Source organism: Pseudoalteromonas sp. KAN5 (genome assembly GCF_022846535.1).
GTDB lineage: Bacteria > Pseudomonadota > Gammaproteobacteria > Enterobacterales > Alteromonadaceae > Pseudoalteromonas > Pseudoalteromonas haloplanktis.
In genome coordinates, this window is the sequence record NZ_AP025589.1 from 173,015 (window position 1) to 1,095,760 (window position 922,746).

Consider the following 922,746-nt stretch of genomic DNA (forward strand, 5'->3'; position numbering starts at 1 on the left):
AATCAAGGCCAGCAAGCGGTTGCCAAGCTCTGGTTTGCATTGAATTGCCACAAAAGTTGTGTGCAAGTTCAGTTTCGGCAAGCGATGGTGCGCTGATCACACTTAGCATCATTATGCCCCAGGTTTTGCTCATTTATTAACCTTAATACGCTGTCGTTGAATATAAGAGTGACATAATAAAGGAAAACAATGGCAAATACAGTAATTGACTTAGTGAAAAATAGATATCATTACGAAATGAACCGTTATAAAAGTTTACAGCAGTTTTTAAGTCCGCATTTTGAAGATGAAGTATATCAACTTGCTGCGATCACTGGAGATGCGAGTTTTCGTCGCTACTTCCGCTTAAACAGTGGTCAAGAGAGCTATATAGTCATGGACTCAGATCCAACTAAGCTGGATAACACACCTTATATAGAACTGAATAAGGTTTTTTCTGAGCATGGATTTAAATTACCGAAAATATTACACGCTGATGAAAAACAAGGTTTCTTTTTATTAAGTGATTTAGGTAATGTGCACCTTGCTGATATGCTCGATGATAAAGAGCGCATCAATCATTATAAGCATTTAATAAAGCTCAGTGCGCAATGGGCAAAAATGCCTGCAGTTGAACATATGAAAGATTTCGACCGTGCGTTCTTAGAATTAGAGCTAGGTATTTTTTTACAGTGGCTGGTCGAAGCGTTTTTACAATTAAAAATCACTCCTGCTGAGCGCTTACTTTGGCAAGCTAGCTGCGAGTTACTGATTGCTAACGTACTTGCTCAGCCAAGTGTGACAGTGCATCGTGATTTCCATAGTCGCAATATTATGCGCAGTGAACAACAATGGGCAATTATTGACTATCAAGATGCTGTGCAAGGTCCGGTTTGTTATGATTTAGTTTCGCTATTGCGGGACTGCTATTTTAAACTTCCTCACGATGAACTTGAGTATTTACTTGAGCATGCATTTAGCGAGTTTGAACAACAGGGATTGATCAGCAATATTAGTTTTACAACCTTTAAACAATGGTTTGATCTAACGGGCATTCAGCGTCATTTAAAAGCCGCTGGTATTTTTTGTCGGCTGAATTTACGTGATGGTAAACCAGGGTATATGGACAATGTATTGCCAACCTTGCACTATATTAGTGATGTTGCTCAAGATCATCCGTCATTAATGGAGTTAGGTCTTTGGATTAAAAATACCATTATACCGGCTACAATAGTGGCACTTGATAAAGCACCTGATAAATAATGAAAGCGATGATACTAGCCGCGGGTCGCGGTCAACGTATGATGCCATTAACTGCAAATTTACCTAAACCAATGTTAAAGGTACAAGGTAAGCCATTAATAGAACATCATATTGAACGACTCAAAAGTGCCGGGATTACTGACTTTGTAATCAACCTAGCATGGCAAGGTGATAAAATTCGTGATTACTTTGCTGATGGCAGCCAACTCGGTGTGCAGATTGAGTATAGCCAAGAGCCTGAACAGGGGCTTGAAACCGCAGGCGGTATTATTCAAGCTCTGCCTTTACTGGGAGAGCAATTTATTGTTATTAACGGTGATATATTTACCGATTATGACGTAAGTTCATTGCTGCATATTCATCTAGATGATGGGGAAGGGCACATAGTATTAGTTGAAAACCCGCCGCATAACCCACATGGTGACTTTACTTTGCGCCATTTAGATGACGCCAGTCCGAAGTACACTTTCTCTGGTATTAGCCGTTTCCATCAACAATTTTTTGCTGGGATCACTGCAGGGTCTCATCGCTTAGGGCCGTTATTAAAAGAAAAATTGGCTGAGCAGCTTGTCTCTACTGAGCTGTATATTGGTCGTTGGGATGATATTGGTACGCCGGAGCGATTGGCGCAATTGAATGAGTCACTGATAGCGCAGCAGAATAATTTTCACAATCTAGGAGCGCCACATGTGGGGTAAAATTTTAGGTGCCTGTTTTGGCTTTATGTTTGGGCGCATTATAGGCTTATTTATAGGCTTATATTTAGGCCATATGTTTGATAAAAGCTTAAAGCAAAATTTTGATAAAGCAGGTGGCTTTGCAAGTTTATTTAAAGGTGATGACGACATTCATCAACGCCAAGCGCTATTTTTCACCAGTTGCTTTGGCGTCATGGGGCACATTGCTAAGTCAAATGGCCGGGTAAGCGAAACCCATATTCGTGCTGCTAGCTTATTTATGGATGAAATGGGCTTGACGGGAGATGATCGAAAAGAAGCGCAGGATGCTTTTAAAGCGGGAAAAGACAGCGACTTTTCACTCAAAGAAACCGTGTTTGATTTTAAAGAACGTTTTGCACGCCGTCATGATCTACTGCAGTTGTTTTTAGAAATTCAAATTCAAATGGCGTTTTCTGATGGGGTGCTTGCAACGCAAGAAAAAGAGCTATTGCAAGAGGTCAGTAAATTATTGGGGATCTCTAAAACTCACTTTGCATTTGTGCTTAAGCGCTACCAAGCTGAGTTTTCTTTTCGCCAGCAACAACAGCGTTACCAACAACAGCAACAGCGCCAAAATGGGCAAAGTAGCAGTTATCGAGAAGGCTCAGGTCATCACGTGCCACCTAATACTGGTATGAGTCGTACTCAAGCGTTAGCTTTGTTGGGTTTAAATAATGAAGCGAGTGCGCGAGACATAAAAGTCGCGTACCGTAAACTCATGGCGCAACATCACCCTGATAAATTGGTTTCTCAAGGGTTGCCTAAGCACATGATGGAATTGGCGGTAAAGAAGAGCCAAGACATTCAAGCTGCGTATGAGTTCTTAAAAAAGGCGGCGTAAAAAGCCGTCTACTTCTTTGGTGAGGCGCTCATGTTGCTGTGGCTCTGAGCGCAAGCCAAATAGTTCACGTTGACGGTAGTCATACTTGCTATGGCGTTTTACCCAACGTTTTCTATCCGCCACACTTAATAGTAAATCAGGGTTATCAACACTGTAGTAAATATCTAACAATGGTGGACTAATCGTTGAGATTGTTGCGTTGAGTTGCTGATTTCGTTGACTATTTGGTAAGTAACTGCTGAGACTGATAAACGCATCAATATTAGTGCTTGGGTATTGGGCATAATGCTCGAGTAACACTGCTGCACTCGCACCTTGGGCAATGACCACTATTTTGCCATCTTCATTCAATGCACTTTGATATAGCGCATTAAAACGTGCGATTAAGTTGAGTTTATAATTATCGATTATTGCATTACTTATTTGCGCAATCGCCTCAACATGCACTGGTTTAGCCGGTGGAGTCGTAGGCGAATCATCATTGTTATCGCTTTCAGTTTGGTTGCTATTAGCTGGCTTGCTTTGAGGATTTTCAGCTTCAGTTGGTACGGCTTGCCAGTCAATATCAGGTACTGTCATTGCTAATGTGGCATAACCTAAATCATTTAGTTGGGTGCGTAAAAAATTAATTCCATCGTTATCGGTCGGTAAGTGCTGCCAGTCAGGAATGATCAATACCACACCACGCTGCTGAGCACTCATGTGCTGACGATATAAGCTCAAAAACTCAGTGTCACCAGCAAGCAGCGGCTTTAACTCGTCTTGTGGCATTAAGCGTGATAAATCGCTACTGACAACGGTTGACCAAGGAGTGGGTGTAATAAAGTCGGCAGCTAGTACAGGTGTCAATAGCGTAATACCTATAGCTAAGCCTATTAATTGCGGTATTTTAAATTGTTTACCAGTAATCATATCAGCCACCACGATGAGTCAATAAGTCGTTATCGGCTTGAATGATAAAAAGTTTAGCCTTGATTTTAGGACTTAAAAATCAGGCTCTGCCGTAAATGTCATGATTTGTCCTGTTAACGGGTGCGCTAGTTGCAACATTTGTGCATGTAATTGAAGTCGTTTTGCACCAGCTAATGCATCGGCATGAGCATAGAGGCGATCGGCTAAAATTGGGTGTCCTAGTGATAACATATGTACGCGTAACTGATGAGAGCGGCCAGTGATTGGGGTAAGCTCTACCCGTGTCGCATGTGCTTCATATTCAATCACATTGTAGTGAGTTAATGATGGCTTACCATTATCATGATCAACCATTTGTTTTGGTCGATTAGGCCAATCGCAGATCAGCGGTAAATCAACCGATCCTGACTGTGGTTCTAGTTTTCCATAAACCCGCGCTATGTAGCGTTTAGCTGTTTGGCGTTCTTGAAATTGCATACTTAAATTACGATGCGCAGCTTTATTCATCGCTAAACAAATAATACCAGAGGTTGCCATATCTAAGCGGTGCACAATTCTAGCGGTAGGAAATACGCGATTAACGCGAGCAATTAAGCAGTCAGCGTGTTTAGGATCTTTGCCTGGTACGGTGAGTAGTTCACTGGGCTTATTAACAATCAGTAAGTCATCATCTTGAAAGATAATGCTCAAATACGGATCTAGTGGGGGGTTGTAGTTAATTAACACGGCGGGCCTCAGTGGTTTATCAGCGCGCTATTTTAGAGAAGTCAGCGCTTATATACAATGAGTTGTTTTTCAGGCAAAAGAAAAGCGCGAACTATCGCTAGTCGCGCTTGCGGAATCTTCTAATTTTCTGCATCCTGCAATTGAACTTAATCAACTCCTAATCTTTACAAATCCATGTGATCACGCTGTTACTTGTTCGTTCTGCGTGATGAAGGCGCTCCGAGCCTATCTCCTGTGTGCTTCCTTGTCATCCCTATTGGTAATGTCTATTACCGATCCCTTACGCACCGTCCTGATGCTATCCATTTATTAACAGTTCCATTGCGTTGCCCTCAAGGCCTGTCCATTCGTCCGCTTTTTTAACTTCCTGTCTAACAACTCTCTTGCGAGCCCTGTTGTTTATCCTTTTCGCATCATCTTGACGCTGTCCGTTTATTTACTATCCATAGTGTTACTCTTCCTGAGCCTGTCCATGAGTCCATTTTTTCCTAACGTAACCTAAAATACGAGGTTTATGAGTAAGCAATCCTTGTCCGTTTACTCATTTAAGCGTCACTGCTTAACCGATGAAGTAAGTATAGAGAGAATCTGCAAACAAAATAGGCTAAAAACAACAACGAAAATTAGGTCATTATTTTGTAATGATGTTAAAGTTGTTATTTTTTAAATAGTTACCTTGTATGCTTCAGTTTTTTATCGTGTTTTATACTCAATAGCTGTCATAACCGTGAGATATATCGCACAAGTGATTTCCATTATGGGTGTAGTCACCTTTGATTACGATTTAATGGGTGCACAGATTCAAGGGACAAGTTATGATAATTGTTATTATTTATATGGAAGCGACTTATGAAAAAAACATTAGCAGTTTTAGTTGGCTTAGTGGTAGCCGCCCCCGCGTTTGCAAACGAAGTAGTCAATATTTACTCTTTTCGCCAACCGTTTTTAATTCAGCCAATTTTAGATGATTTCACAGCGCAAACAGGGATTAAAACTAATGTTGTGTTTGCTAAAAAAGGGCTAATTGAGCGAGTTAAACGTGAAGGGAAACACAGCCAAGCGGATTTAGTGCTGACTTCAAACTTTAGTGATTTAGTTCAGCTTGATGAGCTTAATTTAACTCAAACAATTAGCAGCGAAACGGTTAATAATAATGTGCCTGCTAAGTTTCGTGATAGTGAAGGGCAGTGGGTTGCCTTAACTAAACGGGTGCGTAATGTTTATTCATCAAAAGAGCGCGTGGGAGCATTACCACATTTAAGCTATGAAGAGCTGGCTTTACCTAAATACAAAGGTAAAATTTGTACTCGCTCAGGTAAGCACCCTTATAATTTAGGGCTTGTAGCATCAATGATTGCTCATCATGGCGAAGCTAAAACAAAAACTTGGCTTGAAGGGGTGAAAGCAAATTTAGTTCGTAAACCGCAGGGCAATGACCGTGGGCAAGTGAAAGCAGTTAAAGAGGGGTTGTGTGACTTAGCATTGGGCAATAGTTATTACCTTGGGAAGATGATTGAAGATCCTGAGCAAAAAGCATGGGCCGATGCTGTATATATCAACTTCCCTAATCAAGATAACAGAGGTTCGCACATTAATGTTTCAGGCGTGGTTATGACCAAGTACGCGAAAAACCCAGAAAATGCCTTGAAACTTATTGAGTATATGACCGACAATAAGGCACAAAACATGTACGCCTCGGTCAATATGGAATATCCGGTTAAGCCTGGCGTTGAATTATCAAGCTTAGTAGCATCGTGGGGCAGCTTCAAGGAAGACAGTTTAGTGCTTGATGAAATTAGCAAATATCGTCCTTTAGCACTTAAGCTAATTGATGAGGTGAAGTTCGATCTTTAATGCGCTTTAAATTTTCGCTGTCACGATGGCAGTTTTTTGCGTGGGTTATTGGCTTACTGTTAATAACCCCGTTATGCTTTTTGTTGTTTGAATCTCTGCAAGGTGATTCCGAGGTATTTAGTCACCTCTGGGATACAGTATTGTGGGATTATACTCGCAATACACTATTACTGATTTTAGGGGTTGGCGTTGTCAGCTGCCTCATTGCTTTACCATTGGGGTGGCTCACTGCTTATTGTGATTTCCCTGGCCGCAGGCAGTTTGAGTGGGCGTTAATGTTGCCGTTAGCAATGCCCACGTATATTATCGCCTACGTTTACACAGACTTGTTTGATTATGCTGGCCCGGTGCAAATAGCACTGAGAAACTGGTTTGGTTGGCAAGCCCCCTCCGATTATTGGTTTTTTGATATCCGCACTTTGCCTGGTGCAATTATGATGATTGCGTTAGTGTTGTATCCGTACCTTTATTTGATTTTTAAAACTGCGTTACGCGAGCAATCATTTAAGTTAGTACAGGCTAGCCAGTTAATGGGACATTCACCTAGACATAGCTTTTATAAGGTTAGTTTACCGCTGTCGCGTGGTGCTATTGTGGCAGGGCTTGCGCTTATTAGTATGGAAGCAATGGCTGATTTTGCAACGGTAAATTACTTTGCTGTAAGCACGTTAACAACGGCGGTATACGATACGTGGTTAGGGTATTACTCCTTAACGGCAGCTGCAAAAATATCAGCAATTATGCTGCTTATTTTATTTCTTGCGCTGACAATGGAGCGTTACAGTCGCCGTAATCAAGCGGTATTCGAACGTCAATCAGGGGTTAATAGTGATACGTTATATACCTTAACGGGCAAAAGCGCATGGTTAGCAACCGCATTTTGTTTTGTGGTGCTGTTTTTTGCCTTTGTACTACCTGTTGCAGTATTGGTGGGTTATGCAATTTCATATGCTGAGCAAGCGTGGAATAGTGCCTTTTTCTTTTATGCATGGCAAAGCTTTAAAGTCGCAATTATTGTGAGTGTAGTAACAATTGCGCTGAGCTTACTTGTGGTGTTTTATCAGCGTATTGCTAAGCAAGCGTATCCGCTTATTCCTGGGCGCTTAGCCAGTATTGGCTACGCATTGCCCGGTACGGTATTAGCAATAGCTGTATTGCTACCTTTAACCTTACTCGATGATAAATTAAACACGTGGTTAGAACCCGCGGGTTTTTCACCCGGCTTATTATTGAGCGGTACTTTATTTGCTATCATTTTTGCTTATGTGGTGCGTTTTTATGCGATTGCTCATGGCGCTGTTGAGGCAAGCTTTATGCGTATTAGCCCCTCCCTAGATATGGCAAGCCAATCAATGGGAAAAAGCCAAGCTCAAACATTACGTAAGGTACATATCCCGTTGTTACGGCGGGGTATCTTAACGGCTGCGCTGTTGGTGTTCATAGAATGTATGAAAGAGTTACCAGCCGCTTTATTACTCAGGCCGTTTAATTTTGAAACACTCGCTACCCATGTTTTTCAATATGTTAGTGATGAACAATTAGAATTAGCCTCCATTTCAGCGTTAGCAATTGTATTGGTTGGGTTAGTACCTTTGTATTTTGTTAATCGCTCGATGGAGCAACGTAGCTAAATGAGAAGTTAAATGAGCAGTTTAGTGTTAGAAAATTTATCGTATCAGTATAACGGCACGCCAGTAATAACAGGGTTGGATTTGGTCGTCGCTCAAGATGAGATTGTCTGTTTGCTTGGCGCCAGTGGCTGCGGTAAAACCACCACCTTAAAAGCGATTGCAGGGTTGCTAGCAACCAAGCAAGGAAAGGTATTTATTGGTGGTAAGCTTGTTAGCGATGAACGCACATTTTTAGCGCCTGAATACCGTAATATTGGCATGATGTTTCAAGATTATGCGTTGTTCCCGCACTTAACAGTAGCTGATAATATTGCTTTTGGCTTAACAAAAATGAGCAAAATACAAAAACAGCAACGGGTTAATGAAATGCTTGAGCTTGTGCACTTAGTTGGCTGTGAAAAACGTTTTCCCCATCAACTCTCGGGTGGCCAACAGCAGCGGGTAGCTATTGCCAGAGCGCTGGCTTATAAGCCCAGTTTATTGTTATTAGACGAGCCATTTTCAAATATTGATACTCAAGTGCGTTTTGAGCTTATTGCAGATATTCGCCGCATTATTAAAAATCAGCAAGTATCCGCTGTATTTGTCACTCATTCAAAAGAAGAGGCCTTTGCCTTCGCCGATACACTCGCGATTATGGACTGCGGTAAAATTGCGCAACAAGGCACGCCTGAGCAGCTTTTTAACACGCCAAACTCAAAGGTGGTTGCAGAATTTCTTGGTCAGGGCATATACTTAGACGCTGAAGCATTAACAGCAACTGAATACAGTACTGCTTTTGGGCGAGTTGAGTCACTGCTTGCACACAGTCATGCAAAGCGCGTTGGGCAACTCTATGTTCGCCCGCATCATTTAGAACTAACGCCTTTGCAATCAAAACACAGTAGTGTAAACACGGTGACTGTATTAAACCGTCGTTTCGTTGGCTCGCACTTTGTCTATAAAGTCATGATTGAAGGGCAAGAAATTGATGTTGCTGCTCAGTCGGGTCAATCATTTTTAGTAAATGAAGATGTCACTATAAGAATAACACCGCACACGGTTAATTTTTTCGCTGAATAACTACATTCGCGTTACGCCGTGTAGGACTTTTTGAGTTAAGGAAATATCATGGCGCAAGCGCAGTCAGGGATTTGTGCTGAAGCAAACTTGCACGGTTTACATTTATTTTTTAATGTACTTGATGGTCACGATGAGTCATTACGCAAAAAATTAAAATATGTTAGCGCTATTCAAGATGAGTTTGCGGATCAGTTTTCTGAATCTATGCTCTCTAGCGTGGTTGCGGTAGGGGCGCAGTATTGGCCACATATATTGCCAGAATTCCTGCCGAGTCAACTACAGAGTTTTCCTAACATCACCCATAACGATCATGTTATGGGGGCACAGCCATTTGATTTATTTGTACAAATTCGTTCTGACAGAGAAGATGTGAATCACCTGTTTGCGTTACAAGTGCTTAAGTTATTCGCCCCTGATGTTGAACTTGTTGAGCAAGTAAGAAATTTTCGGTTTCTTGATGGGCGTGATTTTAACGGTTTTATCCTCGGTGGTGATACTCCGCATGGCCGTCAAAAGCGCCTAACTGCACTCATTCATAAACCCGAACACTTTGAAGATCAAGGGAGTTATGTGCATGTGCAACGTTATAAACATGACTTGAGTGTATGGCAAAATCTGCCGCTGAGTGAACAAGAACAAATTATGGGCCGTACGCGCTTAGACAATAAGTTAATAGAGCCGGCACAGGACAACAGTCATGCTACCCGCACTGAACTTAAAAATGAGCAAGGGCAGCCACTGCAGCTAAATCAAAACATGCCGTATGGTGATGTTTATGAGCAGGGGATATTAGCGATCAGCTATGCGGCGCAGGGTAATGCGTTTGAGCAAATGCTATTGAGTAGATTAGGGCAGGGCGATTGCTATGACCACTGGCTCGATTTTACGCAAGCTGATATGGGTTCAGCATTTTTCGCCCCATCAATTAATTTCTTAAAGCAGCTTTAAACTGTATCAAATAGAGTGCGTACGCGCTCTAACGTTACATCAATTTCGGAGATTTTTGCGGGGGCGATAAAAATAGTATCATCACCGGCAATTGTTCCCAGCACACCATCTGCTTTACCTAATGAATCTAATAAACGGGCGATCAGTTGTGCCGCACCTGGGCTGGTGCGAATGATGATCATCATTTCGTTATGCATAATATCAATTACCAACTGACGTAACGGGCTTTTTGCGGTAGGCACCCCCATTTCAGCGGGTAAGCAGTAAACCATTTCTTGTTTGGCATTGCGGGTACGAACGGCGCCAAACTTGCTCAACATGCGTGAAACTTTACTTTGGCTGATATTATCAAAGCCTTGTTCTTTTAAAGCATCGACGATCTCGCCTTGAGAACCAAAATTCTCTTCTTTTAAAAGTGATTTAAAGGCTTTAACTAACGCTTCTTGTTTATCTTGTGGTTGCATGTGGTTGTTCTGCTCTGTTATTTGATGACCTAAATTCTACACAAAAATGAATATTTATGCAGTAGTTGTTTAGCTTTGCGTACTCTTTCGCCGTTGTAAATAAAAAAATTTACAACTATGGTCGAAATTATATGCAAAATAAGCAGGATAAATTTGTCTTTAGGCGTTAATTTCATTATCTTTAGAGCCACAAATATTTCCTACCTCAAATTACGGAGAATTCCAATGAAAGTTGCTGTATTAGGTGCTGCTGGCGGTATCGGCCAAGCGTTGTCTTTATTATTAAAAACAGGCTTACCAGCTGGTTCTGAATTATCACTTTATGATGTTGCTCCAGTTGTTCCTGGTGTTGCTGTTGATCTTTCTCACATCCCAACTGACGTTAAAGTAGCTGGTTTTGGTGCTGACGCACTTGATCAAGCATTAACTGGTTGTGATATCGTTCTTATCCCAGCTGGCATGCCACGTAAGCCTGGTATGGACCGTGCTGATTTATTCAACGTAAATGCCGGTATTATTAAAACGCTAGCTGAAGGCATTGTTGCTAACTGCCCTAAAGCATTAGTGGGTATTATCACTAACCCAGTAAACGGTACTGTGCCAATTGTTGCTGAAGTATTCAAAAAAGCGGGTACTTACGATGCTAAGCGCGTTTTCGGTATCACTACTTTAGATGTGATCCGTTCAGAAGCATTTGTTGCTGAGCTTAAAGGTGTTGATGTGGCTACTGTTAAAGTACCAGTTATTGGTGGTCACTCAGGCACAACGATTCTACCTCTACTTTCTCAAGTTGAAGGTGTTACTTTCACAGATGAAGAAGTTGCTGCACTTACTCCACGTATCCAAAATGCAGGTACTGAAGTAGTTAACGCTAAAGCGGGCGGTGGTTCAGCTACATTATCAATGGGCGCAGCAGCTGCTCGTTTTTGTATGTCTTTAGTTAAAGGTCTACAAGGCGAAGACGTTGTTGATTACGCTTATGTTGCTGTTGAAGGCGGCGATGCTGCATACTTTGCACACCCAGTACGTTTAGGTAAAAACGGCGTAGAAGAAATTCTTGCTTACGGCGAACTAAGCGCATTTGAAGAGCAAGCTAAAAACGACATGCTAGATACGCTGAAAAAAGACATTCAAGAAGGTGTTGATTTCATCAACGCATAAGCTTGATTTACCTCGGCTGTTAGTTGAGGTAAAGATAAAAAAGCCTGCAATTGCAGGCTTTTTTATGCTCGAAGTATTGTGTATTTAATACCGGTTATTAATGACTGCGATCGACCGCTATTCGGGCAAGGCTAATTAAAGCCTCTTTATATGGCGATTCATCTAATACAGCTAAACAGGCAATTGCCTTATCAGCTTCTTCGTTTGCTTTATCCATTGTGAACTCTAGGGCTTTGGTCTGGGTTAGGGCTGTTAAAATCGCCTCTAAATGATCCATACCGTTATTGTGTTCAATAGCATCGCGAATTAACTGTACTTGTTCTTCATTACCGTGACGCATGGCGTAAAGCAAAGGCAGTGTTGGCTTGCCTTCAGCTAAATCGTCACCGATATTCTTCCCTAGTTGCTCTGCATCTGCATTGTAATCAAGTACATCATCAACGAGTTGAAAAGCGGTGCCTAAATGCATTCCGTATAAATTGAGTGCTTTTAATGTTGCTGCATCCTGCTCGGTAATAATAGCTGCAAGGCCTGTGGCTGCTTCAAATAACTTTGCTGTTTTAGAGTAAATAACCTGCATATAACTGTCTTCAGTGGTATCAGGGTCATTACAATTCATTAGTTGTAATACTTCGCCTTCGGCAATGACATTGGTGGCATCGGCAAGTATTTGCATCACTTGCATTTTGCCAAGTCCTACCATCAGCTGAAATGAGCGGGTGTAAATAAAGTCACCAACCAACACGCTTGCAGCATTACCAAACTCAGCATTGGCTGTTGGTGTACCGCGACGTAAATTTGATTCATCAACAACATCATCATGTAATAATGTCGCCGTGTGAATAAATTCAACAATAGTTGCTAAAGTGATATGGTCTTTGCCTTCATAGCCAAGCGCCTTAGCCGCCAAAATAGCTAACATAGGGCGAACACGCTTGCCGCCACTGTTCACTATATATAAGCCGAGCTGATTGACGAGTGCTACATCAGAGCGCATTTGTGCGTAAATTAGTTGATTGACGTCATTCATATCGTTTTCGATTAACGCCTGGATAGCTTTTATATCCATTGATCTCCGAGCCAAATTTAATGGGTATACGGGGCTGATTGTACAACAAAAAACGGCTTTGCTCGACAGTTTGTGACGATTCGCTGAAAAAACACGGTTATGCAGCTTAATTTAACCTTAATTAGTAAAGATAACTTTTTTATTTAAGAAATTAACGCCAATTCAACATGCTTATTTTTATTCCTTGAGGTAGTTTGCGCATGGTGTAATTTATTTGTCATCAAACGCTAAAAAGGCTTGGCATAATGCCAATTTAATATAAAATGGAGGAAAATATTGAATCGCTCTCAATGCAGCTATTTTTTATTCATTTAATTAATAAAACAGGCTTGCTAGTTTTTGCACATTAGCGTAAACTTCGCGCCCTATTGAATAATATTTTAGTTGCGTCGATTTGAGGGCGCACAGACGGAGTTAATTATGTACGCGGTTTTCCAAAGTGGTGGTAAACAGCACCGTGTGACTGAAGGTCAAACAATTCGTCTTGAGAAATTAGACGTTGAGACTGGTGCAGCAGTTGAATTTGATTCAGTACTTTTAGTTGCTGATGGTGAGAAAATCGAGATCGGTGTACCGTTCGTAAACGGTGGTAAAATAACAGCTGAGGTTGTTTCACATGGTCGCGGTGAGAAGATTAAGGTTGTTAAATTTAGACGCCGTAAGCATTCTCGTAAGCAAATGGGCCATCGTCAATGGTTCACAGAAGTTAAAATCACTGGCATTAGCGCTTAATTAGAGGTACTTAGAAATGGCACATAAAAAAGCAGCTGGTAGTACTCGTAACGGTCGCGATTCAGAAAGCAAACGCCTAGGTGTTAAGCGTTTTGGTGGCGAATCAGTTCTAGCGGGAAGCATCATTGTTCGTCAACGTGGAACTAAATTTCACGCAGGCGTAAACGTAGGTATCGGTAAAGACCACACTATCTTCGCAAAAGCGGATGGTAAAGTTCAATTTGAACAAAAAGGTCCTTTAAACCGTAAATACGTAAGCATCGTATCTGAGTAATCAGAGCCGGTTCTTAAAAAACCCCGCCTTTGCGGGGTTTTTTGTTTTAAGTCTGTTACTAATCTATACCCAAGTGTTTTTTATGCAGAGTGTGCTCTATAGGCCACTTAGGTATATAATAGTGAAATTAACAAGCCAATCCCTAAAGTGAGTAATCATGAAGTTTGTAGATGAAGTAGAAATTCGCGCAGAAGCTGGAGACGGTGGTAGCGGCATTGTATCTTTCCGTCGTGAAAAATATGTCCCAGATGGTGGACCTGACGGGGGTGACGGTGGTGATGGTGGTAGTGTTTATCTACAAGCTGATGAAAACTTAAATACCCTTATTGATTATCAGTTTGAACGTTTTCATAGAGCTGAACGTGGTACAAATGGTCGCAGTCGTAACTGTACCGGCAAAAAGGCTGATGACTTATATGTCATGGTGCCTGTTGGTACGCGCATTACTGATGTGGATACTCAAGAAGGGCTTGGTGATTTAACTCAGCATGGCCAAAGAATTTTGGTTGCAAAAGGCGGTTTCCATGGCTTGGGGAATGCGCGTTTCAAATCAAGTACTAACCGCGCTCCGAGACAAAAAACATTAGGTACGCCAGGTGAAGTACGTAATCTTAAGCTTGAGTTATTGTTATTAGCTGATGTCGGTTTATTAGGCTTACCTAACGCAGGTAAATCGACTTTCATTCGAAGTGTGTCGGCAGCACGCCCTAAAGTGGCTGACTATCCGTTTACTACGCTTATTCCTAATTTAGGCGTGGTGCGCCCAGAAGCAAATAAATCATTTGTGATTGCTGATATTCCAGGTTTGATTGAGGGTGCCTCGGAAGGTGCTGGTTTAGGTATTCGCTTTTTGAAGCATTTAGAACGTTGTCGTGTGCTATTACATATTATTGATGTGATGCCTGTGGATGGCTCAAATCCAGTTGATAATGCATTTGCGATCATTAATGAATTACATCAATATAGTCCTAAGCTAGCAGAAAAACCACGTTGGCTAGTTTTTAATAAAATAGACTTATTACCGGAAGATGAAGCCCAAGCATTATGTGATCAAATTGCAGAAGAGTTAGGTGAGACAGAGAATATTTATCATATCTCAGCAATTAACAAATTGAATACTCAACCGTTAATTCATAACATAATGACACTGCTTGAGAGCATGCCAAAAGAAAAGTTTGTGCCAGTTGAAGATGAAGAAGTTGAATTCAAATGGGATACTTATCATAGAGATGCTACGAAGAAGAGTAATGACGACGACGATTGGGATAGTTGGGATGATGACGACTATGACGTTGAAGTTATTTATGAACGTTAGTAAAAATTAGAATGTTATAAAAGGAGCTTGTGCTCCTTTTTTCTTGTTTAATGAAAAAGTACTAGGGTATTGATGTGAAAATTTCAATGATTGCAGCCATGGCAAACAATCGCGTAATTGGTCAAGATAATAATATGCCATGGCATTTGCCAGCTGATTTACAGCATTTTAAAGCGGTTACCATGAGTAAGCCGGTGATCATGGGACGTAAAACATTTGAGTCAATTGGCCGTCCGTTGCCTGGTAGACATAATATAGTGATAAGCCGTAATAGCGACTTTGAAGCCACAGGTGTTGATGTGGTGTCATCGCCAGAGGCCGCAATTTCATTGGTTTGCGAATGTGATGAAGTGATGGTGATTGGCGGTGGTAACATATATCAACAGTTCTTAGAGCGTGCGGATACGCTTTATTTAACGTTTATAGATCTTGATGTTAAAGGGGATACTCAATTCCCTGATTATGAGGGCGCCGCCAATTGGCAAGTTGTAGATGAGCAACATAATCAACCTAATGATAAGAATTTACACGCATATACCTTCGTTACATTGGATAAAATTAAGTAACATTATTGCGAATAGGCTGATAGGTTGGTACAATATTAGCCAACTAAGGTAGTTATAAAGTATTACACAAGGGTATACAATGATTAAATTATCAACATTACTAGTTGTTTCGGCTGTTGTTTCTGGCTCTATAGCTTTCAGTGCGCCTGTTAAAGCGGATGATCAGTTAGCTGTTTCAATCTGTGAATACATAGCTGCGGATGATAAAAATCGTCTACGTGATAAGCTAAAAAGTTCACGTGTTAAAATTCGTAACATATACGATGCTGTACAGTGTAATGGCCTTAATTTACTGCGCCATGCAATTGCTAGTAATGCTGCTGATGCTGGTGAGTACGTTGTGAAAAACTTATCTAAAAGCTCTTTAGAAGATGGTGCTGATATCACATGGGCTGAATCAAACGGCCACGCAGGATCTGCATTAATCCCTGTAATTAAAGATCGTGCAGGCTTATAAAAGAAGCAAATTTAATTATAAAAAACCGCGTTCGATCGCGGTTTTTTTATACCTGTTTGATACGCTCTATTTAGCCCGCTAGCTGGATTAAAGTGTTGATTGTTTAGGCCAACTAAGTGTTACCTTTGCACCACCTGTTACATTACTGTTGGCCATAATAACATCTCCACTGTGCCAACTAGCAATGCGTTTTACGATATACAGGCCTAGTCCATAACCGCTGGCAAGGTTATCATTTTCACCTTGTTGGAAGGGGTCGATTAAAGATGTAGCATTGACAGGAAGACCTTGGCCATCATCTTCGACACTTAAATAATAGTGTGTGTTATCTTCTGTAACACTAATATTGATAAGCTTTTTTGCGTATTTTGACGCATTTACCAATAAGTTCTGTACAGCAATAGCTATGTAATTGGCTTCACAGCAGAGTGTTTTAACTTGGCTGTTTTGTGCTATTGTTAAATTTTCATACAAGACATATTTTTCTATTTCAGCCTGAATTAATTCTTCGATATTGGTTTTTTCTTGTTCAAAGTGCTGTTGTTGATGTTCAATGCGAGCAAAGTGTAAGTATTGGTCTAACCGTTGTTCTATTTCATCAATGTCCTGCTGGATTTGCTCGTTTATTAGGTCATCCTCAGTTAATGATAGGGCAAACCGCATCCGCGTTAATGGCGTACGTATTTCATGTGAAATAATACGCGATAGATCACGGTGTAAATGAATGAATTGCTCTATGCGTTGTGACATCTGTGAAAATGTATTGGCTAGTGGCGCAATTGAAGAGTTGGGTTTTATTGCGGGTTGCATCATTACTGGTTGCTGGCTAAATTGGTCTGCAGCTGTTTGTAAGATGCTTAAATCTCTAAATACGGGTCTTATTAAAATAAGAATAATGCTACCAAGCAAAATATAGAATGCAAAAAAAACAATTAGATTATTATTTTCATGGTGATTTTGCGGGAGAGGGCCAACTCGATATACAAAGCCCGTTCGCTCACTGGGTAGGTAAATAACGCGTTGGTTATTTTGATTGTTAACTGTAATGATCCCTTCAGTTGATAACTGTTTATGTAGCGATTGCGGCAATGCTAAATCAGCATGTGGAATTTCAGCGATCTGTTGCTCCTTATTTGCAATTAATTGCTGAAAATTTTGTACGGTAAACGGTATGCTGGGCGTGTCTTGCTCAAAAAAGTAGTTATATAACTGACCAAAAATAACGACTAAAACAATTAAACTTGCCGTAATAAAAATATAAAGTCGCAAAAATTGCTGAGTCATATGTTGTTCTATTTATTGTCTTTAGTGTTAATAATGTCTAGGCAATAACCTTTACTACGTACAGATTTTATATCTAGAGTGATGCTGCTTTTTTGGTTACTAAATAGCGTAGTTAGTTTTTTTCTTAATCGACTTATTTTTAAGTCAATAGCACGGTCTAAACCGTTATAGTTACGACCAATAACCTGTTTAAAAAGTATTTCCCGTGATACAGGGTGCGGCGCATTTTTTATTAAAAAAGCAATAATTTCGAACTCACTGTCATTTAAGTTTAATGGAAGTCCGGCAAAATAGGCTTCACGTTTGGTCTGATTGAGAGTTAGTGGGTGTTCAGTACTGTCATGTTGTTGGGTCTGATCATTTTGTCGTAAGATTGCATTAATTTTTGCAAGCAAGAGTTCTGGTTTGAGTGGTTTGATCAAATAATCATAGGCACCTAAATTTAAGCCCTTGATGTGAGATTGATCTGAGTCAAGCGCAGTTAGAAAAATGATTGGGCATGTATGTTCAGTACTTAACTGTTGAAATAATTCAAAGCCATTGCCGTCAGGTAGCATAACATCACAAATAATTAAAGCGGGTATAAAGGTTGCTTTATGTTGTTTGTAGTCAGCTACACTGTTAAATACATCGATAGTAAACCCTTGCTTTAATAAGAATAACTGTATTAATTTTGCGAGTTTTAAATCATCTTCAATTAAATAGATATGCATTACAAGCTCCAGCCAAAGCGACGTTTTACACGATATGATTTTTCTTTATAGTGGGCGACAGTTATTTTTTGTTGTGCCACTGATTTGTTGCTCTATGGGATCAAAAAGTTGCACTATAATGTCATAGTTTGTTCTTATTTTCAGTTTCTTACTGATGCTATCGGTTGAACTGAAACATTGTGTGTAATTAGGACGTTGCGGTATTTCTAAGCAGAGTTCTTTAAATTGAGCTAGTTTGAAGTAAACGTGTAAATTAAACTCACACGTTGATTGATCTTCTTCAAGAATACACGTTTTGGGCGTGGTGTTAAATTGTACTTGGGGATTTGGCTCAGCAAATAACCCACTGCTTACAGTAGTTATGAATATAACGGTGAGTGGCTTTATCATATTCATACTAGAACCTATAGTTCAAACCTAAAAAACCAGAGTAGTAATATTGTTTCTGGATCAAGGGAGTATCAGCGAGTTGGCTATCTAGGCGGGTGCGCTTTAATTGAAAATCAATAGCCCAGTGGCTGTCGAGTTCAAGCCAATACGCCAGTTTTACGTAAGCATTATAGCTGGTTCCTAATTCATATTCCGGTATTCTGATCAACGCTTCTCCTGGGCGAAGCATGTAATAGTAATTACTGAGCTTTTCATCTTTAGCGACCATAGCAGCTTCAATAGCTAAGTCCCCACCTAAAAGTGGCAATATCTTTAGGGCACTAAGATGGGTTTCTGATCCATGGTGAACGCCTGAAATATCCTTTAAATAGGCTATATTTATTGTGGCAAAAGAATTAGGAATTATCGCTGAGAGTCCACCAAGGTATGAGAGTTTTCGCTGTATTTCATTCGCGACTACAGGTACTCCGCCAGGACGAGTTGGCCCACTTGGCACAATAGAAGTAATAAAAAAATTATCTAAGCCATCAAGTTCAAAGAAAAATCCATCTTCATTAAAATTTGTAGCTACATCTAAAATAAGGTGTTCATTTTCTATGAGGCTATAACCTAAAGAAAAATCTTCAAAGTACCATTTATCACCGTAATAATTTATATGAGGAAGAATCGGTGTAAAGGTATTTTCTGAGTTAACTAAAGGGTTTTCAAACCCTCCAGCACCTACAGAGATACTTACATTGAGTTTGTGTGTTTCGACGAGTTGTGTATTTGCTTGCTCATTAGCATTAATAGGCGCAGCCATGCTAAAAAATGCCAGCAATAGACAATATGACAATAGACGAAATGTTGTGCAATTGGAGATCATTTACTCAACCTTTGTAACAACAGCTTAAAGGTATTTAAGCATTACTTATTTTTTAACTTTTCGCAGCATACATTTTGAAGAATGTACATAATGCTACGTTTGTATCTAAGATAAATGGAAGAGACAATTTACTTGTTATGCATACTAATTCACTGTTCATAAATTCGCAATGCCCATTTAGGACTGGTTGGACGGTGAGGGCACTAATGATGGAATCATTTTATTTACTTTAAAGTGCTGGTTATTACACTTGATGTTTGTAATTCATTATATTCTGTTTGGCTAATTTGTTTTAGTATTTAATTGTAGTACTAAAATTGCAGTGGTAGACATATTGTTTGAGTGCTTAATGTTAATGAGGTTGTTTAGTTGTTAATTTTATGTACATAGTGATACATAAATGCTTTAGTGTTTTTAACTCCTTTTGTGTTTAGATTTGTTGAATAAATATTTCATATTTTGAATATTTATTTTTATCTAATGATCAAGGGAAAGAAAATGAAACTAAAACCTATTGCGCTGTCGGTTGCAACTGTTTTATATGCAGTTGGAACGTTACATGCAGCGACATCAACCAATAACAATGAAAATCAATTACAAGCGGCTAATATTTCATTTGAAGAAATTAAGCAATTAACACGCTCATTAAATAGCCAGAAAATATCTACGCTTGCTTCACAAAATGATGTCAATATTCAACTTAATCCGCTAGGCAATAAGTTTCAATCAGAAGGGCTTGACGGAGAACACATTTATATTGTGCGTTTAAAAGACAGTCCAGTTGCTGTAGCTGCCCGTCAAGCAGGGAGTACCGTGGCGGCCTCACTTCGATCAAAAACAACTCAAAAAGTATTTAGTCAAGGTAAAGCGACTACTCAAGCTGTGCAAACTTACCAAGAGCAGCTATTACAAAAACAAAAAACAGTGCTGAATGAAGTGAGTGCGTTAACAGGGCAAACAAAAGTTCGTAGGCAGTTTACTAATGCGTTAAATGGTTTCTCTATTAAACTGACAGAAACAGAAGCTGAGAATATTGCTCAATTAGGCAGTGTTGCATCAGTAATGCGTTCAAAACATTATGATCTACTCTCTGATGAAGGCCCAACACATATTGGCGCAGATAAAGTGTGGAATGGCAGTGCTTCACCCACCGGTATTGCCGGAAAAGGGGAAGGTCAAATTATTGGTATTATTGATACAGGGATCAATTCAGATCATCCCTCATTTGCAGATATAGGGGGGATGGTTATGACCACACGAACCCATGGGGCAGTGGTAACTATGTTGGTGACTGTGTTGAAGAAAGTGATTTAGTAAAATGTAATGACAAACTAATTGGTATTCGTTCATATGATGTAATCACTGATACATTTTCAGCAATGATCCCAAACTGGCCTGCTATTGGTGAAGATTATCAAGGCCATGGTTCACACGTTGCCTCAACGGCTGCAGGTAACATTTTAAATAATGTGCCTCTACTATTAACGGGATTAGAAGAAGAATCTGATGGCGAAGTATTAAGAGAAGATTTCTTTGCGCAGATATCAGGTGTAGCACCTCATGCTAATATAATCTCTTACCAAGTGTGTCACTCGGACAACGACCAAGGTTACTCAGGTTGTCCAGGTGAAGCTTTAGTTGCAGGTATTGAAGATGCGATAAGTGACGGTGTTGATGTTATTAACTTCTCAATAGGTGGTGCTGACTCAAATGTGTGGGCTGATCCTGTACAACTCGCATTTTTATCAGCACGTGAGGCAGGCATAAGTGTTGCTGCTGCGGCTGGTAACTCAGGCACTGGTACGTGCGGTGAGGAATGTTTAGGGTATCTTGATAATTCATCACCATGGTTAACACAAGTAGCTGCAACGACACATGGCCGTACAATTGCCATAGATACCCCAGTGAGCTTTGAAGGTTTTATCGACAGTGAACTTGGCAGTGAAATCCCCACTTGGTCAGAAACAGGGTTAGTCGGTGGTGCTATCAATAATACAGAAATAACTGGTGTTGTTGTTTGGGCCAAAGACTATGCCGATGAAAATGGTGATATTGATAACAATGGATATTGCACTGCGCCTTATGCGCCAAATACATTTGATTTCTTCAAAGATGGTAGTGCAATTCCTGGGGCTGCTGAGGGTGACACCAATGTTATTGTGGTTTGCCGCCGTCATACTCCTACTGATGCCAACGCTAATGCTAGAACCGCCAAGGTCGACAATGTTAAAGCAGGCGGTGCCGATGCCTTTATTTTATATAATTGGGTAAATGGTCAAGACACAACACCTGAAGCCTATTCTATTCCCGGCGTTCACTTCACACTTGAAGACTTCAATGGTTCCTACCCTGAAGATGGTTTAGAAGATTGGATTGATAGCACCTCTGAAATGGGCCATATGATAACTATAGGTAAAACGTTAATTGAACGTCGTGTCAATGAAGAGGATGCTGACTGGCTTGCTGCTTTTTCTTCTCGTGGACCTTCTTATAGTAACGTTGAAATTTTAGCTCCTGCGGTAGCCGCTCCTGGGGTTGATATTTATGCCGCATTTTCGGATGAACACCCATTTGCAGCCACCCCTTATGGCGCTGATTTTGCACGCTTAAGTGGCACATCAATGGCCTCACCACATGTTGCAGGTGCGCTTGCGCTGATGCGTCAAATCCATCCAACATGGACGCCTGCTGAAATTCAATCTGCCTTACTAATGACTGCAGATAATGTGGTGCAGTATCACCGCTTAAATCGCGAAAATGGTACCGTTGGCCTTGCTGAGATATACCGAGCAGGAACCGGTCGAATCAACGTTGAAAGTGCCGCCAAAGCGGGTTTGGTTATGGATGAAAGCGCCGAGAATTTCTTAGCTGCAAATCCATTTAATGGTGGTACTCCACACAAGCTTAATCTACCTAACTTGGTTGACTTTAACTGCCAACCAGAGTGTCAATGGGTCAGAACTGTAAAAGCAACACGCGATGGCAGTTGGACCATTGAGCAAGGTGATGTCGTTAATTGGAATCCTGATGTAGATGCACAAACGGCACAAAACGGCGTTAATATTGAAGTTATCCCTGCTAATTTCAGCTTAAAAGCCGGTGAAACACAAACCATCATTGTCAAAGCATCAATTATGGACACCCAAGATATCTTTAGTAATTCAGAGGTGGAGTTACACTCAGATCTAACCTTCAAATCTCAAGACAGTGATACTCCAGATGCTCGATGGCCTGTTGTTTTTAAGTATGATAAAGGCGATTTACCTGCATCATTAAAGCAAGTTGTTCATGAAGATAACGGCTCTTTTGTGGTTAAACAATTGCCAATACCACAGGCTGCTGCACCTGTAGGTCAAATTTATGTTCCTACTAAAGCACAAGTAAAAACAGTTACCATTCCTAAAGATGATGATCGAATATTCCCTTGGGCTATAAATCGCACGGTTGAAGTAGCAGAAGAAGATATACTTGATGAGGCAGTACATCAAGAATTCATTAATGTTCCTAAAGATGCAAAGCGTCTAATAGTAGAAATGCAAGCAACAATAGCATCTCCACTGGATAACACGCTTGATAAAGGCAATCCGAGTATCTATGTGGGTAAAGACTACAATGAAAACGGTATTATAGAGCCACAAGATGAAATTTTATGTATATCATCTCACTCTGTAATTAATAACTTCTGTAATATTAATAACCCTGAGCCAGGGCAATACTGGGCCTTGATTTACAACTCAAATACCTCTGATAATCAAGGTGTCGAAGAAACTTTCACATATACAACCGCAGTTGTTACTTCACAGGTTAGCACTGACATCACTGCTACTTTAGCGGCCAGTGACGGCATAACACCGGTAGATATGGAAATTGCTTGGCAACTGCCTATGCAAGAGGAAGATATCTATTACACAGCCATTGATGTTGGTACATCAAGTGTAAACCAAGCAAATGTCGGCACTATTCCACTCAAGGTTATTCGTGGTAAAAACCTTATTAATTTAGATGTGCCGCAAACAAGTGCAAAAATAAATGAACGTATTCCATATACATTTGAAGTACAAGCGAATAACACCGGTATTGACCGTGAATATACCATCACCGCCGCTATTCCAAGTGGACTATCAATCACTCCAGAGAATGTATTAGCCTCAAATTTTGATACCACAACCATTAATATAGAAGATAACACATTAACAATCACTGGAACTCAAATAGATACTTCTACCACTGAGCCCGAATATATTGTTACAGATAACATCACAGATGAAATGTGTCGACTGCCTGACTTAGGTAACTCAAATCCAGGTGGTTATATTGATCTTAAAGAGTTTGGTATCTTGCCTGTTTTATCAGGTTTTGATGATATTAATAATGTTATCTACGACCGCGGTTGGATTATTCCTTATGCTGAGTTCTCAAATGGCGCATTCAGCAACTTTACACTGTATAACAACCAAGATGAAATGAATCTTGATTCAAGCTATATGAATATTTTAGGCACTGGCTTGCTGGGCTTTAATAATAGTCGAGGCTTTGCATACCATTTAGAAATGCCATCAGGTATGACTCCTTATGAGAGCGTTGCTCCGCTTTGGCGCTCTGCATCAATTAACTATGATCTTTCATTCCAATCGCTTGGGCTCAATGTAAATGAAGGTATTTCATTAGCATCAACACCCAGTGGCTGGGGGATAATAGAATGGGACAACGCCTCTGATTATTCTGATCCGCAGTATAATTCTGAAACCGGTAAATACGAGTGGACTAAAGCCGATAATAGCGTTGATTTTGAAGTGGTGTTTAATGCCAATGTAGATCATGGCACAAATAAACATGAAATCTACTTTGCTTACGATAATATCGATTTTGCTGACACTGATAACCGAGGTAGTATCGGCTTTCAAGGATTTAAAGGAGCACTTTATCGTCGTGGACCACTTGAAAAATTCCGCGGAAAAAGTATCGCATGGGACAACTTAGACGAAGTAGTTAAAGACGGTTATGTGGTATGTATGGATTACACAGGTCCTGAAGCATCTTATTTTGAGGTAACTGCATGGGCTGATGTGACCCCTGCCGCGGCTGGTAAAACGCTTAACTTCTCAGGCACCGCAAGCTTATCTGGTACAGAGGATATTGCTTTTTCAAGCTCGTTAAGCGTACCAAGTCATATTACTGTACTACCACTTCCTGATATGCATACAACAGAAGAAACACCTGTTAGCTTCACGGTTAGCCATATTGATGAGCAAAACTCAGCAAATCAAGTGTTAGTAAGTGGTGAAGGAGTAACCGCTGTTGTAAACGGTGATACCGTAACCTTAACACCAGATACAAACTTCTCGGGTGTAACAGAAATTGCAGTCACCGTGGCTGATATTGAGCATCCGGACGATGCTGCAAGTACATCATTTTTATTAACCGTAGAAAATACAGATGATGCACCGACAGCTGTTGTTGCTCAGTCAGAAATCTTTATCACGGAGGGTGAGGAAGTAACGCTTGATGCTTCTCAATCGAATGATGTGGATGGTGATGAGCTCACATTTATGTGGTCTGGTAATGGGCAAATTGCAGATACTTCAGCTGCAACAACGACGGTATCAGGCTTAACTGCTGGCGATCACACTTTTACAGTAACAGTATCTGATGGCAAGCATACCAGTGAAGCGACTATGTTGGTTAAAGTAGCCACGATTCAAGAAAGCTTATCAATTGCTGATATAGAGCATACTGACGTTAATGAAGATGAGAGTACTGAAATCACAGTTAACTTTGATAACTCATTAGGTCAAGAAACACTAATATCAGCTATCGCTGACAATGCCAGTGTGCAAGTCAGTGGCCATGAAACAGGTTCAACCTTAACGCTAACACCAACGGCAAACTTCAATGGTGATATTGAAGTAACCGTAATGGTGGCCTTTAAAAGTGAGCCTACAGCTGTTGCCAAGACAACATTTACCTTAACAGTCAATGCGGTTAATGACGCGCCTGTAGCTGAAATGGCAGATACTCATATCACTGTTCGCGAAGATCAAGTGCCTACACTCGCCGTGACAGCAACAGATCTTGATGGTGACGAACTGAGCTATCAATGGGCTGGAAGTGGCACACTGTTAACGCCCACAGCAGCCAGTACTCAAGTAACTGGTTTAGCGGCAGGTGAATATAGTTACACCGTGACCATTAGCGATGGAACAACGTCAGTGGAGCAGGCAATGCAAGTTACTGTCACCAAAAAGCCAGATGTTGTAGAACCACAAGATAATGATGACTCAAGTGGCTCGATTACTTGGCTTGCATTACTAATGGCTGGTTTTGCTGGCGTTCGTCGTCGTAACGTAAAACACGATTAATGTATCCCCTAAGTATGTTATGTAAGCAAAGGGTCCAATAGGGCCCTTTTTTATATTTGAAACAAAAGTTTAACAGATTCGACCTCTATTACATTTTTATCTGGTAGAATAGGCAGGTTATAAGCAGTTTAAGCAGTGAACAACTATGTTAAGTCCTTTTTATCAGCAACATGCTGATCATATCTCTATATCGCGTGAGCAAGGCTGTCGTTTCGCAAAATGTGTAGCCGATGATTACAACCCGCTACACGATAAAGACGCAAAGAAGTTTTGTGTTCCTGGAGATTTACTTTTTTCATTGGTATTAAATCAGTATGGTATCAGTGAAAAAATGGAATTTACCTTCGCAGGCATGGTTGATGAGACTACCAAACTCAGCTTCCCTGAGGGCGCCGATGAATTTGATATTACCAGCGGCGAAAAAGTCATGTTAAAGGTAAAGCGTGACGGTAAAACCAGTCAGTGTCAAACACTCACCGATAGCCTAATCAAGAATTACGTTGAGTTTTCCGGCACCACTTTCCCGCATGTGATTATTCCACTTATGGGTAAGCAAGATGTAATGATTAACCCAGCTCGCCCTATGGTTATCTATGAATCAATGTTAATTAACCTTGATACATTAGACATTCATGCACCTACGTTAGAGTTTGCCGAGCCGAGTTTTGAATATACCGGTAAACGCGGAAAAATTACCTTACGTTTCAACTTACTTGAAGAAGGTAAAAAAGTAGGGAATGGTGAAAAACACATGCTAGTGTCTGGTATTCGTGAATATTGCCAAGATACTGTTGATGATCTTATTTCGTTTTATAATCAGCGTAAAGAAACGCTTAAGCCCGTTGCATAAGCAACACGAACTTGAAGATTTAAATGAAGGCGCGCAAGCGCCTTTTTTGTTACTTATTTTGTGCGTACAATAGCGCCATTATTAGTTATTTCAAGTCAATGCTATGTCTGCTGCAACCTTTACGGATCTTCATCTCGACCCTTTACTGCTTAAAGCGCTTGAGCTCAATGAATATCAAACGCCTACGGCTATTCAACTACAAGCCATTCCATTAATTTTAGCCGGTCACGATGTGATGGGCAGTGCACAAACGGGCACAGGTAAGACAGCGGCATTTGTGCTTCCTTTATTACATAAATTATTAAATAGTAATAAGAAAGATGAGCAAGGTACGGCGCGGATACTAATTTTAACGCCTACCCGAGAGCTTGCTCAGCAAGTATTTGCCAGCTTTGAAAAGTACGCGCAAGGGTCTGATATTAAAGGGGCATTAGCCTATGGTGGCGCAAGCATTGGCCCGCAAGTTAAAGCAATGAAAGACGCGCAAGTGGTGGTTGCAACGCCAGGACGATTACTTGATCACATCATCAAAGGCAGTATTAAACTCTCAAGCGTAGATTCTTTGGTATTTGATGAAGCTGATCGTATGCTAGACATGGGCTTTATTGATGAAATTAAGCGAATTTTGCGCCATGTACCAAGTGATCGGCAAACCTTATTATTCTCAGCGACTTTTGATGACAGCGTGTTTGAACTGAGTAAAAAGTTACTTAAAGATCCTAAATTAATTGAAGTTGATAAGCGTAACTCGGCTGCTGTCGAAGTTGAACAAGTGATTTACGCGGTTGATGAAGATCGTAAACGTGAGCTAGTTTCACACATGATTGGTATGAAAAATTGGCGCCAAGTGCTTATTTTCACACGTACTAAACAAATGGCCGACAAACTTGCTAAAGAAATGTGCAAAGATGGCCTGAAAACAGAATCTATCCATGGTGATAAATCACAAGGCGCACGTGATAGAGCATTACAGAACTTTAAAGAAGGTACGACCCGTGTACTCGTTGCTACCGATGTCGCTGCTCGCGGCTTAGATATTAGCTCATTAAAGTATGTGATTAACTTTGAACTACCATATATAGCAGAAGACTACGTACACCGCATTGGCCGTACTGGCCGTGCAGGTGAACAAGGTTTAGCTATGTCACTGGTGAGTCTTGATGAACAGTGGCTACTAGAAGAAATTGAAGTATTATTAGATACCCGCCTTACTCCGCAGTGGTTGACCGGCTATGAGCCCGACCCAAACAAAAAGCCTAAAGATAATCGAAAAAATACGAATAAATCGCGAAAAGAACGGGATAAAAAGCGAATTTTAGGTAAAAAAAGTTCAAACCGACGCCGATAAGTTTCTTATACTTAAAGCTCTGCAACTAGCTTGAGTAAGTAGTATGTTTAAAACTAATCAGTGGGTGTTCTCAGGAAAAGACAGTCAAATATCTTTACAAAAGTGGCAAAAGACAGTCGATTTAATGACTGAATTATTTTCAGCCCCTGCAGGATTTGTTGTTCAAGCTACTGACGCTGGTTACCGAATTGTAGTTGCCAGCGAACAGCGAGAAAACCCGTATAAAGCAGGGGAGGTCGTGCCACGTGATACAAATATTTTCTGTAAAAAAGTGGTGCAAGACAACCAAGCTTTATATGTGAATCATGCAAGTAAAGATGATATGTGGCTAGACAACCCTGAGGTGACGCAAGACGGGTTTGAGTCATACCTAGGTTTGCCGATCCATTGGCCAGATGGTGAAGTGTTTGGCACTTTTTGTGTCATGGACTTTGAACAAACGGATTATCAGCGCAATTACTTGGAATTAATCAAGCAACTCAGAGATATGGTTGAAGATGATTTAGCATTAATAAACAGTTTTGTGCAAATGCGCGAAATCGCAATGTTAGATCCACTCACTCATATTTATAACCGCCGCGCTCTGAACTTACTCGCCCAACAAAAGCTCAGTTTATCAGGCCGATTAGGCTTTGATGTCTGTTGCTTATTCATTGATATAAATGATTTTAAAAAATTAAATGACAACTATGGCCATGAAATTGGTGATCAAGCCTTAATGACACTCGCCAAAACACTAAAGTCTCATTTGCGTGATGCTGATATTATTGGTCGTTTAGGCGGGGATGAATTTGTTGCGTTGATTCAGATTTCTGACAAACGATTAATTAGTCATGTGATAGATAAAATAATTAATGCTTACCAAGCAGAGCTTGCAGATAAAAACCTACCAAATTTAACCTTGAGCATAGGACGTAGTTTTAACTCTTCAGAAAAAGAGTCGTTCGAAGCATTGCTAGATATGGCAGATAAAGATATGTATAGCGTAAAACAAGCGTTTAAGTTAGCCAAAAAACCTTAAAACCTCACAGGACAGGCAGCTAAGAGCGATAACCAGTCACTAAAGAAATTAAATTTATTCCTGTGTTTTAAGTAGAAATCTAATTTTGTCCAATAACATTATTAAACGCCGTATTGGGGCAAAATAACACGCTTAACCCTAGCTGTTTTAATTATTTGTTTACAAAGGTAATTATTGGTGAAATTATCAGGGTATGTAATATACGCCGTTTTGGTGTGTTATAAACCACCAAAATGGTGTTCGATAAGCGTTAAGCGCCCGATCGTTAGTGATACTTATAAAGAGTCAGGAGTCGATATTGAATGTTAACTGAAAAAAATAGAGATGAGTTTTATAAGGCCACCGACTCATTGAAAAGATTTAAGCGTGCAGAGATCAAAGATGAGCAAGAAAGATCTTTGATAGAGACGCTCTATACAGATCTTTTACCTGAAAATCAGGTGTTTAAAATGATTCTTTCTGACAACACTACATTTTTAGTTGGTCGAAAGGGAACAGGAAAGTCTACAATAATTTTACGACTCGAAAGCGAGTACAGAAAAAAAGATGATTACCTTCCTTGTTATATTGATACAAAAACTGTATTTGAGAGTACGAAGAGTGAATACCAAAATTTAGACTATTTGAAGGGAAGAATACCTGATGAAGCACTTGGAAAGTACCTTGTAGAAAGGTCTTTTATTCAAAGCATTTTAAAATCAATTGTAAAAGAGCTGGATATTAGAGCTGATTCATATTTGAGTAAAATTGCTAACGTAATAGGTTTAAGTAAAACCAGTAAAGTAAAAGACTATATTAGTATTCTTCGCGATAAAATAGATAATAATCAACATCTTAAGTCAATCGAGTTACCAGTAATTAATGAGTATGTGAGTACTATATCGGGAGTTGAAGAAAGCGAATCATCTACTTCTAAAGGGTATGATGACAATCTAAATTTTGGTTTTGACTCTAAAGGACCAGTAGTCGGAGCTAAAAGTGGCTCCTCATCAAACAAAAAAGATAGAGCGAAACAAGTTGAATCTTGGGAAAAACAATTTTCAGGTGCGCTGCTAAAAGTATTTCAAATAAAAGAAGTTATAGATGAGATTAGAAATATACTTGCAATTCTAAAAATAAAAAAACTGGTGATATTTCTAGATGATTTCTCAGAGGTCGATGAGAAAACGATCAAGAATTTTGTTGATGTTGTCCTAGCCCCGCTAAACAACTGGGGCGATGAGTTTATTTGTTTTAAAGTTGCAGCATACCCTAACAGGATACATTTTGGAGATATCGACAAAGGCAAGATTGATGTTATAGATTTGGACTTCTACAACTTATATTCAAATTATGATAAAAATACGATGGAGTCTCTTTCTCTAGATTTTACAAAGAGATTGGTAAATACAAGGATCAGATATTTTAGCACTCAACCGATTGACGATTATTTTGATATCTCATCATCAATGACAATTGATGATTACATGGAATTGCTTTTTAAATGCTCCATGAATGTGCCTCGGATTATTGGGTATTTGCTTTTCTATTGCCATCAAACGCATATATCTATCGGTAGAAAAATAACAAAATCAGCGATAGAAGGCGCAGCTCAAAAATACTATGAGAAAGTTATATCATCATTTTTTGATATAACCACAAATAGTTTGCTTTCTTTCGATGAAAAAGTCTCAGAGTTACAGCAGAGGAATCTCCTGCATGTTTTCATAAGTCAATTGAAAAATATCAGGAAGCAAATAATTACAGGAGAATTAAGTAGTTCAGTATATCAGTCAGACAAAACCAACCCATACACAAGTCATTTTAATTTTTCTCCAAGTTTGGAGCGGTTTGTAAGAACACTTGAACTTAATTTCTTTATTTCAAAGTACTCAGAAATGAGCGATAGAGATGGGAAAAAGATCTCAGTATATTGCCTTAATTATGGCTTAACTCTATTAGAGAATATGCGCTGGGGAAAGCCAGTAGGTAGTGAATACAGAAAATATTTTATTGCGCGCCCCTTTAGCTTTGATGGGATATTTGAAGGTTTTCTAAGGGAATCAAAGCACATACAGTGTATCAACCCTGAATGTGGTAAATCCTATCCCTATGAGCAGCTACCATTTTTGGAATTCAATAAAATGCGCTGTAACGAGTGCCAAAGTGAAGTCAAGGTGAAATCAGTTTCGGACGATATAAAAACAGAGTTGGATAAAATTGATAAATCAAAATTGCTTCCAGCAATTGAGCTTGGAGTAATGCACGAATTAAACAGTAGCAATGAAAAAATGTATGCAAGGGATCTATCGGAAGAATTAGATATTTCATCCCATCTTATAGCGAAGCGAGCAAAGAAATTAGATGAAGAGAAAGGGCTTGTTGATCGGGACCGAACTGAACAATTGATAAGGTATTCAATATCTAGGAAAGCAATTGATGAGTATTTTAATAGCAATTAAATGGCGCATAACAAGTTACTGCACGCGGAAATTTTACTCGCTCTGCTCCCAAAATTCCGGTGAGTGAAGCGTTATGTCTCTTGGAGCTATATGATTACGAGTTGGAGTGAAATTCAAGAAGAGTTACCCAATTTATTATTTGGTAACGGGCTTGGAAGGACATATTGGGAAGGTTTTTCTTATAAATCACTTTTAGAGCTTTTTGGAGATCGTCCAGTGGGGCGGTATTTATGTACTCGTGAGCTTTTCAATAAATTAAATACTGAAAATTTTGAAGAAGTCTTACGAGCAATCTATCATGCATATCAAGTGTCAATTGATAATGAAAGCGCAACAAAAACTCTTTATATTGACGTTCAAAATGCACTAATTCGTTCGGTAAATGAAGTCCATCCTAATTATAGAGATGTTCCAACGGAACATATTAGAGAATGTATGAGTAAATATAAAAGTATATTTACTACAAACTATGACTTGCTTCCATATTGGGCTGTTCTTGATGGTGGTCAAGCTTGTTTTGTTGATTACTTTTGGGGTGATAATGAATTTGATCTTTACAATTCATCAGTTTACCAATCTAAAATACCAATCCATTTTCTACATGGCGCACTCCACTTAAGGTCAGAAAAAATATCAAATACAAGAAAAATTGCAATTACACTAGAGTCGGATCTAGACGGTGCTTTAGAACTAGATTTTAACAATACTTTTCCATTATTTATTTCTGAAGGTAAGTCTCAACTAAAAATGAATAGAATTAGATCTAATTCATATCTAAGTTTCTGTTATAGAAATCTTAGAAAGTCTAATGGTGGATTGGTTGTCTTTGGACATGATTTAAATGAGGAATATGATGAACATATTGTGAGTGCGATTAAGGCGAGCACAAATAGTACTGTCGCAATAAGCGTGTTTTCAGGCTTAGATGATTCTTCTAAAAAAATGTTTGTCGGTAGAATAAATGCATTATTTGCAGATTCTGATCAGAGCATTAAATTTTTTGAATCGAATACTCATCCATTTGCGCAAAACAAGGCATAATCGGGTAGCCGGAGGCCTCCTCCAGCTCGCACACCACCCATCATGCGCTTTTTATTTACAGGAAGTGCAATGGGCGGTTCATCCCCCGTAATGAATATTGATCCAAATAACTCTTAATGACACTAAACCTTGTGGCGCTAAGTAGTCATTGCCTATCGCAATGTTAATTCCTTTTGTTTTTGAGCTTCGACAAGGCCCCTCGCTTGCAAGCGCCTAGTTTGGGGCTGGTGATATCACATGTTATGGCAAGTCGGGACTAGAATCTGTATTACTCTTAAGCGCAGCGTCTCTTAACCTCTTTGTGAATAATTCACTAAGTTTTTTCACAATGAGAAGGAAACGAAGCTAAATACTTGAGCTGGCTTATTCTATGTCGCTTATCATTATTGCCCGAAGCCCGAAGCCCGAAGCCCGAAGCCCGAAGCCCGAAGCCCGAAGCCCGAAGCCCGAAGCCCGAAGCCCGAACCTAAGCTATCTGCTTTTCAGCTAAATTTAATTCCATTGTCGCTTTTAACAAACGATAAAGGTTAATTGACGCATCAATCTCTTCTTTACGGTTGGTTAAACTTTCAATATTTAGCCCTAGTGGTACATCTAAATGGGCACAACTTTTTAGAATTGAATCTAGGTTCTCGCGGCAAATGCGTACTGATTCGCTTAATGGGTTTTCGGCATCAAGCATGCGCCATTTGGTCGCTTCAGGCACTGAAATACCTAGCCATTGCATAAAGTCTAAGGTTTTCTCACTACCACACGGGGTGAAAGTCAAAATTATACGGTTTGGCTTAATACCTTGCGCTTTACAGCTGCGAGCATAGCTGGTGATCAAATCAATGGTGTCTTGTGCGTTATAAACCGCTTGCGAGATAAAAAACTGACAACCCTGTGCGGTTTTTTCAAGTAAACGCTCATGCTCGTTACGTTTACTTGCATGGCGCTCAGCAATGGTTACACCGCCTAGAAAGAAATCATCAGCTTGCTCTGCGAGTGCTTTATAAGCATTAGGTAAGCTTAACTTTATATCGCCATCAGATGACGGGCTGCCAACTAATACCAAGTTTTTTAAATCAAAGTCGTTCTTTGTTTCGTTTAACCACGCTTTAAATTCTGCTTCGCCACGTTGTGCAACACTTTTATAGGTGATCACATCTAGGTGCGATAAGCTGCGTAATAAATGGCTATATTCACGTGGATCAACCGTTTGCTTAAATGGAAAAGGGCGTGGCTTATCAGTACGGCTGCTCTCGTCTTGAATGTCATAAATAACAACACCGTCATACTCTATTTCATGTAAACGGCCTAACAGCTTTTGGGCAATGGTTTCAAGCTGGGCTTTATCGGTACCAATACGCGGTGGAGTTGTGCCAATTAAGTAAACACCCTGATTGGTATCTTCAATTTTCTCTTGTAATGATAAAGCCATAATCCTCATTCCAGCCAATTAACGTTCTATGCTTGGTAATATATCAGCCATTTAGACGTCTAGATAGATTTTTTTAATGAAACTTTCTCAATGAATATGAATTTATCTCATGTTTAATTGGTTTTTGGGGACAGGCATACACAACTGTTTACATAATTCATTGGCCTAGGGGTCTTATATTGATTCACTTTGTTGCATAATCATAAAGGTATAAAAATTTTATAACTAAAAAAATATTCAACTAACAAGGGATAACAATGAAATTTAAATTATTAGCAACAAGTTTAGCGGTAACGCTGGCACTAAGTGGCTGTGCAAGTAGCAGCGGCTCTAATATGGTTAAAGAAGTTGAGATTGAACAGTCAACGGTTGCCAGTAGCAATGACCGTGTGTTTTCACAAGATTACCTATTGGAAGAGCTTGAAAATGGTTTACGGGTTATGGTGGTGAAAACTGATTACCCTGATGTGGTATCACTACAAATACCTGTCTCCGTGGGGTCTCGTAACGAAGTGGAAGCGGGTAAAACGGGCTTTGCACATTTTTTTGAACACATGATGTTTAAAGGCTCTGAGAAATTCCCACAAGATGTGTATTCAGACATCCTAAAAAACTCAGGAGTTGATAACCGGGCTTATACCACTAATGACTATACTAATTATCACTTAAACTTTTCAAAGCAGCACCTTGATAAAGTACTTGAGATTGAAGCTGATATTTTCCAAAACTTAACATATTCAGAAGAGCAATTTCGTACGGAAGCGTTAACAGTAAAAGGTGAATACCTTAAAAATAACGCCAGCCCAATTCGCAAGTTACTTTCAGCTGTGCGTAATGAAGCTTTTGAAAAGCACACGTACAAACACACCACCATGGGCTTTTTTGAAGATATCGAAGCGATGCCTGATCAAATGGCGTACGGTAAAGAGTTTTTTGAAAAGTTTTATAAGCCTGAATATGTATCGCTAGTGATTGTGGGTGATGTCGATCCGCAAGAGACGATGGCGATGGTTAAAAAGCACTGGGGTGGCTGGCAAAAAGGTAATTACGTTGCTGATATCCCAACTGAGCCTAAGCAACAAGCAGCTAAATATGTACATGAGCAGAATGAAGGCTTACCAGGGCATTGGTTGCTAGTATCATACAAGGGCGCAGCTTGGCAGCCTGAGAAAAAAGACCGTGCAGCCCTTGATTTGCTGTCGCAGCTTTATTTCTCAAATAACTCTGAACTATATCAAGAGTTAGTGGTTGATAAGCAAATTGCCAGCCAAATGTTTACCTACAACCCAGATACAAAAGATCCGGGTTTGTTACATGTATTTGTCAAAGTAGAAAACGAAGAAGACTTAGTTAAAGCGCGTGATGCAATTAATAACACTTACGCTAAAGCGCGTACGGAGTTAGTTGATAGCCAAAAACTAGCTGATTTAAAATCAAACTTAAAATACAGCTTCATTAACGGCTTAGATTCATCACAAGCAATTGCATCAACCCTTGCAAGCTACATGCATTTTGAGCGCGACCCAGAAGTCGTTAATCAATTATATGCAACGGCTGACAGTATCAGCGCGCAAGATATTCAAGATATTGCCAATCAGTATTTTGTTGATAGCAGCCGTACTACGGTAACAATGTCGGCGCTTGATAAAGTGGCAGGCTTTGAGCAAGAAGTAGACTTAAACTCCCTTGTTGCGAGTAAGCACACAGTACAAGAGCGTCACTTTAAAGTGCTTGATAAAACCAATAGCTCACCATTAATTGATGTTAACTGGTTATTCCACACCGGTGCTGCGGCTGATCCACAAGGCAAAAAAGGGGTTGCTGCACTAACCGCAGCCATGCTTGCGCAAGGTGGCTCAGAATCTAAGAGCTATAACGATATCAAACAAGCACTGTATCCGTTGGCAGGTAGCTTTGGTTATCAGATTGATAAAGAAATGATTTCTCTTCAAGGGCGTGTTCATAAAGATAATGCGGCTAAATGGTATGCATTGGTTAGTGAGCAGTTACTAAACCCTGGCTTTAGAGAAGACGACTTTAAGCGCTTAAAGAAAGAGCTGATTGATGGCATAAAATCAGGACTTAAAGCGTCGAACGATGAAGAGCTAGGTAAAGAAGTGCTTTACCATAAGCTGTACCAAGGTCACCCATATGAAAGTTATAACTATGGTGATTTATCTGATCTAGAAGCGCTAACTTTGGATGATGTAAAAGCGTTTTACGCAAAAGAGTTTACTCAGGCTAAGTTAACGGTTGGTCTAATTGGCGCTGTGCCAGACTCACTTAAAACAACCATGTTTGCAGATTTAAGCCAGTTGCCAAAAGGTCAGCAAAGCCGTTTATCAATTCCTGATGCACCAGTGCTTAAAGGTCACCATGCGACAATTGTTGAAAAGTCAGCACAGTCTACAGCGGTATCATTTGGTTTCCCTATTGATACCATACGTAGCAGTGAAGATTGGACAGCACTTTGGTTAGTGCGTTCATACTTTGGTGAGCACCGTAGCTCAAATGCATATTTATATAATCGTATTCGCCAAACCCGTGGTATGAACTACGGTGACTACGCGTATATAGAATACTTCCCACGCGGCATGTTCCAAACAAAACCAGATGCCAACCTGGGTCGTTCAGAGCAAATATTCCAAGTGTGGTTGCGCCCACTGCGTTCAAATAATGATGCGCACTTTGCAACACGTACGGCTTTATTTGAACTTGATAAGCTGATCAAAAATGGCATGACCGAAAAAGACTTTGACGCAACGCGTAACTTCTTAATCAACTTTGTGCCGCAAATGGTCGCCAGTCAAAATCGTCAATTAGGTTACGCACTTGATAGCGAGTTTTATAACACTGAATCGTTTGTGAAATATGTAACGAGTAAGCTTGAAAAGCTGACTTTAGCTGATGTTAATCGTGTCATTAAAGATAATTTACAAACTGATGATATCCAGTATGTGTTTATTACTGGTGATGGCAAAGATATGCAAAAACGCTTAGCGTCAGAGCAAACATCGCCAATGGTGTATAACGCAGAAAAGCCAGCAGAGTTAGTAGCTGAAGATAAAGTGATTGCTGACTATAAACTTGCAATTCCTGCGAAAAACATCGAAGTAGTTGCAGTAGATAAAGTGTTTCAATAAAAGCGATATAAATTAAGCTAATTAAAGTGCCCCATTTATTGGGGCATTTTTATAACATCGCGCCAATTTTTACACCTAATTCAAAAAGTATAATTGCACTGACGATAAGCACTAACGTGATGTGTCCTCGCGATTCTTTTGACATCGTTTAAACCCCTTATTTCATAATCAAAAATACAGTGATCATACCAAGCACAAAGCTGGCAATGGACGACAACGCTAAAATTGTTGTGATACTTTGCGTATTTAAAGTGTGTGTCTGAGCAACTGAAACTGTATTTTCCTCAAGTTTTATTAACTCACCTTGGCGTACTTCTAACACAGCACATAAAGCCATGGTGGTTTCTTTCGATGCAGCACCTTCTTTTTCAACGCGTTGGATGGTGCGTAAACTCACGTCGCAGGCATCGGCAAGTTGTTGTTGAGTCCAATCAAGCTTTTGCCTTAATGCTTTTATAGTTTTGGGGTTAAGTTGCATTTTAAAATTCCCCAAGTAAAAATTCTAAAATAGAAATAAGTATAAAACCGCCAGCGAGTCCGCCCAAGAAACAGCCCACCATAACTTTAAGTGAGGTCTTAGGGTTATTAAACAGTGATGATTGCTGATAGCTTTTAACTAACTTTTTATTTTTATAAAGTGAGCACTCAAGCCTCCCAGTTAAAATATTGTGCATTTCAAATTTAACGTTGAAAGTATTACCTGAAAGTTCAAATTGGTGTTTACTCGTGACATTAATACTGCGCTTTTCACTGACCAATTCATCATTAACATAGACTTCTTCTTTGCCAGTAAAGTAACTACCAAAGCAGGCTATTTGATCGTCACCGTCTTGAAAGTAAAATTTATAGCCAAGTTTTTTTGTGTTGAGTATGTCGTTTTTCATCATCATATTCCTTGTTAAGTTGATGATGCTAATTTAGCGATTGTAATTGTTATTTTCGCCGTCAGCTTTATGCCAGTGGTTATTTTGTCATATGACAGTTAAGCTGTCATGTTTGTTACTTTTTGAATTTTAAGCTTTTAATTTAATTTTATAAATTTTTTACTACTATGTTTACTGTCGTTACAACGATTCTTAAATAGGGGCGATTATTACTGTTTAGGGTTTTTAAGTTTCGTTATATCTAATAACCAGAACAAATAATTACAGTGTTAACACATACGCCATGAAATCCGTTAAACTGCACAAAAGCTTATATTCGTATTAATTAAAGGCCGTCCTATGCGTCATGAAATTTGGCAACAGCTTCGCGCAGAAGCAAATGAAGTCGTTACCCGTGAACCTCTTTTGGCAAGTCATGTGTATTCATGCATTTTAAATCATGAGTGTTTAGGATCTGCGTTGAGTTTTATCGTTGCGAATAAATTGTCTGATGCTGTGGTATCCGCATTTACTATTCGTGAATTGTTTGACCAAGCCTTTGTTGAGTGCGATCGCATGCTTACTCACGTTGCTCATGATATTAAAGCGGTTAAAGATCGCGACCCTGCTGCCGATACTTATTTAACTGTGATCTTAAACTTAAAAGGTTTTCATGCAATTCAAGCTCATCGACTCGCCCATTGCCTATGGTTACAAAACCGTAAAGAGCTCGCTCGCTTTATTCAAAGCCGTACCTCAGAAGTATTTGGCGTTGATATCCATCCTGCTTGTAAAGTCGGCCATGGTATTATGTTTGACCACGCCACTGGTATAGTGATTGGTGAAACTGCGGTAATAGAAGATAACGTCTCTATTTTACAATCAGTCACTTTAGGGGGCACTGGTAATGAAAAAGGTGATCGTCATCCGAAAATTCGCGCAGGTGTCCTAATTGGTGCGGGTGCAAAAGTGCTCGGAAATATTGAAGTCGGCGAGGGCGCGCGTATTGGCGCAGGCTCTGTTGTGCTAAGTGCTGTGCCGCCGCACACCACAGTTGTGGGCGTGCCGGCTAAAATTGTTGGTAAACCAAATTGCCCTTGCCCTGCGCAAAGCATGAACCAAAACTTTTTAGACGTTGACGAGCCGCAAAACGAATCACATACCAGTGCTATGTTATAAACCACCTTTGACAATGCAGCCAAGGTATTGATTACAAATTGATTGTAAGTTATAAACAAAAGCAGTAAAGGAATGCCAAAATATGATGAAAAATAATTTTACTGCTTTATTGTTAGCTTTTATAGCGGGTGTTGCCTGTGCTTCAATATTCTTTGGTGTCATTTTATTCTCTCAATTGGCAGCTATTGCAGATGATGCTCAATCAGAGCAAGCCTATCAAAAGTTTGTAACAGAAGCACAATCTATTAGCCTAGAATCTGTTTCTGATCATGCAGTAAGTAAACACAGCCAAACAGCAGAAGTCGATGTATTAGAATCTTCAACCCCCTCTTCAGATGTAGAAAATACTCGTGCACTTGAAACCCAGTTAGCACAGCTTCAAGTTGAATTGGAAGCGCAGCGAAAGCTGGTAAAAACATATGAAAAACGTCTAACAGCTCCTTCAGATCTTGAACAAGCATTATTGACTAAATTTGACGAACAAAACCGTAACGAAGAGTGGGCTTACCGCACAGAAACAGCCATGAAAGACTTTTTGCAAATGGCCGATCTTAGCATTAGCCCTGAGTTAGTAAGTGCGCAATGTAAAAGTTCGGTCTGTAAATTTGAGCTTGTAGCACCACAAGATATTGATGACTTTGGTCACACTCAGTGGCGTGAGCTAAATGATCAATTGGTCAAACAAGAATTTTGGCAACAATTTACCGTCACCACTTCTAAATCCAGCGATCGCGACTTTTCTTTACTGCTTGCAACAGAATCGGACTAACCCGGCTCTGCTGCAAAATAGTTAACTAACGACCGATTGAATGACCCCATCCGCTAATTCTGTGAGCAGTAAGTCGCCTTGATTCACTTGCTGCGTTGATTTTATTACCTGCCCTTGCTCGTTTTTAGTAATACTATAGCCGCGTGCCAGCACATTGAGAGGACTCACCGACTCTAAGCGACTCGCTTGAAGAGCCAGTGTATTTTGGCTGCTACGTAGTTGTTGCTGCATACTTTGCTGTAAGCGTGCTTGCAATTGTTGTAACTGATGGCCCGCCTGTGCAAGCATGCGATCCGGTGAGCGCTGCATTAAACGCGGCACTAAATTACTTAAGCGGCGTTCATGCTGGTAAATACGTTGTTGCATTGCTTGTTGCAGTGCTAAAAATAGCTCATCTAAACGCTGTGCTTGTTGATTTAATTGATTGCGCGGGTGGCATAATGTTAACCGGTGTTCAAGTGCGGTGGCTGTACTTTGCTTGGCAGATAGCTGATGTTTAAACGCGTTTGCTAAACGCTGCAATTGTTGTTGAATTTGGTTATAAAGTTCACTGCTATTAGGGCTAACAAGCTCTGCGGCCGCGGATGGTGTGGCGGCGCGGATATCGGCCACATAGTCACTAATGGTGGTATCAATTTCATGCCCGACGGCACTAATGATAGGGAGTCTGCTGGCATAAATTGCTCGCGCCAGTAGTTCATGGTTAAAGCACCATAAATCTTCCAAAGAGCCACCGCCACGGCCTAAAATGAGCACATCAACTTCATTGCGAGCGTTGGCGAGGTTAATTTTATCAATTAACTGCAAATGCGCCTCTTTACCTTGCACCATAGCAGGGTAGATCACCACTTCTAGTTGTGGTGCGCGGCGTTTAAGTACCGTTAAAATATCTTTAATAGCAGCGCCGGTTGCTGATGTGATCACACCTACACGATGCACAACGCTTGGCAATGGCTGTTTGTATGCTGAGCTAAATAAGCCCTCAGCCGCGAGGCGCATTTTCAATTCATCAAACTCTTGCTTTAATTGGCCTTCGCCGGCCGCTTCCATGTGTTCAACAATCAGCTGATAATCACCGCGTGGTTCATACAAGGATACTCGAGCGCGTACAGTTACCTGAGCGCCATTTTCAGGGCGATAGCGTTGGCCGCGATTATTGCCACGCCACATTGCGGCTTTGACTTGGGCACGATCATCTTTAAGCGTAAAATACCAATGCCCAGACGCAGGGGTTATGAAGTTTGAGATCTCACCGGTTAAAATTAACGATGCGAACCCTTGCTCAAGCACAGATCTAATTTCTCTGTTTAGTCTAGAAACGGTATAAACCGTTTGCTGCTGGGATGTTATGGCCATAAAACGACTCTAAAAAGCGATGATGGTGGTATTTTATCATAAATAATTGTGAAATCTTATTTACTCATGTCGATAACGCTGATAAAATTTGGCCGCAATTCCTTATACAAGATCCACATGTGAGAAGTTGCCAAAATGCTTAGAATTGCTAAAGAAGCTCTTACCTTTGATGACGTACTTTTAGTACCAGGTCATTCTACTGTTTTGCCACACACGGCAAACATTTCAACTCGCTTAACGCGTGGTATCAAACTTAACTTGCCGTTAGTTTCAGCATCTATGGATACTGTAACAGAAGCTCGCTTAGCGATTGCGCTAGCGCAAGAAGGCGGTTTAGGTTTTATCCACAAAAACATGACAATTGAAGAACAAGCTAAAAACGTACGTAAAGTTAAAACGTACGAAGCCGGTATTGTGTCTTTTCCTGTCACTGTGACAGCGGATTTAACTATTGCGGATGCGGTTGCGTTGTCTGAAGAAAAAGGCTTTTCAGGTTTTCCGGTAACGGATGCTGATAATGGCCTGGTTGGTATTGTTACCAGCCGTGATATGCGTTTCGAAACTAAACTTGAGCAACCTGTTTCAACAGTCATGACTAAAAAAGAAAAGTTAGTCACTGTGAAAGAAGGTGCTGCACGTGAAGAAATCTTAGGCTTAATGCACGAACATCGCATTGAAAAAATTCTTGTAGTTGATGATGCATTTAAATTAAAAGGCATGATCACGGTAAAAGATTACCAAAAAGCACAAGACAAACCTCACGCCTGTAAAGATGACCAAGGTCGTCTACGTGTAGGTGCGGCAGTGGGTGTCGGTCCAGGTACTGATGAACGTATCGCTGCACTTGTTGAAGCGGGCGTTGATGTATTACTTATTGATACTTCACATGGTCATTCACAAGGTGTTATTGACCGTGTTGCTGCAACTCGCCAAGCATACCCAGATTTGCAAATTGTAGCGGGTAACGTTGCAACAGCTGAAGGTGCGATTGCTCTTGCTGATGCCGGTGTTGATGCCGTTAAAGTAGGTATCGGTCCTGGTTCAATCTGTACTACGCGTATTGTTACTGGTTGCGGCGTACCGCAAATTACAGCTATTTCTGATGCTGTTGAAGGCTTAAAAGGCCGTGACATTCCAGTTATCGCCGACGGTGGTATTCGTTTCTCGGGTGATATCGTAAAAGCATTGGTTGCTGGTGCATCATGCGTAATGGTTGGTTCAATGCTAGCAGGTACTGAAGAAGCGCCGGGTGAAGTTGAGCTTTATCAAGGTCGTTACTACAAATCATACCGTGGTATGGGGAGCCTTGGTGCGATGAACCAAAAAGAAGGTTCATCAGATCGTTACTTCCAAAAATCTAACCAAGCAGACAAACTTGTACCAGAAGGTATTGAAGGTCGTGTGGCTTATAAAGGCCCGATCGCGACTATCATTCACCAACAAGTGGGCGGCCTACGCAGCGCAATGGGCTTAACTGGTTGTGCAACGATTGAAGAATTAAACACCAAACCTCAGTTTGTTCGTGTTACTTCAGCTGGTATGGGTGAATCACATGTTCACGATGTACAAATCACTAAAGAAGCACCTAACTACCGTTTAGGTTAATCAATATAACGTATTGAAATTACTGGGCTAGCATTTGCTAGCCCTTATTTATTTTTAGTCATTCAGATACTCTGAGTGCCAGTTCTTGACTAACGAGATCCTCAATGAGCAAAGACATTCACGATTCACGAATTCTTATTTTAGACTTTGGTTCGCAATACACGCAATTGATCGCCCGCCGTGTGCGTGAAATTGGTGTTTACTGTGAGCTGTGGGCATGGGACGTAACGGAAGAACAAATCCGTGAGTTCAACCCACAAGGTATCATTCTATCTGGTGGCCCAGAGTCAACAACCTTAGAAAACAGCCCACGTGCCCCTGAGTATGTATTTAATGCTGGCGTACCAGTACTTGGTATTTGCTACGGCATGCAAACAATGGCAACGCAACTAGGCGGCAGCGTTCACAGCTCTGATAAAAAAGAGTTTGGTTACGCGCAGGTTGAAAAAGTAGGCAACTGTGCATTATTTGATGCAATTGAAGATCATATTACTGATGGTGGCAATGGCGTACTTGATGTATGGATGAGCCATGGTGATAAAGTAATGGAAATTCCAGCTACGTTTAAAACCACAGCTAAAACGTCTACTTGCCCGCATGCGGCAATGTCTAACGAAGAAAAGCGTTTTTACGGCGTACAGTTCCACCCAGAAGTAACGCACACGCATCAAGGTCAACGCTTATTAGAGCGTTTTGCAATTGATATTTGTGGTTGTGAAAAGTTATGGACACCTGCAAAAATCATTGATGACGCGATTGAGCGTATTAAAGACACTGTAGGTGAAGACGAAGTCATTTTAGGCTTATCAGGTGGTGTTGATTCATCAGTTGTAGCTATGCTTATTCACCGTGCTATTGGTGAGCGTCTAACTTGTGTATTTGTTGATAACGGTTTACTTCGTTTAAACGAAGGTCAGCAAGTGATGGACATGTTTGGCAACAAGTTTGGCCTTAACATTGTTAAAGTCGATGCTGAAGATCAATTTTTAGCTGATCTTGCTGGTAAATCAGATCCAGAAGATAAGCGCAAAGCTATCGGTCACACCTTTATCAACGTATTTGATGAGCAAGCTAAAAAGCTTAAAAATGCGAAGTGGTTAGGTCAAGGTACTATCTACCCAGACGTAATTGAATCAGCAGCATCAGCGACAGGCAAAGCGCATGTGATTAAATCTCACCACAATGTAGGTGGATTACCAGATGACATGAAGATGGGCTTAGTTGAGCCTTTACGTGAATTATTTAAAGATGAAGTACGTAAAATTGGTTTAGAGCTAGGTTTACCATACGACATGCTTTACCGTCACCCATTCCCAGGACCTGGTTTAGGCGTGCGTGTACTTGGCGAAATCAAAAAAGAGTACTGTGATTTACTACGCCGTGCTGATGCAATTTTCATTGAAGAACTACATAAAGCTGAGCTTTATCATAAAGTGAGCCAAGCGTTCACGGTATTCTTACCGGTTAAATCGGTCGGTGTTATGGGCGATGCCCGTAAGTACGATTGGGTTGTAAGCCTTCGTTGTGTTGAAACGATTGACTTTATGACTGCACGTTGGTCGCACTTACCGTATGAGTTCTTAGGTGTGGTTTCAAACCGTATCATTAATGAAATCGACGGTATCTCACGTGTTGTTTACGATATTTCAGGTAAACCACCGGCAACGATTGAGTGGGAATAACCTATAAACGGTTTTTTTAACTGATTATAAAACGGCGAATTAGCATGCTAATTCGCCGTTTTGTTTATTTAAAAAGCAAACAAACCAAAAAAGTAATTTTTTTCTTTACCTTTAGCGAAAGGTCTCTATAATTCGTCGTCATTGCAGGGGCGTAGTTCCAATTGGTAGAACAGCGGTCTCCAAAACCGATGGTTGGGAGTTCGAGTCTCTCCGCCCCTGCCATTTCTTCTTTACATCGTTTTTATTACTTCTTATATTGTTCTAGTGTTTAAATCTACTGAGTTGTTATGCATCCACGATACGCAGCTATTTTTGGTATAGAAAACCTTGAACTAAATACGCATTTTCGCTCTGAGCCCGTTGTTGAAGACGTGTGTGAGCCTAAAGCTGAAGCACCACTTATACCCGTTGAGCTAAGTACACAATTACTCGCTGATTTAAATCGCGCTATTACGCCACTGCATATTAGTAATGTAGTAAAGGGCGACACTTTAGCATGGCATGACGGTCAACTGAGCTTACCAACTCAACAGCTTAATGCTGATACTAAACGCGCACTTTGGGCGCTGATGAGCAAACATATTGATAACCTTTAAAGCAGTCACTGAAGCATCGATAGATGCGTTGATGCATATTGAGAACGCATGCCATAGCCATCCATGGGCGCGCAGCACTATGCAATCATGTTTAGCTGGGCGCTATTTTAATTTAGCGGCATTTCAAGCAGAACAAATGATAGGGTTTTATATTGGTGAAAAGGCAGGCCCTGATTTTACCTTAATGGATATCTGTGTAGCACCCCAATTCCAAGGGCAGGGCATTGCTAAGCAGTTACTTGCTAATTTTATAGCTTACGGTGAGCAGCATAATGCTGAAAACTTGTTTTTAGAAGTGCGAGAAACCAACACCCGCGCCATTGCGCTGTATGAACAAGCAGGCTTTAGTGAGATGTCGATACGTAAAAACTATTACCCAAGCGATGATCCAACCAAAAATGGCCATGAAGATGCTATTCTTATGGGCATGACGCTGCTATTTGGCTAACTTAGGTAGGCTAGTACATTTTATACTTCGGTTAACGGCTGTTGCTGTAAGGTGTATTTAATCGACTCAATTAAGCTTAGCGCTAAATAATCACGTCGGCTTTGGTCGCGTCCACGTAAATTATCCTCAAGTGCCGCTGCAGCATGATGAATATTACTAAAACCAAAACAACCAGCACTGCCTTTTAAGCTGTGGGCAAGCGCTCTGAGTTGCTCCCACTCGTTGGCATTGTGTAATTGTGTTACTTGAATTAAATAATCAGGCAACTTTGAACGGTAGTCGTTATTGATTTGCTGGAATTTTTCACTATTGAGTAAGTTTTCCCATTTATTCTGCGTGTCTTTTTCAATATTTAAGTAAGTAACCAGTACACTTTCTAAAGCGTCTTTGTCGATAGGTTTAGCTAGCGCCTCATCACAACCTGCGTGCAGATATGTATTGACGTCATGTTTCATTACGTTCGCGGTGAGGGCAATGATTGGGCCATCATATGCTGCATGACGCAGCATTTGTGTCGCTTCTAGTCCTCCCATCACTGGCATTTGCATATCCATGATAATCAACTGGTAGTCATTCACTAATGCCATTTCAACAGCCTCAGCGCCGTTGTTGGCAATATCTGGCTCAAGCCCCCATGTTTGTAAGAGTAACTTGAGCAATAGTTGATTATCAGGGTTATCTTCTGCGACTAAAATATTGGCATCGAAATTATTTTGTGCAAATGAAAGTTGTAAGTCTTTTTCTGGTGTTAATTGGCTTTGCTCTGTGAGCATCAGAGGTAATAGTTCGTTGTCTGTTACTAAGTTGCAGGCAATCTGTACACGAAAACAACTACCTTTGCCAGGAGTACTTTGTACATACACATCACCGCCGAGTAATTGGGCTAAGTTTTTAGAAATACATAAGCCTAATCCTGTACCGCCAAAGCGACGAGTGGTGGTGGTATCAGCTTGTTCAAACGGCTTAAATACCCGTTCAACCTCACGCTCTGACATACCTATGCCACTATCTTGAATGGCAAATTCAATAAGCTGTGAATCACTATTATAAGTAATGTCTAAGGTGATCAAACCTTGTTCGGTAAACTTCACTGCATTACTGGCAATATTGATTAAAATTTGCTTTAAACGCGTGCCATCACTATTAATGATCCGTGGCAGTGGTAAGTGAAAATTAATATTACAGCTGAGCTTTTTCTCTTGTGTTAAAGGACGAATAATAGAATCAATATCATGCACCAGTTGCACTATATCAAGCGGCTCTTTTTCGACAGCGAGCTTTTCCGCTTCAATTTTTGATAAGTCTAAAATATTATTTATGAGCTCAAGTAGGTGCTTCGAGTTGCGCAATATAGTACTTAGGTGCAACGCATCGCCGCTGGTTTTATTACTGTGCAATAGTTGCTCAGTAAAGCCCATAATAGCGGTCAGTGGGGTACGAATTTCATGACTCATATTAGCTAAAAATCGGCTTTTTAATTGATTAGCTTGCTCTGCTTGAGCAATAGCAACCTCTAGCTGGCTATTCATGGTTTCAAGTGCTTTTGTACGACTTTCTACTTTATCTTCAAGGTGATGTTTATATTCTTCAAGTTCGTCTTGGTAATGACGAATTTGGTTTACCATGTGATTAAAATCGTTAAATAATACACCTACTTCATCGTTATTATGGGCGGGTAAGTACACAGATAAGTCACCGTCACCAACGCGATGACTGGCGGCGCCAAGTAATTCTATTGGATTAAGTAATAAATTGCGCACCACAATAAAAATCAGCATCGGCAAGGTGATCACTGAAATAATTACAATTAACGCGGTAATTAAACTGATGGCTTTACCAGATTGATAAAGTAACGCTTTAGGAATGGTCGAGACATAATAATAACCGCCACTCATTTGGATGGCGTAAATCATCCGTTCAACTTTATCTATACTGGATAGCTCTATGGTTGAAAGCTTGCCCAAATCAGCGAGTTCATGAATTTGTTTTAGTTCATACTCACTAATATATTGGCCGCGTTTATCGTAATCAGAGCTAAATAATATTTTGCCATTATTGGTGAGCAGTAAATTAAGCGTGTTGTTATAAGGCGCTTCTAAAATGCTGGTATTTAAAATGGATGGTTCAACGTGTACTACAATAAAGCCAAGCTGTTGCGGTCGTTTTAGGTAGTAATCGGCACTGTAAATACGTTGAATAAAATACAAGCTCGTGGTGCCATCTTGCTTTTGCACCATAAATTGCTGCTGGCGTAAGTTACTCTGTAATACTTGCGAAAAAAATGGGTAGCTGGTTGGTGCGGTATTTAAGTTACTGGAGTAATAGGCATCGCTATGGCCATCGGGTGAAATCAAATTCACACTAATGATATCAGGGTAAGCCTCTGAGTAACTCGCAAATACATCCATTAGCGCGCCCAGTCTTCGGGTGTAGTTACCGTTGTCGCGTAAGTCATCGGCTAAAAAGTCACTGAGTACAGGGGAAGTTGACAGTAATTTAGTGGTTGAGTGGAACGAATCAATGTAGTTAAACATTTTTTGCTGTTGTTGCTCAACAAAACGACTAACTATAAGTTCCGCTTGTTTTTGTGTAGAACTGGTAACGTTGGTGAGAGTAAAACCACCTAAAAACAGCAAAGGCAAAATCACCAACGGCGTGATATACCATAATAATCTTATACTTAGCTTACTGGTTTTCATTGTGCTGGTGGGATCCTTTGCAATCTATTCCTAATTACTATAGCCATTAGCAAATTGGTGATAATAAATACTTCCCCATAATACACATAGTGAGTAGTAGAAGTCACTTTTGTGGTAATTAAGTTTTCTGATTTGTGGGAAATTGAGTAGTAGGGGATCTAACGTGAGCGGTTTCTTCGTTGTTTTTATTAGCATCTCGAGACGATAGTTAATAGAGTTGTTCCAGTGGGTTGTAAAAAGCAGCTAAGCGCCACTTTTTACATTGGTTACTTATTGCTTAGTTTTTACCATTGATACGTTGCGGTGAGTGCCACCTTACGACGGTCGCCATAGGAGCATGAAGTGCTGCCGCAAGTGGTGATCACTGTTTTATCTGTCAGGTTACGTACATTTAGAGCTAGTTTCCATTGCGCTAAATCATAGCTTAGCATCGCATCCAGTAACGTATAACTGTCGACTGCAATTGGCGCTTTTTCTCCCGTGCCATAATTACTTCCGGTGTAACGTGCCCCTAAGCCAACAGTGAATACATCGGCAAAACGGTAGTCGCCCCACACACTGAATTGATGCTCTGAAATAGCTTTATCTTGCTTACCAATTTCAATTGTATTACCACTTTCAGTGACTTCGGCTGTAGGTATCCAGCTGTATGCCGCAGTGATATTTGTTCTGCTCGTTGGTTGCACCAGTGCTTCTAACTCCACCCCTCGTACTTCAATGGCGCCAGTTTGTTTGAACCCTGCAGGTTCTGTTGTCCATACCCACTGCGTGAAATCACTACGCTCTATATCAAATGCTGCCATGCTATAGCTTGCTGCCGTGTCAAATGGTTGGTAGCGCACACCTACTTCATATTGACGGCCAGTTTCAGGTGAAAATGGCCTACCTTGCTGAGGGTCAACATTAGTGGTTGGGGCAAAAGATTCTGAATAGCTGATATACGGAGCTAAACCGTTGTCGGCTAGGTAAACTAAGCCGGCACGTGCAGTAAACTCTGTATCTGTGCGCTGCGAGGTAGGATCAATAATACCATCGGGCGTTTCATTTTTTATTTCGGCACGATCCCAACGTCCAGCTAGTGTCATTATCCATTTATCATCAAATTTAATTTGATCTTGTAGATAAACACCGACCTGTGCAAGCGTTGAAATACCGGCAATATTTGGTTCTGGCTGAATGACCTCAGAGCCATAGTTCGGCGCAAAGATATCTAAGTCATCTAATACACCGCCGTAGCGAGCAGCTACATCTATTTCAGTGTCCTGATAATCAATACCAAGTAAGATTGTGTGTTGTAGTTTACCTGTATTGATTTTACCTATTAAACGAGTATCAATTGCAAGGCCGGTTACCGTTTCTTGGCTAGATAAAGGGGTACGTTTTAAATAACGAAAGTTATCAGCTGAATGTGGGTCACTATTTTTTTGCGCCCATTTACCCCAGATTACCCCATAATCAACATTAAACTTAGCATAGCGACTGTGTTGTTGAAGTTGCCAATTATTATTGAAGTGGTACTCACCTTGATAGCCTACCACCCATTGCTCTTGTTTATAGCGATTAAAATCGGGCTCACCAATTAAAGTAGAAATAGCGATATCACCATTAGGATTAGGTAATAATGTGCCTTCTAGTGGGTAAGCATGCCACGCGGCGCCAGCGTCAACGTTGTAATATTGCGAGTAAAAGGTGATTTTTCCTTGAGTACTTGGTTGCCAAGTTAATGAAAGCGCTAAATAGTCACGATCATTTTCTAGTGATTCAGTACTGAGTTCAGCATCTTTTGTTAAACCAGTGAACCGGTATAAATATTCACTATCATCATCTAAAGGTCCAGACATATCTACAGCGATTTGTTTTAACTCATAATTCCCCACCTTAACTTGTAATTCATTATGGCTAAATGGAGTTGGCATTTTACTCACTAAATTGACAACGCCACCAGGACCATTTTGGCCATATAATACAGAGGCAGGGCCTTTTAGTACTTCTATGCGTTCCATTCCATAGGGTTCTGTTTGCCATATCCCCCAGTTACCACTGTTTCTGATCTGTAATCCATCTTGATAAAAGCCAGGCGCATAGGCATCGAAACCACGAATATACAACCAATCATATTGAGGTAAATCTCCCCATGGAGAGGTGTTTACACCTGCTGTGTAAGCTAGGGCTTCTGTTACTCGCGTTGCTCCAATTGCTTCTATTTTGTCTGCTGTGACGATGGAAATAGATTGTGGTGTTTCAATGAGTGGCGTATCTGTTTTTGTTGCTGTGACACTCTTACGAGCAATAAAACCATCAACAGGGCCCGTTGCTGTTTCTTGATCAGCATCAGCATTGACAGTGACAGCTTTTAATTGACTCGGCTGATTACTTTTTGCGTAACTAATAGAAATAGAATTAACGGCTATCAATGCAAGCGTAATGGCTGATAGAGGCTTAGGGAATACTAAGATGGGACGAGTAGGTTTCACATAAACTCCTTATTTTTTGTGTGAAATGATTTTTAAATCAGTTTGTTATGTCGTAATGTTGTTTTTAAATTTAGAGATAATGGCTGGTTTTAGGCTACATAAATTAGTAAAATTGCTAAGGTAATTGAGTAACAAAATTTAACGAGGTCACGCCAGAATTCTGCGCCAATGCCATCACTTGTACTACTTTTTCATAAGGTACTTGTGCAGCTCCTTGCAATTGCAAGCTAGGTTGAGGAGATTGCTGCGCTATGTTTGCTAAGTTAGCTTTAAGCGCAGTAATATCAATATCTTGCTGTTTCCATTTGATTTGACCATTAGCCATAACCTGCAAACTTATACTTTCTACATGTTCAGTTAATTCACTTTGTGTTACTTGTGCTTTTGGGAGTTCCACGGTGATGGATTGAGTGATCACCGGCATCGCAATGATAAAAATAATAAGCAACACCAACATTACATCGACAAACGGAGTCATATTGATTTCAGCCATCATTTGTTCTTCATCATTTATTTGTTGACCAAAAGCCATAGCTACTCTCCTACAACTTTTAGTTGATGCGCAGTTTTGCTGGGGGCAGAGCCAATCACTAAGTAAGCATGAATTTCGTGAGCAAAGAAATTGAGGCGCTCTATCACTTGTGTATTTCCACGAGTTAGTGCGTTATAACCTAAGACCGCGGGGATCGCGACAGCAAGGCCAAAAGCCGTCATTATCAGCGCTTCGCCCACAGGGCCCGCTACTTTATCAATACTAGCTTGACCACTGATGCCTATATTAATTAGGGCATGATAAATACCCCATACAGTACCTAATAAGCCAATAAATGGGGCGGTTGCGCCAACAGATGCTAATATGGCTAAACCTCGCTGCAGCTCCGCTTTACTGCCATCAATAGAATGACGCAAGCATGTTGTCAGCCAGTGTGTGAGATTTAAATCACTGTGCAGTTCATTCTTATGTTGCTGGTAATGCGCTTTAGCATTGAGTCCTTCATTTACTAGCTGACTAAAAGGGGTCGGATGTCCTGAGCGTGTGTCGAGATGTTTTATTTCAGCATGAATGTCTTTAGAATGCCAAAATCCATTTACTTTTAATGCACAGCGCTGTAATCGAAATAGCTTTACCGCTTTTATTGTAATGACACTCCACGATGCAACAGACATTAAAAGTAGGCATATTGCGACAGTTTTAATTACGCCATCACTTTGTGCCCAAAGCGCTGTAATACCATAGGGACCTTCCATAAATCCTCCTTATCAGGGTTGGTTAAGTGCAAAATGCACGGGTTGTATGTACCAATAGCCAATAGGCGTATTATTTTGTTTCGCTGGTTGATAGTGCCAATGTTTAACAGTGGCTTTAGCTGATTGATCTAATCGAGAAAACCCACTGGATTGGTGCAACTGTATTTGCTCTACCTTGCCACTTACATTGATATAAATTTTTAGTAAAACCGTTCCTTGCTCTTTCATTCTGCGAGATAAGCGAGGGTAGCGTGGAGTTGGATTATTAACGGCATTGGCATCACTTAAGTGTGGTAAAACTAAACCAGCAGGTAGCTCGATATTATAGTCATCAGCATATTGTTGAGTGTTTGAGTTTGTAGGCTCGGCGTTAGGTGCTTGGGTAGGCTTGGGTTGAATTACAGGCTTTGGTTTTGCTACCGGTTCAGGCTTTGCTACCGGTTCAGGCTTTGCCACAGGTTCAGGCTTTGCCACAGGTTCAGGTTTTGCCACAGGCTCAGGTTTTGCCACAGGCTCAGGCTTTGCCGCAGGTTCAGGTTTTTTAGCTGGTTCAGACTGTATTTTTTGATCAAACAAGTTATTTCTAGTGGGTTGCTTAGTGTTACTAGGGAAGTAGATTAAGTTCCCTTTGATAGAGCTTGGATTCTTTTCTAACACCACTCGAGTATTCGCTGTTTCTAACCACAGCAAGGTAATAGCAGCAGCGTGAACTGTAATAACAAGTAAGCAAATCGCAACAGAACATAGTGATAAGTTTTGTTGCTTTAATGCAGAAAATGTAACTGGAGAAAAATTAATAGTAGCCATTATTAAGTTTGGTTCAAATACAAATCGTCATTATTTTATTGTTTTTAAATTAGGGTCGCAAGTGGTAATTGTTTTTATTATCACTTGCTGGCGGTAAGATGCTTTTAGCTATTGTTTCAGGGGGATTGAGTTCCGGTTTTGATGTTGAGGACTGTTTCGGTAGTTAAAAGTCTGTGGCTAACCCTAACAGTTCAATATGTTTGAATTACTTGAATTTTACTAAGCAGTTAATTACTTGCAATCGCTGCTTTTTTGGCTACAACAAACAAGGTATAATGTCAGTAATTCTATTTTATATTTACAATGCCTCAAAATAACCTGAATCGGGTTGTTTTAGCTGTGCCTTGTTATGACTTAAAGCGGCTTACATGTCTAATTTATCTAGTGAAATTAATAAACGACGCACCTTTGCGATCATTTCTCACCCGGATGCGGGTAAAACCACCATTACTGAAAAAGTACTGTTGTTCGGGCAGGCTATTCAAAAAGCGGGGACTGTTAAAGGGCGTGGTTCTAATCAGCATGCAAAATCAGACTGGATGGAAATGGAAAAAGAGCGTGGGATCTCAGTAACTACCTCTGTAATGCAGTTTCCATACAACAAAGCGCTCGTTAATTTACTGGATACCCCAGGGCACGAAGATTTCTCTGAAGATACTTACCGTACTCTTACCGCTGTTGATTCATGTTTAATGGTTATCGATGCGGCAAAAGGTGTCGAAGATCGTACCCGTAAATTGATGGAAGTAACACGCCTGCGTACTACGCCGATTGTTACTTTCATGAATAAGTGTGACCGTGATATCCGCGACCCAATGGAGTTATTAGACGAAGTTGAAACTGAGCTTAACATAGCTTGCGCGCCAATCACGTGGCCAATTGGTTGTGGTAAAGAGTTCAAAGGTGTTTACCACATTCATAACGAAGAAACGATTTTATATAAAACAGGCCAAGGTCATACGATTCAAGAAGTACGCAGTATTAAAGGGTTAGATAACCCAGAGCTGGATGAAGCAATTGGTGACGAATTAGCAGAACAATTACGTGAAGAATTAGAGCTGGTTATTGGTGCTTCACACGAATTTGATTTAGAGCTATTTTTAGCCGGTGAATTATCACCAGTATATTTTGGTACTGCACTTGGTAACTTTGGTGTTGACCATGTACTTGATGGCCTGACTGAATGGGCGCCAACGCCACTGCCACGTGAAACAGAAGACCGTACAGTTCTTGCTACAGAAGAAAACTTCACCGGTTTCGTATTTAAAATTCAAGCCAACATGGATCCAAAACATCGTGACCGTATTGCCTTTATGCGTATTGTATCGGGCAAGTACAGCCAAGGTATGAAAATGAACCATGTGCGTATTGGCAAGCAAGTCAGTATATCTGATGCAGTGACCTTTATGGCCGGCGACCGTGAACGCGCAAGTGACGCGTTTGCTGGTGATATTATAGGTTTACATAACCACGGTACGATTCAAATTGGTGATACTTTCACCCAAGGTGAAAAACTTAAATTTACTGGTATTCCAAACTTTGCACCAGAGCTGTTCCGCCGTATTCGTTTGCGTGATCCACTAAAACAAAAGCAATTGTTAAAAGGCTTAGTACAGCTTTCAGAAGAAGGTGCAGTACAAGTATTTAGACCGCTTATCAATAATGATTTAATCGTGGGTGCAGTCGGTGTGCTGCAGTTTGACGTGGTTGTGGCACGCTTAAAAGCAGAATATAACGTAGATGCTTTGTATGAAAGCGTGAATGTAAATACAGCACGCTGGGTCAGTTCGGATGACGTTAAAAAGTTTGAAGACTTTAAACGTAAGTGCGAGAGCAACTTAGCACTTGATGGCGGTGATAACTTAACTTACATAGCGCCAAGCCGTGTGAATCTTAATTTATCAATAGAGCGTTACCCTGAAGTGACGTTTAACCACACCCGTGAAAACTAAACGCAAAATTTAATTAAAGCCCGCAATGCGGGCTGACAAAGGTAACAAATTACATGAATATTCGTACGCTTCTAATCGATAAAGCTATTGCTGCAATGACTGCTGCAGGACTACCCGCAGACACTAATCCTGCGGTTACACAAAGTACTCGTCCACAGTTTGGTGATTACCAGATTAATGGTGCAATGGGTGCGGCTAAAAAAATGAAAAGCAATCCTCGTGAGCTTGCACAAAAAATTATTGATAACTTAGATGTTAGCGATATTGCTGATAAAACTGAAATTGCAGGCCCAGGTTTTATTAATATTCACCTCAAGCCTGAATTTTTAGCGCACAGCGTAAAAGCGGCAAATCAAGATGCAAAACTTGCAGTTGCTGAGCATGCAAAGCCGCAAACCGTTGTGGTTGATTACTCATCACCAAATCTTGCAAAAGAAATGCACGTAGGCCACTTACGTTCAACTATCATAGGCGATGCTGTTGTGCGTGCCCTTGAGTTTCGTGGTGACACGGTTATTCGTCAAAATCACATGGGTGATTGGGGTACTCAGTTTGGTATGTTGATTGCTCACCTAGAAGATCAAATTAACCAAGGTGTTGATTTAGATTCAGTGGCATTGGCTGACTTAGAAACCTTCTACCGCGACGCGAAAAAGCGTTTTGATGAAGAAGAAGGGTTTGCCGATAAAGCCCGTGATTACGTAGTAAAACTACAAGGTGGCGATGCACACTGTGAAAAACTGTGGAAGTTATTTATTGCAACCTCAGTAAAACATTCTGAAGAAGTGTATAAGCGTTTAAATGTAACACTAACGCCAGACGACATTATGGCTGAAAGTGCATATAACAGTGAGCTTAATAACATTATCGCGTTATTAAAAGACAAAAATATTGCTGTGGAGTCGCAAGGCGCACAAGTGGTGTTTTTAGACGAACTAGCGAATAAAGATGGTGAGCCATCAGCGTTTATTGTACAAAAATCAGGTGGTGGCTTCTTATATGCAACCACTGATTTAGCGGCCTGTGATTACCGCTCAAATAAGTTAGGCGCAGCTCGTATCTTAATTTTTGTTGATGCCCGCCAAAGTCTGCACTTTAATCAAGTAGAGCTTACAGCCCGTAAAGCGGGTTTATTACGTGATGAAACCAGTTACGAATTTTGCCCATTCGGCACCATGATGGGCGAAGACGGTAAACCATTTAAAACCCGTACTGGCGGTACGGTTAAACTTGCTGATTTACTAGAAGAATCAATTGTTCGTGCAACGGCAAAACTGGCAGAGCGTGAATCTGATTTAACGGATGCAGAGCGTGCAGAAATCGCCCGTAAAGTTGGTATCGGTGCGGTTAAATACGCCGACCTATCAAAAAATCGTACCAGTGATTATATTTTCAACTGGGATACCATGCTTAGTTTTGAAGGTGCTACGGCCCCTTACTTACAATACGCGTATACGCGTGTTCGCAGCATCTTCCGTAAATCGGGTGTAGACGCAGCAAACTTAACCGCAGATGTCGCCATTGTTGAGCCACAAGAAAAAGCCCTTGCACTAAAACTTCTTCAATTAGAAGAAGTGCTTGATCAAATGATCAATGAAGCAACACCGCACGTATTATGTAGTTACTTATATGAGCTGGCTAGTCTTTACATGACCTTCTACGAAGCCTGCCCAGTACTGAAAGACGGCGTAGAGCCAAGTGTACGTGACAGCCGTTTAGTGTTGTGTAATTTAGTGGCGGATACGTTGAAAACAGGGTTGGACCTGTTAGGCATTGAAGTCATGGAGCAAATGTAACCTACTGCGTGTAGTTCGCTTTAGCTGCGTTAATGAGTTTATTTAGCCTAAGTCACATACAAAACACGTATGCTCCTTGGCATAAATAAACTCATTGCCTTGCTAGCACTCCTACACTTGCAGATAATTTTAGGTGCTAGGTGCTAGGTTTAGCTTGACACTGAGCTGCAATGGCTTAATTTTGTAGCTGATAGCTGATAGCTGATAGCTGATAGCTGATAGCTGATAGCTGATAGCTGATAGCTGATAGCTGATAGCTGATAGCTGATAGCTGATAGCTGATAGCTGATAGCTGATAGCTGATAGCTGATAGCTGATAGCTGATAGCTGATAGCTGATAGCTGATAGCTGATAGCTGATAGCTGATAGCTGATAGCTGATAGCTGATAGCTGATAGCTGATAGCTGATAGCTGATAGCTGATAGCTGATAGCTGATAGCTGATAGCTGATAGCTGATAGCTGATAGCTGATAGCTGATAGCTGATAGCTGATAGCTGATAGCTGATAGCTGATAGCTGATAAAGAAGGATTTGATATGAAACTCGAAGATATTCGTCGTGAATACCTACAAGATGGGTTGAGCGAAGATAGTTTGCTTGATTGCCCTTTTAAGCAGTTTGAAAAGTGGCTCGATAACGCTGTAACCGCTAATTTATCAGACCCAACTGCGATGGTGGTGGCGACGGTGGATGAAACTGGTCAGCCTTCACAGCGTATTGTGTTGTTAAAACACCTTGATGATAATGGTTTTGTATTTTTCACCAATACTGGCTCACGTAAAGCGCAAGAGCTTAAAGGTAATAACAAAATATCGTTACACTTCCCGTGGCACACCATGGAGCGTCAGGTCATTGTTTATGGCGAAGCACAGCCGTTACCGACCTCAGCGGTAGCGAAATACTTTTTGTCCCGTCCTAAAGAAAGCCAGTTAGCAGCATGGGCATCAGCACAAAGTAGGCCGGTATCATCACGTAAAGTGTTGATGGAAACCTTTGCCAATATGAAAAATAAATTTGCGAAGGGTGAAATCCCATTACCCGATTTTTGGGGCGGCTATTGCGTCGTGCCTACCAAAATTGAGTTTTGGCAAGGCGGCGCGCATCGTTTACATGATCGTTTTATGTATCAGCGCCAAGCTGATAATAGTTGGCAAATTACACGCTTGAATCCATAAGCTGCTATGGCGTTTATTGATTCTCACTGCCACTTAGACTTTGCTGAATTTGATGCTTCTCGCACACAACTCATTGCACAATGTCAGCAGCATAGCATCGACAAACTCATTGTGCCGGGGATTACCTTGGCACAATCTCACGCATTAATTGCATTTGCCGCTAAGTATAAGGGCGTGCACATTGCCGCTGGTTTACATCCTTATTTTTTAGCTGAATATCAACCAAGCCATTTAGCAGCATTAACTGAATTTGCCGAGCAACATCAGCCGCAGCTGGTTGCTATTGGTGAATGTGGTATTGACCGCAGTATCGATAATTTAGCCTTACAAACTCAGATATTTGAGCATCATATTGAACTTGCTAATCAACTAGCATTGCCTCTGATCGTACATCATCGACAAAGCCACGATTTAATTGCACAGTCATTTAAGCGTTGCAAGCCTAAATTCGGTGGGGTTATTCATGCCTTTTCAGGTTCAATGCAACAAGCACAGTACTACATTAAGCAAGGTTTTAAGCTAGGAGTGGGTGGCGTGATCACCTATGAGCGGGCACAAAAGACCCGTAGTGTCGTTGCTGCATTGGCAGCTGAACATTTAGTGCTTGAAACAGATGCGCCATCAATGCCATTGGCGGGCTTTCAGGGGCAAATCAATACGCCGTTACAGCTGCCTTTAGTGTTTGAACAACTATGCCAATTGAAGCAGATCACAGCACCTTATAAAGCTGATTTTAAAAAGCAGCTTTATGAATCGTGTTCAGCACTTTTTCGGATATAGCGATTAACCTGCCAGCGCTTTAAGCCTCGGCCAAGTTGCCATGTGAAAATACAGGTGATCACCAGCATTAGTAATACTTGGCGACCTAGATCATGAAAACTACTGTGACTCGTTGCCACCGCTGAGCGAGTTAAATAAGTAACAGAAGCAAACCCCAATGGGCGATTATCATCACTTATAATTGGTTCAACAAACGGTGTCTTAAGCTTACTAATACCTGGAGTTGAATTTGGTAACTTCCCCAATAAATGGTGCATTTGCCAATTATCACTACTGGCGATAAGGACACCTTGATGATCGTAAATCGTTGCTGCTAATACAAACTCATCTTTACTAATACTATTACATAAGGCGGTGAGTTCGGGTTTGTTTTTTTCAAGTAATGGTGTTTTAGCATTAAGTGCCATAAAGCGGGTTAAGCTTCTTGCCGTGCTGTCTGCATTATCATAAAGCAGTTGGTGACTTTGAAAACTGCCATTAACCGCTACCCAAGTCAGTAATAAAAAGCAAGCAGCAGCAATGCTTAATCGCACTAAACGCTGCCTTAGGGATGCTGAAATAGGGTTTTTAAGATGGTTATTTTTCATAGTCACCGTTTACGCTGCTGACAGCTTTTGCTTTTGATGTTACAACTAAGCCTAACTATAACCTTAAATCCCCCTTTATGGCGAGTTAACTGTTATTTGGCAGGGGAGACATTAGTATTATTTTTGGAGTCACCATGACATTGGAGCGCATTGCGAGCCTTTCATCTGAGCAATTGTCAATGCAGTTGTCGTTAGGCAAGTGGTATCACTATCAAAGCGCCTTAGTAGAGCAAGCACCTTTACCAGCCGATCCACAAGGGGTGTTTAGCATTGCTTTTACTGGGAATTTTAACGGCCAACAACTAACAGATATTGTTCAGTTTTTATCGCAACAGCAATTTACAGTCTCAGCTGTATGTCGTTATCAGCCTGATCCAAGTTTAACGCCTGCTTTGTGCTTTTACAGTGATACCGCAAACGCGAGTATTAACCCCCTATTACTGAATGAGTTTGCTCATCCGCTGGGTTTTCAACTTGTACAAGTTAGCAAGCCGCCAAAGCTTACAGCTCCAGGCTTATTAGTCATGGATATGGACTCAACTGCCATCACCATCGAATGTATTGACGAAATTGCTCGTCTAGCTGATGTGTACGATGATGTTGCGGCGGTGACTGCACAAGCAATGGCTGGCAAATTAGATTTTAGTGAAAGCTTGCATCAACGTGTAGCCAAGCTTGAGGGAATAGAGCCAAGCTTAATTGATGAGCTGAAAAGCAGCTTGCCTTTAATGCCGGGGATTAAAGAATTATGCGAAGTGTTGAAACAACATAGTTGGTATTTAGCCATCGCATCAGGTGGCTTTGTACCATTTGCTGAGCAAGTGCAACAGCTTATTGGTTTAGATGAAATCCATGCTAATGTTTTAGAGTTTAAAGACGACAGACTCACAGGTAAAGTGCTGGGTACAATTGTTGATGCGCAGCAAAAAGCCGTGGTACTTCGTAACTTACAGCAGCAGTTAAGTTTACCAATGCAGCAAACAGTGGCTATTGGTGATGGCGCAAATGATTTAACCATGATGGCAGAGGCAGGGCTCGGAGTTGCCGTTCACGGTAAGCCGAAGGTGGTTGAGCAAGCTCAAGCAGCCATTTGCCAAGGCTCGCTACTGCAGCTGCTGTATTTATTAACCATTCCAATGGCTGAGTAATTAACTTAGTCGCTTTAACCAAATTTGTTTACGCTTATTCATTTGTTCTATCAGCTCAACTGGTAAATCTAAATGACTAAGCGTTTCATCAGTTACATCAACCATGTCACCAACACCTGCTACTGACCACAACGCTTCTTCCAGATCTTTGGCTTTATGAAGTGCGTATTGGCTTACGTATTTTAGCTCGTTAGCTAAGTAATCAGTGTCAGGGCGACCTGTTCGCGAAATAAAAACACGCATTATAAATAACAATTCAGATTTTAAACCTTTCTTTAAAAAGAGGAGGTTAGGGGTGAAATCGTCCGTTGCACTGCATTGGCTTTTCACAGCCTCTTCAATAGTTGATTTTTTCGGATCAAAACGGATAAATAAAGTAAAAGGTAATGGTGGATCTTGTCGGCTGCGGTCTTTTATTTGTGGGGTAATGACCTCATTTATTTTCTCTGGTGGCAAAAGCGCATCAATGCTGGTGGTGTCATTGAGCAAACCATAGTTTTGTAAAATAATATGTAATGGACTGGGGTATAAACCTTGGCCAATTGCGCCTGTTTTAAAATGCGCCGCCTCTTTATGTAAGTAAAACGGAAATTGACACACGCTCTTAGTCACCATGTTCCTAAGTGCCGTTGAAAGTCCAGGTACTTTTGGTGCTTCTTCAGATACTTTTAGTTTATCTTTATTATTTTCAATTAACTGTGTGAAAAACCTCACCCCTTCATGCGGGACGTCAGCTACTCTAGATGCTTTTAAATTGATAGTGGTTAATGACTTGCTAACAGCCATCACTTCATATTTCAATTTACTAAGCACATGCTTTTTAGTGATTTTTTGTAGCTCAGGCAAGCTTAACTCTACAATGTCACCTTTTTGAAAAGTAACGGGTTGTTCGCATTCTATTTGTAGCCCCATTACTGAGAAATCACGGCTATGGGCGGTATATGTTTGCTCATCTTGTGTAGTTAATAGTGCATCAGTTTTGTATAAATAGCGCTTATGCGAGCGCAGGTTCACATACTCTAAATCAACGGTTTCAAGCTTTGGTGGAGTTTTATGTTTACCGTGCCCAAAGCGCTTTAACTGATTAACGATACTTTTATCATAATCAAAACGTTGATAATGGGCTTGTTCTGCTGCGGTGCCAATGGAGGTTAAGATCAGTAAATACTTTACGTCTTTGATCATACCTTGAACGCGAGGCGAAGGGGGCTTATTGAGCTTTTCAATATCTTTAGCTGCGGTATTTGGTAAGCTCAGCGGAATATATGAGTCTTCAGGGTGGCTAGGCATTAACTGTACTTTAAAGCATTGCCAGCTGTCTTTTTGACTACCAAAACCAAAAAATAACGCACTTAAATGTGGCTCTTTAGCAAGCTCACTGCGTGTTGCTGAATAGTAATATACTTTACCAGCGACTACATGGGTAAAGGTGTATAAATACTCTTCTTTAACTTGCGCAGGGTTACTTAATAATTGGCTTAAACGTTGTTGGTTTAAAATAGTATATAAACAGGATAACTTACGTTCATCACAAAAATAACGCTGGATGAAAATATTGTTTTCAGTTGTGAGCACTAAGCTTGGGTAGAGCTTGTCATTTTGCAGGCTAAAAAAGGTGAATAATGAGGTAACGCGAGGAATATAATACTGCTCATAGCCCTTAGAAACCACAGCATCTAAAGTGTTATCTAAATTCACCTTATAACGGCGCTTATTACCATGAATAAAGCTTTCTAAAAATTCATCGAACTTTGCATTGTTCTCGATAAAAGTGCGTTTTAACCGCACATGATTATACTCTGTCGATATTTTTTCAACCGCAACAACTTCGTATTGAATACCGTTTTTTAAACCCAGTTCAAAATCTTGTTCAAGTCCCACTAAGCGTAGCCCAAGCAATTGGCCTTTCTTGACTTGGTAACGAGGGGAAAGTTTGATTTTTGCGCCACTTAAAGAAATATCAGACGTACTGGCCGCGATTGTATTGTCTTTGCTCAATTCTACCGTAATTTTGATTGAGTAATTCATTCGTTCTTCACGACGACTTTCATAAGAAGCAAACTTAATAACCTGACAATCTCGTTTTTGTTCATTTTGTTGGTCAGCTTGGTTTGCTTGCTGTGCAGCCTTTTTTTGCATGACGCGGTGATTGTTATCGGTATTCATAACGGCTTCATAAACCGCAAGAATATACCCACCATGACGTTTTATGGCTTTTTCAAATACCGCAATGGCGGTTTCATCCATAAAGTGTTGTTTGCCTTCATACTCATAAGGCTTCACCTGGCCTGTAACTTGGCCACGTAAATCAATAAAACGAGCAATGGGTTGCGATAAGCGTGACATTTCCATCTTGATCAAGAATTGCTCAGGTTTTGTTAAACCTGCTGTCTTTGATTTAAAGATAGTGTCAAATTTGGCATTACCTAAATACGATTTAAGTTCGTCAACCAAACTTTCGTACTTCAGTAGAATGTCTTCAGTCATTTATAAAACCATCACCGTCTATTCTAAAAAGTTGGTATACTGCGTGAGTATTTATACATTCTCTGGGCTGCTGGTTTTCAGCGTAGAAAATGTAATGAGCTACCATCTTTAGTTTTTATTATTATTAAACTGCCAAATAAATGGCTCATTACTTTAATTTTAGGATCAAAAAGCCCAAGTAGGAAAGGTTAAGCAAAAAGTATGCCCTAAAAAAAGTAAATTACTTTTATATAACTCGATTGTGGCGTTGATTTGTCTAGTTGGCAAGGTCAATATTCGTCAATCAAAGTACGGCATAGCAAACTAAACATTACCTAGTATTAACATAAATAATTTCAAAATGACGAGTATAGGCAAAAGTTTATGGCAAAAGCGGCAAAAATAGAGTTTGTTTGTACCGAATGCGGTATGAACTATCAGCGCTGGCAAGGGCAGTGCCGCTGTGGCGCATGGAATACCTTAGCCGAGTTTAAGCCTTCGGCAGGGCAAGCTAAGCTAAAAAAGCAGCAGCGCGTAGTGCTGTTGGCGGTTATGCTGGAGGTGTGGGCGGTGGCTCGAAAAAAATTAATGACATCGCAACCACTGAAGCCGAAAAGCAGCTCACCGGCATTGGTGAGCTTGATCGTGTTTTATCGGGCGGTGTTACCACAGGCTCTGTAAATATTATCTCTGGCGACCCTGGGGCTGGTAAAACAACATTATTATCTGACTTAGTAGCGCGTATGTCACAACGTATGCCGTCACTGTATTGCACCGCGGAAGAGTCGTTATCGCAATTTAAAAACCGTGTAAATCGCTTAAAGCTTGATTACAACCCTGATGAACTGTACTTATTATCAGAAACCAGTGTCGAAACTATTATCGAAGAGCTTGAAAAGAACAAAATTAAGTTTGCGGTGATCGACTCTGTTCAAGCCGTAGTAACTGATACCGCCAATGGCAGCCCAGGATCCCCGTCGCAAGTTAAAAGTGCCGCGCAAGCATTGACCCAGTATTGTAAGCAAAACGATGTCACTATGTTTATTATTGCCCATGTAAATAAGAATAATGAAATAGCTGGGCCGCAAACCTTAGTACACATTGTTGATGCGTTACTGCATATAGATACCAACGATGGCCAAATACGTACCTTACGTGCCAATAAAAATCGCTTTGGCGACATTGACACAGTGGGCATTTTTAGAATGTGTGAACGCGGCATGCTTAGTGTTGATAATCCCAGTGAAATATTTTTATCAGGCTCTAGCACTGATTCGCCGGGTTCAGCCATTACTTGTATTCGTAAAGGTAACCGTAATCTACTCCTCGAAATTCAATGTTTAACTACTGAAACCGAAGCTGAATTTCCGCAGCGGGTGTGTGTGGGCTTAAATATGAATCGGATCAAAATGCTCACCGGTATTTTGCGCAAGCACACTAAAACCAAAATCTTCCACGATACGTTTTTTAACATTGTGGGTGGGCTGAGAATTGATGAAACAGAAACCTGTATCGATTTAGCACTAGTGACTGCCTTACTTAGTAGCTTAAATGAATTTGTGGTGCCACGAACTACCTGTATTATGGGGGAGCTGAGCTTAAATGGTGACGTACGGCCAATTGACAGTGGCGTACCGCGCGTCAAAGAAGCTGCACAACATGGCTTTACCGAAATATTCATTCCATTTCGAAATTACCATAAATCGATGGAAGGGCTGGGCGCTAAAATCACCCCAGTTAAAACGGTACATGAGCTGTTAAGTTTAATTAATTAGTGGTAAGTACATAAGACATATTAGTGCTCCTGATCCAACGCAAGCCCTTACTAAAGCGATTATTGAGTGATAGGCTTAGGTAAATTTTTAGTATAAAGCCGTTTAAAACGTTATAAATAACAACGGTGATAAAGAATAGTAATAAGGAAATAGAATGAAAAAACTCGCAATTGTTGCCGTTGTTGTTGCCGCTGCAATCGGTGGTGTTAGCTACGCAAATCACGCACTGACACAAGAAGTGAAAGTAGAAGTTGATCGTCAACTAGCGCTGATGAATCAACAAATGGGCGTGACAGCCAGTTATGAAGATATCTCGGCGAGCGTATTTGGTCAAAGTGTAGAAATATCGAATATGGAAATCACCGGTTTTGACCAGCAACCAGTAGCCAATATTGCGAGTATTAAAGTGTCAGGATACGAAACCGATAAAATCGCGCCTCGTACCGAGCTGACAATTAAAAACTTTGCCTTTAGCGAGCACTTTTTAGCTCAGCTACCAGCAGATGCTAATAATAACCTTGCTTCAGCCAGTTATGATTTACATACTTTAATGAATTACGATGAAAAGTCAGGGGATAGCGATATTGCGTTCGATCTTAATGCTAATAAAATAGTTGCCCTTAATTTTAACCTCGGTTTAGCAAAATCAACTGCACTGATGAACGCATCATTAAAGTTAAGTCAAATGCAGCAAGAGTTAGGCAATCAGCAACCTACCCTAGAGCAGCAATTACAACAACAAACCATTTTAATGGAAGCACTTTCCCAGCTTGAACCGCGCAGCATTGAAATAGCCCTTAACAACGAAGGTGAGTTTAAAGCATTAGTAGAGCAAGCACTTGAAAAACAAGGTATGACGCTAGAGCAAATGCAGCAAATGGTCGACATGCAGTTGCAGCAAGCCCCTGTGAGTAAAGAGCTGGGTGAAGCGATTAAAAACTTTACACAAGGGTTAAGCTCATTAACCGTGTCAGCAAGCTTGCCAGAAGGGCAAACTATGACCGAGATCAACCAACAGATTTTTACTCTTATGGGGCAACCAGAAGAGCTGGCAGCGTTTATTAATTTAAAAGCGAAGGGTGAATAATAGCTGTCAGCTATCAGTCGTAAGCTGTCAGTTTAAAACAGCGGTAGTTTTGAGTTAGTTGAAAGCGCGAGTTTAGCTCGCGCTTTTTTTATTGGGTGATTTTAGGGGGTAGGAGCTAGGTTTTAGGCGCTAGGAAAAACCAAAGTAGGTCGGCGTTCAATTTATCATCGTAGATTGTGACTGAGCGCAACGAAACCCAACCGTGACAGAGCAAAACTGAGTGATGGCTTCAAGGTGGAAACCGACGTTGATATAGGTTTAGAATAATAACTCATTGAATAATAAAGCTGTTGTTTTCTCCCATATTCAGGAAAATGAGCGACACATGCATATTGTTTCATTTAGCTTTGCTTAAAGATAATAGAAAACGTAGTGATAGTAATACGTTAGCTAATTTGTTAACGTCAAATAATACCAAAAGGACTCCCGTTTGAGCTTAAATCATATCTTGAACTTATTGAATTAACTGGGCGCTGCGTTAAGGAAGGTAAACAGGGCTATATAGAGTGTAGTCATTTGCCATTATTAGAGCGTGTAAATATTTCCCCCGAAAACTGGTTAAAACTGACCACACAATTTACTCGCGTTTTTCATGGTGCAGTGGGTAGAGCGGCGGCACAAGAAAGCTACTGTGAAAATCTGAAGAGAAAACGACGTAGTAACGTGAGCAATAGCGAAAAACTACTGGCCTAGTCCTTATACTCAACTAAAACGTTAACTATTGTCTCAAGACAAGGGTTGCTATGTCAGTAATTTAGGGATTGTCGAATAAAAGCTTTCCGAGAGAATAGTAAATGTAATTTTGAATGAGTTTTAGGTGGTGAATACATTTTATGTGGACTTATCTTGTTCATTTTTTAGGTTGTTATTAAAGGTGGGTGTCAAGCAAAGAGCTCATTTTCCATACATTTATGGGGAGCTTGGACATTACGACTAAAAAGATTTAATGGAACGGAACCTACACTGCTCTTTGCAAAAAATATTTATTCCACTCAAAATAAAAGCCGTGCTTGACTTAACAAGCACGGCTTTTATTTTTACTAGCATCTAGCATCTAGCATCTAGCATCTAGCATCTAGCATCTAGCATCTAGCATCTAGCATCTAGCATCTAGTGAAGAATACGTGCTCTGATCGTGCCCTCTACTGCACTTAACTCTTTTAGTGCAACTTCTGACTGATCAGTGTCTACGTCGATTACTACGTAACCAATCGCTTCGTCTGTCTGTAAATACTGCGCGGCGATGTTGATGCCGTGCTGAGCAAATGCCTGGTTAATCTGTGTTAACACGCCTGGGCGGTTGTGGTGTACGTGTAATAAGCGGCTACGGTTAGCAAGCTCTGGCAGTGACACTTCAGGGAAGTTAACAGCAGTAATCGTTGAGCCGTTATCTGAGTACTTAGCCAGTTTGCCTGCTACTTCAATACCGATGTTTTCTTGTGCTTCTTGCGTTGAACCGCCAATGTGTGGTGTTAAAATCACGTTGTCGAATTCGCGTAGCGGCGATACAAACTCTTCATCGTTTGATTTTGGTTCAACAGGGAATACGTCGATGGCAGCGCCACTGATTTTTTTGTCACGTAGTGCTTCGGCTAAGGCGTCAATATCAACGACCGTACCGCGTGAGGCGTTGATCAAAATGGCGCCTTGCTTCATTACAGCGATTTCTGCACTACCTATGAGGTTTTTAGTTTGCGGTGTTTCAGGTACGTGTAAGCTAATAACATCAGCGCGTTGTAATAGCTGTGTTAGGTTATGGACTTGTGTTGCATTACCTAGGGTTAGCTTGTCTTCAATATCGTAAAATTCAACATTCATACCGATATTTTCTGCCATGATACTCAGCTGTGTGCCAATGTGGCCGTAACCAATAATACCTAAGGTTTTACCGCGAGCTTCAAATGAACCATTGGCTGTTTTTAACCAGCCACCGCGGTGGGCAATAGCATTACGCTCAGGAATACCACGGAACAACAGTAAAATTTCACCAAGTACTAACTCTGCAACAGAGCGAGTGTTAGAAAACGGCGCGTTGAACACAGCAATGCCGCGCTCACGGGCTGCGTTTAAATCAACTTGGTTAGTGCCGATACAAAAGCAGCCAACAGCAACCAGTTTTTCAGCCGCATCTAATACTGCTTCGGTAATATGAGTACGAGAACGTAGACCCACAAAGTGCACATCTTTGATGCGCTCCAGCAGTTCGTCCTCAGGTAATGAGGTTTTTACATAATCAATATTGCTGTAGCCGTTGCGTTTAAGCGTTTCAACAGCACTTTGATGCACACCTTCAAGCAAAAGAATTTTAATTTTGTCTTTTGCTAACGATACCTTACTCATATCCTCATCCTATTTATCTAATTTGCGGCCCATTTTTGGTACCGATAATTACTTTATCTGCGCCACGGTGGGCAAATAAGCCGTTGGTTACTACGCCAACAATTTGGTTAATTGTCAGCTCTAAATCTTTTGCTTGGCTGATAGACAAATTATGGACGTCTAAAATAACGTTACCATTGTCAGTCACAACCCCTTGACGATAAACGGGATCGCCGCCCAGTTTTAGTAATTCGCGGGCTACATAACTGCGTGCCATAGGAATAACTTCTACTGGCAGTGGAAATTCACCTAAGGTATCCACTATTTTTGTTTCATCAACAATACAAACAAACTGCTTAGCTACTGCAGAAACGATCTTTTCACGAGTGAGTGCTGCGCCGCCACCTTTGATCATTTCGTTTTGTGCGTTAATTTCATCTGCACCATCAACGTATACATCTAAGCTATCAACATCGTTTAACTCATACACTTCAATACCAAGAGCTTTAAGTTTTTCGGTTGATGCATCTGAGCTTGAAACCGCACCGGCTATGGTGTCTTTTATTGAACCTAGAGCGTCAATAAAGTGGTTTACCGTTGAACCTGTACCCACACCGACTATGGTGCCTTCTTTTACAAATTCGAGTGCAGCCCAAGCTGCTGCTTTTTTTAATTCATCTTGTGTCATGGTATTTGCTCAATAGGTGGAGTTACTTACCTTTAGTATACAAATTTATTGCTTACCAATGGTAGATTTTCTGCGGTGTAATTATGTAATTTAATGGTACGTCCCACGATTCAACCGGTAAACTTGTAACATGTTGGCATTGATGTGCAAGGCCAATTAGTTGTGGTTTTTGCCAGTTTTCTTTTTCGTAGCGCGCCAGTGTTTTATCATAAAAACCACCCCCCATACCTAACCGGTTGCCATTATCATCAAATGCAACTAACGGCATTAGCAGGTAATCAAGCTCTGCAAGCGGGCATATATGACTACAATTTAACTTGGGCTCCAAGATACCATAGCGATTTGCCTTCATGGGTGAATTTTCTTCATAACGCTGAAAGTATAAAGTAGTGCCGTTAAAGGGGTGGATAACCGGTAAATAAAGGTGGTGGTTTTTACTCCAAAGGTCCTTTATTAACAATGATGTATCAAGTTCTGCGTCATTGCTAAAATAGATGCCTATGTGAGCGTTTTTTACTTTTTTTTGCTGTTTTAAGTGTTGAGTAAAATTCACTTTCATTGCTTTTGCTGCAATTTTTTGCTCAGATTTTGACAGTAAATTACGTGCTTTGCGGATCTGTTGACGGATCTGTGCTCTTGTTTCACTCATTGTTAACTAGGTTGTACCTTTTATTTTATGTTAAAAACTGAATAAGTCAGGAAATGCAAACGATAACCCCAATACCACAAGTAGTATAACGACCATTGCGATCAGCGAAAATAACAGCACATTACTGCGCTTTTTAATTGGTGTGGTTAACTCTTCATCTAGTAGTAAATCGTCCGTTTGCCAATTATCGTCTTCATCTGTATTTGCTGGGTGTTGGCTTGTTGCTATACGTTGCTCTAAGTCATCGAGTTTTTCTTCAATGCGAATTAAGCTACTGGTGATGTAATCAAGGGCGTTAAAAATTCGTTCGTCGCGCTGGTTGGGGGTTTCAGTCGTATTGGCTGTCATATGTGTTTCAACAGGATGCAGCTTGCTCTTGATGCCAACACTCGCAAGTATTTTGGCTTGTTTTAGCGCTTTCTCTTTTTCACAAGGGGCAAACAATGGCTTGTTGTCAAAAAAAGCGGCCACTTTGGCCGTGGGGGCTTTTAGTTTCGTCGCCAACTGGCTGATCGCGTGTGCTTGGTCTGTATCTTTGGCTAGACCAGCAAACATGACACGGAAGTTTTCTGCCATTTTTGTTTTCCAAAACGTAAAATCAATGGTTTGAGTATATACCTAAACGTTTACATGTTGCGAAAAAAAAAGCCCGTAATAATCGGGCTTTTTATTAATTAGGGCAGTGCAATGTTTAATATTTTGCAGCTTCGCCTTCTTTAGGTAATGATTTTAAAATGAAATCTCGTAGATCATTATTCGAGCTTTCTAAATCTGCATGGCGTAAGTACATCATATGACCACTACGGTAGCCTTTAAAACTTAAGCGGTCACGCATTTTACTACTTGGATCAAGTTGCCACATAGTGTACTTGGCATCAAAGTAATTGGTTGCGCCATCAAAATAACCCGATTGGATCATTACATTTAAGTAAGGGTTTTGCGCCATTGCTAAACGTAAGTTTTCACCAGTATTATTATTTGTACGATCCCACGGATGAACATTGCCAAACAAGTTATATTTAACATCTGTTTTATAGTTTAATTCATCACGTAAATAGTGATTGATTGCCGGTGTAAAAGAGTGCAGCCATGATGTAAGTTCCGCCCAATAGTCAGGAGATTCACCCGCATCACGCTTATCAATACCTAAGTAGCGAGAGTCTAAACGACCTACTGTTTGGCCGCGTTCACGCAGTAACTCTTTCCAGAAAAAGTTATTTGGAATGTCGAGGTTGTTTTGCGCTACAAACTTTTCTGACACACCCGCATATAAAGCCATTTGTTTGATGATGGCTTGTTTTTCCTCAGCAGCAATAAATCCCCCTTTTGCGATAGCAGGCAGTAATTTATTAACGGTAAACTCTTCCACTTCAGGCAGTAATTTGTCTAAATCTTTTGCTTGCAGTGCAGGGCTGAGTGCTTTGTGGTACCAAGCGGTTGCGGCAAAGTAAGGTAAGCGGTTCGCCGCTTCCACTGGGCCTTCACGTTTAATACCAATCTCTGTTGGAGAGACTAACACCACACCATTTATGTACATCCATTGGCGATTTTGTAGCTCATGAGCAAGGCCTGAAACACGGGTTGTGCCGTAGCTTTCACCAATTAAAAATTTAGGCGAGCGCCAGCGTTCGTTGCGTGATACAAAAGTGTTTAACCACTCGGCTAAATATTTAATATCAGCATTAACACCAAAAAACATTTTTTGCTGTGCTTCTTTGCTTGGTAGTTCGCCTTTGTCGTTTTCAAGAACGCGTGAATAGCCGGTATTGACTGGGTTAACATAAACAATGTCGGCAACATCAAGTACTGAATAAGGATTGTCCTTTATACCGTAAGGCTGAATAGGGTAGCCTTCGTCATCAATTTTTAACACCCGTGGGCCAGTATAAGCAATGTGCATCCATACTGAGGCCGATCCCGGTCCACCATTAAATGAGATCAGTAATGGGCGTTTAGTGCGATCATCAACTTTATCACGTTCATAGTAAGTGTATTGTAATGTAGCTACAGCATCACCGTTATCATCCCATACAGGTTGTGTGCCTGTGGTTGCTGTATAAGTAAAGCGCTCCCCATTGATACGCGCTTTATGTTCGGTGACAACTTTGCTGTCGACATCAATGCGACGTTGGTTTTCTGCGTAACTGGTTGTACTGACAGTTAAAGTAAGTACAGCTAGTGAGAAACTAATGATACTGATAAGCTTCATGGTTTATCCTTTAGATAATTGTTAACCTATTAAAGATAATTTCTAGGTAAATAACAAAGGGAATGAGACTAGACGCCAATATTAGTCGGTAAGAGGTAGACAATAATATTATCCTAAAGGGAACTACTATGCTTTTATGCGTATATTTGCGGTAGGATATTTTGCTTAAAGCAATAATAAAGTATATTCCATACTTAGTTCTTATTTTTATTTTTTATTCGTAAATAATTTTTATCGGCATTGTTCCGCTGAAGTGTTGAGAAGATATATGCAAAGAGTGTTAGTAGTTGAAGATAGTAAAGTTGTCCAGCAAGTATTACGGCACTTATCCGCTCATTATCTTGATGTAGCGATTGACTTTGCTTGGTCACTTGCACAGGGCAAGGAGTTTATTGCAAAACACCAATACACACTTGCGTTAGTTGATTTAACCCTGCCTGATGCAATGGATGGCCAAGTAGTAAAATACACCTTAGAGCACGCTATTCCTACAGTTGTGCTTACATCTACCATTGATGAATATAAACGCCAGCAGATATTAGAGCTGGGTGTGGTTGATTATGTGATCAAAGATAATCGTGACTCTTATCATTATGCTATTAAATTAGTGTCACAGTTATTGCGTAATCAAGGGTGTAAGGCGTTGATCGCTGATGATTCGTTATTGAGTCGCTCACTTATGAGGCAAATGCTCGAAAAACAGTTATTTGATGTGCAAGATGCCCATGATGGTAAGCAAGCATTACAGATTATTAAAAATGATCCAGAGATCAAGTTACTTTTGACCGATTACGCAATGCCGACCATGGATGGTTTTGAGCTAGTTAAAGCCGTGCGGAATATTCGCGGCCGTGATGATCTCGCTATTATAGGCTTATCTGGTGCTGGTAAGCATGGTTTATCTGCGCGGTTTATCAAATTTGGTGCGAATGACTTTTTAACAAAACCCTTTATGAATGAAGAGTTTCATTGCCGTGTATTGCAAACTATGGAGCAACTTGCACTTATTGCTGATATCAAAGAAAGTGCGTTTCGCGATGATTTAACCAACCTTTATAATCGTCGTTATTTTTATCAATTTGCCGAAAAACTGTTAAAAGAAACCTCTCGCACTAATTGCTTAGCATTACTTGATATTGATTTTTTTAAAGCGATTAATGATAAGTTTGGTCATGAAGCAGGGGATCAAGCGCTAAAACAGGTGGCATCATTATTACGGAGTTCGTTTCAAGATTTCACTGTTGCACGGGTTGGTGGTGAAGAATTTGCAATCGTGTTAACTGATGTGGGGTTAGATCAAGCATACCCGCTGCTAGATGCATTTAGAGTCAGGTTGTCAGAGTATGAATTTGTGATAAATGGTCAAGCATTTGCGATAACGGTAAGTATTGGTTTAACTAAATTTCAAAATGTGACGTTAACCAGCGCTATGCGCTCGGCGGATAAAGCCTTGTATCAAGCAAAAGAGCGAAATCGTGACTGTGTTGTAAAGCAAAATTAGCGAGCTGCACCACGACAGTAAAGATGTTAAAAAAATGCACCTTCGTGGTGCATTTTTTGTGAGGTGGATTTATTTTACTTGTTTAAGTTATTGTTTTTTATTTATTTAAAATAGTGGCACAAAGGTTGGATTATCTTAGCAAACAGGATAACAATAAGCGTCCGAAGGGGGCCACTATGAAAATGATTAGTGCAATAATAAAGCCATTCAAACTAGATGATGTGCGTGAAGCACTGGCTGATTTAGGCATTGAGGGGATGACGGTTGTTGACGTCAAAGGTTTTGGTCGTCAACGCGGTCACACAGAGTTGTACCGTGGAGCTGAATATCAAGTCGATTTTATTCCTAAAATCAAACTTGAAATTGCTACTCGTACCGAAAATTGTCAAAGGGTCGTTGAGACCATTACCAAAATTGCTTCAACAGGCAAAATTGGCGACGGTAAGATTTTCGTTTACGACTTAGATCAAATTGTCCGTATTCGAACGGGCGAATTAGACGAAGAAGCAATTTAAGGGGGCTTTATGGAAAACACAATAATAGAACTGAAGTTTTCGTTAGATACATTTTATTTCTTAATATCAGGTATTTTAGTTATGTGGATGGCGGCAGGTTTCGCCATGTTAGAAGCGGGCTTAGTCCGTTCAAAAAATACCACAGAGATCTTAACTAAGAACGTGGCGCTTTATGCTATTGCGTGTACCATGTTTTTATTAGTTGGCTACAACATCATGTATGTAGACAATGCCGAAGGCGGATTAATCCCATCGTTTGGAACACTTATTGGCACTCAAGCTGGAGATGCTGATCATTCATTAGAGTCTGATTTCTTCTTCCAAGTGGTATTCGTTGCAACGGCTATGTCGATTGTATCGGGCGCCGTTGCTGAACGCATGAAGTTGTGGGCTTTCCTTGCCTTTGCAATCGTACTAACTGGCATTATTTACCCAATTGAAGGCTATTGGACTTGGGGCGGTGGCTTCTTATCTGAAATGGGCTTTGTTGATTTTGCTGGTTCTGCCATTGTTCACGGTACTGGCGCCGCAGCTGCACTAGCTGGTGTATTAATGTTAGGTGCGCGTAAAGGTAAATACGGTAAAAATGGTGAAATCTACCCAATTCCTGGCTCTAACTTACCACTTGCTACACTAGGTACTTTTATTCTGTGGATGGGTTGGTTTGGCTTTAATGGTGGTTCGCAACTACTTATTTCTGATGCTGAAAATGCCACTGCGGTAGGTAAAATCCTACTTAACACCAACGCTGCTGCGGCAACAGGTGCAATTGCAGCGCTGTTTGTATGTAAAGTGTTATGGGGTAAAGCTGATTTAACTATGGTACTAAATGGTGCACTTGCAGGCTTAGTAGTGATTACCGCTGACCCATTATCACCATCACCATTACTTGCGTGTTTACTGGGTATTTTAGGTGGCTCACTGGTTGTATTTAGTATTGTTGCGCTAGACAAAATTAAAATTGATGATCCAGTTGGTGCCATTTCAGTGCACGGTGTGTGCGGTATCTTGGGGATTATCTTAGTGCCAGTATCAAATGCCGATGCTTCATTTGTTACTCAATTAATTGGCTTAGTATGTATCTTAGGCTTCGTGTTTATCGCTTCACTTATTGTGTGGACTATCCTTAAGAAAACCATGGGTATCCGTGTAACAGAAGAAGAAGAGTTAAACGGTATGGATCAGCACGATTGTGGTATCGATGCCTACCCTGAGTTTGTTTCAGTACGTAGTAACTAAGCGAATAATTTAAAAATCATTGTGTGTTCAGAACAAAGTCCTAATTTCGATTAGGACTTTTTTTGTGTTTGCAATAAAAAGTTATTGATAAAACTCAGCGTATTCGGGTAGGAAAATAAGGATTTAGTGTCTACTCTTTAAATGACATTAACTACAAATAAAAGGCTAGCTATGGATAACAAATTACTTTTGATCATTCTGTCGATATTTTTACCTCCGGTGGCCGTATTCTTAAAAGCTGGAGTTGGTAAAGATCTGATTATTAATATTATCTTGTGTTTTATCTTTTTTATTCCGGCAATGGTTCATTCACTATGGCTGTGTACACGCTAAGTTTCAGTGACTGTTAATTTTACTGGTGTTAGTATTGCGCTTATAGCACCTGTAAAATTAACTTCTGGAACTAAATAGCAACGTCAATGGCTGATAAAAAAGATCCTCGCTCTAGTAAAACTCCACCAAAGCGCCCAACAAAAAAAGCGTCAAGTACAGCATCTAAGTCAGTGAAAAAAACACCGACTAAAAAAACGCCGACAAAAAATATAAAAAAGCGTGGTATCGGTCGTCAGCTTTGGTCTATTTTTTGGAAACTCAGCTTAGCTGGCATAATTGCTATGGCGTTATATTTAATTTACCTCGATGCAAAAATCACCCGCCAATTTGAAGGCAATAAATGGCAGCTACCTGCACAAGTTTATGCTAGGGCAATGGGCTTTTACCCTGGGCAATTTTTATCTAGTCAAGAAGTCGTGTGGGAGCTTGATAGGTTAAATTATAGCTCGGTGAATAAACTCAGCCGAACCGGGCAATATGTAAAAGCAGACGATAGCATTAAAATTTTCCGCCGCGAATTTGAGTTTTATGATGGTTTAGAACAAGCACAAGTTATTGAGCTGCGTTTTGCGGGTCAAAAACTTGCCAGCATTAAAGATAAGTTTGGCAGACGCTTAAATAGCGCTCGCTTGGAGCCCGTACAAATTGCTCGGATTGGTAATGATTCAAAACAAGACCGTGAATTTGTACCACTGGATAAGTTTCCACCTATGCTTACAGATACACTTTTAGTGGTTGAAGATCAGAATTTTTATCAACACCACGGTGTATCCGTATTTTCGATCATGCGTGCTTTATATAGCAATATAAAAGCAGGGCGCACTGTTCAGGGTGGCAGTACGTTAACTCAGCAGTTGGCAAAAAATATTTATTTAACGCGAGACCGCACGCTGATACGCAAATTTAATGAAGCATTGATCGCGTTAATTTTAGATTATCGTTATTCAAAAGATCAAATATTAGAAGCCTACCTTAATGAGGTGTATCTTGGTCAATCGTATAACCAAGGTGTGCATGGTATGGGCTTAGCGTCTGAATTTTATTTTTCTAAACCGGTCGATGAGCTAGAGTACGATCAAATAGCGCTACTTGTTGCTATGGTGAAAGGACCTTCATACTATAATCCTCGCCGTTACCCTGAGCGCACTATGGAACGTCGTGATTTAGTATTACGGTTAATGGTTGATAATAAATTGATTGATACCCGCGAATACCGTGCTGCTTTAAAACGGCCAATCGACATTGCACCAATGAAGGATAGCTTGCCTAAATCATACCCTGGTTATTTAGAGCTGGTGGATCGTGAGCTGAAAAAATTACTACCTGATCAAGAAGTACTTGATGCTGGCGTGCGCGTGTTTACGTATTTTGACTTACAAAAACAAACCGCGATGGAAGAAGCCATTGAAAAAAGCCTGCCGTATCTCGAAAAACGTGCTGCTACGGAGCAGCTTGAAGCGGCAATGATCTCAGTTAATGTAGAGAAGGGCGGGGTATCAGCTTTAGTTGCAGGGCGTGATCCACGTTTCTTAGGGTTTAATCGAGTATTAGATACAAAACGAAACATTGGCTCGTTAGTAAAACCTGCGGTGTATTTAACGGCGTTGGGGTTACCCCACTATAACTTAGCAACGCTATTGGATGATTCACCAGTGCAAGTAACTAATGAACAGGGCAAAGTGTGGCAGCCTGAAAATTTTGACCATCAATATCGCGGTATGATGCCGCTGTATAAAGCTTTTAGTAATAGCATCAATATACCAGCTGTGAATCTAGGCCTAGATGTTGGAGTCGATAAAGTGGCTGATACGCTTACCAAGCTTGGTGCAAAAGGTCATATTCGTCATTACCCATCATTACTACTTGGGGCGCTTGAAATGTCGAGCTTTGAAGTCGCTCAACTTTATACCACATTGGCGGCAGATGGTGAGTATCGCCAATTGACATCAATCTCAGCGTTAACGGACTCAGTCGGAAAGGTGCTCTATCAGCATAATATCAGCTCGCAGCCGCGCTTTGATAAAGACGCGCTATACATGACAAAATATGCGATGAAACGGGTTACAAAAGATGGTACTGCAAAACGCTTAAATGCCCATTTTCCATCAATTCAATTGGCGGGTAAAACCGGAACTAGTAATGATTTACGTGATAGTTGGTATGCAGGTTTTGATCAAAATACGGTAACTGTCGCATGGCTTGGCCGTGATGATAACAAAAGCACTGGATTAACAGGCAGTGTTGGTGCACTAGAAACCTATATTCGCTATCTTAAACCACTTAATCCAGAGTCTATTGCTGATACTCGTCCGCCCTCGATCCGCTGGGCATTTGTTAATGAACAGACGGGTAAACAAGCACCTCCAGGCTGTGGTAAGGTCATTCAACTCCCATTGCGAGTTAGTGAGTTTGAGCCAAGACCTAGTTGTCAGCGTTAAGTGTATTGAAGTGACTTATAAACAAACGCAGCAACCTAGGTTGCTGCGTTTGTTTAGCAAGTAAGCTGATCAAGGTTTAAAAAATTGCATCGCACTGCTTAGTTGCTCAGACAGCTGGCTGATTGTCTTTGTATCTACAGAGCTTGAATGCGCGGAGTTTTGTGCTTTTATTGCTAACGTACTGATCTGTTGCGAATCTTTTAAAACTTGGCTGGTGGCAATGGATTGTGATTGTACCCGCTGGGCTATTAACTTACCTTGTAATGTTATTTCTTGCATACTCTGTTGCGCATTTTGCAGCACGCTATTTGTATTGTTAGCTGACTGTACGCAATGCACCATTTTATCAACACTTGAGCGCATTTTTTGCTGTGTATCGTCAGAGGCATGTTGCAAAGAACTGATGATTTGATGAATTTCTTGAGTTTGTAGTTGAGTCCGCTGAGCTAAGGTTCTTACTTCATCCGCTACCACAGCAAAACCACGTCCTTGTTCGCCCGCACGTGCAGCCTCAATAGCTGCATTAAGTGCTAATAAGTTAGTTTGATCAGCTATTTCACTGATCCCTTTACTGACTTTACTTATATTTTGACTGTCTTTGGCTAGGCGATCTAAAGCATGTTGATTGTCACTGAATTCAACTTGTAGATCGTGCATAAACTCAGCAAGTTCCATGGTGTTATGTGAGCTTTCTAAGACGTGATCTGCCGCTGTTTGCGCAATCAGCATGGCTTGGTTTGCAGCGTCTTCGACCGTATGTGCGCTGTCAGCCATTTCACTCAAGGCGCTGTGAATGGTATTGACGCGATTTTGTTGCTCACCGACATCAAGGTTTGTTTGATGGCTTGCTTGTTCAAGAGAAATTATTGCGCTACTTAAATCGAATGTTGTTTGATTAACCTGTGCCAAGAAACCTTTAAATGCGTTCAGTAAGGCATTATATCGAGTAGTGATTATGCTCATTTCATCACTGCCAATAGTGTCTAACTTGGCATTTAAATTACCATTTGCAGCATGCTCTGCTGCGTTAGCGAAGCGAGTGATACCGTCAACCACCGCAAAGTAGAAACCAATTAATAGGTAACAAGCGCTGAGCAAGCTAAATAAAGAAGCAAGCAGTACTGTGTTTCTGATCCATTGCTGTTGTTGTAACTTTTCACTAATTAGCTGTTCTAACATTGGTACACTTGCAGCAATCAAGTGACGGGTATCGTTGATAACCTCGGTATGTAATTGTGTGAATTCAGCTTGGGTCAGTGCCAGCTCATCTGGTTCAAGTATTCTCTTATCTATAGCTGTTTTAAAATTAATAATACTCTGCTCAAGCTTACTGAGTTGTGGTGTAATTTTTGCGTCTACTTGTTTGTTGGCATCAGTCGCAACTTGTAAGGTGGTGCGAACATTTGCTAAATATTGTGGTAATGATTTCGATAGGTTAGATAAACTAATAAATGTTGCAGGAGTAAACGATTGGCGCTCTAGTACGGTGTCGGCACTTTGCTTTATTTGATGTAGTTGCGAAATTAAGGCGGGCAGCGGTGAGACTAATGTACGATTTAAATAGGCGCTCGCTAACTGCTCGTCAAGGGCTAACTTTGAAGCTGTAGATATGCGTTCTAATGCCTCGTTCGATTGAGCATCTGTAACCGAATAGCCGTAGGAGCGAGCGATAGCGGCATTATTATCTGTACGTGAATTTAAATAGTTATCAAGTAAAGCACTGTAGCTATGCAAGCCATGGCGTTTAGATTGCGATACTTCAATATTATTAGTAAGCAAAGACAATAAAAAAAATAAACTAACGCTTAAAGGCACTAATAAAATACCAAACACTAAACTAATTTTGGTTTTATATTTGAGGTTTGCCATCAAATTGATAGCGGGGGAAGTTATGCGTCTTAATCCTGACATAGAGCTCTCTTGATGGCTTAGTTGTTAATACTTATTACTAAGACCGCATACCTTGGTAATATCATTCATTGATATGAGAGCTGAAGCAAAAAAAGCCCTTACGGGCTTTTTTATCACTTAAAATTACAACTTAAAGCTTAGCGAACGCACGCTCGGCGGCGGCGATGGTATCGGCGATTTCTTGTTCTGAGTGCTCAGAGCAAACAAAGCCCGCTTCAAACGCTGAAGGTGCTAAGTACACGCCCTCTTCAAGCATTAAGTGGAAGAACTTTTTAAAGCGCTCTAAATCGCACTGCGTTGCTTGTTGGTAAGTGGTTACTTTTTCTTGTTCAGTGAAGAAGAAACCATACATGCCACCGGCGTAGTTTGTGGTCAGTGGAATACCGGCTTTTTGAGCCGCGGCTTCAAAGCCTTCACAGATTGCTTTGCTTTTTGCTTCAAGCTCAGCGTGTAGGCCATCAACACATAAAAGTTCAAGTGCTTTTAAGCCTGCTGCCATGGCGATTGGGTTACCAGACAATGTACCAGCTTGATACACAGGGCCAACTGGTGCAATGTAATCCATGATCTCAGTTTTACCACCAAAAGCGCCTACTGGCATACCACCACCAATGACTTTACCTAAACAGGTTAAATCTGGAGTGATATTGTAATAGGCTTGTGCGCCGCCAAGGGCTACGCGAAAACCTGTCATTACTTCATCAAAAATAAGTACTGATTTGTACTCGTCACATACTGCGCGCAAGCCTTCTAAAAAGCCAGGAACCGGCGGGATACAGTTCATGTTACCGGCTACAGGCTCTACGATAATACAGGCGATTTCGTCGGCGTACTTGGCGAAAATAGCTTTAACTTCATCAAGGTTGTTAAACGACACTGTTAAGGTGTGCTTAGCAAAATCTTCAGGGATACCCGGTGAATTTGGTACACCCATTGTTAATGCGCCCGAACCGGCTTTTACTAACAATGAGTCTGCGTGACCGTGGTAACAGCCTTCAAACTTAAGTATTTTGTCACGGCCGGTAAAACCACGCGCTAAACGGATCGCACTCATGGTGGCTTCAGTGCCTGAGCTTACCATGCGTACTTTTTCAATTGATGGCACAAGCTGTTTTACTTTTTCAGCCATGAAAATTTCAGTTTCAGTGGGGGCACCATAACTAAGGCCATTTTCTACCGCATCAAGTACCGCTTGTTTAATGGCTGGGTGATTATGGCCCATGATCATCGGGCCCCATGAGCCTACATAATCAATGTAACGATTGCCATCGGCATCAAAGGTAAATGGGCCTTGCGCTTTAGTTATAAACAGCGGCGTACCGCCAACACCATTAAAGGCACGTACTGGTGAGTTTACGCCACCAGGGATAGACGCTTGGGCGCGGGCAAATAAATCTTGGCTAATTGTCATGAAAAATCCTATTAGTTGTACTGGTAGATTAACTATCGCGTTTACGGCTAAACCATGGCACAGCAACTTCATATTGCTCAACTTTGTCGGCAACATCTAAGGTCAATGCAAATAGTGCCATGCGAATTAACACGCCATTTTGTACTTGGCGAAAGATAGCTAAGTTATCGTTACTATTTAAATCGTTATCGAGTTCATTGGCTTCCATGCGGCTGTCGCGCGGCAATGGATGCATTAACACGGAGTTTGGTTTGCAGTGTGCGTTGTAAATTGATTGGCTGATCCGAAAACCACCACGGTATTTATTCGCTTCTTCTTGAGAAGGAAAACGCTCTTCTTGAATACGGGTTTGGTAGACTATATCGGCGGCTAAGTTGCCTTCCATTTTGTCGACGATTTCAATTTTATGGCCTGCATTATCAACGGCATCCAAAATGTAGCTTGGCATTTGTAAGCCATCAGGTGCCACCATTGAAAATTTGATGTCTTTATAATGGCATAATAACTTAGAGAGTGAATGCACAGTACGACCATATTTTAAATCACCAACAAGGGCGATGTGCATGCCATCAATACCTTGCTCAAAACGGTTGAGTTCACGTTCTATGGTTAACAAATCAAGCAAGGCCTGAGTTGGGTGTTCATTTGGGCCGTCGCCGCCGTTGATCACCGGTACTGAGCAGCCAGTGGCAAACTCAGCTACAGAGCCTGCATCAGGGTGGCGCATTGCGACTGCATCTGCGTAAGCTGAAATAACACGGGCGGTATCGTATAACGATTCGCCTTTCGCAAGTGCAGAGCTTTGCATGCCGGTGGTTTCACGGACGAGGCCGCCTAATAAATTAAAGGCGGTGCCAAAACTTACACGAGTACGGGTACTTGGCTCAAAGAATAGGTTTGCTAAGATCGCGCCTTCTAACACATTGGTGCGCTTTTGCTTTTTAGCATATGGCTCCATTTTTTTGGCTACTGCAAAAATACGTTCAATACAGTCGCGGTCGAGCTGATTGACAGAAAGAATATTTTCACCTTGGAAACTTAACATTGGGGTTATTCCTATCACATTGAAAAGGGGCGCGATCAACCATCAACGATGGGCACGCAATCGCGCGATATTATACCCAAACCACTTCAAGAAGCGAGTTTCTACATTTTGAGGTGGTTTGGGTATACAGCAAATTTTTTATAAACTAGGTTTAGTTACGGCTAAAAATATGATGACTAACAATAGCAATACTGGTAACTCATTAAAAATACGGTAAAAACGGTGACTTCGAGTATTACGGTCGTGTTTAAAATCAGCCAGCAACTTAAAACAAAAGCCGTGGTATAGGTATAAAATAATCACTAATACCAGTTTGTAGTGCAGCCACATGCTGTGTTTGAACCACTCACGGCCGTATTCCATAATGGTTAATACACCAAATACCGCGGTTAATATGGCAAACGGAGTAACAAAATACAGTAAGCGGCGTTCCATGACTTTAAGCATTGAATTACATGACTTCTCTTCGCTCATAGCATGATAAACAAACAGTCTTGGCAGGTAGAAAATGCCAGCAAACCAGGCAATCATAAAAAAGATATGTAGGGCTTTGTAGACTAGTAGCGCGCTCATAATGTTCTCTATTGGGTTAGTTAAAGTAAGCTATTACGTATGGTGAGGATATGGCGGATCTGATCCCAGCGCATAATCCCCATAATTTGTTGATTATCGAGTAAGTTATAGATATACACAGCGCCACTGCGTTTATCTTTTAATACCTCAAATGCATCGGCAAGGGTTGCTTGGCTGCTGATCCCTTGCAGGCTGATATAGTTAATAGCAATGTTTTGATCCGACATTAAACTTAAATCATACTCTGCAAGCCGGTAGCCATTTTCAGCATCATAAACAATCAGCGGGGTTTGGCTATCCACCGCATTTAAGGTACTTTCGATTTGTTGTTTATCATCTGAATACAGTAGCTTAAAGTTTTCATCCATTTCGTCCATAACCCCTACTTTTTGTAGGGCTTCGGTGGCTGGAGAAACTTGATAACTTAAGCCTTGAAAATCAAGTTGCTGTAAAAATATCGAGCGATTGCCAAATATTTGTAACGCAGTAACATAGGCGGTTGTAATAACCAGCATAGCAGGAACTATAATTTCTTGGCTTGAGGTAAGCTCCATTACCGTGGTTAAAGCGGCAAGTGGCGCGTGTAAAGTGGCGGCAAGTAACCCAGCCATGCCTAACACGCTGTAAGTACCCGCTATATCAACACCTGGACTAATAAATTGCGCAAAAAACGCCATTAAGGTGCCCATTAATACGCCGAGCCCGATCACTGGGCCAATAATGCCGCCGGGAATACCTAGCCCAATAGCGAATAAGGTGGCGAGTAATTTAGCGATTAAAATGGTGGTGAGCAGTTGTACATCTTCTGGGGTTTCTACGGCGAGCGTTATTGCACTCATCCCAGACCCCATTGCTTGGGGAACTAAATAAGCGATGCCGCCAGCGATAAGGCCTGCCAATAACAGCCGTGGAAACATGCTTAAAGGTTTAAAGGTGCGGATGATCAGCATTAAATTTTGGTTAAACGCATAAGCAACAGCGCCCAGTGCAATACCAAATAGGACTAAAAATGGATAGTGCCAACCACTTAAAGTGGTGATGGTGATGAGTTCTAATTCAGAGGCATTACCAAAAACAAATTGAGTAGCTAAAGCACCGGTAACCGCAGCAAGCATAATAGGCACAAAGATATGCACTTTGTACTCACGCATCACGACTTCCATTACAAAAATTACCGCCGCTAATGGGGTGTTGAATGAGGCTGCAATGCCTGCTGCAACCCCACAACCACTTAGGGTTCGCATAGCGTTGTAAGGTAAATGCAGTTTGTCAGCTAAGATACTAGCGCCGGTTGCGCCCATATGGACGGAAGGGCCTTCACGGCCGACAGAAAAACCACTGATCAATGCTAATGCACCGCCGACAAATTGATTAACGGTGTTATACAACGGCATTTGCCCATAGTGACTTTTAATGCGGTGAATAACGAAAGGAATACCTAATCGATAATGTTTAAAACCAGTGAAAGCCGCGAATAGCGCAATTAAAAACGCGGCAATAATAGGCATTAACACCCGTTCTAGAGGCGGTAAGGTGGTAAAATCGTCAGGGTTATCAAGGAATAAGCCTTGAAAAAATAGAATGGTTAAACGAAATAGAATGATCAAAAACGCCGCAATTAATCCAGCACTTACGCCAAGTAAGCACAATTGCACCGATGTTTTTGGCTTTGCCAAGCGACGCCTAAGCGTTTCAAGCCACATGCTTTGTTCCTCGCCACCTATTCCAGCGCGCAGTTTAGCAAAAGTGTCACAGTAAGTCCTTTTGATTTTCATCAATAGTTTAACTTAAATCAAATTGATACCAAGTAGTTGGGTGATTGTGTAGCGTACAATTGGCTAAGTAGTAAAAATATAAAGGAGTGTGTGTCACGGCCAAAATTCGTAGGTTCTCATTCATTATTAGGAGCTCACTGGTTGATAATAACTTGTTGTTTCACATCCTTGGCGCGTTTATGGTTGTACATTCTGGCATCAGCTTTGTTGAGTAATTCATCTAAGCTTTCTCCTTCATCTGGGTAAATAGCATAACCGATACTGGCCCCCACACAAAGACTGCCTTGTGATGACATTATCGGTAATTCAATCGCGGCAATAAATCGCGCCAATGCTGTTTTAACTTGGTTGTTTTCTTCAATGTGAGTGATGAGAATGACAAATTCGTCACCACCTATACGGGCGATACAATCGGTTTTTCTGGCTGTGTCACTTAAGCGTTTCGCTATTTCAACCAAAACTAGGTCACCGATTAAGTGGCCATGGGTGTCATTAATAGGTTTAAACTTGTCTAAATCAAAATATAAACAGGCGACTTTAGTGGCAGTGCGTTTTGTGCAGTCAAATGCGTGCTCAGCAAACTTACATAACGCATTACGATTAGCGAGGCCGGTGAGGTGATCAGTTTGTGCTAATTGCAGTATTTTATTTTCAGCAATCACGCGTTTTGAGATATCAAAATTAATTCCAACCATACAATCGCCATAGATCTGGCCGTCAGCATTTAAGTAACGTGTTTCCCCACTAGGTAACATAATTTGAAACTCAGCATGGAACTCCCCCTTATTGGCCACCGCACTTTTTAAATTTTTGATTACATTTTTAAAATCATCTGGGTGGACTCTTTTTTCCCATTCAGTGTAGTTACTAGTAAAAGCCGACTTGTCAACGCCATAGAGTGCGAACATCCACTCATCCCAGATCAGTTCATTGGTCTTAAAGTTCCACTCCCATACGCCAATATGCGCCGCATTCGCTGCTATAGACATACGATGATGCAGCTTTTCAAGTTCTAGCTTGGCAACTCTCAGTTCAGTTATGTCCTCAGCGACTGCGAGTAAAAACTTTGTTTTACCCTGACTATCTTTGATAGCCATTTTTCGCGTGCGTAAATAGTGGGTCTGGCCATCAATGGTGATAGGTTCCTCATCAATTGTTATACCTTCACCGGAACTTAAAACTGATCGATCTGACGCAGTAAAACATTCGGCCTCTTGCTCAGGAAATATATCAAAATCACTGAGCCCAATAAGTTCGTCTCGTGTTTTCCCAAGTAATTGTTCACCTGCTTTGTTGATATGACTAAAAGACAGTTGCTCAGCTTCTTTGACGACTAACATAATTGGTAACGTGTCGAAAATGGTTTGGGTAAATGCTTCTTGATTTTGGATATTGGTTAAATCTTTAATGGTAGCGACAAATGAGGGGTTGGCGTGTTTTCTGATTGGACTAATCGAGACCGTAATAGGAAAGTCTGCCCCTTTGTTGTTTCGCCCTTGTAATAATTGACTTTTACCTGCTTGTTCAGCGTCATTATAGTGAGTTGTTTGTGTTGCATATTTTTGTGGTATCAACAGGGCTATGTTTTTACCAATTAATTCGTGCTGCTCAAAGCCAAAAATACTGGTTGTGGCAGGATTTGCAAACTCAATATTTCCTTGCTTATCAAAGCAGATGACCGCATCTTGCACTGTATTTAGTACTGCTTTTAATTTTGCTGATAATAGGCTTCTGGCTCGTAATTCCATCCCGCCAACCAGAAATAAACTCAGTGCTAACAGAACAAACAGGATAACTTGGGCAAGTTCAGCGCTATTTTCATTAGTGATATAGGTAGTGTGATGTGCAGCAAAAACATACATAGACATCATACCTATGTAATGCATGCCTGAGATAGCGGTGCCCATGGTCAAAGCTGCAAGTAAGTTTACCCAATAAAGCTTAGTATGGGTGCTTAATCGTAATTCGTTTATTTTTAATGCCAGGCCTGAGAGCACCACAGCAACCAACACAGAGAATGAAAATAACCAGGGTTCGTAAGCCATATGGGCGGGCATGCGCATCGCCATCATGCCAATATAATGCATGCTGCCAATACCTAGACCCATGAGTATACTTCTGAGCCATAAATTATTAAAACGCCCTAATGTGGGTGACATAACAATATAGCTGGCAAAAATACTGGGAAAAATAGACACGAGCGTTATTGTGATATCGTACTCTACAGGAATGGGGAGCTTATAGGCTAGCATGCCAATAAAGTGCATAGCCCAAATTCCGCCACCTAAAAAGCAAGATGCTACGATTGTCCATAGCCGTGTTTCTTCTTTTAATTGTGAGCCTTTAATGCGCGCTGATAATAAAAAAGAAATATAAGATGCAAATACGGCCGTTAATATTGAGGCCAATACAAGATAGCCATCATACTGAGCCGAAATAACTGGGGCATTCAGCATTTCAGATGTAATAAAGTGGAGCGTTAAATGGTTATCCAAGATGGTCCCTCATCTTAATTGAAACAGAGTATCGTGTGGATTTATTTCAGCCTGAGAAATAAATATAGTATAGAAATAACAGGTGCACCATTTTACATCGCTTACAACTGGCTATATAAAAATTAGCTTAACTATTATAAGCAAACTTATCCCTATACTTGATTAAAACACTCGGGTATTAGATAATCGCAATAATGTAGGTATAGAGGGTTATGGTATGTCAGATGAATTACCCATTAAGTTCAGCGATGCAGCGGCTGTTCGTGTTAAACAGTTAATCGACGAAGAAGAGAATCCAAATTTAAAACTGCGTGTTTATGTCACAGGTGGTGGTTGCTCTGGTTTCCAGTATGGGTTTACTTTTGATGAAAAAGCAAATCCAGGCGATTTAGAAATTGTTAAAAATGGTGTGACCTTAGTGGTTGACCCAATGAGTATTCAATATTTAGTTGACGGTGAAGTAGATTATACCGAAGGACTTGAAGGCGCACGCTTTTTTGTTGCAAACCCCAATGCAACGACTACCTGCGGGTGTGGCGCTAGTTTTAGCGTTTAAAGATATTGATTAAAGCCGCAGGTTGCGGCTTTTTTATTGACTAAAATTTAATACCAAAGATAACACTCTAATCTTATTGCCTTAAAACTACTACGTACTCTATTATTTGCACAATCATGCACATTTATTATTGATAGCTAAAAGGAAACTTTGTGTTGAAAAAGCTTGCCCAGCAACTAGAAGAAAAACCCTATATTCTCGCCATAATCATTGTTGTTGCTATTTGTATTTGGATGGGCTCTGGATCAAGTCATGCGAGTAATGAGCAGTCTTCAAGCACTTTTGAGAAAACAGCGAAAGTGCAAGTGGTGAAATTAGTCGCGCAAGACATCAAGAAAACCTTGTCGTTTTATGGTAAATCAGAACCAGATAAGTTAGCCCGTGTGAGTGCACGTCAAGCCGGTGAAGTTAACAAAATTTATGTGCAAGAAGGCCAGTTTGTTGAGCAAGGGGCACTAATACTTGAGTTAGATAAATCTGATTTAGTTGCACAGTTGGGCTCTGCCACAGCACTGTTAAAGCAATATACGGCAGAATATGAAGGTGCGTTGTCACTGAGAGATCAAGGATTGCAAGATCGGGTGCAAACTATGCGCAGCGAAGCGGTATTAGCGCAAGGAAAAGCACGTTTAGCTGGGCTTGAACTGCAATTGGAGCGTACCGAGATCCGTGCGCCTTTTAGTGGCATCATTAATAAACGCCTTGTACAGCTCGGTGATTATGTTGCGATTGGCGATCCTATTTTAGAGTTGGTTGATCTTGATCCTTTAGTGGTTCGTGCTGATGCGACACAAAAAGAAATTACTGGTTTGCAAGTCGGTCAAGCTGTGCACGCCCATGTTTTAAACGATAAAACATACCCAGGAAAAGTGCGTTATATTGCCTCTGTCGCCGACGACAGCACCAATACGTTTCGTATCGAAGCTGCATTTGCCAATCCCGAAATGAAATTTAAAGCAGGTTATTCAACGCAACTTGATATCTCCCTCGATTCCGCGCCAGCGATGTTACTAAGTCCTGCCTACATGGCACTAGATAGTGAAGGCAATATTGGAGTTAAGGTAATAAACGCTGAAAATCGTGTCGAGTTTAAAAATGTGAGCCTTGCTAAATCGACAGCTGAAGGAGTGTGGTTGTGGGGATTAGGTGAAACAGCAAATGTGATCACGTTAGGGCAAGGTTTTGTTAGAGTCGGTGATAGTGTCGAACCTGTGTTTGTTGAAGCTGATACTATAGCGGGCGAATAACGGCATGAAAAATTTAATAGAAGCCTCGCTCAATCATACGCGCACAGTACTGCTGATTTTTATTTTATTATTGATATCAGGGTGGGTGACCTACCAAAATATTCCGAAAGAAGCGAATCCCGATGTAACGATTCCGTTTATTTACGTATCCATCATTCATGATGGTATATCACCCGAAGATGCTGAACGGTTACTTGTAAGGCCCATGGAAATTGAATTGCGTTCTATCGAGGGCGTAAAAGAAATGACCGCGGTGGCCAGTGAAGGCCATGCTTCTGTTACGTTAGAGTTTATGGCGGGCATGGATCCTAAAGAGGCGCTTGCCGATGTGCGTGACAAAGTCAGTTTAGCCAAGGCAAAGCTCCCTTCTGAATCAGAAGAGCCAGAAGTTCATGAAATACTCATGGAAGACGAGCAACCCACCATCACTTTAACACTCTCAGGCGACTCACCAGAGCGAGGCTTATTAACCCTTGCGCGTAATTTAAAAGACGAGCTCGAAAGCATCTCTAGCGTATTGGAAGTAGATGTGGGGGGGATCGTGAAGATATGGTGGAAATTGAGGTCGATCCGCTAGCGATGATCTCCTACGGGCTTGAACCAAACGATATTATTCAACTACTTTCTAACAATAACCGCTTAGTTGCGGCGGGTACTTTGGATACTGGTAAAGGGCGCTTTGCTGTAAAAATTCCTTCGGTATTTGAAACCATTCAAGATGTAATGGAACAACCTGTAAAAGTGGTAGGCGATCGAGTCGTGCGCTTTATGGATGTTGCTAAAATTCGCCGCGCTTATAAAGATCCGAACTCAATCGCACGTATCAACGGCCGTCAAGCCGTGTCTCTTGAAGTTAAAAAAGCGTGCTGGGGAAAATATTATAGACACAGTAGCGCAAGTGAAAGAAGTTGTTAAGCAAGCGCAAAAAATATGGCCTGAGCATATTCGTGTTGATTACACCGGTGACATGTCAAAAGACGTTGAAATGATGCTGTCAGACTTACAAAATAACGTGTTGTCGGCGGTATTGCTGGTGGTTATTGTGATTGTTGCAGTCCTTGGTGCTCGCACTGCTTTTTTAGTGGGTATTGCGATCCCAGGTTCATTTCTAACGGGTATTTTAGTCATTTCTTTATTTGGCTTAACCGTCAACATCGTGGTGCTATTTGCGCTGATCATGGCAGTCGGGATGTTGGTAGATGGTGCAATTGTTGTCACAGAATTTGCTGATAGAGCAATGAGTGAAGGCAAGTCACGTAAGCAGGCTTATAAGATTGCTGCTGAGCGTATGGCATGGCCAATTATTGCATCAACGGCTACGACACTTGCGGCTTTTGCACCGTTAATATTTTGGCCAGGAATGATGGGTGAGTTTATGAAGTACTTACCAATTACGTTAATAGCGACGCTATCAGCATCATTACTAATGGCATTGGTTTTTGTACCAACAATTGGCGGTATGATAGGAAAAATTAGACCCTTAACGCCAGTGCAAAAGCAGGATTTAGTGATTGCTGAATCTGGTGATTTAACTCAACTGCAAGGTTTTGCAGGGCGGTATGTGCGTGTACTAGATAGGGCGCTTGATAAACCATGGTGGACCTTACTCGCGGCGATTGTGTTCTCAATTTTAGTATTTATTGGCTTTGGAGCATCAAAACTCGGGGTTGAGTTTTTCCCAGATGTTGAGCCAAATGGGGTAAATATTAAAGTACGTTCGTATAGTGATTTGTCTATTTATGAAAAAGACGTGATCATGAAGGAGATTGAAACCCGTATTTTGGCCGTTGAGGGTATTAAAACCTTGTATGCACGCACTGGTGGGCAAGATCAAATAGGTTCATTTCGATTAAATTTAAAAGATTGGCATGAACGCCCGCCAGCTGAAGACATTATTACCCAAGTTAATGAAATCACAGCAAGCTTTGCTGGGGTTGAGATTGAGATGCGTAAGGATGAAAATGGCCCAGGTGGCGGCAAAGCACTGAGTATAGAGTTAAGTTCAAAATTTCCTGAGATACTCAACCAACAAGCTAAAGTGATCCGCCAAGCCATTGAAAACGATGGGGCTTTTCGTAATGTAGACGACACCGCTTCAAAACCGGGAATTGAATGGCAGTTAAAACTTAATCGAGCCGATGCCGCACGTTATGGCGCAGATGCCGCTATGCTCGGTGCCAATGTGCAGTTAATTACCAATGGATTAAAGCTGGGAGAGTATCGCCCAGATGATGTTGATGATGAAATTGATATTCGCGTGCGCTTTCCGCATGACAAACGAGACTTAAGCCGCCTTGAAACGTTACGTGTTAAAACCATACATGGGCAAGTACCGATTAGCTATTTTGTTGAACGCCATGCGGCGCCAAAAGTCGATACAATTCGTCGAGTTGACGCTCACCGAGTCGTGACCATTAACGCTGATATGAAAGTAGGTGAACAACTGGCTAAAGCGTTACCGCGCTTACAAGCACAGCTTAAAGAGCAAGGCTTAGATCCTAGAGTTAAAATCAAAGTTCGTGGTGAAACCGAAGATCAAGATGAATCAGAAGCTTTCTTGAAAAATGCCTTTTTAGTTGCGCTGTTTGTGATGGGTATTATTTTAGTCACTCAGTTTAATAGTTTTTATCAGGCCTTTTTGATTTTAAGCGCGGTGGTGTTTTCAACTGTTGGCGTGTTCTTAGGGTTATTAGTGTTACAGCAACCGTTTGGTATTGTTATGTCAGGCATTGGGGTTATTTCGTTAGCCGGTATTGTTGTTAATAATAATATTGTACTAATTGATACTTATAACGTACTCAGAACACAAGGACTTGCGGTAAAAGATGCCATTTTAAGGACGGGAGCACAGCGCTTACGACCAGTGTTATTAACCACGGTAACAACTATTTTGGGCTTAATGCCGATGGTATTACAGATCAATATTGATTTATTTAATCGCACAATTGATTTTGGTGCACCGTCAACGCAGTGGTGGGTGCAATTAGCAACTGCCGTTGCGGGGGGCTTGACCTTTGCGACTATACTAACCTTAGTACTCACACCTTGTTTATTGATGTTACGTGAACGCCGCAGAGCGTAATATTGATTTATTTTTAGTCACTCACGACACGTGAGTGACTTTCATCATTAGAACAAAAAAACCTAACACCAGTGCAGAAAATGCCAAAATGTATATAAAGCCTTTTTTACCTTGTTTGATCGGGACTTGGTTGTATTTAAGAAAAAAGTACCAAATTAAGCAAAGTACAATGGGCATTAGGAATAATAATCGGAACATAAATCTCTCTCTTTTGTAATGATTATACAGTTTATTAGCATAACTATTTAATTTTAAAGTTAAAAATAATTTATCGTAAAAAGGGTTCATTTCAATAATTTATTTGTTACATTAAAGAGGAACTAAAATTAGACTATTAACTTTAATGTTTGTTTTACAATAAAGTTAATAGCCTATAATAGCAATTACCCGTAACGGGTAATTGCTAGAAATTAGTTATTTCACATGGTTGTGAATAGTATATAATGTATCCAAGAGTGAGACGGGCAAACTTTCACTCTTAATTAATTAAACTTTAAATCATCTAGTAGGAGATGTTTTTTATGATGGGTAAAACAGTTTCTTCTGAAGAAAACTCAAAACTAACCAAATGGCTTAAAACTAAGCGTCATGAGAAAGGTCATACAATGCGTAGCCTTGCTCAAGTACTTGGTACACCGCATTCATTCATTGGTAAAATTGAAAACCAAGAGCGCCGTTTAGACGTGATTGAATTTCTACGTTATTGTGATGCGCTAGAAGTCGACCCGTATGAAGGTTTAGGCTTATTAAAAGAAGACTAATAATTAGTTTTTTTAGCAAGCGCAGGGAAGCGCTTTCATCAATAATTTATTCCCCCATTAATTACTTTCTCCCTTTTCAAAACTTTATTTACTGCCGTGATAGCTACTTTCTAATGCATACAACCGGTGACGAATTAGATATAAAAATATCAATGATGGCAATACCATTAAAGCAGTTAAAATAAAGAACAGCGACCAATTACCACTAAGCCAATCATCAATCACTACACCACTATAACTTGATAGTAATGTTCGTCCTAAATTCCCTAATGATGCTAACAATGCATAATGTGTTGCACTAAATGCTCGATCGCAAAGCATTGATATAAATGCCACCATAGCCACTAACGACCATGCTTGAGTAAAACCGTCTACAACAATCGCCATTGCATATAAATGCTCTTGTGGTCCGGCTAATGCTATCCATGAAAACATTAGATTAGATGCCGCCATTGCCACACCACTGATAAATAACCCTTTTACGATGCCGTATTTATGATTAAAAATACTGCCTAAAAATGCAAACACGATGGTAATTAAACCAGTTCCCAGCTTTGAGTAATTGGCTATTTGTGTATTACTAAAACCAACCTCTTTATAAAATACAATCGACATACGGGCTAAAAATGCTTCGCCAATTTTAAATAAGAATATAAAGGCCAGTAGGGCGAGTGCAGTTTTAACCCCGTTACGGGCGAAGAAGGTTTTAAATGGGTCGAACACCGTCACCGCGAGCCATGCGGCCAGCTTAGTTAACTGTGTTTGCTTACCAAGAGATAGTTTTTGTTGGTAAATACGCTCTAACTCAGCGTGCACAGCTTCTCGATTTGATTTAGGCTCTTTTGCCCAAAACACGCAGCTCATTAGCAGCAGCATGATCATTGCTAAAAAGTAATATACTTGTGGCCAATCAATGTTTGGCATATCCGCCATATAAAAGGGGATAGCGCCCAGTAGCGCATAGCCGCTCCACCAACCTGAAGTGGCCATAGCAGCGGCTGCGGTCGCTTTGTGGCTTTCGTTTTCATCTAAGGTATCAATACGAAACGCATCAATTGCGATATCTTGGGTAGCGGAGGCGATAGCAATGAGTAAACATAAAGCAGCAGCGACGCCTAAATGAGCGGTGATATCGAGTCCCGCCAATAAAACCACACCAAGTAAAATAAAGCTTTGGCAAAGCAGTATCCAACTACGGCGTTGACCAAGCCAATTATAAAGCAGGGGAAGTTTGATACGGTCAACCAGAGGGGACCATAAAAAGTTTATACTGTACGCACCAAAAACAATGCCGAATAATCCGATCATACTACGGCTTAAGCCTTCATCTTTGAGCCAAGCTGACATTACTGAGCCAATTAATACCCAAGGAAAACCACTGCTCATGCCAAAGATAAACACATTAATAAGGCGTTTATCTTTAAAGTAAGAAAAATATTCTGCTATCGACAAGTTTTTAGTCATAACGCCTTCAATGGCAAAGAGAGCGACTCGCTCTCTTTATTAATAATTATAATGGAGTTGGCTCTAATACCGTCATATTTAAAATGACAACGGGAGTTTTAGGTACGAAGTCATAACCAATTTTCTCGTTAAATCCAGTTTCGACCTGCATGATTTTATCAAGCGTCTCATAACCTTCCATTACCATGCCAAAAACAGCAAAGCCCCAATCTTTGCCTGGGTTTAGGTGGTCGTTATCATCCATATTAAAGAAGAACTGGCGAGTGCCAGAATGCGGCTGGCGATCTTGGTAGGCCATGGCAATACTGTACATATCGTTTTTTGAACCATTGCCACTTTCGTTAAAGATTGGCTCACCCTCATAGACACCATCATACTCCTTGTCATAGCCACCACCTTGAATAACAAAGTCACGATCGTTTTCTACATCTCGCTCTACACGATGAAACACAGTGCCTTTATAGCTACCATCCATAACATAAGTTAGAAAATTATTGACGGTGATAGGAGCTTTTGAGCGATCCATTTCAATGACTATTTTCCCCATCGTGGTGGTGATTTCTACGCGAGGAAACATATTGTTTTTCTGAACAAAGCGTCCTTCGGTTGCTGCTATCAATGGTTGGCTCAACAGTAATAAAACCGCTAATAAAAATACACGTTTCATGATTAACCTTCTAAAAATGCAAGTAATTCAGGGTCTGATACCATGCGGGTTATTAGTTGCTCAGTCAACTTATTAAGTTGACCTTCAATTTTTGCTCGATCATGGCCAAGCGGTCCTTCAAGGCTGGCATTACCTCGGTAGATTTTACTAAAGTTACTGCTGCTACGGATCACCCGTACGCCAAGTTCAATTTTTGCATCGCTAGTGTGGGTAACCAGCTTTTCTGTCACGACAGCTTGTAAGGTATGAATATCAACTTCAAAGCGTGTGGTTGCTAAGTTTGAAATACTGGCGCCATTTCGGCTAAGTGCGCTATCTAGGGCACTTTTAATTGATTCTGTTAGCCCTTGACTGGCAATGGTTTGCGTTTTATCTGAAGTAATTAATTTTAAAGTGGCAGGATCACCACGTAAATCAATCACACTCGTATTTAAGCTTTGGCTAATAGAGCTGAGCTTGCCGCCCTGATAAACCGGATTCAAGATCATTTGATTCGGTTGGCTAGTACAGGCCGACAGTGCTAATAAAGCACAGCTAGGTAAAATGTATTTCATCATGGTTATAACATCCCATTATTTTTAGTCGCACTTAATACTACAAATTTTTTATTTGAACCAAGTAACTTACAGTTGCCAAACATGCGTTTTAGTTTGTCATGGTAGTCTAGGTGGCGATTACCAATAATACGTAATTCACCGCCATTTTTTAAGGTATCTTTGGCTTGTTTGAACATTTGCCATGCAATGTGATCGGTCACCGCTTGTGCTTGGTGGAAAGGTGGATTACATAGCACCATATCTACACTTTCGCGCTCAAACCCAGTTAAACAGTCATTTTCAATAAATGAACACTGTTCGAACTTATCTTCCATATTGAGTTCTATGTTTAACCGTGCTGATTCAACAGCCATATAGGATTCATCTACAAAGGTGACCTCAGCGTTTGGACAGCGCGCGAGCGTCATTAACCCCACCACACCATTGCCACAACCTAGATCAATTATGCTTTTGGCTTTACTGGTTTGTGGTAAGTAATTAAAAAAGAACCGCGCACCAATATCTAGAGAATCACGAGAAAATACATTGGCATGATTACTAATGGTAAAGTCGCTGCCTTCAAGTGGCCAACTGACAGGAAAATCTGCGGCTTTATAGCCACCTTCAGCATGACTGATAATTAAACGTGACTTTTTAACGGCTAAACTGGTTTTAGTTTCACCTATAAACTGCTCAAATGCTTTAATCGTCGAGTTGTGTACATCTTTGGTTTTAGCTGCCCCGATTACCGCTGTGCCGGGGGCTAATACTTCACTGAGCTCTGAGAGTTGGTATTGTAAAAAAGCTAATGTGCGTGGCACTTTTAAAATCACCAAATCAACCTGCTCAGGCAAAGCAGATAAGCTATCAAGCTGACTAAAAGCTGTAGTCGCAATTTTATTCTCAGCTAAATTGTAAGCAGCAGCTTGGTGGCTAATATATGAATCATTCACTGAACAAACCGTTAACTGCTGTTTGCTAAAATAACAGGACAAAGCACCAAAGCTGTCGTTTAAGATCAGCAAAGAGCGACAATCGGGATAATGTTCAGTAACATAGTCAATTAGATATTCGTCAGCAGAATCCCAAGCTTGTAAGCTGCGGTTTTTTTGATCTAACGGAAAACGTTCAAGAGTAAAGGTTGTATCGCCGAGCTGTGCTTGCGTGGTCATAATAGTTTAATGATCGGTAATCAATTGATAGGTAAATTCTAACATGCAACGGCAAAAGGCCAACCCCCATATGTTACCAAATGGCTTTTCTTATCAAAGAAGCGCATTGAGCGCACAAAAAAGCCTCGATTTATTTTATCATCTGCAGCAAAGTTTAAATTGGCAGCAACCCAATACCACCGTTTATGGGCGAACAGGCCCAATCCCACGGTTGCAATGTTTTATTAGTGATAACCAGGTTGAATATGGTTACTCACACAGTAAGTTAGTGGTTGAACCTTGGCCTAGGGTGTTATTAGCCATGCGAAAACGATTGGAACGCCATTTACAACAACCGTTTAATTCTTTGTTGGTCAACTATTACCGCGATGGCAATGACACTATGGGTTGGCACAGTGATGATGAAATTGAACTCGGACCAAAGCCAACGATTGTCTGTATCTCTTTAGGTGCAGAGCGGGTGTTAAAACTAAAACATAAGGCCAGTAATAAAGTAACCGATTTATTACTTCACAGTGGCAGTTGTTTAGTGATGCATGGTGACAGCCAGCGGGATTACCAACACGCAATTGCAAAGCAAACAACGTTAGCTCACCCTCGTATAAGTTTGACATTCAGGTATATTTTACCAAAACCCAGCTAGCCAATTTACAAACTTAGTTGTTATAGTATGGCCCTCATTAGTTATGGATCGGCCCTTTATATGTCAATGCAGCAGCAGATACAAAGCAAAATAGCAGACGCGATTGCTTGCAAGCACCTTAATGTCATTAATGAAAGTCATATGCATAGTCGCGGTGAAGAGTCGCACTTTAAAGTGATTGTTGTTAGCGAAGAGTTTAGCGGCAAACGTTTATTGCAACGCCATCGACAAATTAACGAAATATTAAAAAATGAGCTTGCAAATCATATTCATGCATTAGCAATTCATACCTTTACCCCTGAAGAATTTAGTGGGCAAAGTGGTCAGGTTGCTGATTCGCCTACCTGTTTGGGCGGTTCTAAATTAGATTAACGGCCAGGTTTGATTGGGCATAACACTCATCAGACCTGTATTTTTACAATTAGCCTTTAAACTAGCGCTAATTTTTATTGAGATAGATATAGGATGATCAATGGTCATTAAGCCTAAAATTCGCGGTTTCATCTGTACAAATGCCCACCCAGTAGGCTGTGCAGAGCACGTACAAGAACAAATTAACTATGTAAAACAACAAGGCGAGCTAAAAAATGCGCCTAAAAATGTACTAGTTATCGGTGCTTCTACAGGTTATGGCCTTGCATCGCGCATTACTGCTGCGTTTGGTGGTGGTGCTAAAACCTTAGGTATCTTTTTTGAAAAAGAAGGCACTGAGCGTAAAACCGGTTCTGCGGGTTGGTATAACACTGCAGCGTTTCAAAATGCGGCCGACGAAGCTGGGCTTTGGTCTAAGAATATCAATGGCGATGCGTTCTCAAACGAAATCAAGCAAAAAACGATTGAAACAATCAAAGCTGATTTAGGTAAAGTTGATTTAGTGATCTACAGCTTGGCATCACCGCGCCGTACTGATCCAAATACAGGTGAAACATATTCTTCTACGCTTAAGCCAATTGGCAACTCTGTGACGACGAAAAACCTGAATACGTCAAAGCGTGAAATAGATGAAATAACTGTCGAGGCGGCAAGCCAAGAAGATATCGATAACACCATCAAAGTAATGGGTGGTGAAGATTGGGAAATGTGGATAGGCGCTTTAAAAGAAGCAGGCGTTCTAGCTGACAACTTCAAAACTACCGCTTATACCTACATTGGTAAAGAGCTGACATGGCCAATTTACGGTCATGCGACGATCGGTAAAGCAAAAGAAGATTTAGACCGTGCAACGGTTGCTATTAAAGAGTCGACTAAGTCATTAAATGGTGAAGCATACGTTTCGTCACTTAACGCCGTAGTAACACAAGCAAGCTCTGCTATACCTATTATGCCACTTTATATCTCTGCTTTATTCAAAGTAATGAAAGCCGATGGCACTTATGAAGGGACGATTGAGCAAATTCACGCGTTATTCACTGAGAACTTATATGGTGATTCTCCACGTTTTGATGACGGCGGTCATTTATTCCAAAACTACAAAGAACTGGAAGATGACGTGCAAGCACGTATCCAGACTGTGTGGGACTCAGTTACTACTGAAACAATTGACGAATTAACGGATTATGTGGGTTACCATAATGAGTTTTTACGTTTATTTGGTTTTGGTATTGATTCGGTTGATTATGAGCAAGAGGTTGATGCCGTTGCTCCGATTGCCAATTTGATTGATTAATCAACAATTGATTGTTTAAAAGTCGCTACGGCGACTTTTTTTATGATCAATCTTTTTTTCTGTATTTTTGCTTAATTTCTCTCCTTGCTCGCGAGCAATAGCACTTTGGTCTATATTGAATTTTATTCAAATGCGGCGATTGAGCTAAATAACCACATCTGTCGTATAAATTTCATATTTACACTCGCATAGTAGTCACGATTAATGTTAAAATTCGGGCAATATATGTGAGGAGTTTAACTGCGTTGCTTGTTTTGAGATTAAAACAGGTAGTTCTTTGATATCTTGAATTTAGCTTGAGTAGTCACAAAGGCGACGTGGTTGGTACGATTTTTCAGTTTCTTTCCGTTAATGTAGTGCAAGTGCGTATGATCAACATAAAAAAAGGTCTGGACTTACCCATAGAGGGCGCACCTCAGCAAGTTATTCATGATGGCTCTGCCGTCAAACGTGTAGCTGTGCTAGGTGAAGAGTTTATTGGTATGCGTCCAACCATGCATGTTCGTGTGGATGACCAAGTTAAAAAAGGCCAGGTACTTTTTGAAGACAAAAAGAACCCAGGTGTATTATTTACTGCCCCAGCTGCTGGTACAGTAAAAGAAATTAATCGTGGTGCAAAACGTGTGCTGCAATCTGTCGTTATTGAAGTAAATGGCAGTGAGCAAATCACCTTTGACTCTTTCTCAGCTGAGCAACTTTCGAGCCTCGACCGTGAAAAAGCCAAAGAAGTACTTATTCAGTCAGGTCAATGGACGGCGCTTCGTGCTCGCCCATTTAGCAAAGTTGCGGCTGTGGATGCAAATCCTAGCTCTATCTTTGTGACCGCAATCGACACTAACCCTCTTGCTGCAGATCCTGCGGTAATTATTGCTGAAAATGCGCAAGCATTTGAAGCGGGTTTAGCTGTGGTTTCGCGTTTAACTGACGGTAAAGTATTTGTTTGTAAACAAGCAGGTAGCCAAGTACCTAGTTCATCAATCCCTCAAGTAGAAGTGCATGAGTTTGGTGGCGTACATCCGGCTGGCCTTGTTGGCACACATATCCATCACTTAGACCCAGTCTCTGCAAGCAAGCAAGTTTGGCATATTGGTTACCAAGATGTTATTGCCTTTGGTCACTTATTCCTAACGGGTGAAATTAGCACTGATCGTGTGGTTTCGCTTGCTGGTCCTCGTGTTAAAAACCCGCGTTTAGTGAAAACTCAACTAGGTGCAGCGCTTGATGATTTAGTTGCCGGTGAGCTAGAAGACGGTGATAACCGTGTTATTTCTGGTTCTGTTTTATCAGGTGCTATTTCGCAAGGTCCTCAAGCATTCTTAGGTCGCTACCATGTTCAAGTATCAGTATTACTTGAAGGTCGTGAAAAAGAATTGTTTGGTTGGATTGCTCCAGGTACAGACAAATTCTCTGTAACACGTACATTCTTATCTCACCTTACACCGAGTCGTTTATTTAAAATGACGACGTCAACAGGTGGTTCAAAACGTGCCATGGTACCAATTGGTAGCTATGAGCGTGTAATGCCTTTAGATATTTTACCAACGCTTTTATTACGTGACTTAATTGCACGTGATTTAGACGGTGCTATTGCTTTAGGTGCGCTTGAACTTGATGAAGAAGATTTAGCGTTATGTACCTTCGTTTGTCCAGGTAAATACGAGTATGGTTCAATCCTACGCGATTGCTTGACTACGATCGAGAAGGAAGGCTAGAGAGATGGGTTTAAAGAAATTTCTAGAAGATATCGAGCCGCATTTTGAAGCCGGTGGTAAACATGAAAAGTGGTATGCACTGTATGAAGCAGCGGCAACTATTTTTTATACCCCGGGTTATGTAAATAAAGGCAAAACACACGTTCGTGATAACATCGACCTAAAACGTATGATGATTTTAGTGTGGATGGCGACATTCCCTGCGATGTTTTTTGGTATGTTCAATATCGGTCATCAGGCCGCGGGTGCTTTAGCACAAGGTTTTGAACTAGCAAACTCTTGGCAAGTAGGTTTATTTCAGTTATTTGGCGGTGAATTAACGGCTGAATCTGGATGGGGCGCAAAAATGTTCTACGGAGCATGTTTCTTCTTACCAATCTACGCAGTAACCTTTGCTGTAGGTGGTTTTTGGGAAGTATTGTTTGCCTCTGTACGTAAGCATGAAGTTAACGAAGGTTTCTTCGTAACCTCTGTATTATTTGCATTGATCCTACCAGCAACTATTCCACTATGGCAGGTTGCATTAGGTATTACATTCGGTGTTGTTATTGCTAAAGAAATCTTTGGTGGTACTGGCCGTAACTTCTTAAACCCTGCTTTAGCGGGCCGTGCGTTCTTATTCTTCGCATACCCAGCGCAAATTTCAGGTGACACAGTATGGACAGCAGTAGATTCGTTCTCTGGTGCAACTATGCTAGGTCAAGCGTTTGTTGGTTCACTAGATTACAGCAACATGGAGCTATGGTGGAATGCGTTTTACGGTTTCATTCAAGGTTCAGTAGGTGAAACATCGACTCTTGCATTGTTAATCGGTGGCTTGTTCTTAATCTACGTGCGAATTGCGTCTTGGCGTATCGTGCTAGGTGTATTCTTGGGTATGGTTGCAACTGCATTCTTATTAAATGCAATTGGCTCAGAGACTAACCCAGTGTTTGCAATGCCTTGGCATTGGCACTTAGTACTAGGTGGTTTTGCTTTTGGTATGTTCTTCATGGCGACAGATCCAGTATCTGCTGCTTTTACCGACAAAGCAAAATTCGCATACGGTGCATTAATCGGCTTTATGGTAGTGATGATCCGCGTAGTAAACCCTGCTTTCCCAGAAGGTATGATGCTAGCGATTTTATTTGCTAACTTATTTGCGCCATTATTTGATCACTTTGTAGTGCAAGCTAATATCAAGCGGAGGTTGGCACGTAATGTCTAGTAATAACGAATCAATCGGCAAAACGCTAACCGTTGTTGTTGCACTATGTTTAGTGTGCGCAATCATCGTATCGTTTGCTTCAGTTCAGCTTCGCCCTTTACAGCAAGCTAACAAAACGCAAGATATTCAAAAGAATATCTTAGCTGCAGCGGGTATTGATGCTGTTGAAAATATCTCTGATACGTTCAACGCAAAAATCGAAGCGCGCGTGGTAAACATGCAAACAGGTGAGTTTGTTGAAACTGACCCTAACTCATTTGACTTTGAAAAAAGCAAATTTGACCAAAAAATTAGTTTTGCATTAAAAGCAGAAGGCATCAAAGACATCGCTGGTATTCAGCGCATGACTAAAGAGTCACCTGTTTATATCTCGAAAAAAGCTGACGGTTCTACAGACGCTATCATTTTACCAATCCAAGGTTACGGCCTTTGGGGTGTAATGTATGGTTTCTTAGCGCTAGAAAGCGATGGCGAAACAGTTAAAGATATTAACTTTTATAAGCACAATGAAACACCGGGTCTAGGTGGTGAAATTCAAAACCCACAATGGACAGCAACATGGGGTGGTAAAGAGTTACCAGTTGATGTTGTAAAAAGTGGCGCTAAAAATGATCATCAAATTGATGGCCTTTCAGGTGCAACTTTAACGTCTAACGGTGTTGATCACGCAGTTGATTTTTGGACTGGTGAAAACGGCTTTGGTCCTTTCCTTGAGAAAGTGCGTAAAGGAGCGTTGAAATAATGGCTGATACTAAAGAAATGAAGTCGGTCCTATTTGGACCGGTACTGGCAAATAACCCGATCGCGTTACAAGTACTTGGTATTTGTTCTGCGCTTGCGGTAACGTCGAGCTTAAAAAATGCGTTAATCATGTCAATTGCGTTGACTTTGGTAACAGCATTCTCAAGCTTCTTTATCTCAATTATTCGTAACCAGATCCCGTCATCAGTACGTATCATCGTGCAAATGACCATCATTGCGTCGCTAGTAATCGTTGTTGACCAAGTACTTCAGGCTTTCTCTTATGCTACGGCTAAAGAGTTGTCGGTATTCGTTGGTCTAATCATTACTAACTGTATCGTAATGGGTCGTGCAGAAGCGTATGCGATGAAGTCACCGCCGCTTATGTCGTTCCTTGATGGTATCGGTAATGGCTTAGGTTACTCAGTAGTGTTACTTACTGTTGGCTTTATTCGTGAACTATTTGGTAAAGGCACATTGTTTGGTGCTGAAATCATCCCTCTTGTACAAGATGGCGGTTGGTATCAGCCTATGGGTCTATTGATTTTACCTCCTAGTGCGTTCTTCATCATTGGTTTATTCATATGGGTACTTCGTACTTATAAGAAAGACCAAGTAGAAGCGAAAGGGTAAGGGGTAGATAGTGGAACATTATATTAGTTTATTCGTAAAAGCGGTTTTCATTGAAAACTTAGCTTTAGCCTTCTTCTTAGGTATGTGTACTTTCCTTGCTGTATCAAAGAAAGTAACAACGTCTATCGGCCTAGGTGTGGCAGTTATCGTGGTATTGGGTATCTCTGTACCGGTAAATAACTTGGTTTATCATGCGGTTCTTGCACCGGGTGCATTAGAATGGCTTGGTTATCCTGAAGCGGATCTTAGCTTCTTACGTTTCTTGACTTTCATCGGTGTAATTGCAGCACTAGTACAAATTCTTGAAATGGCATTAGATAAGTTCTTCCCTGCACTATATAACGCGTTAGGTATCTTCCTACCATTGATCACAGTTAACTGTGCAATCTTTGGTGCGGTATCTTTCATGGTAGAGCGTAACTATAACTTCGGCGAGTCTGTGGTTTATGGTATCGGTTCTGGTGTAGGTTGGGCGCTAGCAATTACATTACTTGCTGGTATTCGTGAAAAAATGAAATATTCAGACGTGCCAGATGGCCTACGTGGTTTAGGTATTACCTTCATCACAGTTGGTTTAATGGGTCTTGGCTTTATGTCATTCTCTGGTATTTCACTTTAATAGGTAGCGAGGATAAATCATGAGTTATGAGATTTTCTTAGGCGTTGGTGTTTTCATCGCTATCGTTGTACTACTAGTTTTAGTCATCATTGGTGCTAAATCTAAGTTAGTTGCAAGCGGTGACATCATCATCGGCATTAATGGCGACCCAGATAAAGCCATTAAAACATCAGCAGGTAGCAAGCTTTTAGGTGCGCTATCTGAATCAGGTATCTTCGTATCATCTGCATGTGGTGGCGGTGGCTCTTGTGGTCAGTGTCGTGTACACATTAAAGAAGGTGGTGGTGATATCCTACCAACAGAACTTGATCACATTTCTAAAGGTGAAGCCCGTGAAGGCTGTCGTTTAGCGTGTCAGGTAAATGTTAAAAACGACATGGAAATTGAACTAGAAGAGTCAATTTTCGGTGTTAAAAAATGGGATTGTGAAGTTATCTCTAACGATAACAAAGCAACGTTCATTAAAGAACTTAAGCTACAAATTCCTGATGGTGAATCAGTACCGTTCCGTGCCGGTGGTTATATTCAAATTGAAGCCCCTGCGCACCACGTTAAATACGCTGATTTCGATGTACCAGAAGAGTACCGTGGCGACTGGAACCATTTTGGTTTCTTCAAGCTGGAGTCAAAAGTAGACGAAGAAACAATTCGTGCTTACTCAATGGCTAACTACCCAGAAGAAGAAGGCATCATCATGCTTAACGTGCGTATCGCTACGCCGCCACCAAGAGATTTAAGCTTACCTTGTGGTAAAATGTCATCGTACATTTGGTCACTAAAAGAAGGTGACAAAGTGACTATCTCTGGTCCATTCGGTGAGTTCTTTGCCAAAGACACTGACGCTGAAATGGTATTCGTAGGTGGTGGTGCTGGTATGGCGCCAATGCGTTCACATATCTTTGACCAGCTTAAGCGCCTAAACTCTAAGCGTAAGATGAGCTTCTGGTATGGTGCGCGTTCTAAACGTGAAATGTTCTACGTAGAAGATTTTGACGGCTTAGCGGCTGAAAATGATAACTTCGTATGGCATACAGCACTTTCAGATCCGCAGCCTGAAGATAACTGGGAAGGCTATACTGGCTTTATCCATAACGTGTTATTTGAGAACTATCTTAAAGATCACGAAGCGCCGGAAGATTGTGAGTTCTACATGTGTGGTCCTCCAATGATGAACGCCGCTGTTATCAATATGTTGAAAGACTTAGGTGTTGAAGACGAAAATATCTTACTAGATGATTTCGGTGGTTAATACCAAAACTAAATAAAATTAGTTAAAATACTAGCCCCGTAACAATAGCTGTTACGGGGCTTTTTTATATTCTAACTTAACTAAGTAGGCTGCAATGAATAGAGTATTTCATCCACAAGGCATCATTGCCTTATTCTTCCTTACCCTCACTTTACTCATTAGTGGCTGTGGCCAGAGCGATGAACCACAAGAGCTTTACCTTGAAGGTAAAACGATGGGGACGACCTATCACATAAAGGTGTTTGCCAAGCAAGACAAGTTAGACGCATTGAACTTACAGCCAGAGATCACTCAGCTACTTAAAGATATTAATCAATCAATGTCGACCTATATACCCGATTCTGAGATCAATACATTTAATCGCCTCGCTGCGGAGCAAGTGATGCCAATTAGTAACGATTTTAGAGCGGTTGTTAGTGAGTCTATCCGTCTTGGCGAATCAACAAAAACCCTTGATGTAACTATGGGCCCATTAATTGATTTATGGGGTTTTGGCCCTGATAAAAAACCAACAAAACGTCCAACCGACGCAGAGTTATCAGCGATGATTGCACAAATTGGCGTTGATAAATTAATACTGACGGAGCAAGGATTAGCAAAAACAATCGATGGTTTGGAGCTGTCGTTTTCAGCTACTGCAAAAGGCTATGGCATAGATAAAGTGGCTGAGTTATTAGAAAGTCACGATTTATCTAATTACATGGTTGAGATTGGCGGTGAATTAAGAGTTGCCGGTAAAAAACCTCATGATCAAGATTGGCGCATCGCGATAGAGCAGCCGGATACAGAGCCTGGGGTGCGTAAAGTACATCGCGTTTTAGCGCCGGGTAATAATGGTATTGCCACATCTGGTGATTACCGTATTTTTTATGAAATGGAAGGGGTTACTTACAGTCATTTAATTGATCCAGCAACTGGGATGCCGAGTCGCCATGATTTAGTATCGGTGACTGTACTACATCCATCCGCGATGACTGCTGACGGCCTTGCAACAGCGCTAACGGTAATGGGAATGGATAAAGCTAAGGCTTATGCTGAAAAATATGATTTACCCGTGTACTTAATTGGCAAATCAGATGATGGATTAGTGACCTATTCTAGCCCAGCATTCAAACCCTATTTGTAGACAAGCGCAAAGCGGTTTATAATACACGCAGCTTGATGACTAGCATCAAGCATTTTTATTGCTGAACAATAGGGGCTAAGCAATGTCACTTTTTCTTCTTACTTTTGGTTTATTGATTTTAATCGTTGCAGCAATGGCTGTAGGCATGATAGTGCAAAAGAAGTCTATGGCTAGTAGTTGTGGCGGTTTAGGCTCTGTTGGTATCGATAAGGCCTGTGATTGCGATGATCCATGCGATAAACGCAAAAAGCGTATGGCCAAAGAGCAAGTTTGGAAAGAAAACCAAATTTTATAATTTTTCTCTGACTGAAAATTTAAGTTTAGGTTAGTAAAAAGCGCCAGGTGGGCGCTTTTTTGCGTTTACAATTTAATTAATTGCTCTCCTAGCACGGCATATTTGGCAGTACCTTGTTCACGTAATATAAAAGCCGCAGCGCCATGGCGAGTAGGCATAGCTGAAAGCGTATTGGCACATTGATAGCTTAACCAGTCACTTTGGTTGTTGATTAGTGTTAAATCACCAGAAAAACAGCTGTAGCCTTGTACTAATAGTTGACGATACTTCTCGGTTGTAAGGTCTAATGGCTTTGCTAGTGGGTAAGCTTTACCTGCATCAAAGCTGAGTGTGTGGGCATCTAGCTGGGTAAACCCCTGTCGAATACTGCTTATATCTCCCAGCTCATTGATTTGTGGGTAGCGTCCTTTAGCGTTAATCGCAATATCAGTAACGTAGCTGCCTTGTGGGCTGAGAATCGTCACATCATTGATGAGTAAATCTACCCATGCATCCTTAACATTAAACGGGATTGCTTGGTAGGTTGCTATTTCTTGTTGTTGCCACTTGTCAGATATCAGCTCATCAATCATTTGTACATACAGCATCCGATTGATTTTGCGAGCAACCTGCCGGTTTGGATCATGAGGGTAGGCGCCAGATTCTATCAGTATGGTACTGATCCCCATTTCAGAAAACGTATCACCAAAACTTCGGTATGAGTAGCTATCATTATACTTTGCTAAGTGATTGGGAACCTCTTGTTCAATCAGTTTACTTAGTTGCGCAATTAATTTCATGGCATTGCCACGGCTTAGGTTAATTTCACGTTGCTGATTATATGCAGGAGCTAAAACAGATATGGTTGCAGGGAGGCCTTTTTCACCTGCACCGTAATAAGCGTTTTGGTCATGAAGATTAAAGCCAAAGTCTGGCTTAAAACTTTTCGCCGCAGCCATTAAAAGCTGGCCTTCAGGCGTTCTCAGCGCTTTAGCGTCTCGGTTTAGATCGATGCCTTGCGCGTTAAAACGCGTTTGTAGTTGTGCTCCGTCAGGGTTAATCATTGGAATGACCATTAATGATAATTTGTTTTGCCAGCTTTTTCGCCACGTCTTATTTTCATCGTCGATTACATAGCTAAGAAAATCCATCAATGCCGCACTTGCTGTATTTTCATCCCCATGCATTTGGCTCCACAGCATTACTTTAATTGGTCCTGAACCAATATAGAAGGCATCAATTGGCTGACCTAAAAATGATTGCCCCAGGTTTTTTCGGGTAATTGCGCTATGAGTTGCCAGAGAATCAAGTACAGGAGCAAGATCTGTGGGTTTAATAGCAGGCTTATTCAGCCCTTCAACTTTATGAGTTGCAATAGGTGTAGCAGTTAAAATAAATGAGCAACTAAGTAAGTATAGTAGTATGGCATTGCGAATCATATCAATATCCTAATATTCTTATTTTTAATTTCAATAGGAATATTATATCTAAACATTCACATAAAAAAATATTTAAACTATAGCTGCAATCATTTTATTAAAACGTGAGAGTTACTTTAATTTATATGTAATTAATTGTTTATTATCAAAAATAAAACAATTAAAGGTTGTTTTATTTAACATTTAGGTAAACTTTTAGGTCGAAATATAGACTAAAGTATATGGGTTAATTTTTTTCATCTATCGGATTTATTTTTATCAGTTGTCAGCCTTGAGCTATTACACTAAATTTAGTTTCAAGGAAGCGAAGAGCCGCTAACAAAGAATCTTTATAATTGTGTGTGAAGATGTTGTCAAAGGCGGTTCAAGTTTAGTGGTGACTAAGCTTGAACTGTTTTTATTTTACTGCCACGCAATTAAATGAACATAGCGTTCATTAGCAAATTTACAATGTGTATTGAACTGCACTAGAACCGAATCTTTATAATTGTGTGTGAAGATGTTGTCAAAAAGACGACTCAAGTTAGGGATTAACTTGGCTTGAGTTGCTTTTTATTTTACTGCCACGCAATTAAATGAACATAGCGTTCATTAGCAAATTTACAATGTGTATTGAACTGCACTAGAACCGAATCTTTATAATTGTGTGTGAAGATGTTGTCAAAGGCGGTTCAAGTTTAGTGATTACTAAGCTTGAGCTGTTTTTATTTTACTGCCACGCAATTAAATGAACATAGCGTTCATTAGCAAATTTACAATGTGTATTGAACTGCACTGGAACCGAATCTTTATAATTGTGTGTGAAGATGTTGTCAAAGGCGGTTCAAGTTTAGTGATTACTAAGCTTGAGCTGTTTTTATTTTACTGCCACGCAATTAAATGAACTTATCGTTCAGTAGCGAATCTACACTATATACTGAAGAATATTAGAACCGAATCTTTATAATTGTGTGTGAAGATGTTGTCAAAAGTAGTTCAAGCTTGGTGGTTACTAAGTTTGAGCTGTTTTTATTTTTAGCCACGCAATTAGATGAACATAGCGTTCATTAGCAAATTTACAAGGTGTATGAACTACACCAAAACCGAATCTTTATAATTGTGTGTGAAGATGTTGTCAAAAGTAGTTCAAGTTTAGTGGTTACTAAGCTTGAGCTGTTTTTATTTTCAGCCCATTTATAATTAGCATTCCATTCAAAGCGCCAGTTTGGCGCTTTTTTGTAACTGTAATTTTTTAACTATCAAATAGCTGCGCAATACTTTCTTTCCCGTGTTTTAATAAACTTTCTTTTATGGTCTGCCTTATCGCAGTTGACTTATTTTGACTAAGTTTAAAATTGCCACGCCAGTGACATGGGATAAATTCAATAAAACTCAGTTGTTGGTACATTGCATGGCGATGCTGGACGGGTACCTCATCTAGTTGCCATTTAGTTGTATCAGGTTTGCTAAAATGCAGCTCAAAGTGATCCGTTAGCCGTTGCATGATTTGCTCTTTTTTATCTGTATTTGTTATGAGCCGCACTTGAGCGGTTATATACACACTCGAATAAAGCCAGCTGGGCAAAGTTTTGTTTTGCGAATAAGAGGGTGATAAATAACAATCCTCGCCACTAAATAGTAAGTTCACAGATTGACCATCGAGTAACGATAGTGGATTGTATTTAGCAACATGGCCGATAAAAACTTTTTGCTCTAAGTCATATAATAACGGCACGTGGCAAATATCATTAAGCTGGCTTTGAGAATTTGGCATTAAAATAGTTGCCAGTGGATAACTATTTACTAACTGCTGTAATTGCTTACCATCATGTTGTTGAAAATGCTCTGCTGGGTACATTATAGTTTTCCTTCTAGCTGCGACTTTATTGCTGGCCATTGCTCATCAATAATACTGAACCTAGCGGTATTTCGGGATGAGCCATCAGCGAGTAATCTGTCTTTATAGCTAATCCCCTCAAATCTTGCGCCAAGACGGGTAATAGCATTACGAGATTTAGTGTTTTTTTCATGGGTATTAAAGGTGATCCGTACCAGCCCTAATTCATCGAACGCGTAACACAGTAACAAATATTTAGCGTGTGTATTTACAAAGCTGCGCTGCCAAGCTGTGCCGATAAAAGTGTGGCCAATCTCAGCAGTTAAATGCTGTTTATTTAAAGCAAATAGTCGAGTCGTGCCTAGCACTTGCTGTGTTGCTTTATCAATAATGGCGTATACCACTTGCTGTTGAGCGTGAAATTGTGCGGTATTGGTAAACCATTCAGTGAGCATGGTTCGGGTTTGCGTGTAATTCATCAATACCCAACGCCATACTTGCGGATCTTGTCCTGCTTGATATAAACCTTCAAGATGGTTGGCAGATAAGGGCACTAGCGATAATCGCTCTGTACACAGGCTTTGTTTGCTAAACATAACATTCCTTGGATTTTAATTGGTTATTGCTTACTGTTAAGGTACGCTGGTTTGGTAAGTAATAAACAACCAGTTTTAGCTTTTTAACTAGACCAGTTTGACATTTTGTGGAGCAATGATGCAGCCTTTAGCCATTGAGTTTGATGATTTAGAGCCAGCCAAGTATTTGCAACTGGCCGACGCGATACGCAGTGCAGTCATGCACGGTAAGCTTGCTCCGGGAGTTAAACTCAGTTCAGCACGAAGCATGGCACACACTTATCGGTTAAATCGGCATACGGTAATGAATGCATTGCAATTATTAGTCGCTGAAGGCTGGCTTGAATCCCACGAGCGCTCAGGTTATCGAGTTACCAAATCATTGCCCATTGAAAGTAGTATCAACACATCGAATACTCCAATATTAAAAGCAAACCCCTATCAATTTGCCAAAACCTTGGCCGTGCCTGCTGCTGGCATGGATTTAACCGCGTATAAATATAACTTTGCCGGTGGCTTGCCTGATCTTGCCAGTTTCCCACATAAAGAGTTTAAACGCGCAATCAGTTATGTGTGTAATCACCTAGACGTTAACCAGCTGCATTATGGGCAGATCAGTGGTAACGAGCAGCTAAAAGCGCATATTTGCGATTATTTATACAAAGCGCGTAATTTAAACGCAAACGATGTATTGGTTTGCAATGGCTCGCAAGAAGCACTGTTTTTAATCGCAAAAGCGTTTATAACAAACGGTGATTTTGTTGCTGTAGAAACTCTCGGTTATCCGCCTGCAAGGCACGCATTTGCAGCCTGTGGCGCACAGCTGATTGATATAAAACAAGACAATGAAGGCTTATGTGTTGATGATTTAAAAGCTCAGCTGCAGCGTTATCCAATTAAATTGTTGTACTTAACGCCGCTGCACCAATATCCAACTACCGTGACTTTATCACCCACGCGACGCTTACAAATTTATCAGCTGTGTTATGCCCACAATGTGATGATCATCGAGGATGATTACGACCACGAATTTCATTATCGCTGTCATCCATTACAACCGATGGCCGCCGATGACCCCGCAGGCATTGTGATTTATGTATCGACGTTTTCAAAGATTATGTTTTCAGCCGCACGCATCGGTTATATTTGTGCAGCGCCGGAAGTATTAGCACAATTAACCGCGTGGAAGCAGCTGATGAATCATAAGAACGATGTAGTCATGCAATTAGCTGTCGCACATTGGATGAAAGAAGGCGCTTTTGAGCGCCATTTAAAGCGCATGACCAAGTTGTATAAACAGCGCTATGAAGCGATGGATAGCTATTTAACAGCGTTACAAGCAAAAGGGCTTCCCATAGACTACATAAAGCCCGACGGTGGTATGGCAATGTGGGTGAACTTGAATGAAGACACGCGCCATTTAAAAGCGCAGTTAGCAAAGCAAGGTATATATTTACAGACCGAAGTCGAATTTTACTATGCCAACTCAGTACGTAGTTTAAAGCCTGTAAACTATAGCCATATCCGGCTTGGTTTTGCCGGCCAATCGAGCGAGGAAATGCAGCAAGGTCTAGCGCTTATAGTAGGAGCTTTGTATAAACAGGCGTGAAAAATTTAGTATTCCGATACTCGATTCGGCAGTGAGTATAGTATGGAGTTTACGCATCTTGGAGTGTTTTTTAACCTAAAAATCATGTGGTTATATTGGTTTTAGGCTTAAAGCAGGTATATCAACGGCGATGACTGTGGCTGTTTCAGTGAAAGTAGGTACTAAATTAGATTTTGATGTTGGTGGGTGGGCTGCTGTTCAAAATGTGGCATCACATGCGATGGTAGGAGGCGTTTCTGCTGTTCTTCAAGGAGGAAAGTTTGGCCATGGCTTTGTCAGCTCCTTAGTCACCGCCAGTATGAAAGGGTTTATGAATCCGAAAACCACTGAATTTGGTAATGCATATAGCCGTACCGCGATTGCAGGGGTTGTGGGTGGCACCGTATCTAAACTTACAGGTGGAAAGTTTGCCAATGGCGCCGTCACCTCAGCAATGCAATGCAATGGTGGTATAATGCAGAAAAAATGGGGGAGGTTCAAGAACACAGAAAAGCTGAAAAAATATTTAATGACTTAGTGGCTAGAGGCATATCAGAAAATAATAGTGGCTTACATCAGCAGGCGTTAAACTTTGCTGCTGGATACTGGGGGATTGATTTTGAAGATCGTGGTGAGTTTTTCTATCCTAAATTTGACAGTGCTTTGAAGCATTATGCTTTAATTAAAGACAATGGAATTTCTGTCAGTTTGAGTACATTACAAGAAGGACTTGGTTTTACCGGCTCAACTCTTTTTCATGAAATGGATCATATAAAAAATGGTAGTAGGTATATTGGGCAGTTTGGAATGGAATCTTCTCGCTTATTAGAAGTTTCAGCTTATGATGCTCAACTTAAACACAATCAGCGTTTTAGGTTAACGGAAAGACAGGTGGGGATATTGCAAAGTAATAGAAATGATAATTGTATAAATATTCACATTGATAATAGAACTTCTAGGGGAATAACATGTTAAAAATAGCATCATTATTTTTTTTCTTATCTGTATTTAATATTCAAGCTGAAGAGTTAATTGCTTTCAAAAATAAAAGTAGTATCTATTTTTTTTTTGATAATGGTGAAAATATGCCAGAAAAATATTATCCGCATGTATTTATTGTTGGCTCATGTAAACAAAAATCAAATATATGCCCAGTTGTGATAGATAAGAATGGTAATGTGATAGATACACAGCTATCTTTGGCGAACTTCGATATGTCACATAGTAAAGTTGTAAAAATACCTAGGTTTAACATATATGGGTCAAAGGTAGATTTAGATTGGATTAAGGAATGGCATAAACTTAAGAAAGGTGAATATGAAATAAAATTTAGGTATATGGATTGGGGAAAAAATAAACATTTAGATAGTAATTTTGTTAATTTTAAAATTAATTAATTAGAGTGTAATAAATAGGGTCACCCATCAGGGCAAGATCACGAACTTTACCTTGACATAAATTTATGATCTTATACTGCTTTTCTAATTAAGCAGCCCAATTATGTCAGCCGATACATTGTTTGAACATTTCTCTTCCATTGATGACCCACGCCAGCAAGGCAAAGTGCAACATCCATTATTCGATATTCTGTTTCTAACTATCAGTGCCGTAATAGCAGGTTGCCAAGGCTGGGAAGAAATTGAAGATTTTGCCCATGATAAACTACCTTGGTTGCGTAAATTTATAGCGTTAGCCAACGGTGTGCCAAGGCACGACACGATTGCAAGGGTTATAAGCCGCATCGATATGACCCAATTTCAAGCTAGTTTCTCTCAATGGATGCAAAGCTGTAGTGAGCTAACAGACGGCAGTGTGGTTGCCATTGATGGAAAAAGGCTAAAAGGTTCATTTAAACAGCCAGATAGAAAAGATGCTATCCACATTGTCAGTGCGTTTGCCTGTGAAAATGGTGTGACGTTAGGTCAGTGTAAGACCGACTCGAAGTCCAATGAAATCACCGCAATCCCAGAGTTACTAAAGTTACTAGAGTTAAAAGGTTGCTTAGTGACCATTGATGCAATGGGCTGCCAAAAGGAGATTGCGAAGCAAATTATAGAAAAAGAAGCAGATTATTTGCTGGCACTCAAAGCTAATCAGGGCAGCTTATTTGAACAAGTAAAACAACGCTTACAGCCAGAAATCACACACCAAATAGCGAATGGCAGTCTACTAAATGAAGTAGATTATCAACGAGGACGAGAAGAGTTCAGAGCGGCTGTTGTCTGCCATGATATGGCCCATATACCAGCAAGTGCGAGCTGGCCCAATTTACAAAGTGTAGGCGTGATAGTGTCTTATCGTAAACAGGATAACCAACAGCAAGGTGAATTAACATATCGATATTACATAAGCTCCGCGAACTTGAATGCGCAAAGACTAGCTGAAGCCACACGAGCGCATTGGCATATCGAGAACAGCCTTCACTGGTGTTTGGACGTGGCAATGAATGAAGATGGCTGCCGTATACGCCGAGACGGTGCGGCAGAAGTGTTTGCTGGTGTTAGGCATATTGCATTGAATTTATTGAAGAAAGAAACATCCTTTAACAAAGGTGTACGTGCTAAACAGCTAAAAGCCGCTAGAAACGAGTGCTATCTAGAAAAGGTATTGAAGAGCAAGTGATTTTTCATGCTCTTGCTCTGGGTCACCCATTAGAAAGTTCCGGTCAAGCAGGCAGCTGTGTTTTCTTGATCTTTTTAGTGAAAAGAATAGGGTCAGGTCTTTCTTCTTGCCTTTTTATTTATTGCAATTTTAGCTTTATAATAAAGCTAAAATAATTTTTTGAGAGTTTAATATGTTTAAAATGGGTGTTTTCTTGTTATGTGTTTTTTTCAGTACTGCTAGTTCAGCAGGGATGAAGTGGACTGATGATTATTGGCGTGGTAAAGGTGTTGAAGTAGAAAATGTATACCTTCAATGGGACAATCATTGGGTATAGTTTTATGGCAGTGATGGGCGCTCTTATGTTTACTATTGGGGAGAGCAAGCGATGCCTGATGAAAAGGCAAAGATGTTTTTTTCAATGTTATAAACAACATTTCACATACCTCGTTGAGTTTTCAGTCACTTTGACTGCAAACCTTCAACATCAAAATAAAGCGGCTTTAAGGTGCCGCAATTTACAAACTTATAAGTGAGCTCACTAACACTCGGGACCAGCTGGGTAGTTGAGAACTTTTGCAAGCAAGGACTGGTTAGGTCGACATAAATTAGGTGGTTAAAACTCGGTGCTTGGGTGATTTGATGGATATAAATTCGCTCATTTTCATTGAGTGTGATCATATCGTATTGTTGCCATTTTGATGCTGGGCTTAACTTATTAAGCTCGCGCGCATAAAGTAGTTTATTAAAAACAATTGTTCTATTTTCATAAATTAAACTACCACCATTTCTATAATCACCTTCATACACGTCGGCGGTGATTGTGAGTTCTTCGCCACGCATTAAACGTTGAATATTAAAAGGCTTGGGCTTGATAGTTACCAGCTCAGCACCCTAAGGGATCCCCAAAAATAATGATTAAATTTCAATTACATCACTCACATCCATATTTTTCCAATCGAGTTTCACTACCACTTGCACTAAATAGGCTAGCCCTTCCAAATAATCTCGCCGTCGCAGTTTTATGGACTGTTTTTTGAAGTATCGCAGCCCAACAAATGCCCATGAAACTACTCGTCTGTTTTTGGTTGAGTTAGCTTGAAAAGCGCCTGTCTTTCCTGCTTTGTCTATCACTGCACCCAGCATCATTGAGAACCAATGGGCCAGCGTGGCAAGCAGTAACAGTATGTCTAATCGATTGAGTTTGTTCGTTCTGTGCAGATCTGAGCCTAAGCCGAACCTTACACTTTTTTGGTCTCGAAACCCTTCCTCTATCTGCATTCTCATACCATATAGCTTAAGCACTTTTTCGAGAAAGTGGTGCCTCTTTGGAAGTGAAGAAACGAGTAACCAAGGCTCCTTATAGCCACGTTCTTTATCTCTTTTTAATAACTTATGTCCCTTGCCAACCAACACTGCATGAGTTTGATATTTTGCATTCTTGGTCAGCTCAGTCGCACCAAGATACTGGCTCTTACGTAGATTGTTTTTGAATAGTGACTGGCATGGAATAAACTTATCGCTGCACTGCGTTTTCAAATGTGCTGTCCCACGAACTCGGCTGATATAATGCCAGCCATTGTTCCGCACGGCTTTGAGCCAAGGGACTTTAAAGCCTGCATCCGTCACAATGACGGGCCGACAATCACTCGGCAAGATCAGTTTGAGCATCTTTAAGAACCGCTTTTGAACTTTTGGGCAATGATATTGAAAGCTGAATGCGCTTTCCTGGTATAAGGTCAAAGAACGACCTTCACTGGCAATGCTGGCACGCAGAATACAGTATTTGGTATGTGTATCAGCATGACTCCAATCAACCAAAATGACGGGATGCTTTTCAGTGACCACAAAACGGCTTAAGCGAACATACACTGATGTTGATTCACGCAAAAGCTCGTGGTTACTGAGTAGTCGATCAATACGCTTGATATCATGTTTTTCAGTTGTTTTTGAATCCAAATTGCGACCGATAGAAGTCAAGGTGCATTGCTGGCAGTGTAAAAGAGATTTAACGGCAGCAACGAGAGTATTAAATCTAGCTTTATGAATAGAATTAGGGGTGACAGCGCGGAGCATATTGTGCAAAATAGTTGAAGCATTCATGGTGTTTAGTTCGGTTGTTTTTGGCGATTCATAAGATCACAAAACACCATGAATGTTCCCTCATTCCCCACATTTTTAATATTATTAGTTCATTGATATATAAAGGCTAATTCTGGGGATACTTTAGCTCAGCACCTCTGACTACATTTAAAAATGCCACATCAGGGTTTTCAATCTTATAAACTAGCTGTACGTCATGGGGTAGCTTATAGGTGGGTAAATTTGCCGCAAAAATACGTGGGCCTTGATTAACGAGTATCATAGCGTGCTCGACTTCGTAAGCTGGGTTGATAGGGGGAAGTTCTTGTTCTTCAGCAATTACAAAACAGCTTACAGATACTAACAATAAGGTAAGTAGTCGTCGCATATAAATTTTAATCTCAATTGTTGATTCATTTTTGCATTCAAGTACTAAGTGTAGTCAACAATAGCGCTTTAGCCGTTTATAGTTAACTTAAAAACGCGCGGCTTGCTCAACTACGATGGCGTGGCGTTTGGCAAGGCGCAAGTGATCTTTGTCATAACCTCCGCCAATCACGGTTGCCACAGCTGTATTGCTTTCATGGCAGCGTTTAAGAACCAGATGATCACGTTTTTCAATGCCTTGCCAGCTAATATCAAGTTTGCCTAGGCCATCTTGTTGCCAAATATCGACCCCCGCGTCATAAAGTACTAGATCAGGGTTGAGCTCATTGAGTAGAAAGCTCAGTGTGTCATCAACAATCCCCAAATATTCATCGTCTTGCATATTATTGGCTAAACCAATGTCGAGATCGCTAGCTGATTTACGAAATGGAAAATTCTTTTCACAATGAATCGAGCATGTATAGGCATACGGTTGGTGGGCAAGCATTGCCGCAGTACCATCACCTTGGTGTACGTCTAAGTCAAAAATTAATACATTGGTGACTTCGCCTGATTGAATAAGGGTTTGCGCTGTAAAAGCTAGGTCGTTGACCATGCAATACCCTGAGCCAAAGTCGGTATGGGCATGGTGAGTGCCGCCAGCTAAATGACAGGCAATACCATGTTTAAGTGCAAGGCGTGCGGTTTGCAGCGTACCTTGTGGCGCGGTAAAGGTGCGTGCCATTAATTGTTTTGACCAAGGCAGGCCAATACGTCGCATGGCTTTGTCGTCTAACTGGTTATGCCATAAGTCTTGAATGTAATTATCACAATGTACTAATTCAAGGGGATCTGGGCTGCCAAGTTGGGGGGTAATAAGGTTGTCATTTACTAAACCAAGGGCTTTCACTTGCTGGAATAAATTAGCAAACTTACTCATTACAAACCGATGCTTAGGATCAAAGTTAAACGAATAGTTGGGATGGTAAACCAGTGGTAGGTGTGGATTCAGTGCCATAATGACATTATTTTGTAAATTTGTGTCTAGGGTAACCTACTGAACAACTGCAATCCAGTGGCTTACAAGCTTAGTGGATCAAACTTTCAAGTTCACGATGGAGTAATTCATCATCTGCAAGGTTTAACTCAATTAAGCGTTTTAAGTGAGTGATACTATCAAGATCAATATGAGTGCATTTTAAACCAACATGTTGCTGCTTGATATGGCAAATAGTGACTGTCATCGCGATGATAATATCACTTTGCGGGAGTTTAAAAGCCAAAATGGCAGTACTATTTTTTGCAAAATCAAACTCATCATCACGGCTAACTAATGCACCATTTAATGAGATATCAAGCAATTGGCAAGGATAACTATGGGTATTATTGGTCAAATGCGCAGGGGTTGAAAATAAAATGCGCGTGTAATGTCGACGGTTTTCCATAGTGACTCCTTTTAGTTGCAGTAGCTTAAGTATAGCGTTTTTTTACTCGCTTGTAGCAGCTTCAGCAACGAAAATTATAGGGGGTAAATGACTGTGAATACGTATTTCATAGTCACTATTTTTAGTCTGACGATACTTAACTAGAAATGACTAAGCGTATATTTCTTTCAAAAATAAAAAGCCCCACATAAATGCAGGGCTTGAAAGGTGGATACAGTCTAGCAGCTAGAGCTTAACCAATCTTTTTGTATTTGATACGCTTTGGTTGAGCAGCTTCAGCACCTAAGGTCTTTTTAAGCCACTCTTCGTATTCAGTGTAGTTACCATCAAAGAAGTTAATTTGCCCTTCGTCACGGTAATCAAGAATATGGGTGGCGATACGGTCTAAGAACCAACGGTCATGCGATATACACATTACGCAGCCTGGGAATTCTAAAATCGCGTTCTCAAGTGCACGTAATGTTTCAACGTCCAAGTCATTGGTTGGCTCATCCAGTAGGATAACGTTACCACCAGCTTTGAGTAGTTTAGCCAAGTGTAAGCGGTTGCGCTCACCACCTGATAGGTCTTTAACAAACTTTTGCTGATCGTTACCTTTGAAGTTAAAACGACTTACATAAGCACGGCTTTGGAATTCAAAGTTACCAATTTTCAGTACATCTTGCCCGTTAGAAATTTCTTGGAAAACAGTATTGCTTTCATCCATGTTGCCACGGAACTGATCAACTGTTGCCAGTTCAACCGTTTCACCTAAGCAAACTTCACCACTATCGGCTTGTTCTTCACCACTGAGCATTTTAAACAAGGTTGATTTACCCGCACCGTTGGCACCGATGATGCCAACTATTGCGCCTTTAGGCATAGTAAAGCTGAGATCATCAATAAGTACACGATCACCAAAGCTCTTTTTCAAGTTTTTCACTTCGATAACTTGATCACCTAAACGTGGTCCAGGTGGAATAAATAACTCGTTAGTTTCATTACGCTTTTGGTAGTCAGACTGCTGTAGTTCACTAAATTGTGCCATACGTGCTTTTGACTTCGCTTGACGACCTTTCGGGTTTGAACGAACCCACTCAAGCTCTTGCGCAATTGATTTTTGACGGGCTTTTTCAGATTTTTGCTCTTGTTGTAAGCGGGCATCTTTTTGTTCTAGCCACGACGAGTAGTTACCTTCCCATGGAATACCTTCACCACGGTCAAGCTCTAAAATCCAGCCAGCTACGTTATCTAGGAAGTAGCGGTCATGGGTTACCGCCACAACAGTGCCTTCGTAATCGTGTAAGAAGCGCTCTAACCATGCAACAGACTCTGCATCTAAGTGGTTGGTTGGCTCATCAAGAATAAGCATATCTGGTTTTTCAAGTAGTAAGCGACAGATCGCAACACGGCGACGTTCACCACCTGATAAGTGTTCAACCTTTGCATCCCAAGGTGGTAGGCGAAGTGCATCAGCAGCACGCTCTAGAACATTATCAATGTTATGGCCATCATGGGCTTGGATGATTGCTTCAAGTTCACCTTGTTCTTTGGCCAACGCATCAAAGTCAGCATCTTCCATCGCGTATTCGTTATACACTTCATCAAGGCGATTCAACGCGTTTTTAACTTCGCTTACAGCTTCTTCAACCGTTTCACGTACTGTTTTGCTTTCATCTAAAACTGGTTCTTGTGGTAAGTAACCAATTTTAGTACCTGGTTGCGGGCGAGCCTCACCTTCAAACTCTTGATCAACACCGGCCATAATGCGTAGTAAACTTGATTTACCCGAACCGTTTAAGCCAAGTACACCAATTTTAGCGCCAGGGAAAAAATGCAAAGAGATATCTTTTAAGATAGTGCGCTTAGGTGGCACAACCTTAGATACTCGACTCATCGAGAAAATAAACTTATCAGGTAAAACCATGGAAGGAGCCTTCAAATAATAATAAAAATTTCAATGTTGTATTGTAGTGGCTCACAGGTGAAACAGTCAACGAATGGCGTAGATAGATTATTTTTTACAGCTCTAGTAGCTTAGTTAAATAGCGTAATAAATAGTTAGAAAATTATGCGTTAATGGGGATGCGATGTTTCGGCATTAATGGGGGGGGCTATATATGTAAGTTTTTGTAAGCATTTGTTTTTTATTGTTGGCAGGCTTTTTATTATACAAAAATTGAAGTAATGTTCATTTACTAATAAATTAAAGGATTAAAAATGCTTAAAGTAATCGTCAGTTCTATGTTTTTTTTAGCCGTTTGTTCCACAAGTGTATTTTCTAAAGCTGAGACAAAATACTATACAGGGATTGCAATTAGTAGCCAGACCTTAAAGCTAGATAATGAGTTTAAGCTCTATGATAACGGTGAGTTTAAATCTACAGTGTTTACACCATATGTAGGGTATCAATTTAACCAGTACGTAGCGTTAGAAGCAAGATTCGGGTTTGGTAGTGGTAATGATAATGAAGTTATTGCATCGCAACCTATTAAAATCACTGATGAATATGAGTTAGAAAATCAACAAGGATTATTACTTAAACTGCAGTATCCATTATCGGAAGGTTTTTCTTTGTACGCCACGGCCGGTTACTTTGATAGTAAGTTTAAAGTTCGCTCAACTTATACACAAATAAACAGTGACTTTTCTCAATCTAGCAATGGTAGTTTTAGTGAAAAAGGTGCGTCGTTTGGTGTTGGTGCCGCTTACTCTATTAATCAAAACTGGCAATTGTCTAGTGAGTTTCAATACTTCGATCAAGGCAGCGAGAAAAGTGAAGCGCTGAGTGTAGCCATTAGCTATTACTTTTAATCGAATAGTATTGCTAATTCGTTAGCAATACACCCACGCCCATTAGCGCAAGTAAACCGCCTATCAGCATCTTACTAGTAACTGGCTCGCGTTTTATAAAACCGATACTCATTACAATCAATGGTGCAGTTGCGAAAATCGTTTGTGCAATGGCAGGATCGGTGTATTTAACTGCCCCAAGCTGTAGCCACAAGCCAAGAAAAGTACCAAGAAAAACCGCGGCAAAGAACCATTGCTTGCCGCTAACCCCTTTCAAAGTGAGTGCCTGTTTAAATTCACTGTTTTTAAACACTGTGACGACTAAACCCACAGTTATGGTTCCTGCTGCTAATCTAATTAATGCCGCCCATAAGCTGCTCATTTGTTCGTTATTGAGAGCGCCTTTTGACATTACCATACCGAGCGCTTGGCAAATAGCAGCCGCGAGGGCACATAAAATACCTTTGCGATAATGTTGTTGATCAACCCTAGGAAGCGATTTTTCTGGCTTGATTGCTATTACTACACCGATTGTTGTCAATGCTATGCCTCCCCAAGCAAGGAGAGATAAATAATGGTTTAACAGCACAATATTAAAAATCCCCACTAGTGCTGGAGCTAGGGATTCAATAACTAAAGTACGGACTGGGCCAATATTACGCAGGGCTGCAAAGTAGGCGCTATCACCAATAGCAATCCCAATCACACCACCGGCAACTAGCCACAGCCAGCTGGTCATATATTGTGGTATTGCAGAGTCTTGAGTAATGGCAATTGCTGCTAACATCATGGCACTGGCTAACACACCTTTACTAATATTGAGCTGCATAGACGTTAAGTGATGACTAAAACCTTTATATAGCATGGTCGAAAGTGCCCAAGCTATCGCTGCTAATATTGCAAAAAGTTCTCCTAAACCAAGCCAATCAATCACGTTTATCACCTTAAAGTAAAATCAACAGGCGCATTATGGCGAGCTGTTTTGAGAATGCAAAAAAATAGTTAAGATAAACTCATTTAGACATCTAAACATCTAGAGGTTGAAATTTCTAGCTATCAGTTCATAATTAGCCATTGGTTAATTATGCCTTGGAGATGAGTATGCCTATTACCGTTAAAGATGAATTGCCCGCGATTGCGAGGTTACGTCAAGAAAACGTATTCGTAATGCCAAAAAGCCGCGCGAAAACGCAAGAAATTCGCCCTATGCGCTTGGCGATTTTAAATTTAATGCCTAATAAGGTTGAAACCGAGGTACAGTTCATTCGTTTACTTGCCAATTCCCCTTTACAAGTGAATGTAGAACTACTGCGTTTAGACACTCATCGTAGTAAAAATACTTCAGAGCAGCATTTAGATACGTTTTACCGTTATTTCTCTGAAGTTAAAGACAACAATTATGATGCGCTGTTGATCACTGGTGCGCCACTGGCACATTTAGAGTACGATGAAGTGGCTTACTGGGATGAACTCAAAGTCATTCTAGATTGGGCAGAGCAACATGTTACCTCAACGCTGTTTTCGTGTTGGGCGGCCCATGCGGGTTTATTCCATCATCATAATTTAAAGCGCGAGCTAAAAGAAAATAAACTCTGTGGCGTGTTTACCCACAAGTGTTACTTTGAACATGGCGCATTAACCCGTGGTTTTGACGATACCTTTGTGGTGCCGCACTCGCGCTATGGTCATATTGATATTGAAAAAATTAACGCCTGTGATGACTTAGTTGTTCTGGCAGGTTCAGAGCAAGTGGGTGCTTACTTAATAAAAAATAAATCAGGCAGCCAAGTGTACATTACCGGTCACCCTGAATATGATGCCGATACCTTAAAAGGGGAATATCAGCGGGATTTAGAAAAAGGCCCCGATGCTCCCATGCCAGAAAATTACTTTCCAGATAACAACCCAGATAACGAACCGTCGAAAACCTGGCAAAGCCATGCCTTTTTGCTTTTTTCGAACTGGTTAAATTATTATGTGTACCAAACGACACCTTATGATATTAATTTAGTTAGCCAAGCCGTAAGGACTAACAACTATGCCGAGTAATACAGTGAATAAACATGCAGAACTAGCCGAGGCGCTGAAACAGCGAATTTTAATCCTCGACGGCGCCATGGGCACCATGATCCAAGAACATAAATTAGAAGAACAAGATTATCGTGGTGAGCGCTTTAAAGATTGGCATGTCCTGATCAAAGGCAACAATGATTTATTAAGCCTGACTCAGCCAAAAATTATTGCCGATATTCACCGTGGCTTTTTAAATGCTGGCGCTGACATTATCGAAACAAACACCTTTAACTCGACCACCATTTCGATGGAAGACTACGATATGGCAAGCATCAGTCGAGAAATAAATGTAGAGTCTGCCAAACTAGCACGCAGTATTTGTGATGAGTTTACTGCAAAAAATCCCGCAAAGCCGCGTTATGTTGCAGGTGTGCTGGGGCCAACTTCAAAAACCTGTTCAATCTCGCCTGATGTTAACGACCCAGGCTACCGTAATATTACTTTTGACAAACTTGTCACCGCCTATGTTGAGTCAACCCTTGCGCTTATGGAAGGTGGTGTTGATTTGATTTTGATAGAAACAATTTTTGATACCTTGAATGCTAAAGCAGCATCGTTTGCAGTTGAAGAAGCGTTTGAGCAAGCGGGGCGCAAGTTGCCAGTTATGATCTCAGGCACTATCACTGACGCCTCAGGACGTACCTTGTCAGGGCAAACTACTGAAGCATTTTATAATTCGATTCGCCATATTAAGCCAATTTCGATCGGTTTAAATTGTGCACTTGGGCCAGATTTACTGCGTCAATATGTTGAAGAATTATCACGTGTTTGCGAAACCTTTGTATCTGTTCACCCTAATGCCGGTTTACCGAATGAGTTTGGTGAGTATGATTTAGAAGCGCCGGAAATGGCTGCTGAGATCATTGATTGGGGCAAATCAGGCTTTATTAATATTGTGGGTGGGTGCTGTGGTACGACACCTGCGCATATTAAAGCGTTTGCTAAAGGTCTTGAAGGGGTCAAACCTCGTCCACTGCCTGAGCTGGAAGTGCGTATGCGCTTATCGGGTCTTGAAGCGTGTAACTTAAATTAAGGTAGCCGAGATGACACAACAAATAGCAGTATTTACCAACGTCGGCGAACGTACCAATGTGACCGGCTCAGCCATGTTCAAACGCTTGATCATGGAAGAAGACTATGAAACCGCCCTCAATGTTGCCCGCGAACAAGTAGAAAATGGCGCACAGGTGATTGATATCAACATGGATGAAGCCATGTTGGATTCAAAAGCTGCCATGGTGAAGTTTTTGAATTTGATTGCCTCAGAGCCAGATATCTCTAAAGTACCGATCATGGTCGACTCCTCTAAGTGGGAAGTGATTGAAGCGGGCTTAAAGTGTATTCAGGGTAAGGCGATTGTTAACTCAATCTCGCTTAAAGAAGGTGAAGAACCGTTTATTCGCCAAGCTAAAATTATTAAACGCTTTGGCGCAGCAGCTGTGGTTATGGCGTTTGATACCGATGGCCAAGCTGAAACTGCAGACCGTAAATATGAAATTTGCGAGCGTAGTTACCGTATTTTAGTTGATGAAATTGGCTTTCCACCAGAAGATATTATTTTTGACCCAAATATATTTGCGGTTGCCACGGGTATCGAAGAACACGACAACTACGCTGTTGAATTTATTGAAGGCACACGCCGCATTAAGCAAAACCTACCACACTGTAAAGTGTCGGGCGGTGTATCAAACGTCTCGTTTTCATTTCGTGGTAATAACCCAGTACGAGAAGCGATCCACTCGGTCTTTTTATACCATGCAATAAAAGCGGGCATGGATATGGGGATTGTAAACGCAGGGCAACTTGCGGTTTATGATGATATCCCAGCAGAGCTACGTAAAGCGGTTGAAGATGTTATTTTAAATACCGATCCCGGTGCGGGGGAGCGTTTAGTTGAGCTGGCACCTAAATATTCTGGTATGGCGCAAGCAGAACGCGTTGAAGATTTAGAGTGGCGCACATGGCCAGTTGAAAAACGCTTAGAGCATGCACTTGTAAAGGGTATAACAGAATACATTGATATTGACACCGAAGAATGTCGTGCGGCGGCTGATAAACCTATTCACGTGATTGAAGGTCCATTGATGGACGGCATGAATGTGGTGGGTGATTTATTTGGCGCAGGTAAAATGTTTTTACCACAAGTGGTTAAATCAGCCCGTGTAATGAAGCGTGCAGTGGCCTACTTAGACCCATTTATTGAAGCTGAAAAAGAAGAAGGGGCCACTAACGGTAAAGTGGTCATGGCCACCGTTAAGGGTGACGTACACGACATTGGTAAAAACATTGTTGGCGTTGTTTTACAGTGTAACAATTACGAAGTCATCGACTTAGGCGTTATGGTACCGGCAGAGAAAATTTTGCAAACTGCCATCGATGAAAAAGCCGATATCATTGGTCTATCTGGGCTTATTACGCCATCACTTGATGAAATGGTGCACGTTGCCAAAGAAATGAAGCGCCGTGATTTTGAGCTACCGTTATTAATTGGCGGTGCGACTACCTCAAAAGCGCATACGGCTGTTAAAATTGAACCGCAATACGATAAAGGCGTGGTGTATGTTAATAACGCCAGCCGTGCAGTAGGTGTGGTATCAAACTTATTATCAAAAGAGTTAAAGCCAGCCTTTTTAGAAAAAACACAAGCTGAATATGTAAAAGTACGTGAGCAGCAAGCACGTAAAAAGCCACGTTCAAAGCCTGTAACCATTCAGCGTGCTCGAGATAACGCCGCTCAACTTGATTGGGATAACTACACACCACCGGTGCCGAAAAAGCTCGGTGTGACTGAGTTTAAAGATGTTTCGATTGCTACTTTACGCAAATACATCGACTGGACGCCGTATTTCATGACCTGGTCAATCGCGGGTAAATACCCACGCATTTTAACGGATGAAGTGGTTGGCGAGCAGGCACAAAGTTTGTTTAAAGATGCGAATGAGATGCTCGATGAGCTTGAAAAATCAGGTAGTTTACAGCCATTGGGTGTGATTGGTTTATTCCCAGCCAACCGCGTAGGTGATGATATTGAAATATACACAGACGAAAGCCGCTCTGAATTATTAACCACGTCATGCCATTTACGTCAGCAAACCGAAAAAAGTGATTTTGCGAATTACTGTTTAGCCGATTACATCGCCCCGAAAGGCACGCCTGATTATTTTGGCGCGTTTGCTGTAACTGGTGGTCTTGAAGAAGATGACTTAGCTGATGCATTTGATGCCAAGCAGGATGATTATAATAAAATTATGGTTAAAGCCGTGGCAGATAGACTCGCTGAAGCATTTGCCGAGTATTTACACGAACAAGTGCGTAAAGAGTATTGGGGCTTTGCCCCTGATGAAAACTTATCAAACGATGAGCTTATTCGTGAAAACTACCAAGGTATTCGCCCAGCACCAGGTTACCCAGCCTGCCCTGAGCATACTGAGAAAAAGAAAATCTGGCAGCTACTCGATACTGAAAAACGTATTGGCATGCAGCTCACCAGTTCATACGCCATGTGGCCAGGTGCTGCTGTTTCAGGTTGGTACTTCTCCCACCCTGAAGCTAAATACTACGCAGTAGCGCAAATCCAAAAGGATCAGGTTGAAGACTACGCCAAACGCACCAACATGACGCTGGCAGAAGCAGAGCGTTGGTTATCGCCTAACTTAGGGTATGAGCCGGAATAGAGCAGCTGTAAGCGGTCAGCTATCAGCCGTCAGTTTAAAACAAAAAACGAGTCAAATTAGGCTCGTTTTTTTTGGTGGTATTATCCAATGGTGCAAGTTAAATCATGTTGATAGAGTATAAGTCACTAAAACCGTATTATGGGTTATCTAGGCGTTAATTTATAATGATTCGCAACGACTTAGAAACTGTAACTTACCTAAAGGATCGTGCATGAAGTTGCTAAACTACATTCTACTTTGCTTATCTTTACTTTTTGCATCGCATACGTTTGCGCTTGAGCAGCAGTATCATCAGAATATTTCACCTATTATTGCCGCGTTTAAAGCTGATGATAAAGCGGTGGTTGCTGCGCTGGTGAGTTATCCGTTAAAACGCAGCTATCCAGTACCTGCTATTAATAATGAAGCTGAGTTGGTTGAGCGATTTGATGACGTATTTGATGAAACGCTTATTAAACAGATTGCTAATTCAAATATCGATACTGATTGGGATAAAGTAGGTTGGCGCGGCATTATGCTAAATAGTGGGCTCGTTTGGGTTGATACCGATGGTAAAATTATTGGGGGTTAATTATCAAACAGCTAAAGAGCAGCAGTTGGCGAAACGTTTAATAGCAGCAGATAAGCAAGCGCTGCATCCAAGCCTTAATAATTTTGATAAACCAGTATTAAAATGGCAGACGGCTAAATACCGTATGCGTATTGATGATTTAGGGGATAATAATTATCGGTATGCATCATGGCACATTGATAAAAAAACCAGTGATAAACCAGATAGTGTGTTATTTAATGGTGAGATGAATTTTGAAGGCAGTGGCGGTAATCATAGTTACACCTTTAAAAATGGCCGTTACAGGTACGTGTTACAGGTATCGGTTATTGGTTGCGAGAACTCACCACCGGGCTGGCTTGAAGTATACAAAGACGATGAATTGTTGTTATCTGAAGATGTGATCATAACTAAATAAAAATTTTTTCGCAGATAATAAAAAACCGCCAACTGGCGGTTTTTATCAAAGCGTTTAGTTGGCTTTTAGGTTAGTGACTTTTTTCAAAATCACTCACTTCGCGCTCAGCTTCTTCTTTCGATTTTCCGTATGCTTGCTGAATTCTGCCAACAAGCTCTTTACGGCTACCTTCGATTTTATCTAAATCATCGTTGGTAAGGTCGCCCCATTTACGTTGCGCTTTACCTTTCAGTTCTTTCCAATTACCTTCGATACGATCGCTATTCATAATTTACTCCTTGTATAGATAAGTGATTTGTTCAATTAGTAAATTGCAAACGCTATACCAAATTAGTAAACATCTATTTTTTAATTTAAATCAAGTGATTATGATTTAAAGTGAAGTGGGCCGAGATAAACGATGTTCAATAGTTACTGCAAAGTGTGTAATTATTGCGACGTTAAATACGCGCTTTTACAAATGCCGCAATTGCGTCGTCTTGGCAATGTGCGAAAAAACACTCTTGAAAACGTGGACCGCCAATAGCTTGTTTGATCAGCTCAGGGTCAATGGCTTCAAGTGCACTTAAGTAATCTTTAGCGACATCTGTTTTTAATTGATTTAAGATCCCCGCATTAGTCACTTGTGACTCTTTACGCTCAGCTGGGTAACCTTGGCCTTTTTCACCGGTAAAGGCTTTTTCAAAAATATATTTAATATTTAACTCAGCACCCCAACCAAATCCTTTGGCATATGGTAAAGCAAGGGCATTACCATTGTTTATTTGTGCAAATAGATAAGCATCAGATGGGTCAATACAGTATCCACAGTTGACACCCGCAAATGCATTGCTCGCCATTAGCGCTCCTTGACCTGTACCACAACCTGTCACAACAAAGTCTACTGCTTTAGAATTTAATAATAAGCTGGCGATTATACCAAGGTGGATATAAGTCAACCTGTGGTCGTTATCGCCATCCATTCCAACATTAAAAACTTGATGACCTTGCGCCTGTGCAACGCTATTTAATTGCTCAAGTACGATTGGATTTTTAGCCGCTTGACTGAATTCATTCATTAATGCAATTTTCATTTAGTCCTACCCAAATTAATTAGTGTTAAGTCGATTCTAGCTGTATTTGCTACCGGTGGCAAATGCGGGTGACTGTAATAGGTGGCCGATTACATAATTTAACGTAGGTTAACAGTTTGTGCGTTGTTGCTGTATAATTAGTCGCTGTGGCCTGTAGGTGCAATGACTTTTTATTTTCAGGGCTTTCCTATGAAGTATGTTTTTTATTTGTTTATGTTGTTTAGTAGTAGTGTAGCTGCAAAGCCAGCATTGGTTATTGATATCCTAAGTAATGAAAATTTTAGTGAGCGTTATAGCGCTTTTTTAAATGGTCGCGATGTACTCAGTATTACTGACTTTACAGCCAATACGGATGGTTCTCATCTTGAAATTGTGGAAATGATTTTACTGCAACAAGCGCTTTATTTAGGAGGTGAAACTCGGCCTGTTGAGTTTCGGGCGCAACCTTGGGCTGCGAATACTGAGTTTGATGCCTTAATTGATGGGACTAGTTTAATGCTGGCGCGCAGTATGTGGCATGAAGACATCTTAAATTACCGAGGCTCGCTTTATGTGAGTGATGCTGTTATTGAGTTTGGCCAATATGAAGCGGGCTTATATGTCTCTGCTGATAACTTGCAGGCGCAACAATTACAATTATCACAACTCAATAAGCTAACTGTGGTGGTCAACCCGCGTTGGCATGTTGATTGGCGGGCGCTCATTAACACTCCGATGAGTGCAATTAGCTATATTGGTCCGTGGGAGGAGATGTTAGCTATGGTTAAAGCGAACGTGGTTGATGCAATGATGATTAATTTTAGTGTCGGTGCGAACTTGGATTTAAACTATGAAGGGCACTTATTTACACCAATTAAAAACGTAAAAGTCGTATTACCTGATACTCGGCACTTTGTTGTTAGTAAAAATCATCCGCAGGGTAAAGAGGTTGCTCAAGCACTGTTTACAGGTTTAAACGTTTTGCGACAACGCGGCATCATCAATAAGGCATTTCAGCAATCAGGGTTTATCAATCAGCAGGTTAAAGATTGGCAAGTAGTAAATCAGCAAATGATAGTTACTAAGCAATGATAAATTTTCAAAGCATATTTTTATTCGTACTTCTGATGTATGGTGGTGAACTTTTTGCAAATACGACAGCGCAAGATAAACAGCAATTAGAGCACTATTACACTAAGTTTAAAGCCGATATTGATGCCGATAACATGCTGCATGTTATGAGTTACATTCACCAATTGCGGCAATTAGCTGTATCGCAACAGGCGTTGGAAATTGAGGTTGAAAGTTACTTATTTGAAGCCATGGTCAAGCGCCGTTATGGGGCATTTGAAGAAGGTGTAAAGCTTAATAATTATGCTCTGGAATTAGCGCAATCAGCAGGAAATAAAAAGTACACGGCTTGGGCTTATTTACATTTAGCACATTTAGAAATGGAGCTAGAGCGTTTTCGTTTGGCGCAGCAGTATATACACCATGCTATTGATTATTATAAAAGTGATAATTCAGAATACACCACACTAATGTACCTTTGGCAAAGTAAGATCTACTTGGCAATGGGGAGTTATCATCAAGCATTAGCAGCGAGCAATAAAGCGCAAAGTGTGACAGCAAATATTGGTGACACCATGTATGAGGTTGCGGTCAACCACGCGCAAATCCTCCTTAAACTTGGCAATTATCAAGCTGCACAGACGATGTTAGCTAACGTTGATCCTACCCAGATCAGTAAGTCACAAGAACGTGTTCGTTTACAATATTATTTGGCGTTGGCTAATTGCTATTTGCAAGCAGGTAATTTCAAGTTGGCCATTCATACCGCGTTATCACAGCTTGCAAATAGTTATAATACGCGTTTTTTAGAAGAACAGGCACAATTACAGTTTTTGGTGGCAAGTGCTTATCGCCAGCAAAAAGAATTTAAGTTGGCGTATCGTTATTTGAATCGATATTCGCTGAGCAAAGATGCATTAAGCTTACAGCGACGCAATAATAAGGTATTACAACTAGAGGCTCATTTTAAATTTGATTCGCAAAATCAACAATTATTGCTTTTGAGTAAAGATAACGCGTTAAAAGAGCAACGTTTATTACAGCAACAGCAAACAATAGAGAACCACCATTTACAGCAACAACGTTGGTTATTAGCCGGTATTTTGATTATGTGCGGCTTGGCATTTATCTATTGGCGCTGGCAAAATCAGCGCTATTTAGTAACGCTAAAACAACAAGTTGCTGAGCGTACTCATGCACTTGCTAAAAGTAATGAACTTTTAAAAACAATGAGTTATACAGATAGTTTAACGGGGTTACATAATCGTCACTACTTTTTTAGTGTGATTAATCAGCAACTAGCAAAATTAGCACGAGCAAATCATTTACTCCCGCCTGCGCAATTGCAAAACTTAGTTTTTGCAGTGGTAGATATAGATCATTTCAAGCAAATTAACGATAGTCATGGCCATGGGGCGGGCGATCAGGTGTTAGAGCAGTTTTCAAAAATACTGCAACAACACAGCCGTGATAGCGACTTATTGATCCGCTGGGGCGGGGAAGAGTTTTTATTAGTAATGGATAATCTCACCTTTAATGAAGCCGCACATACACTAAATCGCGTGCGTAACGCGGTTGCAGATCATCAATTTACTTTAAACCATGATGAGTCGTTGCAGTGTACTTGTTCAGTCGGGTTTGCCAGTTATCCTTTTATAGCTGCGATGCCGGAGTTATTTAACTGGGAACAAGTGATCGAACTGGCGGATGGAGCATTGTATTTAGCGAAGGAAAATCAACGCAATGCATGGGTTGGTATAGCCCCTTCAACAGAAAAAACACATTGGCAAAGTGATGATGTAGTTAAGCATTATCGTAAATATCTGTTAGCCGGTGAACTACAAAGCTATAGTAATATTACCGCAAAGCTGAAATTTTAACGTATCTTGAGGTGGTTTGGGTATAATCAGCAAAATGGTTATTAATGGTAAAACGTGTGCTACCCGTTGAAGATATTTATACACAGCTAGTTTCCCAACTAAAAACTCAGCCGATGACATTATTACAAGCGCCGCCAGGAGCGGGTAAGTCAACGTGGTTGCCATTGCAGCTAATGCGTGACGGGCATTTCCAACGCATTGTAATGCTTGAACCACGGCGTCTTGCTGCACGAAATATCGCCAACTATTTAGCTAGTTGCCAGAATGAAAATGTTGGCCAAAGTGTTGGCTTACGGATCAAACAAGAAACTAAAGTCAGCGCTAATACTCGCCTTGAAATTGTCACCGAAGGCATGTTGACGCGAATGCTACAAAACGACCCTGAATTGACTGGCGTTGATTTACTTATTTTTGATGAGTTCCATGAGCGCTCACTCGCCGCTGATACTGCATTAGCTTTTGCGCTGGAATCACAGGCTGCACTACGTGATGATTTAACTATTCTATTGATGTCAGCAACTCTTGACGGGCAGCGTTATCAGCAGTTTTTTGACTGCCCGATTATAGAGTCAAGTGGGCGTAGTTTTCCTATTGATGAAGTGTATATTCCATTGAAAGATGAAAGCCGTTGGCTCGATCAAATACCTGCAATAATCACTCAGGCGGTCAATGAACAAGTGGGGAGTGTACTGGTATTTTTACCCGGTCAGCGAGAAATAAATCGTGTACAGCAAGCACTCACAGAATTACCTACAGACTGTCAGGTGTTCACCTTATTCGGTGAGCAAGATAAGGCGACTCAGCAAGCTGCTATTGCACCGGCAAAAAGTGGGCAGCGAAAAATCGTATTGACTACCAATGTGGCTGAAACAAGTTTAACCATTGAAGGTATTCGAGTTGTAGTTGACAGTGGCAAACGTCGTACTGCCAGTTTTAATTTAAAAACAGGTGTAACTGAGTTGATAACGCAAAGTATTTCTCGTTCATCAGCAATACAAAGGGCTGGTCGTGCTGGGCGTGTAGAGCCCGGAGTAGTATATCGGCTTGGCTCTGTGCAAACTTTTGAGCGACGTAATAGTCATGATGCGCCAGAAATAGTCAGCACTGATATAAGCCAATTATTATTAGAGGCAAAGTGTTGGGGCGCTGAGCTAAGTGATTTGCGCTTGTTAGATCCACCTGCACAACAACAAGTTCAGCAAGCAACTAAACTACTCCAAATGTTAGAAGCTCTCGACGGTAAAGAAAAGCTCACTGCCCTTGGTACACAGATGCTCGGTTTTGGTACTGACATTCGCTTAGCGCATATGCTTATTAAGGCGCAGCAATTAGAGTCGAGCATGCCGGGGATGTATAGTTTAGCAGCGTATTTAGTGGCGTTATTGGAAAGCCGCATTAGCTATGCAGCTGATCTTAATCTAGCGCTACATAGCCAACATGCTCGGCCACATTCCATATTTAAACAACAACTTAATTATTGGTTAAAGCGCTTAAAACTCAGCCCCGTAGCAGAGCTAAAAACCAAATACTTAGCGTTGCTGGTCGCGTTTGCATTCCCCGATAGGCTCGCGAAAAAACGAGGTAATGGTTATTTACTTGCCAATGGTGCTGGCGCTGAGCTTAGTGAAGAGTTTTGGCATAACGATGATTATCTCGCTATTGCCAGTATGGGTGGGCACAAAGGCGGCCGGGTGTTTGCGGGTGTTGCATTTACACCAGCTGAAATTGAAAGCGAACTTGGGCATTTGTTTTACCAGCAAACCCGTTGCGAATTCGACGAAAAAGCCGGGCGTTTCATTCACCAAGATGAAATAAAGTTAGGGGCTATTACTCTTAGCAGTCAGCCGAGTCAGCAAAAGCTTGATAAAAGTGAACGAGCTAAAGCATGGCTTAACATGTTTAAAAAGCATAGTTTTAGTATTTTCAATGAACAAGTCGAGAGTGAGCAGTTACTTATTCGCATGCGCTTAGCCAGTAAATTACTGCCAGAGCAGTTCCCAGCCATTACTGAGCAGTCACTCATTGACAGTGCCGATAGCTGGCTTGTGGCATACCTACAAGATATTAAAACGCTTGATCAGCTTAAAAAGTTTAATTACTGCGAGGCACTACAAAATGTCTTTGACTGGCAGCAACAATCAGCTTTAAAGGCGTTATTACCACTTAGATTAACAGTGCCGAGTGGCTCAAATATTCGTATTGAATATCAACTCGATGGCCCTGCAAAACTCAGTGTGCGGATGCAAGAAGTATACGGCATGACCAGTACGCCATTACTCGCACAAGGCAAGCTTGCCCTATTAATGGAGCTGCTTTCACCAGCAAGGCGACCATTACAGCTTACGCAAGATCTTGCTGGCTTTTGGCAAACTAGTTATCGCGATGTGCAAAAAGAAATGAAGGGCCGATATCCCAAGCACTTTTGGCCAGACAACCCAGCAACCAGTATCGCGACCAGTAAAGTAAAAAGTAAAATGTGAAAGTAAGTTTAACTATAAAGTCGTGATTTATGGTTCAAAAAAAGGTAAGTTAAATACTTATTGATTGCATAAACAAGGAGTTTGAAATGAAGAATATAATTGTTGTTCTATGTTTATTTATAAGCGCACTCACTTGGGCACAGACGCTAAAGGTTGTTGATGTTGCAACAGAAATCGCTCCAGCTACGAGTTGGTTAGAAGTGGTTGATAGTGGAAAATACGCAAATAGTTGGCAACAGGCGGGGGTGTTTTTTCAAGAAAACGTACCTAAGGCGCTTTGGGTATCTAAGTTAGAGGAAGTGCGTGCTCCGCTTGGTAAAGTTCAATCCCGCCAAGGTATCAGTCGTCAAGAGCTAACTGCTATCCCACAATTACCTGATGGTGAGTATGTCATTTTAGAGTTTCAAACTGATTTTGAAAATAAAGCGGACTCTATTGAAACGGTGACGCTAAAAAAATCAGCTGAGCAGTGGCAAGTGATTGGCTATTTTATTCAATAAGCCTCATAAAATGAGTATCGCTATTTCGTTGTCGCAATATGTTAAGAAACGAACAGGTGTGGCGCTGGGAGCCTCAGGTTCAATGCGTAATATGCTCGAGCGCTCGCTGGGGGCCCCTTCGTTTTATGTCTTTTGGCGTTATTGGAACCCAATTTGGAGCTACTATTTATCGCGCTTCGTGATGAAACCAATAGCCGATTTTTTACCTAATTGGTGTGCGGTATTAGTGACGTTTGCTGTTAGTGGGGCACTGCATGACTTGGCTGTAATGCTTATTAAGTGGCGGTTTATTTACTTCTTTACGCCGTGGTTTATCTTAATGGGTGGATGTGCGCTGGTAAGCCTGCAATTTAAACTCAGTTTCCCCCAACTTCCTTGGTTTGCAAGGGCTGCTATAAATTTGATTTATATTGTGGGGAGTTTTTTGCTTGTGGATTTATTCTTTTAATTTCAATTCATTAATGCCTTGCACGGGGTTACGTACAAGGCATTGAGTATTACTTCTTGCCAGTCAGTTCTTCAACAATGGCATTCATCTCGAGTGGCATTTGCGCCAAAATAGCATCTTGGTCATTACCTAAAACCAGATCTTTTTCAATGTAAGAAATAACTTCTAGGTTTTTCACATTGATGATTCCGCCAAATGCTGTAACGCGTCTTACACCTGGTACTGGAATACCGCCCGTGCTATCTACGTGAAGTACAATAACGTTTTCAAAAGAAAAGTCTTTATCTTTGATTGCACCTGAGCTTTTTAGTGCTTTGGTTAACTTATCCATTGAGTATTGTAAATCAGTTGCGATTTGTTCACCGTAATAGTTAATTTGGTAATCACCTTTATTCGCACCACGGCGGATACTTTCACCTAGTGTCCATGAAAGGTTACCCACCACACTATAAAGTTGTTGCGCAGAAATAACTGATGCGCCGTATTTACCAGCAACACCGGCTGTGATTGCTAAACCTACTTCAGTATCATTTCCTGGTACACCATGCAGTGAAACCGGAAAAATCATTGCAGGGTTTGTGGTTGTAAACTCTACAGGTAGTTCATATTTGTTGTTTGTTTTAAGTTCTGTTGATACACAGCCAGTTAAAGCAAGTGATGCCGCAAGAGAGATGGTTGCAACGGTTTTCTTTAGATAAGCATTCATAAGGGATCCTTTTTAATAGTGTTTAGCTTCCTAGGGCGGCGATTATACAAATGGTTGTTATATAAGCAATGCGTAAATTTTGCAGCAATTAAAGGTGCCGATTTTTTATTTTAATATGTGCAATTAAAAATAGGGCAGGCTTATAAATATAAGGTACAAATAGAGTGGCTTGTTGCTGATATAGGGATGGTAAAACTAAGATGAAAAATATTCAATACCAATGTTTTGTTATACTGTAACGTTATGTTTTAACTGTATTTATATTGTGTGCAGGGAATGTTTATGCTGTTTAATTATTGAAAGTGAGTCAACTAATTGGGAGGTTGAAGGAGTATTAAGAGTGAACTCCATTAATGTTTGTATAGAGTTTGTTGCTCAGATCATTACTTTAATTTTGCTTTAATCAATACCATAGCGTATTTTTAGATATTCTTACCACTGAGTTTTAAAGGAATTCTAATGAAAAAAGTAATTGGTATTGCGCTGATCTGTATTGGTGTTGCATTAGCTTTTTGGGGGTATGACATTTATGACTCAGCGAGTGCGCAAATAACTCGTACTCTCAATGGCGAAACACCACTTGAAGCTTGGGCCGCGATGGTTGGCGGGGCAGTGTGTATTGTGCTTGGTGCATTCAAAGTCAAAGGTTAAATTGGTCTCAGTTGCTATTTTTTATCCATCATTAAATTGCAGTTTAAGCCATTGTTTGAGCTGCAGTATCTTCGTGTTTTCTGCTTTTTCTTTTGTACTAGCAAAATGAAATTGTTGATGAGGATTTAGAATGGGTTCACCTATTTGCACCAGCATGCCATGTTTAATATCATCTTTTACAAACTGTTTATGGGTAACCAGTATACCTAACTGGCGCATAGCCGCTTGTGTTGCTTGCACTGATATATTGAAGGTTAAGTTTTTATGCTGCTGTGGTAAAGGGAGTTTTTGGGCGTCACACCAAACTTGCCAATCGGTATGCCGACGCGGGTTTTGAACAAAAATAGCAGGGTACTTACTCAGTATGGTTTTTAGGCATTGCGTTGTATCGAGTAGCTGTGAGCTGCATACCAAAATGAGTTCATCATCACCTAACTTTTCACACGCGTAGTTACTCCAGTCATTGGCATTACCGTGAATTAATGCAACATCGACCCCTTGATGATCTAGGTTAAACTCACCAACTAAATTAGATAAGCGCACATCCAGCTCGGGTGCATAGGCCTGTAGCTCTGCAACGCGGGGTATCCACCAATGTAGCGCCATAGAATTAACCATGTTTAATGTTAAATGATTATCGGCTTGTGCTTTGGAAACTTCATCACTGGCGGCGATAATTTCGCGCAAAGCAGGCTGTACTCGCTGATAATAACGCCTACCTGTATTGTTTAATTCAACACGACGACCCACTCGGTTAAATAACGGTGTATTGAGTTGTGACTCAAGTGACTTTATTGCTTGGCTTACCGCTGAATGACTTATATGTAGTTGCTGTGCGGCAAGCACCATACTGCCAGTTTGCGCCACGGCAACAAAGCTGTGTAATGATTTTAATGGGATCGAATGAGCCATACTTTCTCTTTATTAAGTTTTACTTACAGGTTTGTACACTATTACTCGCTTTTTAATTTTCTGCTTCCACGCTACTTTAGCGACCATATTTATCTTAAGCTTATTATTCTCAATGTAAAATGCATTTTTTGGTTGAGGGTGGGGGTGTTATGGTTGCTATATTACGGCCTAGTATGTTTATGCTGTTGTCCACATTTACTTTAGCGTTGAACGGTTTGTTGTCAAAGTTTTTAACGGTTCATTTTAGTGACGCTATTTTAGTGATGCTACGCTTACTGTTACCTGCCTTAGTAATGCTAATTTTCGCTGCATGCAGTCACTGGGTTGTGCCTGATAAAGCGGCGGTGCGAGCATTTACCCTACGGGCTATTTTTATTGCCAGCTGTCAAAGTTGTTTTATGCTGGCATTAAGTCATTTGACGTTAATTGAAGCGGTGGTGTTATTTAGTACAGGACCGCTATTTATTCCGTTATTAGAGCGGTTTTTTTATAAAACCAAAATTAGCTGGCTGGTCATGCCGACTTTAATGTTGATGATCATTGGTGTCGCGATGCAAAATTTAACCGCGCAAGGGATAACGTGGCGTTGGGAATTATTAATTGGTTTAGCTGCGGGGTTTTTTAATGGCTGTTCGCAAGTGGCATTATTTAAAGCCAGTAAGATTGACTTACCCGTGTTGGTGATCAATGGCTGGTGTTTTGCAATTGCGAGTTTATTGGTATTACCCGTGATGCTGATGTTTACAAGTCAGTATGAATATCAACATAGCTTAGAGTTGCTGGTTAGTTTTGAACAAGGGATCCCACTTTTATTGGTATTTTTGGGGTTGTCGACAGCATCCACGCAGTTCTTTCGTTCTAAGGCGTATCGTTTAGTTGATTCTAATTCAGAGCTGGCGCCGTTGATCTACACAAATTTAATTTTTGCGATGGTGTTTCAATTCATGTTTTTCGATACGTCAATGAGTGTGATGCAAATATCAGGGACTGGGTTGATAGTGCTTGCTACATTGTTAAACACATTTGCGCCACATTATTTTAAACGGGATAAAGCACAAAAAGGAATAATCTAAAAGGGTAGGAAGGTGTTCCCCAAGTATGCGGCACTCGGTGTCAGTCCTGAAACCATAAGGTTTCAGGGCGGGGATCTGCGGTTTACCGTAGGCTTCTCGGTACATGCCGAGCTTGCACAATAGTAGACGAACAGAAACCCTAACATAAAATTTATCGGCTCAGGGACTTAACCAAGCTCCAACACCCTAGGGAACAACTTCAGTATATAAGACATAATCCATTCCTTACACCCCAAATTGAAAAAACTTATACTGTTTGCGTAGTTTTTCGGCGCTGGTAACGGCGCATTTACTTTTTGGATTGCTTTTTGACCTCAATCATACTTTTCATTGGAGTTGCTATTTATCGAGTGGTAGCATTAACTTAATTAGCCAAGCGAAAGATGCCAGCATGAACGAATTACCAGATTACCAACAAGCTCAATTATTACTTGAGAAAAACGAAATTTTTGTCACTCCTGCAGAAGCCCATGGTGTGATCAGTGGCTTACTCGCCTGTGGTTTGAATATTGAAGCCAAAGAGTACCTCGGACTATTAAGCGATGTATTTAATGATGGTCAATCATTTAGCCACGACCTAAAAGAATTTTTTGCGGTGATTTATAAGCAGGTAGTGGCCAGTTTTAACGACGAAGAATTTCAATTTGATTTATTTTTACCAAGCGATGATGAAACCTTAATTGATCAAGCCAATGGCTTAGTTTCGTGGGTGGCCGGATTTATGCTTGGTTTTGGTTTAAAACAAAAAGATTACGGCACACTGTCGGCTGATGTCAAAGAAGTGATCAGCGACTTTAGCGAAATTACCCGCTTAGACACTATGTTTGATGAAACTGAAGAAGACAGCCAAGCTCTGCATGAAGTGGTTGAATATGTGCGTGTTTCGGCGTTGTTATGTTTTGCAGAGTTAGGTCAAGAGCAAGCAGCAAAAAGCACTAAAAAAACACTCCATTAAATTGCTAAAACAGAGTTGAGTATGCCGACAGTGAGTATTGATAAAGCAGAGTTTAAAGCACGCCGCGAACGTTTATTAGCGATGATGGATCCAAATAGCGTGGCTATCATTGCTGGTGCGAGTGAAGTGACTCGTAGCCGTGATACCGAGTATGCATTTCGCCAAGACAGTGATTTTTATTATCTAACGGGTTTTAATGAACCTGATGCTGTATTGGTTCTTTGTCCAAGCAGTGAAACACCCAGTACACTGTTTTGTTTGAATAAAGATAAATTGGCTGAAATTTGGCATGGTCGCCGTATTGGCTTTGAAAAAGCAAAAACAGAGTATTTATTCGACCAAACCTGTGCACTGAGTGAGCTAGATGAGCAATTATTGAATTTGGTGAACGGCCAGCAGATTTTATTTTATGCACAAGGCACTTATTCGCAGTTTGATGACAAAGTGTGGCGGTTATTAAATACCCTGCGTGGCGCGCCTAAAAAAGGCTACAAAGCACCGCACACCATTAAAGATATTCGTGGCTTAGTGCATGAAATGCGCTTGTTTAAATCAGCAGCTGAAGTAGCAATTATGCGCAAAGCATGCGAGATCAGTGCGCAAGGCCATATTCGCGCGATGCAATTTGCTCAAGTTGGCGCTACTGAATATCAATTAGAAGCAGAGCTTCATCACCATTATGCAATGCACGGTGCTCGTCATCCAGCTTACGGTACTATTGTTGGTAGCGGCGATAACGCCAATATATTGCATTACACCGCTAACAGCGATGTACTCACTGATGGTGATTTAGTACTGATTGATTCAGGGGCTGAGCTACAAGGTTACGCGGCTGATATTACGCGCACCTTCCCAGTTAATGGCAAGTTTAGTGAACCGCAAGCGCAGTTGTATAATATTGTACTTGCGGCACAAGAAGCGGCATTTACTGAAGTTAAACCCGGTGGCAGCTTATCTAAGGCGAACCAATTAGCGATGACGGTATTAACTCAAGGCTTACTGGACTTAGGGGTTTTACAAGGTGAATTACAAGAGCTACTTGATAACCAAGCCTGTAAAGCATTTTATATGCATGGCTTGGGTCATTGGCTTGGCCTTGATGTGCATGATGTTGGTGACTACAAACAAGATGAAAAAGAGCGCCCATTTGCACCTGGCATGGTGCTGACAATTGAGCCAGGGCTGTACATTAGCCTTGATGCCAAAGCGCCAGAGCAATATAAAGGTATTGGTATTCGTATTGAGGATAACCTATTAGTGACTGAGCAAGGCCACGAGAATTTAACTGTTAGTGTGCCAAAAAGCATTAGTGAGATAGAGGCCGTTATGAACATGGCCAAGGGCTAGGAGCAAACGTGGCAAAGCAGTTTGATGTAGTCATTATTGGTGGTGGTCTAGCTGGCGCGAGCTGTGCCTTGAGTTTAGCGAAATTAGCACCAGCGCTGAGCATTGCGGTTATTGAAGCGAATAACCCTGCTGCTGAGCACCACCCCAGTTTTGATGATCGCAGTATTGCACTTGCTCAGCAGTCAGTGCAATTTTTACGACAGCTTAATCTATTCAACCCAACAGCGAGTTTCTCGACTGCGATAAAGAACGTGACGGTTTCAGATCGTGGCCATTTTGGTAAAACCCATATTGATTGCCAAGAATTTAACCAATCGGCATTAGGTTATGTGGTTGAGGTTAATCCATTTGGCCGCTCTTTACACCAGTTACTAACGCACTCCAAGGCGGAGCTTTTTTGCCCCGACAGTGTGGCAAGTTTAAGTTACCAGCAAGACTATGCCGCTATAACTCTAAACTCTAGGCAGCAAATTCAAGCCGCGTTAGTGGTAATTGCCGATGGTGCGCAATCGCCAACACGGCAATTAGCCAACCTTAATTTTACGACCGAAGCTTATTCACAAGGGGCAGTCATTGCCAATATTGAAGTTGCAGATGGTCATCACCACCATGCTTTTGAGCGATTTACGGAGCAGGGGCCAATGGCACTGTTGCCAATGAGCAAGAATCGTTACTCATTGGTGTGGTGTATGCAGCCGCAGCAAGTGAGTATGCATATGTCACTCGATGACGACGCGTTTTTAACAGCACTACACACGGCATTTGGTTATCGAGCTGGGCAATTCACTAAAGTCGGTATGCGAGCAAGCTACCCGTTAGTATATGGTCGCGCCGAGTCGTTAACCGCGCATCGCACTGTGTTGATCGGTAATGCAGGGCATGCAATTCACCCTATTGCAGGGCAAGGGTTTAACTTAGGCCTGCGCGATGTACAAGCATTGTGTGAACTTGTTAAAAGCAAACAGCCATTGGGTAGTTATGCGTTTACCCGCGAATACGCCAAACAACGCAGTCAAGATATAAGTACAGTGATGACCTTGACCGATGGGCTAGTTCGATTATTTTCAAATAGCTCGCGATTACTCGCTTTAGGCCGTAGTTGCGGTTTATTCTCCATGGATTTATGTTCTTCATTAAAAACCCCACTGGCCAAGCAATTAATGGGGCAAGTTAAACAAGGTAAACGACTATGAAACAAGCGCAAGTATGTGTTGTGGGTGGCGGCTGCGTTGGCTTAACTCTCGCGCTAGGATTGGCTAAAGCAAATATCAGCGTGGTGGTTATTGATGCAGCAGCAAAGCAAATGTTACCTGAGGCTGATTATGCTCTGCGAGTGAGTGCATTAAGCTTAGCCAGCCAAGCGTTATTTGAATCACTCAATGTATGGCCTGAAATTATCGCTCAGCGAGCATGTGCGTACACGCATATGGATGTACGTGATCAAGACAGTTTTGGAAAAATAGCGTTTAATAGTGCTGAATTAGATTTACCTCAGTTAGGTCATATTGTTGAAAACGATATTATTCGTTATGCGTTGATCAAAGAGCTCGAAAACTATAGTCACGCAACACTGATGTTTGCTACACGCTATCAACAAATTCACCAAAGCGATAGTGACGTATTTATAACACTTGACTCTGGCGAACCTGTTATTGCCAAATTGCTGGTGGCGGCCGATGGTGCAAATTCAGCAATTCGCAAACAGTTTAACTTGCCAATCACTTTTAAAGACTATGATCATAACGCCATTGTCGCAACGGTAAAAACAGCAGAGCCCCATAACTACACCGCTCGCCAAGTGTTTCTACCTAGCGGGCCATTAGCATTTTTACCATTGCCTGATAGCAACACTCACTCAATTGTGTGGTCAACGAGTCCTGAGCATTGTCAGCAGTTATTGGCAATGGACAATGCAGATTTTAATAAAGCGGTTATGGCGGCCCTTGATGGCCAATGTGGCTTATGCGAAGTACAAAGTGAACGTGCAGCATTCCCGCTTAAAATGCGTTACGCACAAAAATGGGTAGAGGGCAAAGTGGTGTTAATAGGCGATGCGGCACACACCATTCACCCTTTGGCAGGGTTAGGCATGAACTTAGGCCTTAAAGATGCCGCCTATTTAATTGAGTTGTTAAGCTCGCAACAAGGCGAGTTTGCCAATGAGCGGTTATTGCGAGATTACGAACGTACCCGTAAACTAGATGCACAAAAACACATAGCCATGATGCAAGGCTTAAAAGAGCTGTTTGCAGGTACTAACCCACTTAAAAAATTCGTCCGTGGCGTAGGTTTAACTATGGTTGATAATGTTGCCCCAATTAAGCAGCTGTTTGCAAAACAAGCGCTAGGGAAATAGTAAAACTAGCTGTTTATACAAGAGATTTTTGCCGTAGGCGTTTTCTAAATTGCGAAGGAGTTGAACCTTTTAGAGCGAGAAAGCGCCGATTAAAGTTAGAAATGTTCTTAAATCCACACTGATCACTAATGGCGGTAATAGCGCGATTAGTGTTGATCAATTCTTTACAGGCTTTGCCGATCCTCAACTGATTAATAAATTCAGTTAATGTGCGTTCCATGCGCTTTTTAAAAAAGCGATGAAAATGGTTAGTGCTCATATGTGCCATCGTAGCGAGCTGTTCAGCGCTGAGCGATTCAGTGTAATGCTGGTAAATATATTCAACCACCTTATCAAATTTATCTCGTGCTGGGTCACTCTTATCTAAATAGTTAAATGTTGAGCTCGATAGTGTGCGTGCTTCACTGTCTTTGCTTAATAAGTACAATAGTTTAAACAACCCCAAATACTGTTCAAGCGGCTCTGCTTGCTCAATCTGCTCAAAAATAGCTTTCGCTTTAACTGCAGTAGATAAGGAAAACTTTAAACCTCTAAATGCGGTAATAAGCATTGGTTCTAAGACTGCAAATTCAGGGTGACTTGCTACTTGTTGTTGGAGCCATTTCTTTGGTATTTGCGCTACATGTACAACTTGAGAGCTGTCATCGTGATTAGTGGATGATTGCCAAGTATGCGGTAAGTCAGGTCCTAAAATTACTAAATCTAATTCTGCATAAGGTGCTATATAGTCACCAATATGACAAACGCCGCGGCTGTTAAGTGTTAAGCAAATTTCAAACTCAGGATGGTAATGCCAATTAAATGGAATAAAATCAATTGTATACTTACAATACCGCCATGATGAATTGGTATTAGGAATGACTTTTTCACACATAGCCCGCATTTTTCTCTCCTTATTATTATTATTTTGAAGATAAAAACAGCTTTTAGCAGAGTGGTCAAGCGTTAGGTATCCGCCTTTAGTATTAGCTTGATAATTCATCAACTCCCTAACGATAGTTGAAAAGTATCATAACTTCATAGATAAGTGCCGCATAAAAATTATTCAAGGTGCAGACTAAATACTCCATTTAGAGTGGTGATCACACCCCTTTGAATCATTTTGTTTGTATGCCCACAAACCATTTGAGATCACCACTGTGCTTATAATTTTAGGTAGAACAACAATGAAGCCACATTATTTTATCGTTGCACTGGTACTGTGCACCTTTTTTGTTATTTCGTTTATAACAAACTTATTAGCGCCGATTTTTCCGGCACTTATTGATAGCTATAAAATTGGTTTAACTTTAGCAGGATTATTTCCGTTTGCCTTTTTTATAGCTTATGGCGTGATGTCTATTCCTGCGGGATTATTAGTACAGCGCATAGGCGAGAGAAAAGTCATGTTAATCGCGTTCACAATCGCCTTTATAGGCTGTGTATTGTTTGTGTGGTTACCGGTATTTTTGGTCGCGATGGCGGCACTTTTTTTAATTGGCACTGCAATGGCATTTTTGCAGGTCGCGATTAATCCATTATTGAGAGCGGGTGGCGGATCTAAACATTTTGCGGTATTTTCGGTTGCTGCTCAGTTGATGTTTGGCGCAGCTGCGGCACTTTCACCGTTAGTTTACAGCGCGATAACTCAGTCTAGCTCATCATTTTCCAGCCAATTAATGCACTTAGTGCCAACGAATATGAGTTGGTTGAGTATGTATGTGATTTTTGCCGTGATTTGTCTAATCATGTTAATCACAGTGGCCATTGCACCGATAAAGAGGCTTGAAAATACAGCCATCAACAAGCCGGTCTCTATTAAGCAAAGTATTGCTTTATTAACCGATAGCACAGTACTTAAGTTTTTCTTTGCGATTGTCGCCTATGTTGCACTAGAGCAAGGGGTTGCAAATTCTATATCGGTATTTTTACAACGTTATCATCAAATTGATCCCTCAGTGCAAGGTGCACAGGTGGTTAGCCAGTTTTGGTTAGCACTGACTTTAGGCTGCTTATTAGGCATTGTGTTACTTAAGTTATTCGATGCAAAAACGGTATTGCTGGGCTTTAGTATAGGCGCAGGGCTAAGTTTACTGTGTGGATTATTTGGTAGTACATCAATTGCACTGTTAGCTTTCCCGTGTGTTGGCTTCTTTTTATCAATTATGTGGTCAGTGATTTTTTCATTGGCATTAAACTCAGTGTCGCAAAATCATGGTGCTGTATCAGGCATTTTATGTACAGGTATTGTTGGTGGCGCATTTGCCTCCCCAATTGTTGGCGGGCTTAGTGAACTCAGTGGTAGTTTACAGCTCTCATTACTGATTTTGTTGTTACCCCTTGGCTATATCTTTAGTGTTGGTATTTGGGCTGCACCACTTGTGAAAAATCATACCTTTAAGTTTGCTCGAAAAGTATCAAGCAACAAAAAAGTTCAACCACATACACATTAAAATAGACAGGGGCTGTAATGTCACAAACTTTACTCTGTGTCGACTTGGGCGGCACAAAAGCACTGGTAGCAAAAGTCACGGCTGTTGGTGTAATTGAAAAACGTTATTTTGATGTTGATAGTAATGCAAGCAAAGCACAAATGAACGAATTTTTGTGCAAAATTATTGAGCAAGTTATTGATAATAGTTGTCAGGGCATCGTTATCGGCGTTCCTAGTATGGTATTGATGGAAACTGGGGAGGTGATCGAAACCGTTAATATTCCAGATTGGAAAAACGTGCAACTCAAGCCACTACTTAGTGAGTATTTTAACTTGCCGGTACTGGTTCATAACGACGCCAACTGCTTTGCGATGGGGGAATTCAGCCAAGGGCGCTTTAATGCCGATACAAATTTAATTGGCATTTGTTTGGGCACAGGGTTGGGGGCAGGGGTGGTACTAAACGGTCAACTTTATACAGGGAAGCACTCTGCAGCGGGTGAATTTGGCAGTTTTGCTTATCGAAACGGGATCATTGAAAACTATACCTCTGGGCAGTTTTTTATTGAGCAAGGCACAACGGGAAAGCTGCTTTATGAGCGTGCTCTTGCCAATGATGTAGACGCGCAAGCACAGTTTTCAGAGTTTGGTAAACACTTAGCGCATGCAATAAACCAAGTGATTTTAGCCTTTGATCCAGATGTTATTACCTTAGGGGGCTCTGTTGCAAAAGCGTCAGCTTACTTCTTACCGAGTTTGCGAGGCCAGTTAGCTAAGTTAGTTAACCCAATTATTTTTCACGCTTTAGATATTCGCGTCAGCACACTTGGTGATGATGCACCATTACTAGGCGGTTATGCTTTATTTGTTAATGAAATCAATTATAAACAACAATTAGGAGCTAATTATGCGTAGCTTTTTACTGCTTATTGGTAGCCTTAGCTCTACGACTGCTATGGCCACATCACTGAGCCAATACACGCTTGATACATTTGCACAGCAGTTATCAGTTCAGTATGAACTGATATCGGCAAAGCCCGAAAAGTGCCCACAGCCTTATGCTAGCTGTTATTTATCGCGGTTAACCTTTAGTACACCCGTTGAAATTAACAGCAATCAGTGGTCGATTTATTTCAGTCAGTTAATGCCAATTTATCACACTGATTCGAGCCAATTTAGTATTACTCATATCAATGGTGATTTACACCAGCTAAAACCAACCGCTGTATTTTCTGGTTTCACAGCAGATCAACCCATCAGTATTGAGTTTTATACACAAGATTCGCAAATTACTCGTTCTGAATTTATGCCTAATTACTTATTAGCCAGTAAAGGGCTTACGAGTCGTGTGATCAACAGTACCAAAACCAGTATAGATCCACAAACTCAGTTAGAGTTACAACCTTATTTGGCTGAGTTTTTAACACTCGATCAATTACAGATCAGTAAAGAGGATGCTACGCCGTGGATGGGTGCAGCGTATTTATACGAAAATGAATCTCGGCCAACATTACCACAGGCGCCGCTTAGTCTGATCCCTAAGCCTATGTCCTTGCAAAAACTCAGTGGTGATGGAGTTAACTTAAGCCAAGGCATTAACGTCATTGGGCTTGATGAACAGCAACTAAAACTCAGTGCGGCGTTTGGGCGCTTAGCGCAATTGGGAGTAAAGCAAAATGAGTTAGGAATTACGATCTCTATCAGCTTAGGTTTAAGCTCCCCGCACAGTGAAGCCTACGAATTACAGATAAAAGATCAAAAAATTACCATTAAAGCGAATACTGACAGCGGGGCGTTTTACGCATTGCAAAGCCTTGCAGGGCTCATTAGTGTTGATGATCTAACAATTCCTGCGCTAAGCATAACAGATGCACCTCGTTACTCATTTAGAGGCATGCATATTGATGTAGCGCGAAACTTTCGCTCTAAAGCATTTATTTTAAATACCATAGAGCAAATGGCAGCGTATAAACTCAATAAACTACACCTACATTTAGCCGATGACGAAGGTTGGCGATTAGCGATTAATGATTTGCCAGAGCTGACCGATGTAGGGGCTAAGCGTTGTTTAGACTTAACCGAGCAACAATGCTTATTGCCGCAGCTAGGCGCGGGGCTGGATAGTTCCTCGGCGGTAAATGGCTACTATAGCCAAGCTGATTACATTGAAATACTGAAGTATGCACAAGCGCATTTTATTGAAGTGATCCCATCTTTTGATATGCCTGGTCACTCACGAGCAGCGATTGTTGCCATGGAGGCGCGCTTTAATCGTTTGACTGCACAAGGAAAAAACGTAGCAGCGGCCAAGTATAGGTTGAGAGAGCCTGAAGATAAAACACGATATAGTTCAATACAACACTATAACGATAACACCTTGAATGTGTGTTTAGATTCAACGTACCAATTTATTGATAAAGTCCTTAATGAAGTTAACACATTACATATTAAAGCAGGTGTGCCGTTTAAGACTTACCATATTGGCGCAGATGAAACCGCTGGTGCTTGGCTTGATTCGCCCAGCTGTAAAGCATTACAAGCACAACAACCTACCTTGCACTCATTTAATGGTTACTTTATTGAAAAAATAAGCGCTCTGGTTGCTAGTAAAGGTTTAAAAGTAGCTGGCTGGAGTGATGGTATGAGTGATGTGGAACTTGCCAATATGCCTAACAATGTGCAATCAAATGCTTGGGCAACACTTAGTGAAAGTGGCCACGAAGTTGCTCATCGTCATGCTAATCAAGGTTGGGATGTAGTGCTATCAAGCCCGGATGTTACTTACTTTGATTTTCCTTATCAGTCACACCCACAGGAGCCCGGAAATCATTGGGCTAGCCGCGCTATTGATAGTCAAAAAGTGTTCTCATTTATGCCAGACAACTTACCAGCACATGCTGAAATTTGGCGCTCGGTAAGAAATCATCATTACAGTGCTGATGATCGTAAAACGATACGCACAAAGCCTTTTATAGGTTTGCAAGGGCATTTGTGGTCAGAGCTAATTCGCAGTGATCAGCAAGCAGAATATATGCTCTACCCAAGATTATTAGCATTGGCAGAACGTGCTTGGCATAAAGCACCGTGGGAACTCGAATATAATAAACAGGGTACTAAATATGATCAACATAGCGATTATTTTAATGTTGATTTACAGCAACAAAAAGAGGCTGATTGGCAACGTTTTGCTGCACTGGTGGGGTTTAAAGAGTTAGCGAAGTTGGAACACGTTGGCCGTTTTTACCGCCTACCAAGTGTCGCGGCACGAGTTACTAATAATGGTGTAGACGCATTTGTGCCGTATCCAGGGCTTACTATTGAGTATCAAAATAGTGTAGGTAATTGGCTTTTGTATAATGCAGCGAATAAACCTGCCTTGGTGCAACAAGTGCGCGCTATATCAGTTAATGGTTTGCGCAAGGGGCGTGCACTCAAAGTAGATTAATCAATACACTCAATCTATAAAGCCGTGCGAAAGGTAAGCGTACGGCTTTTTCACATTTAAATTTAAATGATAGCGCTGTCATTTTTGTTGGTGTATGATTAATTTTATGTAATAAAAATGGTTTTAGTATTGCTGTACCGTTAAAGAATTTTCGCACAAATACTAAAATAATTAATTAAAATAAACTGTTGAGATAAAACTATGGAAGCAACCGTCGAATGTGAAGCAAATACTAAACATAGTATTTGGCTACCGATGACATTGGCAGGGTCAATGTTTTTTATTTTAGGGTGTATAACTTGGCTAAATGGTGCCATTACGCCATTTTTACAACAAATGCTGGTGTTATCACCACTGCAAGCATCGTTTATTATTTCTTCATTTTACATCGCGGTTACAGTTGCAGGCATTCCTTCAGCGATGTTGATCAAGCGAGTGGGCTATAAAAATGGTATGGCAATTGGTTGTGCTGTGATGGCCGCTTCTGCCTTGATGTATATTCCTGCCGCTAAAATGCAGATGATTGAAATATTTTTATTCGCACAGCTAATGATAGGTGTTGGCCAAACAATCCTGCAAACAGCGGTAAATCCGTATGTAGTTAAAATTGGCCCTGAAAAATCAGCTGCGGTAAGGGTTTGTATTGTAGGTTTATTGAATAAATTTGCTGGGGTTATTGTTCCTGTTATTTTTGCTGCGGTAGTTGTTACTGGCGTGGTTGATGGTAGCGGCCAACTTTCGCAACAGCAAAAAGATATCATGGCAGATAGCTTAGTAATGCCTTATGTGCTGATTGCAGGGTTGATTTTCTTATTTGCAGCCTTTGCCAAACTTGTGCCACTGCCAGATTTAGTGTTTGAAGAGTCTGAAGGTAATAGTAAAGGTGAAATAAAAGAAGCATTACAACATCCTCACTTAGTGTTGGGGGTAGTGGCAATTGCGCTATATGTTGCAGTTGAAGTTATTTCAGCAGATACCATTGGCTCTTATGCGCTGCAAATTGGTATTGCTGATTACTCAGTGATGACCTCATATACCATGGCGTGTATGCTGATTGGTTATGCCATCGGTATTGCACTTATTCCTCGTTTTATGTCGCAGCAAAGTGCGCTTACCATGTCAGGCATCGCGGGTATAGTTACGGTGTTTGCAGTGGTTATGGGAAGTAATGATTCGTTTGTTATAGCAAACCTGTTGTTAGTACCATTTGGTGGCCCTGAACTACCAGACCCGCTTTTATGCATCGCACTACTTGGTTTTGCTAATGCTATGATGTGGCCGGCAATTTGGCCCTTAGCCCTAGCTGGCTTAGGTCGCTTAACTGGTACTGCTTCTGGTTTATTAATCATGGGTATTGCAGGTGGTGCGTTAGGCCCATTATTAATTGGCCTAGGTAACGTAGCTGGTTTAGGTGCTCAAGGTGCATATACGGTGATGCTGCCAAGTTATATCTTCATCTTATTTTATGCGCTTAAAGGCCATAAAATGAGAAGTTGGAAGTAGATTAAAGTTGGCTCGTTAAGAAAGTTTGTAAGTGAGCAAAAGCGCGATTTATAACACATCGCGCTTTTTTATGCCTGAAGATCGGGTTTAGCCGAAAAAGCACTGAAGTTTAAGGTTACTGATCTATTTTATTTAAGCGCTATTTTCGTGATAAATCACGACCTACAAATAAACTGAATTCCAATATGGGTATTTACTTACTGAGCAAACTAATCCTTTTCTAAGTGGGTTGGCAAGTATGTAACGTGAAATTTGCTGGCGGTCTTCTTCTTTTCTTAAAGCATGATCGTAGTAATTCTTTTGCCATATTTTTATATTGTGGTTATTTAATTTATTTATCTTAAATGCACTACCGCCTTTAAGGTGTGCAATTGTATTAGGTAAGCTCTGAGTTCCTAGTCTTAATAAACCATGGAAATGATCTGGCATTAATACCCACGTCAACCACTTACATTGTGTTTTGGTTTCATTTATTTGTATATGTCTACAAAATAAGTGAGCGAAATTGAGATTAAGAAATAGTGGAGTTCTTGAATATGTATTAAAGGTAATAAAATACTCTTGCCCACAAATTGAATGACGACCTTTACGAAGCTCTGTCCACATAATATTTCCTCCATGAAGCTTTCCCATAAAGTATACAAAGTATTCGTATATTTGCTTCGTTTTGATAAATCACGACCTACAATTAGATTGGTGTTTACTTGTAGGTTCGGCTTTAGCTGAAAAAGCACTGAAGTTTGAGGTTACTGATCTATTTTATTTAAGCGCTATTTTCGTGATAAATCACGACCTACAATTAGATCGGTGTTTACCTGTAGGTTCGGCTTTAGCCGAAAAAAGCACTGAAGTTTGAGGTTACTGATCTGTTTTATTTAAGCCCTATTTTCGTGATAAATCACGACCTACAATTAGCTCGGTGTTTACCTGTAGGTTCGGCTTTAGCTGGAAAAGCAATGAGGTTACTAATCTGTTTTATTTAAGCCCCATTTTCGTGATAAATCACGACCTACAATTAGCTCGGTGTTTACTTGTAGGTTCGGCTTTAGCCGAAAAAGCACTGAGGTCACTAATCTGTTTTATTTAAGCGGCATTTTCGTGATAAATCACGACCTACAATTAGCTCGGTGTTTACCTGTAGGTTCGGCTTTAGCTGAAAAAGCACTGAAGTTTGAGGTTACTAATCTGTTTTATTTAAGCGCTATTTTCGTGATAAATCACGACCTACAATTAGCTTGGTGTTTACTTGTAGGTTCGGCTTTAGCCGAAAAAGCAATGAGGTTTAAGGTTACTAATCTGTTTTATTTAAGCGCTATTTTCGTGATAAATCACGACCTACAATTAGCTCGGTGTTTACCTGTAGGTTCGGCTTTAGCCGAAAAAGCACTGAGGTTACTAATCTGTTTTATTTAAGTCCCATTTTCGTGATAAATCACGACCTACAATTAGCTCGGTGTTTACCTGTAGGTTCGGCTTTAGCTGGAAAAGCAATGAGGTTACTAATCTGTTTTATTTAAGCCCCATTTTCGTGATAAATCACGACCTACAATTAGCTTGGTGTTTACCTGTAGGTTCGGCTTTAGCCGAAAAAGCACTGAGGTCACTAATCTGTTTTATTTAAGCCCCATTTTCGTGATAAATCACGACCTACAATTAGCTCGGTGTTTACCTGTAGGTTCGGCTTTAGCCGAAAAAAGCACTGAGGTTTGGGTTACCAGTAGCTTTAATTAAAGTGCTGAAGTGTTTATTAATCAGCTCCAACAAAAAAGCCGTGCTTGATTTAACAAACACGGCTTTTATAATTTTTAGCCTTTAGTTAGAAAGCGTAGCTGTAACCTAGTTGTAGAGTGCGAGGTTTACCAGGTTGAATACCACCGTTTGCGCGGTTAGCAATGTAGGTTTTATCAAATAGGTTATCAACGGTTAGGTATACTTTTTGATTGTCATCAATTAAGTATTTAGCAGCTAAGTCCCACACTACGCGGCTGTCGATTGCATTTAACCCTGTAGGGCTTAAATCTGCATGTGAGTCAGATACATAGCGCATTTGCGTATCAAATACGAAACTTGAAAGCTCAGCGCCAAATGATAAGGCAACTTGGTTTTCTGGTACGTAAGGCATTGCATCACCTTTATTTACTTGACCCCAAAGGCCTGATTCAAAGTCGTTTTCAAATGTTGAATCAGTATAGGTGTATGTCAAGCGAACAGGGAATGAAGCGCTCTGTGTTGCGAATACGCGACCTGCACTAAATTCAAAACCTTCAACAGATACTTCGCCGTAGTTGTACTGATCGCCAATGTTGTCGTCGTTACAGCCGATCGCTGCAGTACAGTTACCGTGCATGTTGTCGTAATCAGAGTTAAAGTAAATAACTTCACCGCTGAAGCCTGCGTAATCGTAACGGCCGCCTAACTCAATGTTTAAGCTTTCTTCTTCTTGTTGATCTGCATTACCAGGGGCTGCTGGCGCATAACCTTGCTGAATACCGGCAAGTAGTGTCAAGTTGTCGTTAACTGTGTAAGTTGCACCCAGTGATGGCACTAAAATTTCGGTGTCATTGCTAATGTCTTTTGTTAAGCCATTTTCACGTTTAGGATCAGACTTTGACCATTCTTCGCGAGAGATAGTGATGTCTTCGTAACGAAGGCCTGCACTAATTACTAGCGCATCTACAGTCCATTGATCCTGAATAAACAAGGTCGTTGCTTTTGCGCTATCAAAACGGTTGCTATCAGAGCCAGGTACACCTTGGCTGGTTAGTGTCATTGATAAGTCTTGGTTTAGCGTGTACTCGTCTTGCCACTGAAAGCGGTCCATTTCATCTTCGTGGTAACGCATACCAACAGTAATGTAGTGGTTACCTGCAGGAATATGTAACTCTGACTGAATCCCTTTAGCTTGATAATTGCGATTGTTAGCTTTAACGCCGATGCCTTCGATACCTTCGCTCGTTGGGTTTGCTTCAAAGTCACTGTACTGCTCTAAGTAACTTTCACTGACTTTGCTGGCTTTATACCAGTTACGATGAAAGTCATTTAAATAAGCGGTTGCTAAAAACTCATAACCATCACCAAAGCGATAGGCGTAGTTAAGTTGATAGGCATTGTGCTGAGTGTTCATTTCATCTTCTTGAGACGCAGCATAACGGCGATACGGTGATTCTTTATAATCCGCATCAGTCAGGCCCATATAGGTTTCATCAGAGCGCTCATCAGAGTACTTAACTTTCATTTCAAGGTTATGCGCTTCATTTTCGCCAAAATCAAAACCAAATTTTAGCAATAAATCATTCTTTTCAAAGCCAGTGTTGTCGCTGCCTACTGGTAACTCTTTAAAGCCATCTGCGCCGTAACTAAATACTTCAATTAAGCCAGCTGCATTGTTTTTCTTTTTGCCAAAGTAAGCATGGCCTTTGTAAAAGCCATCACTGCCAAGCTCTGCATTAACTAAGCCTGTTGAGCCTTCTGTTGGTAGGCTACGTGATACTAAATTTAATACGCCACCTGTGGTACGTGGGCCGTATTTTACAGATGCCGCACCTTTTAACACTTCGATTGACTGCATACGGCCAGTAGTTGGAAAGTAGTAAGCAGCAGGGGCTGAATATGGCGCAGGTGCAACCAGCACACCGTCTTCCATTACCGCAATTTTATCGTTACGACCAGTACCTGTACCACGCATACCAATGTTTGGGCGTAGGCCATAACCGTCTTCTTCTTGAACATATACACCAGGAACTGTGCTTAATACGCGCGAGATATCGGTGTATTCAAATTTTTGTAACTCTTCGTCACTAATAAAAGTAGCTGAACCTGGAATATCATTAATAGCAGCATGTGAGCCAATCACGGTGATTTGCTCAAATGCGTGTTCTGTGTCGGTTGCATCTTTAGCAATAGCGCCCGTGCTAAGCGATAAAGTAACCGCAGCAGCAAGTGAAGAAACAATAAACTGAGATTTCATTGAAAGTCCTGTGTTTTTAATGGAAACAAAATAAATTACCCAATTTAAACACGGTGAAAAATACGAATCAATGTCATTTACTATTTTAAACACTTATTTTATTGAAAATAAGTGTTTAGTATTGCGTTTCTTTTTTAGGTTTGTGTAATTCTGGTACTAAAGTTATTAATGCAGCAGACCTCTATTTAAAGGCGGTTGTAAAGAACGAAATTCACTTGTAATGAGGGCACAAATTAGCTGTACTTGTTAGTTTGTTGCAATAAATGCACTTATTCGATAAGTGCACAGCTCAGATCAACATTAACTCAAACGTAGGCTGATAAATTCGGCAAGTTTAGCTACGGCATGTTCAGGTCGCTCCACACGATTTATTAAGCTAATACCAATACGGCCAAGTTCGGGTAAATGTTTAGTGTGTAACTGGTAGTTTAGTTCATGCGGCACGGTACTTTTGGCGAGTACCGTAATCCCCAAACCTTCTTTTAAAGCAGCGGTAAGGCCGGTTAAATCAGCGTTACTATAACTTATGCGGTATTTTATCCCCGCTAGTTGCAGAGCCTCGATAGCACGACGACGGTATATGCAGCCCTCTGGCGCAGTAACTAAGGTGACCACTTCATTCTGTGCTAACGATAAATCGCCCACCCATACCAGTTGGTCTTGCATAAACACGGGAAACTTTTCAGAGTTTAAGTCTTCATTGAGTGCCAATACTAAATCAAATTGATCTTCCCTTGATACAGATAACAGATGTTTACTTAAACGTGATTTAACCTCTAATGACACATCAGGGTATAGCGCAATAAAGTCGCCAATAATTGAAGGTAAGATGCGCGCAGCAAATTCACTGGGAATACCAAGGCGCACTTTGCCAGTAACGTTCTCTTTAGTAAACAACTGCAAGATACTGTCGTTTTGCAATAACATTTGCTTTGCCATTGGCAATAAGAGTTCACCATATTGGTTAAGCACTTGGCGCTGACCTTGCTTTTTAAAGAGCTTATGGCCAAGCATGTCTTCAAGGCGTTTTATTTGTAAGCTTACCGCTGGTTGAGAAAGGCCTAATAATTCGCCTGCTTTGGCAAAGCCGCCTACCTCGACCACCGTGATTAAGGTGCGTAATCCATCTGTTGAAATATTCTTCATATAAAAAAATTCAATTTATAAGGTTAAATACATAATTATTATTTATCAATTGATAAGAAATTACAATTTGTTGTTGCACCTCACCCGCAATATACTTTTGTGACTATAGATTGATAGGTGTCAATAATGACTTTTACTCCGATAATGTTTGCTCGTCACAGCCAACTAGATGCGCCGCAAAGCAATATGTTGCAGGCCGAAAATAACAGTGTGGTGATCGATTTTAGCGGTACTGAAGCAATCCCATTTTTGACCACGATTTTAGGGTTGGATTTAAATAAATTAACCGCCAGTGGTTTAGGGATTAAAGGCACTTTGGATGATGACTTAAACAGCACCTATAGTTTTGCCTTGTATTACTTTAGTGAAACAGCGTTTAGATTTGTGCTGCATAGCGATGGCGCAGCACAATTACAAGCTTTGATCAGTGAGCAACAGCTACGTTATGACGTTGAATTTGTAATACGCACAGACTTAGCTACGCTAACTTTATCCGGTGAGCAGGCCTTTGATGCCTTAGTTAATGCATTTAAATTAACCCCTGGGTTGCGCTTATCAGACGCAAACAGTTGTTATGGTGCACAAAGTGGTGAAGTATTTATTACTGCCATCGAGAAACAGTCTCAACAGTATTTTCAATTGCTTGCCAAGGCGCCAGAGCTAACAAAATGGCAAGTTTATTTACAGCAACATGGCTTTGATCTGTCACTGTCAGACGTTGCTTAGTAGATTTTATAAACTGGTTGGTGTAATGAACACTTGCCAGTGTTTTTGTAAGAACAAATCGCAATTTGGGTGTTAGTGCAGTACAACTTATGTATAATCGCCGCCCATGTTATTCCCCCTCATTAAATTGAGGCCACGCCCAAAAATTGGGTTAATTATAAAGTGAAGGAATATTATGACTTCTAAAACAGTTTTACATGCAAAGCACCTTGAAGCCAACGCTAAAATGGTTGATTTTCACGGCTGGGAAATGCCAATCAACTATGGCTCGCAAATCGAAGAGCACAACGCGGTGCGTACTGATGCTGGTATGTTTGACGTTTCACACATGACCATTGTGGATGTTAAAGGCGAGCAAGCGCAAGCGTTCCTTCGTAAACTGGTTGCTAACGACGTGGCTAAATTAACTGTTCCTGGCAAAGCGCTTTACACCGGTATGCTTAACGAGCAAGGCGGCGTAATCGATGACCTTATCATCTACTTCTTCTCTGAAACAGATTACCGTTTAGTGGTTAACTCAGCCACGCGCGAGAAAGATTTAGCGCACATGGCTAAAGTTTCAGCTGATTTTGCCGTTGAAGTGACTGAGCGCCCAGAGTTTGCCATGATTGCAGTACAAGGCCCTAATGCAAAAGCAAAAACAGCGACTATCTTAACGGCTGACCAACAAGCTGCTGTTGAAGGTATGAAGCCATTTTTTGGTGTTCAAGCGGGTGATTTATTTATTGCAACAACAGGCTATACTGGCGAAGACGGTTACGAAATTGTAGTACCGAACGAGCAAGCAGCTGATCTTTGGCAGCAACTGTTAGATGCAGGTGTTAAGCCAGCGGGCCTTGGCGCACGTGACACACTACGTTTAGAAGCTGGTATGAACCTTTACGGCCTAGATATGGACGAAAGCGTTTCACCACTTGCTGCTAACATGGCGTGGACTATTGCCTGGGAGCCTGAAGATCGTGACTTTATTGGTCGTGATGTATTAGTTAAGCAACGCGCTGAGCAAAGCACTGACAAACTTGTTGGTCTAGTGCTTGAAGAAAAAGGCGTATTGCGTAGCGGTTCAAAAGTAATCGTTGATGGTGGCGAAGGGGTTATTACCTCAGGTACTTTCTCACCTACGCTTGGTTTTAGTGTTGCCCTTGCACGTGTACCACGTTCAACTGGCGAGACAGCCCAAGTAGAAATGCGTAAAAAATTAGTTAACGTAAAAGTAGTTAAACCAAGCTTTGTACGTAACGGTAAGTCAGTACTTTAAAGTATTAATTAAAAGATTTGGTGTTATCACCCAATATAAACCAAAGGAACATAAAAATGAGCAATATCCCTAGTGAGTTAAAGTATGCCTCTTCACACGAGTGGGTTCGCGACGAAGGTGACGGTACTTTCACTGTAGGTATTTCTGAGCACGCGCAAGAGCTGCTTGGCGATATGGTATTTGTTGAATTACCAGAAGTTGGTGACGAAGTAGATGCTGGCGAAGACTGTGCAGTAGCAGAGTCTGTTAAAGCAGCATCAGATATCTACGCACCAATCAGCGGTGAAATCGTAGCAATCAACGAAGATCTTGAAGATGCACCAGAAACGGTAAACAACGACGCTTACGGCGACGGTTGGTTATTCCGCATTAAAGCATCTGACGAGTCTGAGCTTGAAAACCTGCTTGACGCTGAAGGCTATGCACATACGATCGACGAAGACTAATTATTAGTTTTATTCGATATTAAAAGCCCCAGTGATACCCAAACCCCTTGAGGATACAAAATTCAGTGGGAATTTAAATTGCTTTAGGTAAGGCAACTGATTGAAGGTCTAGTGGACTAAATCGAAATCAGTTAACGCAGAATAAAGCAATTTAAAACCCACCGCTTCGGGATGTGTGAGCAATATCACTTCATCGTTATATTGATTTAAAAGGGAATGCCATTCCTGCATCAATATGCCTTGAATTGAAAATGCTCACAGCATCCTGAATAAAGTATTATCAAGCGGTTTGGGTATCCAGACGGGGCTTTTATGATTTTATCGCTTACCTTCCCATACGTTGTAAGTCATTAAATCAAAAAGCTTTTAAGTTATTGCTAGTTACCCATTAGTGATAACCATTTATTTTTTGGATCATAGGAATCTGGACAAATGTCAAACGCCAAATCTCTTGAACAATTAGAGCAAACGCAAGATTTTATTCGCCGTCATATTGGGCCAAGCCCAGCACAAGTAAGCGATATGCTAAGTGCTCTTGGAGTATCGAGTGTTGAAGAGCTGATCGGTCAAACTGTACCTGCAAGCATCCGCTTAGAGCAAGGCCTAACTGTGGGCGAGAGCCGTACTGAAGTTGAAACACTAAGCTACTTAAAATCAGTAGCCAGCAAAAATAAAGTGTTCAAATCATATATTGGTCAAGGCTACCACCCAACTCACGTACCACACGTAATTTTACGTAACGTACTTGAGAACCCAGGCTGGTACACAGCGTACACTCCATACCAACCAGAGATTGCTCAAGGGCGTTTAGAGTCATTATTAAATTTCCAAACTATGACCCTAGACCTGACAGGTCTTGATTTAGCAAGTGCATCATTACTTGACGAATCAACCGCGGCTGCTGAGGCGATGGGCCTTGCAAAGCGTGTATCTAAAGCTAAAAAAGCCAACATCTTCTTTATTGCAGATGACGTACACACACAAACAATCGACGTTGTAGCAACCCGCGCAGAGCAATTTGGTTTTGACGTTGTGGTAGGTCCTGCCGCAGATGCAGTTAATCACGAGATTTTTGGCGCGTTATTCCAATACCCGTCAACATCAGGTGAAGTGGTAGATATCACTGATTTAATCGCTGGCGTACAAAGCAAAAAAGCGATTGCCTGTGTTGCAGCCGACATCATGAGCTTATTACTACTAAAAGCACCGGGTAAACTAGGCGCAGACGTTGTACTTGGTTCTGCACAGCGTTTTGGTGTACCTATGGGTTACGGCGGTCCTCACGCGGCATTCTTTGCAACGCGTGACGCTTATAAACGTTCACTTCCAGGTCGTATCATTGGTGTATCTAAAGACCGTTTAGGTAACGACGCATTACGTATGGCAATGCAAACGCGCGAGCAACACATTCGCCGCGACAAAGCCAACTCAAACATTTGTACAGCGCAAGTATTACTTGCCAATATGGCAGCGTTTTACGCGGTGTACCACGGCCCACAAGGCTTAAAAACAATCGCACAGCGTATTCATCGCTTTGCTGATATTTTAGCTGCTGGCTTACAAGCTAAAGACGTAGCACTTAAGCACAGCTCATGGTTTGATACCCTAACGATTGTTAGTGATAACAAAGATGACGTAGTAGCACGTGCAGTTGCAAACGGCGTTAACTTTGCAACTAACCACGATGGCGAATACTCAATCTCAGTATCAGAGACCACAACACGCGCAGACGTGGCAGAGTTATTCGACATCATCCTTGGTGAAGGCCATGGTTTAAGTGTTGATGCAATTGCTGCTGACATTGAAGCGAACGGCAGCGATTCAATCCCTGCAAGCCTAGTACGTGATGACGAAGTGCTAACGCACCCGAACTTCAACTCGTACCACAGCGAAACTGAGATGCTGCGTTATATCAAGCGCCTTGAAAACAAAGATTTAGCACTTAACCATTCAATGATCTCGTTAGGTTCATGTACTATGAAGCTAAACGCGACCGCTGAGATGATCCCAATCACATGGCCTGAGTTTGCTAACCTTCACCCATTCTGCCCGCTAGACCAAGCAGAAGGTTACCAAATCATGATCAATGAACTACATGATTGGTTAGTTAATATTACTGGTTACGATGCCGTATCACTGCAACCAAACTCGGGTGCACAAGGTGAATACGCAGGCTTAATCGCCATTCGTAAATACCATGAGTCACGTGGCGATGCACACCGTAATGTATGTTTGATCCCAAGTTCAGCGCACGGTACTAACCCTGCATCTGCACAAATGGCGAGCATGAAAATAGTGGTTGTTGATTGTGACAAAAACGGTAACGTTGATATGGCTGATCTTAAAGCGAAAGCTGAAGAAGTATCAGAAAACCTATCATGTATCATGATCACATACCCGTCTACGCACGGTGTATACGAAGAAACAATCCGTGAAATTTGCGACATCGTGCACCAGCACGGCGGCCAAGTTTACATGGATGGCGCAAACATGAACGCCCAAGTAGGTGTTACTAGCCCAGGTTCTATCGGCTCAGACGTATCGCACTTAAACCTGCACAAAACGTTCTGTATCCCGCACGGTGGCGGTGGCCCAGGTGTTGGCCCAATCGGTGTTAAATCACACCTAGCGCCATTTATGCCTAACCACAGCGTAATTAACGTACCTGGCACTAATGTAGGCAACGGCGCGGTATCAGCAGCACCATACGGCTCAGCAGCTATTTTACCTATCTCATGGGCTTATATCACCATGATGGGCAGCGAAGGCCTTAAACAAGCCACCGAAATGGCGATTGTGAATGCTAACTACTTAACTCATGAGTTAAGCCAGCACTTCCCAATTTTATACCGTGGCCGCAACAACCGCGTTGCTCACGAATGTATTGTTGACTTACGTCCACTTAAAGAGCTTTCAGGCATCACTGAAATGGACGTAGCTAAGCGCTTACAAGATTACGGCTTCCATTCACCAACGATGTCGTTCCCTGTTGCGGGCACGTTAATGATTGAGCCGACTGAGTCTGAGTCTAAAGTTGAGATCGACCGTTTCATCGAAGCGATGGTATCAATCAAAGGCGAAATCGACAAAGTGATCTCTGGCGAATGGTCTATCGAAAACAACCCGCTAGTGTTTGCACCGCATACACAAGGCGACGTACTTGGTAACGAGTGGGATCGTGCATACGACCGCTTCTACGCTGCGTTCCCAGTACCAGCCGTGGCTAAAAACAAATTCTGGCCTACAGTAACGCGTATCGATGACGTATACGGCGACCGTAACCTAGTGTGTTCATGCCCAGCGGTAGAGACATACAGAGATTAATTTTTAGATGATCAGAGTTATTATAGTTTGGGAATGATAATTATAGATTGGGAAAGTTATTAAAGATTGGGAATTCTTTTCCCAAACTATAACTCTAGAAAAGGTGAGCAAATAAGCTCACCTTTTTTGTTTCTAATAACTCCAGTCTTCATAGGCCAGAGGCAAGCTATTAAGTAGGTTTCTGCGTTCACGCCAGTTAGGCATGTGTTTGTCCATGAGAGAGCGGAATCTGTCATTATGATGGCGCTCTAGTAGGTGAACTAACTCGTGGGCAAGTATAAACTCCATGCATTCTGGAGGTTTCTTAGCTAGTTCTAGGTTTAGCCATATACGCTTAGCTTGAATATTGCAGCTTCCCCATTTGGTTTTCATCTTTTTGATGTTAATAGAACCAGCGTTTACAGCTAGTTTTTTTTCCCATTGAGGTAATAACTTCTCAAGTGAGCGCTGCATTTCATCACGATAGAAACGGTTAAGTAGTTTGAGTTTATTGTCGGTTGACGTATTTTCTGCAACAGATAAAACTAAATTACCGTTGCCTTTTGCAGTAACCGCATATTTCCCTTGCGCTTCAACAAGCTTTAAGCGGTATTTTTTACCCCATAAATAGTGGCACTCTCCATTAACCATTTCACGAATTGATTGGCGTTCTTGGCCTGCAAAGTCAGCTTGCTGTTTCTTAATCCACGCAAGTTTGTTAACGATTGCCAGCCGAATCTTTTGTTCACTTGTATCGTTGGGGATAGACAATCGTACTTTGCCGTTTGGCGGTAGCACGCTTAAGTGAATGTTTTTAATGGCTCTGCGATTTAGCTCTACATCAATGTCACCAATGCGAACTACTTCAACGCTCTGAGCATTGCTTTTAGTATGGCGCACTAATGATATTCCTTCTGAGCTTTAATTAGCTCCATAACATCAACAATATTGATGTTATAATCAGCCGCTTCTTGTCGCACTGCGTTGGCTATCTCACGTTCTTTAAATCTATCTCCTAGCCAATCGGCTTTTTTAGTGTAGCGAACAGCGGTATCAATTTTAGTTGTAAGTACTTCATCATTACCGAAGTTATCATAAATTGCTTGTTTGGCTGGCGTATCAACAGAAGTGGGGTAGCTTTGATTGCTATTTTCAGTCGGATTAACCACTTTCTTAGCGAGAGCTTTAATCTGCTCTAGATACTCTTGATAGCTGATAGCTTGCTCTCTTCGCTGCTTAATTATTTCATCGAGCAACGTTGCCATGCTGTCGAAGTACTTAGGGTTTACAGGATTTTCATCCACAATAGTTTTTCTGACGTTATTCTCTATGGCTTCTGCCATTGCGTCTTCGTTATCACGCAAGCCTTCAGGTAAATTTTCTAAGCTTTTGCCCTTGTTGTTTACAACTAGATCGATCAACCCCAACTCTTCAAAATCCATAAGCTGTTCACTGTCATCAGCTCGAATATACATATCAAGTAACTGACGCATAGCAGGCTCAAACCGCTTCATTTCGAGTAGATCGCCACTGGAAAGCTTTACCTCATCTCGTACTTTCTCAAAGTACGCGACTTCCTTTTTAATATTTTTAGCTTCTTCAAAGGTGTAACCAGCTTGCTCCATTTCATTGGCAAGGTTAGTGTAAGCGCGGATGAGCTTAGCTACCGATTGATATAGAGTTAAACGCAGTGCTTCTTTTTCTGTGCGCTCATTTTCATCTTTAGGTTCAACACCAGACTCACCACAAAAATAATGAATAAAATCTTTAGTATCTCTAGGTGCTTTCACTGGCTCACATAACACTCGTACTGCCTCCAGTGCATTATCTAAATCTGCACGAGACTCTTGTAAGCGATCTTTTAAAAGCCCTTTAACATCGTCAGCATCGTAGCCATCAAATGCTTCTGCTGTGTAATCTTTAATAGCTTTATCAAGTGATCGGAACAAGTCTTTATAGTCGATAATGTAACCGTAGTCTTTATCTTCACCATCCAATCGGTTTACCCGGCAGATTGCCTGAAATAGGTTATGATCAGCCATTTTTTTATCGATATAAAGATAAGTGGCAGAAGGCGCATCAAAGCCAGTGAGCAGCTTATCTACAACAATCAGCAGGCGCATTTGCCCCGGCTCTTCAATAAAGCGTTTCTTAACGACTTTTTCGAACTCTTCAACACGCTTAGCGGCTTCATCTTCACTTTGCTCAAAGTAATCAGCTAACATCTTGCGATAGGTGTCATACTTAAACAGTTTTTCGGTTAACCCTTCACCAGATTCTTCACCTTTTATCGAACTAGCAGCAGGTTGATAACTGGTCACTACCGCACATTTACCAGCAAGATCTGTTTTAGAAAACATCTCATAAACCATGCAGGCTTGATGGACGCTAGCGCACACCAACATGGCGTTGCCTCTACCAGACATCAGTGCAGGCTTTCTTTTCATATCAAGCCATATATCCATCACAATACGTTCTAGTCGTGACTTACTAGAGAGCACTTTTTGCATGGTGCCCCATTTTTGTTTGAGCTGCATTTTGGCAAGGTTAGATAAGCCTTCGGTATTAGCATTAAACCAAGTATCAACGCCTTTCTCAGATGTTAAGTGTTGATCAATATCTCTGGCTTCATATCGAAGGTCTAACACCACACCGTCACTTACGGCTTCATCAAATTTATAGGTGTGAATATAAGGGCCAAAAACTTCTAAGGATTTCTTCTTGTCCTTCTTCATCAGTGGTGTACCGGTAAAACCTATAAACATGGCTTCAGGCCCCTCTCCCATACTAAATAGGGCCTTCATTGCTTCGTGCAGTTTACCCGATTGAGTTCGATGACACTCATCGACAAACACAAACAAGTTACCTTTTGCGGCAAAGTCACTTGGTAGGTTTTTGGTTAATGCCTCAAGGTAATCTTTTGTTGCTTCATCATCGTCTTCTTCTGTAACTGCTTCACCATTTCGACCAAACTTATGCACGAGTGAGCAGAACAACCAAGGGTTAGGTTGATTAAGCGTGGCAACCAAATCCCGTCCGCTTTTTGTACGATAGATCTCTTCATCAACCCCAGAGAATACTTTTTCTATTTGTTCGTCTAATTCGGTTCGGTCAGTAACAATAAGCACTCGTGAATCCGTTACATTTTCACGTATCCACTTAGCAAGCCAAACCATAGTTAAGCTTTTGCCTGAACCTTGCGTGTGCCAGATAATGCCATCATCGTGCGTTTGAACGTGTTTCTGTGCGGCTTGGATGCCGAAGTATTGATTGTGTCGGCATGTTTTCTTTACCCCAGCATCAAACACAATAAAGTCATGAATGAGTTGCAGGAATCGCTTTTTGTCGCACAATTGTGCGATATGAGTGTCGAGTAAGCTCTCAGTTGTAATGTCTTCTGCTGGAAGTGGGTTGGGGTTTTCTTTACCAGCGCACTCTTTCCATTTGAGGTAGTATTTTTCTGATGTTTCTATGGTGCCGTAACGGACACCTTGAGTATCGTTACCCGCCATTACTAGCTGCATAGTGGTAAAGAAGTTACGAATAAACGCTTTCTTTTGATTGTCTAAGTTTTGGCGAATACCTTCACTGACTGAGACTGAAGAGCGTTTTAATTCAATTACACCAAGCGCGATGCCATTTACATAAATCACAATATCAGGGCGTTTTTTCAATTCACCTTTTACAGTGACTTCTTCAGCAATGGCAAAGTCGTTAGCTTCTGGGTTTTTCCAGTCAATTAGCCAAACAGTCTGGTTTTGCTCACCAGCACCTTCTTTTTCTTTTACGCCATAGCGCAGTAGGCGGTAAACATCTTTGTTTGCATCAAAGAGCTTTTTACCTTCGCCAAGGGCTGCGGCTGTATCGAGTTGGCGTAATGTGCGGTTAATCAGCGCATCAGAAATTCCACGACCTTTTAGCCATTTTATGAGCAGGTCTTTTTCAATATTGCTGTTACCTTCACGGTATTCCCAATTACCTAAGTAGTTGTAATTAAGCTGTTCTTTAAAAAACTTAACCACGCGGTTTTGGGTTTTTCGTTCTAATTGACCGACATTGCTCATATAGTTCCTTTATATTCTTTTTATTGGACTAACTTATTTAACTTAGTTTTTCCAAGCTAGATAAAGCAAATTCAATTTCTTTATCACCAAATAGAGTTAATTTTCGTTGTGCCCACTTTGCCCCAGCAGGCCAATTTGCGATGCCTTGCTTAATAGACTCAACATTCTTATCACATCCTTGTCTAGTAACAAGCCAATCTACTGTCGATAGAAGCTCAAGACCAAAAGGAGATTCAAAGCCATTAATTACTTCACTTGCTTTTTCTAATGCAGGTAAATACTCTTTCGCCTCGGTACTTAAGTAGGTCGAAACTTTTTGCCTCTCTTTTTCATTGAACCAGATGACATCTAAAGGATCACAATCAGGAATACGTTTATCTGATTTCAAATAACTACCATCTAAAGCATTTAACAAGTGCTCTAGGTTGTTGGCATAGGGTCCATAATAATTTGCTTCGAAGTTGAGCTTTAATTCATTTTTCAAGCCAGAATTCTCAATGGTTCTCTGTAAAAACCAAGCTAACTTTTGAATTTCTAGCAGGCTACACTCCATGCCTAATATCCAATAACGTCTTACCAATTCTGCAACTAACGCTCTTGCAGGGGTTAGTTTCTTTACACCTGCTTTTTTGGCTACATTTTGATATTTGCTGGTAGGTTCAAATACAATAATATTTGTGTTTTCAATATCAGATAATGCTTTTTCTATTTCCAATTTCACCTCAGGCCAAGATAGACCACCTTGCCCTGCGCCAAGAGGAGGAATTGCTATAGAGCTGACATTATTATTTTCTATAAAATGGCGAAGATCGATTAAACCATCTTGAACCCATTCCATTTTAGATTTTGCACGCCAATGCTGCTTGGTAGGGAAATTTACAATCCACCTAGGCCCCATTAGTTCGCCTGTTTCAGTAACAAACATTTTGCCCGTAGTTACCTGCTTAGCTTTACATGCACTTGCATATTCTGCCATATTTTTAGGAAAACGTTCTTTAAACATTAACGCAATGCCTTTCCCCATGACCCCTACAGTATTCACTGTATTAACTAGTGCATCAGCGTTAGCTTCGAGTAAATTACCTTGTGTATAAGTGATCATTAGAAATACCATCCCGGACGTACAATAACGTCCAAATTCATATTGCGTTGTTGAATATGCTGTTTTAATTGTTGTTCAACTTGGGCGTTGTAACAAGCTATGCCTAATAAAGCATTTATTGGACAATGCTGTTTGATTAATGCCTCAGCTTGATATCGCTCGAACTTCGCTGGGTCATTCAAATCTCTAGCAAAATTCCTTGCTTGTAAAATAGGCCAATCTACCTTACCTAAGTGGCTTAAGTCAGAATAGAAATTAGCCCATTGATAGTAAGCATGCATGTCTGTATAGACAAATTCCAAGTTTAATTGTTCAACTTTATGTAATGATGATACCAAAATAACGATATCTTCGTTAGCCCTCTGAATAACGCCTCGCCCTGACTTTATGTTTAGCAACATAGGTGAGAAAGGAGTAAAGTAAAAAGGCACATAGTCATTTAATGAACCAAAAGGAGCAATCGGGACAGGGTGAGTTGCTCGTTTTTGTATTAACTCCGAACTACCAATTGCTTCCCAATTAGGTGACTGCACCTGACTATTACCACAATACAAACCGTTATCTAAGATCCACGGTATATTGTTGCGATGCACTATGCGCCAAATTAGCGCTTTTTGTGGGTTAAGAGTTTGACTATAGTTATACAATTTACTCACCAACAAACATTGCAGAATTAATGTCTACATGACAATTTACTCTATGTGAATTCACCAGCCTATCTACAACGGCTTTAACTCGAGCATTTTTAACATAAATACAGAATATTAAGTTAGGGTTTACACTAGTAGGCGACAAACACTCAGCCATACATGTCACTTTGCAAGCTCTATAATCATAATCTCTTTCTTCCATCAATTCCCAATCAATCGCTGCAAAGCCAGCATCATAATCTAAAATTTGATAACCCTCTTCAGCTAAAGGGTGTGTAGGAACAATTTGCCACCCATTTGCTCTAGCAGTAGCTCTCTGAATAGCAATTAAAACAAAATCTTTGTTTGGGTGAGCACGCTGCACACCATAATCAAATGGATTTTTGGCAAAAAAGTGAAATGGCACATAACGGTCTAAGTGATGGTTAGCCCTAGAGTCTAATATGTCACCATCCGCAACATCATCAAATTCTTCATTACTTAGCTCACACCTTGGTTGCAAACCATGCTGAAGAATCGATGCTAAGTTCTCTAAAGCGGTTAAATGATATAGTAATCTTCCATCTCTAATCATTATTCATTCCTTGTATCGTTTTAAATTAAACTGACTAACATTACTCATAAGAGATCCTTTCTATTTACTCATCAACACCATGTCTTGTTTACAAATTGTAGTATTGCTTCTTGACGATTTTTGATCGCGGTAATATCCCACTTTTGTGTTTCTTCTGAAATATAACCTTTAAGCTCACCTTGGCTTAAATAAGTGGAGCTTTCAGAAAATTTTTGCCACTTATCGTCAAATTCGCCGTCTTTTTTCGACGAGTTAGACGAAATAGTATCGATAACCAAATTACCTAGCTTGTGCAAAGCGACATCTTTAAACGGTTTAGGTTCATCGTTTTCATTCCAATAAACCATTTGCTCGGATAGTTGACCATTTTGCGCAGCAATATGCTCAAGGCTTAATTTTTCGGCATGGTTGCTTGGTGTCACTATTTCTCGCCATGACAATTTTGACCATTTATTTTGTCCCTTATTACCTTCGCGCAGGTAATTTTCATAACGCCATAAAATATACAAGGCAGCTTGCTTGTGATTATGGTAAAAATTGGCACTTTGCAAATTAGCAGCTACACGGCTAGGCAAATTCCACCAGCCACTCATCGCAGCCAACTCTTTAAATAACCAGTCAAAATCATGAATATTAGACGGCGTTGCTTGGTCGTTTGTGTTGAATTTTTTAGCTATCCAAAGTAAATGTGACTGACCTGCATTCGCTCTTAGGCTCGCGACTCCATAAGCACGTAGACAGAAGACTTCGAGCAAGTGGCAAACTTTTTTAAAATTAGTTTTGTCTGGTGAAGTATCTAATTGATAGGTTTTTATTAGTACTGGCCAAAACAAAGCTAGGCGGTTTAAGACCACTAGATTTGAGAATTCTGGATAACGTTCAATCGTTTTATAGGTAGTAAGTATATTGCAATAACATTGCTTTAAATCAGAAACAAATTTACCAACCCAATTAACAACGGTTTGCGCACCTTCAGCTTCAATTGCGATGATTTTTTTTCTGATGAGCTTTTTAGGTTTTAAATAATCGTCTCCCGTCCAGTTAAAATAGCCGGAGCAAAAATACGATAAGATACTGTCTTCATTTGGTGTTCTTGGGTAATGTTCTAACTCTTCAATCGCTCGAAAAATCGTCTCAAAATGCTTATGCATCGTTTCAAGTTTAGCTTCGCTGTCGTTATGGCAATTTAAATGTACGGCATGCATCAAAAAGCTTTTGACTGTTTCTAAATTACTGAGCTTTTTACCTCGATCATTTTGAAATTCAAAAATTTGCGTCGCGGTCGCTAAGTCATTAATAACGTAGGCAAGTACCTGAGCGTTTCGCAATAACTCGATCATCGGCTGCCACTCTTCGTTTTTTATATTTGCGCTAAAGTAATCTCGCGCAAATATAAGTTTTTGTGCCGAAAAGGTAGTAGCAACTTCTTCAAAATCATCAATGTTTAACACCGATGCGCGATAGCAGTCATTGTCTACGCCAACGGTTTTAAATTTTTGTCCTAGTGCATTGTGGCAAATATAATTTTGTTGAATTGTGTCAGCATCGGCTATTTGCACGCCTTGCAATAACGCTGTAGCAATGAACGTAACAATGGTGGTTAATCTTTGCTGGCCATCAACAACATCAACCAAAATACAGGGTTGTTGTTCACCTTTACGGTGTAACAGTAAGGTGCCAATAAAATACGGCTTCTTACTATCATCGGTATGCGATTTTAGTTGATGGCGTAAATCGTCAATAAATGTCTCTAGCTGCTCTTCTTCCCACACATACGACCGTTGATAATTTGGAATGGTAAATTTATGTTGCCTAAATAACGCATCAACAGTGGTTAATATGTTATCGCCCATCGTTAAGCTTCCTTGTCTTTATTAAATGGTAAACGGGTGCGACCTGTGAGTAGCTCTTGCATCATGCCTTTTTTGATTTGGCGGGTTTTCGCTAAACGCTGTTCAAGGGATTGGATTTCGTTATCCATATCCGAGAGGATTGTGGCGATGGCGGTTTGTTCTTCTAAGTTATTTGAAAATGGAAACTTCATACTTTTTACTTGTGAGAAGTTTAAGCCTTCACGATTTCCGCCTGCTTGATAGCTATCAATTTGGTTCTGCCCTGACTCTGAATTTATCAATGTTTGTAGAATATAGGGATGCGCTTTTTGGCTAATTACGCGGATAATACAAACATGCTGATTAACGTTGCCATTAACTACTTTTTCAGAAGCTAACGCACAACGACCAATAGAAGCACCTGTTATATTAAGTAGCACATCATGCAACTTTATTTCGGAGCCTTTAAAGGTATTGTGAGTTTCTTCTGTAATGAAAGATAAATCTGTTAGACGAAGCTCTCCCCAACCCACATTTTGACTTCGCACAAATGGTCGACCACTATCCACATAAACTGATGAGCCACCTGTAGGCGTTTTCCCACTTCCAACTTTAATTGAACACTCTTCGATACTTAAAACATCCCAATCCTCAGGTATTTCGCCTAGTTCGCTGGGTTTTGTGCCTTTTGGCTGGCCCTGTTTTTCGCCTTCGGTGTATGTGGCGAATTGGGGTAAACGGGTTTTGCCTGTCAGCAGTTGTTGCATGGTGGCGGTTTTAATCGTTTGTTTTTTCGCGATCAGCTTTTCCAATTCCGTCAACAGCGCATCAACATCGGACAAGGCATTGGCAATGGCAGTTTGTTCTGACTTTGATGGTAACGGTAATTTTATACCTTTTATAATTCCTGAGCTTAAATTCTCTTGCCCACCAGAGTTACTTAATTCCCGGATATCTTCATACATGTAATTTAGAGTATGTAGTATATATTCTCCAGAATCGCTAGAGTTTACTTCTATTGCTGCACATGCTTGATTAATAGACGCATCTATAGTTAAAGCTCCGGCTTTACCACGAGTTTTTCCTTGTCCATACATCGCCATTAGAATTGTGCCTGCTTTGCACATTTTGGCTGAGGAGCTTTCTAACCCTTTTTTAGTGATAAATTCATTGGCATAGCTAATATCATTACCGTTTATTAGTGTGGTTGTAACCCAAGGAATATCCCCGTCCCAAAAATCTTTCACTTTACGATTTGGGGTTCCACCTGAACTTACAGACGCAATTTCTCCAATCGCTTTTATATCCCATTCTTTCGGAAAAACGCCATGTTCAGTCAGTTCATATCCATCGGGAATCGAGAGTGGTAATTTGCTCATATTTGTTACCACTCCAAGCCCATTGCTTTTAAGTGGCCTGCCACTTTATCGCTAAGGTCATCAACCGATTTAGAAAGGGTTGGTAATGGTGTGCTGTAGCGCTCTTCCAGTTGCTTAACACGGTTTGCCATTTGTTGGGTAACGCGCTCAATTTCAGCAACGATATTGGCTTGTAATGTGGCTAGCCACTTGTCATCGACAATCAGGGCTTTGATTTCATCAATATTAAGTTTTGGATATCGGTTAAATACGCTTAAATCCAAAGCTTCTTGTGCTTCTTTGACCGCTTTTTTCGCAGCCGCTTCGGCATTAAACAACTTGGTTGCATGTTTCAGCGCTTTAACTTCATCAGCATCGGTTGCTAGCTTAGTTCTTGCAGCAACGCTGGCTTTGGTGATTTTGTCTTTCTCGTTGATAGCTTCAACCAATAAGCCATCTTCAGCGCCATGTTCCTCAAGGTAACTTTCCAGTGCTTGAGTGGCTTCATCTTGTTTGGCTTGCAGGGAATCAACTTGCGTTTGTTCGTCAGCAAAGTAACGGGCAACGATTAGGCTTGGTGGAATAATCTCGGCTTTGTACTTTTTCTTATCGATGATTAAATCAGGTGTTTCTTTAAGCTTTTCGCCTTTTTTAGCCACTAACTCACGAAGGGTATTACCTGCTTGCCAATCGTCCTGCACCAATACATAGACATCGTCCTGCATGGTATCAGCCCAGTAATCCATCAGGATTTGGTAAATATCGTATTTGCTTAACAGGTCACTATTGGAATAGCTATTTAACAAGTTCTCTGAAATGTTAAAGATAAAGTTTTTCGGGTTATCGCCTACTTTAATCTCTTTAAGTTTTGCTTCTGGAATCCACTGTTCAAATGGTAATAAGCTACGGGCGGCAAAATCTTTAAATTCTTGGTGGGCTAAGATAGTGCTTTTAACTTGGCTTGCTTCAACCAGTGCATGGCTATAGCTTTCACGTTCAGGTTTAAATAATGTTGATCGAATACTTGGGAATACCTGCCAGTAATGCTCAAGCGCGTCAATGTCATGGTTTGGAATACCGCTTTGCAGGTGAGCGCTTAAATCGTGTAAGTCTTCTGGCTCAGACGAGTCGATATAACGCGGGATGTTAAGGTTGTAGTCGTTAGCGGCAATTTCATCAATTTCGACTAAGCGGCTATAACGCTCAAGCTCTAAGCCTTTGTTAAACACATCAACAATTTTATGAATGTCTTGACTGCGTAGGCGGTTTTTGTTGCCATCTTTGATGAATCCTTTACTGGCATCAATCATAAAGATTGGGCGACCTGAAACGGTTGGTAACTCTGCATCACCTTCGTTAAAGCTAGTAACCGCTTTTTGCGCGTGCTCCTTATCAATCACGATAATACAGGCAGGAATACCAGTGCCGTAAAACAAGTTGGCAGGTAAACCAATTATGCCTTTTACGTAACCTTGTTTGATCAGGTTTTCACGAATCGTAGCTTCAGCATTACCACGGAATAATACACCGTGCGGTAAGATCACCGCGCCTTTACCAGTGCTTTTTAAACTTTTGATAATGTGTAATAAGAAGGCGTAGTCACCGTTTTTTTCTGGTGGAATGCCCCAAGTAAAGCGATTATATATATCCGCTTCTGGGGTTAAGCCACTGGTCCAGTTTTTATTCGAAAATGGTGGGTTGGCTACCGCAAAATCAAACGTTTTGAGTTGGTCAGGGGCATCTTTCCATTGTGGGTCCGAAAGCGTATTTCCTTTCCAGATCTTAGCCGTGGTGTTGTTATGTAAGATCATGTTCATACGGGCAAGTGCGCTGGTGGCGTTATCCATTTCTTGACCGTATAGCGTTAAGCCGCGCTCTGCTTGATCGCTGGCTTTTAACAACAATGAACCTGAGCCGCAAGTAGGGTCGTAAGCGGTGGCATCTTGAGGTGTGTCTTCTTTAATGCCGACCACTTTGGCGAGGATTTGCGACACTTCCGATGGTGTATAGAATTGGCCTTTAGATTTACCTGATTCTGTTGCGAAATGGCGCATTAGATATTCGTAAGCGTCACCTAATAGGTCATCACCGCCAGCACGATTAGAAGATAAGTCTAAGCCTTGGAAAATACCGACTAGCTTGGTTAGACGATCTACCATTTCTTTGCCTTTACCGAGCTTGTCTTCATCGTTGAAGTCAGCAACGTCTATTATGCCTTTAAGGTCGTTTTCTTCGGCTAGAGCTGCAATGATCTTATTAATTTTATCACCAATTTCCTTGTCGTTTTTGGCGGTAATCATATCGTCATAGCTTGCGCCTTCTGGCACGACAATCATGCCGTATGGGTCGCCTTTGTATTTATCGCTAACGTACTTCATGAAAAGCATGGTTAGCACGTAGTCTTTATACTGGCTGGCATCCATACCGCCACGCAGTTCGTCACAGCTTGCCCATAATGATGAATAAAGTTCTGTCTTTTTAATTGCCATGTGTGTTCCTTTAAATCCTTGTGCCTGAGCGGTTAGAGCAAGTCGGTGTTTAAGCCTGCGGCTTTTAAACGATGAGTGAGATTACGCATTTTAGAAAATTCAGTGCCAAAGCTTGGTTTAAGACCTACGCCTTCGCAAAACTCTTTGGCAGTCATGCTTTTTAAGCTATCTGCGTATTTGATCATTTGCAGATGCAACTCAGTGGTGTACTGATTGCGAGGCGCATCATCTAATGCATGTTTGATATGGTCGAAGATCGCTTGCTCGTTCATAAGACTATTCTTCTTTTCGATAGTAATTTATCTAATTTATATAAATTAGCTAAATAAGCAAGGCGTACAGGTGTTATTGTACAAATTAATTGTGTCGATGCGATCTCATTAGGTAGTTACAACACCATAATGGATACAGTACGTCATCAAGTTAGCCCTAACGCGGTGGTTATTTGTGGCGCATCTAAAATTACGAGTTTGGCGAATAACTTTGAAATACTCATCATGGCCACAGGTGCAAAAAAGTCAGTTAATTCATGCCAAAAACACAGATGAAACAATACCTAAAGTAGAGCAAACAACAAAAGCTAAAGCTGTTGTATCTAGTCAAAGTGATATTTTTGATATTCCGGCTTTTATACGCAGTCAATCACCAGCTCCCTCTGTTAAGTAGCTTCACAAGGTTGCCACCAATCTAGCTCTGCGTATCTGTGCTCAGTTATTTGGTTGTTCTAAATACTACCAAAGCAATTGTAATGAGGATCAGTAAAGAACCTGACATTTGTATCTTGCAAAGAAAAATTAGCTTTTATCTCTTTAACTATATGCTTTTTAAACAAGCTTTTGTCTAAATAAACGTAAGAGCTATTTTGCTCAGCATTAAAAACAACTCGACCTCTGGGAAAGTTGTAGTAGTCAGTATTGTCTAACATTAAACCAAACAATTTATAAATATTATTATCTTCCCACTCAACTTGGTGTTGCAGCGTGCTATCAATAAATCCAAGTTGATCTGGCTTTAAGTCGATAGCACTTTGAGCTTTAGAGACTAATTTGCATTTCGCCCAGTAAAGCTAGAGAAAATAACCTTATAGACGCTTAAAAAGCCTGTAAGTGCATAATAGTTTAAAGTAATAATGCAAATCTAGCATAGAGTGTGTCACTTTAAATATTAAATATTAACCTATCAGTTATAATTACCTTAAGTTTCTGGAGGTCTTGGTGTTTATTTTTCATTGAGTGAGTAACAGAATTGAAATTTTTTCGGTCTGTAGCATGCAAAATTTTATTTTTTTCACAATCTAAAAAGTAAACAAATTTCCCTGATTCGAATGCAATACTAATTCTTGCAGCCCAAAAACGACCATCATTACCGCCTTTGTGGAAACCTGTAATTAACACCTCAGTGCTTGCGAGTATGTGTTTGAAGATTACATGATCAGCAATACCCATAGGGGTATATACCGAATCAAAGCGCGTCATAATACAATTTGTAACTCTTAAGCCTGAATTTTTAGTTAATTTGGTGTTTGTTACACCGATTAAGTGAACATTTTGAGTATCATGTTTTAAAAGAGCAATTTCATTGCCTGATTTAACTAAATCAAAAATGCCAAGCTTTTCTAAAAGAACTAGCTTTTTATTAGTTGAAATACTGAAATACTGAGCCGAATTAACCTCTTCTAAGTTAAGGTTATAGTCAATATTAACCGTGCTGCTAATAGGCTCATTTAAAGCTACAACAGTTTCAAAAATATCATCATAAAGGTTCATAGGAAGAGCCTAATTTTAGCTGTAACAGACATTAAGATACCATGATAGGTTTCGAAATTATAAGAATGACTGCACAAAAAAACGCCATAGAATTGGGCGCTTGGTAGTATTTAATTTGCTCTAAATACTACCAAAGCAATTGTAATGAGGATCAGTAAAGAACCTGACATTTGTATCTAGCAAAGAAAAACTAGCTTTTATCTTTTTAACTATATGCTTTTTAAACAAGCTTTTGTCTAAATATACGCAAGAGGTATTTTGCTCAACATTAAAAACCACTCGACCTCTAGGAAAGTTGTAGTAGTCAGTATTGTCTAGCATTAAACCAAACAATTGATAAATATTATTATCTTCCCACTCAACTTGGTGTTGCAGCGTGCTATCAATAAATCCAAGTTGATCTGGCTTTAAGTCTATAGCACTTTGAGCTTTAAAGACTAATTTGTGTTCAACAAACCAAAAGATGCCAACTTTGCTATTCATGAATGGCTCCTAAATTTATTCTTCCTAACTAAATTCAGCCAAATCTTAATTAAGGTAGATGTCATGCATTCATTAAAGGTGCTTACGTAAACCTATTGTTTTTGATAATTGTTCCATTTTTCTAGCATCATTTTTCTCTCAGCAAAACAAAACATACAATTGTCATACTTCATACTACCATCCTCATTTTCAAACTCTTGGCATAACAACTGATACTGCTCATTAGACTCATCGAATGGAACATCTACATATAAATACATAGGGCCACCAGAAAGATAACCAGACCATCTTTCTGGACCTAGCAACTCATATTCTATGTCATGCTTTTTACAAAACTTAAGCACCTGTTCTAAACGTTCCTCATCATTTTCAGGAAAATATTCATCAAAAGGTTCTTCTGTTTTTATAACAAACCTAAAATATAAGCTAACCTCAGGTCCTTCAATTACTTTTTCATCTAAACATCTAATCAACTGTGGCATAGTATTTCCTCTAAAATTTTAGTTGGGAGCATTATTTAAATGCTTTTAAAGCAAGAATAGTGTGAACCCGTGAAGAATTTAAAAGCTGTATCCTCAAGATGGAATTTGCTTGTTATAGTTTTAACAACTCCTTTTTTAAAAATTTTTTTATCTAAATAAATCAATGATGTTTGCAGGTTATAGTTAAATACAACACGGCCTCTGGGGAAGTTGTAGTATTCAGTATTGTAAAGGCTTAAAGAAAATTGCTCATAAATTAGATTTTCTTCCCATTCGATTTGATGTTGCAGTGTACTATCAACAAAACCAAGTGAATCTGGCTTTAAGTCTATGACATTTTGAGTTTTGTAAACGAATGTGTTTTCAGTAAACCAAAAGATACCAACTCTGTTATTCATTTAGGGCTCCTAAATTTATATCTCCCAGCGCTACTCGGGTAACACAGGTTAAGAACCCTTTTATGGATGATTTTTTCAACACTACAAAAAATATACTGTAGTATTCATACGTTCCGTAAATTGCTCAGTCGAAATGTATACACATTACATATTCCCCGCATAACACCATAGTAAAATAAGTTTTGACTGCATAACACTTCTCAGAAAACCAAAATAAAGAGACTCCTCATGCGCCTAAAAACCTAGCTACAAAAAACCTATAATTTCACTCTTTCTATAATTTGATTTGTTATTATTGTTAAGTTTTAAATTGTTGTTTTTATTGTGATTATGTTTTTATTTATCTTTTTATGCAATAAATAACGTTATATGTTTTTAGTTGCTCGCTTTTCTATTTAAACCAAAAAAAGATATTTTAAAACAGTCGGTTAGGAAAATAAATTTGATATTTACTTGCTTAACTTTGATTTGCTGTTATTACTAAAAATAGAAGAGATATTTGGAGTAAATACAGTGAAAGATTTATATGTATCAGAATCAACAGTAAAACGAATCAAAGCGTTTAACAAAGCTAAAGAACGCGGTGTTCATATTCCTTATGTTCGAAGCACATTCATGTCGATTGGCACGCGATCTATTTTCTTTTGCCCTGTCCAAAAGCGGGTGATTACTCTGCTAGGAAAAGGTGAAAAGCATCTTTATATCACAAAACTATTTGAACCAAATGTGATTGAAATTAAAGAGCAATACCCACTGATTCCGTGTGGTCAAAGGAGTCATTTTTAAACGCAATTTAAATATGACTATGCACCCAGTAATGATGTTGATTGTTGTGAAGATGCCCACAGGCTTGGACAAGAAATGCTTGATGAATTTGGGTGATTAAAAAGTATCAACGATGATAAATTAAGTCCCTCGGCTTTCGTTTAGTGCTTCTATAGTATAGGGCGTTTTTGGCAAGTTTACTCGCTGTAAGCAAGGATGCGGATAAACTTATGAAGGTGCTATTTGAACTTTAGATCGCTTATTCATCTTTATTGTAGATTTTAGCCCCAATTAAAGCTTCACAGTGTTGATCAGCCAACCAGTGGAAACCAGGTTCAAAACGCAAAATATCGGCTATTTTATTTTGACTCTTCCGGTTTGTATAAGCTCGATCAATTGTATTGAAATACAATGATTTAGGATTTCTAAAAGTAGGGTGATCATTTTGTAATTGTCTTGTACAGTAATTGATATTCATAATTCCAATAATGACTTGCCTGCCTATATCAGTATCTAAGTTTGGTATGCGGCCTTGCTCAATATCAATAACTAGTTGCAACGTTGAAGCGGCACCTAAACTAAAGGTGATGAGCTGTGGAGCATCAAATTTTTCATACACATAGCGCTCATAATCATCACGAATACCGTTGTCATTTTGATCAACCCCGTCCAACGTTTTATAGTCGTCTGGGTGTTCAGGTGGTAGCTCTGGGGTAAGGAAAAATAAATCTTTGATGCGTTGCCAACTACTCTGGGGCTTAGGTTCGTTATTCTCATTCCAGTAGCGGGCAAGATAATAGTCAGTACCGTGTTTTACAAGGTTACCGGCTTGATACACTTTGTTTGCTTGCCACTTTTCTATCACGGTATTTTGCAGCCAAATCCAACCATCCCAATGGGGTTGGTTTTCTATTGGTTCAATGCCTTTTACCCAAAAAGCGGCTATAAATAAGCTGTTGTTGTGAGTCACAACATCACCAGCTACATAAATCGAACTGGCATGCCATTGTGGGTGGTTTGGTTGAATATCTTTTAAGTTTATATTGTTAGCCTCAGAGTTCAGCTGAAAAATATTTGTCGCGTAAGCATGCGAACAAAAAAGTAAACTAACGGTGATTATGAACTTAGTCATTGCAAAATCCTTTTTATTGAAGCTCCATTATTTTTTAAACTAAGTTCACATTTCAGGTAATTGCAAGGTGGTATGAGCAAATATTTAAAGTGGTTATTAAATGGGGCGATTTAGCTTTAGTGCGAAAGGGGGGAGCTCACCACCGTAGGATTGTTCTTATTGTTGCGTGTAAGGCTAACTGTTTTACTCGTTAACCTGGTTAGTTATACACTCTAATGGCAAAATTACGGTAGTTACAGTGCTAACCTATTTGGCCTGTGACCTAATACATAATAAAAGCAGCTGTTTGGGTTGCTATTCCAAGTTTTAAATCGGGTATAACGTATAAAACAACTTTTACTGAGGTTTCTTTGAATTATTTAGCGCATCTTTATTTAGCACAACCAACGGCTGATTCGCATTTTGGCAATCTGCTTGGCGATTTTGGTGGCCAACGACAGCTTATACAGATACCTGATACTGTTAAAAATGCACTTGATAACCATTATTTAGTTGATAAATTCACTGATACTCACCCTCTAGTTAAAGAAGCTAAGCAGTATTTTTCCTCTAAACGTAAACGCTTTGCAGGCGTTGCAATTGATGTGATGTTTGATCACTTCCTGATCCAGCATTGGCAACGCTTTAACGAGCAGCCCTTAAGTGAGTTTAAGAAAAGCAGTTTCGCTCTTTTGGGTAAGCGTATACCAATTATGCCAGTACGAATGCAGCGCGTGGTAACTAGCATGACAAGAAACGACTGGTTTAAAGAATATGAAACGATCTCAGGGGTGGGGCTGGCGCTTGATAATATTGCTGCGCGTATTCGTTTTGCGAATACGTTTACTGGTGCAGCAGAAGATATAGCACGCTATTACAGTGAGTTAGATGAAATTTTCTTGGCGTTTTTCCCTGCATTGATCGAGCATGTAAATTATCATGCGCTTGAAAATAGTTAAAATAGCGCGATATAAATTTTTTGTAGGTCAAGCGTTAGTCTGAAAATGACGCGACTATTAGTGACGAAAGCCTGATTCAATCATCAGGCCCTTTGAGGGTAAACACTAAATGTTTACGCATATCTTTTAAAATCACGCCTTTTTTCAGCATCGCGCCACTTAAGCGCTTTTGCCATTTTAATAACTCAGGCTCTGAGGCTGCCAGCGCTTGTTCATTCTCAAACTGAAAGCACATTAGCAAAGACCCTGGAAATAAGTGGTATTCAACATCAAACCAGCATTGCAGCATACCAGGGAGTTCATTACGACCTTGTTCTTCAATGGTATCAGCAACATTTAGCACAAGTGCTTGTTGCTTTATTTGCACGGCAGAGAGTTTTTTCATTGTGGTGATCCAAGTTAGAGGCTAAAAAGATAGCCATAAAAACCGATTATAACCGAGCTTATCATTTGCCAACAACCTTAAGCAGATTTAAGTTAGGCACAAGTTTAAAGCAGTTAACGATGAGTATGGCCATGATATTGGTGATGAACTGATACAAACTAACAGGCTTTATCGAGTTTAATTTTATTTGTTCATTAATTTCACCTGATCCGTTTTGTAAAGTTGTCACTGGCTTTGTAATTATGCCCTAGTCGTTGTGTAATTTATTATTACCGCTAGCCTTGTATAGTTAATTTCTACACTTTATAATTTTTTATTCTATTTAAAATCAATATGTTACTCTTATTTTTGGGTGTGTGTTAGAGAACGTATCCTATTTGGTATGGAGTTTGAATCTTTATACAAAACAGTCGCTTTATTTAGCGTTTTGTTTTATCAAATTCATACTAAACGAGGAGATAATGATGAATAGCTTGCAGTTTAATTCACCAGTGAAAAAAAGTGTGGCACGTATTTCAAAACCTGCTTGTGCCGTATTATTTGCCAGTATATTCCTGCAAAATACCGCTTTGGCGAACATTAACGTTGAAATGCATCAGGTAATAAAGTCTGGACAGGGGCAGTTACTGGGTACTATCACACTCTCAGAAAATGACCACGGTGTTGTGTTAACTCCTGACTTAAAAGGATTAACTCCTGGCCAACACGGGTTCCATATTCATCAATTTGCGAGCTGTGAGCCTAAAGTTAAAGAGGGGAAAGTTGTACCTGCGGGAGCCGCTGGTGGCCATTTTGATCCAAAGGCAACTGAACATCATGATTCCCCTTGGGGAGATGGGCACTTAGGTGATTTACCTGCATTGTATGTTAATGAACAAGGCGAAGCTAAGTCTCCTGTACTGGCGCCAAGGATCACTCTTGATGAACTTAAACAACATGCAATCATGGTTCATGAAGGTAACGACAACTACGCGGATAAGCCAAAACCACTCGGTGGTGGCGGAGGTCGTATTGCATGTGGTGTTATTAAATAGATAGGGAGAACACCACATGCAATACGATAATCGTGATGAATTACCTGATTCAGTAAAAAATAACTTACCAAAGCATGCTCAAGAGATATACCAAGAGGCTTTTAATAGTGCTTGGGATACTTATGAGGATCCAAGCGATAGAAAAGGCGATGATGACCGAGAAACAACGGCACATAAAGTAGCTTGGTCTGCAGTTAAAGGTAGTTATAGTAAAAACGACAATGGCAATTGGGTAAAATCAAATAGCTAGCGATTGGTGAACAGTTGAGCAAAAGCTTTGCCATTAAAGGTGAGTAAAACCTAAGTAATTTAAAATAGCTTCTACAATACTGTAGCGGCTTTTTTATGTCTATGTGAAACACATGAGTTCGATATTATGTAAAGTGGAAAGACGTTAGTTTAGCGTTATAAACAGTAATAAGTTATCGATTATCGGTAATTTTAGTTGTTTTTTAATTTTTTCAGTGCCATAGTAAATTCTTTACTAGGGGAGCTTAAAATGAAACATAGGTTACTAACTGTTGCTACGGTAGTGTTAGTTGTGCTGCAAACTGCATGTACGACAATCTCAGTTAATGAGTCACACTTTTTGAATCCGGATCAAAAGATACAGGTTAAAGAACTCAATAAAATAGAACCAACAGCTACAACAGAAAACATAACCATTAATGGGTTTGACGATGTGACGTTGAGTGGCACCTTGATAAAGGTTGATAATGCGCAAGCAACGGTCATTTATTTTGGTGGTAATCAATTTCGTGTAAGCGTTGCTGGAGGTGAACCCGCGCAGCAAATATTGCCAATGAATGTAAATATTTTAATGGTTGATCATCGAGGTTACGGTAATAGTGAAGGCACGCCAACAGTTGAAAACTTAAAGCGCGATGCATTGTCTGTTTATGATTATGCCGCCAACCTTGTTGACCTTGAGAATGCCCCTATTATTTTGCATGGGCACTCTTTAGGCAGTGTCATTGCAGGGTACGTCGCAAGCGAGCGATCTGCGGATGCGTTAGTACTTGAAGGCAGTATTACCAATGTGCAGCAAATGACATCACAACGTATCCCTTGGTTTGTAAAGCCGTTTGTAGAGCTTCATTTTAGCGATGAACTCGCTAGGGTTGATAATTTAAAAGTCGTGGAATCATTTACAGCCCCGCTTTTAATAATTACTGGTGAAAATGATACTCAAACACCACCTGTATTAGCTGAAACTTTATATCAACATGCACTTTCAAAGCAAAAGCAATTATATATTGTAAAAGGCAAGCACCATGGTAATGCATTAACTGGTGATAAGTTACAGCTACATTATCAGCGATTAGTAAAGCAGTTGAACGAAAAGAAATCTTAAAATGAAAAAAATAATAATGATGAGTAACGTAATACTAACGTTACTTTTTTTGACCCTAGCTACTTTATTAATAACTGCCCTTGTAGTGTTTCTTAATGGCAGTGATGTTTTAAATTTTACTCAAGCTAACGGTACCCGCTTGTGGATAGGGCTTGAAGTTACTGGTTCTTGGAAAAGTACCGCAAATACATTATCGGCAAATAGTTTTAATACAATGACTTGGTTGGCATTACCGCAAATGCTGCCATACATCATTATAAATCTGATTTTAATTCGCTTATTCATGCTTTACCGTCAAGGGTTGTTTTTTAATTTAAAGAATATTCAATGCTTTAAATGGCTTGGTGGCTTGTTAATACTACAATTTTTGTTTGTTGCTTTTTATCCCGCGTTGTTAGTCACACTGCTAAATATGTTCACAGGTAGTGATTTCAAACGAGCTGTAATGATTCAAGACACTGACATTATAAGCTTTATAGTTGGCCTCATTATTTATGTTATTGCATGGATAATGAAACAGGCACAACAGCTGCAACAAGAGCAAGAGTTAGTAATTTAATGGCAATAATAATCGATTTAGATGTGATGCTTGCAAAGCGTAAAATGAAGTCGGCAGAGCTTGCTGAAGCCATTGGCATTACTCCGCAAAATTTGTCCGTATTAAAAGCAGGGAGAGCAAAGGCTGTTCGATTTACGACGCTTGATGCTATTTGCAAACACTTAGAGTGTCAACCAGGCGATATCTTACGTTTTGAATCTGATGTAGACAAAGACGACCGCTGACGAGTAAATATTAAAGCACTCTTACGTTCTATTTTAGTAATTCAACAGGCGCTATTTATGTACTTGATAAGCTATTCTTCATGAGAGATCTCAAGTGACAGAATATCTGCTTGGCTTACCTTTTTTGATAAAACATAATAGCTGTCGGTAACAGCCTGTAGCTGGTCACAAATTTGCACACATAGTATAGATAACTCTTGTTGAGGCTTTACGTCTTCACTTTTATAGCCGTAAAACCCAAGTTGATATTTGTTGCTCTTAAAGCTGCGATAGTAAATACCGTCTTTGCTAGGAAATGCTCGTAGCTTTGCCTTTGCTACTGTAACTAATTTTGTTTTGGTACTAATATTTTCAATTGTATTGTTGGAAGCTGAGATTAACTGCTGCTGTTCATTTTTAAATAATTGACGAGCATTTAACTGCTCATGCAATGGTTGCTTTTGTGTTGTGGATAGGTTGTATGTGTAAAGCCAATCTCCCTGAGCTGATTTATCAACATACATAAATGTATCATCGTTTTCTAGCAGTATGAGCGGGATGCCGAGTAGGTTATCTAACCATTTTATATTTACATTATTACCTAACATACTAATAACAAAAGGGTGATTGTTAAGTGCACTTATAAGGTGTGTGTTATTTAGCCAAACAGGAGGCGCTAGTGCGAGCCCTTGTGTGTGATTGTCAAAAATAATAGATTCATTATTTGAATCAAGCTCTTTTAAAAGTAACTGTGGAATACCGTTTTTACTGGATATATAGGTAACCATTTGTTCATTTGGCGATACAGCAGCGCTAGTATCTACACTATTTGAATCTGAAATTATTTTTATATTTGAAACATCAGTTTTATTTGCAAGGTATAAGTCTTCATCAGTGCGCTTTTCTAGAAAGTACAGTTTGTCTGCAACCGCTTGGATATACTGCACAAAATGGTAGTTATTGTATGTTATAGGCTGCCAGTCACCGCTAACATGGAGCTCAGACAAGTTTTTTCCATTACTGAGTAAGAGTGATAGTTGATCTTGCTGCCAAGTTAAAAAGTACCAATTATGGTCAAGCGCTTTTACTGTCTCGAACTGTTCAGCTTTAATGTCAAAAGTTTTAACCACAGAGATTGAATCTGCATTAAAGCCAATGACTGCAAGTTTATTTTGTTGTGGTGATAAACTAATTTTATATGGCTTAAACGTATCATTTGGAGTGAGAAGTTTGCGCACCTCACCTGAAATAAGATTATGTTGGTAAAGCGTTACATTGCGGCTATGCTCAGAGGCGTTTATGTTTGCGAGGTAAAATAGTTGCTGTTTTTTATCTATAAAAAATGGGCTATTCCAACTAATGTCACTACGCCTAATAAGTTGTGTTTGTTGTGTAGATTGTAAGCCGTCATCTAATAATATTTGTCCAAATTCAATACCGCTATCGTGTGATGCTGAATAGACTAATGAGTTGGCGTTACGCCATGCGAGGTATGTGTAGTTTTGTGCTTCTTTCGTAATTTTCCATGTTTTTTTACGCTTTAAATCCTTAATGTAAATATGCTTATCTGTGCCTTGGTGTGACTCACTTCTTATAATTGCCATGTGATCATGATTTGGGCTAACGCGCATGTAATGCTCAATTGCTTTACTTGCGGTAATTGGCTTTAGATTATTTACAGTCTGTTGTGATGCTGGAGTGTTTTGCCAAATAGCCCAAGTAATGACTAAAAAAATAAAGGTACAAAGAACGGTGACATAGCGAGCTATTTTATGGTTGTTCACTTTAGGTTTTGTGTAAATTTTGGCGTCGGCTGGGCTACTTAGTGATGAAATTATTGCTTGCAAGCTATAACCACGTTTAGGGTGTGTTTTTATTAACTTTTTATCGTCATCACACAATGCTTTTCGTAGCAGTGCTATATTGCGCCTTACCGAGTTCGGGCTGTAAATTGAGTGGGGCCAAACTTGTTTGAATAGCTCTTCGGCGGAGATAATGCTGTTTGCGTGTTCGCACAATACAATAAGCATTGTCATTACTTTAGGTTCGAGCAGCTGTGTACGACCATGCACAGAGACCTCCCCGGACGTTGGGTTTACACGTGCCTCGTTAATATAGAATACATTAGAGAATAACGGGGTATTTAAGTATTTATCTATCTGATTGTTATTATTAATTATTTTTTGCCTTAATGTTTTCTTAAGTGTTTTTTAAGCACAAATTCATCGCTTATCTGTGAATTAGACGCTATCAAAGTCAGCCAGCTAATTCTGTTTTATGATAAACAAATAATGAAAAAAGGAACACGTTAATATGCGACTGATGCAAATAATATTACTTCTGGTATTAGCATACTCTGTTGCTGCAAAGCAGCCTGATGAATCTCAATTAGATACTTCAATCGTAGTTGAAGAGTTCTTAACTGTATTTAACAGCCATGATGTTGAGACTATCACTAAATATGTTGATGATCACTTTGCACAGCAAAGCCTTAATCGTTGGCAGGGGACAGGCCGTGAACGTTATATAGGTTACATAACGAGTATGGCTAATTTACACAAGCAGTTGAATCTAAAAAGCATAACGAAAAACTTACAAAACCAAACACTGCGGGTGACAAGTCATGTTGATTCTAACACGACAGGACTTAGTTATGATTCAGTCATTTTATTTGATCAACAGCATAAGATAACTAATTGGTATCTATCGCTGAATGAAACATTTGAACTAGATGATGAAAATATAACTGAATTAAAAGTCACTCAAGCGATTCAAAACTTAACAGAAAAGCTTGCTAAAAATGGGGTTTTTTCGGGTACGGTCTTATTTGCAAAAGCTGATAAGGTTTTATTTACAAAAGCCTATGGTCTGGCATCTAGGCGTTATGATGTAAAAAATAATCTTACTACTAAGTTTCAAATAGGCTCTATGAATAAGATGTTCACTAGTGTGGGCATTATGCAATTGATTGAAGCTAATAAACTCTCGCTTGATGATAAGCTTACTCAATACATGGATAGAGATTATTTTGGAGTGGGCGATTTTGATTCTATCACCATAGAGCAATTATTAACGCATACCTCTGGCTTAGGTGACATTGCCGGTTTTGAAGCTAAGCAATCACAAATCCGTTCATTACAAGATTCACTGCCTTTATATAGAAATATCCCATTAAATTTTAAGCCTGGTAGTCAGTGGCAATACAGCAGTACCGGCATGCGCATGCTGGGCCATGTTATTGAGTCTGTTGCAAAGCAAGATTACTACGCTTTTATTCAACAGCATATTTATCAAAAAGCGGGTATGACTGATAGTGGGAGTTTTGATTTAGATGTGCCCATTAAAAATACGGCAAGGAATTATTGGTATTCGTTTGAAACCGGCGCCATTACCGAGAATTTGATGAAGCAAGCAGTCAAAGGCGGCCCTGCTGGTGGCGGGTACTCAACTGTTGGTGATTTACATAGATTTGCGCTTTCATTAATTAATCATCAGTTGTTAAGTGCTGAGTTAACTGCTCAAGCTACATCAGCAAAACCAGAGCTACATTCACCTAATTATGGCTATGGCTTTTCGGTCAGAGGCGATGAAGGTAATCAAATTATAGGGCATAATGGCGCTCATTTAGGTATGAGTGCACAGCTTAATATTTATCGTGATAAGGGCTATATACTTGCCGTGTTGGGCAATAGTAGTGATGCGGCTGAGCCGATAGTGTTTGCAGCTAATAGTTTAGTGAAACGGCTTTAGAGTGCGTTGTTTTTAAAATCAAACAGCGAACGGTATCTTTATCAATATGCTAATAACTTAATGCTAGTGTAAGGTTGCCCTGTAAGTGATAACCCTGCTGAGTTATCACTTAACTTACTTTTTGTTTTCTTCGGTAATAAAGCTCATGCTGTTAATTCCAGCCTGTTGCACTTGCTCCATTAAAAAAACTACATTTTGATATTCAGTGGTTTTATCGCCACGGATATGCAAAATAGGCTGTGGTTTGATAGCTGCTTGTTCAGTTAAACGTTGAATTAGCTGCTCTTTGGTCATTGCTTGAGCAGCTATTTTCTTTGCATCATACACTTCTGGCTGTGGAGCTTGTGCTACAACTAATTCAATCGCAATGACCGTTGGCTGTTGCATCGGCGTTGACTTAACGGAGCTGCTCGCTTTAAAAAATATAATCCATGCCAATACAAAGTGACACAACAAGGCTAACAGCACACCTTGTGTCAGTTTGAAATAGCGTTTATGTGTTTGTTGGTCAAGCACACTCGGTTTTGAGAAAAGGTAATTAACAACGAGTGAAAATAATAACAAGCAAAAAACAGTTAACCACAGTGAATGACTTGTAACCCAAATAATGACCAAGCTAATAAGCATGCCAAAAGTAGCAAAATGCTTAGCTTTCATGGGGATAACTCGTCTTGTTTGCCAATTAGATAAAGTTTTACCAAACCTAGGATGGGAAAGTAGCCAATTCGCGAGTTTGTCGTTTGATCGAGTAAAGCAGGCAAGGGCTAAAATCAAAAATACGGTAGTCGGCATCACTGGCAGCAGCATGCCTATTATAGCTAAGGCTACACATAGGCAGCCTACTATAAAATAAATTAGCTTCTTAATTGGCAAAGTTTGCTTAAGCGCCGCATTTAACATTTATAACAGCAATTACTGATAAATAATATTAAGCAGCTGGTGCGCTGTAGCAAACGCATCTTTTGCACCTTGATAAAGCTCCTGCTCATCATTACTGGTCAAGTCCAATGCCTCTACAGCTTGCATAAACTCTCGCCATTGACTGCCACGACCATTACCTGGGCCTGCTAAAAAGCGTGCTCCAAAGTCCGCATCTAATCCGAGCTGAGTAACTTCTTTTGCTAACATTGCAGCGCCAAGTTTGGAGCCTTCAATTACATATAACCAACCCACTGCTTGCGCGAGGGTTAAGTTATCTAGATTGATCTGCTGCGTAGCGGTGTGTGCTTGCATGCCCAAATCTTGTAAATCAAGGGCTATGGCGTGACAACGGTTCCGGCTTGCAAGGTCGGCAAAAAATGGCGCCAATTGTTGGCTGTTGTAAAGTGGCTCAACATGGTTTAGCAACAGGTATTGAAAACGTAAAAAATCTGCATAGTTTTGTTTTGAAGCGAAGGGGGATTGGACCATTATTTTTTGATCTAAGTCATCGTGTACTTCAGCAGTTGTACGTTTTAGTTGAGACATTCGTGGGTAGTTTTCTTGTGCAATACTCGACATAATTGTGTTCTAATTGACTATCATTACTTATTAATACGAATGACGCGCCAATACCCACACCTAAAATTTAATTTTTTATTGCATAAATTTCGCAGTCATACTTTTTGAACTGCATGTTTTTTATTTTTTAACTTTAAAACAAGTGTTTAGTATTTTTAAGTTCAACTGTGGTTTGGTGAGCCTTGAACCTTGCTCTGAACTAGAAATGTACAGCCACCTTTTAAAAGGTGGCTTTGTTACATTATAGGGCGAGTAAACTTCTTTCTAACATGGCTTTGATTTGTTGGACAATTTTAGCCTCAGTGTCAGGTTCAAATTGTGCTATGCGAGGGGTGTGAATATGCCCTGTAGGAATGTCAGAATTCAGTTCATCGCGTAGGCGAATACTGCGGTATGAAATTTCATTTGATAAGTAGCCACCGCCACCACCTTTAACGGCAACAGCACCTTGCAATTGTGCGAGACTTTTTGGTTCAAACGCTTTCTCAAGCGTAATGACTTTGTGGTTGTCGTTTACTTTAAACTGCCCTTGAGCTTGTAACATGTGCTCTACGGGTAGACTGAATTCTACAAATTCACTGCCAGGTAGTGGTCGGTCATTTAAACTTGGGATAAGTGGCGCTGCTTGTGTACCACCGTAGATGATATTAGCGTTATCAGGAGCAGTGACACTGCGGCGCTTGCCCGGAAAGCGTTCAAGATCAAATTCTTTACCACCCATACTTACAGTAACAATCATATCTACATTATTCAGTGCGTAATAAGGGGCGAGTAGTGCTTCAATAATGCCTTGATCAAAATCTTCGTAACGCACTGGCACCATAACCGTATTTATCTCAGCGGTAATACCTTTATAGGTGATCACTTGGCCATCAAGTAATAGTGCCGCAACACCGGATGGGTTACTTTGATTGATGTTCTTATCCAGTAAAAATGGGTCAAAGCCAGTGAGTAAAATTTTTTTATTGGTGCTTTGTGTGTAAGCCAAATCGGTGCGACCGCGACTGCCGTTTTCTAACTGTGTTAACAGTGCATTTTGCTCTGCTGATGTAAGTGCAAAAGCAGGTTTTACAGTACGGATCACTTTACTTGATAGTAACCGTGCCCAGTAAAGTTCGCGATCATCATAATTTTTAGATGTTGTAATGCGCTGTTTCGCGTCTAACCATAGTTGGCTTGAATAATCATGGAGTAAGTCGGTAGCTTGCTTATAGCTTTTTAAGTTTTTCCAATCTTGCTCAAATTCAGCAATATCCTTAGCAAATGCAGCTACAACGTGCGGTATTACCGTGTTGGCCTTTTCAATACGCTGTTCTTCAACCGTTAAATTGGCGCTTAAAGCACTGAAGGAAGATAAGATTAAGCTCGTAGTTAAAAGTTGTTTGATCATGGGAGTCCTATGCGATTACAGCTATGTTTAGAGGTACTATCTAACGTATATAAGTTAAGCGCAAATAAATACGTTAATTATCGGCTTACTTAACCTGTGCCACTCAAACTGTTATTCTTTATAGATTAAGAAGTAACAGAGTAAAAACACGATGATCAACGATAACGATATAATCGACACCCTTGAAGAGCTAGAAGCATTTTTATTACTGATTGATAATGGTGGGCTAGGTTTAAAAAATGTTGCAGGGGTCGCGTTAGCAACGAATAATACCAATGGTCGCCCGTTTATCGCGGTACTTGATGATACCCATAAGTTGTTGTTAGGGCGTTGGGTAACTCAAGATGTATTTGAAAACGGCAAAGAATTAGTTCGCCGAGGACCTAAAAAACTTCACTAAAGTGCTGAGTTCATCTTGGCTTGAAGCTAGTTGTCATACCAATCGTGTTAAGTTACTAACCATTTAGCTCGCTAGAATGGTTAAATATTTAAGTCGATTGGTATCAGCTACCCGCTTTCAACTAGCTGCAACTACACAATTTCTACCTTGTTTTTTGGCCTTGTAAAGCGCTTGGTCGGCCATCGAAATGCTGTCCTTTATATTGTCTGTTGTATGTGAAACAGGCTGAAGTCCAATGCTGACTGTAAATCGAACCTCTAGGTTAGCTTCTGTTCTCACAATACACTTTTCAGCATCACTGCGGATGTGTTGCGCGATAGCGTGGGCTTTTTCGGCGTTACAGTTAAGTAATAATAGAAACTCTTCGCCGCCCATTCGACACGCAATATCATTGGCGGCTTGGTGTTTTATTAAAATATCTGCAAACGCTATGATGACTTGATCACCCACGTCGTGGCCATATGTGTCATTTATGTCTTTAAAATGATCGAGATCAGCAACAATGATCGATAATTCGGTACCTGCTGTTTGGCTTTGCGTCAGTAATTGTAAGCATGTTTTGTCAAAATAGCGTCGATTATAGAGTTTGGTGAGTGGATCGGTATCTGCGAGCCGTTTTAACTCTGTTTGTGCTGACTTTATTTTCTCTAATGTTCTGATCCTGTATGACAAAATAAATGCCATCATCAATCCTTCAAGTACGATCCCTATACCTACGCCATGGCTATTAATTTGATTTGATTCGGTGATACCTTTGTAATAAAGAACTGCCAGCATATTAAAAATAATAAACATCGAATGCCCCAAAAAAAAGTATTTCGCAAGTGGGTCACGTTTTCGCCAAAGCGAGATAGATACGCCGAGCGTCACTGTCATCATTAATGCAGCTAAGGTACTCGCTGGTTTTAATGCATTGACTAGATCAAATAAGCTATAAAAAAATTCAGCAACTAAAATAGTTAATATGATACATAGTGCAATATGCTCTTTCGGGTAACGGCTTTTGGTTTCAAATATAAGCATCATAAACAAAATTAAAAAACTGGGCATGCTATATAAAGTAGAATTGAACTGCAGAAGGTCAGCACTAAAGATACCAAAAAAGTTAGCGCCGAGACCATAAGATAGTGATACCCAAATGATGCCTGAAATTAAATAGAAGGCATACACGATATTTTCGATTTTTCTAGCTGATAAGTATAAGAAAAAATTATAAATCATTAATGCCAGCATCATCCCGACCAATAGAGAGATGTAATTACTGCTGCCAATTAAAGCCCGCTTTGAATGTTCTTCGTCGTATAATGATAGGGCGTACCACTGATGGGAAAACGTCACGCTTCGTACAAAAATTGTTTTACGTTCATCAGCTGCAAGGTCAAATGAGAATATGGCAGTTCCGCCATATATGTTGTTATGAGGGCCTACTTTATCAAGTTGAATATTAACTTGGTTTAACAAATCTCCATTTTTTGTTTCATAAAAATCAACATTTTGTAGGTGGTAGGCATCTTCATTATGTAAAAATAACGTTCGCTGCTGGGGGGATTCATTATGAATGACTATTTTAGACCAGGTTGTTTTGGCATTTGTGCCTAAGGTTATTTCACTTTTACTCTGGATAAAGGGTTGTTTTTGTATTTGTTTAAAGGGCATTTCTTCGCTGGTGTCGATAAAGTAACTCATTGGAAATTGAGTTAAATTCACTTCTGCGGTGTTGATACTAACGTTAGGTGATTGAGTATGATCAGTGTGTGCGCTTACACAGCAGGTGATAAAAATTAGCGAAATAAAGCATAAAAACCATTTAAACATACATAAAATCCTTCTTACGAAAGGCTTATTTTTAACTTTAAATGTTAGTTTGTCGAGTCTTAACGCTAAGCATAATTAAATATTTAAACTCAGTGGCTGGAGGTTATAAATTATTATATTTTTGCTAATAATTATGTAGCGGTTGAGCTGGCTTTTAATCTTATTTTAATGTTCCTGAAAAGTCTTTTTTAGATACTTTCAATAACATGGCCTTATTAATAAAATAAAAGGCATAAATAAAAGTGAAGCAGAAGAAAACAGCAGTATTTGCAAAATGTACATGGTTTATTAGTTTCTCTACATTGGCTGTAAGTGGCGTAGTCGCTGCTAATGGAATTAGTGATAGTGTGCTGACTGAACAGCGTAGAGCGCTTGAGAAAAATACTCAGGGTAAAGGATTTGGACCGCAATCCCCACGTGATATCGATCAATACTATGGCACCAACTTACGTCACTTTGCTGCGGCTCCCAATCGTAGTGATCTTAACTTATGTAATATTCACTTTCATAAAAATGCTGAACATAAAGGCGGTGAGTTTACCACTTATGCGGGCAACGGCGATGGTAAAGGTCATAATACAGGTTACGTATACGATGGCATATTGTCGGCGAGCCAATTAAAACCTATTGCAGGTAAGGTATGCGCTGCAAAAGGTGACTCGTTAAAAGTGGGTGATACTTTAGAAGTACACTTTGTGTATTCGTCAGCACAAGTGAGCCCAGGGCCGACTTTAGCCGCTTGTTTAGCGGATAGCACTATGAATCCTGCGTTTCGTGTTGAAGGTCAGGTTATTGTATTAGCTAATGATAAGCAGGCTGTTAACTTTGCTCAGCTCACTGAGATAGAGCAAGTAAATGGTTACTATCAAGCACCTAATATACCTACAAATATGGGGATCCCCGTTGAGTATTTAGGTTCAACAACTGGGCCTGCTTATAACGAAAAAGCGTCGCCGATACAGGTGAGTTGGAGCGTACGACCCCTTGTTGCTGTGGTTGATATAAACAGTGTTGGTAAGTGGTGCGATGACAATGTATTTAATGAAGACTATGCTCATGGTGTTCGTAATTTAGTACAAAACCCTAAGTTATTGTCACCTATTTCACACTGAGCAGATATAGTTGGGTGCGTGAGTACTTGTCGACTCGCGCTACTTTAAACTCATCCGATAGCCATTACCACGCAAGGTTTGAATAGTGAGATTGTGCTGTGTTTCGATTTTTTTCCTTAGTCGGCTAACATATACATCAATAATATTAGTATTGGGATCATTGTAAGTTTGCCATACCCGACTCAATATTCGTTCACGCGACAATACCTTGTCTTGGTTTTCAACAAAATACAGTAGTAACTCAAATTCAATTTTTGTTAGCGGTAATTCTTGATCGTTAAGTAAGGCAATACGTTGCTGGATATTCAGCGTCAATGAGCCAATATCGAGCGTTGTTTGACTTTGTTGGTGCCCAATTGTCATACGTCGCTTTAAGGCTAATACACGGGCTAATAGTTCATCAAAATCAAAGGGTTTACATAGGTAATCATCTGCCCCCATTTCCAGCCCTTTGACTCGTTCAGGCACTTCATCTAATGCTGTTAGCATAAGCACCATAGGTGGGCTGGGAAGAGTTTTAATAGCGTTAAGTATCGATATACTATCTTGGCAACCAAATAGCCTGTCTAGTATTAGTATGTGCGGGGTATTTTTTTTAATAAACGGCAGCACTTCGTGTAATTCATTGATGCTATTGCATTCATAGCCTTCACTGCGTAACCCGCGTGAAAGGAAGTTTAAGAGCGGCTGCTCGTCATCGGCGAGTAAGATATTCATTATGTATGCTCCAGAGGAAGCGAGATAGAAAAAACAGCGCCTTGGCCTTGTGTTGAAGTAACACCGATTGTGCCATCATGGGCCTCAGTAATGGCTTTGGCGATTGGTAGCCCAAGCCCTAAGCCTTCACTGTGCTTACTAAAGCGAACAAAGCGCTCAAAAATATTGTCAACTTCAGCTGCTGAGATCCCTTCACCATAATCCTTAATTGCAATAGTGAGCATTGAGCTTATTTTAGTTAGTGTAATTTCGATCGGTTGGGCTGATTTTGAGTACTTGATTGCGTTATCAAATAAAATAGCCAGCACTTGTTGGATCCGTTGTGTATCAATGGTTATAAACAGTTCTCTTAAACTAGCATCAGCATCGAAGGTAATTGTTCGGGTTAGATTGAGTTTCTGCCATTTGTTAACTTCTGATTCGACTAACCGCACAATCTGTGTAGGGGCAACTTCTAAATTTATTTGATTCATTTCTGCTCGTGTTAATAGTAATAAATCATCCACTAAGCGGCTTAAGCTGAGGGCTTGCCCGAGTATCGATTTTAGTGTTTGATTAAAATCATCAACCGACACTGACTGCATGCGCAGTGTTACTTGTGCTTCCCCGCGAATAATTGTTAATGGGGTGCGTAGTTCATGGGACACATCGGCAATAAATTGGCGGCGTCTTGAATCAATTTTAGTAAGCAATAGGTTGGCTTCTGTGAGCTCACTGGTGCGCTGTTGAACTTCAAGCTCTAATTGTTTTCTTGATTGTACTGCGTTTTTTTCATGTTCTTGTAGGCGTAGTGCCAGTTGGTTTATGGAGGTGGCGAGTTCTTCAAACTCATCATCCAAGGTGACTGAAATCGGTTTTTGGTAATGTCCTAATGCAATCGAGTTAGTTGCATTAGCGATTAGGATCAGAGGCTGATAGAGCTGATTAAATAACCAATAACAGCCATATAATATTAATGGAATAGAAAGCGCACCTAGGCCGATCGCAAACCATAATATTGTTGTGTTAAGCATTTCTATTTTGGCGTTGATTGCCGCAACAACTCGGGTTTGTCGTGCTACTGCTGAATTTATAGCTTCTCTGAACTGGTCATCAATAGTGACCTCAAGTAAGCGCTTTAATTGCGCTTGTTGATTCAAAGGGGCGGTATTACCGCTACTGACTACAGCTCTAAACTCAACGGTTATTTTATCAATGAGTCGTACCAGTTCATCAGTATCTTCAACGCTGCCTTTGGTAAAGGATAAGCCAAGTGCATTACGCTGCTCGATCTCTAGTTTTTTTATCTGACTGATTGACTGTTGGATCAGGTTTTGTTTTTGACGCACATAGGCTTGGTTAGCATTTTGGCCAAAGATAATTTCGTCGGTTAATTGTTTAAAAAGTCGGTAAGAGATGCTTGAGAGCTTTTCATGTTCGACCAATAATGACTGGGCAATATTGCTTTGTTGTAAGTTTTTGCGAGTTAAATGGGCGGAGATTGCGGTGCTCAGGAGCGCCAAAAATAAAATAAAAGCGGTGGTAAGACCAAAATAAAAAAGTTTGCGCTTATACATAATTGCTTACTAGTTTGAGATATCCATTAAGGGTACATTGAAGACTTCTAGGAAGCAATAAAACCGGTATGAGGAACGTGTTTCAACTGCTTTGTTAATGTTAGAAAAGCTATATCAGCTAAAGTGTTACCTGCTGATTATCGCTTTTTTAGGAGTCGTTACTTTTGGCTTTGCATACTAAGTATCACTTTGGCGATCCTTAAAAAGATCGCCCTGCAGGGGGTTTTGATTGGGCGTGTCGTTATTTTCTTCGTATTCATCATCCACCTCATCAACCACCAGCATTTGATCATGAGCGGTGGTCTCTTCAATTCGTGGGTCCATGGTCGCCGCTAGTGGAGAATTGGTAACGTCAGACGTACCGACCACGTAATCGCTCGGCTCAGGTTGTTCTACTTTTTGTTTTGAATTTATGAAGGTAAGTAATAAATACATCAATACTGTTAATGTTGCTAGTGATGCATATAACGCTTGATGGCCAAAATAACTCATGATCTGTGCATTAGCGGTTGAGCCAAGTGCAGCGCCTGCTCCAAAAGCAACCAGTAATGCTGAAGAGACGCCTACGCGCTCTTCGTCTTCCACTCGGGAGTTGGCTAAAGCCGATGACAATGGATATAACGTAAAAGCAAACAAGCCGAACATAAACGTCAGCACAAAGGCAAGCGTTTGTGAAATTGGCAGTATAAATAAAGCAAGGCTGACCAAGCAGATGGCGACAGCATTACTGCGCAGTAGTACACTGCGGCGAACTCTATCTGATAGCATGCCCATGGGCCATTGCGCTAATAAACCAGCTAAAATAGTGGCAGACATAAAAATGGCGATTTCAGATGAGCTAAAGCCCGACAATTTAGCAAAGGTTGGCGCAAGACCGTAAAAACTACCATTAATAATGCCAGCAAAATGCACTGCGGTCATAGACTGAGGTACTTTTTTAAAGTAATCAAACAAGCTTACTTGAATTGGCTTCAAGGGCTTTGGGTGAATTCTGCGGGTGATTGAAATTGGAATTATACCAATAGCCAGTGCCATGCAGACTAAAAACAGTGGTGCATAGCCTAACTCAGGAAATTCAGCCAAAGCGAACTGGCCTAAAATAGTGCCTAAATAGGAAGTGATCATATAAAAGGAGAACACCCGACCACGAGACTCAGGTGCTGCTTGTTCGTTAAGCCAGCTTTCTAGCACCATGTAATTACACATCATACCTAAACCCACGCAAAGCCTTAGGGCGAGCCAAATATAGATGTTATCGCTCACACCATGCGCCGCAACACACGCTATTACCGCGGCAGTACTAGCAGCAAAAGTACGTATATGGCCGACCGATTTGATAAGACGATAGCCAAGCTTAGCCCCTAATAATAAGCCGAGGTAGTAACATGAGGTCATCAAACCTATCCACAAGGTTGAGGTGCCATGCTGCCCTAAGTATAAAGCTAAATAGGTGGTAAGTAAGCTGGTGCCAATAATTAAGAAAAGGTTGGCAAAATATAACGAAAGAAATGATTTCATTTATATACAAATTATAAGCTTGGACAACTAGATACTAGAATAATCAAGGGGGTTTTCCAAGTGCTTTACTCTGAATGTCTACAAATAGACAAATAAACATTGAGCCATTACCATACAGGTAAATTTTAATACCTGAGTTAAATTATGTCGTTACCTGCATGCCCGAAGTGTCAATCTGAATATGTATACCAAGATCAAAGCTTACTAATTTGCCCTGAATGTGCTTATGAGTGGGATCCTGCCAGCGCCGCATTAGACGATGAAATTAATGTAAAAGACGCCAACGGCACGCTATTAGCTGAAGGTGATAAAGTCACTGTCGTTAAAGATTTAAAAATTAAAGGCAGTTCGCAAGTCATAAAAATCGGCACTAAAGCGGTGATCCGCTGGATCAAAGATACAAAAGATCACCAACTTGATTGCAAAGTGGATGGGGTAGGGGAAATGATGGTAACAGCCAAGTTTGTGAAAAAGGCCTGATCAACTAAATAGCGCTAGTTAATTCTGCGTGTAGGTTTGTATATCTCAATACAGTAGACGTACTAATTGTCACAATGACAATTCAGTAAGGCAGATTCTATGCCTAGCTTAAGCATCTCTGTATTTACCTTCAACTATAATTTGAACGATCGCTCAAGTTGTGCTTTAATCATTATTCAATTTTGAGGAGCCCAACATGATCAAATTTTATTTTCACCATACGCCTAACCCAATGAAAGTTGCACTTTTTCTTGAAGAAACAGGGTTACCATACGAACTTGTGCCAGTTGATACCTTAAAGGGTGAGCAGCATACGCCAGAATTTAAAGCAATTAATCCGAATGCCAAGGCGCCAGCCATAATGGACGGCCAAACTCGAGTATTCGATTCAAACGCTATTTTAATGTACCTATCTGAAAAGTACGGCAAACTGGCGGGTAAAGCAGAAGATCGCGCTGAAATGCTGTCGTGGTTAATGTTTATCGCGTCAGGTTTGGGTCCCTATTCAGGGCAATCAGTACACTTTAGACATGCGGCCCCTGAGAAACTCGATTACGCTATCAACCGTTATTTACGTGAGGCGCAACGTCATTATGAGGTATTAGACACACACCTTGCAGGGCGTGAGTTTATCGTCGGTGATGAGTTTACAGTTGCGGATGTATCTGCATGGGGCTGGATAGATAAAGCAACCGTTGTTTTAGGCGAAGAAGGGTTAGCGCCATATCCTAATTTACAACGCTGGTTCACACGTATTGATAGCCGCCCGGCAGTTGAACGTGCTCGTAAGGTGGGCACTGATATCAACTTTAAAAAAGAGTTTGATGAACAAGCGCGTCGTGCGTTTTTTCCTTCAAACTATCCAAAAGTTTAATTTTGCGATCAGAGCATATAAAAATCAGGCCAGCAGCGGCCTGATTTCGATATTAGATTTTTGCTAACTCCTACACTCCCTCATTATCAGCTGCTGCAAACTGACTTACTTCCTGTGAGGGCTGACTAACCCTGTTTTTTTGTAAAGCTACATATAGGTCTGAATGTACGTAGATACCTTCTTTACCAGATGTCATACCGGCAACGTCAAACCATGAAAGGAGCTGTCGTTTTCTACCGGCTATTTCTAATCGAATGTTACGCTTTTTAAATATCACGTCTAAATCGGCAAGCATCGCCATCACACTTAAATCTAAATGGGTAAAACAAGGCACAGCATCAATAATAACGCACTGAGTGTCGTCTTTTTGCCGTGCGTATTGCTCTAACAAGCGGCGTTTAAAGTAACCTGCATTAAAGTAAGTTAAGGGCGAATTGAAGCGATAAATAAATACACCTTGCACAGCTTTGGCTTTATCTGTGCTATCAAGGCTTCTTACTACCCCGTTGATATCAACACCTAATACAGTGTCGGTTGGTCGCATTACGGTACGAATGAACTGAAATAATCCCAATAGTACGGCCAGTGTGATGCCCGGTATAACGCCAATAAATAACACAGCAAGTAAAGTTGCCAGCGCAAGGTAAAAGGCGTGTTTATCTTTGCGTTTTAATTGCCATACTGCTTTTAAGTCTAATAAATGAATTGAAGCAATAATTAGTACTATGCCTAATGCGGCACTGGGTATGAACTCCAGCGGTGCGGTTAAAAAGAGTGCAATGATGGCAATAATAGCGGCTGCGATGATTGAAACCAGCTGTGTTTTTCCGCCGCTAGCATCGTTGACGGCAGTACGAGAGTCTGCACCGCTGACGGCAAAACCTTGTGATAATGCCGAGGCAAAGTTCGCAATACCTAAGGCTCTAAATTCTTTATCCGCATCGATATCATAACCATTTTTGGCGGCAAAACTACGGGCAGTCAGCATCATGCTAACAAAGCTCACGATCGCTAAGTTCAGCGCTGGCACTACAAGCTCACGAATAATACCAATATCATAAATGGGTGTATTAAATACTGGTAAACCACCAGTGACTGTGCCAATGGTATTGATTTCAAATTGTTTTAAATTAAAAAGCCAGACTAATATGGCAGCGAACGCGATGGCAAACATGGCAGCAGGCCAGGTTGGCTTTAGGCGCTTCATGGCAAAATAAGCAGCAAGAGTAAATACAGCCATTAACAGGGTGGGAATATGAGCTTGTGATAAATAAGTAGGTACTGCGGCTAAGCGTTCCAATAAATATTTTTCATCGAAGGTAAAGCCAATTACTTTTGAAAGTTGACTAACAATAATCGTGATTGCCACCCCGTTTAACAGACCCATTAGAATAGGTTTAGATAAAAAGTCAGCCAGTACACCTAATTTAAATTTGCTGGCAATTAAACACCAAAAGCCCGTCATAGCGGTCATAGTGACAACTAATTGCCAATGTTTGACCGTATCACCTGCGGCAAGTGGGGTGACTACTGCTGCAATAACTGCGCAGGTTGCGGCATCTGGCCCAACAATGAGCTGTTTTGAGCTACCAAACAGGGCGTATAAGATCATGGGTAAGATACATGAATACAGACCAACGGCGGCATTTACACCAGTAAGTTGTGCGTAGGCGATTGCAACGGGCAAAGCAACAGCAGCAACAGACAGTGCAGCTCTGAAATCATCAGTAAACCACTTTCGTTCATAATGAAATAAAGTGTTTAAACCCGGCATAAAATCATACAAACGCGACAGCACAACAGTTTCCTAGTTAATCGTAATTACACGTGGATAGTAAATTTAATATTAGTGTATGTATACTCAAATTCCTCCCAAGATGCTGAATTCATATCTTGGGGGAATTTGTTATTTTTTGAAACGCGCGGTAGAGAAGGACGAGTCGTTATTGAGCTGCTAATTGCAGGTGGATGCTGCTCACTAATTCGCTAGGTAAACACAGCTGATCAGCAAGTGCATCAAGATATTGTTGTGATATGGGCTGTTGTAAGTCAATTGCACTGGCACTTGCAGTGTATACTTCGATCCCCGTTTGTGCATTTGGCACAGCTTGCACAAGCTCCGAGAGTGTCATTGGCTTACGTAGTTCATCAAACAGCATGGCTTTTTCTTGCATTGAAAGTGTCATACTCTCTACTTGAGCAAATATTTTTTGTCGCTCTGTCTCGTCGATATGGCCATCAGCATAAGCGGCGGCGATCATGGCACGCATTAAGATTAATTGACCCGAACCGCTTTCATCTTCCACGACTTGCGAAAAACACTGCTCTGGCATGGTCGCAGGTGTAAAATCAAAACGGTTCGTGTGCTTTGGTGTTGGCTGTTGGGTTGCTTTATGTTGCTCTGAATATTGTTTATAGGCTTTCCAAGCAAGGCCTCCTACGGCAGCTAATGCACCGTATTTAATTGCTTTTTTACCGGTCTTCTTACTGCTTTTACCGCCCACTAGGCTTGTTAAGCCACCGCCAGCAACACCGCCTAAAAAGCCACTCAATGCACCTGATTTACTGAGGTTACCTACTAGTTTTTGTAAGTCTTTCATGGTCTTCTCCTAAATTAGTATCGATTTTAGGGTATATGCAATTTGCCTAATTTAACACCATTTAATTGTTACAAAGCAATACCGACTTTAGCTGGCTTCGCGCGCAGTCTTGGTTAATTGAACGAGCGCTTTGCGTACCGCCATTGGGCTGTCGCACGGCTCATCAAATGCAATGTAATAGTTACGGTTTAGGCTTTGTAGGTAAAAGCCTTGCGGTAATAAACCACTCATAACTGGTGATGCGTCATCAAGGTTACAGTGCTGTTTCAAAATCAGGCTCATGGCATCTTGGTGATCAGCATTCATGTGCTCAATCATGCTTTGCTCTTGTGACTCGTCCCATTGCTTACTTGGCTGTTGCCACTCGGTTTGTTCTAGCCAAAATATTTTGCCAAAACCACCAATGTAGCGCACCCGTATTGCATCTAATTGCCACAGATTAAAGTCATGAGCATTGCGATAACTTTGTGCTTCAGGAAATAAGGTGACGTACTTATTAATTAGGACCTCGGCGTGTGCTTGGCTTACTAAGCTGCCATCACCGACAATGGTTACTCGGCCATGTTCATTTTGATCGCCTCGTTCTGCAGCATCAAACACCGTTAGGCTCATACGTTTGTCATGCTGTAGGTTTTTAGTATGCTGCGCTATGTCACTAATAAAAAAGTAAATACGCCCTTGTTCATCACACATATAAGGGGTTACTGAGCCAAACGGGTAACCTCTTAAATTATGCGAGAGGGTAGACATAACACCACTACTTTTTTGAAACACTAACTTTTTGGCCTCATAAAGTGCTTGCTGTCTCATACGTACTCCAGTTGTTTAATTACTTTTTTATTGCCGCTATTTTGCGTTTAAAGTCACTGTTTTGCAAATGATTCTTGTTTACGTGGCGGGGTTTGCATTATAGTAGCCGTATCCTTATTAAATTGCTGGGTATGTTGTTACTCATAGGCTTTAATCTAAACTTTATCTAACAAAAGTAGCATGCCTTTAATAAGTCGTTTTTATTAAGTAGTTTGTATTGGATAGTTTTTCTTAGATAGTAAAGGAGTTATCTTGAAAATTTTTATGTGTTGTTGGTTTATTGGCTTAATGCTTTTTAACTCATTGGGCTTTGCGGCTGAAGCTGTGAATGTGGTAACACAGCAGGTTAAACAGCAGCAGTTGGTGCCAAAAATAACCCTTACGGGATCGTTAAAAGCACAGCGTCATGCTCAACTTTCAGTGCTTGCTGATGGAGTAATTACTGAAATATATGCAGAAGCAGGGCAATACCTAAAACAGGGTGAGCCTCTACTGGCGTTAGATTCCGCGTTAATAAAAGCGCAATTACAAGCCAATGATGCTGATGTCGCGCGTGCGCAAGTGGCCGTTGATGACGCCAAGCGGCGTTTTGCTGAGGCACAGTCACTATCTAAGCAAAAACTGTTTGCGCAAACTGAGTTGGCAGATAGGCAAGCCGCTGTTAAAGGCGCGCAAGCAAGTTTACTCGAAGCACAAGCAAATCAAACTTATCAACAACAGCTTTTAAAACGCCACCAATTGGTTGCCCCCTTTAATGGGATCGTGGCTAAACGTATGGTGGATTTAGGTGAGTGGGTTACCCGCGGGCAAAGTGCCTTTGAATTAGTCAGTAATGAATCGCTTTGGCTTGATCTATATATGCCACAAGAGCATTTCTCAGCGATAGATATTGAAACTGCCGTTGACGTATATTTAGCTTCACGTCCAGATCAGACGTTTAGTGCAAAAGTTATAGCGAAAGTGCCGGTCGTGAATACAACACACCGCAGCTTTTTACTGCGCTTAGCTATTACTAATTCAGCAGGCTTACAAGTTGGGTTGTCGGCAACAGCAGAAATCGCATTAAAACCTAGTGCTAAAGCGAGCGTAGTGATTGAGCGAGATGCGTTGTTACGTCACCCTGATGGCGGGTTTAGCGTTTTTACAGTATTTGAAGATGTTGCCACAAGGCAAAGTGTTAAAGTGGGCTCACGTATGAATGGCCACGTTGAGATAACACAAGGCTTGAATGCTGGTCAGTGGGTGGTTACGCAAGGTAATGAACTGCTCCAAGATGGTCAAGCGGTTAAATCAGTAACGCAAACGGGGGCTAAATAATGCTCCAAGGTGCGGTGAAAAACGCAACGCTGGTGGCTGTTGCAGTGCTTATTTCGTGTATTTTAGGGCTTGTAGCTGCGTTTAAAATTCCGGTGCAGATGATCCCTGATTTAGATGTACGCACAATAACAGTGGTAACGCAGTGGCCAGGTGCGACCCCACAAGATGTGGAAAAAGAAATCCTCATAGAGCAAGAGCGGTATTTACGCTCATTACCAAATTTAAAGCGGATGTCGAGTTATGCCAATACCGGTGAAGCTGAAGTAGAACTTGAATTTCCGTTTGGTGTTGATGTTAATGAAGCATTGATCAATGTAAGTAATGCATTAGCTCAAGTGCCTAACTATCCTGAGAATGTTGATCAACCTGTACTCTACAGTAGCTCGTTTTCATCGAACGCGTTTATGTTTTTCTCATTAAAGCCGCTAGCAGGGAATCCGCTGAATATTGATATCGATATGCTACGGGACTTTGCGCAAGACAATGTTCGCCCAGAAATGGAGCGTGTAGCAGGTGTATCGCAAGTTAATGTACGTGGCGGAGCGTTATATCAAATACAGATATTAATTGATCAGCAAAAGCTTGCCAGTAGAAACATTAGTTTAGTTGCCGTAAGAGATGCCATTCGCAGCCGAAACCAAGATGCATCAGCCGGTGACATTGACAGCGGCAAGCGCCGATACTTATTACGTATGGTAGGACGCTTTCAATCAGCGCAAGCGCTTGAAGAGTTAGTGATTGCACAAGATCAAGACCGTACAGTACGGCTCAAAGATGTAGCGAAAGTACAGTTAGATCACTATGAATTGCGCGATGTGTCATATAACGATGGCGAGCGAAATTTAATGCTGTCGGTGCGCCGCGAAAGTGGCTCAAACGTGATGGCCATTAAAGATGAAATGACTGCGGTGGTAGAGCGCATTAACCGTGATTTATTGGCACAAAATGGCCTGCAATTAACCTTGCTCAGTGATGATGTACGTTATGTAAAAGGGTCAGTTAAAAATGTTTGGACCAACTTAGGAATTGGTGCATTACTGGCAACTTTAGTGATGTTTTGGTTTTTGAAAAGCCCACGTTCGACTTTAATAGGTGTAATGGGCGTACCAATTTGTACTATTGCTGCATTTTTGGGGCTCTTATTATTTGACCGCACTATTAATGTTATTTCATTAGCTGGGGTAGCTTTTGCTATTGGTATGACAGTGGATAATACCATTGTAGTCCTTGAGAATATTGAACAAGCTAAGCAACGTGGACTGTCAAAGCTCGACGCTGCAATTGCAGGGGTGCAAGAAGTATGGCCTGCTGTATTAGCGTCAACGATGACAACCGTGTTGGTGTTTGCGCCTATTTTGTTTATTGTGCAAGAAGCGGGGCAACTGTACTCTGATGTTGCTATTGCAATTTCAGGGGCAATTATCGCCTCTATGTTAGTGGCTTTGTTAGTGGTGCCGGCCGCATCAGCGCGATTTGCGTGTACTACAAAAGCGGATACCGCTATGACCTCTACGATGCGGTTACCACGGTTTATTCCATCCTTCTTAGCCTCAAAAATGCAGCGGATTATATGCGTTGTTGTGGCTGTGATAGGCTTGGTAGGTGGTGCTTGGTTATTTATGCCAGAAGCTGAATACTTGCCTGAAGGGGAAGAGCCGAAGGCATTTTCAATGATGATTGCCCCACCAGGCTATAACTTGAGCCACATGCAAAAAATTGGCGATGAATTACTAACTTACTTTAATCAGCATTTAAATGCGCCGAGTGCTGACTTTGAGCAAGGTAATACTGAATTACCTTCGTTGAAATATTATTCATTATCGGTTGGTGTTGGCAATATTTGGTTTTTAAGTGAACCTAATAATCCTGAACATATTGATGCGATGATGGCGGCAATCACCGCCAAATTTAAAAGTTATCCCGGCATGCGGGCGTTTTCATCGCGAGGCTCAATTATTTCAAGCAATGATGGCGGCACGCGTGCAGTTGCCTTAGATATTAGCGGCACCGAACAAGTGGATTTATACCGCGCTGCCGATGCCGTTTACCGACTGGCCAGTGAGGTGTTTGATAATCCACAAGTGGATTCAGAGCCTTCTTCATTAACTCTCGATCAGCCTTTAATTGAAATTCAGCCACGCTGGCAGCGCCTTGCTGAGGTGGGCATGACCGCTGATGAGCTAGGTTATACCGTTGCGGCGTTAAGTGATGGCGCTTATGTGGATGAGCTTATTTTAGATGATGATAAGGTCGACGTGTTTATATTTTCTGAAGCGGGTAATAACCAAAGTCTAGAGGGGCTTGAGCAAGCACCGGTAGTAACCTCGCAGGGGTTACTGCCGTTAAATGCGCTGGCTAACCTAAACGAAAAGGCCGACAGTGACAGTTTACGCCGAGTTGATGGTCGTCGTACTGTAACCGTTTATATTATTCCGCCGCGTGATGTGGCACTTGAGCGTGCGCAGCAACTAGTGCGTGAGCAGCTATTGCCGCAGCTTCAGCAACAAGGTGACTTGCTCCCAGGAGTGAACATCAGTATTGGCGGTGCGGCAGATCAATTAGAAAAAACACGCGATGCCCTCAGTGGTAATTTTATTGTCGCTCTAGCGTTATGTTACTTATTGTTAGTCGCTATTTTTAAACATTGGGGCCAGCCATTATTTATTATGGCAACCGTGCCATTAGGAATGGCTGGTGGATTATTAGGGCTTAATCTAATCAATGGATTTGGCGCTGTATTTGGTGGCTTCCATCAACCGTTTGACATGATCACTATGCTTGGCTTTTTGATCTTATTAGGCACTGTGGTTAATAACCCAATTCTGATTGTTGATCAAAGTCGTCGTAATTTAGCGGCAGGTATTGAGGCTTACCCGGCGGTTATTAGCGCACTTGAAACGCGTTTAAAACCCATTGTTATGTCAACCATGACAACCTTGTGCGGTTTAGCACCCTTAGTATTTATTCCTGGTGAAGGTTCTGAGTTGTATCGTGGGGTGGGGATTATCGTGCTGTGTGGTATTGCCGTATCTACAGTCGTGAGCTTAACTGTGCTGCCAGCGATGTTATTAATGGTGTATAAAAAACAGTAGCAAAATAAACCTAGCTCGGACTGACCGAGCTAGGTTCGTTATTAACTTTTATAATTAGCTTTGTAATTCACCGGTTGATGATTCAATGTGAGCACGCACAAACCACTGGAATTGCTCAAGCTCAGCAAGTTGCGCGATGATCATATCTTCTGACACAGGATCAAGCTCAGATAGTTTCTCAAGGGCCTTACGGTGGTCGCCATTTACTCCGTTGTATACTTTATCAAGAGCAACAAGGTGATCCTTCACTAATCCTTTACCAATTGAGTAATCTTCCCAAGAGCGGCGATCAACAATTGATTTAGGTGTCCCTACTGGCACGCCACCTAATGTGGCAATACGTTCTGCGATAGTATCTGTCATCTCTTGAACAGCAGCTACTTGCGGGTCGAGCATTTCGTGTACACCAATAAAGTTAGGACCCACTACATTCCAGTGAATGTGTTTTAAGGTAAGCTGCAAATCAATTAATGCAACCATACGGTTGTCGAGTTGTGCAATTGCTTGCTCTGCAGCTTCACTATTCATCCCAGGGGCGGTAAATTCAGCGACTTTACTATTACTCATAATTCCTCCTAAATTAAAAACTAAGCGCTTAGCTTTAGTAAATTCTAAGCGGGCATACTTTAAACGAAGCAATGGTTATGCCTAATTGACAATTTCTTTAAGTGTTTGTTATTTTGGGTTTATTTATTTGAAATTGTGTTTTTAAGGTCGGACTTGTTGATTTGGTTTATGAAAAATCTGCACAACTATGTAAATTGTGCAGGTTGATAATATGGTTACTGCAAGTCAGTTAAAAAGCGAACAATCTTCTTGATGGCTTGCTTACCTTCATAAGTGTGCATACTAATAATTTGAAAGTTATGAAATAAATGAGCTGCTTTATCTACTGTCACGGACACTTTGTGATCATCAAGGAAACTTACAAACATATCAATTTGTTGTGCCATTATTTCGCATCCTGCGTATTGAATAAAAATGGGAGGCAATGGATGTTGTATAATATTTTGAATTTGTTTGGTAAGTTCAATTTGTTTGGGCTTTGGATAATATGCATCTAGCCACGCTTTTAAGTTATGGTGAGTTAAACAATCATAAGCTTCATTGTCTTGTATCAACGGAGTTTGATTACTTGGGTCAACCCAAGGCGACAATAAAGTGAAGCTAAGGATGCGTTGTTGCTCGGGAGTAGTCAGCTGTTGGTAGGTTGCAAGTAGTAAAGCAGCGCCTGCTGAGTCACCTATAAAATGAAACTGGCATTGCGGATAAAGTGCAAACAAACCTTTAGTCATAGCGACACAATCATGATGAGCTTTTGGGTAAACATGTTCAGGGGCTAAACTATAATCTAATAATGCTGTTGGTATACTACAATATTGAGTTAATTCGTTGCTAAACCTATTGTAAAAATGCCCACCATTTAATATAAAACCACCACCATGAAAGTAAATAATCATCCGGTTAGGTCGCTCTTTATTAGGTGGCTTAATTAATTTTACAATATGACCGGCTACATTTATTTGTATTACTGGCTCTAAGCTTTTTTTCATAAATAGATGACTAAAGAAAAGTTCCTGCTCTCGTAGCCAATTGATTGGTTTTTTTTCAGCCATCGTGGTTATTAGTTTGGCTGCACGAAATGTGATCTCTATGTACCAACTTCTGTGCGCAAACGTATAGGGCTTTTTTAAAATGACAAACACAAACTTGCCACAGAAATAAACAAAATCAACTAGTTTCACTGGATTATTCAGCTATACAAAGTTGATTTCTGCCATTTTCTTTTGCGTGGTATAACACCTTGTCGGCCCTCGCAATGACTTCTCGTGCGGTTTCGTTTGGCTGCAAAAAGGCTAAACCAAAACTGGCCGTAATGGGGTAGTTTATTTCGTCAATATTTAAAATGTCGTCGTTTAATTGCTTGATAAGGTCATTAATTTTGCTTTTTGCTTGTGCCTGAGTACAGTCGAGCAAAATTATTACAAACTCTTCACCGCCAAAACGGTACACTGCATCGGTAGGACGAATAGACTCTGCGATAAATTGTGAAAACTTTACCAATACTATGTCGCCAACATCATGACCATAAGTATCATTCACTCGCTTAAAGTAATCGATATCGGAAACTACGACAGCCACTTGTTTAAGATTACTTTGTGAGCGGGCAGCACTTTTTTGGTAGCTTTCAAAGCGGTCATCAAATGATCGCCTATTTGGAATATTGGTGAGGGAATCACTAAAAGCATAGGATTTCATTTTTTCTGCAATTTCTCTTAATTGAATTTTTTTTAAATAAAGGTTTCGTCTTAATTTATGTTCTTGATTTGAAATGACTATCCCAACAAGATTAGCTGCGGTATAGGCAACGATCACCATTCCTGTGGTATGAGAGTCGATTATTTTTACATTCAAAATAATTGTTGAGCCGACGAAGGCGTAGCATATACCGATAACGCACGAGACTTTAAATGAAAACAAGGTTGAAAAATAAATTACAATTAAAATGGTCACATCGAAAAATAAATGAAGAACATAATAGTCTTTATAGATCAAAACCATTAATTGCAAATTAACTAAAAAAATAACAACAAAGGTAAAGAGTAATACTTGAAATTGTTTGACAGATTTAAATAGGGGCACTAGAAACGTTGCAACTAGGCTAAACATCAATAAGCCAACTCGCCAAGTAAGTGCTGGTTGTGGCCAATATTCAGGTTTAATTATGAGTTCGTCTGATAGTAAAATTAACGCCAAAACAACAGCAATCACAATAGTTAGAAATTGTGATATTTTTTTGTCTTGTGGCAGCTTTCTGATTAGATAAGCTTGCTCGAGTTGAGGCGACTTAAACTCACAGCGCCATCGTGAAATTTCTTGTGGGTTTAGATCATCAACATCAGTATTCATAATAAATTCTTAGTTAATTGATTGTTTTAAAAGCTTAATTTTTAGTATAGTACAGCTATTCTAATGGCGTTAAATAATTTGTAGTTAAAAATTAAATTAGCCTCCTGTACTTTGTGATGACGAAATGGCTAAAAAACTTACGAGTGCTTTAAAATAGAGAGCTTAATTACGCGACTGAATATGACATTTCTGTGAAGATGCTTTGTACCGGCAGTCTTGTAAGAGATATTGCTTTATGATGTTTGCTATTGAATTTTGTCAGTTATTTTTCATTTTATGGAGTACATCATGGTTTCTCGTCGGCAGTTTTTATTTAGTGCGGGAACGCTTGCGTTTGTAGGACTCTCTCGCAGTGCATTTGGTAAAGTGCCAGTCACAGACTTAGGCAGTGATCTTGCTGCTTATGGACCTTTAATTGCAGATAGTAACAAACTTTTAGATTTACCTGCAGGCTTTAGTTATAAAGTGATTTCTCAGCTCGGTGAGAAAATGGTTGACGGTCAATTTGTGCCTGATAAAGCCGATGGCATGGGGTGCTTTGAGCTTGATGATGACAGGGTTGCCTTGGTTCGAAATCATGAACTAAAACCCACTGATTTAGCTAAAGCAGATGCTGGCGCGCAAACGCATAAAACACCGCAGGCTTATGATACTAATAAACAAGGTGTCGCTTTGCCAGGCGGCACCAGCCATATTATTTATAACCTTAAAACAGGTCAAAAAGAGCAAGAGTACTTATCTCTCATTGGTACTATCCGTAACTGCTCTGGCGGTATAACGCCGTGGGGAACTTGGCTTACCTGCGAAGAAACTACGTTAACTAAAGCCGATGGTTTTGCTCAAGATCACGGTTATATTTTTGAAGTTCCTGCAAATGCTAAAGGCTTAGTGGATCCTGAGCCGTTAAAAGCGATGGGGCGCTTTAACCATGAAGCTGCCGCAATCGACCCGAAAACAGGTATTGTTTACCTTACTGAAGACAAAGGCGACAGCTTATTTTATCGCTTCATTCCAAATGAGTACGGAAAATTACACAAAGGCGGCAGGTTGCAAGCTATGGTTATTAAAACCACACCACAATTTGATACCCGAAATTGGGCTGGTGCTAATATGGCATTGCATCAAAATATGGATGTTGAGTGGATTGATTTAGATAACCCCGAAAGTCCAAAAGATGACTTACGCTTACGTGGCTATGCCAATGGCGCTGCATTATTTGCCCGCGGCGAGGGCATTCATTGGGGCAATAATGAACTGTATTTTTGTTGTACCAATGGCGGTAAAAAGCAACTTGGCCAAGTTATGAAGTATGTACCATCGCAGTTTGAAGGCACGAGTCAAGAGCAAGCCGCTCCAGGGCAAATTCAACTTTTTGTTGAAAGCACAGATGGTTCGCTTTATAACTTTGGTGATAACCTAACCGTTGCACCAAACGGGCATTTAATTGTTTGTGAAGATCAATACACTGATGTGGTTGATAACCATTTACGTGGTGTAACACCCAAAGGTGAAGTGTATAACTTTGCGAAGTTACAAGCGCAAACTGAATTAGCGGGAGCATGTTTTTCACCGGATGGTAAAACCCTGTTTGTAAATGTATTTACACCAACGAAAACCTTGGCCATCACAGGTCCATGGGATAGTTTTAAGGGTTAATAGTAAGATAAAGTGAAGATACTTATCTTCACTTTATCGCAGCTCATAGAAATATATATACTGCAGGTAGGGCAATACCGCTGATCACCCAGAGTGATTTCATCCCCCAAGGGCTGTGTTTGCCTTTAATCATAAACAAGCCACTTAAAGCCAAAAAAATCAGTAAAGCCGCAAAGGCATCGGAAAATATAATCCAAGATGCTTTCGTCTCGTTCAGATGCAAGCGGTTAAATGCTTGAAACATATGACGAGGGGTTATTTTCTCATATATTATTTGCTGATCTTTTAGATTTAATAACAGGTTGTTGCCATTTTTAAAAAATACTTTAAATTGCGTCGGCGATGCCCAGTAAGAGGCTTTCACTTTTTCATCAATCTGACTTGTTACAAGTAACTGACTTATTAGCTTTTCATCATTATCAAGTGACCAGTTTTGGGTGGATATAGGTGCTATAGCTTGCTCGACACGGTAATTAGGATTCCAGTCATCTTTGTGATTAACCGCTATGCCTGATACAGCAAAAATGATCACTAAACCAATGCAAAAATAACCGATATCACGATGTAAACTCCGGTTTAATTTGTACCAATTTATTTTTCTTTTATTCAAGAATCTCTACACCTGTAGGTACAAGTTGATAAATTGCCATAGGCTCTGTCACCGTGTTTTCGTCAAATTCGTTTCCTGCTTGCTGCGCTCTGTGCGCTAGTAAGGCTTTGGTGCGGTCTAAGTTTAGTTGGATTTTATTTAGCTTTCCGGTTGCAATTGCTTTACTTCCTTTTGCTGTCATAGGAAATACCATATCACCGTCATTAACCTTAATTTGCAGGTTTTCAAAACGCTTATCAGAGGCAATCGTCATCCAGCAGCCACGTTTAGCGCATACACCAACAACGGTACCTTCAATAGTAATTGGTTGATCTAAATAGTTATCTGGTGCGGCCATTATAGTCGAAATTTTTAACCGATTAGTATTATCGACAGGTTTACCAAATTGTTCGGCTGCAGCTGAAGATAGTCCAATAGTTGCAATCATCAGAATTAATATTTTGCAAAAATTCATCATAGTTCCTTTTGTATTTAGAGAAAATTAGCCAAGTTAATTATAAGATTCGGATAAATAATCCACTTTTTTATATAACCATAAGTAATTAGTTATTGCAATTTTAGAGTTTGGACCCTAAAATCGCCACAAAACTAAATGGTAATGATTTTTATTAAGGAGTGGTGATATGAAATTTTCGTATGTTTTTCTATGTGTTGGAGCGGCTCTTTCTAATTTTTCTACATTCGCAGCGACTGACTCTGATAAAAAAGCTCAAGACATAGAGCAAATTGAAGTGTTAGGTCATAAGCTAACAGCTTTAAATCAAGATGTTGCTGGGTCAGTATCAGTACTCACTACAGAACAAATAGATAGGCAGCAAGCAGCAGATTTAAACCAAATACTTAAGACCCTCCCAGGGGTTGAGCTGTCAGGCAGTGTTACACCTTTATCAGGGCAGCCGGCTATTCGCGGCTTATATGGCGAACGTATTTATATCTCAGTTGATGATGTAAAACGTAAAATTGATTCTGATGGTAGTCAAAACATCGCGCAAATTAATTCATTAGGTATTAACCCTGATCAGTTAAAACAAATCCAAGTTTTACGTGGTGCTGACTCACTGACGGTAGGCTCTGGTGCTATTGGTGGCAGTATTCGCTTAGTGACCAAGGATGCAAGTGATTATTTAGGTGATGAGCAGGGCTTTGGCGCTCGATTTTCGGTGACACATCAATCGGTTTCAGACGCGAATGACTTTAATGCTGATCTGTTCTATTTAAATGATGTTAGTGATACCGTTTTATCACTCGGACAAGTTGAATATGATGATATTGATGTTGTTGCTAAGGAAGATGCAACGGATGACGAACAAATTCAGCAACTGAGCAAAATACAAAACAAATCAAAACGACAAAATGCGACCCTAAAAAATACGTGGTACTTTAACTCACATCATAGCCTTAAAACTAAGCTAGATTACAGTAAAACTGAGTCGGTTGATCAGCCCTATGGTCAGCGACTTGATTTAGCTATTGCATACCCCACGCTTGCTGAAGATTACAAAAATGATTATCTCGAAGGCATGCTTAAATACACCTATCAAGGTGAAAGCGATTACGTTGATTTAGATGTACAAGCTTTCTATTCTAAAAAAACTTACGATGAGATTACCAAAGGGTATATAGAGCGTGGAACCAATAAAATAAATTACGATAGTAACAGTGAAGGGCAAAGTGCCCGTAAAGGTATTCGGTTTGCAAACTTATCGACCTTTGAAGGTGCTATCAACCATAAACTTGCCGTAGAGTTACAATATGACACTGAAAGTTTCAAGCAAACTCAGTGGAAGGATCAGCAAGCGTCTACTTATTACGGCAATAGCGATGCACAAAACTGGTCATTATCTTTGATTGATCAAAGTACATTCTTTGATGAGCGCTTGTTAATTACCGCAGGTTTAAGGTTTGATGCGTATGAGCGTGAAAGTGACCACTTTGAACAGTTTGATAGCAATGAAGGTAATGAGCTATCGAGCGAACTTGGCCTTACATTTAAAGTAACTGACTACCTTAATCTCTATGTAAAAAGCGCTGAAGCATTTAGAGCACCCTCGCTGCAAGAGCTTTATAAACAAGATGAATGGCGCTGTCATATTGGCGGCAAGATTTGCTACAGCGAACCACAGCCAGATCTTAAACCAGAAGACTCAGATAATCTTGAAATGGGTTTTGGTCTCAGTTGGCAAAATCTGCCTTATGCAGATAACTTAAGCTTTAAAGCCATTTACTTTGATAACGAAATCAATAATTACATCGATAACGTGCCATTTATGTATTACCTCGATGCTGATGGCGAAAAACAACTTGGTTCGCCAGGGCCACAACCTGCTAATGGTATACCTGTTGCTACTCACCGTGATTATAGTGCTAAGAATATTGGTAAATTATTTAGTCATGGTATTGAAATCGAAGCACAATATACCTTTAAAGCAATCGATATGTATGTAGGTTATTCAACGATTAATATGGATGTTGAAGGAATGCCTAACTTCTTTTTAGGAACCATTGATTACACGCAGCAGCCTTATGCTGAAGCACCGGCAGATAAAATTACTTGGAATACTAACTATCAATTCACCGAGCAGTTTAATGTAGGTTTACAAATGCTGCATTACCGTGAGCAAAAACGTTTAAGCGATACCTACTTAGAATACGGTTATGGTACAGATACATACACTGTTTATAACCTGAATGCCAAATATCAAGCCACCGGCAGTTTAGAAGGTTTCATCGTGAGGTTAGGGGTGGATAATTTAACGGATAAACGTTATTTAAGAGCGCCAGCCACTGAGGCGAGTGACCCAGCCGAGCTTGGTCGTAACTATAAAGTGTCGCTAAGTTATCAGTTTTAATCTTTATTATGATTGAATAAATAAAACAGGCCAAATTATGGGCCTGTTTTTGATTAAAAACATAAGTTGTTTGATAAAAATTCATTTCGTCCCCATATAAGGTTTAACTTAGACTTGTAAAGGGAAATTATGCGCCATTATCCTCTCTATAAAATCGACGACGTGTGTTTACGCCGTCTAGGAGTTGGGGTTCTTAACACCTATAACCTCACAGATATAACTGATTTAAATATCGAAAAAGCAATCAACAAAGAATCTCAGGATTTACTCGCATTAAATGACGATTGCACGAGTGATGACTTTATTGAGTTACGCCAGCGGCGTAATATCAGTGATGACGTGGTTGATGACGACTTATTTGCGCAAGTTGTTGAAGGCGACGACGGTGGTTTATTCATAGTCAGTGTGTGCCGTAATGATGATGACGAAACCATGTTTGAAGTCTTTAGTGAACATTCATTAACTGAATCGGTTTTAAAAGAACTTGTCACTTACATTCGCAAGGTGTTTTGTTGGTGCACGCCTAAATACATTTGTGTGTGGCCAGCACCTAAGTCACAACAAGCGCAGCAATTACTGTCATTACCAGGTGCTCGCGCCGTTGATTCTTTGTTAGGCAGTCAAACGCCATTGCTTAATGTGTGTGATGATTTAAAAGAGGATATCTCTTTACTGCCCTTTGAGCTTGAGAAATATTGGCCTTGGTATGAGCAGGAGTACAACAAGTTTCTAACCGAAAACCCAGCAATGGCAAGCATAGTGCCAATCAGCGATAAAGAAGAATTGATGGAGTCTATTGAAGCTGGCTTATGCAGTATGGCATTTTATAAAGACGAGCCTTTTGGAATGTTGATGGGGGAGGCAAGTGAAGAATTGGGCTTTGATGGTTTATTGGTGAGTGATATTTTTATAGCGAAACAATATAGAGGTCAAGGTTTAGCCTCACCGATGCAGCGCCTTTATTACCAGCAGCATGTTCACGATTTTGAGCTTTTCTTTGGTTATATTGATGCGAGCAATCAACCTTCGTATAGCAATGCGCTTAAACAAGGGCGTAAGTTACTGCGCCAAGAGCTTTATGTACCGGCGCAGCTGTTTATATAAAAACTTACTCATATTCTCTTGGTTTTTTGGTTTTGATCACGGCAATATAACCATGCCAACTGGCGTAACTTAGTAGCGGCATAATGACAATAAAGCCTGTTGCGCCAGTGATAAAACCAATCGCAACTAATATAAAGATACAGCCAGACCACACAACCATTGCGCTAAAATTAGTTTTAACGGCATTCATAGAAGACATAACAGCGGTCATTATATCGACTCGTCTTTCCATCATGATCTGTGGCGTAAATGCTGAAATGGCAAACACAGTGACGAGCAATATTCCGCCAATGATGGTACCTAAAGTTAAAAATGCAGAGAGTTCTTCAAACGTCGGGTTTGCATGGCTTGGGTATAATGCATGCACTAACGCCGCAAGACGCATCCAAATAATCATGACCACCATGAGCAATACGGCAAAGCCCCATTCACCAACAGGATTTCTGAACATAGACTTTAACGAATGCAGTAAAGTCGGTGTATGACCTTTTTCAAGCTCCCAAGCCACATCATATAAACCCACTGCAAATGCAGGGCCAATCAAAGCAAACGCTACTGTGGCAGGAAGTATAACAAGATAGGTGCCGACATAAACGCCGCTGTAAACAATGGCCAGTGGGATTATTGTAAAAATTATTCCATAAATTAAGCTTAATATTGGCGCTCGCATCATGTCTTTAAAAGCAAGAGCTAACCAATGAAAAGCTGCAAAAGTGCTTACTTTATTGCACTCTAAACAACGCGCAAACTCAGTGTTTTTATTAAGTGTGTTTGATGACGGCATAAGAGTCTTCCTGTATTAGGCTACTCTTTAGGTTTAGAACAAATTACTATTATTTACAAACTTTCAATTACGCTCAGTGGCAGCCGAAGGTGCCCATTTACTTCTTATGCTGGCTATGCTGAATAAGTAAAAGCAACTCAGCTGTAGCGCTTGCATCAGCTAGTGCGCGGTGATGGTTTGTCAGTGATAGCTCAAAATGTGCGGATAGATTTCCCAGTGAATATGATTTAAGCCCAGGAAAGGCTTTGCGCGACTCAACCACAGTACATAGTTTTGGCATTTTAAAATTAATGCCAGCCATTTCGCACTCTTTACGGATAAAGCCGTAATCAAAATTGACATTGTGTGCAACAAAAATACTGCCTTGTAATTTATTTATTAAGGTATTGGCTACCTCATGAAAACTCGGCGCAGAGGCTACCATCGCATCGGTAATACCCGTTAACGACACGATAAATTTAGGAATACGCATTTGTGGGTTAATAAGGGTTGACCATGTTTCGATAACCTTACCATGTTGCATTTTAACTAGACCTATCTCAGTTATTCGATTACCGCCTTTTAAACTGCCTGTTGTTTCAATATCAACCACACTGTAAACTCGATTTGGATCATTGATCCAATTAACAGCTGCAATTTTTACACTAAAGCCAGATTTTTTAAGGTTGTCGATGGTGGTTAACTGATTACGCCTGAGCTTATCACCCGGTGCTTTTACTTCTTCGAAATGAACTGTATTACCCTTTAAAACCATGAGATCAGGGTAGCCGTCTTTAAGCTCTAAAAAGCGTAGGGTCATGTTTTGTAAGTGACTTTTTAACGCTGTGATAGGGCTATTTAAAATAAGGACTTCTAATGGTTTTAACAGCTCAGTGTGCCAACGAAATAAGCCATTTGGTTGCTCAAAATAGCGTGCCGCGTTTTTACACACATGCTTTAGTAAATCATCTGGTGTTTGCCACTGTGCGAGTAAAATATCAATCTGCTGCTGTTGTGTATGATAAAAGCGGTTAGTGCGTAATACATGTGGAAATAAATCAAATTCGTTACATGGTGGGTGAGGAGTCTCAACGTAAAGTTCGTGCCAAAATACTAGGCCAAATAAACTTTGCCAAAGTGTATTCTCAGTATTAAATACACGCAGGCCTTGGTTTTCATAATATTGCGCGACTCCTTGTTCTACATCGCCGCGATAAATCTCATCTATTGCAATTACACACTGCGTATCCGCAAGCATAGTACTTAAGCGAGAGCGGGTTTGTTTATTAAATTTGCGCATTAAAAAATCATCAGCAAAATAGAGCTGATCATCGGTCAGTGGATCTTCAATAATGGCTTCAAGCTTTGCTTTAACCCAGTCTTTATTGCCTTGGCGATATTGCTCGCGTATTTGTATTTCTATGGCTTCTGGGCTGTTTTCACAGGCACTTAAAATAGTAAAACTCAGTGTTGCATCCACTTTTTTAAGTTGCTGATGAAGCCTCAATAACAGCTTATTTTTAAGATTTACTGCCAATGTACCTTGTGCTTGTTGCGCAATGACCTCGTGAGCTAAAGCTTGGTATTGATCGTCAGTTTTAGCTTTTTTAAATGCTAAGCGAGCGCGGTTTAACGCATAGTTCGATTGTGCCTGATCTAAAGTATCAAAGCGCGCTAAGCTTTGAGTGTGGCTGGCTCTAGTTGCTCTAACGCCTAAATCACGCAGTACAAAACTATTTTGGTGATTGATATCGCCACTACTTAAGCGGCCAATGTATAAAAACTCAAAATATTCATAAATATCAGCGCGGTTATTAATTACAAACTGGTTATATAAAGGCGTTAGATGTTCAAGATTGACCGCAAAAAAATCGCAGGCCTGCGTTACTAATGTCGTTTTAGCGGCGCTTTTTTTAATACTCAACTTCGGTGTAAATGGGGCGAGTAGCTCAAGTAATGCAGGTTTTGTTAAGTGAGCAAGTACTTGCTGGTAATCACTGTGGTTGGGATGCGAAATAAGCCCTGCTACTTTTAATTCTTCAAGTGCCTGTTCGGGGTTATCTATTTCAGTGTAATTGAGAGTATCTATCGCGACTAACAAAGGCTTTCGTGAGTAGATGCGCGCCAGCATGCATTGGCCTCGCTCACTTAGTTTGTTTACTTTATTAATAAAATCAATATGTTTTTCTGTTAAAAGGTGGCAGCACTGCGTATTTATAAAAGCAATTAGTTCGTTGAAATGGGCTAAGTAATATTTTGCTGGCAGTTCTTTTTTCATGCTATGTACCGGTGCTGTATATAAATACAGTATCCAGTGTTTGTGTTAACTAATCAAGTGCGTGAGTAAATTAAGACTGAGTTAAATGGCTTAATATATCGCTCATAACGTGGTTATTGTATTGTTGAACTATTAGCTGGCTCTTAAAAAGTTGTGGTAATTCAATAAGCAATACAAAAATAATTAAAAATATACCCACACTATTGATAGTTAATAAGCCGATTAACATTAGGGTTAAGTTAACGGCACCTCGCTGAAATTTACCCAAGTAGAAGTGATGCAAACCCGCAGCAAAAAACCAATTGAGTACGGCATACGTGTCAGGGTCTTTAACGCGGGCTTTTAGTTGTTGATAGAATAGCTTGCGCTCTTCGGCTGATAACGCATTTACTTGTGAACGAAGCTGTTCTTCTTCTGCATTGAGTTCTGCTGATGTCATAATTAACCTAGGGTAATGGATCTGATTTAACTGATACGCAATCAGGATCGTTGCAACGCCTTATTCTTTTAAAACCAATTAGTAGGCCCTTTGTTAAGCCATATTTAGTAATTGCTTGGTGAGTGTACTCAGAGCAAGAAGGGCTGAAATTACAACTAATATTAAAATGTGCTTTTGCGCCGCCATTGTACTGATAGCGGCGAATTGCATTAAGCACACAGGTTTTAAGCACGGTTTCTGCCTAAAGTTAAAATTACCGCTTCGCGCGACCAAAATAGCCAAAAGCGTTTGCTTTCTATTACTTGAAACACTAATTGCCAGCCATTTTGCGCTTCATCATTAAGTGTTGCTTCGAGCCTTTTTAAAGGAAGCCCGCTTGAACCTAGCAACAAAGTGCCACAGCCTCCTTCAACAACATGCATTACTTTATACTCATTAAAATTAGACATCGTTCTTCCTTATTGTTTTAGTGTTGTTGATAATTTACATGAGACATTTCTATTCACGAAAATTGCCAATATATAATTCAATATAGCTGATTTTGTGGTTTTTTAACTAGAAAATAGCTGCATTTTTATTTTTTTTGCAACTTTTTTGTAAGTCTACTTATAAACGTTATTACAGCTACTTAGCCACTATTTAACGCCTTTGTTACTTGTTATTGAGAGTTTGTCAACCTTGAATTATTGGTTTACTTACTCTAACCTTTATTTTTATTGAACGTTCAATTAATAAAAAGTATGCCTAAAGTTGGAATGGAACCTGTCCGTCGTCAGCAGTTAATTGACGCTACTATTGAGTCGGTTGCTGAACTTGGATTACAAAGCACAACCATTAACAGTATTAGTAAAAAAGCGGGATTGTCGTCAGGCATTATTAGCCATTACTTTGGTGGTAAACAGGGCTTGATTGAGGCAACGGTACGCTATTTATTATCTAACCTGAAGCGTGAGTTGATTGAACGAGTCACCACGACAACAACACCTGAGCAAAGGTTGATGTTTATCGTTGAGGCAAACTTTGCACGCTTACAACTGCAAAGCGACACGACAAAAACGTGGTTAAGTTTTTGGGCGCAATCAATGCATGATGCGCAATTACACCGCTTACAAAACGTTAATAGTCGCCGTCTTTTGAGCAATCTAACTTGCTCATTTAGAAAGTTAATGAGTGCGGCAGATGCTAAGCGTGCTGCCGAACTATGCGCTGCAATGATTGATGGACTTTGGCTCAGAGCGGTTTTAAGTAAGTCAGACGTAGATCAATTTGAACATTGCGAGCAATTAGCCAAAGGCTATGTAAATTCACTTATCAAACAGTATGGAGCTTAATGTGACAACGCCTGTTTATCAAAATTTTATCAACGGTCATTTTTTAAAGAATCAAAGCGGCGAGACTTTCGCTGTTAAAAATCCTGCCACCGATGAAGTAATTTACCATGTAGAAGTCGCTGATGCGTTTGTACAAAATGCAGCCATTGAAAGTGCCAAACAAGGTTTTGCAACATGGTCAGCAATGACGCCTATCGAGCGTAGCCGTATCTTATTAAAAGCCGTTGAATTACTGCGCGCGCGCAATGATGAATTAGCAAAAATTGAAGTACTCGACACGGGCAAACCTTGGCAAGAAGCTGAGTGTGTTGATGTACAAACGGGTGCTGATGTTATCGAATATTTTGCAGGCCTTGCCCCTGCGCAAGTTGGCCAACAACAAATGGTTGGCGAAGACTTTTACTACACGCGCAAAGAACCATTAGGGATTTGCGCAGGAATTGGCGCATGGAACTACCCACTGCAGATAGCGTGTTGGAAATCAGGGCCAGCGCTTGCTGCAGGTAATGCACTTATTTTTAAACCTTCAGAAGAAACACCACTTGGTGCAATTAAACTTGCTGAAATCTTTATTGAAGCGGGCGTACCAGCCGGTGTATTTAACGTGGTACAAGGCGCGGCCGAAGTGGGCCAATGGTTAACACAAAGCGATGATATCGAGAAAGTATCGTTCACCGGTGAAGTCGGCACAGGCAAAAAAGTAGTGGCAAGTGCTGCAGGTTCGCTTAAAGATGTCACTATGGAGCTCGGTGGTAAGTCACCACTACTTGTATTTGATGATGCTGATATTTCCCAAGCGGTGAGTGCGGCAATGCTGGGTAATTTTTATACTCAAGGTGAAATTTGCACTAACTGCACCCGCATTTATGTACATAAAAATGTATATCAGCAATTTATTGATGAGCTTAAAACGCGCACTGAACAAAATATTATTGCCGGTGACCCAATGAACCCTGAGGTAAACTTAGGTGCGCTTATTTCAAAAAATCATCATGATTTAGTGATGGGTTATATTGATAAGGGCATTAGTGAGGGCGCTACGCTACTCACGGGTGGTAAAGCACTAAAACCTGATTCTGCGCCAAACGGTTACTTTGTCGCGCCGACGGTTTTTACTGATTGCACCGATGACATGACTATCGTTAAAGAAGAAATTTTTGGCCCAGTGATGAGCGTGCTGGTGTTTGATGATGAAGATGACGCAATTCGCCGTGCTAACGATACCCATTTAGGCTTAGCTGCAGGTGTATTTACCAAAGATATTAAACGAGCACACCGTGTTATTCATCAGTTACAAGCCGGTATTTGTTGGATCAATAGCTACGGTAACTCACCAGCTGAAATGCCAGTAGGCGGTTATAAGCAATCGGGTATTGGCCGTGAAAACGGTATTGAAACACTTGATCACTACACACAAACTAAATCAATTTACGTTGGTATGACAGATATAGAGAGTCCATTTTAATGACTGCACAAACATATGATTACATCATAGTTGGTGCAGGCTCTGCAGGGTGTGTACTGGCGAATCGTTTATCTGAAGATAGCAACAATCGCGTGTTGTTATTAGAAACTGGCGGCAGTGATAAAAGCATTTTTATTAAAATGCCAACAGCGCTGTCTATTCCGATGAACACTGATAAATACGCATGGCAGTTTCATACGCAAGCTGAGCCATTCTTAGATAACCGCAAAATGCATTGCCCACGGGGTAAAGTATTAGGTGGCTCGTCGTCAATCAACGGTATGGTTTATGTGCGTGGTCATGCAAAAGATTTTGACGAATGGCAGCAACATGGTGCCGAGGGCTGGGATTACCAATCATGCTTGCCGTATTTTCAAAAAGCCGAAACTTTTTATTTAGGTAAAAATGAATACCGAGGCGATAACGGCCCTTTAGGTGTTAATAACGGTAATGAAATGGCCAACCCGCTGTATAAAGCCTTTATTAATGCCGGTCAGCAGGCCGGTTATGCCGCTACTGATGATTACAATGCAGGGCAACAAGAAGGTTTTGGCCCGATGCACATGACCGTTAAAGACGGTGTGCGCAGCTCGGCAAGTCGTGAATATTTAGACCCTGTAAAGTCTCGTAGTAATTTAACTATTGTCACTGGCGCTTTAGCTGAAAAAGTATTGCTTGAAGGCAAAAAAGCCACGGGTGTTGAGTACAGTATCAATGGTCAAACTAAGCAAGTATTTGCCGCCAAAGAGGTGGTGTTAAGTGCAGGCCCTATCGGCTCACCGCATTTGCTACAGCTTTCAGGTATTGGTGATAGCGACACACTTGCTGCGGCAGGCGTTGAAGTGAAGCATCATTTACCTGGTGTTGGTCAAAACTTGCAAGATCACTTGGAGTTTTATTTTCAATACAAGTGTAAGCAACCCATTACCTTAAACGGCAAATTAGGGCTCATTTCTAAAGGGCTTATCGGTGCCCGTTGGTTGTTAAATCGCAGTGGTCTTGGCGCTACAAATCACTTTGAATCGTGTGCGTTTATTCGTTCAAAACCTGGTGTTGAATGGCCTGATATTCAATATCACTTTTTACCAGCGGCCATTCGCTATGATGGTAAAAGCGCGTTTGATGGTCATGGTTTTCAAGTGCATGTGGGTCATAATAAACCAAAAAGCCGGGGTGCTGTCACTATTCAATCAGCAGATCCCAAAGTTGCACCAAAAATTCAGTTTAACTACTTACAGCATCAAGATGATATTGAAGGGTTTAGAGCGTGCGTACGCTTAACCCGTGAAATTATTGAGCAAAGCGCATTTGATGACTTCCGCGATGATGAAATTCAGCCGGGCAAAGAGATTCAAACCGATGAGCAAATAGATGCGTTCGTGCGCCAAGCAGTAGAGAGCGCTTATCACCCGTCTTGCTCATGTAAAATGGGTGAAGATGAACTGGCTGTAGTGAACTCTAATACGCAAGTACATGGTATTGAAGGGCTACGCGTAGTGGATTCATCTATTTTCCCTACCGTGCCAAACGGTAATTTAAATGCGCCAACCATTATGGTGGCAGAAAAAGCGGCAGACTTAATTTTAGGTAAGCCACCACTTAGTAAATCGCATGCAGCGGTTGCCATGGAATCACAATGGCAAACAAAGCAGCGTAGTTCGGAGATCTAACTCGGCCACCTGGAGTGCATGGCACTTTGGGGCTTGCAGTGGCGCGCATCATAAGTTGTTTGTGGTGCGTTAATGCGAGGCTAAAACACACGGAGAAAAAATGACGTATTATCATTTATTTTGGGGGGCAAATTATGACCTTATGGCTTAGTGCTGGCATTATTTTTACCCTACTAGCAATTATCGCAATATTAGTTAAATGGGGAAATGTACAGTGTGTAGGCGTTACACCTGTTAGAACATTTACCTTTATTGCCATCTTATTTACATCAGGCTTAGACGTTGGCTTGATCATGTTTCCACTGACTGAGTTTGCAGGTTATGCAGACATAAAAGCAAGCCCAGAGTATGCGTTTGCCAATCCATTAGCCATCGAGTTTGGTTATTGGGGCTTTCTGATCTGGGGATTTTATTTCCTTACGTGCTTTTATTTCTGTGTAATAGAACCCAAAGTGAAGTTTTTCGAAATTCCGTGGGTTAAATTAATCAATAATGTGGTAATTATTGGTACTTGTGCATTTACTGCTTTTTTATTGCTGTCTAATTTACCTTGGTATTTACCGAGTTTAGGTGATGGCGAGTCGATTATTCCTACTTTTTATTTAATTGTATTTGCTGCAATTTGCTTTGCAGTGTATTCAAGCACAGATATAAAGTACGTGCGCTTTTTAAGTATTTCAACTACTTGGCTATTTATTGCCCTAATTGCTTTTATGTGGTTTGGCGCATTCATGGGTGAAAACGGACAGATTTCTGACTTTACAAGTAATATTGCTTTAATCGGAAATTATTTTGGCAACATCAATGAGTTTGTTTTACCGCTTAATGATTATCATGAGTTTTACTTATTTTGGTGGTTTGCTTGGAGCATCATGATTGGCCAGTTTACCTCGCGTTTTGTCGGTGGATTAAAGACCTATCAAGTGCTTGGCGCTATGTTAATTTTCCCATCAATTCCAATAGCCATTTGGTTTAGCGTGCTTTATCAATATCACGAAGCGGGTATACCGACTGAAGGGATTAAGAATATTGCCATGGTATTCGTTGGCGTTGTATTTGTGATCAACTCACTGGATTCACTTATTCGCTTGTACACTGATAACTTGAATATGACAGTTAAGCGCTTGGGTAAATTTAACTATATTGCGCTTAATGTTGTGGCACTGTCGTTGTTAACCCTATTATTTAAACTAAACTTTTTACAAATACAGTGGGTTGGGGCATTGGTTATTGGTTTGTTTTTTGCGTGTGCTGCGTTCATAGGCTACAGCAAATTTAAAACGGTCAGTAATATTGATAGTTCACCTAAAGATAACAAAATTGACTACACCAAAATTGAATCAGTAAGCTAAGGAATTAACATGACAACACATAAAACACTACTTGCAGTTGCACTGCCATTCGCACTTTTCTCAGCTTCTGCTTTAGCTGATTGGTCAACGACCATAACGGGCGTGTCAGATTACACCTTTAATGGTGTCAGCCAAACGCAAAACGACCCAGCAATTCAAGGCAGCCTTGATTATTCATTTGGTGATTCAGGCATGTACGCCGGTACGTGGGCATCAAATGTTGATTTTGGTGATGATACTAATATTGAATGGGATGCTTATTTTGGCCGCTATGCGCAGCTAAATGATGCACTGAGCGTTGATTATGGTTTAGCGTATTACAGCTATCATGGGCAAAGCAATTCAAGCGATGGTAACTATTTTGAAGCTTATACTAAGTTTGGTTATGCCAGTGAGTTAGGTCAAACAGAGCTTAATTTTTGGTACAGCTGGGATTATTTTGGAACAGGGGCTGGGCACGTAATTTCTATGGTTGCACACACTGTTGAACTTGCGCCAAATCATGCACTGCGCGCAAGTTTTGATATTTCAAATTCACTTGATGGTGATAAGTTTGCATGGGATACCGACGGTAAATCGTATAACCACTATCGCCTTGCGTATCAAACTAGTTTTGAAGGCTTTGATATTGAAGTGGCAGCTGAAAACACCAGCTTAGATATCGATACAGCTGATGAGCGTATTGTGCTTTCTGTAGGACGTACTTTCTCACTTTAATTTTCTAAGAGTTTGTTTAAGCACTAAAGCGGCCATGATCACGTGGCCGCTTTTTTATGCAATTAATACCAATCGACTTAAATATTTAACCATTCTAGCGAGCTAAATAAAGCGCTAATAACATTGAAAATAACAACTTTATAAAAAAAGTTATGCTTTGTTATCACTCCAGTTATCTGTCGCTATAAATGCTCCGCAACTTAACATGATTGGTATTACTTTAAGGCTTGATAGGGTGATAATCACCTTGCTCTAAGCCTTTAAAGTAAGCTTGATAACGGCCATCTTGTTTAAACTGCTGTAAGTGTAAATTGAATATTTTAAGCAGCTCACTACTTTGCTCCGCATTATTTGGAAACAGCAAAAAACTGTTATTGAGGAGGATGGGCTGAGGGTGGTGGGTGATAGCTTCAGCAAGTTCAGGAAGCTGATTGTTGAGTATGTGATAACCTATATTTATCTCTTGCGCAAAGGCATCTATTCGGCCTGCTGATAAGCGACGAAAATTTTGCTCTGTACTGCTTACCTGTGATAAGTCGAATATATCTTCTGCAACAGCTTTATCGAACTCAGGGCCATAGCTGTAATTTAGTCCTCCGCCTATGATTAGGCCTCGAAGATCGTGAAAATTGTGCCATTCAAAATGGTTATCTTTTTTATAAAAAAATACAAACTTTTCTCTGAGCACCGCATCGCTATAATTATAGTTCTTGACCCTGTCTTTACTAAACATCCAAACCGCAGTTGCTGCATACTTGCCGTTGTAGGTGTCATGGTAAGCACGACCCCATGGTAAAAAAGTAAAGTTAGCTTGGATCCCTGCCTCGCTAAAAATATCTTTGATAAGATGGGCAACAACGCCTTCAAAAGGCAGGGACTCACTCAAAAATGGCGGCCATTCCCCCGCGCTTATGGTGATGCTTCTCTTATTGAGTTCTGTCTTTATTGGCACTGCGAAAGCGCAGGTCGTGCAGCTGAGTAACAACCATGTAATGCAAAGTGGTAATGCTACTCTAGCATTAAACATTTCGTGCTCCTTGAATTATGGTTTTAGTTGTTAACTAATTGTAGTTTGATATTAACGCAGCAAATATGCAAAAGCGAATTATCACTTTATCGCTTACAGTAACGCTTTATATTTTGATTGAGAATGCCCTATTAATGAATAGGGCAATTTACTATAAATATCGAGCTGTAAAACGGTTTATTGCAGCCATCGCGAGAGTATAAGCCACCATTAGAGTGAGTTTGCTTACGCTGTCGCCGTTATCAAACATATAGTTTGCCAAGCCCATATTTAAGCCAAAAGAAATACACATAAAAAAGCTGAGTAAATTTATATTCTTGCATACATTACCAATAGCAAAGCTAAGTAATACCCCCGCAGAGCAGGCCAACGAGTAGCTTAATATATTGAATATTAAAAATGTTGGATTAACTAAACTAAGCGTCGAAGCTGTTACAAAGCACAGAATCGCCACTAAAATAGCAAGTTTTAACACACTATTACTAAGAGCGACTTTTGCGCTATAGCTACTATTGTAGATAGGGAGGGTAGATAACAACTCCCATGAATTATGTTTTTGCACTTTGCTCCATAAACTCAATGAAACAATTGCGAATAAGGTCAGTGTTAAAACAAAAATGACATGCTCAGTGATGTTATAAAACAAGTTTACCGCTACACCAAGAGTGCATAAAAGTGTAAGCAAAATAAGGTATTGAGAGAGCCCTGAACCCACAAAGTAACTAAGTGGGAATAACCCTTTATTAATTGAGCTGCCGTAATTCGATAAAAGCCCACTAGGAATTGGCGACCAACCAGATTGCAGACCATTGCGATAATTTGTTAATGAGTCAGAGCGCCATTTATACGCAGATGAAAAGTTCTTATTAGCCAACACGATAGCGATATATGCAACGACATTAACTGGGATTAACCAAATCGGAAGTTGCTCTATAAGTACACACACTAATGTTGCGATAAAAAAGCTAAGGTAGCACACAGAAGTAAATAAATGACTGAATGAGCGATTCAAAAACCAAATGATCAGTCCTATAAGATTAGCAAGTGTGAGGGTGACAAGTAGGTTTATATTTCCAGCAATAATGATACTTAAAATAGAAATTAAGTTACTAAATACTATGAATACCTTACCTTGAAAGATCACATGCTCGCGGTACCCCGCAACCAGAGTCTGCCATTCAGTTGCTTGCATTTTGATGCTTTGCCACGCTATTGCACTGTACATACAGATAGTTGAAAACATGATCATTAACGTAATAAGTTCTTCAATGCCGGTAGCAATAAGGCACAGAAAAGAGGTGATAGTTGCAGCGATAAAATAGCTGGCAGACCCCACATCTTTTAACCAAAAGTTAACAGCTCCTTGATACCAAGGGCGGGTGCTGGCTTGCATCATCCATGTAGCTCCACAAACAACTGTTCTAGAGAGAGTGTATTGATTGCTAAAGCATGAGGTATAGTTTCACCAGTGTAGCCATAAATGATGGCACAGTTTTGCTGTTGGTTAAGTACCTTGTATGCACTAAGATCAACGGTCGATTCTTTAAAGCTGACTTTTCTTACCGTATCTCTTATTACTTCAAGCTCATCGAGTAGCAGCAGCTCGCCATCTTTTAATAATGCGATGTGGCTTGCAACACGCTCAATATCAGAGGTGATATGCGACGAAAATATAATGCCAGAGCCAGCGTCTAATGCTAAATCGAAAAGGTCACTCATAAATTCGCGTCGAGCAATCGGGTCTAAACTAGCAACCGGTTCGTCTAAAATTAGCAATTGCGGCCTATAAGCCATCGCCATAATAAGTGCGAGAGTTTGGCGTTGGCCGATAGATAGGTCATTGATTGCATCACTAGGGTTTAACTCAAAACGCGCGAGCCATTTTGTCTCTAACTGCATATCCCAATTGGGGTAAAAGCTACGATGTAAAGCCAAGGCGTCAGCAATTTTAAAACCTTCATAACCAAAGGTTTGCTGAGCAACATAGCCTATTTTTGCCTTATTGCTGGCGCTTAGTTGATGGCTTAAATCGCCTAATATTTCTACTTCACCTTGGTCTGGCTTTATTAAACCCAGGGCGCTACGTAACAAGGTTGTTTTGCCTGCGCCATTTTTACCTAATAAACCAATCACCATGCCAGGCTCAACGCTTAAGTTTATGTTGTTTAATACATGGCGCTGATTGTAATGTTTAGAAACATTTTTATAGCTAAGAAGTGGTTGTGTCATTGTTATAGTTCCCACCGTTTTTTTATTAATTCAGATAAGGTTGTTTGGGGCACATCAAGTTGTTTTGCCTGCTGAATAAGTTGATCAATTGCTTTGAAAAGTAATGTTTCTTGCTGATCCGTTTGTTGTGTTGTTTTTTCTGCCACTTTGGTTGCCTGCCCGCGACGACGCTCAAGCCAACCTTGATCGACTAATTGGCCTATGGCTCTAGAGACGGTCATAGGGTTAACTGCAAAGTGATCCGCTATTTTTCTCACTGATGGAAGCTCTTCTCCCGCAGCTATTTGCCCGCCCACAATCAAACGCACGATTTGCTCATGTAGTTGCTTATAAATGGGATCGCCACTATTGGGGTTGACATTAATAAATTCTAACATTACTCTTTCTCTACTGTATTAATACATTAATACACCGATACACTAAGGTTTAAGTTATCACATTGAGTGTAAAATGCAAACAAGGGAAAGCGTAATGAAAAGTACAATAAATCGTTGTAAGAGCATGATAAGTATAGCGATGATGCCAGTTTTACTGGCTGCATCAACAGCGTTATACGCACAAAAAAAACCAAATAACTCACCCAACCTGACCCCATGTTATATGGAAGGCCTATCAGATAGATTAATGTGCGGCAGTATTGCGCAGCCTTTATCTGATGATCCTAATGATGGAGTGATTGATATTCACTTTGCCGTTATACCAGCAATAAAACCAAGTAATCCAGACGAAGCCGTACTGGGCTTTGCTGGTGGCCCAGGGCAGGGGGCTATTGATTTAGCCGCTATATTTAACCGTAACTTACGTTTTGCCCGTGAAACACGCGATATTGTATTAGTTGATCAACGTGGCACTGGTTATTCGCATCAGTTGCAATGTGACAGCGATGATTTAAAAACCCAGTTTGTTTTTAATGATGTTATTGCTGATCTTCAAGCTATGGGAGCAGAAGATACCCAAAAGTGTAAAGCAAAGCTCAATATTGACTTAAGCCATTTCACAACCCCAGTTGCAGCTAAAGATTTTGAAGCGGTACGTAAAGCACTTGGCTATAAAGGTTTTCACTTGTTTGGCGTTTCTTATGGGACTCGCATAGCCCAGGAGTACATGCGTCAATTTCCAGAGTCGGTGCTAACGAGTACTTTGGATGGTGTGGTTCCTATGCAGCAAAGTTTGGCGGCCATCGGCGGTGCGATTGATGGTTCATTGGCTGCATTATTCAAGCGTTGTGAAGCTGATACTTTGTGCGCAGAGCATTACCCAAATTTAGAAAATAACTTTCATGCATTACTGGCACAACTTGAGCAACAGCCCGTAAAAACACAGGTAAGGCACCCTCGTACTCACGATGTTATAGCTTTTACAATCACAAAGATGAAGTTTTACAGTGCGATACGGTTTGCACTCTATAGCCAAGCTCAACGGGCAATTGTCCCCATAGTTATCGAAAAGGCGCTAAGTGGTGACTTCTCACCTTTGGCAGGCATGATGGCGAATGTCGATTTAACCGAAGCATTAGCAATGGGGATGCATAACGCCATTGTGTGTGGTGAAGATTGGCCAAATTTAACCCCGCAAACCCGCCAAGAATATGGCAAAACTTATATGGGTAAAGCAATGATTGCAGGGTTTGATATCGCATGCCCTATTCTTAATGTGCAAGCTGTTGATAAGGCATTTTATCAGCCGCTAAAAACCAGCACGCCGACGCTACTGTTATCTGGTGGGCGAGATCCCGCAACACCAGCAAGTTGGGCTGAGCTGGCAATGGTTGAGATGACAAATGCCACTCATTTAGTTGCACCGACTGCAACACATGGTGTTGGCTCACAAACCTGCGCACCGAAAATAATCGCAAAATTTATTGCACAACAAAGTATGCAAGACATTGATACAGACTGTCTTGAAGAGCCTAATGACAAACCGTTCTTTATGAATATTAACGGCGTAGCCGTTGCAAATAAGCAATTAACAGATACAGCTAACAAGGAGTAAGTGATGATTAAAGTAACTAATTTAGTTAAAAAAATTGGCGATGTGAATGCGCTCAATAGTTTAAGTTTTACTGCTCAAGACGGCAAGATCACAGGGCTGTTAGGACCTAATGGCGCAGGTAAAACCACCTGTTTACGCACTGTGTTTGGATTATTAAAGGCAGATAGCGGAAATGCAGAAATTGACGGTATTGATGTTGCCAAAGAGCCAATGACTGCAAAGCAAAAGCTGGGTTTATTCCCTGATCCTTGTGGCTTATATGAGCGGTTAACGCCACGGGAATACATTACTTTTTTTGCACAGCTAAGCGGCCTTAATGCCAGTGAAGCTAAGCAAGCGACTACCGAAGTGATAAATAAATTAGCGATGAATGATATTGCAGACCGTCGTTGCCAAGGGTTTTCGCAGGGGCAACGGATGAAAACAGCGCTAGCTCAGGCGGTGGTTCATAACCCATTGAATATAATTTTAGATGAACCAACCCGCGGCCTTGATGTAATGAGTACCCGCATATTAAGAGAGCTGTTATTGCTCCTCAAAGCGCAAGGGCACTGTGTGTTATTTTCATCTCATGTTATGCAAGAAGTTGCCGCATTGTGTGATCACGTGGTGATCATGGCTAATGGCCAAGTGGTGGCTCAAGGTTCTGTGGCAGCGTTATGTGAACAAGCAGGTAAAGAGACGTTAGAAGAAGCATTTGTCGCATTGATCGGGAGTGACGAGGGGATTGCAGCATGATTAATTTATTAAAGGTGTTATATAAAAAAGAAGTGATGGACGCCAGTCGCGATAAACGTTCCATAATGGCGGGGTTGTATTATGCGATAGGTGCACCAATCGGTATGTGCTTGTTAATGAGTGTGTTGCTGCAGCAATTAGCCTCACCGGAAGCACTTAACATTAATATTGAAAATAGTGAGCGTGCGCCAGGACTTATTGCTCACCTAAATAGCCAAGATATTTTTGCCAGCCATGATGAGAATGAGCGTAAAGCAATTACCTTAACGATCAGTGAAGACTACCAACAAAAAATGAGTGAAGGGCGTCCAGCTACAGTAACGCTGATTGCAGATAAATCAGATGATAAGCTTCGTAAGCACATCACCCAAGTTGAAAAAGCAATCGCGTTGTACAGCTCTGAAATAGCCAGTTTGCGTTTAGTCTCTCGTGGTGTGGATCCTAGTTTGATGCGTGCAATCGCTCTTGAAGTACATGACCAAGCGACCCCTGATTCAAAAGGGGGCATGATATTGGGAATTGTTGTATTAACACTTATTTTAGCGTTATTTTATGCTGCGATGAATTTAGCAATTGATACCAGCGCCGGTGAGCGAGAGCGAAATTCATTATCGTTATTGTTAAGTCATCCATTACACAGTTTGCATATTGTGTTGGCTAAAATAGGCGCTATAACTACGTTTTCGATGTTAGGGCTAGTGGTCATTTTAGTGGTCTCTAAGTTTTCATATGCAATGGTGCCGTGGCAGCAAATGGGCTTTAGTATCACTATTACGCCTGAGTTTATGCTGTTTAGTATCGCGATATGCTTGCCTATTGCTTTGATGTCAGCCAGCTTACAAGTGTTTGTATCTTTTATGGCTAAGTCATTCAAAGAAGCGCAGTCTTACGTCACTATGGTGTTATTTATTCCCATGGCGTTAAGCATGATAACGACTTATGATATTGCGACAGATAAAGTGCAATGGTTGCCGATAGCTGCTCAGCAATTTGCACTGATGGAGTTTATAAAAGGGAACCCAATTCCAGTACCGCAGTTACTGTTATCAACAGTGATCACACTGGTATTATTTGCAGCCTTTAGCTTTTTAAGTGCGCGAATGCTGAAAAGTGAAAAAGTAGTGTTTGGTTTATGATTGTGGGTTAATAAACGAGTCAGCAAAGCGAGCTCTCGGTCGCTTTGCTGAAATCTAAAATCCCCTTTAGAAAAGCTGTTTTACCTCATCCAGTTTTATCTGCTCTATTGCAGGATCACTGAGTAACATTTTAAACACCTTAGCAGCCTGTGATTTATCAATATTAGCGCTACTAAAGGAAATGGTTTTAAACTCTCGTTTAATTGTTAAACCATCAATTGCTTGCAGTGACCCTTGATACTTAATTAATACAGGCAGTTCTGTTTTTGTATCATCGTATTTTGCGAAAGCAAGTTGTGATAGGTTAAATAAATCATTAGCAAGTTTACCTGCATTGATAAATGGCACTACAGCATCAGGAATAAAAAATAGCTGTCCATGGCGGTCATAATGTTGACTGCCAGTGCAGTTCAGTGGTTTTACGGTGTTATTACTGAACTCGATTATATCGCCATTGATCAAGGTAAATTGTGCCATTCGTTGTCCCGTCGCAGCAGCGAGATTTATAACGTCTCGCTGTACTCAGTCATGATTTGCTCAACCCAGTTAGCAATCCGTTCATCACTGTGCTCGTATTGGCTGTCTTCGTCGAGCGCTAAACCAACAAAGTGTTTGCCGTCTTCGGTGAGTGCTTTGGAGGCTTCAAACTCATAGCTGTTGTCGTTTGGCCACAGGCCTAATAAAGTAAATTGTTGGCTACTTATTTCATCATGCAACATGCCTAGCGCATCTTGAAACCATTGGCCGTAACCTTGTTGGTCGCCCATGCCAAATAAAGCGATGGTCTTGCCGTTGAGATCAACACCTTTAATGTCATCCCAAATTGATTCCCAATCTTCTTGTAACTCACCAAAATCCCAAGTTGAGATGCCAAAGATGATAAAGTCGTAATTCTCTGCATTTTTTAATGGCTCGTCTTTGATGTTATGTAGGCTGACAATGTCTTGACCGATAATATCGCGGATTTTTTCTGCTGCTATTTCTGTATAGCATGTAGTAGAACCATAAAATAAACCAATTTGCATCGTATTTATCACTGTGTGTTTGCCTGATATGATAGGCTGAAGTTTACCGTAAGGTATTATTAATTGATACCTTGATAACTATGAGAATAACTGTGACAACGTTACCTGATCATGAGCCATTGGGCTCAGCCAATACAGATCACGACGAATTGCTTGGTAATAGCGATTACCTAGAATCTTTTTTAGATAACCTCTATTTAGAACAACATGTAAGTGATAATACACTCGCAGCGTATCGTAGTGACCTAGATAAGTTTTGCCACTTTTTAGAAGGCCAAGATTTACTCACAGTGACAGGGCAAGATATTGAAAGTTACTTAGCGCATCGTGTTGATTCAGGCTTAAAGCCACGCAGTACTGCGCGTAGCATTAGTGCACTGAAACGTTTTTATCAGTATTTTGTACGCGAAAAAAAGATTACCGATTCGCCAATGGTGAATATTGCTCAGCCTAAAGCTGGCCAGTCACTCCCTAAAACCTTATCTGAAAACGAGGTAGAAGCGCTTTTAGCTGCCCCGAATGTTGAAGAGCCTATGGGCTTGCGTGATAAAGCCATGCTGGAACTATTATACGCGACAGGATTACGGGTGAGCGAATTGGTAGGGCTGCGAATGGAGCAAATTAATTTGCGCCAATCAGTGGTGTTTGTCAAAGGCAAAGGCAACAAAGAGCGTTTAGTGCCACTTGGCGAAGAAGCGATGTACTGGCTGGAGCAGTTTTTAAAGGTGGGTCGTGCACAAATGATCAAACATGCCACCGACTTTGTATTTCCGTCAAAGCGCGGAGTGGGTATGACCCGACAAACTTTTTGGCATCGTATTAAACACTATGCTATTTTGGCAGCAGTTGAATCGCCATTGTCGCCTCATACTTTGCGTCATGCGTTTGCAACGCATTTATTAAATCATGGTGCAGATCTTCGGGTTGTACAAATGATGTTAGGGCATAGTGATTTATCAACCACACAAATTTATACACATGTTGCTAATGAAAGGTTAAAGTCGGTACATCAGCAACATCATCCGCGTGCATAGTGAAAGTTTTCTGTGGTTAGGCGGTCTGAGTAGTTAAGAATTATCAGGATATAAGAGAACAATTATGAAAAAGTTAGTATTAGCCGGTGCGATGTTAGGCACCAGTTTAAGTGCGTTTGCTAATGGCGTTGTAGCCATTCCTGATGCCAATGATCCAATCGTTACTAAATTTGCTGAGCTAGGTGTTACCGTTAAGCAAATTAACCCAAGCCCAGTGGCGGGGTTAAAGGAGTTGATCACCGACAAAGGTGTGCTTTATGCAAGCCCTGATGGTCAGTTTTTAATGCAAGGCACATTAATTGATTTAAACAATCGTAATAACCTCACAGAGCAAGCACTAAATGGTGTACGCAAAGAAGGTTTAGCGCAATATGAAGATTCAATGATTGTTTATAAAGCTAAAAATGAGAAGCACAGTATCACTGTATTTACCGACATTAGCTGCGGTTATTGCCGTAAATTACACCGTGAACTGGATGATTTACTTGAAGCCGGTATCACAGTTAAGTATCTAGCATTTCCTCGTGGTGGCTTACAAGGTTCAGGTTATGCCGATTTAATGAATGTATGGTGTGCGAAAGATCAGCAAGAAGCAATGACCGCAGCTAAATCGGGTGCTGATACTAAAGTAATGGCGGGTTGTCATGCACCAGTGGCAGAACATTATCAGCTTGGTCAAAGTTTTGGTATTAACGGCACACCAGCGATCATTTTAGAAGATGGTACGATGATCCCAGGCTACCAGCCTGCTGCGGCATTAGCTGCGGCACTAGAAGCGAATAAATCATCATAACTATTTGATTTTTATAAAAAGGCCGTTAAGGCCTTTTTTTGTCTTTATTCTTTAATTAAAAGTACCGCGTTTGCATGAAGAAATTAATTGTTGCCCGTGACCATCATGATGATTCACACCTGCCAAATCATTTACACCCTGTTATTAAACAAATTTATGCTAGCCGCCAAGTAAACCACGCTAATGAGCTAGATAATAGCGCAGCGACGTTACACAACTTCAAATTATTTAAAGACATAGATAAAGCCACAGAGCTACTCCAACACGCATTACATGCGCAAAGTAAAATTTTGATTGTTGGCGACTTTGATGCCGATGGCGCAACAAGTACTGCAACCTTAATGCAAGGCTTAGCCATGTTTGGTTTTATCAACTTAGATTACTTAGTGCCAGATAGATTTAGCCTAGGTTATGGTTTAAGCCCCGCATTGGCGGAGCAAATAGTGAGCATGGCGCCTGATCTCGTGATCACTGTAGATAATGGTATTTCCTGTATCGCGGGGATCGCGATTGTTAAAGATGCAGGTATTAAAGTGCTGGTTACTGATCACCACTTGCAGGGGGAACAACTGCCCAATGCCGATGCAATTGTTAATCCCAACCGCCATGACTGCGACTTTCCATCGAAATCCATTGCCGGAGTAGGGGTTGCATTTTATCTACTAATAGCGCTGAGAAGTGCACTGCGTGATGCTGGGTATTTTGAGCAACAATCACCACCAAATCTCGCTGACTTACTTGATATTGTGGCGCTTGGCACGGTTGCTGATGTTGTGGCACTGGATGCCAACAACCGAACTTTAGTACACCAAGGCTTAGCACGTATTCGCAGTGGCAAAACTCGCCCTGGCATTACGGCGTTAATCGAAGTGGCTAATCGTAACGCCGCACGGTTAAGTGCGAGTGACTTTGGTTTTTCGTTAGCGCCTCGCTTGAATGCCGCAGGGCGATTAGATGATATGAGTTTAGGTATAGCCTGCTTACTTGCTACAGATATAAACCAGGCTCGTCGTATAGCGGGTGAGCTAGATAGCCTAAATCATGAACGCCGTGAGATAGAGCAGGGCATGCAACTAGAAGCACAAGCAGTATTAGATAAGCTGGCTTTTAGTGATGAGCAAACCCCTGATGCTATTTGTTTATATCAAGGTGACTGGCACCAAGGTGTCATAGGCATTTTAGCGGGGCGCTTAAAAGAAAAATACCACCGCCCCACGGTTATTTTTGCAGGTGGCGACAACGGTGAAATAAAAGGCTCTTGCCGCTCGATTGAAGGATTGCACATGCGGGACCTACTCGAGCGTTTAAATACCTTGCATCCTCACTTGATCAGTAAATTTGGTGGTCATGCTATGGCAGCGGGGCTGACTATTAATGAGCAACATTTTAGTGAGTTTAAGCGTGAGTTTGAAATGGCAGTCAGTGCGCAGCTAAGCGAAGAGCATAAACGCTGTATTATTTTAACCGATGGCGAACTTACCGATGACTGCTTTAGTATGGAGTTTGCCAATTTACTTAAGCAAGCAGGGCCATGGGGGCAACAGTTTCCAGAACCTGTATTTGAGCACACTTTTGAGCTTGTGCAGCAACGTATCGTTGGCGAAAAACATCTTAAGTTAGTACTCAAGCACCGCAGCGGTCGCTTAATGGATGCCATAGCATTTGGTGTTGATGTCCGAGCGTGGCCTGATACAGAGGCACGTTTTGTTAAACTGGCTTACCAATTGGATATTAATGAGTTTAGAGGCAAGTTTTCTTTGCAGTTGATCGCCAGAGAGCTGCAAAAAGTGCCATAAAAAATATTTATTATCGATGCATAAAATACTAATAAAACGCGCGGTTTTTTGTTAAAATCGGGCGTTTTTACTATTTAAAGAATTTTATGGGCGATTTGACGCTCGTAATCAGCCATTTTGGAGTAAGGTACATGTTTGAAGTGAATCCTGTGATTAATCAAATCAAGGAAATTCGCGAACGTACTGAATTGCTTCGGGGGTACCTTTGACTACGCTCTTAAACAAGAACGTTTAGAAGAAGTTAACGCCGAACTTGAAGATTCAGCCGTGTGGAATGAGCCAGAGCGTGCACAAGCGCTGGGCCGTGAAAAGTCAGCATTAGAGGCGGTTGTAGAAACTATCGACAATCTAGTCAGTGGCACTGACGATGTCGAAGGGTTAGTTGAACTCGCGGTAGAAGCTGAAGACGTTGATACTTTTGAAGAAGCACAAAGTGAACTTAAAGATCTCAATGAACAACTTGAAGGCTTAGAGTTTCGCCGTATGTTCTCAGGGGCACATGACGCAAATGATGCTTACCTTGATTTACAGTCAGGCTCTGGCGGTACTGAGGCACAAGACTGGTGTAACATGCTATTACGCATGTATTTACGCTGGGGTGAAGCCAAAGGCTTTAAAGTTGAGCTAGTCGAAGCGACAGACGGTGATGTAGCAGGTATTAAAGGGGCGACTGTGCGCTTCGTTGGCGAATACGCCTATGGCTGGTTACGCACAGAAACAGGCGTACATCGCTTAGTACGTAAAAGTCCGTTTGACTCAAGTGGTCGTCGTCATACATCATTTGCTTCTGCATTTGTTTACCCTGAGATTGACGATAATATCGAAATTGATATTAACCCAGCTGATTTACGCATTGACGTTTACCGTGCATCAGGTGCTGGTGGTCAGCACGTTAACACCACCGAATCAGCAGTACGTATCACTCACGTACCAACCAATACCGTAGTGCAATGCCAAAACGAACGTTCGCAGCATAAAAATAAAGCACAAGCGATGAAACAGTTAAAAGCAAAGTTATTTGAACTTGAGTTACAACAGCAAAATGCTGAAAAACAAACGCAAGAAGATGCTAAGTCTGATATCGGTTGGGGGAGTCAAATTCGTTCATACGTTCTTGATGATTCACGTATTAAAGATTTGCGAACCGGTGTTGAAAACCGCAATACGCAATCGGTACTTGACGGTAACTTAGATAAATTTATTGAAGCCAGCTTAAAATCTGGCCTATAACCACCAAGCTAAAAAAGAGCTAAAAAATGACTGATCAAATCCAAGACGAAAATAAGTTAATCGCTGAGCGTCGTGGCAAATTAGACGCAATTCGCGCCAATTGCCCAGCCAACGGTCATCCAAATCAATTCCGTCGTGAGCATTACACGGCAGACTTACAGGCCGAGTTTGGTGATAAGAGTAAAGAAGAATTAGTTGAGCTGCAGCATGTAGTATCGATTGCTGGTCGTATTCTTGCAAAGCGTGGCCCTTTCCTTGCGATTCAAGACATGAAAGGCCGTGTACAAGCCTATGCATCGAAAGATGTGCAAAAAGATCTGAAAGAAAAGTATGGTCAATTAGATATCGGTGACATCATCGGTGTTAAAGGTGCGCTTAATAAATCAGGTAAAGGCGATTTATACGTAGAAATGACAGAGTATCAACTGCTTACTAAGTCATTGCGTCCATTACCTGAAAAATTTCATGGTTTATCTGACCAAGAAACAAAATACCGTCAACGTTATGTTGATTTAATCACTAACGAAGCAACCCGCGAAACATTCCGCATTCGTTCACAAGTGGTTGAAGGTATTCGTCGTTTCTTAGCTGATCGTGATTTCATGGAAGTAGAAACACCGATGTTACAGGTTATTCCTGGTGGTGCTTCTGCGCGTCCATTCGTCACTCATCACAACGCGCTTGATATCGATATGTACTTACGTATCGCGCCAGAGCTTTACTTAAAGCGTTTAGTAGTCGGTGGTTTTGACCGTGTATTTGAAATTAACCGTAACTTCCGTAACGAAGGGTTATCAACGCGTCACAACCCAGAATTCACTATGATTGAGTTCTACCAAGCATACGCTGATTATATTGACTTAATGAATATCACCGAAGACATGCTACGTACCGTTGCAACAAACGTACTAGGCAGCCCAATCGTTGTTAACACAACTAAAGACGAAAACGGTGAGGTTGTTGACTCTGTAGAATACGATTTTGGCCAACCGTTCACGCGTTTAAGCATGGCAGATGCCATCTTAAAATATAACCCAGAGTTTGATGCGGCTGTATTTAACGACCCTGAGAATCATTTTGAAGAGTTAAAAGCGTACGCTAAACAAGTACACGTTAAAATTCCTGAAAACTGTGTATGGGGTCCGGGCAAGTTCTTATGCGAAATCTTTGAAGAAACCGCTGAGCACATGCTTATCCAACCGACTTTCATTACTGGTTACCCATGGGAAGTGTCGCCACTTGCTCGTCGTAACGACGAAAATCCATTTGTTACTGACCGCTTTGAGTTTTTTGTGGGCGGCCGTGAACTTGCAAATGGTTTCTCTGAGCTTAATGATGCACAAGATCAAGCTGAGCGCTTTACTCGTCAAGTTGAAGAGAAAGACGCAGGTGATGATGAAGCTATGCACTACGACGAAGATTATATTCGCGCCCTAGAGTATGGCTTACCACCTACAGCGGGTGAAGGTATCGGTATCGATCGTTTAGTAATGCTGTTTACTGATTCATCAACGATTAAAGATGTTATCTTGTTCCCACACATGCGTCCGCAAGCTGACTAAATCTATTTTTAAAATAGTTTTGAAACGCCGCTTTTTAGCGGCGTTTTTGTATTGGTAGTAAAAATTGACCATTCAATGGCAAATAACTAAGTAGGAACTTTTATTTAAGGCATTGAATTAATAAGCGATAAAAATTAATTTAAAAAAAAGTAAAAAATCAACAAGCATTATTTCTAGGTTTAGCTAAACTAGGTGCTTGAAAAGCAGAATAAAGCATTGTTTTTTTATAGCTGGGCAGTCTAAAGGACTTATATAAACGGATTTTACATGAAAGATAAAAAACCTGAGTTACCCAATAACGCATTTAGTACAGAGTTACAAAGAGAAGCCTATTATCGAGCATGCATTGCTGAGTTTCAGCAACTAGGTTATCAAGATCAATATCTCGAGCAATTAACCGATGAATTGGTACCTGTATTAGGTGTATCTGCCGAAGTAAAAAACCCATAACATGATTAATTATCAAGCAGAGTTGACTCTTTTTTAGCGCTTATGGATGTTCTCTAACCATACAGTCATTTTAAACAAGAAAAGTGTTTGACATATTTTTTGAAATCTTTATTATACGCCCCACAAGACGGAGAGGTGGCCGAGTGGCCGAAGGCGCTCCCCTGCTAAGGGAGTATAGGGTTTGTAGCTCTATCGAGGGTTCGAATCCCTCCTTCTCCGCCATTTATTTTTATAAATGGTTGCTTGTATTGTAAAGAATGGGCGCATAGCTCAGCTGGATAGAGTACCTGGCTACGAACCAGGCGGTCGGAGGTTCGAATCCTCCTGCGCCCACCATCCTTTACAATAACACTCTGCTTAGAGAATAAATAAGTACGTAAAGTGGTCACAGGTTCACTCTTTGAAGATACGTCCTGCGCACAGCATACTTTACAGATACTCTGCTTAGAGTATAAATAAGCAAACAAAAAAGTGGGCGCATAGCTCAGCTGGATAGAGTACCTGGCTACGAACCAGGCGGTCGGAGGTTCGAATCCTCCTGCGCCCACCACTTTTAACTCATGCTTCAGAGTATAAAAAAGTAAAGTAATAAGTCAGATAAGACTTTAAAATCAAAAATAGAATGTGGGCGCATAGCTCAGCTGGATAGAGTACCTGGCTACGAACCAGGCGGTCGGAGGTTCGAATCCTCCTGCGCCCACCACTTTCTATTTTAGTAACCGACAAAAGTCGGTTTTTTTGTGTCCTAAAATGGATATGAAAGTCAGATAAGACCTTAAAATCGAAAATAGAATGTGGGCGCATAGCTCAGCTGGATAGAGTACCTGGCTACGAACCAGGCGGTCGGAGGTTCGAATCCTCCTGCGCCCACCACTTTCTATTACTACTTAAGTTAATAGAGAACAACCGACGAGAGTCGGTTTTTTTACGCCTAAAATTTGCTGTAGGCTCGGGTTTATCCCGCGCTTGTTAAGATGAAACCACCAACAGGGCGGTCGAAGGTTCACTCTTAGAAGATACGTCCTGCGCCCACCACTTTCTATTACTATTTAAGTTAATAGAGAACAACCGACGAGAGTCGGTTTTTTTACGCCTAAAATTTGCTGTAGGCTCGGGTTTATCCCGCGCTTGTTAAGATGAAACCACCAACCGAGCGGTCGCGAAGGTTCACTCTTAGAAGATACGTCCTGCGCCCACCACTTTCTATACATTCACGAGCGATGTAAGAAAGCAGAAGCCGACGAGAGTCGTTTTTTTATGCCTAAAATTTGTCGCAGGCTCGGATTTATCCCGCGATTTTAAAGGTGAAACCACCAACCGAGCGGTCGAAGGTTCACTCTTAGAAGATACGTCCTGCGCCCACCACTTTCTATACATTCACAGAACGATGTAAGAAAGTTGTAACCGACGAGAGTCGGTTTTTTTACGCCTAAAATTTGCCTTAGATGCGGGTTTATCCCGCGCTTTTAAAGGTGAAACCACCAATCAAGCGGTCACAAGGTTCACTCTTTCAAGATACGTCTTACGCCTACCACATTCTATACATTCACGAACGATGTAATACCATTGTGCATAAGCATTTAGTCAATTTGATCCATTCTCGATTACACATTTTCTTCACTCGCTCTGACACTGGATCTCTGCCAAGCTGCCTTGGTTGGATGAGAATCATAGTAAGAAAGACCAATACACAAACTTGAATTTCTAATTAATGAAAATTTATCTTTCGATTTGACTCTATTATGAGTTTGAATCTTTATTTTTATTCTTTCTAACTGGTTTCTTATCGAAAATAAAGAAATAGGAACAAAACACTGCCGCTGTAGCTAATATAATTTCTAACATAAAATAACCCTCTGTTTTTTGTATTGTAAATGTTTATTATATGGTCATATACAAACAATTCATTTCCTAAAACCACGCAGATTTAGGAAAAGCGAACAATGATTCCAAAGAAGACAATACTGCTTAGTATATAAATACTATTAAACAATTAACGTAAATAGAGCACTAAAATTTGCTTAAACTCGAGCCTATCCCATTCTTACTTAGTTGTAAAACCTATGGTCACTGGGGCTTGGTTTTAGTTATGCAATTAATAGTAAAGCTGGCAACTAAACTAATAATTTACCTATCTTCGAGAAAACGATAGACTTTACTTATTGTTATTTATAAAAATTATTGACCTCTTGCGCTATATATATTTGTTTTTATTGTTGAGCTACATTTTGCCACTATCTGTATCTGCTCAAAACTCACCACAGAGTGCTCAGCTCTCAGCAGTTAAATCTGTTCTTATCCAACCTTTGACTGACAAGCAACGGCAATTGCTTAAATTTAAGCTCGAACCAGCACAAAACTGGCGATTTAGTTATTTTAATGAAACCGTATTTAATTCAAAGATGGTAGTTTTAGAAGCTGGCAACAAAGCTAACCCACCATTACTGTTAGTACATGGGCTCGGTGAGCTTGCGATGCAAGATTGGTTCTCGGTGATCCCGACACTTGCCGAGAATTATTATGTAATTGCTGTAGACCTACCAGGCTTTGGTAATTCAGAGTCACCACAAGGGCGTTATTCACCTCATAATTATGCTGCAGTTTTGGCTCAAGTTGTTGAGCTTTATAGCGCGCGACCAGTCACTGTGGTTGGTCATTCTATGGGCGCTGCAGTAAGTTTGTCTTTTGCTGGTTTATATCCACAACCACTTAATAAGTTAGTGCTTGTTGATGCTGCTGGAGTGTTGCAAAAGGTTGCTTTTTTAAAGCCGATCACGAATATCGTTATTGAAGATTCGTGGCTGCCAAAATTTGTACGTACTAAGCTTGCACAACTCAATGACTTTACTACAGGCTTAATTGAGTTGGGGGCAATTGACTCTTACTTTAGTGATTTACTGCAGCGCAGCGATAGTGCTTGGAATGCATTAATGGGAGAGCAACCAAACGTGAATGCAGCGCTGAGTTTAGTAGAGCAAGACTATAGCAACATTGTTGCAAACTTAAATACCCAAACGTACATCATCTGGGGTGAGCGAGATAACATCGCGCCGCTTAGAACAGCGAAGGTGTTGCAGCACCGACTAGCCAACAGTGAGCTGATGACAATAGCACAAGCCGGTCACGTACCAATGAAAAGCGCAACAGCTGAGTTTTTAGCATTACTTAAACATGCCCTTGAAACGCCAGTAGTGGCTCGTAAAGAACAACCACATGAAGTGGTAATGCAATCACACTTAAGCTGTAAAGATCGACACAGTCAAACGTTCTCTGGACACTATAAAAAAGTGCTTATATCGGGCTGTAATAATATTTTACTCAAAGATATGACTGCACAATCAATAGCGATCACTGATTCACTAGTGCGCTTGGAAAATATAACCATCACTGCTAGTGAACTTGGATTAGAAATTGTTGATTCCGTAGTAGAAGCAACCAATGTAACTATTAATGCGCGAAATGGCGTAGAGCTTGTGGGCGCCCGTTTTGATGGCGCAGGTGTGGAAATAAACGCAACTGCATTGGCAATGATGGTAAATACGCAAAGTAATATCATTTTTTCATTAAGTAAAATTACGAGTCCTCATTTTCAAGGAAATGTTCATCAAGCATTTGAACTTCAAAATAGGAGCGTAGATGAGTACCTTCAACAAGCTAACTAAAATTGCTGTATTTGTAGGTTTAAGCATTGCTTTAATTGGCTGTCGCTCAACCAAAACAGAGCAACAGCAGTACCATGAGCTTCAAGATGGTATTTTTTATGGTGCTTATTATGGTGTATCTACTGTAAGCGTTGATACTCTAGCTTACACCTACAACACTGTGCAGGAGTTAAATGAAAGCGAAAATGAACTGCTTGAAAGTATTGATCCTGCTATAACTCATGCCACGTTAAGTTTTCTTATCGGCTTGGGAGTCAGTGCTGATTTTGCCGTTGCAGAAAGTGATTTAGCCTATAAAAAAGCAGATAATCCCAGAACTAAATATTTAGCCTACTCGGCGCAGTCGCTGGCATTTTATAGTCAAGGCTGGCGTGGTTTAGCAAAACAACGAGCTGATTTAATTAAGCATGATCCCATGTTTGCAGCTGTGAAGACTAGTTACCCAAAAGATCAACTAATAGCCTATTTGATTTTAGGGAGCAGTGCAGTGCATAACGGCGATTTAACTACAGCGAATGAAATGTTTACTATTATTGGTGAGCAGATTGATAAGCCGTGGCTACCGTCGGTGGCCAAAGCGGTAACGTTTGCGTTTAACGGCTCATTTTTTAATGCTGTTGATATGTTGCAGGTGTTACTCACAGACCCAAGTTTAACGCAGTATGAGCGTGCAAAATTGGCTGAACTTGAAGTCATCGCACAAAGCAGCTTATCGACAACACGAAAACAACAGGCTATGGCTAATCTTGCTGATAACTTTGTGTTTGAAAAAATAAAAAGCGGTAGTAGTGACTTATATCAGCAATATTTAACTGATTTACAAAGCTATGCTAAAGGTATTATTTAGCTAGTGGTTGCCGCAGGTGTTACTGGCGAACATTGGAATCATACTGAGCAAACTCGCGAATACGCCAATCGCAAGTATAGTAGAATGATGAAAAATCTCAGCTCCAGCTTATTACTCATGTAACAGCGGGGTCTGAGATGTTTCTTTATGTTTAAAACCTCAACAAATTAAAATAGCAGGCTGAAGTTTAGGCGCAATGTGCGCGGCTCAATCGGGTGAAAGTGATTATCTTCAACCCCATCTGCAGGCTCACCAGCTAAGCGTGATGCATAGAAGTAGTCAATGTCGTGATCAGTACTATCAAATATATTTAGTATCTCAAGGCCGACTTTCCAATGCGTTTGTTGATAACTTACTAAACCATTTACCACGGTAAGTGGCTCTGAGCGTTTGTCGCCATCACTACTAAGTATGCGCTTACCAATATGACGGACACGTAATGAAGACTGCCATTGCTGCGTTATGTGCCAATTAATGCCAGTGCTGGCGACGACAGGCACCGCGCCCTCAATTCTATCGTCACTTGAATCGATATCTAAACGAGAGTGAGTGAATGAGGCTTCAGCGTCTAAGCTCAAGGCATCATTAAGCCAATAATAAGCACTGAGTTCTAAACCGTAGCGTTTTGATGCATCACTGGCTTCGGTATTACCCGCATCACCGACAAAAAGTAATTCAGAATCTAAACTCAGCCACCACAGTGCTGCTGATAAATTAAATTGTTGTTGATCAAAGTAGCGCAGACCCAATTCCGCCCCATTGCTTTGTACCAGTAAATCAACTTTTTCTGCGGGGGCTAGGGTAACCGGATCTTGGCGGATCGTGGCTCCTCGCACATCATTTGAATGATATGATTGCCCCCAATTAACATACCCGGCTAGATTGTCGTTGAACAGATAGTTTAAGCTGGCTTTAAAGCTTACCAAGTCATCATCAGCACTACCTGAATTAACACGGTTATTGCTATCAACATCAGCGTCAAAGTAATCGTAACGTACCCCAAGCGAGGCTTCCAGCGCTTGGCTCAAACTCATTTTTGACTGCCAATAGGCTGAGTAGCTGGCTTCGTTTACTACATCTTCACGCACAGTACTTAAACGTTGGCGTTGTTTGGTATTGTATAAGCCTACTTGATCAATATCATCACGGCGGTATTCAACCCCTAAGGTATGTTGAATTGGCATTTGTGCGAGGGTGTCAACAAATTGATAGCTCAGTGCGCCACCGCTAATTGTGCGGCTATCGACTTGTTGAAATTGATCGCCATTAACCGGATCATTTAAAAAGTAAGAAAAGTTAGAAAACAAGTCCATGTCATAATTGATCACATAAGCATTGGCATTAATATGCTGACCTTGCCAATTAGCCGATAAACTATAACGACTAGAGCTGCCGCCTACGGTGGTATCGAGTGAACCTAGCTCGCTGATAATACCTTGATCTACAGCACGCTGTGGAATTTGATCCGCGGAATTCCAGCTATTATCGTAGGCCATTGCTGTAACAGATAAGTCACCATCCCATGCTTTGCCGACATAACGGATCATGGCATTTTTTTTATCTACATCTTCATTGATATCTTGCCAAGGCCCGTCGTAACCTTGCCACTCACCGGCAATAATTATTTTACCGTTAGCAACACCAAGGGTGCCCAATGCCATTAATCGTTTATAGTTATCTTCACCAATACTGATGTCAAGTTGTTGGTGTTTAGGGTTATCTGCTAAGTTAAACTCAGCGCTACCAGCCGTTGAAAAGTCACCTTGGGCAGCCCCATAAGCGCCTTTTTGATAATCAATGGTTGCAATCGTTTCAGGAATAATAAAATTAAGATCGGTATAGCCTTGGCCGTGACCATGACTGCGCATATTTATAGGCATGCCATCAATACTCGTTGCAAAGTCGGTACCGTGGTCAAGATTAAAACCGCGAATAAAATATTGATTAGCTTTACCTGAACCACTGTGTTGAGTAACAGCCATCCCAGGAATAAGTTCTAACATTTCTGCACTGCGTAGCATTGCTCGGCTTTGTATTTCACCTTGGCCAATTATGCCGCTAGAGGCACTGATCGCATCGCCAATAAGGCCTGTTCGATGACCATAAACCGTAATTTCTTCTATATTAGCAAATACATGAGTTGAGCAGAGTAAGCTTCCTGAAAGAATTAAAAAGGTGCGCATAATCACTTCCTTATAATTTAGGTTAATGTTTTATTACATTGACTAATACGTTTTACGTGGTTTATTGGATGCAGATATTTGCTTGTGACGGAAAATATGTTATTTTTAATAAAATATTCCAAAAATAAAAACTTTAAGGAATTTAAGTTGATTTTAGCAAATCTAAAAAAAGCAGGGCTGAAACTAACTTGGCTGGGAACAGTGACACTCGTTGCGTGTCAAAGTCCGTCACAGCAGGAGCTGCCAAAAACACCTGAAGATCAACAAAGCCAATTTTATCAACAGGTGATGTTAGCCGCGCCAGTTTTACCCGCTGACCTTACAAATATGGTTATGCAGAATCATTATGTTGCGAATCGTATTGCCCGGGCTAAGTACAAAACGGCGAGTGAGGTTGATTACAGTAAAATTCACTGGCAGCAGCGCGTTGCCGCTGATTGGCAATATTTTGATATTCCAACAGCACAAGGTAAGTTGTTAATTATTGATTACCAACAACAGGGTGATCAATTAGCATATCGTTATTTAGCAAATGGCACCCAAGACGATTTATATGAACCTTGGAGCTCATCTAAAATTCAAGCATTTAGTGGCGCAATCGCAAAAGTTAGAGAAACTAATCCTGAATTAGGCGCACACGCTACAATTGGCACTAGTAATGTTGCTGATTTGATCACCAGTATTAATAGTTATGCACCTTTTGGTAGTGCAGATGGCAACTCGAATGCAATTGCCAGCTATTTTATTAATGTTGCTGGGCGCGAGTATTTAAGTAATTTATTTGCAGATAATTGGCTAAAACTCAATGATTCTCGCATTATGTTTAAAGGTGCGTATGCAGCAGATATTTTTACCCCTAGCACGTCTCGTTGGCAAAGTACTAACAGTGACGCTGTTGCTAGCGATATCACTTATTTTACTGTTAACAGTCATGATCCTGCTTATTTAGGATATCGCTGTACGGGGTGTGGTTTAACGGGCAATAAAGCAATGACAACCTTGGCACAAGCTGAATGGTTAAAACGCTTAGCGAGTCATACAAGAGAGCCATTAACTCAGCAACCTTTCATACAAGCACAAGACATTGATGTGCTGTTTAATGGCACCGGGCACACAGACAAAAGCGCAGTGGTGGGTGGTATGATGCAAGGGATCAGCCAAATGATCACCCAGTCATTAGCGCAAGCATTAGCGCCGAATGATCCTCGTCCAGCAAAACAAATTTTGGATGAGTTAACCCAAGGACAATGGCGTGTATGGCAAAAAATAGGTTGGGGGCCGAGCGAAACTCGCTCAGCTACCGAAACTGTCATGTTAGCTCATGTTTACTTGCCGTTTATTCAAGGCGGGCGAGAATTCACCTTAGCGGCACAAAATAGTGTGCCTGGAGCAAGTGAAGCTAACTTAGCTGCGACAGGGTTACAAATGCAAGCTAACTTTACTCGTGCATTTACACAATTACTAATGCCACAAGATCAATAAACGCAACAGCGCACAATTTATAAAGCAAATTGATAACAGAGGAACACCCGAATGCGACAAACACTTATCGCCCTGAGTATTTCATTAGCTAGTATTGTTTCAGTGGCTCCCGATGTGGCTGCGGCTAATACGTGGCAATCAGATGTTATTGGGGTGACTCAATCACAGCTAACGCCGCAACATTGGCTTAGCCAAGTGACAGATGAAACTTTGATGAGCACAGCACAAATTGCGGCGTTTAATAAGCACCTCATTGCAGAAAATGAATATATTGTTGATCCGTTAGAGTTTGTCTCACAGTTGAGCAAAAAGCAGTTAAAGGCGCATATTTTAAGCATCAGCGAAGTACCAAAAAGTCCACGTTTTTACCCTAATGGTAGTCCGTTAACCGCTAAGCACTTTGCAAAATACCAAGCTAATTTGAATTTAGACGCATTAGCAAAGAACAATCAAGTTGCTTATGGCATGGTGGTCAAACGCTCTGTACTACGTACTTTTCCAACTTGGGATCGAGTACTAAACAGTGGTTTAGATAAAGATCTCGATCGCTTCCAAGAAAGCGGTTTATTCCCCGGCGACACAGTGGCTATTTTACATGAAAGTGCCGATAAAAAATGGCTACTCGTGCGTGCTTATAATTACTTAGCTTGGGCGCCAAAAGCGGATATCGCCATATCAGACAAACCCACGCTTAGTGAATTCAAAAATAACGATGATTTTTTATTGATAACCGGTGCTAAAGTGAATACCGCTTATGTGCCTGATGACAGTAGTACATCGCAAGTACAATTGGATATGGGCGTGCGTCTACCATTAGTACCTGCTGCACAGGTGCCAAACTTATTACACGGGCAAAATACTTACGCCAGCCATGTCGTACAACTGCCTACACGTAATGAACAGGGGCAGTTAGTGATCAAACCTGCGCTCATTAGTCGAAGCAGCGATGTTAATCTTGGTTATTTACCTTACACCCAACAGCACTTAGTAAAGCAAGGTTTTAAATTTTTAGGTGAACGCTATGGCTGGGGCCATGATTACAACGGCCGAGATTGCACTGGGTTTGTTGGCGAAATTTATAAAACGTTTGGTTTATTAATGCCGCGTAACTCTGGTCAACAAGGTAAAGGCGAGTACGGTATAAATTATCGCTTTGATAATAGCAACTCAGAGCAACAGAAACTTGCCATAGTAAATAAAATGCAGGTAGGCGATCTGATTTATATACCAGGACATGTGATGATGTATTTAGGTGAGCAAGACGGTCAGCCATACATTATCCATGATGTGAAAGGGCTTGGTTATAACAAACCTGATGGCAGCTTTTATTCAAGCTCGCTGAACGGCGTATCGGTAACACCTTTGTTGCCACTACGGTTATCGCAAACAAAGAGTTACTTAGACCGCACGTATAACATTAAGCGTATTCGCTAGGATCGAAACTATGAAAATTACCGCAATACGTTTTGCCAAACTCAAAGTGCCACTCGTTACGCCATTTAAAACAGCACTGCGAGAAGTCAGCTTTATTGAAGACTTAGTTGTGATCATTGAAACTGATAAAGGTGAAATTGGCTATGGTGCTGCAGCATCGACACCGGTAATCACGGGGGATACTCATCAAAGTATACTCAGTGTTATCAAACAGTTTATCGCACCAAAACTGCTTGGTATGGAAATTGAAAACCTCAATCAAATCTGCCAAGTGATCCAATCAAGTGTCGTGGCAAACTACAGCGCTAAAGCCGCCCTTGAGCTGGCCGTATATGATTTATGGGGCAAATTATATCAAGCACCACTGTATAAGTTGCTCGGTGGTGGTAGTCAAACACTGCGCACAGATATCACAATTAGTGTTGATAATATCGATAAAATGCTCAGTGATTGCGCTCTCGCAGTGGCGCAAGGCTTTGATATTTTAAAAGTAAAAATAGGTAATGATTTACAGCAAGATATCGAGCGAGTAAAAGCAATTTACCAAGGCTTTGGTCAACAAACACACATTCGTTTAGATGTAAATCAAGGCTGGAATGCTAAACAGACCGTATTTGCACTGCAGAAACTAGAAAGTCTTAATGTTGAATTAGAACTTGTTGAGCAACCAGTAAAAAGCGATGATTTTAAAGGTTTAAAATACATTACTGAACGCGTCAATACGCCAATCATGGCTGATGAAAGTGCGTTTTCGCCTAAGCAAGTTATTCAGTTATTAGAACAAAATGCCGTTGATATTATCAATATCAAGGTGATGAAAACGGGTGGCTTAAGTCGTGCTATCGAAATTGCCAATATTACTGCCCAGTATCAAGCTCAATGCATGATTGGCTGCATGCTAGAAGGCAGTATTGCCGTTGCGGGAGCTGCGCATTTAGCGTCAGCAAAAGCGCAGCAGATCAGTAAAATAGATTTAGATGGTCCAGCATTGGGTCAGTATGATCCGGTGCAAGGTGGTGTTGAGTTTAATGGCCCTGCGATCACCTTAAGTGATGGCCCAGGTTTGGGTATAAACAGTATCGATACATTACAACCGATCAACGATGGAGTTTGGCCTTTATGAAAAAAATAATAATAGCAGTACTTGCTACAACGGCACTCAGTGGCTGCGTCAACAGTACAACAAGCACAACCACGACCGCTGAAACCACAACCGTGATCCCATCACAGACTCAACAACTCGTGGTAGTTGTTGCTGATGATTGGCAAGCGATTGGCGCACAGTTATATCGGTTTGAGTGGGTTGCGGGTCAGTGGCAGCAACAAGAGCAAGGCCATGCTGTGGTGTTGGGGCGAACTGGTTTAGCGTGGGGAATTGGTTTGCACCCAACGCAAGCTGGTGTACAAAAACAAGAAGGTGATGGTAAGGCACCCGCCGGAGTTTTTGAGCTAGGCAGCGCATTTGGCTACTTAGATTCATTAGCGACTAATATGACCTACCAAGGCATGACCGCCGATGATTACTGTATTGATGTGAAAGGTTCACCTTTTTACAACCAGTTGGTTGATAAATCAGTGGTTGGAGAGGCTGCAGTAAAAGGCTCATCGGAGTGGATGCGCCGTGATATTTACAGCCAAGATAACCTCTATAAAAAAGGTTTAGTGGTTAAGCACAATAGTCAAAATATAGATGGTGCAGGTAGCTGTATTTTTATGCACTTATGGCGTGCAGAAAATAAACCAACCGCAGGCTGTACGGCAATGACAGAGCAAAATATGGATACTTTACTAGCATGGTTAGATGAGCAGAAGGCACCACTACTGGTGAGTTTGCCTGCCTCAGAATATCAACAAAAACAATTGCTTTGGAAGTTACCAACAATTAAATAATCCGGATGAAGCCAATTCATTAGGTGGCTTTATAAAGTAAAAAATAAAACTGTTTTCTTTTTACTGAATTAATGGAATAATATATTCCATTAAAAGGTTTGAAGTTGGGATAATAAATGAGTGCACAATATACTTTGTTAGATTGGCTCGTGTTCGCAAGCTACGGAGCAATTTTATTACTCAGTGGTTGGTGGTTTAATCGCAAGCGCGCTAACTCAAGTAAGGATTTCTTTTTAGGCGGTAACAGCATGCCGACGTGGATGGTTGCTATCTCTGTATTAGCGACATCACAATCCGCTGCCACGTTTATTGGCGGGCCTGACCAAGGTTATCAAGGTGACTTGTCGTATCTTGCGACGAACATTGGTGCATTTATCGCTGCGTTTATTGTGTCTATTTTTCTGATCCCTAAATTTTATCAGCAAAAGGTATATACAGTTTATGAGCTGCTCGAAAAACGCATTGGCCCTAAGGCAAAACGTCGCAGCGGCCTTATGTACTTATTTGGTCGTGTATTTGCCAGTGGGGCTCGCTTGTATATGGCCGCCATTGCTGTTGCGATGATTTTATATGGCAATATAAATGCTGATAGCGTCATTATTGCCACTTTACTGCTCGCGCTGGCAGGTTTGTTGTATACCGTATTTGGCGGTATTCGCAGTGTCATTTATTCAGATGTATTACAAAGTGTGGTGTATGTCAGTGCCGCAATCGCTGTAATTTGGTGTTTATTAACTCTTATCCCTGCCGATTTTTCGACAATTTTAGCAACGTTGAATGAGCCAAGCCCAGGTGCTGATTCCAAGCTGGCTATTTTTAAGTTTGATTTAGATTTTGGTCCTAGTGGCGTATTTAATATGGCGTCGGTATTAACCGGTTTTGTGTTACTTAATATTGCGGCTTTTGGTCTTGATCAAGATATGACACAACGTTTGCTTACTTGTAAAAGTGAGCGAGAAGGTAGTAAAGCATTACTGCTTTCTATTGTGATGGTGATCCCTGTGATGTTGGTGTTTATTTTTATTGGTTTATTACTGTACATCGTATATCAACAACCAGCATTAATGAACAGTGATGGCGCGCAAGTGGTGCAAGAGTTCAATGGTGAAAAAATCACTATCTTTATGTATTACGTACTTAATGAAGCACCGGCTGGAGTCAAAGGGTTAGTAAGCGTGGGCATTATAGCCGCAGCTATTTCAACTTTAAACTCAGGGTTAAGCTCTATGTCATCGGTTATTGTGCAAGATTTATATCGTCCGTATTTGGCGGCTAAAAATAAACACGTTGCAGACAATCATTTTGTTAAAGCCGGGCGCGTAGGCATGGCTGTTGTAAGTTTCGCATTAGCATTAATGGCCATTATTTGTTACTTCTGGCAGCAATACAGTGATATGCCACTGTTAAAATTTGCACTTAGTGTGATGGTATTTTCTTACAGTGGTTTATTAGGTGTGTACTTCACAACGTTATTTACAAATCGAGGCAGTGAAGGCTCAGTATTGGCGGCGTTAATTGTTGGCTTTATGGTGACGCTGTTAATGCAGCCTTATATGATTGATTGGCTATTACCAGAATCGTCACGGTTTTACTTAGGCTTTACGTGGCAGTTATGTATTGGTACTGCATTGTCGACCTTAGTATGCTGTTTGGGTAAAGCGCAATTAGCCCAGCGTGGTCAAACGCCAGTCGGAGCTGAACAAGCATGACTCTAGAATATATCCTCGCAATTGATGGCGGGGGCACCAAAACAGTCGCTAAGCTTATTCACTTGCCCAGCGGCCAAGAATATAGCGCGCATGCTGGTGAAGCCTCTATATATAATGACTTTAATGCCGCAATAAACAGTTTGCAGTATGTGATCAACACTGTATGCGAGCAAAGTGGTGCGCGACATAAGCAAATTTTAGCGGTAATGGGCTTGGCCGGTGGTTCATCGAAAAGCTTAGCTGAGCGGGTCACTGCTACTTTACAACTTGGCTGCGATATTGAATTTGCACAACTGATGATTGTCAGTGATGCAATTACGTCATTATATGGTGCTAACCTTGGTCAGCCAGTCGCGATGCTTGCTTTAGGCACCGGTGCTGTAGGCGCGAGATTAACAGCACAAGGTGACACTAAGTTAATTGGTGGCTGGGGATTTTTAGTTGACGATTTTGGCGGTGGGGCGCGGTTAGGGTTAAGTGCTGTTCAGCGCTTACTCGATGAAATAGACCGCTTTAATGAGCCGAAAAACCAGCTAACCAAACAGTTAAGTGAGCAAATTGGCCGTGATCGTGAGCATATTTCAGGCTGGTTATTAAACGCCAAAGCGGTGGATTATGCCCGCTTTAGTCCGCTTATTTTCGGTTTAAAAAATCAATGTGATCTTGCAGATGCCGTTCTTAATGAACATGCACGACAGGTAGAGCGATTAATTGAAAAGTGTCGTGGTGATAGCCAATTACCGGTCATTATTATCGGTGGCTTAGCAGATGTAACCATTGCGTTATTAGATGAACAAATACAGCAAAATTTATCTCCCCGTCGAGGGGATTCGTTAGTTGGTGCGGTGATTTTAGCCACCGACCGAGTTAAACAAATTGACCACAAAAGGATTACGCGATGAGCCCTGAGTATGTTTTTAACCAGCAGCGCGCGCTTTTAGAAGAACTGAATGGGATTGTGTCAGAAGGACAAAATCTAGATACCTTAGATATTGATTTACTCGATAGCACTGAGATATTAACTAAAATTAATAATGAAGATCAAAAGGTTGCAGAAGCCGTAAGATTAGTTATTCCTGAGATCGCAAAAGCGGTTGATCATATCGTGACTGCGTTTAAGCAAGGGGGTCGACTTATTTATATCGGTGCAGGTACCAGTGGTCGACTGGGGATCTTAGATGCCGTTGAGTGTGCACCTACTTATAGCGTGAGCGATCAACAAGTAATGGGTATTATTGCCGGCGGTGAAACAGCCTTTAAAAAAGCGGTAGAAGGCGCTGAAGATAGCTTAACGCTGGGTGTTGAAGATCTTAAGGCTATTAACCTGCAAGCAAAAGATGTTGTAGTAGGGATTGCAGCTAGCGGTCGTACGCCTTATGTACGAGCTGCGATTGATTATGCTAAATCCGTGGGGTGTACCACTGTGGGCGTGACCTGCAACCCAGACTCAGCGGTTATGAAGCTGCCTGATATCGGTATTTGCCCGGTCGTAGGTGCAGAGGCGGTAACAGGTTCTACGCGCATGAAATCCGGCACTGCGCAAAAGCTGGTTCTTAATATGCTTAGCACTGCCAGCATGATACGCACAGGTAAGGTTTATAAAAACTTGATGGTTGATGTAAATGCGAGTAATGAAAAGCTGCATGCCCGAGCAATTCGTATTGTTATGCAAGCAACCGATTGTACTCATCAACAAGGTGTTGATGCACTTGCACAAGCCAAGCAAAGTGCTAAGTTAGCTATTTTAATTATTTTAACTGGTAAAGATGCAGCCCAAGCTGAGCAAATGTTAAATCAAGCTGATGGCTTTTTACGTAAAGCGGTGGAACTTTAAATGTTGATCAGGATATTGGTTATTTTGCAGTGTTTGATGTTGAGTGCTTGTGCTCAGCAGAGCGCTGAAAAGAGTGCTTCAGTAGAGGCGACAATGACTGTTGGCGCCTTACAGTCCCCGCAGTACTTACCTCAACTTGAGGGCAAACGTGTTGGCTTAGTGGTTAATCAAACCTCGCAAGTAGACGGTATCCACATTGTTGATTTACTGCGTGATAAAGGCGTCAATGTAACGAAAATATTTGCTCCTGAACATGGTTTTCGTGGCGATCATGATGCCGGCGCTCATGTAAAAAGTACGGTTGATGCAAAAACCGGTATTGATGTGGTGTCTATTTATGGCAGCAATAAAAAGCCTGATGCAGCGGTATTAAGCGAACTAGATGTGATTATTTTTGATATCCAAGATGTTGGCGTACGCTTTTATACTTATATCAGCTCTATGCATTATATGATGGAAGCTGCAGCGCAAAACAACCTTGAGTTTATCGTGCTGGATCGACCAAACCCTAATATTGCTTATGTAGATGGCCCCGTTTTAGACTTAAAATTTCAGTCTTTCGTTGGTATGCATGAAATTCCTGTGCTACATGGCATGACGGTGGGCGAGCTGGCTAAAATGATTAAGGGCGAAGGCTGGATAGACCAAGCTCAAGCACTTAATTTAACTGTTGTGCCAGTAGCTAATTATAGCCGCGATATGGCATACAGCTTACCGGTCAAGCCAAGCCCTAACTTACCTAACGATCAATCAATTGCGCTTTATCCGTCATTGTGCTTTTTTGAAGCAACGCCAATTACCATTGGCCGTGGTACAGATTTTCCATTTCAAGTAGTAGGTTATTCGCCAACGCCGTTAGGGGAGTTTAGTTTTACTCCGCGTGCGATTAAAGGCGCGTCAATGAACCCAAAATTTAAAGGCGTTGCGGTGCAAGGCTTAGATTTACGTGATAGTGCAATTAAAGGGCTCGACTTAAGCTTATTTATTTCAGCCTACAAAACCTTAACAGAGCAACAGCAAACCTTCTTTGAGCGCGCAGGCTTTATGGATAAGCTCGCAGGGACTGACAAACTGCGTCTAGCTATCGAAGCCGGCCAAACAGAGCAGCAAATCAAACAAAGCTGGCAGCAAGAGTTAGCGCGTTTTAAACAGCAACGCGCGCCATATCTGTTATATCAATAAGGCTATTGATCATTCACTGAGTTTCAAAACGCAGCTTAGGCTGCGTTTTTTATTGCCTTGAAAAAAAGCTAACTGTATGGTTTAAGTATATAAACCAAAAGCTATGTAAACTGAAAGGAATATAACAATGACAAAAATAGCATGGTATAAAAAGCCTGAAATGATCGTTGCTCTGTCTGCATTGCTCATAAGTGTTGTGACAACAATAATAGGGCTCTACTCCACTATGATTGATCGCTCCTATGCAAGAGCATCGGTTTGGCCAAGAGTCGAAATTTATAGAAGCCATTCGATAGAAAAAGGGTATTTTAGCTACGGGGTTATGAATAACGGCACGGGACCGGCAATTATTAAATATGCCAAAGTTACTTACAAAGATAAACCTGTTAAAAAATGGTCTGACTTTATAACTGAGACTAGTTTAGTGCAATCTCACATTGGCACACGGATTCTGCCAAGCCAAGCGAATGTCAGTGTGGTTAACATTGCGAATAAAGCTTATGTAGCTGATATGCTAGAAATTGATAAGCAGGTTACTATCGAACTTTGCTATTGCTCTATTTATGATGAATGTTGGCTTGCAGATAGAAGTAACCAGTCAAAAGAAATCGCAGAATGTGAGATCAGTGACGAGCAGCGATTTATTCAGTAATGCACGTTTCTTAAATAAAAAAGGCCACAAAAGTGGCCTACCCTGGAGGATGTAAAAGTAAGCACTTAAAGGCACTTACTTTTAATTTTTAGTCTTAAAACTTGAAGTTTACAGATAACTGCAAGCTACGTGGGTTGTAGTAGCTACGTGCTTCACCAAAGTTTTCATTGCTAACGTACGGGTTAATGTCATACCCAGTTTGACGATTAAATACGTTGAATAGATCCGCGCGGAACTGCATTTCAAAATTACCCGTAAGTTTAAAGTCTTGCGTGTAGTTTAAGTCTAACTGCCAATGACTGGCACTACGACGGCTACCCGCCGGCTCGCTATAACGGCTCGTACTACTGGTTGAGTAACCGTAGATAGAGCCATCCCATGTTTCCCATGGTTTACCTGATTGAAATACGAAATAAGCACCGACATTCGCCTGCCATGGTACGGTGTAGTAACCATATACTTTGACTAGATGCGGTTTATCGCCAGAGAGTGTGCCGTATTTATAATCCCATGAATAGCGACCGCGACCATCCCCATAGTTTGATGAACCAATAAAGGTATTTGCATCATTGGTTGCAGCGGTATTATCTTGGTCAAAGTTACCGTAGTAGTGACTCCACACATATGAAGCATTTACATAGCTGTTTTCACCTAAGTATTCAGCTTCGATACTGGCTTCCCAATATTTAGTTTCGCCACCATCTACTTCAGCAATTACGTACGATGAGCCGCCAATCTCCTTAATAATATCAGCAAGGTTATCTACATATAAGCCTTGATCAGCAATATGTTGAGGAACACCTTCAGCATCAACTCCTGAATAATCAGTTAAGCGCGCATCATTAGGCATATCTTCCCAAAAGTGATTACCTTTACGGTGACGTACATGGGCACGTAGTACTAAGTCGCTGCCAACGTATTTTGTTGTACCAAGCGTAAATTCTGTAATCCGACGTGGGGTTAAATCATCGGCAAAGATTTTACCCGATGAACCTTGACGAGGCTCTGCGTAAATAACATTACCCGCGGCATCGAATTCAACTTCAATTTCAGCTCGGGTGTTACGATCCCACGATGCCGCACGTGAAAGTGAGCTTGCTTCTGGGTTATACATAGAGAAGTTAGCAAAAATTGAATCTTCTTCAGAGTAGGTCCATGTTGCACCTAAGCGCGGCTGGATCATGTCTGACCAATCAGTTTGGTACATTTTGTACTTATTACCAGGAGCCGTTTCATAACCTGAAATGGTGCCTGACTTTTCACGTAAGCCTTGGCCATACCAAGTATCACGGCTAACAAGTACGCCGATGTTGTAGGTCCAATCGCCGACCTCAATTGAGTCATTGATTTCAAAGTTGATAGATTCACTTTCAGAGTTGATAGCCGAAACAGCACTGCCACCGCTGACCAAACTCATTTGTTGCACTTTTGCACGATAAATAACGGGTGCGCTGCTACCATCTTCTAAGCTTTCGTCTAAGCCGCCCACGTACGAAATACTGCCCCAACCATTTGAAAGGCGCGATAGGACTTCTTTACCTTCTTTCCACTCGGCACCAATATGCAATGTGTGGTAAGTATCACCCCAGTCAAATTCATGATCTAGGTTGATTTCAAATGAGTCACGGTAGAAGTCGATATTGTCGTATTGTGAATAAGCACCTACACCCCCACCGCCTTTCATTTGGCCGTTTTCAGAGTAACCATATTGGTTTATTAGTGGAGTTGCACCAGCGTTAAATGCGGCAATTTGCGCTGCCGTATAATTATCATCGGCATCAAGTAAACTCGGCACAGCAAAATAGCCCATTTGATCTAAATTTGCTAAATCAAGTTGCCCTGTTAGTGAAGGCACAACAGACAGTGGAGTATCAGGTATACCCGCTGTTTCAAGCTCAAATTTACTGTATTGGAATGAAAGCGTAGTCGCTGAGCCTAAAATCCATGAACCATCTAATGTGAAGATATCTTGATCGGCTGTATCACCAACAGATACGCTGTCGGTTTCATACGCATCGATTGAACGTCCTTCAACGACTTTTTCAGACGTACGCTGTGAAATATTAAGTAAAATATCGTCAGTAGGTGCCCAGGTTAATTTACCAAAATATTCATCACGAACACTTTTGTAGTCTTTTACTTCACCATAAGCGGTATTTTTATTCTCTTTGGTTTCCTCTGGACGGTAATACGAAGTATAGAAATACAATGAATCTTCGATAAGCGGGCCACTTAAGCTGGCAGTTAACCAACTTTTATCTAGCTCATAGCTCTCTTCACCGACAGGTGTTGCAACAAATGTTTTAGGTTGTGCTTTGTATTCCACATTGCCATGGAATTCGTCAGTACCAGACTTTGACACTGTATTAATAGACAAACCACCAGAGCGGTTAAAACCAACAGCTTTTGCGCCGCCGCGGTCCATGGTAACAAATTCAACATCGTGAGTAGATGGTTCTGAGGCTAAGTTACCAAACATTGGCAAAGAAACATCGACACCATCAAAGCCATAAGAGTTATCAACCCCTGAGCCACCGGCTGACGGGCCAAGTGTTGCATTTTGTGAAAGTTCAACACCGGGTACTAGTTTTAATAAGTCGCGGTAGTCTTGGCCAACAGGCACGCCTTCAATGGCTTTTTTACCAAGTGAGTTACTCAGTGATGAGTTACCTTGGCGAAAAAGCTTACTACCTGTCACTGTAATTACTTCTACATTTTCTTTTTTGCCGCTGAGTGTAACGTTGACATTTGATGTCTGCTCTAGCAGTACATCCACTGTCATGGTTTGTGTAACGCCATTATGATCAGTGAAGGTAAGCTCGTAAGTACCTGGTTTTAGTTGCGGTAAATCATAGCTGCCGTCTTCGCGAGTAACCACTGTACGCGGTTTTGGCATGACATTACTGCTTGCAGTAATAGTAATACCAGCCAGTGATTGATTTGCTTGTTCGGTGGCGACTTTACCTTTAATGCTACCGTTTAAATTGGCAAATGCGGGAGCACTTGCCAGTGAGGCCGCGATAAGTGCGGTCGCTATTGCAGTTTTTGGAACTTTTAATGCGCGGTGTGTTGCATGCGCTAAAGAGCTAATATTGAAGGTTGGTGCATGTTTTTTCATTGTTTCCCCGTCCTTTATTATAATTTGTCTATCGCTCTGGACTTAATACTCACGCTAGAGTCATAAACTTGTTGCCAATATATTAAACAGCTGTTGCAGAGAATGGTCAAGAATATTTTTTTCTATAAATAAAATTTAATTAAAATAAAATATATAAATCTTGGCAAGGTGACGGCTTAAAATTTAGTGGTATTTTGCGTGATATGAAGTGATTATCGAATTTAATTTTTATAAGTGATTGTTTTTGTTTTGATTTTAAGTTTGTTGGTTTGGTTTTTTTTGTATTTAAAGTAGGAAAAAAGTATTTTTTTAGTATGATTTTAAATCTAAATAGGTGTTTTTATAGGAACTAAAAAATTACATAAAATATTTTTTGTTAAAATAATTTATATTTTTTGATAAAGGAACAGTGTTTAATGAGATACGCAGGATACGTGTGTAATAAAGCAAACAGGTATGACTCATACCTGTTTGATCAACACGCTTTAGTGGTTTCTGAACTCACCAACCACGTCGTTCGAATGTTCTAACAATTTACGACCTTGGCGGCTTGATTGTGTTAGGGCTATGAATAGAATATCAATAACAAAATCTTGTGCAGTACGAGCAAGAATAGAGGATAACCGTACAGACTCTTCTTCAGCTACAGAGTACAGCCTCACGTTGGCTTGATCAGCAACTGGGTTACTACCAAACTTAGTGACTGAGATCACGGAACTGTCGTTCATTTTTGCTTGTTTAACGACTTCTGCTATTTCTCTGGTGACACCAGACTCACTGATCGCGATAACTAAATCGCCTTTAGCAAAAGTTGATACATACGCAAGTTGCGCATGACCATCAGGTTCTGCAATGGCTGGCATGCCTAATTTTTGTAGTTTATAAGAGAAATCTTTTGCTACCAAAGCGGAGCCGCCTAGACCACAAATTAAAATTCGTTTTGCTGACTTCAATAAACCAACTGCCTGCTCAATTGCGGTTGCTTCATTGAGGTTTTTAGTTTCAGTCAACACGGCCAGTTTACTGCTGAGTAGCTTTTCAGCAATTTGCTCTAAAGAATCGTTTAACGTGATTTTTCCGTGTAGTTTTGGTTCTGACGTTTCATCATTGAGTGCGTCAATAACAGCCAGCTTAAAAGCAGGAAAACCTTTATAACCCAGTTTTTGCGAAAATTTCACAACACTCGACTGACTTACACCCACCACTTTAGCCAGCTCTACTGATGAGAGATTACGAATTGCGTTAGCTGAGTTCAACGTGAAATCGGCTAGTTTAGCTTCGCTGCTCGACAGAGATTGACGTAAGGCTTTAATTTTTACAAATGTAGACATACTACTCGCTTATTTTTATATTTGGCGTATTTATAGCATTAATCGAAATAAATTTGTACTCAATTTGGGTTCAAATGTAACTATCTTTGCTTTACTCTTGTGCCTATGCGTACAAAGCAAATAAATTATTCGTGATCAACGATATTATGTTTTGGAATATTCTTCAAGAATAATTGGAATAATATAATTTTAATTAGCCAAATTTACAACAACCAATAAGACTAAGTAATAGATTTGTTTACTGTGAATGAAATTACTACGTTCCAATTCGAGATAAAATATCTTTTATTTTATGTTGTAACCAAATAAATTATTTACAAACTATTTCACTATGCTAATGTTTAGAACGTAGAACTACATCCTGTTGTGCATACTAAAATGGCAACACTAAGACTATATTTATTTGCTTATGTAATGCATTTATCACTATCAGTGATACGCTTGTTGGTGCTTACCTTGGCAATCAGTAATGAGAAGGTTATGACGTTTTTATCTTGGTTTAAAAAACTTAGTTTAGCTGCTGCAACTGCACTTTTAGTTAGCTGTGCTTCAACTCCCTACGAATTTACTCAATCTGCTAATTATAGCCATCGCGTTAAGTTTTTGGTGATGCATTACACTGCCATTGATTATGAAAAATCAATGCGAGTACTCGTTGAAGAAGGTGGTTTGAGTGCCCATTACTTATTACCTGAGTCGAATGATCCCAGTTACCCTGAAGATGAATTAAAAGTTATTCAACTTGTTGATGAACATGACCGAGCATGGCATGCAGGGCGAAGCTACTGGCAGGGCCGTGAAGATTTAAACGATCAATCAATTGGCATTGAAATTGTTAATGTACCGACTTGCCATTACCCAGAGGTGAAGCCTGAAGTTCATTTAGAAAATGACGCATCTAAGCTGTGTATTTTCCCTGACTATGATGCTAAGCAAATGGCGTTATTAATTGAGCTAAGTAAAGGCATTTTAGAAAGAAACCCAGATATTGGCCCAACTCAAGTAGTAGGGCACTCAGACATAGCACCAACACGTAAAAATGATCCCGGACCGCGTTTTCCGTGGTATCAATTATACCAAGCTGGCATTGGTGCATGGTATGACAGTGATACTGTTGATAAGTATTGGCAGCAATTTAGCGTAGTAAAACCGTCAATTGGTTTAATGCAAAAAGCATTACGCGCTTATGGCTACGACATACACGCAACTAACCAGCTTGATCCACAAACGCTTGATACGCTGAGCGCCTTTCAAATGCACTTTTTACCGTGGCATGTTAGCGGTAATGCAGATGCACGTAGCGCGGCAGTACTATTTGCTTTGATGGAAAAGTATTTCCCGAAAAAAGCGGCTAAATTAATGCTGCAATATCAGCAACAACAAACAACACCCGAGCCGATAGTAAAACCACTCGCAAATGCGCAAGTGGTTATGCAAATTCCAAACCCTAATCCAAGTTCGCGTACGTTTGTAAATGACCGAGGTACGTTTAAAGCGTACAAAGGCCGAGGCCATATCATCATCGAAAATAACACCGCAACGAGTGCTGATATTTTCATAAATGGTGAAAAAATAAATATAGCTCAGCCACTTACTGCTAATAAACTATATGAATACAGCTTATCAAAACGCACTCATAATGGTGTAAATACCTTTAAAGTTGAAAATGTGCAACCTGAAGGGGCAAGTTTAACTCTGCGTTTTCCTTATCCTACTTTAGCGACTACACCGGCTAAAAAGAATGCCTTTAAACAAGTCGATAGTTTAATTAACCAAGAAATCGCACAGGGGTTTCCGGGGGCGGTGCTTGCAGTGATCAAAGACGGTCAACTGGTTAAATTAAGCCATTATGGGGATGCAAAAAAATACCAAGCTGATGGCTCATTATTATCCCAGCCGCAGCCAATGAAAAGTGATACGTTATTTGATATCGCTTCTAATTCAAAGATGTTTGCCACCAATTTAGCATTAATGAAATTAGCCAGTGAAGGCAAAGTGGATGTAGAAAAACCCCTGTTTTACTACCTACCAGAATTTAGAGGAGCAGGGCGCGAGCAGCGTTTAGTGAAAGATTTACTGACTCACAGCGCAGGATACCCAGCAGTGGTTGATTTTCATCGTAAAGATAATAAATTTGGTGAGCGATTCTTTTCTCAAAATAGTTTACGTACCAAAAATTTATTACTGACTGGCGTGCCGTTTGTGGCGGGTCGCAACGTTAAACATTTATACTCGGACGTAGATTACATGCTACTTGGTGTGTTAGTTGAGCGACTTTCAGGTCAATCCCTTGATAATTACGTAGAAGGGCAAATTTATCAGCCGCTTGGCTTAAGCCATACACTCTATAACCCACTGCAAAAAGGCTTTACTAAAAACCAAATTGCCGCCACTGAATTGCAAGGTAACACCCGTGGTGGGCGAATTAATTTTGATAACGTTCGCACTGATGTTTTACAAGGGCAAGTGCATGACGAAAAAGCCTTCTATGCACTCGGTGGTGTTGCAGGACATGCCGGGTTATTTAGCACAGGACAAGATTTAAGTGTACTTGCGCAACTATTATTAAATCGTGGTGGTTATGGCGATAAACAAATGTTTACCCCACAAGTACTTGAGCAATTTATTGGCCCACAAGCAAGTGATGAAAGCTATGGTTTGGGTTGGCGTCGTGCCGGTCACGGTGCATTAAAATGGCATTTTGGCCCCTATGCAAGTGAGCAGGCTTATGGTCATACTGGTTGGACGGGCACGGTAACAGTGATTGATCCCGTTTATGACTTAGCCATTGTTTTACTCACCAATACACGCCATTCGCCGATAGAGGGCAGTGAAAAACACTATGAATTTGTCGGCAAAAAATTCGAGACCGGTAAATATGGCTCAATTATTTCTCTGATTTATGAAGCAATACTAAATAAGCAGTGAGTTAACAGGCGCTGCTTATCTTGTCGCTGACCGATTTAAGTTGTGTTTATTGCTGAACTGATTAAGCTAATGGGTTTGTTCTAACCTTCAACGCAGAATTGAAGATAAAATAATTATAACGGCGGCGTGGTCGCTACATAAAAGGTTACTGTATGTCTTGGTATTCAATTTTACCGCCGCTAATTGCGATTTTAATCGTGTTTTGGCGTAAAGAAGTAATAATGGCGCTACTTGTCGCGGTTGCTTCTTCTGAATTTTTGTTAGCACTGCAAGGTGATGGCAACACGCTTTTTAATACATTTATAAATACCATTGAACGCGTAGTCAGTGTTGCAAGCTCACCGGGTAATAGCCGTATCCTGATCTTTAGTATTTTGATCGGGGCATTACTTGCTTACATTCGTGAATCAGGTGGTGTAGCAGCAACAGTTAATATGTTGATGAACAAAGGCGTGGCAAAAAGTAAACGCCAAGTTGGTTTTTTAACTATGTTCTCGGGTATTGCGGTATTTATTGAATCTAACTTAAGTGTACTTACCGCTGGTATTTTATCCCGCGGTTTATTTGATAAATTTAAAATGAGCCGAGCGCGCCTTGCGTACATTATTGATAGTACCAGTGCGCCAGTGTGTATCTTAATTTTACTTAATGGCTGGGGCGCTTACGTGCTCGGCTTACTAGGTAACTATGAAATGTCAGAATCGGCAGTGTCGGTGTTATGGGGCAGTATCGGCTATAACTTTTACGCCATTATTACCTTACTGATTGTGTTTTATACTATTTCATTTGATAAAGTGCATGGCCCACTTAAAAAAGCAGAAGAACAATTAGAACACCAAAAAACAGAGCTACAAGAAGAAGTAAAAGGCACTAAAGCACGTTTTATGTTGGTTCCTTTACTTACGTTGATCGGCAGCATGGTTGGCTTTATGTATTGGTCTGGTGATGGCGATATTGCCAGTGGTAGTGGTTCTAAATCAGTATTGTATGCAACCATTTTAGCCTGTGTTGTGGCCTACTTTCTAATGGTGACTTCTCGCCAGTTTACTCATCATAAGCTGGTGGATATTGGCTTTAAAGGCATGGGTGAATTACTGCCATTAGTTGCCATTGTATTGCTTTCACTGACTTTAGGCGCAAGCTTAAAAGACTTAGGTACTGGTGTGTTTGTCGCAGGGCTAGTGGGTGATTACTTACCTATCTACCTAGTGGTACCAGTGTTATTTGTAACAGGCGCGGTGATCTCTTTCACCACAGGGACATCATGGGGCACCTTTGCAATACTTATCCCCATCGGTGTGCCGCTAATTCAAGCGCTTGGTTTACCACCTTCATTAGTGATTGCGGCTATTTTAGGTGGCGGCGTATTTGGTGATCACTGTTCACCTATATCCGATACCAGTGCTGTGTCTGCAATTGCCTCTGGGTGTGATTTACTTACGCACGTTAAAACGCAAATGCCGTATGCACTGTTTGCCGGCGGTTTAACATTTGTGGCCTACCTCATTACAAGCATTATTGTTTTATAAATACTAGTTTTAAGCTGTAAGTAAAAAACCACAGAGAAGTCTGTGGTTTTTTATTGCTTGTTACGTAGGTCGTCATTTATGGCGACACATGTCGAATCACTTACAAAGTTACGGACTAAAGTCCGATCTAAAAGAGTATGGATTGAAACCTTCAAGCGAAATAAATTTCACGCCTACGGTATCTGATTCACCTCAGCAGCGAGTATGCACCAACGACTTAAAGCTTATGACTTAGAGCTTAAAGCCCCTTTACTCTTTCCCCTTGTGACTCGCTAAATTGTTGTGTTTCGCTTTGCTCTACCAACCTACTATTTAGGTACAACCTTATAAATACCCATACCGTCAATGCCCAGATATATATCACCATTCGGGTGGGTGGCAATACTGCGCACGCGGCCAGCGCCTTCAAACAGTTTACTGTGATCCGTTACTTTATTGCCATCGAGCTCAACTAACACTAAATGAGCAAATTTCATTGCACCAACAAGTACATGGCCTTGCCACTGCGGGTATTTATCGCTGGTCACAAATTCCATACCAGAAGGCGCGATAGACGGCACCCACACCCAATCAGGTTGCTCCATGCCTTCACGGCTGGTTTCGTCGGTGATTTTTGTGCCGATGTAGTTAATACCGTGGGTTACTTCTGGCCAGCCGTAGTTTGCACCCGCTTTAATAATATTGATTTCATCGCCACCACGCGGGCCATGCTCATGGCTCCAAATTGCCCCCGTTTGTGGGTGCATCGCCATACCTTGCGGGTTGCGGTGACCATACGAATAAATGCTCTTACGTGCGTTTGGCTGATTTACAAATGGGTTTGATTCAGGGATTGAACCATCGCTATTAATGCGATGAATTTTACCTGCGTCATACTCTAAGCTTTGTGGGTGAACATCACGAGCGCCACGATCACCAATCGAAAAATACAAGTAGCCATCTTTATCAAATTCAATGCGCGAGCCATAGTGTTTAGTAGTGGTGGTGTTTGGTGTACCGTCGAATAATAATTGCGTATCGACGAGTGCCATATCTTTTAACCGTGCACGCATGATTGAGGTATTATAGCCTTCTTCATCACCTTCATAACCAGAGTATGAAAAGTAAATCCAGCCATTGTCTTTAAAGTGAGGATCCAGCTCAATATCTAATAAGCCACCTTGACCCTCAGCATGCACTTTTGGCAGACCAGAGATTTTTTGCTCTAGCAATTTACCATCACGAATGAGCCTAAGTTCACCTGCACGGTCTGTTACCAATAAATCTTGCTCGTTAAGCCATACCATTCCCCAAGGGATTTGCACGCCTTTGGCAACTAACTCAAGCTGATACTTATCAGCGCTTTTAGCGACGGGTATTTCTTGTTCAAGTTGCTGCGCACACGCTTGCAAACTGGTTACACTGAGAAGAGTGACGACTAAACTGCTACAAAAAGACTTTTTCATGGTAACTCCAATTTATTAAACACGATGACATTAGCCTAGCGTGTTATAAGTGAAATTGTTATGAACATTTACTAAAGTGCGACTATCTACGGAAAATGCAAGATAAATGACGGTAAAACATCGCGCTGGAGTGTAGGCGCTAAGCTTGCTGGCGCGTGTGGCTATGGCTTCGTACGGCGGGCGACGAGCTACGGCACACTCCTAGTACCTAGTCACTTCCTAGAGCCTAGCCACTTTCAATTGTAGGTCGTCCTTTAGGGCGAGAAAGTGAATTTCACCACAGAGGGCACAGAGGCGCTTCGCTACACCGAGAATGAAAAACGATGGCTTCGTGCGGCGGGCGACGAGCTACGGCACACTCCTAGTACCTAGTCACTTCCTAGAGCCTAGCCACTTTCAATTGTAGGTCGTCCTTTAGGGCGAGAAAGTGAATTTCACCACAGAGGGCACAGAGGCGCTTCGCTACACTGAGGTTAGTTATTGTTGTAGGAGCTGGCTTCAGCCGCGAAGGGTTTAACACCAGTGTTAAGTTAATCACCGTAGGCGCTAAGCTTGCTGGCGCGTGTGTTTGTAGGTTGGGTTGAGAGTAACGAAACCCAACGGGCTTAAATTGTAGGTCGCCCTTTAGGGCGAAAAGTGGATTTTACCACTGTGGTGCTTCGCTGCACAGAGCTTAAATATTGGTTGTAGGAGTCGGCTTCAGCCACGAAGGGTTTAACTCCAATGTAAGGGTTAACCACCGTAGGCGCTGAGCTTGCTGGTGCATGCATTTTGTAGGTTGGGCTTTAGCCCAAAAGTTGTATCACTGTAGCTGATGTTTTTTGCTGCTAACTTTTCACACATATTGTCGGGATAAATCCGCGACCTACATTAAAAACCTTATTCAAGGTTTAGGTTGCTGGCAGCAACCAAGGGGCGGCTGCTACCGGCCTTTGCGTTTCTCTTTTGTGTAGCGCGCAGCGCCTCTGTGGCCTCTGGCCTCAGTGGTAAAAATCACCCTCTACAAACCTTAACCCCATCTCCTGCATGTTTGAGTGCGATAATCTGGCCTTGGCTGTTGTGGGCCATGGCGAGCATGTCGCCTTTTACAATATCACTTGCTACGGCGTGTTTGGTTTTTAAGCTATTCAGCAACGAGTCTTTTATTTGAATGAGCACTTCGCTGTGGCAGCTGGCGATGTACCAGTCGTTGTCTACTTTAACTAATTGGCCGTATTCAATATAGCGCTGTTGGTGTAGGCGCAGGTCGGCGGCGAGTTTGTCGTCGAGCTGTTGTTTTTGGCTGGTTATTTCACTTGAATAACTGCCGGCATTATCTACTTGGTGAACCTCAATAAAGTGGTAATTGTTTTGCTGAGCGGCAAAGGTATTGTTAAGTGTGTGTTGTTCTGTGGTGTTATCTGTGTTGTTATCTGTTGTGGTAAACATGGTAAAGCCTAGTACCACTAATGCGCAGGCGAGGCCGGTCATTTGTAGGGGCAATAAAAATTTTGCTGGTTGCTTATTGGCGTTTTCATTGGGTATTTTAGTAAACATTGCCTGTTGCTCGGGCGTAAGCGTGTGGCGTTTTTTACGTTCACTAAAATGCTGTTCAAGTTGTTGCTCAAACTGCTCGTTATGCTTTTTCATCAAAGCCTCCCAATAATGTTTTTAAGTTCTGTTTTGCATAACGTAGCCGCGTTTTTACGGTTTCATGATTGCTTTGCGTGATCTGTTGTATGTCTTCAAGCGAAAAGCCTTCTTGTTGCAGGCTGAGTGCTTCGCGTTGTACAAAGCTCAGTTGCATTAACGCTTTATCAAAAGCGGCATAATCAAATTTTTGCTCAGTTCTCAGTGGGGCTATCGCGGTGTCGTCTTCTAGTTCAACAAAGCGCTGTTGTTTACGATATTCATCAATCAACGCATTGCGGGCAAGGCGAAACAGCCAGGCTTTTGGGTTGTTTTGACCTTGATAGTGGTGGCGTTTTTCCATCACTTTTAACCAGGTTTGCTGGCTAATATCAAAGGCGAGTTGCTCGTTACTTTGGGTGACTAAGTAATGGTACAAATCGTTGCCAAACAAGGTGACAAGTTGAGTTAAGTGGCGGTTGTCGCCACTTTTTGCGTAGTCAGCCAAGTAATCGTTACTTGGCTGGCTGATAAACCATGATTTTAAGCTTGTAAGCATAGGCACTCTTATTGTGTTTGGTCTAATTTAAAATCAAGTTGTACGCTTTGCCCCGTTTGTATTTGTGCTACGCCATCAATCACTTTTGGGCGGTATTTCCAGCGCTTTATTGCCCGTAGTGCTTCACGGTCGAATATGCGTTTTGGTTCTGCGTTTGTGACTTGTGCATCAATTACTTCACCTGTCTGAGACACATTAAAGCTTAATTGTACCCAGCCTTCAATGCCTTCTCGCGCGGCAATCGGTGGATATTTAGGATTTATACGCACTATTGGGGTGGCATCCCCTGTAGGGCGTTGTAAGTTTGCTTGTATACCTGTGCCTATTTCACCAATGCTGATATCCGGTGTTATTGCGGTGGTTATTATATTGGTATCTGTGCTTGGCGGTGTACGCGGGGGCACTTTTGGTGGTGTTTGCATTTTCGGCGGCGGTGGCAGGGTTTGCTTTTGTTGTACCTTAGAGTCCTCTGGTGCTTGGAATATTTCTACAATAATGTTGTCACCGCCAACGTTTGCTGCGCGTTGCTCGCCACTAATCAAATATTGCATAAATGCAAATGCAGCAAATGTCATTGCGGCACCACCAACGATGGCTGTGGATGTTTTTAATGTATGGTGAGTGTGTGGTAAATCGACTGTTTGCATGAGCAAATCCTTAAGTCCTTATGATGTATTTATCTTTAAAACGTGCGGTAAATACAAAAGGGGTGAAATATTTTAAAAAATTTAATTGCGCTGCAAAGTGGCGTTATCAACAAGGAGGAACTTATAGTGACTAGCGAGTTGTAATTGTATTTTTTCATTGTTTTCATTGACCTCAAAAAACAAATACGCGTTTTATTTATAAATAAATTAAAATAATGGACGCTTTTTGAGTTATTGTATGCACTGGACTTTCAAATCATTTTTAGTTGGCTATTTTAATTTTCCATTTATGTAAGGTTGTAAATTCATCGTATGTTTGTAATTGACAATATCATTCTTGTTAGTGCCATTTTGATTCTTTTTGGTGTGATATCGAGCAAGTTATCTGCACGTGTCGGCTTACCTGTGCTGGTGCTGTTTTTATTAGTCGGCATGCTTGCTGGTGAAGACGGTATTGCCGGTATTTCATTTGATAATGCAGAGGCTGCGCATGCTTTAGGTACGTTAGCGCTTGCTATTATTTTGTTCGATGGGGGATTGCAAACTCCGATCAGCTCGATTAAACAAGTCTGGAAACCCGCATCAGCTTTAGCGACTGTGGGCGTGTTACTGACCGCAGTGATAACCGGTGCTGTGGCAACCTATATTTTAGACCTTCCTGTGCTGCAAGGTATTTTGTTAGGGGCAATTGTTGGCTCTACTGATGCGGCTGCCGTTTTTGCCTTGTTGCGAAGTGCGGGCATTCATTTAAATAAAAAGCTTAAGTCTACCCTCGAAATAGAAAGTGCCTCCAATGACCCTATGGCTATCTTTTTAACTGTTGGCTTGTTAGAGGTGTTAGTTAACAAAATGACGTTTGGAGGCGACTTGCTGTTGTTATTTGTGCAGCAAATGGGGGTAGGTGCGCTGTGTGGTGTGTTAATTGGTAAACTGGCGACTTGGTTTATCAATCGCATTAAGCTAAATACATCAGGTTTGTATTTAGTGATGGTAACAGCTTTTGGTTTGTTATCATTTGGTTTATCTGCCTCATTAGGCGGTAGCGGCTTTTTAGCTGTGTTTATTACGGGTGTTATTTTAGGTAATAGTGAGTTTGTATATAAACGCAGTATTTTTCTATTTCATGATGGTTTAGCGTGGTTAGGTCAAATTACCATGTTTGTGGTGTTAGGATTATTGATTAATCCATCTTCATTATTGGATGTATGGTTAGAAGGGTTATTCATAGCGTTTGCGTTAATTTTTATTGCAAGACCTCTGGCTGTAGCGCCAATTTTAAAGTTATTTGGCTTTAATAATCGAGAAACCATGTTTGTGTCCTGGGTAGGATTACGCGGATCTGTGCCTATTATATTGGCAATATTTCCCCTGCTTTTTGGCCTGCCGGGCGCGGAGCTTATTTTTAATGTAGTATTTTTTGTGGTGTTAATTTCAGCCACCCTACAAGGGGCTAGCATGCCTTGGATTGCGAAAAAGTTAGGGTTGGTTGAGCCGCCACCTGTTGTAGCCGCCGCTAAACTTGAGATTACCGCTTTAAATGAAATAGATATAGAAATTGTGGAGTATACGCTAAGTGATGCTTCGCGCGTAGTTGGCAGGCGTTTATCTCGCGCGGCATTACCGGAGAGTGTGGTAGTGGCAATGATCACACGAGGGTCGTCAACTATTCCACCTAGAGGCTCTACAGTACTTAAATCACAAGATCACTTATTTGTTGTACTCAAACCTTACAATCGACCTTTTGTGGATTTGGTATTTGCTGCAACAGATGCAACACATCAACAAGAAAACCATTTAGCTAAAAATGAGTTAAGAGTGAAAGGCGTTACGTTAGTCGGCGATATTTTCTATTCGTATAATATGAAAATAGAGGCGCCTGAAAAACTCAGTTTAGAAGAGCTAATTAATCAAAAATTAACACCGCCACTATGTAAAGGTGCGATTGTGGTGATCAATAATGTGCAGCTAAGGGTTATTACTATGGTGAATACCCGCATTGTTACGATTGGTTTAAAGTATATCAATCCTAAAGAGCAAGAGCTGATAGTTAACCCCTAAGATACAGGTGTTTAATCAGAAGTTTTAAAAAAGTTTCGTCATTGTTTGCCTGCATTGGCTACAATGGCGGCTCTGGATTTTGGTTTTTATTTTATTAGGCAGTTATGCAACTTATTCAAATTGATAAAGCACGTTATCGTAAGCATTTAAACCGCGTTATTATTGGCTGTGGTTTGGCACTAGCCGCGGGCAGTTTAGCTATTTCGCAATCTTTGATAGCCTTGTTTCCAGATGAAAGTGGCAGTCATTTCCATTGGAATTTATTGGGTGTAATCATCACCAGTATTAGCATTGGCTGGGCGCTGAATAAATACCGCACACATGATTACATGACTGAGGTTGTGTATGTGTGGGAGTTAAAACAAGCACTTAATAAAATCACTCGGAAAATGGCTAAGCTAAAAGCTGCAGGTCGTGAGGGGGATCCACAAGCACTCTTGGCGATTCATTACAGTTATGCCGGCTCACGGTTATTGTGGCAGTTAGACGATAACACTATCACCATGGATGAGCTGGCAATCAAACAAGCGGAGCTTGATAGTGTGGCTGCTAAGTTTAATGTGACGCTTAATGCAGATGACTACGACGAAGCAATTTTAAAGCAGTATTAAAATAATCTATCGAACATAAACTTAACCAGCACTATAAACGTATAACAAATACAATTAATTATTGAAAAAGCTTATAGCGCAGCTCATGAATAAAATAACACCTAAGAAATTGCTCAACAGTAAATGGACTGCTGTTTCACCAGTGAATAAAGAAAAGCATTTTATCATCATTGAAATGGACTTTGATGAAGAAGGCATTGTTTTAAGCTGTGTGATTGAAGCGGTAATGTCTAAGCGCCAAGTTGCAATTGATTGGCGGGATTTAAAAGATCAGCAACGTTGGTTACAGGGCTGGCAATAATAAGTATTTTGAGTAAAGCTAGAGACATGGAGCTTACTAAGGTTTAACAATGAAAAAAATATTGGTGGTGTGTTTAGGTAATATTTGTCGTTCACCAACAGCTGAAGCTGTGCTTCGTGCTAAAGCGATGCAGCAAGGGGTGACTCTTGAAATAGATTCTGCTGGGACGGCGGCTTATCACTGTGGCAATCCTCCAGATAAACGATCACAAGCTGCGGCTTTAAAACGTAATTACAGTTTTAAAGGGATCCGTGCTCGTCAAGTACAGCAACATGACTTTGAATATTTTGACTTGATTTTAGCGGCTGATAAACAAAACCTTGCAGACTTAGTGGCGCAATGTCCGGCACACTTACAGTATAAACTTGCGCTGTTTTTAAGTTATGGCTCATCTGCAATTGATGAAATTCCCGATCCTTACTACGGCGGCGAACAAGGTTTTGAACAGGTCCTCGATTTAATTGAAAATGCCTGCGATGCAATAATAAACAAGCTGGGCTGACGTTATATTCAAATAAACATTGCTCGCCTTGCTAATTTGCATTTACAACAGACGGCTTGGCGAAGTTGTTGGTTTTGCGGTAATTTTGGCTTTGTATAATTAAGTAGGATTTTTGTTATCACGAATCATGTAGCACACCAACAATCGCAACTTACCGCCGATCCCACGACAGCGATTGAGCCAGTAGAGGTCGAAAATAGCCAATTAAAAATTGCCACATTTAACTTATTTAATTACCTTGAGCCGCCTAATGCGTTTTATGAATTTGAGCGTATTTATAGTGCGCAGCAGTGGGCTAAAAAGCAGCGCTGGATAGTTGATTACTTAACTGAGTTTCAGCCTGATGTAATTGGCTTTCAAGAAGTATTTAGCATTGAGTCACTAAAAGCACTATTACATAAAGCAGGTTATCACTACTTTGCGGTGGTTGATGAGCCACAAGTGATTGATGAGTTTATTTATAAACGCCCGGTGGTGGCGATTGCTTCTCGTTTTGCCATCAGTGACGTAGTTGCTGTGCAACATGACGCAGAGCTTGCGCACATAATGGGGCTTAGCGCTGACTTTACGTTTAGCCGTAAAGTGCTCAGGGCCACACTTATTATGCCGCATATTGGCGATGTTGATTGTTATGTGGTGCATTTTAAATCTAAACGGCCGTTGCTCGAAGTTGAGCAAAACAACCAATTAGCACCAGAGCAGAATATTATTGCCCACTTAAAAGCAGATATTGCTGGTGGCTGGGGCTCTACGATTCAGCGCGGCAGCGAAGCAACCTTATTGATGCTTGAAATGATTAAGCGGCGCGAAGACACACAAACCCCTATGCTGCTAATGGGGGATTTTAATAATAATTTAATCGATGGCGTATTGAGCCACTTACTCACCGATTCACTGCGTTTTGCCCCAGCGTTTGACAGTAAAACCTACCTTGCAAAATATTGCTTAAACGATGCGTGGGATTTATTTATAAAGTCGCAGCTAAGTGACTCAGAGCAAAATCAACAAACAGTCGAACTTAAACGTACGCCAACCCATTATTTTGGCGCCAGCAGCTCAGTACTAGATTATATTTTGTTATCTTGTGAGTTTGATACAAGTTACGACGATAGCTTTTTTGCGGTGAGTGATTACCATACTTATGACCGTCACTTGATCAACCCTGAGTTTGAGCGTGACGACCAAAGTACTGACCATGGCGTGGTAATGATCACCTTAACGCTGCGCTGTTAAGCCACCACATTTTTATATTGTTAGGGTGCGTTGCTTTATCTTGCGCATCACTAACTTTACAATTTATATGCTTCGTTTTTCTTATCTTTTTTCGCTAAATAATAGCCGATAATAATCCCTGCTAGTGCGCCAAAAAAGTGGCTTTCAAATGACACATGGGGGCGCTGTGGTAGTACACCCCAAATTAAGCCACTGTATAAAAATACCACCACAACACTAATCGCGATGGCTTTAAATGAGCGATGCATAATGCCGTAACAAATCAAAAAGCCCCATAAACCATAAAGTACGCCACTTAGCCCAACATGAATATTCGCGCGGCCAAACAACCAAACCAGTAAGCCACCAGCTAGGGCAGTGAAAATAAACACCAGCCAAAAGCGTTTTACACTGTACTGGCAAACCAGCCAGCCAAGTACTGCGAATGGGATTAAATTACTGATCAAATGTGCCCAGCCACCATGTAAAAACGGCGCGAAGAAAATCCCGCTTAAGCCATTTAAATTACGTGGGAAGATCCCTAAGCCGTTAAGGTTAATACCGGGTAAGCTATTAATTACTTGTAATAAGGCACACAGTAAAATAATGCCAATGATTGTAAAGCGTTTACTGGCGAGCGGTGGGATGCTTAAAGAACTTTTTTGATTTGCCATACATAAGCTTAAATTGAAAGTGAGTGTGGGTGAGTATACCTATCTTAATACTTAAATGAAAAGCCTTACCCAGTGGGCAAGGCTTTGGCAAATATAGGTTTAGCCTAATTTAGTAAGTAGCTTTTTAGCGGCAAGTTCGGAGCTGGCAGGGTTTTGACCTGTGATCAGTAAACCATCTTCTAATGCGAGTACGCCCCAATCATCGGTTTTTTGATAGTCGCCACCTTTTTTAATCAGTTCGTCTTCAACGAGTAAAGGCACTATATCAGTCAGTTGCACGGCGGCTTCTTCACTATTACTAAAGCCGGTGACTTTTTTGCCTGCCACAAGTGCTGTGCCATCTGAGTTCTTCGCATTCAAAAATACTGCACTTGCATGGCACACACCTGCAACAGGTTTTTGCGTATTGATAAAGTCTTCAATCAGTGCAATTGAGTCAGCATTGTCAACCAAATCCCATAATGGACCGTGACCGCCTGGGTAAAATACAGCGTCAAAATCACTGGCATTTACATCGCTAAGTGCTTTGGTATTGGCCATCAGTGTTTGTGCTGCACTGTCGTTATCAAAGCGTTTCGTGGCCTCGGTTGCAGCATCTGGTGCGGCGCTATTAGGGTCAACCGGTGGTTGTCCGCCTTTTACTGATGCAAGGGTAACTTCGGCACCGGCATCAATAAATGCGTAATACGGGGCGGCAAATTCTTCGACCCAAAAGCCCGTTTTATGGCCTGTATCGCCAAGTTCAGCATGAGAGGTGAGAACCATAAGTATTTTTTTAGCCATAACCATATTCCTTCTGATGAATTAAATTGTTAAGTGTATCTGTAATTACTATATGCATTAAGATAACTTTAAACAACGATGATAAATTTGACTTTATTGATTTAAAAATTGATACAATTGTGCGGTTGAATTTAGGAGGTGATATGAAGGTTTCGTTTGAACAGCTAAAAAGCATGGTGGTATTTGCACAAATTGTTGAGCAGGGCAGTTTAACGGCGGCGGCAAAACAGCTGGGGTTAACGCGCGCGGTAGCAAGTTATCACTTAAAAAAGCTTGAAACCCAACTTGAAGTCAGCTTATTAAATCGCTCAACCCGCACTATGGCGTTAACTGAAGCGGGAATTGCCTACTATGAGCGGTGCCGAGTTATTACTGAGCAAGCAAATGCCGCTAATCAACAAATTGAGAATATTAAAAATGAGCCTCAGGGGTTGTTAAAAATAAGCTGCCCGGTGAATGTCGGCATGCAGCTTATAGTCCCTGCTATCAACGATTTTAAGCGCCAGTACCCTAAAATTGATATTAATTTACAACTCAACGATGAAGTTATTGATATTATTAAAAATGGTTTTGATTTTGCGATACGTGGCGTGGCACTTGATGATTCAAACTTACACGCCACAAAGCTAACTGTAATGAGTACCTGTATTTGTGGGTCACCAGATTATTTTGCGCACTTTGGTAAGCCAAAAACGCCAGAGCAACTGCAAGCGCATAAATGGGTGGTATATCAACTCGGCAGTAAAACATTAACCTTGCAAAAAAATGGTAAAAAATACAGCCTGACTATGAAAGGTGATTTAAGTACCAATAATGCCGCAGCACGTACTGCTTTTGTTGAGGCAGGACATGGCATCGGGCGCATTCCTCTTTATGATGCTTGGCCTAAAGTGCAGGCGGGTTCACTCGAAATAGTCTTAGATGATTATAAAAGTAAAGACATTGAACTTTATGGCGTATTTCCACCAGGTGGCGCGGGATCTAAAAAGCTGCGTTTATTTATTGATTACTTAAAAAATTACTTTATAAAAAAGCATACCGCATTGGGTATGCTTAAAAAGAATTAACTTTACAAAGTCCGGCTAAATAACGCCACAGCTTGTTGGTACATAGCAATAGCAAGGGCTGGATCGTAACGATCTCCTTCATCGCGCATAAATGCATGTTGCGCGTTCACTTCTTGCCATTGGTAGTTTATGCCTGTGGCTACAACGTGTTGATAAATTTTGGCGCGGCCTTCTTGTGGTACATGCGGGTCTTGCTTACCCCAAATAAAGTGAATTTCACCTTGAATATCGGCCATGCGTTCAAACGAGTTATTACCAGCTTGTGCTGGGAGTGTATCGCTATGAATATCGGTGGCATATAAGCAAAATGCCGCTTTTATTGCTGGGTTTAACGCCGCGCGATAAGCTAAGTGACCACCAATACACACACCTATAGCACCCACTGAGCCGGTGCAATAACTTTGCGTTTGGGCAAAATCGATTAATGCTTGGGTGTCGCTGTCGTGCGATTCAAGAGGCTTTGCCCATTTATCGGCATTGCCTTTGTCTTTACCTGCGTCATCGTAGGCCAACACAGTGCCAATTGGGTTTAGTTCATGAAACACCTCAGGCACCAGCACCACAAAACCATGGCCTGCTAAAATAGCGGCACTGCGAGCTATTGGCGCCGTTTGTTGGAAAATCTCTGAGTAAAAAATAATCGCAGGGAACTGCCCATCCGCTTGAGGGCGGTAAACGCTGGTACGCATAGTACCCGTTGCAGTTGCGATATCATGGCTTTGGTGCGAAATGATCATAATGAGCCTTTATTCTAAAAAAAGCTCATCATAACCTAGCGTTCAGTGCTAAACGAGTGATCTGAATTGAAAAAATCTAACTTTAGATACTCGCAGGCATGTTGTTACAGCTGGCGTAGTAACTGACAGTCGCTGGCCAGTCTGAGAAAATCGCCATCACGGCGACATCTTTGGCTAGCACATCAACCACCTTCATCATGTCGCCATCGTTATTGATCACTTCACTGACTGATTGGTAGTAATACCCGCCGCCATTGACAAGCGGCCCAGAGCGCTCAAGGCTCCAAGCAATTAACTTTAGTCCTGCGGCTTTGGCGGCTAACGCATATTGCGATGGCACAATATTGTTATACTCATCAACGGCTAACAACATCCAAATAGGGGGAGCAAGAATGCGTACACCATCGTTATAAAGCGCGGTCATGCTAGGTTGCCACGTATCAGGATCATTTGGGTCAAGTTGTGATGTTTCGTCGCGGCCATCTAAGTAAACACTGTTATTAGCAAACTCCGGGTTTTGCTCTATCCAGTACTTTACGTCAGCAAGATTAAATGATTGTGGATAAACGCGCTCATTCGGTACATTTTGCTCTGTGTATTCATCGAGCATTTTTTGTGCATATTGCGCTTGAGTAAAACCATTAAACGGCATGCTTACTTGCGGTGCTTTGAGCTCAGGAGTCATTTTTACGCCTAATTGCTTAAACAAGGCAATACTTTGTTTGTGGCTCATTAATGTGCCATTGCTAGCGTATAAGTCGGTGCGCCAATTAGGCGTGCCATTTAAATATTCATCAACTGTTATAGCTTGGTTGTTTGCGCCATCCATCTTGCCTTTTAGGGTTAAAAATTCGGCAAGGGTGATATCGCTGGTACAGCATTTTGCTTGCGCAGCTTGACCGTTTTTGGCTGGTGTAAATGGGATACTGCATTTAGCAGCAAGCGCTGGCACCGCTAAAATATTAGTGGTGGTGTGTAAATCACATTGAGAGTGGCGGCAAACCAGTTCTTGGTCTTTAGTAAAGGCCACATCGCATTCTAAAACACCTGCGCCCATACGCGCTGCTGCAAGATATGACTCTTTAGTGTGCTCAGGGTACTGCATTGGCGCACCACGGTGACCAATGGCAAAGTCTGTACGATAAAAAGGCCCTTCGCTGCATGCTTGCAATTGCGTTTTCAGCGCGCTGGGCTGCATAGTGTTAATAAGATAATAAGGCCGAGTGCCAACTTGAACAGTACTACTTTGTGGCGTTTGGCTACAGGCGCTTAGTAATATAATCAGTAATGTACAAACTAGTAATTTCATAACACCCTCACATTTGTTTGCATTAGTTTAGGCTTTATTTATGGCATTTCTATTAAGGTACTGATTTAACAGCAGTGCTAAAACAATAATAGCGCCACCAATACTGAGCTTTACAAGATCGGCATCGCGATTCCAAATAACCACATTAACTAAAATACCCGCAGGGATCAGCAAATTATTCATCACCGCAAGGCCGCCTACATTGACCTGTGTAGCGCCTTTATTCCAAGCAAAATAGCCTAAACCCGATGCAATGCTACCAAGGTAAATAAGGATACCCCATTGGGTTGTTGTAGTTGGAAGTTTAGTTGTATCACCAAATAATAAAAAACAGATGCTAGCAACAATTAAAGCGCCGACAAAAAACCAGCCAAACACGCTTTGCTGCGGGATATTTCGGTTTGCCATTAAACGTTTGTAGGTCACTTGTCCTGTGGCAAAACACAGGTTGGCGGCTTGCACCAGTAGTAGCCCTGTCAAAAAATTTTCATCAATACCTTGGTAACGAATAGCTACAGCGCCAACTATTGCCAATAGGGCCACAAATAAAAACTGTGGATTAAAACGTTGTTCAATCACATCGTTTAATAGCGCAATATACAGTGGCGTCATTACCGTAAATAACAGTACCTCAGGCACGCTAAGGTATAAAAATGAATGGTAATAAAAACCATACATAGCACCCAGTTGCACCGCACCAATCAACATCAATTTAGCAATGAGTTTTGGCGCTATACCACGGTATTTTATAAAGGGTAAAAACACTAGGGTTGCTAAAGCAACACGCATTAAAACGCTAAACCAAGCATCAACTTGGCCTGCTAAATACACGCCAATTAAACTAAATGAAAAAGCCCATAGCAGGGTGGTTGCAAACAGGTAGGTCATGGTTGAGTTGTCTTTGCAAAAAACACGATTCTATACCAGTGAGCGATAAAATAATAATCACATAATAAAAAAGCTCCGCGTAGCTGGCTGAGAAAGCTTGCGGAGCTCGTTTTTTTTGGTTTTTATTGTTGTGTTACAAACTGTTTTGCATCGGCTTTAAGTTGTTCAAGTGCGGCTTTGTTGTAATAACGACTATGCGAAATAACCCCGGTGAGTTTTTGCGTGTTGCGTACATCAACTAATGGGTTAGCGGTTAAAAAAATGATGTCGGCAGTTTTGCCCTCAGTTAGCTCACCAAATTGTTCACGCTTACCTAAAAATTTAGGCCCAGCAAGAGTTGCTGATTGCAGTGTTTGTAAAGGTGTTAAACCGTAGTCACTAAAAATAGCCAGCTCTTGATGCAGTGATAAACCTGGGTAAATATATGAGTTTAAAAAGCCTGCGTCAGTTCCGGCAATAATTGGTACGCCGGCTTGTTGCGCCAGTGGCAGTAATTGCGCGGTTTTTATAAAACGTTCTTTTCGTTGCGCTATTTGTGCTGGCGTGTCTTTATTTGCTCTGTCTACGCGCCATTGGTAAGTGGCCTTGAGGCCCTTGCCAAGGTAGTTTAAAAACTCATCATCTTGATGGTTATCTTCATCAATATACGCAGTGATTTGCCCGCCAATTAAAGTTGGTACAACTGCGGTATTATTCTCAGCCAGTACGGCGTATTTATTTAAAGCGGTTTGGGTATCAATATTGGCGGTGATAATAGGTAAAGCACTGCGATAACTCAGTTCTCCAGAGGCCACTTTTGCTGATATTTCAGGCTCGTTGCTTGCAGCGGCTTTTAATAAGTAAGTCATGTGCTCGATGGCATCTAACCCTGCATTAGATACGTCCGTTACAGATAGTGAAAATGGAATATGCCCTGATATCTGGTAGCCGCGTTTTTTTACTTCCTTAACGGCTTTTAAATACAGCGCTGGTGTTAATGCGCTGTCGGTAATTTTGATAAAATCCACATTCATTGCATCAAGACTATCTATCGCGGCGTTCATCTCTGCGACTGTTTCAACTTCTAAATCGCCAGGCCAGATTGAGTCTTTACCTTCAAGTTTTGGTCCTGATGTATAGATAGTAGGGCCAACTAATTGATTGCTATTAATTTGTGCTCGCCAACTTAAAACTGACTCACTTAAATCAGCAGCGGCATCACGCACAGTGGTAATACCGTATGCTAAATAGAGCGGCAACAGTTGCTTGTTTTCTTCTATGAGCTCTTTACCGCCGCCAAAATGCACATGCATATCCCAAAGACCAGGCATCAGAAATTGATCATTGGCATCAATGTAGTTCTCAACAATATAATTATTCTTAAGTGATTGGTTACTGCGTTTTATGATCACACCATCACGAATGGCGAGTGATTGATTTGCACTCAGTTGCCCTGTTTTTACATCGATCACTGTGGCATTAGCGATTACGATATCGGCGCGCTCTGTTGGTTGAGTTGTGCATGCAGCCAGTACCAAGCAGGTTGAAAATAAAAGTGTGTGTTTCATATTGTAGCCTTGAATTTTTTATTCAGACTAGCATAGAGAAACGGATAAGGTGTCGATTTGAGTTAGAAGGGGGCAATACAGGTTGATTGCGATAAAAAATGGGAGCCATAGTAGGCTCCCATTAAAATTATTCCACTAAACCGCGGCGCTTAAGTAGTGCATCGGTCGTTGGTTTTTGACCTCTGAACTCAATGTAGCTTTGCATTAAGTCGCGGCTGTTGCCTTTTGATAAAATCTCTTTACGGAAGTTATCACCGTTTTCACGGGTAAGGCCACCTTGCTCGGTCATGTGAGCAAAGGCATCGGCTGCAAATACTTCAGTCCAAAGATAAGCGTAGTAACCAGCTGAGTAGCCGCCAGCAAAAGTATGGCTAAAGTAGCAAGACTTATAACGCGGTGGTACTGGATAGTAAGCTATACCGTGTTTTTCCAGCGCTTCGTGCTCAAATTTTTGTACGTCTGTGATTTCAGCGTCAGAGCCAAATGAGTGCCATTCCATATCAAGTAATGCGGCAGCTAAGTATTCAGTGGTGCCAAAACCTTGATTGAAGTTTTGTGACTCAAGTACTTTTGCTAATAACTCTTTAGGAATAGGCTCGCCCGTTTTGTAGTGCTTAGCGTAATTGGCAAGTACTGTTGGTTCGATATTCCAATCTTCGTGTGCTTGTGAAGGGAATTCAACAAAGTCACGGGCAGTTGCAGTACCCGCAAGGCTTGGGTATTTAACATCAGAAAATAAACCATGCGCTGCATGACCAAATTCATGGAACATGGTGGTTACTTCAGAGAAGGTCATTAATGTTGGTTGACCTTCAGCTGGCTTAGGAATGTTCTGTGCGTTATAGATAACTGGTTTTGTGCCTTTAAGACCACTTTGACCAACGTACGAGCTCATCCATGCTCCGCCACGTTTACCTTCACGGGCATAAGGGTCCATGTAGAATAAGCCGATTGCGCTACCATCTTCGTTAAAGACTTCAAAGACCATCACATCTTCATGGTATACAGGAAGATCTTTGCGCTCTTTGAAAGTGATGCCGTAGAGTTTTTCCATCGCGAAGAACATGCCGTCGTGGATCACTGATTGCATTTCAAAATAAGGTTTAACTAATGCAGGATCTAGGTCGTACTTAGCTTGGCGCACTTTTTCAGCGTAAAATGCCCAATCCCAAGGTTGTAATGCAAATGTATTGCCTTCTGCGTCAATTACTTTTTGAATCTCAGCAGCTTCTGCTTTGGCTTTGTTTACCGCTTTTGGCGCAAGGTCATCCAAAATGCCGTACACGTTGTCGGTGGTTTTAGCCATACGCGTGGTCATTACATATGACGCCCAGTCTTTATAACCAAGTAACTCTGCTTTTTGGGCACGTAAATTGGTTTCTTTGATTATAATAGGGCCGTTAGTGTTTTGTGCACGGGTTGCTGATGCTTTAAAAATACGTTCGCGTAGTTTGCGGTTTTCAAGGCTGCTTAAAATAGGTTGTTGCGTGGTGTTCACTAGCGTGATCATGTAACCTTCTTTACCGGCTTTTTTAGCAGCAGCCGCTAGGCTTTCAATTTCGCCATCAGACAAACCTGCCAACTCGCTTTTATCTGTAACAAGTATTACATCTTCTTTGAATGACTTAAGAATATTTTGTGAAAACTCAGTTGATAACTTAGCAAGCTCAGCGTTGATCTCTCGCATTTTTGCTTTTTGCGTTTCGTTAAGTTTCGCACCAGCGTTGACAAACTTAGTGTAGTAAAACTCAACCAAACGTTGATCTTCAGCGTTTAAGTTTGCTTTGTTGTTATAAATGCTTTCAACACGTGAGAACAGTGCTTTATTTAAGTAGATATCATCTGAATGAGCCGATAATACTGGCGCCATTTTAGCGGCAATACGTTGGTATTCGCTATCTGAAATTAACCCCGATAAGTTATAAAATGCTGTTGATACACGATCAAGTAATTCGCCAGATAGCTCTAGTTCAACTAACGTATTTTTAAATGTTGCAGCAGCAGGATTGTTAGCAATGGCAGCAATTTGTGCTTTTTGCTCGGCAATACCAGCATCAAAAACGGGTTCGTAATCTTTAGTGCCAAACTTATCAAATTCTGGTGCCATGTACTGTAATGGGCTTGGCTGCATTAAAACATTATCAACACTAACAGTTTGTACTTGAGATGCGTTTTCTGGTGAGTCTGTTACTTGTTGTGAACTACAAGCTGATAATAATAAAGCGCTGGCGATAGTGCTAGCGATGAGAGATTTGCGCATAAGAGCTCCAATAAAAAATAAGCCTATCAACACAGATTAGGCGTTAAGCTTGTTAACTTAGCAAATTTTAGATTATATACAATAAAGTTTATCGGTTTAATGAGGGGGTTTAGCGCAAAATAAGTAATTTCCAGATAAAATATCCGAAAATATAAAAATAGTAGCTAAAATATAATTGCTTATATAAAAGCTACTGGTAGGTTGTTGTCATATTACTTAATGGGTAATTTTTTAAATAATGAATCATTTTGTATGAAATTAGTTGTAACCGAGTACAAACTTTTTTTCACTACCAAAGCTGGCTGGCTGCTGATGGCCAAACTCTTTATTAATACAATTTAGTGTATGCTCTTGCTCTGCAAGTACAGACAAAATTTTATTGCGATACGCAAGGCTTGATTCAAATAGTTGCAAATCAACTAATGGCTGCAACGTTGCTAGTTTTTGATTTAAAGTCAGTTGTGACATCATGGTGTTCCTCGTGCTTTATTTAAGCTTACAGTACTTATATAGCATTGCTTGTAAGAAAATGTTAATAATTTGTTCATAAAAAACATATTGAACTTTAACTTTTCCGTAAATGCTATTATGGCGTGCTAAACTTACTTAACCCTGAATAGGTCCAGTTTTATTTATTTTGGAAGATGTATGACATTAGAGTTAATCTCTCAGTATTTATCGTACGTAATTTTTAGCTATAACGACATTGAAATTACCGTGGCCAAAGTTATTCAAGTCCCATTGATACTGTTTGCAATGTGGTTTGTGGTTACTCGAATTGGTCGTTTAATTCGCAAAACATTGCTGGCGCGCAAAATGAACCCTGATGCGGTGCTGTTATTTACCCGTATCTATTTAGTATTAAGTATTGCGATATTAGTTTTTACTTCTTTAGAAGTGCTAAATATTCCCCTTACAGCATTTGCTTTTGTTTCTGGCGCTATTGCAATTGGGGTCGGGTTTGGCGCGCAAAATATCATTAATAACTTTATCAGCGGCTGGATCTTAATGTGGGAGCGGCCCATTCGTATTGGTGACTTTTTAGAAGTAGGAACGGCTAAAGGTGTGGTCGAAACGATTAATACTCGCTCAACTCGTATCCGCCGTAACGATGGTGTGCATATGTTGATCCCAAACAGCCAACTGCTCGAGAATACAGTAACTAACTGGACATTGATCGACCGTAATGCGCGTTCTTCGGTGAGTGTTGGAGTTGCTTATGGCTCAGATGTGCTACTAGTTGAACAACTAATTAAACAGGTATTAAGTGAACACCCAGCAATATTGCCCACTCCAGCATATTCAGTATTATTTGATGACTTTGCTGAGAGCTCTTTGGTCTTTAATGCCATCTTTTGGGTATGTGCAGAGTCAGAGAGCATGTTACGGCAAGTACGTAGTGATATTCGCTTTAGTATATATAAAGTGTTTGCAGAGCATAACGTTACGATTTCCTTCCCGCAGCGTGATATTCATATTGATGGTGAGATTGCCTTAACGCGACGACCATTAAAATAACGTAAATAGTGGTTAAGCAAAGCTTATTCACAAGATGATAAAAGTCGTTTATTACAACATGCAGTAAACGACTTTTTTGTATACGTTACTGCAGCTGCCCTATTTTCTTAAGCTTTAACGAGAACAGCACAATTAAGGCGCCAAACAGTACAGCATAAGTGGCGACTAACCAAAGTAGGGTATGGATCCCTGCACTTGGGTTAAAAATTAAATACAAGCCAAATAAAACCGATAGTGCACCAGTGATAATTAAAAGCCACTCACCAGAGATTTCAGCTCTTAGTTTAAGTGCGACAAAAATTTCAACCGCACCTATGGTAATGGCCCACGCAGCGACATAATAAAGCAATAATAGCGCGGTAACGTTGGGGGCAAACAGGGTAACAAGGCCTGCTATCACCGATAGCACACCACCGATGAGTAGCCAACGCCAGTAGGGGTTATTTTGTTTCGAGGTCCAAGCAACCCACACTCTAAGAATGCCATCAAATAAAAAATAGCCGGCAAAAAAAAGCAATATAATACTTAGCGAAGCGTTTGGTGCAAACCAAGTGATGACGCCAAAAATAATAGCAATTAAGCCGCGTATAAAGAGTACTGACCAGTTTTTTGAAAGTGTTGCGGTGAGATCCATCTTATTCCTTAGTGGTTGCGCTGAATTTAGTATTGTGGGCTAGCTCAATATATACGTTAGCTTGTGTCTACACTTAGGTCAAACTGATCGCTGATAAGATAGAAATTTTGGTTAAAAATTGTGTTATTCACTTTTAAATACGCGTTATCGCTTTTATAGTTAATAATAGATAGGCACTCAAAGCAAAATATACCAAGGAATTAATAATGGGTAAGCACTTTATTGCAATTTTAAAACTAATTGGCTTGTCCATTTTATTTAGTTTTAGCCTCAGTTCATTCGCCGAGCCTGAGGTAACCGTAAAATCTCTGATTGATAAAGAAAGCAAAGAAGCTGAAAGTAAAACCCCTGCAGAGCAAGGGGCTGAGGTGAAACAGGCACTAAAAGCGACAGCGGTAACATCTGCAGTGAAAGAAAAAGGAGAGGAGTTAAATATTGATTCCTTACCTTATGATGAATTTCATCGCATTACACCAAGCTCTGCTATGCAAGCTTATTTACGAGCCGCACGACAACGGGATTATGCGCTTGCCACAAACTACCTAGACTATCGAAACTTACCACCTGAAGTAAAGGCAATCGCACCTGAACTACTTGCTGAGCAACTGTCACTGGTATTTGACCGTACATTATGGATTGATATTGATACATTGAGTAAAAAGCCTGAGGGTAAAAAGAATGAAGCGGTACCAAGTTATCGAGATTTAGTGGCAGAAATCACCACATCACGGGGCCCGGTACAAGTTTTATTACAGCGTGTTCCTGATGAGAAAGGCGAAAACCGAGTTTGGAAAATTTCTAATGCAACAGTCAGTAAAATTCCATTTTTAGTTGATGAGTTTGGTTATAACGCGGTGGGAGAGTGGTTATATAACCACCTGCCTAAAACGGAGTTACTTGGGGTGATGCTCTGGCAATGGGTTTACTTTGCTGGCTCATTTACCGCCTTCTTTTTGATATCGGTACTGATAACGCGTATTTTTGCGGCCACTTTACATCGCTTTAGATCGAAAACCCCTAATGATGTTCTAGCCTTTATAAAAGGACCGATCTGTTTATTGTTAGCTGTATTGTTAGCGCGTTCGCTGCATGACGTTTCGAATGTGACGATTGCCGTTGTAGCACTTGCCCAGGGGAGCACCGTATTGCTGATTGCCTGGACTTGGGTATTTTTACGTAGTGTTGATATTGCTAAACATCGCTTATCAGAGCGCTTTATTGCACAAGATAAGCCACAAGCGGTATTTTTATTACGTCCAGCGAGTAATGTAATTAAAATGCTTATTGTGATCATTGCCATATTATTGTGGTTTGAAAACCTAGGCTTTAGTGCCACGACTTTACTCGCTGGTTTAGGGATCGGTGGCTTAGCGATTGCATTGGCTGCGCAAAAAACTGTAGAGAATATTATTGGCGCAATTACTTTATATGTCTCTGCGCCAGTGCGAATAGGCAGTTTATGTAAGTTTGGTGCAAACGTGGGGACTATAGAGGAAATCGGTTTGCGTGCAACGCGAATTCGCACGTTAGATCGTTCCGTTATCTATGTTGCTAATGCCAAATTTGTGGATATGCATTTAGAAAATATTTCTGAACGAGAGCGCATTGCTTTTCGACCCAATTTAATGCTCAGTGCCCAAACTAAACAAGTCGATTTACAGTCATTTATCAATGCGTGTAAACAGTTATTAGATGAGCATGAACACATTTGTGCCGATCCTTGTCGCGTGAAGTTTAAAGGGTTTACGCCATGGGCATTACAGATAGATGTATTAAGTTATGTAAATACCACCGATTTTGCATTGTATATGGAGGTCGTCGAGGAATTAAATATGGCAATTCTTGGATTACTTAATGAGCATAACTGTGAATTGGCAAAACCTGATCTAGCTCAGTTAAGTAATTAAGCTACAGATAAAGTGGAGGTTGATATGCAAATACGTATCAACCTCACTTATGTTGATCGGCTACATTTACACCCAACAAATTAACAGGACAAATGTCCGTATAAAGTAAATAAAACCGCATAAAATCTCCAAACTTCGCTTATCATGGCGTTATTTGTTGTAAAAATCTTGTATTATTGTACATATTTATGCAGCAAAACTGTCATGAAGTGTTATAATCTTCATCGTTCGTTCAGCCTCACTATTTCGTTTTGCACTCTCGACAGTGAGGTCCGCGCAGCTTATTACAAGGCGCGAAAAATTGGCCGAGCCCGCTAAGTGAACTAGCGCAACACATCAACCGTTGAATAAGAGTGCACACAAAAGGCTAAACCCCAACATGAAAGCAATGAAAAGATCTACGTTAGCAACCCTAATTAATGCAACGTTGTTCTCTGCTGTAGCAGGTACTTCATTTTCTACTCTAGCAGCTGATGAGCAAGCTCCAGGTGCAAAAAGCAACCAATTAGAAGTTATCCAAGTTACCGCGCGTAAGCGTGTAGAAAACGCACAGGAAGTACCTGTTGCTGTTTCTGCGTTACAAGGCGATAAATTGGATGCATACAGCTCTGCTGGTATGGATGTTCGTTTTATGAATGCGAAAATTCCAAGCTTATCAATTGAATCTTCATATGGACGTACTTTCCCACGTTTTTATGTTCGTGGCTTAGGTAATACTGATTTTGATTTAAACGCTTCGCAGCCCGTGTCACTTGTTGTTGATGATGTGGTACAAGAAAATGCAATCCTAAAAGGCTTTCCTGTATTTGACGTAGAGCGTGTTGAAGTACTACGCGGCCCACAAGGCACATTATTTGGCCGTAACACACCTGCAGGTCTTGTTAAATTCGATTCTGTAAAACCTAGCCAAGAATTTGATGGGTTTAGCTCAGTATCATACGGTACAAATAACTCAATTGATTTTAGAGGTGCTGTTGGCGGCGGGTTAACAGAAAACCTATCGGCACGTGTATCGGTATTGTGGCAAGGTAAAGATGATTACATTGATAATCGCGCACCAGGCTTTGAACAAGACGACATTTTAGGTGGTTACACCGATCGCGCTGCACGTATCCAGTTCTTATATGAAAAAGATGATTTTTCAGCTTTATTAAACTACCACGTTCGTAATATGGAAGGTACACCAATCCCATTTTACGCGAACGCAATCAAAGCAGGTTCAAATGAGTTAGTTGATGGTTTTGATGCTGATGTGGTTTATCATAATGCTGCTGCACGTGAATTTCAGGTTGTTGACTCGCAAGGGGCAAGCTTAAAACTTGAGTATGATTTCGCAAACCATACTTTAACTTCAATCACTGGTTGGGAAAGTGCTGAAGTAAACTCACGTGGCGATATTGATGGTGGTTATGTTGGCGGTCCTGGCGTTATTCCTTATCAATCTGAAAGTGAAAGTGGTTTACCAGATCACAACCAATATACACAAGAATTACGCTTAGCAAGTAACTTTGTTGGTGATTTTAATTACCAAGCTGGTCTATTTTACTTCGATGAGTCAGTGACTATCGAAAACTTTGGTTATGATACCTTAGCTGGTGGAACATTGAATGGTTATGTAAATCAGCAACAAGATACCAAAGCATGGGCTGTATTTGGCTCTGTTGATTACACCTTTAGTGATGATTTAAAAGTAACCGCTGGTCTTCGTTATTCAGACGATGATAAAGATTTCGTTGCTGTACGTAAATTCGTTCCAGCTGATTTAAGTGAATGTAACTTTGACTTAATGCAATGCGAAACTGATATTATCCGCACTGAAGATGCCAGTGATGATCATATCAGCTGGGATTTATCAGCGACGTATAAATTAACCGATGATATGAATTTATACGGCCGTATTGCAAATACATTCCGCGCACCAAGTATCCAAGGCCGTATTACTTTCTCTGATGAGCTGACTAAAGCTGATTCAGAAACGGTAACCTCATACGAGACTGGGATTAAGTCAGACGTATTAGATGGTCGTGGTCGTGTAAATGCGACAATTTTTTATTACACAATGAATGATCAGCAATTAACTGCGGTTGGCGGTACCACTAATACAACCAGTCTATTAAATGCTGATAAAACGACAGGCTATGGTTTTGAGTTAGATACTGAGTGGGTATTAACAGATGAGCTAAATGCGACATTTAACTTAAGCTATAACAATACTGAGCTTAAAGATGACAGCATCGCGATTGCGGTGCCAGACCGTCCTACTTTAACAATCACAGATCCTATGGTTGATGGTAATGCTATCATCGATGGTAATAGTTTGCCGCACGCACCTGAGTGGATCTCTAACTTAACCCTACGCTATAGCAAAGAATTAGGTGATGGTGAGTTCTTTACTTACGCAGATGTTTCATACCGCAGTGAGATTAACTATTTCTTGTACGAGTCTGTAGAGTTTGAAGGTAAAGCACTTACTGAAGTAGGTCTTCGCAGTGGTTATGCATGGTCTGAAGGTGACTATGAGTATCAAGTAGCCGTTTTTGCACGTAACTTATTTGATAAGCAACAATCAATTGGTGCAATCGACTTTAATAACAATACAGCAATGGTTAACGAAGGGCGTTTTGTTGGCGCTGAATTTAAAGTTAACTTTTTCTAAGCAGATTGTTTAGTTATTTAAACCCGCTTTTTAAGCGGGTTTTTTCGTTTATATTACTAGTCGATACTGCTAAAGTAGCGCTAATTACATTTTAAAGAGAATTGTCATGGCTGGATTTTGGAATTACCGTGTAATCTTTTGTGAAGCAACTAAAGATGAAGCAGCACAATATCAAATTCATGAGGTTGAATATAACCTAAATGGTAAAGTAACAAATTGGTCAGAAACGGGTGCAGCGCCATTTGGTAACACCGTTGAAGAATTACAGGCCGACGCAGATCGTTTAAAAACCGCGTTTGAAAAGCCAGTTTTAAAAGTGGTTAGAAAAGAGCGTGGTTACGAGTTAGTCGATGTGCAAAGCGGTGAAGAGGCATTTGCTGAGCCGCCAGCAGGCTTAACAGAATAACGATTAACTAAGGTGCCGAGTGCACCTTTTTTATTTTTTAATTAAAGGAATGAGGATGACTTTAAAAGCAGTATTATTCGATATGGATGGCACCTTAGTTGACTCTGAAAGTGTGCATTTTAATTGTTGGAATGATATTTTAGCGCCGTTTGGTGTGCGCTATGACGAAGATGATTTTTGTCAGCGATTTTCAGGTAGGCCAACGTTAGAGGCGGCAATTGAAGTCGTTAAACAGTATAACTTATCGGTATCACCACAGTGGCTTGCACAAGCTAAATATGATGCATTTGAGAAGTTTGTAGCAACAGATTTACCATCATTAATGCCTTTTGCACAAGATGTATTACAAGCGGTCAAAGACAGCGGACTTAAAATGGCACTGGTGACAGGCAGTGCGCGCCATGAAGCGATACCCATTTTAAAGGGCTATGGCTTTTATGAATGGTTTGACTGTGTTGTCACCAAAGATGATGTACGCAATCCCAAGCCTGCCGGCGACCCATATTTATTGGCACTTTCAACCTTAGGTATTTCAGCCGAGCAAGCCATTGCGGTGGAAGATACACATACCGGCGTAACCGCTGCTACGAATGCAAAAGTAGCTGTGGTAGCCATACCCAATAAGCACACTTTAGAACATGACTTAAGTTTGGCATTTGCGCGGATGGATAATTTACAGCAACTATGGCAATGGGTACAAACTAAGCTATAGTTTAGTCTACTTGGCAATAAACAAGGGACTAACATGCTAAAGGGATTAATCATAGTGTGGCTGTTGCTCATCAGCTTTAACTGCTTCGCAACAAAGCCACCCATAATAGCAAATGCACAACTAGCCAAGGTGTATCAACAAGACAACGCCCCCGCCATTGAAAACTACTTAGTGAGTGAAAAATTTGATGGGGTGCGGGCTATTTGGACTGGCACTGAACTGATCACTCGTAACGATAACCTCATACATGCTCCTGCTTGGTTTGTAGCCGATTTACCGAATGTACGATTAGATGGCGAACTGTGGACCAAACACGGTGATTTTGCTGCACTCAGTGGTATTGTTCGTACTCAAAAACCACGAGATAGTGATTGGCAGAAGGTGACTTATCAAATTTTTGATATGCCAGATCAAACAAGCCCTTTTCAAACACGCTATGAAAATTACCTTAACTTAGTTAATCGTATAAACCGTCCACATATTCAGGCTGTACAGCAGCACCACTTCAAAACAGAGCAAGCGCTATCGACCTTTTTTGAGCAGATAGTCCAACTAGGTGGGGAAGGGGTGATGCTGCACTTAGCGTCAGCTACACATAAAAGTGGTCGCAGTGATGCACTTTTAAAGTTAAAGCCTTATTTAGATAATGAAGCCGTGGTGATTGACTATTTGCCCGGTAAGGGTAAGTACCAAGGCATGTTAGGAGCACTACGGGTAGAGACCGCTGAAGGCTTACAATTTAATATTGGCACAGGATTAACTGACCAACAACGGCAAGAACCGCCAAAAATTGGAGCGACAATCACCTATCGTTATCATGGTTTTACCAAAAATGGTGTGCCGCGCTTTGCCAGTTTTGTGCGCGAGCGTAAAGCTGAATAACGTTTAAAAAAATCGATTAGTATGCTAAATTGCGCGGCCTTTTGATAAGTAGTGGTGGCGAAATGTTTGTTGGTTTTGATTATGGTAGTTCAAATTGTGCTATGGGTGTAATGAATGCACAAAATGCTGTCGAGTTAGTACCGCTAGAACAAGGCAAGCATTATTTACCTTCTACTTTATACACTCATCATAGTGCCTTAGTGGTTGATTTTGTTGCTCAGCATTTAACGGGTACTGCATTTGAGCAAGACTTTAAAAGTCAGCGTCAGGCATTGTTAAATTCAATGGTGCGGATCAAGTCGGATTTAGATCTCGCAGCGGGTGAAGAAAGCCTTTTTATTGGTCGCGAAGCCATTAGCGAGTATGTGCAGTTTCCTGAAGAAGGCTATTTTGTTAAATCCCCTAAATCATTCTTTGGTGCCACAGGTTTAAAGCAAGGGCAAATCAACTTTTTTGAAGATATTGCCACCGCGATGATTTTAAAAATTAAACAACGTGCGGAGGCATCTTTACAATACGCATTAACGCAGACCGTAATTGGCCGTCCTGTTAATTTTCAGGCAGTGGGTGGCGAAGAATCAAATCAACAAGCACTTGGCATTTTAGAGCGTGCTGCTAAACGCGCAGGCTTTAAAGACGTGGCGTTTTTGTATGAGCCGCTCGCAGCGGGCATTGATTATGAAAGCGACTTACAGCAGGATCAGAAAGTCTTAGTTATCGATATCGGCGGTGGTACCAGTGACTGCTCGTTTGTACAAATGGGCCCTAGTTTTCGTAACAGTAATGAACGTGACCAAGACTTTTTAGCCCACACAGGTAAACGTATTGGCGGTAATGATCTCGATATTGCGTTGAGCTATCATGCGTTGATGCCACTACTCGGGCTAGGCAGTAAGTTTAAATCGGGTTTACCCTTGCCTAATCAGCCGTTTTGGCAAGCATGCAAAATCAATGATGTAAATCTACAAAGTCAGTTTTATAGCCAGCAACACGCTCGCGAGTTACTCACTCAGCTGCGTGAAGTAGAAGCACCAGAGTTATTTCAACGATTGCTCGATTTACAGCAAAATAAGCAAGGTCATCAGTTAGTTCAACAAGGGGAAGCGGCAAAAATTGCCTTGTCATCAGCCACTGAGTTTAACTGTGAGCTTGGCTTTTTAGCACCGCAATTAAATAAAGTGTTATCCCGTGATGATTTAGCATTGGCGGTTGATGATGCAATCATGCAAATTGTTAGCTTAGCAAAGCAAGCAATTAAAGAGGCGGGCGCCGTGCCTGATGTTATTTACCTTACCGGTGGTAGCGCCCAATCACCGCTGATCAAAGCGGCGCTAGTTGAGCATTTAGGGAATATAAAAATGGTTAACGGTGATCACTTTGGCAGTGTCACCGCTGGACTCACTAAATGGGCAAGTATGCTTTATCGCTAAAATAGAGGCACTTTTATAGTGTCACTTGCCGGGTTGCCAGGTACTTTTCGTAATCTGGCAAGCTACGTTCAAGCTCTACATGCATTAATGATGAGCTTAATAACATATCAGCACTGACTTCATTACAGGCCACTGGAATATTCCATACCGCTGCTAGTCTCAATAATGCTTTAACATCAGGGTCATGAGGCTGAGAGGCGAGGGGATCCCAAAAGAAAATCAACATATGGATTTCGTGTTCGGCTATTTTTGCGCCTAATTGTTGATCGCCCCCCATAGGACCACTGAGTAATTTGATTACGTCAAGCCCGGTATTTTTCTCGATTAAGTGACCCGTAGTACCTGTGCCATATAATGTATGCTGACTCAAGTTGTCACGATGTTTATTACACCACGCTTGCAATGCAGTTTTCTTTCCATCATGAGCGACTAGGGCAATATTTTTTTTTGCGGGTAATATTTGTTGTTTTTGTTCCATGCTGACTCTTATTATTTTTTACACTAAAAGGTTAATAGCAAGTGCTATAAACACAATACCTGTAATTCGGTCTATCCACAATTGAGTATTTGGGTTGTTCCTGAAATAACCGGCTATTTTATCGCCAAAGTAAATATAAGTGCAATCAATTGGGAACGCAAAAATAGGGTAAAGCAAGCCAAAAAAAGCGAGTTGGAATGTGGTTGAGCTCGATAAACTGGGATCAACAAACTGGGGTATAAAAGCAATAAAAAACAGCGCAACTTTTGGGTTGAGCACTTCTGTCATCATCGCTTGGAACATGACATTTTTCTTTTTACTGGTGCTTACATGGGGTTTATCCCCGCAGTCGTCAGCTATAGTGATAAAGGTGCTTTTTAGCATCATTACGCCTAAGTAACATAAATAGCCGGCACCCGCATATTGCACTGTAGTGTAAGCAAGCTCTGATGCTTTTAAAATTGCAGTTAAACCAACCACAGCAAACAAGGTATGTACCACCCCACCTAGTGCAAAGCCAAATGCACTTTGTAAGCCCGCAGAGCGGCCATTGGCAAAAGTTTGCGCCATTAAAAAAGCGTTTGAGGGCCCCGGCGCCACGGCAATTAAAAAGCTGGCTGTTAAAAAGGAGAGTAAAAATTCATAATTTATCATTGTGTTAAGTATTCTTTGGATGATAGGCGTGGGCTTTATTGCTCAGCAGTATAGCCCATAGGGGGAGTAATAATAATAAGTGAAACGCAATAAATTCTGGCGCATTAAAAGGCAATACTTGGGTGAGCATGACCAGCACTCCTGCACCGCTCATTTGCATTAAGCCAATTAATGCGGATGCGGTGCCAGCCTGTTTAGCAAAGTGTGATAATGCCATACCAGCTGCCGAGCCTAAACTGAGTGAAAAACCTAAGGCAGCAATAAGCACGGGTAACATAAAGGTAAAGGCACTTTTAAATTGGCCAAGTATTAAAATTAACACACCTGAAAAAATTAATAAGCTCATACCTAAGCGTAACGCTTTTTGGCTGTGCCGCTTAATATATAATGGGGCAATAAAACTGGCGACAATACTGACAACTGCATTGAGTGTGAACCAAAATGTAAAGTCTGCCACTGAGCCGCCAAGCTCAGTCATGATCCAACCAGGAGCTAAGGTCACAAAGGCCAAGATTGCTGACATTGCCACCATACAAATTAAGCTATTAAAAAGGAAAATAGGCGTGGTGATGATGGGAATAAAACGGCGTAAATCCAAAATATGCCCTTCATAGTAACTATCAGCCGGACGTGTTTCTTTAAAGTACATTGCAGTGATTATTAATCCACAACAGGCAAACCCAGCCAAAAATAAGAAGTTCATTCGCCAGCCAAATTGGACGGTGAGCCAAGCGCCTAAAATGGGTGCCAATGCTGGAATAAAACAAACAATACCATTTAGGTAGGTGATCATTTGGCCGCTTTTCGCACTGCCATAAGTATCACGAACAATCGCAAATGCCACCACAAATGTGGCACATGCGCCAAAGCCTTGTAGAGCGCGGGCTAGCATTAAAAGAGCAAAATTTGGCGCAAAGTAGGCTAACAATGCAGAGCAGCCATAAAGTGTAATACCAAATAAGGCGATTGGACGCCGCCCAAATTTATCAGCTAAAGGGCCAGCTATAAGTTGTCCTAAGCCAACAGTAAGCATAAATATAGCAACAGTAAGTTGCACTTGCTGTTCATCAATATGTAACGCGTGAGCTATATTAGGAAAGGCTGGTAAATATATATCAATCGCTAACGGACAAAATATGACCAAAAGGGCGAGGGTGAAAATAATACTAAGCTGGTTATGGCGATTGGTTGTGGGCATGAGTACTCCTTATGCCGCGTATTTTAGGCACCCAACAGCAAAAAAGAAAGGGCATTTGACCCCTCTTGCTGAATATTGCTGACGAGCAAAGGGAAATACTCTTTTTTAAACTGGTCTGATGTGTTAATTTGCAAACAGCTATCTACAATGAGAAAAATGATGAGTAATAAATCAGCAGTTTTAACAGCATGGCGTACTTTTAAACGCTTACCGTTTGGGAATTGGCTATTTACTAAAGTAGTGTGCTTTAAAGCCCCTTACTTTGGCTCAATGAAACCTTATGTATTGGATTTACGTGATGGGCATTGCAGTGCCGTGGTAAAAAATCGTCGCCGTGTACATAATCACATTGGTACTATTCACGCTATCGCACAGTGTAATCTTGCAGAGCTATGTGCTGGGGTAATGGTTGATGCAACGGTGCCTTATAAAACGCATCGTTGGATCCCTAAGTGCATGACGGCAAATTATTTGGCCAAAGTAGACACAGATGTAACTGCGGTAGCAGAGATCCCAATGCCAAGGCAGTGGCTAGATAAAGAAGATTTAGTAGTGCCCGTTAAGCTTTATAATACCCGCAATGAACTAGTGTTCACCGCAGATATTACGATGTACATTACTAAGAAAACAGAAAAGAAAAAATAAACCGCTTACTCTTTTTCTGCGGCTTGCTTATTAAAAAATGACAGGTCGTTATCACCAGTACTTAGTACTGATGCGAGTTCAGGTTTTGACTCTGTACTATGGGTAACTAACTCAACGGTTTCAGCTTCGTGGCGTTGTTTTAAGTTACCTTCGATAATCGCTCCAGCATCAATACTGAGAGTATCTTGGTAAACGTCACCATGTACTTGTGCTGAGCGTTCAATGACGACTTTACTAGCATTGAGTGAGCCAATTATCTTGCCTTTGACAATTACGCTTTCAGCAATTACAGAGCCTTCTACACAGCCTGTATTACCGATCACTAAATGATTAACACGCACATCACCATCAATGCGTCCATCAAGTTGCACTTCACCTTGGCTGATCAAGCTACCCGTTAAACGAACATCTTCAGAAATGATCGATGGCGTGTGGTTGGTTCTTTTTAATTGTGAATCAGAAGAACTACTTACAGTTGATTTTTTTTTACCGAACACGAGAAAGCGCCTTTGTTATTTTTACAGGGTTGACATGTTTGTCGTTAAGTAACACTTCATAGTGTAGATGAGTACCAGTACTTCTGCCAGTGCTGCCCATTAAGCCAATAACATCATTTTTAGCAACGGTTTGGCCTTTTTTTACTTTGATTTTATTTAAGTGACCAAAGCGAGTTACAAAACCATTTTTATGTTGTAATTCAATAAAGTTTCCATAACCACCATTACGTCCTGCGCGTAGCACTGTGCCATCTGCAGGGGCAAAAATTTCGGTTTTATGCCAGCCCGCTAAATCAACACCTTTGTGAAAAGCGTGACGGTTATTAACGGGATCTTTACGCAGCCCAAAACTGCTCGAAATATAGTAGTTTGCAGCAGGCAGAGTTTGCGGTAACTCGCTGAGAAGGTTTTCGAGGTTGTTTAAGGCAAGTAACTTATCGGCAATGGCTAAAAATTCAGTCGGAATTTTGGACTCATCAAATAAATCCAGCGGACCACCTTGGGCTGTTTCTGACACTTCACCACTAAGGCGACGGGATAAGGCAGTATCAAGTCCTGCACCTTTTAGCATTGTTAAAATATCGCGATGGCGCAACTCTATTTGCTGCTCGATTTGTAGAAAGCTTTGTAAGTAATGTGTCTCGAGTTGCGTAATGCGCTGTTCAACAGACTGTACACTAACTTGGGCACTGTCAGGGCTTTTTTCATCAACGAGAGGCTCATGAAAATCGCCTTGTAATTCTTTAGTCTCGATATTCTCAATTGTTGCGGCATCGTCGATTGGATTGCTCATCGACTCGGGTAGAGAATCGATCATGCTTTGTAATAAAGCTTGTTTTTGTTCTAGTACCGCAAGCTGTGCGAGTTGTTTTTCGTATTGCTGCTGTTGCTGCTCTTTTTGAAGCTGCCACTGTTGTTGCTTTGATAGTTGGCTTTGTTCAATATCGGAGATTTTGTTGGTTTGCGAATAAATTTGTAAAGTAGATATGGTCAACCAGGCTAAAGCAATTAAAACAACTACTACAGCTGAAACTTGTAACCAAGGGGCTAATATCACATGTTTAACCTCACCATTTTGGCGGATCAACAACTGTCTAGCTGGGAATAGTTTGTGATAAAAAGACTTAATAAATGCTGACATGGCTTATAAATACTGGCTATTAACCGAATTAAGATAGCAATCTGAGCTGAAAAAGCCAGTAAAAAATTGTAATTTATCTTAAAAAAGGAGGCATTGGTCGCCTCCTTCAAAAAATATATTTAATAAACGTTTACAATTTAGTTACTTAGCAGGCAGAACCGTACCTTCAACGCTACCGAAACCAATACGTGCAAAACCGTCTTTTTCACACCAACCACGCATAATTACGTTATCGCCATCTTCTAAGAAGCTACGTTGCTCACCGTTATTAAGCGTGATTTTCTCTTTGCCACCACGAGAAAGTTCAAGTAAAGAACCTGCTTCTTCATGCGTTGGCCCAGATTGTGTACCAGAGCCTAACATATCACCAGGCATAAAATTACAGCCATTTACAGTGTGGTGAGTAACCATTTGTGCCACTGTCCAGTATGAATGTTTAAAGCTTGACTTAGATACCTGTGAAGGCGCTGCACCTTGTTCACGCATTTTTGCGGTCTCAATTTGTACATCCATTTTAATATCAAAGGCACCAAGCTCACGGTTTTTGCTTGATTCTAGATAGTCTAATGGTTGCGGATCATTTTCATCCCGTGTCCATGATGTTCTAAAAGGTGCTAATGCTTCTGTTGTAACAATCCAAGGTGATACAGTTGATGCAAAGTTTTTCGCTAGGAATGGCCCAAGTGGTTGGTATTCCCATGCTTGTAAATCACGCGCTGACCAGTCATTGAACACACAAAAGCCAAATACATGGTTTTCAGCATTTTCAATTGCAATCGCATCGCCTAATTCGTTACCTTTACCTAAGTAAATGCCTAGCTCTAATTCATAATCTAAACGTTTACATGGGCCAAGTGATGGCACGTCTGCGTCTGGCGCTTTAGTTTGACCATTTGGGCGATGAAAGGTTTGTCCAGATACATCAATTGATGAAGAGCGGCCGTGATAACCAATAGGCACCCACTTATAGTTAGGAAGTAGTGGGTTATCAGGACGGAATAGACTACCGACAGCTGTTGCATGGTAAATTGATGTATAAAAGTCAGTGTAATCGCCAATACGACATGGTAATGCAAACTCAATATCAGCTTGGGCAATTAATGCCTCGCTTAACTTAGCTTGCTCTGCTGCACCTTCGCGTAGTGCTTTTGATAACGCTAAACGCAGCGCTGACCAGTATTGCTGACCAAGACCCATAAATTCATTTAACGTTGCTTGGCTGGCAGCAGCTACGGCGGTTTGTGCATCGCCTGAGAAAATAGCCAGTTCGTTTACTTTGGCAAGGTCGATCACTTGGTCGCCAATGGCAACAGCACCACGAAATGCTTCGTCAGAGTTCTTACGACGTACTTCTGCAAATGGTAAGTTTTGAATAGGGAAGTCACAGTTTGCAACATTCGCTGAGGCTACCCAGCTAGTTAAATTTATATCATGGGTTTCGTTAATTAAACTCATTACATTTCCTTTGGTTTAGTCAGTCGCGCTTTACAGTGGATATGGTGATGATTAGCGCGATTTAAACAGTGAAAATTAGATTGTCATTTATAAAATAGATTAAACGACAAAAAGCAGCGAGATACGCTGCTTTTTAAATTTATAATGCGGTGTTTATAAAACGCCGCGACGCTCTTGGTCACGTTCGATTGATTCGAACAGCGCTTGGAAGTTACCTTCACCAAAACCACCGTCATCAACACGTTGGATCATTTCAATAAAGATTGGGCCAAATAAGTTTTTAGAGAAAATTTGCAATAAGTAGCAATCTTCACTTTGGCTATCTACTAGAATTTGATGTTCACGGATTTTCTCTTTGTCTTCTTTTACCCAAGGTACGCGGTCAAAAATAGTGTCGTAGTACTCAGGGATGATATCAAGAGTCGCAATCGTTGATTTATCAAGCTTATCTAATGAGCTAACTAAGTCATCAGTTAAGAATGCTAAATGCTGAACGCCAGGACCATTGTATTCACCAAGGTATTCATCAATTTGGTTGTTATCGTTGCCTTTACCTTCATTAATTGGAATAGAGAAGGTGCCGCACGGTGATTTCAGTGCGTAAGAAAGTAACGCGGTTTTTTGACCTTTGATGTCAAAGTAACGAACTTCAGTAAAACCAAATACGTCTTTATAAAAGTTAGCCCATGTTTCCATAGTGCCTTTATAAACGTTATTAGTTAGGTGATCGATACGGATAAACCCTTTATCAGCAACGATATTTTGCTCATTTAAATCTTCAAAATCTTGCTCATAAATAGAACCTTTATCGCCAAACTGCTCGATAAAATAAATTAAGCTGTCACCAATACCGTAAATTGCTGGGTATGGTAAGTCTTTATGAGTAGACTCCGTAGCAGGTTTTGCACCTCGTGCCACAGCGGTATCGAATGCGTGTTGGGCATTCTCTACACGCCAGCCCATAGAGCAAATTGCAGGGCCATGGCTTTTCGCAAACTCTGCTGAGAAACCATCACGTTCATTATTTAGTAAAAAGTGAATATCGTTTTGGTTGTAATAAACAATGTCTTTACCTTTGAATGTTTTTAGTTTTGAAAAACCAAAATCGGTAAACACTTTATCCATATAATCTGCATCAGGTGTAGCGTATTCAGTAAACTCAATACCTACCAAACCTAAAGGGTTAGTTACTTCACTCATTATAATTCTCCCGCAATAAGCACTGCGTCTTGTTGTGTCTGATGCGCAGATAATTAACCATAACGAGTAAAAGGGGAAGAGCCCGCATCTATTTAGCTAACAGGCTATTTGTAAATTAAATGGGACGATCATTTAAAAATGTAGATGGAATAGGGGAAGCTGTAATGGTTGCTGTTTGATAGTTAAATGTTTGCGCTCTTTAGGATTGCTTAGTTGATTGATATTAATGATTAATTTGTTTTAATTGAGGATGTAAACTAAGGATGTTAAGGGAGTTTCCTCCCTTAATTTAATCGCTGGATTGTAATTAATTGTTTACGCTCGGGCCGCGTTTGTTAAAAAACTTGCTGCGCTGCTCTAGCCACAAATTAGGTTTTATAGCGGGGGCACTTTGATAATGACGCTCAACCGTCTGGTTTAATGATCGTGTATTTGGCTCAAAGCGTAAAGTTTGCTGCGCGCCAGCCATGCTTTTTATTTCATCGCGAGTCATTGCGCGACCTGCATAAAGCAAAGCGTTTAAGTAACCGGGCTCTGTTTCATAGTTATTATCAGTCAGTAGTAACACGGCTTTGTTTAATGCCCAGCGACGATTAATTTCACCCTCTCTTTTTACGCCAGCTAGCTCACCATCAACGTACACTTCAAACACGCCATTATCTGGTGCTGTGTAAAAGACAAAGGCGATGCGATGCCAGGTATCTGATTGAGTGTTGCCAAAGTAACCACTTTCGCTGGTTGATTTACCTAAGCCACCTTCAGGATTAATGTATATATCAGCATCGTCTGTTAAGTAATTTACCGTATCGGTTTGCACCAGAGCGCGGTAAATGTCTTTGACTGCCAGTGGCCAGTAAATGTCCATTACTAGCGTGTAATCTGATACGAGGCCTTCATTGATAAAGTCACCATTAGCAGCTGTATTGAGGGTGATTTGTAGCCCTTCAGTAGGAGAATGATCGGTAAAGGCCATTACGCCTGAAGCACCGTCATTTAAATCGGCAATATTTAATTCAGAAGTGGTCTTATAAACAGTGTCCTCAGGGCCCCAGCCACTTTGTTCTGGATCGAAGTAGCTAAGGGTTGATGGCCCGTAATCTGCTTTGAGTGGCTTACTGGGATCATCAAAATTCCAAATGGTAATATTTGCTTGATCTTGGCATGAGTTGAGTTGAGTGTTTGTATCTATATGCAGACACTGGCTGGTGCGGTAGCGAGCGTACTGATCAAGTAATTGCCATGTTTCAGCCAGTAATTGCGGCTCAGCAAAGGTAATACTATTGAAAAACAGCTCACCATTAAAAGCGGGGCCTTTTTGCAGTGCTAAATTATAAGTTTGACTGTCAGTAATACTATCTGGGGCTAATAATACCCAATCTGGTTGACTCGCTATCATGGTTTTTAATTCGCTACCATTTACCGTAACTTGATAAATTGCACTAAAGCCGGGTGTGTTAGAAGGTTGCCTTTCAACTTTAAAAGCATTATGAAAATCTTCTTGTGTCAGCGTACCGGGTGTCCAGCGAGTTTGCACTTGGCTAGGATCAAAAAGGGCTGCATCTATTTGATACTGCTGTTTTACAGCACGAGTCGTGATCTCCATTATTTGTAACGCGCTCGGGTAGTTTTCTGAAATAGCTATTTCAGTATTGGCATCTGGAGCGTATTTACCCATCAAAAAATCTATTTGCGTTTGCAATGCTTCATCAACAGTCCCGATGTTTGCCGTGGCTACCGTATTGTAGTTGATATCACTAACCGTTTTAGTTGCTAAATCAAAGGTTAACTCTAAGTCAGTTAAACCTTGAGCAAAAAAGTTTGGCTGGATCACTAAACTGCCATTATCGAGTTGCTGAAAGCTTTCTCCGCCATGAGTATGACCACCGAGGACTAAGTCAATGCCTGGCACGTTTTGAGCTATTTGTGTATCGCCACCTTCTCCTAAGTGACTGAGCATTACCATGTAATCCACATCTTGACGATGCTGCTGAACAATTGTTTGCGCTATCTCTTGCCACTGCCAATTCATTTTAAAATTGGCGATAAAGTCAGGAATTGGAGCGGTTTCTACCGGTCTATCTAGTTCATTCCAAGGCACAGAGGTCATGCCAAAAAAGCCCACTTTTAGACAGCCAACTTGAACAATTGAAAAATCAACTGCGTCGAAACTTTGCGTACTATCACCTGTGTATTGAGTGTTGCTGGCTAATACAATGGCGTGATCATCATTGGCGTAATCAAGTAACTGCTCAGGGCCCCATGCATAATCGTGATTACCCACTACACGGACATCAAACGCCATTGCTTTTATTGCCTCAACGGTGATTAAGCCTTTGGAAGTTTGCTCTGCCACGGTGCCTTTTTCATAGTCATCGCCACCATTGGTGAACAAGGTATAAGGCTGCTCTGCGACGGATTGTTGGTAATACCCTTTAATACGACTAAATAAACGTTCTTTAAAACCAAATCGAGCATGGAGATCTGCTACATGAATAAAGCGCATTTTTTGCGTTGTTTCGTTACTCGGGCAGTTTGGTCCAATATTTTTAGTAATTGGAACAATGGGTCGAGATTTAATAGCGAATGTACCTAATGTGGTAATTTGTGCGCTAACTCGGTTGTTTTCTGATGTGGTACTTGCGAGCGTGCGCCATTGTCCATCGATTAACTGAGCAATGGCAAATAGTTGGTTATCAGCAGCACTTTCGGTACTGATTGATAAAGTGCTTGGAGTGTTAAACGATAGATCTTTTGGACTAAAGCTATACAGTGCAGAAATGATCCCCTGTGCTTTATTGCTTTCATCAAGGGGTGTTTGACTAAATATAAAACGTGTATCGGTATTCACCGCATTTTTGGGGATGCTGATAGTGACTAAGTCATTGTCAAAACTTTGTGTTAACCCATCATTAGCAGAGATTATTAGATCCGTTTCATCTACAACAAACGCGGTATCTTTAACTGTATTGTCTCCGCCACATGCATTTAAAAGGCAGAGCAATAAGATGACTAAAAAGAGTTTTTTGTATATTGAAAAGGGCATCGTAGTCCGTACAAAGTTCAAATTGACGGTGTGTATAATAGCAGTATTTAGGGACGTGATATAGAGGGGATTGTTTAGAAAATCTCCACAAGCAGGGCTGCTTGTGGAGAAGCTTTGAACGCTTAATTACGGTTTTTCAGCAACTACTTCCAGCTCTTCAGCTAAAATGTGCTCTTGTGTGTGCGGCTCGTGTTGACCCTCAGCACCGTGCATCCATTTAACAAGTTTGTCACTTAGTAAGTACATGATCACTGCAGAAAGTACAGCTGTTGCACCTAAACCAATGAAAATGCCTAGCGCATTATCAAGGGCTTCTTCACCTTCGCCTAAGAATGAACCTACAAAACCGGCAATCTTATTCGCAACTGCTGTACATAGGAACCAAATACCCATTAACATTGAAGCTAAGCGTAGTGGGGCTAATTTACTGACCATAGATAAGCCAATAGGTGATAAGCATAACTCACCTAGTGTATGGAATAAGTAGAATAACACTAACCACATCATGCTGATTTGTAATGTATCACCTTGACCTTGAGTCATAAGTGCTAAAATCATAGTGATAAAGCCAAGTGCCAAAAAGACTAATGCAATTGCAAACTTAACTGGTGAGTTAGGCTCTCGTTTATCAAGTTTTAACCAGATAATAGCGACCAGTGGGGCAAAAACAATGATGAAAATAGAGTTTAATGATTGGAACCATGACGCTGGAATTTCAAAGTTGAATAGCATACGGTCAGTATAATCATTAGCGAATAAGTTCATTAGGCCACCGGCTTGCTCAAATCCCATCCAGAAAATGATACTAAATACACTCATAGTAAAAATAACTTTAATGCGGTCAGTTTCAACTTTTGTTAAAGGAACTTTAACGTCAGAGTTAGATTGCGATTGCGCTAGTTTGGCTGAAGGAACGACACCTATATCGCCTAAGTATTTGTTGCTTAACATAACTTGCATTGCAACAGAGATAAGCATACCAATCCCCGCAACGATGAAGCCGTATTGCCAACCCATAGCAGCCGCTGCATAACCGGCAACTAATGGACCTAATGCGCCACCTAAGTTAATGCCCATGTAGAAAATAGTGAAGGCACCATCACGACGTTGATCACCCTCTGTATATAAGTCACCAACCATGGTTGAGATATTTGGCTTAAATAAACCGTTACCCATACATAGTAATGCTAAACCAATGTAGAATACATTTTCTTCTTGGCCAGCTAGCATGCTATGCGGAATACCCATAGTGAAGTGACCAGCCGCCATTAATAGGCCACCGATGATGATTGCTTTACGTTGACCAAGTACGTTATCGGCTAACCAACCACCAAATAATGGCGTGATATAAACAGCCATAGTGAATGTACCGTACAGGCTTAGTGCGTCGGCATTACTCCAACCAAAACCACCTTCTTGAACAATCGCAACGAGATATAATACTAAAATGGCACGCATGCCGTAATAACCAAATCGTTCCCACATTTCTGTGCCGAACAACAGGAATAACCCTTTAGGATGCCCTAAAAAGTCACCTGCTTTAGGTAATGAACTCATATTTACTTCCTAACTCAACGTTAATTATTGCGGCCTTATATTTTTTGCTTTAATCGTTCATGTGATAAAAACACTGATTGAACGGGCGGCCATGATTTTGTTTTTTATGCAGCTAAGGTAATGGTTTGCTCACTAAGGTATTCCTTAGTGGGTAAGAGTCACACCCTTATCCTAGCTACAAGTGCGGCTAAGTATACATACACCTTATGTGCAGGGGAAGTGCTTGCGATAGTTAGCTGTACTGTGGTTTTAAAACAGTGACTAATAGTCTGCGTAAGGCACTACAGGGGTTCCAGGGAAAATCATTTCACTATAAACAGGTTTAAAGTAATAGCGGAAATAAAGCTGAGCATAGTTAGGCTCATAAAAATCAGCACGATCTAAGCTAAAAAAGCCACCAAAAAACCAATGCGGTGTATAGCGGTATTCAAAACTACCGCCTAGGTTATACGAGATACCCGAACTTGTGTCGCCTTCAAAAATGGGGCTGATACCTGTCGTCGTTTCGCCCCTGACAATTGCTTGCTGCTGTAATAGCGGATCGTTAGGGAAAAACTCACTGTCATCTGTGGTAGTCGTTGACCAAGAAATCCCCGCTCGAAGGCGGTAAATAAAGTCGTTATTAACGCGACGGTCATAAATCACTGGCAGTGATACGCCTATATAGTTTTGTGGACTGTAATAACCGCCATGACCAAAAGTTTCTTCGCTTAGATTATATTGATAAGACCAATGTAATAAGTTTGCACCTAGCGTTAACTCGGTATTCTTTTCACGAATATAGCGGTTATAAGCGCCGCCCATAAGGCTGTAACGTTGGTTTTCTTTAACGTTTTTACCTTGTAATAACTGAAAATCAGTCGATGCCCAAAATCCCCAGTCGAGCCCTAAATCATGAGATAGATTAAAACGTAAACTGGTCGCTCTTACACCCCCCCAAACTTCGTTGGTGAATACATCTTCAAGGCCTGCATACGATAAAACTGAACTGGTTAATGGGCGTTTATTGAGTGTTAGGCGATATCCAAAGTTACCAAAATCACCATTGTAATCAATACCCCAGACAATATCTTCGACCAAAAAACCGATTGGTGTAGTACCAATATCAAAGCGCCACGTATCATTAAACCATGCCAAGCCTATATCAATGCCTTCTTGTTGTGGTTCAATACTATTTAACGGACAATCTAAGATACACAATGCACCTTGACCATAGCGACTGCCTGAGAAGCTTTCATCAAAGCGGGTTTCTTGACTGGAGATTGTCATTGGGTCAAGTTTAACAATCCCAGTGCCTTGCCAAAGTGGGAAGCCGATCTCAATAGGCATAGATCCAGCGCCTAAACTGGCATCACTTTGAGTACTGGTTTGACTGCTAAAGTTAACACCACTGGTGATATATACCTGATCTTGTTGCTGCATGCGTGCCAGTTCACGTTTTGCATTATTTACGTACCAAGGTGCGTCATCGTCAAGGGTGTAAAGCTGATAATTTAGGTCAGGGTTATTTGCAACTTTAGCACTACTATATGGCTCTATTGCTTCTAAATACCATTGTTGGGCATATGCATTTTGTTGGTGTTTCTCAGCAACTAGCGCGCCTTGATAATATAACTCTTGGCTATGGTTTGACTTTGTTAATAGCGCTTTTGTTAAAGGAATAACAGTGTGTTGATCTGAGTAATCAATTAATGCGGTCATCAATAACTGTTGTTGATAAGTTTGCGTAGGGCTTACATCATTTACTAAGGTTGCAATGATACGATCTGATAATTCGTGATTACCCAACTCACGGCTTGCACGGGCAACAGCTAAAGCGGTTTGTGGCTCAAGCGTATTACCCAATTGTAATTGCGTTTGGTAAAGTTTTATGGCCATTTGGCGATGATCAAGTTCAATATATGCTGTGATCAAAGCGTCAGCAAGCACGGCATTATTAGGGTGTTGTTGCAACAGGGCGTTTAATTGCGATATGCGTTGTTCGCCTTGATTAAATTTATTAATGTAAGCAGCTTGCAACGCGAGCCATCGATCACGCTGTTCGTTACCGGCGGCAGGTGGTAATTGGTAGTTGACAAACCAGTGCTTAGTTAGGGTTATATCTTCACTCTCTAATAGCCATTGACCGTAGGTCATATGCCAATAAGGGCTTAGCGTATTATCACGACTAAGGGCTGCATTTAATTGCCTTTCAGCGTACTGATTTTCATTTATTTGGCGCCACTGCAAGGCAAGCTCTGCTTGCATTAATGGCGTGAGCGGCTGTGCTCCAAGCTCAGTTAAGTTATAAATAACTGTTGCCTTACTTGCGTTGTTATTACTTGCCAGTCGGTTCATTTTTGCATTAATAGCTAGCTGCTGTGCCAGCTGTTCAATCTCTTCACTACGGGCATTATTTGGTACGAAATTTAAGGTCTCCAGAGCACCTTGATAATCATTTAACGAGCGTAAGAATAATGCATGGCTGTAGCGAAGCTCTGCATCTAGCGGAAACTGCCATAAAGTTTTTTTATACAACGCTTTAGCGTGTTCGAGTAAACCTTGTTGTTGATATAGATTAGCTAAATCGTAATACAACCAGCTTTCTAGAGGGGTTTTCTTAATCGCTAATAACAACAAGCTGACCGCAGCATCTAATTGACCCTGGGTGGTGAGTTCATCTGCTCTTTGGCGTAATTGCTTACTTTGAATAACCTTATAATCTTGTGCAATCACAGCTTGCTGCGCACGGGTTAAATTTTCGTAAAACTGATCACTGCGTTGGTAGTTATTATCGCTACTGGTTAACGATAACATTGCATTAAGTACTTGGGCATTAAGTGGATCGTGCTTTAACACCGTTTGATAAGTGCGCATTGCTAGTTGATAGTCACCACGAGCCTGAAATAGTTGCCCCTGATAAAAGCTAACGGTATTGGGATCTTCATCTAATGTGGCAGCAAGGTCGAGTTTTAATTGCGCTGCTTTAAAATGCTTTGCTGTTAATGCATGTTTTGCTTCATCTATGTACTGCCAAAACTTTGCCGTTGTTGCTAAGCCTTTATAGACTGAAATAAGATCAATGTTTTGTGTATTACGCTGAGCTTTTTTGAAGTAACTATAAGCTTGGCTATTGTTACCTTGGCGTAAATTCAGCAGCCCCAGACTGTTTAAAACGTCATGATCATTTGGTCGACCTTGTAAGGCTTGGAGCAATAAATTGTTTGCTTTAGCATAGTGTTTTTTCTCAAGCGCAGCGGCGCCTTGTAACCATTTTTTATATGCTGGATCAGCTTGCTTAATTAATTCAGCTTTCAGGCTTTTTTGAAAATCTGCATACTGTAACGCGCCCTTACTACTGTGAGGAAATGCTTTCAGATACGCTTGATAGGCTTGTTCAGTTTTCTTATCAATTGGCATATCTGCAAGAGCGTTAAGCCAACCAAATTCGGCTTCGACACTGTATTGGTTGCTATGCGCATAATAATTAAAAATTTCCAGCGCCTGTTTATCACGAGGCTTACGCTTTAAAATATGCCGTGCATAGGCAAGCTCAAAACGACCCACATTGGCAAAACGAGTTCTTAAAGACTGATAGCCGCGCAGTGCTTGCTGCCAACGATCCGACTCGGTGGCAATCCAGTTAATGTGCTCAAACTCATATTCAATACTTGGATATAAAGGTGAGAATAATTGATCATATATTTTCGTTGCAGCTTGGTATTGACCAGCACGAGCTAATAAACGAGCTTGTTGAATTTGTTCTTTATATTCAGTATTACTTTGCGCCAATAATGTTAATTGCGCTACACAAGGCTGCTTTTTATCAATATCAGTTAATTGATTGATCACAGCGCGTGCTTTTGTGGGTTGATTTAAAGCAAAATAAACCCGTGCTTGAGCGCATCGCACCAGTATATTTTTTGGTGCAATACTCAGTAGTTTATCCAAGCTATCAGTCATTAGTAATTGGTTTTGCTGAATTTCACCTAGCTTTACTTGGCTCACTAACCATTCAATTGAGTGTGTATCGAGATCGCTGGCACTGTTAGCACTGAGAGCTGAGCTAAAGGGTACCAAGCTAAAAAATAGCAAATAAAGTCGCCACCTTAACGGCATTCAGAACTCCAGTTTGGTACAAGCTTGCCCATTTCATCAATTCTAAATTGCTTATTGAGAGTACTCGTGCCGAATAAATACAGCACACTGTCATAATAACGGGTAGTGGTGAATGAAGTATCGATCATCATCTGTTGTTGCAACGCTGTAAGTGTTTCATTTTTATTATTAATTGCTAATAATGGCAACAAAGCTGCATTAAAACCTTGTGGGCCATTTTTATCTGCTTTACCCGTTTGTGCATAGGTCGTTAATGGCGCGTTTGTACGATTGACGACATGGGCAAGCATTGGCTGAAATTGCTCAATTAGCTCATTTCGAAAAGGGGCATTTTCAGCCATCATACTGGCCCATAAGTAGACCCTAATTGCATTGTAGCTACCAATATCAGGCGTGTTCTTATCGTAATAAAAGCCTTTACTAGGTTGATACAATACCCAGTCCGGACTGACTCCTGATTGACTTGTTGCCAGCAACATTTTTGCTGAAGCATCATGCAGTTGCTGCCAAGGTGAGTGAGGGTAACGTTGGCTGAATTGCTGTAGGATGAAAAGAGGCACGTAGCTTGGGTTTAATTTAGTGATATTCCCTTCATACTCAAAGCCTGCAGGGGCAGGTAAAAGAGAAAGCCCTAAGTTTGCAAGATGAGCGGTTTCTTCACGCATGATACGCTGGGCCATGACGGCTGCTAGCACATTATAACGCCTGTCTTGCCATAAGTCGGCCGCTTGAGAAAGGGTATAGGCTATCCATAAGTCAGAATCTGATGCAGGGTTTGAATCTAAAATTGCTTCCTGACCTTGTTGATTAATACCCCATTGCCACGCAGGTAAACGTGTACTTAGATCGCCCTCGGCTAAATGGGTTTCGGTCCACTCTAAAACGTTATCAAAGGTGTCACGGTCGTTGGCTATTAAAGCAAAAAATAGTGCGTATGATTGCCCCTCTGAGGTGGTGATCGATTGTTTGCTGCCCAGATCAATTACACGTCCCTGCGCAGTAATAAAGTGCTGTTTAAAGGTTTGCCATTGTGACCACGGTGCGCAACTGTTTTGAGCAACACTGGATGTTGAAACCAACAGTAAGGTTAATAATGAATATAGAGATAAATAGCCTTTCATTATTGTTTGTCTCCCTCAGCTAAACGTTTTTGAGTTAACACACCCAGTAAGCGCCATAAAATAAAAGATATAAGCAACAGAGTGAGGATTGATAACAGCGCTAAAATAAATGGATGATCAGAAAAATGAAACCAAATTAATGTATGGATAGGTATATGACCAATAAAGTATTGATCGTCAGTTTTTATGGTTTTAATACCTTGGCTATTAATAATTGCCGAACTACCGCTGATTAATGCCGTTTTATCATCTTGTATTAAACTGTTACTTAGCAATGAGTAGGCGTTATCGTTAGTTGCGATTAATGACACCACTGAACGCTCTGAATTAAAAGGAGATTGGAATCCAGAAATGATCCCTAGTTTTCCTTGGCTTTGGATGCTGACTTTGATTTTCTCAGGCTGATTGTTATCAAAAGCGCCGTTATAAATAGCCTGCTCAACAATGCGTTGATTGTTTTGCAGTAAAATACTTAATGAACTGTCATCCGTTAATTGATGAGTAAAAGCGTCTGCTTTGGCAATAATTACAATGTCTTTGTCATCCAGATCAAGCTCACTGTTAGGGTGTTTTATCGTCAGTTTATGGGTTGGGTATCCGGTAATTTCACCTAAGTGGCCAGTGAAATTTAACAATAAACTGATCGCGCTCGCAGAGCTATGTTGTTCCATAATTAGCATTGTTTGATGTAAATCTGCGTATTTAGTAAAGGGAAAACCACTGTTAGCAAACACGTTTAGATCTGGTAGCGCTATATAATGGTGAAAGTCACTCACATCAATGGTCGAACTACCGTCAATTACGCCAAATTCCCCACCTGCGGGAATCGCGGTACATTCACCAGCTTTGATAAGACCAAAATGAAAATTATAGCTAAGCTGATTTTTTTTACTAAGATCGAGCCCCGTTAACTCAAAATCTTGACGGGTTTGGCTTGGCTCAGAATTCGATAGTAACGGCATAATCGTTTCAGTGGTGAGAATGTGTGACTCGTTAGGAGTCAAAATGAAACCATCAATAAACTTATTATTAATCAACATGTTTAATCTGGATAAAATGGCTTCATCAGTCGGTGCATTTCTATAACGTAAGGTAATTGGGACCCCTTGTTGGCGCCATGTAAATAAATCAGGCGCAAAGCGTAAATCAAGGTTGATAGGTTGCCCGTATAAGCCCTGTGATTGTAATTGATTTGGGTATTCTATGAATTCATCAAACGAGACTGCACGATCGGATCTAACCCAGCGAGGTGCATCATAAGCTTTACGTAACGGTAAGTTATTAATTGCATCTATACTTGCAGTTCGGCCTGTCATCACCTTATGACCAAATAGCAAACCAACCACAGCTTCTTTTAATTGTGCGGTATTTTTCCCTAAAATTAATAGCACTTTAGCGTAGCGCTGCGTGGGACTAGAGATGATCTCCACTGTCGGTTTAGTTACGTCAGGGTAATCCAGCAAAAAATCAGGTTTATTATTGTTGGTAGCAAATACAACACTGTGTTGTGTTGGGGTATGATTAAATAACACAGGGAAATTTGCTTTTCGCCAATCAGCTTGTGCGCCAAACCAGCTTGATAGAGTAGCTGCAGCTTCTAGGGTGCTCTCATCTGGTTGCGATGCAAAAATAAATGGTAAGTTAAGTTGGGTGTAATCACGCTCATCATAAAACGGAGCAGGAAAATATTCTAACAGGCTTTCAAGCGCTAATGCTTGCTGCTGTAATGTGATCGAACTTGTTTTACTTAACTCGGCCCAAATAGTCTTGCTAAAATCATCTTGGCAAATCAAATCATAATAGCCGACTAATTCAAAGCGCACTTGATTAAAATCTTTGATCAGTTTCGGATTGAGCTCAATGCTATGGTTAGCCACTTGGTTGACAGGTGTTACTTGATCCTTGATAGGCAAGACAGAAATTAGGTTTTCGTTAAAATAAACTTTTAGATGAGATACTTGGCTCAGTAGCGCTGGAGAATGGCTAAAAGAAAAGTTTAACTGCAGTTGCTTGCTTAATTTATCTAAGCGATTCGTAAAGTCAACGCGCGTGTTATTATTTACCCCATCAAGCTTATATTGGCTTACGCCTAAACGCTTAAAGCTCAAGGTGAGTGTTTCTACTTGCGCATGCTCAGGATAGCCATTATTAAAAATAGTTTTATCTGCCAGTGGTTGGGCTGATAAAACACTGCTTGCAAAGCAAATTGAAAACAGTATGAAACAGAGTTTAAAGGTCGATTTAATCATGATGGTTAAAATACTTTTTTCGGATTTATTGGTAATAACGATGCGAGTTGCGTCATTGCACGTGTTATAAAATTAATTAATGGTTTTAGCTGATTCGGAGCATGGAAAATCAAATTATTAAAGCCACGAATGCTAGTTGTAAATACTTTCTTAAAACTGTATGAAGGCTTGTCATGTTTAAAATTATCTTGCCAGTCAAGCCATGCATCCGCACGCGAAAAGGTGCATTGGATAAATGCTTTTTGTTTTTCTAAATTTAGATCCCGTAGCGTTAAGCCAATTTGTTTATCGCGGGTGTTACATATATAAGTAGGAAAAGAAAATTGTTTTTTCCCCCGGCTCATTAATAGTTCAATTTTGTCATTGGTTTTGCACATATGCTCATGCGCTGTCTCAATACCCACCCCATTATCAGAATAGTCGGTAATTTTAACCTTCATCGTTCGGCCGTTGCTAAGTCGAATAGCAGCGGGGAAGTTGGCTTTTATCCGGTGTGAGCTGCGCACTTGCTTTGCTTCTGCGGCAACCGCAACGGCTGCACCTAGAATCATGGTGTTATAACTGGCCCATAACATACTGATCAATAACACGCCTATTTGTGAAGTATCGCCGAAAAACAACCGAAAAACGCCATAACACATGCCAATTACATTAAACGCGAGCAAAATAATATAAGGTTTAGAAATTAGCCAATCGTAGCGGGCTTTGTCATTAAAACCGCCTTTTTCGGTAACATTAAACTTGCCTTTATTGGGATTGAATAGCGCGACAGTGGTTGGTTTTAAGATATACCAAGCCAGTACGGACTCATAGACTTCTCCCCAATAAGAGTAGCGGTATTTACCTTGGATGCGCGAATTGGTTATTTTTACTTGCAACAATGTCGGCACTATATATAAAAAGATCGCGATAAAAGGGGCGTAGATAATATAAGCGTTGAAATAAATCAGCGCCAGTGGTGCGGTTAAAAATACTATACGCGGAATACCGGATAAGAAGTGCAACATCGCATTGATATAACACAACCTTTGGCCAATATTTAAGCCCTTGCCCAATAAAGGGTTGTCGAGCCGGAAAATTTGCGCCATACCGCGAGCCCAACGAATACGTTGACCAATATGGGCTGATAAACTGTCTGTTGCAAGGCCGGCAGCTTGAGGAATATTGATATAGGTTGTTTTATAACCTGCTCGTTGCATACGCAGCGCTGTATGTGCATCCTCGGTAACGGTTTCTACTGCAAACCCTCCTATTTCTTCTAATGCTTGGCGCTTTAAAACAGCACATGAACCACAGAAAAATGTTGCATCCCACATGTCATTACCATCTTGGATCAATCCATAAAACAACATGTTTTCGTTTGGTATTTGGCGATGATTATTCAGATTTCGCTCAAAGGGGTCTGCTGAAAAAAAGTGATGCGGTGTTTGTACTAAACATACTTTACTATCGTTGATGAATTGTCCCATTGTCATCTGCAAAAATGAGCGGGCAGGAATGTGATCACAATCAAAAATAGCAATGTACTCTCCACTAGTATGCTTCATTGCATGATTCATATTACCTGCTTTGGCATGTTTGTGATCTGGACGGTCAAGATAACCAACTCCAATCTCATCAGCAAACTCTTTAAATTCAGGACGTTTCCCATCATCGAGGATATAAATATTAAGCTTGTCTGCAGGCCAGTCGATACTTTGTGCTGCGATTGCAGTGGGTCTTACAACATTTAGTGGCTCATTGTAGGTTGGAATGTAGACATCAACCGTTGGCCATAAAGCGGTATCTTTATGCAATGGAATTGGTTTTCTGTGTAATGGATTAATGGTTTGAAAAAAGCCGAGAATAAGCACCAACCAGGCATAACTTTCAGCGAGCAATAAACCAATCCCTAAAGTAAGAGCTAGCGGATCGTGCCAGTTTAAAGTATCGGTATAACGCCACCATAAATAACGTGTTGAGCTTGTTACCGCTAAGGTGATCATGGCAATGGTTGCCATTTGCCCTTTCACACGCCTGAGTGAATAGGAAACAAGTAAAATTAAACTGATGAAAATGGCTTGTGCTTCAAGGCTAAATGGCACAGTAACAAAAATAACGACAGCTAGCGCCAGCAAACCATAAAACATGAAGTGTAAGAACCGGTTACGCCAAAGCTTGGCGCTTGCAATTTTTTGGTATGATTGAGTTGTTGATTTACTACTACCTAGTAGCCACAGCCGTTTGCAACTTCGAACAAGCTTAGTATCTAAGTAGCGAATAAATCGAGCTGATTTTTGAAAGAATTTAGCGCTATAGTGGGAGCGTATGCGATTTTTAGGCGCATTTTTTTTGACAGAGACGTTGAATAAAAGCAAATACAGACTTTGTAAAAAAATACGAATGCTGTTGGCTGGGGTGACAATTGGTTTACTTACGTGAGGGTACAGGTAAGCAAGCTTTGCTTTTAAGCGACGTTTATTATTGTTATCTAGCTTGATAAAAATACTCAGCAGTAACAACAAAAATGGCAGTAAAAACGCTGCTAATGCACTTACTTTATGTTGGTTAAAGTAACTATGGAATTTGAAAAAAAGAAATCTCACTATTTTTTTAGTGAAAAAAATACTTAAAAAGAGTGACATACTCTTTTGTGTTACACTTGCGCGGCTGGGTTTAGTCATTGTGAGTCGCTCGGCTGACCAGCCAGCCTGCTAACGTTTCAAAATCATCATTGGCTACACTGTAAGGGGCGCAATTGACTGCGACATTTCTAAATGCAGTAGACTCACTAATGACTTCATCTTTATTGATATACAGAGGAGCTAATAATGGCACTTCTGATTGCCATAGCTGTAATAGATCAAATTCTAGCTCTGACGCTGAGTTATAACGATTCACTAAAAAGTAATGTTGCCAGTGATTTGTTTGTTGATTGAGCTTCAGTAAGCGCTTATAAATAAAACTGTGGCAAGTAGCATCACAATTAACGACCTCTAAAAAGATATCATCTGCGCATAAATTGAAGTGGTCTAAATCCAGGTGGGCTGGGCAATCAAGTAATAGCCAGCTGTTGTCATCAACTTTCAATTGTTCACAATCACGGATCACAGTTTGCAATTCATTAAGACGACTTGGCTCACTACCAAAGGGTAAAAAAATGACGCCGTCACTGTCGCAGTGAAATTCAGCTAATGCAGCGTTCAATGAATTGTAGTTACTCCAGCCAGTGTTGTGCTCCCAGCTTAAGCCTAAATGCAAGCCAAGGTCATTTTTGGGATCAAGATCGAGCACAATCACGTTAGTATTGGATTTTTTCAGTGCGCAGGCGAGATTCGCAACAATTGCAGTTGCACCCGTTCCACCTTTTATTCCTTTAAGGTAAATCTTTCTCATTTTTGGCTAGTTACTTTTAGTTCGACCCTGCGATAATGCGTGTGTATGTACCGATGATGAAACATCTTTGATTAAAGGGTATTTATTAATTGTCTGTAAGTTTTTCTGCACATCAACAATTTCAACATACTGTTGGTTTTTACCACCAAAACGTCGCAATAAGTTAGTAATATCATATTGCGTAAGGATAGTTGAATTTTTCACAACATGAGTCATTTTAATACCCCTAATAACATAATTTGACTAACTTATTTTCTAACAAGGTAATTTGGGGTACATTATATACATACCCAAGCACAAAACTAGTCGTAAAGTATTTTTTATAGGATAATATTCGTGCCTAACTTCAAAATTGAAGGGCTAAATTCAGCTTTAGCGTATTTAAAGGATAGCGCTAATTATACGCTGTTAGCGCCTTTAGAGAATCAAGTAGTTGAGTTAGCATTACAGTTATTACCTGATATGACTGGAGATGTTTTTATCCTTTCGGAGCAGATTGATTTATTTTTTGAATCTGCGCAATCAGCACATTTAAATGCACTTTATGAACAGGGTAAAGTACACCCGTTTTCTTTTAACTCTGATCCAATTGTTAATCAAGTCAGTACATTTAACCGCTCTATCATCAATGAGTTAAAGGCATATAAAGAATTAAAAAATAGCCTTGTCTTGATACACTTTAATGCAACATTAATTACTCATGATTCAACAACTCAACTGCATGATAAACTTGCACTCTACAGTAAATTAGCTACTACTTACCAGTTAACCGTGGTTTTTATAATTACTGGTTCTGATATTGTTCATATGCGTAAAGAAATTCAAAAGCACAGTAGATTATTGGATGGTATTTTATATGTTAGTAATGACGCCTCCTTACTGACATTAGAATATGACTATTGGCGCCATAATGAAGGTGTCATAGCGCAAGAAACAGTGTATTTAGACATTGTCGATGGTTACCGCGTTACTCGCGGTCACTTTGATGAAATGCAAAGCGATGGATTAAATCAAGATTTTGATGAAAATGATGTTTGGCTGGTGAAAAGTGTTGTGCCAGAGGGCACTAAATTACCTCATTACTACCATGTGACCAGTGATAACGATGCCCTTTACCAGCAAGCTAGCCAAATGAAAGCAGCTACGTTGGTGTTTTCTGTTACTCGTTATACAGACCTTGCTGCATTGGCAAGGCAATGCTTTACACTTAGAAAACACTGTGGCAAAAAGCTGAAATTGGTTATCCAAAATGTTGATGGCATTATTCGCCATCAAGATGAGTGCTTATTTTTAACCCTAGGGGTGAACCTTATTCTGTATAGTTTCTCAGAGCCATCGCGATTGCTGTCACAAATTCAATCTATTCAAGGATTTCATTTCTCGCGACCTTTACCGCACTCTATTGAGCATGTACTGCAGTATAGCGAAAGTGCGCAGGCGAAAGGATTTCTACCCTTTATGCAATTTGCTGATCAAGTGGTCAGTTATAGCAATTCAGCCGTTAACCTTGGGGTTAGTGGGGTGCTGGTAGTATTACAGCTGTTACCGCGTATAGAGGCAATACACCCGTTGCAATTGTTTCATGTTAAGCGTGAAGGCGACATTTTTAGTACTGTGGGTAATCAGGTATTTTTGTATTTACATGCGTGTCGTGAACATGACGTTGAAAATGCAATTAAACACTTATTCAAGCTACAAATCTCGGATTTTTTTGAGTCAAAAAGTGTACTTGCTGATCACTTTTTTATTCAGCAAGAATGTCGCCGTTTAAAACGTCATTATACGGACGCAGAAATACCTGATTACACAATGCAATTAAAAGAAAATGTGAGCTATATTTTTGATCCTAAGTCGGCTGATATTGCCACTTTAAATACCGCCACACCTGAATTCAAAAAAGTGATTCGGCCATTTGCAACTAAATACCCAATGACCTTAAAGGATAAGAGCTCATGAATTTAGACCAGTTTTTTATCACATTCATTTTAGCGTTATTATTGGGGATCGTGTTAAGTCAGGTTGGCAAGGGAATGTTTGTTTATCTTGTAAGGTACTATCGAAAACTGACATTTCGTCATGTTGTGTTAATACCTTATTCACCGAAAAAAGTAAAAAAGGACAGTAAGTGAAGCTCACCGGTTTAGGGGTTTGGAATTTATATTTTCTATTAAAATTTGTGTTGTTTATTCGTGGTGATATTTCATTTCATTTTTTGGAAAATCTCGCTTTATTTAGCTTTTTAGCCTTGTCATTTAGCAAGCCATTAGTACAACGTAGCAAACATGTAATTGCGGTGGTGGCTGCAGTTGTACTGCTTTACTATGACTCCTGGTTACCACCTATTTCACGGTTAACGAAACAGGCCGCTAATGTACAAGATTTTAGTATTGGTTACTTTTTAGAGATCAGTTCAAGAGTGGTCAATGTTGATTTACTACTTGGTATTTTTGTTGCGGCTATTTTTTATTGGTATACAGCAAAATGGCTGCGTTATACCAGTTTTTCATTGTTAGGTTTTGGCTACGTTTATTGGCTGAGTACTTCAGTGCAACTGCCTTTAGAGTCTGCACCCGTTGTGAGAAATAGTCGTGAAAGTGCAGTAACAAACACACAAGTTGATGTAGTGAATACTCAGCAAACACCGGATCAACAATTACAGCGTTTTTATCAACAGCAAAGTTTGCTAACGAGCAATTTCCCAGCAGCTATAACTGGTGAATCATTTGATGTTTTAATTCTGAATGTGTGCTCTATTGCGAATGCTGATTTAGAGGCGATTGGTGTTGATGTAAATGAATTATTTGCTGATTTTGATATTTTGTTTAGCGATTTTAATTCAGCCACATCATACAGTGGTCCTGCAGCAATAAGGTTGCTAAGAGCCAGTTGCGGACAAACTAGTCAGCAGCAGCTATTTAAACCTGCCGCGCAGCAGTGCCACTTATTTAGTAACTTGGAAAAGTTAGGCTATAACACACAGGTTGCAATGAATCATGATGGTCACTTTGATGACTTTAAAGGATTGATCAGTACCTATGGTGGTATTAAAGTGCCAACATTGGACTTTACTAATTATTCACCGGCACAGTATGGCTTTGATGATAAACCCATCTATTCAGATCAAGATGTACTTATTAATTGGCTAAAATCGCAACCACAAAGTAATACTCCGCGAGCGCTGTATTACAATACCATTAGTTTACATGACGGCAATCAAGTGGCTGGGCAAAGGCGAATGAGCAGTATTGAAAGCTACCCTCGTAGGCAGCAGCAGTTATTCTCTGATATTGGCCAGTTTATTGCGCAGCTAGAAAAGCAGGGCCGTAATACATTGCTGATGGTTGTACCTGAGCATGGCGCCGCGCTTACTGGCGATAAGGTGCAGTTTTCAGGTTTGCGTGAAATACCGAGTCCAAGAATTGTATCAGTACCAACGGCGGTGAAGTTTATTGGTGCAAATGTAAAACATTCAGGATTAATTGAAGTGTCTGACCCTACAAGTTACTTCGCGTTGTCAGAGTTAGTAAGCCGAGCACTGCGTAATGATGTTTTTTCAGGGGCGGGCTCTATTCGCGCACTATTAGAGAACTTACCTGTTGCACCTAAAGTTGCTGAAAACCAAGACACCATTATGATGTATATAAATAAGCGCCCATATATTCAACTTGATGGCGGAGAATGGACAGCTTATCCGCAAAACTAATCCAGTTCAGCTAGTCTATTTTAACTACGAAAAAGCCGAGTAATAATTTACTCGGCTTTTGGTAACCTTTAAGACGTTTTTTGCTTAGTGGCAGTAGTTACTATCAACAAACGTTAAATCATTAACATGTGAAGGGCCATCCATTACGAATGTTGCCGCAGCTGTATTCTGATCGAGCATATAGATTTTTGCGTTCTCGCCTTTTACACGTCCTGATACATAAATAGTACCATCAGCAGCAATTGCAATCCCTGATGCTTGAGCCACATTATGCTCGCCAACTAATGATAACTCCATAGAGCCTTGGTCAAGTGTATAAAGTGCTTTACCAGTAAGCACATAAAGTATGTTGTTATCAGCTGAGTATGCAATGTCACCATCGGCAAATGAGTCACCAGGGAAGCTCAGTTTACCAAGTACAGTTTTATCACCTGTAGTAAGGTCAAAATCATACATGTACGTTTTACTCGTTGCACGTAATGTGGTGCCATCAGCGCTCATTACAGAACGGTAAATTGGGTAAGACGTTGCTGATGTAACTAGCGCTTGCTCATTTGTTGCAAGATCAAGAGAAAGAATTTGTGACTCTTTCGTAGTACTATCTAGCTGCTCCATAAAATATAAAACACCATCATGAGATGCAATATTCGATGCCGTATTAGTTAAACCCGCAACCGTTGAATAAGTATTTGTTTGTGTATCAATGTGATAAACAAAGCCATCTTCATTTGAGCCAAAGTTATTAATGCCATATAAGCCAGATGCACATTTGGCAGTCACTTGAACATTATCAATTAAGGCACCTAAACTATCTGACTTGCCAGCACCAGCAAACTTAAGCTCAGTTGCCGACGAGCTGGCTTTTACCGTGTAGGTAAATTTTTGCCAACCGCGTGTTGTAGAATTTAAGGTATCTAATAACTCGCCATCCCAATAAACTTCAGCTTTGTTGGTGGTTGTATTACCACTTACGCGTGCAGAGTAATAAAAGCTTATTTCATAGTTATGATCGGCTTCAGTATCTAATGTTTGCATCACATGATAATTGGCTGTTGAGTCCAACTCTAAATACTGAACTCCTTCTTGGGCAGTGATCAGACCAAGCCGATTGGTTTGGATTTCAAATTTAGCATTGTTTGAACGCTGCCAACCTGGGAGGTTATTTAATAAACTCCATTGTCCAGAAATTGTTGCAGTATTTTCAAAAGAACCATTAGTAACTAAATTTGTTGATGCTGCTGCAAAGCCTGAAGCAATTATTAAAGGTAATGTTGCAAGCTTAAAGAATGATTTTTTCATTTGTTTCTCCTACCAAAAGGTTTGAATTTCTTTTGTTAACATTTAATTTAACAATTTATGGTACTATTGTACTGTATTTTTTTCTTTTCGGTCAAATGTTGAACATGGTGGTTTTTGCAATAATCATGGTGTTTGTTCTTATTTTAAAAACAATTTATTGATAAACAGCAACTTAGTTATTTAATTATTTTTTAAATAATTTCATTTTATTTTGTTGAAGTGATTACCGTCGTTTTTGGTGTAGTACGTTCGTTTGAGAGAGGCTGCAAAGCCTAGTAATTAAGACTTTGCAGGTTTTAGGCGTGAATAGGGTTAATGATCACTTTTTTGTGAAAATGTTAGCCACCCTGGCTTTTGGTTACGATTTAACTTGGCTAAAACGGTAATGGCCTTTTCAAGAGTAATACGTTGCGTTGCGATATCTTTATAAACTTGGTTAGCAATTTTTTTACGCTTAACTGCGGCACCTGCGTCTAAGAAAGACTCCGCGACTTGGATGGCAAACCGGGTTAATGGGCCTTGCTGTTTGTCATCGGCTGGGTTACTTTCATACCGCTGATGTTTATTTAAACGTTCACTAATATGTACCAATTCCGCCTGACTATACTCATTTTGAGCATGATGTACTTTTTTAATCGCTAATAATGCATTGCTTAAATAAGTATATTCGAGATGACTAAAGCTGTTGATCAATGATAGGCGTGTTAAGGTTTTCTTAAATTGCGTTGCTGAACAGGCGTTATCTAATAAAGTGCTAACACTATCGTGGATCTTTTGCCATTGTTGCCAACTATACACATACCCTAAACCGGCTCCTTTTATATTTTGCATACCAATAACGATTTGATGGCTGTGTGGTCTCGCAAGTGATGCCAACTTGAGGGTTAACTGATTTGGGGTAACTTTAGGGTTACTGATCAATACGCATTTGCTTTTTACTAATTCTAATAATAATTTTTCAAGCTGATGTTGATGTTTCTGTAGATCGTCCAATAAAGGCTTTATTTGTTGGTAACTAATATAGTGGTTGAATACATCTAGTAAACTTGCTTGTTGCTGCTTATTTAGTGTTTTAGCATGTTTACTTAACCAGTCAGTAAACTGCTTTGTACTCACTAAACCTGTGAATTCATTCGCAGTGTAGTGGTTGCCCAATGCGGCGCTGATAATTTTGCTTAGTGCGTCCTCAGTTTTAATACAGTGTAACTGCGTGCACAATAATTCGAGTTCTTGTAAGTCATTATTAGTAATAATGCGCAGGTAACGTTCACGAAAAGCTTGTAAGTAGTAGCTGTAGAAACCATCCACATTAGTACCAATCACTACCATCTTATCAAATGGTAAATCCTCAGCGAGAATGTGAGCAAATACTTTTGAGCGAGCAACTCGGTCATTGCGGTTGTTGATCAAAGCAATTGTTTGTTTATTTGGATCATTGCTGAGGCTGAATAAATCTAATCGTCGCCAGTTCTCAATGGTAGCTAAGCGTTCATTGGCTGACATACTATTGACAAAAGACATCTTGAACTCTGCGAATGGGGCAGGGCTAAAATGTTGTAAAACACCAATGTCAGGCACAATGCGCTGTGCTGTTTCTTTAAATACAAAGTCTTTACTTAAGCCGATTTGGGCTGCCATTTTACAGACTAGCGCAATATTATCTGGGTGCTCCTCATATGGGTAAAGTGCTTTAATATCAGGGGTTATTTGATATCCTTCGCCCCAGTGTGATTGAATTAATGTGCTGTTTTTTTGTAACGCATCTTTGTCCAAAATAGGAAACATAGTTTGTTCGCTGGTAAAAACCAGACTGTTTGGCGCAATAAAATTAGCCATTTCTTTTGCGACATTAAAGCCTGTAGGCCCTAAAATATCTTCATGATCAGGGTAAGCGTTGGTAATCGTTGAGAAATTATCTTGCATCCATTGCCTGAGTATTTTTACGTAGCGTGGTGTCAGCCCCATACACTCCCAAAGAAATACATCCGCTTTTACGTTTTTAGCAAAGTGCAGGACATCACTTTGCTCCCAAATACTGGCCTTATCAAATGGCCTAAATAGTGGTACTTCAAATTGTTCGCCATTAGAGCGTGCGTAAATTAGAGTGGCTTCGCAGCCAGTTGTTTTTGTGATGACCTTAAGTGCAAGACTGCTGAACAAAGCGGCTTTTAATCGTTCAGTACCTGACTTTCCTCGTGTGCCCCAACCACCAATACTAACTGGAATTGCTCGACGATCAGCCTTAATACGGCGACTGACGCGAATGTGGCGCCCCCAAAAGTAAAGCATAAAGCCGACCACAAAGAAGATCAGCTGACCGATACTATTTTGATAGATGGAGTAAAGGTACTCTTTAAAATTCAACCAAATACTGACCAATAAAGGAGAAACACTCAGCTTGTTAAACAATTTATTGATACCAGGCTCGATGGCGAAAGAACACCCAAGTTGCTCGCCATAGGCTTTAAACTGAAAATTAAAGCCGTGTTTTTTTAGTGTGTTGAGGTAATTGTTTTGCTCAATCTCGTTGCCTTTTCGCATAGCATCTAAACTATCAAGATTAATCGTCAACCAACAATACGTTTTAATGCGTTGGAGTAATGATTTTGGTGGCGTGACTAGTAAAATACCATCGGGTGTATAGGTTTTTGCTGGCTGCTTTAAATTGTCTTGGCTTAGTGCGCTAAGTAAAAAATCAGGTAAAGGCAAATGCGGACGTGCTGAATATTCATCTGTATCAAATAATGGCTCGCCTGGCACGTTTGTGGCACTGATCTCTGCGACGGTACAACTAGGAACGTGCATAAAAGCGGAGGGTTTACGTGCTGTACTATGATTAAAGCTTTGGCGTTTGTCAGTGCTAGGGTTGCGCCATTCATGAATAAAGCGCCAAGCACGAAAGGCAAAGCGATAACCGCTGCGGATCCGCCAAGTTTGTTTATCTTTACTTACATTATAGCCTTCACTTTGCTGGGCTTTTCGGCTTAATAAACGACCTAATAATTCTTCATCTATGTCATCATCAAACTGCGATAAAGTGGCTGTATTTGGCAGTGTTTGTTCTAACTGTGCCATTTTATTTTGATGTTGAAATGCAACAAGCTGCTCTCTGGTACGGCTGATAAATCGACGAATAGCAAGCTCTGGCTCGCAGCTTAATCGTTCATTTAGGCAGTTAATGTAGGTTGTAAATACACTATCGGGTTCAGTAGTCTCTAATTGCTGATTGAGCATCATACGCGCGGTGAGCTCTAATGCTAAGCGTTTGATCGCGATACTCTCATTACCTTTGAGTAGTTGCCACCATAAATCAAATGCAAAGTGATCACTGTTTAAGCGAGGGCTACTGAGTTGTTTTACTAATGTAAAACGCACAGCATCGACCGTTTCAACTTGTAACCTAGTAGTAAGAAGTTGCTGTAAAAAGTTTAATGAAAAGTGGTTGGCTTGTTCTATGACACTTTGACGTACCCGTGGAAATCGGTGTTCGGCCAGCTCCATTAATAAGCGTTCACACAGTTGTGTGAGCTTGGTTTGACTAATTAATATTTTCGGCAGGGCTGCTAATATAAATAATCGCTGTTGCTCGTCGAGTTGGCAGTTATCATCTTGAGAAATTAACTGTTGCATAAAGGCACGAATATAAGTTGGCCGCTGGTGGATCAAAATTTCTAATATATCTAAACGAGCTAAATGGGGCGTACTGGTATCTTCTAACGCCAATACTAAGGTTTCAATCAAATTGGCACTTAGCTCAGGATCGCTATTGTGGTTATGGATCAATTGAACTTGGTTAGCGAGGGCGCGATATAAAGCATTGCGTACATGCTCGTTATCTGTTTTTGTTAATAACTGTAAAAAGAAGCTTTCTAAATTTAGCGTTTGCCATGCTTTTGCGATATCTTGCGTTGATTTTGTTAAATAACGATTACTTAAATCCCCCAGTTTACCAATTAAAAATTTAAGTGTTTGTTCAATATCAGCAACCACATCTTGGTAGCGGTTGATCACCGCTCCTTCGTCAAACCAGCGATTGAAGGCCAGTTTGTCTTGGTGTAATTGCTCTGGTGTGGCACCGAGTTGCTGAGCGTAATCTAAAATGTGAAATTCACGCTCTGCGCTTATTTCAGCATGGCTGAGCCTTTCAATAAATAGCTGATAACCAGCATCTAGCTGCTGTAAACTGTGCTGTTTATTTTCTACTTGATGGCGTAAAAATGCGATTGCTTGGCCTAATAACCAGGTATCTTGGTCTTCATCTTCAGGAATATTTTGCAGTAGTTCCCATTGTGCTAAATCATCCACTAACTGACGATATTTTTGACGATAGAGATCGAGCCAAAAGTTGGCAATGTCAGCAAACAATAAATGCTCTAAGCGGCTTTTCAGCTTGCTTTGGGTAATTGCTTTTTTTACGGTTGCCATATTAATTCTGCTCTAAAAAGTGATCGAGTTGAAGTGACTCAAAAATTATTTCGTCGTGGGAGAACACACCAAAACCAGTATCGGCTAAGTTACCGGTAGAAAACTCTAAGCTGACATTATGGTCATTTCTAAACCAGTCTTGATCCCAACGTAATTTGATCCACCCTTGCGAGAAGTCACCAAGGTGCACTTGCTTTCGCCAACCAACACTCGTTATATATTGCCACGTACTAATTGGCCGGTCCTCGTCAGCAAATTTATAATAACTGGTTATGCCAGCTTGGAAGATGTGGCCTTGGTAATATTGATTCCAAGATGCGCCAAAACGTAACATATCAAGGCTTGTCCAATCGGCATTTGAGATGCTACCGGCAAGAAAGTTGAAATAGCTATCAACCCAAGGTTGATAGCGATATTGGTATTCACCACGCCAGCCTGAGGGATGATCTTCACGGTAAAAATTATAGATATCTGAATTGAGTTTAGGGTCAAACAAAAAGTCTTCTATATCAGCACTGCTGTAGCTATAAAATGGGCTTACTTGCCATTGATGTCGGTGGCTTTCATCAACCCGCCAGATTTGACCAACTTGTACATAGGTACTTAAAGCATAGTGACTATCGCCGTTAGCTTGGCTTGGCTGCCAACTTGTTTGTAATGCACTGTCTACATACCAAGGGGTATCGTGGTCTTGCCATGAATGATAAGCGTCAATAGAGAAAAGCTCATTGTCTTGCTCGCTGAGTGAATAAGTGAGATCAAGGCGATACCAGTTTTCGTCGTCAGTTAAACGCAACCGTGCGCCAATATCAACACTGTGCCGTGTGGCAGTGGACTCACTGGATTCAAAAATACCGCGACGGTCATAATTAATAAATGCTTGCCAGCTAAGATCTTCTGGATGAAATTGAGCAACTTCAGGCTGCAGAGTGCTGGTCTGTTGCGCTAATGTGTATGTTACTACGGCAGCATTTATTGGTTGCTCAGGTTTAAAATTAGAAATCTTATGATTGCTGTCGCTGAGTTGCCAAGTATATAACCTGACGTATTTTATTTTATCTGTGCTGACCTCAACTTTACCCGCAGGGTGAAAAAAACTGCGCTCAACACGTTGCTCAAAACCATTACCCTCTGAGCTTGCAAGCATTTGCTCAAGTTTAACTAGTCGATCTGCTGGCAATTGCGCGACTAGGTGCTGCTCAGGTAGGACTGTGTAAAATAATAAGTTATTAGTCAGCGGTAAGTCATGCCAGCGATTATTGCGATACTCTTGCGCAGTGAGTGTGACAACTTGTGATAAGTAGGGATTAAGCCACTGCAATGAGATCAGGTTGTCGGTCAGCTCTGTTTTATCAAAACCAAACGTGTTTGTTTGTCCTGGCTGAACTGACCAGACTTTTTCTGTTGTCGCTAACTTAATTGCCACATTTGCAACGTTCCCTTGTGACAACTCTGCTGTAGAAAAATTAAAAACTAAGCGAATTTGTTTTGACTGAGTTTGACTTAGATCTATGTGTAAATCATGGTGAGGGCGTAGTACTAGTCCTTGTTTGTAAGTTTCTTGGGTACTTGCGCTGACTAATTGATCGCTGTAGCTGGTTTGTGCTTGTGCATCAATGGCAATAAGTTGCGTGCCCGCAAAATCAAGATAGTCATCTAATGGTACCCATTCGCCATAACTTTGTACTCGAGAAAATAGTGACTCAAGTTGCCCTGATAAACTTAGCTCTTTTACTTTTGCTAATACTTGTGTGTACTCATTAAGCGTGAGTGTTTTATTCGTTAGTTTAAATAGGGTGTTATTTAATAAATCTTGCATACTGACATTAGCGTCATATAGAAGTGCCATAAAGGGAGTTTGCCAATAAAAGTGACTAGCCATATTTTGATAATGGTAAGTCGATACCAGTGGCTGCGAGAGTACTCGGTAACTGATAACAGTTTGGTGATCACTGGATAAACGAACTGACTCGCCCGCTTTTAAGCTGATCACAGCGTCACTGGCAATAGACAGTGGCTGCGCATTAGTGAGCAAACTGTTGGCTGAGCTGACATCAGAAAAAATAGGCAGTAGAGTTTGCTGCTGTGCTTGCTTAGCAAATAGCCAGGCTACTTTATATTGACCATTTTGTACGCTATTACTACGTGCTCTAAGAGCAATTGTTAAAGGTTGAGTGTGTGCTTTAAACGTTAAAGGTTGAGTCGTATTTACAGTTATCGCTGATAACTTACCTGTTGGACTGACGAGTGTTTGTATACCTGCATGCTCAACTTCATACTCAGGCTGTTGCTGTGTTGTTTCGCTGTAGTTACGCCAGTTTAATTTGGCGAAGCTATTTTGTAATGTGGTGGTCGCAGGTAAATCATGGCTTAGCCACAACGCGAGTAGGTTCTTTTGTTGTTTAATGGCAAGCGAGATCAGAATATCACGACATGGTGTCAGTAGTTGTAATGCATTCGCGCATAAACCTTGTAACTTATAATCTTGCTCTAATGCTTGATATTGTAATAACAGAGCATTACCCGCATAGCGTTTGAGCGTGAGGTTTTGAGTGCTTTTATAAAGTCCTTCGTGATAGCTTTTTGCTAATGCCGTACGTCCTTGCGTGTTGAGTATTTTAATTCGTAATTGCCATGCTTTAATCGCTATGTCGGTGTCTGTCACATTTACTAATGTCTTTATTATTTGCAGCGCTTGTAACGGCTTTGTAGCCATTAAGTATTCAGCCTCACCTAGTTGATGTTGCCAGTGCAATGTATCTGTTGTATTTGCTTGTTCGGTGTCATATTGCGGGTTATAGGGCACTAATGAATCAATAAACTCATTACCTATTTGATTAACTTGCTGATTTAAAAGAGACTCAATAACTGAACTGGTTTCTTTTAAAGTACCTGCTTGGGCATAAAGTAATTCATTATTTGGTAATGCTAACAATTGATCACTTTGCAATGCATATTCGATAGGCTGGCGTTGTTGCTGTAGGTTTTGAATGGTTAACTCAGTGTTTGTTAAAGGCACCTGCAATTCAAAAGCGGCAAAGTGTTCGCTTTTACCTAGAGTTAAATGCCACTCTAAGTTACCACTGGTGACTAACAATTGTGTATCAATATTGCTGCGCGCGTGCAGGGTGAGGGTGGATCTAACCCGTTGCTTAGTTGTGAGTGAAAAATGATGTTGCTGCTCTAAAGTGTGTACGGGAGCATACTCCTCTGATAACACAGGGTAGCTTATATCATCGACTAGACGCAGGCTCGCTAAGCTATCAAAGTGCTTAAAATGACTTTTAATAGTGACCTTGCCTTGGGTATCCGGTGTTAGGAAGTCACGGGATGAAATACTCGAAAGTAGATCTTGATAGCGACGCTGTGCAAGTAAATCACCTTGTTGATAGGCTGAACTGGCAAGTTGTGACAAGTCGCGTTGCAGGTAAATCGTTTTTAGGGTGTCGTCTAGATTATTGACCCAATACGGCTGAAAAAGTGATTCTTGTAGCTTGTCCATTGCCTGATCATCGTAAATTCCTCTGTGGCTTTGCTCGAGTTTGATATAAGCATCGGCTTCACTGTTTATTGTCAAGTATTCACCTTTGCCGATTGCTAAATAATCAGTATTGGCAAGACCTACTTGTAAACTTTTATACTCGCTAGCGCGACTTGCAATAACGCTAATAACACTAACGGGTTGATCATTAACATACGCATAAACTTTGCCATTACGATCTTTAGTGAGTAAATCTTTGCGAACGGATAATTTTAATTTTTTACCATTTGGGAAGTACAGTTTTACTGCCTCCCCAGCTTTAAAGTGATAATAGTGCTCAACATTTTGACCGTATTGGAAGCGAGTTGCTGCTCTTGGTAATTTTACTGCACGGCGAAAGCTATCACGATGGCGATTTGTCTCACCAACCATTGCCGCTAGAGTGGCGCCTTCATCAAGGTGATTGGTGATCTTTAAAATCCGGTTATAGGATACGCTGGGTAATTGGCACTTTGCTTGTTCACAGATAAAGTCACGGTTAAGATTCAGTCTTTGTTGAGCCAGATGGCTGGTTCCAGAACTAAAAATAAACGAATTAAACGTATTGCTATCAAGTTCTAACCATTGCCCTTTAGCTAACCAAAGGTATTGTGTTTGTTGTGCTTCAAAATACCGAGCTTGTTGAGTTTCAGCCAACTGAACTTGCGGCGTTAGATTAAGCCAAATAGGTGAGCTTAAAAAGCTGTCATTAGAGGCCGAACTCGTTGGGCTGAGCATAACTAATAAACTGAAAATAAAAGCAATTATAGCGTAATGCATGTTTTAAACTGACTCATTAAATTAGGCTGTTGCATAAGTTGTGTACGCACAGTGCTACTCAACTCAATATGAAAAAACTCACTATTTTTTGGTGCTATTTGGTTTAAAATATTTTTTGTACCGCCAAGCTCGGTGACTTCTAAGGGATATACGCGGCTGGTTAACTGTAATTTTTCTTTTAAACATTGGCTTATGTATTGCAATTTAGCGGTTGCAGGCCGACTCCCTTGGCTAATAATAACATCACTGCTGCGGCCTTGTTTCGTGCGACGCTTTTTTGCATCAAAGCCATGTATTTGATAAATCATGACCTTATCAACAGTACTTGCATAGCTTTCAATAAAGGCATTTGTCACACTGTAGCGGTGTTTGCCAAGATCGCTTTTTTGTCCATCTTGGGCGTTTGTATTTCTGTGTACGGTATTTGCCAAAAAAACCTGACAATCCCCTAATAGGGTGATGGCAATATCATACGTGTGTTTGTCATAAAAACGGTGTGGTGCATAGGCAATACAAGGTTGACCGCTAGGCTGATAATGTATTTCACCGGCTACAAGTAAATTAGTTTTATCTTTAAGTGTTAAAGATGAAACTAAGTCATTATTTTGCCCTAAACTTTTTTGTACATGCAGCCACTGAGTAAGTTGATTTTTTGTGCTTGTATACGCCTCACTAGTGGAAATCTGTTGGGCGTGAGTTTGACCAGTTAACGATACTAAAATAGCAGCGAGTAGTGATTTATAACACATCATCGTTCCACCACCTTATTTTTACTTCTTCATTGCTGTACTCTTCCAATATAGCAATCCACACCGTTTTATTACTGGTAAAAGTGACATTATTTAATGCGCGAATATCGGCATTAATTTGTTGAGTCACCGCAGGGTAAGCAAATAATTGACTATCTTTAGGGTGAATTAAAAACGCTTCACTTAAGTTGCTTGGAAGCAGTTGCAAACGTTTATTAGTAATACTGTATTCGTGGGTTAAACCACCGTGATATTTAGCATTTTGTGTAACATCGATAATAATTTTTTGCTTAGCATTATGGCTATACGTTTTTAAGACAATACTGTGCGGACGAAGTGTTGGATACGTTAATTTTAGCGGCTTGTTGGCAGTAAGCTTATATAATCGTTGCTTTATCCACGGACGTTGCCCTTGCCAGTTTTGATATATCTTTTGCGCACTATTTTCAATATTTGCCAATTGTTCAAAATCAGTCTCTTTTAATGCAACTTCTTTGGCTGCGTGCGCATTTAACTGATAAACCACATTGGCAGTAGTGGTACTTGGGGCACTGGCCGCCATTTGAACTAACTGTGCTTTAGTTTGTTTTTTACTTAACAACGCAAAATGAAAGGGTGTTGGCTCAGTGCTTGGTGCAAAGTATTTTGTAGGGCTATTAACCAGAGCGACATTGGAAATCGGTAATTGTTTAAAAAGCTCTCGAGATTGATAGAAGGTATCTTCAATTAAGATCGCTGGCGGCTCTTGAAACACCCGAATATTGATATAGCTGTCTTGCTCAATAAAGGCATAATGGTTATCTGCTTGTTGCTCATACCAGGCTGCAATATCATGGAACTCTAAATTGTCTAAACACACGGAATGACATAGCGTACGCTGATAGTTAAATTGCCTACTTCGAGATTTAACCCGTACGAGTAATGGTTGCTTTGTCGTGATTTCTAATGCGCTTGCGCGTTCATTAACACGTAAATAAAACTGATTAGCTTTAGGGACTTTTTCCCGTTGCGTGGAATCTAAAATAACCCGATCATAGCTCGATATTTCATCATTATAGGCAACAGTAAAGGTATCGATTGGCTGATTATCTTGGTCAAATACGATCACGCTTGCGTGCCCTCTGCTTGCGGATCTAAGGTCAATATTAATATCGCTATTTGCTTCAATCGTATAGCGTGCGGTTAATGATTCAGTTATTTGATAATAACCGTCTTGTGCTGTGGTCATCGGCAGGTGTGAATTAAAAGACCAATTACTTAATAGTGGGTCACGACTACATATAGTTACTAAACCGCTATCTAAAGGCGCTGTTATAAAGGTTAATGGCTGTGCAGTCTCTTTATAGTTGACTTTTTTAGGCGCAGTAAATTGGCTCGAATCGTACCAAGTAAGGTTTATGTCCCCCGCGGTATTGAGGCTAAAAACAAGTGAATCAGGCTGCTCTAGCGTTATGCTGGCACATAATGTCGCATCGGTATAATAGTCATTTAAATTGAGCTGTTGTTGCGAGAAATCATAGGTCACCACATTATATGGGAGTGTTTCATATAAAATGTCGGCCTTGAAATCAATCCCCGGAATGCCTTGTGGCGCCAGCTTTAGCCAAGAGTAAGTAACTGCGTTATTTATTTCGGTAGTGGAGAGGGCATTAACCCCAACGCTATGATAGGCGCTACTACGCTCCCTGCGTTCTAGTGGTAATTTCAACCAGGCACTGTATTTATCATCACTATTGTTTAAGGTTTTAGCATGCACCCTGACCACCACACCCATTACTTGTGTGTCTTCGGTGATGAGTTTTAATGATATGCTAGCCACCTTGTCTAATTGGTCTTGACTCAGATAAAAGGATTGACCAGAAGAGACTAGTAAAGCTTGGCGATCTTCAATTATTTGCTTTATTTGCAGGTCATTATTATCTGGCGGTGTTAACTTGGACGCATGATGATAGATATGGCTGCTGATAACTTGCTTCTGTTCGTTTAAAAATGTGTATTCAATAGCGTAGTTAATCGGCTTATCTAAACTCGTTGGCTCAGAAAATATCGCGTTTGATAACACGCGAATTGAATGCGTTCTAGAACGAGAGAATGAAAATACCAACGGTTTTTCAGTGCTTAACCATTGAACATTGGAGCGGGTTTCTGTATCTGAACGGCTGGTAATTGGTTCAGCTGATTTTACCCACAGGTAAAAGCTAAAGATGGCAAAGCCTACCCCAAAAACGAGCGCAAGTAAGATGAGTAATTTTAAGAGTCGCTTAATAAATTGCATACGAGCCCTCAATCATCATAGTGTTAAAACGGGTCTGGTCAGTGAGTCGATTGGTGATCGGATTAAAAATCGCCAATAGCTTATCGTGTTGTCGAATTGCTAGCGCATACTCTTGGCGTCCTTCAAACATGATTGTTTGTAATTTACAGCCAGTGAAAGGTTTACACAGTTGCGCTAAAGCAGTTAAGCGCCGTGAACTGGCGTATTGGTCAATCGCTTTTGTAAAATGGCTCCGTTGTTGTGGACTTAGATCTTGCCAATCGGCTGGAGATAATGTGGTGATATTTATCATCTTAATAGTCGGTAAGGCAGAAATAGCCAGCAACCGCTGTAATAGGCTTTGCTGATTCACTGAAAATTGCTGTTTAAAGTCAGATGCAAGCCACAAGGTTGCTAATTCACTATGGGGAGCAAATAGTTGATAGCCAGATTGTGCAGAAGTGCCAAGTTCCAGTCCTCGTGTTGCGGTTTGACCGCTTACAACTTGGTAATCAACCGCTAAATTTTGCAAGCTATTATTCAGTGTTTGCAACAACGACTGGTGTTTGCTATTTGATTGCGTAAACTCAAAGGCAAGCGCACTGGGTCTGATCCAAGATGGGGCACTGTGGCTGCGGATTTGTAAGTTCATAATTTTTTGGTTTTGGCTAAAGCGCAAATAGCTTTGATGCACCACATTAAATAATGAATCAACATTATTAGGCGATAGCACATTCGCTTTTGGGTGTGCGTAAGGGTGAGCGCCGGCTATCAATAAGTGCTCTGCATTACTGTTGATAAATAATTCAGTGGCAAACTTCAAGGTATTGCTTTCAAAAATTGGCCGAGGAACTTCAATATTAAGTTGGACACTTTTATTGAGGCTGATGATATAAAAACCCTGTCCATACTCTAAAGCAGGCCCATTTAAAGTGGGGGCGATGAGTAAAAAACGGCCTTGGGCGTTAGTCAATAATGTGAGTTCATAGCCCATCAGTTTAGCTGTTGCATTGACTTGATTTAATTGGTTTATGATGTCCTGATCAACGGTTTGTTCCGTTATCATGGCTTTCAAGCGGTATAACGGGTGTAATATTTCAAATTCCCATAGTGCGGCTTGATTTATAGTCAATGGTTGATAGCTACCACTGCCTTTGGCGGTGATATGTTGTGAGAATAATGTGACAACTTCACTGAGACTTTGCGCTGATTCGTTAACTGCATTTTTTTCATCATTACTTTGCATCCGAGATACATTTGCTAACAGGGTTGTGTAATTATCACTGTTTAAAAATGCTTCAAAGAGTTGTCCATCAAATGTTGGCGTGGGTAACGAGCTTGAAGTTGCTTGACCAAAAAAAGTGTCTTGGTGACCCAATAATTGTTGGAGCAAACGCTGACTTAAGGAACTTGGTAATTGGTTATAAATCCAATATTGGCTGGTGGCACCTAAGCTGGTTTTTGCTAATAAACGGCTAGTACGGTTATTGACTTCACGTATTTGAAATAACTGTTCGCCTCCCATCGCTTCAATAAAGGCTAAGTAATAAGGGCTTTGCTCATTATTATGAGTTAGCTCTGCGGTGGGGGTTGCGCTGGTGCCAAATACCAAAGCTCGGCTGTTAAAATGTGCAAAAATAAGGCCAGCAGAATCACTGGCTAAACTTTCAGACGTTGGAAATGGTACGGTTACTATAAATTCAGCAGCGGGCTTTCGAGCAATTATAAATAGCCCTCGTTGTGATGTTTTCCGGGCATCACGAATATAAATATAGTGTTCATCATACTGCAATTGAAAGTCGAGCTTTGCTAAACGTTGTGTGTTTAGTTGCACGTTTTCTAGTTCGTTAGGGGCTTTGTTTAGTTCGTAAATTGCTTGCTTAAAATTATTTTTATCTTGGCTTGCTTGATAGCTACTGATGTCAATCTGCGCTTTATCTTTAGTATACAGGTAACTTTTATATTCACTGATCTGTTGGCCAAGCGCACTGACTTTTACTGTGCTTTGTAGTTCTTTAATGTCTGTTGTGACGAACAGTGATGGAATAAACATAATAATAAAGCCGATCACTATAGCCAGCGCGCCGCCAACAATAGAGGTTTGAAAGGTGGCACGTATCACTAATCCAAGTGCACTTTTTTGGTATATTTTTAGCGCGAGCAGAGTCGATAACATATAACCGAATGCAAATGTATCGGTTACTTTTATTTCAGGGTAATAGTGCACTACAAAGTAATTTAAAAATAGCTTATATATAAAGCCGATGTTGAAAAAGAATAGCAGTAATCGCGCCCCCTCAATATTGGCATTACGTAGTCGGGTGAAATTTAATAATGCAGCGCCAATGATCAAAATAATCGCCGTTTCTGCAAATGAGGTGAGTAACTTTGTTGGCTGCATTAGCTGTAACGCTAATAACGCAGGAAGCATAATGCCATTAAACTCCCAGCCATACTTTATATTGGCGCGAGACGCAATAAAAGCAGTGATAACTAAAATAATGTAGGCCTTGGGTGCCGCGATAATTGATGCCGCAACCGCCTCATACATAATCGCAAGATTGGCGATGCTAAAGTTGGTCATTGGCATCAATACAAAGCGAACAAGTAAAAAGGTAATAAGAAGCTGTACTAGTGTTACTTTCATGCCATATTTGAAGCCACCGTTCCACATTACATTAGCGGTCAGGGCAATGATCACTAAGCCTAGAGAATAAAGTTGCGATGAGTAATCAAAGGTTATATCCCAGCCGCTGAGTACATTAGCAATTAAAGGCCAAAATAAGGTGTCCATAATGACGCGTACTAAAATACTGATCAGAATAATGGCAAAAAAACGATCGCGACCAAACATTTCTGCATAGCCGAGTTTTTGCATTAAGTACTTAGCGGTGAATAACATTATCCCGTAGACCACCACAGCCTCAATTAAAATAACTGCGGCCGAAGTTGGACTGACGATGAGTAAAGGGACCAAATAACCCGGTACCACGAGGCCGGTAAGTGGGAAGCCAAAGCGTAAATTCAGCAAACATACAACGGCAATCCCTATCCATACAGTAGTGATAACTGATTGGCCTAAACCACCGCCTGATGGGAATAACTGTAAGATAAAGTCGCCCACTAGTTAGATGGCTCCATCAAGTTACTAGCATAGTATTGCTGTTGTTTACATAAAGAATCACACAGTTGTTTACTATTGGGCATTTGCTCAATGAAAAATCCAATATCGATAAATTCAAATAGAATACCTGATACTTGGAAGGGCTCACCTGAAGCACTTTGTACTTGGCTTGAGTCCACGGTTCTTACATTGAGGATGTAAGTTTTTTCATCTAGCTGAGCTTGTACATAAATGTCACCTTTTTGTAAGGTGATAAACCGCAGTTTACCTTTTGCTGTTTCGGTATCTAAATCGGTAACCAAACACAGCAAATCTAGTGCAGTCATATCAAAAATAGAAAACTGATGCATGGCAGCTAATTTTTCTAAAGATTGATTTATTTGCACTACTTGACCAAATAAATTAAATAATACGGTGGCAGAGCGAATGTTATTAAACACGTGCTCTAAAGTTGTCAGTTTCTGTTCCATTTCAGCGATAGATGTTTTGACCTGTTGGCTTAATGGCTCTTGTAATTTTAATGTCAGTAGCTGTGATATAGCGCTATCACTGGTATTACTTTGTGCCTCATAAATTCGGTAGTGGAACAGCAGCTCACCCACCTGACCGGCAAAAGCATTTACATTACGCTCAAACGCCTGTTGATTAAATTGGTTATCAGGAATGACCGTCATTGCCCAGAAACCTCGCACGTCACCTGCATACATTAAAGGTACGATATATTGTAATTCGCCTTCGCTAAGCTCAGTAAAAAACGGTCTGTTAATGGGGACTACACCAAACTTTTTTAATGCATCAGAATAAGGGGCACGTTTATAATCACGGCGCAATTCTTTAATATCACTGAGTTGGCAATTTACAGCTCGTATTTCTATAAGTCGGTGATCGCCTTCCTTTCGTGCTAAAAAAATCGATTTATTTAAGGCTAGTTGTTGTGTGACCAAACGAATAATGGCATCCCAAGGTGAGCTTTGAGCGATAAATGACTTTGGTAAATAACGGCCAGCCATTTTTTGCTGAATATTACCTATCATGCTAGTGAGCTCGCTGTCCTCGTTTAGCTTTCTCACTAGGATAACCCATAACAAGGTGATGAAAGTAAAAATGGTCATTTGACCGACAGGTAAGAATAACTGTTGGAATACAAGCATAACGTAACCTAATGCAAACCAACATATACTAGCCAAAACTGTAAGCACAAAACTGTAGCTAATCGATAACTTTTGAAATGCAAATAGCATCAGTAAAGCAATGCTCAACAATAACAATGTACTTTGCCATAAGGTGAGGGTAAATACGCTGTTTTGTTTATCAAGCGTGTCTGCAATATAGGCTGTTAACAGCAAATAATTTGTGCTGTGCTGTAGTTTCGGAGCATTTAGTTTTACCCCTAAACCAGCATTGTGTTGGCCGAGAATAATGATCTTGTTTTGCAATTGACTCGCCATCAGATCCATTGTCATTAGCCGAGTTGCAGAAAACTTCGGTAGCGCCGCAGGGGATAGGGCAAAATTAAGCAGTACATTGTTATTGCTATCAATGTAAGGGAATACAGCAGGCCAAATAGCTTGGCATGGGCTGTCTGTCATCGGAGCTAATTCTACGTTATAGCCTGACCAGTCATTAATTGGCGGCAAACAATAGCGATTCTTGGGGTGAGGATAAAAGACCTTAATGGGATTAGTGCTATTGGCGGTATTAGCATTTAATTGTTCATTAGCAAAAACCAACACAGCTTTGGGCTGGTAGCTTAATAATTGTTGCACTAATTGATGGTGCTCGGTGCTGAGGTGATCGCTTTCAATGATCACAATATTACTTTGCTGGCTTTGGCTCAAATTTGCTAAGCGGCTGTAAAAAAAGGCATCTGCAGAATTAAATAATGAAAATGCATTTGTAAGGATTACAATGATAAATAGACAAATAATTAACCAAAAAGTACGTTGTCGCTTGAGTAGAAAAAACTGCTGTTTAAAAGCCACGGTTCACTCCAAAAAGAATACGGTTAATTATAAGTACTGTACGTTAACTTAAGTGTAGCAGTAGACACTGAATTTAAACGTAAAAAATCAAAACCATGGAGTTTTTCTGTACGCCACATAGCCTCAGTTAAGGCTATTTTTTGCTGCCATGAGATCATGGCTAAATCATCTAAAGCTAAACTGGCTTCACCACTACTAGGTGGAAAATGACGAAACGTAACTTTAATGCCTCGCGCTGGTAATTGTTTAGGGCCTAAAGTGAGCTCATCGGATGGTAGCGAAAAGTCATAATTGAATGCGTGCCAGTCGTGGCTTCCAGCAGGCTGAATGTCAATAAGTTGCGTTGAAAACTCGAGACCATCTTCGGCAGTAGTAAAAACGAGTTTAACATCCAGTTTTCCTGCATTGTCAGCATGGCTATAACCAAATAAGCTGAAATCTTTAAATACATCAAGGGAACCGGCATCATTGGGTAATTCCATAGCACGAATGGTTTGTCTAAATGGTAGCAATGATGGGGTATTGTCGAATTGGCTGCGCGAGGAGCATAGCCCTTGTTGTCCTGAACGAGCTTTGCTAATACAGGGAGTAACACTGTCACCACTATGATCCCAACGCACTACTTCTAACTGCTCATCATCATTATCCCAATCTTCAAAGTCACCGAAAATCATTAAATCACGCCCTAGGGTGATATCACTGGCCGTGCCATCAATGATTTCGATTTTAGATAAAAATGCTTTTGTTGATGGCGCAAAGTCACGTAAATCAATAATACTTTGCCCAGCAGAGAGGGTGAGGGTTGTACTGTGTTCTGTGACTGTAGCCTGATCTTTACTAAATAGCACATCAGCATAGCCGTTACGTGGGATCAGAGTAATATTGTTATCAGAAAATTCAGCTAAGCGGCGTGATAAATAATCACTTAAAAAACCATTGATAAACTTAGGTTGATACCCTTCCACATAAATAGGGTACGCAAATGCCCGCGAGGTCATAGGGGTGGCATCTTTGTTTATATCCACTAACACCGCAACCCCAAGTAAGGTTTCTAAACGATCTTGATCGAATACAAAATTACCTAGTCCTAAAATAGCCGGTACGTCATTAAACACTGCAAACCCTTGAGCAATATGCGGGTGATGCGCGACTAATAAGTTAGTCTCTTGTTTGGATAGCGCATTAAAGCGACCTTCTATGTACCCACTTGGCTCATAAGTGTATTCATCACCGCCATGCATTTGGGCGATGACATAATCACTGTTATTCGCAGCTTCGCTGAGGTAATTAGCGACTAATGCTGTTTCTGTTAAATCGGCAGCCCCCCCTTTAGTTGCATCACTAACATAACTAACCTGATGCTCTTTACCAGTAATCGAGGTTGCTGAAAATAGCCCTAGCTTTAGAGTACCTACATCCATATATTCAGGTTGATAAGCACTCGCTATCGTTTTACCTGCGCCACTGTGTGCGATCCCAGCACTGGTTACTTCAATTAACGTATCGTCTAAGCCATCTTCTAAAAAGTCGTAAACGTGGTTATTACCTAGCGCAACATAATCTATTCCGATCGCCTTTATCCCTTCAAGCGTCTCTGGTAATGAGAAAAAGCTAAACTCTTTAGTTGGGTGTACTGACTCTGGCGTGCTGGTTATGGGGGTTTCTAAGTTTACCGAGGCGAAATCAGCGGCTTTAAAGAAAGGCGCAACAAATTGCGTTAAGGCTTGCGCATTTTCAGCGGCAGTTGCTGGGCGGATCAGCGCGCCTTCGATATCAGGTATATCGGCTGTCATAGTTGCTAATGAAGGATCTAAAAAGCGACGAGCAAACATGGTATCACCAGCAAAAAGTAAGCTGACAGCATTGCTTGATTTAGGCACCAAGGTGAGCTGTTGAGCCGTGTTATTATTAATAACACTAATAGTCGCTGCGATAGGGAAATAATTGTCATCAGCAATTATTAATCGATGATTACCCATAATTATGGCGGAGTAGTTTATGTCGCCATTCACATCGGTTTGGTATGTTTTACCAGCAAAATTAACGGTTAATGCAGCAACGCCATTGCCTTGTTCATCAACTATTGTAATTTTACCATTGAAGGTTTGCTTTAAATAATCATCACGTTGTAGTGCTTCATTATTTTGTGCTTGTGTATCACCGGAATCATAAGGCTCTTCAACCTTGCAGCCGACGATAATTAAGACCAATAGAGCAGAAAAAAGGACGCGTATTTTAACTTTCAAATTGGCCTCATTATCAATATGGTTACATTACATACTACATTTTCATTATACTTGTGTTGTGCCAAAATCATATTAGCCAAGTATCTGAGTATTTCTTTTATAATTCATACTAAACTATAGCTACTTTGCAGCAATTTGAGGCTTTTATTGCATAGTTTTTTCATTTGTCCAAAAATCTTTACAATAGACTATCCTCAGTAGTGGAGTTCGCGTATTATTCGCGACATATAGGTTTTCTCTTTTGAGGGTGTAATGCGTTTAGATATCCATTGTGCAGATCGTATTGGTATTGCACAAGAAATACTCAATATTTTAGTGAACTATCAAGTCGATCTTAAAGGTATTGAAGTCGATTCTGTAAACTGTCGTATGTATGTGAGTTTTCCGCCAATAGAATTTGAGCAATTTCAAAAAATCATGCCTTCGATTCGGTTAATTGATGGCGTGCATGATGTACGTACCACAGCATTTTTACCTTCTGAGCGCGAGCATAATGAGCTTAATACGTTATTGCGGGCATTACCTGACGGGGTTATTTCAATTGACGCCAAAGGGTGGGTGAGACTTTGCAATGATGCGGCGTGTAAAGACTTACAGTTGAGTGAGAAAGAAGTTATTGGCTCAAATATTAATAACTTGCTCAAAGGTTTTAACTTTACGCGTTGGTTAGAGAGTAAAGAAGTATTAGGGCAAACAACCCGCGTTGAAGTGGCAGGGGAAGACTTTATTGCTGATATTTTACCGATCGCAGTGCCTCAAGGAAACGACGGAGATGTATTAGCCGGAGCGGTGATCAATATCAAATCGCAAAGTCGTTTAGGTCAGCAAGTGAGTGCGTTTCGCCGCTACGGACAAGAAAGCTTTGCGACAATCCATAACTTTAGTACTGCAATGCGCCGAGTCGTGCGTGAAGCGAGAAAAATGGCACAGCTTGAAGCGCCTATTCTTATCACTGGTGAAACAGGTACAGGTAAAGAGTTATTGGCACGTGCTTGCCATTATGCATCTAACCGTTCAGTAAAGCCTTTTATTGCCTTATCGTGTGCCTCTTTGCCTGATGATGTAGCTGAGTCTGAGTTGTTTGGTTACGCAGGTTATGAAGAAAATGCTGCCCCAAAACGCGGTGTACTTGAACAAGCCGATGGCGGCACCGTATTTTTAGACGAAGTAGGTGAAATGTCTACTCAACTGCAAACGAAGTTACTGCGCTTTTTACAAGACGGTACCTTTCGTAAAGTGGGCGATGAAAACGAAGTAAAAGTAAATGTGCGAATTATTGCTGCTACACAAAAGGATTTGCCAGCAATGGTACAAGAAGGCGTATTTAGAGAAGATCTATATTATCGTATCAATGTACTCACTCTAGAGATCGCTCCTTTACGAGATAGAAAAGCTGATGTTGGCCCATTAGCTGAACATTTCATTCAAAAATATGCTCAGCAAAATGGTCATGCCATTCCTGAGTTATCAGCAGAGTGTTTGTCTTTTCTGCAAGAGTATCCGTGGCCTGGTAATGTGCGCCAGTTAGAGAATGCGATTTATCGGGCAGTTTCTTTATTAGATGATAATGAGCTGCGGGTTGAACATTTACAATTACCTACATTCACTCATGACTTAGGCTATTTGGAATCGGATTTTGAAGGGTCGTTAGATCAAGCCGTAAAGCGCTTTGAGGCAACATTATTACGTAAGCTTTACCCTGCCTATCCAAGTTCTCGGCAGTTAGCTAAACGGTTAGGCTTAAGCCATACTGCCGTGGCGAATAAGCTTCGCGACTATGGCATTAATCGCAAAACGGTAAAAGTTTAACTGCGCGGTTAAATTAAAGACATGGGTTACTGCTTGGTGCCCATGTCTTTGGTAACACCATCAATGGCAATATTATCAATACCGTCACCTTCAGGATTAAATTTAATAACGATACTGATGTTATTGCGGGCGAAAAAGTAGTCTTTATTATCTAGGCTAATCACATAATCTCCTTTTACAGGTTCTTTGAACTGGCGTTTTTCTAACTTGATAGTGTGCTCACCAATGTGCCAAGTAAAACCTTCAAAAAAACCATTATTAAACTCTTGCACCCAGACTTGTTGATCATCTTTAGCGAGGGTTATTGCAATAGAATAAGATTCCGGTAATGCCATTGCATAGGTTTTGCTGCCGATGGTAAATTGTTCGTCAGCTTGTTGCCAATTAAAACCAAATTCAAATGGTTTTTCAGCCCCCGTTGGGTAACTGATTGTGCCTGTGCCGGGGTAGTTAAAGTCAGCCCACGCGCTGTTGCAGCACAGTATTAGCAAAAAACCAAAAGAGAAAATAACTTTGTTCATTATTATTGCTACTTTTTTTATGATTATGAACTGTGAGATTAGAGCAGAATATTCTCCAATGCAATACGCTATGCTACACTCAGTTTATTGTTAACTGGTAAGACCTTTATTGTGAACTTATATTTTCGCCTTTTACTATTGTTTTTTAAAATCAAACGCAACCGTGATTATCAATCACTGTTAGACACAGTTGATATTGAATATAAAGCGCTACCGAGTGATTGTGATATTAATTTGCACCTGACCAATTCCCGTTACTTGGCGATGATGGATTTAGCGCGCACTTGGATGACTGAGCGTGTTGGTTTACTCAGCACAATTATGAAAAAGCGCTGGTTTCCTATTGTGAACGCCACGGCGATTACCTATATTCGCGATATTAAGCCCATGCAGCGTTACACGATTAGTACTCGTTTGGTTGGCTGGGACCATAAATACTTTTATATCGAGCAAAAATTTCACTCAGCGCGCGGCCTACATGCGATTGCGTATGTGAGAGGGGTATTTAAACGTAAGCGTGGTGTGGTGAGCATAGAAGAAATGTTAGAGGCCGCTAACTTTGATGGCGTTGCGCCAATTTTGCCACCAGAGGTAATGCACTGGAAAGAAATGTTAGAGCAGAAAAAAATAACAAATCTTCCCAGCTAAGGTGGGTTTGACATAAAAGGCCTCTGAGCCTTTTATGTTAACGACTTAAAAAGCGTATTTTATCCCTAACATGGCAACCACGGGGTCAATTTTCACGGTTGATGTTAATGCTTTTACTCCATCAGCGTATACCGCAGCATCGCTTTCAATATCGATCACTGAAACCATTGCATGGACTCCCCAGTTTTCATTCATCATATAGTTAAAGCCTGCTTGCGCTGCAAAACCGAATGAATCATCCAATTTAACTTCTACGTCATCAGTACCTAATGTTGCTTTGAGTGCATCTGTTGGTTGCTCATCAAAAAATACAGTATAGTTTATACCTACACCAACAAATGGGCGAAATGCATCGCTGCTATCGAAAAAGTGATATTGGGCAAATAGTGTAGGGGGTAACTGTTTGATATCTGCTATCTTGTTACCTGCTAAACCACCGGTACCATTAACATTATGGTCAAATGGTGTTGCTGCAACCAGTTCAAGCACCCAGTTGTCATCAAAAGCATAATCAATGGTTATACCAAGCTGTGTATCAGCACCGCCTTTTAAGCCAAGCGTAGGTGCTTCATTTATTGCTGAACTACTGTTGTCAGGGTCAACACTTATAGCACCTACATTTACGCTAAAGTTTGCACTGGCAAAAGGAGAAGCGATTAAAAGTGAAGTAAATAACGCTGCGCTAAGTTGTTTTTTCATGCTGTTCTCCGGGAACTCTATTTTTTGAATTGACGCTATTATCAATGAATCTCAAAACAAAAAGATGTTCTAGATCAAGCTTTATAAAGCTGTAAAACAGTGTTATTTAATATTTTGATTTAGATTAAAGTTTTACTCGGTTGTACTTAAAAAGTATTGACGCGTATTTGTTCATCAATAACTCATGATTTTAAGCTATAATAGGCAGCCATAGACAAAGGGGTACTATGAATCAAACTAACGCACTTTTTCTTAATGGCTCTATTAGTAAAGCGCTGTTAAAACTTGCTGTTCCTATTATTCTTATTAATATCTTGCAATCAGCTTATCAACTAACGGATGCATTTTGGGTCGGCCGCTTAGGTGCTGCACAAGTTGCAGCTGTGTCGGTTAGTATGCCCGTAACATTTTTAGTTATTGCTATTGGCTCCGGACTTGCGATGGCTGGGGCTATTTTATCTGCGCAATATATGGGAGCCGGCCAACAAGATAAGGTGAACCATGTCGCCGCGCAAACGGTGTTAATGGTCACGGTAACAGCGATAGTATTAGGCATACTAGGTTACTTATTATCACCTTACTTTTTACATTTATTAGGTGTTGAAGATGCGGTTTATAATGATGCTTTAAAATTTATGCATGTGTCGTTTGTAGGCGTGGTGTTTGTATTTATTTATGCCATGTTTCAGGCCTTAATGCGTGGTATTGGGCAAACTAAAGTTCCTTTGATCATTGTTACAGTAACTGTGTTGTTGAATTTTTTACTCGATCCGTTATTCATCTTCGGCTATGGCAGTTTTGAAGGCTTAGGGGTGATGGGGGCTGCACTGGCAACCTTAGTGACGCAAAGTTTAGCTGCAATTGCAGGGATTGTAATCTTTTTACGTGGCCGTCACGGAATTAAGCTTAAGTTATCAAGTTTCGCACCAGATTATAGCTATATAAAACAAGCGTTTTTTTTAGGTGCTCCGGGCTCTGTTGAGCTTTCTGCGCGGGCGTTTGGTCTTATAATTATGTCTTTCTTGGTCGCTAGTTTTGGTACTCAAACCATTGCCTCTTATGGCGTTGGCTCCAATATATTACAAATGGTAATGATCCCTGCAATGGGGCTTTCTATGGCCGTATCTACACTCGTTGGGCAAAACATGGGCGCTGGTAATCCACAACGGGCAGAGCAAATTACCAAGTTGGCGGTGCTCTGGGGGTTATGTGGGCTCTCTTTGATTGGAGTACTAGCCTATCTATTTGCACCTTACTTAGTGGCATTTTTTATCCCTGATGATCAAGCTGTGATCAATAAGGGGGCACAATTTATTCGTATAATGTGCTTAACGTGGGGCGGTATTGGTGTGCAGCTATGTGTGGTGGCTGCATTTCGTGCATCGGGCAATATGCTCAATGCGATGTTATTAGCGCTGTTTTCTCAATGTGTGGTGCAATTTCCTGCAGCCTATATTTTGTCAAAACACACGCCACTTGGCGATCAAGGAATTTGGTACTCGTTTGCTGTAACCAATGTACTGGTAGCGGTCGTCTCATATTTGTGGTTTGTTCGTGGTCGTTGGCAACAAACAAAACTCACCAAGGACGACAAAGACATCGCTAAAGTTAGCCAAGAAGCCTTTATCGAAGAAGGTAGTCATTAAGCGGTCATAATCGCAGGTTGTAATGAATATATTCTATATTAATTAGGGGTATTTATTATGACCTTCGCAGCCCATGCCCGCATCTGTTCTCAAGCAACCCAAAGTAATACCGTGGTTGAAGACTTGCAAACGCTGATCAAATTTAAGTCAGTCACACCTTTACAAGCTGGCGCTATAGATTGGCTAAGTACGCAGTTAAGTTCACTTGGTTTTAACTGTGAGCAATTTACCTTTAATAATGTAACTAACTTGATAGCTAAAGTTAGCTTTGGCGATGGACCTAGCTACGCTTTTTCAGGGCATATTGATGTTGTGCCAGCTACGCATGGAAAGTGGCGTGCAGAGCCTTTTTCCGGGGCGATTATTGATGATGCCATCTATGGCCGTGGTGCTGCCGATATGAAAGGGGGCGTTGCTGCAATGCTATCAGCTAGTCGCTCTTTGATCAGCCATGTTGCAAATAAACACGGTACTTTTTATTGGCTGATCACCTCAGATGAAGAAGGTGAAGCTGAATATGGCTCACTGTTAATCGCACAGCGCTTAGCGCAACAAAGAGTGCAATTAGATGGATGTATCATCGGTGAACCAACCAGCCATTTACAGGTGGGTGATACCATTAAAAATGGCCGCAGAGGGGCACTTTCGGCACGGTTAATTATCAACGGCAAAGCAGGGCATGTTGCTTATCCAGAAAATACCCTAAATGCTGCGCACCTCAGTGCAGAAATAGTCAAACGCTTAACTAACATAACTTGGCAGCGTGACGAGCCAAGTTCACATACGAGTTTGCAAATCACCGGAATTAATATTGCCAACGTAGTCGATAATATGGTGCCGGCATTGTGTGAAATGACATTTAATATTCGTTATAGTCATGGCTACAAAAGTGCAGACATTAAAAATGAAATTCAATTAGTGTTAGCTGATTTACAACACTGTGTAGCTATTGAATGGCAGCGCCCCTGTGAACCATTTTATACCAGTCATCAAACCAATCATTGCTTATTAGCAAAAGTAGAGCAGGCGGTTTTTGCTGTAACGGGAAGTTACCCTGTATTAAGTACCAGTGGCGGTACATCTGATGGTCGATTTTTTGCTAATGATTACACCCAAGTGATTGAATGCGGTGTGAGAAATAACACCATTCATCAGGTCAACGAACATCTTCCAATAGATGATTTGCTGAAAATTGAGCAGATCTATACGCGTTTACTTGAGCAACTATTTATTGTTAATTTAAGAGAGATCGAATAGTCGAAAAGAATTTATCTCATGCATGCTATGTATAATTATTTGTTCAGTAAAGTATCTTATCAGTGGTGTTATTACACATTAAAGTATATTTTAGGTACTACTTTTTGCAGTGGCTTTTAATGTAAACGCCTAACCTAATTTAAGGAATACTAAATTAATGATAAGAGAGGCTAAAAAAGATGATTTAACGGCAGTATTAAAGTTATATAAAGAGCTACGTCCATCAGATCCTGAATTAGAAGGCAACTTAGCTCATCAAATATGGGCTTCAATGCTCGACGATCCACAAACTTTTTTGATAGTTGCAGATATCGCTGGTGAGCTTGTTTCAACATGTGCCCTAACGATTAATAAAAGCATCGCAAATGGCGCAAGGCCCTTTGCAATGATAGAACATGTTATCACCACGGCCCAGTTTCGTAGACAAGGATTAAGTCGTCAAGTATTAGAATACGCAATAAATACAGCATGGGAACATAATTGCTGTAAGGTAATGTTGTTATCAGGTGAAAAACTTACTGCTGCGCATGCTTTATACGAGTCTGTTGGGTTGCAAGCAGGTATTGAGAAAGGCTTTGTAATCAAACCATCTGTATAGTTGTAAAGGTCGATTAAGATGGCAATAAAATTAATTGATAATGACTCTTGGCCTGCAGTATTAAAAATTCAAGCGCAGGCATATTTAAGTGTTGAACCCGAAAGTTTAACTGTACTGAAAAGTAAGTGGACTAGATCGCCAGAAAGTTGCTTTGTCTACCAGCAAGGTGAAAACATACTTGGTTATTTATTAGCACATGCTTGGCATAGTGAAGCACCGCCAAAATTATTCCAGCCATTACCAAATGAAATACCGGCGAGTATCTTGTTCCTTCATGACATAGCTGTCGCTGAGAGTGCTTTAGGTAAAGGTGTTGCTACTGCTATGTATCAACATTTACAGCAGCATGCGTTATTGTCTGCATATCAGCAGATCAGGCTAGTGGCTTTACAAAATTCAGCGGGGTTTTGGCGGCGGCTAGGGTTTGTAATTGTTGATCAGAAGATTAGTAATAGCTATGGAAAAGAGGCATTTTTAATGCAAAAAATGCTGTGCTGCTTGTAAGCTTTTTCATAGCTATAAGCATTGTAAAAGTGCACAAATAACAAATGTGTTTTAATAGCTTTAATTTGACTCTTTTCCTAAATATCTCTTAGCTTTACCTTCTTTTACTTTTTCTAGATCAACCAGTACTAAGCCATCAATACAATTATTAAACTCAGGATCGACACTAAAACTTAAAAATTGTACGCCCCCAGGCTCACACAGCTCTGTATATTGTTTAAATAAAGTAGGTACTTGCGCACCTATATTGGCAAGAATATGTTTAAGTTCGACAAAGTCTTCTTTCACATCATCCCCGCTAAATAGGGTTTGGCATTGTTTTAACTGTTGCTCAGTAAGCTTGAACTCATTGTTAGGCGTTGCAATCTGTTGTTTAGCACCATAATAATGTTGATAATAGTGTACTAGCAGTGCTTTGGCTTGTTCCGGTAGGGCGTTTGATACACTCACTGCACCGTACAAATAGCGATATTGTGGGTAGTTTTTCACAAATGCACCGATGCCATACCATAAATAATCAAGGCTTTTACGGCCCCAATATTTGGGCTGCACAAAGCTGCGGCCAAGCTCAATACCCGCTTCGAAATAGGGGGTCATTTCATCGCTGTATGAAAATAAACTGTCAGTGTATAAACCTTTACGGCCATGTTTGTTGATAATTTCTTGCGCACAGGCTAATCGATAAGCGCCCACCAGTTCCAGTTGACTACTGTCCCATAATACTAAGTGTTGATAATCCATATCGTATTTGTCGATATCGCGGCGTTTGCCACTGCCCTCTCCAACGGTACGAAAAGAGATCTCTCGCAAGCGGCCTAACTCTCTAAAAATCGGGGAGCTCCCTTGATATTGGTAAAGGTAAATTTGCATTCCGTCGTGTGTAGTGCCTAATTGTTTGCATTGCTCAATGGCTTTTTTAAGCTCTTTGCGACACTCAGGGGTAGCGATAGGGGTTTGAGTTTTCAGTGGTAGAGTCTTTTTTGAAGTAAGTAAATAAAGTTGTTTACGAATGAGGTTTACTATCTCTTTGTCTTTCAGGTTTTCAATTAAATAAGACTCTGGCGGAATAGATGCGCCAATTTCAAACTCTAATGATTTTTGTCGCTGTTTAAACATTTCTTTAACCAGTAATAAACTCGCTAAAGGTTTGTAGATCATCGATGTACCATAAAATAATGGGCTATTTTTGGCTTTAATAAAAATAGGCAAAATAGCACAGTTGGCCTTTTTTGCGATCCGTAGAAAGCCGCTGTTCCATTTACAATCTTTAATACCAGTGGGACTTAACCGTGATACTTCCCCAGCAGGGAAAATTAGGATTGCTCCTTCTTCTCTGAGGTGTTGATGAATATTGCTTAATTCTTGCTTTTTACTTGTACCAGATAAATTATCCACTGGTAATAGTAACGAATGCATGGGGGTGACGGACATTAACATACGATTTGCAACCACTTTTAAATCTTTTCGCACACCCGATAATACTTTTATTAGCGCTAACGCATCTAATGAACCAATAGGGTGGTTTGCAACAATGACAAGTTTACCTTCACTGGGAATATGCTCGATTTGTTTTGGTTTGTAACGCGTGTCAAAATCGAGTTCATCAAGTACTTGTTCAACAAACTCAATTCCTTGCAGATGTGGATAAGCATCACCAAAGGCAACAAACTCTTGCTCATGAAGTAAATAACCTAGGCCTTTTTTTACTAACCCTTTTACTTTAGGTGAGTTTTCTAACTGTGGCAGGTTTGCTGCGATTACTTTATCAACACTGATCATAATTACCTCATCGTCATCTTGCGATCAATCTGTGTTCAGCATAGAAGTTTGCTATGACAGTTCTGTTGCAGTTGTGTGACTGTTTAAAGAGTCCTTAGATAAACAACCTTAGTTAAGGTTATACTAGGGAAAAGTAATCACTATTGAAGTATCTATATGCATGTTCTTGTGGCAATAACTGGGCGAGATTGCAGTAAAATTATTGCAGCTCTTGCAGCTAGGTTACCAGGTATAACCATTTCACAATGGCCTAATTGTGAAAATTTAACTGAGGTTGAGTTTGTTATAGCTTGGCTTGCACCTGCACAAATGTGGTCGCAGCTACCAAACTTAAAAGTCGTCTCTTCTTTTGGCGCAGGCGTTGACAGTATCGATATGAGTTTAATCCCAGATAATGTTGTTGTAACACGCATTGTGGATGAAAACTTAGCCCAAGATATGGCTGAATATGTGCTTACCCATATTTTAGCGCATAAACTCAGGCTGAAAGAATACTCTATTAAACAGCAAAATATGTTGTGGCAGCCAAAGCGTGCTTTTAACCATCGGCATGTGGTTATTCTTGGTTTTGGTGAACTGGGGAAAAGCTGTGCAAAGCGTTTACTGGCTAATGACTTTAGCGTTAGTGCATTTTCTCAAAGCCCTAAAAATTTTCCTCTCGTAAATTGTATTCATCATCGTAATGATTTGACGAATGTGTTGCCACAAGCTGATTATTTGGTGTGTTTGTTACCGCTTACAGCACAAACGAAAGGCTTTATTAATCGTGATTTATTAGCACAATTACCGCCTCATGCGGTACTTATTAATGTTGCGCGTGGACAACATGTGGTTGCAGAAGATTTACTTTGGGCATTAGATAATCAGGTTATTCGTGCTGCAACCTTAGATGTATTCGAGCATGAGCCTTTAGCTGTTGAACACCCACTTTGGTCACACCCGGCCATTACAGTAACTCCTCATTGTGCTGCTTTATCTGATGTTAATAGTGTCACCGGGCAAATTGCTGATAATGTACAACGTCTACAAGCGGGCGATAAACTAAATAATAAGGTCGATAGAACAAAAGGTTATTAATATTGGGGAAATAACTGCTAATTACACATTGTTAACATATGTTATTTTAGTTAACCTAGGAACGTATCTTAATAATAAAAATAACGATAAGGTTTACCATGAAACAGCAGCAGGGTGGCGTAAAACTCAGTATTATAGTGATCTCTATTATTTTAATGGGGGTGTCTGCGTGGTTTAATCAAGCCAGCGCGCATGAGCAAGCCCATGCGTTGCAGCAACAAGTTGAGTAATACCATTTAACCCACCGTTTATAATTTACGCCGGGTTAGTGTTTGCAGTGACGCTCCCGGTTTTCATTCTTTTTCTCATCACTTTTCTTTATTAACGCATAGGTTGCGCCACTCCCACCATGGTGCCTTAGGGCGCTGTGAAATGCTAACACGCAGTCAATCTCCTGTAGCCATTTATTGGTATAACTTTTTAATATTCCAGGCGCCTTCTTATTTTTGAAGCCAATACCATGGCGGATCAATACCACACGGATGTTACGTGCCTGGCAATCGTTTATAAACTCAAATAAAGCGTGGCGCGCAGTTTTGAGAGCTCTGCCATGTAAATCAAGGGTTGCATCAACTTGATATTTAGCCAAGCGAAGATTTTTGAAGACGGCTTCTTGTACTCCTGCATTTTTATAACTTAACAGTGCGTCTGGAGGGAGTAACTCAACTAATTCACTGCGTAGGTAGTTGTCGTCGATAGTTAAATCTAACTCTGCGTATTTACGTTTTTCTTGTTGGGCTAAAGAAGGCTGAGCAGAGCGCTGTGTTGGTTTGATGGTATCGTGATCTAAACGGACAACATCTTCCATGGACGTTAAAAATAAATCAAGATCAGATAAAGGCATATGCTACCTCAAAGTGAGTTAATACGTTAGAAATTTTAACTTAGTTCATTAGCTAAATCACTTAAACTCAGCATAAAAAAATACCCCACAAAGTCAAACTTCGTGAGGTATTATAAATTTATCTTGGGAGAGATATTAATTTTGCGTCACGTTCAATTGCCCAAAAGTATACACTTTGAACAGATAAAACGTGTTGATCAACACTAAACTCATGTTTGAAATAACACTCGATGACATTAAATCCAAGCTAAATGATAAAAACAGTAAAACGCAGGCACTGATCGCCGCTACACGTAATATTGTTAATTGATTGATAAAAAACGCCCCTAATCCTAGGGCTAGCAGTATAAAATTTAAAAGCCAATCTAGCTCGTTTAGCATGGTTGTATCATTGTTCATGTGTTGAAAAAAGGAGCGCCATTATGGTGATAATTTGCGCACCTTTCAACCAAGTAATTTTATATTTTCAGATTAGTTTTTTTAATCCAAAATTAATTTTTTGAATGCTGCAAAAAAGCCTGCTTGTTCGATAATTCGATACTTCTGACAGGTATCAGGTTGTTTATTATTTTGGCATAAATAAAGGCTATTACGGGCTAAATCAGCTGTTGGCTGTAAGTGTGAATCAAATAACATCGTTCCATGGCCAAATAATCCCGGCCAATACACACTTTGTGTGACCAGCCCTAGTTTTTCGTAGGTTAATAGCTGGGGCTTAGGAGTGATTAAAATAATGCAGACAGCAATAGCAGCACAGATAAGGCCTGTACGACTTTTTTTGACTTCAATTGCTTCAGGTGACTTAACAGAAGCTTCTGTTGCAGGGCGTGTTGGAGCGGAGGTTTTGCGCTTGTTATTTGATGCAGTTGGTTTTTTCCGTTGTGGGGCTTTCCCTAATAAGGATTGTTTTTTTATATTGTTCGACATAAAGCAAATCTGGCCTTTTAAGCAGAGCTCTCTATAATGAGATAATTAAATAAGTATAATAACTTAAACCTAGCTCATAACCTACGGGGATCAACCATGAATACGCAGCTTTCAATTTTAATAGTGGATGATGTGGGAACAGTGCGCAGCTTTCTAAATCAAACACTCATGCACTTAGGTATTGAAAATGTTAAAGAAGCATCAACAGCTGCACAATGTATTAGTGCATGTCAGGCGGCCGATTATAATATTATTTTTTTAGATATAGAGTTGCCTGATGGTGATGGGAAAGAGATTATTGCCCAAATCAATGAAATAAACCCTGAAACTAACGTTGTGATGGTGTCGGCTCACTCAACTGTTGAGAATGTTAAAGATGCCATTGAAAAAGGTGCTAAAGGGTTTGTAGTTAAGCCATTTACACCTAAAAAAATAGCCGCCATGTTGAAAAAGTTTTACCCAGATTTAGAAGTGGTGTAGTACGCTATAGAACAGATATAAAAAAACCGGCCTAGGCCGGTTTTTTATATTCTAGCAAAAACAAATTATAGCGCTTTAATCTTAGCTGCTAAACGGCTCTTATGACGAGCTGCTTTGTTTTTGTGGATTAGACCTTTAGTTGCATAACGGTCTAAAATAGGTGTAGCAACTGCGAAAGCTTGCTGTGCAGCTTCCTTGTCGCCCGCTTCAATAGCAACAACTACTTTCTTGAAGTATGTACGCATCATTGAACGACGGCTTGCGTTATGCTGACGGTTTTTTTCGCTAGTGATAGCGCGTTTTTTTGCAGACTTGATGTTAGCCAAGGTTTGCTCCTAACAATCTTAAAATAAGCTTAATTTAAAGGCCGTGGAATATGCCTGTTTTTATCATGAATGTCAATAAAAAATTGACATAACAAGAAAAACTGCTCCTATATAACGAACATCAATTTGCCGCTTTAGCAGTTAATAACGCTATTGTAACAAAGGCGGTGAGTTCAGCCTAGTGCTTTAGAGCGATTTATAAAAAAGACTGTGGCATAATCCCCTTTATCATTGGTTTTAAAGCAGGTTTAAAGTGGCTAAAGGATTATTTCGTTCTGGTATGATTGTCAGTTGTATGACAATGATATCGCGTATTTTAGGGTTAGTACGAGATGCTGTGGTCGCCAATTTACTCGGTGCAAGTGCAGCGGCAGATGTTTTTTTATTTGCTAATCGAATTCCAAATTTTTTACGCCGCCTATTTGCTGAAGGTGCATTTGCACAAGCATTTGTGCCAGTATTGTCAGAAATCAAAGAACAGCAAGGCGACGATAAAGTTAGATTGTTTGTTGCTCAAGCAGCTGGGACATTAGGAACTATCTTACTGGTTGTTACCCTCATTGGGGTGATTGCATCGCCCGTTATAGCAGCATTGTTTGGTACAGGTTGGTTTATTGAATGGTGGCAAGGTGGACCAGACAGCGAAAAGTTTGAGTTAGCCAGCAGCTTACTTAAATTAACGTTCCCGTATTTATTTTTTGTAAGCCTTGTGGCGCTCAGTGGGGCGGTGATGAATGTTTATAATCGCTTTGCGGTGGCTGCATTCACGCCCGTTTTACTTAATATTTCGATTATAACCTGTGCCATATTCTTACATGATAAATTTTCAGTGGGTGCATACGCACTTGCTATCGGTGTATTTATCGGTGGTGTCGTGCAGCTATTGTTTCAATTACCGTTTTTGTATCGTGCAAAAATGCTCAGTAAACCTCGCTGGGCATGGCAAGATGACAATGTTAAAAAAGTGCGCAAGCTCATGTTGCCCGCATTATTTGGGGTGTCGATTAGTCAAATTAATCTGTTGCTTGATACTATGATTGCCTCATTGCTGATGACGGGATCAATTGCCTGGTTGTATTACTCTGATCGATTAATCGAATTTCCGCTGGGTTTATTTGGTATTGGCATTGCGACGGTGATTTTGCCGGCATTATCAAAATTACACAGCAGTAAAAAAAGTAGCGATTTTCAGCACACTTTAGACTGGGGGGTGCGCTTTGTGATCTTTTTAGGGTTGCCTGCAATGGTCGGCTTAATGATCATAAGCCCGTTAATTATCTCTGTGTTATTTGATCATGGCGCATTCAAAGATGGCGATATTGACCATGTTCAGGCGGTCAGTTTTGGCGTTATGGCATATTCGGTGGGGTTAGTCAGTTTTATGCTGATCAAGGTATTAGCGCCTGGTTTTTATGCACGCCAAGACACTAAAACACCAGTACGCATAGGTATTATTACTTTGATACTCAATATGGTGTTTAACATTATGTTAGCGCCCTTTATTGGTTATTTGGGTTTAGCACTGGCAACATCAATGTCGGCCAGTTGTAATGCATATTTGTTATATCGCCAGTTAAACAAAGAGCAAGTCTATACATTTTCGCGTTTTAGTTTGCTGTTTACTGGCAAGTGTGTGGCAGCGGCTTTACTCATGGGCACTACTGTTTGGTATGTCGCAACACAATTTTTATGGCAGCAATGGCATTTTAGTGAGCAAGTTGTTTTACTTATGGGATTACTTGCCCTTGCTGGTGTAGTGTACTTTTTGGCATTATTTTTACTTGGTGTACGACTAAATACCATAAAAAACGTAATGACTGCTCAATCAGACTAAAAAAACTAACTGAAACTCGCATCTTGAGGTGGTTTGGGTATAATCGGTGGTTCTGTAACCCAAGTGAAATTTTACTCGGTACATAACGCTCATTAAGGCATTAGGTGGCATGGAGTTAATTAGAGGTATTCACAATATACGTACGCAGCATTATGGTTGCGTGTTGACCATTGGTAATTTTGATGGCGTGCATTTAGGTCATGCTGAAGTACTGAATGGGTTACTCAATGACGCTAAAAAATATAACCTACCTAGCACGGTAATGTTATTTGAGCCGCAACCGCAAGAGTTTTTTGCAAAAGACAATGCTCCAGCTCGACTAACACGACTTCGTGACAAGCTACGTTTATTAGCTAAGTTAGGTGTAGAGCGTGTTATTTGCATTAGCTTTAATCAACAATTTGCCAATATGCAGGCTGAGCAATTTGTGACAGAGATATTGATCAATAAACTTGGCGTTAAAGCATTAACGGTTGGGGACGATTTTCGTTTTGGCAAAAGGCGGCAAGGGGACTTTAGTTTGCTTGCTAAGATGGGCCAAGCGGTACAAATGGATGTAAAAAGCACTGCGAGTTTTCGACAATTAAATGCTAGAGTAAGCAGCACTTTGATCCGCCAAGCACTCGCTGACGGTCAGTTAGTGCAAGCCAAAGCAATGCTTGGCCATGACTATACAATATCAGGGCGAGTGATCCATGGCTGGAAGCGTGGCCGAGAACTGGGTTTTCGTACTGCAAATATCGCGTTAAAGCGTCAGGTATGCCCTGTAAATGGGGTCTTTGCGGTACAAGTAACATTAAACGATAAAACAGTGTATGGGGTTGCAAATATTGGCAACAAACCCACATTTAATGGAACACGCGCATTATTAGAAGTTCATTTATTTGACTTTGCGCAAGATATTTACGGACAGTTTATGCACGTGGAGTTGATTGAAAAACTTCGCGATGAGAAAAAATTCGAGACATTAACACAATTGACGGCACAAATAGCAACTGATGTTGCTGCCGCTAAACAGTGTTTTGGTTTAAATTAGGTAGCCGATACGGAAACTAGGATTAATGAGCGACTACAAGCATACTTTGAATTTACCGGAAACAGAATTTCCAATGCGCGGCAATTTGGCACAACGTGAGCCAAAAATGCTTAAAACATGGTATGAAGACGATCTATATGGTCAAATTCGCAACGCTAAAAAAGGTAAAAAAACCTTTATTTTGCATGACGGCCCTCCGTATGCAAATGGCGATATCCATTTAGGCCATTCAGTAAATAAAATTCTAAAAGATATTATTGTTAAATCAAAAACTTTATCTGATTTTGATGCGCCGTATGTACCAGGTTGGGATTGTCATGGTCTACCAATTGAATTAATGGTAGAGAAAAAAGTAGGCAAACCTGGTGTTAAAGTAACCGCAGCTGAATTTCGTGAAAAGTGTCGTGCTTACGCTAAAAAACAAGTCGAAGGCCAAAAAGTTGATTTTAAACGCTTAGGTGTGTTTGCTGATTGGGATAAGCCTTACTTAACCATGAACTTTGACTTTGAAGCGAATGCAATTCGTGTACTTGGTCGCATCATTGAAAAAGGCCATCTGCACAAAGGTGCAAAACCTGTGCATTGGTGTACTGATTGTGGTTCAGCATTAGCTGAAGCAGAAGTCGAATACCAAGATAAACAGTCACCAGCGATTGACGTACGTTTTGAATTTGTTGATCAGGCGGCTGTTGTTAGTGCGTTTGATTTAAAAGCGGATCATGAGGGTACTGGCACCGTAAGTACTGTGATCTGGACCACCACACCATGGACACTGCCTGCTAACCGCGCGGTGGCTGTGCATGCTGATTTAGAATATGCCTTAGTACAAGTTGATGACGAAGGTGCACAGCAGCGTTTGATTTTAGGTTCAGAGCTGGTTAAAGACGCCATGGATCGTTATGGTTTTAACCACTACCATGTATTAGGTTATGTAACCGGCGCAGCACTTGAAAATTTACAAGTCGCACACCCGTTTTATGACTTCAATGTGCCAGTGATTGTTGCTGAACACGTTACGACAGACTCAGGTACTGGTATCGTGCATACAGCACCAGGGCATGGTCAAGAAGACTTTGTAGCTGGCTTACAATATGGCTTAGAAGTAGCTAACCCAGTTGGCGCAAATGGTGTGTATTTACCGGATACAGAATTGTTCGCAGGACAACACGTATTTAAAGCCAATGCCAGTGTTGTTGAGGTGCTTATTGAGCGTAATGCGCTTATGCATCATCATGCGCTAACGCATAGTTACCCACATTGTTGGCGCCATAAAACGCCAATTATCTTCCGCGCTACACCGCAATGGTTTGTCAGCATGGATCAGGCTAATTTGCGTCAAGACTCATTAAAAGAGATCAAAAACACCCAGTGGTTGCCTGAGTGGGGCGAAAGCCGCATTGCCAACATGGTTGAAGGACGCCCTGATTGGTGTATCTCACGCCAACGTACATGGGGTGTACCGATTGCTTTATTCGTTGATAAAGACACCGGTGCTTTACATCCTAATACGCAAGAACTCATTGAAAAAGCAGCTCAACTGGTTGAAAAATCAGGTATTCAAGCATGGTATGATTTAGAGCCTGCAACGCTACTTGGTGAAGCTGATGCGCAGCAATACATGAAAGTGCAAGACACTTTAGATGTATGGTTTGATTCGGGGGTGACCCATGCGTGTGTGGTTGATGCTCGTGAAGACTTAGTTGGTCCTGCTGATCTATACCTTGAAGGGTCTGATCAACACCGTGGTTGGTTTATGTCATCAATGATGACATCAGTGGCAATTAATGGCCATGCGCCTTATCGTCAAGTGTTAACCCATGGTTTCACTGTGGATGAAAACGGCCGCAAGATGTCAAAATCGCTAGGTAACGTTATTTCACCGCAAAATGTGATGAACAAACTCGGTGCTGATATCTTACGTTTATGGGTTGCGTCAACTGATTACACGGCAGAGATGACTGTATCGGATGAAATCTTCAACCGTTCAGCGGATCGCTACCGTCGTATTCGTAATACCAGTCGTTATTTATTAGCTAATCTAAGTGGTTTTGATCCTAAGACAGATCAAGTCGCTATTGACGATATGGTTGAATTGGATCGTTGGATTGTAGGCCGAGCAGCGCAACTGCAAGATGAAATCTTAGCGGCTTATGAAAGCTATCAAATGCTGCAAGTAACGCAAAAGCTAATGAATTTCTGCACAGGTGAGCTGGGCTCATTCTACTTAGACGTTATTAAAGACCGTCAGTACACAGCTAAAAGTGACAGTCATGCTCGTCGTTCTTGTCAAACTGCCTTGTATCATATTGCTGAGGCGATGACGCGTTGGATGGCGCCAATTATGAGCTTTACGGCGCAGGAAATTTGGCAGGCCTTACCGGGTGAACGTGATCAGTACGTATTCACATCAGTTTGGTATGATGGCTTAAAAGCCGTAAGCGAAGGTCAGTTTAGTAATGATGACTGGTTAACTATTCTAAACGTGCGTGATGAAGTAAATCGCGTGCTTGAAGGGGCACGTAAAGAAGATGTAATTGGTGCAACACTGCAAGCCAATGTAGCGCTTTATGCTAATGCTGATCTTGCTGCGAAATTAGCCGCTCTGGGCGATGAATTACGTTTTGTATTTTTAACCTCTAAAGTGACTGTAACGGCGGTTGATGCACAGCCAGAGGGCACCCAATCTACAGAGATTGAAGGCTTGTATATTGCAGTATCAGCAACTGATGCTCAAAAGTGTGAGCGTTGTTGGCATTACTGTGATGATGTGGGCTCAAACCCTGCTCATGAAGAGATTTGTGGTCGTTGCGTGAGTAACGTTGATGGCGAAGGCGAGACGCGTCAGTTCGCATAGGAGTATTTAGTGAGCAAACTAGCCCAAAAAAGTGGTTTAGTGTGGCTATGGTTAAGTCTATTACTGTTAGTAGTAGACTTTGCTACAAAAACACTGGTTGTAAATACCATGAACTTACGTGATTCAATTGATATTTTGCCGTTTTTTAATCTTACTTACGTGCACAACTATGGAGCTGCATTTAGCTTTTTAAGTGAAGCGGGTGGTTGGCAGCGCTGGTTTTTAAGCATTATTGCAGTATCAATCAGCGTATTGTTGATTTGGTGGCTAAAACGTTTACCGGCAACGAATAAAGTGCTTTGTGGCGCTTACTCACTGGTACTGGCGGGTGCAATTGGTAATCTATATGACCGTATTAGCTATGGTTATGTTATTGATTTTCTACATGTGCACTATAACAATTGGCATTTTCCAGCATTCAATATTGCCGACAGTGCTATTTGTATTGGTGCTGCATTATTATTATTTGATGCCTTTACAGGCGAAAGCCCAAAGGAGCAAAAAGTATGAGCCAAGTGGTTATCGGTGAAAAATCAGAAGTTATTTTTCATTTTTCAATTAAGTTATCGGATGGCTCAGCAGCTGACTCTACCAAAGTACACAATAAGCCTGCTAAATTAACTATGGGTGATGGCAGTTTAACTGCTAACTTTGAAAAGTGTTTATTTGGCTTAGCACCCGGTGACAGTAAGTCATTTGAGCTTGAGCCAGAAGATGCATTTGGCCAACCAAATCCAGATAACATTTACTATGTAGAGCGCAGTAAGTTTGGCCCAGAAACACCTGCAACAATTGGTTCAATCATTGCATTTACGCAACCTGACGGCACTGAATTACCGGGCGTTGTCCGTGAAGTACAAGGTGAGTCTGTGACGATTGACTTTAATCATCCGCTTGCAGGTCAGCGCTTAACCTTTGAAGTTGATATTTTAGAGGTAAATGGCTAATGGATATTTTATTGGCAAACCCGCGTGGTTTTTGTGCGGGGGTAGACCGTGCGATCAGCATCGTTGAGCGTGCGTTAGATATCTTTGAAAAACCAATTTATGTACGCCATGAAGTGGTACATAACCGTTATGTAGTGGATGGTTTAAAAAGACGTGGTGCGGTATTCGTTGAAGAGCTAGACCAAGTACCAGACGATAGCATTGTCATCTTTAGTGCGCATGGTGTATCGCAAGCCGTGCGCAGTGAAGCAAAGCGCCGAGAGCTTAAAGTGTTTGATGCTACTTGCCCATTAGTAACTAAAGTCCATATGGAAGTCACTCGAGCTAGTCGTAAAGGCATTGAGTGCATTTTAATTGGCCATCATGGTCATCCTGAAGTGGAAGGGACTATGGGGCAATATAATAATCCTAAAGGCGGTATCTATTTAGTCGAAACCCCTGAGGATGTTGCCAAGTTAAATGTTAAAAATCCTAATAACTTATTTTATTGTAGCCAAACTACGCTATCAGTTGATGATACTGCTGACGTTATTGATGGCTTAAGAACTAAGTTTCCAGCAATTGATGGCCCACGTAAAGATGATATTTGTTATGCCACGCAAAATCGGCAAGATGCGGTACGCGATTTAGCAGATAAAGTTGATGTGCTACTTGTTGTTGGTGCTAAAAATAGCTCAAACTCAAATCGTTTACGCGAACTTGCAGATAAAATGGGCACTGTTGCTTATTTAATTGATGATGCAAGCAATGTTGAAGAACACTGGTTTGCTAACGCCCAAGCTGTTGGTGTTACTGCGGGTGCATCGGCGCCAGAAGTGCTCGTTCAACAAGTGATTAATCGCCTGAAAGAATTAGGTGGTAAACAGGTTATTGAAAACCCTGGCGAAGAAGAAAACATCGTATTTGCCGTACCTGTTGAGCTACGCTAACCTTAGCGTACAGACAGGATTTTTTTAAGGAGCGAGCAATGAGCAAGTCGGTGCAAACCCCTACTTTGCTTTTTGCAGCTCTTTTTAAAGAGCGTGGTGTACTTGCCACTTTAGTCGTTGCACAAGTTATTGCAACCATACTTGCATTTGCTCCAACAGCGGCTGATGATATTTGGATCCGCCTTGGGGTGATCAGCCTGTTTTTACACCTAACCTTTTTATCTAGCCTAACTTGGCTTTATATACTGCGAACACACCTGCTGCGTTTAAAACACGCTCTGCAAATGAGTGCGTTAATGCTTTCATTATTAATGACCACCGCTATTTTTAGTGGCTTATTAATTGAGTTTGCAAGTGACTTTATTGTGCAGCAAAACAACTATGAGTTTATCTTAAGAAACTTATTAGTTGTGTTTTTAGTCACCGCATTATTTATCCAGTTTTTAATGATTCATTTTGAGAAAGATCAACAAACTAATGCCTTAGCACGTGCTGAGTTGGATGCTTTGCAGGCGCGTATTCGACCACACTTTTTATATAACAGCCTTAATACTGCTGCTGAATTAACACATTGCGATCCGCAAGCTGCTGAGCAAGCAATTTTAGCGCTTGCTGCCTTGTCACAAGCCGCTATGCGGGTTGGCAAAGAAACTGCACTAAGCGACGAAATTACCTTGACTCAACAATACCTTGCGCTTGAAAGATGGCGCTTTGCTGAGCGCTTACAAGTGAGCTGGCAATTACCAGAGCAGTTACCGGATGTAACCATTCCATGCTTAACACTCCAGCCACTATTAGAGAATGCCGTTTGTCATGGTGTCGAGCCGTCATTGTCTGGCGCGACGATTTACGTTGAGTTGCATGTTAGTAAACGTTCATTAGTTATTCTAGTAGAAAACCCAATCTCAGCGCAGCAGCAAAAACGCCCTGGTAATGGTATGGCCCTAGATAATATTCGCCAACGTTTAGACCTTTACTATCAAGGTCATGCTAAGCTGACAATGACAACCCGCGATGAGATTTTTCGGGTTAAGTTGGTGCTGCCGTTGACAACTAATTATACAAAAGAGCCTGTATGAAAGTACTTATAGTGGATGACGAACCGTTAGCGCGTGCGCGCCTTCAGCGTTTACTGGCTCATTACCCAGACTATCAGCATGTAGTACAGGCCAGTAATGGCGATAGTGCTCTGCAACAAATAAAACAATATGCCCCAGACATTGTATTTCTCGATGTTGATATGCCTGCAATGAGCGGCCTAGAAGTCGCAGTACAATTGAATAAATTGCCAATTCCACCAGCAATAATATTTGTTACGGCTCATCCAGAACATGCTCTAGAGGCATTACAGCTCAGTGCTGCGGGTTATTTAGTAAAGCCTGTTACAGAGCAAAACTTGGCTAAAACCATAGAGCAGCTTGGCCGGTTAACACGTGCTCATGTGCAAAAGCAGCGCCCAGTCACTATTAGTTTTCAGCTTGGGGGAGTTACACGCAGTGTGGCACTCGAAGATGTTTGTTATGTTATGGCTGAAGACAAATACACGCGTTTAGTATTCACCGATGGTGAAGCATTGCTTGATCAGAGTTTAAAGCAACTTGAGCAAGCTTATCCAACACAGTTATTACGAATTCACCGTAAAATACTGGTCAATAAAGCTCGGTTAATTGCATTAAAAAGAGTTGAAGATGGTAGCCATGAAGTGGTTATAAAAGGCAGTTGTTCACTGCCAGTGAGCAGGCGAGCGTATAAAACCGTCAAAGAGCAGCTTTAAAGTTATTCATCTGTATTGTTTGAACCATTCATCAATAAATATAACCGTTCATCCTTTAGTTCCTTGTATATACACATTGCTCGCATATGCTTAGAGTCAGATAGTTTTATATTAGGTGTGCTATGAAGTCCATCAATTATTCATCGCAACAGGGTTTTACCTTAGTCGAGGTTTTAATCGCATTTGTGATTTTAAGTTTTGGTTTGCTTGGTGCTGTCGCATTACAAGCAAAAGCTAAACAGGCCAGTTTTGACTCTATGCAGCGTGCAGCGGCTGTGGCACTGGGTAATGATATGATCCAGCGAATGCGTGCTAATGACAGAGTGGGAGTGATCACTCAGTACAATGGCACATTTACTAGCAATACAGCACTTGAACAGTCCCGAACTTGCTATACCGGCACGTGTAACTCAGCGCAAATTGCAGCCCTTGATCGCCAGCAGTGGATCCGTGCAATTCAGGCCCGCGAAAATACAGGCGCTTTGGATGATGCAACGGTTTGCATAGAAAATACGGCTGTACCAGGCGGTGATGGTAAAGCATTTAATATTCAAGTCGTGGTTAGTTGGCAAGGCCGTCAGGAGATCACCGCCAGTGCTGATACAAAAGCAATATCGTGTGGTGAAGAAAGTAACACTCGCCGTGTAATGGTATTAAAAAGCTATATTTATTTGAGGAGCTAATATGAAGCAGCAAGGTTTCACTTTAGTGGAAATGATGGTGGCGTTATTTATTGGTGGTTTAGTACTTGGTGGCGTGATGTTTACTTACATCAGTATGAAAGTGACCACCAGAGATACCATGACGATTGGGGAGCTACAAGAAACAGGTCGTTTGGCGTTAAATATTATGCAACGTGATATCGAACAAGTTGGTTTTTGGGGCACTTTTTATGAAGACTCATTTTCCCAAGAAAACACTGATACATTACCAAACCCAGCACCAGATTGTACTGCAGGTTTAAATAATGGCAGTTTCCCCGTTTTTAACGCAAACAGTAATTTTCGTTCAATATATGCAATTGAGTCCACAGGTGGTGCTCAGCTTAATTGTATCCCCAATGCACAAGATGATACCGATATCTTACAGGTTAAGTTTTTAGAAGGTTTACAAATTAACCCTGCCGATAGCGATACAGATAATTACTATTTTATCGCCGAACAAGAGCAAGCTGAATTTCGCAAAGGACCAATCGCAGCGGCTTCAATTAATGGTAACGCGACGGTTTGGCGTTATCGCCATCATGTTTATTATATTGACAAGAGAAGTTACAAGCTTAATGAGAAAAACGTGAGTGTTCCGGTATTGATGCGTCGCCGACTAGCACCAAGTGGTGAGATGATCGCTGAAACAATTATGGAAGGTGTTGAAAACATGCGTTTTCTATTTGGTTTAGATACCAATAATGATAGCCGAGTGGATACTTATCGAAGCGTTAATAATATGACAGCAACAGATTGGGAAAATCGTCGTGGGATATTAACCGTACAAGTTTTCATTTTAGTGCGGGCATTGCAAGAAGATGCTGATCTAAATCAGTTAAATCAAACCTACACACTGGGTGAAGATGCAAACCAGCGTGTTTTAGAGTTTAACGATAAGTTTCGTCGTGCATTATTTACCACCACGATCCGCTTAAATAATGTAGGAGCAAATTTATGGCGCATTTAAAATTAGCCTCAAAACAACAGGGTGTAGTACTTATCGTGGCACTGATCATGGTCGTTGCTGTAACAGGAATTGCAGTGACACTGATGAGTAGCAGTAGTGTTGATATGAAAATTACCAATGCTGCATTTGAGCGAGAAGAAGCTGAGAACGCCCTTATGGGGGATGTACAGCAAATTATTGCCACTGAAGCTAATAAAGGTGGTACAAGTCATTTTTTATATACTCGAGCACAAATACCTAATGGTGAAATAGCGTTAGCCAAAGTGGATGAAACGGTCAGTACTATGAGTAATTTGAATAGCGGCGCACTGGATTTACCGTGTCCACGGAAGTTTAATTTTACTGCGGGGATTTCATGCAACATGGTGCAAGTAAATAGCACTATAACGTACGGTTCAAAAAGTAAACATACCATTACCGTAACGTCAGGCATTGCTCAAGAAATGGCAAGCTTGAACACGGGTGGGTAAGTGAGTAAAGATGATGAAATTTAAAAAATTAGTAGTAAGTATTTTACTCGGTAGTACCGTGCTTTTGAGTATGCCCGGTTATGCTGAAGATATTGAACTTTATGTAAATCATAATGTAGAACTTGATGAAAGGCCGCGTGTATTAATAATCTTTGATACTTCCGGCAGTATGGCTTTTTCTACTAGTAGTGGACGTGATTGCGGATTTAGAAATGGTTTGTATCAACTGTGTAGTGACAGCCGTTTAGGCATTGCGCGAGATGCAATGAGCCAGTTGGTTGATGAAAATGAAGATATCGATTTTGGCTTAATGCGTTTTAATGGTACCAGTGGTGGTTATGTGCTGTCAGGCATTGGTTCGTCAACTTCGACAATAAAAACAACCATTGCAAACTTACCTGCAGATGGCGGAACACCTTTGACAGAAACATTATGGGAAGCTTACCTGTATATCACTGGTAGAGATGTATATTTTGGGAAAAATGTTAGTACGCTACAAAGAGATACTAGTATAGAAAGTGTTAAGGTCACTGGTAACTGGTGGAATCCTAGATATAACTATACGTATATCTCCCCTTTTGATGATAGTACCGAGGAAGCAAAACGGTGTGATAACTCGGTCAATATTATTTTTATGACAGATGGAGATCCCTCTGGTAATGGTGCTGATAGTGATGCTGATAATGCCATTAGCGCACTTCATCAACAGTATTTCGGTAGTCCTCTGGTGATGAGAAATGACGGTATTAATGGTAACTATCTTCATCAACTAGCTAAAGTAATTCATGGTGTAGATGCCGATAAAAAGGCAGGTATTGAGGAAGTTATCGTTGACTTATACCCGCAAACTCCAGATATTCACGAAACGGGCCGCGTTTATACTATCGGCTTTGGTTCGGGAATGAGTAGTTCAGGTAAAAGACTATTAGAAGAGACTGCGAAACTCGGTGGAGGTCAGTACGAACATGCAGATACAGCAGAGCAATTGTCCGCGGCATTTAAGAAGTTCGTCACAAATATTCGAGAAGTAAATGATACTTTTACTTCCCCTTCTATAGCGAGTAATAATGTAGATCAAACACGTAGTCGTGAATCAATTTATTATGCCATGTTCTATCCCGAAACGGGCGCTCGTTGGCGAGGAAATTTAAAAAAATTAAAAGTCTCTGGTACAGAGATTGTTGATGCTAAAAGTAATCCTGCACTTAATGATGATGGGTTGATCAAATCAACGGCACATACCTTTTGGCTCCCCCCTAACACCGCAGCAGATGGTAACTCGGTGGAAAGCGGCGGTGTTAATTTACACCTCACTCTTTTAGCTGAACGAACGGTTTACACTGACTCACCTCAAGGAAGCTTGATTGAATTTAAAAGCTCAATTTTACAGACCGCATTAGGGGGGCTTACTAAGCTTGCCACAAGTTTTGGTACGAATATAACCAATGTAGGTACTACAATTGATTGGGCACGTGGTGTTGATGTAGATGACGAAGATAAAGATGGTTCAACCCGTGATCAGCGTCAGGACATTTTTGGGGATCCATTACATTCAAAACCAGTAACGATTGATTATGGTAATGATGACGTACGCATCTTGATTGGGACTAATGCAGGATTTTTGCATATGTTCCAAGATAAAGGTGATGCTGTTAGTGAAACATGGTCATTTATTCCAAGTAGCTTATATAAAATTTTAACTCCTTTACGTGAAAATCAAGCTGATACCAAAGTGTATGGTGTTGATGGGCCAATAACAGTGTTTTTTGATGATGCAGATCGTGATGGTGTTGTTGAATCAGGTGATCGTGTATGGGCATTCTTTGGTATGCGCCGTGGTGGTGATCAGTATTATGCTCTAGATATCACGAACCCTGATGCGCCGAGGTTAATGTGGACAATACAAGGCGGTAGTGGAGTCTATAAAGAGTTAGCGCAAACATGGTCAGCACCTACGGTGTCTTACATTAAAGGAAAAGATGATCCTGTATTAATTTTTGGTGCAGGTTTCGACACTAATAAAGATAATGTGTCGCTCAGTAATGATAGAAAAGGACGAGGTATATATATTGTAAATGCCTCAGATGGTAAGTTAGTGTGGGAGCTAACACCTGACACTGGTTTTAAAGGTAAGCACAGTATTGCGGCAACTGTTTCAATACTTGACTCTGATTACGATGGTTACATAGATCGCTTATATGCGACAGATACCGCAGGTAGTGTGTGGCGAGTTGATATGCCTAGCGCAAGTCCTACAGATAGTGAAAGTCCCTGGACTCATTTTGAATTAGCAAAATTGGGTGGCACTGCGGCTAGTCAAGATAGACGCTTTTTTTATAAGCCTGTAGTCGCACGTACTATGTTTAGTAAAGTAACCAGTACTACGGACAATAATAAAACATCTATAACGCGCCAAGATACACCTTTTGACGCGATATTAATAGGCAGTGGTAATAGGCCAAAGCCAACATCGACTGTTGTCCAAGATCAACTTTATATGATCCGTGATATCAACACTGTAACTAAGTCATTTGTGGGGGATGACATACCAGTGGCTATTACACCAAGCGATCTTATGAATGTGGATAATGACCCATTTGCGAACGCACTTGATGATATAGATGAGTTCACTAAAGCCGAAGTAACATTAAGCAAGGCCAGTGGCTGGTACTATGACCTAGCGGGCAGTGGTGAGAAATCACTTGCAGCAGCAACCGTCGTGGGCGGGGTCGCTTACTATACTAGTTTTACACCGGCCTCTGAAGATGCCACGATTAATCAATGTTCTTTAAGTGGTGGAAGTGGTGGGTTATATGCGTTCCATTTGCATTATGGTAGTAAAGTGTATGATCAACTACGCTATGTGACGAGCAATGATGTACCAGATACGCCACAACTTTATTTTGGTAGCACAGAAACGTGTGATGACGATGACTGTAATGAGCAAAGCCAGTTTTTATTACTTGGACCAGGCATTAAGAAAACACAAGCGACGGAAACTGAACTGAGTGCGAAAAACCCATTTGTGCCAAAAGAGATCCTCGGTCCAGGTATTTCGTTTGATGAGGATGGTAAAATCAAGCTTGTTAGTGATGCAGTACCTATTGGCTTTGGTTTTAAAACGCAACAAACATTTATTTATAAGCGAGAGGTCAACGATAACCAAAAATAATAGTGAAACGTGTCTGTTGGCAAATGATAAAACAGAACGCCATGGCTTCACTCGGGTTTTAATTGAACTACTAGGCAAAATATGAGTTTGTAATCACATCAAACTTAGGCAGCTAAGTTTAATTTTGCCGCAATTGTACACTGTTATCAGGCTCAGTTTTTATAAAACTGGGTCTGATATATTTCTTTAACCCAGTTTGTGGCATGAAACCTACCTATATCTTACAGTTTTTATCGAATACTCCTTTATAATTTTTTACGCACTGCGTGGCTTATAACGGCTCCTATCAATTACCACTTCCTCCTTAAAACTCAATATAAAAACACGAATTAAAACACGCTCTAATATTCTAATCTAATCAATTGGATGTAGTTAAAAAGGGTTGGTTTGGTTGTTTTTCATACGTTTTTATCACTATTTTATCTTGTTAAAGCCAGAATTTATGCTGTACTAAAGTAGTACTCATTAAGGATGTTGACCGTCTTCTGTATGGGTATTCATCTGGCAGACTCTCAAATGGATAGGGGTGATCACTATGATTCAATTCACTCATGGGTTTAGAGCATTACTTTTAGGTACTGTGCTTTTTGCTACAAGTCAATTTTGCGTGGCAGAGGATATTGAACTTTATCATTTAGAAAATAATGATAAACCACGAGTGTTATTAGTATTTGATAACTCACTCAGTATGGCGTTATCTATTAATAGTAATAAACAATGTAAGGGCCTGTTAGGGGTCATTAAGTTATGTCCAGAGACACGGTTATCTGCAGCAAAAAAAGCGATGAAAAAGCTAATAAATGATAATCCAGATGTGGATTTTGCACTTATAAAATCGAACGGGCCGCTAAATTTAGATTTAAGTAACATACTTAACTTAGGAGGGGTATTAGGCTCTGCAGGAGGTTATGTCGCTCATGGGTTTGGCTCTGATCATAATGATATTATTGAGACTATTGATGATTGGGGGTTACTCTCTCTGGTTAACTTAAGTCCAGCTACAGAAATGTTACATGAAGCTATGCTTTACTTACATGGTCAACGAGTAGGGTATGACCACCTTAACCTGTTAAACCTAATTGATCTTAGAATTCAAAAGCAAGGGCAGTATATTTCTCCTTTCGAGTTGTTAAGTGATACCGCAGTACGCTGCGAAAGTCGTGTGAATGTTGTACTAATAACAGATGGAGTGTCACTAACAGAAAGTCTGCCATTATTAGAAAACAGCCGTGAAAATGATATAAAACAGCTACATCAGTCTATGTATGGCTATTCAGCTGAGAAATTTAATAATACCTATTTGCCAATAGTGGCTAAGCTTTTACATGGGCAAGGTATTGATAATTATGATGTCTATCCAGAAACTAACGAGAGAGATTTCGTTAATGTACATATTGTTGGGTTTGGGCGAGGAATGCCTCGTTATGCAGAGCAAGTATTAATGGAAACCGCAAAACAAGGTGGAGGGCAGTATTTTTTAGCTGAGTCTATTGATGAGCTAAATCATGCGTTTACCGCGACTATGAAAACAGTTCGCAAAGTGGATGCTAGTTTTACTTCCCCCGCGATTGTCGCAAATGGCGCTGATAGAACGCGTCATTTAGATAGTATTTATTTAACAATGTTTAAACCTGATTTAGGCCCTCGCTGGCAAGGTAATCTTAAAAAGTTACAAGTGTCTGGGGCAGAAATTGTCGATGCTACAGGAAAAGCGGCATTGGATGATGAAGGGAAAATCAGCCAAAATAGTCGTACTTTTTGGTTACCGACATCACACTCTAATGATGGAGCAGACTTACAAGCTGGAGGCGTCAATTATTGGTTATCGCAATTTACACAAAGAGCGATTTATACAGACTCTGCAGCTGGTTTATTGCCTTTTACATTTTCAGCGTTACAAGGGCAATTAGATGAACTTGATGAGTTATTTAATGAATCTCCCGAGCAAGTTGAAGCAACAATTAACTGGGCGAGGGGCATTGATGTAGACGATGAAAATAACAACAATGATCGAGCTGAAACTCGCGCTAATATTTTTGGTGATCCCCTTCATTCAAAACCAGTTGCTATTGATTATGGAAATGGTGATGTAAGAATTCTTATTGGTACAAATGCTGGTTTTTTGCATATGTTTCAAGATAAGGGGGGAGTATTATCAGAAAGTTGGGCGTTTATTCCTCGTAGCTTGTATCGCATTCTTAAGCCGCTTAGAGAAAATCAAGCAAATAACAAAGTCTATGGTGTTGATGGCCCTATCAGCCTATTTATAGATGACAAGAATAGCAATGGAATCATAAATGAGGGTGATAGAGTATGGGCATTCTTTGGATTGCGCCGAGGTGGTCGGGATTATTATGGACTCGATATCTCAGTGCCCAATTCACCTAAGTTGCTTTGGAGTCACCCTATCCAAGGAGGGAGTGGTGCTTTTAAAGAATTAGGCCAAACATGGTCAAAGCCAGTTGTAACCTATATCAAACTAGCAGGCTTTGAGGATAAGCCCGTACTGATTTTTGCTGCGGGTTACGATACAAATAAAGACCAAGAGTATGCAGCTTCCGATAGCCAAGGACGAGGGGTTTATATTGTTGATGCGAGTACGGGTGAAAAAGTGTGGTCATTAACACCTGAGAATGGCTTTAAAGGTGTAGATAGTATTGCTGCTGATGTAGCTACTTTTGATGCAAACTATGATGGTTATATAGACCGCCTCTATGTAGCAGATACTGGAGGGAATATATGGCGTGTAGATATGCCTGACACGAACTATTGGACACACTATAAATTAGCGGAGCTTAGTGGTAACCGAGCGACTCAAAAGCGACGGTTTTTAACTCAGACTATGGTTGCTCGAACTTCATTTAGTCGACTTAGTCGTGTGTTTTATAGCGGTAAAATGATCAATGTACGTGAAAATACCCCCTTTGATGCCGTATTAATTGGCAGTGGTGATCGTGCTGCCGCAACATCGACAAATACACAAGACCAACTTTATATGATCCGCGATATAAATACTGTAACAGGGAAATTTCCCAATGGCTTACCTGAACCAATCAAAATAAATGATTTAATGGATATTAGTTCTGATCCTTTTTCAGCTAAGCTTGATGATCTAGAAGGCTTTAACCTACTTGAAATGGAGCTGAGCAGTTTTAAAGGTTGGTACTATAATTTACCTAGTTTAGGGGAGAAGTCTTTGGCTGCGGCAACTGTTGTCGGTGGTGTAGCGTATTTTACCAGTTATACACCAGCGGCTACGGACACACAGCTGCAATGTGTAAATAACACAGGTCACGGGGCTATGTATGCGTTTCACTTACACTACGGTACTAAAGTTTATGATCAACTGGCTTATTTAACACACCAAGAAATACCTGATACACCACAGCTCTTTTTTGGTTCAATGGATCAATGTGTCGATGAAAATAATGATCAACTCTGTGACGACACAATGGAGCCGATAATAAAGAAAAGCCAGTTTTTGCTTTTGGGGCCATGGTTAAATACCACTCAAGGTGGTACTGAGTTACAGGCGAGTAAGGCGTTTATACCGCAAGAGCTTTTAGGGCCTGAGCTTAGTTTTGATGAGGATGGACATATAAAATTAGTAAATGACACCCAAGGACAAGCTTTTGGTTTTAAATTGCAGCAAACTTATGTGTATAGACAAGATATAATTTCTCATTAATTAAAAATCCGGGCTGAAACTATGGCTATATTCCTCCCCATAGCTAGGTTAATTTAATACTATGAACTGCATACATTAAGCGAGCGAGTAATTGCATTCACTCGCATACGGACCTATGATAGTGAATAAATACGGTTGCGGCGTATTGCTATGCTATGACCAACCAGAAATAAAGTGAGAAACAGATGGCGCGTATCATAAACACACACAAAAACGGTTTTACTTTGATAGAGTTAATGATCACGGTAGCAATACTTGGCATCATCGCTTCTATTGCTCTGCCAAGCTATTTTGAACATGTGAAAAGGACTGCACGTACTGAAGCGATTACAGCTTTACTGGATGCGGCTAATAAACAAGAGCAGTTTTTTGTTGATAATCGTACTTATACAAGTAACTTGGCCAACCTAAATGTAGTTTCACCAACCGAACATGGTTTTTATACGCTTTCGGCTATCGTTGATAACGATGCTGGAACATTTAAAATTACTGCCACACCAGTGGCTGGTCCTGTTCTACAAGATGATGAGTGTACGTCATTGACTATTGATGATACAGGGCTCAAAACGGCTAAAGGGAAAGCCGATGCGAGTAAGTGTTGGGGCAAATAATTGCTCAGAGCACATGTTAGTTAGTTTGGCATTGCTCAGTGTCTTTTAATGTTGTTTTTCCTGTTGTACTGACTGAAATGGCAATACCAGCTAATTCAGCTGATTTATATTCGGCGCAATACACAAACGTGCCATTATCAAATCCCCTAGGTGTACCGTCAGGTCTATAGGTCACTGCGTCACGTGGGTAAGTAAGCATATCAGATTCACTGATTGCCTCTGTGACTAAAATGACAGTGTCATTATCACCAAATACACCTACTTCATCCTTATCAACAAAGACAGTAAGCCCTTGATGCCAGCGACTGCTATCACAAACCGATGACGCTAAGCTACATACTGTGATCTGGCTATTTAAAGAAATTGCATTAGTGCGGGCTAAACTCAATGTTCTTTTTATAAGGTGGCCATAGTTTTCAAGACGAATTTGTGCAAAAAAAGGGTGTAGATGAAAAAGAGCAAGGTTAGCTAAGATAGCGAGAATACTCACTATCACCATTATTTCGATAAGTGTCGTACCAGAGTGTGGGCTAGATAGGGTTGTTTTTCTCATCCGTGAGAGCTCGTAGGTGGTATTTCTTTTAATGGTAGTTGAGCTAGGTGTAGTTGCAAGTTGTTAACTGGGATTTAGTCACAGGTATTTGTGGTATCTCCGAAGTATAATGCGGTGCCAGATACGCTCACTTCCATTTCTTTGTTGTTTTCATTATCTTTATTTGGGCAGTAAACGAATGTACCGGGGTTTGTGGTGATACGACCACTGGCATCAAAAATTAATGACGAATCACCAGTGAATTTTAATTTACTGGTTTCTGGAATTTCTGCCATTACTCTGAGTATTATGTCTCCTCTGCGTGGGTTATGAACGCCATTACTATTACTATCATGAAAGACGACTATCGAACCCTCACTCCAGTCATCTAAGCAAGTTACTTTTTGATCATTTTCGATTCTGGAGGTTTCACCACTACACACTACAATGAGTGAATCGGTACTGGTTGCTTTTGCACGTGCAAAGCTGATGTTACGCTTTAACTCTAATAAATAGTTCTCGGCGCGATTATTCTCCAACATATCACTGCTATTCCAAATAGCTATTAAGGCTACAATCCCAACGATGGCAATAGTGACCATCAACTCAAGTAATGTAAAGCCATGTTGTTGTTTTTTCATGTTTACCTCTGATACAGGGTTGGCGCGGATTTAATAGCGCTTTATATCACTTAATCGTAAGTGTAGTTGTTTCTATTGGAACAATCATACCATTGTTGATGGTTAAATCACCGTAATTCAATTGCTTTGTTTGCTATGGGCTGCAGGATTGTCTAGAATCGACCCAATCGGGTATATAAGAGCAGCAACTAACAATGAAAAAAATCGAAGCAATAATTAAACCATTTAAACTTGATGATGTACGTGAAGCGCTTTCAGAAGTCGGTATTACGGGGATGACTGTCAGTGAAGTAAAAGGTTTTGGTCGCCAAAAGGGGCATACTGAACTTTATCGCGGCGCCGAGTATATGGTTGACTTTTTACCGAAAGTCAAACTTGATATTGTGCTTGGTGATGACGATGTTGACCGTGCAATTGAGGTTATCGTCAAAACAGCACAAACCGGTAAAATTGGTGATGGTAAGATTTTTGTTACCGACGTTGAGCGCGTGGTACGTATTCGTACGGCAGAAGAAGACGAAGACGCGATTTAATACCAATCGACTTAAATATTTAACCATTCTAGCGGGCTAAATAAAGCGCTAACTGCGTTATAAATTTTTCATGTACGACTGCATGGATGCAGGAGGTAGAGCAATGCAGGAGCAATTGCCGAGAACAACTACATGTCAAAATTTATGCCTTGTTATCACGCCATTTATCTGTCGCTATAAATGGTCAGTAACTTAACACGATTGGTATAATTTCTTATCTAAAATTAAAAAATCGATGCATTAAAAAAGGCGCTACTTATAAAACATAAGTAGCGCCTTTTTGTATTTTTAGAATTTACTTGCGTTTATTCTGTTCGCGGGTAAGCCTAGCGTGTTCGCTTAATTCAGGTAAACCTAGCTTAGTGTAGCTTTTTTCCATCATTTCTAGTGCTTCATCTAAATAACTACTTTGTGAATAATGCTCAACAACATATTTTCCGCGATTAGCTGCAGCTAAATAAGCTTCACGCTCATAGTAATAATCAGCAACTTTTAGTTCGTAACGGGCCATTTTGTTAAGTAACCACACTAAACGTCTTTTAGCTTCAGGAGCATAGCCGCTATCTGGAAAGCGGTTGACTAAGGTTGATAAATCAGTAAAGGCTACCCGAGTACGATTAGCATCGCGGTCTGCTCGGTCAACACCAAAATATTCCTGAAAGGCATTTTCATCAGCTTTGATATTCACTAAACCACGCATGTAGTACATATAGTCTAAATCTTTGTGGTTTGGGTTTAAGCGGATGAAACGGTCAATGGTTGCTAATGCTTGCTCAGTATTACCAGCTTGGTAATGGGCGTATACTAGGTCCATTTGCACCTGCTTTGACATAGGGCCAAATGGGTAGCGCGAATCAATCGCACTTAAAAGCTCTATTGCTCGCGCATATAAGCCCGAATCAAGCGTTTTTTTAGCATCTTCATACAATGCTTGCGCTGATTTATTAGGAACGCGCTGGATATCTTCTTCATCAGGCGCTGACGAACATGCACCTAAACCAAGTAATGAAACTGTAAAAACAATGGCAAATGCACGTTTCCCTATTCTATTTATCATTTTATTTGTTACCTTCGATGTCTTCGGCTAGGCCAAGTGGGTAAAACCGAGTAAACTATGCTTATTATATAATGCTTTTATTAAAAGCGATTCTAACCCAGTCGAGCACAGCTTGCACTGGTAAATTGGGTAAAGTTACTAATGACAGAGCAAATTTCTCTTCAAGCCGATGTGCCAACTGAGTTAGGCGGTAAACGTCTAGACCAAGTATTAGCGCAATTGTTCCCGGATTATTCGCGTTCACGTATAAAAACGTGGATTTTAGATGATAAAATCACCGTCGATGGTGAAATTTTCAACACCCCAAGAGAAAAACTCTTTGGTGGTGAAGTTGTCAATGTTGAGACAAGTATTGAAGCACCACGTGAATACCTTGCACAAGATATCAAATTAAACATTGTTTATGAAGATGATGATATTTTAGTGATCAACAAGCCAATGGGATTAGTGGTACACCCAGGGGCAGGTAATCCTGATGGTACAGTGCTTAACGCTTTGTTGCACCATTACCCTGATATCATTAATGTACCGCGTGCGGGTATTGTGCATCGCCTTGATAAAGACACCACAGGCTTAATGGTGGTTGCTAAAACGATTCAGGCACAAACGCACTTAGTTAAAGCACTGCAAAAGCGTGAAAATTTTACCCGTGAATATGAAGCAATTTGTAATGGCACCATGACCGCAGGTGGCATGGTTGAAAAGCCGATTGCTCGCCACCCTACACAACGTACTCACATGGCAGTGCATGAACAGGGCAAACCGGCAATTACGCATTTTCGTGTTGCTGAAAAATTCCGTGCTCATACGCGATTACGTCTGCGCCTAGAAACAGGGCGTACACATCAAATTCGTGTGCATATGGCCTATATTAATCACCCACTAATTGGCGATAAAGCCTATGGTGGGCGTCCGCGTCCTCCAAAAGGGGCGACACCAGAGTTATTCCAGATGTTACGTGAGTTTAATCGTCAAGCGCTTCACGCGGTTAAGTTAAGTATCGCGCACCCGATCACAGGTGAAATGATGACATGGCAAGCCCCAATACCTGATGACATGGTTGCTATGACTCACGTACTTCGTGAAGATACCAAAGCCAACCCAAATGTTGATTTTTAATTGCTATGCTAACGCCTACATGGAACGCACCGGCTAACATTGGTGCACTCAGTACCACGCGAACAGGGGGGAGCTCTGTTGCACCTTTTGCGAGTTTGAATTTGGGGCTACATGTAGGCGATGATGAACAGGCGGTACTCGCAAACCGCGATCACTTAGCTCAGTATTTGCCTCAACCTCCAGTTTGGTTGAATCAAGTACACAGCGCTGATGTGGTGGTCGTTGATGCGCGATTTACTGCTGAGCTAATTAATGCTGACGCACTTTATACGCAATTACAAAATCGACCATTAGCAATTATGACTGCTGACTGTCTGCCAGTATTACTGACTTCAACATGCGGTACTGAAGTCGCGGCTATTCATGGTGGGTGGCGAGGCCTCAACTTGGGTATTATTGCCAATACTCTCGCGCACTTTAATGCGCCTGCGGAGCAAGTTATAGCTTGGCTGGGGCCTGCTATTGGCGCACAAAAGTTTGAAGTGGGCGCTGAGGTGAAAATGGCATTTTGTGAGCAATCACTTACTCACGCAGCCGCGTTTACAGTGTTATCGAATGGTAAATATTTAGCTGATATTTACGCCATTGCACGTCACCAGCTTAATCAGTTAGGTGTCAAACATATCAGTGGTGGTGAATATTGTACTGTTAGCCAGCCTGAACAATTCTTTTCCTATCGTCGTGATGGTCAAACTGGACGTATGGCTTCTTTGATCTGGCGCAAGTAAGCGCAGAACAGGGGATTATATTTTCTTTTAAGCCTTGATCAATTCTTCGAACATACCCATTAATTAAGCAATTAGTTTTTTTAATAGGTAACCCTTATGCGTTTAGATCGATTTACCAGTAAATTTCAATCTGCGCTCTCTGACGCTCAGTCATTAGCGCTTGGTCGCGACCATCAATTTATTGAGCCGGTACATTTAATGTACTCATTGCTACAGCAAAGTGGCTCAAGTGTCCGTGCGTTATTAGCACAAGCAGGTGTTAGTGCTGATGAACTTAACACTAAGTTGTCGCAAGAGATAGAAAAGCTGTTTAAAGTTGAAGGTGTTGGTGGCGACGTGCAGTTGTCAAATAACATGGTTTCACTAATTAATTTATGCGATAAGTACGCACAGAAGCGCAAAGATAAATATATCTCCAGTGAATTGTTTGTATTAGCCGCCTGTGAAGATAAAGGCCCATTAGGTGACATCTTCCGTGCTTTGAATGTGACCAGCACAAAAATTGAAGCGGCGATACACGCTATTCGCGGCGGTGAAAAAGTAGATGATCCCAATGCTGAAGAAACCCGCCAAGCACTTAAGAAGTTCACTATCGATTTAACGGAACGTGCAGAGCAGGGCAAGCTTGATCCTGTCATTGGTCGTGATGACGAAATTCGTCGTACGATCCAAGTATTACAACGGCGTACTAAAAATAATCCGGTGTTGATCGGTGAGCCTGGTGTGGGTAAAACCGCGATCGCCGAAGGGTTGGCGCAGCGTATTATAAATGGCGAAGTACCTGAAGGACTGAAAAATAAACGTGTGCTATCGCTGGATCTTGGAGCGCTGGTGGCAGGTGCTAAATACAGAGGTGAATTTGAAGAGCGCTTAAAAGCGGTGCTCAATGAGCTGGCCAAAGAAGAAGGCCAAGTGATTTTATTTATTGATGAAATTCATACTATGGTTGGTGCTGGTAAAAGTGATGGTGCAATGGATGCGGGTAATATGCTCAAGCCAGCCCTTGCCCGTGGTGAACTCCACTGTGTCGGCGCTACGACGTTAGATGAGTATCGTAAGTACATTGAAAAAGATGCTGCTTTAGAGCGTCGTTTTCAAAAAGTGCTCGTCGAAGAGCCATCAGTTGAAGATACCATCGCTATTTTACGTGGTTTAAAAGAGCGTTACGAGTTGCATCATTGTGTTGAGATCACCGATCCAGCTATTGTTGCAGCTGCGCATTTATCGCATCGCTATATCAGTGATCGTCAATTACCAGATAAAGCGATTGATCTCATTGATGAAGCGGGTTCGTCTATTCGCCTACAAATTGACTCAAAGCCTGAATCGCTAGATAAGTTAGAGCGCCGTATTATTCAGCTCAAACTCGAAGACAATGCATTAGCCAAAGAGAAAGACGACGCCAGTCAAAAGCGTCGTGCTGAAATGCAAGAGTTGATCACTGAACTTGAAGCTCAATATCGTGAGCTTGATGAAGTGTGGACAGCAGAAAAAGCCTCATTGCAAGGCACTCAGGTGATTAAAGCTGAGCTTGAACAGGCACGTTTGGACTTAGAAGTTGCTCGACGCGCCACAGACTTACAGCGTATGTCTGAGTTGCAATATGGTCGTATTCCTGATTTGGAACGTAAACTTGATCTGGCATCACAAGCCGAAATGCAAGAAATGAGCTTATTGAAAAACCAAGTAGGTGAAGATGAAATTGCAGAGATACTGTCACGTTGGACAGGTATTCCAGTATCGAGGATGCTGCAAGGAGAGCGTGAAAAACTACTGCAAATGGAAGAGCACTTACACCATAAAGTAATTGGCCAAGACGAAGCCGTTGTTGCAGTGGCCAATGCTATTCGCCGTTCGCGCGCAGGACTTGCCGATCCCAACCGCCCAATTGGCTCGTTTTTATTCTTAGGCCCAACCGGGGTTGGTAAAACAGAGTTAACCAAGGCGCTTGCAAGCTATATGTTTGACACCGAAAGTGCCATGGTGCGAATTGATATGTCTGAGTTTATGGAAAAACATTCAGTGGCACGCTTAGTGGGCGCTCCTCCTGGTTATGTGGGTTACGAGGAAGGCGGTTATTTAACCGAAGCAGTTCGTCGTCGCCCTTATTCAGTGATATTGTTAGATGAAATAGAAAAAGCTCATCCTGATGTGTTTAATATTTTACTGCAAGTATTGGATGATGGCCGTCTAACAGATGGACAAGGACGCACTGTTGACTTTAAAAACACGGTGATCATTATGACCTCAAACTTAGGCTCAGATATTATTCAAGAGCAAACGGGTAATAATGACTACGCAGCGTTAAAAGAAAAAGTCATGAGTGTATTGGTTAATGAATTTAGGCCAGAGTTTATCAACCGTATTGATGAAACGGTGGTATTCCATCCATTGGCGAATGAACATATTAAAGAGATTGCCGATATTCAATTGAGTAAATTGCGTGAGCGATTAACAGAAATGGGATATTTACTACAGATCAGTGATGCTGCTCTTGAGAAAATTGCCGCCAGTGGTTTTGATCCTGTTTATGGAGCGCGGCCATTGAAGCGTGCGATACAGCATACAATTGAAAATCCACTGTCGCAAAAATTGCTTGCAGGTGATTACAGTACCGGAGATATGATTGCTATTGATGCTGATGAAAATGGGCTAGTATTCTCATCACGTTAGTTCTAAGTTCGGCTTGAGCTTAACAATAAGCTCAAGCCAAATCTTGTTAGTACCGTAAATTATTAGATTTTAAAAGTCAGTAGAATATCATTTACTTTGCGTGACCCTTCAACCAAATGCGCTGCATCTTTTGCTACATTAAAGCTCAACGTTAAATTTTCGTCACTGTAACTTTTTATATGTGTGATATTGCTGCCGATCTCGGTGCTGACAGCTTGTTGTTGCTCAGCTGCTGCCGATATCTGCGTAGCAAGCTGTGATATTTCAGTAATTTGAGTAAAAATACTGTCTAGCTCTATCTGGGTATGGCCTGTTGTATTTACACATTCATCAGCTTGTGCTTTGGTATTTTTCATCACCGTTGACCAGCTAAACAAGGTATCCTGAATTTCTTTTATTGAACTGTGGATCTGTGCTGTTGCACGTTGAGTCCGCGATGATAAAGCCCGTACTTCATCAGCAACTACAGCAAAACCACGACCATGTTCGCCCGCTCTTGCAGCTTCTATGGCCGCATTGAGTGCCAGTAAGTTCGTTTGCTCGGCGATCCCTTCGATTTCAGTCATCACTTGGCCTATTTTATCCGCTTCAGTGGCAAGTGCTGTTGCTGTGGTTGCTGCTTGCTCAACTTGTAATGCAAGATCAGAGACCATAGCACTGTTATCTGCAATGTGAAGCTTAATGTCAGCGCAGCTCTGGTGAGTAATATTCACTTTTTCAGCGGTATGCTGAGTATTCCCTGATATTTCACCTATGGTTGCACTCATCTGCGACATTGCTGTGGCAATTTGACTTAGGCGTTGACCTTGCGCTGAAATACCCTTTTCAGTCAGAGTTGACTGTTGATCTAAGTTCGCTGCAATAGAGGTGAATGTAGACGTCGAATCTTTCACTCTTCCCAATACTGTACGAAGTTTAGCATTGAGCATTTGCTGGGTATATTCGCTAATACTAAATGGGTGATGGCCGACGTACACATAGCGAGATACAGAATCAAATTGTGCTTTTTGTTGTTTAAGTGCAGCAGGGGTAACAATTAATTCATCGAAGTTTAATAAAGCTATTAATAAACAAAACACACTAGCAATCAACGCCGCAGATACGGAAACAAACACGCCGAGTATTAATAAACCAACTAAAGCAATACAAACCGCAGCCCCTTGTCGCAGTGCTACTTGTTCGCGCCAAGATGAAAGAGATTTACCCGCATTGATTTTTGCATAAAGACGTTGTGCTTGTTGTTTTTGCTGTTCGCTGGGTTTTGTGCGCACGGATTGATAACCAACGAGTTGGCCATGTTCAAAAATTGGTGTAACAAATGCATCAACCCAGTAGTAACGACCATCTTTACAAAGATTTTTAACCATGCCACGCCACGAGTGTCCTTGCTTGAGTTTTTCCCACAGCTCTTTAAATGCGGCTTTAGGCATATCAGGGTGGCGAACAATATTATGATTTTTACCAACGAGTTCTTCTAAACTGTAACCCGCAATAGTGCAAAACTCTTTGTTGGCGTAGGTGATTACTCCGCGCAAATCAGTTGTGGAGACGAGTTCCTGTTGTTGTGAAAAAGTCACTTCTTCGTTTAGTAATTGCTGACCCCGACGCATAGGTAGTCCTTGATACATACTTAATTGTTAGTTGTAATTATAAAGTTCATACAAATGTAAAGATAGCCGCAGCATAGTTATCGAGTACAAAACTAGTATTAAATAGCATTTTTATGATCTAAAACAAAGAAATGCGAGAAATCCTAATGAGCAATTTGATAATCGCTGAATAAATAAATAGATATCATCGGTCTAGTACCATGAATTGAGTATTGCTAGCTGCAGTTACAGGCAATGAAATCGCATCACTGTCGTGCAATTAAAGCAATTGTATATTAGCCCTTAGAATGGCAAGATTAGTAAACATTTGGGTATGGGCTAAGCTCCCGCAGCTAGTGTGCTTTTATAAATACACGGTGACCTTCATGGTAAATAGTGGCAAATTTCAGTTATGTCATTATTAAACCTTGAGTATTATCAATTTGCCCCCATAGACTTAGGATTAGGCCACGTGGCTCGAGGAAGCATTTTTGACAACACATGATTTAACTAAAGCGCTAACAGCGCTCGCCCCAGAACAGCATAAATACGCAATTAAAGGCATTCAACGTGGTATTGAAAGGGAAGCGTTAAGAATTCAACCAAATGGCACTATTTCGCAACAGGCTCACCCAAAAGGGGTTGGTTGCGCGTTAACGAATGGGCATATCACCACTGACTTTTCAGAGGCATTACTAGAGTTTATTACGCCTGTAAGTGACTCTGCCGAAGAAACGCTAAAACAGCTTCATGATTTGCAAAAATTTACTCTATCAAAAATGGGTGATGAATTATTATGGCCTATTAGTATGCCATGTTTTATTGAGCACCAGGATGATATTGCTTTAGCTCAATTTGGTGATTCTAATATTGGTCGAATGAAAACCCTTTACCGTGAAGGCCTTAAAAACCGTTATGGTAGTATGATGCAAGCAATTGCCGGTGTGCATTTTAATATCTCGTTTCCAAACTCTTTTTGGAAAAGTTTACAAACGATTAAAGGCGATACCGGATCATTACAAGACTTCATTTCATCAGGCTATTTAGGGTTGATCCGCAATTTTAAACGAGAGCTGTGGTTAATTAGTTATTTATTCGGCGCATCTCCGGCACTGTGTAATTCATTTTTACAAGGGCGCAGTACTGAACTGCCGTTTAAAAAGCTAGGTAAAGGCACACTTTATCTAGAAACTGGCACTGCGTTACGCTTAGGGAATTTAGGTTATACTAATAGTGCTCAATCCTCATTAAAAGTAATGTATAACTCACTAGAGGAATATGTTGCTGGCTTAAAAGCAGCAATCAACACACCGTCTGATATTTATCATCAACTCGCGGACTATAAAGATGCGCAGCCAAAGCAATTGAATAAAAATGTGCTGCAGATTGAAAATGAATTTTATTCACCAATTCGTCCTAAACGTAATGCTAATAGCGGTGAAACGCCAACAGATGCACTATTACGTGGTGGTATAGAATACATAGAAATTCGTGCGCTAGATGTCAATCCATTTGCAGCAACAGGGATAGATATTGAACAAATCCACTTTTTAGATGTGTTTTTGACTTATTGCTTGTTAAAAGATTCACCTGCAATGGATTGGGATTCTCAGCAACGTAGTACTGAAAATTTAGATACTGTTGTCAGTGATGGTCGAGCTGTGCAGGTGATGCTAAATCGCTCTGGTGAAACATGTAGTTTAGCGACTTGGGGCGCGGAAATTTTTACTCAGTTACAACATGTTGCTACGTATATGGACGAAGCGTATGGGGTAAGTTATTACAGTGAAACTATCACGCGATTAAGCCAATGGGTTGCTGATCCTGACTTAACTTACTCGGGTCGCTACGTAAAGCAGCTGAAAGAGTCAGGTGTTGATAATGGTTATTTTGCATTAGCGCTGGCAAAAAATTATCAGCAAAGTCATGAGACAACACCGTATCATGTGTATTCAGATAATTACTTAAACCAGCAAGCTGAGCAATCAATCGTCGCTGAACAAACCTTGAAAGCCGCTGATAATGTGACATTTAATGCTTTTTTAGATGCCTATTTTAAAGCGAAATAAAGCGGCAAAAAAAAACGCAGCCCAAGTTGGCTGCGTAAAGATTCTTCAGGGATAAACAATGCTAAACTGCGCATTCATAAAGTAGGACTTACGCTTTTATAAAAAGTTCAGCGAGAATCAAAAAAAATGAAAAAAAGTTTAATTATTTTATCGCTGGGAGCTGCGTTAACAGGTTGCGCAACAGCCCCTCCAAAGCAACCTAATGATATATGTAAGATTTTTGAAGAAAAAAACGATTGGTATTATGATGCAAGAGACGCTCAAGATAAATGGGGATCGCCAAAGCATGTCCTCATGAGCATGATGTATCAAGAAAGTTCGTTTCGTCATGATGCAGCACCACCGATGGAATATTTTTTATGGATTATCCCCACAGGACGTGCCAGTTCAGCGTATGGATATTCGCAAGCAAAAACGCCAACCTGGTCTGACTATATCCGTGAAACCGGTAACAGCGGGGCAGATCGCGATGATTTTGATGATGCTATCGACTTTATGGCATGGTTTGTATATAAAACCAATAAAGTAAATGGCGTGTCAAAATGGGATGCCTATGCACAATACCTCAACTATCATGAAGGCTGGGGAGGCTATAAGCGTGGCACCTATAAAAAGAAACAATGGCTTATGAATGTAGCTAATAAGGTTAAAAATCGCGCGAGTCGCTATGGTGCTCAACTTAAAAAGTGTGAAGCAGATCTCGATAAAAGTTGGCTGGAAAGGTTATTTAGTTAACCTGTTACTCAATATTTAAAAAGCCCGTACTCATATGGCGGGCTTTTTTAATGGTCGGTTTACTTTCCGGGAAACTGATGTATATGTACATCGCGTTGTGGGAATGGAATGGTGATATTTTCTTTATCGAAGGCAATTTTAACGCGTTCGTATAAACCAAAATACACCGGCCAGTAATTTTCAGAATCAACCCATGCCCAAACTAGCATGCCAATATGGCTATCGCCATGTTGACTCACGTGAACAACTGGCTGTTTATTTTCTTCTTTGAGCACTAAATCATAGTCATTTAATACACTCATAAGTACTGCACGCACTTTAATTACATCGTCGCTGTAGCTTATACCAAACTCAATATCAACACGGCGAGTGGGCTCTGCGAACTTGTTTTTAACACAACCATTTGAAAGAGCACCATTTGGTATGATGATTTTTTCATTATCATAAGTCAGTAATACAGTAACAAAAATTTGAATTTCTACGACTTTGCCCATATAGCCTTGCGCTTCGATTACATCACCGACTTTAAATGGTTTGAAGAACAAGATCAGTACGCCACCTGCAAAGTTAGCTAAGCTTCCTTGCAATGCCATACCTACCGCTAAACCTGCAGCACCGAGCATGGCAATAAATGAGGTGGTTTCGATACCGATCATTGAGGCAACAGAGATCAGTAATAGAACTTTTAAAATGACAGAGATAAATGATACTAAAAAATGCGTTAAACCCGCTTCAAACTTCACACGTGCCATTGATTTTTCGGCCATATTTGAAATACGACCAATGAACCACCAACCAACAATTAAAACAAAAATTGCCAGTAAAAATTTCGGACCATACAGCATCACTATTTCAATAGCTTTGGTGTAAATGGTTTCGATAGAAATATCTTCCATTAAGTTTCCCCATTAGAAATAAAAATTAGCAGTTATACCATAGTTTAATAGTTATGGCGTAAATGAGTAATAGCAGAGGAAAATTTAAGAAACTAGAAAATGGGGAGAGTAGAGTAGAGTAGTGAGGTACTACTCTACTTTAAGACTTACACTTTGCGTTTATTTGCTTGGATACGAACCAATTTGATCATGTTTTCTTTTACTTCGACGACTTCTATTGGGTAGCCAGCGATACGTAAACTCAAATTTGTATCCGGAATATCTTCTAGGTATTCAACAATCAAACCACTTAATGTTTTTGGGCCATCGAGAGGGAATTCCCAATCCATTTCTTTATTAAGATCACGTACGTTAGCACCACCATCGACTAAGAAAGAGCCGTCATCTTGAGGCATAACTTCTTCGCTCGGCGTCCGTGTTTGTGTCGTGGTAAAGTCTCCGACTACTTCTTCAAGAATATCTTCTAAAGTTACCAGACCTTGTATGTCACCGTATTCGTCAACCACTAAGCCTATACGCTCTTTAGATTGTTGGAACTTAAACAGTTGTGTATTTAGTGAAGTTCCTTCAGGTATAAAGTAAATTTCACGTACGGCACGTAGTAATGACGGTTTATCAAATTGCTCTTTTGTTAATAAGCGAAGCGCATCACGCGAATGAATAAACCCCACAGCATCGTCAATTTGGTCGCGGTATAAAAGCACGCGAGTATGTTGTGCGTGGGTAAGCTGTTTACTAATTAGCTTCCAGTCGTCGTTAATATCAATTGCCACGATTTCATTACGTGGGATCATAATATCTTCAACGGTAACTTGCTCTAAATCTAATATAGAGGTCAACATACTTTGGTGACGGGCAGGAATAAGTGCGCCTGATTCATTCAGCACGGTTTTTAATTCTTCTTTACTCATGCTGTGCTCATCTATTTGTGCGGCACTAATACCAAATAACCGTAATATACCGTTGGTCATCCAGTTAACAATAACCACCAACGGAAACATTATTTTCAGTAGCCCTTTGAGGATCACAGAGCTTGGGAAGGCCACTTTTTCAGGATAAAGAGCGGCTAAAGTCTTGGGTGTAACTTCTGCAAATATTAATACCACTAGGGTTAATACGCCTGTTGCAATGGCAATACCTAAATCACCATAGAGGCGAATACCTATAATAGTTGCGACCTGTGCAGCGGCAATGTTTACTAAGTTATTACCGATTAGGATAAGACCTATCAGTCTGTCAGGACGGCTCAACAATTTGTTGACACGCTTCGCTGCGCGATGGTTTTCTTTAGCAAGGTGACGTAAGCGGATTCTGTTAATTGACATTATGCCTGTTTCAGAACCAGAAAAATATGCAGAACAAAGTATGAGTATTCCAAGTATTATAAACAAAACACTTGTAGAGATGTCGTCCAAAGAAGGATCCTTTTTTATTTAACCAATGTGTATTAAGCGTGAGTGAGCAGTTTGAGTCAAGTTAAAACTTATTCAGGATCACTTCTTGTACAAACCGGCTACCAAAATAAGCCAACGTTAAAACAAAAGCGGCAGCCATAATAGCCAGTACCACGGGTTTTCCGCGCCAACCCTGTTTTAAATGACCAATTGTCACTGTTGCAAACATAGCCCAAGCAATTAACGATAAAATTGTTTTATGTATAAATTCATTGGCAAACATGCCATCAAGAAAAATAAACCCAGATAATAAAGCCAAAGTTAATAAGAGTGTACCAAGTGTGAGTAAATGATAGAGTTGACGTTCAACTACCATCAATGGGGGTAAATGACTACGCACTATAGCTAAGTCTTTGCGCTTTAAACGCTTGTCAATAAAGTAAAATTGTACGCCATACAAAGTCGCAATTATCAATACGCAGTATGCGAGCAATGAAAGTGAAATATGGGTAACTAACCCGATTTCGACATCAATACTTTGTAATAAAATATGATGTGGGATAAATAAGCTGGCTATAGTGAGTAAAGCTGCAAAGCCATAAACGACAGGCAGTAATAAGGTTGCAGGGAACTTAAGTGATACTGTTGTAACTGACACTACTATTACCCAGCAGGTCAACAGTGACACATTTACAATACTTAAATCTTGGCCGTCGGTGCGAAATACTGAATTTACCAGTAATAGCATGTGCGCTAGAATCGCCACAGTACTGAGAATAATAGTCAGCTTTTGGCTCGGCCCTTGCTGGTGAAATAACCGAGATAGTACGTGAGACGTTGCTAAGATATAAAATAAACTGGCAATAATAGTTAAACTAATAATCAGCATAGTGCTTGGGCCACTCAATTTGAGTCAAATATTCCTTGTTAGAGTAAAGGCATTGTATTTTATAGCAAGGCAAATGCATAGAGTTTGTAAAAAGAAACTCAAACAGCGCACTTGAACACTGTATTGTGCGCCACCATTTGCGGTATACTGCTTTTAATTAAAATTTTAATAATACTGATTATATGAAATCAACGTTATTTTTTAGTAAGTATTAACTTAATAACGATAACCTTGATTGGAAAATTGGTATATCACGTTTGATCGGAACCTTTACATGTTTGAGAACCTCCAAGAACGATTAGGTAAAACCTTAAAAAATATTAGCGGCCGTGGGCGCCTTACTGAAGATAATATCAAAGATACGCTACGTGAAGTACGTATGGCTTTTTTAGAGGCTGACGTTGCGCTACCCGTCGTTCGTGAGTTTGTGAAACAAGTTAAAGAACGTGCTGTGGGTGTTGAAGTAACAAAAAGCTTAAGCCCAGGGCAAGTGTTCATAAAAATTGTTCGTGAAGAACTTGAAAAAGCGATGGGTGAAGCGAATGAAGAGCTAAACCTAAACGCACAACCGCCAGCAGTTGTTATGATGGCAGGCTTACAAGGTGCAGGTAAAACCACCAGCGTCGGTAAGTTAGCTAAATTCTTAAAAGAGCGTAAGAAAAAGTCAGTACTAGTTGTTAGTGCCGATGTTTATCGCCCCGCTGCAATAAAACAGTTAGAAACGCTGGCTAACGAAGTTGGTGTAGACTTTTTCCCAAGTGATATTTCCCAAAAGCCGGTTGATATTGCTAATGCGGCTATCTCTCATGCGAAAAAGAAATTTATCGATGTGGTACTTGTCGATACCGCAGGTCGTTTGCACGTTGATAGCGATATGATGGATGAAATCAAAGCGTTACACAGTGCTATTACGCCAATCGAAACCTTATTTGTAGTTGATGCAATGACAGGTCAAGATGCGGCTAATACAGCTAAAGCGTTTGATGAAGCATTGCCGCTTACGGGTGTTATTTTAACTAAAACCGATGGTGATGCGCGCGGTGGTGCGGCATTATCTATTCGCCATATCACGGGTAAACCAATTAAATTTATGGGTGTGGGGGAGCGTACTGATGCCCTTGAGCCTTTTCATCCTGACCGTATTGCTTCACGTATTTTAGGTATGGGTGATGTACTTTCATTGATCGAAGAAGTCGAGATGAAAGTAGATAAAGAAAAAGCGGCCAAAGTAGCTGAAAAAGTATTTAAAGGCGATGGCTTTACCCTTGATGATTTTGCTGAACAATTAAAGCAAATGAAAAACATGGGCGGCATGATGTCGATGCTTGATAAGCTGCCGGGTATGCAAAACTTACCGGATGCAGTAAAAGGGCAAATGGGTGATAAAACATTTATTCAAATGGAAGCAATCATCAGCTCAATGACTAAACAAGAGCGTGCTCGCCCTGAAATCATCAAAGGTTCTCGTAAAAAACGTATTGCAGCAGGCTCTGGTACACAAGTGCAAGAGATCAATAAATTGCTAAAACAATTTACCCAAATGCAAAAGATGATGAAAAAAATGAAAGGTAAAGGTGGCATGATGAAAATGATGCGTGGAATGAAAGGCATGTTACCACCGGGAATGATGGGCGGTGGCGGTCCTAAATTCTAAGCTTTTGGCTAAAGTTTGATGTATTCGTCATTTAGTTAATGAAAAAAGGGGGCAAATAGCCTCTTTTTTTGTAGATAAATTATGCACTGAAAGGGCTTTATACTCTGATTTAACGCGTAGATCATAGTTTAATCAACTTAACACTCATTTCACGTCACTTCTTACTTGCATTGTTGCTAAAAACTCGTACAATTCCCCAGCTCCCCATACTGGGGAGTAAATCTTATTAATGAAAACAGTCAATCTATTTAGAGGACGGTATGGTAACTATTCGTTTGCAACGTGGTGGCGCTAAAAAACGCCCTTTCTATCAAATTGTGGTTGCGGATAGCCGTTTCTCGCGTGACGGTCGCTTCATCGAGAAAGTAGGCTTTTTTAACCCAATTGCTAGTGGTCAAGAAGAAAAAGTACGTTTAGATTTATCTCGTGTAGAACACTGGGTAGGTCAGGGCGCATCTCTTTCAGATCGCGTAAGTAAGTTAGTAAAAGACGCTCGTAAAGCGGCTTAATAGGCGTAAGTGTAACCATGAGTCAAGAGAACACCTCATCAATAATTGTCGTAGGAAAGCTCGGCGCCCCGTATGGTATAAAGGGCTGGCTTAAGGTACATTCATTTACTGATGATCCCCAAGGGATCTTCGATTTCAGCCCGTGGTTGATAGGGCAACAAGGTAAATGGCAGGCTTTAGAAGTGGTCGACTGGCGTCGCCACAACAAAGGCTTTATCGCCAAGTTTGCGCAAGTAAACGACAGAGACCAAGCAATGGCGTATACCAATGTGGAAGTATCTGTAGATTCAGCGCAGCTACCAGAATTACCGCAAGGTGAATTCTATTGGCGAGATCTCATTGGCATGTCGGTTGTAACTGATAAAGGTTATAACTTAGGTATAGTTGATGACCTGATGGAGACAGGTTCAAATGACGTATTAGTTGTGAAAGCAAATAATAAAGATGCATTTGGACAAGCAGAACGTTTAATTCCATTTTTAACTGATTCAGTTATAAAAGAAGTTAAACATGATGCAAGAGAAATTACCGTAGACTGGGATCCAGGCTTTTAATGAGTCAAACGAGTTCGTTGTGGGTAGGGGTAATTAGCCTTTTCCCGGACATGTTTGATGCCATTACACAGCAAGGTGTAACTGGTCGCGCAGTAAAAAATGGGTTAATTGATTTTAACTGCTGGAACCCGCGGGACTATGCGACTGATAAGCATAGAACAGTGGATGATCGTCCTTACGGGGGCGGTCCAGGTATGTTAATGATGGTTGAACCATTGAAGCAAGCCATTCTTGACGCTAAAGCAGCGGCAGGTGATGGTGCAAAAGTAATTTATATGTCCCCGCAAGGGCGCAAATTAGATCAGCAAGGGGCGAGCGAACTCGCAAACTCTAAAAAACTGATTTTAATTGCCGGTCGCTATGAAGGTATAGACGAGAGAATAATAGAATCATATGTTGACGAAGAATGGTCAATTGGTGATTTTATTTTGAGTGGTGGTGAACTACCTGCCATGACATTAATTGACGCAGTAGCGCGATTAGTGCCAGGTGTATTAGGACACAACCAATCAGCGGAGCAAGACTCATTTTCGGATGGCTTGCTAGATTGTCCTCATTATACTCGGCCAGAAACATTGGACGACAAACAGGTTCCTGCTGTATTACTCAGTGGTAACCACCAAGAGATAGCTAAATGGCGGCAAATGCAGTCATTAGGCAGAACTTGGCTTAGGCGTCCTGACTTGTTGCATAACCTAGCTCTGACTGAGGAGCAAGCGGTATTACTCGCGAAATTTCAGCAAGAGTACCAAAAAGCTTGTGGCTAGAAGACAGTTACACCTAGGAAAGTGAGAAACATAATGGCAAAAGTAAACCAAAATATTATTAAAGCGCTTGAAGATGAGCAGCTTAAAACAGACGTACCTGCATTTGGCCCTGGTGATACAGTGGTTGTACAGGTAAAAGTAAAAGAAGGTGCTAAAGAGCGTCTACAGGCCTTTGAAGGTGTTGTAATCGCTAAGCGTAATCGTGGTCTTCACTCAGCATTCACAGTTCGTAAAATCTCGAACGGTGAAGGTGTTGAGCGTGTATTCCAAACGCACAGCCCTCTTATCGATAGCGTAGCAGTTAAGCGTCGCGGTGCAGTTCGCCGTGCGAAACTTTACTATCTACGTGAGCGTTCTGGTAAATCTGCACGTATTAGAGAAAAACTTAACTAATACGCGCTGTTTAGCAACGCAAAAAAAACGGGTTGCAGCCTTCGGGTTGCAACCCGTTTTGGTTTTTTATAGCAAAATAAGCCCGCTAAAAAATATTACTCATAAATCAAATTCACTCGCCAACTTATAACTTACGGCTTATAACTTAAACCTTATAACTTAAGGCTTAGCGCTTAAAGCTTAAACACTTATTCTTTTCCCTATTTAGCCTTTTAACAGCCTACTGATCCTGTTAGTATTTATCGTATTAATAAGTTTACTTCTATGTAAATTTTAGTGTACGAAATTGCAGTTCTAAGGTGGTAGTCGCGTGGCGGATATAAAAGAGTTAGATAAGTTAAGAGAAGGCATTGATGAATGCGATGCCCAGTTGGTTGCATTACTAGCTAGGCGTAATAATATTACTGAACAAATTGGCGCAATCAAACAACAAACTGGTGCGCCGCTGCATGCGCCTGACCGTGAAGCGAGTTTATTAGCAGCCCGTCGCCAAGAAGCATTAAATCAAGGGGTTAACCCTGAACTAGTCGAAGATATTCTGCGCCGGATGATGCGCGAAGCATACCAAAATCAACAAGCTAAACTTGCCTGTAGTGCACCGCAATTGTCACCTATTGTTATAGTCGGTGGCCAAGGTGCAATGGGGCAGTTGTTTGCTCAGCAATTTATTCGCTCAGGGTATGAAGTTAGGATTCTCGACAAAGAACAGCAAAGTAACGCTCAAGCAATCTTAGCAGGTGCAAAACTGGTGATGATCAGTGTGCCTATCAATGCCTTAGAAGCCGTAGTTACTGCCTTACCTAAACTCGATGATGATTGTTTGTTGGTTGATATCACATCGGTTAAGCAAGCACCATTAAATGTATTAAAAGCGGTGCATAATGGTCCTGTGGTTGGCTTACACCCGATGTTTGGCCCTGATATCTCTCATTGGGTAAAGCAGACCGTGGTAGTGTGTGAAGGGCGTAACCATGAAGTTGCACAAGGGTTATTGTCGCAATTACAAGTATGGGGCTGCCAGTTAGTTGAACTCGAGGCGAAAAAGCACGACGAAGCAATGCAAATAATCCAAGTGATGCGCCATTTAACCACCTTTGTGTATGGCCAATTTTTAGCTAAACAAAGCCACACTCTTGAAGAGTTACGTAGTTGTTCGTCGCCTATCTACCAGTTAGAGCTGATGATGGTGGGCCGCTTGTTTGCACAATCGCCAGAGCTTTATTCTGACATTATGCTAGCGCAATTTGATAATGTTGAACCTTTGCTTGCGCAATACCAAGAAACCTTTGCTAGTACATTAACAAAATTAAAAGCGGGCGATAAAGCGGCTTTGATTGATTCATTTGCTGATGCGAAAGAATACTTCTCAGATTCCACCGCGCATTTCTTAACGCAAAGCCGTAGTTTATTAAATAAAGCCAATGATGCTAAAGTACTTGATTAATAAAGCACTAACATTCAATAGATAACAAAAAGGGCCATAATGGCCCTTTTGCTTTAGTTAGCGTTTAACTTTCTACACTGACGGCTTGCAGTGATTCGCTTTGATAACAACCCAATACGCGTACATACTGAGTATGCTCTTTTAGCTCTTCTAACGCGTGTTTAACGTGACTATCGACAAGGTTCGCTTCTAAATCAACATAAAACACTTCTTCCCATGGATTGCCAGGTACAGGGCGTGACTCTAATTTAACTAAGTTAATATTATGGTGTTTAAAAATCATCAGTGCATCAGCAAGCGAACCCGCTTGTTGTTTAGTGGCCATAATTAAACTGGTTTTGGTTGGAATTTGTTTTGAGACATGTAACGGTTTACGAGCAACGATAATAAAGCGGCTGTGGTTTTCACGTTGATTAGCCAAGCCAGATTTTATCACTTCTAGCCCGACATTTTTCCCCGCTTGTGCAGAGCCAATTGCCGCGCTGTTAGGGGTATCTAGGGCTGATTGTAGGGCGCTTGAGGTTGAGTCGCAGGTTTCATGTTGAATATCACCTAAGCCTTGTAAAAAGCGGCTGCATTGTGCGAATGGCTGTGGGTGAGCAAAAATTTTACTAATTTGGCTAAGCTCAGTATCTGGGGTCGCAAGTAAACAGTGCTCAACGCTGTGAGTTACTTCACCAACGATTGAGACTTGCGCGTGTTGTAGTAAATCAAACACTTCGTTAATACTACCTGAGCTGGTGTTTTCAATCGGTAATAAGCCAAAGTCAGCTTGGCCATTTTCAACCTTGCCGGTGATCTGCTCAAAGCTAGAGCAGCCCATCTCAACAAGTTTACCTGGGCGACGGCTAAAGTATTTATGGCAAGCAAGTTGACTATATGAACCTTGGCCACCTAAGTATGCCACGCGATGCGTTTCACTCATGACATCAGGATTTAAGTTCTTTTGCAGCATGGCCTGCTGATTAAGTACTGAATCTTCTAAGATTGTTTGAAAGACATTATTCACATAATAGGCGTCTAAGCCAAGTGATTTGCCGTAACCAATTAGTTTCTCAAGTAACGCCAGCTCACGGGCTTCATCGCGTATAGGTTTGTTATTAGCAATTTTATACTCTACGACACCATGGCTAATTCTGCGGCGTTTTGCCAATAAAACCAACAAGTCAGAGTCGATTTCATTTATATCGTGTCTGAGTGAATTTAGTACATCGTTTGTCATTTTTGGGTTCCTCATTCCAAAAAATTACCTTTTGGGTAATAAAAACAAAAAAGCCTCCCAGTTGGGAGGCTTTGCTATTCGGTAGATTTAATCTCGCAAACAGGTAAGCCTCTTCTATCTAAAGAAGCTAAAAAACGAAAAGTGTAATTGCGAAAATTTTGTATTCATGGTCTTAATGTATGAAGAGTGGGCTATAAAGTCAACACTCCAGCAGGTTTTATCACCACCAAAGTGTGGTTTATTTTAGATATTGGTTTTTTTCTGTGATATTAACGAAAAATTTATAAATCTAAATTGGTATCTGGTATATTTCGGTAGGTGGATTTAAATAAGAATAATTATTAAAAAAGAAGGTTGCCTTGTGGTGTATAGACGCCCACCATCACGTTTTGGTGTAAACTCGTTGAGTATGAAGCTCTCGTTATTAATTTCAGCTATTTGTTTAATTGCTGGGATTTGTGCTGCAGTGTTGATGCTCAAATCAGAAGAAAAACAGCTGATATTTGAAGAGCATGAAATGCTCAAACACTCTAGTGAGCGATTGATCCGTCAATTTAATAATTTAGTGAAAACTAAAATTAATATTGCCGAGCAAGCGAATAATGTTGTCTCTAGCCAGTTGCTTTATAACTCATCGCAATTGATAAGCAATCAGAGCGCACAGCTGACTTTTGACTCTGATGGCAGTATTCGTAGTGCCTCGGAAGATGGGTTATCTGCAGCGTTTATGCCGCAAGATAAATACTCACCTTTTTATAAAAAACTGATTAATGACTCAGAGTCACTGTGGAAAATTGTTGCACCTACGTTGATCCAAGATTTCTTTAACTTTTACCTAATCACGAAAGATAACTTTATTCGTATCGCCCCACCTAATTGGGCATTGAATGTAGCAGGTTCTCATCAATTTATTGATAGCCAAAGTTTTAATTACGCAAAAGAAGCATTGAACCCAACTCGTGCAGCGGTGTGGTCTAAAGTGTATTACGATAAAATTTGGCATAAGTGGGTGGTGAGTGTACTTGTGCCAATTTACCTTGAAAATAAATTTTTAGGGGTGACGGGCAGTGATCTAGCACTCGATACGCTTATTTCCCAATTGCCAATTGGCGATAATGAGCAGCACTTATTTGTTTTTGATAGTCAAGGGCAATTACTCGCTCATCCAAACTTAAATAAAAATCTTTACGAAACCTATGGGCAAGCAGGTAAACCATTGCGTACGGCTGATTTTCTAAATAGAGATTTGCAAGAACTCATTAATCAAACCATAAAAATGCATTTACCAGAATACGCGGACTCCTTTGTGCAAGAAGGGGAAACCCATATTATTAATATTCGTAAAGTTGAACATTTAGACTGGTATATCGGCATTTACAAAAAACGCTCCTCGGCACTTTCAGCGCTTGAAGAACTCAAAGTGAAGTTTTTTGGGTTGTTTATTCTGTACGCTATTTTGGTCGCGCTGTTATTACACCAAGCCTTGTATCAATTGGTGTTACGCAGGATCCATTCACTGGTACATGCCGTAACTAATTTCGGTAAAGGGCATTTACAGATAGAGTTTCCGAAAGAGAATAAAGATGAAATAGGTACTCTAAATGGCTCTTTTCGAGATATGGCGATTGAAATCCGTAAGCTGATCGATGGGTTAAATCAGCGTATTACTGAAAAAGAAATTGCCGAAAAAGCAGCTAACCGATTATCAAAAGCGGTCGCTTTCTCAGGAACCGGGGTAGTGATCACAGATCAAAACTTTGTCATTGAATATGTTAATCCAAAAATGTTAGAGATGACAGGGTTTGATGAAAGCCACTTTATGGAGTCGCCATTACTAAGCATTATTGCCACAGAAATGGCTATTTTAGTCGATGACATCGATATAGATCTGCGTAGTCGAAATTACTGGCGTGGTGATACTTTGATCCAAGGCTTAGATAAAAAACCTATTTGGGTCTCGTTGAGCATTTCGCCGATCCGTGAAGACGGTGGAAATATCAGTAGCTACGTTGCATCTGCACAAGATATTTCGTTTGTTAAAGAAAGCCAGCGGAAAATGGAACAATTGGCTTACTTTGATACTTTAACTGGGCTTGCTAATCGTACCTTTTTTAGAATGCAATTACGTAAATCAATGGCGCTTGCCGAACGTGGTCATTATGCGTTTGCTTTATTCTACTTTGACTTAGATGAGTTTAAGCGGATAAATGATACGCTTGGACATGATGCTGGTGATCAGTTATTGATTGAAGTGGCAAATCGATTGAAAAAACGCCTCCGTGCTGAAGATACCATTGCTAGGTTAGGTGGCGATGAATTTGCTGTGCTACTGAGCGGGATCGAACGCCAAGAGCATGCGATGGAAGTGGCTAATACTATTCAGCAAACCTTAAATGTGCCAATAATGCTTGGTAATAACGAAGTAATTATTAGTGCCAGTATTGGCATCACAATGGCTCCTTACGATAGCAAAGAAGAAGATCAGCTGTTAAAACATGCTGATTTGGCAATGTATGAGGCAAAAGCAAAAGGACGCAATACCTATCACTTTTACAGCCAAGAGCTTAATGCCGCTGCAAATGAGCGCCTGTTTATTGAAAATGAACTTCGTGTCGCCATCAAAGCGAAGCAGTTTATTATTTACTACCAACCACAAGTTGATAGTCGTACTCAGCAGGTTGTGGGCTACGAAGCCTTGATCCGTTGGTTCCACCCAACGGAAGGAATGATCCCACCAACTAAATTTATTCCTATCGCTGAAGCAACAGGTTTGATTGTTGAACTAGGGGCGTGGGTATTACAAGAAGCGTGTGAGTTTGCGGCTCGGTTGGCGATGCAAGGGCGTGAGAATAATATTTCTATTAACCTATCCGCTCGACAGTTCAAAGACGCCAAGTTAGTGCCGCTATTGGCATCGATTATCAAGAAAACCAAAGTGCCAGCTAAATGCTTACATTTAGAGCTAACTGAGAGCATGTTAATGGGTAATGTAGAAGCCGCTATTTCGCAGTTACATCAACTCAAAACGCTTGGCGTATCTATTTCTATTGATGACTTTGGCACAGGTTATTCGTCACTAAGTTACTTAAAGCGTTTTCCTGTGGATATTTTAAAAGTAGACCGCTCGTTTGTTAAAGATATACCCGATGATCCAAATGATATGGAGATCACCGCAGCAATTATAGCGATGGCGCAAAAATTAAAATTGAATGTGGTAGCAGAAGGGGTAGAAACCATAGAGCAAGTGGAGTTTTTACAAAACAATAACTGTTTTATTGTACAAGGTTATTATTACAGCGCGCCGATCCCCGAGAGTGAGTTATCAAACTTGTTTGAAAAACTTAATGAACGGGCTGGATCTTAGTTATTATTTCGCTTTAGTTGGAATTATAGAAAAGGCACCCTTAGGTGCCTTTTGCGTGGTGCTAATTAAACTCAACCAATCGCTGGGATCACACCGGCCATTTGCAGACCCTGAGCACTGATTATAAGCACGCCACATAAAGCCGCAATGGCTAAGCCAAGATTGCCACCACGCACCGCATAGCCGCTTTTATCACTACTGGTGCGTTGCTTGTAAACCATTGCAACGGGTAAAAATACAGCCAAGACAACCAAAGCGATAGCTGCATAGCCAAGGGCCATAATAAAGCCTTGTGGATAAAACAGTGCAAACCCTAACGGTGGGATAAAAGTGATTAGCGCCGTTTTGATACGATCTTTATTACCATCGCCTTTTTTAAACGCGTCAGCAAAAAAATCAAATAACCCTAAGCTTACACCCAAAAATGAGGTTGCTAGCGCTAAGTCTGCAAATAGATTAACCGCAGTGGCGACCGCTGAGTTGTTTGCAATATTGGCAATGCTTGCGACAAAGCCTGGCAAGCCAGAACTTTTTAGTAACTCAGCTTGGCTCATCATCCCTTGGCTAATTAATTGCCAAAAAATATAAATAACTAAGGGCAGGGCTGCACCGGTGATCATCACCCGACGCAGCGTTTTTATATCAAGGCCTACGTATTTAACGATGGATGGAATAGAACCATGAAAACCAAACGAGGTAAATACCACTGGAATGGCTGATAAAATAAGCCCTTGTTCAATAGGCATTTCTAATAAGTGTTGGCCATGAACATAGGGAGTTAACATATAAAATAAACTCGCCAATACCAAGATTTTAATACTAAACAGCACGCGGTTTAATTTATCGACTTTGCTGGTGCCCAAAGTAACAACGGTACCTATTACAATCGCTAAAATAATCGAACCCACTTGCGGTGCAATATTGAGATTAAAACCGTTGTTTATTTTTTCTTGTAGTTGTGCGCCGCCGCCGGCAATGTAAGCTGCACACAGTGCATAGAACAAAAACATCACTGAAAAATTAGCGACGTATTGACCGCGCTTACCAAGCCATGATTTTGCTAATGTATTGAGCGTGGCATCGCGATCAGCATGTTGATGAAGCTCAAGCATTAATAACGCGGTATAAGTCATTAACGCCCAAGTTGAAATAATTAACGCTAATGCAGTGGTAAAACCAAGCCCTGCTGAGGCAATGGGTAATGCCAACATACCTGCGCCGATAGTTGTACCTGCAACAATTAACATGCTGCCTATTGTTTTATTTTTAAGCACTTTTTGCCCCTAAAACTTCGTGAGAGGCAGGCAAGATATAACTAGTTGGCACAAACTTAAATACTTTTGTTATAAATCAAAGAAATTAAATGTAACTTATGATTTACAAGCGAACCTTATCAAAGCAGTATTTAGCAAAAAAGCCATTGGATGTGTTGACTTATTGTGCAGTTCTGCTATTTCTATAGATTCATTTTATTATTAAGAATTCTATTTATATGCAACATATGAACCGAGCCCTAACAATGCGCCCATGGCTGAATCTATCAGTTGTGCGTCCATTGCTGCGCTGCGGTTAAGTTGTTTTTTACTAACCGCGATTTCAAAGCGGTTAGTGTTGTATTCCTTCCTCTTTGTTATTGCCGCCTTGCTAAAGGAATAAGCGTGTGAGCGTCAAAGTATCGTATTTTTTAATGGTGTTAATTTGGTCAACAACCCCGTTGGGCATTGTTTGGAGCAGTGAGTCGGTCTCGCCTACACTTGCCGTGTTATTGCGTATGTCGATAGGTTTAGTATTAGCGGCATTGGTTGTCGCAATAGCGAATATTCGTATTCCTTGGCATCGTCGTGCGTGTTTTTTGTATGGCTATTCGAGTATAGGTATTTATGGCGGCATGCTATTGAGTTACATGGCTGCTAAAACGGTTCCTTCAGGGCTGATCTCTTTAATGTTTGGTTTGGCGCCTATTCTATCGGGGCTATTAGCACAGCGACTGCTGAATGAGCCTAAATTTAGTGCATTGAAGCTAATTGCCTTGGCGTTTGCATTGTTGGGGCTATTTTTGGTCAGTGAAAAACACATGCAAGGCTCATTAATGCAATTGCATGGTTTGCTCTACGTATTCATGGCTGTGTGTTTTTTTAGTTTGAGTGGCGTAATGATCAAACGAGTAAAAATTGCAATTCACCCAATGGCAACTACATTTGGCGCATTAGTATTTGTAACTCCGCTATTTTTTATTACTTGGTGGCTGGTCGATGGCGAGCTTAACAGCAATGCGTGGAGTGCCAAATCGTTATGGTCAATTGGCTATTTAGGCGTATTTGGTTCACTTATTGGGGCATTGGCTTATTTTCATGTGTTACAAAAACTACCGGCAAGTACCGTTGCTTTAACGACCTTGATCACCCCCAGCTTTGCAATAGGCTTAGGTGCCTGGCTGAATAATGAAGCGATTGATCGGCAGTTGTTAGTCGGCGCGAGTATTATTTTATTGAGTTTAGCTGTATTTCAGTTTGGTGATGGTTGGATAATGAAAAGGGCGAAGTGTAGCAAACTTACCCATTGATCTTATAAAAATGTAGCCTGAAGTGTTAGCTACATTTTTTCTATTTGGATCACTAAGCGACGGTTTTTATTGCGCCCTAATATATTGTCATTAGTTGCTACATGGCGTTTTTCACCAAAACCTTCGGTTTCAACTTTACTTTCATCAATACCTAGGCTCACCATGTATTCTTTAATTGCTAGAGCTCGTTTTTTAGAAAGCTCTAAGTTATTCCAGCGTCCGCCGTAGCTATCGGTGTATGACGCGATTGAAATCGCGGCAATACTGGTGTCGTATTTTAAGTATTCGGCTATTTTATCTAAGCGTTGCTGCGATGATTTAGTTAACTTACTAGTATTAGGTTGATAATTCATTACTGTGAATGAAATATCTTCAAAACTGTATGGCAACAAGGCATCACGGCATTGTAGAAATGCCCAGTAGGCTTGTTTAAAGTTAATACTCGATAAGCCTACGGCAATTTTATCGGCACTATTTTGCCAGTCTTGGTAATAAAATGTTGGTTGATAGCCTTTTTCCAGCTCAGTCAACATTTCCCATGCGGTATGATTACCAAGTTCACCGTCAAACTTGCGAAGTAATTTCATATTAGCAAGATCGCGGGCAGGTAAGCCCGCTCGCCAAGGTGGTGGCACCGCTTTTAAACCAGCAATACTATAATTATCAGGGCGTACAACCATATCTAAGTTAAATAATACGTCTTTGTTTTTACTGGCAGTGGCACTAAAAATAGCTTCGCCGTAATAGGGAACTTCATGATTTAACTGACATTGTAAACGAGTTGTTGTTACCACTTGCCATTGGGAGTTGTCTGCTGTGGCCGTGTATTGGCGCATAGCACCATTGGCGCTATAAGGTAATAGACCAATTACAGTGAGGCTTATAGATAACAATGATAACTTCACCACGAAATTCTCCAACAGGGTTTACTCTAATCAAACGAAGCATAGCCAATAAATTGACGAGCTAAGCACTAAAAATATTTAGTAACTGCAATTGTGACGCTAATTTAAATGAAAGCAATTTATATGCCTACAATTTATAAAATAATTAATCCTGAAATGGCCTAGCCTAAAGGGCATCAACTTTGTCATAATAACCAGCTAATACTTGCAAACCTAGAATACTATGGCAAATACTGAACAAACTCTTTTCGCAAAACGCTTTCGTGGCTTTTTTCCGGTGGTTATTGATGTTGAAACAGCGGGCTTTAATAAAGCAACCGATGCGCTGTTAGAAATTGCGGTGTCAGTATTAAAAATGGACGAGGATGGCTTACTCAGTATCGATCATACCGTACACTTTCATGTTGAGCCTTTTGAGGGGGCAAACATTGAGCAAGCAGCCATTGATTTTAATGGTATAGATCCTTTTTCACCACTGCGTGGCGCAGTTTCTGAAGAGGAAGCGATCAAAGAAATATGCAAAGTAGTCCGCAAAGCACAAAAAGCAGCAGGTTGTCAGCGCTCAGTGGTTGTTGCGCATAATGCAGCATTTGATCATGGCTTTTTAAATGCAGCCATTGAGCGTAATAATATCAAGCGCACACCATTTCATCCTTTTGTGAGCTTTGATACCACTTCTTTAGCGGGGCTAGCACTTGGCCAAACAGTACTGGCAAAGGCATGCCGTGCTGCAGGTATTGAATTTGACAACAAGCAAGCCCATTCAGCACTATATGATACAGAACGTACAGCAGAGCTATATTGTTTAATCGTAAATCGTTGGCAGCAATTGGGAGGCTGGCCGTTAGCCGAAGAAGTGCCAGAAGATGAGCAAAATGCCGAAACTGAAAGCTTTGCCGCTAACACCACTGAGTAATTTTAACGCAAGGGAGCTTTATCGGTATGGGTTAGCTGATCAGCTCTGAGCTCACACTATAATGCTTGTAGTTATTTGCATATCCCGTTTGGCGTCCACCCAAGTAATTGTTTATAAATCATACGTGGTACTTGGTGAAATGAACATTCAGTTGTGTATTAAATCTGCAAACGATTGTTAAGATAAAAATAAAGCATAGATCAGCCTTGAGTATCAGCACGTTACTCGGTTATACTGCCTGCACGCTCTGAATGAGTTTAACTAATTCAGGGGCTGATTAGGATTCGACGGAATTCATGAAGCCCAAGGTGCATGTCGAGGTGCGGTTTGCCTCGTAAAAAAGCCGCAATTTAAAGTAATCGCAAACGACGATAACTACTCTCTAGCAGCTTAGGCTGGCTAGCGCTCCTTCCAAGTATTCTTGTGGACTGGATTTTGGAGTGTCACCCTAACACCTGATCGCGACGGAAACCCTGGCTGGGGTTGAAGCGTTAAAACTAAGCAGCCTCGCCTTTATCTATCGTGTTCGTCCGAGATTTAAAGGTTAATTAAATGACGATACTAAACATGTAGTACCGACGGTCGAGGCTTTTCGGACGGGGGTTCAAATCCCCCCAGCTCCACCACTTTAAAGTGATACAAAACAGCCAGTTAGAGCATTATGCTTTAGCTGGCTTTTTTATTTCTACAGCACTTGTCCACTTAGTGCCCACATCGATAATGTTTGAAGGATTAAACTATGGATAAAGTTCAAAAATATATATTAATTTCAACGCCTGTTGGAATGTCATTATCCCTAATGTACATGTTTGGCTTTTGGGGGGAGTTCAATGTAAATATCTTAAATTATATTTCTTTAAGTGATATTTTGAAACTGGGTATATATCCTATTTCTGTTCTATCTGTATTACTGCTCGTGATTTTTATTCCCCTAATACCACTAGAAGCTTTGTCGTCTCAAAAAATTGAAGTAGAAGCAACTGAAATAGATGAAAAAAAGGTAATTAAAAGGCTTTTATATGTAATGTTAGGAAGTATTCCATTTATTATTTTGATTTTGTTGGATTATATAGATTTGATGATTTGGACCTTTTCTCTTCCAATTTATTTATCTTTGGTGGTAATGGATTTTCCTAAACTGGTACAGATGATTCCTTCATCACTTTTTAGGTATGTTTTTATATCATTTAGCTTCCTTCTAGCAATCAACTTATATCCAATAGGTCAAATTGTCGCAGAGATCAGAAAAGAAAGTAACCAGCAGCTTAAAATAGATGGTGAAATATCAAAATACACCTACATTGATGTCACTGATAAATATTTATTTCTCTGGAACAAAGAAACAAACTCAGTGAAAGTAATGAAATTAGAAAATATATCTAGTTTTGAATACAGCGTCGATTAAATTTCTAAACCAAGTTATATAGCCCTTTTATGCCCCAGCACCGCAAGCGGCGCTAAAGCATAAAAGGGCTATATAAGAGAACGGTTTATCAAAGGGGAGCGCGCTGCGCTCGGGGTGTGTACCTAGGTAAAGTATTGGACGCTTTGCGGCTGCGGCCATTTTAGATTGAATATAAATTTAATATTTATGTGTGGCCTACATGCGTAAACGCATAAGGTGCAATCTAAACTATGGTTTTAAGCCAGGATAATAAGTGGTTTTTGCAATCATTTTTGCTTTGCCGGTTGTAATCCTGGCTGTGTTTTTGCAATCAAAAAAGTTGCACTTTAATCATAACAGTTAGCTCTCTTTGAACTTTATTAATGGTTTCAGTTTTAAAAAGGCTACCTATAAATGGCACATCTTTTAAAACTGGTACTCCTTTTTGGCTTTTTCTACTTTCCTCACTAACTAGCCCACCTAAAACGATAGTTTGGCCATTAGATACAGAAACAGTTGTTTGTATTGAACGTTGATTCGTAATGATATCACTTGCAAAAGTTGAGTCTGTAACGCTTGATGACTCTTGGTTGATTTTTAATATTACGCTGCCATTTTCGAGTACATGAGGGATAACGCTCAGTGAAACACCTACGTTTTGGCGTTCAATTCTTGTTGAAACTCTACCGCCATCGGTTGTGTCCTGAGCAATTAAAAAAGGTACGTTTTGTCCAACAGATATAGCACCGCGCTCTCTATCCATAACAAGGAGTGTTGGCGTAGATAAAATTTTAGTGTGTTTTTCAGTTGATATAGCATTAATTACAGCGCGTAAATCACCACCTGATGAATAGACCGCAGAGCCTCCAGTTAAAGTCTGGGTGGAAGTTAAAGCGCCTAAAAGGTTTGATGTTAAGGTAAAGCCAGTATTCTTTAATGCTGTTGATAAGTCTATACCAATAGATGAACCATCCCCTGCATCAGTTTCCATAATAACGGCTTCAATTAAAACTTGTCTGATATTCTTGTCTAGGGCGCCTCTTAGGTTTGCTAGATTTTCATGGGCCTCAGGAGTCGTAATTACAAGTAATGAATTTGAATTTGGAAGAGGGGTTACGCTTGGTATTTGAAATTTTACATCATCAACCTTTTCCATAAATTTCTTGTCTGATTCAGGTGTTTCAATTGCTTGTTTAAATAAAGGAAGCAGCTTGTCGTTTTGTATATGAGTAAAGCTATAAACTCTAGACTGTAGAGCGCCAACGGTTACGATCTGATTTTCATCGCTTTCAACACGAATATAATCACCGTAATTTAAAACGATTAAATTATTCGATTTACAAATTTGCTCTAGTAATAAAATAACGTCCATATTACTTAATTTAGGTATATGTGCAGTTACCAATGTTTGGCTTGCAGATTGAGAAACAATAACAGACTTTCCAGTAGCATCTGACACCCAAGATGTTAGATCTGTTATCGGTGCATTCTTTAATTGAAAAGCAGTCTCAGAGAAGCTTGAAAAGGATATAAGTAGCAAACTAACAAAAAATATTTTCATTAGAATCTCCTTTGTTTAATTGGATATTGCAAGGAGTAACTACTTTAATTTTATAGCCTTTAGCCACTAAAAATTCTGAGCTTATGGCATTGCCACTGGAAGTTTGAATTATAAAATTAGTAGCATTAGGTAATTCACTAAAAGATGTGATTTTATAATCTTTAAAATTAATTTTTGTATCAATAATTGATGGTTTGGAGGTATCTGGCATTACTGTTTCAGGTTGTGAAAAATAAATGTAGAGCATCGGTAAAAGTGCGCCTAAGAATAATAACTTGGTTTTAGAGTGCTTTTTTAAATAAACTTTTGTAAGGCGCATAATGTTCCTTGCTGTCATAGGTAGTTGGTAGCGGCCATGTGTGTAATAGCTTGGTAAAACTGAATATGTTCCATGTTCGTAGTCAGGTGAAAAGATTTGCTTAGTGTCATAACAACTATAAAGACGGATGCCGACTGTAACCCACTTATCGACAGTTAAAGAAGTTGGCAAAGTACCGTATTTAACTATTCCGAAATGGATTTTTGGTAGGGGTAATTTTGAGCCTGTCAAAACTTTAAATAAGCCGCCTATAAAGGGAATATTTAGCTTGTCTGTCCGCCTGCAATGAACAACTAACTCACCTAGCGCTTCTCTTGCTTGCTTATCTACAAGACTTATATTTTGTATTAGAAAATCAATATCCCAACCTTTTTTACGAGCATGTAAAAACCAGTTAATAATCTCCTGTCGTGATTTATCGTTCCATGTGCGAGAGTTAAACCAAGTACCGCATTCATCAAGAACAATAAGGCCATTTTTTGATTCATCGTATGAGCGGTTGCCAATTCCGATCGTTTCAAAATCAAATAATTCAGGCTTATCTGGTAGCCTATAAAGACGCGTGTTTTTTTTATCGCGACCTATCATGTTCACAAGGTTTATATTTAGATTCGTAGCAACTGGCAGACCTTTTTCAAGTCTTTCTTTGATTCTATTTACTGAGTTTAGTGATTTTCCAGCGCCTAACTTACCTGTAATAAAGTGTACGGGCATAATTATTTACCTCTTCCAAATGATTCGATGAAGTACACTTTCCAAACCCAAACATAGCGAATTGCGTGTGCGCTAATTAAAGCTGCAACACATAAGGCCGCATTATCAGGTATTACTAAAGATGCAGCATGCACAAGGTAATCAGGGGCTACTAGTGAGATACCGAGCATTAATGATTTTATGGCAGCAAAAGCGGCTACTGTTAAAGCGACTAAAGCAGTAATAATAGTCAACTGCATTGCTAATTTGGTTGTCATCCACTTAGCAAAAAATGCAACTAATTGACCAAAGATGCCAGCTAGAAATGCGACTAGTGCAGGAAGGCGCATAAGGTTTGCTGCACCCGTGATTATTGGTAGTAAAAATGCTGGCATTTTATCTCCTAATTAAAAGAAACTTGTTTGTGTTTGTGCACTACGAGGAGTGATACCCGACATCAAAATAGTTATTAATTTTAAAATCGTATATAGACCAAGTAGCCATCCAAAAAGTGATTTGAATTTGTCTGAGAACTCACACGTAATAAAGTATTGTTTGCCATCACGTTCATATAAAAGTAAAGGTATGCAGGTACTTGCAGAGGGTAAGAATGAAGTGAAATAGTTCATAAATTCAGATAATGCAGACTCATTCATTTCAGCGCCTAAAGGCGAACCATCCTTAATTTCGTTAATTTGAGTTTCAAAATAATCAGTGTACTCAGACATCAAACCATCAAAGAATCCATCCACTTCATTTAATGTATTCTCTATTTGCTCGGACGTTAAACCGTGCGGTGTCTCACAATGGTTATTTTCAGGTTTAGGTTCACACTCAGCAGGGCATGAGTTGGTTTCAGAGGGGATGCACTTTTGGGTGTTTTCTTCTATTTTTGCAAGTATTGCATTAGTTTGGTCAAGCTTAGAGTTAGTGTCATCCACATTGAAGTTAAGAGCGGTTGTCTGGTTTGCAATGGCATTAACTATGCCGTCAGATTGGCTTTGTGTACTTGCCTGTAAGTTTTGTATATCTCTGGAAACTGTAAAAATAGCATCTCTATTTAAAGCTGCATTTGAGTCATTAGTTTGCTTGAGTTGGTCTATTGAAAGGTTAATACTAGAAGTTTGATTTTCAATATTATCAATTATTGCTGATTTTAAGCTTTCAGATGAATCTTGTACTTGAGTTTTAATATCACCTATAGCACCGCTTAAGTGTTCAGAAGATGTTTTTTCTTGATCTTTAAAATCTCTTATAACTTGAATTAATTGCGAATCATCGTAACCAGAATCGGGAGGAGTAACAGGGTCGGGGTCAACTGGGTCCGGTTCTATTGGGTCTGGCTCTACAGGCTCAGTTGAACAAATTTCTGTAGCAAGCTTATAGGAGCCATCGGAGCATTGTTGTAAATCAGGTCTATCACAATTTGGGTAGCCCAATAAATCAGGTGGGAATCCATCAGGGCAGTTTTCAACGGGAGTAGTCCCGCAAAGTGTTGGGTCTATGACCTCGCATGACTCAGTTGATAGGTTAAACGAGTAATTAGTGGGACAGTTTTTGTTCCTACTATATTTATAACCACAAGCTCGTTGTTGTGTATCACCATTTGCAGGTAAACGCTCATATGTCCATATTCTAAAATCCCCAAAACTGCTAGGACAAGACTCTAAAAGGCTCCAATAGGCTTCTACCACTTGAAAGCGAGCAGAATAGTCGTTTGTAGGCTTAAAGATAACAATACTATCAGCTGAATATGCTTGATAAAAAAAATCAAAATCGGGGAGTGTTATTTGTGGGTTATCTAATGGTTCAGCAGTAGCGGGGCATTCTTGAGAAATGGAGCGAAAGCTAATAAACAAAAATAAAACAACTAGGTTTTTCATATCAGAGCCTTGAAAAAGGCCAACTTTTAATTGGCCTTGTAATGCAAGTTATTAATTAAGTAGCGCTCTTAGAAAAGCGTTTGAATAATTTAATTAAAATAAATGCTCCAACAATCACAGGAACTACAGTCCATGCCAATGTTTCAAGCTCAGTAATTTGAGCTAAAAAATTAGTGAATGCTGTAGTAATACCGGGTGGTAAGGCTGATTCAGCAAAAGCTGAACTTGATACCAGTAGTGAACTTACAATCCCCGCTTTGACAAGCTTGTTTTTTAAAATATGTTTTTTCATGATGTAGAAACCTCAATCATCCTTTCAAAGTACTTAGGTAAAGCGCCAAATACCCAACCTAGGGCAAAAGCACCGATAAAATAAGAAGACAAAGTAATCACCTTTGACCCCCTTTAATTGCGCCTAGGCCAAAACAAATAGCCAAGGTTGCGCAAAAGATCGCGTCATAGATAAGACGCATATTCAGTATTAACTCGTTAAATTGCTCAGGACTCACTTCCATGACAATTAGCCTTTTGGTTGCTCTGTATCAGCAATTGAATTTAGTCGGAAACCCTTCCATTCCATCTGACGGGCTACGTTAGCGCCTTCGTAGTATTCAAGGTTTAATAAGACTGGTTTTAAGCCCCAACCACTTGGGTCTGATTGCAGCTTTTCTAGTTGCTTGTAAACACCACTTTCGACTTGGTCAGGCGTTACTTTTACACTCCAGATGCTTGCAGGGCTTTTTGTATGAAACTTAAATTCACCTGCCACAGGCAAGGGAACACCTTTGTCATCCGTTTTGTTTACGATTTTTAAATCTGTAATTGCACCTTCGATGCTAGCCATAGTTATTGCTCCTTTGAGTAGTCTTCTATTAATTGTTTCTGTGAAATTATTAAATCTATAATTCGCTGCTGATAATCCATAAATTGCCTCAGGTTACACTTAATGACACAAGTCCAAGGGCGCGACTTCGTCGCTTGAGACATTAGAAGCCAAAGCTTCGTAGTCAATGAATAAGCACATGTTTTGGTAGTCTTCGATTGCACAAGACTCTAAGAACTGCATATCTTCTTCGCTAGGCGCAAATAAGCGGCCGTCATCATGCCAACCTTGTATTTGCTCTGATACACCGCACATGATTTTGCGCTGTGCTTTAAGGTCAGTTTCAGTGAGTATTTGGGTAGTTCCACGGCGAGTAATTACCACAACAGCATCCCACGCAACGCCTAAAATCCGGTTAGCTGGCTGGTCTCCATATTTTGTAGTGAAATAAGGTGATTTAGATTCTGAGCGGCTAATTTCACCTGTAATACGGTCAACAATATCGGGTAACTGATAATGAATGCGTAGCGTTTGGTCTTTGCGTTTAACTTGTACACCACCCATAGCGAGGCAAAAAGCTTTCCAATCTGATGAGTCAGCAGCATGACGAACCTTCTCAAGTGCATATTTTGAAACTGTATCTAGTGTTGTATTCATTGCGTTTGCAACCTCACATTTGCCAGTGTCACCTTGGCCTAATCGTCTAAGTTCACGCCAAAGGGTGACAGAGGGGCCACCAATCTGCTGAAAGCGTCTAATGTCGAAAGTGCTAGCCCAAGTAGATGCACGTTCTGCGGCATCAGCTGGGAGTATTTTTATTTCACCACCTTGAGGGCAAATCACTTTATCAATGCTGTCACCAGTCACAGCTTTAGTAATGTATTTAGCTATGTAACCAGCAGCAGAGCCTTTACTTTTGATAATTCTAATAGGCTTAAAGCGAGTTCTACTGGTTCTAAATTCTGTCGGAGTATCTTCCGTGCATAGCTTTCTCAAAATTGCGCGAACTTGTATTGCATCGCCTTTTTCCATGAATAAAAGCATGTGCCAGTGTGGGCAGCCGTCATGATGTGGTTCAACAACACGGAATCCATAAGGGCGTAAATTTTTTTTTGAGAATAAAGCGCGGGCACGTTTCCAAATACCATTAAAATAGTCTTGAGCTTGTTGTGGTGTTGAGCCGTCATATTTATTGTTGGGTATACCAGTGTGATGTACTGAGTGATAACGGCTAGGTGCAGATAATGTATAAAACTCACCGCGGTGACCATTCATATCAGCTAACTCTTCAAAACCACGAATACGCACCATTAACTCGGCTGCTTGCTGTTTTCCAGATGTGTGAGAGCGTTCAATAATTGATTGTAGTGTTTCAAATTCATCAAATGGATTTGCATCAACTGGTACAGCATATAAGTTAGACATTAACTCAGTTGATTTACGCTTTCTTTCTCTACGCTTATGAATGGTAGGTTGTGAGACGTAAGCACTTGCTTTTTTATGAACAAGTCGTAAGTCACGAGCTAATTGCTCAACAGTAAATGCCTGAATCTTGCGTAATTTACGGCGCCAAAAAATTGGGTCAGCAAATCTGTTTAATACACCTTTAAGTGAGTCAGCGGCTAAGTAACTGCAATAAGGTGTATTCAATTCAGGGGGCTGTATATCAAATGAGGTTAAGTATTCAGAAAGTAATTTATAAATAGATAATTGATAACCGTGCTTACTAATTTTTAATTCACAGTAACGCGCTTTTTGTTCAGCAATTTCTATTAATTCATCATCAGAGCAAGATAAATTTATATGTCCATACTTGAAATTACCAATGGTTAAAACCTTATCGGCTGCTTTTAAACGTTTATTTGCCTCTGCAAAATCATTAAATTTTTCAGCAAGGAAATACCCAGTACTTAGCATGTGTGCAAGGTTTGAATGACGTTCAAAAATGCGATTGCGCCAAGCTTCAAAGTCAAAAAAACGCTCTTTCATTGGTTTTGAAACATTTGCAAATATATCTTTTGCAGTGCAAGAAGGGCGCAGACTAGTAGTCAAATCCATTGCAGTATTTAAAGGAAAAACTTCTGAATATTGCTGTTCTGATAGAATAGCCATTTTTAAACCTGCTTATCTGAAGTTAATGCCATGTCAATATTTGCTGCTTTGGCTGCTTCGGCATAAAGGGCAATCATGTTGATATATTTTTTTACTCTTGCAGGGTTCTCACTTGGTGAGCAGGGAGGTGTATAAGTTGGTAATCTTCCTGCAAATACGGCATTAACAACGTCTTTTACTGTTAGCCCCTGTAGGCGTGCATACTCTTGATATGTCAAAATAGGGGCTGGAATAGATAAAATTAATTGGTTGCTCATGCTATATTATCTTTAAGAGTGTTAATTCAATAAAAAATAGCGTAAACCCATTTTTTATATCGGTCAAACGGTTTTTTGTATGGGTTTTGGTTTGTAGGTATCCAAAATGCAAAAAGATTCTAAAGAAGTGTTTGAAACTATTAGGGTTCTATATGGTTTTAAAAACTTAACTGAGTTATCAATTTATTTTGAAAAAAATGGTAACTGGGCCGCGCAAATGGCAAAAAAGGGATCAATTCCATTTCCTCAGTGTGTTCAGGCCTCGATAGAAAAGAAAGTTTCAATGGATTGGCTACTATTTAGTGAAAGTAAACCCGTATTTGATAGAAAGGCGTTAATTAACGAGGTTAAAGAGGGATTGTATGAAAGTCATGAACTTGGAATACTGCCTGAGCTAAATGAAGATAGGCTAGTTACTACATCAGCGATAATTGTTAAAAGAATAGAAAAAATGCAGCATTAAAGCTGCATTTTTGTCATTGTCTAACAACAGTTTGAAATAAAACCTTGTCATCTTTTGTGTGTTTTAATCCGCCTGTTTTAATGTACGCAACTATTGTCACCTGATTGCAATCAACACCTGAACAAATCGTAACTTCTGAAATGTAAGTGATTAAGTCATCAATATTTGGCGGCTTTAATCGGATTGATTTCCTGTAAGAGTTTTCCTTAGTCCTGAAATTTAAAAGGTTGCAAGTAGGGCAAATAAATGTGTTTGTACTCACGATAATTTTAACTCAGGGATATGATTTTCAGTTTCACATCGTTCTAAATATAGAGCTAATCGCGCATCCCACTTTTGCTTTTCATCAAAGCGTTTATTCAATGGTAGTTGCTTTATAGTTTGGTATTGCACTAGCAGTTCGTTAGCAAGGTCTTCTAATGGTTTATTACTATCAGAGTCTATGGGGGCGAAAATGAATGGTAGCAAAAGTGAACCATACATTGCATATACCCAATATTCAGGAGGCATAATATTTCCTTTATTTATCAGAATTAGAGTTTAGTTGGAATAAAAGCAACAGAAACTAAGTTCAGCAACTTGAAAAATAAAGAATGCCCAATGAAAGTCGGGAGCATGGAGCTATGGGCAGAAAAGCCGACAACATTAAAATAGTATAAATATCATTCTAAAGCAATTTTTTTGACTCAGTGGTAATTGTGTTGTTAAATTGACCTTGTTAGAAATACAGATAACGCTTTTAAACTTACCTAGAGTTTAAAGTAAATATTTGTTGTTGACTTTTTAGGTATACGGATATACTTTTAATTGGCAAACAACAAACGATTTTCGCTTTGTGCTTCCAACACAAAACGAATGAAAGCCGCTTTTTAGCGGTTTTTTTATGCCTTGAGAAAAGTTATGACAATCAAAAAAGTTGATGGTGGTTACAAAGTCGATATTCGTCCTTGGGGGGCTGATGGCCGTAGAATTAGAAAAATGTTTTCTACCCGTGGCGAGGCGCAACGATTTGTAAATCATACTATTGCTGAGGCGGAAGATAAGCCTTGGAAACAAGAAAAAATTGATAGCCGTCACTTATCTGATTTAGTCCAGCTATGGTATAAAGTGCATGGTCAAACTTATGCTTCCCCTCAACGTGCTTTAGCTAAATTAGAAATGATTTGTGAAGCGCTGAACAACCCAATCGCTATGAATTTACAGGCTAAAGGTTTTGTTAAATGGCGTGGTGAACGTATGTCGGGTGAAACACCAATAAGCCCAAAAACCGCGAATAATGACCTTGTATTAATTAAGAGTATGTTCAATAAGTTAATTGAAGTAGGGGAGTTAAAATACCCGAATCCTTTAGCTGAAATTAAGCCGTTCAAACTACAGCAAACCGAACTTTCATTTTTAATGGAAGACGAAATAATTACTCTACTAAATGAGCTAAAACGCTCTACTAATCCCCATATCTTAATCGTGTCTAAAATCTGTTTAGCAACTGGTTGTAGGATAAGTGAAGCATGTAACTTAAAAGGTTCTCAGGTTATTAAATCAGGCGATAGCTACCGCATCACCTTTATTAATACCAAGGGGAAAAAGAACCGAACTGTACCAATTAGTGAAAAGCTGTTTAATGAGATCCCTAAAAAATCAGGGCCACTATTTGCTGATTGTCGAAAGGCGTTTGAAAGGGCTGTCAATAAAACGGATATTAATTTACCTAAAGGGCAGTGTAGCCATGTTCTACGGCATACTTTCGCAAGTCACTTTATGATGAACGGAGGTAATATTTTGGTACTACAGCAAATACTGGGTCATGCAAAGATTGAGCAAACCATGGTTTACGCGCACTTTGCACCAAGTCATTTAGAAGATGCCATTAGATTAGGTCCTAAGATTCAATTCTAAAAAATATTCTTTTTGAATGAATCTTAATTTTATGCGCAGTTTCTTGTGTTCAAAGCAAATGAGAATTTTTTTTGACGCCTCTTGATATGAGACGGTCAGTTGAAAGCTTACTCTTTTATATCAAGGCTTAATCGCCAAGGATATTTTTGGCTAGATTTATATAACGCATTCTTTTTTCTATAATGTTAAGGTAGTAAAACTGATCAAACTTAACTTCTTTTTTTAAAATTTCTGTTTTTTGTCCACCATATGATTCCGTAATGATGAAGGAAAACTTTTGATATTTTTCGCTGTCTAATTCGTGTATCTCAAAATCTGTAAAGTGAATAGTAAGTCGTACGTACTTTTCAGCGTTTTTCTTTTTACATATAGTGCCGTACTTAGAGACAAAGCACCAAGTTGCATTTTCATTAATAAGTTTTTTTAGCTCCCTTCCTGATGAGTAGTTAATGTCAGTTTTTTCAAAAAGGATATCTTGGCTATCTGCCATATACATAAAAGAATAAGGTAAGTTGGGTTTGCTGACATATCTATATAAATGGCCATCTTCTTCTTTGAAGTTTGTTAGCATTTTTTCAAAAAGTGTTTCACTTGCTAAAATTCCAACATCTCTTCTCATAACCGTATCTATAGCATCAGGAAAGGTTTTTATTAACCAAAGCAATTCATTTGAAACAGTCCCTTTTGGCCTTCTCACCTTACTTTTTGAGGAGCTTGGATTAGCGTATGGGCAACTGTCATAAGCATCTTGGCTATATTTACCTACACCACTTACGTCCGATTTTATGTGTCTAGCGTGCATTGACAAGGTTTTTTCTGCTTCATCAATATATTGATTGTCAACATGGACATTTATCAGTATTACAGGATTCTCACATACAGGGCAATATGCGTAATGACGCTTTTTACCGTTAACAGTTTGGTAGAAAGGTTCCCCGCGTTTAGTTGCTTCAATAACACTTTTTTCAGAGATTTTTATGGCTTGATTGATTCCTTTTTTTACTTTGAATACAAACATGCGACTTCCTATGGATTGGTATTTCCGTCTGCATGGATAATACAAGCAGACGGAAATTCTTATCAATTTTATGACAGCTAACCATGTCTCTTATGTTAGGGTTACTGTGCTGTCAGCAGCTTTGGCAAGTATTCTAAAGCAACAGGATCTCTTGTTTTAAAATATCGTGATGCTTGATTTGGGATCCAATCTGTATCCACAAACTGTATAAAAATTGGTAGCAAATCATTGCTGTATTGCCTTGCATCATGTTCACTTCCATCTGGAAAAGCATGACTATACATTTTGAAGTTGTCAGCAACGTCGGGATAATTATTTTTCAGATAAGTAGAAAACAAGCGACCTACGCTAACGTCTGGTCGAATTTCTTTTCCATCGAGTGCTTTATCTGGGATTTTATATCCTTCATGCTCGAAACGGCCGTACAAACGTATAAAAAGTTCACTAATTACGGAGAAGTACCCTTGGTCTACTCTTGACCAGTTAGCATTGAAACGGACCATGAAATTTGGTGCTTGGGCATGACCATATCCGCCAGTCTTTCGTATTGTCGGAATTACTTCCTTGGTAATCCAACGTTGAAATTCTTTTGCGGTTGGTTTTCGGCTCGCAAAAACGAGTGAGTATAGTCCGCTCTCTGAAATGATTATTTCTTGTCCGCCATTAATTGGCATAGGAGAAATAATCTTCTCATCTGGGTCTAATCTGCCTAAAGCACTGTTTATGTCTTTTAGTTCTAAAGCTCGGCAGACTTCTTTTGCCAAGAACCAAATGCCAGTATTGATTTCTACAGTAGTTAAGTTTTCAAGGCCAAATTCGCCTTTTCTTCCTTCAAATATTTGTAATTGCATTTCAAACTCCCTGTTTCATTTTTAGTAATACGAACCATCTAAAAAGAGCGACTCGCGCATATTTATTATGTCCACATAATGCCCAAACTTAAAAGATTAAACAAGACTTTAAAAGATACTATGAGTAACTAAGTTTATGATTTACAAGTAAGTACCTGTTTTTACTGGTTACATGTAACAATCGAGGCTTTTCGGACGGGGGTTCAAATCCCCCCAGCTCCACCAATATCGGTTTTTAAATTCGTTGATTTTTAAAAACCCTAAAAAACCCGCAAATTTGAGTAATCAAGTTTGCGGGTTTTTTTATGTCTGTTTTAAAGCGGTTATGTATTCAAATGGAGATAGCTGTTAGCTCTTTAGGTACTCGTAACTTGTTTTGTCTCATGGTAACTTTGCTAGCATGTTGTTGTATTGCAAAGTTGTGCTACATGGAATTTTTAGCTGGTGATTTATTAACGCCGCTCAGTGCGGTTGGGCTTATTGTTTTATCGGCCATTACGTCGATGATATCGGCGGCTTTTGGTGCTGGTGGCGGCTTGATGTTGTTGGTGGTTATGGCGTCGCTATTACCTATGAATATTGTAATTCCGGTGCATGGGTTAGTGCAGCTGGGTTCAAATGCTAATCGCTTTATGTTGACCTTTAAGCACCTTGATAAAAGTATGTTTGTGTATTTTTCGCTCGGTGGGATTATTGGTGCGCTTGCGGCGTCGTCGATTGTGGCGCATATCCCACTTGAATTGATGAAAATTGTAGTGGCGGGGTTTGTACTTTATTTACTATGGGGCGTGACGCCAAAGCTACGTGAAACCTCAAAATTATGGCGTTACATGGCGGGAGCTGTCACCACATTTTTATCGATGTTTGTTGGGGCGAGTGGCCCGTTGGTAGGCAGCTGTTTGTACGTTAATAATTACGAGAAATTAAAATATACCGCTACTTTTTCTGCTTGTATGAGTGTACAGCATACTTTTAAAGCTATTTTGTATGGCTTTGTGGGCTTTTCATTTTGGCAGTGGTTGCCTTTAGTTACCGCAATGATCATCAGCGGCGCGCTTGGCACTTGGCTTGGTTTACAGTTATTACAGCGGATTTCTGCGGCTAAGTTTAAAGCTATTTTCCGTGCAGTCTTAACCTTACTTGCACTGCAACTGGCATGGCAGGGGTTGCAGGCCTTCTAATCTGAGGGCAGTTAAAGCGCTATAAGCCTAGGTTTCATAGCGCTTTATAAATTCTAACTGATTAAAATTTATATTCTATTTCAATCACGCTCATCACGCCGTTTACGATGGTTTTCCACTCGCCGGTAAATTCTGCACCATAAGAAGCGGCGATTGTTTTACCTATTTTTTGAGCTTCATCATTGCTCCAAAGTGGGCCAGCTAATACTGTGGTTTTGAATGAGTTACTGCCAGTGTTTGTCACTTCAAGCTCAACTTCAACAACACTCATTTGACTCTCTACTACTGTATTCCATTGGCCTGTCCATTTACCTTGATGTGCTGCGGCAACGGCTGGGGCTTTTTCTTCAGCATCTTTTTGATCCCAAATAGGACCTGCTGGGATATTCACTTTAAATGTAGCCATAAATTTCTCCTTAAATTGTTTATTTGAATAGATTGTGAGTTGCAGCTAAATGCTTTACTCGTCAAGGAGTATATGGGAAGTGACAGGCTTTTCTATTACACATCATTACAGGCGGTTGGGGGAGCGATACGAGGCATTGGCAATAGCAGTAAGGTTCTATTATGTCCGCAATGGCGTACCTTAAAGCATTGTTGTTACTGTGTGAATAACAACCGTGTTTCTCTGCTTTGGTTGGATCGCAACATAACTCGCAGTGGTGTAATGCTGTGTAATGTTTTTTTTGTTAAATGCGTGTAAAGCTTAAGTTCAGTTTGTTACTCAACGTTTTTATAACTTTATTTGCTACTTCGTTGTTTACAGTCTCTTTGTTAGAAATTTAGAAAGGACATAGTGATGAGTCATTTTTCTATTCCTGATGGATTAAATATTCGCCCATCCAAGCCTAGCGATGCTGCATTTATTCGGCGTTTACATTCTGAGGTGCGTCAGGATTTACAGCAGATCAATGCGGATCAAGACTTTATCGAATCGATTGTTGATATGCAATTTAAAGCACAAACCGAGGGATATGGCGAAAAGTTTCCTAATGCAATGTACTTCATTATTGAAAAACACCATCACCCAATTGGCAAAGTAACCATAGATTTTGGTGTTAATGAAGTGCGTATTATTGATATTGGTTTTATTAGCCAAGCGCGAGGACATGGTTTTGGTGCGGCAATTATTCAGTCATTTCAGCATGCAGCCGCTGATTCATGCACTCCATTAACACTGACTGTTGAGCAAAGTAACGTTGTTGCTAAAGCGCTTTATTTACGCCTTGGTTTTGTAAGTGAGTCGGTTTCAGCACCATACGAATTTATGATTTGGTATCCCGCAGTGATGAAGAAATTAGTGGTTAATTACTAATTTAGTTTCGCTGTTTTGCAAATGAAAAAGTTTAAACCCGTAATGCAATTGTAAGTAGTAAAAAGGAAAGGTAATGGAAAAATTTAATTACGACAATTTGCTTGGCATCGTTGGTTCTAAGGCGAAAGTCAGTGCTGAACAGGGGGAAACGGAACTGACTATTGATGCTGTTGAGCGCACGAGTTTGCATGGTAATCAGTGGGATGCTTTTTGTGTCGTTATGAAAGGCTCTGAGGACTGTCCGTTGATGCAAGGTACTTACACGCTTAAGCATGACGCATTTGATAGTGTTGAGTTATTGATTTCACCCAATAGTTCAACCGAATATGAAATTCATGTATCGAGAAAAATAGCAAATTAGGAGAATGTAATGGCGGATCCATTTATGTCTGAAATAAGGCCTTTCGCTTTTGATTTTGCACCTAAAGGGTGGGCTTGGTGTGATGGGCAATTGTTAGCAATCAGTCAAAACCAAGCTTTGTTTTCATTACTTGATACTCAGTATGGCGGTGATGGGCGAACTAATTTTAAATTGCCAGATTTACGTAGCCGAGTGCCTGTTGGCATAGGTAATGGCTATGATGCTGGCATGACGGCGGGGGTGGAACAAGTAACGCTTACAACGGCAGAAATACCCGCTCACAGTCATTTATTAACAGCCACTACGGATGATGGCGTTAATCCACCAATTTTCACTAACAGAGTATTTTCTAGAGCTGTTGATGCACCAGGTAAAGGGGATCCTAACATTTATGGTACAGCAACAAATCTAACCGCATTTGCTGAAAATATGGTGTTAAATACCGGAGGTAATCTGCCTCATACGAATGTTCAACCAACAGCAGCAATTAACTTTTGTATTGCATTGGTTGGCGTGTTTCCTAGTCGAAATTAATGGAGGTTGATTATGGCAGAGCCTTTTCTTGGTGAAGTAAAAATGTTCGGAGCAAATTTTGCTCCTCGTAATTGGGCTTTTTGTAATGGGCAGTTAGTGGCTATTGCGCAACAAGATGCGCTATTTTCTTTACTGGGTACGACTTATGGGGGCGATGGTCGTACTAGCTTCGCATACCCTGATATGCGAGGTCGATTACCGGTTAAATATGGCCAAGGAAATGGTTTGTCACGTTATCGACTAGGGCAAAAAAATGGCACAGAAAATGTCACTTTAACGTTGATGAATGTACCAAGTCATAGTCATCAGTTGCTATCAAGTACAGAGCCTGGAACAACACAAAGCCCAGAAAATAATGTGTTTGCTCCCAGTCCGAGCGACGAAAATATATATTACTCTGGTAACCCTACTCAGCCGCCTCAGATGCTCGCAGAACAGACGGTTCAAGTTTCAGGGCATAGTGCAGCACACTCCAACATGATGCCCTATACCTGCATTAATTTTATTATCAGCCTTGCTGGTATTTACCCGTCAAGAAGTTAGGAGTTGAGCACATGGCAGAACCATTTATTGCAGAAATTCGTATCTGGGGGAGTACTTTTAACCCTCGCGGTTGGGCAGGTTGTGACGGCCAAACAATTGCTATTAATCAAAATACAGCGCTATTTTCATTGATCGGCACTCTTTATGGGGGCGATGGTATCTCTTCGTTTAATTTACCTGATCTGCAAGGTAGATCTCCTATGCACTTTGGTCATGGACCTGGTCTATCAACGAGAATGGTGGGTGAATCAGCTGGTGAACAGCAGATAACGCTAAATCAAACTGAGTTACCGCAGCATAGACATTCATTATTTGGCTATTCCGAGGTGGGTAATAGTAGTAGTCCGGCTAATAATCATTTAGCCGTTGATGTAGGCGCAGGCACAGGGGTAATACGTTATACCGCTGAACAAAATCAAGCTACCACCACTACGATGGCCAGTAATAGTCTTGGTAATACAGGAGGTAGCCAAGGCCACGAAAATAGACAGCCTTTACTAGCAATGCGTTTTTGTATTGCACTAACAGGTATTTACCCCTCGCGTGGGTAATTGTTACAGCAGTACTTACAAGTGGATATGAGTGAAAACTGTTATGCGTGATCTGAATAGAAATTAAACATGGCTTGTTCCTATATTAGCCTATAGTGAAAAGGAGCCGTCTTTTACTCGGAGGATACTGTGATAATTGCGAAGGTGTTTTTGCTGCTTGCTGTACTTTTTTTACATAACAAAGTATTGAGCCAGCAGCCCCAGCCCGTTTTAACGTTTGCCAATAATGGTGAGCGAGTGGCGTTGTATGGGCAATTAAAAGACACAGTATTGAGTGATATACACGGGCAATTATTTTCTCTAAATCAACGGCTAATTGTTAAGAGTAAATTGTCAGCTGAGCAAATAAAAAGTTTACATAAAGATATTCTAAACTTGCAAATATTGACAGAGCTGCGCGAGGCCAACATTTATTGGTTAACCTTAAAGCCTAATACCCTGCCCGCAGTATTAACGACCTTGCAAGCAATTACTGAGATTATTGCAGTACAGCCAGATGTTGCACCACAAGGAAAAAGCGCTGCCAGTCATCCATTTAATCAAACGATACCTCAACGGTTAGCACCGGTAGCTATAGCTAGACAATGTAAGACTCCTAAAGCAGTGCGAGTGGCGATTATTGATGATGGTTTTGATTTTTCACATCATGAGTTTAGTGATCTTAATGTTTTATTTTCCTACGACGTAGAAACAAGAGTTTTAGCAGCAACACCGCACAGTAGCCGTGACTACCATGGCAATTTAGTGGCGGGGCTTATTGTGGCGAAACAAGATGGTAGCGCAGTTGAAGGCGGGGCACCTGATAGTGAATTGATTGCTATTCGTCAGGTTACTACGTGGACCTCGTCGCTGATCATTGCGTTTAATGTGGCCAAACTGATGAAAGCGCAGGTGATTAACTGTAGTTGGGTTATGCCATTTATGTCGGACTTGGCAGTGACTGTGATTGATGAATTAGCTGCTATGCAGCACCGACCTTATATTGTTGTTGCAGCAGGAAATGAAGCGCGACCAGCATGTGAAGCTAATCACCTTACACAATTAGATTCGGTGATTGTTGTAGGAGCCAAAACGGCACAGGGCAAGGTGGCAAATTTTTCAAACTTTGGTCCGTGCGTTGATGTATTCGCTCCGTTTGGCGTACTCACTACAGACCGTGATGGCTATCGTTTATTTGGTGGTACGTCCTCAGCTGCAGCGTTAGTGTCGGCATCGCTTGCACAGGCTTTATCGTGTGATGTGCAGCCGACATTACAGCAGCTTAATATGTATTGGAATAATCATTTTGTAACAGCCAGTTAGCAAAACTTATTTTGAGTTGGTTGTTGGTGGTTTGGTATTTATCTATAGGTATAACATGGAAACACATGATAGGGAATCGATCGGCAGCCAGCAACCATTTGATTTTAAAAGTCACTATACAAGTAACTTGCCCTCTATTTTATCTCTTTTAGGGATCACCCTAGCAGTGACGAGTTACCAAGCACAGCGGCTTATTTTGTTGCGTACAGTTAAAGGTAAATTAGATACCAATTTAATCGCATTTCCTAGGCCGATGGGAATTTATGCTGATAAAAACCGTATAACGATAGGTACATTAAATCAGGTTATTAATTTTCAACGTAGTGATATTTCACTAAAAAGTGTGAAATCGGGCTATTTAGATAGCTTAGAAACATTGCCTGCGAAGCTGCAAAATCCAGAAATGATCGAGCAATTGCAGCAACGGACTGCACAACTCAATGCGATTAAACAGGCTGATTCGCTATTTACACAACGTGCCGCTTTAACTACTGGAATGATTAATATCCATGATATTGCATGGGGAAATGAGGGGCTATGGGTGGTGAATTCAGCCTTTTCATGTATCTCTAAATTGAACTCAGACTATAGTTTTGTTGCTTGCTGGCAACCACCGTTTATATCAGAGCTGGTGGCAGAAGATCGGTGTCATCTCAATGGTATGGCTCTATTGGCGGGCGAGCCGCGTTATGTCACAACGTTTAACCAAGCTAATCAAAAAGATGCTTGGCGAACATTCAATCAATTAGATGGCACTTTGATTGATATAAAAACGAATAAGATATTAAAAACAGGGCTGATCATGCCGCACTCGCCAAGGTGTTATCAAGGCTTGGTTTACTACTGTGAATCAGGACGAGGCGAAGTGCAATCATACAACCCGAGTAACGGTGAAACAAAAGTGCTGTGTGTTTTACCCGGTTTTACCCGTGGAATGATTTTTTTTGGTGATTTATTAATTGTTGCGACAAGTAGAATTCGTGCGAGTAAACATCGCAATAAAATACCACTTGATGAGCAGTTAGGGGCTGAAAATAGTCGTTGTGGCGTATGGTTAATTGATGTGAAAAATGGCGAAATCATCGCCAGTATTGAATTTAACGGCGATGTGCAGCAGCTTTACGATATTGCTGTACTGCCAAATACCCTAGTACCAGAAATTATTCAAAGCTCAGATAGCCTAGCAAGCCACTTGTTTGAGTTTTATCAGGAGTCAATGACATGAATGTTGTGCCAGTAAAAAGAACCATATTAAGTGCCGTATTGCCGGTGTTATTAAGCGGTGGTGCATTTGCTTCTGTGGCTTCATCGCGCCGTAGTGTACGTATTAATAATATGGAAAGTAAATTTCAACCTTATGAAATAAAACAGCAAAGTAATAAGGTTAATCCATTTAATGCATTTGCCACTAGCAATAAAACAACAACACAAAATGTCCCAGCGAGTACTGCAGATAATAACGATGTTCAACAAACTATGGCGTTTTTGCGCGAGCAAGGTTTATTAAATACCTCGGTTACAGAAACAAGCATAGTGTCAGGTGATAGTGACATTAGTGCCAGCGATACAATGGTAAGAAAAGTATTTGCAGTTGATGATTATTGCGAATTACCAAACGGCTATTGCCTTACATACGTAACCGGAACCTTTAGCTGTAATATACAAGGTGGCACTTACGGGTTTTGTGGTACCCCTGCAACTGCGCCTGAAATTGATGTACTTGAAAATGGCAGTACTACACTCAGTGAGAATTTTGGGAATGTTGAGGCTAATGGTAGCTCTGCTATAACAAAAACGTTTTTAGTTAAAAATACCGGTAATGCCAACCTAACTATCTCTAATATAGCCATAACAGCTGGAGCGAGTCATTTTTCTGTTCAGAATGATGGTTGTGGTCCTTTTCCTGTAACCTTAGTTGCCGGTGCCTCTTGCAATGTAGTGGTTGCTTTTGCAACTACGTCGCTTGCCTCAGTGAGCGGTAATTTACGTATTACTAGTAATGATAGCGATGAATCAACGTATAACATCGCTTTACAAGGAACCGGTGTTGATACAACTGCCCCAGCCATAAGTAATGTAAGTATTGCAAATAGTAGCGCTAAAGTAGGTGATACAGTTACTGCAACAATTTCTGTCAGTAATGATAGCGACAATTATACAACAGGCAGTGGTGGAATTTCAGGCACTATTGCCGGGTATCCGGTAACCAATTTAAGTAAAACGAATAACTCGACCTATACCGCCCAGTTCACTATTACAGATGGTGGACAAGATATTGCTGCCGGCTCAAACGTGCCTGTTAGCATTACTTTGAGTGATTCTTCGGGTAATACCAGTAGTATCTATAACAATGCAATTGTACAGGCAAATGATGCTATTTACGCTAACTTACCCAATGTGAGTGTATCGACAGCAGATGGTAACCTAGGAGAAGACGGTGATACTGAGGTAATTTCGGTATCACTTAGTAATAGTTTGAATAATCAATGGCCTGTTGCGATTACTGCGGCGCTTGCATTTAACGACACTAATAATAGTGGTAGCGATCTGGATTATACAGTTGATAGTGCGTCAGTAACGATAAATGCCGGAAGCACAAGTGGTAGTGTGACTGCTACAGGTAAGCCTGACACATTTTATGATGCAGCTATAAACGAAAGCTTTGCGGTGACTCTTAGCTCTGCGAGCACTGGTACTATAACGGGTTCTGCGGCGACAGTGACAATCATTGATGCGGAGTCAGCCCCTGTGGTGTCTCTTGGCTTGAGTGATACTAACCTTACTGAAAATAGCGGTTCTAGTACGCTTTCGGCAACATTGAGTGTGCCGACATATGAAAATGTAACCGTTAATTTGGGGTATTCAGGAACAGCAACTTCAGGAAGTGACTATAATGCACCTGTTAGTAGTATGACTATATTGGCAGGAGATATAAATACAACTACAGCTATAACAAGTATTGATGATGCTATCGAGGAAGGAACAGAAACGATTGTCATTGATCTGAGCTCCGTTTCAGGCGGCAGCGCGAGCGAAAGTGGTATACAGCAACAAACACTGACTATTTTAGATGACGATGATAATACCGCTCCTGTACTCGCCTTAGTCACTGCAGTGACCACACCAACTAACGATAGCACTCCGAACTTTATATTTTCTAGTAATGAAGCTGGCACAATTAGTGTTGCAGGAAATTGTGGTTTATCTAGCTCAACAACCGCGTCGCTAGGAAATAATACGGTTACGTTAACTCAAACAGACAATAACAGTGCACTCGTCGATGGCACTTACAATAACTGTAGCGTGACGGTTACTGATGCGGCGAATAATACCAGTAGTGTATTAAGTATCCCAGCATTTACGATTGATACCACAGCTCCCGTATATACATCAGTGGTACAAACTGGCGATGGCACTTATAAAGCGGGTGAGACCATTACCTTTAATTTAAATTTAGGGGAGGCGGGGTTAATTGTCACTGCAGATCTAACCGTGCTAGATAGCGACTTTAGTAGTTCTTCATCATTAACCGATAATAGTGATGGTACTTATAGCATTACCACCGCAGCACTTAATAGTAATGGTAATATGCAAGAAGGTAGCGCAATAGCAGTTACTTTTATCGCTACAGATCCAGCAAACAATAGCTTGAACAACAGTAGCCTGACTTTGTTATTAGATAAAAGTGCCCCAGTTAGTTTAACAATCAATACCCCCATTGAAGGCGACGATATTGTTAATGCGAGTGAAGACGACACTGTACTGATTACGGGGGCCGGGGCTGAAGCGAATGCCGCGGTTAATATAAGTATTGACGGAGTGAATGCCGCAACGACCGCAGATGCCAGTGGCAACTGGACACTCAGTGGGAATGAATTAGATATCAGTGCATTAAATAATGGCACATTAACGGTATCGGCAACGCAAACTGATAGTGCAGGCAATACCTCTGTCGCCGCTACTACCATGATCACCTTAGACAACACTACGCCAACAGCTGTGACAATTAGTACCCCGGTTGCCGGCGATGACGTGGTAAACGCAGCAGAAGACAATGCTGTGGTGATCAACGGTGCGGGCGCCGAAGCGGGTGCTACGGTTAATGTTAATATTGGCGGCGTGAATACCTCGGTCACAGCTGATGGTAGTGGTAACTGGACCCTCAGTGGCAGTGAATTAGATATCAGTGCGCTAGTTAATGGCGCATTAACGGTATCGGCAACGCAAACCGATAGTGCTGGTAATATCTCACCTACTGCGACGGCTCAAATAGAACTCGATAATTTAGTTCCAACCACCTTAGCAATTGATACACCTATTGCAACGGATGATATTGTAAATGCGAGTGAAGACAATAACGTACTTGTTAGTGGTTCGGGTGCAGAAGCTGGTGCAACCGTTGCTGTTAATATTGATGGCGTGAATGCTTCTGTCGCTGCTGATGCCAGCGGTAACTGGAGCCTCAGCGGCAATGAATTAGATATTAGTGCGTTAAGTAATGGCGCATTAACGGTATCGGCAACGCAAACGGATAACGCAGGTAATACCTCAGTAGCAGCTACCACTACAATCACCTTAGATAATAGTGCGCCAACAGCGGTCACGATTAATACCCCTATAGAAGTCGATGACATTGTTAATGCTAGTGAAGATGACAGTGTATTAGTGACAGGTTCTGGTGCTGAAGCAAATGCAAGCTTGAATGTAAATATAGGTGGGCAGAGTCAGTCTGTCACCGCGGATGCTAGTGGTAACTGGACCCTCAGCGGAAATGAATTAGACATCAGTGCATTAAGTAATGGCACATTAACGGTATCGGCAACGCAAACCGATAGCGCTGGTAATATATCACCCGCAGCAACCACAGCCATCACATTGGATAATACTGCGCCAACAGGGCATGCGGTAAGTGTGGATCAGAGTGTAATAAATACCAGTAATGAATCTGCAATAAGCGCGACCTTAACGGGTCTTGAGGGCAGTGGTACGCTTAGTTATCAAGTAAGTGACGGTAGTAGCTCTGTCAGTGGTACAGCAACGATCACTGCTGCAACACAGCAAATAACAGGTGTTAATGTGACCTCATTGGCTGAGGGGGCGCTAACTTTTTCAGCTATAGTGACTGATTCGGCTGGAAATGGAAGCCCTGCAGTAACTGCCACAGTAACCAAGCAATATAATGTTGCGCCTGTATTAAGTGGAACCCCCAGTACAACAACAGCAGAAGATGCGGCTTATAGCTTTACACCGACACTGACTGACAGTGATACAGGCGATACTCACACCTTTAGTATTATCAATAGACCAAGCTGGGCCAGCTTTAATACCAGCACTGGTGAGTTATCGGGCATGCCGGATAACAGTGATGTGGGTAATTACGCGGCTATAACAATCAGTGTGAGTGATGGTACGGCAAGTGCCAGCTTAGCGCCGTTTACCTTAGCAGTGACTAACACCAATGATGCGCCTGTTGGGCAAAACTTTAGCTTTAATCTTGATGAAGCAGCAACGCTTACCGTGGCACTGGCTAATGGCTTATTAAGTAATGCCAGCGATGATGACACCGGCGATACCCTGACAGCGGTTGGGGTGAGCCAGCCGCAATTTGGTAGCTTAACGCTTAATAACGATGGCAGCTTTAGTTATCAACATGATGGCAGTGAAAACCATAGCGACAGCTTTACCTTCCAAGTACGTGACAACGACGGGGCATTATCGGCGGTGCATACCGTGACACTGACGATAGCAGCGGTTGCCGATGCACCTATTGCTGTTAATGACAGTGCTACAACCGATGAAGACACCGCCGTTAACTTTAGTTTGGTTGATAATGACACGGATGCCGAAGGGGACTTAGTGGCCGCCTCAGCTGCCATAGTATTACCGGCAAGTAAAGGCTCGGTGAGTATCACCAATGGCATTGCCACGTATACACCGAACGCCAATGAAACTGGGGTTGATACCTTTACCTATACTGTAAAAGATGCGGCGCTGAATACCTCAGCAGCGGCAACAGTAACCGTCACTATCACGCCAGTGAACGACATGCCTGTGGTACAGGCGGTGAGTATCAATGTGGATGAAGACACACCTTCAACAGCAACGGCGCTGCGTAGTTTAGCAACGGATGTGGAAGACACTACGCCCACAGGGGATATCACCCTTGTCAGTGGCCCAACGTCAGGGCAGGTGGTGTTAGATCAAACAGCGGGTACCTTTGTGTATACCCCTGATGCCAACGTGACAGGGCAAGATAGTTTCAGCTATACCTTAACCGATAGCGAAGGTGGGGTATCACTGCCTGCCACGGTGACCGTGAATATCGGTGCTGTGAACGACCGTCCTGTAGTGGCTGATGACAGTATTAACACCGATGAAGACACCGCAGTGACACTCGCTATTTTAGCCAACGACTCAGACGTGGAAGACAGCGGCTTTAATGCTGCCAACGTCAGCTTAGAGAACAAAGGCACCGGCGCTGGCATGTATGACTTTGCTGATGTGAGTGTTAATTTAGATGGCAGTTTAGCGATAACGCCTCAGCAGGATGTCAACGGTGTGTTTAGCTTTACCTACACCCTCACCGACAGTGAAGGGCTAAGCTCAACGCCTGCCACCGTGACACTGACCATTAACGCCATCAATGACGCCCCCGTTGCCATGGATAACACCGCACAACTGCAAGAAGAAGGCTCATTTGAGGTTAACGTACTGGGTAACGACAGCGATGTGGATACCGGCGACAGCTTAGATGTAAGCAGTGTCACCATTGTCACAGATGCCACGAATGGTCAAACTCAAGTAACAGCTACGGGCGCGATTATTTACACCGCCAACGCCGATTACTTCGGCAGCGACAGCTTTACCTACACAGTTAAAGACAGCAACGGCGCAACCTCCAACGTGGCTACTGTGACCATGACGGTCAACCCGGTGAATGACGCGCCAGTCGCACAAGCACAAACTTTGTCGCTCGATGAAGACGCCAGTTTATTGATCACTTTACTTGCCACCGACATTGAAAACGACAGCTTAACTTATCGCATTGATAGTGATGTGAGCCAAGGCACACTCGTGCAACAAAGTGCAGATAGCTGGTTATATACACCCACAACTAACTACAATGGCAATGACAGCTTTAGCTTTATTGTCAATGATGGCGCGTTAGATTCAGCCCCAGTGAGTGTAAACCTGACCGTCAATGCCATCAATGATGCACCGGTTGCCAGCAATGATACCGTGTCTGTTAATGAAGACACTGCAATCACTATCAACCTGGCTGGCAGCGATATCGAAGGAGATACTTTAACTTATCAAATAAGTACACAGCCTCAAAATGGCACCGTGACCCTGACAGGATCACAAGCCGTGTATCAAGGGGATAGCCACTTCTTTGGTAGCGACTCCTTTAGCTTTATGGTCAACGACGGCACGGTGGATTCAGCAGCGGCCGACATCATTGTGAATGTCACTAGCGTGAATGACGTGCCAGTGATCAGCGGCGCGCCAAGTGTGTCAATCAGTGAGAAAACCGCCTACAGCTTCACCCCAACGGCCGTTGATACAGAAGGCGACAGCCTCACCTTTAGTATTACCAATAAGCCAAGTTGGTTGAGCTTTGATAGCAGCACTGGAACACTCAGTGGTACCGCCAGTAACAGCGATGTGGGCGTGCACAGCAATATTGTGATCAGTGTCAGCGATGGCATGGATACCGTCAGCCTGCCAGCCTTTAACTTAACTGTGGTAAACGTTAATGACGCCCCAACGATTGGAGGTGTTCCTGCATTAAATGTTGATCAAGATGCACCGTACAGCTTTACCCCAACAGCGAATGACATTGATGGTGACAGCTTAACCTTTAGCATCAGCAATAAGCCAAGTTGGGCGAGCTTTGATAGCAGCACAGGGCAGCTATCTGGCACCCCGAGTAATGATGATGTGGGTGTAAATAATAACATTATTATCTCCGTATCAGACGGCGCGATCACCACAGCATTGAGTAGTTTTAACCTCACGGTAAATAACATCAATGATGCACCCACAATCAGTGGCACACCAAGCATCACGGTGAGTGAAGACAGCCCGTATCAATTTACCCCTACCGTGAGCGATATTGATGGCGACAGTTTAAGCTTTAGTATTATCAATAGACCAAGCTGGGCCAGCTTTAATACCAGCACAGGTGAGTTATCGGGCACGCCGGATAACAGTGATGTGGGTAATTACGCGGCTATAACAATCAGTGTGAGTGATGGTACGGCAAGTGCAAACTTAGCGCCGTTTACCTTAGCAGTGACTAACACCAATGATGCCCCTGTTGGGCAAAACTTTAGCTTTAATCTTGATGAAGCCGCAACCTTAACCGTGGCACTGGCCAATGGCTTATTAAGTAATGCCAGCGATGATGACACCGGCGATACCCTGACGGCGGTCGGGGTGAGCCAACCGCAATTTGGTAGTTTAACGCTGAGCGGTGATGGCAGCTTTAGTTATCAACATGATGGCAGTGAAAACCATAGCGACAGCTTTACCTTCCAAGTACGTGACAACGACGGGGCATTATCGGCGGTGCATACCGTGACACTGACGATAGCAGCGGTTGCCGATGCACCTATTGCTGTTAATGACAGTGCTACAACCGATGAAGACACCGCCGTTAACTTTAGTTTGGTTGATAATGACACGGATGCCGAAGGGGACTTAGTGGCCGCCTCAGCTGCCATAGTATTACCGGCAAGTAAAGGCTCGGTGAGTATCACCAATGGCATTGCCACGTATACACCGAACGCCAATGAAACCGGGGTTGATACCTTTACCTATACTGTAAAAGATGCGGCGCTGAATACCTCAGCAGCGGCAACAGTGACCGTCACTATCACGCCAGTGAACGACATGCCTGTGGTACAGGCGGTGAGTATCAATGTGGATGAAGACACGCCATCAGCAGCAACGGCGCTGCGTAGTTTAGCAACGGATGTGGAAGACACTACGCCCACAGGGGATATCACCCTTGTCAGCGGCCCAACGTCAGGGCAGGTGGTGTTAGATCAAGTCGCGGGTACCTTTGTATATACCCCTGATGCCAACGTGACAGGGCAGGATAGTTTCAGCTATACCTTAACCGATAGCGAAGGCGGGGTATCACTGCCTGCCACGGTCACCGTGAATATCGGTGCTGTGAACGACCGTCCTGTGGTGGCTGATGACAGTATTAACACCGATGAAGACACTGCCGCGACCTTGGCTATTTTAGCCAACGACTCAGACGTGGAAGACAGCGGCTTTAATGCAGCGAATGTCAGCTTAGAGGACAAAGGCACCGGCGCTGGTATGTATGACTTTGCGGATGTGAGTGTCAATTTGGATGGTAGTTTAGCGATAACACCTCAACAAGATGTCAACGGTGTGTTTAGCTTTACCTACACCCTCACCGACAGTGAAGGGCTAAGTTCCACGCCTGCCACCGTGACACTGACCATTAACGCCATCAATGACGCCCCTGTTGCCATGGATAACACCGCGCAACTACAAGAAGAAGGCTCATTTGAGGTTAACGTACTGGGTAACGACAGCGATGTGGATACCGGCGACAGCTTAGATGTAAGCAGTGTCAGCATCGTCACGGATGCCACGAATGGCCAAACTCAAGTAACAGCTACGGGCGCGATTATTTACACCGCCAACGCCGATTACTTCGGCAGCGACAGCTTTACCTACACAGTTAAAGACAGCAACGGCGCAACCTCCAACGTGGCTACTGTGACCATGACGGTCAACCCGGTGAATGACGCGCCAGTCGGCCAAGCACAAAGCTTGGCATTGGATGAAGACGCCAGTTTATTGATCACTTTACTTGCCACGGACATTGAAAACGACAGCTTAACTTATCGCATTGATAGCGATGTGAGCCAAGGCACACTCGTGCAACAAAGTGCGGATAGCTGGCTGTATACACCCACAACTAACTACAATGGCAGTGACAGCTTTAGCTTTATTGCCAACGATGGCGCGTTAGACTCAGCCCCAGTGAGTGTAAACCTGAGTGTCAATGCCATCAATGATGCACCGGTTGCCAGCAATGATACCGTGTCTGTTAATGAAGACAGTGCAATTACTATCAATCTGGCTGGCAGCGATATCGAAGGAGATACTTTAACTTATCAAATAAGTACACAGCCTCAAAATGGCACCGTGACCCTGACAGGATCACAAGCCGTGTATCAAGGGGATAGCCACTTCTTTGGTAGCGACTCCTTTAGCTTTATGGTCAACGACGGCACGGTGGATTCAGCACCGGCCGACATCACTGTGAATGTCACTAGCGTAAATGACGTGCCAGTGATCAGCGGCGCGCCAAGTGTGTCAATCAGTGAGAAAACCGCCTACAGCTTCACCCCAACGGCCGTTGATACAGAAGGCGACAGCCTCACCTTTAGTATTACCAATAAGCCAAGTTGGTTGAGCTTTGATAGCAGCACTGGAACACTCAGTGGCACCGCCAGTAACAGCGATGTGGGCGTGCACAGCAATATTGTGATCAGTGTCAGCGATGGCATGGATACCGTCAGCCTGCCAGCCTTTAACTTAACTGTGGTAAACGTTAATGACGCCCCAACGATTGGTGGTGTTCCTGCATTAAATGTTGATCAAGATGCACCGTACAGCTTTATCCCAACAGCGAATGACATTGATGGTGACAGCTTAACCTTTAGCATCAGCAATAAGCCAAGTTGGGCGAGCTTTGATAGCAGCACAGGGCAGCTATCTGGCACCCCGAGTAATGATGATGTGGGTGTAAATAATAACATTATTATCTCCGTATCAGACGGCGCGATCACCACAGCATTGAGTAGTTTTAACCTCACGGTAAATAACATCAATGATGCACCCACAATCAGTGGCACACCAAGCATCACGGTGAGTGAAGACAGCCCGTATCAATTTACCCCTACCGTGAGCGATATTGATGGCGACAGTTTAAGCTTTAGTATTATCAACAAACCTAGCTGGGCCAGCTTTAATACCAGCACAGGTGAGTTATCGGGCACGCCGGATAACAGCCATGTGGGCAGTTATGCAGCGATTACCATCAGTGTGAGTGATGGCACAGTAAGCGCAAGCTTAGCGCCGTTTACCTTAGCAGTGACTAACACCAATGATGCGCCTGTTGGGCAAAACTTTAGCTTTAATCTTGATGAAGCCGCAACCTTAACCGTGGCGCTGGCTAATGGCTTATTAAGTAATGCCAGTGATGATGACACCGGCGATACCCTGACAGCGGTTGGGGTGAGCCAGCCGCAATTTGGTAGCTTAACGCTTAATAACGATGGCAGCTTTAGTTATCAACATGATGGCAGTGAAAACCATAGCGACAGCTTTACCTTCCAAGTACGTGACAACGACGGGGCATTATCGGCGGTGCATACCGTGACACTGACGATAGCAGCGGTTGCCGATGCACCAATAGCCATGGATGACAGTGCAACGACGGATGAAGATACCGCCGTTAGCGTTAACTTGGTTGATAATGACACGGATGCCGAAGGGGACTTAGTGGCCGCCTCAGCTGCCATAGTATTACCGGCAAGCAAAGGCTCGGTGAGTATCACCAATGGCATTGCCACGTATACACCGAACGCCAATGAAACCGGGGTTGATACCTTTACCTATACTGTAAAAGATGCGGCGCTGAATACCTCAGCAGCGGCAACAGTGACCATCACTATCACGCCAGTGAACGACATGCCTGTGGTACAGGCGGTGAGTATCAATGTGGATGAAGACACGCCTTCAATCGCAACGGCGCTGCGCAGTTTAGCAACGGATGTGGAAGACACTACGCCCACAGGGGATATCACCCTTGTCAGTGGCCCAACGTCAGGGCAGGTGGTGTTAGATCAAACAGCGGGTACCTTTGTGTATACCCCTGATGCCAACGTGACAGGGCAGGATAGTTTCAGCTATACCTTAACCGATAGCGAAGGTGGGGTATCACTGCCTGCCACGGTGACCGTGAATATCGGTGCTGTGAACGACCGTCCTGTAGTGGCTGATGACAGTATTAACACCGATGAAGACACTGCCGCGACCTTGGCTATTTTAGCCAACGACTCAGACGTGGAAGACAGCGGCTTTAATGCTGCCAACGTCAGCTTAGAGAACAAAGGCACCGGCGCTGGCATGTACGACTTTGCTGATGTGAGTGTTAATTTAGATGGCAGTTTAGCGATAACGCCTCAGCAAGATGTCAACGGTGTGTATAGCTTTACCTACACCCTCACCGACAGTGAAGGGCTAAGCTCAACGCCTGCCACCGTGACACTGACCATTAACGCCATCAATGACGCCCCCGTTGCCATGGATAACACCGCGCAACTACAAGAAGAAGGCGCATTTGAGGTTAACGTACTGGGTAACGACAGCGATGTGGATACCGGCGACAGCTTAGATGTAAGCAGTGTCAGCATCGTCACAGATGCCACGAATGGACAAACGCAAATCACCGCAACGGGCGCGATTATTTACACCGCCAACGCCGATTACTTCGGCAGCGACAGCTTTACCTACACAGTTAAAGACAGCAACGGCGCAACCTCCAACGTGGCTACTGTGACCATGACGGTCAACCCGGTTAATGACGCGCCCATCGCACAAGCACAGACTCTGCGGTTAGCAGAAGATGAAACGATATTGATCACGCTAACGGGTTCAGATATTGAAAACGACGCGTTGAGTTATCGCATTGATGAAGGTACGTTACATGGCTCGCTAGTGCAGCAAAGTAATGACAGTTGGTTGTATACGCCAACCGCTAATTACAATGGTAGTGATAACTTCAGTTTTGTCGCTAATGATGGTCAGTTAGATTCGGTATCTGCGGTTGTTTCGTTAGTCATTACTGCTGTAAATGATGCGCCAATAGTAAGTGCGCAAAGTGCAAGCGTTGATGAAGACACAGCTGTAGTTATAAACTTACTCGGTAGTGATATTGAGGGCGATAGCTTAACGTATACAATCGTTGATCTGCCAGTCAATGGTGTGGCTACTATCTCTGGTGACCAATTAACTTACCAAGGTAATGCAAATTACTTTGGTGAAGATCAGTTTAGCTATATTGCAAATGATGGACTACTCGACTCAGCACCTAATACAGTTTCAATCACAGTGAATAGTATTAATGATGTACCCGTAATAACGGGGGTGCCAAGTTTAGCCATTAATGAAAATGCGCTATATAACTTTGTACCAACAGCCACGGATAGTGATGGTGATAGTTTAAGTTTTAGCATTGAAAATCAACCAAGTTGGTTGGCATTTGATTCTGTAACAGGGCAACTTAGCGGCATGCCAAGTAATGCTGACGTAGGTCGCTATTCAGATATAACATTGAGTGTAACCGATGGACAGGCTACGCAAAGCTTAGCACCTTTCGCACTAACAGTGGTGAATGTTAATGATGCACCCACAATCAGTGGTGCACCTGCAACATCTATTGCGCAAGACACCGCGTATTTGTTTACCCCTAATGTGACCGATATCGATAATACAACGCTATCATTTAGTATTACCAACAAGCCGAACTGGGCCACTTTTGATAGTCGCAGTGGGACCTTAAGCGGAGTTCCGACACGGGAAAACGTCGGCTTACATAGCAATATTTTGATCAGCGTAACGGATGGACAACTAAGTAACACGCTTAATCCATTTAGTATTGATGTAACGTATGTAAATGCGTTGCCTATTGCTAATGATATGCAGCTGAATATTGAAGAAGATACGGCTATCAGTGTTAGCGCACAAATTAGTGATAGTGATGAAGATAGTTTAGCGATACAGCTAGTCACTGAGCCACAATTTGGTAGCTTAACAGTGCAAGGGCGAGTATTTAGCTATCAACCTGAGGCGAATTATCATGGTAGTGACAGTTTTAGTTACTCAGTATCTGACGGCAAAGATAGCTCGCAAACTGCGACTGTAGTAATAAACGTTGCCCCCGTGAATGATGAACCGGTGGCTTTGGCAGATGCTTTTAATCTAACGCCTACGCAAAGTGGTCAATATACTCTTGACGTTCTTGCTAATGACACTGATGTTGACGGTGATACGCTTAGTATTATTGGCGCTAAAGCGAGTGTAGGCACAGTCTCGATTGTTGATAATCAATTACTATTTGAGTTGGCCGCAAGCACACAGGGCAGTATCAATATAGAATATATGATTGCTGATCCAGAAAAGGCTAGAAGCCGTGCTGTTGCTACGCTTAGTTTTAATGGCAGCATAGATGGTGCGCCAACAATTACGGCACCTGCAGATGTTAGCATAAATGCAACAGGGTTATTTACACGGGTTAAATTGGGCACCGCGACAGCCTTTGATGAGCAGGGGAACCCGCTTGCAGTAGGCATTGTTGAGCCAAATATGTTGTTTGCCCCTGGTGCACATCAAGTATATTGGCAAACTACCGATAGCAACGGTAATTGGGCAATGGCTGAGCAACAGGTATTTGTCCATCCACAAGTAACTATTGAGAAGAATAAAGTAGTGGCTGAGCAACAAAGCTACACCACATACGTTTATTTAAATGGAACCGCACCGAGTTACCCGGTAATAATTCCTTATAGTATTTCAGGAACTGCCAGCGAGGACGACCATGATCTAGTTGCTGGCGAAGTGGTGATAGAGCAAGGTTTAGTAGGCGAGATTAACTTTACTATATTTGCAGATAGTGACGTTGAACCAGATGAAACTCTGATCATCACCCTTGCTGAAAGCGTTAATTTGGTAGCAGATACTTCAAGTACCATAACAATTACAGAGCAAAATATTGCACCGACTCTGTTAACGACTATTGAGCAAAATAATCAAACACGGCCCTTTGTATTAGCCAATAACGACTTGGTTACTATTCGTGCTATCGCATCTGATCACAACCCAGAGGATAGTATTTCACTCAGTTGGCAAGTAGAGGATGAGCGTATTATTAATTTGGCTGATAACTCAGATAGCTTCGTGTTTTCAACAGCTGAACTCACAGAGGGGATTTATGCTATCACTGCTACCGCTACTGACAATGCGCAACAAAGCTTATCAAGTACAGTGACTAGCTATGTGGAGGTGGTTGCACAATTACCGGAGTTAACCGCAGCTGATACAGATAAAGACTTACTCCCCGATATTTTAGAGGGTTATCAAGACAGTGATCATGATGGGATTGCTGATTATTTAGATCCAATCAGTATGTGTTATGTCATGCCAGAACAAGTTAATGAAACAACACGATTCTTAGTCGAAGGAGAGGTGAGCGGTTGTTTAAGAAAAGTTTACTCAGGTTTATTAACGAGTAGCGGCGGGTTGCAAATCTTATCTTCAGAACTGTTAGGTGATGAGGGCATGATCAATACGGGTGGGTATTTTGGTTTTGTTATTACAAGCATAGAGCCAATAGGTGCACACTATAATATTGTATTGCCGCAACGTATGCCCATTCCTGCCAATGCGGTTTACCGTAAGCTAATAGATAATGAGTGGAGAGACTTTGATAGCATAGAAGGAGATCAAGTTTATTCTAGCCAAGGTGAGCAAGGTTATTGTCCATCACCATCTAGTGAGTTATGGCAAGAAGGCCTACATGAAGGGGATTGGTGCGTACAATTACGTATGGCTGATGGGGGAGGCAATGATGCTGACGGCTTAGTTAATGGTCAAATTGTCGACCCAGGCGGGATAGCTGTTGTTAAAACAGATAACACGAACCCCGTAACTCAACCAGACCAAGCAACCATCGCGATGGACAATGCTATTACGCTTGATGTACTCGAGAATGACAGTGATGCAGATGCAAATGAGCTACGTCTTACTGGTGCAAGTGTAGACTTTGGCGAAGTCACTATTGTTGATAATCAACTTAGTTATACACCGATAACTAACTTTATTGGTACTGCCACAATTCATTATAGCGTATCTGATGGTCAAGGCGGCACAGCGTTTGATGTTGCCACGATAACTGTTGTTGTCAACAGTGCACCGACAACAACAGCAAACAGTGCATCAACCAATGACCGTACCGAGATTGTTATTGATGTACTGAGCAATGACACGGATGCAGATGGCGATACACTTACCGTCACCGACGCAGTCGCCAATCAAGGTGATGTGACCATTAACCCTGATAATACTTTAAGTTATCAGCCGAAGCCTGGCTTTGAAGGTATGGATTTTATTACATACACAGTAACAGATAGCAAAGGCGCCAGTAGCAAAGGGGAGGTTAAAGTGACGGTGAAAGCATATACAACCGCAACGGTAAAAAATAGTTCGTCAGGAAGTATGGGAGGCGCGTTATTACTGTTGATGATTGGGGTCATTATAATTCGTCGCCAGTCAAAATTAACACCGTGGGTATTGTTAGCGACAGTCTCTGTGTCAAGCCAATCGGCGTTAGCTGGTGAGTGGTCAATTGATGCCAAAATCGGCTATGCTACTGTGGCAGGCGTCACTTCTATTGAGGGAGATACTGTTTTTGCTCAGAGAGACTATGACGATACGGATGTAAGTTGGTCTATCGGCAGTCATTATACAATGGCTGAAAATTGGCAACTTGGCCTGCGCTATATTGATTTAGGTGAAGGAAGTATGTCCTTTGTTGGTGATACGCTTGAACCAGATCATGTTCATCAGAGCTTATCGCAAACAGTGCCTGTATTAGGTCAAGGGCCTGCACTGCAAACCGCTTATATTTTCCCACACATAGGGTATCTAAAGAGCAAGCTCTTTATTGGCGCATTTTATTACCACTATTCAATTGAAAGCCTAAACAATTCGGGGCAAACAATTAAAAATAATGCATCTAACACTCGGGCTTATTTTGGCGGGCAATTAGCTTACCCGATATTAAAAAATACAGATATTTCTCTTAATTTTAGTCATTACAAGTTAAAAGAAAATGATGTAAATGAATGGGCTTTGGGTTTTGAGTATCAATTCTAAGATGACAATTGGCCAGCCTAAACAGCAGGCCAATTATTTTTAATATTTAAATAACCCTAATTTTTGTACAATACCTTTTTCTAAGTCGTTAAGCTGTTTTATCGTCACATCAAGGTGTTCAGCTTCTTGAGCTAGTGATTTTGCCCCAAAGTTGATCTTTTCCATCGTGACTAAAATCCCTTGTGTGGTTAGTGTTTGCTGCTCTGAACTGGCAGCTATTCGTTCATTCATCAGATTTATTTCGTCAACTTGTTGCGCAATATTGTGAAACACATGCTGGCTTTGCTCATTGGCTACAATTACTTGGCTGCTAACGTGTTTGCTTTTTTGAGAAGCGGCTACGCATTCGCTGGCGTTGGTTTGTAGTGCACCAATAATGGCCTCAATTTCAGATGTGGAATGATATGTCTTACTCGCCAGTGCACGAACTTCATCGGCCACCACGGCAAATCCTCGACCGGACTCCCCAGCTCTGGCAGCTTCAATCGCCGCATTAAGCGCAAGTAAGTTTGTTTGCTCGGCAATGTTTTTGATGACGTCGAGCACTTGGCTTATTTCATTACTGCGACTGTCAAGTTGTTCAACCACACTTGCGGTATGATCTAATTGTTTTTCTAGCTCATGGATCAAAGTACTGTTATTACCCATACTTAACTGTCCTTCTTGACATAAGCTTTGTACTTTGGCTGTCTGATCTGCTGTTTGGGTTGCACCAAATGCAATTTCTTTGGTTGCTTCGCTAAGTTGGCTTAATGATAAGGTAGCGGCATCAGTTAGTGCATATTCTTGCTCTGCTTCATATTTAGATCTGACCGTGGCCTCATTTACAGAGCCTGCAATGATCTCCAGCTCTGTGGCTGTTTTACCGAGGTTGGCAATGATTTGCTGAACCTCGTTAATAAAGCGATTAAAACCTGCGACTAAATAGCCAATTTCATCACTCGATTGATAGTTAATACGTTGGGTTAAATCACCGCCGCCGCGTACTAATTCATCAACAAGTTGGTTTACACCAACAATGGGTTTAATAATGATAAAACGGCACACGTAAATGAGGGTCACACCGAGCAGTAAAAATGAAATAGCCAAAGTGATCACCATGGTTTGCACCGCTTTAAAAATACCTTCATTGAGCTTATCTTGGCTATATTTAATGTTGATTGCGCCAATTGCTTGTTCAGCAGTAAATAAAGGTAATTGGTGAGTAAGTAAATCTTGGCCATTGTTTTTTTGACCAACTACACCTAGCAGCTTGTTACGATGATCAACGACTTCTATATGTTGAATGTTATGGTTATTTGCGAAGGCATTTATAATTTGTGTAATCAGTGGTTTATCGTATGAAAAAACGGGCTCAGCTAAGATCACGGTTAATTGTTGATCCAATGCGGTTATGTTTTCTTGCCATTGCCCAGTTTCACTATTTTTTAATAGGTAATAATTAACACTAACAACGAAAGAAAAAATGATAACTAGGCAAATGCTGAGCGCGATAATTATTTTATATTGTAATGATTTCATTTTGTTACGGTTCTCTCTTTAAGTGGGTCGAACCAAAGTTCTGGGCGGGAAAGTGGGGTCATTGAGCTTAGGTTAGGGTTGTTTAATGGAATAATTGTCCGCTGCTGCAAGTTAGCTTTTTGCAATACCATTTGTACCTGACTGTCGTTAAAAAACATGCGATTAAAACTGCCATCGGCAATCATGTTATTAAGCGATTGTGTGAGCTTATTTGCAAGTTGTGTATTCTCCTTGGCAACAAAAAAATACAGTGGTGCGGTGTATTTTAATAGTATGTATGGGTCGACGGTTAAGTTTAAATCCTGATAATTGATTAGCTCATCCCAGGGCTCATTGACGCCACGTGGAAAATAATCGAATCGCCCACCTTCAAGCATTGGGAATAGGTTTGGATACTTTAGAGTAGTGACTACATTCAGGCCATTTTCTTTTAAAATTGTAGTGTCTGGCCACGTTTTACCTTGACCTGCACTAAACCTTTTTAAGTCATTTAAGTTACTTATCTGTTTAAAAAGATCGGCATTTTGCTCGGTGACAACTGCTAAGCGCATACCCAGAAGGCCTCTAAAAAGTGGGATGTATATCGCTTGGTAATCTTGCTCAAGGGATTGCGAGGTCATGCTCCACATGACATCGAGCTGACCTATCTTTACATCATTTAAAATACGCGCATTTGAAATGTCTTTATCACTTTCGTATGGGTGAACATAGTCCAAGTTTGCATTATCCAATGCTGCAATTAATAATTTATGGGGGAGGGATGTATCCTTTGAGTAACTTTGTAATTTTACAGGCTCGCCATAGCTAACAAAGCTGATGAAGAGTATTAAGCTTAAGAGTAAATAATGCATAAAAATCGTATTGTTATAATTGTGTAAATTACAAACTACGATTGTTTTATATTCGGCTCAACCTTTTGTTATATGCATACGTATTCAACGTGCCGCAAGGTCAAAAAGCGATCACTTGGTAACCATGATGGCAATCTCTGTTTTATAGTCATTTGCATAAAGACTAATACGGATATTGTCACTTCCTGACGCGTAAAATAACGTCATGCGTGTATTATTACCTCGCGTTAATTGTGGTTCACCAAGCTTTAAAAGGTAAAACTTTGCAACATCAGTAACTGATTGCGCAGAATAACCCGTTTGTACGAGCGGGTAGTCATCGGCAATTTGTAAGGTTGATTTAAAGTCATTCGGCAAAGGGACTGAGCTTAAACCTGCATCACTCGAAAATGCAGTAAACGTGAGTATTATCAGCGTAGCCCGTATTAGTTTTTTCACATTATGCCTCTTGCAAACTGAATTTTATTTATAAAGCACTTACACTAAATTTTATTACGAATTAAGTCACGCACTAAAAAACGTGCAGGATGAATTGCTTGGCTTACGCGCTCACTCAGCGGGCTTGGCTCATTATTTAAATGGGCAATTAAATGCTCTGCTGCTAATGGTGCACTACATAAGCCTCGGGCGCCAAAGCCCGTAAGTATGTGTAAGCCTTGTTGGGGTTGTTGTAATGGCTGATACTGATAGCGCTTACCCAAGCGTAGGTTTGCAAACGCAGTTACATAATCGGTTTGCTCTGCCCATTCCCCAGCCATTGGTAGGTGATCAATAAAACTACATCGAACAGCCGCTTTGGCTGAATTTATTTCACCTAAACTGGTCGCAAACTCACAATGGCCGTAAAAATTAAGCAGCTGGTCGCGATTTTTGACATTGTCTTGTTCAGTGACTTCGCGGCTTTTTGAGTTTTTTTCAAATGTCGCTCCCATGCAATGTTTACCTAAATAGGCTGGCGTAAAATACCCTTTATGACACAGTACCGTTTTAAGTTTTTTAGACGCCTCGCTTGCTTGTACATGGGATACCTGACCTCGCACCCCTACAATGGGCAGTGCTTTAGTTTGTGTAAAACGATCACTATGCTCGCCAGCGCAAATAATAACATCACTAAATGGGCCGAATTGTGCTTGCTCACTTTTGAGTATCCAACCATTGGGTGTTTTTTCAAGTGTGTCGATGTCACAGTTAAAGTGACTTTGTATATCAGACAGGGCACGTGCTTGCTCAAAGAGAGCGTTAACTAGTTGCGGCGGGTTAACCCAACCAGCTAAGGGAAAATACACCCCTGCGTAACCAGACTCAACCCCCGCTATTTCATCCGCCTGCTCTGGGGTCACACTGTGCATTAACGCATTGGGCCAAAGTTGTTTGGTTTCAATATTTAGATGGCGCTCTGCTAAAGGCTGCTTAACAGCGTGTTGCAGCACTCCGCACCATTGATGGTCAAAGCTATAGCCATTAGTCGTTAATTGCTGATACAAACGCTTTGCATATAAAAAACTATGCGCAAAAAATTCACTGTGTGGCGAATTTTTGGCTTGCAAATGAGGATAAACAGCCCCTTGCACATTATGAGACGCGCCCATTGCAAGTTGACTATCTTGACAAAATAATTGGCTCTTAATTCCTCGCTTCGCCAAGCTATAAAGCGCCGCACTACTGGCAATCCCCCCGCCTATAACTGCAACATTGGTTAATTGACTTGCTTGATTAGCAAAATAAGGCGGAGCTGAATGTGTGCTATTTGCTTGCGCTAACTTGCCCGTTAGCATTTCTCGTTTGCGGCCATACCCTTTGGCTTTTTGCACTTCAAAGCCTGCTGCAATTAACCCTCTGCGTACAAACCCTGCGGCAGTGAAGGTTGCTAAGGTGGCATTATTACGAGAAATATCAACCATGCGCTGAAATAAGCTTTGTTGCCACATGTCGGGATTTTTACTCGGTGCAAAACCATCTAAATACCAAGCATCAATCAGCCCTAATTGGTTATAAGCCATATTATTAATCGACTCTTGTACATCCCCAAAATATAAATCGAGAACAACGCAGCCGTTATCAAATTCAAGGCGATGGCAGCCTGCCAAGTTAATTGGGTAATTCTGTAAGAGTTGTTTACTCAATAGTGCCAGTTCAGGCCATGCTTGTAATGCAGTCGCTAAATCACTTTTCTTAATGGGATACTTTTCAAAAGAAATAAAATAGAGTCGGTTAACGTTTTGTTGATTTTGAACTTTATTCTCGTCATGCTGCCTATTGGCTAAGTGAGTTTTAAATTGCAGCCACGTATTAAGAAAGTTAAGCCCAGTACCAAAGCCAGTTTCAGCAATAACAAAATGTGATCGGTCATGATTTTGTAATCGTCTGGGAATATCATTTTGTTGATAGAACACGTAATTGGACTCTGCCAGACCGTCGTCGTTAGAAAAATAAACGTCGTCGAAGTTATTGGCAACGGGAGTGCCTAAGTGATTAAAGTGAATATCAGCGTTTTTGATCATGGCATGCAATTAATTAAAGAGTACTTTTTTTCATTATTTTACGTGTTTTCTTTGAAATAGTCTGGCGTTATTTATAAGCTATACGTTCAGAGTACATGTGTACGCTAGAAAGCTGACCACTTAGTTATAAAATTCAGCGTAAAATAGATCACAATTTAGTATCAAGCTAAGGTAATTACCCATGAGAAGAGCCGTTATTACGGGCATCGGTGTTGTTTCAAGCATCGGCAACAACAAAGAAGAAGTGTTAGAATCGTTAAAAACAGGGAAAAGCGGGATTGCTTTTAACCCTGAATTTGCTGAATATAATTTACGCAGTAACGTATCAGGCAAAATTGATATTGACGTTAAAGAGTTTGTTGACCGTAAAGCAATGCGCTTTATGGGCGATGCCGCAGCCTATTCGTATATTTCAATGGCTGAAGCGATTGCAGATTCAGGCTTGTCAGATGAGCAAGTATCAAATGAACGTACAGGGATCATTGTTGGTTCTGGTGGCGGCTCATCTAAATGGCAAGTAGAAGCAGCTGACATTTTACGCGAAAAAGGCGTTAAACGTGTAGGCCCTTATATGGTGCCACGTACTATGGCCAGTACGACTTCTGCATGTTTAGCGACACCGTTTAAAATTAAAGGTGTTAACTACTCAATCAGTTCAGCATGTGCGACGTCTGCGCATTGTATTGGCAACGCTGTAGAACAAATTCAGCTAGGCAAGCAAGACGTTGTTTTTGCCGGTGGTGGTGAAGAGCTACACTGGACTCTAGCAATGGAATTTGACGCTATGGGTGCACTTTCAACTAAATATAATGAAACACCAGAAAAAGCCTCTCGTACTTACGATGCTAATCGTGATGGTTTTGTTATCTCTGGCGGCGGCGGTATTGTCGTTGTTGAAGAGCTTGAGCACGCGCTTGCACGTGGTGCTCACATTTATGCTGAAATAGTTGGTTATGGTGCGACATCAGATGGTTATGACATGGTTGCTCCGTCAGGTGAAGGTGCGGCGCGTTGTATGCGTCAAGCAATGCAAGGCGTAGATAGCATTGATTACTTAAATACTCATGGCACATCAACACCGGTTGGTGATGTTAAAGAGCTTGGCGCAATTCAAGAAGTATTTGGTAGTAATTCACCAATGATCAGCGCAACGAAAGCAATGACAGGCCACGCATTAGGTGCCGCTGGTGTTCATGAAGCTATTTTCTCATTGCTTATGCTTGAACATGGTTTTGTTGCACCATCAATTAATATTGATGAGCTAGATGAGCAAGCCGCAGGCTTAAACATTGTTACTGAGCGTAAAGACGTTGAACTAAATACTGTTATGTCTAACAGCTTCGGTTTTGGTGGTACTAACGCTACATTAGTAATGAGCAAGTACAAAGGCTAATTTAGTCAAGACGAATTAGTTTAGAAGCCGAGCAACTTGCTCGGCTTTTTCGTTTTCAAAAGTGGCTGAGGTTCGTTACAATAGCGCCTCTTCGTGTCAACTGGACTTGTTAATGAAAATTCTTGCGGATCAAAACATGCCACTCGTTGAGCAGTACTTTGCTGATTTTGGTGAAGTAACGCGTTTTGACGGTCGTACATTGCAAAGTGAACAGCTAATTGATGTTGATGTATTATTAACTCGCTCAGTCACACTTGTGAACCAAGCGTTGTTAAGTCACGCTGATAAATTACAATTTGTAGGCACGGCAACGATTGGCATTGATCACATTGATACCGATTTACTCAATCAACGTAATATCTCTTTTACCAGTGCCCCTGGCTGTAATGCTGTTGCGGTTGCTGAGTATGTGATTAGCAGTTTGTTTGCATTGTGCCAAGAAAATGCAACTAGCTTAGAGGGAAAAACCATCGGTATAGTTGGTGTTGGCAACATAGGGAGTTGTTTACGAGAGAAGCTTGCAGCTCTTGATGTCAACGTGTTGCTGTGTGATCCGCCTAAGCATGAAGCAGGGCAATTAGCAGAGCATATCGACATTGATACACTCCTCGCTAAAGCTGATATTGTTACTTTTCATGTCCCATTGGTGACCACGGGCAAACATAAAACCTTACATTTACTGGATAAAGTGCGATTAGCTTCACTTAAATCAGGCATGACAGTGATCAATGCCAGTCGTGGTGATGTCATTGATAATAAAGCCTTGTTAGAAGTGATGCAAAACGGTGCTCAATTGGATTTAGTGTTAGATGTATGGGAAAACGAGCCGACCATACTCACAGAGCTACTCGAATATGTGCGCTATGCCAGTGTACATATAGCAGGACATACACTAGAGGGTAAAGCTCGTGGCACACAAATGCTGTATCAAAAATTGTGTGTACACAAAGGTGTGCAAGCAAATAAAACCTTAGCTGATTTTTTACCAACGCCGGCTATTACCCAAATCACATTACAAGAAACGTTCAGTTTTGCTGACTTAGGTCAATTGATCCATGCTGTTTACGATGTTCGTCGTGATGACGGTATTTTACGCCGTAACCTAGCAACGGATGGATTTGATAGTTTACGCAAAAAGTACCCGATCCGTCGTGAATTTAGCACTGTAACTATTGCAGGCGCGAAACACAATAAAGCGCTTTTATCTGGGCTTGGTTTCGTAGTCGAATAATTTAAAATTTAAGCAGCGGCCATAATGGCGGTTGTTAAACGAGGAATACACATGTCACAAAAATATAATGTTGCCGTACTTGGCGCTACAGGCCTTGTTGGTCGCCAAATTATTGAAACGTTAGAAGATCGTAAGTTTCCTGTTGATCAATTATTTCTATTGGCAAGTAGCCGCAGTGCCGGTGAAGATATTAAATTTCGTGGTGAAACTATCGAAGTGCAAGATGTTGAAGGGTTTGACTTTAGCCAAGCACATATCGGCTTGTTCTCGGCAGGGGCAAGTGTGTCAGAAAAATACGCACCGATAGCAGCTGATGCAGGTTGTATTGTAATTGATAACACCTCACATTTTAGAAACGACTTTGAAGTGCCATTAGTTGTACCAGAGGTTAACGCTGCAAGTCTTGCTGATTTTAGAAATCGCAACATCATCGCTAATCCAAATTGTTCAACTATTCAAATGATGGTGGCGTTAAAACCAATTTATGATGCTTATGGCATTGATCGTATCAATGTATCAACTTATCAAGCAGTGTCTGGTGCGGGTAAACAAGCGGTTGATGAACTTGCTAAACAAACTGCTAATTTAATGAATGCGCGCCCAATAGATAACCAATTATTTCCAAAGCAAATAGCGTTTAACGTCATTCCACAAATTGATGTGTTTGAAGATAACGGTTACACCCGCGAAGAAATGAAAATGGTTAACGAAACTCACAAAATATTAGGTGATACTACTATTGCGGTTAACCCGACTTGTGTACGAGTACCTGTTTTCTTTGGTCATAGTGAAGCAATTAACCTTGAAACGCGTATGCCATATGACTTTGAACATGTTAAACAGCTATTGAATGATGCCCCAGGTCTTGAGTTAATTGATGATGAAGGGGATTACCCAACACCTGTATCAGATGCCAGTGGTAACGATACTGTGTATGTTGGTCGTTTACGCCAAGATATTTCTCATCCCCACGGCTTAAATATGTGGGTTGTTAGTGATAACACCCGTAAAGGTGCTGCGACTAATAGTGTGCAAATAGCTGAAGAGCTAATAGCTAACTACCTTTAATAAAAGATTAAAAAAGCGGCAATTTGCCGCTTTTTTATTTTTTAACCGCCAAATAATTGCCGCATAGCAGCTAAAAGCGTATAAACTTAATCTTAACGAAAACAAACTCTTTCAGCTGAGAAATTTTAAGCCATTACGTATCAAAGTGTTGCGATGGATATTAGACTGCAACTGGTTTATAGTCTGCAACTGGAATAGAGCTTGCAATAAAAATTTAATTAACTATTTATGTAAGTTATTTCTGTTAGAAATAATCAATGTTTAAGTGCCTAATTGTTAGGTGCTGCGTTAACATTTAAACATTAAAGGATCAGCATGCGCGGTTTAGCTTCACTCCTCTTATTAGCGTCTGCATTGGTGGTAACACCGATATACTCCCAAGACGGAGCTCAATTAAAAGGGCCTAAAGGCGTTGACTATGGCGTTCAAGGACGTTCAATTGGGCCAATAAAGCCGACTGATACATTATGGCGTATTGCAGCAAAAGTACGACCAGATAACTCGGTAAGTATTTATCAGGTTATGCAGGCTTTTTATGAAAAAAACCCTCAGTCATTTCTAGATCAAAACCTGAATCATATGCGTGATGGCGCGTATCTAAAAATCCCTACATTAGCTGAGATGCAAGCTGTAAGCCCTGAATTGGCAAAGCAACGCTCTGAGCAGGATGATGAGTTATGGGAAAAAAAGAAAAACGGCACACTGACAACAAGCGAAATAACCGCATCACAAAAGAAAGTTACTCAAGCGCGTAAAGTTGATGTTGATGAAGCAAAACAAGAATTAAAACAAGAAATCAACAGTATTAAAGCGCAGCAAGGTACGCAACTGGTCGAACTGCAAAAACAGTTCAAGTCATCAGTGGATAATGTTGAAGAGATATTAGTTGAGAATAATAAACTAAAGCAGCAGCTTACAGGAGTTTCTAAAGAGCTTGAGAGCATTCGCGAGCAACTCGGCCAAGACAGTGAAATTCAACGACAATTAAAAGAATTAATCGCCAAGCAAAATGAAATTATAGAGCAACAAAATGCAAAAAAGCTCGAAGAGACTAGCGAGTTTAGTTTTGCTGGACTATTAGCCAACCCGCTAGTTCTCATACTATTAATGACTATACCTGCCTTGTTGGTCATCTTTGCCATTATCATGTTTTTACGTAAACGTAATAACAGCCAAGATGAGAGTGCAGGTGATGATGAATTTTTACCGCAAAGCCCAAGTTATACCGCAGATGATATTGATGATGTAGGCCCTCCACTTGACCCCATTATTCCTGATCCAGTGCCCAATGATCTTGATGATTTAAGTGTGCAGTTGGACGATGTGAATGACGATATTTTACCAGACGATGACGACATTATTTTTGATGACAACATTGATGATGAATTTGAAGATGGGGATAGCTTATTAAATCAAGATGAACTCGATGGTTTACTGAGCGATGACATCGTATTTGATGATGAAAATAAAGAGCAAGAAGATGAGCTCGATATTTTCATGCAACAAGATTTTGACCAAACAGATGATGATAGTTTGGGTGACGATATCGATTTAGATATGAAGACGGATTCTGATGATGGCGGTATCTTGAGTGCTGCTGATTTAGATGATCTCTTCGCAAATGATAGCGATGAGCCTGTAGTGGCCGAAGAAGATGACTCAGATGATGAATTAGCTGCACTCAGTGAAGAATTAGCAGGTGAAAGTGGTGATTTTGACATCGACGCCTTGATCGACGAGCAAAGTACTAATAAATCAACCTCAGCAGAGCCTGAACTAGTTGAAGAAGACGATGAGTTTGATTTAGATGACATCGACGGCTTGATTGACGAAGCTGCAAGTGAAAAGAGTGCCGCAGAGCCTGAACTAGTTGAAGAAGACGATGAGTTTGATTTAGATGACATCGATGGCTTGATTGACGAAGCTGCAAGTGAAGAGAGTGCCGCTGAGCCTGAACTAGTTGAAGAAGACGATGAATTTGACTTAGATGACATCGACGGCTTGATTGACGAAGCTGCAAGTGAAAAGAGTGCCGCAGAGCCTGAACTAGTTGAAGAAGACGATGAATTTGACTTAGATGACATCGACGGCTTGATTGACGAAGCTGCAAGTGAAAAGAGTGCCGCAGAGCCTGAACTTGTTGAAGAAGATGATGAATTCGATTTAGATGACATCGACGAATTAGTCAATGAAACTGCAAGTGAAAAAGAGTGCCGCAGAGCCTGAGCTTGTTGAAGAAGACGATGAATTCGATTTAGATGACATCGATGGCTTGATTGACGAAGCTGCAAGTGAAAAGAGTGCCGCAGAGCCTGAACTAGTTGAAGAAGACGATGAATTCGATTTAGATGACATCGATGGCTTGATTGACGAAGCTGCAAGTGAAAAGAGTGCCGCAGAGCCTGAACTAGTTGAAGAAGACGATGAGTTTGACTTAGATGACATCGACACATTAGCTGATGAAACCGCGGGTGAAGGCAGTGCCGCAGAGCCTGAACTTGTTGAAGAAGATGATGAATTCGATTTAGATGACATCGACGAATTAGTCAATGAAACTGCAAGTGAAAAAGAGTGCCGCAGAGCCTGAACTAGTTGAAGAAGACGATGAGTTTGACTTAGGTGACATCGACACATTAGCTGATGAAACCGCGGGTGAAGACAGTGCCGCAGAGCCTGAACTAGTTGAAGAAGACGATGAGTTTGATTTAGATGACATCGACGGCTTGATTGACGAAGCTGCAAGTGAAGAGAGTGCCGCAGAGCCTGAGCTTGTTGAAGAAGACGACGAGTTTGATTTAGATGACATCGACGAATTAATAGATGAAGCTGCGGGTGATGACAGCTCAGCAGTGGCAGAACTAGCTGAGGAAGATGACACATTAGATGTTGATGAACTCGACGAATTAGTTGATGAAGCTGCTGGTGAAGACAGCCCAGCAGAGCCTGAGCTTGTTGAAGACAACGATGAATTTGATTTTGGCGATATTGATAGCTTATTAGATCAAACTGCTGATACACACTCTGAGCCTGAAGCTGGCATAGAGCCTATCGAAGCCGAAGATGAACTTGATTTAGGGGATATTGAAAGTTTAGCGGATGACACACATAACACGCAGCTTGATGAAGCACTTGCAGATTCGATGGAAGAGTTATCGAATGTAGAAGATGAGCTTGATGTTGAAGATGTTGAATCAATCGCTTCTAGTCTTGTTGATGAATTAGAACCTGAGTCAGAGATTATAGATACAGATGATTTATTGGCGCAATCGAGTGAAGAATCAACAGATGAGCTACTCGATGAAGACGATTTACTCGATGAATATGACGATCCATCACTCAAAAGTGTTGATGACTTACTCAATGAGCTACAGCAAGAAGATGATTATGTAGAGCCGCCAGAATGGTCTGACGTTGATGAATTGAATGATGAACTCAATGATGAAATTGAGGAAGTTGAAATAGACTTGGGCGATGACCCGCTTGCAGATGAAGAGCTTGCAGACGAGTTTGATCTTGCATTAGCAGATGAACCGCTTAACACAGAAACAGTGACCCCAAGCGTGGAGCTTGATGAATACCCTGAGCTTGAACTTGATGATGAAGAGAGTGAAGGTAGCGAAACGTTAGATGACTCTAATGCTGATACGCCCGAGCTACAACTTAGTCAAGCAGAGCAAGATCTGGCCAACGCCATGGCGACAGGACAAGATTTAGATAGCTTAGAGCAAGACTTTGACGATGAATTATTAATTGAAGATGAGTTGCTTGCTGATGATATCCCATCAAGCGAAGAGCCACAGCTTAGCGATGCGCTTACGGCGGATGAAAATATTGACGATGCAATTGAGTCAGCGATCGAGTTAGACGAGTCTTTAAAGCAGCCACCTGTATTGGATGATAGTTTAGATCCACAGCAAAATGAACTGTCAGACGATCAGCTTGATGACGACTTTATGGCTGATTTAACGCAAACTGATTTTGATGCATTACTCAGTGAGTTAGCTGAACCTGAGTCGCTAGAAATTGATGAAAGCAGTGACTTTGAAGTTGATTTTAATGCGTTGTTAAGTGAAGATCTTGCTGAATTAGAAGAGTTTTCAACAGCTGATGAAATGGACTTGCCTGAGCAAGTTGACGAGGTTGTTACTGCGCCAACAAATGAAGATGAGACTACCGAAGAATTTGTAGATATAGATGCATTGATTGAACAAAGTGATGACGCAAACTTAGATCATGAGCCTTATGATGATGTAAATATGGATGTCGGTCTGAGTGAGTTCGACGCTTTGTTAGCGGGGGATAACCCAACAGATGTTGATTTAGAAAGCGGCGGTTTTTCAGCTAAACTAGATTTAGCGCGAGCTTATATAGAAATAGGTGACATGGACGCAGCTCTGGATGCTATTGAGGATGTGATTGCCAATGGGCCTGAAGAAGTGCAAGAAGAAGCGCTTAGTTTAAAAGCCAAATTAGCTTAAATTAACAAAAGGGTATAAACGCAGTTTATACCCTTTTTTCATCAAAATGCGTTAGCTTTAAGAAAGACAACACTGCTAATTTGTAATGAGTTACTTTTATTAGATTAGCATATAGCATAAAATGCCCGTCCTTTAGTACAGTAGGTAAAGCAGTAATTATGCGAGTAGCACTTGGAGTTGAGTACAACGGCGCCCGTTACAGTGGTTGGCAACGTCAATCACATGTAAATAGTGTACAACAAGAAGTAGAAACCGCGCTTTCGCGTATCTGTAATCATCCAGTAGAAATCGTTTGCGCAGGCCGTACAGATGCGGGTGTGCATGGTACAGGTCAAGTTGTGCACTTTGATACCGATGCTGCGCGTGAGATGGTTGCATTTACGATGGGCATGAATACTTTATTGCCTAAAGATATTGCAATTCGTTTTGCTAAACCTGTTAGCGAAGATTTTCATGCTCGCTTTAGCGCGACAGCAAGACGCTACCGTTATGTGATTTACAATTCCTCCTACCGTGGCGCAATCATGAATGAAGGTGTTACTCATTTTCACCACCCGCTTGATGAGAAAAAAATGCAAGAGGCCTGTCAGTATCTGGTCGGTGAGCATGACTTTACATCGTTTCGCGCGTTACACTGTCAAGCTAATACAGCCAACCGAACTATTCATCATTTATCGGTAAAGCGCCAAGGTGAGTATGTGATCATTGATATTAAAGCAAATGCTTTTTTACATCACATGGTACGTAATATCACAGGGTGTTTGATGGATATCGGTTTACATAAGCAGCAACCGGTGTGGCTTAAAGAACTACTTGATTTTAAAGAGCGTGCTAAAGCCAGTGCGACAGCAAAAGCAGCGGGTTTATACTTAGTAGATGTTGATTACCCTGAGCAGTTTGAAATACCATCAACGCCGCTGGGGCCATTATTTTTAGCAGATACTGAAGTTTGATGGGTGATATTTTGAACGTATTCGCATAGGCATTTCACTACTAAGACCAGTTTTTTATACCGCCTATGTGTAATTCATGTTTTAATTGAAAAAATTTGTCTGTCAATTATCATTTGGCAGGAACGCAGCAAAGCACAGAATAGTATTAAGAGAGTTGCAAATGAGTTGGTTAGAAAAAATCCTACCTAAAACAACAAAGTCTTCGGCTCGTAAAGAGATACCTGAAGGTGTTTGGGCAAAATGTACAGATTGTGATTCGATTTTATATAAAGCTGAATTAGAAAAATCACTGAATGTATGCCCTAAATGCAATCATCACATGCGTGTGAGTGGTCGTAAGCGTCTTGAGCACTTCCTTGATGATGCAGATCGTCAAGAATTAGGCGCAGAGCACGAGCCAAAAGATGTTTTAAAATTTAAAGATTCTAAGAAATATTCAGATCGCATTACTGCTGCGCAGAAAGCCAGTGGTGAAAAAGACGCGTTAGTTGCCATGAAAGGCCGCTTAAAAGGTATTCCTGTCGCCGCTGTTGCATTTGAATTCTCATTTATGGGTGGTTCAATGGCATCGGTGGTTGGCGCGCGTTTTGTTGACGCAGTTGATCAGTGTTTAGAACATAATATGCCACTCATTTGTTTTTCTGCTTCTGGTGGCGCGCGAATGCAAGAGGCACTTATGTCGCTTATGCAAATGGCTAAAACTAGTGCAGCTCTTGCGAAAATGAGCGAAAAAGGCTTGCCGTTTATTTCTGTTCTTACTGATCCGACCATGGGTGGTGTATCAGCATCATTAGCCATGCTAGGTGATATCAACGTTGCAGAGCCAAAGGCATTAATTGGTTTTGCGGGTCCGCGTGTTATTGAGCAAACGGTACGTGAAACGTTACCGGAAGGTTTCCAGCGCAGTGAGTTTTTACTTGAGCACGGTGCAATTGATATGATTGTAGATCGCCGTGAGATGCGCGATACGCTAGCACGTGTATTGGCTAAATTTATGAACTTGCCTTCTACCGAACAAGAGCATAGAGTAGCGTAAATTTCAGCTTAACTGATTACACGCTATGACAAAAAACATTCCTAGCCAATCATCAAGCCTTGATGATTGGCTTTGTTATTTAGAAAGTGTTCACCCTGCAAATATTGCCATGGGCCTTGAACGCGTAGCCGACGTTGCTAACAACATTGGTTTATTACACACTTCAAGTAAAATCATTCTGATTGGTGGTACTAACGGTAAAGGCACCACAGCCCGCTGTTTAGAGTCGCTATTATTAGCACAAGGCTACAGCGTAGGTACGTATGCATCTCCGCACTTGATCCGTTATAACGAACGCGTACGAATAAACGGCGCAGAGCTTGATGATCAATTTCATATTGATGCATTTGATTTATTAGAGCAGGGGCGTGGCGACACACCACTGACTTATTTTGAATATGGTACACTTGGCGCGCTGGCTATTTTTAAGCGTCACGCTGTGGATTATGTGTTGTTAGAAGTGGGGCTGGGTGGGCGTTTTGACGCAACCAACATAGTCACACCTTATGCAAGTGTAATTACCACCATCGATTTAGATCACAAAGAATACCTAGGTGATACCCGCGAATTAGTGGGTTATGATAAAGCTGGTATTTTTAGAGCAGGCACCCCAGCTATTGTCGGCGATTTAAATATACCCCACACAGTGACTGATTACGGGCGGCAAATAAGTGCTGACATGTATTTATCAGGGCAGCAGTTTAACTTTGCTGAGTATGAACACACGTTTAGTTGGCAGTATCAAGGGCAGCAACTTGAACTTTCAAAGCCAGCCATTCCGTGTCAAAACGTGGCAACAGCGCTGACTACATTAGCCGTGTTAAACTTATTACCGGATGAGACAATGATCCGTGACTGTTTAACTAATTTAGTCGTTGAAGGTCGTTTTCAGCAACTAAGTCGTGAGCCTTTGGTCTATACTGATGTTGCGCATAATCCTGAATCTGCACGCTATTTAGCTAAAAAGTTAGCTCAGCTACAAGATCAAGGCTTTAAAGTTCATGCGTTAGTCGCTATGCTGGCTGATAAAGATAAAGTGGCTGTATTAAATGAACTGAACTCAGTCGTTGATACTTGGTATTTAGCTGGACTAACTTGCTTTCGTGGCGATAAAGTAGAAAACCTAGCTAAATCAATGGAGCAAGTGCAAACGCACGCGCGGATTGAACAATATCAAAGTGTTGATGACGCGTTAGATACGGTGTTGCCTCAGCTAGATGAGCAATCGATTTTGATTGTATTCGGCTCCTTTTTTACCGTAGCAGCTGCCATTAATTATTGGAAAAAATAGAGAGGAATCTGGTGAACTCAGGCTTTATAAATCGTTTGGTCGGCACAAGTATTGTGGTGATTGCAGCTATCGTGTTTATTCCTAACATTCTTGATGGCGAAAAAGTACATTACAAAGAAGGCTTTAAAGCCATCCCTGACCGCCCTGAGTTCAAAACCATCGATCTCCAAGAGGCAATTAATGATCAAGTGGCTAATGCTCAACAGCCAACAGCAGAAGCCGAGGAAGATATCTCAGCGGATGATGAACTGCTCACCAGTGCCGCTGAGGTCGCCGTGGAGTCAACATCCGCAGAGCAAGTAATGGTTGAAGCATCAACAGAGCAAGAAGCTGTTGTAGCTAAAGCGCAACCAGTTGAAAAGCAGCCAGAACCAGCTCGTAAACCTGAAGAGAACTTATCGAAAATGGCGTATGTGATCCAGCTTGGAAGCTTCTCACATGCTGCGAATGTTAAATCATTACAAGCGAAACTCAGTGACAAAGGGTTTAAAACGTTTACTCGTCCAGTGAAAACACCGAATGGTACTTTAACCAAAGTTTTTGTGGGTCCGTCGCTAAATAAAGCAGAGCTTGAGAGTAAACTCCCTGAATTAAAAGCGCTTACTAAACTCAATGGTAAAGTTACCCAATTTGAAGTAACAAAATGATCTGGCATTTAGTGTCGACCTCTTATAGAATGCGCCCCAAATTAACGACTAGTTGGTTCATATGATCTGGGTTGATTACGCCATTCTTGGCATTATTGCACTGTCTACTATTATCGGTTTAATTCGTGGCTTTATCAAAGAAGCAATGTCTTTGGCCGTGTGGGCTGGCGCATTTATCATCTCTAGTTTGTTTTACCAATATTTAGCTTCCTTTCTAACCAGTATTTCTGAACCCCTTTTAAGAAATGCAGCGGCCATTGCCATATTATTCTTTGCGACGCTATTGTTAGGCGGATTGTTAAACTACCTTTTGGGTGAACTGGTACATCGTACCGGCTTATCTGGCACTGACCGTGTCTTTGGCATTGTCTTTGGTGCACTTCGTGGCGTGTTGGTCGTGAGCGCGTTACTCTTCTTTCTTGATGCTTTTACTGGTGCACCTAATACGCACTGGTGGGGTAACTCTATTTTGATCCCAGAATTTGGCTTTGTTGTTGAGTGGTTTTTTTCATACCTCGAAAACAATTCAAGCTTCTTAAATTCGGTCAACCGTTAATCGGCGAGGAAAAATTTCATGTGTGGTATCGTTGGAATAGTCGGAACATCTCCTGTAAATCAGGCGATTTATGATGGCTTAACTGTTTTGCAACACCGTGGCCAAGATGCTGCGGGCATCATTACCATTGAAAACAACACCTTTAGTTTACGTAAAGCAAATGGCTTAGTGAAAGATGTATTTCACACCCGTCATATGAAGCGCTTACAAGGTACTATTGGTATCGGTCATGTGCGCTATCCGACTGCTGGCTCGTCTAGTTCGTCAGAAGCACAGCCGTTCTATGTTAACTCACCGTTTGGTATTGCTTTAGCGCACAATGGTAATTTAACTAATGCTGAGCAGCTTAAAGAGCAATTGTTCTGCGAAGCTCGTCGCCACGTTAACACAACCTCAGATTCAGAAATTTTACTTAACATCATGGCCCATGAATTAAGTAAACCGAATAAACTTAAGCTTGATCCTGAAGATATTTTTAACGGCATTACAGAAGTAATCAATAAAGTGCAGGGCGGCTATGCCACTATTGCGATGATTATTGGTCACGGTATTGTTGCCTTTCGTGATCCAAATGGCATTCGTCCATTAGTATTTGGTAAGCGTGATACAGCTCAGGGGACAGAATATATGTTTGCGTCGGAGAGCGTTGCACTTAAAACTGATGGCTTTGAGTTTGTTCGTGATGTAGCTCCAGGCGAAGCAATTTACGTGACTGAAGCAGGCGAGTTCTTCTCACAAACATGTGCAGAAAAGGCCTCGTATTCACCGTGTATTTTCGAGTTTGTATATTTTGCGCGTCCTGATTCAAATATTGACCGCATGTCTGTTTACGCGACTCGCGTTAATATGGGCACTAAATTAGGTGAAAAAATTGCACGTGAATGGGCAGATAAAGATATCGATGTCGTTATCCCAATCCCTGAAACATCGTGCGATGTAGCATTAGAAATTGCCCGTGTACTGGAACTACCATACCGCCAAGGTTTTGTTAAAAACCGTTATATTGGCCGCACGTTTATCATGCCTGGCCAAGAAATGCGTAAAAAGTCGGTACGTCAAAAGCTTAATGCGATTGACCGTGAGTTTAAAGGTAAAAACGTATTGTTAGTAGATGACTCAATTGTACGTGGTACTACATCTGCTCAAATCGTTGAAATGGCTCGCGAGTCTGGTGCTAAAAATGTTTACTTTGCTTCTGCTGCTCCAGAAATCCGCTTCCCGAATGTGTATGGTATCGATATGCCATCTGCTGCGGAGCTAATTGCTCATGGCCGTGAAGTTGAAGACATTAACGCAAGTATTGGTTCTGATGGTTTGATCTTCCAATCATTGACTGATTTAATTGCTGCAGTATCGCAAGAGAATCCTGAGATCACGCGATTTGAAACGTCAGTATTTGATGGTCAATATATTACCGGCGGCATTGATCAAGATTATTTAAATCGGATCGAGCAGCTACGTAATGATTCAGCAAAAAGTAGCCGTGAAAGTGCGATGTCTTCTGGTTTAGAGTTACATAACCAAGAAGAAAATGGTTCAGATTAACAAATAGTTAAATTCAAGATATAAAAAAAGGAGCTAAATTAAGCTCCTTTTTTATGAAGGAAAGAAATAATAACACTACTTTTTAATACAACTCACTGAACTTTTTAAACGCATTTATCCTATATTTATGTAAAAGTTGGGCTGACAATACCATTAGTCCAAAGCATTGCGGTGACCGCTAAAATAATCACCAGTAAAATTAATCCACAAGTTACTACTGAGCTTGCGTAAATAAAGCCGCGCTCTTGCGGTATATGCATTAAAATAGGCACTCCTGTGTACAATAAATAAACTGAGTAAGCTAAAGCAACAATACCTGCGCATACAACAAACCACAACTCCGGCCAAAACGCTGCTAACGCAGACATAAACACCGGTGTTGAAGTATAGGCTGCAAGCTCTAGGGTTTGGGTGAATGTTGGCTCGGCACCAAAAGTAACTGCCATCCAATGCGCTAAATAAGCCAATGCAAATACACCAACAATGAGTGCGGCGTACATTGCAGCTGCAATCAATATTGCACTATCGTGGGTTAAAAATACTGGATCACCAGTACCTATACTCCAACCTAAATAAACAGATGAGTAATAACCCATTACTGACGGAAACAGCGCTATCAACAATATATGTGAAAGGCTATACGTCAAACTTTCGTGACGGTTATCTATGGTTTGCCACTCTTCGAGCGGGTGGGCATAAATGCCCCATAAATGGTTTAATATCATAGTGTGTGCCCCATAAAAGGAAGTAGACGCTGTTTTATTTTTATACAGCTTGTATTAAGTTATGGTTCAGTTGTGGGGCCTTGTCAAGCAACCGCTCTGTGAAAAGTATATAGGCATAATCACATTAAAATTTAGCTTGGTTTTATTCTCTCGATGGTTTCGTGGTAAAATAATCGTTCGATGAATTTAATTTTAATGAGCAGCTTAACCCGTGCCATACAGCCAACTTTTACAACCAATCAATGAGTTTCTTATTTGCGAAACACCTCAAGCATGGATTGAGGAAGCCGTTAAAAAGGAAAACCTCACGGTTATTTTAATTGATCATCTGATTTGTGAGCAAACAGATAATATGTGCAAGTTATGATATAATCAGCAATGTAGCACATAGGAGTTTGTAATGGATACGAGTAATTTGTCAGGGAACGTATATTTATACCAACGTTTTAGTTCTTCTAGGCAAGAAGGAAATAGCTCTCTTTTTCGTCAGGGCGAAGCGCAAAAAGAATGGCTTAGCCGCCATCCGAAATGTGTGGTTGTTGAGCTTGATGATCAGCCACTAATTGATGCTGGTATTTCCGCATACACCGGAAAGCACGTGGAAGATGGTTCTTTAGGTCGATTGGTCAAGGCAATAGAATCAGGCTTGGTTGAAAGGGGCTCAATCATCCTAGTTGAACACTTCTCACGATTGACGCGAATGGACATTGATGAATCAGAGGATTTGATTAAAAAAATTTGGAAGCACGGAGTTTCAATCGTTACCGCGAGAGGGAATAATTATTACCCGCCAGAGGCGGTCAATGATTCCAAGCTGCGTATTTCTCTCATTATAGAAATAGAAAAAGCTCATGAAGAGTCTAAGTGGCGCTCAAAAAAGGTAAAGGGATCTTGGGAGCGAAGGGAAGACTTGGCCAAGAAGCATCAAATCCCTCCTAAAATGAAAATGCCATTTTGGTTGAATAGTGATGGCACATTGAATGAGTTTGCTCCTGTAGTTCGAGATCTATTCAAGTTGCATGCCTCAGGTGATGGTCAAGTAGTCATCGAGCGTAAATTACGAGCAAAGTATGGCGATATTAAACCACTGATAAATGTGAACCCAACTAAAATTATTCGAATTCTAAAAAATGAGAAATGTATTGGTAAGGTTTATGGTGAAACTCTTTATGAACCAGTGGTGGATGAGGCTACTTTTTATAGCGCACAGAGAATTCATGATGAACGTCTATATACCAGTGTTAGGGAGAATAGGATTTGGCCGTTACATGGTATGGTTAAATGTGGTCACTGTGGCAGTGGAATGAGTATTCAGCAGACTAAAGGCTCGCTTCCTTTGCTTAGGTGTAGCAGGAAACAGAGGTCGGGGGGCGAATATTGTGAATCATCGACAACATTCCCCTATGTAGTCGCATATCATTTTTTCCTTATTTATGTAGAGCCAGTGATATTGGCAATGATGTCTGACAACAAGCGTTTAAACGGCTACGAATTAGAACAAGTTAAAATTCATCAAGAAATTAAAAAACTTAGATTAGCATTGGCTGAAGCTAAATCTCTGTATAAAGAGCGTACTGATGCTGGTAAGAGCGCAATAGCTACTTTATCTATTATGGATGACTTGCAAGATGAGATTGATACTCATGAAAAAGCTTTGTCAGAAATACATGGAAAAATATCTGCCCAAAAGTCCTTAACAAGCATATCACAAGAGATCTATCAACTTTCAGTAGAAAAGCCTACAGAGTATAATCTAGAGCTAAATAGAATCGGCTTTAAAATTTGCTTAAAAGACAAGATACTTAGTTTTAAAGATCCAGATAGTGATACGGAACTGGCTTCGTTGCATTATGTTAAGTACGATCGGAAGCGATTGAGTTACGCATATACATTTCAAGGGAGTAAGAAGTTTTATAGTGCCGAGCAATCTAGCGGTGAAGTTAGAAGCCAAGATTGGACTGTAGAAAAGTTACTCCACCCAAGACGTAATAAAGAGCTACAGCCAAGTGATATTGCAGCAATGATGCATAATTTGAAAATAAATGAACAAAGCGGGACTAATTTCACTTTTAAAGTAAATGAGTAATTGAATGAATTTTGAAAACTACAACGCGTTATTGCAACCAATAAATGAGTTTCTTAAGTGTGAAACTCCACTAGAGTGGGTAAATGAGGCGAAGAAAAGCGCTAATTTGTCGATCATATTGTTGGACCATTTGATCTGTGAATTGAAAGCGGCGCAATCAGCAATGTTTTTAATCAGAAAGTATGCTGTAGATAAAGCTAGTGGTGATGCGCTACTTGAATGGTTAAAGCCGTTCGAAACATTTATCTATAAGCGTGAGGGGAATTGGCGAGAGTTAGCTAATAAGAATAAACTGTCCAAGTCGATGATACCAAAGTCAAATACGCCTTATGGTCAAGAGCTTATCGATAAAATGGTGACACTGATAAAAGAGGAGTTGCACCACTTCTATCAAGTACTTGAAATTATGGATGAGTACGAGATCGAGTATAAAAGCATTACTCCATGTCGCTATGCAAAAGGTATGTTACGTCACGTCAAAACCTATGAGCCAGATGCTTTAGTAGATAAGCTAATTATCGGCGCTTACATCGAAGCCCGCTCATGTGAGCGCTTTGCTAAATTAGCTCCGCATGTTGATAAGCGCTTAGGTGATTTTTATATATCACTACTGCGCTCTGAAGCGCGTCATTACCAAGATTATTTAACCCTTGCGCAAGAAATCAGTGAGTTTGATATCACTGAGCGTGTTGAGTTCTTTGGTCAGCTTGAAGCTGAGTTAATTTCAACCCCAGATGAAGACTTTAAATTTCACTCTGGTAGGCCAACGAATAGTTAGCTCATGTTGAAAATTTCACTCAAAAATATAGCCAAAGTATTGATTTGATTTGGCTATACTTTTACAGATAAAACTTTCTGGGTAGGTTACTACCAACGATAGTGGTCAATTACGTTATAAAAACCGTTTAGATCGCGCTCATTGATTTTCAATCGACTAGCTAGCATTGCACGGCCTTCTGGGTCAAGAAATCGTGACATTGCCAGCGCTTCCTGATTAGTTTTAGCGTTACTAAAACGACTTAACTTATCAATGATATAAGACTTATCTAGTCCTTTTTCATTAAGAACGGATTCTACGTGGTGGGTAACAGATAATTTCATCTCATGCTCTCCTTAGCGTTAGATATTATCAATATAAGCTCTATCATAGAGCCTTAAAATGTACGTCAAAAATTGTATCATACTTTCTAAGGAGCGACCGTCATCTATGCTAAAAATGTTTGCTTTTGTAAATTTTTTAGCGAGTCCGATAAGTACGGGAGATATTTTGCTCTAATTGAGCGATCCTTGCTTTGAGTGCAGTATACTCTAGACGCCGAATCTGTTTTAGTTCGTTCTGAACATGCGTTAGTACTCTTTTACTATTATCCAATTCGTCTATGATTTTTGCGTGTTCAATCTTTGCTAGCGCCAAGCTATTAGCTGTTGTTCTTAAATTACTTCTCAGGTTTTTCAACTCACTGTAGTGTTCATGTTTAGCACGGCTGTTCTTTACACCTCTAGTGAACCCGAATCTTTTGGCAACTCTTTCATAAAACTCTGTTTGTAATTCACTTAGCCTGCCTCTTGCGCCACCTATTATGGCTCTGCTGTTGAGTTTATTGTTTATCTTGGGTACAAGTAGGATGTGGGCGTGAACCGTTGATTCGTCATAATGCACTGAAAAACTGAGTAAATTTGATAATTTGCCACCGTGCAATTCTATAAGCCAACGCGCTGCCGCATTAAAATATTCTATGTGCTCCAGCTTGGTTAATTTGTTCATATGATCTGGTGAGCCTGTAATTATGACCTCATGAGCTAACACCGCGTTTTTACGAATTTTAAGGCCTTCAATAGAGCTCTCATAACGTTTCATACATGCGTCTATTGTTGAACAGCCTTTAGCGTGGATATTGCTGTGAGAAAGCCCTGTATTTATATTTGGAGTATTTTCAAGCCGAAGATTATGTGCAAGGGCTGCACGTAATTGCCTTTGTTCGTTGATCTTCGTGATCCTGAAAATACACTTGTCATTGCTGCTTTCATCCATGTTATCACCCTTAGATAATTTCCATTGAAATGCGGAAGCATCAGCGACATTGTCTATAGACAATGTCGAACACAATTGTAAATTGTGCACCCACTCCACAATTTTACAAGAGTAACGCTTCGCATAACTCGTCAAAATGTCGCTTCGCGGTGGGTTAATATCTATTGGGACGTGCGCAAATGGAGTCTATTAAACTCTCATGTTCGTTTGTCGAACTTGCTGCATCTTTATTCGTGCGAGTGCTGGGCACGCTCGGAAATTTGATTTTCTTTTTATGGATTTTGGCTTTGAAAATGATGTCATTATCCATAACAGGGTGGCAGATTGATCCGCTTAGTGAATCATTTCTCCAGAAAGCCGCTTGTGCTAGAGTTAAGTCAACAGGAATAGCTTTAAGGGTAGCGTTGCCATTTACAAGCTTTGTACCTTTATCGAAGTTAAAGTCTTTGGATTCCGTGACTTTTAAGTCTAGGGATACTACATCGTTGGTCGTTTCCAAGTTTAATCTGAACTTTAGGGTGTCATCAATTCTAACTGTAAGTGTATTGTCGAGGTTTGCAAAAATTGAGATGAATTCAATTTCAATGTATACGCTATCCATAGCTTTTCTCCTTGTGCTCTTAAATACTATTGTAACATTTTTTGGCTAACTCAACGCCAATAGGTCGAAATAAATATACTGGTAGTCTCTCACGTTGAGTCGTCTAAACTCTGTACTGAAATTTACCCACCTCAATCGTTCACTAATTAATTTAATATTTATAAGGGTAAAAATTACCGATATTGGTCTTTGTGTTAGAATCTTTACATATCGTAATGGAATACGTGGATTTGATATGGAAGAATTTACAAACAGTATTGATGATGAGCTGAGAGCACAATTTAGTGAGCTAAGTAAACTTACAACTAGAAAATTGGCAATTATTGCTAATATTCGATACTTGAAGAAAGAAAAAGCTGAACGAGAAGGCAAGGGAGGTGAAAAGCTCAGTGATGAGCAACTGTATTACCTTATCAGCTATGTTCTAGAACAACCTGTTCCAGCAACCAAACTATTTGGGGCTGGCGCGGAGAAATTCCAAAAAGATGAAAATTGGTGCCAAAAGGTTATTCGATTTGCCCCATTGGCTGAGCAGGTAAAGAGAATACTACATCGGCTTGAATTGGATTCAAATTATCATTTTATGCTCTTATTAAAATACCGCCTGTTTAAACAGAGGAAATTGCTTCGGTGTACTGATTACCGTTCATTTTTTAACTTGTTGAAGAGCTGGGCAATCATAGTAGGGACACTAGCAAAAAAAGATGAAGAGATTCAACGCTTGAACTCCTTAGTCGAGCACTTTGAAGTCCAATTAAAGCGTAATAGCTTGTGTCTTCAGACAATTGAGCGCACCACTCCCAAGGAGCATGCAATTTTACTCAATAAAGAATTTCCTAATATGACTTACAAGGATATTGCTGGAGTTGTTGGTGTTAGTAGACAAACCGTTTCAAACTATATAAAAAACAGTAGTTAAGCTTTTAGTTGTATTGAATTCATATCAGCCCATAATTCTGGTGAGGGAATACTTTTTAGTGTTTGAACCGTCAGTTAATAGAGGTCCTCCTACCCTAACTACTACACGCTAATAATCGGCCAATATGTAAAACAGACTTTAGTTTTGCTTTAGAAGTCATGAACCTGAGACATTGATAGAAAATTTTGATAATGTTGAAAACAAAGCTATTACTACTATTTATTTAATAATGGACACCAACTAAGCAAGGAGATTAAGAGAATTTATGGAAGCGATCATTAAAAGGTTTGCTATTCGCAATCTATATGGTGAAAGGGATGTGGAGATTGACTTTAATAGCAATGTTAAAGTTTTAGTAGCCGAAAATGGCTATGGTAAGACCACAGTTTTAAATGGACTTTTTTCACTTTTGTCAGGAGACCTGTCAAAGCTTAAAGAGATTGACTTTGAAAGTATTGAGATTGACTTTCAAAACGGTAAAGAATACGTTTTGCAAGCAAATGAACTTAAAATATCTTTGCAAGATTTTAACGAAAATAAGCGTTCACACGGCATATTTGATTATTTAGCTAGAAAATGTGGGGAAGATAAGACATTAAAGCTATTAGAAGCATATTTCTCACTGCCCAAAAAGGCATTTCAAACGAGTCATATCTTTCGATATGTAACTAAAAGAGCAGATCTTCATTCTGCTCAGTTGCTAAGCATTATGAGCGATATATCAAGTTCAAGAACTGATTTTAAGGATTTTGTTGAAGGTAAAGAAAAGTTATCTCAAATAAGAGATAACTTTGGATTAAATATTGTCTACTTGCCGACATATAGAAGGGTTGAGCAACAGTTTGAAGAATTAGCTGATATAGAGCAAGACGAAATTCTAGAAGATTATTCTATTAATTTTGGAATGAAGGATGTAAGTAAAAGGTTTGATGAAATTACCGAAGAGATAAAATCATCTTCAGTTGAATGGTTTTCTAAAATTAATGGTGAAATGTTGAGTCAATTGGTTGATGGATTCAAGTTAGATGAAGATTCTAGAAGCAACATTGATGGAGCTGCCTTGAAAATAGTTTTAGACCGAATTGGCAATAACATTGATAATTCAGATAAAGCTAAAATTATAGAGTTAGTTGATTCAAAAGAAATATTAACAGGGCATGAGCCTCTAGTGTACTTTATATCCAACTTAGTAAAAGTATACGCGCAGCAAAAAGACAATGATAAGGCAATTCAAGATTTCAGCGTAGTTTGTAATAGATATTTAGTCGATAAGAAAGTTGATTATGATGAAAGTAGCGTAACAATTAAAATTGTAAGAAGGAAAAATGGAAAAACTGTTGATCTTGAAAACTTATCTTCTGGTGAAAAACAAATTATTTCATTGTTTGCTCGCTTATATCTAAAGCGAGAAACAAACTTAGCGCTATTTTTTGATGAACCTGAACTATCGCTTTCTTTAGAATGGCAGAAAACATTGTTACCAGACATCTTGAATTCTGGTAAATGTTCATTTTTGTTCACCACTACACATTCCCCATTTATTTTTGAGAATGACTTAGCTTCGCAAACAGTAGACTTAGGACATTATATTAAGGAGTTATAATGGATAGAGTTACTTCTATGCAGGAGCAAGGCGGCTCACATTCTGTGAAATTCTTAGAATTCACGAGAATTCATTCTAAATTTAAAGACAATTTGATTTGTGTTTTTGAAGGTCAAGATGAGAAGTATTTTGCTCCAAGGATCAACTTAAAAATTGGAGAAAATCGCTGGAATGGAATCAATTCAGGTGGTCGTAAAGTTGTTCTTGATTTATATGAATTAATTTCGGTTCATCATATATATCGCAATGCGAATTATCGATGTTTCATAGATAAAGATTTTCAATATAGCTTTGTAAATCCTGAACCTGAGAAAATTTACGTTACAAATGGTTATTCAATAGAAAATAACTATGTTAATGAATCAGTTTTTAAAAGAGTTTTAGCTTGCGAATTCAATGTAACTGAATTTAATGAAAATTCTGGTGACTACACTAAATGTGTAGAAGCATTTAATAATCGTTTTCATGAACATAACAACGCAATACATAAGTTTAATTGTTGGGTTAAAGCACATCGACTTATGGAATATAGAGGAGAAGCTCCAAGGACATTAAATGTTCAAGGTATAAAAATAAGCTCTCTGATTGATGTATCAATTAGTGAAGTGAAGCGTATCTACACTGATAAGCCCCAAGACTTATTTAAAGACTATGATAATCTTCTGCTATGTAGTAAGGCTGTAAATGAAGCTGATGAAACATTAACTAGCACTAATGTAGTTAATGCCTATCGAGGTAAACAGCAATTAGAGTTTTTTAGGTTATTTTTAACTAAGCTGAGAGAAGATCGCGTATCAGCTTCTCCAACGCTTTTTTCGAAAAAAGCAAGGGTTAGTCTCAATTTGTCTAAAGATAATTGTATATCAGAATTGTCGCAATATGCCGATGTACCGGAGTGCTTAAATAGGTTCTTAGATATTACAGCACAGCAACTAGCAGCGTGATGGAGTAATAGGTTGCATTGAGCAACCTATTATTTTTTTATTTTATACTTGCACATATTTACATTGTGCGAGCTTAAGGCTGCGCAGTCGGCAATGTTTTTGATTCGTAAATATGCCGTTGATAAAGATAGCAGTGACGCATTGCTTGAGTGGCTTAAACCATTTGAAACACTTATTTATAAGCGGGAAGGGAATTGGCGCGATCTTGCGGCGAAAAATAAACTGACTAAAGCCGTGATCCCAAAATCTGATTCAGCTTATGGGCAAGATTTGGTTGATAAGATGGTGATGCTGATCAAAGAAGAGTTGCACCATTTTTATCAAGTATTAGAAATTATGGATGAATACGGTGTTGAGTATCAAAGTATTACTCCGTGTCGTTACGCTAAAGGCATGCTCAGGCATGTAAAAACCTTTGAGCCTGATGCGCTAGTAGATAAGCTCATAGTGGGTGCTTACATCGAGGCGCGCTCGTGTGAACGTTTTGCAAAGCTTGCGCCCCATGTAGATAAACGCTTAGGCGATTTTTATATCTCATTACTTCGCTCAGAAGCGCGCCATTTCCAAGACTATCTAACGCTTGCTCAAGAAATTGCTGGTTTTGATATTAGTGAGCGAGTTGAATTTTTTGCTGAAAAAGAGCGTGAGCTAATTACAACTTCTGATACTGATTTTAAGTTCCACTCAGGTGTACCTGGTTTTTCTTAATTATTTAAAGAGGCAGCTTATAAGAGTGCTGTATTAACTCGAGTTTAAATGGCAGGCAACGTTAGCAATAGCCAATTAAAATCTGCGTTAATACAGCAGTACTGAAAATTAGCTTTCTTCTATGATGGTCTCAACTTCTTCATAGCGTCCACTTGCTGTACTTTTGATGAAATCAGAGACTGCATTATTTAAAACGTGTCTGATTGCCTCTTCCATTTCTAAAGAACCTCCGAAAGACATTCCACCGCCTGCTATGCCTCCACTACCAGCTCCAAATAATCCAAATCCATAGTTGTCATTTGAGGCATCAGATTTGTAAGTTTTTGTATATACAATTTTTGATGAATTAACATCTAAGACTCTTACATCAAGTCCAATTTTTGCTGTTGTTTCTGAGTTTGTTACGGCTCCACCGAACGGGATTAATCCACCTCCAAATGAAGACTCTTCTTTCGCATACTCTAGCGATGTAATTGCACCTGTGACTATGAAATCAGACGTATCGACTTCTATAGTTTTTCCAGCTAAAGCCATTTCTTGTCTTAGATCTTCTAAAACTTCTCTATCTAATACGTCGAAACACCCTGTTTGTGACAGTGATGAAGTCATCATTGTTGTCATAGACTCACCAATAAGGGAGAAGTCTACACTCTCTTTTTTAGCTAAAGTTTGTACCATAGCCGCAAAACCATTACCTTTATAATTATCTTCTTGGCATTGTGATGATTTACATTTCATTGGAGAAATTGTTATTTTCGCTACGGGAGAAGGGCATCTTAATGTTTTTACAACTGTAATCTCTTCTCCATGTTCATTTTCTCGTACTTCTTTAACTCCATTAGTTTGAACTTTAGTTGTAGTTTTTGTATCGGTTGAGACACACCCACTTAAAATTGCAGAAGAAATAGCAAGTGCGATTAAATTTCCTGTTTTCATTTTTATCCTTGAGTAGTTTTAATTTATTAGCTTGTTCAGCTGGTGTTAATTCTATAATGTGAAACAATAAACTTAAAGTGTTGATTTTAATAAATTTATAACCTGATTGTTTTTTATTCTTTTTTGGGATTACTCAAGGTACGGTTTACCTCAATCAGTAACGTTCATTTTTTTTGCTTTTAAAGGAAGTAATTGCTAGTAGTGCAAAAGTATTAATTTATGTTCATCCGAAAGTAGCTATGGAAAGTACATCTAAATAAACTTAAAGCTCAAAAGACGACTTAGCTGAAATTAAAACATACTGAACAAGTAATAAAAGATGGTGACTAGCAAATGGAAAGAGGTGTATGAAGGAAAACTACCTTTTTTAGTATGACAAGCTTAGAGGTGACTCCCCTCTTTTAGTTAAGCTGAATTTCCATGTGGGTACACTATAAGAGATTTTTAGCAAAAATAATGGGGAGAGTCGAGGTGAACTGTTTTCTTGAACATATCTAATAAAGGAAATTTTGCTAGAAAATAACATTATTCATTTTCTTCAAATGGCTCGCTAATTAGGGTTTGCTGTTTTTCAGTTACCACCAAGTAGGAGCCTTGGCTATACCAGTCACCTAAAACAGTGCGCGTCAGTTGCGTACCAGCTATATTGTAATGATGCACATCAGGGCGGTGGGTATGTCCGTGGATCATATTAGTGACTTGGTGTTTAGCAAAAACGTCAAGCACGGCGTCTTCTGTTACATCAAGAATTTCTAACGCTTTACCTGCTTGGTTTTGTTTTGATTTTTCGCGTGCTTTTTTGGCAACACCACGGCGATACCACAGAGGCAGTGCCAGCATTAAACGCGGCCACCACCAACCACGGCCTTTTTTGCGAAATTTTTGATACTCAATATCTTGAGTACACATTTCATCGCCATGTAAAATAACAGTTGGCGTACCGTATAAATCGATAACAGTTTGTTCGTTGAGTAAGGTCATGCCAGCTTTTTTCGCGTAGCCATTTCGCATGATAAAGTCACGGTTGCCATGAATAAAAAATACTGGGGTACCGTTGTCACTCACTTGCCTAAGTCGAGCTGCTACTTGAGTTGATAGAGGCGTAACATAATCATCGCCTACCCATACCTCAAAGAAGTCACCTAAAATATATAATGCATCTACATCTTGATTTACGATGTGGTTATCTAAGAATTGGTAAAAAGCAGCGCTTATATCAGGGCGGCTCTCAGTTAAATGTAGATCGGCAATAAAGTAAGTTTGGCGCATTGTGACTCGGTCATGTTAACGAAAAATAAAAAGCGGATAAAATATCCGCTTTATAATATACCCACCAGCCTCAAGTCGCGAGCTTGAGACTAAGTGAGCACAAAGCTAACTTAGTCTACAGTTACGCTTTTGATGATAACGTCATCAAGCGGTACATCTTGATGAAAGCCTGAGCTGCCAGTAGCAACGGCTTTGATTTTTTCAACTACGTCCATGCCTTCTACTACTTCTGCAAATACGCAATAACCCCAGCCTTGTGATGTTTCACTGCTAAAGTTTAAGAAATCATTGTCGTTCACGTTAATGAAAAACTGGGCCGTTGCTGAATGTGGATCTGGCGTACGTGCCATTGCTAATGTGCCTTTTTTGTTCGAAAGGCCATTATTTGCTTCGTTTTGAATAGGATCATGCACTTCTTTTTGAATCATGCCAGGTTCAAAACCACCACCTTGAACCATAAAACCATCGATTACACGGTGAAAGATAGTACCGTCATAAAAGCCAGCATTAGCATACTGTAAAAAATTTTTAACCGTGTTTGGTGCTTCTGTTTTGTGCATGTTAATGGTGATATCACCAAAATTTGTGTGTAGAACAACCATGAGGTTTCCTATTAGCTGATTTAATTAGCGCTATTTTATCTTAGTTAGCTAAGATTAACAAAGTGCTTATTGATTTGATAAAGCGCTAGAGCAGGGGCTTTGCAAGTGGTAACATAGCCAACTAAGTAAACAGTCAAGGATTAAAAATAAATGGTAAATATTTACAACACACTCACGCGTCAAAAAGAGCAATTTAAACCTATGGTCGAAGGCAAAATCGACATGTATGTGTGTGGTATCACCATTTATGATTACTGTCACATTGGGCATGCTCGTACCTTTGTTGGTTTTGATGTAATAGTGCGCTACCTTCGTCACTTAGGTTACGATTTAAAGTATGTACGTAACATCACAGATGTTGATGACAAAATTATTAAGCGTGCCAATGACAATGGCGAAGCGATTAATGATTTAACCGTACGCATGACCAAAGCTATGCATGAAGACTTTGATAGTTTAAATATGCTACGCCCCGATGTTGAACCAACAGTAACAGGGCACATGGATGAAATTATTGAGATGGTTGAGCGCTTGATTACAAAAGGCCATGCCTATGTTGCAACCGACGGTGACGTGCTTTTCGATGTGTCTACCTTTGAGCAATACGGTGCATTATCGCAACAAGACTTAACTATGTTACAAGCTGGCTCGCGGGTAGAAGTTGCCCAAGATAAAGACGATCCACTTGATTTTGTATTGTGGAAAAAAGCAAAGCCAGGTGAACCATCATGGTCATCACCTTGGGGTGAGGGTCGCCCTGGTTGGCACATTGAATGTTCAGCAATGAGCTCTAAGCATTTAGGCGAGCATTTTGATATTCACGGTGGTGGTTCGGATTTACAGTTCCCGCATCATGAAAACGAAATTGCGCAATCGTGCTGTGCAAATAACGGGAAATACGTAAACACGTGGATCCACACCGGCATGGTGCAAGTAAATAAAGAAAAGATGTCTAAATCATTAGACAACTTTTTTACCGTTCGTGATGTGCTTAACGAGTATGACGCTGAATCAGTCCGTTATTTCTTGATTTCAGGTCATTACCGTAGCCAGCTAAATTACTCGCAAGAGAATCTAGACCAAGCTCGCTCTTCACTTGAACGTATTTATACTGCGTTGCGTAATGTTGAGCCTATTGCGTGTGAGCTTGAAAGTAACGAGTATGTCGCTAAATTTAGAAAAGCCATGAATGATGACTTTAATACTCCAGAAGCGCTGCCAGTTTTATTTGAACTTGCTAAAGAGCTTAACCGTGTTAAAGACTCAGATACTGAGCAAGCAGGAAAATTGGCGTATACCTTACGCAGTATTGGTGAAGTACTGGGCGTTGCACAGCAAGCTCCTGAAATGTTTTTACAAGGTGGTCAAGCGGATGACGAAGTCGCTGAAATTGAAGCGCTTATAGTTAAGCGTAACGATGCCCGTGCAAATAAAGATTGGGCCGCAGCTGATGAAGCACGCGATGCACTTAACGCATTAGGCGTCGTACTTGAAGATTCAGCAGGTAAAACGACGTGGCGTAAAGCGTAAGTTAACTTTATTTCTCGTTTAAAAGGTTGCCTCATTGGCAACCTTTTTTGTTTTCTATATTGACCTCAACTGACATTGAGGTTTTACCTTAACATTTCTTCAATATAACAAGGAATGAAATGAATATTCTTCTCGCTATGATCCCAGCATTTCTTTGGGGTACCACGTATGCTGTGACTAAGTATGCAACACCTGATTGGCCGCCAATTTTACTGGGTGCAATACGAGCATTGCCAGCGGGGTTATTATTGTTGCTTATCAAACCAACTTGGCCACAGTTAAGACAGTGGCGAGGCTTAATTATATTAGCATTCGTTAATATCGCTTTATTTTTTAGTTTTATCTTTGTGATGGCGATCAACTTGCCTGCTGCAATTGCAGGCGTGGGCATGGTTTCCGTGCCTGTTGTGGCCTTATTGTATGCATGGCTGTTTAAAGGACAACGGCCTGCGTTATTACAGTCGGTGTGTGCGTTAACATTAGTTTATTTGGCGTGGCGACTATTCGATCCGCAACACGTTACACTTAACATGTTAGGTATTGTTGCTCTGATAGGCGCATTATTGACAATAGTGATTGGGAGTACTTTGGTACAAAAGATCACGACACATATTCATTGGTGGACAGTACTGACGTGGCAGCTCATTCTAGGTGGCGCCGTGCTGGCAATCGCAGCGTTAGTGCAAGCATTGTATATTGAACCACAGGCCTATCAAGTGCTTGCTCAAGTGTTTACCCCCAGCCAGTGGTTTGTGCTTTTTTGGTTAGTAGTGCCGAATACCGCGCTTGCTTATACATTATATGTTTGGCTGCTTGGGCGAATGACTGTGGTTGAGTTTACTTTTGGTACTATTGCAAACCCAATCGCGGGGATTATCTGCGCTGTCGTACTATTAAATGAACAATATCAAGCATGGCAATATATGCTGATGGTATTAATGATTTTCTTTTCTGTGTTACCCCAGTTATTAAAGTTAGTAGGGCGCAGGCGTAAAATCGCGCGATGAATAAAAAAGGGTTGCTAAATAGCAACCCTTTTCTATCTTGGTGCGCCAAGCGTCGCGAGTTTATCAACTATGGTATTTTTCGCATGCTTCTAGTGTATTTTCAATTAAGCTTGCTACTGTCATAGGACCTACACCACCTGGTACAGGGGTAATAAAGTGTGCTTTTTGCTCAGCGATATCATATTCAACGTCACCTACCAATTTACCAGTATCTAAACGATTGATACCTACATCGATCACGATCGCGCCATCTTTCACCCAGTCACCAGGGATAAATTCAGGCTTACCCACAGCAACAACAAGTAAATCAGCACGGCGAACATGCGTTTCTAAATCTTGGGTAAATTTATGACAAACAGTGGTAGTGCAACCAGCGAGTAATAATTCAAGTGCCATTGGACGGCCAACAATATTAGATGCACCCACTACAACGGCATGCATGCCTTTATATTTAACACCGGTTGAATTAAGAAGAGTGATAATCCCTTTTGGTGTACATGGACGAAGGGCAGGCATACGTTGTGCTAATCGACCAATATTATAGGGATGAAAACCGTCTACATCTTTTAGCGGGGTTATGCGCTCAAGAATTTTTTCAGCATCAAGGCCTTCAGGTAATGGCAGTTGCACTAAAATACCATCGACTTGTGCATCGTTATTGAGCTCATCAATCAAATCTAATAATGCTTGCTCGTTTGTATCAGCTGGTAAATCAAAAGATTTTGATACAAATCCAACTTCTTCACAGGCTTTACGCTTAGAGCCTACGTAAACTTGGCTTGCTGGATCTTGCCCAACAAGTACAACGGCAAGTCCAGGTGCGCGAAGACCATTTGCGACACGTTCTGTTACTCTTTGTGCTACTGCACTGCGTACTTGTTTAGCTATTGCCTTACCATCAATGATGTTTGCCGTCATGGGTGACCTTTAATTGGGGTTAGTTAACTTATATAACGATACTTTAATAAAAACGAGTGCATACAAAATAGGGGTAATAATGCTAAGTAGAAAACATACTCTCTACTGCTCGCTTTCAATATGTATTACTATTTTCGCAGAAAAGCGTTAAGGCGCCAAGTTGCTTTTCTGATATTAAGTTGCTTTTCTAATATAAACAGTCGAATAATATGAAAGAGTCGAAATTTTAGCTTAGTTTTGCAATATTTAACCATTGTGAACTAAAAATGACCGATTGATTTATTTTCTTAAAAAAAGGTTTGACCTGACTCAGTCAAATCACTATTATGCACCCCGTTGTCAACGAGGTCACTCGCAGATAATAGTAAGCATCGGCGATTAGCGCAGTTTGGTAGCGCACTTGGTTTGGGTCCAAGGGGTCGCAGGTTCAAATCCTGCATCGCCGACCACTTTCATTTATAATTTTGTTATAATCGATTGGCTTATTGGTAAACTATGAAGTTTTCGATGCGCCCATAGCTCAGCTGGATAGAGCAACGCCCTTCTAAGGCGTCGGTCGAAGGTTCGAATCCTTCTGGGTGCGCCATTTTGAAAATATGTAATTATAGCGGTGGTTGTAGCTCAGTTGGTAGAGCCCCGGATTGTGATTCCGGTTGTCGTGGGTTCGAGCCCCATCAGTCACCCCATTTACAAAAAAGAATATCGGCGATTAGCGCAGTTTGGTAGCGCACTTGGTTTGGGTCCAAGGGGTCGCAGGTTCAAATCCTGCATCGCCGACCACTTTCTCAAAGTGGTCTTAAACTCACCGTTTAAGTGTTCAAATAGAAAACGAAGTTTCATACTTCAATATCGGCGATTAGCGCAGTTTGGTAGCGCACTTGGTTTGGGTCCAAGGGGTCGCAGGTTCAAATCCTGCATCGCCGACCACTTTCTCAAAATCTAACATCTAACATCTAACATCTAACATCTAACATCTAACATCTAACATCTAAAATCTATTTATTAACTCAAAGCGACAATTATTGTTTTCCTGATAGCTTCGGGCGCCTACTTTTCATCCAGTCAACTGCTATAATCCGTGATCTAACCAAATAATTGCCCCCTAGACTCGACTATCATAAATATTAGGTTATAATGCCGCGTCTATTGTTTAACATAGTGCCCGAAGGGCAGAGCAGCATTGGTATCGTATAGTGAAGATGGAGTTTAAATGTCCTTTAAGTGACTTTTAACGTATCAAGCGCATAGTGATCACCGTGTTTGTAAGGAAGGCGAACAGTCGCCAAAATTGAAGATTGAGGTATATCATGCAAGTTTCTGTTGAGACGACTCAAGGCCTTGAGCGCCGTCTGACTATCACCGTTCCTGCAGAGAACGTTGAGACCGAAGTAAAAAAACGCTTACAACAACTGTCTAAAACCCAGCGTATTGATGGTTTCCGTCCTGGTAAAGTACCAACGTCTGTGATCAACAAGCGTTATGGTGGTGCAGTTCGTCAAGAAGTTGCTGGTGAATTAATGCAGCGTAACTTCTACGAAGCGATCGTAGCTGAAAAAATTAACCCAGCTGGTGCGCCTACATTTGCTCCTAAAGCACTTGAAGCAGGTAAAGATTTAGAGTTCGCTGCAACATTTGAAGTTTACCCTGAAGTAGAAGTTCAAGGTTTAGATAAAATTGCAGTAGAAAAGCCAGTAGTAGCAGTAACTGACGAAGACTTAGCTAACATGCTAGAAACACTTCGTAAGCAACACGCTTCATGGGCTGAAGTTGATGCAGCTGCTGGCGAGAAAGACCGTGTAACGGTTGATTTCGTAGGTACTATCGACGGTGAAGTATTTGAAGGCGGTAAAGCTGAAGATTTCCCATTAGAACTTGGTCAAGGTCGTATGATCCCTGGTTTTGAAGATAACATCGTAGGTAAAAAAGCAGGCGAAGAAGTCGTTTCTGACGTGACTTTCCCTGAAGATTACCACGCTGAAAACCTAAAAGGTAAAGCGGCTCAATTCACTATCACAGTGAAAAAAGTTGAAGCACAAGAGCTTCCAGAATTAAATGAAGAATTCGCAACTAAATTCGGTGTAACTGAAGGTGGCGTTGACGCACTTAAAGAAGAAGTTAAAAAGAACATGTCACGTGAACTTGACCAAGCGGTTAAAGCAAACGTAAAAGATCAAGCAATCAAAGGTCTTTTAGCTAACAACGAAATCGACGTGCCTAAAGCGCTAGTAGATCAAGAAATTGATGCACTACGTCAACAAGCTGCACAACGTTTTGGTGGCGATGCTAAAAACATGCCTGAGCTTCCAGCTGAACTGTTCCACGAGCAAGCTGTAACACGCGTTAAAACTGGCCTTTTATTAGGTGAAGTGATCAAAGCGAATGAGCTTAAAGTTGACGATGCAAAAGTAGACGCATTAATTGCAACAGTGGCTTCTGCATACGAAGATCCAACAGAAGTAGTTGAATACTACAAAGCAAATGATCAACTTATGCAACAAATGCGTAATGTAGCAATGGAAGAGCAAGCTGTTGAAGCTATTTTAGCTAAAGCAAATGTAACTGACGTTGAAAAAGCATTTGATGACATCATGAATCCACAGCAAGGCGCTTAATAAGTCATTGACTTAAGCCTCTGCTAACGATTAAATGGCTCGTGTTACTCTGTATTATGCAGTGTGCCCGAGCCATTTTAGTTTGTGGCCTTCAATTTTGCTAAAAAGATAACTATGCTTCCTTATAAATAAGGATAAGTATAAGCGCATAAGGAATAAAATAAATATGAACACTGGTATTACAGATCCTCTCAATGCATTAGTACCTATGGTTGTTGAACAAACAGCGAAAGGCGAGCGCTCGTATGATATTTATTCGAGACTATTAAAAGAGCGAATCATATTCTTAACGGGTCAAGTTGAAGACAATATGGCCAATCTAATTTTAGCGCAAATGCTATTTTTAGAATCAGAAAACCCAGAGAAAGATATCTTCTTGTATATCAATTCACCAGGTGGCTCTGTTACTGCTGGTATGGCAATTTACGACACGATGAATTTCATTAAGCCAGATGTAAGCACGATTTGTGTTGGTCAAGCGGCGAGTATGGGGGCATTTTTACTCTCTGGTGGCACTAAAGGTAAACGTTATTGCTTGCCTAATTCACGTGTAATGATTCACCAACCTTTAGGTGGTTTCCAAGGTCAAGCATCTGACTTTGAAATACATGCTAAAGAAATCCTGTCTATTAAAGATAAGTTAAATCGTTTAATGGCTGAACATACAGGACAACCATTGGATGTGATTTCTCACGATACCGACCGTGATAACTTTATGACGGCAAGTCAAGCTGTTGACTATGGTTTAGTGGATGCAGTTTTTACTAGCCGAGCAGGTAAATAAACCCTTTGAGCTGGTGACTATGTCGCCAGCTAAGCCTTTACTATGCGAAAAGCATTTTTTTTTGGTATAGTTAAGCGTATTGAAATAGCTGCTAAGTAGTTTGGCAGCCAACGTATAAGATGAGGTAGCTGAATGTCTGACACTCCTACAGACGGCGACAAAAGTAATAAATTGTTATACTGCTCTTTTTGTGGCAAAAGCCAGCATGAAGTTCGTAAACTAATTGCCGGCCCTTCAGTATATATTTGTGATGAATGTGTTGAGCTGTGTAACGACATTATCAGGGAAGAGATCAAAGACATTGCGCCTAAGCACAATACCTCTGATAAACTGCCTGCACCAAAAGAAATTCGTAATCACTTAGATGATTATGTGATTGGCCAAGACCATGCAAAGAAAGTACTTTCTGTGGCGGTTTACAATCACTACAAGCGTTTACGTAATCAAAACACGAAGACTGAAATCGAATTAGGCAAAAGTAATATCTTGCTAATTGGTCCTACTGGTAGTGGTAAAACACTATTAGCAGAGACATTAGCACGCCTACTTGATGTGCCATTTACTATGGCTGATGCAACCACATTAACCGAAGCCGGTTATGTGGGTGAAGATGTTGAAAACATCATTCAAAAGTTATTGCAAAAATGCGATTACGATGTAGAAAAAGCGCAACGTGGTATTGTTTACATTGATGAAATTGACAAAATTTCACGTAAATCAGACAACCCATCAATCACTCGAGATGTATCAGGTGAAGGCGTGCAACAAGCACTGCTTAAATTGATAGAAGGGACTGTCGCATCAGTGCCACCACAAGGCGGACGTAAACATCCACAGCAAGAGTTTTTACAGGTTGATACCTCAAAAATCTTATTTATCTGTGGTGGTGCATTCTCAGGTCTTGATAAAGTGATTGAGCAGCGTAGTCATAAAAACACCGGCATTGGTTTTGGTGTTGATGTGAAAGAATCTGCGGCGAGTCGCTCTTTAAGTGAAACGTTTAAAGATGTAGAGCCTGAAGATTTAGTGAAATATGGTTTAATTCCAGAGTTCATTGGCCGTTTACCGGTTGTGGCAACGCTTACTGAGCTTGATGAAGCTGCACTTATCCAAATTTTAAGTGAGCCGAAAAATGCCCTGACTAAACAGTATGGCGCATTATTCGGTATGGAAGATGTTGAGCTCGAATTCCGTGAAGATGCGCTTCGTGCTATCGCTCATAAAGCGATGGAACGCAAAACGGGTGCACGTGGTTTGCGTTCAATCGTTGAATCTGTATTGCTTGATACTATGTATGAACTGCCATCTATGGAAGATGTGAGTAAGGTCGTGATTGACGAAACCGTGATCAAAGGTGAGTCTGACCCTATTTTGATTTATCAAAGTGCCGGTCAAGATAAAGCGGCATCTGAATAAACTTTAGCCAGTTTATTTACAAAAAGGAGCCTCGTGCTCCTTTTTTTGTAATTTATTTAACTCTGTTGGGTTAAATTGTTGAACTTTAGCTAGGTTATCCCCATATACTTGAGTAATCTTTAAAATAAATGAAGAGCGAAGAGAAAAATAATGACGCTTGAGAGAACAGATCGAGTCGAAATCCCGGTACTGGCACTGCGCGATGTTGTGGTGTATCCGCACATGGTGATCCCGCTTTTTGTAGGCCGTGAAAAATCTATTAAATGCCTTGAAGCGGCAATGGATAAAGACAAACAAATTTTCCTTGTTGCGCAAAAAGACGCAACCGTGGATGAGCCAGAGCAAGACGATATTTATCGTGTTGGTACTATTGCCACTGTACTACAGCTACTTAAACTACCTGATGGCACTGTTAAAGTGTTAGTTGAGGGTACACAACGCGCAAAACTAGAAAGCTTTATTGATAATGATGACTTTTTTATTGCCAATGCGCAGTTTATAGGCTCAGAAGAAATTGATGAGCAAGAACAAGATGTGTTTATTCGCAGCGCCATTAATCAATTTGAAGGCTATGTAAAGCTTAATAAAAAGATTCCGCCGGAGGTACTTACCTCGGTGAGTGGCATTGATGAAGCGCCGCGCCTAGCGGATACCATGGCTGCGCATATGCCATTGAAAGTGCCTGAAAAACAAAAAGTGCTCGAGATCACTAATGTCACAGAACGCCTTGAGTATTTAATGGCATTAATGGAAGGCGAAATTGACTTACTGCAAGTTGAGAAAAAATTCGTACCCGCGTTAAAAAGCAAATGGAAAAGTCGCAGCGCGAGTATTACCTCAATGAGCAAATGAAAGCCATTCAAAAAGAACTAGGCGAACTTGATGATGTGCCTGATGAATTTGAAGCGTTGAAAAAGCGCATTGAAGAATCGGGCATGAGCAGCGATGCACAAGAAAAAGCCAATTCAGAACTTGCCAAGCTAAAAATGATGTCGCCAATGTCGGCAGAAGCTACGGTTGTGCGTTCATATATTGATACGCTAATTAATGTACCGTGGAAAAAACGCTCTAAAGTGAAAAAAGACTTAGCCGGAGCGCAAAAGATTTTAGACAGCGATCATCATGGTCTTGATAAAGTTAAAGAGCGTATTATTGAGTATCTTGCGGTTCAGCAACGTACTAATAAGCTTAAAGGGCCTATTTTATGCCTAGTTGGCCCTCCAGGTGTTGGTAAAACCTCACTAGGGCAATCGATTGCGCGCTCAACGGGTCGTAAGTATATTCGTATGGCACTTGGTGGCGTGCGCGATGAAGCGGAAATTCGTGGCCACCGTCGTACGTATATCGGTTCAATGCCGGGTAAGCTTATTCAAAACATGAGCAAAGTGGGCGTTAAAAACCCATTATTCTTATTAGATGAAATCGACAAAATGTCTTCGGATATGCGTGGCGATCCGGCATCAGCACTGCTAGAAGTACTCGACCCTGAGCAAAATAGTCATTTTGCTGATCACTACTTAGAAGTTGATTATGACTTATCTGACGTTATGTTTGTGGCGACTTCAAATAGCTTTAATATTCCAGGTCCACTATTAGATCGGATGGAAGTAATTCGTTTATCGGGTTACACCGAAGATGAAAAGCTAAATATTGCAAAAGAGCATTTGATCCCTAAACAAGTTAAGCGTAATGGCTTAAAAGAGGGTGAAGTGGTTATCGAAGACAGTGCTATTGTTGGCATTATTCGTTATTACACTCGTGAAGCGGGTGTACGTAATTTAGAGCGAGAAGTGTCTAAGTTATGTCGCAAAGCTGTAAAAAACATTTTGCTCGAAAAAGACACGAAAGTAGTCACTATCAATGAGCAAAACCTAGAAGAGTTTTTAGGTGTGCAGCGTTTTGATTACGGTAAAGCTGAAGATGGCGACCGTATTGGTCAAGTAACAGGTTTAGCGTGGACTGAAGTCGGCGGTGATTTATTAACAATTGAGTGTGCAGCAGTACCTGGCAAAGGCAAACTAAGCTACACAGGCTCATTAGGTGATGTAATGCAAGAGTCGATTCAAGCAGCGATGACCGTTGTACGTAATCGTGCTGATGCATTTAGGATCAACAGTGATTTTTACGAAAAGCGTGATATTCACGTACACGTACCTGAGGGGGCAACTCCAAAAGATGGCCCAAGCGCCGGTGCGGCGATGGTTACTGGGTTAGTATCAAGTCTAACCGGTAACCCTGTGCGCGCTGATGTGGCGATGACGGGTGAAATCACTTTACGTGGTGAAGTGTTACCAATTGGTGGTTTAAAAGAAAAGCTCTTAGCCGCTCACCGTGGCGGTATTAAAACCGTTATTATTCCAAAAATTAACGAACGTGACCTAAAAGAGATCCCTGACAATGTGTTGGCAGGCCTTGATATTCACCCAGTTACATGGATTGATGAGGTTTTAAAACTGGCTTTAGTGCACCCAGTTGAGAGTTTTTCAGTCGAAACAGCTAAAAACCAGTAAAAAAGCGAAAAAAAGTGCATTAAAGGGCTTTTCAAATCTAGATGATATGATAAGTTAAGCACTGGTTTTCAAGCCTAGGCCTTATGTGGCCTAGGTTTAAGAAAAATTACAATCGTATGAGCATGAAAAAGTTTGCTCTAAAATTTTCAAAACAGTGATGTTAGTTTAAAAAACAATCGCTCTTGATAATAACAATGAAAGAGGATGATATTGTGAATAAATCTCAATTAATCGATCAAATCGCAGCTGACGCTGACATTTCTAAAGCGGCTGCGGGTCGTGCACTTGATTCATTCATCGAGGCTGTTTCTGGCGCGCTTAAAGATGGCGATTCAGTAGCATTAGTAGGTTTTGGCACTTTCTCAGTGCGCGAGCGTGCTGCTCGTTCTGGCCGTAACCCACAAACGGGCGAAACAATTCAAATCGCTGCAGCGACTATCCCAGCTTTTAAAGCGGGTAAAGCGCTTAAAGACGCATGTAATAGCTAATCACTACTCTTTAGTGAGTTAGTTTTGGCAGTGTAAGAAGTTAATCGCTTTTACAGCTTAATTAACTATCTTTCTCGCCAACTGCTTCAAGTAAAAAAGCGTATCTGGTAAGATACGCTTTTTTTACATAAGCAAGGCGATTTCTGCCTCGAATAGAATAGAGATAAATAAATGCTTGAGAAAATCAGAGAAGGTTCGCAAGGACCGGTAGCTAAAGTTATTTTAGGCGCGGTGATTTTATCTTTTGCCTTAGCAGGGATCGGTGGTTACTTAGGTCAAACCACAGAGCAGCCCGTCGCTGAAGTAAATGGAGTTAAAATTAGCCAAACTGAATTTAGCCGTGCGTTCCAAAACGAACGTGCACGTTTAGAGCAACAATTTGGCGAATACTTTGCACAAATTGCGGCTGATCCAAATTATATGGCACAAATACGTCAAGGCGTTATTGACCGTCTAGTACAACAAGAATTGCAAACACAACTAGCGGCAGAACTCGGTTTACGTGTTAGTGATGAGAGTGTTAAAAAAGCGATTTTAGAGCTGCCATACTTCCAAATTGGTGGCAAGTTTAATAACGATCGTTACTTACAAGTAATTCGTCAAATGAACTTCCAACCAGACGCATTTCGCGAATATTTACGTGAAGAAATGACTCGCAGCCAATTAATTTCGGCCGTTGCGGGAACTGATTTTGCCTTAGAAAGTGAGCTAGCTAGTGCGATTGCGCTACAGCAGCAAACACGTAGTATTGATTACGTTGTGGTTAGCAAAGAATCACTACAAGAAGGGATTGCAGTAACTGAGCAAGAAATTGCAGATTACTATGACTTGAACTCGTCACAGTTTTTAGCACCAGAGCAAGTATCGGTAAGCTATATTGATTTAAATGCAGCAAACTTAGACTTACAAAGCAATGTAAGCGAAGAAGACGTAAAAGCATATTACGATCAAAACAGTGCACAATACATTGAGCCTGAAAAGCGCCGCGTATCACATATCTTAATTGATAACACTGAAGACGACGATGCAGCAAAAGCGAAAGCCGAAGACTTGTTAGCACAATTACAACAAGGTACTGACTTTGCTACATTAGCTGAATCATCATCTGACGATATTGTCAGTGCTGAAATGGGCGGTGATCTTGATTGGATCGAACGCGATATGATGGATCCAGCGTTTGAAGATGCAGCATTTGCACTGCAAAGCAAAGGTGATTTTTCAGACGTAGTGCAATCTGAGTTTGGTTATCACATCATTCAGTTAACTGATATTCAAAGCCAGCAAGTTAAAGCATATGATGCAGTAAAAGCTGACCTACGTGCTGAACTTGAGCGTGCTGAGAAAGTAAATGCATTTTACGAAAAGCAAACAGAAATGGGTGCTATCGCATTTGAAATTTCAGATACACTTGTTGACGCTGCAGAAGTGGCCGGTGTTGAAGTACAAACGACTGGACTAGTTGACCGTAATTCATTACCTGCACCGTTAAATACACCCGCGGTCATGACTGCAATTTTCTCTGTTGATGTTCTTGAAGATAAAATGAACTCAGAAGTTATCGAAGTGGGTGACGAGCATGTGGTGTTAGTGCGTGTTAAAGAGCACAAACCAGCTGCAACAAAACCACTTGCAGATGTATCTGAGCAAATTAAAGCACGCTTAGTTAGCCAAAAAGCATCAGAGCTTGCGAAAGAAAAAGCGACAACTCTATACGCAGAGATTGAAGCAGGTAAGAGCTTAACTGACTTAGCAACTGAGCATAGCTTAGAGCTACGTCAAGAAGCGGCATTGACTCGTCAAGCTTACACTGTTTCACCAGCTATCGTGCAACATGCCTTTAAAATGGCTCACCCAACAGATACTGCAGTGGTTGACAAAGTTGAGTTAAATAACGGTGATGCTGCAATCGTTGCCCTAAAATCAGTGACTAACGCGACTGTTGAAGGTGAAATTGAAGCGCAGCTTAAGCAAAATATTACTATGGCCCAAGTTAACAAAAACTACATGGTATTCATTGACGCTTTAAAAGCAAATGCCGAGCTTAACTTACCTAAAGCGCAAGCCGCAACAGAGTAATGTTAATTAAGCAAACCTAAAAAAGCGCCTAATGGCGCTTTTTTTGTGAGCAAAATATAAAGGTTAAAGGTAAAAGTTAAAGGTGCTAGGTATCTAGGGGCTAGGGGAGTTGGTTTGGAGATTCCAGTTTACCTCGCGCAATGATGATTATTTTTAAGTGCTGTAGTGGTATCTCAGTTGAGCGATTAAAAGCGTATCGTCTTGGTACTTGTATACTATTCTGTGCTCATCATTTATCCGTCGAGACCAATATCCCGATAAACCATGCTTAAGTGGCTCAGGTTTTCCAAGTCCTTCATGTGGGCTGCGTTGAATATCTTTAATGAGCAAATTTATACGTTTCAGTATTTTTTTATCATCGCCCTGCCAATAAAGGTATTCTTGCCACGCATGAGTAGAAAAGGTTAATTTCACTCAATTAGCTCTCTTTGTGTGCCTTCACCTTGCTCAAGTTCGGCAATCGACTCCAAAAGCTTGCGGGCATTGGCCGGGGATCTAAGTAGGTAAGTGGTTTCTTGCATCGCGTTATAGTCTTCTAACGACATCATAACCACTGGGCTTTCACTTTTGCGGGTAATAATAATCGGCGCATGATCATCGCACACCTGCGCCATGGTACTCGCTAAATTAGCGCGAGCAGCAGTATAACTAATAGCATCCATAACAACTCCAAAATGTTCATGTACGTTAATTTGTACAGTATAGCCCATGCACAAATAATAAGTCACTTTAAATTAAGATACAGGAGTTAGTTACAAGGCTAAAGGTTAAAAGTAAAAGGTGCTAGGTATCTAGGGGCTAGGGGAGTTGGTTTGGAGACTCGAGTTTACCTCGCGCCGCTTTATGTAACACGCGTAGGTTGGGAAGAGTGCAACGAAACCCAACGAAAAAATACCCTGTCAGTTTGCACCAATGCACTGCATTATCGAATGTTTTTATTTCTTTAATGTATTCTGAATTTTGGCAAAGCCCTTTAAGTGATTTATTCATAAAGAGATTAAGAGACGCTGCGCTTAAGAGTAATACAGATTTTAGAGCCAAAAGTATTTGCGCGGCTGGGACACTACTACCTAATAACCAACGCTTATCAGCTAACGGTGGATTTAGATCACTGGATCCGCCGTAGGATAAGAATGTGCTACTGGCGGCAATGGCGCAAACCTCGCACCAAAGTACGCAGTTTAATGAAATTGGGTGTTAGCGAACGACTCGCCATAGCTTGTGGTATCACCAGTAAGGGCCCTTGTCGAAGCTCAAAAACAAAAGGAATTAACATTGCGATAGGCAATGACTATCTAACGTCACAAGGCTTAGCGTCATTAAGAGTTATTTGGATCAATATTCATTACGGGAGATGAACCGCCCATTGCACTTCCTGTTAATAAAAAGCGCATGATGGGTGGTGTGGGGGCTGGAGGTTAGAGACCTCCGGCTACCCGATTAGCTTGCACCTAGCGCGAGTTCAACAGAATTGAAAATTTCTTCAAACTCTGGCTCAAAATTACGCTTGATGTTTGAGGTAAGAATTTGAATGCACTGGGCTTCCTCAAAACCCAAGTGTTCGGATATTTCGTGAAACTCATCGTGTTTACCGGCTTGAAGCCCATACTCCAGAAACTCGCAAACTTCATCTGGGTCTGCATCCACTTGCTGAGCTAAATCTTCAATAGCTTCAATGTTCTTCTGGACAATCCAGGCTTCCGGCCAGGTATCTCCCGGAAGAAAGCATACTCTTTGATTGAACCATGTAACAAATTCTGGCGAGTTTGTCTCCGCCATATCTTTAGCATGCTTCAAGAGCTTATTCTGCTTAGCTCTTTGATCTCCATCGAAGATTGCTAAAACAGGGGTATGTGGGTTTCTCAGAAATGCTGCCGCTAATTGCCTTGAAAGAGCAGTGGCGGAACCGATGACACTTACAGAAACCCGAGACCTTAGTTTTGTGGGAAGAAGTGCGGAGACCAGATATTTTGCGACGCCATCTTCAACAAAAATATCCAACTCTCCATCTTCTTTCGAGCCCATCTTTGCCATGGCGAATTCAGGCGAGATGTCATAAGTGACTTTTGTCTTTCCACCAATTGATTCGATGTACCTCCTGCCGTCTGAAGGTAACTGCTGAAAAACTATTTTAGAGTGAGTGGTACATATTATTTGTGACTTTTGCTGAAGACAGGCTTCTTTTAACTTTTGAATTAGCTTCTTCTGAGCATCGGCATGAAGGCCAAGCTCGATTTCATCTATTACGAGTAAAGCGCCTTTTCCTGCGGAGTAAAGAACCCTAAAAATTTCGAACAACGCATTTTCACCGGCACCCATGTTCAATCCCGAGTACTTTGAATGACCAACTTCTACAATAGGTAACGTGTATTTTGAATGCTCCAAGAACTTGAGTGAATCGTAGGTTTTTCCGAGTATGTACCCTACAATATCCTTAACTTCATCCTCCCAACCCAAAGCACCTTTCTCAGCAAAATGCTTGGAGTACGATCGCGACTGACTTCGCTCGCTATGAGGCACAACACGATTTATGCCTATGAAGACAACCGTGCGATGAACTCTCCCTGCATAGTAGTTCCATTTCCCAGCTTCTTTTTTCAGTCGCTTCTGAAACCCTAAGCCTACACCATCTGGGAAAGCGTCAGACTTCCGCCAGTTGTTGTGAGCAATAGAATAATGTATTTCGATCCCAACAGGCGATAGTTCGCTGCTATGCTGAATGAAGAAATCAGAAAAGGTGTAGTAGGTGGTTTTTCTACTTTTAAGTTTGTAACCCTTCTTCGAATTGTGAAACGCGCAGCAAGCTAGAGCCAAAACTGTGGACTTTCCAGCACCATTCTTTCCTGCAATTGCAGTAATCGGATAATCAAAGCTGAGATCCATCTTGCCCAGTCCACGAAGCATTCCCGTCTTTAGTGTAATTCGCTTCAAAAGCGCATGACTGTAATCATTCGAGTACCAGTCTCTAAGTTTCTTGTCTTTGGAGCTTTCTCGGTATTTCATACGATTTCCTACTGCGAGCTAACGAGCCTGTAGCATTACTCGTTTTTAATTTATTTTTATTGATGCATTAACCATAGTCGAGTTCCTATTTTCATTCAATCGCTTACTTTGATCTTACGTAAAATATAAAAAAGGAGTTGCTGTTGCTTTAATGGGTGTTTTGGAAGGTATGACAGGTGTTTGAGTGGCTTACTTGGTGAGGTAGCAGCTACCTTTATCAATGTGTCACTGCGTTATAAATTTCTCAAGTACGACTGCATGGATGCAGGAGGTAGAGCAATGCAGGAGCAATTGCCGAGAACAACTACATGTCGAAATTTATGCCTTGTTATCACTCTATTTATCTGTCGCTATAAATGGCTAATAACTTAACACGATTGGTATAATTAGGCTTGGGCTCAAAAAGCAGGAATAAATTTAACTTTTCAATGACCGCTTATCGCTCTAAACCGTCTACCAGCTCACACACTAAATGTTGGGTTTCGTTGCTCTCTACTCAACCTACGGTGATAAATTCAACGCCGGGCTGCTCTGGCTTTTCCTAGAACCTTTCACCTCGAATCTTTTCCTTCAACATACACCCAACGGTAAAATTTAACGCCGGGCTACTCTAAAACTGATAGCTGACAGCTTACAGCTATAACTTCTTCAACAACTCAACAATTTTTGAGTAACTTTTGACTGTGGATTTTGAAATACATCTCTAGTTTTACCGTATTCAACGATTTCACCGTGATCCAATACCACGAGTTGGTCGCTAATATGGCGTACTAGGCTTAAATGGTGGGTGATCAAAATATAGCTTAGGCCAGTGTCTTGTTGAAGCTTGAGTAACAGGTTAACGGTTTGCGCGCGTACGGATGGATCTAAAGATGATAACGCTTCATCGAGCACCACCACTTTGGGATCTAAAATTAATGCGCGGGCGAGGGCGACTCGTTGTAGTTGACCACCACTGAACATGTGTGGGTAATAATGTTGGTGGTCGTTTAACAAGCCTACTTTAGATAAGGTGGCGGTGATTTTTTCAGCACGACTTTGTTTATCTAAGTGAGTATTATATTGCAGGCAGTCGTTGAGCATTTCGCCTATGGTGAGGCCCGGGTTTAATGAAGCTTCCGAGTCTTGGAAAATCATCCGAATATGGCGACATTGTTGGTCGCGAATGCCTTTGTCTTCAATGATATTGCCACTGAGTAAAATTTGCCCTGCATCTGCGCTATCAGCTCCAGCAAGCAATTTTGCAAGGGTGCTTTTTCCTGAACCTGTTTCGCCGATAATAGCGAGGGTTTCACCTTGCTCTAGGCAAAATGAAATGTTTTTTAATACTTCGAATCGTTTTCGTGAAAATAAGCCAGCTCTAAGGTTAAAGCTTTTCGATAAGGCTTGCACTTTTAACAGAGGTTGCATTATTTCATTGCCTTAATTAAAGGAAAATGACACGCATAGCTGTGGCCATGCTGCTTAGTTAAAGGCGGTGTAACAACACAAGCTTTCTGGGCTTGTGGACAACGAGGGCCTAGTCGGCAACCGATTGGTAAATGTTGCAAAGTGGGAATTGTCCCTTTGAGCGCATAAAAAGGCTCTTTATGAGCAAGCCCTTGCTCGTAATCTGGCAAGCTTTTTAATAACGCTTGTGTATACGGATGACGTGGCAAAGTAAAAATACGTTGGGTTGGGCCAGCTTCAACCATTTGTCCGCAGTAAAGTACGTGAATGCCATGAGACCAGTTGACGATTTCTTCAAGTTCATGAGAGATCATTAAAATAGACATATTTTTCAGCTGATTTAAGCTTTTTAATAACCTAAAGACTTGTGCACGAGTGGTGCTTTCAAGGGCGGTAGTTGGCTCATCGGCAATCAGTAACTTAGGGGTACGAGCAATGGCCATTGCAATCATTACTTTTTGACACACGCCTTCTGAGAGCTCATGAGGGTAGCTTGATAGTACTTTCTCGTGATCTTTAATGCCCACTTTATGGATCAATGCTTTGACACGCTCTTTGCGCTCGCGGTTGCGCTTTAAGAAAAAGCCAGAGCTTGCTATTTCAGGAAGCGTTTCAGCAATTTGCTCAAATATTTTGGCGGTTGGATCAAGGCAGCGACTGGGATCTTGATAAATCATGGCGATATCGCTGCCAACAATTTTACGGCGCTGCTCGTTTGATAAACGCATTAAGTCAACACCGCGCCAGTGCATCCGGTCGGCGGTGATATGCCAGCGCTTATTTAAAACGCCAACAATGGCTTTGGCGATCAAGCTTTTACCAGATCCTGATTCACCAACCAATGCATGGACTTCGCCTTCTTTGAGGCTCAGGCTCACTCTATCTACGGCTCGGATCACTGTATCTGAAGTACGTAGCTCTATGGTTAAGTTTCGTATATCAAGTAATTGCATTTAGTCAGCCTTACGTGCTTTAAGCACTTGGCGTAGCCCGTCGCCAACTAAGTTGGTCGACAGCACGGCTAAAAAGAGTAATACCCCGGGCAAGCCTACAGTCCAAGGCGCCAAATAAATTAAACCAAGGTTTTCAGCTAAAATTGCGCCCCATTCGGTGGTGGGAGGTTGTGCGCCTAATTTTAAAAAGCCCAATGCTGAAATATCAAGAATAGCGGTCGAAAGCGCCATAGTAAAAATAACCACGATATGCTCATAAATATTAGGGAAAATTCCCCGTGAGAGGATATGCCAATTAGAGGCGCCATCGAGTTTAAATGCGGTGATGTAGTCTTTTCCAAGCTCTGTGACAATCAGGTTTCGTACCGAATGAATAAATTGTGGTAATAAGGCTAAAATAATCGCCCAAACGGTATTCATCAATCCAGGACCTAGTATTGCAATAATAATAATAGCTAATAGTAAGGAGGGGATTGATAAGGTGATATCAAGTAAGTGGTTTAAAAAACTTGAGCGTAATCCACGGCTAATACCCGCAAAAGTACCCACGAGTACACCAATCACTGTGGTTATAAGCGCTGCGATAACGGATAACCCAAAAGTATAGGTTGCGCCGTTCATTAATCGCGAGAGTACATCCCGGCCTAAGTCATCTGTACCCAAAATAAAGCGTACATCGCCCATTTCATGCCATGATGGAGGGATCAGTAAGGCATCACTGTGCTGTTGGTTTACTCCATAAGGGGCAATCAGTGGTGCGGCGGCAGCTAAAATGGCAAAGGCAATAAAAATCCAAAGTCCAACAACGGCGGGGTGATTGGATTTAAACTTTCGCCAAAACCGCGCCAGTGGCGATTTATTTGATTCTTCTGAAAATAAATTAAACTTTGCCATGCGCTTGATTCCGTGACAGCGGGTCGAACAAGGTATAAGTTAATTCTGCAATAATGGTTGCCAGAATTACAAACATCGATACCGCTAATAAACCACCTTGAATGGCTGGGTAATCCCGTTGGTATATACTATCAATTAACCAACGACCAATGCCAGGCCATGAGAAAATGACTTCGGTGATCATAGCAAGTGTGATCAAAGTGCTAAACTGCAAACCAATTTGTTTGATAACGGGTAATAGCGCATTACGTAACGCGTGATGGATAATTAATTGGGCGCGGTTTAAGCCCTTGGCTCGAGCAGTTTTAATATAACTTTGATCAAGTACATGTAACATCGACTCGCGAGTAAAACGCACTAATACGGTAGTCGGATACATTGCCAGCACTATGGTGGGTAATGTTAAGTGATGTAAGGCATCAAGCATTGCCATACCAGCATACGGGAAGTCAGCGAGGATAATATCCAGTAAAATAAAGCCTGTTTGGTAGGGGATCTCGTATAGTAAACCCATCCGCCCAGACATTGGGAACCAACCTAGCTGCAATGAAAACACCATAATCAATAGCAATGCCAACCAAAACACCGGCATAGAGTAACCCACCAAGGTGGTAGAGTTAACCAGTTTATCAGGCCATCGGTGGTGGTATGCCGCTGCAAATATCCCCGCTGGCACACCAACCACTACTGAGATAATCAATGCATAAAGACTGAGTTCCAGAGTTGCCGGAAAGAGGCCAATAATATGGCTGAATACGCTATCTCCTGAGGCAAAAGACAGGCCCCAATCGCCTTGTACAATACGGGCCAGAAACGCAAAATATTGAATTAAATAATTATCTTCAAAATGGTATTTTTCTTGTAACTCACTGGTTTGTGAAAAGCTGGTATTACTGATGCCACTTAAATTACTAAGTGGATCACCGGGAAACAAATAACTCAGCGAAAATGTAAATACACTTAAAGTAAACATCATGAAAAACAGTAAGCCTAAGCGGCGCAAAATATAATGTAATACCATTATTTTTTCCTCGCATTAGCTAAGGAAATTGCCCCAAATGGACCAAGAGGAATACCCTCTACGTCAGCGCTACTGGCTTGAAAACGCATACCATGAGCCAATGGCAGTAGCGGCAGTTCATTTATCAGCATGGCTTGTATTTGTTGGTAATATTCTTTACGTTTGGTTAGATCCGTGGTGTCGAGTGCCTGAGTGAGTAATAAATCAAACTCAGGGTTACACCAATTTGCAGAGTTTTTACCACTAAATGCTGCGGTACAACTAAGCAGCGGACTAAAAAAGTTATCTGGATCGGGGGTATCTGCGGCCCAACCTAATAAAACGCTATCGTGGCGATGTTCACCAATTCGTTGAATAAAGGTATTCCATTCATATTCAACAATGCTGACGTTGACACCGATTTTTCGTAAATCGCTTTGCATTAGCTCAGCCATTTTACGCGCGTTAGGATTATATATACGGCTTACAGGCATCGCCCAAATAGTCATATCAAAACCATTTGGCAGCCCTGCATCAATTAATAGTTTTTTAGCTAGATCCGGATTAAAGGTGGGTAATTTAGGTTGTGCCTGATATGCCCACGATGTTGGTGGTAATAATGATTGTGCTCGAATACCATTGCCGTAATAAACAGCCTGCATGATTTTTTCAACATCAATAGCATGAGCCAGTGCTTGGCGCACGCGCAAGTCATCAAATGGCGGTCGCTGGGTATTAAACGCCCAATAACCTATGTTTAAATTGGTTTCTTTTTGTACGTTGATATCGTCACGTTGCGCTAAAATACTCAGCTGTGCGCTGCTTGGATGTGCCGTGATATCACACTCTTTGGTCAGCATTTTTGCAATGCGTGTAGTACCATTTGGTGTTATGTCGTAGACCAATTGTTCAAGTACAACGTGGTGCTTCCAATAATCTGGATTACGATAATAGCGCACTAAGTGATCGCGTCGATATTCTTTATAGATATAAGGACCTGTACCAACAGGGTATTGATCAAATAAATTCAGTTGCTCGCGCTGCTTTAATTGCATGGCGTATTCGCGAGATAACACGACGGCGAAATCAGTCGCCATATTAGCTAAAAAGCTACTTTCAGCATTAAATAGTTCAAAGCGCACTTGGTAGTCAGACACTCTGACTATTTGGCGGATCAGCTGATCGATTCCAACACTTTGAAAATAGGGGTAGTCAGCATTACCAACAAAATGATAAGGGTTATACACGTCGAATAAACGGCTAAAAGTGAAAATCACATCATCGGCGTTAAACTCTCTGCTTGGTGTAAAGTAAGCCGTGGTATGAAACTTAACCCCTTTACGGAGTGTAAAAGTGACTGATTTACCGTCTTTACTTATTTTCCAATCAGTGGCGAGTTCGCTTTTAAACTCTGCGGTAACCGGATCGATACTGATCAAACGGTCATATAATTGATTGGCAATAATATCGATAGTTGAACCCGTAGTCGTTACTTGCGGGTTAAACGACACAGGGTTAGCCTCAGCGCAATAAACTAAGCCCTGGTTCTTTTCTTCTAACGTCTTTTCTTTGGTATCTAAGCATCCTGTTAGGGATAGCGATAAGATTCCAAGTAATAATTTATACACCCGTTTAGCCTCTGACTATTATTGTTGATCTAACAAGTTGTATTTTTTCAAATAGCCTCGTAGTTGATGATACGTCAAACCAAGTACTTCTGCAGTTTTCTTTTGATTAAATTGACTAAATTCCAACGCTTTTTTTATTAAATCAATTTCAAACTCATTGGAGAGCGCTTTTAAACTACAAGGAAACTGAAATTGTGTACGCGTTGTTGCAACAATCGGTTCTTGAGTGGCAGCAGGAATAGGGGGCGCCTCTGCTATTTTTGTGATCGGCTTTTTGATCCGTTGCTTTGGTCTAAAGCGACTTTCAAATGGGTCTAAAATAATCTGGTGAACGGGAATATGTTCATTACCATGGCGGTATAAACTCCGTTCAACAACATTTTTTAATTCACGAATATTTCCTGGCCAATCATAGCCTTGTAATATTTCCATGGCACTGCGGGTAAAGCCACTGAATAGTTGCCAATCTAAATCTCGGGCCATATTCATGGCAAATTGCTCGGCCAGTAGCATGATGTCTTCTTGACGTTCTCGCAAGGGAGGCAATGTAATAACATCAAACGCGAGTCTATCGAGTAAGTCGCTTCTAAATTCGCCTTGCTCGGCTAAATAAGGGAGATCTTCATTGGTTGCACACACTAGGCGGGTATCGACCTTGACGGTTTGCTTACCGCCTACACGTTCGAATTCGCCGTATTCAATTACTCTTAATAGTTTTTCCTGCACCATGGCGGACGTATTGGCTAATTCATCTAAGAATAGAGTGCCGCTGTTGGCGCGTTCAAATCGTCCTTCGTGGCGTTTACTTGCTCCCGTAAATGCGCCGCTTTCATGACCAAATAATTCACTTTCAAGCAGGTTTTCGTTCAGTGCCGCACAGTTGAGCTTAATGTAGTTTTGCTCCCAGCGCTTTGATAAAAAGTGTAACCGCGCTGCTATTAGCTCTTTACCCGTACCACGTTCACCAATAATCAGCACAGGTTTATCTAAACTTGCCAGTTGTGAAACTTGATCAAGGACAGCTAAAAAGCTGTCTGATTGGCCGAGTAAATTATCTTGTTGGCGAAATTGGCTCATATTCCCTAACTCTTAGTCATTTTTACTAACAGTTAGTGTATTTCATAATCAAGAAGAACTAAAGGAATTTGTATTTTTAGTTTAACATTATGAAATTATTACTGTATTTTATGTTTTATAAAGTTGGCAAGCATATTGTAATAGTAACTGCAGACCAATTAAGTTAAACACTACAGAGGTAAATGTTATGGGAATTTTTTCGCGTTTTGCAGATATTGTTAATTCTAATATCAATGCCATTTTAGATAAAGCTGAAGATCCTGAAAAAATGGTACGTCTGATCATCCAAGAGATGGAAGACACGTTAGTTGAAGTACGTTCAACCTCTGCAAAAACATTAGCAGAGAAAAAAGAACTAGTACGTCGTGTTGATACACTGAAAGAGCAAGTTGCCCAGTGGCAAGATAAAGCTGAGCTTGCCTTGAGTAAAGATCGTGATGATTTAGCCCGCGCCGCACTACTTGAAAAGCAAAAGTCAGCGCAAGCGGTGACTGCTGTTGAAGAAGAGCTAAATCATGTTGAATCACATATTGACAAGTTACAGCAAGAGGTGAGCACGTTACAAGATAAGCTCGCAGACGCAAAAGCACGTCAAAAAGCAATTATTTTACGTCAGCGCTCGGCAGAGTCGCGCCTTGAAGTGAAAAAAGCACTCGACAGCTCTAAAGTAGAAGATGCACTAAATCGCTTTGAACGTTACGAAACCAAGATTGATGGACTAGAATCACAAGTAGAATCGTACGATTTAGGCAAAAAGTCATTAGCGGATGAAATTGCTGAATTACAGCAAAATGAAAAAATTGATGACGAACTTGCAGCGCTTAAAAAGAAGCTTGCTGATAAATAAAGCCAATAATTAATAAAGGGGGGAGCATCTCCCCCTATGCTTAAATAAACGGATTGTGTAGGAGAGGGTTATGTTTAATGCAGAAGTGTTTGTTGCGCCAATTATCATTTTTATGGTTGTGGTCGCACCCCTTTGGTTAATTTTACATTACCGAAGCAAAAAGCAAGTAAGTCAAGGTTTGAGCGAGCACGAACATCGCCAATTAGTTGAGCTTGCTCAAAAAGCTGAGAAAATGGCTGATCGAATAGAAACACTAGAAGCTTTACTTGATCAAGAGGCCCCACAGTGGAGGCGTAAAATATGAGTACTAAACGAGAATTGTTAAGAGACCCAGTACGCGGCAAGATAGCAGGTGTATGCGCAGGACTCAGTGATTATTTCAATATGGAATTGTGGCTAGTACGTATAATTACTGTTTCAGCATTCATACTAACAGGTGGCTCGTTCGTGTTTGTTATTTATATTGCAGCGTGGTTTATCCTAGATAAAAAACCCCGTAATGCACATGGTAAAACTGATGCGTCGTTACATGAAGATCCGCTTGAAGTAAAATTTAAAGTATGGCAAAAAGGTGAGCCACCACGTCGTGCTTTACAAGATTTAAAAGATCGTTTGGGACGTGTTGATACGCGCTTACAAGAAATTGAACGCTATGTAACGTCAACAGAGTTTACGGTTAGCCGTGAAATCAATAAGCTATAAAGGATTTAATAGCACTTTAGACTAAGTAATTATGTAGCTGAAGTGCTAGCTCATTATGATAAATACTTCATCTGCAAAAAACGCCTTTAATAAGCTCAAAGGAAAGGCTGAAAAAGCCGTACATCGTAGCTTAGATCAACATGTAAAATTAGCGGTTACTGGCCTCAGCGGCAGTGGAAAAACCGCTTTTATTACCGCCTTAGTGAAACATTTGACCAGCCAAGCAACAGATAAAAACCTACCGTTTTTTGATGTTATGCAGCAACAGCGTCATATCGCGACCAAAATTGTACCGCAACAAGCATTGACGATACCGACTTTTGATTATTCAAAGGCCTTAAGTGCGTTATTACCGCTAGAAGGACAGCCTCAATGGCCTGCTTCAACTGAGCGTATAAACACGTTGCGCCTGGCTATTAAATATCGCAGTGACTCGGGTTTACGTGGCCACTTTGCCCCGCAATCAACCTTGTATTTAGATATTATTGATTACCCTGGTGAATGGTTGCTTGATTTACCAATGCTAGAGCAAAGCTATCAGCAGTGGAGTGAGCAGCAATATGCGCTATTACAACGCTCTCCTCGGGTTGAAAAAGCGCAGGCATTTTTAACCGCGTTGAGTGAACTTGATTTAAATGCTCCTGTAGATGAAAACGCGTTGAGCGAGATTGCTGCACATTATCAAACGCTATTAATCGGCCTAAAAAAAGACACAAAGCTTGCCATGTTACAACCTGGGCGGATGTTGATGCCCGGTGAATTACAAGGCGCCCCACTTTTATTGTTTTTTCCGGTTGCAAAGTTTACTGATGAAATCATTGCAGGATCGAATTTAGCGCATTTGAAAAAGCGTTTTGATGCTTATGTAAAAGAAGTGGTTAAACCATTTTATAGTCAACACTTTCGTAATTTTGATCGGCAAATCGTGCTAGTTGATGTACTCAGTGCGCTTAATGAAGGAGCAGAGACGCTGCAAGAGCAAGGTGATGTGATCAAACAATTACTTGCTCATTTTAATTATGGCGAAACGGGCTTTTTAAAACGTTTATTCAAACCCAATATCGATAAACTGCTATTTGCCGCCAACAAATCGGATCACATAAGCAGTGCGCACCATAAAGACTTAGCGCTGTTATTAGATTCGTTAGTGCATGAACAAAGTAACCATTTAAAATTTGATGGCGTTAAAATTGAAACTATGGCGATGTCCTCGATTGCTGCCACCATGCCAAAGCAGGTAGTTGAGCAAGGCAAAACGCTTAATTGTATTTATGGTAAACCATTAGCTGAGTCACAATGGCTAACGTATTTACCGCCACAGCCCCCCATGCGTATCCTAGGTAAAGATGAGTGGCCAAGCCATGGCTTTGAGTTTTTATCGTTTGCGCCAATGCCAAGTCCTGATAAACAGTTAAAACATATTCGTTTGGATCATGTCATGCAGTACCTTTTAGGAGACAAATTAACATGAGTGAGACCGCACCCGGTTTTCAAGCTGGAAGACGCATTGAAACCAGTGAGCAGCCTTTAGATAATGAGCTTGCTTTAACCCCAGCAAAAGTGATTGATCAAGGAGAATATGAATATCAAGCAATAAATGACGAACTGTTGGATGAAGAGATTGATTTAGCGCCAGTTTATAAAAAGTCAAAATGGCAAACACTGAAAGCCGTGTTTGCCATTAGCTTTATTGTTTTGGTGTTGCTGGAATTTATATTTTCCATGGTGTTCACATTTGAGCAGTCAATTATCTTAGGTAGTGTGTACTTAATTGCAGTGCTGAGTGGGGTGTTGTTATTAGGCAAGCTGTTATGGCGCGAGTATAGAATGCTGCGTAGTTTAAAGCGCAATCAATTGCATCGTCATGAAGCCGACCGCTTACTTAACAGTGAACAAGTGGGGGGAGCATTGCCATGGCTTGAAAAGCTAAACAAGCATCAGCAATTAACAGGCTTTGACGAGTTTAAAGCCAGTATTGATCATCATCACAGCGATAAAGAGATCATGACTTTATACGCTGATAGCTTACTGGTAAAACAAGATACTCAAGCTAAAAAGCTGATCAACCGGTTTGCCACTGAATCAGGTTTATTAGTAGCACTTAGCCCTTTGGCGCTGGTGGATATGATGGCTGTATTGTGGCGTGGTACTAAACTAATTGAACAAATTGGCCGTATTTACGGTATTGGTTTTGGTTATGCAAGCCGTATTAAGCTTTATAAAATGCTGATCAAACAGGTTATGTTTGTTGGTAGTGCGGAGTTAGTATCAGACTTAGCTGCTACGGCACTCAGTGCAGAGCTGTTGGGCAAGTTATCTGGGCGTGCAGCACAAGGTTTAAGTGCTGGTATTTTTACGGCACGAATCGGTTATAAAGCGATGGAGTTAAGTCGTCCATTACCGCGGCTCGAGCATAAGCGCAGTTTACTCAAAGGCACCGCACAGTTAATCGCAAGTAAAATAGTCTCTCGTAAAAAGACGGTTCAAGAGCAAGACGAGCCAGTTAACTGACAAGATATCTGTACAGTGCTTAAAAAGCGCTGTACAGATGATAGCCATCTGAGCATCCGGCATGCTTGTGATCTATCAGCTGATACGCTTTGATTATCATATTAATAATAATCAAAAAAGATCAAACAATGAACACACTCCACATCGACAGTCAATGCATTCATGGACCAGAAAAAGCCAACGATCCTCATGGAGCGTTAACCGCACCGTTATATCAAACATCAACGTTTCATTTTAGCAGTGCTGCACAAGGGGCTGCGCGTTTTGCTGGTGAAGAGCCTGGTTATATTTATACCCGTTTAGGTAATCCAACTACTACTGAACTTGAGCAAAAGGTTGCACAACTGGAAAGCTGTGAAGCTGCTGCAGCGACAGCAACGGGAATGGGGGCTGTTTCTGCTTCGGTATTAAGCTTCCTGTCGCAAGGCGATCACTTAGTGGCATCAAGTGCTCTATATGGTTGTACGTTTGCGTTCTTCGCTCATATGCTGCCACGCTGGGGAATTGAAGTGACCTTTGTGGATATGACTGATGAACAACAATTACACGATGCAATTAAGCCAAATTCAAAAATGATTTTTGCAGAAACGCCAGTTAATCCAACGATGGCAGTGATTGATTTAGCGCTAATAGGACAAGTGGCAAAACAGCATAACTTGATTAGCGTAATAGATAACACCTTTCTTACCCCGTTACTGCAAAAGCCAATGGATTACGGCATTGATTTGATTGTTCACAGCGCGACTAAATATTTAAACGGCCATGGCGATGTGGTCGCAGGGTTAGTGTGTGGCTCAGATGAACATATTAACTTAATTAAAATGACGGTGCTTAAAGACATTGGCGCAACCATTAGTCCTCATGATGCCTGGCTAATAAACCGCGGGTTAAAAACATTAGCTATCAGAATGCAGCGCCATTGTGAGAGCGCGCAAATTATTGCTGAGTTTTTAGAGCAACACCCACAAGTGAATACTGTTTACTACCCGGGGCTTGCATCTCATCCTGGGTTCAAGTTTATTGGCAAGCAAATGAAAGCGGCCGGTGGCGTAATTGCTTTTGAGTTAAAGGGCAGCCTCAAAGATGGCGAACAGTTTATTAATAGTACACAGCTTTGCACGCTGGCGGTGAGTTTAGGTGATGCAGAAACACTTATTCAGCATCCCGCATCGATGACTCATTCTCCGTATTCACCAGAAGAAAGAGCCGCCGCGGGGATCAGCGATGGTTTGATCCGACTATCTGTTGGTCTTGAAGATGTTAACGACATAATTAACGATCTTAACCATGCCTTTACCAGTATTCGTTAGTTTGTTATCTTAAGTTTACAGTTTGGTGGTTGTAAGTCACTTTAAAATAAAGGGTGTAAACTTTTTGGTTTATCTCTGTAATTAAATATGTACAAATTTGGGGCCGGTATCAATTACTGATATTGGCTCAGCTATTAAACTTTGTCTTACATTTGCTTAGTATCCCTTTAACACGTTGACACCGACACCGGTTTAACACTAAGAAGGTTATTATGGCTAAAGCAAGTAAATACACCTCCAGAACTCCCGATGAAAATGGGGTGATCCACTGGAGCGAAGAAGAAAATAAAATATGGTCAGAATTAGTCGCACGCCAGTTAAAATGCATTGCAGGCAAAGCGTGTAATGAGTACATGGAAGGCCTTGAAAAAATAAACCTTCCTCATGATCGTATTCCACAGTTAAGTGAACTTAACGAGGTATTATTAGCGACAACGGGCTGGCAAGTTGCGCCTGTGCCGGCGTTAATTGATTTTGATGAATTTTTTCGTTTGCTAGCGAATAAACAGTTTCCAGTTGCAACCTTTATTCGTAGCCGAGAAGAGTTTGATTATCTGCAAGAGCCGGATATTTTTCATGAAATATTTGGTCACTGTGCCATGCTTACTAACCCTGATTTTGCTGAGTTTACTCATAAATATGGCCAGTTAGGGTATGCGGCTGAGAAAAAAGATCGCGTTTATTTAGCGCGTATGTATTGGTTTACAGTAGAATTTGGCTTGATGCAAACTGATGAAGGCCTACGCATTTATGGGGGCGGTATTCTATCAAGCCCAGGTGAAACACAATATGTGTACTCAGACAAGCCTGAGATAAACCCAATGAATGTATTGGATGTATTACGTACGCCATATCGAATTGATATTATGCAGCCTTTGTACTACACCATTAATTCTATCCATGATTTATTTGATATTTCACAATTAGATATTATGGCGTTAGTTGCCCAAGCAAAAGAATTAGGGTTACATGACCCAAAGTTTCCTCCTAAAGAAAAATTAGCAAGTTAAGGATTTAAGATGTCATCATTAAGCGCACAAAAATGCGAAGCCTGTCACGTAGACGCTCCAAAAGTATCAGATGCCGAGTTAGCTGAATTAATCAAGATGATCCCAGATTGGGTGCCAGAAGTACGCGATGGCATTATGCAATTAGAGCGTGTTTATAAGTTTAAAAACTTTAAGCAAGCAATCGCGTTTACTAATAAAGTGGGCGATATGGCTGAAGATGAAGGCCATCACCCTGGCCTATTAACTGAGTGGGGAAAAGTGACGGTAACGTGGTGGAGCCATTCAATTAAAGGCTTGCATAAAAATGATTTTATTTGTGCTGCTAAAACGGATGAAGTATTCGCTGCACTATAAACACAATAGTGTTCTGCCAAAGGTACAGTAAAGGCGCTTAATAAGCACCTTAGTTTAATGATAGACCCTGCATTTTATGCGGGGTTTATTTTTGTGCTTTCCCTGCGTCAGGTGTGTAAATAGGCTCAAACAGGTAGTTAGTGGTACGCCATATTACGGCTGAGAATAATGATTTGCAGTCCCTAAAGTCACCTTATTCACTCTAGGTGGCAGTACCTGTAATGAAATAATAAGCGGTTATAGTAAAACCGATAACCAAAAACTAAAACTAATCACACTTAATACGGTTGACAATACCACAGCTCCCGCAAGCGTAACTTGATGTTTGCCGATTTGACTCGCTATGAGGTAGGCGTTAACTCCCACTGGGGAGGCACTTAATAACACCAACACATTTAAAATTTCTCTGTCGAGTACAAATACATAGCTGCCGATTAAAAACACCCCAGCCGGAAGTACAAGAATTTTCATTAATGAGGCAATTAATGCAGGTTGCCAATTTGCAGCTATTTTGTAAAACGCCAAGTTTGCACCTAAAACAAAGAGTGCGCAGGCAATAGCTGGTGTTGCTAATAAGTCTAAACTATTGGCTAAATTATCAAATAAACGAATGCCGCTGATGTTTAATAAAAGTCCACAACCAATACTTAACACAATTGGATTAAGTACCATACTTTTAATAAATGTTGGCCATGAAAAAGCATGTTCGCTTCCTTTGGCGCCTATTAAATAAGTCAATGCAAATAAAAGCGTGCTATGAAAAGTAATGATCATAAATGCAATCGCTATCATCTCTTTGCCCAAAGACGCGATCACAATAGGTATTCCTACTAATACCATATTTGAGTAACTAGAGGCTAAACCAAAGACACTGTGCTCTTGGTAGTTTTTTTCTTTCGCTAGATAGAATCGGTCGATGAGTATGCCACTGGCAAAAACCAACAGAACCGGAATGTAAAAACTGAGAAAAGCCGACAAACTAATACTCTGTTGTAGATCAATACGTGACATATTCAGCAATAAAAAAGCAGGTAAGCTAATATAGAAAGTAAACTTACTTAGGCCAGCAATATGTTGTTGCTGAAAAAACTTTAACTTACAACAGCCGTAACCCAGAGCCACAATAAAAATCAGCGGAAAGATAATTGAAAAAATATGCACGGCTTTATTGCCTTAAAGTTAAAGTAAATATGAAACTGACAGCGTGTTATTAACGCCTAAATTCATCGCTTTGTGGTAAGTTTATTAAAATAAGTACCGCGCCTTTACCACCATATTCAAGAGGCGCTTGGTGTATAGCAATAACATCTGGGTGTTGTACAAGGTATTGCGGTACTTTATGTCTGAGGATATGTCCGCCAATGCCATGCACTACACAGGCACAGTAATAATGCTTCTTTTTGCATTCATGGATTAGGCCCGCTAGCTCATCTTTTGCGATTTCTTTATTTAAACCGTGCAGATCTAATGTTAAATCAGGAATAAAATCCCCACGACGCAGTTGTTTAGCTAAAAATCGATCATGGCCTTCTCGCACATAATTAACTGTGCCATGTGTGTCTATATCTGGCACATATTCATCAGAAAAGAAAAATTCTGACTGATGTTGCTTTTTTTGCTGGGCAAATTGCTTAGCTTGTGACACTTTAGGTTTACTGGCAAAACGGTGAGTGTCTTGTTTAAACACACGGGCACCACTAATACTTTGACGAAACAAGTCAATGTCGTCAGTGCTGATTTGGCTGTTTGAGGAAGGATCTTTTTTCATGGCGGCAGTCTAAACAAAAAAATGCTAAAAATCGAGGAAAAAGCAAGAGAAAAGGCGTTACAATAGGGCAATCATGGGGACAATGATGCGCCCCGATTGAGTTAATATTTTGAAAGTAGCAGGCAGGAACACATGAGCGAATTACTAATAGAAGAAGCAACCTTAGATGAAGCTGTTGCAGAACTTTCAACATTGCACGATTGGCTTCGTTGGACAACCAGCCAGTTTGCTAGTAGTGGTATTTTCTTTGGTCACGGCACTGATAACGCGTGGGATGAAGCTGTTAGCTTATTACTACCGGCGTTAAGTTTACCGATCGACGCACCAAAAGAACTAATGCATGCACGATTAACCAGCACCGAAAAAAACCGCCTTGCAGGCTTAATTGCTGAACGTATTAACGATTTTACCCCTGTTCCATATCTGACTAACATTGCTTGGTTTGCAAATATGCCTTTTTATGTGGATGAACGTGTTCTTATACCACGCTCGCCATTTGCAGAGCTGATCAATAATCGTTTTACCCCTTGGCTTGAAGAGCCACAATCAGTTAACCGCATTTTAGATTTATGCACAGGCTCTGGTTGTATCGCAATCGCACTAGCACAAGCGTTTGAAGAAGCACAAGTTGATGCCGTTGATATCTCGTATGAAGCACTCGAAGTGGCCGATATTAATATTACTGATTATCAGTTGAATGATCGTGTTTTACCAATTCAATCAGATGTGTTTAGTGGTGTTCCTGGTCAAAAGTATGATCTTATCGTGGCCAACCCACCGTATGTTGATGCCGAAGATATGGCTGATTTACCCCGTGAATTCCACCACGAGCCAGAGCTTGGCTTAGCGTCAGGTCATGATGGTCTAGATGTTACTCGTACAATTTTGAGTGAAGCGGCAGATCATCTAACTGATAACGGTTTGTTATTTGTCGAAGTAGGTAACTCTATGGTACACATGGATGCACTTTACCCTGGCGCACCGTTTGAATGGATTGAATTTGAACAAGGTGGCTTAGGCGTATTTGTGATCAGCAAAAAGCAGCTAGTTGAATATTTCGCTGACTGAGCAATATAAAAATTAAAACCGAGCCTAAGGCTCGGTACTTAGTAGTCATTAGGAATGAGGAAAGTTAATGGCAGGTAATAGCATAGGGCAACTATTTAAAGTGTCCACCTTTGGCGAAAGCCACGGCGTTGCCCTAGGCGGTGTTGTGGATGGCACGCCCGCAGGCCTTGAAATCACAGAGGCTGATTTACAAATTGATTTAGACCGTCGCAAACCGGGGCAAAGTCGTTATACAACACAGCGCCGCGAAGACGATCAAATAAAAATTCTTTCTGGTGTATTTGAAGGTAAAACCACCGGTACTAGCATTGGTTTATTGATTGAAAATACCGATCAGCGTTCAAAAGATTACGGCAAAATTAAAGATGTATTTCGTCCAGGTCATGGCGATTACACTTATTGGCATAAATACGGCTTGCGCGATTACCGTGGTGGTGGCCGTTCATCTGCGCGAGAAACAGCTATCCGCGTAGCGGCAGGGGCTATTGCGAAAAAATACCTAAAGCAATTTTATGGTATTGAAGTACGTGCATGTTTAAGTCAACTTGGGCCAATTAAAGCGCAAAGTTACGATTGGGATGAAGTTGAAAACAATTTATTTTTCTTCCCTGATGCTAGCAAGCTTGAAGCACTTGATGAATACATGCGTGACCTTAAAAAACAAGGTGATTCAGTAGGCGCTAAAGTAAAAGTAGTCGCTAAGAATGTACCCGTTGGTTTAGGTGAGCCAGTATTTGATAGGCTTGATGCAGAGCTTGCTCACTCATTAATGAGTATTAACGCAGTAAAAGGCGTTGAAATTGGTGATGGTTTTGATGTGGTTGAGCAAAAAGGCTCAGAGCATCGCGATGAGTTAACACCTGATGGTTTTACTTCAAATCATGCAGGTGGCGTGCTTGCAGGTATCTCTACAGGGCAAGATATTATCGCATCAATTGCACTTAAGCCCACTTCGAGTATTACTATTCCTGGCAACAGTATTAACACCGAAAACGAAGCGGTGGAAATGATCACTAAAGGTCGTCACGATCCTTGTGTGGGTATTCGTGCAATCCCAATAGCGGAAGCCATGATGGCGATTACATTAATGGACCATTTACTGCGCCAACGGGGGCAAAACCCACATGTTCATCATGAGCATGGGCCAATTAAAGGCTCAATTTAGGGGCTAGTTAATTGTATTTAGAGTGATTTAGAAGCGCGACTATATGTCGCGCTTTTGTGTTGTGAACGGTTTCATATATCAAAGCTTAAGGAGTGGGATCAGGCTGTGTTTCTGATCTGTCCATTGTGTAATACGTGTTTTTGAATAGGGGGTAACGGGTGATAGATCAGTAATCGCTATAGAGTTTAAGAATGCCTGATTACTGGTTAGTACAACCCACTCAGATCCTAATTGCGTATCCGTATATTTAAATTTAAGCAGCGATTTATTAAAACGTTTACTGTGTATTTGTAACACCGGCATTAAATCAATATGGTTATTGGATATATGTAGGATCAATAAACCATTACGCGTTAAACGCTGCCAGTATAATGAAAATGCTTCTTCAGTGAGCAAATGAGTTGGAATTACATCACTAGAAAAAGCATCAATGATCAGTGCGTTCATCAATGGTGCTTTATTTTTGACTTCTTCGGTTAAGGTGATCCTGCCATCGCCAATGGCAACCTCAATTTGTGCAGGACTATCTTGTAAATACGAGAAATAACTTGTCGCCATAGTATAAACCGCAGGGTTAAGCTCATAAAAACGGATTCTATCGTGTTTATCGCCAAACTTTGCTAATACGCCTGCGCCTAAACCTACAATGCCTATATTGAGGTTTTCTTGTTTTTTTAACGCAGACAGTGATTTGGCGATACCAGTATGTTGATGATAATAGCTATTTTTAAGCTCAGTGTGTTGATCAAGTGGCTGCGAGCCGTGAATGGTTGTGCCATCAATTAACCGTCTTTCAGCAAGATCAGGGGTTGTAATGTCTTTGACGGTGACATACCCATAGAAGTTTCGTTCAGAGGCCAAATTGTATTGATTAAAATTTATAAACAAATAACTGTAACTTGCGCCCCAAACCAACAGCGTAGAGAGTAAAGTCGCTTTATAAAGTACTGATAAATTTTCGGTTTCTGCGAATTGTAGGTAAATAAATAACGTGAGTATCGCAGCTAAGGCGACAATGTACTCTGTTATTTGTGTAAATAATACCGGGGCCAGTAATGCACTGAATAAACTGCCTATCACACCACCTAAAGCGATATATAAGTAAAATACAGTAAGCTGTGAGCCATCGGGTGCGAGCTTCCTAAGTTCACCATGACAGATCATACAAACAATAAACAAAATAAAGCCATAAATTAGTAGTTGAGCAAGGGCATTAAACTGGCTACCGAGGAAAAACATAATGAGGCCTGCAAATACACTGAGTATGAGTAAATAAGCCCAATGAGTACGGTGATAGTTTTTTACAGAGGCAAAAGTATAACTGAAGGTCAGCAAATAAATTGCTAGGGGCAAAGTCCAGACCAGTGGCATAGGCGGGATATTAGTACTGATCATTTGTGTTGTTGCAATCAGCATTATTGAACTGGTTGCGGAAAATGCGATCCAGAGCACGTTAGGTTTAACGAACAAGCGATTTTTTTGCGCCGTAGCTGTTTGCTGTATAAGCGTACCATTTCTAAACAATACATAAAGCAAGCACAGTAGCAGGGTACAGTAGGTGATTAACCCCACTATCCAATAGTGCTTTTGTTCATTGATTGACAATGTCACTTCAAAAATAAATGGGTAGCTCATCAAAGCAAGTAGTGATCCCAAGTTAGAAAGTGAATACCAATGATACGGGACTGTTGAATGGGTTGATTCAATATACCAACGTTGTAAAAGCACGCTGGTGGCACTGAGTAATATAAAAGCAAGGCCGACTTGCACGAACAGTTTAGCGAATACTAAGGTTGTAGGGCAGAGCAGTAAAAACGTAGTAACATCAAGGTGGCTAAAGGTAATGATGCTTGATAAAAGTACAAGTACAGTATGGGTAAGAAGTTGGTTTTTTAGCTGATAACGACTTAATAAGTGGGCATATAAATAGCCAAGTAAGAGCATACCTTGATAGAAAAATAGGCTGCTAGACCACACCGAAGCACCGCCTCCAAACTCTGGAAGCAGTTGTTTTGATAAGATAGGTTGAACTTGAAAGAGCAAAAATGCGCTCACAAAAATAATGAATGTTGATAATATCCGTTGCATCTTTTTTATTACGTAATAAATGGTGCACCAACCATCGACTTAACTCATTTATTCAGCAATGTAATAACCCTTGAGTTTATCTTAAGAAAACCTTAATCTATGATTTATATATATTTATTGGAGTTGTGAGTGACTGGGTTTCGTATAGGAAATTTTGATGTTGATGTTAGTCGGTGTAAAATTTCGTCAGCTGAAAGTGAACAAGTTGTGGAACCTAAGGTCATGGATGTGCTCCAATTTTTGTATTCTCAGCGTGGTAAGGTGGTTAGCCAAGAAGACATTTTTGCCGCTGTATGGCCTAACGCTGTTTTTAGTCCAAGCAACGTGCAGCGCAATATTGCTTTACTGCGCAAAGCATTAAAAGAAGACTCAAAAAAGCCCGCAATTTATTATTACTCATCCTAAACGGGGTTACTGCCTTGAGCTTGATAAAGAAGAAAGTTCGCAAGGTGTAAAATGGCCGATATTCGTTTTTATTGCTGTAACACTAATATGTATAGCTGGAGGCTGGTTTAGTTTTTCTAAACAGATCATAAAAACCGACTTTTCTGTGCTTGTGCCTGTAACCTCTGATGAAGAGAATGAGTCTTATCAATCGCAATCCCATAGTGGAGATTATCTTGCGTTTGTGCGCGGCGATGATAATAAACAACACATATGGTTAAAAGAATTTAAAACAGGTAAAGAAGTAAAATTAACTCGTAACCCTTCGACTTACACTAGTTTAGGTTGGAGCCCTGATGATCGTGCGCTCGCTTTTATAGAAACATATAATGATGCAGTACAATTGGCGTATTTTAATTTGGATATGCTTAATTTAACGACTTTAAGTTATAGTAAGATACTAGAATTTAAAGAATATTTAGTTACTAGTCAGCAATTACAGTGGGCTAATAACAATCAGATTTATTTTATTGAGCGACAAAAAAATAACAATGAAACGCAGCTTTCGCTTGCCAATATAGAAACCAAACGAAAAAAAGTAATCAAAGCATCAGTGGGTCAAGACTGGTTAAAGTTACATGCGTTGTCGCCAGATCAAACGCAATTAGCACTAGGTTACGAGGCTGGGCAAAATAACTACCGCATTGACATACTCAATTTATCGGATAATAGCAGCAAAGCAATTGCTATAGTTGAAAATGGTATTCAGGGCCTTAGTTGGCATCCAAGCGGGGAATACCTGTTAATAAGCAACACCAATAAACTAGTGCTTATCGATCGACAGGGTAATTCAACTGATATTGCATTTAATAATTATCAAATTATCCGAGATGCGAGTTATACCCCATCGGGTGAAGAAATATTAATGGAGCTTGTTAATATTGATGTTGATATTTTGCGCAGCACCAATACAACACCTCAACAGTATGAAAAGCTTATTGATACTTCATCGGTTGATTTCTTACCTGTATTCTCGCCTGATTCAAGTAAATTTGTATTTGAATCTCATCGGTTTGGTTTAAAGCAACTATTTCTGTATGAGCAAGGTAAGCAAACACTTATTTTTGCAAACCCAAATAATGAAGAGCTGTTTGGGGTGGTTTGGTCAAAAAACGGCGAAGAAGTGATCACGGCAAGCAAAGATAAGCTATTTCGCATAAATTTAAATAGCGGTGATTATCAAGAAATACCTCATCCACATCATTCATTTTATCTCAGAGAAAAGTTTAATAACGAAGATGCGATATTAGTTTCATATCGCTCTGAAGACGGTGTTACATTTCATCCAGCAAAATTAGACATGCAAACACTAAGTTTAACGCCATTTACTGGTCAAGGGGAGCGGTTGGCTTGTTATGCAATGGCTTTAGATAAATACGATCGGGTTTACTTTTCTAACAACAAACAAGTATTTAGACTCACTCATGATAACAGCTTTGAGCAACTATGGCAGGCTGATGACAACGATATTATCGGTCTGGCGGTCGATGATCAAACATTGAATATTACCTCAGAGCAACACGATGGCTATCTGCTCACTATGCTTAATTTACACAGTGCTCGCTCAGAAGTACGGCATATAGTGAATGAGAAGGGCAATATGCTAATCAATGCTTCACATGATAGTACGCAGTTTTTATATCTTACCAAGCCGAAGCGAACACGCACTTTGGTGAGGTTACGGTAGCGCCTTTAAACACTTAAATTGACATGTTTAGTGAATAATCTAGCGCTATTAGTTTCACTAATTCTCTTTTTATAGGGTTGTGAGGAGCGTGATCAGCATGAAGCAACACAATATCAATAACGGGCAAAGGTGGTAGAGCTGGATCATTAATCACTATTAGTCCATTAGTGTTACTTACCTCAGCCATTACACCAACGGCCAGATTAGCTTGCACCAGTGCAGTGAGTGCGCTTACGGAGCCACAGCAGGCAATAATGTTGAATTGGCGCTCGGCCTTTAATAATCCTTCTACAGCTGCTTGATGAAATTTGCAATCACGCTGAAATATCGCAATAGGCAAAGTCATATCGGGTTGATAGTTAAATTTAGGGCTTTTAACCCACACACCTTTACTTGCTTGTAAAAAGTAACCTTCTTCTGAGCTGGGTGAGCGCGTCGCTATTACCATATCAAGTAAGCCTTGATCTAGCTGTGCTTTGAGCTGATTGGTAGGCGCGCAACTAACTTGCAAATCAAGGTACGGTATATGTTTATGCAGTAATGCCACAACTTTCGCTAATACCGTCCCAGCATAATCGTCAGGGCAGGCTAAGCGCACACGGGTTTGTCCGCTAGCGGTTTTAAGTTGTTTATAGGCTTCATCATGCAGTGCTAATAGCTGCTTTGCGTAGCTTGCTAAATGAATGCCGCTGGTAGATAAAACCAGTTGTCGTCCTTGTTTTACAAATAGTTGATTACCCAGCTCTTGTTCGAGTTTTTTCATTTGCATACTGACCGCTGATTGGGTGCGGCATACCTGTTGTGCTGCACGAGTAAAGCTACCAGTATCAACAAAGGCGCAAAAAGTGCGCAGGGCGTCTAAATCCATAGTTAACTCATTTATCAATTTTACTTATGTATTGTATAAAAACTATTGGTAAGTAATTAGTTTAACACTGCTATATAGTGAGGCTATTAAACACTAGCAAGGAACACAAATGCAATTATTTATCGGTAATAAAAACTATTCGACGTGGTCACTTAGAGCATGGTATTTAATGAGTAAATTCAATATTGTTTTTACTGAAAAACAACTCGTGTTAGATACTCCTGAGTTTTATGAAGCGCTTAAAAATAATTTTTCAGTACAAAAAGTCCCCGCCTTGATAGATGGTGACTTACAGGTGTGGGACTCACTGGCAATTTGTGAATACATCAATGATACTTATTTATCTAATGCAGCTTGGCCGAAAGAGCGTGCACAGCGAGCGACAGCCCGCAGCTTAAGCGCTGAAATGCATTCGAGCTTTATGGCATTACGTAATGAAATGCCGATGAATATACGCGCAAAGCGCAAAGTTGAGTTATCTGTGGCGGCAAAAAAAGATCTAGCGCGCATTGATGAAATTTTTACCACACAACAAGCGTGTTACCCCAATGCGTGGTTGTTTGGTGAGTTTAGTATTGCAGACGCCATGTACGCTCCGGTTGTGCTTAGGCTAAAAACCTATCAAATAGTTTTGTCAGCTGCTGCAGAGCAATATTGCCAGCATGTTTTAAGTTGCCCTACTTTACAACAGTGGATCATTGAATCAGGCAAAGAAACAGATATTGTTGCTTGCGATGAAGCGGGTATTGATGTTACCTAAAGTGAATTGTTAATCGATAAGTGTATACGTATGGAACAGATGGAGCTATCACATCAGAGGGCATTAAAGCGGTTAGAAAGGTTTAGTCGTTTTACCGATAGTAGTATTGGTATTCCTTTTACCAATTTTAAATTAGGTGCAGAGTCTCTGATTGGCATTTTGCCTGGGGTAGGCGATTTAGCAGGTCTAATTTTATCAAGTTATGTGCTTTTTGAAGCGCAGCGTTTAGGTGTTAGTTGGGGTGTTAAATTACGGATAATCACAAATATGCTGATTGATTTTTTTGGTGGCCTAATTCCTATAGTGGGCGATATTTTTGATATGTTTTTTAAAGCCAATACCCGTAATACGAAGCTATTGAAAAAGCACTTAGCAGAACGGGTAGAATAGCGGGTTTATTTGTTACTATTAAAAAAGTACTCGGCAATCACTTGTTTTTGTTGGCCAAACTGGTCTGAAATGCCAATACCAATACCGATAATTTTGCCCTCTGCAAATGGGGGATGAGCTTGCATATAGTCATTAACCGTCGCGAGGTTTGGGTTTTTCTCGTTCGCTAGTAATGTTAAATGTGGCTGAAAATTTTGAAATACATTAGGACTACCATAGCGTTCAAATGCCGTTAATTTATTTGGGTAGTGTTTAACCCAGCTTGGGACGGCCGCGTTTGTATCTCGTAATGGCTCAATGGCGAGTGTTACTTCGTCAGATAGCCTTTGTAGCTCAGATGAATAGTGCAAATTAATAAATGCCCAATTACTTTGTGACACACTAAAACCTTGTGCGGTGATAGTAAATGCTTGATGTTGCTTAGTAATACTTTCGACCGCATGTTTAATTGCTTGCTCCGAACCTTCTGCAAAATCAGTTAAATATAAAGTAGCGTGCACAGGCATGCCTTTTTCATAAAAGCTAATCATCCCTTGTTTTTTTAATGCTTCACTGGTCTGCTCAATTAAGTTAATAATTGGCTTTGAAGGAATGGCAAACACATTAATGCTAATACTTTGTGCAAAAGCAGGGATTGATGCGTTAAAAAGTATAATAAGTAAAAATATCGAAGGTTTTATAAAGGCTAATTTGAGCATCTGTTTTAGTGGTCTATTATTGGGTTTCGCTAATGGTAAGGCTTATTGCTGAAGTAGTAAACTGCGTTTGTTGTTTTCTACATGAGGATGTTATAACTCAGGAAATAGCCCTACATTAGAGAAAATGCATGTTGTTAAATTTGCCAGTTGAACGTTAGTTTTATGTGATTTTGATGGCAGTAACGCTATATTTTGTACTTAACAGAGGCATATAACTTTTTTATTGTGCTATGTTTTATAATTAAAGCACTGAAGTGTCATACGATTTTTATCATAATTAATGAAGAACTTTGCGAGGTCCCTAAATTAACTTTATGAGCTTGTAATATGAAAGAACTAGAAACACTGTATCCCTGTCCACAAATACCGATATCTAAATGGCGGTGTCAATTTGAGTCTGCAAAAGATGAAAATAACTTTCTTGCGAGTAAATTTGAGCAAGATAAAAAAGTAGCGCAATATTTAAGCAGTATTATCTCAGTTGTTTTAGTTTTTATTATTTTTTGCGATCCAATGGTTGTACAGCCAAGGTTTTGGCCTGATGTAACTCTGCTTTGGCGTGGTGGGTTAATACTGATATGCATTGTTGGTATTGTTGCGTTAAATTATATAAATAGTGTCAAGCAGTTACATTATGTCTGTTTGGGATTTGTTTTATTTTTGTTTTTTAACCTTCAAGGTATGACGCTTTTATTTTATGAAAACTATATTTTATATGTTTTCTTTGATGTTATTATTTTGATTTCGCTATACTTTTCAACCTTATTCTCATTTAAAACATCTTATATTCTTGGTTTGATGTACGGGGTCGTTGCCACAATTGTTTTACTTATGAGCAAGTCTGTGGGTTTGCATGGCGAATTAATGGTGTTTGCAGCGTACGTATCAACTAATTTAGTCGGAATCGTTATTTCAGCGCATGAACACACTTTAAAAAGACAATTCTACGTCAGAAATCAGTGGCTTAAAGGGTTGGCGAAAGAAATGAAAGCACAGGCATTCAAAGATGCTTTAACAAAATTACCTAACCGGCATGCATTTAGTGCTTATTTCCCGCGTTACCAAATCCTGGCTCAAAACTTATTGCCCGATGAACCTAAAAAAGTATATGTAGCTATGGGGGATATCGATTACTTTAAATCAGTCAATGATACTTATGGACATGATGTTGGTGACGCCGCCTTGATTGAGTTTTCTGAAGTTTTGGCTGCAGCATTGCAACCAGAAGACATGCTATTTCGCTTTGGTGGGGAAGAGTTTGTGTTGGTTTTACCTTCGTATACAGCCGAGCAAGTCGATGCATTATTTAATAAAATTATTAAACAGCTTAACCATAACATCTTTAAGGTTAATGAAATTAAGCACCCAATCACAGCGAGTTTTGGGATAACCGCACTTAGACCTAATGAGCAAAGTAATGCGGCCCTTGCTCGCGCAGATTCAGCGTTGTATAAAGCTAAACACAATGGCCGAAATCAATTTGTGATGGAAAATATGCAACAAAGCTTTGATGATGTTGTTAATTTGCGAAATACATAACTATAACCAACAAGTACTGCATTGATTTTTACTTTGCATTAAAAAGTCCGTACAATTCGCCTCGATTTAGCGTGTACGCATTGTATTTTTTCGAGGCGAAATAACAGAATTATATGCATCAAATAGCCGATCTTACTTCTATTTTCGAACACACTTTCTACCAAAGTCACAATACGCGCTTGGTTAAAGGTGAGCATGAGCCTATTTATATTCCCGCTAATGCTAATACCTCGTTTCATCAAATTGTGTTTGCGCATGGTTTCTACGCCAGTGCCTTGCACGAAATTGCTCACTGGCTGGTGGCTGGAGAAAAACGTCGTCTAGTAGAGGACTATGGCTATTGGTATTGCCCTGATGGCCGCGATAAGGCGCAGCAGGCTGAGTTTGAAGCGGTTGAAGTAAAACCGCAGGCCATTGAATGGGCACTGAGTGTTGCCGCGGGGTTTGATTTTAATGTCTCGGTTGATAATTTAAATGGCGAGCAAACCTGTCGATTTGATTTCCAAAAGCGTGTACATCAACAGCTTCAACAATTAATAAAAACTGGCTTTAATTCTCGCACTACCGCACTTTTAAAAGCGTTAAGTGATTTTTATAACACGCCATGGCCTTTAACTGCGGCGCAGTTTGTATGGCAACATCCTCAGGAGTTTAGTGATGCAGTTTAAATTAGGTTTAATCGTTAATCCGGTCGCAGGATTAGGTGGCAGTGTCGCACTTAAAGGCAGTGACGACATGACAGCCAAAGCAATAGAGCTTGGCGCAGAGCCGAAAGCCAATTTACGCACTAAAGCCGCACTTGAGGTATTGCTGTCTTATCAAGATCAAATAACAATTTATACTGTTAGTGACTTAATGGGTGAGAACACAGCGAAAGAGCTTGGTTTTAATACCGAGGTTGTTTATCAATGTGAAGATGAAAGCTGCGCTGGCGATACTGAAAATGCAGCCAAAGCCTTGCAACAATTAGGTGTTGATTTGATTTTATTTGCCGGTGGCGACGGCACGGCACGCAATATTTGTCATGCTGTAGAAGACGCAGTCCCCGTGCTTGGGATCCCAGCAGGTTGTAAAATTCATTCAGGGGTCTATGCCATTACCCCAAAAGCGGCTGGTCGAGTTGTTGAAATGCTAGTGAAAGGTGAGCTGGTCACCTTGGCTGATGCTGATGTGATGGATATTGACGAAGATGCGTTTCGTCAAGGAACAGTAAAAGCAAAACGTTATGGCGAAATGCAAGTACCGAGTGAAGTACGTTATGTGCAAGCGGTTAAAAACGGTGGTAAAGAAACCGATGAATTGGTGCTAGCCGATATTGCTGCGCACGTTGTTAGTGAAATGGAAGAAGATACCTTGTATGTGATGGGCAGCGGCTCAACAGTCGAAGCAATTATGCAAGAGATGGGGCTTGAAAACACCCTGTTAGGGGTTGATTTAGTTGAAAATCAAAGTTTACTTGCTCAAGATTTAACAGCGCAGCAGCTATTAGAGATTACCCAGCAACGCAGCACTAAATTAGTGATCACCCTAATTGGTGGGCAGGGGCATATTTTTGGCCGCGGTAATCAGCAATTAAGCCCCGCACTTATTCGCGCTGTTGGTAAAGACAATATTATTGTCGTGGCAACTAAAACCAAATTACAGGCTTTAAATGGCCGACCGCTTATTGCCGATACAGGTGATAGCGAATTAGATGATGAATTAAGCGGTTATATTCGGGTAACGACCGGATTTAACGACCATGTTATGTACGCTGTGGGTCACCAAGATAGCCTGCAAGCACAGGAGAAGTAATAGTGAGTTTAGTAAATTATATTGATGCAGCTCAACAGTATTTTGACGACTTAGTGATCAAAGCCACTGATGATGAGCTATTTGCCGGTGGTTATTTACGCGGCCATTTTGATTTAGCCGTGGGTTATGCGCAAGTTGAAGAACTGAACCTAGAAGTTGATGAACTTAACGAAACTGTTGAAAAAAGCCTAGTGAAGGCATATCGCAATGGCGAGCTTAATGAAGAAGATAAAGCCCTGGTTGTAAGACTATGGGATGAAGTAAAAGCATTAGCATAATACTCAACTCATACAAAAAACGGCTTTTTAGCCGTTTTTTTGTGCGCTTGAGATAATAACGTTCCTAAAAAGTGAGTTTTTATTCACTTAAAATTTACCTACCGTAGCATTTACGGTAGTGTATATACGTTAAACTTCTAGGGAATAAGCGAAATGAATAACAATAATGATGCGACAATGCCGACAGGGCTAGTTGCACGATTTTTAAACTTTGTAGAAAGGGTGGGTAACAAGCTACCTGATCCAGCGATTATCTTTTTGTTCGCCATGTTACTAATTTGGTTTTTGTCGTGGTGGCTATCGGGGGTTAATTTTGACGCTATCGATCCACGTACAGGCGAAGCCATTATTGTTAATAACATGCTGGCAAGCGACTCATTGGCGACCTTTTTATCGTCAATGGTCAAAACCTTTACAGGTTTTGCACCATTAGGTGTGGTGTTAGTGGCAATGCTAGGTGTTGGTGTGGCCGAACACTCAGGCTTTATTAATACCGGTTTAAAGCTCATGCTTAAAGTAACACCTAAGCAGCTGCTTACGCCGTCAATTATCCTTGTGGCAATTGTGAGTCATACAGCCACTGATGCAGGCTACGTGCTAGTTATTCCACTGGCGGGTGTTATTTTTTATGCCGCAGGACGCCATCCACTTGCAGGTATTGCTGCTGCATTTGCTGGGGTTAGCGGTGGTTTTGGTGCTAACTTTATTCCATCAGGGATCGACCCACTACTGCAAAGTTTTACCCAAAGTGCAGCACAAATTATCAATCCAGCGATGTCGATTAACCCGCTTAATAACTGGGCGTTTACCTCCGCTTCAAGCTTATTCATTATTTTACTAGGTTGGTACATTACAGATAAAATTATTGAACCACGGTTAAAAAACACCCCACTTGATGGCAATAAAGAAGACTTACCTGTATTTGAAGATGCCCGTAGTGATGAAAAACGCGCGTTTTTTATTGCAAGTGCTGTGATGGTTGCAGGGCTTGCGTTGTTAGCGTTTGTATCAGCACCAGCAGATTCAGCAATGCGCAGCGCAGATGGCTCGCTCACTAACTTCCGTTCACCGTTAATGCAGTCAATTGTACCGCTCATCTTCTTACTGTTTTGGATACCGGGTGCGGTTTATGGTTTTACCGTTGGTACCTTTAAAAGCTCTAAAGATATGATCGATGCCATGAGCAAAGCAATGAGCGGCATGGCGTATTACATTGTAATGGCGTTCTTCTGTGCTTTATTTATTGCCGCGTTTAGTAAATCTAATTTGGGCGCATTATTGGCAATAGAAGGGGCGCAGTTGTTAAAGGCCATGCAATTACCTAGTGCAGTAACTGTTGTGGGCATCATCTTTTTAACGGGCTTTGTTAACTTATTTGTGGGTTCGAGCTCTGCTAAATGGGCGTTACTAGGCCCTGTATTTGTGCCTATGCTGATGCAACTGGGTATTTCACCGGACTTAACCCAAGCGGCGTACCGAGTGGGCGATTCCAGTTCAAATATCATCACGCCATTAATGCCGTACTTCCCGCTGGTCGTGGTGTATTGCCAGAAATACGTCAAAGGCACAGGCATCGGCACGCTGATCGCCATGATGCTGCCATACTCAATCGCTTTTATGATCGGTTGGAGTTTATTTTTACTCGGCTACTGGGCATTAGGTATACCACTAGGCTTAGATGCAAGTTACGTTTATCCTGCTATAGCACCTTAATAACTAGGACGTAAACTTTAAAAAGGGGGCCTCATCATGAAAATGGTGAGGCTTTTATTTTAGTTTTAAATTTTATGAAAAACTAAACAAGCTCATTTTTTTTACTTTTGTTTACAAGTAATATTCATTACCTTGTATCTTCCGAAGGTTTTTTATACTATTATTGATGTTGACTACTATAAGGATTAAGGATTAAGGATTAAGGATTAAGGATTATGATTAAAAAACTATTTTTACTTATTGGTGTATATTTTTTATTTACATCAGCCCCTACACTAGCAAACTCTTGCCTAGATAGCTTGAAAAGTTCAAACCCAACTTGCCAACAGAGTTACTCTTATGATGTATTAGTTATGTATTTTAAGGATGCAGACAACAAAGAGCATAAAGTACATGCGAAGCGGGTGCGTCAAAAATCAACAGGGGCTTTAGTGCATGTTGACTATGATTTTGTGTCAAACTGTACAAATGATTGCAGCTCATTAGATGCAAAAACAAATGATATTCTTTGGGCATTTCGCACCGCTTATATGGAAAACAAACTTTATCAAAAAGTGATTTATAAATGCGATCCAACAGTCGAAGTTTGTTGTGATGAAACTGGCTGTACTGAAATATACGATGTAGATAAGCCATTGGATGAGAGTCGCTCTTCACTCGAAGAAGTTTATAATGATCATCAATTTATTCAGAAAAGAGGTAGTAAAAATAAAGATGGAGATTTGATTGATAAGTATATTGGCCGAGCTGATGGTGTTACTAACATAATAGATAAAATCATGCGTAATAGTTCCAACGGGCAACAAGTTAAGCAGGACATGGAGGAGGCAACTGCTCAACCATTGCAATTTCAAATTGTACAAACAGATACTGGTGCAACTTTCGTATGTGCTGTTACAGGAGCGTTTTGTAAAACAATTTCTGGGATAGCAACCTCAAGTGCTCACATGGCAAAGTTTGATTTATATCATGATAAAGGTGACAGATTTAATAGGAATCTACGAAACTTTTTAGAAGGCATTTATCAAGATGGACGAGAAATGACTTGTAGTCAATCAACATCATGTAGCTCAGATGGGAAAAACTGCACAATTAATATGACTTGCAGAAAGTATTAGTAATATTTGCTTCTGTATGAAAATACAGAAGCTTTTAATTTTAAATCAACTTCACTTCTCATAGCTAATTATAATTTTTTTCAGTAGTGGTGGATATAACGCCACCATTTTTATTGAGCATCTTTGTTATACGTATGTCTGGCAGGCCGTCCCCGGTAATATCTTTAATGATTATTTCTTTTTGATCACTGAAACTGGTAAAAGTAGAGAAAATAAGATTATCTTTCCTATTGATCACAAAAGGAGAGGGGGTAACGCTCGTTTCTTGTATTTCATAACTAGTGTCAGTAAAAGCTAAACTAGTTTTAAAGTTATCCGTCCATACCGTAGAACTTAAGTTATCATTTATAGCTGATATTACCGCAGGATTAGCCTTAACAGCTAAAGTAAATATAATAAGTAGTAGAGCAGTAAATAGCCTCATGATTTTTCCTTAACTAGCAGTTTGCGTGTGTTGATAAGTGGAAGATCATCAAAGCATAGTTACTTTGATGATCTTACATTTGCTATTTATAGGCTGATAGTTGAGTTATTATTTGAAGTAGGCAGGTTCTGCTGGTTTTGATCTTGTGCGCCAACATCTGTCGATGGGCTTGTTGATGAAGCAATATTATATGTAGCACCAGAAGAGCTTTGGATTTGTAGTACCAGAATATACGCTGTAGCACTTACTTCAAAGCCTGGGATCAAACCGGTTACCATAAGATCAACATCCACAGAGCCGTTACTGTTGACTAAGTTCTTGCATTGCTTCTTTGATTTCTTGCTTGTGCGTTTCGGCATTGGCACCGAAACCAAGCCAGCCCCAAAAGCCACTAACACCCCCAGGTATACTGTATTCAGACACCATTTTTTGATAGGTGCGAGAGCTTTCTAGATTTACAATCGAAAAATCAAACGAGCCAGACATTTTTGCCCAAGCACCTGCACCGGATACCGTGACCCCGCCCCCTGAAATAGTCCCTTTTTTTCTGAGAGCTGCCAAGTTTCAGCTTCAGTTGATGCAAGCGCGGTTTTATTCGCAGGAGTCGTATTCGTGACTAAGATTGTTGTTGGATTCGAAAATATAGTAAGTGTATTTGACATGATAAATCTCCATTTTAAGTTTGCTGAGTATTAACTTGAATAAAGTGCATATTCTCCCTAGCTTTGATCACCCAATGGCATTAACTTTGATCGCTTATTCTCATTAAGCTTTGATCACGAAAATTACTTGATAATGATCACTTTTGTGTTCTTAATAATTTTGCCGATCAAAGCTTAATGCCACTCGTTACCGAGTTCACGTTTTATCATTTTTGTAGGTATGTTAAACCGTTATCTAAATCGTTTGATGAGGATAACAATCATGTCAACAAGACCTATATCTATGAGTAAATTACAGGCTATTTTACGGCTGAAATATTCAGCTAAATTATCCCATCGAGAGATTGCCAGAAGCTTAAATATCTCCCCTGGTACCGTCGCTAATTACGTTAAAAAAGCCAATGAGTTAGGCTTAAACCAATGGCCGTTACCTGAAGATAAGCAACACGGTGCTTTTCTTAATACAAAAATCAGGGACTTCTCAACCCGTCAAAAAAGATACCCAACACCTGATTGGCTCGCTATCAACAGGGATTTAAAGCAGCATAAACATTTAACGTTGCAGTTAGTATTCGATGAATTACTTGAGAAAATCGGTGAGCCTTATTACAGCTACAGCCACTTCTGCCGCGCCTACCGGGAATGGTTGGGAAAACAACGGTTATCGATGCGTCAACATCATAAAGGTGGTGAAAAGCTGTTTGTGGATTATTGTGGCCCCACATTGACCATCACATGCCCTACAACGCAGAAGACACGGACTGCTCAAGTGTTTGTTGCCGTACTCGGCGCATCAAATTATACCTATGCTGAAGCAACGTATAGCCAACAACTTGAAGATTGGGTGATGAGTCATGCCCGTTGCTTTGCGTTTTTAGGCGGTGTACCAGCGCTTGTTATTCCCGATAATCTCAGAAGTGCTGTCAGTAAACCCTGTCGCTACGAGCCAGATTTAAACCCCACGTATCATCAATTAGCTGAGTATTTTAACGTCGCTGTCATACCTGCTAGACCTTATAAACCCAAAGATAAATCGAAGGCTGAAGTCGGTGTACAAATTGTTGAGCGTTGGATCATGGCACGTCTGCGTAACCAAACCTTCTACAGCTTAGCGCACCTAAATCAAGAAATAGCAAAGCTACTTGATGTAATGAACAATAAGGTTATGAAGCAATATCAACAGTCACGTAAACAGCTATTTGATAGGGTGGATAAAAGCGCATTAAAGCCATTGCCAGAAAAGCCCTATCACTATACACAAATTAAAACGGTGCGAGTACACATTGATTATCATGTTGAAATAGAAAAACATTATTACAGTGTGCCGTATCAATGGGTTAAGAAACAATTACGCGCACATATAACCAATCAGCTAGTACAGCTTTATCATGACGATACCTTAATCGCACAGCATCCGCGCTCACACCGTTTAGGTGGGCATACAACACAGTCTCATCATATGCCTCTGGCGCATCAAAAACAGCATGAGCAGTCACCGATAAATTTACGCTCATGGGCATTAAGTATCGGGGAGTATACCCACCAAGTTATTGAGTTACAGCTCAGTGGACGGCGTCACCCCGAGCATGCTTATCGCGCCTGTTTAGGGGTGTTGAGTTTAGCTAAAATCTATTCAAAAGAGCGGCTTGAGCAAGCGTGTTATCGCGCAATCGTGATGAATACGACCACACTCAAATCAATAAAGCAGATGCTGAAGAAAGGGTTGGATCAACAACCGTTACCCACACAGCAAACAGAGCCAGAAAAGCCAATTACACACAGCAACATACGTGGTACAGATTATTACCATTAAGGAATGAAAACATGATAGATACCATTAACCAGCAACTTCAACTACTCAAGTTATCGGGTATAAAGCAAGCACTCAAGCAGCAGCTTGAACAGCCAAATCTATATCAAGAACAAAGCTTTATAGAGCGCATCAGTTTATTGCTAACACATGAAATTGACTCGCGTGAGCAAAGAAAAATCGACCGACTCGTACGCCACGCTAAATTCCGCTTACCGGCTCAGTTAAATCAACTGATTTACTCGCCGACACGCAATATAGAAAAAGCACAGATACGTAACTTAAGCCAAAATAGCTGGCTGAACTTACACCAAAATATCTTAATCACTGGCGCAACAGGCTGTGGAAAAACCTACCTCGCATGTGCATTAGGGCATGAACACTGTTTGCAAGGAAAAAGTGTTTACTATATTCGATTGAAAGAACTACTTGAAAGCCTGTTTCTAGCACAAGCAGATGGCAGTTACCGGAAATTACTGGCGAAGCTAATAAAGTATGATCTACTGATTTTAGACGACTGGGGTCTTGAACCACTGAGTGCGCAACAACGAGGTGACTTACTCGAATTAATCGATGCGCGGTATGGATATAAATCACACATAATTATAAGCCAGCTCCCGCAGGAAAACTGGCATGAGATGATAGGAGAATCAACTCACGCTGACGCCATTTTAGATAGGCTAATTCATGGTTCGATTAAGTTGAACTTAAAAGGAGAATCGATACGAAAACAACTAAATAAATTGACTGATGATGATCAGTTAAGCTAATTTAAAAATGGCTCTACAAAATGATAAATCAGGTGATCAAAGCTGATGAGAATCGGTGATCAAAGTCATGAGAATACGCATAAAGATGTATTCCTTATCCCACAAACTTTATAGTTGAGAAAATCACCATTGTTCTACATGAAAAATTTATAACGCAGTTAGCGCTTTATTTAGCCCGCTAGAATGGTTAAATATTTAAGTCGATTGGTATTACATACTATTACAAGTAATAAAGTGAAGGTTTGCCTAGGACTGAGATTTACTGCTGTAACGCTGTGCTAAAAAAAAACCTTGGCACTTTCGTGGCAAGGTTTTTTTATTAAAGAGACGTTGCTTATTTAGCTGTAAAGCTTACTGGGCGACGTTCTTTACGAGGACCGCTACGCTTATCACCGCGAGGGCCGTCATTGCGCTTCCTGTCACCAGCTGGGCGTTCGCTGCGCTCAGGGCGCTCAGAAGCTGCTTCAGCTTTTGTCAGTGTCATTCCCATTGGGCGTTTACAAATAAACACTTTTTGGAAGTGATCTAATACATCTTTCGGCATGTTTTGCGGTAGTTGTACCGTACTGTGACTGTCGTGAAGACGAATGTCACCAATAAACTTGCTTGAGATATCAGCTTCGTTAGCGATTGCACCCACAATGTTCTTAACCTGAACACCATGCTCACGACCCACTTCGATACGGTATGTATCCATAGGACCTGCATCACGGCTATTACGCTCACGAGGTTTTGAATCACGGTCACGAGTAGGGCGATCACCACGCTCGTTACGACGGCCACGATCACCACGGTCATTACGTGAGTTACGTTCGCTACGCTCACGTTGCTGAACTTTAACTTCTTCAACTTTAATTGGTGATTGTTGCTGTGCTAAACACAGTAATGCACCCGCTAGGTCTTCAGGAGTAAGTTCAAGCTTTTGCGCCATATTAGCAGCGACTTCATTAAAGAAAGTAATATCTTTGTTTTCAAGTGCAAGGCTAAGCTTGGCTTGTAATGCTGCGATACGTTTTTCTTCAACTACTTTTGCCGTTGGTAATTCAACTTGTGCAATATCTGAATTCGTATGACGAATGATATTTTTAAGTAAATAACGTTCGTTATGTTTTACGAAAAGAATCGCTTTACCAGTACGACCAGCACGACCTGTACGGCCGATACGGTGAACGTAGGCTTCAGAGTCTTGCGGAATATCGTAGTTGATAACAAGGCTTAAACGGTCAACATCTAGACCACGTGCCGCAACGTCAGTTGCGATAACAATGTTTAACATGCCGCTTTTTAAGCGATCAACTGTGCGTTCACGTGCTTGCTGGTTCATGTCGCCGTTAAGTGGCGCAGCAGAGAAACCTTCGCGCTCTAATAACTCAGCAAGTTGTACAGTGTCGTTACGTGTACGTACGAAAACAATCGCACCTTCGTATTGTTCAGCTTCTAAGAAACGAACAATCGCTTTATTCTTGTGTACGCTGGCATTCCAAAACACTTGCTCAACAGATGATACAGTTGAGTTACGCGCAGAAATATGAACCTGTTCAGGGTTATTCATATATTTGCTGCTGATGTTTTGAATTTGCTTAGGCATAGTCGCAGAGAAAAGACATGTTTGCTTTTCACGCGGTGTTTTTTCCATGATGTTTTCAACATCATCGATAAAGCCCATACGTAACATTTCATCGGCTTCATCAAGAACAAGCGCTTGTAAGCTGTCGAACTTGATTGTACCGCGGTTAATATGATCGATTAAGCGACCAGGTGTCGCGACAATAATTTGCGCGCCTCGACGAAGTGCACTTAATTGGATGCTGTAGCTCTGGCCACCATAAAGTGCCAACACTTCAACACCACGAGTGTGTTTAGCATATTGTTCGAATGCCTCAGCTACTTGGATCGCAAGCTCACGGGTTGGTGTGAGAACAAGGATCTGTGGCTGCTTCACAGACGGGTCAATATTATTAAGTAATGGCAGTGCAAATGCTGCTGTTTTACCTGTACCCGTTTGCGCTAGTCCCAGTACGTCCTTTCTTTCTAGCAATAACGGTATACATTGAGCTTGGATTTCAGATGGTGTCTTGTAACCCAACTCTTCAACTGCTTTTAAAATTGCAGGAGAAAGATTTAGAGATTCAAACGTGACTGGTTCTGACATTAATACGCCTCAACGAATTTAAAGAGGCGCGCATTGTATAGGAAATACGAGGCAATTGCTTGTATAAATTACAACTAATTTGTATGTGGTTGATGTTGGTCATAATTTAACCAGCTTGATTGAGGTCAAATTAAGCTGGTTAACATATTTGATACAGAACTTATTGATAAAGTCCAAGATTTTCTTTTGCGTATGCTTCAAACTCAGTGAAACCACCAATGTGTTTTTGGTCAACAAAAATTTGCGGCACAGTTGGACAAGGTTTACCTGCTGATTGCTCTAAATCAGCTTTACTGACGCCTTCTTTAATAATATCAACATAACGAAATTTAAAATCATCGCGTTCATCAGCTAGTTTCTGTGCAACATCTTTTGCACGAACACAAAATGGGCAGCCTTCACGGCCAAAAATTACAGTTAACATATCGCTCTCCTCGATTTAATTTGAACCTATCATAACTAACTTACTAAAAATATATAGCGTAAAAATGCGATTGGCGTATTCCATTTTTTTAATTGTTGGCACGTAAGCTAATACCTAATTCACTCGAATAGCCCATTGAACGGGCCGTGATCTGCAGTTGTTCATTAATCACATAATAAGTAGGAAAGGCGCTGATTTTATAATTTTTTTGGGTGTTTTTATCGCCGAGCAAAATAGGCATTGTGAGTTTTAGTCCGTCAACAAACTGTATAATCTCGTGTTGATTTTTATAATCAAGCGCAATACCAACGGCATTAATATCAGAGTCAAGTAGCGCTGCTTCTAGATTTGGCATGCTGTATTTGCACACTGTGCACCAGGGCGCAAAAAAGTATATAACAGTCGTTTTGCCTTTAAGTTCAGCAATACTTAAACGTGTATCAGTAGCGCTTAGTAACGGTAAGTTAAAGTAAGGGGCTGGACTGCTATCTGTTTTTAGTAAATTGCGCTCCTGGAATGCACTAACCAGAAAAAAGATTATTGCTGCTAAAGCTATGTTTATTAGTGTACTGCGTAAAAGTTTCAAACACATCTCCAAGGTTAGTTGCATTTTTATGGTTGAATTAATCAGTTTAACCCTAAGGTCTAGTAAAACCATGTAAATGTTTAAATTTTATTTTTAACAGGAGAACATGATTATGAGTAACACTATACAACCGGCAATGAAAATGCCTACCTTTAAAGCAAATGGTATTGATGGCAAATCTTTTGATTTAACGCAGCGGCAGACTGATCTGCCATGGAAGATGATTGTTGTGTACCGTGGCAAGCATTGCCCATTATGTACCAAACAATTAAATGCATTGGCGAAAATGAAAGGTGACTTTTCTGACGCAGGAGTTGAGTTAGCTGCGGTTAGTGCTGATAGTTCAGAGCAACTTAAGCAGCATCTTAATGATTTAGATGTCAATTTCCCTTTATATAGCGGGTTAACTTTAGTGCAAATGAGTGATTTTGGTTTGTATATTAGTGAGCCTCGTAATGAAAATGAGACCGACCATCCATTTTCAGAACCAGCTATATTTGTACTGAATGAGCAAAATCAAATTCAGATTTTAGATAAATCGAATGCACCATTTTCACGTCCTGATCTAAATGCGCTTCTATCGGGAATTAAATTTATTCGTGAAAACGATTACCCAATTCGTGGCACACTCGCGCCATAAAAGTACTTTGAGGCACGCTTAATGCGTGTCTCTGACATTTTTTTAAATTTTTTTATTTATTTACTTGAAAACAATTTTGCCGTCCATATATAGTTTAATGAGGACGCCTGATGGGTCCCAAACCAAACAGAAGTAATTGAAATTTATATTATTAATTAAACTTTGCCCGTGCTTGTTCAACCGAAAAGCACCTGCAAAATATCGCTTAAATATGAGGATATTATTATGCGTACAGTAGACTTATCACCACTTTATCGTTCATTCATTGGTTTCGATCATTTAGCATCTTTAATGGATGCGGCAGCTCGCACAGACAAGCAGCCAAGTTTTCCTCCTTATAACATTGAAGCACTCGATAAAGACAAATATCGCATCACTATGGCTGTGGCCGGTTTTAGTGATAATGAACTGACTATCGAGTCAGAAAACAACACTTTAAAAGTAGCCGGTATCAAAGCTGATAAAGGTGAAACTGAAGAACGTAAATTTATTCATCAAGGTATCGCAGAACGTAACTTTGAGCGTAAGTTTCAGCTAGGCGACCATGTCAAAGTACTGGGTGCTGATCTAGCGAATGGCTTATTAAGTATCGATTTACAGCGTGAAATACCTGAAGCACTTAAACCACGTAAAATTGAAATTGGCAGTGGTAACTTGCTAGAAGGGAAATAACGAACCCTTTGACATTTTTCTCCCTGATTTAATTGTTATTTTTAGCCGCCTCAATTGAGGCGGCTTTTTAATGTTTGTTTAATGAGTGTCGTTTTCACACAGTAATAATAGTGAAGGGAATACCTTATCGTGTTAGAGCTTTTCTATATTATCTAGGCACCACTGCGCTCTATTAAGAATAGCTTGCTGCTGCTCTTGAGGTTGCTTTTGCCAATTTTTATAGACCATACCAATCCGAGGATTACTCGCTAAGCGCGTTTGATGGCTGTGCATAAATTGCCAGTATAAGCTGTTAAACGGGCAGGCCGTGATTTCAGTTTTTTGCTGTACCTTGTAGTGACAATTTTTACAGTAATCACTCATTTTGTTTATGTAGTTACCGCTTGCAGCATACGGTTTGGTGGCGATAAGACCACCATCAGCAAATTGACTCATCCCACGGGTGTTAGGCATCTCTACCCATTCAATAGCATCGATGTAAATGCCTAAATACCAGCTATCAACTTCCTTTGGATCAATACCGGTTAATAAGCAAAAGTTACCAGTGATCATTAAGCGTTGTATATGATGCGCATAGGCGGTTTCCAAACTTTGCGTGATTGCTTGTTTCATGCAGTTCATTTTTGTTTTGCCACTCCAAAAGTAATCGGGTATCGAGCGGTTGGCATGTAGTGCATTTTTAGTTGCGTAAGCGGGCATATTTTGCCAATAGATCCCTCTAACATACTCACGCCATCCTAAAATCTGCCTGATGAATCCTTCAACTTGGGCAAGATTGATCTGATCTTGGCGTGCTGTAAATTCAGCGAGGACTCGATTAATAACGTGCATTGGGTGCAACATCTTAGTGTTTAACGCAAACGCTAATCGGCTATGATATAAGCTCCATTGGTGTGGACTTTGACAGGTCATAGCGTCTTGAAATTGTCCAAATTTGGGTAAAAGGTCACTGCAAAAATAGTCGAGTAATTGCTTTGCTTGCGCGCGACTCGTTGGCCATAGTAAGGTTGTTGAACATTGACCAAAAGTATTTACGCGGTGCCTTTTGATGCGCTGTAAAATGACCTCAATATTATTGGTAAATATCTTTGGTTTAGGGATGGTGGCTAAATCGGTTTTTTTTAACTTGTTACGGTTGTCTTGATCAAAATTCCATTGCCCTCCTTGCGGTGCATTATCTTGTATTAGTATATTAAAGCGCTTACGCATCATGCGATAAAAAAATTCCATCTTTACCTGTTTATCTTTTGTAAAGTGATCGCCAATGTCAGCATAAGGTAATAAAAAATGTTCGCTATCGCAGCCACTTACTTTTAAGCTACTGCGTGATTTAAACTGCAGCATTTGTTGTTGCAGGCGATACTCATCAGGATACTGATATTGAATTTGCTGGCACTGATATTGCTCGGCTAAGCGCGTTAATAGTAATGTGATGCAAGCATCGTTCTGGGTATCATCTAAGGTTAAATGAAGTACATTTAATTGGGCTTTTTTGAGCGCAGCGGCAAAGTTTTCCATTGCTGTGAAAAACGCCACCACTTTTTGTATATGGTGTTTTACATAATCGGTTTCTTGTTTTAATTCAGCAATGACATAAAGGTATTGCGTTTGGTTCTCTTCTTTATACCAACTGTGGTTAGCGTTGAGTTGATCGCCAAAAATAAATCGCAGCGTTTTATACATTATAAGTTTTGCCCAAAATAACTCTATACGGACTAAGGTAGCAATTAGATCGCATTTATTAATTCCCAAAGCCGTGGTATATAGATATAAGAACCTGTGTAGGTTAACTACATGAACGAAGGAATGTCGGCTATGAACAAACATCAGTGTAATATTCGAAAATTAAAAATTATTTTACCTTGCTTCATTACGCTCAGCTTTGTTGCGCCGTTGCATGCAAGTGTTTATAAGTGTGAAAAAGAAGGTGAGGTGGAGTTTAGCCAATTTCCATGTGGAGATAATGCAAAGCTCATTACAGTGAAGGAGCAAAACCCTGCTGTACCCAGTAACATTGTTACTCATGGCGATATGAATACATCCGAGGTAGATACATATATCCGTACTAAACAAATTGATGCGGATATTCAGCAACACCAAGATAAGATTGATACTTTTAGCGAAAAAATGAATGCGGAGATCGCTGGATTACGGGATCAATCTGATGCGCAATTAAATAATTTATCCGGTGCCAAAAAAGAAACGGCGATTGCTAACCAAATGGCTAGTGTGTCAGAGCGCTATAATGTATTAATTGAGCGCGAGCAGCGAGACATCGACCGTCTATTAAAAGAAAAGTTAGCCTTGCAAAGTATGACAAACAGCTCCGAAATTGACGAGCAATCAACACAGAGCAAAGACATTGATTCATTTATTCGTGGGCAAGAGATCAAGCGTGATATTGAACAACGGCAATCAAAAATTGATACTTATCAAGCGCAAATGGATAAACAAATAGCGACACTTGAAGCGCAAGCTAGTGAACAACCAAAAAACTTAACCGATGCGACTTTTGATAATTCATTATCGCGAAAAATGACCGCGATAACGTCAAAATACGCGACTCTGATTGATGTAGAACAACGCCAAATAGATCGCTTATTACAAGAGTTAGCCACTTTACAATAAAACAGATGGCATATTAACCGCTATTTTTTTTCAAGGACTCTGTGGCTTTTGTGTATTTGAGTATTAATAGCTACTACATTACTAAAGTTAAATAAATATGATTTAACGATATTTTTAAATAGTCGTAATGAGTAGCTCCAAGCAATTTGTGCTTTATGTGTAAAGTGATTGCCTAAATGAATTTGTAATGTGTTATAGAAAGCATCACAAAGTAAGTTGACATCAGTATTGCTGATACCTAATTTTGCTAAGTTATTAGCGTGATGCTCTATAAAAGTAGTCACCATAGATAGATTATCTAAATGACTTAATGTTCTTTCCAAAGCACAATAGAGTATGTAACTTTTTTCGCTGATAGCGTTACTACTCGGACACTTTATTGTAAGTGCTTGACGCTTCAGTTGAACCTGAAAAGTGACAGTAAAGCAGTGGAAGTTTGGTTTTATTATTGCAATATTTTGCAATAATAGTTTTTGTTGGTCATTACTAATACACATAGGTTTATTCGCTCTAAGTAAAACTATTTCACTCACTTTAAGTAAAGTGTAGTTGGAGAATTCAACTGTGTTTGTAAAAAGTAGTAAAGGACTTGCTGTGAAATACGTTATTAGTGATTTAGATCAACTTTATTGCATATAGCTCAATAATTAATAGCCGTTCAATTAAAGTTAATTGTTCAGCTGTGTAATCTTGCACTTTAACTTTATAGTCTAAGTATTCTTTATGAGTTTTTGGTTGCTAATTATGCCAAGGCTCTCTATAATAGCCGCCATTGTTTAGCTTAGTTGATTAGCTAGATGGGTATCGTATAGTTTGATACCAGTTGGCGCGGGATGGAGCAGCCTGGTAGCTCGTCGGGCTCATAACCCGAAGGTCGTCGGTTCAAATCCGGCTCCCGCAACCAAATTCTTGGAGTTAGTTCTCGTTTTAACGATTCTAAGATTTTGTTGCCATACTTATGAGTAGCGATTTTAGTTACTGATTTGAAGTCGCGCATTCTATGTAATGCGCGTTTTGCGTTTAAGCCTTTGGGTTTATTTAGGCGGTGTTTGCTGCCCGCAGCCAAGCTTGGCCCATGGCCACACAGTTTTATGCTTTAGGTGTGACGCCCCGCTTGGTTCGGGGCGTTGTTGTATCTGCACCACTTGATTTTTACTCAAGGAATAAGCTAGGTATTTTAGGGCTATAAGCCCTTTTTTTGTTTGTATGGAGGATTTTCGTGACAAAACTTGAGCAAGATTTATTAACCATGCTTTCACCGTCAGTTGAGATGTTAGGCTTTGAATTACATGGTCTAGAGTTTGTGCAAGCGGGTCGCCATTCTACGCTTAGGGTCTATATCGATCATGAAGCGGGGATTTCGGTTGATAATTGTGCTGATGCAAGTCGTCAAATAAGTGCGATTTTAGATGTCGAAGACCCAATTACAAATGAATATGATTTGGAAGTATCGTCTCCTGGTGTTGATCGTCTATTATTCAAACAAGATCACTACGAGAAGGCACAAGGAGAGGAAGTACGTGTACGTACTAAGCTTCCGCAAGATGGTCGTCGTAATTTTAAAGGCGATTTAGTTTCAGTTAGCAGTGATATGATCACACTTTCAAGTGACGGCACTGAACACTTAATCATGCTCAGTAACATTGAACGTGCGAACATTATCGCAAAGTTTTAATTTCGAGTGCGAAGGAATAGGGCAAGCGAGGCATAACCCATGGCAAAAGAGATATTATTGGTTGCTGAAGCCGTTTCCAATGAGAAAGCGGTTCCAAAAGAAAAGATTTTCGAAGCGTTAGAGTTCGCATTAGCGACCGCGACTAAGAAAAAACACACGGGTGAAATTGAAGTACGTGTTGCAATTGACCGTAAAACAGGTGACTACGACACATTCCGTCGTTGGCAAATTGCTGAAGTACTTGAAGATGGTTCACTAGAGCACCCATACAGCGAAATTACCTTAGAAGCTGCGCAAGTTGATGATCCTGATCTTAAGGTTGGTGATTTCGTTGAAGAGCAAATCGAATCAATTAAGTTTGATCGCATTACAACACAAATGGCAAAGCAAGTAATCGTACAAAAAGTACGTGAAGCTGAACGTGCATTAGTTGTTGAAGCCTATAAAGATCAGCAAGGCGAGTTAGTAACAGGTGTTGTTAAAAAAGCAACGCGTGATGCAATCGTTCTAGATCTCGGTAACAATGCTGAAGCGGTTATTTACCGTGATGACATGTTACCACGTGAAAACTTCCGTCCAGGCGACCGTATTCGTGGTTTACTTTACGAAGTAAAACCTGATGCCCGTGGCGCACAGTTATTTGTAACGCGTTCTAAGCCAGAAATGCTGATGGAGTTATTCCGCATTGAGGTACCAGAAATTGGCGAAGAAATGATTGAATTACGTGCTGCAGCGCGTGATCCGGGTTCGCGTGCAAAAATTGCTGTTAAATCGAACGACAAACGTATCGACCCAATTGGTGCGTGTGTAGGTATGCGTGGCGCCCGTGTACAAGCTGTTTCTACCGAGTTAGGTGGTGAGCGTGTTGATATCGTACTGTACGACGATAACCCTGCGCAGTTTGTTATCAATGCTATGTCACCGGCTGAAGTTGCGTCAATCGTGATGGACGAAGACACTCATTCAATGGATATCGCTGTTGAAGCAGATAACCTAGCACAAGCAATTGGTCGTAATGGTCAAAACGTTCGCCTTGCTAGCCAGTTAACTGGTTGGGAATTGAATGTAATGACCGTTGAAGAAATGCGCGCCAAAAATGAAGCTGAATCTGATAAACTAATTAACTTATTTACAGAAAACTTAGATATCGATGAAGATTTTGCAACGCTACTTATCAATGAAGGTTTCTCAACGCTTGAAGAAGTCGCCTATGTTCCTGCATCTGAATTCTTAGAAATTGATGGGCTAGACGAAGAAACCGTTGATGTTTTACGTTCACGTGCTAAAGATGCGCTAACAACGAAAGCATTAAAAACAGAAGAAAGCCTTGACGGTGCTGAGCCTGCAGAAGACTTATTAGCACTAGAAGGATTAGAGCGCCACCTTGCGTTTGTTATGGCAAGTAAAGGGGTTGTAACGCTTGAAGATTTAGCTGAGCAAGGTATTGATGAATTAGTTGATATCACAGAAGTTTCTCCAGAAGAAGCTGGTAAGCTCATTATGGCTGCGCGTAACATTTGTTGGTTCGCAGACGAGTAATTTATTAACGGAGGTATTTGAGACTATGGCAGAAGTAAATGTTGAAAAACTAGCCGGGGATATCGGTACAACTGTTGATAAATTGCTTCAACAACTATCGCAAGCCGGAATTACTAAGCAAGCGGGTGATAATGTAACTGAAGCTGAAAAAGCAACGTTACTTGATCACTTGAGCAAGCAGCACGGCGGCACAGGCTCAGACGGCCCAGCCCGTATGACATTGCAACGTAAGAGTAAAAGCACACTGAGTGTGACAGGCTCTACGGGTCAAGCAAAGTCAGTGCAAGTTGAAGTACGTAAAACACGTACTTACGTGAAGAAAAGTGCTGTTGAGCAAGAACAAGAGCAAGCACGTATTGCAGCAGAAGAAGCTGCACGTCGTGAAGCTGAGCAACAAGCTGCAAAAGAAGCGGCTGAGCTAAAAGCAAAACAAGATGCTGAGCGTAAAGCGAAAGAAGAGGCTGATCGCAAAGCGAAAGAAGAGGCTAAACGTAAAGCAGACGCTGAACGTGCAGCAAAACAGAAGCAGATGACTCCAGAACAAACCGCTAAGTCTGAAAAAGACCGTGTTGAAGCTGAGCGTCTGCAAAGAGAAGCAGAAGAGGCCGCATTGAAGAAAGCTGAAGAAGAAGCGAAACGTCAAGCAGAAGAGGCAAGAAAGCTAGCAGAAGAAAACTCAGCTCGCTGGAAGAAAGAAGAAGAAGAGCGTAAGAAGCGTGAAGAAACCGCTGATCACCACCTTACGACTTCAACTTACGCACGTGAAGCAGAAGATGTTGCTGATGCGCGTGATGAGCAAGGCGCACGCCGTGCGAAGAAAAAGAAAAAAGCCCCAGCGAAAGAGAAATTCGTTCCTTCTAGAGGCAAGAAAAGTAAGCTAAAAGCGCCTTCGTCATTACAACATGGTTTCCAAAAACCGACTGTTGATGTGAAAAACGAAGTACGTATTAGTGAAACAATTACAGTTGCTGAGCTTGCATCACGCATGGCAGTTAAAGGCGCTGAAGTTGTAAAAACAATGATGAAAATGGGTGACATGGTTACCATTAACCAAGTGATTGACCAAGAAACAGCGCAACTCGTTGCTGAAGAAATGGGTCACAAGGTTATCATTGTTAAAGAAAATGAATTAGAGCAAACGGTACTTAACGACCGTCACGAAGATGGTAAATCATTACCACGTGCACCAGTTGTTACCGTAATGGGTCACGTTGACCATGGTAAAACATCAACGCTTGATTACATTCGTGAAGCAAAAGTAGCCTCTGGCGAAGCGGGTGGTATTACCCAGCACATTGGTGCTTATCATGTTGACGTAAATGGTAACATGATCACGTTCTTAGATACGCCTGGTCACGCGGCATTTACGTCAATGCGTGCTCGTGGTGCGAAAGCAACCGATATCGTAATCCTAGTAGTTGCAGCAGATGATGGTGTAATGCCACAAACTAAAGAAGCCGTACAGCATGCGCGTGCAGCTGGCGTTCCTTTAATCATCGCTGTCAATAAAATGGATAAAGAAGGCGTAGACCCAGATCGCGTTAAGAATGAGCTTGCTCAGTTAGACGTTATTCCTGAAGAGTGGGGCGGTGATACACAATACGTGCATATTTCAGCTAAAACGGGTTTAGGTATTGATGAGCTATTAGAAGCTGTATTAATGCAAGCTGAGTTATTAGAATTAACAGCGCCAACAGTCGGTATGGCGGCGGGTGTTGTAATTGAATCACGTTTAGATAAAGGCCGTGGCCCAGTTGCATCTATTCTTGTTCAATCTGGTACGCTTAATCAAGGTGACATCGTATTATGTGGTCTTGAATATGGCCGTGTTCGTGCGATGCGCGATGAAAATGGTAAAGATATCAAATCTGCTGGTCCTTCAATTCCTGTTGAAATTTTAGGTCTGTCAGGTATTCCGGCAGCCGGTGATGAAGCAACTGTAGTTAAAGACGAGCGTAAAGCCCGTGAAGTTGCACTTTATCGTCAAGGTAAATTCCGCGATGTTAAACTAGCACGTCAACAAAAAGCCAAGCTTGAAAACATGTTCACTAACATGACTGATGGTGATGTGTCAGAAGTTAACGTGGTACTTAAAGCTGACGTACAGGGTTCAATCGAAGCAATCTCTGATTCATTGACTAAACTGTCAACTGATGAAGTTAAAGTGAAAATTGTTGGTTCTGGCGTAGGCGGTATCACTGAAACTGATGCAACGCTTGCTGCGGCATCGAATGCAATCGTTGTTGGCTTTAACGTTCGTGCTGATGCTTCTGCGCGTAAAGTGATTGAGTCTGAAAACTTAGATTTACGTTACTACAGCGTTATCTACAGCTTGATTGATGAAGTTAAGCAAGCTATGTCAGGTATGTTAGCACCTGAGTTTAAACAAGAGATTATTGGTCTTGCTGAAGTACGTGACGTGTTCAAGTCACCTAAAATTGGTGCTATCGCAGGTTGTATGGTTACTGAAGGTGTGGTTAAACGTAGCGCGCCAATTCGTGTACTTCGTGATAACGTGGTTATCTATGAAGGTGAACTTGAGTCACTTCGTCGCTTTAAAGACGACGTTGCTGATGTTCGTAACGGCATGGAATGTGGTATCGGCGTTAAGAACTATAATGACGTTCGCGTTGGTGACCAAATCGAAGTATTCGAAACAGTTGAAGTACAACGTTCACTTTAATTGCTCGTAAGCTAAGATAATAAATGGGGGCTCAGCCCCCATTTGTGTATTCATTATTTAAAATAACTTATTTATATTTGTCAATGAGTTATAAATTTAGAGTAGAGTATAATGAGAGAGTTTTCTCGTACAGATCGCGTTGCTCAGCAAATTCAAAAAGAGATTGCTGTTATTTTACAACGTGAAATTAAAGATCCACGTTTAGGTATGGTGACAGTGTCTGCTGTTGAAGTATCGCGTGATTTATCTTATGCCAAAGTGTTTATTACAGTGTTTAATACCGAAGATGAAAATGCGGCAAAGCAAAGCGCTAAAGTATTAAACGAAGCAACGGGTTATATCCGTTCATTGCTTGGCAAGCGTATTCGTGCCCGTATTATGCCGGAATTGAAGTTTGTTGTTGATAACTCATTAATGGAAGGGATGCGTATTTCAAACTTAGTTGATTCGGTTATCCGTGAAGATAAAGCGAAGCACGTAGATGATGAACCAGAACAAGGCACTAAAGACTAATGGCAAGACGCAGTAAAGGCCGCGCAATTGACGGCATTTTATTACTAGATAAGCCACAAGGTATTTCGTCAAATAAAGCTTTGCAGCAAGCAAAGGGCATCTATTTTGCGCAAAAAGCAGGTCATACAGGTGCGCTTGATCCGTTAGCAACGGGTATGTTACCGATTTGCTTTGGTGAAGCGACAAAGTTTACTCAGTTCCTACTTGATACTGATAAAACATACGTTGTGCGTGCGAAACTAGGTGAACGTACAACAACCTCTGATTCTGACGGTGAAATTGTCAGTACAAAAGAGGTTAATGTAAGCGAAGAGCAGTTGAGTAGTGAAATTGCAAAATTTTTAGGTGAGTCTGATCAATACCCTTCTATGTATTCGGCGCTAAAGTATGAAGGAAAACCTTTGTATAAGTATGCCCGTGAAGGCATTGAAGTGCCTCGTAAGTGTAGAAAAATCAATGTATTTAGTTTAACGCTTGATGAGTTTGATGAAGCGAATAATGAAGTACAAATGACCGCTCATGTATCAAAAGGCACTTACATTCGTACTATTGTTGACGATTTAGGTGAGAACCTCGGCTGTGGCGCACATGTTATTATGTTACATCGTAGTGCTGTGGGACATTACCCTGCAGATAAAATGGTGTCATTAACGCAGTTAGAAGCGCTCCTTGCTAAAGCAAAAGAGCAAGAACTGAGCCCATCTACTTATCTTGATGAACTGTTATTACCTATGGATAGCGCTTTAGTTGACTTACCCGTTGTTGAAATAACCAAAGAGCAGGGGGTTTCCTTTGGCCATGGTCAGGCTGTTGTACTTGGTGTAGAACTACCTGAAGGGGCCATTAAAGTGTTGGCGGATGGTGTGTTCATCGGCACGGGTGAGAAAAACCCTGATGGCCATTTGAAGTCAAAACGCGGCTTATCAAATCAACAAGAAGCGACTGAGTAAAGTTTCGCTTGTAGTTATTGCCGTAGCTGGTAGAATACGCCCGCTAATCGTTTTGGCTGAATTAGTGATCGGCTAAGACACCTTTTAAATTTTATTTTTGGAGTTACTATGTCACTAAGCAATCAAGAAAAAATCGATATCATCGCAAAATTCGCACGTGCAGAAGGCGACACTGGTTCACCTGAAGTACAAGTTGCACTTTTAACTTTCGATATCAACAAGCTTCAAGGTCACTTTGCTGATCACAAGCATGACTTCCACTCACGTCGTGGTCTGCTTCGTAAAGTAAGCACTCGCCGTAAACTGCTTGATTACCTTAAAGGTAAAGACATTGCACGTTATACTGCGTTAATCCAAGAACTTGGCCTACGTCGCTAAGAACTAGATTTCATAAAAAGGAGCATTTAGCTCCTTTTTTTGTGCCTGGCATTCCCTTCGTTGTTCTACATGAAAAATTCATAATACCAATCGTGTTAAGTTACTGACCATTTATAGCGACAGATAAATGGAGTGATAACAAGGCATAAATTTTGACATGTAGTTGTTCTACATGAAAAATTTATAACGCAGTTAGCGCTTTATTTAGCCCGCTAGAATGGTTAAATATTTAAGTCGATTGGTATAACGCAGTTAGCGCTTTATTTAACCCGCTAGAAAGGGTAGATAGTTAAGTTAATCGGCAAACGTACTCGAAATACAAAGCGCTCATAGTTGCGGCTAAAGTGGCTGTGATTATCTAGGCCGTAGACTCGCATTTTTACCTGACTTTGTTATATACTACTGCGCGTAGATAAAAAGGTTTATCTATGGTTACTTACATCATTGCCAATTGTAGTACTTAATTGATTTCCAAATGAATACAATTATGTACTGTAATTGGTACCTTGATGATGACTTATAAAATACATTTAAGGATTATTTTAAGTGCAAGCAATTATTAAAGAATTTCAACTAGGTCAACACACCGTTACCCTAGAAACAGGTGCAATCGCTCGTCAAGCAGACGGCGCAGTACTAGCAAGCATTGGCGACACATCAGTATTAGTAACAGTTGTTGGTAAGCGTGAAGCACAACCAGGCCAAGACTTTTTCCCATTAACAGTTAACTACCAAGAGCGTATGTACGCTGCGGGTCGTATTCCTGGTGGCTTTTTAAAGCGCGAAGGTCGTCCTAACGATGGCGAAACACTGATTGCACGTCTTATTGACCGTCCAATTCGTCCACTTTTCCCAAATGGTTTCGTAAATGAAGTACAAGTTATTGCGACTGTTGTTTCTGTAAACCCTGAAATCCAACCTGATATGGTTGCGATGATTGGTACTTCAGCAGCACTTGCTATCTCTGGTATCCCTTTCAGTGGCCCAATCGGTGCAGCGCGTGTAGGTTATATCAATGGTGAATATGTACTTAACCCAACACTAAAAGAGCTTGAAGAAAGCCAACTTGATTTAGTTGTTGCAGGTACTGATAACGCAGTACTTATGGTTGAGTCAGAAGCAGACGTACTTGCAGAAGACGTGATGCTAGGTGCGGTTGTATATGGTCATGAGCAATCTCAAGCTATTATCAACGCAATCAATGAATTCAAAGCAGAAGCAGGCAAGCCTACTTGGGATTGGACTGCTCCTGAGAAAAATGTAGCTCTTGAAGATAAAGTAGCTCAACTTGCATCAGAAAAAGTAGGCGAAGCTTACCGTATTACTGATAAAGTGGCACGTAAAGAAGCATTAACGGCAGCGAAAGACGCGGTTGTTGAAGCACTTACAGCTGAACTTGCTGAAGACGAAACGCTTGATAAGCAAGAAGTAGGTAAAGTATTCGGTTCACTTGAGAAGAAAATTGTACGTGGCCGCATCACAGCGGGCGAGAAGCGTATCGATGGTCGTGAACCAGACATGATCCGTGCACTAGATGTAATGACAGGCGTATTACCGCGTACTCACGGCTCAGCAATCTTTACACGTGGTGAAACACAAGCGCTTGTTACTGCAACACTTGGTACAGAACGTGATTCACAGTTAATCGACGATTTAACTGGCACACATAAAAATCACTTTATGCTTAACTACAATTTCCCTCCGTTCTGCGTAGGTGAAACAGGTTTTGTAGGTTCTCCTAAGCGTCGTGAAATCGGTCACGGTAACTTAGCTAAGCGTGGTATTCAAGCTGTAATGCCAACACTAACTGAGTTCCCTTACTCAATCCGTGTTGTATCTGAAATCACTGAATCAAATGGTTCATCTTCAATGGCATCTGTTTGTGGTACTTCTTTAGCACTTATGAACGCCGGTGTGCCAATTAAAGCGTCTGTTGCGGGTATCGCGATGGGTCTAGTTAAAGAAGACGAGAAGTTCGTTGTTCTTTCTGACATCTTAGGCGATGAAGATCACTTAGGTGATATGGACTTTAAAGTAGCGGGTACATCAAACGGTATCACGGCACTACAAATGGATATCAAGATTGAAGGTATCACGCAAGAAATCATGCAAATTGCACTTAAGCAAGCAAAAGCTGCCCGTTTACATATTCTAGGTGTAATGGACGAAGCAATTGCTGCGCCTTCTGAAGAGCTATCTCAGTTTGCTCCTCGCATTTATACTATGAAGATCCCACCGAAGAAAATCGCAGAAGTTATCGGTAAAGGCGGCGCAACAATTCGTCAACTTACTGAAGAAACAGGCACTACGATTGAAATCGAAGATGATGGTACAATTAAAATTGCAGCAACTGATGGTATGAGTGCACAAGATGCAATCACACGTATTGAGCAGTTAACGGCTGAGCTTGAAGTGGGCACTATCTACACAGGTAAGGTTGTACGTATCGTAGATTTTGGTGCGTTTGTTAATATCTTGCCAGGTAAAGATGGTCTAGTACATATTTCACAAATTAGCACTGAGCGTGTTAATACCGTGACAGATCATTTATCTGAAGGTCAAGAAGTGAAAGTTAAAGTACTTGAAGTAGACCGTCAGGGTCGCGTACGTTTAAGTATCAAAGAAGCAATGGAATCAGCAGCACCAGCAGCTGACGCACCAACAGACGCTTAATTGTTGATATTTAATTCAGTTAATTACTGGATAACATAAAAAGGGGCTGTATAGCCTCTTTTTTTATGCTTTAATGAAACCTCTGTGGATAGCACTTGTCTTATCTGTTTGCTACTTATCTTGGTATAAAGGATTTTAATGATACTTAAACACATAGCCTTGGCATCGTTAGTTATTTTGTCTTTAAGCGCCTGTCAATCTACTTCGCAAGCACAACCAACAGCAATTGTGAATGTGCCTTTTACTGCACCATTACCTTCTGATTTTCGTAGTGAAATTGCAATAGCGCGTTATTCTGAGTTGTTGAACCGTGCCGATTTAGCGCCAGATCAACAAGCAAAACTGTATTATGATCGTGGTGTCTTATTTGATAGCTTAGGAATGTCAACCTTGGCACGGATTGATTTTAATCGTGCAGTGCAATTGAAGCCAGATCTAGCTGAAGTGTATAATTTTTTAGGTATTCATCACACGTTGATGCAGCAATATGAAAAAGCTTATGAGTTTTTTGATTCAGCCTTAGAGCTGAATGAGCAACACGAATATGCTTATTTAAATCGGGGGATAGCACTTTACTATGGTGATAGGCCAAACCTTGCAGCGGCTGATCTTGAAGAGTTTCTAGCTCGCTCTCCGAGTGATCCATACCGAGTATTGTGGCTCTACTTAGCGCAAGCCGATGCTGACCCTGTGCAAGCTTTATCTGCTTTAAAAGCCAATGCGCAAGGCCTTGACGATAGCCAATGGGCATATGGGTTAATCTCTTTGTATATGGGTGATTTGAGTGAGGGGGCTTTTTTAGCTAGCATTAGTGAAGGTGTATCAACTGAGCAAGAGTATGCACAACGCCTATGTGAAGCGTATTTTTATCTTGCAAAAATGTACCAAGCAAAAGGCCTAGATTACCAAGCGGCTGACTTTTTTCGTTTAGCGCTTGCGACTAATGTTCATGAGTTTGTGGAATATAAATATGCTCGCTTAGAGCTTGAGTTAATGGCTGGTGAAAACGCCAGTTAAATACTTTGTTAGCGTTGCTGTTATACTGACAGTTGGTTGCTTATCAAGCTCAGTAAATCAGCATCGCGACGTTGCTTTTTGGCATGCCCAACACTCCCCAAAGTCTATTTTACTCAATTATTATGGTTTTATTGCCGATTTTAATGCGCAATTAAATAACTTACCTGATCCTCATTTATACCAGCTAGCCTTAAATCAAGTGGTTGATGCTCAGTTTGCATGGGCATTACGATTGTTAAACAATAAAGAAGCTGACGCAGCAATGCCGTTTTGGCGTGCCAGTGTTGATCAGCAAGGTATTGAACAACGCCGCCAGCTCAGTGCTTCGTTATTTCGCTTTGAGCGTTGGGAAGATTTAGAGTATTTAAACGAACAACAACTTTTACCTGCTGGCGATGTGGCTGAGCATTTAAAATTGCATCGCAGTGCGTCACCGCGACGAATAGAGCAAGGTTTTGCTAATGATGAAGGGTTTTTGTTGGATTTTTCACAACTTCAAGCAATGCCTCAGTGTCAGTATAATGTACTGATGATGACAGATCACCGTCTAGGGCTGCGTCAACTGAATGCACTATCACAACGGTATCGGCAACACCCGCAGCCTAGAGCCGCAAGTTTTTGTTTTAGTAAACCCATTTATTTAGGAAATACAATAGATTGCCAGCACCAGCCTGACGCCGCTGCTCGCTGTAATTGGCACCCTTTCATTGCGGATAAAACATGGCCAGCAGGCTTTGACTTTATTGTAATGATGACCGCGACAGGCTTTGGTAATGTGCAAGGGGGAATAATGCACTTAAACTCAACGAGCCACTACGGATTATTTTTGCATGAGTTGATGCACTTTAATGGCTTTGAAGATGAATACGTGTTGCCAGCAGCAAAACAAGCATGGTTGTGTGATCAGCGAGGCTTAGTTGCACCTAATTTGTTTATTGCCAATGGTGTGGCTCCGCCCAAGGGCTGGACTTTAAGTGCTAGTTGTCAAAGGGGAAGTAAAGCTTATAAACCCAGTGCTGACTGGTCAATTATGCAATATCAAATATTACCACTTTCTGAACAATATCAACAGTTATGGTTGCAAAAGATCAATGAGCCGCATTATCAGCCGGTGCGCTTTGCTGACTATTTTCAACAAATGGAACCTGCTATGGACTTTATCACCAAAATGACAAATAAAAATATTGCTGAGTAAAGTTGTGAATAATATGAAATCAGCGTTAAATTAGTACAAAATAGCAGCAGGTAGGAGGGCTAACTATAGACAAAATCGTCCCTGATCAGTATAACTATAACCACTATATGTGTTTTTTAAAGCTAAAATTAAACCATCTCAATGACCAGTACTAAACTAAAACTAACTAGCAGTGTATTGATACTCTTATGACTTCAAAAGGTTTCTCATTATGACTTTGCTCTGGATACCCTTGTTATCCTTAATTGGCAGTGTTATTTCTTCCTGCACCGGAAAATTGACTCGTAATCAATCTACGAGCTTAACTATGCTGGCACCGTTGTGTGCGTTAGCAATCACTATTTATCATGCGCCTACGATTTTAGCGGGTGAAACGCTCCGTTTTACTGCACAATGGATACCGGCATTAGGAATAGACATTGCTTTACGCTTAGATGGCTTAAGCTTATTGTTTATTTTTATGATCTTAGGGATCGGCTTACTGGTTATCTTTTATACTCGTTACTATTTGAGTACGAAAGACTCAATGGCAAAACTCTATAGTTATTTGATGCTATTTATGACAGCAATGCTTGGTATTGTGATGTCGAATAACGTTATTCAATTATGGTTTTTCTGGGAACTCACCAGTATTAGTTCTTTCTTACTTATTAGCTATTGGTGGCATAAATCTGAAGCCCGTAAAGGTGCTCGTATGGCACTGGCAGTTACTGGTGCTGGCGGCTTAGCGTTACTCGGTGGTTTGTTATTGATCGGAGACATTGTTGGTAGTTACAATCTTGATGTGATTTTAGCAAGTCGTGCGCTGATCCAATCACACGAACTGTTTGAATTCGCTTTAGTGCTGATGTTATTAGGTGCCTTTACTAAGTCAGCGCAGTTCCCATTTCATTTTTGGTTACCACATGCTATGGCTGCGCCAACACCGGTTAGTGCTTATTTACATTCAGCAACTATGGTGAAAGCGGGAATATTTTTACTGGCGCGTTTCCACCCTGCGCTAGCAGGAAATGATACTTGGTTTATTTTAGTCGCCATGACAGGTTTAACCACCTTATTAGTTGGCGCATACATCGCATTATTTAAGCATGATTTAAAAGGCTTGTTAGCGTATTCAACCATTAGTCACCTCGGGTTGATCACTTTATTACTTGGTTTGGATACCGAACTTGCTACCGTCGCTGCGATTTTCCATATTATTAACCATGCCACATTCAAAGCCTCTTTATTTATGGCGACCGGTATTATTGATCATGAAACCGGCACGCGTGATATGCGAAAACTCAATGGTATGTGGCGTTTTATGCCTTACACGGCAACCCTTGCAATGGTTGCTGCGGCCGCTATGGCAGGGGTGCCATTGCTAAATGGTTTCTTATCAAAAGAAATGTTTTTTGCTGAAACCTTGCACCAACAAGTGCTTGGCTCAATGTCATGGTTGATCCCCGTATTAGCGACTCTGGCAGCGGCTTTTTCAGTGGCTTATTCAGCACGCTTTATCCATGATGTCTTCTTTAATGGTGACCCAATTGATTTACCGAAAACACCCCACGAGCCGCCGCGTTATATGCGTGTGCCAATCGAAATCTTAGTGGTGTTATGTTTGCTCGTTGGTATGTTCCCTAATTTTGTTGTCGACGGCATCTTATCTGCGGCATCGTTGGCTGTATTAGGGGATGCAACGCCTGAGTTTAAATTGTCAATTTGGCATGGCTTTAACTTACCTCTACTAATGAGCTTTTTAGCAACGTGTTGTGGTGTGTTTATTTACATTCAACGTAAGCACTTGTTTCAATTTCAAGCATCATTACCAACATTGAATGCTAAAAAGACCTTTGAAAGAGTGCTTTATATTGTTATCAAATGGAGCCAAGAGAAGATCCGCAGTACGGAAAATGGTTCATTACAGCGTTACATCGTCATTATGCTCGGTGTTGTTTTATTATGTGCAGGTTGGCCGCTATTTGAAATGGGGGCGCTGGCGGGAACAGCACCTCGCACGCCTATTGACTTCCATAATGGTATTGGCGCGGGCTTATTAATAATAGGTGCGATTAGCACTGTAATTTGGCATCGCTCTCGTATGGTATCGCTATTGATGATATCAATTGTGGGCTTAATGGTGTCGGTTGCCTTTACTCGCTTTTCTGCGCCTGACTTGGCATTAACACAATTAACTGTGGAAGTTGTGACGGTAATATTGCTAATGTTGGCACTATTTTTCTTACCGCAACGTACACCAAAAGAGTCGAGCTCTTTACGCATTTTACGTGATTTAGGTATTGCCTCAGCAGTGGGAGTGGTCGTTGCGAGTATTTGTTATGCGCTGCTTACACGTCCGCTTGAATCTATTTCCGACTTCTTTGTTGCTAACGCCAAAACAGGTGGGGGGGGACCAATGTGGTTAACGTTATCTTGGTTGATTTTAGGGGCTTCGACACGCTAGGAGAGATCACCGTATTAGGTATCGCTGCATTAGGTATATATAAGTTACTTGCTAATTTACCACTGTTCATGCCTGCAAGTGATAGTGAAGGGCGTCCGTGGGCTCGTGAACGCTATCCAATACTACTTTCAAGTATCTCGCAAAGCTTATTACCATTAGCCTTACTGGTATCGGCTTATATATTCTTACGCGGACATAACTTGCCTGGAGGTGGTTTCATTGCGGGCTTAGTAACGTCAATTGCGTTTATTTTACAGTATATGGCCCGTGGCTCGGTGTGGATCACCTCTCGTTTTGATGTCAACTATCGCAAGATTATTGCCTCAGGTATCGCTATTGCCATGTTTACAGGTTTAGGCAGTTGGGCATTTGGCAGACCGTTCTTAACAACATGGTTTGATTACTTTGATATTCCATTCGTGGGTAAAACGGAGCTTGCCAGTGCCATCGTATTTGATTTGGGCGTGTACTTAACCGTAGTTGGTGCAACCTTAATGATTTTAGCAAGTCTTGGTAAGCTCACTGCTGATGCAGCTAAAGAAGAGGTCAATATTTAATGGAACTGTTATACGCATCGTGCGTTGGTGTATTAGTGACGTGTGGTATTTATTTACTTCTAAGGGCGCGTACTTTCCCTGTCGTATTGGGATTGACGATGATTTCCTATGCAGTAAATTTATTTTTATTTTCAGCAGGACGGCTCACAATTAATAAGGCTGTAGTGCTTGGTACTGGTGCTGATTATGCTGATCCTCTACCACAAGCGTTAGTATTAACGGCAATCGTGATTGGCTTTGCAATGACGGCATTCGTGGTGATTTTAGCTATTCGAGGTCGTGCGGATTTGGGTAATGATCATGTCGATGGTCACCTTGTGAAAACCAATAGCAAGGAGCACAAATGATTCAGCACTTGGCTTCATTACCCATCCTAATTCCAATGCTAGCAGGGATATTGTTGCTATTACCGCCATGCGGTAAAAGTATTCCTATTCGCCGTGTCGTGTCGACTGTGATGTCGATTATTACTGCCTGTATCAGTGCGGTGTTACTGGTTCATGTATATAGCTCAGGTCCCATGGTCTATGCTATTGGTGATTGGCAAGCCCCGTACGGTATTGTTTTAGTTGCTGATTTGTTGTCAGTATTACTGGTTGCTTTAACGTCATTTTTAGCTTTGGTTGTAGTGCTTTATAGTAGTGTTGGCGATGATGAGAAAGGCAGCTTTTTTCACCCGTTAGTGCATTTTTTAGTGCTAGGTGTAAATGGTGCATTTTTAACGGGCGATTTATTTAACCTGTTTGTATTCTTTGAAGTGCTATTAATCGCTTCATATTCGTTATTGATGCATGCAGGAGATAAACATAAAACCCGTGCCGCCTTACAATACGTAATATTAAATTTGATTGGCTCAAGTGTATTTTTGATTGCGCTGGGTATTCTATATGGCGTATTAGGCACCTTGAATATTGCTGATATGGCACTCAAAGTATCGCAGCTACAAGGTGATGACGTATACCTTGCGAAAATAGGCGGCTTATTACTTTTGGTTGTCTTTGCTCTAAAAGGCGCGCTATTACCTTTGCATCTGTGGTTACCAAATACCTATGCCAGTGCTATGCCGGTGGTCGCAGCTCTGTTTGCGATTATGACAAAAGTAGGTGTGTACGCCATGCTACGAGTGTATACGGTTATATTTGGTGAGCAAGCAGGCTTATTGAATCATATGGCACAGCCTTGGCTGTGGGGCTTAGCAATAGCCACAATCATAATTGGTGCTATAGGTGTACTTGCGGCACAAGATTTACGTAAGCTAACCGCGAATCTAGTTGTGGTTTCAGTGGGTACTTTAGTTGCCTTAGTAGCGATTCAGCATGTGAGTGCAACGGCTGCCTTGTTATACTACTTAGTTCATTCAACCATTATATGTGCGGCGTTATTCTTATTAGCAGATCTCATTGCTCACCAGCGTGGCAAAGTGGCGGATCGTTTAGCTCCTGGGCGTGGGGTTGCACAACCTATTTTACTAGGTAGCTGCTTTATTGTTGCCGCTTTAGCTGTGGTTGGCATGCCGCCGCTCTCAGGGTTTGTTGGTAAAATTTGGATTTTAAAAATTACCCTTGATAGTGAGCGTGCACTGATTTTTTGGCCAGTGTATTTGATTGCCAGCTTTGCATTATTGGTTGCGCTTTCTCGGGCAGGTACTAGTTTATTTTGGGAGCGTAAGCACCAAGGTCGTGATCACCTTGAAGAAGAGCACGCTAAACCAATGCAAGTTATTGCTGTAATTGGTTTATTAGCATGTTCGCCATTAATGGTTATTTTTGCGGGGCCAATTTCCGAATATATGATAGCGGCTGCGACCCAACTACATGATATATCGGCTGGTATAAATACTGTTCTTAAGGGAGGCTTATAATGCGTTTAGAATCCCGTTTTCGTTGGTTACCTACACCATTTCGTAGTTTATTACTCTTTGTTGTGTGGTTACTGTTAAATAACAGTGTATCGCCAGGTCATATTATTTTGGCCGTACTGTTTGCCTTTTTTATCCCTGTGATCACCTTTCCATTTCGTGAGCCACAGCCGCTGATCATTAAACCTGGGTTAGCAGTTAAACAGTTTTTAATAGTGTTGTTTGATATTATTACGGCAAATTTACAAGTTGCACTGCTAATTTTAGGACCGGTTAAAAAGCTGCGTCCGGCATTTGTGAAGGTTCCACTCGATCTAACTCACGCAATGCCGATCACTATTTTGGCGAGTACAGTATCATTGACACCAGGTACAGTGAGTGCTGAAGTTTACCCTATACCAGAGTCATTACCGCCAGGTGAAGAGCCAACAGAGCGCTACTTATTAATTCATGTATTAGATTTAGATGATGAACAAGCATTGATCAATACCATCAAACAGCGCTATGAAGCCCCACTCAAGGAGATCTTTCAATGTTAGAAACGGTTTTTTTAATCGTCTTTGCTATGATTGGCCTATCACTGTTACTTAATTTGTGGCGTTTAGTGGTTGGTCCTTCGGTGCCCGATAGAATTCTAGCGCTTGATACTATGTATATAAATACCATTGCATTGATCATTTTGTACGGTATGAGCATGGGGACAGGGCTGTATTTTGAAGCCGCGTTGTTAATTGCAATGCTTGGTTTTGTTAGCACCGTAGCGGTATGTAAATATTTGCTACGTGGCGATATCATCGAATAAGGGAGTACATATGTACAGTGAATGGCTAGTGTCTATTTTATTACTTATTGGTGGTGCTTTTATCTTAATTGGTTCGATTGGGTTAATTAAGATGCCTGATTTTTTTATGCGTTTGCATGGACCAACCAAAGCCACCACCTTAGGAATGGCTGGCGTGCTGATTGCCGCTATGGTGTTTTTTAGTAATGCACAAGATGGTATTAGTGTGAAAGAGCTATTGATCACCATCTTCTTGCTAATTACTGCCCCGATCAGCGGCTATATGCTGATAAAGTCAGCTATCCATCATAAACTAAAAGCCAAAGACGGCACTAAAGGCTTAGATAACGTTGAAGATGACTGATCAGCATTAAGTATATTTAAGTTGATATGCCCGTTAAGTTTACGCTAGCGGGCTTTTTATTGACCGTTATTATTTGTACACTCAAGCACATCATGAATTGCCATCACTAATAAATGCTAAAACGTAAAAAACTCATTATCGCGTACCTATTGATTATGTTGCCGCTGCTAGACAGCTTATTTATACCCCCCGCTTTTGGTCTGCAATGGCACAATGCAAAAACCATGTACTTGTTCAGCGCCTATTTGATACCCGTTAAATTATTGCTGGTGACTATTGGCGGTTTTTTATTAGTAAAGCAAGATCTGCAACATCAACAACAAGCTAGATCGTGGTATCACAAACTGCTTGATAGCCTCATTTTTATAGTGGCAGGTGTGCAGTTTATCGTGTTGGCGATTATAAGTGGTTTATATCTGGTGCTTGGCACCCAAGCGAACAACTATCAACAACAGGACAATATCAGTGTATATACCTCTGATATTGGCGCATTCGGTAAGGCTACCCATTATTTCTCATATCAGTGCACAGATGAATATGGCTTTTATACTTTAAACCCTATAGTGACTCTCGATTGGTTAGGGCATTTTAGTTTTAGCGTAAAAGATAATACGTTAGTGATTAAGCATAATGATTATGCTGGTAAAGGCGATCAAATTAAGCGGGTGGACTTAACAGGGTATAGTTGTGAGAATTAAATTCCTACGTTATGTCGTTATTGAATGCAGCTGCCTCACGGCCAGCTGCAAACGTGGTTAGTTAAGTTAGTCTTTATCAGTATCTAGCATGTCATCGTGTTTTGCCATGTCCCATGGAAGTTCACCTGGGCTGTTATCTAAAAAGTGCAGGTAGTTTTCAAACTGATCAAGTATATCTTTAACAATATCATCTTCATTAAAGCCATAAATGTCGTAGGATAAACCCCCACGACGTAAAAATACCTCAGCGCGATAGTAAAGTTGAGGATCATCATTAGTGGGTTTTAGCTCTGCGTAGGCGAAACTAGGAGTCGCATGCTCTGTGAGTCTAATATCGTACACAAAGTCAACATGGTCATGCCTTAATACAGTTAGAAATGCGCGGCCCATGACATCGTCAAACTCAACTACAGCTTGCCATTGACGAGTTTTTAATTCCGCTTGTACTGATTTCATTGCGTTGATGACAACCTGGCCTATAAATTCATGCACAGCACTTTTCTCAGGGTATGTAACCATTGCAGCTAAGCGTCGTTTCCAGTGCGAAAGCTCGGTGTTTTTATTTGTCAAAGTATGTGCTTGTAAGCTGTTATCTCTGTGTCCTTCAATTCGTAATGCACGCCAAAGGCCTACGGTTGCTAGTAACATAATTACCGCAAAGGGCAGCGCACTGGCGATTGTCATGGTTTGCAATGCACTTAACCCCCCTGCAATTAATAGCACTGCCGCAACAGTTCCCTCTAGTACAGCCCAAAAAACACGTTGCCAAGCTGGTGTATCGACACTACCACCAGAAGCTAATGAATCTATAACAAGCGAACCAGAATCAGAAGACGTGACAAAGAACGTAATGATTAAAATGACGGTTAACAGCGAGATAAAGAATGACCAAGGCAGCGCTTCATAGAGTTGAAAGAGCGCGACGGCATGATTTTCCTGCACATCAGCAATGAGGGTATCAAAGCCTTCATTCATGATGAGATTTAATGCAGTATCACCAAAAACAGAGAACCATAAGAAAGTAAAGATCGTCGGCACTAGCATAACCCCAACCACAAACTGTCTAATGGTGCGACCGCGACTAATTTTTGCGATAAACATGCCGACAAATGGTGCCCAAGCAATAGTCCAGCCGAAGATAAATAAGGTCCAATTTCCTATCCAATCACTGCGGCTATAGGCTTGTAAGTTAAAAGTACGTTCAACGATACCATTTAGGTAACTGCCAGTATTTTGTAAAAATGACTCTAAAATATGGATACTTGAACCAACAAAAAATACAAAGGTCATAAGCGTGATTGCCAGTATCATATTTAAAATAGACAGGCGTTTTACCCCCTTATCCATCCCAGCCACAACAGATAGTGTTGCTGCGGCTGTTATTAGTGCAATCGCAATAATTTGTACTGTGGTACTTATCGGGATGCTGGGCCAAAGATAATGTAAGCCTGCATTAATTTGTGTGACTGATAGGCCAAGTGTGGTTGCTATACCAAATAGGGTTCCTAAAATCGCAAATACATCCACCGTATGACCTATAGGGCCGTGAATTTTATCTCCAATTAATGGGTATAAAGCAGAGCGGATAGATAAAGGTAGACCATGGCGAAAAGCAAAATAAGCCAATACTAAACCTACAATGCCGTAGATTGCCCAGATATGAAAACCCCAATGAAAAAATGCTATTTGCATGGCTTGCTTAGCCGCATCGACGGTTTCTGCTGCGCCACTGGGAGGGGAAGCATAGTGTAACACCGGCTCAGCTACCCCAAAGTAGAGTAATGCGACACCGTAACCGGCTGAGAAAAGCATGGCAAACCATTCAGGAAAGCTATATTGGGGCTGTGCGTGATCTGGGCCAAGTTTTATATTGCCCCAACTTGATGCGGCAACAGAGACTATAAATACCAAAAAAATAGCGACAGATAGCATATAAAACCAACCAAAGGTTTCAGTTATCCAAGATAAAGTAACACTAAATGCTTCACCGGCAAGTTCAGGGTTACTAATAGTACCGAGCACTAAACACAAAATGATTAACACTGCAGGTAAGAATACAGGCAGCAAAAGAGTTGAGCGAAAGGTCTTTTTCATCATATATTGATCCTTAATATTGAGAGCTAACTTTAAAGCATGCTTACTTACCTTATTACATCTAACGAGTGCTGGCTAATTTAGCCGCTTGTTTTCTTTACCCAAATTAGATAAAACTACATAGCTTAGTTGCTCCACTGGGTATAAAAAACTGCGCACAATATAATTGTAGATACCTAAATGCTAAAAATTAACCGGATTTAAAAACAATGGAAAAGTTGATAGATCAACATGGAGAAGCGCAGTTTGGGATTTTTCCACAAAGCGTTAGCGATATTAACTATTTGGATTTTGATCTTCGCAACAGTATGGGAAAACCTAAAGGGTCTTTAGCGAAAAAACTTCATTTTAATCAATTTCAATTTATTAGTTTTACCTGTGACACACTTATTATTGGCTTGGCTATCGTTGACTTGAAAATTGCTAGTAACTGTTTTGTGTATCTATTTGAGCCTGATACTGGGAAGTTTGAGGAGTTTAGTTTTACCAATTTACTTGCCTTCAACACCGCTATTGATACTAAACCAAACACTGGCAGTGCGCATTTTTATAAGGGCGCAAATAGTGTCGTTATCAGCTGTGAACACAGTCATCAGCGTAAAGTAACGGTTAATTTAAAAGCCGGTTTGAAAATCCACGCCGTCATTAATGAATCAGTAAATTACAATCCTCTTGCAGTGTGCGTACGAGCAGGATTAACCGGTTTTCATTTTACCCAAAAAGCCGCTGCACTGCCTTGTTCGGGGATTGTAAAATGGCAGGGGAAGAAAATGGATCTTGAGCAAATAAAAGCACAGGTAAGCGTAGATTGGAGCGCAGGCTTTATGCGCCGAGAAACTTATTGGAATTGGGCAAGTTTAGCATGTATTTTAGATGATGGCCGTCGTCTAGGTTTAAACCTTGCTGCAGGAGTGGTAGAAACAGGTTTTACCGAAAATGCGCTGTGGCTCGATGGCAATTTAACTAAAATAGATATGGTTGATTTTAAGTTTCAGCGTTATGTCGATAAGAATGATTGTACACAATGGCAACTTCGTTCAAACGACGGCATTATAAATCTCACCTTTGAACCTGCAGGTAAACGCCAAGATAAAACTAACTTATTCATCATCGCCAGCAATTTCACGCAACACTTCGGCCGCTTTTATGGCCAAATAGCGCTCGAAAATGAAGTTATCACACTCAACGGAGAGTGGGGACTCACCGAAGATCATTATGCGAAATGGTAGAGAGGAGTATTTTTAGCAGTCAGCCGTCAGTTAAGTGATCTGTGATCTGACTGGGAAAAGTAAACATTTGGTTTTAACTCATTAATTAGTATTGAGTGAAAATAAAATAGCTGGGAGTGATGTCCTCAAACCCAGCTATTAACTCAAATCAGCTGATCGCTGATCGCTGACGGCTGAAAGCTTACAGCTCTTATTCGTCTATTGAGCGTAGTAGGGCGTTAATCCCCACTTTTTCGCGGGTTTGTTGATCAACTTTTTTCACGATAATAGCAGCGTATAGGCTGTGAGTACCGTCTTTTGATGGAAGTGCACCAGGTACAACTACGGCACCTGCTGGTACACGGCCGTAGTGGATTTCGCCGGTTTCGCGGTCGTAGATACGCGTGCTTTGGCTGATGTAAACGCCCATTGAGATCACAGCGCCTTCTTCAACTACCACGCCTTCGACGATTTCAGAACGTGCACCAATAAAGCAATTGTCTTCAATGATAGTAGGGTTAGCTTGTAATGGCTCTAAAACGCCCCCTATGCCCACACCGCCAGATAAGTGAACATTCTTACCGATTTGTGCGCATGAGCCAACAGTGGCCCAGGTATCAACCATGGTGCCGTCATCAACGTAGGCGCCAATGTTTACATACGATGGCATCAATACAACGTTTTTACCTACGAAGCTACCTTTACGGGCTACTGCATTTGGTACTACACGCATACCGCCTTGTTGGAATTGTTCCGGCGTGTAATCGCTAAATTTAAGCGGTACTTTATCGTAAAACTGGTTTACGCCATCGTTCATTGGTTGATTATCACGAATACGAAACGACAATAACACGGCTTTCTTAAGCCACTGGTGGACTACCCATTCACCACTGATTTTTTCAGCAACACGCGCAGCACCGCTATCAAGTAGTTCAAGTACATCGATAATGGCTTGTTTTACGTCGCTTGATACTGTGCTTGGGCTAATGCTATCGCGATTATCCCAGGCGTTTTCAATCGTTGTTTTTAAATCTGACATAAGGTCCTCTTATTCGGTTTCTGCGTTGAGTTTTCTACGCAATGCTTGGTGAATTTTGGCTTGTTCTTCGTCTGTAAGTGCTTGGTATTCGTTATTTGATACCACGAAGAAATCTTCTGCACGCTCACCCACTGTGGTGATCCGTGCTGCGTGTATATGTAATAAATGCGCTTGGAATACTTCGGCTATCTTAGTTAATAGACCTGGAATATCCACCGCTTGAATTTCGATTAAACTGCGATCTTTACGCGGGTGTGGGCGTAAAATGATCTTAGGCTTGATATTAAAGTCTTTAAAACGCTGAGAGCGATTCTTTTTAAAGCGAATCTTCTTTTTCGGATCAGCAAGAGCTTGATCAAGACCCCGTTTGATTGATTGTGCTTGAGCACTGGCAATTGGATCGCCACTGACTTCAAGTACCACAAAACTAAACAATACATAGCCGTCACGTGTGGTGAGCACTTGGGCGTGTTGAATTTGCGCTTTTTTAGAGCCAATAACACTCACTAAGCGAGCAAATAAACCACCAGAGTAAGGACTATAAACAAAAATTTGTGTGCCGCCGTGCATGGCTGTATCAGATACTGCAACACTTGCTTGACTTAAATCGTCACAGTTGAGTAAGTGTTCAGTGTGCCATGATAATTGTTGCTCGCTAAAGGCAGTAAAGTAATTAGCTTTAAAGCGGCTCCAAATTAAATCAATCTGATTTTCATCATAACCATTATTGATAAGGCGTTGCTTGGCTTGGTGCTTTTTGTCTCTAATTTGGTCGCGCTGATCCATTGGGTTTTCAAGCCCTAACCGCAAAGCGCGCTGGGTGTGTAGATACAGCTCACGCAGTAGGGTGTTTTTCCAATCATTCCACAAGTTGTCGTTGGTGGCACGTATGTCGGCAACCGTCAAACAGTATAGGTAATCAAGCTGACGCTCTGTTTTGACTCGTGTGGCAAAGTCTTTAATCACATCAGGGTCGTTAATATCTTTACGCTGTGCAGTCACAGACATAAGTAAATGATTACTAACCAACCAAGCAATTAGTTTTCCATCAGAAGCCGAAAAGCGATGCAACTTAGCAAAGGCAATCGCATCCACTGACCCTAATTCTGAGTGATCGCCACCGCGACCTTTGGCAATATCGTGGAAAATACCAGCCAAATAAAGTAATTCGGGCTTATCCATACGGGTGACAATTTCACAACAAATAGGAAATTCTGCGATGTTGTCTTTACCAAAATACTGATAAATATTATTGATCAGTTTATGGGTGTGCTCATCCACGGTATAGGCATGAAAAAGGTCAAACTGCATTTGTCCAAAAATATTACGCCACTGCGGTAAATACGCTGCTAACATGCCATGCTTGTGCATAAGTGTAAATGCACGGCCCATGCCGTTAGGGTGTTTTACTAGTCGTAAAAACGCTTCTCGACAGGCTGCATAATCTTGTAAATCACCAAGAAGGCGACGACGCACTTGGCGAATGGTTCGAATAGTACTTGGGTAAATATGGGTGATTTCAGGGTTGTCTGCAATGTGTTCAAACAGCACAAATAATTGATCACGGCGAAAAAATACCGACGGATTTTTTACTCGGATCTGATGGCCAACACGCTCAAAATTGCGGTCAAGTTCAATAACCGCTTGTTCGTTACTTTCAGGCAAAATACTTTGCTCAAAATACGACAGCAGCATTTGGTTCAGCTCACGGACACGGCTCATAATTCTGAACAAACGCTTCATCATACGTTCGACAGACGCTTTACCATCACTGCCAAAGCCAAGGATATCGGCAGCTAATGGCTGGTGATCAAATAGCAAACGGTTTTCAGAACGCCCTGCGGCTAAATGGAGTGCAAAGCGAATATTCCAAAGGTTTTCTAAACACTCTGAAAGCTCTTGGTACTCTTCATGAGTTAAATAGCCGTGACTAATTAGCTCTTGCAGTGTTTCGGCTCTAAAGTGCTTTTTAGCAACCCAAATAATGGTTTGTAAATCGCGCAAACCACCTGGGTTTTCTTTAATATTGGGTTCGAGATTGTATGCTGTGCCGTGGCATTTTTTATGGCGTAATTGTTGCTCGTTAACTTTTGCCAAAAAGAATTCATCTGACTGCCAAATTGGAGTGGCGAGAATATGAGCTTTGAGTTTTTCATATTCGATGTGATTACCAAATAGTAAGCGGCTTTCAAGTAAACTAGTGGCAAAAGTGACATCGTCACGTTTTTGTTCGATAGCTTGCTCTATGGTGCGAACACTGTGACCAATCTCCAGATTAAGATCCCAGAGCATAGTGACAAACTGGCCGATTTTTTCACACACCTCATCGCTCGGTTGTTCTGTTACTAATAATAAAAAGTCAATATCAGAATAAGGATGCAGTTCTCCACGGCCATAACCGCCAACAGCGATCAAGGCTAAATCTGGTTCATGAGCTAAGTCAAAAACATGAAATAGTTTGATCAGCAGGCGATCAATAAACTCAGCCCGGGCATTAATCAAATTACCGACGGGTTGCTTTGAAAATTCATTTTGTAACCATTTATAAAAATAATTAGAACAGTCGCGGTAATCAGTGAGTTGCTCAGCATCGCTAAGCAACTTTTTTACTTTATTGGGTAATGCCACGTGGGCTGGCTCCTAATGTTCGATGATCCTGTCTATTGTATCATCTGATCGGAGCGTTAAAATTTCAACACCATTTTCAGTAACAAGTAGTGTGTGTTCCCACTGTGCTGACAAAGAGCGGTCTTTTGTAACGACAGTCCAGTCATCTTTGAGCAGTTTACATTGGCGTTTACCGGCATTAACCATCGGCTCAATTGTTAAACACATACCTGCTTTGAGTGTTTCACCAGTACCAGCACGACCATAATGCATTACTTGCGGCTCTTCATGGAACTCTGCGCCAATGCCGTGACCACAATATTCACGAACAATTGAGTAATTAAAGCTTTCTGCATACTTTTGAATGGCTTCACCAATATCACCCAAACGTACACCTGGTTTTACCATTTTTATTGCTAAATAAAGGCTCTCCTGGGTCACTTCAGCAAGGCGTTTACCTTGAATGTTTGGGGTGCCAACATGAAACATTTTTGAGGTGTCGCCATGATAGCCATCTTTGATCACAGTGATATCAATATTGACGCTGTCGCCATTTTTTAAGGGTTTGTCGTTTGGAATACCGTGACAAATAACATGGTTTACAGACGTACAAATTGATTTTGGAAAGCCATGATAATTTAAAGGGGCAGGGATTGCTTTTTGTACATCAACAATATAATTATGACAAATTGTATTTAACTCATCAGTGGTTACACCCGGCACGACATGTGGCTCTATCATTTCGAGTACTTCTGCCGCTAAGCGCCCGGCAATACGCATTTTCTCTATTTCTTCAGGGGTCTTGATCACAGCGCTCATGGAGGCTCCATTATCGAGTTTTATTGCATTTATCGCCGCACAATTTTTGCGCGCGACGTTGAATATTTGTTTTTAATATGGTATAAAGCGCGCCGTCTTTTTACAAATAAATTCTTAAATGATTTTTTGTACTTAAGGCAAACACAATTTTATTTTAACACACACACGTATCGTCACATACACTTGGGTGCATTTGAAGTTTCATTTAACTTCAGTGTTGGTGCTATGGGATATGTGGAGGCCTAACCCTAAACTAAACAGAGGAAATACAAAATGGCAAACGTTTCAATGCGCGATATGCTTCAAGCTGGTGTTCACTTCGGTCACCAAGCACGTTACTGGAACCCTAAGATGAAGCCTTTCATCTTCGGTGCACGTAACCGTGTTCATATCATCAACCTTGAGCAAACAGTACCAATGTTCAACAACGCACTTAAGTTTTTAACTGGTGCTGCGTCAAACAAAGGTAAAGTTCTTTTCGTTGGTACTAAGCGTGCAGCAAGCGAAGCAGTTAAAGATGCAGCGATCGCAAGTGATCAGTATTACGTAAATCACCGTTGGTTAGGTGGTATGTTGACTAACTGGAAAACAGTTCGTCAATCAATCAAGCGTCTTAAAGACCTTGAAATCCAAAGCCAAGACGGTACTTTCGAGAAGTTAACTAAGAAAGAAACGTTAATGCTTAACCGCGAAATGGAAAAGCTTGAGAAGAGCCTTGGCGGTATCAAAAACATGGGTGGTCTTCCTGACGCACTTTTCGTTATCGATGCAGACCACGAGCACATCGCTATCCGTGAAGCTAACAACCTAGGTATCCCAGTTGTAGCGATCGTTGATACTAACTCTAACCCAGACGGTGTTGATTTCATCGTACCTGGTAACGATGATGCGATCCGTGCTATCCAGCTTTACACTGGCGCAGTTGCAGCAGCAATCACTGAAGGTCGTGAGAGCAATCTTGTTGCTCAAGCTGAGAAAGACGACTTCGTAGAAGCTGAGTAATTAGCTGTCATCAAGTCTTCACCTAAATTTAGGTGAAGACTTGCTATTCTTGTAGAGCGGGTAACCCGCTTATCTAAAACCTGTATTCAGATTTGAGGATTTACTAATGGCTGTAACTACTGCCCTAGTTAAAGAATTACGCGAGCGCACAGGCGCTGGCATGATGGATTGTAAAAAAGCGTTAACTGAGACTGATGGTGACATCGAGTTAGCGATTGAAAATATGCGTAAGAGCGGTGCTGCAAAGGCTGCTAAAAAAGCAGGTAACATCGCTGCTGAAGGTACTATCATCATCAAGCAAAACGCGGGTGTTGCAGTACTAGTAGAAGTTAACTGTCAAACTGACTTCGTAGCAAAAGATGCAAGCTTCTTAGCATTTGCTAACAAAGTTGCTGACGCTGCTATTGCTGAAACGATTGCTATCGAAGACTTACAAGCTAAGTTTGAAGACGATCGTGTTGAGCTAGTAACTAAAATTGGTGAAAACATCAATGTACGTCGTCTACAGTACATCGCTGGCGAAACGCTAGTTGAGTACCGTCACGGTGAGCGTATTGGTGTTGTTGTTGCGGGTGTTGCTGATGAAGAAACACTTAAGCACATCGCAATGCACGTTGCTGCTTCAAACCCAGAATACCTAACGCCTGCTGATGTACCTGCTGATGTTGTTGAAAAAGAAAAGCAAGTACAAATCGATATCGCGATGAACGAAGGCAAGCCAGCTGAAATCGCTGAGAAAATGGTTGTTGGTCGCATGAAGAAATTCACTGGTGAGGTTTCTCTTACTGGTCAAGCTTTCATCATGGAACCTAAAAAATCTGTTGGCGAAATTCTTAAAGAGAAAAACGCAACAGTTACTGGCTTCGTACGTGTAGAAGTTGGTGAAGGTATCGAAAAGAAAACAGAAGATTTTGCTGCTGAAGTAGCTGCGCAGATTGCTGCCGCTAAAGGTCAATAAAATCGATTTCCTTTGACTAAAAAGTAAGTTAGATGAAATTTATCTGTTATTTGCTTTTGCGTCATCGCTGAAAATTCTTTAAAATAACCGCGCTCATTATGTGAAAATCATAAGCGCGGTTATTTTTTATCCTTTTTTTATAAAGTTGGCCCAAATATATGACTATCAATCGTAAACCTATTTTTAGACGCGTTCTTCTCAAATTAAGCGGTGAAGCACTAATGGGAGACGAAGGCTTCGGCATCGACCCAAAAGTATTAGACCGCATGGCGCAAGAAATTAAAGAGCTTGTAGAACTCGACGTAGAAGTGGGTTTAGTTATCGGTGGCGGTAACTTCTTACGTGGCGGCTCACTTGCCGAAGCTGGCATGAATCGTGTGGTTGGCGACCACATGGGTATGTTAGCAACAGTAATGAACGGGCTTGCTATGCGCGATGCACTACACCGTGCATTTGTAAACTGCCGCTTGATGTCAGCTATCCCACTAAATGGTGTATGTGATGCGTACAACTGGGCCGAAGCAATTAGTTTATTAAAAACGGGTCGTGTTGTTATTTTTGCAGCCGGTACGGGTAACCCATTCTTTACTACGGATTCAGCAGCGTGTTTACGTGGTATCGAAATTGAAGCGGATACCGTGATCAAAGCAACCAAAGTTGATGGTGTTTACAGTGATGATCCGGTGAAAAATCCGGAGGCGACACTTTACCGTCACTTGAGCTACAATGAAATCATTGAAAAAGAATTAAAAGTAATGGATCTTGCGGCATTCACATTGGCGCGCGATCATAATATGCCATTGAGCGTATTTAATATGAATAAATCAGGCGCATTAAAGCGTGTAATTATGGGCGAAGAAGAAGGCACGCTTATTTCTTCACAAGCCTCAGATGAAGTTATTAACTAGATTAGGATTGAACCGTGATAAACGATATTCAAAAAGATGCTGCAGAACGCATGCAGAAAAGTGTAACGGCACTTAGCAGTCAATTATCTAAAATCCGTACTGGCCGTGCTCATCCGGCAATATTAGATGGTATTATGGTGCCGTACTACGGTGCACCAACGCCATTAAATCAAGTTGCCAATGTAACAATTGAAGACTCTCGTACTTTAGCATTGAGTGTATTTGATAAGTCGCTAGCACAAGCGGTAGAAAAAGCGATTATGGCGTCTGATCTTGGTTTAAACCCAATGTCAGCAGGTTCAGTGATCCGCGTTCCACTTCCTCCGCTAACTGAAGAGCGCCGTAAAAACTTAATTAAAATCGTTCGTGGCGAAGTTGAAAGTGGCCGTGTTGCAATCCGTAATATTCGCCGTGATGCCAATGGCGATGTGAAAAGCTTATTGAAAGATAAAGAAATTTCTGAAGATGAAGCACGTCAATCTGATGATGCAATTCAAAAGCTTACAGATAAGTTCATTAAAGAGATGGATACTCAACTAGCGGCGAAAGAAGCCGAGTTGATGGAAATATAAGCAGTTAAATAACCTGAACTTGGGTTAAGAAATATATTAGTTTTGAAACGTCGTCTAGGGTATACTAGGCGGCGTTTTTTTATGGAATACTCGATATTTATGGTTCTTAACGCTGATAAAATTTCCCAGCAATGTTTACCCAAGCATGTCGCTATAATCATGGATGGCAATGGTCGTTGGGCACAAGCCAAAAATAGGCCGCGTGTATACGGTCATAAAAAAGGCGTGGATGCGGTTCGCCACTCTGTGCAGTTTTGTACTAAATTGAAGATTGAGTCATTGACTCTGTTTGCGTTTAGTAGTGAGAACTGGCATCGCCCCGAAGATGAAGTAAGCACCTTGATGGAGTTGTTTTTGTATGTGCTTAGTAAAGAAGTCAAAAAGCTTCACAAGAACAATGTAAAGTTAACCATCATTGGTGATTTATCTCGTTTTTCAGAAGCTTTACGAAGCAAGGTCGATGCTGCACATGAGTTAACGGCAAATAATACGGGCTTACAACTTAATGTGGCTGCAAATTATGGTGGTCGATGGGATATGACCAATGCTGCAAAGCAGGTAGCCAAAAAAGTTGCAGCTGGGGCAATAAACCCTGATGATATTACAGAGCAAGTCTTAGCTGCACATATGAGTATGCAGGACCAAGCTGAACCTGATTTATTAATACGCACAGGTGGCGATTTACGTATAAGCAACTTTTTATTATGGCAAGCCGCTTATGCTGAACTTTACTTTACCGATACGCTTTGGCCTGACTTCAATGAAGCTGCTTTTGCTGATGCTATCGCTTGTTACGTTGCCAGAGAGCGACGATTTGGTTGTACGGGCGAACAAATAAAACAATTACTCGCCGAAACCTAATTAAAAGGGTAACACTTTGCTAAAACAACGAATTTTAACCTCTTTAGTGCTAGCTCCTTTGGCATTGATACTGGTTTTTTATACTCCACTGACACTGTTTAGTTATATTGCCGGCGCGATTGTTTTATTAGGCGCATGGGAGTGGTCTGCATTTATGGGGCTATGCGATAAAGTTAAACGTTTTTCGTTTGTGCTATTTATTGGCTTATTACTGGTGCTGCTTAATTGGCACTGGCCCATTGATGAGTTGTGGACTGATGGGCAGCTGGTTGGGGATGCAAATTATATCTTCACATTGTCATTTTCATGGTGGATTGTCGCGACATATCTAGTGTGGCGCTATCCTGCGATGGCTAAAGCATGGAATGAAGGCATTATGATGCGTGCTATTGCGGGTATTCTTACCTTAGTCCCATTGTGGCTTGCGCTAAATACACTACGTAGTGCTAATTATGAGCAGTCGACTCATTTTGGTTCAATGCTCATTTTGGTGGTTTTAGGGATTGTTTGGAGTGCAGATATTGGCGCGTATTTTACTGGTAAAAACTTTGGTAAACATAAATTAATGCCTAAAGTAAGCCCCAATAAAACGATTGAAGGCCTTGCTGGTGGCGTTGTTGCAGCCGTGATTTTTGTCTTAGCATTTTGTCACTTCACTGATGTTGATATGTCTGTGTGGCCAATCTACGCCATTATGACTATGTTTATCGCCTTATTTTCTGCCATTGGTGACTTACTTGAAAGTATGTTTAAACGCGAGGCCGGCCTTAAAGACAGTGGCTCATGTTTACCGGGTCATGGGGGGATTTTAGACCGCCTTGATAGTCTAACTGCTGCCGCACCTATTTTTGTTTTATGTTATGCATGGACATTGAGTCTATGAGTTGTAAACAACAACTAGTGATATTAGGTGCAACCGGTTCAATCGGGCTAAGCACTTTAGATGTTGTAGCGCGCAATAAAGAACAATTTTCGGTATTTGCGCTTACCGCAGGTGGTAATAGCGAGCTAATGGCGCAATTATGTATTACTCACCAACCTCGTTTTGTCGTCATGGCAGACGATAGCGCTGCGGGTAAATTAAGTCAGTTGTTATCTGGCAGTGGCTGTAAAACAGTAGTACGCAGCGGCGTTGCTGCAATGAGTGAACTAGCTGCACATCCAGATGTTGATGCGGTAATGTCCGCGATTGTCGGTGCAGCAGGACTGATACCCACACTGAGTGCGGTAGAGGCCGGAAAAAAAGTATTATTGGCCAATAAAGAATCGCTTGTTATGTCAGGGCAGTTGTTTATTGATAAAGTTAAGCAACACAAAGCCACATTATTACCCATTGATAGCGAACATAATGCCATTTTTCAGTGCCTGCCAAGTGCGCTACAAGGCTCTAAAGGCAATGCTCAACTTCATGAACACGGCGTAAGTAAAATTTTACTTACTGGCTCTGGCGGGCCATTTTTAACCCATGATATTGATACCTTAAAAGATGTGACGGTGGCGCAAGCGGTTGCGCATCCTAATTGGTCAATGGGGCAAAAAATTTCGGTTGATTCAGCCACTATGATGAATAAAGGCTTGGAGTTTATAGAAGCCAAGTGGCTGTTTAACTGTGCAGCGAAAGATATTGATGTGGTGATCCACCCGCAAAGTATTATCCACTCTATGGTGCAGTACCAAGATGGCTCAGTCCTTGCGCAAATGGGCAATCCTGATATGCGTACGCCCATTGCCCATGCATTGGCTTATCCAGCTCGTATTGATGCCGGTGTTACACCACTTGATTTCTCCCAACTTGCTGATTTTACCTTTACCAAACCTGATTTTGCTCGTTATCCTAATTTGCAACTAGCAATAGCGGCTTGCGAAACTGGGCAGGGGGCGACCACCACCGTTAATGCAGCAAATGAAATTGCTGTGAATGCATTTTTACAAGGGCAAATCGGCTTTACCGATATCTACCGTGTTAATTCGCAAACACTGGAAAATACGGTTGATGTAGATGTGCATACACTAGAAGAAATTCTTGAGTGCGACCGTTTAGCTCGACTTCAAGCAGCGCAAATTATTGCAAAGGTGATCCGCTAATATGTTCGATTTTTTGTGGAATTTAGGCTCTTTTATTTTAGCCTTAGGTATTTTAGTCACTGTGCATGAATATGGGCACTTTTGGGTTGCTCGCAAAGCGGGCGTCAAAGTGTTACGTTTCTCAATTGGTTTTGGTAAGCCATTGATAAAGTGGCACGATAAGCACAACACCGAATATGTCATTGCTGCAATTCCCTTAGGTGGCTACGTGAAAATGCTGGATGAACGTGTTGATGACGTGCCCGCTGAGCAGCGTCATTTATCGTTTAATGCTAAGTCGGTTCAAGCACGTATTGCTATAGTCGCTGCGGGACCAATGGCAAATTTTATCTTTGCTATTTTTGCTTTAGCAGTCATGTACATGGTGGGTGTGCAATCAGTTAAACCCGTTGTTGGTTCGATCACACAAGGTAGTCGTGCAGAGCAAGCGGGTATTATGCCGAGTCAACAAATTGTAAAAATTGGCGACGATACTATCGCGACGTGGCAAGATGCTACATTTGCATTAATGGCAAGTTTAGGTGAAAAAAGCGTCGCTGTTACTGTACGCGATGAACAGTTTCAAGAACAGCTGAAAACGATCAATATTGATGGTTGGAAGTTGGATAAGCAAGATGTACCACCATTAGCATCTTTGGGTATAGTGCCATATCGCCCACAGGCGACATTAACCGTAGCAACCATTTCCGCAAACTCTGCTGCCGCCGCCGCTAATTTACAGGCGGGGGATGAAATTATCGCTGTAGATGGCGAAACAATGACCGATTGGAACCAGTTAGTTAAGGTTATTCAGCAATCCGCTAACAAATCATTACAATTTAGTGTAAAAAGACAAGATACTATAAAAAGTATAAACGTTACGCCACAAGGGCAACGTAATAATAATGATCAGTTACAAGGCTTTTTAGGTGTTGCGCCTATGGTTGAAAAGTGGCCAGAAGGTTACATTGAAACTAGACATTATGGCCCACTCGATAGTATGGTGCTGGGCGTAAGTGAAACATGGCGTTTGATTAGCCTTAGTTTTGACATGATTGGTAATTTAATTACTGGTCAAGTGTCAGTGAAAAATTTAAGTGGTCCAGTAGGTATCGCAGTCGGTGCGGGAACCAGCGTAAGCTATGGCTTAGTGGCATTTTTAAGCTTCTTAGCATTGATCAGTGTAAACTTAGGCGTATTTAATTTATTGCCGTTGCCAGTACTTGATGGCGGGCACTTAATGTATTACATAATTGAACTTTTTCGTAGAAAGCCGGTCTCTGAAAAGACACAAGAATTTGGTTTTAAAGTGGGTGCCTTGCTACTCATTTTTCTTACATGTTTCGCTTTGTTCAATGATGTATCGCGATTATAGCAATTGCGACAGTCTCGAATTAAAAACACGATTGTAAAACACCGCTAAAGTATATTTTTAAGGTGTTGAGCGGTAATACCGTTGTAAAGGATAAAGATAATAAAATGGCTATAAAAAAACATTTGGCAGTAACAAGTTTATTAGGCGCTAGCTTTGCAGCCCTAGGCCAAAACTCCTTTATTGTTGACGATTTAAAAGTTGAAGGCTTACAGCGCGTAGCGTTGGGAGCAGCATTAACACACATTCCTATTAATGTGGGTGACAGTGTTGATGACTATACAATTTCAAAAACGATTAAGTCTTTGTATAACTCAGGCCACTTTGACGATATCAAAGCACTACGTGATGGTAACAATGTTATTTTTAGAGTAACAGAACGCCCAACTATTAGTGTTATTGAGTTTGAAGGTAATAAAGACATCAAAGATGAGCAGCTAACCCAGTCGCTTGATCAACAAGATATTCGCCAAGGTGAACCGCTGGACAAAACGGTGGTTGATAATATTGAGAAAGGCTTAATAGAGTTTTTCCATAGTATTGGTAAATATAACGCTAAGATTGATGTCAGCATTACTAAGTTGCCGCGTAATCGTGTTAAGTTAAAACTTGAATTTGATGAAGGCGATGCCGCGTCAATTCGCCAAATTAACTTAGTTGGTAACGAGTTGTTCAGCAACGAAGATTTACTCGCATTGGCAGAATCGCAACAAGACTTACCTTGGTGGCAGTTTATGGGCAGCGATCGCTACCAGAAACAAACAATTGAGGGCGATCTTGAAAAAATCCGTAGCTTCTATTTAGACCGTGGCTATTTACGTTTTAATATTGATTCAACACAAGTGTCAGTGAGCCCTGAGCGTGAATCAGTTTACGTGACGGCTAATATTACTGAAGGCGTAAAGTATAAAGTTAAAGGCTTCGATTTTATCGGTGACTTACTGGGCCGTGAAGAGCTAATCAAAAGTGTTATTCCACTGCGTGCCGGTGAACTTTACAATGGTTCAGTAGTAACTTCGTCTGAAGAATTTATCAAAAGCTACCTAGCGCGTTTTGGTTATGCCAACGCAGAAGTGCGCACCATTCCTGAGATCGATGATGAAAACAAAGAAGTACAGTTAACCTTATCGGTAAATCCAGGTCAGCGCGTTTACGTTCGTCGTATTATTGTCGGTGGTAACCAAAATACCGCAGATGAAGTATTGCGTCGTGAAATGACGCAGCTTGAAGGTGCGTGGCTTTCAAACCAAAACCTAGAGCGTTCAAAATTACAAATTCAACGTCTACCCTATATGGAAAGCGTTGATTTTAATGTGGTGCCAGTGCCGGGTGTTGACGACCAAGTAGATGTTGATTTTACGGTTAAAGAGCAGTCAGCGGGTAGCTTTAATGCCGGTCTTGCATATGGTTCATACTTAGGTCTGCAATTTAATATTGGTGTGACTGAATCTAACTTCTTAGGTACAGGTAACCAAATTGGTTTCAACATCAATACGTCACGCGGTTCTGAACGAGTGAGTTTATCGTACACTGACCCTTACTTTACGCCAGATGGTGTATCGCAAGGTAGTAGTATCTTCTACAGTAACTACGATGCGAGTAAATTCAGCCTAATCGACTATAAATCGAAGAGTTATGGTATTGGTACTAACATCGGTTTCCCAATTGATGCGGTAAACCGAGTTAACTTTGGTGTGCGTTGGATCCAAGAAGAGCTGTCAGAAATTGCTGAATACGAGCAAACACGTGTAATGCGAGAGACCTTCTTAGATCCGAATAATCCAGATGCTGGTTTCGACTTTACCAAGTATGAGCTAAGTGTGGGTTGGTCTCGTGTTACGGTCAACCGTGGTTTATTCCCTACAGCAGGTTCGCGCCAAACACTGAACTTAACAGGTACAACCCCTAATTCAGATTTAACTTACTTTAAAGTTAATTATGATTCACGTTTTTACTGGCCGATCAGCGATAATCATCGTTGGGTGTTCTCAACACGTGCCGCACTTGGTTACGGTAATGGTTACGGCACAACCAATGGTTATGACCAAACCTTACCATTCCAAGAGTATTTCCGTATAACAGAAATGGAACTACGTGGTTTTGACCGTAATACGATATTACCGCGAGCGATTTCTCGTACACCACAATTAATTCCGGGCACCCCATTGCCAGATGGTACCTTGACTGGCAGTATAGGCGGCGCGCCTGAGTTTGATGTGCTTACACCACAGGGGCGTATTGGTGGTAATGCTAAGGCTGTTGCGGGTATGGAATTAATCGTACCAACACCATTCTTAGATGAAGATAACACCAGTTCGGTACGTACTAGCTTCTTTGTTGATGCTGCAAACGTATGGGACACAGAATTTAACGTTGACCGTTATCAAAATTTAGGGCCGGATGAACGTGCTAAGCTTGAGGATTATTCAGATCCAATGCGCTTTAGGGTTTCGACCGGTTTATCATTGCAGTGGATCTCACCTATGGGTCCTATGCTGATCAGTTTTGCGTATCCATTGCAACAAGAAGAAGATGACGATACGAAGACCATCAGCTTTAACATTAGTAATACATTCTAAAGGAGTTTTTTTGTGAAAAAATCATTTAAATCATCGGCAATTGCCATTTTAGCGACACTTATGATGGGTACTTCTGCGAGTGCGTTTGCACATAAAGTCGGTATTGTAGACATGCAAGAAATCTACAAGCAGATCCCACAAATGGCAAAGGTTGAGCAAACTCTACAAGCTGAGTTTGCAGAGCGTCGCCAGGAGCTTGAAAAACTACAAGGCGACATTCGCTTTGAAGCAGAAAAGTTTAAACGTGAAGCGACAACTATGAGCCAAGCGCAAAAAGATGCGCTACGTGAAAAAGTAGAAGGCATGCAAAAAAATCTTGCTGAAAAAGGTCGTCCTTTAGAGCAAGAAATTAAAGTTCGTCAAAACCAAGAGCTTGCTAAAATACAAGGTATTATCATCAAAGCGATCGAAGATATTGCCAAAGATGGTAAATACGATGAAGTTAAAGTAAAAGATACCACTATCTACTTTAATCCGAAAACAGTTGTTGATTTATCAAGCAAAGTTGTTGATAAAGTAAGTAAGCAATAGAACTGAGCTATGCATAATTATACGCTTTCGCAGATTGCGGAACTTCTAAGCGCCGAGCTTGACGGTGATGGCGCTTTAGAAATCTCAAAAATAGCTACACTTGCAAATGCCCGCTCTGGGCATATTGCATTTTTAGCGAATAAGAAATATCGCTCACAATTAGCAGAAACACAGGCCAGTGCTGTGATCCTATCTGCTGCTGATGCACAGTATTACCAAGGGAATAAACTGATAGTTGCTAACCCGTATGTTTGTTATGCAAAACTAGCTCAGTTACTCGATACTACACCACGCTCGGCATCAGTAGGGGTTCACCCCAGTGCAGTTATTCACCCGCAAGCAACAGTGGCAGATACAGCGGCAATTGCGGCCAATGCTGTCATTTCAGCTGGTGCAGTGATTGGTGAGCATGTGCAAATTGGCGCGAATTGCTTTGTTGGTGAAAATACTAAAATTGGCAACGGCACAAAATTATGGGCAAATGTCAGTATTTATCACAACATAGAGGTTGGGTGTGATTGTTTATTCCAATCAGCGGCCATTATTGGTAGCGATGGTTTTGGTTACGCTAATGATAAAGGCCAGTGGATAAAAATTCCTCAACTGGGTCGAGTTATTATTGGTGATAAAGTAGAGATTGGAGCGGGGACTACGGTTGACCGTGGTGCGATTGACGACACGATTATTCATAGTAATGTGATTATCGATAATCAATGTCAAATAGCTCACAATGTAGAAATTGGCTCAGGTACTGCTATTGCAGGCTGTACCGTGATAGCTGGTAGTACCACTATTGGTAAAAACTGCCAAATTGCGGGGCTTGTAGGCATAAATGGTCACATAGATATCTGTGATGGTGTTATACTTACGGGTATGAGTATGGTAACTAAAGCGATTTCAGAACCCGGTGTTTACTCATCAGGGTTGCCACATTCTTCCAATAAAGAGTGGCGTCGTAACATAGCTCATTTACGTAATTTGCCAGAGATGAAAGTTCGCCTTAAAGCGCTAGAGACTCTGACTAAGTCATTAAACGTTGATAATTGATAAGGATGCTATTTTGGCAAACGAATTAAATAGCCTAGATATACAAGAAATTTTAAGCTTACTTCCGCATCGTTACCCGATGCTATTGGTTGATCGCGTACTTGATTACACACCGGGTGAATCATTGCATGCGATTAAGAATGTAACTTTTAATGAACCGATTTTTACTGGCCACTTTCCAAACCAGCCTATTTTTCCAGGTGTATTAATTTTAGAAGCGATGGCGCAGGCAACCGGTTTACTGGGCTTTAAAACCGTTGAAAACCGCAGTGAAAACGAATTATATTTGTTTGCTGCAATTGATAATGCACGTTTTAAACAACCTGTTACGCCAGGTGATACTATGCATTTACACGTCCAGTTTTTAAAAGAGCGTCGTAATATTTGGAAGTTTGCTGCAGAAGCAAAAGTCGATGGCAAAGTAGTGTGTAGTGCCGAAATTATGTGTGCGAGAAGAGAGCTTTAATTGTGATCCATGCTACAGCAATAATCGAACCAGGCGCAAAATTAGGTAATAATGTCTCAGTGGGCCCTTATAGCTACATTGGCAACGATGTTGTTATTGGTGATAACTGCATTATTGAATCTCACGTTGTGGTCAAAGGGCCATCAACAATTGGTTCTGGCAATCATATATTTCAATTTGCGTCAGTAGGCGAAGCGTGCCAAGACAAAAAATACAATAATGAACCAACCACACTTATCATTGGTGATAATAACGTCATTCGTGAGTGTGCCACAATTCACCGTGGTACGATTCAAGACCAAGGAGTGACTAAAATTGGTAGCAATAACTTGTTTATGGCTTACACGCATGTTGCACATGATGCTGTGATTGGCGATAACGTGATTTTTGCTAACAATGCCTCTGTAGCAGGTCACGTACACATTGGCGACTGGGTTATTTTGGCTGGTAACTCAGGCATTCATCAATTTTGTAAAGTGGGAGCACATGCTTTTGTTGGTATGTACTCTGGCGTTAATAAAGATGTGCCACCATTTGTTACAACGATTGGTACGCCAGCGGGCCCTGTTGCAATCAACACCGAAGGCATGAAGCGTCGTGGTTTTGAAAGCGATGAGGTTATGGCGACGCGTCGTGCTTACAAAACACTGTACCGTAAGAGTTTAGGTGTCGAAGACGCAATTGCAGCTTTAAGTGAAGATGCTGCTAAGTACCCCGCTGTACAAATGATGATTGATTTTGTTAAAAATTCTGAACGCGGCATTATTCGTTAATCCGTTTATGCTGTGAACAAAAGCCACCAGTTATTAAGTTAACTTGGTGGCTTTTTTGTATTCACTGTTTTGTATTTACGAGAATTCAGTTGCAGCTCAGTTGATACCTGCTAATTTTATGCATTCTAAAGGAGCGTTGAATTTTGATTAAACCATTTCTAATTAGTTTATCACTGGCTATTTTAGCGGGTTGTAGTAGCTCGCCTGCCAATTACTCAGTAACAAACGCAAAGGTGATTGAGCAGGGGCAAGCCAGCTTTTATGCCGATAAATATCATGGTCGGCTGACCGCAAGTGGTGAAAAGTTTGATCAACATGCCATGACCGCAGCGCATAAACAACTTCCGTTTAATAGCAAAGTGAAAGTTACTAACACAGCGAATAACCGTTCGGTGGTGGTCAGAGTGAATGATCGTGGTCCTTTTATTCGCGGCCGTATCATTGACTTATCAAAGCATGCGTTTGCAAAGCTCGCAGAGCCGAATTTAGGGGTTATTAACGTTACTATTGAGGTAATTGATTAAAACCGTGTGATTAAGTTCACGTAATCAGTGTGCTCTGTTACTAGCTGTTGATGCGTTGCAATCGCTTTTACAGCTCCTTGCTCTAACCAAATCACTTTGTCCATGTTGGCAAGCAAAGCAGGATCATGGGTTATGCTGATCACAGTGCAATGCTCCATGCTGGTTAATATTGCATCCATAACCAGATGTTTAGATTGATTGTCGAGCCCTTCGGTTGGCTCATCAAGCACTAGAATTGCTGGTGTACGTAGCAGTGCTTGCGCTAACGCTAAGCGTCTTGATTGTCCTCGTGACAAGCTTCTTCCAGCTGTCCCTAGGCGAGTCTTTAAGCCTAGCTTTAACTCATGTAACCAATCTGTAAGTTGTGCTTGTTGGCAAACTTCATACATTTGCGCTTCGCTTGCATCGGGGGCAGCATAACGCAAATTCTCAGCAATAGTGCCATCAAAAATATGGTGCTGTTGTGCAACGATACTAATAAGTTCGCAGCGGTTTTGCTGACTAATCGTGTTTATCGCGATGTTTTTGTCTGGTGAGAGCAGGTTTATTGCCCCGTTTTGCTGCGGCCACAAACCACTGAGTAAATTAACCAGTGTACTTTTACCACTACCACTTTGGCCTACAATGGCGACTTTCTGCAATGGTAAAATTGTAAAGTTGATATTGCTAAGCGCATAGTTATCAGCGTGATAGTTATAGCTTAGTTGTTTAAATTCAAGCCCTAATGGTTGTACTGCCACTAGCTCGTGAGTGGTGTTGGTGGTCAAGGGCAGTTTATCCTCCAAAGCAAAAATACGCTGTGCAGCACTCAGTGCGACGGGTAACTGGATGAAAGCATTAGGCAGTGTCAACACGGTTTCAAAACTAGCGAGTACAAATAAGCTGAGCATAGCTAATTCAACATTCACCATAGAGCCGTCATACACCAATGGAGTAATTATCACAATCGCGCCCAGCATACTCAGTTGCACGATTAGTAGAGATAAGCCATTACTATGCGCTTCTGCATTGTGGCGGGTAAATAATTGCTGATTATAGCGTTCACTGGCCCTACGACACTGCGCAACTTGTTGCTCCGTGGCTTGGTAAATAGCCAGCTCTCTTAGGCCACTTAAAGTGTCAGATAACTGGGCACGTAAAGTTGCTGAGTATTTAGTTTCAAGTTCGGCAGTTTGCTGTAGTTGCTTACTTAACATTATCGGCAGTGCAACGCCTACTAACAGCAATGAAATAAAACATAACAGGGCGACATTGGCGTTATAAATACTCATAAATAGAAGTACAATGGGCACGCTTACAAGTGCAACTATCATGGGCAGAAGTACGTTCAAGTAAAATTTATCGAGGGCTTCTACGTCATTTTGCATGCGGTTAAAAAGATCGGCGCTGCGACTCATTGCTAAATCAACATTATTTAATTTGCTCAACGTGCTGAAGACATTGATGCGGATCTCACTCAATAATAAAAAAGTAGCGTTGTGGGTTACTAAACGCTCGCCATAACGTGACGCTGTTCTAACAATCGCTAAAAAGCGGATCACACCAGCGGGAGTGAAGTAGTTCATGTGCACACCGGCTAAACCTGCTGCAGCCATCGCAGCTAAAAACCAGCCGGAAATAGCCAGTAAGCCAACATTAGCCAAGACCGTTAGTGTTGCTAAAAAGGCACCCAACAACATAGCGCTAAGGTGCGGTTTGCACAATTTAAGTAGGCGAATAAAGTTAGTCATTACGATGGCTCCTAGCATTGACTAAGTTGAACAAGCCACCTTGCTGCTGCATTAAGGAAACAAAACGACCTTGTTCAATCACTGTGCCTTTTTGCATAACCAATATTTTCTTCGCATGCTTAATCGTATTTAAGCGATGAGCAATCACAATGACTAAGTGAGTTTTGGCATATTCATTAATTGCATGTTGTACTTGTTGTTCTGTTTGGCTATCTAAGTGCGCAGTTGGTTCATCAAGAACTAAAATAGGTGCTTGTTTTAAAAATGCACGGGCTAAAGCAATGCGCTGCTTTTGCCCTCCCGACAGTCCTTCACCTTGTTCACCAATATGAGTATCAAAGCCATTAGGTAATGCATTGATAAATTCGAGTGCACCGGCTTGCTTGGCCGCAGCGGCTAATTGCGCCGCAGTAGCATCTGGCTTTGCTAGTAATAAATTGGCCTTGATGGTGGTGAATAATAAGGTTGGCTGTTGTGGGATCCAGGCAATATGTTGCTGCCAGTGGAGAATGTCAGGCTGAGTTAATTGTTGTTGGTTAACTACGATTGCACTGATCACTTGTGGATTAAAGCCCAGCAAACAATCAAGTAGAGTACTTTTCCCTGCGCCACTTTGACCAACAATGGCATATAAACCCGTGCCTGCAAAAGTGAGGTTAATATCGTTAATTCCTTCATGGCTATTTGGGTAATGAAAGTTTAAATTGTTGATCTGCAGCTGTTCAAGGCACTCGAGTTTCAAAGGAGAATGGTCCGAGATCGTTGCGTTGGTGTTCTCTGCTATTGGTTCATTTAATATTTTTAGCATATCAGCTGCTGCACTGATCCCTTCTAACTTGGCGTGGTAGTGACTGCCTAACTGGCGCAGCGGTAAATAAAACTCAGGGGCAAGTAATAACACCACGAAACCAGTAGCAAAGTCCAAGGTGCCAAAAAACAACCGAAAACCGATGATCACTGCCACCAGTGCTACGCTGATAGTGGCAAAAAACTCCAATGCAAAAGATGATAGAAATGCAATTTTTAACACGCTTAGAGTTGCGTGGCGAAAATCGTCAGATATCTTGGCTATTTGTTTTAATTCGCGTTTGGTGGCATCAAATAATTTAAGTTGGGTAAGACCTTGCAAGCGATCAAAAAAGTAATTACCCAGTACAGCCAGCTTTTGCCAACGTTGTTGGTTAAGTTGTTCAGCTTGGTGACCGACTAAAATCATAAAAAACGGAATAAGCGGTGCAGTAAATAAAAAGATCAAACCGGCTTTCCAATCGGTTGGAAAAATCACCATTAAAATAGCTAAAGGGATCAGGGCGCTGTAAGCCACACTAGGCAAATAGTTTGCGTAATAATCGTGCAAGGCTTCAACACCGTTATGTAACGTATTTAAGGTTGCGCCATGACCGTGTTGTTCAATGTAACTTGGCCCAAGTAGAGTGAGCTTCTCTAATAACGTATGGCGCATTGCGGTTTTAATTTTTAGCGCGGCTTTAGCGCTGGTACGTTGCGAAAGCCCAAGTAGCATAGCGCGTGCTAAGATCAGTGCAGCTAATGGCCAAAGTAAAGGGGTGATGGTTGCTAATTCCGCCTGTTGAAACATAACTAAATGAATTGAGCGAGCCACCAAGTAAGCGCTGGCGATCATCAGTACCGCATTAAAAGTACCTAATGCGATACTCATTTTTAATAGACTGCCGGCGTGATTTGCATGATTTTTAAAAACGCGCGCAACGTAGTTTGTTGCGCGCGATTTGGTCGGGGGTTAGTTGTCATTTTGGCGATTAAGCCTATCGTGTAATTCTTGTTCGTCGTCAGCGATACTGTCTTTGTTTTGACCAAATTCATACCACATTACGTTGATCACACCTAACGTACAGGCTAATAGAACACCGAGTATCCAAGCAAAATACCACATAAGTTAAATCTCCTTAGTAACTGCCATGGCTATTATTTTCAATTTCTTTAACCGTCACTTTGCGCCACATTTTTACATAGCACCATGTGGTGTAGCATAAAATAAGAGGTACAAAAATAACAACCGCAATAAACATGACATTCAAGGTCATATGACTCGATACCGCGTCCCATATCGTTAAGCTAATATCAGGGTAGTTACTTGACGGCATGATGAACGGGAACAATGACATACCAGCGGTTAAAATGACGCCAGCAAGCATTAAGCTAGTACAAATGAGTGCTAAAGCGGCTTTATTCGCTTTTGACAATAGCCATGCAGCTGCTGCCATCACAAAAGCAATGACAGGGAATGCAATACTTAAAGGAGTCGTTTGGTAGTTATTTAACCATGCTCCTGTTGCTGTAGTGACTGTTTTATCAAGTGGATTAGCAAAGCCTTGTTTATCGCCCATAGAGACGATTTGATAACCATCAATATTAGCCACCCAAAACCCAGCAATAGCAAAGAGGACAATAAATACCAATAGCGCATAGCGGCCATATTGCGCCGAACGTCTTGCTACATCGCTATCAGTGCGTAGTTGTAACCACATACCGCCATGCGCAAGTAGCATTGATATACTGATCAAGCCGGCTAATAAAGCAAAGGGATTTAATAGCGCAAAGAAAGAACCTTGGTAGCTCGTTCTCAGGTACTCATCAATGCTAAACGGAACGCCTAAAAACAGATTACCAAATGCAACACCGAATACGAGAGCGGGAATGGCACTGCCGGCAAATAAGCCCCAGTCCCAATTGTTACGCCAGCGCAATGAGTCAATTTTGCTGCGGTAGTCAAAGCCTAACGGTCTAAAAAATAGTGCAAATAACACTAACATCATGGCGAAGTAAAAGCCCGAAAATGCTGCTGCATACACCATCGGCCAGGCTGCAAATAAAGCACCGCCAGCGGTAATAAACCATACTTGGTTACCATCCCAGTGAGGGCCAACCGTGTTGATCACCACACGGCGCTCGCTGTCGGTTTTCCCCACCAGTTTGATAAGCATGGCAACGCCCATGTCCATGCCGTCGGTGATAGCAAAGCCAATCAGTAGTACACCGATGATCACCCACCAAAGTAACTTTAACGTTTCATAATCGAAAATCATGATTTTGCTCCTTGCTCGTCAGTTAGTTGGTTGCGATTTGTGTGCTCATCATGTTCAAAGTGATATTTACCAGTGTGCAATGAACTAGGGCCTAGTTTCACAAAGCGCAGCATCAGCCAGCCTTCAATAATGGCAAGGCCGGTATAAAAGACGATAAAGCCCGTTAAGCTTATCAATATATCATTGACAGTCAGTGATGATGTGGCCAAAAAGGTCGGCAGTATTTCTGAAATAGCCCAAGGCTGACGGCCATATTCTGCAACTATCCAACCAAACTCAATGGCTATCCATGGTAGAGGAATACTGAACACTGTGGCCCATAACAACCAGCGCTTTTGTTCAATAACACGGTGTGCATTGTAGTAAAAAGCGAGCACAAAGACGATTAACATGATCATCCCACAGCCTACCATAATTCTGAATGACCAAAACATCGGACCAACTTTAGGGAATGAATCTTTTACGGCTTTTTGGATCTGCTCCTCAGTGGCATCAACCACATTCGGCGTGTACCGTTTTAGTAATAACCCGTAGCCTAAATCAGCTTTTAGCTCATCAAACTTAGCAATGTTTTCTGCAGACTCATCACCTGAGCGCAGTTTTTCGAGGTACTTATACGCTATCATACCGTTGCGTATACGCACTTCGTGTTGTTTTTCTAAATCATTAATACCGGTAACTTGCTCATCTAACGAGCGAGTTGCAATAATGCCGAGCGCATAAGGAATTTTAACCGCTGCGTGGGTCACTTGTTCATCGGAGTCAGGAATACCTACTAACGTAAACGCAGCTGGGGCTTCTTCGGTATGCCACTCCGCTTCTATGGTTGCCAGTTTTACTTTTTGCACCTCGCCTACTTCATAACCCGATTCATCACCGAGTAAAATAACGCACAAGATTGACGCTAAACCAAAACCAGAGGCAACCGAGAATGAACGTTTAGCGAAGGCAAGATCGCGGCCCTTTAAGATATACCAACTACTGATCCCTAGTACAAACATGGATGCCGCAACATAACCTGCAGACACGGTGTGTATAAATTTAACTTGCGCAACGGGGTTAAATACCAGCTCAGCGAAATTGGTCATTTCCATGCGCATAGTTTGATAGTTAAACTCGGCGCCAACTGGGTTTTGCATCCAACCATTGGCAATTAATATCCACAGTGCCGACATATTAGTACCAATCGCCATTAAGAAAGTGCCCGCAAGATGTTGGCGTTTACTTAAGCGCTCCCAACCTAAAAAGAACATACCGACAAAGGTTGATTCTAAAAAGAACGCCATTAACCCTTCAATAGCCAGAGGGGCACCAAACACATCGCCCACATAATGAGAATAATAAGACCAATTAGTACCAAATTCGAATTCCATGGTCAGGCCGGTCGCGACACCAATGGCAAAGTTGATCCCAAATAGTTTACCCCAAAACTTGGTCATATCGCGGTAGATCTCTCGGCCGGTCATAACATAGACCGACTCCATGATCACCAAAATCCAAGTCATTCCTAGGGTCAGTGGTACAAATAAAAAGTGAAACAGGGCGGTGACAGCAAACTGTAATCGCGATAGATCCACAAAGGTTTCATCTATCATTTTTTATAGCTCCTTGTATGTGCGGGCAAGTCACAAAACAAATAAAGTAAGCAAACGTTAACTTTCGATCTTTCAGTAATTATTGAAAGTTCGAACAGTATTCACTTTTGGTTAATTATTGTCAATCACAAAATGGGTAAATCCACACCCCTTTATGAGTATTGTGACGTTGTTGAGTTAGCTTCATTAAGTGAAACACAGAGTTTAAGTATTTGCCAATTTATGTTTGAAAAACATACAAATAGTTTCATTTGTGTTGTTATGGGTACGTGCACGAATGTTTCTAAAATTTATTCAAGCTGTGTCATTTAATCGTATTAAAAAACACGCTAGACTAGGGCGTATGACCGTCTCTTTGACTTGTGAATAAAAAGTACCCATGAATAAACATAAACAACCACTGCGTATAGCAATTGTAGTTGGAGAATTTTCCGGCGATATATTAGGCGAAGGCCTAATTAAGGCGTTAAAAAAACGCTACCCAGATGCCATTTTCGAAGGTATCGCGGGGCCAAAAATGCAGGCGCAAGGTTGTCATAGCTTATTCGAGATGGAAGAGTTGGCCGTCATGGGACTCGTTGAAGTATTAGGGCGATTGCCGCGGTTATTAAAAATTCGCAAACAATTAGTACAGCACTTTATTGATAACCCACCAGATGTTTTTATTGGCATTGACGCGCCTGATTTTAACTTGCGGGTTGAAAAACCACTTAAAGCTGCGGGCATTAAAACGATTCAGTATGTCAGTCCTTCAGTATGGGCATGGCGCGAAAAGCGTATTCATAAGATTAGTGCCGCTACTAATATGGTGCTGGCGTTATTACCGTTCGAAAAAGCATTTTATGATAAACACAATGTGCCGTGTACGTTTGTAGGTCACACACTCGCAGATGATATTGCCCTTGAGCATGATGACAGTGCTGCGCGTGAGCAGCTCGGTTTACAACAAGATGATAAAGTACTGGCGTTATTACCAGGAAGCCGTGGCTCGGAAGTTGGTTTGTTGAGTGAAACTTACCTTAAAACGGCCGCAGGCTTACAGGCTAAAAATCCAGATTTAAAAATTGTTGTGCCGCTTGTTAACGCGCAACGAAAAGCACAATTTTCAACTATTTTGGCAGCCACTGCGCCGCAATTGAATGTTCAATTATTAGATGGTCAATCAAATCTTGCTATGCAAGCGGCTGATGTGATTTTAATCGCATCGGGCACCGCGACGCTTGAAGGCATGCTGTATAAAAAACCTATGGTGGTTGGTTATAAAATAAAAGCCTTGAGTTATTGGATTTTTAAAAGCTTATTCACCTTTAATATCAAATACTTTTCGTTGCCAAACTTATTAGCTGACGAAGAATTAGTGCCTGAGTTTATGCAGCATGATTGCAGTGTTGAAAACCTAACCAATGCTTTAGAACCGATGCTAAATAGTGATAATAAAGAATTAAAAGCACGCTTTTTAGCGATTCATCAACAAATACGCTTAAATGCCAGTGAGCAAGCGGCTACGGCTGTTGCGGAGATTATAAATGCAAATTGAACGCCCTAATGTTGAGCTTATCGCAGGTGTTGACGAAGTTGGCCGTGGCCCATTAGTCGGTGATGTTGTGACTGCTGCGGTGATACTTGATCCGGCAAACCCAATAGTAGGTCTTACCGATTCAAAAAAACTGACCGATAAAAAACGCCAAGCATTGGCGATTGAAATTAAAGAGAAAGCGCTGAGTTGGTCTATTGGTCGTTGTAGCCCCACTGAAATTGATGAGCTAAATATTCTCCACGCCACTATGCTGGCAATGACGCGTGCCGTTGAAGGGTTAAGTATCACACCTGAGTTTGTATACGTTGATGGTAACCGCCTACCTTCACTCGCAATGCCAGCACACGCTGTAGTTAAAGGCGATAGTTTAGTGGCCGAAATTTCAGCGGCCTCTATTATCGCGAAAGTGGCGCGTGATGATGAAATGATAGAATTAGATAAGCGCTATCCGCATTATGGTTTTGCAGGGCACAAAGGTTACCCCACCAAAGCGCATTTTGCCGCTCTTGAGCAATATGGCGCAATTGCTGAACATCGTAAAAGTTTTAAACCAGTACAACGTGTACTGGCAATGCAGGAGAAGTAATGGCAGCGCCAGATTTTGTCCACCTGCGGGTTCATTCTGATTTCTCAATGGTCGATGGTTTAGCAAAAACTAAACCGATAGTAGCGAAAGCGCAAGAGCTGCAATTGCCCGCATTGGCTATCACCGATCAAATGAATTTATGTGGCTTAGTACGGTTTTATGATACTGCTCATAATGCTGGTATTAAACCCATTGTTGGCGCTGATTTTTGGCTACACAGTCCGGAATTTCCGGAAGGGCCGTGCCGTTTAGTTATTTTAGCCAAAGACAACACCGGTTATAAAAATCTTACGCTATTAATTTCCAAAGCGTATCAGCGCGGGCATTTATTTCACCGCCCAGTGATTGACCGAGATTGGTTAATAGAGCACAAAGAAGGCCTTATTTTACTCTCTGGTGCAAAAGATGGCGATTTAGGTAAAGCCTTATTAAAAGGCAACCCTGCGATTGTTGAATCGGTGGTGAGTTTTTATAAACAACATTTTAGCGATAACTATTACATTGAGTTGATCCGCACAAAGCGCGCGCAAGAAGAAGATTATTTACACTTAGCGGTTGAACTTGCAACCGTTGAGCAGCTCCCCGTGGTGGCAACCAATGAGGTCGTATTTTTAAAACCAGAAAACTTTGAAGCACACGAAATCCGTGTAGCAATTTTTGATGGTTATACCCTCGATGATAAACGCAGACCAAAACGCTTCTCTGAAGAACAATACTTAAAAACCCCAGAGCAAATGACAGAGTTGTTTAGTGATATTCCAGAAGCGCTGCAAAACAGTGTTGAAATCGCTAAACGTTGTAATGTTACTGTACAGCTTGGGACTTACTTCTTACCCGATTACCCAACAGGCTCATTAAAAATTGAAGACTTTTTAGTTAAAGTATCTAAAGATGGCCTTGAAGAGCGTTTGCAGTTCTTATTCCCAGATGAAGCTGAGCGCGTCGAAAAACGTGTTGAGTATGATGAGCGTTTGCAAGTTGAACTTGATGTAATCAACCAAATGGGATTTCCAGGTTACTTCTTGATCGTAATGGAGTTCATCCAATGGAGTAAAGATAACAATATTCCAGTGGGACCAGGACGGGGATCTGGTGCGGGGTCATTGGTGGCTTACGCATTAAAAATCACGGACCTTGATCCACTAGAGTTTGACTTACTTTTCGAACGGTTTTTGAACCCTGAGCGTGTCTCAATGCCGGATTTCGACGTCGATTTCTGTATGGACCGGCGTGATGAAGTAATCGATCACGTATCGGCGTTATATGGACGGGACGCGGTATCACAGATCATCACCTTTGGTACTATGGCGGCTAAAGCGGTAATACGTGATGTTGGCCGAGTACTTGGTCACCCGTATGGATTTGTTGACCGTATTTCAAAATTAATTCCAGGCGATCCTGGTATGACACTTGCCAAAGCGTTTGATGTCGAGCCTCGTTTGCAAGAAGCGTATGACGGTGACTCAGAGGTTAAAGATCTGATTGATATGTGTCGCATCCTTGAAGGTTGTACACGTAATGCTGGTAAGCATGCGGGGGGGTTGTTATATCGCCCACCACAATCACTGATTTTGCTGCGCTGTACTGTGATGACGAAGGTAAGTTCCCGGTCACCCAGTTTGATAAAAATGACGTAGAAACCGCCGGTCTTGTTAAGTTTGACTTTTTAGGTCTGCGTACTTTGACCATTTTACAGTGGGCCGTTGATATGACCAACGAGCGCCTTGTGCGCGAAGGTAAAAAGCCTGTTGATATCAATGCAATCCCATTAGATGATCAAAAGAGTATAGAGTTATTACTACGCGCTGAAACCACAGCAGTATTCCAGTTAGAGTCACGAGGCATGAAGGATCTGATCCGACGTCTTAAACCGGACTGCTTTGAAGATATGATTGCACTTGTTGCCTTGTTCCGTCCAGGACCACTGCAATCGGGCATGGTAGATAACTTTATCGATCGAAAACTTGGCCGTGAAGAAATCTCTTACCCTGATGCTCAGTACCAGCATGAAAGTTTAAAACCTATTTTAGAGCCTACTTACGGCATTATCTTGTATCAAGAGCAAGTAATGCAGATTGCACAGGTATTAGCCGGTTATACGCTCGGTGGTGCTGATATGCTGCGTCGTGCTATGGGTAAGAAAAAGCCCGAAGAGATGGCCAAGCAGCGGTCAACGTTTGAGGATGGCGCACGAAATAACGGGATTGATGGCGAACTGGCAATTAAAATCTTCGACTTGGTAGAGAAGTTCGCAGGTTACGGTTTTAACAAATCTCACTCGGCAGCCTATGCGTTAGTGTCATATCAAACCTTGTGGATGAAAACTCATTATCCGGCTGAATTTATGGCGGCGGTAATGTCTGCGGATATGGATAACACCGAAAAAATCGTCACCCTAGTCGATGAATGTGAGAACATGAAACTCACATTATTACCGCCAGACGTTAACGCTGGTGCTTACAAGTTTACAGTTAACCTAAAAGGTGAAATTGTTTACGGCATTGGTGCTATCAAAGGGGTGGGTGAAGCGCCTGTTGATGCCATTTTAGAGGCGCGTCAAGCTGGTGGCCCGTTTAAAGACTTATTTGATTTTTGTGCGCGTGTTGATTTAAAGCGTATCAACAAGCGTGTAACCGAGAAACTGATTTATGCAGGTGCGCTTGATCAACTCGGGCCAGAGAAAACGCAACCCGCTCGTGCTACATTATTGGCAAGTTTAAAAGACGCCATGCGTGCAGCAGATCAACATCATAAAGCAGAGTCGTTAGGGCAAACCGATTTATTTGGTTTGCTTGCAACTGAGCCAGATGAGGTTGAACAAGCCTTTATTAAAGCCACCCCACTGACTGATAATCAATGGCTTGACGGCGAAAAAGAAACCTTAGGTTTATACCTAACTGGGCACCCGATAAATCAGTATCGTAAAGAGCTGAGATATTACACCAGTGGCAAATTAGTGGATTTACAGCCAACTAATCGCGATGTGCAGTCGACGGCTGCAGGCCTTGTGATTGCAGCAAGAGTGCTCGTAAACAAAAAAGGAAATCGTTGGGGACTTGTAACTTTAGATGACAAGAGTGCCCGTATTGATGTACGCTTATTCCCAGAACAGTTTGAAATGTACCAAGATATGCTGCAAATCAACAATATCTTGGTAATATCTGGACAGGTCAGCTTTGATAACTTCTCTGGTGGTATTACAATGACCGCCAAAGACATATGCACCATAGCGCAAGCGCGAGAAAAACGGATTAAAGCGATTAAAATGACGCTGAATATGGTGCAAATCGAAGCGAACTTCTTCGAAAATTTACAAAAAGTACTCGAACCTTATAAGTTTGGTACTTGTCCGATTAAGGTTTACTACCAGCGTCCAGATGCGCTGGCACAGTTAACTCTCGGGACAGAATGGTGTGTTACGCCTAGTGATGACTTAATTCATAAGTTATCGTTAATGGCGGCGCAAGATGTAGAACTAGAATTTAACTAATTAGGTAGTTTAGAGCATGAGCCTCAATTATCTTGATTTTGAGCTTCCAATCGCAGAGTTAGAAGCAAAAATTGAAGAGTTACAAAATATAAGCCGCGCTGGCGATTTAGATCTTGAATTAGAAGAGGAAGTCAGCCGATTAAAAGAGAAAAGTGCCAAAATGAAAGAGGAGATATTCTCTAAGTTAGGTGCTTGGCAGGTTTCTCAGTTAGCCCGTCATCCGTTGCGTCCTTATACTCGAGATTATATCGAGCGTATTTTTACGGAATTTGATGAGTTTGCTGGCGATCGTACTTTTGCTAATGATCCCGCTATTTTAGGTGGTATCGCACGTTTTGAAGGCCAACCTGTGATGGTTATTGGTCAACAAAAAGGCCGTGATACCGCTGAAAAAATCAAACGCAACTTTGGTATGCCAAAGCCAGAAGGTTACCGTAAAGCATTACGCTTAATGGAAATGGCTGAGCGCTTTAAAATGCCAATCATGACCTTTATTGACACGCCGGGTGCATACCCAGGTGTTGGTGCTGAAGAGCGCGGTCAGTCTGAAGCAATCGCACGTAACCTTAAAGTGATGGCAGCATTAAAAGTGCCAACAATTTGTACGGTTATTGGTGAAGGCGGTTCAGGTGGTGCATTAGCAATTGGTGTTGGCGATCGCGTTAACATGTTGCAATACAGTACTTACTCGGTAATTTCACCAGAAGGCTGTGCCTCAATTTTGTGGAAAAGCGCTGATAAAGCGCCACTTGCTGCAGAAGCGATGGGTGTAACCGCAGAACGAGTGAAAGAACTTGATTTGATCAACAGTCTAGTTGAAGAGCCATTAGGTGGCGCGCACCGTAACTACGACGGTATGGCACGTAATCTTAAAAATCAGCTTAAACGTGACTTAGCAGATCTACAAGCCTTATCACTTGATGAGATGCTTGAACAACGTTATAAACGTTTAATGTCATTTGGTTATTGTTAATATAGCTAATTGATGGAAAAAAGCCGCTTTTGCGGCTTTTTTGTTTTAAAATGTTTATCAGCTATCAGCTATCAGCTATCAGCTATCAGCTATCAGCTATTCGGCTTAAGCTAATCAACCATCTATTTAGCGGTTTTAATTCATGCAAACAACGTTGTTATATCAACAAGTAAAAAACGTCATCAAGCCTTATGTAGCAGCGCATAAATGCTCTTTTACAATAGCGCTTTCAGGTGGTGTTGATTCTGTGGTATTACTACACGTTATGAATGCGCTCAAAGCCGATATGCCTCAGTTGCAATTAAGTGCAGTATACGTGCATCATGGTTTAAGTCAGTACGCCGATGACTGGCAGTTATTTTGTAATAAGCGATGCGATGCGTTAGATATTACCTTTTATGCAGCGCAGGTAAAAATTGATCGTAAAACACGTACGAGTTTAGAGCAACAAGCACGTGATGCTCGTTATCAAGCCCTTGATCAACTCAGCCCATCAGGCAGTATTATTTTGCTGGGGCAGCACTTAAACGATCAACTAGAAACCTTTTTACTGCGCTTGAAGCGCGGCTCTGGTTTGCAAGGTTTAACCGCAATGCGGCAAACACGTACGCTTAGCTCTGGTAGAGAGTGTTTAAGGCCGCTGCTAAATGTTACTCGACAAGATATTGAGCAATTTGCCGCAGACTTTAATCTTGAGCATATTACTGACGACTCAAATAGTGATGAACGCTTTGATCGTAATTTTATTCGTCAGCAAGTTGTGCCACTACTGAGCGAACGCTTTAAAGGGTTTGAAAAAAGTGCCACGCGAAGTGTAAATTTATTGCAGCAGCAACAAGATGTGCTCGACGAATACACTCAGCAAGATTTACAACAATGCCAAAATAACCAGCAGGGTTTAAGCTGTTTAGCGCTTGCGAACTACAGCGCTGCGCGACAAGCAAATGTACTACGCAGTTGGCTTGGGCAATTCACTGCACTTATGCCATCACACCAGCAAACGTTGCAAATACTTAGCCAAGGATTAACGGCACAGGCTGATGCTCAATTACTCATTCAGTTAGCGCAAGGGCAAGTGCGCCGTCATCAACAGTTTTTTTATTTTGTGCGTGACACCGCTGTGCCGCTTAGCCAATTAGTAACCGATGCTGAGCTGTTGCTGTCTGATGGTCGTAGTTTAGTTCAATTAACGGGTGAAGGAATTAGAAAACCACTGCCTAATGAACAAGTCACTGTGCATTTTAACCGCCCACAAGCACGTATTAAACCACGTAAAAAACCGGGCCATAATACGCTTAAACATTGGTTCAAAGACGCTAAAATCGCGCCTTGGCTGCGTGCGAGTGTGCCGCTTATTTTTTATAATGAACAATTAGTCTATGTAGTTGGGCATTTTATAAGTGCTGAACACTATCAACAAGAAGGTATATTTTGGAACATAAAAACATGAGCAAGCCACAGCCCCACGTTGGTTTGTCGCTTGTTAATAAAGCACCATTAGGGCTTGTGAGCACCGCATTAATCGCCATTATCGCCACGTTGATGTTTGACTTAGAGCTATTAACATTAGCTTATGCCAGTGCGGGTGGATTACTTTGCGCGGTAATATTAATTGCTTATTGGTTAGGTAAAGGCGGGATATTTTTTATTGTTGGGGTAAGTATTCCACTGCTAATGGTTATCATAATGCCTTTAGCCACCATGGCAGCTTTGTTGTATTTGGTTAGTGGCTTCTTTTTTGGTTTTTGCTTAGCCTTGCTCGGTTATAAGCTGACAGCTAAATAAGTATCTAATGCCTAGCGGGGGAACTAGGCATTACACTATTAGTACGCTCTGGCGCAATTTCTACCAGCGGCTTTTGCTTTATATAAGCCTTTATCGGCGCGGGCAAAAATGTCATTTTCACAGTCTTGGCTGCTTGTCAGCGTGAAGCCAATACTGGTGGTAACCTGATACTGTTTCATTAAATTAGATTCAGCTACTAAGCGCATTACTCGCTGAGCTATTACTTTGTTAGTAGTAAACTCAGGATCATCAATTAACACCGCAAACTCATCACCACCAAAGCGAAACACAGAGTCAGTAGCGCGAATACTGCTACATAATACATTGGCAAATTCTTGTAATACATCATCGCCAATTTTATGACCATAGTTGTCATTAACTTGTTTAAAGTTATCTAAGTCTAACAACATTAAACTAAATGGGCGATGCTGACGGCGGCAGCGCTCTAATTTCTGCGCCAAAATATCATTAAACTGACTGCGGTTATTCAGCCCGGTTAAGGTGTCTTTAGTCGCGAGTTTAAGCACTCGGCTATACATTAAGGCATTACGCAACGGATAAACCAGTGCATTGTGTAGCCCCACTAACTTTTGTTCAATATTGCCTGACAGCGGGTACTGGCAAAAGTAGATGAGCTGGCCTAAATGTTCATTATTTATATCTAAATCAAATGAATAGGGTGGTTTACTGTTATCACTATCTGCTATTTGAGCCACACCTAGAGATGATTGAAACTGCAACCCTGAAAAATTAATTATTTGTTTAGCATGAGCAGCATAAATAGTAAGCAGCTCTTCTAAATTCAACGTTGTTTGCAATTTTTCAAGCAAACTATGGATAGCGCTAGGCTCATTATTACGGTAATGCTCTGCCGAGAACGGCAGAAACTCGCCACGTGCTGAGATCCGTTGCGTCAAAATATGGACATTTTCCACGTTTTTCTCCCCCTAGGAGTGTGTTGTTACACTTGTTAAGCGATTTTTATGCCACTATTTCAAACTGGCTGAAAAACAGATAGTTGCTATAGTTAATCCTGTCATAGCTAAAATTTTGGCGGTATTGCATCAATATAAGTAGGAGGTGTGTTTGCAAAGTGTATTGGCCCAAATATTCGGCCTATTATTGGCTGCAGTGGTGCTGGTATGGCTATTTAAACGAATAGGCCTACCGCCGATCCTTGCCTACCTTGCTACCGGTGTTTTAGCTGGGGGGCATGGTATTGGTTGGATGGCGCAAAGTTATGAAATGCATTTTGTTGCTGAGCTTGGCATTGTATTTTTACTGTTTAGCCTGGGACTGGAGTTTTCTGTTGGTCGATTAATGGCTATGCGCAACATTGTGTTTGGTTTAGGCACACTGCAAGTTGTGATCACTACTATTGTGTGTATGCTGATTTTATTGTTGATGGGTTTATCAGCTTTGAGCAGTTTTACTATTGCGACATTAATGGCGTTGTCATCTACTGCAGTGGTGGTTAAATTATTAAAAGAATCTGGCGAACTTAAACAACGCCGTGGTCAGCTCGCTATTGGTATGCTGTTGTTTCAAGATATTGCCGTTGTACCCTTACTCATTACATTACCACTATTGGCGCAAAGTAGTGATTCAGAAGGCATTGCATGGGCACTGACTGTAGCGTTAACCAAAGGCGCGTTTGTTTGCTTGTTATTATGGGCAATTGGTAAATGGGTACTGCCTAAAGTATTTAGTGAAGTCGCGCTAATGCGTACCGATGAATTATTTGTGTTAACCACCTTACTGGTTGCTTTATTTGCCGCAGGGCTGACTTATTTGTTTGGCTTATCAATGGCTCTTGGGGCTTTTCTAGCTGGCATGATGCTAGGAGAAAGTCAGTACCGCCATCAATTAGAAGCGGACATTCGGCCATTTCGCGACATTTTAATGGGCTTATTTTTTGTTACCGTAGGTATGCAGCTTGATATCTTATTTGTGCTGGGCGTATGGTATTGGATTGTGGCTGCTCTTGCACTAATGCTAGTGCTCAAAATTGGCGTTATTACTTTTTTAGCGCAGTTAATGGGTGAGCGAAAACAAGATGCTGTAGCAGCCGGGATTATGTTGTGGCAAATGGGGGAGTTTGGTTTTGTATTAATAGCGCTTGCCACAAAGCATCAATTATTAGCTGCAGAGCACGCTTCCTTTTTAATTGCCATTGCTGTTATGTCGATGGGCTTAACCCCTTATTTGATTGAACGTACACCTTGGTTATTAAAGCAGTTTGGCTTAGTTAAACACTCCCAGAACGAATGGCAGCAGCAACCCAATAGCAGCACTTTGTATCAAAACCACGTGGTGATCTGTGGTTTTTCGCGGGTTGGGCAAACCATTGCGCGGTTTTTAAAACCAGAAGCTATCGAATATGTTGCCGTTGAAAATAATCCAATTCTTGTGCATGAAGCTAAAGCAGCGGGTGAGCCTGTTATTTTTGGTCATGTAAAGCAAAAAGATATTTTAAAGTCTGCCGGTGTTGAACGAGCACGCTTAGTGATCATTACGTTCACCGATTTTGAACATGCGCAAATTGTGATCGATGCCATAAAACAAATCGCTCCACAGGTGAAAATATTAGTGCGAATGCGTGACGATAGTCACCTAGAAGCATTAAAAGAGCTTGGCGTGACCGAAGTGGTTCCCGAAACACTGGAGGCTAGTTTAATGCTGGTGTCGCACGTGTTATCTATGTCAGGGGTGCCGATGTCGCGTATTGTTAGGCGGGTCAGTAAAGAGCGGCGTAATCGCTATCAATTTTTACATGGTTTTTTTGCCGGAGATAAATTTGATAGTGAAGAAAGTAACGCCGAACGACTTGAGTATTTACATGTTATTGCACTGCCCGAGTATGCCTTTGCAGTAGCAAAAAGCATTAGCGAGCTAGGGCTTGAAAAGCGCCGCGTATCTGTTCGGGCATTACGCCGCCAAGACCGTGAAATTGATAGCCCATCAAGGAATATAGTGTTACTCGCCGGCGATATTTTAGTGCTGCAAGGTAAACCTCGTCGCGTAGAGCGAGTTGAGCGTTATTTACTTGATGGCAGTGAGTAGGCTTAAACTTGTGTTAATCAAGTTCTAAAAACTCGCGTATTTGTGGTAGTTTTTTAATGCCATCTTTGTAACCAATTTCGATCAAATGCTGGGTGTAGCGTTTTTCAAATAATAAATAACTGGTTAAACTCGATTGTGAACGTTTTTTAACCCCAATCATACGTAGCAGCACTTTAATTGCCAGCGGCATATCATCGTAATACTGCGCAGCAATGGCGTTAAAGTTTTCAGATGGATTGATCACAAAACTGTGTATTTGTTTTAGTTCTTGGTGTTTGTCGCGACCTGGTAATAAACCTAAGGTACGGTTGATCCGTTCAAGACGTTCAAGATCTGACTGTAAAGTGTCGGTAAATACACTATCGAGCAAGTGACCTGCAATAGCTGATAACCCAGGGAAATGTGGCAAGTAGCCTGGTGGATGTGCTTCTTTTGGTTGATCGACACCAATAATAAATATTTTTTCAGCGCCTAAATGCACACTTGGACTCAATGGTGATAATTGGTGAATTGAACCATCCCCAAAATAATGGTTATGGACATTCACACTCGGAAATACCATTGGAATAGCACTGGATGCCATTAAGTGTTCAACATTAATACGTGTTGCTTGGCCTTCGCGTTTCGCGCGTTGCCAAGGCGATTGTGTATTAGATTGAAAAAACGCCACAGAATCGCCCGTAGTATAACTGGACGCGGTGATTGACAAAGCATCTAAATAATTACGATGTAAATTTCGCTCAATACGTGATAAATCCAGTATATTATTCAGCAACACCCGTAAAGGTTGATTGTTTAATAAACTCGCGGGTGGATGATTAATATGTTCAGATTGAAAGCTGGTCAGTATATTACGAGTTAAATGACCAAACACACTGATAAAATCACTTTTATATACCATGGAGGTCGAAAAGTTTTTCCACACTGATTCCAATTTACGAACAGCTAAATGCGCACACGACGCATAACTTGCCAATGCAGCTGAATTGATCGCGCCCGCAGAGGTGCCATTAATAATAGTAAATGGTAAGGGAGCTGTACGTGGCATACTGTGAGCAAGGGCTTTAAGCACCCCAACTTGATAGGCCGCGCGTGCACCACCGCCGGTCAGAAGTAGTGCGACTTTTGGTTTATTTTGATTGACCTGCTTGATTTTCATAGTTGCAATTAAACCGTTGAGCGTCTTTACTTTATTTATTAACTGTAAGTCTTTAAGCTAGAAGAATCAAAGGATACCTTAGCTTGAGAATAAAAATTATCGCTAAGCAATGAATTATAGTAACTTAGATACCTCTAAGTGTTATGCATTTAAATTTTTTATGGAGTTTGTATGTCAGATCAATCACCACAGCCAGATACAGAAAAGCGTCCACCAAATAACAACTTATTGTTTGCGGTCGGTGTGTTAATTATCATCGCCTGTGTAGCAGGGTATATTTTACTCAGTCCAGAAGAAAAACCGCAACCGATTGTTGAGCAGACAATAGATGAACCAGTCATGCCCGAGTATCAAGCTCCAGAGCCGCAAGAGATTGCAGAACCTGAAACCTTGCCTGAGCCAGAAGTAGTGCAACGCCCAGAGCAAAGACAGGTTGAACCTGAGCCTGAAGTCGCACCATTACCAACTCTTAACGAGAGTGATACCGTGGTGGTTGCCAGTATTGATGACTACTTAAGTGATCAAGCAATGAGCTTGCTTATAACAGACGACGTTATTCGCCGTGGTGTAGTATTTATAGATAACTTAGCCAAAGGTAAAGTAGCGGCTAAGCATGCGCCAGTTGAGCGCCCAGAAGAAAGCTTTAGCGTGATAGAAGGTGATATTCTTACTGTCGATCCAAACAGCTATGAACGCTATACACCTTACGTAAAAATATTTACCAGCATGAGCGCAGCGCAAATTGTGCGTTTATACGATGAGTACAAGCCATTGATCAATGATGCGTATGCAGAAATTGGCTATCAAGGTGATGCGTTTAATCAAACACTTGAAGAGGCGATAGAGCTATTATTAGATACTCCAGAGCCAAAAGGCGATATGCCATTATTACGTGACTCTGTCACTTACCAATATGCTTACTCAGAATGGGAACGCCTGCCAGCTGCTCAAAAACAGCTACTGCGCATGGGGCCAGAAAATATGAAAAAAGTAAAAGCAGTACTGCGTAACGTAAAAGCAGAGTTAGAGAAACAATAAAATCGTTTAAAAAACAGTGCGATTGTATGTTTAACATGCAATCGCACTTTCTTTTTGCGTTTACCCTTGAATAACACCACAAAAGTAGAGATAATCCCTCCCGCGCCAACCAAGGCCCTCAATGGTAGTCTTATTGGTCCTCTCGCAACACTAGCAGGCGAACCTGGTCAGGCCCGGAAGGGAGCAGCCACAGTTTGTGACGTGTGTGCCGAGATGTGGCTGGTAAGACTGCCACCCAAATTCCTCATTTGGGTGTTGTTTGAAGTATAAGTTGACATATTTGTACTAAAAGATGGCATAAATTGGAAGTATAAGGTGGCATAGTCTAGTATTTAACCAAATGGTTAGATGGTTGACTCACATGTACAGAAGAAAACTCAAACACTCTCGTGTTAAAAACCTCCATAAATTTGCTAGTCAAAAAAATAAATCTACCTGTTTAGTTGAATCCTCTTTAGAGTTCGATGCGTGTTTCCATTTTGAATTTTCACCATCAATAGCCGCATTTGAAGCACAACCACTCGGTTACGAATATGAGTTTGATAACCGTATTTGCCGTTACACACCTGACTTTTTACTTACCCACACAGACGGCACGCAAAAATTTATAGAAGTAAAACCGCAAAGCAAAATTGCCGATGAAGACTTTCGTGCACGTTTTATTGAAAAGCAAGCCATAGCTAAGCAAGATGGACGCGACTTAATACTGGTTACTGATAAACAAATCCGTGTATACCCAACACTCAATAACTTAAAGCTTTTACATCGCTATTCTGGTTTTCAGTCTTTAACAGAGCTGCAAGCATCGGTGTTAGAACTTGTTAAGCAATACGGCTCTATTAAAGTGGGCCAGTTAGTTAACTTTTTAAAAGTAACTGCCGGTGAGCTACTTGCTACTGTGCTACGCTTATTATCACTAGGGCAGTTATTTGCCGACTTAACTACGAATGAAATATCAATAGAAACAGCAATTTGGTCTAACAATGTTTAATGATGGTTTGTTTGATGACGAATTTAACCAGCCATTACCAAAAGTAGAATCCAAACTACCTCTAAATTACGCCAAAGACTTACAAGCTCTCCCAGAAAAAATAAAAACAACAACATTTGCTAAGCTTAAATATATTCAATGGCTTGAGGCTAATATTCAAGGTGGTTGGACACAAAAAAACCTTGAGCCTTTATTAAAAGTAATGCACGAAGTTGAGGGAGAAAAAAAGCCCAGTTGGAGAACAGCTGCACGATGGTATAGCGCTTATACCAATGCGGATAAAAATATCATGGCGCTAATACCAAGCCATCAAAAAAAAGGTAACAGGGAGCGCGATACAGCCACCGATAAGTTTTTTGAAAAGGCACTTGAGCGTTACTTAGTAAAAGAAAAGCCATCAGTGGCATCGGCTTATAAGTATTATGCAGACTTAGTTGTTATTGAAAACGACAGTGTTGTAGGCAGTGTTTTAAAGCCTTTAACATACAAAGCATTTAAAAACAGAATAGATAACTTACCGCAATACGAAGTAATGATTGCTCGTTATGGTAAGCGCCTTGCTGATATTGCGTTTAATAAAGTAGAAGGGCATACACGGCCTACACGTGTACTCGAAAAAGTTGAAATTGACCATACACCGCTGGATCTTATTTTATTAGATGATGAGCTACATATCCCGCTTGGTCGGCCAACACTCACCATGTTAGTCGATGTGTATAGCCATTGTATTGTTGGCTATTACTTTAGCTTCAGTGAGCCTAGCTACGATGCAGTAAGGCGAGCAATGCTAAATGCGATGAAACCTAAAAGTGAAGTAGCAAAGCTATACCCTGATACGATTAATGAGTGGAAGTGTGCTGGCAAAATTGAAACTCTTGTTGTTGATAATGGCGCTGAATTTTGGAGTAACAGCCTTGAACTGGCTTGTGAAGAAATAGGCATTAATACTCAATATAATCCTGTTGCAAAGCCGTGGTTAAAACCGTTTGTAGAACGTATGTTCGGCACAATTAATACTGAATTATTAGATCCTGTTCCTGGTAAAACCTTTTCTAACATTTTACAAAAGCATGAATACAATCCCAAAAAAGATGCAATCATGCGCTTTACGACCTTTATGCAGCTATTTCATAAATGGGTAGTAGACGTTTACCATCAAGATGCCGACAGCCGCTTTAAGTACATACCAAGCCAATTATGGGATCAAGGTTTTAATACGTTACCACCAACAATGCTGAGTGATGCTGACCTTCAACAACTAGATGTTGTACTCAGTATTTCAAACCATCGGGTGCTTCGTAAAGGTGGAATAAGGCTAGAAAACTTAAGCTACGACAGTACTGAACTAGCAAACTATAGAAAACAGTTTAGCCACAAAGTATCTCAAGAAGTTTTAATTAAATTAAACCCCGATGATATTTCTTATATATACGTTTACCTCGATAAGCTAGAGCATTACATAAAAGTGCCATGCATAGACCCAAACGGTTACACCCAAAATTTAAGTTTGAATCAGCATAAAATAAATATACGTATTCATCGCGATTTTATTTCGGGCTCTATCGATAATGTAGGCTTAGCAAAAGCGCGTATGTTTATTCATCATAAAATTCAAAATGAGTTTGAAGAGTTAAAAAATGCGCCAAAACACTCAAAAGTAAAAGGGGGTAAAGCATTAGCTAAGCATCAAAATGTAAATAGTGACTCACAAAAATCAATAGCTCAGAGCGAGCCAGTAGAACCCAAAAAGGTTACACCTAAAGAGCAACCAACTGATAGCTGGGATGACTTTATCTCAGACCTAGATGGATTTTAATTATGCTGACCGATAAACAAAAAGAAAGGCTGAATGAATTTCGTGATGTATTTATTGAATACCCAATAATAACCACTGTATTTAACGACTTCGACAGATTAAGGCTTGGTAAAGGGTTAGCGGGGGAAAAACCCTGCATGCTGTTAAATGGCGATACAGGCACAGGTAAAACAGCACTAATAAAACAGTATAAAGAACGTCACTTACCTCAATTTATTAATGGAGTGATGAATCACCCTGTATTAGTAAGCCGCATACCCAGCAACCCGACACTAGAATCTACTTTAGCCGAGCTTCTTAAAGACTTAGGTCAAGTAGGCAGTACAGAGCGTAAACTTCGAGTAAATGGTACTCGATTAACGACATCATTAATAAAATGCCTCAAAACGTGTGGCACAGAGCTTATAATTATTGATGAGTTTCAAGAGTTAATTGAGCATAACCAAGGTAAAAAACGCCGCGAGATTGCTAATCGATTAAAATATATTAACGATGAAGCGGGTGTATCAATCGTATTGGTAGGTATGCCGTGGGCAGAAAAAATAGCAGACGAGCCTCAATGGTCATCGCGTTTATTAGTGAGGCGGCAGCTGCCTTATTTTAAGTTATCAGAAAACCCAAAGCACTTTGTGCAGTTAATAATTGGCCTAGCCAACCGAATGCCATTTACCGAAAAGCCAAACTTAAGTGATCAAGCTACAGTATTTGCTTTGTTCTCATTATCAAAAGGTTGCTTTAGAACGCTCAAATACTTTTTAGATGATGCCGTACTGTACGCATTAATGGATAACGCGAAAACCCTCACGACCAAGCACTTAGTTAAAGCATTTGATGTACTCTTCCCTGATGTATCAAACCTATTTACCTTGCCCGTTGCAGAAATTACTGCAAGTGAAGTTGAGCGCTACTCACTCTATAAACCTGAAAGCGCCCAAGATGAAGATCCGTTTATAGCGACCAAGTTTACTGAAAGAATGCCTATTAGTCAGTTGTTGAGAAAATAGGTCTACCTGGCATAATAGTTTTATACTTGATTAATAGCTTGAAAAGATTAATTTTAAATGTCGCATTGGTGTTAATAGTGGGAATTTATCATGTATGATGAACTGGAGTGAATCTAAGCGAATTCTACTGAAATCATATTGTTGGGATCACTTGCTCGAGTCAGCCTTCGCTGATTATCGACAATATTTGCTGATTAGGTGTTAAAGAGTTTATAGATTTAATGCTTCAGCAATGGACTGCCAAATAGGAAGATAAATTTTTATGTCGATACCTGAATATCTATATACCATACCAAATGGCATTGAGCCTCCCGTACAAAGTCAATTACAGGAACTACCATTTAATTCGTTAACGTGGGAAAACTTTGAACGTCTTATTTTAAGGTTTGTAGAGCAAGTTAAAAGTGTTGAACATTGCCATCTATATGGTAAAGCAGGCCAAAAACAAGAAGGGATAGATTTATTTGCAAGAGTCCACTCTGAAGTTGAGTATTCTGTATACCAGTGTAAACGGTATAAAACGTATACTGTTGCAAACTTAAAAGCTGCTATAAGCACTTTTATAGCAGGTGAATGGATTAATAAAACTAACCATTTTTATATTTGTACTTCCAGTGACTTAAGTGAAAAAAAAATCAGTGATGAGATTGAAATTCAAAGAGCAAAACTAAAAGAGCTAGGAATTGAACTTCATATCTTAGATAAAATTAAGTTGTCTAATGAATTTAAAAAAATGCCAAAAGTCGTCTACGATTTTTTTGGTAAAGAATGGACTAGACTATTTTGTGGAGAATATTTTTTAGAAAGTTTAAAAAGTAGGTTAGAACCCCATCAAATAAGTGAATATCGTGCAAAGCTTGGTAGATTTTACTGTACGTTATTTGAAAGCCATGAAAACAGCTTAAGAAATCTTTCTGGAGAAAATACTACCCCGAAATTTGTAGAGCGTTATATTCCGCCTAACATTAACTTAAATTTTACTTTTGAAAGTTTTGAAGACTCATATTCAGCTAAGAGTAATCTAAGTTCATCACCCTATGATTTTATAGATGATATCGATACAGATTCGGAAAGCTTAAATGAAAATAGCTTAATGAGTACGGATAATGTAACTAGTATTCAAAATGTTATGCCTGCTTTAGATTGGTTAGGGACTGAGAGTAATTCATTGGTTGTTGGGGGGCCTGGATCTGGTAAAAGTGCATTATTAAAATATATAGTTTTGGGTCTTCTTGAACAAGTTGAAATTAAAAATCATAATTTTATAAAAAGTAAAAATTTATTAATACCAGTATGGTTGCCTTTTGGATATTGGTCTAATTACTTGGTTAATAACCCTGATTCGAGTCTTACAGGATGTCTCGAATCCTGGTTTTCTAGTATGGATAGAGATGATTTGTGGCCTCTTATAAAAACAGCAATAAGTGATAATCGTCTCTTCTTGGTTGTCGATGGTATTGATGAGTGGAAGAGTGAGCAGTCTGCTCTTATTTGTATCAATAAGTTATCGGTTTTTTTAACTGAAAAAAATGCTTCATCAATTATTTCAAGCAGACCGTCTGGTGTAGAGAAGCTTAGCCCAGAAGGACTCAATTGGTCAGCAGCATATTTAGAGGGATTATCAGATAAACAACAAGAAGAGTTATTAAATAACTGTATAAGGTATAGGTTAACACATCAATTAGGTATTAAAGATCCATCTTTCGAATTTGAATTAAAGAAGCAGTCACATGAGTTGTCTAGTGAGATTTTTGCAAGCCGAGATCTTTCAGAATTAGCAACAATACCTCTTTTGCTTTATATGCTTATTCATTTGAAATCTAAAAGCATTTCATTGCCTCATTCGAGGTTTAGCGTTTACAGAGAATTAATAAACGATTTAATTAAAGTTCAACCTAAACGACGTAAAACTGCTGCGCAAGTATTAGATGATGTAAACACTTTTAATGAATCAGAGTTAATAAGCATTTTTTCATATTTAGCTTTCATGATGCATGTTAAGTTCCCTCATGGAAGTATAGAGCTTTCAGCTGCTCAAAAATTGATTAGTGAATTCCTCTCAGATGAAAATAAGGAATTTGGATTTAGTAAGAGGGACGCTAAGAAGTATGCAGAATCTTTTATTAATATTGGTGAATCAGAGATAGGCTTGTTAATTAAGAAGAGCCCAAGCGAAATTGGGTATTTTCATCGAGCCCTTCAAGAGTTCTTAACTGCCAATTATCTTTTTACTCAATCTTTCACAGAAAGAGAAGCTAACTTAAAAAAGTATATCTTTGATAATCAATGGCGTGAGGTTTTCTTAGGTTTTGTGATGTTATTAGATAGACCATCAGAGACAGAGGAGCTTGTTAGCTTTATTGATGGTTTGGACTGTGAGCCGTATGAGATAATGCGAAAAGAAACCTTGCTCGCAGAGATAGCATTTGGTGATAATAAATGCCCTGCTGTTGTGGCGAGAAAGATTGCAAATAATCAATATGAAACTATTCAAAGTTGTGAATACGATCAACACAAAAGTGCTTTGATTAATATTTTAATGACGGGCTTTACTTCAAACAAGTTAAATACAGATATTGCGGCAAAGCTCAGAGAGTGGACTCCTGGAACGATAAGTTGGTATAGAAGTTTATTTGAATCTGTTGATGCAAACTGGGCTGAAGATGAAATAACATTAAACCTACTTCTTAAGGCTATAACTTTAAAGGAAATTAAAGATAAAAGGATGGTTGGAAGAGTTTTATTTAATAAATTTAAAAATAAAACAGAAGTGAAAGTAGACTTGGTACGTAAGGCTAAATCAACAATTTGTTATAACACCAGAATGGTTTTGTTCGAAGTGATAATTAGAGGGTGGCCAGCTAGTAGTGAAAGTAAATCTATTTTTAATTATTTAAAGTTAATTGACTCCCCAGAAGCTAAATTGTTATGCATTTTTTATGAAGCGAAGAACAATCGCACATCAGAAAAGGATAGAGAGATACTGTTAGAACTTGGAGGAATATCTCGTTATAACTTTTCTTGGTCTTCACTAGTAAATGAATGTATTGAGTCATTTTATTTAAATGATGATATTAAACAGATGTGTATAAATAGAGTTTTTAATTACAACGGGGATTTAGATTTCGATTTCTCGATTCATGTCTTAATGACTTATTATTATACAGATCAACAAGTACTAGAAATCATTGTTGAAGATCTCAAAAATGATCATCCAAAGGCTCTTATGGGGGTATACAGAAGAGATATTAGAAATATTGCAAAGATTATTGAACACTCTCCAAAGATGTGTGAAGCGGTTGAAGAATACGTTCTAAAAAAACCTAGTGTGAACTATCAATATTATCAGTTATTTAAAACTGAACGTATGAAAGTACACTTGATTCAAGAAACTCTAAAGCTCGATAATTTTTACTTTTGGCCATTGCAGGCGTTAATTCAAAATTGGGGAGCAGAAGATAAAGAAGTAAAAGAATTGATAGGTGAGCTTTTTCAGAAAAATGGTGTCGACTTGTCAATTATGGCTCACCTCTACCCAGATATTTTTTCTAACAAAAAAGTTTGTTTTGATAAATTACTAGAGCTTTTAAGTGCTGAAAGTGAAGGTAGTAGCCGGAAGAGGTACGATTTCATAGTAAGAGGGATTTTGAAAGTTGCAGATGAAACACAAATCCAAATTGCTACTGCTATTTTCCAAAAAATATTAGAAAAAAAATCAGGCTCTATGTTCATAAATCCTGATTTAATTTTATTATTTGGGTCATCGAAAATAACACCTAATTTAAAGAAGGTTGCACTAGAGCAGCTTCAAAAAAGAGATGGAAATATAGGTTTAGTAGCATCTATTTTCAAAAATGATCCTGATGTTAGAAATAAAGTGGTAGAAAAATTAGATATTTTACCAGCGACTTTTCGTAATGAAATTACAAAGAGGCTTGTACAAATAAATACTAATATTGATGCATTAGACATTTTAGCCGGATTCTCAGAAGAAACAGATTCAAATATAAGAATAACTTCTACAATCGGTTGTTTAACTTCACCTTTGATGAATACTTCTGAGGAAGCAAATGCGAAAAGCATAACTGATTTATTGGAAGCTTTTTTAGCTACTGGCCTTGATCATGAAATTGCTACAAAAAATGCATTCTGTGGTTTAATAGCGTTAAAGCAACTTGATAAGTTAAAAAATTATTTAGAAGAAAAGCAGAAAGAAAAACATTTAGGATTTTTATTGTATAGGTCATTCAAGCCAATCGAACCATTTTGGGCATACTTGGCAAGCCATTGGGATTATGTAAACCGTACCTTTCCTTTTGAAGATAATATTGTTGGTAGTGAGAATGAGGGGCAGTTTTTTACAAATATTGGCCCACACTTGACGGGAGATTCAAGTTTAAAAGAAAAATTCATAAAATATTTAAATAGTCCTGATATAGATCCTAACGACCGAATATTAATAGCAGCATCAAAGATGATCCCAAGAGATCATTTACTTTTCAAATTATGTTTAAAGGCATTAGGTATTAGGTTTGATGATTCAGGTAAGGTTACTTCACAGTACAATTGGAATAGCTTATTGGCGCTATATATCCTGGAACAACAATTTCGAGACAGTGAAGCTGCAATCAATTTCTTGGAATCAATCAGCAAATATAATACAACACACTTGGATTATATATTGATAGCAGCATACTCAATTGGTTTCAGGAATCTGCCTTTTTTACAGAAGATAAAAGTTAAGACAAAAAGTCAAAAAATATGGATGCCAACATTCTTTCAAGAAATATCATCAACCAAAGGAAATGAAAATAAAATTGAAAAAATTAATTTATGCATCAGTCACTTGCCAATTGCTCCAACCCAGTACTCAAAGTACTTTTGTAAAGTTTTTTCTGAAGAAATAAATAATACTGAGTCACTTTATAAATCTTTACTGAAAAACATTAAGAATGAGAAGAACACTGTAAAGAAAGTCCAATTTTTAATTTTATTAATTGGTGTGAAGGGGTTAAGCAAAACTTTAAAGGATTTAGCTAATGATTTATATAAAGAGCAGATGAGGAAACGTTATTGCGACTCTTTTTTTGATGTCACAACTGGCGAATATAAAACAACTTTAGCTGCACTAACGAATGCTTTATATAAAGACTAGTAACATTCTAAACTCAGATTATGACTTTTATAATCTGTAGATGTAAATAAGAGACTTATTACTTCTACAGATTAATTAGCTTAATACAAAACCCAAGGTTGGCTTTTTTAGAGTTAGGAATTTTTACATTAGCAGTTTCATCAAAACAATTTTGCTAAAAGCATCACTAGCAAAAACAAGCATAAAATTCCTTTTAACTCAAAAATTTATAGTTTAAAACATTACTAATTAAGAATATATTTAAAAACTAAAATATCCTTAGTACACTTATGGGTTAGATACTAAGAGAATCTTAGCAAGATATGTTTTATAGCTAAGGTTCACATGGAAACTCCAACACCTTCACGCCTAAAATCTGCAAGAAAAGCAGCTGGCCTTACTCAGCAACAGCTAGGTATGGCATTAGGAATGGAGCCAAACACGGCTAGTGCTCGCATGAACCAATATGAAAAAGGCAAACATGCCCCTGATTTCTTAACCATGAAACGCATTGCTAAAGAGCTAGATGTACCAGTAGCTTATTTTTATTGTGAAGAGGATGTTTTATCTGAATTAATCTGCGCGCTTGGAAAGTTGAGTAGCACTGATCAAAAAGAATTGTTAATGAAACTTAAGGAAAAGTAAATGTCAAAAGATTGTAAGTCTAATACCGAAGAGCCAAGTGACGAAAAACCGAGTAAATCAGATCTATGGGACATCATTAAGCGCTATGATTCGTACATTGCCACAATTAATTTTAAAAGCGGTCTAATTACAACGTTTAATTTTGGTGTTTTTGCTGGCTTGTTGGTTAAAGCCCCTGAGTTACTTCCTAATTCAGGGTTCTATTTGTGGGCTATCTCTATTAATCTTGTCGTAATTGCCTTGTTTAGTATGCTTAGTATTCTTTTTGTAATGGACAGCATAAAACCTAAGCTAGATAGCTCAAAGAAACCTAGTCCTAGTTCTGTTATCTTTTTTAGTTCAGTGGCTGAGTTTGAGCGAGAGGATTACATTGATAAATTTAAAAACACGGATGCGGATGCCTTTTTAGAGGATATTTCAGGGCAAGTTCACGAGGTCGCTGGCATCACTAAGAGTAAATTTAATAGCTTAGACAGAGCCACGACAACCACTAAGGCAAATCTATTTCTATTATTAATTCTTTTCATATTAATAGTTTCAGACACATTAGGGATCACATTATGTCAAAGCTAAAAGGAGCTTACGGGTCAATAGAAGAAATTTTAAAGAAAAGTTTTGATAGAGAGAGAAGCTCATCTAAGTTTTTTGAAAGCGTTCAAAAAGGAAATAGTTTTTCATTAGACTCATTGAGTTCTGAAAGCTATCAAACTGGCCTAGAAGCAGCTTCCTCGATTCTGAATATTCGCTCGGGATTACCACAAGAGCAAAACTTTGGCATACAAGAAAGTATTCGGAAAGCTTTTGGTAAAGAGGGAATAAAAGAGTCAAAGATAGGTGGGCATCCTGATTTTGATTATTTAACTGACACTGATGCACTAAAAAATGGTTTTAATGTCTCGTTATTTATAGATATTAAAGGTTCGACTAAATTAGGAGTGACCTATTCTGCGGAAACAGTTTTTTTAATCAAAAATGCAATTATCAGGGCCGCTATTGAGACAATTCAAGCATTTGATGGTCATGTACACAGAATTATGGGGGATGCGGTACTTGCTTTTTTTAGAAGTAATAAGAAGGCTAGAAATGCTGCTATTGATGCTATTAATTGTGGTACTTATATAGTTCAAGTGATGAACGAAGTTGTAAAGCCATATTTTGAAGATCAAGGTATTGAAGATGACGTTGGCATTCGAATAGGTATAGATTATGGCGAAAAAGAAAATGTTATATGGGGTATGTATGGTTATTCCGGCGCTTCTGAAGTTACAGCCACATCTTTCTATGTTGATATTGCAGCAAAATTACAGCAAAGAGCTCCTAAAAATAGAGTTCTATTGGGGCAATCAATTAAAGAGTTATTAGATTTACCTGAGGATATTTTGGAAATAAGGCATGTTCAATCTAAAGGCGAAGAAGTAAAAAAAGAGTTTGTTGAACCAAATTATCGAGATGCTGATGGCAATCGAATTAATTACAAGCAATATGTACTCAACCATGAAAAATATATCGCTTTGTTACCAAGCCCTGCAACAGATAATATTTTAGAAAATATAAAAATAACTGCATGCTTAAAAGATAATAAGAACGCTCCAACAAAGTTTACTTACTTTCCATGTGCAGAAGTAATAAAGAAGTCTTTAGGTATAGACTTTAAAGTTAATTTTAAGCTGCCTCATCAAGAATTAAACACTGAAGTGTTTGTAAAATTTAGAGTGAAAAATACTGGTAATGAAGCCAAAGAAGCTGCTGAAAATTCGGGTAATCATGAGACACTTGTCCTAGCTCAGACTCTTGATGGATGTAATTTTAAAGCAAAGCAATGGGAAGATACATGTTATCTAGGGCTTCACTTTATGTATATTTCTGTCTTAGATAAAAATAAAAAAGTTTTATTGGGGGAGGAGTGCTTTGGAATTTACATTGGTGATCCTCTTTTAGAAATTGATTAAGTATTTATTTTTGACTATCTAATTTATTTAGCCTAAACCTAAACTAAGATTTTCTTAGTTTGGGTTGGCGATGCATTTTTTAGTTCAAACAAAACTTTACCCTGATGAGGCGCTTGAAAGCTATTTGCTAAGGCTTGCAAGGGATAATTCATACGATGGCTATAGTGAGCTTGCTGATATTTTGTGGCAATGGCTTGCAGAGCAAGATCATGAGCTTGAAGGTGCGTTGCCGTTAGAGCTGAGTAAGGTTGATGTTTATCATGCTAGGCAAGCGAGCAGTTTTAGAATAAGAGCGCTTAAGTTAGTAGCACAATTAGCTGATGTTAACGCTGGTGATCTTCTTGCGCTTGCGTGGCGGCGCAGTAATTTTAAATTTGGCAACCTTGCCGCAGTAAGTCGAAATGAACTGGCTATTCCCCTTGAGCTACTTAGCACTGATAACATACCTGTTTGCTTTGAATGCTTGTCTGAATCTTCTTTCGTTCCTTTTTATTGGCATTTAAAGCCCTATAAAGCGTGTCATAAGCATAAAACACAATTAATTACACATTGTGAGGAATGCCATGATTTAATTGATTACAGAGCCTCTGAGACGTTTCTAGAATGTAGTTGCGGTTATCAACTAACCAATAGTGAACAGTTAAACGATGCAGACTTTAAAATTGCAATTGCGCTTGCAGGTAATAACAGCCAAAAAATAGTGGGGTTGATATCGTGGTTTGCGAAGGTTAAGCAACTTGATGTATGCGATACTGACTTTAATCGAACTTTTGTTGATTACTTTAGTACTTGGCCTGATGGCTTTACCGTTGAATTAGATTTACTCACAAATAATGCGCGGCTCAAACAACTTAACCCTTTTAATAAAACTAAGTTCAACTCTGTCTATGGCAATGTGATCCGTGATGGTCAAATTGCTGCAACAAGCAACCGTAAAAACAGAGTAATTGATGAGATTATTAATTACTTTGTCGAATTAGTTGATAGTAACCCTAAAGCTAAACATCCAAATATTGCAGATTTACTGTTTTGTACTTTTGATGCCGCAGTATTATTAAACACTACCATAGAGCAAGTTTACAGGCTTCATCAAGAAGGCTTTTTAAACTGTGCTTATCCACAAAAAAAGCACGAACAGCTCAGAGCTGATAGCCATGTATTTTATTTACGCCAAGTGATTGAGCTACAGCAAGCATTCGCAGCTGAAAAGCCTCAAACAAAAAAACAATTTATAGCGCCGTGGTAACTTATGAACTTACAAGATGCATTTGCAATTGAATCACTAAAAGAAAAAACCACAGCCCTTAGAAAGTTGTTTGCTCCATACATGCCTCATGTTGCGGTAGATGGTTTTGAAGAACAAGCGCTGACTGTGCTCATTAATCTAGTTTATAAACGAAGTGAAATTGATGATTTAACAAGTGTAAGAACTGCTAAAAGTGTATTACGCGATGAAGTGTTATTGAGTAAGTGCATTAACGAAGTCAAATGGTTTCATACTCATAATTTAAAATACCCAGATATACGAGTAAGCCATCAACGTTTAATTAGTGCAGTTGTAAGTGAAGATATTGCGGGTATTTGCAGTCGGTCATTACCTTTTAGTTTTGGCTGGTCGCACAACAGTGCTGAAATTAATCATGCAAAGCTATTTTTAACCTCATTTACTTGGCAAGGTGAAGTAACTTGTTTAGCAAAGTTACTAATAATTGAAGAGCCTGTTTGGATTAATTTAATAAGAGGGTACGGGTTTACTAAAAAGGCGGTTTTAAACATCTCGGGCAAAATAAAACAGCTTTTGCCAGTGGCAGAGCTCCCATTAGAAGTAAGCTCTTTTTCACCACAATTACGAATGCCATTTCAGCAAAGCTACCTTGCGGTTACGCCTGTAGTAAGTCACGCAATGCTAGCTAAAATTCAGCAATTAACAACAGGTCGTAAGTTAAATTTTGCTTTAGTTGAGCACTCAAGACCTGCCAATGTTGGCGATTTAGCAAGCTCAGTAGGTGGTAATATTAGAGTGCTTCGTTACTTTCCTAAAACATATTCAAAGGCTATTAACCGCTCCAAAGTAGCCAATAATGATATTGAAAAAGCATTTAAAATTCGTGCGCTATTAAGTAGTCAATTTCAACAGGCGCTTTTGGTGTTGGTAGGCATTAAACAGTTTAATACGTTAAGGCAAAAGCGATTAGCGCGAGTAGCGGCTATTAGGCAAGTACGTGTTAGCTTGCAGTTATGGCTTGATAACATTCTTGAAGTTAAAAATAACGCTCAAGAGCAATCTTACCCTGAGTGGACAAAGCATTACTTAGATCAGAGTATTACCAACTGTATTAGCCAATTTAGTAACGTACTAAATGAAAGCCTTAGTAATTTAAGTAAACTCAAACGCTTTGCATATCACCCTAATTTAATGGGGCTGTTTAAGGTGCAATTAAACTATGTGTTTACTCATTGTACAGCTGAACAAAAAACATTAAATGATGAGCAGATAGTGTATGTACATTGCCAAGATATGCGAGTGTTTGATGCTGAAGCAATGGCTAACCCGTATATTCAAGGTATGCCGTCACTTACTGCTTTAAATGGGCTTGCTCATAACTTTGAGCGTAAGCTAAAAAACTTTATAGACCCTTCAATTAAGTGTATTGGCAGTGCTATTTACATTGAAAGTTATCAGCTACATACAGGTAAACCATTACCTGAGCCAAGTAAGTTAAAACAAGTTGCTGGCCGAAGTCATGTAATAAGTTCAGGTATTATCGATAAACCTAAATGCGACATAACACTCGATTTAGTATTTAGGCTCTTCGTACCAAATGAAGAGATTCTAAAAAAGTTAAATTGTCAGCTTATAAAGCCCGCACTACCATCTGCTTTTGCAGGCGGGACTATGCATCCACCTTCGTTATATCAAAATATAGACTGGTGTCATGTACATACCAAACCGAGCGAGCTGTTTAAAAAACTTAAAGCAAAATCGTCAAATGGCAGTTGGTTATATCCTTCAAAAAAAGTAGTTAAAAGTTTTGAACAATTAATTGATGCCCTTAACGGTAACTTTAATTTAAGACCTGCTGCAATTGGCTTTGCTGCGCTTGAAAAACCCGTAAAGCGAGATGCAGCCTTACATGAATACCATTGTTATGCTGAGCCTGTAATTGGGTTGTTAGAGTGTGTTAGTAATACATCAGTTAAGTACGCAGGGGCTAAGCAGTTCTTTCATGACGCATTTTGGGTTATGGATGTTCAAAAAGAGTCTATGCTTATGAAAAAGTCTAAGTTTGAGTATGAATAATGCAATTACCTCGGCACTTAAGTTACACGCGCTCACTCTCACCCAGTAAAGCGGTTTTTTTTTATAAAACACCGGAGTCTGATTTTGAACCGCTACAAATAGAGCAAAATAAATTAGTTGGGCAAAAGTCAGGGTTTGGCGATGCGTATCAAAAGCAAAATGTGGCTAAAAATTTAGCGCCACAAGATCTCGCGTTTGGAAACCCTCAAACAATTGATGTGTGTTACGTTCCTCCAACGGTAAATGAGCTATTTTGTCGTTTTTCACTCAGGGTTGAGGCTAATTGTATTGAGCCACATGTATGTGATGACCCTAAAGTTATTTATTGGTTAAAACGGTTTTTCGAAACCTATAAAAAGAACAATGGCCTTAATGAAGTTGCAACGCGCTATGCTAAAAATATACTGATGGGCAACTGGCTTTGGCGTAATCGTCAATCACCGAATGTTGATATTGAAATACTTACTGAACATGCAGCCCCGATCATCGTTGAAGGTATACAAAAGCTAAAGTGGCAGGGCAATTGGCAAAATAATCAAACAGCACTAATAACATTATCAGAAGTTATTCAAGAAGGGCTTAGCAACCCTCAAAGCTACTGTTATTTAGATATAACCGCCAAAATTAAAAATGCATTTAGCCAGGAGGTTCACCCAAGTCAAAAGTTTGTAGATGCTGTTGAACAGGGCATGTCATCTAAACAACTCGCGTACACCCAAGTGGGCGATAAAAAAGCAGCAAGTTTAAACTCACAAAAAGTAGGGGCTGCTATTCAAACTATCGATGATTGGTATGAGGGAGGCTACAAACCTTTACGCACTCACGAGTATGGTGCAGATAAGCAAATATTAGTTGCACATAGAACGCCTAAGAGCCATTCAGACTTTTATTCATTACTTCCGCGCATTGCCTTGCATATTAAGCACATGGAAAAGCATGGTTTAGAGCAAAGTGAAGAATCAAACGCAGTTCACTTTATTGCAGCAGTGTTGATCAAAGGCGGCTTGTTTCAAAGGAGTAAAGGTTGAAACGCTATTATTTTATCATTACTTATTTACCCAAAAATTGTGATGTAAGCCTCCTCGCAGGGCGGTGTATCGGCATATTGCATGGGTTTATGAGTGCACGCGAAATAAGTAGTATTGGTGTGTGCTTTCCTAAATGGAATGAGCAATCAATTGGTAATGAAGTAGCGTTTGTATCAACAGATAAAAAGCAATTAATCAATCTATCTCAGCAAAGCTATTTTGAGATGATGGCTCATGACAAGTTGTTTTATTTATCAAAAATACTTGATGTACCAACAAGCGAAAACGAGGTCATGTTTGTTCGTAATCAATCAGTAGCCAAAGCATTTGTTGGCGAAAAACAAAGGCGGTTAAAACGCGCTAAAAAGCGAGCTGAAGCTAGGGGCGAGGTTTATAATCCTGAATATCAATTTGAGGCAAAAGACATTGGCCATTATCATTCAATACCCGTATCAAGCAAAGCCAACGGCCAAAGTTATGTTCTGCATATACAAAAAATTGAAAAAGCTGAACCCATAAATAATCAGTTTAACAATTATGGATTTGCTACAAATCAAACATTTCAAGGCACGGTTCCCTCTTTGAATACCCTTTTTTAATAGTTGTAAAAAAACCTTTTAATTTTCAATTCGTTATAAGGTTAATTGAAAGTAAGGGTAAATAATTTAAATTCGTTTAACAGTTTGGTATTTATAGAAATTTAAACTATTTTTAATAGTGAACTGCCGAGTAGGCAGCTGGAAATTCAACAAGGCGTGTTTACTTGCGACTTAAATTGTGAACTGCCGAGTAGGCAGCTGGAAATTCTGAAGCAAAGTCAATGGCCAACGACTTATTGTGAACTGCCGAGTAGGCAGCTGAAGTTAGGCCAGGAATTGAACAACCACAAATTGTGACTTTTAACTGCCGAAAAGGCAGAGGCTAAATAAAGAAACCCCAGTAAACGCTGGGGTATTTTTAAGCGTTATAACCGTGTTTAAGGCTATTAACAACGCATTCCTAATTAACCTTCTTCCTGCAATAGTATTTACAAACATCAAGGGTGCTTTAGAGCTAAGTTTCAGAGAGCGTGTATTTAGTCATGTATTCCACCTGAACACGGCCAATTAACTTGAGAGTATTAGGCATGCCATTTATTTGTATATCAGTGATTTACGGTGTTTTTATATTGGCGGCTTTGCCGCGGGAAATATGATTTATTTATAGGTTTATGCTATCAAAAAATCAACTCTCAAACTGCCACATAGGCTATTCACGAGCGACTATACAATAAACACTTGCAATTTAAATAGAATCAGCAACCGGTGAATCAAAGGCGCAATAATACACATACGATTTCTAGTAATAAAGGTAGGCTATTATTTTAGTAATAGACACTTATTTTGGACAGATATATGTATCTCTCTCTTGAGTGTTATAAACCGAAGTGCAAGTGATTGTAAATAAGATCAATAAAGAGGTTGTCGACAGAGCAAGCTGTCAATTTGTATATCCATAGGTTTTAAAATTAAAAGTTGATGAGTAGTGGGGGCTCACTGGAGAAAGATTTGAAATCGCCAAAAACATCACACGTATTATTGTAGTTTCGTTTGATCAAAATCAGCTAGCCCTACTTTTTAGTTTAATTTGAGGTATGTATATAAAAGGTTTTTATATTTTTAGGAAAATGTGCATTCCCTTACATTTAGCGGACTTTTTATTACCAGTGAGCATAGAAGTTACAGAAATAGACATTAATCTTTACTGGTATGAGCTTTTCATTGGATTGGATGAATAATGGACGGTCTTCAGATATCAATTTTGTAATGGCTAAGTTAAAATTCATGCTCACTTTGAGGGCTTAACTTCTGCTAAAAACTTAATACAGCATGTTTCGCACTGTTGCCGATTTTAATTGATGCTATTATTCAGCATGATTTTTAAACAAAGATATTGAGATTAACATGATCATGAAACACAAGCCTGAAGGGTGGGTTGTCTTAACTTTCCAATCAATTGATGAAAAACCGTGTTACGTTATTTTTTGTTCATGGAGAAGTGAGGATACCTGGCGACTCAGCTCTGGCTCAACCGTTTTACCTCACTTATCACCATGTGGAAAATATTGGATTTGGCCGCAAATATCGGGCTCTACGTATGAGTTACCTGTTGATGAAGAAAATGGCTACACCTTCTACACTGGTAGTGTTTTAGAAAACTTACTGAAAGAGGGTTATAGTGATGGCACACAGCTCACACGTATTGCTTTAAGTGATATACTTGATACGTAAATTTTTAATTAATTATCAATTGGTTGTACTTTAAATAACACTCTTATTACTCACTCATAACGTATAGTTTCTATGATTGGACATCCGATGATGTGAGAGTAAGGTCTGCTTTAATAGCGAGTATATTTGTATTGGCATGGGGCTCGGTGGGTGAGCAACAAACCTTACAGCCAGCGGTTAAGCAATTAAAGCAGCAGCTCGATAAATTGAATTCCGACAAATCAACAGACGAACACACGATTAAGTTCACCGCAGACAGTGGGTTTAACAGCGAAGCAAACCTTGAATTTATGGCACAGAGTGGTTTTGATACTTATATTGCGGATAACCAGTTTAGAAAACGAAATCCATTATTTAAAGACAGCGAAACCTACGAAACAGAGCAAGAAAAGCGCCGACTAAAAAGGCGTAATGGCAAGCCTCGCTTATTTACCTCAGAGGATTTTCATTATGATGAAGTAACCCAAACTTGCCGCAGCCCCGCAGGTAACAATATGTGGCGAAGCGGGGTTAATGTAAACAGTCATAATCAAAAGTACACGCGATTCTGCGGTTACTTAAAAGATTGCAAAGTATGCGAAAGCCAGCAATAAAAACTGGACGGCAAGTGCAGTTTAAAGATGATGAATCGCGTAAAAAGCAAAGCTACATCGAAAAAATGAAGGTTAAAATAGACAGCCCAATGGGGCGACGGCAGCTTTTTTTTGAAGGAATGGCAAACGAATAGGCTGTATAGAGCCTGCTTTCCTTTAAATAAACAGCGGAATATTACCGTCAATAAGGGCATGAATAAATTGACCTTACGGGGTCAAACGAAAGTGAATGCCCAATGGCAACTGTATTGCTTAGTTCATAATATAGAAAAGCTGCAAAACAGGATGCATTAGAAAAGGGAAACCCATTTAAGCTGAAATATAGCGACTCAAGCACTTGTAATCTCCTCTAAAACATCGATTAAAACAACAGCAAATCCTCTTTTTATATTTTACGTAAAATCGAAGTAACTAATTGAATCAAAATAGGAACTCGGCTATGCTTAATGCATCAATAAAAATAAATTAAAAACGGGTTATTCTACAGGCTCGTTAGCAGCTATGATGGATTTAGATAAAATTTTTACAATGATTGGTAAAAAGACACCTTTTCATAACTTTAGAAAGAATTTATATAGAATAGATGTCATTCATAAAATTTCAGAAGATTTAAAACAGAATGACTGTGATCAGTTAGATTATAAAGGCTTGCTGCTAAATCAGGCTTATCTGATTTATATGGTTGCATCTTGGCAAGGGTTTGTTGAGAACTTAGCTAAGCGATATTTTACTTTTGTTGTGAACGACACTAAGAACACAGCCGTCTTAAAAGTTATGGAACAAAAAATGGAGAGATCCATTGCTGGTTTTAATACTCCTAGTGCAAACGGTATAAATACACTATTTAAGGAATTATTTGGACTGGACAATATTATGAGTCAAGTAACTTCTGGTGAGTTAGATAATAAAAATACAAAGAAAAAACTAAATAAGCTCCTAAATTGCCGTCATGAAATTGCTCATGAAGCATTTTGTAAATCCGATGAGCTCACGGATGATATTCTTATTTCATATAGAAAGTTTCTCTTAGAATTAGCCGTTAACTTAGAAGATACTCTTGTCAAAGAATTAGGTGAGTCTTTAAACGGGTTTGTTTCTAACCGATAGGTGCTAATCGGGTAGCCGGAGGTCTCTAACCTCCAGTCCCCACACCACCCATCATGCGCTTTTTATTTTCAGGAAGTGCAATGGGCGGTTCATCTCCCGTAATGAATATTGATCCAAATATCTCTTAATGACGCTAAACCTTGTGACGCTAGATAGTCATTGCCTATCGTAATGTCAATTCCTTTTGTTTTTGAACTTCGGCAAGGGCCCTTGCTGGTGATACCACAAGCTATGGTGAGTAGTTCGCTAACACCCAATTTCATTACACTTTGCGTGTTACAGACAAGAATAGAAAAATTTACGTTGTCGGCATTTCTATTTTTTTTCTTTATCTTAAATAAAGCGTTGAGCCAAAAGACCTAATTAAAATGCAAACTGAAGCCGGTTTAACTGAATCAATGTCTCAGTCTAAAACGCTCACAGCCATAGTAAGCGATAACAAGACTCTTATAAATCGTCTATATTAACTTCTATTTCTTCTTGAAATACCCTTTGAGCAACAATGTTTGCTAACTCGTAATCTTCGATTAATTGCGTAAGCATAACAAGCTCTTCTCCTTCTGGAGTATTAGGTTCCGCAACGTCCCACAGCTCATCTACACGTTTGAGTGCCTTTTCTAAGCCTTGTTTTGAGTTGATTGGTTTTACCGATGTGATAGTCATAATATACCTTTCTTTGAAAAGAGCAGAATTAATTACTCAAAATCTTCGGGATTAACTGGACTTCCCAGCTTTTACCAAGAGTTATAATCATAGTTTAACCTATGTTTATAGCGTTTAGCTTTTATTATACTTCAATTTCTTGAACTTCTGCTTTATGGCACATAGCAGCCAACTAAACTAGTCGGTATTCTTATGGCGTTGGCTTCATAAAGCCTGTATTTGGTAACTTTATGCCATTATAAGCTTCAATATTATGCCAACTTACACTTCACTTGCTACGCTGTAGCCCAGTAAAAAGGTATGTTCTTATGCCAGTTTATGATTCAAACAACATTGGGTGTTGTACATTCCCATTTTTTACCCATCTAAAATTTACTAATACTAATTTCTTATAATACGCTTTCTGGTTAATCCTCATCAAAATTGTAATAGCATCTTTTTTAATCAAATAGGCATATTCTTTCATCATACTTTTGATGTAATACCAATCGACTAAAATATTAAAACTATTCTAGCGAGCTAAATAAAGCGCAAACTGCGTTATAGATTTTTCATGTACGACTGCATGGATGCAGGAGCAATTGCCGAGAACAACTGTCCAGTGAAAGCTGGGAAGTCCACCCCGCGTAAATTTTTTGGGTCTAGAATCTGTATTACTCTAAAGCGCAGCGTCTCTTAACCTCTTTGTGAATAATTCAATTAAAGATCTTTTGCACAAAGAGAAGAGAATGAGCAGTAAATGAGGATGAACTTGAAGGCTAATATTGATATGTAAAACATGATGAGCTAATAAAGGGTTAGCTGCTATCTCTGACAAATAAGCCACTCAAACACCTGTTATACCTTCTAAAATACCAATTAAAGCAACAGCAAATGCTCTTTTTATATTTTATGTAAAAGTCAGTTGTCGATTGAATCAAAATAGGAACTCGGCTATGGTTAATGCACCAATAAAAATAAATTAAAAACGAGTAATTTAAGGCAAGGAGTACCAATGAAAAAATGTTTATCAATTTTAACTATCTTAATTTCTGTTATTTCAACAGCGACTTTAGCCAGTAGCGATGAATTTGATTACGATAACTTTGTTAAAAATTATCATCAAGCTATGACAAACACACAAAAACCTAATGCATCTAAAGATGATTTAGAACAGTATTTGTCACTATTAACTGATGATGTTGGTAACCAACATTTTCCAAATGCGCCTGATGACTCTAGAGAGCCAGACGGCAAAGAACTAATGCGTAAAGGAATGTCTCGTTATTTAGGTGTACATACAGAATACAAAGGTAAAATAATAGAGTATATCGTTGGGTACAACGTGGTAGCCCTTAAACATGCGTTCTCTGCAAAAGGCTTACGTTCTGACGGTTCTGAGTTTAGTTATAGCAAAGAAGTTTTAGATGTCTTAGAGCTTGAAGATGGTAAGGTATCTGTAATTCGTAGATACGGGCAATAGTTCACATCACATATATGAGCCTAACTCTATCAAGAGTTACCAGTGTTTTTTTGACCGTTTTTATAAATTAAATTATAAAATAGGACAGGCACAATTTTTTGCAACATTCACTAAGAAGCAAAATAGCAAAAATATATGCCTTGTCCTTATTGCCTTTTTATCTTCTTCACTTTACCGAGCGTAGCCACTAAACCCGATTATGACAATTTATACACCAAGTAGTTCATAAGCTTAAATAGGCTACTTATTTAATACACACGGTATTAAAATTTAGCGCCCAGCCACAACCAAATTTTATCGGTATCTACTTTACCTGCACCAACATCTCCTGCCGAATAGGCGGCATATTTAATACCTACGGTTAGGTTTTTCGCAAATTTTCTAGTAAATACAGCGTTAATTTCACTTCCTAAATTATCAACTGTTGGTGTTGCTTCGTCTGCACTGTAATCATGATAAACCAATGACCAAGCACCACCGAGGACTTTCCCTGAAACTGAGGCGTATAAATCGACTAAACCTTCCTTTGGTGTCGTTAAAAATTGGTCTGCCCAGCCGTTGAATTTATGCAAAGTTGCCAAGGGGGTTGAAAAACCATATTGAGCATTATCACTGCCGAGAACTTCGCCGCCTAACTTTACAGTCACAGTGTTAAAGCTATAGGCGCCTTCAAGGGCAATATAATCTGCTGTGTGATCACTGCCATTGTCGTTAGCTTGTTGACTTGCATATTCAGCTAAATAGGCAAAGTTATCTTTTTTACCTTTGAAGCTTAGTCCGTAGGTATCTAAGCTATTTGGTGTGCCTTCATCGACTTCTAATAGGTAGCTATAGCCGGTGAGTAGTCCTAACTCTGTTTTATAATTTATATGTAACAGGTGATCATTGGAATGCAGATCTTTTGCTTCAGCAAATATACGGTTACGTTTGTTTATGTAGCTATAACTTGTGTTTATTTTGCTGGTTGCAGTGTAATTAAGGGTTGCGGCATCAAAAGTTTGCCTATCTTGGCGCCAGCCAACATGGCCCACATAGCGTTGATTGTCGAGGGCAATAATTTGGCGGCCTACTTTAGCGGTGAGTTTGTCTGATTTATATTGCAAAAATGCTTGGTCAAGCTCTGTGCTTTCTGGATCGGCGATAACGGAATAAAGTAGGTTGTTGCCGATGGCATCGTTATAATTATCAACCCCTGCGAGCTGTCGTGAATCTTCAAACTCAATTACCCCAGAAAAACCTTGGTAGTCGGCGCTGGTATAATTTAAGCGTGTACTTATTGTTAAAGCTGATGCGTCTTTTAAGATGTTGTCTTGCTGTACCCCTTCATAACGTATGTTGAAGTCGAGAGTTGTTTTTGATTGCGTATCGGCGTAAGTCGTTGCTGTTGTACCAGCTAATAATAGTAAGGTGGTTACTTTTGATAGTTTTGCTTGAAATGTCATGTTTTTCCCTTAAATTTTTTATGTTTTAATTTTTTAGCTCTTAGGCAACATCAGATTGTTTTTGCTTAGGGGTTGCTGTTGGTATCACTTCTATTTTTCTTTGTTTTTCATACAAGAAAGTTAATACAGCTGAGCGCAGACGGTTATATTCTGGATTTTCGGCCAAGGCTAAGCGGTCTCTTGGGTGTGGTAAATTTACCTCTAATATTTCGCCAATTGTTGCCGCAGGACCATTGGTCATCATAACGATGCGATCAGATAATAAAACGGCTTCGTCAACGTCATGAGTGATCATGATCACGGTATTATTGAGCTTTTGCTGAATTTCCATTAATGAATCTTGCATGTGAGCGCGAGTTAATGCGTCTAAGGCCCCAAAGGGTTCGTCCATTAAGAGTACTTCGGGTTTCATTGCAAGTGCTCTTGCTATACCGATCCGCTGTTTCATACCCCCTGATATTTCGTCTGGGCGCTTATCTTTGGCATGATCCATGTGTACTAAATTGAGGTTGTGTTCAATCCATTGTGTCATTTGGGCTGGAGACATTTCATTTTTGAAAACACGTTTTACAGCCAGTTCTATGTTTTCATAGCATGTGAGCCAAGGTAATAAAGAATGATTTTGAAATACGACTGCTCGCTCAGGCCCAGGCTCAGTCACCTCTTTATTATTTAATAATACGCCGCCTTTGGTTGCTTTATGTAAACAGGCAACAATATTTAGAACCGTTGATTTACCACAACCGGAGTGGCCAATTAAAGAGATAAACTCGCCTTTTTTAATTTGCAGATCAACATCCTTCAATGCGGTGAAGTCACCTTTTGGGGTCGGGAATACCATATCTACTTTGCTGATATCTAAAATTATACTCATTTTATTTCCTCAGAATTTAGTGGCTAACGTTGCGCGCTTGATTTGTCCCAAGAGAGCTTTTTTTGCAGCTGTAACATAGTGCGATCTAGCATGAAGCCAATCAGACCAATCACAATGACGGCTGTCATAATACGGCTGAGTGATTGTGAGCTGCCGTTTTGAAATTCATCCCATACAAATTTCCCAAGCCCTGGGTTTTGTGCCAGCATTTCGGCGGCAATTAAAACCATCCAGGCAACACCTAATGACATTCTCATACCGGTAAAAATGGCTGGGATAGAAGCAGGAATAACAATTTTTTGAATATGCACTAATTTTGGTAGGCTTAACACTTTACTTACGTTGACCCAATCTTGGTTCATTGATGCAACACCAAACGAAGTGTTAATAACCATTGGCCAGATGCTACACAGCGTCACTGTGATCAAGGAGTTGATGAATGATTTGGCAAATAAAGGCTCTGGTGATACATACAAGGCACTGACGACCATGGTCACCAGAGGTAGCCAAGCTAAGGGAGAAACGGGCTTAAAAATTTGAATAATAGGGTTGATTGCCATGTTGAGGTTTTTACTTAAACCAATGGCAATACCTAATGGTATGGCTATTATTGCGGCCAATAAAAAGCCACTTAGTACAGTAAGTAAACTTGTTATTATTTGATCTGAAAATGTTTCCTTACCTGTATAAGCACGTATTTTTGGCTCGTAGCTTGGATCTTTTGCCATCCTCGCTTCATTTCTTTGTTTTTGGCGTAAATAAAATGCAGCTTCTTTTTTCGCGCTCAGTATTATGTTCATTAATCAAGTTACTTATTTGTGTTGCAACTGAACTTGGCCCAGGAAACTTACCTAATGAGGTATCGATGCTGCTGGCTGTGAGTGACCAAAATAATAAAAAGCATATAATACCGACTGTCGGTAGAACTATTGCTTTTGCCTTGGTGGTAAAAAATGCAGTAAAAAGACCTTTAATAGTCATGGGTTGGCTCCCCACTATTTTTTTGCTCAATATTGCTGTCATGATCGTTCCTTAATGCACTGTTAAGCAGTGCATTACTGTTATTAATTAGATTAAAAGATTAAAGCTTGTCACCCGCTTTTAAGCCTATCTTGAATTTATTGATGTAGTCGTTTGGCGCTGTACCGTCGTAAACAATATTGTCGATAAAGTGTTTTTGCGGCTCGCGATAGCCATCTTCATCAACGAGATCTGCAAAATCGCTTTTTAATAACAGTTTGTCTGCAACTAACGATTGTGCTGCTGCCATGTAAATATCTGGACGGTATACTTTTGCTGCAACATCTTTGTACCAACTGTCTGGCTTGTCTTCGCTGATTTGCCCCCAGCGACGCATTTGGGTTAAATACCAGATAGCATCAGAGTAATACGGGTAGGTTGCGTTGTAGCGAAAGAAGACGTTGAAGTCAGGTACTGCGCGTTTATCGCCTTTTTCGTATTCAAATGTACCTGTCATGCTGTTTGCGATGACTTCGCGGTCAGCGCCAACATAGTTAGATTGTGATAATATTTTTACAGCTTCGGGGCGGTTAGCATTGTCGTTTTCGTCTAACCATTTTGCTGCACGAATGAGTGCGCGGGTTAAGCGGATGGTGGTATTTGGGTACTTTTCAGAAAAAGCTTTAGTAATACCAAATACTTTTTCAGGGTTATTTTTCCAAATTTCATAGTCAGTAACCACTGGTACACCGATACCTTTAAAGACAGCTTGTTGGTTCCAAGGTTCGCCCACGCAGTAGCCATAAATAGTACCGGCTTCCATGGTTGCGGGCATTTGCGGAGGAGGGGTTACTGATAGCAGAGCTTGTGCGTTAATTTTACCAGAGGTATCACCTTTATGAGGCGCATAGAATCCAGGGTGAATATTGCCTGCCGCTAACCAGTAACGAAGTTCATAGTTATGCGTTGACACAGGAAAAACCATGCCCATATTGAAAGGTTTACCTGCATCTAGGTATTTTTCTACTACGGGTTTTAGCGCATCGGCTTTGATTGGATGAACGGGTTTACCGTCAGCTTGCTTGGGAATATTACCTTTCATTTGTGCCCATATTTCATTGGAGACGGTAATCGCGTTACCATTTAAATCCATTGAGAAGGGGGTAATTATCTCGGCTTTTGTACCATATCCAATGGTGGCTGCTATGGGTTGCCCGGCAAGCATGTGCGCGCCGTCTAGTCGGCCATCAATAACACCATCAAGGAGTACTTTCCAGTTCGCTTGTGCTTCAATGGTGACGTATAAGCCTTCGTCTTCAAAAAAGCCTTTTTCGTAAGCGATAGCGATGGGGGCCATGTCGGTTAATTTTATAAAGCCAAATGTTAACTCTTCTTTTTCGGGGTAACCTAACTCAGCAGCCAGTAAAGATGTGGTGAGTAATGAGCCTGATATGCAAATACCCGCTATCACAGCGTGGCATAATTTTTTGCATTTCTTTTTTAAGCGTATTTTCAACATACTTTTCTCCAAATAAAAAAAAAAGCCCACAGCAACGCAGATAAATCTGAATTGCTGTGGGCTACTATGCCAAACTAAAAATGACTACGGCTTTGCAGTGCGATTAGTTTTAACGGAATAAGTTTTTTAAATTAGTTTATTAAGCTGTTAATAAAACCGCTGTTGGCCTCATTAACATAAACATCATTTACTTGGATAAAGCATAGTGTATGCCATTTTTAAAATATTTAATCTATACAGTATGTTATGTTTTTACGTGGGATGATTTACTCGTTGTAATTTTGAATTATGATTCATTAAGGGGAATGGTTTGCATTAAGCTGGTGCATTTTTGAAAGTCTGCAAGTTAATTTGGTTATTGATACTCTGCGCGAAAATATCTTGCACAGAGCAGGCCATAGTTAAGGGGTATTAAACGGCTTTATTTGTGCTGAAAAAGGTCTTTGCGATAAATAGTCGCAATATCTAACTGGGCTCGTTGCTCAGGATTGATATGGCCATTGTTTAACATCATGTCAGCAATTTTCTCCCCGTAGTGTGACTCTGGTGCATTAAAATCAGTATTGTTTAAGTCCGAAAATTGGTTATAACTTGGTACTAAGCGGGGGGGATGATTATTAAACGTTAAGCAACTGCCTAGTAAGGAAGGGGCGATCACATCGATTGGAGTATCTAAATACTTAGCGCGAGTTAAAAGTCGGGCAGCTTCAAAACGATTGGGGATGCTTTCTAGCCATTGGCAGGCTTCATATAAAGCGCAGATCAATGCCTTGGTGGTATTTGGGTATTGTTGTTGCCAGCTTGCCATTAGGCCGAGTACTTTTTCGGGGATATCTTGTAATAAATCTGCCGATGTTACGCCTGTAACACCTACGGCTTCTCTTACAGCTTTGGCATTCCATGGTCCTCCTACACAAAAACCATCTAAATCACCAGATTGCAAAGATGGCACCATATTTGATGGTGGTACTATCAGCAAATTAATTTCAGATACTGCTATGTCACTACGTTTAAGCCAGTCTGTCAGTTGATAATAATGACAGCTGTAAGGAAAAACGACAGCAAAAGTTAGTTTTTCATTTATCAGTGCTCTTTGAGCTATTTCATGCTTGAGAATATTGGCCTCGAATGGCATAGGTAACTGAGTTACTTGATGTTGTGCGAGGATTTTATTATACAATGAACTGGAAATGGTTATGCCGTTACCATTTCGACTTAATATCAGTGGTGTTATAACCGTTGAGCGCTCTCCGTATAGACCAAGGTTGCTTGCTATTGGCATAGGGGCAAGCATTTGGGCTGCGTCAATAACACCTGTGTGTAGCTTGTCTCGTAATGTGGCCCATGAGTTTTGTTTAGATAAAGTAACTGTAAGTCCCCATTTAGCAAAAAAGCCCATCTCATAAGCAACAACAACTGGGGCGCTATCTGTTAAGGGCATAAAACCGAGGGTTAACTCTTTTTTTTTCAATATTAGAAATCATTTTGGTTCTCTAAAGAATGCTGGCAACAGATAAAATATTTCTAGCGACATCATCCATTTTTTGACTATTGTCCATCGCTGTTTTTCGAATGAAATGATAGGCCTGGGTTTCAGACAATTGTTTGTTTTCCATCAACCAGAGCTTTGCTTTTTCAATGTTTTTTTGACTCGATAATTTTTGCTTTGTGGCAGCGAGTTCTTGCTTTAGATCTTGAAATACGGCAAAACGAGCGATCGCTACATCGATAATTGACCGCACGCGTTGATGGCTTACTTCACCAATAACATAGGCACTCACACCTGATTTAACCAATTGATTTATTGTGGTGCTAGGATTTTGATGTTCAGAAAAAACCACAATGGGCTTGGGGGCAAATTGTGATATTTGGTTTAGGTTTTCAAGCATGTCGCGATCAGGTGATTCAATATCGATTATGATAATGTCAGGATCAAGTTGCTCTACATCTTTGAGTAAAGGCATGCCAGAATGGGCAATATGAAAAATATCATAGTGATCATTACTTAATACATTCATCAAAACCGTTGCTTTTGCTTGGTTATTTTCTGCCAGTAGCACCTTTAATTTAGTGTGGGCTGCTTGCTTGGTGACTGATGATAAAGTAAGTGTGTTCTTTTTCAATTTAGTTAATACAGGAAATAAGAGACTAAAGAGAAACAAGCAACATTTATGCCTTGTGACAAAATTTTTAAATATCATGACGTTAAATTGCAACGCTGGCGATTACGGAACGATTGTGCGATTTAATGATGCAATGATGCGCCATAATCGCTCACAGTAATAACAGATGTTTTAATCCACAGTAAAATAAAAGAGAAAAATAAAAGGACAGGCACAAATTTTTAGTAAGTAAGGAAAGCCAATTGCAATGAATGCACACGAATGTTTTGCAAAATCCACAGCATTAACTACTGTTATTGTATACAGTGATTAATGAACTTTATCTTATGACTCGTGCGAGAAAAAACCTTATTGATTTAGCATCCACATCTTACTACCACTTAATAGCTCGCTGTGTCAGACAAGCATACTTATGTGGTAATGATAAACATACAGGAAAAAATTTTGATCATCGTAGGGAGTGGCTTATAGAACGAATAAAGTTATTAAGTAGCGTGTTTGCTATTGAAATAGCAGCTTATGCGATTATGAGTAATCATTACCACTTAGTAGTAAACGTGAATAGGCGACAAGCACTGGAGTGGTCTGATATTGAAGTCATTGAGCGCTGGTATCAACTTTATAATGGCCATATATTAGTTGACCGCTTCTTAAATGGTGAGCAGTTTGATGAAGCCAATTTACTATTTTTTAATGAGATAATCGCTAAATGGCGAGAAAGGTTGTATGACATTAGCTGGTATATGAAAAACCTTAATGAGTACATAGCCCGTGAAGCCAATAAAGAGGATAACTGCACAGGCAAGTACTGGGAAGGACGTTATAAGTCACAAGCTTTATTAGATCAAACAGCAGTGCTTAGTTGCATGGCTTATGTCGATTTAAACCCCATCAGAGCAAATATAGTAGATACACTTGAGGACAGCGATTACACTTCAATTCAAGAGCGACTAGCGCATTTAAAAGCCTTTACCACAAGTGCAGTTAAAGCAAATAAATCCTTAAAGAAAAACGATAGTATTCAGCATGAAAGTCAACCTGCACAGCTAAAACCATTTGGTGGTAATCATATAAAACACACAATCCCTATTGCCTTGCTAGATTACATTGAATTAGTGGACTGGAGTGGTCGTCACATAGATCCAAATAAAAAAGGGCATCTCAACAACACCGTGCCGAAAGTACTGCTCACATTGAATATAGATAAAGCGCAATGGCTTGAATCTGTAAAGCGATTCAGGCATCAATATTCAAATTTTGCAGGCAGCAAACAGCGTCTCAAGCAACATGCGGCAAGCAACGATGTCAAATGGTATAAAGGGGCGGGGTAGCACTAAGTTTGCCATGTAATTGAAAAATAATCTCCGATAAAGCACCCGTCTAGCAAAGGCTTGCTCTGCAGCCTAATATTCTATCCAAAAATGTAAAGCTTTGAATAATCTGTGTGAGAAAACTGAAAATGTATAAAAAAGACGGGTGAATGTTAATAAACTTGAAGTGATTTTTGACGCTAGTACAGTTAAAGTATAAAAGATGCCTGTCCTTTTATTTCTTTATTTTATGCCTGTCCTCTTTATTATTTATTTTATTCTTTTTATCTACATGTTGTGAGTGATGTTTAACTGTATATTTTAAGGAAAGTGGGGCAAAAAATACGTAGTGCCCCGATTTGTAGCTCTGTACTTTTATAGTGAAAACGATTTTACGACATCACTCTTTTAATTAAACAGACGTGTTTTTTGCCTTTTTGAATTAACCAGTATTGATCAAATAACGGCAATTGCATTGCTGTACTTTCGATTTGGTTAACTTTTTCACCATTAACGCTTATTGCGTTATTGCTAATGAGTTCTCTGGCTATGCGTCTAGAGCTTGCGAGATTAGCTGCAATTAATAACTCAACAAGGTCGCTTTGAGGCGATTGTATACAGGGGACGCCATCAAATTCGAGCTGCTTTAATTCACTTAAACTTAGCGTTTGTACACAACCACTAAATAGCGCGTCAGTGATGCGTTCGGCACTTGCCAGTGCAGCTTCGCCGTGAACAAAAAGCGTTATTTGTTGAGCTAAAATCTTTTGTGCTTCGGGCTTAGTTTGGCTGAGCTCATCGCAGGCTTTTATATTATCAATTTCATCGCAGTTTAAAAAAGTGTAGTAGCGTAGAAAGTTGTATACATCAGCATCATCAACGCTGAGCCAAAATTGGTAAAACGCGAACGGGGAGGTTTTTGTTGGATCAAGCCACACAGTACCTGTTTCAGTTTTACCGAATTTTTTGCCATCTGATTTTGTGATCAATGGTAAAGTTAACCCATATACAGTTTCGTTATTTTGTCTTCTTGTGAGGTCTATACCACTGATAATATTTCCCCATTGATCATTGCCACCGATCTGCAATCGACAATTAAACTGTTTATTAAGTTGTGCAAAATCAAATGACTGCAGTAGTGTGTAGCTAAACTCGGTGAACGATATTCCTTGTTCTGGACGATTAAGTCGCTGTTTTACTGACTCGCGGTTGATCATTGAGTTTATTGAAAAGTGTTTTCCGATATCACGGAAGAAATCAATAATATTGATGTTGCTCATCCAGTCGGCATTATTAGCAATCAGCAATGGTTTCTTGTCGCTGTGCATTAATTGTTGTATTTGTTGGGTCAGTTTTTTAACCCATAGAGTCACTGTTTGCTCAGTGTTTAAGCTGCGCTCAGTTGCTTTAAAACTGGGATCACCAATCATGCCTGTTGCCCCACCAATTAAAGCAATTGCTTGATGGCCTGCATCTTGAAAACGCTTAAGCATGAGTAGTGGCACTAAATGACCGATATGTAGGCTATCGGCAGTAGGATCAAATCCGCAGTAAAGCACTTGCGGTTGTTGTAAAGCTTGTTGCAGTTGTTCTAAATTACTTGTTTGGGCAATGAGCCCTCTGGCTTGTAGATCATTTAATAACGTCATGTTTCTGTCCGTCTAAAAATTTTATTCAGACTAATAATCAGAGCGCCGGTTTACTATATCCCAATAGGGATAGTTTTTACTTTGGTAGGGTAATTAGGTGGTTATAAAACAATTGAAAAAACTCACTTAAAGATGCAATGTTGAGCTGCTGGTAAATACGTTTTCGGTGATTTTTAACTGTTCCTTCGCTGATCGCCAGCTTTAATGCTATTTCTTTACTATCGTAGCCTTGTGCAATTAGCACTGTTATTTCTTGCTCTCTTTTAGTTAGTATATCCCGACCAAAAGTCGTTAATGCATGTTGCACTGAGGCATGCAACTGAGTGCCGCCTAAATGGTCTTTGATCGGCTCAGCTAAATGAAAGTCGGCTCTTTTCCAGTGCTGTCGACATAAAGACTCGATGATACAAAAATATGGTTTAAGCTCAGATAGTCGCTTTATACTGATATGGTTTTTATCATTTATAAAACCTAAGCAAATGATCACCCAAAGTTCAGGCTCTATTTCGATGAATATACCCAGTTCATCTTTCCACCCAGTTTGTTGGTAAAAGCGTTGGCAATAAGCGTGGTAGTCTAAATCTTTGCTAATAACTTCTTTAAGTGTATAAACTCCTTGCTGCTGATGAGTATTTAAATATCGTATAAAGGGATCATTTTGATAATCATTGGTTAAATAACGCTGAAACAGTAGTTCCCGCTCTTTTTCAATTGAATCATACAGATAAATAGGGCGTTTAGCTTCTTTACAACCAAGTATTACTGCACAATCAAACGCTAGGCATGCATGGGTCAGTTGCATTATTTTGGCACTAAATTTAGGTGTATTCAGTGCTGAGATAGTTTCAGATACTAGGCTGAGAAAATGGTTATCTGGCATGATTTATCGTTTATAAAGTGCTGCATGTACACACAGTTTAATGAGTTACGCTTAATTAACCAAGGGGTTAACGCACGCGCGTTTGGTCGTTATTTTCATTTATTATGAGCCGCGATTTTCGGCTCTATTTTAATTCAAGCTTATAAACTTAGCCGTGGTTGTATAAAGTCTAAAAATGCGGTAATACGAGACGACACAGCACCGCTTTTATAATACACCCCATGAACAGGCTCGCGATTATTTGGTGTAATGAGCGATTCGGGTAGTAGTTCGATTAGCTTATTTTCTTTTATGTCATCAGTTACCATAAAGTTTGAAAGTAGGGCGATGCCTTGGTTTGCAATACACAGTTGTCTGATTGTTTCGCCACTACTTGCACAAAGATCAAAGGTTAATTTTACAGGCTCAAGCAATGGCCATTGATTGAGCTTTGCAGCATCAGTAAATCCTAACAGGGTATGGTTTTGCAAATCCGCGCTAGTACGAATGGGTGGGGCATGTTTTAAATAATCAGCCCCAGCTACTATTCGTAGTTTACTATTTCCTAGCTTACGAGCGTGCAGATTTGAGTCTTTTAACTCACCAATACGAATGGCTAAGTCGGTTTTTCGCTCTAATAAATCAATAATATTATCGTGTGATGTAATGTCGAGTGTTATCTGTGGGTAGTGTTTTCTAAACTCTGGAACTAATGGCATAAGCTGATGCAGTACAAATGGGCTTGCGGCATCGATCCGCAGGCGGCCACTCGGTGCCTGTTTTAATAGCTTAATAGCTTCTTCGCCTGAATAAAGTGTATTTAACCCTTCTCGGGCGTATTGAATGAAGGTATGACCTTCTTCTGTCAGCTCTATGCGGCGTGTTGTTCTATTTAATAAAGTAGATTGCAACGTGTTTTCTAGTCGAGAGACAGCCCGCGATACTTTTGCAACGTGCTGATCCAGTAAGTTGGCAGCGGCAGAAAAACTACCACAATCAACCACAGTGATAAAGGTTTCTAGATCTTCTGTTTTAGCGTGCACAGCCATTAAAGTTACCACTTTATATTTGCATAAATGACAAAAGTATTTTGTCATTTACGCTATTTTTTGCAAATGTTTTTTTAGCCAAACTGTGCACCTACTTTAATTGTGAGGATGTAATGATGCCATTGGCTTTATGGGCGCTTACTTTAAGCGCGTTTGCGATAGGAACTACAGAGTTTGTGATCGTTGGTTTAGTACCTACCATTGCGGGAGACTTAGGTGTTAGTCTGCCCTGCGCAGGGTTGTTAGTTAGTTTATATGCTGTGGGTGTCGCTATCGGTGCGCCAGTATTGACAGCTTTGACTGGGCGATGGAATCGCAAAATTGTATTGATGAGTTTAATGACGTTATTTGTGATCGGTAATTTGCTTGCATGGCAAGCGCCCAGCTACGAAACTCTGATCATAGCGCGCATATTAACAGGGCTTGCTCACGGGGTGTTTTTCTCTATTGGCTCAATGATTGCTACCGGTTTGGTTAGTAAAAATAAAGAAGCAAGTGCCATTGCCATTATGTTTACAGGCCTTACTGTTGCATTGGTAACCGGTGTGCCATTGGGTACCTGGATTGGTCAGCACTTTGGCTGGCGGGCAACATTTTTAGTGGTGTCGATGCTTGGCTTAATTGCATTAATTGGTAGCGCTATGTTGGTACCTAACAATCTAAAGCAGTCAGCACCGGCAACATTTAAAGAACAATTACACGTGTTGATCAAACCGCGTTTACTGCTGGTTTATTTAATGACAATACTTGGTTATGGCGGCACGTTCACCGCGTTTACGTATTTAGCACCTATATTAGAGCAGCATACGGGGTTTACGCCTTCAGTTATTGGTTTAATCATGTTGGTTTATGGGGGATCTGTAGCAGTAGGAAATATATGGGGTGGAAAACTAGCTGACCAGCGTGGGCCGATCAGTGCGCTAACGCTCATTTTTAGTGCACTTAGCATTATTCTATTGCTATTTACTTTTACGATGGGCTCAAAAGTTGCTGCGGTTTTGACTATTTTAGTCTGGGGCGCATTCGCATTTGGTAATGTTCCAGGATTGCAATTGTATGTTGTTAAACAAGCGCAACAACACGCACCAAACGCGGTAGATGTGGCATCAGGGTTAAACATTGCTGCGTTTAACATTGGTATTGCCCTAGGGTCAATTATTGGCGGCAGTGTCGTAGAGAATATGAGTTTGCAAGACACTGCGTGGATTGGTGCTGTTATTTCAGTGTTGGCACTGTTGGTCACTCGTTACAATGGCTTATTAGACAAGCGTGAGTTGCAGCATACATAAGGTGTTTTCTTTAACTTCACACCAGCTCTTGAAACTAAAGTTAATGACCTCATACCTTACTTGAGGTCAAAATTTTAAATTAAAAAGTAGTAGGTGTATTTCGAAAAACTTTAGTTAGAAATTTAACAAGTTTGTATTTTAAACCGATTATTTTAGAAGGATTAAATCATGACACAGCGTGTAACAGAAATGCCGGAGTTAGGCATGGGAACATTTCGTCTTGAAGGTAAAACCGCGTATGAATCTGTAAAAATGGCATTAGAGGTGGGTTTTCGCCATATTGATACAGCACAAATTTATGGTAACGAAGAGCAGGTTGGCCAAGCGATAAAAGACAGTAATATTCCACGAGATGAGTTATTTATTACCACTAAAGTGTGGAATAACAAACTCAACAAAAATGATTTTATAGACAGTGTGCAAGAGTCGCTGGTGAAACTTAAGCTTGATTCGGTCGATTTATTGTTGATCCATTGGCCTGCGCCATCAAACAATGAACCAATGAGCGAGTATTTAACGCAATTATTAAAGGCAAAAGAGCTTGGCTTAACTAAGCATATTGGGGTTTCTAACTTCACCATAGCGAATTTAAAAGAGGCTATGCAAACACTGGACTCACGGGAAATATTTACCAATCAAATAGAAGTGCACCCATATTTAACTAACACTAAACTACGGGCATTTTGTCAGCAACATGACATTCATGTCACTGCTTATATGCCATTTGTAGTTGGTAAAGTGTTAAGCGATGAAACAATAATTGATATTGCTAATAAGCACGGCGCAAGTCCTGCGCAAGTGGTGATTGCATGGGAAAATGCCAACGGTATGACCACCATTCCATCATCAACTAAGCGTAAAAATTTAGTTGATAACTTTAATGACAAAGCATTAAAACTGGACGAGGAAGATATTGCCCGTATTGATGCGCTCGATTGTAGTGATCGCCAAGCAACGCCAGACTTTGCCCCTGAGTGGGATCAATAGGCTTGTTTGATAATATTAATTAAAAGTGCAGCCGGTCTGCACTTTTATTCTAATTAGCAAAATAAAGAATATTGTTTAGTGAAATGGTTGAGTTTCAGTAACAAGGATCAGTATGAGCAGTGTCATTATTCTGTTAGGTGCACCTAATAATAGCGATGGTAGTTTAACGGCGATTGCCAAAAGCCGGTGTGACAAGGCGTATCAAGTATTTTTGCAGCAGCCATATTCTAAATTACTTTGTACTGGTGGTTTTGGGGCACATTTCAATACGACTAATACTGCACATGGCGATTTAACTAAAGCTTATTTAATTAAACCTGGCGTGCCTGAAAATGCATTTTTGCCGGTTGCGTTAAGCCGCTTTACATTTGAAGATGCCACACTTGCTGAGCCTATTTTAGCAAGCGCTGAGGCCAAAAAAGCTATCTTAGTTAGCTCTGAATTTCATATAGCGCGCGTGTATTATGTGTTTTCGCATGTTTTACCGCATATTGAGTTTAGCTGCGAAGCGGCAATTACGCCATTACCAGAGGCAGAACTTGAACAACTAGTCGCCCACGAAAAACATGCTATGGAGCGAGAAAGAAGTAATGTGGAAAAACTTAAAAGCCCTCATACTCATTAGCCCAGCTTACATAAGTTATTTTAGTACATCTCCTTTAGTAATATTGCAACCCAAACGACGAGCTCGAAAAAATCAAAAGTTAAATTTTTGTTGTTAATTGGTAAGTTGAAATTTATATGATTGGCATACCAATTATGTGAGTGACTGCCTGTGATTAACTGTAATTCCAAACTAAGGACTATGTTTTATGTGTCTGTTTTATCAAGTGCTCTAGCTGGGTGTGGTAGTTCTGATACTAAGAGTACAGCCGATACTGCAATTGCTAAGCAAGATCCGGCAGTTATAAGTGGCGAAAAAATAGGAAAGTTAAATAACACTACAGTTTTAAATATCAATGGTAAGTTAAATATTACTGATGTGCAGTCTGGGGAAGATTTCTTTAATGTTCAGACCAATTCACCTTCATCTTATGGTTTTTTTAATCTTGATGAAGAGGGGAATTGGTCATATTTTGTGGATGTTGATAACCATGATATTTCTACTTTAGCAAAAGGCCAGTTATTAGAAGATGTTGTTACGGTAACTGCTATTGATGGAACAACAGCACAAATCACAATTACAATTGAAGGAGGTGATAGAGACGCTTTAATGGGGTTTATTGCAATATCTGAGGTTGTATTAAAATCGGATGGTGTTGATCAAGGAGCCGATGCGTACACTCTAATTGAGAATGTATTTGCTAAAGGCTCTATTGAGTCTCCTGATATGTATGAAGGAAACCACCAAGGTGTGTTACACATTATAGAAGATACAGATACGACAGTTGGAAGTCATTTTGTTTTTTTAGCGCATCGTGATGACGATCAAGACAAAGATAGCGGTCCAAGTGATAGACAACGCAACGAAATCAAAGCATATGATAAGTCACCAGATTCGACGCTCGCTTATAAAGATGAAACATTCCAATATAGTTGGAAATTTAAAGTAAGTAGTGAGCTTGAACTCACGAGTAAATTTAGCCATTTCTTTCAAATAAAGGCACGAAACGAGAGTAACGACAATACCAATGGTAATGACGATCAACCCATAATTACTCTCTCTGGAGCTCAAAAAAACAGTACAGGTAATCAATTACAAGTACGCTATAGTGCCGGCTTTGATGAAAGTGGGAAGAGCACAGGGCTTGATAAAAATCTTATTGAAACTGATTGGTCACTGATTACAGATGAATGGGTTGAGGTGTTTGTGCAAGCAACTTTTAGTGAAAATGGTCAGTTTGCAATGACATTAACCCGTTTAAGCGATAAACAAGAGATATTTAATATTCACGAACAAAATATAGATATGTGGCGTGGCTTTAGCGAGAAAGACTTTGCACGGCCTAAATGGGGCATATATCGCTCAATAGTTGAAACAGACAGCCTTCGCGCTGATGAAGAGCAAGTAAGATTTGCTGATTTTTCGATTAAAAAAGGAACTTTATCCGCTGAGTGATCTCGTTTAAGGCCTAGAGTATCGAGTTAAATATTTAACCATTTTAGCAAGCTATAATAGTTAATAACCCAACAGTATTGCGATAAAAAGGCGCATCAATCGCATAAAAAAGCCGTTAGTTGCTTATGCATCACTAACGGCTTTTTCAATCGTGACCGAGGTGGTTACTTTACTTCTTTGCCTGCGGCTTGTTGATCAGCGTGGTAGCTTGAACGAACAAATGGCCCTGATGCTGCATGAGTGAAGCCAATTTCATCGGCGTATTCTTTCAGTGCGTCAAACTCAGCTGGTGGCACGTAGCGTTTGACCGGTAAGTGGTGCTTAGAAGGTTGTAGGTATTGACCTACAGTAAGCATGTCGACGTTGTGTGCACGTAAATCACGTAACACTTCTTCGATTTCACTAATTTCTTCACCAAGACCAACCATTAAGCCAGATTTAGTTTTCACTTCTGGGTGGGCTTCTTTAAAGCGACGCAGTAATTCTAATGACCATTTGTAGTCAGCACCTGGACGGGCAAGTTTGTATAATCGTGGGGCAGTTTCAAGGTTATGATTGAAAACATCAGGTGGTGTTTCAATTAAAATCTCTAGTGCGCGGTCCATACGGCCACGGAAATCGGGTACTAAAATCTCAATAGTGATTTTTGGATTATGTTTGCGAATTTCGCGAATACAGTCAGCAAAATGTTGTGCGCCGCCATCACGTAAATCATCTCGATCTACAGAGGTGATCACTACATAACTTAGCTTCATATCTTTAATTGTTAATGCGAGTTTTTCAGGCTCCGCGGCGTCAGGTTTTAATGGGCGACCGTGTGCAACATCACAAAATGGGCAACGACGCGTACAAATAGCGCCTAAAATCATAAAGGTTGCAGTACCGTGGTTAAAGCATTCAGATAGGTTAGGGCATGAAGCCTCTTCACACACTGAATGCAAACCATGTTTACGCATGGCTTGTTTAATGCCGTCGATACGTTCGGTTGATTTAGGTAAGCGAATTTTTAGCCATTCTGGCTTACGCAACATCTCGTTTTTTTCAGTCGGCAATACTTTGACTGGGATCAACGCCATTTTTTCAGCGTCACGCAGTTTTACCCCTGGTTCCATCTTGACTGGTTTATTCATTCGTTTTCAAACCCTTCAGTATACTTAACGGCAGTTGCATTAAGTTTTTTTATCATGTGTTTTACGAGTCCAGTACCTGCTTGTGCAAGGTTCTCTGGGCCGTTTAAGTCGGTTGTTTGCACCATATTCATGCCCGCATAACCACATGGGTTAATGCGCAGAAATGGGCTCATATCCATGTTTACATTCAGTGCTAGACCATGAAAAGAACAACCGCGACGAACGCGAAGCCCTAATGATGCTATTTTGCTGTCGTTAACATACACCCCTGGTGCATCTGCTTTGGCGTAGGCTGCAATGCCATAATCATTGAGTGTATCGATAATACACTCTTCAAGCCAAGTGACCAGTTCTCGCACGCCAATTTTTAAGCGACGTAAGTTAAATAAAACGTACATCATTTGCTGACCTGGTCCGTGATAGGTGACTTGACCACCGCGATCAACTTTGATCACTTCTATGTCGCCTGGCGCAAGTAGATGTTCATCTTTACCGGCTTGGCCTTGCGTGAATACGGGCTCATGTTCAACGAGCCAAATTTCATCTGCATCATGTTCAGTACGTACGTCGGTATAGTTTTGCATTTTTTGCCATATTGGCATGTAACGCTGTCTACCTAGTTGACGGACGATTAGGGTGTTTTCGCTCACTGCTGACTCCGCTTTGCGCTTAAAGCATGTGTCGTACGTCATCAATCGCACTGATAACGTTGTAAATTTCTTCAATATGAGCGCCGCTGGTTACTGTAACTACAAGGCTAACTGACTCGTAATTACCTTTACTACTGGGTTTTACTTTAGGAGCATAGTCGCCAGGTGCAATAGGTTGTAACTTAGTTAGAATTTGATCTGTTAAGTTGACGTTTGCCAACCCCATTACACGAAATGTAAATGGGCAAGGGTACTCTAAATATTCATCAAATTTAGTATTTTTTACCGGTGTAGCCACGACGTTGACTCCTCATACTTAATGTGTGTTTAGTTTTACTTAGCTAAACAATAAACCGTTCTGTTAATCTGCTCTCGACCATAATAACAATTGCATTATTAGCGCATTGGCTTGAGTGCTTTAAATTACCACCAATCACGGTAAATTTTTGATGTAAAAACAAGTCGATAAGCTCAATGCTTAGCTGCACTAAGCGACGTTTTTTGCACTATAATTGCTTACATAAGTAATGTAATTGCTATTCAGATTATTTGTCGGTTAGATATGGGGCGCATTCTACCATTTTTAAAGCAAAAAAAAACGCCTTGCAGTGCAAGGCGCTTATATTCTTTAACTATGTATTACATTATTTGTAAACGTAGGTAATCATAAATTTTACTAAAGAAGCTACCTTCTTCAACTTCTTCAAGTGTTACTAGCGGATACTGCGCAATAACTTCGCCTTCTAACTGTAACGATAAAGTGCCTACCGTAGAGCCTTTAGCTAGCGGAGCTTCTAATACTTTATCAAGTTTGAAGTCTGCTTTTAAATTTTTACGCTGACCACGCGGAATAGTAATTGGTGTATCCTCTAAAATACCGAGAGATACGTTTTCTTTATTACCCATCCAAATACGTTGCTCAGCAAAGCTGTCGCCTGCTTTATATGGTGTAATTGTTTCAAAGAAACGGAAACCATAGTTAAGTAACTTTTTGCTTTCAACTTTACGAGCTCGCTCACTCGAGGTGCCCATAACAACAGCAATTAAACGCATGTCGTCTTTAGTCGCTGAGGTAACTAGGCTGTAACCTGCTTCTGAAGTATGGCCTGTTTTGATACCGTCAACGTTTAAGCTTTCATCCCATAATAGTGAGTTACGGTTGTATTGTTTAATACCATTAAAAGTAAATGATTTTTCTGCATACACGGCGTACTCATCTGGTACATCACGTATCAGCGCTGCGCCTAACGTTGCCATATCGCGTGGTGTTGTGAAATGCTCGTCGGTATCTAAACCATGGCTGTTAATAAAATGAGTATTGCTCATACCTAATTTATCAGCGTGTGCATTCATTAGATCCGCAAATGCGCTTTCGCTCCCAGCGATATGTTCGGCCATAGCTACACAGGCATCATTGCCAGATTGCACTATGATTCCATGATTTAGATCATCAACACTAATTTGCTTACCGACTTCGATAAACATCTTTGATGATTCAGGGAAGTTTTTAGCCCACGCTTTTTCACTTACCGTAACCATATCAGTTGGTGCAATGTTACCTGCTTTGATCTCGGTGCCGATCACATAGCTGGTCATCATTTTAGTTAAACTAGCTGGAGCAAGGCGGGTATCAGGCTCGCCTTCGGCAATCACTTTGCCTGTTGTAAAGTCAACAAGAAAATAACCTTTTGCATTAACTTGAGGAGGGGCTGGGATGATTTGGGCGGTCGCTGAGAAAACGGCAGCAGAGCATACTAAGGCGCACACACCGTTGAGAATTTTGTATTTAATAGATTTCATCATACTCATTAATGGTTAAAGTTAAAGATTCGCGTTACTCCATTCTATACCCAAACGACCCCGAGATGCGAGTGTCGTTTTTAAACTAACTCACTGGGGGGAGTTTGGGTATTAGTCTTATTGACTGTAAAGCAAGAACGCGTTTTGAAATTGATCCAGTTTTAATTTTTCAAGTACTTGCTGTGCTTGTTCAGCATCTTTAATTGGTCCTAAGCGCAATCTATAAATTGCATCTTTTTCCACGATATTCGTGGGTAATTGATATTGCTGTCTTAGGGTGTACGCCAGTGCTTCAATATTCTTTAAGGTACTTCCTGCCGCCACTTGGATGTAACTCTGGCGCGCAGTTGAATCGGCCATAGTAACCGCCTCAAGCTTAACCTTCGCTGTACCATGATGGTAGTAACCCAGTTTGTACGCAGCTGCGTAGGATAAATCGATTAAACGATCATCATGAAATGGACCACGGTCATTGACACGGACAATGACAGATTTCCCGTTACTGGTATTGGTTACTTTTACAAAGCTAGGTAAAGGGAGCGTTTTATGCGCTGCGGTCATCGCGAACATATCGTACACCTCACCATTGGAGGTATGATAACCATGAAACTTACGGCCATACCAAGATGCGATACCTTCTTCACTATAACCAGTTTCATCTAACATTGGAGTGTAGTTTTTACCGAGTACGGTGTATGGACGGCCTGCGCTAGCACTTTTGGTAACGGGGACTACAACGGCATCTTGCATTTCTAATTCGGTTGGTACACGCAACGGTGCAGCGTCATGGCGCATACTATAACGGCTGCTATGATCGGTTTTACTACCTGAGCTACTGCATGCGGCTAAAAAAATGGTGAAAAAAGTGAGCGTAATTAACTTTACTAAAGAGTGCATTATTTCAGTAACATCCTTTTATCCGTAGCGATAGACATAATAATGCCAAATCCTGCCATTAAGGTGACCATCGAAGTACCGCCGTAACTTATAAGCGGTAGGGGTACACCAACAACAGGCAGCAGGCCTGATACCATGCCTATATTTACGAACACATAAACAAAAAAAGTGAGGGTGAGGGCACCGGCTAATAACTTGCCAAAAGCATCTTGCGCATTAACCGCAATATACAAGCCACGGCCAACGATAAATAAGTACATACAGAGTAATAAGCACACCCCAAATAAACCAAACTCTTCACTTAATACTGAAAATATAAAGTCAGTGTGGCGCTCAGGTAAAAACTCTAATTGTGACTGCGTACCTTGTAACCAGCCTTTCCCTTCAATCCCCCCTGAACCAATGGCAATTTTTGATTGAATGATATGGTAGCCAGAACCAAGCGGGTCACTTTCAGGATTAAATAAGGTTAAAACGCGTTGCTTTTGATAGTCATGCATGCCGTAGTGCCAAAATGGCCAGGCAGCAAGTGCCACTAAGGCGCTTAAAAAACCAATTAACCGCCAACTTAACCCAGATAAGAACAACACAAATACACCTGAGCTGGCAATCAATATTGAGGTGCCTAAGTCGGGTTGTTCTTTAATAAGCAATGTTGGGATCATAACTATGGCAAAACCAACAACTAAATGCACGGCTTTAGGCGGTAAGTGATTACGGCCAATGTACCAAGCAACCATCATGGGGACGGCTATTTTCATGAGCTCAGATGGCTGAAAGCGGGTAACTCCTAAATCAAGCCAACGTTGGGCGCCTTTTGAACTGACACCAAAAATTAACACACCAACAAGCATTAATAAACCAGCACAATACAGTGGGAAAACTAAGCGCTTTAGTGTGGCAGGTGAAAGCTGTGCTAACACAAACATGCCAATAATTGCGCCAGCCATACGCGTGGCATGGCGGATCATCATTGCGCTGTCTTGGCCGCTGGCACTGTAGACAATAGCCAAACTGGCAGCCATTAAGGTAAATAATGCCAGTAATAATGGCAGATCTAGATGCAATTTATCCCACATAGAACGTTTATCATCAAGCTGCATTATGGCGCCTCATTCTGAGCGATATTGATGGGATTAGCCGAGAAATAGTAATCCATTAACTGACGGGCGATAGGTGCACCTACGGTACTACCACCGCCGGTATTTTCAACAACGATAGACACCACAATTTGTGGGTCATTATAAGGTGCAAATCCAACATATATGGCATTGTCACGGTGGCGCTCTTTTAGCGATTTTGCATCATAACGCTCACCTTGGGCAATACTAACTAATTGAGCAGTGCCTGTTTTACCAGCAGGGTCATAGCTTACCCCTCTAAATGCTTTATGAGCAGTACCGGTCACTTTGGTAACTGTATTATGCATCGCATCTAAGGCAATTTGCCAATGGTTTGGATCCTTGAGTATCACTGGTGGCTTTTCTTCATTATTAATTTGTACAACCTGATTTTCTTGCTTAGCAACTTGCACTAAGTGAGGAGGGCGGTTAATCCCTTTATTTACTAAAATATTGAGTGCATTGGCAATTTGCATTGGTGTGGCTGTCCAGTAACCTTGTCCAATGCCGACTGAAATTGTATCTCCTCGCCACCATGACTCTTTAAATCGCGCTTCTTTCCATTCTTTTGAAGGGAGAATCGCGGTGGTTTCTTCATGAATATCGATACCGGTTAAATCACCAAAACCAAATTGCGCCATAAAGTCACTAATTTTAGTGATACCTAAACGATAAGCCGTATCATAAAAATACGTATCACATGATTCTTCAATCGCCTTGTAAACATCAACATGGCCATGGCCCCAGCGTTTCCAATCTCGCCATTTATGGTCCACATTCGGTATTTGAAAAAATCCGGGGTCCCAAATAGTGGTATGCTCGGTGACTAAACCCTCTTCAAGTGCCAAGATAGCTAAGTGAGGTTTGACCGTAGATGCGGGAGCATAGCGCCCTTGTGTGGTGCGATTGATCAGTGGTCTATCTGGATTTAACAACGCTTTGTAATTTTTGCTGCTAATACCATGAACAAATAAATTGGGGTCGTAGCTTGGGTTAGAATATAACGCCAATACGCCACCGTCTTTGGCATCCATGACAACCACAGCGCCGCGCATATCTTTAAAGGCATGTTGTGCAATTTGTTGTAGTCCGATATCTAAAGTCAACACTAAATCGTGGCCGGGTTGTGGTGGTGTCATACTTAAGGTACGAATTACGCGGCCACGGTTATTTACTTCAACACGTTGTGAGCCAACTTGACCATGTAGCAATTGCTCATAGTATTTTTCAATCCCCAGTTTGCCAATATCATGGGTGGCACGGTAGTTAGTGCCTTGATCTTCAGACTCGAGTTTAGCCAGTTCTTTTTTATTGAGTTTAGCAACATAACCTAACGCATGGGTTAGGGTGTCAGCATACGGATAATAACGTGCTAACCGTGCTTCGATGCTAAAACCTGGGAATTTATGCTGATTGACCGAAAAACGGGCCACTTCAAGCTCTGTTAAGCGTGCTTTTAGTACCTGGCTTTTAAAACGGCGGTTATGTTTGATATCGTCTATAAAATCGCTTTTTTGCTGATCTGAAATATCAATAAATTGCGTTAAGGCAGACAGGGATGCATCAAGATCATCCACTTCTTCAGGAATAACCTCTAGATTATAGACGGGTTTATTTTCAGCGAGTAATACACCATTACGATCGTAAATGAGACCGCGATTAGGTGCGATCGGAATAACTTTAATGCGGTTATCGTTAGAGCGAGTTTGGTAGTCTTGATGATCATCTACTTGAATGGTGTATAAATTTGACAATAACACCGCAACTAAAATAGTGACAAACACAAAGCCCACAAAAGCACGGCGAGCAAATAGATTTGCCTCTGCAGAGTGATCCCTAATCGTGGGCCTGTGTTTTCGCATGCGTGATGACTACTCGCGATGATACGGGTGGTTATTGTTTAAGCTCCAGCCTCTATAAAGACTTTCTGCAACAATAATACGCACCAATGGATGGGGCAGGGTCAAATTTGAGAGTGACCACTTTTGCTCTGAAGCTGCAATACACTCTGGTGCTAAGCCTTCAGGTCCGCCAATTAGCAAACTCACATCGCGGCCATCCAGTTGCCACTTTTCCATGTCTTTTGCTAATTGGTGAGTATCAAGCGCTTTACCTGTTACTTCAAGTGTAACAATACGATTGCCTTTCGGGATGGCGGCTAAGGTTTTTTCACCTTCAATATGCAGTATTCGCTTAATATCTGCATTTTTGCCACGTTTACCCGCGGGTATTTCAATTAATTCCAACGCCATATCTTTTGGAAAGCGGCGCTGATATTCAGTAAAACCCGCTTCTACCCATGCTGGCATTTTGGTACCAACGGCAATCATTTGTATCTTCACGTGTTACATCCAAACTCTAGTAAAATTAGTGAGCGTTTAGCTTAGCTCCATAGTTTTTCGAGGTCGTAATAGCTACGTGCGTGATCTTGCATTACGTGTACGATTACATCGCCTAAATCAACCAGTGCCCATTCACCATCTGTTTGGCCTTCGTAACCGAGTGGTTCTTGACCTGCGTGACGAGCTTCTTTTGCTAAATGGTCTGCAATTGACAGTACATGACGCTTTGATGTGCCAGAGCATACAACCATGTAGTCGGTAATGTCTGAGCTTGCAGTTACGTCTATATTAACCACGTCACGTGCTTTCATATCGTCGATTTTGTCTATTGCAAAGGCAAGTAGTTGTTTCGTATCCAAGGTGTTATCTCATTAAAAAGTGAATAGCTGTTATTTTATCACGCAACCAGTATTTATTCATCACTTAGATAAAGTTGCTGTTGTTGAATATACTGACCCACTGCCTTAGGGAGAAGTTCATTGTAATTTATACCTTTTTTTATTGCATCACGTATATCACTTGAGGCAATGGCCAGTTCTTCACCCGTTAAAAAGTATAATTTGCCGCCCGGTTGTGTTGTGAGCTCGGTGCTATCACTGCATTCGCTGGCTTGTTGGTAGGCTTTTAATTCACCATGAGCGCTGCATTTTAGCCCCGGACGTTGAAAAACCACTATATGGCATAGCTGGGTAATTGTTTGCCACTGATACCATTTATCTAAGCTATTAAAGGAGTCCATACCAATTAAGAACAAGATTGGTTGTTGAGGGTATTGCGCACGTAGCTCTTGCAAGCTTAATAATGAATAGGATGGGCCTGTGCGATTTAATTCTCGTAAGTCGAGTTGAAAATAAGGGTATGGCGCAATAGCAGCCTTGAGCATTGCAATTCGATGTGCCGTACTGATCCCTGGAGCCGCTTTATGGGCCGGGATTGCACATGGCATAAAATACAAGGTTGCTAAGTTAAAGTGTTTTACACAATGCTTGGCCATATTAATATGACCTAAGTGAACGGGGTCGAAAGTACCACCAAACAATGCAATCATCATAAACGCCTAATAATTAGTTGAGTGGATGCGCAGGCAAAGGAAACGCTAATGGTTGGCAAAAAACTAAACAAATATGCGCTAGCGCTTGATAGGGTTTAACTAAATTACCTTGCTTATAACTGGCATCAAATTGTGCCAAAAGCTGAGTAATTTGCTCAAGGGTTGCGATTGATAAACGACTAAGTGCTTGTTGAATTGGCCCTTGTTGATTTTTCCAAATTGCTTTTTGTTTAAATAAACTTGCTAACGGTTCACCTTGTTGTAAGCCTAACTGCAAGGTAAGTAACAAATTTGCTTCTTTAGTAATAGCCCATAAAATACTGACAGCTTCGGTGTTATCACCTGCCAGCTTATTCAGTACTTTAATTGCTTGGCGGCTATTACCTTGCAGCAATGCATCGGTTAGATCAAAAATATCAAACTTGGCTTGATTTAATAACCCTTGCAATACTTGTTGCTGATCAATCGTCGCAGTGCCATGCAACAGTGACAGTTTTTCAAGTTCTTGAAAGCAGGCTAATAAATTACCTTCAGTCGCTTCTATTAAAGTGCGTTTTGCGTCGTTTTGCATATTGATCTGCAAGCGCTGGCATTGCTCGTCTAACCAACGACTTAAATGATTGCCAGTGAGTGGGTAGCAGGGGACAAAAATGCCGAATTTATCCAACGCTTTAAACCAGGCACTGCGTTGAATATCTTGGCTGGCTTTTGCACCTGTAATGATCAGTAGGGTATCAGGGTTGTTAAGTTCAACTAACTGCTTAAAAGTTTGACTACCAACAGTGCCTGGTTTCTGAAAGTTTAGATCCAGCTCTATTAACGTACGAGCACTGAATAATGACATGCTTTGATATTGTGCAATCAGCTCTTGCCAATCAAAGCCTGGCATTAAAGTAAATTTAATAACTTCATCAAAGCCTTGCTGTTTAGCTGTGTGGCGAATTTGCTGGGCGCATTGTGCAACTTGAAAGGGTTCTTCACCAAACACTAAATAAAAGGGCTGCATGCCTTTTTTTAATTCATTCGGTAATTGATTCGCATAACAGCGCATTACAGTTGCGACAGCTCTCGAGTGATACGACGACTGGCTTGCATACGAATTTCATTAAGCAATAGCTCCAATTCCTTCGCTTTAGCAAGTGCGTTATCCGGGTCGTCTTGGTAATTACGATACAGCTCAAAACTCTGTTCGATGGCATCTTTACCTGGGCGCTTGAGTAGATAACGTACGCTGTAAGCTAGTTCGTACTCGGCAACTTGGCCATTTTTAAATAATGACAATGTTTGACGTTCTAAACGGTCTTTAAATAAATACAGTTGCGCTACGTCTTTTTTAGGCGTGCTGAGTAACTCAACTTTGCTCAATGTCAGCTCTTTTTCAAGCATCGCGAATAACGCTGATTTTTCATCATCACCGCTTAATGTGAGGGTGGTTAAATCATCCGGTAGGCTTGATGCTTTTTTAAGATGAAAGCCACAGCTTGATAACAAAAAACAGACTAGCGCTAAGACTAGTCCGTTTTTAATGGCATGAATAGCAGCCATAATTAGTTAGCAACCACGTTAAGTAGTTTACCTGGTACGTAAATTACTTTGCGGATAGTAACGCCATCAGTGAATTTAGACACGTTAGGCTCAGCAAAAGCTTGAGCTTCTACTTGTTCTTTAGTGGCATCGGCTGGTACGGTCAATTTAGCACGCAGTTTACCGTTAACTTGCACGATGATAAGCTTTTCATCTTCAACAAGGGCTGATTCGTCAACAACAGGCCAAGATGCAGCTAAAATGTCCCCTTCTTTACCAAGCTCTTGCCACAATTGATGCGACAAATGCGGAGTGATTGGCGCAAGCATGATTAATAATGCTTCAAGTGCTTCGTTAGCAATCGCAACATCTTGTTTATCAGCTAAAGGTGCTTTTAACAATTTGTTTGAGATTTCCATAATTGCAGCAATCGCAGTATTAAATGTTTGACGGCGTTCAATATCATCAGTCACTTTTGCAATCGCTTTGTGCAACTCACGACGTAAAACTTTTTGATTGTTGTTGAGAGCTGATTTATCAAGGGCTTGGAAACCAACAGTATTGACGTCAACAGCGTATTTCCAAATACGTTTGATAAAACGATGCGCGCCTTCAACACCTGAATCAGACCATTCAAGCGTTTGCTCCGGTGGTGCAGTAAACATCATAAATAAACGTACCGTATCCGCGCCGTACTGGGCAATAACTTGTTGCGGGTCGATACCGTTATTTTTCGACTTCGACATTTTGCTCATACCCGATGAGAATACGGGTTCGCCGTCGGTTTTATGCCACGCTTTAGTAACACGGCCTTTTTCGTCGGTTTCGGTTTCAACATCACTTGGTGAAATCCACACATCGCCGCCTTTCTCATCTTTACGATAGAAAGTTTCAGCTAATACCATGCCTTGACATAATAAGCGATCAAATGGCTCATCTGAGTTTACTAGACCAAAATCACGTAATAACTTGTGGAAAAAACGTGAGTACAATAAGTGTAAGATTGCGTGTTCAATACCACCGATGTATTGGTTTACTGGTAACCAGTAGTTTGCCGCCGCTGGGTCAAGCATGCCCTCGTCATGGCGAGGGCTACAGTAACGTGCGTAATACCAAGAAGATTCCATAAAGGTATCAAAGGTATCTGTTTCATGAAATGCAGGCGCGCCATTGACTGTTGTTTTAGCCCACTGTGGATCTGCTTTGATTGGTGAGGTAACACCGTTCATTACTACGTCTTCTGGTAAGCGTACCGGCAGCATATCTTCAGTTGCAGCAAGCTCGTTACCGTTTTCGTCGCTAAGCATAGGGATTGGCGAACCCCAATAACGCTGGCGGCTTACACCCCAGTCACGTAGGCGGAAGTTTACTTTACGCTCACCCACGCCAAGGGCTTCAAGTTTATCGGCAACAGCGTTAAACGCGCTGTCAAAATCAAGGCCATCAAATTCACCTGAATTAACTAACACGCCTTTTTCAGTGAATGCTTCTTCTTTTAAGTTAACTTCAAGCTCAGAGCCTGCAGCAGGTGCAATTACCTGTTTGATATCTAAACCATAAGCGCTTGCAAATTCGTAGTCACGTTGGTCGTGTGCAGGTACTGCCATTACAGCGCCTGAGCCGTAATGCATCAATACAAAGTTAGCAACCCAAATAGGCACTTGCTCACCGGTTAATGGGTGAGTTGCAAAAAAGCCCGTTGCAATGCCTTTTTTCTCCATGGTTGCCATGTCTGCTTCGGCAACTTTGGTGTTTTTACATTCTTCAACAAAGCGTGCTACTGCATCGCTATTTTTAGCCGCTTCTTGTGCAATTGGGTGGGCACCGGCAACAGCGAGGTATGTAACTCCCATGAAAGTATCAGGGCGAGTTGTATATACGCTAAACTTTTCGTTGTTATCTGTACGGGTAAACTCGATATCTAGCCCTTCTGAGCGGCCAATCCAGTTACGTTGCATAGTTTTAACTTGCTCAGGCCAATCTTCTAGCTTGTCTAAGTCGTCCAGTAACTCTTGCGCATAGTCAGTAATTTTAATAAACCACTGTGGGATTTCTTTTTGCTCAACGACTGCGCCTGAGCGCCAACCGCGGCCATCAATCACTTGCTCATTCGCAAGTACAGTTTGATCCACTGGATCCCAGTTTACCGTTGACATCTTTTTGTATACTAAGCCTTTTTCGTACAGCTTAGTGAAAAACCATTGTTCCCATTTGTAATAGTCAGGGTGGCAGGTCGCGATTTCACGATCCCAGTCATAACCAAAACCTAATTGCTTAAGTTGGGTACGCATGTAATCAATGTTTTCGTAGGTCCATTTTGCTGGGGCTGTTTTGTTTTTAATAGCCGCATTTTCAGCAGGTAACCCAAACGCATCCCAACCCATAGGTTGCATAACGTTTTTGCCTTGCAAGCGTTGGAAGCGAGAAACAACATCACCAATTGTGTAGTTACGCACATGACCCATGTGGAGTCGGCCACTTGGGTAAGGGAACATAGAAAGGCAATAATACTTTTCTTTGCTTTCATCTTCAGTGGCTTTAAATACTTGGTTTTCTTCCCAGTAGGCTTGGACTTTTGACTCTATGTCTTGTGGGTTATATTGCTCTTGCATCTACGATTCCAGACTTCTTGCAAACTAATAAAAAATTGTCGATAGGATACCCCAAAAAAAGCGCTATTCACAGCGCCAAATTGGCGCTTTTTATAAATTCGCAACTAAATTAGTTTTCAGGGCAGGTTAACCTATACTTATCTAATCTGAGTGTTGATTTTTCATCATTTTTCTAGGAGCACACAATGGCTGATTATAAAACGTGGTTAACAGACTTGAGTACGTGGTTAAAAGATGTAAAAGAGCACGAGCTGAAAGATGCAATGGACAAGTTCATTGAATCCGAACAAGCGCTCAAAGATTTAGGGCAACAAAAACTCACTTTATACCGAGAATATTTAAAGCGTGATATTGACCATATTCAAGAACATGATCAACACTATGATTCTCTTGCGTGGCAAGAACTTAAAGAGTCTTTGTGGTTTGAATTATCTCATATTGAAGACAAAACTCAGCTGGAGTGGCGCGCATTAGATCAAGATTTTAAGCACAATGGGGTCTATCACCAAGGTGAATGGATAGCCATGGGCACATTAGTATGTAAGAATTGCCAACATAGTTATGATATTTACCATGCAACGCAAATTACAGCTTGTCCTGAATGTGATGGTATTTACTTTAGCCGCAAGGCACTACAACCTTAAATGCTTAGTGAGCAGTGCTTTTATGTGTACTGACACCACCCTAAAATCAACGAATATGTTGGTATAAAAAGAAGTTAGAATGACGAAAAAATTGCTGCCATTACCTGTGTCGGCCCTTGCGCCGACAATTTCACTTAATCATGTGCAAACGTGCATGAGCAATCCATATCCAGAAACCTTGACTTTTATTGGTCAACAACGTGCGCAAAGCGCACTTGATTTTTCACTGGGAATGGAACTACCTGGTTACAACGTATATGTAATGGGCGAAGCCGCTCATGGTCGTTTTACATTAGTAAAAGATAAGCTTGAAGCGCACAGCAAAGGGCGTCCGACACCAAACGAATGGTTATATGTCAATAATTATGATGACCACCGTGAGCCTATTGCGTTATTTATGCAAGCAGGTCAAAGCAAACAACTTGCCGATGACATTGACTCATTTATTGACGAAGTACTCGACACCTTTCCAGCGGCATTCGATAACCCAGCTTATCAGCGTAAAAAGAAAAAATCGATCGTGAATTCAACGACGCCTACGATAGTGCAATTACTGAAGTTGAAATAGCAGCTTTGGAACAAAGCGTTGCCCTAATAGAAGAAAAAAGTGTGGTGGGTTTTGCCCCGCTTATTGATGGCAAACAGTTAAGTGATGCTGAATTTGCTGAGCTTGATGATGAATTACGTGAACAATTTTATGAAGTTATCGAAAAGCTCGAAGATGCGTTAATTGAAGCGCTTATTGAGCTACCACGTTGGAAGCGCGAATCATCTGAAAAACTGCGTAATTTAAAAAAATCGACAGCTGAACTTGCCACCAAACCCTTACTTAAAGATCTTGAACATAAATATGCCGCTCACATCGGCGTGCTACGTTATTTAAAAGATATTCGCGTAGAAATTATCGACGCAGTGCTTGAGTGGCTTGACGACGAAGATGTAAGCGATGAAAACAAAGAAGACTTTGACCGCAAAGGCATGTTAACAGACTTTTTTGCGCCTAATATTTTGGTGGAGTTTAAAGAAGGCGATGCAGCGCCGGTCGTGTATGAACCAAATCCAACCTTTGGTAATATTTTTGGCAAAATTGAGTATGCGACCTCACAAGGCTCGTTGATCACCAGTTATCGTTCAATTCAGCCAGGTGCACTGCACCGTGCGAATGGTGGTTATTTAATTATGGATGCTGAAAAGGTGATGGCCAATCCACAAGTATGGGATGGTTTAAAGCTATCACTTAAAACCCATCAAATTAAAAATGACTTACCCTATCAAGACAGTGCAGTGGGCAGTAGCTTCACTTTGCGCCCGCAGCTAATTCCATTGGATGTTAAAATTATTTTATTGGGTTCGCGGGAGCTTTATTACACCATAGGTGAATACGATGAAGAGTTTGCGGAGCTATTTAGAGTGCTGGCAGACTTTGATTATTACCTACCAAGTAGCGATAAATTGCAGTATCAATTTATTACTAAAGTGCTTGAGTATTGTGAAGGGACGCTAAAGTGTAGCTTAACGGAATCAGCAATGGCGCGTTTACTTAAGTTTAGTTATCGCCAAGCAGAGCATCATAATAAGTTATCGGCTCGTTTTGCCGATGTATTGGAGCTAGTCGCAGAAGCCAGTTTTTATACCAAGCAAGATAATCTTAGCCTTATTGATGCACATCACATTGATGAAGCTATTGAAGGTAAACAATATCGCACCGGGCAAATAAGTGAAAACATGCTCAGCGATATTAAAGAAGGGCACACATTAATTGCCACCGACGGTCATGCGGTAGGTAAGGTAAATGGTTTAACTGTGTTGCACATAGGTGATACTTCTTTTGGTACACCTGCGCGTATAACTGCCACTGTATATGCAGGCGCTGATGGGGTTATAGATGTTGAGCGCGAAGCTGAACTTGGCAAAGCGATTCACTCAAAAGGCGTGATGCTATTGACGGGATACTTAGGCAATAAATACGCCCAGCAGTTTAGTTTAACGCTCAGCGCCAATATCGCTATTGAACAAAGCTATGGTTACATTGATGGCGATAGCGCATCGCTCGCGGAGCTTTGTGCATTGATCTCCGCAATCACCAGCCTGCCTATTAGCCAATCGATCGCATTGACTGGATCAATTAACCAACATGGTGATGTGCAAGCCATTGGTGGCGTAAATGAGAAAATAGAAGGCTTTTTTAAGCTGTGTAAAATGCGTGGTTTAACGTCTGAGCAAGGTGTCATCATTCCTAAGTCGAATCAAGTCAACTTAGTGCTAGATGATGAAATTCTTAATGCGGTAGAGTTGGGCAAGTTTCATATCTATGCCGTTGAAACTGTTGACCAAGCACTTAACTTATTAATGGATATTCCCGCTGGTGAGCTTAAAGACGGACAATACCCAGACAATTCAGTCAATGGTATTGCTTTGGCACGATTAAGTGAAATTGCTGATATCGTTAATGGCGATAACGATGAAAAAGAACACGAGAAAGAATAGTTATGATCAACATTATGTTGGCGGTGATTATCGCCATTTTATGCTTTTTAATTTTTCAAAGTAGTAAAAAAGCAAAGCAACAAGCACTTGAAAATGCGCAAATAGAGGCCGACTTTTTAGTGGCTAATAGTAAGGTGGAGGGCGTCGTTGAAACTGCCTCAGGCCTGCAATATAAAATTGTGCAGCGCAGTGGTAATGAAGCAAAACCGAGCCCAACCAGCATGGTAAACGTACATTACCACGGCACTTTACTTGATGGCTCAGTGTTTGACAGTTCAGTGGAACGTAACAGCCCCATAAGCTTTGGTTTGCATCAGGTTATTAAAGGCTGGACCGAAGGCTTACAATTAATGAACGAAGGTGATAAATACACTTTTTACGTGCCCCATCAACTTGCCTATGGTGAAAAGCGTGTTGGCAGTATTCCACCCGCATCACTACTTATATTTGAAGTAGAGCTGATTAAGATCGAGTCATAAGCGTATCTAGACGGCAATATGTGATGACTGAGCCTAATTATAAAAATTATACGCTGCAAGAATTACTTGAAGCGCAATAAACTATTGATCAAGAAAACTTTCCTTTGCGCTATCAACAACTTTGCACAGAAATAAAACAGAGCGACCTACACCAAATAGGTTTAGTAGAACGAAAAGAATATTTTAATAATCTTATTTTCGCCAAAATCATCATGGCGCTACTTAGTTGGTTTCTATACTGGGTTATAGTTAAGTTATATAGCTTGTGGCCGATACCTTTATTAAGACCATTTCAGGATGAAATAATGAAGATATCACCCGTAATAAACTTGCCTAAAGCCGAGGATTTTCAAACGAATAGTAATAAGGGGTTGGAACACAAACCTGAAGGTGATGAACCTGAGTATGTTTTATCTGAGTTTTTAGATGCCAAAGCACAACAATACAGCGATGAAGATGCCAGCTTTGCGGGCCAGTATGAGAACTTAGAAAAAGTATACGATGATTTAAAGCAAAAGATTAATGTGCTGCAAGAGCAAATTAGTAAACTCAATCAAGACCCCATTCAACGCCATTTACAGCTTAACAGCCACAGCCTAGACACTCAAAGCAATAATAAAAGCCAAAGCTTAACGATGCAGCCTGAGCACGGTGGCGTTAAACGGTATCGTAACTCTCAACAGCAAAAACAAATTGATATTTTGCTGCAGCAGCTTAATGAACTGCAATCTAAGCAAGCAGAAGTTAAGCAGCAAATGATAAATATGGTAATCATGGAGATTAAAAAGCGAGATAACGAAGAATATAAACTTTAATCTGCAGCTGTTGCTTTAATTGTTGGTAAACGTTGGGCCATCTAAATATTGACTCGTTCTTAAGCGTAATTGGTGTGTTTTACCATCGCCTTTTACTCGTAAGGTGATATGTTTAGACGCTTTGTGTTATGAATAACCTTAATACTATGTATGGTCAGATAAATTGATCACTTTTAAAAACTAGGGAAAAGCATGAAATCAGATATTTTTTTTAAATGGGTATGGAACTTAAATGGAATTATTTTATTAGTCGGGGTTTTAATTGCTACTGCATTAATTTCAGTTCAACTTGTTGAAACGATATTTAGTGATAACTACGTTGAGCCACCTACATTAAATTTAGCTGATGACAAGAACGAAGAGGAAAAGTGGCGTTTGGGCTATCCGCAAAGAGTAGGAAAAACGGACTTTTATTATATTGAGCTTGAGTCTGAAAAATTAACGGTTGAAGCCGATACTGAGCATGGGTTAGGGCAAGTTGTAGAAAATTTTAGTGGTTCCTCTTATTATAAACACAAGCCAACACGCTCAAAAAATGTGATGTTTATCAATGGTAAAACAAATTATGCCAATTGGCTTTTTAGTTCCACAGAGCAACTGATCACAGATATTTTTCCATTGTATTTATCTGAATATAATCCGAAATCAAAAGCGCTGGCTATTGCCTATCAAATTATCAAAAATGATACTAATAACGATGGTCTTTTAAGCGATGAAGATAATAGTATCTTTGCCTTAAGTAAAATAGATGGCGCTAGCTATAGCGAAATTCTCACAGAGTACGATATTATTTTTGAGTACGAGCTTAATGAACAAAGCAATTTGTTTATGGTGTACAGCTACAATGCTGAAGTGTTTTCAATGCTTATTGATCTAACAACATTTACAGTCATTGATAAAAGGCAGCTACCTAAAGTAGGCGAAATATAGCGGCTAGCGGTCATTGCTTATGAACGTTATTTACACTCTGTTACAGTAATTTATCGCACAAAGCTGCAATCCATCCTTAAGTTGTTATGATGATATAAAATAACAACCGCTCAATAGTTGGGCATAAAAGGATGGTCTCGTTGAAATTACGTACTTTACTAACAGCACTCGCTGTTGCAGTTACGCCTGCAATCTCATCAGTTGCGCTCGCCTATGAAACGCACGATACGCGCTTATTGCGTTTCCCGGATATTCATAAAGAATCAGTCACCTTTGTTTATGCAGGTGATATTTACATCGCTAATATAAAAACGGGCGAAAGCACACGCTTAACTGATCATATTGGTTTTGAAACCTTTCCTAAGTTTTCCCCTGATGGCAGTAAAATAGCTTTTTCAGCGCAATATAATGGCAGCCGCCAAGTGTATGTGATGAACCGTGACGGCTCACAGTTGAAACAGTTAACTTATTATAATGATGTGGGGGTGATGCCACCACGTGGTGGATTCGATTATCGTGTGCTTGATTGGACGCCTGACGGCAAGCATATTGTATTTAGAGCTAATCGTACGCCCTATGGTAAACGCGTTGGCCGCCCTTATATGGTGCCTGCTGATGGCGGGTTGGAGCAGCCATTAGCAATCCCTGAAACGGGTGGTGGTATGTTATCGCCTGATGGTAAACAGTATTTATATACCCCCATTGATCGCGAGTTTCGTACTTGGAAACGCAGCCGCGGTGGTCGCGCGCAAGACGTATGGATTTATAACTTAGAAAATAATACGTCAAAGCAACTAACCAATGATCCTGCAACTGAGCAGCAACCGACCTGGGTGCATGACAACATTTACTATGTTTCTGATAAAGACTATACCCTAAACTTATATAAGCACCAAGACGGCAAAGCGCCTGTAAAAGTCACTAATCACAGTGAGTTTGATGTACTTTGGCCATCAGCTGGGCCTGATGCTGTCGTCTATGAAAATGGTGGTTATTTATATCGCTTTGATGACGCCTCTGGACAGACACAAAAACTGACTATCAATGTGCAGGGTAACCGTGAATACACTATGCCATACAGCAAAAATGTAGCTGGTTTTATTGATTCAATGGATATATCCCACGATGGTAAACGCGTGTTATTTAGTGCTCGTGGTGAGTTGTTTTCAGTGCCTGTTAAACATGGTCCAACCCGTAATCTCAGTTACACGCCAAAAGGGCGAGAAATTGCTGCATCGTGGTCACCGAATGGCCGTTATGTCGCCTATATGAGTGATGAAAGCGGTGAATACGAGATTTACTTACAAGACCGCGCCAACAACAATCAGGTTAAACAGCTAACGAGTAATGGCACTATTTGGCGTTTTGACCCAGTTTGGTCGCCGGATAATAAAAAGCTCTTGTTTGCTGATCAAAACCATACGCTTTGGTGGCTTGATATAAAAACGGGCAAGCAACATAAAATTGATACCGCAAAGTATGAAGAAGATGGCTTAACCACGTATATTTGGTCACCAAATAGTGAAGATATTGTGTTTGTTAAAAACAACGAAAACCGTTATGCGTCACTTTGGCATTACAATATCAAAGAACAAGATTTAACGCGTTTGACTGACGAGATGAGCAGTGAGAGAAATCCAACGTTTTCGCCAGATGGCCAACAATTGTATTTTACCTCTGAGCGTGATTTTAATTTAACGTTTAGTAGTTATGAATTTGACTATATGTTTAATAATGCCACACGCATTTACGCGGTGGCGGTAAACAATAAAATCAAACCGCTGAATAGCCCTTTGACCGATGAAATCAGCATTGTTGATAATAAGGAAGATGACGATGATACCTCGTCTAAAGCGCCAAGCAATCGTATTGATAGCAAAGGTTTTATGCAGCGTGCGGTGGCCCTCAATGCACCCGCTGGCAACTACGGTGCATTGAGCGGTGTTAAAGATGGGGTATTAACTTTATCAGGCGGTGAACTCAAGCTTATCCCCAGTGCTGTGGATGGTGAGATAGTCACTGTTGCTGGTGGTGTTAGTCGCTATAAAGTATCAGCCAATAGCGAGCATATCATTGCCCGTGCTGGCGATAACTACAGTGTTATTAAGCCTGCTGCAAAACAAGATTTAAAAGCCACGCAACTGAACCTTAATGACATGATGCTAAAAATTGACCCGCAAACCGAGTGGGCACAAATGTACCGTGAAGGCTGGCGTACTCTGCGTGATTGGTTTTATGACGAAAATCATCATGGTCAAGATTGGGATGCGATTTTAAAACGTTATCAGCCGATGGCCGATGCAATCGCACATCGCGCTGATCTCGATTACGTGTTAAGTGAAATCGCCGGTGAGATTAACTCAGGACATATCTATGTAAATTCTGGTGATATGCCGCGTTCTGAACGTTTGCAACATGGTTTACTTGGTGCTGAAATTAGCGCGCATAAATCTGGTTATGTAAAAATTGAGAACATCTTTAAAGGTGAGAACTGGCACGAAAACTTCCGTTCACCACTAAACGAAACGGGCGTTAACGCAAGCGTAGGCGACTATATTATTGCGGTGAATGGTCGCTCAGTAAAAGACGTGATTAACTTTTATGAGTTACTTGAAAACACCCAAGGCAAACCGGTTGAGTTATTACTGAGTAAATCGCCAAGTGTTAAAAACAGCTGGAAAGTGTCTGTTAAACCGATTGCCAGTGAAACTGGTTTACGTTACTTACAGTGGACGCAAAGCCGTGCTGAGTATGTAGATAAACTTTCTGATGGGCGCATAGGGTATGTTCACTTACCTAATACACATTACGAAGGTAACCGTGCATTGTTTAAAAACTTTTTACCGCAAACAACAAAAGAAGCAATGATCATTGATGATCGTTACAACGGCGGTGGGTTTATTCCTGAGCATATGATCACTTGGCTTGCGCGTAAGCCGCTTAACTATTGGAAGCGTCGTGGTGTTGAACCTACTAAAACTCCGCAGTTTGCCCATGATGGACCAAAAGCCATGCTGATCAATGGTTATTCAAGTTCAGGTGGTGACGCATTGCCGTATTATTTCCGCCAAGCGGGCTTAGGTAAACTCATTGGTACCCGTACTTGGGGTGGCTTAATTGGTATCTCTGGTAATCCAAGCCTAGTTGATGGTGGCTCAGTGATTGCTGCCACCTTTAGAATACTCGACAACGACGGTAACTGGATCATCGAAAACGAAGGTGTAAGCCCAGATATCGAAGTGATAGACCGTCCAGAGCTTATTCAAGCGGGGCAAGATCCGTCGGTTGAACGTGCCGTTGAAGAGCTGTTAAAAGAGCTTAAAGCAAATCCGAAAAAACCGTTGGTTGTGCCACCGGCACCAACCGAGTTTGGTAAGTAAATCGTATTATTTAAAAGCCAGCGTTTGCTGGCTTTTTTTATCGATTTTTTACGCTAAGTTTTGTATTTAAATACGCATGTGTCAGTTTAACTCTCAAACAACTCATTTAATGTGAAATATTCAACCCCCACACCTTCTTGTGTGCATACGTTACACATCTTTACAGCGACTTGTTCGCCCGTAATCGGCTTAAACTTTTTAAGTCCTGGCAGCATAGACAAAACGGGTAAAAGTACACTCCCTATTTTTTCACCGATACGAAAATCACCATCGCGTTGGCCAAGTAACAAAGAAGGTTGAATAATGCTGATGCGTTTGAACGGTAGTTTCTTCACTGCATTTTCAAGCTCACCTTTCATTTTCAAATATGCGTTACTACTGTGTGCATTTGCACCACTGGATGACACCAATAAGTAATGCGTAACACCCATATTTACCGCGAGTTCAGCAACTTGAAATTGGTAGTCAAAATCAACCTTACGCTGCGCAGTAATAGAGCCCGCGGTTTTTTTTGTGGTGCCCAAACATGAAAATAATACATCGCCTTTAAATAATAGTGCGTGCTGGGCTAAATGGTCAAAGTCAACCACATGGTTCGTTACTTTTTTATTTTTGCATGGGGCTGGGCGGCGAGTGAGCGTAATGACTTGGCTGATATGTACATGCTCTACAAGCTGCTTAACTAATTGACTGCCGACTAAGCCTGTTGCGCCAATAACAATTGCGGTTTTGTTCATATTTTCCCCATTGGTTGCACTACACTCTATTTAATAAGCGCCTTTGTTATAACACGTTTTAGGTCGTTATTGCGAAAAAGACCGAGTAGGGAATAATTAAAAAACGAAGCTACAACATCTATATTAAGCATGGCATTATGTATTACTGTGTTTACTGCGTTGTAACTATGGCAGTAACGTGATAATCGATAATTATAGGCGGGCGTTTGACGATGATGACATTAACCACTCATGATACAGTTGCTGTGTTAACCCTCACAAACGGTGAGAATCGCCATAACCCACAGTTTGCAAAGCAATTAAAGCAAACACTGGTAGAGGTTGTTGCAGATCAATACCATAAAGCCTTAGTGATCACCTCAAGTGATGAAAAATGCTGGAGCTTAGGCATTGATACCGAGTGGTTGGTACCTGCGATGAAAGCTAAAAAAGCCGATGAAATACGCACTTTTATGTATGACATGGACGATGTATTTAAAACCTTATTACTGTTTCCTATGCCAGTAATAGCAGCGATTAATGGCCATGCGTTTGGTAATGGCGCTATTTTAGCGTGCGCGTGTGACTTTAGATTTATGCGCGGCGATCGTGGTTTCTTTTGCTTTCCTGAAGTGGATTTATCAATTCCATTTTTACCGGGTATGATCGCCTTTGTAAAAAAAGCCATTCCTTATTACCGTTTTAATGAAATGAAGTTAACCGGTCGACGCGTTACAGGGACTGAACTTGCAACCGATCATGTTATTGAAAAAGCCTCAGCAGATCATCACAGCTTATTTACCGATGCAATGGCGTTTGCCGCGACGTTCGATAAAAAGCGCGCTATTTTTGCCGAGCATAAAAAACGCTTACACAAAGAGATCGTTCAAATCATCGATGAAGAAAATAAACCTTTTATAGAGAATTTAGCTTTAATGGTTTGAATGAGGTAAGTTTTACTCAAATTACACTGCACCAGATTGTATATTAAACACTATTTACACCACATCAGGTCATAATTTATAAGGATTTTAAATTTCTATGGCAAAGCCTCAGCCTTTTTGGATTATTTTAATACTATTGCTCACCTGTTTTTTGCCCTTAGGTTTTTTTATCTGGTATGAAAGTGTTGATCCCGCATTTATTCCTAACGCTAATTATAATTTTATTCTTAAGTGGGTTTTGCCCTCGCTTACAGTGCTGACGCTTGGTTACTTTTTTAGTCGTTTTAAAAACTTTTCTGAAGTGAAAAAAAGCCTAGATGCGCATTTTATTGCTCAGGGGCGCTTAGTTAAGTATTTTACGCTGCTTTTTTCGCCAGTATTTATTTACTTCTATTTTTGGACGTTTATTAATATCCCAATACAGTTGTGGGCACAGTACCGTTTAGCAGAGTATTGGTCGCAAGAATATTTATTAGTAGAGGCAACAACATGTAGTAGTGACTATGAGGCGCATTGTGTAAAGCTCAGGTTTGCCGATTTAGCAAATGAAGAAACATATTCAGTACGATGGTATTTAGATAAAGCCGAATTATTAACGCTCAAGAACAAAAGAGTAAACCTGGTCGGAGAGCAAAGTTATTTTGGCTTTATTATCAATGAAATACAATGGTGAGTTGTTTTAAAAACAACACGTTTGATTAACCCCTGCCATTTTACAGGGGTTAATTTTATGGGTTAAGTTAGCCGCGCTTATGTTGGCGCGAAAAATCTATATTGGGACCTTTAGGCACTACTTGGGTTGGGTTTATCATGGTATGGCTAAAATAGTAGTGCCGTTTAATATGATAAAAATCAACCGTTTCTTTTACTCCTGCGACTTGATAAAGCTCACGCAAATATTCACTGAGTGCAGGGTAACTTTCGATGGTACGCAGGTTACATTTAAAATGCCCAACATACACGCTATCAAAGCGGATCAAGGTGGTAAACAGTCGCCAATCTGCTTCAGTTAATGTGTCAGCCACTAAGTAACGCTGCTTGAGTAAAATACTTTCTACTTTATCCAGCGCGCTGAACAAGTCATTAAATGCCTCTTCATAGGCTTTTTGCGTGGTTGCAAAGCCGGTACGGTATACGCCATTATTAATGTTGTTGTATACCAGCTCATTTATTTCATCAATTTGAGGCTGCAAGTGAGCGGGGTAAAAGTCGAGTTCATTGCCTGTTAAATGATTAAACGCGCTATTAAACATGCGAATGATTTCTGCTGATTCATTGCTCACAATTTTATTTTGCTGCTTATCCCAAAGTACCGGTATGGTAACTCGTCCAGAATAATCCGCTTTATTTTGCGTGTAAATTTGATGCATAAATTGCTTATCAAATAACGCATCCCCTGTGCTGTGATTATTTTTATCAAATGTCCAACCGTTATCGAGCATATCAGGGCTGACTACAGACACGTCAATATAGTCTTCAAGGCCTTTTAACTTTCTAAAAATTAAGGTGCGATGCGCCCACGGGCAGGCTAATGACACATACAAGTGATATCGGCCTTTTTCAGCTTTAAAACCAGCTTCTCCCGTTGCGCCTGCGCTGCCATCTTCGGTTACCCAGTTACGTAATTGTGCTGACTCGCGTTTAAACTCACCATCGCTTTTGTCGGTGTCGTACCACTTGTCTTGCCAGTTACCCTTGACTAGTAATCCCATTATTGACTCCTTATCATATTTTAAAAGCTACCAAATTTACCGCTTTGATAATCACTGATTGCTTCTTTGAGTTGTGCTTGCGTATTCATTACAAACGGGCCCATGTGGGCAATCGGTTCATTAAGTGGATCACCGGCTAAAATAAGCACCCCTGCGCCGGTTTGAGAATTAAATTTAATATCACTGCCAGGCTCTAAAATCAGTAAACTCCCCGCCATTACAGGGCCACCTTGCTCAGTGTTGATTGAGCCGCTGTGAATATAAATCATCACCTTGGTTTGAGTAAGCGGTGGGTGAGTAAATTCAGCGCCGCCAGGCACAGTAACATCCGCTAACATGCCATTGGCAGCCAGCTCCTGTAAGCTAGAAACCTGAGTGCGCTGGTTAAACTGCCAACTGCCAGCCAGTGCTTTTAGTTCAACACCTTGAGCATTTTTATGCACAGGTGCAGGGTGCTCGGTAGTATCTTGATATTTCGGTGCTCTGAGTTTTTCAGTGCTTGGCATATTGAGCCAAATTTGAAAACCATGCATGCCTTCTATCGCGTCAGCAAGCGGCATTTCGCTGTGAATAACGCCAAAGCCGGTACTCATCCATTGCACATCACCGGCGCGAATAGCTTTTTTGTTGCCCATTTGATCTTGGTGTTCAAAGCCACCTTTAATAATATAAGTAAAGGTTTCGATCCCTCTATGTGGATGCGCCGGAAAGCCCCCCATAAAATCACTGTGGTCGTCGGATTTTAATTCGTCGATCATTAAAAAAGGATCTAAATGTTTACCGTCAAACCCTGGAATTCGGCTGATGCTTACGCCATCACCATCTTGGGTGGCATGACTATTGAGTTGTTTAATTACTTTCATTGCTTTGCTCCGAATTGTGTATATGCCCATTTAAACATATTAAAATTAAACAACCATGGGTAAAAATAGCACTATTCATTCGCTTTAGAAGAATGTTTGTGCTGTTGTTTGGTTAAGTGATCGGCTACAAAGGCACCACGTTGGCCGGACTCACGATCAGGGCCGATAGTGCTATCAAGCATGGTTTGTTGTTCAGTACTGGCATTGATGGCTGCGCCGAAAATAATAATATAAGCGCTGATATACAGCCACATCAACATGATCACTACACCACCAAGCGAACCATATGTCTCATTGTATGAAGCAAATTGCGATACATAATATGAAAATCCGAGTGATGCAATTATCCAAAGTCCTGTTGCTATGATTGATCCTGTTGTAACCCAGCGCCATTTTGCGGGTTTTCTATGGGGGGCATAACGATATACGAACGCCAATGCGAAATGAAAGGTTGCTGCCAGTAATGGCCAAGTGAGTAGCTTGATTACTGTATCAATACTGTCTTTTAGGCCAACAATATTGAGCACAATAGGTAAAATACCAATGATCAACAATGCGACCACTGCAACAAAGATAGCGCCAAGAGAAAATAGAAAACGGATTAATAATGCTTTGAAGAACTGCCTTTTGTTATGTTCATGGTAGGTAATGTTGCAAGCAGTGATCAACGCTTGGCAGCCTTTACTGCTACTCCAAACTGTTAGTAACAGCGTACCTATTGCACTAATACTTAGCACTTTTTGTGATTGTTGAGTGACCTCTGATACTTGCTGCATAAGAATTTCGCGGCTGCTTGGCGGTAATAGGGTAATAAATTTACTAATATGTTCACTGATATCCGCAGTCGAAGTGAAATAAGCATACACGGAGACACAGGCAGCCAGAGCAGGGAAAATGGCCAGTAGTGCATAAAAAGCGACGCCTGCGGCAACAAACGATAAGTTATCTTGCGACATACTGTGATAAACCCGTTTGCAGATATCCCACCAGCCAAGCAATGGAATATCTGTTGGCTTATCGGCTGTAAAGCCGCGCTGTTTCTGTGTCATATTCTTTCCTTGCTTAGATTTTTTAGTCACTATTTATTAAACGTTATTTATTAAGATCATTAGACGTTAGAGATTAGTGCAAAGTGCTTGCCAGCTTAAATTGGCGCTTTATTTGCTATATTCATTCAATATTAGTGTTAATACTTTTAGCCGCACAACACTTAGGTATGCATATGGAAATCATTAATGTTATTAAAAATCAATTGTTTATTTTGTTACCTTCACTTAAGGTTAATGCCGAACCCGTTGCTATCGATCCTGTATCTTGGCAAGCAATCAATGTACAGATCGCGCATTTTTTACAAAGCGCTTGGCAAATGTTACCTGCGCTTACCTTGGGTGTTGTCGCGATAGTCGTGTGTTATTTACTTGCGAGGCCGCTGTCTTATTTGTTTGTTAAACCCATCAGTTATGTGAGCGAAAGCCGGCTACTACATGTTGTCACTCGTCGTTTCATCAGCATTGTGATTATTTTGTTTGGTGTTTATCTGTTTTTACGGCTCGCGGGCTTAAGTGAGTTTGCCGTGGCGGTGATGAGTGGGACTGGCTTAGTGGGTCTGATCTTAGGTTTTGCATTTAGAGATATTGCTGAGAATTTTATATCAAGTATGTTGTTGAGCGTACAGCGGCCTTTTCGTATAGATGATGTGATTGAAGTTGATGGTCGTTTAGGCGTAGTTAAAAAAGTCACTGCACGTGCGACTACCTTAGTTGATTTTGATGGCAACCACATTCAAATTCCTAATGCGACAGTGTATAAAAATGTGATTAAAAATCTGACTGCAAATCCCAAAATGCGTGGCCATTTTAAGTTAGGTATAGGCTATGACAACGACATACGCGCAACTCAACAATTTGCTGTTAGCCTAATGAATCAACAAGAGGCGGTGCTAAACGATCCAGCCCCGCAAGTGTTACTTGATGAACTGGGCTCTGCCACTATCAACTTAACCATATACTTTTGGGTTAACAGTGAGCAACACAGCACAGTTAAAGTGGCATCACAGTTAATGCGAGAGATGGTTAACAGCTTTATTGAGCACGGTATTAGCATGCCTGATGATGCTCGAGAGCGAATTATTTTAAATACACCAACGAGTGAGCAGCCACAAAAGCAACCGCCACAGCCTGCAGTTCCAGAGAAAAAAGCCAAGACAACCGTTCACCCGCACACTGATATTGATGATGTGAGCAGTGATGCTGATGAAATTCGAGAGCAGGCCGATAGCTCACGTGATCCGGAGCAAGGTAATAACATAATCTAGTTCTTATTGTTATTCACTTATTTGTAAAAATAGTACGTTACTTTGTGGCCGCAGTGCAGATAGCGTATACTGCTGTGCTTGTAATTTTAACTTGCTCAAAGTGCTTAAATGGATCTGTTTAAATTACACCGTCTTCTTTTCCCTTTTCTAAAAATGACACTAAATAATGAATGATTTAACAGTAGTAACCCACAATGGTAATTTTCATGCGGATGATGTGTTTAGTATCGCAGTACTAAGGCATGTTTTTCCTGATTTTAAGCTCGTACGTACGCGTGATGCGCAGTTGATAGCACACGCTGATATAGTGATTGATGTGGGAGGTGAATATGATCCAGAAACAGGGCGCTTCGATCATCATCAGCGTGGTGGCGCAGGTGAACGTGAAAACGGTATTCCATACTCGTCATTCGGTTTAATTTGGCAAAAATATGGCTTACAACTGTGCCATGGCGATGAAAATATCGTTAAAGCTGTTGATTCCTCTTTAGTATCGACTATTGATGCCATTGATTGTGGTCATGTTGAAGGTGTGTCGCAAGGGATCAGTCTAAGCCAAACTATTTCTATGTTTAACCCAACGTGGCAAGAGGAAAGTGAGTTTGATCGTTGTTTTGATGAAGCGGTTGAGTTTGCAATGCGTATTTTATCGCGCTTTATAGCCTCGGCCAGTGGCAGTATCAATGCCAAAGCAATTGTTGCAAAAGCGATTGAAAACGCAGACGATCCTCGCGTTATTGTGTTAGAGCAATATACACCTTGGAAAAAAACAGTGCATGCGTTATCGCAACAAGCGCTGTATATGGTTTATCCATCGCACTCAGGTAAATGGATTTTGCAAACAGTCCCAGTGGAGCCTGGCTCATTCGAAGATCGAAAATCATTGCCAAAAGCATGGGCGGGTTTATCCGATAAAGAGTTTCAAACTGAAACGGGTATTGATGATGCAATGTTTTGCCATAATGGCTTGTTTATCGCAGGGGCAGAATCATTTACAAGTACCATGAAATTAGCAGCCATGGCGTTAAGCGATCAGTAATAAATAGTTGTACCGAAAATCATTTTAAAAAAGGGAAGCGTATTTACACGTTTCCCCTTTTTATATTATTTGTATTAATGCCTAAAGTTTTCTAATAAGGCTGGAATACCTGGTAGCATGCCGACCATGGCCATTACGCTGGTAAGTAACACAAACATGATCAGTGGAATGATCCAGCGGCTCATATGAGTAAGTTCTGAGCTGCGCTCTTTACAACCAATCAAACCTAAGTTATCGAGCAACATGGTTAGCGACCAGCCAAACGCGGGATTTACTAATGTAGATGCAAAGACCACGATGGCAGCTGATTGCGTGGTTTTACCTTCGCGAGTCATTTCCATGCCAGCTTCCAATAATGGGATAAAAACCCCCACAATTAACGCCACACACAATACTGGCTGCCAAATCGCGAGATCCATTGGATAACCCCATACCCCAGCAATCACACAAAATAATGCAGTTAAAATTGCACCAGCTGGAATAGGGCGCTTAGCAATTGCAGCTGGCACAATATAGGTCCCCCAAGATGAGGTGAAATTAGAGCCACCTAAAATAGAACCAAACGTTTGTCTGACCGAGGCACTGAGCATCGTATCGTCGATATTCATTTGCACTTTTTCAGTACGTTTTGGGTAGCTGATCTTTTGGAACACTTGGTGCCCTAAAAAGTCTGGTGACCACATGGCTACCGCAAGTATTGCAAACGGTAATACCACCACAAAGCTTTCAAGGGTGGGTAAACCTAACATCCAACCGGTGTTTTCACCCCACCAATACATTGGGTTCATATTGGGTAAACCTGGCGCGGTTTTAAATTCAAACGGCGCGCCTAAAGCAAAAGCTGTTAAGCCCCCAATCAAGCAACTCAGTGGTACAGCTAGCCAACGTTTTTTAAAATGTTCGAGTAACGCATACAGTAATATAGTGGCCAAAATAACAATGAAAGCAATGTGGGTCATTTGAATTTCTTCTGCCCATGCAAACAGTTTTTTCACCTGTGATACGGTGCCAATAAAACCCAAATACAGTAATAACCCGCCGCATACCCCTTTACTAGTGAGCCGTGCGAGTAAACTACCTCCTTTACTGATGGCAAGTAGCAATCCTAACGCGCCAATGAGCAGCCCGAATGCCATAGGGTGACCGCCCGCTGCGACCACAATAGGAATTAATGGGATCAATGGCCCGTGCGTTCCTGCTAAGTTTGCAGTGGGCAAAATAAAGCCAGAAAATAAGATGATAAAAATAGCCACTATGAGCAGCTCATAGCGTACGTTTTCTAACACAAAGGCATCACTTAAGCCAAGCGGTGCTGCAAATGTGGCGGCAATTGCACCTACCATTACAACTTTGCCTATGGTACCTGCCATCGCGGGGATTGTGTCTTCAAATTCGAAACGGTAGTCGCGAAAAGGCAAATTGGGGCGCCAGCGCTTGGGCTGCATAATTTGCAGTTCATGCTCAAGGTAGTCATCTCGACTGGCAAACTCAGAACTGGGTTTATGAAGATTTTTATAGCTATCGGAAACGGTTTGAGTATCGCTTACCTGCTCAGCTTGGGATGAAGAGTCATCTTTTTGCGTTGTTGTCATTACTTCTCCTGCAACATAAGTTGCTTACTCAAAATAAAAAAGCAGCTTTTAAAGCAACTCATTGAGATGATTTAAATGCTATATATTGAACTGTCACAGTAAAGTAGCCGCGTAAGAATTACGATTAGGCAAAGGTCGAGCATAGTGCTGCAAATGATGTATGTGTTAAGTTAAAAACTGTCGAGAGAGAATTATTATTGTTGTTTTAAATCATGGTTTTAAGTGTGTTTTTAGCGTCAAAAGTTGAAAGAGACTGTTTGATAGCGCAATTGCTGGCTAATCAATTGGCTCTAAACCTTTAGTCTAATAAGCGCAGTAAAGTGTTAATAATCAATAACCAGCAGGACGGCTGTCTTGCATTATTAAATCTAACTTGGCTTGTGCTTTTTTGTCGTTTTCTAAATCAATGATTTCGATCATTTCACATTCGTCCCTTAGCATTTCGCTGATCAGGCTAGGGTAGTGACGACAATCTTCTGGTCTATCTAAGTAAATACTGCAGGTGTATTTATTTGCTTCATGGGGGGTTGCTTTGGGGGTAAGTTCAAGAAAAGGACATCGGCTTAGTTTTTCCCCAGTGTGTGGGTCGTGCCATATTTGCTTATTTTTAACAAATGCGAAAATATCCGGATTAAAAATTTCCCACAGATCTATTTCCTCTTGTGTCGCACTGAGATCGCCATCGCCGTATTTAATACAGCATTTACCACACTGATTACATTCTTTCATAATGAACATTTCTACAAGTTTGTGTGCTCACTATACAGTAATTGTTGCTCAAGGCAGATAAACCAGCCGATTATTATTACATGAGGTCAATTTTGTTCAATACGGCACACCGATGAAAATGAATACTCCTCTGTAAATTAATTACTTAAGTACATTTATGACTTTTTCTGTGATCATCTCAATGGCATTATTTGCCTTAGCAGCCTCTATTACGCCAGGGCCAGTAAACCTACTTTCACTAAGTTGCAGCGCTCGCTTTGGGGCAAGAAGCGGCCTGCTATTTGTGACGGGGGCGACCTTAGGTTTTATCGTATTGTTTTTATTTATTGGTTTTAGTTTGCACCTCCTGATTGATAAATTGGCTTGGATCACCTCATCTTTGCAGTGGTTTGGTATCGCATTTTTATTGTACTTGAGTTACCAACTATTTATCGATGGTGGCACATTAGATAATAAAGATAGTCGTCGTGCGCCAACTTTCATGACTGGAGTTATCATGCAATGGCTAAACCCTAAGGCATGGCTGGCTTCGTTATCGGGTATTGCGGCGTATATTCCCAGTGCATCAAGTACTGAGCTTGTTGCCTTTGCAAGTGTGTACTTACCGATTTGCTGGCTATCACTTGCTTGTTGGGTGTTGCTTGGTATGCGGCTTGGGCAGCACTTTCAAAGTGCTGCTAATGTGCGGTTGATGAATAAAGCACTGGCATTGCTGTTGGTGGCCAGTTGCGTGTTGTTAGTGATTTAGTGGTCTCTAACCTTAAAGTGATAAAGTACGTCGGTATTGCTCAGGAGTTGCGGCAACACGTTGCTTAAATACACGTTGAAAGTGAGCTTGATCACTAAACCCACTTTCGTAGGCAATACTGGCTATCGCTTGCCCTTGTTTCAGTGCTTGTTGGCCTAATTGAATGCGACGATTTAGCCGATAAGCATGAGGAGTCATATTAAAATGACGTTTAAAAGCGCGCACTAAATAGCTGGTACTAAAACCAAAATGTTCACTTATGGCACTAATTGAGGTGTCATCTAAGCTATGCTCATTTAAATAATGAGCCACTTGATAAAGCCTGTTGGGAGCGAGTAAAGTAGGTTCTCCTGTGCGTGAATTGCTATCTAGGTGGTTAAATAATTCAATAAAATACTGATGCAATTGACGACGCTTAGCATCAACAGGAGTGTTTGATAGTAGTAACTTGCAGAGACTGACAAACCCTTGATATAGCAATGGCGTGTTTAGGGTATCTAGACGACTATCTTGCCAATATGACTCGGCCCTAACTTGGGATTCAAATAATAACTGCGTTAACCACTGTTTATCGACGTGCATCATATAATACGCCCACGCAGAGTTTTGCTGCGGGTTACAGGCATGCACTTTATCAGGATTCATTATCACGAGATGGCCTTGGCTGACTTGGTGTAGGCGGTTTTCACAAACAAACTCGCTTTGCCCAGCTAAAATAGCCCCAATATACCCAAGCCACCTCAATATGCGAGTTTCAGTTGGAATTAAAAGCGATTTAGGCAAGGCATTGATTGCAAATAATAGTGGTTCTATTGTTAAAATTAATAACGCAGTATAAATCGCTTTTAAACCAACCCGTTGGGCGTTTCACAGGCACTTACTCTCATCGTTGTTACTTCTTAAAAGGGACTGCCATTGTTGCAAAGTAACGCCTTGATATTAAGCCCCTGTGAAACGCTGAATTCTGCATCTTGAGGTGGTTTGGGTATAGACCATTGTTGATGTGAATGAGGGGCATAGGTAACGCGTCGGCCATCAAGTACTTGGCGCAGCTCTATATATGGCAATGCGGGATCACGCCAAAAAGTAGGCTGTGTTGTAGGGAGCATAAAATTTACCACGATTGAAAGTATGAGCTTTGCCGTTGATACATAAATCTACTCGTAATTTAAAATATTGTCTACAAAAGCAGCCCTTGATTGACGCTAAAATGCATGGTTAAAGGTAGTGAGATAAATCACTAATCATGGGCTCATAAATTAATTTTGGTACTTCCAATAAACGGGGTTGCCATACACTTCGCTAAAATAATCAATGCAAACACGCACATTTAGCGGTGGTTGCTTTGTGTTTGGGTAAATTGCGGTTATGTTTTGTGAGCCTACTTTTATTGTTGGTGCAAATGAACCTAAAATTGATATTAGGGTTCCAGCTTTTAGGCTTTCACCAATTAACCAGTCTGGAAATAAAACAATTCCCATGTCATTTAATGCGCTAATGAGCAGCGTTTCGGCATTATTAGATACTAAGGTAGGTATAACCGCTTGTTGTTGCCATAGGGATGAATTGTTTTTAAATAACCATCGATTTTGCCCCGATGAGCCGCGATATATTAAACCATGATGTTCACTAAGATCTGATGGTTGTTTAGGTATGCCATACTTTTTAAGGTAGCCGGGAGATGCCGCCAAGTGATATGTTTGCACGCCTAATGTTTTGCCGTGCAGTAATGAGTCGCTGAGTGAGCCAATACGAAAAATTATGTCAGCGGCATCGGTATGCGGATCAATAAAATCATCTGTTTGCGTCATCTCAACTTGAATTAATGGGTATCGATTTAAAAACTCGCCAAGCCAAGGTGCAATGTGTTTTTGGCCGAAAAAGACCGGAGCATTAATTCTGATCAAACCTTTTGGCTGACTTGCTCTGTCTTGCAATTCATTGCGTACTTCGGTGAGCTGGTCAGTCATTGACCGAGCATAGTCGAGAAAAATTCTTCCCGCTTCGGTTGGCATTATTGCACGCGTGTTACGATAAAAAAGCTGCTGACCAAGGGCTTCTTCAAGTTGCAAAATCACCCGTGAGACCATTGAAGGAGATACATTTTCACGGCGAGCAACAACCGAAAAACTCTTACTTTTATACACGTCGATAAAGAACTTTAATGCACGTATATTAATTGAGTTTATATCATTCATCTGTGCAAATCCTGCAAAAGTGTTTTCTACATAATCCCATTTTTTGCGTTTAATCACTAGGCTATGATCAATTTCTTATTAATAGGAGATTTGCATGCAGTTTATTTTGATTTTAATTGTGGTGATGGGAGGAATGGGGCTGTCCGTAGAAGCGGGTCTATTGGGCCCTTTAGGCGGCGAGGTTGGAGAGCTATGGGCTACCTTCAGTGTATTTAGTGTGGGTGCTGCGCTTACCTTTATGTTGATGCTATTTTTTAGTCCTCGCAATAGTCCGTCATTTTTCAAACAACCATCATGGACATTATTAGGCGGCGTATTGGGGCCAGTTTATGTTGTTATATTGACGATAACAGCACCAGTTATAGGTATTGCTATGACGATGATTGGCATTTTAATGGGGCAGATAGCGAAAAGCTTATTGATCGATCATTACGGTTTATTTGGCACACAGCATCGTCAGGTCGACCGCAAACGGGTTGTTGCACTGGTTTTTATTATTATTGCATTGCTTTTGATGGCACAAGGGTAGGGGAAGAAAATGACGTTAATAATGATAATTCTCGCGGTGATTGGCGGCGCTACATTAAGTATTCAAGCGGCAATTAATGCTCAGCTTGGCAGTAAAGTGGGTGTTTTCCGCTGCGCATTTTTGACTTTTTCGGTTGGTGCTTTGATCACCGGATTACTTATTTTTTACTTTGAACCTAGCCACGCGGTGACATTATTAGATGTGCCCAAATGGCAATTACTTGGCGCAATGTGCGGCGTACCCTATATCGTGATTATGGTGTTTGCTGTACAGCGCATAGGCACTGCGGTTGCAACGGTTGCGGTTATTTTTGGGCAATTATGTATGAGCATGCTCATTGATAATTTTGGTTGGTTCGGTAATGACATAATAACTTTTACACCAACTCGAATTGGCGCCATTATTTGCTTAGGTATCGCATTATATTTTATTCATGCAAGTAACAAAGCTGCAATTAAAACTGAGGGTTAATATTTTTCCAGTTGTGAAGGTGCGCTGAGCCACTGCAATTGAACAATTACTTTATTAAACAGACCTTTTTGCCCTGCGATAATAAAACATGTAGTGTGATCACTTAGCATGAATCATTTTTCCGTAGAGTGTATTAGAATAGCGCGTTATTGGCCTCACATAAATTGCTTGTTTGGAATGACTTTACGCAATCTATTGAGCTGGCCGTTATTTCTAACAAAAGGTAATGGAATGATGAATACAAAACTGTATAAATCAGTACTGGAGCTTGCAGGTGAGCTAATGAATGCAGCGAAGCAGCAACAGCAAGCGAGCTTTGATTCACTTTACGAGCAGTTAAAAGCACTGTGTATCGAACATGAAAATACTGAGAAAGATCATCCTGTTCAGTGGGAAACACTGGCTGATTTTACCGATGAATTTGCAGATGCCTTGTTGATCTATGAAAAAGCGTTAGCCAAAGCAACAGCTATTAATGCAAAAGATTATATGTCGTCTATAGGTTACGCTATGGCAACTATGCATGTCGAACTTGGCCAAACTGATGCCGCTATTGCCTGTCTACAAGCTGCGCAAGTTAGCGCAAATAAAATTCCTGATAAAGCGCTGAAAGCTGAAATAGCTGAGTTATTAGGCAGCTTAAAATAGGGTGTTTAATGGGTTATCTAAGAGGCGGAAATAAATGGAAGTGATGTTAGGCAATAGCCCTGAATTAATTGCCCAAGCGCATGCTATACGCCATCAGGTATTTGTGGTCGAACAAAATATTCCACAGCAATTAGATTTAGATGGCTTAGATACTGAAGCAGTTCATGTTGTAGTGACTGATGCCGGATCTTTAGTTGCAACAGCGCGATTAGTCCAACGTGATAAGTCGTGTGCTGTTATGGCCAGAATTGCGGTGTTAAAACAATACCGTGGAGCGGGGGTGGCAAAGCGGGTTATCAATGCGCTGTTATCACATGCAACAAAGATTGGCCTTACTGTGATTGAAATTCATGCCCACGCTTATTTACGCGATTATTACCAACACTTTGGTTTTCATTACGTTAAAGATGTCGAAGTGGTGGGCGAGCACCAATTAATTGAAATGCACTACTGTTTAAACCATTAACGGAGTAAATGTATACATGCGCCAAGAACTAAGAGATAAAATTCATACTGTGTGCTCAAAAAAAATAGCGGCGAAAGGCGACAATGTGGGGTTGTCTTTTTATGCTTTTTTTGCAAATAAAAATGATGACCCTGAGTTATTAATGGAAGCCGCGACTTGGTGGATACATACTCATCAATTAGATCATTTTGTTAAAGCACAAACGATTAAAATGATGATTGAAAATGATATGTAAGTGTGCAGCTTTTTGCAGGTGATTTAGATATCTTTCATAGGGGTATTTTGCTGGTGGCAGATGCATTTATTGCTCAAGGTTTTGGTTTTTTAAGTTTTTTATTGGCGATGCTGTGTTTTATGCAAAAAGATGATCGCCGTCTTAAACTGCTCATGATTGTGATGAATTTGAATCATGCATTACATTTTTACTTATTAAATGCAGTAACATCTTCTTTATGCTGCTTATTCTCAGCAGCACGAACTGCGGTTTCGATAAAATCTAAGGCAACTTGGCTGGCGTGTATATTTGTTACATTAACTGCTTTGATTGGCTATTTTACAGCGCAGCAGTGGACTGAATATATTGCTGTGTTAGGTGCATGCCTAGGCAGTTACGCTTTGTTTTGCTTAACTGGGATCACCATGCGCTGGGTTTTATTATCAGGTTCATGTTTATGGTTGATAAATAATATTATTGTCGGTTCAATTGGTGGTGTGCTGTTAGAGACAATGGTTATTGTTATTAACTTAATGACTATCTATAGGCTGAATGAACAACGATCTACGCTAAAGGAGTCAGTGTAAAATGAAGGACTTAATACAAGTCCTCCATAGCTAATTGATTATTGTCTGATTAACTCAAACATTTGATTTTCAGCGCCTGCTATACATGTCCATTGCAGTATATTTGTCCCATCGCTTGCTTTATTACCATCTACATCTAAACATAACTCGCTATTTCGATTGATAATACGCCATTTGCCAGCACCTGCACTTTGGAAACGAAATTGCTGATTATAACTTCCTGTATAGTTCCAGATATTGATATTCTCACCTGGTGTAGTTGAATGAGAATATACCTCTAAGCCTTTTGATGGAGCATTTACAGGCGAGATTCGATGCCAAACACCATCAACAGTTGTAATTGCAAACTTTTGACAGTCATTATTCAACCATGACCATTGCCTTACATTGCTTCCATCTGCCGTTTGGCAATTAGCAATATCTAAAGAAGTACCACTGTGTTTTGGTGTAATACGATAAGTACCATTAACTAATGTATTAGTCACATTGCTATTGGCCCCATCACTGTAGCCATTGTAGACTTCGAATTCTGCAATTTGAGGAACACCATTGGCAGAATGCACCACAAAACTGACTTTGGATAAGTTAGTATTTGAGAAGCTGATCACATTAGGTACTGCTCCACCATTTGCCAGTGTTACGCCAGTGTCATAATTTACTAATGACCAAGCCGTGATCTGTCCTTTAGTCGCTGCTGTTTCGATAACTCTCACGGCATTTATTGTCGTGTTGAGGTTTTTAATATTTATGCTACCTGTTGTAGACGAAGGCGACCAGTATGTAGAAAAATCGCCATCATTCACATTACCATAGCTTGAGCCACTGGCTTTTGAGCTACCATCAACACCAGCGTTGAGTGCTAAGTTTTCGCTAGAAGGAGTCGGCTCAGGGGTTGGTGTTGGATCTGGTGTCGGATCTGGCGTTGGATCGGTAGGCGGCGTAGTACCACATTGGCCGTTAGATGTTTGTAAGCCCTTATTTGCTCCTGCTGTTGCGGTAATAATGCTGGGAATACACTGAGCATTATCTAATTGATAGCTATAAGGGATAGTGATCGTTGTCGTCGATGTTGGGTTGGGACCTGCAGGATGCAGTTTACTTTCATCGTCAGACCAATCGATGTTATCCCAGATATTGCCACTGACTTGCCAGTAACCCATATCATTTGTATAGAAAGTACCAAGTGGGTCTTTGGAGTTTTTAAAGTAGTTATTTTCGGCGCGCATTTTACCGCCAATGCGAGGGTTCATACCTGATGAAACAAGTCCATTGTAATAGTTATTGTAAGCATGTGCTGTGGCGTGTCTCAATAAAGGTGTACGCGAATTGATGTTTTCATAGTAATTGTGATGAAAGGTCACAGGGCCGTTAGAATCGTCACTATCACTTGAACCAACCAAACCACCGCGTCCTGAGTTACGTAAAATACTGTACGATAATGTCACGTACTTTGTGTTACTTTTCATGTCGAATAAAGCGTCATAGCCTGAACTTTCACCACCGCTAGCTTCCAGTGTGACGTGGTCAACCCAGATATTACTGACATTTGACTCCATACCAATTGCATCTCCACCATTAGAAGTTGGAGAGCCTGACTTTTTGACATTTCTGACGTGGACGTTTTGAATAATAATATTTGAAGAGGAGCGAATATGAATACCCAGTTGATCAAATAGAGCGCCACTTCCCACCCCAATAATTGACACATTACTGATTTCTTTTAGTTCAATTAGATCCGGTCCAGTGTTACAGCTGTCCCCTGAAACTTTACTGGTATTACCATGATTTATTGTGCCTTCAACGTGAATAATTATCGGCGTATCACTTGATGCACGATTACACAGAGCTTGATGAATTTGTGTGCCAGTTGTGGCATACACGATATCACCGCCAGCTCCTCCCGTAGTTCCACCATTTATTGCTGCAAAGCCTGAAGCGTTTGCAATGGCTGCGTTACCATAGATTGCGGCTGTAATGGCTAATGCCCGTGCACAGTAGTTAAAAAGAGTACTTTTCTTCATTGTAGTTCCTAATTATTGTATGTTCAGATCAAAACAATTAAATAAATTGTTAAAAGTGTTAACACAATCAAGGTTTTTAATGCTTGTACATCAGTGCTACCGGTGGCATTATTGCGCTAAATACTTTATTACGCAACGCTAATTACTGAATTTTTAGTTTTAAGTTCACCATTTTGGTTTACTTAAATTACATTTAAATTATTTTTATAATTTAAAATCAATGGTTTAATTTTTTTGTTATTATTTAAAACAAATAAAAATAATAACAATTTATTTTTGTATATTTATTTAAGGTGGTTAAGCTCTGTGGTTTTTTTAATTAACATTTGTACCTTTTTTTGTTCTTAAGATCAGAAAGGTGAGGTGTTAGATTTTATGCGAATAATACTCGAGCTATTTAATATAAATCCTGTATTTAGATAACAAATAACAGTGTTGTTTGTTCTTAAAGCTAAGTTTTAGCCATAAATGCCTGATAATACCAATCGACTTAAATATTTAACCATTCTAGCGGGCTAAATAAAGCGCTAACTGCGTTATAAATTTTTCATGTACGACTGCATGGATGCAGGAGCAATTGCCGAGAACAACTACATGTCAAAATTTATGCCTTGTTATCACTGTATTTATCTGTCGCTATAAATAGTCAGTAACTTAACACGATTGGTATAAAAAGGGTGATCAGTATTCATTCAGATGGGAACTGAGCTTGTAAATTTATACATAAATAAAATACACAGCGGTAACTCTGCAAAGGTGTTCGTTAGTAACCTTTTAAGTTGTAGAGAAGATATTATGCTGCATAAAAAAGTTTATAGCAGCAATATGCGCTAGGTTAGACGCTGTGGCATTTTTTATATTTTTTTCCACTACCGCATGGGCATTCGTCATTACGACTAACTTTTATATCCGCAACTGGAAATATCTCGCCATCAAGGTAGCGCCATAACCCATTCTCTTTAATAAAATTTGATTTCTCATGTAGCTGACAAAATAGATTTTGATAAAAATAACTAACGCAAAACTCAACATCCGCAGTCAACTCGTGTTGTTCGGCATCGATCACCGATAACTTTATAAAGCGACAGCTGTTAGCAAAAGCAGCAATTTCATTGACTGGGTTCTCAGTTTGTTTTTCTTGAGCATAAGTTTGATATATGTACTTGGCGTTTTTTAATGCATAAGCAACGTAGCGAGAGCGCATAAGTTGCTCCGCTGTGTTTGCTTGCTCTGTGCCTAAATGGAGCTTTTGGCAGCAGTCTTGGTAACTTTGTTGACTGCCGCATAAGCAATTACTGTGGGTAAGTGAAGTCATGCAAAATCGTTTTGATAGAAAAGCGGTATTTTAACAGCTTATTGCGGCAATGCTATATCTGTACTTTGTTGAGTTTTAGTAAAGCAATATAGTTTTGCACTTGCTTGGTCTAAGTTTAGCGATAGATCAGCAATTTGATTATCTTTTACAATGTCAGTCCAGGTGATCACGGCTGCAAAATTACCATTATGTAATGCCGAGTTTAATACATACTCTAAGTTTACAAGATGTTTTTGGCGTATTACGAGTAGTTTACTAGTATCAATAGAACATGAATCAAGCAATGCCTTGCTAGGTACATGATCGGGTGCAATGAGTAGTGTCCATGCATTTTGGTTATTGTAATGGTGTAATACTTTAAGTAATTCAAAGGTTGCTGAGATCTCATCTTCAATTTGAATTAAGTTAACAGATGAACTTTGATTATCTTGTTGGTAGCTTTTAACAGTTCTTATAGTAATTGGCTGTAACATAATGTTCACTCACTGGTTGTTTATACAGTATATGTATACAGTAGTTTATACAGTTGTTTGACGCAAGTGTTTTTTGCTAATTTTTTATACGATTTTTAATGTTAATGTACTTTCTCAAGTCGTTTTGGAATTGTTTCTCACAGATCTGGAATAGAAAGTCAGGTGTGGCAAGGGCTACAGAGGTGGTAATTGCGTTCCCTGTTGGGGTTTTTCTCATTGGGGTTGGAATTCGTATGTTGAACTACAAACAGGCTGAAACATGAAATAGTTAAACCAGAAGCGATAATGTATCTTTTTTTGTATTTAATACAGCATATATAGTGATCGACATTTATGCAGGATATTGCGTATGTAGTACTCAGAATTTTAAAATTCGTAAGGCAAGTTTGAGTGAGAAACAGACGATCGGGTAAACTCATTTTTGGACAGAAGTGAGTTAAACCGGAAAGGCAAGCTTTCAGCACCTTGATGAAGTTCGGCTAAGAGCGATTGGTCATTGAGATTGACTAAATATAATTGCTTATTGAGTAGAATTTAAGTGTAATGGATACATAGTTAACGCTGAGCAATGCAGGGAAAGCTTAAACTATAATAGGTAAGCCGATTTAGCTAGAACCTTTAAAAAGCAAACTCCCATAGTATAAACAACACCAACTCTGACACACCGAGCAGCTAGCGCCTCAGTTCAACAAGCGATTATGCAACATAAACTGCCTGTCGCATAAATACTAAATGATGGATAACATTGTTCAAATATTTATATCTTGGTTTCCCTTGCTGCTTGTTTTATTCATTATGTGGGTGATACCAATCATACTCATTGCTAGGTCATAAAAAAGTGGGACGTCAAGAGAAGTTAGCATGGATAGTCGCCTGTTTGTTTATTAGCTGGTTTTGTTTACTCTTATTTATGCTAATCGCACCACTGAAGCTTGATGACAAATAGAGGCACTTAAAAAGCGTTTCGTGTTCATCAATATACCCTAATCAAAAATAGTAATTTGGTGCTGTTAGCGCATTAAATTAGGTTTTGATTTATGGCTTTTATAACGGCTTGAGTGCGGTCTTTTACGTCTAATTTGGCAAGAATTTGTGACACATGATTGCGGATAGTCCCCTCAGAATTATCTAACTTTTTGGCAATCACTTTGTTCGACATGCCTAAAGACATACACTGTAATACGGTTTGTTCTTTGTCCGTTAAGCAGAGCTGAGGGCTTAGTTGCTTTTTGAGTAAAAAATCAGTTACCGCACTTTGTAAGACTCGCTCACCCGCGACGACCTGCTTGATAGCGCTAATGAGTTCTTCAAGCTCAATATTTTTAAGCACATACCCACGAGCTCCAAGGTTAAGGGCTTTGACTAATACATCACAATCTTCAAATGTGGTAATGATCAGCACGGGGGTTTTATCACCCTTTTCACGCATTTTTAGCAGTACGCCGAGCCCATCTAAATTCGGCATTCTCATATCGAGTAAAACAATATCAACGCTATGCTCTGCTAATAGGGCAAGCGCTTGCAAGCCATCTTCAGCTTGGGCTTCAATATTAATGGCGCTATCGAGGTTAAGTAAATTAGCGAGGCCTAAGCGAACTAAGGTCTGATCTTCAACAAGTAGGCACTTTATCATGGCTATTTTCTTCTAAATTTAGTGGTAATGTCATGGTGTTGATCAGAGTTTCTTGCTCAAGATGTTGTGAAAATTCACCGCCAAACTGTGTCATTCGCTCATTTAACCCTGCTAACCCATTGCCTTGTTTTGGTAAGTTGGCTTCTGGTTGATTGTGATACGCTTTTGCAATCAACAGAGGGTGTTGGTCAACGTGAGATATACCTACATGCAAAGTAAAGTGGTTTGCTTTGGTATGTTTAAGTGTGTTGCTGATCATCTCTTGGCTAAACCGTAATACACACAGGGCATAGTCTTGAGGGAGTTGCTCTGTCTCCTTACTTAGCTGGAGATCGCAGCGTAAATTAGGTGTCAGTTCGCAAATGGCTTCGAGTGCTTGTTTGAGTATTGTTTTGTCATTGCGCTGAGCTGAAACGATTTCGCGCACCTCTGCCAGCACTTCTTGGCTAAGTTGATGGCAAAGAGACAGGGTTTCAACGGTTGCTTCGTTTGCTGCTCTTTTAGCAAAATCTAAATTAATACTGAGCGCGGTGAGTTTATGGCCGAGTGAGTCATGGAGCTCGCGTGATATATTTTGTCGCTCTTGCGCTGCATGCATGGCGCCCATCATGTGTTGTGTGGCTTTTAACTCTTTGTAGTTTTGTTGGGATTGGTAATGTGTATTTAAACTTTCGACAATCCGGCGACTGACAAACCAATTCATCAAACAAAAGAAAAACCAAATAGTAAAGGTGATCCAAGGTATGCCATTTTCCCAGCGCGAATAATGCGTTAGACCATAAACTAGCATGGCGGCTACAACACAAGCCAGTATTTTAGGCAGTGAAAAGTGAGGGCTAAAAACAGCGGTAAACATAACCAAGTGAATAAAAACTAAGGACGTTGAGCTAAGTTGCATCATTGCTAATATGAGCAGAAAATAACTTACCGCCACACCATAAACATATTTGTTGGGCTGTTTTAATACATAGAGCAAAATAGCTAATATAGAGCTACTCACCAAAATTTGTAAATACAGTGCTAGTTCAGAGTTTGCATAATATGCACACGCTGATGTAACACCCAGCCAAGAGGCCAATGTTGAGAAACGCCAATCGGTTGTATGTCGTATGTTTGATTCCATTACTACAGCCATGTTTTTTAGCAATTATTACAGAACTTGCATTGTAAAAACAGTGACATCTGTCATAGCGTTGGCTATGAGTTTTGTGACTAGTCCCACGCTTACTCATTAATTTATGCTTTTATTAACGCAGGATAATAGTTGGGCATATTAATGAATAAAGAAAGTCGATTACACTACATTGATAATTTACGAAGCCTCGCACTATTGCTCGGTATTGTGTTTCATGCTGCACTGGCTTACAGCCCATTTTTTAGCAATATTTGGTTTACGGCTGATCCAAGCACACATCGTCTATTTGACTACATCACACATTCTCTGCACTTATTTCGTATGCCATTGTTTTTTATTATTGCAGGGTTTTGCAGTGCATTGTTAATTGCTAAATCGAGTAGCCAGCATTTTTTACGCCATCGCAGTAAACATATTTTATTGCCTTTTATTGTTTTTTTACCTTTAGGTTTTGCGGTTTATTTTCATGCCTTGAGTTTTGGGGCCAGTATAGCTAAACCAATACCACCGATATTTGCTGTGTTTCAAGTCATTAAAGAGCCTGTCATTAGCACCATGCATTTATGGTTTTTGTGGAATTTATTTCAGTTTTGCTTGATACATTGGCTGCTAAAAAAGAGTAACTTGTTAGGGGGTAAGCTTGATGGGCTTGGTTATAATCCGTTATTTTTGTGGGGGGCGCTTCCTACTTTATTAACGCTGTCACTCATGGGGCAACCTATTCCATTTCCTGCGCCCGATAAACTCACGCCTCAGTTGTGGTCGTATGGGTTTTACGGCAGTTTTTATTGGTTAGGGGTGGGGATCTATAAAAAGCAGCATAAACTTTCCTCATATCACATATATTTATGGCCTATTATCGTTGGTGCGGCTTTATCTCTTATTGCTTATTTTGCTTTGTTACCAGTAGCGGCTACTCTCGATGAAGTAATTAACGCTGCAAGCACGGGGCATTTTGCAGTAAAGCAACAACACGCGCTGCATGTTGTTCTGCAAGTCATGAGCATCATTTTGTTAACAGCTATGGCGTTTTTACTTGGGCATCGTTTTTTAAATTATGAAAGTAAGTTTAGTCGTAGCGTCTCAGATTCTTCATACTGGATTTACTTAATCCATGTTCCTGTGTTGATTTATATACAGATGCCATTAATTAATACTAATTTGCCAGTTTTAGTAAAGTTTATAGTTAGCGTGGTTATTACATTACTTATAGGTCAAATAAGTTATTTATTAATAGTAAAAAATACGTGGTTGGGCGCACTACTCAATGGTAGGCGAACCAATAAAAAGGTAATACAGCGAGGTTAAAAGTCGTCACTTGGTAATGACTTAAAAGCAGCAAAACTGACACATTAAGAGCTATATAAAGGAATACGATTATGCAAGCAGTAGTAATCAAATCAATAACGGCCACCATTCAAAGAGGGGCTATCAAAGCTGACGGTAAGTTTACGTTAACCGGTAGCGATTTAACCTTTACTCCATTTAACACGAAATTTGGGCTAGGGCCCTACACCTTTTCACGACGTGAAATTGTGAAGGTGAGTAAATGCACAGGTAAAGTTGCGGGCATTTTTCCTTTTACACACGATGCGATTGAGATCGTATTAAGTGATGGAAATAAATATCAATTTATTGTGTCAAACGCAGGTGAGTGGATTAAATTACTTACTCAATAGTGCGAAGCGCAATGGCTGGTAATTCATCAAAATAGTTATTGTTTTAATGTACCTAATAATGCTCATATAAAAATATGACGCTATTTTAATTTGGTATTCAGTAAAAACATGAATTTGATAAACACGTTATTGCTTAAGCTCGGTTTGGGTAAAAAAAGCTCATCCGCTCATCGTGTTAGGGAAGAAGCTATCAAATACCAATAATGTGCTAGTTAAGTTGCTCGAGAAGAGTTTGGAAAGAGCGTCATGTTATTTCGTCTATTGGTCGATGTATCTGCAGGAGTAAGGTTGATTGGAAAAAAATCAATCGTAGGTTTAAAGATCATAAACAAAAATTGGTTAATGTTTCAGCAATATCAACAACGTTGTTCGGTCAGCAGTGTAAAAGGCAAGGTTTACCACTCGAAGTACTTTTTGCTGGTATTGATTTTAAAAATGACCGGAAAAACTCTTGTTTATATACGGACTGGCAAGATGGAGCTTTTACGTTGCCCTCTGACACAATTACTGAAATAACAGCTGTTGTAATTTTAATTTTCCTCATTCCAGCTTTCAATGATAAATTTGACAGATTCCAGCTGTGCATGAGAAAGAACATTATTGTACTTTCTCAAGTCATTCTGGAATTACTGTTCACAGATTTTAAATAGAGAGTCTTCGTAGCAAGGGCTGTAGAGGAGGGTGGTCATACCTAGTTTAGATCTTTCTCATAAAGGTTGGGTTTGAACGTAGCACGGCAACAGGCTGAAATGCTGAATCAGCAAACGAGCAGTGTATATGGTGCTGGTGTGAGTACTGTGTAATTAACAACAGGCTTAGTAACTGCTAAGCAATAGATAAACTTTATATTCCTTTATTAGCTTTGCCTTAGCGCTCAGCAGACCCAATATGGTTAAGCTGTATGGTAAAAAGTAATACGCGTGTACCATTTGTATTACTTCGTTACAGTGGCTTAACCCTTGGGAACTGTCGCTTTGAGCTGGTATGAGTGACGTTACTCACTAAATATCTTTAATAGCCAATCCCTTAAATACATAATTAATAAGCAAATCTTTATTTTTAAAGTTTATTAGGGGTTGCCAAGTAACAGTGCCAAAAAGAGGTATTTGCGCCACCCTTTTTTTTGTCCGATAGGGATCAGCCCCATTTCCGGCATAGGTTTATGCGCCTTCGTTTTTTTACCTTGCTGTTTAGCAATTAGGTTTGCGGCTAGCTCTTTTGCTTGAGGCATTGCGGCTGCGGCCAGTTTTAAGTCTTTTAAGTTGGCTACATCGCCTATTGCCCATAACGAGCTGGTGCCTGTAACTTGAAAATCGCTATTGACCTTAATAAGACCGTGCTCGCTTAGGCATTTGTTAAGCTGGGCTTGCATAAACTGTGAGTTGGCTTTGACCCCAACGGCGATATAGGTAATGTCTGCGTTAAGTTGGTGACCTGTGTGTTTATCGATATACGTGTCGTTTTGATGTTGGTAATAGTGGTTTGTTTGTATGTTTACACCCAGTGCTTGCAATTGTTTGGTGGCTTTTTGTTGGGTTTTTTTGCTGTAGCTGGCCAGCACACTGTCCGATGAATCAGCTAACGTTACATTTATATTAGGGTAGCTATATGCAATATCGCCCGCCAACTCAACACCTACAGCACCTGCGCCAATAATAAGAACCGATTTTGCTTTCGCTAATTCAAGCGAAGCATTTTTTAGCTCTTGATTTCGCTCCTCTAAAGTCAATGCATGGTTAGATTTAGCGATCGAAAAAGATGGATAACTTGATCCTGTAGCTATAATAGCTTGTTGAAACGATATAGAGTGACCATTTTCGAGTTGTGCAGTGTTTTCGGTTAATTCAGTAACAGTGGCTTGAATAAACTCATCCGAAATAAAATCTTGATAGCGTATTCTGGGTGTGTCTTTAACCTTATCGTAGTCTGCAATATTACGCAGTGTTGCCATAGTGACTTCAAAGTAATCTTTTCGGTCGATTAACGTCGTTGCAATGTTCGACTTTGCTAGCTCTTGCGCCAAAGTGGCGCCGGCGAAGCCCCCGCCAATAATTAGCGTGTGCGTTGTTGTATTCATTTGTAGGCTCATTCTAAAAGTTGGGTTAATTTTTATGTTATAAGGCTATTGTAGAGTGTACAAAAAATGCGACAATGAGCGATAATTGTATCTAGGTGTGCGTATATTATACATTGAGGCGATATGAAACATTGGAGTGAAATAAGAACCACTTATTTTGTTGCTCAAACAGGCAGTATTAGTGGGGCGGCAAGAGCTTTGGGTGTGCACCGGGCGACCATTCTTCGACATTTAGACGTGATTGAACATGAGTTAGGCGCAAAGGTGTTTTTGCGAGACGGTAAAGGTTACCAGTTAACAGAATTGGGCGAAGATTTACTGCGCGTTGCAAAATTAACCGATGAACAATTTAACGACTTTGCACGCCGCGCTAAAAGCCAGCAAGGCGAGCTAGAAGGGGAGTTTATTTTAACATCGCTAGATGCTTTAGCCCATTTGTTAATGCCCGCCGTACAGTTGTTTAGTCAAAAACACCCGAAAATACGCATTCGTTGGCTTACCAGTGCTGAATTGATGAAATTGGAGTATGGTCAAGCGCATGTGGCAATCCGCACGGGAGCTAAGCCACAAGACGACAATTATGTGGTGCTGCCTTTTAGTACGCTCAGTGTTGGCCTTTACGCCAGTGAGCGCTATTTACAACAGCATGGTATACCTAATCACGAAGCTGACTTAACAAAACACCAATTTGTATTAGCCGACGAAGCCCCACAGCGTTTAGCTATTGTAAAATGGTTTAATGAGGTTGTGCCACCAGCGCAAATTGTATGTACCAGTAATAACCAAAATTTACTGCAACACGCCATTGTAAATGGAGTTGGTATTGGCTTTATGCAGTGCCAGTTTTCACAACTGCACGGTAATGTAAGTCGTGTTTTACCTCATATTCAATGGGACTTTGAAAATTGGGTTGTGACTCATGGTGATTTACATCGCTCTGAAAAAATTCAGGCATTTTTAACTATTTTAAAAAGTGATGAGTATCACAACGCAATTGCTGCACTTAAATAAATCGTTTCCTGGTACAGCACAGTGGTATGGTTACTTTAGTTTTTAAGTGGAAACTTAGCAGCGCTAAAATTAGCGTTAATTGTTATAGTTCGCGTTATGGAGCCTTAGGAATTAAATGTTTAAATTGCTGTTGGTGAATTTGTTCATACAGTGTAGCAGCATAGCACTTTGCATCTTGAAAACGCTTAGTTGATATGTGCTTTCTTAAATCTGTTAAAGCACTTGTCGCAGGATCATAACCTTGGCTACTGGCAAGACTTAACCATACCGCACCATGAAATACACTTTGTGGTACGCCTTGACCTTTTATAAAAAATAACCCCATGTAAAATTGTGCGCGATGATTACCCGCCATTGCGGCGAGTCTCATCCATTTTGACGCAAGGGGAGGTTGTTCATTTTTTAAATAATACAGTGCTTTATTCACTGTGTTGTCTGGTGTATCAGCTTTAGTATCACTGTGTGAATTGCTGTTTGGTTGCGTGATAAACGATAAAACATTATCTAGCTGTTGTTCTAAATCTAAGCCAATGGGCGAGGTATCTGTCATAGTGCCACGTATTTATTGTTGTCTATTACCGTGTAAGTTTAGTTCAATACAAGGTAAATTGTCCTGCTATTGTTGAAATATATGATAAAATTACACAATTATTCTTATCTAAAATGAAATCCATTTATGCTTGATGCGTTATTTAAAATTAGCGAGCACAATTCAACAGTGCGCCGTGAATGTATTGCTGGCCTTACGACCTTTATTACCATGGTTTATATTGTTTTTGTAAACCCTGCTATGTTAGCTGAAGCTGGCATGGATCAGGGGGCTGCGTTTGTTGCAACCTGTATTGCTGCAGCGATTGGTTGTTTTATTATGGGCCTGTGGGCTAATTATCCGCTAGCGCTGGCTCCTGGTATGGGGCTAAATGCGTTTTTTACCTATGGCGTGGTACTTGGCATGGGTTATACCTGGCAGGCGGCATTAGGTGCGGTGTTTATGTCGGGTTGTATCTTTTTATTTTTAAGTTTGTTTAAAGTCAGAGAGTGGATCATTAATGCAATACCTTTGGTTTTAAAGCAAGCAATAGCTACGGGGATTGGCGCATTTTTAGCGTTAATTGCACTAAAGAATGCTGGGATCATTGTGGCAAGTCCTGCAACCTTAGTTCAACTTGGGGATATTACAGCAGCAGGGCCATTATTGGCTATTTTTAGCTTCTTTGTCATTGCTGCACTGCTGTATCGTGATTTTAAAAGTGGCGTGTTAATCAGTATTCTAGCGGTGACTTTAATAGCGCTTGGCTTAGGCTTGGTTGAGTACCAAGGTGTGGTATCAATGCCACCTTCAATTGCACCTACTTTTATGCAACTTGATTTTGCAGCTGCGTTTGAACTGTCAATGTTGAGTGTTATTTTTGCATTTTTGTTTGTTGATTTGTTTGATACCTCTGGCACCTTAGTGGCTGTCACTCAAAAGGCTGGTTTAGCAGATGAAAAGGGTAATATGCCACGTTTAGGCCGTGCCCTTAGTGCTGATAGCACCGCGACTATTGCGGGTTCTATGTTGGGTACTTCTACAACAACGTCATACATTGAATCAGTTGCTGGGGTCTCGGTGGGTGGTCGTACTGGTTTAACTGCGGTTGTGGTTGGTGTATGTTTTTTATTAATGATGTTTTTTGCACCACTGGCGCAAATGGTACCAGCTTACGCTACTGCAGGTGCTATTTTATATGTGGCGGTATTAATGTTGCAGAATCTTAAGTTTGTAAATTGGGATGATATGACAGATGCTATTCCGGTCAGTGCAGTATTGCTTATGACGCCATTAACTTTCTCTATTGCGCACGGGATTGCACTTGGCTTTATTTCGTATACAGCGGTGAAAGTATTATGCGGTAAGCGTGAAGAAGTAAGTGTCAGTGTCTGGGTTTTAACGGCTATGTTTATCGTTAAATTTGCGTTTTTATCGTAACTTAGTTTTTTATTATTAATGCAAAGAAAAAGTGGCTTACCACTTTTTCTTTGGCGCAAATAACACATCTAAATCGTCTTGTTCTTGTTCGGCTTTTTTCTTTCTAGCCGTTGCATTTGATGCTTTTAATTCTGTACTAATGGCTTCTAAGTAGCCTTCTAATTCTTGACGTTTACTGGTGATATAGTCATCGCTATAGGCGACTGCGGATACCGTTGCATAAGCTTTTTCGAAGTATTGACGCGCAGATCCAACCATGTTGGCAGAGCGAGCAGAGATACCTCGTTTAATTTGACTTTCTATGTTAATTCTTAATTGCAGTTTTTCTAAACGCTTATCTTCAGCAACAAAAACTTGGCTATCAACCTTACCTTTACCATGCTCAGAGCGAAGTACTGCACGTAACTTTTTTATTCCTTGGATCAATGTTATTAATTGCTTGTCGTTGTCAGGAAGGACTAGAGTTTCTGAATTTGTTGCATCGAGTTGGTTGCCTAAACGCTCTTTTGCTTCATTTAAGCGGCTTTTTAACTCTTTTGAATTGGGAGAAAGTTGCACCATAGTAACTAAAGCATCATGAATACGGCGCTGAACAATACGTAAAATATGCTCAGACATTGGGATATTAGCGCTGTTTAGGAGCACGTCTTCTGATTCTTCAATGATCTTTTTTTGTTTCGTTAAATCTTTGCGACGTTCGGTTTCTTGTTTCTCTTTATGTTGTTGGACCGCACTGACCCACAGGGCAATAACAATGAGTGCAACAATCAACATAATTATAATAGAAACGATCATGGTTTAAATCTCAGGTTTCACAAGCTAATAATTTTGTATCTTACATTAAATATACGCTAACTGGATAGTTTTGCGCGTTTTATGTAAGAAAAGAATTTACTTTATCAGTATTTATTATTACATATATTATGATTTTTCTATTACGTCAAAAAGATGGCTACCTCAATCCGAGGGTTTATGCTAGCCTAAGGACATAACCTTATAAAGCTGAACCTAAAGAGCCTTTTTCTATTATTAATTAGAAAACACTTGGCTTGACGCGATGTAGCATTTATAAATAAGCAGTATAACTACACTAAAAATTGCAGCCATGAAATTACAACAACTCAGATACATTGTCGAAGTCCAAAATCATAAACTAAATGTTTCAGCAACAGCTGAAAGTTTATTTACCTCACAACCAGGTATTTCTAAACAGGTTCGTATGTTAGAAGATGAGTTGGGTGTGCAAATTTTTGGCAGAAGTGGTAAACATTTAACTCACGTTACAAGTGCTGGCACTGAAATTATTAATATTTCTCGCGAAATTCTTTCTAAGGTAGAAGGGATCAAAGCGGTTGCCAATGAGCATACATTACCAGATCAAGGTAAATTAAATATTGCCACTACGCATACACAAGCGCGATATGCGTTGCCGAGCGTGATCCAAGGCTTTATGAAAAAGTATCCGGCAGTATCGTTACATATGCATCAAGGTACGCCACAACAAATTTCCGATGCGGCGGCTCGCGGAGATGCCGACTTTGCCATTGCCACAGAAGCTCTACATTTGTATTCTGATTTGGTGATGTTGCCATGTTATCACTGGAACCGCAGTATTGTGGTGGCTAAAGATCATCCACTTGCCAAAAAAGCGGAATCACTCACTGTTGCAGATATTGCACAGTATCCATTAATTACTTATGTATTTGGTTTTACAGGCCGTTCTGAACTTGATAAGGCATTTAATGCGCAAGGTCTTGAACCGCATATCGTGTTTACTGCAACCGATGCTGATGTTATTAAAACCTATGTACGCTTAGGGTTAGGTGTGGGTGTAGTCGCTTCTATGGCGATAGATCAAATATCAGATACCGATTTAGTCTGTATTGACGCAAGTCATTTATTTGAGGCGAGTACAACTAAGATTGGCTTTAGAAAAGGTAGTTTCTTACGTACTTATATGTATGACTTTATTGAACGTTTTGCACCGCACTTAACTAAGGAACGAGTTGAAAGAGCGAGTTTATTACGTAATCAAGAAGATGTAGACAAGTTATTTGCAGATATTGAATTGCCAGTTAAATAAAGGCGACTTACTAAATCAAAAAAGCCGCAGTTTGCGGCTTTTTTGATCCTACTAAACATTAGCACTCAATAATGTTCACAGCTAAACCGCCACGAGCAGTTTCTTTGTACTTGGTTTTCATATCATTACCAGTATCGAGCATGGTTTTTATCACTTTATCGAGTGATACTTTTTGCTCGCCACTGCCACGAATAGCTAAACGAGAGGCATTAATCGCTTTAATTGCCCCCATGGCATTTCGTTCAATACACGGTACTTGTACTAAACCTCCTACTGGGTCGCAGGTTAAGCCGAGATTATGCTCCATACCGATTTCAGCGGCATTTTCAACGTGTACTACGTTACCACCGACAATTTCAGTAAGTGCACCAGCGGCCATAGAGCAAGCAACGCCGACTTCGCCTTGGCAGCCTACTTCAGCGCCTGAAATTGAGGCATTCTTTTTATATAAAATACCAATTGCAGCGGCTGTTAGTAAGTAGCGGGTAGCAATATCACGGTCCACTTCTTTTATAAACGTATGATAGTACATCAGTACCGCAGGTAAAATTCCTGCTGCGCCATTGGTTGGGGCTGTTACAACGCGGCCACCTGCGGCATTTTCTTCGTTAACCGCAAGGGCAAATAAGTCTACCCAGTCCATCGCTCGAAGTGGATCGTTACTGACTTCAATATTGAGCTTTAAGTATAAGCTTGGTGCACGGCGTTTTACTTTTAAACCACCAGGTAAAATCCCTTCAGTGCGCATTCCGCGTTCAATACAGGCTTTCATTACTTGCCAAATATTGAAAAGTTCATCTTTGATTTCATCTTCAGTGCGCAAGGTTTTTTCATTTTTCATCATCAAGCTTGATACGCTATACCCTGACTCTTTACACATTTCGAGTAATTCTTTGGCACTGCCAAAAGGATAAGGGGCTGGGTTTTCTTCGCGAATATCTAACGCTGCTTGTTTTTCATTTTCAAACTCTTCATCGGTGACAATAAAGCCACCGCCAATTGAGTAATACACTTTACTGTGGAGCTTTTCGTCGCCTTTGTATGCGATGATCTCCATAGCATTAGAGTGCTTAGGCAAGGTTTTGCGGCGATGAAATACAATTGCTCCTTGCTTTGGAAATTTGGCTTTATGGACTTGATTTAAGTAAATAACTTGCTCATTTTCGATTTTGGCAAGTATGTCATCGACTAAATCTGCATCAATTGTTTCTGGATCATAACCGGCAAGGCCCAAAATAACGGCTTTACCTGAGCCGTGGCCAATGCCTGTTTGACCCAAAGAGCCATATAATTCGACTTTGATACTGGTGACATCGGTTAATAGCTTTTGTTGTTGTAGTTCGTTAACAAATAAACGTGATGCACGCATAGGCCCTACGGTGTGTGAAGACGATGGGCCGATGCCAATACTAAACATATCAAATGCACTGATCATAATAACTTTACTCTACTTTTTACTCAGCACGATTGCTGCCTTTGAACGGTGGCACATAATAACGTGTAATTCTAGCCTTGTAACCTTTTGTAAGACAGATTTAAACTGGTATGGCGAGCTGTTTTGTAAAGTTTTTTATAATGCTGGCCGTTGCTCCCCACAGTAGCCCGTAAGGAGTTGAAAATCCTTGTAAAGTAACTATTTCTCCGTGTCGCTCAAACGGTAATGGTTGCCAATTGTTTACATCAATGAGCCGACTGATAGGGATTAAAAAACTTGCTGATACCTCATTCTGATCAGCTTGCCAATGAGTGTTTGGCGCAAGTAAGCCAACATAGGGAGTGATAGTAAAGCCTGTCAAAGTGGAATAGTTCGCAAGTTTACCGCTAATTGAGACTTGTTGAGGAGAAATATTCAGTTCTTCTTTAAGTTCTCGTAAAGCGGTATCACGCAGTGTTTTATCGTTTCGCTCATGCTTGCCTCCAGGTAAGCAGATTTCCCCAGGGTGGTGTTTTAAGTGAATAGGCCGTTTACACAATAATATGTGGGCTTGATGGTCAATATCAATTAGCGGCAATATAACGGCGCTCGCACGTTTCGATGCGCTCAATTTACTACTTCTTAGCTCGGTTTTTTCAATCGGTGCACTTAACTGAAACCGCGCTAAAAGTTGTTGAGTATTCACAGTATTACTTCAATAAGGGGAGAATTTTATTTACTTTATCGTAAGTTTCTTGGTATTCCAACTCCACTTGAGAATCCGCGACAATCCCACCGCCAGCCCAACAATAAATATGTTGGTTATGACACACTAAGGTGCGAATGGTAATACTGGTATCCATATTGCCACAGGCGCTCAAATAACCGATGGAACCACAATATACGCTACGGCGATGTGGCTCTAATTCTTCAATAATTTCCATCGCGCGTATTTTCGGTGCACCGGTGATTGAGCCACCTGGGAAAGCGGCTTTGAGCTGATCAACCGCAGTTTTGTCATCGGCCAATTGTGCTGTAACCGTACTCACTAAATGATGTACTGCCGGAAAGCTTTCAATGGCAAATAACGAAGGTACTTGTACGCTACCTGGTTTTGCGACTTTACCTAAGTCGTTACGCAGTAAGTCAACAATCATCACATTTTCGGCGCGATCTTTTGCTGAATTTTGTAGCCGAATGGCTTGTGCTGCATCAGCTTCTTTATCAGTACAGCGCGGTAGAGTACCTTTAATGGGCTTAGTTTCTATGTGCCCTTGGCTAATCGCAATAAAGCGCTCTGGTGAAATAGACACAATAGCCCCATCTGGGTGATTTATAAAACTGGAAAAAGGCGCTTTATTGGCGTCACGCAAAGTGCAGTAAGCTTGCCACGGCGAACCTTGATATTGTGCCGTAAAACGTTGTGCTAAGTTAATTTGGTAGCAGTCGCCACTTGTTAAGTATGCTTGGATTTTGGCAAATCTATCACTGTATTGAGCAAGACTCATATTTGATGACCAGTCATGGGTTATTGCAAACTCAGAGTAAGCCGGTGTTTTGGTTTTTAGCGGCTCAAGGTACAGGGTTTGTCTATCTATACTTGGTTGCGCGACGTAAAACCAATGCCCGCATTGCTTGTCGTAAATCAACGCATCTGGATATAAGCCAATCGCCATTTGTGGCATAGCAATATCATCGATGGCTTGCTCTGGTAGGTGCTCAATCACGCGACCTAAATCATAGCCAAAATAACCTAGCCAGCCACCCGTAAACGGCAGTTCTTGTCGTGGTTTACTGTGTTCAAGCTTAGCAAGCTCATCTTGTATAACTGCAAAACAATCTTTTGGGCTGGGTTTTCCATCAATATATGTTTGATTATTTTTTACTTCTAAGCGCATGCTCGGTGCGATAGCAATAACATCGTAACGGCTATTTACATGTTCGCTATTAGCGGAATCGAGTAACACGGCAAAGGGGAGATCAGCAAAATAAGCGAAAACCTCTACACAGTTGAGCGAAATGTCTAATTGAATACAGGTATTTTGTTGCTCTATCATCTATTTTTTACCCTGAAAAACTGGCTCGAAACGGGCTGGGAGGGTATCATAAGTTAAATTTTTTGGCAGCGTTTAGTTGCCTATTGCGTTACAAACCACCGTCACCGGTTTGATTTATGTTACGTGTATTAATACGTAAAGGTAACCTAAGGAACTGAAATGAGCACGATCCGTCAGCAAGATTTTATTGATAGCATTGAAGATGCTTTGCAATATATTTCGTTTTATCACCCACTTGATTTTGTTCAAGCACTCGAAAAAGCCTATAACAAAGAGCAAAGTAAAGCGGCAAAAGATGCCATTGCGCAAATTTTAATTAACTCGCGTATGTCGGCTGAAGGGAAGCGCCCACTTTGTCAAGACACTGGTATTATTACCTGTTTTGTGAAAGTAGGTATGGATGTAAAATGGGATAAAACAGATTTAACCGTACAACAAATGGTTGATGAAGGAACACGTCGCGCATATTTAAACCCAGACAACCCTTTACGCGCATCCATTGTTGCCGATCCTGCTGGTACGCGTAAAAATACTAAAGATAACACACCATCAGTCGTCCACATTGATTTAGTGGCAGGCGGCGAAGTTGAAGTAATGGTTGCTGCTAAAGGCGGTGGCTCAGAAAATAAAACGAAAATGGTGATGTTAAACCCATCTGATGACGTAGCTGCATGGGTTGAGAAAACCTTACCGACGATGGGGGCTGGTTGGTGTCCGCCGGGCATGTTGGGTATAGGTATTGGTGGCACAGCTGAAAAAGCAGCGGTACTTGCGAAAGAATCACTAATGGATCCTGTTGATATTCATGAGCTAATAGAGCGCGGCGCAGAAACAACCGAAGAGAAAATGCGTTTAGACATTTTCGAACGCGCAAACAAATTAGGTATTGGCGCGCAGGGTTTAGGTGGTTTAACAACGGTTGTTGATGTAAAAATCAAAACTGCACCCACGCACGCAGCATCAAAACCTGTGGTTATGATCCCAAACTGTGCGGCGACTCGTCATGTTCACTTTACTCTTGATGGTTCAGGCCCTGCAAACTTAAAAGCGCCAAAACTTGAAGATTGGCCAGAAGTGACGTTTGAAGTTGGTGAAGGTACACGTCGCGTTGATTTAAATACCTTAACCAAAGAAGATACTCGAGAATGGAAAATGGGCGAGACAGTATTATTGTCAGGCACTATTTTAACCGGTCGTGATGCGGCGCATAAACGTTTGCAAGATATGATTAACTCTGGTGAAGGTTTACCTGAGGGCGTTGATTTTGATAATAAATTTATCTACTACGTTGGACCTGTTGATGCGGTACGTGATGAAGCTGTAGGCCCTGCAGGCCCAACAACGGCAACCCGTATGGATAAATTTACCGATATGATGTTAGAAAAAACAGGCATTATTGGCATGATCGGTAAAGCAGAGCGAGGCCCTGCAACGGTTGAATCTATCAAAAACAATAAGTCAGTGTATTTGATGGCGGTAGGTGGTGCAGCATACTTAGTATCTAAAGCAATCAAAAAAGCGCGTGTAGTGGCGTTTGAAGACCTAGGTATGGAAGCTATTTATGAGTTTGAAGTAGAAGATATGCCAGTGACCGTTGCAGTTGATAGTGAAGGTGCTAACGCACACACTCAGGGCCCTGCGATTTGGAAAGCAAAAATCGAAGAGTTAGACGGTAAATTAAAATAAACCATTAATATTATTATGCGGTATTTAGCAAATGTTAAATACCGCATATCAGATCTGACCACTGTCAATACCTCCAACAATCTCATAACTTCCTCTATTTAAACGTTTATATTTGCAATTTTGATTGTAATCTTTACTTTACATTAAGCATTCCTTTTACGTTCACGTAAGGCTGTATTTTTAATTTTTCTATTAATTTGCATTTAAATGGTTCTATTTTTTATTTTCGTGAATTAAATATGCATAAAGTCTATTGTAATTAATGTGTTTATGATGTTTAGTTATTTTGATTGGTTTTATCATCTCATATAGTGGTAAGGTGCAATTTGAAGTGATAAAGTCTCGGCAATTTCAGCGTGCATACCCTCTCACGGGTTACAAATTTCGGAGTAAGATAAAGTGGCTGTGTTTAATCAAGTTGACTTTGATAACCACGAACAAGTGGTTTTTTGTGCAGATAAAGAGTCAGGCCTTCGAGCAATTATTGCCGTACATAATACGAATCTAGGTCCTGCCGTTGGTGGTTGCAGAATGTGGGATTATGCAAGTGATGACGATGCGGTAGTTGATGCGCTGCGTTTATCAAAAGGCATGACTTATAAAAATGCAGTAGCACGCTTACCTTTTGGTGGTGGTAAGTCAGTGATCATTGGTAATGCGAAAGAGATTAAATCTGAGCAGCTATTTCGTGCCTTTGGCCGTCAGTTAGAGCGTTTAAATGGCAGCTACTACTCGGCAGAAGATGTAAACATCACGTGTGATGATGTTGCCATTATGAATAAAGAAACTAACTATGTACTGGGCCTTGAAGGTAAAAGTGGTAACCCATCACCATTTACTGCTTATGGTACTTTTTTAGGTATTAAAGCTGCCTTACAGCACCAACGTGGTCATCAGGATCTAGCTGGAATTAAAGTTGCTGTACAAGGTCTAGGTGCCGTCGCTTACGGGTTATGTAAACACTTGCATGAAGCCGGTGCACAATTATTTGTAACCGATATTAATCAAACTGCGATTGATCGTGTAGTTAATGACTTTGCAGCAACCGCGGTAAGTATTGATGAAATATACGACCTTGATGTAGACGTATATGCACCATGCGCATTGGGTGCAACTATTAATGATGTAACTATTCCTCGTATTAAAGCGACGATCATTGCCGGCTGTGCAAATAACCAATTAGCTGAGTCCCGTCACGGTGAAATAATTCGTGAGAAAGGAATTTTGTATGCACCAGATTATGTGATCAACGCAGGTGGTATTATTAATGTTTATTATGAAACTGCACCAGAAGGTTATTCCGTTGCAGCGTCAAATAAACATGTAGAAGGTATTTACGATACTCTAACTGAAATTTTTGCACGCAGTGAAAAAGAGCAAAAATCGACACATTTAATTGCCGATGAATTGGCACAAGAAATCATTAAAAACGGTTTATAATAACTGTGCTAAAGGCGTGCAATAGCGCGCCTTTACTTTAGTGAATAAATCCCTCACGATACGTTTACCCTCAGCTATTTAGTTTTAAGTAATGATCCCAATTGATTTAACTACCTGGCCACGCCAACAACATTTTTCATTGTTTAAAGAGTTTACACAGCCTTATTTCAATGTATGTGTTCAGCTTGATGTAGGCGCACTTTATCAGTCCTGTAAAGTACAACAATGTTCATTTTTCCATGCTTATATTTATGCTGCGTTACAGGCGAGCAACACGTATCAGCCGATGCTGTTGCGTATAATAGATAACCAGCCTTGGCAGTTAGCTACGCAACGAGCCAGCGTTGTTGAACTTGCAGATGATAATACTTTTCGGTTTAGTTATTTATTGCAACAGTCAAGCTTTGCGGACTTTCAAGAGCATGCCAGTGCGGTAAGTTTAGCTGCAAAACAACAGCCGTTATTTTCAGAAGCTTTTTCATGCACTGAAGGACAGGCGGATTTGCTGCATATTTCAGTGTTACCTTGGTTAGATTTTATGAGCTTCTCACATGCTTTTAATCAAACCGATAATTTCGGTATTCCAAAATTAGTATTCGGTAAGTTTAATGCTAAGACTGGGAAAATGCCGCTTTCTATAGATGTACATCATGCACTAATGGATGGTTTACATGTGGCCAAGTTTGTTGAGCAACTGCAACTGTGCATTGATGAGCTATGTGTTTAGCTTAGACGTAAACAGATTGTGTTATTTAGTTAATGAAAATAAAACTAAGACTATGTTAGTATAATAACCGAACAGTCAAATGTAATGATAATTAACTACTAATAAATCATTATTAATTTAATTTTGTGTTAATGCTCAGTTGTTAGCTCGCCATAATTACAAAGGCGTTTAGTATAATGATTCATTTCAGTCTTTGCTTTTTCTTTTTTGTTGCTTTTAGCTGTTTAGCTGCTGAGCAAACACGTTTACCACTGAATGACTATTTTGCTGAAACATGGAATACCCGTTCGGGGTTACCGCATAATAGTATCAATAGTGTTGCGCAAACCAATGATGGCTATGTATGGATTGCAACTTGGGAAGGCTTAGCCCGTTTTAATGGTCGCGAATTTAAGCTATTTACTCGCTCAGAAATACCAGATCTACCTGATTCTGGTTTACGCAGTTTAGCCCCGCAAGCAGATGGTAGTTTGTATATTTCAGGAGCGCGCGGTGGTGTAAGTCATTTAAAGAATAGACAATGGCTTGTGCAAAACAATGCGTCAGCCATGGTTAATTATGTTTTAAAGACCCGCAGTGGTGAAATGTGGTTAGCATTAGAAGGCGATGGTATTGCATATCGTGATTATGATAATGGGCCAGAGCATACGATTTTAGTTAATTTAAGTGCGTATAGGCTAGTAGAAGATAAGCGTGGTGTTATTTGGGCTGCAACGAGCGATGGTTTATATAAGATAGAGAATAAAATAGCTCAATTGGTGACCCCTAGTAGTGGCTTGCCTCATAGCTCTATTTATTCGGCATTATTAACTCAGCAAGGTCAACTAATCGTTGCTGGAGAAAAAGGCGCGTGGCGATTAGTGGGTGACATGTTTGAAAGTATTCACCCGAAATTAGATGGAGAGTCTATCTCTAGTTTATTACAAGATGATCATGATGATATTTGGTTTGGTACTATCAATAAAGGATTATTTAGGCTTAGTGAAATAGGCTTAGAGCAACTAGATGCCGACTCAGGGTTACCAGCAAATCGTATTTTATCGTTAATGCAAGACCGTGAAAAAAGCATATGGGTGGGTACTAACGGCGGCGTATATCGATTACGAGAAGCACCATTTTCGTCATGGACGAAAAAACGCGGACTAAATGGTGATTATGTTCGCAGCGTATTATCTCATTCAGATGGCAGTATGTGGGTGGGCAGTAGCTTAGGTTTAAATAGAGTCAATAATGATAGCGTTGTAGCCATCCCCCCAGCTTTTGAGCAAGGCCCTTTATCCATTCTTAGCTTAGCCGAAGATAACCAAGGGGGTGTATGGGTTGGCACTTATACCAGTGGTTTAATGCGTGTAGTTGATAAAAAAATCTACCCCGTCATTAATCGTGATAATGGTTTGCTCAGTAATGAAATTAGAGCACTTTTGTTTGATAACGAACAACGACTGTGGGTAGGCTCTGCTGCTGGACTAACACGTATTGACCCTGACGGTTCTGTTGTTCAGTATACAACAGAGCAAGGCTTACCCGGCGATTTTATTATGGCGCTTGCGCTTGATAGCCGTGGCAATATTTGGGTGGGCACAGGTGTTGGTGTGGCAATGTTTAATGGTGAGTTAGAAAAGTTTAAAGGCCAGGCATTTCCTAAGCAATTTAATGCAGAATACGCATTTGGTTTTTATGCTCAGCAAAACTTTATGTGGATGACTACTGATAGAGGATTAATTCGCTTTAATATTATTACTGGTGAAATTGCCATACTCGGCCGCGAGCAAGGTTTACCCGTTGATAAATTGTTTCAGTTAGTTGTACAAGATGATTCATTTTGGCTGTCGAGCAATCGCGGTATTATTCAAGTAAAGCAACAGCAAGTAAATGAGTTACTAAATGATCCTAGCAGTATAAAAGGTCAAAAACTACAGTATCAGCTTTACGATGAAGGCGATGGGATGCTGAGTGCTCAAGCAAACGGTGGTTCTAACCCTGCTGCGACACTTCATAATGATGGCAGTATCTGGTTTGCGACGTCCCAAGGAGCAAGCACAGTTGTACCTGAGCGTATAAAACAAGCCTCACAAATCTCTTTGCCTACCGTGATCGAAAGTCTGTACGTCGATGGTAAAAATACCCCTATATTATATGATGAAGAATTAGTATTACCGCCAAGTACTGCTCGATTGTCATTTCATTATGCTGGCTTGAGTTTTATTATGCCGCAACGGCTTAACTTTCAAACAAAACTAATAGGTTATAATAATGAATGGGTTAATCGTCAACGCTTAACAATAACAGAGTATACGAATTTAGCACCGGGTAAATATACTTTTATGGTACGAGCAGGCTACCCGAATGGGCAGTGGCAGGATAACTATAAAACCATAAACTTTGTTATTCAGTCATATTTTTGGCAGCAAACAGGCTTCAAGCTTGTGATGTTTTTTACGTTACTCTTACTTGCCTTTGGGTTATATCAATATCGCCTTTATCATTATAAAAAAATCGAAAAAGAACTGATAATTCGAGTCGAGCAACAAACTAGAGATCTTCAGCAGCAAACAGATGCCTTTGCGCATCAAGCAACCCATGATCAACTCACCGATTTACCAAATCGTCGTGCCTTTGATAGTTGGCTCGCTGAGAATTTTTCTGATTTTAAACAGCAAGCTTTACCTCTGGCTATTGCCATTATGGATATAGATCATTTCAAACGAATTAATGACGGGTGGTCACATATTATTGGCGATCGGGTTATTTGTGTCGTTGCGCATTTGTTAAGTCAATGTGTTAAAAGTGATGCCAGTGAAGTTGCTAGATGGGGAGGTGAGGAATTTACCTTATTATTCCCAAATAAAACAGCGCAGCAAGCCGCGGAATTATGTGACGAATTACGGTTGGAAATTGCAAACTATGATTTTTCAACGATTGCCAATGGGCTATCTGTAACCGTTAGTTTTGGTGTGGCTGATTCATTGACTGTGAATGATTATGACCGGTTACTTGCGCAAGCTGATCAGGCTTTATATAAAGCTAAGACTATTGGTCGAAATAGGGTAGAGATCATATTTTCAGATACCTTAAGTGCAGAACAGCCGGAGTCTTAGCATGCTTTTTTGCAATTATTAATTGTGCGCTTTTTGTGCATTTTGTTTTTAGTTGAGAAAACCTGCTACAGGCCACACCATATCAGGTACATAAAATATGTTAATGTAAACATAAAAACATTTTATTAACATTTATTTAACCTTGATGCTATACCTTTTGTTCCCAGTTAGGGATCTTTTTGATATTTATACAAGGAACAAAAGATGAAAAATAATATAATTACCCTCGCACTCGCAGGTGTCTTAGGTATCTCACCTGCGGTACTTGCAGAAGGTCATAAACACGATAATTTTTCCTTTACAGCCGAGTCTATTGAATCACTAAAATTAAATGCTTTACTGGCTGTTGATGATACTCAGTTTGTATTTAATAATGCTTTATTAAATGAAGATTGGGATAACTTTTTTGCATTATATGCCCCTGCACTACAAGATAAACAAGAACTTATTTTACATTGGGCGGGCTTTACGAGTATTAATCCGAAAATTATTTTGGCCTTAATTGAGCAGCAAAGTGGGTTACTTTCAAACCCAGATGCTGATTTCAATAACCCTTTATCAGGTTTATCTGATGAGCAGGGTTTTGATGCCCAAGTAGAAGATGTGACTACAAAATTAAGTCAGCGGTTTTATGCTTTTAAGCAATGGCAAGAAAGCCAAGTTACGGCAAAAGAATCACAATCTACGCGTACGGCGATAACCAATTCGGCGAGCGTAAATAGCAGTACTGCTGCAACAGCAGCTTTGGTTAGTATGCTTAATAAACGTAAGAAATTGGCTGTGGAAAAAGGGAAGGCTAATCATGTTAGTAGCAATTTAATCGACTTTTTAGCGACTTTTGACAGCTTATTTCCAGATAGTAGTGTCCAATTACAACGTTCACCAAACAATGAGATACACAGTATTGATCAGCAAGCTCTAGCTGCTAGTTTTTCTATGGATCTACCCTGGCCATCTGGTTACTGGTATAGCGGTGGAGCCCACTCCAATACAGGTTCAGGGTATCCATACTCATCACTTGATTTTAATAATGGTTCAGGAGGTTGGGGAAGTAATACGCCCTATGTACAAGCGGCTCATGGAGGCACAGTTACACGTTTTTCATCGTGTAATATCCGTGTAACGCATTCTAGTGGTTACTCAACTAACTACTATCATATGTCTAACTTACAATATAACAGTGGCGATTATGTGCAACCTGGTGCATGGCTTGGCCGTTATGCTAATAGCTATAACCAAGCGCTATGTGAAGGTGGGCAATCGTCAGGCCCACACGTACATTTCACTTTGTTATATAACGGTCAACAGGTGTCATTGCACAATCAGTACATTAGTGGCCATCGTATCGATGTCGGCACTAGTAACTATGACGATAACTGTAACCGTTTCTACTTTGAACGTAATGGCTATCGTACTTGTGCATGGCAGCCACTGTATCGTTGATTGTAGTGCTTTGCTGTTTGTAAATTGCAGTGTATAACAGAGGTTAACTACAAGTAGCCGCAGCTCCTCAATGGATATGCGGCTTTTTATTTACCGTAAACTAATTGAATTTGTCAGCTAATGGACATATTAATACAGCATAGCTTTTAAGTGGACACTCATATGGTCAACGGATTATTAATGCTGGCGCTGATTGCGTTTGTCGTTGTTTATTGGCAATGGCCTGTCATTCAAAATCGATTGTGGCAAAGGAAATATCAAGACTTCCGTTTAGACGATAAACAAAAAGCCTTGCTACTACGTTGTATGCCAATTTACCAAAGAATGACCGATAGCGAACGAGAGAAGTTAGAGCGCCATATTGTCTGGTTTTTAAATGAAAAACGCTTTATCGGCTGCGATGGCTTAAAACTCAATGAGGCGATGAAGTTAATTGTTGCTGCTGATGCATGCGTTTTAGTGCTCAATAAGCCTTGGCCTTTATACCAAAATGTAAAAGAAATTTTGCTTTATCCAAGTGCATATTATGCCCCGCAAACGTCACGTGACAGCGCCGGGTTGGTGAGTTATCACAATACAGTGCGCCAAGGAGAGTCATGGCCAGGCGGCACTTTAGTACTGAGTTGGCATGATGTATTAGAAGGGAACCGCTTGCCAAGTGACGGCCATAATTTAGTGTTTCATGAATTTGCACATCAGCTTGATCAAGAAACAGGGAAAACAACGGGCACACCGTTATTAGCTAAACAAGCTGATTATCAACAGTGGGGGCGTGTTTTTAGCCGTGCTTTTAACCAGTTAAAAACTCATGTGGCTTATAACATGCCTCATGTTATTCATAGTTATGGCGCGACCAATGAAGCTGAATTTTTTGCCGTGCTCACAGAAACCTTTCTTGAAAAACCTGCCGAGTTGCGCCATTACGATCCTGAAATATATAGTTTGCTGGTCGGTTATTACCAATTTGACCCGATAAAATGGCATTAACCGCCAAATAACTGCGCTTTATCAGATATCACTGGTAACTTGTTGCTGATTTTGTTGCAATCACTCTTAATAAATCTCTTAACCAGAGTTTAGGTTAATAAACAACAAGAACAAGCGAGAATGTAATGAAAACAATGCTACATACAGCGATGGCTGTTGCAGTGTCATTGGCCTTATATGGTCAAGCTCAGGCACAAGATAACAATGATGAAAAGTGGCAAGTAGATGCCCCACAAGGACAATTTCTTGATGCGAGCATTAGTGTCTCACAAGGCACGTGGATGAATGTCGATGTCAGCCCTGATGGTAAAACCATCGTGTTTGATTTGCTGGGTGATATTTATACTATGCCGCTAGCTGGTGGCACTGCGGTACAACTTACATCTGATATTGCATGGCAAATGCAGCCACGGTTTAGCCCTGACGGAAAGCACATTGCGTTTACCTCAGATCAAGGTGGTGGCGATAATATCTGGTTTATGGATTTAAATGGTGAAAACCAAACGCCAGTGACTGATGAAACGTTTCGTCTACTCAATAGCCCTGCTTGGAGCCCTGATGGCGACTACATAGTTGCACGTAAACACTTTACTGCAACTCGTTCACTCGGTGCTGGTGAAGTCTGGCTTTATCACAAAGCGGGTGGTAAAGGTGTACAACTAACTAAACGCGCGGATGACCAAAAAGATTTAGGCGAGCCAATGTTTTCACCTGATGGTCGTTATGTGTATTTTTCTCATGATGCTACACCGGGGAAAACTTTCCATTATTCAAAGGATTCTGTCGCAGGTATTTATAAAATCAAACGTTATGATCGCCAAACCGGTGAGATCGAGACGATTATTGATGGGGTAGGAGGTGCAATTCGTCCAACCCCTTCCCCAGATGGAAAAAAACTGGCGTATATTAAGCGTGATGACTTCCAAACGAGCCTGTATTTATATGACTTAACCAGCGGTAAGCACACTAAGTTATACGATAAACTTGAACGTGACATGCAAGAAACGTGGGCCATCCATGGTGTGTATCCAACGATTGCATGGACGCCTAATAATGAAGAATTGGTGTTTTGGGCCGGGGGGACTATCCACAAGCTGAATGTGGGCGATGGCGATGTAGAAACCGTGCCATTTGCAGTTAAAACCAGTAAGAAAATACAAAAAGCAGTGCGCTTTACACAGAACATTGACAGTGATGAGTTTGACGTAAAAATGCTCCGTAATGTGCAAGTTTCGCCTGATGGTGAAACGGCTATTTTTGAAGCATTAGGGCATATTTATAAACGTGATTTAGAATCAGGAAAAATCAAGCGTTTAACAAAGCAGGACGACCATTTTGAGTTGTTTCCACAGTTTTCGCGTGATGGTAAAAAAATTGTTTACGTAACATGGGATGATAACGAGCAAGGTGCTGTTCGTGTTGTATCAGCACGTAGCGGTCGCGGTGATGATATTACCTCTGAGCCGGGTAAATATGTTGAACCAACGTTTAGTCCTGATGGTAAAACTGTTGTGTATCGTAAAGCCTCTGGCGGTAGTATTTTAAACCCTGACTGGTCTTTGCACCCGGGTATATATGCCGTTAGTAGCAAAGGTGGTAAAGCAGAACTTATTACTAAAAGTGGTTATCAGCCACAATTTGCAGCAGAAAATGATCGCATTTATGTAATGAGTCCTTGGCCAAAGCCCACATTGAGCATGATTGAGTTGGATTCTAAAAAAATCTCTAAATTATATGAATCTGAGCATGCCACCGAGTTTAGAGTATCGCCGGATGGCAAATACTTAGCCTTTGCAGAGCGCTTTAAAGTGTTTGTTACTCCTTTAGTGCAAAGTGGTAAAACTATTAATATAGGCCCTAAAGACAGCCAATTCCCAATCGAACAGTTATCTGTACGCGCTGGTGAGAGTATCAGCTGGAGCACTAATAGCGATAAACTGTATTGGAGCTTAGGCCCTGAGCTTTACCACGCTAGCTTAGCGGGTTTGTTTGATATTAATAAATCAGATGATGCTGACTTCAAAGTTAAAAGTGGTGAAAATATTGGTTTTACCAGCAAAATGGCTGAACCCAAAGGCATGATCGCGCTTACAGGGGCGCGCATAATCACAATGCAAGGTGAGCAAGTTATTGAAAATGGCGTACTGCTCACTGATGGTAAGCATATTAAAGCCGTTGGTAATGCAGCTGAGGTGAGCATTCCAAAAGGCGCGAAAGTGATTGATGTCACTGGTAAAACCATTATGCCAGGGATTGTTGATGCTCATGCACATGGCTCACAAGGTAGTGATGAAATCATTCCTGAGCAAAATTGGAAAAACTTAGCTGGTTTATCGTTGGGTGTCACCACTATTCACGATCCATCAAATGATACAACGGAAATTTTTGCAGCCAGCGAAATGCAAAAAGCGGGGAGTATTGTTGGCCCGCGTATTTTCTCAACCGGCACTATTTTGTATGGCGCCAATATGCCTGGTTATACCTCGCATATCGATTCGTTAGACGATGCTAAATTCCATCTAGAACGTTTAAAGAAAGTCGGCGCATTTAGTGTTAAGTCATATAACCAGCCTCGCCGTGAGCAACGCCAGCAAGTAATTGAAGCAGGTAGAGAGCTTGAGATGATGGTGGTGCCAGAAGGTGGTTCATTATTACAACATAACTTGACTATGGTAGTCGATGGTCATACGGGTATTGAGCATTCAATACCCGTAGCAAACATTTACGATGATATTAAACAGCTTTGGTCGCAAAGTGATGTGGGATATACGCCCACGTTAGGTGTTGCGTATGGTGGTATTTGGGGGGAAAACTATTGGTATGATAAAACTGACGTGTGGAATCACCCTCGCTTGAGTAAATTCGTGCCGAAAAATCAACTGCTTCCGCGTTCAATGCGTCGTGTTAAAGCACCCGATCACCACTATAATCACTTTAATAATGCTCGCGTAGCAAAAGAGCTGCAAGATTTAGGGGTAGTAGTGAATTTAGGTGCCCATGGCCAGCGAGAAGGGCTTGCCGCGCATTGGGAGATCTGGATGTTTGCGCAAGGCGGTATGACACCTCTTGAGGCAATTCGCGCCGCGACGCTTGATCCAGCTAAATACATAGGCCTTGATAAAAATATTGGCTCGTTAGAAGTTGGCAAGCTTGCCGATTTAATCGTGATTAATGGCAATCCGCTGACCAATATCCGTGATACGGATAAAGTAGATTACACTATGATCAATGGTCGCTTGTTTGATGCTGCAACCATGAATGAGATTGGCCAAAAACAGCGCGATAAACTGTACTTTGAGCAGTAATAGTTAACTTATTTTTGGACTATAACTTAAGCGGCTTCACTAGCCGCTTTTTTATGCTTGTACATCCATTAATCGACATAACAACTCAGGGCTTTGTAAAAAGTGATTAGTGGTATGTGTGACGCGGGCTTGGCAGATCATGCCTTCTTTTAGGGTCATTAGTAATTGCGCCAACTCGATTGCTTTAGCGGGCTGATTTTGCAATTGCGTAGTTTGACTGAGCGTGTCAATGAGCAGGTTTAATACCGCGTGTTTATGTGCTGCGCACAGCTTAGCAATTGGGTGATCAGACTGAGGGTATTCGGCCGCTGTATTAATAAAAAAACAGCCATTAAAATCACCAAGCTCAGGCGCTTTATTATCTATCCAACTTGCGATAGCTGCAAATAATGCCCTGGCAAGGTGTTGTGGTGTTGTACAGTTTACTATTTGCTTACTTAGCCATGTATTAAACCGTTGATCTCTGAGCTCTAGGCATGCACATACCAGCTCTTCTTTACTTACAAAATGGTTATAAAGGGTTTTTTTTGCCACATTTGCAAGTTTGAGTATTTCGTTAATACCGACACTGTGGATGCCTTTTTGATAGAAGGCATCCAGCGCAGTATTTATTATATGGGTGCGTTTATCCATGCTTACTCCTGAAAATATAAGCTTGACACAAGTAGACCGACTTGTCTATATTGTTGTGTGTAGACAGGTCGGTCTACCTTTGGGAGATAATTATGAACTATTCATTTTATAAAGCACTCTGTGCAGGTGTATTTTCTGCAATGACTTTATTGGTACTGGCGTATTTAGAAAGTTTAGGAAATTATGGTATTTGGTTAATGGCCCCTTTTGGCGCCACTGCAGTGTTAGTGTTTGGCGTACCCCAGAGCCCACTGGCAAAAGCAAAAAACGTGATTGTAGGGCATTTTTTGACGGCGTTAATTGGTGTTGTTTTTGTGAATTTTGTGGGTGTTGATCCAGTTAGCATTGCAGTCGCTACTGGCTTGGCGATTACAGCGATGATGCTTACAGATACCATTCATCCTGCGGCGGGAGCAAACCCTATTTTGATTATATTAAGCGGGCAAAGTTGGGACTTTTTGCTGATGCCGGTGTTGTTTGGTACGGTATTCATTGTGCTGTGTGGATCATTTTCAAATAGTATAAATAAAAAGTTTGCACAATTTGTGGCAGATAAAAAAACCGCTTAAAAAGCGGTTTTTTTAATAGACTAAAAGCTTACACTACGCCGCGAGGTAGACGACAATCGTGATCTTTTTCAGCGAGGTACACAATCCAAAACTCTTCGGCTGTGTAGCCATCTTCATTCGCTGTTGTAACCGTAAATGGTGCTTTTTTAACAGTTGCTTTAGCGGGAGCTGCTTTAGTTTTAGTTTTTTTAGCCGGTGCTTTAGCGGCAGGTTTGTCAGACGGCGCGCCTGATGTTAACTGCTCAGTTAATTCAGCAACATCTGCAAGGCGTAAGTTTTTTCCGCCATCGATGCTGTACCAACCAGGTTTAGTGGTTATTTCAGGTTTCTTACCATTGGCTGCTTCATATGCTGCTTCAAAGGCATTTAATACTTCTGTTTTGTCTAGTTTGCTCATCAGAGGCCCTATACGTTGTAAACACAGATTGAGAATATTTATTTATACCTATTTTTGACTTACTTTTCAATTTTTTGCGATTTTCCTTCCATTTTAGCCCTATAAACGCCAAAATTTGCACAGAATTTAACGCCAATCTGGAATAATAAAATGCAGCGCAGAGAATTTAACCACTTATTAAACACTATTTTAAAACCTGACACTATCCAAGATTTTTGTCCTAATGGATTACAAATTGAGGGGCGAGAACAGGTTAAAAAAATTGTGACAGGTGTCACTGCCAGTCAAGCACTGATAGATGCAGCAATTGCTCAGGGGGCAGATACAATATTAGTTCACCATGGTTATTTTTGGAAAGGGGAAGCACACCCCATTACGGGTATGAAAAAACGTCGTATAGCGTCGCTGCTCAACCATGATATCAATTTATTTGCCTATCATTTACCGCTAGATGTGCACCCAGAGATAGGCAATAACGCACAACTTGCTTTATTACTTGATTTAGAAATGACCGCAGGTTTAGAACCTATGGCAAATAGTGTCGCGGTAAAAGGGCGATTAAAAACCCCGCTAAGTGCTGAGGATTTCGCACAAAAAATTGCAAAAGTATTAGATCGAGAGCCGTTGGTTAGTTCAGTGCGTGATGAGCCAATTGAAACTATTGCTTGGTGCACCGGTGGTGGGCAAGGGTATATTGATTTAGCTGCAAACCAAGGCATAGACGCTTACTTGACTGGTGAGGCATCTGAGCAAACGATTCATAGCTCTCGAGAGCAAGGGATTGACTTTTTTGCCGCAGGCCATCACGCCACCGAGCGCTATGGTATTAAAGCACTCGGTGAATTATTGGCTGAGCATCATGGCTTTGACGTAACCTTTATTGACATCGATAATCCAGTATAACGCTGAGCTTGATTTATAGCGCCTCTGGGTCAATCCAACGGCGCATGCTTATCCACGTACTTCCTAGCACTTCATGCCAATAACTAGTAACAGCCTTTAACACTTCTACATTAGGAATGTATTGTTTGTGGCTAGGCCAGGCTGAGAAGTCGTAAAAATCCGTCGCGGCTGGGATCACATCAACGCCTTGGGCATTAAATAAGTCAGTTGCCCGGGCCATGTGGCTGGCTGAGGTGACCAGTGCCACTTTAAAATCAACAAGTGTTGGAGCTAACAGTTTTGCTTCGTCGGCGGTATCCATCGCTGCGGGGTTTTGTTTTATACGCGCAGCTGCAATGCCTAAGCTAATAGCTGTTTGTTGCATCAAGCTACTATTTGTGACTTTCCCATAGCCTCCGCCTGAAACAATAAGTTGCGCATTAGGATAGATGTTAGCTAGTCGCAAGCCTTCAATTAAGCGGCTTTTAGCACAATTGCCGAGTTGACTATTAGCATTCAGCTGTGGGTTGGGGTTTACATCACAACCAAGCACTACAATTTTATCGAGTATTGGCTGCTTACTTGAGGGAAAGGTGTATTTTAATTGTGTGGCCGGATCTATTATTTTTTGGCCAATAAAAGGGGTGCTGATAAGCAATAAACAGCTGATTGCAATGATACCAATATACGCGCTGAACTTATTGGTGCGCAAAGCGATAATCAAAGCAATAAAGCACAGCATGCCCAAAAAAGGTAACGGCATGAGCATTGCGCCGAGGATTTTTTTTAATTCAAACATTACAGTAGCACACATAAAAGGATTTTTTGTATGCTACTGCGTAACTGTTATTTTATCGACCGTTATTTAACTTACAAGTATTTAAAAAGTGACGATAGACTGGGTTATCTTTCATATTTTTCTTCATTGCTAAGTACATAGGGCGAGTTAACCCAAGTGCTCCCAGCGGAATCGATTTTATCAGCCCTTGGCTTTCGTAAGGTGTGACTAACCAATCAGGTAATGCTGCGACCCCCATTCCAGCACTCACCAGCTGAAAAATTAATAAGCCTTGATCAACCGTTTTTAATGTACCGTCAAAACGTGCATTTTGAATGAAATGCTTAAATATATCCTGACGTTCACGAGGAATAGGGTACGAAATAATGGTTTCGTTTTTTAGATCAAGCGCCGTGACATAGGCTTTTTTTGCCAGTTCATGATCAGGCGCAACAATTAGCTTAAGTTTAAAATCAAATAAATGTGCGTACTCAAGTTTATCTGGCTCACGAATATCTGAGGTTAATACTAAATCCAGTTCATCGTTGAGCAGGTCGGGTATAGCGTCATAACTAAAGCCGCGTTCGTAATCCACTTTAATATCTGGCCAAAAGTTATTGAACTCTTTAATCGTCGGTAGCAACCAATGAAAGCAGGCGTGGCATTCTACACTTAGGCGTAATTGTGAAATGGGTTGGTTAAGGCTTTCTTTCAAACGGCACTTAGTTGCTTCAACGCGAGGCAATACTTCGTTTGCAAGCTCTAGCAACAGCATACCCTGGGGAGTAAAACGTACGGGTTGTGTTTTACGCTCAAACAGTTGGCAATCAAGCTTATTCTCTAAATCTTTGATTTGATGAGATAAAGCTGATTGAGTCAAAAATAATTCCCGCGCAGTATTCACCAAAGAACCGGTTTCTTTCAAGGTTGCGATGGTCTTTAAATGTTTTACATCAATCATCTTTAATAATTCTCATGGTAAAAGTGAGTCTAACTCAGATTACAGACATAGTACGCTTTTATTGAAGATGCTTCAACGTCTAGATGGCTAAATAATCTCACTTGTTTTACGTAAATTTTACAACTTTACTATAGCACTAAAATTGACAGCGTTGTCATTGTGTTATTAGATATTTTTAAAATTATTTTCATGAATTTACCTCAAGTTGAAACTGAGAAAGCATCAGTTGTCTGATCATAATCACGAGCGTAAATTTTAGCCATCTAAACAGCTAAATGGAGATGGCATCACATGGCACGATTACATAACTTGGGTTTTCCACGCGTAGGTAAAAAACGCGAACTGAAATTTGCAGTTGAATCCTATTGGGCGGGGAATATCACTCAAACGCAGCTACTAGCGCAAGGTGAGACTATTCGTGAAGAAAATTGGGCACTGCAAGCCAGTGCGGGGGTTGAGCTATTACCTGTTGGTGACTTTGCTTGGTACGACCATGTCTTGGCAACTAGTTTGTTAGTGGGTGCGATCCCTGAGCGTCATAGAAAAGCATGTGGTAGCGTCGATCTGGATACTTTATTTCGTATTGGTCGGGGCCGTGCACCTACTGGCTGCGCGTGTGCAGCAAGCGAAATGACTAAGTGGTTTAACACTAACTATCATTATATTGTGCCAGAGCTTAGCTGCGATCAGCAATTTCAGTTAACGTGGAGTGAATTATTTGAGCAGGTGGAACAAGCACAAAAATTAGGCCATCAAGCGAAAGCGGTGTTAGTCGGCCCAGTTACTTATCTTTATTTGGCTAAATGTGCAGGTCAAGAGTTTGATAAATTAAGTCTACTCGAAAAGCTACTGCCTGTTTATCAACAAGTATTGGCTAAACTTGCCGTGCAAGGGGTTGAATGGGTGCAAATTGATGAACCTATTTTGACTCTTGAGCTCACGCAAGAGTATCGAGATGCACTAAAAGTAAGTTGCAGTGCATTAGCAGGGCAAGGTGTAAAATTACTACTTGCCAGCTATTTTGATTCGGTGAGTGATTATTATACCGATATTGCGAGTTACCCCGTTGAGGGCGTGCACTTTGATTGTGTTACTGTTGAGGGCGTGCACTTTGATTGTGTTACTAGTGATGTTGATATGCTAAAACTCGACTCACTGCTTAGTTCAGCGCAAGTGCTGTCACTTGGCGTCGTCGATGGGCGTAATATTTGGCGCACTGATTTAGAGACTACTTATGCGAAGGTCAAAAACATTGCCGCAAAGCGAGGCGATAACTTATGGCTTGCACCATCATGCTCGTTGTTACATACCCCTGTGGATTTAGAGCAAGAACAAGAACTAGATAATGAGTTACGTGCGTGGCTTGCATTTGCTAAGCAAAAAGGACAAGAGCTGGCATTATTAAAAGCCACACTAATCAGTCATGATATCAGTGCGTTGCAAAGTTATTGCGCGCCGATAAAAGCGCGTTTGACATCAAAAAGTGTGAATAACCTTACTGTACAACAACGTGTCAGTGCATTAATGGTAGCAGATGGTCAGCGTAATAGCGCATTTACTCAACGTATCGCTAAGCAACGCGCGGCACTTAACTTACCATTATTACCTACCACAACGATTGGCTCATTTGCACAAACACACACTATTCGCCAAGCCCGTCGTGATTTTAAAGCTGGTAAGTTATCAACTTTACAATACCAATTGCAAATGGCAGCAGAAATTCGCTACGCAGTTAAAGAGCAAGAAGCGCTTGACCTTGATGTGTTAGTCCATGGAGAAGCTGAGCGTAACGATATGGTTGAATATTTTGGTGAGCTTCTTGAAGGTTTTGCTTTTACTCAATTTGGCTGGGTGCAGAGCTACGGTACTCGCTGTGTGAAACCTCCAGTAATTTGGGGCGATGTGTCCCGTGAAAAACCAATGACGATTGAATGGATTCACTATGCACAATCCCTAACAGACAAGAAAATGAAAGGCATGCTAACAGGTCCTGTGACTTTATTATTTTGGTCATTCATCCGAGATGACTTAGATAAAGCAACCATTGCCAAGCAAATTGCACTTGCACTGCGAGATGAAGTGCTTGACTTACAAAATGCGGGTATCAAAATTATTCAAATTGATGAACCAGCATTTCGTGAGGGCATGCCGCTAAAAGTAAGCCAGTGGCAAGCCTATTTAGAGTGGGCTGCGTATGCATTTAGAGTGTCGGCCAGCGGCGTAAAAGATGAAACGCAAATTCATACCCACATGTGCTACGCCGAGTTTAACGACATCATTGCAGCGATTGCAAATATGGATGCTGATGTGATCACCATAGAAACGTCACGCTCAAACATGGAATTACTTGACGCATTTGAGGGGTTTGCATATCCAAATGATATCGGCCCTGGGGTATATGATATTCATACGCCAAATGTGCCAGACATCCAGTGGATAAAAACCCTGATCCACAAAGCGGCGCGAAAAATACCGGTTGAACGCTTATGGGTTAATCCAGACTGTGGTTTGAAAACTCGTGGCTGGGAAGAGACGCGACAAGCGCTCGATAACATGGTTAAAGCAGCTAAAGAGCTCAGAGCTGAACTAAAATAGGTTAAAGAGCATCCTCTACGAGCAAGGCCCTACTCGGTTAGGGCTTTTTTTGCTGTTTGGTGTCTGCTTTTTTATCCGGGATTTTAAAGCCAATTTTTGCTGAGTGCTTTAATAGCATGATATTGCCGATAATAACTGCGAGCACAACTATAATAATCAGGACTTGCCAAATCTGCATAACGTGTAGTGATAAATTAATTTTTAGCTAGTTTAGCCGATATTATGCACCTTATACCAATCGACTTAAATATTTAACCATTCTAGCGGGCTAAATAAAGCGCTAACTGCGTTATAAATTTTTCGTGTAGAACAACTACATGTCAAAATTTATGCCTTGTTATCACTCCATTTATCTGTCGCTATAAATGGTCAGTAACTTAACACGATTGGAATTAAAAACGCCTTGCTAACGACAGAGAAATAAAATCAAGCCCGGGGTTTGGACTTTTAAAGCCTGCATTTGAATAATGTAAATAACGTAGTGCGGCTTTGGTTTTTCCAAAGTCAGCCACAAAGCCGAGGCGGTCTTCAAATTGGTAGTGGGTACTTACGTCTTTGCCAGCAAAATGAGTGTCATTAATTAATGAAACCCCAATTCCTGCTTCAAAAAAAGAGGGATACCTGCCACTGACCCGATTGGGTATTGAAATACAGGCGACAAAGCGAGCACGGTATTGGTCTGATGATTATTTTCAGTACCATATTGCCAAAAGTTAATACTTGATTCTAAGTAAATATGAGTATTCTTAAACAGTGATTGTAGGGGCTCAGGATGATACTGATATGCTAATTTTATTCCTTTCACATCACCTTCACCCTGAATGTAATCAATCGCATAACCGTGAGGCGAAAGCATGGAATCGCTGGCATAGGATAAACCACTGGACATGAAAGTTAAGACTAAAACTACTAAGGTGAGTTTCTTAAGCAACATTAATAAAGCTCTTATGGTGTGAATGATATTTACAAAGTAAGGGCGAGAAGAATGTTAATTCAAGTAGCATAAATTCACAGACTCTGTGCATTTATGCAAGAGTTTAGCTAACAAGATGAAATAAAAAGATTAAATCTATTGGTGCCAGATTGGCATTAATAAGGTGCCATTTTGTGTCTTTTTAATCTCTTATAGACAGCGTAAATTACCCTATAAGATTTACTTAGGAATTTTCAACAATGACTTTATTTAGCCGTTTTTTTTTAGTTGTTTCACTTTTTTTTAGTGCTTCACTGTTCGCGCAGTCTCAACCGTCACCACACCAGTTGCTCACCCAAGTAGGTGATCAGCTGTTTAGCGAAATTGGCAAAATAAACAGTCAAGGTAGTGCAAGTAAAAATGACATGGCGCAGATTGTTGAACAGTATTTAATGCCTAACATTGATATTAAATTTGTGTCTTATAAGTTGTTAGGTAAGCATATAAAAGGGATTGAGCGTGAACAAGCGACTGCATTCATCAGTGCGGTAGAGCATTACTTAACCACAACATATGCAAGTGCGTTAATGAAATATACTGGTCAAGAAATCAAGTTTGAAGAAAGCAGTGACACAACAGCAGGTGATTTTGCCACGGTAAAGACACAAATCATTGATGATAATGCGCCCACCATTGACCTACATTTTAAGCTTCGTCAAGGCAAAGATGGCAGCTGGAAAGTGTACGACATTGTTGCTGAGGGTATCTCATTACTTAGTGCAAAACAAAAAGAAGTGATCCAACGAATTTCAGAGGTTGGGCTTGATCAAGTTATAGCTGAACTTAATAGTAAGTAATCTTTTTAAGTACGTCTCCAACCAAAAGCGGCACGCTGTGAAAACACCGTGCCGCTTTGTTATTTTCTTTTAAAATCACATTGTTTGTCTATAGCGTGTGGTTTTGGGTATGCTAGAATAAACGCCAATGTAACCTCTTGCATTTTTAATTAGCAGAGCACATATAATTATATTAAGCGCAGTGTCAGTTTTTAGTTGTTAAACTTATCAACTGACCTTTGTACCGAGCAAGACAGACACTGGAGTTGTGTTTTTTTAATGGAAAATGTACTTATTTGGCCGAAAGAATACCCGTTACTAGTCAAAGGACTTATTGAGCAAAACGGTGCATTCATTTTAGACGCTTTAGAAGCATGGCCTGCATGTCGCTCGACAGAAGAAGATGACGGTGTATGTACCACTGTATTACCGCCTATTTATTACCTAACCTGGTTAACTCCCCTCGAGCCATTTGAAGAGTGTTTTTTTCAACATATTTGTGAGTATGATGAAGCGGCTCAGCAATATATTTTAGCAGCAAAAAACTACTATTTTGACAACGATTACAGCCCCGAAGGCCTCGTGTTATTACTGTGTCAACGTCTTGAAAAATATGCGGGTGTTGCTGCGCAAACAACGATAAAAACACCGATCACATTACTGTCTCAGTTATTTTCAAAACGCTATTTTACAGTGATTGAGCATGTACTTAATGCGGGCAGTAAAATGACGGCAGAAGATGCATTGGCTTTATGGAAAGAAGTTGATTTTAGAGAGCGGTTAAGCAGCTTTATTCCAGATGCAATTGATGATGTAAGTACGCTTAGTGATTTAGCTGCGCAAAAAGTGGCCAGCGGTAAAGATTATTTTACCTTGCTGACCCAAGTATCGCCTGAAGTTGACTCTGTGGTGTTACTAGAACAAGCATTGCTGGCACACTTAAGTGTTAAAACGGCTAAGCAAACAATGGCTATGCGGTTTATAGAGCAAGGAGCAACAGGAACGCTTGCGGATGACAATGGTAAAACGGCTTTCATGTGGGCAGTTGAAAAAGGCTTTGTTAATTTAGTACAGACCCTTTTAGATAAGCAAGATAAAAAACAACGTGATGTGCTTGGTAACAGTGCTTTACATTATGCTGTATTAGCAAAAAATGAACCGCTGATGGTACTGTTATTGAAGTCGGGGTATGATTTTCGAGCGCGTAATAGTGATGGGTTAAGTTGCTATCGTTTAGCCGTGAGTGTTAAAGCTACTCAATTAGTTAAGTGTCTCGAACGAGACTTTGGCATCAAGGAATTATCGCCAGAAGGGCAGTTTTCACGAATTAAGAAAGTTCATGGTTTACATGCGATAGTGACACTGTTATTACCATTGCAGCTGTTTTTCTTTTTTGATGATTCGATAGCAATCAAAAGTGAGTTGACGCTGTGCTTAACTATGTTGGCAATCGTCTGTTTCTTTTTTGCAATGAGTTTAAAACGCTGCGCATTATACCCTCATTTAAAGCACCCATGGGGCTTGTTTGTATTACGCTGTTTTTCATTTTTTAGCTTAATCGCGCAACTAGGCTTAGCGAGCATCGTTGCACTTGCAACATTGAGTGAGGTTGTGTAGTTCATATTTTATATAAAAAACGCGCCAATTGGCGCGTTTTTTGTTATATATATCGGGTTAACGATTTTTTCTATCGTATTCTTGCTCTGCTTTTTCTTGTGCTAATTCATCTTTTAATTTACGAATTTTCAGTCCTAGTTCTTGGCCGCGATGGCGCGCATAATATGTGCAACCAATAAACATCATACTGGCAAATAATAACTCTAATAATACCCATAGCAATTGATCTTGTGCGACCCATAGTAGTGTAAAACCATGAATAAAGTAGAACATAACGATGAAATTAGCCCATGCGTAGGTGTAGGGCTTATCTTGAATTATGCCTTTTAGTGGTAGTAATAACGGTAAAATATACACAGTAAAAATAAAGCCGTTACTGTGGCCCTCTCTAGGAGCAATTAAAAATAACCAAAGTGGCATAAGCAGTAATAGGCCAACATAGCCGATAATAGCAATACGCTGGAAGCGAACTGTGATGGCTTTTTTCGGCGTTAGTTGTGGAGTTACATCGCTGCGGGTTGTCATTGTAATTTTCTCGTGATTTTAACTAGGCGTTGACCAACGCTTTGACAAATTTTTATTTCGTCTTTACTCAATTGAGCACTATTTTGTGAACCCGCTACATGGCTTGCACCATACGGAGTCCCACCGGTTTGTGTTGCAAGTAATTCAGGCACTTCGTAAGGTACACCTAGTAACATCATGCCATGATGTAACAGGGGTAATGACAGGTTAAGCAAGGTTGCTTCGTTTCCGCCATGCATACTGCTTGAAGATGAAAACACACACGCAGGTTTATCGATTAACTGCCCTTTAAGCCAGATATCGCTGGTGGTTTCCCAAAATGCTTTTGCTTGGGCGGCCATCATACCAAACCGCGTAGGGGTGCCAAATGCTAAACCATCACATTGAATCAAATCATCTTTACTGATCACGATATCGTGAGGTTCTCTTTTTTCAAAAGTACGCAGCAGTGCCGTGGCACCTTGATATTCAACTGATTCTGCTATCTCATGAGCCATGGCGGCAACTGAGCCATGACTTGAGTGATACAAAACAACGATAGTCGTGCTCATTAAAGTACGCTTAGGACGTTTTCAGGTGGACGGCCCAATGCTGCTTTATTGTCGTTAATGACAATTGGGCGCTCAATTAGCTTAGGGTGAGCTTGCATTGCGGCGATTAAAGCACTTTCATCATGCTCATTTTTAAGGTCTAGTTCTTTGTAGATATCTTCTTTGGTACGCATTAATTCACGTGCTGATGAAAACCCTAACTGCTGCACTAAAGTACTGATCTGCTCAGTGCTAAGTGGTGTTTTTAAATATTCGATGATATCTGGTTGAATCGATTTTTGTTCAAGTAGGGCCAAAGTTTCACGTGATTTTGAGCAACGTGGATTATGAAAAATAGTAACAGACATAGTAACAATCCAATTAGATAAAGTAGGGCTATTTTAGGGCAAGCAGCGCGAGACTTAAAGTCTCGCGAGCTCTTTTTGCATTTGTCGGTATTGAGTTAGCAGTGCTTTGAGGCGCTGTTGTTTAATTAGTTCTTGCGGTTCGACAAAATTAAGTGCTTTTTGAACTTCGTCAGCGGCTTTTAAATAGGCGCCATATTGCGCTAATACTTCAGCATTCGACTCGTGGTAAGCAGCTAAGTTTTCTTGCTTTTTGTAAGCATCCGTTAATAATTGCATGCCTAAATTATGCTCAGGCTTTTCCAGCAAAAATGACTTTAAAATAGTCACTGCAAGATCATATTGTTTAGCTTCTATGGCGGCATTTGCGTAGTTTAATGTAATGACTTGATTGTTGGGACGATTGTCATGCAATGTAGCTAAAAACTTTACTGCTTCATCGGCTTTATTTTGTGCGATCAATAAATCGGTATGTGTATCAATATAAAATAAATTTTTAGGATCAGACGTTAAAAGCTTGTCTAAAATTGAAGCGGCTTCATCAAGCTTTTTTTGATCCAATAAACTAATACCTAAACCATAGTTAAGTGCCGTTGTATTATAGAAACTGTTTTCACGAATGAGTTTTCTGAATAAGTTTTCTGCCGCTTCGGGTTTATGGTGATAACGAGCAACCACTCGACTTTTGGCAAGATTAAAATCCAAGCTATCTGGAAGTTGTCGTTTTTCAAATTGTTGCGCGCGCAAACGAACATCTGAAACTCGGCTCTCTGGCAATGGGTGAGTCAGTAAAAATGCCGGTGGTTTATATTTGTAACGAATTTGCGCTGCAAGTTTAGTTAAAAACTCACTCGAAGCGTAGGGGTCAAACCCTGCGTTATTGAGCGTTTGCATACCAATACGATCAGCTTCTTGCTCCGCAGAGCGACTGTGAGTTAATTGGCTAAATGCACTTTGTGTTTGACTTGCTGAAATAATTGCAATCCCCGCATCGGGTGATACCACAGTCGCTAAAATACCAGCAATCATCCCAGCGATTGTCATTGCGCTGTTATCTTGCTGCTGTTGCAAGCGGCGTGCAAGGTGGCGCTGTGTTACGTGAGCTATTTCGTGCCCTAATACCGAAGCAAATTGGCTCTCATTATCCGATTGTGCAATTAAGCCTGTGTGTACACCTACATGCCCACCATAAAAAGCAAATGCATTTATTTCAGGGTTGTTGATCCAAAAAAATGAAAATGGAAAACGTACATCATTGGCACTGGCCACCAGTTTTCGGCCAAGTGTGGTTAAGTATTCATCAAGCACTGGGTCGTTAATGACTGGCGAAGAGCCACGAATTTGCATCATCATCACTTTACCAATCGCTTGTTCTTTTTCAAGAGGTAAGGCTTGTAATGCTGAAGTACCAAGATCAGGTAGTGTAAAACTGGATTGCGCCTTTAATGGCTCACTTACCAGCACACTAAATGTTAAAAGTGTACTGAATAATGTAATAAAGGCTGATTTAAGCTGCATTTTATTCCTTGTTTTGGTTTTCACCGAGCATCAGTTTTGCAATGTCAATTTCGTCACTGCATGCTCTGCTGTCTCGTTCGCATAATTGATATAACTCTTTGATTGTGACCCCATCTAGCTTTACAACGTTCAATTCTCTTTGTAAAAAACTAATGATTTTATGCACAACTTTATGTGCGTGTAAAATAAGCGCCTTATCTGCTTTATCCCCACGCTCAAAGTAAAAGCCAATAAATTTATGTAATTGATTAATGCGGATCAAGCTTTTCATTGAAACCGGATCCCACTCTTTAAACTCCATGAATCGGTTATCTTTTACGTAAGTATCTATTGTGGCGTCTTTAGCGTAGGGTAGAGCCCACAATTCGAAGCCTCTGTCTGTGAATACTTGATGTAACGCAATCCGTGGTTTATTAACACAGTGAATTTCTCCAAAAGTGTCTTCATGTCCGTCTAATAGATCGAGGTTCCAATTACGTTTATCAATGATTCTTTTCACTGCATTATCAAAACCATGCTCTAATATCCCCTCTGACTCACTAACAGATGAGGCCACCAAGTGATAGAAAGGCGGGAGTTCGCCCCAATTTATTTGTTTTTTATACCAGTTAATTTCTTTAAGCGTTGGATTACTGGGTAGTTGCGCTTTATTATGCGTACCAGACATTAACTTATCCTTACTACAAATTATGTTATAAGGATAAACTATTGCGATGCGTGTTTTAAGAAAAAGTTACATTTGTTATCAACACCGCTGATATGAGACTTATTATTCATTTTTATAGAGTAGATAATTAGTTATGCTAGAACAAGATTTGCGAGGATTTACATGCCCACAGCAATTTATACAATTTAAGTTAGCATTACGCGAAGCGGTCAAAACTGAGCAAGCTATTAAGTTCACTTTTTTGGCGCATCAATCGACTCGAGATATTGAACGTTTTTTGCAAAAAAATCATTACCTTTACCAATTAGAGCAACAACATGGGTTGTTAATCGTGGAGCTAAATCGTGTTTGAATATGTAAAAACGTGGTATGAAAGGAAGTTTTCAGATCCACATTCTGTGACGTTATTATTTTTACTACTGGCGCTAATGGCAATGTTTTATTTCTTTGGTGCGTTTATCGTACCGGTATTAATTGCATTGGTCATTGCCTATCTACTTGATTGGCCAGTAGCGCACATAGAGCGGCTTGGCTTGCATCGTTTTACTGCCACTATTATCGTGATGTTGATTTTTTCAGGTTTAATGTTGACTTTAGTTATTGGGATGGGGCCTGTTCTTTGGCAGCAAGCTAGTAACCTAGTACAAGAAACGCCACACATGATAGAGCAAGGAAAGTCTTTCTTATTGCATTTACCTGAGCAGTACCCCAGTTTAATTAGTGCAGAGCAAGTACAGTCAGTGGTCACAAGTGTCGAAACTAAAGCCATTGAATTTGGTCAAGTGCTGTTATCGGTGTCTTTAACGTCATTAAAAGATGTCGTGGCTTGGCTTATTTACCTAATTTTGGTGCCCCTACTAGTGTTCTTTATGCTCAAAGATAAGCTTGAATTGATCGGCAGTGCTGAAAAACTGATACCAAAACAGCGTCGATTAATATTGCAGGTGTGGCACGAAATGAACCAGCAGATCATGAATTATATTCGTGGCAAAGTGTTTGAAATTTTGATTGTTGGTGCTGTCTCGTTTATCGCGTTCACTATTTTTGATTTACGCTATGCCGCGTTATTAGGTGTATTGGTTGGCTTATCGGTGCTCATCCCGTTTGTGGGCGCGGCTTTAGTGACTATTCCGGTTGCAGCTGTAGCACTATTTCAGTTTGGTTTAGAAACACAATTTTGGACGATATTAATTATTTATGGCGTTATTCAGGCGCTAGATGGCAATGTATTAGTGCCGTTACTGTTTTCTGAAGCGGTTGATTTAAATCCAGTGTTTATTATTGTCGCAGTATTGTTTTTTGGTGGTTTATGGGGATTTTGGGGGGTGTTTTTTGCCATCCCACTCGCTTCTCTAGTGAAAGCGCTACTCAACGCTTGGTCAACTAAATATGAAGAAGTCGCGAGCGAACAAAACTAGCTTTAGTCATAAATAGCATAGATAACGCACTTGAGAGACTAATTGATTATTACGCAATGCATTAATTTTATGTAGAATGGGTTATAAGATATATCTTTTAGTAATATGGTGCGTTTTTTAATGTCTGATCTATTATTCCCTACTGACACTTCGTCACAAATTTACCTTGATGCAAACGCAACGACTCCCGTGCTACCTTGTATTGCCGAGGTTGTGTCACACACCATGCAAATTTGCTTTGGTAATCCGTCTTCTTCACATATTACTGGCATTCAAGCTAAGCATTTATTAGAGCAAACTCGTCAAAAAGCGCGTGATGTCATTGGCGCGCAGCAGGGGGATATTTTATTTACTTCAGGGGCGACAGAAGGCATTCAAACGGCTGTTGTGTCGACGTTAATTGCTGCTAAAAATCACACTATTAAAAACCCCGTTTTATTATATGGTGCAACTGAGCATAAAGCGGTACCAAATACATTAATACACTGGAATAGCGTATTAGGCATTAACGCTAAAGTGCTTGCGATACCTGTTTCAAATGATGGTCTATTAGACTTAGAATTTATCGCTGAGCATGCTAGAAATGCATTGATGATTTGTACTATGGCTGTAAATAATGAAACCGGTGTTTATCAAGATTTAACGGCCATTGAAGCAGTAATTCGCAGTCATAATGCTGACGTTGCTTGGATGGTTGATTGTGTACAAGCTTTAGGTAAAACGGCACTTGCTTTAAGTGATACCAGTATAGACTATGCGCCTTTTTCAGGCCACAAGCTCTATGCACCTAAGGGGATTGGTGTGTTGTATATTCGTCAAGGCAGTGCATACACCCCATTTATTGCTGGGGGGGGCCAAGAAAGTGGGATGCGATCAGGCACTGAAAACCTACCCGGTATTGCAGGACTTAACAAATTATTTTCCTTATTACTTGATAAAGCAAACGACACGTTTAAATCACTTGATGTGTTGCATAGCTACCGTGAACAATTGCAGCATGCGTTAGTTGATACCTTCGGCAGTTTAACATTTAACCATGACTTTGATTTATCAGTACCAACCACTTTAAACTTTTCGGTTGATGAACTAAGCAGCAAAGAAGTAATGGATTTATTTGATGCGGCCGGTATTCGTATCAGTGGCGGCTCTGCGTGTAGCTCAGGGGCGAGTCGCAGCTTTGTTCTTGATGCTATGGGGGTGAGTGATTGGCGTAGTGAAAATGCAATACGTTTATCATTTGGACCTGCGACAACCCAAGCTGAAATAACCACAGCTTGTACACGTATTCGTTCACTTAAACCTATATTACAAGCAAACTGTTTAATGGTGTCTGATTCATCATTACCGTTGCAAGAAGTATGTGCCTTAGGACTCACTCAATTTAGACACCAAGGTGCATGTTGTTGGCTTTATGTCAGCCAAAATAAGCACGCGGTGATTATTGATCCGATTGTAGAGCTCATTCCACGCCTTGAAAAAATAGTGCATACCCAAAATTTAACTGTAGCAGCGATTTTAGATACTCACGCACATCAAGAACGCTGTGCTGCAACAGCGTTGTTAGCACAAGCCCTAAAGTTCAGTTTTGCTGACACAGATCAATTAGGTTGGCCAATTTCACAGGATCGGATTGAATTGTCAGAGTGCACAATTGAACGGATCGCAACACCAGGTCACAGTGAAGATAGTGTTAGTTATTTATTAAAGTGTAATGACTCACACCAAGTACGCTTCTGCTTTTGTGGCGATCTACTGCTTCCAGCAGGGCTTGGTAATACAGCTATTGATGGTGGTAATGCGTTAGTGATGGCACATTCATTACGGCAACTATCTCAATGCTTGGACAATTCGACAGTGATCTGCTCAGGGCATGATTACCAGCAATGTTTTGCGATTAATTGGCAAGTGCAACAACAGCAGACACCGTTATTGAAGGCACTATTAACGAATGAAATAACAGATGCCGAATTCTCACAGCAAAAACACCACAGTGACGAGTGCAACCTATCGAAATTTGCAACTTTGTGCGGCTATGCAGATAGTTTACAGCACAGTACAGCGTATGAGGTAAATGCAGTGCAAGCGAAAGAAATGTTAATACTTGCAGATGTCCATCTAATTGATACCCGAGAACCCTATGAGCATGGCGCTAATGATATTTCTCAGCAATTTGCAATTACCCCTGATCGTGTGATGAATATTCCGCTTAGTAGAATGGCAAATGCGTTGGTAGATGGGCAATTGAATGCGCAAAATAAATATATTTTACTTTGTCGCAGTGGTAATCGCTCAAAACAAGCGGCTACTAATTTATCTCAACTTGGCTTTACCCAAGTGTATAACCTCAGCGGTGGTATGGCATTACTTTAATTTAAAGTGTCTAACAACAATAAAGGCGCTTACAAGCGCCTTTATTATTGTTAGTAACGTGGTAATGCTATTGTTTGGGTCCTGAGCTTTCTCTTACAACAATAGAGGGAGTAAACGAAGTAATGATGTCTTTATCTTGATTGCGTGCCCCTCGGGTTTTTGTGAAGAGCAAGCGTGCTGCATGTTGAGATATAATATCATTTGCTTGGTGTGCGGTGGTTAGTTTTGGCCATGTCTGGCGTGAGAAGGGTGAATCCTCAAAGCCGGTAATGGATAATTGCTCAGGAATAGCGATACCCATTAAGCGTGATGCAAACAAGGCTCCAGCGGCCATTTCATCGTTACCACCTAAGATGGCGGTGATCGCCAGTTTGTTGTTGTCGGCTAGTAATGTTTTTGCGCCTTCAACACCAGATTCAAAAGAGTACTTACCATCATACACAAAGTCACAGTTAAATTTTACTTGATGATCTGCCAGTGCGGCTTTATAGCCTTCAAGACGCTCTGATGTGGATTTATGCTCTTTATCACCACAAATGAAGCCTATATTTTCATGGCCATGTGCAAGTAAATGAGTAGTGATTTCATACGCGGCTTTGTAATCGTTTACATAAATACAGGTATCTTGATCATCATCAGTGGGTCGCCCAGATAGGACGCGAACGTAGTGAATATTTAATTCATCTAACAAATTAGTGATGCTACTTTGCTCTGATAATGGAGGGGTGAGTACAAGCCCTGCTAGACGAGAGCGTTTTATCATAGTGATAAAGTCTGCTTCCATATTGGCATCAGTGTAAGTACAAGGGTGGATCACCAATTCATAGCCTTCGTCTTTGCAGCGAGAGAGCACACCATTTTGCATATCAATAACATAATAGGCATTGGGGTTGTCATAGACTAAACCTACAGTAAATGATGACGTACCGGCTAGATTTCGCGCTGCAAGGTTAGGTTGGTAATTCAACTCATTGACAGCTTCCATCACGATATCGTAAGTTTTTTTACGAACAGAAGGTTCTTTGTTGATCACCCGTGAAACTGTTTTCATCGACACTCCGGCGAGTCTCGCTACATCATTTATAGTTACTTTCATAGAGTTACTTTTAGGTTATTGTTTTAGTGTTGTCTTGTTCCTGCGATGAGTATTTATGAGTAGACTTAGCAGTGCTCTATTCATTAATTCTTCATCTAGACCAGTTAGTGTATCTAATGTTCAACAAAATTAGCAGTAAAATAATTGAGATAATTTTTATGATACCGGTGTCAAATGAGTAAAAGTGCGTTATTATCTCGATTGTAAAATATAAAAGTAGCTTATTGACAGCGTTGTCATTTTAACTTATCGTTAACTTCGTTTGTAGGTTAATACGCTATCAGTTCACTTTATTTATATAAAGATAGTTACAAATCAGTTTGTTGCAAGTTTAAGGGGATGTTAAAAAATGAGTTGTCGTTCACAGTTAGCTAGTTGGCAAGCATTACAAACAAGTGCAAATAAGATGAAGGAAATTCATCTTAAAGATTTATTTGCCAATGACAGCACTCGATTCGAGCAATTTTCGACTCAAATCCCTGGTGTTTTATTTGATTATTCAAAGCAATTGATTGATAACAATGTGGTCACTCAATTGATTTCTTTAGCGCAAGAGTGCGATATCGCCACTTGGCGTGACAAAATGTTCAGCGGTGAAAAAATCAATATCACTGAAGATAGAGCGGTTCTTCATACAGCGCTTCGTAATCGCAATGAATCATCGCTAGTTGTTGATAATGAGAATGTAAGCTCGGTGGTGAACGCTGAATTACAAAAGATTAAGTTGTTCGTGAATAAAGTTCGCAGTGGACAATGGTTAGGTTATACCGGTAAAGCGGTTAAAGATGTTGTCAGTATTGGTGTAGGTGGCTCAAATTTAGGGCCGCAAATGGCAACTGAAGCGCTGAAAAGCTACGCTGATGACACTTTGAAAGTGCATTATGTTTCAAATGTCGATGGTGTGCAAATCGCTTCTGTTTTGAAAGAGATTGATCCAGAAACGACGTTGTTTGTGATTTCATCAAAAACGTTTACTACATCAGAAACCATGACCAATGCAAAAACTGCCGTTGCGTGGTTTTTAGAATCAGCGAATGACAAGCAAGCGATTGCAAAACACTTTGTAGCTGTAAGTACTAACTTAGAAAAAACGGCTGCATTTGGCATTGCCGATGAAAACGTATTCACTATGTGGGATTGGGTTGGTGGTCGCTTTTCATTATGGAGTGCGATAGGATTACCAATCGCATTATACTTAGGCTTTGAGGCCTTTGAAGCCGTGCTTGATGGTGCATTTGAAGTAGATGAACATTTTAAAACAGCTGAGTTTCAGGAAAACATTCCACTTTTGATGGCATTATTAAGTGTGTGGAACACCAGCTTCTTAGGTTTTGATTCACAGGCCATTTTGCCTTACGACCAAGCATTGCATATGTTGCCAGCTTATTTACAGCAAGGTGAGATGGAAAGTAATGGTAAGCATGTAAACTTTGCGGGCAATACCGTGCCGTATACTACAGTGCCAATTATCTGGGGTATGACAGGTATCAATGGTCAACATGCCTTTTATCAGTGTTTGCATCAAGGAAACGTTGTTGTACCCGCTGATTTTATTGCGTCAATTAAGCCGCAAATCAACGTAGGTGAGCACCACGATATATTATTATCGAATTTCTTTGCGCAAACCGAAGCAATGATGATGGGTGTTGATGCACAGCAAGTGCGTGCAGATTTAACAGCCAAAGGTAAAACTGAGGCTGAAATCACGCAGTTGCTGAATCATAAAATTCATCAAGGTAATCGTCCAACGACATCAATGTTGTTAGACACCGTAGATGCCAAAACAGTGGGTCGTTTAATCGCTTTGTATGAGCACAAGATTTTCTGCCAAGGTATCATCTTAGCGATATGTTCGTTTGATCAATGGGGTGTTGAATTAGGTAAAGGTTTAGCATCAAAAATTGAAGCTGAGTTATTGGATGACAGTGTCACTCACCCTCATGATAGCTCAACAAATGGTTTAATGAGCTACTATAAACAACGACGAGCACAGTAAAAAATTCGCACAGTATAATGAGTTGTATTGTGCAACCAAATACCTTTGAACGGGTAGCGCTGGAGTTCTTAGGGCCTGTGTATTTGTGAGAGGATATACAGAGCCCCTAAGACTCATTTAATTACCAGTTTACTATGAGTAAAGCTGGAACAATATTCAGCACTAAAGACAAGCGAATTCAACAGGCTTTTTCTCGATCACGATGCCAAAAAGCTGACATCATCTAAACAATAAGAATGTATGCCTGTACTATCAATAACAGATAGTCGACAACGAGGCATAGCAAACGTAGAGAGTAAATTATGCTAAATCCTTTTGATATTGTAATTTTTGGGGGCGGTGGTGATCTTGCATTACGCAAATTATTACCAGCAATGTATCGCGCATATCAAGAAGGCAACCTTCCGCAAGGTTCACGTATTTTACCGACGGTTCGTGAAGAAAGTAAACGTGCGGAATATATAGAAACAGCTCACCAAGCATTAAAAGAGTTTTTAAGTAAAGGTGAGTTTAACGCCAAAGACTGGAAAGCTTTTTCCGCGTGTTTAGTACCTGTCGTAACTAACGTTACCGAAGCGGATGACGATTGGGACAAACTAAAAACAATTCTTAATGAACATGATGAAGATAAATCTCGCGTATTTTATTTGTCACTTCCTCCAGCCGTTTATGGCAGTTGTTGTGAAATATTATCCACGAAAGGTCTTATCACACCAACATCTCGTGTTGTAGTCGAAAAGCCAATAGGCTATTGCGGTAGCTCGGCTGAAGAGATCAATGCAAAAATTGCTGAGTATTTTACTGAAGAGCAAATTTTCCGTATCGATCACTACTTGGGTAAAGAAACCGTTCAGAATTTAATGGCATTGCGCTTTTCAAATTCAATATTTGAAAATATGTGGGATGCTAAATCAATTGATAATATTCAAATCAGCTTATCTGAAACCGTAGGCCTTGAAAGTCGCGCTGGTTTTTACGATAAAGCCGGTGCATTACGTGATATGGTGCAAAACCATTTATTACAGTTGCTATGTTTAGTGGCAATGGAATCACCAAACAAATTAAATGCCAGCAGTATTCGTACTGAAAAATTAAAAGTATTAGAGTCACTTCGTCCACTTGTAGGAACGGATGTAGACGACAATATTATTCGTGGTCAATATGTACCAGGCGATTTAGCGGGTAAAATAGTTCCAGGTTATCTTGAAGAACTTAATGAAGGTTCGAGTAAGACAGAAACCTTCGTTGCTATTCGTGCGCACATTGATAACTGGCGTTGGGCTGGTGTGCCATTTTACTTGCGTACAGGTAAGCGTATGGCTAAACGTTGTGCTGAAATTGTGGTTGAATACAAAAAAGTTTCACATAACGTGTACGGCGATAACGTAGGAAAAATTGAACCAAACCGCTTAGTTATTCGTCTGCAACCTGAAGAGACAATTCAATTAACCTTGATGTCAAAACGTCTTGATAATCTTGAGATGCAACTTGAGCCTGTAACTATGAATATTGAGCTTTCCCAAGCTTATAGTAATGGTTTTCACTCCGATGCGTACAAACGTTTAATGCTTGATGCTGCAGCAAATAACCCATCATTGTTTATACATCGTGACGAAGTACGTCAGGCATGGAAATGGATTGACCCTATTATTGAGCGTTGGCAAGAAAAAGGTAAACCGGCCTTATACCGTGCTGGTAGCTGGGGACCAGATGATGCTGACGAATTATTAGCTGAAAATAACCATGTTTGGTTTAACACTGGCGATAAGGTATAAGCATGGCAACCATCGTAGAAAAGTTTTTTGACTCAAAAGATGCATTAACAGCAGAGTTATCAGCAACGCTTGAACAAAGCCTAGTTGATGGTATTGAAGCGAGTGGACGTGCAGTACTTATGGTATCAGGTGGTTCATCTCCTGCACCTGCATATAAACACTTATCTAATTTAGCTTTAGATTGGGCGAAAATCGACGTTGCCATGGTCGATGAGCGCTGGGTTGATGCAGAGCATGATAAAAGTAATGAAGCGTTCATAAAAAGCACATTACTACAAAACCATGGCGCCGATGCAAACTTTATCACAATGAAGAATAGTGCTGCTACAGCTCAGCAGGGCAGCGCAGAATGTGAAGCCGCATATCAGCAGCTTAAACGTCCATTTGATGTGACTATTTTGGGGATGGGTCCTGACGGCCATACAGCTTCATTATTTCCACATGCTAAAGGTCTTGAATACGGACTAACGACATCAGACTTGGTATGTGCAATTAACGCTATTGAAAGTGACGTGACAGGCAGTATTACTGAGCGTATGACTTTGACGTTGGCAGCCATAGCCCAATCTAAAGTTGTTAAGTTGTTGATAAGCGGTGAAGAAAAGCTAGCTGTTTATAAAGCTGCAAAAGCTGGTGGTGATGTCAATGATATGCCGTTGCGTGCAGTATTAAATCACCCAAGCATTAATATTGAAGTTTATTGGGCACCATAAGTATATAGTTGCTCAACACTTTAAAATGCAGACTTTTAAGTCTGCATTTTTTGTTTTCAGCTAAAATTAGCTCATTGTATAGCTGAGGCTGCACACTTGAGTTTATGTGAAAATTGCCACCTGACACTAATCGATTAAATGTTTAACTTAAACTAAGACGTTGACAGCGTTATGAATTTTTAAGTAGAACAGTAACATGTCAAAAATTTCACCTTGTTATTACTGTGTCTATCAGTCACTGCAAATAGTCTGAGTTAACACGATTGACCTTAATGTATTCTTTCGATAGTTAGCTACGATAAATGGAATACTCACGAAATAAAGGTAGACATAAGTAGTATAGGTCTTTATAATTGAAAAATGACAACGCTGTCATTGATATTGATAACCATTTACTCAAGTTCCCCTTAGGTAGATTATTTGCCCTAATTTACCAAATAATGAGTGTCAATAGGTGCGTTTTATTACAGCTAATCGAATTAATATTATTGTAGTTTAAACGAGTATTGTTCCACTTGTAAGGATCAGGTGGAACGTTTTTTTTACACTTTGACTTATCAAAAATCTTAAAATTACCTAAAATCGTACATTTGCTTTTCTCTTTTTTGACATATTCATGTTATATTCACGCCGTTAAAAAGTAACAATCCATAAAGTTCATTATTTTTATTTTTCTTTTAATTTCAATTGCTTAGTGTTTTTATAGCTATTTTTTTACACAATATAGCTAAAAAGATGTAGCACAATTGTAATTTAGAGTGTATGGTTTGTTACTAGATGACAACGCTGTCATCATCACTGGGCAGAAGTGATAAATAAAACCAACAAAATGATTCAAGGGGAATCCTGTGTTAGCTAAAAATTTTAAAAAAAGCTTATTAGCAGTAAATATCGGTCTTGTAATGAGTGCCGGATTCACTGGTGCTGCATTCGCAGCTGAAGAAACGCAAATCAAAGAAGACGTTGAAGTCATTGAAGTACGTGGTATTCGTGCCTCAACTAAAGCTGATATTAACAACAAACGCTTTGCAAATGCAGTTGTTGATTCTATTACTGCTGAAGATATTGGTAAATTTCCAGATAAAAACGTTGCTGAATCACTTTCACGTATTACGGGTGTTGGTGTAAGTCGAGAGTTTGGTGAAGGTGAGAAGATCACTGTTCGTGGTTCTGATCCTACTAAAAACCGTACTTTACTTAATGGTCAAAACGTAGGTACAGCTGATTGGTTTATTCTTGATAATCCATCACGTAGCTTTAACTTCACTATGTTACCATCTTCTTTGGTAAGTAACTTGGAAGTTTATAAGTCACCAGAAGCGCGTTTAGACGAAGGTTCGATCGGTGGTACAGTAATTCTTCATACTCGTAAACCTCTGGACTTAGACTCTGGTACGACTCACATCAACCTTCAAAGCCAATATTCAGAAACATCTGAAGAGCATGACCCACTAATTGAAGGTTTATTTTCATGGAAAAATGAAGATGAAAAGTTTGGTATTTTAGTTTCTGGCTCTAAATCAGACCGTACAGTTCGTCGTGAAGGCTTTGAAGTGCTAGGTTGGGATGCACAAGATGATGGTACATACACACCTCGTACTATGGGTGTACCAGTATTCCGTCAAGACCGTGAAAGAACAACATTATTTACAGCAATTCAATTTGCACCATCAGATGATTTTAGTGCTACTTTAAACATCTTAGATTCAAATATGGATGTGAATAACACGAACTCAAACTATCTACTTATGAATCCAGCATCTAACGCTACCCTAAGTTACGAAGGGGAAAATGCTGTGTATGGAAGTGGTGGTACTGATGTTCGCTGGAATCACATTAACCGTATTTCAAGCACTGACACAAGCTCAATTCATTTAGATATTGATTTTGCAACAGATTCTTTCAGCATGAATGTTGAGTTAGGTACAACCGAGGCTGAAGGTGGTACTTTGAATGAAACGTCTTGGGAGTATGGTGGTCAAGGCGATTATAACTTTGATTTAACGGGAAGCACACCAACGGTTAATGCAGGTGTTGATGGTACTGATCCTTCTAAATTTAATGGCGGCTGGATCTGGGGTGGTAATAAGCCAACGACAGACGAAGAAAGTTATGGTCAAGTAGATTTTGATATTCCTGTTGATATGGGCGCATTCACTGCTATTAAAGTGGGTGTGAAGTATCGTGACCAGAAACGTACTCAAGATAGAGAAGCGTACAGCTGGCACTGGGGTTATGCAAACGATGGTGTTAGTGCTAACTACATGAGCCAAATTATTGGTACTGATTGCCCTACTTTAGCACAATGTGACCTTGCTATTGGTTCTGATTCAGTAGGTGCTGATGTTGTAAATGGTGATATCACGCAGCAATTAACGCATAACAGCGCTAAAATGTTTGAACTTGGCTTAGGTCCAGACGCATCATATGCAGCACACAAAGTACTTGGCGAAATATTTGCAGTTGAAGAGAAAAAGACCTCATATTACATTCAGGGTGACTTCTCTGGTGATGATTTCCGAGGTAACATAGGTGTTCGTGTTGCGAAGACTGATCAAGACTCTTCAGGTTATTTATTCTCTTCTGATTCAGCAGGTCTATTAACAGTTGATAATCCAGGCTTGAATCCTGATTTAGTTCCATCAACGCTTGAGTGGGTAACAGAATCGCGTAGTTATACTGAAATTTTACCTAACTTTAACTTGTCATATGATTTAGCTGAAGATCAAATTGTTCGCTTATCAGCGGCAAGAACAATGGCTCGTCCTAACTTTTTTGATATCTCACCAATTACAGCACCTGGTGATTTAGGTGAAGATAACCCAACAGCGCAAGCGGGTAATCCTAACTTAGACCCACAGTTAGCTAATCAGTTTGATGCTGCATGGGAATTTTATTTTGATGAAGCATCACTTTTTGCAATAACATTATTTTATAAAGATATTGAAAGCTACCAAACCTCTGGTACCTACATGCAAGACTTCTACGACCAAGAAGAAGATATGTGGATCAGTGCGACAGTAACACGTCCAGAAAATGGTCCTGGTGGAACGACTACAGGTCTAGAAGCTACATTGCAGTATGACTTAGGTGGTGGTTTTGGTGTATCAGCGAACTATACTTATACTGATGCAAAAAATGATGGCGAACGTGATGTTATGAACCCGGGTTCTGGCTTAGTAATGGGCGCATCAGAAAATATGTTAAACGCTTCAGCATTTTATGAAGATGACTTATTTTCAGTGCGTGCAATGTACAACTATCGTACTGAATGGTACAAAGGTCTACATTCTTCAGGCGCAGAGCTATGGAATGATGACTATGGTCAATTAGACTTCACTACAACTGTAAATGTTACAGAAAATATTTCTGTTGTGTTTGAAGGTATTAACTTAACGAATGAAAAAGTAGTTGAGTACAATACAAGTAAAGACCGAGTTCTATCAATTTATGAAAATGGTCGCCGATTTGTTCTTGGTGCTAATTTCCGCTTCTAAGATTCAACTCATATAAAAAATGCCGCAACTTAGCGGCATTTTTTGTTTATCCTGCTTGCTATACTAATACCAATCGACTTAAATATTTAACCATTCTAGCGGGCTAAATAAAGCGCTAACTGCGTTATAAATTTTTCATGTAGAACAACTACATGTCAAAATTTATGCCTTGTTATCACTCCATTTACCTGTCGCTATAAATGGTCAGTAACTTAACACGATTGGTATAATGTGCTATTACACACTATCATTTTCATGAGTTAAATTACTTATAAGTTCAAGTTAAATAATATAGTAATTAAATTATTATTAATGAATTTAGTTATTTAAATGGCGTGTTTTAAACTTCCATAAAACTGAGTGTTTTAATTTTTTATTCTTGAAGCTAGAGCTTTATATGCCTGCTCTATTTTGCTTTTGTTGCCACTTAATATACCGTCATAACTTTTAGTTTTGTTATTGAAAGGATCTGATTTATTAAAAACATAATAATCAAATATTTTTTGCCATGACTTTCTCTGGTGCTCAGGTAAATGCCTAATTGTTAAAATGCTGTGTAATAAACTATCAGAATAATCGCTGTTTATACCCTGTTCATTGATTTCATTTTTCCACCAATAATTAATTAATATATTAATTTTTTCAGTTGCTTTTACATTATGCCACCACAGTGGTGGAATAAATAAAGCCTCTCCTTCATTTAATGATGCTTTTAACACTTGATCTTTTACATTAGAAAATTTTGGAAACTTAGTCAGATCTGGTTGCGAAAAATCGACCTGACTAACGGCGGGCCCTGCTATGGAAAAATCCAGTGGCGCCACATATAAATTTGAAATAGCTTCGGCAGGTAGCAGGTAAAAAGTTCTTTTTCCACAAAGGTTTAAAGCTATATTATGCTCGCAATCATAGTGTCCTGGCACTGTTGTGGCATTGCCTATCCAAATTCGAGGGTCAATATTTGCTAAAAAGTCTGGAGAAGGGTTATTGTTTAAAAATGAAGTTAAGCAATCTTTAACTAGAGCACTTTGCACTGCAATGACATCGCTATTATTCAACTTTAAATTAAGGATCAGCTTTTTAAGTACAGCAGGAAAAGGAGCATCGTACTTTTTAAAAGTATATGCCTCAAAAGTATCATCTGAAAAACCTATTAATCCATTGTGTTTTTCATCAATAACTAAAGTATTAACAAGCTCATTTTTTGCTTGGCTTATTAAATGTTGTAATATTCTTTCTTTAGAATGTTTTGCAATTTCTAATGATGGCCAACTATCAAATAAATTGGTTAAAATTATTGGTGTGTCTTTTCTTTCAAGATAACGTTTTAAGTTATCAATTTCTGCAACATTAATTCGTTGTATTTTCATCCTTTAACTTACCTTGAATACATGTTATTTTTAGTAAAATAATAACATATAGATGAGTGATTTATGTCAGAAAATTATGAAATATTTAGCTTAGAAAAACATAAAAAATATTCTGTTAAAATTAGTGAGGAATATTCACACGCTAGCCATCTTCACATGGTAAGTATAGTACCTAGCGAAATTGCAAAGGTAGCACTAAACTTCCCAATTTCTTTTATTAAATCAAAAACAGATAGTTATCATATGGTGGCTATTTTAGGTTTGCAAGCAGGCTCTAATGTATTTATCGATGATGGTCACTTTGAAACGGTTTATGTCCCGCAAAATATATCTAAGTACCCTTTTTCGTTAGCAAAAAATGCTGAAGGGGACATCGTAATTGCGATTAATTCAGATGAGTTGAATGATCTAGGTGAAGGGGTTGCTTTAGTTGCTGGTGATGGGCAACCATCTGCGTATATGCTTGAAAAGCAAAAGCAATTAAAGCACTTAGCTGAACAAGAAGTGATTTGCAATCAGTTTATTGAAACGCTAAATGAATTAGGCTTGCTTATTGAACAACGCTTTAAGTTTGATTTAGGGGATGGAAACAAGCAGCAGATTTCCGGTTTATTTTCGGTCGACCGAGAGTTATTGAATGCATTAAGTGATGACGATTTACTCTCATTACAAAAAAATGGCATGCTTGAGGCTATTTATTCGCATTTAATTTCTTTGGGGCAGTTTCAGCGTCTTATTGACAAATCAGCTAAAAGTTAAATACATGAAACGAGTATAAGTTATTTTGCGGTTAACTTTGTATTTATATGTGAAGAAGGTTCACTTCAATAAAAGCTCAGCGTACAAATTGCAACAAACATTTCACTTCCATTTTTGTGGCAAAACCTTTAGCCTTAGGGCACTAACAGCAAAATAAATTTATTTATATAATAACGGAGCAGTAACATGGCGGAGCAACAAGTACAGCCTTTACACAACGAAAAGCATGCCAACACTAAAATTCAAAATGGCATTAATGTAGAATTTTTAAAAACTCAACACTTAGTGCCAGTTGTTGCACATGAGTTTGCGCGTGTAGCAAATGAGTTCCCTATGTCTTTCGTTAAAAATAACGAAACAGGTCAATTTCAAGCGGTAGCAATGTTTGGTTTAGAGCCAGGCGAAAACCTTTTTGTACAAGATGGTAAATGGACTGCAGCGTTTGCACCTATGGCAACAACACGCTACCCACTTGGTTTGGTTAAACACCCACAAGAAGATCAATACGGTATCGTAATTGACGAAGCAAGCCCATTAGTGGGTGAGGCTGAAGGCAATGCATTATTCGAAAACGGTGAAGAAACTGATTACTTAAAGCGTCGTAAAGAAGCCTTAGTATCATTCATTGAGTTTTCTCATGTAACAGAAGCATTCACTAAGTATCTTGCTGATAAAGAACTTTTAGTAGCTCAAACATTAACTGTTGATATCAAAGGCGAGAAAAAAGACATTAACGGTATTTACCTTATCGATGAGAAAAAACTTAACGAGTTAAGCGATGAAGAGTTCTTAGAACTCCGTAAGCGTGGTTACCTAGCTCCGATTTACTCATTCTTAACGTCTACGCACCAAGTAGCACGTTTGGCTCGTTTAAAAGCGCAACAAGCGTAATTTATACGAACTACTAAAAAGCGCCATTTGGCGCTTTTTTTGTATCTTTTATCTGGTTAGGCTTGTAATTTAGCACAAGTTTATTCACATTGGAGGTACTTACTTCCAACACAAGTTACCTGTATGAACAAGTCACTTTTTAGCGCGTTACTCACTGCGTGCTGTTTAACGTTAAGTCCATTAGCTATCGGTGCGCCAGCATCGACTCAATCTAGCCCGTTTGCAATTGCAATCCATGGTGGTGCTGGTACGATTGAAAAAAGCCGTTTTACCCCTGAACAAGACAAAGCCTACCGAGCAAAGTTACAAGAAGCGGTTGAAACAGGCTATAAAGTGCTTGAGCAAGGTGGCCAAAGCCTTGATGCAGTGACTGCGGCAATTAATGTGTTAGAAAACTCTCCGTACTTTAATGCAGGACGTGGAGCGGTGTATACATATGATGGCAGCCATGAATTAGATGCATCGATTATGGATGGTCGCGATCGTCAAGCGGGCGCTGTAGCTGGGGTTAAACATATAGAAAACCCAATAAATTTAGCTCGTTTGGTAATGGAAGAGTCGGTACATGTGATGCTCAGTGGTCAGGGGGCCGAAGAATTTGCTAAAGAGCAGGGTGTCCCTTTGGTTGAAAACAATTTATTTGACACTGAAAATCGCTATAAAGCTTTGCTAAAAGCCAAAGAGAAATTAGATAAAGCAAAAGCCACCAGTAAAGATTATCAGGCAGCTCATCACGCATTACCGGTAAATTATAAAATGGGCACAGTTGGTGCGGTTGCGCTGGATAAAAACGGTAATTTAGCGGCGGGTACCTCAACAGGCGGTATGACGGCGAAACGTTTTGGCCGTATTGGTGATGCGCCAGTGATAGGCGCGGGAACTTTCGCTGAAAATGAATCATGCGCGGTATCTGCTACCGGACATGGTGAGTATTTTATACGCTACAATGTCGCTGCAGATATTTGTGCCCGAGTTAAATATCAAAATAAAACCATTGGTCAAGCTGGTGATGAGGTGATTAACGGTGTGCTCAAACCTATAGGTGGCACTGGAGGGGTCATTATTGTTGATAATAAAGGAAATATTAGTTTACCGTTTAATACCAGCGGTATGTATCGTGCAAGCAAATCGAATACGCAGGCTACTTATGTGGCGATTTTTGATGATGAGTAAAATGGTTAGGCTTAAGCTAACTGATTATTTATGAGCTGCTCACGTTTTCGTTCATAATCAGCTTTTATAATCTCCAGTGCATTTAGCACATCTTCTGGAGCAACCTCGTGTTGCTCCAAGAGCATAATCAAGTCAACGGCAAGTTTTACATGAGTGGGCGCTTGTTCAAGTTCTTTAGTCATCTAAGTTCTTCTTTTTTGCGATTTGGCTTATCGCGACATCAATCGCTATATTAACACGCTCTTGTATATGAATACGTTCTACTTGTGGTAAATAAAATTCCATATCAACATCATAGCGAATATAACGTGCAGGTAGTTGATTGAGTACAGTGCAACAAAAGTCGGCCATTACATCTTCACTATAACTTTTTTCAAGTTGTCGTTTACCGATCTCTTCAATTACAATTTTTTCATAATAGTTGTGGATATCGTCATGTAATCGCACAGTATTGCCTGCTACGTCATTTATCATTGTATTTAGTCTATACCAAGCTTGGGGATAAATCGACAATGGCTCGAAAAAGCTGTTTATGGACAGTGACTAATTGTTGCGTATCACGTTGATAGCCGCCACCTAAAGCGCACATTATGGGGATAGCATGTTGCCGGCAGGTATTAAGGATGAGTAAATCCCGCTGATAGACGCCCTCTAAGCTGATATCAAAATGACCGAGCTCATCGCCTTGGTAAATGTCCGCGCCAGCATTATATAAGATGATATCTGGTTGATGTAGACGAATACAAAAATCGAGGGCACTTTTTAGTGTATTTAGGTATTCATCATCCGTTGTGCCAGCATCGATGGCAAAGTCATAGTCAGATTGTTGTTTTAATCGAGGAAAATTTTGTTGGCAATGAATTGAACAAGTGATCACATCTTCCTGAGCACTACAAATTTCGGCGGTTCCATCGCCTTGGTGTACATCACAATCGAATATTAGGACACTGGATACTTGATCCGTATTTATAAGATGTGCGGCAGCGATGGCGAGATCGTTAAAAATGCAAAAACCACTGCCGTAAGTGCTATACGCATGGTGATATCCACCACTGAGGTTTACCGCCAATTGTGTTGTTAAAGCCGACTCAGCGGCTTGGATACTGGCACCGACAGAATATAGTGTGCGTTCAAGCAATTGATTTGACCAGGGGAAACCCATTTTCTTAATTTCTTTTTCAGTTAACTGGCCACTAATAAAGCGTTCAGTATATTCACGGGTGTGGCAAAGTTGGATTTGTTCATTCGTTGCTTTATGTGGACGAATAAAGTCAGTAAAACCTAGCTCTGTAATAGCGTGTTTCAGCAATTGATACTTAGTAATAGGAAAGCGGTGGCGTTGCGGTAATGCAAGTCTTGAATAGAGTGGGTGATAATAGACGGCCATTAGCGTAATTGTTGTTTCTCTACTTGTTGAATTTTTTCTTCGGTAGCCGATATAGCTTTGCGACAACGACCTAGCCGGCCGTGTAGTGCTAAGATCTCAAGGTTAATGGCTTTCGCTTTGATAGGGCCCACGTTTTGCATTTTAAGTTTACATTCTTCCACCATTAATACTAAACGACGTTCGAACTCATGATTTTGTTTTAACTCGTCATATAATTCATGAGCGGGTTGCATAATCTTCTTAACTGCGTGCTGATAAGGTGCTGTTTGGTTTGTCACTTTATGGCGAGGTTTATACGTGCTTTTGTTCTCTTTTTCCCAAATAGGCGTCGATTTTATAACGTTAAATACTGCTTGCACTTGGTTAGCAATTCGTACTAACGCATAATTATGAGCATGGCGGCGATCCAGTGGTGGAAGGGTATTTACTTCATCTTCAATTTCTAGGACGTAATCAACAAGCTTCATACTTTTGGTGGTAAAAACACCACGGTCAAATAGGCTAGGTTGCGCTTGCATATAGCGGTTTTTAGCAAATAATTTAGCTTTATCAAACTGCTCTGCATGCTGCTTTAAAGTAGCAACTTGTTGGCAAAGTTTATCAAAAGACGCTGTATGCATATTATAAGTAAGCCTCATAAATTAGTTTTAACGCTAAAATAATCACCACGGTATTAAAAACAGGACGAATAAACTTACTGCCAAAACGAATTGCAGAATGAGCACCTAACCAAGCGCCAAACATTAAAAACAAGCCCATTGTAATACCCAGCAAAAAGTTAACATGGCCCAGTGCAACAAATGTAATAAGTGATACAAAGTTAGAAACAAAGTTCATTGAACGGGCAAGGCCACAATTTAGTAATAAACTCATTTTGTATAGCAAGCTATTAGAGGCTGTCCAAAAAGTGCCAGTACCTGGGCCTGCTAAGCCATCAAAAAAGCCTAAGCTCAAACCTTGCAACCATTGTTTTATTTTGGTCGCTCTATTGAGTGGCGGAAGATTATCATGTTCAACTGTGCTTAAATTACCAAACAAGCTATAGCAGGCAACTAAAATGATCACCACAGGGAGAAGCTTGTTTAAAAACTCAATGCTCAGGTAGTCAACTATTAGAGTTCCCAGTAAAGCGCCAATGGCGGTTGCGATAATTGAAGCGGCCCAAAACCGAGGACTGAAGAGTTGTTTACGAAAATATGTGATACTCGCTGTGAGAGAGCCAAAGCTTGCGGCGAGTTTATTTGTTCCCAGTGTTAAATGGGGGGAAGGCCAGCAGTTAAAAGCGCGGGTACAGTTAACATACCGCCACCACCGGCCACGGCATCAATAAAGCCTGCGGCAAGCGCCACAGCACAAAGAAGTGCCCATGTTGTTGGGTCTAGTGCAAGTTCAAACATTAATAATCTATTTGTCTTTTAAAGGGTGGTAATGTGTCCAGCATGGCTTTGCCATATCGCTTAGTCACTAAACGGCGATCGAGGATGGTGATCCGACCTTGATCGTTTTCTTTACGCAGCAGTCTACCACAGCTTTGTACTAATTTCTTTGCCGCATCGGGAACTGTAATAGATAAAAATGGATTGCCGCCTTTGCTTTGTACAAATTCTGCTTGTGCCTCTTCAATAGGTGATGTGGGCACCGCGAATGGAATTTTAGTGATCACTAAGTTTTCAAGGTATTTACCCGGTAAATCGAGGCCTTCGGATAAACTTTGCGTGCCAAATAAAATACTGCCTTTGCCTGCATCAATATTCTTTGTATGTTGTTTAAGTAGTGCTTCGCGTGACATTTCACCTTGCACTAAAATATCTAGGTTTTTAGCGCGTAGGGCTTTCACAACATGATCCATCTGCCAGTATGAAGCAAATAATACTAAATTAGCTTGCTGCTTATTTAGGTGATTAGGTAAAACGTTGGCTAAATGATCGCTAAACTCTTTATCTGTCGGCTCTATTTGTGATCTTGGAATGTGCAAGGTTGCTTGGTTTGGGTAATCAAAAGGGGAAGGCACTTTTAAGTATTTTACCCCTTCTTCTTTAGCAAGCCCGCTTTCATAAGCAAAATGGTCAAATGAGCCAAGTGCTGTGAGTGTGGCTGAACATAAAACGGCACCAGCACATTCTCGCCAGAGTTTATCTTTTAAGTAATAACCTACTTCAATAGGGCAGTCACTTAATAAGTGATCGTGATGATTTTTGTACTCTAAGCGTTTTATCCAGCGTGCATGGGGTGTGCCTTCCCCCTTAGTTGCGTAGCTAAACCAGAGCTTGTTTAATTGTTCAAGGCGATTAATATAATGGCCACTTTCACCTAAAATAGGATCAGCCACATAAGGTTTGATATCGCCATCACTTACATCTTGAACAAGTGTGTCGTGCATTTTATTTAAACAGCGTAACGCATCTAAGGTCGCTTCACTGATATCCTTGGCTTTAGTGTGTAACGACTCGGGGATTTCACCGTGTTCGAATCGGTATGTATCGTCTTTTGAATAATTAAAATCAGCATTATCCAAAATATCACGCACTATTTTTAAATCTTTAGTAGCATCATTAATACTGTCGCAAAGCTTAAAGTTCTGTCCTATAGCTTTTTGACCAACTAACACTTTAGCCATTTTGCCACTGAATTTAGTGAGTTTGTCAAGCCAGTCAATGGTGCCTTTAATTGTGGCTGCGGCTGATGAGAAATCACGGGTAATATGAGCCAGGTGATGGGCCTCATCAATAACGTAAATGCTATTATCAGGCTCGGGCAAAATTTTCCCGCCGCCTAAATCAAGATCAGCCAGCAATAAAGAATGATTAATAACGAGCACATCCATCTGCATTAAGCGCTGGCGAGCAAGTTGAAACGGACAGGTTTGATGGGCTTTCATTTGCCGTTGGCAGGCGTGTTTATCACAGGCAATCAATCCCCACACACGATCCGGAATGGTATCGGCCCAACTATCTCTATCACCTTGCCATTTTTTATTGGTGTAAGCATCGTAGAGCTGCTGCAAACATTTAGTTTCCATTTCACTCAGTGGTGATGAGAGTGTGGGCATAAACTCCATTTGTGTTTGGCTGTCACCGTTGACTGCATTATGCAGTTTATGAGCGCATAAGTAGCGCTGGCGACCTTTCACTAAATCAAATTTGAAATCAAGGCCAGAGTGTTTTTTAAAAAAGGGCAGTTCTTTGCTTATTAATTGTTCTTGTAATGCAACTGTTGCGGTTGAAATAATGAGCTTCTTTTTTTGCGCAAGTGCCAGTGGTAATGCGCCTAAACAATAAGCTAGCGACTTTCCTGTGCCTGTTCCTGCTTCTATGACGCAAATTCGTTGCTTTTTGTGGTATTCGCCTGCCAGCGTTTTGGCTATTTCAGCCACTAGATAATTTTGACTACTGCGGGGACGATAATCATTGAGGTTGTTGGCCACATGCTTATGAATTTTTCTTATCGTTGTTTTTAATGTATCAGAAAGCATGGGTGAATAACCTAAAGTATGTATATAATTACAGTGCTGTATATTAATTGGGATCGAACATTGACACAAGCAATCTATCAAGGCTTTATTCTTTCAAGGCAACAATATGCCGCAGATAAGTATAGTCGCCATAGCGGGATCACTCTGTGCTATTGGCTAAGTTCAGATCATGGGCCGCTAAAAGTGTTAGTACCAAATCAGCAAGCCGTATTTTTTATTCCACTAAAACAGCAAGTTGTTGCTGAGCAGTTGTTAGCGGCACAAAACATAACAGCCGAGTTTAAAGATGTCTCAATGAAACATTTTAGTGGCGAGCAATGTATAGCTTGTTATTTCTCAAACACACATGCTCTTTACCAAGCAAGGCAGCTATTTGAGAGCCAACCGTTTGATAATCAAATTACAGTATATGAAGGTGATGTGCGCCACAGCGACCGTTTTTTAATGGAACGATTTATTCGTGGTGCTGTGTGGGTGACTGGCGATATTACTCAACAAGCAGGTTATATTCAAATTGATAACGCACAGCTAAAAGCCGCCAAACCGTATATTCCACAGTTGAAGACGGTGTCATTAGATATAGAGTGCAGTGGGGAAGGGGTACTGTATTCTGTCGGTTTAGTGGGACAGGGAATTGACTGCGTCATTATGATCGGCGAGCCAGTATTGGAGTCTGTACACAACAAGCAAACAATTTATTGGTGCCACGATGAGATTGATTTACTGACTAAATTACAACAGTTGCTACATGATGTCGATCCCGATATTATTATCGGTTGGAACGTCATTGAGTTTGATTTTTCAGTACTAAACCGCCGCGCTGAGGCGTTGGGTGTTAAATTATTACTGGGGCGTGGGCATGGACAACTACAAATACGCGAAGGGCATTTTACCCGTTTAACCCTACCTGGACGTTGTGTGATTGATGGAATTGATACACTTAAAAACGCCACTTATCACTTTGATAGTTTTTCACTAGCGAATGTGAGTCATAAAGTACTTGGTGAAAAAAAGCTAATTCAAATCGATAATCGCCTTAGTGAAATTGTTCGTCAATTTAATGAGGATAAGCTATCACTTGCAGCTTACAACCGCCAAGACTGCATACTCGTTAAGCGAATTTTTGAGCAATTAAATTTAATTGAATTTGCTATAGTTCGCACTCAGTTAACAGGACTTGAGTTGGAGCGAATGGGGGGCTCAGTAGCGGCATTTACTAATTTATATTTGCCTCTTTTACATCGCAGTGGTTATGTTGCCCCTAATTTAGGCGATCATGGTTTATCGTTTGAAAGCCCTGGCGGATTCGTCATGGAGTCAATTCCTGGGCTATATAAAAATGTCATAGTGCTGGACTTTAAAAGCTTGTATCCATCTATCATGCAAACATTTTGCATTGATCCACTTGGACTAATTCGTGGTTTAGCCGAGCCAGTAAACGCAATACCAGGCTTTAAAGACGCCTTTTTTTCACGTACAGAGCACCACTTACCTAATTTAATAAAAACGTTAGCGTCTTCAAGGCAGCATGCAAAAAACACAGAGCAGCCCATGCTGTCTCAAGCGATTAAAATTATCATGAACAGTCTATATGGCGTATTAGGCTCCAAAGGTTGCCGATTTTATGATCCACGTTTATCCAGCTCCATCACTTTACGCGGACATGAAATCATGCAAACCACTCGCCAGTGGATTGAAGAGCTTGGCTACACAGTTATTTACGGTGATACGGATTCAACATTTGTGAGTTTACCTGACGAACTCGATGCTTCAGCTTGTGAAGTGATCGCTAAGCAACTAGCTATTACGATCAATGAGAAATGGCAACACACGATAAAGCAGCGCTTTGCTACACCAAGTTATTTAGAAATTGAGTTTGAAACTTTATATAGCCCGTTTTTTATGCCAACCATACGTGGTAAAACAACAGGTTCAAAAAAGCGTTACGTAGGCCAAGTAGATACAAAAGGCAAAAAAGAACTTATTTTTAAAGGAATGGAAACAGCACGCAGTGATTGGACCGAGCTCGCCCACGAGTTTCAAACAGAATTATTCGCCACTTTGTTCCTCGATAACTTCAATGTTGAAATGTTAACTCCCATTATTGAAAGTTACATTACACGGTTATATGCGGGAGAGTTTGACAGTAAACTTGTTTACAGAAAACGACTTGGTCAACATTTGATCGATTACCAAAAGAACGTTCCGCCGCAAGTACAAGCAATAAAAAAATACCAATCTGTTTACCCCGACTTTGTGATCAACAAAGGGCAGGTTGTTGAGTACGTGTACACAAAGTCTGGCGCTGAATTGTATTTGCAACAGATAACACCTTCCGATTATCAATTTGACTACAGTGTTTATGTTGAAAAACAATTAAAGCCTATTGCGCAAATGATTCTACACCCTCTTAATCACGATTTTATTACAGATAGCGAAGCACAATTATCGCTGTTGTGAACCGTTCCTAATTATGGAATTATTGTGTTCAGGTTACTAATAAAGTTATTAAAGAAGAGTTAACCGTGTATTGGTTGTCCCATTTTTCTCTATTTTTGTACCTGTTATGGCAATATTTTGTGCTGTTATCTGTTTTTAGATTAAATAAACGTGAACAAATGTTGGCATATTGATTTTTTTTGTTTAGTATCGTTGTGTGTTTGCAATGCAAACGTTGCAAATGTTTACAAAAGCTAAATAAAAATAACCACAAAATAGTGGTCCAGGGAGAATCAAATGTTAAATAATAAAGTTTCAAAGGCAGTTCGCTTAGCGATCGCTTTTGGCGCCGTTTCGTCGGGCGCATTTTCTGCTAGCTCAATCGCGGCAGAAGAAAATGATGGCGTTGATAAAGTTGAACGTATCCAAGTTACAGGTTCACGTATTAGACGTACTGACCTAGAAGGTTCAATTCCTGTAACAGTCATTGACCGTGCTGCAATTGATATGTCGGGTCAAACCTCTGTTTCTGACTTGTTACGTAATACAAGTTTTAACTCTGCAGGTTCATTCCGTCCTCAGTCTGGTAGCTCTGCGCAAGGTGTTTCTCAAGTAAACTTACGTGGTCTTGGTGCATCACGCTCGTTAATCTTAGTAGATGGTCGTCGTCTACCTAAATCACCATCAACTGGTAACTCACAGGATTTGAACTCAATCCCTATGGCTGCTGTTGAGCGTATCGAAATTCTATCTGACGGTGCTTCTGCGGTATACGGTTCAGACGCTATCGCTGGTGTAATCAACGTTATCACTCGTAAAGATTTTAATGGTGCAGAATTACGCATCGGTGCTGGTGATGTGAGCCTACCTAATGAAGGTGGTGATCGTGAAGAAGGCTCTGCAGTTTTTGGCGCGTCAAGCGACAATGCATCAGTAATTGGTGGTGTATCGTGGAATAACCGCGATATTATCTATGAAAATGCTTATGATTGGGTTCAACCAGGTGTTTCTAGTTTTGGTGTGAATGCATTCAACCCAGCAGAAGGCCAAGGTTATAAATCAATTATCTCGCAACAAGAGTGTGAGGGCTTAGAAAACTTCATTTATACAAGTACAGATCTGTGTGGCTATAACTTTAACGCTACCAATGCGAATGAAGCATCAACGGGTAACCAATCTGCGTTCTTAAAAGCAGAATATGAGATCAACGATGATTGGAAAATTTTATCACATACTTTAGTTTCAAAAACTAAATCGTTTGGTCGTTATGCACCTTCATTAAATGATGCCGGTGATGCAGCATTCTTATCAGATACAAGTCCAAATAACCCAATCAACCCTAATGGCGCTTTTTATGATGCTGACTTCGCTGCAGCAGTAGAAGCACAAAGAGCACAAGAAATTGCCAATGGCGATGATCCTAGTTTAGTACAAATTCGTCACCGTTTTGCTGCTCTAGGTAACCGTGATAATTCTGTTGATAACTGGTCAACTGACTTCTTATTGAGTGCTGAAGGTCAAATTGGCGATGTGTTCGTTGATTTCGGTGTACGTAAGAACAAAACTAAAACCTATGAAATCGGTCGTAACTACTTAATGGGTAGTAACGCACGTGTTGCAATGGACAGTGGCGCATACATGCTAAACGACCCATTTGGTGAGCGTTTTACAACTGATGCAGAGAAAAGTGATTATCAAGCGTTACTAAGTGGCTTAAAAGTTACTACGTCACGTATCGGTGTATTTAATCAAGAAGAAGCTTTTGCTTCAGCGTCATTTGATGTAATGGAAATTGGCGGCGGTACTATCCAAGCAGTTGTTGGTGCTGAATACCGTAAAGAAGAATACTCTGATACATATGATTCACTTTCAGAAGCAGGTCAAGTTGGTGGTTCATCAGGTAACAGTGCTGGTGGTTCACGTGATGTTAAAGGCGCATACTTTGAAGCATTAATTCCTATCTTAGAAGATCTAGAGATGAGCGTTGCAGGACGTTACGATAGCTATTCTGATTACGGTAGTGATTTCTCACCGAAAGTATCTTTCAAATATGACGTTATGGAAGGCTTAGTACTTCGTGCATCATACGGTGAAGGTTTCCGTGCTCCAACACTTGATATTACTACATCTAAACCAGCACCAGATAACCCATCAGTAAATGATGACCCTTCATGTGCTAACTTTGGTTTACCAGCAGGTTGTGATGTGCAAGTTAATGCAATCACTGTTGCAAACCCTGAGATTGGTTCAGAGTCATCTGAGCAACTATCGTTTGGTATGGCTTACCAACCAACAGATTGGTTAAACTTCTCTGCTGATTATTACGATATTGAAATATCTAACATGATCCGTTTCTTTGGTGCTAATACCATCCTAGACAGAGAGCAATCAGGTGATCCAATCCCTGCAGGCTTAGGCGTAGAACGTTTAAGCAATGGTGGTATCGACTTAATCACTCAAGGTTATGCAAATGAAGGTAGCTGGGCGATTAATGGTCTAGATCTAAACTTAAATACCACATTTGATTTTGGTAATGCGGGTACATTCCGTCAAACTCTTCAATGGAGTCACCAGTTTGAAAGTAAGATCGATGGCGGCCGTAATACGCTAAAAGATCCAGGTGAGCCACAAGATCGTGCCGTACTAAACAATACTTATGTTTGGAATGACTTTGATTTTGCTTGGAACATCAACTTAATTGGTAAACAGTATGAAGATGTTACCGCAAATGATAATGGTGGTGTGGACCGTACTGGTAATGTTGGCACATGGGTTACTCATGATTTACAAGTAACTTATAGCCTATCAACAGGTACAACAATTGCACTTGGTATGCAAAACGCATTCGAGAAAGAGCCTGAGTTAATTCCATACGATGGCCGTAACTATAACTTTAATCTTTACGATGCTTACGGACGTGTTTCATACATCCGTTTCACTCAAACGTTTTAAGATTTAATTTAAGTTAAATGAAAGGTGGGTTTATAACCCACCTTTTTTATTTGGATGAATAATGCAACATTGGAATTCATATTGGTCAAAAACCAAATCACTTAATAGCTTTGCAGAAGGAGAGCATGCACAGGGCTATACTGGTGAAATAGCCGAATTTTGGCAAACTACGTTTAACTCATTTCCGACTTCCGCAGCAATTTTAGACTTAGCAACAGGTAATGGTGGGTTAGCAGTCTTAGCACAACAATTTGGAGCTGATTTTAATATTTCAGCATCAGATGCCGCATTAATAGATCCTTTAACTATTTTTAGCCCGACAGATCCGTGCTTTGCAACGCTAGAAAAAATTCAGTTTTATGGAAATACGCCATCTGAAAATTTAACTTTTGTAAATGCTCAGTTTGATCGAGTTATAAGTCAATTCGGTTTTGAGTATGCAGAGCCAATAGCGGCCTTATCAGAAGTTAATAGGGTGTTAAAGAGTGGGGGGGAGTTTACAGCATTAATACATCATCAAGATTCCTTTATTTCTACTGATTGCAAAATTGGCTTAAAGATACTGAGTCAGTTGAATAACCCTGATGGCTTATTGGCACTACTGTATGACTTTGGTGATTTTTGCCAGGGTGTTGAGAACAAAGCTCAACTAACTGAAAGACAGCAAGCTCAATTTAAAGAAAAGAATGCTAATTTATTGAAAAAAGTGAAATTGCAACAAAGTGAATGTACTTCTGAAGATGAACTAGAGTGGTACAATTTACTTGTTAAAGAACTACTGCCCATTATTATGGATTGGCGACAGACTAATACAGCAAGAGTTATAAATACTCACGAAAAACTTACTGCTTTTCAATTACGTTTACAGGATCAATATGAAGCATCGTGGTCAAGCTTAGACATAGAGAATTTTAAGACTATCGCTGAAAATGAGTGGGTATCATTTGAGTTTGATGTTATGAAATTGGAAACGGGGATTTTATGTTGGATTATTAAGGCCGTTAAATAATAATTAAAGCATGGATGTTTTTATAAAACATTGCCCAGTGAGCAGCGTAACTTTAAGGTATATATTTGATAGTTTGAAATTTACGGTGTGGGGTAAACTTACCAGTCTGGTTTACTGTATAGTAAATCTAGATGACTCATTAATGCAACAAACTAAGGTTGAAGCTTAAGCGTAATAATTAGGTTTTTAATAGAAAAATTAGACCTATTCACTCAAGCTATGACTCTTATACAAAACGTTTTTCTAGATATGATGTTAACATTTAGTTACGTTGACAGTTCTTGACTGGGCTAAGTTAGTTTTAGGTAATATTTCCTCCGGTATCGCTTTTGATATCTCAATAATATTTGTCGGCTTTCGTTCTCCAACCCTCTACAAATTCATTGCTTTTTTAATAATGTTTAAATATTTTAAAACACTTGCTTGAAATTATATTAATTGTATTTTTTGTTTTTTAACTGTGATTCGGGTGTTGTTAAAGTTAAATAAGTGTTGACCTTTGGTTGTTCCTAATATTAGTATTAATTTACTGTATTGGGTACTTGTGTTCTTTGTGGATTCTAGGTGCCTGATATTTAAAGTTAATTACTAATAAAAGCACAGTAAATATGATCAGGGAGAATCAAATGTTAAATAATAAAGTTTCAAAGGCAGTTCGCTTAGCGATCGCTTTTGGCGCCGTTTCGTCGGGCGCATTTTCTGCTAGCTTAATCGCGGCAGAAGAAAATGATGGCGTTGATAAAGTTGAACGTATCCAAGTTACAGGTTCACGCATCAGGCGTACTGACCTAGAAGGCTCTATCCCTGTAACAGTTATTGACCGTGCTGCAATTGATATGTCGGGCCAAACGTCTGTTTCTGATCTATTACGTAATACGAGCTTTAACTCTGCCGGTTCATTTCGCCCGCAATCTGGTAGCTCTGCTCAGGGAGTTTCGTCGGTAAATTTACGTGGTTTAGGCTCTGAGCGTTCTTTAATACTTGTAGATGGCCGTCGTTTACCTAAATCACCATCAACAGGTAATTCGCAGGATTTAAATTCAATTCCTATGGCCGCTGTGGAGAGAATCGAAATTTTATCTGATGGTGCTTCTGCGGTATACGGCTCAGACGCTATCGCTGGTGTAATCAACGTTATCACTCGTAAAGACTTTAATGGTGCAGAATTACGCATCGGGGCTGGTGATGTGAGCCTACCTAATGAAGGTGGTGATCGTGAGGAAGGCTCTGCAGTTTTTGGCGCGTCAAGCGACAATGCTTCTGTAATTGGTGGAGTATCGTGGAATAACCGCGATATTATCTATGAAAATGCTTATGATTGGGTTCAACCAGGTGTTTCTAGTTTTGGTGTGAATGCATTTAACCCAGCAGAAGGGCAAGGTTTTAAATCGATTATTTCTCAGCAAGAGTGTGACGCTTTAGAAAACTTTAACTATACGAGTACAGATCTGTGTGGTTATAACTTTAATGCAACCAATGCGAATGAAGCATCAACGGGTAACCAATCTGCGTTCTTAAAAGCAGAATATGAGATCAACGATGATTGGAAAATCTTGTCTCATACTTTAGTCTCGAAAACGAAATCATTTGGTCGTTACGCACCTGCATTAAATGATGCCGGTGATGCGGTGTTTTTATCAGATACAAGCCCAAATAACCCAATCAATCCAAACGGTGCATTTTATAATGCTGATTTTGCTGCAGCAGTAGAAGCACAAAGAGCACAAGAAATAGCCAATGGTGATGAACCTAGTTTAGTAGAAGTGCGTCATCGCTTTGCTGCATTAGGCAACCGTGATAATTCGGTTGATAACTGGTCAACTGATTTTTTACTAAGTATTGAGGGGCAAATCGGTGATGTATTCGTTGATTTCGGTGCCCGTAAGAATAAAACCAAAACGTATGATATCGGACGCAACTATTTAATGGGTAGTAACGCACGTGTTGCAATGGACAGTGGCGCATATATGTTGAATGACCCATTTGGTGCTCGCTTCACAACGGATGCTGATAAAAGTGAATATGCAACATTATTAAGCGGTTTAAAAGTTACTACATCGCGTATTGGTGTATTCAATCAAGAAGAAGTGTTTGGCTCCGCATCATTTGATGTAATGGAAATTGGCGGCGGTACTATCCAAGCGGTTGTTGGTGCTGAATATCGTAAAGAAGAGTATTCGGACACATATGATTCACTTTCAGAAGCAGGTCAAGTTGGTGGTTCATCCGGTAACAGTGCTGGTGGTTCACGTGATGTAAAAGGTGCGTATGTTGAAGCATTAATTCCCATCTTAGAAAACCTAGAGATGAGTGTCGCAGGACGCTACGATAGCTATTCTGATTACGGTAGTGATTTCTCACCGAAAGTATCTTTCAAATATGACGTAATGGAAGGCTTAGTACTTCGTGCATCATACGGTGAAGGTTTCCGTGCTCCTACACTTGACATAACTACATCTAAACCAGCACCAGATAACCCAACGGTAAATGATGACCCTTCATGTGCTAACTTTGGTTTACCAGCAGGTTGTGATGTGCAAGTTAATGCAATCACTGTTGCAAACCCTGAGATTGGCTCAGAGTCATCTGAACAACTATCGTTTGGTATGGCTTACCAACCAACAGATTGGTTAAACTTTTCTGCCGATTATTACGATATTGAAATATCTAACATGATCCGTCTATTTGATGCTAATGAGATCTTAGACAGAGAACAATCAGGCGACCCAATTCCTACTGGTTTAGGCGTAGAACGTTTAAGCAATGGTGGTATCGACTTAATTACTCAAGGTTACGCTAATGAAGGTAGCTGGGCGATTAATGGTATTGATTTGAATTTAAATACCACGTTTGATTTTGGTGATGCGGGTACATTTCGTCAAACTCTGCAATGGAGTCATCAGTTTGAAAGTAAAATCGATGGTGGCCGTAATACGCTAAAAGATCCAGGCGAGCCGCAAGATCGTGCTGTGCTTAACAATACTTATACTTGGAATGACCTCGATTTTGCTTGGAACATCAACTTAATTGGTAAGCAATATGAAGATGTAACTCAATTAGATGATGGTTCTATTGAACGTACAGGTAATGTTGGTACATGGGTTACTCATGATCTACAAGTAACTTATAGCCTATCAACAGGTACAACAATTGCACTTGGTATGCAAAACGCATTCGAGAAAGAGCCTGAGTTAATTCCTTACGATGGCCGTAACTATAACTTTAATCTTTACGATGCTTACGGACGTGTTTCATACATCCGCTTTACGCAATCGTTCTAAAGTAAAGTATTGACCTTTTATTAGGTCTTATTAATTAAATTTAAACGCCTGATGCTCTAAACTCAGGCGTTTTTATTTTTAGTTACTTTAATCCTTTGTTAGGTTCTGTAATATCTTCCAAAAATTACTTTTTTCACCACTCTATTTCTTACAATATATAGAATAGGAAGTGTTTGAACTGCTTTGTAGAGTTAGCGTAGTTGCACACGAGTATTGTATCTTATCTGTTGATGGCTTTTTCATATAACCTGATTTAAAAAGCACTTAGTTACTATTCATTCGGTTTACTATTTAAGCATATAGTTGATGGGTATAAGGCATTTCACGCATTCGTTTAAAAGAAAGGATAGGCTTAAAAAATACTAGATTATAATCAACCCCCCATTCTTTTTATTCATTAGTCAGTAAAGCGACTTCATTTATTCTCTATGATGCATTGTTATTTAGGCAATAATCATGTTTTTGGGTTGATTTTTGTCTTTCTTGAGGTCGTTGTAATAACATTAACATAAATGTTATTTATGTGTTGACCTTGTGTTGCTGGCGGTATTAGTATTAACACTTAATTGGGTACTTTTGTAATTTGGTGCTCTTTTAAGTGTAATAAAACTAATAAAAATCATATTTCAATATGATCCAGGGAGAATAAAATGTTAAATAATAAAATTTCAAAAGCAGTTCGCTTAGCGATAGCTTTTGGTGCCGTCTCCACGACAGCATTTTCTGCAAGCTCTTTTGCAGCTGAGGAAGAAGTAGCAAAAGATAAAAAAGTAGAGAGGATTCAAGTTACAGGTTCACGTATCCGTACGGATAGTTTTGCTAGTGAAGTTCCAATTGATATTATTTCTGTTGAAGATGCTACAAATCAAGGTATTAAAACACTCGGTGATTTATTAAGAACAAGCACAGCAGCTGCTGGGTCAAATCAAGTTACTTCTGCATTAAGTGTTGGTTATGTTACAGCTGGCGGTAAGGGAACTGAAACAGCCTCATTACGTGGTTTAGGTGCTTCACGTACTTTAGTGTTGTTAAACGGTCGTCGCGCTGGGCCTGCTGGTACTCGTGGTCAAGTTCAGGCTTTTGACTTAAATACCATTCCTTTATCAACAATTGAGCGTGTTGAAATTTTAAAGGATGGTGCTTCATCTCTTTATGGTTCGGACGCTGTTGCTGGTGTAATTAATATTATTACAAAGAAAGGTGATGATAAGTCAGTTACAGTCGATTTTAGTCAACCATTTGAGTCAGGTGGCGAAGAGCAACGTATTAATTTTACTTTTGGTGAAGAGTATGACGAAGGCTCTTTCCGTGTTACTGCTGATTATAAAATCACAAAAGAGCTAAAGCGTGGGCAACGTGACTTCCTAGAATGTAGTGAACGTCTGATGTCTAACCTTGATGGCACTTCAGCTGATCCAATCGATCCACGAACAGGTAAAGCTCATTGTAATGAAACTGGTTTTGGTTTGTGGGTATATGATGCAGGTACATCAAACATTAAGGGAAGTGGTCCAAATTTAGCATATGACTATGATGGCTTTTTTGGTGCTAATGGTTATGAGAACTATAACTCAACTGCAACACAACCAGGGGACTTAACAACCCCAGATGGTTGGTATCCAGTTTCTTACGATAAAGAAAGTGATGGTTGGTGGGATCTAGATCACCCATTCCGTGATAATCAAACTATGCGACCAGAAACTAAAGTATGGTCTATTTTTGCGCAAGGTGATTTTAATATCACAGATGATATTAATGGTTACGCTGAATTTATTCATAGCTCGCGTACAACTAGTACACAAGATTATCGTCAATTTTGGATTGGTGATGTTGGCGCACAGCCTGCTGCTGCATTTGATGGCTTTGAAGGTAACGCATTTTTAATGCCTGTTGCTTTATCTGATCATTACAGCTCTGAAACAAATGTTGATTATACGCGTGCCGTTATTGGTTTCCAAGGCAGTTTTGGATTCTGGGATTGGGATGTTTCATATCAAAATAGTTATAATGATGGTGAATATCGCAATGATATATTCCTACGTGATTCTCTAGTTATGTCACAAAACCATTTAGCAGCAGGGACAAGTTGTAATGGTGAAAAAACTGAATTTTCTAATCGTTCATGTGTTGATATTCCATGGGCTGATCCTGACTTCTTAGCTGGTAATGCATCTCCTGAAGTACGCGACTTTATTTATGGGGAAGACATCGGTAATACAATTTATAAGCAACAAACTTTAGATGCTTATATAACCGGTGATATTTTTGAATTACCGGCCGGTGCTGTAGGCAGTGCATTTGGTTTCTCAATTCAAAAAGATGAAATTGATGACACTCCGGGAGAAAATACTATCCAAGGTAACTCTTGGGGATTAACGAGTGCGGGGCGTACTGCAGGTTCTCAAATTTCGCGCTCAGTTTATGGTGAGGTTCGCGTTCCTTTAGTTGCAGATGTTTTCTTAGTTGAGGCATTAGATGTAACGGGTTCATTCCGTTGGACTGACGTGTCTACTTACGGCAACGATACGACCTATAAACTTGGCCTAAATTGGGGAATTGTTGATGGGTTTAGCATTCGTGCTAACAGAGGTACTTCGTTCCGTTCACCGGCTCTTTATGAATTATATTTAGCAGATCAAAGTGGCTTTAATGGTCAAACTGCAATAGATCCTTGTTTAAACTGGGTTGATGAGTTTGCCGCAGGTAATATCACTGAGCTTACAGCTAATAACTGTCAAGCAGATGGTGTTCCTGAAAGTTACACTATTGGTGGTAGTTCTGCGACAATTTATACTAGTGGTGGCGCTGGCAGATTGTCAGCAGAGACTGCGGTTAATGAAACAATTGGTTTTGTTTGGACGAGCCCAGAAGATACGTTTGCTGCGTCAATTGACTACTATGACATTGTAATTTCAAATGAAGTTACAAGTTTAACAGGTTCACAAATTACTGGCAGATGTTATGAGTCTACAGACTTTGCAAACGAACCTCTATGTGACTTATTTACTCGCCGTACCGGACAGGATGGTGACTATGGTATCGATGTTGTTAATAGTGGTTATGTAAACGTTGCAAGTCAAACTGCACGTGGTGTGGATTATAACTTCACATATCAGGATGACTTTGATTTTGGTTCACTTCGTTTACGTTTAGAACATACGATGCAAATCGAACGTACATATAAAGTTTTCGAAGACAGTGAAGAAAATAATCTTGTTGGCGAGCTTGGTGAACCTAAGCATGTAGGTAATGTTTCATTAACTTATAGCTGGGAAGACTATAGCCTGACTTGGACATCGAATTATTATGATGCCACTAATGATTATGAATACTTAAATGATTCAAATGTAACTAGTTATCGTGGCGAAGAAGTTACAGTTGTACGTGAAACTCCTTGGGTAACTTATCATGCTCTTTCAGGTTCAGTTGATTTTGATAGTGGCTTAGATCTTACTGTAGGTGTTGCTAACTTGTTTGATGAAGAACCTCCAGTTGTTTCAGACAGTGGTACTCTAAACGTAGGTAATGCTGCGCTTTACTCACAATATGACCGTATTGGTCGTCGAGTATTTGCCAATATTACTTATCACTTCTAATTAGTTTTTAGTAATAATAAAAGCTCTCCAAGTGAGGGCTTTTTTTTTAAGGAAAAAGTATGAGTAAAATTACTATCGGCTTATTGCTCAGTTTATTTGTTTGTTTTAACGCTTCGGCTTTGACAATTAATGATAATGTGTTGCAAGCATATGCTAAGCATTCACAATATATAGATATTAAATTTTCCCCTGATGGAAAGTATTTGGCGTCTACATCTAGAAACGAAGAGGGAATAATTAGTTTAACTGTTTTAGATTTAAATAAAAGTGAAATCATTTCAGTGACCCGAGGAAGGGGTAAAGAGTCTGTCAGTAGCTTTAGCTGGCTGAATAATGAACGTTTATTGTTGACTATGGCTCGAGAATATGGCTCATTAGAAAAACCAGCACCAACTGGTGAGTTAATCTCTATGGATGCTGATGGCAAAAAGATGGTGATTCTTACAGGCCCTAGAGCTGAAAATAAAGAATACCGCTTTTCTTCAATAATCGATATTCTTCCTAATGAGCCAGACCAAGTTTTGATCTACAGTGTCTCTTTTACTTCATCAGAACCATTTATTGACCTTTATCGCATGAAAGTCACGACAGGACGTAAACGTCCCTTAGGTCGTATCCCTATGCGCGCTTATAAAGGGAGTAGTGTAAGTGTATTTACAAATAAAGATGGTGATGCTCTAGCTGCACAAGGTATAGATCCGAATAAGAATAATAAAATAATTTTATTAGCACGTGAAAATGTGGATGCTGAATGGAAAACTATCTTAGAGTCTAATGAGTATGAAGGCAGTTTTAGCCCAATGTATTTTTTAGATGATGGTGAAACGTTATTAGGCATCAGTGATTTAGAGACTGATACCAAGTCAATTGCAACCTTTAATATTAAGACGAAGCAGCATAAAGTTGTTTTGGCTAATAACAAAGCTGACTTAACGCCTATTAATAGTATAGTTAATGGCCAGCGTGGAGAGTTACTAGGTGCTGCTTATGAATATGATAAGCTTGATACGGTCTTTTTAGATTCAGTAAAAGACACAAAAAATCAAGCAATAATACAGAGTTTGGTTAAATCTTTTGACGGACAGGCGATCTCTATTATCTCTGCCACAAATGATAATAGCTCAATGATTGTTAAAACTTCATCTGCAAATGCACCAACTAAATTCTATTTATTCGATAATAATAAAAGAAAGTTGTCAGTGTTAACGCAAAGTAAGCCTTGGTTAACAAAAGATATACTACCAGAGACTCACACTATCACTTATAAAAGTCGAGATGGTTTAGAAATTACAGGACTACTTACGTTACCTAAGGGCAAACAAAAAAACCTTCCATTGATTCTTTTACCGCATGGTGGACCGCATGGGGTTAAAGATTCAGCTGTATATATAAATAGTGACACGAAAATATTGGCATACCACGGCTATGCAGTTTTTCAGCCTAACTTTCGAGGTTCGGGTGGTTTTGGAAAATCATTTTTAACTAAGGGCTTCAGAAAGTGGGGCACCGATATGATCAATGATATGACCGATGGGGTACATCATTTAATTGATTCAGGAGTTGCGAATAAAGATCGAGTGTGTGTTTATGGTGCTTCTTATGGTGGGTATGCGGCACTGCAAAGTGTTATAAACGAGCCTGATCTATATAAGTGTTCAATTGGTTTTGTTGGTGTTTATGATTTGGATTTAATGTTTACAGAGGGTGATATTCCAGAGAACGAATCAGGTATCAATTTTTTAAATACGGTACTACCGACAGGGGCAGACCGTGTTGCACAATCACCAGTTAAAAATGTAGATAAAATAAAAGTGCCAGTATTTATAGTTCAGGGGGAAGATGATGTACGTGTTCCTAAAGAACATGCGTTTCGCTTAAAATCAGAGTTAGATAAGCGCAACTTACCTTATGAGTGGTTAATGAAAGATGGTGAGGGACATGGTTTCTACAATCCGGATAATCAGGTTGAGCTTTGGAGTAAAATGCTTAAATTTTTAGATAAACATATAGGTGAGTAAATACAGCTATTAGTTAAGGTTTAGAGTAAAAACCGACTCCCATCTTTGGGGTCGGTTTTTTATATTATGAGTTTATTGTGATCGGGATGTAATCAACTTATCGTAGCGTAAAAACAACCAAAACCAGGCAGGGTAAGCGTGTGATTATCAATAGCACCATTATGATGTTGCAGTTCAACATGAGGCACAACATTCGTGTGCTCAATGTTTAGGCTTGCAGGTTCTTGCGCTAAGTTAAATACACATAAGATAGTTTGTCCTGCAAAATGACGGTAAAAAGCAAGTATCGGCTCTTTAGTGTCAATAAACTCAATATCGCCTTCAAGTAATACTGCTTGCTCTTTACGCCATGCCATAAAGTGGCGAAAGGCATTTAAGATTGAATCACGATCGTTTTCTTGTTCATTAACGGCTTGATGTTTGTGGTTTTGATCAACGGGTAACCATGGTTTGACCGTAGAGAAACCGGCTTGCTCGCAGTCGTTGTTATGCCAAGGCATTGGTGTACGACAACCATCACGGCCTTTAAAGTTTGGCCAAAAAGTAATGCCGTAAGGGTCTTGTAAGTCTTCAAATGCCACACTTGCTTCGCCTAAACCTAACTCTTCACCTTGGTACATACAAACACTGCCACGTAGTGAAGCTAATAGTGCGCTAAGCATCTTACATTGCGCTGGATTAATACTGCTATCGCTGCTCCAGCGGCTCGCAACACGTTCCACATCATGATTACTGAAGGCCCAACACGGCCAGCCTTCAGTCATACGTTGTTCTAAAGTTTTAACTGTTGTACGAATGTATTCACTACTGTAGTCATTGGTTAGTAATTCAAAACTATAACCCATGTGCAGCTTATCACCACCTGAAGTGTACTCGGCCATGGTGGCCAATGAATCTTCTGATGATATTTCACCTAACGACACAGTGCCTGGGTACTTATTGAGTAAAGCACGAATGTCCTGCATAAAGCTGATGTTTTCAGGTTGCGTGTTATTGTAGTGATGATATTGAAACGCGTATGGGTTATCTTCACTAAACCCTCTGCCTTGGCGTTTTTCAGGTGGCTTTGCAGGGTTGTCACGAAGCTGTGCATCGTGATAGCAAAAGTTAATTGCATCAAGTCTAAAGCCATCTACACCTTTTTTCAGCCAAAACTCTACGTTATCCAGCACTGCTTTGCGAACATCCGGGTTATGGAAGTTTAGATCGGGCTGCTCAGTTAAAAAGTTATGTAGATAGTACTGACCACGGCGCGGTTCCCACTGCCAAGCAGGGCCACCAAAAATACTTAGCCAATTGTTTGGTTGTGTGCCATCTGGCTTTGAGTCTGCCCATACATACCAATCAGATTTATCATTGGTTTTATCTTCACGACTGTCTAAAAACCATTGATGTTGATCCGATGTGTGGCTTAATACTTGGTCAATAATGATTTTAATATCACGTTGATGTGCTTGTGCGATCAATTCATCGAAATCGTTAAGATCGCCAAATAGTGGATCAATGTCACGATAATCACTAATGTCATAGCCGAAATCTTTCATTGGGGATTTAAAAAATGGTGAGATCCAAATCGCATCAACACCGAGACTTTTAATATAGTCAATGCGAGAGATGATCCCTTTTAAATCACCAATTCCATCGCCATTGGTATCTTGAAAACTGCGCGGGTAAACTTGGTATATAACCGCACCTTTATACCATTGCTGCTGAGCCATGCTTTTCTCCATCGTGACAGTGCTGCTTCACTATATTAATCATAGTGATTACGTCAATCTTAGATGTGGCTACTACTTCGCCACGTTATTTTTTAAAAAGCATACGTGAAGGCTACAAGACTGTAAAAAGCCTGCATACGTATGCATGACAAATAGATTTTGAAAGCGATAGTGACAGCACTGAAAATTTGGCTTTAACAACTCAATATGGCTTACTTATTAAACCTTACCAATTGGAGCTTGAGTAAAGTTAACAATTTCAAACGTTCATTTTGGTGTGATTTTAAAAGGGTTTGCGAGTTATTGGTGTATTTCAATAATGGTCTTACCAATTTCACTACTGAAAAGTCTTGTGATTTTTACTGGGCAATATTAGCAAGCTTGTTTGAAATTAAGTGTTTACAGGTAGAGAGAGTGAGAATACACAGGGTTTGGTTGGCGAAATTAATTTAGTGATCTGTTGCACTACAACTGTTGTTACTTATCCTTATAAAAACAAGGTGTTGCCATTAATTTTGTAAAGTTTTTGTTAAATGGATTGTTTTTGCACTAATCTGAATACGTATGCATAAAGTTGTTAATAAAATAAAGCGGGCGTTAATATTCACCCTGACAACAAAATCACCTAACGAGTAACTGCATCTATCACACGCTGTTGTCTCGTTGGTATAACAATATGGGTAATGGGGAAACATCATGTCTATGTTCAAACCAAGTATATTAACAATTGCACTTGCAACAGCAGGTATTAGCAGTTTTGCTTCGCACGCACAAGAAGAACCAACAGCAAACAATGACGTTGAAGTCATCGAAGTGAAAGGCTTTCGTGGCAGCGTAGTAGAGTCAATCAATACAAAACGTTTTTCATCGGAAGTGGTTGAATCTATCTCAGCAGAAGATATAGGTAAACTTCCAGATACATCTATTGCTGAATCAATTGCTCGCTTACCAGGTTTAACTGCACAACGTCTTGATGGCCGTGCTAGCCGCGTAAGCATTCGTGGTTTTAGTGAAAACGAAAGTGCAACGACCTTTAATGGCCGTGAGCAAGTATCGATTGGCGATAACCGTGGTGTTGAGTTCGACCTTTACCCATCTGAAATTATGAGCGGTGTTACTGTATACAAAACACCAAGCGCCAGCCTAGACGCTGAAGGTATTGCGGGTGTTATTGATATGCAAACCGTAAAACCGTTAAGTAAAGGTGAGCGCGTCATCATGTTTAATGGTCAATTAGAGCAGTCAGGTTTTGATAAACTAAACCCTGATGCCGATGACCAAGGTTTCCGTGGCACAGTTTCATACATAGACCAGTTTGCAGATGACACAATTGGTGTTGCATTTGCTTACAACACCATGAGTTCACCTAACCAAGAAAAACGTTGGAACTCTTGGGGATACCCTGAATTTGATGTAGATGGACAAAATTATTCAATCTTAGGTGGTGCAAAACCATTCGTGCGTTCATCAACCCTTGAGCGTGATTCAGCAATGCTAGTAGTTGAAGCTGCACCTACAGATCGGTTAAGTATGACGTTTGATGCACTATATGTGGATTTTTCAGATGAAAAAATCCTACGCGGTATCGAAATTCCATTTGCTTGGGGGCAAGGTTCTATTTCTGCTGACTCAACCACTGTTGACCCTGCAACAGGATTTATTACTAGTGCAGTGACAGAAGGTCAACGCGTAGTAGTCCGTAACGATGTTGAAGAGCGTGATGCTGAATTAACGCAGTTTGGTTTTAATACTAAATATGACATTGATGATTCATGGTCTGTAGAGTTTGATGCCAGTTTGTCTGAGGTTGAGCGTAAGGACTGGAGTTTACAAAGTTATTCTGGTACAGGCCGCGGAGATGCAAATGGCGTCGCTGACAATATTGGTTATTCACTTGATGGTGGTAACACTGGCGCCCAATTTAGCCACGAGCTTGATTATAGTGATTATAACTTGATTCAGTTAGGCGGCCCTTTGTCTTGGGGAACCAGTGCCGCGCTTAATGATAAATACGGTTTGTCAGGCACTCCTTATGAGAATACAGCCCAAGATGGCTTTATCAATGCCCCTGAGGTTAATGATGAGCTACATACTTTAAAGCTAGCGGCAAGTAAGCTATTAGAAAACGATTACTTAAGCAAAGTTAGTTTTGGTATGTCATATCGCGACCGTAAGAAGAGCAAAAAGTCTGAAGGATACTACTTAACATTAAGCGATTTCTCATTAGATAACCCAGGTACGCTTGTTGTTCCAGAGCAATACCGTCTAGGCACTGCTAGTTTAGACTTTATCGGCATGGGGGATATGATCGCCTATGATACCCGTGCCTTAGTTAACGATGGATATTTTGACTCAATCCAAGAAAGTTTAACTGATATAAAACACACGACGCAATCATACACAGTGCAAGAAAAAGTCACTGCGTTTTTTGTACAAGCCGATATTAATGCTGAAGTAGGTCAACTACCGCTTACAGGTAATTTGGGTGTTCGTTATGTAAGAACTGAGCAATCTTCGCAAGGTTTTGCGGCTGTGCCGAATGACGCGACTGGTCTAGTTGAAGCCGTTCCTAATAATGTATCACATGATTATAGTCATGTTTTACCTAGTATTAATTTATCTTTGGCGTTAGATGACGATCAAACAATTCGTTTTGGTGCTGCTAAAACTATCTCACGGGCCCGCTTAGATGAAATGAATGCGTCTGTAAATGCGAGCTACAATTCAGAGCGTCCTGATGAGAATGGTAACTACTGGTCAGTATCTGGCGGTAACCCTATGCTTGAACCAAAAGAAGCGACTGGTTTTGATTTTACTTATGAAAATTACTTCAGTGCAGAAGGTTACTTCTCAGCGGCTGTATTTTATAAAGACTTAAGTCAATGGATATTTGATGGTGTATACGAAGTTGATATGTCAGGGGTTGCTGATCCTTCAACGGGTGAGATACCAGAAAATAGCACTGGTACAGCGTCAGGTAAAGTGAATGGCGGTGGTGGAGACCTTTGGGGTTATGAATTGTCTCTAGCTTTACCGTTTAACGTTTTTAGCGATTCATTAGAAGGTTTTGGTTTAATTGCCAGCCATACTGGGATTGAACAAGATGTTGAAGATCAAAATGGTAACGAATACGAATTACCTGGTCTGTCAGATAAAATAGAAAGCTTAACTTTTTATTATGAAAACTATGGCTTCCAAGCACGTACTAGCATGCGTAAACGCAGCGACTTTAAAGGTGATATTTACAACGCAGGTTATGAAACACAGCAAGTGAATATTTTAGGTGAAACAATTTGGGACGTGCAAGTTGGCTATGATTTTGGTGAGGCTGGCGTTGAGAGCTTAGATGGCTTAAATGTAACATTCCAAGTACAAAATATCACTGAAGAACCATTTACAACACTAAGTGGTGATAATGCCTTGCAAGTTCGTGATTACCAAGATTATGGACGTAACTTTATCCTTGGTTTCAGCTATAAGCTTTAACTGAAATTTAGTTAAGGTATTTAGCCCTTGTGATTTGTTTTACAAGGGCTTTTTTATATCGACTACACTTATGTAAACGCAAGTGGAGCAGGTGCTATGCAAAAGCAACAAATAAAAGACGTGGTAATAGCGGGTGGTGGCACCGCTGGGTGGATCACCGCAGCGCTACTTAATAAAGTGCTCGGTAAGGTTGTTAACATTACCCTTGTTGAGTCAGAGCAAATAGGCACTGTAGGCGTAGGCGAAGCGAGTATTCCGCCGATCCTTCACCTTAATGCGGCACTGGGTATACCAGAGAACGAGTTTATAAAAGCAACCCAAGCCACTATTAAATTGGGGATTGAATTTGAAAACTGGCGAGCACCACAACACAGCTACATGCATGCTTTTGGCGATATTGGCAAAGACTTTCCGTTTTGTGAATTCTACCATTTTTGGTTAAGAGCAAAGCAGCAAGGGACGGCTGCTGATTTTTGGGATTTTTCCCTCAATTACCAAGCTGCCAAACAGCATAAGTTTGCTCACTTAACGCATATACCCAACACACAGCTTACAGGCTTAAACTACGCCTACCATTTTGATGCAACCCTGTACGGTGAGTTTTTAAAAGAGCTGACAATTTCGCGCGGCGTTAAACGTATTGAAGGTAAAATAGCCAACGTAAAACAATGTGAAGAGAGCGGTTTTGTTCGCGCCTTAGCGCTTGATGATGGGCAGTCAATATCAGGTGACCTATTTATTGATTGTACGGGGCTGCGAGCATTGTTGATTGAGCAAACCCTTAATACAGATTTTGAAGATTGGTCGCACTGGTTAGCCTGTGATAGCGCAATTGCAGTACAAACTCAAAGTTCGAATGATCCCGTTCCTTACACACGCTCGATTGCGCATGATGCAGGTTGGCAATGGCAAATACCACTTCAGCACCGGGTTGGTAATGGCTTGGTGTTTTCAAGCCGCCATATGACGGATGAACAGGCTAAACAACAGTTATTAGATAATCTACCCGGCGAGCCTATCACTGAGCCGCGGGTTATTCGTTTTAAAACGGGACGCCGTCGCAAACAGTGGCATAAAAATGTGGTTTCTGTGGGTTTATCAAGTGGCTTTTTAGAACCATTAGAATCAACCAGTATTCATTTAATACAAACGGCAGCTATTCGTCTAATTAAACTTTTCCCGCATGACGGAATTGATGAAACCTTGATTGATACCTTCAATCAACAAAGCCAAACTGAAATTGAGCGCATACGAGATTTTATCATTTTGCATTACAAATTAACCGAACGCACAGATAGTGCATTTTGGCGTCAATGTAAGCAAATGAGTATTCCAGACACACTGCAAAAGAAAATCGATTTATTTAAAGCCACTGGCAAAATTATACGCCAAGATGACGAGCTGTTTGCTGAAGTTGCGTGGCAACAAGTCATGATAGGACAAGGGCTTGAAGCCGACGATTTTCATCCCTTAGCCAATGCCCTCAACGATGAACAATTAGCCGAGCTATTCACAAATTTAAAAACGTTAATTGACGGGACAGTAAACCAATTGCCAACCCACAATGAATTTTTGCAGAGGATGAAGCAATAATATGAAAAAACTCATTCACACACTTTTAGCAGGCTCGTTATTAACGACTTGTTTAGCCACAACTTCAGCAGTCAATGCAATGACTGTATCACCACAAAACTGGTGGGCGGGAATGCAAAACAGCTCATTGCAAATCATGCTGCATGAAACTGAAATTGCTAAACAACAATGGTATCTGGAATCATACCCAGGCGTTGAGCTAAAAAGTATTACCAAGACCGATAACGCAAATTACGCATTTATAAATCTTGAGATTAGCCCAAATGCCAAGCCGGGTAAGTTACTGTTTAAAAATAGAGCGGGAGATCAGTTTGAATACCCACTATTAACACGTGATAAGCAAAGCGCTGAGCGCCAAGGTTTTGATAGTGGCGATACCATTTACCTCATTAATCCTGACCGTTTTGCCAATGGCGACAGCAGTAACGATACGGTTCAAGGTATGGCAGAGGCTGCAAGCCCAAGTGAACGAGGTGGGCGTCATGGTGGTGATATTCAAGGTATTATCAATGCGCTGCCATACCTAGATGAATTAGGTGTGACGCAGTTATGGTTAACTCCACCGCTTGAAAACAACATGGCAAGTTATTCGTATCATGGTTATGCCATTACAGACTTTTACAACATAGATCCACGTATGGGCTCGAACGAGCTTTACCGCGAGTTATCAGCAAAAGCGAAACAACACGGCATCGGCTTAGTGATGGATTTAGTACTGAATCACTTTGGCTCAGAGCACGAGTGGATGAAAGATAAACCCACTACCGACTGGATAAACTTTAATGGCGATTTTGCTGATGGTAAACATGCAACTAGTCATGCGCGGCAAACAATTCAAGACCCCCATGCCAGTGAGTTTGATAAGCGCCAGTTTAGTGATGGCTGGTTTGTATCAACCATGCCAGATCTAAATCAGCGCCAGCCTTTATTAGCTACTTACCTTATTCAAAATGCCATTTGGTGGATTGAATACGCTGATTTAAGCGGTATTCGCGTTGATACTTATTCATATTCAGACAAAGCGTTTTTAGCTGATTGGACCAAGGCGATTATGGCTGAGTACCCGAACTTTAATATTGTGGGAGAAGAGTGGACCTCAAACCCAGCAATTGCCTCGTATTGGCAAGCTGGAAAAATAAATAACGATGGCTATACGTCAAGCCTGCCAAGTGTAATGGATTTTTCTTTGCAAGAGTCGCTTATTCAAGCACTTAATGAAGACGAAAGCTGGAATACCGGTTGGGTCAAAGTATATGAATCGCTCGCCAATGATTTTTTATACCCAAACCCAGATAACTTACTCGTGTTTGCCGATAACCACGATATGAGCCGCGTTTATACTGAGCTTAAACAAGACTTAGCAAAAACCAAAATGGCGATGACCATGCTGCTTACCACGCGGGGTATTGCACAAATGTATTATGGTACTGAGGTACTACTAGATAACACCGGCAGTAGCGATCATGGTGATATACGTATTGATTTTCCCGGTGGCTTTGCAGGACAAAAAACAAACGCGTTTACAGGCCAAGGCTTAAATAGCGATCAAGTTGATATGCAGCAAACCATAACCACACTGCTTAACTTTAGAAAAAATAGCCCAGCGATTGCAAAAGGAAAGCTGACACACTTTAGCCCAAAACAGGGAGTGTATAGCTACGCCCGTATTAGCGAACAACAAACTGTGTTGGTATTTTTAAATAAAAATACCACAGCTAAAACCTGGTCGTTAGATTATATGCGTGAAGTACTAGGGAACCATAAAAGTGCGACCGCCTTATTCAACAAGCAAAAGGTGAAACTAACCAAACCGCTCACCTTACCTGCGGTGAGCGCCCTAGTATTAGTTATTGAATAACGTGAATACGTATGCAAATACTGTCAGTCAGCGGCAGTTCACATTAGTATCATAGCTATAATAAAAATGACGGTTTAATTACATATTGTTAAACCGTCTGGATAAGTAAGAAGATTATGACAACAAACAAAACCACAATTAGCTCACTTAAGTATGGTTCGTTGCTTTTGGCCAGCAGTGTACTGTTAACTGCTTGCTCAAAGCAGCCTGAGCCTGAAGCAAACGAGCAACAAGTTGCAAAGCAGCAATTTAGCGAACATTCAAAGCCAGTTGTATACCAAGTGTTTACCCGTCTGTTTGGTAATACCCAAACAGCCAATGTGCCATGGGGCACAAAAGAGCAAAATGGTGTGGGCACATTTAGTGACTTTAATGATGCTGCATTATCAGGCATTAAAGAGCTTGGCACGACTCACATTTGGTATACCGGCGTTTTACACCACGCATTGGTGGGTGATTATAGCCAATATGGAATTAGCCAAGATGATCCTGATGTTGTAAAAGGGCGTGCAGGCTCACCTTATGCGATTAAAGACTATTACGATGTAAACCCAGATTTAGCAATTAATCCTGAACGTCGATTAGAAGAGTTTTCAGCGTTAATAGAGCGCACCCATCAACATGGTATGAAAGTGGTTATTGATATCGTGCCAAATCATGTTGCACGTCATTATAAGTCAACCGCAAAACCTGCTGGCGTAAAAGATTTTGGTGAACAAGATGACACCAGCGTAGAGTATGCTCGCGATAATAACTTTTATTATGTAACAGGGCAGTCGTTTCAAGTGCCAACTAGCGAAGGCTATCAAGTACTTGGTGGTAACGCGCATCCATTAGCCGATAACTTATTTGATGAAACACCCGCTAAGTGGACGGGGAACGGCGCACGTGCTGCTAAACCAGATATAAACGATTGGTACGAAACAGTTAAAGTTAACTATGGGGTAAAACCAGACGGCAGTTATGACTTTCCCACTTTACCAAGCGATTATGCCACTAAGGATTTACGCGCTCATTTTGAGTTTTGGCAAGATAAAGACTTACCTAACAGCTGGTACAAATTTAGAGATATTGCACTGTACTGGCTCGATAAAGGCGTAGATGGCTTTCGCTATGATATGGCTGAAATGGTGCCCGTGGAGTTTTGGAGCTTTTTAAACTCGTCGATTAAAATGCACAACCCAGATGCATTTTTATTGGCCGAAGTATACAACCCCACTTTATACCGCCCTTATATTCATCAAGGGAAGATGGATTACCTCTACGACAAAGTAGGCTTTTACGACACGCTTAAAGGCGTTATGCAAGGCAAGCAAGCTGCAAACAGCATTTTTGCACCCCAGCAAGCCGTTGCAGACATTGAACAACACATGTTGCACTTTTTAGAAAATCATGACGAGCAACGTATCGCAAGCCCTGACTTTGCCGGCAGTGCTGACAAAGGTAAACCAGCGCTGGTGGTATCAAACCTTATTAGCCGCGCTCCGACACTGTTGTACTTTGGCCAAGATGTAGGTGAAGACGGCTCTGAAGATGCAGGTTTTGGTCAACCGACTCGCACCAGTATATTTGATTACATTGGCGTGCCAGCGCATCAAGCGTGGATGAATAATGGCAAATTTGACGGTGGTGCGTTAACTGCTGAGCAAAGCCAACTGCGTGAATATTACAAATCAGTGATGGCACTAAGTAAGCACCCAGCGATTGTAGCCGGTGACATGCAACCACTTACGGTTACAAGGAGTGATCACGTTGCTGCGTTTAGCCGCAGTATTGGCAAGCAACAATTATGGGTTGTGAGTAACTTTTCGAGCGTACAAAGAATCGTCACCATTGAAATTCCAATAACTACCTTAGTTGATAATAAGCGTGGCGAGTTTAAGTTACTGGATTTACTGGAAGCAAACCAAACAGCAGTAATCACTATTACCGAACAACATGCACAGATCAGCTTAACTTTAAATGCGCTTAGCAGTGCAGTATTAACCACTGGAGCACATAATGAGAGATAACAAACCCGATTTAAGCTTTTGGCAAATATGGAATATGTGCTTTGGCTTTCTAGGTATTCAATTTGGCTTTGCATTGCAAAACGGTAACGTGAGCCGGATATTTCAAACATTGGGTGCAAACGTTGATGACATTCCTATTTTATGGGTGGCGGCACCGCTAACAGGCTTAATTGTGCAACCGATCATAGGGTATTGGAGCGATAAAACCTGGGGCAAACTAGGGCGTCGCCGCCCGTTCTTTTTATACGGCGCTATTTTAACGACCTTATCGCTGTTTATTATGCCCAACTCTCCTACATTATGGATAGCGGCAGGCATGCTGTGGATCATGGATGCCTCTATCAACGTAACCATGGAACCATTTCGTGCTTTAGTGGGCGATAACCTGCCGAAAAAACAGCGAGCAACGGGCTATGCCATGCAAAGCTTTTTTATTGGGGTAGGCGCGGTTGTGGCCTCAGCATTACCGTGGATGATGACCAATTGGTTTGATATTGCTAATACCGCACCACAGGGGCAAATTCCAGATTCAGTGAAGTATTCATTTTACTTTGGCGGAGTCATTTTATTAATTGCGGTTGGCTGGACGATTCTAACCACTAAAGAATATTCACCGGAGCAACTGGCTAAATTTAACGAGCAAGACAGCGCTGATGAACCACAAAGCATAACCAATACAGTTAACTTTACGAAAGGCGGTATTATTTTTACTGTACTCGGTTTAGCTGTGCTTGGGCTTGTAACAGGGCTAAAGCTTGAAAAAGAGCTTTACCTACTTGCTGGTGGCTTAGTGAGTTTTGGGGTTATTCAATTTATTGCGGGTGTACTTAAAGCAAAGCAAGCAACAACGGGCGGCTTTTACCAAGTCGTTAACGATGTATTCACTATGCCAGAGGCGATGAAACAACTCGCATGGGTGCAGTTCTTTAGTTGGTTTGCACTGTTTGCAATGTGGATTTACACCACCTCAGCGGTGACCAGTTTTCATTACGGTAGCAGCGATACCAGCTCTGCGGCGTACAACAACGGCGCTGATTGGGTCGGTATTTTGTTTGCTGCTTACAACGGTTTTGCTGCAATTGCCGCGTTATGTATCCCGATCATCGTAAAGCGTGTGGGTTTAAAGCTCGCGCATGCCATCAACTTAATATTAGGTGCGCTAGGGTTAGTTAGCTTTATAGTGATCAAAGATCCAACATTACTTATTTGGCCAATGATAGGCGTTGGTTTTGCGTGGGCGTCTATTTTATCACTGCCGTACGCCATGTTAAGTACCTCAGTACCGAGCCACAAAATGGGCGTATATATGGGGATTTTTAACTTCTTTATCGTGATCCCGCAATTACTTGCAGCCAGCGTACTTGGCCTCATTTTACGTCACTTTTTTGAGAATCAACCTATTTATGCATTAGTGCTAGGCGCTGTGTCATTTGTATTGGCGGCTGTTGCTGTACTGCGTGTTAAACACACCAATCACTAAGAGAAAGAATTAAGGGTAAAAAATGAAAAAATACAACATCATCACCACAAGTTTACTTATGCTGGGCTTAACAGCTTGCAGCACTGAACAAGCAAGAACGGATACACACGTCACTTCGCAATTATCAGCACCGGGTGCGCCTGGCGCAGAGCCATTTTGGGCATACTCAGGTAAAACCGGTATTGGCACATCATTTGAGCAATACCAAAACGGCGCATACAGCGATAATGCAGCAACAGGCACAGTATCCAAAGTATGGTTTTCGATTGCTAAAGGCATGATCACCGAAACCATGTTTGGGCTTATTCACCAAGCGCAAATTAAAGACATGCAGTTTGTGGTTGTCGGTAAAGACTTTACCGTCACAGAAACCGACGACCTTGATGTTACGATTGATTATTTATACAAAGATGCGCAAGGTCGCCCGTTATCACTGGCTTACAAAGTAACCAGCACAGACAAACAAGGCCGCTTTAGTTTAGAAAAACACATATTTACCGACCCAGACGGGCAAACTTTATTTGTTCGCAGTATTTTTAATACCAAGCTTGATGGCGTAAAAGCCTATGTAAGTGTTAACCCATATATTGATAACAACGGCCTGGATGACTTTGCCAAAACCACTGAGCAAGGTTTAGTGGCTTGGCAGGGCGATAGTTACTTATCACTACAAGGCGCAAAACCGTTTAAACAAACCAGTGTTGGTTTTACAGGCAAAAGCGATGGCTTAAATGAGCTTAAAACCTCACGACAACTAAACAATGTATATACCAATACCGGTGAGCAGTCAGGTAATGTGAGCTTACTCGCCGAGCTGGGTGAGATTGGCAAAAACAGCCAATTTGATTTAACCCTAAGTTTTGGTAACAACGAGCAAGCAAGCTTTAAAGAAGGCCAAGCAAGTTTAGCTCGTGGCTATGAAAATGTACTTGATAACTACAACGGCAAAGGTGAGGCATTAGGCTGGCAAGACTACTTACAAAACCTTGCGCCGCTTAATACCATGACTGCGCAAACAGCTGATAACGGCAAACTACTTTACACCAGTGCCATGGTGTTAAAAGCGCAAGAAGATAAAACCCATGCAGGCGCGCTTATAGCGTCGTTATCAAATCCTTGGGGCGAAACGGTATCAGCAAAAACGGGTTCAACTGGCTATAAAGCGGTATGGGTGCGTGACTTTTACCAAGTAGCCATGGCGTTCATGGCAATGGGAGATACCGCCACGGCTAAAACCGCATTCGAATACCTTGAAAAAGTACAAGTAAACGCCAAAACACCGGGTAACAATGGCGATACTGGCTGGTTTTTACAAAAAACGCACGTTGACGGTGAGCTAGAGTGGGTTGGTGTGCAGCTTGACCAAACAGCCATGCCTATTATGCTTGCATGGAAACTGCACCAAGCAGATGTATTAACAGATGCAGAGCTAACTGATTGGTACGGCCGTATGTTAAAACCCGCTGCTGACTTTTTAGTTGACGGTGGCCGTGCAAAAATCTTGTGGAACGACATGCAAATCACGCCGCCAGCCACACAACAAGAGCGCTGGGAAGAGCAAGAAGGTTATTCACCTTCAACAACCGCTGCTGTTGTCGCTGGCCTTATTACTGCTGCTGATATTGCAAAACTTGCAGGTGATGACCAAAACGCTAAACGCTATCTTGAAACCGCTAAAAAATACAATAGCGACATTGAAAGCATGATGTTCACCACCGCAGGCAATTTAGAATCAAGCAATTCAGACGGTGAGTATTTTATTCGTATCGGCCAAGATAAATACGCCAATTCAAACACTAAAATTAATGCCAATAATGGTCGCGAAGGCTTTAATAAAAAGCAAATTTTAGACGGTGGCTTTTTAGAGTTAGTACGCTACGGTGTGCGCGATGCACTTGCTCCAAGCATTGTAAAAACCTTACCTGAGTATGACGATGAAACCTTAGCCGATAACTTACAAGTTAAGTACAGCTATCAGTTTAGCGATGGCAGCGGCTCATTCCCAGGCTACCGCCGTTATGGTAACGACGGTTACGGCGAAGATGAAGTAACTGGCACAAACTACGCCGAAGGCGGGCAAAACACCCCAGGCCAACGCGGCCGTGTTTGGCCGTTTTTCACAGGTGAGCGCGGCCATTATGAAATAGCCGCAGCTAATGCCACGCAATCGTTAAACGCAGACAAGCAACAATCTATTAAAAACACTTATGTGAAAGGATTAGAGCAGTTTGCTAACGAAGGCATGATGCTACCTGAGCAAGTATGGGATGGCGTAGGCAATAACAAAGCAGGCTATCAATTAGGCGAGGGCACTAACTCCGCCACACCACTTGCGTGGACACATGCAGAATACGTTAAACTGGTACGCTCTTTAAGCGATAAACACGTATGGGATCACTACCCAGTGGTTGAAAAAGCACTAAAGTAAGTTTGTTTAATCAGTAATACTTAGCGCTCAAAAGCCACGGTTTATAGCCGTGGTTTTTTTATGGAAATTTAAAATATCAATGCGTTATCAAGTCATGTAGCAGCGATTTTATATCGCGTATTGAACTTCTGTTTGTGTCAGCACAACGGGTAATTTTCTTTGGCGTTCACTTTTTACAAAGTTTAATGATAATGAGAGGGGACACTTAATTATTTCTTTATATAAGAAACTTAGCGCATTCAATGCCTGTGCTTGTGTGCCTTGCGCTACATTTTGCGAGTTTACTAGATGGTTTAAATACAATTCTACTTGAGTGTCTCCCATAGAGCTTGGGTGCTGCATATTATTAAAACGGATATAGGCAGCTATCCAAAACAGGTAAGCTTCAATAGTACTCTTTGCATACCGCTTGCTATACATATGATCTTTAATCATGCTTAGAAAAAGAGATTTCATAAATAATTTTCAACTTTCCAAGTGGTACTGTGTGTATAGACAGTAATTTGTATTTTGTCCAATAACATTATTAAAAGTCGTTTTGGTGTATTTTAGCAGCGATAATTTTATAACATACGTAATTGTCTGTTTACATTGGAGTTGTTTAGTGGAATTATTAAGCCATGTAATATACGCCGTTTTGGGGTGTCATAACCCCCCAAAGTGACGTTCTATAAGCTGTTATATGCTCTTAGTAATTTTTTTAGAGCAAAAGAATTTACGGTGTGTTTTTCGCTAAACTCGGTTGGGTGTTTGCATTAATAAGCGTTGCCTTTTATACCTTTTTCAAAGGTGGCAACACTATTAATTTGTTCTGGCTGTGGTGTGTAGCTCAAAAATTCACGGTCAGGTTTTTATATAACAGGTGACTTAATTACGTGCAGTGTTTGGTGTAACTAGCGCTGCATATAACAAGTTACTTAATCGGACACGTACAGTTTGCTCGCGCTTCGCGCAGTATAGCAAACGTGTCCTTAGCCGCTTAGTAAAGCGTTAGGTGTTTCTGTGATCTCTGAGTATTTTGATGATTTGGATGTAAAGAAAGAGTTTTCTCAGGAGTTCATTTCCTTATGGAGTGGCTGGCTAGGTCGAGATGAGTGTTACAAACTAGATGAAGTATCAGAAGCTGAATGGGAAAGGTTTAATCAATTAGTTAGGTTACTACATTCAGAATATGAAATGTACGCTGTTAATTTAGAAAACGAGACCATTAATAAACTTGAAGACCTAGATAAATATTTGCCCACTTACGCAGAAGATATGGATAGAGGGCAAATGAACTTCACGACTATTATTATTCCTTCTTTAAATGCAGTTTTAGCTGAAACTTGGGATTACACATATATCCTTTATCATAAAAATAATGGTACAGTTGAATCGCTTAAACCTCTAATAAAAAAGAGTAATTTGTATAGTTTTAGTGACTAAACACCTAACAAGTTAATTAAACAGTGGACGTAAAACAGCAGGCTTGCGCTCATTCTTCGCTTAGTTTAGCCTGCTATTTTCCGCCGTTTATTAAGGCGTTGAGGCTGTAGAATTACCCTTTTTAGCAGCGCACTCTACTATTTCTAATTGATTGCTTTTTAACCTTGAATCTACCTATTCGCTGTGATCTAATAGGTATTATTCACCCACGGTAAATTGTTATGGCCAACTACAAGCCTGACTTATCCTGCCAAAATAAATTCATTCCCATCAATTTCGCTGAGCAAATATTGCCAGGTACATTTGAATATGCCCTTTGTTATATTGTCGAAAATAAACTCGATTTGTCGGGTTTTGACGCGTGGTATAACAACGACAAAACAGGTGCTGCTGCGTATCCGCCTTCAGTGATGCTAAAAATTATTTTACTCGGCTATGCACATGGTTTGATCAGCAGTCGTCGAATTGCGAAGGCGTGTGAGAATAATATTTTGTTTATGAGTGTGTCGGGGGATATTCAGCCGCATTACACATCAATAGCAAGTTTCGTGGCCAAAATGCATGAACAGATTGAACCACTATTTACGCAAGTATTGATGATATGCGATGAAGAAGGTTTGATAGGCTGCAATATGTTTGCCATTGATGGCTGTAAGTTAAAGTCGAATGCGAGCAAAGAATGGAGCGGGACATTCGATGAGCTAGGCCGCAAAAAAGCCAAGTTAGAACGCGCAAGCAAACGTATTATTGAGCGTCACCAATCACAAGATGGGCTGGGCGAGGAGTTCATTGAACAGGACTTAAAGCAAAAAGAGAAACTAGATAAAAGTGCAGCTAAAATAACTGAATTCTTAGCGACCCACGAAGAAAAAACAGGCAGTAAAGGCAAGCCTGCGTATTCTCATGACTTTGATCACCGATTCTCATCAGCTTTGATCACCTGATTTATCATTTTGTAGAGCCATTTTTAAATTAGCTTAACTGATCATCATCAGTCAATTTATTTAGTTGTTTTCGTATCGATTCTCCTTTTAAGTTCAACTTAATCGAACCATGAATTAGCCTATCTAAAATGGCGTCAGCGTGAGTTGATTCTCCTATCATCTCATGCCAGTTTTCCTGCGGGAGCTGGCTTATAATTATGTGTGATTTATATCCATACCGCGCATCGATTAATTCGAGTAAGTCACCTCGTTGTTGCGCACTCAGTGGTTCAAGACCCCAGTCGTCTAAAATCAGTAGATCATACTTTATTAGCTTCGCCAGTAATTTCCGGTAACTGCCATCTGCTTGTGCTAGAAACAGGCTTTCAAGTAGTTCTTTCAATCGAATATAGTAAACACTTTTTCCTTGCAAACAGTGTTCATGCCCTAATGCACATGCGAGGTAGGTTTTTCCACAGCCTGTTGCGCCAGTGATTAAGATATTTTGGTGTAAGTTCAGCCAGCTATTTTGGCTTAAGTTACGTATCTGTGCTTTTTCTATATTGCGTGTCGGCGAGTAAATCAGTTGATTTAACTGAGCCGGTAAGCGGAATTTAGCGTGGCGTACGAGTCGGTCGATTTTTCTTTGCTCACGCGAGTCAATTTCATGTGTTAGCAATAAACTGATGCGCTCTATAAAGCTTTGTTCTTGATATAGATTTGGCTGTTCAAGCTGCTGCTTGAGTGCTTGCTTTATACCCGATAACTTGAGTAGTTGAAGTTGCTGGTTAATGGTATCTATCATGTTTTCATTCCTTAATGGTAATAATCTGTACCACGTATGTTGCTGTGTGTAATTGGCTTTTCTGGCTCTGTTTGCTGTGTGGGTAACGGTTGTTGATCCAACCCTTTCTTCAGCATCTGCTTTATTGATTTGAGTGTGGTCGTATTCATCACGATTGCGCGATAACACGCTTGCTCAAGCCGCTCTTTTGAATAGATTTTAGCTAAACTCAACACCCCTAAACAGGCGCGATAAGCATGCTCGGGGTGACGCCGTCCACTGAGCTGTAACTCAATAACTTGGTGGGTATACTCCCCGATACTTAATGCCCATGAGCGTAAATTTATCGGTGACTGCTCATGCTGTTTTTGATGCGCCAGAGGCATATGATGAGACTGTGTTGTATGCCCACCTAAACGGTGTGAGCGCGGATGCTGTGCGATTAAGGTATCGTCATGATAAAGCTGTACTAGCTGATTGGTTATATGTGCGCGTAATTGTTTCTTAACCCATTGATACGGCACACTGTAATAATGTTTTTCTATTTCAACATGATAATCAATGTGTACTCGCACCGTTTTAATTTGTGTATAGTGATAGGGCTTTTCTGGCAATGGCTTTAATGCGCTTTTATCCACCCTATCAAATAGCTGTTTACGTGACTGTTGATATTGCTTCATAACCTTATTGTTCATTACATCAAGTAGCTTTGCTATTTCTTGATTTAGGTGCGCTAAGCTGTAGAAGGTTTGGTTACGCAGACGTGCCATGATCCAACGCTCAACAATTTGTACACCGACTTCAGCCTTCGATTTATCTTTGGGTTTATAAGGTCTAGCAGGTATGACAGCGACGTTAAAATACTCAGCTAATTGATGATACGTGGGGTTTAAATCTGGCTCGTAGCGACAGGGTTTACTGACAGCACTTCTGAGATTATCGGGAATAACAAGCGCTGGTACACCGCCTAAAAACGCAAAGCAACGGGCATGACTCATCACCCAATCTTCAAGTTGTTGGCTATACGTTGCTTCAGCATAGGTATAATTTGATGCGCCGAGTACGGCAACAAACACTTGAGCAGTCCGTGTCTTCTGCGTTGTAGGGCATGTGATGGTCAATGTGGGGCCACAATAATCCACAAACAGCTTTTCACCACCTTTATGATGTTGACGCATCGATAACCGTTGTTTTCCCAACCATTCCCGGTAGGCGCGGCAGAAGTGGCTGTAGCTGTAATAAGGCTCACCGATTTTCTCAAGTAATTCATCGAATACTAACTGCAACGTTAAATGTTTATGCTGCTTTAAATCCCTGTTGATAGCGAGCCAATCAGGTGTTGGGTATCTTTTTTGACGGGTTGAGAAGTCCCTGATTTTTGTATTAAGAAAAGCACCGTGTTGCTTATCTTCAGGTAACGGCCATTGGTTTAAGCCTAACTCATTGGCTTTTTTAACGTAATTAGCGACGGTACCAGGGGAGATATTTAAGCTTCTGGCAATCTCTCGATGGGATAATTTAGCTGAATATTTCAGCCGTAAAATAGCCTGTAATTTACTCATAGATATAGGTCTTGTTGACATGATTGTTATCCTCATCAAACGATTTAGATAACGGTTTAACATACCTACAAAAATGATAAAACGTGAACTCGGTAACGAGTGGCATTAAGCTTTGATCGGCAAAATTATTAAGAACACAAAAGTGATCATTATCAAGTAATTTTCGTGATCAAAGCTTAATGAGAATAAGCGATCAAAGTTAATGCCATTGGGTGATCAAAGCTAGGGAGAATATGCACAAGCCTGTTAAAAGTAATATCACCGACCCCGATAGCGCGAAAATGACCACCTCAAAAGGCACAATCCAAGGCTACAATGGCATTGCGATAAATGACGACAAGCACCAAATTATATTGCAAGCACAAGCGTGGGGCTCAGTGGGTGAACAGCAAACACTACAGCCAGCCGTTGAGCAATTAAAACGACAACTTGATAAATTAAACACCGATAAAATCACAGACGAACACACAATTAAGTTCACTGCAGACAGTGGGTTTAACAGCGAAGCGAATCTAGAATTCATGGCGCAAAGTGGCTTTGATACCTACATTGCTGATAACCAATTTAGAAAACGAAATCCGTTATTTAAAGACAGCGAAACCTACGGAACAGAGCAAGAAAAGCGCCGATTAAAACGCAGTAAAGGCAAGCCACGCTTATTTACCTCGGAGGACTTTCATTATGATGAAGCAGCCCAAACCTGCCGCTGTCCCGCAGGCAATGAGATGTGGCGAAGTGGTATCAATGTAAAAAGCCACAACCAGCTATACACGCGATTCTGCGGTTACTTAAAAGATTGCAAAGTATGCCCACTACAACAGCAATGCATGCGAAATCCACCTATAAAAACAGGACGGCAAGTACAGTTTAAAAATGATGAATCACGTAAAAAACTCAGCTATATCGACAAAATGAAGGTCAAAATAGACAGCCCAATGGGACGACGGCAGTACAGCAAAAGACTCGGGTGTATAGAGCCGGTGTTCGGGAATATTACAGTCAATAAAGGCATGAATAAACTGACCTTGCGCGGACAAACGAAAGTGAATGCCCAATGGCAACTGTATTGCTTAGTTCATAATATAGAAAAGCTGCAAAACAGGCTACATTAAAAAAGGGGAGCCTTTTTAAGCCGAAATATAGCGACTCAAGCACCTGTCATACCTTCCAAAACGCCAATTAAAGCAACAGCAAACCCTCTTTTTATATTTTACGTAAAATCGAAGTAACTAATTGAATCAAAATGGGAACTCGGCTATGGTTAATGCATCAATAAAAATAAATTAAAACGAGTTATTCTACAGGCTCGTTAAGAGGCTAAGACGTCTTGTATAAACTGGAAGTTTTAATATGCAAAATAAAATAGGGGCGGTTAAAAATCCTTTGTCTGTAATAGCTATTTTTGCTGGGATTGCAGAAATTAGCGGCACGATTGTGCTCCCACATATAGATCCAAATAACCAAGAACTTTTTATCTGGTTTCTTATGTTGTTTCCTTCAACTCTAGTTGTACTTTTTTTCATTACATTAAACTGGAACTACAAAGTACTTTATGCTCCTTCTGATTTTAAGGACGAAGAGCATTTCGTTAATATGCAAAAAGCAACAACATCTGAAATATTCATGAAAATGTCTGATGAACTAACTAGTGAAGATGAAGCTGAAGAAACATCAAGTAATAATGAAAGTGATAAGAACGTACTTAACCTAGACGAGGCTAGAAACGTTATTTCTGACTCCGAAATCAGGTTAAGTATGGGAAAAATAAGCACCAAGGAAGAAAGGAAACAGCACAGCGAAATAATGAGAAGTATAAATCGACAGCGAATGCGAGAAGGACGCTTACTTGAAGATATACTAATGAATAAACTTCAGTCTGAGCTTGGCCTTAATATTGAAAGAGATATGAAGATTCAAGGCGATAACTATAGATTTATGTTTGATGGCGTTGCGCGCAATGGCGGTAATATGACGGTTATTGAAGTAAAACGGATGAATAGAAATACTTTCAACCGTTCAGGACAAGTTGCTCTTGTAGATCGCTTTAGAGGTTTTTACCAAACATTAAACGATGCAGAGAAAAAGGAGTTTTCGCTTATTTTTGCAGTTGCTACTGATGATGAACCTGAAAAAATGAGGTCTTATTTAGAGCACCTTCTTTCACCATTGGAGTTCAAATATTTCATTAAAGTATACCAAGTGGATGAGTTGGCTTCAGGTAGCGAGCAAGTCGCCTCTTAACAAGTCAATCAAAAGGACGCAAAACGCTTGGCTTGCGCTCCTTCGTCGCTAATTTTAGCTAAGCATTTATGCGCCCATTATTGAGGCGTTAGCCTCCTGGATATTTATGAGCATTCCCTTAGTCTACATTGATCAAAATATTATTGGCCTCCAGTTGTTAGGACATATAAATCTTAGCAAAAGAGATGACATGAAATGGGTTTATTCGAAGGAACATTTTGCGGAAATCAAGCGAGCTGATGACCCAGAAAAATATTTAGATGTGCTAAATGAGATTGGTGCAATAATGTTGGATCTTGTACTTGATGAAAGCTTGAAAATTACCGGTGAAGCAAGATTGATCGAAGACCTTACTCCATTTGAGAATTATCAGAACTATATTAAAGCAATAGACGACGTAGAATTCGATGAAACCATATTTGATCCATTTCAAGTGTGGGTTAACGGCGGTGGAGATGAGGGTTCCTTAAAAGAACTTTCAGATAATTTAGCGGACCAAGTTTTACAACTAACATCTGATTTACCATATGACACAACAGAAATGACTAACAAAATCAGCTCCATCAAACCAGAATTTGATTCGATGGTTGACGATATGATTTCGAACGGAAATGACATTAAAAAGACTAGAGCTGCATTTGGTGATGAAAAAGGCACTATTGGTGGAGTCTCAGGAGAACATCAGATTGCCCAAATTTGGGAGATAATATCGCCAACAATGGAAGGATCAGGTATGAGCTGCGATCAGTTTTTTGGATTTGATCCTATTGATAAGCAAGGTTATAAGTCGTGGCCTATCTATCTTGGTATAGTTGGATGCAATGCAATTATGGATATTTTGGGGTTCCAAGCGGAAAAGAAGTGCCGAAAAATTAGTAAAATCCACAATGTGAGAAGTGATGCTGGTCATATTGGAATGGGGGCATATTGCTCTGCAATCTTGTCTGAGGATAAGAGACTAGTGAAAAGAGCAAAAGCCATCTATGAATACAAAAACATAGGTACTTCATCGATATTGATAGAGAAAAAGGCTAACAAGTCAATCCAGCCGACCGCTAACGCGTCGGCTGATTGAAGCGTTAGGTGACTAAATGGCATTACCTCAAACCAACATGGAAGTGCAAAAGCCTTATCGAAAAAAGCTAAAAATTGGTGATATATTTAGGCTCAAATATTCTGGTTGTACGTATATATTTGGTCAGATCGTTTCACTAACTGCAAGTTCAGGTGGCTTTGAAAACTGCATAAAAGTTAACGTATTCGACTTCGTAACTAATGCGCCTGAAAGAATAAACGAAGAGGATTTTAATGAGTTGATGTTTGCACCTTTATTCATTAATCGCCTAGGCTTCTCGCGCGGGTATATGCCAATTGTTGCCAACAAACCTCTAATCAAGCTGTCTACAAAGTATTGCTATTTTGATGTACCTTTTAAAAAGTACCTTGATCCAAATGGTGATGAAATTCCAAATCCTATAGGATTAATTGGAACGTGGGGTTTAAGCAACTACCTAGTACTTGATGGTCTAGTCAGTGAAAAGCTGGGGATTGCTTCCATAGAAGATATTTAAACGTCACCTAACAAACTGTTTAAAATGGACGCCTTACTGCTTGGCTGGCGCTCATTCTTCGCTAAGTTTAGCCAAGCTTAATCCGCCCATTAACAGGGCGTTGAGGCTGTAGGATTACTCTTTTTAGGAACTTACTCTCTCAACCTTAATTGTTTGTTTTTTAACCTTGAATCCACTGGTTCACTGTGATCTAATAGATATTATTCACCCACGGTAAACTGTTATGGCCAACTACAAGCCAGACTTATCCTGCCAAAACAAATTCATTCCTATCAATTTCGCTGAGCAAATTTTGCCGGGAACATTTGAATATGCCCTTTGTTATATTGTCGAAAATAAACTCGACTTATCGGGCTTTGACGCGTGGTATAACAACGACAAAACAGGCGCTGCGGCGTATCCGCCCACGGTGATGTTAAAAATTATTTTACTTGGCTATGCTCATGGATTAATTAGTAGCCGCCGAATAGCCAAGGCCTGTGAGAACAATATTTTGTTCATGAGTGTGTCGGGCGATATTCAACCTCATTACACATCAATAGCGGGATTCGTGGCTAAAATGCACGAGCAGATTGAACCGATGTTCACTCAAGTGCTGATGATATGTGATGAAGAAGGTTTGATAGGCCGTAACATGTTTGCCATTGATGATGGTTGCAAATTAAAGTCCAACGCAAGTAAAGAGTGGAGCGGTACTTTCGATGAACTTAGCCGTAAAAAAGCAAAGCTAGAACGCGCAAGCAAACGTATTATTGAACGTCATAAATCACAAGATGGACTGGGCGAAGAGTTGATAGCTCAGGATTTAAAACAAAAAGAAAAGCTGGATAAAAGTGCCGACAAAATAACAGAGTACTTAGCGACACATCAAGAAAAAACAGGCAGTAAAGGTAAGCCAGTAAAAAGTAATATTACCGACCCCGATAGTGCGAAAATGACCACCTCAAAAGGCACAATCCAAGGCTACAATGGCATTGCGATAAATGACGACAAGCACCAAATTATACTGCAAGCACAGGCATGGGGCTCAGTGGGTGAGCAACAAACCTTACAGCCAGCGGTTAAGCAATTAAAACAGCAGCTCGATAAACTCCAAACTGAAAAACAAACAGACAAACACGCCATTAAATTTACAGCGGACAGTGGGTTTAACAGCGAAGCAAACCTAGAATACATGGCGAAAAGTGGCTTTGATACTTATATTGCGGATAACCAATTTAGAAAACGAAACCCGCTGTTTAACCAGAGCGAAACCTATGAAACAGAGCAAGAAAAACGCCGATTAAAACGCAGTAAAGGCAAGCCACGCTTATTTACCTCGGAGGACTTTCATTATGATGAAGCAGCCCAAACCTGCCACTGCCCCGCAGGCAATGCCATGTGGCGAAGCGGGGTTAATGTAAACAGTCATAATCAAAAGTACACGCGATTCTGCGGTTATTTAAAAGATTGCAAAGTATGCCCACTGCAACAGCAATGTATGCGAAAGCCACCAATAAAAACTGGGCGGCAAGTGCAGTTTAAAAATGATGAATCGCGTAAAAGCTAAGCTACATTGACAAAATGAAGGTCAAAATAGATAGTCCAATAGGGCGACGGCAGTACAGTAAAAGACTTGGCTGTATAGAACCGGTGTTCGGGAATATTACCGTCAATAAGGGCATGAATAAACTGACCTTACGGGGTCAAACGAAAGTGAATGCGCAATGGCAACTGTATTGCCTTGTTCATAACATAGAAAAGCTGCAAAACAGGCTGCATTAAAAAGGTAAGCTACTACCTCTCCAAATAAGCCACTTAAACACCTGTTATACCTTCCAAAACACAATTAAAGCAACAGCAAATCCTCTATTTATATTTGACGTAAGATCGAAGTAACCGATTGAATCAAAATAGGAATTCGGCTATGGTTAATACATCAATAAAAATAAATTAAAAACGAGTTATTCTACAGGCTCGTTAGTTTTCAAAAGTTGAGCTATGTGGAATCAAACTGATAATGGAGAAACCATTGGAACAATAGGTTCTGAAAGTGGTGAAATAATTAAGGACGAGGAGCATTCCAAAGGTGCTCGCCTAACTTTGGAAAAAGGTGGTGATATTGCACCATACTCAATAACAAGTGGAGTGTACGGGTGCTTCTTTCATACAACTTATTTATCAACCTTAGAAGAGGGAGTAAACGAGTTGTATGCAATGAAAGCTGAAATATCAGAGTTCTTTGATACTGAAACAACAAGTGATGAAGAATATGATTGGATTATGGCGTTTGTTGGTAGGCATTGAAAACTAACAAGTGCCTAAACCAAGGGACGCAAAACAGCAGGCTTGCGCTCCTTCGTCGCTAATTTTAGCCTGCTATTTCGCGCCGGTTAGGCAAGCGTTAGCTGCTTTGAGGTCAATCATTAGTAAGGTGTCGCAATGAAAATTTTGGTAACAGGCTCAGCGGGTAGAGTTGGGCGTGCAATCTATATTAAATTAATGCGAACACATGATGTAGTCGGCATTGATAAAACGCCTTGCTCAACAGCCGATTACATTGGTGATATTCGCGATAGTGCTCTGATGGATAGGGTTCTTGAAAATATTGATGTCATCGTTCATACAGCGGCTCTTCATGCGCCTCATGTTGGTTTGTTACCTGATTCAGAGTTTCAATCTATCAACGTAGATGCGACTGAGAAATTGGCTTTGGCTGGCGTAAAATCGGGTGTTAAACACTTTATTTTTACCAGTACAACGGCGTTGTACGGTTATGCTTCGACACCTAAAAATATTTCAGGTTGGATTGATGAGGAAGTTACTCCACAACCCAAGTCGATTTATCATAAAAGTAAAATTGCTGCTGAAACTAAGCTAAAAGAAATTTCAAATCTGTTTCAGCTTCCCGTGACTGTGCTGCAAATGTCGAGATGCTTTCCTGAGCCCGCGGATTTAATGGCAGTATTTCGCCTGACTCGTGGCATTGATGCTCGCGATGTAGCAAATGCTCATTTATGTGCAGTGGAAAAACGTTTAAACGGTTTTAATCGCTTTATCATCTCAGGTGCAACACCTTTTCATTTTTCTGATTGCGAAGCTCTATATGCTGAAGCTGGAGCGGTTATCAAACGTAAGTGCCCAGAAATCGTTCTAGCATTTAAACAAAGAGGCTGGCAATTACCTCAAAGCTTAGATCGCGTATATGATTCATCGTTCGCACGTGAGAAATTAGGTTGGTCACCTATACATGGTTTTGAAAGTGTTTTAGAAATGCTAGATACTGAAACGGCAGAAGTATTACCAATTTTGAAACGCAGCTAACCGGGTAGCCGGAGGTCTCTAACCTCCAGCCTCCACACCACCCATCATGCGCTTTTTATTAACAGGAAGTGCAATGGGCGGTTCATCTCCCGTAATGAATATTGATCCGAATAACTCTTAATGACGCTAAGCCTTGTGACGTAGATAGTCATTGCCTATCGCAATGTTAATTCCTTTTGTTTTTGAGCATCGACAAGGCCCCTTGCTGGTGATACCACATGCTATGGCGAGTCGTTCGCTAACACCCAATTTCATTAAACTGCGTACTTTAGTCCGTGCTATTCCTTATAGAGAGCGCCACTGTCGCCAGTAGCACATTCTTATCCTACGGCGGATCCAATGATCTAAATCCACCGTTAGCTATAAAAAATCAAAGTTAAAATAGACAGTCCAATGGGGCGACGGCAGCTTTTTACTTAAGGAATGGCAAACGACTAGGCAGTATAGAATCTGCTTTCCTTTAAATAAACAGCGGAATATTACCGTCAATAAGGGCATGAATAAACTGACCTTACGGGGTCAAACAAAAGTGAATGCGCAATGGCAGCTGTATTGCCTTGTTCATAACATAGAAAAGCTGCAAAACACGATACATTAATAAAGGCCCTTATTACCTCAAATAAGCGACTCAAGCACTTGTAATCTCCTCTAGAACATCGATTAAAGCAACAGCAAATCCTCTTTTATATTTTACGTAAAAGTCAGTTGTCGATTGAATCAAAATAGGAACTCGGCTATGGTTAATGCATCAATAAAAATAAATTAAAACGAGTTAATCTACAGACTCGTTATATGCACGGCAGCCTTAGAGTTTCGGTATGAATATTGAAGTCACATTGATAATCGTAGTCTTAGTCAGTATTGCCTGCATTTTTCTTGCTCGGAGGAAAGAGGATAAATCTGATAATCGGCTGGCTGACAATTGCAAATCAAGAGAAAATCATTCTCCGAAAAATTATGAAAAGGTCTCACATTCTACGGAGCATCGTGCTCTAATTAACAAGCCATATAGTATGCAGTGTAAAACTGAGGTGTTTACGTTAGCCGAGCTTGAGATTATTAACAAATATGGTGCATGGTTAAGCGCTCTTGCATCAAATCAGATTAACCCTGAAACTAATGAGCAAAAGATATTTGTAGAAGAGTGCCAGCGCTTCAGAACGCTTAATTTAAATGAAATGCTTTCTTATTTTAGCAATCGTGATGATGGCGGTTCTATTCAATCCGTATGGTTTAAGTATCTTTGTCGCTTAAAGTTTGAAAAAGAAAACCCAAGTATTGTAAACGAAGAAACAAAAGTTGATTGGGGCTGGCAAGGGCCTCCAGTAGAATCAGGTGATCATGTTTTCTTTTCCAAGTAGAGCATATCAAGTCAAAGCACTCGGACTTGGTAAAGCTGTCACCTTTTTTGTTCCAAAAAAGCCGCCAACTTCACCAAGCCGGTGTTTGAGGCGATACGCGAATGGAGTCTGCATGAATATAATAATCAAACTATCTGCTTTAGTGCTGATCATATTTATTGCTCTATGGCAGGTGAGCAAGAATGAAAAGTTTCAATTTTTTGGTAACCTTATTGATCGAGTAGAAACAACTGAAAAAATAGTCGCATTAACTTTTGATGATGGTCCAACTAAACATCAAACAAAAGAAATTCTCAAAGTTCTAGACGAGGCAGAAATTAAGGCTACATTTTACCTAGTCGGTAAATCTATCGAAGAAAACATTCAAGAAACTAAAAATATCATTGATAAAGGGCATGAAATTGGAAACCATTCATATACTCATCAACGTATGGTTTTGAAAAGTTATAGCTTTGTTGCAGAGGAGCTAGAAAAAACTAATGAGCTAATTACGCAGGCAGGTTATAGAGAAGAAATACGTTTTAGACCACCATATGGTAAGAAGTTGTTTGCACTGCCTTATTATCTCAATAATAAAAATATAACTACCGTTACTTGGGATGTGGAGCCTGAAACTTATTTAGATAAAAATGCTAGTGCAAGTGATATATCCGAATACGTTGTCCAAAATACTAAGCCGGGATCAATTATTCTTTTACATGTAATGTTTAAATCAAGAGTTAATTCACTAGCCGCTGTACCGTTAATTGTTCAGCAGTTAAGAGATAAAGGTTATCGCTTTGTTACAGTCTCTGATTTAATAGGCAATAGCGCATAATCGGGTAGCCCGAGGTCTCCTCCAGCCCCCACACCACCCATCATGTGTTTTTTATTAACAGGAAGTGCAATGGGAGGTTCATCTCCCGTAATGAATATTGATCCAAAGATCTCTCAATGACACTAAACCTTGTGAAGCTAAGTAGTCATTGCCTATCGCAATGTTAATTCCTTTTGTTTTTGAGCTTCGACAAGGCCCCTTGCTGGTGATACCACATGCTATGGCGAGTCGTTCGTTAACACCCAACTTCATTAAACTGCGTACTTTTGTGCGTGCTATTCCTTTGAAAAGAGCGTCATTGCAGCCAGTAGCACATTCTTATCCTACGGCGGATCCAGTGATCTAAATCCACCGTTAGCTGATAAGCGTTGGCTATTAGGTAGTGGTATACCCAGCCGCGTAAATTTTTTTGGTCTAGAATCTGTATTACTCTAAAGCGCAGCGCCTCTTAACCTCTTTGTGAATAATTCAATAAAAGATTTTTTGCACAAAGAGAAGGGAATGAGAAGTAAATGAGAATGAACTTGAAGGCTAATATTGATATGTTAAAACACGATACATGGATAAAGGTAAGCTACTACCTCTCCAAATAAGCCACTTAAACACCTGCAATCCTTTCCAAAACGCCCATTAATACAACAGAAATCATTTTATGTGGGATTGAAGTAACCGATTGAATCAAAATAAGATCTCGGCTATGGTTAATGCGTCAATAAAAATAAATTAAAGACGAGTTACTCTGCTCTCGTTATAGCTCAAGGAAATAGCATGCACATACGGATAGTTATATTATTAATCACATGCTTGTTAATTATTTCATGCGATGACGATAATGGTACTTCATCACTTGATACCAAAACATTTGCATCTTACAAAACACCTTGTGTTAGTGTAAGTCAACAGCTTTGCCTTATAATCCAAGATGATGATGTTGGCAGTTACTTTTATGACTCCATTGAAGGGTTTGATTTCGTTTGGGGGCATACTTACCAACTATCTTTAAAGATAACAGATATAATCAATCCTCTCGCTGATGCCTCAAGTCTTCAATATTCTATCGAAAACGTCATATCAGACATAGAAGATAACGTTGGCACTCGTTATGAATATAGCTTAGTAGAGTTATTAGAGTGGACATTTACAAAAGAGTCAGGTGTTTATTATTTTTTAGGGCAGCCCTTTGAGTGCCAAATGGGTGTAGACTGTGACGGTTTAGTTAATTTAAATAATAGTGGTGGTTTGGTTAACGTGACTTTTGAATATATAGGTGATGGTCAAATAACCTTAGTTCAGTGGAATTAGCTAGAACACAAACGAGCCTTAACTTTATCATTATGTACTAGTATTCTATTTGACCGTTTTTATTTAGTGACGGTCAACTTAAATCAATAAACAAATTCGTTTACTCCGTCTGTCGTTGTGGCTGTTAGCAAGTCGCTTATGGCTGTGTCATATATAAGGCGCGTTACGCAGTAATTTTTTAATGCGCTCCCATCATTGCCTACTATTGACTCTATCCCTATAGTTTTTGTTAGTCCAAGTATCTAACGACTATTACGCGTTTGGTACAGCATACTCACATTCAGCAACTTGCTTTAAAGCATTTATTTTAACTGTTGGAATACTGTTTTTATTTATGTTTTTGGTTATCCAATTTTCTTTTTTATGTTCTTTTTGTATTACCAATAATTAACATTGCAACATTTTCCATGACGATTACAATTTATTTCACAATTTCATTACTTATTTTTTATAGTAATAAAGTTTTGGATTTAATTCTTTTGGGTTGATTTTCAACGTGTGTTTTTATTGCTAAATTTATATCCCCATTGATTTTATTAAATTTATTTTTTGTTGAAAAATTAATATAAATGGTAATACTACTTATTTATTATTTTACTGGGTGTTGCAAAAAGTTAACTGGTAATATACATTTTGCTTACCTTCTGGTTATCCAGTTTGGCTTGCTTGGTAATTTAATTTGTTTCTTTTTATGCTGTTAAAAAGAAAATTGTTATTACCAATTGTTTACACACAATACACCATTGAACTTGTACAAAGTTGTAACCTAGAACTAAGTAATCAAATCTTAGTCAAGCAGTTAGGTTTCCTAAATGTATAAGTTAGGAGACATAAAGATAATGTTTAAGAAAAAAGTCTACTGATTCTATCAATAATGGCTGCATGCTCGAGTGCTGCTCAAGCGGCTACTATTTATAACTCGGGTTTTGAAAATGGCTGGAGCGATTGGAATGAGGTTGATCCAGCTGCGATTTCAGGCGACGCCTATCAAGGATCGAGTTCTTTAAAGATCCAAGGCAGTCCTGGACGAGTACATCAGGTTGTCGATATTGAAAGAAATACCGAATATACCTTAAGCGCTTATGTTCTAGGTAAAGGGCAAATTGGCGTTAATGATCTTAATGGATTATTTAAGAACACAAAATTTAATGTTTCGTCTTGGACCAAAGTGTCTAAAACATTCACTTCGGCAAATACAGATTCTTTGCAAGTTTTCGCAAAGCACGATAACAACTCAAGTGATGTTCGCTTTGATAATTTTTCTCTTGTAAAAACCGACAGCAGTGATGGTGGCTCAACTGGGGGCGATGGTGACGGTGATAGTGGCGGCAATGGCGATGGTACAACGATTCCTAGTAGCATAACCAGCGGTAGCATTTTTGATCTTGAAGGTAATGATCCTAATCCATTAGTTAATGACAGCACACTTGTATTTGTACCTCTTGAAGCTCAACACATCACGCCAAATGGAAATGGTTGGCGTCATGAATATAAAGTCAAATCTAGCTTACGAGTAGCGATGACCGATACTTATGAAGTATTTGAAGCGAGTGTTAAGGTTGAAATGTCGGATGGCGGTAAAACAATTATTGCTCAGCACCATGCCAGTGACACGGGCACTATAATGAAAGTTTATGTGTCCGATTCTGCGGAATCTGGTTTTGATGACAGTGTGGCTGGCAATGGTATTTTTGATGTGTATGTGCGCCTGCGTAACACCAGCGGCAATGAAGAGAAATATGCATTAGGTACAATTCGCAGTGGAGGTTCGTTTAACTTAAAAGTTGTTAATAATTACGGCGACGTAGATGTATCTGCGTTAGGTTCAAGTTTTGGTATTCCTGTTGAAGATGATTCGGCATCATACTTTAAGTTTGGTAATTACTTGCAATCTCAAGATACATCTACATTAGATGATTGTGGTGAATCAGGTAATTCAAACTCATTCAAAGAGTGTTTTGAAGACTTGGGCATTACGACGTCTAAAGTAACAATGACAAATGTTAGTTATACTCGAGTAACTAACTAGCTTTAGCGTTATTGATAACACCACGCAAATGCAAATTTACGTGGTGTTATACGCTGAAAGAATAGAGCGTTATGTCGAATCATTGTTATATAATTTTATCTTTCATTACCCGTGAGTAATGCATTTTATAGTTTGCCCTGTGCGTATTGAGCTACCTGTAAATAAGTGGATCATGAAATTACGATTATCAATGATGTGCCATAATTGATCGCTTTTTGCTGGGCATAATGTTTGTTGTATATAGTGTGTTAGCACCGACTCTTCAAGTGGTAAAGAGTTCGGCAAGTTAATATAAATTTTGATCTGGTTAAATTTAAAATCAGCATGGCTAAACTGCCAATTACCAGTCATGAGTTTCTTTGTATAGTGCTGTTGTACATTCTGTTGTTGCTGTATAGATAGTTGCGGGTATTGATCTGGATGAGAAAGTGTACTGATAGTTAAACCGACTATTAGTAACGCTACAGCGGCAATTGTGCACTTAAACAAAACTGTTACCTGTTTTTTAGGTTTTGGCTTAATTTGTTGCTGGCGATGATCGATAATTTTTACCCAATCTCGGTGTTTTAATGTACGCTGTGTCATCTTTATTCTCCTTGTTTTAATCGCTTAATTAAAGCAAGAGAATGTGGATGAAAAATGGATAACAATCTAAATTTAATCGTTATTTTTCCTGTAGTGAAGGGGTAATAAGAGCCTGACGCATAGCCCACCAAATTTGCCTTTATGTAATGATATAGACCCTTTCATTAAGTTAACTAAACTTAAACAGATAGATAAACCTAACCCACTACCATCAACGGATTTTGACCGTGTGCTATCAATCCGATAGAGCCTTTCAAATAAGTGCTGTATCTGGGGTTGAGGCACACCTGGAGAGCTATCATCTATTTGAATAAATAGCTGAGTTGGGTTTAAACGCACCTTGAGGCGAACGAATCCAGGGCTGTCGGTATATAAACAGGCATTTTTGAACACGTTATAAATGATCTGATCAAGTTTTTGCTTATCAATATAAATACTTTGCTTATCGCTGACTGTATTATCTATAACGCAGGTTAAGTTTTTTGTTGTTACCATTGTTTGTAAATCGTCAGCGTATGGTTTAAATAAAGCGCCAACAAGGTGCACTTGATTATTTAAACTCATTGAGCAATTATCAACTTGTGATAGCTGATAAACATTACTAATTAAGTTATTAAGTTGACTTATTTTGTCGTTTATTTTTAGATAAGCGAGAGACTTATCTTCTTGTAAATCATGTTCGAGGGCCTCGATGTTTAACTTAAGTACACTCAGCGGTGTTCTTAATTCATGGGAAATATCGGCAAGCATTTTGTCTTTTAAATCCAAGCTAGCTTGATAAAGTTTAGCTTTATAATGCGCCCGTTTATGTTTTATGTAATAAAGACTAATGAGCAAGATACTTAGGATAAAAATAATCGAATAGCCCAATAACCACACTCGCTTTTCTAATCGCTGGCTTTTAAGCTCAGCCTTGGTGATTGCATTATTTTGCTCTGATGTAATTAGCTTTTGTCGCTGGACCAGCGCATCGACCTGCTTCATGTGGTTAGCGGTCGACTCACTTAAATAGTTTTTTTGAATAATATTATGGTAGGAGTCTACTTTTTTATAATGGAAAACAGCATCAGTTAGTTGTGCACTAAGCTCGAAAAATCGCGCGTTATAACGATGGAATTTCAAGGTTAGAATTTCATTATCAATATCCTCGAGTAGTAAAGTTATTTGCTCTAAGGTATGTTTACTCGAGGGGATGTCTTGTTGTAATAAATAAAGTTCTAATAACTGCATATATGCATAGGTTTTATAAATTGGAGAATCTGTTTTTAATGAAAAGTAGACACTCTGTTTAGCGTTATTGAGTGCCTTTTGAAAATGATTAGTGTGTTGGTATGCAATGGCTAATTGACGATAGGCCACTGAAAGTTGCTGAGTCGCATTTAGGGGGGTGAGGTACTCGATTGTCTCGTGTAATTGCTCAATAGCCAGTACGTATTTCTCTTGCCTAATTGTAATTTTTGCTAAGCTTAAGCTGGTTGACGCAATATTATATCTATCACCAGATTTTTTATCGCTTTCTAGCGCCCTTAAAAAAAAATGTGATGCTTGCTCTAAATTATTCAAGCGAAGGGACATGTCACCTAAATTATAATAAACACTTGCTTGCAACTCCCAATTAGTACTGTTTTGCAATAATTCTAATGCAGCTGTTTGCTCTTGCATAGCCAGAGCTAGATTGCTTTGTGTGTCGTATAACACGCCTAAGTTAGCATGGGCACGGGCTAATAATTCTTTGTCATTTAGCTGCAGTGCTAACTCTTTTGCTTTTGTGTAGTGAACATTTGCTTGATGAGTGTCTAATATACGCCGAAAGTTGATCCCCAGTTCACTATGTAATCTAAAAAGTTCTTTACTCGACAATGTGTGCGAGTTTAGTAATGGAGCAATCACTGTAATTGCTTGCGTATGCTGCGCGTTTTTTCGTAGCGCTGAAGCAAGTTCTAATAAAATGTTAAATGAAGTAGGGTATTGCTTAGCTAGGCTTTTTAACTGGGTAGTTGCAGTGACTAAATCACCTTGTTTGATTTTTTGTTTTATAGCACTCAAATCATAGTTTTCAGTGCATGTTGTATAACAAGACACAGTTAACAGAGCAGCTAATAATAGTCGGTGCATAGAATTATAAAAATTTAGAGAGCGTATTTTATAATTTTAGGGTGCAAATGTGGTCAAAATATGGAGGCTGTTAATGCCTGTTATTGTTTACAGCTCTAAATTTTTAGCAAGCGGCAACGCTAAAAGGCATTATATTTTTTGTACATAACCTGAGTTTAGACAATAGCAACCAATTTAGTGGGCTGCTTGTAGGCAATTAAGCCACTCATCAGGCTCAGCTAAAATGAACTCTAAATGATAGTTCTCTTTGGTGGTTATTTTAATTCCCGATGTTGTAATTGGGATCAAACCGCTGGCTTTACCAGAGCATTTCTCCACATGAGAAATATTATTAAGCTTGATCGCATAACAACCTAGACTAAGTTGCTTATTAAGTGCCTCAAAATGCAATATATTATCTGTCAGGGTGAGACGCCCATCTGCTTTACCGACTCCCAGTTGTAATGTTGCATAACAGCGTTTTAATTGTGTAGCGTTCATTATTCACTCCATCGATTTTATTATTTTCTAGAGTTTATGCGGGTAACCGCTATGTGTCAATTATGTAAATTAAATGTTTTTATTTAACTTGCTTAACAATCGGTTATAAAAAGTTGTTAGCGCGATAGAGCATTTTTTGCTGCTTATTTACACGTATAAATGCAAAGATAACTAAGGCCAGTTGTGAAGCTAATGCACACAAGGTAATAATTAAATTCACCTTATTATCATGGTGTTGTGCAAGTCCTACTTCTATAAACCAGCCAATAGCAAGCATTAAAATAAGCGAGCTATGTAAGTAACGTTGTAGTGTGATTTTAAACTGAAGATGTTTCCACTGGCTAAATATTAGCAGTGTTAAACTCAATATGGGGATTAACATCAAGCAACTTAAAGTAATGATCAAAAGTGGTTGCCATGACATGAAGGCTGATGGTCCTCCCGTGATTAAAGCTTCGTTGCAACCTGTCAGTAGTATCAAGCTGAACAATAGGCCTATTAATTTTGTTGCGTCTGTTTTTTTCATCATTATAAAGGTTTACTTAAGTTCGCTTTCAAGCCTTACAACTCACTGTAAGGCTTGCTAGTAATTTATAAAAGGGGCATGTTAAATGGTATTCTTGCTTTGTAAGTAATAGTTTTAAGCATGCGCCATAATGAGTTCTTTGGCGTTAGCTTTGGCTGTCTTACTTATATTATCGCCGCCAAGTAAGCGGGCAATTTCATCTATACGCCCATGTTTATTTAGTGGCTGCATGTGCGTAAAGGTTTCACCATTTGCTATTTCCTTTGCGACAAAAAATTGCTGATGTCCGGAGCTTGCTACTTGTGGTAAGTGAGTCACACAAATTACCTGAGTCGATTTACCAAGTTGACGTAACAACTTACCGACAGCTGAAGCGGTTGGTCCTGAGATACCCACATCGACTTCATCAAAAATAAGTGTTGGAGTTGTCACTTTTTGGGCAATAATCACTTGGATCGCTAAACTTATACGTGACAGTTCACCACCTGAGGCAACTTTAGATAATGGCTGTAGCGGCTGGCCTGGGTTAGTTGAAACTAAAAAGGCAATACTATCGAAACCTAAGCTATTTGGTGCTCGGTCTTGATCTTGTTTTAGTGCAATCTCGAACAGGCCGTTTTCCATCGATAAATTTGCCATACTTGCACTGATCAATTCATTTAAAGTATGAGCGGCATTTTGGCGGCTTACACTGAGCGCTGTTGCAGCAGTGTGATAGTCATCAAGTGCAGTTTTGATCTCATCATTGAGTTCATTCAATCTTGCAGAGTTAGTACTTATTGATTCAAGCTCTTGACTGATAGACAGATGAAACTCAACCAGTTGCTCAGGTTTTATGTGGTGTTTACGCGCAAGATCCATTGCACCACTCAAACGGGCTTCAACTTCAAGCAGTCGACTAGGGTCAAGCTCTGTTTGCTCAGCGTAATTACGAATTTCGCGACTTGCTTCTTCTACTTGTACAGCGGCTTCTGCCAATAATGCAGCAACGCCATTTAAGCTTTCATCAAAGCCTGCTAGCTCTGCGAATTGTTGCGCACTGTGCTGTAGCATTGAACAGGCATTTTGTTCGTCACTTTCATACAAGTGTTGCAACTCACGTTGACACGCTTCAAGGATCGTCTGACTGTGGCTTAATTTGTGATGCTCAGCTTCAATATCGCTAAACTCATCGGCTTGCAAGGCAAACTCATCAAGCTCAGCAACTTGGTATTCTAATAGTTGCTTTTGTGCCGCTTGTTGTTGTTGCATTTGCTCAAGGGCTGTAAATTCTTTTTGTAGATTTTGAAAATGGCGATACTTATTACGCACATTATCAACAAGGGGGTGATGCCCAGCATATGCGTCGAGTAATTGTAGCTGATGCTCGCTTTTTAACAGGTGTTGATGCGCATGTTGACCATGGATTGAGATCAAGTATTGGCCGAGCTCTTTTAGCTGAGCTGCGGTGACAGGGCTGCCATTAATATAGCTTTTACTACGACCGTTTTTACAGATCACGCGGCGTAATAAACACTCTTGCTCTGCATTACTTAATAGCTGTTGTTCTAAAAACTGCTGAGCGAGGGGCAGTGCAGCAATATCAAACTGCGCACAAATTTCTGCGCGCTCGGTGCCTGGTCGTACAGCTGAGGCTTCTGCGCGTTCACCTAAACACAGTGATAAGGCATCAATGGCGATTGATTTACCCGCACCCGTTTCACCCGTAATAGCAGTCATGCCACTTTGCCACTCGGTACTTAAATTGCTCACAATTGCAAAATTTTTAATTTCTAAACCAATTAACATACTGTTTATCCATCCAGTCAATTAACTGTTAATTTATACAGTGTTTAGGTTTTTTGCAAATTAAATTTTATATATTAATGAGTTTATTTAATGTTCATTTACTGAAGTGTCAAAATTGTTTTCAGGATCAACAGCCTTTTCATAATCATTAGGGTTGGCTGATAATTCGTTAGTACATAAAACTTTGATCATTGAGGGTAATACTTCATGGTAAAACGTTTTGTTGTACGCTAAGCCTGCAGTGGGTAGCTCACTGACAAAAAAATCTAAGCGCTCTGCAAGTGCATCACGTTCACCTGTAACATAAGTTTTTGCCAGTTCACTATTAATGGTACTAAGCAGCGACTCTACAATGCGCTCTAAATAAAGTAAATTTTCATCTGTATGAGTCTGTACAACAAAAAAATTACCAACAATGACTTGAATACGAGAAATGTATTTTGGGCGAATTATTTTTGCTTCGTAATATTCATTGAGTTTAAATTTTACATTCGCACTAACTTCGCTGACGCGGGTATTGAACAACTTCTTTTTTGCTGCGAGTGCTTTTTGACGGTTATTTTCAATCACTAAATAGCTACCAAGTAAGGTGATCAATAATAACAAAGCCAAGAAAACAACATAAGTCATGATGTGTTAATTTCCCTGAAAAGGTAACAAATAATTTTTAAACTATTTTGCTCTAAAGTATGGATAAGCGCAATAAAATTAATACAAACGGCTGCCCCAATTTAGCTTGGTTCTTAATACATGATAATACGAATAGTTTTTAGGGTGGATCAGGCGCAGTTTTTTGTCAGCCTTTTTTATTAGCACTTCATCACCAGGTAATACAGCAAGCACCACATGACTATCGCAACTTACTTGTAAACTATCGGTGTTTTCTAGGCTGAGTTTCAAACGTACTTCGTTATCTGCATCAACGACCAAAGGACGACTTGAAAGTGTATGGGGGAACATGGGGACTAATGATATTGCATTTAATTCCGGTGTTAAAATTGGCCCGCCCCCAGAGAGCGAGTAGGCGGTAGAGCCCGTGGGTGTTGATACTATTAAACCATCAGAGCGCTGCGAAAATACAAAGTCGTTATTAATAAATGCTTCAAACTCTATCATGTGAGCAACTTTATCAGCATGTAGGACGGCTTCGTTTACTGCTGAGTTAGCGCTCTTTAATTCGGCATGGCGGTATACTTCAACTTCAAGTAAAAAGCGTTTTTCTTCAATATATTGCCCACTCAATACTTGCTCTAGGCTGGCTTCAAAACCTTCAGGGTCTAAATCTGTTAAAAAACCTAAATTACCACGGTTCACACCAATTACGGCAACATCAAAACGGGCTAATACACGAGCTGCACCGAGCATATTACCATCCCCACCGACAACAATGGCCAGATCAGCACGTTCCCCAAGCTCAGTCAGCTTGACTAGTTTCTCTTTGGGGACATCAGCTAATTGGTGGCCGGTACGTTGCTCTAGCAAAACGTTAAAACCTAACGCATTTAAAAACGTGTATAAGCGTTGTAAAGTTGTTGCTGCGCCATTGTGATTTGGTTTGCCAATTAAACCTATGGTTTTAAACGGTGATTCCATGATAAATGCATCAATAGTATTAATATCAATAGAGTAACCTATAAATGGTTAGTTTGAAAATACTGATTGATAGCCTTGAAATAAACTCACTGCGCCCCGATATCTCATGTATGCAGCAAGATGTAGATACTATGAATTTAAATCCTCGAGATCAGCAAATATTTTCCGCCGTCATGAGCCTGTATTGTAATGGTGAAGGCCAACCCGTGGCGTCAAGCCGTATTGCTCAACAAAAAGGCATGGCTGTGTGCTCAGCAACGGTCAGAAATGCAATGTCACGCCTTGAAAAAATAGGTTTGTTATACTCGCCGCACACCTCAGCTGGGCGTGTGCCGACCAACGCAGGTTTTGATTATTGGTTAAGTGAGTTTTTTCCACTTGCAGAAATTGCACAATATTGGCAACCAGCGCAGGCACAATTAGTTGAGCTTGCCCATGGTTTGAGCCAGCGCTATCAAGTGTGCTGTTGTGTTGGTTTGCCACAAGTAAGCTCGCAGCATGTTTTTCGTGTTGAAGTGTTAGATTTTGACAGCAATGATTGGCTTATTTTATTGCTTGATAGAGCAGGGCAAAGCCATAATATCTGCATTCACAAACCGGATGAAGCATCTGATACTTTACGCTATCAATTTGCAACTTGGCTTAATACGGTATTTAGTCAACAAACTTTGATGGAAGGCTTGTACCGTATGCAAGCGATGGCCAATACTGCCCCCCGTAATTGCCATGACTCTCTCCATCAATGGACACGAGAGTTGAGCCAAAAGCTAGGTTCAGATAACAGTATTGTTGTTGGCGAAAATTATTTATATCGACAAATTGATTGTGAGCAAAGCTTAAATATAGGGGTTTCATTTTTAAACTTTGTCGAAGATAAGTTGGCATTTAAAAATGGTGTGTCAGTTTTAAATACTGCGCAATTGCCATTTACGGATTGTGATGAACTGATGGTGATAAGCGTACCGTATTTTCAAAATCAGGAATATCAAAGTCGTTTTTGTGTAATTTGTCCGAAATCGGCGCAAATTGAAGCAATCATTCAAGAATTTAAATTAATCGAGTCATCTGGCTCTTGAATCTTTTGATTCAATCCCCATAATTACCGCAATTGTAAAGAATTGGAGCACTTAAATTATGTCTGAGCAGACAAAATCACCAGAGCAAGAAGTCGAATTAAATGAAGAGTTAGAGCAAATGCAAGCCGAAGTAGAAGCCGCTGTAGAAGCTGCCGATGCTCATGCAGGTGACGAAATTAGCCCTGAAGCTGAAATTGCTATGCTTTATGCAGAGCTTGAAGACGCTAAAAAAACGATTGATAGTCAAAAAGACAGTGTCGTTCGCGCAGCAGCAGATGTAGAAAATATGCGCCGCCGTGCAGCACAGGATGTTGAAAAAGCACACAAGTTTGCACTTGAAAAATTTGCAAACGAATTACTGCCTGTTATCGATAACTTAGAACGCGCTATTGAGTTCTCAGACAAAGAAAACGAAACCTTAAAGCCATTGCTTGAAGGGATTGATATGACCGTGAAAAGTTTCAATGATGCAGTTGCAAAATTTGGTGTTGAAATTGTTAATCCACAAGGTGAGCAGTTTAATCCTGAATTTCACCAAGCTATGTCTATTCAACCAAGTAACGATGTAACACCTAATACCGTATTAGCTGTAATGCAAAAAGGCTACACCCTAAATGGCCGTTTACTACGTCCTGCCATGGTGATGGTCTCTAAAGCCGCTGAATAGTCGGCTGCTTAGTTAAAGCTTAAGCAAAAAATGCCCGTTAACAACGGGCATCAGATTGACGATAAACCCTGCTTTTTTTGCGGGGTTTATTATTTTTGAGCAGCCGAAGGCTGCGATCGCGATATTTTTCTGTTGTTATTATTATTCTTTGCGTTTTAGTGCTGATGTGAATTTTCTTGAATTTACCGCCGTATGACGGGGTCTTAGAGGGATTTTGAGATTTATTACGCTCATATTGAGCTAGGCCGCCTTCATTAACGCCATTTTCTTCATATTCTGACAGGCTGCTGCCAATAAGCATTGCGCACTGACATTCTTTATTCCTCTGTATCTACAATAACGGTGCCCGTGATGTTGTTTTGCATCCGCGAAACTTCTTTCGACTGTTTCACCTCGTCGTTTGTATCGTTTTTTACCCCATTCGCTCAGCCGTATTTCATTTGCTGCCTCTACACTTGCTTGCCACACATGCCGTGTAATTACTTTGATATGGTTTTTACTGTTTGTGCATCGCGACCGCACTGGACAGTCTTTACATGTCTGCGGGGTTGAGTGGTATTGCCGATATCCTAGTCGGTTTGTGGTGTTATAAATCAGTATTTCGCCTTGTGGGCATGTGTATGTATCGGTGTCTACGTCGTAGCTGTATTCTCGCTTTGCGAAATAGCCTTTCTTTTTGTTTGGCCGTCGATAACCCAAGACACCAATGAGTTGTCGTTCTTCTAAATTATGGCACACTGCGGCTGTAAAGTACCCTGCATCTAACCCAACCGCGATGGGGTTGAGTTCAAACGTATCAAGTACGCGGTCTAAGCGTTGTATGATGGGTTGACTGTCATGCACATTACCTGCTGTGGCATGTGTATCAACGATAATTCCGTGTTTGCCATCCACAACCCTATGGTCTAAATAGAAAAATCCTTTTGGCTTTTCATCACGCACCATAAACCCACTGTCTGGGTCAGTTCGGCTTACTTTGGTTGGTTTTGTACAAGGCTCCTTTTCCTCATACTTCAGGCGCTTTTTTCCTTCGGCTTTCCTGTCTTTTATCACGGCTTCATTAAGCTGCTCAACATACACTGAGGGGCTGACTTTTAAGTCTTCAATGTCATAACGGCGTTTATTGGCATTGGCTTTTAAATGGGTGCTGTCTGCAAATAAACTATGCCCACCAATGAGCCCTTGCTTCATCGCTTGACGAACTATATTGTCGAAAATCGATTGATAAATACCGCTGTCTTTAAAGCGTTTTACACGGTTTTGGCTCAGTGTCGAATGATGGATAACGTCATCGGTGAGCCCTAAACCTAAGAACCAGCGGTATGCAACATTCACTTGCACTTCTTTAATAAGGCGGCGCTCACTTTGAATACCAAACAAGTAACCTAAGAATAGGTATTTAAAAAAGCGGACAGGGTCTACGGCTGGTCGGCCATTATTTTTGCAATATAAGTGGGCGACTTCATCACGTATGAATTCAAAGTCGATAGCTAAGTCTACGAGTCGTACTAAGTGGTCTTGTGGAACAAGTTGGTCAATTGCGACCATTTCTAATTCATGTTGTTGCGGGGTTTTATCTCTAAGCATAATGAACTCTCCAAATTCACTCTGCTTATTAGATCAAAGGGCTCGATCTGTGTCTAGCCCTTTTTCAACAATCTGATGCCCGTTAACAACGGGCATTTTTTTTGTTTCTGGCGCGGTGCCAAAGCTGAGCAATTAGTGTAAGTACTAAGGCACTGAACATTAAACTTGAGAACGGAACTGCACTTTGTGCATGCATTAACGCTAATATAGGTCCTACTAATGCGCCGCTACCAAAACGTAAAGTACCAATAACTGCTGTAGCAGTTCCTGAACGTTCTGCAAATTGCATTAAGATCAGTGCATCGGCATTACTTGCCGTTACCCCTAAGCTCATCATTAGTGGCGCAATTGCAGCAACAATAAAAAACAGAGATAGGTGTAATAGACTAAATGTGAGTAACGCAGCTCCAGCTACAAAGCCAACGGCTAAACCATAATAGAGCATTTTTCGAGAACCGACCCTTGGCACTAGTCGGGTATTTAAAAAGTTACCGAACATTAGCGCTAATACGTTAAATGCGAATAAAATCCCAAATAACTGCTCTGACACTTTAAAGTAATCAAGGTATACAAATGGTACTGCGGTTAAAAAGCAGAAAAAACCAAATGAAACAAACATCGAACTGGCAATATCTGCACGGGTATCTTTATTTTTAAACACCGTTTTATAACTATCAAAAAATAGCGCAAAGCCTTTTAGTGGGCTTTTAAAAATGGGAATATCGATCAGGTAAACTTGCACAAGTGCTAGGATCATAAAGCTGTAACTAGCCAGTACTAAAAAGATAGTTTGCCAATGTGATAACCCCATGATCATAGAGCCCACGGTGGGCGCGACTAAAGGCGCAACCATCATGATCATTGATACATAAGACATACCTTTAGCGGTATCTTGTTTGTAAATATGGCGAATTATTCCCGGCACCACAACAGTTGCAGCGGCACCAGTGAACGCTTGAACAGCCCTAAGCGCCCAAAATAGATGAATATCATTACAAAAAGCCAATGCGACAGAGCTTAAACCAAATAATGCCAAGCCAGCTTTGGTGAGTACACGACGACCAATTTGGTCGGCAATTGGACCAAAAAATAGCATGCCTAAAGCATAACCTGCTAAATACAAACTTAACGAAATTTGTACGTTGGGCATAGTGGTATTGAGATCATTAGCAATAACTAACATTGCAGGTAAGTACATATCAATTGCCAAAGGCGTAATTGCTACAATGCTGGCAAGTAATGGTAACAGAATGCGTTTATTCAAAGAGACCGAGTCTTGCATGATTCACCCATTAAATAAAAAGAGACTTATATTGTAACAGCGCTAAAGACCCTTGGGTACTTAGTTTGCACGCTAACTATCATCTTTAACATATAAATAACATGACTTCTGCGTTTAGCTGTTATTGCAATATGTTCAATCGCACAGTGGTTTGCTATTCTAGGAGTAATTAAATGTTAGTTGAGGGAATCCAATGAAAAAATTAGTTTTGGCTGTGCTTGCCACTGCAGTATTAGTGGGGTGTAAAACATCACCTACAGGGCGTACGCAAATTGCACTTTATTCTGATCAAGAAATGAGTCAAATGGGCCAGCAAAGTTTTGCTGACATGAAAAAGAATCAAAAAATTAATAATGATCCCGCAGTTAATGCTTATGTAAAATGTATTGCTGATGATGTAATTGCAGTATTGCCACAACAATATGCAAGCCAAGCTTGGGAAGTTGTTGTGTTTGAAGAAGATTCTGCGAATGCATTTGCACTGCCAGGTGGTTATATTGGTGTGCATACAGGGTTATTAAAAGTCGCTGAAAACCAAGATCAACTCGCCACTGTTATTGGTCATGAAGTAGGCCATGTTATCGCTGAGCATTCTAATGAGCGTGTTTCACAAAGTTCACTGTTACAAACAGGTATGCAAGCGGGCAGTGTGGCGCTTGAAATGGGCAATGTGCAATACCGTAATGAAATTATGCAAGGACTGGGTTTAGGCGCTCAGTACGGTGTAATTTTACCATTTAGCCGTTCGCATGAATCTGAGGCTGATGAAGTCGGCTTAGATCTAATGGCAAAAGCGGGATTTAATCCAAAAGAGTCGGTCACTCTTTGGCAAAATATGAGCAAAGCGGGCAGTAGTGGTACGCCTGAGTTTATGTCTACTCATCCTGCACCTGGTAATCGAATTAAAGAGTTACAAGCAAAACTACCAGAAGCATTGAATGAGCAGCAAGCTGCAAAAGCTGCAGGTAAAAACCCGCAGTGTAGGCTATAAATTTATTTTTAATGATATAAAAAAAGCCTGTGAGCAAAACTCACAGGCTTTTTGTTATTCGAAACGCTAGTTTTATGCGCTTTCAACAGCAGTACGTGGATCAACGTATGGCATGTTGAATGCTTCAGCTACTTCTTTATAAGTAACTTGACCTTTGATCACGTTTAGACCTTTAAGGAAGTTAGCGTCATCAAGTAATGCCTTCTTGTAACCTTTGTTCGCAAGGTTAATGATGAAAGGCAGTGTTGCATTGTTAAGTGCAAACGTAGATGTGCGTGGCACTGCACCAGGCATGTTAGCTACACAGTAGTGCACAACGTCATCAACGATGAAAGTCGGATCTGCGTGCGTGGTTGCTTTAGAAGTTGCGATACAACCACCTTGGTCAATTGCAACGTCAACAATTGCAGAGCCAGGCTTCATTGCTTTAATGTGTTCAGCAGTAACAAGCTTAGGCGCTGCAGCACCAGGAATAAGTACACCACCGATAACTAAATCAGCTTCAAGTACGTGTTTTTCAAGCGCATCTGCAGTAGAGTAAATTGCTTTTACTTTATTACCAAACTGTGCGTCAAGTGCGCGTAATACGTCGATGTTACGATCAAGCACAACGACATCAGCACCTAGGCCAACAGCCATTTGCGCAGCACTACGACCAACCATGCCGCCACCGATCACTACAACTTTAGCAGGCTCTACACCAGGTACGCCGCCAAGTAACATGCCACGGCCGTGGTTAGACTTTTCAAGGGCTTGTGCGCCTGCTTGAATAGACATACGACCAGCAACTTCACTCATTGGTGCAAGTAGTGGTAAACCACCGCGTGAATCAGTCACCGTTTCGTAAGCAATACATACTGCGCCACTTTTCACTAGATCTTCAGTTTGTGGAAGATCAGGTGCAAGGTGTAAATAAGTGAAAAGAATTTGGTCTTCACGAAGCATTGCACGTTCAACAGCTTGTGGTTCTTTTACTTTTACGATCATTTCAGCTTTAGCGAATACATCAGCAGCTGTTGCTAACACTTCTGCACCTGCTTGAATGTAGTCTTCGTTAGTAAAGCCGATACCCATACCTGCATCAGTTTCAACAAATACTTGATGGCCGTGGTTCACTAATTCACGAACACTCGCAGGAACCATACCTACACGGTACTCATGGTTTTTTATTTCTTTAGGTACACCAATAATCATAATTTCGCCTTGTTAGAACGGGATAAAATTTTTCACTATTATATTCATGACAAGCCAGTGTGTCTCACCTTTTTTAATTGGTATGCTAGTGATATAATCTGCAAATGTGATTTAAATAGTATAAAAAACTAGTTGCGCCTATGCATGAGTTATTAGACCGTATTGACCGTAAGATTTTGATGGAATTACAACACGATGGCCGAGTTTCAAATGTCGAACTGGCCCGACGAGTAGGATTAAGTGCGACCCCTTGTTTAGAGCGTGTGAAAAAGCTTGAACGAGAGGGTTACATTGTAGGTTATAAAGCCGTGGTTGACCCAGCTAAGCTTGGCCAAGGTCTCTCTGTGTATGTTGAAGTCACTATAACTAAAACATCACCAGACGTATTTGATGAATTTAGCGCCGCAGTTAAAAAGCACGATGAAATTATTGAATGCCATTTAGTGTCGGGTAATTTTGACTTTTTATTGAAAACGCGGGTAAATGATATGTCTGAGTATCGTGGTGTACTAGGCGACATTTTATTAAAGCTGCCAAATGTGAGCGAAAGCCGTACATATGTAGTAATGGAAGAAGTAAAAGGAGAGCAAGGGGTGATTATTCGCCCTTACATCGGCTGAACTATGCGCCATTTTTTAGTAACGACTTAATACCAATCGACTTAAATATTTAACCATTCTAGCGGGCTAAATAAAGCGCTAACTGCGTTATAAATTTTCATGTAGAACAACTACATGTCAAAATTTATGCCTTGTTATCACGCCATTTATCTGTCGCTATAAATGGTCAGTAACTTAACACGATTGTTATAAGTTGTATTATTGATACATGCGCGAATGATAAAAACTCGTTCATAATCAAGTAAGCAGTTAGCGTATAAGATAAAGTGCAACAAAAAGTATTTCCTGCTAAGGTATTCCATTGCTAACAAAAGAGTACAAAGAAGTACAAAGAAAATGAGGAATAGCGAGTTATGCGCCTAAACGGTGTACAAAGACTATTAGAAACCGGTTTGATAATCAGCACCTTTGCCGCCATATTTATTTTGTGTGCATTGATAAGCTTTGATCCCGCAGATCCTAGTTGGTCGCAAACAGGTTATGAGAATGTAAGAAACATAACTGGGGCCGCTGGCGCGTGGATTGCTGATATTTTATTACTTACATTTGGTTGGCTGGCTTATTTAGTGCCGGCTGCAATCCAAATCTTCGGCTATTTATTATTTAAGCAACCGCATAAGATATTTCAGCTTGATTACACAACCTTATCATTACGTGTAATAGGCTTTGCGTTATTTATTACCTCAGCAACTGCTATCAGCAGTATTAATTTCGATGATATTTATAATTTTTCTTCCGGTGGGGTAGTAGGGGATGTGATCGCCTCAGCCATGATGCCGGCATTTAATTTTACGGGTACGTCTATTTTATTATTGTGCTTCTTCTTTGCTGGTTTAACCTTGTTAACTGGTGTGTCTTGGGTGCAATTTGTTGACTTCATTGGTGATTGGATTATGCGTAGCTATCATTTTATGGTTGATCATCTGCAAGCATGGTTGCAGCGTGAACGCGCAGCAAATACAACTGTAACCACTGAGCAGCCTGTAATTGATGAACCAAAAGCCGCAAAAGAGACTCCGTCGATTCACTTTACTGAAACAAGTAAAGTAGCAACGAGCAATACGAACACAGCCTCCGATTATCAAGACTCACATCCAGCATTTGATGACCTAGATGATATTCTCGATCAAGAGATTAATTTCAGTGCTATTGATGATGAGCCAATGGATACCGCAGCAGCTTTAAATGCACTGGATCAAAGTTATGTTGCCGAGCCAGAAAAACCAGTTACAACCGTTGTCTCTCCAGCGCGACCGATGCCAAAGCCTAAGAGCACTTATCAACCGCCGCCAACAGCAAAAGAAAAGTTTGAGCAATTATTAGAAGAACAGCCACCAAGTACACCGATGCCAACGCTTGATTTACTTGATAGGCCAGACAAAGCGAAAAACCCAATTTCTCCAGAAGAACTTGAAGCAGTCTCGCGTTTAGTTGAAACCAAGTTGCTTGATTTTAACGTTCAAGCGGCCGTTGTAGGTGTTTATCCTGGTCCTGTTGTTACTCGTTTTGAGCTTGATTTAGCGCCAGGTATTAAAGTGTCTAAAATTACTGGGCTTGCGAAAGATCTGGCTCGATCGCTATCTGCGGTCAGTGTGCGCGTAGTAGAAGTGATCCCAGGTAAAACGTACGTAGGTATTGAGCTGCCAAATAAACACCGTGAAATAGTACGTTTATCAGAAGTGATAGATGCACCTAAGTTTGAGCAAAACCCATCACCTTTAACCATGGTATTGGGTAAAGACATTGCCGGTGAGCCAATTTGTGCTGACTTAGGTAAAATGCCCCACTTATTGGTAGCGGGTACAACCGGTTCAGGTAAGTCAGTGGGCGTTAATGTGATGATATTAAGCTTGCTATATAAATCTGGCCCTGATGATGTACGGATGATCATGATAGATCCAAAAATGTTGGAGCTTTCAGTATACGAAGGTATCCCACATTTGTTGTGTGAAGTGGTCACTGATATGAAAGAAGCCGCTAATGCACTGCGTTGGTGTGTCGGCGAGATGGAACGTCGTTACAAGCTAATGTCGGCTCTTGGTGTACGTAACTTAAAAGGCTATAACCAAAAAGTAATGGAAGCTAAAGAAGCGGGTTACCCGATTTTAGATCCATTATTCAAAGACACCGATGGTATGAAAGACGGCCCAGATGAGCTAGGAAAACTACCAAGTATTGTTGTCGTTATTGATGAATTTGCTGACATGATGATGATTGTTGGTAAAAAAGTTGAAGAGCTGATTGCACGTATCGCGCAAAAAGCCCGTGCCGCTGGTATTCATTTAATACTGGCTACGCAGCGTCCATCGGTGGACGTTATCACTGGCTTAATAAAAGCAAATATACCAACACGGATGGCGTTTCAGGTTTCAAGTAAAATTGACTCACGCACTATATTGGATCAACAAGGTGCCGAAAATCTATTAGGCATGGGTGATATGTTGTATTTACCGCCAGGTACTAGCGTACCGGTGCGTGTTCATGGCGCGTTTGTGGATGATCATGAAGTTCATGCCGTTGTTGATGATTGGAAAAAACGCGGCAAACCAAATTATATAGACGAAATTCTTAATGGCGATGCGACGGAAGAGATATTACTTCCGGGTGAAGCGAGCGAAAACGCAGATGAAGAATCAGATCCCCTGTATGATGAGGCTGTTTCATTTGTAATTGAAACAGGTAAAGTATCGGTTTCAAGTGTACAGCGTAAATTGCGTGTTGGTTATAACCGTGCAGCGCGGTTGGTTGAACAAATGGAAACGTCGGGTATTGTGAGCGCACCAGGCCATAATGGTGCCCGTGATGTTTTAGTGCCCAATGGTGGAGCAAATTAAATGAAAAAAATTAACTATTTAGCTATGGCGATCAGCTGTCTGTTATCAGCCTCTGTCTATGCAGACGACAGCCAAGCATTACAAGACAAACTTGCTGGATTAAAAAGCTTTCAAGCACAATTTGAGCAGCAAGTGAATGACGACCAAGGTCAGTCAATAATGCAAGGTAAGGGCACGATTGCTTTACAACAGCCAATGATGATCCGTTGGCAGCAAGCTAGCCCCGATGACACTTTATTTGTCTCAAATGGCGATAAAACGTATTACTTTGACAGCTTCGCAGAGCAAGTTACGATTATGAATACGCACAGCTTGATTGATTCAACGCCGTTTGTATTACTCACGTCTAAAGATCCTGCGCAGTGGCAAAAGTATCAAGTAACAGCCACCGCGGCGGGTTTTAGTGTTACTCCTAACCAAGGCGTTGAAAGCCAAGTTGAACAACTAGACATTGTATTTGCAAAAGATCAAACAGGCCTAGCAAAACTATTAGTCAAAGACAGTTCAGGACAATCATCAACCTTTACGTTTAGTGATGCCAAAGTAAACGAAAGTTTAGCTGATTCAACCTTTGACTTTAGTATTCCTGAAGGTGTTGAAATAGATGACCAAAGCCAAGGCGAATAATTTCAGTGAGTAATTTAGGCTTTAATTTTGGCCCTGATGTGCGCCCACTTGCGGCGCGCATGCGACCAACCAGTTTAGATGAATATATTGGCCAGCAACATTTATTAAGCCAAGATAAACCACTCTACCAAGCCATTTTAGCAGGGCGGTGCCATAGCCTTATTTTATGGGGGCCGCCAGGTGTTGGTAAAACCACCTTAGCGCAAATTATAGCTAATCACGCTGATGCTGCACTGATCCAAATGTCAGCAGTTACCGCAGGTATTAAAGATATTCGTGATGCGGTGAGTGAAGCGCGTAATAACCTTGAAGGGCGTGGACAACGTACGTTATTGTTTGTTGATGAAGTACATCGCTTCAATAAATCTCAGCAAGATGCTTTTTTACCGCATATTGAAGACGGCACCTTTATATTTGTAGGCGCCACCACCGAAAACCCATCGTTTGCGCTTAATAACGCAATTTTATCCCGCGCTCGTGTGTATGTGCTTAAATCGCTACAAGAAGTTGATCTTCACAATGTTATTGAACGTGCTCTAGTACATGATGCCGAACTAAAAGATAAAACCATAGTGCTTGCTGACAACGCTAAAAAAGCGTTGTGCCAAGCCAGTGATGGGGATGCCCGTAAAGTTCTCAACCTACTTGAACAAGCGATTGACTTAACGATTGAGCAAAACGGCCAGTATCTGGTTGATGAACACGTACTTAGCCAAGTACTGCCAACTCACTTAGCGAAATATGACAAAGGCGGTGATGAGTTTTACGATTTGATCTCAGCTTTTCATAAGTCTGTGCGTGGTAGCTCACCAGATGGCGCTTTGTATTGGTATTGCCGTATTTTAGCCGGTGGTGGCGATCCTCTCTATGTTGCAAGGCGGTTATTGGCGATAGCCACAGAAGACATAGGCAATGCAGATCCTCGAGCAATGGAAGTGGCGCTAAACGCGTGGGATATATTCCAACGAGTAGGGCCTTCAGAAGGCGAGCGAGCCATTGCCCAAGCAACTATTTACTTAGCCAGTGCACCCAAGAGTAATGCTGTGTATGCGGCGTTTAACCAAGCCAAGCTGGATGCGCAAAATGAGCCGAGCTACCCGGTGCCTGAGCATTTACGCAATGCGCCTACCAATTTGATGAAAGACTTGGGCTATGGCGCTGAATATCGTTATGCCCACAATGAAGAAGGTGCGTTTGCCGCAGGCGAAAACTATTTCCCTGAGCAAATTGCCGATAAACGTTATTACTTTCCGACTGAACGTGGTTTAGAGCAAAAAATTAAACAAAAGCTCGACTATCTTAAAGAGCGCGATCAACACAGTGACATAAAACGCTATGACAAGCCTTAAGATTTACCTCATGATTGCCGCAGGGGGAGCATCCGGTGCCTGCTTACGGTTTTTTATTAGCGAAACCATGCTAAAACTACTGGGCAGGGGATTCCCTTTTGGCACGTTGGCAGTTAATATTCTTGGTTCATTGTTGATGGGCATATTGTACGGTTTGATAGAGCGTGAAATTATCACCGCAAGCCCCGCTAAAACCCTTATAGGAATTGGCTTTTTAGGTGCTTTGACCACCTTTTCGACATTTTCAATGGATTCGTTGTTGTTATTACAACAAGGTCACTTTTTTAAAATGGCCCTCAATATCGTCTTAAATGTGACGGTGTGTATTTTTATGGCTTGGCTGGGCCTTCAGCTGGTAATGCAAAAAGGTTAAAAAACTAACATGTTAGATTCTAAATTATTACGTCAAGATCTCGAGCAAACAGCGGCGCGCTTAGCTGCACGTGGCTACGAGCTAGATACTGCGACTGTCAGCGCACTTGAAGAAAAACGCAAAACACTACAAGTAAAAACACAAGAATTACAAAGTGAGCGTAACAGCAGCTCCAAAGCGATTGGCCAAGCAAAAGCAAAAGGCGAAGATGCACAACCGTTATTAGACGCGGTAAGTAACTTAGGCGCCCAACTTGATAGCGTTAAAGCTGAACAAGATGAAATATTAGAGCAGCTTAAGCAAATCTCTTTAGCGATCCCTAATTTACCCGATGAATCAGTACCAGCAGGTGCGGACGAGTCAGAAAATGTTGAAATTTCAACATGGGGCGAGCCTAAAAAATATGATTTTGCAGTAAAAGATCACGTTGATTTAGGTCAGGACTTAAACGGCCTTGATTTTGAAATGGGTGTTAAAATCACCGGTTCTCGCTTTACAGTAATGCGTGGTGCAACAGCACGCATGCATCGTGCGCTAGTACAATTTATGCTAGACACGCACACAGACAAAAACGGCTACACAGAAATGTACGTACCGTACTTAGTAAATCGCGACAGCCTATATGGCACAGGTCAGTTACCTAAGTTTGCTGAAGATTTATTCCACACCAAAGGGTTAGTGAACGATGACGGCGAAGAGCAAGAAGGCTTTAGCTTAATTCCAACAGCAGAAGTACCACTGACCAACAGTGCTCGTGACGAAATCTATGATGAAAAAGACTTACCCATTCGTTTAACCGCGCACACGCCATGTTTTAGAAGTGAAGCGGGCAGTTACGGCCGTGATACCCGTGGTCTTATCCGTCAGCACCAGTTTGATAAAGTAGAGCTTGTACAACTTGTAAAACCAGAAGATTCAATGCAAGCATTGGAAGAGCTAACAGGTCACGCTGAGCAAATCTTACAAGCGTTAGAACTGCCATACCGTAAAGTGATTTTATGCATGGGCGACATGGGCTTTGGCTCTGCTAAAACCTACGATTTAGAAGTCTGGTTACCAGCGCAAAATACCTACCGTGAGATTTCATCATGTTCAAACATGGTCGACTTCCAAGCACGTCGTATGCAAGCACGCTTTCGCCGTGCTGGTGAGAAAAAACCAGAGTTATTACATACACTCAATGGTTCAGGTTTAGCGGTTGGCCGTACACTGGTTGCGATTTTAGAAAACTACCAACAAGCCGACGGCTCAGTTGTAGTACCAGAAGTACTTCGTCCCTATATGAACGGACTTGAAGTGATTAAATAAGTTCTTTGGAGCTGTAAGTTTTAAGCTTTAAGAGAAGCCGCTGTTTGTAACGAACAGCGGCTTTTTTATTATGAATTAAGGTCATAGATTCATGGTTCAGAGTCTAAGCACAGAAATAATGAGTTATGAGATTAACTCGGTGTGCAATTCATCGTGTAGGAATCGTCTTTAGCCATGATTAGCTTATAGTTAGAAAGGTTTAAGGACAAAGCGCAAGAGCAATAAAAATCTGAAACAGGATTTAGTAAATTAACCCCATTTTTCAGTGATGTTCTAAATGGCGAATATGGCAGTTAACCGGGTAGCCGGGAGGCCTCTAACCTCCAGATCCCATCATGCGTTTTTTATTGATAGGAAGTGCAATGGGCGGTTCACCCTCCGTAATGATTATTGATCCAAATATTTCTCAATGACGCTAAACCTTGTGAACCTAAATCAATAAGCAAGTTCGTTTAATTCGTCTGTCGATGTGGCTGTTAAGCAAGTAGCTTACGGCAAACACACATAAGGACCGTGACAGCGTAAAACATGAAACTAAGCCGGCCTAATCACTTTGGCTTTATCAGCAGTAACTTAGCCTCTTTGCCATCAGTTAACACTGCGATATTTCCCTCTGTTGTCACAAATACATCCCGCAAACGCCCATTAACCTCAGGGAATATATGAGACTGGATAAACTCACCGTTAGCTAAATTAACGCCGTAGAGTTTTTTATCGACCAGCGTAGTGATTAGCACATGCTGTTGTAGTGACGGAAAAGCTAAATGCTTTGAGCCATAATACGCCATGCCTGATGGGGCGATTGAGGGCGTCCAATCAACCGTTGGTTTAGCCATTCCAGGGTATTCTCTAAACGGTGATATACGTGCTTGTGAGTAATCATCTCCGTTGGTGATCACAGGCCAGCCGTAATTAGTGCCAGCGGTTAAGTAATTTAGTTCGTCGCCACCAGCTGGGCCATGCTCGTGGCTGACTATTTGCTGGGTGTCATAATCATACACTAGGCCTTGGGTGTTGCGGTGGCCGAGTGAAAAAACAACCTGAGCGGCGAGGTCTTCATGATCACTAAATGGGTTATTGCTGGGCACATTACCAGCTAAATTAATGCGTAATACTTTACCTAATTGGCTGGTGATAACTTGCGCTTGCTCTCGATAGTCAAAGCCATCACCACTTGAAAATAATAAGGTGTTATCGGGCAATACTAAGGCGCGGCCAGCATAATGCTGTGGTGTGTCTTTATCTGTTGCAACGCGATAAATAATTTTAGGCTGAGAAAAATCAGTGCCATTAAAGGTCGCTTTAGCAATTACGAGCCGATTTGCGGCTAACTCGCCTTGTGCGTAGGTAAAAATAATTTCATGGGATTCACTGTAGTCAGGCGATAACACAATATCGAGTAAACCACCTTGGCCGGCAACATATAATCCTTCAAGGGGCAGTTTAACTCTTGATAACTGGTTGTTTTTTATTATTACTACATGGCCGTCACGCTCGGTGATTAACCAAGTGCCATTAGGTAGTTCAACCATACTCCAAGGAGAATTAAGCTCGGTTGCAAGGGGGGCAATGCTGTATTGTTTTATGGGTAATGTTGAGCCTGCGTGTACTGAAAACGCAAAAGCCCAAACAAGGGTAATACAACAGATAGATTGTTTACAGCTTACGCCTTTGCTAATGTGGATAAAACGTTTCATTTTAAGTTGAGATAACCATGCCATTTTTAACACGTTTGTTGCCTTCATTTTTAGCTTCCTGGTTACTTACATTCACACTTGCTAGCTTGTTTCATAGTCAATATGTTGTCAATCAATTAGTTAATGTGGGTATAGAGATAAGCTTTAATGATCGTGTTAATTTAACGCTTGATGATTGGCTCGGGTTATTACCAACCTATGGTGCAATAATTGCCGTCGCACTTGCGTTCGCATTTTTAGTTACAGGACTAGTGTACAGAAAACACCCTAAATATGGCATTCAACTATTTGTTATCGCTGGAGTAACGGCGTTTGCAGTTGCTTTAGTGGCCATTGAGTCAATTATGAATATCACGATTATTGCAGGTGCCAGAGGTTGGGGGTTCTATGCACAACTGATTGCAGGTGCAGTGGGTGGGTATGTTTTCGCTGTGTTAGCAAAAAACTATATTAGTAGAAATGATCGCTGCTAATTTTAATAGGGATAAGACTTGTCGCGATATAGTGTCTTTTTATTGTGAATTAGCTTAACTATTATTAAAATTATTGACCCAAAAAAGAAACTGAAATAGGGTTTAAACAATGTCAGCGTCATTCAGGATCGTTGACTCAAGTTTGGGTTGAGTTATCAAAAGAGCAAATACAGTGGACCGGCTCTGGAGGCTCATCAAAGTTATGGCGTTCATCTGAGTACTCAAGTAGCGCTTTTTGTTCAGAGTGTGGGAGTACAATAGGTGCAATTGACGATAAGCCGACATTAGCACTTGCACTCGGAACATTTGATTTACCCAATTGTAAAGGTTTCATCCCGCAGTCTCATTCTTATATTTCGAATTTACCCAAATGGTGGCGCATTGATCACTTAAAAACATGTGATCAGTTTAATACCAATCGACTTAAATATTTAACCATTCTAGCGGGCTAAATAAAGCGCTAACTGCGTTATAAATTTTTCATGTACGACTGCATGGATGCAGGAGGTAGAGCAATGCAGGAGCAATTGCCGAGAACAACTACATGTCAAAATTTATGCCTTGTTATCACTGTATTTATCTGTCGCTATAAATGGTCAGTAACTTAACACGATTGGTATAAGTAAAATAGTAGCAAAAGCTTGGCTTAATTAGAGAAAAGAGAGTATGAGAAACAAAAAGCCGCGTTAATTTTCATTAACGCGGCTTTTTAGTGTGTTTTAAGCTATTTCAAGAGTGTTATTCGACACTCATGGTTTTAGTCATTGCAGCGCTTGCACGTCCCGCAGGCTTGATAGAGCCGGCACGTAAGCCACTATCAGGAATAACTTCACGTTTGTCGTGAGCCATCGCTTTTGGCGTATGTAACACGTCGCTATCTGCAACTGGAGTCGGCTGGGCCATCGGTGCACTTGCTTTACCTGAGGCGATCACTGTTTTAGTGTGTGTCACAGGTTTTGCATTAGGCTCTTTCTCTGCCACTGGTGCGGTTTCAGCTGCTGGCTCAGCAACAACAGGCGCTTCTTCAACGACTTCTTCTGGTGCCGTTTCAATAGCTGGTTCAGCAACAACAGATGCTTCTTCAACGACTTCTTCTGGTGCCGTTTCAATAGCTGGTTCAGCAACAACAGGAGCTTCTTCAACGACTTCTTCTGGTGTAGTTTCAGCTGCTGGCTCAGCAACAACAGGTGCTTCTTCAACAACTTCTTCTGGTGCCGTTTCAGTCGCTGGTTCAGCAACAACAGATGCCTCTTCAACAACCTCTTCTGGTGCAGTTTCAGCAGTTGGCTCAGCAACAACAGATGCTTCTTTAACAACTTCTTCTGGTGCCGTTTCAGTCGCTGGTTCAGTAATAGCAGGTGCTTCTTCAACAACTTCTTCTGGTACAGTTTCAGCAGTTGGTTCAGTCACAGCAGGTGCTTCTTCAACAACTTCTTCTGGTGCAGTTTCAGCAGTTGGTTCAGCAACAACAGGTGCTTCTTCAGCAACTTCTTCTGGCGCAGTTTCAGCAGTTGGTTCAGCAACAACAGGTGCTTCTTCAACTACCTTTTCTGGTGCAGTTGTGGCAGCAGGTTCAGCAACAACAGGAACTTCTTCAGCAACAGTTGTTTCACCAGCTTCAGCGGCTTGCTTTGCTTTTAACTCAGCTTCATATTCAGCAGCAGCTTGGTCGGCTACCGGTATAAATGCTGGCGGTTGTGTACCTTGTGTTGGTGCAGCTTCTTCACCCTCAGGGCGACGACGGCGCTGACCGGCAGCACGTAAATGACGTGGTGAGCGGCGTGAACGTGTACGTGTTTGACCTTGCTCTTCATCAGTTTGTGTGGCGTCTTGTTCGCTAGGTGCCGTTTGCTCACTCGAAGTTGTGTGTTCAACTTTTTGCTCAGGTGCGTCTACAGGAGTTGTTTCAGCGACTGCTTTTACTTCATCCTGTTGCTCTACAACTGGCTTAGCTGGTTTTTCAGTAACAGCAGGTGCCGTTTGTTGTTCAGCTTTAGCTGTTTCGTTTGTTGTTTCAACGGTTGGTGCATTTTCATCTTGCAGGCGCACTTTCTTACGTAAGTTACGGCGTTGACGACGAACTTTAGGCTTCTGCTCAGGTGTGTCAACAGCTACATTTTTAGCTTGCGTAGTGTCTTTAACGTCTGCTTTTGCCTCTGTTTTTGCTGCGGTAACTTTGTTGTCATCGTTACGAGTGTCGTTACGTTTACGAGAATTAGGATTACGACGACGTTTATTGCGGTTGTCGTTTCTTTCTTGTTGCTCGTTGTTTGCTGTTGCTGGTGTCTCTTCAGCAGTACGGTCTGCTCGCTCGTTTTGTGATTTACCACGTGAATTATTACGACGGCGCTGGTTATTGCGACGACGAGAATCACCATCATTATTACGGCGCTGATTATTTCGCGACTCGTTAGCTGATTTTTGCTGTTGCTCTTTATTTTCAGTTTGCTCAGCAGGTGTTGCAAATAAAGCCTTGAACCAATTGCCAATGGCAGTAAATAAACTTACTTGCGGTTGCACCGCAGCAGCTTGTGGTGCCGCAGGTTTTGCTTGAGCTTGTGGTGCCGGTGTTGATGGCATAACCACACCTTTTAGTACAGGCTCTTCACGTACTGCAACCGTTGGTGCTTTAGATGTTTCGTATACTTCTGGTTCAGGTGCTGTGATTTGCTCGTAGCTTGCTGCTTCAATGGTCTCATCTTTACGTAAACGAATTACTTCGTAGTGAGGAGTTTCCATGTGTTGATTTGGAATGATCACCACATCACAGCTGTGACGTTTTTCAATACGGTGTACGCTACGACGTTGCTCATTTAACAAGTATGAAGCTACTGCTACAGGCACTTGTGCATTAACTTGTGAGGTATTGTCTTTAATCGCTTCTTCTTCAATTAAGCGTAGGATTGACAATGCAATCGATTCATTTGAACGAATAGTACCTTGACCACTACAACGTGGGCATGGGCCTTGGCTTGCTTCACCAAGTGAAGGGCGTAGGCGTTGGCGTGACATTTCAAGTAAACCAAAACGAGAAATTTTACCAATCTGTACTCGAGCACGATCAGGGCGAACCGCATCTTTTAAGCGGTTTTCTACTTCACGCTGGTGACGCGGTGGCGTCATATCAATAAAGTCGATAACGATTAAACCACCTAAGTCGCGTAAGCGTAATTGACGTGCAATTTCATCTGCTGCTTCTAAGTTGGTGTTAAGCGCTGTTTCTTCGATATCGCCGCCTTTAGTGGCTTTTGATGAGTTGATATCGATAGAAGTTAAGGCTTCAGTTGGGTCTATCACAATTGAACCACCAGAAGGAAGGCGCACTTCGCGTTGGAATGCTGACTCAATTTGGCTTTCAATTTGATAATGTGTGAACAGTGGTACTTCACCTTGGTAAAGTTTTACACGGCTCATGAAGTCAGGGCGAAAACGCTCAATGTGTGCTTTTGCTTCTTCAAATACACGGGCTTTATCAATCAGGATCTCACCAATGTCACGACGTAAATAATCGCGGATAGCGCGGAAGATTACGTTACTTTCTTGGTGAATCAAAAAGGGGGCTTTACCGCTGTCTGATGCTTGTTGAATGGCATCCCAGTGTACTAATAGAGCTTTTAAATCGTAGTTTAGTTCTTCAAACGATTTACCAACACCTGCGGTACGTACGATTAAACCCATGCCTTTAGGCAGCTCTAAGCGACTTAGTGCTTCTTTAAGTTCAGTACGCTCATCACCTTCGATACGACGAGAAATACCGCCAGCACGAGGGTTGTTAGGCATTAAAACAAGGTAGCTACCGGCAACACTGATGAAAGTGGTCAGGGCTGCGCCTTTTTGGCCACGCTCTTCTTTGTCAACTTGGACAATGACTTCTTGACCTTCTTTGATCACGTCACGAATATTTGGACGACCGTGGAAAGTATAGCCTTGTGGGAAGTAAGTACGGGCGATTTCTTTTAATGGTAGGAATCCGTGACGGTCAGCGCCGTAATCAACAAAGGCTGCTTCTAATGACGGTTCGATACGTGTGATTTTGCCTTTATAAATATTGGCTTTTTTTTGTTCGTGACCCGGGCTTTCGATATCTAAATCATACAGGCGCTGGCCATCAACCAGTGCTACGCGCATTTCTTCTTGCTGCGTCGCATTGATTAGCATACGTTTCATATTGTTACTCTACTGTTTATGTCGCTGACATGACGAAACTTTTCGCCTGTTCAGTTGCTCCATCGCTTCTTTTTGTACAGTCTCACGACTGGATCTGTGGGGGAGCTTGGTACTGTATTTGTACCTTAAGTATCTTTATGGTGCTGGCTGACAATAACGTCATGTTACGTTATTAAATTCTATTATGGTGTCAAAACTATCGGCTGTTTTTTACAGTGACGTATTCGAGTTCTGTCCAGAGTCGACCATTTATTAAATAAACTTAGGTGTTTTACAGTACATCTGCTGAACGGCGTATCGTACGCCGTCACGATCAGACAAATTATCTGTTCAAATTGCTTTTTTCATCAACATTTAATAACACTTCGTGCTCAACTTAACTGGCGATATATTACACGCATCGGAGTTAATTGAACGCACGTGTAAACTGGGTATGTATAAAAGCTTTGGAAAACTTATCTCGGATCTGTATGATCAATTACCCAGAATGTGCATCACGAATGTCTTAATGTGTTAAAAAGCACCGTTGTTATCTGCAAATACATATTTGCGTCGGTGATTATCCCACTATTACAACTGTGTTAGCAACTAAAATTATTTTACTTAAATCAGTGATTAGGCAATGTCAGAAAAAACCGGCTTACAAGTATCTTTCGTCACGATTACCGAAGACCATTTAGGTCAACGGATTGATAACTTTCTTATTACCCATTTAAAAGGGGTGCCTAAAAGCGCTGTGTATCGAATTCTTCGTAAAGGCGAGGTGCGTGTAAATAAAAAGCGCATCAAACCTGTGTATAAATTACAGCTCAACGACATCGTGCGTGTGCCACCAATCAAGGTAGCTGAGCGCGAAGAGTTTGTGCCTAAAAATCTGGATGTTGTTACTAAACTTGAAGATGCCATTTTATTTGAAGACAAATACTTGATGGTGATTAATAAACCTTCGGGCATGGCCGTTCATGGTGGTAGCGGCTTAAGCTATGGCTTAATTGAAGCGTTACGTGTACTTCGCCCTGATGAACGTAGTTTAGAATTGGTGCATCGTTTAGATAGAGATACCTCAGGTTGCTTATTGATAGCTAAACGCCGTTCAGTGTTAACCAGCTTACATGAACAGTTACGTGAAAAAACCATGGAAAAAAACTACTGGGCGCTAGTTGATGGACAGTGGGACTCAAAAGATAAAAACGTTACTGAAGGGTTATTAAAAAACACCTTACAATCAGGTGAACGCATAGTACGTGTTAATAATACCGAAGGTAAGCCGTCTCATACGCGCTTTAAAGTGTTGGAGCGTTTTGATGAGTGCTCACTCGTGCAGGCATCGCCTGTTACAGGGCGTACACACCAAATTCGTGTTCATACTCAGTGCCGTGGTCATGCGATTGCGTGTGATGATAAATACGGCAATCAAGCGTTTGATGCTGCGATGCGTAAAATTGGTTTAAATCGCTTATTTTTACACGCACATGACTTGAGTTTTTATCATCCTAAAAACGAAACTACTATGCGTGTTGAAGCCCCACTAGATAATGCTTTAGTCAATTGTATTAAAACCTTGCGCGCCGCTAAATCATGACAGCATATAAATTAGTCATATTTGATTGGGATGGCACCATAATGGACTCGGTGCCTAAAATCGTTAACTGTATGCGCCAAGCTGCATTAACCTGTGGTGTTGTAGCACCGAGTGATGAGGCGACAAAAAATATTATAGGTTTGTCTCTTGAGCATGCTGTTGCGAGTTTATTTCCTGAACATAGCACGGTACATACTGATTTGATTGTAGCTTATAAACATCAGTATAAATTTGTTGATGTAACGCCAACTCCATTGTTTACCGATGTGGTAGACACTTTAACGGCTTTAAAAAACCAAGGGGTGTTATTGGCTGTAGCAACGGGGAAAAGTCGTGCAGGGCTTGAGCGTTTGCTTGATGAAACACAACTTAGGGATTACTTTGTTGCAACTCGCACTAGTGATGATGCGTTGTCAAAACCTGCACCTGATATGCTATTGCAATTGCTGGTAGAGCTTAACATTAGGCATGTAGATGCGCTGATGATTGGGGACACTAAAATAGATATGGCGATGGCAAAAGCAGCCAATATTGACCGCCTTGGCGTGACTATGGGGGTACACAATGCGCAACAGCTTAGCGAATTTACCCCTATTGCAACGGTTGATTCCTATCAGCAACTAAGGACATTGTTAGTCAATCGTTAGTTTGATTGCTTAAAACATCAAAATCAAACTCGGTCAGCAACTGACTGAGTTTGATCAATGGTAAGCCAATCAGACTGTTTGGATCGTCGCCGCTGAGCTTTTCAAATAAACAAATTCCGAGCCCTTCACTTTTAAAACTGCCCGCGCAGTTATACGGTTGCTCTGCGTCACAATAAGCACTAATTTGTTCAAGTGATAGATGTTTAAATGTCACCTCGAAAGGCTCAACAACGGTTTCTATAATGTTACTTTTAATATCATATACAGATAAACCGGTTAAAAAGGTCACTGTATTACCACTGAATAAGCTAAGTTGTTTGATGGCATTTTCTTTAGTATGTGGTTTCCCTAATATTTGCCCATTAAATACGGCCACTTGATCCGAGCCAATGGCTAAGCCATGCTGAAAATGGCTTAGGGCTGCTCGCGCTTTTAATTCGCTTAAGCGTGTAACTAATTGCGCTGGAGATTCATTGTTTAATGGTGACTCATCAATATCTGGTGAGAAGGTATCGAATGGTAAATTAAATTTTTGCAATAAAGCCTGACGAAAAGGTGAACTTGAGGCTAAAATAAGACGGTGCTGCACGGATGGCTTTCCTAATGAAAATCAGATTGAGTTAGGATAAATCAGATCCGTCGCTAAAACAAAGAAATGAATCGCGAAAAACCAGCTAAAAATGGTTTTTTACTTTGACTAACTAAGTAACTATCTATATGATGCAGCCCCTATGCAAAAGGTGAAAATTCCCATCACTCTTCATCCAGGTAAAGCAGCCCAACATCGTTTAAGTTATGACGGTATTGTTCAGCTTGAGAAACTGACCCGTTTACGGGAAGTAATCCAGGAAGAAGTAGGTGAAATAGCGGTAAAAATTCATTGCAAGAATGATGAGCAAGGTTTGGTTGTGATAAGCGGCAATTTGTCCACACACGTAACGGTTACTTGTCAACGTTGTAATGGTGATTTAGGGTTGGATTTGGATCAAGACTTTGTGTATTCGCCAGTCGGTTTGGATGCAGAGTCAGATGATCTTCCAGAAGTCTACGATGAAGTAGCACTTGATGAAAATGGTGAAATAGACGTTTTTGAGTTAATCGAAGACGAACTGCTTTTAGCAATTCCATTAGTGCCTACCCACAACGAAGCTTCATGCAGTTATTCAGCAAAGCCTGCCAGCTTTGGTGTTTTAAAAGCGGAAGATGATAAACCAAATCCATTTGATATTTTGAAACAACTTAAGAAAGATTCTTAGGAGAAGACTATGGCTGTACAAAAGAGCAAGAAGTCTCGTGCAAGACGCGGCATGCGCCGTTCACACGATGCGATCAGTGGTCCAACTTTAACTGTAGACCAAACATCTGGTGAGACTCATCGTCGTCACCACGTGACTGCAGATGGTTACTACAAAGGCGTTCAAGTAATTTCTAAATAAGAGATTGCTTTTATGCTGACCAATCTAACCATTGCGTTAGATATGATGGGGGGCGATTATGGCCCCCGTTCATCTATCCCCGCAGCCGTTAACGCGGTAAATGCCAATGCCAACTTAAGATTAATCTTATGTGGTAACGAAAAAGTAATATCTAAAGAACTCGAATCCCTCGATTCTCTTTCTCATCCTCGCCTAATTATTCGCCACTGTAGTGAAGTTGTCACCAATAGCTGTGAACCATCTTCTGCGGTGCGATCAAAAAAAGATTCTTCAATGCGTGTTGCCCTCGATTTAGTTAAATCAGGCGAAGCGCAAGCGTGTGTTAGCTCTGGCAATACTGGCGCGCTGTTATTCATGGCCCACTATGTGTTAAAAATGTTGCCCGGCGTAAAGCGTCCAGCATTAATCTCTGCGGTGCCCACCGAGCGGAAAAACCCTGTTTACTTACTCGATTTAGGAGCAAACGTACATTGTGATGCACAAACCTTGTACCAGTTTGGTATTATGGGTTCTGTGGTTGCTGGGCAGGCACTTGGTTGCGACAATCCAAAAGTAAGTTTGTTAAATATAGGCTCTGAAGACATCAAGGGCCATGAAGACATCAAACAAGCTGCGCAATTAATGCAGCAGTGTGACTACCTTAACTACATAGGTTACAGTGAGGGCAGCGATATTTTCACTGGTAAGTCAGATGTAATCGTTTGTGAAGGGTTTGTCGGTAACGTAGCGCTAAAGACCTGTGAAGGCATTGCAAAACTCATTATGTTTAAGTTGACTAAAGCCTTGCAAAAGCATTTTTTCTATAAATGCTTGGCGTTTATGTTACAGCCGGTAATAAAAAAACTCTATAAACGAGTGAACCCCGACCAGTATAACGGTGCTTCTCTGGTAGGATTGCGCGGTATTGTCGTAAAAAGCCATGGGAATGCCTCAGATAAAGCATTTCATGCTGCTATCGATGAAGCTGTCAGAGAGGTTGAGCGTCAACTTCCTGAGAAAATAGCAGCTATTTTCGAGCAAACACATGCAACTAAAAAAGTCGCAACTGACGATTAATTATTTGTCAGATGTGTACTTAGACACTTATTTATTTGTTTAATTAAAAGAGCAAAGTATGGCACAAAAAATTGCACTTGTTTTTCCAGGTCAAGGCTCACAATCTGTGGGTATGTTAAGTGAGCTTTTAGCGCAATCTGACGTAGTTCAAGCAACATTTGCTGAAGCATCACAAGCACTTGGTTATGATTTGGCGGCGTTAGTACTCAATGGTCCAGAACAAGAACTCAATCAAACCCATCGTACCCAACCGGCACTATTAACAGCATCAGTGGCGATTTACCGTCAATGGTTAGCTGCAAACCCAGACGCAGAGGTTACTATGGCCGGTCATAGTTTAGGTGAGTATTCAGCGCTAGTATGTGCCGATGTACTAAGCTTGGCTGAAGCGGTTAAACTAGTCGAAAACCGTGGTTTATATATGCAAGAAGCGGTGCCTGCAGGCGTGGGTTCTATGGCTGCTATTATTGGTTTGGGTGATGATGAAATCAAAACAGCGTGTGAAGCTTCAGCACAAAATGAAGTTGTTGCACCTGTGAATTATAACTCTCCAGGTCAAGTGGTGATTGCAGGGCATAAAGCTGCTGTAGAGCGTGCTTCTGAAGCATGTAAAGAAGCGGGCGCAAAACGTGCACTGCCTTTATCTGTGAGCGTGCCTTCACATTGTGAGTTAATGAAGCCTGCGGCTGAAAAATTAGCAGCTGATTTAGCTGCTTTAACATTTAATACACCTAAGTGTGATGTAATTAATAATGTTGATGTAAGTGCTGAAAACTCGGCAGATGCAATTAAAGATGCCTTAGTACGTCAACTATATAGCCCAGTACGTTGGACTGAAACAGTGCAAGCACTCGTGGCGCAAGGTATTACACAAAGCTATGAGTTTGGCCCAGGTAAAGTCCTGACAGGCCTTGCTAAACGTATTGATAAAGCAATGGTGTGTGGCTCGGTAAACGATCAAGCCAGCATTGATGCAGCAAAATAAGAGTAGGAAACAATGGCAAATTTATTTTCGTTAGAGGGCAAAGTTGTCCTAATCACAGGCGCTAGCCGTGGTATTGGTAAAGCAATCGCGACAACCTTAGTTGCACAAGGTGCCAAAGTAGCGGGTACAGCAACCAGTGAATCAGGTGCTGCCAATATTAGTGAGTACCTAGGTGAGAATGGTAAAGGTTATGCACTTAACGTAACTGATCCTGCTTCGATTGAGTCGACACTTGCGGCAATAAAAGCAGATTTAGGTGATATTGATGTATTAGTAAATAATGCCGGTATCACCCGCGATAATCTTCTTATGCGCATGAAAGACGCTGAGTGGGACGATATCATTGATACGAACTTAAGCTCTATTTTCCGTTTATCTAAGGCTGTTTTACGCCCGATGATGAAAAAGAAAAATGGTCGAATCATCAATATTGGTTCGGTTGTAGGCACTATGGGTAATGCGGGTCAAGCTAATTATGCTGCAGCGAAAGCGGGCGTTATTGGTTTTTCTAAGTCACTTGCTCGTGAAGTTGCCTCGCGTGGTATTACAGTCAATGTAATTGCACCAGGTTTTATTCAAACGGATATGACTGATGAGCTTACAGATGAGCAAAAAGCAGCTACCCTTGCTAATGTACCAGCTGGTCGATTAGGTCAACCAGATGAAATTGCCGCAGCGGTGTGCTATTTAGCATCAGATGCAGCAGCGTATGTATCAGGTGAAACCCTGCATGTAAACGGTGCTATGTATATGGTATAGGAACTTTGTTCCTTTTTTGATTTCAGTAAGTTTATCGAAAAATGTTGAATTTTTTGTGATCTTGCTTTAAACATACTTGAATTCGCATTGAAAATAAGCGATAAAAGACACAAATAACCCTCAAGAGGTTTGACCAGATAAATATTTATCAGCAAATCCTTGAATCACAGAATTATGCGCCGTAAACTACGCCGCAATCTGAAAATAACGCATTGGCGTTTTTAATAAAGGAAAGAAGAATGAGCGACATCCAAGAACGCGTAAAGAAAATCATCATTGAGCAACTAGGTGTTAAAGAAGAAGAAGTAAAGCATGAAGCTTCTTTCGTTGATGACTTAGGCGCAGATTCACTTGATACTGTTGAATTAGTAATGGCTCTTGAAGAAGAGTTTGACACTGAGATCCCAGATGAAGAAGCTGAAAAGATCACTACAGTACAAGCTGCAATCGATTACGTAACAGCTCACGCTGAGTAATCAATCGCAAATTAAGGGCAGCATTCGCTGCCCTTAATCTATCCATAATATGATACTAATTAATTTAGTACACACCCACCTAAAATAATAATTCCCTTATTGGAGGCAACCCGTGGCTAAACGTCGAGTCGTCGTAACTGGCTTAGGAATGTTGACACCGCTAGGTAACGATGTTGAATCAACCTGGCAAGGCTTGTTAAATGGCAAAAGTGGTATTCAAACTATCACACATTTCGATACTTCAAGTTTTGGCACCAAATTCGCAGGCTTGCTGAATGATTTTGATGCATCTAACTATATGTCACCTAAAGATGCTAAAAAAATGGATTTGTTTATCCAATATGGCATAGCAGCGGGTGTGCAGGCACTACAAGATTCTGGCCTTGAGATCACAGAGCAAAACGCACAACGTGTGGGTGTTGCTGTAGGGTCAGGCATTGGTGGTTTAACACTAATTGAAGAAAACCACATCAAATTATTAAACAGTGGCCCACGTAAGCTTTCTCCTTTTTACGTGCCGTCGACCATTATCAATATGATCTCAGGTCATTTATCGATTATGCACGGTCTTCGTGGTCCAAATATTTCAATTGTGACAGCGTGTACTACTGGCTTACATAATATCGGCCATGCGGCGCGTATGATTGCCTATGGTGATGCCGATGCTATGGTAGCGGGTGGTGCAGAGAAAGCATCGACTCCGATTGGTATGGGTGGTTTTAATGCTGCGCGTGCGCTGTCTACTCGTAATGATGACCCACAAGCGGCTTCTCGTCCATGGGATAAAGACCGTGACGGTTTTGTACTTGCAGATGGTGCGGGTGTTATCGTACTTGAAGAATATGAACACGCAAAAGCCCGCGGTGCTAAAATCTACGCAGAGCTACTAGGCTTTGGTATGAGTGGCGATGCATATCACATGACATCACCACCAGAAGACGGTGCAGGTGCAGCCCTTGCGATGGAAAATGCATTAAATGATGCTGGCGTAAATGCAGATCAAGTGGGCTATATCAACGCGCACGGCACGTCGACTAACGCAGGTGATAAAGCTGAGACCTCCGCGGTTAAATCAATCTTTGGCAGTGCTGCAAAAGATGTGATGGTGAGCTCATCTAAATCTATGATGGGCCATTTACTCGGTGCTGCAGGCTCGGTTGAATCCATTATTACTATTTTGTCATTACAAGAGCAAAAAGTAACACCAACAATTAACCTTGATAACCCTGACGAAGGCTGTGATCTAGATTATGTTCCGCATACAGCTCGTGATGCAAAACTAGACTACGCATTATGTAACTCGTTTGGTTTTGGCGGTACTAATGGCTCGTTGCTATTTAAAAAGGTATAATCTTTTTTAACAACGAGACAAAATAAGAGCCCAGTTGTAGCTGGGCTTTTTTATATGCAAAAAAAATAACAACCAATGCAAAAAATAATATTTACAGATGCAACAAGCACAGTGAGTAATAAAGACCGCGGCCTAAATTATGGCGATGGGTTTTTTACTACCGCAAAAGTGCATAATTGTGAAGTTGAACATTGGCCATTGCATTGTGCGCGCCTTGAAGAGTGTGCTGCACGATTGGGTTTCGATGCGCTTGATATCGCCGCACTAACGCAGGCTGTTAACAGTTATATTCAAAGTGTGCCGCTAGGTGTATTAAAAATAGTTGTTACCCGAGGTGAAGGTGGGCGAGGGTATGCATTACCTGAGCAGCCACAAACCACTATTTTGTTGTCGCAATTAGCGTTTCCTGTACATTATGAACAACAAGCGCAGCAAGGGATTAAACTTGCAGTAAGCCCTATAAAGCTTGCTTCACAACCATTACTTGCGGGTTTAAAAACCTTAAACCGATTAGAGCAAGTGATGATCAAACGCGCGATGGATGCACAAGTATGTGATGATGTTTTAGTCTGTGATTATCACAACAATGTGATTGAAGCTTCTGCTGCGAATATATTTGCTATTCACAATGGCCGCGTTGTTAGCCCACAATTACAAAACTGTGGTATCAAAGGGGTTTATCTGCAATCACTGTGTGATAAGTTAGAGATTGAATTTATTGATATTACATTGCCTGAGTTACTGCAAATGGATGCGGTGTACTTGTGTAACAGTTTAATGGCCATCGTTCCTGTTATTGCTATTGCGGATACTGGCTTTGATTTAACGACTAGTTTAAAACTACTGCATGGTTTGTTAGCCAAGGAGTCTGCGTGTTAAGAGTGATTATCTCTATTGTGTTGTTGGCATTGTTGGTCACGGGGATTGGCTATCAGCAATTACAAAGCACCATCAACAGTACATTAACTGTGCCTGCTAATACCTTATTTGAAGTTAAAAAAGGCACCGGGTTTAATCAGCTATGCCAACAGTGGCAAGCTAAAAAATGGCTTGAGAGTTGTCTTCGTTATCAAATACTCGCCAAGCTGGATCCAACACTTACCGATTTAAAAGCAGGCCTATACCAACTTGATGAAAGCACCGTAGTGGATAATATTCGTCGAATAAATCAAGGTCAGCAAGTAAGCTTTAGTTTTACAATTATTGAAGGGCAAATGCTGCGGGATGTATTGGCAAAGATTGCAGTAGCTCCTCACCTACAGCAAGATTTAAAAGCAAACGAACTGGGTTTGCAAATCACTGGCAATGAACAGCATCTAGAAGGGTGGTTGTTTCCGGAAACCTACCATTATCATGCAAATGACACGGCCAGTAGCGTGTTAAGGCGCGCTTATTTAAAAATGCAGACGGTACTTGATACTGCGTGGTTACAAAGAGCGGATAGCCTACCTTATGAAAACCAATACCAAGCGTTGATCTTAGCGTCAATTATTGAAAAAGAAACTGGTCTTGCTAGTGAGCGGCCATTGATTGCGTCAGTGTTTAATAATCGTTTAAACTCCAAAATGCGTTTGCAAACCGATCCTACGGTAATTTATGGTTTAGGTGTGGATTTTGATGGTGATATTAAGCGTAAAGATTTAACCACTTATACGCCGTATAACACATACAAAATAAATGGCTTACCGCCAACACCCATTGCCATGCCATCAAAAGCGGCAATTTTAGCGGCCGTTAACCCACCAGAATCTGAGTATGTGTACTTTGTAGCAAAGGGAGATGGCAGTCATCAGTTTTCTAAAACGTTAAAAGAGCACAATAAAGCCGTGCAAGATTATTTACGTTATCAAAAACAGTTAGCGAACTAGCTTTAAAATTTACAACAAAAAAGAGAGATCATGACAGCAGCAAAATTTATTGTGATTGAAGGCCTTGAAGGTGCTGGAAAATCAACGGCAATTGCTATTTGCCAACAGTTTTTAGCTCAACACAATATTGACTTTGTTAATGTGCGAGAGCCTGGCGGCACCCCGATTGCTGAGGCGCTGCGCACTATAGTGAAAGACAATCACGATGAAGAGATTGCCAGTGAAACTGAGTTATTGCTAATGTATGCAGCTCGATCACAGTTATTACATAATGTTATTCGCCCAGCGCTTGCAAAAGGCCAATGGGTGTTAGGGGATCGTCACGACCTTTCGTCACAAGCTTATCAAGGTGGCGGTCGAGAAATTGCGACAAGCACTTTAGCTTCGCTTGGCGATATTGTGCTACAAGGCTTAAAGCCAGATCTTACTATTTATTTAGACATCGACCCTGCCGTGGGGCTTACCCGTGCCAAAGGCCGTGGTGAGCTAGATAGAATTGAGCAGCAAGCTCTGAGCTTTTTTGAACGTACCCGAGCGCGCTATTTAGAACTTGCCAATAGTGATGAGCGCATTAAAACAGTTAATGCCGCGCAGAGTATGGAGCTAGTTCATCAAGATATCGTTACGGTGCTTGAGCAATTTGTAAAAAGTAATCCATAACATGATTTATCCTTGGCTTAACGATGTTCATCAGCAGCTCACCGCCAGTTTTAATGCTGGGCGTTTTCATCATGGGCAGTTGTTTAATGGCCAGCAAGGTGTCGGTAAGCACGCCTTAGTTGAGGAATTAGCCAATGCTTTATTGTGTAGCGCGCCGCAAAATCTAGTCGCGTGTGGACATTGTAAAAGCTGTCACTTAAACCAAGCGGTGACTCATCCAGATAAATATACAGTGCAAACCGATGGGCAAAGTATTGGTGTTGACGATATACGCAGCGTGAGTGATTTTATGCAGCAATCAGCAGCGCAAAATGCCAATAAAGTGGTGGTGATCAATGATTGCCACAAAATGACCACGGCTGCTGCAAATGCACTGTTAAAAACCTTAGAAGAGCCAAGTCCTCAGCGATTTTTATTGCTAACCACCAATGCGACAGCACAATTGCCTGCGACAATTTTAAGCCGTTGTGCGCTCAGTGAAGTTAAAGTTCATAATACTGAAGTGGCAATGCAGTGGATCGCACAATTAAACGTCCCTGCGTATCCATGGTTAAAATTGTTTACTCAGCAACCATTGCTGGTCGCGCGCTGGCAGCAGGATGAACAGCTTGAAGTGATTGATCAACTTTATAAATTTGCAACTGAGTTAAAACAAGGCCATAATTTCAGTGCGTTAGTTGATATTATTAGTAAAGATAACGAACGTATTCGTGTATTTAGTTTATTTTTAAGCGAGCAATTAAAACAACAACTGATCACTGGAATGGACTTTGACTCGTACCAAAATGCACAAAACGCCTTGGCGGAGTTTGTGCAAAACAGTACCCAGATACTCGGATTGAATTTGCCATTAGCAGTTTCGCGTTTAGCGTATCGTTTACGTAACAGCCATAAATAGGATTGATTGTGCAAGAATTATTAGTCGATATAGATGATTTAGACGAGTTATACCGCTGTTATATGCCGTATTTAAAAACCGGTGGTTTATTTGTGCGCACTAATATGCGTTATGAAATGGGCCATTCTTTAGCACTTAAAGTTACCTTACCTGATGCACTAGAGGATGATGTGATCACTGGCAAAGTTGCATGGATCACACCGCAAGGTGCACAAAGCTCAAATCCACCGGGAATTGGGATTAGTTTTATCGATGATAAAACAAACCTGAATGCGAAGATCGAAAAACTACTAGGGACTATGTTAAACTCTGGTAATCCAACTTATACCATGTAGTAAGCAGTACCGTGATTGTAGATTCTCATTGCCATTTAGACCGCCTCGATTTTGATAAACTCGATTTAAACTTAGACCAAGTACTTGATAACGCAAGAGCAAAACAAGTAGAGCACTTTTTATGTGTAAGCGTAACGCTTGATCAATTTCCTAGCATGCTGGAAAAAATTCAAGGTTACCATGATGTATCTGCGTCGTGCGGTGTTCATCCCCTTGATCAAAAAGACGCATTAGATAAGCAGCGTTTAATCGATTTAGCGAGCCACGATAAAGTGGTGGCCATTGGTGAAACTGGCCTTGATTACTATTACGCAAAAGACACACATGCCGTGCAACAAGCCAGCTTTGTCGGTCATATTGAAGTGGCGAATGAATTACAAAAACCGCTGATCATTCATACCCGTGATGCCCGCGAAGATACCATTAATTTAATGCGTGAACATAACGCTGAAAACTGTGGTGGGGTATTACACTGTTTTACAGAAGATTGGGATATGGCGAAAAAAGCCATCGACTTAGGGTTTTATATTTCGATTTCAGGCATCGTAACATTTAAAAATGCCGTAGAACTTAAAGACGTCGTTAAGCAAATCCCTCTTGATCGCTTGTTAATTGAAACCGATTCTCCGTATTTAGCACCGGTGCCTTATCGTGGTAAAACCAATCAGCCAGCCTATGTCCAGGATGTGGCATATTACATTGCAGATTTAAAAGGTATTAGTTACAAAGAGCTGGCCGAGGCAACCACTGCTAACTTTTATTCATTATTTAATTTAGTAGATAAAGGTTAATTCGTTGATGAGCACAGCATCACTCCCTGAGTTATTAATGGGGCCTATGGTGCGCCGTGCTGATGCCAAAGGGGTGTGTTTTCAATTTGCCACTAGCACCCCTTCACAATACCGTATTGAACTGGATAATGTTGACACGTACAGTGAACATCACAGTATTGCGCTGGGCAAGCAACTGTTTTTGCATTTCATCGTATTAAAATCAATTAATGCAGACTTACCTACCGACGTATTACTTGGTTATCGCCTTTTTAACGACGAGCAACAAATAGATCTCAGTGATTTTTGTTATGAGGGCAAAGCCACTCCAGAATTTGTGATCCCACAAACACTTGAGCAAATATTTCATGGCTCGTGCCGTAACCCGCATCACCCAGCCCAAGATAGCCTCGTTGCCGCACAACGATCGCAAGCTCAGCAGCGCACACAAGGTAAAGCCGGTGCTGATATTTTATTGCTATCGGGTGATCAGGTGTATGCCGATGACGTTGCCGGCGCCATGTTAATCGCAATCTACCGGTTAATTGAGTTATTGGGTATTTATAAAGAGCAACCATTGGATATTGCATTGCCAGCGCAACTTTCAGAGCAGCTGTATCAACGTCATCTATTTTTGCCTAAAGTGCCGTGGCAACAACGTAGTAAAATTGGCGTGGGTTATTGGTTAAAAAAAGATGAGCCGCACTTTTCTAGTTTAAAAGCCGCTAATCATTTAGTTTCTTTTGAAGAGTTTATTGCGTTGTACTTGCTTAATTTTAGTCCTGTTGTGTGGTCGTTACTTGATTTAGAGTCAATTAGTTATCAAGCTAAAACAGCTAAGTGCCAACAACTTTTCGATAATGAAAAACAGGCGTTAGCTGAGTTTAGTCAAGGACTACACGAGGTACAGCGATTATTTGCTAATGTTTCAACCCTTATGATGTTTGATGATCATGATGTCACCGATGATTGGAATTTAACTGCAGGTTGGGAGCAAGTGATTTATCAGCACCCAGTGAGCCGCCGTATTGTTAATAATGGTTTGATCAGTTATTGGCTAATGCAAGGTTTTGGCAATGATGCTGGAATGAAAACAGGGGCATTAATCGATGAGTTTAAAACCAGTTTAAGCAAGCAAAAGCAATGGCAATTCAAGGCGTTCGATAAAACAATATTAGAGTTTAACCATTGGCATTATGAACTTAATACGGTACCAAAAGTGGTGGTGCTTGATACTCGTACTCACCGCTGGCGTAATGAGCAAAACTTTAATGAGCCCTCCGGATTACTTGATTGGGAGCGCCTTACAGAACTTGAAAATAGTTTATTAACGCATGAGCAAGTAATTATAGTCTCGCCTGCGCCAGTGTTTGGGGTGAAATCAATAGAAGCTATTCAAGCGTTATTTAATATGTGTGGACAGCCTTTATTGGTTGATGTAGAGAACTGGATGGCCCATGAAGGCTCAGCAAAAAAATTACTCGATACTTTCCGTCGCGATGATACCCCCAAAGAAACACTGATTTTATCAGGAGATGTACATTACTCGTTCTGCTTTTCCGTGCAAAAGCGCTTTGGCAAGCACCCAAACCGCATTTGGCAACTCACTGCCAGTGGTATTAAAAATGAGTTTCCCCGAAAATTAATCAATATACTCGATAAGCTCGACTCGATTTTATACGCCCCGAAAAGCCCGCTTAACTTTTTTACTAAGCGTTGGCACATGGAAGTTGATAAACATCAAACCAAGGGGGATGGCCAAAAATATTTAGTGAGCGATGCAGCGATCAGTTTGATAGAGCTCAAACAAGGTAAGCTGGCGCGCTATCAACTGATCCATGCTGATAGCCGCACCACCGAATTTGATTTAAACGATAATTAAGCGGCTTAATCTCATCTACTTTTCACGTTGGGTTTTAACGTAATCACCCACGTTACTGACCGTATCAAGCCAGTAGCCATTGTCAGGGTCTTGTAAATACACAAGCAACTGCTCGAGCACTTTAGCATCTGTGGTGTATTGATCGCCTTTGCCAATTTCATGGCCAGCCAAAATAAGCCATGCGTTATTTTCGCGAAGTTGTTCCAACATAGTGATGATTTCAGCAAAACTCAACCCGTCAATGCGAAGCCCCGTAAGCTGTGCAAAATCGGTAAAATTTGGATTGTTAGCTGACTCATCTAACCAAGTACGGCCACTATCAAAATGTTTTGCAATAATTGGCACATAACTTTTGGTATTAACGCCACGGCCAACAAAGGTGTTACCGCAAGGATAGGCGAAAGCGCGTGGCGTAACGCCGAGTTGCTCTTTTATGTATGCTTGCGCGCTGAGAATATCATTTTCAAGCCAAGCTAGAGTGGTTTCTTCCAGTGACAAATTTTGCTTTCGTAACCATTCAAAATTCCCAGTACAGACATGACTACTAGTATGGTTCCCAATTTCATGGCCTGATTTTACCGCATCTTGCCATTTAGTTAGGCGCTCTTTGGCGTTGAAAGGAGATACATAAAAAGTGGCTTTGGCTTGGTGTTTGTTTAATATTGCCGTGCCGATATCAACTTGACTGTGGCGGGCATCATCAAACGTAATGCTGATGGCATTTTGTGCTTTACCTGGATACTGGAAACCGAGGTAGAGATCAGATTCTACTGCAAAGCTTGATTGGCTGGTTAATAGTGCAGCCATTGTTATTATTGATAGTCGTTTTAACATGGTCGATCATCGTTATTTTTTATTCATTATAGAAACAACAAATTACAGTAAAAGCAATCGATTATCAAAAAATTAACACGGTTGTTATGATTTGGGTATAGATAATAACGCGGAGCAAAAAAATGCCCAGAACGAATCCGCATTGTTCTGGGCTTAGGGGATGGCTCTAGTGAGCCTGCGCTAACTTTAAAAACACCTTCTAAATTTCGTTAAGGGAGAAGTAGAAAGTATTATTAAGTGTAGTTAACATACGTAAAAAACCCCAATAAATGATGAAATTTTATACTACTTATAAAACAACTATTTGCATAAAAAACAACCGTTGAGTATGAAATTTATCCATTACTTGTTGTCAGCTTATGCACAGCTTATTCTCACCAGCTTATTAATTGATTGTTTTGTACCAGATCACGTGGCAGTGAGTTCTTAATTTTATTTTTTTGCCATTTCCCAAGCCCGATAGGGCAACCACACAAGGTTAAAACGACTTCACCTAGGGTATTAGTGGGCTTATCTAAGCGAATATCTTTGCCTTGAAAATAATCACTTGCTTGCTGATCGCTTAACGCGAAGGTATTACTTTTACATTGAGTGCCAAATACAGTGGCAAATTCATGATTTAGACGTACGCCATTTTTATGGATCATACCAAGGTGAATACCTAGGCGTGCATACTTTATTTTATTTTCAATGGCAGAAAATTCCTCTGGAAACAACCACAGCTCTTTATCCCGTTGCATTAATGAACCGCTTAGTGTTGTAATGCCAAATTGCTTTTTTAATTCAGCGTAAAAAGCTTGGCTGGGTTTTTTGTCAAACGATTGAAATGGAAATGCGCCTTTTTTTACTTTTTGATTCGGGTTGTCAGTGCTGGCAAGCTTTTTAAACTTAGCAATAAAAAAACCTTCGCTGTCAAATGTTTGTGGCCAAACATGCAAATAGCCCTCAGCTGTTGTCGCGCATTCAGCACCTGAAAATAAAGTATCTAAGGGTTCGATAGTTAGCTGGTTAGGAAACTCATTTAACAGATATTCACACACCTGTTGGTTTTCAAGCGGTGTGAGGGTGCAAGTTGAATAGACTAATGTCCCCCCGGGCTTTAAAGCGTAGAAGGCACTTTTGATTAAATCTTTTTGTACTTTGGCAATATCAATATTCGACTCAATCGACCAATTTTTTAACGCATCTGCGTCTTTGCGCACAGTGCCTTCACCAGAGCATGGCGCGTCGAGTAAAATACTGTCAAAGCACTCAAACATATAATCACCAAAAATCACCCCATCAAAATGTGACAGGGCGCAATTACCCACCCCCATGCGTTTTAAAGTAGCGCTGAGTACTTTTAAACGAGATGACGATAATTCATTCGCCACTAATACGCCTTGGTTATCCATTAATGCCGCAAGCTGTGAGGTTTTAGAGCCTGGCGCTGAGGCCATATCGAGTACATGCTGTACTTCTGAGAGTGATTCTTTCAGTGCCATAGGTGGCAACATGGAGCTGGCTTCTTGCACATATATAGCGCCACTTAGGTGGAGATCGGTATTACCCAGTGCCAGCGCGTGTTCTTCATCTATAGGTCGCTCTAGCCAAAAACCTTCTTCACACCAAGGCACAGGTGTTAACAGCCAACCTTTTTGTTCCGCAATACGTTTAAATTGGGCAACAGACATCTTCAAGGTATTAACGCGAATTGATTTACGCAAGGGCCTTCGACAAGCACTGAGAAAATCATCAAGCTTTAAATGTTCAGGTAAATAGGTCTTTACGTCATCAATAAAGTGCTGGGGAATATATGTATTGGCGTCCAAGACTAGGCTCACAGTGAAGAAATAAAACCGTATATTAGCATTTTTATACCTCAAGAGCAGCGCCTTAATAGATATTTTACAAAGCTTGGCGTGTCGACACTTTACCTTGCTTGATGCTTAAATGAGCAGTTAGACCATTATAAACTATACTTATGTCGACAATAATGGGGTTTTTATGTTTTTTATACTGATTTAGACTTGACTCTGTTCTAATGAACTCCCATAGTGTCAATATAAATTGTCGACAATCTTAAAGAAGGGCTCAATGACCCAAGATGCTTTTAGCGAAACACTTATTACCACAGCTTCAGATCAAGTGTTTGTAGATATGCGCCGTGAGATAGTAGAAGGCAGCATTGAACAAGGCAGTAAAATATCAGAGCCAGAGCTTGCAAAACGTTATGGAGTAAGTCGTGCGACATTGCGCGAAGCGTTAAATCGGCTTGAGAGTTGTTATTTAGTTGAGCGTAAAGCCAATGTAGGGTGTCGGGTTGTTGCCCTGACTGCTGAGCGGTTAATAGAAGTTTATCAAGTACGCAGCGCCCTTGAAGGCTTAGCGTGTCGCTTAGCTGCCGACAATATGGCACCTGATGAAGTGCAAAGCTTAAAGCAATTGCTTAACCAACATTTACAAACGCAACGAGTAAAAGAAGGTGAATCTTACTATCAAGAGGCTGGGGATTTAGATTTTCACTATCGCATTATCAAAGCCAGTAAGAACGAGCACCTCATTCATTTATTAAGTAATGGTTTGTACCAGCTAATTCGCATGTATCGGGTGCAAATGGGCATGGTCGGCCCTCGGGTATCAAAAGCGTTTGATGAGCATTTAGCGATTATTAATGCAATTGAAAATCATGATGGTGAACTAGCCGAGCTGCTAATGAAGCGGCATATCAGTGCCTCACAAGCTAATATTCAAGCAAAATTCAATTTGCTAGCTACGCAAAAGAAGGTTGCGCAGTAATTAAAGACAGTAAAAGTGTCATAGTTAAAATTTAAAAATAGAGTCTGCCTCGAGCAGCTACCGTTCAAAGGAGACAGCAATGTCAGCAGGATCAAAGTTCAAACAGGCGATTGCCAATAACCAGCCATTGCAAGTGGTGGGGACTATCAACGCATATACTGCGATGATGGCCGAAAAAATGGGTCATCAAGCAATTTACTTATCTGGAGCAGGTGTGGCAAATGCCTCATACGGTATGCCAGATTTAGGTATGACCAGTCTTGATAATGTACTTGAAGATATTCGCCGCATTACCGGTGCCAGCGACCTTCCGTTATTAGTTGATGCTGATACTGGTTGGGGTGGGGCGTTTAATATCGCTCGTACCGTAAAAGAGATGACCAAAGCAGGAGCGGCTGGTTTTCATATTGAAGATCAAGTGGCGCAAAAGCGTTGTGGTCATCGCCCAAATAAAGAGATCGTCTCACAAGCGGAAATGGTTGACCGCATTAAAGCGGCGGTTGATGCCAAAACTGACAGTGACTTTTACATTATGGCCCGTACTGATGCGTTTCAAAAAGAAGGCTTGAATGCAGCAATTGACCGTGCCGCGGCCTGTGTTGAAGCTGGCGCTGATGCAATTTTTGCTGAGGCTGTTCACGACCTTGCGGATTATCAAGCCTTTACTAATGCGCTGAATGTGCCTGTTTTGGCTAATATCACTGAGTTTGGTCAAACGCCAATCTATACAAAAGAGCAGTTATCCGATGTGGGTGTGCAAATGGTGTTATACCCATTAAGTGCATTTAGAGCGATGAATAAAGCGGCACTAAACGTGTACAGCGCTATTTTGAATGAAGGCTCACAACAAAGCCAAATTGACAACATGCAAACACGTGCTGAACTGTACGACTTTTTAGACTACCACACGTATGAAAACACCCTTGATAGTCTTTTTTCAGCAAATAAATAATTCCAATTAGAAGAACAACATTTAGGAGAACACATATGGTCGATAAAGCATTAGGTGGCGCAGGTTTACGTGGTCAAGTAGCAGGTCAAACAGCATTATGTACAGTAGGGCAAACAGGTTCTGGTTTAACTTATTGTGGTTATGATATTAGCGAGCTTGCAGAAAAAGCGCAGTTTGAAGAAGTGTCATTTTTACTCTCTCGGGGTGAATTACCAACCGCAACAGAGCTTGCCGAGTACAAAGCTAAATTAAAAAGTTTACGTGGTTTGCCAGCTGCACTGAAAACAGTGCTTGAGAATATTCCAAAAGATGCACATCCAATGGATGTGATGCGTACCGGTTGCTCTATGTTGGGTAACCTTGAAATGGAACATGATTTTAGCCAAGCAAATGATGCCATTGATCGTATGATTGCGCTATTCCCTAGTATTATTTGTTATTGGTATCGCTTCACTCATGATGGCGTGCGCATTGAAACGCAAACTGATGATGATTCAGTGGGCGCGCACTTTTTAACTTTGCTACATGATAAAGCGCCGTCTGAATTATTTGCGCAAGTGATGAATGTGTCACTGATTTTATATGCAGAGCATGAGTTTAATGCCTCTACCTTTACTGGTCGTGTGTGTGCGTCAACCTTGTCTGATATCCACTCCTGTGTAACCGGTGCAATTGGTACTTTACGTGGGCCATTACATGGCGGCGCCAATGAAGCCGCCATGGATATGATAGAAGGTTTTAAAGATGCTGATCACGCCGAGCAAGAAATTATGGGCATGCTTGAGCGTAAAGACAAAATTATGGGCTTTGGTCATGCTATTTACCGTGAATCAGATCCACGTAATGTGATCATCAAAAAATGGTCTGAAAAACTCGCTACAGAAGTAGGGGACGATGTACTTTATCCTGTGTCCGTGCGCTGTGAAGAGGTAATGTGGCGTGAGAAAAAGTTATTTTGTAATGCTGATTTTTTCCATGCCTCTGCTTATCACTTTATGGGGATCCCAACGAAATTATTCACGCCAATTTTTGTAATGAGCCGTGTTACCGGTTGGACTGCGCATGTAAAAGAGCAACGCGCTAATAACCGTATTATTCGTCCAAGTGCTGATTACACAGGACCAGAAGCACGTAGCTATACGCCGATTGAATCACGTTAAGACATTGGGTGGGCGAAAATGATATGAGCCCACCTTTTTTGCACATAGCCTTGAGCTGACAGTTTTTCTCGAACTTTCCTTAAACACGCTACCTGTGTGCAGCCACCGTCACCCAATTTAGCGAGTCTTACCATGACCATTATTAATAACACTCAATATCGAAAACCGTTACCAAATAGCAATGTTGATTACTTTGACACGCAAGCCGCAGTGGATGCTATTAAACCGGGCGCGTACGCATCATTGCCTTATACATCCCGTGTTTTAGCAGAGAACTTAGTGCGTCGCTGCGAGCCATCTATGTTAGATGATGCACTGAAACAGATTATAGAGCGCAAGCAGGACTTAGATTTTCCATGGTACCCAGCAAGGGTCGTCTGCCATGATATTTTAGGCCAAACTGCGTTAGTTGATTTAGCTGGCCTGCGCGATGCCATTGCCGCAAAAGGCGGCGATCCGGCCAAAGTAAATCCAGTAGTGCCAACCCAACTAATTGTTGATCATTCATTAGCCGTAGAGCACGCCGGTTTTGATCCTGATGCCTTTGCAAAAAACCGTGCCATTGAAGATAGACGTAACGACGACCGTTTCCATTTTATTAATTGGACTAAAACCGCCTTTAAAAATATTGATGTGATCCCGCCAGGTAACGGCATTATGCATCAAATCAACCTTGAAAAAATGTCGCCGGTGATCCAAAACCGCGATGGCATTGCCTTCCCAGATACTTTAGTGGGTACTGACAGTCACACGCCGCATGTTGATGCGCTAGGGGTGATTGCCGTTGGTGTTGGCGGTTTGGAAGCAGAAAGTGTCATGCTTGGCCGCGCATCATTTATGCGCTTACCTGACATTGTTGGGGTAGAGCTCACTGGCAAACGTCAACCAGGTATTACCGCCACAGATATCGTGCTTGCGATCACTGAGTTTTTACGTGAGCAACGTGTTGTTTCGACCTATTTAGAGTTTTACGGCGAAGGCGCTGATGCGCTTACATTAGGCGATCGAGCAACAATTTCAAATATGACCCCAGAGTTTGGCGCCACGGCTGCGATGTTTTATATCGACCAAATGACCATTGATTACTTGCGCTTAACGGGACGCGAAGAAGAGCAAATAGCGCTGGTTGAGAACTATGCTAAAACCACCGGTCTGTGGAGCGATAGTTTAAAAACAGCCCAGTATGATCGCGTATTGAAATTTGATTTATCAAGTGTAGGGCGCAATATTGCAGGGCCTTCTAACCCACATCGTCGTGTGGCAACCGCTGATTTAGCGGCAACGGGTATTTCTGGTGTGGTTGAGAACGAACACGGTTTAATGCCAGATGGCGCGTGTATTATCGCAGCCATTACCAGTTGCACTAACACCAGTAACCCGCGTAATGTGATCGCCGCAGGCTTAATTGCCCGCAATGCTAACGCTAAGGGATTAACGCGCAAGCCATGGGTTAAAACCTCTTTAGCGCCAGGTTCAAAGGCTGTGCAATCGTATCTTGAAGATGCCAAGTTATTACCTGAGCTGGAACAGCTTGGTTTTGGGATTGTCGGCTTTGCATGCACCACTTGTAATGGCATGAGCGGCGCGCTCGATCCAGTTATTCAACAAGAGGTCATCAGCCGTGATTTATACGCAACAGCGGTTTTATCTGGTAATCGTAATTTTGATGGCCGCATTCACCCTTATGCTAAACAAGCGTTTTTAGCATCGCCCCCTTTGGTTGTTGCCTATGCCATAGCGGGCACGATCCGTTTTGATATAGAAAAAGACATACTGGGTAAAGATCAGCAAGGCAATGACGTGACCTTAAAAGACATTTGGCCGTCGGATGAAGAAATTGATGCGGTTATTAAGCAAAGCGTAAAACCCGAGCAGTTTAAAAAAGTGTACGAGCCGATGTTTAATCTAACTGTAGATTACGGGGAAGATAACGATCCACTTTACGATTGGCGCCCGCAAAGTACGTATATTCGTCGCCCTCCTTATTGGGAAGGGGCGCTTGCTGGTGAGCGCACCATGAAAGGCATGCGTGCGCTTGCAGTACTTGGCGATAACATAACAACCGATCATTTATCTCCATCAAACGCGATTATGGCAAGTAGCGCTGCGGGTGAATACTTAACCCACATGGGTGTGCCAGAAGAAGACTTTAACTCATATGCAACCCACCGCGGCGATCATTTAACCGCACAACGGGCAACCTTTGCTAATCCGAAATTACTCAATGAAATGGTTATGGAAAACGGTGAAGTTAAACAAGGCTCTTATGCACGTATTGAACCTGAAGGTCAAGTGACCCGTATGTGGGAAGCAATAGAGACTTACATGCAGCGTAAACAGCCACTTATTATTGTAGCAGGGGCTGATTACGGTCAAGGTTCATCTCGAGACTGGGCGGCCAAAGGCGTACGTTTAGCAGGTGTTGAAGTCATTGCTGCGGAAGGGTTTGAACGTATCCACCGTACAAATTTAATTGGCATGGGAGTTTTACCCCTTGAGTTTAAAGCGGGCACAACACGTAAAACATTAAAACTCGATGGCAGTGAAAGCTATGACGTAGCAGGGGAACTCACCCCAGGTGGAAGTGTTAATTTAATTATCACTCGCGTAGATGGCGAAGTACTTACAGTGCCAACAAAATGCCGTATAGATACTCAAGAAGAGCTATCTATTTATGCTGCAGGCGGTGTTTTACAACGCTTTGCACAAGATTTTTTAGAAGCCACGCAAAGCGCATAAGGAACAGTTATGACATTTAAACCACAAATTAAAGTGCCGGCAACCTATATGCGCGGCGGCACCAGTAAAGGGGTGTTTTTTAATTTAACTGATTTGCCAGAGGCCGCACAAGTGGCAGGCTCAGCGCGGGATAACTTGTTACTTCGGGTAATTGGCAGTCCAGATCCGTATGGTAAACAAACGGACGGTATGGGCGGCGCCACATCAAGCACCAGCAAAACGGTCATTTTAAGTAAAAGTGACCAGCCTGAGCACGATGTAGATTACTTATTCGGCCAAGTGGCCATTGATAAACCTTTTGTAGATTTCAGCGGTAACTGCGGTAATTTAACCTCAGCAGTGGGAGCTTTTGCAATTAGCAATGGCCTTGTTGATAGTGCGCGCATTCCAAAAAATGGTATTGCTATCGTAAGAGTGTGGCAAGCGAATATTAAAAAAAGCATTTTAGTGCATGTGCCTATAAGTAATGGTGAAGTGCAAGAAACGGGTGATTTTGAACTTGATGGTGTGACATTTCCCGCCGCAGAAGTAAAACTTGAGTTTATGGATCCTGCCGATGGTGATGGCGCGTTATTTCCTACCGGTAATCTGGTTGATGAACTTGAAGTCCCTGAATTTGGCGTACTAAAGGCGACCATGATCAATGCAGGTATTCCGACCATATTTGTTAATGCACAAGATATTGGCTATACCGGGACAGAGTTGCAAGATGATATAAACAATGATCCGCAGGCTTTGGCTAAACTTGAATCTATCCGTGCCCATGGGGCGGTGAAAATGGGGTTGATCAAGCATATTAGTGAAGCCACTGCTCGTCAGCATACACCTAAAGTGGCATTTGTGAACAAAGCCAAGACTTATGTTGCCTCAAGTGGGAAAGAAATTCACCACGATACTATTGATTTAGTCGTGCGCGCAATGTCAATGGGCAAGCTGCATCATGCCATGATGGGGACTGCAGCCGTAGCAATTGGTGCGGCGGCTGCAATAAATGGCACGTTAGTGAATGCGGCCGCTGGTGGTGGTCAAATCAATGAAGTGAACTTTGGTCACCCTTCAGGCACTTTAAAAGTTGGCGCTAAAGCTGAGTTAATTGAAGGTAATTGGCAAGTAACAAAAGCCAGCATGAGCCGAAGTGCACGGGTACTTATGGAAGGGGTTGTTCGGGTGCCAGCGGTTAATTAAGCGATAAATACATTAGAAAGTGGCTGTCAAGCCACTTTTGTCCCTATCTTTGTGTGAAAAAATGTAAACGGTATTGTATTTATTTGTATCAATCGGTTAACAATTCACTGATCTGTCTGCTCACTCTACACCAGAATAATTCAAACTCAATCCATAACTATTTGTTTGTTAAGTGTTTTATTTTCATTCGTGACGATGTGATGCATTTATCTCGTTAAACTTACCTGCGGATAATTAAAATTACATTTTTCCATTTATTGTCATATATTGGTGGTAAGTTGATAACATGTAATAACAAATGTAGTTTACTAGGTGGTTTTGATACAGACTGATACATAATTTTAACTTAAATGACTGTTGATAATAATGTAGGCTACGTTTTAGTAATGATACTTGCTAACAAGCACTCAAGGAGATTTTCATGGCGAAAAGAATAATAAAGTTTACCCCAATTGCGGCTTCGGTTGCATTGACACTCGGCTTAACTGGTTGTGGTTCAGATAATGATAATAATAAATACACACCTGATCCAGTTACTGTCTATAAAGGAGAGGTAAGTACTGACTTCAATACTCAAATATCAGGCAAAGCCGTTAAAGGTTCGTTGAAAAATGCAGTCGTGTCAGTGTCAACGTTAAATGATGCTGGTGAATCTGTACCGGTTGCATTTCGTTTAGAAGCCACAACCGATGCCACTTATTCTGCTGAGTCGACGACTTCACAAGCAGATGCAGATGCTAAAGCACTCGCAATGCTAACTGCTGAGAATCCAGCAGATGCTATGACCTCAGCCTCAGGCGGGTATAGCATTTATCTTGAAGACGATTTTACAGGGCCACTTTATATTACGGTTAGCACTTCTAAAGAAGGTGATGACAGTATGGTGAAGTGCGATTCATTCACAGGGTGTGGTGATTATGATAGTGCCCCTGAAATGTCTGATGTGGCTGGTATGGTTAACAATGGCGATAGTAGCATTGATTTCGGCGAGTGGTATAAAGACGATCTTGAGTTACAAGTTGTTAAGTTTATCAAAGCACCAACAACAGCGGCTGCTAGCAATTTGCGTGGGCCAAGTTTTGCTGATGGAGATGGCACAGGTGTTAAGCACTACTTTGCCAATGTGACTCTTTACACCAGTATTGCTGCAAAAATGCTGTTAGATGCAGCTAAAGATGGCTCAGCAGTCTCAGATGAAGCAATTGCCGCAGCAAGCTTAAAAACCTTGATCCAAATACTAGGCCCAGAAGCAGCAATAAAAGCCGCTGCGTTGTTAGCTGACGTATCACTAGGTGGCGCAGTTGATTTTAGTGACATTGGTGATGGCGATTCGCTTGATGCAGGTACTTTGGCATTAGTGCAAACAGCTGTTTCTTTACAATCTGTAGCGGGCTCGGGTGCTAATGGTTCACTAAAAGACCTAATAGCAAGTTTATCTGCAGCAGTTCAAGACGGTAAAGTATCCAACAGTGACAATGAAGTTGTTCAAAAAATTGCTGCTGAGCTACAAAAAGCAGTTGAAAACACGAGTTTAATTTTTGCTGCTGTGGTTTCTGGAGAAGGAATTGAGGAAGCATTTGCTAAAGTTGCCGACAATTTAGGTATTACTGACCCAGATGCAATCGCAAAACTAAAAGAAAATGCAACGAAAGCCGTTGAAGAAGTGAAAGCTAAAGCGAAAGAAGCTGGCCTTGATGATGATTTAGCTAAAACAGCGAAAGAAGTAAAAGACGCATTAGAGAAGATTGGCTGTGAAGATAACTGTGATGCAGGCGATGATTTTATCGCCAAGGCTGCTGCAGAATTAGAGTTACAGATCATTGATGCTACTACAGAGTTAGCAGCATCAGCAGATTTAGTCACTGCAGGCACGACTGAACTGGCGACAGTTAAAGCATTGGGTGATACAGGTTTAGAAACAGCAGAACAAGTATTAGCCTATAGTGGTGCGGTATTTAGTTTGTCAGCTCAACAAGCTATGTTTAGCCAGTTACAGTTAGAACTGACAGGTAAACTTGCATTAGCGCGAGGAGTGGCGGCAACTGCTGTAACTTTAGGTGAACAATATCAACAACTCGCTGATAAAGCGAACGTACTCTCTAGTGATATTGCCACACAATTAGCAGCAGTCACTGCTTTAATTGCTGGCATTAATGAGGAAGTTACCCGCTCAGATGAAGCGGTAGCAGCTTTGGGAATAGAGCTTGATGTAGCAAAAAATAATGCACAGCTTGCATCGACTAGTTTAGATGCAACGAGTGATGCTGTAATGACGGCTCAAGCAGGGCTAGCAACAGCTATGATTGCCGTTGAGGCTGCAATGCTTGATAATCAAGCAAATGCACAACTGGCATTAACATCAGCACAAACTGCCGTTGTTGCAGCTACAAACACGCTCGAAAAAGCATCTGCATTGACCGTGGCCGTAGAACAAGCAAAAATGGCAGCTGCAACACTGATGGAGATAGCAACGGATGCAGTTGACAAACAACTTGCGACGAGCTTGGCCGAAGACGCACAGTTAAGTGCCACGACAGCAATTACTGTTAGTGAACAAGCAACTATTGCGCTTGCAAGTGCGACATCTCTTGAGTCAGATGCGATGGCGGCCATTGCAACATTCACAGTACTAGTAGATGTAAAAGCAAGCACTGATGATATTCGTAATGTAAGCTTGGTGACTAAATCGGGTGGCGAAGCGTTATTTGATACTGCTGAAGTTATTTATGATGTGCTTAGCGAAGCTTGGGATTTAGGCGATGAAGGTACAGATGTAGTGTCTACTCGTTACCCTGATTGGACTTATAGCTTTGATAAAGATGCGTTGGAGCTTGATCTAGTTAATACTGAAACTGGCGACATGATCACAGTAAATGGGTCAATTAATAACAAGGCCATTATTTTTGCATTTGGCGGTATGGTTGAAACCGCAGAGGGTGCAAAAATCCATATAGAAACACTCGAAGATATGGGGGGGGCGTTAGAGAATTGTATTGACGCAAACGCAGGTACTATTACTAAAGAAGCCTCTGATTCTTGTTTAGTCATTAATTTTGAAGAGGAAGTATCTTCTGATACTGCGATTGATGGCACAGTCTTGTCTGTTGATGGTTGGAGCCGTGTCGAGATAGTGGACGCTGATTCAGGGTTTGTAGGTACATTAAGCCTTAGTGGTACTGATATGTCTGAGCTTGCTATGATCAGCGCAACAGGTATCACTGGTGAAATTGATTTCACTGCAATGCTATCTGTTGATTGGGCTAACGAAGACGACATTTATGCTGTCGATGTAGAGCTGCATAACGGCACTGGTTACAAGTTGTCATTAATGGCTGAAGAAGGCGAAGACTTCATGGGTAGCGTAGATGCTAATTTTGCAGGTGCTATGATGAAATTTGGTACTGTTACAGAAATTACCAATGGTATTTCTGTTGAATATATCGATGGTGAAGTTATCGAATATACAGATATTACTTTCTTAGATTCATCTAAGTAACGTAAAAATAAGAGGGAGAAGATCACTCTCCCTCTTAAATAATAACAAGTGAAAAAAGTATGAAAAAAAAAAATTCTCACGTTAGGATTGTCCACATTATTAATAACCCCAGCTATTCACGCACAAGACCAATTTCAGATCTTTACCACGTTTGACTCCGAAGTTTATACTGAAGCACAGCCTGTAACTGCATTTATTGATGACTTTGATGCGCCACTTACATCAGGGGATAGCGCATTTACTTATAATATATTTGAGCTAGGCGTTGGTTACGGTAATTTTAAGCTCGGGTTTCAAAGTCGCTTTGACTATGTTTTAAATTTTGATCCTGATACTGCTTTATATCTGCATACTGAAAAAAATGATTTGCCTTTTGAAGATAGGCATTACACCTATGATTTAGATGGTAAGCAAGCAACCAGTAATGGGGTGTTTTTCTCTTATGATTTTAAATTTTTACAATCAGATGCGTTGACCATAACACCGAAATTAAGTGTTTTTTCCAGTACACACTATCAGGACGCTAATGTGAAAGGGCAAGTATTCAGTGATGAAATCCAAGGAGCATTAACGGTTGATTATTACTTCTCAAAAGACATCTTATTTAAACGATTTACCCCAGATGAAAACCCATCGGGGTTAGGCTACAGCTTTGATCTCGCAGCACAATGGAAAGTAAATCAAGATCTAATTTTCGGTGTACTCGCACAAGATTTATTTTACGAAGCAGAGTATGAGCAAAGTGGTTTCGTGACAGGTTACACCACTGAAGTACCGTTTACCGAAAATGACGAAGGGGATATCGTCACAGAGCCTACAATTCGTTTAGCAACCTCCGAATATGGCAATGAAGTCACGCATAAGTTCGACATGCCAGTACGAATTAAAGTCTATGCGGATTATCGTATCAATGATTTATTCTCAACAGAGCTGATGGTGAAGCGGTTTGATCAAGATACCTTTTCACAATTAAAAGGACGCATGCACTTTTGGGACCATTGGGCGATGATCGGTGGTTATGAAACAAATAGCGAAGCCTTTTTGCTTGGTATCGAAAATGATTATTTTGGCTTAAATATACAAACCGATAATATTGATATCGATAAAGCCTATTATGCCAATGTGAATTGGTATGTGAAGTTAGCGTTTTAAGGACTTGTGATGTTAAAAAAACTTATATCAGTTAGTTTACTTGTGTCACTTGTCGGTTGTGGTGGCACATCAGATGATAAACAAACTAGCTCAACGTCAGTAACGGTTGAAGAGACCACTTCATCAGTGAGCTTCTATATTGCCCCTTGGCAAGCTCAATCAGGCACTTTAACACTGGTTAATGATAATACAGGCAACATTGAAAATATTGATGTTGCAAATATTAATAGTGTGACGTTACCGGCAGGGGCATTAAACTTCTATCGTGTTGAATTTGTCTCAGATGGAGCAACACTCCCGTGCCCCAGCTTTGCAGGTTGTGGTCGAACATTTAGAGATAACCCGTATGATGAGAACAGTAACCGTCGTATTGATTATCAAGAGCAGATGGATATGACACTGAGTTATCGAGCTGACTTTTTGGCGGCGCCAGGTGAGAATAAACTGTATTTATCGCCAGTCAGTTCGTTAATTAGTGATGATAATTTAGATATTACTCTACAGAGTGTAAGCGCAACCCCTTTTTATCATCTGACGCATAGCCAGTTAAACGATAATCTTGAAGCAGAACTGCTAACTAATGCATTGACCTTTGGCGTTATTTTAAAAAGAGCTGCTGATATTGAGTTAAGTCTAACAACAAGCAGCAGTGCAGTCGTTGAGCAACAAGCACAGTTAGAAAGCCTGCAACTTTACCGTACTTATGCCGATCGTTATGTATCGGAAAACCTACTAAACGTGAAAGGTAATCAGTTATTACAATCAGTTGTTGGTGAAGTTAAACAAAAGCTTGCAAGTATTGGTGAGGCACAAAACATTAAACAACGTACCCTCACAGAGCAGCAATTACATTCTAAAGAATTACTAGAAGATGTACGTAATATATTAGGTGTCGCGCGGTTACAAGAACAAAAATACAGTGATGAACTCAGCCAAAAGCTAACTGAATTCGTTGATATAGCTGATAACGAGTCGCAACAGACGCTTATCGTTTTGGCTAATGTACTTTATGACGTGATCTATAATTTTTCACCGCTAAATGATACCGAAGCGGGTATTTATACCTTACAAGACTTAACGATAAATTACCAAGAATCACCATACTCGTGGGTGATCAGTGGGCAGTATGATAACCATGAGGTGCAACTGGATTTAAATATTCCACAATGGCGTATCAGTGGCTTATTAGGTAATCAAGTAAGTGGTGTAATGAATGCCAAAGTGATTGGGACAGATACACAATTAAGTGTCGATGTGAGTGACTTAGTATTGTCTTTTGATGGCACTGACGATCCATTTGCAAATGATCAAAGTGAAACTACGGGGCAGCTTACCATTGCCACAAACGTCACATTGGAAAATGAAATTAGCACATTAAATGGTGATATAAGTCTAGCTGCCAATCGCTTTGTTACCCCTTTTGAAGAGCTTGTGACAGTACTGTCGGGCTTTGATTTTAAAGGCCAACTGGTTAGCGAAAATCAGATAACTCCGTTTAGTTTACAAGCTATAGAAGCAACACCATTTATTGATGAAGCATCAACGAACATCGTGTTTGCAGTACAATTAGAACTGCCATTAAATGGAGCAAATGATTTGCAGTTTGCATATGTCGGTCGCTTGGCTCGTTTAACTGAAATTACCAATGCAAATATTGCGTTACGATTAAAAAATAGGGCGCTTGAAATAAACCTGCGCAGTGTAGGAAATAATATCAACGCAGTGATAAAAGGTGCCCAAGGACGTTGGCTAGATGTTAAGCAAAAAGGTCGTAATTACAGTGGTGGACTCTACTTTGGTGATACACAAATTGCAGATGTAACTGCGGTTCGAGGTGTACCTGGTATTTTATTTCCTGACGGTACTTTTGAGTCATTGTTTTAGTGTAAAAGTAGCCTATTAACGCAGCTTAATAGGCTACTGTATGATTTATTTAAACATTTCTATATCCACTTGAGCACCCTTAGCAACGCCAGCACAGTCTGCTGGGAGGATAATAAAACAGTTGGCTTTACTCATCGATGTTAGCACGCCAGAGCCTTGATAAGGTAAGGCACTTACAGTGTAAACGCCGTTATTATCAATCGTGGCAATTGCTCGCTGAAAATCGGTGCGCCCTGGGCGTTTTTTTATTGCAGTTGTGGTAATAGCACTAAGTTTATTTGTTTTCTTTATTTTTGCTTGGGCTGAAAGGTAATTAAGAGCAGGACACACTAGTTGCATAAATGTCACTATTGCAGACACCGGGTTGCCAGGTAAACCAAAAAAGTAACTGTTTGGTAGTTTACCAAATGCAAAAGGCTTCCCTGGTTTCATCGCAATTTTCCAAAAACCGATTTCACCAATCTCATTGAGTACCTCTTTAGTATCTTTAATTACCCCTAAATCAACCACCTTAACTAAAGTAGCACTTATTGATAGCCAGCAAGTACTGTATATCAATCAATTTGATGAAAAAAGTAGTTATAAAATTTGTGTAAATGCAAACGATATCAGTGTCAGTCTAAAGCCTGAACGAAATAGCACCTGCACGCTATTTAGTTTACTATTTTGCACCGATACAGCACATTTATATTCCTCAAATAGTGCAACTACAGCACTTTATATAACTTTAAAAATATAACGCTTTGAAATTATAGAAAAAAATTTTATGGCTCATAATTTGCTCGTTCCTACTCGCTTTTAACTTACTTAGAACAAAAAAAGAGTATTAAAAGTATTTTAAGATTTTATTCTAATAAAAAATAGCGTCAGGAGCGTGCCGTATGCAGCAAAGTACAGGATTCAATTTATTCTCATTTCGGGGCAAGATGAAAGTGCTTCATCTTAGTTGGATGGTTTTTTTCGTATCATTTTTTGTCTGGTTTAATCATGCACCCATGCTAGGAGCTATAGCCACCTCACTTGGGATCAGTATGGCTGAAGTAAAAACGTTACTGATTTTAAATGTTGCATTAACCATACCTGCGCGGGTAGTGGTGGGTATGCTTACTGATAAATATGGCCCACGGATTGTTTATTCTGCGTTACTTATAGTCTGTAGTATTCCATGTTTTATGTTTGCTGCAGCCACAACGTTTGAGCAAGCAGCCATTGCCCGCTTTGCGCTGGGATTTATTGGGGCAGGTTTTGTGGTTGGTATTCGTATGGTGAGTGAGTGGTTTCCTGCGAATGAGCTTGGCATAGCAGAAGGGATTTATGGCGGATGGGGCAACTTTGGCTCCGCAGCTGCAGCGATGTCGTTACCTGTAATTGCATTGCTATTTGGTGGGGAAGATGGCTGGCGTTATGCAATTGCTGTGACTGGGGTTATCAGTATTTTATTTGGCTTGATTTGGCTTTTTAATGTTACCGATACGCCAAAAGGGGCAACCTATTTTAAACCTAAAAAAATAGGCGCAATGGAAGTAACCAGTAAAGGTGACTTTGTATTACTGTTGATCATGAAAATCCCAATGTATGCGGCACTGGCACTTTTAAGTTGGAAACTGTCACCAAGTGGTGCCAATCTTATTTCCGCGAATTTTGTATTAGGTGTCTATAGTGTTCTAATTTTACTTTATATTTATGAGGTATATAAAACGTATGACATTAATAAAGGCATTTTTAAACAACCAGTTCCTGAGTCACAACGCTATGAGTTTAAACAAGTTGCGGTGTTAAATATTTTATACTTTACAACCTTTGGTTCAGAGCTTGCAGTTATTTCAATGTTGCCGTTATTCTTTAGTGAAGTGTTTGGTCTCGATATGGTTTATGCTGGGTTGCTTGCCTCTGCCTACGCGTTTATGAACCTTGCATCGCGCCCTGGCGGTGGGTGGATCTCAGATAAACTTGGACGCAGAATAACCTTGATTGTGCTGACGATGGGTTTAGCTGTTGGTTATTTTGTTATGGGCTTGGTTGATGCAAGCTGGCCGCTGTGGTTAGCTGTTATAGCCGCAATGGCATGTTCGTTCTTTGTGCAAGCTGGTGAAGGCGCTGTGTTCGCGGCAGTACCACTGATTAAGCGTCGTTTAACAGGGCAAATTGCTGGTATGACAGGTGCTTATGGCAATGTAGGGGCGGTAGTATATTTAACAGTATTATCAATTGTTGAGTATCAAACTTTCTTTTTTGTCATCGCAGGCAGTGCATTAGTGGGACTGGTAGCGTTAATGTTTATGCAAGAACCAAAAGGCCACATAACTGAAGTAAATGAAGACGGCTCTGTTGAATTAATCTCTGTTACATAAGGAGAAATTAGATGATAGCTGAAACCGTCAAAGCGAATCGTAATGTGAATAAACACATCGCTGCAGCGCATGTTGTCAATGAGCTACGAGTGTCATTTGGCGGTCACTCAGCATCAGGCATCAAAGCAGATAACCAAGATGCCTTTGCCGCACTGAATACGCAAGGCCATGAGCGTGATCACAAAGGCATTGTGGCCTGTATTGCAGATGGTTGCTCAAGTGCAAAATTCGCCAAAGAAGCGGCTAATTTATCAGTTAGTCATTTTATTAATGAATACTTAGCGACTGAGCCAAGTTGGTCGGTAAAAAAATCAGTCTCAAAAGTGCTGGCTAGTTTAAACTTATGGCTTTATTCGCAAACCCCTACTAATAGCCAACAGACTCATCGTCAAGCGCATTGGATGACAACATTTAGTGCGTTGATATTAAAATCAACCAGCGGCTTTATTTTTCATTTGGGTGATACCCGTGTTGCGCAATTTCGTGATGGTGAACTGACTCAACTAACTCGTGACCATAAAGTTAATCAGCATTTAACTAAGGCATTAGGCGCAGAGCTACACCAAGAAGTTGATGTCTATCAGTTTGAACTAAAACAACATGATATTTATGTCTTGAGCTGTGATGGTGTACACGATTTTCTGAGTAAAACACAGATTATTGAGTGCATTAATAGTGAACAAGATTTGGAAGCGGCAGCGAAAGCGATAACACAACTTGCGATTGCACAGGGCAGTGACGACAATGTCAGTTGTTTACTTGTAAAAGTACAACAGCTCCCCAAAAAGTGCTTAGATGAACGTTATCGGGATCTCACTAAACGCAAAATTCCCAGCGTATTGCAAGTCGGCCAGCAGCTTGATCAATACAAAGTGCTAAGGCAGATATACGCAAGTACTCGTTCACACATTTATTTAGTGCAAAGTGATGAGTATACGGCCCCTGTGGTATTAAAAACACCTTCAGTAAACTTTGCGGAGGATCTGCATTACTTGCAAGGGTTTATGCGTGAAGGTTGGGTTGGCCAGCGTATTGACCACCCTAATGTGATGAAAGTACTTAGCACCGCCGACGACAGTGCATTTTTGTATCATATTTGTGAATACATGGATGGTCAAACCTTAAGGCAATGGCAGGCAGACAACCCTAAGCCACAAATAAGCCAAGTGCGAAACATTGCGTTGCAAATAGTTCAAGCACTGCGAGCTTTTCAGCGTCTTGACATGGTCCATCGTGATTTGAAGCCAGATAATGTTATGATAGATGCGCACGGCAAAGTAACTTTGATTGATTACGGCACCGTGAAAATTGCTTCTATACATGATGACATTCATCAAATAACCGATGAATGTCCGCAAGGCACACTAGGTTACACAGCCCCAGAAACATTACAGACCTTGAACGCCGACTTTAAGAGTGATTTATTTTCACTCGCTGTCATCGTTTACGAACTACTATCTGGACACTTACCGTATAAGTCGTTATCTTCTAACCAATCGACATCGTCAAGCAGCACTTTTTGGCATTATCGTAGTATTCGCGACTACCGTAATGATATCCCATTTTGGTTTGACCAAACATTAATGAAAGCTACCGCAGTAAAGCCTGAGCATCGCTATAGCTCATTTTCTGAGTTCATCAATGACCTTAATACACCTAACTCGCAGCTTAGTATGACAGTGATTGATAAGCCGTCGTTTTATCAGCGTAACCCCGTAATGGTGTGGCAAGTGATCGCTATCGGTTTATTCCTGTGCCTACTTACAGTGCTTATTCTGCCTCGTTAAGCTTACCCGTGTGTTTGACTTTTGAAGTCGGCATAGCCGAGTTTAAAAGCCAAACATACAACAGTAAATTTAACCTCCCCAAATAGACAGCCCTTCGTCGTGCGGTTACTTATTAGTCGATCACACACCACAGCTATATAAGCGGTGCTTATGGCGAGGGATTTGCTCATTGTTAGTTAATGCATGAAATCAGATTGTCTGCACTTCGATGAAAAAAACCTAACTTGAATAAGTATTAATCTTAACTGCGTAACACTGCCTAGTATCACAGTGGTGCAAATGATGGATCGTCGTGGTGCTGTACCTAGACTTTAATAAGTAAAGAAAATATAAGTTATTGTATTTGTTTTATTTAAATGTTTGGTATGGCCTTTGCTTTAATTAATAACAACAATAAATACAATTGCAAGTAGGGTGAACTGATGAGCCGCAAACAACGAGTTGTCGTCGTCGGTAATGGAATGGTTGGGCATCATTTCGTAGAGCAAATTACCAGCCTTATAAAACCTAATACAGGTGTTGAAGTAACGGTACTCAGCGGTGAGGAGCGCTTAGCATACGATAGAGTACACTTATCTGAGTTTTTTACTGGCAAAACAGCCAATGATCTTGCACTCACTAATGAGCAAATATATACAGATTGGCAAGTACGCTTTTTCACCAATGCAAAAGTCACTGACATAAACCGAGTAAAGCAGCAAGTCACTACGAGTGGGGGCGTGACTTTTGATTACGACAAACTGGTACTCGCTACCGGCTCATTTCCTTTTGTACCACCCATTCCGGGGAAAGATCGCGAGCATTGCCTCGTGTATCGAACCATAACTGATTTGGATGCGATCAAACATTCCGCCAGCAGCAGTAAAGTAGGAGTTGTGATTGGCGGAGGGTTACTTGGTTTAGAGGCTGCTAATGCTTTAAAACAGCTAGGTTTGGAAACTCATGTGGTTGAGTTTGCGCCGCAACTTATGGGGGTGCAAGTCGATAATGGCGGGGGGCGATTACTGAAAGATAAAATAACGGCATTAGGAGTACAGGTCCATACCTCGATGGCGACTGAAGAAATTGTCGATGGAGATCGCTGTCGTTATAAAATGTGTTTTAAAGGTGGTAAAACACTGGAAACGGACCTCATTTTATTTTCAGCAGGGATCCGCCCTTATGATAATTTAGCGCGTGAGTTTGATTTAGCCGTTGGTGAGCGTGGCGGCATAGTGATCAATAATCATTGCCAAACGTCAGATCAAAATATTTACGCTATTGGCGAATGTGCGCTGTGGAATAACTTTATATTTGGCTTAGTTGCACCGGGTTACGCCATGGCTAAAATTGCCGCGAAACACATTTTATTTAACAACAGTGATGATGCATTTTTTGGTGCAGATATGAGCACTAAATTAAAACTGATGGGGGTTGAAGTTGGCTCTATCGGTGACGCTCATGCACGGGCACCGGGAGCGCGTAGTTATGTGTTTGATGATCAACTTGCCGGAGTCTACAAAAAAGTAGTGACCAACCAAGCTGGTACTCGTTTAATTGGTGCTGTACTGGTTGGTGATACCAGTGACTATGATAACTTATTGCAATATCACTTAAACGACTTAGCGCTGAATGCCGCCCCAGAGTCCCTTATTTTTCCGCTTGCCCCACCGCCAGATACAGTTTCAATAACTGATTTACCGGCGGATGCTGTTATTTGTAGCTGTCACCAAGTTACCAAACACACTATTGAACAAGCAGTATTGAGCGGCGCTAATGATTTGCTTGACGTGCAAGCAATAACTAAAGCCTGTACCGGTTGTGGTAGCTGTGAAAACCGCGTGAATTGCATTATTGAGCATAGCTTAGCCATTACTAAAGCACAGCCGCAGCAGCTTAGTGATGAAGTATTAATCCCTGTAACTGAACTTGCATAAAGAGAGCGCCATGACCACGTTAAAAGAGAGCTTAATTCAAACAACATGCGCGTATTGTGGAGTCGGCTGTGGAGTGGACGTTGCCTTAACAGATAACCAACCCAGCCTGCTTGAGGGGATGCCAGAGCATCCTGCAAACTATGGGCGATTATGCGTAAAGGGCACCCATTTACTAGATACAATAAGTAATGATAATCGCCTTACAGCACCTGAGATCAATAACAAACAAGTAAGCTGGTCTGAGGCGAGTCACTACGTGGCGAGTGAATTTGGTAAAATAATTGCTGAGCACGGCCCTGATGCGGTGGCTTTTTATGTTTCTGGACAGTTGTTAACCGAAGACTATTATATTGCCAATAAACTCATGAAAGGTTATATCGGTTCGGCCAATATAGATACGAACTCACGATTATGTATGTCTTCTGCGGTGGCAGGTTACAAACGTACTTTTGGTGAAGATGTAGTCCCTTGTGATTATGAAGACTTAGAGCACACCGAACTGCTTATTTTAATTGGCTCTAATGCGGCGTGGACGCATCCAGTTTTATACCAGCGCATTGCGCGAGCCAAGCGCATGAATCCGAATATGAAAGTGGTGGTTATTGATCCTAGACGCACAGATAGCGCAGAGCTGGCTGATAGATTTTTACAAATAAAGCCAGGCACAGACGCCGCATTGTATAACGGTTTGTTGCGTTATTTAGCGGATAATCAACAGCTTGATAATGATTTTATTGAACAACATTGTGATGACTTTGCATCCGCATTAGCTGCAGTACAGCCTTGGACAATAGCTGCAGTAGCTCGCTATTGTGAGCTGGATACACACTTGCTTAGTCAATTCTATAGCGAGTTTGCTAACAGTGCCTCAGCAATAAGCTTTTACTCAATGGGCATTAACCAATCAACCTCAGGGGTTGATAAATGCAATGCGATCATTAATGCTCATTTAGCGTCAGGGAAATTACTAAAAAAAGGCTCTGGACCATTTTCTATTACCGGGCAACCTAATGCCATGGGCGGACGTGAGGTCGGTGGGTTGGCAAATCAACTTGCAGCGCATTTAGAAATAAATAATGTACAACATCAATCGTTAGTAAAGCGCTTTTGGCAATCTCCGACAATCGCTACGCAAGAAGGGGCTAAAGCACTTGATATGTTTGATGCGATCCGCGATGGCAAAATAAAAGCAGTGTGGATCATGGGAACCAACCCGATGGTTAGCCTACCGAATACTCATGAGATCGCAAAAGCACTTAAGGCGTGTGAATTAGTTGTGGTATCAGATTGTGTGGCTAGTAACGATACACTTGAGTATGCCCACGTTAAATTACCTAGCACCGGCTGGGGAGAAAAAGAAGGCACAGTAACAAATTCAGAGCGCCGTATTTCTCGTCAAAGGGCGATTATAGCGCCGTTCGCTAAGGCAAAAAACGATTGGCAAATACTTTGTGATGTCGCTAAAAAAATGGGTTTCAGTGGCTTTGACTTCACTCAGCCCAGTGAAATTTTTGATGAGTGGGCGCGTTTAACAAGCTTTGAAAATAACGGTACACGGCAACTTAATTTGTCTGCCCTTGTGGGTATGAGCACACGAGAATATAATGCATTAAGGCCAATTCAATGGCCGTGTATTGCCAACGATAGCTACCAGTATGGGCAAGTGTTTAGCCAAAACCAATTTAGCACAGCAAATAAAAAAGCGCGGTTTATCCCCATCACGCCACAGCTACCGAAGCAAGTTACTTCAACAGAATACCCATTAGTAATGAACTCTGGGCGTATTCGCGATCAATGGCACACTATGACTCGTACAGGAAAGTCGGCCACACTTTCAAGCCATATTACCCGCCCCTACATTGAAATTCACCCTCAAGATGCAAGTCAACTTGGGATCAACAATGATGACTTAGTACAAGCCATCTCTAAGGTGGGTGACGTAATAGCGAATGCTAAAGTGACTGACTCATTAAGAGCGGGTGAATGCTTTATGCCGATCCATTGGAATCAGCAATTTGCATCATCTGCTAATGTCGGTAAATTGTATGCAACGATAGCAGATCCTATTTCTGGTCAGCCAGAGACTAAATTTACAGCCATAAAGCTGCTCCCTGTAACATTCAGCCAATATATGAATGTATTTGTTGCCAAGCAATGTAGCTGCCATGCAAACGTCACCTCGCACAGTGACTATTGGCTAAAAGTCAATGCCAGTAATTGCAGTCAATATCAACTTGCTTTTAATGACGCTGTGCCAGATATACTGCATTGGTGCCAACAGATAAGTGGCATAAAAGGGCAGTGGTCTGGTTTTTATGAAGGTACGACTCAGCGTATTCAATGTATTGCCAATGGACGCTTAGTGTTTGTTGCAATGATCAGCGATACACAAGTTACCACATCGATTGAGTGGATTAATCACTTATTTAGTGAACCAGCATTGAACTTTACACAACTACAATCATTATTAACCGCGACACCTGATGAAGAATTTAGCCAGGGGCGGCAAATTTGCAGTTGCTTCAAAGTCAGAGAGAAGCCAATTATCGATGCAATTAAAGCGGGAACTAACCGAGTTGATGAATTAGGCCAACAATTAAAGTGTGGGACCAATTGTGGCTCGTGTAAAACAGAGTTAAGTCAGCTTATTAAACGTCATGCACTGGCTAAAGGACAGCAAATTGATGTGCTGATCACGGTGTAGTTGTTATGTCACAGCTGATGTATATAAAAAAAATAAGTAGACGATTTTATGCTTGAAGACAAACATGAACTTGTAGATAAATTTGGCCGACGTTTTAATTATTTAAGACTTTCTATCACTGATGTATGTAATTTTAGCTGTAGCTATTGTTTACCTAACGGCTACCAATGTGATACGCCACGGACATTTTTAACACAAACAGAAATTACGAATGTAGTGAGTGCTTTTGCCAAACTTGGTACTAAAAAAATTCGTATAACGGGCGGTGAGCCATGCCTGCGTAAAGACCTGCCTGCAATTATCGAGCGCTGTAAGGCGACGAGCGGAATTACTGAAGTAGCACTCACCACAAATGGCTTTAACCTATTTGACAATATCGATGAATATAAGGCTGCGGGGCTTGATGCTATTAATGTCAGTATTGATAGTTTAGATCCGAATATGTTTAAACTGATCACAGGGCATGACAAGCTACAACACATATTAAAAGGAATTGCACGGGCACAACAGATAGGCATTAAGCGTATCAAAGTCAATGCTGTATTAGCCAAAGCATTTAATCATAATCAGCTTAAAGATTACCTAGCTTGGATAAAACATCAAGCAGTTACGGTGCGGTTTATTGAGTTGATGGAAACCGGTAATGGCACGCAATTTTTTGAGCAAAACCACTTAAGTGGTCAAGGCGTGAAAGAGAGTTTGCTGGCAGCGGGTTGGTTACAAGTTGTGAAGGGGACGCTGAATGGCCCTGCGCAAGAATTTTGGCATCCAGATTATCAAGGCCGGATAGGTTTGATCATGCCTTACAGCAAAAACTTCTGTCAAAGCTGTAATCGTTTACGCGTTTCAGCACTGGGGAAATTACATTTGTGCTTATTTGCTGATCAAGGCATCGACTTACGTAGTGCATTAAATTGTGGCACGCCAGAGCAAGCCGTAGAGCAAACTGTTAAACTGCTGCGCAGCGCAATGAGTAATAAAACCATTAGTCACGAGCTTGATAAGCGTTTTACCGGAGCAACTAAGCATTTAGCGATGTTAGGGGGTAGCCTAATGGCTGTGACAGGATTAGTGTTAGCGGGTGGCAAGTCTTCACGCATGAAAGCGAATAAAGCCGACCTGCTATTTGGTGAGCAAACTCTGCAACAACGAAGTGTTGATTTATTGCGCAGCGCAGGTCTTAGCGAGGTGTTGATAAGCCGTAACGAAAACCATGAAAATACAGATTATCTAGTGGATATATACCCAAATAAAGGTCCACTGGGAGGCATATACAGCGCGCTTAAACAAACACCAAATGACCTATTTGTGGTAGCGATTGATATGCCATTACTTAATCGCGATCTAGTTATACGTTTACTGAATTTTTATGATCAACAAAAAGTGTTCAATAAAAAGATGTATGTAGCACATTTCAGTCATTCCCCATTACCAATTTATATTGAAAACAATCCAGTGACACAAGGTTATTTACACGCCACACTCACAACAAATGATAGTAACTGTTCAATTAAACAATTTATAAAATCATGTCAAGGAGCGTCGCTGGAACACCCGCAAGTCAACGCATTTAGTAATATTAATACTCCTGTGCAATACAATGAATTATGTAAAGCACACAGTATCAAGTAATTTAATTAATCAATGTAACAAGAAGAAATAAATTATGACAACGACAGCAGATAACAGTGTGGTTAATATCGCAGTGCTAACCGTCAGTGATACCCGTGATGAAGATAGCGATACCTCAGGGCAGTATTTAGTCCAGGCATTACAAGGTGCAGGCCATCAATTGATTGATAAAAAAATTGTGAAAGACGATGTTTATCAAATGCGCGCAATTGCATCGCAATGGATCGCAGACGAAAATGTTCACGCAATTTTAGTTACCGGTGGTACCGGTTTTACAGAGCGAGATTCAACACCGGAGGCGATGCAACCGTTATTTGATAAAACGGTTGATGGTTTTGGTGAATTATTTAGGCACATTTCTTACAGTGAAATTGGCAGCTCGACTATTCAATCTAGAGCGCTTGCGGGGCTTGCAAATAATACAGTTATTTTCTGCATGCCTGGCTCAACTGGAGCGTGTAAAACAGCATGGACAGGTATCATTGCGCAGCAATTAAATTCAAGCTTTAAGCCGTGTAATTTTGTGCCACATATCAGTCGTGGCAGAGGCTGTGCAACTAGGGGGTAAGCATGTTAAGTCATATAGATGAGCACGGCCAAGCAAATATGGTTGATGTTTCACTGAAACAAGTTAGTTCTCGTGAAGCAATGGCGCAAGGGATGATCTCGATGTCTAAGCAGGCATTTTCAGAAGTCATTGCCAATGAAAATAAAAAAGGTGATGTCATCGGGGTCGCACGTATTGCAGGAATTCAAGCTGCAAAAAAATGCGCGGATCTGATCCCCCTATGTCATCCTCTGGCGTTGACTAAAGTGGCTGTTGATTTTGAGTTAGATGAACCAAACAGCACTATAAAAATAACTAGCTTATGCAAACTTACAGGTAAAACTGGGGTTGAAATGGAAGCACTTACTGCAGTATCAGTAGCTGCCCTGACATTATTTGATATGTGTAAAGCTGCTGATCCAAATATGGAAATCCATTCAATTCGGGTGATCAAAAAAACAGGAGGCAAACATGGCGATTGGCAACGCGATTAAGCAATCAGCGAACACAATGACCAACCAAGTTAACCTCTTGTTTTTTGGGCAACTTAAAGAGCGCTTACAGTGCGCAAATTATAATATAGAAATTCAACACCCGCTTTCTATAGAGCAACTAAAAGCATATTTAGTGAGCTTAGAGCCTACATGGCAAGTGGCATTAAATGACAACTTATTGATTGCGGCGGTTAATCAGCAAATAGCCCAACAGCACGCGATTGTGAAAGGTGGTGATGAAGTGGCGTTCTTTCCACCAGTAACAGGGGGCTAATGTAATGACAATTGAAATTACCATTAGCCATGATGATTTTGATATTGGCGCATTGCATCATGCACTACAAATAGGTAACGTACAGCAAGGAGCTGTGGTTACCTTTACTGGTTTAGTAAGAGAATTTAGCCACGGCGATAATGTGGTGGCATTGGAACTTGAACACTATCCACAAATGACAGAGCAGCTGCTGCTAACTATTGCACAGCAAGCTCAACAGCGTTGGCAATTAGGCCGTATTAGTATTTACCATCGAATCGGTTATTTACCTTTGGGCGAGCAAATTGTATTTGTTGGTGTGACTGCGAAGCATCGCCAAAGTGCTTTTGATGGGGCGCAATTTATTATGGATTATTTAAAAACTCAGGCTACTTTTTGGAAAAAAGAACACTTTAGTCATACATCGCAGTGGGTTGAATTTAAAGCGTCTGATTTACAGGCGCAACAAAAGTGGCGCTAAGTTTTAAATTCCTATAAGGACAGCAACTAAAACGCTAGAGAGCTTGTGCAAAGCCTTTGCACTAAGTTTGTAAAGCAATACAAAGGAGCATTTTCAGTTGCTAAAATTTTACACGGTTATCTAGATTATACTTAATCGCATGAGATACAAGCAGCATTAAAGTCATATAACCAATAGCACAGCTAAGTTGCAGTTTATTCAGCGATAAGAGCAACGCGTTAAAAATCTCCTGTTTCTCGAAATTAAAAGCAGCTGCTTGTAATTAACAACTGCTTTTGCATTTCCAATGAGCGAAGCTACAAAATTAAGCTAATTAGTTTGTAGCTACTTAGGCCAAATATCAGCAATAACACAGGTAAAATGAGCATATTCACCTTAATTGAATTGGTGAAATCCCCCATAACTGATTTTTGATTGACCAGCCATACAAGGTATGTGGTGACTATCGGCAGTAATAACCCATTGGCGGCTTGAGCAAAGATGATGACATTAATAGGGTCTAAACCAAGTGACGCCACCGCAGTACCAAATACTAAGATAGCTGTAGCAACAAGTTTGAAGCGACTATTGTTCATATCATTAGACCAACCAAGCATACCGCATACGGCGTATGCGCCAGCGAGGGGAGCGGTGATCGCGCTGGTTAAGCCCGCAGCAAATAAGCCAATTGCAAAAAAATAATGGGCGGCATTACCCAGTAAGGGTTCTAATTGCATCGCCATATTTGCAGCGCTGATTTTTCCGACCTCAGAGCCGTAAAAAGCAACTGATGCGGTTGATAAAATCGCCAGTGTGATGACGCCGCCCAAAGTGATTGATATGCCAGTATCTAGATTTGTTTGCTTAATGACTTTACGTTGATCTGTGTGTTTGTCATGTTTTGCAGCGAGTATACCTGAGTGTAAAAATAGGTTGTAAGGCACAATAGTAGTACCTACTAAGGCTAATACCGTTGTCGCTGAGCCTTCGGGTATACTTGGTATAAAGCCTGCAAGTAGTTGAGTGATGGGTGGGGCTGCCATGAGCAAAGTAGATATAAACACTAAGCTCATCAAAATGACTAAAAAGATCAGAGCGCTTTCTACCACTTTATGTTTGCCGCTATATAGCAATAAGGCGCTGAAGACTGCAATTAATGGCGTCCAAACTTGCGTGGCTACTTGAGGGAAAATTTCAATTAATCCCATTGTGGCGCCACTTAAGTTGCCAGCCTCATAGGCGGCACTGCCAATGCCTATGGCACTGATCACTAAAAAGGCGGCTAGGGGTTTAAATAGCGGGTGCTGTATGTGAGTACGCAATGCTTGGGCAAGATCTTGACCTGTAACCACACCAAGGCGAGCGGCCATGGATTGCAATAATATGGTGGCTATCACGGAAAATAGTAATGTCCAGAGCAGCGCAAAGCCAAAGTTGGCACCGGCTATACTGGCGCTGGTGATGGTCCCTGGTCCGATAAAAGCAGCTGTAACAAGTAGGCCTGGTCCTAATCGCATAAGTAACCTTAAAAATTTATTTAATACACGTAACTGTATACAGTCACTCGGCGTGATTCAATATATCAATGGCTTACAGCATACAAGTTAATTAATAGTGTTAAAAGCACAATAAAAATTAAGTGTGTTGGGTGGTAAGCTGGCTATGCCGATCAGACATATAGGAAACAATGAAACGCCGTTTATATTCGCTCTATTGTCATTAGATATAACACTTAATTATGAAAATTTAGACTTCTGTATAATAGCGTATGGAGCTTATTGTGGTACTTTACGCCAACTTTTTGATAGCATTTTGTTAACAGAGATAATTAAAACCAAAAATAATGTTAAATAGCGATCAAAAATACAAAATTTAAAATTAAAACAGGACGTACCGTGTGAAAAACTTACTACGAGGTTTCAATCTATTTACCCTAGTGCTTTTGTGCTTTAGCTCCCCAACATGGGCAGTTGAAGGCCAATTAAATCTAACTAACTCAACTGTTGGCTTGATCTGTATTGGTATTTTTTGCATTGCCTATGCTGTGGTTATGCTCGAAGAAAAACTGCATTTACGAAAATCCAAACCAGTGTTGGTTGCAGCAGGCTTAATTTGGATTTTAATTGGTGCCTACTATGTAAACAATGATATGCCTGACATTACCGAAGCAGCATTTAGGCATAACTTACTTGAATTTGCCGAGCTTATGTTGTTTCTATTAGTGGCGATGACGTATATCAATGCATTAGAAGAGCGCAGGGTATTTGATGCGCTGCGTGCTTGGATGATCCGCAAAGGCTTTAATTATAAAAACTTATTTTGGATCACCGGCTTTTTAGCGTTCTTTATTTCCCCGATTGCCGATAACTTAACCACTGCATTATTAATGTGTGCCGTAGTTATGAAGGTAGCTGAAGGTGATAAACCGTTTATTAATCTTAGTTGTATTAATATTGTGATTGCAGCAAATGCAGGAGGGGCATTTAGTCCATTTGGTGATATTACCACCTTAATGGTCTGGCAGGCTGGTTTAGTTCATTTTAATGAGTTTATGGTTTTATTTTTACCATCATTAGTAAATTACCTTGTTCCTGCGGCAATAATGAGTTTTTACGTCGCTGATAAACAACCTACTGCGCAATATGAAGATGTAGAACTTAAACGGGGTGCAATCAGAATTTTAGTGTTGTTTTTACTGACTATAGGCACTGCCGTAGCAAGTCATAGCTTTTTACACCTGCCGCCTGTACTTGGCATGATGATGGGCTTAGGCTATTTACAATTTTTTGGTTACTTTTTAAGAATGACTTTGCCAGGCTCACTTGCTCGAAAAAGAGCGCATGCAGAGCAACTTGGTGACAATGATCGTTTAGCGAAGCTTGGTAGTGTTGTGCCTTTTGATGTATTTAGTAAAGTGTCGCGTGCAGAGTGGGATACCTTATTGTTCTTCTACGGAATTGTAATGTGTGTAGGCGGCTTAGGCTTTTTAGGTTACCTAAACTTAATGTCGGAAATGCTGTATGGCAACTGGTCAGCGACAACGGCTAACATATTCTTAGGGGTTATCTCCGCAGTTATCGACAACATACCTGTGATGTTTGCGGTGCTATCAATGCAACCAGATATGTCACACGGGCAATGGTTATTGATCACCTTAACAGCAGGGGTTGGCGGGAGTTTACTGTCAATCGGCTCTGCGGCTGGAGTGGCGCTTATGGGGCAAGCTCGAGGCTACTATACATTCTTTGGCCATTTAAAGTGGATGCCAGTCATAGCACTTGGTTATGGTGCCAGTATCATGCTGCATTTATGGTTAAACGCTGATCTTTTCTAATTAAAGAGCACACCTAAACAGCAAAATTAAAAGCGAACAGGTTGATACGTGTTCGCTTTTTCTTTATACAAATAAAGTTAAATTTTGTGAGCCAATTTAAGCCAATAATATAACTTGTAGGCACTGATATTAAAGGACAAATGTATTTTGTCTAGCTCCTGCTGGAGATAGATTTATTTGCCACTTAAATCACCTGAATAATTTGCTCTTGGTTTAAGCGTGATTTTGGCAGTTTGGCATTATAGTCAGTTTGTGTTTCGTGATAACCGATAACAAGTGCTACTTCACAAATATAGCCATCTAGCTCATCAGCAAAAAGTTCACTAATTAGCTCGCTATCAACGCCTTCCATTGGTGTTGAATCAATACCTAAGCGCGCAACAGCATGCATAGTATTACCCAGTGCTAAATAGGTTTGTGCTTTGCTCCATGTACCATTATTACCAGTATCATCAGTATTCAAGTCAACAAATGCATAGGCCCCAAAGGCTTGCTCACGGTTTTCTGCAGGCGTACGGCCATTTGCAATATCAGCATCAATCACTTTTGCATAATCTGCACGGCTATATTTTGGGTTGTAAGCAAACAAAATAATGTGTGATGCTGTTTTAATATGAGGCTGATTAAATTGAAACTTGTTAGCAAAAGTATCATGCATTCGTTGTTTTGCTTGATCAGACTCAATTACAATGAATTTCCATGGCTGCGAATTAATTGATGACGGAGATAAACGCATAGCTTGGCAGATAACAGCTAAATCTTCTGCCGATACACGTTTAGTTGCATCATATTTTTTTGCTGTGTAACGAGCTTCTAAGTCAGTAATAATCGGGTGTGTCATAATTGGTTCCTGTAGCGAATAATCAAAGCTGTTGAATGCAGCGGATGATAGCGCTTGCATTACTTTTGATAAACAGCATAATTATTGAATCATTATCAAATATATTTAGATAATATGCAGATTGACGATTTAAAACTTATTTTAAAAGTTGCCGAATTTAAAAGTATTACCCTTGCAGCAGCAAAATTGGATATGCGTACAGCAACCGCCAGTGCTGCTATTAAACGTGTAGAAGCGACTTTAGGTGTTGACTTATTTGTACGAACAACACGTCACCTTAGGCTATCTGCAGCTGGCGAGCGTTACATTCCTCAGTGCGAGCAAGCAATAGCAATACTTGAGCAAGCTCGGCAAAACCTCAAAGGTGAACATGATGAGATTGAAGGGGAGCTAAGAGTGGCTTTATCTTCTGATCTTGGCCGTAATCTAGTGATCCCTTGGATTGATGAAATTATGGATAATTACCCTAAAGTGAGCCTACGCACACATATTAGTGACAGTAACGTAGATTTTTACCGCGATTCTGTTGATATAGCACTGCGTTATGGTTCGCCAAATGATGCTAATGTTTACGGGTTTAAAATTTGTAATATCCCACGATTGTTATGTGCCAGCACTGATTATATAAAATGCCATGGCGAGCCGGTGCACCCAGATGATTTAACACAGCATCAAGGGTTATTTTATCAACTACAAGATATTATCAATAACGTGTGGGAGTTCACCGACGGGGAAAATAAATACAAAGTAAAAATGCAGGGCAAGCGTGCCTCTAATGATGGTGATCTAGTTAGGCGCTGGTGCGTTGCTGGTAAAGGGCTTGCCGTAAAATCAGCATTGGATATTGCTGATGATTTACTTAACGATCGAGTTGTCACAGTGATGAATGATTACCAGCATACCTGTGGTGAGTTGTGGCTCATTTGCCCAAGTCGCCAATCAATAACGCCTGCAGTGCGTTTATTACGAGATATATGCAGAGAAAAAGCGCGCGAGACACTTAGCCAGCTAATTGATAAAGGCGTACTTGAACACACTGTACTTGAAGATTAATGACTCGTATTTAATCCATATTTAGGTATAAAATAACCCCGCTATTACAGGCAAGCTGTATTAGTAAATTCTCAGGGCGGGGTGAAATTCCCCACCGGCGGTATACTTTATAGCAAAGTGAGCCCGCGAGCGCTTTAATACATATTTAAAGGTCAGCAGATCTGGTGAGAGGCCAGAGCCGACGGTCATAGTCCGGATGAAAGAGAATATAGTTAATCTATAAACAGTATTGACTACCTGCGGGTGGTCTTTTGGCTGTGCCTTTCAATGTCCTGAATCTTTTCATATTTAAATAGGTATTAAAAATGATGATTCAGTCTTCTTTACTTAGCCAATTTGGCGAACCACTCGAGCGCGTTGAACGTGCTATTGCTGCATTGCAGCAAGGTGAAGGTGTGCTTGTGGTAGATGACGAAAACCGTGAAAATGAAGGTGATTTTGTGTTTTCAGCACAGCACTTAACCACTGAGCAAATGGCGATGATGATCCGTGAAGGCAGTGGTATTGTGTGTTTATGCATGGGTGATGAGCGAGTTAAACAACTCGACTTACCGCAAATGGTTGTGCACAACACCAGCCAAAATCAAACTGCTTATACGGTTACGATTGAGGCTCGAAAAGGTGTTACAACGGGGGTTTCAGCAGCTGATCGAGTCACGACAATAAAAGCGGCAACGGCGGATAACGCCAAGCCAGAGGATTTATCTCGACCTGGTCATGTCTTTGGCCTACGTGCACAAACGGGTGGTGTACTTGTACGTCGTGGTCACACCGAAGCATCGGTAGATTTGATGCAATTAGCAGGGTTGAAACCCTTTGGCGTTATTTGCGAATTAAATAACGTAGATGGCTCTATGGCGCGTTTACCGCAGGTGAGTGAATTTGCTTTAAAGCATGCCATGGTGGTGGTTTCAATTGAAGATTTAGTGCAATATATTCATATAAATCAACAACACGCTTGTTAGAAAGGTGTTAGTAAAAAGCCACGATTGTGGCTTTTTATTTAGGATTACTGTAGTTTTTTAATTGCTTGCTTTGCGCTTTCACTATCTGGGTTTAACTCAAGGGCACGTTGGTAACTTTTTAATGCCAGTTCAGGTTGGTTAGCGGCAAGATAAGCTTCACCTAGACTATCATGAGTATTTGCTGAGTTTGGATATTTAGCCGCATTAAGTTTAAATATGGTGATTGCGGCATCGAGTTTTTCCATTGCTATTAATTCATAACCAAAATAATTGATGCTTCTTTCCCGCAGTGGAATTTTTTGCTCATCCAATTGATTATATTTGCTTTTAAGTTGTGCAATGCCGCCACTTTGCAAAGCGTGGTAAAGTTGGCTATCCACATTTTCGGTTGCAAGCTCATAGGGCTTGTTATAAAAAATATTGGTTAATCCTTTAGTCATAGGTGTCATTGGTGCACCGCCAGTGTTATTTAAAATTACCACCAGTAACTGATCTTCAATAATGCGACTAATAAAGGCATTAAACCCCTCGATACCCCCACCATGCTGTACTTGTGTCAATGGTTTGCCATATTTATCAGCATCTAGTTGATTAACTTCCCAGCCCAGTGCGTAATTACGCTGTTTAGAAACTGTGTACATTTCTTTTTTTAGCTCTTTATTTATTAGCTTATCTGCATAAAGAGCTTGATCCCATTTAACTAAATCACGTGCGGTTGAGTAGAGTGAGCCTGCAGCATAGGGAATAGACATATCTAGATAATCGGCATTAGTGTAACCGTCTAAGTTATTGTTATAACCTGATGCACGTTGGTTGATTATTTTTGCATTTGAATCATAACCCGTGTCATGCATATTAAGTGGTTTAAAAATATTTTCTTGCAGCACATCTTGGTAACGACGTTGCGTGACTTTTTTCAATCACGGCACCCAAAATAAAGTAGCCTGAATTGCTATAGCTAAATTGTGTGCCAGGTTCAAAGAGTAAATCGTCACTGCATAATAATTTTATAAACTCATCCACACTATAAGGGTTTCGACTGTAATCACTTTTAAAAGTTTTTGCTCGCGTATAATTACTTAACCCTGATGTATGATTAAGTATTTGCCGAATAGTGATTTTATTTGCTATGTCTTTACGATAATCAGGCAGGTAAGTGGCTAGAGGAGCATCAAGTTGTAGTTTATTTTGCTGTGCCAATTGTAAAATAAGCATGGCGGTAAATTGTTTAGTAATAGAGCCTATGCGAAATTTAGTATCGGCTGTATTTTTAATATTCCACTCAAAATTTGCGTAGCCATAGCTTTTTTCAAAAATAACTTCACCGCGTTTAGCGACCAGCACATTGCCATTGAATTGTTTGAAATCATGAAACTGTTCAATAAATGTATCCATTTCTTTCGTGTAGTCGACTGCACGTGCGATTGGAGAGAGCGGTATTAAGGCAAAAATTAAAATAGTCTGACAGAATATATTGAAAGTGAGTTTCATGGGTGTCCCTGAGCTTATAGTTTGTTTTATGTACTATTTTTAGCGTAGATAATATACAAAGTAAATCATTATCATGTTGATTTTATGTGAGTAAATAATATTTCATTGTTATTATGAGGATAAAAAGCCCGAGATGTTAACAGCTCGGGCTAGTTGGTTGGGAGATCAAATTTTATAACGGTGAATGGCTTACTTTAGTATCTGTCTGGTTATTACTCGTTGCACCATCTACTAACGCTTCTTTGCCGCGCCATTTACGAATTAAGCGCTTAGCATCTTCTAGCGCAACATATTGACAAGGGATCAAGATCAGCGTGATCACAGTGGCAAATAACACACCAAAGGCAAGCGACACCGCCATCGGTATTACAATTTGCGCCTGTAAACTTGTTTCCATAATGATAGGCAATACACCAATAAAGGTGGTTACTGAGGTCAGTAATATTGCTCTAAAGCGACGAGCACCTGCTTGCATAACGGCTTCTTTTATTGATACGCCTTCAGCGCGAGCTTTATTTACAAAATCAACCATCACCAGCGAGTCGTTAACCACGATACCAGCGACCGCTATAATGCCAAACATTGATAGGCCGCTCATGGTCATACCTAATATCATGTGACCAAACATGGCACCTACAACACCAAATGGGATCACCGACATAATGATCAGTGGCTGCGAGTATGAGCGAAGCGGTATGGCTAATAGCGCAAAAATAATCATTAATGAAATGACAAAGTCACGTAATTGCTCATTGGCGCTTTCCATTTCTTCTTGCACCCGCCCTGCGACGTTGCTTTTAACACCAGGGTAACTTTTTAACAGCGACGGTAAGTATTCGTCACGAATTTCTTGCGCGATGGCAAATGGCTCAACTTTATCGGTATTAATAGCAGCCCAAACATTAACCGTTCTGTTTGAGTTTTCACGGCGGATACTGTTAACACCGTCGACTAGGTTGATTTGTGCTACTTCGCTAAGCGGAACCTCAGCGCCTGATGGTGTAATAATTCGCGTACTGTGTATATTACTAATTGAGTTACGTTCGTCTTCAGGATAGCGGATCATCACTTTGATCTCTTCGCCTTCACGTAAAATACGTTGGGCCTCTAATCCGTAGTAGCTAAAGCTAACTTGTGAAGCGACATCAGCGAGCGTCAAACCCATGCTATAAGCAAGCGGTTTTAAATCTAGTTGCACTTCATCAGTGGCACTTTGCAATGAATCGTTTACATCGCCCACACCTTCCATACTTTGTAGTTTTGCTTTTAGCTTGGTTGCCACTTCTTTAAGTTCATCTGCATTTTTACCTTCAAGTCTAAAGCTTATATCGCCGTCGTCTCGGCCACCGCCGAATAGGTTATCTTCAATGCTCAGTGTTTTAACCCCTGGAAGTGGCGGCATTTTCTCACGCCATAAGGCACTTACAGTAAATGTATCAATAGGGCGTTTATCTGGTTCAACAAGTATGGCCATAATTTGTGCTCTGGTACGGCCGCGCAGGCTTACCGACAGATCACGAATCATTTTTTGTCCATACTGAGCTTCAAGTTCTTTATCTACACTCAGTAGCACAGCTTCAATCTTTTTGGCGGTTTCAAGTGTAGCTTGTTCAGATGACTCTAGGTTCATTTCTACCACGATACGTGGGAAGTCATGGGGTATTTTAGGGTTAGGTACAAATTTAACTAAGCCACCTGCAAACATACCAGCACTGACAATTAAAATACATAAAAAGCCGATAATTACTGTATAACGGTAATGAATACAGTGACCTATAAATGGTGTGTAATAATTTTGTATAAACGATTGTAAGCCATTATCAACAACCATGCGTAATTTGTGCAATGGGTTTTTAGGGTTAGGTTTACGTGGGTTCATTGCTGCAATATGGGCAGGCAATATAAGTTTTGATTCAATCAATGAGAAAATCAAACATAAAATAATCACGACACCGATGGCTTTAGAAAATGCAGCGCCGGGACCTGAAGCCATTGCTTGAGGTAAAAAAGCGGCAATAGTCGTTAACACCCCAAACGTCGCGGGTATGGCAACACGTTTTACACCGCGTATAACATTATTGAGGGAGTGGCCGTGTTTTTCAATTTCGGCACTGGCAGATTCGCCCACGACAATGGCATCATCCACCACAATACCCAGCACGATGATAAAGGCGAATAACGACACCATGTTAATGGTAATGTCTAAAAAGCCTACTGGCATAAACAAAAAGGCACCAAGAAATGAAACGGGCAGCCCCATCATGACCCAAAATGCTAATCGTAATGGTAAAAATAACGCCAATACAATCATCACTAAGATACCACCCCAAATCATGTTGTCGATCATCATATCGAGTCGACCTTGCAGGTAGTAAGTTAAATCAACCATAGGGGTTAGTTTTACACCCTGGGGTAATTGCGACTCTTTTTCTGCCATGTAGTTCTTAAGGACTTTAGCCACATCGGTTATATCTTGATCTTTGGATGCGTCAATTTCAAAAATAAGCGCGTTTTTACCATTGTATTTAGAGTACAGAAGACCTTCTTCAAACCCATCATTAATGGTGGCAACATCGCCTAAGTAAACTTGTGCGCCGTCAGCAAGGGTGATTAAAGGAAGCTTTTCAAACTCACTGCCTGTGTATGCTTGTTTTTCAACTCGCATAGAAATATAACCATTTTCTGAACGAATTTGGCCTGCCGACATATTGGTTGAAAAGTTTCTCACTGCGTTAGAAACATCTCTAAAAGTAAGGCCGTATTCACGCAATTTATCTGGGCTGATTTCAATGCCGATTTCGTAATTTAAGCCACTGAAAAAATCAACCAAATTTACGTTAGGTAAAGCCAGTAATTCATCTTCTAAATCAGTACCAAGTTCTTTTAATTGTGGGTAACTCATATCGCCATACAGCGCAAGAACCATGACTTCTTGCTGAAATTTTTCGCGCTGAATAATCGGCCGTTCCATCCCCGCAGGGAATGAGTTAATCGAATCGACCTGGGCATTTATTTCGTCAAGTGCTTCTTGCAGGTCGTATTTTTCTTCAATTTCAATCCAAGCTTGGGAATATCCACGATTAGAATAGGTAATGAGGCGTTTTATGCCTTCTGTCCCTTCTAGGTTTTCTTCAATTTTGATGGTGATGCCTTCTTCTACTTCTTGTGGAGCGGCACCTGGGTATATTGCTTGAACACTGACCCAATTACTTTCAAATTGTGGAAACGCTTGCTTACGTATGGTTAACGCTGTGAGTAAACCGCCCACGAGGATAAAAATCATAATTAAATTTGCTGCAACTGAGTTACGAGCAAACCAGGCAATTATGCCTTTTTCGCTATCAATGCTCATGCGTTATTCCTCTTTTAGCGCAAGTTGCGTTGCAGCGCCTAGCGTATCAGTGTCATTGAGTTTGACTTGCATACCTTCACTTGGAAAATCTAACGCCGAGGTGATCAGTTGCTCACCATCATTTAAACCTTGTGATACGATAACCATACCATTGTGTTCTCTAACAATAGTGAGAGGTTTAAACGAAAGTGTTAAATCATCATTCATTACTGCGATTTTGCCGTTTTTCACTAAGTGATGAGGAACGATAATCGCATTATCTAGTTCACGCCCTGAAATAGTGGCATTGATATAAGAGCCAAAGCGCAGTGGCTGTTCACTGGCATAAGGGGTATTCACTTGTGCTACTAAATAACTCATTCGACTTTTTTGATCGATAACGCCTTCACTGCGCACAATTTTAGCTTGCCAGGTTGTTGGCTTGCCAGCGTAGTCAGCATTGAGCGTAACGTTTGCGCCGATACCGCTGTTAGTTAAATATTGCAGTTCTTTATCAGCCACTGGCAGACGAATTTCAGCAACTAAAGTCGAGCTGAGAGCGCCAAACGGGCTACCTGGGTTAACAACACTGCCTAAACTAATTGCCCGTTCAGAAATAATCGCATCATACGGTGCCTTAATATAAGTGCGCTCTAAATTTCGCTTGGCACGTTTTTCGGATGCTTGCGCTGCGCGATAGCGAGCAAGTTTTTCTGCTAACTGCGGTTTGCGTAAATATAATTGTGATGGGATCATTTGGTTTGAATCGTCTTTTATACGGTCCCATTCAGCCTGTGCTACATGTGCTTGTGCGCGTTCAATCTCTAAGTCCGAGCTTGCTTGCGCCAACCCAGCTTGAGCTTCAATTAACGCTGCTTCATAATCATTTGGATCTATTCGTGCTAGAATATCGCCTTGCTTAACAAAACCACCTTGCACAAATTGCTCAGAGACATACACCACTTGGCCACTTACTTGCGCAACCAGTGGAGTGTGATCTTTTGCTTTTACAACCCCATATGATTGAACATCTAGGGAAATTGCATCAAGGTGAATAGGGTTAACAGAGACCAATGGGCGTGTATCTTGTGCTGGTTTTTCTTCTGGCGGTTGTTTCATTGCAGAAAACGCAACCGCGAGACCTACACCCGTGATTAACACGGCAATAGGTAAGATGATTTGTTTTTTAGTAGCCACAGGGCTTTCCTCATAATTTGGTGACGTTGTGAGTATAATGAAGAAAGTGTTTACAAGGCGTATGAAGATGTAACAAGTCATTACACAATTAACATATTGATGAAATAAATCACAAAAGGGGCGAATTATGAACACATCAACAATGGCTTGTCGGTTGGGTTGTGGCGCATGTTGTATAGCGCCGAGTATCAGCTCGCCAATCCCAGGAATGCCACAGGGTAAAAAAGCGGGAGAACGCTGTATTCAGTTAGATAACAATAATTTATGTAAGTTGTTTGGTGATGAAAGCCGGCCGAAAGTATGTAGTGATTTTACTGCAACAATTGATGTATGTGGTAGCAGCAACGCGCAAGCATTGCAGTTGATCACTGAACTTGAACAGATGACATAAAAAACCGCATTCTAAAAATGCGGTTTAACAATTTTACATTTACCAGTTATAAGTTGCGCTCAGCGTGTATTGTTCACCACGCCCAGGTGTGCCGGGGATCTCTTCAAATGCTTCGCCCCATAGGTTATCAGCTGATAGTGTGATAAATAAGTTATCAAGTGTTGGCGGGGTTATTTTTAATGTGAGATGTGTAAATAACGCTTCATCATCACCGGTTCTTAATACATTTTCATGTTGTTTACGCCATTCGTTATCAATTCTAAATTCAAGCACATCCATAGGCTGCCAAACAGCACCGAGCGTGATACGGTGATCAGGAAAATTCAAGGCATAAAAACTGGCATCGATATCTGCTGCGCCATAACTTTCTGATTTATGCAGATACGTGTAACTGCTAATAAACTCAATAGTATCAAACTGTTTAGTTGCTAAAAACTCAATGCCCGCGGTGTCTATATCAACTGGGTTAGCGGCGCGGGCAGAAGTAGAGCTGTAGCTGTAGGTCCAATCAGTAAGATTTTCATCTTGGCGGTAAAAAATAGCTGAATCTAAGCGCCAAGATTGCTGTTCAAGTAATAAACCAAGCTCTAGGTTTTGAGTGGTTTCGCGCTCAAGATTATAATTACTTCTAAATAACCCACCTGATTCACTGCCACCAATAGCTGTGTATCCGGCTACTTGACTTGCCTGAGCAAACGATAAGTACACTGTGCGCTCTGTGCCATCATTATTTTGAGTACGCCAATTAAGATCCCCAAGCAGCGAAAATTGTGAGTCATCTCTATTCGTGTCGTCAAAAGCTGCCCCTAAGCGAATAGTCAATAATTGGTTAGCTGCAATGGCGGTTTGATATTCTGGTAACACACTTAATTTATAATAATTACGCGAGGTAAAGTTATTTTCAAGCGTGGTTGATTCAATCGAGTCCTCCATATATTGCGCGGAGTAATTTATTGCAAATGACTCAGTATTGTTATGGCGGCCTGATAGCGCGAGAGATTTTACCTGTGTTTGATGAAATGCTTCAAATGCGCTGGGGTTTTCACGTGAGTAAATATAATGGTCATCATTTTTGCGATAATAAGCGGATATTTCAAACGCACTCTGTTTAGCATAGCCTTGCTTATGGTTAAGGATAAATAATTGCGTATCCAGATCTTCGGTTTCGTTTACCCCAAATGGCGTATATAAGTTTGGCCAGCCAAAAAACTTTTGCTGCGAGCCATAAAATAAGTCTGTTTGTGATTGCGGGCCAGTTAATTGCACTCGGCCAGATGCACGGGTAAAGTCATGATCGCCATTGTCTATTGTGCCGTCACTTTGCGAGTGCGCGTAGTCACCTTGAAAACCTAACTGCCAATCAGGTTTTCCTGAAAGTGGCACATTGACTCCAGCATTGATGCTTTGTAAATTAAAGTCGTTATTACCCGTACCTAATGACACACTGCCACCAGTATTAATGGGCGTCCAACCAAACGATACCGTACCAACTGAACTATTTACACCATACAGGGCATTTTCGACACCAGTAAAAATATCTGCGGTATCTAGCATTTGCGGTGCAATAGGGATCTCAGCAAAATAATGACCTGATTGTGGGTCAAATAAAGTTGCACTGCCTACCCGAAAGCCGGTGTTTTCAAAAATACCGCCACGGATAGTCACATCCGCTTGTGCTTCGGCCATATTACGAGATTGCAAATCAACTCGCGGATCATATTCTAAGTTAGACACAGGGGCATCAAATGTACCAACGGGAAGTTGATTGGCCGTGGCTGAAGCGTGCACTGCGATTTGTTCAATCTCATCGGTATTGCTTTTTTGCTCGGCTGCTAATGTTAATGTTGAAAAACTACATAACAAGGTAGGTAATGCTAGGTGTACAGGTTTGATCACGTTAAAATCTCTTTGCGCTTATACTATTGTTTTAGTTGTGCAGTTAGGTACATCAGTTATTTTATTATTGAGTACATTCTTAGCACGTGATTAAAATAGGGCGTTATTGTATCTGATTGAGAAAAAATTGCATTTGCTAATCATGTATCTCTTTGGCTGTTCACTCTTAATTCTGCTAAACACTTGCTAGGTTGTACTCTATGAATACTGTTAATAATACTGATTTCGAAACCGTATATTTTGCTGGTGGTTGCTTATGGGGTGTACAAGAGTTTATTAAGCATTTACCTGGTGTAATAAGCACTGAAGCTGGACGTGCCAATGGGACAAGCAACACGACAGCGGGCGATTATGATGGTTATGCTGAATGTGTGCTTGTGGTGTTTGATACCAATAAGGTAGAGCTGCATACGTTGATCAGCTATTTCTTTGAAATTATTGATCCCTATAGTATTAACAAGCAAGGGGATGATGTTGGACCTAAGTACCGTACTGCTATTTATAGTAAACAGCCGACACACCTAACCATAGCACGTGATTATATTAACAAGCGAGATGATGCTGCTAAAATTGTGGTCGAAGTACTTCCTTTAACCAATTACGTAGCAAGCGATATAGAGCATCAAGACCGTTTAACTCACTTCCCCGATGACTACTGTCATATCCCACGAGTTTTACTACATAAATACAAAAACTAATGTAATAGATCTTAACTTCATATCTGCTTTAACATATCACGCTTAATATAAGCACCTAAAAGAATATTTTGGGCACAAAAAAGCTCACTTTAAAGTGAGCTTTTAAATAATCTGCTATAAATTATTTTTTAAGTTTTTCAGGCGGGAAGCCAGAAAGAATCGTTGCAACAGATTCTTTTACTGCTTCGTTACGCTCTTCTGGAGATTGTTTCTTTTGTAAACGACCTTCACGAGCACCACGCCATACTAGCTGGTTTGAAGCACGGTCAACAACATCAAGTACTAAAGTACCTACATCATATTCACGCGTTGTAGTTTGCGTATTATAGCCCATCCCCCAATAGTTCCACTGAGCGCCGTAACCAACGTTAAATGTATCCACGTCAATTTTTGTATCTACAGATGCATGGTAGTTAAGTAATACGTCGGCAGTAGCTGTGTCTGCTAATGTCATACCTTGCGCTTGTAATTGGGTATTTACCGCTTCACGAACACGCTGCTCCATTAACGGACTAATTTGATAGTTACCCGCGTTTGCTAATGTCGCTTGTGGAAACCAAGCAAATGTTTTGTAGTTGCTAAAATCAACTGATTTATCATAATCAACATCTGGTGTTTTTGCACAGGCTGCTAGCATAAGGACTGCTGCGGCAATTAGTAAGTTTTTCATGGTGTTTGCTCCTTGGCAAAATATATATAGCTACTTGTTTGATAACATAACATAAAAATAATTCAACTTAATATATTTTTACTGCTATTTTTCAAACTAAGTTCAATAAAATATAGCAATAGCAACTAAACTGTCAGTTTAGTTGCAGATTACTGAATAGTGAATTAACTATGCCCTATATTTCAGTATTTTTAGTGAGAGAGTCATGCTCCACTTCGATCCAATCTTTCTCATCCACCCAGTTTTGAGCACCATCTTTAACTGAGCGAATGGGCACAATGTAATCACAACTAATTTGTGGTTTCACTGAGGCGAATATTGGCACAAAACCAAAGCTTAGGGCTGTTTCAATAATCGCTTTTTGATTTTGTGGATCGATGTCTGCGGCTTCATCAATGTATATAGGTATACGGTATAAGTTTTGTTCTTGATCACTTAATAAATAGCGAATAAACAGCATACCGCACAATAATTTAATGGTGATCCGCGTACCATTTGAACCGGCTGAATCTATTTTTTCAAAATGCTCAGTTTCACCAGCTCGATTCACCACTTCAAAACGGATATCAAATAGATCAGTCAGGGTTAAACCGGCTTTATCAGAGGCAAGTTTAATTAAGTGATCTTTCGCTTCGTTTACTGCCGTTTCGCTATAGGGTTCTTGGCTGAGTAAATCCAAAGTATCACCTTGCTCAAATTGGCTTGAAGTACTGATGATCGTATCAATGCTATCAACCAACATTTTGCGGGGGATCACGTTAATTTTAAACGCTTGCAGGTTAGATATACGGTGCTGACTAATACCTTTGTTAAAGCTGTTCATTTCACGACGCAGCCTGTCTAAATCTTCACGTAGGCCTTTAATCGTGGCTGCAACTTCGGTAAGGGCCACACGGGCTTGGCGTTCAACAGCATCGCGTTCATTATCAATATTGTGAAATGCACTAATGAGTTTTTGGTATTTACTAAATTCGTCATTTTCGTTGTCAAACTTTGTGATACCGGCATTATAAATATGCAAATAGGTATTACGTACGTTGATATCAAAATTACGTAGCTCTTGGCAGTCCTTATTAAAGTGATGTACTAAATCGCTTAAGTTATCAAAGTCGATCTGAATATCGATCATATAAGGCGTGACTTTTCCGCTGTACAAATCAAGCGTATGGTCGATTCGCTCCGATTTTACTTGGCGCAGACGATCCGCTTGGCGTGATATAAGTTCTTTTTTAGACTTTATTATTGAGCGTCTATCAGCAATTGAGCCACTATTTGCTTGAATATCTTGTAAGTAATCATCAACTTGCTCGCGCTCTGCTAGTAATTGCTCTTTTAGCATGGCTTGTGCATCAATGGATTGCAGCATCACTTCAAATTGTTCAAAGCGTTTAAGCGCGCTTTCGGCACTGATTAGCTCATCATAAAGTGTATCTTTTTCTTTTTGCTTCTCAGCCACATTGGCCGCAACGTCTCGCTGTTGCTTAAATTCTTGCAATGAATTTTCAAGAGCATTTAACTGCGCTGTAAGTTGCTCTTTATTTTCACCACTTTGCATTTGTACCGCAGAGAGTTTTTTCAGTTTAATCGTTGCGCCGGGTAAGGTGAGTACGCCGCCTTTTACGTTTTCTGATAATTGCTCTAAAAACGCACCAAAGGCATCTTCGTCGGTAATAGTAATATCACCGTTGCTGGTGGTTGCAAACGAGAGAATATCAGGGTTTAAAATACGCGAAATTTCTTCGACTTCTTTGAGCGATAAATCCTCACGCATGCGTGTAAATAAGTTGAATTCAAGGTTTTTAAGTTGCAGTTTTAAACTTTTTATTTGCTTTTGAGTTTCGCTAATACGGTAATCAAGGGTATGTAAGCTTTGGCCTTGAGCACTATTAATTGAGTGCGAGAGTGACTCATAATCTTGCTTAAACTGAGCAAGGCTGACTTTTAACGTGGCTTTATTGACCAATTCAAACTCGGCTTTTAAAGCATTAAAATCTAAAAACCATTGCTCAATTTGAGTTTGCTTACGTTCAATATCACGAGATTGTTGTACATACAGTTGTTGTTTTTGTTCAAACTCGTGCTTTTCCTGTTCAATGTCTTCAAGTGCCAGATTCAGATCGTCTAGTTGAGCTTGTTGATAAGTATCAAAATCAATTAGAGCTTGATCTATTTTAGGTGCATAAGCCGCTAACTTACCTTTTAACACTGTTTGGTTTTCAAGCATTGATTCAAGCGCACTAATTGGTTCTTGCATTGATTCAAGGGCTTTTAATTCACGCTTAGCCCGATTTACTTTATCAAAAGAGCGACGCCACACTTCGTAAAAGTCTACTTTTGAGTTTGACATATGGCGTTCAAACACGCGTAACATAAAGCGTTTTACATCGGCTGCGCCGAGCTTATGTAAGTTCAAAATACGGCGGAAAATTTCTTTATAGATGGCCGAGTCTTGCACATTGTTGAGCGGGATCATTTTTAAGTTAATGTCGCCATCAAATGGCGTTGCGCCGCCAGTCAATAGGGCATTCAGCTCTTGGGCCTTAAGCTCAATCGGATTAAACCCTTGCTCTTTTAAGTGATTAAACAGCTTAGTGAACTTAATGATGGTTTTGCCTTGTGTATATTGCTCAAGGTCAAGTTTGCCTTGATAACAAAAAAACTGATGGGCGTAACCGGCAATTTTACCAAGCCCTGCCACCCCAATCACCACAGGTCCGTGGGGCAGATCGGCTTCGAGTAAAATATAAGATTGATCAGATGAAAAATAAAACTTACGGGTTTCGTCTAAATCATGGCCGTCCCATTCAGTGAGGCGTAAATCATTAATAAGGGGAAACTGTAGGGCGTTTATGACCGAGCTTTTACCGGTATTGTTAGGCGCACAAATTGAGCTGCTTTTATCAAGTGGAATAACACACTTGGCGTAACCTGCGGTATTTAATAATGCCAACTTACTGAGGCCGTATAGGTTTTTCATTATTCGTCCTCTCCAATATAGGTTTCTTCATTTACTTCCATTAGGGCATCAATATAGCGATAAATAGGGGCTTGTAGCATAAAACCAGTTTCGACTTCTCGGCTCAGGCCCAAACGTACCATACGTAAGTACACGTCTTTGCGTAAGTCAGAGCCAGAGAAAATCTCAAGCTGATCAAACAAGTGTTTATTCATTTGCACTAGCGTTTGCATCAGTTCTAAATCGCTTACTTCGTCAAATAAAGCGCGCATTGGATCTTTACCTGAGTTGGCGTAGTGCTCAATTAAAATGTAAATAGTTAGGGCAATTGCACGGGATATCTTGCCCATGTTTGGCGTGCTTTCATCACTGGCAAAATAGTAAAAACCACGGCTGTCGTGTTGTAAATCATGGCCAAGGGCGCTAAATAATGCGCGGTAGGCATCAATTTGTTGATCAAGCTCTTGCCACATTACAGTGTCTTGTTCGCTGATGTGATAGCCGGTGACTAATTTTTTATTAATCGCTTGTAGATGACTTAGTTCATCTAAATTTATTTGTGTCATAACGGTTACTCATTCCCTGTGTGTGGTGATACAACAGGCTTAGAATTAATTGGTTTGGTATTAAAAGGAAACAGTGAAAAATGTTGACCTGCGATTTTTACGCGCATTTTTTCATCGCTTTGACTGATTTCAATCTCACTGTCGCTGACCAGCTTTTGATATAAAAACAGCATTTCGTCAGCCTCAAGGTCGGGGTAGCTTTCCCCTAAAAAGGTTAATAATGGCTGCGGCTTTTTACGCTTAGAATCGAAGCGCTTTTTAAAGTTCGCTTTTACATTGTGGTAATCAGGAATATTAGGCGTTACAAAAGAGGGCACGTCTTGTTGATCGGGCAGTTCATATTCACTGTGTTCAAACTCAGCGAGTGCGGCCATGTAAGCAATAATATGGCGTTGTTGCCCTAATGAAAAGCGCTGTGTGTCAGACACAAAATTAGGCTGTACCGCAGTGAGCATATTATCAACGCCATTTTTGCGTACTAAACCGAGTACCTTAGCGGCTTGACGAGTGATCATATTATTACGGCGTAACTCTTCGCGCAGTGGCATTAACATATCAGCGCTTTTACGTAAGCTTTCTCGACCAACAAGGTGCATCTCTAAAATACGGGTGCGCAATCGCTCCAGCATACGTTTGTCTTGATAGGCTTTACCGCTGCGTTCAATACTTTCGATTTGGCTGCTTATCTGGGATTCAATAGTATTAAAACAGGCATGAAAACTACCGCGAATATCCACCATTTCTAGCATCGGTTCAATATATTCGTCAAAGGCTTCAATGACTGCTTGGTAACGTTTTTGCAGCGATTGAACAGCGTTATTCGCTTTAGCTTGTTCAACAATATTTAAAATTGCATTTTCATTGTGAGCAAATAACTTCATTATTTTGCGCACCCGATCATCCATAATGCGACTAAAGCGGCGCATTTCGTCGTAGTCTTCAATACTACCCGCATTATCTAAGCGATCGCCTAATCTGGCTAAATCGTCAACCAACACAGTGATCTCTTGTGCTAAACCTAGATGCTCTTCTTGTAATAAAAAAGTAGCAAAGTCTGCGATCGCACGGTTAATTTCTAGCTGCGATGACTTAGCTAATGGAATAATAATATCTTGGTTTAAAAGTCGGTTGGTTTCTTTGTATATGCGTTCATTTGACCATGTTGGCTGTTTTTGTTTGATCGCATTTTGTACGTCTTTTAGACTGAAGTCGGCCATTTTAAAACGTTTAAATAGTAGTTCTAACATTCCCCAGTGCTCTGTAAGGGTATTTAGCAACTTTTTAGCTGGGATCATAAAACTCCAAAAATCCTAATTTATACTGTGTTAGCTAATTTTTAAGCTCACAGTGATTAGTCGAATAAAAGTAAATTTACAATAGTTTTACACAGTCTTTGGTGCTAGACTGCGCGCCGTGTCGACCTGCGGCATATAGCATACAATTTTTACATTTTTATAAAGGTTGTTCAAACACCATGGTAACTACAATTATCCTAACCCTGATAGCGTTGGCATTTGTGCTCATCGTTATAGAGGATATTATCCATGTAAACAAGGCCAAAACCACGCTTTTCTTTGGTACTTTATGCTGGATTATCTTATTTATCTCGCCGCTCAACGGGCAAAGCCCCGAAAATGTACAACATCAACTTGATCACAATATTTTAGAGATTGCCACATTATGGTTGTTTTTAATGGCTGCAATGACCTTTGTTGCCTATTTAAACTCCAAAGGTTTTATCCAAAATATTGTGCACAGAGTCATGCCCAGTGCTATAAGCGAACGCAAGCTGATGTTTTTGATTGGTGGCTTTTCATTTTTATTCTCGTCGATATCAGACAATATTACCGCTACATTAATTTCGCTTGCGGTGGTTATGTCGTTAAAACTCGATCCGAAAAAGCTCATTAAATATGCCACCTTAATTATTTTTAGCGTGAACTCCGGTGGCGTATCACTGATCACCGGTGATGTGACGACATTAATGATTTTCCTTGATGGGAAAGTCAGTATCGCTAACTTATTGTTATTGGTCGTGCCGGCACTTGCAAGTGTGGCGTTGCTGGCGATTATGCTGTCGTTTGGCTTAAATGGTGCTGTTGAGTTCACCAAACAAGAAGAGCGCCGTATTGAAAAAACCGATATCACCATCGCGGTTATTTTCTTATCAACTATTATCGCTACACTGACATTCAGCGTACTTTACCACGTACCGCCGTTATTAACTTTCCTCTTTGGTTTATCGTTAATGTTTTTAGTTGCGCAATTCTTAATGCGTAAAAAAGACGTAAATAAAAAAATCATCGATTATATTCGAGAAATAGAATACGACACTTTGCTGTTCTTCGTCGGTGTGTTGTTACTCGTAGGGGCGTTAAAAGAAGTGGGCATGCTAAGCAAGTTCACGCACCTTTATGAGTTAATGCCAGCGCAGTATGCGAACTACCTAATGGGTATTTTATCAGCCGCAGTTGATAACGTACCGCTGACGGCTGCATTACTTAAAGCCGAGATTGTGATGAGTCCGCAGCAATGGCTATCGTTTACTTATGCAACTGGCGTAGGTGGCTCTATGCTAATTATCGGCTCGGCGGCCGGTATTATTGCTATGAGTAAAGTAAAAGCGCTCACATTTATGAGTTATTTACGTATGTCTGTGTATCTATTAATCGCGTATACGGTCGGTTATATAGGCTCATATATAGCAGGTAGCTTGATTTAATAGCTTTTATTATTAAAACAACTTGACAGCTAGACGTCTAAACGATAACTTTCAAAGCCCACTATATGTGGGCTTTGTTATTTTAATTGATAATTAGAGAATGCAATTAATCTAACATTCAGAAGAGGTGCGGTATTTAGGTACTTAATGTGAGGTGACGACTGCCTACGACCATTAAGGAGGGAAATATTCGCCGAGAAAAACAACTGCACGTCACAGTGGTTTTTCGGTTTATGGGGCTGAATCCTCAAAACTGTCACCAATTAGGTGGAGAGCTTCTGGCAGTGGACTTTTCTTATCGAGCACCCCCTTGCCAAGTTCTTCTTGTTTTATCGTGGTATGATTGCCACAAAAGGAGACGACATGAATACCCAATTAGCTGCTAATAATGAACAACAGTCAGCGAAAAATCAAAAATCAGATATCGTAGTAGCAAAATTTGGCGGTACCAGTGTGGCTAATTTTGATGCAATGAGCCGTTGCAGTGAAATTATTGTAGCCGATAACAATGTACGGGTAGTGGCAGTTAGTGCCAGTGCTGGCGTGACCAACCACCTAGTAACATTGTGTAAAAAGGATATCTCAAGTGATGAGCGCGCTGAAAATATTGCCGGCGTAGTAGCGATTCAAGACGCGATTTTAAATGAGTTGTCACTTGATGCAGACTTAGCTCATGGTTTTGAAGAAACACTAAAAGCATTTAAAGCCTTAGCAAGTGAAGGGGTTAAATCAAAACAACAACAAGATGAACTCCTGAGCTTTGGTGAGCGTTTATCATCGTATTTATTTACCCAAGTGCTGCGTTTAAATGGCTTAGAAGCTGTTCGTTTTGATGTTCGCCAAGTGCTTAAAACTGATAGCCAGTTTTCTAAAGCAACGCCAGATGTTGCAGCAACAGCTGCGGCAGCAAGAGAGCATTTAATTCCGCTTTTAAAAGATCATGTTGTAGTTACTCAAGGCTTTATTGGTAGCGACGCGCATGGGCAAACAACCACACTTGGTCGCGGTGGCTCAGATTACAGTGCGGCGTTATTAGCTGAAGCCGTAAACGCTAAGAGTGTACACATTTGGACTGACGTTGTGGGAATTTTTAGTACAGATCCACGTTTGTGCGTTAAAGCCACACCTATTGCCCGTTTAAGTTTTGATGAAGCGGCTGAAATGGCGACTTTTGGTGCCAAAGTATTACACCCAGCGACGATTTTACCCGCGAGCCGCAGCCACATCAGTGTATTTGTAGGTTCAAGTCGTGAGCCGGAGCGAGGCGGTACCTGGATCGAACGTGAAAAATCACAATTACCAGGTATTCGAGCGGTTACACAACGTAAAAACCAAATACTGCTAACGCTTAAAAGCCCTGAAATGTTACTAGCAAGTGGCTTTTTAGCCCGTGTATTTGCTATTTTAAGTGAGTTTAATATCTCGGTTGATTTGGTAACCACCTCAGAGATAAGCGTGGCAATTACGTTAGATAATGCACCGAATGCGTCACGTCCTGAACTTGATCAAGAGTGTTTAGACAAGCTTGCTGAGTTTTGCCATGTATCGGTTGAAAACAACTTAACCTTAGTGGCGTTAATTGGTTCAGAGATCCAATTACGTCAGCAACAAGTTAACTTAATGCAGGTGTTAAGTGATTTTAATATCCGCCTAATTTGCCACGGCGCAAGTAAACATAACTTGTGCTTTTTAGTTGAGCAAAGCGAGTCAGACTTAGTTGTCCAAGCTATTCATAGTCGTTTATTAGAAGCTCAGCACGGCGCGTAACGAGTCAATAGAATTTACCACAGAGCACTGCCAGTCAGTGCTCTTTTCACTTACTACACTAATATCAAATTCATTATATTGGCAGCTCACCGCCGCTAAGTTTGCTTGCGTCAGCTCAGTAAATACATTGGGGCTTAAGAGTTTGGCAATGGGCCGAGACGTAGCTTTCGCCAGCGCTTCTTTTAAAGTCCAAACTCTAAAAAAACGCTCAGCGCCTTGGTGTTCATTTTGCGTAATTAAATTGACCTCATCGATATGATAAAAATGCTTAGCGAGTTTTTCAAACGGGCGCTGTAAGTTTATTTTTTCAATATCAAAGCCAAATTGAATTCGGTCGATATTCAATGCCGCACCAACAAAACCATTTGAGTGCGACAGGCAACTACTTATTACTGTGCTACTACCCGCTATATGGATGAGTAATTTACTACTAGACTCGTCAAATTCAGAGCTTAGTTGATTTGCAGGTAGAGTGGTAAACTCAGGGAAACTGCGTTTGACCAAATACTTAAGTAATAACCGTGTTGCTAAATACTCTTGCTTTGCTTTATTACTCTTACGACGAGTGAATACCGTAAGTTCAAAAGGGCTTAATAATGTGTTTAGATTGAATTCATCAACATTTAATAACTGAGCATCAAATAACAAAATTGTTTGTGTATTGAGTGACTGTACAGTGTGCTCAATGATATCTAGTTGCTGTTGAAAGAATAACGCAGGCATAAAATCCACAATTAAAGTGATAAAAGAATAAATATGTTTATATTTTGTGCGGTTGTGCACGGGTTATTTAAGCCAAGGCAAATTTATTACTCACTGACTGTGAAATATGGTTTAATTCACAACAATGAAAATAATAACAGATTTGTAGATGTATGGCACAATTGCGTGATGGTTTTCAAAGCCGCCTTGGCTTTGTTTTAGCAGCGTCTGGCGCTGCGGTTGGATTGGGTAATATTTGGGGATTTCCTACGCAAGCGGCGAATCATGGCGGCGGTGCGTTTTTGCTGGTTTATTTTATTGTTATATTTTTATTGGCTCTGCCTGCTTTATATACTGAATTATATTTAGGTCATCAAGCTCAAGCTAATCCGGTTAAAGCGCTTAAAAAAGCATGGCAAGCTCAAGCACCAAATGTAGGCGCCGCAGCAGGTTATTTAGGTTTAGTGGGCGCCATTGTCATGTTGAGCTTTTATTCAATCGTGGCCGGTTGGATGCTAGCCTACGCGCTTGAGCCAATAAGTACATTCTTAGGCTTCACAGAGCTAAGCCAGTTTTTACAAACTGACTCGATGGTACGTAATTTTATATTTACACCATTGATGCTGCTCCTCACCGCGAGCATTATTCTCAAGGGGGTTAAGTCAGGTATTGAAACCTGGTCACGCCGTTTAATGCCACTGTTATTAGTATTACTTGTGGGGTTAATTGCCTATATAGCAACCCTTGATGGTGCCAGCGAAGGTTTTGCAGCCTATTTAGTGCCTGATTTTAGCCAAGTGCTCGAGCCAAGCTTAATTATTGCCGCAATGGGGCAGGCGTTCTTTTCGCTGTCGTTAGGCGTGGGTTGTATGATGATTTATGGCTCATATTTACAGCCTGATGCGAATTTACCACGCTTAACAGCCTCGGTTGCCTTGCTTGATACCGGGGTGGCATTTTTAGCGGGCCTATTAATTATTCCAGCTATTTATGTAGCGCAGCATAACGGCGTACAAGTATTTAGTGATGGAAAACTAGTGGGCGAGGGGCAGTTAATTTTTGCAATTTTGCCGCAGTTATTTAACACCATGGGTGAAGTTGGCTTGTTAGTTGGCTTACTGTTTTTTGTATTAATGTCGATTGCATCGCTGACTTCAACAATTTCATCAACCGAAATACCTGTCGCCTTTTTAGTTGAAAATCATCAAGTTGAACGTAAAAAAGCCACTTTCTTAGTGAGCTTGACGGTTCTTGCTGCTTCATCGCTGATTATCTTTAACTTTGATTGGTTATTTGGCTTAGTGATCATGGTGCTTACTCAGTACCAATTACCATTAATGGGGCTATTTTATTTTATTACCGTAGGGTGGTTATGGCACCGCGGCAATCAACTACATGAAGCAGCAACAGGCATGCGTTTTTGGTTTGCACAATACATCCGTTTTGTATGTCCGATACTAATGACAGCGGTGTTTGCTAATGTAGCATTTGGTTGATAATTTAGCCGTCAGCCGTCAGCCGTCAGCCGTCAGCCGTCAGCCGTCAGCCGTCAGCCGTCAGTTTTTTAGTTTTATCCAAGGAGGAATTATGAACATAGATGTGAAAGTACCGGTCTTTCCAGACTCAATACGCACAGCAGACATCGCAAAGCTTTATGTTAGTGAAGGTCAGCTAGTCTATGCCGGTGATGTGCTATTTGATGTTGAGACTGAAAAAGTCGTTTTAGAAGTTATGGCGGATTACAGTGGCATTATTGAGAATATAACGATTGCCAATGGTGATGCCGTTACTGGCGAGCAAGTTGTCATGACTATAAAACAGCTTGCCGACAGCGAACTGCCAGCACGACCCACAGCTCAACAGCTTCCACCGCGAGTAGATGGCTCAGAGAAAGACGCTATTGCTTCTCCTTGGTTGGCTAAACTAAATAAAAGTTTCATTATTGCTCTAGCAGTCGGCGCTTTAGCTATCCTTTTTGTGCTTGGGAAATAGCTAACATGACCAAATATGTAAGCCACCCGCTATATGGCAGCGAGCCAATTCCTTCAGGTAATAGCTATACAAAGCAAGAAATCGATAATGCCCATTGGCGCTATAAAAGTGTCCGCTGTTTTCCAGAAACAGCAATTCCCGCAGCAACCGAAAAACAAAGTTACAGTGTATATCCAAGGCAACTCTACATTGATATAGAAGAGAACTGTGTCGATTGTCACAAACCATTTATATTTTTTGCGAAAGAGCAGCAATACTGGTTTGAACAATTAAAATTTTGGATTGATGCACATGCAATCAAGTGCTTTGACTGTAGAAAGAAAAGCCGTGCAATAAAACAGCTGCAAATTCGCTATGCAAACTTAATCATTAAAGAATATCGCACGCCAGAGGAAACCCAATTACTCAAATCCAGCGCGCAGCAACTGTTTGATTTGGGTGTGATCAACAAGGTAAATAAACTAAACGCTATTCGTAAAATGTAAGTATCAATGTTTAAGTGACCTATGTTGTTAAGCCCTAACTTAACCTGTCAGATCCGATTCACAGGACATAACCAAACCTGATAGTCAGAAGTATGTCAATTGCAGACGTTGAGGGGTTTTAATGTCTGAAGTCAATATCTGGGGGCTGGAGGTTAGAGACCTCTGGCTACCCGATTATGTTTACATTTTTCCTAACGCTCGATCTACAGCCTGTTGCAAGTGTGGTGGCTGTTTGACTGGATATCTTTCTTCAATTATCGAGCTAATAGCGAATTGTAACTCTTTTGAAAGCGAAACAACACCTGAGCCTATAGAGGGTACATTGACAGGTTCAAACATATAACGTGCGTTGGTAAAAATATCTTTGTATAGTTCTAATTTTGACTCTAAATCTATGTGCGGCAGTCTTTCTTTTAATGCATCTTTGTCTACTTGATCAATTAATGAATACAATTCAGCAAGATTATGGCCGCGGATAACTTTTTTGTGCATCTTATATCCGTCAACTTGATGATCAGTGACCAAAAATGATTTCAAATAAATCTCTATGGATAGCGCTGCATTAATCGCAGCGACCCAGAGGCAACCTTCTATAGTAGATAGTACAGACGCAGCTTTTTGATATTGATTACCTGATGAGAATACTACAAGTTCTGGAATTCTTTTCATGATACCTCTTTGAATACAGTTTCGTCATTGTGACTAATCATACTGTTTTCCTTTTATAGTTTAATAAACCCAGAATATGCCCATAATACCGTTCCCGACACTGATACGATGTAAATATTTACCAAAGCTTTATATTTATTAGCCACAAACTTTTGGTGTTCAGTATTTGTCTTTTCCGCATACTCTTCTGATACTAAATTAGCACGTGCACCTTTTATTGTCGGCAGTTCCATCCAGGAATCACCAGATTTAATTACAGGGTTTTCTGAGTCTTTCTCAAAGTCTGGGTATACAGAATGAGTAAAGCCTAAAAGAAGAGAATATATTGTTAATAACGCACCGAATGCTCCAAGCCAGTTAAAATTTTTGTAATAGAAAGAAAGTGCTAAGTGAACTATTCCAAATAGAGATATAACTATAATAGATCCTGTCGAAAACATTACAGATTTCGAGCCAAACATCTTTAAAAATGTTTTAAATATCATACTTTGTATCATGTCCCTTATGTTGCATAAATGCATGGAAATCAGAATAAAACTTAAAGTTTATTTAGTTCCATTTGGTGGTTTATAACACACCAAAACGGCGTATATTACATACCCTGATAATTTCACCAATAATTACATTTGTAAACAAATAATTAGAACAGCTAGGAATTAAGCGTGTTATTTTACCCCAAAACGGTGTTTAATAATGTTATCGGACAAAATTAGGCTCCGACTCAAATAAGCAGGAATAAATTTAACTTTTTCAATGGCCGCTTTTAATTAATAACAGCCTTTAGCAAAGCTAAGTTGGTTGATTTTTTCTGCTCTGGTTTTTAAACTTTGATCTAGCATCTAGCATCTAGCATCTAGCATCTAGCATCTAGCATCTAGCATCTAACCTCATTTCACTTCATTACGCAGAGGGAGTTGATTGGCTATTTCATGGGCGTTTTGTATTGTAGTTTGGGCTATTTCACTTAATGCTTCTTTGGTAAAAAACCCTTGGTGCCCGGTGACTAATACGTTAGGAAAGCTTACCAATCGTGAAAAAACATCGTCTTGCATGATTTCGTCGCTGCGGTTTTTAAAAAATAGTTCAGATTCTTGCTCGTAAACGTCTAGTCCTAAATAACCGAGTTGCTTATTTTTCAGTGCAATAATACACGCTTTACTGTCAATGAGCGCGCCACGGGAGGTGTTAATTAGCATTGCGCCTTGCTTCATTTTAGCAAAAGCGTGCTCATTAATAAGGTGATGTGTTTGGTCGTTAAGCGGGCAATGTAAAGAGATCACATCACTTTGGCTTAATAATGTATCAAGGTCGCAAAGTGTATACTCACCTTGTTCGGCATAAGGATCACACACTAATACATTGGCACCAAAGCCATTGAGAATATTTATTAAGGCAAGACCAATTTTTCCACAACCAATAATACCAATGGTTTTTTTGAATAAGTTAAAACCAAGCAAACCGTTTAAATCAAAGTTATCTTCACGAATACGGTTATACGCTTTATGGGTTTTACGATTTAACGTGAGCATTAATGCGATGCAGTGTTCGGCAACGGCTTCTGGACTATAGGCCGGTACGCGGCATACTTTAATATTATGCGCTTTAGCGGCAGCTAAATCGACGTTATTAAAACCTGCGCAGCGTAGTAAAATAGATGTTACACCAAGTGCGGCAATGTGTTTTATTACCGCCTCATTGACTACATCATTTACAAAAACACAAACGGCATTAAAGCCTTGACACAAAAGCGCACTTTGTTCATTGAGAGCTTGTTCAAAGTGGCTGATGGAAATGCCTGTATAGTTAAGTAAACAGGCATCAAAAGACGCCTGATCATATTTCTGCGAACTGAAAAGCGCTATTGTCATTTGCGTCATTAAGGGTACTCTCTATCACCATTTTTAAGGTTTCGGGTTTAGTACGCGGTGCGTAGCGAACTGATAACTGTCCCTCAGAGTTTATAAGAAACTTGGTAAAATTCCATTTTATAGCACGATTTTGTGCAATTCCTCGGGTGTGAGCTTTTAGATAATTGAATAACGGGTGAGCCTCAGGGCCATTCACCATTACTTTACTAAATACCGGAAAACTAACATTAAACTGTTGTTGGTAAAAGTCTTTAATATCAGCATTGTCGATCGGCTCGTTGTAATCAAACTGATTACACGGAAATGCCAGCACAATAAAACCACTGGCTTTATATTGCTGATACAGCTTTTCTAGTGCAGCTAATTGCACCGAAAAATTGCAATTACTGGCGGTATTAACGATTAAAATGGTTTTACCTTTTAATTGGCTAAGAGAAAAATCCTCGCCGTTATAAAGTGGGGCGCTGAATTGATAGATGCTATCCATAGTGTACCTGCTGTGAACCGTCCATGAAGAAATTTAATGAAGACTTTTTCATTCGCTTTTTTACTATTCGGTTGAGATAATCAAAGTATCTTTTTAAGTTACCACTGAATTAGGACAGTTTTATGTCAATGAATGTTTCGTTTATCGGTTTAGGTGTTATGGGTTATCCAATGGCGGGTCACTTAGCTAATGCAGGTCATACTGTTACCGTATACAACCGCACTACAGCCAAAGCAGAGCAATGGGCACAGCAATATTCGGGCGAAGTGGCACTTACCCCTGCACTTGCAGCCAAAGGCGCGGATATAGTGTTTATGTGCGTAGGTAATGATGACGACTTACGTTCAGTGGTTTATGGCGAAAATGGTGTGCTTACTGGCATGGCTGATGGCACTATATTAGTGGATCACACTACAACGTCTGCTGAAGTTGCACGCGAAGTGTCTGCAAAGGCGGCATTACAAAACATCGCGTTTATTGATGCGCCGGTATCAGGTGGTCAAGCGGGGGCCGAAAATGGTGTACTCACGGTAATGGCTGGCGGTGATGCTGCGGTGTTTGCAAAAGTACAACCCGTGATGGCGGCATTTAGTCGCTTTAGCCAATTATTGGGTGAGGTAGGCTCTGGTCAATTATGTAAAATGGTGAATCAAATTTGTATTGCAGGTGTTGTGCAAGGTTTAGCCGAAGGGTTACATTTTGCCAAGCAAGCAGGCCTTGATGGCGAAAAAGTAATTGAGACTATCGCAAAAGGTGCGGCAGGCTCTTGGCAGATGGAGAACCGTCATAAAACAATGTTAGCGGGTGAATACGAATTTGGTTTTGCAGTCGATTGGATGCGTAAAGACTTAGGTATTGCCCTTGATGAAGCAAAAAGCAATGGCGCTACGTTACCGATGACTGCAACGGTTGATCAATATTACGCTGATGTACAAGCCCTCGGTGGCGGCCGCTATGATACGTCAAGCTTGTTAGCGCGTATTGAAGCACTGCATAAAAATTAATAACTTTAATTGTAGCTTAGCGCCTTAAATCATATTGACTAAGGCGCTTTATTTATTAACATCAAGCCGCTTACCGCTTACCGCTTACCGCTTACCGCTTACCGCTTACCGCTTACCGCTTACCGCTTACCGCTTACCGCTTACCGCTTACCGCTTACATACTCTGTGCGTAATTATAAAGCGCTTTGAGGATAGTAAGGTTCTTCTCATTATCGTCATGCTCATGGGCAAGGTTTTCGAGGGTGATCATAAAATCTTGTGCGCTGATCGACGGTTGATCTTCACCATGCATTAATTTGTTTTGGCAGTATTGACGCCATTGATCAAGCTCATCCTGATTTAGCGATTGCGGCCAGTTACGCGCACGATACTTAAATAATAAGTTATCAAACTTCTTATCTTCAAAATCAAGCTTCATACCCGCTAATTGTTCAGGACTGGCATCGCGAATAATGGCAAACTTAGCTTTATCGGCATGGCTAGTAAAGCCATCATACAGCATGTAATCCGTGTTAGTGGTTTTGCCGTAATCGGCTTTGTCGTTAAATACTTCAGTGACTTTATCGCGAAGGCTTGGGTTGGCTTTTAATACGGCAAGGTTTTTTAAACATTGCTCGCGGTCAATACCTAAACGGGCGGCATTTTCAGGTAATAACGTTTTAGCTGGCGCCAAAATAGGGCATTTGTTTAAGTGCACCAGTTTTAAACCAACAGGGAGTTCATCTTCACCCAGTTCGCTGCGTTTTGTGTAAAGGCGGGTACGTAATTCTTCTACTGATAAATCAATTAATACTTGTGGGTCTTCGGTTAAATTAAAACACACCACGGCATTTTTATTCGTCGGATGAAAGCTCATCGGCGCAATCCAACTGGTACAGCCTTGCGTGGCAGGAATGCGCGATGAGGTATGTACCAGCGGCGTCATATTAAATACATCAACAAGTTCAGCTAGGGCTTTTTTACCACGTAAACTAAAAAAGAAGTTATACAATTTAGGCTGCTTTTCTTTGATAAGTTTAGCCAAGGCAATGGTGGCGGTTACATCAGAAAGTGCATCGTGAGCCGCAGCGTGTTCAATACCATTGGCAACGGTTAAATGCTCCAGCTTAAAGCTTGGGCTGCCATCTTCTTTGAGCGGCCATTCAATGCCCTCAGGGCGCAGCGCATAACAAGCACGTACTAAATCAATAATATCCCAGCGACTGTTATTATTTTTATATTCGCGCTCGTATGGGTCATAAAAGTTGCGGTAAAAGCTATAACGGCTTACTTCATCATCAAAACGAATACTATTATAACCGGCTACGCAAGTATTAGGTACGCTAAACTCAGCATGGATCTTGGCAATAAATTCAGCTTCCACTAAACCTTTTTTCATCGCTACTTGCGGGGTAATTCCAGTGATCAAACACGCCTCAGGATGAGGTAAATAATCAGCCACCGGTTTGCAATATTCAATTAACGGCTCACCAATAATGTTTAAATCAAGATCGGTACGAATACCCGCAAACTGACTGGGCTTATCCTTTTGTGGGCTCGCCCCCCACGTCTCATAATCGTGCCAATAAATTGTTGCTTGATTTTGCTCTTGATAAGCCATGTAAAAACCCTTTAAGTTAGCTCGATACGGTTGAAAAACCGCCAAGTTACTAAATTCATGAATTATTTAGATTATGGCACAGCGACGGAGGACTTTATAGGTTTGGATGATGAAATGATGGTACGTATATTAAACCGTTTGTAGTTAGGTATAGCTCTCGGTACAGCAGATTAATTTAATATTTAATCAAGTTCACTTTTACAGGGCTTTTTCAATGCTTATGCATAAAAAATCCGTACTGCCGAACATCGTAGTTACAAGGCTCTATTCTCACAAATATGTATTTAAAATAGGCACTTGGAGCGCTTTTGTTTGCACTATTTACATATCTATACGTTGATAATAGAAACCATTTGTATTAACATGCCGCCCCTAATTCTTTTGCTCTTTAATTAGTTGGTTAATTAAACTAATTGCTTTTTCCCCTAGGAAAGTATGTAAATGCTTAATTCATTTAAATTATTACCTTTATCCGCTGCTATTTCTTTAATAGTCACTTCATCACCGATTTTAGCCCAAGACTCAACCACAATAAAACCAGCAGAAAAAGGCAGCCTTGAAACAATTACTGTTACTGGATCATTTACAGTGAATGAAGTCGTTGATACTGCGACGGGCTTAGGTTTAACCCTGCGTGAAACACCGCAATCAGTTACTGTTATTACCAAACAGCAAATTCAAGATCAGGCACTTGATACAATAATCGATACTGTTAACAGCGCTGTAGGTGTGTCATCTGAAGCATTTGATAATGTAAGAAATAATTTAAGTTCTCGTGGTTTTGAAATTAGTAACTACCAAATAGATGAAGTGCCAATAGCGTGGAGCCTGGCTGCCAACTCGGGTGAAACAATCAGCGATGTTTCCATTTACGAACGTGTTGAGTTTGTTAGAGGCGCTACGGGCTTACTCACTGGCGTTGGTGATCCGTCTGCATCGATTAACCTAGTTAGAAAGCATGCAACAAGTACGGAACTAACAGGAAATGTGAGTGCCGCGATTGGTAGCTGGGACAACAGAGAGATCAAAGCTGATATAGCTACAGGCCTGAATGATTCTGGTTCAGTTCGTGGTCGGGTAGTGGCGAAATATGAAGAAAGCGACTCCCACATGGATTTATATCAAGATGAAACTAAAGTCTTGTACGGAGTTATTGAAGCTGACTTAACCGAAAATACGCTCATACGTTTTGGTGGAAGTTATCAAAAGAATACGCCTACTTCACCAACCTGGGGTAATCTCCCAGGTTTTTATTCAGATGGTACAAAAACTGATTGGGAAATATCTAAAACGACAGCTACAGACTGGAGTGAGTGGGATACAGAGAATACTAATTTGTTCGTTAATTTAAACCATGTACTTAGTAATGGTTGGGAATTAGTTGCTAACTACAACAAAATCAAATATATGAAGGAGTCAAAGCTAGTTTATTTATGGGGTACTGTTGATAAAGAAACGGGTGAAGGGCTCGGTAGCTCTCTTTATAAAAGTAAAGGCGACAGCGATCAAGATAGTATTGATTTTCAGTTGAAAGGTGATTATTCGTTTTTTTCACAACAACATGAATTTGTACTAGGTGCTTTATATAGCAAGCAATCTACTGTCTCGACATCTTACGAAACGCTTGGTGATATTGCGGATGTAGGTAACTTTTTTGAATGGGATGGCAGTTTTGCAGAGCCAACTTGGGGCGATGAAGAGATAGTCGATGTAGACATGGATACCGAGCAAAAAGGACTATATGGTGCTACTAGGCTATCGGTGAGTGATTCATTTAAAGTCATTGTCGGTGGGCGCATTGCCAGCTGGGAGCGCAAAGGAAGCAACTACAGTGTTGACACTGAATTTGGCGATACGGGTGTTTTCATTCCATATACTGGTGCCCTTTATGATTTAACGCAAAATCACCGTGTGTATATTAGTTACACAGAAATATTTAAACCGCAAAGTGCTCAAGACCGAAATGGTGACTTTTTAGCGCCAATTGAAGGTAAAAGTTATGAAGCGGGTCTTAAAAGCAGCTTCTTAGATGATATGTTTCATACCAACCTTGCGCTGTATACGATTGAGCAAGATAACGTAGCGCAAGCGGATCCTGGCTTCATAATTCCTGGCACTGTAAATTCACAAGCGCAACGTGCAGCAGAAGGTGCAACAAGTAGAGGTTTTGAATTTGAGGTTGTAGGACAGCCTGTAGATGGTTGGAATATTAACGCTGGTTATTCTCAGTTCGAAGCTGAAGATGCTGATGATGTTAAAGTGAATACTCAAATGCCACGCAAGCAGTTTAAATTATTTACAACCTATAGACTAATTAGTTTACACCCTGATTTAACTATTGGCGGCGGCATTAATTGGCAGAGCAAAACCTATGGACAAAGTGTAGAGCAGGGCGCTTACGCGTTAGTTAACTTTATGGCTCGTTACGATATTAATAGCAATATGCAAGTACAGCTAAATGTTAATAACCTACTCGATGAAGAATATTACAGTCGAGTCGCTTCACGTGATCAATATCGCTACGGCGTTCCTAAAAACTATAATCTGAGCTTTAATTATTCCTTTTAATAACTCCTGTAATATGCCCTATTTCCGTTTACGCTGAATAGGGCATATTACATTTTGTGAACTACCATCCATCTCTTTTCTCAAATTAGAGTAATTATATTAAAGTAATATTTTATTGAATTCGTATCATGATATTATTAGATTTTTATTTCATTAGGTTTATATAAATGCGGGCATCTACAGTAAAAGTATGGGAATTAGTGCATAAATGGACGAGCTTGATTTGCACACTTTTCTTATTGATGTTGTGCATAACGGGTTTGCCACTGATCTTTCATGATGAAATTGATGAAGCGTTAAACCCCGATGTATGGCAACCTAAATACCCACAAGCAGAGCATTTAACCCTAGATGAAATACTTGAGATAGCCCTTACGAATCGTGAAGGTGAGCAAGCTATTTATATGAGTTTTGATATTCTGCGCCCGGTCATTAATATAACAAGTGGCCCAACAGCAGATGCGCCGAGCAGTGAGATGCATTTCGCTTCCTATGATCTAACCAGTGGTGAGTTAGTACCGCCATCAGATGTGGGCGAATCTGTGATGGAGTTTATTTTACAATTACATACCGATATGTTCTTAGGTTTACCCGGTATGTTGTTTCTAGGGGCAATGGGTGTTTTATTTGTAATATCAACTATCAGCGGCGTAGTTATATACCGTCAATATATGCGCAAACTTAATTTTGGAACAATACGCCGACATAAATCAACACGGCATAAGTGGTTGGATTACCATAATTTATTTGGAATTGTTACTGTTGCTTGGGTGTTAGTTGTGGGGGTAACAGGGGTTATTAATACACTTGAAGAACCCATTTTAGATACTTGGAGGGATAATAATTTAAAGCAGTTGTTGTCTGAGCACCAAGGTGGAGCTATTGTTGAGCCTAGCGCTTCATTAACTGAGGCCGTTAAACAAGCCAAGTTAATCGCACCAAATATGACCTTACAGTTTGTTGCCTTCCCTGGTAGTAAATTTTCAAGTAATCAGCATTACGCCATTTTCTTGCATGGCAATACGCCATTAACAAAGGAGCTTATTACTCCTGTATTGGTTGATGCAACTAATGGTGACGTAATTGGACTAACTGAAATGCCTTGGTATGGCAAAGTACTCTCTTTATCAAGGCCACTGCATTTTGGAGACTATGGGGGATTATTTCTTAAAATATTATGGGCAATACTTGATATCATCACCATTATTATTCTAGGCAGTGGGCTGTACCTTTGGTATCAAAAGAATAAAAAAACTAATTTTAATACAACCAGTAAAAAAAGTGCGGAGTAGCTTACTGATGGCCAAACAGCTTTCTCGTTGGCAAATTTTCAAGTTGCCAATTATCTTATTTATACTTTCTATAACAGGCATAGTTGCCGCTTTGCTTGTTGATGGCGAAATTGACTTACTTGCAAGCTTAGCGCTCGCCTCAACCCTGATAGTCACCGCGTGGTATATCTTAAAGTAAAAAAAACTCCCAAATACACAGCTAAACTGCTGTGTTAGAGCGTAACTGGATATCTATTCGGCTCTCTATTTTCATGTAGTGAGTCGCTCTATTTTTTATAGAAAATTCAGAATACGAACTGAGAACAGCCCTATCAATACTTAAATTGACTTTATCTCCAAGAACTCGACGGTTAATGCCGGTGGAAAAATGATCCCAGAGTAAGTAGGCTACAGTGTAGGGTATGGCAGTCCCTCCGAGCTTAATAGAGAGTATAATACCAATCGACTTAAATATTTAACCATTCTAGCGGGCTAAATAAAGCGCTAACTGCGTTATAAATTTTTCATGTAGAACAAATACATGTCAAAATTTACGCCTTGTTATCACGTCATTTATCTGTCGCTATAAATGGTCAGTAACTTAACACGATTGGTATAAACAACTGTATGAGATGCCTGCTGAGAAAGATGTTGAGCAGTTAAAGACTAATTAACTCAGTCATGGTTTTGTCAGTTTAAGTAAAAACTAAAAAGACATATGAAAACGTGAATTACAAAGCGTATCCAAATGGGTTTTAGAAGTTAGCTTTCAATTTAGTGTAAGTGCAGGAGATTTAAGGGAAATAAATGGTCGGTATGGAGAGATTCGAACTCTCGACCCCTGCCACCCCATGACAGTGCGCTACCAAGCTGCGCTACATACCGACGTTGCAAGCAATAGTACGTATATTTTTTCAAAAATCAATAAGCTTTTGTTTATTTGAACATTTATTAAACGTACTAAGCGAAATAAATTTTCTGCGGTTAGTTTATCCAGTCATTGATCGATTTATACATCGTATCTCGTAGCATAGGTTGAGCAGTTTTGTTAGGGTGTATGTTGTCGTTTTGCATTAGGTTTTTATCTGCAGCGATATCAAGCACGAAAAACGGCATTAAATGGCTATCGGTTTCATCAGCAATAGTGGCAAAACTTGCGGTAAATTGCCCGGTATAACGTGGTCCATAGTTAGGTGGAATGTGTATTTCCATAATTGCTACTTTGGCATCGGCTTGTTTGCTCTTATTGACTAAACTTGTTAGGTTTTCTTTCAGCCGTTTAATTGGAAAGCCACGTAGGCCGTCGTTACCACCGAGCTCGATAAGTACATGGCTAGGTTGAAATTCATTGAGTAGAGCGTCTAAACGACGCAGTGCGCCACCGGTGGTTTCGCCACTGATACTGGCATTGATCAGTTGTATAGATGCTTGTTCAGCATCATATTTATCTTGTAACAACTGAACCCAGCCTTGTTCTTGTTTTAACCCGTAGGCGGCACTTAAACTGTCTCCTAAAATTAAAATTGTGTTGTCAGCTGCTGCAGTAAGTGGTTTGATTACTAACAGTAAAACGAATATAAAACGTAGGATTGAATACATCATATGTCAGCGCTATCTCAATTAAATATTATTCAGGCTAAAGATCTTTCAAAAACGGTTACTACCCTTGAAGGGGATTTGCCCATCCTCAGCGACATCACCTTTAATGTCAAGTCTGGGGATTCAGTGGCGGTGGTTGGTACATCTGGCTCTGGCAAGTCAACCTTACTTAGTTTACTAGCAGGTCTGGATCAGTCAACGCAAGGTTCAATTTATTTAGACGGCGAGCCATTGCATGAACTTGATGAAGAAGCACGTGCAGCACTCAGAGCAGCTAAAGTGGGTTTTGTATTTCAATCTTTCATGTTAGTGCAGAGTTTAACCGCACTTGAAAACGTAATGCTACCTGCTGAGCTTGCAGGCGAAAAAAATGCCAAACAGCAGGCACTTGAGTTACTTGAAAAAGTGGGCTTGAGTCATCGTGTTGAGCATTACCCATCGCAACTCTCTGGTGGCGAGCAACAACGTGTTGCTATTGCTCGAGCATTTATTGGCACGCCCAAAATATTATTCGCAGATGAGCCGTCCGCTAACCTTGATAGCAAAAATGGTAAATTAATAGAATCATTGTTATTCGACCTTAATAAAATGCACGGCACTACCTTAGTGTTAGTCACCCATGACGAAGCGCTGGCTGCGAAATGTCAGCATGTTTTGCAAATTGAAGCGGGGCAATTAGTTAAAAATACCAATGAGGCTGTGGCGAATGTGGGCTAAATTAGCGTTAAAATTATTTAGTCGTGAGTTTCGCCGTGGTGAACTCACGGTGATCTGTGCGGCAATATCGCTGGCGGTATTGACGGTATTAACACTTTCTATGGTAACTGACCGAATAGGGCAAAGCATTGCGCAAAAAAGCAGTGCCTTTATTGCTGCTGATCGTGTGTTGGCAAGTAATCATGTGCTACCCGATGAGTATTTAACGAAAGCCAGCGAGTATAATTTGCAAACCGCGCAGTTAACTTACTTTGATACTATGTTATTTGCTAATGATGAAATGCAATTAAGCTCAGTGAAGGCAGTATCGGAGCATTACCCCCTAAAAGGTGAGCTTAAAGTCAAAAGTAGTTTAACTGGTGAGATAGAAGTTGCTACGCAGGGACCATCGGTGGGTAATGTGTGGTTCAGTGAATCGGTATTTTATGCGTTAAATGTAAAAGTGGGTGATACCGTTGAGCTAGGGGCTGCACAATTTAATATCGAAAAAGTGCTAGTTGAAGAGCCGGATGCGCCATTTAATATTTTTTCGAGCAGTCGTCGTGTGTTGTTAAACAATCAAGACGTAGAAAAAACTGAAGTTATTCAACCTGGCAGCCGTGTTTTTTACCGTCAATTGTACAGCGGCGATGAAGGTGATATTAGCGACTTTTATGGGTGGCTAAAGCCACAAATAAAAGAAAACCAGCAATGGTATGGAGTAAAAGACAGACAATCGCCTATTGCTAATAGCTTAAACCGCGCTGAAAGTTTTTTATTACTCGCGGGGTTATTAGGGATTATTTTAGCGGCAGTGGCCATTGCGGTGTCGGCTAAACGTTATTGTGAGCGCCAATATGACCCTGTTGCGATGATGAAAACGCTCGGCGGTAGCCGCGCGATGATCCGCAAAATCTACTTACTGCACTTATCTTTAGTGTGTGGTTTATCGGTGATCCTTGGTTTAGCAATTGGTTATGGCTTACAAGAAATTGCCACTGGCTATTTGGCAAAATCAATGAATAACACTTTGCCTGCGGCGGGTTTAAAACCTTGGTTTGTCGCGATCAGCACCGGTGTAATATGTGCCGTGATGTTTTCAATCAAACCGTTATTAGACTTATTTGATATTCCACCGCTTAGAGTATTACGCCGTAACTTGGGCGATAAGTTGTTAGTGAGTAAAGTGCATTTAGGCATGTCGGCTGTGACGGTATTTTTACTCATGTGGCTATTTAGTAATAACTTAAAAATCACCGCTATTTTATTTGTATCAACGTTGATTTTAATCGCTATCTTATTTTTGCTCTCGCGGTTGATCTTCGGTGGTGGTCGTAAGTTAGGCCTGCGTCCAGGTAGTAGCTGGTCACTTGCGATTGCCTCTATTCAAAAACGTGCCAATGCCAATGCGGTGCAGTTGATCAGTTTTTCACTTGCTATAAAACTGCTGTTATTTTTAGTGGTACTTAAAAACGATATGATCGCGGATTGGCAGTCGCAACTACCTAGCGACGCGCCAAATGCCTTTTTGGTTAATATCACTGAAACAGAATTACCAGATGTTAATGCGTTTTTAGAACAAAAGAACATTCAGGTGTCTGACTTTTATCCAACTGTGCGAGGGCGTGTAAACGCAGTGAATGGCGAACTGGTTGCCCGTGAAGTGTCATTACAAGATAACGAAAAGAAAGACGAAGAAGCCCGCTCAGGTATAGGTCGCGAGCTTAATCTTACTTGGCTTGAGCAAGCGCCTGCACAAAATGAGATCATTGATGGTAAGTGGTTTGCTGATAACGCGACCGCGGAGGCGTCAATAGAAGAGTCTATGCTTGAGCGCTTAGATGTAAAACTTGGTGATACCTTGACCTTTTTAATCGGTGCACAGTCGTTTGATGCCAAAATTACCAGTGTTCGTAAAGTGAATTGGGCAACACTAAAGCCTAACTTCTTTATTATTTTAAGTCCTGATGTTTTAGCGGATTTTCCGGCAACCTATATTTCATCGGTACGAATTAATGCCGAACAAAAACGCGACTTTAGTCAATTATTACGTAGTTACCCAACCATCAACGCCATCGACGTAGATAGTTTTGTCACTCAAATACGCTCAACTATTTCGCAAGTATCCCTAGCAATTGGTTTTGTATTGGCGATTGTGGTGTTGTGCGGCGGCTTAGTATTGATCTCACAAGTACAAGCAAGCTTGGGTGAGCGGATGCAAGAAATTGTTATATTGCGTACCTTAGGGGCAAAAGGACGGTTAATAAAAAATGCGACCTTGTATGAATTTTTATTACTCGGCAGCGCAGCAGGCTTCGTAGCTGCGTTGGTTAGCGATGTTGCCTTATTAATCGTGCAACGTGAGATGTTCGATTTAGCCGGTAAGCTGCACCCACATATTTGGTTAATTGGGCCAATAGTAGGGGGCATGTTTGTAGCATCTCTAGGTTACTTCATGATAGCCCGAACCATGCGTAAAAATACTCAAGGTTTGCTGCGCTCTTTAGCCTAACAGGTTAGCAATTGAACAAGCCCGTTTTTACGGGCTTTTTTGCACTGGTAATTTATACAGTGCTCTGGCATTATTACTGCAATTAATTATTTATACTGATTGGGCACGTATTGGCTATTATTTTAGGGATTGATCCTGGCTCGCGTTTAACTGGTTATGGGGTAATTGCCCATCAAGGGGCTAAATTTACTTATTTAGGTAGTGGCTGTATTAAATTGGCTGATCATGATTTTCCCATTCGATTAAAAATGATTTACCAAGGTGTTAGTCAACTGATTGAGCAATTTTCGCCGGATCACTTCGCTATCGAAAAAGTGTTTATGGCGCATAACCCAGATTCAGCATTAAAGCTGGGGCAAGCCCGTGGTGCGGCAATAGTAGGCGCAGCTATCGCAGAACTGCCCGTTTTTGAGTATTCTGCGCGGCAAATAAAACAAGCCGTAGTGGGTAATGGTGGTGCCGATAAAAGCCAAGTACAGCACATGGTTAAAAATATTTTAAAATTGCCTGGTACCCCGCAAGCAGACGCCGCCGATGCATTGGCAATTGCAATATGCCATGCTCATTCAGATCAAAATTTAATAAAACTAGCGGGCAGTGCCAGTAAAACCGTTAGAGGACGATTAAGGAAATAACATGATAGGTCGCTTAAATGGCATTTTAGTCGAAAAACAACCGCCAGAAATCTTACTTGAAGTAAGTGGAGTGGGTTATGAAGTAAATATGCCAATGACCTGCTTTTATGATCTGCCTAATATTGGCGAGCAGGCCATTGTATATACGCATTTTGTAGTGAGAGAAGACGCACAATTATTGTTTGGTTTTAATAATAAAACTGAACGCGCATTATTTAGAGAGTTATTAAAAGCGAACGGCGTAGGGCCTAAACTCGGTTTAGCGATTTTGTCTGGTATGTCTGCTAAACAATTTGTGAATTGCGTGAATAATGAAGATGCCACAAGCTTAGTTAAGCTCCCTGGAGTTGGCAAAAAAACCGCTGAGCGCTTAGTACTGGAAATGAAAGATCGATTGAAAGATTGGGGTAATGACTTATTCACGCCATTTAGTGATAATGCGGTGATAGAGCCTGCTGCCGATACGTTGATCGCAAATAATGCGGCAGATGACGCGGTTTCGGCCTTAGTGTCATTGGGTTATAAATTGGCGCAAGCACAAAAAACAGTAAAATCAGTAGCCAAACCTGATATGTCTACAGAGGTTCTTATTAAAGAATCTTTAAAATCAATGTTGTGAGTAAACCATGATTGAAGCGGATCGTTTAATTGATGCGACAGAACAAAGTAATGAAGATGTTGTTGATCGCGCTATACGGCCAAAACTATTAGCCGATTACACAGGTCAGCCCCATGTTAAACAGCAAATGGAAATATTTATAGAGGCGGCTCGAACCCGTGGTGAAGCACTCGATCATTTATTAATATTTGGCCCTCCAGGGTTAGGTAAAACCACCTTGGCGAATATTGTTGCGAACGAGCTGAATGTCAGTATTAAAACCACATCAGGCCCGGTACTTGAAAAAGCAGGGGACTTAGCCGCGCTACTTACCAATCTTGAAGAAGGTGATGTACTGTTTATAGATGAAATACACAGACTTAGTCCTCAAGTTGAAGAGATTTTATATCCTGCCATGGAAGATTACCAACTTGATTTAATGATTGGTGAAGGCCCTGCAGCACGGTCAATCAAGCTTGATTTACCTGCCTTTACACTCATTGGCGCCACTACGCGGGCAGGCTCGTTAACATCACCGCTGAGAGATCGCTTTGGTATTGTGCAGCGCTTAGAATTTTATTCTGTTGCTGATCTCTCAACCATAGTAGGGCGTTCAGCACATTATTTAAATTTACAAATGTGTGATGATGGCGCAGCTGAAATAGCGAAACGCTCTCGTGGCACTCCGCGTATTGCAAATCGATTATTGCGTCGAGTACGTGATTACACGCAAGTAAAATCAGATGGAACTGTTAATGCTGAAGTAGCAGAGCAGGCGCTGAACATGATTGATGTTGATAAAAGTGGTTTTGACTATATGGATCGTAAATACTTGCTTGCCATCATAGAAAAATTTATGGGTGGCCCTGTAGGCTTAGATAACTTAGCAGCCGCCATCGGTGAAGAAAAAGAAACCATCGAAGATGTGATTGAACCATACTTGATCCAGCAAGGCTTCATACAGCGAACTCCACGCGGGCGGATTGTGTCTGATAACGCTTACCATCACTTTGGCTTATTAGCAAAGCAACAGTAAATCTCACTTCCAGTGGTTATACGCGCATGTATAGCCACCTATAGTTGTCTTTTTAACCGCTTAGCCTATGTACATAGGTATTTAGTTGTTGTAACAAATATAATTCACATGCTGTTAAGTTTGTAAACGATATTGTATCCCACATAGCGCGGCGCTTAGCTTTTATTTAGGGCAAAAAAAAGCCCGCATAAAGATGCGGGCAAACAACAAGTTGAAGGAAGTAATCTAGGGAACACAGCTTAAACTCATCAAGTTTTATCAAGAGGACTTTAAGCTTAGCAATACGAAAAATCAGATTCATATTGCAAAGAACTGGGCTTCATGAAGTATTCATTACTGCGCTAGCTCGGTATGTGAGAATAATACGCAATAGTTGTTTTTTGTTCAAACTAGAAAAATTTAATTTTCAGATAAAAAAAACTAATAGCTAGACTTTTTTGTTTTCTTTATTTGTGTTCATAAAATTCACAGAAAGTTATTAGTTTGTTGAATTTATGAAACTTTATTTAGTTGGTTGGTTTTTAAACGGATTAGTTAAACTGTCCTGTTTTAAACTTTAAATGGTGCTTTTGCGTGGTTATGCACACATAGTGAATAAACGCAGTGTTTTATAGAGTTTTTGTTGATAAATACGCACCGTGCCAGAATATTTATCTAGGTCGTTGGAAATAGAGCTTGAATTACGTTGGCTGATTTAGCTAAATAAAAAGTTGCAGACCTGCTTTTCAACGTTTTTTGTTGCTAATTCACAGCAATAGCGTTGTCAGTAACGAGCTGAATAGATACACTAGTTGCAACTTTAGGCCAACTTGTTGGTCTGATAGCTAGCGTATAAAGAAATGGTATTTTTACAAGAAATCTTATTAGGAGTTTAATGTGGGTTCAGGGCTTAATTTTTTAGATTTAATTCTAGAAGCAAGTTTTCTTGTGCAGTTGGTAATGTTGGCACTCGTTGCAATGTCAGTCATGTCATGGGCAATAATTTTTCAACGTAAGAAAGCTATTTCTGATGCGTTAACACAAGCAAAACGTTTTGAACAAAAGTTTTGGTCTGGCATCGATTTAAGTAAACTTTACAACGAAATATCGTCACGCAGTGGTAATTCAAGTGGTATAGAAGCATTGTTTATTGCTGGCTTTAAAGAATTTGCACGCCATAAAAAAACATCGTTTCAAAGTGCCAGTATTGTAATGGAAGGTACACACCGCTCAATGCGTGTGGCTTTATCTCGTGAAATTGAAAAACTAGAATCAAGCTTATCGTTTTTGGCAACGGTTGGCTCTATTAGCCCTTATATTGGTTTATTTGGTACTGTGTGGGGCATAATGAATGCCTTTATCGCGCTGGGTGAAGTTAAGCAAGCAACCTTACAGATGGTAGCACCAGGCATTGCCGAGGCGTTGATAGCTACAGCAATGGGTCTATTTGCAGCAATCCCAGCTGTAATTGCCTATAACCGCTTTGCTAACAAAGTTGAAAAACTTGAATCTCACTACATTAACTTTATGGAAGAGTTCGCGAATATTTTACACCGTCAAGCAGCTACACAAATAGAGGCAAAAGCGAATGTATCAGCGTAAGAAACGTCGTCCTGTTGCAGAGATAAACGTAGTTCCTTATATAGATGTAATGTTGGTATTATTGATCATCTTTATGGCAACAGCGCCTTTGATCACTCACGGTGTTAAAGTTGATTTACCAAAAATGGAAGAATCAGATTTAGTTGATACTAAAGATACACCGCCAATTATTGCCTCTATTGATTCGCAAGGTAAGTACTATGTAAGCATAGGTACTGATCCTGAGGAGCCTATGGAAGCTTTAGATGTTGCTGCAGTGATCAAATTACAATTAATGAAAAATCCAGAAACGCCAGTAATGATCAAAGGATCAGGCAAAGTATCGTACCAAGAGGTATTGTTACTAATGGACTTTTTGAAAAACGCAGGCGTACCTTCGGTAGGTTTAATGACTGAATCATTTGAAGGGAATAAAAAATAGTATGGGTGCTTCAGTAGTAAAGTCAGTGTTGTTGCACCTTGCGATTATAGGCGTGCTAATTGGCACTGCAAATTTTCATACTTCAGCACCTTCAGTAATGGAAGTAACATTAAATACTGCCATGCCTGAGGCTGAGAACGCGGTGTCAGCGGTGACTGTTGACCAAAAAATGGTTGAGCAAAAGATTGCTGAGTTAAAACGTCAAGAAGATGATAAAAAACGTGCTGAAGATAAACGTATTCGTGATTTAGAGCGCCGTGCATCGGATGCTCGTAAGCAACGTGAAGCAGAAGATAGACGAATTAAAAAATTAGAGCAAGAGCGTCGCGCGAAAGAGAAAGAAACCGCACAAGCACAAGCGCAGGCGAAAAAAGCCCGCGAAATTGAGCAAAAAGAACGTGAAAAAGCACAGCAAGCTGAAAAGCAAAAAGAGCAAGCTGAACTCGCTGCGAAAGCGGCTGCTGAAAAACGCAAAGCTGAAGAAGAAGCACTTAAAAAGGCGGAAGCAGAGCGCAAGCGTCAAGAGCAAGAAGCTAAAGAGCGTGCAGAAGCTGCTGAAGCCGCGCGTCAAAAAGCATTACAAGAACAAATGTTGCAAGAACAGCTAGCGTCAGAGCAAGCTGCACGTAATAAAGTTCGTCAACAACAAGTTGGCACTGAGGTTGATAAATACAAAGCATTAATAATGGCGCGGATCCAGCAAAACTTATTAATCGATGAAAAAATGAAAAATCAACAATGTCGTGTCAATATACGTCTAGGCTTTAATGGCTTGGTAACGCAGGTTAAATCATTAGGCGGTGATAAGTTAGTATGTGAAGCGGCGCTTAGAGCGGTGCGTATGGCTGATACGCTGCCAGTTTCTAAAGATAAAGATGTGTTTGAGCAATTAAAAAATATTAACTTAACAATTAAGCCACAATTTTAAAGGAATGGTATGTTCAACAAGTTGAAAACAGTTTGTTTAATTTTCGTTTTAGGCTTTGCTGGTGTTGCCAATGCAGCACTTGAAATAGTCATCACAGAGGGTATTGATGGAGCACGGCCTATTGCTATTGTGCCATTTAAATACAAGGGTGTTGGGCCAATTCCGCAAAAGCTCAGCACTGTAATTGCTGCTGATTTAATGCGCAGCGGAAAGTTTAAACCAATTGATGTAAATGAGATGCCGCAGTTGCCTAGTAAAGATGCAGACGTTGACTATGCTGCATGGGTAAATAAAGGTGTTGAAGCTATTTTAGTAGGTGAAGTTGAACAACAAACTGATGGCCGTTACTTAGTGCGTTATGAGTTGGTTGATGTTATTCGTGGTCAAATCACTGGCGGCGAAACGCAAATGATGAGCAATGGTAAGCTAATTAAAAGCCAAGATCATATTCAAGAAGCACGCGAGAGTGTAATTAGTGATACTGGCTTTAGACGTTATGCACACCGCATTAGTGATGTTATTTATGAAAAACTCACTGGTGAACGTGGCGCATTTTTAACTAAAATTGCGTATGTTATCGTGCGTGATGATGAACCTAAGCCGTATCAGCTAGTTGTAGCCGACTATGATGGTTTTAACGAGCAAGTATTGTTGCGCTCGCAAGAGCCATTGATGTCACCAGCGTGGTCACCTGATGGTACCAAGCTTGCGTATGTAACATTTGAGAATCGTCAAAGCCAAATTTATATCCAAGATTTATACTCAGGCAAACGTGAGTTAATCACTAGCCATCAAGGTATTAACGGTGCACCGCAGTTTTCGCCAGACGGCAAAAAATTACTTTTGGTACTATCAAAGGACAGAAACGGCGCAACAGAAGTGTATATGCTAGACTTAGCAACACGTAAAGAAACCCGTTTGACTAACCACCGTAGTATAGATACTGAACCGTCTTGGCATCCTAATGGTCAAGATATCGTGTTTACCTCTGAAAGGGGTGGTAATGCTCAGATTTATAAGTTAAATTTACAAACAGGTAGGTCACAACGAATGACCTTTGACGGTGACATGAATCTAGCAGGTTCAGTTACCCCTGATGGCAAAGAATTAGTGATGGTTAACCGTACCAACGGGCAGTACCATCTCGCTAAGAAAGAGCTGGCTACAGGCGCATTTCAAGTGTTAACGCGAACGCGCCTAGATGAATCACCGAGCATAGCGCCAAACGGTTCGATGATCATTTATAGCACGCTTCATAATAATAAGCAGGTACTAGCGCTAGTATCAATGGACGGTCGCTTTAAAGCACGGTTACCTGTGCTAAATGGACAAGTAAAGGCACCTGCGTGGTCGCCTTATTTACAATAATATTTGCTGGTTTACTCAATATAGGAATCTACTCAATGCAACTTAATAAAATACTTAAAGGCCTGCTAATTGCTGTGCCAGTTATGACACTAGCAGCTTGTAGCTCATCTTCAGATATCGATGAAGGTGCAGCAAATCAATCAAATCAAGCAACTGTAGAGCAAACAGCGAATACTGATACAGTTGAAGTGGCTACATTGACGCCAGAGCAACAAGCACAAGAAGAACTTCGTCAGAAGTATGACGAATTACGTAAAGAACAAATTATTTACTTTGATTTTGATAAAGCAACAATTCAAGGTCAGTACGGTGAATTACTTCGTGCACACGCAGAGTTTTTAGTTAAAAACCCATCAGTTAAAGTATTAATTGAAGGTCATGCTGATGAACGTGGTACACCTGAGTACAATATTGCTCTTGGTGAGCACCGTGGCCAAGCAGTTGAAAAATACCTACAAAGCTTAGGTGTTTCAGCAAGCCAAATGTCAGTAGTGAGCTATGGTGAAGAAAAGCCAATGGTTAAATCACGTACTGAATCTGCTTTCGCTAAAAACCGCCGTGCGGTACTAGTTTACTAAGATTAGAGACATTATGAAGCCGAAAATTATTTTGGCAGCCATGATATTGAGCGGGAGCACCCACGTTTGGGCTGCTCCCGCTCCTGTTTCAGAAGCTGCGAGTTCACAATCGAGTATAGAAAAACGCCTTGCTGCCCTTGAAAACATGATGCAGTCGCGTAACTTGTTACAAGTTGAGTTACAACAACAGCTTAATGTACTGCAAGATGAAGTGAGCCAAGTTCGTGGGATCACCGAAGAGCAAACCTATAAACTAGAAAAAGTGTTACAGCGTCAGCGCGAGCTTTATCAAGAAATTGAAAACCGTGTTAGCCAAGCTTATTCACAACCTAGTGCATCCAGTGCTGATCAATATGCAGACCCTGTTCCATCGCAAGCAATTAGCTCAGATCTGTCCGAGAATGAAGCTTACGAGCGCGCAGTAGCATTAATAATGAAAGACAAGCGTTACGATCAGGCAATTCCAGAGTTTCAAACCTTTTTAACAACGTACCCAAACTCTGTGTATGCATCAAACGCTCATTATTGGTTAGGGCAATTACTTACAATTAAAAATGATCCAGTAAAAGCGTCGGAGCACTTTAAAGTTGTTGTCAATGAATTTCCAAATTCAAATAAACGTCCTGATGCAATGTTGAAGCTTGGTACTTTGTTACAAGAACAAGGTTTAGCTGAACAAGCATTAAAAACGTTGAGTGATTTGATCAATCAATACCCAAGTACAACTGCTGCAAAGTTGGCCACTGATCGCATTGCAAAAATGTAGAATCAGCTTGATTAGACTGCTTTTTGTCATAAGCGGTCTAAAATTGGTCAACTAGACATAAAAACTTAAAAAAAGAGACATTTTCTGTTGCACTCATTTTTTAAATAAGTATTATAAGCGCCCGCAGCAAACGAATGGTTCAACCACTCAAATTGCGGCAAAAAGAGCGGGTCATTAGCTCAGTTGGTAGAGCAGTGGACTTTTAATCCATTGGTCGATGGTTCAAGTCCATCATGACCCACCATTCTTTATTTGGCTTTATGTTAACAATTGAATGGTCTTTCATCGGCGGATTTACGTACGCTTTAATAAGCATCAGAGCGGGTCATTAGCTCAGTTGGTAGAGCAGTGGACTTTTAATCCATTGGTCGATGGTTCAAGTCCATCATGACCCACCATTCTTTATTTGGCTTCATGCTATAAGTTGAATGGTTTCAATCGGCGGATTTACGCAGGCTTTTACAAGCATCAGAGCGGGTCATTAGCTCAGTTGGTAGAGCAGTGGACTTTTAATCCATTGGTCGATGGTTCAAGTCCATCATGACCCACCATTCTTTATTTGGCTTTATGCTAAGAGTTGAATGGTTTCAATCGGCGGATTTACGCACGCTTTTATAAGCACCAGAGCGGGTCATTAGCTCAGTTGGTAGAGCAGTGGACTTTTAATCCATTGGTCGATGGTTCAAGTCCATCATGACCCACCATTCTTTATTTGGCTTTATGCTATAAGTTGAATGGTTTCAATCGGCGGATTTACGCAGGCTTTTACAAGCACCAGAGCGGGTCATTAGCTCAGTTGGTAGAGCAGTGGACTTTTAATCCATTGGTCGATGGTTCAAGTCCATCATGACCCACCATTCTTTATTTGGCTTTATGCTATAAGTTGAATGGTTTCAATCGGCGGATTTACGCAGGCTTTTACAAGCACCAGAGCGGGTCATTAGCTCAGTTGGTAGAGCAGTGGACTTTTAATCCATTGGTCGATGGTTCAAGTCCATCATGACCCACCATTCTTTATTTGGCTTTATGCTATAAGTTGAATGGTTTCAATCGGCGGATCTACGTAGGCTTTTACAAGCATCAGAGCGGGTCATTAGCTCAGTTGGTAGAGCAGTGGACTTTTAATCCATTGGTCGATGGTTCAAGTCCATCATGACCCACCATTCTTTACAGTGTACAGAATGGTTTTAATCGGCGGATCTACGCAGGCTTTTACAAGCACCAGAGCGGGTCATTAGCTCAGTTGGTAGAGCAGTGGACTTTTAATCCATTGGTCGATGGTTCAAGTCCATCATGACCCACCATTTGGTATTTCCTCTTTGCGTAAAGTTACTCTCCTTGTATTTCATAAGTTTCATTCGGCACAATTAATTATCTCACTGCTAAAATATAAATTAGTGTTCTCTGCAATTGCTCCTGCATTGCTCTACCTCCTGCATCCATGCAGTCGTACATAAAAAACTACTAACGTTGTTAGCGCTTTATTTAGCCCGCTTAAATGGTTTAATAGTTAAGTCGAGTGGTATTTATGAGCACTACTGTTATTTAGTTTTATATTCTCGTATAATTCGCCCCATAAATGCACTGTAGATTTAAGTGGTCGAGAAATGAGTTTAGCTCAAACTATTATGCCTGAAGGTTATATCTTTCCTCCTAAGCCAGCTCCGTTGAACGTTGATGAGCAAGCGCAATACAAAGCACGTATCAAACAACTATTGATTGATAAGAATGCGGTATTGGTTGCCCATTATTATACTGATCCTGAAATTCAAGCACTTGCGGAAGAAACAGGCGGTTGTGTTGCTGACTCGTTAGAAATGGCGCGCTTTGGCGCTAAACACGATGCTGACATGATCATTGTCGCGGGTGTACGTTTTATGGGTGAAACAGCTAAAATTTTAACCCCGAATAAAACTGTCGTTATGCCAACGCTTGCTGCAACCTGCTCACTAGACATTGGTTGCCCGATTGACGAGTTTTCTGCATTTTGCGATCAATACCCTGATCGTAAAGTGGTTGTGTATGCTAATACATCAACAGCTGTTAAAGCACGTGCCGATTGGATCGTCACCTCATCGTGTGCGCTTGAGATTGTTGAACACTTAGATGAAATGGGCGAAAAAATCATCTGGGGCCCAGATAAACACTTAGGCGCCTATATTCAAAAGAATACTGGGGCTGATATGATCATGTGGAATGGCGCATGTATCGTACATGACGAGTTCAAAACCAAAGCCTTAAAAGACATGAAAGCGCTGTATCCAGATGCGGGTGTATTAGTGCACCCAGAATCTCCAGCTGAAATTGTTGCTCTAGCTGATGCAGTCGGTTCAACCAGTCAATTAATTAAAGCTGCGCAAACAATGGATAACAAAAAGTTTATTGTGGCCACCGACCGCGGCATTTTTTATAAAATGCAGCAGCTTTGCCCAGATAAAGAATTTGTTGCTGCACCAACAGCAGGTGAGGGCGCAACCTGTAAAAGTTGTGCGCATTGCCCATGGATGGCAATGAACGGCCTCAAAGCGATTGAGGAAGCGTTATTAGATGCAACTGGCAAAGAAGTGTTTGTAGATATGGACCTTCGTGAAGGCGCACTCAAGTCGCTTAATCGCATGCTTGATTTCTCAGCGTCACTTAAGCGCTAAACTTGGTTATAAAGATAAGGCCGCTGATATTGCTCTCAGCGGCCTTTTTTGTTTGTTTACTAAGCAGTTAATTGGCAAAAGGGAAAAACACCTTGCACCACTGAGCGTGATTACATACTATTACGCCGCGTTATAAATTAACGCTTGCGGTGAGGTGGCTGAGTGGCTGAAGGCGCACGCCTGGAAAGTGTGTTTAGGTTAATCCCTAACGAGGGTTCGAATCCCTCCCTCACCGCCATTAGATTCAAAAAAAGCGACCTTGGGTCGCTTTTTTTGCTTTATACGGTTGTATGATTAATAGCGCTTTTTAGGTGCTTTAAGTTGGCTATCAAATTCATCTGGAAATAAAATGGTGCCGTCGTCTTCTTCGGTGGGGAATACGGCAATGAGTAGGTCGTCTTGCTCAAGGCCTGGTGTCCAACGTGATTGCCAATCTTTTAATGGAATGGCTTTCGCTGTGCAGTTTTCCCACTCGCCAGTTGCCCATGCTTCGGCATAAATCCGTTCTGGCCACACTGGTACACAATCATCATCTTCGTTGGCGAGCATTACGCAGCCATCTTCGTCATTTAGTATCCACACTTGTTTGAACTCTTGCACGGTTTCAAACATAAAGGCGAGTCTTTTTTTTGCTCCTAAATTTAAGATTGTCTCAAACTTCTCAGATGCTGCTAAAATTGCATTACTCATTGCTCGGCTCTCTCTTGAATGGCTTTATTCATTAGTATATTGACTAATATGACATTATGTCGATTAGTTTAAAATTAATTACAGATTGCGTGGTATAAATCATTCGCTAACTGTTGCAGATCGTGTTCACAGCGGTTTGTTAGTGCATAGGTTCTTAGGCCATACAAACCCATAGCTAAAAAACGTGCAAGCTGTTCACCACTGCGTGTATTGGCTATTTCACCTTGTTCAATAGCCCGGTTAAATTGTATGGTAAGGGCATTTTCGTAGGCGTTTAAATTTGCCATCAGGGCTTGGCTTATTTGCAGATCTTGCCCTTCAACTTCACTTATACTTTTAGTGAGTAAGCATACTTTCATGGCATCACCGCTGATACATTCAGCAATGATGGAGTCTAAATATAGGCGCAAACTCGGCAAAACCGGCATTTGATCACAAAAAAGAGCCGTGAATTGTTGATTACGATCAGCTTGATATTGCTCAATAGCGGCTAAAAAAATACCTTTTTTATTACCAAATGCAGCATATAAAGAACCGGGATGGAGGGCCGTTACTTGCGTTAATTTTTGCATGCTGGTTTTCGCGTAACCACATTGCATAAAAGCAAGCATCGCTTGGCGCAATACATATTCGCGGTCAAATTCGGCAACTCTCATAGCGCTCTCTTAGGGTAACTGGTGAACGCAGTTTACTTAATCTTGAACAAATATTCAAAATTAGACTTGAATGTTTTATGCTTCGCCCTTATCTTGAATATACATTCAAGATAAGGATTGATAATAATGACCACCGATCTACTGCAACCATTTAAACTTAATAACAGTATTGAATTACAAAATCGCATACTTATGGCGCCTTTAACACGCTGTATGGCGGACGATAACTTAGTACCAACCCAAGCGATGGTTGACTATTATGCACGCCGTGCAGAAGCCGGATTAATTATCAGCGAAGCCACGATAATCCGCCCAGATGCGCAAGGTTACCCAAATACGCCGGGGTTATTTACCAGCGAGCAAATTCAAGGTTGGAAAAAAGTAACAGAGGCAGTACATGCTAACGGCGGTAAAATATTTGCGCAGCTTTGGCATGTAGGTCGTGTTGCACATCCACACTTTTTTGATGGCGAAGTGTTAGCACCATCAGCAATTGGTGTTGAAGGCTCTGTACCACGGATGCGTGAATTAACCTATCAAACACCTAAGGCTGCAACTCTTGACGATATTCAAGGCTTAGTTGCCGATTATGCAAAAGCGGCAGAAAACGCAGTTGAAGCAGGGTTTGATGGCGTAGAAATTCACGGTGCAAATGGCTATTTGATTGATCAGTTTTTACACTTTGCTGCTAATCAGCGCAATGATGAATATGGCCAAACACCAGAGAATATGTCGCGTTTTGCATTAGCAGTGGTCGATGCTGTTATTGCTGCCATTGGGGCAGATAAAACGGCGCTGCGTTTATCGCCTGGTGCTTACTTTAATATGGATGAAGATAGCCGTGATAAAGCCGTATTTGATTATCTACTAAAACAATTAAATACTCGTGATTTGGCTTATTTACATGGTGGTATTTTTGATGACAGCATGCGCTTTGCAAGCCTTGAAGACAAAACTACCTCAGAGTATTTACGGGCTAATTATCAAGGTACCTTAGTGGGAGTGGGCAGTTATGACTTTGATACTGCAAAAGCAGCGATCAATGGTAATAAATTCGATTTAATCGCTATTGGCCGCCCATTTATTGCTAATCCTGATTACGTGAGCAAAATTGCTAATAACGAACAGTTAGTAGCATATGATGAAAGCATGCTAGCTGAACTGATCTAAGTACTAATACCAATCGACTTAAATATTTAACCATTCTAGCGGGCTAAATAAAGCGCTAACCGCGTTATAAATTTTTCATGTACGACTGCATGGATGCAGGAGGTAGAGCAATGCAGGAGCAATTGCCGAGAACAACTACATGTCAAAATTTATGCCTTGTTATCACTGTATTTACCTGTCGCTATAAATGGTCAGTAACTTAACACGATTGGTATAAAAAATTTAATTTATATGAATACCACCGCTTCTCGGTGGTATTTTTTTGCTTGCAGCAACAGCGGCATCAAGCAGGTTAAGGCATTGTTTTAAATAATTAACAATTCTAGGATAAATAAATTATACTCCAAAACAGCACTTAACTTTTGGAACTACTTTGTTGGTTAAAAAGCAATTCAATACACTGTTTTCTGTGTTTGCCCAATCACGGTATATTATTTCCCTACGTGAAGCATTCATTGCATTGATCCCGTATTTTGTAAGTTCAGCACTGGCCATTTTAGTATTAAACCTTGCTGTTAATTTTGCTTTTTTATCTCCCAACGATTTTTTGTATAACGTTATACAACACAGCTCAAATATCATTTCTGTATTATTTCCGCTGATGGTTGCACTGTCGGTAGGCTTTCACCTGTCTAAAAACTTAGGTAACAGTGCAGTGGTTGGCAGTATGCTAGCGTTAGTAGGGTTTTGCACGCACAGTGATTTTTTAGCGCTTAATAATGGCGAATTTGCTGTCAATGGCGCGGGCGCGTCGGCATATGCTGTTTTAGTGCCGTCATTAACCAGCTATTTGCTTATGTTGGGGTATAAATTGACTCCTAAACACTGGCTCGAGTTACCATTGCTCAGTGACTTTTTAAAAGAAAAACTATCTTTAATTGTGCCTTTTAGCTTGGCGTTTTTTGCTCTGTATTTAATTGTTCCCTTCATTGAATTGAGCGTGCAATCGGTTCTACTTTATATTGTCCCAAGTGGTGATGATAGCAGTGTAGCTATGCAATTATTTAAACGTATGATCATCGTCCACAGCTTTTGGTTTTTTGGTGTACATGGTGATAATGCGTATACAATGATGTTTGAGCAGCCGTTTTTACAACACGATATTGTGCCGGGTTTAACAGCAAAAACATTTTACGACACCTTTGTGTTGATTGGTGGTACTGGCTGTTTTATTGGCTTAATTGTCGCTGCGTTTCTGTTGCCAAATGGCAGTCATGAAAAAAGTATCGCAAAGATATCAATCCCGTTTTCGTTATTTAATTTCTGTGAAATCATTTTATTTGCATTGCCGGTATTTTTAAACCCGATGTTGCTAGTGCCTTTTATTTTAGTGCCATGTTTTAACTTTTTGGTCAGTTATTTTTTACTATCAAGTGGGGTTATAGGGTATCAGGAAGTGGCCATTAGTTGGATGACACCAACGATTATCAACGGTGCTATGGTTGGTACAGATGCAACCGCGCCTTTATATCAAGTGTTTTTGATCCTGTGTAATGCCTGTATTTATTACCCGTTTTTGCGGCTAAGCAGTGAAAAAAATAATTACCAAATGGCATTTAATAAACTAAGTAGCCAATTAAATGTGAACGAAGGCTTTGCGGCTAACTCTGAGCAGCGTTTTATTAAACAACAAAGAGCACAGAATTTGTCAAGTGCTCAGCTGACTACTGTGCTAAATACTATTTCAAATGCAAGGCTAGCCTTATATTATCAGCCACAAATAGATTTGAGCTCAGGTCAAGTGAGTGGTTTTGAAGCCTTGCTACGGTTACATAATAACGATGGAAGTGTCTCTGGTCCTTATTTTTTAGATACCCTGATCCTACACAAGCAAACTGATATTATTGATGGCTGGGTAATTAAGCAAGCGGCCCGTGATTTAACGCAGTGGCGCAATGTTGGTTTTAAGCCCAATATCAGTATTAATGTTAATCCTGATGTACTTACCAACACTGCAATGGTTGATAAAATATGCCAGCTGTTTGTTGAATTTGCAGAACAAGTAAAAATTGAAATCGTCGAATCCAGTTACCTTGAACAACAACTCATCGTGACACAGAATATAAACAAGCTGCGTGAGCATAATATCGAAACTGTGTTGGATGATTTTGGGACGGGGTATTCAAGTTTATCTATGTTGACACACTTTCCTGTGAAACACGTTAAATTAGACCGCCAATTTTTACTGCAATGCCAGCAAGATGCAGGTCGGATCCTCTATCAACAAGTAACAGAATTATTTGCCAAGCTTGGCTTTTCTGTTGTTGCAGAAGGAATAGAAACAGTCGCAGAAGAGCAGTGGGTGAAGAGCTTAGGGATCACCACCGCACAAGGCTGGTTATATGCTCCTGCCATGTTACGAAATGAAGTGATTACTTTTACCCAAACCCGTAATAACGCAAATAAAAGCTAAGACTGCCATAAAATTTCTATATTTGTTTAATTATTCCTTCAATATTCTGGACCTATTTTGTCATAAACTCCCGCCATACTGTGCCCGCATTCAAAATAACAATTGCAAATGGGACAATAATGCGTACTTTGACAAAACAATCAACTTTAAGCCTCGCTATTGCGTTGGTTTTTTCAACTAACAGCTATGCCAATAATGAAATAGAAGAAGTCACTGTAGTGGCTAAACCAACCAGTTACGCTAACAGTGTGATTGAACAATCTATGATTGAGCAGCAAAGCTCGGTATCAAGTGTTTTGGCGGTGATTGATAACTTGCCAGGCATAAGCATTAACGAAGGTGATGCGTTTGGTGGTGATGATTGGTCAACAACAATCACTATGCGTGGTTTTAGTATTGACGGTAATCAGCAACAACTAGGTATGACGGTTGATGGTATTCCAAATGGTGGCTCAAATTACGGTGGTGGTGCAAAAGCGAATCGTTACCTCGACAGTGAAAACCTTGCTACAGTTGAGGTAGGTCAAGGTACATCAGACATCGCATCGGCATCGCTTGAAGCGTTAGGTGGTACATTTAACTTTGTTAGTAAAGATCCAAGTCTTGATAAAAGCACCACTTTTGCTTATACCAATGGTGATCATGATGCCTCACGCTATTATTTTAAACATGAAACAGGCACCATTTTTGATAATACGCAAGCGTATATAAGCTATTCGCAAACTGATACGAGCCGCTGGATAGGTGAGGGTAGCAATGGTGGTAAAGATAACCAACATGCTGAGGTTAAGTTGGTATCAAACTTTGATGCTTTAACCCTGACAGGGCGTTTATCCTATGATGATGTTAGCGAGACCAACTACAACAGTGTAAGCCTTGAGCAGTTTGCACAAACGCCAGATTGGGATCAACTGACGTGGAACTGGACAGGCACCCCGCATTTTGACCAGATGTTTGCAGAAGGTTGGGGCACGTTGCGTGAAAATACGTTAGGTTACTTAAAATTTGAATATGCTATTTCGCCTTCATCAATGCTCACATTCAGCCCGTATTACCATAAAAATTCAGGCCGAGGTGATTGGATCCCGCCTTATTTAACTTCTCCAGTTGATAAAAATGGTAACCCAACGACAGAGGGCGGCAGTAATGCAGGCTCCTATGGTTTTGTAGATAGTGACGGTAACCCTCTTGCGCCAAATGACGGCTGTACACAAAGTTTAAGTTGGCCGTGGGAATCTGGCCCAGGCTTAAACCCCGCCTGTTACTCAGCTGATGCCACGCCTGTTATGTCGTATCGACATACCCATTATGATAAAAGCCGTTTAGGCTTAACTGCTAACTACCAATTAACGCTTGGTATGCATGATATTGAAGCGGGTATTTGGTATGAGCAATCTGAGCGTGATGAGTCCCGTGATTGGCATAAAGTGATTGATGCCCGTGTATATCATCATTTTGATAGCACTCCATATTGGACACAGTACAAAAACACCTTTGATACCGATACGTTCAAATGGTACCTACAAGACTCGATGGCGCTGGGGGATTTCACTTTAAATATTGGTGCTAAGCAATACCTAGTTGAATTACAAAAGTACGACCACTTTAATGATATCAGCTCAGATAAAGTAGATAGCGACTCAGATGTGTTATTTAGCGCGGGTGTGCTTTATCAGCTTAATAGTAGCACCGAGTTATTTACTAGCTACAGCGAAAACTTTGCAGCAATTAAAGATGGTGTACTTGAGCGTGACAGCTCAACGTTAACTGATATTGAGCCGGAAACTGCTGAAAATATTGATTTTGGTGTGCGTTATAACGCTGATGGTTTAAGTCTGACCGCAACGGCTTACTCAATTGAGTTTGAAAACCGTATCACTTTTATTGCACCAGGCAGTGATATCAGTGGTATTGATTACACAATAGGCACTAATGGTTCGTACATTAATGTGGGTGGTATTGAATCACAAGGTTTTGAATTATCAGCAAGCTATATGTTAACTAATGAGTGGAATATCTACACGTCATACACTAACAATAGCTCTGAATACGCTTCTGACGACCCAAGCTCATATGCAAATGGTGAGCTCATTGATGGTGCTGGACCAAGCTTTAGAGCGGGTGATGATGTGATTGATGCGCCAAGCGATATGTTTGTACTCTCTACTGACTACTACAGCGGTGATTTCCGTTTTGGTATTTCAGCTAAATACACAGGAGAGCGTTTAGGTGCATGGACGGATGAGCAAACCCGTGCTCGCAATGAGGTTGATGGTTATACCGTGATTGATTTTAATGCAGGCTACTACGCTGAAGTAAATGCTGGCGCATTTAAATCAATCGACATAGCGTTTGCAGTGACGAATGTAACAGATAAACAATATCTTGCCGGTGGCACCGGTAACGGTTCTACCTACTTTATTGGCGCACCGCGTACAGCGGCACTGACATTTACTGCTAACTTTTAAATCATAGTGTAAACACAAAGCCCATCATTGATGGGCTTTTGCGATTTTTACAGGTAAAAAATGAAAAAACTAATCAAACTAAATTTGTTAGGCATAGTGTTACTAACGAGCCAATTCGCTATAGCAGCGCAAAATGTAGTGTTAGTCACACTGGATGGCGTGCGTTGGCAAGAGGTATTTAATGGCGCAGATGCTAATTTGCTCAACAACCCTGATTTTGTCAAACGTAGCGACGAGTTAAAAGCCGAATTTTGGCATGAAGACACTCAGCAACGCCAACAATTGTTAATGCCTTTTATAACTCAAACAGTGGCAAAACAAGGAGCGATTATTGGCGACAGAAATAATAACTCCAAGATGTCGGTGAGTAATCCGTGGTATTTCTCATACCCAGGTTACAACGAAATTTTAACTGGGTTTGTTGATGAGGGCATTAACAGTAACGATAAAATTTTAAACCCCAACCAAACCATGCTGGAGTTGCTTGAGCAACAGGTTGAATATAAAAACAAAACGGCACTATTTGGTAGCTGGGATGTATTCCCGTTTATTGTCAATGATAAGCGCAGTGGCGTGTATGTAAACGCGGGCTTTATGCCAATTGCTGAGGGGTTATCAACCGATGCTGCGCTTTTAAATGCGATGCAAAATGAGATCCCAAGCCCTTGGCACAACGTACGTTTTGATAGCTTTACTTACCGTTTTGCGAAAGCGTATATGTTGGCTAACAAGCCAAAACTATTGGTGATAAGTTTAGGTGAAACCGATGATTTTGCGCACGATGGTCATTATGATCAGTATTTAAAATCAGCCAAACAAAATGATGCTTTTATTCAAGACTTATGGCAAACCATTCAAACAACGCAGGGTTATAAAAATAACACCACGCTTATCATTACCACCGATCATGGCCGTGGTAGTCACGCAAATGATTGGCAGCATCACAGCTCTAAGCAGGCTTTAGCAAAATCAGAGCAAGGACGTAAAGCATTTCCTGAAGGAATAATTGGCTCTGATCATATCTGGTTTGCTGCAATAGGCCCTACCATTAAAGCCACAGGTTTGCTTAAAACTAGAGCAGAGCTAAAACAAGCGCAAGTTGCTGCTACAGTATTAACAGCACTAGGTGAAGACCCGAAAAAGATAAACCCTAAAATGGCACCCGCAATTTTAGAGGTGCTTAAATGAAGCTATTATTTTCAACAGCAATGATCACCACAACACTTATATCATGTGCATTAGTGAGTTTTAGCGCTTTAAGTGCAGCAGAAAAAATAACGGCACCACAAAAAATCCTGTTTGGCTCCTGTGGTCATCAAGATAAAGCGATTCCTATCTTTGATGCTATTAATAAAGAAAAGGCTGATTTGTTTATCTTTTTAGGGGATAACATTTACGGCGACACCAATGATATGCAAGTACTGGCTGACAAGTACCAAAAATTGGGTGCGAAACCAGGCTTTAAAGCGCTTAGGGAGCAAACGCCGATTATCGCCATGTGGGATGACCATGATTTTGGGCAAAACGATGCAGGTAAAGAATACCCACAAAAAGAGCAGTCACGACACATTATGCTCGATTTCTTCCAAGAGCCAAAAACATCAATTAGACGAACACGCCCTGATGGTATTTATACTTCGTACATGTATGGAAAAGGCAAGCAAACAGTGCAGGTGATCATGCCTGATTTACGCTGGAATCGTGATGCGCTTAATCATGTTAGCGAAGTCGAATATTACACTAAGCGCAAAGCAAACAATCAAGGACCTTACAGTCCAACGGATGTGAAAGGTGCATCAATGCTCGGTGAAGCGCAGTGGCAATGGTTTGAGCAAGAGCTGAAAAAACCTGCGGCAATCAAACTGATCAGCTCAAGCTTGCAGCTACTGCCTGATTTTACCGGCTGGGAATCATGGGCTAACTTTCCAGAAGATCGTGCACGTTTATTTGCACTGATCAAAAAACACCGTGTCAATGGGGTGATCATAATCAGTGGTGATACTCATTGGGGAGAAATTTCAAAATACAGTGACAACCTCGATTACCCATTAACCGAAATGACCAGCTCAGGATTGACGGAAAAATGGAAAGACGTCAGCCCGAATAAGCACCGCGTTGGGCAGTTTACTCATGAGGTAAATTACGGTGATTTAAGTATTGATTGGCTGCAAGTAGACCCTGCAATTTCATTGCAGCTTAAAGGTATTGATGGCAAAACCATTATGCAAAGTCAATTTAGTTTATCAAGTATTAGCCCGTATAAATAAGCAAGGCGCTTGTTAAACTGCTCATAGCATCATGGATGAAGCTGTGAGCTTAGTGTGTTTATATTTCAAGCTAAGCATCTGATTTATTAAAGCCAATTAACGACTTTGGCTACCCCTGTAATTGAAAATATCTTACACTGGTTCTATCTCAAGCAAGAACAGTGTCGCCATGCTCAATATTATTCAATCAAACCGAATGGAAGCCCTGCAAGCGCAGTTTCATTACCTGTTAAATAAATATCCTTTACCCAGTGTGTTTGATAAAGAAGTGGTGTTAGTGCAATCGCCGGGTATGTCGCAGTGGCTTAAAATAGGCTTGAGCGAACAACTCGGTATTGCTGCACAGGTGGACTTTCCACTGCCTTCGAGCTTTATTTGGCAGCTTTATCAACAGCTATTGCCTAATGTGCCTAAAGAGTCGGCGTTTAACAAACCTAACCTTGCTTGGAAACTGTTTGCCATTTTACCAGCTTGTATTGATGAGCCACTGTATTTGCCACTAAAAACTTATTTGGCAGGCGATACAGACGGGCAAAAAACCTTTGCCCTGTGTGAAAAAATTGCTGATGTGTACGATCAATACTTAATGTATCGACCGCACTGGATTGCAACTTGGGACAGTGGTGTTGATAAACTCGCTGACGTAGATATAAGCATAGCGGCTTGGCAGCCTGATCTGTGGCGGCGTATTGTTGAACACAGTAAAGGGCTCGGCCAGAGTCAATTCCATCGTGCTAATATGCAAGGAAAATTACTCAGCGCACTTGAGTCAATGGACGCGAATTTATTGCCCAAGCGCATCAATTTATTTGGTATTTCTGCGATAGCCAACTCGCAGCTCGAGGTGTTTGAAGCCTTGAGTCGAAAAACAGACGTTAATTTATTCTTTTTCAACCCCAGCGAACATTACTGGGGTGATGTAGTTGATGAAAAAACCGTAGCAAAGATCACCGCTAAATACGCGATAAAACCGCTGTTAGAGGCGCAATCTAAACCGGAACAAGATTACTATTTTATTGGTAATCCACTGTTATCATCGTGGGGTAAACTTGGCCGTGATTATTTTGAGCAACTTGTTCAGCTAGACGCCAGTTGGGTTGATGGCTTTATTGATGAGTTTGACGACACTTTACTTGGCCAAATTCAAAGCGAGATTTATCAGTTGGCATTTAAAGGTGAATCGTTAACTGAAGATAAAGCGTGGTTTATTAATGATGAAGGTAAATTGCCAGTCAGTTGTGACGATACCAGTATAACACTCAGCGATTGCCATACCCCACTTCGAGAAGTCGAGCGCCTGCACGACTATTTACTCAATTTGTTTCATCAAAATAAAGATCTCACTCCAAAAGACATTATTGTCATGATGCCAGATGTAGGCACTTATAGCCCCTATATTGAAGCCGTGTTTGGCGGTGCCCAAGGTAGCCGTAATATTCCTTACGCGCTGGCTGATTTAGCCATAGAGCAAGAAAAACCAGTGCTTAGCTCGTTTGCAAGTCTGGCTAATTTGCCGTTTTCGCGCTTTGGTGTGTCAGACATTCTCGACTTACTGCAAGTGAGCCAAATAGCTGAAAAGTTCAGTGTTGAGGCCCATGAGTACGAACAAATTCAGTACTGGCTGGAACGTGTTGGTGTTAAATGGGGCATTAACGCTGAGCATAAACACAGTTTTGATTTACCCGCTATAGAGCTAAATACTTGGCAACATGGTTTAAACCGATTATTGCTTGGCATTGCCCAGCGCGATGAACAATGCCCTTACAAAGGGGTTTACAGCGCCGATGAAGTGGAAGGTATGGCGCTTGATACGCTTAATAAACTAGTACACTTTATTGATGTATTACAAAACTTTAAAGAGCAACTAAGCCCCGATGATACGTTGACTAATAAAGCTGATATTTTGGCTAATTTGTTAAGCGAAATTTATGAAAGTGACAGCGACGATAGTTGGGATTTATTAGTACTGCAAAATGTGTTGGATGAGCTGAAAAAGCATCATGATAATGGCGATTACAGCCAAGCCGTATCGCAGCGCATTGTTAGTTATTTGGTTAAACAAGGTATTCAAGAAAAAGGCGTAGGGCAGCGTTTTTTAGTGGGGCAGGTTAATTTTTGTACCTTAATGCCAATGCGTGCTGTGCCTTTTAAAGTGGTGTGTATGCTTGGTCTTAATGATGCTGACTACCCACGCACCGTACAACCGATTGGTTTTGATTTAGTGCCGTATTCTAAAAAGCAAAAAGGTGACCGATCACGCAAACTCGATGATCGTTACTTGTTTTTAGAGGCGCTGCTCAGTGCTCGCGATAATTTATATATGAGCTACATAGGCCGATCGTGTTTTGACAATCAACCGCGCATGCCATCAACCTTGGTGAGTGAGTTATTAGAATACATTGGTCGTAGCTTTGAATACGCTGAACAAAGCGATAAAAAGTTACCGCAAAGTTTAATAAACCACCAGCATTTACAACCCTTTAATAGCCATTACTATAAAGCAGAGCCAGATCACAATTTGCAAAGTAATCACAGTTACAACCCAATTTGGCTACCTGCTGCGCCAATAATGCCAGAACCTGTCACTGCGCTTGATGTTCGTGCGCCAGAGCAACTTGATCTTGATGTGTTTATTCGCAGTGTGTGCCATGCGCAAGAAAGCTTTTATCAACAAAGTTTAGGCTTGCGCTTACCGCAATTTAATGAAGTGGCCAAAGATGAAGAGCCATTTAGTGTAGATGCACTCAAGCGTTACTTTTACCTTGATGAAATACTGCAAGCAAATATTAATGAACAACCGCTTAGCACAGCACAAATACTCCAACGCGGCGATTTACCGCAAGCCAATGTGGGCGACATTATTTACGACAGTATGCAACACCGTGTTGACGCATTGGCAGGGCAAGTAAAAGAGCATATTAAAGGCGGCATAAGTGAGCCAATTGAGGTTAAGTTAACCCTTGAGCAGACTCAAATTGAAGGTTGGTTAAACCATGTGTATATGCAAAAACAAGTGTTTTATCGCAGTGCCAGTATTAAAGCTAACGATCTGATCAAAGGTTTTATTTATCACTTAGCAGCACAAAGCATGCAGCAAAATGTTGAAACATTGCTACTGGGCCTTGATAAACAAATTAGTTTTGCGCCACTGAGTAAAGCCGATGCAGATGCGTTACTCGCCGACTGGTTTGCTTTATATAAAGCGCTACGACAAGCACCGGTGGCGTTTTTTCCGGTTAGTGGTTATGAATACATTAAAAGCGGTGGTGATATAAATAAAGCAATGAGTAAATTTAGCCCGCAATACATAGGCCGTGGTGAAGGGGAAGATCCTTATATTCGCTTAACTGTGCAGTCGTTGGCCGATTGCCAAGACGAATTTATAAAGTGGAGCGAGCAATTGCTTGCGCCATTATTTGCTCACGCTAAGGAGAGTGATTATGCAAGCGCTTAACCCACTCACAATGCCACTGAAGGGACAAAGCCTGATTGAAGCCAGTGCCGGTACTGGTAAAACTTATACCATAACGGGCTTATATTTACGTTATTTACTTGGTATGCAGAGGGCCGACGACCCCGCTGCCGCAGGCAATGTACCACTGAGTGTTGAGCAAATATTGGTGGTAACGTTTACCGATGCCGCCACCCAAGAAATTAAAGACAGGGTGCGAAGCCGTATTATTGCCGCCCGTGATGCGTTGCTTGGTCAAGAGCCAGAAGATGAGTTGATAACCGGTGTAATTGCGGCAATTGACGATAAACACCGTGCTTTTGATTTACTTGACGCGGCGGCTAAATCCATGGATGAAGCGGCTATTTTTACTATACATGGTTTTTGTCAACGTATGCTTAAACAGCATGCGTTTGAATCTGGTGTGGCATTTAATTTAGAGTTTATTCTCGATGAGCGGGATATTCTGCTTGAGACCATTAAAGATTTTTGGCGTGCGTTTGTATACCCGTTAGATAAAGAAAAAACCGATGCCATATTAAATGTGTTCGCCGCGCCAGAACAATTGTTCTCACACGTAGCGAGTATTTTAAATAAAGGTAATGCGCAGATCACACCACAAATAAAGTTAGAAGATGTGTGGCAAGCCCGCGAGCAATATTTAGCAAAAGTCCCCGGCTTTAAACAAGCCTGTTTAGAAAGCGAGTTTATTGCTGCCATAAAAAGCTCAGGGCTAAGTGGCTCCAAAACTCCGGCACGTAAAGGCAGTTTACAAGCGCTGGAAGAATTTTGTGTAGGTGATGAAGCTTTTTTTGAGTTTGGCACTAGCAAATACTCATTTGCAGTGTGGGGTAGCGATAGCTTAAGCGATACGAGCAATTATAAAAAAAATCAGCCGCTATTTACTCACCCGCTGATAGCCGAATTTGATGAACTCGCAAGACTTTCATCTGTAGTGAACCAAGGTTTAGGTATTGCTATTGTGCAACATGCCGCACGTTGGGTAAAAACCGCCATTGTTAAGCGTAAACAAGAGCAAAGTGTGATCACCCCTGATGATTTACTCAGCAATTTACACAGTGCGCTGCACAGCGAGCAAGGCGATACCTTGGCGCAAAAAATAGCGCAGCTGTTTCCGGTGGCAATGATTGATGAGTTTCAAGATACGGATCCCATTCAGTACGGCATTTTTAGCAAGATTTATGGCCAAGAGAATACCACGCTTGCCATGATTGGCGACCCAAAACAGGCCATTTATGGTTTTAGGGGCGCGGATATTTTTACTTACATCGGCGCAAAACAAGCGGTTGTTAAAGAGCAGCAATTTACCTTAGGCACAAACTTTCGCTCCAGTAGCGACGTAGTCCAAAGCGTAAACCAGCTATTTGCCAAACACGGCAATAGCTTTATTTATAACGATGCCATACCGTTCAGTCCAGTTGCAGCAAAGGGTAAAAAAGCCGATAAATCTTTTTTACTTGATGGTAAGCCCGCTACTGCATTTGAATTTTGTGTATTTGTAGATACTGATGCAGATGAAAAAAATAAACCAACCAGTAAAGGCTTTGGCCAGCAACAGTTAGCACAATATTTTGCTAATAAAATAGTCATTTTGTTGGAGCACGCTGGCCAAGAGCGTGCTTGTATTGGCACAACACCTATTACTGCTGCTGATATTTGTATTTTGGTACGGGATCGTGTTGAAGCTCAAATAATGAAAAAAGCCTTGAGCGAGGCGCATATTTCCAGCGTTTATTTGTCTCGTGACAGTGTATTTAATCAAGAGTTAAGCCATCATTTGCTTAACTTTTTAACTGCTTTACACGGCCAATATGACGAGTCGTTACTGCGTGGCGTCTTAGCAGGACCGCTATTTTGCCTCAGTTATAACGCTATTTATGCCTTGCATGAAGACGAAACTCAGTGGCAACAGTATTTAACCTTTTTTGCCACCTTGAGTGATACTTGGCACAAACAAGGTGCGATGGCGATGATGGAACAGTTACTTAGCCATAATCAGCTCAGTGCTAAGTGGCAGGGCTTAGGCTATAACGTTGAACGTTGGTTAACCGACTTCAGGCATTTAGCTGAAATATTACAACAAAAACAAATTGAGCTTGAAGGCACGCTGCGTCTATTACGTTGGTTTGCGCAAAAGGTTAGCCAGCAAGATGGTGAAGCGGTGCAAGTACGCCTAGAAAGTGACGCTAACTTAGTTAAAATTGTCACTATGCATGCCTCAAAAGGACTTGAGTATCCGTTGGTGTTTATGCCGTTTGCCAGTGGCTTTCGTGAAACCAAAGACGCGCTTTATCATCAAGATGGCAAACTGATTTATGATTTAAGTAAAAGTGAAGAGGCACTCGAAAAAGCCCAACAAGAGCGCTTAGCTGAAGACTTACGGTTATTGTATGTTGCACTCACTCGTGCCGTGCATTTTTGTGCCATTGGTATGTATAACCTTGGCCAAGGACAAAGCAGCCGCTTAGCAATACAAAGTAGCTCGTTAGGGCATGTATTATTTGCAGGTTTAGATATTACCAGTAGTCAAGTTTGGCGTGAGCATTTACAGACCTTTTGTGCTGAAAACGCTGCAATGGCATATCAGCAGTTTACCTCAGAACAACTGGGTGAGCAGGGCGTGTTAACATTTTCCAGCAGCCTTGACACCAGTGAAATACTCACTGTAAATCAGGTTAATACCCGTATTGAGCGGAATTGGCGCGCGACTAGCTTTAGTGCGCTGAGTTTTAAAAAGCACACTGATCATATAGAGCCTGGTCGTAGCGATGAAGATCACGAAAAAGACGAGTTTGCCACCCAGCAAGATGAAATCTTATCGCCATATAGCTTTCCTAAAGGTGCAAAACCAGGCAGTTGTTTACATGAAATTTTTGAACAACTCGATTTTACCCAACCTGAAACTCACCCCACGAATGCTGAGCAAAATTTAGCGGCTGTGGTTGAGCGTAGTTTAAAAAAATACCACATTAGTGAGCAGTGGCAAGCAACCACAGAGCAATGGGTACGCAATATTCTTAATTGCCCATTAAATGAGCATGGCTTGAGCCTTGGCGTGTTAACCCCACAGCAATGTTTAGTGGAGATGGAATTTAACCTGCCACTGACTCACCTATCAGCTAAGCAGTTAAATGCGGTATTAATTAAAGAGTTTGACTTTAACCAAAGCCGGTTGGACTTTTATGATGTAAAAGGCCTGCTGAAAGGCTTTGTTGATTTAATATTTTGCTATCAAGATAAGTACTATATTTTAGATTACAAATCAAACTACTTAGGAAGCCAAGTGAGTGACTATGAGCGCGATTCACTAGAGCAAGCAATGAGTAGTCATCAGTACCATTTACAATATTTAATTTATACTGTGGCGCTGCATAGATTATTAAAACAACGAGTTCCTAATTACAGCATTGAGCAACATTTAGGAGGTGTGTATTACACTTTTTTACGCGGCATGAGTGAGGGCAAAGGCGTGTATTTTAAAAAGCTCACCACAGCGCAAGTGCTGATCTTAGATGGCTTGTTTAGTGAAGGAACCATGTTATGAATACTCCCCAACCAACTAGCCCTGTTATAGTGCCGTTACTGGATTATTTGCTCAGTGAAAACCGTGTGCGCATGGTAGATATAAAACTGGCTGAATTACTCTGTGAGCAACAACATGATGATGTTTTTTACTTAATTTTATTACTCAGTAATGCCCAGCAAAGCCAACATAGTTGCTTAACACTGAACGAACTTGATTGGCAAAATCCATTTAATTTACGCCAAACAGAATTTAGCCCACTGACGCTAAGTGTGCCCGATTGCTTAAGCCCATTCTGTGATGGCTTTAGCACCGAACAGGCAGTTACTTGCTTGCAAAGTCATGCCAGTGTTGGCGCTGACAAACCCTTATTGTTATTCGATAATCGCCTCTACTTTTCTCGCCTTGCTGGTTACGAGCATACCCTTGCACAGCGGTTATTGCAGATGAGTCAGCAAACAGTAAAGATTGATAATCAGGCACTGACGCAGCTCTTAGCGCATTATTTTCCAGATCAGCAAACCGATAGCATCGACTGGCAAAAAGTCGCGTGTGCAATGGCGGCGACTAAAGGGTTTAGTGTGATCACGGGTGGCCCTGGTACAGGTAAAACCACCACAGTGACAAAATTATTAGCAATATTACAGTCACTTTATCAATATGCTCCTTTGAGTATTAAGCTGGTGGCACCAACCGGAAAAGCCGCCGCACGCTTGAGTGAATCAATACTGGGCGCAAAAGACAAACTCACCAGTATTCCCGAGCATATCAAAACCTTGATACCACAAAGCGCGCAAACGATTCATCGTTTGCTCGGGGTTAAGCCCTTTACTAATAAATTTAGGCACTCAACTGCCAACCCATTGCATGTTGATTTGTTGATTATCGACGAAGCCTCCATGGTGGATTTATCTTTGATGGCAAAGCTCATTGAAGCATTGCCAGCCCATGCACGACTTATTTTATTGGGCGATAAAGACCAACTTGCTTCGGTAGATACTGGCAGTGTAATGAGCGACCTTTGCCAAGGGTTAGCGCTTGGTCAAACACCACATTATTCTGTTGAGCGCTGCGCTGAACTGAATCAACTGTGTTTTAATGGCGAAGCTAAACTGCAAAACAACCCGAGTGATTTTAAACTTGCCGATTGCATTGCATTTTTACAACACAGTTATCGCTTTGATGCAAAGAGTGGTATTGGTCAATTAGCGCAAGCGGTAAACACCAATAACAGCGGTAAACTCAATTACGTAGAGCAAGAGGTAAATAACGGCGTATTTAAAGACGTGATTTTTGATTATGACTTAGTTAGCCAGCCTCTTGATAAGCTCGTGCAAAGTGCGGCTAATAAATACGCCGAGTATCTGCAATTAATTGCTCAGCATGCGCCAAGTGCTGCTGTACATAAAGCCTTTGCCAGCTATCAATTACTCGCGGCTGTGCGTGAAGGTGATTATGGTGTAAATAATTTAAATCACCGTATTGAAAAGCAGCTTGCACAACAAGGCTTAATAGCCTTAAATGCTGATCAGCGCCATTATGTGGGTATGCCGATCATGGTTGCGCAAAACGACTACCAGCTAAAATTATTCAATGGTGATATCGGTATTTTAATGCTCGATGAAAACGCGCAACTAAAAGCCGTGTTTATAGACGAGCAGGGTAATGAACGAGCGTTTTCACCAGCGCGATTGCCCGCTCACGATAAAGTGTATGTAATGACTATACACAAATCTCAAGGCTCTGAATTTAACTACACCGCCATGGTATTACCACCGGCAAACCAAGCGACCGCAGGCATAAACCGCCAACTGGTCTACACTGGTATTACCCGCGCCAAAAATACTTTTGAGCTGGTGGCCGACAAAAAAGTATTACTTGCAGCAATGAGTAAATCAGTCAGTCGCGCATCAGGGTTGTATGAGAGGTTGGTGCAGTTGTAAGCCTTAAGCAAAATTTAAAGTGTATCGTTTAATCAAGGATGAATGTTATGTTGATTGTTACTAAAACAGCTTTATGTAGTGTTGTAATTGCAATGATGATGGTAGTGATAGCTTTTGTGATTACTGGGAGTACAATTGTCAGTGCTTTTGGTACTGCCATGGTTTTATCTATTCCGATACTTCTGCCATTTATAGCACTTTATTTCATGGATATTAAATCTAGAAAAAAACCAATAGAGCCTTTATTTTACTGGCTGGTACTTGGTGCATTTATTGTAACTGTTATTTTACACATAGGTTGGAACTACATGATGTTAGCTGACATCATGCAAAAAGGTTCATTAGGCCCAGAGCAAGGGTATTGGCTGTTGATCAATTTATTCGGTGGTTTTAAAGCGTTAGTTGTAGGAGCCGCCATTGGTGTGTTCTGCCAGTTAATTTATAGTGGCTGTTTTGACAAACGTAGTAAATAAGATGAGATTTTCCGTCTGAGTGCCTGCAGTATTAAATTTTTATAGCTTCTAAATATAAGGCAACAGAAAATGTCATAGGTGTGTTTTAATTATGTGTAACACTCTTTTACGTTTCGTGTATAAACTATAGCTAATAGTTTATTGCTTGGTACTGTGGTACAAGCTCAAATCGAGAATAATGTGGATAATTCAACTCAATTACAAACAATTGCGCGTCATTTAATGGTGCAACGTGACTCTGCTTTACCTAAATCAGATTTACCAGCTGGCTTAGCATTGAAAGACAGCGAAGAAAGCTTTGCTGTACAGAAATTAATGATCGCACTTAATGATCAGCAAGTGTATGGCTGGAAGTGTTTATTACCACTTGATGATGGTTCGATTATTTTAGCCCCGCTGTTGAGTAAACCTCATGCACTTACACAAACGTGTGAATTATATACGCAAAATAATAAAGCGCGTGTTGAGCCTGAGATCGCATTTGTATTTGGTCAAGACTTATTGGCGACTGAAAACTACAGTCATGAACAGGTTGACGCTGCGATAGCTAAAACCCATATGGCACTTGAATTGATTCAGAATCGCTTTTCAGATGATTATCAACCAACACATTTCGAAAAGTTAGCGGATGGCTTATTTAACCAAGGTATCGTCATCGGCCCAGAGATCAATAAAGCAGACGCTTTTGATGCCGCTCAGATTGAGTTAACGATTGAGCAAAATGAACACCGTAATACGCGAACAGGCAAACACCCTTCAGGTCTTGCACAAGCACCAGTTTATTGGGCGGTAAATTACCTCGCACAGTTAGGTATCGATATAAAAGCGGGACAAGTATTTATTACCGGCTCGTACTGTGGAGTGATCGATTTAGATACCGATAGCAGCTGTGTTATTTCCTATGCAGGGCTTGGCGAGTACAGCATTACATTTACAGCGCGTTAGAGAATGCGCTACAAATTGGTTTATGGAGCCGAGTTGCTAAGACCTTATGATTATTCTCAATATGACTAATCATAAGGCTTAGGGTATACGCAAAACCGTTACTCTCTTACGTTATACACTTGAACCGCGAATGATCAATGAGGGGGGAAGTAGGGTGTTTTCAACGATTTCACCACGAATTAATTTTAGTAAATTATTAACCAGCATTTGACCTGCGAGCGTTGTATCTTGTTGCACTGTGGTCAAGGGTGGATTAGTAAAACTGGCAACTGCAATGTTGTCAAAGCCTACCACATGAACGTCATCAGGTACTTTGATCCCGGCTTCTTTGAGTGCGCGTATAGCGCCAATGGCAATTAAATCACTTGCGGCAAATAATGAATTAAAATGAATGTTGTTGGCAATTAATGAACGTGTAGCATGATAGCCTGATTCTTCAGTTGAAATGGCATTAGCCATTTTACGTTCGCTTAGAGTAATGCCGTGCTGGTTAAATTCATCTTTAAACCCCTGATAACGAGCAAAAAACTCAGGACTATGTTCTGATGCATCACCAATAAAGGCACAGTCTTTTCTATTTGCACGTAATAGATGGGCAGCAGCAAGTTTACCGCCGCCGTAATTATCACAACTGACCGTGAGATCAGGACGGTTATCTACACTTGCTCCCCAACATACAAACTTAGTGTTTTGTTCTATTAGGCTACTAAATTTGGCTTGGTAATCTACATAATCACCATACCCAAGCAAAATAATACCGTCGGCACGGTGGCTGTCTTCGTAATCTGCTTGCCAATCGGCGCTGGTTGATTGAAAAGAAACTAGTAAATCATACCCTTGTGTAGCACATGCGCGAGTAATACTACCAAGCATAGCCAAAAAGAACGGGTTGATTTGTGATTCATCGGCAGTGGGATCTTCAAACAATAATAAAGCTAAAGTACTACTTTGCTGAGTGCGTAAATTGCTGGCGTTTTTATCAACTTTGTAATTAAGTTGTTTTGCTACTTCAAAAACACGTTTGCGAGTTTCTTCATTAACTAATGGACTGTTACGCAAAGCGCGCGAAACAGTAGATTGCGATACCCCTGCGTAGTGGGCGATGTCAAACGATGTAGCTTTACCTTTCATAGATAACCTAACTGCTTTAAGTAAATAAAGTGCAAATAACTCGTGCCATTTTCGTTGATTTGTTGATTTTTACAAGCTATTTATCAGTAATCTAAAATTTTTATTGATTCAAACCTGACACCGGTGTCATAATGTCGGCGTTTTATCATTTTGTTGTCAAAACGTATTGGCTGCCCATTTATTTGGGCAGCATTTTTTTACTAGAGTAACTGCTTTGGGGTGATAGCTCAAAGTTTATCTCATGACGATGGCAAGACCATTGAAATTACAATAATAAGCTCGGTTATAGCTAAGTATCTAAACCGCTTAGACAAAAGAGAAAACATGATGAACTCCAAGCCAAATTCACAATTCGATCCTATCTTAGTGGCCGACATTGGCGGCACTAATGCTCGTTTTGCTTTAATTACTGCCTTTAACTTAGAAAAAAAACAATTTGTTATTGAGCATAATATTACTTTTCCAAGTGCCAATTTTGGCTCATTGCAAGCAGCATTGCAGCATTATTTATCGCAAGTTAATAATATTCAGCCTCGTCGCGCGTGTCTAGCCGTCGCAGGACCAATCAAAGCTGGCCAAGTACATTTGACTAATTTAGGTTGGCATTTTAGCGTTGCAGAGGTTAAAGCTGAATTTGATTTAGCGCAACTTGAAGTGATCAACGACTTTGCTGCATTTGCCTATGCAGCGCCGTATTTAGACGCACAACAAAACATTGCAGTTAAAGCTGGACAAGCAGATACTGATGCGAATATTGCAGTAATGGGCCCTGGCACTGGTTTTGGTGCGGCTTGTTTAGTGCGTACAACGCAGGCAAGCGCAGTGTTGAGTTGCGAAGCAGGGCATATGACGCTTGCTTCAGTAAATGAACTCGATACTCAGTTGATCGCGCAATTACGTAAACAGTTACCCCATGTATCGGTGGAAACTGTGTTTTCAGGCCCTGGTATTGTCCATTTATATCAAGCAATGGCTGCTGTAAATGGTGTTG

General features: G+C 40.7%; 758 protein-coding genes, 22 tRNA genes, 3 other RNA genes, 18 pseudogenes and 2 riboswitches (2 of these 803 only partly in view). Of the genes and pseudogenes, 486 read left to right on the plus strand and 315 right to left on the minus strand.

The window, feature by feature from the left end:
• Nucleotides 1-133, minus strand: partial view of an LPS assembly protein LptD gene (gene lptD / locus KAN5_RS00755; RefSeq protein ID WP_244390213.1) — the 5' portion only. It extends 2,111 nt beyond the left edge of the window; only the first 133 of its 2,244 coding nucleotides appear in the window; its start codon is at nucleotides 131-133; the stop codon falls past the left edge of the window.
• A gap of 104 nt (nucleotides 134-237) precedes the next feature.
• On the opposite strand from lptD, the gene KAN5_RS00760 reads away from it, so the two are divergent.
• Genes KAN5_RS00760 through djlA form a run of 3 tightly spaced genes read left to right on the plus strand, consistent with a single transcriptional unit; the run spans nucleotide 238 to nucleotide 2,802 of the window.
• On the plus strand, nucleotides 238-1,242 hold the full coding sequence (locus KAN5_RS00760) for a phosphotransferase (protein ID WP_244390967.1): 1,005 nt from the start codon (nucleotides 238-240) through the stop codon (nucleotides 1,240-1,242).
• Nucleotides 1,242-1,940 (plus strand): N-acetylmuramate alpha-1-phosphate uridylyltransferase MurU, encoded by a 699-nt coding sequence (gene murU / locus KAN5_RS00765; RefSeq protein ID WP_016708596.1) that lies wholly within the window; start codon nucleotides 1,242-1,244, stop codon nucleotides 1,938-1,940. Before KAN5_RS00760 ends, murU begins: the two co-directional genes overlap by 1 nt.
• Nucleotides 1,930-2,802, plus strand: a complete 873-nt coding sequence (gene djlA, locus KAN5_RS00770) for a co-chaperone DjlA (protein WP_016708597.1) — start codon at nucleotides 1,930-1,932, stop codon at nucleotides 2,800-2,802. Before murU ends, djlA begins: the two co-directional genes overlap by 11 nt.
• On the opposite strand, the gene KAN5_RS00775 is transcribed toward djlA, so the two are convergent.
• Together KAN5_RS00775 and rluA are read right to left on the minus strand one after the other, a co-directional pair.
• On the minus strand, nucleotides 2,785-3,714 hold the full coding sequence (locus KAN5_RS00775) for a DUF3530 family protein (RefSeq protein ID WP_016708598.1): 930 nt from the start codon (nucleotides 3,712-3,714) through the stop codon (nucleotides 2,785-2,787). The two genes, djlA and KAN5_RS00775, sit on opposite strands and share 18 nt — an antisense overlap.
• Nucleotides 3,715-3,786: 72 nt before the next feature.
• Nucleotides 3,787-4,440 carry a bifunctional tRNA pseudouridine(32) synthase/23S rRNA pseudouridine(746) synthase RluA gene (rluA, locus tag KAN5_RS00780; protein ID WP_016708599.1) on the minus strand — a complete coding sequence of 218 codons (654 nt, stop codon included), beginning with the start codon at nucleotides 4,438-4,440 and terminating at the stop codon, nucleotides 3,787-3,789.
• 849 nt (nucleotides 4,441-5,289) lie between these two features.
• Here rluA and KAN5_RS00785 point away from each other — a divergent pair.
• The 4 genes from KAN5_RS00785 to KAN5_RS00800 are packed head-to-tail and all read left to right on the plus strand — an operon-like array spanning nucleotide 5,290 to nucleotide 9,935.
• Nucleotides 5,290-6,294: a Fe(3+) ABC transporter substrate-binding protein gene (locus KAN5_RS00785; RefSeq protein ID WP_244390214.1), complete on the plus strand. Its 1,005-nt coding sequence runs from the start codon at nucleotides 5,290-5,292 to the stop codon at nucleotides 6,292-6,294.
• A complete protein-coding gene (locus tag KAN5_RS00790; protein WP_138555360.1) occupies nucleotides 6,294-7,925 on the plus strand; it encodes an iron ABC transporter permease in 1,632 nt (543 codons plus the stop codon). The genes KAN5_RS00785 and KAN5_RS00790 overlap by 1 nt, the downstream gene beginning before the upstream one ends.
• 12 nt (nucleotides 7,926-7,937) lie before the next feature.
• Nucleotides 7,938-8,987: an ABC transporter ATP-binding protein gene (locus tag KAN5_RS00795; RefSeq protein ID WP_016708603.1), complete on the plus strand. Its 1,050-nt coding sequence runs from the start codon at nucleotides 7,938-7,940 to the stop codon at nucleotides 8,985-8,987.
• 48 nt (nucleotides 8,988-9,035) lie between these two features.
• Nucleotides 9,036-9,935: a Dyp-type peroxidase gene (locus KAN5_RS00800; RefSeq protein WP_244390215.1), complete on the plus strand. Its 900-nt coding sequence runs from the start codon at nucleotides 9,036-9,038 to the stop codon at nucleotides 9,933-9,935.
• Here the strand turns inward: KAN5_RS00800 and argR are convergent.
• Nucleotides 9,932-10,399 (minus strand): transcriptional regulator ArgR, encoded by a 468-nt coding sequence (gene argR / locus KAN5_RS00805; protein WP_016708605.1) that lies wholly within the window; start codon nucleotides 10,397-10,399, stop codon nucleotides 9,932-9,934. The genes KAN5_RS00800 and argR overlap by 4 nt on opposite strands.
• A 225-nt stretch (nucleotides 10,400-10,624) precedes the next feature.
• Here argR and mdh point away from each other — a divergent pair, with 225 nt between their 5' ends.
• On the plus strand, nucleotides 10,625-11,560 hold the full coding sequence (gene mdh, locus KAN5_RS00810; RefSeq protein WP_016708606.1) for a malate dehydrogenase: 936 nt from the start codon (nucleotides 10,625-10,627) through the stop codon (nucleotides 11,558-11,560).
• A 97-nt stretch (nucleotides 11,561-11,657) separates the two neighbouring features.
• Here mdh and ispB read toward each other — a convergent pair whose 3' ends face one another.
• Complete coding sequence (gene ispB / locus KAN5_RS00815; RefSeq protein WP_016708607.1) at nucleotides 11,658-12,629, minus strand: octaprenyl diphosphate synthase; 972 nt, start codon at nucleotides 12,627-12,629, stop codon at nucleotides 11,658-11,660.
• A gap of 420 nt (nucleotides 12,630-13,049) precedes the next feature.
• On the opposite strand from ispB, the gene rplU reads away from it, so the two are divergent.
• From rplU to KAN5_RS00840, 5 genes are all read left to right on the plus strand, one after another.
• A complete protein-coding gene (gene rplU, locus KAN5_RS00820; protein WP_006794538.1) occupies nucleotides 13,050-13,361 on the plus strand; it encodes a 50S ribosomal protein L21 in 312 nt (103 codons plus the stop codon).
• 16 nt (nucleotides 13,362-13,377) lie between these two features.
• The gene (gene rpmA / locus KAN5_RS00825) at nucleotides 13,378-13,635 is read left to right on the plus strand and encodes a 50S ribosomal protein L27 (protein ID WP_016708608.1); all 258 of its coding nucleotides are present in this window, start codon (nucleotides 13,378-13,380) and stop codon (nucleotides 13,633-13,635) included.
• Between the two features lie 157 nt (nucleotides 13,636-13,792).
• Nucleotides 13,793-14,950, plus strand: coding sequence for an Obg family GTPase CgtA (gene cgtA / locus KAN5_RS00830; protein ID WP_016708609.1), 1,158 nt, complete (start codon nucleotides 13,793-13,795; stop codon nucleotides 14,948-14,950).
• Nucleotides 14,951-15,024: 74 nt separating this feature from the next.
• On the plus strand, nucleotides 15,025-15,516 hold the full coding sequence (gene folA / locus KAN5_RS00835; RefSeq protein WP_244390216.1) for a type 3 dihydrofolate reductase: 492 nt from the start codon (nucleotides 15,025-15,027) through the stop codon (nucleotides 15,514-15,516).
• 79 nt (nucleotides 15,517-15,595) lie between these two features.
• On the plus strand, nucleotides 15,596-15,973 hold the full coding sequence (locus KAN5_RS00840) for a DUF3718 domain-containing protein (protein ID WP_016708611.1): 378 nt from the start codon (nucleotides 15,596-15,598) through the stop codon (nucleotides 15,971-15,973).
• Nucleotides 15,974-16,060: 87 nt separating this feature from the next.
• Here the strand turns inward: KAN5_RS00840 and KAN5_RS00845 are convergent, their stop codons facing one another.
• The 4 genes from KAN5_RS00845 to KAN5_RS00860 are packed head-to-tail and all read right to left on the minus strand — an operon-like array spanning nucleotide 16,061 to nucleotide 19,162.
• Complete coding sequence (locus KAN5_RS00845) at nucleotides 16,061-17,257, minus strand: ATP-binding protein (protein ID WP_244390217.1); 1,197 nt, start codon at nucleotides 17,255-17,257, stop codon at nucleotides 16,061-16,063.
• An 8-nt stretch (nucleotides 17,258-17,265) separates the two neighbouring features.
• Nucleotides 17,266-17,970, minus strand: coding sequence for a response regulator transcription factor (locus tag KAN5_RS00850; RefSeq protein ID WP_244390218.1), 705 nt, complete (start codon nucleotides 17,968-17,970; stop codon nucleotides 17,266-17,268).
• 45 nt (nucleotides 17,971-18,015) lie between these two features.
• A complete protein-coding gene (locus KAN5_RS00855) occupies nucleotides 18,016-18,366 on the minus strand; it encodes a DUF3019 domain-containing protein (RefSeq protein WP_244390219.1) in 351 nt (116 codons plus the stop codon).
• Between the two features lies 1 nt (nucleotide 18,367).
• Entirely contained in the window at nucleotides 18,368-19,162 is a 795-nt protein-coding gene (locus KAN5_RS00860) for a MipA/OmpV family protein (protein WP_244390220.1), read from the minus strand.
• A gap of 561 nt (nucleotides 19,163-19,723) precedes the next feature.
• Here KAN5_RS00860 and KAN5_RS00865 point away from each other — a divergent pair.
• The 7 genes from KAN5_RS00865 (at nucleotide 19,724) to KAN5_RS00895 (ending at nucleotide 32,285) form a co-directional block, all read left to right on the plus strand.
• Nucleotides 19,724-20,539, plus strand: coding sequence for a protease inhibitor I9 family protein (locus KAN5_RS00865; RefSeq protein ID WP_244390221.1), 816 nt, complete (start codon nucleotides 19,724-19,726; stop codon nucleotides 20,537-20,539).
• A 65-nt stretch (nucleotides 20,540-20,604) separates the two neighbouring features.
• On the plus strand, nucleotides 20,605-25,584 hold the full coding sequence (locus tag KAN5_RS00870; protein ID WP_244390222.1) for a S8 family serine peptidase: 4,980 nt from the start codon (nucleotides 20,605-20,607) through the stop codon (nucleotides 25,582-25,584).
• Between the two features lie 145 nt (nucleotides 25,585-25,729).
• A complete protein-coding gene (locus KAN5_RS00875) occupies nucleotides 25,730-26,434 on the plus strand; it encodes a DUF3581 domain-containing protein (RefSeq protein WP_016708615.1) in 705 nt (234 codons plus the stop codon).
• Nucleotides 26,435-26,537: 103 nt separating this feature from the next.
• Nucleotides 26,538-27,782 (plus strand): DEAD/DEAH box helicase, encoded by a 1,245-nt coding sequence (locus tag KAN5_RS00880; RefSeq protein WP_244390223.1) that lies wholly within the window; start codon nucleotides 26,538-26,540, stop codon nucleotides 27,780-27,782.
• Between the two features lie 43 nt (nucleotides 27,783-27,825).
• Nucleotides 27,826-28,803: a sensor domain-containing diguanylate cyclase gene (locus KAN5_RS00885; protein WP_244390224.1), complete on the plus strand. Its 978-nt coding sequence runs from the start codon at nucleotides 27,826-27,828 to the stop codon at nucleotides 28,801-28,803.
• 302 nt (nucleotides 28,804-29,105) lie between these two features.
• The gene (locus KAN5_RS00890) at nucleotides 29,106-31,244 is read left to right on the plus strand and encodes a helix-turn-helix domain-containing protein (protein WP_244390225.1); all 2,139 of its coding nucleotides are present in this window, start codon (nucleotides 29,106-29,108) and stop codon (nucleotides 31,242-31,244) included.
• 90 nt (nucleotides 31,245-31,334) lie between these two features.
• The gene (locus KAN5_RS00895; protein ID WP_244390226.1) at nucleotides 31,335-32,285 is read left to right on the plus strand and encodes a DUF4917 family protein; all 951 of its coding nucleotides are present in this window, start codon (nucleotides 31,335-31,337) and stop codon (nucleotides 32,283-32,285) included.
• 466 nt (nucleotides 32,286-32,751) lie between these two features.
• On the opposite strand, the gene KAN5_RS00900 is transcribed toward KAN5_RS00895, so the two are convergent.
• Nucleotides 32,752-33,708, minus strand: coding sequence for a hypothetical protein (locus tag KAN5_RS00900; protein ID WP_016708633.1), 957 nt, complete (start codon nucleotides 33,706-33,708; stop codon nucleotides 32,752-32,754).
• 257 nt (nucleotides 33,709-33,965) lie between these two features.
• Between KAN5_RS00900 and KAN5_RS00905 the strand changes: the two genes are divergently transcribed.
• Nucleotides 33,966-36,851 (plus strand): M16 family metallopeptidase, encoded by a 2,886-nt coding sequence (locus KAN5_RS00905; protein WP_244390227.1) that lies wholly within the window; start codon nucleotides 33,966-33,968, stop codon nucleotides 36,849-36,851.
• A gap of 157 nt (nucleotides 36,852-37,008) precedes the next feature.
• On the opposite strand, the gene KAN5_RS00910 is transcribed toward KAN5_RS00905, so the two are convergent.
• Both KAN5_RS00910 and KAN5_RS00915 read right to left on the minus strand, forming a co-directional pair.
• On the minus strand, nucleotides 37,009-37,329 hold the full coding sequence (locus KAN5_RS00910) for a helix-turn-helix transcriptional regulator (protein WP_244390228.1): 321 nt from the start codon (nucleotides 37,327-37,329) through the stop codon (nucleotides 37,009-37,011).
• Nucleotide 37,330: 1 nt separating this feature from the next.
• The gene (locus KAN5_RS00915; protein ID WP_171039037.1) at nucleotides 37,331-37,735 is read right to left on the minus strand and encodes a hypothetical protein; all 405 of its coding nucleotides are present in this window, start codon (nucleotides 37,733-37,735) and stop codon (nucleotides 37,331-37,333) included.
• Between the two features lie 339 nt (nucleotides 37,736-38,074).
• On the opposite strand from KAN5_RS00915, the gene cysE reads away from it, so the two are divergent.
• Together cysE and KAN5_RS00925 are read left to right on the plus strand one after the other, a co-directional pair.
• The gene (gene cysE / locus KAN5_RS00920) at nucleotides 38,075-38,893 is read left to right on the plus strand and encodes a serine O-acetyltransferase (RefSeq protein WP_016708638.1); all 819 of its coding nucleotides are present in this window, start codon (nucleotides 38,075-38,077) and stop codon (nucleotides 38,891-38,893) included.
• An 82-nt stretch (nucleotides 38,894-38,975) separates the two neighbouring features.
• Entirely contained in the window at nucleotides 38,976-39,662 is a 687-nt protein-coding gene (locus KAN5_RS00925) for a hypothetical protein (protein WP_138555666.1), read from the plus strand.
• Nucleotides 39,663-39,683: 21 nt separating this feature from the next.
• Here KAN5_RS00925 and xseA read toward each other — a convergent pair whose 3' ends face one another.
• A complete protein-coding gene (xseA, locus tag KAN5_RS00930; RefSeq protein WP_244390229.1) occupies nucleotides 39,684-41,018 on the minus strand; it encodes an exodeoxyribonuclease VII large subunit in 1,335 nt (444 codons plus the stop codon).
• Nucleotides 41,019-41,153: 135 nt separating this feature from the next.
• Between xseA and guaB the strand changes: the two genes are divergently transcribed.
• The 5 genes from guaB to rimI all read left to right on the plus strand — a co-directional run bounded on the left by guaB (nucleotide 41,154) and on the right by rimI (nucleotide 45,349).
• Nucleotides 41,154-42,623 carry an IMP dehydrogenase gene (gene guaB, locus KAN5_RS00935; RefSeq protein ID WP_016708641.1) on the plus strand — a complete coding sequence of 490 codons (1,470 nt, stop codon included), beginning with the start codon at nucleotides 41,154-41,156 and terminating at the stop codon, nucleotides 42,621-42,623.
• A gap of 104 nt (nucleotides 42,624-42,727) precedes the next feature.
• The gene (gene guaA, locus KAN5_RS00940; protein ID WP_138555668.1) at nucleotides 42,728-44,305 is read left to right on the plus strand and encodes a glutamine-hydrolyzing GMP synthase; all 1,578 of its coding nucleotides are present in this window, start codon (nucleotides 42,728-42,730) and stop codon (nucleotides 44,303-44,305) included.
• Nucleotides 44,306-44,450: 145 nt separating this feature from the next.
• A tRNA-Trp gene (locus tag KAN5_RS00945) sits at nucleotides 44,451-44,527 on the plus strand.
• Between the two features lie 65 nt (nucleotides 44,528-44,592).
• A complete protein-coding gene (locus tag KAN5_RS00950) occupies nucleotides 44,593-44,901 on the plus strand; it encodes a hypothetical protein (protein ID WP_016708643.1) in 309 nt (102 codons plus the stop codon).
• The gene (gene rimI / locus KAN5_RS00955; RefSeq protein WP_016708644.1) at nucleotides 44,888-45,349 is read left to right on the plus strand and encodes a ribosomal protein S18-alanine N-acetyltransferase; all 462 of its coding nucleotides are present in this window, start codon (nucleotides 44,888-44,890) and stop codon (nucleotides 45,347-45,349) included. Before KAN5_RS00950 ends, rimI begins: the two co-directional genes overlap by 14 nt.
• Nucleotides 45,350-45,369: 20 nt before the next feature.
• Here the strand turns inward: rimI and KAN5_RS00960 are convergent, their stop codons facing one another.
• From KAN5_RS00960 to KAN5_RS17515, 5 genes are all read right to left on the minus strand, one after another.
• Nucleotides 45,370-48,048: an ATP-binding protein gene (locus tag KAN5_RS00960; protein WP_016708645.1), complete on the minus strand. Its 2,679-nt coding sequence runs from the start codon at nucleotides 48,046-48,048 to the stop codon at nucleotides 45,370-45,372.
• 284 nt (nucleotides 48,049-48,332) lie between these two features.
• A complete protein-coding gene (locus KAN5_RS00965; RefSeq protein WP_016708646.1) occupies nucleotides 48,333-50,522 on the minus strand; it encodes a TonB-dependent siderophore receptor in 2,190 nt (729 codons plus the stop codon).
• Between the two features lie 115 nt (nucleotides 50,523-50,637).
• Nucleotides 50,638-51,054 carry a biopolymer transporter ExbD gene (locus KAN5_RS00970; protein ID WP_244390230.1) on the minus strand — a complete coding sequence of 139 codons (417 nt, stop codon included), beginning with the start codon at nucleotides 51,052-51,054 and terminating at the stop codon, nucleotides 50,638-50,640.
• 2 nt (nucleotides 51,055-51,056) lie between these two features.
• Entirely contained in the window at nucleotides 51,057-51,770 is a 714-nt protein-coding gene (locus KAN5_RS00975) for a MotA/TolQ/ExbB proton channel family protein (protein WP_244390231.1), read from the minus strand.
• Nucleotides 51,771-51,782: 12 nt separating this feature from the next.
• Complete coding sequence (locus tag KAN5_RS17515; RefSeq protein WP_279612630.1) at nucleotides 51,783-52,577, minus strand: energy transducer TonB; 795 nt, start codon at nucleotides 52,575-52,577, stop codon at nucleotides 51,783-51,785.
• A 368-nt stretch (nucleotides 52,578-52,945) separates the two neighbouring features.
• Here KAN5_RS17515 and prfC point away from each other — a divergent pair, with 368 nt between their 5' ends.
• The 4 genes from prfC to KAN5_RS01000 all read left to right on the plus strand — a co-directional run bounded on the left by prfC (nucleotide 52,946) and on the right by KAN5_RS01000 (nucleotide 58,280).
• On the plus strand, nucleotides 52,946-54,529 hold the full coding sequence (gene prfC / locus KAN5_RS00985; RefSeq protein WP_138555662.1) for a peptide chain release factor 3: 1,584 nt from the start codon (nucleotides 52,946-52,948) through the stop codon (nucleotides 54,527-54,529).
• 53 nt (nucleotides 54,530-54,582) lie between these two features.
• Nucleotides 54,583-56,325 carry an arginine--tRNA ligase gene (gene argS, locus KAN5_RS00990; protein WP_016708651.1) on the plus strand — a complete coding sequence of 581 codons (1,743 nt, stop codon included), beginning with the start codon at nucleotides 54,583-54,585 and terminating at the stop codon, nucleotides 56,323-56,325.
• A 536-nt stretch (nucleotides 56,326-56,861) separates the two neighbouring features.
• A complete protein-coding gene (gene pdxH / locus KAN5_RS00995) occupies nucleotides 56,862-57,500 on the plus strand; it encodes a pyridoxamine 5'-phosphate oxidase (protein ID WP_016708652.1) in 639 nt (212 codons plus the stop codon).
• Nucleotides 57,501-57,506: 6 nt separating this feature from the next.
• On the plus strand, nucleotides 57,507-58,280 hold the full coding sequence (locus tag KAN5_RS01000; RefSeq protein ID WP_016708653.1) for a TatD family hydrolase: 774 nt from the start codon (nucleotides 57,507-57,509) through the stop codon (nucleotides 58,278-58,280).
• Here KAN5_RS01000 and KAN5_RS01005 read toward each other — a convergent pair.
• Nucleotides 58,247-58,867 (minus strand): AhpA/YtjB family protein, encoded by a 621-nt coding sequence (locus KAN5_RS01005; RefSeq protein ID WP_016708654.1) that lies wholly within the window; start codon nucleotides 58,865-58,867, stop codon nucleotides 58,247-58,249. The genes KAN5_RS01000 and KAN5_RS01005 overlap by 34 nt on opposite strands.
• 134 nt (nucleotides 58,868-59,001) lie before the next feature.
• Between KAN5_RS01005 and serB the strand changes: the two genes are divergently transcribed.
• Nucleotides 59,002-60,015 carry a phosphoserine phosphatase SerB gene (gene serB, locus KAN5_RS01010; protein WP_244390232.1) on the plus strand — a complete coding sequence of 338 codons (1,014 nt, stop codon included), beginning with the start codon at nucleotides 59,002-59,004 and terminating at the stop codon, nucleotides 60,013-60,015.
• Here the strand turns inward: serB and KAN5_RS01015 are convergent, their stop codons facing one another.
• Complete coding sequence (locus KAN5_RS01015; protein ID WP_244390233.1) at nucleotides 60,016-62,502, minus strand: PilZ domain-containing protein; 2,487 nt, start codon at nucleotides 62,500-62,502, stop codon at nucleotides 60,016-60,018.
• Between the two features lie 363 nt (nucleotides 62,503-62,865).
• On the opposite strand from KAN5_RS01015, the pseudogene radA reads away from it, so the two are divergent.
• The 3 genes and pseudogenes from radA to KAN5_RS01030 form a co-directional block, all read left to right on the plus strand.
• Nucleotides 62,866-64,256: pseudogene (radA, locus tag KAN5_RS01020) on the plus strand (DNA repair protein RadA).
• Between the two features lie 154 nt (nucleotides 64,257-64,410).
• Entirely contained in the window at nucleotides 64,411-65,343 is a 933-nt protein-coding gene (locus tag KAN5_RS01025) for a hypothetical protein (protein WP_244390234.1), read from the plus strand.
• 402 nt (nucleotides 65,344-65,745) lie between these two features.
• Nucleotides 65,746-66,036, plus strand: a pseudogene (locus KAN5_RS01030) (hypothetical protein); the annotation flags it as partial.
• A 417-nt stretch (nucleotides 66,037-66,453) separates the two neighbouring features.
• Here KAN5_RS01030 and serA read toward each other — a convergent pair.
• The 5 genes from serA to KAN5_RS01055 form a co-directional block, all read right to left on the minus strand.
• Nucleotides 66,454-67,683, minus strand: coding sequence for a phosphoglycerate dehydrogenase (gene serA / locus KAN5_RS01035; protein ID WP_016708660.1), 1,230 nt, complete (start codon nucleotides 67,681-67,683; stop codon nucleotides 66,454-66,456).
• A 13-nt stretch (nucleotides 67,684-67,696) separates the two neighbouring features.
• Nucleotides 67,697-68,350: a ribose-5-phosphate isomerase RpiA gene (gene rpiA / locus KAN5_RS01040; RefSeq protein WP_016708661.1), complete on the minus strand. Its 654-nt coding sequence runs from the start codon at nucleotides 68,348-68,350 to the stop codon at nucleotides 67,697-67,699.
• A gap of 52 nt (nucleotides 68,351-68,402) precedes the next feature.
• A complete protein-coding gene (locus KAN5_RS01045; RefSeq protein ID WP_244390235.1) occupies nucleotides 68,403-68,999 on the minus strand; it encodes a 5-formyltetrahydrofolate cyclo-ligase in 597 nt (198 codons plus the stop codon).
• A gap of 30 nt (nucleotides 69,000-69,029) precedes the next feature.
• A complete protein-coding gene (locus KAN5_RS01050) occupies nucleotides 69,030-69,575 on the minus strand; it encodes a hypothetical protein (protein ID WP_016708663.1) in 546 nt (181 codons plus the stop codon).
• 115 nt (nucleotides 69,576-69,690) lie between these two features.
• Complete coding sequence (locus KAN5_RS01055) at nucleotides 69,691-71,208, minus strand: carboxypeptidase (RefSeq protein WP_244390236.1); 1,518 nt, start codon at nucleotides 71,206-71,208, stop codon at nucleotides 69,691-69,693.
• A 268-nt stretch (nucleotides 71,209-71,476) separates the two neighbouring features.
• On the opposite strand from KAN5_RS01055, the gene KAN5_RS01060 reads away from it, so the two are divergent.
• The 5 genes from KAN5_RS01060 (at nucleotide 71,477) to mrcB (ending at nucleotide 77,234) form a co-directional block, all read left to right on the plus strand.
• Complete coding sequence (locus KAN5_RS01060) at nucleotides 71,477-72,709, plus strand: diguanylate cyclase (RefSeq protein WP_016708665.1); 1,233 nt, start codon at nucleotides 71,477-71,479, stop codon at nucleotides 72,707-72,709.
• 176 nt (nucleotides 72,710-72,885) lie between these two features.
• The gene (locus KAN5_RS01065; protein ID WP_016708666.1) at nucleotides 72,886-73,224 is read left to right on the plus strand and encodes a P-II family nitrogen regulator; all 339 of its coding nucleotides are present in this window, start codon (nucleotides 72,886-72,888) and stop codon (nucleotides 73,222-73,224) included.
• A 9-nt stretch (nucleotides 73,225-73,233) separates the two neighbouring features.
• Nucleotides 73,234-74,463 (plus strand): ammonium transporter, encoded by a 1,230-nt coding sequence (locus tag KAN5_RS01070; RefSeq protein WP_016708667.1) that lies wholly within the window; start codon nucleotides 73,234-73,236, stop codon nucleotides 74,461-74,463.
• Between the two features lie 171 nt (nucleotides 74,464-74,634).
• A complete protein-coding gene (locus tag KAN5_RS01075) occupies nucleotides 74,635-74,796 on the plus strand; it encodes a YqaE/Pmp3 family membrane protein (protein ID WP_080571532.1) in 162 nt (53 codons plus the stop codon).
• 86 nt (nucleotides 74,797-74,882) lie between these two features.
• Complete coding sequence (gene mrcB / locus KAN5_RS01080) at nucleotides 74,883-77,234, plus strand: penicillin-binding protein 1B (protein WP_244390237.1); 2,352 nt, start codon at nucleotides 74,883-74,885, stop codon at nucleotides 77,232-77,234.
• Nucleotides 77,235-77,303: 69 nt separating this feature from the next.
• Here the strand turns inward: mrcB and KAN5_RS01085 are convergent, their stop codons facing one another.
• From KAN5_RS01085 to KAN5_RS01110, 6 genes are all read right to left on the minus strand, one after another.
• The gene (locus KAN5_RS01085) at nucleotides 77,304-79,145 is read right to left on the minus strand and encodes a methyl-accepting chemotaxis protein (protein ID WP_244390238.1); all 1,842 of its coding nucleotides are present in this window, start codon (nucleotides 79,143-79,145) and stop codon (nucleotides 77,304-77,306) included.
• A 130-nt stretch (nucleotides 79,146-79,275) separates the two neighbouring features.
• Nucleotides 79,276-80,556, minus strand: a complete 1,281-nt coding sequence (gene hemL, locus KAN5_RS01090; RefSeq protein ID WP_244390239.1) for a glutamate-1-semialdehyde 2,1-aminomutase — start codon at nucleotides 80,554-80,556, stop codon at nucleotides 79,276-79,278.
• 28 nt (nucleotides 80,557-80,584) lie between these two features.
• Nucleotides 80,585-81,601, minus strand: coding sequence for an aspartate carbamoyltransferase (locus KAN5_RS01095; RefSeq protein ID WP_016708672.1), 1,017 nt, complete (start codon nucleotides 81,599-81,601; stop codon nucleotides 80,585-80,587).
• A gap of 138 nt (nucleotides 81,602-81,739) precedes the next feature.
• Nucleotides 81,740-82,174, minus strand: a complete 435-nt coding sequence (locus tag KAN5_RS01100; RefSeq protein WP_016708673.1) for a CopD family protein — start codon at nucleotides 82,172-82,174, stop codon at nucleotides 81,740-81,742.
• A gap of 20 nt (nucleotides 82,175-82,194) precedes the next feature.
• Nucleotides 82,195-83,877 (minus strand): chloride channel protein, encoded by a 1,683-nt coding sequence (locus tag KAN5_RS01105; RefSeq protein ID WP_138554749.1) that lies wholly within the window; start codon nucleotides 83,875-83,877, stop codon nucleotides 82,195-82,197.
• 206 nt (nucleotides 83,878-84,083) lie between these two features.
• Complete coding sequence (locus KAN5_RS01110; protein ID WP_244390240.1) at nucleotides 84,084-86,444, minus strand: diguanylate cyclase; 2,361 nt, start codon at nucleotides 86,442-86,444, stop codon at nucleotides 84,084-84,086.
• Nucleotides 86,445-86,661: 217 nt separating this feature from the next.
• Between KAN5_RS01110 and erpA the strand changes: the two genes are divergently transcribed.
• The 4 genes and pseudogenes from erpA (at nucleotide 86,662) to KAN5_RS01130 (ending at nucleotide 92,090) form a co-directional block, all read left to right on the plus strand.
• The gene (erpA, locus tag KAN5_RS01115; protein ID WP_016708676.1) at nucleotides 86,662-87,000 is read left to right on the plus strand and encodes an iron-sulfur cluster insertion protein ErpA; all 339 of its coding nucleotides are present in this window, start codon (nucleotides 86,662-86,664) and stop codon (nucleotides 86,998-87,000) included.
• A 152-nt stretch (nucleotides 87,001-87,152) separates the two neighbouring features.
• Entirely contained in the window at nucleotides 87,153-88,247 is a 1,095-nt protein-coding gene (locus KAN5_RS01120) for an efflux RND transporter periplasmic adaptor subunit (protein ID WP_138554747.1), read from the plus strand.
• Nucleotides 88,248-88,251: 4 nt separating this feature from the next.
• Nucleotides 88,252-91,329, plus strand: a pseudogene (locus KAN5_RS01125) (efflux RND transporter permease subunit).
• Between the two features lie 521 nt (nucleotides 91,330-91,850).
• Nucleotides 91,851-92,090 carry a helix-turn-helix transcriptional regulator gene (locus KAN5_RS01130; protein ID WP_016708680.1) on the plus strand — a complete coding sequence of 80 codons (240 nt, stop codon included), beginning with the start codon at nucleotides 91,851-91,853 and terminating at the stop codon, nucleotides 92,088-92,090.
• Nucleotides 92,091-92,174: 84 nt separating this feature from the next.
• Here the strand turns inward: KAN5_RS01130 and KAN5_RS01135 are convergent, their stop codons facing one another.
• From KAN5_RS01135 to KAN5_RS01150, 4 genes are read right to left on the minus strand one after another with little or no spacing between them, the layout of a single operon-like run.
• A complete protein-coding gene (locus KAN5_RS01135) occupies nucleotides 92,175-93,554 on the minus strand; it encodes an MFS transporter (RefSeq protein WP_244390241.1) in 1,380 nt (459 codons plus the stop codon).
• 46 nt (nucleotides 93,555-93,600) lie between these two features.
• Entirely contained in the window at nucleotides 93,601-94,221 is a 621-nt protein-coding gene (locus KAN5_RS01140; protein ID WP_016708682.1) for a peptidylprolyl isomerase, read from the minus strand.
• Between the two features lie 2 nt (nucleotides 94,222-94,223).
• The gene (locus KAN5_RS01145; RefSeq protein ID WP_016708683.1) at nucleotides 94,224-94,778 is read right to left on the minus strand and encodes a YajG family lipoprotein; all 555 of its coding nucleotides are present in this window, start codon (nucleotides 94,776-94,778) and stop codon (nucleotides 94,224-94,226) included.
• Nucleotides 94,779-94,780: 2 nt separating this feature from the next.
• Nucleotides 94,781-95,929: a methyltransferase gene (locus tag KAN5_RS01150; RefSeq protein ID WP_138554744.1), complete on the minus strand. Its 1,149-nt coding sequence runs from the start codon at nucleotides 95,927-95,929 to the stop codon at nucleotides 94,781-94,783.
• A 43-nt stretch (nucleotides 95,930-95,972) separates the two neighbouring features.
• On the opposite strand from KAN5_RS01150, the gene KAN5_RS01155 reads away from it, so the two are divergent.
• The 11 genes from KAN5_RS01155 (at nucleotide 95,973) to nqrM (ending at nucleotide 105,820) form a co-directional block, all read left to right on the plus strand.
• Entirely contained in the window at nucleotides 95,973-96,572 is a 600-nt protein-coding gene (locus KAN5_RS01155) for an alpha-ketoglutarate-dependent dioxygenase AlkB (RefSeq protein WP_138554743.1), read from the plus strand.
• Between the two features lie 60 nt (nucleotides 96,573-96,632).
• Nucleotides 96,633-96,944: a BolA family protein gene (locus KAN5_RS01160; protein ID WP_244390968.1), complete on the plus strand. Its 312-nt coding sequence runs from the start codon at nucleotides 96,633-96,635 to the stop codon at nucleotides 96,942-96,944.
• A gap of 100 nt (nucleotides 96,945-97,044) precedes the next feature.
• Nucleotides 97,045-98,238: an enoyl-ACP reductase FabV gene (fabV, locus tag KAN5_RS01165; protein WP_244390242.1), complete on the plus strand. Its 1,194-nt coding sequence runs from the start codon at nucleotides 97,045-97,047 to the stop codon at nucleotides 98,236-98,238.
• A gap of 368 nt (nucleotides 98,239-98,606) precedes the next feature.
• Complete coding sequence (locus KAN5_RS01170) at nucleotides 98,607-99,950, plus strand: Na(+)-translocating NADH-quinone reductase subunit A (RefSeq protein ID WP_029216129.1); 1,344 nt, start codon at nucleotides 98,607-98,609, stop codon at nucleotides 99,948-99,950.
• Between the two features lie 4 nt (nucleotides 99,951-99,954).
• Nucleotides 99,955-101,157, plus strand: a complete 1,203-nt coding sequence (locus KAN5_RS01175) for an NADH:ubiquinone reductase (Na(+)-transporting) subunit B (protein ID WP_016708689.1) — start codon at nucleotides 99,955-99,957, stop codon at nucleotides 101,155-101,157.
• Nucleotides 101,150-101,899 (plus strand): Na(+)-translocating NADH-quinone reductase subunit C, encoded by a 750-nt coding sequence (locus KAN5_RS01180; RefSeq protein WP_016708690.1) that lies wholly within the window; start codon nucleotides 101,150-101,152, stop codon nucleotides 101,897-101,899. Before KAN5_RS01175 ends, KAN5_RS01180 begins: the two co-directional genes overlap by 8 nt.
• A complete protein-coding gene (locus KAN5_RS01185) occupies nucleotides 101,899-102,531 on the plus strand; it encodes an NADH:ubiquinone reductase (Na(+)-transporting) subunit D (protein ID WP_016708691.1) in 633 nt (210 codons plus the stop codon). Before KAN5_RS01180 ends, KAN5_RS01185 begins: the two co-directional genes overlap by 1 nt.
• A gap of 10 nt (nucleotides 102,532-102,541) precedes the next feature.
• Nucleotides 102,542-103,150, plus strand: a complete 609-nt coding sequence (gene nqrE / locus KAN5_RS01190; protein WP_016708692.1) for an NADH:ubiquinone reductase (Na(+)-transporting) subunit E — start codon at nucleotides 102,542-102,544, stop codon at nucleotides 103,148-103,150.
• 19 nt (nucleotides 103,151-103,169) lie between these two features.
• Nucleotides 103,170-104,399 (plus strand): NADH:ubiquinone reductase (Na(+)-transporting) subunit F, encoded by a 1,230-nt coding sequence (gene nqrF / locus KAN5_RS01195; RefSeq protein WP_016708693.1) that lies wholly within the window; start codon nucleotides 103,170-103,172, stop codon nucleotides 104,397-104,399.
• Nucleotides 104,400-104,493: 94 nt separating this feature from the next.
• On the plus strand, nucleotides 104,494-105,525 hold the full coding sequence (locus KAN5_RS01200; RefSeq protein WP_138554739.1) for an FAD:protein FMN transferase: 1,032 nt from the start codon (nucleotides 104,494-104,496) through the stop codon (nucleotides 105,523-105,525).
• An 82-nt stretch (nucleotides 105,526-105,607) separates the two neighbouring features.
• Nucleotides 105,608-105,820: a (Na+)-NQR maturation NqrM gene (nqrM, locus tag KAN5_RS01205; protein WP_016708695.1), complete on the plus strand. Its 213-nt coding sequence runs from the start codon at nucleotides 105,608-105,610 to the stop codon at nucleotides 105,818-105,820.
• Between the two features lie 65 nt (nucleotides 105,821-105,885).
• Here nqrM and KAN5_RS01210 read toward each other — a convergent pair whose 3' ends face one another.
• From KAN5_RS01210 to KAN5_RS01220, 3 genes are all read right to left on the minus strand, one after another.
• Nucleotides 105,886-107,238 (minus strand): M14 metallopeptidase family protein, encoded by a 1,353-nt coding sequence (locus KAN5_RS01210; protein WP_244390243.1) that lies wholly within the window; start codon nucleotides 107,236-107,238, stop codon nucleotides 105,886-105,888.
• Nucleotides 107,239-108,469: 1,231 nt separating this feature from the next.
• Complete coding sequence (locus KAN5_RS01215; protein ID WP_244390244.1) at nucleotides 108,470-109,075, minus strand: FMN-binding negative transcriptional regulator; 606 nt, start codon at nucleotides 109,073-109,075, stop codon at nucleotides 108,470-108,472.
• Nucleotides 109,075-109,650 carry a GNAT family N-acetyltransferase gene (locus tag KAN5_RS01220; RefSeq protein ID WP_016708700.1) on the minus strand — a complete coding sequence of 192 codons (576 nt, stop codon included), beginning with the start codon at nucleotides 109,648-109,650 and terminating at the stop codon, nucleotides 109,075-109,077. The genes KAN5_RS01215 and KAN5_RS01220 overlap by 1 nt, the downstream gene beginning before the upstream one ends.
• Before the next feature lie 118 nt (nucleotides 109,651-109,768).
• On the opposite strand from KAN5_RS01220, the gene KAN5_RS01225 reads away from it, so the two are divergent.
• The 5 genes from KAN5_RS01225 to KAN5_RS01245 all read left to right on the plus strand — a co-directional run bounded on the left by KAN5_RS01225 (nucleotide 109,769) and on the right by KAN5_RS01245 (nucleotide 113,839).
• The gene (locus KAN5_RS01225; protein ID WP_244390969.1) at nucleotides 109,769-111,238 is read left to right on the plus strand and encodes a PLP-dependent aminotransferase family protein; all 1,470 of its coding nucleotides are present in this window, start codon (nucleotides 109,769-109,771) and stop codon (nucleotides 111,236-111,238) included.
• 136 nt (nucleotides 111,239-111,374) lie between these two features.
• Nucleotides 111,375-111,755, plus strand: coding sequence for a hypothetical protein (locus KAN5_RS01230; RefSeq protein WP_244390245.1), 381 nt, complete (start codon nucleotides 111,375-111,377; stop codon nucleotides 111,753-111,755).
• Nucleotides 111,677-112,192 carry a hypothetical protein gene (locus KAN5_RS01235; protein WP_244390246.1) on the plus strand — a complete coding sequence of 172 codons (516 nt, stop codon included), beginning with the start codon at nucleotides 111,677-111,679 and terminating at the stop codon, nucleotides 112,190-112,192. Before KAN5_RS01230 ends, KAN5_RS01235 begins: the two co-directional genes overlap by 79 nt.
• A complete protein-coding gene (locus KAN5_RS01240) occupies nucleotides 112,186-112,614 on the plus strand; it encodes a hypothetical protein (protein WP_244390247.1) in 429 nt (142 codons plus the stop codon). Before KAN5_RS01235 ends, KAN5_RS01240 begins: the two co-directional genes overlap by 7 nt.
• A gap of 103 nt (nucleotides 112,615-112,717) precedes the next feature.
• The gene (locus tag KAN5_RS01245) at nucleotides 112,718-113,839 is read left to right on the plus strand and encodes an ISAs1 family transposase (protein ID WP_244390248.1); all 1,122 of its coding nucleotides are present in this window, start codon (nucleotides 112,718-112,720) and stop codon (nucleotides 113,837-113,839) included.
• Between the two features lie 441 nt (nucleotides 113,840-114,280).
• On the opposite strand, the pseudogene KAN5_RS01250 reads toward KAN5_RS01245, so the two are convergent.
• The 6 genes and pseudogenes from KAN5_RS01250 to ettA form a co-directional block, all read right to left on the minus strand.
• Nucleotides 114,281-114,709: pseudogene (locus tag KAN5_RS01250) on the minus strand (hypothetical protein); the annotation flags it as partial.
• A 27-nt stretch (nucleotides 114,710-114,736) separates the two neighbouring features.
• On the minus strand, nucleotides 114,737-115,921 hold the full coding sequence (locus KAN5_RS01255) for an IS4 family transposase (protein WP_244390249.1): 1,185 nt from the start codon (nucleotides 115,919-115,921) through the stop codon (nucleotides 114,737-114,739).
• A 106-nt stretch (nucleotides 115,922-116,027) separates the two neighbouring features.
• Nucleotides 116,028-116,288 carry a hypothetical protein gene (locus KAN5_RS01260; RefSeq protein WP_244390250.1) on the minus strand — a complete coding sequence of 87 codons (261 nt, stop codon included), beginning with the start codon at nucleotides 116,286-116,288 and terminating at the stop codon, nucleotides 116,028-116,030.
• 87 nt (nucleotides 116,289-116,375) lie between these two features.
• Nucleotides 116,376-117,284 carry a histone deacetylase gene (locus tag KAN5_RS01265; protein ID WP_244390251.1) on the minus strand — a complete coding sequence of 303 codons (909 nt, stop codon included), beginning with the start codon at nucleotides 117,282-117,284 and terminating at the stop codon, nucleotides 116,376-116,378.
• Nucleotides 117,285-117,354: 70 nt separating this feature from the next.
• Nucleotides 117,355-117,711, minus strand: a complete 357-nt coding sequence (locus KAN5_RS01270; protein WP_244390252.1) for a PilZ domain-containing protein — start codon at nucleotides 117,709-117,711, stop codon at nucleotides 117,355-117,357.
• Between the two features lie 232 nt (nucleotides 117,712-117,943).
• Nucleotides 117,944-119,617 carry an energy-dependent translational throttle protein EttA gene (gene ettA / locus KAN5_RS01275; RefSeq protein WP_016708705.1) on the minus strand — a complete coding sequence of 558 codons (1,674 nt, stop codon included), beginning with the start codon at nucleotides 119,615-119,617 and terminating at the stop codon, nucleotides 117,944-117,946.
• 293 nt (nucleotides 119,618-119,910) lie between these two features.
• Here ettA and KAN5_RS01280 point away from each other — a divergent pair, with 293 nt between their 5' ends.
• Nucleotides 119,911-120,504, plus strand: a complete 594-nt coding sequence (locus KAN5_RS01280; RefSeq protein WP_016708706.1) for a porin family protein — start codon at nucleotides 119,911-119,913, stop codon at nucleotides 120,502-120,504.
• 13 nt (nucleotides 120,505-120,517) lie between these two features.
• Here KAN5_RS01280 and KAN5_RS01285 read toward each other — a convergent pair whose 3' ends face one another.
• Complete coding sequence (locus tag KAN5_RS01285) at nucleotides 120,518-121,417, minus strand: DMT family transporter (RefSeq protein WP_016708707.1); 900 nt, start codon at nucleotides 121,415-121,417, stop codon at nucleotides 120,518-120,520.
• 167 nt (nucleotides 121,418-121,584) lie between these two features.
• Here KAN5_RS01285 and metA point away from each other — a divergent pair, with 167 nt between their 5' ends.
• The 4 genes and pseudogenes from metA to KAN5_RS01305 all read left to right on the plus strand — a co-directional run bounded on the left by metA (nucleotide 121,585) and on the right by KAN5_RS01305 (nucleotide 127,198).
• Entirely contained in the window at nucleotides 121,585-122,532 is a 948-nt protein-coding gene (gene metA, locus KAN5_RS01290; RefSeq protein ID WP_016708708.1) for a homoserine O-succinyltransferase, read from the plus strand.
• Entirely contained in the window at nucleotides 122,522-123,589 is a 1,068-nt protein-coding gene (locus tag KAN5_RS01295) for a homocysteine S-methyltransferase family protein (protein WP_016708709.1), read from the plus strand. The genes metA and KAN5_RS01295 overlap by 11 nt, the downstream gene beginning before the upstream one ends.
• A gap of 10 nt (nucleotides 123,590-123,599) precedes the next feature.
• Nucleotides 123,600-126,230 carry a methionine synthase gene (gene metH / locus KAN5_RS01300; RefSeq protein ID WP_244390253.1) on the plus strand — a complete coding sequence of 877 codons (2,631 nt, stop codon included), beginning with the start codon at nucleotides 123,600-123,602 and terminating at the stop codon, nucleotides 126,228-126,230.
• 211 nt (nucleotides 126,231-126,441) lie between these two features.
• Nucleotides 126,442-127,198, plus strand: a pseudogene (locus KAN5_RS01305) (hypothetical protein).
• Nucleotides 127,199-127,268: 70 nt separating this feature from the next.
• On the opposite strand, the gene KAN5_RS01310 reads toward KAN5_RS01305, so the two are convergent.
• Nucleotides 127,269-127,466: a CsbD family protein gene (locus KAN5_RS01310; RefSeq protein WP_244390254.1), complete on the minus strand. Its 198-nt coding sequence runs from the start codon at nucleotides 127,464-127,466 to the stop codon at nucleotides 127,269-127,271.
• A gap of 172 nt (nucleotides 127,467-127,638) precedes the next feature.
• Nucleotides 127,639-128,271, minus strand: a complete 633-nt coding sequence (locus KAN5_RS01315) for an RpiB/LacA/LacB family sugar-phosphate isomerase (protein ID WP_016708713.1) — start codon at nucleotides 128,269-128,271, stop codon at nucleotides 127,639-127,641.
• A 189-nt stretch (nucleotides 128,272-128,460) separates the two neighbouring features.
• Between KAN5_RS01315 and KAN5_RS01320 the strand changes: the two genes are divergently transcribed.
• From KAN5_RS01320 to KAN5_RS01340, 5 genes are all read left to right on the plus strand, one after another.
• On the plus strand, nucleotides 128,461-129,342 hold the full coding sequence (locus KAN5_RS01320) for a hypothetical protein (RefSeq protein ID WP_138555494.1): 882 nt from the start codon (nucleotides 128,461-128,463) through the stop codon (nucleotides 129,340-129,342).
• Nucleotides 129,339-131,201, plus strand: coding sequence for a GGDEF domain-containing protein (locus KAN5_RS01325; protein ID WP_244390255.1), 1,863 nt, complete (start codon nucleotides 129,339-129,341; stop codon nucleotides 131,199-131,201). The genes KAN5_RS01320 and KAN5_RS01325 overlap by 4 nt, the downstream gene beginning before the upstream one ends.
• A gap of 56 nt (nucleotides 131,202-131,257) precedes the next feature.
• Nucleotides 131,258-133,681 carry an ATP-dependent helicase HrpB gene (hrpB, locus tag KAN5_RS01330; RefSeq protein ID WP_244390970.1) on the plus strand — a complete coding sequence of 808 codons (2,424 nt, stop codon included), beginning with the start codon at nucleotides 131,258-131,260 and terminating at the stop codon, nucleotides 133,679-133,681.
• An 86-nt stretch (nucleotides 133,682-133,767) separates the two neighbouring features.
• Nucleotides 133,768-134,181 (plus strand): DUF4019 domain-containing protein, encoded by a 414-nt coding sequence (locus KAN5_RS01335; protein WP_244390256.1) that lies wholly within the window; start codon nucleotides 133,768-133,770, stop codon nucleotides 134,179-134,181.
• Nucleotides 134,182-134,191: 10 nt separating this feature from the next.
• Nucleotides 134,192-134,629, plus strand: a complete 438-nt coding sequence (locus KAN5_RS01340; protein WP_138555496.1) for an MBOAT family O-acyltransferase — start codon at nucleotides 134,192-134,194, stop codon at nucleotides 134,627-134,629.
• Between the two features lie 49 nt (nucleotides 134,630-134,678).
• On the opposite strand, the gene KAN5_RS01345 is transcribed toward KAN5_RS01340, so the two are convergent.
• Entirely contained in the window at nucleotides 134,679-135,335 is a 657-nt protein-coding gene (locus KAN5_RS01345) for a hypothetical protein (protein WP_016708719.1), read from the minus strand.
• A gap of 459 nt (nucleotides 135,336-135,794) precedes the next feature.
• Between KAN5_RS01345 and KAN5_RS01350 the strand changes: the two genes are divergently transcribed.
• Nucleotides 135,795-135,986 carry a DUF3185 family protein gene (locus tag KAN5_RS01350; protein WP_016708720.1) on the plus strand — a complete coding sequence of 64 codons (192 nt, stop codon included), beginning with the start codon at nucleotides 135,795-135,797 and terminating at the stop codon, nucleotides 135,984-135,986.
• A 21-nt stretch (nucleotides 135,987-136,007) separates the two neighbouring features.
• Here KAN5_RS01350 and KAN5_RS01355 read toward each other — a convergent pair whose 3' ends face one another.
• Nucleotides 136,008-136,898 carry a LysR substrate-binding domain-containing protein gene (locus KAN5_RS01355; protein ID WP_244390257.1) on the minus strand — a complete coding sequence of 297 codons (891 nt, stop codon included), beginning with the start codon at nucleotides 136,896-136,898 and terminating at the stop codon, nucleotides 136,008-136,010.
• Nucleotides 136,899-137,047: 149 nt separating this feature from the next.
• On the opposite strand from KAN5_RS01355, the gene KAN5_RS01360 reads away from it, so the two are divergent.
• A complete protein-coding gene (locus KAN5_RS01360) occupies nucleotides 137,048-137,971 on the plus strand; it encodes a DMT family transporter (protein ID WP_029216132.1) in 924 nt (307 codons plus the stop codon).
• A gap of 12 nt (nucleotides 137,972-137,983) precedes the next feature.
• Here the strand turns inward: KAN5_RS01360 and ssrS are convergent.
• Nucleotides 137,984-138,167: non-coding RNA, 6S RNA (gene ssrS, locus KAN5_RS01365), on the minus strand.
• 195 nt (nucleotides 138,168-138,362) lie between these two features.
• Between ssrS and KAN5_RS01370 the strand changes: the two genes are divergently transcribed.
• From KAN5_RS01370 to KAN5_RS01385, 4 genes are read left to right on the plus strand one after another with little or no spacing between them, the layout of a single operon-like run.
• Nucleotides 138,363-138,926, plus strand: a complete 564-nt coding sequence (locus KAN5_RS01370) for a UPF0149 family protein (protein WP_016708723.1) — start codon at nucleotides 138,363-138,365, stop codon at nucleotides 138,924-138,926.
• A 21-nt stretch (nucleotides 138,927-138,947) separates the two neighbouring features.
• A complete protein-coding gene (pepP, locus tag KAN5_RS01375) occupies nucleotides 138,948-140,273 on the plus strand; it encodes a Xaa-Pro aminopeptidase (protein WP_244390258.1) in 1,326 nt (441 codons plus the stop codon).
• 8 nt (nucleotides 140,274-140,281) lie between these two features.
• Nucleotides 140,282-141,466: a 2-octaprenyl-6-methoxyphenyl hydroxylase gene (gene ubiH / locus KAN5_RS01380; RefSeq protein ID WP_244390259.1), complete on the plus strand. Its 1,185-nt coding sequence runs from the start codon at nucleotides 140,282-140,284 to the stop codon at nucleotides 141,464-141,466.
• On the plus strand, nucleotides 141,463-142,629 hold the full coding sequence (locus tag KAN5_RS01385; RefSeq protein ID WP_244390260.1) for an FAD-dependent monooxygenase: 1,167 nt from the start codon (nucleotides 141,463-141,465) through the stop codon (nucleotides 142,627-142,629). Before ubiH ends, KAN5_RS01385 begins: the two co-directional genes overlap by 4 nt.
• A 13-nt stretch (nucleotides 142,630-142,642) precedes the next feature.
• Here KAN5_RS01385 and KAN5_RS01390 read toward each other — a convergent pair whose 3' ends face one another.
• A complete protein-coding gene (locus KAN5_RS01390) occupies nucleotides 142,643-143,512 on the minus strand; it encodes an AraC family transcriptional regulator (RefSeq protein WP_244390261.1) in 870 nt (289 codons plus the stop codon).
• A gap of 283 nt (nucleotides 143,513-143,795) precedes the next feature.
• On the opposite strand from KAN5_RS01390, the gene KAN5_RS01395 reads away from it, so the two are divergent.
• From KAN5_RS01395 to KAN5_RS01410, 4 genes are all read left to right on the plus strand, one after another.
• Nucleotides 143,796-145,061, plus strand: coding sequence for an MFS transporter (locus KAN5_RS01395; RefSeq protein WP_244390262.1), 1,266 nt, complete (start codon nucleotides 143,796-143,798; stop codon nucleotides 145,059-145,061).
• Nucleotides 145,062-145,078: 17 nt separating this feature from the next.
• Complete coding sequence (locus KAN5_RS01400) at nucleotides 145,079-145,957, plus strand: ROK family protein (RefSeq protein WP_244390263.1); 879 nt, start codon at nucleotides 145,079-145,081, stop codon at nucleotides 145,955-145,957.
• Nucleotides 145,950-148,487, plus strand: a complete 2,538-nt coding sequence (locus KAN5_RS01405; protein WP_244390264.1) for a family 20 glycosylhydrolase — start codon at nucleotides 145,950-145,952, stop codon at nucleotides 148,485-148,487. The genes KAN5_RS01400 and KAN5_RS01405 overlap by 8 nt, the downstream gene beginning before the upstream one ends.
• Nucleotides 148,488-148,688: 201 nt before the next feature.
• Complete coding sequence (locus KAN5_RS01410; RefSeq protein WP_138555503.1) at nucleotides 148,689-149,990, plus strand: MFS transporter; 1,302 nt, start codon at nucleotides 148,689-148,691, stop codon at nucleotides 149,988-149,990.
• A gap of 162 nt (nucleotides 149,991-150,152) precedes the next feature.
• Here KAN5_RS01410 and KAN5_RS01415 read toward each other — a convergent pair whose 3' ends face one another.
• The 3 genes from KAN5_RS01415 to KAN5_RS01425 all read right to left on the minus strand — a co-directional run bounded on the left by KAN5_RS01415 (nucleotide 150,153) and on the right by KAN5_RS01425 (nucleotide 155,103).
• Nucleotides 150,153-150,596, minus strand: a complete 444-nt coding sequence (locus KAN5_RS01415; protein WP_244390265.1) for a transposase — start codon at nucleotides 150,594-150,596, stop codon at nucleotides 150,153-150,155.
• A gap of 1,210 nt (nucleotides 150,597-151,806) precedes the next feature.
• Nucleotides 151,807-153,957: a TonB-dependent receptor gene (locus KAN5_RS01420; protein WP_016708734.1), complete on the minus strand. Its 2,151-nt coding sequence runs from the start codon at nucleotides 153,955-153,957 to the stop codon at nucleotides 151,807-151,809.
• Nucleotides 153,958-154,257: 300 nt separating this feature from the next.
• The gene (locus tag KAN5_RS01425) at nucleotides 154,258-155,103 is read right to left on the minus strand and encodes a LysR family transcriptional regulator (protein ID WP_016708735.1); all 846 of its coding nucleotides are present in this window, start codon (nucleotides 155,101-155,103) and stop codon (nucleotides 154,258-154,260) included.
• 126 nt (nucleotides 155,104-155,229) lie between these two features.
• Between KAN5_RS01425 and KAN5_RS01430 the strand changes: the two genes are divergently transcribed.
• The 4 genes from KAN5_RS01430 to gcvP all read left to right on the plus strand — a co-directional run bounded on the left by KAN5_RS01430 (nucleotide 155,230) and on the right by gcvP (nucleotide 160,857).
• Complete coding sequence (locus tag KAN5_RS01430; protein ID WP_016708736.1) at nucleotides 155,230-155,829, plus strand: hypothetical protein; 600 nt, start codon at nucleotides 155,230-155,232, stop codon at nucleotides 155,827-155,829.
• Nucleotides 155,830-156,004: 175 nt separating this feature from the next.
• Nucleotides 156,005-157,087, plus strand: coding sequence for a glycine cleavage system aminomethyltransferase GcvT (gene gcvT, locus KAN5_RS01435; protein WP_016708737.1), 1,083 nt, complete (start codon nucleotides 156,005-156,007; stop codon nucleotides 157,085-157,087).
• A 56-nt stretch (nucleotides 157,088-157,143) separates the two neighbouring features.
• A complete protein-coding gene (gene gcvH, locus KAN5_RS01440) occupies nucleotides 157,144-157,533 on the plus strand; it encodes a glycine cleavage system protein GcvH (protein ID WP_016708738.1) in 390 nt (129 codons plus the stop codon).
• Nucleotides 157,534-157,965: 432 nt separating this feature from the next.
• Nucleotides 157,966-160,857, plus strand: a complete 2,892-nt coding sequence (gcvP, locus tag KAN5_RS01445; RefSeq protein ID WP_244390266.1) for an aminomethyl-transferring glycine dehydrogenase — start codon at nucleotides 157,966-157,968, stop codon at nucleotides 160,855-160,857.
• A 132-nt stretch (nucleotides 160,858-160,989) separates the two neighbouring features.
• Here gcvP and KAN5_RS01450 read toward each other — a convergent pair whose 3' ends face one another.
• The 9 genes from KAN5_RS01450 to KAN5_RS01490 all read right to left on the minus strand — a co-directional run bounded on the left by KAN5_RS01450 (nucleotide 160,990) and on the right by KAN5_RS01490 (nucleotide 173,177).
• Nucleotides 160,990-161,736, minus strand: coding sequence for a SprT family zinc-dependent metalloprotease (locus KAN5_RS01450; RefSeq protein ID WP_244390267.1), 747 nt, complete (start codon nucleotides 161,734-161,736; stop codon nucleotides 160,990-160,992).
• Entirely contained in the window at nucleotides 161,736-164,900 is a 3,165-nt protein-coding gene (locus KAN5_RS01455) for an HsdR family type I site-specific deoxyribonuclease (RefSeq protein ID WP_244390268.1), read from the minus strand. Before KAN5_RS01455 ends, KAN5_RS01450 begins: the two co-directional genes overlap by 1 nt.
• A gap of 37 nt (nucleotides 164,901-164,937) precedes the next feature.
• A complete protein-coding gene (locus KAN5_RS01460; protein ID WP_244390269.1) occupies nucleotides 164,938-166,002 on the minus strand; it encodes a macro domain-containing protein in 1,065 nt (354 codons plus the stop codon).
• The gene (locus tag KAN5_RS01465; protein WP_244390270.1) at nucleotides 166,002-166,649 is read right to left on the minus strand and encodes a DUF4433 domain-containing protein; all 648 of its coding nucleotides are present in this window, start codon (nucleotides 166,647-166,649) and stop codon (nucleotides 166,002-166,004) included. The genes KAN5_RS01460 and KAN5_RS01465 overlap by 1 nt, the downstream gene beginning before the upstream one ends.
• A 1-nt stretch (nucleotide 166,650) precedes the next feature.
• Nucleotides 166,651-167,226 (minus strand): DarT ssDNA thymidine ADP-ribosyltransferase family protein, encoded by a 576-nt coding sequence (locus tag KAN5_RS01470; protein ID WP_244390271.1) that lies wholly within the window; start codon nucleotides 167,224-167,226, stop codon nucleotides 166,651-166,653.
• 71 nt (nucleotides 167,227-167,297) lie between these two features.
• Nucleotides 167,298-169,079 (minus strand): DUF262 domain-containing protein, encoded by a 1,782-nt coding sequence (locus KAN5_RS01475; RefSeq protein ID WP_244390272.1) that lies wholly within the window; start codon nucleotides 169,077-169,079, stop codon nucleotides 167,298-167,300.
• Nucleotides 169,080-169,081: 2 nt separating this feature from the next.
• On the minus strand, nucleotides 169,082-170,437 hold the full coding sequence (locus tag KAN5_RS01480) for a restriction endonuclease subunit S (protein ID WP_244390273.1): 1,356 nt from the start codon (nucleotides 170,435-170,437) through the stop codon (nucleotides 169,082-169,084).
• 5 nt (nucleotides 170,438-170,442) lie between these two features.
• Nucleotides 170,443-172,905 (minus strand): type I restriction-modification system subunit M, encoded by a 2,463-nt coding sequence (locus KAN5_RS01485; protein WP_244390274.1) that lies wholly within the window; start codon nucleotides 172,903-172,905, stop codon nucleotides 170,443-170,445.
• Nucleotides 172,906-172,937: 32 nt separating this feature from the next.
• Complete coding sequence (locus KAN5_RS01490; protein ID WP_244390275.1) at nucleotides 172,938-173,177, minus strand: transcription factor; 240 nt, start codon at nucleotides 173,175-173,177, stop codon at nucleotides 172,938-172,940.
• Between the two features lie 126 nt (nucleotides 173,178-173,303).
• On the opposite strand from KAN5_RS01490, the gene KAN5_RS01495 reads away from it, so the two are divergent.
• Both KAN5_RS01495 and KAN5_RS01500 read left to right on the plus strand, forming a co-directional pair.
• A complete protein-coding gene (locus KAN5_RS01495) occupies nucleotides 173,304-173,453 on the plus strand; it encodes a hypothetical protein (protein WP_244390917.1) in 150 nt (49 codons plus the stop codon).
• Nucleotides 173,389-173,571, plus strand: coding sequence for a hypothetical protein (locus KAN5_RS01500; RefSeq protein WP_244390276.1), 183 nt, complete (start codon nucleotides 173,389-173,391; stop codon nucleotides 173,569-173,571). The genes KAN5_RS01495 and KAN5_RS01500 overlap by 65 nt, the downstream gene beginning before the upstream one ends.
• Nucleotides 173,572-174,062: 491 nt before the next feature.
• Here the strand turns inward: KAN5_RS01500 and KAN5_RS01505 are convergent, their stop codons facing one another.
• The 4 genes from KAN5_RS01505 to KAN5_RS01520 form a co-directional block, all read right to left on the minus strand.
• A complete protein-coding gene (locus KAN5_RS01505; RefSeq protein ID WP_244390277.1) occupies nucleotides 174,063-174,671 on the minus strand; it encodes a hypothetical protein in 609 nt (202 codons plus the stop codon).
• Between the two features lie 120 nt (nucleotides 174,672-174,791).
• Nucleotides 174,792-175,154, minus strand: coding sequence for a hypothetical protein (locus KAN5_RS01510; RefSeq protein ID WP_244390278.1), 363 nt, complete (start codon nucleotides 175,152-175,154; stop codon nucleotides 174,792-174,794).
• Between the two features lie 92 nt (nucleotides 175,155-175,246).
• Nucleotides 175,247-175,636 carry a hypothetical protein gene (locus KAN5_RS01515; protein WP_244390279.1) on the minus strand — a complete coding sequence of 130 codons (390 nt, stop codon included), beginning with the start codon at nucleotides 175,634-175,636 and terminating at the stop codon, nucleotides 175,247-175,249.
• A 35-nt stretch (nucleotides 175,637-175,671) separates the two neighbouring features.
• Nucleotides 175,672-176,034 (minus strand): hypothetical protein, encoded by a 363-nt coding sequence (locus tag KAN5_RS01520; RefSeq protein ID WP_244390280.1) that lies wholly within the window; start codon nucleotides 176,032-176,034, stop codon nucleotides 175,672-175,674.
• Between the two features lie 513 nt (nucleotides 176,035-176,547).
• Here KAN5_RS01520 and KAN5_RS01525 point away from each other — a divergent pair.
• The gene (locus tag KAN5_RS01525) at nucleotides 176,548-176,820 is read left to right on the plus strand and encodes a hypothetical protein (RefSeq protein WP_244390281.1); all 273 of its coding nucleotides are present in this window, start codon (nucleotides 176,548-176,550) and stop codon (nucleotides 176,818-176,820) included.
• A 238-nt stretch (nucleotides 176,821-177,058) separates the two neighbouring features.
• Here KAN5_RS01525 and KAN5_RS01530 read toward each other — a convergent pair whose 3' ends face one another.
• Nucleotides 177,059-177,931: a chitodextrinase gene (locus KAN5_RS01530; RefSeq protein WP_244390282.1), complete on the minus strand. Its 873-nt coding sequence runs from the start codon at nucleotides 177,929-177,931 to the stop codon at nucleotides 177,059-177,061.
• Between the two features lie 350 nt (nucleotides 177,932-178,281).
• Here KAN5_RS01530 and KAN5_RS01535 point away from each other — a divergent pair, with 350 nt between their 5' ends.
• Entirely contained in the window at nucleotides 178,282-178,869 is a 588-nt protein-coding gene (locus KAN5_RS01535) for an ACP phosphodiesterase (RefSeq protein WP_244390283.1), read from the plus strand.
• Between the two features lie 76 nt (nucleotides 178,870-178,945).
• On the opposite strand, the gene KAN5_RS01540 is transcribed toward KAN5_RS01535, so the two are convergent.
• Nucleotides 178,946-179,254: a hypothetical protein gene (locus tag KAN5_RS01540; protein ID WP_016708748.1), complete on the minus strand. Its 309-nt coding sequence runs from the start codon at nucleotides 179,252-179,254 to the stop codon at nucleotides 178,946-178,948.
• A gap of 461 nt (nucleotides 179,255-179,715) precedes the next feature.
• On the opposite strand from KAN5_RS01540, the gene sodC reads away from it, so the two are divergent.
• The 5 genes from sodC (at nucleotide 179,716) to KAN5_RS01565 (ending at nucleotide 182,425) form a co-directional block, all read left to right on the plus strand.
• The gene (gene sodC / locus KAN5_RS01545; RefSeq protein WP_232321829.1) at nucleotides 179,716-180,288 is read left to right on the plus strand and encodes a superoxide dismutase family protein; all 573 of its coding nucleotides are present in this window, start codon (nucleotides 179,716-179,718) and stop codon (nucleotides 180,286-180,288) included.
• Between the two features lie 16 nt (nucleotides 180,289-180,304).
• On the plus strand, nucleotides 180,305-180,538 hold the full coding sequence (locus KAN5_RS01550; protein WP_016708750.1) for a ChaB family protein: 234 nt from the start codon (nucleotides 180,305-180,307) through the stop codon (nucleotides 180,536-180,538).
• 249 nt (nucleotides 180,539-180,787) lie between these two features.
• Nucleotides 180,788-181,642 (plus strand): alpha/beta hydrolase, encoded by an 855-nt coding sequence (locus KAN5_RS01555; RefSeq protein WP_016708751.1) that lies wholly within the window; start codon nucleotides 180,788-180,790, stop codon nucleotides 181,640-181,642.
• Nucleotide 181,643: 1 nt separating this feature from the next.
• Nucleotides 181,644-182,201 carry a DUF2975 domain-containing protein gene (locus tag KAN5_RS01560; RefSeq protein WP_244390284.1) on the plus strand — a complete coding sequence of 186 codons (558 nt, stop codon included), beginning with the start codon at nucleotides 181,644-181,646 and terminating at the stop codon, nucleotides 182,199-182,201.
• Entirely contained in the window at nucleotides 182,201-182,425 is a 225-nt protein-coding gene (locus tag KAN5_RS01565; RefSeq protein WP_016708753.1) for a helix-turn-helix transcriptional regulator, read from the plus strand. Before KAN5_RS01560 ends, KAN5_RS01565 begins: the two co-directional genes overlap by 1 nt.
• Before the next feature lie 71 nt (nucleotides 182,426-182,496).
• Here the strand turns inward: KAN5_RS01565 and KAN5_RS01570 are convergent, their stop codons facing one another.
• Nucleotides 182,497-184,476, minus strand: a complete 1,980-nt coding sequence (locus KAN5_RS01570; protein WP_244390285.1) for a winged helix-turn-helix domain-containing protein — start codon at nucleotides 184,474-184,476, stop codon at nucleotides 182,497-182,499.
• Between the two features lie 241 nt (nucleotides 184,477-184,717).
• Here KAN5_RS01570 and KAN5_RS01575 point away from each other — a divergent pair, with 241 nt between their 5' ends.
• The gene (locus KAN5_RS01575; RefSeq protein WP_244390286.1) at nucleotides 184,718-186,154 is read left to right on the plus strand and encodes a serine hydrolase domain-containing protein; all 1,437 of its coding nucleotides are present in this window, start codon (nucleotides 184,718-184,720) and stop codon (nucleotides 186,152-186,154) included.
• Nucleotides 186,155-186,268: 114 nt separating this feature from the next.
• Here the strand turns inward: KAN5_RS01575 and KAN5_RS01580 are convergent, their stop codons facing one another.
• From KAN5_RS01580 to KAN5_RS01590, 3 genes are all read right to left on the minus strand, one after another.
• Entirely contained in the window at nucleotides 186,269-187,054 is a 786-nt protein-coding gene (locus KAN5_RS01580; protein WP_347881509.1) for a DUF454 family protein, read from the minus strand.
• A 12-nt stretch (nucleotides 187,055-187,066) separates the two neighbouring features.
• Nucleotides 187,067-187,654: a biliverdin-producing heme oxygenase gene (locus tag KAN5_RS01585; protein ID WP_138553734.1), complete on the minus strand. Its 588-nt coding sequence runs from the start codon at nucleotides 187,652-187,654 to the stop codon at nucleotides 187,067-187,069.
• 241 nt (nucleotides 187,655-187,895) lie between these two features.
• A complete protein-coding gene (locus KAN5_RS01590; RefSeq protein WP_244390288.1) occupies nucleotides 187,896-189,044 on the minus strand; it encodes a hypothetical protein in 1,149 nt (382 codons plus the stop codon).
• Between the two features lie 151 nt (nucleotides 189,045-189,195).
• Here KAN5_RS01590 and KAN5_RS01595 point away from each other — a divergent pair, with 151 nt between their 5' ends.
• Nucleotides 189,196-189,444: a hypothetical protein gene (locus tag KAN5_RS01595; RefSeq protein ID WP_016708760.1), complete on the plus strand. Its 249-nt coding sequence runs from the start codon at nucleotides 189,196-189,198 to the stop codon at nucleotides 189,442-189,444.
• Between the two features lie 117 nt (nucleotides 189,445-189,561).
• Here the strand turns inward: KAN5_RS01595 and KAN5_RS01600 are convergent, their stop codons facing one another.
• On the minus strand, nucleotides 189,562-191,259 hold the full coding sequence (locus tag KAN5_RS01600; protein ID WP_244390289.1) for a diguanylate cyclase: 1,698 nt from the start codon (nucleotides 191,257-191,259) through the stop codon (nucleotides 189,562-189,564).
• 242 nt (nucleotides 191,260-191,501) lie between these two features.
• Here KAN5_RS01600 and KAN5_RS01605 point away from each other — a divergent pair, with 242 nt between their 5' ends.
• Nucleotides 191,502-192,371, plus strand: a complete 870-nt coding sequence (locus tag KAN5_RS01605; protein WP_016708762.1) for a delta-class carbonic anhydrase — start codon at nucleotides 191,502-191,504, stop codon at nucleotides 192,369-192,371.
• Nucleotides 192,372-192,410: 39 nt separating this feature from the next.
• Here KAN5_RS01605 and KAN5_RS01610 read toward each other — a convergent pair whose 3' ends face one another.
• From KAN5_RS01610 to KAN5_RS01620, 3 genes are all read right to left on the minus strand, one after another.
• Nucleotides 192,411-193,088: a response regulator transcription factor gene (locus tag KAN5_RS01610; protein WP_244390290.1), complete on the minus strand. Its 678-nt coding sequence runs from the start codon at nucleotides 193,086-193,088 to the stop codon at nucleotides 192,411-192,413.
• Complete coding sequence (locus KAN5_RS01615) at nucleotides 193,088-194,644, minus strand: sensor histidine kinase (RefSeq protein ID WP_244390291.1); 1,557 nt, start codon at nucleotides 194,642-194,644, stop codon at nucleotides 193,088-193,090. Before KAN5_RS01615 ends, KAN5_RS01610 begins: the two co-directional genes overlap by 1 nt.
• 177 nt (nucleotides 194,645-194,821) lie before the next feature.
• Complete coding sequence (locus tag KAN5_RS01620; protein WP_016708765.1) at nucleotides 194,822-196,162, minus strand: MFS transporter; 1,341 nt, start codon at nucleotides 196,160-196,162, stop codon at nucleotides 194,822-194,824.
• A gap of 144 nt (nucleotides 196,163-196,306) precedes the next feature.
• Between KAN5_RS01620 and KAN5_RS01625 the strand changes: the two genes are divergently transcribed.
• Both KAN5_RS01625 and KAN5_RS01630 read left to right on the plus strand, forming a co-directional pair.
• Entirely contained in the window at nucleotides 196,307-196,642 is a 336-nt protein-coding gene (locus KAN5_RS01625; protein WP_016708766.1) for a zinc ribbon domain-containing protein YjdM, read from the plus strand.
• A 196-nt stretch (nucleotides 196,643-196,838) separates the two neighbouring features.
• Complete coding sequence (locus KAN5_RS01630; protein WP_244390292.1) at nucleotides 196,839-197,516, plus strand: glutathione S-transferase N-terminal domain-containing protein; 678 nt, start codon at nucleotides 196,839-196,841, stop codon at nucleotides 197,514-197,516.
• A 70-nt stretch (nucleotides 197,517-197,586) separates the two neighbouring features.
• Here KAN5_RS01630 and KAN5_RS01635 read toward each other — a convergent pair whose 3' ends face one another.
• From KAN5_RS01635 to KAN5_RS01645, 3 genes are all read right to left on the minus strand, one after another.
• Complete coding sequence (locus tag KAN5_RS01635; protein WP_244390293.1) at nucleotides 197,587-199,314, minus strand: SulP family inorganic anion transporter; 1,728 nt, start codon at nucleotides 199,312-199,314, stop codon at nucleotides 197,587-197,589.
• Nucleotides 199,315-199,459: 145 nt separating this feature from the next.
• Complete coding sequence (locus KAN5_RS01640; RefSeq protein ID WP_016708769.1) at nucleotides 199,460-200,116, minus strand: tellurite resistance TerB family protein; 657 nt, start codon at nucleotides 200,114-200,116, stop codon at nucleotides 199,460-199,462.
• 87 nt (nucleotides 200,117-200,203) lie between these two features.
• Nucleotides 200,204-200,926: a DUF2470 domain-containing protein gene (locus KAN5_RS01645; RefSeq protein WP_244390294.1), complete on the minus strand. Its 723-nt coding sequence runs from the start codon at nucleotides 200,924-200,926 to the stop codon at nucleotides 200,204-200,206.
• Nucleotides 200,927-201,178: 252 nt separating this feature from the next.
• On the opposite strand from KAN5_RS01645, the gene KAN5_RS01650 reads away from it, so the two are divergent.
• Both KAN5_RS01650 and KAN5_RS01655 read left to right on the plus strand, forming a co-directional pair.
• Nucleotides 201,179-202,243 carry an efflux RND transporter periplasmic adaptor subunit gene (locus KAN5_RS01650; RefSeq protein ID WP_244390295.1) on the plus strand — a complete coding sequence of 355 codons (1,065 nt, stop codon included), beginning with the start codon at nucleotides 201,179-201,181 and terminating at the stop codon, nucleotides 202,241-202,243.
• Nucleotides 202,243-205,335 carry an efflux RND transporter permease subunit gene (locus tag KAN5_RS01655; RefSeq protein WP_244390296.1) on the plus strand — a complete coding sequence of 1,031 codons (3,093 nt, stop codon included), beginning with the start codon at nucleotides 202,243-202,245 and terminating at the stop codon, nucleotides 205,333-205,335. Before KAN5_RS01650 ends, KAN5_RS01655 begins: the two co-directional genes overlap by 1 nt.
• 54 nt (nucleotides 205,336-205,389) lie before the next feature.
• Here KAN5_RS01655 and dps read toward each other — a convergent pair whose 3' ends face one another.
• From dps to KAN5_RS01670, 3 genes are all read right to left on the minus strand, one after another.
• A complete protein-coding gene (gene dps / locus KAN5_RS01660) occupies nucleotides 205,390-205,902 on the minus strand; it encodes a DNA starvation/stationary phase protection protein Dps (protein ID WP_016708776.1) in 513 nt (170 codons plus the stop codon).
• A gap of 215 nt (nucleotides 205,903-206,117) precedes the next feature.
• Nucleotides 206,118-207,041 (minus strand): alpha/beta hydrolase, encoded by a 924-nt coding sequence (locus tag KAN5_RS01665; RefSeq protein ID WP_244390297.1) that lies wholly within the window; start codon nucleotides 207,039-207,041, stop codon nucleotides 206,118-206,120.
• 43 nt (nucleotides 207,042-207,084) lie between these two features.
• Nucleotides 207,085-208,245, minus strand: coding sequence for a GGDEF domain-containing protein (locus KAN5_RS01670; RefSeq protein WP_244390298.1), 1,161 nt, complete (start codon nucleotides 208,243-208,245; stop codon nucleotides 207,085-207,087).
• Between the two features lie 288 nt (nucleotides 208,246-208,533).
• Here KAN5_RS01670 and KAN5_RS01675 point away from each other — a divergent pair, with 288 nt between their 5' ends.
• A complete protein-coding gene (locus tag KAN5_RS01675; RefSeq protein WP_244390299.1) occupies nucleotides 208,534-209,901 on the plus strand; it encodes an alkaline phosphatase PhoX in 1,368 nt (455 codons plus the stop codon).
• 43 nt (nucleotides 209,902-209,944) lie between these two features.
• Here the strand turns inward: KAN5_RS01675 and KAN5_RS01680 are convergent, their stop codons facing one another.
• Both KAN5_RS01680 and KAN5_RS01685 read right to left on the minus strand, forming a co-directional pair.
• Nucleotides 209,945-210,511 carry a PepSY-associated TM helix domain-containing protein gene (locus KAN5_RS01680; RefSeq protein WP_244390300.1) on the minus strand — a complete coding sequence of 189 codons (567 nt, stop codon included), beginning with the start codon at nucleotides 210,509-210,511 and terminating at the stop codon, nucleotides 209,945-209,947.
• Nucleotides 210,504-210,968: a DUF4920 domain-containing protein gene (locus tag KAN5_RS01685; protein ID WP_244390301.1), complete on the minus strand. Its 465-nt coding sequence runs from the start codon at nucleotides 210,966-210,968 to the stop codon at nucleotides 210,504-210,506. Before KAN5_RS01685 ends, KAN5_RS01680 begins: the two co-directional genes overlap by 8 nt.
• A gap of 166 nt (nucleotides 210,969-211,134) precedes the next feature.
• Here KAN5_RS01685 and KAN5_RS01690 point away from each other — a divergent pair, with 166 nt between their 5' ends.
• Entirely contained in the window at nucleotides 211,135-213,360 is a 2,226-nt protein-coding gene (locus KAN5_RS01690) for a TonB-dependent receptor (protein WP_244390302.1), read from the plus strand.
• A gap of 129 nt (nucleotides 213,361-213,489) precedes the next feature.
• Nucleotides 213,490-214,464: a hypothetical protein gene (locus KAN5_RS01695; RefSeq protein ID WP_244390303.1), complete on the plus strand. Its 975-nt coding sequence runs from the start codon at nucleotides 213,490-213,492 to the stop codon at nucleotides 214,462-214,464.
• Between the two features lie 4 nt (nucleotides 214,465-214,468).
• Here KAN5_RS01695 and KAN5_RS01700 read toward each other — a convergent pair whose 3' ends face one another.
• The 5 genes from KAN5_RS01700 to KAN5_RS01720 form a co-directional block, all read right to left on the minus strand.
• The gene (locus tag KAN5_RS01700) at nucleotides 214,469-215,248 is read right to left on the minus strand and encodes a DUF2189 domain-containing protein (RefSeq protein WP_244390304.1); all 780 of its coding nucleotides are present in this window, start codon (nucleotides 215,246-215,248) and stop codon (nucleotides 214,469-214,471) included.
• Between the two features lie 97 nt (nucleotides 215,249-215,345).
• Nucleotides 215,346-217,505 carry an exonuclease domain-containing protein gene (locus tag KAN5_RS01705; RefSeq protein WP_244390305.1) on the minus strand — a complete coding sequence of 720 codons (2,160 nt, stop codon included), beginning with the start codon at nucleotides 217,503-217,505 and terminating at the stop codon, nucleotides 215,346-215,348.
• Nucleotides 217,506-217,575: 70 nt separating this feature from the next.
• Nucleotides 217,576-217,944: a TM2 domain-containing protein gene (locus KAN5_RS01710; RefSeq protein ID WP_244390306.1), complete on the minus strand. Its 369-nt coding sequence runs from the start codon at nucleotides 217,942-217,944 to the stop codon at nucleotides 217,576-217,578.
• Between the two features lie 7 nt (nucleotides 217,945-217,951).
• Nucleotides 217,952-218,176, minus strand: a complete 225-nt coding sequence (gene yidD, locus KAN5_RS01715) for a membrane protein insertion efficiency factor YidD (RefSeq protein ID WP_347881510.1) — start codon at nucleotides 218,174-218,176, stop codon at nucleotides 217,952-217,954.
• Nucleotides 218,169-218,393 (minus strand): DUF4177 domain-containing protein, encoded by a 225-nt coding sequence (locus KAN5_RS01720; RefSeq protein ID WP_244390307.1) that lies wholly within the window; start codon nucleotides 218,391-218,393, stop codon nucleotides 218,169-218,171. The genes yidD and KAN5_RS01720 overlap by 8 nt, the downstream gene beginning before the upstream one ends.
• A gap of 291 nt (nucleotides 218,394-218,684) precedes the next feature.
• Between KAN5_RS01720 and betI the strand changes: the two genes are divergently transcribed.
• The 5 genes from betI (at nucleotide 218,685) to KAN5_RS01745 (ending at nucleotide 224,479) form a co-directional block, all read left to right on the plus strand.
• Nucleotides 218,685-219,275 (plus strand): transcriptional regulator BetI, encoded by a 591-nt coding sequence (gene betI, locus KAN5_RS01725; protein WP_016708789.1) that lies wholly within the window; start codon nucleotides 218,685-218,687, stop codon nucleotides 219,273-219,275.
• Nucleotide 219,276: 1 nt separating this feature from the next.
• On the plus strand, nucleotides 219,277-220,740 hold the full coding sequence (gene betB, locus KAN5_RS01730) for a betaine-aldehyde dehydrogenase (protein ID WP_244390308.1): 1,464 nt from the start codon (nucleotides 219,277-219,279) through the stop codon (nucleotides 220,738-220,740).
• Nucleotides 220,740-222,410, plus strand: a complete 1,671-nt coding sequence (gene betA / locus KAN5_RS01735; protein WP_244390309.1) for a choline dehydrogenase — start codon at nucleotides 220,740-220,742, stop codon at nucleotides 222,408-222,410. The genes betB and betA overlap by 1 nt, the downstream gene beginning before the upstream one ends.
• A gap of 134 nt (nucleotides 222,411-222,544) precedes the next feature.
• Entirely contained in the window at nucleotides 222,545-223,762 is a 1,218-nt protein-coding gene (locus KAN5_RS01740; protein ID WP_016708792.1) for a choline transporter, read from the plus strand.
• A 9-nt stretch (nucleotides 223,763-223,771) separates the two neighbouring features.
• Complete coding sequence (locus KAN5_RS01745) at nucleotides 223,772-224,479, plus strand: TorF family putative porin (RefSeq protein ID WP_016708793.1); 708 nt, start codon at nucleotides 223,772-223,774, stop codon at nucleotides 224,477-224,479.
• Nucleotides 224,480-224,699: 220 nt separating this feature from the next.
• Here the strand turns inward: KAN5_RS01745 and KAN5_RS01750 are convergent, their stop codons facing one another.
• The 4 genes from KAN5_RS01750 to KAN5_RS01765 form a co-directional block, all read right to left on the minus strand.
• Nucleotides 224,700-225,506 carry a transporter substrate-binding domain-containing protein gene (locus KAN5_RS01750; RefSeq protein ID WP_016708794.1) on the minus strand — a complete coding sequence of 269 codons (807 nt, stop codon included), beginning with the start codon at nucleotides 225,504-225,506 and terminating at the stop codon, nucleotides 224,700-224,702.
• A 151-nt stretch (nucleotides 225,507-225,657) separates the two neighbouring features.
• On the minus strand, nucleotides 225,658-226,902 hold the full coding sequence (locus KAN5_RS01755) for a hypothetical protein (RefSeq protein WP_244390310.1): 1,245 nt from the start codon (nucleotides 226,900-226,902) through the stop codon (nucleotides 225,658-225,660).
• A complete protein-coding gene (locus KAN5_RS01760; protein WP_244390311.1) occupies nucleotides 226,899-227,735 on the minus strand; it encodes an ABC transporter ATP-binding protein in 837 nt (278 codons plus the stop codon). Before KAN5_RS01760 ends, KAN5_RS01755 begins: the two co-directional genes overlap by 4 nt.
• Before the next feature lie 2 nt (nucleotides 227,736-227,737).
• Nucleotides 227,738-228,112 (minus strand): GntR family transcriptional regulator, encoded by a 375-nt coding sequence (locus tag KAN5_RS01765; protein ID WP_016708797.1) that lies wholly within the window; start codon nucleotides 228,110-228,112, stop codon nucleotides 227,738-227,740.
• A gap of 94 nt (nucleotides 228,113-228,206) precedes the next feature.
• On the opposite strand from KAN5_RS01765, the gene KAN5_RS01770 reads away from it, so the two are divergent.
• The 3 genes from KAN5_RS01770 to KAN5_RS01780 are packed head-to-tail and all read left to right on the plus strand — an operon-like array spanning nucleotide 228,207 to nucleotide 231,601.
• Nucleotides 228,207-229,727 (plus strand): alpha/beta fold hydrolase, encoded by a 1,521-nt coding sequence (locus KAN5_RS01770; protein WP_244390312.1) that lies wholly within the window; start codon nucleotides 228,207-228,209, stop codon nucleotides 229,725-229,727.
• Nucleotides 229,728-229,730: 3 nt separating this feature from the next.
• The gene (locus KAN5_RS01775) at nucleotides 229,731-230,465 is read left to right on the plus strand and encodes an ATP-binding cassette domain-containing protein (RefSeq protein ID WP_016708800.1); all 735 of its coding nucleotides are present in this window, start codon (nucleotides 229,731-229,733) and stop codon (nucleotides 230,463-230,465) included.
• Nucleotides 230,462-231,601, plus strand: a complete 1,140-nt coding sequence (locus tag KAN5_RS01780) for an ABC transporter permease (protein WP_016708801.1) — start codon at nucleotides 230,462-230,464, stop codon at nucleotides 231,599-231,601. The genes KAN5_RS01775 and KAN5_RS01780 overlap by 4 nt, the downstream gene beginning before the upstream one ends.
• A gap of 66 nt (nucleotides 231,602-231,667) precedes the next feature.
• Here the strand turns inward: KAN5_RS01780 and KAN5_RS01785 are convergent, their stop codons facing one another.
• Nucleotides 231,668-232,078, minus strand: a complete 411-nt coding sequence (locus KAN5_RS01785) for a hypothetical protein (RefSeq protein WP_244390313.1) — start codon at nucleotides 232,076-232,078, stop codon at nucleotides 231,668-231,670.
• A gap of 26 nt (nucleotides 232,079-232,104) precedes the next feature.
• On the minus strand, nucleotides 232,105-232,626 hold the full coding sequence (gene fldB / locus KAN5_RS01790) for a flavodoxin FldB (protein ID WP_016708804.1): 522 nt from the start codon (nucleotides 232,624-232,626) through the stop codon (nucleotides 232,105-232,107).
• A 149-nt stretch (nucleotides 232,627-232,775) separates the two neighbouring features.
• On the opposite strand from fldB, the gene xerD reads away from it, so the two are divergent.
• The 13 genes from xerD to KAN5_RS01855 all read left to right on the plus strand — a co-directional run bounded on the left by xerD (nucleotide 232,776) and on the right by KAN5_RS01855 (nucleotide 244,000).
• Complete coding sequence (gene xerD / locus KAN5_RS01795; RefSeq protein WP_171038964.1) at nucleotides 232,776-233,660, plus strand: site-specific tyrosine recombinase XerD; 885 nt, start codon at nucleotides 232,776-232,778, stop codon at nucleotides 233,658-233,660.
• Between the two features lie 64 nt (nucleotides 233,661-233,724).
• Nucleotides 233,725-234,453, plus strand: a complete 729-nt coding sequence (dsbC, locus tag KAN5_RS01800; protein ID WP_016708806.1) for a bifunctional protein-disulfide isomerase/oxidoreductase DsbC — start codon at nucleotides 233,725-233,727, stop codon at nucleotides 234,451-234,453.
• A gap of 74 nt (nucleotides 234,454-234,527) precedes the next feature.
• On the plus strand, nucleotides 234,528-236,249 hold the full coding sequence (recJ, locus tag KAN5_RS01805; protein WP_244390314.1) for a single-stranded-DNA-specific exonuclease RecJ: 1,722 nt from the start codon (nucleotides 234,528-234,530) through the stop codon (nucleotides 236,247-236,249).
• A gap of 131 nt (nucleotides 236,250-236,380) precedes the next feature.
• Nucleotides 236,381-237,479, plus strand: a protein-coding gene (prfB, locus tag KAN5_RS01810) for a peptide chain release factor 2 (RefSeq protein WP_138553755.1) whose coding sequence is annotated in 2 segments (ribosomal slippage) — nucleotides 236,381-236,455 and nucleotides 236,457-237,479 — 1,098 coding nt in all. Because the reading frame shifts where the segments join, the coding sequence is not laid out codon by codon here.
• Nucleotides 237,480-237,505: 26 nt separating this feature from the next.
• Nucleotides 237,506-239,041, plus strand: coding sequence for a lysine--tRNA ligase (lysS, locus tag KAN5_RS01815; protein WP_016708809.1), 1,536 nt, complete (start codon nucleotides 237,506-237,508; stop codon nucleotides 239,039-239,041).
• Between the two features lie 267 nt (nucleotides 239,042-239,308).
• Entirely contained in the window at nucleotides 239,309-239,491 is a 183-nt protein-coding gene (locus KAN5_RS01820; RefSeq protein WP_016708810.1) for a hypothetical protein, read from the plus strand.
• A 129-nt stretch (nucleotides 239,492-239,620) separates the two neighbouring features.
• A tRNA-Ser gene (locus KAN5_RS01825) sits at nucleotides 239,621-239,713 on the plus strand.
• A 37-nt stretch (nucleotides 239,714-239,750) separates the two neighbouring features.
• A tRNA-Arg gene (locus KAN5_RS01830) sits at nucleotides 239,751-239,827 on the plus strand.
• Nucleotides 239,828-239,964: 137 nt separating this feature from the next.
• Nucleotides 239,965-240,041: transfer RNA gene (locus tag KAN5_RS01835), tRNA-Arg, on the plus strand.
• Nucleotides 240,042-240,117: 76 nt separating this feature from the next.
• A tRNA-Arg gene (locus KAN5_RS01840) sits at nucleotides 240,118-240,194 on the plus strand.
• A gap of 93 nt (nucleotides 240,195-240,287) precedes the next feature.
• A tRNA-Arg gene (locus KAN5_RS01845) sits at nucleotides 240,288-240,364 on the plus strand.
• A 1,454-nt stretch (nucleotides 240,365-241,818) separates the two neighbouring features.
• A complete protein-coding gene (locus tag KAN5_RS01850; protein WP_138554960.1) occupies nucleotides 241,819-243,153 on the plus strand; it encodes an alpha/beta hydrolase in 1,335 nt (444 codons plus the stop codon).
• Nucleotides 243,128-244,000, plus strand: a complete 873-nt coding sequence (locus tag KAN5_RS01855; protein ID WP_138554959.1) for a hypothetical protein — start codon at nucleotides 243,128-243,130, stop codon at nucleotides 243,998-244,000. The genes KAN5_RS01850 and KAN5_RS01855 overlap by 26 nt, the downstream gene beginning before the upstream one ends.
• Before the next feature lie 167 nt (nucleotides 244,001-244,167).
• Here the strand turns inward: KAN5_RS01855 and KAN5_RS01860 are convergent, their stop codons facing one another.
• On the minus strand, nucleotides 244,168-246,183 hold the full coding sequence (locus tag KAN5_RS01860) for a TonB-dependent receptor (protein WP_138554958.1): 2,016 nt from the start codon (nucleotides 246,181-246,183) through the stop codon (nucleotides 244,168-244,170).
• Between the two features lie 147 nt (nucleotides 246,184-246,330).
• On the opposite strand from KAN5_RS01860, the gene KAN5_RS01865 reads away from it, so the two are divergent.
• The 9 genes from KAN5_RS01865 to KAN5_RS01905 all read left to right on the plus strand — a co-directional run bounded on the left by KAN5_RS01865 (nucleotide 246,331) and on the right by KAN5_RS01905 (nucleotide 256,366).
• Nucleotides 246,331-247,665 carry a hypothetical protein gene (locus tag KAN5_RS01865; RefSeq protein WP_138554957.1) on the plus strand — a complete coding sequence of 445 codons (1,335 nt, stop codon included), beginning with the start codon at nucleotides 246,331-246,333 and terminating at the stop codon, nucleotides 247,663-247,665.
• 51 nt (nucleotides 247,666-247,716) lie between these two features.
• On the plus strand, nucleotides 247,717-249,099 hold the full coding sequence (locus tag KAN5_RS01870) for an NlpC/P60 family protein (protein ID WP_138554956.1): 1,383 nt from the start codon (nucleotides 247,717-247,719) through the stop codon (nucleotides 249,097-249,099).
• Between the two features lie 10 nt (nucleotides 249,100-249,109).
• Nucleotides 249,110-250,222 carry a dipeptide epimerase gene (locus KAN5_RS01875; RefSeq protein WP_138554955.1) on the plus strand — a complete coding sequence of 371 codons (1,113 nt, stop codon included), beginning with the start codon at nucleotides 249,110-249,112 and terminating at the stop codon, nucleotides 250,220-250,222.
• Entirely contained in the window at nucleotides 250,219-250,989 is a 771-nt protein-coding gene (locus KAN5_RS01880) for a hypothetical protein (RefSeq protein ID WP_244390315.1), read from the plus strand. The genes KAN5_RS01875 and KAN5_RS01880 overlap by 4 nt, the downstream gene beginning before the upstream one ends.
• Nucleotides 250,990-251,105: 116 nt before the next feature.
• Entirely contained in the window at nucleotides 251,106-252,698 is a 1,593-nt protein-coding gene (locus KAN5_RS01885; RefSeq protein WP_016708820.1) for a sodium:solute symporter, read from the plus strand.
• Nucleotides 252,695-253,600, plus strand: coding sequence for a BadF/BadG/BcrA/BcrD ATPase family protein (locus KAN5_RS01890; protein WP_244390316.1), 906 nt, complete (start codon nucleotides 252,695-252,697; stop codon nucleotides 253,598-253,600). Before KAN5_RS01885 ends, KAN5_RS01890 begins: the two co-directional genes overlap by 4 nt.
• Complete coding sequence (murQ, locus tag KAN5_RS01895) at nucleotides 253,597-254,532, plus strand: N-acetylmuramic acid 6-phosphate etherase (protein ID WP_016708822.1); 936 nt, start codon at nucleotides 253,597-253,599, stop codon at nucleotides 254,530-254,532. Before KAN5_RS01890 ends, murQ begins: the two co-directional genes overlap by 4 nt.
• Nucleotides 254,533-254,568: 36 nt before the next feature.
• Nucleotides 254,569-255,714, plus strand: coding sequence for a DUF1343 domain-containing protein (locus KAN5_RS01900; RefSeq protein WP_171039009.1), 1,146 nt, complete (start codon nucleotides 254,569-254,571; stop codon nucleotides 255,712-255,714).
• A gap of 127 nt (nucleotides 255,715-255,841) precedes the next feature.
• Complete coding sequence (locus tag KAN5_RS01905) at nucleotides 255,842-256,366, plus strand: hypothetical protein (RefSeq protein WP_016708824.1); 525 nt, start codon at nucleotides 255,842-255,844, stop codon at nucleotides 256,364-256,366.
• Nucleotides 256,367-256,460: 94 nt separating this feature from the next.
• Here KAN5_RS01905 and KAN5_RS01910 read toward each other — a convergent pair whose 3' ends face one another.
• Both KAN5_RS01910 and KAN5_RS01915 read right to left on the minus strand, forming a co-directional pair.
• Nucleotides 256,461-259,484 (minus strand): carboxypeptidase regulatory-like domain-containing protein, encoded by a 3,024-nt coding sequence (locus KAN5_RS01910; protein ID WP_244390317.1) that lies wholly within the window; start codon nucleotides 259,482-259,484, stop codon nucleotides 256,461-256,463.
• 485 nt (nucleotides 259,485-259,969) lie between these two features.
• Nucleotides 259,970-260,815 carry an SIS domain-containing protein gene (locus tag KAN5_RS01915; RefSeq protein WP_016708826.1) on the minus strand — a complete coding sequence of 282 codons (846 nt, stop codon included), beginning with the start codon at nucleotides 260,813-260,815 and terminating at the stop codon, nucleotides 259,970-259,972.
• A 480-nt stretch (nucleotides 260,816-261,295) separates the two neighbouring features.
• On the opposite strand from KAN5_RS01915, the gene pbp4b reads away from it, so the two are divergent.
• Together pbp4b and KAN5_RS01925 are read left to right on the plus strand one after the other, a co-directional pair.
• A complete protein-coding gene (gene pbp4b / locus KAN5_RS01920) occupies nucleotides 261,296-263,743 on the plus strand; it encodes a penicillin binding protein PBP4B (protein WP_036981022.1) in 2,448 nt (815 codons plus the stop codon).
• 152 nt (nucleotides 263,744-263,895) lie between these two features.
• Complete coding sequence (locus KAN5_RS01925; RefSeq protein WP_016708828.1) at nucleotides 263,896-265,272, plus strand: Na+/H+ antiporter NhaC family protein; 1,377 nt, start codon at nucleotides 263,896-263,898, stop codon at nucleotides 265,270-265,272.
• 308 nt (nucleotides 265,273-265,580) lie between these two features.
• On the opposite strand, the gene KAN5_RS01930 is transcribed toward KAN5_RS01925, so the two are convergent.
• The 4 genes from KAN5_RS01930 to KAN5_RS01945 all read right to left on the minus strand — a co-directional run bounded on the left by KAN5_RS01930 (nucleotide 265,581) and on the right by KAN5_RS01945 (nucleotide 269,531).
• Nucleotides 265,581-266,717: a PQQ-dependent sugar dehydrogenase gene (locus KAN5_RS01930; protein WP_244390318.1), complete on the minus strand. Its 1,137-nt coding sequence runs from the start codon at nucleotides 266,715-266,717 to the stop codon at nucleotides 265,581-265,583.
• A 993-nt stretch (nucleotides 266,718-267,710) separates the two neighbouring features.
• Nucleotides 267,711-268,346, minus strand: coding sequence for a hypothetical protein (locus KAN5_RS01935; RefSeq protein WP_244390319.1), 636 nt, complete (start codon nucleotides 268,344-268,346; stop codon nucleotides 267,711-267,713).
• Nucleotides 268,333-268,884: an RNA polymerase sigma factor gene (locus KAN5_RS01940; RefSeq protein WP_138554949.1), complete on the minus strand. Its 552-nt coding sequence runs from the start codon at nucleotides 268,882-268,884 to the stop codon at nucleotides 268,333-268,335. The genes KAN5_RS01935 and KAN5_RS01940 overlap by 14 nt, the downstream gene beginning before the upstream one ends.
• An 8-nt stretch (nucleotides 268,885-268,892) precedes the next feature.
• Entirely contained in the window at nucleotides 268,893-269,531 is a 639-nt protein-coding gene (locus tag KAN5_RS01945; RefSeq protein ID WP_138554948.1) for an energy transducer TonB, read from the minus strand.
• A gap of 312 nt (nucleotides 269,532-269,843) precedes the next feature.
• Here KAN5_RS01945 and KAN5_RS01950 point away from each other — a divergent pair, with 312 nt between their 5' ends.
• The 5 genes from KAN5_RS01950 (at nucleotide 269,844) to KAN5_RS01970 (ending at nucleotide 274,236) form a co-directional block, all read left to right on the plus strand.
• Nucleotides 269,844-271,589 (plus strand): potassium/proton antiporter, encoded by a 1,746-nt coding sequence (locus KAN5_RS01950; RefSeq protein WP_016708834.1) that lies wholly within the window; start codon nucleotides 269,844-269,846, stop codon nucleotides 271,587-271,589.
• Between the two features lie 104 nt (nucleotides 271,590-271,693).
• Nucleotides 271,694-272,200 carry a DUF3087 domain-containing protein gene (locus tag KAN5_RS01955; protein WP_016708835.1) on the plus strand — a complete coding sequence of 169 codons (507 nt, stop codon included), beginning with the start codon at nucleotides 271,694-271,696 and terminating at the stop codon, nucleotides 272,198-272,200.
• Between the two features lie 85 nt (nucleotides 272,201-272,285).
• On the plus strand, nucleotides 272,286-272,501 hold the full coding sequence (locus KAN5_RS01960; RefSeq protein WP_016708836.1) for a TIGR02450 family Trp-rich protein: 216 nt from the start codon (nucleotides 272,286-272,288) through the stop codon (nucleotides 272,499-272,501).
• A 49-nt stretch (nucleotides 272,502-272,550) separates the two neighbouring features.
• The gene (locus KAN5_RS01965; RefSeq protein ID WP_138554947.1) at nucleotides 272,551-273,003 is read left to right on the plus strand and encodes a low molecular weight protein-tyrosine-phosphatase; all 453 of its coding nucleotides are present in this window, start codon (nucleotides 272,551-272,553) and stop codon (nucleotides 273,001-273,003) included.
• 174 nt (nucleotides 273,004-273,177) lie between these two features.
• Nucleotides 273,178-274,236 carry an endonuclease/exonuclease/phosphatase family protein gene (locus KAN5_RS01970; protein ID WP_171039008.1) on the plus strand — a complete coding sequence of 353 codons (1,059 nt, stop codon included), beginning with the start codon at nucleotides 273,178-273,180 and terminating at the stop codon, nucleotides 274,234-274,236.
• Nucleotides 274,237-274,292: 56 nt separating this feature from the next.
• Here the strand turns inward: KAN5_RS01970 and KAN5_RS01975 are convergent, their stop codons facing one another.
• Nucleotides 274,293-274,889, minus strand: a complete 597-nt coding sequence (locus tag KAN5_RS01975; protein ID WP_138554945.1) for a rhomboid family intramembrane serine protease — start codon at nucleotides 274,887-274,889, stop codon at nucleotides 274,293-274,295.
• 99 nt (nucleotides 274,890-274,988) lie between these two features.
• Nucleotides 274,989-275,672 (minus strand): type 1 glutamine amidotransferase domain-containing protein, encoded by a 684-nt coding sequence (locus KAN5_RS01980; protein WP_138554944.1) that lies wholly within the window; start codon nucleotides 275,670-275,672, stop codon nucleotides 274,989-274,991.
• A 143-nt stretch (nucleotides 275,673-275,815) separates the two neighbouring features.
• On the opposite strand from KAN5_RS01980, the gene KAN5_RS01985 reads away from it, so the two are divergent.
• Nucleotides 275,816-276,739 carry a LysR family transcriptional regulator gene (locus KAN5_RS01985; protein WP_138554943.1) on the plus strand — a complete coding sequence of 308 codons (924 nt, stop codon included), beginning with the start codon at nucleotides 275,816-275,818 and terminating at the stop codon, nucleotides 276,737-276,739.
• 2 nt (nucleotides 276,740-276,741) lie between these two features.
• On the opposite strand, the gene KAN5_RS01990 is transcribed toward KAN5_RS01985, so the two are convergent.
• From KAN5_RS01990 to KAN5_RS02015, 6 genes are all read right to left on the minus strand, one after another.
• Nucleotides 276,742-277,476, minus strand: coding sequence for a dienelactone hydrolase family protein (locus KAN5_RS01990; RefSeq protein ID WP_138554942.1), 735 nt, complete (start codon nucleotides 277,474-277,476; stop codon nucleotides 276,742-276,744).
• Between the two features lie 82 nt (nucleotides 277,477-277,558).
• On the minus strand, nucleotides 277,559-278,785 hold the full coding sequence (locus tag KAN5_RS01995; protein ID WP_138554941.1) for a glycerophosphodiester phosphodiesterase family protein: 1,227 nt from the start codon (nucleotides 278,783-278,785) through the stop codon (nucleotides 277,559-277,561).
• Between the two features lie 27 nt (nucleotides 278,786-278,812).
• Nucleotides 278,813-279,673 carry a carboxylate/amino acid/amine transporter gene (locus tag KAN5_RS02000; RefSeq protein ID WP_016708844.1) on the minus strand — a complete coding sequence of 287 codons (861 nt, stop codon included), beginning with the start codon at nucleotides 279,671-279,673 and terminating at the stop codon, nucleotides 278,813-278,815.
• A gap of 122 nt (nucleotides 279,674-279,795) precedes the next feature.
• Nucleotides 279,796-281,220: an amidohydrolase family protein gene (locus KAN5_RS02005; protein WP_138554940.1), complete on the minus strand. Its 1,425-nt coding sequence runs from the start codon at nucleotides 281,218-281,220 to the stop codon at nucleotides 279,796-279,798.
• Nucleotides 281,221-281,347: 127 nt separating this feature from the next.
• Nucleotides 281,348-283,480: a M3 family metallopeptidase gene (locus KAN5_RS02010; protein WP_138554939.1), complete on the minus strand. Its 2,133-nt coding sequence runs from the start codon at nucleotides 283,478-283,480 to the stop codon at nucleotides 281,348-281,350.
• A gap of 258 nt (nucleotides 283,481-283,738) precedes the next feature.
• A complete protein-coding gene (locus tag KAN5_RS02015) occupies nucleotides 283,739-283,951 on the minus strand; it encodes a hypothetical protein (RefSeq protein ID WP_232321832.1) in 213 nt (70 codons plus the stop codon).
• A 177-nt stretch (nucleotides 283,952-284,128) separates the two neighbouring features.
• On the opposite strand from KAN5_RS02015, the gene KAN5_RS02020 reads away from it, so the two are divergent.
• Entirely contained in the window at nucleotides 284,129-284,998 is an 870-nt protein-coding gene (locus tag KAN5_RS02020) for a mechanosensitive ion channel domain-containing protein (RefSeq protein WP_016708847.1), read from the plus strand.
• 85 nt (nucleotides 284,999-285,083) lie between these two features.
• Here KAN5_RS02020 and KAN5_RS02025 read toward each other — a convergent pair whose 3' ends face one another.
• Nucleotides 285,084-285,632 (minus strand): DUF308 domain-containing protein, encoded by a 549-nt coding sequence (locus tag KAN5_RS02025; protein ID WP_016708848.1) that lies wholly within the window; start codon nucleotides 285,630-285,632, stop codon nucleotides 285,084-285,086.
• A 206-nt stretch (nucleotides 285,633-285,838) separates the two neighbouring features.
• On the opposite strand from KAN5_RS02025, the gene KAN5_RS02030 reads away from it, so the two are divergent.
• The 6 genes from KAN5_RS02030 (at nucleotide 285,839) to yegD (ending at nucleotide 293,625) form a co-directional block, all read left to right on the plus strand.
• Nucleotides 285,839-287,539, plus strand: a complete 1,701-nt coding sequence (locus KAN5_RS02030; RefSeq protein ID WP_138554938.1) for a mechanosensitive ion channel domain-containing protein — start codon at nucleotides 285,839-285,841, stop codon at nucleotides 287,537-287,539.
• A gap of 379 nt (nucleotides 287,540-287,918) precedes the next feature.
• On the plus strand, nucleotides 287,919-290,195 hold the full coding sequence (locus KAN5_RS02035; RefSeq protein ID WP_016708850.1) for a TonB-dependent receptor: 2,277 nt from the start codon (nucleotides 287,919-287,921) through the stop codon (nucleotides 290,193-290,195).
• Between the two features lie 106 nt (nucleotides 290,196-290,301).
• Nucleotides 290,302-290,601, plus strand: coding sequence for a hypothetical protein (locus tag KAN5_RS02040; RefSeq protein ID WP_244390320.1), 300 nt, complete (start codon nucleotides 290,302-290,304; stop codon nucleotides 290,599-290,601).
• A 55-nt stretch (nucleotides 290,602-290,656) separates the two neighbouring features.
• Nucleotides 290,657-291,313, plus strand: coding sequence for an HAD family phosphatase (locus tag KAN5_RS02045; protein WP_016708852.1), 657 nt, complete (start codon nucleotides 290,657-290,659; stop codon nucleotides 291,311-291,313).
• Nucleotides 291,314-291,346: 33 nt separating this feature from the next.
• The gene (locus KAN5_RS02050) at nucleotides 291,347-292,195 is read left to right on the plus strand and encodes a DNA ligase (RefSeq protein WP_244390321.1); all 849 of its coding nucleotides are present in this window, start codon (nucleotides 291,347-291,349) and stop codon (nucleotides 292,193-292,195) included.
• Between the two features lie 62 nt (nucleotides 292,196-292,257).
• Complete coding sequence (gene yegD, locus KAN5_RS02055) at nucleotides 292,258-293,625, plus strand: molecular chaperone (RefSeq protein ID WP_244390322.1); 1,368 nt, start codon at nucleotides 292,258-292,260, stop codon at nucleotides 293,623-293,625.
• 13 nt (nucleotides 293,626-293,638) lie between these two features.
• On the opposite strand, the gene KAN5_RS02060 is transcribed toward yegD, so the two are convergent.
• The 3 genes from KAN5_RS02060 to KAN5_RS02070 are packed head-to-tail and all read right to left on the minus strand — an operon-like array spanning nucleotide 293,639 to nucleotide 295,955.
• Complete coding sequence (locus KAN5_RS02060; RefSeq protein ID WP_016708855.1) at nucleotides 293,639-294,103, minus strand: methylglyoxal synthase; 465 nt, start codon at nucleotides 294,101-294,103, stop codon at nucleotides 293,639-293,641.
• Nucleotides 294,104-294,121: 18 nt separating this feature from the next.
• Nucleotides 294,122-294,757, minus strand: coding sequence for a LysE family translocator (locus KAN5_RS02065; protein WP_244390323.1), 636 nt, complete (start codon nucleotides 294,755-294,757; stop codon nucleotides 294,122-294,124).
• 4 nt (nucleotides 294,758-294,761) lie between these two features.
• A complete protein-coding gene (locus KAN5_RS02070) occupies nucleotides 294,762-295,955 on the minus strand; it encodes a multidrug effflux MFS transporter (RefSeq protein ID WP_016708857.1) in 1,194 nt (397 codons plus the stop codon).
• Between the two features lie 159 nt (nucleotides 295,956-296,114).
• Between KAN5_RS02070 and KAN5_RS02075 the strand changes: the two genes are divergently transcribed.
• Complete coding sequence (locus tag KAN5_RS02075) at nucleotides 296,115-296,600, plus strand: hotdog fold domain-containing protein (protein WP_244390919.1); 486 nt, start codon at nucleotides 296,115-296,117, stop codon at nucleotides 296,598-296,600.
• Between the two features lie 5 nt (nucleotides 296,601-296,605).
• Here KAN5_RS02075 and KAN5_RS02080 read toward each other — a convergent pair whose 3' ends face one another.
• From KAN5_RS02080 to bcsR, 12 genes are all read right to left on the minus strand, one after another.
• Nucleotides 296,606-297,097, minus strand: a complete 492-nt coding sequence (locus KAN5_RS02080) for a polymer-forming cytoskeletal protein (protein ID WP_244390324.1) — start codon at nucleotides 297,095-297,097, stop codon at nucleotides 296,606-296,608.
• The gene (locus tag KAN5_RS02085) at nucleotides 297,087-298,238 is read right to left on the minus strand and encodes a M23 family metallopeptidase (RefSeq protein ID WP_244390325.1); all 1,152 of its coding nucleotides are present in this window, start codon (nucleotides 298,236-298,238) and stop codon (nucleotides 297,087-297,089) included. Before KAN5_RS02085 ends, KAN5_RS02080 begins: the two co-directional genes overlap by 11 nt.
• Nucleotides 298,239-298,379: 141 nt before the next feature.
• Nucleotides 298,380-299,693, minus strand: coding sequence for a fumarylacetoacetase (gene fahA, locus KAN5_RS02090; protein WP_016708861.1), 1,314 nt, complete (start codon nucleotides 299,691-299,693; stop codon nucleotides 298,380-298,382).
• A 153-nt stretch (nucleotides 299,694-299,846) separates the two neighbouring features.
• The gene (gene hppD, locus KAN5_RS02095; RefSeq protein WP_016708862.1) at nucleotides 299,847-300,893 is read right to left on the minus strand and encodes a 4-hydroxyphenylpyruvate dioxygenase; all 1,047 of its coding nucleotides are present in this window, start codon (nucleotides 300,891-300,893) and stop codon (nucleotides 299,847-299,849) included.
• 307 nt (nucleotides 300,894-301,200) lie between these two features.
• The gene (locus tag KAN5_RS02100) at nucleotides 301,201-303,936 is read right to left on the minus strand and encodes a metallophosphoesterase (protein ID WP_244390326.1); all 2,736 of its coding nucleotides are present in this window, start codon (nucleotides 303,934-303,936) and stop codon (nucleotides 301,201-301,203) included.
• Nucleotides 303,937-304,062: 126 nt separating this feature from the next.
• Entirely contained in the window at nucleotides 304,063-305,493 is a 1,431-nt protein-coding gene (locus KAN5_RS02105) for a peptide MFS transporter (protein WP_016708864.1), read from the minus strand.
• Between the two features lie 261 nt (nucleotides 305,494-305,754).
• Nucleotides 305,755-309,591, minus strand: a complete 3,837-nt coding sequence (locus tag KAN5_RS02110; RefSeq protein ID WP_244390327.1) for a cellulose synthase subunit BcsC-related outer membrane protein — start codon at nucleotides 309,589-309,591, stop codon at nucleotides 305,755-305,757.
• The gene (bcsZ, locus tag KAN5_RS02115) at nucleotides 309,582-310,712 is read right to left on the minus strand and encodes a cellulose synthase complex periplasmic endoglucanase BcsZ (protein ID WP_016708866.1); all 1,131 of its coding nucleotides are present in this window, start codon (nucleotides 310,710-310,712) and stop codon (nucleotides 309,582-309,584) included. The genes KAN5_RS02110 and bcsZ overlap by 10 nt, the downstream gene beginning before the upstream one ends.
• On the minus strand, nucleotides 310,712-312,961 hold the full coding sequence (bcsB, locus tag KAN5_RS02120; RefSeq protein ID WP_138554930.1) for a cellulose biosynthesis cyclic di-GMP-binding regulatory protein BcsB: 2,250 nt from the start codon (nucleotides 312,959-312,961) through the stop codon (nucleotides 310,712-310,714). Before bcsB ends, bcsZ begins: the two co-directional genes overlap by 1 nt.
• A gap of 5 nt (nucleotides 312,962-312,966) precedes the next feature.
• Nucleotides 312,967-315,624 carry a UDP-forming cellulose synthase catalytic subunit gene (gene bcsA, locus KAN5_RS02125; protein WP_016708868.1) on the minus strand — a complete coding sequence of 886 codons (2,658 nt, stop codon included), beginning with the start codon at nucleotides 315,622-315,624 and terminating at the stop codon, nucleotides 312,967-312,969.
• Entirely contained in the window at nucleotides 315,617-316,336 is a 720-nt protein-coding gene (gene bcsQ / locus KAN5_RS02130) for a cellulose biosynthesis protein BcsQ (RefSeq protein ID WP_016708869.1), read from the minus strand. Before bcsQ ends, bcsA begins: the two co-directional genes overlap by 8 nt.
• Nucleotides 316,337-316,342: 6 nt before the next feature.
• Entirely contained in the window at nucleotides 316,343-316,552 is a 210-nt protein-coding gene (gene bcsR, locus KAN5_RS02135; protein ID WP_016708870.1) for a BcsR/BcsP family cellulose biosynthesis protein, read from the minus strand.
• 120 nt (nucleotides 316,553-316,672) lie between these two features.
• Here bcsR and bcsE point away from each other — a divergent pair, with 120 nt between their 5' ends.
• Nucleotides 316,673-318,292: a cellulose biosynthesis protein BcsE gene (bcsE, locus tag KAN5_RS02140; RefSeq protein WP_244390328.1), complete on the plus strand. Its 1,620-nt coding sequence runs from the start codon at nucleotides 316,673-316,675 to the stop codon at nucleotides 318,290-318,292.
• A gap of 169 nt (nucleotides 318,293-318,461) precedes the next feature.
• Entirely contained in the window at nucleotides 318,462-320,039 is a 1,578-nt protein-coding gene (gene bcsG / locus KAN5_RS02145) for a cellulose biosynthesis protein BcsG (protein WP_244390329.1), read from the plus strand.
• A gap of 84 nt (nucleotides 320,040-320,123) precedes the next feature.
• Here bcsG and KAN5_RS02150 read toward each other — a convergent pair whose 3' ends face one another.
• From KAN5_RS02150 to KAN5_RS02185, 8 genes are all read right to left on the minus strand, one after another.
• The gene (locus KAN5_RS02150; protein ID WP_244390330.1) at nucleotides 320,124-321,338 is read right to left on the minus strand and encodes a DUF642 domain-containing protein; all 1,215 of its coding nucleotides are present in this window, start codon (nucleotides 321,336-321,338) and stop codon (nucleotides 320,124-320,126) included.
• Nucleotides 321,339-321,650: 312 nt separating this feature from the next.
• Nucleotides 321,651-325,763: a poly-gamma-glutamate synthase PgsB gene (locus KAN5_RS02155; protein ID WP_244390331.1), complete on the minus strand. Its 4,113-nt coding sequence runs from the start codon at nucleotides 325,761-325,763 to the stop codon at nucleotides 321,651-321,653.
• 1 nt (nucleotide 325,764) lies between these two features.
• A complete protein-coding gene (locus tag KAN5_RS02160) occupies nucleotides 325,765-330,063 on the minus strand; it encodes a hypothetical protein (protein ID WP_244390332.1) in 4,299 nt (1,432 codons plus the stop codon).
• Complete coding sequence (locus KAN5_RS02165; RefSeq protein WP_016708877.1) at nucleotides 330,048-330,815, minus strand: hypothetical protein; 768 nt, start codon at nucleotides 330,813-330,815, stop codon at nucleotides 330,048-330,050. Before KAN5_RS02165 ends, KAN5_RS02160 begins: the two co-directional genes overlap by 16 nt.
• Nucleotides 330,802-333,087, minus strand: a complete 2,286-nt coding sequence (locus KAN5_RS02170) for a hypothetical protein (RefSeq protein WP_138554923.1) — start codon at nucleotides 333,085-333,087, stop codon at nucleotides 330,802-330,804. Before KAN5_RS02170 ends, KAN5_RS02165 begins: the two co-directional genes overlap by 14 nt.
• Nucleotides 333,074-336,190 carry a poly-gamma-glutamate biosynthesis protein PgsC/CapC gene (locus KAN5_RS02175; RefSeq protein WP_244390333.1) on the minus strand — a complete coding sequence of 1,039 codons (3,117 nt, stop codon included), beginning with the start codon at nucleotides 336,188-336,190 and terminating at the stop codon, nucleotides 333,074-333,076. Before KAN5_RS02175 ends, KAN5_RS02170 begins: the two co-directional genes overlap by 14 nt.
• Nucleotides 336,190-338,172: a hypothetical protein gene (locus KAN5_RS02180; RefSeq protein WP_244390334.1), complete on the minus strand. Its 1,983-nt coding sequence runs from the start codon at nucleotides 338,170-338,172 to the stop codon at nucleotides 336,190-336,192. The genes KAN5_RS02175 and KAN5_RS02180 overlap by 1 nt, the downstream gene beginning before the upstream one ends.
• A 23-nt stretch (nucleotides 338,173-338,195) precedes the next feature.
• Nucleotides 338,196-340,418: a CapA family protein gene (locus tag KAN5_RS02185; protein WP_244390335.1), complete on the minus strand. Its 2,223-nt coding sequence runs from the start codon at nucleotides 340,416-340,418 to the stop codon at nucleotides 338,196-338,198.
• Between the two features lie 252 nt (nucleotides 340,419-340,670).
• Here KAN5_RS02185 and tyrR point away from each other — a divergent pair, with 252 nt between their 5' ends.
• Nucleotides 340,671-342,227, plus strand: a complete 1,557-nt coding sequence (gene tyrR, locus KAN5_RS02190) for a transcriptional regulator TyrR (RefSeq protein ID WP_016708882.1) — start codon at nucleotides 340,671-340,673, stop codon at nucleotides 342,225-342,227.
• A 26-nt stretch (nucleotides 342,228-342,253) separates the two neighbouring features.
• Here the strand turns inward: tyrR and KAN5_RS02195 are convergent, their stop codons facing one another.
• Entirely contained in the window at nucleotides 342,254-342,748 is a 495-nt protein-coding gene (locus KAN5_RS02195) for a hypothetical protein (protein ID WP_138554920.1), read from the minus strand.
• A gap of 111 nt (nucleotides 342,749-342,859) precedes the next feature.
• On the opposite strand from KAN5_RS02195, the gene KAN5_RS02200 reads away from it, so the two are divergent.
• On the plus strand, nucleotides 342,860-343,396 hold the full coding sequence (locus KAN5_RS02200; protein ID WP_016708884.1) for a thioesterase family protein: 537 nt from the start codon (nucleotides 342,860-342,862) through the stop codon (nucleotides 343,394-343,396).
• A 45-nt stretch (nucleotides 343,397-343,441) separates the two neighbouring features.
• On the opposite strand, the gene KAN5_RS02205 is transcribed toward KAN5_RS02200, so the two are convergent.
• On the minus strand, nucleotides 343,442-344,095 hold the full coding sequence (locus KAN5_RS02205) for an OmpW family outer membrane protein (RefSeq protein WP_244390336.1): 654 nt from the start codon (nucleotides 344,093-344,095) through the stop codon (nucleotides 343,442-343,444).
• Between the two features lie 227 nt (nucleotides 344,096-344,322).
• Here KAN5_RS02205 and KAN5_RS02210 point away from each other — a divergent pair, with 227 nt between their 5' ends.
• From KAN5_RS02210 to KAN5_RS02225, 4 genes are all read left to right on the plus strand, one after another.
• Complete coding sequence (locus tag KAN5_RS02210; protein ID WP_244390337.1) at nucleotides 344,323-345,741, plus strand: MATE family efflux transporter; 1,419 nt, start codon at nucleotides 344,323-344,325, stop codon at nucleotides 345,739-345,741.
• Between the two features lie 57 nt (nucleotides 345,742-345,798).
• Nucleotides 345,799-346,998, plus strand: coding sequence for a succinyl-diaminopimelate desuccinylase (gene dapE / locus KAN5_RS02215; RefSeq protein WP_138554917.1), 1,200 nt, complete (start codon nucleotides 345,799-345,801; stop codon nucleotides 346,996-346,998).
• A 157-nt stretch (nucleotides 346,999-347,155) separates the two neighbouring features.
• Nucleotides 347,156-347,596 carry a GNAT family N-acetyltransferase gene (locus KAN5_RS02220; protein WP_138554916.1) on the plus strand — a complete coding sequence of 147 codons (441 nt, stop codon included), beginning with the start codon at nucleotides 347,156-347,158 and terminating at the stop codon, nucleotides 347,594-347,596.
• A gap of 18 nt (nucleotides 347,597-347,614) precedes the next feature.
• On the plus strand, nucleotides 347,615-348,100 hold the full coding sequence (locus tag KAN5_RS02225; protein WP_244390338.1) for a GNAT family N-acetyltransferase: 486 nt from the start codon (nucleotides 347,615-347,617) through the stop codon (nucleotides 348,098-348,100).
• A gap of 60 nt (nucleotides 348,101-348,160) precedes the next feature.
• Here KAN5_RS02225 and KAN5_RS02230 read toward each other — a convergent pair whose 3' ends face one another.
• Nucleotides 348,161-349,879: a lysophospholipid acyltransferase family protein gene (locus tag KAN5_RS02230; protein ID WP_016708890.1), complete on the minus strand. Its 1,719-nt coding sequence runs from the start codon at nucleotides 349,877-349,879 to the stop codon at nucleotides 348,161-348,163.
• A 156-nt stretch (nucleotides 349,880-350,035) separates the two neighbouring features.
• On the opposite strand from KAN5_RS02230, the gene KAN5_RS02235 reads away from it, so the two are divergent.
• On the plus strand, nucleotides 350,036-350,956 hold the full coding sequence (locus KAN5_RS02235) for a glyoxylate/hydroxypyruvate reductase A (protein WP_244390339.1): 921 nt from the start codon (nucleotides 350,036-350,038) through the stop codon (nucleotides 350,954-350,956).
• A 98-nt stretch (nucleotides 350,957-351,054) separates the two neighbouring features.
• Nucleotides 351,055-351,186: a hypothetical protein gene (locus KAN5_RS17520; RefSeq protein WP_016708892.1), complete on the plus strand. Its 132-nt coding sequence runs from the start codon at nucleotides 351,055-351,057 to the stop codon at nucleotides 351,184-351,186.
• Nucleotides 351,187-351,221: 35 nt separating this feature from the next.
• Here KAN5_RS17520 and smrA read toward each other — a convergent pair whose 3' ends face one another.
• The 3 genes from smrA to KAN5_RS02250 form a co-directional block, all read right to left on the minus strand.
• Nucleotides 351,222-351,800 carry a DNA endonuclease SmrA gene (smrA, locus tag KAN5_RS02240; protein WP_016708893.1) on the minus strand — a complete coding sequence of 193 codons (579 nt, stop codon included), beginning with the start codon at nucleotides 351,798-351,800 and terminating at the stop codon, nucleotides 351,222-351,224.
• Nucleotides 351,801-351,935: 135 nt separating this feature from the next.
• Nucleotides 351,936-352,181 carry a hypothetical protein gene (locus tag KAN5_RS02245; protein WP_029216148.1) on the minus strand — a complete coding sequence of 82 codons (246 nt, stop codon included), beginning with the start codon at nucleotides 352,179-352,181 and terminating at the stop codon, nucleotides 351,936-351,938.
• A 99-nt stretch (nucleotides 352,182-352,280) separates the two neighbouring features.
• On the minus strand, nucleotides 352,281-352,727 hold the full coding sequence (locus KAN5_RS02250) for a hypothetical protein (RefSeq protein ID WP_016708895.1): 447 nt from the start codon (nucleotides 352,725-352,727) through the stop codon (nucleotides 352,281-352,283).
• A 96-nt stretch (nucleotides 352,728-352,823) separates the two neighbouring features.
• On the opposite strand from KAN5_RS02250, the gene KAN5_RS02255 reads away from it, so the two are divergent.
• Complete coding sequence (locus KAN5_RS02255; RefSeq protein WP_016708896.1) at nucleotides 352,824-353,207, plus strand: response regulator; 384 nt, start codon at nucleotides 352,824-352,826, stop codon at nucleotides 353,205-353,207.
• A 65-nt stretch (nucleotides 353,208-353,272) separates the two neighbouring features.
• Here the strand turns inward: KAN5_RS02255 and rpsT are convergent, their stop codons facing one another.
• A complete protein-coding gene (gene rpsT, locus KAN5_RS02260) occupies nucleotides 353,273-353,533 on the minus strand; it encodes a 30S ribosomal protein S20 (RefSeq protein ID WP_016708897.1) in 261 nt (86 codons plus the stop codon).
• Between the two features lie 295 nt (nucleotides 353,534-353,828).
• Between rpsT and murJ the strand changes: the two genes are divergently transcribed.
• The 14 genes from murJ to KAN5_RS02330 all read left to right on the plus strand — a co-directional run bounded on the left by murJ (nucleotide 353,829) and on the right by KAN5_RS02330 (nucleotide 372,519).
• Complete coding sequence (gene murJ / locus KAN5_RS02265; RefSeq protein ID WP_036981033.1) at nucleotides 353,829-355,367, plus strand: murein biosynthesis integral membrane protein MurJ; 1,539 nt, start codon at nucleotides 353,829-353,831, stop codon at nucleotides 355,365-355,367.
• Nucleotides 355,368-355,476: 109 nt separating this feature from the next.
• On the plus strand, nucleotides 355,477-356,403 hold the full coding sequence (gene ribF, locus KAN5_RS02270; protein WP_244390340.1) for a bifunctional riboflavin kinase/FAD synthetase: 927 nt from the start codon (nucleotides 355,477-355,479) through the stop codon (nucleotides 356,401-356,403).
• 25 nt (nucleotides 356,404-356,428) lie between these two features.
• Complete coding sequence (ileS, locus tag KAN5_RS02275) at nucleotides 356,429-359,257, plus strand: isoleucine--tRNA ligase (protein WP_016708900.1); 2,829 nt, start codon at nucleotides 356,429-356,431, stop codon at nucleotides 359,255-359,257.
• A 9-nt stretch (nucleotides 359,258-359,266) separates the two neighbouring features.
• Nucleotides 359,267-359,767: a signal peptidase II gene (gene lspA / locus KAN5_RS02280; RefSeq protein WP_016708901.1), complete on the plus strand. Its 501-nt coding sequence runs from the start codon at nucleotides 359,267-359,269 to the stop codon at nucleotides 359,765-359,767.
• Complete coding sequence (gene fkpB / locus KAN5_RS02285; protein ID WP_016708902.1) at nucleotides 359,764-360,204, plus strand: FKBP-type peptidyl-prolyl cis-trans isomerase; 441 nt, start codon at nucleotides 359,764-359,766, stop codon at nucleotides 360,202-360,204. The genes lspA and fkpB overlap by 4 nt, the downstream gene beginning before the upstream one ends.
• A complete protein-coding gene (gene ispH, locus KAN5_RS02290; protein ID WP_244390341.1) occupies nucleotides 360,204-361,133 on the plus strand; it encodes a 4-hydroxy-3-methylbut-2-enyl diphosphate reductase in 930 nt (309 codons plus the stop codon). The genes fkpB and ispH overlap by 1 nt, the downstream gene beginning before the upstream one ends.
• Before the next feature lie 38 nt (nucleotides 361,134-361,171).
• On the plus strand, nucleotides 361,172-362,212 hold the full coding sequence (locus KAN5_RS02295; RefSeq protein WP_244390342.1) for a histidine kinase: 1,041 nt from the start codon (nucleotides 361,172-361,174) through the stop codon (nucleotides 362,210-362,212).
• Nucleotides 362,209-362,907, plus strand: a complete 699-nt coding sequence (locus tag KAN5_RS02300; RefSeq protein ID WP_244390343.1) for a LytTR family DNA-binding domain-containing protein — start codon at nucleotides 362,209-362,211, stop codon at nucleotides 362,905-362,907. Before KAN5_RS02295 ends, KAN5_RS02300 begins: the two co-directional genes overlap by 4 nt.
• 122 nt (nucleotides 362,908-363,029) lie before the next feature.
• Nucleotides 363,030-363,590, plus strand: coding sequence for a type IV pilus modification protein PilV (gene pilV / locus KAN5_RS02305; protein WP_244390344.1), 561 nt, complete (start codon nucleotides 363,030-363,032; stop codon nucleotides 363,588-363,590).
• Nucleotide 363,591: 1 nt separating this feature from the next.
• The gene (locus tag KAN5_RS02310; RefSeq protein WP_016708907.1) at nucleotides 363,592-364,578 is read left to right on the plus strand and encodes a PilW family protein; all 987 of its coding nucleotides are present in this window, start codon (nucleotides 363,592-363,594) and stop codon (nucleotides 364,576-364,578) included.
• Entirely contained in the window at nucleotides 364,566-365,048 is a 483-nt protein-coding gene (locus tag KAN5_RS02315) for a pilus assembly PilX N-terminal domain-containing protein (protein ID WP_016708908.1), read from the plus strand. Before KAN5_RS02310 ends, KAN5_RS02315 begins: the two co-directional genes overlap by 13 nt.
• 13 nt (nucleotides 365,049-365,061) lie before the next feature.
• Nucleotides 365,062-368,220, plus strand: a complete 3,159-nt coding sequence (locus KAN5_RS02320) for a PilC/PilY family type IV pilus protein (RefSeq protein ID WP_244390920.1) — start codon at nucleotides 365,062-365,064, stop codon at nucleotides 368,218-368,220.
• Between the two features lie 535 nt (nucleotides 368,221-368,755).
• The gene (locus tag KAN5_RS02325; protein ID WP_138554909.1) at nucleotides 368,756-371,908 is read left to right on the plus strand and encodes a PilC/PilY family type IV pilus protein; all 3,153 of its coding nucleotides are present in this window, start codon (nucleotides 368,756-368,758) and stop codon (nucleotides 371,906-371,908) included.
• Nucleotides 371,909-372,093: 185 nt separating this feature from the next.
• Nucleotides 372,094-372,519 carry a type IV pilin protein gene (locus KAN5_RS02330; RefSeq protein WP_016708911.1) on the plus strand — a complete coding sequence of 142 codons (426 nt, stop codon included), beginning with the start codon at nucleotides 372,094-372,096 and terminating at the stop codon, nucleotides 372,517-372,519.
• A 16-nt stretch (nucleotides 372,520-372,535) separates the two neighbouring features.
• On the opposite strand, the gene KAN5_RS02335 is transcribed toward KAN5_RS02330, so the two are convergent.
• Both KAN5_RS02335 and KAN5_RS02340 read right to left on the minus strand, forming a co-directional pair.
• Complete coding sequence (locus KAN5_RS02335; protein ID WP_244390345.1) at nucleotides 372,536-373,072, minus strand: GspH/FimT family pseudopilin; 537 nt, start codon at nucleotides 373,070-373,072, stop codon at nucleotides 372,536-372,538.
• A 74-nt stretch (nucleotides 373,073-373,146) separates the two neighbouring features.
• Entirely contained in the window at nucleotides 373,147-373,692 is a 546-nt protein-coding gene (locus KAN5_RS02340; protein WP_016708913.1) for a GspH/FimT family pseudopilin, read from the minus strand.
• Between the two features lie 194 nt (nucleotides 373,693-373,886).
• Here KAN5_RS02340 and glnB point away from each other — a divergent pair, with 194 nt between their 5' ends.
• Entirely contained in the window at nucleotides 373,887-374,225 is a 339-nt protein-coding gene (gene glnB / locus KAN5_RS02345) for a nitrogen regulatory protein P-II (protein WP_016708914.1), read from the plus strand.
• Nucleotides 374,226-374,520: 295 nt separating this feature from the next.
• On the opposite strand, the gene KAN5_RS02350 is transcribed toward glnB, so the two are convergent.
• The gene (locus KAN5_RS02350) at nucleotides 374,521-375,282 is read right to left on the minus strand and encodes an outer membrane protein assembly factor BamD (RefSeq protein ID WP_016708915.1); all 762 of its coding nucleotides are present in this window, start codon (nucleotides 375,280-375,282) and stop codon (nucleotides 374,521-374,523) included.
• Nucleotides 375,283-375,423: 141 nt separating this feature from the next.
• On the opposite strand from KAN5_RS02350, the gene rluD reads away from it, so the two are divergent.
• The 3 genes from rluD to clpB all read left to right on the plus strand — a co-directional run bounded on the left by rluD (nucleotide 375,424) and on the right by clpB (nucleotide 379,802).
• Nucleotides 375,424-376,401: a 23S rRNA pseudouridine(1911/1915/1917) synthase RluD gene (gene rluD / locus KAN5_RS02355; RefSeq protein WP_244390346.1), complete on the plus strand. Its 978-nt coding sequence runs from the start codon at nucleotides 375,424-375,426 to the stop codon at nucleotides 376,399-376,401.
• Between the two features lie 5 nt (nucleotides 376,402-376,406).
• Nucleotides 376,407-377,129 carry a peptidoglycan editing factor PgeF gene (gene pgeF, locus KAN5_RS02360; RefSeq protein ID WP_244390347.1) on the plus strand — a complete coding sequence of 241 codons (723 nt, stop codon included), beginning with the start codon at nucleotides 376,407-376,409 and terminating at the stop codon, nucleotides 377,127-377,129.
• Between the two features lie 96 nt (nucleotides 377,130-377,225).
• Nucleotides 377,226-379,802 carry an ATP-dependent chaperone ClpB gene (gene clpB / locus KAN5_RS02365; protein ID WP_244390348.1) on the plus strand — a complete coding sequence of 859 codons (2,577 nt, stop codon included), beginning with the start codon at nucleotides 377,226-377,228 and terminating at the stop codon, nucleotides 379,800-379,802.
• Nucleotides 379,803-379,864: 62 nt separating this feature from the next.
• Here the strand turns inward: clpB and KAN5_RS02370 are convergent, their stop codons facing one another.
• On the minus strand, nucleotides 379,865-381,412 hold the full coding sequence (locus KAN5_RS02370; RefSeq protein ID WP_016708920.1) for a PAS domain-containing methyl-accepting chemotaxis protein: 1,548 nt from the start codon (nucleotides 381,410-381,412) through the stop codon (nucleotides 379,865-379,867).
• Between the two features lie 470 nt (nucleotides 381,413-381,882).
• Between KAN5_RS02370 and gshA the strand changes: the two genes are divergently transcribed.
• The gene (gene gshA, locus KAN5_RS02375; protein ID WP_138554889.1) at nucleotides 381,883-383,460 is read left to right on the plus strand and encodes a glutamate--cysteine ligase; all 1,578 of its coding nucleotides are present in this window, start codon (nucleotides 381,883-381,885) and stop codon (nucleotides 383,458-383,460) included.
• 126 nt (nucleotides 383,461-383,586) lie between these two features.
• Nucleotides 383,587-384,195, plus strand: coding sequence for a transglycosylase SLT domain-containing protein (locus tag KAN5_RS02380; protein WP_016708922.1), 609 nt, complete (start codon nucleotides 383,587-383,589; stop codon nucleotides 384,193-384,195).
• Between the two features lie 59 nt (nucleotides 384,196-384,254).
• Here the strand turns inward: KAN5_RS02380 and KAN5_RS02385 are convergent, their stop codons facing one another.
• The 3 genes from KAN5_RS02385 to ccsA form a co-directional block, all read right to left on the minus strand.
• Nucleotides 384,255-385,091 (minus strand): mechanosensitive ion channel domain-containing protein, encoded by an 837-nt coding sequence (locus KAN5_RS02385; protein WP_244390349.1) that lies wholly within the window; start codon nucleotides 385,089-385,091, stop codon nucleotides 384,255-384,257.
• Between the two features lie 146 nt (nucleotides 385,092-385,237).
• The gene (locus tag KAN5_RS02390; RefSeq protein ID WP_029216153.1) at nucleotides 385,238-386,506 is read right to left on the minus strand and encodes a CNNM domain-containing protein; all 1,269 of its coding nucleotides are present in this window, start codon (nucleotides 386,504-386,506) and stop codon (nucleotides 385,238-385,240) included.
• 61 nt (nucleotides 386,507-386,567) lie between these two features.
• Nucleotides 386,568-387,374 carry a cytochrome c biogenesis protein CcsA gene (gene ccsA, locus KAN5_RS02395; RefSeq protein ID WP_016708925.1) on the minus strand — a complete coding sequence of 269 codons (807 nt, stop codon included), beginning with the start codon at nucleotides 387,372-387,374 and terminating at the stop codon, nucleotides 386,568-386,570.
• Between the two features lie 274 nt (nucleotides 387,375-387,648).
• On the opposite strand from ccsA, the gene ffh reads away from it, so the two are divergent.
• The 6 genes from ffh (at nucleotide 387,649) to tyrA (ending at nucleotide 392,695) form a co-directional block, all read left to right on the plus strand.
• The gene (ffh, locus tag KAN5_RS02400; RefSeq protein ID WP_016708926.1) at nucleotides 387,649-389,028 is read left to right on the plus strand and encodes a signal recognition particle protein; all 1,380 of its coding nucleotides are present in this window, start codon (nucleotides 387,649-387,651) and stop codon (nucleotides 389,026-389,028) included.
• Between the two features lie 260 nt (nucleotides 389,029-389,288).
• Nucleotides 389,289-389,537 carry a 30S ribosomal protein S16 gene (rpsP, locus tag KAN5_RS02405; RefSeq protein ID WP_016708927.1) on the plus strand — a complete coding sequence of 83 codons (249 nt, stop codon included), beginning with the start codon at nucleotides 389,289-389,291 and terminating at the stop codon, nucleotides 389,535-389,537.
• A 17-nt stretch (nucleotides 389,538-389,554) separates the two neighbouring features.
• Entirely contained in the window at nucleotides 389,555-390,091 is a 537-nt protein-coding gene (gene rimM / locus KAN5_RS02410) for a ribosome maturation factor RimM (RefSeq protein ID WP_016708928.1), read from the plus strand.
• Entirely contained in the window at nucleotides 390,091-390,858 is a 768-nt protein-coding gene (gene trmD, locus KAN5_RS02415; protein ID WP_016708929.1) for a tRNA (guanosine(37)-N1)-methyltransferase TrmD, read from the plus strand. The genes rimM and trmD overlap by 1 nt, the downstream gene beginning before the upstream one ends.
• Before the next feature lie 33 nt (nucleotides 390,859-390,891).
• Nucleotides 390,892-391,251, plus strand: coding sequence for a 50S ribosomal protein L19 (gene rplS / locus KAN5_RS02420; protein WP_002962189.1), 360 nt, complete (start codon nucleotides 390,892-390,894; stop codon nucleotides 391,249-391,251).
• A 310-nt stretch (nucleotides 391,252-391,561) separates the two neighbouring features.
• Nucleotides 391,562-392,695, plus strand: coding sequence for a bifunctional chorismate mutase/prephenate dehydrogenase (gene tyrA / locus KAN5_RS02425; RefSeq protein ID WP_244390350.1), 1,134 nt, complete (start codon nucleotides 391,562-391,564; stop codon nucleotides 392,693-392,695).
• A 64-nt stretch (nucleotides 392,696-392,759) separates the two neighbouring features.
• On the opposite strand, the gene KAN5_RS02430 is transcribed toward tyrA, so the two are convergent.
• Nucleotides 392,760-393,917 (minus strand): chorismate mutase, encoded by a 1,158-nt coding sequence (locus tag KAN5_RS02430; protein WP_244390351.1) that lies wholly within the window; start codon nucleotides 393,915-393,917, stop codon nucleotides 392,760-392,762.
• 361 nt (nucleotides 393,918-394,278) lie between these two features.
• Between KAN5_RS02430 and KAN5_RS02435 the strand changes: the two genes are divergently transcribed.
• Entirely contained in the window at nucleotides 394,279-397,281 is a 3,003-nt protein-coding gene (locus tag KAN5_RS02435) for an EAL domain-containing protein (RefSeq protein ID WP_244390352.1), read from the plus strand.
• Between the two features lie 71 nt (nucleotides 397,282-397,352).
• On the opposite strand, the gene tyrP is transcribed toward KAN5_RS02435, so the two are convergent.
• Nucleotides 397,353-398,555 (minus strand): tyrosine transporter TyrP, encoded by a 1,203-nt coding sequence (gene tyrP, locus KAN5_RS02440; protein ID WP_016708933.1) that lies wholly within the window; start codon nucleotides 398,553-398,555, stop codon nucleotides 397,353-397,355.
• Nucleotides 398,556-398,941: 386 nt separating this feature from the next.
• Between tyrP and KAN5_RS02445 the strand changes: the two genes are divergently transcribed.
• Nucleotides 398,942-399,844: a DMT family transporter gene (locus KAN5_RS02445; protein WP_016708934.1), complete on the plus strand. Its 903-nt coding sequence runs from the start codon at nucleotides 398,942-398,944 to the stop codon at nucleotides 399,842-399,844.
• Between the two features lie 29 nt (nucleotides 399,845-399,873).
• Here KAN5_RS02445 and KAN5_RS02450 read toward each other — a convergent pair whose 3' ends face one another.
• Nucleotides 399,874-400,749 (minus strand): OmpA family protein, encoded by an 876-nt coding sequence (locus KAN5_RS02450; protein WP_138554892.1) that lies wholly within the window; start codon nucleotides 400,747-400,749, stop codon nucleotides 399,874-399,876.
• 223 nt (nucleotides 400,750-400,972) lie between these two features.
• Between KAN5_RS02450 and rnt the strand changes: the two genes are divergently transcribed.
• From rnt to KAN5_RS02465, 3 genes are all read left to right on the plus strand, one after another.
• A complete protein-coding gene (gene rnt, locus KAN5_RS02455) occupies nucleotides 400,973-401,665 on the plus strand; it encodes a ribonuclease T (RefSeq protein WP_244390353.1) in 693 nt (230 codons plus the stop codon).
• Nucleotides 401,666-401,934: 269 nt separating this feature from the next.
• Nucleotides 401,935-402,291, plus strand: a transfer-messenger RNA (tmRNA) gene (gene ssrA / locus KAN5_RS02460).
• Between the two features lie 113 nt (nucleotides 402,292-402,404).
• Nucleotides 402,405-403,070, plus strand: a complete 666-nt coding sequence (locus KAN5_RS02465; RefSeq protein WP_244390354.1) for a hypothetical protein — start codon at nucleotides 402,405-402,407, stop codon at nucleotides 403,068-403,070.
• A gap of 310 nt (nucleotides 403,071-403,380) precedes the next feature.
• On the opposite strand, the gene KAN5_RS02470 is transcribed toward KAN5_RS02465, so the two are convergent.
• From KAN5_RS02470 to KAN5_RS02505, 8 genes are all read right to left on the minus strand, one after another.
• The gene (locus tag KAN5_RS02470; RefSeq protein WP_244390355.1) at nucleotides 403,381-404,610 is read right to left on the minus strand and encodes a hypothetical protein; all 1,230 of its coding nucleotides are present in this window, start codon (nucleotides 404,608-404,610) and stop codon (nucleotides 403,381-403,383) included.
• Nucleotides 404,591-405,643 carry a zonular occludens toxin domain-containing protein gene (locus KAN5_RS02475; RefSeq protein WP_244390356.1) on the minus strand — a complete coding sequence of 351 codons (1,053 nt, stop codon included), beginning with the start codon at nucleotides 405,641-405,643 and terminating at the stop codon, nucleotides 404,591-404,593. The genes KAN5_RS02470 and KAN5_RS02475 overlap by 20 nt, the downstream gene beginning before the upstream one ends.
• Nucleotides 405,644-405,645: 2 nt before the next feature.
• Nucleotides 405,646-406,017, minus strand: coding sequence for a DUF5455 family protein (locus tag KAN5_RS02480; protein WP_138571183.1), 372 nt, complete (start codon nucleotides 406,015-406,017; stop codon nucleotides 405,646-405,648).
• A gap of 12 nt (nucleotides 406,018-406,029) precedes the next feature.
• A complete protein-coding gene (locus tag KAN5_RS02485; RefSeq protein WP_244390357.1) occupies nucleotides 406,030-407,505 on the minus strand; it encodes a hypothetical protein in 1,476 nt (491 codons plus the stop codon).
• A gap of 55 nt (nucleotides 407,506-407,560) precedes the next feature.
• Nucleotides 407,561-407,797, minus strand: a complete 237-nt coding sequence (locus tag KAN5_RS02490; RefSeq protein WP_138571185.1) for a major coat protein — start codon at nucleotides 407,795-407,797, stop codon at nucleotides 407,561-407,563.
• Nucleotides 407,798-408,025: 228 nt separating this feature from the next.
• Nucleotides 408,026-408,349 carry a hypothetical protein gene (locus tag KAN5_RS02495; protein ID WP_138608243.1) on the minus strand — a complete coding sequence of 108 codons (324 nt, stop codon included), beginning with the start codon at nucleotides 408,347-408,349 and terminating at the stop codon, nucleotides 408,026-408,028.
• Nucleotides 408,350-408,448: 99 nt separating this feature from the next.
• Entirely contained in the window at nucleotides 408,449-410,440 is a 1,992-nt protein-coding gene (locus KAN5_RS02500) for a replication endonuclease (RefSeq protein ID WP_244390358.1), read from the minus strand.
• Between the two features lie 2 nt (nucleotides 410,441-410,442).
• Nucleotides 410,443-410,697, minus strand: a complete 255-nt coding sequence (locus KAN5_RS02505) for a DNA-binding protein (RefSeq protein ID WP_244390359.1) — start codon at nucleotides 410,695-410,697, stop codon at nucleotides 410,443-410,445.
• Between the two features lie 106 nt (nucleotides 410,698-410,803).
• On the opposite strand from KAN5_RS02505, the gene KAN5_RS02510 reads away from it, so the two are divergent.
• Complete coding sequence (locus KAN5_RS02510; protein WP_244390360.1) at nucleotides 410,804-411,160, plus strand: helix-turn-helix domain containing protein; 357 nt, start codon at nucleotides 410,804-410,806, stop codon at nucleotides 411,158-411,160.
• Between the two features lie 258 nt (nucleotides 411,161-411,418).
• Here the strand turns inward: KAN5_RS02510 and KAN5_RS02515 are convergent, their stop codons facing one another.
• A complete protein-coding gene (locus KAN5_RS02515; protein ID WP_244390361.1) occupies nucleotides 411,419-411,670 on the minus strand; it encodes a hypothetical protein in 252 nt (83 codons plus the stop codon).
• Between the two features lie 390 nt (nucleotides 411,671-412,060).
• On the opposite strand from KAN5_RS02515, the gene KAN5_RS02520 reads away from it, so the two are divergent.
• On the plus strand, nucleotides 412,061-413,056 hold the full coding sequence (locus tag KAN5_RS02520) for a tyrosine-type recombinase/integrase (RefSeq protein ID WP_244390362.1): 996 nt from the start codon (nucleotides 412,061-412,063) through the stop codon (nucleotides 413,054-413,056).
• A 127-nt stretch (nucleotides 413,057-413,183) separates the two neighbouring features.
• Here the strand turns inward: KAN5_RS02520 and KAN5_RS02525 are convergent, their stop codons facing one another.
• Together KAN5_RS02525 and KAN5_RS02530 are read right to left on the minus strand one after the other, a co-directional pair.
• Nucleotides 413,184-414,074 carry a hypothetical protein gene (locus KAN5_RS02525; protein ID WP_244390364.1) on the minus strand — a complete coding sequence of 297 codons (891 nt, stop codon included), beginning with the start codon at nucleotides 414,072-414,074 and terminating at the stop codon, nucleotides 413,184-413,186.
• Nucleotides 414,075-414,175: 101 nt separating this feature from the next.
• The gene (locus KAN5_RS02530) at nucleotides 414,176-414,925 is read right to left on the minus strand and encodes a BRO family protein (RefSeq protein WP_244390366.1); all 750 of its coding nucleotides are present in this window, start codon (nucleotides 414,923-414,925) and stop codon (nucleotides 414,176-414,178) included.
• Nucleotides 414,926-415,353: 428 nt separating this feature from the next.
• On the opposite strand from KAN5_RS02530, the gene KAN5_RS02535 reads away from it, so the two are divergent.
• Nucleotides 415,354-416,106: a sulfite exporter TauE/SafE family protein gene (locus KAN5_RS02535; RefSeq protein WP_244390368.1), complete on the plus strand. Its 753-nt coding sequence runs from the start codon at nucleotides 415,354-415,356 to the stop codon at nucleotides 416,104-416,106.
• A 61-nt stretch (nucleotides 416,107-416,167) separates the two neighbouring features.
• Here KAN5_RS02535 and KAN5_RS02540 read toward each other — a convergent pair whose 3' ends face one another.
• A complete protein-coding gene (locus tag KAN5_RS02540) occupies nucleotides 416,168-416,512 on the minus strand; it encodes a mannan-binding lectin (protein WP_016708955.1) in 345 nt (114 codons plus the stop codon).
• A 393-nt stretch (nucleotides 416,513-416,905) separates the two neighbouring features.
• Between KAN5_RS02540 and KAN5_RS02545 the strand changes: the two genes are divergently transcribed.
• The 8 genes from KAN5_RS02545 to KAN5_RS02580 all read left to right on the plus strand — a co-directional run bounded on the left by KAN5_RS02545 (nucleotide 416,906) and on the right by KAN5_RS02580 (nucleotide 437,701).
• Entirely contained in the window at nucleotides 416,906-417,421 is a 516-nt protein-coding gene (locus KAN5_RS02545) for a GNAT family N-acetyltransferase (RefSeq protein WP_138554864.1), read from the plus strand.
• 73 nt (nucleotides 417,422-417,494) lie between these two features.
• Nucleotides 417,495-417,782 (plus strand): hypothetical protein, encoded by a 288-nt coding sequence (locus KAN5_RS02550; protein WP_016708957.1) that lies wholly within the window; start codon nucleotides 417,495-417,497, stop codon nucleotides 417,780-417,782.
• A gap of 9 nt (nucleotides 417,783-417,791) precedes the next feature.
• A complete protein-coding gene (locus KAN5_RS02555; RefSeq protein WP_244390370.1) occupies nucleotides 417,792-418,316 on the plus strand; it encodes a tail fiber protein in 525 nt (174 codons plus the stop codon).
• Nucleotides 418,317-418,328: 12 nt separating this feature from the next.
• The gene (locus tag KAN5_RS02560; RefSeq protein ID WP_244390372.1) at nucleotides 418,329-418,859 is read left to right on the plus strand and encodes a tail fiber protein; all 531 of its coding nucleotides are present in this window, start codon (nucleotides 418,329-418,331) and stop codon (nucleotides 418,857-418,859) included.
• An 11-nt stretch (nucleotides 418,860-418,870) separates the two neighbouring features.
• Nucleotides 418,871-419,410: a tail fiber protein gene (locus tag KAN5_RS02565; protein WP_244390374.1), complete on the plus strand. Its 540-nt coding sequence runs from the start codon at nucleotides 418,871-418,873 to the stop codon at nucleotides 419,408-419,410.
• Between the two features lie 129 nt (nucleotides 419,411-419,539).
• Nucleotides 419,540-420,712 (plus strand): S8/S53 family peptidase, encoded by a 1,173-nt coding sequence (locus KAN5_RS02570; RefSeq protein WP_244390375.1) that lies wholly within the window; start codon nucleotides 419,540-419,542, stop codon nucleotides 420,710-420,712.
• A gap of 55 nt (nucleotides 420,713-420,767) precedes the next feature.
• Nucleotides 420,768-421,937 (plus strand): TIGR03032 family protein, encoded by a 1,170-nt coding sequence (locus KAN5_RS02575; protein ID WP_244390376.1) that lies wholly within the window; start codon nucleotides 420,768-420,770, stop codon nucleotides 421,935-421,937.
• The gene (locus KAN5_RS02580; RefSeq protein ID WP_244390377.1) at nucleotides 421,934-437,701 is read left to right on the plus strand and encodes an Ig-like domain-containing protein; all 15,768 of its coding nucleotides are present in this window, start codon (nucleotides 421,934-421,936) and stop codon (nucleotides 437,699-437,701) included. The genes KAN5_RS02575 and KAN5_RS02580 overlap by 4 nt, the downstream gene beginning before the upstream one ends.
• A 39-nt stretch (nucleotides 437,702-437,740) precedes the next feature.
• Here the strand turns inward: KAN5_RS02580 and KAN5_RS02585 are convergent, their stop codons facing one another.
• The 4 genes from KAN5_RS02585 to mnmC form a co-directional block, all read right to left on the minus strand.
• Nucleotides 437,741-439,222, minus strand: coding sequence for a methyl-accepting chemotaxis protein (locus tag KAN5_RS02585; protein ID WP_244390379.1), 1,482 nt, complete (start codon nucleotides 439,220-439,222; stop codon nucleotides 437,741-437,743).
• Entirely contained in the window at nucleotides 439,219-440,073 is an 855-nt protein-coding gene (locus KAN5_RS02590) for a transporter substrate-binding domain-containing protein (RefSeq protein ID WP_138555976.1), read from the minus strand. The genes KAN5_RS02585 and KAN5_RS02590 overlap by 4 nt, the downstream gene beginning before the upstream one ends.
• A 111-nt stretch (nucleotides 440,074-440,184) precedes the next feature.
• A complete protein-coding gene (locus KAN5_RS02595; protein ID WP_138555977.1) occupies nucleotides 440,185-440,511 on the minus strand; it encodes a hypothetical protein in 327 nt (108 codons plus the stop codon).
• A gap of 44 nt (nucleotides 440,512-440,555) precedes the next feature.
• Entirely contained in the window at nucleotides 440,556-442,574 is a 2,019-nt protein-coding gene (gene mnmC, locus KAN5_RS02600) for a bifunctional tRNA (5-methylaminomethyl-2-thiouridine)(34)-methyltransferase MnmD/FAD-dependent 5-carboxymethylaminomethyl-2-thiouridine(34) oxidoreductase MnmC (protein ID WP_138555978.1), read from the minus strand.
• 181 nt (nucleotides 442,575-442,755) lie between these two features.
• Between mnmC and fabB the strand changes: the two genes are divergently transcribed.
• From fabB to purF, 12 genes are all read left to right on the plus strand, one after another.
• The gene (fabB, locus tag KAN5_RS02605; RefSeq protein ID WP_016710214.1) at nucleotides 442,756-443,967 is read left to right on the plus strand and encodes a beta-ketoacyl-ACP synthase I; all 1,212 of its coding nucleotides are present in this window, start codon (nucleotides 442,756-442,758) and stop codon (nucleotides 443,965-443,967) included.
• 112 nt (nucleotides 443,968-444,079) lie between these two features.
• Entirely contained in the window at nucleotides 444,080-445,198 is a 1,119-nt protein-coding gene (locus KAN5_RS02610) for a 4-phosphoerythronate dehydrogenase (RefSeq protein WP_138555979.1), read from the plus strand.
• Nucleotides 445,199-445,249: 51 nt separating this feature from the next.
• Complete coding sequence (locus KAN5_RS02615; RefSeq protein WP_016710216.1) at nucleotides 445,250-446,266, plus strand: aspartate-semialdehyde dehydrogenase; 1,017 nt, start codon at nucleotides 445,250-445,252, stop codon at nucleotides 446,264-446,266.
• Between the two features lie 315 nt (nucleotides 446,267-446,581).
• Nucleotides 446,582-448,492: a FimV/HubP family polar landmark protein gene (locus KAN5_RS02620; protein ID WP_244390381.1), complete on the plus strand. Its 1,911-nt coding sequence runs from the start codon at nucleotides 446,582-446,584 to the stop codon at nucleotides 448,490-448,492.
• Nucleotides 448,455-448,853 (plus strand): hypothetical protein, encoded by a 399-nt coding sequence (locus KAN5_RS02625; RefSeq protein ID WP_244390383.1) that lies wholly within the window; start codon nucleotides 448,455-448,457, stop codon nucleotides 448,851-448,853. Before KAN5_RS02620 ends, KAN5_RS02625 begins: the two co-directional genes overlap by 38 nt.
• A complete protein-coding gene (locus tag KAN5_RS02630; protein WP_244390385.1) occupies nucleotides 448,816-450,744 on the plus strand; it encodes a FimV/HubP family polar landmark protein in 1,929 nt (642 codons plus the stop codon). The genes KAN5_RS02625 and KAN5_RS02630 overlap by 38 nt, the downstream gene beginning before the upstream one ends.
• 158 nt (nucleotides 450,745-450,902) lie before the next feature.
• Entirely contained in the window at nucleotides 450,903-451,697 is a 795-nt protein-coding gene (gene truA / locus KAN5_RS02635; RefSeq protein WP_016710218.1) for a tRNA pseudouridine(38-40) synthase TruA, read from the plus strand.
• A 160-nt stretch (nucleotides 451,698-451,857) separates the two neighbouring features.
• A complete protein-coding gene (gene accD, locus KAN5_RS02640; RefSeq protein WP_016710219.1) occupies nucleotides 451,858-452,733 on the plus strand; it encodes an acetyl-CoA carboxylase, carboxyltransferase subunit beta in 876 nt (291 codons plus the stop codon).
• 25 nt (nucleotides 452,734-452,758) lie between these two features.
• Nucleotides 452,759-454,024: a bifunctional tetrahydrofolate synthase/dihydrofolate synthase gene (gene folC / locus KAN5_RS02645; RefSeq protein ID WP_244390387.1), complete on the plus strand. Its 1,266-nt coding sequence runs from the start codon at nucleotides 452,759-452,761 to the stop codon at nucleotides 454,022-454,024.
• Nucleotides 454,025-454,035: 11 nt separating this feature from the next.
• Nucleotides 454,036-454,671, plus strand: coding sequence for an SPOR domain-containing protein (locus tag KAN5_RS02650; RefSeq protein WP_138554621.1), 636 nt, complete (start codon nucleotides 454,036-454,038; stop codon nucleotides 454,669-454,671).
• 61 nt (nucleotides 454,672-454,732) lie between these two features.
• Nucleotides 454,733-455,227: a CvpA family protein gene (locus tag KAN5_RS02655; RefSeq protein WP_016710222.1), complete on the plus strand. Its 495-nt coding sequence runs from the start codon at nucleotides 454,733-454,735 to the stop codon at nucleotides 455,225-455,227.
• A gap of 18 nt (nucleotides 455,228-455,245) precedes the next feature.
• On the plus strand, nucleotides 455,246-456,772 hold the full coding sequence (gene purF / locus KAN5_RS02660) for an amidophosphoribosyltransferase (protein ID WP_016710223.1): 1,527 nt from the start codon (nucleotides 455,246-455,248) through the stop codon (nucleotides 456,770-456,772).
• A gap of 125 nt (nucleotides 456,773-456,897) precedes the next feature.
• Here the strand turns inward: purF and KAN5_RS02665 are convergent, their stop codons facing one another.
• Nucleotides 456,898-457,497: a Yip1 family protein gene (locus KAN5_RS02665; protein ID WP_016710224.1), complete on the minus strand. Its 600-nt coding sequence runs from the start codon at nucleotides 457,495-457,497 to the stop codon at nucleotides 456,898-456,900.
• Between the two features lie 211 nt (nucleotides 457,498-457,708).
• Here KAN5_RS02665 and miaE (KAN5_RS02670) point away from each other — a divergent pair.
• The 3 genes and pseudogenes from miaE (KAN5_RS02670) to miaE (KAN5_RS02680) form a co-directional block, all read left to right on the plus strand.
• Nucleotides 457,709-457,837, plus strand: a pseudogene (gene miaE / locus KAN5_RS02670) (tRNA isopentenyl-2-thiomethyl-A-37 hydroxylase MiaE); the annotation flags it as partial.
• A 60-nt stretch (nucleotides 457,838-457,897) separates the two neighbouring features.
• Complete coding sequence (locus tag KAN5_RS02675; RefSeq protein ID WP_244390389.1) at nucleotides 457,898-459,583, plus strand: recombinase family protein; 1,686 nt, start codon at nucleotides 457,898-457,900, stop codon at nucleotides 459,581-459,583.
• Between the two features lie 4 nt (nucleotides 459,584-459,587).
• The gene (miaE, locus tag KAN5_RS02680; RefSeq protein WP_244390391.1) at nucleotides 459,588-460,361 is read left to right on the plus strand and encodes a tRNA isopentenyl-2-thiomethyl-A-37 hydroxylase MiaE; all 774 of its coding nucleotides are present in this window, start codon (nucleotides 459,588-459,590) and stop codon (nucleotides 460,359-460,361) included.
• An 89-nt stretch (nucleotides 460,362-460,450) separates the two neighbouring features.
• On the opposite strand, the gene KAN5_RS02685 is transcribed toward miaE (KAN5_RS02680), so the two are convergent.
• The 3 genes from KAN5_RS02685 to KAN5_RS02695 all read right to left on the minus strand — a co-directional run bounded on the left by KAN5_RS02685 (nucleotide 460,451) and on the right by KAN5_RS02695 (nucleotide 462,216).
• Nucleotides 460,451-460,684 carry a hypothetical protein gene (locus KAN5_RS02685; RefSeq protein ID WP_244390393.1) on the minus strand — a complete coding sequence of 78 codons (234 nt, stop codon included), beginning with the start codon at nucleotides 460,682-460,684 and terminating at the stop codon, nucleotides 460,451-460,453.
• A gap of 136 nt (nucleotides 460,685-460,820) precedes the next feature.
• Nucleotides 460,821-461,615 (minus strand): MobV family relaxase, encoded by a 795-nt coding sequence (mobV, locus tag KAN5_RS02690; RefSeq protein ID WP_244390395.1) that lies wholly within the window; start codon nucleotides 461,613-461,615, stop codon nucleotides 460,821-460,823.
• A 154-nt stretch (nucleotides 461,616-461,769) separates the two neighbouring features.
• A complete protein-coding gene (locus tag KAN5_RS02695) occupies nucleotides 461,770-462,216 on the minus strand; it encodes a hypothetical protein (protein WP_244390396.1) in 447 nt (148 codons plus the stop codon).
• Between the two features lie 235 nt (nucleotides 462,217-462,451).
• Here KAN5_RS02695 and KAN5_RS02700 point away from each other — a divergent pair, with 235 nt between their 5' ends.
• The 4 genes and pseudogenes from KAN5_RS02700 to miaE (KAN5_RS02715) all read left to right on the plus strand — a co-directional run.
• Complete coding sequence (locus tag KAN5_RS02700) at nucleotides 462,452-463,135, plus strand: hypothetical protein (protein ID WP_244390398.1); 684 nt, start codon at nucleotides 462,452-462,454, stop codon at nucleotides 463,133-463,135.
• Between the two features lie 265 nt (nucleotides 463,136-463,400).
• A complete protein-coding gene (locus KAN5_RS02705) occupies nucleotides 463,401-464,738 on the plus strand; it encodes an AAA family ATPase (RefSeq protein ID WP_244390399.1) in 1,338 nt (445 codons plus the stop codon).
• Nucleotides 464,738-465,682 (plus strand): DUF4435 domain-containing protein, encoded by a 945-nt coding sequence (locus KAN5_RS02710; protein WP_244390400.1) that lies wholly within the window; start codon nucleotides 464,738-464,740, stop codon nucleotides 465,680-465,682. Before KAN5_RS02705 ends, KAN5_RS02710 begins: the two co-directional genes overlap by 1 nt.
• A 51-nt stretch (nucleotides 465,683-465,733) precedes the next feature.
• A pseudogene (gene miaE / locus KAN5_RS02715) lies at nucleotides 465,734-466,390 on the plus strand (tRNA isopentenyl-2-thiomethyl-A-37 hydroxylase MiaE); the annotation flags it as partial.
• A 108-nt stretch (nucleotides 466,391-466,498) separates the two neighbouring features.
• Here the strand turns inward: miaE (KAN5_RS02715) and KAN5_RS02720 are convergent.
• The 3 genes from KAN5_RS02720 to ppiB form a co-directional block, all read right to left on the minus strand.
• Nucleotides 466,499-467,326: a CsgG/HfaB family protein gene (locus KAN5_RS02720; protein ID WP_244390401.1), complete on the minus strand. Its 828-nt coding sequence runs from the start codon at nucleotides 467,324-467,326 to the stop codon at nucleotides 466,499-466,501.
• 525 nt (nucleotides 467,327-467,851) lie between these two features.
• Nucleotides 467,852-468,595, minus strand: coding sequence for a UDP-2,3-diacylglucosamine diphosphatase (locus KAN5_RS02725; RefSeq protein ID WP_244390403.1), 744 nt, complete (start codon nucleotides 468,593-468,595; stop codon nucleotides 467,852-467,854).
• Between the two features lie 110 nt (nucleotides 468,596-468,705).
• The gene (gene ppiB / locus KAN5_RS02730) at nucleotides 468,706-469,197 is read right to left on the minus strand and encodes a peptidylprolyl isomerase B (RefSeq protein WP_016710228.1); all 492 of its coding nucleotides are present in this window, start codon (nucleotides 469,195-469,197) and stop codon (nucleotides 468,706-468,708) included.
• Nucleotides 469,198-469,347: 150 nt separating this feature from the next.
• Here ppiB and cysS point away from each other — a divergent pair, with 150 nt between their 5' ends.
• On the plus strand, nucleotides 469,348-470,727 hold the full coding sequence (cysS, locus tag KAN5_RS02735) for a cysteine--tRNA ligase (RefSeq protein WP_244390406.1): 1,380 nt from the start codon (nucleotides 469,348-469,350) through the stop codon (nucleotides 470,725-470,727).
• A gap of 119 nt (nucleotides 470,728-470,846) precedes the next feature.
• Complete coding sequence (locus KAN5_RS02740; protein WP_244390407.1) at nucleotides 470,847-471,734, plus strand: DMT family transporter; 888 nt, start codon at nucleotides 470,847-470,849, stop codon at nucleotides 471,732-471,734.
• Nucleotides 471,735-471,797: 63 nt separating this feature from the next.
• On the opposite strand, the gene folD is transcribed toward KAN5_RS02740, so the two are convergent.
• Entirely contained in the window at nucleotides 471,798-472,652 is an 855-nt protein-coding gene (gene folD, locus KAN5_RS02745) for a bifunctional methylenetetrahydrofolate dehydrogenase/methenyltetrahydrofolate cyclohydrolase FolD (RefSeq protein ID WP_016710231.1), read from the minus strand.
• A 372-nt stretch (nucleotides 472,653-473,024) separates the two neighbouring features.
• Between folD and KAN5_RS02750 the strand changes: the two genes are divergently transcribed.
• The 11 genes and pseudogenes from KAN5_RS02750 to ppiD all read left to right on the plus strand — a co-directional run bounded on the left by KAN5_RS02750 (nucleotide 473,025) and on the right by ppiD (nucleotide 482,538).
• Nucleotides 473,025-473,101 (plus strand) — tRNA-Pro (locus KAN5_RS02750).
• A 60-nt stretch (nucleotides 473,102-473,161) separates the two neighbouring features.
• Nucleotides 473,162-473,238, plus strand: a tRNA-Arg gene (locus KAN5_RS02755).
• Nucleotides 473,239-473,262: 24 nt separating this feature from the next.
• A tRNA-His gene (locus KAN5_RS02760) sits at nucleotides 473,263-473,338 on the plus strand.
• Nucleotides 473,339-473,355: 17 nt separating this feature from the next.
• Nucleotides 473,356-473,432: transfer RNA gene (locus KAN5_RS02765), tRNA-Pro, on the plus strand.
• A gap of 70 nt (nucleotides 473,433-473,502) precedes the next feature.
• Nucleotides 473,503-473,579, plus strand: a tRNA-Pro gene (locus KAN5_RS02770).
• Between the two features lie 380 nt (nucleotides 473,580-473,959).
• Complete coding sequence (gene tig / locus KAN5_RS02775) at nucleotides 473,960-475,264, plus strand: trigger factor (protein WP_016710232.1); 1,305 nt, start codon at nucleotides 473,960-473,962, stop codon at nucleotides 475,262-475,264.
• Nucleotides 475,265-475,430: 166 nt separating this feature from the next.
• Entirely contained in the window at nucleotides 475,431-476,048 is a 618-nt protein-coding gene (gene clpP, locus KAN5_RS02780) for an ATP-dependent Clp endopeptidase proteolytic subunit ClpP (protein ID WP_016710233.1), read from the plus strand.
• A gap of 132 nt (nucleotides 476,049-476,180) precedes the next feature.
• Complete coding sequence (gene clpX, locus KAN5_RS02785) at nucleotides 476,181-477,464, plus strand: ATP-dependent protease ATP-binding subunit ClpX (protein WP_016710234.1); 1,284 nt, start codon at nucleotides 476,181-476,183, stop codon at nucleotides 477,462-477,464.
• A gap of 150 nt (nucleotides 477,465-477,614) precedes the next feature.
• Nucleotides 477,615-479,974, plus strand: a pseudogene (gene lon, locus KAN5_RS02790) (endopeptidase La).
• Nucleotides 479,975-480,186: 212 nt separating this feature from the next.
• The gene (locus KAN5_RS02795) at nucleotides 480,187-480,462 is read left to right on the plus strand and encodes an HU family DNA-binding protein (RefSeq protein WP_029216268.1); all 276 of its coding nucleotides are present in this window, start codon (nucleotides 480,187-480,189) and stop codon (nucleotides 480,460-480,462) included.
• Between the two features lie 171 nt (nucleotides 480,463-480,633).
• On the plus strand, nucleotides 480,634-482,538 hold the full coding sequence (gene ppiD / locus KAN5_RS02800) for a peptidylprolyl isomerase (protein WP_244390408.1): 1,905 nt from the start codon (nucleotides 480,634-480,636) through the stop codon (nucleotides 482,536-482,538).
• 153 nt (nucleotides 482,539-482,691) lie between these two features.
• On the opposite strand, the gene KAN5_RS02805 is transcribed toward ppiD, so the two are convergent.
• The gene (locus tag KAN5_RS02805) at nucleotides 482,692-482,952 is read right to left on the minus strand and encodes a Txe/YoeB family addiction module toxin (RefSeq protein ID WP_244390410.1); all 261 of its coding nucleotides are present in this window, start codon (nucleotides 482,950-482,952) and stop codon (nucleotides 482,692-482,694) included.
• A complete protein-coding gene (locus KAN5_RS02810; protein ID WP_016710239.1) occupies nucleotides 482,949-483,200 on the minus strand; it encodes a type II toxin-antitoxin system prevent-host-death family antitoxin in 252 nt (83 codons plus the stop codon). The genes KAN5_RS02805 and KAN5_RS02810 overlap by 4 nt, the downstream gene beginning before the upstream one ends.
• A 379-nt stretch (nucleotides 483,201-483,579) precedes the next feature.
• On the opposite strand from KAN5_RS02810, the pseudogene KAN5_RS02815 reads away from it, so the two are divergent.
• A pseudogene (locus tag KAN5_RS02815) lies at nucleotides 483,580-483,896 on the plus strand (group II intron maturase-specific domain-containing protein); the annotation flags it as partial.
• A gap of 82 nt (nucleotides 483,897-483,978) precedes the next feature.
• Here the strand turns inward: KAN5_RS02815 and KAN5_RS02820 are convergent.
• The 7 genes from KAN5_RS02820 to pspF all read right to left on the minus strand — a co-directional run bounded on the left by KAN5_RS02820 (nucleotide 483,979) and on the right by pspF (nucleotide 492,542).
• Nucleotides 483,979-485,541 (minus strand): AAA family ATPase, encoded by a 1,563-nt coding sequence (locus tag KAN5_RS02820; RefSeq protein WP_244390414.1) that lies wholly within the window; start codon nucleotides 485,539-485,541, stop codon nucleotides 483,979-483,981.
• A gap of 648 nt (nucleotides 485,542-486,189) precedes the next feature.
• Complete coding sequence (locus KAN5_RS02825; RefSeq protein ID WP_016710243.1) at nucleotides 486,190-486,951, minus strand: ATP-binding cassette domain-containing protein; 762 nt, start codon at nucleotides 486,949-486,951, stop codon at nucleotides 486,190-486,192.
• Nucleotides 486,951-487,943: an oligopeptide/dipeptide ABC transporter ATP-binding protein gene (locus KAN5_RS02830; RefSeq protein WP_016710244.1), complete on the minus strand. Its 993-nt coding sequence runs from the start codon at nucleotides 487,941-487,943 to the stop codon at nucleotides 486,951-486,953. Before KAN5_RS02830 ends, KAN5_RS02825 begins: the two co-directional genes overlap by 1 nt.
• On the minus strand, nucleotides 487,944-488,837 hold the full coding sequence (locus KAN5_RS02835; RefSeq protein WP_064713890.1) for an ABC transporter permease subunit: 894 nt from the start codon (nucleotides 488,835-488,837) through the stop codon (nucleotides 487,944-487,946). It lies immediately after the preceding gene.
• Complete coding sequence (locus tag KAN5_RS02840) at nucleotides 488,824-489,858, minus strand: ABC transporter permease (RefSeq protein ID WP_016710246.1); 1,035 nt, start codon at nucleotides 489,856-489,858, stop codon at nucleotides 488,824-488,826. Before KAN5_RS02840 ends, KAN5_RS02835 begins: the two co-directional genes overlap by 14 nt.
• Nucleotides 489,858-491,465: an ABC transporter substrate-binding protein gene (locus KAN5_RS02845; protein ID WP_016710247.1), complete on the minus strand. Its 1,608-nt coding sequence runs from the start codon at nucleotides 491,463-491,465 to the stop codon at nucleotides 489,858-489,860. Before KAN5_RS02845 ends, KAN5_RS02840 begins: the two co-directional genes overlap by 1 nt.
• Before the next feature lie 18 nt (nucleotides 491,466-491,483).
• Nucleotides 491,484-492,542 (minus strand): phage shock protein operon transcriptional activator, encoded by a 1,059-nt coding sequence (gene pspF / locus KAN5_RS02850; protein WP_244390416.1) that lies wholly within the window; start codon nucleotides 492,540-492,542, stop codon nucleotides 491,484-491,486.
• 187 nt (nucleotides 492,543-492,729) lie between these two features.
• Between pspF and pspA the strand changes: the two genes are divergently transcribed.
• The 8 genes from pspA to KAN5_RS02890 all read left to right on the plus strand — a co-directional run bounded on the left by pspA (nucleotide 492,730) and on the right by KAN5_RS02890 (nucleotide 499,276).
• Complete coding sequence (pspA, locus tag KAN5_RS02855) at nucleotides 492,730-493,389, plus strand: phage shock protein PspA (RefSeq protein ID WP_016710249.1); 660 nt, start codon at nucleotides 492,730-492,732, stop codon at nucleotides 493,387-493,389.
• Between the two features lie 70 nt (nucleotides 493,390-493,459).
• Nucleotides 493,460-493,693: an envelope stress response membrane protein PspB gene (gene pspB, locus KAN5_RS02860; RefSeq protein ID WP_016710250.1), complete on the plus strand. Its 234-nt coding sequence runs from the start codon at nucleotides 493,460-493,462 to the stop codon at nucleotides 493,691-493,693.
• Nucleotides 493,690-494,091 carry an envelope stress response membrane protein PspC gene (gene pspC, locus KAN5_RS02865; RefSeq protein ID WP_016710251.1) on the plus strand — a complete coding sequence of 134 codons (402 nt, stop codon included), beginning with the start codon at nucleotides 493,690-493,692 and terminating at the stop codon, nucleotides 494,089-494,091. The genes pspB and pspC overlap by 4 nt, the downstream gene beginning before the upstream one ends.
• Nucleotides 494,092-494,149: 58 nt before the next feature.
• Nucleotides 494,150-495,562, plus strand: coding sequence for a YcjX family protein (locus KAN5_RS02870; protein WP_029216269.1), 1,413 nt, complete (start codon nucleotides 494,150-494,152; stop codon nucleotides 495,560-495,562).
• Nucleotides 495,559-496,602 (plus strand): TIGR01620 family protein, encoded by a 1,044-nt coding sequence (locus tag KAN5_RS02875; RefSeq protein ID WP_016710253.1) that lies wholly within the window; start codon nucleotides 495,559-495,561, stop codon nucleotides 496,600-496,602. Before KAN5_RS02870 ends, KAN5_RS02875 begins: the two co-directional genes overlap by 4 nt.
• Nucleotides 496,603-496,730: 128 nt before the next feature.
• Complete coding sequence (gene megL, locus KAN5_RS02880) at nucleotides 496,731-497,912, plus strand: methionine gamma-lyase (protein WP_244390419.1); 1,182 nt, start codon at nucleotides 496,731-496,733, stop codon at nucleotides 497,910-497,912.
• 212 nt (nucleotides 497,913-498,124) lie between these two features.
• Nucleotides 498,125-498,922 carry a phenylalanine 4-monooxygenase gene (gene phhA / locus KAN5_RS02885; protein ID WP_016710255.1) on the plus strand — a complete coding sequence of 266 codons (798 nt, stop codon included), beginning with the start codon at nucleotides 498,125-498,127 and terminating at the stop codon, nucleotides 498,920-498,922.
• 9 nt (nucleotides 498,923-498,931) lie between these two features.
• A complete protein-coding gene (locus tag KAN5_RS02890) occupies nucleotides 498,932-499,276 on the plus strand; it encodes a 4a-hydroxytetrahydrobiopterin dehydratase (protein ID WP_016710256.1) in 345 nt (114 codons plus the stop codon).
• Nucleotides 499,277-499,513: 237 nt separating this feature from the next.
• Here the strand turns inward: KAN5_RS02890 and KAN5_RS02895 are convergent, their stop codons facing one another.
• Together KAN5_RS02895 and smrB are read right to left on the minus strand one after the other, a co-directional pair.
• A complete protein-coding gene (locus tag KAN5_RS02895; RefSeq protein WP_138554376.1) occupies nucleotides 499,514-500,437 on the minus strand; it encodes an AEC family transporter in 924 nt (307 codons plus the stop codon).
• A gap of 49 nt (nucleotides 500,438-500,486) precedes the next feature.
• Nucleotides 500,487-501,044: an endonuclease SmrB gene (gene smrB, locus KAN5_RS02900; RefSeq protein WP_016710258.1), complete on the minus strand. Its 558-nt coding sequence runs from the start codon at nucleotides 501,042-501,044 to the stop codon at nucleotides 500,487-500,489.
• A 132-nt stretch (nucleotides 501,045-501,176) separates the two neighbouring features.
• Between smrB and prmB the strand changes: the two genes are divergently transcribed.
• Nucleotides 501,177-502,112 carry a 50S ribosomal protein L3 N(5)-glutamine methyltransferase gene (prmB, locus tag KAN5_RS02905; protein WP_138554377.1) on the plus strand — a complete coding sequence of 312 codons (936 nt, stop codon included), beginning with the start codon at nucleotides 501,177-501,179 and terminating at the stop codon, nucleotides 502,110-502,112.
• A 67-nt stretch (nucleotides 502,113-502,179) separates the two neighbouring features.
• Entirely contained in the window at nucleotides 502,180-503,277 is a 1,098-nt protein-coding gene (aroC, locus tag KAN5_RS02910) for a chorismate synthase (RefSeq protein WP_244390421.1), read from the plus strand.
• Between the two features lie 78 nt (nucleotides 503,278-503,355).
• On the opposite strand, the gene KAN5_RS02915 is transcribed toward aroC, so the two are convergent.
• Nucleotides 503,356-505,365, minus strand: coding sequence for a fused MFS/spermidine synthase (locus tag KAN5_RS02915; protein ID WP_244390422.1), 2,010 nt, complete (start codon nucleotides 505,363-505,365; stop codon nucleotides 503,356-503,358).
• 129 nt (nucleotides 505,366-505,494) lie between these two features.
• Here KAN5_RS02915 and KAN5_RS02920 point away from each other — a divergent pair, with 129 nt between their 5' ends.
• Nucleotides 505,495-505,770 (plus strand): winged helix-turn-helix domain-containing protein, encoded by a 276-nt coding sequence (locus KAN5_RS02920; protein ID WP_244390423.1) that lies wholly within the window; start codon nucleotides 505,495-505,497, stop codon nucleotides 505,768-505,770.
• Between the two features lie 145 nt (nucleotides 505,771-505,915).
• Entirely contained in the window at nucleotides 505,916-507,496 is a 1,581-nt protein-coding gene (locus KAN5_RS02925) for a TolB protein (protein WP_244390425.1), read from the plus strand.
• A 13-nt stretch (nucleotides 507,497-507,509) separates the two neighbouring features.
• Here KAN5_RS02925 and KAN5_RS02930 read toward each other — a convergent pair whose 3' ends face one another.
• Nucleotides 507,510-508,364: a LysR family transcriptional regulator gene (locus KAN5_RS02930; RefSeq protein WP_244390427.1), complete on the minus strand. Its 855-nt coding sequence runs from the start codon at nucleotides 508,362-508,364 to the stop codon at nucleotides 507,510-507,512.
• Between the two features lie 109 nt (nucleotides 508,365-508,473).
• Here KAN5_RS02930 and KAN5_RS02935 point away from each other — a divergent pair, with 109 nt between their 5' ends.
• Both KAN5_RS02935 and KAN5_RS02940 read left to right on the plus strand, forming a co-directional pair.
• A complete protein-coding gene (locus KAN5_RS02935; RefSeq protein WP_138554382.1) occupies nucleotides 508,474-509,124 on the plus strand; it encodes a glutathione S-transferase family protein in 651 nt (216 codons plus the stop codon).
• A gap of 39 nt (nucleotides 509,125-509,163) precedes the next feature.
• On the plus strand, nucleotides 509,164-509,514 hold the full coding sequence (locus tag KAN5_RS02940; RefSeq protein WP_244390921.1) for a DUF4112 domain-containing protein: 351 nt from the start codon (nucleotides 509,164-509,166) through the stop codon (nucleotides 509,512-509,514).
• Between the two features lie 5 nt (nucleotides 509,515-509,519).
• On the opposite strand, the gene KAN5_RS02945 is transcribed toward KAN5_RS02940, so the two are convergent.
• Nucleotides 509,520-510,212 carry a 2'-5' RNA ligase family protein gene (locus KAN5_RS02945; protein WP_244390428.1) on the minus strand — a complete coding sequence of 231 codons (693 nt, stop codon included), beginning with the start codon at nucleotides 510,210-510,212 and terminating at the stop codon, nucleotides 509,520-509,522.
• 327 nt (nucleotides 510,213-510,539) lie between these two features.
• Between KAN5_RS02945 and KAN5_RS02950 the strand changes: the two genes are divergently transcribed.
• The 6 genes from KAN5_RS02950 to KAN5_RS02975 all read left to right on the plus strand — a co-directional run bounded on the left by KAN5_RS02950 (nucleotide 510,540) and on the right by KAN5_RS02975 (nucleotide 516,654).
• Nucleotides 510,540-511,751, plus strand: coding sequence for a GGDEF domain-containing protein (locus KAN5_RS02950; protein ID WP_244390429.1), 1,212 nt, complete (start codon nucleotides 510,540-510,542; stop codon nucleotides 511,749-511,751).
• Nucleotides 511,752-511,864: 113 nt separating this feature from the next.
• The gene (locus KAN5_RS02955; protein WP_016710267.1) at nucleotides 511,865-512,419 is read left to right on the plus strand and encodes an elongation factor P hydroxylase; all 555 of its coding nucleotides are present in this window, start codon (nucleotides 511,865-511,867) and stop codon (nucleotides 512,417-512,419) included.
• Nucleotides 512,409-513,545 carry an ATP-NAD kinase family protein gene (locus tag KAN5_RS02960; protein ID WP_244390431.1) on the plus strand — a complete coding sequence of 379 codons (1,137 nt, stop codon included), beginning with the start codon at nucleotides 512,409-512,411 and terminating at the stop codon, nucleotides 513,543-513,545. The genes KAN5_RS02955 and KAN5_RS02960 overlap by 11 nt, the downstream gene beginning before the upstream one ends.
• Before the next feature lie 2 nt (nucleotides 513,546-513,547).
• Nucleotides 513,548-513,823, plus strand: coding sequence for a YfcL family protein (locus tag KAN5_RS02965; protein WP_138554387.1), 276 nt, complete (start codon nucleotides 513,548-513,550; stop codon nucleotides 513,821-513,823).
• Between the two features lie 153 nt (nucleotides 513,824-513,976).
• Complete coding sequence (locus KAN5_RS02970) at nucleotides 513,977-515,536, plus strand: AbgT family transporter (protein WP_016710270.1); 1,560 nt, start codon at nucleotides 513,977-513,979, stop codon at nucleotides 515,534-515,536.
• A gap of 215 nt (nucleotides 515,537-515,751) precedes the next feature.
• On the plus strand, nucleotides 515,752-516,654 hold the full coding sequence (locus tag KAN5_RS02975; RefSeq protein WP_016710271.1) for a hypothetical protein: 903 nt from the start codon (nucleotides 515,752-515,754) through the stop codon (nucleotides 516,652-516,654).
• A 64-nt stretch (nucleotides 516,655-516,718) separates the two neighbouring features.
• Here the strand turns inward: KAN5_RS02975 and KAN5_RS02980 are convergent, their stop codons facing one another.
• The 3 genes from KAN5_RS02980 to KAN5_RS02990 all read right to left on the minus strand — a co-directional run bounded on the left by KAN5_RS02980 (nucleotide 516,719) and on the right by KAN5_RS02990 (nucleotide 517,639).
• Nucleotides 516,719-517,078, minus strand: a complete 360-nt coding sequence (locus tag KAN5_RS02980) for a hypothetical protein (protein WP_244390432.1) — start codon at nucleotides 517,076-517,078, stop codon at nucleotides 516,719-516,721.
• 86 nt (nucleotides 517,079-517,164) lie between these two features.
• The gene (locus tag KAN5_RS02985) at nucleotides 517,165-517,371 is read right to left on the minus strand and encodes a hypothetical protein (protein WP_084440777.1); all 207 of its coding nucleotides are present in this window, start codon (nucleotides 517,369-517,371) and stop codon (nucleotides 517,165-517,167) included.
• 7 nt (nucleotides 517,372-517,378) lie between these two features.
• Nucleotides 517,379-517,639: a hypothetical protein gene (locus KAN5_RS02990; RefSeq protein ID WP_050901607.1), complete on the minus strand. Its 261-nt coding sequence runs from the start codon at nucleotides 517,637-517,639 to the stop codon at nucleotides 517,379-517,381.
• Nucleotides 517,640-518,002: 363 nt separating this feature from the next.
• Here KAN5_RS02990 and istA (KAN5_RS02995) point away from each other — a divergent pair, with 363 nt between their 5' ends.
• The gene (gene istA / locus KAN5_RS02995; RefSeq protein ID WP_029216306.1) at nucleotides 518,003-519,553 is read left to right on the plus strand and encodes an IS21 family transposase; all 1,551 of its coding nucleotides are present in this window, start codon (nucleotides 518,003-518,005) and stop codon (nucleotides 519,551-519,553) included.
• A gap of 11 nt (nucleotides 519,554-519,564) precedes the next feature.
• Nucleotides 519,565-520,320, plus strand: coding sequence for an IS21-like element helper ATPase IstB (gene istB, locus KAN5_RS03000; protein WP_016710687.1), 756 nt, complete (start codon nucleotides 519,565-519,567; stop codon nucleotides 520,318-520,320).
• A 334-nt stretch (nucleotides 520,321-520,654) separates the two neighbouring features.
• On the opposite strand, the gene KAN5_RS03005 is transcribed toward istB (KAN5_RS03000), so the two are convergent.
• From KAN5_RS03005 to KAN5_RS03015, 3 genes are all read right to left on the minus strand, one after another.
• A complete protein-coding gene (locus KAN5_RS03005) occupies nucleotides 520,655-522,472 on the minus strand; it encodes a DEAD/DEAH box helicase (RefSeq protein WP_016707672.1) in 1,818 nt (605 codons plus the stop codon).
• A 160-nt stretch (nucleotides 522,473-522,632) separates the two neighbouring features.
• Nucleotides 522,633-522,896 (minus strand): GrxA family glutaredoxin, encoded by a 264-nt coding sequence (locus KAN5_RS03010; RefSeq protein WP_016707671.1) that lies wholly within the window; start codon nucleotides 522,894-522,896, stop codon nucleotides 522,633-522,635.
• An 88-nt stretch (nucleotides 522,897-522,984) separates the two neighbouring features.
• Nucleotides 522,985-523,482 carry a TlpA disulfide reductase family protein gene (locus KAN5_RS03015; protein ID WP_244390433.1) on the minus strand — a complete coding sequence of 166 codons (498 nt, stop codon included), beginning with the start codon at nucleotides 523,480-523,482 and terminating at the stop codon, nucleotides 522,985-522,987.
• A gap of 112 nt (nucleotides 523,483-523,594) precedes the next feature.
• Here KAN5_RS03015 and KAN5_RS03020 point away from each other — a divergent pair, with 112 nt between their 5' ends.
• Together KAN5_RS03020 and KAN5_RS03025 are read left to right on the plus strand one after the other, a co-directional pair.
• On the plus strand, nucleotides 523,595-524,122 hold the full coding sequence (locus KAN5_RS03020) for a redoxin domain-containing protein (protein ID WP_029216061.1): 528 nt from the start codon (nucleotides 523,595-523,597) through the stop codon (nucleotides 524,120-524,122).
• A 225-nt stretch (nucleotides 524,123-524,347) separates the two neighbouring features.
• Complete coding sequence (locus KAN5_RS03025) at nucleotides 524,348-524,794, plus strand: Hsp20 family protein (RefSeq protein ID WP_138554391.1); 447 nt, start codon at nucleotides 524,348-524,350, stop codon at nucleotides 524,792-524,794.
• A 132-nt stretch (nucleotides 524,795-524,926) separates the two neighbouring features.
• Here the strand turns inward: KAN5_RS03025 and KAN5_RS03030 are convergent, their stop codons facing one another.
• The gene (locus tag KAN5_RS03030) at nucleotides 524,927-526,477 is read right to left on the minus strand and encodes a cryptochrome/photolyase family protein (protein WP_244390435.1); all 1,551 of its coding nucleotides are present in this window, start codon (nucleotides 526,475-526,477) and stop codon (nucleotides 524,927-524,929) included.
• Nucleotides 526,478-526,609: 132 nt separating this feature from the next.
• On the opposite strand from KAN5_RS03030, the gene KAN5_RS03035 reads away from it, so the two are divergent.
• Complete coding sequence (locus tag KAN5_RS03035; RefSeq protein WP_138554392.1) at nucleotides 526,610-527,422, plus strand: hypothetical protein; 813 nt, start codon at nucleotides 526,610-526,612, stop codon at nucleotides 527,420-527,422.
• Between the two features lie 20 nt (nucleotides 527,423-527,442).
• Here KAN5_RS03035 and KAN5_RS03040 read toward each other — a convergent pair whose 3' ends face one another.
• Complete coding sequence (locus KAN5_RS03040) at nucleotides 527,443-527,919, minus strand: globin (RefSeq protein ID WP_244390436.1); 477 nt, start codon at nucleotides 527,917-527,919, stop codon at nucleotides 527,443-527,445.
• A gap of 330 nt (nucleotides 527,920-528,249) precedes the next feature.
• Here KAN5_RS03040 and KAN5_RS03045 point away from each other — a divergent pair.
• The 17 genes and pseudogenes from KAN5_RS03045 to KAN5_RS03125 all read left to right on the plus strand — a co-directional run bounded on the left by KAN5_RS03045 (nucleotide 528,250) and on the right by KAN5_RS03125 (nucleotide 546,749).
• Nucleotides 528,250-528,326: transfer RNA gene (locus KAN5_RS03045), tRNA-Met, on the plus strand.
• A 315-nt stretch (nucleotides 528,327-528,641) separates the two neighbouring features.
• Nucleotides 528,642-529,097, plus strand: a complete 456-nt coding sequence (gene rimP / locus KAN5_RS03050) for a ribosome maturation factor RimP (RefSeq protein WP_016707664.1) — start codon at nucleotides 528,642-528,644, stop codon at nucleotides 529,095-529,097.
• A 39-nt stretch (nucleotides 529,098-529,136) separates the two neighbouring features.
• Nucleotides 529,137-530,636, plus strand: a complete 1,500-nt coding sequence (gene nusA, locus KAN5_RS03055) for a transcription termination factor NusA (protein WP_016707663.1) — start codon at nucleotides 529,137-529,139, stop codon at nucleotides 530,634-530,636.
• A 25-nt stretch (nucleotides 530,637-530,661) separates the two neighbouring features.
• A complete protein-coding gene (gene infB / locus KAN5_RS03060; RefSeq protein WP_016707662.1) occupies nucleotides 530,662-533,319 on the plus strand; it encodes a translation initiation factor IF-2 in 2,658 nt (885 codons plus the stop codon).
• Between the two features lie 111 nt (nucleotides 533,320-533,430).
• A complete protein-coding gene (gene rbfA / locus KAN5_RS03065) occupies nucleotides 533,431-533,832 on the plus strand; it encodes a 30S ribosome-binding factor RbfA (RefSeq protein WP_016707661.1) in 402 nt (133 codons plus the stop codon).
• On the plus strand, nucleotides 533,832-534,782 hold the full coding sequence (gene truB, locus KAN5_RS03070; protein ID WP_016707660.1) for a tRNA pseudouridine(55) synthase TruB: 951 nt from the start codon (nucleotides 533,832-533,834) through the stop codon (nucleotides 534,780-534,782). The genes rbfA and truB overlap by 1 nt, the downstream gene beginning before the upstream one ends.
• Nucleotides 534,783-534,890: 108 nt before the next feature.
• Nucleotides 534,891-535,160 (plus strand): 30S ribosomal protein S15, encoded by a 270-nt coding sequence (rpsO, locus tag KAN5_RS03075; protein WP_016707659.1) that lies wholly within the window; start codon nucleotides 534,891-534,893, stop codon nucleotides 535,158-535,160.
• Nucleotides 535,161-535,706: 546 nt separating this feature from the next.
• A complete protein-coding gene (pnp, locus tag KAN5_RS03080; RefSeq protein ID WP_138554812.1) occupies nucleotides 535,707-537,833 on the plus strand; it encodes a polyribonucleotide nucleotidyltransferase in 2,127 nt (708 codons plus the stop codon).
• 138 nt (nucleotides 537,834-537,971) lie between these two features.
• Nucleotides 537,972-538,850: a lipoprotein NlpI gene (nlpI, locus tag KAN5_RS03085; RefSeq protein ID WP_016707657.1), complete on the plus strand. Its 879-nt coding sequence runs from the start codon at nucleotides 537,972-537,974 to the stop codon at nucleotides 538,848-538,850.
• Nucleotides 538,834-540,045 carry a hypothetical protein gene (locus KAN5_RS03090; protein ID WP_244390437.1) on the plus strand — a complete coding sequence of 404 codons (1,212 nt, stop codon included), beginning with the start codon at nucleotides 538,834-538,836 and terminating at the stop codon, nucleotides 540,043-540,045. Before nlpI ends, KAN5_RS03090 begins: the two co-directional genes overlap by 17 nt.
• Before the next feature lie 211 nt (nucleotides 540,046-540,256).
• Nucleotides 540,257-543,048 (plus strand): annotated as a pseudogene (locus tag KAN5_RS03095) (monovalent cation/H+ antiporter subunit A).
• Nucleotides 543,048-543,395 carry a Na+/H+ antiporter subunit C gene (locus KAN5_RS03100; protein ID WP_016707654.1) on the plus strand — a complete coding sequence of 116 codons (348 nt, stop codon included), beginning with the start codon at nucleotides 543,048-543,050 and terminating at the stop codon, nucleotides 543,393-543,395. The pseudogene KAN5_RS03095 and the gene KAN5_RS03100 overlap by 1 nt, the downstream one beginning before the upstream one ends.
• Nucleotides 543,392-544,909: a monovalent cation/H+ antiporter subunit D gene (locus tag KAN5_RS03105; RefSeq protein ID WP_016707653.1), complete on the plus strand. Its 1,518-nt coding sequence runs from the start codon at nucleotides 543,392-543,394 to the stop codon at nucleotides 544,907-544,909. The genes KAN5_RS03100 and KAN5_RS03105 overlap by 4 nt, the downstream gene beginning before the upstream one ends.
• Nucleotides 544,909-545,445 (plus strand): Na+/H+ antiporter subunit E, encoded by a 537-nt coding sequence (locus KAN5_RS03110; RefSeq protein ID WP_016707652.1) that lies wholly within the window; start codon nucleotides 544,909-544,911, stop codon nucleotides 545,443-545,445. Before KAN5_RS03105 ends, KAN5_RS03110 begins: the two co-directional genes overlap by 1 nt.
• Entirely contained in the window at nucleotides 545,439-545,708 is a 270-nt protein-coding gene (locus KAN5_RS03115; protein WP_016707651.1) for a K+/H+ antiporter subunit F, read from the plus strand. The genes KAN5_RS03110 and KAN5_RS03115 overlap by 7 nt, the downstream gene beginning before the upstream one ends.
• A 10-nt stretch (nucleotides 545,709-545,718) precedes the next feature.
• A complete protein-coding gene (locus tag KAN5_RS03120) occupies nucleotides 545,719-546,051 on the plus strand; it encodes a Na+/H+ antiporter subunit G (protein WP_016707650.1) in 333 nt (110 codons plus the stop codon).
• Nucleotides 546,052-546,164: 113 nt separating this feature from the next.
• The gene (locus tag KAN5_RS03125; RefSeq protein WP_244390442.1) at nucleotides 546,165-546,749 is read left to right on the plus strand and encodes a hypothetical protein; all 585 of its coding nucleotides are present in this window, start codon (nucleotides 546,165-546,167) and stop codon (nucleotides 546,747-546,749) included.
• Between the two features lie 66 nt (nucleotides 546,750-546,815).
• Here the strand turns inward: KAN5_RS03125 and KAN5_RS03130 are convergent, their stop codons facing one another.
• Complete coding sequence (locus KAN5_RS03130) at nucleotides 546,816-548,846, minus strand: BCCT family transporter (RefSeq protein WP_244390444.1); 2,031 nt, start codon at nucleotides 548,844-548,846, stop codon at nucleotides 546,816-546,818.
• 206 nt (nucleotides 548,847-549,052) lie between these two features.
• Between KAN5_RS03130 and KAN5_RS03135 the strand changes: the two genes are divergently transcribed.
• On the plus strand, nucleotides 549,053-550,072 hold the full coding sequence (locus KAN5_RS03135; protein WP_244390446.1) for a DUF2804 domain-containing protein: 1,020 nt from the start codon (nucleotides 549,053-549,055) through the stop codon (nucleotides 550,070-550,072).
• Nucleotides 550,073-550,262: 190 nt separating this feature from the next.
• On the opposite strand, the gene dapD is transcribed toward KAN5_RS03135, so the two are convergent.
• The 3 genes from dapD to map are packed head-to-tail and all read right to left on the minus strand — an operon-like array spanning nucleotide 550,263 to nucleotide 554,516.
• On the minus strand, nucleotides 550,263-551,090 hold the full coding sequence (gene dapD / locus KAN5_RS03140; protein ID WP_138554805.1) for a 2,3,4,5-tetrahydropyridine-2,6-dicarboxylate N-succinyltransferase: 828 nt from the start codon (nucleotides 551,088-551,090) through the stop codon (nucleotides 550,263-550,265).
• A gap of 9 nt (nucleotides 551,091-551,099) precedes the next feature.
• On the minus strand, nucleotides 551,100-553,718 hold the full coding sequence (gene glnD / locus KAN5_RS03145) for a [protein-PII] uridylyltransferase (protein ID WP_016707645.1): 2,619 nt from the start codon (nucleotides 553,716-553,718) through the stop codon (nucleotides 551,100-551,102).
• A 12-nt stretch (nucleotides 553,719-553,730) separates the two neighbouring features.
• Complete coding sequence (map, locus tag KAN5_RS03150; RefSeq protein WP_016707644.1) at nucleotides 553,731-554,516, minus strand: type I methionyl aminopeptidase; 786 nt, start codon at nucleotides 554,514-554,516, stop codon at nucleotides 553,731-553,733.
• Between the two features lie 273 nt (nucleotides 554,517-554,789).
• Between map and rpsB the strand changes: the two genes are divergently transcribed.
• The 14 genes from rpsB to KAN5_RS03220 all read left to right on the plus strand — a co-directional run bounded on the left by rpsB (nucleotide 554,790) and on the right by KAN5_RS03220 (nucleotide 568,173).
• A complete protein-coding gene (rpsB, locus tag KAN5_RS03155) occupies nucleotides 554,790-555,518 on the plus strand; it encodes a 30S ribosomal protein S2 (protein WP_016707643.1) in 729 nt (242 codons plus the stop codon).
• A gap of 106 nt (nucleotides 555,519-555,624) precedes the next feature.
• A complete protein-coding gene (gene tsf / locus KAN5_RS03160; RefSeq protein WP_016707642.1) occupies nucleotides 555,625-556,476 on the plus strand; it encodes a translation elongation factor Ts in 852 nt (283 codons plus the stop codon).
• 158 nt (nucleotides 556,477-556,634) lie between these two features.
• Nucleotides 556,635-557,384, plus strand: coding sequence for a UMP kinase (gene pyrH, locus KAN5_RS03165; protein WP_016707641.1), 750 nt, complete (start codon nucleotides 556,635-556,637; stop codon nucleotides 557,382-557,384).
• A gap of 14 nt (nucleotides 557,385-557,398) precedes the next feature.
• Nucleotides 557,399-557,956: a ribosome recycling factor gene (gene frr / locus KAN5_RS03170; protein WP_016707640.1), complete on the plus strand. Its 558-nt coding sequence runs from the start codon at nucleotides 557,399-557,401 to the stop codon at nucleotides 557,954-557,956.
• Nucleotides 557,957-558,037: 81 nt separating this feature from the next.
• Entirely contained in the window at nucleotides 558,038-558,817 is a 780-nt protein-coding gene (locus tag KAN5_RS03175; protein WP_016707639.1) for an isoprenyl transferase, read from the plus strand.
• A gap of 16 nt (nucleotides 558,818-558,833) precedes the next feature.
• Entirely contained in the window at nucleotides 558,834-559,700 is an 867-nt protein-coding gene (locus KAN5_RS03180; RefSeq protein WP_016707638.1) for a phosphatidate cytidylyltransferase, read from the plus strand.
• The gene (gene ispC / locus KAN5_RS03185) at nucleotides 559,697-560,902 is read left to right on the plus strand and encodes a 1-deoxy-D-xylulose-5-phosphate reductoisomerase (RefSeq protein ID WP_244390448.1); all 1,206 of its coding nucleotides are present in this window, start codon (nucleotides 559,697-559,699) and stop codon (nucleotides 560,900-560,902) included. Before KAN5_RS03180 ends, ispC begins: the two co-directional genes overlap by 4 nt.
• A gap of 1 nt (nucleotide 560,903) precedes the next feature.
• Entirely contained in the window at nucleotides 560,904-562,256 is a 1,353-nt protein-coding gene (rseP, locus tag KAN5_RS03190; RefSeq protein ID WP_244390449.1) for a sigma E protease regulator RseP, read from the plus strand.
• A gap of 104 nt (nucleotides 562,257-562,360) precedes the next feature.
• Nucleotides 562,361-564,832 carry an outer membrane protein assembly factor BamA gene (gene bamA / locus KAN5_RS03195; protein ID WP_016707635.1) on the plus strand — a complete coding sequence of 824 codons (2,472 nt, stop codon included), beginning with the start codon at nucleotides 562,361-562,363 and terminating at the stop codon, nucleotides 564,830-564,832.
• A gap of 12 nt (nucleotides 564,833-564,844) precedes the next feature.
• Complete coding sequence (locus tag KAN5_RS03200; RefSeq protein WP_016707634.1) at nucleotides 564,845-565,363, plus strand: OmpH family outer membrane protein; 519 nt, start codon at nucleotides 564,845-564,847, stop codon at nucleotides 565,361-565,363.
• A 9-nt stretch (nucleotides 565,364-565,372) separates the two neighbouring features.
• Entirely contained in the window at nucleotides 565,373-566,410 is a 1,038-nt protein-coding gene (gene lpxD, locus KAN5_RS03205; RefSeq protein WP_016707633.1) for a UDP-3-O-(3-hydroxymyristoyl)glucosamine N-acyltransferase, read from the plus strand.
• A 13-nt stretch (nucleotides 566,411-566,423) separates the two neighbouring features.
• Complete coding sequence (gene fabZ, locus KAN5_RS03210) at nucleotides 566,424-566,876, plus strand: 3-hydroxyacyl-ACP dehydratase FabZ (RefSeq protein ID WP_016707632.1); 453 nt, start codon at nucleotides 566,424-566,426, stop codon at nucleotides 566,874-566,876.
• A gap of 2 nt (nucleotides 566,877-566,878) precedes the next feature.
• Nucleotides 566,879-567,649, plus strand: coding sequence for an acyl-ACP--UDP-N-acetylglucosamine O-acyltransferase (lpxA, locus tag KAN5_RS03215; RefSeq protein WP_016707631.1), 771 nt, complete (start codon nucleotides 566,879-566,881; stop codon nucleotides 567,647-567,649).
• Between the two features lie 143 nt (nucleotides 567,650-567,792).
• Nucleotides 567,793-568,173, plus strand: coding sequence for a septal ring lytic transglycosylase RlpA family protein (locus KAN5_RS03220; RefSeq protein WP_244390451.1), 381 nt, complete (start codon nucleotides 567,793-567,795; stop codon nucleotides 568,171-568,173).
• On the opposite strand, the gene cydC is transcribed toward KAN5_RS03220, so the two are convergent.
• The 5 genes from cydC to KAN5_RS03245 all read right to left on the minus strand — a co-directional run bounded on the left by cydC (nucleotide 568,170) and on the right by KAN5_RS03245 (nucleotide 574,563).
• Nucleotides 568,170-569,903, minus strand: a complete 1,734-nt coding sequence (gene cydC / locus KAN5_RS03225; protein WP_244390453.1) for a thiol reductant ABC exporter subunit CydC — start codon at nucleotides 569,901-569,903, stop codon at nucleotides 568,170-568,172. The two genes, KAN5_RS03220 and cydC, sit on opposite strands and share 4 nt — an antisense overlap.
• On the minus strand, nucleotides 569,896-571,581 hold the full coding sequence (cydD, locus tag KAN5_RS03230) for a thiol reductant ABC exporter subunit CydD (protein ID WP_244390454.1): 1,686 nt from the start codon (nucleotides 571,579-571,581) through the stop codon (nucleotides 569,896-569,898). Before cydD ends, cydC begins: the two co-directional genes overlap by 8 nt.
• Nucleotides 571,582-571,662: 81 nt before the next feature.
• A complete protein-coding gene (gene cydX / locus KAN5_RS03235) occupies nucleotides 571,663-571,815 on the minus strand; it encodes a cytochrome bd-I oxidase subunit CydX (protein ID WP_016707627.1) in 153 nt (50 codons plus the stop codon).
• Between the two features lie 13 nt (nucleotides 571,816-571,828).
• Nucleotides 571,829-572,968 (minus strand): cytochrome d ubiquinol oxidase subunit II, encoded by a 1,140-nt coding sequence (gene cydB, locus KAN5_RS03240; RefSeq protein ID WP_016707626.1) that lies wholly within the window; start codon nucleotides 572,966-572,968, stop codon nucleotides 571,829-571,831.
• Nucleotides 572,965-574,563, minus strand: a complete 1,599-nt coding sequence (locus tag KAN5_RS03245) for a cytochrome ubiquinol oxidase subunit I (RefSeq protein ID WP_016707625.1) — start codon at nucleotides 574,561-574,563, stop codon at nucleotides 572,965-572,967. The genes cydB and KAN5_RS03245 overlap by 4 nt, the downstream gene beginning before the upstream one ends.
• A 379-nt stretch (nucleotides 574,564-574,942) precedes the next feature.
• Between KAN5_RS03245 and lpxB the strand changes: the two genes are divergently transcribed.
• The 6 genes and pseudogenes from lpxB (at nucleotide 574,943) to KAN5_RS03275 (ending at nucleotide 582,934) form a co-directional block, all read left to right on the plus strand.
• Nucleotides 574,943-576,100, plus strand: a complete 1,158-nt coding sequence (lpxB, locus tag KAN5_RS03250) for a lipid-A-disaccharide synthase (RefSeq protein WP_244390455.1) — start codon at nucleotides 574,943-574,945, stop codon at nucleotides 576,098-576,100.
• On the plus strand, nucleotides 576,090-576,686 hold the full coding sequence (rnhB, locus tag KAN5_RS03255; RefSeq protein WP_016707623.1) for a ribonuclease HII: 597 nt from the start codon (nucleotides 576,090-576,092) through the stop codon (nucleotides 576,684-576,686). Before lpxB ends, rnhB begins: the two co-directional genes overlap by 11 nt.
• Nucleotides 576,686-580,176, plus strand: a pseudogene (dnaE, locus tag KAN5_RS03260) (DNA polymerase III subunit alpha). The gene rnhB and the pseudogene dnaE overlap by 1 nt, the downstream one beginning before the upstream one ends.
• A gap of 16 nt (nucleotides 580,177-580,192) precedes the next feature.
• Nucleotides 580,193-581,149: an acetyl-CoA carboxylase carboxyl transferase subunit alpha gene (accA, locus tag KAN5_RS03265; RefSeq protein ID WP_016707621.1), complete on the plus strand. Its 957-nt coding sequence runs from the start codon at nucleotides 580,193-580,195 to the stop codon at nucleotides 581,147-581,149.
• A gap of 142 nt (nucleotides 581,150-581,291) precedes the next feature.
• Complete coding sequence (gene tilS, locus KAN5_RS03270) at nucleotides 581,292-582,599, plus strand: tRNA lysidine(34) synthetase TilS (protein ID WP_138555708.1); 1,308 nt, start codon at nucleotides 581,292-581,294, stop codon at nucleotides 582,597-582,599.
• Nucleotides 582,596-582,934: a hypothetical protein gene (locus KAN5_RS03275; RefSeq protein ID WP_016707619.1), complete on the plus strand. Its 339-nt coding sequence runs from the start codon at nucleotides 582,596-582,598 to the stop codon at nucleotides 582,932-582,934. Before tilS ends, KAN5_RS03275 begins: the two co-directional genes overlap by 4 nt.
• 38 nt (nucleotides 582,935-582,972) lie before the next feature.
• Here the strand turns inward: KAN5_RS03275 and KAN5_RS03280 are convergent, their stop codons facing one another.
• On the minus strand, nucleotides 582,973-583,869 hold the full coding sequence (locus tag KAN5_RS03280; protein WP_138555710.1) for a GGDEF domain-containing protein: 897 nt from the start codon (nucleotides 583,867-583,869) through the stop codon (nucleotides 582,973-582,975).
• Nucleotides 583,870-584,020: 151 nt separating this feature from the next.
• On the opposite strand from KAN5_RS03280, the gene KAN5_RS03285 reads away from it, so the two are divergent.
• Nucleotides 584,021-585,997: a monovalent cation:proton antiporter-2 (CPA2) family protein gene (locus KAN5_RS03285; RefSeq protein ID WP_016707615.1), complete on the plus strand. Its 1,977-nt coding sequence runs from the start codon at nucleotides 584,021-584,023 to the stop codon at nucleotides 585,995-585,997.
• 13 nt (nucleotides 585,998-586,010) lie between these two features.
• Here the strand turns inward: KAN5_RS03285 and KAN5_RS03290 are convergent, their stop codons facing one another.
• Nucleotides 586,011-587,156: a patatin-like phospholipase family protein gene (locus KAN5_RS03290; protein ID WP_016707614.1), complete on the minus strand. Its 1,146-nt coding sequence runs from the start codon at nucleotides 587,154-587,156 to the stop codon at nucleotides 586,011-586,013.
• Nucleotides 587,157-587,327: 171 nt separating this feature from the next.
• Here KAN5_RS03290 and KAN5_RS03295 point away from each other — a divergent pair, with 171 nt between their 5' ends.
• The 18 genes from KAN5_RS03295 to KAN5_RS03380 all read left to right on the plus strand — a co-directional run bounded on the left by KAN5_RS03295 (nucleotide 587,328) and on the right by KAN5_RS03380 (nucleotide 608,032).
• Nucleotides 587,328-588,194, plus strand: coding sequence for a DUF3014 domain-containing protein (locus KAN5_RS03295; RefSeq protein ID WP_016707613.1), 867 nt, complete (start codon nucleotides 587,328-587,330; stop codon nucleotides 588,192-588,194).
• A gap of 131 nt (nucleotides 588,195-588,325) precedes the next feature.
• Nucleotides 588,326-588,422, plus strand: an RNA gene (gene ffs / locus KAN5_RS03300) — signal recognition particle sRNA small type.
• Nucleotides 588,423-588,555: 133 nt separating this feature from the next.
• Complete coding sequence (locus KAN5_RS03305; RefSeq protein WP_244390457.1) at nucleotides 588,556-589,185, plus strand: Tn7 transposase TnsA N-terminal domain-containing protein; 630 nt, start codon at nucleotides 588,556-588,558, stop codon at nucleotides 589,183-589,185.
• Nucleotides 589,178-591,001 carry a Mu transposase C-terminal domain-containing protein gene (locus tag KAN5_RS03310; RefSeq protein WP_244390459.1) on the plus strand — a complete coding sequence of 608 codons (1,824 nt, stop codon included), beginning with the start codon at nucleotides 589,178-589,180 and terminating at the stop codon, nucleotides 590,999-591,001. Before KAN5_RS03305 ends, KAN5_RS03310 begins: the two co-directional genes overlap by 8 nt.
• Nucleotides 591,002-591,003: 2 nt before the next feature.
• Nucleotides 591,004-592,005 (plus strand): TniB family NTP-binding protein, encoded by a 1,002-nt coding sequence (locus KAN5_RS03315; RefSeq protein ID WP_244390461.1) that lies wholly within the window; start codon nucleotides 591,004-591,006, stop codon nucleotides 592,003-592,005.
• A gap of 262 nt (nucleotides 592,006-592,267) precedes the next feature.
• Nucleotides 592,268-597,160, plus strand: a complete 4,893-nt coding sequence (locus KAN5_RS03320; RefSeq protein WP_244390464.1) for a hypothetical protein — start codon at nucleotides 592,268-592,270, stop codon at nucleotides 597,158-597,160.
• 324 nt (nucleotides 597,161-597,484) lie between these two features.
• A complete protein-coding gene (locus tag KAN5_RS03325) occupies nucleotides 597,485-597,784 on the plus strand; it encodes a helix-turn-helix transcriptional regulator (RefSeq protein WP_087530668.1) in 300 nt (99 codons plus the stop codon).
• On the plus strand, nucleotides 597,785-598,357 hold the full coding sequence (locus tag KAN5_RS03330; protein ID WP_244390466.1) for a Pycsar system effector family protein: 573 nt from the start codon (nucleotides 597,785-597,787) through the stop codon (nucleotides 598,355-598,357).
• Nucleotides 598,345-599,733 carry an adenylate/guanylate cyclase domain-containing protein gene (locus KAN5_RS03335; protein WP_244390468.1) on the plus strand — a complete coding sequence of 463 codons (1,389 nt, stop codon included), beginning with the start codon at nucleotides 598,345-598,347 and terminating at the stop codon, nucleotides 599,731-599,733. Before KAN5_RS03330 ends, KAN5_RS03335 begins: the two co-directional genes overlap by 13 nt.
• A gap of 70 nt (nucleotides 599,734-599,803) precedes the next feature.
• Nucleotides 599,804-600,979 (plus strand): TniQ family protein, encoded by a 1,176-nt coding sequence (locus tag KAN5_RS03340; RefSeq protein WP_244390470.1) that lies wholly within the window; start codon nucleotides 599,804-599,806, stop codon nucleotides 600,977-600,979.
• Between the two features lie 3 nt (nucleotides 600,980-600,982).
• Nucleotides 600,983-603,034: a type I-F CRISPR-associated protein Csy2 gene (locus KAN5_RS03345; RefSeq protein ID WP_244390472.1), complete on the plus strand. Its 2,052-nt coding sequence runs from the start codon at nucleotides 600,983-600,985 to the stop codon at nucleotides 603,032-603,034.
• Nucleotides 603,034-604,062 (plus strand): type I-F CRISPR-associated protein Csy3, encoded by a 1,029-nt coding sequence (gene csy3 / locus KAN5_RS03350; protein ID WP_244390474.1) that lies wholly within the window; start codon nucleotides 603,034-603,036, stop codon nucleotides 604,060-604,062. Before KAN5_RS03345 ends, csy3 begins: the two co-directional genes overlap by 1 nt.
• Entirely contained in the window at nucleotides 604,059-604,661 is a 603-nt protein-coding gene (cas6f, locus tag KAN5_RS03355) for a type I-F CRISPR-associated endoribonuclease Cas6/Csy4 (protein ID WP_244390476.1), read from the plus strand. The genes csy3 and cas6f overlap by 4 nt, the downstream gene beginning before the upstream one ends.
• A gap of 1,344 nt (nucleotides 604,662-606,005) precedes the next feature.
• Nucleotides 606,006-606,332, plus strand: a complete 327-nt coding sequence (locus KAN5_RS03360) for a hypothetical protein (protein ID WP_244390478.1) — start codon at nucleotides 606,006-606,008, stop codon at nucleotides 606,330-606,332.
• 92 nt (nucleotides 606,333-606,424) lie between these two features.
• Nucleotides 606,425-606,925, plus strand: a complete 501-nt coding sequence (locus tag KAN5_RS03365) for a transposase (RefSeq protein ID WP_244390480.1) — start codon at nucleotides 606,425-606,427, stop codon at nucleotides 606,923-606,925.
• Nucleotides 606,907-607,059, plus strand: a complete 153-nt coding sequence (locus KAN5_RS03370) for a hypothetical protein (protein WP_244390482.1) — start codon at nucleotides 606,907-606,909, stop codon at nucleotides 607,057-607,059. Before KAN5_RS03365 ends, KAN5_RS03370 begins: the two co-directional genes overlap by 19 nt.
• Before the next feature lie 58 nt (nucleotides 607,060-607,117).
• Complete coding sequence (locus tag KAN5_RS03375) at nucleotides 607,118-607,219, plus strand: transposase (protein WP_198138419.1); 102 nt, start codon at nucleotides 607,118-607,120, stop codon at nucleotides 607,217-607,219.
• 207 nt (nucleotides 607,220-607,426) lie between these two features.
• Nucleotides 607,427-608,032, plus strand: coding sequence for a HEPN domain-containing protein (locus KAN5_RS03380; RefSeq protein ID WP_244390483.1), 606 nt, complete (start codon nucleotides 607,427-607,429; stop codon nucleotides 608,030-608,032).
• Nucleotides 608,033-608,479: 447 nt separating this feature from the next.
• Here KAN5_RS03380 and KAN5_RS03385 read toward each other — a convergent pair whose 3' ends face one another.
• Entirely contained in the window at nucleotides 608,480-608,695 is a 216-nt protein-coding gene (locus tag KAN5_RS03385) for a hypothetical protein (RefSeq protein WP_244390485.1), read from the minus strand.
• 994 nt (nucleotides 608,696-609,689) lie between these two features.
• On the opposite strand from KAN5_RS03385, the gene KAN5_RS03390 reads away from it, so the two are divergent.
• Nucleotides 609,690-610,157, plus strand: coding sequence for a nuclear transport factor 2 family protein (locus KAN5_RS03390; protein ID WP_016707605.1), 468 nt, complete (start codon nucleotides 609,690-609,692; stop codon nucleotides 610,155-610,157).
• 263 nt (nucleotides 610,158-610,420) lie between these two features.
• Here the strand turns inward: KAN5_RS03390 and KAN5_RS03395 are convergent, their stop codons facing one another.
• The 6 genes and pseudogenes from KAN5_RS03395 to KAN5_RS03420 form a co-directional block, all read right to left on the minus strand.
• A complete protein-coding gene (locus KAN5_RS03395) occupies nucleotides 610,421-611,599 on the minus strand; it encodes an alginate export family protein (RefSeq protein WP_244390487.1) in 1,179 nt (392 codons plus the stop codon).
• Nucleotides 611,600-611,639: 40 nt separating this feature from the next.
• The gene (locus tag KAN5_RS03400; RefSeq protein WP_138555298.1) at nucleotides 611,640-612,473 is read right to left on the minus strand and encodes an ABC transporter ATP-binding protein; all 834 of its coding nucleotides are present in this window, start codon (nucleotides 612,471-612,473) and stop codon (nucleotides 611,640-611,642) included.
• 23 nt (nucleotides 612,474-612,496) lie between these two features.
• Nucleotides 612,497-613,454: pseudogene (locus KAN5_RS03405) on the minus strand (ABC transporter permease).
• A gap of 100 nt (nucleotides 613,455-613,554) precedes the next feature.
• Nucleotides 613,555-614,952: a CmpA/NrtA family ABC transporter substrate-binding protein gene (locus tag KAN5_RS03410; RefSeq protein ID WP_244390489.1), complete on the minus strand. Its 1,398-nt coding sequence runs from the start codon at nucleotides 614,950-614,952 to the stop codon at nucleotides 613,555-613,557.
• 421 nt (nucleotides 614,953-615,373) lie between these two features.
• On the minus strand, nucleotides 615,374-616,423 hold the full coding sequence (locus tag KAN5_RS03415) for a CmpA/NrtA family ABC transporter substrate-binding protein (RefSeq protein WP_244390491.1): 1,050 nt from the start codon (nucleotides 616,421-616,423) through the stop codon (nucleotides 615,374-615,376).
• 22 nt (nucleotides 616,424-616,445) lie between these two features.
• Nucleotides 616,446-617,075 carry an ANTAR domain-containing protein gene (locus tag KAN5_RS03420; RefSeq protein ID WP_244390493.1) on the minus strand — a complete coding sequence of 210 codons (630 nt, stop codon included), beginning with the start codon at nucleotides 617,073-617,075 and terminating at the stop codon, nucleotides 616,446-616,448.
• Between the two features lie 326 nt (nucleotides 617,076-617,401).
• Between KAN5_RS03420 and KAN5_RS03425 the strand changes: the two genes are divergently transcribed.
• On the plus strand, nucleotides 617,402-618,406 hold the full coding sequence (locus KAN5_RS03425) for a transposase (RefSeq protein ID WP_244390495.1): 1,005 nt from the start codon (nucleotides 617,402-617,404) through the stop codon (nucleotides 618,404-618,406).
• Between the two features lie 371 nt (nucleotides 618,407-618,777).
• Here KAN5_RS03425 and tyrS read toward each other — a convergent pair whose 3' ends face one another.
• The 3 genes from tyrS to KAN5_RS03440 form a co-directional block, all read right to left on the minus strand.
• Nucleotides 618,778-620,034 carry a tyrosine--tRNA ligase gene (tyrS, locus tag KAN5_RS03430; protein ID WP_244390496.1) on the minus strand — a complete coding sequence of 419 codons (1,257 nt, stop codon included), beginning with the start codon at nucleotides 620,032-620,034 and terminating at the stop codon, nucleotides 618,778-618,780.
• Between the two features lie 76 nt (nucleotides 620,035-620,110).
• Complete coding sequence (locus KAN5_RS03435; RefSeq protein ID WP_138555294.1) at nucleotides 620,111-620,914, minus strand: LuxR family transcriptional regulator; 804 nt, start codon at nucleotides 620,912-620,914, stop codon at nucleotides 620,111-620,113.
• Between the two features lie 140 nt (nucleotides 620,915-621,054).
• Nucleotides 621,055-621,942: a LysR family transcriptional regulator gene (locus KAN5_RS03440; protein ID WP_244390497.1), complete on the minus strand. Its 888-nt coding sequence runs from the start codon at nucleotides 621,940-621,942 to the stop codon at nucleotides 621,055-621,057.
• A gap of 116 nt (nucleotides 621,943-622,058) precedes the next feature.
• On the opposite strand from KAN5_RS03440, the gene KAN5_RS03445 reads away from it, so the two are divergent.
• From KAN5_RS03445 to KAN5_RS03460, 4 genes are all read left to right on the plus strand, one after another.
• Nucleotides 622,059-623,231 carry an MFS transporter gene (locus KAN5_RS03445; protein ID WP_016707593.1) on the plus strand — a complete coding sequence of 391 codons (1,173 nt, stop codon included), beginning with the start codon at nucleotides 622,059-622,061 and terminating at the stop codon, nucleotides 623,229-623,231.
• 168 nt (nucleotides 623,232-623,399) lie between these two features.
• The gene (dkgB, locus tag KAN5_RS03450) at nucleotides 623,400-624,218 is read left to right on the plus strand and encodes a 2,5-didehydrogluconate reductase DkgB (RefSeq protein WP_016707592.1); all 819 of its coding nucleotides are present in this window, start codon (nucleotides 623,400-623,402) and stop codon (nucleotides 624,216-624,218) included.
• Between the two features lie 112 nt (nucleotides 624,219-624,330).
• The gene (locus KAN5_RS03455) at nucleotides 624,331-624,843 is read left to right on the plus strand and encodes a YdcF family protein (protein WP_244390498.1); all 513 of its coding nucleotides are present in this window, start codon (nucleotides 624,331-624,333) and stop codon (nucleotides 624,841-624,843) included.
• Nucleotides 624,844-625,023: 180 nt separating this feature from the next.
• The gene (locus KAN5_RS03460; protein ID WP_244390499.1) at nucleotides 625,024-626,277 is read left to right on the plus strand and encodes a VCBS domain-containing protein; all 1,254 of its coding nucleotides are present in this window, start codon (nucleotides 625,024-625,026) and stop codon (nucleotides 626,275-626,277) included.
• Between the two features lie 164 nt (nucleotides 626,278-626,441).
• Here KAN5_RS03460 and lipA read toward each other — a convergent pair whose 3' ends face one another.
• From lipA to leuS, 13 genes are all read right to left on the minus strand, one after another.
• The gene (gene lipA / locus KAN5_RS03465; RefSeq protein WP_016707589.1) at nucleotides 626,442-627,407 is read right to left on the minus strand and encodes a lipoyl synthase; all 966 of its coding nucleotides are present in this window, start codon (nucleotides 627,405-627,407) and stop codon (nucleotides 626,442-626,444) included.
• The gene (lipB, locus tag KAN5_RS03470) at nucleotides 627,404-628,057 is read right to left on the minus strand and encodes a lipoyl(octanoyl) transferase LipB (protein WP_029216058.1); all 654 of its coding nucleotides are present in this window, start codon (nucleotides 628,055-628,057) and stop codon (nucleotides 627,404-627,406) included. Before lipB ends, lipA begins: the two co-directional genes overlap by 4 nt.
• A gap of 19 nt (nucleotides 628,058-628,076) precedes the next feature.
• The gene (gene ybeD / locus KAN5_RS03475) at nucleotides 628,077-628,355 is read right to left on the minus strand and encodes a DUF493 family protein YbeD (RefSeq protein ID WP_016707587.1); all 279 of its coding nucleotides are present in this window, start codon (nucleotides 628,353-628,355) and stop codon (nucleotides 628,077-628,079) included.
• A gap of 341 nt (nucleotides 628,356-628,696) precedes the next feature.
• Entirely contained in the window at nucleotides 628,697-629,857 is a 1,161-nt protein-coding gene (locus KAN5_RS03480) for a serine hydrolase (RefSeq protein WP_029216057.1), read from the minus strand.
• 117 nt (nucleotides 629,858-629,974) lie between these two features.
• On the minus strand, nucleotides 629,975-630,754 hold the full coding sequence (locus KAN5_RS03485; RefSeq protein WP_016707584.1) for a septal ring lytic transglycosylase RlpA family protein: 780 nt from the start codon (nucleotides 630,752-630,754) through the stop codon (nucleotides 629,975-629,977).
• Complete coding sequence (gene rodA, locus KAN5_RS03490) at nucleotides 630,754-631,860, minus strand: rod shape-determining protein RodA (protein WP_085999740.1); 1,107 nt, start codon at nucleotides 631,858-631,860, stop codon at nucleotides 630,754-630,756. The genes KAN5_RS03485 and rodA overlap by 1 nt, the downstream gene beginning before the upstream one ends.
• Entirely contained in the window at nucleotides 631,857-633,737 is a 1,881-nt protein-coding gene (gene mrdA, locus KAN5_RS03495) for a penicillin-binding protein 2 (RefSeq protein WP_244390500.1), read from the minus strand. The genes rodA and mrdA overlap by 4 nt, the downstream gene beginning before the upstream one ends.
• A gap of 9 nt (nucleotides 633,738-633,746) precedes the next feature.
• Complete coding sequence (gene rlmH, locus KAN5_RS03500) at nucleotides 633,747-634,217, minus strand: 23S rRNA (pseudouridine(1915)-N(3))-methyltransferase RlmH (RefSeq protein WP_016707581.1); 471 nt, start codon at nucleotides 634,215-634,217, stop codon at nucleotides 633,747-633,749.
• A gap of 41 nt (nucleotides 634,218-634,258) precedes the next feature.
• The gene (rsfS, locus tag KAN5_RS03505) at nucleotides 634,259-634,576 is read right to left on the minus strand and encodes a ribosome silencing factor (RefSeq protein ID WP_016707580.1); all 318 of its coding nucleotides are present in this window, start codon (nucleotides 634,574-634,576) and stop codon (nucleotides 634,259-634,261) included.
• A 53-nt stretch (nucleotides 634,577-634,629) separates the two neighbouring features.
• On the minus strand, nucleotides 634,630-635,265 hold the full coding sequence (gene nadD / locus KAN5_RS03510) for a nicotinate-nucleotide adenylyltransferase (RefSeq protein ID WP_244390922.1): 636 nt from the start codon (nucleotides 635,263-635,265) through the stop codon (nucleotides 634,630-634,632).
• A gap of 16 nt (nucleotides 635,266-635,281) precedes the next feature.
• Nucleotides 635,282-636,319: a DNA polymerase III subunit delta gene (holA, locus tag KAN5_RS03515; protein WP_244390501.1), complete on the minus strand. Its 1,038-nt coding sequence runs from the start codon at nucleotides 636,317-636,319 to the stop codon at nucleotides 635,282-635,284.
• Nucleotides 636,319-636,813, minus strand: a complete 495-nt coding sequence (gene lptE / locus KAN5_RS03520; RefSeq protein ID WP_244390502.1) for an LPS assembly lipoprotein LptE — start codon at nucleotides 636,811-636,813, stop codon at nucleotides 636,319-636,321. Before lptE ends, holA begins: the two co-directional genes overlap by 1 nt.
• 2 nt (nucleotides 636,814-636,815) lie before the next feature.
• Entirely contained in the window at nucleotides 636,816-639,404 is a 2,589-nt protein-coding gene (gene leuS / locus KAN5_RS03525; RefSeq protein WP_016707576.1) for a leucine--tRNA ligase, read from the minus strand.
• A gap of 185 nt (nucleotides 639,405-639,589) precedes the next feature.
• Between leuS and KAN5_RS03530 the strand changes: the two genes are divergently transcribed.
• From KAN5_RS03530 to KAN5_RS03555, 6 genes and pseudogenes are all read left to right on the plus strand, one after another.
• Nucleotides 639,590-640,048: a zinc ribbon-containing protein gene (locus KAN5_RS03530; RefSeq protein WP_016707575.1), complete on the plus strand. Its 459-nt coding sequence runs from the start codon at nucleotides 639,590-639,592 to the stop codon at nucleotides 640,046-640,048.
• Between the two features lie 79 nt (nucleotides 640,049-640,127).
• Nucleotides 640,128-642,535, plus strand: a pseudogene (locus KAN5_RS03535) (ATP-binding protein).
• Nucleotides 642,536-642,537: 2 nt separating this feature from the next.
• Nucleotides 642,538-643,014 carry an FKBP-type peptidyl-prolyl cis-trans isomerase gene (locus tag KAN5_RS03540; protein WP_244390503.1) on the plus strand — a complete coding sequence of 159 codons (477 nt, stop codon included), beginning with the start codon at nucleotides 642,538-642,540 and terminating at the stop codon, nucleotides 643,012-643,014.
• 305 nt (nucleotides 643,015-643,319) lie between these two features.
• Nucleotides 643,320-643,829, plus strand: coding sequence for a hypothetical protein (locus KAN5_RS03545; protein WP_244390504.1), 510 nt, complete (start codon nucleotides 643,320-643,322; stop codon nucleotides 643,827-643,829).
• 192 nt (nucleotides 643,830-644,021) lie between these two features.
• Nucleotides 644,022-644,759 (plus strand): hypothetical protein, encoded by a 738-nt coding sequence (locus tag KAN5_RS03550; protein ID WP_244390505.1) that lies wholly within the window; start codon nucleotides 644,022-644,024, stop codon nucleotides 644,757-644,759.
• A gap of 131 nt (nucleotides 644,760-644,890) precedes the next feature.
• Entirely contained in the window at nucleotides 644,891-648,139 is a 3,249-nt protein-coding gene (locus KAN5_RS03555; RefSeq protein WP_244390506.1) for a S41 family peptidase, read from the plus strand.
• Nucleotides 648,140-648,225: 86 nt separating this feature from the next.
• On the opposite strand, the gene KAN5_RS03560 is transcribed toward KAN5_RS03555, so the two are convergent.
• The gene (locus KAN5_RS03560; protein ID WP_016707570.1) at nucleotides 648,226-648,876 is read right to left on the minus strand and encodes an NAD(P)H-binding protein; all 651 of its coding nucleotides are present in this window, start codon (nucleotides 648,874-648,876) and stop codon (nucleotides 648,226-648,228) included.
• Between the two features lie 212 nt (nucleotides 648,877-649,088).
• Between KAN5_RS03560 and KAN5_RS03565 the strand changes: the two genes are divergently transcribed.
• Both KAN5_RS03565 and KAN5_RS03570 read left to right on the plus strand, forming a co-directional pair.
• Nucleotides 649,089-649,799, plus strand: coding sequence for an enoyl-CoA hydratase/isomerase family protein (locus KAN5_RS03565; protein WP_244390507.1), 711 nt, complete (start codon nucleotides 649,089-649,091; stop codon nucleotides 649,797-649,799).
• A gap of 97 nt (nucleotides 649,800-649,896) precedes the next feature.
• Complete coding sequence (locus KAN5_RS03570; RefSeq protein ID WP_138555284.1) at nucleotides 649,897-650,472, plus strand: hypothetical protein; 576 nt, start codon at nucleotides 649,897-649,899, stop codon at nucleotides 650,470-650,472.
• Between the two features lie 67 nt (nucleotides 650,473-650,539).
• Here the strand turns inward: KAN5_RS03570 and KAN5_RS03575 are convergent, their stop codons facing one another.
• The 3 genes from KAN5_RS03575 to KAN5_RS03585 form a co-directional block, all read right to left on the minus strand.
• Nucleotides 650,540-651,511, minus strand: coding sequence for a glutathione S-transferase family protein (locus KAN5_RS03575; protein WP_244390508.1), 972 nt, complete (start codon nucleotides 651,509-651,511; stop codon nucleotides 650,540-650,542).
• 20 nt (nucleotides 651,512-651,531) lie between these two features.
• The gene (locus KAN5_RS03580; RefSeq protein ID WP_016707566.1) at nucleotides 651,532-652,374 is read right to left on the minus strand and encodes a pirin family protein; all 843 of its coding nucleotides are present in this window, start codon (nucleotides 652,372-652,374) and stop codon (nucleotides 651,532-651,534) included.
• 71 nt (nucleotides 652,375-652,445) lie between these two features.
• Nucleotides 652,446-653,423 carry a YihY/virulence factor BrkB family protein gene (locus KAN5_RS03585; RefSeq protein WP_244390509.1) on the minus strand — a complete coding sequence of 326 codons (978 nt, stop codon included), beginning with the start codon at nucleotides 653,421-653,423 and terminating at the stop codon, nucleotides 652,446-652,448.
• Nucleotides 653,424-653,596: 173 nt separating this feature from the next.
• On the opposite strand from KAN5_RS03585, the gene KAN5_RS03590 reads away from it, so the two are divergent.
• Nucleotides 653,597-654,688, plus strand: coding sequence for a mechanosensitive ion channel domain-containing protein (locus tag KAN5_RS03590; protein ID WP_244390510.1), 1,092 nt, complete (start codon nucleotides 653,597-653,599; stop codon nucleotides 654,686-654,688).
• A 166-nt stretch (nucleotides 654,689-654,854) separates the two neighbouring features.
• A complete protein-coding gene (locus tag KAN5_RS03595; RefSeq protein WP_016707563.1) occupies nucleotides 654,855-655,727 on the plus strand; it encodes an MYG1 family protein in 873 nt (290 codons plus the stop codon).
• A 74-nt stretch (nucleotides 655,728-655,801) separates the two neighbouring features.
• Here KAN5_RS03595 and KAN5_RS03600 read toward each other — a convergent pair whose 3' ends face one another.
• Nucleotides 655,802-657,319 (minus strand): DUF3360 family protein, encoded by a 1,518-nt coding sequence (locus KAN5_RS03600; protein ID WP_016707562.1) that lies wholly within the window; start codon nucleotides 657,317-657,319, stop codon nucleotides 655,802-655,804.
• Nucleotides 657,320-657,649: 330 nt separating this feature from the next.
• The gene (locus tag KAN5_RS03605) at nucleotides 657,650-658,048 is read right to left on the minus strand and encodes a YkgJ family cysteine cluster protein (RefSeq protein WP_244390511.1); all 399 of its coding nucleotides are present in this window, start codon (nucleotides 658,046-658,048) and stop codon (nucleotides 657,650-657,652) included.
• A 157-nt stretch (nucleotides 658,049-658,205) separates the two neighbouring features.
• Here KAN5_RS03605 and KAN5_RS03610 point away from each other — a divergent pair, with 157 nt between their 5' ends.
• Nucleotides 658,206-658,796 (plus strand): LysE family translocator, encoded by a 591-nt coding sequence (locus KAN5_RS03610; protein WP_244390512.1) that lies wholly within the window; start codon nucleotides 658,206-658,208, stop codon nucleotides 658,794-658,796.
• Between the two features lie 12 nt (nucleotides 658,797-658,808).
• On the opposite strand, the gene KAN5_RS03615 is transcribed toward KAN5_RS03610, so the two are convergent.
• From KAN5_RS03615 to KAN5_RS03625, 3 genes are all read right to left on the minus strand, one after another.
• Nucleotides 658,809-659,579: an AraC family transcriptional regulator gene (locus KAN5_RS03615; protein WP_347881511.1), complete on the minus strand. Its 771-nt coding sequence runs from the start codon at nucleotides 659,577-659,579 to the stop codon at nucleotides 658,809-658,811.
• Nucleotides 659,580-659,695: 116 nt separating this feature from the next.
• Nucleotides 659,696-659,905, minus strand: coding sequence for a hypothetical protein (locus KAN5_RS03620; protein ID WP_244390513.1), 210 nt, complete (start codon nucleotides 659,903-659,905; stop codon nucleotides 659,696-659,698).
• Nucleotides 659,906-660,055: 150 nt separating this feature from the next.
• Nucleotides 660,056-660,994 carry a LysR family transcriptional regulator gene (locus tag KAN5_RS03625; RefSeq protein WP_244390514.1) on the minus strand — a complete coding sequence of 313 codons (939 nt, stop codon included), beginning with the start codon at nucleotides 660,992-660,994 and terminating at the stop codon, nucleotides 660,056-660,058.
• 94 nt (nucleotides 660,995-661,088) lie between these two features.
• Between KAN5_RS03625 and KAN5_RS03630 the strand changes: the two genes are divergently transcribed.
• From KAN5_RS03630 to KAN5_RS03655, 6 genes are all read left to right on the plus strand, one after another.
• Nucleotides 661,089-661,523 (plus strand): DMT family transporter, encoded by a 435-nt coding sequence (locus KAN5_RS03630; RefSeq protein ID WP_244390515.1) that lies wholly within the window; start codon nucleotides 661,089-661,091, stop codon nucleotides 661,521-661,523.
• A 9-nt stretch (nucleotides 661,524-661,532) separates the two neighbouring features.
• Nucleotides 661,533-661,994 (plus strand): DMT family transporter, encoded by a 462-nt coding sequence (locus KAN5_RS03635; RefSeq protein WP_244390516.1) that lies wholly within the window; start codon nucleotides 661,533-661,535, stop codon nucleotides 661,992-661,994.
• Between the two features lie 231 nt (nucleotides 661,995-662,225).
• Nucleotides 662,226-662,642: a tetratricopeptide repeat protein gene (locus KAN5_RS03640; protein WP_244390517.1), complete on the plus strand. Its 417-nt coding sequence runs from the start codon at nucleotides 662,226-662,228 to the stop codon at nucleotides 662,640-662,642.
• Between the two features lie 34 nt (nucleotides 662,643-662,676).
• The gene (locus KAN5_RS03645; protein WP_244390518.1) at nucleotides 662,677-663,108 is read left to right on the plus strand and encodes a GNAT family N-acetyltransferase; all 432 of its coding nucleotides are present in this window, start codon (nucleotides 662,677-662,679) and stop codon (nucleotides 663,106-663,108) included.
• 16 nt (nucleotides 663,109-663,124) lie between these two features.
• Complete coding sequence (locus KAN5_RS03650; protein ID WP_016707557.1) at nucleotides 663,125-663,343, plus strand: DUF6500 family protein; 219 nt, start codon at nucleotides 663,125-663,127, stop codon at nucleotides 663,341-663,343.
• Nucleotides 663,344-663,345: 2 nt separating this feature from the next.
• Nucleotides 663,346-663,909, plus strand: a complete 564-nt coding sequence (locus tag KAN5_RS03655) for a YgjV family protein (RefSeq protein WP_244390519.1) — start codon at nucleotides 663,346-663,348, stop codon at nucleotides 663,907-663,909.
• Nucleotides 663,910-663,947: 38 nt separating this feature from the next.
• On the opposite strand, the gene KAN5_RS03660 is transcribed toward KAN5_RS03655, so the two are convergent.
• From KAN5_RS03660 to KAN5_RS03680, 5 genes are all read right to left on the minus strand, one after another.
• Entirely contained in the window at nucleotides 663,948-665,930 is a 1,983-nt protein-coding gene (locus KAN5_RS03660) for an RICIN domain-containing protein (protein ID WP_138555275.1), read from the minus strand.
• 835 nt (nucleotides 665,931-666,765) lie between these two features.
• Entirely contained in the window at nucleotides 666,766-667,245 is a 480-nt protein-coding gene (locus KAN5_RS03665) for a YchJ family metal-binding protein (protein WP_016707554.1), read from the minus strand.
• Nucleotides 667,246-667,283: 38 nt separating this feature from the next.
• A complete protein-coding gene (locus KAN5_RS03670) occupies nucleotides 667,284-667,718 on the minus strand; it encodes a SulA-like leucine-rich domain-containing protein (protein ID WP_029216051.1) in 435 nt (144 codons plus the stop codon).
• A gap of 1,018 nt (nucleotides 667,719-668,736) precedes the next feature.
• The gene (locus KAN5_RS03675) at nucleotides 668,737-669,351 is read right to left on the minus strand and encodes a response regulator transcription factor (protein WP_244390520.1); all 615 of its coding nucleotides are present in this window, start codon (nucleotides 669,349-669,351) and stop codon (nucleotides 668,737-668,739) included.
• Nucleotides 669,329-670,474, minus strand: coding sequence for a histidine kinase (locus tag KAN5_RS03680; RefSeq protein WP_244390521.1), 1,146 nt, complete (start codon nucleotides 670,472-670,474; stop codon nucleotides 669,329-669,331). The genes KAN5_RS03675 and KAN5_RS03680 overlap by 23 nt, the downstream gene beginning before the upstream one ends.
• A gap of 153 nt (nucleotides 670,475-670,627) precedes the next feature.
• Here KAN5_RS03680 and KAN5_RS03685 point away from each other — a divergent pair, with 153 nt between their 5' ends.
• Entirely contained in the window at nucleotides 670,628-671,794 is a 1,167-nt protein-coding gene (locus KAN5_RS03685; protein WP_244390522.1) for an acyltransferase family protein, read from the plus strand.
• Nucleotides 671,795-671,865: 71 nt separating this feature from the next.
• A complete protein-coding gene (locus KAN5_RS03690; RefSeq protein ID WP_244390523.1) occupies nucleotides 671,866-672,165 on the plus strand; it encodes a hypothetical protein in 300 nt (99 codons plus the stop codon).
• Between the two features lie 1,069 nt (nucleotides 672,166-673,234).
• Here the strand turns inward: KAN5_RS03690 and KAN5_RS03695 are convergent.
• Nucleotides 673,235-674,242, minus strand: a complete 1,008-nt coding sequence (locus KAN5_RS03695) for an FAD-dependent oxidoreductase (protein WP_244390524.1) — start codon at nucleotides 674,240-674,242, stop codon at nucleotides 673,235-673,237.
• 123 nt (nucleotides 674,243-674,365) lie between these two features.
• Between KAN5_RS03695 and KAN5_RS03700 the strand changes: the two genes are divergently transcribed.
• Entirely contained in the window at nucleotides 674,366-675,253 is an 888-nt protein-coding gene (locus KAN5_RS03700; RefSeq protein WP_138554700.1) for a LysR family transcriptional regulator, read from the plus strand.
• 94 nt (nucleotides 675,254-675,347) lie between these two features.
• Here KAN5_RS03700 and KAN5_RS03705 read toward each other — a convergent pair whose 3' ends face one another.
• The gene (locus KAN5_RS03705; protein WP_016707544.1) at nucleotides 675,348-675,803 is read right to left on the minus strand and encodes a sel1 repeat family protein; all 456 of its coding nucleotides are present in this window, start codon (nucleotides 675,801-675,803) and stop codon (nucleotides 675,348-675,350) included.
• A 126-nt stretch (nucleotides 675,804-675,929) separates the two neighbouring features.
• Here KAN5_RS03705 and KAN5_RS03710 point away from each other — a divergent pair, with 126 nt between their 5' ends.
• Entirely contained in the window at nucleotides 675,930-677,222 is a 1,293-nt protein-coding gene (locus tag KAN5_RS03710; RefSeq protein ID WP_244390525.1) for an NCS2 family permease, read from the plus strand.
• A 36-nt stretch (nucleotides 677,223-677,258) separates the two neighbouring features.
• Here the strand turns inward: KAN5_RS03710 and KAN5_RS03715 are convergent, their stop codons facing one another.
• A complete protein-coding gene (locus tag KAN5_RS03715; RefSeq protein ID WP_016707542.1) occupies nucleotides 677,259-678,017 on the minus strand; it encodes a hypothetical protein in 759 nt (252 codons plus the stop codon).
• Between the two features lie 310 nt (nucleotides 678,018-678,327).
• Here KAN5_RS03715 and cysB point away from each other — a divergent pair, with 310 nt between their 5' ends.
• On the plus strand, nucleotides 678,328-679,305 hold the full coding sequence (cysB, locus tag KAN5_RS03720; RefSeq protein ID WP_016707541.1) for an HTH-type transcriptional regulator CysB: 978 nt from the start codon (nucleotides 678,328-678,330) through the stop codon (nucleotides 679,303-679,305).
• Between the two features lie 58 nt (nucleotides 679,306-679,363).
• On the opposite strand, the gene KAN5_RS03725 is transcribed toward cysB, so the two are convergent.
• The 3 genes from KAN5_RS03725 to pabB form a co-directional block, all read right to left on the minus strand.
• The gene (locus KAN5_RS03725; protein WP_016707540.1) at nucleotides 679,364-680,740 is read right to left on the minus strand and encodes an L-serine ammonia-lyase; all 1,377 of its coding nucleotides are present in this window, start codon (nucleotides 680,738-680,740) and stop codon (nucleotides 679,364-679,366) included.
• Nucleotides 680,741-680,840: 100 nt separating this feature from the next.
• Nucleotides 680,841-681,425 (minus strand): CoA pyrophosphatase, encoded by a 585-nt coding sequence (locus KAN5_RS03730; protein WP_016707539.1) that lies wholly within the window; start codon nucleotides 681,423-681,425, stop codon nucleotides 680,841-680,843.
• 4 nt (nucleotides 681,426-681,429) lie between these two features.
• Nucleotides 681,430-682,776: an aminodeoxychorismate synthase component I gene (gene pabB / locus KAN5_RS03735; RefSeq protein WP_244390526.1), complete on the minus strand. Its 1,347-nt coding sequence runs from the start codon at nucleotides 682,774-682,776 to the stop codon at nucleotides 681,430-681,432.
• 159 nt (nucleotides 682,777-682,935) lie between these two features.
• On the opposite strand from pabB, the gene KAN5_RS03740 reads away from it, so the two are divergent.
• The 7 genes from KAN5_RS03740 (at nucleotide 682,936) to KAN5_RS03770 (ending at nucleotide 695,462) form a co-directional block, all read left to right on the plus strand.
• Nucleotides 682,936-684,462, plus strand: a complete 1,527-nt coding sequence (locus KAN5_RS03740; protein ID WP_138554697.1) for a fumarate hydratase — start codon at nucleotides 682,936-682,938, stop codon at nucleotides 684,460-684,462.
• Nucleotides 684,463-684,861: 399 nt separating this feature from the next.
• A complete protein-coding gene (locus KAN5_RS03745) occupies nucleotides 684,862-685,902 on the plus strand; it encodes a Glu/Leu/Phe/Val dehydrogenase (RefSeq protein WP_016707536.1) in 1,041 nt (346 codons plus the stop codon).
• A 91-nt stretch (nucleotides 685,903-685,993) separates the two neighbouring features.
• Nucleotides 685,994-686,629, plus strand: coding sequence for a CatA-like O-acetyltransferase (locus tag KAN5_RS03750; protein ID WP_016707535.1), 636 nt, complete (start codon nucleotides 685,994-685,996; stop codon nucleotides 686,627-686,629).
• 176 nt (nucleotides 686,630-686,805) lie between these two features.
• Complete coding sequence (locus KAN5_RS03755; protein WP_244390527.1) at nucleotides 686,806-689,727, plus strand: ligand-binding sensor domain-containing diguanylate cyclase; 2,922 nt, start codon at nucleotides 686,806-686,808, stop codon at nucleotides 689,725-689,727.
• A 204-nt stretch (nucleotides 689,728-689,931) separates the two neighbouring features.
• Nucleotides 689,932-691,170, plus strand: a complete 1,239-nt coding sequence (locus tag KAN5_RS03760; RefSeq protein ID WP_016707532.1) for a M23 family metallopeptidase — start codon at nucleotides 689,932-689,934, stop codon at nucleotides 691,168-691,170.
• 162 nt (nucleotides 691,171-691,332) lie between these two features.
• Entirely contained in the window at nucleotides 691,333-692,157 is an 825-nt protein-coding gene (locus tag KAN5_RS03765) for a M90 family metallopeptidase (RefSeq protein ID WP_138554692.1), read from the plus strand.
• A 125-nt stretch (nucleotides 692,158-692,282) separates the two neighbouring features.
• Complete coding sequence (locus KAN5_RS03770; protein ID WP_244390528.1) at nucleotides 692,283-695,462, plus strand: amidohydrolase family protein; 3,180 nt, start codon at nucleotides 692,283-692,285, stop codon at nucleotides 695,460-695,462.
• A 51-nt stretch (nucleotides 695,463-695,513) separates the two neighbouring features.
• On the opposite strand, the gene KAN5_RS03775 is transcribed toward KAN5_RS03770, so the two are convergent.
• Nucleotides 695,514-696,095, minus strand: coding sequence for a TetR/AcrR family transcriptional regulator (locus KAN5_RS03775; protein WP_016707529.1), 582 nt, complete (start codon nucleotides 696,093-696,095; stop codon nucleotides 695,514-695,516).
• A 92-nt stretch (nucleotides 696,096-696,187) separates the two neighbouring features.
• On the opposite strand from KAN5_RS03775, the gene KAN5_RS03780 reads away from it, so the two are divergent.
• Nucleotides 696,188-696,664 (plus strand): HPP family protein, encoded by a 477-nt coding sequence (locus tag KAN5_RS03780; protein ID WP_244390529.1) that lies wholly within the window; start codon nucleotides 696,188-696,190, stop codon nucleotides 696,662-696,664.
• 28 nt (nucleotides 696,665-696,692) lie between these two features.
• Here KAN5_RS03780 and KAN5_RS03785 read toward each other — a convergent pair whose 3' ends face one another.
• Nucleotides 696,693-697,061: a hypothetical protein gene (locus KAN5_RS03785; protein WP_016707527.1), complete on the minus strand. Its 369-nt coding sequence runs from the start codon at nucleotides 697,059-697,061 to the stop codon at nucleotides 696,693-696,695.
• 150 nt (nucleotides 697,062-697,211) lie between these two features.
• Here KAN5_RS03785 and KAN5_RS03790 point away from each other — a divergent pair, with 150 nt between their 5' ends.
• Nucleotides 697,212-697,964: a Nif3-like dinuclear metal center hexameric protein gene (locus tag KAN5_RS03790; protein WP_016707526.1), complete on the plus strand. Its 753-nt coding sequence runs from the start codon at nucleotides 697,212-697,214 to the stop codon at nucleotides 697,962-697,964.
• A 13-nt stretch (nucleotides 697,965-697,977) separates the two neighbouring features.
• Here the strand turns inward: KAN5_RS03790 and KAN5_RS03795 are convergent, their stop codons facing one another.
• The gene (locus KAN5_RS03795; RefSeq protein WP_244390530.1) at nucleotides 697,978-698,742 is read right to left on the minus strand and encodes an ElyC/SanA/YdcF family protein; all 765 of its coding nucleotides are present in this window, start codon (nucleotides 698,740-698,742) and stop codon (nucleotides 697,978-697,980) included.
• Between the two features lie 52 nt (nucleotides 698,743-698,794).
• Nucleotides 698,795-699,682, minus strand: coding sequence for a LysR substrate-binding domain-containing protein (locus tag KAN5_RS03800; RefSeq protein WP_016707524.1), 888 nt, complete (start codon nucleotides 699,680-699,682; stop codon nucleotides 698,795-698,797).
• A 291-nt stretch (nucleotides 699,683-699,973) separates the two neighbouring features.
• Between KAN5_RS03800 and metE the strand changes: the two genes are divergently transcribed.
• Nucleotides 699,974-702,277, plus strand: coding sequence for a 5-methyltetrahydropteroyltriglutamate--homocysteine S-methyltransferase (gene metE, locus KAN5_RS03805; protein ID WP_244390531.1), 2,304 nt, complete (start codon nucleotides 699,974-699,976; stop codon nucleotides 702,275-702,277).
• Nucleotides 702,278-702,314: 37 nt separating this feature from the next.
• Here the strand turns inward: metE and KAN5_RS17525 are convergent, their stop codons facing one another.
• Both KAN5_RS17525 and KAN5_RS03815 read right to left on the minus strand, forming a co-directional pair.
• The gene (locus KAN5_RS17525; RefSeq protein ID WP_016707522.1) at nucleotides 702,315-702,455 is read right to left on the minus strand and encodes a DUF2897 family protein; all 141 of its coding nucleotides are present in this window, start codon (nucleotides 702,453-702,455) and stop codon (nucleotides 702,315-702,317) included.
• Between the two features lie 214 nt (nucleotides 702,456-702,669).
• A pseudogene (locus tag KAN5_RS03815) lies at nucleotides 702,670-703,211 on the minus strand (acyloxyacyl hydrolase).
• A 239-nt stretch (nucleotides 703,212-703,450) separates the two neighbouring features.
• Here KAN5_RS03815 and KAN5_RS03820 point away from each other — a divergent pair.
• Together KAN5_RS03820 and KAN5_RS03825 are read left to right on the plus strand one after the other, a co-directional pair.
• Nucleotides 703,451-704,047 carry an ABC transporter substrate-binding protein gene (locus KAN5_RS03820; RefSeq protein ID WP_016707520.1) on the plus strand — a complete coding sequence of 199 codons (597 nt, stop codon included), beginning with the start codon at nucleotides 703,451-703,453 and terminating at the stop codon, nucleotides 704,045-704,047.
• A 258-nt stretch (nucleotides 704,048-704,305) separates the two neighbouring features.
• Nucleotides 704,306-705,643: an ankyrin repeat domain-containing protein gene (locus tag KAN5_RS03825; protein ID WP_016707519.1), complete on the plus strand. Its 1,338-nt coding sequence runs from the start codon at nucleotides 704,306-704,308 to the stop codon at nucleotides 705,641-705,643.
• Nucleotides 705,644-705,700: 57 nt separating this feature from the next.
• On the opposite strand, the gene KAN5_RS03830 is transcribed toward KAN5_RS03825, so the two are convergent.
• Genes KAN5_RS03830 through KAN5_RS03850 form a run of 5 tightly spaced genes read right to left on the minus strand, consistent with a single transcriptional unit; the run spans nucleotide 705,701 to nucleotide 709,248 of the window.
• The gene (locus KAN5_RS03830) at nucleotides 705,701-706,168 is read right to left on the minus strand and encodes a DUF2069 domain-containing protein (protein ID WP_016707518.1); all 468 of its coding nucleotides are present in this window, start codon (nucleotides 706,166-706,168) and stop codon (nucleotides 705,701-705,703) included.
• Complete coding sequence (gene wrbA / locus KAN5_RS03835) at nucleotides 706,165-706,719, minus strand: NAD(P)H:quinone oxidoreductase (protein ID WP_016707517.1); 555 nt, start codon at nucleotides 706,717-706,719, stop codon at nucleotides 706,165-706,167. Before wrbA ends, KAN5_RS03830 begins: the two co-directional genes overlap by 4 nt.
• Nucleotides 706,719-707,066 (minus strand): arsenate reductase (glutaredoxin), encoded by a 348-nt coding sequence (gene arsC, locus KAN5_RS03840; protein ID WP_016707516.1) that lies wholly within the window; start codon nucleotides 707,064-707,066, stop codon nucleotides 706,719-706,721. The genes wrbA and arsC overlap by 1 nt, the downstream gene beginning before the upstream one ends.
• Nucleotides 707,067-707,120: 54 nt before the next feature.
• Entirely contained in the window at nucleotides 707,121-708,581 is a 1,461-nt protein-coding gene (locus tag KAN5_RS03845) for a M48 family metalloprotease (RefSeq protein WP_016707515.1), read from the minus strand.
• A gap of 1 nt (nucleotide 708,582) precedes the next feature.
• Nucleotides 708,583-709,248, minus strand: a complete 666-nt coding sequence (locus KAN5_RS03850) for a hypothetical protein (RefSeq protein WP_016707514.1) — start codon at nucleotides 709,246-709,248, stop codon at nucleotides 708,583-708,585.
• 133 nt (nucleotides 709,249-709,381) lie between these two features.
• Between KAN5_RS03850 and KAN5_RS03855 the strand changes: the two genes are divergently transcribed.
• The 3 genes from KAN5_RS03855 to KAN5_RS03865 all read left to right on the plus strand — a co-directional run bounded on the left by KAN5_RS03855 (nucleotide 709,382) and on the right by KAN5_RS03865 (nucleotide 713,036).
• Nucleotides 709,382-709,600 carry a sulfurtransferase TusA family protein gene (locus KAN5_RS03855; RefSeq protein ID WP_016707513.1) on the plus strand — a complete coding sequence of 73 codons (219 nt, stop codon included), beginning with the start codon at nucleotides 709,382-709,384 and terminating at the stop codon, nucleotides 709,598-709,600.
• The gene (locus KAN5_RS03860; protein ID WP_244390532.1) at nucleotides 709,593-710,666 is read left to right on the plus strand and encodes an AI-2E family transporter; all 1,074 of its coding nucleotides are present in this window, start codon (nucleotides 709,593-709,595) and stop codon (nucleotides 710,664-710,666) included. The genes KAN5_RS03855 and KAN5_RS03860 overlap by 8 nt, the downstream gene beginning before the upstream one ends.
• Nucleotides 710,667-710,786: 120 nt before the next feature.
• The gene (locus tag KAN5_RS03865) at nucleotides 710,787-713,036 is read left to right on the plus strand and encodes an aminotransferase class V-fold PLP-dependent enzyme (protein WP_244390533.1); all 2,250 of its coding nucleotides are present in this window, start codon (nucleotides 710,787-710,789) and stop codon (nucleotides 713,034-713,036) included.
• 67 nt (nucleotides 713,037-713,103) lie between these two features.
• Here the strand turns inward: KAN5_RS03865 and KAN5_RS03870 are convergent, their stop codons facing one another.
• On the minus strand, nucleotides 713,104-714,132 hold the full coding sequence (locus KAN5_RS03870) for a LacI family DNA-binding transcriptional regulator (protein ID WP_016707510.1): 1,029 nt from the start codon (nucleotides 714,130-714,132) through the stop codon (nucleotides 713,104-713,106).
• 349 nt (nucleotides 714,133-714,481) lie between these two features.
• Between KAN5_RS03870 and pgi the strand changes: the two genes are divergently transcribed.
• From pgi to KAN5_RS03890, 4 genes are all read left to right on the plus strand, one after another.
• Nucleotides 714,482-716,128 (plus strand): glucose-6-phosphate isomerase, encoded by a 1,647-nt coding sequence (gene pgi, locus KAN5_RS03875; protein WP_016707509.1) that lies wholly within the window; start codon nucleotides 714,482-714,484, stop codon nucleotides 716,126-716,128.
• A 302-nt stretch (nucleotides 716,129-716,430) separates the two neighbouring features.
• Entirely contained in the window at nucleotides 716,431-717,903 is a 1,473-nt protein-coding gene (gene zwf / locus KAN5_RS03880; RefSeq protein WP_016707508.1) for a glucose-6-phosphate dehydrogenase, read from the plus strand.
• A 2-nt stretch (nucleotides 717,904-717,905) separates the two neighbouring features.
• Nucleotides 717,906-718,616 (plus strand): 6-phosphogluconolactonase, encoded by a 711-nt coding sequence (gene pgl / locus KAN5_RS03885; protein WP_016707507.1) that lies wholly within the window; start codon nucleotides 717,906-717,908, stop codon nucleotides 718,614-718,616.
• 848 nt (nucleotides 718,617-719,464) lie between these two features.
• Entirely contained in the window at nucleotides 719,465-722,113 is a 2,649-nt protein-coding gene (locus KAN5_RS03890; protein ID WP_016707506.1) for a TonB-dependent receptor, read from the plus strand.
• 365 nt (nucleotides 722,114-722,478) lie between these two features.
• On the opposite strand, the gene KAN5_RS03895 is transcribed toward KAN5_RS03890, so the two are convergent.
• On the minus strand, nucleotides 722,479-723,483 hold the full coding sequence (locus KAN5_RS03895) for a cupin-like domain-containing protein (RefSeq protein ID WP_016707505.1): 1,005 nt from the start codon (nucleotides 723,481-723,483) through the stop codon (nucleotides 722,479-722,481).
• Nucleotides 723,484-723,546: 63 nt separating this feature from the next.
• Between KAN5_RS03895 and KAN5_RS03900 the strand changes: the two genes are divergently transcribed.
• The 3 genes from KAN5_RS03900 to KAN5_RS03910 all read left to right on the plus strand — a co-directional run bounded on the left by KAN5_RS03900 (nucleotide 723,547) and on the right by KAN5_RS03910 (nucleotide 726,306).
• Nucleotides 723,547-724,242, plus strand: a complete 696-nt coding sequence (locus tag KAN5_RS03900) for a SapC family protein (RefSeq protein ID WP_016707504.1) — start codon at nucleotides 723,547-723,549, stop codon at nucleotides 724,240-724,242.
• Between the two features lie 186 nt (nucleotides 724,243-724,428).
• Nucleotides 724,429-725,133 carry a SapC family protein gene (locus KAN5_RS03905; protein ID WP_016707503.1) on the plus strand — a complete coding sequence of 235 codons (705 nt, stop codon included), beginning with the start codon at nucleotides 724,429-724,431 and terminating at the stop codon, nucleotides 725,131-725,133.
• 123 nt (nucleotides 725,134-725,256) lie between these two features.
• Entirely contained in the window at nucleotides 725,257-726,306 is a 1,050-nt protein-coding gene (locus KAN5_RS03910; protein WP_016707502.1) for an isoaspartyl peptidase/L-asparaginase, read from the plus strand.
• A gap of 11 nt (nucleotides 726,307-726,317) precedes the next feature.
• Here KAN5_RS03910 and KAN5_RS03915 read toward each other — a convergent pair whose 3' ends face one another.
• The 6 genes and pseudogenes from KAN5_RS03915 to dinG all read right to left on the minus strand — a co-directional run bounded on the left by KAN5_RS03915 (nucleotide 726,318) and on the right by dinG (nucleotide 731,165).
• Nucleotides 726,318-726,488, minus strand: a complete 171-nt coding sequence (locus KAN5_RS03915; RefSeq protein ID WP_016707501.1) for a DUF2496 domain-containing protein — start codon at nucleotides 726,486-726,488, stop codon at nucleotides 726,318-726,320.
• A complete protein-coding gene (locus KAN5_RS03920) occupies nucleotides 726,481-726,753 on the minus strand; it encodes a late competence development ComFB family protein (protein ID WP_029216046.1) in 273 nt (90 codons plus the stop codon). The genes KAN5_RS03915 and KAN5_RS03920 overlap by 8 nt, the downstream gene beginning before the upstream one ends.
• 37 nt (nucleotides 726,754-726,790) lie before the next feature.
• Nucleotides 726,791-727,693, minus strand: coding sequence for a histone deacetylase (locus KAN5_RS03925; RefSeq protein WP_244390534.1), 903 nt, complete (start codon nucleotides 727,691-727,693; stop codon nucleotides 726,791-726,793).
• Nucleotides 727,693-728,313, minus strand: a complete 621-nt coding sequence (locus KAN5_RS03930; protein WP_016707498.1) for a primosomal replication protein — start codon at nucleotides 728,311-728,313, stop codon at nucleotides 727,693-727,695. The genes KAN5_RS03925 and KAN5_RS03930 overlap by 1 nt, the downstream gene beginning before the upstream one ends.
• A 1-nt stretch (nucleotide 728,314) precedes the next feature.
• A pseudogene (locus tag KAN5_RS03935) lies at nucleotides 728,315-729,090 on the minus strand (TSUP family transporter).
• Nucleotides 729,090-731,165: an ATP-dependent DNA helicase DinG gene (dinG, locus tag KAN5_RS03940; protein ID WP_244390535.1), complete on the minus strand. Its 2,076-nt coding sequence runs from the start codon at nucleotides 731,163-731,165 to the stop codon at nucleotides 729,090-729,092. Before dinG ends, KAN5_RS03935 begins: the two are co-directional and overlap by 1 nt.
• A 60-nt stretch (nucleotides 731,166-731,225) precedes the next feature.
• Here dinG and KAN5_RS03945 point away from each other — a divergent pair, with 60 nt between their 5' ends.
• The 6 genes from KAN5_RS03945 (at nucleotide 731,226) to KAN5_RS03970 (ending at nucleotide 746,460) form a co-directional block, all read left to right on the plus strand.
• Nucleotides 731,226-733,625, plus strand: a complete 2,400-nt coding sequence (locus tag KAN5_RS03945; protein ID WP_244390536.1) for a DNA polymerase II — start codon at nucleotides 731,226-731,228, stop codon at nucleotides 733,623-733,625.
• 276 nt (nucleotides 733,626-733,901) lie between these two features.
• The gene (locus KAN5_RS03950; RefSeq protein WP_016707494.1) at nucleotides 733,902-736,556 is read left to right on the plus strand and encodes a TonB-dependent receptor; all 2,655 of its coding nucleotides are present in this window, start codon (nucleotides 733,902-733,904) and stop codon (nucleotides 736,554-736,556) included.
• A gap of 61 nt (nucleotides 736,557-736,617) precedes the next feature.
• Nucleotides 736,618-737,565, plus strand: a complete 948-nt coding sequence (locus tag KAN5_RS03955) for a class I SAM-dependent methyltransferase (protein WP_244390537.1) — start codon at nucleotides 736,618-736,620, stop codon at nucleotides 737,563-737,565.
• 626 nt (nucleotides 737,566-738,191) lie between these two features.
• The gene (locus KAN5_RS03960; protein ID WP_244390538.1) at nucleotides 738,192-740,846 is read left to right on the plus strand and encodes a TonB-dependent receptor; all 2,655 of its coding nucleotides are present in this window, start codon (nucleotides 738,192-738,194) and stop codon (nucleotides 740,844-740,846) included.
• Between the two features lie 650 nt (nucleotides 740,847-741,496).
• Complete coding sequence (locus tag KAN5_RS03965) at nucleotides 741,497-744,442, plus strand: TonB-dependent receptor (RefSeq protein WP_244390539.1); 2,946 nt, start codon at nucleotides 741,497-741,499, stop codon at nucleotides 744,440-744,442.
• Nucleotides 744,443-744,501: 59 nt separating this feature from the next.
• Entirely contained in the window at nucleotides 744,502-746,460 is a 1,959-nt protein-coding gene (locus tag KAN5_RS03970; protein ID WP_244390540.1) for a S9 family peptidase, read from the plus strand.
• A 92-nt stretch (nucleotides 746,461-746,552) separates the two neighbouring features.
• Here KAN5_RS03970 and KAN5_RS03975 read toward each other — a convergent pair whose 3' ends face one another.
• Nucleotides 746,553-748,178 carry an alpha-glucosidase family protein gene (locus tag KAN5_RS03975; protein WP_244390541.1) on the minus strand — a complete coding sequence of 542 codons (1,626 nt, stop codon included), beginning with the start codon at nucleotides 748,176-748,178 and terminating at the stop codon, nucleotides 746,553-746,555.
• 696 nt (nucleotides 748,179-748,874) lie between these two features.
• Between KAN5_RS03975 and KAN5_RS03980 the strand changes: the two genes are divergently transcribed.
• From KAN5_RS03980 to KAN5_RS04005, 6 genes are all read left to right on the plus strand, one after another.
• A complete protein-coding gene (locus KAN5_RS03980) occupies nucleotides 748,875-751,664 on the plus strand; it encodes a TonB-dependent receptor (RefSeq protein ID WP_244390542.1) in 2,790 nt (929 codons plus the stop codon).
• Nucleotides 751,665-751,760: 96 nt separating this feature from the next.
• A complete protein-coding gene (locus KAN5_RS03985) occupies nucleotides 751,761-753,257 on the plus strand; it encodes a tryptophan halogenase family protein (RefSeq protein WP_244390543.1) in 1,497 nt (498 codons plus the stop codon).
• Nucleotide 753,258: 1 nt separating this feature from the next.
• A complete protein-coding gene (locus KAN5_RS03990) occupies nucleotides 753,259-755,115 on the plus strand; it encodes a glycoside hydrolase family 13 protein (protein ID WP_244390544.1) in 1,857 nt (618 codons plus the stop codon).
• A gap of 116 nt (nucleotides 755,116-755,231) precedes the next feature.
• Entirely contained in the window at nucleotides 755,232-757,127 is a 1,896-nt protein-coding gene (locus tag KAN5_RS03995; protein WP_244390545.1) for an alpha-amylase family protein, read from the plus strand.
• On the plus strand, nucleotides 757,117-758,607 hold the full coding sequence (locus tag KAN5_RS04000; RefSeq protein WP_244390546.1) for an MFS transporter: 1,491 nt from the start codon (nucleotides 757,117-757,119) through the stop codon (nucleotides 758,605-758,607). Before KAN5_RS03995 ends, KAN5_RS04000 begins: the two co-directional genes overlap by 11 nt.
• Before the next feature lie 22 nt (nucleotides 758,608-758,629).
• Nucleotides 758,630-761,035: a glycoside hydrolase family 15 protein gene (locus KAN5_RS04005; RefSeq protein WP_244390547.1), complete on the plus strand. Its 2,406-nt coding sequence runs from the start codon at nucleotides 758,630-758,632 to the stop codon at nucleotides 761,033-761,035.
• Between the two features lie 123 nt (nucleotides 761,036-761,158).
• Here the strand turns inward: KAN5_RS04005 and KAN5_RS04010 are convergent.
• Nucleotides 761,159-761,491 (minus strand): annotated as a pseudogene (locus KAN5_RS04010) (site-specific integrase); the annotation flags it as partial.
• Between the two features lie 546 nt (nucleotides 761,492-762,037).
• Here KAN5_RS04010 and KAN5_RS04015 point away from each other — a divergent pair.
• Nucleotides 762,038-762,460 (plus strand): hypothetical protein, encoded by a 423-nt coding sequence (locus tag KAN5_RS04015; RefSeq protein ID WP_244390548.1) that lies wholly within the window; start codon nucleotides 762,038-762,040, stop codon nucleotides 762,458-762,460.
• A 221-nt stretch (nucleotides 762,461-762,681) separates the two neighbouring features.
• Nucleotides 762,682-763,404 carry a transposase gene (locus KAN5_RS04020; RefSeq protein WP_244390549.1) on the plus strand — a complete coding sequence of 241 codons (723 nt, stop codon included), beginning with the start codon at nucleotides 762,682-762,684 and terminating at the stop codon, nucleotides 763,402-763,404.
• A 28-nt stretch (nucleotides 763,405-763,432) separates the two neighbouring features.
• Here the strand turns inward: KAN5_RS04020 and istB (KAN5_RS04025) are convergent, their stop codons facing one another.
• Together istB (KAN5_RS04025) and istA (KAN5_RS04030) are read right to left on the minus strand one after the other, a co-directional pair.
• Nucleotides 763,433-764,188, minus strand: a complete 756-nt coding sequence (istB, locus tag KAN5_RS04025; RefSeq protein WP_016710687.1) for an IS21-like element helper ATPase IstB — start codon at nucleotides 764,186-764,188, stop codon at nucleotides 763,433-763,435.
• Nucleotides 764,189-764,199: 11 nt separating this feature from the next.
• Nucleotides 764,200-765,750 (minus strand): IS21 family transposase, encoded by a 1,551-nt coding sequence (gene istA / locus KAN5_RS04030; RefSeq protein WP_029216306.1) that lies wholly within the window; start codon nucleotides 765,748-765,750, stop codon nucleotides 764,200-764,202.
• Between the two features lie 212 nt (nucleotides 765,751-765,962).
• Between istA (KAN5_RS04030) and KAN5_RS04035 the strand changes: the two genes are divergently transcribed.
• The 8 genes from KAN5_RS04035 to KAN5_RS04065 all read left to right on the plus strand — a co-directional run bounded on the left by KAN5_RS04035 (nucleotide 765,963) and on the right by KAN5_RS04065 (nucleotide 772,844).
• Nucleotides 765,963-766,841 (plus strand): transposase, encoded by an 879-nt coding sequence (locus tag KAN5_RS04035; RefSeq protein ID WP_244390550.1) that lies wholly within the window; start codon nucleotides 765,963-765,965, stop codon nucleotides 766,839-766,841.
• A 238-nt stretch (nucleotides 766,842-767,079) separates the two neighbouring features.
• Nucleotides 767,080-767,970: a hypothetical protein gene (locus KAN5_RS04040; RefSeq protein ID WP_244390551.1), complete on the plus strand. Its 891-nt coding sequence runs from the start codon at nucleotides 767,080-767,082 to the stop codon at nucleotides 767,968-767,970.
• Nucleotides 767,971-768,076: 106 nt separating this feature from the next.
• The gene (locus tag KAN5_RS04045; RefSeq protein WP_244390552.1) at nucleotides 768,077-769,045 is read left to right on the plus strand and encodes a hypothetical protein; all 969 of its coding nucleotides are present in this window, start codon (nucleotides 768,077-768,079) and stop codon (nucleotides 769,043-769,045) included.
• Between the two features lie 16 nt (nucleotides 769,046-769,061).
• A complete protein-coding gene (locus tag KAN5_RS04050; RefSeq protein WP_244390553.1) occupies nucleotides 769,062-769,541 on the plus strand; it encodes an Imm26 family immunity protein in 480 nt (159 codons plus the stop codon).
• A gap of 223 nt (nucleotides 769,542-769,764) precedes the next feature.
• Entirely contained in the window at nucleotides 769,765-771,090 is a 1,326-nt protein-coding gene (locus tag KAN5_RS04055; protein WP_279612631.1) for a transposase, read from the plus strand.
• A gap of 14 nt (nucleotides 771,091-771,104) precedes the next feature.
• The gene (locus tag KAN5_RS17530; RefSeq protein WP_279612632.1) at nucleotides 771,105-771,305 is read left to right on the plus strand and encodes a transposase; all 201 of its coding nucleotides are present in this window, start codon (nucleotides 771,105-771,107) and stop codon (nucleotides 771,303-771,305) included.
• Between the two features lie 216 nt (nucleotides 771,306-771,521).
• Complete coding sequence (locus KAN5_RS04060) at nucleotides 771,522-771,827, plus strand: hypothetical protein (protein ID WP_244390554.1); 306 nt, start codon at nucleotides 771,522-771,524, stop codon at nucleotides 771,825-771,827.
• Between the two features lie 135 nt (nucleotides 771,828-771,962).
• Nucleotides 771,963-772,844 carry an NAD(P)-dependent oxidoreductase gene (locus tag KAN5_RS04065; RefSeq protein WP_244390555.1) on the plus strand — a complete coding sequence of 294 codons (882 nt, stop codon included), beginning with the start codon at nucleotides 771,963-771,965 and terminating at the stop codon, nucleotides 772,842-772,844.
• A gap of 82 nt (nucleotides 772,845-772,926) precedes the next feature.
• Here the strand turns inward: KAN5_RS04065 and KAN5_RS04070 are convergent.
• A pseudogene (locus KAN5_RS04070) lies at nucleotides 772,927-773,198 on the minus strand (group II intron reverse transcriptase/maturase); the annotation flags it as partial.
• Nucleotides 773,199-773,340: 142 nt separating this feature from the next.
• On the opposite strand from KAN5_RS04070, the gene KAN5_RS04075 reads away from it, so the two are divergent.
• From KAN5_RS04075 to KAN5_RS04085, 3 genes are all read left to right on the plus strand, one after another.
• The gene (locus tag KAN5_RS04075; RefSeq protein ID WP_244390556.1) at nucleotides 773,341-773,442 is read left to right on the plus strand and encodes a transposase; all 102 of its coding nucleotides are present in this window, start codon (nucleotides 773,341-773,343) and stop codon (nucleotides 773,440-773,442) included.
• Between the two features lie 220 nt (nucleotides 773,443-773,662).
• Nucleotides 773,663-774,205: a DUF413 domain-containing protein gene (maoP, locus tag KAN5_RS04080; protein ID WP_244390557.1), complete on the plus strand. Its 543-nt coding sequence runs from the start codon at nucleotides 773,663-773,665 to the stop codon at nucleotides 774,203-774,205.
• 112 nt (nucleotides 774,206-774,317) lie between these two features.
• The gene (locus tag KAN5_RS04085; protein ID WP_138555921.1) at nucleotides 774,318-775,022 is read left to right on the plus strand and encodes a polysaccharide deacetylase family protein; all 705 of its coding nucleotides are present in this window, start codon (nucleotides 774,318-774,320) and stop codon (nucleotides 775,020-775,022) included.
• A 295-nt stretch (nucleotides 775,023-775,317) separates the two neighbouring features.
• On the opposite strand, the gene KAN5_RS17550 is transcribed toward KAN5_RS04085, so the two are convergent.
• Nucleotides 775,318-775,464 (minus strand): group II intron maturase-specific domain-containing protein, encoded by a 147-nt coding sequence (locus KAN5_RS17550; protein ID WP_347881516.1) that lies wholly within the window; start codon nucleotides 775,462-775,464, stop codon nucleotides 775,318-775,320.
• Between the two features lie 326 nt (nucleotides 775,465-775,790).
• On the opposite strand from KAN5_RS17550, the gene KAN5_RS04090 reads away from it, so the two are divergent.
• A complete protein-coding gene (locus tag KAN5_RS04090) occupies nucleotides 775,791-776,324 on the plus strand; it encodes a DUF4377 domain-containing protein (protein ID WP_244390558.1) in 534 nt (177 codons plus the stop codon).
• Nucleotides 776,325-777,198: 874 nt separating this feature from the next.
• A complete protein-coding gene (locus tag KAN5_RS04095; protein WP_244390559.1) occupies nucleotides 777,199-778,353 on the plus strand; it encodes a polysaccharide lyase family 7 protein in 1,155 nt (384 codons plus the stop codon).
• A 105-nt stretch (nucleotides 778,354-778,458) separates the two neighbouring features.
• Here the strand turns inward: KAN5_RS04095 and KAN5_RS04100 are convergent, their stop codons facing one another.
• The 7 genes from KAN5_RS04100 to nadK all read right to left on the minus strand — a co-directional run bounded on the left by KAN5_RS04100 (nucleotide 778,459) and on the right by nadK (nucleotide 785,440).
• On the minus strand, nucleotides 778,459-778,938 hold the full coding sequence (locus KAN5_RS04100; RefSeq protein ID WP_244390560.1) for a hypothetical protein: 480 nt from the start codon (nucleotides 778,936-778,938) through the stop codon (nucleotides 778,459-778,461).
• A 72-nt stretch (nucleotides 778,939-779,010) separates the two neighbouring features.
• Complete coding sequence (locus KAN5_RS04105; protein WP_244390561.1) at nucleotides 779,011-781,020, minus strand: ATP-binding protein; 2,010 nt, start codon at nucleotides 781,018-781,020, stop codon at nucleotides 779,011-779,013.
• Nucleotides 781,021-781,227: 207 nt separating this feature from the next.
• Nucleotides 781,228-781,533 carry a GRAM domain-containing protein gene (locus KAN5_RS04110; protein ID WP_016707468.1) on the minus strand — a complete coding sequence of 102 codons (306 nt, stop codon included), beginning with the start codon at nucleotides 781,531-781,533 and terminating at the stop codon, nucleotides 781,228-781,230.
• Between the two features lie 103 nt (nucleotides 781,534-781,636).
• A complete protein-coding gene (locus KAN5_RS04115) occupies nucleotides 781,637-781,915 on the minus strand; it encodes a hypothetical protein (protein ID WP_244390562.1) in 279 nt (92 codons plus the stop codon).
• A gap of 258 nt (nucleotides 781,916-782,173) precedes the next feature.
• Nucleotides 782,174-783,847: a DNA repair protein RecN gene (gene recN, locus KAN5_RS04120; RefSeq protein ID WP_244390563.1), complete on the minus strand. Its 1,674-nt coding sequence runs from the start codon at nucleotides 783,845-783,847 to the stop codon at nucleotides 782,174-782,176.
• Nucleotides 783,848-783,934: 87 nt separating this feature from the next.
• A complete protein-coding gene (locus KAN5_RS04125; protein ID WP_244390564.1) occupies nucleotides 783,935-784,477 on the minus strand; it encodes a hypothetical protein in 543 nt (180 codons plus the stop codon).
• Between the two features lie 78 nt (nucleotides 784,478-784,555).
• A complete protein-coding gene (nadK, locus tag KAN5_RS04130; RefSeq protein WP_016707464.1) occupies nucleotides 784,556-785,440 on the minus strand; it encodes an NAD(+) kinase in 885 nt (294 codons plus the stop codon).
• A gap of 110 nt (nucleotides 785,441-785,550) precedes the next feature.
• On the opposite strand from nadK, the gene KAN5_RS04135 reads away from it, so the two are divergent.
• Nucleotides 785,551-786,516 carry an HrcA family transcriptional regulator gene (locus tag KAN5_RS04135; RefSeq protein WP_029216041.1) on the plus strand — a complete coding sequence of 322 codons (966 nt, stop codon included), beginning with the start codon at nucleotides 785,551-785,553 and terminating at the stop codon, nucleotides 786,514-786,516.
• A 58-nt stretch (nucleotides 786,517-786,574) separates the two neighbouring features.
• Nucleotides 786,575-787,183: a nucleotide exchange factor GrpE gene (gene grpE / locus KAN5_RS04140; protein WP_244390565.1), complete on the plus strand. Its 609-nt coding sequence runs from the start codon at nucleotides 786,575-786,577 to the stop codon at nucleotides 787,181-787,183.
• A gap of 240 nt (nucleotides 787,184-787,423) precedes the next feature.
• On the opposite strand, the gene KAN5_RS04145 is transcribed toward grpE, so the two are convergent.
• On the minus strand, nucleotides 787,424-788,770 hold the full coding sequence (locus KAN5_RS04145) for an IS1182 family transposase (protein ID WP_244389844.1): 1,347 nt from the start codon (nucleotides 788,768-788,770) through the stop codon (nucleotides 787,424-787,426).
• A gap of 82 nt (nucleotides 788,771-788,852) precedes the next feature.
• On the minus strand, nucleotides 788,853-790,052 hold the full coding sequence (locus tag KAN5_RS04150; RefSeq protein ID WP_016707461.1) for a Bcr/CflA family efflux MFS transporter: 1,200 nt from the start codon (nucleotides 790,050-790,052) through the stop codon (nucleotides 788,853-788,855).
• Between the two features lie 193 nt (nucleotides 790,053-790,245).
• Here KAN5_RS04150 and KAN5_RS04155 point away from each other — a divergent pair, with 193 nt between their 5' ends.
• A complete protein-coding gene (locus KAN5_RS04155; RefSeq protein WP_016707460.1) occupies nucleotides 790,246-791,043 on the plus strand; it encodes a M48 family metallopeptidase in 798 nt (265 codons plus the stop codon).
• Nucleotides 791,044-791,115: 72 nt separating this feature from the next.
• Here KAN5_RS04155 and ald read toward each other — a convergent pair whose 3' ends face one another.
• Nucleotides 791,116-792,237: an alanine dehydrogenase gene (gene ald / locus KAN5_RS04160; protein ID WP_244390566.1), complete on the minus strand. Its 1,122-nt coding sequence runs from the start codon at nucleotides 792,235-792,237 to the stop codon at nucleotides 791,116-791,118.
• A 140-nt stretch (nucleotides 792,238-792,377) separates the two neighbouring features.
• Between ald and lrp the strand changes: the two genes are divergently transcribed.
• The 6 genes from lrp to serS all read left to right on the plus strand — a co-directional run bounded on the left by lrp (nucleotide 792,378) and on the right by serS (nucleotide 799,348).
• Nucleotides 792,378-792,857: a leucine-responsive transcriptional regulator Lrp gene (lrp, locus tag KAN5_RS04165; protein WP_016707458.1), complete on the plus strand. Its 480-nt coding sequence runs from the start codon at nucleotides 792,378-792,380 to the stop codon at nucleotides 792,855-792,857.
• A 353-nt stretch (nucleotides 792,858-793,210) separates the two neighbouring features.
• Nucleotides 793,211-795,691: a DNA translocase FtsK 4TM domain-containing protein gene (locus KAN5_RS04170; protein ID WP_244390567.1), complete on the plus strand. Its 2,481-nt coding sequence runs from the start codon at nucleotides 793,211-793,213 to the stop codon at nucleotides 795,689-795,691.
• Entirely contained in the window at nucleotides 795,692-796,318 is a 627-nt protein-coding gene (gene lolA / locus KAN5_RS04175; protein ID WP_244390568.1) for an outer membrane lipoprotein chaperone LolA, read from the plus strand.
• Nucleotides 796,319-796,323: 5 nt separating this feature from the next.
• On the plus strand, nucleotides 796,324-797,667 hold the full coding sequence (locus KAN5_RS04180) for a replication-associated recombination protein A (protein ID WP_244390569.1): 1,344 nt from the start codon (nucleotides 796,324-796,326) through the stop codon (nucleotides 797,665-797,667).
• Complete coding sequence (crcB, locus tag KAN5_RS04185; RefSeq protein WP_029216040.1) at nucleotides 797,654-798,040, plus strand: fluoride efflux transporter CrcB; 387 nt, start codon at nucleotides 797,654-797,656, stop codon at nucleotides 798,038-798,040. Before KAN5_RS04180 ends, crcB begins: the two co-directional genes overlap by 14 nt.
• A gap of 9 nt (nucleotides 798,041-798,049) precedes the next feature.
• Nucleotides 798,050-799,348 carry a serine--tRNA ligase gene (serS, locus tag KAN5_RS04190; protein WP_016707453.1) on the plus strand — a complete coding sequence of 433 codons (1,299 nt, stop codon included), beginning with the start codon at nucleotides 798,050-798,052 and terminating at the stop codon, nucleotides 799,346-799,348.
• 548 nt (nucleotides 799,349-799,896) lie between these two features.
• On the opposite strand, the gene KAN5_RS04195 is transcribed toward serS, so the two are convergent.
• Complete coding sequence (locus tag KAN5_RS04195) at nucleotides 799,897-801,078, minus strand: PQQ-dependent sugar dehydrogenase (protein WP_244390924.1); 1,182 nt, start codon at nucleotides 801,076-801,078, stop codon at nucleotides 799,897-799,899.
• Between KAN5_RS04195 and KAN5_RS04200 the strand changes: the two genes are divergently transcribed.
• Together KAN5_RS04200 and KAN5_RS04205 are read left to right on the plus strand one after the other, a co-directional pair.
• Nucleotides 801,063-801,518 (plus strand): hypothetical protein, encoded by a 456-nt coding sequence (locus KAN5_RS04200; protein ID WP_138555861.1) that lies wholly within the window; start codon nucleotides 801,063-801,065, stop codon nucleotides 801,516-801,518. The genes KAN5_RS04195 and KAN5_RS04200 overlap by 16 nt on opposite strands.
• A 131-nt stretch (nucleotides 801,519-801,649) precedes the next feature.
• Nucleotides 801,650-801,970 (plus strand): hypothetical protein, encoded by a 321-nt coding sequence (locus tag KAN5_RS04205; protein ID WP_244390570.1) that lies wholly within the window; start codon nucleotides 801,650-801,652, stop codon nucleotides 801,968-801,970.
• A gap of 286 nt (nucleotides 801,971-802,256) precedes the next feature.
• Here the strand turns inward: KAN5_RS04205 and rne are convergent, their stop codons facing one another.
• Nucleotides 802,257-805,685, minus strand: a complete 3,429-nt coding sequence (gene rne / locus KAN5_RS04210) for a ribonuclease E (RefSeq protein ID WP_244390571.1) — start codon at nucleotides 805,683-805,685, stop codon at nucleotides 802,257-802,259.
• A 622-nt stretch (nucleotides 805,686-806,307) separates the two neighbouring features.
• On the opposite strand from rne, the gene rluC reads away from it, so the two are divergent.
• Nucleotides 806,308-807,267, plus strand: a complete 960-nt coding sequence (gene rluC, locus KAN5_RS04215; RefSeq protein ID WP_016707447.1) for a 23S rRNA pseudouridine(955/2504/2580) synthase RluC — start codon at nucleotides 806,308-806,310, stop codon at nucleotides 807,265-807,267.
• Entirely contained in the window at nucleotides 807,264-807,914 is a 651-nt protein-coding gene (locus KAN5_RS04220; protein ID WP_016707446.1) for an HAD-IA family hydrolase, read from the plus strand. The genes rluC and KAN5_RS04220 overlap by 4 nt, the downstream gene beginning before the upstream one ends.
• Here KAN5_RS04220 and KAN5_RS04225 read toward each other — a convergent pair.
• Nucleotides 807,904-808,503: a nucleoside triphosphate pyrophosphatase gene (locus KAN5_RS04225; RefSeq protein ID WP_016707445.1), complete on the minus strand. Its 600-nt coding sequence runs from the start codon at nucleotides 808,501-808,503 to the stop codon at nucleotides 807,904-807,906. The two genes, KAN5_RS04220 and KAN5_RS04225, sit on opposite strands and share 11 nt — an antisense overlap.
• Before the next feature lie 142 nt (nucleotides 808,504-808,645).
• Between KAN5_RS04225 and yceD the strand changes: the two genes are divergently transcribed.
• From yceD to KAN5_RS04295, 14 genes are all read left to right on the plus strand, one after another.
• Complete coding sequence (yceD, locus tag KAN5_RS04230; RefSeq protein WP_016707444.1) at nucleotides 808,646-809,170, plus strand: 23S rRNA accumulation protein YceD; 525 nt, start codon at nucleotides 808,646-808,648, stop codon at nucleotides 809,168-809,170.
• A gap of 9 nt (nucleotides 809,171-809,179) precedes the next feature.
• Nucleotides 809,180-809,350 carry a 50S ribosomal protein L32 gene (rpmF, locus tag KAN5_RS04235; protein WP_002962381.1) on the plus strand — a complete coding sequence of 57 codons (171 nt, stop codon included), beginning with the start codon at nucleotides 809,180-809,182 and terminating at the stop codon, nucleotides 809,348-809,350.
• A gap of 12 nt (nucleotides 809,351-809,362) precedes the next feature.
• Nucleotides 809,363-810,406 (plus strand): phosphate acyltransferase PlsX, encoded by a 1,044-nt coding sequence (plsX, locus tag KAN5_RS04240; RefSeq protein WP_016707443.1) that lies wholly within the window; start codon nucleotides 809,363-809,365, stop codon nucleotides 810,404-810,406.
• A 58-nt stretch (nucleotides 810,407-810,464) separates the two neighbouring features.
• On the plus strand, nucleotides 810,465-811,391 hold the full coding sequence (gene fabD, locus KAN5_RS04245; protein ID WP_016707442.1) for an ACP S-malonyltransferase: 927 nt from the start codon (nucleotides 810,465-810,467) through the stop codon (nucleotides 811,389-811,391).
• Nucleotides 811,392-811,403: 12 nt separating this feature from the next.
• A complete protein-coding gene (fabG, locus tag KAN5_RS04250; RefSeq protein WP_016707441.1) occupies nucleotides 811,404-812,150 on the plus strand; it encodes a 3-oxoacyl-ACP reductase FabG in 747 nt (248 codons plus the stop codon).
• 239 nt (nucleotides 812,151-812,389) lie between these two features.
• Entirely contained in the window at nucleotides 812,390-812,626 is a 237-nt protein-coding gene (gene acpP, locus KAN5_RS04255) for an acyl carrier protein (RefSeq protein WP_016707440.1), read from the plus strand.
• Nucleotides 812,627-812,738: 112 nt separating this feature from the next.
• Entirely contained in the window at nucleotides 812,739-813,977 is a 1,239-nt protein-coding gene (fabF, locus tag KAN5_RS04260) for a beta-ketoacyl-ACP synthase II (protein WP_244390572.1), read from the plus strand.
• 75 nt (nucleotides 813,978-814,052) lie between these two features.
• Nucleotides 814,053-814,856, plus strand: a complete 804-nt coding sequence (pabC, locus tag KAN5_RS04265; protein ID WP_016707438.1) for an aminodeoxychorismate lyase — start codon at nucleotides 814,053-814,055, stop codon at nucleotides 814,854-814,856.
• Nucleotides 814,850-815,845, plus strand: a complete 996-nt coding sequence (gene mltG / locus KAN5_RS04270) for an endolytic transglycosylase MltG (RefSeq protein ID WP_016707437.1) — start codon at nucleotides 814,850-814,852, stop codon at nucleotides 815,843-815,845. The genes pabC and mltG overlap by 7 nt, the downstream gene beginning before the upstream one ends.
• A gap of 30 nt (nucleotides 815,846-815,875) precedes the next feature.
• On the plus strand, nucleotides 815,876-816,505 hold the full coding sequence (tmk, locus tag KAN5_RS04275; RefSeq protein WP_138555468.1) for a dTMP kinase: 630 nt from the start codon (nucleotides 815,876-815,878) through the stop codon (nucleotides 816,503-816,505).
• Between the two features lies 1 nt (nucleotide 816,506).
• The gene (gene holB / locus KAN5_RS04280) at nucleotides 816,507-817,403 is read left to right on the plus strand and encodes a DNA polymerase III subunit delta' (protein ID WP_138555467.1); all 897 of its coding nucleotides are present in this window, start codon (nucleotides 816,507-816,509) and stop codon (nucleotides 817,401-817,403) included.
• A gap of 8 nt (nucleotides 817,404-817,411) precedes the next feature.
• Nucleotides 817,412-817,738, plus strand: coding sequence for a PilZ domain-containing protein (locus KAN5_RS04285; RefSeq protein WP_016707434.1), 327 nt, complete (start codon nucleotides 817,412-817,414; stop codon nucleotides 817,736-817,738).
• A gap of 11 nt (nucleotides 817,739-817,749) precedes the next feature.
• Nucleotides 817,750-818,529 (plus strand): YchF/TatD family DNA exonuclease, encoded by a 780-nt coding sequence (locus KAN5_RS04290; protein ID WP_016707433.1) that lies wholly within the window; start codon nucleotides 817,750-817,752, stop codon nucleotides 818,527-818,529.
• Nucleotides 818,530-818,536: 7 nt separating this feature from the next.
• On the plus strand, nucleotides 818,537-820,390 hold the full coding sequence (locus KAN5_RS04295) for a metallophosphatase (protein WP_244390573.1): 1,854 nt from the start codon (nucleotides 818,537-818,539) through the stop codon (nucleotides 820,388-820,390).
• A 15-nt stretch (nucleotides 820,391-820,405) separates the two neighbouring features.
• Here the strand turns inward: KAN5_RS04295 and KAN5_RS04300 are convergent, their stop codons facing one another.
• Nucleotides 820,406-821,224, minus strand: a complete 819-nt coding sequence (locus KAN5_RS04300; protein ID WP_029216038.1) for a polysaccharide deacetylase family protein — start codon at nucleotides 821,222-821,224, stop codon at nucleotides 820,406-820,408.
• A gap of 374 nt (nucleotides 821,225-821,598) precedes the next feature.
• Nucleotides 821,599-823,035 (minus strand): 16S rRNA (cytosine(1407)-C(5))-methyltransferase RsmF, encoded by a 1,437-nt coding sequence (gene rsmF / locus KAN5_RS04305; RefSeq protein WP_244390574.1) that lies wholly within the window; start codon nucleotides 823,033-823,035, stop codon nucleotides 821,599-821,601.
• Nucleotides 823,036-823,300: 265 nt separating this feature from the next.
• On the opposite strand from rsmF, the gene KAN5_RS04310 reads away from it, so the two are divergent.
• The 8 genes from KAN5_RS04310 (at nucleotide 823,301) to KAN5_RS04345 (ending at nucleotide 836,570) form a co-directional block, all read left to right on the plus strand.
• On the plus strand, nucleotides 823,301-824,002 hold the full coding sequence (locus KAN5_RS04310) for a GntR family transcriptional regulator (protein WP_244390575.1): 702 nt from the start codon (nucleotides 823,301-823,303) through the stop codon (nucleotides 824,000-824,002).
• 79 nt (nucleotides 824,003-824,081) lie between these two features.
• On the plus strand, nucleotides 824,082-824,954 hold the full coding sequence (prpB, locus tag KAN5_RS04315) for a methylisocitrate lyase (protein WP_244390576.1): 873 nt from the start codon (nucleotides 824,082-824,084) through the stop codon (nucleotides 824,952-824,954).
• A 35-nt stretch (nucleotides 824,955-824,989) separates the two neighbouring features.
• The gene (prpC, locus tag KAN5_RS04320) at nucleotides 824,990-826,114 is read left to right on the plus strand and encodes a 2-methylcitrate synthase (protein ID WP_244390577.1); all 1,125 of its coding nucleotides are present in this window, start codon (nucleotides 824,990-824,992) and stop codon (nucleotides 826,112-826,114) included.
• 132 nt (nucleotides 826,115-826,246) lie between these two features.
• Nucleotides 826,247-828,853, plus strand: coding sequence for a Fe/S-dependent 2-methylisocitrate dehydratase AcnD (gene acnD, locus KAN5_RS04325; RefSeq protein ID WP_244390578.1), 2,607 nt, complete (start codon nucleotides 826,247-826,249; stop codon nucleotides 828,851-828,853).
• Between the two features lie 9 nt (nucleotides 828,854-828,862).
• The gene (gene prpF / locus KAN5_RS04330; protein WP_244390579.1) at nucleotides 828,863-830,038 is read left to right on the plus strand and encodes a 2-methylaconitate cis-trans isomerase PrpF; all 1,176 of its coding nucleotides are present in this window, start codon (nucleotides 828,863-828,865) and stop codon (nucleotides 830,036-830,038) included.
• Between the two features lie 421 nt (nucleotides 830,039-830,459).
• Nucleotides 830,460-833,534: a hypothetical protein gene (locus tag KAN5_RS04335; protein ID WP_244390580.1), complete on the plus strand. Its 3,075-nt coding sequence runs from the start codon at nucleotides 830,460-830,462 to the stop codon at nucleotides 833,532-833,534.
• Nucleotides 833,535-833,621: 87 nt separating this feature from the next.
• On the plus strand, nucleotides 833,622-834,686 hold the full coding sequence (locus tag KAN5_RS04340; protein ID WP_244390581.1) for a hypothetical protein: 1,065 nt from the start codon (nucleotides 833,622-833,624) through the stop codon (nucleotides 834,684-834,686).
• Between the two features lie 9 nt (nucleotides 834,687-834,695).
• Nucleotides 834,696-836,570: a hypothetical protein gene (locus KAN5_RS04345; protein WP_244390582.1), complete on the plus strand. Its 1,875-nt coding sequence runs from the start codon at nucleotides 834,696-834,698 to the stop codon at nucleotides 836,568-836,570.
• A 45-nt stretch (nucleotides 836,571-836,615) separates the two neighbouring features.
• Here KAN5_RS04345 and KAN5_RS04350 read toward each other — a convergent pair whose 3' ends face one another.
• A complete protein-coding gene (locus KAN5_RS04350; protein ID WP_244390583.1) occupies nucleotides 836,616-837,128 on the minus strand; it encodes a molybdopterin-binding protein in 513 nt (170 codons plus the stop codon).
• 323 nt (nucleotides 837,129-837,451) lie between these two features.
• Here KAN5_RS04350 and KAN5_RS04355 point away from each other — a divergent pair, with 323 nt between their 5' ends.
• The 10 genes and pseudogenes from KAN5_RS04355 (at nucleotide 837,452) to moaE (ending at nucleotide 848,735) form a co-directional block, all read left to right on the plus strand.
• Nucleotides 837,452-838,921, plus strand: coding sequence for a NarK family nitrate/nitrite MFS transporter (locus KAN5_RS04355; protein ID WP_244390584.1), 1,470 nt, complete (start codon nucleotides 837,452-837,454; stop codon nucleotides 838,919-838,921).
• Between the two features lie 11 nt (nucleotides 838,922-838,932).
• Nucleotides 838,933-840,708, plus strand: a complete 1,776-nt coding sequence (locus KAN5_RS04360; RefSeq protein ID WP_244390585.1) for a bifunctional protein-serine/threonine kinase/phosphatase — start codon at nucleotides 838,933-838,935, stop codon at nucleotides 840,706-840,708.
• Between the two features lie 422 nt (nucleotides 840,709-841,130).
• On the plus strand, nucleotides 841,131-842,624 hold the full coding sequence (locus tag KAN5_RS04365) for an FAD-dependent oxidoreductase (RefSeq protein WP_016707415.1): 1,494 nt from the start codon (nucleotides 841,131-841,133) through the stop codon (nucleotides 842,622-842,624).
• A gap of 10 nt (nucleotides 842,625-842,634) precedes the next feature.
• A complete protein-coding gene (locus KAN5_RS04370; RefSeq protein WP_244390586.1) occupies nucleotides 842,635-845,328 on the plus strand; it encodes a nitrate reductase in 2,694 nt (897 codons plus the stop codon).
• A 48-nt stretch (nucleotides 845,329-845,376) separates the two neighbouring features.
• Nucleotides 845,377-846,375, plus strand: a pseudogene (gene moaA, locus KAN5_RS04375) (GTP 3',8-cyclase MoaA); the annotation flags it as partial.
• 51 nt (nucleotides 846,376-846,426) lie between these two features.
• A complete protein-coding gene (locus KAN5_RS04380; protein WP_244390925.1) occupies nucleotides 846,427-846,960 on the plus strand; it encodes an NTP transferase domain-containing protein in 534 nt (177 codons plus the stop codon).
• Nucleotides 846,961-846,994: 34 nt separating this feature from the next.
• A complete protein-coding gene (gene moaB, locus KAN5_RS04385; RefSeq protein ID WP_138555452.1) occupies nucleotides 846,995-847,528 on the plus strand; it encodes a molybdenum cofactor biosynthesis protein B in 534 nt (177 codons plus the stop codon).
• Nucleotides 847,529-847,530: 2 nt separating this feature from the next.
• Nucleotides 847,531-848,001 (plus strand): cyclic pyranopterin monophosphate synthase MoaC, encoded by a 471-nt coding sequence (moaC, locus tag KAN5_RS04390; RefSeq protein WP_244390587.1) that lies wholly within the window; start codon nucleotides 847,531-847,533, stop codon nucleotides 847,999-848,001.
• The gene (locus tag KAN5_RS04395) at nucleotides 847,979-848,275 is read left to right on the plus strand and encodes a MoaD/ThiS family protein (protein ID WP_244390588.1); all 297 of its coding nucleotides are present in this window, start codon (nucleotides 847,979-847,981) and stop codon (nucleotides 848,273-848,275) included. The genes moaC and KAN5_RS04395 overlap by 23 nt, the downstream gene beginning before the upstream one ends.
• Before the next feature lie 4 nt (nucleotides 848,276-848,279).
• Complete coding sequence (gene moaE, locus KAN5_RS04400; RefSeq protein ID WP_016707408.1) at nucleotides 848,280-848,735, plus strand: molybdopterin synthase catalytic subunit MoaE; 456 nt, start codon at nucleotides 848,280-848,282, stop codon at nucleotides 848,733-848,735.
• A gap of 296 nt (nucleotides 848,736-849,031) precedes the next feature.
• Here moaE and KAN5_RS04405 read toward each other — a convergent pair whose 3' ends face one another.
• Nucleotides 849,032-850,231 (minus strand): Nramp family divalent metal transporter, encoded by a 1,200-nt coding sequence (locus tag KAN5_RS04405; protein ID WP_138555449.1) that lies wholly within the window; start codon nucleotides 850,229-850,231, stop codon nucleotides 849,032-849,034.
• 419 nt (nucleotides 850,232-850,650) lie between these two features.
• Between KAN5_RS04405 and nhaD (KAN5_RS04410) the strand changes: the two genes are divergently transcribed.
• The gene (gene nhaD, locus KAN5_RS04410; RefSeq protein WP_244390926.1) at nucleotides 850,651-852,048 is read left to right on the plus strand and encodes a sodium:proton antiporter NhaD; all 1,398 of its coding nucleotides are present in this window, start codon (nucleotides 850,651-850,653) and stop codon (nucleotides 852,046-852,048) included.
• A 184-nt stretch (nucleotides 852,049-852,232) separates the two neighbouring features.
• On the opposite strand, the gene KAN5_RS04415 is transcribed toward nhaD (KAN5_RS04410), so the two are convergent.
• Nucleotides 852,233-852,889, minus strand: coding sequence for a nitroreductase family protein (locus KAN5_RS04415; RefSeq protein ID WP_244390589.1), 657 nt, complete (start codon nucleotides 852,887-852,889; stop codon nucleotides 852,233-852,235).
• Nucleotides 852,890-853,003: 114 nt separating this feature from the next.
• Here KAN5_RS04415 and KAN5_RS04420 point away from each other — a divergent pair, with 114 nt between their 5' ends.
• Both KAN5_RS04420 and ribB read left to right on the plus strand, forming a co-directional pair.
• Complete coding sequence (locus tag KAN5_RS04420) at nucleotides 853,004-853,942, plus strand: LysR family transcriptional regulator (RefSeq protein ID WP_244390927.1); 939 nt, start codon at nucleotides 853,004-853,006, stop codon at nucleotides 853,940-853,942.
• A 63-nt stretch (nucleotides 853,943-854,005) separates the two neighbouring features.
• Nucleotides 854,006-854,154: riboswitch (FMN riboswitch) on the plus strand.
• A 99-nt stretch (nucleotides 854,155-854,253) separates the two neighbouring features.
• Nucleotides 854,254-854,907 carry a 3,4-dihydroxy-2-butanone-4-phosphate synthase gene (gene ribB, locus KAN5_RS04425; RefSeq protein WP_244390928.1) on the plus strand — a complete coding sequence of 218 codons (654 nt, stop codon included), beginning with the start codon at nucleotides 854,254-854,256 and terminating at the stop codon, nucleotides 854,905-854,907.
• A 44-nt stretch (nucleotides 854,908-854,951) separates the two neighbouring features.
• On the opposite strand, the gene KAN5_RS04430 is transcribed toward ribB, so the two are convergent.
• The 4 genes from KAN5_RS04430 to KAN5_RS04445 all read right to left on the minus strand — a co-directional run bounded on the left by KAN5_RS04430 (nucleotide 854,952) and on the right by KAN5_RS04445 (nucleotide 860,926).
• Nucleotides 854,952-855,827 (minus strand): serine hydrolase domain-containing protein, encoded by an 876-nt coding sequence (locus KAN5_RS04430; RefSeq protein WP_244390590.1) that lies wholly within the window; start codon nucleotides 855,825-855,827, stop codon nucleotides 854,952-854,954.
• Nucleotides 855,772-856,398, minus strand: coding sequence for a serine hydrolase domain-containing protein (locus KAN5_RS04435; RefSeq protein ID WP_244390591.1), 627 nt, complete (start codon nucleotides 856,396-856,398; stop codon nucleotides 855,772-855,774). The genes KAN5_RS04430 and KAN5_RS04435 overlap by 56 nt, the downstream gene beginning before the upstream one ends.
• Before the next feature lie 172 nt (nucleotides 856,399-856,570).
• Nucleotides 856,571-859,750, minus strand: coding sequence for an efflux RND transporter permease subunit (locus tag KAN5_RS04440; protein ID WP_244390592.1), 3,180 nt, complete (start codon nucleotides 859,748-859,750; stop codon nucleotides 856,571-856,573).
• 3 nt (nucleotides 859,751-859,753) lie between these two features.
• The gene (locus tag KAN5_RS04445; RefSeq protein WP_244390593.1) at nucleotides 859,754-860,926 is read right to left on the minus strand and encodes an efflux RND transporter periplasmic adaptor subunit; all 1,173 of its coding nucleotides are present in this window, start codon (nucleotides 860,924-860,926) and stop codon (nucleotides 859,754-859,756) included.
• Nucleotides 860,927-861,053: 127 nt separating this feature from the next.
• On the opposite strand from KAN5_RS04445, the gene KAN5_RS04450 reads away from it, so the two are divergent.
• A complete protein-coding gene (locus tag KAN5_RS04450; protein ID WP_244390594.1) occupies nucleotides 861,054-861,317 on the plus strand; it encodes a YkgJ family cysteine cluster protein in 264 nt (87 codons plus the stop codon).
• 39 nt (nucleotides 861,318-861,356) lie between these two features.
• On the opposite strand, the gene KAN5_RS04455 is transcribed toward KAN5_RS04450, so the two are convergent.
• Nucleotides 861,357-863,180, minus strand: a complete 1,824-nt coding sequence (locus KAN5_RS04455; RefSeq protein ID WP_244390929.1) for a TonB-dependent receptor — start codon at nucleotides 863,178-863,180, stop codon at nucleotides 861,357-861,359.
• 233 nt (nucleotides 863,181-863,413) lie between these two features.
• On the opposite strand from KAN5_RS04455, the gene KAN5_RS04460 reads away from it, so the two are divergent.
• Nucleotides 863,414-863,911, plus strand: a complete 498-nt coding sequence (locus tag KAN5_RS04460) for a peptide-methionine (S)-S-oxide reductase (protein WP_138555444.1) — start codon at nucleotides 863,414-863,416, stop codon at nucleotides 863,909-863,911.
• A gap of 121 nt (nucleotides 863,912-864,032) precedes the next feature.
• Here KAN5_RS04460 and KAN5_RS04465 read toward each other — a convergent pair whose 3' ends face one another.
• The 4 genes from KAN5_RS04465 to KAN5_RS04480 form a co-directional block, all read right to left on the minus strand.
• Complete coding sequence (locus KAN5_RS04465; RefSeq protein WP_244390595.1) at nucleotides 864,033-864,581, minus strand: DUF4136 domain-containing protein; 549 nt, start codon at nucleotides 864,579-864,581, stop codon at nucleotides 864,033-864,035.
• A gap of 175 nt (nucleotides 864,582-864,756) precedes the next feature.
• Nucleotides 864,757-867,558 (minus strand): ATPase, encoded by a 2,802-nt coding sequence (locus KAN5_RS04470; RefSeq protein ID WP_244390596.1) that lies wholly within the window; start codon nucleotides 867,556-867,558, stop codon nucleotides 864,757-864,759.
• Nucleotides 867,558-868,103, minus strand: a complete 546-nt coding sequence (locus tag KAN5_RS04475) for a hypothetical protein (RefSeq protein WP_016707394.1) — start codon at nucleotides 868,101-868,103, stop codon at nucleotides 867,558-867,560. The genes KAN5_RS04470 and KAN5_RS04475 overlap by 1 nt, the downstream gene beginning before the upstream one ends.
• Nucleotides 868,104-868,108: 5 nt before the next feature.
• The gene (locus tag KAN5_RS04480) at nucleotides 868,109-869,398 is read right to left on the minus strand and encodes a hypothetical protein (RefSeq protein ID WP_244390597.1); all 1,290 of its coding nucleotides are present in this window, start codon (nucleotides 869,396-869,398) and stop codon (nucleotides 868,109-868,111) included.
• A 179-nt stretch (nucleotides 869,399-869,577) separates the two neighbouring features.
• On the opposite strand from KAN5_RS04480, the gene nhaD (KAN5_RS04485) reads away from it, so the two are divergent.
• Nucleotides 869,578-870,825, plus strand: coding sequence for a sodium:proton antiporter NhaD (gene nhaD, locus KAN5_RS04485; protein WP_016707392.1), 1,248 nt, complete (start codon nucleotides 869,578-869,580; stop codon nucleotides 870,823-870,825).
• Between the two features lie 114 nt (nucleotides 870,826-870,939).
• A riboswitch (Lysine riboswitch) is annotated at nucleotides 870,940-871,111 on the plus strand.
• Nucleotides 871,112-871,188: 77 nt separating this feature from the next.
• On the plus strand, nucleotides 871,189-872,592 hold the full coding sequence (lysC, locus tag KAN5_RS04490) for a lysine-sensitive aspartokinase 3 (RefSeq protein ID WP_244390598.1): 1,404 nt from the start codon (nucleotides 871,189-871,191) through the stop codon (nucleotides 872,590-872,592).
• Here lysC and KAN5_RS04495 read toward each other — a convergent pair.
• Nucleotides 872,569-873,315 (minus strand): 4'-phosphopantetheinyl transferase superfamily protein, encoded by a 747-nt coding sequence (locus tag KAN5_RS04495; protein WP_244390599.1) that lies wholly within the window; start codon nucleotides 873,313-873,315, stop codon nucleotides 872,569-872,571. The two genes, lysC and KAN5_RS04495, sit on opposite strands and share 24 nt — an antisense overlap.
• A gap of 152 nt (nucleotides 873,316-873,467) precedes the next feature.
• On the opposite strand from KAN5_RS04495, the gene KAN5_RS04500 reads away from it, so the two are divergent.
• The 3 genes from KAN5_RS04500 to KAN5_RS04510 all read left to right on the plus strand — a co-directional run bounded on the left by KAN5_RS04500 (nucleotide 873,468) and on the right by KAN5_RS04510 (nucleotide 875,771).
• On the plus strand, nucleotides 873,468-874,790 hold the full coding sequence (locus tag KAN5_RS04500) for a sodium-dependent transporter (RefSeq protein ID WP_244390600.1): 1,323 nt from the start codon (nucleotides 873,468-873,470) through the stop codon (nucleotides 874,788-874,790).
• A 91-nt stretch (nucleotides 874,791-874,881) separates the two neighbouring features.
• Nucleotides 874,882-875,286: a biotin/lipoyl-containing protein gene (locus tag KAN5_RS04505; protein ID WP_138554404.1), complete on the plus strand. Its 405-nt coding sequence runs from the start codon at nucleotides 874,882-874,884 to the stop codon at nucleotides 875,284-875,286.
• A 5-nt stretch (nucleotides 875,287-875,291) separates the two neighbouring features.
• Nucleotides 875,292-875,771: a zinc-ribbon domain containing protein gene (locus KAN5_RS04510; RefSeq protein ID WP_244390601.1), complete on the plus strand. Its 480-nt coding sequence runs from the start codon at nucleotides 875,292-875,294 to the stop codon at nucleotides 875,769-875,771.
• Nucleotides 875,772-875,951: 180 nt separating this feature from the next.
• Here KAN5_RS04510 and KAN5_RS04515 read toward each other — a convergent pair whose 3' ends face one another.
• The 4 genes from KAN5_RS04515 to KAN5_RS04530 form a co-directional block, all read right to left on the minus strand.
• On the minus strand, nucleotides 875,952-876,440 hold the full coding sequence (locus KAN5_RS04515) for a hypothetical protein (protein ID WP_244390602.1): 489 nt from the start codon (nucleotides 876,438-876,440) through the stop codon (nucleotides 875,952-875,954).
• 53 nt (nucleotides 876,441-876,493) lie between these two features.
• The gene (locus KAN5_RS04520) at nucleotides 876,494-876,925 is read right to left on the minus strand and encodes a hypothetical protein (protein WP_244390603.1); all 432 of its coding nucleotides are present in this window, start codon (nucleotides 876,923-876,925) and stop codon (nucleotides 876,494-876,496) included.
• Between the two features lie 402 nt (nucleotides 876,926-877,327).
• The gene (locus KAN5_RS04525; RefSeq protein ID WP_016707385.1) at nucleotides 877,328-878,308 is read right to left on the minus strand and encodes a 2-hydroxyacid dehydrogenase; all 981 of its coding nucleotides are present in this window, start codon (nucleotides 878,306-878,308) and stop codon (nucleotides 877,328-877,330) included.
• A complete protein-coding gene (locus tag KAN5_RS04530) occupies nucleotides 878,274-878,795 on the minus strand; it encodes a redoxin domain-containing protein (protein ID WP_016707384.1) in 522 nt (173 codons plus the stop codon). Before KAN5_RS04530 ends, KAN5_RS04525 begins: the two co-directional genes overlap by 35 nt.
• 122 nt (nucleotides 878,796-878,917) lie before the next feature.
• Between KAN5_RS04530 and KAN5_RS04535 the strand changes: the two genes are divergently transcribed.
• Entirely contained in the window at nucleotides 878,918-879,799 is an 882-nt protein-coding gene (locus KAN5_RS04535; protein ID WP_244390604.1) for an NAD(P)-dependent oxidoreductase, read from the plus strand.
• A 154-nt stretch (nucleotides 879,800-879,953) separates the two neighbouring features.
• Here KAN5_RS04535 and sbcB read toward each other — a convergent pair whose 3' ends face one another.
• Nucleotides 879,954-881,399, minus strand: a complete 1,446-nt coding sequence (gene sbcB / locus KAN5_RS04540; protein WP_138555884.1) for an exodeoxyribonuclease I — start codon at nucleotides 881,397-881,399, stop codon at nucleotides 879,954-879,956.
• Between the two features lie 441 nt (nucleotides 881,400-881,840).
• Here sbcB and KAN5_RS04545 point away from each other — a divergent pair, with 441 nt between their 5' ends.
• The 3 genes from KAN5_RS04545 (at nucleotide 881,841) to KAN5_RS04555 (ending at nucleotide 885,437) form a co-directional block, all read left to right on the plus strand.
• Complete coding sequence (locus KAN5_RS04545) at nucleotides 881,841-883,967, plus strand: TonB-dependent siderophore receptor (RefSeq protein ID WP_244390605.1); 2,127 nt, start codon at nucleotides 881,841-881,843, stop codon at nucleotides 883,965-883,967.
• 167 nt (nucleotides 883,968-884,134) lie between these two features.
• Nucleotides 884,135-885,259: a PepSY domain-containing protein gene (locus tag KAN5_RS04550; RefSeq protein ID WP_016707380.1), complete on the plus strand. Its 1,125-nt coding sequence runs from the start codon at nucleotides 884,135-884,137 to the stop codon at nucleotides 885,257-885,259.
• Nucleotides 885,260-885,266: 7 nt separating this feature from the next.
• A complete protein-coding gene (locus tag KAN5_RS04555; RefSeq protein ID WP_171039043.1) occupies nucleotides 885,267-885,437 on the plus strand; it encodes a hypothetical protein in 171 nt (56 codons plus the stop codon).
• Nucleotides 885,438-886,046: 609 nt separating this feature from the next.
• On the opposite strand, the gene KAN5_RS04560 is transcribed toward KAN5_RS04555, so the two are convergent.
• Together KAN5_RS04560 and KAN5_RS04565 are read right to left on the minus strand one after the other, a co-directional pair.
• Nucleotides 886,047-886,123: transfer RNA gene (locus KAN5_RS04560), tRNA-Pro, on the minus strand.
• 99 nt (nucleotides 886,124-886,222) lie between these two features.
• A complete protein-coding gene (locus KAN5_RS04565) occupies nucleotides 886,223-886,840 on the minus strand; it encodes an arylesterase (RefSeq protein WP_016707378.1) in 618 nt (205 codons plus the stop codon).
• Here KAN5_RS04565 and KAN5_RS04570 point away from each other — a divergent pair, their 5' ends adjacent.
• From KAN5_RS04570 to KAN5_RS04670, 21 genes are all read left to right on the plus strand, one after another.
• On the plus strand, nucleotides 886,841-887,554 hold the full coding sequence (locus KAN5_RS04570) for an ATP-binding cassette domain-containing protein (RefSeq protein WP_244390606.1): 714 nt from the start codon (nucleotides 886,841-886,843) through the stop codon (nucleotides 887,552-887,554).
• Entirely contained in the window at nucleotides 887,544-890,045 is a 2,502-nt protein-coding gene (locus tag KAN5_RS04575; RefSeq protein WP_016707376.1) for an FtsX-like permease family protein, read from the plus strand. The genes KAN5_RS04570 and KAN5_RS04575 overlap by 11 nt, the downstream gene beginning before the upstream one ends.
• Before the next feature lie 110 nt (nucleotides 890,046-890,155).
• On the plus strand, nucleotides 890,156-890,680 hold the full coding sequence (ruvC, locus tag KAN5_RS04580; protein ID WP_016707375.1) for a crossover junction endodeoxyribonuclease RuvC: 525 nt from the start codon (nucleotides 890,156-890,158) through the stop codon (nucleotides 890,678-890,680).
• A gap of 1 nt (nucleotide 890,681) precedes the next feature.
• Nucleotides 890,682-891,299 (plus strand): Holliday junction branch migration protein RuvA, encoded by a 618-nt coding sequence (gene ruvA, locus KAN5_RS04585; RefSeq protein WP_016707374.1) that lies wholly within the window; start codon nucleotides 890,682-890,684, stop codon nucleotides 891,297-891,299.
• Between the two features lie 7 nt (nucleotides 891,300-891,306).
• The gene (ruvB, locus tag KAN5_RS04590; RefSeq protein WP_016707373.1) at nucleotides 891,307-892,314 is read left to right on the plus strand and encodes a Holliday junction branch migration DNA helicase RuvB; all 1,008 of its coding nucleotides are present in this window, start codon (nucleotides 891,307-891,309) and stop codon (nucleotides 892,312-892,314) included.
• Nucleotides 892,315-893,190: 876 nt separating this feature from the next.
• Nucleotides 893,191-893,895 carry a protein TolQ gene (gene tolQ / locus KAN5_RS04595; RefSeq protein ID WP_016707372.1) on the plus strand — a complete coding sequence of 235 codons (705 nt, stop codon included), beginning with the start codon at nucleotides 893,191-893,193 and terminating at the stop codon, nucleotides 893,893-893,895.
• On the plus strand, nucleotides 893,882-894,316 hold the full coding sequence (gene tolR / locus KAN5_RS04600) for a protein TolR (protein ID WP_016707371.1): 435 nt from the start codon (nucleotides 893,882-893,884) through the stop codon (nucleotides 894,314-894,316). The genes tolQ and tolR overlap by 14 nt, the downstream gene beginning before the upstream one ends.
• A gap of 1 nt (nucleotide 894,317) precedes the next feature.
• Complete coding sequence (gene tolA / locus KAN5_RS04605) at nucleotides 894,318-895,244, plus strand: cell envelope integrity protein TolA (RefSeq protein ID WP_016707370.1); 927 nt, start codon at nucleotides 894,318-894,320, stop codon at nucleotides 895,242-895,244.
• A 9-nt stretch (nucleotides 895,245-895,253) separates the two neighbouring features.
• Entirely contained in the window at nucleotides 895,254-896,612 is a 1,359-nt protein-coding gene (gene tolB / locus KAN5_RS04610; RefSeq protein ID WP_016707369.1) for a Tol-Pal system beta propeller repeat protein TolB, read from the plus strand.
• A gap of 35 nt (nucleotides 896,613-896,647) precedes the next feature.
• Nucleotides 896,648-897,190 (plus strand): peptidoglycan-associated lipoprotein Pal, encoded by a 543-nt coding sequence (gene pal / locus KAN5_RS04615; RefSeq protein ID WP_016707368.1) that lies wholly within the window; start codon nucleotides 896,648-896,650, stop codon nucleotides 897,188-897,190.
• Between the two features lie 13 nt (nucleotides 897,191-897,203).
• A complete protein-coding gene (ybgF, locus tag KAN5_RS04620; RefSeq protein ID WP_016707367.1) occupies nucleotides 897,204-897,956 on the plus strand; it encodes a tol-pal system protein YbgF in 753 nt (250 codons plus the stop codon).
• A 168-nt stretch (nucleotides 897,957-898,124) separates the two neighbouring features.
• Nucleotides 898,125-898,200, plus strand: a tRNA-Lys gene (locus KAN5_RS04625).
• A 78-nt stretch (nucleotides 898,201-898,278) separates the two neighbouring features.
• Nucleotides 898,279-898,354, plus strand: a tRNA-Lys gene (locus tag KAN5_RS04630).
• 77 nt (nucleotides 898,355-898,431) lie between these two features.
• Nucleotides 898,432-898,507: transfer RNA gene (locus KAN5_RS04635), tRNA-Lys, on the plus strand.
• 77 nt (nucleotides 898,508-898,584) lie between these two features.
• Nucleotides 898,585-898,660 (plus strand) — tRNA-Lys (locus KAN5_RS04640).
• 77 nt (nucleotides 898,661-898,737) lie between these two features.
• A tRNA-Lys gene (locus tag KAN5_RS04645) sits at nucleotides 898,738-898,813 on the plus strand.
• 77 nt (nucleotides 898,814-898,890) lie between these two features.
• Nucleotides 898,891-898,966 (plus strand) — tRNA-Lys (locus KAN5_RS04650).
• A gap of 77 nt (nucleotides 898,967-899,043) precedes the next feature.
• Nucleotides 899,044-899,119: transfer RNA gene (locus KAN5_RS04655), tRNA-Lys, on the plus strand.
• A gap of 65 nt (nucleotides 899,120-899,184) precedes the next feature.
• Nucleotides 899,185-899,260: transfer RNA gene (locus KAN5_RS04660), tRNA-Lys, on the plus strand.
• A 303-nt stretch (nucleotides 899,261-899,563) separates the two neighbouring features.
• A complete protein-coding gene (gene nadA, locus KAN5_RS04665) occupies nucleotides 899,564-900,604 on the plus strand; it encodes a quinolinate synthase NadA (protein WP_016707366.1) in 1,041 nt (346 codons plus the stop codon).
• Between the two features lie 148 nt (nucleotides 900,605-900,752).
• Nucleotides 900,753-900,842: transfer RNA gene (locus tag KAN5_RS04670), tRNA-Ser, on the plus strand.
• Between the two features lie 56 nt (nucleotides 900,843-900,898).
• Here the strand turns inward: KAN5_RS04670 and KAN5_RS04675 are convergent.
• Both KAN5_RS04675 and KAN5_RS04680 read right to left on the minus strand, forming a co-directional pair.
• On the minus strand, nucleotides 900,899-901,294 hold the full coding sequence (locus tag KAN5_RS04675; protein ID WP_016707365.1) for a DUF2750 domain-containing protein: 396 nt from the start codon (nucleotides 901,292-901,294) through the stop codon (nucleotides 900,899-900,901).
• 74 nt (nucleotides 901,295-901,368) lie between these two features.
• Nucleotides 901,369-901,950 carry a TetR/AcrR family transcriptional regulator gene (locus KAN5_RS04680; protein WP_244390607.1) on the minus strand — a complete coding sequence of 194 codons (582 nt, stop codon included), beginning with the start codon at nucleotides 901,948-901,950 and terminating at the stop codon, nucleotides 901,369-901,371.
• Nucleotides 901,951-902,076: 126 nt separating this feature from the next.
• Between KAN5_RS04680 and KAN5_RS04685 the strand changes: the two genes are divergently transcribed.
• From KAN5_RS04685 to KAN5_RS04730, 10 genes are all read left to right on the plus strand, one after another.
• A complete protein-coding gene (locus tag KAN5_RS04685; protein ID WP_016707363.1) occupies nucleotides 902,077-903,120 on the plus strand; it encodes an alkene reductase in 1,044 nt (347 codons plus the stop codon).
• Between the two features lie 373 nt (nucleotides 903,121-903,493).
• The gene (locus tag KAN5_RS04690) at nucleotides 903,494-905,533 is read left to right on the plus strand and encodes an EAL domain-containing protein (RefSeq protein WP_016707362.1); all 2,040 of its coding nucleotides are present in this window, start codon (nucleotides 903,494-903,496) and stop codon (nucleotides 905,531-905,533) included.
• A 119-nt stretch (nucleotides 905,534-905,652) separates the two neighbouring features.
• Entirely contained in the window at nucleotides 905,653-908,001 is a 2,349-nt protein-coding gene (locus KAN5_RS04695) for a TonB-dependent receptor (RefSeq protein ID WP_244390608.1), read from the plus strand.
• A gap of 60 nt (nucleotides 908,002-908,061) precedes the next feature.
• Nucleotides 908,062-909,189, plus strand: a complete 1,128-nt coding sequence (locus KAN5_RS04700) for an alkaline phosphatase family protein (protein WP_016707360.1) — start codon at nucleotides 908,062-908,064, stop codon at nucleotides 909,187-909,189.
• Nucleotides 909,186-910,268, plus strand: a complete 1,083-nt coding sequence (locus tag KAN5_RS04705; RefSeq protein WP_244390609.1) for an alkaline phosphatase D family protein — start codon at nucleotides 909,186-909,188, stop codon at nucleotides 910,266-910,268. The genes KAN5_RS04700 and KAN5_RS04705 overlap by 4 nt, the downstream gene beginning before the upstream one ends.
• 169 nt (nucleotides 910,269-910,437) lie before the next feature.
• Complete coding sequence (recC, locus tag KAN5_RS04710; protein WP_244390930.1) at nucleotides 910,438-913,722, plus strand: exodeoxyribonuclease V subunit gamma; 3,285 nt, start codon at nucleotides 910,438-910,440, stop codon at nucleotides 913,720-913,722.
• A complete protein-coding gene (recB, locus tag KAN5_RS04715; RefSeq protein ID WP_244390610.1) occupies nucleotides 913,709-917,284 on the plus strand; it encodes an exodeoxyribonuclease V subunit beta in 3,576 nt (1,191 codons plus the stop codon). Before recC ends, recB begins: the two co-directional genes overlap by 14 nt.
• Nucleotides 917,281-919,206, plus strand: coding sequence for an exodeoxyribonuclease V subunit alpha (gene recD, locus KAN5_RS04720; protein ID WP_244390611.1), 1,926 nt, complete (start codon nucleotides 917,281-917,283; stop codon nucleotides 919,204-919,206). Before recB ends, recD begins: the two co-directional genes overlap by 4 nt.
• A 47-nt stretch (nucleotides 919,207-919,253) precedes the next feature.
• The gene (locus tag KAN5_RS04725) at nucleotides 919,254-919,679 is read left to right on the plus strand and encodes a hypothetical protein (protein ID WP_138553864.1); all 426 of its coding nucleotides are present in this window, start codon (nucleotides 919,254-919,256) and stop codon (nucleotides 919,677-919,679) included.
• Between the two features lie 180 nt (nucleotides 919,680-919,859).
• Nucleotides 919,860-920,624, plus strand: a complete 765-nt coding sequence (locus tag KAN5_RS04730) for a fumarylacetoacetate hydrolase family protein (protein ID WP_244390612.1) — start codon at nucleotides 919,860-919,862, stop codon at nucleotides 920,622-920,624.
• Between the two features lie 111 nt (nucleotides 920,625-920,735).
• Here the strand turns inward: KAN5_RS04730 and KAN5_RS04735 are convergent, their stop codons facing one another.
• Nucleotides 920,736-921,755 (minus strand): LacI family DNA-binding transcriptional regulator, encoded by a 1,020-nt coding sequence (locus KAN5_RS04735; protein WP_138553866.1) that lies wholly within the window; start codon nucleotides 921,753-921,755, stop codon nucleotides 920,736-920,738.
• A 327-nt stretch (nucleotides 921,756-922,082) separates the two neighbouring features.
• On the opposite strand from KAN5_RS04735, the gene glk reads away from it, so the two are divergent.
• Nucleotides 922,083-922,746: the 5' portion of a glucokinase gene (glk, locus tag KAN5_RS04740; protein ID WP_029216031.1), read on the plus strand. The gene runs 335 nt beyond the window's last position; the window shows 664 of its 999 coding nt (coding positions 1-664); its start codon is at nucleotides 922,083-922,085; its stop codon lies beyond the right edge, outside the window.

What these genes read in the sequence shown, in the direction of transcription:
- KAN5_RS01200 (WP_138554739.1), top strand. Translation starts at nt 104,494, where the DNA reads ATGAATAGAGTATTTCATCCACAAGGCATCATTGCCTTATTCTTCCTT.
- KAN5_RS03570 (WP_138555284.1), top strand. Translation starts at nt 649,897, where the DNA reads ATGGCAAAGCCTCAGCCTTTTTGGATTATTTTAATACTATTGCTCACC.
- KAN5_RS01345 (WP_016708719.1), bottom strand. Translation starts at nt 135,335, where the DNA reads ATGAATGCTTATCTAAAGAAAACCGTTGCAACCATCTCTCTTGCGGCA.
- KAN5_RS03315 (WP_244390461.1), top strand. Translation starts at nt 591,004, where the DNA reads ATGCTGACCGATAAACAAAAAGAAAGGCTGAATGAATTTCGTGATGTA.
- yegD (WP_244390322.1), top strand. Translation starts at nt 292,258, where the DNA reads ATGTTTGTTGGTTTTGATTATGGTAGTTCAAATTGTGCTATGGGTGTA.
- dsbC (WP_016708806.1), top strand. Translation starts at nt 233,725, where the DNA reads ATGAAAAAGTTAGTATTAGCCGGTGCGATGTTAGGCACCAGTTTAAGT.
- KAN5_RS02535 (WP_244390368.1), top strand. Translation starts at nt 415,354, where the DNA reads ATGGAATTTTTAGCTGGTGATTTATTAACGCCGCTCAGTGCGGTTGGG.
- KAN5_RS03540 (WP_244390503.1), top strand. Translation starts at nt 642,538, where the DNA reads ATGATCAACATTATGTTGGCGGTGATTATCGCCATTTTATGCTTTTTA.
- KAN5_RS01050 (WP_016708663.1), bottom strand. Translation starts at nt 69,575, where the DNA reads ATGGCAGAAAACTTCCGTGTCATGTTTGCTGGTCTAGCCAAAGATACA.
- pspB (WP_016710250.1), top strand. Translation starts at nt 493,460, where the DNA reads ATGTTTAATGCAGAAGTGTTTGTTGCGCCAATTATCATTTTTATGGTT.
- KAN5_RS03005 (WP_016707672.1), bottom strand. Translation starts at nt 522,472, where the DNA reads ATGTCAGAACCAGTCACGTTTGAATCTCTAAATCTTTCTCCTGCAATT.
- KAN5_RS02230 (WP_016708890.1), bottom strand. Translation starts at nt 349,879, where the DNA reads ATGATCAGTGTTGATAAAGTAATCGCAGCAAACCTGCCACAGTTAGAA.
- KAN5_RS01515 (WP_244390279.1), bottom strand. Translation starts at nt 175,636, where the DNA reads ATGCCACAGTTGATTAGATGTTTAGATGAAAAAGTAATTGAAGGACCT.
- KAN5_RS03370 (WP_244390482.1), top strand. Translation starts at nt 606,907, where the DNA reads ATGCGAAAGCCAGCAATAAAAACTGGACGGCAAGTGCAGTTTAAAGAT.
- recD (WP_244390611.1), top strand. Translation starts at nt 917,281, where the DNA reads ATGAATACTCCCCAACCAACTAGCCCTGTTATAGTGCCGTTACTGGAT.
- ribF (WP_244390340.1), top strand. Translation starts at nt 355,477, where the DNA reads ATGGAGTTAATTAGAGGTATTCACAATATACGTACGCAGCATTATGGT.
- KAN5_RS02485 (WP_244390357.1), bottom strand. Translation starts at nt 407,505, where the DNA reads ATGAAAAACCTAGTTGTTTTATTTTTGTTTATTAGCTTTCGCTCCATT.
- KAN5_RS03325 (WP_087530668.1), top strand. Translation starts at nt 597,485, where the DNA reads ATGGAAACTCCAACACCTTCACGCCTAAAATCTGCAAGAAAAGCAGCT.
- bcsQ (WP_016708869.1), bottom strand. Translation starts at nt 316,336, where the DNA reads ATGAGAAAGATTTACCTTAAAGGAATAAAAGGTGGAACGGGTGCAACT.
- KAN5_RS03705 (WP_016707544.1), bottom strand. Translation starts at nt 675,803, where the DNA reads ATGACAGATACCTCGCCCATTGGCTTAGATTTAGAACAACAGCTAGAT.
- KAN5_RS03740 (WP_138554697.1), top strand. Translation starts at nt 682,936, where the DNA reads ATGAGCACGATCCGTCAGCAAGATTTTATTGATAGCATTGAAGATGCT.
- dkgB (WP_016707592.1), top strand. Translation starts at nt 623,400, where the DNA reads ATGACACAGCGTGTAACAGAAATGCCGGAGTTAGGCATGGGAACATTT.
- KAN5_RS02495 (WP_138608243.1), bottom strand. Translation starts at nt 408,349, where the DNA reads ATGGCTAGCATCGAAGGTGCAATTACAGATTTAAAAATCGTAAACAAA.
- KAN5_RS02025 (WP_016708848.1), bottom strand. Translation starts at nt 285,632, where the DNA reads ATGGATCTCACCGCAACACTTTCAAAAAACTGGTCAGTACTCTTTATA.
- KAN5_RS03820 (WP_016707520.1), top strand. Translation starts at nt 703,451, where the DNA reads ATGACTTTATTTAGCCGTTTTTTTTTAGTTGTTTCACTTTTTTTTAGT.
- KAN5_RS02515 (WP_244390361.1), bottom strand. Translation starts at nt 411,670, where the DNA reads ATGCCTCCTGAATATTGGGTATATGCAATGTATGGTTCACTTTTGCTA.
- bcsR (WP_016708870.1), bottom strand. Translation starts at nt 316,552, where the DNA reads ATGACTCATGTTGTGAAAAATTCAACTATCCTTACGCAATATGATATT.
- KAN5_RS01505 (WP_244390277.1), bottom strand. Translation starts at nt 174,671, where the DNA reads ATGAACCTTTATGATGATATTTTTGAAACTGTTGTAGCTTTAAATGAG.
- KAN5_RS03020 (WP_029216061.1), top strand. Translation starts at nt 523,595, where the DNA reads ATGAGTAACACTATACAACCGGCAATGAAAATGCCTACCTTTAAAGCA.
- fahA (WP_016708861.1), bottom strand. Translation starts at nt 299,693, where the DNA reads ATGAGTTTAATTAACGAAACCCATGATATAAATTTAACTAGCTGGGTA.
- KAN5_RS01560 (WP_244390284.1), top strand. Translation starts at nt 181,644, where the DNA reads ATGAAAAAAATAATAATGATGAGTAACGTAATACTAACGTTACTTTTT.
- infB (WP_016707662.1), top strand. Translation starts at nt 530,662, where the DNA reads ATGGCAGAAGTAAATGTTGAAAAACTAGCCGGGGATATCGGTACAACT.
- KAN5_RS02155 (WP_244390331.1), bottom strand. Translation starts at nt 325,763, where the DNA reads ATGGCAACCGTAAAAAAAGCAATTACCCAAAGCAAGCTGAAAAGCCGC.
- KAN5_RS02520 (WP_244390362.1), top strand. Translation starts at nt 412,061, where the DNA reads ATGACAATCAAAAAAGTTGATGGTGGTTACAAAGTCGATATTCGTCCT.
- KAN5_RS02975 (WP_016710271.1), top strand. Translation starts at nt 515,752, where the DNA reads ATGATTAAAAAACTATTTTTACTTATTGGTGTATATTTTTTATTTACA.
- KAN5_RS02820 (WP_244390414.1), bottom strand. Translation starts at nt 485,541, where the DNA reads ATGAAATACCGAGAAAGCTCCAAAGACAAGAAACTTAGAGACTGGTAC.
- KAN5_RS01295 (WP_016708709.1), top strand. Translation starts at nt 122,522, where the DNA reads ATGCCGAGTAATACAGTGAATAAACATGCAGAACTAGCCGAGGCGCTG.
- KAN5_RS01420 (WP_016708734.1), bottom strand. Translation starts at nt 153,957, where the DNA reads ATGAAATCTCAGTTTATTGTTTCTTCACTTGCTGCTGCGGTTACTTTA.
- KAN5_RS03400 (WP_138555298.1), bottom strand. Translation starts at nt 612,473, where the DNA reads ATGAGTATAATTTTAGATATCAGCAAAGTAGATATGGTATTCCCGACC.
- rseP (WP_244390449.1), top strand. Translation starts at nt 560,904, where the DNA reads ATGTTCGATTTTTTGTGGAATTTAGGCTCTTTTATTTTAGCCTTAGGT.
- KAN5_RS02500 (WP_244390358.1), bottom strand. Translation starts at nt 410,440, where the DNA reads ATGGCTATTCTATCAGAACAGCAATATTCAGAAGTTTTTCCTTTAAAT.
- KAN5_RS03715 (WP_016707542.1), bottom strand. Translation starts at nt 678,017, where the DNA reads ATGATCGTTTCTATTATAATTATGTTGATTGTTGCACTCATTGTTATT.
- KAN5_RS02700 (WP_244390398.1), top strand. Translation starts at nt 462,452, where the DNA reads ATGGAAGAATTTACAAACAGTATTGATGATGAGCTGAGAGCACAATTT.
- KAN5_RS03555 (WP_244390506.1), top strand. Translation starts at nt 644,891, where the DNA reads ATGGTCTCGTTGAAATTACGTACTTTACTAACAGCACTCGCTGTTGCA.
- KAN5_RS02295 (WP_244390342.1), top strand. Translation starts at nt 361,172, where the DNA reads ATGAGCAAGTCGGTGCAAACCCCTACTTTGCTTTTTGCAGCTCTTTTT.
- KAN5_RS02585 (WP_244390379.1), bottom strand. Translation starts at nt 439,222, where the DNA reads ATGAAATCATTACAATATAAAATAATTATCGCGCTCAGCATTTGCCTA.
- KAN5_RS02935 (WP_138554382.1), top strand. Translation starts at nt 508,474, where the DNA reads ATGCAATTATTTATCGGTAATAAAAACTATTCGACGTGGTCACTTAGA.
- cydC (WP_244390453.1), bottom strand. Translation starts at nt 569,903, where the DNA reads ATGACTAACTTTATTCGCCTACTTAAATTGTGCAAACCGCACCTTAGC.
- KAN5_RS01890 (WP_244390316.1), top strand. Translation starts at nt 252,695, where the DNA reads ATGACTCTAGAATATATCCTCGCAATTGATGGCGGGGGCACCAAAACA.
- clpB (WP_244390348.1), top strand. Translation starts at nt 377,226, where the DNA reads ATGCGTTTAGATCGATTTACCAGTAAATTTCAATCTGCGCTCTCTGAC.
- KAN5_RS02110 (WP_244390327.1), bottom strand. Translation starts at nt 309,591, where the DNA reads ATGCCGTTAAGGTGGCGACTTTATTTGCTATTTTTTAGCTTGGTACCC.
- KAN5_RS01755 (WP_244390310.1), bottom strand. Translation starts at nt 226,902, where the DNA reads ATGATGCAAGCCAGCACCCGCCCTTGGTATCAAGGAGCTGTTAACTTT.
- KAN5_RS03100 (WP_016707654.1), top strand. Translation starts at nt 543,048, where the DNA reads ATGGAACTGTTATACGCATCGTGCGTTGGTGTATTAGTGACGTGTGGT.
- guaA (WP_138555668.1), top strand. Translation starts at nt 42,728, where the DNA reads ATGAGCAAAGACATTCACGATTCACGAATTCTTATTTTAGACTTTGGT.
- KAN5_RS02350 (WP_016708915.1), bottom strand. Translation starts at nt 375,282, where the DNA reads ATGATAAATAGAATAGGGAAACGTGCATTTGCCATTGTTTTTACAGTT.
- KAN5_RS02205 (WP_244390336.1), bottom strand. Translation starts at nt 344,095, where the DNA reads ATGAAAAAACAACTTAGCGCAGCGTTATTTACTTCACTTTTAATCGCT.
- KAN5_RS01925 (WP_016708828.1), top strand. Translation starts at nt 263,896, where the DNA reads ATGTCTTGGTATTCAATTTTACCGCCGCTAATTGCGATTTTAATCGTG.
- KAN5_RS01160 (WP_244390968.1), top strand. Translation starts at nt 96,633, where the DNA reads ATGTCAATGCAGCAGCAGATACAAAGCAAAATAGCAGACGCGATTGCT.
- KAN5_RS04360 (WP_244390585.1), top strand. Translation starts at nt 838,933, where the DNA reads ATGATAGCTGAAACCGTCAAAGCGAATCGTAATGTGAATAAACACATC.
- KAN5_RS01425 (WP_016708735.1), bottom strand. Translation starts at nt 155,103, where the DNA reads ATGAAGAATATTTCAACAGATGGATTACGCACCTTAATCACGGTGGTC.
- KAN5_RS02490 (WP_138571185.1), bottom strand. Translation starts at nt 407,797, where the DNA reads ATGAAAAAACATATTTTAAAAAACAAGCTTGTCAAAGCGGGGATTGTA.
- KAN5_RS02525 (WP_244390364.1), bottom strand. Translation starts at nt 414,074, where the DNA reads ATGTTTGTATTCAAAGTAAAAAAAGGAATCAATCAAGCCATAAAAATC.
- KAN5_RS03850 (WP_016707514.1), bottom strand. Translation starts at nt 709,248, where the DNA reads ATGTCTGGTACGCATAATAAAGCGCAACTACCCAGTAATCCAACGCTT.
- KAN5_RS03635 (WP_244390516.1), top strand. Translation starts at nt 661,533, where the DNA reads ATGACGTTAATAATGATAATTCTCGCGGTGATTGGCGGCGCTACATTA.
- KAN5_RS04145 (WP_244389844.1), bottom strand. Translation starts at nt 788,770, where the DNA reads ATGCTTAGAGATAAAACCCCGCAACAACATGAATTAGAAATGGTCGCA.
- KAN5_RS01600 (WP_244390289.1), bottom strand. Translation starts at nt 191,259, where the DNA reads ATGTTTAAATGGTTTTTATGCTTTATTTCGCTAATTTTTATCACCTGC.
- KAN5_RS04685 (WP_016707363.1), top strand. Translation starts at nt 902,077, where the DNA reads ATGACCACCGATCTACTGCAACCATTTAAACTTAATAACAGTATTGAA.
- KAN5_RS02550 (WP_016708957.1), top strand. Translation starts at nt 417,495, where the DNA reads ATGGAAAAATTTAATTACGACAATTTGCTTGGCATCGTTGGTTCTAAG.
- KAN5_RS02665 (WP_016710224.1), bottom strand. Translation starts at nt 457,497, where the DNA reads ATGATATTAAACCATTTATGGGGCATTTATGCCCACCCGCTCGAAGAG.
- KAN5_RS01490 (WP_244390275.1), bottom strand. Translation starts at nt 173,177, where the DNA reads ATGAACGAGCAAGCGATCTTCGACCATATCAAACATGCATTAGATGAT.
- KAN5_RS02720 (WP_244390401.1), bottom strand. Translation starts at nt 467,326, where the DNA reads ATGAAAACAGGAAATTTAATCGCACTTGCTATTTCTTCTGCAATTTTA.
- KAN5_RS00900 (WP_016708633.1), bottom strand. Translation starts at nt 33,708, where the DNA reads ATGGCTTTATCATTACAAGAGAAAATTGAAGATACCAATCAGGGTGTT.
- KAN5_RS01720 (WP_244390307.1), bottom strand. Translation starts at nt 218,393, where the DNA reads ATGTCTAATTTTAATGAGTATAAAGTAATGCATGTTGTTGAAGGAGGC.
- arsC (WP_016707516.1), bottom strand. Translation starts at nt 707,066, where the DNA reads ATGTCTGTTACTATTTTTCATAATCCACGTTGCTCAAAATCACGTGAA.
- KAN5_RS01060 (WP_016708665.1), top strand. Translation starts at nt 71,477, where the DNA reads ATGCAAAGAGTGTTAGTAGTTGAAGATAGTAAAGTTGTCCAGCAAGTA.
- KAN5_RS02335 (WP_244390345.1), bottom strand. Translation starts at nt 373,072, where the DNA reads ATGAGAAAAACAACCCTATCTAGCCCACACTCTGGTACGACACTTATC.
- KAN5_RS03620 (WP_244390513.1), bottom strand. Translation starts at nt 659,905, where the DNA reads ATGCTCCCTACAACACAGCCTACTTTTTGGCGTGATCCCGCATTGCCA.
- nhaD (WP_016707392.1), top strand. Translation starts at nt 869,578, where the DNA reads ATGGTAACTACAATTATCCTAACCCTGATAGCGTTGGCATTTGTGCTC.
- argS (WP_016708651.1), top strand. Translation starts at nt 54,583, where the DNA reads ATGAATATTCGTACGCTTCTAATCGATAAAGCTATTGCTGCAATGACT.
- KAN5_RS03970 (WP_244390540.1), top strand. Translation starts at nt 744,502, where the DNA reads ATGAGTAAAATTACTATCGGCTTATTGCTCAGTTTATTTGTTTGTTTT.
- KAN5_RS04200 (WP_138555861.1), top strand. Translation starts at nt 801,063, where the DNA reads ATGCCATTTTTAACACGTTTGTTGCCTTCATTTTTAGCTTCCTGGTTA.
- KAN5_RS02955 (WP_016710267.1), top strand. Translation starts at nt 511,865, where the DNA reads ATGCATCAAATAGCCGATCTTACTTCTATTTTCGAACACACTTTCTAC.
- KAN5_RS04505 (WP_138554404.1), top strand. Translation starts at nt 874,882, where the DNA reads ATGAACATAGATGTGAAAGTACCGGTCTTTCCAGACTCAATACGCACA.
- KAN5_RS03330 (WP_244390466.1), top strand. Translation starts at nt 597,785, where the DNA reads ATGTCAAAAGATTGTAAGTCTAATACCGAAGAGCCAAGTGACGAAAAA.
- KAN5_RS01740 (WP_016708792.1), top strand. Translation starts at nt 222,545, where the DNA reads ATGACCTTATGGCTTAGTGCTGGCATTATTTTTACCCTACTAGCAATT.
- KAN5_RS04420 (WP_244390927.1), top strand. Translation starts at nt 853,004, where the DNA reads ATGCAGATTGACGATTTAAAACTTATTTTAAAAGTTGCCGAATTTAAA.
- tilS (WP_138555708.1), top strand. Translation starts at nt 581,292, where the DNA reads ATGCAAACAACGTTGTTATATCAACAAGTAAAAAACGTCATCAAGCCT.
- accA (WP_016707621.1), top strand. Translation starts at nt 580,193, where the DNA reads ATGAGCCTCAATTATCTTGATTTTGAGCTTCCAATCGCAGAGTTAGAA.
- KAN5_RS01180 (WP_016708690.1), top strand. Translation starts at nt 101,150, where the DNA reads ATGTCTAGTAATAACGAATCAATCGGCAAAACGCTAACCGTTGTTGTT.
- KAN5_RS03560 (WP_016707570.1), bottom strand. Translation starts at nt 648,876, where the DNA reads ATGAACAAAACCGCAATTGTTATTGGCGCAACAGGCTTAGTCGGCAGT.
- KAN5_RS04335 (WP_244390580.1), top strand. Translation starts at nt 830,460, where the DNA reads ATGGCGAAAAGAATAATAAAGTTTACCCCAATTGCGGCTTCGGTTGCA.
- KAN5_RS00915 (WP_171039037.1), bottom strand. Translation starts at nt 37,735, where the DNA reads ATGAAAAACGACATACTCAACACAAAAAAACTTGGCTATAAATTTTAC.
- KAN5_RS02065 (WP_244390323.1), bottom strand. Translation starts at nt 294,757, where the DNA reads ATGATAAATTATGAATTTTTACTCTCCTTTTTAACAGCCAGCTTTTTA.
- KAN5_RS03530 (WP_016707575.1), top strand. Translation starts at nt 639,590, where the DNA reads ATGGCTGATTATAAAACGTGGTTAACAGACTTGAGTACGTGGTTAAAA.
- KAN5_RS04035 (WP_244390550.1), top strand. Translation starts at nt 765,963, where the DNA reads ATGCACAAGCCTGTTAAAAGTAATATCACCGACCCCGATAGCGCGAAA.
- KAN5_RS04170 (WP_244390567.1), top strand. Translation starts at nt 793,211, where the DNA reads ATGCGCCTAAACGGTGTACAAAGACTATTAGAAACCGGTTTGATAATC.
- erpA (WP_016708676.1), top strand. Translation starts at nt 86,662, where the DNA reads ATGTCAGATGAATTACCCATTAAGTTCAGCGATGCAGCGGCTGTTCGT.
- trmD (WP_016708929.1), top strand. Translation starts at nt 390,091, where the DNA reads ATGAGTCAAACGAGTTCGTTGTGGGTAGGGGTAATTAGCCTTTTCCCG.
- KAN5_RS17530 (WP_279612632.1), top strand. Translation starts at nt 771,105, where the DNA reads ATGAAGGTCAAAATAGATAGTCCAATAGGGCGACGGCAGTACAGTAAA.
- KAN5_RS01765 (WP_016708797.1), bottom strand. Translation starts at nt 228,112, where the DNA reads ATGTTAGAATTTATTAATGTCAACCCCAATAGTGGCGATCCCATTTAT.
- KAN5_RS03380 (WP_244390483.1), top strand. Translation starts at nt 607,427, where the DNA reads ATGATGGATTTAGATAAAATTTTTACAATGATTGGTAAAAAGACACCT.
- recN (WP_244390563.1), bottom strand. Translation starts at nt 783,847, where the DNA reads ATGTTAATTGGTTTAGAAATTAAAAATTTTGCAATTGTGAGCAATTTA.
- KAN5_RS03460 (WP_244390499.1), top strand. Translation starts at nt 625,024, where the DNA reads ATGTTTTATGTGTCTGTTTTATCAAGTGCTCTAGCTGGGTGTGGTAGT.
- KAN5_RS04370 (WP_244390586.1), top strand. Translation starts at nt 842,635, where the DNA reads ATGACCACGTTAAAAGAGAGCTTAATTCAAACAACATGCGCGTATTGT.
- KAN5_RS01875 (WP_138554955.1), top strand. Translation starts at nt 249,110, where the DNA reads ATGAAAATTACCGCAATACGTTTTGCCAAACTCAAAGTGCCACTCGTT.
- KAN5_RS03105 (WP_016707653.1), top strand. Translation starts at nt 543,392, where the DNA reads ATGATTCAGCACTTGGCTTCATTACCCATCCTAATTCCAATGCTAGCA.
- KAN5_RS04075 (WP_244390556.1), top strand. Translation starts at nt 773,341, where the DNA reads ATGAATAAACTGACCTTACGGGGTCAAACAAAAGTGAATGCGCAATGG.
- acpP (WP_016707440.1), top strand. Translation starts at nt 812,390, where the DNA reads ATGAGCGACATCCAAGAACGCGTAAAGAAAATCATCATTGAGCAACTA.
- KAN5_RS03425 (WP_244390495.1), top strand. Translation starts at nt 617,402, where the DNA reads ATGACTCGTGCGAGAAAAAACCTTATTGATTTAGCATCCACATCTTAC.
- KAN5_RS01905 (WP_016708824.1), top strand. Translation starts at nt 255,842, where the DNA reads ATGACAAAAATAGCATGGTATAAAAAGCCTGAAATGATCGTTGCTCTG.
- purF (WP_016710223.1), top strand. Translation starts at nt 455,246, where the DNA reads ATGTGTGGTATCGTTGGAATAGTCGGAACATCTCCTGTAAATCAGGCG.
- KAN5_RS00910 (WP_244390228.1), bottom strand. Translation starts at nt 37,329, where the DNA reads ATGCAACTTAACCCCAAAACTATAAAAGCATTAAGGCAAAAGCTTGAT.
- KAN5_RS04475 (WP_016707394.1), bottom strand. Translation starts at nt 868,103, where the DNA reads ATGACACAAATAAATTTAGATGAACTAAGTCATCTACAAGCGATTAAT.
- KAN5_RS01055 (WP_244390236.1), bottom strand. Translation starts at nt 71,208, where the DNA reads ATGAAGCTTATCAGTATCATTAGTTTCTCACTAGCTGTACTTACTTTA.
- KAN5_RS04705 (WP_244390609.1), top strand. Translation starts at nt 909,186, where the DNA reads ATGAAGCTATTATTTTCAACAGCAATGATCACCACAACACTTATATCA.
- KAN5_RS02235 (WP_244390339.1), top strand. Translation starts at nt 350,036, where the DNA reads ATGCATGTTCTTGTGGCAATAACTGGGCGAGATTGCAGTAAAATTATT.
- KAN5_RS00845 (WP_244390217.1), bottom strand. Translation starts at nt 17,257, where the DNA reads ATGACTCAGCAATTTTTGCGACTTTATATTTTTATTACGGCAAGTTTA.
- smrB (WP_016710258.1), bottom strand. Translation starts at nt 501,044, where the DNA reads ATGAAAAAAGATCCTTCCTCAAACAGCCAAATCAGCACTGACGACATT.
- KAN5_RS00785 (WP_244390214.1), top strand. Translation starts at nt 5,290, where the DNA reads ATGAAAAAAACATTAGCAGTTTTAGTTGGCTTAGTGGTAGCCGCCCCC.
- plsX (WP_016707443.1), top strand. Translation starts at nt 809,363, where the DNA reads ATGCTGACCAATCTAACCATTGCGTTAGATATGATGGGGGGCGATTAT.
- tolB (WP_016707369.1), top strand. Translation starts at nt 895,254, where the DNA reads ATGTTCAACAAGTTGAAAACAGTTTGTTTAATTTTCGTTTTAGGCTTT.
- KAN5_RS00885 (WP_244390224.1), top strand. Translation starts at nt 27,826, where the DNA reads ATGTTTAAAACTAATCAGTGGGTGTTCTCAGGAAAAGACAGTCAAATA.
- KAN5_RS03865 (WP_244390533.1), top strand. Translation starts at nt 710,787, where the DNA reads ATGTCTGATCTATTATTCCCTACTGACACTTCGTCACAAATTTACCTT.
- KAN5_RS03775 (WP_016707529.1), bottom strand. Translation starts at nt 696,095, where the DNA reads ATGGATAAACGCACCCATATAATAAATACTGCGCTGGATGCCTTCTAT.
- KAN5_RS02170 (WP_138554923.1), bottom strand. Translation starts at nt 333,087, where the DNA reads ATGCAATTTATTAAGCGACTCTTAAAATTACTCATCTTACTTGCGCTC.
- KAN5_RS04395 (WP_244390588.1), top strand. Translation starts at nt 847,979, where the DNA reads ATGGCGATTGGCAACGCGATTAAGCAATCAGCGAACACAATGACCAAC.
- pepP (WP_244390258.1), top strand. Translation starts at nt 138,948, where the DNA reads ATGCCGACAGTGAGTATTGATAAAGCAGAGTTTAAAGCACGCCGCGAA.
- istA (WP_029216306.1), bottom strand. Translation starts at nt 765,750, where the DNA reads ATGTCAACAAGACCTATATCTATGAGTAAATTACAGGCTATTTTACGG.
- KAN5_RS03980 (WP_244390542.1), top strand. Translation starts at nt 748,875, where the DNA reads ATGTCTATGTTCAAACCAAGTATATTAACAATTGCACTTGCAACAGCA.
- KAN5_RS03130 (WP_244390444.1), bottom strand. Translation starts at nt 548,846, where the DNA reads ATGATGAAAAAGACCTTTCGCTCAACTCTTTTGCTGCCTGTATTCTTA.
- xseA (WP_244390229.1), bottom strand. Translation starts at nt 41,018, where the DNA reads ATGGCCATAACATCCCAGCAGCAAACGGTTTATACCGTTTCTAGACTA.
- KAN5_RS00790 (WP_138555360.1), top strand. Translation starts at nt 6,294, where the DNA reads ATGCGCTTTAAATTTTCGCTGTCACGATGGCAGTTTTTTGCGTGGGTT.
- prmB (WP_138554377.1), top strand. Translation starts at nt 501,177, where the DNA reads ATGAGCGAATTACTAATAGAAGAAGCAACCTTAGATGAAGCTGTTGCA.
- KAN5_RS03030 (WP_244390435.1), bottom strand. Translation starts at nt 526,477, where the DNA reads ATGTATAAAACGCTGCGATTTATTTTTGGCGATCAACTCAACGCTAAC.
- KAN5_RS01235 (WP_244390246.1), top strand. Translation starts at nt 111,677, where the DNA reads ATGCAATGGTGGTATAATGCAGAAAAAATGGGGGAGGTTCAAGAACAC.
- KAN5_RS03625 (WP_244390514.1), bottom strand. Translation starts at nt 660,994, where the DNA reads ATGAATGATATAAACTCAATTAATATACGTGCATTAAAGTTCTTTATC.
- nlpI (WP_016707657.1), top strand. Translation starts at nt 537,972, where the DNA reads ATGATACTTAAACACATAGCCTTGGCATCGTTAGTTATTTTGTCTTTA.
- KAN5_RS01480 (WP_244390273.1), bottom strand. Translation starts at nt 170,437, where the DNA reads ATGAGCAAATTACCACTCTCGATTCCCGATGGATATGAACTGACTGAA.
- KAN5_RS03855 (WP_016707513.1), top strand. Translation starts at nt 709,382, where the DNA reads ATGCTAGAACAAGATTTGCGAGGATTTACATGCCCACAGCAATTTATA.
- KAN5_RS01965 (WP_138554947.1), top strand. Translation starts at nt 272,551, where the DNA reads ATGAAAAAAATATTGGTGGTGTGTTTAGGTAATATTTGTCGTTCACCA.
- KAN5_RS03320 (WP_244390464.1), top strand. Translation starts at nt 592,268, where the DNA reads ATGTCGATACCTGAATATCTATATACCATACCAAATGGCATTGAGCCT.
- KAN5_RS04460 (WP_138555444.1), top strand. Translation starts at nt 863,414, where the DNA reads ATGAATACTGTTAATAATACTGATTTCGAAACCGTATATTTTGCTGGT.
- KAN5_RS02245 (WP_029216148.1), bottom strand. Translation starts at nt 352,181, where the DNA reads ATGCTAAACGAGCTAGATTGGCTTTTAAATTTTATACTGCTAGCCCTA.
- KAN5_RS00925 (WP_138555666.1), top strand. Translation starts at nt 38,976, where the DNA reads ATGATGAAAAATAATTTTACTGCTTTATTGTTAGCTTTTATAGCGGGT.
- KAN5_RS00860 (WP_244390220.1), bottom strand. Translation starts at nt 19,162, where the DNA reads ATGGCTGCGCCTATTAATGCTAATGAGCAAGCAAATACACAACTCGTC.
- KAN5_RS04295 (WP_244390573.1), top strand. Translation starts at nt 818,537, where the DNA reads ATGAGCACAGCATCACTCCCTGAGTTATTAATGGGGCCTATGGTGCGC.
- KAN5_RS02105 (WP_016708864.1), bottom strand. Translation starts at nt 305,493, where the DNA reads ATGAGTTCATTACCTAAAGCAGGTGACTTTTTAGGGCATCCTAAAGGG.
- megL (WP_244390419.1), top strand. Translation starts at nt 496,731, where the DNA reads ATGAACACACTCCACATCGACAGTCAATGCATTCATGGACCAGAAAAA.
- prpB (WP_244390576.1), top strand. Translation starts at nt 824,082, where the DNA reads ATGTCAGCAGGATCAAAGTTCAAACAGGCGATTGCCAATAACCAGCCA.
- KAN5_RS01455 (WP_244390268.1), bottom strand. Translation starts at nt 164,900, where the DNA reads ATGAGCAATGTCGGTCAATTAGAACGAAAAACCCAAAACCGCGTGGTT.
- KAN5_RS01105 (WP_138554749.1), bottom strand. Translation starts at nt 83,877, where the DNA reads ATGTGGCTTGAAACGCTTAGGCGTCGCTTGGCAAAGCCAAAAACATCG.
- KAN5_RS03480 (WP_029216057.1), bottom strand. Translation starts at nt 629,857, where the DNA reads ATGAAATCTATTAAATACAAAATTCTCAACGGTGTGTGCGCCTTAGTA.
- KAN5_RS01510 (WP_244390278.1), bottom strand. Translation starts at nt 175,154, where the DNA reads ATGAATAGCAAAGTTGGCATCTTTTGGTTTGTTGAACACAAATTAGTC.
- metA (WP_016708708.1), top strand. Translation starts at nt 121,585, where the DNA reads ATGCCTATTACCGTTAAAGATGAATTGCCCGCGATTGCGAGGTTACGT.
- rplU (WP_006794538.1), top strand. Translation starts at nt 13,050, where the DNA reads ATGTACGCGGTTTTCCAAAGTGGTGGTAAACAGCACCGTGTGACTGAA.
- KAN5_RS00800 (WP_244390215.1), top strand. Translation starts at nt 9,036, where the DNA reads ATGGCGCAAGCGCAGTCAGGGATTTGTGCTGAAGCAAACTTGCACGGT.
- KAN5_RS00865 (WP_244390221.1), top strand. Translation starts at nt 19,724, where the DNA reads ATGAAACTAAAACCTATTGCGCTGTCGGTTGCAACTGTTTTATATGCA.
- KAN5_RS02940 (WP_244390921.1), top strand. Translation starts at nt 509,164, where the DNA reads ATGGAGCTATCACATCAGAGGGCATTAAAGCGGTTAGAAAGGTTTAGT.
- KAN5_RS01655 (WP_244390296.1), top strand. Translation starts at nt 202,243, where the DNA reads ATGCTCCAAGGTGCGGTGAAAAACGCAACGCTGGTGGCTGTTGCAGTG.
- pabC (WP_016707438.1), top strand. Translation starts at nt 814,053, where the DNA reads ATGCAAAAAATAATATTTACAGATGCAACAAGCACAGTGAGTAATAAA.
- KAN5_RS01610 (WP_244390290.1), bottom strand. Translation starts at nt 193,088, where the DNA reads ATGAATATCTTACTCGCCGATGACGAGCAGCCGCTCTTAAACTTCCTT.
- KAN5_RS01430 (WP_016708736.1), top strand. Translation starts at nt 155,230, where the DNA reads ATGACTTTTACTCCGATAATGTTTGCTCGTCACAGCCAACTAGATGCG.
- KAN5_RS02480 (WP_138571183.1), bottom strand. Translation starts at nt 406,017, where the DNA reads ATGCCAGCATTTTTACTACCAATAATCACGGGTGCAGCAAACCTTATG.
- KAN5_RS01930 (WP_244390318.1), bottom strand. Translation starts at nt 266,717, where the DNA reads ATGAAAAAGTCTTTTTGTAGCAGTTTAGTCGTCACTCTTCTCAGTGTA.
- KAN5_RS01410 (WP_138555503.1), top strand. Translation starts at nt 148,689, where the DNA reads ATGGAAGCAACCGTCGAATGTGAAGCAAATACTAAACATAGTATTTGG.
- KAN5_RS00850 (WP_244390218.1), bottom strand. Translation starts at nt 17,970, where the DNA reads ATGCATATCTATTTAATTGAAGATGATTTAAAACTCGCAAAATTAATA.
- KAN5_RS01280 (WP_016708706.1), top strand. Translation starts at nt 119,911, where the DNA reads ATGCTTAAAGTAATCGTCAGTTCTATGTTTTTTTTAGCCGTTTGTTCC.
- KAN5_RS04045 (WP_244390552.1), top strand. Translation starts at nt 768,077, where the DNA reads ATGAGCATTCCCTTAGTCTACATTGATCAAAATATTATTGGCCTCCAG.
- KAN5_RS01820 (WP_016708810.1), top strand. Translation starts at nt 239,309, where the DNA reads ATGAAAGATAAAAAACCTGAGTTACCCAATAACGCATTTAGTACAGAG.
- rpmF (WP_002962381.1), top strand. Translation starts at nt 809,180, where the DNA reads ATGGCTGTACAAAAGAGCAAGAAGTCTCGTGCAAGACGCGGCATGCGC.
- KAN5_RS01935 (WP_244390319.1), bottom strand. Translation starts at nt 268,346, where the DNA reads ATGAAAAAGCATAACGAGCAGTTTGAGCAACAACTTGAACAGCATTTT.
- fabB (WP_016710214.1), top strand. Translation starts at nt 442,756, where the DNA reads ATGAGAAGAGCCGTTATTACGGGCATCGGTGTTGTTTCAAGCATCGGC.
- KAN5_RS01750 (WP_016708794.1), bottom strand. Translation starts at nt 225,506, where the DNA reads ATGTTTAATGCTAGAGTAGCATTACCACTTTGCATTACATGGTTGTTA.
- KAN5_RS03755 (WP_244390527.1), top strand. Translation starts at nt 686,806, where the DNA reads ATGATTCATTTCAGTCTTTGCTTTTTCTTTTTTGTTGCTTTTAGCTGT.
- KAN5_RS04355 (WP_244390584.1), top strand. Translation starts at nt 837,452, where the DNA reads ATGCAGCAAAGTACAGGATTCAATTTATTCTCATTTCGGGGCAAGATG.
- KAN5_RS17515 (WP_279612630.1), bottom strand. Translation starts at nt 52,577, where the DNA reads ATGGCTACTATTAATTTTTCTCCAGTTACATTTTCTGCATTAAAGCAA.
- fabG (WP_016707441.1), top strand. Translation starts at nt 811,404, where the DNA reads ATGGCAAATTTATTTTCGTTAGAGGGCAAAGTTGTCCTAATCACAGGC.
- KAN5_RS03595 (WP_016707563.1), top strand. Translation starts at nt 654,855, where the DNA reads ATGAATGATTTAACAGTAGTAACCCACAATGGTAATTTTCATGCGGAT.
- KAN5_RS01130 (WP_016708680.1), top strand. Translation starts at nt 91,851, where the DNA reads ATGATGGGTAAAACAGTTTCTTCTGAAGAAAACTCAAAACTAACCAAA.
- KAN5_RS02945 (WP_244390428.1), bottom strand. Translation starts at nt 510,212, where the DNA reads ATGCTCAAATTAGCCTTTATAAAACCTTCGATATTTTTACTTATTATA.
- KAN5_RS03760 (WP_016707532.1), top strand. Translation starts at nt 689,932, where the DNA reads ATGAAAAATAATATAATTACCCTCGCACTCGCAGGTGTCTTAGGTATC.
- KAN5_RS03110 (WP_016707652.1), top strand. Translation starts at nt 544,909, where the DNA reads ATGCGTTTAGAATCCCGTTTTCGTTGGTTACCTACACCATTTCGTAGT.
- KAN5_RS02085 (WP_244390325.1), bottom strand. Translation starts at nt 298,238, where the DNA reads ATGTCAGCATTTATTAAGTCTTTTTATCACAAACTATTCCCAGCTAGA.
- KAN5_RS02475 (WP_244390356.1), bottom strand. Translation starts at nt 405,643, where the DNA reads ATGCCCGTACACTTTATTACAGGTAAGTTAGGCGCTGGAAAATCACTA.
- KAN5_RS01170 (WP_029216129.1), top strand. Translation starts at nt 98,607, where the DNA reads ATGATCAACATAAAAAAAGGTCTGGACTTACCCATAGAGGGCGCACCT.
- nadD (WP_244390922.1), bottom strand. Translation starts at nt 635,265, where the DNA reads ATGATTGCATTGTTTGGTGGTACTTTCGACCCCGTTCACTTAGGTCAT.
- KAN5_RS03925 (WP_244390534.1), bottom strand. Translation starts at nt 727,693, where the DNA reads ATGGCCGTCTATTATCACCCACTCTATTCAAGACTTGCATTACCGCAA.
- KAN5_RS04345 (WP_244390582.1), top strand. Translation starts at nt 834,696, where the DNA reads ATGTTAAAAAAACTTATATCAGTTAGTTTACTTGTGTCACTTGTCGGT.
- KAN5_RS01670 (WP_244390298.1), bottom strand. Translation starts at nt 208,245, where the DNA reads ATGAATACTGATGTTGATGATCTAAACCCACAAGAAATTTCACGATGG.
- KAN5_RS01325 (WP_244390255.1), top strand. Translation starts at nt 129,339, where the DNA reads ATGATAAATTTTCAAAGCATATTTTTATTCGTACTTCTGATGTATGGT.
- fabD (WP_016707442.1), top strand. Translation starts at nt 810,465, where the DNA reads ATGGCACAAAAAATTGCACTTGTTTTTCCAGGTCAAGGCTCACAATCT.
- KAN5_RS03600 (WP_016707562.1), bottom strand. Translation starts at nt 657,319, where the DNA reads ATGACAACAACGCAAAAAGATGACTCTTCATCCCAAGCTGAGCAGGTA.
- KAN5_RS03955 (WP_244390537.1), top strand. Translation starts at nt 736,618, where the DNA reads ATGCAACATTGGAATTCATATTGGTCAAAAACCAAATCACTTAATAGC.
- bamA (WP_016707635.1), top strand. Translation starts at nt 562,361, where the DNA reads ATGGCTATAAAAAAACATTTGGCAGTAACAAGTTTATTAGGCGCTAGC.
- istB (WP_016710687.1), top strand. Translation starts at nt 519,565, where the DNA reads ATGATAGATACCATTAACCAGCAACTTCAACTACTCAAGTTATCGGGT.
- clpX (WP_016710234.1), top strand. Translation starts at nt 476,181, where the DNA reads ATGTCTGACACTCCTACAGACGGCGACAAAAGTAATAAATTGTTATAC.
- KAN5_RS02710 (WP_244390400.1), top strand. Translation starts at nt 464,738, where the DNA reads ATGGATAGAGTTACTTCTATGCAGGAGCAAGGCGGCTCACATTCTGTG.
- ybgF (WP_016707367.1), top strand. Translation starts at nt 897,204, where the DNA reads ATGAAGCCGAAAATTATTTTGGCAGCCATGATATTGAGCGGGAGCACC.
- KAN5_RS01000 (WP_016708653.1), top strand. Translation starts at nt 57,507, where the DNA reads ATGGCGTTTATTGATTCTCACTGCCACTTAGACTTTGCTGAATTTGAT.
- KAN5_RS03640 (WP_244390517.1), top strand. Translation starts at nt 662,226, where the DNA reads ATGATGAATACAAAACTGTATAAATCAGTACTGGAGCTTGCAGGTGAG.
- KAN5_RS03135 (WP_244390446.1), top strand. Translation starts at nt 549,053, where the DNA reads ATGGAAAAGTTGATAGATCAACATGGAGAAGCGCAGTTTGGGATTTTT.
- KAN5_RS03115 (WP_016707651.1), top strand. Translation starts at nt 545,439, where the DNA reads ATGTTAGAAACGGTTTTTTTAATCGTCTTTGCTATGATTGGCCTATCA.
- KAN5_RS00970 (WP_244390230.1), bottom strand. Translation starts at nt 51,054, where the DNA reads ATGGCTTTTGGTCAACAAATAAATGATGAAGAACAAATGATGGCTGAA.
- KAN5_RS04510 (WP_244390601.1), top strand. Translation starts at nt 875,292, where the DNA reads ATGACCAAATATGTAAGCCACCCGCTATATGGCAGCGAGCCAATTCCT.
- lpxB (WP_244390455.1), top strand. Translation starts at nt 574,943, where the DNA reads ATGAATAAACATAAACAACCACTGCGTATAGCAATTGTAGTTGGAGAA.
- KAN5_RS01175 (WP_016708689.1), top strand. Translation starts at nt 99,955, where the DNA reads ATGGGTTTAAAGAAATTTCTAGAAGATATCGAGCCGCATTTTGAAGCC.
- KAN5_RS01310 (WP_244390254.1), bottom strand. Translation starts at nt 127,466, where the DNA reads ATGAATAGCGATCGTATCGAAGGTAATTGGAAAGAACTGAAAGGTAAA.
- KAN5_RS00760 (WP_244390967.1), top strand. Translation starts at nt 238, where the DNA reads ATGAACCGTTATAAAAGTTTACAGCAGTTTTTAAGTCCGCATTTTGAA.
- KAN5_RS03690 (WP_244390523.1), top strand. Translation starts at nt 671,866, where the DNA reads ATGCAAGCAGTAGTAATCAAATCAATAACGGCCACCATTCAAAGAGGG.
- KAN5_RS02970 (WP_016710270.1), top strand. Translation starts at nt 513,977, where the DNA reads ATGAATAACAATAATGATGCGACAATGCCGACAGGGCTAGTTGCACGA.
- KAN5_RS00975 (WP_244390231.1), bottom strand. Translation starts at nt 51,770, where the DNA reads ATGGAAGGTCCCTATGGTATTACAGCGCTTTGGGCACAAAGTGATGGC.
- KAN5_RS03905 (WP_016707503.1), top strand. Translation starts at nt 724,429, where the DNA reads ATGGCGGAGCAACAAGTACAGCCTTTACACAACGAAAAGCATGCCAAC.
- rpsO (WP_016707659.1), top strand. Translation starts at nt 534,891, where the DNA reads ATGTCACTAAGCAATCAAGAAAAAATCGATATCATCGCAAAATTCGCA.
- KAN5_RS03565 (WP_244390507.1), top strand. Translation starts at nt 649,089, where the DNA reads ATGATGACATTAACCACTCATGATACAGTTGCTGTGTTAACCCTCACA.
- KAN5_RS02695 (WP_244390396.1), bottom strand. Translation starts at nt 462,216, where the DNA reads ATGGATAGCGTATACATTGAAATTGAATTCATCTCAATTTTTGCAAAC.
- KAN5_RS02030 (WP_138554938.1), top strand. Translation starts at nt 285,839, where the DNA reads ATGGGTAAGCACTTTATTGCAATTTTAAAACTAATTGGCTTGTCCATT.
- KAN5_RS04440 (WP_244390592.1), bottom strand. Translation starts at nt 859,750, where the DNA reads ATGAGCATTGATAGCGAAAAAGGCATAATTGCCTGGTTTGCTCGTAAC.
- KAN5_RS01985 (WP_138554943.1), top strand. Translation starts at nt 275,816, where the DNA reads ATGAAGGTTTCGTTTGAACAGCTAAAAAGCATGGTGGTATTTGCACAA.
- pabB (WP_244390526.1), bottom strand. Translation starts at nt 682,776, where the DNA reads ATGATAGAGCAACAAAATACCTGTATTCAATTAGACATTTCGCTCAAC.
- KAN5_RS01595 (WP_016708760.1), top strand. Translation starts at nt 189,196, where the DNA reads ATGATCAACGATAACGATATAATCGACACCCTTGAAGAGCTAGAAGCA.
- KAN5_RS01775 (WP_016708800.1), top strand. Translation starts at nt 229,731, where the DNA reads ATGATTAAAGTAACTAATTTAGTTAAAAAAATTGGCGATGTGAATGCG.
- KAN5_RS04570 (WP_244390606.1), top strand. Translation starts at nt 886,841, where the DNA reads ATGTCAGCGCTATCTCAATTAAATATTATTCAGGCTAAAGATCTTTCA.
- KAN5_RS03790 (WP_016707526.1), top strand. Translation starts at nt 697,212, where the DNA reads ATGCAGCGCAGAGAATTTAACCACTTATTAAACACTATTTTAAAACCT.
- KAN5_RS04110 (WP_016707468.1), bottom strand. Translation starts at nt 781,533, where the DNA reads ATGAACGCTACACAATTAAAACGCTGTTATGCAACATTACAACTGGGA.
- aroC (WP_244390421.1), top strand. Translation starts at nt 502,180, where the DNA reads ATGGCAGGTAATAGCATAGGGCAACTATTTAAAGTGTCCACCTTTGGC.
- KAN5_RS01405 (WP_244390264.1), top strand. Translation starts at nt 145,950, where the DNA reads ATGCGTAGCTTTTTACTGCTTATTGGTAGCCTTAGCTCTACGACTGCT.
- KAN5_RS02725 (WP_244390403.1), bottom strand. Translation starts at nt 468,595, where the DNA reads ATGCGCCAAACTTACTTTATTGCCGATCTACATTTAACTGAGAGCCGC.
- KAN5_RS02040 (WP_244390320.1), top strand. Translation starts at nt 290,302, where the DNA reads ATGGCTGGATTTTGGAATTACCGTGTAATCTTTTGTGAAGCAACTAAA.
- KAN5_RS01645 (WP_244390294.1), bottom strand. Translation starts at nt 200,926, where the DNA reads ATGAGACAGCAAGCACTTTATGAGGCCAAAAAGTTAGTGTTTCAAAAA.
- gcvT (WP_016708737.1), top strand. Translation starts at nt 156,005, where the DNA reads ATGACTTCTAAAACAGTTTTACATGCAAAGCACCTTGAAGCCAACGCT.
- KAN5_RS02610 (WP_138555979.1), top strand. Translation starts at nt 444,080, where the DNA reads ATGAAAATTCTTGCGGATCAAAACATGCCACTCGTTGAGCAGTACTTT.
- KAN5_RS03915 (WP_016707501.1), bottom strand. Translation starts at nt 726,488, where the DNA reads ATGACTAAAGAACTTGAACAAGCGCCCACTCATGTAAAACTTGCCGTT.
- KAN5_RS02510 (WP_244390360.1), top strand. Translation starts at nt 410,804, where the DNA reads ATGCAAAAAGATTCTAAAGAAGTGTTTGAAACTATTAGGGTTCTATAT.
- KAN5_RS01685 (WP_244390301.1), bottom strand. Translation starts at nt 210,968, where the DNA reads ATGATGAATTTTTGCAAAATATTAATTCTGATGATTGCAACTATTGGA.
- KAN5_RS03870 (WP_016707510.1), bottom strand. Translation starts at nt 714,132, where the DNA reads ATGAAAGTAACTATAAATGATGTAGCGAGACTCGCCGGAGTGTCGATG.
- KAN5_RS01870 (WP_138554956.1), top strand. Translation starts at nt 247,717, where the DNA reads ATGCGACAAACACTTATCGCCCTGAGTATTTCATTAGCTAGTATTGTT.
- KAN5_RS03125 (WP_244390442.1), top strand. Translation starts at nt 546,165, where the DNA reads ATGCTAAAACGTAAAAAACTCATTATCGCGTACCTATTGATTATGTTG.
- KAN5_RS04135 (WP_029216041.1), top strand. Translation starts at nt 785,551, where the DNA reads ATGCAGCAAGATGTAGATACTATGAATTTAAATCCTCGAGATCAGCAA.
- KAN5_RS17525 (WP_016707522.1), bottom strand. Translation starts at nt 702,455, where the DNA reads ATGCAGATTTGGCAAGTCCTGATTATTATAGTTGTGCTCGCAGTTATT.
- KAN5_RS00895 (WP_244390226.1), top strand. Translation starts at nt 31,335, where the DNA reads ATGATTACGAGTTGGAGTGAAATTCAAGAAGAGTTACCCAATTTATTA.
- KAN5_RS04450 (WP_244390594.1), top strand. Translation starts at nt 861,054, where the DNA reads ATGAACACATCAACAATGGCTTGTCGGTTGGGTTGTGGCGCATGTTGT.
- KAN5_RS02050 (WP_244390321.1), top strand. Translation starts at nt 291,347, where the DNA reads ATGCTAAAGGGATTAATCATAGTGTGGCTGTTGCTCATCAGCTTTAAC.
- dapE (WP_138554917.1), top strand. Translation starts at nt 345,799, where the DNA reads ATGACCTTCGCAGCCCATGCCCGCATCTGTTCTCAAGCAACCCAAAGT.
- KAN5_RS03795 (WP_244390530.1), bottom strand. Translation starts at nt 698,742, where the DNA reads ATGTTTGAATTAAAAAAAATCCTCGGCGCAATGCTCATGCCGTTACCT.
- KAN5_RS01710 (WP_244390306.1), bottom strand. Translation starts at nt 217,944, where the DNA reads ATGACATCAGCAGAACTCAATGCAGAAGAAGAACAGCTTCGTTCACAA.
- ettA (WP_016708705.1), bottom strand. Translation starts at nt 119,617, where the DNA reads ATGGTTTTACCTGATAAGTTTATTTTCTCGATGAGTCGAGTATCTAAG.
- KAN5_RS03660 (WP_138555275.1), bottom strand. Translation starts at nt 665,930, where the DNA reads ATGAAGAAAAGTACTCTTTTTAACTACTGTGCACGGGCATTAGCCATT.
- mnmC (WP_138555978.1), bottom strand. Translation starts at nt 442,574, where the DNA reads ATGATCAAAAACGCTGATATTCACTTTAATCACTTAGGCACTCCCGTT.
- KAN5_RS00950 (WP_016708643.1), top strand. Translation starts at nt 44,593, where the DNA reads ATGCATCCACGATACGCAGCTATTTTTGGTATAGAAAACCTTGAACTA.
- ald (WP_244390566.1), bottom strand. Translation starts at nt 792,237, where the DNA reads ATGATTATTGGTGTACCTAAAGAAATAAAAAACCATGAGTACCGTGTA.
- rluD (WP_244390346.1), top strand. Translation starts at nt 375,424, where the DNA reads ATGACAGAGCAAATTTCTCTTCAAGCCGATGTGCCAACTGAGTTAGGC.
- KAN5_RS00840 (WP_016708611.1), top strand. Translation starts at nt 15,596, where the DNA reads ATGATTAAATTATCAACATTACTAGTTGTTTCGGCTGTTGTTTCTGGC.
- KAN5_RS04415 (WP_244390589.1), bottom strand. Translation starts at nt 852,889, where the DNA reads ATGACACACCCGATTATTACTGACTTAGAAGCTCGTTACACAGCAAAA.
- KAN5_RS01240 (WP_244390247.1), top strand. Translation starts at nt 112,186, where the DNA reads ATGTTAAAAATAGCATCATTATTTTTTTTCTTATCTGTATTTAATATT.
- KAN5_RS01585 (WP_138553734.1), bottom strand. Translation starts at nt 187,654, where the DNA reads ATGTCGAGTATTGCACAAGAAAACTACCCACGAATGTCTCAACTAAAA.
- cysS (WP_244390406.1), top strand. Translation starts at nt 469,348, where the DNA reads ATGGTAAATATTTACAACACACTCACGCGTCAAAAAGAGCAATTTAAA.
- KAN5_RS02020 (WP_016708847.1), top strand. Translation starts at nt 284,129, where the DNA reads ATGACATTAGAGTTAATCTCTCAGTATTTATCGTACGTAATTTTTAGC.
- dinG (WP_244390535.1), bottom strand. Translation starts at nt 731,165, where the DNA reads ATGCTTTCTGATACATTAAAAACAACGATAAGAAAAATTCATAAGCAT.
- KAN5_RS01530 (WP_244390282.1), bottom strand. Translation starts at nt 177,931, where the DNA reads ATGACTAAGTTCATAATCACCGTTAGTTTACTTTTTTGTTCGCATGCT.
- KAN5_RS01025 (WP_244390234.1), top strand. Translation starts at nt 64,411, where the DNA reads ATGAAAAAACTCGCAATTGTTGCCGTTGTTGTTGCCGCTGCAATCGGT.
- KAN5_RS01990 (WP_138554942.1), bottom strand. Translation starts at nt 277,476, where the DNA reads ATGATCATTTCGCACCAAAGCCATGATATCGCAACTGCAACGGGTACT.
- KAN5_RS03680 (WP_244390521.1), bottom strand. Translation starts at nt 670,474, where the DNA reads ATGGAATCAAACATACGACATACAACCGATTGGCGTTTCTCAACATTG.
- ispH (WP_244390341.1), top strand. Translation starts at nt 360,204, where the DNA reads ATGGATATTTTATTGGCAAACCCGCGTGGTTTTTGTGCGGGGGTAGAC.
- KAN5_RS01225 (WP_244390969.1), top strand. Translation starts at nt 109,769, where the DNA reads ATGCAGCCTTTAGCCATTGAGTTTGATGATTTAGAGCCAGCCAAGTAT.
- KAN5_RS02960 (WP_244390431.1), top strand. Translation starts at nt 512,409, where the DNA reads ATGCAGTTTAAATTAGGTTTAATCGTTAATCCGGTCGCAGGATTAGGT.
- pspF (WP_244390416.1), bottom strand. Translation starts at nt 492,542, where the DNA reads ATGAGCCAATTTCGCCAACAAGATAATTTACTCGGCCAATCAGACAGC.
- KAN5_RS03995 (WP_244390545.1), top strand. Translation starts at nt 755,232, where the DNA reads ATGACAACAAACAAAACCACAATTAGCTCACTTAAGTATGGTTCGTTG.
- KAN5_RS03545 (WP_244390504.1), top strand. Translation starts at nt 643,320, where the DNA reads ATGAAGATATCACCCGTAATAAACTTGCCTAAAGCCGAGGATTTTCAA.
- KAN5_RS04220 (WP_016707446.1), top strand. Translation starts at nt 807,264, where the DNA reads ATGACAGCATATAAATTAGTCATATTTGATTGGGATGGCACCATAATG.
- dps (WP_016708776.1), bottom strand. Translation starts at nt 205,902, where the DNA reads ATGAGTAATAGTAAAGTCGCTGAATTTACCGCCCCTGGGATGAATAGT.
- KAN5_RS02015 (WP_232321832.1), bottom strand. Translation starts at nt 283,951, where the DNA reads ATGATGTCACAACTGACTTTAAATCAAAAACTAGCAACGTTGCAGCCA.
- maoP (WP_244390557.1), top strand. Translation starts at nt 773,663, where the DNA reads ATGAATATTGAAGTCACATTGATAATCGTAGTCTTAGTCAGTATTGCC.
- KAN5_RS03825 (WP_016707519.1), top strand. Translation starts at nt 704,306, where the DNA reads ATGGAAAATGTACTTATTTGGCCGAAAGAATACCCGTTACTAGTCAAA.
- KAN5_RS04550 (WP_016707380.1), top strand. Translation starts at nt 884,135, where the DNA reads ATGCGGGCATCTACAGTAAAAGTATGGGAATTAGTGCATAAATGGACG.
- KAN5_RS01360 (WP_029216132.1), top strand. Translation starts at nt 137,048, where the DNA reads ATGGTTGCTATATTACGGCCTAGTATGTTTATGCTGTTGTCCACATTT.
- hppD (WP_016708862.1), bottom strand. Translation starts at nt 300,893, where the DNA reads ATGAGTGAAGTAACTAACCCTTTAGGTTTGGTAGGTATTGAGTTTACT.
- phhA (WP_016710255.1), top strand. Translation starts at nt 498,125, where the DNA reads ATGGCTAAAGCAAGTAAATACACCTCCAGAACTCCCGATGAAAATGGG.
- KAN5_RS04735 (WP_138553866.1), bottom strand. Translation starts at nt 921,755, where the DNA reads ATGAAAGGTAAAGCTACATCGTTTGACATCGCCCACTACGCAGGGGTA.
- KAN5_RS01625 (WP_016708766.1), top strand. Translation starts at nt 196,307, where the DNA reads ATGTCGTTACCTGCATGCCCGAAGTGTCAATCTGAATATGTATACCAA.
- KAN5_RS01945 (WP_138554948.1), bottom strand. Translation starts at nt 269,531, where the DNA reads ATGCAAACAGTCGATTTACCACACACTCACCATACATTAAAAACATCC.
- KAN5_RS03120 (WP_016707650.1), top strand. Translation starts at nt 545,719, where the DNA reads ATGTACAGTGAATGGCTAGTGTCTATTTTATTACTTATTGGTGGTGCT.
- KAN5_RS03485 (WP_016707584.1), bottom strand. Translation starts at nt 630,754, where the DNA reads ATGCACTCTTTAGTAAAGTTAATTACGCTCACTTTTTTCACCATTTTT.
- KAN5_RS01270 (WP_244390252.1), bottom strand. Translation starts at nt 117,711, where the DNA reads ATGGAAAACCGTCGACATTACACGCGCATTTTATTTTCAACCCCTGCG.
- KAN5_RS02740 (WP_244390407.1), top strand. Translation starts at nt 470,847, where the DNA reads ATGAATATTCTTCTCGCTATGATCCCAGCATTTCTTTGGGGTACCACG.
- KAN5_RS01640 (WP_016708769.1), bottom strand. Translation starts at nt 200,116, where the DNA reads ATGAAAGACTTACAAAAACTAGTAGGTAACCTCAGTAAATCAGGTGCA.
- KAN5_RS03930 (WP_016707498.1), bottom strand. Translation starts at nt 728,313, where the DNA reads ATGCATACAGCGTCTTTTGATAAACTTTGCCAACAAGTTGCTACTTTA.
- KAN5_RS04535 (WP_244390604.1), top strand. Translation starts at nt 878,918, where the DNA reads ATGTCAATGAATGTTTCGTTTATCGGTTTAGGTGTTATGGGTTATCCA.
- KAN5_RS03985 (WP_244390543.1), top strand. Translation starts at nt 751,761, where the DNA reads ATGCAAAAGCAACAAATAAAAGACGTGGTAATAGCGGGTGGTGGCACC.
- KAN5_RS03830 (WP_016707518.1), bottom strand. Translation starts at nt 706,168, where the DNA reads ATGACAACCCGCAGCGATGTAACTCCACAACTAACGCCGAAAAAAGCC.
- ffh (WP_016708926.1), top strand. Translation starts at nt 387,649, where the DNA reads ATGTTTGAGAACCTCCAAGAACGATTAGGTAAAACCTTAAAAAATATT.
- KAN5_RS04050 (WP_244390553.1), top strand. Translation starts at nt 769,062, where the DNA reads ATGGCATTACCTCAAACCAACATGGAAGTGCAAAAGCCTTATCGAAAA.
- KAN5_RS03345 (WP_244390472.1), top strand. Translation starts at nt 600,983, where the DNA reads ATGAACTTACAAGATGCATTTGCAATTGAATCACTAAAAGAAAAAACC.
- ruvB (WP_016707373.1), top strand. Translation starts at nt 891,307, where the DNA reads ATGATTGAAGCGGATCGTTTAATTGATGCGACAGAACAAAGTAATGAA.
- tyrR (WP_016708882.1), top strand. Translation starts at nt 340,671, where the DNA reads ATGCGTTTAGATATCCATTGTGCAGATCGTATTGGTATTGCACAAGAA.
- KAN5_RS02685 (WP_244390393.1), bottom strand. Translation starts at nt 460,684, where the DNA reads ATGAAATTATCTGTTACCCACCACGTAGAATCCGTTCTTAATGAAAAA.
- pyrH (WP_016707641.1), top strand. Translation starts at nt 556,635, where the DNA reads ATGACTATCAATCGTAAACCTATTTTTAGACGCGTTCTTCTCAAATTA.
- KAN5_RS01385 (WP_244390260.1), top strand. Translation starts at nt 141,463, where the DNA reads ATGAAACAAGCGCAAGTATGTGTTGTGGGTGGCGGCTGCGTTGGCTTA.
- djlA (WP_016708597.1), top strand. Translation starts at nt 1,930, where the DNA reads ATGTGGGGTAAAATTTTAGGTGCCTGTTTTGGCTTTATGTTTGGGCGC.
- KAN5_RS03035 (WP_138554392.1), top strand. Translation starts at nt 526,610, where the DNA reads ATGAACAAACATCAGTGTAATATTCGAAAATTAAAAATTATTTTACCT.
- KAN5_RS02100 (WP_244390326.1), bottom strand. Translation starts at nt 303,936, where the DNA reads ATGCCCTTTTCAATATACAAAAAACTCTTTTTAGTCATCTTATTGCTC.
- grpE (WP_244390565.1), top strand. Translation starts at nt 786,575, where the DNA reads ATGTCTGAGCAGACAAAATCACCAGAGCAAGAAGTCGAATTAAATGAA.
- recJ (WP_244390314.1), top strand. Translation starts at nt 234,528, where the DNA reads ATGAAGAAATTAATTGTTGCCCGTGACCATCATGATGATTCACACCTG.
- KAN5_RS02465 (WP_244390354.1), top strand. Translation starts at nt 402,405, where the DNA reads ATGGATAAAGTTCAAAAATATATATTAATTTCAACGCCTGTTGGAATG.
- KAN5_RS02310 (WP_016708907.1), top strand. Translation starts at nt 363,592, where the DNA reads ATGAAGCAGCAAGGTTTCACTTTAGTGGAAATGATGGTGGCGTTATTT.
- KAN5_RS02590 (WP_138555976.1), bottom strand. Translation starts at nt 440,073, where the DNA reads ATGCATTATTTACTCTTAAGCTTAATACTCTTCATCAGCTTTGTTAGC.
- KAN5_RS03445 (WP_016707593.1), top strand. Translation starts at nt 622,059, where the DNA reads ATGCCATTGGCTTTATGGGCGCTTACTTTAAGCGCGTTTGCGATAGGA.
- KAN5_RS01575 (WP_244390286.1), top strand. Translation starts at nt 184,718, where the DNA reads ATGCGACTGATGCAAATAATATTACTTCTGGTATTAGCATACTCTGTT.
- KAN5_RS01855 (WP_138554959.1), top strand. Translation starts at nt 243,128, where the DNA reads ATGAGTACCTTCAACAAGCTAACTAAAATTGCTGTATTTGTAGGTTTA.
- KAN5_RS02195 (WP_138554920.1), bottom strand. Translation starts at nt 342,748, where the DNA reads ATGAACAAAGTTATTTTCTCTTTTGGTTTTTTGCTAATACTGTGCTGC.
- KAN5_RS01950 (WP_016708834.1), top strand. Translation starts at nt 269,844, where the DNA reads ATGTTTGTAATTGACAATATCATTCTTGTTAGTGCCATTTTGATTCTT.
- nqrF (WP_016708693.1), top strand. Translation starts at nt 103,170, where the DNA reads ATGAGTTATGAGATTTTCTTAGGCGTTGGTGTTTTCATCGCTATCGTT.
- KAN5_RS01255 (WP_244390249.1), bottom strand. Translation starts at nt 115,921, where the DNA reads ATGAATGCTTCAACTATTTTGCACAATATGCTCCGCGCTGTCACCCCT.
- KAN5_RS01700 (WP_244390304.1), bottom strand. Translation starts at nt 215,248, where the DNA reads ATGCCGTCATCAAACACACTTAATAAAAACACTGAGTTTGCGCGTTGT.
- KAN5_RS03750 (WP_016707535.1), top strand. Translation starts at nt 685,994, where the DNA reads ATGATCCCAATTGATTTAACTACCTGGCCACGCCAACAACATTTTTCA.
- holB (WP_138555467.1), top strand. Translation starts at nt 816,507, where the DNA reads ATGATTTATCCTTGGCTTAACGATGTTCATCAGCAGCTCACCGCCAGT.
- KAN5_RS03630 (WP_244390515.1), top strand. Translation starts at nt 661,089, where the DNA reads ATGCAGTTTATTTTGATTTTAATTGTGGTGATGGGAGGAATGGGGCTG.
- tmk (WP_138555468.1), top strand. Translation starts at nt 815,876, where the DNA reads ATGACAGCAGCAAAATTTATTGTGATTGAAGGCCTTGAAGGTGCTGGA.
- KAN5_RS03780 (WP_244390529.1), top strand. Translation starts at nt 696,188, where the DNA reads ATGAACTATTCATTTTATAAAGCACTCTGTGCAGGTGTATTTTCTGCA.
- acnD (WP_244390578.1), top strand. Translation starts at nt 826,247, where the DNA reads ATGACCATTATTAATAACACTCAATATCGAAAACCGTTACCAAATAGC.
- KAN5_RS02035 (WP_016708850.1), top strand. Translation starts at nt 287,919, where the DNA reads ATGAAAGCAATGAAAAGATCTACGTTAGCAACCCTAATTAATGCAACG.
- clpP (WP_016710233.1), top strand. Translation starts at nt 475,431, where the DNA reads ATGAACACTGGTATTACAGATCCTCTCAATGCATTAGTACCTATGGTT.
- KAN5_RS03275 (WP_016707619.1), top strand. Translation starts at nt 582,596, where the DNA reads ATGAGCAAGCCACAGCCCCACGTTGGTTTGTCGCTTGTTAATAAAGCA.
- map (WP_016707644.1), bottom strand. Translation starts at nt 554,516, where the DNA reads ATGAGCGCTGTGATCAAGACCCCTGAAGAAATAGAGAAAATGCGTATT.
- KAN5_RS04725 (WP_138553864.1), top strand. Translation starts at nt 919,254, where the DNA reads ATGTTGATTGTTACTAAAACAGCTTTATGTAGTGTTGTAATTGCAATG.
- KAN5_RS01140 (WP_016708682.1), bottom strand. Translation starts at nt 94,221, where the DNA reads ATGAAACGTGTATTTTTATTAGCGGTTTTATTACTGTTGAGCCAACCA.
- KAN5_RS03645 (WP_244390518.1), top strand. Translation starts at nt 662,677, where the DNA reads ATGGAAGTGATGTTAGGCAATAGCCCTGAATTAATTGCCCAAGCGCAT.
- pal (WP_016707368.1), top strand. Translation starts at nt 896,648, where the DNA reads ATGCAACTTAATAAAATACTTAAAGGCCTGCTAATTGCTGTGCCAGTT.
- KAN5_RS02675 (WP_244390389.1), top strand. Translation starts at nt 457,898, where the DNA reads ATGGATACGAGTAATTTGTCAGGGAACGTATATTTATACCAACGTTTT.
- cydX (WP_016707627.1), bottom strand. Translation starts at nt 571,815, where the DNA reads ATGTGGTATTTTGCTTGGATACTCGGTGTTCTATTAGCCTGTACGTTA.
- KAN5_RS01135 (WP_244390241.1), bottom strand. Translation starts at nt 93,554, where the DNA reads ATGACTAAAAACTTGTCGATAGCAGAATATTTTTCTTACTTTAAAGAT.
- lysC (WP_244390598.1), top strand. Translation starts at nt 871,189, where the DNA reads ATGAATACCCAATTAGCTGCTAATAATGAACAACAGTCAGCGAAAAAT.
- rplS (WP_002962189.1), top strand. Translation starts at nt 390,892, where the DNA reads ATGGCAAAAGTAAACCAAAATATTATTAAAGCGCTTGAAGATGAGCAG.
- KAN5_RS02210 (WP_244390337.1), top strand. Translation starts at nt 344,323, where the DNA reads ATGAATCAAACTAACGCACTTTTTCTTAATGGCTCTATTAGTAAAGCG.
- KAN5_RS01565 (WP_016708753.1), top strand. Translation starts at nt 182,201, where the DNA reads ATGGCAATAATAATCGATTTAGATGTGATGCTTGCAAAGCGTAAAATG.
- pgeF (WP_244390347.1), top strand. Translation starts at nt 376,407, where the DNA reads ATGCTAACGCCTACATGGAACGCACCGGCTAACATTGGTGCACTCAGT.
- KAN5_RS03375 (WP_198138419.1), top strand. Translation starts at nt 607,118, where the DNA reads ATGAATAAATTGACCTTACGGGGTCAAACGAAAGTGAATGCCCAATGG.
- fabV (WP_244390242.1), top strand. Translation starts at nt 97,045, where the DNA reads ATGGTCATTAAGCCTAAAATTCGCGGTTTCATCTGTACAAATGCCCAC.
- KAN5_RS04005 (WP_244390547.1), top strand. Translation starts at nt 758,630, where the DNA reads ATGAAAAAATACAACATCATCACCACAAGTTTACTTATGCTGGGCTTA.
- betA (WP_244390309.1), top strand. Translation starts at nt 220,740, where the DNA reads ATGACTGCACAAACATATGATTACATCATAGTTGGTGCAGGCTCTGCA.
- KAN5_RS03800 (WP_016707524.1), bottom strand. Translation starts at nt 699,682, where the DNA reads ATGATTGATGTAAAACATTTAAAGACCATCGCAACCTTGAAAGAAACC.
- KAN5_RS02620 (WP_244390381.1), top strand. Translation starts at nt 446,582, where the DNA reads ATGCGCGGTTTAGCTTCACTCCTCTTATTAGCGTCTGCATTGGTGGTA.
- KAN5_RS01315 (WP_016708713.1), bottom strand. Translation starts at nt 128,271, where the DNA reads ATGAAAATTGCATTAATGAATGAATTCAGTCAAGCGGCTAAAAATCCA.
- KAN5_RS03010 (WP_016707671.1), bottom strand. Translation starts at nt 522,896, where the DNA reads ATGTTAACTGTAATTTTTGGCCGTGAAGGCTGCCCATTTTGTGTTCGT.
- KAN5_RS01960 (WP_016708836.1), top strand. Translation starts at nt 272,286, where the DNA reads ATGAATAAAATAACACCTAAGAAATTGCTCAACAGTAAATGGACTGCT.
- KAN5_RS01045 (WP_244390235.1), bottom strand. Translation starts at nt 68,999, where the DNA reads ATGAGTGAAACAAGAGCACAGATCCGTCAACAGATCCGCAAAGCACGT.
- KAN5_RS04495 (WP_244390599.1), bottom strand. Translation starts at nt 873,315, where the DNA reads ATGCCTGCGTTATTCTTTCAACAGCAACTAGATATCATTGAGCACACT.
- mrcB (WP_244390237.1), top strand. Translation starts at nt 74,883, where the DNA reads ATGGCTGATAAAAAAGATCCTCGCTCTAGTAAAACTCCACCAAAGCGC.
- KAN5_RS01900 (WP_171039009.1), top strand. Translation starts at nt 254,569, where the DNA reads ATGTTGAGTGCTTGTGCTCAGCAGAGCGCTGAAAAGAGTGCTTCAGTA.
- KAN5_RS03975 (WP_244390541.1), bottom strand. Translation starts at nt 748,178, where the DNA reads ATGGCTCAGCAGCAATGGTATAAAGGTGCGGTTATATACCAAGTTTAC.
- KAN5_RS02225 (WP_244390338.1), top strand. Translation starts at nt 347,615, where the DNA reads ATGGCAATAAAATTAATTGATAATGACTCTTGGCCTGCAGTATTAAAA.
- istB (WP_016710687.1), bottom strand. Translation starts at nt 764,188, where the DNA reads ATGATAGATACCATTAACCAGCAACTTCAACTACTCAAGTTATCGGGT.
- KAN5_RS04365 (WP_016707415.1), top strand. Translation starts at nt 841,131, where the DNA reads ATGAGCCGCAAACAACGAGTTGTCGTCGTCGGTAATGGAATGGTTGGG.
- KAN5_RS03610 (WP_244390512.1), top strand. Translation starts at nt 658,206, where the DNA reads ATGACTTTTTCTGTGATCATCTCAATGGCATTATTTGCCTTAGCAGCC.
- KAN5_RS04470 (WP_244390596.1), bottom strand. Translation starts at nt 867,558, where the DNA reads ATGAAAAACCTATACGGCCTCAGTAAGTTGGCATTATTAAATACCGCA.
- KAN5_RS00855 (WP_244390219.1), bottom strand. Translation starts at nt 18,366, where the DNA reads ATGAATATGATAAAGCCACTCACCGTTATATTCATAACTACTGTAAGC.
- prpF (WP_244390579.1), top strand. Translation starts at nt 828,863, where the DNA reads ATGACATTTAAACCACAAATTAAAGTGCCGGCAACCTATATGCGCGGC.
- murQ (WP_016708822.1), top strand. Translation starts at nt 253,597, where the DNA reads ATGAGCCCTGAGTATGTTTTTAACCAGCAGCGCGCGCTTTTAGAAGAA.
- murJ (WP_036981033.1), top strand. Translation starts at nt 353,829, where the DNA reads ATGACAATGATATCGCGTATTTTAGGGTTAGTACGAGATGCTGTGGTC.
- betI (WP_016708789.1), top strand. Translation starts at nt 218,685, where the DNA reads ATGCCTAAAGTTGGAATGGAACCTGTCCGTCGTCAGCAGTTAATTGAC.
- KAN5_RS04310 (WP_244390575.1), top strand. Translation starts at nt 823,301, where the DNA reads ATGACCCAAGATGCTTTTAGCGAAACACTTATTACCACAGCTTCAGAT.
- KAN5_RS01955 (WP_016708835.1), top strand. Translation starts at nt 271,694, where the DNA reads ATGCAACTTATTCAAATTGATAAAGCACGTTATCGTAAGCATTTAAAC.
- KAN5_RS01185 (WP_016708691.1), top strand. Translation starts at nt 101,899, where the DNA reads ATGGCTGATACTAAAGAAATGAAGTCGGTCCTATTTGGACCGGTACTG.
- KAN5_RS04525 (WP_016707385.1), bottom strand. Translation starts at nt 878,308, where the DNA reads ATGACAATAGCGCTTTTCAGTTCGCAGAAATATGATCAGGCGTCTTTT.
- KAN5_RS02330 (WP_016708911.1), top strand. Translation starts at nt 372,094, where the DNA reads ATGGCGCGTATCATAAACACACACAAAAACGGTTTTACTTTGATAGAG.
- bcsB (WP_138554930.1), bottom strand. Translation starts at nt 312,961, where the DNA reads ATGATTAAATCGACCTTTAAACTCTGTTTCATACTGTTTTCAATTTGC.
- cysE (WP_016708638.1), top strand. Translation starts at nt 38,075, where the DNA reads ATGCGTCATGAAATTTGGCAACAGCTTCGCGCAGAAGCAAATGAAGTC.
- KAN5_RS03455 (WP_244390498.1), top strand. Translation starts at nt 624,331, where the DNA reads ATGAGCAGTGTCATTATTCTGTTAGGTGCACCTAATAATAGCGATGGT.
- KAN5_RS01260 (WP_244390250.1), bottom strand. Translation starts at nt 116,288, where the DNA reads ATGCGACGACTACTTACCTTATTGTTAGTATCTGTAAGCTGTTTTGTA.
- KAN5_RS01085 (WP_244390238.1), bottom strand. Translation starts at nt 79,145, where the DNA reads ATGTCAGGATTAAGACGCATAACTTCCCCCGCTATCAATTTGATGGCA.
- lrp (WP_016707458.1), top strand. Translation starts at nt 792,378, where the DNA reads ATGCATGAGTTATTAGACCGTATTGACCGTAAGATTTTGATGGAATTA.
- KAN5_RS03585 (WP_244390509.1), bottom strand. Translation starts at nt 653,423, where the DNA reads ATGACACAGAAACAGCGCGGCTTTACAGCCGATAAGCCAACAGATATT.
- KAN5_RS01880 (WP_244390315.1), top strand. Translation starts at nt 250,219, where the DNA reads ATGAAAAAAATAATAATAGCAGTACTTGCTACAACGGCACTCAGTGGC.
- KAN5_RS04405 (WP_138555449.1), bottom strand. Translation starts at nt 850,231, where the DNA reads ATGCGATTAGGACCAGGCCTACTTGTTACAGCTGCTTTTATCGGACCA.
- KAN5_RS02075 (WP_244390919.1), top strand. Translation starts at nt 296,115, where the DNA reads ATGAGTAATAAATCAGCAGTTTTAACAGCATGGCGTACTTTTAAACGC.
- KAN5_RS02835 (WP_064713890.1), bottom strand. Translation starts at nt 488,837, where the DNA reads ATGGCAAAGTTTAATTTATTTTCAGAAGAATCAAATAAATCGCCACTG.
- KAN5_RS01005 (WP_016708654.1), bottom strand. Translation starts at nt 58,867, where the DNA reads ATGAAAAATAACCATCTTAAAAACCCTATTTCAGCATCCCTAAGGCAG.
- ruvA (WP_016707374.1), top strand. Translation starts at nt 890,682, where the DNA reads ATGATAGGTCGCTTAAATGGCATTTTAGTCGAAAAACAACCGCCAGAA.
- tig (WP_016710232.1), top strand. Translation starts at nt 473,960, where the DNA reads ATGCAAGTTTCTGTTGAGACGACTCAAGGCCTTGAGCGCCGTCTGACT.
- recC (WP_244390930.1), top strand. Translation starts at nt 910,438, where the DNA reads ATGCTCAATATTATTCAATCAAACCGAATGGAAGCCCTGCAAGCGCAG.
- KAN5_RS02545 (WP_138554864.1), top strand. Translation starts at nt 416,906, where the DNA reads ATGAGTCATTTTTCTATTCCTGATGGATTAAATATTCGCCCATCCAAG.
- KAN5_RS03335 (WP_244390468.1), top strand. Translation starts at nt 598,345, where the DNA reads ATGTCAAAGCTAAAAGGAGCTTACGGGTCAATAGAAGAAATTTTAAAG.
- KAN5_RS01475 (WP_244390272.1), bottom strand. Translation starts at nt 169,079, where the DNA reads ATGGGCGATAACATATTAACCACTGTTGATGCGTTATTTAGGCAACAT.
- KAN5_RS02300 (WP_244390343.1), top strand. Translation starts at nt 362,209, where the DNA reads ATGAAAGTACTTATAGTGGATGACGAACCGTTAGCGCGTGCGCGCCTT.
- KAN5_RS02630 (WP_244390385.1), top strand. Translation starts at nt 448,816, where the DNA reads ATGAAACTGCAAGTGAAAAAGAGTGCCGCAGAGCCTGAACTAGTTGAA.
- KAN5_RS03340 (WP_244390470.1), top strand. Translation starts at nt 599,804, where the DNA reads ATGCATTTTTTAGTTCAAACAAAACTTTACCCTGATGAGGCGCTTGAA.
- KAN5_RS03245 (WP_016707625.1), bottom strand. Translation starts at nt 574,563, where the DNA reads ATGATAGATGAAACCTTTGTGGATCTATCGCGATTACAGTTTGCTGTC.
- tolA (WP_016707370.1), top strand. Translation starts at nt 894,318, where the DNA reads ATGGGTGCTTCAGTAGTAAAGTCAGTGTTGTTGCACCTTGCGATTATA.
- istA (WP_029216306.1), top strand. Translation starts at nt 518,003, where the DNA reads ATGTCAACAAGACCTATATCTATGAGTAAATTACAGGCTATTTTACGG.
- KAN5_RS01320 (WP_138555494.1), top strand. Translation starts at nt 128,461, where the DNA reads ATGAAGTATGTTTTTTATTTGTTTATGTTGTTTAGTAGTAGTGTAGCT.
- folD (WP_016710231.1), bottom strand. Translation starts at nt 472,652, where the DNA reads ATGACGGCAAACATCATTGATGGTAAGGCAATAGCTAAACAAGTACGC.
- KAN5_RS02825 (WP_016710243.1), bottom strand. Translation starts at nt 486,951, where the DNA reads ATGCAACCTCTGTTAAAAGTGCAAGCCTTATCGAAAAGCTTTAACCTT.
- truA (WP_016710218.1), top strand. Translation starts at nt 450,903, where the DNA reads ATGCGAGTAGCACTTGGAGTTGAGTACAACGGCGCCCGTTACAGTGGT.
- KAN5_RS01615 (WP_244390291.1), bottom strand. Translation starts at nt 194,644, where the DNA reads ATGTATAAGCGCAAACTTTTTTATTTTGGTCTTACCACCGCTTTTATT.
- KAN5_RS03360 (WP_244390478.1), top strand. Translation starts at nt 606,006, where the DNA reads ATGATCATGAAACACAAGCCTGAAGGGTGGGTTGTCTTAACTTTCCAA.
- KAN5_RS00960 (WP_016708645.1), bottom strand. Translation starts at nt 48,048, where the DNA reads ATGAAAACCAGTAAGCTAAGTATAAGATTATTATGGTATATCACGCCG.
- KAN5_RS04480 (WP_244390597.1), bottom strand. Translation starts at nt 869,398, where the DNA reads ATGATCCCAGCTAAAAAGTTGCTAAATACCCTTACAGAGCACTGGGGA.
- serB (WP_244390232.1), top strand. Translation starts at nt 59,002, where the DNA reads ATGACATTGGAGCGCATTGCGAGCCTTTCATCTGAGCAATTGTCAATG.
- KAN5_RS01940 (WP_138554949.1), bottom strand. Translation starts at nt 268,884, where the DNA reads ATGCTTACAAGCTTAAAATCATGGTTTATCAGCCAGCCAAGTAACGAT.
- mobV (WP_244390395.1), bottom strand. Translation starts at nt 461,615, where the DNA reads ATGGATGAAAGCAGCAATGACAAGTGTATTTTCAGGATCACGAAGATC.
- KAN5_RS03175 (WP_016707639.1), top strand. Translation starts at nt 558,038, where the DNA reads ATGGAATACTCGATATTTATGGTTCTTAACGCTGATAAAATTTCCCAG.
- KAN5_RS02430 (WP_244390351.1), bottom strand. Translation starts at nt 393,917, where the DNA reads ATGACAAACGATGTACTAAATTCACTCAGACACGATATAAATGAAATC.
- KAN5_RS02875 (WP_016710253.1), top strand. Translation starts at nt 495,559, where the DNA reads ATGAGTGAGACCGCACCCGGTTTTCAAGCTGGAAGACGCATTGAAACC.
- KAN5_RS03590 (WP_244390510.1), top strand. Translation starts at nt 653,597, where the DNA reads ATGGAAATCATTAATGTTATTAAAAATCAATTGTTTATTTTGTTACCT.
- murU (WP_016708596.1), top strand. Translation starts at nt 1,242, where the DNA reads ATGAAAGCGATGATACTAGCCGCGGGTCGCGGTCAACGTATGATGCCA.
- KAN5_RS04565 (WP_016707378.1), bottom strand. Translation starts at nt 886,840, where the DNA reads ATGATGTATTCAATCCTACGTTTTATATTCGTTTTACTGTTAGTAATC.
- KAN5_RS03700 (WP_138554700.1), top strand. Translation starts at nt 674,366, where the DNA reads ATGAAACATTGGAGTGAAATAAGAACCACTTATTTTGTTGCTCAAACA.
- accD (WP_016710219.1), top strand. Translation starts at nt 451,858, where the DNA reads ATGAGTTGGTTAGAAAAAATCCTACCTAAAACAACAAAGTCTTCGGCT.
- zwf (WP_016707508.1), top strand. Translation starts at nt 716,431, where the DNA reads ATGCTAAATCCTTTTGATATTGTAATTTTTGGGGGCGGTGGTGATCTT.
- KAN5_RS01355 (WP_244390257.1), bottom strand. Translation starts at nt 136,898, where the DNA reads ATGGCTCATTCGATCCCATTAAAATCATTACACAGCTTTGTTGCCGTG.
- KAN5_RS01265 (WP_244390251.1), bottom strand. Translation starts at nt 117,284, where the DNA reads ATGGCACTGAATCCACACCTACCACTGGTTTACCATCCCAACTATTCG.
- KAN5_RS03895 (WP_016707505.1), bottom strand. Translation starts at nt 723,483, where the DNA reads ATGAAAATACAACGAATTAATGTTGCAGAAATTGATAACTTAAAACGT.
- ppiD (WP_244390408.1), top strand. Translation starts at nt 480,634, where the DNA reads ATGCTTGAGAAAATCAGAGAAGGTTCGCAAGGACCGGTAGCTAAAGTT.
- KAN5_RS04095 (WP_244390559.1), top strand. Translation starts at nt 777,199, where the DNA reads ATGGCTGCATGCTCGAGTGCTGCTCAAGCGGCTACTATTTATAACTCG.
- cysB (WP_016707541.1), top strand. Translation starts at nt 678,328, where the DNA reads ATGAAATTACAACAACTCAGATACATTGTCGAAGTCCAAAATCATAAA.
- KAN5_RS03685 (WP_244390522.1), top strand. Translation starts at nt 670,628, where the DNA reads ATGAATAAAGAAAGTCGATTACACTACATTGATAATTTACGAAGCCTC.
- KAN5_RS01370 (WP_016708723.1), top strand. Translation starts at nt 138,363, where the DNA reads ATGAACGAATTACCAGATTACCAACAAGCTCAATTATTACTTGAGAAA.
- KAN5_RS03440 (WP_244390497.1), bottom strand. Translation starts at nt 621,942, where the DNA reads ATGGCTGTGCACGCTAAAACAGAAGATCTAGAAACCTTTATCACTGTG.
- leuS (WP_016707576.1), bottom strand. Translation starts at nt 639,404, where the DNA reads ATGCAAGAGCAATATAACCCACAAGACATAGAGTCAAAAGTCCAAGCC.
- tolR (WP_016707371.1), top strand. Translation starts at nt 893,882, where the DNA reads ATGTATCAGCGTAAGAAACGTCGTCCTGTTGCAGAGATAAACGTAGTT.
- KAN5_RS02160 (WP_244390332.1), bottom strand. Translation starts at nt 330,063, where the DNA reads ATGCATTACGCTATAATTGCTTTTATTTTCAGTTTATTAGTTATGCTC.
- metH (WP_244390253.1), top strand. Translation starts at nt 123,600, where the DNA reads ATGACACAACAAATAGCAGTATTTACCAACGTCGGCGAACGTACCAAT.
- KAN5_RS03580 (WP_016707566.1), bottom strand. Translation starts at nt 652,374, where the DNA reads ATGAAAGTAATTAAACAACTCAATAGTCATGCCACCCAAGATGGTGAT.
- KAN5_RS03695 (WP_244390524.1), bottom strand. Translation starts at nt 674,242, where the DNA reads ATGAATACAACAACGCACACGCTAATTATTGGCGGGGGCTTCGCCGGC.
- KAN5_RS04040 (WP_244390551.1), top strand. Translation starts at nt 767,080, where the DNA reads ATGCAAAATAAAATAGGGGCGGTTAAAAATCCTTTGTCTGTAATAGCT.
- KAN5_RS01780 (WP_016708801.1), top strand. Translation starts at nt 230,462, where the DNA reads ATGATTAATTTATTAAAGGTGTTATATAAAAAAGAAGTGATGGACGCC.
- moaE (WP_016707408.1), top strand. Translation starts at nt 848,280, where the DNA reads ATGACAATTGAAATTACCATTAGCCATGATGATTTTGATATTGGCGCA.
- lipA (WP_016707589.1), bottom strand. Translation starts at nt 627,407, where the DNA reads ATGAATAAACCAGTCAAGATGGAACCAGGGGTAAAACTGCGTGACGCT.
- nadA (WP_016707366.1), top strand. Translation starts at nt 899,564, where the DNA reads ATGAGTTTAGCTCAAACTATTATGCCTGAAGGTTATATCTTTCCTCCT.
- KAN5_RS04090 (WP_244390558.1), top strand. Translation starts at nt 775,791, where the DNA reads ATGCACATACGGATAGTTATATTATTAATCACATGCTTGTTAATTATT.
- KAN5_RS02540 (WP_016708955.1), bottom strand. Translation starts at nt 416,512, where the DNA reads ATGGCTACATTTAAAGTGAATATCCCAGCAGGTCCTATTTGGGATCAA.
- KAN5_RS02255 (WP_016708896.1), top strand. Translation starts at nt 352,824, where the DNA reads ATGAATACGCAGCTTTCAATTTTAATAGTGGATGATGTGGGAACAGTG.
- KAN5_RS00775 (WP_016708598.1), bottom strand. Translation starts at nt 3,714, where the DNA reads ATGATTACTGGTAAACAATTTAAAATACCGCAATTAATAGGCTTAGCT.
- tyrS (WP_244390496.1), bottom strand. Translation starts at nt 620,034, where the DNA reads ATGACGTTATTAAATGATCTACAAGCCAGAGGGCTCATTGCCCAAACA.
- prfC (WP_138555662.1), top strand. Translation starts at nt 52,946, where the DNA reads ATGTCTAATTTATCTAGTGAAATTAATAAACGACGCACCTTTGCGATC.
- yceD (WP_016707444.1), top strand. Translation starts at nt 808,646, where the DNA reads ATGCAAAAGGTGAAAATTCCCATCACTCTTCATCCAGGTAAAGCAGCC.
- KAN5_RS01590 (WP_244390288.1), bottom strand. Translation starts at nt 189,044, where the DNA reads ATGATCAAACAACTTTTAACTACGAGCTTAATCTTATCTTCCTTCAGT.
- KAN5_RS02325 (WP_138554909.1), top strand. Translation starts at nt 368,756, where the DNA reads ATGATTCAATTCACTCATGGGTTTAGAGCATTACTTTTAGGTACTGTG.
- KAN5_RS01395 (WP_244390262.1), top strand. Translation starts at nt 143,796, where the DNA reads ATGAAGCCACATTATTTTATCGTTGCACTGGTACTGTGCACCTTTTTT.
- KAN5_RS02840 (WP_016710246.1), bottom strand. Translation starts at nt 489,858, where the DNA reads ATGGTATTACATTATATTTTGCGCCGCTTAGGCTTACTGTTTTTCATG.
- KAN5_RS00870 (WP_244390222.1), top strand. Translation starts at nt 20,605, where the DNA reads ATGATCCCAAACTGGCCTGCTATTGGTGAAGATTATCAAGGCCATGGT.
- rnt (WP_244390353.1), top strand. Translation starts at nt 400,973, where the DNA reads ATGGCAAATACTGAACAAACTCTTTTCGCAAAACGCTTTCGTGGCTTT.
- KAN5_RS04300 (WP_029216038.1), bottom strand. Translation starts at nt 821,224, where the DNA reads ATGTTAAAACGACTATCAATAATAACAATGGCTGCACTATTAACCAGC.
- KAN5_RS00905 (WP_244390227.1), top strand. Translation starts at nt 33,966, where the DNA reads ATGAAATTTAAATTATTAGCAACAAGTTTAGCGGTAACGCTGGCACTA.
- mrdA (WP_244390500.1), bottom strand. Translation starts at nt 633,737, where the DNA reads ATGCGAAAACACAGGCCCACGATTAGGGATCACTCTGCAGAGGCAAAT.
- KAN5_RS00795 (WP_016708603.1), top strand. Translation starts at nt 7,938, where the DNA reads ATGAGCAGTTTAGTGTTAGAAAATTTATCGTATCAGTATAACGGCACG.
- KAN5_RS01095 (WP_016708672.1), bottom strand. Translation starts at nt 81,601, where the DNA reads ATGTTAAGTTTCCAAGGTGAAAATATTCTTTCTGTCAATCAGCTCGAC.
- KAN5_RS01520 (WP_244390280.1), bottom strand. Translation starts at nt 176,034, where the DNA reads ATGAATAACAGAGTTGGTATCTTTTGGTTTACTGAAAACACATTCGTT.
- KAN5_RS03675 (WP_244390520.1), bottom strand. Translation starts at nt 669,351, where the DNA reads ATGATAAAGTGCCTACTTGTTGAAGATCAGACCTTAGTTCGCTTAGGC.
- crcB (WP_029216040.1), top strand. Translation starts at nt 797,654, where the DNA reads ATGACAAGCCTTAAGATTTACCTCATGATTGCCGCAGGGGGAGCATCC.
- KAN5_RS01415 (WP_244390265.1), bottom strand. Translation starts at nt 150,596, where the DNA reads ATGTGGACAGAGCTTCGTAAAGGTCGTCATTCAATTTGTGGGCAAGAG.
- KAN5_RS01335 (WP_244390256.1), top strand. Translation starts at nt 133,768, where the DNA reads ATGAAGAATATAATTGTTGTTCTATGTTTATTTATAAGCGCACTCACT.
- lptE (WP_244390502.1), bottom strand. Translation starts at nt 636,813, where the DNA reads ATGGCTGCTATTCATGCCATTAAAAACGGACTAGTCTTAGCGCTAGTC.
- KAN5_RS03385 (WP_244390485.1), bottom strand. Translation starts at nt 608,695, where the DNA reads ATGACTATCACATCGGTAAAACCAATCAACTCAAAACAAGGCTTAGAA.
- KAN5_RS03410 (WP_244390489.1), bottom strand. Translation starts at nt 614,952, where the DNA reads ATGTTGAAAATACGCTTAAAAAAGAAATGCAAAAAATTATGCCACGCT.
- prpC (WP_244390577.1), top strand. Translation starts at nt 824,990, where the DNA reads ATGGTCGATAAAGCATTAGGTGGCGCAGGTTTACGTGGTCAAGTAGCA.
- ispB (WP_016708607.1), bottom strand. Translation starts at nt 12,629, where the DNA reads ATGGATATAAAAGCTATCCAGGCGTTAATCGAAAACGATATGAATGAC.
- csy3 (WP_244390474.1), top strand. Translation starts at nt 603,034, where the DNA reads ATGCAATTACCTCGGCACTTAAGTTACACGCGCTCACTCTCACCCAGT.
- KAN5_RS01620 (WP_016708765.1), bottom strand. Translation starts at nt 196,162, where the DNA reads ATGAAATCATTTCTTTCGTTATATTTTGCCAACCTTTTCTTAATTATT.
- KAN5_RS01695 (WP_244390303.1), top strand. Translation starts at nt 213,490, where the DNA reads ATGCGCCATTATCCTCTCTATAAAATCGACGACGTGTGTTTACGCCGT.
- dapD (WP_138554805.1), bottom strand. Translation starts at nt 551,090, where the DNA reads ATGTCAGATTTAAAAACAACGATTGAAAACGCCTGGGATAATCGCGAT.
- KAN5_RS04695 (WP_244390608.1), top strand. Translation starts at nt 905,653, where the DNA reads ATGCGTACTTTGACAAAACAATCAACTTTAAGCCTCGCTATTGCGTTG.
- KAN5_RS02830 (WP_016710244.1), bottom strand. Translation starts at nt 487,943, where the DNA reads ATGCAATTACTTGATATACGAAACTTAACCATAGAGCTACGTACTTCA.
- KAN5_RS04515 (WP_244390602.1), bottom strand. Translation starts at nt 876,440, where the DNA reads ATGAAAAGAATTCCAGAACTTGTAGTATTCTCATCAGGTAATCAATAT.
- bcsA (WP_016708868.1), bottom strand. Translation starts at nt 315,624, where the DNA reads ATGACTAAACCCAGCCGCGCAAGTGTAACACAAAAGAGTATGTCACTC.
- cgtA (WP_016708609.1), top strand. Translation starts at nt 13,793, where the DNA reads ATGAAGTTTGTAGATGAAGTAGAAATTCGCGCAGAAGCTGGAGACGGT.
- nqrM (WP_016708695.1), top strand. Translation starts at nt 105,608, where the DNA reads ATGTCACTTTTTCTTCTTACTTTTGGTTTATTGATTTTAATCGTTGCA.
- KAN5_RS01980 (WP_138554944.1), bottom strand. Translation starts at nt 275,672, where the DNA reads ATGGCTAAAAAAATACTTATGGTTCTCACCTCTCATGCTGAACTTGGC.
- KAN5_RS04465 (WP_244390595.1), bottom strand. Translation starts at nt 864,581, where the DNA reads ATGAAAAACTTACTAATTGCCGCAGCAGTCCTTATGCTAGCAGCCTGT.
- KAN5_RS01340 (WP_138555496.1), top strand. Translation starts at nt 134,192, where the DNA reads ATGAGTATCGCTATTTCGTTGTCGCAATATGTTAAGAAACGAACAGGT.
- KAN5_RS02340 (WP_016708913.1), bottom strand. Translation starts at nt 373,692, where the DNA reads ATGAAAAAACAACAACATGGCTTTACATTACTTGAGTTGATGGTCACT.
- KAN5_RS03295 (WP_016707613.1), top strand. Translation starts at nt 587,328, where the DNA reads ATGTCAGATCAATCACCACAGCCAGATACAGAAAAGCGTCCACCAAAT.
- KAN5_RS02010 (WP_138554939.1), bottom strand. Translation starts at nt 283,480, where the DNA reads ATGCGCAAATCTCTCATCGCTAGCACTATCGCCAGCGCTTTATTATTA.
- pbp4b (WP_036981022.1), top strand. Translation starts at nt 261,296, where the DNA reads ATGACGTTTTTATCTTGGTTTAAAAAACTTAGTTTAGCTGCTGCAACT.
- KAN5_RS01150 (WP_138554744.1), bottom strand. Translation starts at nt 95,929, where the DNA reads ATGACCACGCAAGCACAGCTCGGCGATACAACCTTTACTCTTGAACGT.
- KAN5_RS03950 (WP_016707494.1), top strand. Translation starts at nt 733,902, where the DNA reads ATGTTAAATAATAAAGTTTCAAAGGCAGTTCGCTTAGCGATCGCTTTT.
- KAN5_RS04065 (WP_244390555.1), top strand. Translation starts at nt 771,963, where the DNA reads ATGAAAATTTTGGTAACAGGCTCAGCGGGTAGAGTTGGGCGTGCAATC.
- KAN5_RS04100 (WP_244390560.1), bottom strand. Translation starts at nt 778,938, where the DNA reads ATGACACAGCGTACATTAAAACACCGAGATTGGGTAAAAATTATCGAT.
- KAN5_RS03845 (WP_016707515.1), bottom strand. Translation starts at nt 708,581, where the DNA reads ATGCAGCTTAAATCAGCCTTTATTACATTATTCAGTACACTTTTAACA.
- ileS (WP_016708900.1), top strand. Translation starts at nt 356,429, where the DNA reads ATGAGCGACTACAAGCATACTTTGAATTTACCGGAAACAGAATTTCCA.
- KAN5_RS03900 (WP_016707504.1), top strand. Translation starts at nt 723,547, where the DNA reads ATGTCAGAAAATTATGAAATATTTAGCTTAGAAAAACATAAAAAATAT.
- argR (WP_016708605.1), bottom strand. Translation starts at nt 10,399, where the DNA reads ATGCAACCACAAGATAAACAAGAAGCGTTAGTTAAAGCCTTTAAATCA.
- KAN5_RS01145 (WP_016708683.1), bottom strand. Translation starts at nt 94,778, where the DNA reads ATGATGAAATACATTTTACCTAGCTGTGCTTTATTAGCACTGTCGGCC.
- KAN5_RS04155 (WP_016707460.1), top strand. Translation starts at nt 790,246, where the DNA reads ATGAAAAAATTAGTTTTGGCTGTGCTTGCCACTGCAGTATTAGTGGGG.
- KAN5_RS04380 (WP_244390925.1), top strand. Translation starts at nt 846,427, where the DNA reads ATGAAAGCGAATAAAGCCGACCTGCTATTTGGTGAGCAAACTCTGCAA.
- KAN5_RS02165 (WP_016708877.1), bottom strand. Translation starts at nt 330,815, where the DNA reads ATGATGTGTTATAAATCACTACTCGCTGCTATTTTAGTATCGTTAACT.
- tsf (WP_016707642.1), top strand. Translation starts at nt 555,625, where the DNA reads ATGGCTGTAACTACTGCCCTAGTTAAAGAATTACGCGAGCGCACAGGC.
- KAN5_RS01065 (WP_016708666.1), top strand. Translation starts at nt 72,886, where the DNA reads ATGAAAATGATTAGTGCAATAATAAAGCCATTCAAACTAGATGATGTG.
- KAN5_RS02470 (WP_244390355.1), bottom strand. Translation starts at nt 404,610, where the DNA reads ATGAAAATATTTTTTGTTAGTTTGCTACTTATATCCTTTTCAAGCTTC.
- sbcB (WP_138555884.1), bottom strand. Translation starts at nt 881,399, where the DNA reads ATGGCTTATCAAGAGCAAAATCAAGCAACAATTTATTGGCACGATTAT.
- KAN5_RS02930 (WP_244390427.1), bottom strand. Translation starts at nt 508,364, where the DNA reads ATGGATTTAGACGCCCTGCGCACTTTTTGCGCCTTTGTTGATACTGGT.
- rpmA (WP_016708608.1), top strand. Translation starts at nt 13,378, where the DNA reads ATGGCACATAAAAAAGCAGCTGGTAGTACTCGTAACGGTCGCGATTCA.
- rpsP (WP_016708927.1), top strand. Translation starts at nt 389,289, where the DNA reads ATGGTAACTATTCGTTTGCAACGTGGTGGCGCTAAAAAACGCCCTTTC.
- KAN5_RS04115 (WP_244390562.1), bottom strand. Translation starts at nt 781,915, where the DNA reads ATGTTAATCCCCATATTGAGTTTAACACTGCTAATATTTAGCCAGTGG.
- KAN5_RS02980 (WP_244390432.1), bottom strand. Translation starts at nt 517,078, where the DNA reads ATGAGGCTATTTACTGCTCTACTACTTATTATATTTACTTTAGCTGTT.
- ppiB (WP_016710228.1), bottom strand. Translation starts at nt 469,197, where the DNA reads ATGGTTGTTCTACACACAAATTTTGGTGATATCACCATTAACATGCAC.
- KAN5_RS01350 (WP_016708720.1), top strand. Translation starts at nt 135,795, where the DNA reads ATGAAAAAAGTAATTGGTATTGCGCTGATCTGTATTGGTGTTGCATTA.
- KAN5_RS00890 (WP_244390225.1), top strand. Translation starts at nt 29,106, where the DNA reads ATGTTAACTGAAAAAAATAGAGATGAGTTTTATAAGGCCACCGACTCA.
- KAN5_RS02530 (WP_244390366.1), bottom strand. Translation starts at nt 414,925, where the DNA reads ATGCAATTACAAATATTTGAAGGAAGAAAAGGCGAATTTGGCCTTGAA.
- KAN5_RS01995 (WP_138554941.1), bottom strand. Translation starts at nt 278,785, where the DNA reads ATGAAATTACTAGTTTGTACATTACTGATTATATTACTAAGCGCCTGT.
- rbfA (WP_016707661.1), top strand. Translation starts at nt 533,431, where the DNA reads ATGAGAGAGTTTTCTCGTACAGATCGCGTTGCTCAGCAAATTCAAAAA.
- KAN5_RS00875 (WP_016708615.1), top strand. Translation starts at nt 25,730, where the DNA reads ATGTTAAGTCCTTTTTATCAGCAACATGCTGATCATATCTCTATATCG.
- fldB (WP_016708804.1), bottom strand. Translation starts at nt 232,626, where the DNA reads ATGCAAATTGGTTTATTTTATGGTTCTACTACATGCTATACAGAAATA.
- rpiA (WP_016708661.1), bottom strand. Translation starts at nt 68,350, where the DNA reads ATGACACAAGATGAATTAAAAAAAGCAGCAGCTTGGGCTGCACTCGAA.
- KAN5_RS04435 (WP_244390591.1), bottom strand. Translation starts at nt 856,398, where the DNA reads ATGAAACTCACTTTCAATATATTCTGTCAGACTATTTTAATTTTTGCC.
- KAN5_RS01215 (WP_244390244.1), bottom strand. Translation starts at nt 109,075, where the DNA reads ATGTACCCAGCAGAGCATTTTCAACAACATGATGGTAAGCAATTACAG.
- KAN5_RS03605 (WP_244390511.1), bottom strand. Translation starts at nt 658,048, where the DNA reads ATGAAAGAATGTAATCAGTGTGGTAAATGCTGTATTAAATACGGCGAT.
- cydD (WP_244390454.1), bottom strand. Translation starts at nt 571,581, where the DNA reads ATGAGTATCGCATTAGGTACTTTTAATGCGGTACTGATGATCGCCAGC.
- lysS (WP_016708809.1), top strand. Translation starts at nt 237,506, where the DNA reads ATGACTGATCAAATCCAAGACGAAAATAAGTTAATCGCTGAGCGTCGT.
- KAN5_RS02950 (WP_244390429.1), top strand. Translation starts at nt 510,540, where the DNA reads ATGAAAGAACTAGAAACACTGTATCCCTGTCCACAAATACCGATATCT.
- nusA (WP_016707663.1), top strand. Translation starts at nt 529,137, where the DNA reads ATGGCAAAAGAGATATTATTGGTTGCTGAAGCCGTTTCCAATGAGAAA.
- KAN5_RS01630 (WP_244390292.1), top strand. Translation starts at nt 196,839, where the DNA reads ATGATCAAATTTTATTTTCACCATACGCCTAACCCAATGAAAGTTGCA.
- bcsZ (WP_016708866.1), bottom strand. Translation starts at nt 310,712, where the DNA reads ATGAAAGGCTATTTATCTCTATATTCATTATTAACCTTACTGTTGGTT.
- KAN5_RS04575 (WP_016707376.1), top strand. Translation starts at nt 887,544, where the DNA reads ATGTGGGCTAAATTAGCGTTAAAATTATTTAGTCGTGAGTTTCGCCGT.
- KAN5_RS02575 (WP_244390376.1), top strand. Translation starts at nt 420,768, where the DNA reads ATGGAAACACATGATAGGGAATCGATCGGCAGCCAGCAACCATTTGAT.
- KAN5_RS01470 (WP_244390271.1), bottom strand. Translation starts at nt 167,226, where the DNA reads ATGATTAGAGATGGAAGATTACTATATCATTTAACCGCTTTAGAGAAC.
- sodC (WP_232321829.1), top strand. Translation starts at nt 179,716, where the DNA reads ATGATGAATAGCTTGCAGTTTAATTCACCAGTGAAAAAAAGTGTGGCA.
- KAN5_RS04520 (WP_244390603.1), bottom strand. Translation starts at nt 876,925, where the DNA reads ATGATATTTAAAACATTTTTAAAGATGTTTGGCTCGAAATCTGTAATG.
- KAN5_RS01745 (WP_016708793.1), top strand. Translation starts at nt 223,772, where the DNA reads ATGACAACACATAAAACACTACTTGCAGTTGCACTGCCATTCGCACTT.
- KAN5_RS01690 (WP_244390302.1), top strand. Translation starts at nt 211,135, where the DNA reads ATGAAATTTTCGTATGTTTTTCTATGTGTTGGAGCGGCTCTTTCTAAT.
- KAN5_RS01770 (WP_244390312.1), top strand. Translation starts at nt 228,207, where the DNA reads ATGAAAAGTACAATAAATCGTTGTAAGAGCATGATAAGTATAGCGATG.
- KAN5_RS01155 (WP_138554743.1), top strand. Translation starts at nt 95,973, where the DNA reads ATGCAACGGCAAAAGGCCAACCCCCATATGTTACCAAATGGCTTTTCT.
- KAN5_RS01860 (WP_138554958.1), bottom strand. Translation starts at nt 246,183, where the DNA reads ATGCGCACCTTTTTAATTCTTTCAGGAAGCTTACTCTGCTCAACTCAT.
- KAN5_RS04680 (WP_244390607.1), bottom strand. Translation starts at nt 901,950, where the DNA reads ATGAGAGTTGCCGAATTTGACCGCGAATATGTATTGCGCCAAGCGATG.
- KAN5_RS03435 (WP_138555294.1), bottom strand. Translation starts at nt 620,914, where the DNA reads ATGCCAGATAACCATTTTCTCAGCCTAGTATCTGAAACTATCTCAGCA.
- KAN5_RS02565 (WP_244390374.1), top strand. Translation starts at nt 418,871, where the DNA reads ATGGCAGAACCATTTATTGCAGAAATTCGTATCTGGGGGAGTACTTTT.
- lolA (WP_244390568.1), top strand. Translation starts at nt 795,692, where the DNA reads ATGAAAAAAATTAACTATTTAGCTATGGCGATCAGCTGTCTGTTATCA.
- wrbA (WP_016707517.1), bottom strand. Translation starts at nt 706,719, where the DNA reads ATGAGCACGACTATCGTTGTTTTGTATCACTCAAGTCATGGCTCAGTT.
- KAN5_RS02810 (WP_016710239.1), bottom strand. Translation starts at nt 483,200, where the DNA reads ATGGATGCTATTAGTTATACTGCTGCTCGCGCTAATTTAGCGAGTACC.
- miaE (WP_244390391.1), top strand. Translation starts at nt 459,588, where the DNA reads ATGAATTTTGAAAACTACAACGCGTTATTGCAACCAATAAATGAGTTT.
- KAN5_RS01540 (WP_016708748.1), bottom strand. Translation starts at nt 179,254, where the DNA reads ATGAAAAAACTCTCTGCCGTGCAAATAAAGCAACAAGCACTTGTGCTA.
- glnB (WP_016708914.1), top strand. Translation starts at nt 373,887, where the DNA reads ATGAAAAAAATCGAAGCAATAATTAAACCATTTAAACTTGATGATGTA.
- KAN5_RS03710 (WP_244390525.1), top strand. Translation starts at nt 675,930, where the DNA reads ATGCTTGATGCGTTATTTAAAATTAGCGAGCACAATTCAACAGTGCGC.
- KAN5_RS04675 (WP_016707365.1), bottom strand. Translation starts at nt 901,294, where the DNA reads ATGAGTAATGCAATTTTAGCAGCATCTGAGAAGTTTGAGACAATCTTA.
- serA (WP_016708660.1), bottom strand. Translation starts at nt 67,683, where the DNA reads ATGAGTAAGGTATCGTTAGCAAAAGACAAAATTAAAATTCTTTTGCTT.
- rluC (WP_016707447.1), top strand. Translation starts at nt 806,308, where the DNA reads ATGTCAGAAAAAACCGGCTTACAAGTATCTTTCGTCACGATTACCGAA.
- guaB (WP_016708641.1), top strand. Translation starts at nt 41,154, where the DNA reads ATGCTTAGAATTGCTAAAGAAGCTCTTACCTTTGATGACGTACTTTTA.
- KAN5_RS03770 (WP_244390528.1), top strand. Translation starts at nt 692,283, where the DNA reads ATGAAAACAATGCTACATACAGCGATGGCTGTTGCAGTGTCATTGGCC.
- KAN5_RS02705 (WP_244390399.1), top strand. Translation starts at nt 463,401, where the DNA reads ATGGAAGCGATCATTAAAAGGTTTGCTATTCGCAATCTATATGGTGAA.
- KAN5_RS02625 (WP_244390383.1), top strand. Translation starts at nt 448,455, where the DNA reads ATGAAACTGCAAGTGAAAAAGAGTGCCGCAGAGCCTGAGCTTGTTGAA.
- KAN5_RS03290 (WP_016707614.1), bottom strand. Translation starts at nt 587,156, where the DNA reads ATGAAAATCAAGCAGGTCAATCAAAATAAACCAAAAGTCGCACTACTT.
- gcvH (WP_016708738.1), top strand. Translation starts at nt 157,144, where the DNA reads ATGAGCAATATCCCTAGTGAGTTAAAGTATGCCTCTTCACACGAGTGG.
- KAN5_RS03390 (WP_016707605.1), top strand. Translation starts at nt 609,690, where the DNA reads ATGAAAAAATGTTTATCAATTTTAACTATCTTAATTTCTGTTATTTCA.
- folC (WP_244390387.1), top strand. Translation starts at nt 452,759, where the DNA reads ATGACAAAAAACATTCCTAGCCAATCATCAAGCCTTGATGATTGGCTT.
- KAN5_RS02315 (WP_016708908.1), top strand. Translation starts at nt 364,566, where the DNA reads ATGGCGCATTTAAAATTAGCCTCAAAACAACAGGGTGTAGTACTTATC.
- KAN5_RS03725 (WP_016707540.1), bottom strand. Translation starts at nt 680,740, where the DNA reads ATGATCAGTGCATTTGATATGTTTAGTATTGGCATCGGCCCATCGTCT.
- KAN5_RS02070 (WP_016708857.1), bottom strand. Translation starts at nt 295,955, where the DNA reads ATGCCCACAACCAATCGCCATAACCAGCTTAGTATTATTTTCACCCTC.
- KAN5_RS04000 (WP_244390546.1), top strand. Translation starts at nt 757,117, where the DNA reads ATGAGAGATAACAAACCCGATTTAAGCTTTTGGCAAATATGGAATATG.
- KAN5_RS04530 (WP_016707384.1), bottom strand. Translation starts at nt 878,795, where the DNA reads ATGGATAGCATCTATCAATTCAGCGCCCCACTTTATAACGGCGAGGAT.
- fkpB (WP_016708902.1), top strand. Translation starts at nt 359,764, where the DNA reads ATGAGCCAAGTGGTTATCGGTGAAAAATCAGAAGTTATTTTTCATTTT.
- KAN5_RS04700 (WP_016707360.1), top strand. Translation starts at nt 908,062, where the DNA reads ATGAAAAAACTAATCAAACTAAATTTGTTAGGCATAGTGTTACTAACG.
- KAN5_RS03910 (WP_016707502.1), top strand. Translation starts at nt 725,257, where the DNA reads ATGAACAAGTCACTTTTTAGCGCGTTACTCACTGCGTGCTGTTTAACG.
- hemL (WP_244390239.1), bottom strand. Translation starts at nt 80,556, where the DNA reads ATGACAATTAGCCAAGATTTATTTGCCCGCGCCCAAGCGTCTATCCCT.
- KAN5_RS01070 (WP_016708667.1), top strand. Translation starts at nt 73,234, where the DNA reads ATGGAAAACACAATAATAGAACTGAAGTTTTCGTTAGATACATTTTAT.
- pilV (WP_244390344.1), top strand. Translation starts at nt 363,030, where the DNA reads ATGAAGTCCATCAATTATTCATCGCAACAGGGTTTTACCTTAGTCGAG.
- serS (WP_016707453.1), top strand. Translation starts at nt 798,050, where the DNA reads ATGTTAGATTCTAAATTATTACGTCAAGATCTCGAGCAAACAGCGGCG.
- KAN5_RS04500 (WP_244390600.1), top strand. Translation starts at nt 873,468, where the DNA reads ATGGCACAATTGCGTGATGGTTTTCAAAGCCGCCTTGGCTTTGTTTTA.
- KAN5_RS02005 (WP_138554940.1), bottom strand. Translation starts at nt 281,220, where the DNA reads ATGAAACACACACTTTTATTTTCAACCTGCTTGGTACTGGCTGCATGC.
- KAN5_RS01555 (WP_016708751.1), top strand. Translation starts at nt 180,788, where the DNA reads ATGAAACATAGGTTACTAACTGTTGCTACGGTAGTGTTAGTTGTGCTG.
- KAN5_RS01675 (WP_244390299.1), top strand. Translation starts at nt 208,534, where the DNA reads ATGGTTTCTCGTCGGCAGTTTTTATTTAGTGCGGGAACGCTTGCGTTT.
- KAN5_RS03765 (WP_138554692.1), top strand. Translation starts at nt 691,333, where the DNA reads ATGGTCAACGGATTATTAATGCTGGCGCTGATTGCGTTTGTCGTTGTT.
- KAN5_RS01580 (WP_347881509.1), bottom strand. Translation starts at nt 187,054, where the DNA reads ATGTTAAATGCGGCGCTTAAGCAAACTTTGCCAATTAAGAAGCTAATT.
- pspC (WP_016710251.1), top strand. Translation starts at nt 493,690, where the DNA reads ATGAGTACTAAACGAGAATTGTTAAGAGACCCAGTACGCGGCAAGATA.
- KAN5_RS02380 (WP_016708922.1), top strand. Translation starts at nt 383,587, where the DNA reads ATGAAAAAAAGTTTAATTATTTTATCGCTGGGAGCTGCGTTAACAGGT.
- truB (WP_016707660.1), top strand. Translation starts at nt 533,832, where the DNA reads ATGGCAAGACGCAGTAAAGGCCGCGCAATTGACGGCATTTTATTACTA.
- KAN5_RS02580 (WP_244390377.1), top strand. Translation starts at nt 421,934, where the DNA reads ATGAATGTTGTGCCAGTAAAAAGAACCATATTAAGTGCCGTATTGCCG.
- KAN5_RS03960 (WP_244390538.1), top strand. Translation starts at nt 738,192, where the DNA reads ATGTTAAATAATAAAGTTTCAAAGGCAGTTCGCTTAGCGATCGCTTTT.
- KAN5_RS01915 (WP_016708826.1), bottom strand. Translation starts at nt 260,815, where the DNA reads ATGTCTACATTTGTAAAAATTAAAGCCTTACGTCAATCTCTGTCGAGC.
- KAN5_RS17520 (WP_016708892.1), top strand. Translation starts at nt 351,055, where the DNA reads ATGAAACAGCAGCAGGGTGGCGTAAAACTCAGTATTATAGTGATCTCT.
- KAN5_RS01400 (WP_244390263.1), top strand. Translation starts at nt 145,079, where the DNA reads ATGTCACAAACTTTACTCTGTGTCGACTTGGGCGGCACAAAAGCACTG.
- KAN5_RS01885 (WP_016708820.1), top strand. Translation starts at nt 251,106, where the DNA reads ATGAGTGCACAATATACTTTGTTAGATTGGCTCGTGTTCGCAAGCTAC.
- KAN5_RS02560 (WP_244390372.1), top strand. Translation starts at nt 418,329, where the DNA reads ATGGCAGAGCCTTTTCTTGGTGAAGTAAAAATGTTCGGAGCAAATTTT.
- KAN5_RS03310 (WP_244390459.1), top strand. Translation starts at nt 589,178, where the DNA reads ATGTTTAATGATGGTTTGTTTGATGACGAATTTAACCAGCCATTACCA.
- KAN5_RS02890 (WP_016710256.1), top strand. Translation starts at nt 498,932, where the DNA reads ATGTCATCATTAAGCGCACAAAAATGCGAAGCCTGTCACGTAGACGCT.
- KAN5_RS02615 (WP_016710216.1), top strand. Translation starts at nt 445,250, where the DNA reads ATGTCACAAAAATATAATGTTGCCGTACTTGGCGCTACAGGCCTTGTT.
- cydB (WP_016707626.1), bottom strand. Translation starts at nt 572,968, where the DNA reads ATGATTTTCGATTATGAAACGTTAAAGTTACTTTGGTGGGTGATCATC.
- recB (WP_244390610.1), top strand. Translation starts at nt 913,709, where the DNA reads ATGCAAGCGCTTAACCCACTCACAATGCCACTGAAGGGACAAAGCCTG.
- KAN5_RS01390 (WP_244390261.1), bottom strand. Translation starts at nt 143,512, where the DNA reads ATGCGGGCTATGTGTGAAAAAGTCATTCCTAATACCAATTCATCATGG.
- KAN5_RS04125 (WP_244390564.1), bottom strand. Translation starts at nt 784,477, where the DNA reads ATGACTTATGTTGTTTTCTTGGCTTTGTTATTATTGATCACCTTACTT.
- KAN5_RS01100 (WP_016708673.1), bottom strand. Translation starts at nt 82,174, where the DNA reads ATGAGCGCGCTACTAGTCTACAAAGCCCTACATATCTTTTTTATGATT.
- gcvP (WP_244390266.1), top strand. Translation starts at nt 157,966, where the DNA reads ATGTCAAACGCCAAATCTCTTGAACAATTAGAGCAAACGCAAGATTTT.
- rpsB (WP_016707643.1), top strand. Translation starts at nt 554,790, where the DNA reads ATGGCAAACGTTTCAATGCGCGATATGCTTCAAGCTGGTGTTCACTTC.
- KAN5_RS02505 (WP_244390359.1), bottom strand. Translation starts at nt 410,697, where the DNA reads ATGAGCAACCAATTAATTTTATCTATTCCAGCCCCTATTTTGACATAT.
- rnhB (WP_016707623.1), top strand. Translation starts at nt 576,090, where the DNA reads ATGCAAATTGAACGCCCTAATGTTGAGCTTATCGCAGGTGTTGACGAA.
- KAN5_RS01220 (WP_016708700.1), bottom strand. Translation starts at nt 109,650, where the DNA reads ATGTTTAGCAAACAAAGCCTGTGTACAGAGCGATTATCGCTAGTGCCC.
- KAN5_RS00880 (WP_244390223.1), top strand. Translation starts at nt 26,538, where the DNA reads ATGTCTGCTGCAACCTTTACGGATCTTCATCTCGACCCTTTACTGCTT.
- KAN5_RS03665 (WP_016707554.1), bottom strand. Translation starts at nt 667,245, where the DNA reads ATGACTTCACTTACCCACAGTAATTGCTTATGCGGCAGTCAACAAAGT.
- holA (WP_244390501.1), bottom strand. Translation starts at nt 636,319, where the DNA reads ATGCGCTGTTATGCGAATCAATTACCGAATGAATTAAAAAAAGGCATG.
- KAN5_RS03990 (WP_244390544.1), top strand. Translation starts at nt 753,259, where the DNA reads ATGAAAAAACTCATTCACACACTTTTAGCAGGCTCGTTATTAACGACT.
- rimM (WP_016708928.1), top strand. Translation starts at nt 389,555, where the DNA reads ATGAGTCAAGAGAACACCTCATCAATAATTGTCGTAGGAAAGCTCGGC.
- rne (WP_244390571.1), bottom strand. Translation starts at nt 805,685, where the DNA reads ATGAAACGTATGCTAATCAATGCGACGCAGCAAGAAGAAATGCGCGTA.
- mdh (WP_016708606.1), top strand. Translation starts at nt 10,625, where the DNA reads ATGAAAGTTGCTGTATTAGGTGCTGCTGGCGGTATCGGCCAAGCGTTG.
- moaC (WP_244390587.1), top strand. Translation starts at nt 847,531, where the DNA reads ATGTTAAGTCATATAGATGAGCACGGCCAAGCAAATATGGTTGATGTT.
- KAN5_RS01245 (WP_244390248.1), top strand. Translation starts at nt 112,718, where the DNA reads ATGTCAGCCGATACATTGTTTGAACATTTCTCTTCCATTGATGACCCA.
- KAN5_RS04020 (WP_244390549.1), top strand. Translation starts at nt 762,682, where the DNA reads ATGGCCAACTACAAGCCTGACTTATCCTGCCAAAATAAATTCATTCCC.
- ccsA (WP_016708925.1), bottom strand. Translation starts at nt 387,374, where the DNA reads ATGCTGATTATTAGTTTAACTATTATTGCCAGTTTATTTTATATCTTA.
- metE (WP_244390531.1), top strand. Translation starts at nt 699,974, where the DNA reads ATGGCACGATTACATAACTTGGGTTTTCCACGCGTAGGTAAAAAACGC.
- KAN5_RS01760 (WP_244390311.1), bottom strand. Translation starts at nt 227,735, where the DNA reads ATGACACAACCACTTCTTAGCTATAAAAATGTTTCTAAACATTACAAT.
- pspA (WP_016710249.1), top strand. Translation starts at nt 492,730, where the DNA reads ATGGGAATTTTTTCGCGTTTTGCAGATATTGTTAATTCTAATATCAAT.
- nadK (WP_016707464.1), bottom strand. Translation starts at nt 785,440, where the DNA reads ATGGAATCACCGTTTAAAACCATAGGTTTAATTGGCAAACCAAATCAC.
- KAN5_RS03785 (WP_016707527.1), bottom strand. Translation starts at nt 697,061, where the DNA reads ATGAGCAAACTAGACAAAACAGAAGTATTAAATGCCTTTGAAGCAGCA.
- KAN5_RS03965 (WP_244390539.1), top strand. Translation starts at nt 741,497, where the DNA reads ATGTTAAATAATAAAATTTCAAAAGCAGTTCGCTTAGCGATAGCTTTT.
- KAN5_RS02060 (WP_016708855.1), bottom strand. Translation starts at nt 294,103, where the DNA reads ATGGAACAAAAACAACAAATATTACCCGCAAAAAAAAATATTGCCCTA.
- KAN5_RS04060 (WP_244390554.1), top strand. Translation starts at nt 771,522, where the DNA reads ATGTGGAATCAAACTGATAATGGAGAAACCATTGGAACAATAGGTTCT.
- KAN5_RS01550 (WP_016708750.1), top strand. Translation starts at nt 180,305, where the DNA reads ATGCAATACGATAATCGTGATGAATTACCTGATTCAGTAAAAAATAAC.
- KAN5_RS01485 (WP_244390274.1), bottom strand. Translation starts at nt 172,905, where the DNA reads ATGGCAATTAAAAAGACAGAACTTTATTCATCATTATGGGCAAGCTGT.
- pgi (WP_016707509.1), top strand. Translation starts at nt 714,482, where the DNA reads ATGAGTTGTCGTTCACAGTTAGCTAGTTGGCAAGCATTACAAACAAGT.
- pdxH (WP_016708652.1), top strand. Translation starts at nt 56,862, where the DNA reads ATGAAACTCGAAGATATTCGTCGTGAATACCTACAAGATGGGTTGAGC.
- pgl (WP_016707507.1), top strand. Translation starts at nt 717,906, where the DNA reads ATGGCAACCATCGTAGAAAAGTTTTTTGACTCAAAAGATGCATTAACA.
- moaB (WP_138555452.1), top strand. Translation starts at nt 846,995, where the DNA reads ATGACAACGACAGCAGATAACAGTGTGGTTAATATCGCAGTGCTAACC.
- smrA (WP_016708893.1), bottom strand. Translation starts at nt 351,800, where the DNA reads ATGCCTTTATCTGATCTTGATTTATTTTTAACGTCCATGGAAGATGTT.
- KAN5_RS04055 (WP_279612631.1), top strand. Translation starts at nt 769,765, where the DNA reads ATGGCCAACTACAAGCCAGACTTATCCTGCCAAAACAAATTCATTCCT.
- KAN5_RS02320 (WP_244390920.1), top strand. Translation starts at nt 365,062, where the DNA reads ATGAAATTTAAAAAATTAGTAGTAAGTATTTTACTCGGTAGTACCGTG.
- KAN5_RS01785 (WP_244390313.1), bottom strand. Translation starts at nt 232,078, where the DNA reads ATGGCACAATTTACCTTGATCAATGGCGATATAATCGAGTTCAGTAAT.
- KAN5_RS02150 (WP_244390330.1), bottom strand. Translation starts at nt 321,338, where the DNA reads ATGAAAAAATCATTCTTTAAGCTTGCAACATTACCTTTAATAATTGCT.
- KAN5_RS02555 (WP_244390370.1), top strand. Translation starts at nt 417,792, where the DNA reads ATGGCGGATCCATTTATGTCTGAAATAAGGCCTTTCGCTTTTGATTTT.
- KAN5_RS01460 (WP_244390269.1), bottom strand. Translation starts at nt 166,002, where the DNA reads ATGATCACTTATACACAAGGTAATTTACTCGAAGCTAACGCTGATGCA.
- KAN5_RS02655 (WP_016710222.1), top strand. Translation starts at nt 454,733, where the DNA reads ATGATCTGGGTTGATTACGCCATTCTTGGCATTATTGCACTGTCTACT.
- KAN5_RS02000 (WP_016708844.1), bottom strand. Translation starts at nt 279,673, where the DNA reads ATGACCTACCTGTTTGCAACCACCCTGCTATGGGCTTTTTCATTTAGT.
- KAN5_RS04150 (WP_016707461.1), bottom strand. Translation starts at nt 790,052, where the DNA reads ATGCAAGACTCGGTCTCTTTGAATAAACGCATTCTGTTACCATTACTT.
- KAN5_RS01705 (WP_244390305.1), bottom strand. Translation starts at nt 217,505, where the DNA reads ATGAAAAAAGAACTGCCAGCAAAATATTACTTAGCCCATTTCAACGAA.
- KAN5_RS01210 (WP_244390243.1), bottom strand. Translation starts at nt 107,238, where the DNA reads ATGATTCGCAATGCCATACTACTATACTTACTTAGTTGCTCATTTATT.
- KAN5_RS02915 (WP_244390422.1), bottom strand. Translation starts at nt 505,365, where the DNA reads ATGCAACGGATATTATCAACATTCATTATTTTTGTGAGCGCATTTTTG.
- KAN5_RS02385 (WP_244390349.1), bottom strand. Translation starts at nt 385,091, where the DNA reads ATGGAAGATATTTCTATCGAAACCATTTACACCAAAGCTATTGAAATA.
- KAN5_RS04555 (WP_171039043.1), top strand. Translation starts at nt 885,267, where the DNA reads ATGGCCAAACAGCTTTCTCGTTGGCAAATTTTCAAGTTGCCAATTATC.
- KAN5_RS01975 (WP_138554945.1), bottom strand. Translation starts at nt 274,889, where the DNA reads ATGGCAAATCAAAAAAGTTCTTTAAGCATCCCACCGCTCGCCAGTAAA.
- KAN5_RS03305 (WP_244390457.1), top strand. Translation starts at nt 588,556, where the DNA reads ATGTACAGAAGAAAACTCAAACACTCTCGTGTTAAAAACCTCCATAAA.
- KAN5_RS01015 (WP_244390233.1), bottom strand. Translation starts at nt 62,502, where the DNA reads ATGACTGAAGACATTCTACTGAAGTACGAAAGTTTGGTTGACGAACTT.
- KAN5_RS02220 (WP_138554916.1), top strand. Translation starts at nt 347,156, where the DNA reads ATGATAAGAGAGGCTAAAAAAGATGATTTAACGGCAGTATTAAAGTTA.
- KAN5_RS03550 (WP_244390505.1), top strand. Translation starts at nt 644,022, where the DNA reads ATGAAATCAGATATTTTTTTTAAATGGGTATGGAACTTAAATGGAATT.
- lpxD (WP_016707633.1), top strand. Translation starts at nt 565,373, where the DNA reads ATGCATAATTATACGCTTTCGCAGATTGCGGAACTTCTAAGCGCCGAG.
- KAN5_RS02370 (WP_016708920.1), bottom strand. Translation starts at nt 381,412, where the DNA reads ATGCGTCGGGGTCAGCAATTACTAAACGAAGAAGTGACTTTTTCACAA.
- KAN5_RS03575 (WP_244390508.1), bottom strand. Translation starts at nt 651,511, where the DNA reads ATGGGATTACTAGTCAAGGGTAACTGGCAAGACAAGTGGTACGACACC.
- KAN5_RS03040 (WP_244390436.1), bottom strand. Translation starts at nt 527,919, where the DNA reads ATGTGTATTAGTAATGACCAACAAAAACTATTATTGCAAAATATTGCA.
- ispC (WP_244390448.1), top strand. Translation starts at nt 559,697, where the DNA reads ATGAGTTGTAAACAACAACTAGTGATATTAGGTGCAACCGGTTCAATC.
- KAN5_RS01075 (WP_080571532.1), top strand. Translation starts at nt 74,635, where the DNA reads ATGGATAACAAATTACTTTTGATCATTCTGTCGATATTTTTACCTCCG.
- KAN5_RS02250 (WP_016708895.1), bottom strand. Translation starts at nt 352,727, where the DNA reads ATGTCGAACAATATAAAAAAACAATCCTTATTAGGGAAAGCCCCACAA.
- KAN5_RS01910 (WP_244390317.1), bottom strand. Translation starts at nt 259,484, where the DNA reads ATGAAAAAACATGCACCAACCTTCAATATTAGCTCTTTAGCGCATGCA.
- KAN5_RS03650 (WP_016707557.1), top strand. Translation starts at nt 663,125, where the DNA reads ATGCGCCAAGAACTAAGAGATAAAATTCATACTGTGTGCTCAAAAAAA.
- KAN5_RS03395 (WP_244390487.1), bottom strand. Translation starts at nt 611,599, where the DNA reads ATGACATTTCAAGCAAAACTATCAAAAGTAACCACCTTACTATTATTA.
- KAN5_RS04085 (WP_138555921.1), top strand. Translation starts at nt 774,318, where the DNA reads ATGAATATAATAATCAAACTATCTGCTTTAGTGCTGATCATATTTATT.
- KAN5_RS03670 (WP_029216051.1), bottom strand. Translation starts at nt 667,718, where the DNA reads ATGTTACAGCCAATTACTATAAGAACTGTTAAAAGCTACCAACAAGAT.
- KAN5_RS03025 (WP_138554391.1), top strand. Translation starts at nt 524,348, where the DNA reads ATGCGTACAGTAGACTTATCACCACTTTATCGTTCATTCATTGGTTTC.
- KAN5_RS04545 (WP_244390605.1), top strand. Translation starts at nt 881,841, where the DNA reads ATGCTTAATTCATTTAAATTATTACCTTTATCCGCTGCTATTTCTTTA.
- KAN5_RS02045 (WP_016708852.1), top strand. Translation starts at nt 290,657, where the DNA reads ATGACTTTAAAAGCAGTATTATTCGATATGGATGGCACCTTAGTTGAC.